This is a genomic window from Synechococcus sp. CC9311 (genome assembly GCF_000014585.1).
GTDB lineage: Bacteria > Cyanobacteriota > Cyanobacteriia > PCC-6307 > Cyanobiaceae > Synechococcus_C.
The window spans coordinates 114,649-1,020,049 of record NC_008319.1 but is presented as its reverse complement, the minus strand read 5'-3'; the positions used below and the strand labels follow the sequence as shown (position 1 = coordinate 1,020,049).

At 52.8% G+C, this 905,401-nt stretch carries 935 protein-coding genes, 22 tRNA genes, 3 rRNA genes, 2 other RNA genes, 5 pseudogenes and 1 riboswitch (2 of these 968 running past the window's edge); of the genes and pseudogenes, 539 read left to right on the top strand and 428 right to left on the bottom strand.

Annotation, left to right across the window (positions count from 1 at the left end):
• The 6 genes from SYNC_RS05200 to SYNC_RS05175 all read left to right on the top strand — a co-directional run.
• On the top strand, nt 1–112 hold the 3' portion of the coding sequence (locus tag SYNC_RS05200) for a YbfB/YjiJ family MFS transporter (protein ID WP_011619059.1). The gene continues 1,118 nt to the left of window position 1, outside the view; the window shows 112 of its 1,230 coding nt (coding positions 1,119–1,230); its start codon lies off the left edge, out of view; its stop codon occupies nt 110–112.
• Nucleotides 113–707: 595 nt separating this feature from the next.
• Nucleotides 708–1,796, top strand: coding sequence for a linear amide C-N hydrolase (locus SYNC_RS05195; protein WP_011619058.1), 1,089 nt, complete (start codon nt 708–710; stop codon nt 1,794–1,796).
• A gap of 234 nt (nt 1,797–2,030) precedes the next feature.
• Nucleotides 2,031–3,206 (top strand): S1C family serine protease, encoded by a 1,176-nt coding sequence (locus SYNC_RS13550; RefSeq protein ID WP_167897183.1) that lies wholly within the window; start codon nt 2,031–2,033, stop codon nt 3,204–3,206.
• A gap of 279 nt (nt 3,207–3,485) precedes the next feature.
• Complete coding sequence (locus tag SYNC_RS05185) at nt 3,486–3,752, top strand: DUF1651 domain-containing protein (protein ID WP_011619056.1); 267 nt, start codon at nt 3,486–3,488, stop codon at nt 3,750–3,752.
• A gap of 147 nt (nt 3,753–3,899) precedes the next feature.
• Complete coding sequence (locus SYNC_RS05180) at nt 3,900–4,340, top strand: hypothetical protein (RefSeq protein ID WP_011619055.1); 441 nt, start codon at nt 3,900–3,902, stop codon at nt 4,338–4,340.
• A gap of 315 nt (nt 4,341–4,655) precedes the next feature.
• Nucleotides 4,656–4,892 carry a hypothetical protein gene (locus tag SYNC_RS05175; protein WP_041426466.1) on the top strand — a complete coding sequence of 79 codons (237 nt, stop codon included), beginning with the start codon at nt 4,656–4,658 and terminating at the stop codon, nt 4,890–4,892.
• Nucleotides 4,893–5,512: 620 nt separating this feature from the next.
• Here the strand turns inward: SYNC_RS05175 and SYNC_RS05170 are convergent.
• Nucleotides 5,513–5,821 carry a hypothetical protein gene (locus tag SYNC_RS05170; RefSeq protein ID WP_011619051.1) on the bottom strand — a complete coding sequence of 103 codons (309 nt, stop codon included), beginning with the start codon at nt 5,819–5,821 and terminating at the stop codon, nt 5,513–5,515.
• A 440-nt stretch (nt 5,822–6,261) separates the two neighbouring features.
• Here SYNC_RS05170 and SYNC_RS05165 point away from each other — a divergent pair, with 440 nt between their 5' ends.
• Nucleotides 6,262–6,906, top strand: a complete 645-nt coding sequence (locus SYNC_RS05165) for a response regulator transcription factor (RefSeq protein WP_237699284.1) — start codon at nt 6,262–6,264, stop codon at nt 6,904–6,906.
• Between the two features lie 47 nt (nt 6,907–6,953).
• Here the strand turns inward: SYNC_RS05165 and SYNC_RS05160 are convergent, their stop codons facing one another.
• The 3 genes from SYNC_RS05160 to SYNC_RS13545 all read right to left on the bottom strand — a co-directional run bounded on the left by SYNC_RS05160 (nt 6,954) and on the right by SYNC_RS13545 (nt 8,607).
• Complete coding sequence (locus SYNC_RS05160) at nt 6,954–7,352, bottom strand: cupin domain-containing protein (RefSeq protein ID WP_148201851.1); 399 nt, start codon at nt 7,350–7,352, stop codon at nt 6,954–6,956.
• 351 nt (nt 7,353–7,703) lie between these two features.
• Complete coding sequence (locus tag SYNC_RS05155; protein ID WP_041426465.1) at nt 7,704–7,901, bottom strand: hypothetical protein; 198 nt, start codon at nt 7,899–7,901, stop codon at nt 7,704–7,706.
• A gap of 274 nt (nt 7,902–8,175) precedes the next feature.
• Nucleotides 8,176–8,607: a cupin domain-containing protein gene (locus tag SYNC_RS13545; protein ID WP_167897181.1), complete on the bottom strand. Its 432-nt coding sequence runs from the start codon at nt 8,605–8,607 to the stop codon at nt 8,176–8,178.
• A gap of 333 nt (nt 8,608–8,940) precedes the next feature.
• On the opposite strand from SYNC_RS13545, the gene SYNC_RS05145 reads away from it, so the two are divergent.
• Nucleotides 8,941–9,336, top strand: coding sequence for a hypothetical protein (locus tag SYNC_RS05145; RefSeq protein ID WP_071813684.1), 396 nt, complete (start codon nt 8,941–8,943; stop codon nt 9,334–9,336).
• 462 nt (nt 9,337–9,798) lie between these two features.
• On the opposite strand, the gene SYNC_RS05140 is transcribed toward SYNC_RS05145, so the two are convergent.
• Entirely contained in the window at nt 9,799–10,236 is a 438-nt protein-coding gene (locus tag SYNC_RS05140; protein ID WP_148201850.1) for a hypothetical protein, read from the bottom strand.
• Between the two features lie 244 nt (nt 10,237–10,480).
• Between SYNC_RS05140 and SYNC_RS05135 the strand changes: the two genes are divergently transcribed.
• Nucleotides 10,481–11,173, top strand: a complete 693-nt coding sequence (locus SYNC_RS05135) for a ParA family protein (RefSeq protein ID WP_011619043.1) — start codon at nt 10,481–10,483, stop codon at nt 11,171–11,173.
• Between the two features lie 818 nt (nt 11,174–11,991).
• Here the strand turns inward: SYNC_RS05135 and SYNC_RS14990 are convergent.
• Nucleotides 11,992–12,279: a hypothetical protein gene (locus SYNC_RS14990; RefSeq protein ID WP_011619041.1), complete on the bottom strand. Its 288-nt coding sequence runs from the start codon at nt 12,277–12,279 to the stop codon at nt 11,992–11,994.
• A 267-nt stretch (nt 12,280–12,546) separates the two neighbouring features.
• Here SYNC_RS14990 and SYNC_RS05130 point away from each other — a divergent pair, with 267 nt between their 5' ends.
• A complete protein-coding gene (locus tag SYNC_RS05130) occupies nt 12,547–13,494 on the top strand; it encodes a carbamoyl-phosphate synthase (protein ID WP_041426463.1) in 948 nt (315 codons plus the stop codon).
• A 202-nt stretch (nt 13,495–13,696) separates the two neighbouring features.
• The gene (locus SYNC_RS05125; RefSeq protein ID WP_011619038.1) at nt 13,697–14,617 is read left to right on the top strand and encodes a carbamoyl-phosphate synthase; all 921 of its coding nucleotides are present in this window, start codon (nt 13,697–13,699) and stop codon (nt 14,615–14,617) included.
• A gap of 336 nt (nt 14,618–14,953) precedes the next feature.
• Here SYNC_RS05125 and SYNC_RS05120 read toward each other — a convergent pair whose 3' ends face one another.
• The gene (locus SYNC_RS05120; protein WP_041426462.1) at nt 14,954–15,328 is read right to left on the bottom strand and encodes a hypothetical protein; all 375 of its coding nucleotides are present in this window, start codon (nt 15,326–15,328) and stop codon (nt 14,954–14,956) included.
• A 412-nt stretch (nt 15,329–15,740) separates the two neighbouring features.
• Here SYNC_RS05120 and SYNC_RS14250 point away from each other — a divergent pair, with 412 nt between their 5' ends.
• Entirely contained in the window at nt 15,741–15,950 is a 210-nt protein-coding gene (locus tag SYNC_RS14250; RefSeq protein WP_148201849.1) for a hypothetical protein, read from the top strand.
• 494 nt (nt 15,951–16,444) lie between these two features.
• Here the strand turns inward: SYNC_RS14250 and SYNC_RS05110 are convergent, their stop codons facing one another.
• Nucleotides 16,445–17,041: a DoxX family protein gene (locus SYNC_RS05110; RefSeq protein ID WP_083756065.1), complete on the bottom strand. Its 597-nt coding sequence runs from the start codon at nt 17,039–17,041 to the stop codon at nt 16,445–16,447.
• A gap of 83 nt (nt 17,042–17,124) precedes the next feature.
• On the opposite strand from SYNC_RS05110, the gene SYNC_RS05105 reads away from it, so the two are divergent.
• Nucleotides 17,125–17,520: a hypothetical protein gene (locus tag SYNC_RS05105; protein ID WP_041426461.1), complete on the top strand. Its 396-nt coding sequence runs from the start codon at nt 17,125–17,127 to the stop codon at nt 17,518–17,520.
• 41 nt (nt 17,521–17,561) lie between these two features.
• Here SYNC_RS05105 and SYNC_RS05100 read toward each other — a convergent pair whose 3' ends face one another.
• Nucleotides 17,562–17,759: a hypothetical protein gene (locus tag SYNC_RS05100; RefSeq protein WP_041426460.1), complete on the bottom strand. Its 198-nt coding sequence runs from the start codon at nt 17,757–17,759 to the stop codon at nt 17,562–17,564.
• A gap of 257 nt (nt 17,760–18,016) precedes the next feature.
• Here SYNC_RS05100 and SYNC_RS14625 point away from each other — a divergent pair, with 257 nt between their 5' ends.
• On the top strand, nt 18,017–18,187 hold the full coding sequence (locus SYNC_RS14625; protein WP_011619032.1) for a hypothetical protein: 171 nt from the start codon (nt 18,017–18,019) through the stop codon (nt 18,185–18,187).
• Between the two features lie 595 nt (nt 18,188–18,782).
• Entirely contained in the window at nt 18,783–19,322 is a 540-nt protein-coding gene (locus tag SYNC_RS05095; RefSeq protein ID WP_011619031.1) for a hypothetical protein, read from the top strand.
• A 434-nt stretch (nt 19,323–19,756) separates the two neighbouring features.
• On the opposite strand, the gene SYNC_RS14240 is transcribed toward SYNC_RS05095, so the two are convergent.
• Nucleotides 19,757–20,305 carry a hypothetical protein gene (locus SYNC_RS14240; protein WP_011619030.1) on the bottom strand — a complete coding sequence of 183 codons (549 nt, stop codon included), beginning with the start codon at nt 20,303–20,305 and terminating at the stop codon, nt 19,757–19,759.
• Nucleotides 20,306–21,098: 793 nt separating this feature from the next.
• Here SYNC_RS14240 and SYNC_RS14235 point away from each other — a divergent pair.
• Nucleotides 21,099–21,194, top strand: coding sequence for a DUF3104 domain-containing protein (locus SYNC_RS14235; protein WP_148201848.1), 96 nt, complete (start codon nt 21,099–21,101; stop codon nt 21,192–21,194).
• Between the two features lie 68 nt (nt 21,195–21,262).
• On the opposite strand, the gene SYNC_RS05085 is transcribed toward SYNC_RS14235, so the two are convergent.
• The 3 genes from SYNC_RS05085 to SYNC_RS05075 all read right to left on the bottom strand — a co-directional run bounded on the left by SYNC_RS05085 (nt 21,263) and on the right by SYNC_RS05075 (nt 22,425).
• Nucleotides 21,263–21,625, bottom strand: a complete 363-nt coding sequence (locus SYNC_RS05085) for a hypothetical protein (protein WP_041426457.1) — start codon at nt 21,623–21,625, stop codon at nt 21,263–21,265.
• A gap of 19 nt (nt 21,626–21,644) precedes the next feature.
• Nucleotides 21,645–22,070: a thermonuclease family protein gene (locus tag SYNC_RS05080; protein ID WP_011619029.1), complete on the bottom strand. Its 426-nt coding sequence runs from the start codon at nt 22,068–22,070 to the stop codon at nt 21,645–21,647.
• A 73-nt stretch (nt 22,071–22,143) separates the two neighbouring features.
• The gene (locus SYNC_RS05075) at nt 22,144–22,425 is read right to left on the bottom strand and encodes a hypothetical protein (protein ID WP_041426455.1); all 282 of its coding nucleotides are present in this window, start codon (nt 22,423–22,425) and stop codon (nt 22,144–22,146) included.
• Nucleotides 22,426–23,161: 736 nt separating this feature from the next.
• Here SYNC_RS05075 and SYNC_RS15255 point away from each other — a divergent pair.
• Nucleotides 23,162–23,368: a thermonuclease family protein gene (locus tag SYNC_RS15255; RefSeq protein ID WP_148201957.1), complete on the top strand. Its 207-nt coding sequence runs from the start codon at nt 23,162–23,164 to the stop codon at nt 23,366–23,368.
• A gap of 389 nt (nt 23,369–23,757) precedes the next feature.
• Here the strand turns inward: SYNC_RS15255 and SYNC_RS05065 are convergent, their stop codons facing one another.
• Both SYNC_RS05065 and SYNC_RS05060 read right to left on the bottom strand, forming a co-directional pair.
• Entirely contained in the window at nt 23,758–25,023 is a 1,266-nt protein-coding gene (locus SYNC_RS05065; RefSeq protein WP_011619025.1) for an FAD-dependent oxidoreductase, read from the bottom strand.
• A 26-nt stretch (nt 25,024–25,049) separates the two neighbouring features.
• A complete protein-coding gene (locus tag SYNC_RS05060) occupies nt 25,050–25,310 on the bottom strand; it encodes a hypothetical protein (protein ID WP_071813682.1) in 261 nt (86 codons plus the stop codon).
• An 834-nt stretch (nt 25,311–26,144) separates the two neighbouring features.
• Here SYNC_RS05060 and SYNC_RS05055 point away from each other — a divergent pair.
• Together SYNC_RS05055 and SYNC_RS14225 are read left to right on the top strand one after the other, a co-directional pair.
• Nucleotides 26,145–27,005, top strand: coding sequence for a methyltransferase domain-containing protein (locus SYNC_RS05055; protein WP_011619022.1), 861 nt, complete (start codon nt 26,145–26,147; stop codon nt 27,003–27,005).
• Between the two features lie 525 nt (nt 27,006–27,530).
• Nucleotides 27,531–27,863, top strand: a complete 333-nt coding sequence (locus SYNC_RS14225; RefSeq protein WP_011619021.1) for a hypothetical protein — start codon at nt 27,531–27,533, stop codon at nt 27,861–27,863.
• Between the two features lie 256 nt (nt 27,864–28,119).
• On the opposite strand, the gene SYNC_RS05050 is transcribed toward SYNC_RS14225, so the two are convergent.
• Both SYNC_RS05050 and SYNC_RS05045 read right to left on the bottom strand, forming a co-directional pair.
• Nucleotides 28,120–28,863, bottom strand: a complete 744-nt coding sequence (locus SYNC_RS05050) for an alpha/beta fold hydrolase (RefSeq protein ID WP_041426951.1) — start codon at nt 28,861–28,863, stop codon at nt 28,120–28,122.
• A 275-nt stretch (nt 28,864–29,138) separates the two neighbouring features.
• Nucleotides 29,139–29,396, bottom strand: a complete 258-nt coding sequence (locus SYNC_RS05045) for a high light inducible protein (RefSeq protein WP_049750327.1) — start codon at nt 29,394–29,396, stop codon at nt 29,139–29,141.
• A 724-nt stretch (nt 29,397–30,120) separates the two neighbouring features.
• Here SYNC_RS05045 and SYNC_RS05040 point away from each other — a divergent pair.
• Nucleotides 30,121–30,969 (top strand): hypothetical protein, encoded by an 849-nt coding sequence (locus SYNC_RS05040; RefSeq protein ID WP_148201846.1) that lies wholly within the window; start codon nt 30,121–30,123, stop codon nt 30,967–30,969.
• 851 nt (nt 30,970–31,820) lie between these two features.
• Here SYNC_RS05040 and SYNC_RS13755 read toward each other — a convergent pair.
• Nucleotides 31,821–31,997, bottom strand: a complete 177-nt coding sequence (locus SYNC_RS13755; protein ID WP_011619014.1) for a metallothionein — start codon at nt 31,995–31,997, stop codon at nt 31,821–31,823.
• Between the two features lie 483 nt (nt 31,998–32,480).
• On the opposite strand from SYNC_RS13755, the gene SYNC_RS05035 reads away from it, so the two are divergent.
• On the top strand, nt 32,481–32,735 hold the full coding sequence (locus SYNC_RS05035) for a DUF3764 family protein (protein WP_167897179.1): 255 nt from the start codon (nt 32,481–32,483) through the stop codon (nt 32,733–32,735).
• Between the two features lie 384 nt (nt 32,736–33,119).
• On the opposite strand, the gene SYNC_RS05030 is transcribed toward SYNC_RS05035, so the two are convergent.
• From SYNC_RS05030 to SYNC_RS05015, 4 genes are all read right to left on the bottom strand, one after another.
• Entirely contained in the window at nt 33,120–34,670 is a 1,551-nt protein-coding gene (locus tag SYNC_RS05030; RefSeq protein ID WP_011619012.1) for an ATP-binding protein, read from the bottom strand.
• Nucleotides 34,670–35,290 carry a cysteine hydrolase gene (locus tag SYNC_RS05025; protein ID WP_011619011.1) on the bottom strand — a complete coding sequence of 207 codons (621 nt, stop codon included), beginning with the start codon at nt 35,288–35,290 and terminating at the stop codon, nt 34,670–34,672. The genes SYNC_RS05030 and SYNC_RS05025 overlap by 1 nt, the downstream gene beginning before the upstream one ends.
• 761 nt (nt 35,291–36,051) lie before the next feature.
• On the bottom strand, nt 36,052–36,450 hold the full coding sequence (locus SYNC_RS05020; protein WP_148201845.1) for a hypothetical protein: 399 nt from the start codon (nt 36,448–36,450) through the stop codon (nt 36,052–36,054).
• A gap of 1,181 nt (nt 36,451–37,631) precedes the next feature.
• Entirely contained in the window at nt 37,632–38,219 is a 588-nt protein-coding gene (locus SYNC_RS05015; RefSeq protein WP_011618632.1) for a ferritin, read from the bottom strand.
• Nucleotides 38,220–38,519: 300 nt separating this feature from the next.
• Here SYNC_RS05015 and SYNC_RS14220 point away from each other — a divergent pair, with 300 nt between their 5' ends.
• Nucleotides 38,520–38,765: a hypothetical protein gene (locus tag SYNC_RS14220; protein ID WP_041426452.1), complete on the top strand. Its 246-nt coding sequence runs from the start codon at nt 38,520–38,522 to the stop codon at nt 38,763–38,765.
• A gap of 616 nt (nt 38,766–39,381) precedes the next feature.
• On the opposite strand, the gene SYNC_RS05005 is transcribed toward SYNC_RS14220, so the two are convergent.
• From SYNC_RS05005 to SYNC_RS14890, 3 genes are all read right to left on the bottom strand, one after another.
• A complete protein-coding gene (locus SYNC_RS05005; RefSeq protein ID WP_011619008.1) occupies nt 39,382–39,708 on the bottom strand; it encodes a hypothetical protein in 327 nt (108 codons plus the stop codon).
• Nucleotides 39,709–39,744: 36 nt separating this feature from the next.
• Nucleotides 39,745–40,155, bottom strand: coding sequence for a cupin domain-containing protein (locus SYNC_RS13540; RefSeq protein ID WP_167897177.1), 411 nt, complete (start codon nt 40,153–40,155; stop codon nt 39,745–39,747).
• Nucleotides 40,156–41,976: 1,821 nt separating this feature from the next.
• Entirely contained in the window at nt 41,977–42,156 is a 180-nt protein-coding gene (locus tag SYNC_RS14890; RefSeq protein WP_193328842.1) for a hypothetical protein, read from the bottom strand.
• A gap of 981 nt (nt 42,157–43,137) precedes the next feature.
• Between SYNC_RS14890 and SYNC_RS04990 the strand changes: the two genes are divergently transcribed.
• Together SYNC_RS04990 and SYNC_RS04985 are read left to right on the top strand one after the other, a co-directional pair.
• A complete protein-coding gene (locus tag SYNC_RS04990; protein WP_011619004.1) occupies nt 43,138–43,830 on the top strand; it encodes a type 1 glutamine amidotransferase domain-containing protein in 693 nt (230 codons plus the stop codon).
• A gap of 356 nt (nt 43,831–44,186) precedes the next feature.
• Nucleotides 44,187–44,546 carry a hypothetical protein gene (locus SYNC_RS04985; RefSeq protein WP_148201844.1) on the top strand — a complete coding sequence of 120 codons (360 nt, stop codon included), beginning with the start codon at nt 44,187–44,189 and terminating at the stop codon, nt 44,544–44,546.
• Between the two features lie 175 nt (nt 44,547–44,721).
• Here the strand turns inward: SYNC_RS04985 and SYNC_RS13745 are convergent, their stop codons facing one another.
• Both SYNC_RS13745 and SYNC_RS04980 read right to left on the bottom strand, forming a co-directional pair.
• Nucleotides 44,722–45,351: an outer membrane protein gene (locus SYNC_RS13745; RefSeq protein WP_237699282.1), complete on the bottom strand. Its 630-nt coding sequence runs from the start codon at nt 45,349–45,351 to the stop codon at nt 44,722–44,724.
• 287 nt (nt 45,352–45,638) lie between these two features.
• Complete coding sequence (locus tag SYNC_RS04980) at nt 45,639–45,935, bottom strand: hypothetical protein (protein ID WP_167897175.1); 297 nt, start codon at nt 45,933–45,935, stop codon at nt 45,639–45,641.
• A gap of 1,626 nt (nt 45,936–47,561) precedes the next feature.
• Between SYNC_RS04980 and SYNC_RS15140 the strand changes: the two genes are divergently transcribed.
• Nucleotides 47,562–47,693, top strand: coding sequence for a hypothetical protein (locus tag SYNC_RS15140; protein ID WP_011619000.1), 132 nt, complete (start codon nt 47,562–47,564; stop codon nt 47,691–47,693).
• A gap of 716 nt (nt 47,694–48,409) precedes the next feature.
• Here SYNC_RS15140 and SYNC_RS14620 read toward each other — a convergent pair.
• Both SYNC_RS14620 and SYNC_RS14210 read right to left on the bottom strand, forming a co-directional pair.
• Nucleotides 48,410–48,553 carry a hypothetical protein gene (locus SYNC_RS14620; protein ID WP_011618998.1) on the bottom strand — a complete coding sequence of 48 codons (144 nt, stop codon included), beginning with the start codon at nt 48,551–48,553 and terminating at the stop codon, nt 48,410–48,412.
• 951 nt (nt 48,554–49,504) lie between these two features.
• A complete protein-coding gene (locus SYNC_RS14210; RefSeq protein ID WP_148201843.1) occupies nt 49,505–49,717 on the bottom strand; it encodes a hypothetical protein in 213 nt (70 codons plus the stop codon).
• A 928-nt stretch (nt 49,718–50,645) separates the two neighbouring features.
• On the opposite strand from SYNC_RS14210, the gene SYNC_RS04965 reads away from it, so the two are divergent.
• Nucleotides 50,646–50,936 (top strand): hypothetical protein, encoded by a 291-nt coding sequence (locus tag SYNC_RS04965; RefSeq protein ID WP_148201842.1) that lies wholly within the window; start codon nt 50,646–50,648, stop codon nt 50,934–50,936.
• Between the two features lie 209 nt (nt 50,937–51,145).
• Here SYNC_RS04965 and SYNC_RS04960 read toward each other — a convergent pair whose 3' ends face one another.
• Nucleotides 51,146–52,000, bottom strand: coding sequence for a bile acid:sodium symporter family protein (locus SYNC_RS04960; protein ID WP_011618993.1), 855 nt, complete (start codon nt 51,998–52,000; stop codon nt 51,146–51,148).
• Between the two features lie 401 nt (nt 52,001–52,401).
• On the opposite strand from SYNC_RS04960, the gene SYNC_RS04955 reads away from it, so the two are divergent.
• Complete coding sequence (locus SYNC_RS04955) at nt 52,402–52,791, top strand: putative quinol monooxygenase (RefSeq protein ID WP_011618992.1); 390 nt, start codon at nt 52,402–52,404, stop codon at nt 52,789–52,791.
• A gap of 54 nt (nt 52,792–52,845) precedes the next feature.
• Here the strand turns inward: SYNC_RS04955 and SYNC_RS04950 are convergent, their stop codons facing one another.
• Nucleotides 52,846–53,091 (bottom strand): hypothetical protein, encoded by a 246-nt coding sequence (locus SYNC_RS04950; protein WP_011618991.1) that lies wholly within the window; start codon nt 53,089–53,091, stop codon nt 52,846–52,848.
• Between the two features lie 95 nt (nt 53,092–53,186).
• Here SYNC_RS04950 and SYNC_RS04945 point away from each other — a divergent pair, with 95 nt between their 5' ends.
• From SYNC_RS04945 to SYNC_RS04880, 15 genes are all read left to right on the top strand, one after another.
• Nucleotides 53,187–53,792, top strand: a complete 606-nt coding sequence (locus SYNC_RS04945) for a metallophosphoesterase (protein WP_011618990.1) — start codon at nt 53,187–53,189, stop codon at nt 53,790–53,792.
• A complete protein-coding gene (locus SYNC_RS04940; protein ID WP_011618989.1) occupies nt 53,786–57,082 on the top strand; it encodes an exodeoxyribonuclease V subunit gamma in 3,297 nt (1,098 codons plus the stop codon). Before SYNC_RS04945 ends, SYNC_RS04940 begins: the two co-directional genes overlap by 7 nt.
• Nucleotides 57,079–60,717: a UvrD-helicase domain-containing protein gene (locus tag SYNC_RS04935; RefSeq protein ID WP_011618988.1), complete on the top strand. Its 3,639-nt coding sequence runs from the start codon at nt 57,079–57,081 to the stop codon at nt 60,715–60,717. Before SYNC_RS04940 ends, SYNC_RS04935 begins: the two co-directional genes overlap by 4 nt.
• Nucleotides 60,717–62,396 (top strand): ATP-dependent RecD-like DNA helicase, encoded by a 1,680-nt coding sequence (locus tag SYNC_RS04930; protein ID WP_011618987.1) that lies wholly within the window; start codon nt 60,717–60,719, stop codon nt 62,394–62,396. Before SYNC_RS04935 ends, SYNC_RS04930 begins: the two co-directional genes overlap by 1 nt.
• Complete coding sequence (locus SYNC_RS04925; protein ID WP_011618986.1) at nt 62,397–62,750, top strand: phosphomannose isomerase type II C-terminal cupin domain; 354 nt, start codon at nt 62,397–62,399, stop codon at nt 62,748–62,750.
• A gap of 103 nt (nt 62,751–62,853) precedes the next feature.
• Nucleotides 62,854–64,659, top strand: a complete 1,806-nt coding sequence (locus tag SYNC_RS04920; RefSeq protein WP_011618985.1) for a DEAD/DEAH box helicase — start codon at nt 62,854–62,856, stop codon at nt 64,657–64,659.
• A 48-nt stretch (nt 64,660–64,707) separates the two neighbouring features.
• A complete protein-coding gene (locus tag SYNC_RS04915; RefSeq protein ID WP_049750326.1) occupies nt 64,708–64,956 on the top strand; it encodes a hypothetical protein in 249 nt (82 codons plus the stop codon).
• A 311-nt stretch (nt 64,957–65,267) separates the two neighbouring features.
• On the top strand, nt 65,268–65,648 hold the full coding sequence (locus SYNC_RS04910; protein ID WP_011618982.1) for an RNA-binding protein: 381 nt from the start codon (nt 65,268–65,270) through the stop codon (nt 65,646–65,648).
• The gene (locus tag SYNC_RS14205; RefSeq protein WP_011618981.1) at nt 65,617–65,844 is read left to right on the top strand and encodes a hypothetical protein; all 228 of its coding nucleotides are present in this window, start codon (nt 65,617–65,619) and stop codon (nt 65,842–65,844) included. The genes SYNC_RS04910 and SYNC_RS14205 overlap by 32 nt, the downstream gene beginning before the upstream one ends.
• 105 nt (nt 65,845–65,949) lie before the next feature.
• Nucleotides 65,950–67,758, top strand: coding sequence for an ABC transporter ATP-binding protein (locus tag SYNC_RS04905; protein ID WP_011618980.1), 1,809 nt, complete (start codon nt 65,950–65,952; stop codon nt 67,756–67,758).
• Nucleotides 67,759–67,788: 30 nt separating this feature from the next.
• Nucleotides 67,789–69,879: a cation:proton antiporter gene (locus tag SYNC_RS04900; protein ID WP_011618979.1), complete on the top strand. Its 2,091-nt coding sequence runs from the start codon at nt 67,789–67,791 to the stop codon at nt 69,877–69,879.
• A 67-nt stretch (nt 69,880–69,946) separates the two neighbouring features.
• Entirely contained in the window at nt 69,947–70,855 is a 909-nt protein-coding gene (locus tag SYNC_RS04895) for an LCP family protein (RefSeq protein ID WP_011618978.1), read from the top strand.
• Between the two features lie 12 nt (nt 70,856–70,867).
• A complete protein-coding gene (locus tag SYNC_RS04890) occupies nt 70,868–71,833 on the top strand; it encodes an aromatic acid exporter family protein (protein WP_011618977.1) in 966 nt (321 codons plus the stop codon).
• A complete protein-coding gene (locus tag SYNC_RS04885) occupies nt 71,830–72,966 on the top strand; it encodes an FUSC family protein (RefSeq protein WP_011618976.1) in 1,137 nt (378 codons plus the stop codon). The genes SYNC_RS04890 and SYNC_RS04885 overlap by 4 nt, the downstream gene beginning before the upstream one ends.
• Before the next feature lie 266 nt (nt 72,967–73,232).
• Nucleotides 73,233–75,059, top strand: coding sequence for a TolC family protein (locus SYNC_RS04880; protein ID WP_237699281.1), 1,827 nt, complete (start codon nt 73,233–73,235; stop codon nt 75,057–75,059).
• 177 nt (nt 75,060–75,236) lie between these two features.
• Here SYNC_RS04880 and SYNC_RS04875 read toward each other — a convergent pair whose 3' ends face one another.
• Nucleotides 75,237–76,544 carry an NHLP bacteriocin system secretion protein gene (locus tag SYNC_RS04875; protein ID WP_011618974.1) on the bottom strand — a complete coding sequence of 436 codons (1,308 nt, stop codon included), beginning with the start codon at nt 76,542–76,544 and terminating at the stop codon, nt 75,237–75,239.
• A 116-nt stretch (nt 76,545–76,660) separates the two neighbouring features.
• Nucleotides 76,661–77,215: a photosystem II reaction center PsbP gene (gene psbP / locus SYNC_RS04870; protein ID WP_011618973.1), complete on the bottom strand. Its 555-nt coding sequence runs from the start codon at nt 77,213–77,215 to the stop codon at nt 76,661–76,663.
• A gap of 74 nt (nt 77,216–77,289) precedes the next feature.
• Between psbP and recR the strand changes: the two genes are divergently transcribed.
• Both recR and lipA (SYNC_RS04860) read left to right on the top strand, forming a co-directional pair.
• Nucleotides 77,290–77,889, top strand: coding sequence for a recombination mediator RecR (recR, locus tag SYNC_RS04865; RefSeq protein ID WP_071813681.1), 600 nt, complete (start codon nt 77,290–77,292; stop codon nt 77,887–77,889).
• Nucleotides 77,890–77,920: 31 nt separating this feature from the next.
• Complete coding sequence (gene lipA, locus SYNC_RS04860) at nt 77,921–78,823, top strand: lipoyl synthase (protein ID WP_011618971.1); 903 nt, start codon at nt 77,921–77,923, stop codon at nt 78,821–78,823.
• Here lipA (SYNC_RS04860) and SYNC_RS04855 read toward each other — a convergent pair.
• The 8 genes from SYNC_RS04855 to lysA form a co-directional block, all read right to left on the bottom strand.
• Nucleotides 78,805–79,308 (bottom strand): hypothetical protein, encoded by a 504-nt coding sequence (locus SYNC_RS04855; RefSeq protein ID WP_011618970.1) that lies wholly within the window; start codon nt 79,306–79,308, stop codon nt 78,805–78,807. The two genes, lipA (SYNC_RS04860) and SYNC_RS04855, sit on opposite strands and share 19 nt — an antisense overlap.
• Nucleotides 79,308–80,285, bottom strand: coding sequence for a DUF952 domain-containing protein (locus SYNC_RS04850; protein ID WP_011618969.1), 978 nt, complete (start codon nt 80,283–80,285; stop codon nt 79,308–79,310). The genes SYNC_RS04855 and SYNC_RS04850 overlap by 1 nt, the downstream gene beginning before the upstream one ends.
• 35 nt (nt 80,286–80,320) lie before the next feature.
• Nucleotides 80,321–81,274 carry a rhodanese-related sulfurtransferase gene (locus SYNC_RS04845; protein WP_049750325.1) on the bottom strand — a complete coding sequence of 318 codons (954 nt, stop codon included), beginning with the start codon at nt 81,272–81,274 and terminating at the stop codon, nt 80,321–80,323.
• Nucleotides 81,274–81,489, bottom strand: a complete 216-nt coding sequence (locus tag SYNC_RS04840; protein ID WP_011618967.1) for a hypothetical protein — start codon at nt 81,487–81,489, stop codon at nt 81,274–81,276. The genes SYNC_RS04845 and SYNC_RS04840 overlap by 1 nt, the downstream gene beginning before the upstream one ends.
• Before the next feature lie 103 nt (nt 81,490–81,592).
• Complete coding sequence (gene bioB, locus SYNC_RS04835) at nt 81,593–82,579, bottom strand: biotin synthase BioB (RefSeq protein WP_041426446.1); 987 nt, start codon at nt 82,577–82,579, stop codon at nt 81,593–81,595.
• Nucleotides 82,580–82,628: 49 nt separating this feature from the next.
• The gene (locus tag SYNC_RS04830) at nt 82,629–83,402 is read right to left on the bottom strand and encodes an isoprenyl transferase (RefSeq protein ID WP_011618965.1); all 774 of its coding nucleotides are present in this window, start codon (nt 83,400–83,402) and stop codon (nt 82,629–82,631) included.
• Nucleotides 83,399–84,232: a diadenylate cyclase CdaA gene (gene cdaA, locus SYNC_RS04825; protein ID WP_011618964.1), complete on the bottom strand. Its 834-nt coding sequence runs from the start codon at nt 84,230–84,232 to the stop codon at nt 83,399–83,401. The genes SYNC_RS04830 and cdaA overlap by 4 nt, the downstream gene beginning before the upstream one ends.
• A gap of 30 nt (nt 84,233–84,262) precedes the next feature.
• Nucleotides 84,263–85,624 (bottom strand): diaminopimelate decarboxylase, encoded by a 1,362-nt coding sequence (gene lysA, locus SYNC_RS04820; RefSeq protein ID WP_011618963.1) that lies wholly within the window; start codon nt 85,622–85,624, stop codon nt 84,263–84,265.
• A gap of 93 nt (nt 85,625–85,717) precedes the next feature.
• Here lysA and SYNC_RS04815 point away from each other — a divergent pair, with 93 nt between their 5' ends.
• The 5 genes from SYNC_RS04815 (at nt 85,718) to SYNC_RS04795 (ending at nt 91,553) form a co-directional block, all read left to right on the top strand.
• Nucleotides 85,718–86,122 carry a GNAT family N-acetyltransferase gene (locus SYNC_RS04815; RefSeq protein WP_041426444.1) on the top strand — a complete coding sequence of 135 codons (405 nt, stop codon included), beginning with the start codon at nt 85,718–85,720 and terminating at the stop codon, nt 86,120–86,122.
• Nucleotides 86,123–86,330: 208 nt separating this feature from the next.
• The gene (locus SYNC_RS04810) at nt 86,331–88,913 is read left to right on the top strand and encodes an ATP-dependent Clp protease ATP-binding subunit (protein ID WP_011618961.1); all 2,583 of its coding nucleotides are present in this window, start codon (nt 86,331–86,333) and stop codon (nt 88,911–88,913) included.
• A gap of 8 nt (nt 88,914–88,921) precedes the next feature.
• A complete protein-coding gene (locus SYNC_RS04805) occupies nt 88,922–90,055 on the top strand; it encodes an iron-containing alcohol dehydrogenase family protein (RefSeq protein WP_041426443.1) in 1,134 nt (377 codons plus the stop codon).
• Nucleotides 90,052–90,927: an alpha/beta fold hydrolase gene (locus SYNC_RS04800; protein WP_041426442.1), complete on the top strand. Its 876-nt coding sequence runs from the start codon at nt 90,052–90,054 to the stop codon at nt 90,925–90,927. The genes SYNC_RS04805 and SYNC_RS04800 overlap by 4 nt, the downstream gene beginning before the upstream one ends.
• The gene (locus SYNC_RS04795; RefSeq protein ID WP_011618958.1) at nt 90,915–91,553 is read left to right on the top strand and encodes a DUF2993 domain-containing protein; all 639 of its coding nucleotides are present in this window, start codon (nt 90,915–90,917) and stop codon (nt 91,551–91,553) included. The genes SYNC_RS04800 and SYNC_RS04795 overlap by 13 nt, the downstream gene beginning before the upstream one ends.
• Nucleotides 91,554–91,570: 17 nt before the next feature.
• Here SYNC_RS04795 and SYNC_RS04790 read toward each other — a convergent pair whose 3' ends face one another.
• Both SYNC_RS04790 and SYNC_RS04785 read right to left on the bottom strand, forming a co-directional pair.
• A complete protein-coding gene (locus SYNC_RS04790) occupies nt 91,571–92,491 on the bottom strand; it encodes a phosphatidate cytidylyltransferase (RefSeq protein WP_011618957.1) in 921 nt (306 codons plus the stop codon).
• Complete coding sequence (locus SYNC_RS04785; protein WP_011618956.1) at nt 92,488–93,912, bottom strand: aminotransferase class I/II-fold pyridoxal phosphate-dependent enzyme; 1,425 nt, start codon at nt 93,910–93,912, stop codon at nt 92,488–92,490. Before SYNC_RS04785 ends, SYNC_RS04790 begins: the two co-directional genes overlap by 4 nt.
• 285 nt (nt 93,913–94,197) lie before the next feature.
• Between SYNC_RS04785 and SYNC_RS04780 the strand changes: the two genes are divergently transcribed.
• Both SYNC_RS04780 and SYNC_RS04775 read left to right on the top strand, forming a co-directional pair.
• Complete coding sequence (locus SYNC_RS04780) at nt 94,198–95,847, top strand: AarF/ABC1/UbiB kinase family protein (protein ID WP_041426944.1); 1,650 nt, start codon at nt 94,198–94,200, stop codon at nt 95,845–95,847.
• Nucleotides 95,848–95,889: 42 nt separating this feature from the next.
• Entirely contained in the window at nt 95,890–96,369 is a 480-nt protein-coding gene (locus tag SYNC_RS04775) for a hypothetical protein (RefSeq protein ID WP_011618953.1), read from the top strand.
• Nucleotides 96,370–96,377: 8 nt separating this feature from the next.
• Here the strand turns inward: SYNC_RS04775 and SYNC_RS04770 are convergent, their stop codons facing one another.
• On the bottom strand, nt 96,378–97,343 hold the full coding sequence (locus SYNC_RS04770) for an RpoD/SigA family RNA polymerase sigma factor (RefSeq protein ID WP_041426441.1): 966 nt from the start codon (nt 97,341–97,343) through the stop codon (nt 96,378–96,380).
• A 176-nt stretch (nt 97,344–97,519) separates the two neighbouring features.
• On the opposite strand from SYNC_RS04770, the gene SYNC_RS04765 reads away from it, so the two are divergent.
• Nucleotides 97,520–98,254, top strand: coding sequence for a pseudouridine synthase (locus SYNC_RS04765; protein ID WP_011618951.1), 735 nt, complete (start codon nt 97,520–97,522; stop codon nt 98,252–98,254).
• A gap of 13 nt (nt 98,255–98,267) precedes the next feature.
• The gene (locus SYNC_RS04760; protein WP_041426440.1) at nt 98,268–99,116 is read left to right on the top strand and encodes a RodZ family helix-turn-helix domain-containing protein; all 849 of its coding nucleotides are present in this window, start codon (nt 98,268–98,270) and stop codon (nt 99,114–99,116) included.
• Here the strand turns inward: SYNC_RS04760 and malQ are convergent.
• Nucleotides 99,083–100,609, bottom strand: a complete 1,527-nt coding sequence (gene malQ / locus SYNC_RS04755; protein WP_011618949.1) for a 4-alpha-glucanotransferase — start codon at nt 100,607–100,609, stop codon at nt 99,083–99,085. The genes SYNC_RS04760 and malQ overlap by 34 nt on opposite strands.
• 196 nt (nt 100,610–100,805) lie before the next feature.
• On the opposite strand from malQ, the gene SYNC_RS04750 reads away from it, so the two are divergent.
• Complete coding sequence (locus SYNC_RS04750; RefSeq protein WP_041426943.1) at nt 100,806–101,846, top strand: NAD(P)-dependent oxidoreductase; 1,041 nt, start codon at nt 100,806–100,808, stop codon at nt 101,844–101,846.
• 277 nt (nt 101,847–102,123) lie between these two features.
• On the top strand, nt 102,124–103,101 hold the full coding sequence (locus tag SYNC_RS04745) for an LCP family protein (RefSeq protein WP_041426439.1): 978 nt from the start codon (nt 102,124–102,126) through the stop codon (nt 103,099–103,101).
• 1,320 nt (nt 103,102–104,421) lie between these two features.
• Here the strand turns inward: SYNC_RS04745 and SYNC_RS04740 are convergent.
• Complete coding sequence (locus tag SYNC_RS04740; RefSeq protein ID WP_011618946.1) at nt 104,422–104,961, bottom strand: hypothetical protein; 540 nt, start codon at nt 104,959–104,961, stop codon at nt 104,422–104,424.
• A 96-nt stretch (nt 104,962–105,057) separates the two neighbouring features.
• Between SYNC_RS04740 and SYNC_RS04735 the strand changes: the two genes are divergently transcribed.
• Together SYNC_RS04735 and SYNC_RS04730 are read left to right on the top strand one after the other, a co-directional pair.
• On the top strand, nt 105,058–106,053 hold the full coding sequence (locus SYNC_RS04735; RefSeq protein ID WP_011618945.1) for a ribose-phosphate pyrophosphokinase: 996 nt from the start codon (nt 105,058–105,060) through the stop codon (nt 106,051–106,053).
• Nucleotides 106,054–106,123: 70 nt separating this feature from the next.
• Nucleotides 106,124–107,239: a glycoside hydrolase family 10 protein gene (locus tag SYNC_RS04730; RefSeq protein WP_041426942.1), complete on the top strand. Its 1,116-nt coding sequence runs from the start codon at nt 106,124–106,126 to the stop codon at nt 107,237–107,239.
• A 111-nt stretch (nt 107,240–107,350) separates the two neighbouring features.
• Here the strand turns inward: SYNC_RS04730 and pepN are convergent, their stop codons facing one another.
• The 3 genes from pepN to SYNC_RS04715 all read right to left on the bottom strand — a co-directional run bounded on the left by pepN (nt 107,351) and on the right by SYNC_RS04715 (nt 111,183).
• Nucleotides 107,351–109,981 carry an aminopeptidase N gene (gene pepN, locus SYNC_RS04725; protein WP_011618943.1) on the bottom strand — a complete coding sequence of 877 codons (2,631 nt, stop codon included), beginning with the start codon at nt 109,979–109,981 and terminating at the stop codon, nt 107,351–107,353.
• A gap of 100 nt (nt 109,982–110,081) precedes the next feature.
• Complete coding sequence (locus SYNC_RS04720) at nt 110,082–110,543, bottom strand: hypothetical protein (RefSeq protein WP_049750389.1); 462 nt, start codon at nt 110,541–110,543, stop codon at nt 110,082–110,084.
• A gap of 67 nt (nt 110,544–110,610) precedes the next feature.
• Entirely contained in the window at nt 110,611–111,183 is a 573-nt protein-coding gene (locus SYNC_RS04715; protein ID WP_011618941.1) for a hypothetical protein, read from the bottom strand.
• Nucleotides 111,184–111,285: 102 nt separating this feature from the next.
• Here SYNC_RS04715 and SYNC_RS04710 point away from each other — a divergent pair, with 102 nt between their 5' ends.
• Together SYNC_RS04710 and SYNC_RS04705 are read left to right on the top strand one after the other, a co-directional pair.
• Nucleotides 111,286–112,437 carry a histidine kinase gene (locus SYNC_RS04710; protein ID WP_011618940.1) on the top strand — a complete coding sequence of 384 codons (1,152 nt, stop codon included), beginning with the start codon at nt 111,286–111,288 and terminating at the stop codon, nt 112,435–112,437.
• 46 nt (nt 112,438–112,483) lie between these two features.
• Nucleotides 112,484–112,556 (top strand) — tRNA-Glu (locus SYNC_RS04705).
• Between the two features lie 296 nt (nt 112,557–112,852).
• Here the strand turns inward: SYNC_RS04705 and SYNC_RS04700 are convergent.
• Nucleotides 112,853–113,353, bottom strand: a complete 501-nt coding sequence (locus SYNC_RS04700; protein ID WP_011618939.1) for an SRPBCC family protein — start codon at nt 113,351–113,353, stop codon at nt 112,853–112,855.
• Between the two features lie 186 nt (nt 113,354–113,539).
• Here SYNC_RS04700 and SYNC_RS04695 point away from each other — a divergent pair, with 186 nt between their 5' ends.
• The 7 genes from SYNC_RS04695 to SYNC_RS04665 all read left to right on the top strand — a co-directional run bounded on the left by SYNC_RS04695 (nt 113,540) and on the right by SYNC_RS04665 (nt 120,900).
• On the top strand, nt 113,540–114,694 hold the full coding sequence (locus tag SYNC_RS04695) for an FAD-binding oxidoreductase (protein ID WP_011618938.1): 1,155 nt from the start codon (nt 113,540–113,542) through the stop codon (nt 114,692–114,694).
• Nucleotides 114,695–114,853: 159 nt separating this feature from the next.
• Nucleotides 114,854–116,377 (top strand): glucose-6-phosphate dehydrogenase, encoded by a 1,524-nt coding sequence (gene zwf, locus SYNC_RS04690; RefSeq protein ID WP_011618937.1) that lies wholly within the window; start codon nt 114,854–114,856, stop codon nt 116,375–116,377.
• A 59-nt stretch (nt 116,378–116,436) separates the two neighbouring features.
• Nucleotides 116,437–117,732: a glucose-6-phosphate dehydrogenase assembly protein OpcA gene (locus SYNC_RS04685; protein ID WP_041426437.1), complete on the top strand. Its 1,296-nt coding sequence runs from the start codon at nt 116,437–116,439 to the stop codon at nt 117,730–117,732.
• 16 nt (nt 117,733–117,748) lie between these two features.
• Nucleotides 117,749–119,137, top strand: a complete 1,389-nt coding sequence (locus tag SYNC_RS04680) for a cobyrinate a,c-diamide synthase (protein ID WP_011618935.1) — start codon at nt 117,749–117,751, stop codon at nt 119,135–119,137.
• A complete protein-coding gene (locus tag SYNC_RS04675) occupies nt 119,086–119,436 on the top strand; it encodes an acylphosphatase (RefSeq protein WP_041426436.1) in 351 nt (116 codons plus the stop codon). The genes SYNC_RS04680 and SYNC_RS04675 overlap by 52 nt, the downstream gene beginning before the upstream one ends.
• Before the next feature lie 123 nt (nt 119,437–119,559).
• On the top strand, nt 119,560–120,153 hold the full coding sequence (locus tag SYNC_RS04670) for a histidine phosphatase family protein (RefSeq protein WP_011618933.1): 594 nt from the start codon (nt 119,560–119,562) through the stop codon (nt 120,151–120,153).
• 60 nt (nt 120,154–120,213) lie between these two features.
• Nucleotides 120,214–120,900 carry a GAP family protein gene (locus SYNC_RS04665; protein ID WP_011618932.1) on the top strand — a complete coding sequence of 229 codons (687 nt, stop codon included), beginning with the start codon at nt 120,214–120,216 and terminating at the stop codon, nt 120,898–120,900.
• 189 nt (nt 120,901–121,089) lie between these two features.
• Here the strand turns inward: SYNC_RS04665 and SYNC_RS14615 are convergent, their stop codons facing one another.
• The gene (locus SYNC_RS14615) at nt 121,090–121,266 is read right to left on the bottom strand and encodes a hypothetical protein (RefSeq protein ID WP_167897173.1); all 177 of its coding nucleotides are present in this window, start codon (nt 121,264–121,266) and stop codon (nt 121,090–121,092) included.
• Between the two features lie 198 nt (nt 121,267–121,464).
• Between SYNC_RS14615 and SYNC_RS14610 the strand changes: the two genes are divergently transcribed.
• Nucleotides 121,465–121,641 carry a hypothetical protein gene (locus SYNC_RS14610; RefSeq protein ID WP_167897170.1) on the top strand — a complete coding sequence of 59 codons (177 nt, stop codon included), beginning with the start codon at nt 121,465–121,467 and terminating at the stop codon, nt 121,639–121,641.
• Between the two features lie 1,343 nt (nt 121,642–122,984).
• Nucleotides 122,985–123,149: a hypothetical protein gene (locus tag SYNC_RS14605; protein WP_011618929.1), complete on the top strand. Its 165-nt coding sequence runs from the start codon at nt 122,985–122,987 to the stop codon at nt 123,147–123,149.
• Between the two features lie 241 nt (nt 123,150–123,390).
• Here the strand turns inward: SYNC_RS14605 and SYNC_RS04655 are convergent, their stop codons facing one another.
• Genes SYNC_RS04655 through folD form a run of 4 tightly spaced genes read right to left on the bottom strand, consistent with a single transcriptional unit; the run spans nt 123,391 to nt 127,248 of the window.
• On the bottom strand, nt 123,391–124,872 hold the full coding sequence (locus SYNC_RS04655; protein WP_011618928.1) for an AAA family ATPase: 1,482 nt from the start codon (nt 124,870–124,872) through the stop codon (nt 123,391–123,393).
• Nucleotides 124,869–125,384, bottom strand: coding sequence for a divergent PAP2 family protein (locus tag SYNC_RS04650; protein ID WP_041426435.1), 516 nt, complete (start codon nt 125,382–125,384; stop codon nt 124,869–124,871). The genes SYNC_RS04655 and SYNC_RS04650 overlap by 4 nt, the downstream gene beginning before the upstream one ends.
• A 2-nt stretch (nt 125,385–125,386) precedes the next feature.
• On the bottom strand, nt 125,387–126,325 hold the full coding sequence (crtE, locus tag SYNC_RS04645; RefSeq protein WP_011618926.1) for a geranylgeranyl diphosphate synthase CrtE: 939 nt from the start codon (nt 126,323–126,325) through the stop codon (nt 125,387–125,389).
• Nucleotides 126,326–126,366: 41 nt separating this feature from the next.
• Nucleotides 126,367–127,248: a bifunctional methylenetetrahydrofolate dehydrogenase/methenyltetrahydrofolate cyclohydrolase FolD gene (gene folD / locus SYNC_RS04640; protein WP_011618925.1), complete on the bottom strand. Its 882-nt coding sequence runs from the start codon at nt 127,246–127,248 to the stop codon at nt 126,367–126,369.
• 71 nt (nt 127,249–127,319) lie between these two features.
• On the opposite strand from folD, the gene SYNC_RS04635 reads away from it, so the two are divergent.
• On the top strand, nt 127,320–129,425 hold the full coding sequence (locus SYNC_RS04635) for an HDIG domain-containing metalloprotein (RefSeq protein WP_011618924.1): 2,106 nt from the start codon (nt 127,320–127,322) through the stop codon (nt 129,423–129,425).
• Nucleotides 129,426–129,432: 7 nt separating this feature from the next.
• On the opposite strand, the gene SYNC_RS04630 is transcribed toward SYNC_RS04635, so the two are convergent.
• The 6 genes from SYNC_RS04630 to SYNC_RS04605 form a co-directional block, all read right to left on the bottom strand.
• A complete protein-coding gene (locus SYNC_RS04630) occupies nt 129,433–130,095 on the bottom strand; it encodes an RluA family pseudouridine synthase (protein WP_011618923.1) in 663 nt (220 codons plus the stop codon).
• 3 nt (nt 130,096–130,098) lie between these two features.
• The gene (locus tag SYNC_RS04625) at nt 130,099–130,506 is read right to left on the bottom strand and encodes a hypothetical protein (protein ID WP_011618922.1); all 408 of its coding nucleotides are present in this window, start codon (nt 130,504–130,506) and stop codon (nt 130,099–130,101) included.
• A gap of 41 nt (nt 130,507–130,547) precedes the next feature.
• On the bottom strand, nt 130,548–130,844 hold the full coding sequence (locus tag SYNC_RS04620; RefSeq protein ID WP_011618921.1) for a hypothetical protein: 297 nt from the start codon (nt 130,842–130,844) through the stop codon (nt 130,548–130,550).
• Nucleotides 130,837–131,391, bottom strand: a complete 555-nt coding sequence (locus SYNC_RS04615) for a hypothetical protein (protein WP_011618920.1) — start codon at nt 131,389–131,391, stop codon at nt 130,837–130,839. The genes SYNC_RS04620 and SYNC_RS04615 overlap by 8 nt, the downstream gene beginning before the upstream one ends.
• Before the next feature lie 124 nt (nt 131,392–131,515).
• Entirely contained in the window at nt 131,516–131,818 is a 303-nt protein-coding gene (locus SYNC_RS04610) for an MTH1187 family thiamine-binding protein (protein WP_011618919.1), read from the bottom strand.
• An 11-nt stretch (nt 131,819–131,829) separates the two neighbouring features.
• Nucleotides 131,830–132,171: a hypothetical protein gene (locus tag SYNC_RS04605; protein ID WP_011618918.1), complete on the bottom strand. Its 342-nt coding sequence runs from the start codon at nt 132,169–132,171 to the stop codon at nt 131,830–131,832.
• Nucleotides 132,172–132,222: 51 nt separating this feature from the next.
• On the opposite strand from SYNC_RS04605, the gene SYNC_RS04600 reads away from it, so the two are divergent.
• Nucleotides 132,223–132,660 (top strand): hypothetical protein, encoded by a 438-nt coding sequence (locus SYNC_RS04600; protein ID WP_237699279.1) that lies wholly within the window; start codon nt 132,223–132,225, stop codon nt 132,658–132,660.
• A gap of 94 nt (nt 132,661–132,754) precedes the next feature.
• Complete coding sequence (locus SYNC_RS04595; RefSeq protein ID WP_011618916.1) at nt 132,755–132,961, top strand: hypothetical protein; 207 nt, start codon at nt 132,755–132,757, stop codon at nt 132,959–132,961.
• Here the strand turns inward: SYNC_RS04595 and SYNC_RS04590 are convergent.
• A complete protein-coding gene (locus SYNC_RS04590; RefSeq protein ID WP_011618915.1) occupies nt 132,958–133,239 on the bottom strand; it encodes a 2Fe-2S iron-sulfur cluster-binding protein in 282 nt (93 codons plus the stop codon). The two genes, SYNC_RS04595 and SYNC_RS04590, sit on opposite strands and share 4 nt — an antisense overlap.
• 87 nt (nt 133,240–133,326) lie before the next feature.
• Nucleotides 133,327–133,572 carry a Nif11-like leader peptide family natural product precursor gene (locus SYNC_RS04585; protein ID WP_011618914.1) on the bottom strand — a complete coding sequence of 82 codons (246 nt, stop codon included), beginning with the start codon at nt 133,570–133,572 and terminating at the stop codon, nt 133,327–133,329.
• Nucleotides 133,573–133,712: 140 nt separating this feature from the next.
• On the opposite strand from SYNC_RS04585, the gene SYNC_RS04580 reads away from it, so the two are divergent.
• Nucleotides 133,713–134,045, top strand: a complete 333-nt coding sequence (locus SYNC_RS04580; RefSeq protein WP_041426433.1) for a hypothetical protein — start codon at nt 133,713–133,715, stop codon at nt 134,043–134,045.
• Here SYNC_RS04580 and SYNC_RS04575 read toward each other — a convergent pair.
• Nucleotides 134,035–134,871 (bottom strand): carbohydrate ABC transporter permease, encoded by an 837-nt coding sequence (locus tag SYNC_RS04575; RefSeq protein ID WP_011618912.1) that lies wholly within the window; start codon nt 134,869–134,871, stop codon nt 134,035–134,037. The genes SYNC_RS04580 and SYNC_RS04575 overlap by 11 nt on opposite strands.
• A 10-nt stretch (nt 134,872–134,881) precedes the next feature.
• A complete protein-coding gene (locus tag SYNC_RS04570) occupies nt 134,882–136,504 on the bottom strand; it encodes a 2-isopropylmalate synthase (protein ID WP_011618911.1) in 1,623 nt (540 codons plus the stop codon).
• Nucleotides 136,505–136,635: 131 nt separating this feature from the next.
• Between SYNC_RS04570 and SYNC_RS04565 the strand changes: the two genes are divergently transcribed.
• On the top strand, nt 136,636–138,210 hold the full coding sequence (locus SYNC_RS04565) for a glycoside hydrolase family 57 protein (protein WP_041426432.1): 1,575 nt from the start codon (nt 136,636–136,638) through the stop codon (nt 138,208–138,210).
• 8 nt (nt 138,211–138,218) lie between these two features.
• On the opposite strand, the gene crtL is transcribed toward SYNC_RS04565, so the two are convergent.
• Both crtL and gyrA read right to left on the bottom strand, forming a co-directional pair.
• Nucleotides 138,219–139,451, bottom strand: coding sequence for a lycopene beta cyclase (crtL, locus tag SYNC_RS04560; protein ID WP_041426940.1), 1,233 nt, complete (start codon nt 139,449–139,451; stop codon nt 138,219–138,221).
• Between the two features lie 2 nt (nt 139,452–139,453).
• The gene (gyrA, locus tag SYNC_RS04555) at nt 139,454–142,132 is read right to left on the bottom strand and encodes a DNA gyrase subunit A (RefSeq protein WP_011618908.1); all 2,679 of its coding nucleotides are present in this window, start codon (nt 142,130–142,132) and stop codon (nt 139,454–139,456) included.
• 132 nt (nt 142,133–142,264) lie between these two features.
• On the opposite strand from gyrA, the gene SYNC_RS04550 reads away from it, so the two are divergent.
• The 5 genes and pseudogenes from SYNC_RS04550 to rsmD all read left to right on the top strand — a co-directional run.
• Nucleotides 142,265–142,936, top strand: a complete 672-nt coding sequence (locus SYNC_RS04550; RefSeq protein ID WP_041426431.1) for a CAAD domain-containing protein — start codon at nt 142,265–142,267, stop codon at nt 142,934–142,936.
• A 60-nt stretch (nt 142,937–142,996) separates the two neighbouring features.
• Nucleotides 142,997–144,160 (top strand): GuaB3 family IMP dehydrogenase-related protein, encoded by a 1,164-nt coding sequence (locus SYNC_RS04545; protein WP_011618906.1) that lies wholly within the window; start codon nt 142,997–142,999, stop codon nt 144,158–144,160.
• Between the two features lie 196 nt (nt 144,161–144,356).
• Nucleotides 144,357–144,680: a thioredoxin gene (trxA, locus tag SYNC_RS04540; protein ID WP_011618905.1), complete on the top strand. Its 324-nt coding sequence runs from the start codon at nt 144,357–144,359 to the stop codon at nt 144,678–144,680.
• A 41-nt stretch (nt 144,681–144,721) separates the two neighbouring features.
• A complete protein-coding gene (hisH, locus tag SYNC_RS04535) occupies nt 144,722–145,372 on the top strand; it encodes an imidazole glycerol phosphate synthase subunit HisH (protein ID WP_011618904.1) in 651 nt (216 codons plus the stop codon).
• A pseudogene (gene rsmD / locus SYNC_RS04530) lies at nt 145,330–145,908 on the top strand (16S rRNA (guanine(966)-N(2))-methyltransferase RsmD); the annotation flags it as partial. The gene hisH (SYNC_RS04535) and the pseudogene rsmD, both read left to right, overlap by 43 nt.
• A 10-nt stretch (nt 145,909–145,918) precedes the next feature.
• On the opposite strand, the gene petG reads toward rsmD, so the two are convergent.
• Nucleotides 145,919–146,032: a cytochrome b6-f complex subunit V gene (gene petG, locus SYNC_RS14980; protein WP_011618902.1), complete on the bottom strand. Its 114-nt coding sequence runs from the start codon at nt 146,030–146,032 to the stop codon at nt 145,919–145,921.
• Nucleotides 146,033–146,088: 56 nt separating this feature from the next.
• On the opposite strand from petG, the gene SYNC_RS04525 reads away from it, so the two are divergent.
• Genes SYNC_RS04525 through ruvC form a run of 6 tightly spaced genes read left to right on the top strand, consistent with a single transcriptional unit; the run spans nt 146,089 to nt 151,330 of the window.
• Entirely contained in the window at nt 146,089–146,478 is a 390-nt protein-coding gene (locus SYNC_RS04525) for a cytochrome c (protein ID WP_011618901.1), read from the top strand.
• A gap of 8 nt (nt 146,479–146,486) precedes the next feature.
• Complete coding sequence (locus SYNC_RS04520) at nt 146,487–147,206, top strand: RNA methyltransferase (protein WP_148201840.1); 720 nt, start codon at nt 146,487–146,489, stop codon at nt 147,204–147,206.
• Nucleotides 147,207–147,231: 25 nt separating this feature from the next.
• Nucleotides 147,232–148,353 (top strand): serine hydrolase, encoded by a 1,122-nt coding sequence (locus SYNC_RS04515; RefSeq protein WP_011618899.1) that lies wholly within the window; start codon nt 147,232–147,234, stop codon nt 148,351–148,353.
• A 14-nt stretch (nt 148,354–148,367) separates the two neighbouring features.
• Nucleotides 148,368–149,756 carry a DUF3370 domain-containing protein gene (locus SYNC_RS04510; RefSeq protein ID WP_041426430.1) on the top strand — a complete coding sequence of 463 codons (1,389 nt, stop codon included), beginning with the start codon at nt 148,368–148,370 and terminating at the stop codon, nt 149,754–149,756.
• Nucleotides 149,753–150,841 carry a magnesium chelatase ATPase subunit I gene (gene bchI / locus SYNC_RS04505; protein WP_011618897.1) on the top strand — a complete coding sequence of 363 codons (1,089 nt, stop codon included), beginning with the start codon at nt 149,753–149,755 and terminating at the stop codon, nt 150,839–150,841. The genes SYNC_RS04510 and bchI overlap by 4 nt, the downstream gene beginning before the upstream one ends.
• Nucleotides 150,842–150,847: 6 nt before the next feature.
• Nucleotides 150,848–151,330 (top strand): crossover junction endodeoxyribonuclease RuvC, encoded by a 483-nt coding sequence (ruvC, locus tag SYNC_RS04500; RefSeq protein WP_011618896.1) that lies wholly within the window; start codon nt 150,848–150,850, stop codon nt 151,328–151,330.
• A gap of 411 nt (nt 151,331–151,741) precedes the next feature.
• Here ruvC and SYNC_RS14600 read toward each other — a convergent pair whose 3' ends face one another.
• Complete coding sequence (locus SYNC_RS14600) at nt 151,742–151,912, bottom strand: hypothetical protein (protein ID WP_167897168.1); 171 nt, start codon at nt 151,910–151,912, stop codon at nt 151,742–151,744.
• Nucleotides 151,913–152,340: 428 nt separating this feature from the next.
• Here SYNC_RS14600 and SYNC_RS04495 point away from each other — a divergent pair, with 428 nt between their 5' ends.
• On the top strand, nt 152,341–152,778 hold the full coding sequence (locus SYNC_RS04495; RefSeq protein WP_237699278.1) for a hypothetical protein: 438 nt from the start codon (nt 152,341–152,343) through the stop codon (nt 152,776–152,778).
• A 17-nt stretch (nt 152,779–152,795) separates the two neighbouring features.
• On the opposite strand, the gene SYNC_RS04490 is transcribed toward SYNC_RS04495, so the two are convergent.
• The gene (locus SYNC_RS04490; RefSeq protein WP_041426429.1) at nt 152,796–153,131 is read right to left on the bottom strand and encodes a hypothetical protein; all 336 of its coding nucleotides are present in this window, start codon (nt 153,129–153,131) and stop codon (nt 152,796–152,798) included.
• Nucleotides 153,132–153,453: 322 nt separating this feature from the next.
• On the opposite strand from SYNC_RS04490, the gene SYNC_RS04485 reads away from it, so the two are divergent.
• Nucleotides 153,454–155,157 (top strand): YdiU family protein, encoded by a 1,704-nt coding sequence (locus tag SYNC_RS04485; RefSeq protein WP_041426428.1) that lies wholly within the window; start codon nt 153,454–153,456, stop codon nt 155,155–155,157.
• An 847-nt stretch (nt 155,158–156,004) separates the two neighbouring features.
• Here SYNC_RS04485 and SYNC_RS04475 read toward each other — a convergent pair.
• Nucleotides 156,005–156,271, bottom strand: coding sequence for a hypothetical protein (locus SYNC_RS04475; protein ID WP_011618889.1), 267 nt, complete (start codon nt 156,269–156,271; stop codon nt 156,005–156,007).
• Nucleotides 156,272–157,607: 1,336 nt separating this feature from the next.
• Between SYNC_RS04475 and SYNC_RS04455 the strand changes: the two genes are divergently transcribed.
• The 10 genes from SYNC_RS04455 (at nt 157,608) to SYNC_RS04405 (ending at nt 166,354) form a co-directional block, all read left to right on the top strand.
• A complete protein-coding gene (locus tag SYNC_RS04455; RefSeq protein ID WP_006852244.1) occupies nt 157,608–157,976 on the top strand; it encodes an AbrB family transcriptional regulator in 369 nt (122 codons plus the stop codon).
• 106 nt (nt 157,977–158,082) lie between these two features.
• Nucleotides 158,083–158,307, top strand: a complete 225-nt coding sequence (locus SYNC_RS04450) for a hypothetical protein (protein ID WP_011618885.1) — start codon at nt 158,083–158,085, stop codon at nt 158,305–158,307.
• A gap of 432 nt (nt 158,308–158,739) precedes the next feature.
• A complete protein-coding gene (locus tag SYNC_RS04445; RefSeq protein WP_011618884.1) occupies nt 158,740–159,480 on the top strand; it encodes a carbonic anhydrase in 741 nt (246 codons plus the stop codon).
• Nucleotides 159,481–160,422: 942 nt separating this feature from the next.
• Nucleotides 160,423–161,019 carry a 5-formyltetrahydrofolate cyclo-ligase gene (locus SYNC_RS04435; RefSeq protein WP_011618880.1) on the top strand — a complete coding sequence of 199 codons (597 nt, stop codon included), beginning with the start codon at nt 160,423–160,425 and terminating at the stop codon, nt 161,017–161,019.
• Nucleotides 161,020–161,039: 20 nt separating this feature from the next.
• Nucleotides 161,040–161,516 (top strand): hypothetical protein, encoded by a 477-nt coding sequence (locus tag SYNC_RS04430; protein WP_011618879.1) that lies wholly within the window; start codon nt 161,040–161,042, stop codon nt 161,514–161,516.
• 8 nt (nt 161,517–161,524) lie between these two features.
• Entirely contained in the window at nt 161,525–161,986 is a 462-nt protein-coding gene (locus SYNC_RS04425) for a SufE family protein (protein WP_011618878.1), read from the top strand.
• Nucleotides 161,987–162,022: 36 nt separating this feature from the next.
• Nucleotides 162,023–163,339, top strand: coding sequence for a homoserine dehydrogenase (locus tag SYNC_RS04420; RefSeq protein ID WP_011618877.1), 1,317 nt, complete (start codon nt 162,023–162,025; stop codon nt 163,337–163,339).
• A 113-nt stretch (nt 163,340–163,452) separates the two neighbouring features.
• The gene (locus tag SYNC_RS04415; RefSeq protein WP_011618876.1) at nt 163,453–163,698 is read left to right on the top strand and encodes a hypothetical protein; all 246 of its coding nucleotides are present in this window, start codon (nt 163,453–163,455) and stop codon (nt 163,696–163,698) included.
• Between the two features lie 26 nt (nt 163,699–163,724).
• Nucleotides 163,725–165,335: an ABC transporter substrate-binding protein gene (locus SYNC_RS04410; RefSeq protein WP_011618875.1), complete on the top strand. Its 1,611-nt coding sequence runs from the start codon at nt 163,725–163,727 to the stop codon at nt 165,333–165,335.
• On the top strand, nt 165,335–166,354 hold the full coding sequence (locus tag SYNC_RS04405; RefSeq protein ID WP_011618874.1) for an ABC transporter permease: 1,020 nt from the start codon (nt 165,335–165,337) through the stop codon (nt 166,352–166,354). The genes SYNC_RS04410 and SYNC_RS04405 overlap by 1 nt, the downstream gene beginning before the upstream one ends.
• Here the strand turns inward: SYNC_RS04405 and SYNC_RS04400 are convergent.
• Nucleotides 166,348–167,994, bottom strand: a complete 1,647-nt coding sequence (locus SYNC_RS04400; RefSeq protein ID WP_148201839.1) for an alpha/beta hydrolase — start codon at nt 167,992–167,994, stop codon at nt 166,348–166,350. The genes SYNC_RS04405 and SYNC_RS04400 overlap by 7 nt on opposite strands.
• Nucleotides 167,995–168,005: 11 nt before the next feature.
• Here SYNC_RS04400 and SYNC_RS04395 point away from each other — a divergent pair, with 11 nt between their 5' ends.
• The 5 genes from SYNC_RS04395 (at nt 168,006) to SYNC_RS04380 (ending at nt 171,408) form a co-directional block, all read left to right on the top strand.
• Entirely contained in the window at nt 168,006–169,301 is a 1,296-nt protein-coding gene (locus SYNC_RS04395) for an MFS transporter (protein ID WP_083756088.1), read from the top strand.
• Nucleotides 169,267–169,947 (top strand): Coq4 family protein, encoded by a 681-nt coding sequence (locus SYNC_RS04390; protein ID WP_193328841.1) that lies wholly within the window; start codon nt 169,267–169,269, stop codon nt 169,945–169,947. The genes SYNC_RS04395 and SYNC_RS04390 overlap by 35 nt, the downstream gene beginning before the upstream one ends.
• Before the next feature lie 4 nt (nt 169,948–169,951).
• Nucleotides 169,952–170,311 (top strand): hypothetical protein, encoded by a 360-nt coding sequence (locus SYNC_RS04385; protein WP_011618870.1) that lies wholly within the window; start codon nt 169,952–169,954, stop codon nt 170,309–170,311.
• A gap of 398 nt (nt 170,312–170,709) precedes the next feature.
• Complete coding sequence (locus SYNC_RS14595; protein ID WP_167897166.1) at nt 170,710–170,853, top strand: hypothetical protein; 144 nt, start codon at nt 170,710–170,712, stop codon at nt 170,851–170,853.
• Between the two features lie 258 nt (nt 170,854–171,111).
• Nucleotides 171,112–171,408 (top strand): hypothetical protein, encoded by a 297-nt coding sequence (locus tag SYNC_RS04380; RefSeq protein ID WP_011618868.1) that lies wholly within the window; start codon nt 171,112–171,114, stop codon nt 171,406–171,408.
• Between the two features lie 463 nt (nt 171,409–171,871).
• Here SYNC_RS04380 and SYNC_RS14200 read toward each other — a convergent pair whose 3' ends face one another.
• Both SYNC_RS14200 and ychF read right to left on the bottom strand, forming a co-directional pair.
• Complete coding sequence (locus SYNC_RS14200; RefSeq protein WP_148201838.1) at nt 171,872–172,165, bottom strand: hypothetical protein; 294 nt, start codon at nt 172,163–172,165, stop codon at nt 171,872–171,874.
• 306 nt (nt 172,166–172,471) lie between these two features.
• A complete protein-coding gene (gene ychF / locus SYNC_RS04375; protein WP_011618866.1) occupies nt 172,472–173,563 on the bottom strand; it encodes a redox-regulated ATPase YchF in 1,092 nt (363 codons plus the stop codon).
• 168 nt (nt 173,564–173,731) lie between these two features.
• Here ychF and SYNC_RS04370 point away from each other — a divergent pair, with 168 nt between their 5' ends.
• Both SYNC_RS04370 and polA read left to right on the top strand, forming a co-directional pair.
• Nucleotides 173,732–174,907 carry an efflux RND transporter periplasmic adaptor subunit gene (locus SYNC_RS04370; RefSeq protein WP_011618865.1) on the top strand — a complete coding sequence of 392 codons (1,176 nt, stop codon included), beginning with the start codon at nt 173,732–173,734 and terminating at the stop codon, nt 174,905–174,907.
• Between the two features lie 24 nt (nt 174,908–174,931).
• A complete protein-coding gene (gene polA, locus SYNC_RS04365; protein ID WP_011618864.1) occupies nt 174,932–177,916 on the top strand; it encodes a DNA polymerase I in 2,985 nt (994 codons plus the stop codon).
• Nucleotides 177,917–177,978: 62 nt separating this feature from the next.
• On the opposite strand, the gene SYNC_RS04360 is transcribed toward polA, so the two are convergent.
• A complete protein-coding gene (locus SYNC_RS04360; protein ID WP_255321998.1) occupies nt 177,979–179,199 on the bottom strand; it encodes an MFS transporter in 1,221 nt (406 codons plus the stop codon).
• A gap of 523 nt (nt 179,200–179,722) precedes the next feature.
• On the opposite strand from SYNC_RS04360, the gene SYNC_RS04350 reads away from it, so the two are divergent.
• A complete protein-coding gene (locus tag SYNC_RS04350; RefSeq protein WP_011618861.1) occupies nt 179,723–179,911 on the top strand; it encodes a hypothetical protein in 189 nt (62 codons plus the stop codon).
• 138 nt (nt 179,912–180,049) lie between these two features.
• Nucleotides 180,050–181,546 carry a cysteine--tRNA ligase gene (cysS, locus tag SYNC_RS04345; protein ID WP_011618860.1) on the top strand — a complete coding sequence of 499 codons (1,497 nt, stop codon included), beginning with the start codon at nt 180,050–180,052 and terminating at the stop codon, nt 181,544–181,546.
• On the opposite strand, the gene SYNC_RS04340 is transcribed toward cysS, so the two are convergent.
• Complete coding sequence (locus SYNC_RS04340; protein WP_041426936.1) at nt 181,543–181,782, bottom strand: hypothetical protein; 240 nt, start codon at nt 181,780–181,782, stop codon at nt 181,543–181,545. The two genes, cysS and SYNC_RS04340, sit on opposite strands and share 4 nt — an antisense overlap.
• Nucleotides 181,783–181,848: 66 nt before the next feature.
• On the opposite strand from SYNC_RS04340, the gene SYNC_RS04335 reads away from it, so the two are divergent.
• Nucleotides 181,849–182,268, top strand: a complete 420-nt coding sequence (locus SYNC_RS04335; protein WP_011618858.1) for a DUF2721 domain-containing protein — start codon at nt 181,849–181,851, stop codon at nt 182,266–182,268.
• Nucleotides 182,269–182,293: 25 nt separating this feature from the next.
• On the opposite strand, the gene SYNC_RS04330 is transcribed toward SYNC_RS04335, so the two are convergent.
• A complete protein-coding gene (locus SYNC_RS04330; RefSeq protein WP_041426935.1) occupies nt 182,294–183,631 on the bottom strand; it encodes a sodium-dependent transporter in 1,338 nt (445 codons plus the stop codon).
• A gap of 84 nt (nt 183,632–183,715) precedes the next feature.
• On the opposite strand from SYNC_RS04330, the gene SYNC_RS04325 reads away from it, so the two are divergent.
• Nucleotides 183,716–184,966 carry a 1-deoxy-D-xylulose-5-phosphate reductoisomerase gene (locus SYNC_RS04325; RefSeq protein ID WP_011618856.1) on the top strand — a complete coding sequence of 417 codons (1,251 nt, stop codon included), beginning with the start codon at nt 183,716–183,718 and terminating at the stop codon, nt 184,964–184,966.
• Nucleotides 184,963–185,298, top strand: coding sequence for a ferredoxin (locus SYNC_RS04320; RefSeq protein WP_011618855.1), 336 nt, complete (start codon nt 184,963–184,965; stop codon nt 185,296–185,298). The genes SYNC_RS04325 and SYNC_RS04320 overlap by 4 nt, the downstream gene beginning before the upstream one ends.
• Here the strand turns inward: SYNC_RS04320 and SYNC_RS04315 are convergent.
• Genes SYNC_RS04315 through SYNC_RS04300 form a run of 4 tightly spaced genes read right to left on the bottom strand, consistent with a single transcriptional unit; the run spans nt 185,291 to nt 189,273 of the window.
• Nucleotides 185,291–186,391: a YheT family hydrolase gene (locus SYNC_RS04315; protein WP_011618854.1), complete on the bottom strand. Its 1,101-nt coding sequence runs from the start codon at nt 186,389–186,391 to the stop codon at nt 185,291–185,293. The genes SYNC_RS04320 and SYNC_RS04315 overlap by 8 nt on opposite strands.
• 7 nt (nt 186,392–186,398) lie before the next feature.
• Complete coding sequence (locus tag SYNC_RS04310) at nt 186,399–187,823, bottom strand: NAD(P)(+) transhydrogenase (Re/Si-specific) subunit beta (protein WP_011618853.1); 1,425 nt, start codon at nt 187,821–187,823, stop codon at nt 186,399–186,401.
• Complete coding sequence (locus tag SYNC_RS04305) at nt 187,823–188,131, bottom strand: NAD(P) transhydrogenase subunit alpha (protein ID WP_006852211.1); 309 nt, start codon at nt 188,129–188,131, stop codon at nt 187,823–187,825. The genes SYNC_RS04310 and SYNC_RS04305 overlap by 1 nt, the downstream gene beginning before the upstream one ends.
• On the bottom strand, nt 188,131–189,273 hold the full coding sequence (locus SYNC_RS04300) for a Re/Si-specific NAD(P)(+) transhydrogenase subunit alpha (protein ID WP_011618852.1): 1,143 nt from the start codon (nt 189,271–189,273) through the stop codon (nt 188,131–188,133). Before SYNC_RS04300 ends, SYNC_RS04305 begins: the two co-directional genes overlap by 1 nt.
• A 120-nt stretch (nt 189,274–189,393) precedes the next feature.
• On the opposite strand from SYNC_RS04300, the gene SYNC_RS04295 reads away from it, so the two are divergent.
• Entirely contained in the window at nt 189,394–189,984 is a 591-nt protein-coding gene (locus tag SYNC_RS04295) for a hypothetical protein (protein ID WP_011618851.1), read from the top strand.
• Nucleotides 189,985–190,003: 19 nt separating this feature from the next.
• Here SYNC_RS04295 and SYNC_RS14590 read toward each other — a convergent pair whose 3' ends face one another.
• Both SYNC_RS14590 and SYNC_RS15135 read right to left on the bottom strand, forming a co-directional pair.
• Nucleotides 190,004–190,180 carry a hypothetical protein gene (locus tag SYNC_RS14590; RefSeq protein ID WP_167897164.1) on the bottom strand — a complete coding sequence of 59 codons (177 nt, stop codon included), beginning with the start codon at nt 190,178–190,180 and terminating at the stop codon, nt 190,004–190,006.
• 80 nt (nt 190,181–190,260) lie between these two features.
• Entirely contained in the window at nt 190,261–190,395 is a 135-nt protein-coding gene (locus tag SYNC_RS15135; protein ID WP_255321997.1) for a hypothetical protein, read from the bottom strand.
• On the opposite strand from SYNC_RS15135, the gene SYNC_RS04290 reads away from it, so the two are divergent.
• The 3 genes from SYNC_RS04290 (at nt 190,365) to trxB (ending at nt 193,575) form a co-directional block, all read left to right on the top strand.
• The gene (locus SYNC_RS04290) at nt 190,365–191,738 is read left to right on the top strand and encodes a DEAD/DEAH box helicase (RefSeq protein ID WP_369791616.1); all 1,374 of its coding nucleotides are present in this window, start codon (nt 190,365–190,367) and stop codon (nt 191,736–191,738) included. The two genes, SYNC_RS15135 and SYNC_RS04290, sit on opposite strands and share 31 nt — an antisense overlap.
• 96 nt (nt 191,739–191,834) lie before the next feature.
• Complete coding sequence (locus SYNC_RS04285) at nt 191,835–192,083, top strand: hypothetical protein (RefSeq protein ID WP_011618848.1); 249 nt, start codon at nt 191,835–191,837, stop codon at nt 192,081–192,083.
• Between the two features lie 127 nt (nt 192,084–192,210).
• Nucleotides 192,211–193,575 carry a thioredoxin-disulfide reductase gene (gene trxB / locus SYNC_RS04280; protein ID WP_011618847.1) on the top strand — a complete coding sequence of 455 codons (1,365 nt, stop codon included), beginning with the start codon at nt 192,211–192,213 and terminating at the stop codon, nt 193,573–193,575.
• A gap of 1 nt (nt 193,576) precedes the next feature.
• Here trxB and infA read toward each other — a convergent pair whose 3' ends face one another.
• Nucleotides 193,577–193,846 (bottom strand): translation initiation factor IF-1, encoded by a 270-nt coding sequence (gene infA, locus SYNC_RS04275; RefSeq protein WP_006041809.1) that lies wholly within the window; start codon nt 193,844–193,846, stop codon nt 193,577–193,579.
• Between the two features lie 229 nt (nt 193,847–194,075).
• Between infA and SYNC_RS04270 the strand changes: the two genes are divergently transcribed.
• Nucleotides 194,076–194,324, top strand: coding sequence for a Nif11-like leader peptide family natural product precursor (locus SYNC_RS04270; protein ID WP_011618846.1), 249 nt, complete (start codon nt 194,076–194,078; stop codon nt 194,322–194,324).
• Nucleotides 194,303–194,944, top strand: coding sequence for a pseudouridine synthase (locus tag SYNC_RS04265; RefSeq protein WP_071813678.1), 642 nt, complete (start codon nt 194,303–194,305; stop codon nt 194,942–194,944). The genes SYNC_RS04270 and SYNC_RS04265 overlap by 22 nt, the downstream gene beginning before the upstream one ends.
• Here the strand turns inward: SYNC_RS04265 and SYNC_RS04260 are convergent.
• The 5 genes from SYNC_RS04260 to SYNC_RS04240 all read right to left on the bottom strand — a co-directional run bounded on the left by SYNC_RS04260 (nt 194,913) and on the right by SYNC_RS04240 (nt 198,372).
• Nucleotides 194,913–195,698, bottom strand: coding sequence for a methyltransferase domain-containing protein (locus SYNC_RS04260; RefSeq protein ID WP_011618844.1), 786 nt, complete (start codon nt 195,696–195,698; stop codon nt 194,913–194,915). The genes SYNC_RS04265 and SYNC_RS04260 overlap by 32 nt on opposite strands.
• A 61-nt stretch (nt 195,699–195,759) precedes the next feature.
• Nucleotides 195,760–195,975: a hypothetical protein gene (locus SYNC_RS04255; protein WP_011618843.1), complete on the bottom strand. Its 216-nt coding sequence runs from the start codon at nt 195,973–195,975 to the stop codon at nt 195,760–195,762.
• Between the two features lie 71 nt (nt 195,976–196,046).
• Complete coding sequence (locus SYNC_RS04250; RefSeq protein ID WP_041426932.1) at nt 196,047–197,009, bottom strand: NAD(P)H-binding protein; 963 nt, start codon at nt 197,007–197,009, stop codon at nt 196,047–196,049.
• Between the two features lie 55 nt (nt 197,010–197,064).
• Nucleotides 197,065–197,163, bottom strand: a complete 99-nt coding sequence (gene petM, locus SYNC_RS04245; protein ID WP_006852199.1) for a cytochrome b6-f complex subunit PetM — start codon at nt 197,161–197,163, stop codon at nt 197,065–197,067.
• 27 nt (nt 197,164–197,190) lie between these two features.
• Nucleotides 197,191–198,372: a N2,N2-dimethylguanosine tRNA methyltransferase gene (locus SYNC_RS04240; RefSeq protein WP_193328840.1), complete on the bottom strand. Its 1,182-nt coding sequence runs from the start codon at nt 198,370–198,372 to the stop codon at nt 197,191–197,193.
• 19 nt (nt 198,373–198,391) lie between these two features.
• Here SYNC_RS04240 and SYNC_RS04235 point away from each other — a divergent pair, with 19 nt between their 5' ends.
• Both SYNC_RS04235 and ilvN read left to right on the top strand, forming a co-directional pair.
• Nucleotides 198,392–199,390 (top strand): alpha/beta fold hydrolase, encoded by a 999-nt coding sequence (locus tag SYNC_RS04235; RefSeq protein WP_011618840.1) that lies wholly within the window; start codon nt 198,392–198,394, stop codon nt 199,388–199,390.
• Complete coding sequence (gene ilvN, locus SYNC_RS04230; RefSeq protein ID WP_011618839.1) at nt 199,387–199,917, top strand: acetolactate synthase small subunit; 531 nt, start codon at nt 199,387–199,389, stop codon at nt 199,915–199,917. Before SYNC_RS04235 ends, ilvN begins: the two co-directional genes overlap by 4 nt.
• Nucleotides 199,918–199,926: 9 nt before the next feature.
• Here ilvN and SYNC_RS04225 read toward each other — a convergent pair whose 3' ends face one another.
• Nucleotides 199,927–200,625, bottom strand: coding sequence for a peptidylprolyl isomerase (locus tag SYNC_RS04225; RefSeq protein ID WP_041426422.1), 699 nt, complete (start codon nt 200,623–200,625; stop codon nt 199,927–199,929).
• A gap of 11 nt (nt 200,626–200,636) precedes the next feature.
• Nucleotides 200,637–201,173, bottom strand: coding sequence for a photosystem I assembly protein Ycf4 (locus SYNC_RS04220; RefSeq protein WP_041426421.1), 537 nt, complete (start codon nt 201,171–201,173; stop codon nt 200,637–200,639).
• 219 nt (nt 201,174–201,392) lie between these two features.
• On the opposite strand from SYNC_RS04220, the gene psbD reads away from it, so the two are divergent.
• Both psbD and psbC read left to right on the top strand, forming a co-directional pair.
• Complete coding sequence (gene psbD, locus SYNC_RS04215) at nt 201,393–202,448, top strand: photosystem II D2 protein (photosystem q(a) protein) (protein ID WP_011618836.1); 1,056 nt, start codon at nt 201,393–201,395, stop codon at nt 202,446–202,448.
• Nucleotides 202,432–203,820 carry a photosystem II reaction center protein CP43 gene (psbC, locus tag SYNC_RS04210; protein WP_041426420.1) on the top strand — a complete coding sequence of 463 codons (1,389 nt, stop codon included), beginning with the start codon at nt 202,432–202,434 and terminating at the stop codon, nt 203,818–203,820. The genes psbD and psbC overlap by 17 nt, the downstream gene beginning before the upstream one ends.
• 100 nt (nt 203,821–203,920) lie before the next feature.
• On the opposite strand, the gene SYNC_RS04205 is transcribed toward psbC, so the two are convergent.
• Together SYNC_RS04205 and SYNC_RS04200 are read right to left on the bottom strand one after the other, a co-directional pair.
• Nucleotides 203,921–204,175, bottom strand: coding sequence for a hypothetical protein (locus SYNC_RS04205; protein WP_041426419.1), 255 nt, complete (start codon nt 204,173–204,175; stop codon nt 203,921–203,923).
• A 62-nt stretch (nt 204,176–204,237) separates the two neighbouring features.
• Nucleotides 204,238–204,840 (bottom strand): nucleoside triphosphate pyrophosphatase, encoded by a 603-nt coding sequence (locus SYNC_RS04200; RefSeq protein WP_011618834.1) that lies wholly within the window; start codon nt 204,838–204,840, stop codon nt 204,238–204,240.
• A 140-nt stretch (nt 204,841–204,980) separates the two neighbouring features.
• Here SYNC_RS04200 and SYNC_RS04195 point away from each other — a divergent pair, with 140 nt between their 5' ends.
• The 6 genes from SYNC_RS04195 to SYNC_RS04175 all read left to right on the top strand — a co-directional run bounded on the left by SYNC_RS04195 (nt 204,981) and on the right by SYNC_RS04175 (nt 209,045).
• Nucleotides 204,981–205,358: an Npun_F0494 family protein gene (locus tag SYNC_RS04195; protein WP_011618833.1), complete on the top strand. Its 378-nt coding sequence runs from the start codon at nt 204,981–204,983 to the stop codon at nt 205,356–205,358.
• A complete protein-coding gene (locus SYNC_RS04190; RefSeq protein WP_011618832.1) occupies nt 205,355–206,881 on the top strand; it encodes a cobyric acid synthase in 1,527 nt (508 codons plus the stop codon). Before SYNC_RS04195 ends, SYNC_RS04190 begins: the two co-directional genes overlap by 4 nt.
• 96 nt (nt 206,882–206,977) lie before the next feature.
• Nucleotides 206,978–207,229: a 2Fe-2S iron-sulfur cluster binding domain-containing protein gene (locus SYNC_RS04185; protein ID WP_041426928.1), complete on the top strand. Its 252-nt coding sequence runs from the start codon at nt 206,978–206,980 to the stop codon at nt 207,227–207,229.
• Nucleotides 207,230–207,236: 7 nt separating this feature from the next.
• Nucleotides 207,237–208,109, top strand: a complete 873-nt coding sequence (locus SYNC_RS04180) for a DMT family transporter (protein ID WP_041426418.1) — start codon at nt 207,237–207,239, stop codon at nt 208,107–208,109.
• A 52-nt stretch (nt 208,110–208,161) separates the two neighbouring features.
• Nucleotides 208,162–208,290, top strand: a complete 129-nt coding sequence (locus SYNC_RS15130) for a hypothetical protein (RefSeq protein WP_255321996.1) — start codon at nt 208,162–208,164, stop codon at nt 208,288–208,290.
• Nucleotides 208,287–209,045, top strand: a complete 759-nt coding sequence (locus SYNC_RS04175) for an MBL fold metallo-hydrolase (RefSeq protein WP_011618829.1) — start codon at nt 208,287–208,289, stop codon at nt 209,043–209,045. Before SYNC_RS15130 ends, SYNC_RS04175 begins: the two co-directional genes overlap by 4 nt.
• 1,263 nt (nt 209,046–210,308) lie before the next feature.
• On the opposite strand, the gene SYNC_RS04170 is transcribed toward SYNC_RS04175, so the two are convergent.
• The 5 genes from SYNC_RS04170 to SYNC_RS04155 all read right to left on the bottom strand — a co-directional run bounded on the left by SYNC_RS04170 (nt 210,309) and on the right by SYNC_RS04155 (nt 214,576).
• Nucleotides 210,309–211,235, bottom strand: coding sequence for a hypothetical protein (locus SYNC_RS04170; protein WP_011618827.1), 927 nt, complete (start codon nt 211,233–211,235; stop codon nt 210,309–210,311).
• Nucleotides 211,201–212,193, bottom strand: a complete 993-nt coding sequence (locus SYNC_RS04165) for a helix-turn-helix domain-containing protein (protein WP_011618826.1) — start codon at nt 212,191–212,193, stop codon at nt 211,201–211,203. Before SYNC_RS04165 ends, SYNC_RS04170 begins: the two co-directional genes overlap by 35 nt.
• A 188-nt stretch (nt 212,194–212,381) precedes the next feature.
• Nucleotides 212,382–212,912: a hypothetical protein gene (locus SYNC_RS04160; protein ID WP_011618825.1), complete on the bottom strand. Its 531-nt coding sequence runs from the start codon at nt 212,910–212,912 to the stop codon at nt 212,382–212,384.
• A gap of 399 nt (nt 212,913–213,311) precedes the next feature.
• On the bottom strand, nt 213,312–213,806 hold the full coding sequence (locus tag SYNC_RS14195; RefSeq protein ID WP_148201837.1) for a hypothetical protein: 495 nt from the start codon (nt 213,804–213,806) through the stop codon (nt 213,312–213,314).
• Nucleotides 213,807–214,105: 299 nt separating this feature from the next.
• Nucleotides 214,106–214,576, bottom strand: coding sequence for a hypothetical protein (locus tag SYNC_RS04155; RefSeq protein ID WP_041426416.1), 471 nt, complete (start codon nt 214,574–214,576; stop codon nt 214,106–214,108).
• A 972-nt stretch (nt 214,577–215,548) separates the two neighbouring features.
• Here SYNC_RS04155 and SYNC_RS04145 point away from each other — a divergent pair.
• Nucleotides 215,549–216,208 (top strand): secondary thiamine-phosphate synthase enzyme YjbQ, encoded by a 660-nt coding sequence (locus tag SYNC_RS04145; RefSeq protein WP_011618820.1) that lies wholly within the window; start codon nt 215,549–215,551, stop codon nt 216,206–216,208.
• 86 nt (nt 216,209–216,294) lie between these two features.
• Entirely contained in the window at nt 216,295–216,474 is a 180-nt protein-coding gene (locus SYNC_RS04140) for a hypothetical protein (protein ID WP_041426926.1), read from the top strand.
• Between the two features lie 19 nt (nt 216,475–216,493).
• Here SYNC_RS04140 and SYNC_RS04135 read toward each other — a convergent pair whose 3' ends face one another.
• A complete protein-coding gene (locus tag SYNC_RS04135; RefSeq protein WP_011618818.1) occupies nt 216,494–216,781 on the bottom strand; it encodes a hypothetical protein in 288 nt (95 codons plus the stop codon).
• Between the two features lie 90 nt (nt 216,782–216,871).
• On the opposite strand from SYNC_RS04135, the gene SYNC_RS04130 reads away from it, so the two are divergent.
• Nucleotides 216,872–218,173, top strand: coding sequence for an MFS transporter (locus SYNC_RS04130; RefSeq protein ID WP_011618817.1), 1,302 nt, complete (start codon nt 216,872–216,874; stop codon nt 218,171–218,173).
• Between the two features lie 32 nt (nt 218,174–218,205).
• On the opposite strand, the gene SYNC_RS04125 is transcribed toward SYNC_RS04130, so the two are convergent.
• Nucleotides 218,206–218,385 carry a hypothetical protein gene (locus SYNC_RS04125; protein WP_049750322.1) on the bottom strand — a complete coding sequence of 60 codons (180 nt, stop codon included), beginning with the start codon at nt 218,383–218,385 and terminating at the stop codon, nt 218,206–218,208.
• Nucleotides 218,386–218,767: 382 nt separating this feature from the next.
• On the opposite strand from SYNC_RS04125, the gene SYNC_RS04120 reads away from it, so the two are divergent.
• Nucleotides 218,768–219,418, top strand: coding sequence for a TVP38/TMEM64 family protein (locus SYNC_RS04120; RefSeq protein WP_011618815.1), 651 nt, complete (start codon nt 218,768–218,770; stop codon nt 219,416–219,418).
• 139 nt (nt 219,419–219,557) lie between these two features.
• On the opposite strand, the gene psaK is transcribed toward SYNC_RS04120, so the two are convergent.
• Nucleotides 219,558–219,815 (bottom strand): photosystem I reaction center subunit PsaK, encoded by a 258-nt coding sequence (psaK, locus tag SYNC_RS04115; RefSeq protein WP_011618813.1) that lies wholly within the window; start codon nt 219,813–219,815, stop codon nt 219,558–219,560.
• Between the two features lie 291 nt (nt 219,816–220,106).
• On the opposite strand from psaK, the gene SYNC_RS04110 reads away from it, so the two are divergent.
• From SYNC_RS04110 to SYNC_RS04100, 3 genes are all read left to right on the top strand, one after another.
• The gene (locus tag SYNC_RS04110; RefSeq protein ID WP_011618812.1) at nt 220,107–220,781 is read left to right on the top strand and encodes a L,D-transpeptidase; all 675 of its coding nucleotides are present in this window, start codon (nt 220,107–220,109) and stop codon (nt 220,779–220,781) included.
• An 87-nt stretch (nt 220,782–220,868) separates the two neighbouring features.
• Nucleotides 220,869–221,879, top strand: coding sequence for a type I glyceraldehyde-3-phosphate dehydrogenase (gene gap / locus SYNC_RS04105; protein WP_011618811.1), 1,011 nt, complete (start codon nt 220,869–220,871; stop codon nt 221,877–221,879).
• A gap of 334 nt (nt 221,880–222,213) precedes the next feature.
• Nucleotides 222,214–222,465, top strand: coding sequence for an RNA polymerase-binding protein RpbA (locus tag SYNC_RS04100; RefSeq protein ID WP_011618810.1), 252 nt, complete (start codon nt 222,214–222,216; stop codon nt 222,463–222,465).
• A gap of 100 nt (nt 222,466–222,565) precedes the next feature.
• Here SYNC_RS04100 and SYNC_RS04095 read toward each other — a convergent pair whose 3' ends face one another.
• Both SYNC_RS04095 and SYNC_RS04090 read right to left on the bottom strand, forming a co-directional pair.
• A complete protein-coding gene (locus SYNC_RS04095; RefSeq protein WP_011618809.1) occupies nt 222,566–222,781 on the bottom strand; it encodes a Nif11-like leader peptide family natural product precursor in 216 nt (71 codons plus the stop codon).
• Nucleotides 222,782–223,674: 893 nt separating this feature from the next.
• Entirely contained in the window at nt 223,675–223,974 is a 300-nt protein-coding gene (locus SYNC_RS04090) for a hypothetical protein (RefSeq protein ID WP_011618808.1), read from the bottom strand.
• A 275-nt stretch (nt 223,975–224,249) separates the two neighbouring features.
• Between SYNC_RS04090 and SYNC_RS04085 the strand changes: the two genes are divergently transcribed.
• Nucleotides 224,250–224,480: a hypothetical protein gene (locus SYNC_RS04085; protein WP_237699275.1), complete on the top strand. Its 231-nt coding sequence runs from the start codon at nt 224,250–224,252 to the stop codon at nt 224,478–224,480.
• 532 nt (nt 224,481–225,012) lie between these two features.
• Here SYNC_RS04085 and SYNC_RS04080 read toward each other — a convergent pair.
• Nucleotides 225,013–225,354: a hypothetical protein gene (locus tag SYNC_RS04080; protein WP_049750388.1), complete on the bottom strand. Its 342-nt coding sequence runs from the start codon at nt 225,352–225,354 to the stop codon at nt 225,013–225,015.
• Nucleotides 225,355–225,437: 83 nt separating this feature from the next.
• On the opposite strand from SYNC_RS04080, the gene SYNC_RS04075 reads away from it, so the two are divergent.
• Nucleotides 225,438–225,623 carry a hypothetical protein gene (locus tag SYNC_RS04075; protein ID WP_011618804.1) on the top strand — a complete coding sequence of 62 codons (186 nt, stop codon included), beginning with the start codon at nt 225,438–225,440 and terminating at the stop codon, nt 225,621–225,623.
• A gap of 316 nt (nt 225,624–225,939) precedes the next feature.
• Entirely contained in the window at nt 225,940–226,128 is a 189-nt protein-coding gene (locus SYNC_RS04065) for a hypothetical protein (RefSeq protein WP_011618802.1), read from the top strand.
• 127 nt (nt 226,129–226,255) lie between these two features.
• On the opposite strand, the gene SYNC_RS04060 is transcribed toward SYNC_RS04065, so the two are convergent.
• Entirely contained in the window at nt 226,256–226,735 is a 480-nt protein-coding gene (locus SYNC_RS04060; protein ID WP_011618801.1) for a hypothetical protein, read from the bottom strand.
• A gap of 696 nt (nt 226,736–227,431) precedes the next feature.
• Between SYNC_RS04060 and SYNC_RS04055 the strand changes: the two genes are divergently transcribed.
• The 3 genes from SYNC_RS04055 (at nt 227,432) to SYNC_RS04045 (ending at nt 230,376) form a co-directional block, all read left to right on the top strand.
• Nucleotides 227,432–227,872 carry a hypothetical protein gene (locus tag SYNC_RS04055; protein WP_041426415.1) on the top strand — a complete coding sequence of 147 codons (441 nt, stop codon included), beginning with the start codon at nt 227,432–227,434 and terminating at the stop codon, nt 227,870–227,872.
• Between the two features lie 688 nt (nt 227,873–228,560).
• Entirely contained in the window at nt 228,561–229,586 is a 1,026-nt protein-coding gene (locus tag SYNC_RS04050; protein ID WP_011618800.1) for a mandelate racemase/muconate lactonizing enzyme family protein, read from the top strand.
• A 13-nt stretch (nt 229,587–229,599) separates the two neighbouring features.
• The gene (locus SYNC_RS04045; RefSeq protein WP_011618799.1) at nt 229,600–230,376 is read left to right on the top strand and encodes an SDR family NAD(P)-dependent oxidoreductase; all 777 of its coding nucleotides are present in this window, start codon (nt 229,600–229,602) and stop codon (nt 230,374–230,376) included.
• A 344-nt stretch (nt 230,377–230,720) separates the two neighbouring features.
• Here SYNC_RS04045 and SYNC_RS04040 read toward each other — a convergent pair whose 3' ends face one another.
• Nucleotides 230,721–231,674: an alpha/beta hydrolase gene (locus tag SYNC_RS04040; RefSeq protein ID WP_011618798.1), complete on the bottom strand. Its 954-nt coding sequence runs from the start codon at nt 231,672–231,674 to the stop codon at nt 230,721–230,723.
• Nucleotides 231,675–231,935: 261 nt separating this feature from the next.
• Here SYNC_RS04040 and SYNC_RS14190 point away from each other — a divergent pair, with 261 nt between their 5' ends.
• Entirely contained in the window at nt 231,936–232,169 is a 234-nt protein-coding gene (locus SYNC_RS14190) for a hypothetical protein (RefSeq protein ID WP_011618797.1), read from the top strand.
• Between the two features lie 475 nt (nt 232,170–232,644).
• Nucleotides 232,645–233,553, top strand: a complete 909-nt coding sequence (locus tag SYNC_RS04035; protein WP_011618795.1) for an SMP-30/gluconolactonase/LRE family protein — start codon at nt 232,645–232,647, stop codon at nt 233,551–233,553.
• Nucleotides 233,554–235,404: 1,851 nt separating this feature from the next.
• Here the strand turns inward: SYNC_RS04035 and SYNC_RS04025 are convergent.
• Entirely contained in the window at nt 235,405–236,499 is a 1,095-nt protein-coding gene (locus SYNC_RS04025) for a dienelactone hydrolase family protein (RefSeq protein WP_011618794.1), read from the bottom strand.
• Between the two features lie 359 nt (nt 236,500–236,858).
• Nucleotides 236,859–237,446, bottom strand: a complete 588-nt coding sequence (locus SYNC_RS04020) for a ferritin (RefSeq protein WP_011618632.1) — start codon at nt 237,444–237,446, stop codon at nt 236,859–236,861.
• Between the two features lie 265 nt (nt 237,447–237,711).
• Here SYNC_RS04020 and SYNC_RS04010 point away from each other — a divergent pair, with 265 nt between their 5' ends.
• From SYNC_RS04010 to SYNC_RS03995, 6 genes are all read left to right on the top strand, one after another.
• Nucleotides 237,712–237,915 (top strand): hypothetical protein, encoded by a 204-nt coding sequence (locus tag SYNC_RS04010; protein ID WP_041426409.1) that lies wholly within the window; start codon nt 237,712–237,714, stop codon nt 237,913–237,915.
• A 186-nt stretch (nt 237,916–238,101) separates the two neighbouring features.
• Nucleotides 238,102–238,272 (top strand): hypothetical protein, encoded by a 171-nt coding sequence (locus tag SYNC_RS14580; RefSeq protein ID WP_167897159.1) that lies wholly within the window; start codon nt 238,102–238,104, stop codon nt 238,270–238,272.
• A 130-nt stretch (nt 238,273–238,402) separates the two neighbouring features.
• Nucleotides 238,403–238,543: a hypothetical protein gene (locus SYNC_RS14575; RefSeq protein WP_167897157.1), complete on the top strand. Its 141-nt coding sequence runs from the start codon at nt 238,403–238,405 to the stop codon at nt 238,541–238,543.
• Between the two features lie 48 nt (nt 238,544–238,591).
• Entirely contained in the window at nt 238,592–238,807 is a 216-nt protein-coding gene (locus SYNC_RS04005) for a hypothetical protein (protein ID WP_011618790.1), read from the top strand.
• Nucleotides 238,808–239,635: 828 nt separating this feature from the next.
• Nucleotides 239,636–240,301 carry a hypothetical protein gene (locus tag SYNC_RS04000; RefSeq protein ID WP_011618789.1) on the top strand — a complete coding sequence of 222 codons (666 nt, stop codon included), beginning with the start codon at nt 239,636–239,638 and terminating at the stop codon, nt 240,299–240,301.
• A gap of 234 nt (nt 240,302–240,535) precedes the next feature.
• On the top strand, nt 240,536–240,883 hold the full coding sequence (locus SYNC_RS03995) for a hypothetical protein (RefSeq protein WP_148201835.1): 348 nt from the start codon (nt 240,536–240,538) through the stop codon (nt 240,881–240,883).
• 55 nt (nt 240,884–240,938) lie between these two features.
• On the opposite strand, the gene SYNC_RS15250 is transcribed toward SYNC_RS03995, so the two are convergent.
• Together SYNC_RS15250 and SYNC_RS03990 are read right to left on the bottom strand one after the other, a co-directional pair.
• Entirely contained in the window at nt 240,939–241,046 is a 108-nt protein-coding gene (locus SYNC_RS15250; RefSeq protein WP_071813676.1) for a DUF4278 domain-containing protein, read from the bottom strand.
• 648 nt (nt 241,047–241,694) lie between these two features.
• Complete coding sequence (locus tag SYNC_RS03990) at nt 241,695–242,174, bottom strand: hypothetical protein (protein ID WP_041426407.1); 480 nt, start codon at nt 242,172–242,174, stop codon at nt 241,695–241,697.
• Between the two features lie 121 nt (nt 242,175–242,295).
• Between SYNC_RS03990 and SYNC_RS03985 the strand changes: the two genes are divergently transcribed.
• From SYNC_RS03985 to SYNC_RS14570, 3 genes are all read left to right on the top strand, one after another.
• Nucleotides 242,296–242,808 (top strand): hypothetical protein, encoded by a 513-nt coding sequence (locus tag SYNC_RS03985; protein WP_041426406.1) that lies wholly within the window; start codon nt 242,296–242,298, stop codon nt 242,806–242,808.
• Nucleotides 242,809–243,141: 333 nt separating this feature from the next.
• On the top strand, nt 243,142–243,492 hold the full coding sequence (locus SYNC_RS03980) for a hypothetical protein (RefSeq protein WP_011618785.1): 351 nt from the start codon (nt 243,142–243,144) through the stop codon (nt 243,490–243,492).
• 141 nt (nt 243,493–243,633) lie between these two features.
• The gene (locus SYNC_RS14570; RefSeq protein WP_167897153.1) at nt 243,634–243,849 is read left to right on the top strand and encodes a hypothetical protein; all 216 of its coding nucleotides are present in this window, start codon (nt 243,634–243,636) and stop codon (nt 243,847–243,849) included.
• Nucleotides 243,850–244,295: 446 nt separating this feature from the next.
• On the opposite strand, the gene SYNC_RS03975 is transcribed toward SYNC_RS14570, so the two are convergent.
• Together SYNC_RS03975 and SYNC_RS14975 are read right to left on the bottom strand one after the other, a co-directional pair.
• The gene (locus tag SYNC_RS03975; RefSeq protein WP_148201834.1) at nt 244,296–244,793 is read right to left on the bottom strand and encodes a nuclear transport factor 2 family protein; all 498 of its coding nucleotides are present in this window, start codon (nt 244,791–244,793) and stop codon (nt 244,296–244,298) included.
• Between the two features lie 264 nt (nt 244,794–245,057).
• Nucleotides 245,058–245,279, bottom strand: a pseudogene (locus SYNC_RS14975) (hypothetical protein); the annotation flags it as partial.
• Nucleotides 245,280–245,641: 362 nt separating this feature from the next.
• Between SYNC_RS14975 and SYNC_RS03970 the strand changes: the two are divergent.
• The gene (locus SYNC_RS03970) at nt 245,642–246,097 is read left to right on the top strand and encodes a lipocalin-like domain-containing protein (protein WP_011618781.1); all 456 of its coding nucleotides are present in this window, start codon (nt 245,642–245,644) and stop codon (nt 246,095–246,097) included.
• A 628-nt stretch (nt 246,098–246,725) separates the two neighbouring features.
• Here the strand turns inward: SYNC_RS03970 and SYNC_RS03960 are convergent.
• Nucleotides 246,726–246,992 carry a DUF1651 domain-containing protein gene (locus tag SYNC_RS03960; RefSeq protein ID WP_041426917.1) on the bottom strand — a complete coding sequence of 89 codons (267 nt, stop codon included), beginning with the start codon at nt 246,990–246,992 and terminating at the stop codon, nt 246,726–246,728.
• A gap of 196 nt (nt 246,993–247,188) precedes the next feature.
• On the opposite strand from SYNC_RS03960, the gene SYNC_RS14565 reads away from it, so the two are divergent.
• Both SYNC_RS14565 and SYNC_RS14175 read left to right on the top strand, forming a co-directional pair.
• Nucleotides 247,189–247,350 (top strand): hypothetical protein, encoded by a 162-nt coding sequence (locus SYNC_RS14565; protein ID WP_167897151.1) that lies wholly within the window; start codon nt 247,189–247,191, stop codon nt 247,348–247,350.
• 70 nt (nt 247,351–247,420) lie between these two features.
• Complete coding sequence (locus SYNC_RS14175) at nt 247,421–247,669, top strand: hypothetical protein (protein ID WP_148201833.1); 249 nt, start codon at nt 247,421–247,423, stop codon at nt 247,667–247,669.
• Here SYNC_RS14175 and SYNC_RS03950 read toward each other — a convergent pair.
• The 14 genes from SYNC_RS03950 to ftsH all read right to left on the bottom strand — a co-directional run bounded on the left by SYNC_RS03950 (nt 247,626) and on the right by ftsH (nt 257,032).
• Nucleotides 247,626–247,922, bottom strand: coding sequence for a hypothetical protein (locus SYNC_RS03950; protein ID WP_011618778.1), 297 nt, complete (start codon nt 247,920–247,922; stop codon nt 247,626–247,628). The two genes, SYNC_RS14175 and SYNC_RS03950, sit on opposite strands and share 44 nt — an antisense overlap.
• The gene (locus tag SYNC_RS03945) at nt 247,919–248,536 is read right to left on the bottom strand and encodes a hypothetical protein (RefSeq protein ID WP_011618777.1); all 618 of its coding nucleotides are present in this window, start codon (nt 248,534–248,536) and stop codon (nt 247,919–247,921) included. Before SYNC_RS03945 ends, SYNC_RS03950 begins: the two co-directional genes overlap by 4 nt.
• A gap of 185 nt (nt 248,537–248,721) precedes the next feature.
• Nucleotides 248,722–249,132 (bottom strand): hypothetical protein, encoded by a 411-nt coding sequence (locus SYNC_RS03940; RefSeq protein ID WP_011618776.1) that lies wholly within the window; start codon nt 249,130–249,132, stop codon nt 248,722–248,724.
• A gap of 40 nt (nt 249,133–249,172) precedes the next feature.
• Nucleotides 249,173–249,343 carry a hypothetical protein gene (locus tag SYNC_RS14560; RefSeq protein ID WP_011618775.1) on the bottom strand — a complete coding sequence of 57 codons (171 nt, stop codon included), beginning with the start codon at nt 249,341–249,343 and terminating at the stop codon, nt 249,173–249,175.
• Between the two features lie 643 nt (nt 249,344–249,986).
• Nucleotides 249,987–250,823, bottom strand: coding sequence for a 5'-methylthioadenosine/S-adenosylhomocysteine nucleosidase (locus SYNC_RS03930; RefSeq protein WP_148201832.1), 837 nt, complete (start codon nt 250,821–250,823; stop codon nt 249,987–249,989).
• A 231-nt stretch (nt 250,824–251,054) separates the two neighbouring features.
• Entirely contained in the window at nt 251,055–251,306 is a 252-nt protein-coding gene (locus tag SYNC_RS14170) for a hypothetical protein (RefSeq protein ID WP_148201831.1), read from the bottom strand.
• A gap of 217 nt (nt 251,307–251,523) precedes the next feature.
• Nucleotides 251,524–251,596: transfer RNA gene (locus SYNC_RS03925), tRNA-Ala, on the bottom strand.
• Between the two features lie 64 nt (nt 251,597–251,660).
• The gene (gene lexA / locus SYNC_RS03920) at nt 251,661–252,278 is read right to left on the bottom strand and encodes a transcriptional repressor LexA (protein ID WP_041426916.1); all 618 of its coding nucleotides are present in this window, start codon (nt 252,276–252,278) and stop codon (nt 251,661–251,663) included.
• A gap of 58 nt (nt 252,279–252,336) precedes the next feature.
• Nucleotides 252,337–252,807 carry a hypothetical protein gene (locus SYNC_RS03915; RefSeq protein ID WP_049750320.1) on the bottom strand — a complete coding sequence of 157 codons (471 nt, stop codon included), beginning with the start codon at nt 252,805–252,807 and terminating at the stop codon, nt 252,337–252,339.
• Nucleotides 252,804–253,052: a hypothetical protein gene (locus SYNC_RS03910; protein WP_041426401.1), complete on the bottom strand. Its 249-nt coding sequence runs from the start codon at nt 253,050–253,052 to the stop codon at nt 252,804–252,806. The genes SYNC_RS03915 and SYNC_RS03910 overlap by 4 nt, the downstream gene beginning before the upstream one ends.
• Nucleotides 253,049–253,219: a hypothetical protein gene (locus tag SYNC_RS14555; RefSeq protein WP_011618769.1), complete on the bottom strand. Its 171-nt coding sequence runs from the start codon at nt 253,217–253,219 to the stop codon at nt 253,049–253,051. Before SYNC_RS14555 ends, SYNC_RS03910 begins: the two co-directional genes overlap by 4 nt.
• 15 nt (nt 253,220–253,234) lie before the next feature.
• On the bottom strand, nt 253,235–253,975 hold the full coding sequence (locus tag SYNC_RS03905) for a carboxylesterase (protein ID WP_011618768.1): 741 nt from the start codon (nt 253,973–253,975) through the stop codon (nt 253,235–253,237).
• Nucleotides 253,972–254,919, bottom strand: coding sequence for an ornithine carbamoyltransferase (argF, locus tag SYNC_RS03900; RefSeq protein ID WP_011618767.1), 948 nt, complete (start codon nt 254,917–254,919; stop codon nt 253,972–253,974). Before argF ends, SYNC_RS03905 begins: the two co-directional genes overlap by 4 nt.
• A gap of 229 nt (nt 254,920–255,148) precedes the next feature.
• Nucleotides 255,149–257,032, bottom strand: coding sequence for an ATP-dependent zinc metalloprotease FtsH (gene ftsH, locus SYNC_RS03895; RefSeq protein ID WP_041426915.1), 1,884 nt, complete (start codon nt 257,030–257,032; stop codon nt 255,149–255,151).
• A gap of 237 nt (nt 257,033–257,269) precedes the next feature.
• Here ftsH and SYNC_RS14165 point away from each other — a divergent pair, with 237 nt between their 5' ends.
• Genes SYNC_RS14165 through SYNC_RS03885 form a run of 3 tightly spaced genes read left to right on the top strand, consistent with a single transcriptional unit; the run spans nt 257,270 to nt 259,202 of the window.
• Nucleotides 257,270–257,452, top strand: a complete 183-nt coding sequence (locus SYNC_RS14165) for a hypothetical protein (protein ID WP_167897149.1) — start codon at nt 257,270–257,272, stop codon at nt 257,450–257,452.
• Between the two features lie 2 nt (nt 257,453–257,454).
• Entirely contained in the window at nt 257,455–258,195 is a 741-nt protein-coding gene (locus tag SYNC_RS03890; RefSeq protein WP_011618764.1) for a potassium channel family protein, read from the top strand.
• A gap of 50 nt (nt 258,196–258,245) precedes the next feature.
• The gene (locus tag SYNC_RS03885) at nt 258,246–259,202 is read left to right on the top strand and encodes an aldo/keto reductase (protein WP_041426914.1); all 957 of its coding nucleotides are present in this window, start codon (nt 258,246–258,248) and stop codon (nt 259,200–259,202) included.
• Here the strand turns inward: SYNC_RS03885 and ribD are convergent.
• The 4 genes from ribD to SYNC_RS03865 all read right to left on the bottom strand — a co-directional run bounded on the left by ribD (nt 259,199) and on the right by SYNC_RS03865 (nt 263,903).
• Nucleotides 259,199–260,296, bottom strand: coding sequence for a bifunctional diaminohydroxyphosphoribosylaminopyrimidine deaminase/5-amino-6-(5-phosphoribosylamino)uracil reductase RibD (gene ribD / locus SYNC_RS03880; protein ID WP_011618762.1), 1,098 nt, complete (start codon nt 260,294–260,296; stop codon nt 259,199–259,201). The two genes, SYNC_RS03885 and ribD, sit on opposite strands and share 4 nt — an antisense overlap.
• Nucleotides 260,296–260,793 carry a DUF3122 domain-containing protein gene (locus SYNC_RS03875; protein ID WP_193328839.1) on the bottom strand — a complete coding sequence of 166 codons (498 nt, stop codon included), beginning with the start codon at nt 260,791–260,793 and terminating at the stop codon, nt 260,296–260,298. Before SYNC_RS03875 ends, ribD begins: the two co-directional genes overlap by 1 nt.
• 221 nt (nt 260,794–261,014) lie before the next feature.
• Entirely contained in the window at nt 261,015–261,185 is a 171-nt protein-coding gene (locus SYNC_RS14970) for a hypothetical protein (RefSeq protein ID WP_237699274.1), read from the bottom strand.
• 216 nt (nt 261,186–261,401) lie between these two features.
• Nucleotides 261,402–263,903 carry a GH116 family glycosyl hydrolase gene (locus SYNC_RS03865; RefSeq protein WP_011618759.1) on the bottom strand — a complete coding sequence of 834 codons (2,502 nt, stop codon included), beginning with the start codon at nt 263,901–263,903 and terminating at the stop codon, nt 261,402–261,404.
• A gap of 224 nt (nt 263,904–264,127) precedes the next feature.
• On the opposite strand from SYNC_RS03865, the gene SYNC_RS03860 reads away from it, so the two are divergent.
• Nucleotides 264,128–265,615, top strand: coding sequence for an MFS transporter (locus SYNC_RS03860; RefSeq protein WP_237699273.1), 1,488 nt, complete (start codon nt 264,128–264,130; stop codon nt 265,613–265,615).
• On the opposite strand, the gene SYNC_RS03855 is transcribed toward SYNC_RS03860, so the two are convergent.
• Nucleotides 265,600–265,932: a hypothetical protein gene (locus SYNC_RS03855; protein ID WP_011618756.1), complete on the bottom strand. Its 333-nt coding sequence runs from the start codon at nt 265,930–265,932 to the stop codon at nt 265,600–265,602. The genes SYNC_RS03860 and SYNC_RS03855 overlap by 16 nt on opposite strands.
• 11 nt (nt 265,933–265,943) lie before the next feature.
• On the opposite strand from SYNC_RS03855, the gene SYNC_RS03850 reads away from it, so the two are divergent.
• Nucleotides 265,944–266,444: a hypothetical protein gene (locus SYNC_RS03850; protein WP_011618755.1), complete on the top strand. Its 501-nt coding sequence runs from the start codon at nt 265,944–265,946 to the stop codon at nt 266,442–266,444.
• On the top strand, nt 266,441–267,436 hold the full coding sequence (locus SYNC_RS03845; RefSeq protein ID WP_041426398.1) for a hypothetical protein: 996 nt from the start codon (nt 266,441–266,443) through the stop codon (nt 267,434–267,436). Before SYNC_RS03850 ends, SYNC_RS03845 begins: the two co-directional genes overlap by 4 nt.
• Before the next feature lie 14 nt (nt 267,437–267,450).
• On the opposite strand, the gene SYNC_RS03840 is transcribed toward SYNC_RS03845, so the two are convergent.
• Nucleotides 267,451–268,539 (bottom strand): sulfotransferase, encoded by a 1,089-nt coding sequence (locus SYNC_RS03840; RefSeq protein ID WP_011618753.1) that lies wholly within the window; start codon nt 268,537–268,539, stop codon nt 267,451–267,453.
• Between the two features lie 125 nt (nt 268,540–268,664).
• On the opposite strand from SYNC_RS03840, the gene SYNC_RS03835 reads away from it, so the two are divergent.
• The 3 genes from SYNC_RS03835 to SYNC_RS15125 all read left to right on the top strand — a co-directional run bounded on the left by SYNC_RS03835 (nt 268,665) and on the right by SYNC_RS15125 (nt 271,282).
• Entirely contained in the window at nt 268,665–269,681 is a 1,017-nt protein-coding gene (locus SYNC_RS03835; RefSeq protein WP_011618752.1) for a helix-turn-helix transcriptional regulator, read from the top strand.
• A gap of 154 nt (nt 269,682–269,835) precedes the next feature.
• On the top strand, nt 269,836–271,101 hold the full coding sequence (locus SYNC_RS03830) for a bifunctional cobalt-precorrin-7 (C(5))-methyltransferase/cobalt-precorrin-6B (C(15))-methyltransferase (protein WP_011618751.1): 1,266 nt from the start codon (nt 269,836–269,838) through the stop codon (nt 271,099–271,101).
• 55 nt (nt 271,102–271,156) lie between these two features.
• Nucleotides 271,157–271,282: a hypothetical protein gene (locus SYNC_RS15125; protein ID WP_011618750.1), complete on the top strand. Its 126-nt coding sequence runs from the start codon at nt 271,157–271,159 to the stop codon at nt 271,280–271,282.
• 57 nt (nt 271,283–271,339) lie between these two features.
• Here SYNC_RS15125 and SYNC_RS03825 read toward each other — a convergent pair whose 3' ends face one another.
• Genes SYNC_RS03825 through SYNC_RS03815 form a run of 3 tightly spaced genes read right to left on the bottom strand, consistent with a single transcriptional unit; the run spans nt 271,340 to nt 273,365 of the window.
• A complete protein-coding gene (locus SYNC_RS03825; protein WP_011618749.1) occupies nt 271,340–271,777 on the bottom strand; it encodes a DUF192 domain-containing protein in 438 nt (145 codons plus the stop codon).
• Nucleotides 271,777–272,460 (bottom strand): response regulator transcription factor, encoded by a 684-nt coding sequence (locus tag SYNC_RS03820; protein ID WP_011618748.1) that lies wholly within the window; start codon nt 272,458–272,460, stop codon nt 271,777–271,779. The genes SYNC_RS03825 and SYNC_RS03820 overlap by 1 nt, the downstream gene beginning before the upstream one ends.
• Nucleotides 272,457–273,365, bottom strand: a complete 909-nt coding sequence (locus SYNC_RS03815; protein WP_011618747.1) for an NAD(+) kinase — start codon at nt 273,363–273,365, stop codon at nt 272,457–272,459. Before SYNC_RS03815 ends, SYNC_RS03820 begins: the two co-directional genes overlap by 4 nt.
• A 139-nt stretch (nt 273,366–273,504) precedes the next feature.
• Between SYNC_RS03815 and SYNC_RS03810 the strand changes: the two genes are divergently transcribed.
• Nucleotides 273,505–275,121: an FAD-dependent oxidoreductase gene (locus SYNC_RS03810; RefSeq protein WP_011618746.1), complete on the top strand. Its 1,617-nt coding sequence runs from the start codon at nt 273,505–273,507 to the stop codon at nt 275,119–275,121.
• A gap of 31 nt (nt 275,122–275,152) precedes the next feature.
• Here the strand turns inward: SYNC_RS03810 and SYNC_RS03805 are convergent, their stop codons facing one another.
• From SYNC_RS03805 to SYNC_RS14965, 3 genes are all read right to left on the bottom strand, one after another.
• The gene (locus SYNC_RS03805) at nt 275,153–276,796 is read right to left on the bottom strand and encodes an AarF/ABC1/UbiB kinase family protein (protein ID WP_011618745.1); all 1,644 of its coding nucleotides are present in this window, start codon (nt 276,794–276,796) and stop codon (nt 275,153–275,155) included.
• Between the two features lie 1,535 nt (nt 276,797–278,331).
• Complete coding sequence (locus tag SYNC_RS03800; protein WP_011618740.1) at nt 278,332–278,625, bottom strand: hypothetical protein; 294 nt, start codon at nt 278,623–278,625, stop codon at nt 278,332–278,334.
• Between the two features lie 31 nt (nt 278,626–278,656).
• Nucleotides 278,657–278,794 (bottom strand): hypothetical protein, encoded by a 138-nt coding sequence (locus SYNC_RS14965; protein WP_237699272.1) that lies wholly within the window; start codon nt 278,792–278,794, stop codon nt 278,657–278,659.
• A 481-nt stretch (nt 278,795–279,275) separates the two neighbouring features.
• On the opposite strand from SYNC_RS14965, the gene SYNC_RS03795 reads away from it, so the two are divergent.
• A complete protein-coding gene (locus SYNC_RS03795; protein ID WP_041426397.1) occupies nt 279,276–280,643 on the top strand; it encodes a hypothetical protein in 1,368 nt (455 codons plus the stop codon).
• Between the two features lie 111 nt (nt 280,644–280,754).
• On the opposite strand, the gene pheS is transcribed toward SYNC_RS03795, so the two are convergent.
• Nucleotides 280,755–281,762, bottom strand: a complete 1,008-nt coding sequence (gene pheS / locus SYNC_RS03790) for a phenylalanine--tRNA ligase subunit alpha (protein ID WP_011618737.1) — start codon at nt 281,760–281,762, stop codon at nt 280,755–280,757.
• Between the two features lie 74 nt (nt 281,763–281,836).
• Between pheS and surE the strand changes: the two genes are divergently transcribed.
• The gene (gene surE, locus SYNC_RS03785; RefSeq protein ID WP_011618736.1) at nt 281,837–282,634 is read left to right on the top strand and encodes a 5'/3'-nucleotidase SurE; all 798 of its coding nucleotides are present in this window, start codon (nt 281,837–281,839) and stop codon (nt 282,632–282,634) included.
• 31 nt (nt 282,635–282,665) lie between these two features.
• Here the strand turns inward: surE and SYNC_RS03780 are convergent, their stop codons facing one another.
• Entirely contained in the window at nt 282,666–283,226 is a 561-nt protein-coding gene (locus tag SYNC_RS03780) for a DUF3611 family protein (RefSeq protein WP_011618735.1), read from the bottom strand.
• Between the two features lie 60 nt (nt 283,227–283,286).
• On the opposite strand from SYNC_RS03780, the gene SYNC_RS03775 reads away from it, so the two are divergent.
• The 3 genes from SYNC_RS03775 to SYNC_RS03765 all read left to right on the top strand — a co-directional run bounded on the left by SYNC_RS03775 (nt 283,287) and on the right by SYNC_RS03765 (nt 286,798).
• Nucleotides 283,287–284,216, top strand: coding sequence for a bifunctional riboflavin kinase/FAD synthetase (locus tag SYNC_RS03775; protein WP_011618734.1), 930 nt, complete (start codon nt 283,287–283,289; stop codon nt 284,214–284,216).
• A 137-nt stretch (nt 284,217–284,353) separates the two neighbouring features.
• Complete coding sequence (locus SYNC_RS03770; protein ID WP_041426911.1) at nt 284,354–285,415, top strand: thiamine phosphate synthase; 1,062 nt, start codon at nt 284,354–284,356, stop codon at nt 285,413–285,415.
• Between the two features lie 696 nt (nt 285,416–286,111).
• Nucleotides 286,112–286,798: a hypothetical protein gene (locus SYNC_RS03765; protein WP_041426396.1), complete on the top strand. Its 687-nt coding sequence runs from the start codon at nt 286,112–286,114 to the stop codon at nt 286,796–286,798.
• Nucleotides 286,799–287,298: 500 nt separating this feature from the next.
• Here SYNC_RS03765 and SYNC_RS14550 read toward each other — a convergent pair whose 3' ends face one another.
• Complete coding sequence (locus SYNC_RS14550) at nt 287,299–287,466, bottom strand: hypothetical protein (RefSeq protein WP_011618729.1); 168 nt, start codon at nt 287,464–287,466, stop codon at nt 287,299–287,301.
• A 195-nt stretch (nt 287,467–287,661) separates the two neighbouring features.
• Complete coding sequence (locus SYNC_RS14545) at nt 287,662–287,817, bottom strand: hypothetical protein (RefSeq protein WP_011618728.1); 156 nt, start codon at nt 287,815–287,817, stop codon at nt 287,662–287,664.
• 155 nt (nt 287,818–287,972) lie between these two features.
• On the opposite strand from SYNC_RS14545, the gene thiS reads away from it, so the two are divergent.
• From thiS to SYNC_RS14160, 3 genes are all read left to right on the top strand, one after another.
• Nucleotides 287,973–288,182 (top strand): sulfur carrier protein ThiS, encoded by a 210-nt coding sequence (gene thiS / locus SYNC_RS03760; RefSeq protein ID WP_011618727.1) that lies wholly within the window; start codon nt 287,973–287,975, stop codon nt 288,180–288,182.
• 25 nt (nt 288,183–288,207) lie between these two features.
• On the top strand, nt 288,208–289,179 hold the full coding sequence (locus SYNC_RS03755) for a DUF1517 domain-containing protein (protein WP_011618726.1): 972 nt from the start codon (nt 288,208–288,210) through the stop codon (nt 289,177–289,179).
• 99 nt (nt 289,180–289,278) lie between these two features.
• Nucleotides 289,279–289,482, top strand: a complete 204-nt coding sequence (locus SYNC_RS14160; protein WP_011618725.1) for a hypothetical protein — start codon at nt 289,279–289,281, stop codon at nt 289,480–289,482.
• Between the two features lies 1 nt (nt 289,483).
• Here SYNC_RS14160 and larB read toward each other — a convergent pair whose 3' ends face one another.
• The 7 genes from larB to budA all read right to left on the bottom strand — a co-directional run bounded on the left by larB (nt 289,484) and on the right by budA (nt 295,925).
• On the bottom strand, nt 289,484–290,149 hold the full coding sequence (larB, locus tag SYNC_RS03750) for a nickel pincer cofactor biosynthesis protein LarB (RefSeq protein ID WP_011618724.1): 666 nt from the start codon (nt 290,147–290,149) through the stop codon (nt 289,484–289,486).
• Nucleotides 290,146–290,571, bottom strand: coding sequence for a TIGR03792 family protein (locus tag SYNC_RS03745; protein ID WP_041426910.1), 426 nt, complete (start codon nt 290,569–290,571; stop codon nt 290,146–290,148). The genes larB and SYNC_RS03745 overlap by 4 nt, the downstream gene beginning before the upstream one ends.
• A gap of 32 nt (nt 290,572–290,603) precedes the next feature.
• Nucleotides 290,604–291,104 carry a 2-C-methyl-D-erythritol 2,4-cyclodiphosphate synthase gene (gene ispF, locus SYNC_RS03740; protein ID WP_011618722.1) on the bottom strand — a complete coding sequence of 167 codons (501 nt, stop codon included), beginning with the start codon at nt 291,102–291,104 and terminating at the stop codon, nt 290,604–290,606.
• 1,793 nt (nt 291,105–292,897) lie between these two features.
• Nucleotides 292,898–293,617, bottom strand: coding sequence for a tRNA (guanosine(37)-N1)-methyltransferase TrmD (gene trmD / locus SYNC_RS03730; RefSeq protein ID WP_011618716.1), 720 nt, complete (start codon nt 293,615–293,617; stop codon nt 292,898–292,900).
• Between the two features lie 6 nt (nt 293,618–293,623).
• Nucleotides 293,624–294,100, bottom strand: a complete 477-nt coding sequence (locus SYNC_RS03725; RefSeq protein WP_011618715.1) for a phycobiliprotein lyase — start codon at nt 294,098–294,100, stop codon at nt 293,624–293,626.
• A gap of 24 nt (nt 294,101–294,124) precedes the next feature.
• Nucleotides 294,125–295,078: a GTPase Era gene (era, locus tag SYNC_RS03720; RefSeq protein WP_011618714.1), complete on the bottom strand. Its 954-nt coding sequence runs from the start codon at nt 295,076–295,078 to the stop codon at nt 294,125–294,127.
• A 25-nt stretch (nt 295,079–295,103) separates the two neighbouring features.
• Complete coding sequence (gene budA / locus SYNC_RS03715; RefSeq protein WP_011618713.1) at nt 295,104–295,925, bottom strand: acetolactate decarboxylase; 822 nt, start codon at nt 295,923–295,925, stop codon at nt 295,104–295,106.
• 167 nt (nt 295,926–296,092) lie between these two features.
• Here budA and SYNC_RS03710 point away from each other — a divergent pair, with 167 nt between their 5' ends.
• Nucleotides 296,093–296,662 (top strand): hypothetical protein, encoded by a 570-nt coding sequence (locus SYNC_RS03710; RefSeq protein WP_011618712.1) that lies wholly within the window; start codon nt 296,093–296,095, stop codon nt 296,660–296,662.
• Between the two features lie 157 nt (nt 296,663–296,819).
• Here SYNC_RS03710 and SYNC_RS03705 read toward each other — a convergent pair whose 3' ends face one another.
• From SYNC_RS03705 to SYNC_RS03680, 6 genes are all read right to left on the bottom strand, one after another.
• Entirely contained in the window at nt 296,820–298,241 is a 1,422-nt protein-coding gene (locus SYNC_RS03705; RefSeq protein ID WP_041426394.1) for a sugar porter family MFS transporter, read from the bottom strand.
• Nucleotides 298,242–298,398: 157 nt separating this feature from the next.
• Entirely contained in the window at nt 298,399–299,139 is a 741-nt protein-coding gene (locus SYNC_RS03700) for a Bax inhibitor-1 family protein (RefSeq protein ID WP_011618710.1), read from the bottom strand.
• A 159-nt stretch (nt 299,140–299,298) separates the two neighbouring features.
• Nucleotides 299,299–300,318, bottom strand: a complete 1,020-nt coding sequence (locus SYNC_RS03695; protein WP_011618709.1) for a PhoH family protein — start codon at nt 300,316–300,318, stop codon at nt 299,299–299,301.
• 8 nt (nt 300,319–300,326) lie between these two features.
• The gene (gene rpsP, locus SYNC_RS03690) at nt 300,327–300,713 is read right to left on the bottom strand and encodes a 30S ribosomal protein S16 (RefSeq protein WP_011618708.1); all 387 of its coding nucleotides are present in this window, start codon (nt 300,711–300,713) and stop codon (nt 300,327–300,329) included.
• Nucleotides 300,714–300,789: 76 nt separating this feature from the next.
• Nucleotides 300,790–302,271 (bottom strand): signal recognition particle protein, encoded by a 1,482-nt coding sequence (gene ffh / locus SYNC_RS03685; RefSeq protein ID WP_011618707.1) that lies wholly within the window; start codon nt 302,269–302,271, stop codon nt 300,790–300,792.
• A 95-nt stretch (nt 302,272–302,366) separates the two neighbouring features.
• Entirely contained in the window at nt 302,367–304,580 is a 2,214-nt protein-coding gene (locus SYNC_RS03680) for an ARC6/PARC6 family protein (protein ID WP_237699271.1), read from the bottom strand.
• Nucleotides 304,581–304,666: 86 nt separating this feature from the next.
• Between SYNC_RS03680 and pdhA the strand changes: the two genes are divergently transcribed.
• Nucleotides 304,667–305,773, top strand: a complete 1,107-nt coding sequence (gene pdhA / locus SYNC_RS03675) for a pyruvate dehydrogenase (acetyl-transferring) E1 component subunit alpha (protein WP_011618705.1) — start codon at nt 304,667–304,669, stop codon at nt 305,771–305,773.
• Nucleotides 305,774–305,785: 12 nt separating this feature from the next.
• On the opposite strand, the gene SYNC_RS03670 is transcribed toward pdhA, so the two are convergent.
• A complete protein-coding gene (locus tag SYNC_RS03670) occupies nt 305,786–306,700 on the bottom strand; it encodes a histone deacetylase (protein ID WP_011618704.1) in 915 nt (304 codons plus the stop codon).
• Nucleotides 306,701–307,470: 770 nt separating this feature from the next.
• On the opposite strand from SYNC_RS03670, the gene SYNC_RS03665 reads away from it, so the two are divergent.
• Nucleotides 307,471–307,698, top strand: coding sequence for a hypothetical protein (locus tag SYNC_RS03665; RefSeq protein ID WP_041426393.1), 228 nt, complete (start codon nt 307,471–307,473; stop codon nt 307,696–307,698).
• Nucleotides 307,699–308,186: 488 nt separating this feature from the next.
• Here the strand turns inward: SYNC_RS03665 and SYNC_RS13535 are convergent, their stop codons facing one another.
• From SYNC_RS13535 to SYNC_RS03650, 3 genes are all read right to left on the bottom strand, one after another.
• Nucleotides 308,187–308,420 carry a hypothetical protein gene (locus SYNC_RS13535; RefSeq protein WP_049750387.1) on the bottom strand — a complete coding sequence of 78 codons (234 nt, stop codon included), beginning with the start codon at nt 308,418–308,420 and terminating at the stop codon, nt 308,187–308,189.
• A gap of 293 nt (nt 308,421–308,713) precedes the next feature.
• A complete protein-coding gene (locus SYNC_RS03655) occupies nt 308,714–309,655 on the bottom strand; it encodes an RNA polymerase sigma factor, RpoD/SigA family (protein ID WP_011618702.1) in 942 nt (313 codons plus the stop codon).
• Between the two features lie 152 nt (nt 309,656–309,807).
• Nucleotides 309,808–311,361 (bottom strand): bifunctional ADP-dependent NAD(P)H-hydrate dehydratase/NAD(P)H-hydrate epimerase, encoded by a 1,554-nt coding sequence (locus SYNC_RS03650; protein WP_011618701.1) that lies wholly within the window; start codon nt 311,359–311,361, stop codon nt 309,808–309,810.
• Between the two features lie 68 nt (nt 311,362–311,429).
• Between SYNC_RS03650 and mnmA the strand changes: the two genes are divergently transcribed.
• The gene (gene mnmA / locus SYNC_RS03645; protein ID WP_041426906.1) at nt 311,430–312,587 is read left to right on the top strand and encodes a tRNA 2-thiouridine(34) synthase MnmA; all 1,158 of its coding nucleotides are present in this window, start codon (nt 311,430–311,432) and stop codon (nt 312,585–312,587) included.
• Here mnmA and SYNC_RS03640 read toward each other — a convergent pair.
• Nucleotides 312,511–314,028, bottom strand: coding sequence for an apolipoprotein N-acyltransferase (locus SYNC_RS03640; RefSeq protein WP_041426391.1), 1,518 nt, complete (start codon nt 314,026–314,028; stop codon nt 312,511–312,513). The genes mnmA and SYNC_RS03640 overlap by 77 nt on opposite strands.
• 52 nt (nt 314,029–314,080) lie before the next feature.
• Here SYNC_RS03640 and SYNC_RS03635 point away from each other — a divergent pair, with 52 nt between their 5' ends.
• From SYNC_RS03635 to sodX, 4 genes are all read left to right on the top strand, one after another.
• Nucleotides 314,081–314,410 carry a phasin family protein gene (locus tag SYNC_RS03635; RefSeq protein WP_011618698.1) on the top strand — a complete coding sequence of 110 codons (330 nt, stop codon included), beginning with the start codon at nt 314,081–314,083 and terminating at the stop codon, nt 314,408–314,410.
• A gap of 34 nt (nt 314,411–314,444) precedes the next feature.
• On the top strand, nt 314,445–315,059 hold the full coding sequence (locus SYNC_RS03630; RefSeq protein ID WP_041426905.1) for an FKBP-type peptidyl-prolyl cis-trans isomerase: 615 nt from the start codon (nt 314,445–314,447) through the stop codon (nt 315,057–315,059).
• 58 nt (nt 315,060–315,117) lie between these two features.
• The gene (gene sodN / locus SYNC_RS03625; RefSeq protein ID WP_011618696.1) at nt 315,118–315,585 is read left to right on the top strand and encodes a superoxide dismutase, Ni; all 468 of its coding nucleotides are present in this window, start codon (nt 315,118–315,120) and stop codon (nt 315,583–315,585) included.
• A 95-nt stretch (nt 315,586–315,680) separates the two neighbouring features.
• Nucleotides 315,681–315,980: a nickel-type superoxide dismutase maturation protease gene (gene sodX / locus SYNC_RS03620; protein WP_011618695.1), complete on the top strand. Its 300-nt coding sequence runs from the start codon at nt 315,681–315,683 to the stop codon at nt 315,978–315,980.
• Here the strand turns inward: sodX and SYNC_RS03615 are convergent.
• The 6 genes from SYNC_RS03615 to SYNC_RS03590 form a co-directional block, all read right to left on the bottom strand.
• On the bottom strand, nt 315,966–316,634 hold the full coding sequence (locus SYNC_RS03615) for a hydantoin utilization protein A (RefSeq protein ID WP_041426389.1): 669 nt from the start codon (nt 316,632–316,634) through the stop codon (nt 315,966–315,968). The two genes, sodX and SYNC_RS03615, sit on opposite strands and share 15 nt — an antisense overlap.
• Nucleotides 316,635–316,730: 96 nt before the next feature.
• Nucleotides 316,731–317,615, bottom strand: a complete 885-nt coding sequence (gene trpC / locus SYNC_RS03610) for an indole-3-glycerol phosphate synthase TrpC (RefSeq protein ID WP_011618692.1) — start codon at nt 317,613–317,615, stop codon at nt 316,731–316,733.
• Between the two features lie 3 nt (nt 317,616–317,618).
• Complete coding sequence (gene lpdA, locus SYNC_RS03605) at nt 317,619–319,061, bottom strand: dihydrolipoyl dehydrogenase (protein ID WP_011618691.1); 1,443 nt, start codon at nt 319,059–319,061, stop codon at nt 317,619–317,621.
• Nucleotides 319,058–319,930 carry an RNA methyltransferase gene (locus SYNC_RS03600; RefSeq protein ID WP_011618690.1) on the bottom strand — a complete coding sequence of 291 codons (873 nt, stop codon included), beginning with the start codon at nt 319,928–319,930 and terminating at the stop codon, nt 319,058–319,060. The genes lpdA and SYNC_RS03600 overlap by 4 nt, the downstream gene beginning before the upstream one ends.
• A 4-nt stretch (nt 319,931–319,934) precedes the next feature.
• Entirely contained in the window at nt 319,935–320,183 is a 249-nt protein-coding gene (locus tag SYNC_RS03595; RefSeq protein WP_011618689.1) for a hypothetical protein, read from the bottom strand.
• Nucleotides 320,184–320,217: 34 nt separating this feature from the next.
• Nucleotides 320,218–320,299, bottom strand: a tRNA-Leu gene (locus SYNC_RS03590).
• Nucleotides 320,300–320,449: 150 nt separating this feature from the next.
• Here SYNC_RS03590 and murA point away from each other — a divergent pair.
• From murA to SYNC_RS03565, 5 genes are all read left to right on the top strand, one after another.
• Nucleotides 320,450–321,748, top strand: coding sequence for a UDP-N-acetylglucosamine 1-carboxyvinyltransferase (murA, locus tag SYNC_RS03585; RefSeq protein WP_041426388.1), 1,299 nt, complete (start codon nt 320,450–320,452; stop codon nt 321,746–321,748).
• 83 nt (nt 321,749–321,831) lie between these two features.
• Nucleotides 321,832–321,913 (top strand) — tRNA-Leu (locus tag SYNC_RS03580).
• Between the two features lie 165 nt (nt 321,914–322,078).
• Nucleotides 322,079–323,320, top strand: coding sequence for an aspartate aminotransferase family protein (locus SYNC_RS03575; protein WP_011618687.1), 1,242 nt, complete (start codon nt 322,079–322,081; stop codon nt 323,318–323,320).
• Nucleotides 323,317–324,561 carry a folylpolyglutamate synthase/dihydrofolate synthase family protein gene (locus SYNC_RS03570; protein WP_011618686.1) on the top strand — a complete coding sequence of 415 codons (1,245 nt, stop codon included), beginning with the start codon at nt 323,317–323,319 and terminating at the stop codon, nt 324,559–324,561. Before SYNC_RS03575 ends, SYNC_RS03570 begins: the two co-directional genes overlap by 4 nt.
• Before the next feature lie 72 nt (nt 324,562–324,633).
• Nucleotides 324,634–325,167, top strand: a complete 534-nt coding sequence (locus SYNC_RS03565; protein ID WP_041426387.1) for a pentapeptide repeat-containing protein — start codon at nt 324,634–324,636, stop codon at nt 325,165–325,167.
• On the opposite strand, the gene SYNC_RS03560 is transcribed toward SYNC_RS03565, so the two are convergent.
• The 3 genes from SYNC_RS03560 to SYNC_RS03550 form a co-directional block, all read right to left on the bottom strand.
• Nucleotides 325,168–326,499 carry an FAD-binding oxidoreductase gene (locus SYNC_RS03560; RefSeq protein WP_041426386.1) on the bottom strand — a complete coding sequence of 444 codons (1,332 nt, stop codon included), beginning with the start codon at nt 326,497–326,499 and terminating at the stop codon, nt 325,168–325,170. It abuts the gene before it with no gap.
• Nucleotides 326,500–326,569: 70 nt separating this feature from the next.
• Nucleotides 326,570–327,832, bottom strand: a complete 1,263-nt coding sequence (locus SYNC_RS03555) for an amidohydrolase family protein (RefSeq protein WP_011618683.1) — start codon at nt 327,830–327,832, stop codon at nt 326,570–326,572.
• Nucleotides 327,829–328,215, bottom strand: a complete 387-nt coding sequence (locus SYNC_RS03550; protein WP_049750319.1) for a DUF4359 domain-containing protein — start codon at nt 328,213–328,215, stop codon at nt 327,829–327,831. The genes SYNC_RS03555 and SYNC_RS03550 overlap by 4 nt, the downstream gene beginning before the upstream one ends.
• An 83-nt stretch (nt 328,216–328,298) precedes the next feature.
• On the opposite strand from SYNC_RS03550, the gene SYNC_RS03545 reads away from it, so the two are divergent.
• A tRNA-His gene (locus SYNC_RS03545) sits at nt 328,299–328,371 on the top strand.
• 1 nt (nt 328,372) lies between these two features.
• Here SYNC_RS03545 and SYNC_RS03540 read toward each other — a convergent pair.
• Both SYNC_RS03540 and SYNC_RS03535 read right to left on the bottom strand, forming a co-directional pair.
• Nucleotides 328,373–329,419: a DUF1611 domain-containing protein gene (locus SYNC_RS03540; RefSeq protein ID WP_011618681.1), complete on the bottom strand. Its 1,047-nt coding sequence runs from the start codon at nt 329,417–329,419 to the stop codon at nt 328,373–328,375.
• A 149-nt stretch (nt 329,420–329,568) separates the two neighbouring features.
• Nucleotides 329,569–330,642, bottom strand: coding sequence for an enolase C-terminal domain-like protein (locus SYNC_RS03535; RefSeq protein ID WP_041426384.1), 1,074 nt, complete (start codon nt 330,640–330,642; stop codon nt 329,569–329,571).
• A 156-nt stretch (nt 330,643–330,798) separates the two neighbouring features.
• Here SYNC_RS03535 and miaB point away from each other — a divergent pair, with 156 nt between their 5' ends.
• The 5 genes from miaB to ftsZ all read left to right on the top strand — a co-directional run bounded on the left by miaB (nt 330,799) and on the right by ftsZ (nt 335,798).
• Nucleotides 330,799–332,160 carry a tRNA (N6-isopentenyl adenosine(37)-C2)-methylthiotransferase MiaB gene (miaB, locus tag SYNC_RS03530; protein ID WP_041426901.1) on the top strand — a complete coding sequence of 454 codons (1,362 nt, stop codon included), beginning with the start codon at nt 330,799–330,801 and terminating at the stop codon, nt 332,158–332,160.
• 38 nt (nt 332,161–332,198) lie between these two features.
• On the top strand, nt 332,199–333,260 hold the full coding sequence (locus SYNC_RS03525; RefSeq protein WP_011618678.1) for a D-alanine--D-alanine ligase family protein: 1,062 nt from the start codon (nt 332,199–332,201) through the stop codon (nt 333,258–333,260).
• A gap of 19 nt (nt 333,261–333,279) precedes the next feature.
• Nucleotides 333,280–333,690, top strand: a complete 411-nt coding sequence (locus SYNC_RS03520; protein ID WP_011618677.1) for a hypothetical protein — start codon at nt 333,280–333,282, stop codon at nt 333,688–333,690.
• The gene (locus SYNC_RS03515; RefSeq protein ID WP_011618676.1) at nt 333,687–334,556 is read left to right on the top strand and encodes a cell division protein FtsQ/DivIB; all 870 of its coding nucleotides are present in this window, start codon (nt 333,687–333,689) and stop codon (nt 334,554–334,556) included. Before SYNC_RS03520 ends, SYNC_RS03515 begins: the two co-directional genes overlap by 4 nt.
• Nucleotides 334,557–334,634: 78 nt before the next feature.
• Nucleotides 334,635–335,798 (top strand): cell division protein FtsZ, encoded by a 1,164-nt coding sequence (ftsZ, locus tag SYNC_RS03510; protein ID WP_041426383.1) that lies wholly within the window; start codon nt 334,635–334,637, stop codon nt 335,796–335,798.
• Between the two features lie 5 nt (nt 335,799–335,803).
• On the opposite strand, the gene ffs is transcribed toward ftsZ, so the two are convergent.
• Nucleotides 335,804–335,900, bottom strand: an RNA gene (gene ffs / locus SYNC_RS13710) — signal recognition particle sRNA small type.
• A 43-nt stretch (nt 335,901–335,943) separates the two neighbouring features.
• Here ffs and panB point away from each other — a divergent pair.
• On the top strand, nt 335,944–336,762 hold the full coding sequence (gene panB / locus SYNC_RS03505) for a 3-methyl-2-oxobutanoate hydroxymethyltransferase (protein ID WP_041426382.1): 819 nt from the start codon (nt 335,944–335,946) through the stop codon (nt 336,760–336,762).
• Here the strand turns inward: panB and hemW are convergent.
• Nucleotides 336,695–337,933 (bottom strand): radical SAM family heme chaperone HemW, encoded by a 1,239-nt coding sequence (gene hemW, locus SYNC_RS03500; RefSeq protein WP_011618673.1) that lies wholly within the window; start codon nt 337,931–337,933, stop codon nt 336,695–336,697. The two genes, panB and hemW, sit on opposite strands and share 68 nt — an antisense overlap.
• Before the next feature lie 71 nt (nt 337,934–338,004).
• On the opposite strand from hemW, the gene SYNC_RS03495 reads away from it, so the two are divergent.
• The 5 genes from SYNC_RS03495 to cbiB all read left to right on the top strand — a co-directional run bounded on the left by SYNC_RS03495 (nt 338,005) and on the right by cbiB (nt 342,617).
• Entirely contained in the window at nt 338,005–339,153 is a 1,149-nt protein-coding gene (locus tag SYNC_RS03495; RefSeq protein WP_011618672.1) for a PIN/TRAM domain-containing protein, read from the top strand.
• A 39-nt stretch (nt 339,154–339,192) separates the two neighbouring features.
• Nucleotides 339,193–339,858 carry an ATP-dependent Clp protease proteolytic subunit gene (locus tag SYNC_RS03490; RefSeq protein WP_041426381.1) on the top strand — a complete coding sequence of 222 codons (666 nt, stop codon included), beginning with the start codon at nt 339,193–339,195 and terminating at the stop codon, nt 339,856–339,858.
• Between the two features lie 112 nt (nt 339,859–339,970).
• Nucleotides 339,971–340,573, top strand: coding sequence for an ATP-dependent Clp protease proteolytic subunit (locus SYNC_RS03485; protein ID WP_011618670.1), 603 nt, complete (start codon nt 339,971–339,973; stop codon nt 340,571–340,573).
• Between the two features lie 56 nt (nt 340,574–340,629).
• Nucleotides 340,630–341,625 (top strand): ketol-acid reductoisomerase, encoded by a 996-nt coding sequence (gene ilvC, locus SYNC_RS03480; protein ID WP_011618669.1) that lies wholly within the window; start codon nt 340,630–340,632, stop codon nt 341,623–341,625.
• Between the two features lie 17 nt (nt 341,626–341,642).
• Nucleotides 341,643–342,617 (top strand): adenosylcobinamide-phosphate synthase CbiB, encoded by a 975-nt coding sequence (gene cbiB, locus SYNC_RS03475; RefSeq protein WP_011618668.1) that lies wholly within the window; start codon nt 341,643–341,645, stop codon nt 342,615–342,617.
• On the opposite strand, the gene SYNC_RS03470 is transcribed toward cbiB, so the two are convergent.
• Nucleotides 342,611–343,369: a sugar transferase gene (locus tag SYNC_RS03470; protein WP_041426380.1), complete on the bottom strand. Its 759-nt coding sequence runs from the start codon at nt 343,367–343,369 to the stop codon at nt 342,611–342,613. The two genes, cbiB and SYNC_RS03470, sit on opposite strands and share 7 nt — an antisense overlap.
• 214 nt (nt 343,370–343,583) lie before the next feature.
• Between SYNC_RS03470 and SYNC_RS03465 the strand changes: the two genes are divergently transcribed.
• Entirely contained in the window at nt 343,584–343,841 is a 258-nt protein-coding gene (locus tag SYNC_RS03465) for a hypothetical protein (protein WP_011618666.1), read from the top strand.
• A gap of 208 nt (nt 343,842–344,049) precedes the next feature.
• Here SYNC_RS03465 and SYNC_RS03460 read toward each other — a convergent pair whose 3' ends face one another.
• The 9 genes from SYNC_RS03460 to SYNC_RS03425 all read right to left on the bottom strand — a co-directional run bounded on the left by SYNC_RS03460 (nt 344,050) and on the right by SYNC_RS03425 (nt 352,333).
• Nucleotides 344,050–344,442 carry a hypothetical protein gene (locus tag SYNC_RS03460; protein ID WP_041426379.1) on the bottom strand — a complete coding sequence of 131 codons (393 nt, stop codon included), beginning with the start codon at nt 344,440–344,442 and terminating at the stop codon, nt 344,050–344,052.
• A gap of 207 nt (nt 344,443–344,649) precedes the next feature.
• The gene (locus SYNC_RS03455; RefSeq protein ID WP_011618664.1) at nt 344,650–345,354 is read right to left on the bottom strand and encodes a hypothetical protein; all 705 of its coding nucleotides are present in this window, start codon (nt 345,352–345,354) and stop codon (nt 344,650–344,652) included.
• A gap of 831 nt (nt 345,355–346,185) precedes the next feature.
• Nucleotides 346,186–346,272, bottom strand: a tRNA-Ser gene (locus SYNC_RS03450).
• 6 nt (nt 346,273–346,278) lie between these two features.
• Nucleotides 346,279–348,219 carry a ComEC/Rec2 family competence protein gene (locus tag SYNC_RS03445; RefSeq protein WP_011618663.1) on the bottom strand — a complete coding sequence of 647 codons (1,941 nt, stop codon included), beginning with the start codon at nt 348,217–348,219 and terminating at the stop codon, nt 346,279–346,281.
• A gap of 226 nt (nt 348,220–348,445) precedes the next feature.
• A complete protein-coding gene (gene glyQ / locus SYNC_RS03440) occupies nt 348,446–349,363 on the bottom strand; it encodes a glycine--tRNA ligase subunit alpha (protein ID WP_011618662.1) in 918 nt (305 codons plus the stop codon).
• 785 nt (nt 349,364–350,148) lie between these two features.
• Nucleotides 350,149–350,871, bottom strand: coding sequence for a Coq4 family protein (locus SYNC_RS13530; RefSeq protein ID WP_011618661.1), 723 nt, complete (start codon nt 350,869–350,871; stop codon nt 350,149–350,151).
• Nucleotides 350,872–351,554: 683 nt separating this feature from the next.
• On the bottom strand, nt 351,555–351,635 hold the full coding sequence (locus SYNC_RS14960) for a hypothetical protein (protein WP_237699302.1): 81 nt from the start codon (nt 351,633–351,635) through the stop codon (nt 351,555–351,557).
• Between the two features lie 146 nt (nt 351,636–351,781).
• Nucleotides 351,782–352,003, bottom strand: a complete 222-nt coding sequence (locus SYNC_RS03430) for a hypothetical protein (protein ID WP_011618659.1) — start codon at nt 352,001–352,003, stop codon at nt 351,782–351,784.
• Between the two features lie 60 nt (nt 352,004–352,063).
• Nucleotides 352,064–352,333, bottom strand: coding sequence for a hypothetical protein (locus SYNC_RS03425; protein WP_148201827.1), 270 nt, complete (start codon nt 352,331–352,333; stop codon nt 352,064–352,066).
• 608 nt (nt 352,334–352,941) lie between these two features.
• On the opposite strand from SYNC_RS03425, the gene SYNC_RS14540 reads away from it, so the two are divergent.
• From SYNC_RS14540 to SYNC_RS15225, 4 genes are all read left to right on the top strand, one after another.
• Nucleotides 352,942–353,079 carry a hypothetical protein gene (locus SYNC_RS14540; protein WP_011618657.1) on the top strand — a complete coding sequence of 46 codons (138 nt, stop codon included), beginning with the start codon at nt 352,942–352,944 and terminating at the stop codon, nt 353,077–353,079.
• A 302-nt stretch (nt 353,080–353,381) separates the two neighbouring features.
• Nucleotides 353,382–354,569, top strand: coding sequence for a DUF6554 family protein (locus tag SYNC_RS14885; protein WP_049750317.1), 1,188 nt, complete (start codon nt 353,382–353,384; stop codon nt 354,567–354,569).
• A 96-nt stretch (nt 354,570–354,665) separates the two neighbouring features.
• The gene (locus SYNC_RS03415) at nt 354,666–354,944 is read left to right on the top strand and encodes a hypothetical protein (protein ID WP_011618655.1); all 279 of its coding nucleotides are present in this window, start codon (nt 354,666–354,668) and stop codon (nt 354,942–354,944) included.
• A gap of 196 nt (nt 354,945–355,140) precedes the next feature.
• Nucleotides 355,141–355,941: a calcium-binding protein gene (locus SYNC_RS15225; protein WP_083756063.1), complete on the top strand. Its 801-nt coding sequence runs from the start codon at nt 355,141–355,143 to the stop codon at nt 355,939–355,941.
• Between the two features lie 53 nt (nt 355,942–355,994).
• On the opposite strand, the gene SYNC_RS14145 is transcribed toward SYNC_RS15225, so the two are convergent.
• Both SYNC_RS14145 and SYNC_RS03405 read right to left on the bottom strand, forming a co-directional pair.
• On the bottom strand, nt 355,995–356,144 hold the full coding sequence (locus tag SYNC_RS14145; RefSeq protein ID WP_148201826.1) for a DUF3104 domain-containing protein: 150 nt from the start codon (nt 356,142–356,144) through the stop codon (nt 355,995–355,997).
• A gap of 23 nt (nt 356,145–356,167) precedes the next feature.
• Nucleotides 356,168–356,869, bottom strand: coding sequence for a response regulator transcription factor (locus SYNC_RS03405; RefSeq protein WP_237699268.1), 702 nt, complete (start codon nt 356,867–356,869; stop codon nt 356,168–356,170).
• Between the two features lie 198 nt (nt 356,870–357,067).
• Here SYNC_RS03405 and SYNC_RS03400 point away from each other — a divergent pair, with 198 nt between their 5' ends.
• A complete protein-coding gene (locus tag SYNC_RS03400) occupies nt 357,068–358,519 on the top strand; it encodes a sensor histidine kinase KdpD (protein WP_011618651.1) in 1,452 nt (483 codons plus the stop codon).
• A 434-nt stretch (nt 358,520–358,953) separates the two neighbouring features.
• On the opposite strand, the gene SYNC_RS03390 is transcribed toward SYNC_RS03400, so the two are convergent.
• The 6 genes from SYNC_RS03390 to hisF form a co-directional block, all read right to left on the bottom strand.
• A complete protein-coding gene (locus SYNC_RS03390) occupies nt 358,954–359,244 on the bottom strand; it encodes a hypothetical protein (RefSeq protein WP_148201825.1) in 291 nt (96 codons plus the stop codon).
• Nucleotides 359,245–360,056: 812 nt separating this feature from the next.
• The gene (locus tag SYNC_RS03380; RefSeq protein WP_237699267.1) at nt 360,057–360,623 is read right to left on the bottom strand and encodes a hypothetical protein; all 567 of its coding nucleotides are present in this window, start codon (nt 360,621–360,623) and stop codon (nt 360,057–360,059) included.
• Between the two features lie 216 nt (nt 360,624–360,839).
• Nucleotides 360,840–361,193, bottom strand: a complete 354-nt coding sequence (locus SYNC_RS03375) for a hypothetical protein (protein WP_011618646.1) — start codon at nt 361,191–361,193, stop codon at nt 360,840–360,842.
• An 83-nt stretch (nt 361,194–361,276) separates the two neighbouring features.
• Nucleotides 361,277–361,978 (bottom strand): bifunctional demethylmenaquinone methyltransferase/2-methoxy-6-polyprenyl-1,4-benzoquinol methylase UbiE, encoded by a 702-nt coding sequence (gene ubiE, locus SYNC_RS03370; RefSeq protein WP_011618645.1) that lies wholly within the window; start codon nt 361,976–361,978, stop codon nt 361,277–361,279.
• A gap of 7 nt (nt 361,979–361,985) precedes the next feature.
• On the bottom strand, nt 361,986–362,186 hold the full coding sequence (locus SYNC_RS03365) for a hypothetical protein (RefSeq protein ID WP_041426375.1): 201 nt from the start codon (nt 362,184–362,186) through the stop codon (nt 361,986–361,988).
• 46 nt (nt 362,187–362,232) lie between these two features.
• Nucleotides 362,233–363,024, bottom strand: coding sequence for an imidazole glycerol phosphate synthase subunit HisF (hisF, locus tag SYNC_RS03360; protein WP_011618643.1), 792 nt, complete (start codon nt 363,022–363,024; stop codon nt 362,233–362,235).
• 54 nt (nt 363,025–363,078) lie between these two features.
• On the opposite strand from hisF, the gene SYNC_RS03355 reads away from it, so the two are divergent.
• The 3 genes from SYNC_RS03355 to SYNC_RS03345 are packed head-to-tail and all read left to right on the top strand — an operon-like array spanning nt 363,079 to nt 366,283.
• Nucleotides 363,079–363,300 (top strand): DUF2862 domain-containing protein, encoded by a 222-nt coding sequence (locus tag SYNC_RS03355; RefSeq protein ID WP_011618642.1) that lies wholly within the window; start codon nt 363,079–363,081, stop codon nt 363,298–363,300.
• Between the two features lie 11 nt (nt 363,301–363,311).
• Entirely contained in the window at nt 363,312–364,265 is a 954-nt protein-coding gene (chlG, locus tag SYNC_RS03350) for a chlorophyll synthase ChlG (RefSeq protein WP_041426374.1), read from the top strand.
• Nucleotides 364,262–366,283 carry a transglycosylase domain-containing protein gene (locus tag SYNC_RS03345; protein WP_011618640.1) on the top strand — a complete coding sequence of 674 codons (2,022 nt, stop codon included), beginning with the start codon at nt 364,262–364,264 and terminating at the stop codon, nt 366,281–366,283. Before chlG ends, SYNC_RS03345 begins: the two co-directional genes overlap by 4 nt.
• Here the strand turns inward: SYNC_RS03345 and SYNC_RS03340 are convergent.
• Nucleotides 366,261–367,604: a 16S rRNA (cytosine(967)-C(5))-methyltransferase gene (locus SYNC_RS03340; RefSeq protein WP_041426373.1), complete on the bottom strand. Its 1,344-nt coding sequence runs from the start codon at nt 367,602–367,604 to the stop codon at nt 366,261–366,263. The two genes, SYNC_RS03345 and SYNC_RS03340, sit on opposite strands and share 23 nt — an antisense overlap.
• On the bottom strand, nt 367,597–367,974 hold the full coding sequence (locus tag SYNC_RS03335; protein ID WP_011618638.1) for an MGMT family protein: 378 nt from the start codon (nt 367,972–367,974) through the stop codon (nt 367,597–367,599). Before SYNC_RS03335 ends, SYNC_RS03340 begins: the two co-directional genes overlap by 8 nt.
• A 104-nt stretch (nt 367,975–368,078) precedes the next feature.
• On the opposite strand from SYNC_RS03335, the gene SYNC_RS03330 reads away from it, so the two are divergent.
• On the top strand, nt 368,079–368,282 hold the full coding sequence (locus tag SYNC_RS03330; RefSeq protein ID WP_041426372.1) for a hypothetical protein: 204 nt from the start codon (nt 368,079–368,081) through the stop codon (nt 368,280–368,282).
• Nucleotides 368,283–368,287: 5 nt separating this feature from the next.
• Here the strand turns inward: SYNC_RS03330 and SYNC_RS03325 are convergent, their stop codons facing one another.
• Complete coding sequence (locus tag SYNC_RS03325; RefSeq protein WP_041426896.1) at nt 368,288–368,614, bottom strand: glycine zipper 2TM domain-containing protein; 327 nt, start codon at nt 368,612–368,614, stop codon at nt 368,288–368,290.
• Nucleotides 368,611–368,745, bottom strand: coding sequence for a hypothetical protein (locus SYNC_RS15120; protein WP_255321993.1), 135 nt, complete (start codon nt 368,743–368,745; stop codon nt 368,611–368,613). Before SYNC_RS15120 ends, SYNC_RS03325 begins: the two co-directional genes overlap by 4 nt.
• Here SYNC_RS15120 and trmH point away from each other — a divergent pair.
• A complete protein-coding gene (gene trmH, locus SYNC_RS03320; RefSeq protein WP_011618635.1) occupies nt 368,744–369,433 on the top strand; it encodes a tRNA (guanosine(18)-2'-O)-methyltransferase TrmH in 690 nt (229 codons plus the stop codon). The genes SYNC_RS15120 and trmH overlap by 2 nt on opposite strands.
• 248 nt (nt 369,434–369,681) lie before the next feature.
• Here trmH and SYNC_RS03315 read toward each other — a convergent pair whose 3' ends face one another.
• Nucleotides 369,682–370,251, bottom strand: a complete 570-nt coding sequence (locus SYNC_RS03315) for a peroxiredoxin (protein WP_041426371.1) — start codon at nt 370,249–370,251, stop codon at nt 369,682–369,684.
• A 503-nt stretch (nt 370,252–370,754) separates the two neighbouring features.
• On the opposite strand from SYNC_RS03315, the gene SYNC_RS03305 reads away from it, so the two are divergent.
• From SYNC_RS03305 to SYNC_RS03290, 4 genes are all read left to right on the top strand, one after another.
• Complete coding sequence (locus SYNC_RS03305; RefSeq protein WP_011618632.1) at nt 370,755–371,342, top strand: ferritin; 588 nt, start codon at nt 370,755–370,757, stop codon at nt 371,340–371,342.
• A 510-nt stretch (nt 371,343–371,852) separates the two neighbouring features.
• Nucleotides 371,853–372,722: a cation diffusion facilitator family transporter gene (locus tag SYNC_RS03300; protein WP_011618631.1), complete on the top strand. Its 870-nt coding sequence runs from the start codon at nt 371,853–371,855 to the stop codon at nt 372,720–372,722.
• A 102-nt stretch (nt 372,723–372,824) separates the two neighbouring features.
• Nucleotides 372,825–373,169 (top strand): hypothetical protein, encoded by a 345-nt coding sequence (locus tag SYNC_RS03295; protein WP_011618630.1) that lies wholly within the window; start codon nt 372,825–372,827, stop codon nt 373,167–373,169.
• 82 nt (nt 373,170–373,251) lie between these two features.
• Entirely contained in the window at nt 373,252–373,956 is a 705-nt protein-coding gene (locus SYNC_RS03290) for a membrane protein (RefSeq protein WP_041426895.1), read from the top strand.
• Nucleotides 373,957–373,993: 37 nt separating this feature from the next.
• Here the strand turns inward: SYNC_RS03290 and SYNC_RS03285 are convergent, their stop codons facing one another.
• On the bottom strand, nt 373,994–374,455 hold the full coding sequence (locus tag SYNC_RS03285; protein ID WP_148201824.1) for a hypothetical protein: 462 nt from the start codon (nt 374,453–374,455) through the stop codon (nt 373,994–373,996).
• A gap of 314 nt (nt 374,456–374,769) precedes the next feature.
• Between SYNC_RS03285 and SYNC_RS03280 the strand changes: the two genes are divergently transcribed.
• The 3 genes from SYNC_RS03280 (at nt 374,770) to SYNC_RS03270 (ending at nt 377,550) form a co-directional block, all read left to right on the top strand.
• A complete protein-coding gene (locus SYNC_RS03280; RefSeq protein WP_011618627.1) occupies nt 374,770–375,027 on the top strand; it encodes a FeoA family protein in 258 nt (85 codons plus the stop codon).
• Nucleotides 375,028–375,064: 37 nt separating this feature from the next.
• A complete protein-coding gene (feoB, locus tag SYNC_RS03275; RefSeq protein ID WP_011618626.1) occupies nt 375,065–376,906 on the top strand; it encodes a ferrous iron transport protein B in 1,842 nt (613 codons plus the stop codon).
• A 110-nt stretch (nt 376,907–377,016) separates the two neighbouring features.
• Nucleotides 377,017–377,550, top strand: coding sequence for a ferritin (locus SYNC_RS03270; RefSeq protein ID WP_011618625.1), 534 nt, complete (start codon nt 377,017–377,019; stop codon nt 377,548–377,550).
• 110 nt (nt 377,551–377,660) lie between these two features.
• Here SYNC_RS03270 and SYNC_RS03265 read toward each other — a convergent pair whose 3' ends face one another.
• On the bottom strand, nt 377,661–377,987 hold the full coding sequence (locus tag SYNC_RS03265; protein ID WP_148201823.1) for a TM2 domain-containing protein: 327 nt from the start codon (nt 377,985–377,987) through the stop codon (nt 377,661–377,663).
• A 314-nt stretch (nt 377,988–378,301) separates the two neighbouring features.
• Here SYNC_RS03265 and SYNC_RS03260 point away from each other — a divergent pair, with 314 nt between their 5' ends.
• Entirely contained in the window at nt 378,302–379,993 is a 1,692-nt protein-coding gene (locus SYNC_RS03260) for an iron uptake porin (protein WP_041426892.1), read from the top strand.
• 256 nt (nt 379,994–380,249) lie between these two features.
• Here the strand turns inward: SYNC_RS03260 and SYNC_RS03255 are convergent, their stop codons facing one another.
• Both SYNC_RS03255 and SYNC_RS03250 read right to left on the bottom strand, forming a co-directional pair.
• Nucleotides 380,250–380,510: a hypothetical protein gene (locus SYNC_RS03255; protein WP_011618622.1), complete on the bottom strand. Its 261-nt coding sequence runs from the start codon at nt 380,508–380,510 to the stop codon at nt 380,250–380,252.
• Nucleotides 380,511–380,530: 20 nt separating this feature from the next.
• Complete coding sequence (locus SYNC_RS03250) at nt 380,531–381,430, bottom strand: ABC transporter permease (RefSeq protein WP_011618621.1); 900 nt, start codon at nt 381,428–381,430, stop codon at nt 380,531–380,533.
• A 60-nt stretch (nt 381,431–381,490) separates the two neighbouring features.
• Between SYNC_RS03250 and SYNC_RS03245 the strand changes: the two genes are divergently transcribed.
• The 3 genes from SYNC_RS03245 (at nt 381,491) to SYNC_RS14535 (ending at nt 383,736) form a co-directional block, all read left to right on the top strand.
• A complete protein-coding gene (locus SYNC_RS03245) occupies nt 381,491–382,963 on the top strand; it encodes a sensor histidine kinase KdpD (protein WP_011618620.1) in 1,473 nt (490 codons plus the stop codon).
• Nucleotides 382,964–383,169: 206 nt separating this feature from the next.
• Entirely contained in the window at nt 383,170–383,313 is a 144-nt protein-coding gene (locus SYNC_RS14945) for a hypothetical protein (RefSeq protein ID WP_237699264.1), read from the top strand.
• A 177-nt stretch (nt 383,314–383,490) separates the two neighbouring features.
• Entirely contained in the window at nt 383,491–383,736 is a 246-nt protein-coding gene (locus tag SYNC_RS14535) for a hypothetical protein (protein WP_011618619.1), read from the top strand.
• A gap of 67 nt (nt 383,737–383,803) precedes the next feature.
• Here SYNC_RS14535 and SYNC_RS03230 read toward each other — a convergent pair whose 3' ends face one another.
• Genes SYNC_RS03230 through SYNC_RS03215 form a run of 4 tightly spaced genes read right to left on the bottom strand, consistent with a single transcriptional unit; the run spans nt 383,804 to nt 385,923 of the window.
• The gene (locus SYNC_RS03230; RefSeq protein WP_237699263.1) at nt 383,804–384,412 is read right to left on the bottom strand and encodes a prepilin-type N-terminal cleavage/methylation domain-containing protein; all 609 of its coding nucleotides are present in this window, start codon (nt 384,410–384,412) and stop codon (nt 383,804–383,806) included.
• Nucleotides 384,396–384,914 (bottom strand): Tfp pilus assembly protein FimT/FimU, encoded by a 519-nt coding sequence (locus SYNC_RS03225; RefSeq protein WP_041426368.1) that lies wholly within the window; start codon nt 384,912–384,914, stop codon nt 384,396–384,398. The genes SYNC_RS03230 and SYNC_RS03225 overlap by 17 nt, the downstream gene beginning before the upstream one ends.
• Complete coding sequence (locus SYNC_RS03220) at nt 384,911–385,339, bottom strand: hypothetical protein (protein ID WP_011618616.1); 429 nt, start codon at nt 385,337–385,339, stop codon at nt 384,911–384,913. Before SYNC_RS03220 ends, SYNC_RS03225 begins: the two co-directional genes overlap by 4 nt.
• The gene (locus SYNC_RS03215) at nt 385,336–385,923 is read right to left on the bottom strand and encodes a hypothetical protein (RefSeq protein ID WP_011618615.1); all 588 of its coding nucleotides are present in this window, start codon (nt 385,921–385,923) and stop codon (nt 385,336–385,338) included. The genes SYNC_RS03220 and SYNC_RS03215 overlap by 4 nt, the downstream gene beginning before the upstream one ends.
• A 113-nt stretch (nt 385,924–386,036) precedes the next feature.
• Here SYNC_RS03215 and SYNC_RS03210 point away from each other — a divergent pair, with 113 nt between their 5' ends.
• On the top strand, nt 386,037–386,768 hold the full coding sequence (locus SYNC_RS03210; protein WP_049750316.1) for a response regulator transcription factor: 732 nt from the start codon (nt 386,037–386,039) through the stop codon (nt 386,766–386,768).
• Here SYNC_RS03210 and SYNC_RS03205 read toward each other — a convergent pair.
• On the bottom strand, nt 386,737–387,993 hold the full coding sequence (locus SYNC_RS03205; RefSeq protein ID WP_237699262.1) for a HAMP domain-containing sensor histidine kinase: 1,257 nt from the start codon (nt 387,991–387,993) through the stop codon (nt 386,737–386,739). The two genes, SYNC_RS03210 and SYNC_RS03205, sit on opposite strands and share 32 nt — an antisense overlap.
• A 168-nt stretch (nt 387,994–388,161) precedes the next feature.
• On the opposite strand from SYNC_RS03205, the gene SYNC_RS15220 reads away from it, so the two are divergent.
• From SYNC_RS15220 to SYNC_RS03140, 12 genes are all read left to right on the top strand, one after another.
• Nucleotides 388,162–388,716 (top strand): type IV pilin protein, encoded by a 555-nt coding sequence (locus tag SYNC_RS15220; protein WP_011618612.1) that lies wholly within the window; start codon nt 388,162–388,164, stop codon nt 388,714–388,716.
• An 88-nt stretch (nt 388,717–388,804) separates the two neighbouring features.
• Nucleotides 388,805–389,380 carry a type II secretion system protein gene (locus SYNC_RS03195; protein ID WP_071813704.1) on the top strand — a complete coding sequence of 192 codons (576 nt, stop codon included), beginning with the start codon at nt 388,805–388,807 and terminating at the stop codon, nt 389,378–389,380.
• The gene (locus SYNC_RS03190; protein ID WP_041426367.1) at nt 389,381–391,147 is read left to right on the top strand and encodes a hypothetical protein; all 1,767 of its coding nucleotides are present in this window, start codon (nt 389,381–389,383) and stop codon (nt 391,145–391,147) included. It begins immediately after the preceding gene.
• Between the two features lie 186 nt (nt 391,148–391,333).
• A complete protein-coding gene (locus SYNC_RS03185; RefSeq protein ID WP_237699261.1) occupies nt 391,334–391,780 on the top strand; it encodes a hypothetical protein in 447 nt (148 codons plus the stop codon).
• Nucleotides 391,777–392,436, top strand: coding sequence for a type II secretion system protein (locus SYNC_RS03180; protein WP_011618608.1), 660 nt, complete (start codon nt 391,777–391,779; stop codon nt 392,434–392,436). Before SYNC_RS03185 ends, SYNC_RS03180 begins: the two co-directional genes overlap by 4 nt.
• Before the next feature lie 96 nt (nt 392,437–392,532).
• A complete protein-coding gene (locus tag SYNC_RS03175) occupies nt 392,533–394,122 on the top strand; it encodes a hypothetical protein (protein WP_011618607.1) in 1,590 nt (529 codons plus the stop codon).
• A gap of 781 nt (nt 394,123–394,903) precedes the next feature.
• A complete protein-coding gene (locus SYNC_RS15215; RefSeq protein ID WP_011618604.1) occupies nt 394,904–395,410 on the top strand; it encodes a type IV pilin protein in 507 nt (168 codons plus the stop codon).
• Between the two features lie 609 nt (nt 395,411–396,019).
• On the top strand, nt 396,020–396,553 hold the full coding sequence (locus SYNC_RS03160) for a type IV pilin protein (RefSeq protein WP_049750315.1): 534 nt from the start codon (nt 396,020–396,022) through the stop codon (nt 396,551–396,553).
• A gap of 482 nt (nt 396,554–397,035) precedes the next feature.
• Nucleotides 397,036–398,181, top strand: a complete 1,146-nt coding sequence (locus tag SYNC_RS03155; protein ID WP_148201821.1) for a hypothetical protein — start codon at nt 397,036–397,038, stop codon at nt 398,179–398,181.
• 50 nt (nt 398,182–398,231) lie between these two features.
• Nucleotides 398,232–398,654, top strand: coding sequence for a hypothetical protein (locus SYNC_RS03150; protein WP_167897141.1), 423 nt, complete (start codon nt 398,232–398,234; stop codon nt 398,652–398,654).
• A 26-nt stretch (nt 398,655–398,680) separates the two neighbouring features.
• A complete protein-coding gene (locus SYNC_RS03145) occupies nt 398,681–399,223 on the top strand; it encodes a hypothetical protein (RefSeq protein ID WP_148201819.1) in 543 nt (180 codons plus the stop codon).
• A gap of 422 nt (nt 399,224–399,645) precedes the next feature.
• Entirely contained in the window at nt 399,646–401,157 is a 1,512-nt protein-coding gene (locus tag SYNC_RS03140) for a hypothetical protein (RefSeq protein WP_011618598.1), read from the top strand.
• 5 nt (nt 401,158–401,162) lie between these two features.
• Here the strand turns inward: SYNC_RS03140 and lepA are convergent, their stop codons facing one another.
• On the bottom strand, nt 401,163–402,977 hold the full coding sequence (gene lepA / locus SYNC_RS03135; RefSeq protein ID WP_011618597.1) for a translation elongation factor 4: 1,815 nt from the start codon (nt 402,975–402,977) through the stop codon (nt 401,163–401,165).
• Nucleotides 402,978–403,066: 89 nt separating this feature from the next.
• Here lepA and SYNC_RS03130 point away from each other — a divergent pair, with 89 nt between their 5' ends.
• Genes SYNC_RS03130 through SYNC_RS03120 form a run of 3 tightly spaced genes read left to right on the top strand, consistent with a single transcriptional unit; the run spans nt 403,067 to nt 404,915 of the window.
• Nucleotides 403,067–403,396, top strand: coding sequence for a multidrug efflux SMR transporter (locus SYNC_RS03130; protein ID WP_011618596.1), 330 nt, complete (start codon nt 403,067–403,069; stop codon nt 403,394–403,396).
• 8 nt (nt 403,397–403,404) lie between these two features.
• Nucleotides 403,405–403,731 (top strand): hypothetical protein, encoded by a 327-nt coding sequence (locus SYNC_RS03125; RefSeq protein ID WP_011618595.1) that lies wholly within the window; start codon nt 403,405–403,407, stop codon nt 403,729–403,731.
• A gap of 47 nt (nt 403,732–403,778) precedes the next feature.
• Nucleotides 403,779–404,915, top strand: coding sequence for a glycerol dehydrogenase (locus tag SYNC_RS03120; RefSeq protein WP_011618594.1), 1,137 nt, complete (start codon nt 403,779–403,781; stop codon nt 404,913–404,915).
• Here the strand turns inward: SYNC_RS03120 and SYNC_RS03115 are convergent, their stop codons facing one another.
• Nucleotides 404,916–406,385 (bottom strand): malate:quinone oxidoreductase, encoded by a 1,470-nt coding sequence (locus SYNC_RS03115; RefSeq protein WP_011618593.1) that lies wholly within the window; start codon nt 406,383–406,385, stop codon nt 404,916–404,918. It lies immediately after the preceding gene.
• A gap of 84 nt (nt 406,386–406,469) precedes the next feature.
• Between SYNC_RS03115 and SYNC_RS03110 the strand changes: the two genes are divergently transcribed.
• From SYNC_RS03110 to SYNC_RS03100, 3 genes are all read left to right on the top strand, one after another.
• Nucleotides 406,470–406,715, top strand: coding sequence for a NifU family protein (locus tag SYNC_RS03110; RefSeq protein ID WP_011618592.1), 246 nt, complete (start codon nt 406,470–406,472; stop codon nt 406,713–406,715).
• A gap of 104 nt (nt 406,716–406,819) precedes the next feature.
• Entirely contained in the window at nt 406,820–407,674 is an 855-nt protein-coding gene (locus SYNC_RS03105) for a hypothetical protein (RefSeq protein ID WP_011618591.1), read from the top strand.
• Nucleotides 407,675–407,959: 285 nt separating this feature from the next.
• Nucleotides 407,960–408,667, top strand: coding sequence for a hypothetical protein (locus SYNC_RS03100; protein WP_237699260.1), 708 nt, complete (start codon nt 407,960–407,962; stop codon nt 408,665–408,667).
• Here SYNC_RS03100 and SYNC_RS03095 read toward each other — a convergent pair.
• The 5 genes from SYNC_RS03095 to SYNC_RS03075 form a co-directional block, all read right to left on the bottom strand.
• Nucleotides 408,620–409,561: an alpha/beta hydrolase gene (locus SYNC_RS03095; RefSeq protein WP_041426363.1), complete on the bottom strand. Its 942-nt coding sequence runs from the start codon at nt 409,559–409,561 to the stop codon at nt 408,620–408,622. The genes SYNC_RS03100 and SYNC_RS03095 overlap by 48 nt on opposite strands.
• Before the next feature lie 42 nt (nt 409,562–409,603).
• A complete protein-coding gene (locus SYNC_RS03090; protein WP_041426362.1) occupies nt 409,604–410,314 on the bottom strand; it encodes a DUF4079 domain-containing protein in 711 nt (236 codons plus the stop codon).
• Nucleotides 410,315–410,655: 341 nt separating this feature from the next.
• Nucleotides 410,656–410,922 carry a hypothetical protein gene (locus SYNC_RS03085; protein WP_011618586.1) on the bottom strand — a complete coding sequence of 89 codons (267 nt, stop codon included), beginning with the start codon at nt 410,920–410,922 and terminating at the stop codon, nt 410,656–410,658.
• 540 nt (nt 410,923–411,462) lie between these two features.
• Entirely contained in the window at nt 411,463–411,972 is a 510-nt protein-coding gene (locus tag SYNC_RS03080) for a hypothetical protein (RefSeq protein ID WP_041426884.1), read from the bottom strand.
• Nucleotides 411,973–412,223: 251 nt separating this feature from the next.
• Entirely contained in the window at nt 412,224–412,631 is a 408-nt protein-coding gene (locus tag SYNC_RS03075) for a hypothetical protein (protein WP_011618582.1), read from the bottom strand.
• Nucleotides 412,632–412,635: 4 nt separating this feature from the next.
• Between SYNC_RS03075 and SYNC_RS03070 the strand changes: the two genes are divergently transcribed.
• Complete coding sequence (locus tag SYNC_RS03070; protein WP_041426883.1) at nt 412,636–413,856, top strand: aminotransferase class V-fold PLP-dependent enzyme; 1,221 nt, start codon at nt 412,636–412,638, stop codon at nt 413,854–413,856.
• On the opposite strand, the gene SYNC_RS03065 is transcribed toward SYNC_RS03070, so the two are convergent.
• Nucleotides 413,853–415,055 (bottom strand): hypothetical protein, encoded by a 1,203-nt coding sequence (locus tag SYNC_RS03065; protein ID WP_148201818.1) that lies wholly within the window; start codon nt 415,053–415,055, stop codon nt 413,853–413,855. The two genes, SYNC_RS03070 and SYNC_RS03065, sit on opposite strands and share 4 nt — an antisense overlap.
• 34 nt (nt 415,056–415,089) lie before the next feature.
• On the opposite strand from SYNC_RS03065, the gene SYNC_RS03060 reads away from it, so the two are divergent.
• Nucleotides 415,090–416,298, top strand: a complete 1,209-nt coding sequence (locus tag SYNC_RS03060; RefSeq protein WP_148201817.1) for an ABC transporter substrate-binding protein — start codon at nt 415,090–415,092, stop codon at nt 416,296–416,298.
• Nucleotides 416,299–416,343: 45 nt separating this feature from the next.
• Nucleotides 416,344–417,489, top strand: coding sequence for a calcium/proton exchanger (gene cax, locus SYNC_RS03055; protein WP_011618578.1), 1,146 nt, complete (start codon nt 416,344–416,346; stop codon nt 417,487–417,489).
• 4 nt (nt 417,490–417,493) lie between these two features.
• Here the strand turns inward: cax and SYNC_RS03050 are convergent, their stop codons facing one another.
• The 3 genes from SYNC_RS03050 to yidD are packed head-to-tail and all read right to left on the bottom strand — an operon-like array spanning nt 417,494 to nt 419,586.
• Entirely contained in the window at nt 417,494–419,005 is a 1,512-nt protein-coding gene (locus SYNC_RS03050) for a UDP-N-acetylmuramoyl-L-alanyl-D-glutamate--2,6-diaminopimelate ligase (RefSeq protein ID WP_011618577.1), read from the bottom strand.
• Between the two features lie 25 nt (nt 419,006–419,030).
• On the bottom strand, nt 419,031–419,339 hold the full coding sequence (locus tag SYNC_RS03045) for a glutaredoxin family protein (protein WP_011618576.1): 309 nt from the start codon (nt 419,337–419,339) through the stop codon (nt 419,031–419,033).
• The gene (gene yidD / locus SYNC_RS03040; protein ID WP_011618575.1) at nt 419,320–419,586 is read right to left on the bottom strand and encodes a membrane protein insertion efficiency factor YidD; all 267 of its coding nucleotides are present in this window, start codon (nt 419,584–419,586) and stop codon (nt 419,320–419,322) included. Before yidD ends, SYNC_RS03045 begins: the two co-directional genes overlap by 20 nt.
• Before the next feature lie 79 nt (nt 419,587–419,665).
• Between yidD and rpsD the strand changes: the two genes are divergently transcribed.
• Entirely contained in the window at nt 419,666–420,274 is a 609-nt protein-coding gene (gene rpsD / locus SYNC_RS03035; RefSeq protein WP_011618574.1) for a 30S ribosomal protein S4, read from the top strand.
• 186 nt (nt 420,275–420,460) lie between these two features.
• On the opposite strand, the gene SYNC_RS03030 is transcribed toward rpsD, so the two are convergent.
• Nucleotides 420,461–420,724, bottom strand: coding sequence for a hypothetical protein (locus tag SYNC_RS03030; protein ID WP_011618573.1), 264 nt, complete (start codon nt 420,722–420,724; stop codon nt 420,461–420,463).
• A 508-nt stretch (nt 420,725–421,232) separates the two neighbouring features.
• Here SYNC_RS03030 and SYNC_RS03025 point away from each other — a divergent pair.
• Nucleotides 421,233–421,634 carry a hypothetical protein gene (locus tag SYNC_RS03025; RefSeq protein WP_011618572.1) on the top strand — a complete coding sequence of 134 codons (402 nt, stop codon included), beginning with the start codon at nt 421,233–421,235 and terminating at the stop codon, nt 421,632–421,634.
• Nucleotides 421,635–421,656: 22 nt separating this feature from the next.
• On the opposite strand, the gene SYNC_RS03020 is transcribed toward SYNC_RS03025, so the two are convergent.
• Nucleotides 421,657–421,926, bottom strand: coding sequence for a DUF1651 domain-containing protein (locus tag SYNC_RS03020; RefSeq protein WP_041426360.1), 270 nt, complete (start codon nt 421,924–421,926; stop codon nt 421,657–421,659).
• Between the two features lie 187 nt (nt 421,927–422,113).
• Between SYNC_RS03020 and SYNC_RS03015 the strand changes: the two genes are divergently transcribed.
• A complete protein-coding gene (locus SYNC_RS03015) occupies nt 422,114–422,578 on the top strand; it encodes a hypothetical protein (RefSeq protein WP_041426359.1) in 465 nt (154 codons plus the stop codon).
• 41 nt (nt 422,579–422,619) lie between these two features.
• Here SYNC_RS03015 and SYNC_RS03010 read toward each other — a convergent pair whose 3' ends face one another.
• Complete coding sequence (locus SYNC_RS03010; RefSeq protein ID WP_011618569.1) at nt 422,620–422,877, bottom strand: hypothetical protein; 258 nt, start codon at nt 422,875–422,877, stop codon at nt 422,620–422,622.
• Between the two features lie 316 nt (nt 422,878–423,193).
• On the opposite strand from SYNC_RS03010, the gene SYNC_RS03005 reads away from it, so the two are divergent.
• On the top strand, nt 423,194–424,351 hold the full coding sequence (locus SYNC_RS03005; RefSeq protein ID WP_011618568.1) for a PLP-dependent aspartate aminotransferase family protein: 1,158 nt from the start codon (nt 423,194–423,196) through the stop codon (nt 424,349–424,351).
• Nucleotides 424,348–425,841: a PLP-dependent transferase gene (locus tag SYNC_RS03000; RefSeq protein ID WP_011618567.1), complete on the top strand. Its 1,494-nt coding sequence runs from the start codon at nt 424,348–424,350 to the stop codon at nt 425,839–425,841. The genes SYNC_RS03005 and SYNC_RS03000 overlap by 4 nt, the downstream gene beginning before the upstream one ends.
• Here SYNC_RS03000 and SYNC_RS02995 read toward each other — a convergent pair.
• Nucleotides 425,838–426,635 (bottom strand): outer membrane protein, encoded by a 798-nt coding sequence (locus tag SYNC_RS02995; protein WP_011618566.1) that lies wholly within the window; start codon nt 426,633–426,635, stop codon nt 425,838–425,840. The two genes, SYNC_RS03000 and SYNC_RS02995, sit on opposite strands and share 4 nt — an antisense overlap.
• A 131-nt stretch (nt 426,636–426,766) precedes the next feature.
• On the opposite strand from SYNC_RS02995, the gene cysK reads away from it, so the two are divergent.
• Nucleotides 426,767–427,753 (top strand): cysteine synthase A, encoded by a 987-nt coding sequence (cysK, locus tag SYNC_RS02990; RefSeq protein WP_041426881.1) that lies wholly within the window; start codon nt 426,767–426,769, stop codon nt 427,751–427,753.
• A 90-nt stretch (nt 427,754–427,843) separates the two neighbouring features.
• On the opposite strand, the gene queA is transcribed toward cysK, so the two are convergent.
• Genes queA through SYNC_RS02970 form a run of 4 tightly spaced genes read right to left on the bottom strand, consistent with a single transcriptional unit; the run spans nt 427,844 to nt 432,682 of the window.
• Nucleotides 427,844–428,956, bottom strand: a complete 1,113-nt coding sequence (queA, locus tag SYNC_RS02985; RefSeq protein ID WP_041426358.1) for a tRNA preQ1(34) S-adenosylmethionine ribosyltransferase-isomerase QueA — start codon at nt 428,954–428,956, stop codon at nt 427,844–427,846.
• Nucleotides 428,946–430,868: an APC family permease gene (locus tag SYNC_RS02980; RefSeq protein ID WP_011618563.1), complete on the bottom strand. Its 1,923-nt coding sequence runs from the start codon at nt 430,866–430,868 to the stop codon at nt 428,946–428,948. The genes queA and SYNC_RS02980 overlap by 11 nt, the downstream gene beginning before the upstream one ends.
• A gap of 9 nt (nt 430,869–430,877) precedes the next feature.
• Complete coding sequence (locus SYNC_RS02975; protein WP_011618562.1) at nt 430,878–432,194, bottom strand: dihydrolipoamide acetyltransferase family protein; 1,317 nt, start codon at nt 432,192–432,194, stop codon at nt 430,878–430,880.
• A gap of 44 nt (nt 432,195–432,238) precedes the next feature.
• Nucleotides 432,239–432,682, bottom strand: coding sequence for a YlqD family protein (locus SYNC_RS02970; RefSeq protein ID WP_011618561.1), 444 nt, complete (start codon nt 432,680–432,682; stop codon nt 432,239–432,241).
• 154 nt (nt 432,683–432,836) lie between these two features.
• Between SYNC_RS02970 and SYNC_RS02965 the strand changes: the two genes are divergently transcribed.
• On the top strand, nt 432,837–433,271 hold the full coding sequence (locus SYNC_RS02965; protein ID WP_041426357.1) for a hypothetical protein: 435 nt from the start codon (nt 432,837–432,839) through the stop codon (nt 433,269–433,271).
• 73 nt (nt 433,272–433,344) lie between these two features.
• Here the strand turns inward: SYNC_RS02965 and SYNC_RS02960 are convergent, their stop codons facing one another.
• Entirely contained in the window at nt 433,345–433,983 is a 639-nt protein-coding gene (locus tag SYNC_RS02960; RefSeq protein WP_041426356.1) for a hypothetical protein, read from the bottom strand.
• 427 nt (nt 433,984–434,410) lie between these two features.
• On the opposite strand from SYNC_RS02960, the gene SYNC_RS02955 reads away from it, so the two are divergent.
• From SYNC_RS02955 to SYNC_RS02910, 8 genes are all read left to right on the top strand, one after another.
• Nucleotides 434,411–435,214 (top strand): hypothetical protein, encoded by an 804-nt coding sequence (locus tag SYNC_RS02955; protein WP_011618559.1) that lies wholly within the window; start codon nt 434,411–434,413, stop codon nt 435,212–435,214.
• 360 nt (nt 435,215–435,574) lie between these two features.
• Complete coding sequence (locus tag SYNC_RS02950) at nt 435,575–436,378, top strand: hypothetical protein (RefSeq protein WP_011618558.1); 804 nt, start codon at nt 435,575–435,577, stop codon at nt 436,376–436,378.
• Nucleotides 436,379–436,759: 381 nt separating this feature from the next.
• Nucleotides 436,760–437,017 (top strand): hypothetical protein, encoded by a 258-nt coding sequence (locus tag SYNC_RS02945; protein WP_041426355.1) that lies wholly within the window; start codon nt 436,760–436,762, stop codon nt 437,015–437,017.
• A gap of 160 nt (nt 437,018–437,177) precedes the next feature.
• Nucleotides 437,178–437,588: a hypothetical protein gene (locus SYNC_RS02940; protein ID WP_148201815.1), complete on the top strand. Its 411-nt coding sequence runs from the start codon at nt 437,178–437,180 to the stop codon at nt 437,586–437,588.
• A gap of 1,268 nt (nt 437,589–438,856) precedes the next feature.
• Entirely contained in the window at nt 438,857–439,459 is a 603-nt protein-coding gene (locus tag SYNC_RS02925; RefSeq protein ID WP_148201814.1) for a hypothetical protein, read from the top strand.
• Between the two features lie 364 nt (nt 439,460–439,823).
• Nucleotides 439,824–440,288: a hypothetical protein gene (locus tag SYNC_RS02920; RefSeq protein WP_148201813.1), complete on the top strand. Its 465-nt coding sequence runs from the start codon at nt 439,824–439,826 to the stop codon at nt 440,286–440,288.
• A gap of 245 nt (nt 440,289–440,533) precedes the next feature.
• A complete protein-coding gene (locus tag SYNC_RS02915; RefSeq protein WP_041426350.1) occupies nt 440,534–441,136 on the top strand; it encodes a hypothetical protein in 603 nt (200 codons plus the stop codon).
• A gap of 255 nt (nt 441,137–441,391) precedes the next feature.
• A complete protein-coding gene (locus tag SYNC_RS02910; RefSeq protein WP_011618554.1) occupies nt 441,392–441,922 on the top strand; it encodes a hypothetical protein in 531 nt (176 codons plus the stop codon).
• Nucleotides 441,923–441,984: 62 nt separating this feature from the next.
• Here the strand turns inward: SYNC_RS02910 and SYNC_RS02905 are convergent, their stop codons facing one another.
• Nucleotides 441,985–443,928 carry an AMP-binding protein gene (locus SYNC_RS02905; RefSeq protein ID WP_041426349.1) on the bottom strand — a complete coding sequence of 648 codons (1,944 nt, stop codon included), beginning with the start codon at nt 443,926–443,928 and terminating at the stop codon, nt 441,985–441,987.
• Between the two features lie 21 nt (nt 443,929–443,949).
• Nucleotides 443,950–444,672, bottom strand: coding sequence for a lipoyl(octanoyl) transferase LipB (gene lipB, locus SYNC_RS02900; protein ID WP_049750314.1), 723 nt, complete (start codon nt 444,670–444,672; stop codon nt 443,950–443,952).
• A gap of 11 nt (nt 444,673–444,683) precedes the next feature.
• On the opposite strand from lipB, the gene hpf reads away from it, so the two are divergent.
• Genes hpf through SYNC_RS02875 form a run of 5 tightly spaced genes read left to right on the top strand, consistent with a single transcriptional unit; the run spans nt 444,684 to nt 449,451 of the window.
• Complete coding sequence (hpf, locus tag SYNC_RS02895; RefSeq protein WP_011618551.1) at nt 444,684–445,259, top strand: ribosome hibernation-promoting factor, HPF/YfiA family; 576 nt, start codon at nt 444,684–444,686, stop codon at nt 445,257–445,259.
• Between the two features lie 22 nt (nt 445,260–445,281).
• Entirely contained in the window at nt 445,282–445,962 is a 681-nt protein-coding gene (locus SYNC_RS02890) for a deoxyribose-phosphate aldolase (protein WP_011618550.1), read from the top strand.
• Nucleotides 445,959–446,774, top strand: coding sequence for a DNA repair protein RecO (locus SYNC_RS02885; protein WP_011618549.1), 816 nt, complete (start codon nt 445,959–445,961; stop codon nt 446,772–446,774). Before SYNC_RS02890 ends, SYNC_RS02885 begins: the two co-directional genes overlap by 4 nt.
• A gap of 36 nt (nt 446,775–446,810) precedes the next feature.
• The gene (locus SYNC_RS02880) at nt 446,811–448,229 is read left to right on the top strand and encodes an MFS transporter (protein WP_011618548.1); all 1,419 of its coding nucleotides are present in this window, start codon (nt 446,811–446,813) and stop codon (nt 448,227–448,229) included.
• A 28-nt stretch (nt 448,230–448,257) separates the two neighbouring features.
• A complete protein-coding gene (locus tag SYNC_RS02875; RefSeq protein ID WP_041426878.1) occupies nt 448,258–449,451 on the top strand; it encodes a glycosyltransferase family 4 protein in 1,194 nt (397 codons plus the stop codon).
• On the opposite strand, the gene proC is transcribed toward SYNC_RS02875, so the two are convergent.
• The 6 genes from proC to der form a co-directional block, all read right to left on the bottom strand.
• Nucleotides 449,448–450,278: a pyrroline-5-carboxylate reductase gene (gene proC / locus SYNC_RS02870; protein ID WP_071813703.1), complete on the bottom strand. Its 831-nt coding sequence runs from the start codon at nt 450,276–450,278 to the stop codon at nt 449,448–449,450. The two genes, SYNC_RS02875 and proC, sit on opposite strands and share 4 nt — an antisense overlap.
• Before the next feature lie 7 nt (nt 450,279–450,285).
• On the bottom strand, nt 450,286–450,861 hold the full coding sequence (locus SYNC_RS02865) for a cell division protein SepF (protein ID WP_011618545.1): 576 nt from the start codon (nt 450,859–450,861) through the stop codon (nt 450,286–450,288).
• A 107-nt stretch (nt 450,862–450,968) separates the two neighbouring features.
• Nucleotides 450,969–451,643 (bottom strand): YggS family pyridoxal phosphate-dependent enzyme, encoded by a 675-nt coding sequence (locus SYNC_RS02860; protein WP_011618544.1) that lies wholly within the window; start codon nt 451,641–451,643, stop codon nt 450,969–450,971.
• Complete coding sequence (locus SYNC_RS02855; RefSeq protein ID WP_011618543.1) at nt 451,643–451,909, bottom strand: PipX family protein; 267 nt, start codon at nt 451,907–451,909, stop codon at nt 451,643–451,645. The genes SYNC_RS02860 and SYNC_RS02855 overlap by 1 nt, the downstream gene beginning before the upstream one ends.
• Before the next feature lie 18 nt (nt 451,910–451,927).
• A complete protein-coding gene (locus SYNC_RS02850; RefSeq protein WP_011618542.1) occupies nt 451,928–452,842 on the bottom strand; it encodes an energy-coupling factor transporter transmembrane component T in 915 nt (304 codons plus the stop codon).
• 6 nt (nt 452,843–452,848) lie between these two features.
• Nucleotides 452,849–454,216, bottom strand: coding sequence for a ribosome biogenesis GTPase Der (der, locus tag SYNC_RS02845; RefSeq protein WP_011618541.1), 1,368 nt, complete (start codon nt 454,214–454,216; stop codon nt 452,849–452,851).
• Nucleotides 454,217–454,349: 133 nt separating this feature from the next.
• Between der and SYNC_RS02840 the strand changes: the two genes are divergently transcribed.
• Complete coding sequence (locus SYNC_RS02840) at nt 454,350–454,733, top strand: L,D-transpeptidase (protein ID WP_011618540.1); 384 nt, start codon at nt 454,350–454,352, stop codon at nt 454,731–454,733.
• Between the two features lie 460 nt (nt 454,734–455,193).
• Here SYNC_RS02840 and SYNC_RS02830 read toward each other — a convergent pair whose 3' ends face one another.
• On the bottom strand, nt 455,194–455,655 hold the full coding sequence (locus SYNC_RS02830; RefSeq protein WP_041426877.1) for a DUF1823 family protein: 462 nt from the start codon (nt 455,653–455,655) through the stop codon (nt 455,194–455,196).
• Between the two features lie 122 nt (nt 455,656–455,777).
• Between SYNC_RS02830 and dusB the strand changes: the two genes are divergently transcribed.
• Nucleotides 455,778–456,773, top strand: a complete 996-nt coding sequence (gene dusB, locus SYNC_RS02825; protein ID WP_011618538.1) for a tRNA dihydrouridine synthase DusB — start codon at nt 455,778–455,780, stop codon at nt 456,771–456,773.
• Complete coding sequence (locus tag SYNC_RS02820) at nt 456,770–458,785, top strand: glycosyltransferase (protein WP_011618537.1); 2,016 nt, start codon at nt 456,770–456,772, stop codon at nt 458,783–458,785. The genes dusB and SYNC_RS02820 overlap by 4 nt, the downstream gene beginning before the upstream one ends.
• Here SYNC_RS02820 and SYNC_RS02815 read toward each other — a convergent pair.
• Nucleotides 458,771–459,415, bottom strand: a complete 645-nt coding sequence (locus SYNC_RS02815) for a DUF4079 domain-containing protein (RefSeq protein ID WP_011618536.1) — start codon at nt 459,413–459,415, stop codon at nt 458,771–458,773. The genes SYNC_RS02820 and SYNC_RS02815 overlap by 15 nt on opposite strands.
• Nucleotides 459,394–460,140 carry a precorrin-2 C(20)-methyltransferase gene (locus tag SYNC_RS02810; RefSeq protein ID WP_011618535.1) on the bottom strand — a complete coding sequence of 249 codons (747 nt, stop codon included), beginning with the start codon at nt 460,138–460,140 and terminating at the stop codon, nt 459,394–459,396. Before SYNC_RS02810 ends, SYNC_RS02815 begins: the two co-directional genes overlap by 22 nt.
• Before the next feature lie 105 nt (nt 460,141–460,245).
• Here SYNC_RS02810 and SYNC_RS02805 point away from each other — a divergent pair, with 105 nt between their 5' ends.
• The 3 genes from SYNC_RS02805 to SYNC_RS02795 all read left to right on the top strand — a co-directional run bounded on the left by SYNC_RS02805 (nt 460,246) and on the right by SYNC_RS02795 (nt 462,971).
• Nucleotides 460,246–460,854 (top strand): acireductone dioxygenase, encoded by a 609-nt coding sequence (locus tag SYNC_RS02805; protein WP_011618534.1) that lies wholly within the window; start codon nt 460,246–460,248, stop codon nt 460,852–460,854.
• Nucleotides 460,855–461,611: 757 nt separating this feature from the next.
• Nucleotides 461,612–462,400, top strand: a complete 789-nt coding sequence (locus SYNC_RS02800) for a response regulator transcription factor (protein WP_011618531.1) — start codon at nt 461,612–461,614, stop codon at nt 462,398–462,400.
• Between the two features lie 352 nt (nt 462,401–462,752).
• On the top strand, nt 462,753–462,971 hold the full coding sequence (locus tag SYNC_RS02795) for a hypothetical protein (RefSeq protein ID WP_011618529.1): 219 nt from the start codon (nt 462,753–462,755) through the stop codon (nt 462,969–462,971).
• A 209-nt stretch (nt 462,972–463,180) separates the two neighbouring features.
• Here SYNC_RS02795 and SYNC_RS02790 read toward each other — a convergent pair whose 3' ends face one another.
• Complete coding sequence (locus tag SYNC_RS02790) at nt 463,181–463,501, bottom strand: hypothetical protein (protein WP_148201812.1); 321 nt, start codon at nt 463,499–463,501, stop codon at nt 463,181–463,183.
• Between the two features lie 79 nt (nt 463,502–463,580).
• Here SYNC_RS02790 and SYNC_RS14135 point away from each other — a divergent pair, with 79 nt between their 5' ends.
• Complete coding sequence (locus tag SYNC_RS14135; RefSeq protein ID WP_011618527.1) at nt 463,581–463,769, top strand: hypothetical protein; 189 nt, start codon at nt 463,581–463,583, stop codon at nt 463,767–463,769.
• A 230-nt stretch (nt 463,770–463,999) separates the two neighbouring features.
• A complete protein-coding gene (locus SYNC_RS02785) occupies nt 464,000–464,254 on the top strand; it encodes a hypothetical protein (RefSeq protein WP_041426344.1) in 255 nt (84 codons plus the stop codon).
• 312 nt (nt 464,255–464,566) lie between these two features.
• On the opposite strand, the gene SYNC_RS02780 is transcribed toward SYNC_RS02785, so the two are convergent.
• Nucleotides 464,567–465,193 carry a tRNA-(ms[2]io[6]A)-hydroxylase gene (locus tag SYNC_RS02780; RefSeq protein WP_011618524.1) on the bottom strand — a complete coding sequence of 209 codons (627 nt, stop codon included), beginning with the start codon at nt 465,191–465,193 and terminating at the stop codon, nt 464,567–464,569.
• A complete protein-coding gene (gene aroQ, locus SYNC_RS02775; RefSeq protein ID WP_041426343.1) occupies nt 465,193–465,648 on the bottom strand; it encodes a type II 3-dehydroquinate dehydratase in 456 nt (151 codons plus the stop codon). The genes SYNC_RS02780 and aroQ overlap by 1 nt, the downstream gene beginning before the upstream one ends.
• A 67-nt stretch (nt 465,649–465,715) precedes the next feature.
• Here aroQ and SYNC_RS02770 point away from each other — a divergent pair.
• From SYNC_RS02770 to SYNC_RS02740, 6 genes are all read left to right on the top strand, one after another.
• Nucleotides 465,716–465,797, top strand: a tRNA-Tyr gene (locus SYNC_RS02770).
• 10 nt (nt 465,798–465,807) lie between these two features.
• Nucleotides 465,808–465,879, top strand: a tRNA-Thr gene (locus SYNC_RS02765).
• A gap of 386 nt (nt 465,880–466,265) precedes the next feature.
• The gene (locus SYNC_RS02755) at nt 466,266–466,835 is read left to right on the top strand and encodes a response regulator transcription factor (protein ID WP_011618521.1); all 570 of its coding nucleotides are present in this window, start codon (nt 466,266–466,268) and stop codon (nt 466,833–466,835) included.
• The gene (locus tag SYNC_RS02750) at nt 466,832–468,907 is read left to right on the top strand and encodes an ATP-binding protein (protein ID WP_011618520.1); all 2,076 of its coding nucleotides are present in this window, start codon (nt 466,832–466,834) and stop codon (nt 468,905–468,907) included. The genes SYNC_RS02755 and SYNC_RS02750 overlap by 4 nt, the downstream gene beginning before the upstream one ends.
• A gap of 77 nt (nt 468,908–468,984) precedes the next feature.
• Nucleotides 468,985–469,515: a hypothetical protein gene (locus SYNC_RS02745; RefSeq protein ID WP_041426342.1), complete on the top strand. Its 531-nt coding sequence runs from the start codon at nt 468,985–468,987 to the stop codon at nt 469,513–469,515.
• A gap of 214 nt (nt 469,516–469,729) precedes the next feature.
• Nucleotides 469,730–470,260 carry a hypothetical protein gene (locus SYNC_RS02740; RefSeq protein WP_011618518.1) on the top strand — a complete coding sequence of 177 codons (531 nt, stop codon included), beginning with the start codon at nt 469,730–469,732 and terminating at the stop codon, nt 470,258–470,260.
• A gap of 28 nt (nt 470,261–470,288) precedes the next feature.
• On the opposite strand, the gene SYNC_RS02735 is transcribed toward SYNC_RS02740, so the two are convergent.
• Entirely contained in the window at nt 470,289–471,746 is a 1,458-nt protein-coding gene (locus SYNC_RS02735; RefSeq protein WP_011618517.1) for a glycoside hydrolase family 13 protein, read from the bottom strand.
• A gap of 21 nt (nt 471,747–471,767) precedes the next feature.
• On the opposite strand from SYNC_RS02735, the gene glpK reads away from it, so the two are divergent.
• Nucleotides 471,768–473,279, top strand: a complete 1,512-nt coding sequence (gene glpK / locus SYNC_RS02730) for a glycerol kinase GlpK (protein ID WP_011618516.1) — start codon at nt 471,768–471,770, stop codon at nt 473,277–473,279.
• Nucleotides 473,272–474,846 carry a glycerol-3-phosphate dehydrogenase/oxidase gene (locus tag SYNC_RS02725; protein ID WP_011618515.1) on the top strand — a complete coding sequence of 525 codons (1,575 nt, stop codon included), beginning with the start codon at nt 473,272–473,274 and terminating at the stop codon, nt 474,844–474,846. Before glpK ends, SYNC_RS02725 begins: the two co-directional genes overlap by 8 nt.
• Here SYNC_RS02725 and SYNC_RS02720 read toward each other — a convergent pair.
• Nucleotides 474,816–476,519, bottom strand: a complete 1,704-nt coding sequence (locus SYNC_RS02720; protein ID WP_041426874.1) for an alpha-amylase family protein — start codon at nt 476,517–476,519, stop codon at nt 474,816–474,818. The genes SYNC_RS02725 and SYNC_RS02720 overlap by 31 nt on opposite strands.
• Nucleotides 476,520–476,631: 112 nt before the next feature.
• Here SYNC_RS02720 and SYNC_RS02715 point away from each other — a divergent pair, with 112 nt between their 5' ends.
• Both SYNC_RS02715 and SYNC_RS02710 read left to right on the top strand, forming a co-directional pair.
• A complete protein-coding gene (locus SYNC_RS02715; protein WP_011618513.1) occupies nt 476,632–478,032 on the top strand; it encodes an aldehyde dehydrogenase family protein in 1,401 nt (466 codons plus the stop codon).
• Between the two features lie 105 nt (nt 478,033–478,137).
• Nucleotides 478,138–479,160, top strand: a complete 1,023-nt coding sequence (locus SYNC_RS02710) for a LysM peptidoglycan-binding domain-containing protein (RefSeq protein ID WP_041426341.1) — start codon at nt 478,138–478,140, stop codon at nt 479,158–479,160.
• Nucleotide 479,161: 1 nt separating this feature from the next.
• Here SYNC_RS02710 and SYNC_RS02705 read toward each other — a convergent pair whose 3' ends face one another.
• Together SYNC_RS02705 and SYNC_RS02700 are read right to left on the bottom strand one after the other, a co-directional pair.
• Nucleotides 479,162–480,652, bottom strand: a complete 1,491-nt coding sequence (locus SYNC_RS02705; protein ID WP_011618511.1) for an ATP-dependent DNA helicase RecQ — start codon at nt 480,650–480,652, stop codon at nt 479,162–479,164.
• 50 nt (nt 480,653–480,702) lie between these two features.
• Nucleotides 480,703–481,665: a hypothetical protein gene (locus SYNC_RS02700; RefSeq protein WP_237699300.1), complete on the bottom strand. Its 963-nt coding sequence runs from the start codon at nt 481,663–481,665 to the stop codon at nt 480,703–480,705.
• Nucleotides 481,666–481,885: 220 nt separating this feature from the next.
• On the opposite strand from SYNC_RS02700, the gene SYNC_RS02695 reads away from it, so the two are divergent.
• The 3 genes from SYNC_RS02695 to SYNC_RS02685 all read left to right on the top strand — a co-directional run bounded on the left by SYNC_RS02695 (nt 481,886) and on the right by SYNC_RS02685 (nt 484,461).
• Nucleotides 481,886–482,095 (top strand): photosystem I reaction center subunit IV, encoded by a 210-nt coding sequence (locus SYNC_RS02695; protein WP_006854760.1) that lies wholly within the window; start codon nt 481,886–481,888, stop codon nt 482,093–482,095.
• 5 nt (nt 482,096–482,100) lie between these two features.
• A complete protein-coding gene (locus SYNC_RS02690) occupies nt 482,101–482,973 on the top strand; it encodes a DNA-formamidopyrimidine glycosylase (RefSeq protein ID WP_011618509.1) in 873 nt (290 codons plus the stop codon).
• Nucleotides 482,974–483,150: 177 nt separating this feature from the next.
• Entirely contained in the window at nt 483,151–484,461 is a 1,311-nt protein-coding gene (locus tag SYNC_RS02685) for a SulP family inorganic anion transporter (RefSeq protein ID WP_237699257.1), read from the top strand.
• 35 nt (nt 484,462–484,496) lie between these two features.
• Here SYNC_RS02685 and SYNC_RS14930 read toward each other — a convergent pair.
• The 7 genes and pseudogenes from SYNC_RS14930 to SYNC_RS14130 all read right to left on the bottom strand — a co-directional run.
• Nucleotides 484,497–484,655 (bottom strand): annotated as a pseudogene (locus SYNC_RS14930) (YihY/virulence factor BrkB family protein); the annotation flags it as partial.
• 98 nt (nt 484,656–484,753) lie between these two features.
• A 5S ribosomal RNA gene (gene rrf / locus SYNC_RS02675) occupies nt 484,754–484,870 on the bottom strand.
• A 114-nt stretch (nt 484,871–484,984) separates the two neighbouring features.
• Nucleotides 484,985–487,850 (bottom strand): 23S ribosomal RNA (locus SYNC_RS02670).
• Between the two features lie 420 nt (nt 487,851–488,270).
• Nucleotides 488,271–488,343, bottom strand: a tRNA-Ala gene (locus SYNC_RS02665).
• 9 nt (nt 488,344–488,352) lie between these two features.
• A tRNA-Ile gene (locus SYNC_RS02660) sits at nt 488,353–488,426 on the bottom strand.
• A gap of 184 nt (nt 488,427–488,610) precedes the next feature.
• A 16S ribosomal RNA gene (locus SYNC_RS02655) occupies nt 488,611–490,095 on the bottom strand.
• Together the 16S, 23S and 5S rRNA genes with 2 tRNA genes alongside form the textbook arrangement of a ribosomal RNA operon.
• 477 nt (nt 490,096–490,572) lie before the next feature.
• Nucleotides 490,573–490,788, bottom strand: coding sequence for a hypothetical protein (locus tag SYNC_RS14130; RefSeq protein ID WP_148201811.1), 216 nt, complete (start codon nt 490,786–490,788; stop codon nt 490,573–490,575).
• Here SYNC_RS14130 and SYNC_RS02650 point away from each other — a divergent pair.
• Nucleotides 490,768–492,222 carry a glycoside hydrolase 100 family protein gene (locus SYNC_RS02650; RefSeq protein WP_041426339.1) on the top strand — a complete coding sequence of 485 codons (1,455 nt, stop codon included), beginning with the start codon at nt 490,768–490,770 and terminating at the stop codon, nt 492,220–492,222. The genes SYNC_RS14130 and SYNC_RS02650 overlap by 21 nt on opposite strands.
• A gap of 76 nt (nt 492,223–492,298) precedes the next feature.
• On the opposite strand, the gene petD is transcribed toward SYNC_RS02650, so the two are convergent.
• A complete protein-coding gene (petD, locus tag SYNC_RS02645) occupies nt 492,299–492,781 on the bottom strand; it encodes a cytochrome b6-f complex subunit IV (RefSeq protein ID WP_006854933.1) in 483 nt (160 codons plus the stop codon).
• A gap of 77 nt (nt 492,782–492,858) precedes the next feature.
• Nucleotides 492,859–493,515, bottom strand: coding sequence for a cytochrome b6 (petB, locus tag SYNC_RS02640; protein WP_006854932.1), 657 nt, complete (start codon nt 493,513–493,515; stop codon nt 492,859–492,861).
• Nucleotides 493,516–493,582: 67 nt separating this feature from the next.
• Between petB and ctpZ the strand changes: the two genes are divergently transcribed.
• The 7 genes from ctpZ (at nt 493,583) to SYNC_RS02610 (ending at nt 498,346) form a co-directional block, all read left to right on the top strand.
• Entirely contained in the window at nt 493,583–494,881 is a 1,299-nt protein-coding gene (ctpZ, locus tag SYNC_RS02635; RefSeq protein WP_011618503.1) for a carboxyl-terminal processing protease CtpZ, read from the top strand.
• A complete protein-coding gene (locus SYNC_RS02630) occupies nt 494,878–496,134 on the top strand; it encodes an HD domain-containing protein (RefSeq protein WP_011618502.1) in 1,257 nt (418 codons plus the stop codon). Before ctpZ ends, SYNC_RS02630 begins: the two co-directional genes overlap by 4 nt.
• 27 nt (nt 496,135–496,161) lie before the next feature.
• Nucleotides 496,162–496,863: a septum site-determining protein MinC gene (gene minC / locus SYNC_RS02625; protein ID WP_041426337.1), complete on the top strand. Its 702-nt coding sequence runs from the start codon at nt 496,162–496,164 to the stop codon at nt 496,861–496,863.
• Between the two features lie 40 nt (nt 496,864–496,903).
• The gene (gene minD, locus SYNC_RS02620) at nt 496,904–497,719 is read left to right on the top strand and encodes a septum site-determining protein MinD (RefSeq protein WP_011618500.1); all 816 of its coding nucleotides are present in this window, start codon (nt 496,904–496,906) and stop codon (nt 497,717–497,719) included.
• Nucleotides 497,720–497,723: 4 nt separating this feature from the next.
• Nucleotides 497,724–498,008: a cell division topological specificity factor MinE gene (minE, locus tag SYNC_RS02615; RefSeq protein WP_011618499.1), complete on the top strand. Its 285-nt coding sequence runs from the start codon at nt 497,724–497,726 to the stop codon at nt 498,006–498,008.
• Between the two features lie 6 nt (nt 498,009–498,014).
• Nucleotides 498,015–498,284, top strand: coding sequence for a response regulator transcription factor (locus tag SYNC_RS13700; protein WP_011618498.1), 270 nt, complete (start codon nt 498,015–498,017; stop codon nt 498,282–498,284).
• Nucleotides 498,275–498,346, top strand: a tRNA-Thr gene (locus SYNC_RS02610). The genes SYNC_RS13700 and SYNC_RS02610 overlap by 10 nt, the downstream gene beginning before the upstream one ends.
• A 198-nt stretch (nt 498,347–498,544) precedes the next feature.
• Here SYNC_RS02610 and SYNC_RS02605 read toward each other — a convergent pair.
• Genes SYNC_RS02605 through SYNC_RS02590 form a run of 4 tightly spaced genes read right to left on the bottom strand, consistent with a single transcriptional unit; the run spans nt 498,545 to nt 501,674 of the window.
• Nucleotides 498,545–499,162 carry an L-threonylcarbamoyladenylate synthase gene (locus SYNC_RS02605; RefSeq protein ID WP_011618497.1) on the bottom strand — a complete coding sequence of 206 codons (618 nt, stop codon included), beginning with the start codon at nt 499,160–499,162 and terminating at the stop codon, nt 498,545–498,547.
• Nucleotides 499,159–500,079 carry a peptide chain release factor N(5)-glutamine methyltransferase gene (gene prmC / locus SYNC_RS02600; protein WP_011618496.1) on the bottom strand — a complete coding sequence of 307 codons (921 nt, stop codon included), beginning with the start codon at nt 500,077–500,079 and terminating at the stop codon, nt 499,159–499,161. The genes SYNC_RS02605 and prmC overlap by 4 nt, the downstream gene beginning before the upstream one ends.
• A gap of 9 nt (nt 500,080–500,088) precedes the next feature.
• A complete protein-coding gene (locus SYNC_RS02595; protein WP_011618495.1) occupies nt 500,089–501,195 on the bottom strand; it encodes a DNA-processing protein DprA in 1,107 nt (368 codons plus the stop codon).
• Between the two features lie 29 nt (nt 501,196–501,224).
• A complete protein-coding gene (locus SYNC_RS02590) occupies nt 501,225–501,674 on the bottom strand; it encodes an acyl-CoA thioesterase (RefSeq protein WP_011618494.1) in 450 nt (149 codons plus the stop codon).
• A 52-nt stretch (nt 501,675–501,726) separates the two neighbouring features.
• Between SYNC_RS02590 and SYNC_RS02585 the strand changes: the two genes are divergently transcribed.
• Nucleotides 501,727–502,575, top strand: coding sequence for a universal stress protein (locus SYNC_RS02585; protein WP_011618493.1), 849 nt, complete (start codon nt 501,727–501,729; stop codon nt 502,573–502,575).
• Nucleotides 502,576–502,603: 28 nt separating this feature from the next.
• On the opposite strand, the gene psbM is transcribed toward SYNC_RS02585, so the two are convergent.
• Together psbM and SYNC_RS02575 are read right to left on the bottom strand one after the other, a co-directional pair.
• Nucleotides 502,604–502,714, bottom strand: a complete 111-nt coding sequence (gene psbM, locus SYNC_RS02580; RefSeq protein ID WP_006854919.1) for a photosystem II reaction center protein PsbM — start codon at nt 502,712–502,714, stop codon at nt 502,604–502,606.
• Between the two features lie 60 nt (nt 502,715–502,774).
• Entirely contained in the window at nt 502,775–503,368 is a 594-nt protein-coding gene (locus tag SYNC_RS02575; protein WP_011618492.1) for a 2Fe-2S iron-sulfur cluster-binding protein, read from the bottom strand.
• A 117-nt stretch (nt 503,369–503,485) separates the two neighbouring features.
• Here SYNC_RS02575 and psbB point away from each other — a divergent pair, with 117 nt between their 5' ends.
• The 10 genes from psbB (at nt 503,486) to SYNC_RS02525 (ending at nt 511,574) form a co-directional block, all read left to right on the top strand.
• A complete protein-coding gene (psbB, locus tag SYNC_RS02570) occupies nt 503,486–505,048 on the top strand; it encodes a photosystem II chlorophyll-binding protein CP47 (protein ID WP_011618491.1) in 1,563 nt (520 codons plus the stop codon).
• Nucleotides 505,049–505,069: 21 nt separating this feature from the next.
• On the top strand, nt 505,070–505,165 hold the full coding sequence (locus SYNC_RS02565; RefSeq protein ID WP_006854916.1) for a photosystem II reaction center protein T: 96 nt from the start codon (nt 505,070–505,072) through the stop codon (nt 505,163–505,165).
• 135 nt (nt 505,166–505,300) lie between these two features.
• Nucleotides 505,301–505,777: a transcriptional regulator NrdR gene (gene nrdR, locus SYNC_RS02560; protein WP_011618490.1), complete on the top strand. Its 477-nt coding sequence runs from the start codon at nt 505,301–505,303 to the stop codon at nt 505,775–505,777.
• A gap of 101 nt (nt 505,778–505,878) precedes the next feature.
• Complete coding sequence (locus tag SYNC_RS02555; RefSeq protein ID WP_041426335.1) at nt 505,879–506,979, top strand: 30S ribosomal protein S1; 1,101 nt, start codon at nt 505,879–505,881, stop codon at nt 506,977–506,979.
• A gap of 13 nt (nt 506,980–506,992) precedes the next feature.
• Nucleotides 506,993–507,784 (top strand): HAD family hydrolase, encoded by a 792-nt coding sequence (locus SYNC_RS02550; protein ID WP_011618488.1) that lies wholly within the window; start codon nt 506,993–506,995, stop codon nt 507,782–507,784.
• Nucleotides 507,785–507,821: 37 nt separating this feature from the next.
• Complete coding sequence (gene metK / locus SYNC_RS02545) at nt 507,822–509,081, top strand: methionine adenosyltransferase (RefSeq protein ID WP_011618487.1); 1,260 nt, start codon at nt 507,822–507,824, stop codon at nt 509,079–509,081.
• A 10-nt stretch (nt 509,082–509,091) separates the two neighbouring features.
• Nucleotides 509,092–510,369, top strand: coding sequence for an FGGY-family carbohydrate kinase (locus SYNC_RS02540; RefSeq protein WP_011618486.1), 1,278 nt, complete (start codon nt 509,092–509,094; stop codon nt 510,367–510,369).
• Nucleotides 510,370–510,534: 165 nt separating this feature from the next.
• The gene (locus tag SYNC_RS02535; RefSeq protein WP_011618484.1) at nt 510,535–510,822 is read left to right on the top strand and encodes a DUF2470 domain-containing protein; all 288 of its coding nucleotides are present in this window, start codon (nt 510,535–510,537) and stop codon (nt 510,820–510,822) included.
• Nucleotides 510,823–510,973: 151 nt separating this feature from the next.
• Nucleotides 510,974–511,471, top strand: a complete 498-nt coding sequence (locus SYNC_RS02530) for a ComF family protein (RefSeq protein WP_148201810.1) — start codon at nt 510,974–510,976, stop codon at nt 511,469–511,471.
• Between the two features lie 30 nt (nt 511,472–511,501).
• Nucleotides 511,502–511,574, top strand: a tRNA-Phe gene (locus SYNC_RS02525).
• A 117-nt stretch (nt 511,575–511,691) separates the two neighbouring features.
• On the opposite strand, the gene SYNC_RS02520 is transcribed toward SYNC_RS02525, so the two are convergent.
• Nucleotides 511,692–511,886: a hypothetical protein gene (locus SYNC_RS02520; RefSeq protein WP_041426334.1), complete on the bottom strand. Its 195-nt coding sequence runs from the start codon at nt 511,884–511,886 to the stop codon at nt 511,692–511,694.
• A gap of 516 nt (nt 511,887–512,402) precedes the next feature.
• Between SYNC_RS02520 and SYNC_RS02515 the strand changes: the two genes are divergently transcribed.
• The 3 genes from SYNC_RS02515 (at nt 512,403) to SYNC_RS02505 (ending at nt 514,592) form a co-directional block, all read left to right on the top strand.
• On the top strand, nt 512,403–512,879 hold the full coding sequence (locus SYNC_RS02515; RefSeq protein ID WP_237699254.1) for a hypothetical protein: 477 nt from the start codon (nt 512,403–512,405) through the stop codon (nt 512,877–512,879).
• 292 nt (nt 512,880–513,171) lie between these two features.
• Entirely contained in the window at nt 513,172–513,834 is a 663-nt protein-coding gene (locus SYNC_RS02510; protein WP_148201809.1) for a hypothetical protein, read from the top strand.
• 503 nt (nt 513,835–514,337) lie between these two features.
• The gene (locus tag SYNC_RS02505) at nt 514,338–514,592 is read left to right on the top strand and encodes a hypothetical protein (protein WP_041426870.1); all 255 of its coding nucleotides are present in this window, start codon (nt 514,338–514,340) and stop codon (nt 514,590–514,592) included.
• On the opposite strand, the gene SYNC_RS02500 is transcribed toward SYNC_RS02505, so the two are convergent.
• Nucleotides 514,584–515,012, bottom strand: a complete 429-nt coding sequence (locus tag SYNC_RS02500; protein WP_011618478.1) for a hypothetical protein — start codon at nt 515,010–515,012, stop codon at nt 514,584–514,586. The two genes, SYNC_RS02505 and SYNC_RS02500, sit on opposite strands and share 9 nt — an antisense overlap.
• 602 nt (nt 515,013–515,614) lie before the next feature.
• On the opposite strand from SYNC_RS02500, the gene SYNC_RS02495 reads away from it, so the two are divergent.
• The 11 genes from SYNC_RS02495 to SYNC_RS13690 all read left to right on the top strand — a co-directional run bounded on the left by SYNC_RS02495 (nt 515,615) and on the right by SYNC_RS13690 (nt 524,680).
• Complete coding sequence (locus tag SYNC_RS02495; RefSeq protein WP_011618477.1) at nt 515,615–516,067, top strand: hypothetical protein; 453 nt, start codon at nt 515,615–515,617, stop codon at nt 516,065–516,067.
• On the top strand, nt 516,057–516,635 hold the full coding sequence (locus SYNC_RS02490) for a hypothetical protein (RefSeq protein ID WP_041426332.1): 579 nt from the start codon (nt 516,057–516,059) through the stop codon (nt 516,633–516,635). Before SYNC_RS02495 ends, SYNC_RS02490 begins: the two co-directional genes overlap by 11 nt.
• A gap of 201 nt (nt 516,636–516,836) precedes the next feature.
• Complete coding sequence (locus SYNC_RS13695) at nt 516,837–517,667, top strand: phycobilisome rod-core linker polypeptide (RefSeq protein WP_011618475.1); 831 nt, start codon at nt 516,837–516,839, stop codon at nt 517,665–517,667.
• Nucleotides 517,668–517,919: 252 nt separating this feature from the next.
• Nucleotides 517,920–518,678 (top strand): phycobilisome rod-core linker polypeptide, encoded by a 759-nt coding sequence (locus SYNC_RS02485; protein WP_011618474.1) that lies wholly within the window; start codon nt 517,920–517,922, stop codon nt 518,676–518,678.
• A gap of 4 nt (nt 518,679–518,682) precedes the next feature.
• A complete protein-coding gene (locus SYNC_RS02480) occupies nt 518,683–519,372 on the top strand; it encodes a pentapeptide repeat-containing protein (protein ID WP_011618473.1) in 690 nt (229 codons plus the stop codon).
• Nucleotides 519,373–519,532: 160 nt separating this feature from the next.
• A complete protein-coding gene (locus tag SYNC_RS02475; protein ID WP_011618472.1) occupies nt 519,533–520,417 on the top strand; it encodes a phycobilisome linker polypeptide in 885 nt (294 codons plus the stop codon).
• A gap of 57 nt (nt 520,418–520,474) precedes the next feature.
• Nucleotides 520,475–522,121 (top strand): phycobilisome rod-core linker polypeptide, encoded by a 1,647-nt coding sequence (locus SYNC_RS02470; RefSeq protein ID WP_041426331.1) that lies wholly within the window; start codon nt 520,475–520,477, stop codon nt 522,119–522,121.
• A gap of 77 nt (nt 522,122–522,198) precedes the next feature.
• Nucleotides 522,199–522,933 (top strand): phycobilisome rod-core linker polypeptide, encoded by a 735-nt coding sequence (locus SYNC_RS02465; protein WP_011618470.1) that lies wholly within the window; start codon nt 522,199–522,201, stop codon nt 522,931–522,933.
• Between the two features lie 271 nt (nt 522,934–523,204).
• A complete protein-coding gene (locus SYNC_RS02460) occupies nt 523,205–523,744 on the top strand; it encodes a phycobiliprotein lyase (RefSeq protein WP_011618469.1) in 540 nt (179 codons plus the stop codon).
• A gap of 14 nt (nt 523,745–523,758) precedes the next feature.
• Nucleotides 523,759–524,385 (top strand): chromophore lyase CpcT/CpeT, encoded by a 627-nt coding sequence (locus tag SYNC_RS02455; RefSeq protein WP_011618468.1) that lies wholly within the window; start codon nt 523,759–523,761, stop codon nt 524,383–524,385.
• The gene (locus SYNC_RS13690) at nt 524,375–524,680 is read left to right on the top strand and encodes a CpeR family transcriptional regulator (protein ID WP_071813674.1); all 306 of its coding nucleotides are present in this window, start codon (nt 524,375–524,377) and stop codon (nt 524,678–524,680) included. The genes SYNC_RS02455 and SYNC_RS13690 overlap by 11 nt, the downstream gene beginning before the upstream one ends.
• A 9-nt stretch (nt 524,681–524,689) precedes the next feature.
• Here the strand turns inward: SYNC_RS13690 and SYNC_RS02450 are convergent, their stop codons facing one another.
• From SYNC_RS02450 to SYNC_RS02445, 3 genes are read right to left on the bottom strand one after another with little or no spacing between them, the layout of a single operon-like run.
• Nucleotides 524,690–524,923 (bottom strand): Nif11-like leader peptide family natural product precursor, encoded by a 234-nt coding sequence (locus tag SYNC_RS02450; protein ID WP_041426330.1) that lies wholly within the window; start codon nt 524,921–524,923, stop codon nt 524,690–524,692.
• 25 nt (nt 524,924–524,948) lie between these two features.
• A complete protein-coding gene (locus SYNC_RS13685) occupies nt 524,949–525,257 on the bottom strand; it encodes a Nif11-like leader peptide family natural product precursor (RefSeq protein ID WP_011618467.1) in 309 nt (102 codons plus the stop codon).
• A complete protein-coding gene (locus SYNC_RS02445; RefSeq protein WP_011618466.1) occupies nt 525,251–525,571 on the bottom strand; it encodes a hypothetical protein in 321 nt (106 codons plus the stop codon). The genes SYNC_RS13685 and SYNC_RS02445 overlap by 7 nt, the downstream gene beginning before the upstream one ends.
• 175 nt (nt 525,572–525,746) lie before the next feature.
• Here SYNC_RS02445 and SYNC_RS02440 point away from each other — a divergent pair, with 175 nt between their 5' ends.
• The 5 genes from SYNC_RS02440 to SYNC_RS02420 all read left to right on the top strand — a co-directional run bounded on the left by SYNC_RS02440 (nt 525,747) and on the right by SYNC_RS02420 (nt 530,401).
• Nucleotides 525,747–526,943: a HEAT repeat domain-containing protein gene (locus SYNC_RS02440; protein ID WP_011618465.1), complete on the top strand. Its 1,197-nt coding sequence runs from the start codon at nt 525,747–525,749 to the stop codon at nt 526,941–526,943.
• Between the two features lie 194 nt (nt 526,944–527,137).
• Nucleotides 527,138–527,674 carry a bleomycin hydrolase gene (locus tag SYNC_RS02435; RefSeq protein WP_041426329.1) on the top strand — a complete coding sequence of 179 codons (537 nt, stop codon included), beginning with the start codon at nt 527,138–527,140 and terminating at the stop codon, nt 527,672–527,674.
• Between the two features lie 43 nt (nt 527,675–527,717).
• Nucleotides 527,718–528,215 (top strand): class 2 C-phycoerythrin subunit alpha, encoded by a 498-nt coding sequence (mpeA, locus tag SYNC_RS02430; RefSeq protein ID WP_011618463.1) that lies wholly within the window; start codon nt 527,718–527,720, stop codon nt 528,213–528,215.
• A 237-nt stretch (nt 528,216–528,452) separates the two neighbouring features.
• Nucleotides 528,453–529,334 carry a phycobilisome rod-core linker polypeptide gene (locus SYNC_RS02425; protein WP_041426328.1) on the top strand — a complete coding sequence of 294 codons (882 nt, stop codon included), beginning with the start codon at nt 528,453–528,455 and terminating at the stop codon, nt 529,332–529,334.
• A gap of 161 nt (nt 529,335–529,495) precedes the next feature.
• Nucleotides 529,496–530,401, top strand: a complete 906-nt coding sequence (locus SYNC_RS02420) for a HEAT repeat domain-containing protein (protein ID WP_049750312.1) — start codon at nt 529,496–529,498, stop codon at nt 530,399–530,401.
• Here SYNC_RS02420 and SYNC_RS02415 read toward each other — a convergent pair.
• Nucleotides 530,398–531,063 carry a HEAT repeat domain-containing protein gene (locus tag SYNC_RS02415; RefSeq protein WP_237699252.1) on the bottom strand — a complete coding sequence of 222 codons (666 nt, stop codon included), beginning with the start codon at nt 531,061–531,063 and terminating at the stop codon, nt 530,398–530,400. The two genes, SYNC_RS02420 and SYNC_RS02415, sit on opposite strands and share 4 nt — an antisense overlap.
• A gap of 39 nt (nt 531,064–531,102) precedes the next feature.
• A complete protein-coding gene (locus SYNC_RS02410) occupies nt 531,103–532,362 on the bottom strand; it encodes a HEAT repeat domain-containing protein (protein ID WP_148201807.1) in 1,260 nt (419 codons plus the stop codon).
• A gap of 209 nt (nt 532,363–532,571) precedes the next feature.
• On the opposite strand from SYNC_RS02410, the gene SYNC_RS14125 reads away from it, so the two are divergent.
• Nucleotides 532,572–532,901: a hypothetical protein gene (locus SYNC_RS14125; RefSeq protein ID WP_148201806.1), complete on the top strand. Its 330-nt coding sequence runs from the start codon at nt 532,572–532,574 to the stop codon at nt 532,899–532,901.
• A 16-nt stretch (nt 532,902–532,917) separates the two neighbouring features.
• Here the strand turns inward: SYNC_RS14125 and SYNC_RS02405 are convergent, their stop codons facing one another.
• Nucleotides 532,918–533,340: a DUF2656 family protein gene (locus SYNC_RS02405; protein WP_041426327.1), complete on the bottom strand. Its 423-nt coding sequence runs from the start codon at nt 533,338–533,340 to the stop codon at nt 532,918–532,920.
• A 69-nt stretch (nt 533,341–533,409) separates the two neighbouring features.
• Between SYNC_RS02405 and SYNC_RS02400 the strand changes: the two genes are divergently transcribed.
• Nucleotides 533,410–534,315, top strand: a complete 906-nt coding sequence (locus SYNC_RS02400; protein WP_011618456.1) for a HEAT repeat domain-containing protein — start codon at nt 533,410–533,412, stop codon at nt 534,313–534,315.
• Between the two features lie 75 nt (nt 534,316–534,390).
• Here the strand turns inward: SYNC_RS02400 and cpeA are convergent, their stop codons facing one another.
• Both cpeA and cpeB read right to left on the bottom strand, forming a co-directional pair.
• Nucleotides 534,391–534,885 carry a class 1 C-phycoerythrin subunit alpha gene (gene cpeA, locus SYNC_RS02395; RefSeq protein ID WP_011618455.1) on the bottom strand — a complete coding sequence of 165 codons (495 nt, stop codon included), beginning with the start codon at nt 534,883–534,885 and terminating at the stop codon, nt 534,391–534,393.
• A 59-nt stretch (nt 534,886–534,944) separates the two neighbouring features.
• Nucleotides 534,945–535,499, bottom strand: a complete 555-nt coding sequence (gene cpeB / locus SYNC_RS02390; RefSeq protein WP_011618454.1) for a class 1 C-phycoerythrin subunit beta — start codon at nt 535,497–535,499, stop codon at nt 534,945–534,947.
• Nucleotides 535,500–535,882: 383 nt separating this feature from the next.
• Between cpeB and SYNC_RS02385 the strand changes: the two genes are divergently transcribed.
• From SYNC_RS02385 to SYNC_RS02340, 10 genes are all read left to right on the top strand, one after another.
• Nucleotides 535,883–536,116: a hypothetical protein gene (locus tag SYNC_RS02385; protein WP_041426326.1), complete on the top strand. Its 234-nt coding sequence runs from the start codon at nt 535,883–535,885 to the stop codon at nt 536,114–536,116.
• Nucleotides 536,113–536,715 carry a phycobiliprotein lyase gene (locus SYNC_RS02380; RefSeq protein ID WP_011618451.1) on the top strand — a complete coding sequence of 201 codons (603 nt, stop codon included), beginning with the start codon at nt 536,113–536,115 and terminating at the stop codon, nt 536,713–536,715. Before SYNC_RS02385 ends, SYNC_RS02380 begins: the two co-directional genes overlap by 4 nt.
• A gap of 13 nt (nt 536,716–536,728) precedes the next feature.
• Nucleotides 536,729–537,439, top strand: a complete 711-nt coding sequence (locus SYNC_RS02375; RefSeq protein ID WP_011618450.1) for a 15,16-dihydrobiliverdin:ferredoxin oxidoreductase — start codon at nt 536,729–536,731, stop codon at nt 537,437–537,439.
• Complete coding sequence (locus SYNC_RS02370) at nt 537,436–538,209, top strand: phycoerythrobilin:ferredoxin oxidoreductase (protein WP_011618449.1); 774 nt, start codon at nt 537,436–537,438, stop codon at nt 538,207–538,209. Before SYNC_RS02375 ends, SYNC_RS02370 begins: the two co-directional genes overlap by 4 nt.
• Before the next feature lie 188 nt (nt 538,210–538,397).
• Nucleotides 538,398–538,916 (top strand): phycocyanin subunit beta, encoded by a 519-nt coding sequence (locus SYNC_RS02365; RefSeq protein ID WP_011618448.1) that lies wholly within the window; start codon nt 538,398–538,400, stop codon nt 538,914–538,916.
• A gap of 40 nt (nt 538,917–538,956) precedes the next feature.
• Nucleotides 538,957–539,445 (top strand): phycocyanin subunit alpha, encoded by a 489-nt coding sequence (cpcA, locus tag SYNC_RS02360; protein WP_011618447.1) that lies wholly within the window; start codon nt 538,957–538,959, stop codon nt 539,443–539,445.
• 90 nt (nt 539,446–539,535) lie between these two features.
• Nucleotides 539,536–540,126: a chromophore lyase CpcT/CpeT gene (locus tag SYNC_RS02355; protein WP_011618446.1), complete on the top strand. Its 591-nt coding sequence runs from the start codon at nt 539,536–539,538 to the stop codon at nt 540,124–540,126.
• The gene (locus SYNC_RS02350; protein WP_237699251.1) at nt 540,065–540,925 is read left to right on the top strand and encodes a HEAT repeat domain-containing protein; all 861 of its coding nucleotides are present in this window, start codon (nt 540,065–540,067) and stop codon (nt 540,923–540,925) included. The genes SYNC_RS02355 and SYNC_RS02350 overlap by 62 nt, the downstream gene beginning before the upstream one ends.
• Nucleotides 540,922–541,551 (top strand): HEAT repeat domain-containing protein, encoded by a 630-nt coding sequence (locus tag SYNC_RS02345; RefSeq protein WP_011618444.1) that lies wholly within the window; start codon nt 540,922–540,924, stop codon nt 541,549–541,551. The genes SYNC_RS02350 and SYNC_RS02345 overlap by 4 nt, the downstream gene beginning before the upstream one ends.
• Nucleotides 541,548–542,036 (top strand): low molecular weight protein-tyrosine-phosphatase, encoded by a 489-nt coding sequence (locus SYNC_RS02340; protein WP_011618443.1) that lies wholly within the window; start codon nt 541,548–541,550, stop codon nt 542,034–542,036. Before SYNC_RS02345 ends, SYNC_RS02340 begins: the two co-directional genes overlap by 4 nt.
• 13 nt (nt 542,037–542,049) lie before the next feature.
• Here the strand turns inward: SYNC_RS02340 and SYNC_RS02335 are convergent, their stop codons facing one another.
• Together SYNC_RS02335 and SYNC_RS02330 are read right to left on the bottom strand one after the other, a co-directional pair.
• Nucleotides 542,050–543,534, bottom strand: a complete 1,485-nt coding sequence (locus SYNC_RS02335; RefSeq protein ID WP_011618442.1) for a bifunctional pantoate--beta-alanine ligase/(d)CMP kinase — start codon at nt 543,532–543,534, stop codon at nt 542,050–542,052.
• Between the two features lie 62 nt (nt 543,535–543,596).
• A complete protein-coding gene (locus tag SYNC_RS02330) occupies nt 543,597–544,106 on the bottom strand; it encodes a septal ring lytic transglycosylase RlpA family protein (protein ID WP_011618441.1) in 510 nt (169 codons plus the stop codon).
• Nucleotides 544,107–544,447: 341 nt separating this feature from the next.
• Here SYNC_RS02330 and purM point away from each other — a divergent pair, with 341 nt between their 5' ends.
• Both purM and SYNC_RS02320 read left to right on the top strand, forming a co-directional pair.
• A complete protein-coding gene (gene purM / locus SYNC_RS02325) occupies nt 544,448–545,488 on the top strand; it encodes a phosphoribosylformylglycinamidine cyclo-ligase (RefSeq protein WP_011618440.1) in 1,041 nt (346 codons plus the stop codon).
• A 138-nt stretch (nt 545,489–545,626) separates the two neighbouring features.
• Entirely contained in the window at nt 545,627–546,253 is a 627-nt protein-coding gene (locus SYNC_RS02320; RefSeq protein ID WP_011618439.1) for a 2-hydroxyacyl-CoA dehydratase, read from the top strand.
• Here the strand turns inward: SYNC_RS02320 and SYNC_RS02315 are convergent.
• Entirely contained in the window at nt 546,241–547,200 is a 960-nt protein-coding gene (locus SYNC_RS02315) for an aldo/keto reductase (protein WP_011618438.1), read from the bottom strand. The two genes, SYNC_RS02320 and SYNC_RS02315, sit on opposite strands and share 13 nt — an antisense overlap.
• Nucleotides 547,201–547,249: 49 nt before the next feature.
• On the opposite strand from SYNC_RS02315, the gene SYNC_RS13680 reads away from it, so the two are divergent.
• Together SYNC_RS13680 and SYNC_RS02305 are read left to right on the top strand one after the other, a co-directional pair.
• On the top strand, nt 547,250–547,429 hold the full coding sequence (locus SYNC_RS13680) for a hypothetical protein (protein ID WP_041426324.1): 180 nt from the start codon (nt 547,250–547,252) through the stop codon (nt 547,427–547,429).
• Between the two features lie 7 nt (nt 547,430–547,436).
• Nucleotides 547,437–547,952 (top strand): hypothetical protein, encoded by a 516-nt coding sequence (locus SYNC_RS02305; protein ID WP_011618436.1) that lies wholly within the window; start codon nt 547,437–547,439, stop codon nt 547,950–547,952.
• Between the two features lie 83 nt (nt 547,953–548,035).
• Here SYNC_RS02305 and SYNC_RS02300 read toward each other — a convergent pair whose 3' ends face one another.
• On the bottom strand, nt 548,036–548,809 hold the full coding sequence (locus tag SYNC_RS02300; RefSeq protein ID WP_049750311.1) for an ion transporter: 774 nt from the start codon (nt 548,807–548,809) through the stop codon (nt 548,036–548,038).
• Nucleotides 548,810–549,337: 528 nt separating this feature from the next.
• Nucleotides 549,338–549,408: transfer RNA gene (locus SYNC_RS02290), tRNA-Cys, on the bottom strand.
• Nucleotides 549,409–549,462: 54 nt separating this feature from the next.
• On the opposite strand from SYNC_RS02290, the gene SYNC_RS02285 reads away from it, so the two are divergent.
• Nucleotides 549,463–550,692 carry a lipid-A-disaccharide synthase-related protein gene (locus SYNC_RS02285; protein WP_011618433.1) on the top strand — a complete coding sequence of 410 codons (1,230 nt, stop codon included), beginning with the start codon at nt 549,463–549,465 and terminating at the stop codon, nt 550,690–550,692.
• A gap of 20 nt (nt 550,693–550,712) precedes the next feature.
• Nucleotides 550,713–550,982, top strand: coding sequence for a hypothetical protein (locus SYNC_RS02280; RefSeq protein WP_011618432.1), 270 nt, complete (start codon nt 550,713–550,715; stop codon nt 550,980–550,982).
• Between the two features lie 36 nt (nt 550,983–551,018).
• On the opposite strand, the gene SYNC_RS02275 is transcribed toward SYNC_RS02280, so the two are convergent.
• Nucleotides 551,019–551,663 carry a ribonuclease D gene (locus tag SYNC_RS02275; protein WP_011618431.1) on the bottom strand — a complete coding sequence of 215 codons (645 nt, stop codon included), beginning with the start codon at nt 551,661–551,663 and terminating at the stop codon, nt 551,019–551,021.
• Nucleotides 551,664–551,788: 125 nt separating this feature from the next.
• Here SYNC_RS02275 and SYNC_RS02270 point away from each other — a divergent pair, with 125 nt between their 5' ends.
• Genes SYNC_RS02270 through SYNC_RS02260 form a run of 3 tightly spaced genes read left to right on the top strand, consistent with a single transcriptional unit; the run spans nt 551,789 to nt 553,669 of the window.
• Nucleotides 551,789–552,172 (top strand): hypothetical protein, encoded by a 384-nt coding sequence (locus SYNC_RS02270; RefSeq protein ID WP_011618430.1) that lies wholly within the window; start codon nt 551,789–551,791, stop codon nt 552,170–552,172.
• 31 nt (nt 552,173–552,203) lie between these two features.
• Nucleotides 552,204–552,758 carry a cofactor assembly of complex C subunit B gene (locus tag SYNC_RS02265; protein WP_011618429.1) on the top strand — a complete coding sequence of 185 codons (555 nt, stop codon included), beginning with the start codon at nt 552,204–552,206 and terminating at the stop codon, nt 552,756–552,758.
• A gap of 11 nt (nt 552,759–552,769) precedes the next feature.
• The gene (locus SYNC_RS02260; RefSeq protein WP_011618428.1) at nt 552,770–553,669 is read left to right on the top strand and encodes a hypothetical protein; all 900 of its coding nucleotides are present in this window, start codon (nt 552,770–552,772) and stop codon (nt 553,667–553,669) included.
• On the opposite strand, the gene hemF is transcribed toward SYNC_RS02260, so the two are convergent.
• A complete protein-coding gene (gene hemF / locus SYNC_RS02255; protein ID WP_041426322.1) occupies nt 553,596–554,681 on the bottom strand; it encodes an oxygen-dependent coproporphyrinogen oxidase in 1,086 nt (361 codons plus the stop codon). The genes SYNC_RS02260 and hemF overlap by 74 nt on opposite strands.
• 114 nt (nt 554,682–554,795) lie before the next feature.
• Between hemF and SYNC_RS02250 the strand changes: the two genes are divergently transcribed.
• The 8 genes from SYNC_RS02250 to SYNC_RS02215 all read left to right on the top strand — a co-directional run bounded on the left by SYNC_RS02250 (nt 554,796) and on the right by SYNC_RS02215 (nt 565,280).
• A complete protein-coding gene (locus SYNC_RS02250; protein WP_011618426.1) occupies nt 554,796–555,872 on the top strand; it encodes an Mrp/NBP35 family ATP-binding protein in 1,077 nt (358 codons plus the stop codon).
• Between the two features lie 2 nt (nt 555,873–555,874).
• Entirely contained in the window at nt 555,875–557,146 is a 1,272-nt protein-coding gene (rodA, locus tag SYNC_RS02245; RefSeq protein WP_011618425.1) for a rod shape-determining protein RodA, read from the top strand.
• Nucleotides 557,147–557,153: 7 nt separating this feature from the next.
• Complete coding sequence (locus SYNC_RS02240; protein WP_011618424.1) at nt 557,154–558,563, top strand: sensor histidine kinase KdpD; 1,410 nt, start codon at nt 557,154–557,156, stop codon at nt 558,561–558,563.
• Nucleotides 558,564–558,656: 93 nt separating this feature from the next.
• Nucleotides 558,657–559,088, top strand: coding sequence for a photosystem I reaction center subunit II PsaD (locus SYNC_RS02235; protein ID WP_011618423.1), 432 nt, complete (start codon nt 558,657–558,659; stop codon nt 559,086–559,088).
• A 47-nt stretch (nt 559,089–559,135) separates the two neighbouring features.
• Complete coding sequence (locus SYNC_RS02230) at nt 559,136–560,668, top strand: anthranilate synthase component I family protein (RefSeq protein ID WP_011618422.1); 1,533 nt, start codon at nt 559,136–559,138, stop codon at nt 560,666–560,668.
• The gene (gene gshA / locus SYNC_RS02225) at nt 560,665–561,810 is read left to right on the top strand and encodes a glutamate--cysteine ligase (RefSeq protein ID WP_011618421.1); all 1,146 of its coding nucleotides are present in this window, start codon (nt 560,665–560,667) and stop codon (nt 561,808–561,810) included. Before SYNC_RS02230 ends, gshA begins: the two co-directional genes overlap by 4 nt.
• Nucleotides 561,807–564,818, top strand: coding sequence for a phosphoenolpyruvate carboxylase (gene ppc / locus SYNC_RS02220; protein WP_193328838.1), 3,012 nt, complete (start codon nt 561,807–561,809; stop codon nt 564,816–564,818). The genes gshA and ppc overlap by 4 nt, the downstream gene beginning before the upstream one ends.
• On the top strand, nt 564,819–565,280 hold the full coding sequence (locus SYNC_RS02215) for a hypothetical protein (RefSeq protein ID WP_011618419.1): 462 nt from the start codon (nt 564,819–564,821) through the stop codon (nt 565,278–565,280).
• A gap of 21 nt (nt 565,281–565,301) precedes the next feature.
• On the opposite strand, the gene SYNC_RS02210 is transcribed toward SYNC_RS02215, so the two are convergent.
• A tRNA-Arg gene (locus SYNC_RS02210) sits at nt 565,302–565,375 on the bottom strand.
• Between the two features lie 104 nt (nt 565,376–565,479).
• Here SYNC_RS02210 and recF point away from each other — a divergent pair.
• Both recF and speD read left to right on the top strand, forming a co-directional pair.
• Nucleotides 565,480–566,577, top strand: coding sequence for a DNA replication/repair protein RecF (recF, locus tag SYNC_RS02205; protein ID WP_041426321.1), 1,098 nt, complete (start codon nt 565,480–565,482; stop codon nt 566,575–566,577).
• 30 nt (nt 566,578–566,607) lie between these two features.
• The gene (gene speD, locus SYNC_RS02200) at nt 566,608–567,093 is read left to right on the top strand and encodes an adenosylmethionine decarboxylase (RefSeq protein ID WP_011618417.1); all 486 of its coding nucleotides are present in this window, start codon (nt 566,608–566,610) and stop codon (nt 567,091–567,093) included.
• 14 nt (nt 567,094–567,107) lie between these two features.
• Here speD and SYNC_RS02195 read toward each other — a convergent pair whose 3' ends face one another.
• Both SYNC_RS02195 and larE read right to left on the bottom strand, forming a co-directional pair.
• A complete protein-coding gene (locus SYNC_RS02195; RefSeq protein WP_041426320.1) occupies nt 567,108–568,502 on the bottom strand; it encodes a glutamate decarboxylase in 1,395 nt (464 codons plus the stop codon).
• Nucleotides 568,503–568,586: 84 nt separating this feature from the next.
• Nucleotides 568,587–569,414 (bottom strand): ATP-dependent sacrificial sulfur transferase LarE, encoded by an 828-nt coding sequence (gene larE, locus SYNC_RS02190; protein ID WP_011618415.1) that lies wholly within the window; start codon nt 569,412–569,414, stop codon nt 568,587–568,589.
• 72 nt (nt 569,415–569,486) lie between these two features.
• Here larE and SYNC_RS02185 point away from each other — a divergent pair, with 72 nt between their 5' ends.
• Nucleotides 569,487–570,680 (top strand): cob(I)yrinic acid a,c-diamide adenosyltransferase, encoded by a 1,194-nt coding sequence (locus SYNC_RS02185; RefSeq protein ID WP_011618414.1) that lies wholly within the window; start codon nt 569,487–569,489, stop codon nt 570,678–570,680.
• A 9-nt stretch (nt 570,681–570,689) separates the two neighbouring features.
• Here SYNC_RS02185 and moeB read toward each other — a convergent pair whose 3' ends face one another.
• Together moeB and SYNC_RS13515 are read right to left on the bottom strand one after the other, a co-directional pair.
• The gene (gene moeB, locus SYNC_RS02180; protein WP_011618413.1) at nt 570,690–571,853 is read right to left on the bottom strand and encodes a molybdopterin-synthase adenylyltransferase MoeB; all 1,164 of its coding nucleotides are present in this window, start codon (nt 571,851–571,853) and stop codon (nt 570,690–570,692) included.
• A complete protein-coding gene (locus tag SYNC_RS13515; RefSeq protein WP_011618412.1) occupies nt 571,765–572,376 on the bottom strand; it encodes a M67 family metallopeptidase in 612 nt (203 codons plus the stop codon). Before SYNC_RS13515 ends, moeB begins: the two co-directional genes overlap by 89 nt.
• A gap of 23 nt (nt 572,377–572,399) precedes the next feature.
• Here SYNC_RS13515 and SYNC_RS02170 point away from each other — a divergent pair, with 23 nt between their 5' ends.
• Complete coding sequence (locus tag SYNC_RS02170) at nt 572,400–572,786, top strand: CAAD domain-containing protein (RefSeq protein WP_011618411.1); 387 nt, start codon at nt 572,400–572,402, stop codon at nt 572,784–572,786.
• A gap of 24 nt (nt 572,787–572,810) precedes the next feature.
• Here SYNC_RS02170 and SYNC_RS02165 read toward each other — a convergent pair whose 3' ends face one another.
• Entirely contained in the window at nt 572,811–573,683 is an 873-nt protein-coding gene (locus SYNC_RS02165; RefSeq protein ID WP_011618410.1) for a fructosamine kinase family protein, read from the bottom strand.
• A gap of 36 nt (nt 573,684–573,719) precedes the next feature.
• On the opposite strand from SYNC_RS02165, the gene crtD reads away from it, so the two are divergent.
• Nucleotides 573,720–575,249: a C-3',4' desaturase CrtD gene (gene crtD / locus SYNC_RS02160; RefSeq protein WP_011618409.1), complete on the top strand. Its 1,530-nt coding sequence runs from the start codon at nt 573,720–573,722 to the stop codon at nt 575,247–575,249.
• 9 nt (nt 575,250–575,258) lie between these two features.
• On the opposite strand, the gene SYNC_RS02155 is transcribed toward crtD, so the two are convergent.
• Nucleotides 575,259–576,137 carry a prephenate/arogenate dehydrogenase gene (locus SYNC_RS02155; RefSeq protein WP_011618408.1) on the bottom strand — a complete coding sequence of 293 codons (879 nt, stop codon included), beginning with the start codon at nt 576,135–576,137 and terminating at the stop codon, nt 575,259–575,261.
• A gap of 84 nt (nt 576,138–576,221) precedes the next feature.
• Here SYNC_RS02155 and SYNC_RS02150 point away from each other — a divergent pair, with 84 nt between their 5' ends.
• The 3 genes from SYNC_RS02150 to SYNC_RS02140 all read left to right on the top strand — a co-directional run bounded on the left by SYNC_RS02150 (nt 576,222) and on the right by SYNC_RS02140 (nt 578,399).
• Nucleotides 576,222–577,676 carry a helicase gene (locus SYNC_RS02150; RefSeq protein WP_011618407.1) on the top strand — a complete coding sequence of 485 codons (1,455 nt, stop codon included), beginning with the start codon at nt 576,222–576,224 and terminating at the stop codon, nt 577,674–577,676.
• 41 nt (nt 577,677–577,717) lie between these two features.
• On the top strand, nt 577,718–577,957 hold the full coding sequence (locus SYNC_RS02145; protein ID WP_011618406.1) for a DUF2839 domain-containing protein: 240 nt from the start codon (nt 577,718–577,720) through the stop codon (nt 577,955–577,957).
• Between the two features lie 91 nt (nt 577,958–578,048).
• Nucleotides 578,049–578,399, top strand: coding sequence for a DUF1815 family protein (locus SYNC_RS02140; RefSeq protein WP_011618405.1), 351 nt, complete (start codon nt 578,049–578,051; stop codon nt 578,397–578,399).
• Here the strand turns inward: SYNC_RS02140 and recA are convergent.
• From recA to SYNC_RS02110, 6 genes are all read right to left on the bottom strand, one after another.
• Complete coding sequence (gene recA, locus SYNC_RS02135; RefSeq protein WP_011618404.1) at nt 578,396–579,544, bottom strand: recombinase RecA; 1,149 nt, start codon at nt 579,542–579,544, stop codon at nt 578,396–578,398. The two genes, SYNC_RS02140 and recA, sit on opposite strands and share 4 nt — an antisense overlap.
• 152 nt (nt 579,545–579,696) lie before the next feature.
• Nucleotides 579,697–580,461 carry an HAD family hydrolase gene (locus SYNC_RS02130; protein ID WP_011618403.1) on the bottom strand — a complete coding sequence of 255 codons (765 nt, stop codon included), beginning with the start codon at nt 580,459–580,461 and terminating at the stop codon, nt 579,697–579,699.
• 16 nt (nt 580,462–580,477) lie between these two features.
• A tRNA-Gln gene (locus tag SYNC_RS02125) sits at nt 580,478–580,549 on the bottom strand.
• Between the two features lie 107 nt (nt 580,550–580,656).
• Nucleotides 580,657–582,303: an AAA family ATPase gene (locus SYNC_RS02120; protein WP_011618402.1), complete on the bottom strand. Its 1,647-nt coding sequence runs from the start codon at nt 582,301–582,303 to the stop codon at nt 580,657–580,659.
• A gap of 66 nt (nt 582,304–582,369) precedes the next feature.
• Entirely contained in the window at nt 582,370–583,443 is a 1,074-nt protein-coding gene (locus tag SYNC_RS02115) for an LdpA C-terminal domain-containing domain (protein WP_011618401.1), read from the bottom strand.
• A complete protein-coding gene (locus SYNC_RS02110; RefSeq protein WP_011618400.1) occupies nt 583,410–583,871 on the bottom strand; it encodes an NAD(P)H-quinone oxidoreductase subunit N in 462 nt (153 codons plus the stop codon). The genes SYNC_RS02115 and SYNC_RS02110 overlap by 34 nt, the downstream gene beginning before the upstream one ends.
• A gap of 389 nt (nt 583,872–584,260) precedes the next feature.
• Between SYNC_RS02110 and rplC the strand changes: the two genes are divergently transcribed.
• The 30 genes from rplC to prfA all read left to right on the top strand — a co-directional run bounded on the left by rplC (nt 584,261) and on the right by prfA (nt 600,841).
• Nucleotides 584,261–584,917, top strand: coding sequence for a 50S ribosomal protein L3 (rplC, locus tag SYNC_RS02105; RefSeq protein ID WP_011618399.1), 657 nt, complete (start codon nt 584,261–584,263; stop codon nt 584,915–584,917).
• Nucleotides 584,917–585,552 (top strand): 50S ribosomal protein L4, encoded by a 636-nt coding sequence (gene rplD, locus SYNC_RS02100; protein ID WP_011618398.1) that lies wholly within the window; start codon nt 584,917–584,919, stop codon nt 585,550–585,552. Before rplC ends, rplD begins: the two co-directional genes overlap by 1 nt.
• Entirely contained in the window at nt 585,545–585,847 is a 303-nt protein-coding gene (locus SYNC_RS02095; protein WP_011618397.1) for a 50S ribosomal protein L23, read from the top strand. The genes rplD and SYNC_RS02095 overlap by 8 nt, the downstream gene beginning before the upstream one ends.
• A gap of 15 nt (nt 585,848–585,862) precedes the next feature.
• Complete coding sequence (gene rplB / locus SYNC_RS02090; protein ID WP_011618396.1) at nt 585,863–586,726, top strand: 50S ribosomal protein L2; 864 nt, start codon at nt 585,863–585,865, stop codon at nt 586,724–586,726.
• A gap of 35 nt (nt 586,727–586,761) precedes the next feature.
• Entirely contained in the window at nt 586,762–587,037 is a 276-nt protein-coding gene (gene rpsS / locus SYNC_RS02085) for a 30S ribosomal protein S19 (protein ID WP_006854824.1), read from the top strand.
• A 4-nt stretch (nt 587,038–587,041) separates the two neighbouring features.
• The gene (gene rplV, locus SYNC_RS02080) at nt 587,042–587,407 is read left to right on the top strand and encodes a 50S ribosomal protein L22 (RefSeq protein WP_011618395.1); all 366 of its coding nucleotides are present in this window, start codon (nt 587,042–587,044) and stop codon (nt 587,405–587,407) included.
• A gap of 21 nt (nt 587,408–587,428) precedes the next feature.
• A complete protein-coding gene (rpsC, locus tag SYNC_RS02075; protein WP_011618394.1) occupies nt 587,429–588,160 on the top strand; it encodes a 30S ribosomal protein S3 in 732 nt (243 codons plus the stop codon).
• A 16-nt stretch (nt 588,161–588,176) separates the two neighbouring features.
• Nucleotides 588,177–588,644, top strand: coding sequence for a 50S ribosomal protein L16 (gene rplP, locus SYNC_RS02070; protein ID WP_011618393.1), 468 nt, complete (start codon nt 588,177–588,179; stop codon nt 588,642–588,644).
• A 2-nt stretch (nt 588,645–588,646) separates the two neighbouring features.
• On the top strand, nt 588,647–588,856 hold the full coding sequence (gene rpmC, locus SYNC_RS02065; protein WP_011618392.1) for a 50S ribosomal protein L29: 210 nt from the start codon (nt 588,647–588,649) through the stop codon (nt 588,854–588,856).
• 19 nt (nt 588,857–588,875) lie between these two features.
• Nucleotides 588,876–589,142 (top strand): 30S ribosomal protein S17, encoded by a 267-nt coding sequence (rpsQ, locus tag SYNC_RS02060; protein ID WP_011618391.1) that lies wholly within the window; start codon nt 588,876–588,878, stop codon nt 589,140–589,142.
• The gene (rplN, locus tag SYNC_RS02055) at nt 589,139–589,504 is read left to right on the top strand and encodes a 50S ribosomal protein L14 (RefSeq protein WP_006854818.1); all 366 of its coding nucleotides are present in this window, start codon (nt 589,139–589,141) and stop codon (nt 589,502–589,504) included. The genes rpsQ and rplN overlap by 4 nt, the downstream gene beginning before the upstream one ends.
• A gap of 1 nt (nt 589,505) precedes the next feature.
• Complete coding sequence (rplX, locus tag SYNC_RS02050; protein WP_041426319.1) at nt 589,506–589,862, top strand: 50S ribosomal protein L24; 357 nt, start codon at nt 589,506–589,508, stop codon at nt 589,860–589,862.
• Nucleotides 589,863–589,911: 49 nt separating this feature from the next.
• Entirely contained in the window at nt 589,912–590,451 is a 540-nt protein-coding gene (rplE, locus tag SYNC_RS02045; protein WP_006854816.1) for a 50S ribosomal protein L5, read from the top strand.
• A 19-nt stretch (nt 590,452–590,470) separates the two neighbouring features.
• Nucleotides 590,471–590,872: a 30S ribosomal protein S8 gene (gene rpsH / locus SYNC_RS02040; RefSeq protein ID WP_011618389.1), complete on the top strand. Its 402-nt coding sequence runs from the start codon at nt 590,471–590,473 to the stop codon at nt 590,870–590,872.
• Nucleotides 590,873–590,887: 15 nt separating this feature from the next.
• Nucleotides 590,888–591,427: a 50S ribosomal protein L6 gene (gene rplF, locus SYNC_RS02035; RefSeq protein ID WP_011618388.1), complete on the top strand. Its 540-nt coding sequence runs from the start codon at nt 590,888–590,890 to the stop codon at nt 591,425–591,427.
• A gap of 33 nt (nt 591,428–591,460) precedes the next feature.
• Nucleotides 591,461–591,829: a 50S ribosomal protein L18 gene (gene rplR, locus SYNC_RS02030; protein WP_011618387.1), complete on the top strand. Its 369-nt coding sequence runs from the start codon at nt 591,461–591,463 to the stop codon at nt 591,827–591,829.
• Between the two features lie 13 nt (nt 591,830–591,842).
• A complete protein-coding gene (gene rpsE / locus SYNC_RS02025; RefSeq protein ID WP_041426318.1) occupies nt 591,843–592,490 on the top strand; it encodes a 30S ribosomal protein S5 in 648 nt (215 codons plus the stop codon).
• Nucleotides 592,491–592,498: 8 nt separating this feature from the next.
• The gene (gene rplO, locus SYNC_RS02020) at nt 592,499–592,951 is read left to right on the top strand and encodes a 50S ribosomal protein L15 (protein ID WP_011618385.1); all 453 of its coding nucleotides are present in this window, start codon (nt 592,499–592,501) and stop codon (nt 592,949–592,951) included.
• Between the two features lie 109 nt (nt 592,952–593,060).
• Entirely contained in the window at nt 593,061–594,380 is a 1,320-nt protein-coding gene (gene secY, locus SYNC_RS02015; RefSeq protein ID WP_011618384.1) for a preprotein translocase subunit SecY, read from the top strand.
• 28 nt (nt 594,381–594,408) lie between these two features.
• The gene (locus SYNC_RS02010) at nt 594,409–594,960 is read left to right on the top strand and encodes an adenylate kinase (protein WP_011618383.1); all 552 of its coding nucleotides are present in this window, start codon (nt 594,409–594,411) and stop codon (nt 594,958–594,960) included.
• Nucleotides 594,961–595,007: 47 nt separating this feature from the next.
• Complete coding sequence (gene rpmJ / locus SYNC_RS13675; RefSeq protein ID WP_011618382.1) at nt 595,008–595,121, top strand: 50S ribosomal protein L36; 114 nt, start codon at nt 595,008–595,010, stop codon at nt 595,119–595,121.
• Between the two features lie 76 nt (nt 595,122–595,197).
• Nucleotides 595,198–595,563 carry a 30S ribosomal protein S13 gene (rpsM, locus tag SYNC_RS02000; protein WP_006854808.1) on the top strand — a complete coding sequence of 122 codons (366 nt, stop codon included), beginning with the start codon at nt 595,198–595,200 and terminating at the stop codon, nt 595,561–595,563.
• A gap of 66 nt (nt 595,564–595,629) precedes the next feature.
• A complete protein-coding gene (gene rpsK, locus SYNC_RS01995; protein WP_006854807.1) occupies nt 595,630–596,022 on the top strand; it encodes a 30S ribosomal protein S11 in 393 nt (130 codons plus the stop codon).
• Between the two features lie 50 nt (nt 596,023–596,072).
• Nucleotides 596,073–597,011, top strand: coding sequence for a DNA-directed RNA polymerase subunit alpha (locus tag SYNC_RS01990; RefSeq protein ID WP_011618381.1), 939 nt, complete (start codon nt 596,073–596,075; stop codon nt 597,009–597,011).
• A gap of 31 nt (nt 597,012–597,042) precedes the next feature.
• The gene (gene rplQ / locus SYNC_RS01985; RefSeq protein WP_006854805.1) at nt 597,043–597,393 is read left to right on the top strand and encodes a 50S ribosomal protein L17; all 351 of its coding nucleotides are present in this window, start codon (nt 597,043–597,045) and stop codon (nt 597,391–597,393) included.
• 29 nt (nt 597,394–597,422) lie between these two features.
• Nucleotides 597,423–598,319, top strand: a complete 897-nt coding sequence (gene truA, locus SYNC_RS01980) for a tRNA pseudouridine(38-40) synthase TruA (protein ID WP_193328845.1) — start codon at nt 597,423–597,425, stop codon at nt 598,317–598,319.
• A 169-nt stretch (nt 598,320–598,488) separates the two neighbouring features.
• Entirely contained in the window at nt 598,489–598,941 is a 453-nt protein-coding gene (gene rplM, locus SYNC_RS01975) for a 50S ribosomal protein L13 (protein WP_011618379.1), read from the top strand.
• Entirely contained in the window at nt 598,938–599,345 is a 408-nt protein-coding gene (rpsI, locus tag SYNC_RS01970; RefSeq protein WP_011618378.1) for a 30S ribosomal protein S9, read from the top strand. The genes rplM and rpsI overlap by 4 nt, the downstream gene beginning before the upstream one ends.
• Nucleotides 599,346–599,377: 32 nt before the next feature.
• Nucleotides 599,378–599,644 (top strand): 50S ribosomal protein L31, encoded by a 267-nt coding sequence (gene rpmE / locus SYNC_RS01965; protein ID WP_011618377.1) that lies wholly within the window; start codon nt 599,378–599,380, stop codon nt 599,642–599,644.
• 102 nt (nt 599,645–599,746) lie between these two features.
• Nucleotides 599,747–600,841: a peptide chain release factor 1 gene (gene prfA / locus SYNC_RS01960; protein ID WP_011618376.1), complete on the top strand. Its 1,095-nt coding sequence runs from the start codon at nt 599,747–599,749 to the stop codon at nt 600,839–600,841.
• A gap of 10 nt (nt 600,842–600,851) precedes the next feature.
• On the opposite strand, the gene SYNC_RS01955 is transcribed toward prfA, so the two are convergent.
• Nucleotides 600,852–601,352, bottom strand: coding sequence for an HNH endonuclease (locus SYNC_RS01955; RefSeq protein ID WP_006854798.1), 501 nt, complete (start codon nt 601,350–601,352; stop codon nt 600,852–600,854).
• Between the two features lie 74 nt (nt 601,353–601,426).
• On the opposite strand from SYNC_RS01955, the gene alr reads away from it, so the two are divergent.
• Together alr and SYNC_RS01945 are read left to right on the top strand one after the other, a co-directional pair.
• Nucleotides 601,427–602,608 (top strand): alanine racemase, encoded by a 1,182-nt coding sequence (gene alr, locus SYNC_RS01950; RefSeq protein ID WP_011618375.1) that lies wholly within the window; start codon nt 601,427–601,429, stop codon nt 602,606–602,608.
• A gap of 38 nt (nt 602,609–602,646) precedes the next feature.
• A tRNA-Ser gene (locus SYNC_RS01945) sits at nt 602,647–602,735 on the top strand.
• Nucleotides 602,736–603,374: 639 nt separating this feature from the next.
• Here the strand turns inward: SYNC_RS01945 and SYNC_RS01940 are convergent.
• The gene (locus SYNC_RS01940) at nt 603,375–604,274 is read right to left on the bottom strand and encodes a serine hydrolase (protein WP_011618373.1); all 900 of its coding nucleotides are present in this window, start codon (nt 604,272–604,274) and stop codon (nt 603,375–603,377) included.
• A 17-nt stretch (nt 604,275–604,291) separates the two neighbouring features.
• Between SYNC_RS01940 and SYNC_RS01935 the strand changes: the two genes are divergently transcribed.
• Entirely contained in the window at nt 604,292–605,029 is a 738-nt protein-coding gene (locus SYNC_RS01935) for a C40 family peptidase (protein ID WP_011618372.1), read from the top strand.
• Nucleotides 605,030–605,078: 49 nt separating this feature from the next.
• Nucleotides 605,079–606,083 (top strand): glycosyltransferase family 2 protein, encoded by a 1,005-nt coding sequence (locus SYNC_RS01930; protein ID WP_011618371.1) that lies wholly within the window; start codon nt 605,079–605,081, stop codon nt 606,081–606,083.
• Here the strand turns inward: SYNC_RS01930 and SYNC_RS01925 are convergent.
• Nucleotides 606,041–606,508 carry a HEAT repeat domain-containing protein gene (locus SYNC_RS01925; protein ID WP_011618370.1) on the bottom strand — a complete coding sequence of 156 codons (468 nt, stop codon included), beginning with the start codon at nt 606,506–606,508 and terminating at the stop codon, nt 606,041–606,043. The genes SYNC_RS01930 and SYNC_RS01925 overlap by 43 nt on opposite strands.
• Nucleotides 606,509–606,634: 126 nt before the next feature.
• Between SYNC_RS01925 and SYNC_RS01920 the strand changes: the two genes are divergently transcribed.
• The 5 genes from SYNC_RS01920 to SYNC_RS01900 all read left to right on the top strand — a co-directional run bounded on the left by SYNC_RS01920 (nt 606,635) and on the right by SYNC_RS01900 (nt 612,798).
• The gene (locus SYNC_RS01920; protein WP_011618369.1) at nt 606,635–606,751 is read left to right on the top strand and encodes a photosystem I reaction center subunit VIII; all 117 of its coding nucleotides are present in this window, start codon (nt 606,635–606,637) and stop codon (nt 606,749–606,751) included.
• A 44-nt stretch (nt 606,752–606,795) separates the two neighbouring features.
• On the top strand, nt 606,796–607,287 hold the full coding sequence (locus SYNC_RS01915) for a photosystem I reaction center protein subunit XI (protein WP_011618368.1): 492 nt from the start codon (nt 606,796–606,798) through the stop codon (nt 607,285–607,287).
• Between the two features lie 111 nt (nt 607,288–607,398).
• Nucleotides 607,399–610,536, top strand: coding sequence for an efflux RND transporter permease subunit (locus tag SYNC_RS01910; protein ID WP_011618367.1), 3,138 nt, complete (start codon nt 607,399–607,401; stop codon nt 610,534–610,536).
• A 71-nt stretch (nt 610,537–610,607) separates the two neighbouring features.
• Nucleotides 610,608–611,744 (top strand): fatty acid desaturase, encoded by a 1,137-nt coding sequence (locus tag SYNC_RS01905; protein ID WP_148201804.1) that lies wholly within the window; start codon nt 610,608–610,610, stop codon nt 611,742–611,744.
• Between the two features lie 100 nt (nt 611,745–611,844).
• On the top strand, nt 611,845–612,798 hold the full coding sequence (locus SYNC_RS01900; protein ID WP_011618365.1) for a cupin: 954 nt from the start codon (nt 611,845–611,847) through the stop codon (nt 612,796–612,798).
• Nucleotides 612,799–612,945: 147 nt separating this feature from the next.
• Here SYNC_RS01900 and psaB read toward each other — a convergent pair whose 3' ends face one another.
• A complete protein-coding gene (gene psaB / locus SYNC_RS01895) occupies nt 612,946–615,162 on the bottom strand; it encodes a photosystem I core protein PsaB (RefSeq protein ID WP_011618364.1) in 2,217 nt (738 codons plus the stop codon).
• 21 nt (nt 615,163–615,183) lie between these two features.
• Entirely contained in the window at nt 615,184–617,487 is a 2,304-nt protein-coding gene (gene psaA, locus SYNC_RS01890; RefSeq protein ID WP_011618363.1) for a photosystem I core protein PsaA, read from the bottom strand.
• 381 nt (nt 617,488–617,868) lie between these two features.
• Here psaA and SYNC_RS01885 point away from each other — a divergent pair, with 381 nt between their 5' ends.
• Both SYNC_RS01885 and cobJ read left to right on the top strand, forming a co-directional pair.
• Entirely contained in the window at nt 617,869–619,338 is a 1,470-nt protein-coding gene (locus SYNC_RS01885; RefSeq protein WP_237699248.1) for a hypothetical protein, read from the top strand.
• Nucleotides 619,335–621,215 carry a precorrin-3B C(17)-methyltransferase gene (gene cobJ, locus SYNC_RS01880; RefSeq protein WP_083756058.1) on the top strand — a complete coding sequence of 627 codons (1,881 nt, stop codon included), beginning with the start codon at nt 619,335–619,337 and terminating at the stop codon, nt 621,213–621,215. The genes SYNC_RS01885 and cobJ overlap by 4 nt, the downstream gene beginning before the upstream one ends.
• Before the next feature lie 15 nt (nt 621,216–621,230).
• On the opposite strand, the gene SYNC_RS01875 is transcribed toward cobJ, so the two are convergent.
• Nucleotides 621,231–621,304: transfer RNA gene (locus tag SYNC_RS01875), tRNA-Pro, on the bottom strand.
• Between the two features lie 27 nt (nt 621,305–621,331).
• Here SYNC_RS01875 and lipA (SYNC_RS01870) point away from each other — a divergent pair.
• Nucleotides 621,332–622,201, top strand: coding sequence for a lipoyl synthase (gene lipA / locus SYNC_RS01870; RefSeq protein WP_041426858.1), 870 nt, complete (start codon nt 621,332–621,334; stop codon nt 622,199–622,201).
• A 45-nt stretch (nt 622,202–622,246) separates the two neighbouring features.
• On the opposite strand, the gene SYNC_RS01865 is transcribed toward lipA (SYNC_RS01870), so the two are convergent.
• Both SYNC_RS01865 and gltB read right to left on the bottom strand, forming a co-directional pair.
• Entirely contained in the window at nt 622,247–622,555 is a 309-nt protein-coding gene (locus SYNC_RS01865; protein WP_011618359.1) for a YciI family protein, read from the bottom strand.
• A gap of 15 nt (nt 622,556–622,570) precedes the next feature.
• A complete protein-coding gene (gltB, locus tag SYNC_RS01860) occupies nt 622,571–627,169 on the bottom strand; it encodes a glutamate synthase large subunit (RefSeq protein WP_041426316.1) in 4,599 nt (1,532 codons plus the stop codon).
• A gap of 114 nt (nt 627,170–627,283) precedes the next feature.
• Here gltB and SYNC_RS01855 point away from each other — a divergent pair, with 114 nt between their 5' ends.
• The 9 genes from SYNC_RS01855 to SYNC_RS01815 all read left to right on the top strand — a co-directional run bounded on the left by SYNC_RS01855 (nt 627,284) and on the right by SYNC_RS01815 (nt 635,850).
• On the top strand, nt 627,284–628,996 hold the full coding sequence (locus SYNC_RS01855; protein WP_237699247.1) for a phosphodiester glycosidase family protein: 1,713 nt from the start codon (nt 627,284–627,286) through the stop codon (nt 628,994–628,996).
• A 22-nt stretch (nt 628,997–629,018) separates the two neighbouring features.
• Entirely contained in the window at nt 629,019–629,345 is a 327-nt protein-coding gene (locus SYNC_RS01850; protein ID WP_011618356.1) for an AIR synthase, read from the top strand.
• A 77-nt stretch (nt 629,346–629,422) separates the two neighbouring features.
• A complete protein-coding gene (gene rpsL, locus SYNC_RS01845; RefSeq protein WP_011618355.1) occupies nt 629,423–629,797 on the top strand; it encodes a 30S ribosomal protein S12 in 375 nt (124 codons plus the stop codon).
• Between the two features lie 49 nt (nt 629,798–629,846).
• Nucleotides 629,847–630,317, top strand: coding sequence for a 30S ribosomal protein S7 (rpsG, locus tag SYNC_RS01840; RefSeq protein ID WP_011618354.1), 471 nt, complete (start codon nt 629,847–629,849; stop codon nt 630,315–630,317).
• Between the two features lie 77 nt (nt 630,318–630,394).
• Nucleotides 630,395–632,470, top strand: coding sequence for an elongation factor G (gene fusA / locus SYNC_RS01835; RefSeq protein WP_011618353.1), 2,076 nt, complete (start codon nt 630,395–630,397; stop codon nt 632,468–632,470).
• A 41-nt stretch (nt 632,471–632,511) separates the two neighbouring features.
• Nucleotides 632,512–633,711, top strand: a complete 1,200-nt coding sequence (tuf, locus tag SYNC_RS01830; protein WP_011618352.1) for an elongation factor Tu — start codon at nt 632,512–632,514, stop codon at nt 633,709–633,711.
• Nucleotides 633,712–633,866: 155 nt separating this feature from the next.
• Nucleotides 633,867–634,187 carry a 30S ribosomal protein S10 gene (gene rpsJ / locus SYNC_RS01825; RefSeq protein ID WP_006042265.1) on the top strand — a complete coding sequence of 107 codons (321 nt, stop codon included), beginning with the start codon at nt 633,867–633,869 and terminating at the stop codon, nt 634,185–634,187.
• A 56-nt stretch (nt 634,188–634,243) separates the two neighbouring features.
• Nucleotides 634,244–634,906, top strand: coding sequence for an LON peptidase substrate-binding domain-containing protein (locus SYNC_RS01820; RefSeq protein WP_011618351.1), 663 nt, complete (start codon nt 634,244–634,246; stop codon nt 634,904–634,906).
• Complete coding sequence (locus SYNC_RS01815; protein ID WP_011618350.1) at nt 634,906–635,850, top strand: methyltransferase domain-containing protein; 945 nt, start codon at nt 634,906–634,908, stop codon at nt 635,848–635,850. Before SYNC_RS01820 ends, SYNC_RS01815 begins: the two co-directional genes overlap by 1 nt.
• Before the next feature lie 31 nt (nt 635,851–635,881).
• On the opposite strand, the gene pheA is transcribed toward SYNC_RS01815, so the two are convergent.
• Nucleotides 635,882–636,721: a prephenate dehydratase gene (gene pheA / locus SYNC_RS01810; protein ID WP_011618349.1), complete on the bottom strand. Its 840-nt coding sequence runs from the start codon at nt 636,719–636,721 to the stop codon at nt 635,882–635,884.
• 31 nt (nt 636,722–636,752) lie between these two features.
• Between pheA and SYNC_RS01805 the strand changes: the two genes are divergently transcribed.
• Nucleotides 636,753–637,328, top strand: coding sequence for a DUF1997 domain-containing protein (locus tag SYNC_RS01805; protein WP_011618348.1), 576 nt, complete (start codon nt 636,753–636,755; stop codon nt 637,326–637,328).
• Here SYNC_RS01805 and SYNC_RS01800 read toward each other — a convergent pair.
• From SYNC_RS01800 to SYNC_RS01790, 3 genes are all read right to left on the bottom strand, one after another.
• Complete coding sequence (locus tag SYNC_RS01800) at nt 637,311–637,904, bottom strand: ribonuclease HII (RefSeq protein WP_011618347.1); 594 nt, start codon at nt 637,902–637,904, stop codon at nt 637,311–637,313. The genes SYNC_RS01805 and SYNC_RS01800 overlap by 18 nt on opposite strands.
• Before the next feature lie 25 nt (nt 637,905–637,929).
• The gene (locus tag SYNC_RS01795) at nt 637,930–639,933 is read right to left on the bottom strand and encodes an Rne/Rng family ribonuclease (RefSeq protein WP_011618346.1); all 2,004 of its coding nucleotides are present in this window, start codon (nt 639,931–639,933) and stop codon (nt 637,930–637,932) included.
• Between the two features lie 261 nt (nt 639,934–640,194).
• Nucleotides 640,195–642,783, bottom strand: coding sequence for a TIGR03960 family B12-binding radical SAM protein (locus tag SYNC_RS01790; protein WP_237699299.1), 2,589 nt, complete (start codon nt 642,781–642,783; stop codon nt 640,195–640,197).
• Nucleotides 642,784–642,948: 165 nt separating this feature from the next.
• Here SYNC_RS01790 and SYNC_RS01785 point away from each other — a divergent pair, with 165 nt between their 5' ends.
• The 3 genes from SYNC_RS01785 to SYNC_RS01775 are packed head-to-tail and all read left to right on the top strand — an operon-like array spanning nt 642,949 to nt 645,379.
• Nucleotides 642,949–644,175 carry an LL-diaminopimelate aminotransferase gene (locus SYNC_RS01785; RefSeq protein WP_041426857.1) on the top strand — a complete coding sequence of 409 codons (1,227 nt, stop codon included), beginning with the start codon at nt 642,949–642,951 and terminating at the stop codon, nt 644,173–644,175.
• 41 nt (nt 644,176–644,216) lie between these two features.
• On the top strand, nt 644,217–644,528 hold the full coding sequence (gene clpS / locus SYNC_RS01780) for an ATP-dependent Clp protease adapter ClpS (protein WP_011618343.1): 312 nt from the start codon (nt 644,217–644,219) through the stop codon (nt 644,526–644,528).
• 20 nt (nt 644,529–644,548) lie between these two features.
• Nucleotides 644,549–645,379, top strand: a complete 831-nt coding sequence (locus tag SYNC_RS01775) for a CPBP family intramembrane glutamic endopeptidase (RefSeq protein ID WP_011618342.1) — start codon at nt 644,549–644,551, stop codon at nt 645,377–645,379.
• Here SYNC_RS01775 and SYNC_RS01770 read toward each other — a convergent pair.
• Nucleotides 645,343–646,947 carry a photosystem II high light acclimation radical SAM protein gene (locus SYNC_RS01770; RefSeq protein WP_011618341.1) on the bottom strand — a complete coding sequence of 535 codons (1,605 nt, stop codon included), beginning with the start codon at nt 646,945–646,947 and terminating at the stop codon, nt 645,343–645,345. The genes SYNC_RS01775 and SYNC_RS01770 overlap by 37 nt on opposite strands.
• A 163-nt stretch (nt 646,948–647,110) precedes the next feature.
• On the opposite strand from SYNC_RS01770, the gene psbA reads away from it, so the two are divergent.
• Together psbA and SYNC_RS01760 are read left to right on the top strand one after the other, a co-directional pair.
• Complete coding sequence (gene psbA / locus SYNC_RS01765; RefSeq protein WP_011618340.1) at nt 647,111–648,190, top strand: photosystem II q(b) protein; 1,080 nt, start codon at nt 647,111–647,113, stop codon at nt 648,188–648,190.
• 203 nt (nt 648,191–648,393) lie between these two features.
• Nucleotides 648,394–649,857, top strand: coding sequence for a transporter substrate-binding domain-containing protein (locus tag SYNC_RS01760; RefSeq protein WP_083756084.1), 1,464 nt, complete (start codon nt 648,394–648,396; stop codon nt 649,855–649,857).
• Here the strand turns inward: SYNC_RS01760 and SYNC_RS01755 are convergent.
• Nucleotides 649,831–650,076 (bottom strand): hypothetical protein, encoded by a 246-nt coding sequence (locus SYNC_RS01755; RefSeq protein ID WP_148201802.1) that lies wholly within the window; start codon nt 650,074–650,076, stop codon nt 649,831–649,833. The genes SYNC_RS01760 and SYNC_RS01755 overlap by 27 nt on opposite strands.
• On the opposite strand from SYNC_RS01755, the gene SYNC_RS01750 reads away from it, so the two are divergent.
• Nucleotides 650,063–651,598: a bifunctional orotidine-5'-phosphate decarboxylase/orotate phosphoribosyltransferase gene (locus SYNC_RS01750; RefSeq protein WP_041426312.1), complete on the top strand. Its 1,536-nt coding sequence runs from the start codon at nt 650,063–650,065 to the stop codon at nt 651,596–651,598. The genes SYNC_RS01755 and SYNC_RS01750 overlap by 14 nt on opposite strands.
• A gap of 260 nt (nt 651,599–651,858) precedes the next feature.
• Here the strand turns inward: SYNC_RS01750 and SYNC_RS01745 are convergent, their stop codons facing one another.
• The 3 genes from SYNC_RS01745 to SYNC_RS01735 form a co-directional block, all read right to left on the bottom strand.
• Entirely contained in the window at nt 651,859–652,281 is a 423-nt protein-coding gene (locus SYNC_RS01745; protein ID WP_011618335.1) for an OsmC family protein, read from the bottom strand.
• A gap of 89 nt (nt 652,282–652,370) precedes the next feature.
• Nucleotides 652,371–653,180 (bottom strand): HAD-IIB family hydrolase, encoded by an 810-nt coding sequence (locus SYNC_RS01740; protein WP_041426311.1) that lies wholly within the window; start codon nt 653,178–653,180, stop codon nt 652,371–652,373.
• A complete protein-coding gene (locus SYNC_RS01735) occupies nt 653,177–654,997 on the bottom strand; it encodes an alpha-amylase family glycosyl hydrolase (protein ID WP_011618333.1) in 1,821 nt (606 codons plus the stop codon). Before SYNC_RS01735 ends, SYNC_RS01740 begins: the two co-directional genes overlap by 4 nt.
• A 10-nt stretch (nt 654,998–655,007) precedes the next feature.
• Here SYNC_RS01735 and SYNC_RS01730 point away from each other — a divergent pair, with 10 nt between their 5' ends.
• The 3 genes from SYNC_RS01730 to aroC all read left to right on the top strand — a co-directional run bounded on the left by SYNC_RS01730 (nt 655,008) and on the right by aroC (nt 658,069).
• Entirely contained in the window at nt 655,008–656,288 is a 1,281-nt protein-coding gene (locus tag SYNC_RS01730; protein ID WP_041426310.1) for a glycosyl transferase, read from the top strand.
• Between the two features lie 161 nt (nt 656,289–656,449).
• Nucleotides 656,450–656,926 (top strand): cupin domain-containing protein, encoded by a 477-nt coding sequence (locus tag SYNC_RS01725; protein WP_011618331.1) that lies wholly within the window; start codon nt 656,450–656,452, stop codon nt 656,924–656,926.
• A gap of 54 nt (nt 656,927–656,980) precedes the next feature.
• Entirely contained in the window at nt 656,981–658,069 is a 1,089-nt protein-coding gene (aroC, locus tag SYNC_RS01720; RefSeq protein ID WP_011618330.1) for a chorismate synthase, read from the top strand.
• Nucleotides 658,070–658,081: 12 nt separating this feature from the next.
• Here aroC and SYNC_RS01715 read toward each other — a convergent pair whose 3' ends face one another.
• The 7 genes from SYNC_RS01715 to SYNC_RS01685 all read right to left on the bottom strand — a co-directional run bounded on the left by SYNC_RS01715 (nt 658,082) and on the right by SYNC_RS01685 (nt 665,077).
• Nucleotides 658,082–658,690: a hypothetical protein gene (locus SYNC_RS01715; RefSeq protein ID WP_011618329.1), complete on the bottom strand. Its 609-nt coding sequence runs from the start codon at nt 658,688–658,690 to the stop codon at nt 658,082–658,084.
• Nucleotides 658,691–658,729: 39 nt separating this feature from the next.
• Nucleotides 658,730–659,380 carry a bifunctional 4-hydroxy-2-oxoglutarate aldolase/2-dehydro-3-deoxy-phosphogluconate aldolase gene (locus tag SYNC_RS01710; RefSeq protein WP_011618328.1) on the bottom strand — a complete coding sequence of 217 codons (651 nt, stop codon included), beginning with the start codon at nt 659,378–659,380 and terminating at the stop codon, nt 658,730–658,732.
• Nucleotides 659,355–661,208: an ATP-dependent zinc metalloprotease FtsH3 gene (gene ftsH3 / locus SYNC_RS01705; protein WP_011618327.1), complete on the bottom strand. Its 1,854-nt coding sequence runs from the start codon at nt 661,206–661,208 to the stop codon at nt 659,355–659,357. The genes SYNC_RS01710 and ftsH3 overlap by 26 nt, the downstream gene beginning before the upstream one ends.
• A gap of 45 nt (nt 661,209–661,253) precedes the next feature.
• Complete coding sequence (gene sat, locus SYNC_RS01700) at nt 661,254–662,423, bottom strand: sulfate adenylyltransferase (RefSeq protein ID WP_011618326.1); 1,170 nt, start codon at nt 662,421–662,423, stop codon at nt 661,254–661,256.
• Nucleotides 662,424–662,527: 104 nt separating this feature from the next.
• Complete coding sequence (gene psbO / locus SYNC_RS01695; RefSeq protein ID WP_011618325.1) at nt 662,528–663,349, bottom strand: photosystem II manganese-stabilizing polypeptide; 822 nt, start codon at nt 663,347–663,349, stop codon at nt 662,528–662,530.
• Between the two features lie 197 nt (nt 663,350–663,546).
• The gene (coaBC, locus tag SYNC_RS01690) at nt 663,547–664,857 is read right to left on the bottom strand and encodes a bifunctional phosphopantothenoylcysteine decarboxylase/phosphopantothenate--cysteine ligase CoaBC (protein WP_011618324.1); all 1,311 of its coding nucleotides are present in this window, start codon (nt 664,855–664,857) and stop codon (nt 663,547–663,549) included.
• Nucleotides 664,847–665,077 (bottom strand): DUF2555 domain-containing protein, encoded by a 231-nt coding sequence (locus SYNC_RS01685; RefSeq protein WP_011618323.1) that lies wholly within the window; start codon nt 665,075–665,077, stop codon nt 664,847–664,849. Before SYNC_RS01685 ends, coaBC begins: the two co-directional genes overlap by 11 nt.
• Nucleotides 665,078–665,122: 45 nt before the next feature.
• On the opposite strand from SYNC_RS01685, the gene SYNC_RS01680 reads away from it, so the two are divergent.
• The 7 genes from SYNC_RS01680 to SYNC_RS01655 all read left to right on the top strand — a co-directional run bounded on the left by SYNC_RS01680 (nt 665,123) and on the right by SYNC_RS01655 (nt 670,706).
• Nucleotides 665,123–665,195 (top strand) — tRNA-Ala (locus SYNC_RS01680).
• A 284-nt stretch (nt 665,196–665,479) separates the two neighbouring features.
• Nucleotides 665,480–667,327 carry a serine hydrolase gene (locus tag SYNC_RS13510; protein WP_011618322.1) on the top strand — a complete coding sequence of 616 codons (1,848 nt, stop codon included), beginning with the start codon at nt 665,480–665,482 and terminating at the stop codon, nt 667,325–667,327.
• Between the two features lie 383 nt (nt 667,328–667,710).
• Nucleotides 667,711–667,962, top strand: a complete 252-nt coding sequence (locus tag SYNC_RS01670; RefSeq protein WP_193328837.1) for a hypothetical protein — start codon at nt 667,711–667,713, stop codon at nt 667,960–667,962.
• Between the two features lie 226 nt (nt 667,963–668,188).
• The gene (locus SYNC_RS14525) at nt 668,189–668,341 is read left to right on the top strand and encodes a hypothetical protein (protein ID WP_167897100.1); all 153 of its coding nucleotides are present in this window, start codon (nt 668,189–668,191) and stop codon (nt 668,339–668,341) included.
• Nucleotides 668,342–668,394: 53 nt separating this feature from the next.
• Complete coding sequence (locus tag SYNC_RS01665; protein WP_006853639.1) at nt 668,395–668,595, top strand: hypothetical protein; 201 nt, start codon at nt 668,395–668,397, stop codon at nt 668,593–668,595.
• Between the two features lie 184 nt (nt 668,596–668,779).
• Nucleotides 668,780–669,121: a DUF565 domain-containing protein gene (locus SYNC_RS01660; protein WP_011618319.1), complete on the top strand. Its 342-nt coding sequence runs from the start codon at nt 668,780–668,782 to the stop codon at nt 669,119–669,121.
• Between the two features lie 70 nt (nt 669,122–669,191).
• Entirely contained in the window at nt 669,192–670,706 is a 1,515-nt protein-coding gene (locus tag SYNC_RS01655; RefSeq protein ID WP_011618318.1) for an NAD(P)/FAD-dependent oxidoreductase, read from the top strand.
• On the opposite strand, the gene SYNC_RS01650 is transcribed toward SYNC_RS01655, so the two are convergent.
• Nucleotides 670,646–671,695, bottom strand: a complete 1,050-nt coding sequence (locus SYNC_RS01650) for an aspartate carbamoyltransferase catalytic subunit (RefSeq protein WP_011618317.1) — start codon at nt 671,693–671,695, stop codon at nt 670,646–670,648. The two genes, SYNC_RS01655 and SYNC_RS01650, sit on opposite strands and share 61 nt — an antisense overlap.
• On the bottom strand, nt 671,692–672,354 hold the full coding sequence (locus tag SYNC_RS01645) for a DNA-3-methyladenine glycosylase (RefSeq protein ID WP_049750378.1): 663 nt from the start codon (nt 672,352–672,354) through the stop codon (nt 671,692–671,694). The genes SYNC_RS01650 and SYNC_RS01645 overlap by 4 nt, the downstream gene beginning before the upstream one ends.
• 127 nt (nt 672,355–672,481) lie before the next feature.
• Here SYNC_RS01645 and SYNC_RS01640 point away from each other — a divergent pair, with 127 nt between their 5' ends.
• The 4 genes from SYNC_RS01640 to gatC all read left to right on the top strand — a co-directional run bounded on the left by SYNC_RS01640 (nt 672,482) and on the right by gatC (nt 674,564).
• The gene (locus SYNC_RS01640) at nt 672,482–673,213 is read left to right on the top strand and encodes a queuosine precursor transporter (RefSeq protein ID WP_041426308.1); all 732 of its coding nucleotides are present in this window, start codon (nt 672,482–672,484) and stop codon (nt 673,211–673,213) included.
• Nucleotides 673,214–673,300: 87 nt separating this feature from the next.
• On the top strand, nt 673,301–673,444 hold the full coding sequence (locus SYNC_RS14520; RefSeq protein WP_006853653.1) for a hypothetical protein: 144 nt from the start codon (nt 673,301–673,303) through the stop codon (nt 673,442–673,444).
• A 41-nt stretch (nt 673,445–673,485) separates the two neighbouring features.
• The gene (locus tag SYNC_RS01635; RefSeq protein WP_011618313.1) at nt 673,486–674,274 is read left to right on the top strand and encodes a creatininase family protein; all 789 of its coding nucleotides are present in this window, start codon (nt 673,486–673,488) and stop codon (nt 674,272–674,274) included.
• On the top strand, nt 674,271–674,564 hold the full coding sequence (gene gatC, locus SYNC_RS01630; RefSeq protein WP_011618312.1) for an Asp-tRNA(Asn)/Glu-tRNA(Gln) amidotransferase subunit GatC: 294 nt from the start codon (nt 674,271–674,273) through the stop codon (nt 674,562–674,564). Before SYNC_RS01635 ends, gatC begins: the two co-directional genes overlap by 4 nt.
• A gap of 36 nt (nt 674,565–674,600) precedes the next feature.
• On the opposite strand, the gene crtR is transcribed toward gatC, so the two are convergent.
• Together crtR and SYNC_RS01620 are read right to left on the bottom strand one after the other, a co-directional pair.
• Nucleotides 674,601–675,620 (bottom strand): beta-carotene hydroxylase, encoded by a 1,020-nt coding sequence (gene crtR, locus SYNC_RS01625; RefSeq protein ID WP_011618311.1) that lies wholly within the window; start codon nt 675,618–675,620, stop codon nt 674,601–674,603.
• Nucleotides 675,621–675,675: 55 nt separating this feature from the next.
• Nucleotides 675,676–675,757, bottom strand: a tRNA-Leu gene (locus SYNC_RS01620).
• Between the two features lie 28 nt (nt 675,758–675,785).
• Here SYNC_RS01620 and SYNC_RS15110 point away from each other — a divergent pair.
• Nucleotides 675,786–676,577 carry a hypothetical protein gene (locus tag SYNC_RS15110; protein ID WP_255321990.1) on the top strand — a complete coding sequence of 264 codons (792 nt, stop codon included), beginning with the start codon at nt 675,786–675,788 and terminating at the stop codon, nt 676,575–676,577.
• 26 nt (nt 676,578–676,603) lie between these two features.
• Nucleotides 676,604–679,510, top strand: coding sequence for an isoleucine--tRNA ligase (gene ileS / locus SYNC_RS01610; RefSeq protein WP_011618309.1), 2,907 nt, complete (start codon nt 676,604–676,606; stop codon nt 679,508–679,510).
• A 501-nt stretch (nt 679,511–680,011) separates the two neighbouring features.
• Here the strand turns inward: ileS and SYNC_RS01605 are convergent.
• The 3 genes from SYNC_RS01605 to SYNC_RS01595 form a co-directional block, all read right to left on the bottom strand.
• Nucleotides 680,012–680,707 carry a hypothetical protein gene (locus tag SYNC_RS01605; protein ID WP_148201801.1) on the bottom strand — a complete coding sequence of 232 codons (696 nt, stop codon included), beginning with the start codon at nt 680,705–680,707 and terminating at the stop codon, nt 680,012–680,014.
• Nucleotides 680,708–681,208: 501 nt separating this feature from the next.
• On the bottom strand, nt 681,209–681,520 hold the full coding sequence (locus SYNC_RS01600; RefSeq protein ID WP_011618307.1) for a hypothetical protein: 312 nt from the start codon (nt 681,518–681,520) through the stop codon (nt 681,209–681,211).
• Entirely contained in the window at nt 681,510–682,121 is a 612-nt protein-coding gene (locus tag SYNC_RS01595; RefSeq protein WP_011618306.1) for a DUF3177 family protein, read from the bottom strand. The genes SYNC_RS01600 and SYNC_RS01595 overlap by 11 nt, the downstream gene beginning before the upstream one ends.
• Nucleotides 682,122–682,191: 70 nt before the next feature.
• Here SYNC_RS01595 and SYNC_RS01590 point away from each other — a divergent pair, with 70 nt between their 5' ends.
• The 4 genes from SYNC_RS01590 to SYNC_RS01575 are packed head-to-tail and all read left to right on the top strand — an operon-like array spanning nt 682,192 to nt 686,402.
• Nucleotides 682,192–683,451: an FIST N-terminal domain-containing protein gene (locus SYNC_RS01590; protein WP_011618305.1), complete on the top strand. Its 1,260-nt coding sequence runs from the start codon at nt 682,192–682,194 to the stop codon at nt 683,449–683,451.
• On the top strand, nt 683,451–684,164 hold the full coding sequence (trmB, locus tag SYNC_RS01585; RefSeq protein WP_011618304.1) for a tRNA (guanosine(46)-N7)-methyltransferase TrmB: 714 nt from the start codon (nt 683,451–683,453) through the stop codon (nt 684,162–684,164). Before SYNC_RS01590 ends, trmB begins: the two co-directional genes overlap by 1 nt.
• Nucleotides 684,157–685,467: an IctB family putative bicarbonate transporter gene (locus SYNC_RS01580; protein ID WP_041426307.1), complete on the top strand. Its 1,311-nt coding sequence runs from the start codon at nt 684,157–684,159 to the stop codon at nt 685,465–685,467. The genes trmB and SYNC_RS01580 overlap by 8 nt, the downstream gene beginning before the upstream one ends.
• On the top strand, nt 685,464–686,402 hold the full coding sequence (locus SYNC_RS01575) for a BadF/BadG/BcrA/BcrD ATPase family protein (RefSeq protein WP_041426306.1): 939 nt from the start codon (nt 685,464–685,466) through the stop codon (nt 686,400–686,402). The genes SYNC_RS01580 and SYNC_RS01575 overlap by 4 nt, the downstream gene beginning before the upstream one ends.
• On the opposite strand, the gene glmM is transcribed toward SYNC_RS01575, so the two are convergent.
• Together glmM and SYNC_RS01565 are read right to left on the bottom strand one after the other, a co-directional pair.
• Nucleotides 686,397–687,788, bottom strand: coding sequence for a phosphoglucosamine mutase (glmM, locus tag SYNC_RS01570; protein ID WP_041426305.1), 1,392 nt, complete (start codon nt 687,786–687,788; stop codon nt 686,397–686,399). The genes SYNC_RS01575 and glmM overlap by 6 nt on opposite strands.
• A gap of 43 nt (nt 687,789–687,831) precedes the next feature.
• Nucleotides 687,832–688,035, bottom strand: coding sequence for a hypothetical protein (locus SYNC_RS01565; RefSeq protein WP_041426304.1), 204 nt, complete (start codon nt 688,033–688,035; stop codon nt 687,832–687,834).
• A 25-nt stretch (nt 688,036–688,060) separates the two neighbouring features.
• Between SYNC_RS01565 and SYNC_RS01560 the strand changes: the two genes are divergently transcribed.
• On the top strand, nt 688,061–690,136 hold the full coding sequence (locus tag SYNC_RS01560) for a lytic transglycosylase domain-containing protein (protein WP_011618299.1): 2,076 nt from the start codon (nt 688,061–688,063) through the stop codon (nt 690,134–690,136).
• Here the strand turns inward: SYNC_RS01560 and SYNC_RS01555 are convergent.
• The gene (locus SYNC_RS01555) at nt 690,110–690,607 is read right to left on the bottom strand and encodes a hypothetical protein (protein ID WP_041426303.1); all 498 of its coding nucleotides are present in this window, start codon (nt 690,605–690,607) and stop codon (nt 690,110–690,112) included. The genes SYNC_RS01560 and SYNC_RS01555 overlap by 27 nt on opposite strands.
• Nucleotides 690,608–690,737: 130 nt before the next feature.
• Here SYNC_RS01555 and SYNC_RS01550 point away from each other — a divergent pair, with 130 nt between their 5' ends.
• Both SYNC_RS01550 and thyX read left to right on the top strand, forming a co-directional pair.
• Nucleotides 690,738–691,283 carry a thioredoxin domain-containing protein gene (locus SYNC_RS01550; RefSeq protein WP_041426302.1) on the top strand — a complete coding sequence of 182 codons (546 nt, stop codon included), beginning with the start codon at nt 690,738–690,740 and terminating at the stop codon, nt 691,281–691,283.
• 34 nt (nt 691,284–691,317) lie between these two features.
• On the top strand, nt 691,318–692,043 hold the full coding sequence (gene thyX / locus SYNC_RS01545; RefSeq protein ID WP_011618296.1) for an FAD-dependent thymidylate synthase: 726 nt from the start codon (nt 691,318–691,320) through the stop codon (nt 692,041–692,043).
• A gap of 88 nt (nt 692,044–692,131) precedes the next feature.
• Here the strand turns inward: thyX and dcd are convergent, their stop codons facing one another.
• Both dcd and SYNC_RS01535 read right to left on the bottom strand, forming a co-directional pair.
• A complete protein-coding gene (gene dcd / locus SYNC_RS01540; protein WP_011618295.1) occupies nt 692,132–692,725 on the bottom strand; it encodes a dCTP deaminase in 594 nt (197 codons plus the stop codon).
• Complete coding sequence (locus tag SYNC_RS01535) at nt 692,725–693,333, bottom strand: cob(I)yrinic acid a,c-diamide adenosyltransferase (RefSeq protein ID WP_011618294.1); 609 nt, start codon at nt 693,331–693,333, stop codon at nt 692,725–692,727. Before SYNC_RS01535 ends, dcd begins: the two co-directional genes overlap by 1 nt.
• 134 nt (nt 693,334–693,467) lie before the next feature.
• Here SYNC_RS01535 and rph point away from each other — a divergent pair, with 134 nt between their 5' ends.
• The 4 genes from rph (at nt 693,468) to SYNC_RS01515 (ending at nt 696,650) form a co-directional block, all read left to right on the top strand.
• A complete protein-coding gene (rph, locus tag SYNC_RS01530; protein ID WP_011618293.1) occupies nt 693,468–694,193 on the top strand; it encodes a ribonuclease PH in 726 nt (241 codons plus the stop codon).
• A 91-nt stretch (nt 694,194–694,284) separates the two neighbouring features.
• Nucleotides 694,285–695,019: a global nitrogen regulator NtcA gene (gene ntcA, locus SYNC_RS01525; protein ID WP_011618292.1), complete on the top strand. Its 735-nt coding sequence runs from the start codon at nt 694,285–694,287 to the stop codon at nt 695,017–695,019.
• Between the two features lie 51 nt (nt 695,020–695,070).
• A complete protein-coding gene (locus SYNC_RS01520; protein ID WP_041426301.1) occupies nt 695,071–696,201 on the top strand; it encodes a DUF3084 domain-containing protein in 1,131 nt (376 codons plus the stop codon).
• Nucleotides 696,198–696,650 (top strand): resolvase, encoded by a 453-nt coding sequence (locus tag SYNC_RS01515; RefSeq protein ID WP_011618290.1) that lies wholly within the window; start codon nt 696,198–696,200, stop codon nt 696,648–696,650. Before SYNC_RS01520 ends, SYNC_RS01515 begins: the two co-directional genes overlap by 4 nt.
• Here SYNC_RS01515 and SYNC_RS01510 read toward each other — a convergent pair.
• Genes SYNC_RS01510 through psbH form a run of 4 tightly spaced genes read right to left on the bottom strand, consistent with a single transcriptional unit; the run spans nt 696,628 to nt 698,007 of the window.
• Nucleotides 696,628–696,885, bottom strand: coding sequence for a DUF3146 family protein (locus tag SYNC_RS01510; RefSeq protein ID WP_006853677.1), 258 nt, complete (start codon nt 696,883–696,885; stop codon nt 696,628–696,630). The genes SYNC_RS01515 and SYNC_RS01510 overlap by 23 nt on opposite strands.
• Nucleotides 696,885–697,508, bottom strand: a complete 624-nt coding sequence (gene pth / locus SYNC_RS01505) for an aminoacyl-tRNA hydrolase (RefSeq protein WP_011618289.1) — start codon at nt 697,506–697,508, stop codon at nt 696,885–696,887. Before pth ends, SYNC_RS01510 begins: the two co-directional genes overlap by 1 nt.
• Nucleotides 697,509–697,512: 4 nt before the next feature.
• Complete coding sequence (locus SYNC_RS01500; RefSeq protein ID WP_011618288.1) at nt 697,513–697,791, bottom strand: TatA/E family twin arginine-targeting protein translocase; 279 nt, start codon at nt 697,789–697,791, stop codon at nt 697,513–697,515.
• 9 nt (nt 697,792–697,800) lie between these two features.
• A complete protein-coding gene (gene psbH, locus SYNC_RS01495; protein WP_006853680.1) occupies nt 697,801–698,007 on the bottom strand; it encodes a photosystem II reaction center phosphoprotein PsbH in 207 nt (68 codons plus the stop codon).
• Nucleotides 698,008–698,093: 86 nt separating this feature from the next.
• On the opposite strand from psbH, the gene psbN reads away from it, so the two are divergent.
• A complete protein-coding gene (gene psbN / locus SYNC_RS01490) occupies nt 698,094–698,234 on the top strand; it encodes a photosystem II reaction center protein PsbN (RefSeq protein WP_011618287.1) in 141 nt (46 codons plus the stop codon).
• On the opposite strand, the gene SYNC_RS01485 is transcribed toward psbN, so the two are convergent.
• Nucleotides 698,222–701,227 carry an alpha-mannosidase gene (locus SYNC_RS01485; RefSeq protein WP_011618286.1) on the bottom strand — a complete coding sequence of 1,002 codons (3,006 nt, stop codon included), beginning with the start codon at nt 701,225–701,227 and terminating at the stop codon, nt 698,222–698,224. The genes psbN and SYNC_RS01485 overlap by 13 nt on opposite strands.
• Nucleotides 701,228–701,289: 62 nt before the next feature.
• Between SYNC_RS01485 and SYNC_RS01480 the strand changes: the two genes are divergently transcribed.
• Both SYNC_RS01480 and SYNC_RS01475 read left to right on the top strand, forming a co-directional pair.
• Nucleotides 701,290–701,409, top strand: coding sequence for a photosystem II reaction center protein I (locus SYNC_RS01480; RefSeq protein WP_006042333.1), 120 nt, complete (start codon nt 701,290–701,292; stop codon nt 701,407–701,409).
• A 93-nt stretch (nt 701,410–701,502) separates the two neighbouring features.
• Nucleotides 701,503–704,712: a DUF3769 domain-containing protein gene (locus tag SYNC_RS01475; RefSeq protein ID WP_011618285.1), complete on the top strand. Its 3,210-nt coding sequence runs from the start codon at nt 701,503–701,505 to the stop codon at nt 704,710–704,712.
• A 12-nt stretch (nt 704,713–704,724) separates the two neighbouring features.
• On the opposite strand, the gene SYNC_RS01470 is transcribed toward SYNC_RS01475, so the two are convergent.
• The 7 genes from SYNC_RS01470 to SYNC_RS01440 all read right to left on the bottom strand — a co-directional run bounded on the left by SYNC_RS01470 (nt 704,725) and on the right by SYNC_RS01440 (nt 711,382).
• Entirely contained in the window at nt 704,725–705,198 is a 474-nt protein-coding gene (locus SYNC_RS01470; protein WP_011618284.1) for a pentapeptide repeat-containing protein, read from the bottom strand.
• A 36-nt stretch (nt 705,199–705,234) separates the two neighbouring features.
• A complete protein-coding gene (leuD, locus tag SYNC_RS01465; protein WP_011618283.1) occupies nt 705,235–705,870 on the bottom strand; it encodes a 3-isopropylmalate dehydratase small subunit in 636 nt (211 codons plus the stop codon).
• Between the two features lie 72 nt (nt 705,871–705,942).
• Complete coding sequence (gene leuC, locus SYNC_RS01460; RefSeq protein WP_011618282.1) at nt 705,943–707,349, bottom strand: 3-isopropylmalate dehydratase large subunit; 1,407 nt, start codon at nt 707,347–707,349, stop codon at nt 705,943–705,945.
• 97 nt (nt 707,350–707,446) lie between these two features.
• Complete coding sequence (locus SYNC_RS01455) at nt 707,447–708,718, bottom strand: competence/damage-inducible protein A (protein ID WP_011618281.1); 1,272 nt, start codon at nt 708,716–708,718, stop codon at nt 707,447–707,449.
• Nucleotides 708,711–709,835, bottom strand: a complete 1,125-nt coding sequence (locus tag SYNC_RS01450; RefSeq protein ID WP_011618280.1) for a glycosyltransferase family 4 protein — start codon at nt 709,833–709,835, stop codon at nt 708,711–708,713. The genes SYNC_RS01455 and SYNC_RS01450 overlap by 8 nt, the downstream gene beginning before the upstream one ends.
• Nucleotides 709,836–709,924: 89 nt before the next feature.
• On the bottom strand, nt 709,925–711,214 hold the full coding sequence (glyA, locus tag SYNC_RS01445; protein WP_011618279.1) for a serine hydroxymethyltransferase: 1,290 nt from the start codon (nt 711,212–711,214) through the stop codon (nt 709,925–709,927).
• A gap of 94 nt (nt 711,215–711,308) precedes the next feature.
• Nucleotides 711,309–711,382: transfer RNA gene (locus SYNC_RS01440), tRNA-Arg, on the bottom strand.
• Between the two features lie 91 nt (nt 711,383–711,473).
• On the opposite strand from SYNC_RS01440, the gene SYNC_RS01435 reads away from it, so the two are divergent.
• Genes SYNC_RS01435 through SYNC_RS01425 form a run of 3 tightly spaced genes read left to right on the top strand, consistent with a single transcriptional unit; the run spans nt 711,474 to nt 712,343 of the window.
• A complete protein-coding gene (locus SYNC_RS01435) occupies nt 711,474–711,728 on the top strand; it encodes a hypothetical protein (RefSeq protein ID WP_011618278.1) in 255 nt (84 codons plus the stop codon).
• A 35-nt stretch (nt 711,729–711,763) separates the two neighbouring features.
• Nucleotides 711,764–712,054 carry a DUF3181 family protein gene (locus tag SYNC_RS01430; RefSeq protein ID WP_011618277.1) on the top strand — a complete coding sequence of 97 codons (291 nt, stop codon included), beginning with the start codon at nt 711,764–711,766 and terminating at the stop codon, nt 712,052–712,054.
• 25 nt (nt 712,055–712,079) lie between these two features.
• Nucleotides 712,080–712,343, top strand: a complete 264-nt coding sequence (locus SYNC_RS01425) for a hypothetical protein (protein WP_041426851.1) — start codon at nt 712,080–712,082, stop codon at nt 712,341–712,343.
• Here SYNC_RS01425 and murJ read toward each other — a convergent pair.
• Nucleotides 712,330–713,937, bottom strand: coding sequence for a murein biosynthesis integral membrane protein MurJ (murJ, locus tag SYNC_RS01420; protein WP_011618275.1), 1,608 nt, complete (start codon nt 713,935–713,937; stop codon nt 712,330–712,332). The two genes, SYNC_RS01425 and murJ, sit on opposite strands and share 14 nt — an antisense overlap.
• Before the next feature lie 80 nt (nt 713,938–714,017).
• Between murJ and sfsA the strand changes: the two genes are divergently transcribed.
• The 4 genes from sfsA to SYNC_RS01400 all read left to right on the top strand — a co-directional run bounded on the left by sfsA (nt 714,018) and on the right by SYNC_RS01400 (nt 718,385).
• Entirely contained in the window at nt 714,018–714,770 is a 753-nt protein-coding gene (gene sfsA / locus SYNC_RS01415; protein ID WP_011618274.1) for a DNA/RNA nuclease SfsA, read from the top strand.
• 129 nt (nt 714,771–714,899) lie between these two features.
• Nucleotides 714,900–716,372 carry an ammonium transporter gene (locus tag SYNC_RS01410; RefSeq protein WP_011618273.1) on the top strand — a complete coding sequence of 491 codons (1,473 nt, stop codon included), beginning with the start codon at nt 714,900–714,902 and terminating at the stop codon, nt 716,370–716,372.
• Between the two features lie 129 nt (nt 716,373–716,501).
• Nucleotides 716,502–717,698, top strand: coding sequence for a 4-hydroxy-3-methylbut-2-enyl diphosphate reductase (locus tag SYNC_RS01405; protein ID WP_011618272.1), 1,197 nt, complete (start codon nt 716,502–716,504; stop codon nt 717,696–717,698).
• A gap of 60 nt (nt 717,699–717,758) precedes the next feature.
• Entirely contained in the window at nt 717,759–718,385 is a 627-nt protein-coding gene (locus SYNC_RS01400) for a DUF1997 domain-containing protein (protein WP_011618271.1), read from the top strand.
• A 6-nt stretch (nt 718,386–718,391) separates the two neighbouring features.
• Here SYNC_RS01400 and SYNC_RS01395 read toward each other — a convergent pair whose 3' ends face one another.
• Both SYNC_RS01395 and purH read right to left on the bottom strand, forming a co-directional pair.
• Complete coding sequence (locus tag SYNC_RS01395; protein ID WP_011618270.1) at nt 718,392–718,865, bottom strand: DUF4079 domain-containing protein; 474 nt, start codon at nt 718,863–718,865, stop codon at nt 718,392–718,394.
• Nucleotides 718,866–718,915: 50 nt separating this feature from the next.
• A complete protein-coding gene (gene purH / locus SYNC_RS01390) occupies nt 718,916–720,505 on the bottom strand; it encodes a bifunctional phosphoribosylaminoimidazolecarboxamide formyltransferase/IMP cyclohydrolase (RefSeq protein WP_011618269.1) in 1,590 nt (529 codons plus the stop codon).
• A gap of 60 nt (nt 720,506–720,565) precedes the next feature.
• Here purH and SYNC_RS01385 point away from each other — a divergent pair, with 60 nt between their 5' ends.
• Nucleotides 720,566–721,189, top strand: a complete 624-nt coding sequence (locus tag SYNC_RS01385; protein WP_011618268.1) for an alpha/beta hydrolase — start codon at nt 720,566–720,568, stop codon at nt 721,187–721,189.
• Nucleotides 721,190–721,246: 57 nt separating this feature from the next.
• Here SYNC_RS01385 and SYNC_RS01380 read toward each other — a convergent pair whose 3' ends face one another.
• Nucleotides 721,247–721,615 (bottom strand): DUF3155 domain-containing protein, encoded by a 369-nt coding sequence (locus tag SYNC_RS01380; protein ID WP_006853701.1) that lies wholly within the window; start codon nt 721,613–721,615, stop codon nt 721,247–721,249.
• A 106-nt stretch (nt 721,616–721,721) separates the two neighbouring features.
• Nucleotides 721,722–722,018, bottom strand: a complete 297-nt coding sequence (locus SYNC_RS01375) for a hypothetical protein (protein ID WP_041426300.1) — start codon at nt 722,016–722,018, stop codon at nt 721,722–721,724.
• On the opposite strand from SYNC_RS01375, the gene SYNC_RS01370 reads away from it, so the two are divergent.
• The gene (locus SYNC_RS01370; protein ID WP_041426299.1) at nt 722,005–723,153 is read left to right on the top strand and encodes a sensor histidine kinase KdpD; all 1,149 of its coding nucleotides are present in this window, start codon (nt 722,005–722,007) and stop codon (nt 723,151–723,153) included. The two genes, SYNC_RS01375 and SYNC_RS01370, sit on opposite strands and share 14 nt — an antisense overlap.
• On the opposite strand, the gene SYNC_RS01365 is transcribed toward SYNC_RS01370, so the two are convergent.
• The gene (locus SYNC_RS01365) at nt 723,098–723,862 is read right to left on the bottom strand and encodes an adenosylcobinamide-GDP ribazoletransferase (RefSeq protein WP_011618265.1); all 765 of its coding nucleotides are present in this window, start codon (nt 723,860–723,862) and stop codon (nt 723,098–723,100) included. The genes SYNC_RS01370 and SYNC_RS01365 overlap by 56 nt on opposite strands.
• A gap of 59 nt (nt 723,863–723,921) precedes the next feature.
• On the opposite strand from SYNC_RS01365, the gene tgt reads away from it, so the two are divergent.
• Both tgt and SYNC_RS13670 read left to right on the top strand, forming a co-directional pair.
• Entirely contained in the window at nt 723,922–725,040 is a 1,119-nt protein-coding gene (gene tgt / locus SYNC_RS01360; protein ID WP_011618264.1) for a tRNA guanosine(34) transglycosylase Tgt, read from the top strand.
• A 30-nt stretch (nt 725,041–725,070) separates the two neighbouring features.
• A complete protein-coding gene (locus SYNC_RS13670; RefSeq protein ID WP_011618263.1) occupies nt 725,071–725,214 on the top strand; it encodes a photosystem II reaction center protein K in 144 nt (47 codons plus the stop codon).
• On the opposite strand, the gene SYNC_RS01355 is transcribed toward SYNC_RS13670, so the two are convergent.
• Complete coding sequence (locus SYNC_RS01355) at nt 725,153–725,938, bottom strand: WecB/TagA/CpsF family glycosyltransferase (RefSeq protein WP_041426850.1); 786 nt, start codon at nt 725,936–725,938, stop codon at nt 725,153–725,155. The two genes, SYNC_RS13670 and SYNC_RS01355, sit on opposite strands and share 62 nt — an antisense overlap.
• A 55-nt stretch (nt 725,939–725,993) precedes the next feature.
• Between SYNC_RS01355 and SYNC_RS01350 the strand changes: the two genes are divergently transcribed.
• Nucleotides 725,994–729,179, top strand: coding sequence for a glycoside hydrolase family 15 protein (locus SYNC_RS01350; RefSeq protein WP_041426298.1), 3,186 nt, complete (start codon nt 725,994–725,996; stop codon nt 729,177–729,179).
• A 1-nt stretch (nt 729,180) separates the two neighbouring features.
• Here SYNC_RS01350 and SYNC_RS01345 read toward each other — a convergent pair whose 3' ends face one another.
• The 4 genes from SYNC_RS01345 to SYNC_RS01335 form a co-directional block, all read right to left on the bottom strand.
• Complete coding sequence (locus SYNC_RS01345) at nt 729,181–730,185, bottom strand: Gfo/Idh/MocA family protein (RefSeq protein ID WP_011618260.1); 1,005 nt, start codon at nt 730,183–730,185, stop codon at nt 729,181–729,183.
• Nucleotides 730,186–730,238: 53 nt separating this feature from the next.
• Nucleotides 730,239–731,516, bottom strand: coding sequence for a hemolysin family protein (locus SYNC_RS01340; RefSeq protein ID WP_011618259.1), 1,278 nt, complete (start codon nt 731,514–731,516; stop codon nt 730,239–730,241).
• Nucleotides 731,517–731,530: 14 nt separating this feature from the next.
• Nucleotides 731,531–731,603: transfer RNA gene (locus SYNC_RS14120), tRNA-Ile, on the bottom strand.
• A gap of 14 nt (nt 731,604–731,617) precedes the next feature.
• A complete protein-coding gene (locus SYNC_RS01335; protein WP_049750377.1) occupies nt 731,618–732,106 on the bottom strand; it encodes a hypothetical protein in 489 nt (162 codons plus the stop codon).
• A 90-nt stretch (nt 732,107–732,196) separates the two neighbouring features.
• Between SYNC_RS01335 and pyrE the strand changes: the two genes are divergently transcribed.
• Both pyrE and SYNC_RS01325 read left to right on the top strand, forming a co-directional pair.
• A complete protein-coding gene (gene pyrE, locus SYNC_RS01330; RefSeq protein ID WP_011618257.1) occupies nt 732,197–732,766 on the top strand; it encodes an orotate phosphoribosyltransferase in 570 nt (189 codons plus the stop codon).
• A complete protein-coding gene (locus tag SYNC_RS01325; RefSeq protein ID WP_011618256.1) occupies nt 732,763–733,617 on the top strand; it encodes a folate-binding protein YgfZ in 855 nt (284 codons plus the stop codon). The genes pyrE and SYNC_RS01325 overlap by 4 nt, the downstream gene beginning before the upstream one ends.
• Here the strand turns inward: SYNC_RS01325 and SYNC_RS01320 are convergent.
• On the bottom strand, nt 733,614–735,116 hold the full coding sequence (locus SYNC_RS01320) for a TM0106 family RecB-like putative nuclease (protein WP_011618255.1): 1,503 nt from the start codon (nt 735,114–735,116) through the stop codon (nt 733,614–733,616). The two genes, SYNC_RS01325 and SYNC_RS01320, sit on opposite strands and share 4 nt — an antisense overlap.
• Nucleotides 735,117–735,168: 52 nt before the next feature.
• Between SYNC_RS01320 and SYNC_RS01315 the strand changes: the two genes are divergently transcribed.
• The 6 genes from SYNC_RS01315 to SYNC_RS01290 are packed head-to-tail and all read left to right on the top strand — an operon-like array spanning nt 735,169 to nt 742,153.
• Nucleotides 735,169–736,632 (top strand): phosphoglucomutase/phosphomannomutase family protein, encoded by a 1,464-nt coding sequence (locus SYNC_RS01315; protein WP_011618254.1) that lies wholly within the window; start codon nt 735,169–735,171, stop codon nt 736,630–736,632.
• Nucleotides 736,629–737,249, top strand: coding sequence for an RdgB/HAM1 family non-canonical purine NTP pyrophosphatase (gene rdgB, locus SYNC_RS01310; protein ID WP_011618253.1), 621 nt, complete (start codon nt 736,629–736,631; stop codon nt 737,247–737,249). Before SYNC_RS01315 ends, rdgB begins: the two co-directional genes overlap by 4 nt.
• Nucleotides 737,250–737,291: 42 nt before the next feature.
• Nucleotides 737,292–738,329, top strand: coding sequence for an SAM-dependent methyltransferase (locus SYNC_RS01305; protein WP_041426297.1), 1,038 nt, complete (start codon nt 737,292–737,294; stop codon nt 738,327–738,329).
• Nucleotides 738,329–739,393: a Glu/Leu/Phe/Val dehydrogenase dimerization domain-containing protein gene (locus SYNC_RS01300; protein ID WP_011618251.1), complete on the top strand. Its 1,065-nt coding sequence runs from the start codon at nt 738,329–738,331 to the stop codon at nt 739,391–739,393. Before SYNC_RS01305 ends, SYNC_RS01300 begins: the two co-directional genes overlap by 1 nt.
• A complete protein-coding gene (locus SYNC_RS01295; RefSeq protein ID WP_041426296.1) occupies nt 739,390–740,577 on the top strand; it encodes an FAD-dependent oxidoreductase in 1,188 nt (395 codons plus the stop codon). Before SYNC_RS01300 ends, SYNC_RS01295 begins: the two co-directional genes overlap by 4 nt.
• A gap of 19 nt (nt 740,578–740,596) precedes the next feature.
• Nucleotides 740,597–742,153 (top strand): BCCT family transporter, encoded by a 1,557-nt coding sequence (locus tag SYNC_RS01290; RefSeq protein ID WP_041426295.1) that lies wholly within the window; start codon nt 740,597–740,599, stop codon nt 742,151–742,153.
• Here SYNC_RS01290 and SYNC_RS01285 read toward each other — a convergent pair.
• From SYNC_RS01285 to fabI, 10 genes are all read right to left on the bottom strand, one after another.
• On the bottom strand, nt 742,138–743,325 hold the full coding sequence (locus tag SYNC_RS01285; RefSeq protein ID WP_041426294.1) for an MFS transporter: 1,188 nt from the start codon (nt 743,323–743,325) through the stop codon (nt 742,138–742,140). The two genes, SYNC_RS01290 and SYNC_RS01285, sit on opposite strands and share 16 nt — an antisense overlap.
• Before the next feature lie 39 nt (nt 743,326–743,364).
• Nucleotides 743,365–744,042: an SIMPL domain-containing protein gene (locus tag SYNC_RS01280; RefSeq protein WP_237699245.1), complete on the bottom strand. Its 678-nt coding sequence runs from the start codon at nt 744,040–744,042 to the stop codon at nt 743,365–743,367.
• A 748-nt stretch (nt 744,043–744,790) separates the two neighbouring features.
• Nucleotides 744,791–745,159: a two-component system response regulator gene (locus SYNC_RS01275; RefSeq protein ID WP_041426293.1), complete on the bottom strand. Its 369-nt coding sequence runs from the start codon at nt 745,157–745,159 to the stop codon at nt 744,791–744,793.
• Between the two features lie 292 nt (nt 745,160–745,451).
• Entirely contained in the window at nt 745,452–746,381 is a 930-nt protein-coding gene (locus tag SYNC_RS01270; RefSeq protein ID WP_167897135.1) for a helix-turn-helix domain-containing protein, read from the bottom strand.
• A gap of 364 nt (nt 746,382–746,745) precedes the next feature.
• The gene (locus SYNC_RS01265; RefSeq protein WP_011618244.1) at nt 746,746–748,185 is read right to left on the bottom strand and encodes a sensor histidine kinase KdpD; all 1,440 of its coding nucleotides are present in this window, start codon (nt 748,183–748,185) and stop codon (nt 746,746–746,748) included.
• 137 nt (nt 748,186–748,322) lie between these two features.
• A complete protein-coding gene (locus tag SYNC_RS01260; protein ID WP_011618243.1) occupies nt 748,323–751,031 on the bottom strand; it encodes a vanadium-dependent haloperoxidase in 2,709 nt (902 codons plus the stop codon).
• Nucleotides 751,032–751,261: 230 nt separating this feature from the next.
• Complete coding sequence (locus SYNC_RS01255; protein ID WP_041426848.1) at nt 751,262–752,758, bottom strand: carotenoid oxygenase family protein; 1,497 nt, start codon at nt 752,756–752,758, stop codon at nt 751,262–751,264.
• A gap of 73 nt (nt 752,759–752,831) precedes the next feature.
• Complete coding sequence (gene hisB / locus SYNC_RS01250) at nt 752,832–753,437, bottom strand: imidazoleglycerol-phosphate dehydratase HisB (protein ID WP_011618241.1); 606 nt, start codon at nt 753,435–753,437, stop codon at nt 752,832–752,834.
• Between the two features lie 54 nt (nt 753,438–753,491).
• Nucleotides 753,492–754,391 (bottom strand): bestrophin family ion channel, encoded by a 900-nt coding sequence (locus tag SYNC_RS01245; RefSeq protein WP_011618240.1) that lies wholly within the window; start codon nt 754,389–754,391, stop codon nt 753,492–753,494.
• Complete coding sequence (gene fabI / locus SYNC_RS01240) at nt 754,388–755,170, bottom strand: enoyl-ACP reductase FabI (protein WP_011618239.1); 783 nt, start codon at nt 755,168–755,170, stop codon at nt 754,388–754,390. The genes SYNC_RS01245 and fabI overlap by 4 nt, the downstream gene beginning before the upstream one ends.
• Nucleotides 755,171–755,280: 110 nt before the next feature.
• On the opposite strand from fabI, the gene SYNC_RS01235 reads away from it, so the two are divergent.
• A complete protein-coding gene (locus tag SYNC_RS01235; RefSeq protein WP_011618238.1) occupies nt 755,281–756,228 on the top strand; it encodes an FAD-binding domain-containing protein in 948 nt (315 codons plus the stop codon).
• Nucleotides 756,228–756,656 (top strand): DNA polymerase, encoded by a 429-nt coding sequence (locus SYNC_RS01230; RefSeq protein WP_041426291.1) that lies wholly within the window; start codon nt 756,228–756,230, stop codon nt 756,654–756,656. The genes SYNC_RS01235 and SYNC_RS01230 overlap by 1 nt, the downstream gene beginning before the upstream one ends.
• On the opposite strand, the gene SYNC_RS01225 is transcribed toward SYNC_RS01230, so the two are convergent.
• A complete protein-coding gene (locus SYNC_RS01225) occupies nt 756,653–757,156 on the bottom strand; it encodes a hypothetical protein (protein ID WP_011618236.1) in 504 nt (167 codons plus the stop codon). The two genes, SYNC_RS01230 and SYNC_RS01225, sit on opposite strands and share 4 nt — an antisense overlap.
• A 71-nt stretch (nt 757,157–757,227) precedes the next feature.
• Between SYNC_RS01225 and SYNC_RS01220 the strand changes: the two genes are divergently transcribed.
• Nucleotides 757,228–757,845 (top strand): thioredoxin family protein, encoded by a 618-nt coding sequence (locus tag SYNC_RS01220; protein ID WP_049750309.1) that lies wholly within the window; start codon nt 757,228–757,230, stop codon nt 757,843–757,845.
• Nucleotides 757,846–757,855: 10 nt separating this feature from the next.
• A complete protein-coding gene (locus SYNC_RS01215; protein ID WP_011618234.1) occupies nt 757,856–759,070 on the top strand; it encodes a DegT/DnrJ/EryC1/StrS aminotransferase family protein in 1,215 nt (404 codons plus the stop codon).
• Here SYNC_RS01215 and SYNC_RS01210 read toward each other — a convergent pair.
• The 3 genes and pseudogenes from SYNC_RS01210 to folK form a co-directional block, all read right to left on the bottom strand.
• Nucleotides 759,049–760,527, bottom strand: a complete 1,479-nt coding sequence (locus tag SYNC_RS01210) for an FAD-binding domain-containing protein (protein ID WP_011618233.1) — start codon at nt 760,525–760,527, stop codon at nt 759,049–759,051. The genes SYNC_RS01215 and SYNC_RS01210 overlap by 22 nt on opposite strands.
• Nucleotides 760,527–761,089: pseudogene (locus tag SYNC_RS01205) on the bottom strand (NUDIX hydrolase). The gene SYNC_RS01210 and the pseudogene SYNC_RS01205 overlap by 1 nt, the downstream one beginning before the upstream one ends.
• A 67-nt stretch (nt 761,090–761,156) precedes the next feature.
• On the bottom strand, nt 761,157–761,705 hold the full coding sequence (folK, locus tag SYNC_RS01200; RefSeq protein WP_041426847.1) for a 2-amino-4-hydroxy-6-hydroxymethyldihydropteridine diphosphokinase: 549 nt from the start codon (nt 761,703–761,705) through the stop codon (nt 761,157–761,159).
• A gap of 21 nt (nt 761,706–761,726) precedes the next feature.
• Here folK and bchD point away from each other — a divergent pair, with 21 nt between their 5' ends.
• Nucleotides 761,727–763,808 (top strand): magnesium chelatase ATPase subunit D, encoded by a 2,082-nt coding sequence (bchD, locus tag SYNC_RS01195; RefSeq protein WP_011618229.1) that lies wholly within the window; start codon nt 761,727–761,729, stop codon nt 763,806–763,808.
• Here the strand turns inward: bchD and SYNC_RS01190 are convergent.
• Both SYNC_RS01190 and SYNC_RS01185 read right to left on the bottom strand, forming a co-directional pair.
• Nucleotides 763,805–764,698 (bottom strand): MlaD family protein, encoded by an 894-nt coding sequence (locus tag SYNC_RS01190; RefSeq protein WP_011618228.1) that lies wholly within the window; start codon nt 764,696–764,698, stop codon nt 763,805–763,807. The two genes, bchD and SYNC_RS01190, sit on opposite strands and share 4 nt — an antisense overlap.
• A 3-nt stretch (nt 764,699–764,701) precedes the next feature.
• The gene (locus tag SYNC_RS01185; RefSeq protein ID WP_011618227.1) at nt 764,702–765,529 is read right to left on the bottom strand and encodes an ABC transporter ATP-binding protein; all 828 of its coding nucleotides are present in this window, start codon (nt 765,527–765,529) and stop codon (nt 764,702–764,704) included.
• Nucleotides 765,530–765,669: 140 nt separating this feature from the next.
• Here SYNC_RS01185 and yvcK point away from each other — a divergent pair, with 140 nt between their 5' ends.
• Nucleotides 765,670–767,025, top strand: a complete 1,356-nt coding sequence (gene yvcK / locus SYNC_RS01180) for a gluconeogenesis factor YvcK family protein (RefSeq protein WP_041426845.1) — start codon at nt 765,670–765,672, stop codon at nt 767,023–767,025.
• 1 nt (nt 767,026) lies between these two features.
• Here yvcK and SYNC_RS01175 read toward each other — a convergent pair whose 3' ends face one another.
• The 3 genes from SYNC_RS01175 to SYNC_RS01165 are packed head-to-tail and all read right to left on the bottom strand — an operon-like array spanning nt 767,027 to nt 768,720.
• Nucleotides 767,027–767,578, bottom strand: coding sequence for an NAD(P)H-quinone oxidoreductase subunit J (locus SYNC_RS01175; protein WP_011618225.1), 552 nt, complete (start codon nt 767,576–767,578; stop codon nt 767,027–767,029).
• Complete coding sequence (gene nuoB, locus SYNC_RS01170; protein WP_011618224.1) at nt 767,575–768,354, bottom strand: NADH-quinone oxidoreductase subunit NuoB; 780 nt, start codon at nt 768,352–768,354, stop codon at nt 767,575–767,577. Before nuoB ends, SYNC_RS01175 begins: the two co-directional genes overlap by 4 nt.
• Before the next feature lie 3 nt (nt 768,355–768,357).
• On the bottom strand, nt 768,358–768,720 hold the full coding sequence (locus tag SYNC_RS01165; RefSeq protein WP_041426843.1) for an NAD(P)H-quinone oxidoreductase subunit 3: 363 nt from the start codon (nt 768,718–768,720) through the stop codon (nt 768,358–768,360).
• 100 nt (nt 768,721–768,820) lie between these two features.
• On the opposite strand from SYNC_RS01165, the gene SYNC_RS01160 reads away from it, so the two are divergent.
• From SYNC_RS01160 to SYNC_RS14915, 7 genes are all read left to right on the top strand, one after another.
• Complete coding sequence (locus tag SYNC_RS01160) at nt 768,821–769,261, top strand: rubredoxin (RefSeq protein WP_011618222.1); 441 nt, start codon at nt 768,821–768,823, stop codon at nt 769,259–769,261.
• 17 nt (nt 769,262–769,278) lie between these two features.
• Complete coding sequence (locus SYNC_RS01155) at nt 769,279–770,289, top strand: photosynthesis system II assembly factor Ycf48 (RefSeq protein ID WP_011618221.1); 1,011 nt, start codon at nt 769,279–769,281, stop codon at nt 770,287–770,289.
• Between the two features lie 109 nt (nt 770,290–770,398).
• Nucleotides 770,399–770,647 (top strand): cytochrome b559 subunit alpha, encoded by a 249-nt coding sequence (gene psbE, locus SYNC_RS01150; RefSeq protein WP_006853744.1) that lies wholly within the window; start codon nt 770,399–770,401, stop codon nt 770,645–770,647.
• Nucleotides 770,648–770,650: 3 nt separating this feature from the next.
• Nucleotides 770,651–770,788, top strand: coding sequence for a cytochrome b559 subunit beta (psbF, locus tag SYNC_RS01145; protein WP_006853745.1), 138 nt, complete (start codon nt 770,651–770,653; stop codon nt 770,786–770,788).
• Nucleotides 770,789–770,806: 18 nt separating this feature from the next.
• On the top strand, nt 770,807–770,926 hold the full coding sequence (locus SYNC_RS01140; RefSeq protein WP_006853746.1) for a photosystem II reaction center protein L: 120 nt from the start codon (nt 770,807–770,809) through the stop codon (nt 770,924–770,926).
• A gap of 11 nt (nt 770,927–770,937) precedes the next feature.
• Complete coding sequence (locus tag SYNC_RS01135) at nt 770,938–771,138, top strand: photosystem II reaction center protein J (protein WP_011618220.1); 201 nt, start codon at nt 770,938–770,940, stop codon at nt 771,136–771,138.
• Nucleotides 771,139–771,525: 387 nt separating this feature from the next.
• The gene (locus tag SYNC_RS14915) at nt 771,526–771,813 is read left to right on the top strand and encodes a hypothetical protein (RefSeq protein ID WP_237699244.1); all 288 of its coding nucleotides are present in this window, start codon (nt 771,526–771,528) and stop codon (nt 771,811–771,813) included.
• Here SYNC_RS14915 and SYNC_RS01125 read toward each other — a convergent pair.
• The 3 genes from SYNC_RS01125 to hisS are packed head-to-tail and all read right to left on the bottom strand — an operon-like array spanning nt 771,804 to nt 775,603.
• Complete coding sequence (locus SYNC_RS01125; RefSeq protein ID WP_011618218.1) at nt 771,804–772,844, bottom strand: NAD-dependent epimerase; 1,041 nt, start codon at nt 772,842–772,844, stop codon at nt 771,804–771,806. The two genes, SYNC_RS14915 and SYNC_RS01125, sit on opposite strands and share 10 nt — an antisense overlap.
• Entirely contained in the window at nt 772,841–774,280 is a 1,440-nt protein-coding gene (locus tag SYNC_RS01120) for a nucleotide sugar dehydrogenase (RefSeq protein WP_011618217.1), read from the bottom strand. Before SYNC_RS01120 ends, SYNC_RS01125 begins: the two co-directional genes overlap by 4 nt.
• 36 nt (nt 774,281–774,316) lie before the next feature.
• Nucleotides 774,317–775,603 (bottom strand): histidine--tRNA ligase, encoded by a 1,287-nt coding sequence (gene hisS, locus SYNC_RS01115; protein ID WP_011618216.1) that lies wholly within the window; start codon nt 775,601–775,603, stop codon nt 774,317–774,319.
• 90 nt (nt 775,604–775,693) lie between these two features.
• On the opposite strand from hisS, the gene galE reads away from it, so the two are divergent.
• From galE to SYNC_RS01100, 3 genes are all read left to right on the top strand, one after another.
• The gene (gene galE, locus SYNC_RS01110) at nt 775,694–776,806 is read left to right on the top strand and encodes a UDP-glucose 4-epimerase GalE (protein WP_011618215.1); all 1,113 of its coding nucleotides are present in this window, start codon (nt 775,694–775,696) and stop codon (nt 776,804–776,806) included.
• Nucleotides 776,803–778,995 (top strand): selenide, water dikinase SelD, encoded by a 2,193-nt coding sequence (gene selD, locus SYNC_RS01105; protein WP_041426290.1) that lies wholly within the window; start codon nt 776,803–776,805, stop codon nt 778,993–778,995. Before galE ends, selD begins: the two co-directional genes overlap by 4 nt.
• Nucleotides 778,996–779,131: 136 nt before the next feature.
• A complete protein-coding gene (locus SYNC_RS01100) occupies nt 779,132–780,427 on the top strand; it encodes an O-antigen ligase (protein ID WP_011618213.1) in 1,296 nt (431 codons plus the stop codon).
• Between the two features lie 55 nt (nt 780,428–780,482).
• Here SYNC_RS01100 and SYNC_RS01095 read toward each other — a convergent pair whose 3' ends face one another.
• The 13 genes from SYNC_RS01095 to SYNC_RS01035 form a co-directional block, all read right to left on the bottom strand.
• A complete protein-coding gene (locus SYNC_RS01095; protein ID WP_041426289.1) occupies nt 780,483–781,718 on the bottom strand; it encodes a CCA tRNA nucleotidyltransferase in 1,236 nt (411 codons plus the stop codon).
• A 4-nt stretch (nt 781,719–781,722) separates the two neighbouring features.
• On the bottom strand, nt 781,723–784,134 hold the full coding sequence (locus SYNC_RS01090) for a UvrD-helicase domain-containing protein (RefSeq protein WP_011618211.1): 2,412 nt from the start codon (nt 784,132–784,134) through the stop codon (nt 781,723–781,725).
• Nucleotides 784,131–784,388: a hypothetical protein gene (locus tag SYNC_RS01085; protein ID WP_148201798.1), complete on the bottom strand. Its 258-nt coding sequence runs from the start codon at nt 784,386–784,388 to the stop codon at nt 784,131–784,133. The genes SYNC_RS01090 and SYNC_RS01085 overlap by 4 nt, the downstream gene beginning before the upstream one ends.
• Before the next feature lie 226 nt (nt 784,389–784,614).
• Nucleotides 784,615–785,457 (bottom strand): sulfotransferase, encoded by an 843-nt coding sequence (locus SYNC_RS01080; RefSeq protein WP_041426287.1) that lies wholly within the window; start codon nt 785,455–785,457, stop codon nt 784,615–784,617.
• 1,075 nt (nt 785,458–786,532) lie between these two features.
• Nucleotides 786,533–787,402: a sulfotransferase family protein gene (locus SYNC_RS01075; RefSeq protein ID WP_041426286.1), complete on the bottom strand. Its 870-nt coding sequence runs from the start codon at nt 787,400–787,402 to the stop codon at nt 786,533–786,535.
• Between the two features lie 218 nt (nt 787,403–787,620).
• Nucleotides 787,621–788,796, bottom strand: coding sequence for a glycosyltransferase (locus SYNC_RS01070; RefSeq protein ID WP_041426841.1), 1,176 nt, complete (start codon nt 788,794–788,796; stop codon nt 787,621–787,623).
• Nucleotides 788,796–790,067 (bottom strand): glycosyltransferase, encoded by a 1,272-nt coding sequence (locus SYNC_RS01065; RefSeq protein WP_011618206.1) that lies wholly within the window; start codon nt 790,065–790,067, stop codon nt 788,796–788,798. Before SYNC_RS01065 ends, SYNC_RS01070 begins: the two co-directional genes overlap by 1 nt.
• On the bottom strand, nt 790,060–791,202 hold the full coding sequence (locus SYNC_RS01060) for a glycosyltransferase (RefSeq protein WP_011618205.1): 1,143 nt from the start codon (nt 791,200–791,202) through the stop codon (nt 790,060–790,062). The genes SYNC_RS01065 and SYNC_RS01060 overlap by 8 nt, the downstream gene beginning before the upstream one ends.
• A gap of 12 nt (nt 791,203–791,214) precedes the next feature.
• Nucleotides 791,215–793,206: a glycosyltransferase gene (locus SYNC_RS01055; protein ID WP_369791615.1), complete on the bottom strand. Its 1,992-nt coding sequence runs from the start codon at nt 793,204–793,206 to the stop codon at nt 791,215–791,217.
• A 267-nt stretch (nt 793,207–793,473) separates the two neighbouring features.
• The gene (locus tag SYNC_RS01050; RefSeq protein ID WP_041426284.1) at nt 793,474–795,291 is read right to left on the bottom strand and encodes an ABC transporter ATP-binding protein; all 1,818 of its coding nucleotides are present in this window, start codon (nt 795,289–795,291) and stop codon (nt 793,474–793,476) included.
• Between the two features lie 82 nt (nt 795,292–795,373).
• Nucleotides 795,374–796,456 (bottom strand): glycosyltransferase, encoded by a 1,083-nt coding sequence (locus SYNC_RS01045; protein WP_011618201.1) that lies wholly within the window; start codon nt 796,454–796,456, stop codon nt 795,374–795,376.
• 3 nt (nt 796,457–796,459) lie between these two features.
• Nucleotides 796,460–797,173: a heme oxygenase (biliverdin-producing) gene (locus tag SYNC_RS01040; RefSeq protein WP_011618200.1), complete on the bottom strand. Its 714-nt coding sequence runs from the start codon at nt 797,171–797,173 to the stop codon at nt 796,460–796,462.
• 73 nt (nt 797,174–797,246) lie between these two features.
• Nucleotides 797,247–797,708, bottom strand: coding sequence for a hypothetical protein (locus tag SYNC_RS01035; RefSeq protein WP_011618199.1), 462 nt, complete (start codon nt 797,706–797,708; stop codon nt 797,247–797,249).
• A 124-nt stretch (nt 797,709–797,832) separates the two neighbouring features.
• Here SYNC_RS01035 and SYNC_RS01030 point away from each other — a divergent pair, with 124 nt between their 5' ends.
• From SYNC_RS01030 to SYNC_RS01020, 3 genes are read left to right on the top strand one after another with little or no spacing between them, the layout of a single operon-like run.
• Nucleotides 797,833–799,257, top strand: coding sequence for an NADP-dependent isocitrate dehydrogenase (locus SYNC_RS01030; protein ID WP_041426283.1), 1,425 nt, complete (start codon nt 797,833–797,835; stop codon nt 799,255–799,257).
• Nucleotides 799,258–799,291: 34 nt separating this feature from the next.
• The gene (locus SYNC_RS01025) at nt 799,292–800,602 is read left to right on the top strand and encodes a (Fe-S)-binding protein (RefSeq protein ID WP_049750308.1); all 1,311 of its coding nucleotides are present in this window, start codon (nt 799,292–799,294) and stop codon (nt 800,600–800,602) included.
• A complete protein-coding gene (locus SYNC_RS01020) occupies nt 800,599–801,138 on the top strand; it encodes a VOC family protein (protein WP_011618196.1) in 540 nt (179 codons plus the stop codon). Before SYNC_RS01025 ends, SYNC_RS01020 begins: the two co-directional genes overlap by 4 nt.
• Here SYNC_RS01020 and SYNC_RS01015 read toward each other — a convergent pair.
• Nucleotides 801,135–802,535, bottom strand: a complete 1,401-nt coding sequence (locus SYNC_RS01015; RefSeq protein ID WP_011618195.1) for a four-carbon acid sugar kinase family protein — start codon at nt 802,533–802,535, stop codon at nt 801,135–801,137. The genes SYNC_RS01020 and SYNC_RS01015 overlap by 4 nt on opposite strands.
• Nucleotides 802,536–802,591: 56 nt before the next feature.
• Here SYNC_RS01015 and SYNC_RS01010 point away from each other — a divergent pair, with 56 nt between their 5' ends.
• The gene (locus SYNC_RS01010; protein ID WP_011618194.1) at nt 802,592–803,809 is read left to right on the top strand and encodes an FAD-binding oxidoreductase; all 1,218 of its coding nucleotides are present in this window, start codon (nt 802,592–802,594) and stop codon (nt 803,807–803,809) included.
• Here SYNC_RS01010 and SYNC_RS01005 read toward each other — a convergent pair.
• Both SYNC_RS01005 and SYNC_RS01000 read right to left on the bottom strand, forming a co-directional pair.
• Nucleotides 803,784–804,644, bottom strand: coding sequence for a galactose mutarotase (locus tag SYNC_RS01005; RefSeq protein ID WP_011618193.1), 861 nt, complete (start codon nt 804,642–804,644; stop codon nt 803,784–803,786). The genes SYNC_RS01010 and SYNC_RS01005 overlap by 26 nt on opposite strands.
• Before the next feature lie 57 nt (nt 804,645–804,701).
• Entirely contained in the window at nt 804,702–805,568 is an 867-nt protein-coding gene (locus SYNC_RS01000) for an alpha/beta fold hydrolase (protein WP_237699294.1), read from the bottom strand.
• A 126-nt stretch (nt 805,569–805,694) separates the two neighbouring features.
• Here SYNC_RS01000 and SYNC_RS00995 point away from each other — a divergent pair, with 126 nt between their 5' ends.
• The gene (locus SYNC_RS00995; RefSeq protein ID WP_041426281.1) at nt 805,695–806,009 is read left to right on the top strand and encodes a hypothetical protein; all 315 of its coding nucleotides are present in this window, start codon (nt 805,695–805,697) and stop codon (nt 806,007–806,009) included.
• Here SYNC_RS00995 and SYNC_RS00990 read toward each other — a convergent pair.
• Nucleotides 806,006–807,400 (bottom strand): cation:proton antiporter, encoded by a 1,395-nt coding sequence (locus SYNC_RS00990; RefSeq protein WP_083756083.1) that lies wholly within the window; start codon nt 807,398–807,400, stop codon nt 806,006–806,008. The two genes, SYNC_RS00995 and SYNC_RS00990, sit on opposite strands and share 4 nt — an antisense overlap.
• A gap of 232 nt (nt 807,401–807,632) precedes the next feature.
• Here SYNC_RS00990 and SYNC_RS00985 point away from each other — a divergent pair, with 232 nt between their 5' ends.
• Nucleotides 807,633–810,155 carry a glycogen/starch/alpha-glucan phosphorylase gene (locus tag SYNC_RS00985; protein WP_041426838.1) on the top strand — a complete coding sequence of 841 codons (2,523 nt, stop codon included), beginning with the start codon at nt 807,633–807,635 and terminating at the stop codon, nt 810,153–810,155.
• A gap of 56 nt (nt 810,156–810,211) precedes the next feature.
• Here SYNC_RS00985 and SYNC_RS00980 read toward each other — a convergent pair whose 3' ends face one another.
• Together SYNC_RS00980 and SYNC_RS00975 are read right to left on the bottom strand one after the other, a co-directional pair.
• The gene (locus SYNC_RS00980; RefSeq protein ID WP_011618188.1) at nt 810,212–810,667 is read right to left on the bottom strand and encodes a hypothetical protein; all 456 of its coding nucleotides are present in this window, start codon (nt 810,665–810,667) and stop codon (nt 810,212–810,214) included.
• A gap of 39 nt (nt 810,668–810,706) precedes the next feature.
• Nucleotides 810,707–811,048 (bottom strand): hypothetical protein, encoded by a 342-nt coding sequence (locus tag SYNC_RS00975; RefSeq protein ID WP_011618187.1) that lies wholly within the window; start codon nt 811,046–811,048, stop codon nt 810,707–810,709.
• A gap of 142 nt (nt 811,049–811,190) precedes the next feature.
• On the opposite strand from SYNC_RS00975, the gene mscL reads away from it, so the two are divergent.
• A complete protein-coding gene (gene mscL / locus SYNC_RS00970; protein ID WP_011618186.1) occupies nt 811,191–811,574 on the top strand; it encodes a large conductance mechanosensitive channel protein MscL in 384 nt (127 codons plus the stop codon).
• A gap of 33 nt (nt 811,575–811,607) precedes the next feature.
• Here the strand turns inward: mscL and SYNC_RS00965 are convergent.
• Nucleotides 811,608–811,681: transfer RNA gene (locus SYNC_RS00965), tRNA-Arg, on the bottom strand.
• Between the two features lie 21 nt (nt 811,682–811,702).
• Between SYNC_RS00965 and rnpB the strand changes: the two genes are divergently transcribed.
• The 4 genes from rnpB (at nt 811,703) to SYNC_RS00950 (ending at nt 813,583) form a co-directional block, all read left to right on the top strand.
• Nucleotides 811,703–812,095, top strand: an RNA gene (rnpB, locus tag SYNC_RS13630) — RNase P RNA component class A.
• 33 nt (nt 812,096–812,128) lie between these two features.
• Nucleotides 812,129–812,893, top strand: a complete 765-nt coding sequence (locus SYNC_RS00960; protein WP_011618185.1) for a ribonuclease III family protein — start codon at nt 812,129–812,131, stop codon at nt 812,891–812,893.
• 73 nt (nt 812,894–812,966) lie between these two features.
• Nucleotides 812,967–813,209 (top strand): type II toxin-antitoxin system Phd/YefM family antitoxin, encoded by a 243-nt coding sequence (locus SYNC_RS00955; RefSeq protein WP_011618184.1) that lies wholly within the window; start codon nt 812,967–812,969, stop codon nt 813,207–813,209.
• Nucleotides 813,209–813,583 (top strand): type II toxin-antitoxin system VapC family toxin, encoded by a 375-nt coding sequence (locus SYNC_RS00950; protein WP_011618183.1) that lies wholly within the window; start codon nt 813,209–813,211, stop codon nt 813,581–813,583. Before SYNC_RS00955 ends, SYNC_RS00950 begins: the two co-directional genes overlap by 1 nt.
• Before the next feature lie 31 nt (nt 813,584–813,614).
• Here the strand turns inward: SYNC_RS00950 and SYNC_RS00945 are convergent, their stop codons facing one another.
• Both SYNC_RS00945 and SYNC_RS00940 read right to left on the bottom strand, forming a co-directional pair.
• Nucleotides 813,615–814,424, bottom strand: coding sequence for an ion transporter (locus SYNC_RS00945; RefSeq protein WP_041426278.1), 810 nt, complete (start codon nt 814,422–814,424; stop codon nt 813,615–813,617).
• Nucleotides 814,425–814,428: 4 nt separating this feature from the next.
• The gene (locus SYNC_RS00940; RefSeq protein ID WP_011618181.1) at nt 814,429–814,611 is read right to left on the bottom strand and encodes an NAD(P)H dehydrogenase subunit NdhS; all 183 of its coding nucleotides are present in this window, start codon (nt 814,609–814,611) and stop codon (nt 814,429–814,431) included.
• Between the two features lie 36 nt (nt 814,612–814,647).
• Between SYNC_RS00940 and rimM the strand changes: the two genes are divergently transcribed.
• On the top strand, nt 814,648–815,211 hold the full coding sequence (rimM, locus tag SYNC_RS00935) for a ribosome maturation factor RimM (RefSeq protein WP_011618180.1): 564 nt from the start codon (nt 814,648–814,650) through the stop codon (nt 815,209–815,211).
• Here rimM and SYNC_RS00930 read toward each other — a convergent pair.
• From SYNC_RS00930 to SYNC_RS14115, 4 genes are all read right to left on the bottom strand, one after another.
• Nucleotides 815,208–816,962: an SLC13 family permease gene (locus SYNC_RS00930; RefSeq protein ID WP_011618179.1), complete on the bottom strand. Its 1,755-nt coding sequence runs from the start codon at nt 816,960–816,962 to the stop codon at nt 815,208–815,210. The two genes, rimM and SYNC_RS00930, sit on opposite strands and share 4 nt — an antisense overlap.
• Before the next feature lie 109 nt (nt 816,963–817,071).
• Nucleotides 817,072–819,018 carry a nucleoside-diphosphate sugar epimerase/dehydratase gene (locus tag SYNC_RS00925; protein WP_011618177.1) on the bottom strand — a complete coding sequence of 649 codons (1,947 nt, stop codon included), beginning with the start codon at nt 819,016–819,018 and terminating at the stop codon, nt 817,072–817,074.
• 360 nt (nt 819,019–819,378) lie between these two features.
• The gene (locus SYNC_RS15105; protein WP_011618175.1) at nt 819,379–819,510 is read right to left on the bottom strand and encodes a hypothetical protein; all 132 of its coding nucleotides are present in this window, start codon (nt 819,508–819,510) and stop codon (nt 819,379–819,381) included.
• Nucleotides 819,491–819,685: a hypothetical protein gene (locus tag SYNC_RS14115; protein ID WP_011618174.1), complete on the bottom strand. Its 195-nt coding sequence runs from the start codon at nt 819,683–819,685 to the stop codon at nt 819,491–819,493. The genes SYNC_RS15105 and SYNC_RS14115 overlap by 20 nt, the downstream gene beginning before the upstream one ends.
• Before the next feature lie 501 nt (nt 819,686–820,186).
• On the opposite strand from SYNC_RS14115, the gene SYNC_RS15245 reads away from it, so the two are divergent.
• From SYNC_RS15245 to neuC, 20 genes are all read left to right on the top strand, one after another.
• On the top strand, nt 820,187–820,246 hold the full coding sequence (locus SYNC_RS15245; RefSeq protein ID WP_148201933.1) for a hypothetical protein: 60 nt from the start codon (nt 820,187–820,189) through the stop codon (nt 820,244–820,246).
• Between the two features lie 706 nt (nt 820,247–820,952).
• On the top strand, nt 820,953–821,777 hold the full coding sequence (locus tag SYNC_RS00915; RefSeq protein ID WP_041426273.1) for an SDR family oxidoreductase: 825 nt from the start codon (nt 820,953–820,955) through the stop codon (nt 821,775–821,777).
• Nucleotides 821,771–823,903, top strand: a complete 2,133-nt coding sequence (locus SYNC_RS00910; RefSeq protein WP_011618171.1) for a phosphotransferase — start codon at nt 821,771–821,773, stop codon at nt 823,901–823,903. Before SYNC_RS00915 ends, SYNC_RS00910 begins: the two co-directional genes overlap by 7 nt.
• On the top strand, nt 823,903–824,877 hold the full coding sequence (locus SYNC_RS00905) for a Gfo/Idh/MocA family protein (protein WP_041426272.1): 975 nt from the start codon (nt 823,903–823,905) through the stop codon (nt 824,875–824,877). The genes SYNC_RS00910 and SYNC_RS00905 overlap by 1 nt, the downstream gene beginning before the upstream one ends.
• Nucleotides 824,867–826,099, top strand: a complete 1,233-nt coding sequence (locus tag SYNC_RS00900) for a hypothetical protein (protein WP_011618169.1) — start codon at nt 824,867–824,869, stop codon at nt 826,097–826,099. The genes SYNC_RS00905 and SYNC_RS00900 overlap by 11 nt, the downstream gene beginning before the upstream one ends.
• Nucleotides 826,096–826,650, top strand: coding sequence for a sugar transferase (locus SYNC_RS00895; RefSeq protein ID WP_011618168.1), 555 nt, complete (start codon nt 826,096–826,098; stop codon nt 826,648–826,650). The genes SYNC_RS00900 and SYNC_RS00895 overlap by 4 nt, the downstream gene beginning before the upstream one ends.
• Nucleotides 826,651–826,658: 8 nt before the next feature.
• Nucleotides 826,659–827,411, top strand: coding sequence for an acylneuraminate cytidylyltransferase family protein (locus SYNC_RS00890; protein WP_011618167.1), 753 nt, complete (start codon nt 826,659–826,661; stop codon nt 827,409–827,411).
• Nucleotides 827,408–828,469: an N-acetylneuraminate synthase family protein gene (locus tag SYNC_RS13500; protein WP_011618166.1), complete on the top strand. Its 1,062-nt coding sequence runs from the start codon at nt 827,408–827,410 to the stop codon at nt 828,467–828,469. The genes SYNC_RS00890 and SYNC_RS13500 overlap by 4 nt, the downstream gene beginning before the upstream one ends.
• Nucleotides 828,470–828,471: 2 nt before the next feature.
• Entirely contained in the window at nt 828,472–829,500 is a 1,029-nt protein-coding gene (locus tag SYNC_RS00880) for a hypothetical protein (protein ID WP_041426270.1), read from the top strand.
• Nucleotides 829,500–831,017 (top strand): DegT/DnrJ/EryC1/StrS family aminotransferase, encoded by a 1,518-nt coding sequence (locus tag SYNC_RS00875; RefSeq protein ID WP_148201796.1) that lies wholly within the window; start codon nt 829,500–829,502, stop codon nt 831,015–831,017. The genes SYNC_RS00880 and SYNC_RS00875 overlap by 1 nt, the downstream gene beginning before the upstream one ends.
• A complete protein-coding gene (gene asnB / locus SYNC_RS00870; RefSeq protein WP_011618163.1) occupies nt 831,017–832,831 on the top strand; it encodes an asparagine synthase (glutamine-hydrolyzing) in 1,815 nt (604 codons plus the stop codon). The genes SYNC_RS00875 and asnB overlap by 1 nt, the downstream gene beginning before the upstream one ends.
• 147 nt (nt 832,832–832,978) lie before the next feature.
• Entirely contained in the window at nt 832,979–834,229 is a 1,251-nt protein-coding gene (locus SYNC_RS00865; protein ID WP_148201795.1) for an N-acetyl sugar amidotransferase, read from the top strand.
• Complete coding sequence (locus SYNC_RS00860) at nt 834,222–834,989, top strand: imidazole glycerol phosphate synthase cyclase subunit (RefSeq protein WP_011618161.1); 768 nt, start codon at nt 834,222–834,224, stop codon at nt 834,987–834,989. Before SYNC_RS00865 ends, SYNC_RS00860 begins: the two co-directional genes overlap by 8 nt.
• Complete coding sequence (locus tag SYNC_RS00855) at nt 834,986–835,816, top strand: aldolase/citrate lyase family protein (RefSeq protein WP_011618160.1); 831 nt, start codon at nt 834,986–834,988, stop codon at nt 835,814–835,816. The genes SYNC_RS00860 and SYNC_RS00855 overlap by 4 nt, the downstream gene beginning before the upstream one ends.
• Nucleotides 835,813–836,865, top strand: coding sequence for an N-acetylneuraminate synthase family protein (locus SYNC_RS00850; protein ID WP_049750307.1), 1,053 nt, complete (start codon nt 835,813–835,815; stop codon nt 836,863–836,865). The genes SYNC_RS00855 and SYNC_RS00850 overlap by 4 nt, the downstream gene beginning before the upstream one ends.
• Entirely contained in the window at nt 836,849–837,478 is a 630-nt protein-coding gene (locus tag SYNC_RS00845) for an acetyltransferase (RefSeq protein WP_011618158.1), read from the top strand. Before SYNC_RS00850 ends, SYNC_RS00845 begins: the two co-directional genes overlap by 17 nt.
• Entirely contained in the window at nt 837,475–838,110 is a 636-nt protein-coding gene (hisH, locus tag SYNC_RS13665; RefSeq protein WP_011618157.1) for an imidazole glycerol phosphate synthase subunit HisH, read from the top strand. Before SYNC_RS00845 ends, hisH (SYNC_RS13665) begins: the two co-directional genes overlap by 4 nt.
• A gap of 41 nt (nt 838,111–838,151) precedes the next feature.
• Nucleotides 838,152–839,645, top strand: a complete 1,494-nt coding sequence (locus tag SYNC_RS13660) for a lipid II flippase MurJ (RefSeq protein ID WP_011618156.1) — start codon at nt 838,152–838,154, stop codon at nt 839,643–839,645.
• Nucleotides 839,642–840,334, top strand: a complete 693-nt coding sequence (locus SYNC_RS13655) for an acylneuraminate cytidylyltransferase family protein (protein WP_011618155.1) — start codon at nt 839,642–839,644, stop codon at nt 840,332–840,334. Before SYNC_RS13660 ends, SYNC_RS13655 begins: the two co-directional genes overlap by 4 nt.
• Nucleotides 840,331–841,461, top strand: a complete 1,131-nt coding sequence (gene neuC, locus SYNC_RS00835) for a UDP-N-acetylglucosamine 2-epimerase (RefSeq protein ID WP_011618154.1) — start codon at nt 840,331–840,333, stop codon at nt 841,459–841,461. The genes SYNC_RS13655 and neuC overlap by 4 nt, the downstream gene beginning before the upstream one ends.
• Nucleotides 841,462–842,292: 831 nt before the next feature.
• On the opposite strand, the gene SYNC_RS00830 is transcribed toward neuC, so the two are convergent.
• The 7 genes from SYNC_RS00830 to SYNC_RS00810 all read right to left on the bottom strand — a co-directional run bounded on the left by SYNC_RS00830 (nt 842,293) and on the right by SYNC_RS00810 (nt 845,162).
• Nucleotides 842,293–842,499: a hypothetical protein gene (locus SYNC_RS00830; RefSeq protein ID WP_011618153.1), complete on the bottom strand. Its 207-nt coding sequence runs from the start codon at nt 842,497–842,499 to the stop codon at nt 842,293–842,295.
• A gap of 24 nt (nt 842,500–842,523) precedes the next feature.
• On the bottom strand, nt 842,524–842,796 hold the full coding sequence (locus SYNC_RS14515; protein ID WP_167897127.1) for a hypothetical protein: 273 nt from the start codon (nt 842,794–842,796) through the stop codon (nt 842,524–842,526).
• Nucleotides 842,797–842,866: 70 nt separating this feature from the next.
• Nucleotides 842,867–843,208: a nucleotidyltransferase domain-containing protein gene (locus SYNC_RS00825; RefSeq protein WP_011618151.1), complete on the bottom strand. Its 342-nt coding sequence runs from the start codon at nt 843,206–843,208 to the stop codon at nt 842,867–842,869.
• Nucleotides 843,208–843,480: an HI0074 family nucleotidyltransferase substrate-binding subunit gene (locus SYNC_RS00820; RefSeq protein WP_237699242.1), complete on the bottom strand. Its 273-nt coding sequence runs from the start codon at nt 843,478–843,480 to the stop codon at nt 843,208–843,210. The genes SYNC_RS00825 and SYNC_RS00820 overlap by 1 nt, the downstream gene beginning before the upstream one ends.
• Before the next feature lie 9 nt (nt 843,481–843,489).
• Entirely contained in the window at nt 843,490–843,636 is a 147-nt protein-coding gene (locus SYNC_RS14910) for a hypothetical protein (protein ID WP_011618149.1), read from the bottom strand.
• Between the two features lie 3 nt (nt 843,637–843,639).
• Nucleotides 843,640–843,921 (bottom strand): hypothetical protein, encoded by a 282-nt coding sequence (locus SYNC_RS14510; RefSeq protein ID WP_167897125.1) that lies wholly within the window; start codon nt 843,919–843,921, stop codon nt 843,640–843,642.
• 104 nt (nt 843,922–844,025) lie between these two features.
• Nucleotides 844,026–845,162 carry a hypothetical protein gene (locus tag SYNC_RS00810; RefSeq protein ID WP_011618147.1) on the bottom strand — a complete coding sequence of 379 codons (1,137 nt, stop codon included), beginning with the start codon at nt 845,160–845,162 and terminating at the stop codon, nt 844,026–844,028.
• Between the two features lie 238 nt (nt 845,163–845,400).
• Here SYNC_RS00810 and SYNC_RS00805 point away from each other — a divergent pair, with 238 nt between their 5' ends.
• A complete protein-coding gene (locus SYNC_RS00805; protein WP_011618145.1) occupies nt 845,401–846,840 on the top strand; it encodes a mannose-1-phosphate guanylyltransferase/mannose-6-phosphate isomerase in 1,440 nt (479 codons plus the stop codon).
• A gap of 159 nt (nt 846,841–846,999) precedes the next feature.
• Nucleotides 847,000–847,953: a UDP-glucuronic acid decarboxylase family protein gene (locus SYNC_RS00800; protein ID WP_011618144.1), complete on the top strand. Its 954-nt coding sequence runs from the start codon at nt 847,000–847,002 to the stop codon at nt 847,951–847,953.
• Here SYNC_RS00800 and SYNC_RS14505 read toward each other — a convergent pair.
• A complete protein-coding gene (locus SYNC_RS14505; RefSeq protein WP_011618143.1) occupies nt 847,922–848,203 on the bottom strand; it encodes a hypothetical protein in 282 nt (93 codons plus the stop codon). The two genes, SYNC_RS00800 and SYNC_RS14505, sit on opposite strands and share 32 nt — an antisense overlap.
• 237 nt (nt 848,204–848,440) lie before the next feature.
• Here SYNC_RS14505 and SYNC_RS00795 point away from each other — a divergent pair, with 237 nt between their 5' ends.
• Genes SYNC_RS00795 through SYNC_RS00780 form a run of 4 tightly spaced genes read left to right on the top strand, consistent with a single transcriptional unit; the run spans nt 848,441 to nt 858,613 of the window.
• On the top strand, nt 848,441–849,568 hold the full coding sequence (locus SYNC_RS00795) for a hypothetical protein (RefSeq protein WP_011618142.1): 1,128 nt from the start codon (nt 848,441–848,443) through the stop codon (nt 849,566–849,568).
• Complete coding sequence (locus SYNC_RS13495; RefSeq protein WP_011618141.1) at nt 849,565–856,101, top strand: thioester reductase domain-containing protein; 6,537 nt, start codon at nt 849,565–849,567, stop codon at nt 856,099–856,101. The genes SYNC_RS00795 and SYNC_RS13495 overlap by 4 nt, the downstream gene beginning before the upstream one ends.
• On the top strand, nt 856,041–857,279 hold the full coding sequence (locus SYNC_RS00785; protein ID WP_041426262.1) for a glycosyltransferase family 2 protein: 1,239 nt from the start codon (nt 856,041–856,043) through the stop codon (nt 857,277–857,279). Before SYNC_RS13495 ends, SYNC_RS00785 begins: the two co-directional genes overlap by 61 nt.
• A 26-nt stretch (nt 857,280–857,305) precedes the next feature.
• Nucleotides 857,306–858,613 carry a hypothetical protein gene (locus tag SYNC_RS00780; protein ID WP_011618139.1) on the top strand — a complete coding sequence of 436 codons (1,308 nt, stop codon included), beginning with the start codon at nt 857,306–857,308 and terminating at the stop codon, nt 858,611–858,613.
• Here the strand turns inward: SYNC_RS00780 and SYNC_RS13640 are convergent.
• The 4 genes from SYNC_RS13640 to SYNC_RS00765 are packed head-to-tail and all read right to left on the bottom strand — an operon-like array spanning nt 858,511 to nt 863,886.
• Entirely contained in the window at nt 858,511–859,134 is a 624-nt protein-coding gene (locus SYNC_RS13640) for an SRPBCC family protein (protein ID WP_011618138.1), read from the bottom strand. The genes SYNC_RS00780 and SYNC_RS13640 overlap by 103 nt on opposite strands.
• 2 nt (nt 859,135–859,136) lie before the next feature.
• Entirely contained in the window at nt 859,137–860,939 is a 1,803-nt protein-coding gene (locus SYNC_RS00775; RefSeq protein WP_011618137.1) for a hypothetical protein, read from the bottom strand.
• Nucleotides 860,939–861,424 carry a dual specificity protein phosphatase family protein gene (locus SYNC_RS00770; protein WP_011618136.1) on the bottom strand — a complete coding sequence of 162 codons (486 nt, stop codon included), beginning with the start codon at nt 861,422–861,424 and terminating at the stop codon, nt 860,939–860,941. The genes SYNC_RS00775 and SYNC_RS00770 overlap by 1 nt, the downstream gene beginning before the upstream one ends.
• Entirely contained in the window at nt 861,409–863,886 is a 2,478-nt protein-coding gene (locus SYNC_RS00765; RefSeq protein ID WP_011618135.1) for a polysaccharide biosynthesis tyrosine autokinase, read from the bottom strand. The genes SYNC_RS00770 and SYNC_RS00765 overlap by 16 nt, the downstream gene beginning before the upstream one ends.
• Nucleotides 863,887–864,218: 332 nt before the next feature.
• On the opposite strand from SYNC_RS00765, the gene SYNC_RS00760 reads away from it, so the two are divergent.
• From SYNC_RS00760 to SYNC_RS00705, 13 genes and pseudogenes are all read left to right on the top strand, one after another.
• A complete protein-coding gene (locus SYNC_RS00760) occupies nt 864,219–865,304 on the top strand; it encodes an SLBB domain-containing protein (RefSeq protein ID WP_148201792.1) in 1,086 nt (361 codons plus the stop codon).
• Nucleotides 865,305–865,877: 573 nt separating this feature from the next.
• Nucleotides 865,878–867,260: a sugar transferase gene (locus SYNC_RS00755; protein ID WP_011618132.1), complete on the top strand. Its 1,383-nt coding sequence runs from the start codon at nt 865,878–865,880 to the stop codon at nt 867,258–867,260.
• On the top strand, nt 867,261–868,415 hold the full coding sequence (gene gmd / locus SYNC_RS00750) for a GDP-mannose 4,6-dehydratase (protein WP_011618131.1): 1,155 nt from the start codon (nt 867,261–867,263) through the stop codon (nt 868,413–868,415).
• The gene (locus tag SYNC_RS00745) at nt 868,412–869,428 is read left to right on the top strand and encodes a GDP-L-fucose synthase (RefSeq protein WP_041426261.1); all 1,017 of its coding nucleotides are present in this window, start codon (nt 868,412–868,414) and stop codon (nt 869,426–869,428) included. The genes gmd and SYNC_RS00745 overlap by 4 nt, the downstream gene beginning before the upstream one ends.
• A gap of 422 nt (nt 869,429–869,850) precedes the next feature.
• Entirely contained in the window at nt 869,851–870,951 is a 1,101-nt protein-coding gene (locus SYNC_RS14100; RefSeq protein WP_148201791.1) for a hypothetical protein, read from the top strand.
• On the top strand, nt 870,948–871,778 hold the full coding sequence (locus tag SYNC_RS00735) for a DUF6492 family protein (RefSeq protein WP_011618128.1): 831 nt from the start codon (nt 870,948–870,950) through the stop codon (nt 871,776–871,778). The genes SYNC_RS14100 and SYNC_RS00735 overlap by 4 nt, the downstream gene beginning before the upstream one ends.
• Complete coding sequence (locus SYNC_RS14095; protein ID WP_011618127.1) at nt 871,778–872,500, top strand: hypothetical protein; 723 nt, start codon at nt 871,778–871,780, stop codon at nt 872,498–872,500. The genes SYNC_RS00735 and SYNC_RS14095 overlap by 1 nt, the downstream gene beginning before the upstream one ends.
• Nucleotides 872,501–872,685: 185 nt before the next feature.
• Nucleotides 872,686–873,495, top strand: a complete 810-nt coding sequence (locus SYNC_RS00730; protein WP_041426256.1) for an alpha-1,2-fucosyltransferase — start codon at nt 872,686–872,688, stop codon at nt 873,493–873,495.
• A 154-nt stretch (nt 873,496–873,649) separates the two neighbouring features.
• Complete coding sequence (locus SYNC_RS00725) at nt 873,650–874,447, top strand: hypothetical protein (protein ID WP_041426254.1); 798 nt, start codon at nt 873,650–873,652, stop codon at nt 874,445–874,447.
• A 213-nt stretch (nt 874,448–874,660) separates the two neighbouring features.
• Nucleotides 874,661–875,455, top strand: a complete 795-nt coding sequence (locus SYNC_RS00720) for a glycosyltransferase family A protein (protein ID WP_011618124.1) — start codon at nt 874,661–874,663, stop codon at nt 875,453–875,455.
• A gap of 478 nt (nt 875,456–875,933) precedes the next feature.
• Nucleotides 875,934–876,275: pseudogene (locus SYNC_RS00715) on the top strand (SLC13 family permease); the annotation flags it as partial.
• Nucleotides 876,276–876,485: 210 nt separating this feature from the next.
• Nucleotides 876,486–876,731 (top strand): CopG family transcriptional regulator, encoded by a 246-nt coding sequence (locus SYNC_RS00710; RefSeq protein WP_011618121.1) that lies wholly within the window; start codon nt 876,486–876,488, stop codon nt 876,729–876,731.
• Nucleotides 876,731–877,177 carry a TA system VapC family ribonuclease toxin gene (locus SYNC_RS00705; protein ID WP_011618120.1) on the top strand — a complete coding sequence of 149 codons (447 nt, stop codon included), beginning with the start codon at nt 876,731–876,733 and terminating at the stop codon, nt 877,175–877,177. The genes SYNC_RS00710 and SYNC_RS00705 overlap by 1 nt, the downstream gene beginning before the upstream one ends.
• 121 nt (nt 877,178–877,298) lie before the next feature.
• On the opposite strand, the gene glmS is transcribed toward SYNC_RS00705, so the two are convergent.
• Together glmS and psaC are read right to left on the bottom strand one after the other, a co-directional pair.
• The gene (gene glmS, locus SYNC_RS00700; protein ID WP_011618119.1) at nt 877,299–879,185 is read right to left on the bottom strand and encodes a glutamine--fructose-6-phosphate transaminase (isomerizing); all 1,887 of its coding nucleotides are present in this window, start codon (nt 879,183–879,185) and stop codon (nt 877,299–877,301) included.
• 50 nt (nt 879,186–879,235) lie between these two features.
• Nucleotides 879,236–879,481, bottom strand: a complete 246-nt coding sequence (gene psaC, locus SYNC_RS13635; RefSeq protein ID WP_006042515.1) for a photosystem I iron-sulfur center protein PsaC — start codon at nt 879,479–879,481, stop codon at nt 879,236–879,238.
• Between the two features lie 149 nt (nt 879,482–879,630).
• On the opposite strand from psaC, the gene acpP reads away from it, so the two are divergent.
• The 3 genes from acpP to tkt are packed head-to-tail and all read left to right on the top strand — an operon-like array spanning nt 879,631 to nt 883,187.
• Complete coding sequence (gene acpP, locus SYNC_RS00690; protein ID WP_038014040.1) at nt 879,631–879,873, top strand: acyl carrier protein; 243 nt, start codon at nt 879,631–879,633, stop codon at nt 879,871–879,873.
• Nucleotides 879,874–879,881: 8 nt separating this feature from the next.
• Nucleotides 879,882–881,129 (top strand): beta-ketoacyl-ACP synthase II, encoded by a 1,248-nt coding sequence (gene fabF / locus SYNC_RS00685; protein WP_011618117.1) that lies wholly within the window; start codon nt 879,882–879,884, stop codon nt 881,127–881,129.
• A gap of 48 nt (nt 881,130–881,177) precedes the next feature.
• Nucleotides 881,178–883,187 carry a transketolase gene (gene tkt, locus SYNC_RS00680; protein ID WP_011618116.1) on the top strand — a complete coding sequence of 670 codons (2,010 nt, stop codon included), beginning with the start codon at nt 881,178–881,180 and terminating at the stop codon, nt 883,185–883,187.
• Between the two features lie 176 nt (nt 883,188–883,363).
• On the opposite strand, the gene thiC is transcribed toward tkt, so the two are convergent.
• The 6 genes from thiC to ruvB form a co-directional block, all read right to left on the bottom strand.
• Nucleotides 883,364–884,761 (bottom strand): phosphomethylpyrimidine synthase ThiC, encoded by a 1,398-nt coding sequence (thiC, locus tag SYNC_RS00675; protein ID WP_011618115.1) that lies wholly within the window; start codon nt 884,759–884,761, stop codon nt 883,364–883,366.
• A gap of 45 nt (nt 884,762–884,806) precedes the next feature.
• A riboswitch (TPP riboswitch) is annotated at nt 884,807–884,915 on the bottom strand.
• Nucleotides 884,916–884,955: 40 nt separating this feature from the next.
• On the bottom strand, nt 884,956–885,582 hold the full coding sequence (locus tag SYNC_RS00670) for a HEAT repeat domain-containing protein (RefSeq protein WP_011618114.1): 627 nt from the start codon (nt 885,580–885,582) through the stop codon (nt 884,956–884,958).
• Between the two features lies 1 nt (nt 885,583).
• Nucleotides 885,584–885,814 carry a DUF3188 domain-containing protein gene (locus SYNC_RS00665; RefSeq protein ID WP_011618113.1) on the bottom strand — a complete coding sequence of 77 codons (231 nt, stop codon included), beginning with the start codon at nt 885,812–885,814 and terminating at the stop codon, nt 885,584–885,586.
• Nucleotides 885,811–886,986: an amidohydrolase gene (locus SYNC_RS00660; RefSeq protein ID WP_011618112.1), complete on the bottom strand. Its 1,176-nt coding sequence runs from the start codon at nt 886,984–886,986 to the stop codon at nt 885,811–885,813. The genes SYNC_RS00665 and SYNC_RS00660 overlap by 4 nt, the downstream gene beginning before the upstream one ends.
• A complete protein-coding gene (locus SYNC_RS00655; protein WP_011618111.1) occupies nt 886,983–887,792 on the bottom strand; it encodes a tetratricopeptide repeat protein in 810 nt (269 codons plus the stop codon). The genes SYNC_RS00660 and SYNC_RS00655 overlap by 4 nt, the downstream gene beginning before the upstream one ends.
• Entirely contained in the window at nt 887,789–888,868 is a 1,080-nt protein-coding gene (gene ruvB / locus SYNC_RS00650) for a Holliday junction branch migration DNA helicase RuvB (RefSeq protein ID WP_011618110.1), read from the bottom strand. Before ruvB ends, SYNC_RS00655 begins: the two co-directional genes overlap by 4 nt.
• Before the next feature lie 64 nt (nt 888,869–888,932).
• Here ruvB and smpB point away from each other — a divergent pair, with 64 nt between their 5' ends.
• Complete coding sequence (smpB, locus tag SYNC_RS00645; protein WP_011618109.1) at nt 888,933–889,427, top strand: SsrA-binding protein SmpB; 495 nt, start codon at nt 888,933–888,935, stop codon at nt 889,425–889,427.
• Here smpB and SYNC_RS00640 read toward each other — a convergent pair.
• Complete coding sequence (locus SYNC_RS00640) at nt 889,421–891,499, bottom strand: phosphotransferase (RefSeq protein ID WP_011618108.1); 2,079 nt, start codon at nt 891,497–891,499, stop codon at nt 889,421–889,423. The two genes, smpB and SYNC_RS00640, sit on opposite strands and share 7 nt — an antisense overlap.
• Nucleotides 891,500–891,595: 96 nt before the next feature.
• On the opposite strand from SYNC_RS00640, the gene egtB reads away from it, so the two are divergent.
• From egtB to SYNC_RS00620, 4 genes are read left to right on the top strand one after another with little or no spacing between them, the layout of a single operon-like run.
• Nucleotides 891,596–892,828, top strand: a complete 1,233-nt coding sequence (gene egtB, locus SYNC_RS00635) for an ergothioneine biosynthesis protein EgtB (protein WP_193328836.1) — start codon at nt 891,596–891,598, stop codon at nt 892,826–892,828.
• The gene (gene egtD, locus SYNC_RS00630) at nt 892,825–893,805 is read left to right on the top strand and encodes an L-histidine N(alpha)-methyltransferase (protein WP_041426248.1); all 981 of its coding nucleotides are present in this window, start codon (nt 892,825–892,827) and stop codon (nt 893,803–893,805) included. Before egtB ends, egtD begins: the two co-directional genes overlap by 4 nt.
• 27 nt (nt 893,806–893,832) lie before the next feature.
• Nucleotides 893,833–894,066, top strand: a complete 234-nt coding sequence (locus SYNC_RS00625; protein ID WP_011618105.1) for a hercynine metabolism small protein — start codon at nt 893,833–893,835, stop codon at nt 894,064–894,066.
• Nucleotides 894,063–894,548 carry a hercynine metabolism protein gene (locus SYNC_RS00620; protein ID WP_011618104.1) on the top strand — a complete coding sequence of 162 codons (486 nt, stop codon included), beginning with the start codon at nt 894,063–894,065 and terminating at the stop codon, nt 894,546–894,548. The genes SYNC_RS00625 and SYNC_RS00620 overlap by 4 nt, the downstream gene beginning before the upstream one ends.
• 22 nt (nt 894,549–894,570) lie before the next feature.
• Here the strand turns inward: SYNC_RS00620 and SYNC_RS00615 are convergent, their stop codons facing one another.
• From SYNC_RS00615 to SYNC_RS00585, 7 genes are all read right to left on the bottom strand, one after another.
• Nucleotides 894,571–894,834, bottom strand: a complete 264-nt coding sequence (locus SYNC_RS00615) for a hypothetical protein (protein ID WP_006042532.1) — start codon at nt 894,832–894,834, stop codon at nt 894,571–894,573.
• A 45-nt stretch (nt 894,835–894,879) separates the two neighbouring features.
• Nucleotides 894,880–896,349 carry a lysine--tRNA ligase gene (lysS, locus tag SYNC_RS00610; RefSeq protein ID WP_011618103.1) on the bottom strand — a complete coding sequence of 490 codons (1,470 nt, stop codon included), beginning with the start codon at nt 896,347–896,349 and terminating at the stop codon, nt 894,880–894,882.
• A gap of 71 nt (nt 896,350–896,420) precedes the next feature.
• Nucleotides 896,421–897,188 carry a response regulator transcription factor RpaB gene (rpaB, locus tag SYNC_RS00605; protein ID WP_011618102.1) on the bottom strand — a complete coding sequence of 256 codons (768 nt, stop codon included), beginning with the start codon at nt 897,186–897,188 and terminating at the stop codon, nt 896,421–896,423.
• Nucleotides 897,189–897,326: 138 nt separating this feature from the next.
• Nucleotides 897,327–898,634 carry a sugar ABC transporter substrate-binding protein gene (locus SYNC_RS00600; protein ID WP_041426245.1) on the bottom strand — a complete coding sequence of 436 codons (1,308 nt, stop codon included), beginning with the start codon at nt 898,632–898,634 and terminating at the stop codon, nt 897,327–897,329.
• Nucleotides 898,631–899,134 carry a hypothetical protein gene (locus tag SYNC_RS00595; protein WP_011618100.1) on the bottom strand — a complete coding sequence of 168 codons (504 nt, stop codon included), beginning with the start codon at nt 899,132–899,134 and terminating at the stop codon, nt 898,631–898,633. The genes SYNC_RS00600 and SYNC_RS00595 overlap by 4 nt, the downstream gene beginning before the upstream one ends.
• A gap of 3 nt (nt 899,135–899,137) precedes the next feature.
• Nucleotides 899,138–899,881, bottom strand: coding sequence for a rod shape-determining protein MreC (gene mreC / locus SYNC_RS00590; protein ID WP_011618099.1), 744 nt, complete (start codon nt 899,879–899,881; stop codon nt 899,138–899,140).
• Nucleotides 899,882–899,886: 5 nt separating this feature from the next.
• Nucleotides 899,887–900,939, bottom strand: a complete 1,053-nt coding sequence (locus SYNC_RS00585) for a rod shape-determining protein (protein ID WP_011618098.1) — start codon at nt 900,937–900,939, stop codon at nt 899,887–899,889.
• A 136-nt stretch (nt 900,940–901,075) separates the two neighbouring features.
• Between SYNC_RS00585 and SYNC_RS00580 the strand changes: the two genes are divergently transcribed.
• The gene (locus SYNC_RS00580) at nt 901,076–901,456 is read left to right on the top strand and encodes a single-stranded DNA-binding protein (protein WP_011618097.1); all 381 of its coding nucleotides are present in this window, start codon (nt 901,076–901,078) and stop codon (nt 901,454–901,456) included.
• A gap of 77 nt (nt 901,457–901,533) precedes the next feature.
• On the opposite strand, the gene SYNC_RS00575 is transcribed toward SYNC_RS00580, so the two are convergent.
• Nucleotides 901,534–902,193: a DedA family protein gene (locus tag SYNC_RS00575; RefSeq protein ID WP_011618096.1), complete on the bottom strand. Its 660-nt coding sequence runs from the start codon at nt 902,191–902,193 to the stop codon at nt 901,534–901,536.
• A 459-nt stretch (nt 902,194–902,652) separates the two neighbouring features.
• Complete coding sequence (ahcY, locus tag SYNC_RS00570; protein WP_011618095.1) at nt 902,653–904,083, bottom strand: adenosylhomocysteinase; 1,431 nt, start codon at nt 904,081–904,083, stop codon at nt 902,653–902,655.
• Between the two features lie 24 nt (nt 904,084–904,107).
• Here ahcY and tsaE point away from each other — a divergent pair, with 24 nt between their 5' ends.
• A complete protein-coding gene (gene tsaE / locus SYNC_RS00565) occupies nt 904,108–904,632 on the top strand; it encodes a tRNA (adenosine(37)-N6)-threonylcarbamoyltransferase complex ATPase subunit type 1 TsaE (RefSeq protein ID WP_011618094.1) in 525 nt (174 codons plus the stop codon).
• Here the strand turns inward: tsaE and SYNC_RS00560 are convergent.
• Nucleotides 904,595–905,401, bottom strand: the 3' portion of a protein-coding gene (locus tag SYNC_RS00560) for a sodium:solute symporter family protein (RefSeq protein ID WP_041426242.1). 651 nt of this gene lie beyond the right edge of the window; only the last 807 of its 1,458 coding nucleotides appear in the window; its start codon lies beyond the right edge, outside the window; the stop codon is at nt 904,595–904,597. The genes tsaE and SYNC_RS00560 overlap by 38 nt on opposite strands.

Genomic DNA, 905,401 nt, shown 5'->3' with positions numbered 1-905,401 from the left:
TCTTGTGCTAGGGATTGCCTCAGTTGTGATTCATGCTCTTCTGGAATTCATGCAATGCTTAATTGTTGTTAAGCCTAGGCCACTGATTGCCTCTTGTGGATCAGACGAATAAGAGCATAGATCGCAACAAATTCTCGTTCACTAATTTTACTTAGCAAAGCAAAATTTTGCAGCTAGACTACCCCCCTCTGCCCCAACAGGACTTCCGGTTTACACCGAGCCGCCAAATCATTAACATCATCCAGCTCCTCCTGTGAAGCCAACGTCATCTGCATATCGATAACCAATGCAGATAGTGCTAGGCAGATATATTTCGAAAGAGCTGGGGTCAGCACTGAACATCAAGCCACAGATAGTTCACTTGGTATATTTAAAGAACCATACAAGTTAAACAGCAACAGAATAAAAAGATAAGTCTATTTAGACGGAAATGTGTTTACAATTTTGGTTGGATCAGAGAGAAGCAAATGGACATTTGGGATGTCAAATAAAAAGGGCATCAACCCAGCGCTAAGTCAGGTCGCGGAATTCTATTAAGTCATATATACTCTCAATGATATTCCTCGCCACCTGCGGGGTTTTTTATGGCAACGGAGAATGCTTTACACAGGATCTTTTGAATGTGTCGAAGCCAACCTTTGAACATGCTCTCTGAGCGGGTCGGCTAGCGTTTCATTGCAAGCAATAAGTACATCAAATACAACCGCATGAAGCCACTGAACCTGATCGCAGCGGCGCTTTTCACCAGCGCGTTAGTGTTTCCTTCGATCGCACAGGCGTGCACCCGCACCCTCTATGTCGGCTCCGAAGAGGTTGTCATGACCGGTCGGTCGATGGACTGGATGCAGGATATGGCGACGGACCTCTGGGCCTTTCCGCGCGGCATGGCGCGTGAAGGAGCGGCCGGGCAGGATTCTCCGAAGTGGGTCTCCAAATACGGCAGCGTCATCGCCTCGGTTTACAACATTGCCAGTGCCGATGGCATGAATGAGAAGGGCCTGGTCGCCAACATGCTCTATCTAGCCGAAGCGCAATACGGCAAGGTCGGTGACAAGCCGCCGATGTCGATCGGGCTGTGGGCGCAGTATGTGCTCGACAATTACGCCACCGTCTCCGAGGCGGTTGACGGTCTGCAAAAGCAACCTTTTCGAATCATCGCTCCGAAGCTGCCGAATGGCAAAGCCACGACGGTTCACCTCTCAATCTCCGATGCCTCCGGTGATTCCGCGATCCTGGAATACATCGACGGCGAACTCGTGATCCATCACGGCAAGCAGTACAAGGTGATGACCAACTCGCCGACCTACGACCAGCAGCTCGCCCTAAATTCCTACTGGGAGAAGATCGGCGGCCTTAAGTTCCTGCCCGGCACCAACAGCGCGGCCGACCGCTTCGCCCGTGCCTCGTTCCTGCTCAGCGCGGTCCCGACCGAGATCGACAAGAACTACATCACGGCCGTTCCGGATGGCACTTATGCCAACCAGGCGGCCGCCGAGGTGGTCTCGGTAATGCGCTCGGTCAGCGTCCCTCTCGGCATTACAACGCCCGGCTCGCCAAACATCTCGTCCACCCTGTGGAGGACGGTCGCCGACCAGAAGAACAAGGTTTACCTCTTCGACTCGGCCACCACCCCGAACGCCTTCTGGGTCGAGATGGCCGATCTCGACCTGTCGGATGGCGCGCCGGCAAAGAAGCTGCCGATCGCCGGTGGCAAGTACTACGCCGGCAACACAGCGGAACGCTTTGTTGAAGCAACTCCGTTCGAGTGGTTGCAGGCCAACCCGTCCACGGATTGATCGGTATCCCATCGAACCGATTACCCATCCGGTCGAATTTCAATTAAGGAAATCATGTAGTAACTCACTTTTATGATCGCGATGATGGCTTTGCAGCTGGGTGTGAGCCCCTAGTCCTTTTGGGGGATAGCGGCAAAGTAACAATCACCCAAATAGGTATTGATCAAACCAAGGCAGGCACGAGACAATTCGAAGATGAAACACAGATTCACTAGATGCCTGCCTTTACTCTTTTTGACAGTCGCAACAGGATTAGCAAGCTGCAAAAACATCACATCAAATAAGCCACCAATTCAGGCAGGGCAAGTCAAAGAGTCAGCTTCTAAAAAAGTCATAAGAAATCTTCCAAGCGAATGCACTATTCAAGAATATTCGGCAGAAGAATTATTTGATAATTCCAAAAGTGGTATTGCTGTTGTATTGACCGACTCGGGGGTTGGTAGTGCTTTTGTTGTGAAGCATGAGAACAATTCAACACTGCTTTTGACCAACGCACATGTTGTACAGGGAAACAGTGTGGTGACACTTAAGTGGTCAGATGATTCCAAGGACCAGGCTGCTGTAGTAAAAATTGGAGACGTTCAAAGCCTGGACAACGATTTAGCATTGCTCGAAGTATCAGGAAATATAGGCAAAGTCTTAAAGGTCAAACAAGGCAAGGTAAATACCGGCGCGGATATTGTTGCCATAGGCGCTCCTCGTGGCTTGGAGTTCACCATTACCAGGGGAATCGTCAGTGCTCATCGCGATAATGGCCGAGTAATTCAGATTGATGCTCCTATTAATCCTGGTAACTCAGGCGGAGCAATCCTGGACAAGACAGGTTGCGTTGTAGGAGTCGCAACATTTATCCGCAGAGACAGTGAGGGCCTTGCATTCGCAATTTCTTCGAGCCAGCTTCAGAATTTTCTTGTAAGTGACGTAAGAACAATATCCGATAGCCCTACACTAGCTAATCGCATTACTCCCTCTGGTCCGAATGTAAGCATGGGGGATAATCCCAAATGCTGGTTTCAGCAAGACGTTGGGGGAGAGCTTGAAGCGGCTAACTGCTTAGTTGCCTCACGTAAGAATAATAATGGTCACTTGGTTTATGACCTAACCGAGACCGTAAGTGGATTAAAGAGAACAATAGTTCTCTGGGAGGATGAGAAAGCTGAGGTGATTTTGAAGGGTAAAGCTTATAATGCAAGTTGGTGGACTGATCCTGATGGAGATGTGCGAATCAGAGTTAATGGTGGAGTCTTTGCATTTGTTTTGCCTGATTCAGCAGAAAGAGAGAAAGATTTAGATCGCCGTACAGATGCAGTCTTTTATGAGCGCTACCCCGAGCTTAAGGGAAAAGTACTCGGTTCATCTAAGGGGAAATTAGCTCAAGAGTGGCTGAGCATTAGGGAGTCATTGAAGTGACTTTAGAAGGTCGAAGCACTTGATCAGATCGAGGCACGGATTGCTCGATTCCTTTCGCGCTAGTTGCAGGCTCAGAACCAGGCAATTCAGAAAATATTTTTGAGCAAGGCCCTGGCCAGTGGTGAATCATTCAACGGTGTATAGATCAGGCGTGATCTTGTTGGTCTATCGAAGCTCGAAGACCTGAACGCTGAACAAACACGGTTAATTCAACAAACAACCTGCTGTGAAGGTGGTGCCTCTCACTCAACCGATAGGCAATCTCGCCAAACTGCACTGATGTGGCAGCAGCAGCCCGATTACGCCCGATACAAAGAGAGGCTCAACGGTGAGGGCTGGCTGGTGAACAGACAAGAAGAGATGCTCATCCAGATCAAGCCCGATGCACCAACACAACATGCTCAGTTCGTACTGGTGAGCTACTACCGCTTATCAGCACGGCTTGGGCAACCCGTTAGGAAGCAGAGGATGCTCAGGCATCTAGGCATCGAGATGTGGATCAACTTACAGAAGATCGACTGGCAACGCTGCTCACCGCCCAGCTAAGGAATCATTTTTTGATGAAGTTTTGCCCCTGTGAGCAACATCACAGCAGCGCTTGATCCCGATCATCGCCTCAGCCATTGATTCGTGAGATGGTGTGTTCAGCAGAGGAAAGACCTTTGCTAATAATGCATCAATCTTCTATTTCCAATGACGAACTCTAAAGACAATGAACGGCTGCGCTGCATAAACAAAATTACTAGCGGAAATCCACAGAGGTATCTGAAACATTTCCTCCAGAAAGGATTGCTTGGCGCTCTTACAGCCACAGCAGTCCTACATGGTGATGGCTTGGCACATACCTATGCAGGCCAACACATTCATACAAGATCAGCCGCCTTCCTGCGCAACTGCATGGGCCAATCACCAGCGACGGTTGCCTCTATCAACAGTGGGTGCCCGAACCGTGAAAAAGGGTTGATCGGCATTGGTTCGTCGGTGATACGTCTGCAAACGGTGCAACGTGATCTTTCGGGTCAAAAAGGACTTTGGTACTTGGTGCGTGTGATCCAAAACCAATCCTCAAACCAGGCAGCCTCCAACAATGCGCCAGCAGGTTCGATTGGTTGGCTGAGAGCGAATAAGTTCTAGCCGAAACACGCAAAAGCATCTGCTAGTGCGGAGTGTGTACAACGGGTTCAGGCTGTTCTGCCTCAATAAGAGTGCACCAAGCAGAACCATCAGCTGGTGTGGACGGAAGAGGGAAGCACCTGCAGCCCCCTGCACCAGCGTTCACATCGGCACCAATGCCAGCCCCCAAAGGCTGCGGCAGTGAGTGTTGTGCGAATCATTTTTAATGGGACTTGCTTGCCAAGTTCCTGAAACCGAACCTTCCAGGGCGGCGGTTACCACTTTCGAGAACCATCTAGCGGCAATAGACCAAAGAGATTCCACTTAGTGGTACTCATGACACAAACAGTTCTTCAACCCGATCTCACTACAAAACAAAGCCGCCGTGCACACCTCGTAAAAATTGATTTGGATGAGGCCATCTACGAGGCCGCCGAACAACATCCTGATGTTTGGCCACGGGGACTGATCACCAGAATCGCCACTGAGCTTGGAGTCACACCGGCAATCGTTCGCCGTGAAAGGACCATTCTTTTACCAGGAGTGAAGAGCGCACCTGAACGGGGCTGGTGACCATTCAGATATCAGGCGGGTGGAAGCGATGCCCGCCCAAGTGGTGACTTTGGCCCGTCTACGCGAAGAGACCGAGCTGCTTGACCTAACAGACGGCAACCACCCCCAGAGCCCTGCCTAGTGAATTCAATCGATTTGACCCCATGCTTCCACCTGCTGGCAGCCAGCGGAGAGCTTTCTTAAGTGGATTAAGGCAGAGAACAGCGTTCACTCAATTGGCGAGAGTCGTCAGCTGGTAACCAACGTCCGCCATTTGCGTGGCACCACGGCCTCGCCTCATTGACACCACCAGGCCAATAACGCTCTGCGTGACAAGTTCCTGATGTTTTGTCTTGGAAGTTGAAGCAACCATTGGTTTCCTCGTAGCAGCGCAGGTCAGTCGTCCCTCTCCACCCGCATGAGCTCAAAGTGCCTGCAAAGACAGGAGCTTGGCTCGATACTGTCGATGCAATTAATACGAGTGAGCCCAGACAACGCATAAAAAGAGTGTTGCTGAAATCTGTTCTAGCCATGTGCTTTGTCTTTGTAAGGCCATCAAAAAACCCCCGCCTTAGCAGGGACCGTGGGTGATCCTGATTGGTTGTGGTGAACCAGCACGTCATCAGAGCAACAATGATTAATTACAACGGCACCAACGAGAATTCCATCAATTGATAATTGCCAACAATCAGCAGTTTGCCAGTTTGAAAATGTGGTTTCACAATGCCTTCCCAAACTATCTTTATCTGAAATCTCCACTTGCCACTACTCATCTCATCCATGGCATAGACAAAGGCCTTGGATTTATCACCTGGATCATTAACAGCATGCTCATCTAATTGTGCATTAGAACTCTTGGGGCGAAGTAGACTATCGACGGCAAAGAACACTGCGGCACCGAGAGAAACGCCAACAGCAGAGCCAATAACAACACGACCAAGTCCATTCATTCATTGGCATCGAACGCAGTCAGCATCATTACAAGGATGGGGTCAGTACATCCCCCATTCGAACGTTGTGCGCTTCAGACGCATCCACAAACCGAGAGAAAACAATCCAGAAGAAGTCATTCAGGATTGTCTCAAGCTAATCTCTAGAATGATGCACAAAAGAACTTCATACTCGAAAAAATGGTGGTATGAATACCAAGCAAGTTGCCGCTAGAAATACGACAAAGCAACGCCAAAGGCAACTTTGAAAAATTCATAATCAAAGAAGATCTTTTGCTTATGATCAAAACGAAGAGAACAGCAAGCAACTAGATAGAGCATAATTAGAAGCCAAAAGAATCATGGAGAGGTAGGATCAATTAATTAACACTAGTGAATACGTGCGGATTAACCCATCTGAGCTGCCTCTGCAGAAAGCAGCCGATGCATGCAAAAAGCTGTTGGCAAACAAAAAGGTGTTGGTTTGTTCTAAAAACAGGCTCACGCTTACTGCACTCTGCCTTTGCACTCCAATTCTGCAATCACTGGTAGGTGGTGCAACAACTGAGGATGAAGCGCTACAAGTTCAACAGAAAAATCATCCAGATATATTGATTACAAGTGAAGACCTTGAAAGCGGCTATGGAATAAGGCTTGTAGAGAAAGCCAAGAATTATTCTCCTGAACTAAAAGCACTGATTTTCCTTCAACGAGAAACACCTGAAGTAGTCCAGGAGGCAATGGAAGCAGGCGCTGATGGCGTGATGTTCATTTCATCCATAGGTACTGGTGATGGTGACTTCATTAACGCCTTAAGTACTACCAATAGCGGCGGCATCTACTACCCAAGATCTGTACGAGAGGCTGCCACAGCAAAGGTAAAGTCCGCACCAGTACTTGTAGACCCACTATCGGAGCGAGAGCTGGATGTGATTCGCTGCATTATCAGAGGAATGAGGAACATTGAAATTGCTGATGCATTATTCATTTCTTCTGAAACAGTCAAGAGCCATGTCAGTACAGTCATTCAAAAGCTTGGAGTAAGAGATAGAACACAAGCTGCTGTTTTTGCTATGACGCACGGCTTGATTGAAGCAGGAATTTGAAAAACCCAGCTCGAAGCAGAGGATGATGGTGGTTGATATTTAGCCTGTCATTGTTGCTTAATCAGACCAGATTCAATCACTCTCATTGGCTGCTCACCCGAGGGAAGGACAAAAATATCAACAAGAATAACCGGTTCTTTCCCAAGATTTGCAGCAGACATTGGCATATCTGCAGGCATGTAATAGCAGTCTCCGGCGCCAAATACTTGATCTTTCTTACCTTCAATAAAATCCGTTATTTGTCCTGAAATAACACAGGTTAGACCAGAGTGATCGTGAACATGAATTGGCACACGCGTACCTGGAAGTCTCGTGCCGCGAACAACCAAAACTCTTTGCCCATCGTGCCTTATATCATCAACAAGAGTTTTCTTGTTACTCAGTCCTGCAATGATTCCAGGCAGCTCCTTACTGTTAATCATTTTGACAGGCTCAACCTGAGCCATCACCGAACGAGACACACAGCTGAAGCTCAATGCAGATGAGATGCTGAGCAAATTGAATAGGACGTGGGATTGCTTCACGAACAAAGTGCTGCTTGCAAGAATATAATCAGTTGTTGGGAAATATCACAGCTTACATAGAATCATCAACAAAAGACATCGCTCGTGGCGAAGCTAGTGAATGTGCAGTCGGGAGATCGATAGCGAAACCTACGCGCACTGCTTTTCCCTTGCGGGTTTTGCTTAGCTCTCAGCCATAAGGCTTCAGGCTTACCACTAGCTGCCATGTCAAAAGCATTTTCCTCTCTTCTTCAAGTCCAAGAGGCAGCATCTAATTGGTTTTAACCCCAGCAATCAACCTCTAATTTTATCAATCAAATTAGCCTTAGCATTAACCAACCTTCCAACAATTCTGGTAATTTCTCCTTCTCCAATATTCAATTCAGATAATTCTTCGAACTTCTGAAGGAATAGTTGATCGACTTCTTCAACAAAGGAGTCATAGTAGGCGCATAGAGCATTCATTTTTTCGTCCCCGTATAGTCTTTCCATTTTCTTGATTCAACAATGAAGAATTATCCTATCAACATGAACTAATGGCTTGGTATAAAAAGTGCTACTAATGGCATTTAAAGCAGAGCCAGCGTCATGTGAGTATCGAGTGTCATTAGTATGTGGCAACTGCTTAAAGCATTCCAAGCTGCAATAAAAAACCCCACTCATGGCGGGGCAATAATTTTGAATCGGGGGGATCGATAAGCACGAATCCTCCAGGAAGTTTAAATTTGACAAAAAATGTCTTAGGAATTTATCAGAGCATTCATGATTATTGGCGCTTGCAGCCAATGTGGTTATCGACACCAGACTCGCCCAAATACACAACAATTGCTTTGGATTCCTTGACGCCATTAATTCCTTTGTGGCACCAGTTTATTGCCTCTATGTAGCTATCACCTGCTTTTACTACTCTTTTTCCTTTAGAGCCATAATCAACAGTGAAAGAACCCTTTGTGACGTAAATCCACATTGGAACCGGGTGTTGATGCCAATCAGTTGACTCGTTAGGACCAAGGGTTACGCTCAGAGGATTGATCACTGGAGTACCTTTAGGATAGTTATATTGCTGATTCAAAACTGTTGTTGATTTGTTTTCAATCTTTATTGGAGACGACGTAATACCTCCTTCGTAGTTATGGGCATACGCAACACCGCTTAGTGCTGTAGAAATCCCAAACAGAGAAATAGTTAAGAGTTTCATTTTAAGCTTAAAAACTGTCTTTATTTTAATAGCTTTATTTCGCTTGTCATCCTCTAAGTCCCGCGACCTACAACCGCACATTCGCCCGAATGGTTATTTAGTTGGTCGTTGAGCAGCGTAGCCAACCGATCTTCTGCAAGTTGATCCAAATCTCGATGCCTAGATGCCTAAGCATCCGCTGCTTAACAACTGATTGCCCTAGGCCTGCTGACAGGAGGTAGTCGCGCACCTGGACGTACTGGGCATGTTGTATTGGTGCATCGGTCTTACTTGGTAAGACCTGTGTCTATCTATCCACCACTACAAAACCGACTATGCGCTGATAATAGAGCGATGAAACTTGAAGCCTCATTTTTGGAAGATGCTTACCCAGGTGTTGACTTCTGGGAGGTTGAGAAGACCTTTGAGCTGAAGATCAGGGTGATCGCTGAGTCTGAGACGCCAGAAGAGGAGCCATCAGTCTCTTTTGCGAGAGGCGTGCTTGATAAGAAACTGATAGGAGATGTCGAGTTGCCGGACGAGGCCAACCTATGGCTTGCGGACTATTTCAAACGAAATCCACAAGCAGAAGATGTATTTGATGACATGTGCAAAGAGCTGGTGTTCAAGACCGGAGGCAAGATTGCCGTTGATGGAGCGACAAAGGGATCAAATAAAGCAATTGAGGAAAACGACCGCATAAGCCACACGCTCAAAGCAATAGGTCTTGACGTAGGTGACGACCGATAAGAGTTGAGAGGAGGCTGGAGACAAGAAAGACCAGTGGACCGGTTTCGGTCAGATAACTGAATCCGCAATAAAAACATCGCTCATGGCGAGCCGCAATGTTCCTATTGACCCCTTAATTTCAGCGATTACATTATATCGGAGTCGGCCAAATAAAGCCTCAGATTTTGCGTGCATTATCTTGTACTCTCTGGCTTTAAGTTCTGCATCAAAAGAAAAAGATTAATTGGATGATCAAAAAATAAAGCAATAATTGTTTTTTCATCATTAGTTACCGTAGTAACTACAGAAGTAACTCAATACCCAACCAGGACCGCTTCCTGAGTCCTTAAGCTCTAATCGCATCATTGCTTCTTCTTTGGATATTTGCCCTGAATCGACAAGAGCACATGTATCCCTCTTAGATGTGCAAGATACCAAAAGAAGCAGGATAGGAAGTAGTAGCAATGTCTTTTTCATTTATATTCAATACAGGAATGTTGTGACCATTTCGTAAGCACCTTCATTCTTCCTTTTAACCCATGTGCCGGATTCCATTGCATCGTTCCTCATTCCTACGATTGTGTTGTTAGCCTTATCGTTGACACAAATACGGGAAAGGACAAGTTCCTTCCCATTCATTTGCTTGGAGTACCTCCTTCCCAAGGATGGAGTGACAAAATCACAACTTCCTTGTCCCACAAAGCGACCATAGGTTTGCCAAGCATTGTCTTCAGATAGTGATTCGTGAACATCACCAGTCTGCTGCCAACCAATACATGCCGCCTCTGCTTTCTCAAGTGAGGAATAGACCGTAGGTTTTAACGAAGAATATCGATTAACAACTTTTCCAATCATTGGAAGAATCAAACTTAGAAACAGCAAGACGATAACCGTCTTCCCTTTCCTGGACTTCCAATCCATCTTGTTAGTAAATATGCCCATGACTCATATCAGACCGATACCAGCAGAATAGGCATGAATCCCTTATGCCGTTTGACTGACCCGAAGACACCTGTGCATGAAGGTGGTGCTGGATGCCAAGATTCAGCAGCTTGAACAGATCGCACGGGATAGCGTTGCATTAGGCACGGAAAACAACGCGATTGGAACTATCAGGTTGCCCGCTGTGCAATAAGCGGTATAAAGCGCCCATTGGCTCGATGTGATGTTCGTAACAGTTTTCGGTCAGAAAGGTGGTGTGGCCAAAACCTGCACCAGTGTTCATTTGGCGGCGATTTGGTCAAATCAATACCAATCAGTGGTTTTGGTTGATGCCGACCGTAATCGTTCGGCCAGTGCCTATGGGTCCCGTGGGTTATTGAACTTTGACGTGGCCCCGATCGAAGCGGCGGCCAAGGCCACGCGTTATTCCGAGGTGGTGGTCACTGATGGGCAAGCCAGCAGCAGCCAAGAGGAAATTAAAAATCTGGTGGATGGCGCTGATGTGATCATTCTTCCCACCGCTGCTCAGACGCGCTCGTTGGAATTGACTTTGGAGATGGCCGAACATCTCAAACAATTCAATGTTCCTTTTGCTGCCTTGCTTGTGAAGGTGGACTCGCGCAAGGCCAAAGCTACGCGTGAGATTCGTCAGGCGCTTGAGGCCGCAGGGATTTCAGTTCTGCGTGCGCAAATCCCCCTGCTCTCTGCTTTTGAAAAAGCAGAGAATGCTGGCGTCACCGTGGATCAAGCAGTTTCTGCGGCGGGCAAATCTGACCCTCGCCGCATGATCGGTTGGCATGCCTACACCCAGGCTTGTGAGGAGATTGCCGAGCTTGCCCCCAAACGTGGCCAGGTGATTCCGATGCACCCCATCGGCTGGGATACCACGCCACTAGAGAATCGCCAAGTCTCTTAAGTCTTGCTGTAGAACTGCTTTTGTGATTGCCATGCACCGATTGGACCTGGATTCCATATCCGCGAAGTGCTGAGGCTTAGAGGGCTCCTGCCGTTCTCTCAAAAGCAGCCAGAGCACTTTGATGCTGCATCTATCCCAGACAAAATTTTCAACCGACGAGCCACACACACATCTTGGTGAGTTAATTGCCCCGCACTGTGTGGCGTTATTTCCCTTAGCAGACTGCTGTGAGATGGCTCCTGAGTGAAACCTTCTTATGACACATGTCATAACCTCACTTGAGCGGATCGACCATTGCTTGCATCTAGCCGGTGCGGAAGCAGATCGGCCTGAAATTGGTCACCAGTCGACCTGGCGACCAAATGGGCGGAGAAGCGACACAACACCCGAAAGGGAAAAGGAGCGAGCGCGTACATCACTATCAATATCGCGACAGAACAACTCACACATCACAAAAAACAAGTGAAACTTTTAAATTCAATTTTCTTGGTAACTGCATCCTTTTTGCTTTTGAATCCAATTTACGCAAATGAAAAGAATACTGAATGCATTATAAGAGGTGGGCCTGATTTGAGCATTGTGAAATATTCAGGCACATGTTTGTTTAGCAAAGACAAGAAGGGAAGTTTCAGAATTAGAAAAAGTGAGGGCGAAATAATACCTTCAATCACGCAAGTAAGTGTTTATGTATTATCGCCAGGGGTTGCGGAAGTTCGCGGATTGACATCACACGGAAATAACAGCAGGTGGGGTCCAGCAAAAAGAAGTCAACAAGATCCAGCTTGCTGGACAGGTTCTGACTTTGAGGTTTGCGCATATTAAATTTTGGTAGTAGAAGAATTCTCATCCATCAATGGGTGCCGTCGAAGTAACGACCAGTAGACTGATAGAAACATCAGCACCTGCGGTAAAAAATCGGCAGAAGTAAGAATAGACACTCCTTTCTTAATCCAGTCTCCATCAACAAAAAGAGACCCTGAATGAAATTCAGAGTTGCTGTTATTGATCGTAAATTTTGCGCCACAAACATTTTCCTCCAAAGCCAAAACGAAATCTATTGGCTGAACTTCCAGATGTTTCGAACGACTGCGATCAAAAACAACCACTTTTGATTCAGCAGAAAAGGCTATAAGAGCAGATTTGTAGTCTTTTGCGGCAAAACTTGGTCAGTAGGCATGGAAGACCCGTCCGAATAGATTTCATGAATCAAGAGCTTCTTGGATGGGATTCATAGTCTTTTCATTCTTCAATACACACTCTTTGGGAGTTGGCCAACTCCCAAAGAGTTGATCACGATCTAACATGACGTCTTCGCCAAAACTGTGCATCACCAGCAAAAGCAAGGCATCCTTAGGACATCTAATAAACGCCCAATGCTGAGTCGACTCTCCCTGGGCCTGTTGGCTTCTGCCATCTCTGTTGCTGCTCTGCCTGCCATTGCTCAAGAAGACGGCAGTGCGGATGATCTTGGTGTGATGAGCATCAGCCTTAAAGATGTGGTCAAGCCGACCTTTGGGTTTCAAGGAGCACTGCAAGGCGCAGGAACACCGAATCAAGCAGGCATCGGCGGGTTCCTTCCACTGTCTGTTGGCGAGAACAGCGTTTTCTTCTTTGATGCATTGGCGAACGTCAACTTTGCTGATTCCGGCAACGACAGCAGCATCATCAACACCAAGGTCGCTGGGACCACGATCAGCACCTCATCACGGCTTGGTTATCGCTGGCTTAATAGTGATCGCAGCTGGATGTATGGGCTGACTGCTGGTTATGACAGCCGCCCCATGAATACAGGTGATGCTGATACAGGAGTCAAAGTCAGCAATAAGCGCAGTGTGTTCTTCCAGCAGTTTGCTTTCAACGCGGAAGCAGTCTCTGACAGTTTGAACTTTAATACGTATATCTTATTTCCTATTGGTGATACCGAACAGCAGCTGAACAGTGTCTATGATGGAGGAGCACTTGACACCTACGGGCTTGATGTTGGTTATTTCATAACCCCAGTGGTGAATGCTTCTGTTGGGTACTACTACCAAAAGGGTGATTTAGGAAGTGCTGATGGTTCTGGTGTACTTGGACGAGTTGAGTATCAAATCAGCAATGGATTAACAGCAGGAATGAACATCTCCTACGACGAAGCATTTGAAACCAAAGTTTCAGCAGACTTTAAAGTTCGCTTTGATGGACCAAAGACAACAGCGCAGCAAAAAGAAGTACAACAACAACCTGTGATCAACGTTTTAACATCAACGCCAATCAACCGGGAGGTAAGGGTACACGACTGCTGCTATGACGATACGCCAGAAGATGACTCCAATAATTAAATTGATGAGCTTACTAGCACGATTGAGCAGAAAATAGATAAAACGAGATCGCTAAAATAAAGGTTTCAGCCAGGAGTTTTGCAGCCCCGCCACGAGCGGGTTTTTATATTGCCGACTGAAGAGCAACAAAGCTGAAACTGCCCACTGCATCTGGCATCACCAGCAAAAGCAAGGCATCTTTGCGGCATCTAATAAACGCCCAATGCTGAGTCGACTCTCCCTGGGCCTGTTGGCTTCTGCCATCTCTGTTGCTGCTCTGCCTGCCATTGCTCAAGAAGACGGCAGTGCGGATGATCTTGGTGTGATGAGCATCAGCCTTAAGGATGTGGTCAAGCCCACCTTTGGGTTTCAAGGAGCACTGCAAGGCGCAGGAACACCGAATCAAGCAGGCATTGGCGGGTTCCTTCCACTGTCTGTTGGCGAGAACAGCGTTTTCTTCTTTGATGCATTGGCGAACGTCAACTTTGCTGATTCCGGCAACGACAGCAGCATCATCAACACCAAGGTCGCTGGGACCACAATCAGCACCTCATCACGGCTTGGTTATCGCTGGCTTAATAGTGATCGCAGCTGGATGTATGGGCTGAATGCTGGTTATGACAGCCGCCCCATGAATACAGGTGATGCTGATACAGGAGTCAAAGTCAGCAATAAGCGCAGTGTGTTCTTCCAGCAGTTTGCTTTCAACGCGGAAGCAGTCTCTGACAGTTTGAACTTTAATGCGTATATCTTATTTCCTATTGGTGATACCGAACAGCAGCTGAACAGTGTCTATGATGGAGGAGCACTTGACACCTACGGGCTTGATGTTGGTTATTTCATAACCCCAGTGGTGAATGCTTCTGTTGGGTACTACTACCAAAAGGGTGATTTAGGAAGTGCTGATGGTTCTGGTGTGCTTGGACGAGTTGCGTATCAAATCAGCAATGGATTAACAGCAGGAATGAACATCTCCTACGACGAAGCATTTGAAACAAGAATTTCAGCCGATATTAAGATTCGCTTTGGTGGTGCAAATACAACAGCACAGCGAAAAGAAGTACAGCAACAACCTGTGATCAACGTTTTAACATCAACGCCAATCAACCGGGAGGTACGGGTACACGACTGCTGCTTTGGCTAACGCCTGGAAGATTAAAATCAAGTACAGCGATGATATTCCTGGCAAGATTTAGCAACAATCAGATAAATAAGACCACTAAAACAAGAATTTAAACGGAATGAATGAAGCAGAAAAGGCATCATTATTCATTTGTTCTTATCAGCTCATCCCAACCAATTACATCAAACCCATTATCAATAAACCACCAGCAAAGCCGAAACTCACACTACAGCAACTCCAGCATGCCAAATAAGCATTGCAGCAAGGCTCATTAAGATTACAAGACAAACTGGACTGATTTAGCCATTCTTAAACTATTCAACCACTGAATCAATCAGCTTATTCGATTCGAAAACGTTAATCAACTCCTATAATACTGAATAGCCCTTTTGATGCAGCTATTAAAAAGAAAACAGATGTAAATGCAATCAAATTAATACTAGCTAGATTAAAAATTTTCGGACTATCCTGACCTTCAATTGGCAATTCACTTGATTCAGTCTCACTGTCCCAATAGCCATAGACAAAACCACGTTTGGCATAAAATCTCCTATTTGACGGCTTGATTGAAATATATCCATGTTTCTCTATGGCTAGATTTTGAGTAGTTATTTTCAATGATTCAATCTTAAGTAATTTTTGAATCCACTTTGCATGCGCTATCAATCCTATAACAATCCAGAAAATAAAACTTGAACCAACCAATCCAGAAAGTAAATCAAGTCCACTCATAATTGCAGCTTTGAATGAATAAAGTAGCTTAAACTGAGAACTAGCAACAGTATGTTTGTTTTTTACCAGGCATGTCCATAAAAAACACAAACCATCTGCTCAATCGTTTCACGATAGTGTGATTTTAGAACTAGATCATGAATTCATTTTATTTGAAAAATTTTCTGCATTTATCTAATTTGATGCGCAACATTTGCAGATCATAACAAGTCCTGCATAACATCTAATCCCAATGCACGTCACAACAGAGTCCATCCATGATGAGACATGATGCCTTCAACATTCACGGGGCTCTTCAGTTCTCCTTTTACAATGCATTCATTTTAGGCTACATATTTCCATTTGCTCTTGTCTGCTCGCTCCACAGTGTCTACACTCCACACATCAAACTTATGCAATGTCATAAAGCCTTATGGGAGAATTTCTTAAGGTCATCGTCCAAATCAGTCTCATTTCAATTGCTTTAATGTTCTACGGAACTATTCATCATACAGCAATTATCTACTCAGCAAAAGAGTCTAAAAAGAAAGGGCTTTTTGCAAGGCAAGTTTGGATTGTAGCAGGTGCTTCAGCATTTACTTTTTTTGGTCTTGTCGTTACTCAAAGTAGTTGCATAAACTAACTGCTTACTCCACTACACATTTACGGCCCAGCCACGAGCGGTTTTTTTATTGCTGCGACGAATACTTTAAGCAGGTAACTCCTACGAATGACCCTCCACACTCAGATTTCGCTGGCTCTATTTCAGAAGCTGCTGATTGCGCTTAGAGCCAACGATGCTGATGATGACAAGGCTTGGCTTGCCCTTGAGATTAAACAGCTCGGGAGGAAAGTAAGCCGCTGAGGTGGAATCGGAATGGGGGGTGCCGTTATTGGTTGAAGTGGAAAGGGACAGGCTTATGACTTGGAAGCTTGATATAAGCATCTAGTCTTGTAGGAGAGAGTGTGTGAGCAACATCACTGATCTGCACGATCAGTCTCAACAGCTCACTCAGAGGTGCCATAAATAGTATTCACACTAGAGACAGTAACCACTCAAATAACTGAACAGGGATTCTAGAATTTTCATACAAAATAACAATTAGAGTAGTTTTTGATGGCCGATAGTTAGCGCGATCACACGATCCAACGCAGTATTGAATCTGAAATCTTACTCCTAACAGCAGCAATCAACGAGTAACCACCAGACCCAAAAACTAACATCAGTGCATATAATAATAAATACAAAGATGATGCTTCAAATTCATAGTTATGGGCATCAACAATTCCAAGCGGAGCACCCTGCAACCCTGTATCACTAAAGTGAAAAACCAGAGCAAATAGCATCGTTGATGACAATCCAAGAAGCGAGGCACGTGTAAAGATGCCAATTATCAAGAAGAAAGAGCCGAAAATTTGTGTATAAGCGGCAAGACGAGTCCAATACGAATGATCAAAAGGAAGGTATGAAAAATAATTATCAACAATGAATGACGTAAACCCATCAACATCTGATAATTTTTCAATGCCATGGTGAAGCATTAAAAGGGAAACAAGAACTCTTGCTAATAGCAGTGTCACGTCTGCAAATGGCTTTGTATTCATTTGATTGATAGCAATACACAATTTTCGCCTTACCGCATTCACAAGAGGTACATATGTGGTTTTTGCTTGTAACATATAACAAGAGAGCAATGAAATAGCCCTATGAGCTCTATACATCTGCTTGCCCACTTAAATAAAGCTAGATCAAAATATCGATTGGACAATCCAATGAGCTCCTTGTAAAAACTCTCCTTCAATTTTTGATTAACGGCATGTTGAGTATCGCTGCAGCCTTTGCTTTCGTGGCGCTATTTCTACGCACCACGATACTGCTCTCACTAATTGTGTTCCTCTGGATAGCCAGGACGCCTAAGGAGCGCAACCTCAGCTTCTTTAGAAGGCGGGGAAATTACCCGGTTGGTGAAGTAAGCGGTTACTCGCTCCACTGGCCCACCCAAGCATCACAGCTGGTGAATCCAAGCAAGAGTGAGCCACTTGTCACCAAAAAGAAGACCGAGCTATCGAAGGCGGTGAATCCAGGAACGAAGCGGCGGAATCCTGATTTCGTTTCCAGCAGCTTCCACGTGCCTAAGAAGGTCAATCTCAGGTTCGATATGGACCGGTTGAACGAATGCGTCGAGGCCGCTGAAAAGCAGGACGAAGGCTAGAGGCTGAATATGGAAACGATGCCCGCCTAAGTGGTGAAAGCTCAGAAGCCAAAGACCCCTATGTCTTGGACATATCCAGAAGCTCCAGGGGCTGTGTCTTGCACGTAGCCCAATGATCCGGGATTGCCGTATTGAGCATCAGCCGCATTTGGCATCAGCCCGTCGACTGCGAAGAACGACGCCGCACCCAAAAGACCGCCAGCAATAGAACCGACAACAACTCCTTTAAGACCTTTCATTTATTTCCTTCGAATGCAGTCATTGTCACTTGAAGGGTGGAGTGAGCACCCCCCCAAAAAACGTGAGTAACCCTGCCTGCAGGGACACAGAGTTTCGGGATATCGGTTTTATTGGTTAGGAGTGCTTCCTGCAAACGGTGATGCTTGAAATGTGCTGGTCATCAGCCATATGCCCAAATAGGTGACGACAGTGAAACATACGGCTCAGCCTTTCTGAGTTTGGGGGTGAGGCTGGAGGAATCAGCCCCAACGACAACATGAGCAAAAACACAATCCCTTTGCGCGACGAGCTGCTCCAACTAGCAGCGCAGACAGAAGATGATCAACGGCTCGCTGGGGCCTGTTTGGTCCTTCGTGGAGAAGCCGACACCATTATCTGGGCCGACGAAACTGAACAGTTGTTGCGGCGCCCAAACGCTCCCGCCTGAACGCACTTGCTCTGTTGCCATTCGCATCGAATGGCACAAAACAACGTTCTCAATATGCTGCCGGGCTTTCTGATCAAAGCCAGCGGGTATGGGGCGGAACGAAGAATGTGAACAAGATGGGCAAGAGCCTGCAGCGATAACTGCATGAAAAAGCCAAGGCCAATTGTATTGAAAGGGAGACCATGGAGGTGGCTTCCTATTGATCCCCTAAGCGATCAATATCTACCTGGATTACGGGCTGGCTTCACCCAGAACACTGGCGCGAGCCTTTTATCTATCGGCTTCATTCTTTAGTAGTGCCATCAGCAGCTCTTGAAACAAAGAGGCTACGCTTCTCTTCGAGTACTCGAGCGAACCATTCAAGGATTTCATCAATTGCGTCGAATACGAGATCAAGATTCTCAAGACTAAGCAGTAAAAGTGATCACCAGGAATGCAAGTTGAAAAATGTGCAGACTCTACTTAATCGATTAATAGCATATTCCGACTAAAAGAAAAGAGACATTTTAAAAATTTAAAAACTAGACAATTCATAAATCAAACCTTTTCTTACTTTTGTTGCTATAGTCCGATAGATCTGAACATCAATTCGAGCATGCGCAGGCTTTTAATTCCAACTCTATTAGCAATGGCCTTTTGGCCAAATCAAGTGTTGTCTCGAGTTAATTCTGCAGAGCAGCTTGATGGTACGAAATGGTGCACTTTTAATAAAGCTAATTCCATAGCAAGGATCACCTACCGAGGAGATACAAGCTATTTTTCAAGTGGCAATACATGCATGAGAATAGACAGGATAGGAAAGATGGGTGCCTGGAAGGTCGACTTCGAATGGTGGAACCTAGAGTCAAAGATTAGGGTGAGAGAATATGCTTTGGCTTCTACGGTTACACCAAAAATTCTTGCCTATCAAGAGGCCAAGTCTGCCAAGGATCGTCGTTCTCCTTATGCAAGCACGACTCCAGGCACTCGAGGCGCGGGATATATTCACATTGTAGACAGCAAAACATTGAGACTCTCTCAGCTGGGCAGAAGTGCCAATGGAGATGTAACACTGCTTGTGTACTACTTGGAAAGAGTTGATGCCTTTCCGGAATTGACTATACCGCTGACATTTCCATCACCTCAGTCTAAATAGTAGCGATTCTGAAAAGATTGACGAGGGAGTAGGACAAATTGAAATTCATCCTCTTGAGTGAGAGTTATGAACCATATGCTTTTCTCGCCATACTGTTCTCACGTGGCAGAGATCTTTCGAAAAGCAGCGACTACTTCTAATAAGAAGTACATAACTGGAAGCCTGAAATCTTTTGGTACCATCATTAGCTCCTAAAACATAACCAGCGTCATCTGACTCTCAAGGGCCATTAGCCTTTGGCAAAAGCTTAAAGCATTCTCCGTTGCCATAAAAAACCCCGCCAGTGGCGGGGCTGTTCCATATTTTGCCGGGAGATCAATAGTGGCAATAATGTCGCCATGCTGGTTTCGCGTGTATAACCTGCATGACTCTATGACAAAAGCATTCAACCACTAAATCGATATTTAATACCATCAAACTCACCTTCGAAGAAATCAGAAAAGCTTGATATTAAGGGAAGGCTTGGATGGTGCAGTCTTGGCAGGAGTATTGGACTCTTTGCCTGGATTTACTGTTTTCTTGGAAGATCCTTCATAACAGCTAGTATTGACAGCTTGGTCTCCAGCAAGCACATCCCGAAAACTAGTATTCAGATTAATTGTTGATGAATCAAGCATTACAGCTTGAGTTGCAAGCACTGCATATTTTCCTTTTGATGTGCCATCTACGATTGTTCCTTTTGGAGGCGCCCATGTCGCCGAAAATGTTCCACGCGTTACATTGGTTCGAATAGGTTCTTCGCAATATCCTGCTCTTGTAAGATCAGCACGAATAGTAGACAAGAGGTTATCTAAGGTTGTTTTTTTGTATTGACTATTGAGTGAAAGTTGTCCAACAGTGTTGGCACTAAATATGGTTTGAGAGTTTTTCTGCAAGGACGAAGGCAGTGTATTCAGCAGATGCTTAGCTGATTCAGCGTGAGCTACTGATAGAAAACCAAATGAAGCAGTAATAAAAACAAGAAGAGTCGTTCTTTTCATCATCAGCCAAATGCAAACCTTTTCTTAGCCATGACTGGCAAAAGAGTCACCAGTCAAAGACGATTTTTAAGACGATCAACACGGTTAGTGATTGCTGCTCTATCCCCCCAAAACACTAGAGCCTGACTCCCAGTTGCCAGGCCGTCAACCTGTCTCGCTCAACTTCTACCAACAAAGGCACCATCCACACAGATTCGACGCCTGCAGCTACATCCCTTCCAAGCGTTCAATACCGAGTACTAGCCGAGCCTTGTAGCCATCAGCGTCATCTGAGTGTCGAGAGGGATCGAACCCAGGTCATCAATCAGCCTTCTTCGTATGAAGCGGCTACAGCTGTGTCCATTAGCGCACCATTACCGATGGACCGCGCTGAGTTTTCTTGCATGTGGCTTGAAATAACACCTGTTTCGGCTTGGACGACGAACACAACTTTGGATGGGCTTCCTTTGAGACCCCGCGCTAAAGCACCTCGATCCCATTTGCTTTAGGGGTCAGAGCACCTTTCAGCTCATTGACTTGCAAGTTTTTGTAGGTCTTTGAGCAGTTTTCTGCTTTGAGCGGTGGTGACCCCTTTCCAGTAGTTCTCAAGTGCTGTCATGGGTTTTCCTCTGGCCGTGAATAAGTTCTACGGGCACTTCACGAGGACTGAAAAGCGGAGACAGCCGTCCCACATGGTTCGGTTTCAGGAACATTCCAGACCAGATTCCACGGGAGCATATTGACGGGCTTGCCCGACTCCTGACAGCTACTTTTGCCAGTACAGACGACCCACCCACTTGAAGGAGACCAATGGTGAATGACTGATGTGATCCACGTTGATGGTGGGGCCCGAGCCGCCAGAATTCCAACGATGTTTCAGATTAAGGATATAGATACCGGAATAATCGATTAGGTCAATGCAGATTTAGTGACGCACATTGCCGCCAGGCTTTGATCTCATGAGCGTAGCATTTGCCGCCATTAAGGAGTGCCTATGCCGAGGCATTTGATTACATTGTTGTGGTCATAGTTTGTAAGAATGAAGCCACTATTATTCTTTAGATTGCTGCGGTCTCCGTCATAATTCCACCCCCACCTTCCGCCTAACTTGTCAGTGAGCATGAATGTAAAAGTTCCATGCCCAGGCTTATCCCAAACGTATGTCATTCGTGGGCCGTCATCCCATATCAGAGTGAATTTACGAAAATCACCTTGGTTGATGTAGTGGACCTCGGTCCACTTACCCCCGTTGTATTGGCAGGGGATGCGCTGATTGTTGCTCTGAGCCTCTACAGCAATGGCCCCAATGGTGAGGGCTGCTGCGATCAGTGTGGTGCGGATCATTGTTGTGAGTGGTTATTCGTCATCGAATCCATGGGCACTGGCTGGAATACCGCCAATAGATGCCTGCGTGACCGCTGGCCACCATTCTCTGCTGCACGTTGGAGCCGTTTAGGAACAGCTCGCCAACGGTTCTCCCATAGCGATCAGTTGTGATCCTGCGCAGACGTACCTGACGGCCCACCACCATTCCACGCAGATGATCCCTAGCCGCACGAGCTGGAATCGGGTCGGCTCGTTTACCCCTTAGTTCTGCGGTGTCGATACAAGCCAGCCTGATCTTTTCGCCTGTGCTCGTTCGACATGTATCGCCGTCGTAGCAGCTGCTGATCGTGACCAACGGCATGGCCGCCACAGGGACGGCTGCAAGCAACGCCACAAGTAAAGAAAACTCCAACCAAAGGCAGGGTTTCTCGGCTTCTCGTTGGGCGTGTTGCCTAGTTTCCACTCCGCGAAGAAGCCCTCCTCACAAGTGAATCGTGCCTCAGAAAACTCGCTGAGCAAGACCCTTAGCTCTGGGTTCATTTTCTAATGCGACCTATTCCGTAACCAACTGCCAGCCCTATGGCACCGCCAAGAGTGCCAGCACTCAGCGAATCAATATTTTCATTATTCAGCGACTTAATGATTGGGAGCAGGAATGAAGCGGCAAGCAGCAGAACAACGCCTATCAGTACTGCATCGAGATGGGGCTGCTTGCGGTTAACTCTTGCAATGCGGCTTTCTTCTGCTGGTGGAGCAACTCTTGTATTCAGCTCCTGCTCAATCCGCTCAAGTTCCTTTTGTGCATCAGTTTTAGCCATGGGGCAAAACGTAGACCCACAGCTCAGCAACCTGCATTACCCATGCGGGTGAACGCACTCATTCAGTTGCTCTTAATTGCAAGGAATGCACAAACCGAAGCACCTATGAACCAGTACCACTGCCCTGTTTAACCTGTTACAGCACCAAAGAGACCACATCCAACCCATAGCCAAGTCTTTCTTCGACTTGTTTTCTTCCTCATTGGCTTGACGTGGGCTTGCCTCAATCTTGCCAAAAGAACAACATACCGAAATCGAGTGATTTCACTACATCCCAGGGGCTCATCAGTTAACGCCTTGCCAAGTGGGTGCCCAGAGCTTGCAGATCTTGGTCAGGTGCCGCCCCTGCTGGAGTCACTGAGCCTGCCTGCACGGATCTTGATTCCAACCAATCGTCAGATGATTCAACGCTGCAGTGGTTTTTAGCTTGTCGTCGCGTTTTCACTTAAAGGAAGTCTGGATCAACTTTTAGGTGATCCCCCCAACGTGATCAACGTTTGGTCTAGCGATTGTGTTAGTAATGGATCACGCCAAAGAGCTTTAAAAAGAGCCCACTGCGCGAGAACAGATAACCGTTTTTTCAATGAATCGAAAAACATTGCCTACCGAGAGGGGCCACTCATCTTCGAGACCAAACGTGTCCAAAACAACCAAACAGCAACCAGAATTAATCACCTGGGAAGAGCTAATCGGCAAACGCTAAATATGGCGCATTAAAGCGACAAGCAAGCACTAAATATGGTGCTTACGAGTCAAATGTCATCGCCACCCTTGCCTCTGCCTTCGTCGTGAAGCAGGCATCAGACGCATCACGACAGACCGCTATGGCCGCACCGGGGCTGAGCTGTCTGTGGATAGCTCAAACGTGCAGCAGCAACTGGTTGCAGCTGGCCATGCAGAGATTGATGGGAAGTACACGCATCAATGCCCGTGGAGAAAGTGATTTGGTTCTTTTGGGGGATGCGCCTTCACCACCGTTTCAGCGACTGTGCCAACAGTCGTCATCAACCAATGGAAGGTCCCAGGAATGTCGTTGTCGGTTCTGCTGTTGGCGGTTTTCTGGGTGCAGCGGGGTTCTTCGCGATGGAAAGATGGATTCCCATGACTGGGGATGCTGAAGCCTGGGAGGAGAAGCTAGTCCCGCAGCAGATTGTCTCTAAAGGGAACTCACCGAATGCAGCACCAGACAAGCTGCGCGAAGCCTGTTTGTCTGGTGCTTTTTTTGAAAGAGGTGAATTCGAACAGAGTGTCTGCAAACAATTCCGGCAAGTCACCACCTAGGTGGGCACCGCTTCCAGGCTTCGATGGCGATGTATGTGAGCATCCTGCGAATCACTGGCGAGGCACCTCCCTGCGGTGATCGTGAATCAAGTTGTCGGCAATTTTTGATGGCCTGCTTCCGAAGGCGATCATCCGCGCTGGCACATTCCGCACAACTGGGAATTTGAGCAAGATTCGAAACAGCAAAGGCAACCTGAAGGGTTCAGCATCGTTGAGAGCGTTCTTAATGATGCGGTTCTGAACCATGGTCTGGAACCCCTGAATTGAATGAACTGCCCCCTCCCGCTGCAATTGCACAGTCGCCAACTGATCTGAGCTGATGGATTCTCGTTTTAGCGGTTCTGTAAGCAGATTTGCAGCCGAGATCGCATCCTGAATAGCCACATTGATTCCTACACCACCGATTGGGGACATCACATGGGCAGCATCGCCGATCAGAAGAAGCCCTGGCTGATGCCACGTCTTCACGAAACTGGATTCAACGGATAAAACCACAATCTGCTTCCAGGTCTGCAGCACATGTACCCGATCTGCAAGCCAGGAAACGTGGCGACTCAGATGCGTGCGGAAAGCGTCGAGACCAGCGGCCTTGGTGGCCGCAAACTGTCCTTTTAAGAGCACATAACCCACCTGCCACTCCTGGTCACGTTCCAAAAGCACAACCAGATGCCCTCCACCAACGTGGAAACGGAACTGATCATGGGGATCGTCTGACCTTCGAGGCACACGAAACCAAAGCACATCCATCGGTGGTGAGGTTCTCTGCAATTCAGCGCCGCAGAGACTGCGAACCTTGGAAAATCGCCCATCTGCTCCCACGGTGAGAGTGGCGCGAACCTCTTGCAGTTCATGCTGCCGATCTCTGTAGCGCACTCCATGAGTGGAGCCTCTCTCCTGAATAAGTTCCTCGACCCGAGCCCCCATCACCAGCTCGAAACCGGAATAGCGGCTGGCCTCCCCAGCGATGCATTGAAGAAACTCAACTTGCGGAAGCACGGCGACAAACGGGTAACGCGTGTTCAGGCGACGAAAGTCCGCCAAATTGGTAAGTATTCCCTCAGAACACAGCTGGGCCATCTCCATTCGGCCATGTGGAATTTCAAGAACACGCTCAGCCAGGCCGATCTGATCAAGGGCCTCAAGAATCGCGGGGTGAATAGTGTCTCCACGGAAATCTCGATCAAAGTCGAGCTGCGACTCCAACACCGTGACCTTGATCCCCTGACGAGCCAACAAAAGACCGAGCATGAGTCCGGCAGGCCCACCCCCCACAACGCAGCAATTAATAATGCGATGCTCGATGACGTTGTGACACATGCCTCATCAATCAACTCACAACTGCATCATGAGCCGAAAAACATGCGGTGGAATTTTGCAGGTTCCCGAGGGTAACTGAAGGACAACAACTCTCTTCGAAGAGGGAGACTCAAACCTTGCCCTCCTGGCTGCTCTTCAGTCAACAAAGACAGCATCCATTCCGATTCCACCTCAGCGACTAATTCCCTTACCAGCTGTTCAATGCCAAGGACCAACCAACTCTTGTAGCTGTGCACGTCATTAGCTCTGAGTGCCATCAGTAGCTCTTGCTGCAGAGCAACTGTCATCTGACGTTCAAGGGGCATTACCGGTGGGAAAGACCTAGAGCATTCCCCGTTAAAAATCGCGAAGGGCTTATTTCTTCTGTTCTGATCTCTTAGAGCTGGAAGATTCAGGACGTTCAACGACTCCTCCAGTGTCTTCACTCAGCTGAGTGTTCACAATCTGAACGCCTACAGCCAGCACTGCAAGGCAGCCAACTAGAACCAAAGCCCACATGTTGATTCACGGTAATGGGAGTCGGTTAAGGGTGAAGCAGCTTTAGACATTCGACACAGGATTTAAATACAATGACATTGTTGTTAATCGAGTAATCACTATGCCGTCGTACTGCGTGGCACGTGACAGCAGAAGACTAAAGATTACGGGTTGCCATACCCTTAAATGAGACCGTTTCTATAGCGATCTCGTTTTATCCAACTCCAGCAACATCCCCTGGTGACGCAGCTAGTGAATATTCAGTCGGAAGATCGATAGAGATAGCGATGCCCCCGGCTTGTCAATTGCTGATCTTTTATAGCTTTTAACAAAAGAAGAGGAATGCACCAGACGATGTACTGAGTTCAACTCCTGTCACACTATTGCAGTATTGCCCCGCTGATAAATACCAGGCTCAAGACTTCCAATTGAGAAATCCTGTTATAGATGCATATTCTCGTCGCATTCACAGGCCATTGCTGTTCTTTTTTCTCATTCTGGAGAAGATCAAATTCCATTAGAAGGACTATCGTAAGAAATCTGCTACTCATCTCTCTCTAGCCTGCACGAAAACTATTGCCGCTTTCTTTTCCACACAACCAAACTGATTAGTGGCGAGCAGAAAAAAGTGATGCGAAAACAAGATGTCCGCATCTGTTCTGCCCATTCTTCCTTCTCAACCAACCATGAGCGAACGCACTTACATTCATGGCAGCAGTCAACGCGAACAACAACGCCTAATCCAGCAGGCCGAACAGCATGCCTCTCTTCTTGAAAGCAACCTGGAACTGCATGCCAATGAAACGCTTCTGGAGATCGGCTGCGGAGTGGGTGCAGTGCTCGCTCAAATTGGCCTGAAACACCCTGAGGCAAGTCTTTGCGGAATCGACATCAACCCTGCACAAATCAATGGTGCCAGGCGGTATCTCCAAGAAATCGGACTGAACCAAGTGGACCTGCAGGTTGGTGATGGCTCTTCCCTTCCATGGGCAACAGGGCAAATCGATCGAATAAGGATGGTCTGGGTGGTTGAGCATCTCCAAGATCCAATAGCGGTGCTGCGCGAGGCACTGCGGGTTTTACGACCAGGCGGCACGATTCACATCACAGAAACTGACTACGCAACTCTTCGTGTCTCCCCGCCAGACCACGCGATCGAAACAATGCTCAGCGCCTTCATCGATCATTTCAATCGTTATGGCAATGCTCATGCCGGGGCTGCACTCGGACCATTGCTGGAGCAGGCAGGATTCCGAGAAGTAAGCAACAAAATGCAGGGAATCCATCATTGGTGCCCGAGCCAGACCACAACACTGCAGAAACTCTGTAGCTACTTGCTCGAATTCATTGAACCCGAGCGCGAAGCACTTCTTGCCGCCGCCCTCGATCCAACATTCGCTGAGCTAATCGACAGCGGCCTGAGTCGTTTTGGCCAGCTAAGTGAACGAGACAATGGAGCAATTAGCATCACTGCCTATCAAGCACGCGGCATCAAAATGGCATAAAGAGAACACTGTGCCATAGTCAGTTCACCCATCAAACGGCGATCACTTAACAGATCAAAGTTAAAAATCAAAGACAAACAAATATCACTTTTAAGCCTCTAGTGCAAAGCTTTTCCTTCTGAACCTCAATCAATAAAGGCAGCATCCACTCGGATAGAGCTAAGCAGCTGCAACGATTCAGAGCTCTTGAATGCCAAGTGGAATCGAGGCCTTACAGCCTATGCAAGGCAAAAATATTTAATTAGTCATATCTGTTCCTGAAGCTGCAATTTGCAATTGGAATTGTGAAATGCGATCCAAAAAAACCACGTTTTTTGCTTGCAAAGGAAACATATAGTTGACCATACCAAGCAGCTCCTCTCACGACTTAACCAAAATTCCCATGTTGCACCCACGAGAATCGCACTAACAACCTCGAGACGATCGCAAACAAACACTCCTAGGTATTATTTACACCGGAGCATGTACTTAATGTGGAGAGGATGCCGCCAAAACAAGTTAAGGTAAAAAATATTCAATTCACAAATGAACGTCTATATCACTCCGACTGCTGCTTCTGAATTAATGCGCCTTTCACTCGTATCGCAAGATGGCATTGCCGGTAAAATGTTTTTAGGTGTCACCAAAGGCGGATGCGCCTCTTGGTCGTTTTCCGTAAGCGCGTCTGGAAATCTGGAAACCCCTATCTCTAGAAGCAATGGCCTAACGTTATTTACAGAAAAAGCACAAGCAAATAACTTAAAAAACATTACAATGGACTATATCGAAAACCTGGCCGGAGGAAGCTTTGTATTTTCAGGAAAAGAAATTCACGTAAAACCATGTGGCAACTGCTTCGAATTTAAGCCAAATCAATGACCAAGGATGGGGGTGCTTACTCTTAACCCACTTAGCTACATTGCCTATTGGGTTGATGAAAAGCAACGGCGTCACAGATGGTGGTATGGATGCGTTAGCAAGTACATCTCAGGTAGTCAGAGAGGAACCGTGCGCTTTCAGTCGAGCTGGTTATTGACAACTGAAGGTTGGGTGTTTGAGCCTGTTTGGTGGGAGCAATGAAGAAGGAAGGCCCATGTGCAGCAGTCAACAAGAAGAGTACTGCTATGCAATTCATTTATGCATCAATTTGAGAATTGGCATTCTCTTGTGAGAATTCACTATTCACTGCAAAGTCCCACCACTCTTCAAGACGTTGCGTAGACGCATACCAGATCTCACCAAATAAGCCACCATGAGCAGTGTCGTCTTGTATCAGAGAGCGGGCACCTGTAAGCAGAGCTGACTCAACTGGCACCAGTCCATCACCGAGGCAGTCATCAGCATCAATTGCTCTTAGGTAACTAGCATTAGCGCCCTTGCGGCTGAATGCTGAGGCATTATTACTAGACAAATCAAGTATTCCCGCGATAGCGACATAGTCGACTCCAGATTCATGACATCCGGGAAAGCGGCGGTCCACCATCGCCCTCAAGGGTGTTGCGCGGACTGCCTGATGAGGACTTCCGAGCGTAACCAAGCGATCACATTTTTTAGAACCGGCATAAATACTTCCATCGAAAGGTTCATCGCTGAGATAGAGGCGCAACATCACTCCACCAGAACTGTGCCCAATCAAGGTGACTTTTCCACTAGGCGACTGTTGTTGAACTTGTTTGACCATGTCATCCACACGGTCGAGCACACGTCGCCATCCAAATTTCCAGATAGTCAAAAGCCAATCCAATCGAGTCATAGGAACCACCAGAGCATCACAAACTCCCTGGTTCTTTAGCCATTCAGCCATAGGTCCATAAGCCTCTGCTGTAATCAGGAATCCTCCAAGAATCACAACCGGCTGCTGTGGATCAATATTCTTCACCACTCGAATACATGGAGTAACACCATCATCAACGAAGAAGGATGGGTAGGGAGTGATGCCTTGATTCCTTACGTGTATGCCATGAGTAGCTCCTGAAGCAGAGCCAGCGTCATGCGAGTGTCGAGAGCATTGGGAAGTGGCTACTCCTCAAAGCATTCCCTGCAGCATTAAAAACCCCGCTCGTGGCGGGGCAGTTGATGGCGATTGCTTTTGGATCAATCAACTTCTTGTCCCATTGCATCATCAGTGGGCTGAATACATCGATGAGTACAGGGTTAAAGCCCAATGGTGCGCAGCCAGCCCTCACCGCTGATCAGTTCTGTCGCTGTCGCAGCGACGAATCCAATCATTGCTAGGCGACCAATGAGCTTTTCTGCTCGCTCGTGGAAGCCCCAACCAGCATTTGGTGTGGCCAATTCCAGACGCGGCTCTTTGGCGTACACATTGCCGTGTTCTTCACCATCTCTGGCGACAAGGCTGGTTGGTGCGTAGATAAAAGCTCTGCCGTTGTAACGGAGTGTGGTGGTGGTCATGGGTGTCTCCGAGAGGGACCAAAACGGTCTATGCCTGCTTCGTTCCGTCAGGAAGATGGGCAAGCCGTCAAGAGAGGTACGGTTTAAGGAACTTTTCAGTCGGTTTATACGGGAGCAAATTGGCGGTTAGTACTTCACTTATGACTGCCACCGACCGAAACAAGGCACTCCACTATGTGCCGCTGACGTTGAAGCCGGGATGGAGTGATGATGGTGATGATCAACAAAGTTGACGCAGGCGAGTGCATCAAGACACCAAACGCTGATATAGGCAACAGAGAAAAGCAACAACCCTCCAATGCCTGCTTGGTTTGGTGTTGTTAGAGCTGGCGCTATGCCTTTGTTGCTTAGACCAAGTCCTTCAGGCTGACGCTCTTCTCACCAAGATCATCAGCACCAACGTCTTCTGATCCAATGGCAGGCAAAACAGCAACAGAGATTCATAAGCCAGAAGCGCTCAGGGAAAGACGACGCAACTTGGGGCATTCATTAGATGGAGTGCAATGCCTAGGCTTTACCGCTGGTCGGTAGGCAAGCAAAAGACCCACTCATGGGGATGATGGGAGAGGTCAAAATCATGAGTTTTGATGACGATTGTTAAGTGACGAAAACAATCGTCATTTGTCTCAGTCGTCGTAGTTCTACATATTGGTAAGCATCGGATGAGGCATGGGAGCAAAACCGTAGAATAGTTGATGAAAGGATCACACCTGAATTATTTCGGGTGAAAGTAGAGCATCATTTCAATTCAGTCTTCTTTACGGCAGATGGAATGTTGAAATCAAATCTAAATTGCAATTTACCCATCAAGGAATGGCTATCTATTCCTTTGCTTAGACTACTCCTTGTGCCACTTTTGAGTGAACCATCAAAGGCAAACCCCAATGTCGATGGATTTTGCAATGAGCCCAATACTGGCACATACCTAATAGTGAGCCAAGGAAGCAAGAAAAGAATCCCAATTGGTCAACTTCAGCTGGAAACTTGGAAATCAGATGGAACCTTAAACGGAACACGTTTCCTCAGAGAAGGAGCAAAATACAGCACAAATTCTTACACAGGCAAATGGAAGAACATTGGCAATTGCAAAATCAAGGTCGACCGATCTGACGGCGGCATGGACAGCAATGTAATACTAAAACCCAATGGTGATGTGCATTTTGGCATCATGGTGACACCCGGCATTGTTGCAAGTGAGCGTTGGTTCCCGCAATCAAAAATGTCTTGTACAAAAGAAACGATTGCTGGTGAAGTATTGAGCTTGCAGGAGGGCCATCAGTTTAAGGATGGTCGATGGCAATCCAACAGAGTGATTCAGAGAGAGAACTGGAGTAACTGGAAGATGTCAGGCGTTGCAATTTCCTCCTACTCGGGAAAGTTTGAAGTTGCTACTTATCAAGGTAATTTCACGCAAATTAATAATTGCATTGGAAGAATTCGGCAACAGGATACCTATGGCGTGTCATACGACTACATAGCCATTCTTCGCTCAGACAGTAAAGGGTATGCCTATTTACAAACACAGGGAGATGCACTTACCGTGGCTATCCTTGAACACATCGAATCGAAATGATTTCATAAAAAGCTTAATCAGCAAAGTTTAAACCTTGAGGAAGCATATTTGGCAACAGAAACCCCGGACATAGCTGGGTTCCGGACCGGGAGATCGCTAACCACGAATTCAGTAAATTTTATATAACTAGATATTTGGAGATCATTCGACTTGCCCCATTCACTTACCTAGATGAATTAGAGCAAAACATTAGTACATCCTTTTTAAGCTAAGTTAGTATTTCCATTGAAGAAAAGTCTTCATTCTTTCCGATAGGTATAGGCATAAGAATAACCATAGACACAAACAACCTTAAGGACCAAAGTTGGATTGGGACGGGAGTCATCACCCGTAATGAGACGGTCCGTAGAGGAAGCAACCGTCTTTCCCTGAGGAAGGGAGGTTGCCTTACCCCTTAGGTGGCCCTCTTCCTTGATGGCTTATCTCCTTTAACCAATTGCGTGAACACTGATCAGGGCCTGAGGGGTCTCATACACCACCCTGAAATGCATCCTTATACCCTCTCCCTCAAAGTGCAGGCTTAGTTAGGCGGTGAGCAGCGTTGCCAACCAATAAAAGCTCACCAAACCGAGCTGAGCATCGCTCCTAGCCTGTTCACCAGCCAGGCCTCACCGCTGGACTTCTCTTTGTATTGGCCGTAGTTGGGCTGCTGCTGCCACATGCGAGCAGTTTGGTGAGATTACCCAGACGGGTGAAAGCTAATCATTCGAAAGATTATTTCCAGCCAGCTGGGGAGATGAAATCGGAATGCGAACGATCCCAGCAACTCCACGTAGGCAGCGTCGATGAGGTGGATTGGGTTGATCTAAACCGAAAAAAACAAGGGAGTGAATTCACTCCCTTCGGCATAGTCAAGAACCACAATTACAACCACAAGCGCCTGCGGCGTCATGGCAAGGCTCATTATTGCGGTGACCACTTGCACAGGCATCAGAGCAGTAGCTATGGCCATTTCTAGAAATAGCAGAAGAACTGCTTACTTCACAGGTGCAGCTTGAACAGGCACACTTTACAACTGTTACTGTCATTGGCTTATTCCATCTACAATACTTCTAACAGCAGACCGAAATACAGAAGCTGAAAATTGGATGAGTGTCACACAATTAACACAATAGTGAAAATGATTCCCATTTCTTGCCAGTAAAATCTAAGAATGATAATTGTTTTTATTGAGACTATTTCCACTCTGGATTTGCTCTACGGTGAATTCGGATAATCTGACGGGGCAGCGTTAAACGTTTACCGGGGCATAAAGGGAAGAACAATTATTCAGCCTCTTAAGTAATCGTGACGACAAGAGTCACCAAATCTGCATAGAGTTAACGAACGGTCCCGTCAATGCCAACTGGCCCTAGCACTGCACCTTCCAAAACGCTTGTAGTTTGCGGGATTTTCTTGTGTCCGATAGCCGGGTTTTACCAGTGAGTCGGTCGGCTTTCCCCCTTGTGAGACCTGAAACGGCCGCTTAACTTTATTTCAGACGAGAGAAACCAATGCTTCTGACTGAAGTCGTGACTCTGTCCATCTCAAATAATTGGGATGAATGGGTTCAAATCTTTGACAGCAAAGAAACCTCAGAACTCCATGACCGCTACGCCATGCAAGTTCTCTTCCGTGGAGTGTCACCTAAGGATCCCAAACAGGTAGTCGTAATCATTCAGGCTCCTGAAGGAGCTACTGAACAATTCCTTCGTGATAACAGAGAATATGTGGAGTCGAATGGAGCAGTGATGGATTCCGTAAACACAAGTATCTGGATTGGTTAAGCAATCTCACATCAGTTAAAGTTGCTTCTCAACACACCTGCACCCTCAAAGAAAGAAGGGGCATTTTTTTAATCACTCATAAATCAATCCATATATTTATCGCATTCCAAAACCACAAAGCAATTATCAATATGAGTAATCATCCATTTCATCAATAGATATTTAAAAACTTGGAACTCCGGACAAATTTCCACTATCAATACTCACACGTTTACATCATTAATTGAATTACCACTGCTATAGCGATGAATCACCATCAAGGATTACATTCATTCTAACAAATATCAAACAGAGCCTTATCATTTATTCCTAGAATAACAAAGCACATATCTAGAAGTAATATTCTGACCTTACCTCGGAGCAGACACATTGTGAACTCATTGTTCAATGTCTCAAAACGTTAGCCAATGATTTAGCAAGAGATTGCATATCGAATGGTTTTTGCAGGACAGCACTAAAACCACTTTTTCGATAATCCGCCAAAATTGAATCTTGGCTGTATCCACTTGCTACAATTGCCTTGATTGATGAGTTGACTGTTTTCAGCTGATCAATAGTCCATATTCCGCCCTTGCCTCCAGAAATAGTAAGATCCAGTATCACCAAATCAAAAGGCTCCCCCTCATCCAAGGCACGTACATAGACATCTAAACACTCCTGACCATGCTCAGTACTAGTAACAGAATGTCCATGTTCTTCAAGCATTAGGCGAAGAGATGTTCTCACCATATCTTCATCGTCCATAATTAATATTCGAGCACAATTCATAGGCTTTTGATCGACGACTACTGACTTAACAGGAGTATCAGCATTCCGAACAGCTGGCAAAGAAACACGAACAACCGTTCCTTTGCCAATGTCACTTTTAATTTGCAAGTCGCCATCATGCCGCTTGACAATCCAATATGCACTTGTCAAACCAAGACCTGTGCCATGGTCTTTAGTCGTAAAGAACGGATCAAAAATCTTCTCCATATCCGTTGGTTTGATGCCAATTCCACAATCAGTTATCTCAACAACAACCATCTCTCTTGAATTGCCATCTTTGCGATCCCATTCATTGCGAATATGGAGATTAATTTGACCACCTTCTGGCATTGATTGTTCTGCATTCAGAATAATATTGTTAAAGACTTGATGTATCTGTCCAGAGTCAATATCAACATTAGGCAATGATGACTCACATTCGATAAAAGCTTTTACGTTAGAGCCATGCAAGCTCATTTCCATCGCTTCTTTTACAACATCTTGCAACGCCCAGATCATTCTAACAGGATTTCCACCTTTGCTAAAAGACAACATTTGCTTAGTCAGCCCAGCTGCACGGAGACAAGCCTGACTCGCAATCTTTAAATACTTAGCATCAATCCCTTGGTTGTTATTTAATCTCTGACTAAGATCAATATACCCCATGATAACTTGCAGAAGATTATTGAAATCATGCGCTAAGCCACCTGCAAGCCTGCCAATACTCTCCAATCTCTGAGCACGCAACACTTCGGCATCTAAACGCCTTCTATCGGTAAAGTCTTCCATTAAGACAATGGCCTCACCAGTTTCGCGCTGATCAAACTTCAGTTTTAGCCAGTGTATTTCACCCTTTGAGTCTTTAAAGCGAACTTGACTATCAGAGACATCATGATCAGTATTTTTAGTATTCTTAACGAGTGTTCTCCACTTTTCTAGATCATCTGGTAACACGTATGAGTCAATTGCAGTTCCGATGCTTGAGTTAATATCAAAGCCTAATATTCTATTCCAAGCCATATTAACAAATTGAATTTCTCCTTTACCATGCCTATCAAAACGAGCGACAATAACCGGAAGGTTAACGAGAATATCCCTAATACTTCGTTCTGACTCTGCAAGACGTTCAATTAGCCTTGACTGAGCAACTGCTGTAGCGTCTGGGTCATGATGACGATCAATAGTCATCAGTCAGAATCACGAACAATTGCTTTAGCAAATTCGTTATGATCAACTACATCAGTGAATAATGGAAAAATTTCCTTACAGAACATATCTTGTTCAACTGGCGTTCGACTGGACGTGCAGTCGGATAAAATCGTTACTTCAAAGCCGTTTTCCTTAGCAGCAAGTGCAGTGGCGTTAACACAAAGAGAAGTCACGCAGCCTGCAATCACAAGTCGTTCTATTCCTTTTTTAACAAGCAAGTCCTTCAATTCGGTATTAGAAAATGCATTGAAACCTCGCTTCCCTGGAATGATTACAATTCGATCACCATACTTTTCAATCTGCGGCAGGGTTTCAGCACCAGTTGTACCAACTTTGAATGCCTCTGCATCTTTGATTGCTTTTAAAATACCCATCGGATTCTCTATCTCATGATAACTTTCACTGAATACGATTGGTGTATTAACAATAGTAATCGATGTGTCCAAGATGCTATCGATGACTTGGATTGTATGCTCGAGGGTTCCAGAAATGCGATGAGATTCTTCAACAACAGAGTAAAGAATTCCATCAGGGTCAAAATAATCCCTCTGAAAGCCTATAAGTAGTAAAGCGGTGTTACGCGGAGACACTGGAGACATCGTCTTAAGCTGAATTGAGAGAGGTTAACTTTAATCCATGAATGCTAAGACAATTAAGCATCATTGCAAAACCATCATGGAGTAGGAGTGTTGTTACTTTCTCTATTATAGCGATGGTGTGGGATCAATGACCTTGCGTCAGCAATGTTATTGATGATCGCCTGAAATCCTTTAAAACAATAAAAAAGTGGATACATCCTCAACAGCATCTCTAAAGAAAAATGCATTACTGGCCTAGACAAACAATTAAGCAGAAGATACAAGCGACTTTTAAGAATAAATCAAGCATAAAAATCACAGGATTCAACAGTTAAGCCCATGATGAATAGCAAAACAACTCTACACAAGGATAAGTCGTAGGTTAGTTATATCGAACGACAAAAGAGAATCAACCAAGTGCTCAAATAGCGTTGAAAACTAGACTAGGGCCTTATTCTTACAATCATCTGCTCCACCATGAGCAATGGTCTTTGCAGATGCTGAGAATGGTTTAAGCAGTCGTCTCTTTCTAATCACACTGGCTGTGATTCAGGAGTAACTGACTGCAAAGAGTTTTTCTGACAGGGAGAACGCTGCAAATTTATGCTGTAACGTCGTGAATTGGATAAAAGAAGATAATCCTAAATTCCTTTCTGTGGAGAAGGATGCTTAATTAAACTGCAGATGGTTTCATGCAAACAGTAATCCTGAACATACGACAGCAAGAATAGTAATGATTAGTGTTAAAGCTTTTTACACAAGAAACAGTGTATTGCAATCAGTTACTTAGAATGGGAAACAGATTCTAGACTTGATTCTAAACAGTTTAAACCAATATAATGAAGCCCAATGTCTGCTTTACCATCACAGTCTAAACCCTTACTATTGCCACTAGGTGGGTCAATATTGACCAACACATGACCAGGATCGGAGGGATCTTCTCTATATCTAATCATTGCTTCACCTGAATTACAGTTGACGCTACTCACATCCCTCACTACAGCCATCTTAGCGATCAGCAGCTTAGAGCTTGCACCAGAATTCATACAAACGGCCCTTCGCATCTCTGCCTTGTTGTTAACAGACATAAGATTCAAGTTTTTATTGATCGGTTTCGCATATACTTGCCCTGCGAGAATGAAACCACCAAGCATTGCGAGTGCTAAACGTTGATTAGACAAAACTGGACAAACTGACTACATCTACTCATAGCAAGAATCTAAAATCTCCGCCAGTGACGGGGAGAATCAATTTTAAGGAGAGATCAATAGCGACACATGTTCCCCCTGATATTCCCAAAAGGGGATATATAGCTACCTCATACTGTCCCATTTCTGGAAATGAATTTGAGCTAGATATTTAGCCAAAGATGGGCATCTTTATAATTGCGCAATACCCCATCTCCTCATACCCTAGAAGGGTTGGGTTCTCAGCTGAGCTTTCCCTCAAAAGAGCTAGAGGCTCTCTCTCAGCTGCCATGACATCACCCTATCGTTCTCTGCTACGACCAATAAACCCGCCATCCAATCCGATCAATCCTTGTGCTGCGTGAATCGGTCTAATTCAGAGCGGATCGAATGAGGCCCTTGTTACATGCATCTATTCACAGCCGTATGCACTTCATTAGCTACGCCATCTAACAACAAGTGATCAATCAAAATGTGCGGTTGGCTCTGACTATCAACCTTCACTGGATTTTGATGGTTAGGCACCCGGTTTGGATGACTTGGTGGCGCATGCAGTGAGTCGCCCCTGGACAGGGCGGCTTTTTTTTGCTTCATAGAAAATAAGTATTTGATACTACTGACACTTGCATGCTTCGTGGCCAAATTGATAGCAAGGCGAAGCACCCCCGTGCTCGCTGAAGAGGACAGTCAGCAGAGGACGACTGTTCTTTTTTTATGCTCATAGAAAAATGAGTATCTATCTCTACGCACATTCCGCGATCCAATAGTCGTCTTTGTATTGACGCTATAACTGGGGAGATTCGGCTTTTTAAGAAGAAGAGCGGGCATGAGAATGCGACCATTATTTTTTTGGGCTCAACAGGGAGGAGGTGATATGTGGTCAGATCAATGGATGGACTTCCACTCCTTCATGACCTCTAACATCCTCGATATCGAGTGCCAGCCAACCCCTGTACCCATCAGCGTCATTTGCTCATAGTGCCATCAGTAGCTCCTGAAGTAGATCAAGCGTCATCTGAGTGGAGGGTTCATTGGTTGGGGACAATTGCTTGAGGCATTCAGCGCTGCAATGAAAAACCCCGCACTTGGCGGGGTTAGGCAGTGTTGATCTGTTTATCAAGAAGCTACAACTTGAAGTGGCATGCTTTTAGTTTGTATAGCCCTTATTTCAGAACTTATGATTGAAGCTTTGCTGGTTTTGCTTCTTCTTCCCTGAGCTCTGCGTCAATGATCATCATTGCAGCACGCTCATTATTGGCGTACTTGACCCTTCCTAATAGATAGGCCGCCTCATGTTCAGAGATTCTCTGATCATCCACAACTGGATCAAGAAAGACGGTTGTTCTCTGATCGGAGGCACGTTCAGCTATTGAATACAGCAGAAGAACAGAGGTTGTGACGTCTGCTTCCATGCGGAAGACATTGGCAATCACCTCTTCTGGGTCAGGCCATGTCTGCCGAGGTGCTTCAATCGTGTCTAATTCAACTGTCTGACCACGGGAGATCAGGTAGTCAGCGAATTTTGCTGCATGTTCTTGCTCTTGCTTACCCTCATTGCGCAAGTATTCAGCAAAGCCAGTGAGTTCGCGCTCTGCAAACCAGATCGCCGCTGCGAAGTAGGCCGCTGAAGACTGCCTTTCCAGATTGAGATGGGCTTGAAGCTGCTCCACCATCTCTTGTGTCATCGTCTCTGCCATTGCACGACCAGAGGGGCCTGTTGCAATGGCGAGCCTGCCTTGAGCTGTTGCTGGTGTTTGAGTCATGATTATGTCCAAAAGGAGGACTTCTCTGTTCTATTGCACTTTTGCCAATTTGTAAGGGGTATTAACCGAACATTATCGAGCAATTATATGCTGTTGAGAATCACATTCAACTAGACCTTTCTTTCGATGCGTGTATCAAATAATCCGAACAATTGCTGTTGATAATCTTTTCCAATAAGCACTTGCTTTTGATCTGCTTCTGATCAGCACAAAGCCGCACAACGGATCGTCTGCTCGTTGATCCACACTCGATGCCTAGACGCCTAAGCATGCGCTGCTGACGTACAGATTCCAGCAGGCATGCTGAGAACCGATCGAAGCTCACCAAAACGACCCATGCCTGTTGTGTTGGTATGTCGGCTTGATCTGGATGAGCATCCCATCCTTGCCTGCCAACCAGCCAGCTGGACTTCTCGTTTTATTGGCCGTAAGCAGGCTGCTGCTGCCATAGCGTTGGCATTTGGTGAAATTGGCCATACGGCTGCAGTGACGACCAAGGGCTGCGGCTTCAATTTCAGTGGTGACCAGGGAGGCTTCAGTACATAGTCGTTGAATTGCTGCGGCATATATCAGCAATACATCCATTGCAGGCCGTCTGTTGCTTGCCCTGCTCTGTTGGTCGGATAGACGCCAGGAGTCATACCCCTAGAACGCAGACCTCCAAATGATGCTCTCATAAAGCTTCAATCGATAGTTGCGACCGAGTTGGAGGGAGAAATTCTTACTCCCACATTTGTTCTTGCACTACATACAAGTCATGGCCGCACCCAATGATCCTGATATTCCACACTGCAATAGGGGTGTGAGAGAGGCAGTAGGCGTGACCCCACCCACCAAAACAAGCAACCACGCTTGAAGAGGTCTCCCTCTCACACCAAAAGCATAGACATGAAGTGCCTTCTAATCCTTTGCCTGCCCCACTTAATTAATCCAGTCCTAACAGTGAACTGATGGGATAAGAAAAGCCCCGCTCATGGCGGGCAAACCTCTTAGTCAATAATAGAATTCAATTAGCATGTGAATGCAATACGAGCGATTGGGAACCCTTCAACGAATAGCGTGTCTTCTTAATCAGTAAACATTGACACCAAGGATAGATTTTGCCATTCGCAAAATTTTAAAAAGATATTCAGCCAACTGTTTATGAATAAAGAAGTTGCAATCAATAGCCACCAGGGTCACGGGCGGGCTTTTCCCAGAACACATTCAGGGTGTAATGCCCCTCTCGTCTGAAGCTGAGCATCTCAGCGGTACTGCTCCTTGTGTAGGTCTTGCCATCTTCTGCAGCTGGAAAGGCAAACTTGTAATACCGAAAATCATCTACATAAACGTTGCCTTGATACTGGCTAAAACCACAGGGTCCTGCGATTGTTCGCATCGAGTCATCATGCCAAGCCAGGGTGCAATAGGCCTTTGTGCTGTCTGCCAAGGCTGGTGCAGGCAAAGAGCCGATTGCGAGAGCTACTGCGGTGAGTGTTGTGCGGATCATTTGTTCTGACTACGTTTACTTGTGCCTTAAGGTTACTTATTTCTGAATGTAATAGGAGGTAGGAACACCAACTGCTCCTGCATAAAAAACCAATACCTTTGCGACTTCTGTTCCAGTGTTCTCACAAGTATGCAAATCATTTTTAAATGTGGTTGGGAGAACGACTCCTTTCACAAAGCGCTTGGCAAGTCCTGTAACAGGAACCTCGCAAAGGAGTTCTCCTTCTTGAATAAATGCAGCTCCTGGTATCTCATGGGAGTGTGGTTTTGATTTAGCTCCAGGCTGGAAGAGGATTGTTTTTACAGTGATCAGTGGGAGGCCTTGGGGATATTTGTACTGGTCTCCCTTCCAGGAAGATGATGCTTGCAGGAGCACTTCAGAAGAGATGGGCTCAGGCTTTTGCTCTGCTTGTTCAGCAAAAACGATCTGAGTCCCGCAGCTGAGCAAGAGCAGTGCTGCAGCAGTGAGTGTGATGCGGGTCATTGATGTTCACTAATTGTCGAAACTGGTTCGTTCGTGCAATGTGACTGATCGAGGAGACGCATTGCACGTCCCACTAATAGGTGATTCCTTCTCCCTTAAAGAATGATCGCCTGCCCTACCGTCGAGCTTCTTCCAGCCTTTGCCTGTGTCGCGACACACATGATCGATCCAAGGGATACATCATTCTTGAAATAGCAGTGATCTGCTGCTCAGGCAAAACACATGACAGAAGGCCAGAGTGAAAAACAAATCGTTTTATGCACAGACAAAAGAAAACCCCGCCTAAGGCAGGGTCTCTCGGCTTCTCGTTGGACGTGTTTCCTTGTTTCCACTCCGTGAAGAAGCCCTCCTCACGGATGAATTTTGCCTCAGAACACCATCTAAGCAAGTCCCTTCATATCAGGTGATTGACTGATCTGCTGAATGTCCTCACCATGTGGTTGACCAACCCCTAAGAGGGTTTGGCTCCTCATCCCCTCCCCGTAGAAGGCTTAGACACCTTCTTTTTTATGCCTTAACAAAAGATTCTTCCTTTGCTCTAACGCAGCTCAGTGCAAGAGATCAGAAGAATGATGGCCAGAAAGCTTGGCTTTATTCATGCGCGGCGCTCAATGGTTACAGCTATTGAGAACTTTTCGCACTAACCAAGGCTGAGGCACACGCAAACTGGATTTGTGACTCTTTGGACGGGGTCAACAGTCCCACAACCATCAATCTTTCGCGATTTAGAAGCCCGCGAAAGGTTGAGGGACTTTGCCTTTTTAGATACGAAGAACTGGAAACCTAAGCGTTAGGTTTTCTAGAACCCGTCCAGGACCAGTACTGCCCCTGCGGGACGACCTGTTGGGGCTTGCCTGATTCAACCTTTTCAGGAGCCCAGCAGGCGGTGCTTTCCCAGGTAGGTGATAGAGGTTTCAACTCTTGGTCAGATGCTGCCCGTGCTGCGACTGCCAACTTCTGGTGCTCAAGGCCAACAGAGTGCGAAAAGACCAGTTTCATCAAATATGGGATACAAAAGAGGCTTAACTCAGTTCGTCGCCAGGAGACGTGCCCCTGAAATGCAGATCTACAAATGATCCCCTCATACACCTTCAAGCGGTCGTGGCGACACAGGTAGGGGAATGAAATTCATACTGACAGTACTTTTTTTTGTACAACACACAAGTCATGGCCTCACCCACTGATCCAGCTATTCGATTCTGCAAAATAAACAACCACGCTTAAAGAGGTCTCTCACACTCCAAATGCTTAGACATGAACTACCTCCTAAATCTTGTTCACCTTATGTCACTAGCAGTGATAGAAGCACTCATAACCTCATCTCCAAGCGAATGACAATCACCACGCCTGTAGGCGAAGTAGGCAACTCAGAGTTGGATCAGGCAATATCATTTCCACGCCTCCATACATTGAAGATTATTCATTCAGCAAATCCCAACATGATATTTAATTTAGCGCTGAATACGAATCGCAGTTTCTGATTCCAAATATTTGACGCTGCATACAGCTTAATGAATCAAACAAAAGCTAACTTTGAGCAACAGAAAAAATCAAATCATTGGTCACAACGCTAATGAGCCGATAGCGGCAACACATTAACAATGCCAACCAAAAATAATTAATGGTCATCATACAAACCAAGCAACATCCATCAGGGTTAAGAGGCATTGCAATTAATGAGTAGCATTCTAAATTCGCAACAAAGTTGACAAATCGATTGCACGTGGCTAATCAGTAGAAAACAATACTAAAAGTATGCTGCGTACTTTCTTGTTGGCATCAGCATTAACGTTGACAGGAGTCATGCCAATGCAAGCTGGGCACCATCACGGTGGAGGCGGCCATCACGGTGGAGGCGGACATCACGGTGGAGGCGGACATCACGGTGGAGGCGGACATCACGGTGGAGGCGGACATCACGGTGGAGGCCATCACGGTGGAGGCCATCACGGTGGCGGATGGCATCACGGCAATGGATGGCATCATAATAATTGGGGCTGGTATCCAAATAGAAGAGCTGAATGGGGTATAGCTGGCTTAGCAACAGGAGCAATCATCACCTCTGCGATTGCCAACTCACGAGCACAAAATTCCCCTACAATTATAGTTCCAGAAACCAACCGCAATCTGGATTACGACTTTCAGCAATCATCACCGCAGCCTACAAGTGTTGATTTCACCTATTATGTTAATGGAATTAGGGTGAATGCTCAAGCAAATTGTCAGCAAGGTCTAATCAATGGCAATCAACCTGCCAGCGCAGCGGATGTACATACATTAAACGCTGTTTGCCATGCTGCGAGCAATTAGCAATTAGTCAGTATCAAAAAGCCTATATGTGCATGAAATTGATTACCACTGCTACGAGCGGCGATTTGAGTGAAGCGGAAAATGATTTAAGCTAGTTATTATAACAAAAAGCCAATAACAAACAGATGACACTGAGAACAAACATTTATGATAACCGCAAATCTTGACTCGCTCTTAGTTTGAAGAGTTTGGAAAAGATGTAACCGCAGAGATCGACTGTGGATCGCTGGTACCTATATTAATGATAGGCAAGAAAGATAGGCTAAAGACTTGGAAGCCAGGAAGAAGCATTTAGTCTTTACTTTAAGCGACAAAGCAACAAAAATAACTACTCGGATGGGCAATATGGAGATAGGGGTACTGCAAAGGGGGCTCAAGAGATCAAGATAAATTCTATCGTGCTTAAATAAATTCGAACAACATGTCAAAACTCACACTGCTGGCATTCTTTCCATGAATTCAAAGGACGTCATCAGCCGGAAGGCTAGGTGATGAAAATCGGATGCTTATCTGTATTAGGAACAAACCAGAAACCTTGCCCCTCAAAAAGATTAAATCTGTGGACTGTGGCTCTGTTCTTAGAAGGCTCAATAGACCAGCATCAACACACACATGTACTGAAATGCCATTAAAACCATGACAAGAATCCTCTTCGTACTCACATCACACAATCAACTAGGAGACACAGGACTAGCCACGGGGTTTTGGCTCGAGGAGTTTGCTACTCCTTACTACGTATTCAAAGATGCAGGAGCTGAGATTACACTCGCATCTCCAAAAGGTGGGCAGCCGCCAGTTGACCCCAAAAGCGAAGACCCGTCAGCACAAACTGAGGCCACTCGACGTTTCAGAGTAGATAGTGCTGCGATTGGAGAACTTGCGACGACAACGAAGCTTGACTCAATTTCTGCCGAAGAGTTTGATGCAGTCTTCTACCCAGGGGGACATGGTCCTTTGTGGGATCTAGTCGACAATGATGCATCGATTCGGCTGATCGAAGACTTCTGGCAGAGCAATAAGCCAGTATCCGCTGTCTGTCATGCTCCAATTGCATTAGTCAACGCCAAAGACAAGAGCGGTGTTCACATTGTGAAAGGGCGAGAAGTGACGGGATTCACAAACTCTGAAGAAGAGGCTGTCGGCCTCACAGATATTGTTCCAATATTGGTGGAGGAAATGATGATTTTGCGTAGTGCCAAATATTCGAAAGGAGGCGACTGGGAGTCCTACGCCTGTCAGGACGGCAATCTGATCACCGGCCAAAATCCAAGTTCCTCAGAAGCAGTAGCAAAACTTGTTCTTGCATCACTAAAACAAAATGAGAGCTAGCTACGCCTGGCAGGAGACAAGACAGCCCATTCAGGTAGTCCAACTACAATACAAAACGAATCATTGCTGAGAGATTTTTTAGAACAAACCCATTCGCTCATTATGGATTAATAGATATTGTCTTATACATCTAAGCAAGTCATTAGGGTGTTGGGCAATGAATATTCCTACGAATCAAAATCCAAGTGTATTGAACAGAACAAAGCCCAGAGCTGCTAATATGCTGCTTAGAGTTCAATCCAATAATAATGTCAACGCGAATATTATGTTGCCTTCTGCTTGCAGCGTCTGTTTCTGCCTGTGGGATACAGAATGATCAAAAACTAGGAGGCATTTCCTGCAACCCCCCAACAAACTTGTCAGAGCTATCAGGGTTGTATTCAGCTAAAAATATCGGGATTAATAGTATCGGAAAACATATTGGAACATCCACTCTTTCAATTAATGTCGACGTTGATGGTGTCATCAATGGCACACGATCATGGGAGTCACAAACGCATTCTGGGCATACAGATGATGGAAGACTGACCAAGTCTCAAGTTGAGAAGATAATAGGCGTGATAGACCCATTTGATTGTGAAATTGGCTTAGCAGAATATGATGAGCCTGGCACTTATCGGGGCAGACTGCTGCCAGACGGGTCAATAGATATTATTCTTGTCCAGTCTGGCAAGCAGCCAGTAGCGATTAGAAACCATTACAAGAAAAAGAAATAATGGAATAGAAAACTGATTAATACTTGCAAGGAGCACAATAATGAGCAAATGCGGCAGATTTCCTGACGATTTTATAACTGTCCAATCAAATACGTGCTATGCCTGGCGGCAATTATTAAACTTGACATCACATGATTAATTGGTAGTTGCATTTAATTCTGCTCGATAGCACAAATTAGAGTTCTACTCGTATCCCTAGCTGACCACCCCAGCTACTCCAAGAAGCGTTATTCCAGTCATTGAATCCATCATTAGTATTAAAACGGGAAGTTGCTCTATAAATACCTTCGGCAAACAATTTGGATCTAGATGAGACATCTATAGACATGCCAGCTTTAAATTGATATCCCCAAAGAGAGCGATTGAATGCATCATAAGACAGACCTGCATCAGAAAAGTTTCGTACATCTAAATTTGAATATCCTATTCCAGCACCAAAGTAAGGCGTCCAACTTTTTTGACGCAAAACATCCCAATATCCACTTAGGAAGGCTGATTGCTTTCGGGTTTCTCCGCCGGAAATATAGTCAAAATCAACACCACTAACATTAGTGTAGCCTCGCAATTGACTGGCATCAATCGCGTAAGTTACTTCAACTCTAAAACCGTCAAAATCAAGTCCTAATCCTAACTCTGCAGATGCACCTGGATTGGTATATTCCTCAAAAGTTCCAGCCTCTCCAGTATTGGTACGGGTTGTTGGATTATTCGCTCCGGCTGCCCCAGTTATATACAACTTGGGAAAATCGGCACTGACCTCTTGAGCACTGGCAGATAAAGCAGCAACAGAGATGGCAGAAGACAAGAGGCCTAGGGAGAGACCACGCAACATGACAAATTTATCTAATGGGGCAACGATGCCTCGCTTGGCCTGCTGATGCCCGCTGCAGTAGGCAGTTTCAGCTTTGATGGTTGAGCATGCGCTCCTCTCATCTCTAATACACCCAAACTTGCAAAAAGATGCATGGGAGGAATGGGATTATGCGGACGACTTATCGCTAAAAAACTGACGTTATTCCAGTGTTTGTGTTGCGTGAGACCAGTTTAGGCATGGAGTGGATCAGAACTGTCACACCTTGGTGGCTTGAAATATCAGGCAGCAACAATGTTTTGCAGGAGGGCGAACGCCAAACCCAGGCCTGCAAGCTCTAGGCAACCACTGGGCAAAGCACTAACGGTAAGGCATACGAGATGAGATAAGTCCAAGGAATGATGGAACTTATCCAGATTAAAATCCAATTCGTACCTGAATGCCAGAAGGGTTGTAATACCTGTATCCATTCCTGTAGCCATATCCATAGGCGTATCTAGGGCGTAGTGGTCGATAACCGCCATATCTTCCAATACTGTGGGAGTTACGGCGATACCGATGCCAATCCCGCCTGTCATGACGGATGGCTCGGCGTATTTCCCTGTTCTCAACACGGCGATTATGTCTGTTGTAGTGATTGCTGTGATGGTGATGGTTAGCTTCAACCGCCGGAGCTATGGCCAATGATGTCGCTCCGACAATTCCAACGAAAGTCGTGGAGTTAAGCACCATCTTTCGGATAGAGACAGAGAAAACGCTCGATTGCTTAGCCATCGCTTTCCATTCAATCCAGCCAGTTTGACGCAAAGTCAGGTGTTCATTACTGCATCAGTGGCAGTCCTTAACCAAAACCTGGAACTCTGTACACCTGTACTGGCATAGCTGCAGAGATGGAGTGTATGCAGGCAAATAAGAAGGTGAGAGCCCAGTCCTTTGAATAAACAAGACATTTATAGATCTATAACAGAACTGGCAATCGAAGATCTCGATGAGGTGGCTGGTTTAACAATTGCATCGTTTAGCTTATGGGTTTATTACAGCCAAGAGCGTTGTGCACCACTTACCCTACGAATTCAGCTTACCCAAGGAATCAATTCACGGTTGAGTAGGTATTGGAGGGTTCAAGAAAGAGTTGACCCTGGTCGTAATCAGGAATTAATGTGAGATTTAGTTAATTGTAATTCAATCATTATCGAGTTCAAGGCAGGCAGAGCTACGGTAACTATTGGCGCCTTGCTACTCGTTTAAAAAAACCTAACGCAGACATCCACAACAGAAAACATTGATAACAGGTGGTAGACCGAGTGGGTGAATATCTCCGATTATAAAAAAATCACAAGACAAACACCTTGCAAAGTAGTGATGTAGTGCTAGCCAATCACGTCGCTTTTAGCAGAGAAGTTATGATTAGCCGAAGAAAATCTCATTCCAAATACAGCTAGGCATTGCACAAAAAAAGACAAAGGTTCTCTAGGCCTCTGTCTTTGGTGCGCTGGAATAACCAACTCTCTATCAATTTATACCACAGTTTACATAGGTAAGGTCAATAGACAAACTCACTTAAAAGCATTTCTATTTAACCACTTAATCACCAAGAAGAAGAAGTCCACCAATCCTCTACTCCTTGGCGTGTGAGATTGAACCACTGCTCCCCAGCGTTGGCTACCTTTCAAGATGGCTCTGTTAATGGTTTGATGACCATGGAACATCAGTTGGGTACAAAACCTCGAACCCTCAATGCCCCTGATCCTCAGATCACTGGATGGATTGACTGAGTGATGAAAACGGGGTAGTGCGGATCTTGGGCGTGCACGTTGTGATGGTTTTGGTTTTGCTCGCCTATGGCCCAGACAAAGGCTCCAAATGAGCATGTACCATCGCAAGATATTTGCATTGATACATCATTTTTGCGGCAGCGCCCTCGAGCTGAATAGATAGAGAATTCGGGAGCAACGACACAAACCACTCATTTGTTACGTACATAAAAAACGCGCCATAGGCAGGGTTTCTCGGCTAGTCGCTGGGAGTGTTGCCTTGTTGCCACTCCGTACAGAAACTGTCCTCACAAGCTTTGACTCCTTACGCCCCTCGAGAAAGGCAAAAGTCCACCTCAGCTGCAAAACAAACGGAACAGACGAGCCGGGGGGTTTACGTTTCGTTACAAATCCACTAAGATTCGTAACATACGTCGAAAGCGCCTTCCGATGACTGACTACTCAACAGCCATTTTTGGCTTGATCACCTTCACTGCAGTCGTCTCCGCTGCTGTCGTGTACATCCTTGCCCAGCCTTCCGACCTTCCTGTCGTGAAGAAAGCAAAAGCTGCTCAAGAATGAGTTATAGGCGGAAAAACCTCTACTGGATGAAACCATGAACACACAAGACCTGCTTGTACTGCTTGTCAGCTTCGGTACAGCTTGCTTCGCTCTGAACATCTACAAACTGAACCAAGAACCTCAGCAGTGACCTTTATCAAATGTTCCTAATCGCTTAAAACAAGTGAGGTATTTTGTTGACAAAAACTATTTTAAATTATCGCTTGAGGCTGCAGTCGTTGTACAAACTCCAAAAGGTCAATATTGAGTAAGATATTTTAAGTTTATAGATGCATCATCTCAAAAGCTTAGCCAGAGGCAATGTTCCAAAACATTAAAAGTTTTATTCTTAATTGACAGATGATAAAAACGATGGGTTTTCCTGTTCAAATCTCTATTTCTTGCTATCAAGAACAACACCACTTTCTTCCGCGCACCTCCTAACTCGGTTGTAGCAGGACAAACAAAGGTGTAGTAATTGAGTCGTGGGCTGTAGGGCATCTGCCACAGGAGTCGCCATGGCCAAGTCCCAAAATAGAAAATAAGTACTGATCAGATCTTCCCAAAGCTAGGGGAATCAACACAAAGATTCGATGATGCAAGCCACTGGATAAGCAATGATCAATTCTTCTACGTTGATTGGATACAGGGGTACTGGACGAGTGAAGCCCTCAGGCCAAACGATTCATTTATCTACAGCCAACGGATGTCAAGCACAATGGGCACGAAACAAGTGGTCAGGCTGCCTCTGCATCCTGCTCCTCATACAAGTCCTTGAGTTGATCCAATTCGACCATCAAATATTGAATCTCAAGCCAGTCTGTAGAAAGCTCAATGGCACGTTCTAACCGCTCAATCTGACGCTTAAGAAGCAAGGACACAAGACAAGGACAGGTCTAGACATCAAACCGCTCTCTGCATGAGATGCAACCCCGCAAACCCAGATAGCAATCAGATGCAGAGAATTTGACCAGAAGCAGGACCTCCAAACCCTGGGGAACCATCAAAGACTTTTCTTCACTGTCTACGACTGATGAGATGCGCGCTGCTTTGCTGACTGCTCAAAACGTATGAGTTATTCGATAAATGAAGAAAAATCGGGGAGGATCCTGATGAACCAACATTGGAATCAATGGTCTCAGCTATTTACCAAAAGCGAAGCAAAACAGTTTAATAGCTCCATCAAAGTGGTAGAGAGGTTCCAGAAGAGCTGCAATCATGAAGTAAATCAAGAGTGCATAAGCTCCACCACAGGCGGAGGGACGTTTGTAGATGTATGTGCGAAGGAATTCAAAATTGCGTACAGATATCTAACGCACCAAACAACAAGAATGAATGCCTGATTACTAAAAAATAAAATGTCGACAGCAAAAAATAACGTATACATCCGTCACATGAGGAGTAGACACGCCTCATGTGACGGAACGGGATCCTGGATTTCTGAGATACCACAAACGATCCTCATCTATCGAGGCATTCCCTATGCAAAGTGATCTCAATTGATCACAACGAAGACCCATTTCTCATCGTGGGAGGTTTTTCTTAGGGCATAGCCATTAAGGCCCAGCCTTGATTGATCCGCTGAGCTGCCGAACTTGTGACCTACTACATCCACATCGATTGATCTCCAGAGTTGAATCATGGGTCAAGATACATACAACCACGATACTTTCTCTGAAATCTTGCAACCAAGTGAGAGTGTAGCGAGCGTAAATGCTATCAGACTGAGCAAGTGAAGGATCTATTAACTCGCCAACTCAGAAAAATACGCTAGCTCATGCAAGAGCAGTAAGTATTATACAAGTCAATGATTTGCATGATACTGAAAAAATTCAAAAACGTGTTTTACATTGAGCTGCATGGATTTGTAGCTCTCCTGCGAAAGCATTCGTTGATGGGTTATAGGCATATGGAGCCTTATTGCCTGAGTTCAGTCTGCCTGCCGAGCAATCAAAATTCTTTTGATCAATCTCAAATCGAAAATTCTCTAATTCGTAACCAGGTGATTGTTCTGGAACTGGTTTACCAACCTCAAGAGGAGGCATCGGGGGAATAGGTGGACCTGCAAAAAGTAATGCAGCTGGCAGGCCATTCGACACTACGCATCTAAGCCGAGTCCGGTGTTGGATGAAGGATTTGAACAAGGTACGGATCATATGTTTGTGACACCTCCAGATCGCACGAAAGCGTATCTTGTAGGCGTACGAGTAAAGAGTTTAAACACTCGAAACCTCTCTTAGACATAGGGACAGTCAATTGAAAGGGTATCTCTAAATAGTGCACAGAGCTATAAATCGTGAGTGATCTTAATCCATTACAGAGAAACCAACAACACTAATTCACATTTCCTGGGCAAGCTCTAGCCCACACAAACCACTAATTAAAAAGCATTAAAGGGAAAGAGTCAAAAACTAAATACCAACGCTAACAAGGAAAAATACATGCAATGCTGAGAGCACTGAAAAAGCGAACCGGATGACTCAGAAAGTGTAGAAAAAACTTGCAATCACTAACAAATCCAGCATGCATCTCTATAGTCACTGTAATCACAGCCTAGCTCTAAATGCTCACTAATCAATAGCTCAAGCATAAGCATTACATTCTCCAAATCACAAATGGATTACTCTCAAAAAATAACTCTCCTTGCCACCATCACGGTGAAATTGAATGTGCCCGAGCTTCAGAGCAGGGAACAACTCAATCTATGGATCAAGTCGGATGCAGCTCGCATTCACTTCATTGACCATTTGAAGCCTGCATCGTTTGACAACCTAGAAGTGGTAGAAGCAGCATCAGAAGCAGACTTCGTGAGTTAACAACTCTCGTTGAGACAGCCTTTAGAGAGGTGAAGGAAGACTGAGATCTCTGCTATAAGGGCAGATGCTTGATCACTCATATTTGTATATCAGCACGACAAAAGCAATCGGGCATCCTGCCAACAAGACTAGGGCTTCAGTGTTCCAAATGCAGGTCATGGCTGAGTTCACACACACCATTGGGTTCACCTTTACGGCCTTTCATGCATTCAGCGTGACCAATCAAAATCCATTGATGAGTGTCGAGGAAGCTAGACAGTTACTCTCAAAGGCTGAGATGAGAAAGGCGATAGCAGATGAAGCTATTGATGAGATCACCAATGATCACGATCCCTCCGAGAAGTTGGACAACCTCAAGTTCTATTCAGATCATTTTGTTACAGAGCTGGTTGAAGCATTAGCAGATGGATCTGTAGTTATTCACGAAGTCGAAACTGAAAAAAGTTAGTGTGGCTTCATGCATAATCGCACTATGCACTAGCAAACGAGCTTTAGCTTTTACACAATACCGATTAAGTGACTACAAGCAAGCTTAATTCGTGACCGAAAAGTTAAACAACAAAAACAAACAGCCTAAACACTTAGGCATCAGATTAGGATTTCGTTCAACCAAGCATAAAAAAAGTTAGAAAAGATGAGCTTATAAAAGGAAACTAATCACAAACTTCTCCTCCAAAGAACGAAGGGAATAATCGTCACCAACATTAAAACACTATACACAGCAGAAGGAAGGCTAAAACGACTCAATCCTCCTTGAACGAGTTGTTCACTGATCAGTGAGCCAACAACAATGCCAATCGTTCCATTTTGAAAACCAGCCTCTACAGATAGGGAGGTAATCTGAGATTTATTTAACTTCAGCAAATGACCAACCGCTAAACCTATGATTAGCATTAAGAGATTGAGCAGAAGCAACACTGGTCCGAGGACCGGAAGGTAAGCAATAAAAACATCCCACTGACCAATCAATACTCCGATCAAGACTGCAACAAACAAACCATTTGCCAATTGACTACTTGGCAACTGCCAACGAACGGCAAGTTTTGGGTTCCACTGGCGAATCCAGACACCTAACAGAACCGGCAATGTCGCCAAAGAAAAGACTTTTAAACTCAATGAGAAAATTGACAACCCGACGTCTTGCTGGGGGATAAGAATTGGAGCTGTAAGGCTCAAAATGAGTGGGAGAGTCGCAGCTGTAACAAGACTGGCCAGTGCGGTATAAGAGATTGAAAGCGCTACATCTCCTCGAGATAGCTTAGTGACAAGACTTGATGTAATACCTCCAGGACAGCAGCTCAAAATCATGACTCCAAGAGCAAAATCACCTTGCAGGCCAAAGATCCTTAGCAATACAAAAGCAATGAGTGGAAGCATTAAAAACTGAGCAATTGCCCCAGCGATCAAGGCTTTTGGCTGATGAAAGGCAACTTCAAAGTCTTGTGGTTTCAGGGAAAGCCCCAAAGAGAACATGATGAAAGCGAGACTCCCAGTTAAAAGAAGTTCGATCAAAATTCTAGAAGCGACATAATACCTAACGATAATACATAGACAGACTCGTTCATTTGGATAGTACCAAGAGGAATCATATACTGATAAAGCTCGAAGAATTAAATCAATAGAGCTCACGAAGCATGAGACGAATCTTTTTCAATCACTTATTGAACAAAATGAGCAAGGCCTAGAAATTCGCAGCAGATATGCCCATACCATTAAAGAAGAAACAACAACTCAAGGCAGCATTAAAACACTGCCAAAAGCAAGTGCTTTATCCATTATCTTGAACACATTTCTATTCAGGAATAAAACAATCACCACTCTGGTCAGCAGCATCAGCCTCACAACGAAAGACTTGAAATGATCAGAGAATCAAAGTACTGTTTGGGGAAATGATCCAATTTGATTACTAATACATGGCGACTTTCGATCAATCCACTCCGTTCATGCTTCTCGCGCGTATCCATGTCAAGCCGGGCTGTATAGATCGATATCTGGAACTCGCCCGCATGACTGACATGGCCGTTCAGTCGTCCGAGCCTGGCATGCTTCATCACACTTTTGATCAAGATCCTGACGACCCACAAGCGTTTGTGTGGTCAGAGGTCTACGCCAATGACGAATCATTTGCGGCACACGTCTCCAATCCTCCCGTTCAAGAGTATTTACAACAGCATGCAGAACTTGGTGATGGTTTCAGTATCGAGGTTTATGGAACAGTCGGTGATGTTTGCAGAAAGTTGATGGAGTCCTTTGGCCTTCCCCTCAAAATTTATCCATCCAAGCTTGGATACAGCAGAGTTTAATCAGCAATCATGCGCATTCATTAAGGCAAAAAACAAACATTAGTAAATAATTCTCTAATCTCCAATAGTAACAATCGCTTCTTTATTTTTCCACCAAACCCAATCTCGAATCGGTGGTGTATCGCGGAGCTGCTCACGCGTTAGACCAAGCCTTAATTTCATCGATGCTCCCAGGAGTACATCAAGCATTTCTTCGCCATTGGCACAGGCGGCAAGGGCCTCATTGGTGCGTTGGGCACCATCAAGGGCATTCACTAGCAGGCTCACGCGACGAGCCACTGGCAATGATCGTGGGTCCACAGAGTGATCACAACGGCCATCAGGGTAAGCATTTCAACGCAGCTCATTCGCACAAGTCAAGGGAATTAATGTGAACAAGCTATCTGCTGTTTGGCATGCCACCGCGCTGCAACCACTGGGTGATTGGTGACGTACATGGCTGTTATCAGCCGTTGCAGCGGTTACTCGGCGTTTTGCCAAAGAACGATCACGTCGTGTTTTGCGGAGATGTCATCAATCGTGGACCAGATACAGCCTCCACGATGGAGTTGGTTTGGTCATTGGTCACGGATGGCAGGGCGACCTGGCTGCGAGGAAATCATGAGCAAAATCTTCTGCAAAGAATCAGAGATCCTGACTGCAACAGTGCCAACCCATGGCTGCCGCGTCTACGGGAGCTCCCTACTGTTTTTTGGGGACACGGCTGGTTGGCAACTCACGCAGGATTTGATTCCAAAGGTCATCCCGACCTGACCATTCGTGAACCTTTCTGGGAGCATTACGACGGAAGCCATGGACTTGTGGTGATTGGTCATACCCCTCGACCGAATGTGGAACGTCACGGACGGATCGTGATGGTGGATACGGGTGCGGTGTATGGAGGACAACTTTCGGCGTATTGCCCAGAAACAGAGGCTGTTGTCCAAGTCGAGGGAATTCAAAAGACAACGGCTGCTACGCGAAACAGGATGGCCCCATTGCTACAGGCAGTGCCTTGCTAACGGTCTACCGCAGCAATCGCACAGAGTTTCTGGCATCGCTTCTGGCACAGACGCTGACGCTTGACCCCCCAGGTCCGTTTGAGGAGTTGGAGATTGTGGTCAACACTTGGCCCACAAGCCGATGGCTCGGCGAGCAGCTTGCCAAAGCCAACGGCATCAGCGCTCTTGTGCGTTTTCCCTTTCCTGGATCGCGCTTACGTCAATTGGTGCGCTGCATTTTGGATCTCGATCCAACGAGCGAAGATCCTTGGCGCGCAGAGCGACTGGTTTGGTCTGTACTCAAGGTGCTCCCCGGGCTTCTCGACCATCCCTCCGCTGAAAGCCTGAAACTCTGGTGGGAGCAACACGTCAGCGTTTCTGGACGGCTCAATCGTGATCATTGGCAGCTTGCCCGCTGCCTCGCCGATGCTGTGGATGACTATGCCCTTTACCGACCACAGGAACTGAGCCAATGGATGAAGGGCCATGGAGACGCTGACCTACCGGCTCATTTGCTCTGGCAACCTGAGCTCGTTCGGGCCCTTGCAGCACTCCTGCCCTGTGAGCCCTTTGGTCTTCAGGTACAGAAAGCCGTTCAACAGCTGAGGAACGGTGATGTTTCAGCAACCGCATTACCACCTCGGTTGCGCCTCTTTGGCATCAGTAATCTCGCTCCAGTACAGGTGGAACTCCTTCAGGGCCTCTCGGGCCTGATGGCAATCGAGCTTTATCTGCTCACACCTTGTCCAGAGCTGTGGCAACGCTCAGAACAAAGGCGACAAACGCTCGGACCAGCATGGAACACTCCGCCAGATGGCCCCTGGCTTTTGGAATCGCCAAGACTTGAGGCGATTTTGGGGCGCATGGGGGCTGAGTTTCAGTTGCTCTTGGAAGGCAACGGCGATTGCTTTCTCGGCCAATGGGATCAGGGAGATCTCTTCGCCGCGCCGATTCAGATCGCGGCATCCGAACAGCGACCAGCCACGCTCCTGGAGCAGGTGCAACAACAGCTAGTAGACGGAAGCGCACCGACGCTCACCCCTGTTGATCACGACAGCTCATTGCGCTTTTTGGCCTGCGCAGGACCGTGGCGAGAGGTGCAGCTGGTTCGCGATCAGATCCTGCAATGGCTGGCCTCTGATCCAAGCCTTGAGCCACGAGATGTCTTGGTGATGACTCCCGATGTGGAGCGCTATGCACCGCTCCTCACCTCCGTCTTCGGTGATCACGACGCCACTGGAGTCAATATTCCCTGGCGGCTCACCGATCGAAGTCAGCAGAGCACTCCAGGTCTGAGCCAAGGGTTTATGGCCCTTTTAAGGCTGGCCAGTGAACGCTTAACGGCATCCGGTCTCGAAGGACTTCTGGCCAACCCCGCCCTGCAAGTCCTTCAAGGCATCACGGCCACGGATGCCGTGCGAATCACCGAATGCCTCCAGCAGACCGGCTTCCGTTGGGGGGTGGATGGCAAGGAGCGAGGAGGCGATGACACCCATAGCCTCCGCTGGTGTCTTGATCGCTGGCTGCTTGGCCTAATCCTGCCAGCCGAGCCAGGTCTTGCTCCTGGAGGCTGTGCCCCCTTCCAGGGAGGTCTCACCATTCAGCAGCTTGAAGAATGGTGGCCACTACTGGATGGACTAGCGCAATGGATCATTCGTTTACGTCAACCCCACAGTCCCAGTGCTTGGACCACACAGTTAAATCAGCTTCTCAAACATCTCTATGGCGATGGAGGTGACTGGGCCTGGGAGCAACAAGCGATCGTCGAAGCACTCGACACGATGCAGCAACAGGCATCTGAGTGCACTCTTGACCTTGATCTCACCGTCGTGGTCTCCATTCTTGATGAGGCCCTCTCCGCAGATAGCGGTCGCTTTGGCCACCGCAGTGGCGCTCTTACGATCAGCGCCCTAGAGCCGATGCGAGCCATTCCCCATCGACTCATCGTGCTGATGGGACTTGATTCGCAAGGCTTTCCACGTCAGCAGGAACGCCCTGGCTTTCACCTCCTGGAACAGCAGCGACGTCTAGGCGATCCATCCAGCACAGATCAAGACCGTTACGTGCTGTTGGAGGCCTTGATGTCCGCCCGACAACATCTTCTTATTAGCTGGAATGCACGCGATGAACGCAAGGGCGAAGAGCTTCCCCCCGCGCCTCCAGTTCAACAATGGCTCACCTTGCTGAAGGAGCAACTCACACCCGAACAATTCGAGCGCGTGGTGTTGGAGCAACCAGCCAATCCCTTGGATCCTCGCAATTTTCTCGCCAATAGCTCCGGCTCAGTCTTCAGTTCTGACCGCCACCACCTGGACGCCAGACTCAATCTGGATCGCCGCGATCACGATCGCTGGAGCAAAAACTCCCTTGGCCTAGCCCATCCTCTGAGCTGGACTCCAGTTACAGCCTCTGGCTGTTTGGATTCAGACGCCGTAAGCCGTTGGCTTGAAGCTCCCCAGCGCTATTGGCTCAAAGCGCGGGGATTGGAAACACGGGAGTGGTCCACCCCCGTGGAAGATCTCTCAGCGCTGGAACTGGAGGAAAGGGAGCGTCAATCCTTTCTGAACCAGTCCTTCCTCAATCAACTCGACTGGCTCGCTAGCGATTCGAGCTTGATCTGGAAACACGCTCTTCCGGGGGAATGGAGCCAACAGCTTCGAGGCCAAGGAATGCTTCCGCCTGGCGCAGCAGGCCAACTGGCGGCCAATCGCCTCGAGCAGCGCTGGCAAAATCTGCAACAAACCCTCTTGCAACTCGGGCCTCTGCACTGTGATTTGATCCGCTCAGAGACCGAGTCACGCACCTTGCTCAGGGCTGGAGCAACCACGGTTTGGGTCAGCGCAGGCCGGCTTCAGTCGCGCACTGCACTTGGCGGATGGTTGACCCACCTCATCCAGCAAGCGTCGGGAGTGCCCACCCCAACGGCTGTGATCTGTCGATGTGACAGCAGCGCCAAAGCTGATCACTTTCAACTTGCCCTTCACTGGCAACCGTTGGATTCAGACAAAGCTCAGGAGCTTCTCTTTTCCCTCCACGCTCTAGCGGCCGCTGGAGCTGAATCGTGCTGGCCGGTGCCACCTGCCAGCGGGTTGGCCAGAGCACTCATGTTGCACAAAGGTCTTGACAAAGCGAACCGAGCGTTTGAAAGCCGTTGGGATGGTGGATTCGCAGGCATGGGGGAGCGGGAGCGTGCAGAGATGCAGCTTTGTTTTGGCAACCACTTCGAAGCGAACAATTTTTTAACAGAGGCCTGCTTTGAGGAGGCTTTTCAAGCGTTGTATGCGCCGATGCTGGAGGCGCAACGAGCATGAGCAGCCGGTTTCAACCCAATCACTACCCCCTTGATGCCGGAATTCGTCTCCTCGAAGCCAGTGCTGGAACGGGCAAAACCTTTGCTTTAGCCCACCTGGTCTTACGGCTAGTCACAGAGCGGAAGCTAAATCTCAAAGAGCTTTTAGTTGTCACCTTCACAGAATCCGCCGCGGCGGAATTGCGTGATCGAATTGGTCGTCGTCTCAACGACGCACTACAAGCGCTTCTCCAAAACCAAACCAACAACTCCAACTCCCAAACCGACTCCTCACCCACAGATGCAGTGATGGAGGAGTGGCTAATACTCCACGGGCAAGATCCCAATACCCGTCGCACGATCGCCAGCAACCTTTTAGAAGCACTTGAAGGGCTGGAACGTGCCGACATCACCACCATCCATGGCTTCTGCCGGCGCAGCCTTCGCCGACAAGCTCTCCAGAACGGCACGGCAATGGAGGTCTGTCTTGAAAATGACAGCCAGCATTTGTCCCAAGAGGTGGCTTACGACTACTGGGAACACCAAGTATTGGCCCTTCCTGCGAGCGACGTCTCAGGGCTGTTGCATGCCGGCCTCTCAGCTGATCAGTTAAGCCATGCCCTCAGTCGCTTAGACAGCGATTGCGCAGTTCGGATCGCCGGCACTGAAGGATCAGACCACCTAGAGGGTCCCTTGATCGAGTGCTTTGACCAGTGGCTGCAATCGAGCTGGACTGCGTTCGAAGCGGAATGGAACACAAACGGACGAACGCTGGAAACGGCCTTTCGCGACTGCGCAACGGATTGGCGAAGCCAAGGCCAAACCGACACCAAGCCCTACTCACCGAAACCGAAAAAAGATCGCGCGAACGAACTTAGCGCCTGGATATCCCAACAAAATAGCACGCAGCCGTTTCGCATTAGTTACGGAGACGTGCGAAATCAGAGCCTACTTGGTGACTACTTCCATCCCGGATGTTTCAGCAAAACAGCTCGCCGCTGCAACGAAATCCATCCAAACCTTCCACAACCAACCCTGCAAAAAGCCATTGCCGCTCTGTGGGATGGACCAGCTGAAAAGGTTTGGCGCCATGCGCTCACCCACGGACTCCAGACCCTGGCCGCCCGCCGTGCTCAACAGGGGGTCATCAGCTTTTCTGGCTTGCTCGATGCCCTAGATCCCCAAGCGACAGATGCTGAACCGAAACGCTGGCTGGTCCCAATTCAACGGCGCTATCGCGTCGCTCTGATCGACGAATTTCAAGACACGGATCCACTGCAGTGGCGCCTGCTCCAGGCCTGCTTTGCGACGCCAAACCATCTCTTGCTGATGGTGGGTGATCCCAAGCAAGCGATCTACCGCTTTCGAGGAGGAGATCTCAACACCTACAAGCAAGCCCGGCAACAAGCTGATCAAATCGACAATCTGCTCGACAACAGGCGTACAACTCCGTCTCTGATGGAGGCGATGAACCAATGGATGGCACCAGGCCTCAAGCGGTCAAAGCTCGAGGTGCCGCGTGTTACACCCTGTGCCACCGCCCTTCCCTTGGAGCTCCCGGATGGTGAGCAGCCTCTCCAACTCATCGATTTACAAGCCGATGACTCCGACTCACCCCCCACACGAACAGCACTCGAATCGACCATTCCGCCCCTGGTCGCGTGCCAAGCCCTCCACCTGCTCGACAGCGATCCATCTCTGACCCCATCGGATCTGTGCGTTCTTGTCAGCCGTCATCGACAAGCCGAAGCGGTACGAGAACAGCTCGCTCAAAGAGGCCTACCCAGCCGCCTCGTGAGTCCTGGAGATGTTCTCAGCACCACCGGCGCGGCTGAGTTGCAACATCTTCTTGATGCCCTCACCACACCCGCCGATGGCGGACGATTGCGACGACTCGCCTGTTCTGCCCTGATGCAATGGACAAGCCATCAATTGCAGGACGCAGAAACCAACGGTGATCTCGACCGACTCGCAGGGCAACTCCGCAACCTGCAGGACGACCTCCCTTTCCTGGGTTTGCTCGGCTGCTTGTCCCAACTCCTCGAGGGCCGAATGCTCGCTGATCTCTCGAGCCGCGGGCGCTTGTTAGGTGACATCCAGCAATGTGCACGACTGGTGCAAGACGCCATGCATCGACAAGGCCTCGACCTGGGCAGCGCCGCAGATTGGTTGAGACGACAGCGCTTACAACCAATCGAACCCACCCCTGACAACAGGCAGCCCCACAGCGATTTAGCGGAAAGCGCGGTGGCCGTTGTCACCGTGCACCGAAGCAAAGGCCTGCAGTACCCAGTGGTGATCTGCCCCTATTTGTGGCAAGCACCAGCTGATGGCAAAGGCCCTCTTTGGCGTAACCCGCCCAACGACCCAGAGGGAACCTGGCAAGTTGCGCTCAACCCCCATTGGGGCCATGGACATAAAGCCGCGGAACGAAACCAAGACGACAGTGCTGCAGAAGCAGAGCGACTGGCCTATGTGGCCTTAACCCGCGCGGAGCGCCATCTCGTGGTCTTTTGGGTCGCCGCTGCGGGACAGGATGCCAATCCTCTAGCGAACTGGGTCAAGGAGCTTTCCATGCGCGACAAACCCCTCGCAAGTCGCCACTTACCACCAGAGACCACAACCCTGCCCTTCTGGCGTCCAGCTCCGAGGATTGAGACCTTGCAGTTGTCGGACGTTCCTCAACGCACTCTCGACCGCAGCTGGGGTCGAAGCAGCTACTCCGCTTGGATCTCCACTCAGAACGGACATCACAAGCCAGCCCCAGCTGATCCACGCAACCTCGAAGAAGGGCGCGATATTGATGCTGTAGCCGATACGGAAGCTCCCGAAAGCCCAGCGAATACAGCCGATCAAAATGGCCCTCTTGCAGATTTTCCAAAAGGTCCGGGTGCGGGCGATTGCCTGCACAGAATCCTTGAACAGGTGAGCTTTCAAGGTCCTGCAGACCAAGCTCCTAATCAGGCTGTAGTGGCTGAAGAGATTGGCCGAGCCGGAATCGACCTCGAATACTGCGATGCCGTGATCACAGCGCTCAATACTGTGCTGAAGGCACCCCTAGGCGGCCCTCTCAAAGACCTGAAACTGTCCGATTTGAGCGCTGGGCGGCGTCTTCATGAGCTCAGCTTTGACCTACCCGTTGCCCAGCGAGGCAAACCAGTGAACTCAGCAGGTTTAGCCCATGCCTTTGAAGCAGACAGCGACCATCGCTTTGGTCAGCACTACGCACAAAGTTTGCGCCAGCTCGACATTCGCAGTCGGGGGTTTTTAACCGGATCGATCGATCTGGTGTTCACCGATGGAGAGAATCCCGCCACAGCGCGGTGGTGGGTGGCTGATTGGAAAAGCAATTGGATTGGTGAACGGGACGACTCTGGCCGGGGCGTCGCCTGCGGACCGCGGCACTACAGCCAAGCCGCGATGGAGGAGCAAATGCTCTCCCATCACTATCCGCTCCAGGCCCATCTCTATCTTTTGGCCCTGGATCGCTATCTGCGCTGGAGGCTCGATGGATACGACCCCGAACGGCATCTCGGCGGCTACGCCTATGTGTTTTTGAGGGGCATCAACCCCGAAGGAGGCTCAGGCGTAGTGATCGAGCCGGCACCTTTAAAGCGAATCCGCCGGCTGGACCAATGGCTTGAGGGGTTGTCGTAATGCAATCTTCAGCGTCGGATGCTGTCATTGCCCTTCACCGTGGGGTGCTAGCCACACTTCAACGGCGCATGCCGCCAGAGCAAAACAGTGAACCACTCGTCGAGCTCCTGCGAGCACTCACAACTGCCCTGAGCAGAGGCGAAATCTCACTGCAGCTTCACGACGGCGCCAAGGTTCCAGATGGGATCGAAACGGATGGCTGGCCAAGGGTTCACCGAGAAGCCTTAGTGGCTAGTGGATGGCTGGATGGTGACCAAGCGGTTTTAGTCCTGAACCACAACAGCCTGTCGTGGCGTCGCTGGCACGGAGCCATGCAAGAGCTCGAACTCGAACTTCAGCGCCGCTGTTTCCAGGCTCCAATCCATGCCACAAACCACGGCGCTACTACCAGCCGCCTGTCCAACAACAACGATCTCAGTCCTGAACAGCAAGCGGCTGTCCGTGCCATCGATCGCTACGGCGTGGTTCTGCTCAGCGGAGGTCCAGGAACCGGCAAAACCAGCACGGTTCTGCACATGCTGCTCCGCGCTTTTGAGAAGCAACCCAAGCTTCGAGCCCGGCTGGCCGCTCCCACAGGCAAGGCCGCACGTCGCCTCCAAGACGCGATTCGCAGCAACCCAATCACCGCAACATTGCCCTGCACCACTCTTCATCGTTTGCTTGAAGCACGCCCTGGAGGCTTTGGCCGTCACCGACGCAATCCGCTGGAGCTGGACCTACTCATCGTCGATGAAATGTCGATGGTGGATTTAGAGCTAGGCCGTGCACTGTTGAGTGCACTGCCAACCCATTGCCAACTGATCTTGGTGGGAGATAGCGCTCAGCTACCACCGATTGGTACAGGAGCCATTTGGCAACATCTCCAGGAACCAAATCAAAACAGGCGTTTCAAGGATGGGGCCATCACCCTCACAGAGGTGTATCGCAATCGAGGTGCCCTCGCTCAGATGAGTGCACTGCTCCGTGATCAAGGCTTGATACCGTTCTGGTCACAACTCAGCTCGTTGCCCAAAACCTCAAATATCACCGTTAGTTATTCCCAAACAAGGCAGATCCCTGAGGCTGTGCATGCTGCACTCACGCGGCATCTCGACCATCTCAAGGAAAAAGCAAGCGCTTTAGGGATCAATGCGCATGGGCAACCTGATCAACAACAAGCCCAAGATCTCCTCAACATCCTTGACACCTTGATGGTGCTCTGCCCGCGTCGACGGGGGCCATGGGGCGTTGATGCCGTCCACCAAAACTTGCTCGATGGCTCTGAACCTCAGCGCTGGCCATCGGGCCTGCCAGTGCTTTGCAGTGAAAATCAGCCGGAACTCGGACTCGCAAATGGAGATCTTGGGGTCATGGTCGGTGAGGGGGTTCAACAACGGGCCCTGTTTCTCTGCAGCGACCCCTCTGGCGAGAGTCGACATGCGCTTTACCACCCCGCCCGTCTTCGGCACCTCGAGCCCGCTCTCGCACTCACAATTCATAAGGCTCAGGGCTGCGAGATGGACAAAGTGCTCCTGCTCTGGCCTAATTTCGACGATCGCCAAATCAGCTCGCTTCTGTACACAGCGATCACCCGAGCTAAACAGCAACTGCTTTTATTTGCAGATCCAAAAGCGTTGGATCTAGGCCGCTCAGCCCGATCTTGGCATCCTGAGGATCAAAGCAACAACGGGGACGCGTAGGTGAGCGAAATTAAAAGAGTGATTCGCCCTTGGGGCTGGTACGAAGATTTAGGCAGTGGCCAGGGTTACAAGCTCAAAAGATTGCTGATTCGGCAAGGGCAACGCTTGAGCCTTCAACGCCATCAACATCGCAGCGAAAACTGGACGGTGGCAGAGGGAAGTGGGGAGCTGTTTTGCCATGGTCAATGGTCGAATGTTTTAGCCGGAGACACACTGCACATCCCCAAAGGAGCCATCCACCGTGCCTCCGGTGGAGCTGGAGACCTGCTGATCATTGAGGTCCAGCACGGGTCGATCCTTGAGGAAAGCGATATCGAACGCTTAGAGGATGACTTCGGCAGAGTGTTAAGATAAATTTTCAACCTTTAATCGAAAGGCAAGCAATACAGCGCGGCTCAGGCCGATTGGACGTTGCAAGCCTGATTTAAAGGATTAATCAGGCAGTTGCCTTTCAAGAATGACCAATACACCAGCTCAGGACTCAGGGTCCTGTTCAGTGGATCTCAGCATGTCTGAGATTTCCGAGACCACCGCATCGGAGACCACTGATGAGATGTTTACAACAGTGATTGAAACCGTTGAAGAGCCGAAAGTCCCCTCTGGATTTTCGGAGTTCGGATTCAGTGAGGCACTCCTCAAAACACTTGCTGATAAGGGATACAAAGAACCGTCACCCATCCAAAAGGCGGCCATCCCGGAGCTGATGCTCGGACGCGATCTGGTAGGCCAAGCTCAAACAGGAACCGGAAAAACAGCCGCCTTCGCCCTGCCTTTGCTGGAGAGATTGCAAGGCGACAGCCCACTCCCAAGCGTGCTGGTGTTGGCGCCGACCCGTGAACTCGCGATGCAAGTGGCGGAAGCGTTCAAGGCCTATTCCGCGGGTCATCCCCACCTCAATGTGCTGGCGATCTATGGAGGGTCTGATTTCCGCTCCCAAATCAATGCTTTGAGACGTGGTGTTGACGTTGTCGTGGGGACTCCTGGTCGCGTCATGGATCACATGCGCCAAGGAACCCTCAATACAAGCGGATTGCGCAGCCTCGTCCTTGACGAGGCCGATGAGATGCTTCGCATGGGCTTCATCGACGATGTCGAATGGATCCTCGAGCAACTACCTCAAGAACGTCAGGTCGTGCTGTTTTCAGCGACGATGCCGAACGAAATACGCAGGCTCTCCAAGCGCTACCTGCGTGAACCTGCAGAGATCACGATCAAAACGAAGGACAAGGAAGCGCGTCGGATCCGCCATCGCTGCATCACCATGCAGAACTCTCACAAGCTCGAGGCACTCAACCGAGTGCTTGAAGCTGTGACGGGCGAAGGGGTGATTATTTTTGCCCGAACCAAGGCAATCACACTCACGGTTGCGGAATCCCTAGAAGCCGCAGGTCACGACGTGGCTGTTCTCAACGGAGATGTGCCCCAAAACCAACGGGAGCGCACCGTAGAAAGGCTTCGGAAAGGAACCGTCAACATTCTGGTGGCCACCGATGTAGCAGCTCGTGGTCTCGATGTTGACCGCATCGGTCTCGTCATCAACTACGACATGCCGTTTGATAGTGAGGCTTACGTCCATCGCATCGGTCGTACAGGCAGGGCTGGACGCAGTGGCGACGCCATCCTGTTCATCACACCCAGGGAACGCAGGTTCGTCGGTAATCTCGAACGCGCCGTGGGACAGGCCATTGAGCCGATGGACATCCCTAGCAATGCCGAAATCAACCAAAGTCGACTTGATCGTCTTCGCACCCGCCTCAGCACTGAAGCCACCAGCGAAGACAAACCAGAGGAAGAGACTGCACTGCTTCAAGAGCTCATCCAAAGAGTGGCCCAAGAGCTTGAGGTAGAGCCAGGTCAACTCACTTTGGCCGCAATGAGGTTGGCCGTAGGTGAAGGCCCTCTCCTGGTACAAGGCGATGAAAGCTGGCTGAAAGCTCCTTTGCGCAACGACCGCAGAGATGATCGACGCGGAGATCGAGGTAATGATCGCGGCAGACGACCAGAGCGTGCATCACGCCCTCCAGAAGATGACATGGAACGGTTCAGGGTTGAAGTCGGTCATCGCGATCGCGTCAAACCCGGCAACCTCGTTGGAGCGATTGCCAACGAATCAGGATTGGAAGGACGCATGATTGGTCGCATTCAGATCTTTGAAACGCACAGCCTTGTAGACCTTCCCAAAGGAATGCCAGAGAACGTTTTTAATTCTCTTCGTCGTCTCAAAGTGATGAATCGAGAGCTTCAAATCCGCCAGGACTCCTAACTCTTGAATCTGCTTTTCCGCATTTCGATCAGCCTCTGCATATCACCCATGCTGATCACAACCACTGGATCACAAGCGCAAGCCGCAGATGATTCAGAAGAGATCAAAAAGCTTTGCATGGCTGGCTTCAATGCTGCCATGTCTCAAGCCAGACAAATCCCCCCAGAAGGCATGGGTGATTTCACCTGTTCATGCTTTGCGAAAGAGCTGAAGGGCATTACTTATATTCTGCAGGCTCAAACTATCTGTAAAGAATTAGCTGTTGAAAAGTACGGACCTTTCCTAAAAACTCAGTAAAACCTCCCCTCAAAACACTCCGTAAACGACCGTTGTCACTGCTTGGACTAACAAGCTCTTGAATAGGGAAAAAGATGGTGAGGATCTCCTGACCATGCAACAGAACATCGAAAAAAATGAAACTTTTAGATTTTCTCTTAAAAAGTTGAGATGCGTCTCCGGGCAAGCCTGTAGCGTAGTGAGGCATCAGCTTCATGTTCGGCTCTGATCGGCTCGCTCCCCCAAGCTTCAGCTCTCCAGCTTCAGCATCAAGGACTTTCCTTTTCGGACCAAAACTTCTCTGATCAAATGTCCAACGGTCCCCTCAGGAAATGACCATCTACATCGGCAATCTGTCTTTCCAGGCAGAACAAGAAGATCTTCTCGATCTATTCGGTCAATACGGAGAGGTGAAGAGCGCAAGTCTTCCTCTCGATCGCGAAACAGGTCGCAAGCGCGGCTTTGGCTTCGTAGAAATGGCCACAGACGAAGATGAGCAAAAGGCCATCGACGATCTCCAGAACGTGGAGTGGATGGGCCGCATGATCCGTGTCAACAAAGCAACCCCACGTGAGCGCACTGGCGGCGGTGGCGGTGGCGGTGGCCGCGGTGGTTACGGCGGCGGCGGCGGCAACGGCGGCGGCGGCGGTTACGGCGGCGGCGGCGGCGGCAACGGCGGCGGTGGCGGTTACGGCGGCGGCAACCGCTGGTGATCCCAGCAGAGGAGACAGCTCATCGAGCCGTCTCCTCAATTTCAAGCCTTTCATCCAAGGCGAAACGGCGATCAATCAATTGATGAATGCGGTCCCCGGATCTTCCGTCCTCAAAAGGAACAACGGGCGTTGTATTCCGTATTTCATCACGATGCTTCCGCGCCAAGAAGCGATGAAAACGATTGAAAGCTCTTGAGCGATTCATTCAGCCTCCTCGATCTCTGTTTCCGGTCTACACCGTTTCAGAAGTTTTGAAGCAGCTGGGCAACACAACGCTTGAATAAAAGTCTTGCCATTCATAATGGCCGAACAAATCCTCCCTAGACAGATTAAGCCTGCCCTCCCAAGGCTTTTGAGCCATCTCAAACCGTACAGAACACGGGTATGGATGGCAGTGAGTTGCTCGATTATCAATAAAGTCTTTGATCTACTGCCTCCGGTTCTGATTGGCTTAGCCGTTGATGTTGTTGTTCAGCAGGATTCGTCGTGGCTGGCTGCCTTGGGTGCCACAACGGTGCCTAGCCAACTCATCGTGCTTGCAGTGTTGTCCTTCGTGGTCTGGACAGCGGAATCCCTCTTTGAATATCTCTACGGCGTTTTATGGCGCAATCTTGCACAAACCACTCAACACAGTTTGAGATTAGAGGCCTACGACCATCTCCAAAAACTTGAGATGGATTTCTTCGAGCGAGACAGCACTGGGCGCTTACTCACCGTTCTTGGTGATGACATCCATCAGCTTGAACGCTTTCTTGAACGTGGTGCCAACGAAATCCTGCAATTAGTGACCACCGTTCTGCTGGTAGGTGGCGCCATGACACTCATGGCACCTGGAGTGGCACTCTTCGCCTTTCTACCGATCCCAATCATCCTTGTGGGATCGCTACATTTTCAACGTCGCCTCGCTCCGCGATATCGCGACGTCCGTCAAAGGGCTGGAGATTTAGCTTCCCGACTGTCTAACAATCTCGGTGGGATGCTCACTATCAAAAGCTTCGCAACTGAAGCATGGGAACTCGAGCAACTTCGTACTGCGAGTGATGCATACCGACAGTGCAATCGTCAGGCAATTCGCATCTCTGCCGCCTTCATCCCACTCATTCGCTTTGCGATCTTATTTGCCTTTTTAGCGATTCTTCTAGTCGGAGGCATCCAAGCCTGGCAAGGACTCATCGCCGTAGGGACCTACAGCTTCTTGGTTTTTATCACCCAGCGACTGCTTTGGCCACTCACAACATTGGGACGAACTTTGGACGATTACCAACGTTCGATGGCATCAACTCAGCGTGTTCTCGATCTCATCGACACACCGATTCAGATCGCAAGCGGAAACACTCGCCTCCACCCAAGTACTATTAAAGGAGAGATACGCTATGAACAAGTATGCTTCTCCTATAGAAATCGCGAACCACTTCTAAACAATTTCAACCTAAGAATTAGCGCAGGCCAAACGATTGGGATTGTGGGTGCTACGGGTTCAGGTAAAAGCTCACTGGTCAAATTACTCCTGAGGCTCTATCCGCTCAGTAGCGGAAAGATTGTTCTTGACAATCACCCAATTGCATCACTCCACTTACAAGATCTTCGTCGTTGCATTGCACTCGTAAGTCAAGATGTCTACCTCTTCCACGGAAGCATCGCCGAAAATATTGCCTATGGCTCACCAAAAGCAACCAGATCGTCTCTTGTTTGGGCAGCAGAACAAGCTGAAGCCCTGCCCTTTATTCAAGGTCTACCTCAAGGTTTTGACACGGTTGTAGGCGAACGTGGTCAGCGTTTGTCGGGTGGTCAACGCCAGAGAATCGCCTTAGCTAGAGCCATTTTGAAAAATGTACCCGTCTTGATCCTCGATGAAGCAACAGCCGCTGTTGACAATGAAACAGAGGCGGCGATTCAACGTTCCCTAATGCGCATCACGGCAAATCGGACCACACTGGTGATTGCGCATCGACTAAGCACCGTGCGACATGCCGATCAGATCATTGTGATGGATGCCGGTCGCATTGTGGAACAGGGCACTCATGAACAACTTTTGCACCAATCAGGCGCTTACGCAGACCTCTGGAGGGTTCAAGCTGGCTTGCGAAGTGACGAAACGTTGAGCCTTTAGCCCCAAAACTTTTCATCCAAGACTTCGCCGATGGCTGCTTCGCTATCCCACTTGATGCATCACCCACTGGGCATTTTTGCTCAGCTTGTTGCGATCAGCGTCTTAATTCCGCCTTTAACCAGACGGTTAAGGCTTCCTGATCTCGTCGGACTATTAGCCGCTGGTGTACTGGTCGGGCCCCATGTATTGCATTGGATCGACGCCAAAAGTGAAACAATCACCCTTCTCTCCGATATCGGAGCCATCTATTTACTGTTCACCGTTGGGCTGGAAATCGACCTCGAAGAGTTCAACAGGGTCAAACGTCGCTCCGTAACATTTGGAGCCCTGATCTTTGTACTCGGAGTTGGAACGGGATTCGGCATCGGCCAGATCTTTGGCTTCCCCTTAGTGCCCAGCCTCCTCTTGGGAGCCCTGATGGCAACCCACACTCCGCTCGGATATCCGATCGTGAGGAGTTACGGAGCCCAGCGTGACGAATCCGTGATCGTAAGCGTAGGAAGCACGATTTTCACCGACATTGCAGCCTTGTTGTTGCTCGCTGTTGCCCTAGGGCTGGGCAAAGGAAACCTCACACCGATCAGCTTCACTTCACTGCTGATCAGCATCGGCGTGTTTGCTTGTGTCGTCGTCTGGGGCATTCGGATGGTTGGACAGCATCTATGGATGCGAAATGTGATCGATGAAAACCGGGTTTTTCTGGCGGTCCTACTCACCTTATTTGTGGCTTCACTTGGTGCTGAATTAGCAGGAGTTGAAAAAATCGTCGGCGCCTTTCTGGCTGGGCTGGCAGTGAATTCCGTCCTTCCAGAAGGCAAGGTCAAAGAGCAAGTGATCTTTGTGGGCGGAGCCTTATTCATCCCCATTTTCTTCATTCATTTAGGACTGCTGCTCGATCTAGGCAGCCTCGCCGACAGCATCGGCAACATTGAATTCACAGCCCTCATGCTCACTGGAGCCTTGGGATGTAAAGCACTTGCAGCAGTGATTGCCGGACGCTGGTTCCGCTACAGCCCCAATCAAATGCTGCTGATGTGGTCACTCGCCATGCCCAAGGTGGCTGCCACGCTTGCCACCGCGTTCATTGGTTTCCAAGCCGGCCTTCTCAACAACACAGTTCTCAACAGCGTTCTAGCCGTGATGGTCGTCACAGCGACACTCGGTCCAACCCTCACCACACGCTCGGTCGTAGCGCTGATGGAACCGAATGAGCGCTCCACCTACGGCACCACAAATCTCGATGGAAATCAGGAGGTCCCTGGAGAAGTGGTCCGCCGCCCCCTAAAAGTATTAGTTCCAGTTGCCAACCCAGACACAGAGTTGAGCCTGCTGAAGCTGGCCGCTCGACTCTCCCAGGGAGAAGGCGAGCACAACGGACAGCTCTTACCACTTGCACTGGTGAGTCCAAGCCTCGAAGAGGCTCGCGGTGGCTTAAATCGAGCCTTATCTGCAGCGAGAGCCAGGCTGCGTCAGGCAGGAACAAACGGAGAGAGCCTCACTGCAACCACGCGTTGTCTACTGCGCGTGGATGATGACATCGCTGCGGGCATGAGCAGAAGCGCTTTGGAAGAAGGAGCTGATCTTCTGTTGATTGGAGCAGGACGCCCTGACCCGCTACGCAAATGGCTCCTGGGCGACCTCGTGGACGGGGTCTGCAGAACCGCCCATTGCCCAGTTGTGGTAGCCAATCTTGGACAACGAGAACTGAAGGATCTGAACCAAATTCTGGTTCCAATCAAAGATCTATCAGCCAGTGCACGCGAACAATTTGAACTCGCCCTACGGCTACTCTCAACCGCACCAGACCCAACATCCACCACCATCAGTCTTCTGCACATCCACGACCCACGCTTCAACCGACACGAACGATCCTGGATGGAACACCAACTGATGAGTTGGTGTCCACGCAACATCGACAGCCATCAAATTCAAATCAAACTGATTCAGGGACCTGGAATCGATTCCAAAATTCACTGGTTCAGCAAAAACCAAGATCTCGTGATTCTGCGTTCACAACGACGCCGAGTTGCTGGACTCCCCATTCCGGCCAGTGATCGCACAAGCAATTTGGTCCACCAGTTGAGTTGCCCAGCCCTAATGATCAGCGATCCACTCCATTAATCATGGTTGTACCTACACAAACATCAACACAATCCAACGGTTGCAGCAACAGACCTAAGATTTGCGAATGAACGGCCAAAGAAGTCCGAACAAAAGATCCCTGCTCACAGCAGCAGTCATAGGACTTTTGGGTGGATTGCTGCTATCGATACCTCTCAGTCGATCTCTCATTCCCTCAACAGACCTCCCCAAACTAGCCTCAATCAACAACCCACTTGAAAACTGGACCAGTTTTGAAAGCGAGAATATAGTGATTCTCGGCATGGATGCTGGAGGAGGCAATACAGACACAATGTTCGTCCTCAGCGTTGAGAATGGCGAGACTTCGATTATACAAATTCCAAGAGATAGTTATATTGATTCACGTAACTTTGGGCCAATGAAGGCCAACGCACTCCATGCCACAGGCGGCCCAGATGCTGTTAAATCAGAACTAACACGCCTCATGGGACGACCGATCGATCACCATATTTTGGTGAATCTTGAAGGAATTCGCACCATTAGTGATTTACTTGGTGGTCTCGAAGTGGATGTACCAAAACGGCTCTACTACCAAGACAGAAGCCAAGGATTACTGATCAACCTCCAGCCAGGACGCCAGGTTCTCAAAGGACGTGACCTTGAAGGTTTTCTGCGCTGGCGCCATGATGGACAGGGAGATTTTGGACGACTTGACAGACAACAACTTGTGTTAAAAAGCCTGTTCAACAAACTCATACAACCTCAGCATCTCATCCGCCTGCCAGCCTTGATCACGGCAGCTGGACGTAATCTTGAAACAGATCTTGGACCTTTAGAGATAGGCAAATTGATCGCTGCCATGGGAACAACAGAACTCAAAACCAATCAACTCAATGCTCGTCCTTTTTATAAAAATGGCGTGAGCTATCTTGATACACAATGGCCTGCCACTAATTCATCGCTGGACGCGGAGGCAGGAAGATCCAGCAGCAAGAGACTCAGATCGAACTTCTGATTACCTCTAAAAATGAACATTGCAACAATAGACAGTAATCTTATAAAACAAAGTCTTAGGCTTGGCATCAGCATCTTTATCACATGCGCGATTGCCCAACACTTTGATCGAATTAGCTTTGTTTTTTATCCGCTCTTAGCCGTCATTTTAGTCGTCGACGATCAAGACGAAAACACACTTGATGCTGCCAAAGGAAGGATTTTAGGAACAGTAACTGGCGGCTTTGTTGTTTTTTTAGTCCACACAATGCTTTCAGGCTGGATCGGCATTTTCGTCAGCCTCTTAATTACTGTCCCCTTACTGCGCCTCCTTGGCTGGGGCAGCGGCTTGTCGACAGCCGTTGTGATTACCGTGATCTTTTTAGGCGTTCACGGTTATACAAAGTTAAACTGGTATTATATTTTAAACAGAAGCATAGATACTTTAGTTGGAATCGTAGTAGCCATTGCAATCGGGCGCTTACTTTGGCCCAAAAATCGACTGACGCGAATGGAAGAGCTTCATCAAAGATTGCTTAATTCACTAAACACTCGCATACAACAACATAGCCAGTCGCTCCAAGGATTTACGTCTTCACCACCACCTTTACAGCCAGGCTTGATCACGAAAGATCTCTTGGAAATTCAACGCCTTATTAATATTGAAGAACAGCTTGGCTCGAAACACATTAAACAATTGGTGCAGCTACGCTGGCGACAACGGATGAGCCTTTGGCGCAGCCTACATGCGCAATGGATTTTGATAGAAAGGCTTCTTGACGCTCTGGCCGTAAAATATCAGCCCTTGCAATTACCTGAACTTGCTGATCAGTTAGATATTAGCAATGACTTTGGATGGAAACGATTACATATAGATTCACATAGTCCACTTAGCCTCTCCCAGCGTATTCTTTTAGAGGAAGAAGGTACTCGATTCCTTCGAATCGTTAGAAGTCAGAAAAAACTTGATTTTGCCGTGAAGCAAAACTCATTTGAATGATAAAAAAAAGTAGTCAACCCCACAGCAAGCCTTGGTTTACTAGACAAGAATTACGCCTTGTCCTTATTACGGGATTGAGTGCTGGATTCGGTCTCCTGAGTTCGATTCCATATGGCTTTTATTTGCCATTAACAACAGCAGCCGTTTTATCGAGTACCTACGGCAATTCCATGAAGCTGGGCATTCAGCGGCTGATGGGGTCGCTGATGGGCGTGATTATTTTGATCATATTTACAAAATGCCTAGATCTCCCTCTCCCTTTAGGACTCGGATTAGCTTTAGCTTCAACAAGACTTTTAGGAGGAATTCTCGGTCTACAAGTGGGGTACAAAGTTGCAGGCACGATCATCGTTATGGGATGGCTTGTTCATGAACAGGTCGAAACCATCTGGGGCCCCATTCGCCTATTCTGGACTGGACTTGGCATTGTCATTTCACTACTGGCGTGTCAATGGATTTGGCCCAGTCAAACTATTCCTCAATTACACCAACAATTTGCATCATTGCTAGATGCCCTCGGAGTGGAGCTAAAACATGAAGGCGATACCCTCAGACAAAACAATCCTTCCTCAAGTCCACCGAGTAAACAACAGGCAAAACGCATTTCACTCATCAGACAACTCAACGCAGCAAGGCAACAACAGGTTCTTGCACAATTAGAGCTGGGAGTTAATCCCGAACAACATCCACTACACGACATTTGGAGCAGAATTGATCTTTTGGCCTCACAGATTATGACCTCTCTTGAATCTATTAGAAGCTTACCAGCACCCTTCATTAGATCAGAGAAAGTCAAACGACTTCACAACGAGGAAGCAGACTTATTTGATATTCTGAGCGCTCAATTGCTAACCATCAGTACTGAGCTAAAAAGCCCAAAAACAATTAATAATCAACAATTCAATCCTGGGACTTTGATCGCAATGAAGGATCTTTCTCGAGACTTCAGCCAATGGCTTGAACTGACAACGGAAGGCACACTTTCCACTGACAACAAACAGATAAATAACCAGCAGCTGAGACAAATAATCTTAAGAATGACCCTAATTGACTACATCCGATCAGCAATCATCGAAGCAACATCCACCCGCTCCAAGTCAACCATCATAAACGATCTACCAATGAGGGATTGAGCATTTGAAATCACCCAGCATGCATTAAACTTCTTCAAGGATTGCAGAGACTCCAGCCAATCAAGTTCATTAAAATCAAAAACTATTGAAGCTGTTTGCGGTCAATTGTTACAGCATCGTTCAGCTTACGAACAGTCTCATGGTTGCCATCCAGTTTGATAGCTAGCGATCAAACTCATCATAGTTTTGCATTGGACACCTTTCATCATTGACCAGAGTGCGTGAACATACCCAAAAGTCGTTTTAGAAGTCGTCATCCGACAAACGTGTTGAAACCATCCCGCTGTGATCTGGTCCTCTCCCGTTACGTATGCGCGCTCGGATTGATTTGCAACACCTTCGCTCCCGTAGCAGCTCAGACCAACGTTGCTCCACTGGATGAAGGCGGCACGACAGAGCAACTTGAGAAAAGTTGGGAGCGCCTCAATACCCAGGTCCACGCTATCGATACGTTGACTGGTCCAGCTCCAGCGATTGAGAGCAGTGACGATCTCAGATCGATTGAAGTTCCCAAACTACTGATTGATGTCAATACACCCGCATCCGGAGAGCTAACAGAACAAGAGACCCAGCCAGACCCTCTTCTTCGCCTTCCATCTTCAGCTGACACTGCATCGCGAACTCTTTCTCTCTCTCTTGAAGATGCTGTCACGATCGCCTTCCGCAACAACCCATCCCTGGGCGCTCAACGAGATTTAATCAAGGCTCAAGCCGCCACCATTGCATCCGAATCAAGTCGCTACTGGCCAACGATCAGCGTTTTCGCCAACGTCGATGGATTTCAAAGCGGAACAACCACTTACAACCCCTATGGAAACAACACCTTTGGGTTTGGAGAACTCTTTAATTCAAAAGGGCAAACTCCCAATTTTGCTCTCACCAATGATGGAGACAAAGTCAGTGGCTCCAGCGCTGGCCCCTTCTACATCCCACCAGGAGGTGGGCTAGGGGCGGTAGCGAATGGAGTTTCGGCAGATGCTGGGCTTCAGCTCGATTACAACATTATTGATTTTGCTCGAACTCCCAGGGTTCAAGCAGCCCAAGCCCGGCTCACCCAACAAGAAAATCTCTATTCCGACCGGTTAAGAGCCATTCAGCTTGAAGTGAGCGAGGCCTACTACAACCTTCAACGTGCTGAGCAACTTGTGCGGATACGCGATGCGATCGTTCGCACTGATCTGGTCGTATTAGAAGACACTCTTGACCTAAAACAAGCTGGTCTTGTTCCGAGAGTGGATCTGCTCAGACGAAGCAGCCTTCTCGCTGCAGACGAAGAAAGCTTGATCCAAGCGATGACTGATCGTGCGGTAGCCCGCCGTGAACTTTGGACCATTCTCAATCTTTCCAGTGAGATCATCCCCAGTGCAAGCGACCCCATCAGCCTCCAACCACGATGGCCCCTGAATTTAGAAAGAACGGTATTGGCGGCTTACGACGACAATCCAGAGCTCACTGCGATTCTCGCAACACAGCAAGCACTCATGCGCCGCCAAGACGAAGCGGCTGCTCAGCTGCTACCAAGGCTCAGTCTCTTTGCAGCAGCCGGTGGCTTGGGATCCGTGGAACGCACGTCAAATCTTGCGCTGATCGGAGGTGGATGCTGCGGAGGCACTTTTCTTCCCCTCGAGCAGGTCAGCGGATACGAATGGTCGGTAGGACTGGCCTTCAATTGGATGATCTTTGATGCCGGTGGCACGTCAAACAGAGTGAAGGCCTTGAAACTTCAAGAGCAAGCAACCGCAGAGCAATATGCAAACACCCGCAACGCGATTCGCTTACGACTGGAGCGAGCTTTTTTAAACCATGAAGCCAGTTTGGCGAAATTAGTGTCGGCCAGACGTGCTGTTGGTGCCAGCAAAGAGGCCTTCCGAGACACACAACTGCGTTATCAAACCGGATTAAGCGATGAAATCAACCTTTCCATTACCCAGGAACAGCTCGTTAACGCCTTAGTAAGACGATTATTCGCCACTTTGAATGTAAATGTCACCTATGCACGCATGCTGCGTGAACTCTTGCCCATGCCTAAAAATCCAAACGATCCAGTCTTCACCCAATTAACTCTTAGTTTTCCTTCAAATAATCTCAACTAGTCAGCCCTTGAAGACCACCAGCGCTCGATTCGATATCCAAAAACCACCAAAAAAACAACAAACCAAAACCACAATTCAGGCGGATTAGCATTTAATAGAATAATTAACAACACCAATTCTGATATTAGCCAAGGAATCTCTTGCTTAAGTAATGGACGCATTGACATCGTGGAAAGATCAGGGAAGGGTGTCAGGTTGACGAAGAAAAGGCAGATCAAAGACACGATCAATCCTCAATGTGCGGTAACCGCCTGTGATCGAACGAAGCCCGGGCAAGACATAGGTGATCGGTGAGCGCCATTCCACATAAGCAAAGGTGTCTACGGTCAAACCATCGCGGATCGGGAAGACGCCACTGCCATTAGAAAGCGTCCAGAGAAAACCATCATCAGACCTTGATCGACGCTGCAAACTGATCTCAGCCCGCATCACTGGGCCATCTCCGGCCAAGTCTTCAGCAAGCTGTGCATTGCCCGTTGTGGTGGCGATATCTTCCTGGGTTGCAGGCAACGTCAGCACATTTTTCACCTTCCCTTCAATTCCACCAAACCGGCCCCTTTGGTTCCAGCGCGGGACCACCTCAACAGGCAACCCAAGCGGTAGTCGTCGCGCATCAGCAGGTGGAAAGTAGGCGACAGCGATCAGATCAGGACCGTTACCTCGAGCCACCTCCCCCCTTCCAATCGTGCCAAGACGATCACCCATTTTGATGGTCTGACCCGGAATCACTTGAAGATCCAGCACACTGCCATCACGCTGAGCTGTAATCGTGCCATCAAAGGCCAATTTCGCCTCGCTGACGCGAATCTTACGCTTCAGATCATCAATCACAAAGGTCCGATCGAGCTGCTCAGACTCAACATCAAGTTTGATTTGCTGAAATATTGTGAGAGCCTGTTTGCCCTGAATCTTCAGATCATCCAAGGCAACGCTGGTGCTGGTCAGTCCTTGTTCTGCGGACACCACTTCACTGGATAGAGGAGCCACCACAGCACGTCGCGATAACCATTCAAGATTTCGAAGCTTCCCCGAAAAAGTGCTTTGCAATTCACCCAGCCTTCGCTCGTCATCTTTGAGCTTGGCGAGAGTGGTATCAAGAGCCTGTCGTGCAGTCTCGATACGCAATACATCGCGCTGATTTAACTCGATATTTTGTTTTTGAAGCTGGTTTAAATTCCCTTTTTCTTGCTCTAGTTCACGTTCAAGCTCAGGCAAATATAGCGTCATGAGTACCTGCTGTTTCTCAACGCGATCACCCACACGCACATCAACGTTGAGAACTTGACCAGCAGACCTGGCATTCAAAACGCCAGCATTATCGGGGTAGATCAGAACACCTTTACCTTCAACTTGAGTAGGAACTGGCCAGAATAAAAGCCAAGCTGTGAACAATCCCCCCATTCCTGCCAAACAAGCCCCAACCTGCCGATGGTCATCAAGACCATCCCAGCGCGTTTTTAACTTACTGAAGGATATTAAAGACACAGGGAATGTCGCTGTTGCAGGTACATCGTGAAAACCATGGATGAGGACAAGTCTTTCAACATCAATCGTCTGTCATCAATGTTCGAAGCTCGGCCATCTCAATGGTTGAACCCTTATCAGATCAACAACGTAAACGATGTAATCACAGATTCGAACAAGTCTTTAACGCGAGGCCAGCGGCTTTCATTCGTGCTGGTCGCAAGGGTGTACAAGCGGCCCCGATCCACAACGACAGTGGCCAACTCATGGCGATCACGATCTTGAAGATGCACGGCGTACTCCAGGTCATAGAACGTATGACCTGAGGCCTCTCGTTCTCGTGCCTCGATCAGCTCGGCATTGCGTCCGCTGCCCTCTGGGGCGATCACATCACGGCGCAAGCGTTCTCCTACGGCAACAGCACTGCCCAGGTTCTGTAAATCGTTGTCGGCATCTACATCCGATACCACAAGGCTTACCGTTTCATCACTATTAATCAGGTCGTGAAAGACAACGGTGGGGCCTCCCGTCATCGCCACCCGCGTCCAACCGGTGGGGTAGAGGAAGGCGTATCTACCGTCAGGGCTCTGGAACGAATTAAGACCAGCTCCAGCACCGCTGCAGGCGGTGAGCAATAAAACACAGACAACGCTGAGGAGCGATCGGAGCGGAACTTGTAACGGGAAGCGCATCGAATCGTTCATAAATCCATCCCATTCTGCCCGGAGATCTCCCTGCCTAGATTTCAGAGACTTGCAAAAGAGTTCTGAGCGGCTTCACCCGACCGCTAGCACGGTTGATCGACCAGTTCGAACGTCTCCCTGGCATTGGTCCAAGGACTGCACAACGACTGGCCCTCCATTTGCTACGCCAACCAGAAGAGCAGATCCACAGTTTTGCTGACGCTCTCTTGGCGGCAAGGAGTCAGGTAGGGCAATGCCAAACCTGTTTCCATCTCAGTGCCGAACCCACATGTGAGATTTGCAGGAATCCAGAGCGCTCGATCGGGATGCTTTGCGTTGTAGCCGATTCAAGGGATCTACTGGCCCTCGAACGCACCAGGGAATATGCCGGTAGATACCACGTTTTGGGAGGCCTGATCTCTCCGATGGACGGCATCGGTCCGGAAATGCTGCAGATCAGCAACCTCGTGAAAAGGGTTGCAGCAGACGAGATCAACGAAGTCATCCTTGCGCTCACCCCCAGCGTGGAAGGTGATACCACCAGCCTCTACCTGGCTCGCCTGCTCAAACCATTTACGGAAGTCAGTCGAATCGCCTACGGCCTTCCAGTTGGAAGCGAACTCGAATACGCGGACGACGTCACCTTGAGTCGGGCTCTTGAAGGTCGTCGAGCAGTTGAATGAAACTCCCAGACATGCGGTCATGAAAGCGAACATGAGCCGTTACAGCGGAATACGCCCCAGTGAGCGCTTGCCGGAATGGTTGAGACGACCCATCGGTAATGCCTCAGCGATTGAACAGGTGCAAACTCTGGTCAAACAGAATGGGCTCAACACGATTTGCGAGGAGGGCCGCTGCCCCAATCGAGGGGAGTGTTACGCAGCTGGTACCGCAACTTTCTTACTCGGTGGCTCCATCTGCACCCGTAGTTGTGCGTTCTGCCAAGTGGATAAAGGACGTTCACCTGAAGCAGTGAACCCTGAAGAAGGTGAACGGGTTGCAGAAGCCGTGCTTCGCATGGGACTGCGCTACGTGGTCCTCACGGCCGTAGCCCGCGATGACCTTGAAGACCATGGGGCCAGTTTGTTCACGAACGCGATGGCGGCGATTCGTGCCCGCAATGCTTTGATCGCCATCGAAGTACTCACCCCAGACTTCTGGGGCGGTATCGCCGATCAAACCAAAGCGCTTCAAGCTCAACAGAAACGTTTAGCCACTGTTCTGAAAGCACAGCCAGTTTGTTTCAACCACAATCTTGAAACGGTGAAGCGACTACAAGGTGAAGTCCGCCGTGGGGCGACTTACACCCGCTCGCTTGGGCTACTTGCCGCGGCCAGAGAACTTGCCCCATCGATACCCACCAAAAGCGGCCTGATGCTTGGTTTGGGCGAGAGCAAAGATGAAGTCATCAACACCTTGAAAGACCTACGCAGTGTCGATTGTCAGCGCATCACCCTCGGCCAGTACCTAAGGCCATCCTTAGCCCATATCCCTGTAGCTCGTTACTGGCACCCCACGGAATTTGCAGAACTTGGCGCCATCGCCACCGACCTTGGATTTACTCAAGTGCGCAGTGGGCCATTAGTGCGCAGCAGTTATCACGCAGCAGGAGACTGAGCCGTCCAGCGCTGAACAGCTCGCTGCTGCACCTCGGCACAATCAGCCGTCATCAGCGCACCAGCACCACCCCAAACCATCCGCAGAGGCAAGTCCCAAACAGCTGCCTCCACCTCATGCACCGTGCTGAAACCTCGTTGCTTGAAGTAGCGCACCAAACGCCGATGCTGACCCTCTGCATCCCGTATCGCCAACAACCTGGCCCTCTGGCAAGGAGTGGACTCAAGCGCCCAAGCCATGGTTGCGGCCCAAATCAGATCTCCCGTCCCAGCAGGAGCTTTGGGACGAACTCGCATTGTGTCGAGCTGCAGTCCAGTGGTGGCGCCATAGGCCCAGGCTTTCATCTCGCCCTGGAGTTGCAAGCGATCAGCGGGCAGCTGTTCAGCCACAACCAAGCGCAAACTCCACAGTCCCAGGGGGCGTCCAACTTTGAGGCGCAGCAGCAAGCCACGTTCTCGTGCCTGAGCTTCTAGGTCATTGAGCATCAGGAAGCGGGCAGAGAAGAGAAAGGACTCACCTCGACCACCGAGGCAATTGGAAGCGGGCCATACAGGTGCGGGAAAAGAACACCTGTGTAGATGGCATCTGCTCTCAGAGGGGCAGACAGCAGCTTTGGATTAATTCTGAGCGTTAGGACGGCACCAGCGTCGGCATAAAACCGATCAAACGTGTCTTGGAGCTGCTCTTGCCAAGAGAGATGAATGAATCCCACCTGCTCGAGAGAACAGCCACGCGTTGAAACGCGATAGTCGCCTCGCTGGATGGCAGCCTGCCAATCGGATTCCAAGGCGAGATGAAACAACGGTTGATCCATGGGAATCGCAATGGAATCGGCCGGGAAAATTGGTTGCATTCCACCTGGCAACCAAGGATCAGCACGTTGCATCAACCGTTCCATCATCGGGTCATCGACAAACCGCGTGAGCCAGTCCCGCAACGGTGACAAATCTGGATCAGCATCAAATCCAACCGCATCCGCAAGACGCCACTGCCGTACAAACGGCCATAGGGCCCCATCCGCCAAAGCCATCCGATCAGCCAGCAACCAGCCGTTTTGACTGATGCGTTCGCTCCAGCTGCGCAGGATGACAAGACCAGCCTGGCGATGGTCCTCTTTTACGGCACCGGGATAGCGATCGGTGTACTTGAAACGATCGAGATGATGCTTAAAAGGCCCGTCATTTTCTTCGATCAAAAGGTCCGAGTCCGCTTTTCCCAACACGCCTCGGGTGTCAGCCTGCAGCAAAGCCCAGCGCATGATCGCCAAACTCTCATCAATAACGCTGCCATCCGGAAGGACCAGCACCGGAACCGTGCCCTTAGCAGAGACCTCCAGCATCGCGGCAGGCTTGGCTTTGAGTGCAATCTCACGCCACTGCACCATCAAACCTGCCTGAAGCAGAGCCCAACGAGCTCGCATCGCATAGGGACAACGGCGAAAGCTGTAAAGGATGGGCAGCAAGCGAAGCCTGAAAGCAAGTCATGGCCACTGAAGCACTAGCCGCGTGCAGCAAGCTGGTCAATCTGTTGTTGGCGCATCGCAAATCTGCGGCGATCTGCATCTGTGAATTGATCGATGCAATGCAAACACTGCACGCCCTTGATGTAGCTCGGCAGACTCTGCTGCTCAGACGAAACCGGTAAGCCGCAAGCGTGGCATAAGCAGTAGTCACCTCGTTCCAACTGATGGTTCAGCGCAACGCGCTGATCGAACACGAAACACTCCCCTCGCCAACGGCTGTTTTGCTCTGGAACCTCTTCGAGATAGCGAAGAATGCCTCCACGCAAATGATGGACTTCGCCGAATCCCTGCTGCTGCAGAAAACTGCTGGCCTTTTCGCAACGGATTCCTCCCGTGCAAAACATGGCAATCCGCTGAGGTCCATCACGCTCGATGCGAGGACGAAGCTCCTGATCCACCCAGTCGGGGAAGTCCCTAAAACTCTCGGTTTGCGGATTCAAGGCCCCCGCAAAACTGCCGATCGCCACCTCATAGGTGTTGCGCGCATCGATCACCAACGTATTGGGATCATCAATCAAGCCATTCCAATCTTGTGGATCTACATAAGTGCCCACACTGTCTCGAGGGTCCACTTGAGGCTGCCCAAGCGTGACAATTTCGCGCTTGCTCCTGGCCTTAAATCGTCGAAACACTTGTTCGGGATTCCAGCTGTGCTTGACCTCCAGGGATTCGTAATGGGCATCACCCAGTGCAAGTTGGCTGCGTAGAAGGGCAAGCAAGCGCTCCACTCCAAACGAAGGACCACAAACCGTGCCGTTCACGCCTTCAGCAGCGATCAATACCGAACCGAGAACGGTTTCAGCCTGAGCCAGGGGAGGAAGGGCGGTTAGCAGTTTCTGTTGATCCGCCTCAGCCAACGGAGTAAAGGCATAAAAAGCTGCGACCAGAAGATCATCCTTGTTCCAATCAGCTCCCATCTCAGGTTCCATCAGGCAACAACAGCACTGCTGAAGACAGGGTGATCATCGCTCAATTCAACAAGCCGACCAAGATCAACTGACCTCAAAATGTCGCTCTCAGCCTGAATGGTCAGAGCTGCATGAACGGATTCCCCCGACAGTTTCTGATAGGTGAGCACGTCAAAGCTTGAGGGGTCGGATGAGACGGTTCCTTGTGTCCCATCTCGTAAAAGATATTGAGCCACTGATCTGAAAAGAAAAAGTCGTTATGTCGTTTCGTTCGAGCCAAAGCAAGAGATCTCAGAAGATCCATTCACGCAGTCAAAGCCACCACAACTAGAGACTGAACTACGCGGCAAGCTTCTCTGAAGCAGAAAGCCAGTTGGCCTGCACGCCGGCGGTGCGAAGCAGCTCACGATCAGCCTCCACAGCAGGGTTTCCTGTCGTGAGAAGCGTTTCGCCATAAAAAATCGAATCCGCCCCAGCCTGCAGACACAAAATCTGAGCCTCTTTGCTGAGCTGTTCCCGACCTGCACTCAGGCGAACCCGACTGCCAGGCATCAGGATCCTCGTGACGGCAATCATGCGAACCAACTCGATCGGATCGATGGGAGGGAGTTCCTCGAGAGGAGTGCCCTCGACCGCCACCAAAGCGTTGATCGGGACGCTCTCTGGGTGGGGGTTGATCGATGCCAGCACCTGCAACATGGAGGCCCGGTCCCCAATGGTTTCCCCCATGCCAATGATGCCGCCGCAGCAAAGGGTCACTCCCGCTTGACGCACCCGCTCAAGCGTCTCAAGACGTTCTTGGAAAGTCCGAGTAGTGATGATTTTGTCGTAGTGCTCAGGACTGGTATCGAGGTTGTGGTTGTACGCCGTTAGCCCCGCCTTCGCAAGACGTTGGGCCTGGCCATCGGTGAGCATTCCGGCCGTGACGCAGGCTTCCATCCCCAAGGCACGCACGCCACTCACCATCTGCAACATCGCCTCGAATGGGGCACCATCGCGGATTTCACGCCAAGCCCAGCCCATGCAAAACCTATCCGCACCAGCCTGCTTAGCAGCTTTGGCACGCTCTAAGACAGGCGCAACCTGCAATTCGGGCTGGCCTGTGACATCACTGCTGTGATGCATCGATTGAGGACAGTAGGCACAGTCTTCTTCGCACCCACCGGTTTTGACACTCAATAGCGAGGCCAACTGAACGTGATATCCAGGGTTCGATGCACGATGAACCCCCTGAGCACGCCAAAGCAAATCCATCAGGGGAAGATCCAGAAGCGCTTCGATCTCGCTTCGTGTCCAGTCATGGCGCACTTCAACCGCTTCCGTCATCAACCCTGAGAGAGAACCTCGAACCCTCAGGATCCCAGAGCATCGGCGATTAGACCACTAACCCCCCAAAGCGACGGGTTCGGCTTTGATAATCCAAGAACGCACCCACTAAGGCCTCACGATCGAAATCGGGCCAAAGGACATCGGTAACGTGTATTTCGGCATAGGCGAGCTGCCACAGCAAAAAATTGCTGATTCGATGTTCACCACTGGTGCGAATCAAGAGATCGGGATCGCTTTCATCGGCTGTGAACAGTTCTCCAGCAAGGGTACGCTCATCAATTTCGGAGGGGTCAAGCTCCCCACTTGCAGCGCGTTCAGCCAGCCGTCTGGCCGCGACAACCAGCTCGTGCCGTCCCCCGTAGTTGGTGCAGACGTTGAAATGAATTCCATCATTGGACGCCGTACGCTTCGTCGATTCTTCGATCAAGGACTGAAGACGGGAAGGCAGAGGCTCAAGATCGCCAAGAAAACGGATCCGCACCCTCTCCGCCTCTAAGGCCTGTAGCTCCCGTTCCAGCACCCGCTCAAACAGAGTCATCAAAAAATTCACTTCATCGCCAGGGCGAGACCAGTTCTCCGTTGAGAAGGCGTAAGCGGTGAGAGCCTTCACACCCCAATCGCTGCATCGACGCAAGGTGGCTTTCAGGGCCTCTACGCCTGCCCGATGCCCCATGACACGCGGCAAGCCCCTTGATTGTGCCCAGCGTCCATTGCCATCCATGATCACTGCCACATGAGCCGGCAAACGCTGAGGAATGAGCTCGGCAGGAAAAACCTCAATCCGAGCGTCATCTGAACTGGTGGCCAAGCGTTGACTCAAAGCGATGAGTCCTGGGAAATATTTTTTACGCTACGTGAAGACCCCGTTTTCGCTGAAGTAGAGGACACCGGAGCCGCCATCAATTCGGTCAATAAATCTTGAAGACGCGAACTGGTGATCGGACGCTCGAGCTTTCCCTGATTCGCGAGGGACAACGTGCCTGTTTCTTCAGACACAACGACACAGATGCAGCGGTCGAAGCGTTCGGTAATGCCCAGAGCAGCAAGGTGTCTTGTGCCGTAGCGGCTAATGCCTTGACGCGACAGCGGCAAGATGGCTCCAGCGGAGACAATCCGATTTCCCTTCAGCACGACGGCACCATCGTGGAGAGGTGTGTCTGAGGCAAACAAATTGAGCACCAGTTCACTGCTCAGCTGCGCATCGACAGTCACACCTGGATTCAGGAAATCTTCAGGGCGTAAATCACTGCCTAAATCCACCACAATCAAGGCACCACGACGCGATTTAGAAAGGCGACCTGCAGCATCAGTTAGTTGAGCAACGGTACTGGCGGTCGCTCTGAGCTTGCTTTGAGGATTGCCCAACAGAACGGCGAGCCGTCCCGTGCCTAGCAATTCCATCAACCGGCGCAATTCTCCCTGCCAAAGAATGGCCAAAGACAGTGAGCAGGCAAGAACGAGTGCATCGACCAAAGTCGATGTGAGTGGGAGATTGAAAAACCGCTTAACGAACCAGGCGAGAGCAACAAGAAACAGGTACCCCCTTAACAGCCAAAGGGTTCGCTGCTCGTTGACTCTCGTGAAGAGAAGAAAACCGAGAGCAGAGGCGCACAAAACGTCGATCAGCAGGCGAAGTTGCAACACCGCCATTGCGTTTATGCACCCCTTATGCTTTCAAACTCACTTTACCGAGCGCAGGCGATCTGGCATCAGGTCATAACGAAGTAAATCCTCAGGCTGCTCACGCCTCTGAATCAATTCAGCCTCTCCTTGATTAACCAACACAGCAGCAGGTCTCGGAATCCTGTTGTAGTTCGAGCTCATCGAGAGGTTGTAGGCACCCGTCGCCAGAACCACCAGCACCTCACCGCTTCGGCAGGACGGAAACGACAGATCCTTGAGCAATACGTCGCCTGATTCACAGTGCTTCCCGGCCAAAGTGATTGTTTCGTCTGCCTGCGCCAAAGGACGGTCAGCAAGACATGCCGTGTAGAGAGACTGGTAGGTAATCGGACGCGGGTTGTCGCTCATCCCTCCGTCAACCGAGACGTAGGTGCGAATGCCTGGAACCACTTTGCGCGCGCCCACGGTGTAAACCGTCACGCCACTGGATGCCACAAGAGAACGACCGGGCTCGCACATCAAACGAGGCAGCTCAAGACCGCGCTCACGGCACGCCAGGGTCACGGCTTCTGCCACCACCTTGACCCAGGCATCAATCGACGGTGGATCGTCGGATTCGACATAGCGAATTCCAAGTCCCCCGCCGACATTGAGATCACGGACTGGATGACCAAGCTCCCGGGCCAACTTGAGAGCATCAGCCATTACAGCTGCCAAATCCCGATGCGGATCCAGTTCAAAAATCTGCGACCCGATGTGCGCGTGTAGACCTTCAACACGGGCCCAAGCACACCCAGCCAATGCTGTCAGCACGGGCTGCAACTGATCAGGATCAAACCCAAATTTGCTGTCGAGGTGTCCCGTTCGGATGTACTCGTGGGTGTGGCACTCAATGCCAGGCGTGAAACGCAGCATCAAGCGAACCGGTCCTCCACCTTGAGGAACAAGCTCAGCTAGACAATCCAAATCGTGCTGGTTATCGGCCACCACCATCACCCCATGGCTGTAAGCGAGGGCGAGCTCCTCCACAGACTTGTTATTTCCATGCAACACCATGCGTTCTGGTGGCATCCCTCCATCCAGAGCTGTGAGCAGCTCTCCAGCTGAAACGGCATCCAGACCAAGTCCTTCTGAAGCCACGAGGCCTGTAAGAGCCAAGGAGCTATGGGCTTTGGATGCGTAAACAGCAAGAGAATCGCCGGGGTAATGACGTTTCAAGGCTTCCCGATACTCCTGAGCCGAGGCGCGAATAGTCACCTCATCTAGAACGTAAAGAGGGGTTCCATATCGCTCTGCAAGTTCGCTCAAACGACAGCCCCCCACCATCAGACGGCCCAGATCATCGAGCTCAGCTGACACTGGAGCCAGATTCCGATTGGGGCTGACGTGATCACAGCCGGATTCATAAGGGGTGGCCATGGAGTCGTCAGAGGCGGGCAATGGGGGCAATCTAAGAAGCGACGCTTCTCACCCCTGACGCAAACAACGATCCGACTTAATCAATCGCATGTCTTGGCATGCCTGAGACTCGATGCGCGAACTCTCAATGGTCTTTGGAATTCAGACCACTGGGAGCGAGAACTCTCTGATCCTCAGAGACTCTGTATCGGAATCGCTGCAAATGCAGACGACTTATTGGCAATGGCCTGTGGCTGGGTTGTCATGGATGAGCTGCAAATCACTCTGATTGCAGTTGCTCCAGAGCAACGGCGCCGCGGATTGGGGCGCACTGTTTTGAACCAGCTACTGGCGGATGCCAACAACGCTGGAGCTAAACAAGCGTTCCTTGATGTGGCCGAAGACAACTTGGGAGCAAAGGCTCTATACAGCGCATTGGGCTTCAAAACCATTGGCCGCAGGGCCGGCTATTACCGCAATGGCAAAGACGCCTTGATTCAGTCGCTAGAGATGCAATGAGAAATTAAACTCAATTGAATCAATTCAGTATGCGGCGGGTAGGGATACCCGCACTGATCAAACAGAAACCCGCACTACATTTCTGCATTGATTAACACTTTTTGAGAGGCTTAGCCCAAATCACTACTGGGATCTGAGTTGGTATCGAGAGTGATCACAACAACTCTTTATCCCTGATAGCTTAGTTTCACCATTAAAGGCCCTCAAGATGTTCGAGCGGTTTACCGAGAAGGCCATCAAGGTGATCATGCTGGCCCAAGAAGAGGCACGTCGCCTTGGCCACAACTTTGTTGGTACAGAGCAGATTTTGCTGGGTCTGATCGGTGAAGGCACCGGCGTTGCTGCCAAGGTGCTCAAGTCGATGGGGGTCAATCTCAAAGATGCTCGGGTCGAAGTTGAAAAGATCATTGGCAGGGGATCAGGCTTCGTTGCCGTTGAAATTCCCTTCACTCCCCGCGCCAAGCGTGTCCTTGAACTTTCTTTAGAAGAAGCCAGGCAGCTTGGGCACAACTACATCGGTACTGAGCACCTCCTCCTGGGTCTCATTCGCGAAGGCGAAGGGGTTGCAGCACGAGTGCTCGAAAATCTTGGTGTGGACCTAGCCAAGGTGCGGACTCAGGTGATTCGCATGCTTGGCGAAACAGCTGAAGTGGGTGCTGGCGGTGGTGGTGGTTCTAAAGGATCTACCAAGACCCCAACACTGGACGAATTTGGCACCAACCTCACCCAACTAGCAACTGAAGCGAAACTGGACCCGGTGGTTGGACGTCACAAGGAGATTGATCGGGTTATTCAAATCCTCGGTCGACGCACGAAAAATAATCCTGTTCTCATTGGTGAGCCTGGTGTTGGCAAAACTGCTATTGCCGAGGGCTTGGCTCAACGGATTCAGCAGGGAGATATTCCAGACATCCTGGAAGAGAAGAGAGTTCTCACCCTTGACATCGGCTTGCTGGTTGCAGGCACGAAATACCGCGGTGAGTTTGAAGAACGGCTCAAAAAGATCATGGAAGAGATCAAGTCAGCCGGCAATGTGATCTTGGTGATCGACGAAGTTCACACGTTGATTGGGGCTGGTGCAGCTGAAGGTGCGATTGATGCAGCAAATATTCTTAAGCCAGCGTTAGCGCGTGGAGAACTTCAATGCATCGGAGCAACAACGCTCGATGAATACCGCAAACACATCGAACGCGATGCGGCTTTGGAGCGTCGTTTCCAACCCGTCACGGTGGGCGAACCCTCCATCGCAGACACCATTGAAATTCTGAGGGGACTACGTGAGCGTTATGAGCAGCACCATCGCCTCAAAATCACCGACGCGGCCCTCGACGCAGCCGCAACATTGGGCGATCGCTACATCTCCGATCGCTTCCTTCCCGACAAGGCAATTGATCTGATTGATGAGGCTGGAAGTCGAGTTCGTCTGCTGAATTCCAAGCTGCCTCCTGCAGCGAAGGAAGTGGATAAAGAGCTACGCGCTGTCCAGAAGGACAAAGAAGATGCTGTTCGTGATCAAGATTTCAGTCGCGCAGGGGAACTACGCGACAAAGAAGTTGAGTTGCGCGAAAAGATTCGTACTTTGCTGCAAAGCAGCCGAGAAGAAGCTCCAGCCAACAGTGGTGATGCTGACCAAACCACCGACGCTGCTGCAGGAGAAGCCGCGGCCTCTGCTGCACCAGAAGGATCCACAGCACAACCACAACTCCTCACCACTCCCGTCGTTGACGAGGAAGACATCGCACACATTGTGGCCTCGTGGACTGGGGTCCCTGTTCAAAAGCTCACAGAAAGTGAATCCGTCAAATTGTTAAACATGGAGGAAACTCTCCACAAGCGCTTGATCGGACAAGACGAAGCCGTCAAGGCAGTCTCCAAAGCGATTCGTCGTGCTCGGGTTGGCTTGAAAAACCCTAATCGGCCGATTGCAAGCTTCATTTTCTCAGGTCCTACAGGTGTCGGCAAAACAGAACTCACTAAGGCACTCGCCGCCTACTTCTTCGGTAGCGAAGAAGCGATGATCCGTCTTGACATGTCGGAATTCATGGAGAGGCATACGGTCAGCAAATTGATCGGTTCACCTCCGGGATACGTGGGATTTAATGAAGGAGGGCAGCTCACAGAAGCCGTTCGCCGTCGTCCATATACGGTTGTGCTCTTTGACGAGATTGAGAAGGCTCATCCAGATGTCTTCAATTTGCTATTGCAACTTTTAGAAGATGGTCGTCTGACAGATTCCAAAGGAAGAACCGTTGATTTCAAAAATACTTTGATCATCATGACGTCGAACATCGGTTCGAAAGTGATTGAAAAAGGCGGCGGTGGTTTGGGCTTCGAATTCTCTGGTGAAAATGCCGAAGAGAATCAGTACAACAGAATTAAATCACTGGTCAATGAGGAACTGAAGCAGTACTTCCGTCCTGAATTCCTTAATCGTCTAGATGAGATTATTGTCTTCCGTCAACTCAATCGTGAAGAGGTGAAAGACATCGCGGAAATCATGCTTAAGGAAGTGTTTGCTCGAATTGGTGACAAAGGGATTACTTTGACGGTCTCCAACGCTTTCAAAGAACGTCTTGTTGAGGAGGGATACAACCCTGCTTACGGAGCAAGGCCCCTGCGTCGTGCGGTGATGCGCCTGCTCGAGGACAGCCTGGCTGAGGAAGTCCTCACCGGCCGCATCAAAGAGGGAGATTCCGCTGAAGTGGACATCGACGACGATAAAAAAGTGGTTGTTCGCCACCTCAAAACCGCCACTCCAGTGACACCGCAATTGGCCAACGCTGGGGTCTGAGTCAAACCATGACCACGTCGTTGGTTTGCCACACACATGCCATTGCTCCTTCCCGGGTCATTCGGGGAGAGCAAGCATGGCAACGTGGCCTTCCTGCCATTGCAGACCTCTGTCAAAGACCAGCACTGCTAGGGCGTAGCCCAGCAACTCAAGCCATACGTGATGGTTTGAAGGCTGATCTCATTTCAAACGAACTGACAGTTGAAGAAGTTCAACTCAACTTCGACTGCTGTGAGGATGACCTCATTCGCCTTGAGGCCTCGCTCAAGGCAACTGCGTGTGACTCCTTGATTGCAGCAGGAGGAGGCAAGGTTTTAGACGCAGGAAAGCTCCTGGCCTATCGCCTCAAAGTTCCTTGCATCACAGTGCCGCTCAGTGCAGCAACCTGCGCAGGTTGGACAGCTCTCGCCAACATTTATTCCCCAGATGGAGCGTTTGTTGCCGACGTGGCACTCGATGCTTGCCCAGATCTCCTGATTTTTGATCATGGGCTGGTTCGCCAAGCACCGAATCAAACCCTTTCCAGTGGTATCGCCGACGCCCTAGCCAAGTGGTACGAAGCTTCCGTGAGTAGCGGATCTAGTACGGACGGAATGATCCAACAGGCCGTTCAAATGGCCCGAGTGCTTCGCGATCAACTTTTGATTGATGCCCTTGACGCCATCGCTCGTCCTGAGAGTGAGGCCTGGGTCCGGGTTGCTGAAGCCTGTGGTCTTACCGCCGGAGTGATTGGTGGCCTTGGAGGAGCGCAGTGCAGGACGGTTGCGGCCCATGCAGTCCATAACGGCCTAACGCAATTGCCTTCTTGTCACGGCAAGTTGCACGGGGAAAAAGTGGGATTTGGCATTCTGGTTCAGCTTCGGCTTGAAGAACGCCTTGGTGGCAATCAACTGGCCGCCCAATCCCGTCGCCAACTTCTGCCCTTACTCAAGGAACTTGGTCTACCCGTTTCTCTCCAAGATCTTGGGCTTGGAGAGACAGGATTGCATGATTTGCGCGCCATTTGCAGCTTCGCCTGCCGGCCAGGATCCGACCTACACCATCTCCCCTTCGAGGTCACCGAAACCGATCTGCTTGAAGCTCTCGTGAGCACCGAGGCTGACAGTCGCTCCATCAATACGTCTCTGGAGACTGAAGCTTGACCAACAAGCGCATTCTTGAGAACGCAGCCTCCACTCTTCTCGATCCTCTGGCCCGTGAACTGCTCAAAGGCTTGGACTGGTTGGAACTCTCCTGCACCGATGCGGGGGCTGACCACTATCCAGTGGTAACAGTGGGCAGTGGGCCACCGGTGGTGTTGCTGCATGGATTTGATAGTTCCAATCTGGAATTCCGACGTCTTGTACCCCTGCTTAAAACCAACAACACGCTGATCATTCCCGATCTCTTCGGATTCGGGTTCTGCCCAAGACCAGAACAAACCAGCTACGGACCTGAGCTGGTCCTGAAACATCTCGATGCACTTCTGGATACCTTTTCAACAAACGAAGCCATCGGTGTGATCGGGGCCTCAATGGGTGGGTCTGTTGCGATGGAACTCGCGCGGCGACATCCCGACCGCATCGATCGCTTGCTGCTTCTCGCTCCAGCAGGACTGGACGGCAAACCGATGCCACTACCTCCAGTGCTTGACCAACTGGGGGTGTGGTTCTTGGGCAGGCCTGGCGTCAGACGAGGTTTGTGCAGACAAGCCTTTGCCGATCCAGACAGCAACGTTGGCGAACCTGAAATTGAGATTGCATCCCTGCATCTCAAGGTGCCTGGATGGGCGCGTTCGCTAGCGGCGTTCGCCCGCAGCGGAGGGTTTGCAGGTTGCGGTTCACCACTTCCTTCTCAGCCACTGCATGTGCTCTGGGGGGAGCAGGATCGGATCTTGCGCGCTCCTCAAAAACGTTCCGCTCAGGAGTTATTGGGGGACAAGCTTGAATTGGTTGCCAACTGCGGGCATCTTCCCCATCTCGATCAACCGGAGTTGGTGGCAAAACGCTGGCGGGGATCAGAATGCCTGCCATGAATGCAAACAGCTCTGGTCCTCTGCTTCAACTGCTCTCCAATGGTTTGCAGATTTGGATCCGAGGTCAATGCGATGAAGTGGGTGAGTTGAAGCTGACTCTCCAAGGATCAGCCTTGCAACTCCTGCGGGGCAAGCTGGAAGGTGTGTCCTTAACAGCCCGGAAGGTGAGTTTTCAAAAACTCCCCCTTCTGCGTGCTGAGCTGAAAACGGGTGCCCTTCAAGCACACATCAATCCCTCCAATCCTGGCCAGCCGATTCAGCTCTCCCATCCCTTCAACATTGATGGGGAGGTGGTGTTAAGCGGAGCCGATCTCAATCGTGCAATGGCCAGTGATCGTTGGAGGTGGCTGGCAGATCTCCTCAGTGAGCAATTGATGGGGCTGACGCCTCTTCGTTCCTTGAGCATCGACGACGATTTACTGGAATTGCAGGCTGCCGTGATTTCAACACATGATCCTGTACGCGCTCGGTTCGGCCTACAAGCCTCAGAGGGCACCATTCAGATCACCCATCTCGAGACAGGAAAATCGTTTTTATTGCCGATGGATCCTGGTATTCACATTCAAAAAGCTCACCTCAAAGCTGGCCAATTAATTCTTGAAGGGAAAGCAACTGTCAGCCCCTAAACTTTAATTTACAAGAACTAACTTGCGATCAAAGGCATCACCAAAACCAAGGCGTAATACACCACCGCAGGAGTGAATAAATAACTATCAATCCGGTCAAGGATCCCCCCATGACCAGGGAGAGCATCGCCAGAATCTTTAACACCTGCATCTCGTTTCATCATCGACTCAGTGAGATCTCCGACGAGCGCAAAGAGAGCCACCAATGCTCCAAGCAAGCCTCCACTCAACCACCCCAGAGTCCACCCCATAACACTTGCCATCAAAGCTCCCACCACAACAGAGCACAACGCACCTCCGATTGCCCCCTCAATCGTTTTCGACGGAGAGATAGGAGACAAAGGATGACGCCCAAATCGACGACCAATCATGTAAGAGCCAATATCACTCGCAACGACCATCAAACAGGCAGCAAGTGTGATCAATAATCCCGATGAAAGCCAGGAATTATCAAGACTTAAACGTTGCAAAATGGGAGCAACATCAAAATCAGTGAGATTGCGAAGTCTTAACCAATGGCTTGGCAAGAAACCGAGATAAAACAAACCGAAAATTGAAGCGGCAATGTCGGCAATCGATCCTGTTACGGGCTGCAATAACAACCAACCACAGATTGCTGCACCCGATAAAGGCAGCACTGCATCAGGTAAAAGAGCCGGAAGACCTCCTGAATTGGCCCACTGCGTGCTGAAGAGCAAGAGCTGGCATGCCACGAGCGTTGTTTTTGTGGCAGGCCTCATGCCTTTGAACTGGGCCATTCGGAAAAATTCCAACAAACCCAGATGCACGATCACCCCCAACGCGAGCGTGAACCACCACCCGCCGAGGCCCACCACCAGCAAGCCAAAAGCGCCAGCCAGCAATCCACTGAGCAAGCGCTTGCGATCAAAACCCTTCTTGGTTTTGCCTTGGCTGCTGCTCGCTACGTCTGAAATCACCCCAGTTGCACCTGCGGCTCTTCAGCCAGAACTTTCACCATACCGGGCACCAGTTCCGGCCATCTGCGGTGCTGACTCAACAACCACTCCAAGCGATCCAATCCAATTCTTTCGCCAGGGATGAGCAATGGAACGCCTGGCGGATAAGGACAAATCATTTCTGCGGCAATACGTCCAGCGCTGTCGTGGATAGACAGCTCACACGCTGGAGCCCGAACAGCAAGCGCTGGAAGCAGTTCAGGCGTTGAACAGGTCTGTAACGGCGGCAAGAGCAACGGTTCCAAAGGCCCAGAACTGGGGTGAGACTCCTGAAGCCTCCGCCAAAGTCGTTGCATACGTTGGGCCAACCCATGCTGAGACGCCAAGCCCAGGCAAAAGGTTAAACAAAAGGGTTCTGGAAGTTCAGCGATTAATCCACGCTGCATTAACCATGCATCGGCATCCAAACCACTGATTCCCTTCTCAGCCGTCAGCAAAATCAAACGCAAGGGGTCATCACTGCTCCTCAACGGCAGTCCTGCAGCAACAAGTCGAATGGCAAGCTGACGCGCTTCTTTCAATCTTCTCTGCAGCAAGCGTTCCCAGGTTGGGGTCAGCATCCAATTCAAAGTGGCCTCACAGGAGGCCAACAACAAGGCACTGGGGCTGCTGGTCTGAAACCTAAGCAACGACGCTCGCACTGCTGCAGAACTCACACGCATGCCCTGAAGCCAAAGAACAGCTGTCTGCCCCAGACCAGGTGCTGATTTATGCAAGGAATGCACAACGAGATCAGCGCCCGCATGAAGGGAGGAGCGAGGCAAGGCTTCCCCACCAGCGAAAGCAAAGTGGGTGCCATGCGCTTCATCCACAAGCACGGGCAAGCCGCGACGATGCAGGGCTGCGATTAAAGGGGTGGGGTCGGATGCATAACCGTGATAGGTGGGATGCACCAACACGGCGCCCACGATCGACTCAGGGATGGAAGGCAGAGCTGTGAGCGCGCTCTCCAAACCCTGCGCAGACATCGCACCCGGATGTCCACGATCAGAAAGGAATGGAACAGGTAAAAAAACAGGCCGAATCCCTCCCAACACGCAGGCAGCAATCAAGCTGCGATGCGCATTGCGCGGTAACAACACAGCCTGGCCAGGTCCAGCCAAGGCCGAAAGCGCTGCTTGAAGCAAACCAGTTGAACCGTTAACACCGAACCAACAACCGGCAACACCCAACCGGGAAGCCAGTCGCGCTTGCGCATCTGCAACAGCACCATCCTTCTCAAGGGGCCCACCAATCTCAGGAAGTTCTGGAAGATCCCAACTACCGGGTGGCTTCCGCAGCAGGCGCTTCAGAGCTGGCGGCAAGGCTCTGCCCCGACCATGCACCGGCAAATGCAACGACTGCCGCCGATCAGGCCATAGCAACGGAATTAAGGAGTGCATAAGGGCCTGCGCTTCTTCAGTCCAGCCAAATCGATCGCCCTACAAACTTGATAGCGATGAACGTTGATCACTCCGAACAGTGATCGCGCAGGGCAGGGCTCGCACAACAGCCAACGGATCGAAATGACAACAACACAACAACGATGGCAACGCAACAGCCAATTAAACGAGTTGAAGGAACAATCTGCCTAAGATTCACTTCCAGAAGATTCGAACGTGTTGGATATGCCAGAGCGAAGCCGTTTGGCCGACAACACGCAATTGAAAGACTCTTCAGAAACACGCATGCGTTACGCGCCTGGAAAAGATGCGCGCTGGCTCTTATTGAGACCCTGGATTTATCTACCGCGGATATTCCAAATCGTCTGGGCACTAACTGGTTTAGTGGTCAGCTTGCTGCTTCGTGGCAGAAGTAAAGATTCCGAGGTGCAGCGCAAACTGGCGAGAACCCTTCTTCGAACTCTTACAAATCTAGGGCCTTGTTTCATCAAAGTGGGACAAGCCCTGTCCACACGGCCTGATCTGATCCGACGTGATTGGCTCGATGAACTCACCAAGCTTCAGGACGATCTCCCCTCTTTCGACCACGCAATCGCACTACAAACCGTTGAAGAGGAGCTAGGAGCTCCGGTGGAGCAACTCTTCGAAGACTTCCCCACCGTGCCTGTTGCGGCAGCCAGCCTGGGTCAGGTCTACAAGGCGCGTTTGCATGGTCAGCATTGGGTTGCGGTGAAGGTGCAGCGGCCCAATCTCGCCTTTATTTTGCGCCGTGACATGGTGCTGATTCGCACCTTGGGCGTTTTGGGAGCACCTTTTCTGCCTCTCAACTTGGGCTTCGGATTGGGAGAGATTATCGATGAGTTTGGTCGCAGTTTGTTTGAAGAAATTGATTACTACTGCGAAGCCGACAACGCCGAACGCTTTTCAACCCTGTTTGCTGATAATCCAGCCGTCACAATTCCAAAAGTAGAGCGATTGCTTTCAGCAAAGCGAGTGCTCACCACCTCCTGGATTCATGGGACCAAGATGAGAGATCGGCAGGAGTTGAAATCTCAACGTCTCAATCCCCCAGCCCTCATCCGCACAGGTGTAATCAGCGGCCTACAACAACTTCTCGAATACGGATACTTCCATGCAGATCCTCACCCAGGGAACTTATTTGCCCTGAGTGGTCAAACTGGAGATCTCGGTCACGTGGCCTACGTGGACTTCGGAATGATGGACTCCATCAGTGATTCCGACCGTTTAACACTCACTGGTGCGGTCGTTCACCTCATCAATAAAGACTTTTCTGCCCTGGCCAACGATTTCCAACAGTTGGGATTTTTGGCACCTAACGCAGATCTTGAGTCGATCATTCCTCCGCTGAGAGAAGTGTTGGGCGGAAGCCTGGGTGATTCCGTGGGCACCTTCAATTTCAAAGCCATTACCGATCGCTTTTCGGAATTGATGTACGACTATCCATTCCGAGTGCCAGCTCGGTTCGCCCTCATCATCCGTGCCGTTGTGAGCCAGGAAGGTCTTGCCCTGCGTCTTGACCCAGATTTCAAAATCATTGCAGTGGCCTACCCCTACGTGGCCAAACGTCTCTTAGCTGGAGATACCAAAGAGATGCGCGAAAAGCTTCTAGAGGTCTTGTTCGATTCCGAAGGTCATCTTCGCCTCGAACGACTGGAAAGCCTGCTAGAAGTCGTGGGCAGTGACGCTCCCACACCTGGTGCTGAGCTCATTCCAGTTGCAGGGGCAGGTTTGCGCTTATTGCTGAGTAAGGATGGCGCAGACCTACGCAGGCGAATGCTGCTCACCCTTGTGCGTGACGATCGCCTCAGTACGGAAGACATCAGGTCCCTGACCTCCCTGATCGGACGAACCTTTAGCCCTCGTCGCATTGCTGGGCGCATGCTGCAGCAACTGAACCCACTAGCTCCCGCTTAGGGTCCCCCAACGCTTTCACCTCAAACTCACAACCTCACTGTTATGGGATTAGCCCCTGAACTCATGCCCATCGAGTTAGATCAAGCCGACCTCGATGCACTCAGTGATTTCTTTGGTGATCTTGATCCCAGTGAAATCTTTCTGGAATACACGCCCATCAATCAACCGCCCTATCTAATAGCAGGCCTGGGGCTAGCGATCGGTGTGTTGTGCGGCCTCACTTTTGCGAAGCTGATCCAGATTCGATTAGACGGCTGGAAGCAAGATCGCCTCGCTCTTTTGCCACTTGGAACGGCAGAAGTCACGATGAGTTATGCCGGTACTCTCCTCGGAATCACCCTTTTCATCGGAGGGTCGCTTCAAATCTTCGGCTTCGCTTCAGGCGCTGGATACTTAGTTTCCATGCTGCTTTCGCTCCTCACAGGAGGAGCTTTATGGGTGCAACTGGAACGGTTAATGACTCAAGTGGAGTCAGGCAATTTCAAAGCAGTTGACTTCGACAACTTTGACGAATTCTTCTAATTCAAGTTTTAAACAAGGACATAGGCCTGGAGTTGTTCGTCACCCCTACGGAGCATCTCCAAGCCTTCACGCTCGAGTCTTCGCGTCCGATCGCGACTCATCTTCATCGATTTAGCAATACCCGTGAGGCTCATCGGCTCTTCTCCATCCATTCCATAGCGCATTCGCAACACTTTTCCCTGCAATTCAGGCAGCTGGCTCAATAGATCCCGCAGGTCTCCCTTCAAGCATTCACCTTCCACCTGATCTGACGGCAGTTCACCATCACCCGCCAGCAGTTCCAGCAATTCGGTGTCGTCGCCATCGCCCACCTTCATCTCCAAACTCACAGGCTGGCGGGCACGGCACATCAGATCCTTCACTTCCTCCTCTGGAAGTTCCACAAATGACGCCAGTTCCGTCACCGATGGGGTGCGGCCGAGCTCTTGGCTCAACTCCCGTTGGCCTTTCTTCAGCTTGTTCAACATTTCGGTGATGTGGATCGGCAAGCGAATGGTTCGGCTCTTCTCCGCAATCGCGCGGGTGATGCCCTGACGAATCCACCAGTACGCATAGGTACTGAACTTGTAGCCCCGGGTGGGATCAAACTTCTCCACTCCACGCACCAAACCAATCGTTCCCTCCTGGATTAAATCCAGCAGTTCCATATTCCGCTTGGTGTATTTCTTCGCGACGCTCACCACCAGCCTCAAGTTGGCGGCCACCATCCGCTCCTTAGCCCGGCGGCCTGCCTGCAGCTTTCGCTTTAACTGCGCTGCACTCATGCCAGCAGCTTTAGCCCATTCATCTCTCGCGACCTCTTCTCCGCCACGTTGATCCTTGAGTTCCGCTTCTAGCGCCTCTAAATCCATCAGTTCCTGCACCTGACGGCCCAGGGTGATCTCCTGCTGATGGCTCAACAACGGCACTCGGCCGATGTCTCGTAAATACGAACGCACAAGGTCCGCATCGGGAAGCAGAGCCAATGGCGCCATTAGCAATTACGAAACTCTTACGTTTCCTAAACTACCACTTTTTACAATTTTCTTCACGTTGTGACCGCTGTTTTCTGCTTAACAGAATGAGCCATTACGGAGCCAAAACGGTGGAAGAGACGATGGCATTTGTGCTGTCCAACGATGATCACTGATCGATGCCAAGGAGTGAACTGGTGACCCGCCAACGGTTGCAAAAACTGATCGCAGCTGCAGGGATCTGTTCGCGACGACACGCTGAAGAGCTGATGCGCGAAGGCAGGGTCACGGTGAATCAAGTCACAGCTGGACTTGGCGACCAAGCCGATCCAAGCATCGACCGCATCGAGGTGGATGGCCGTCCCCTCTCTCACGCATCAAGACCCAGGCTGATCCTGCTCAACAAACCCCGGGGGGTGATCAGCAGCTGCAGTGATCCGCAAGGACGTGAAACTGTTCTCGATCTCATTCCAAAGTCTCTCCGGCGAGGTCTCCACCCCGTTGGCCGGCTGGATGGAGACAGCCGAGGAGCGCTCCTATTAACCAATCAAGGTGCGATCACCTTGCAGCTCACTCACCCCCGCTACTCCCACAGCAAGACCTACAAGGTTCAGGTCAGAGGCACGCCCACCAACACAACACTGAATCGCTGGTGCAACGGTGTGGAATTGGATGGCGTACCCACACAACCGGCAGAGGTTTCTCTTCTGAAACAAGGAGCGAACCAATCCCTTTTAAAAGTGATCCTCAGAGAGGGAAGGAATCGCCAAATCCGCAGAGTGGCCGATGCTCTTGGCCACCCGGTATTGGATCTTCAACGAACAGCGATCTCCTCCATTGATCTCGGTTCTTTGCCGGAAGGCCACTGGCGTGAGTTAACACGTTCAGAATGGACTTCGATCCGTTTGGAACGGAACGAGTGCTCCTCATAACGGCATCGCCGAGATGAAGTTTCCCCTCCCTTGGCGACGGCTCAAAAACAAGCCACACGCTCCCACGTCACTTGAGAGCCGCAACAACTCCCTGGAGGAGGCGGGACAACTGCTGCGAGAACAAAGAGAACGAAAGGGTCTCAGCATGCGAGACCTTTCGAAAGAGGTGAGAATCACAACGCCGGTCCTAGAAGCCCTTGAGCGCGGCTGGCAAGACCGCCTCCCAGAACCCGCCTATCTCGTGGCGATGTTGCAGCGGTTGGAATCCTATTTCGACCTTCCAACAAACAGCCTTAGTACAGCCCTGCCCAACAGACCAGGATCGGATCGCCTAGCGACCAATGGTCGAGGCACGCGTTTCACTCTCGGCAGCATTGACATCTTCACCACCTGGCAAGGGAGCGTGGTCTACGGCGCTGTGATGATCGGATCGATTCTGGCCTTGAACCATCAACAACGTCATCTGATCAAAATCAATGCCTTCTCGCCAAGGCCAATCCCGATCAATACACCACTCGATTCTGATCAGATTTTGAAAGGCTTGCGCCCGCTGGAAGAGGTGGTCACTGCCGGGCCGGAACAAACGTCTCTACCTCTCGATCAACTCACAAGACCCGGCGTTTTAGCAATCAACCTCACCCAACCACGGCAGATCAGCCTGAGCAGTGAAGGAGGAGATCGAACCAACCTTCAAGGCGCTACCGGAACCGTGACCTTGCAGCTGCTACCACCAGTTGACCTCAGCATCCAACCTCCTCCTGGCGAGGCCGACTCGGTGAGCTGGAACGGACAGGCGCTCGCTCCTAAAACCAACCAACCCGGCTCTTATCACCTGCCCCAGGCCGCAGCTCTCTCGCCATAACCCTTAAGAGCACCCTGCAGGGCCTCATCAAAAGCGCTCATCCTCCAGCACCAATTGCCGCCAACAGTGCCTGGAGTATTGAAGCGAGCTTGATCATCCAAATGCAGCAAATCCTGTAACGGAGACACCACGAGTTCAGCGGACGTTTCCATCCCGAGTTCCATCAATTGCCATCCGGGTGCTTCAACATGACACCCCAGCAGCTCACCCACCTGGCGCCTAGACGATTCATCAAGTCGCTGCCACCACCCCATCGTTGTGGGGTTGTCATGAGTACCGGTGTACACCACCCACTGGCGTCCTTTGATATTGCGCGGCAGATAAGGGTTGCTTGGGTTGCCATCAAAGGCGAACTGCAGAACTTTCATTCCTGGTAAACGAAAGCGATCACGGAGCCGTTCCACATCCGGCGTGATCACGCCAAGATCTTCGGCAACGATGGGAAGCGTCCCTCCCGCGTCTCGACGCAGGAGCTGCAACAACTCATGGCCGGGTGAACGCTGCCAAACCCCATTTTGAGCCGTGTCGTCATCGCCGGGGACCGCCCAAAAACCAGCCAAAGCGCGGAAATGATCCAAGCGCAACCGATCAGCAAGCCTCCACTGGCGCCTTAAGCGATTACGCCACCAACGAAATCCAGTTCGCCGATGTCGAGCCCAGCTATAAACCGGCGTCCCCCAGAGCTGACCGGTCTCCGAAAAATAGTCGGGAGGCACTCCGCTTTGAAGCCGTAAACGTCCATCAGCAGCAATAGAAAATAAGGATCGATGGCTCCAAACATCAGCACTATCGCGAGCCACATAAAAGGGCAGATCACCAAGAATCTCGATGTTTAAATCTCGAGCTTGCACGCGCAGGCATTGCCACTGTCGATCGAGATGCCACTGAAGAAGTTCCTGCTCCAGCAGTGCTTCACCATGCTGAAGACGCCATTGAGCCAAGGCAGCAGGTTGCTGAACTGCGAGCGGATGGGGCCAAGACCACCAAGGCAAACCGTTGTGTTGATCACGCAGCACCACGAAATTGACGTGATCCGTGAGCCAATGGGTTTGGTCAACCCTCCACCGTTGAAATTCTTGTTGACGCGCAGAAGACTGCTGAGGCCAATGGGCTGCAAGCGCGCGAGCCAGTGCAGCAGCACGCGCATCGGCCAGATGAAAGTCCAGTACGGCAGGCGATTCCGCCTTGGCATCAGCACCAGGGAGACGCCCCAGATCACTGGACTCTAAAAAGCTCTCTTCTGCCAAATCTTCGGCATCCAGGAGCCAAGGATTTAAGGCAAAACTGGAGGGTGAGCTGTACGGAGACCCTGTGCCATCAGGCGGAGCAAGGGGCAAAATCTGCCAAACGCTGACGCCATGGCTCGCCAAAGCCTTCAACCATTCACGGGCTGATCGTCCAAAGCTTCCACACACCGGTGAGTCCGGCAAAGCTGTGGGGTGAAGGAGTACACCCACCCGCCGATCCCTTTCGCTTCTGGAGTGATTAACCATCGAAGCAAAACATTCGGGGTGCTGGATGGTCGAAGGGAATACAAATGATCCGACCTTTGTGATCTTACGGAGCGTCTCAACAAGGATCGAGGCTCTTTCCTCAAGCCCATCGCAATCACTGAGATCTGCTAACTCGCTTCGTTTGAAAACGGAAGATACACGCCCTAGCGTTGGTTCAGATCAATCTGCTAACGACGTGCTCGCCCCCCTCTTACCGCGCCATGATTTTCGAGAACGTTCTCCGGATCAAGTGAGGGTGGCCGTCTTCGGGGCCACTGGGTACATCGGACGATTTGTTGTGAAAGAGCTGGTAAGGCGTGGATATCAAGTGATGGCATTTGCCCGCGAATCCAGCGGAATCGGAGGGCGCAAAAGTGAAGCAGACGTCGTAGCCGATTTCCCTGACGCAGAAGTGAGATTTGGCGATGTCACCAATCCCACTTCACTTGCAACGCATGCCTTCAGTGAACCCACCGATGTCGTGATTTCTTGCCTTGCATCGAGAACAGGCGGCAAGAAGGATTCATGGGCGATTGATTATCAAGCCAATCTCAACACCTACAACGAAGGGAGGAAGGCTGGCGTAGCGCATTTCGTGATGCTTTCAGCCATCTGCGTACAAAAGCCAATTTTAGAATTTCAGAAAGCGAAGCTTGCCTTCGAAACTCTGCTTAGGGAAGACACAGAAATCACTCATACGATCGTTCGCCCAACAGCTTTTTTCAAAAGCATTGCCGGCCAATTTGAGAGCTGCAAAAAAGGTGCACCTTATGTCATGTTTGGGAATGGAGAGCTGACAAGTTGCAAGCCAATCAGCGAAAAAGATCTTGCATGCTTCTTAGCTAATTGTGTAAATGAAGCAGACAAAGTGAATCAAGTCTTGCCCATCGGCGGACCTGGTCCCGCGCTCAGCGCACGCACACAAGGGGAAATACTTTTTAAAACACTTGGCCGCTCGCCCAGAATGCTGTCATTACCGATAGCAGTCATGAATGCTCCAACTGCCATTTTAGAAAAAGTGGCAGTGCTTGTACCAGCGGTTGAAGACACAGCCGAATTCGCCCGTATCGGCTGTTATTACGCAAGTGAATCGATGCTGGTCTGGGACGAGACACGTGATTGCTATGACCCCGATGCAACCCCCTCTTTTGGCGATGACACCCTCGAACAGTTCTTTGCAAGGGTCAACAAAGAGGGAATGGCTGGACAAGAGCTAGGGGATGCTGCTCTTTTTTAAAAGACACTCGAAAAATCGCCCAGAGAAACAACAGCAAACAACTCAATGAGAAGCAACAAGCAATAGTCAAGACCTTCTTCTTAATTACTTGACCATTACTTCCCTAGACTCGCCTTCCAACAAATTATTTTACACCCGTCAAATTCACTCAGACAACTGATATCAATCAAGTCATTCATCTCCAATCAACATCTAATTTCAGCTTTCTCCTAGGCCTTTGATTCCCAATTCAGCGAGAGTGAGCAAGACTGTCTGATCAATCATCAAACCATCACGCATGGGGGATCCAGCGTTGAGTGAGGACTCGCAGCAAAAGCAGAGCAAGGGCTGGTTAGGCGACCGCCCTGGACGCAGTCTCCTGAGGATTGGTGCTGCCTTGCTGGGCACGGTTCTAGCGGGCACAGCGCTTGCAACGGTTTGGCCCAAACCAGACCCAGAAGGCGCCGATGTGCAGTCGTCCAACGGATCTCTAGCTCTCGCTCCGCTCCCAGAACAAGCCGTGATGGTGCTGGTCGTCGGCCTCGACGCTGACACCATTAATGCCACATCCAACCAAGCGGCGCCGCAAGGACCCAGCAACGCCGACAGCTTGATGTTGGTCAATATCGGCAAGAAACAACCCGTTCAAATTTTGCAATTGCCGACAGAGCTGGCAGTTCAACTGCCAGGAGTCGAGGAGATGCAAGCTCTTTCCACAACGTGGAAACATGGCGGAATCGCACTCACCTCCGACGTCGTAGGCGAGCTCATTGATCTGCCGACGAACAAGCCAGATCGTTACCTGGTCCTCTCCAGACAGAGCTTGCGCAGATTCGTGGAAGGGCTTGGAGATATCGAAGTCAATTTAAATCAGACCTACAAGTACGAGGACAAATCCCAGGGGTACAACGTGAATCTGCAAGCAGGACTGCAAACGCTCAATGGCGCCCAGGCGGAACAACTCGCACGTCATAAGCCCAAGCCCAATGACGACCATCAGCGAAGAGTAAGACAACGCCTACTTCTCCAAGGAGTGCATCAGCAGTTAGCTGAAATCGATGCCGTCACAGTGATACCTGAGCTACTGAATGTGTTCTCCAACCAGGTCACAACAGACATCAGCGCCTCGGAGATGCTGAGCCTAATGGCTGCAGCAATCAGCGCACCCTCGGCACCTGTCATTACGGAGCTTCCGCTTGCACCTCGAGCTGGTCAGCAGAGACTGCGCGAATTGAAGCCGGATCTGAGCCTGCCAATCTGGCCAGCGCAGAACTGATCGAGAGGTTGAGGCGCGAGCCCTCCCTCAATTGTTAAATAACCCTCAATTGTTAAATAACCCTCAAAGGTCAAATTCACCTCCTGCGGCAGTCCATACGATCAGAAAACGGTGCCTATCAAGACCACAAGAGCTACCAAGATTCAACGATGAAGCCCTTGATGCGCTGGACATCAGTGCTAATTGTCCACCTTGAATCGCAGCTTCAATACCAGGACTAATGGATATTTTCTAGACATCAACCAGGGTGAAAAGCTGCCATTTGTAGAGCCGCGGCGGCTTTTAGTGACACACGTGTAGTTGTCACAATGATGACCAGAGTTGATAGATCCTTAAACGAGAAGCGTTAATCCTGAACACTTGGTCGATCTTTTGTATCAGAACGAGCTTTCTTCATAATTTCTCCCGTTAACAAGCTGCTCAAGCGCTAACGAGGGCACTGCTACTCCTCCTAGGTTCTCGTCAATGATTTAACCAACATGTCAGCTCAACATCTTTCCAGCCTTAAGTGGAGCGATGAGGGAGAGCTTTCACCGCAGGACACTTGGAATTTGGTAACGAAACTCACTAAAACTGAGGATCAATCAAAGGCCTCAAACCTTCTTCATCTGTCATCCAAGCATTCCCACGCCAAAAGCAAGAAGACTCATAAAAAATGAATGCATTCAGTCAAATCATGCTGATCTAATTCGTCAACACTTTAAATTCAGTAGTAGAAAGTGCGCAGAATCAATCATACGTGACTCAACAATCTCCTCTATAAAAATTTAAAAACACTCACCCCTTAAATTATTTAATTTAAAGCAAGCCTTGGCAATCATCCCGTAGTGTATCGGTTTCCAACGAATTCAAGCAAACAAAAAATTATATCAACTTACAAATTCCCATTTAACAAAAAGATCGAAAGCCCAAATTCAATATTCACACAGCAGATCAGATTCGTTGACAGGATGTTTCTAAAAAAGGATCATTGTGCAAGGCCCACTCAAGTGGCACAAAGACACACTCGTGGATTATTCAAGTGACACAAATGCGTTGCACATCAATCACCAGTTTTCAATCAGTGCATTCGAGACGACAGCGGCAAGAGCCAAGCAACTAGCGACAGCAAGGAAGCCCATACAAGGAACTGCAAGACACAATGATCATTTCCCTTGAAATCACACGCTGTCTGTCTCACTTGAGACCAATCTGAGAATTGCCAGAGGTTCCCCGGCATTGAAAACAAGCAAAAGGCCGGACAGCAGGCAAACCAACCTCATTCACCTTTGGATAGGGATTGCCTACTTGTCGTTACAGAACATCTGCCAGCTTCGAGAATCAACGCGCCAAAGCGTTCATCTCTGGATTCATGCGTATCCAACGCTGCTGAATGAGACGGGCCAGCTCATCAGAAGCAGTCCCATCATCGTCAGTTGTGTCCAAGTGACCACACCAGGGCAAGCCATCCATTCGGCGGGCCGCCTGATCCCAGCTACCCCCAAGTTGCGCCAAACCAAGCAAAGGAATATTTAGGGAATGACACAGGGCGACAGAAGCTGGTGCCATGCCAGGGATTAAACCAGCTGCATTGGGCTCGGCCAACAGCAATACAGGACAACGCCAAGCGCCAAGCGCATCCATCCAGCTTCCGGAGGAGCCTTGCGCCATCGCCGCATCACCGCTCAAACAAAGCAGTGTGGGGTGGTTTCTGTCGCGCTGAAGTGATGCCAGCGCCTCCAAGCCGCTGTGAGGTTCCGAAGCACAGGCCAACGGCACCAACTCAGCCGAGAAGCGATCGACAAGCTGACGAGCACCCTCGCGCATCGAGAGCTCAGGAAGGGGTCCAGCTCCAACAAGAGCCAAGGTGAAATCGAGCATCTAGCGACCCTAGGGAGATCCGATCCACACCGTTTATGGATAGGAAGACGATGCACCACTACGATCGGTTCATCGCCGTTCTTAAGCGCGGGCATCGTGACAAGTTTTCTCACCGCTGCCCGAGCAGAGCAAGAAAAGTTGCAGCACGACACGCGACGTCTTCGCCTATTTAGCGGCACCTCAAATCCCGCACTAGCCCGTGAAATTGCGGCCTACTTGGGTGTGCCTGATGGCCCCAAGGTTTGCAAACGCTTCGCCGACGGTGAGCTGTACGTACAAATTCAGGAATCGATTCGCGGCTGCGATGTCTTCCTGATCCAACCCACCTGCGCTCCGGTGAACGACAACCTGATGGAGCTTCTGATCATGGTCGATGCCTGCAGACGGGCATCGGCACGACAGATCACCGCGGTGGTTCCTTACTACGGATACGCACGGGCAGACCGCAAAACAGCCGGTCGAGAGTCGATTGCAGCCAAGCTCACCGCCAATCTGCTCGTTAAATCAGGCGTCGATCGGGTGCTGGCGATGGATCTGCACTCCGCTCAGACCCAGGGGTATTTCGATATTCCCTGTGATCACATTTACGGCTCTCCCGTACTTGTGGATTATCTCGCCGCCCAAGACCTGGGAGAAGTGGTGGTGGTGTCTCCTGACGTGGGTGGCGTGGCCCGAGCGAGGGCCTTTGCAAAACAAATGAACGGTGCTCCTCTGGCCATCATCGATAAGCGCCGAACCGGTCACAACATGGCTGAAAGCCTCACCGTGATTGGCGATGTCAGCGGACGCACGGCAATCCTGATCGACGACATGATCGATACCGGGGGCACGATCTGCTCTGGTGCCAAGTTGCTAAGAGAGCAAGGTGCAACTGGCGTCATTGCTTGTGCCACCCATCCCGTTTTCTCTCCACCAGCGATCGAACGCCTGTCTGTTGAGGGACTGTTCGAGCAGGTCGTGGTCACCAACAGCATCCCAATCGCGTCCAACCATGCCTTTCCCCAGCTGCATGTGCTGTCTGTCGCCAACATGCTGGGCGAAGCAATTTGGCGCATCCATGAGGAAAGTTCTGTTAGCTCGATGTTCCGCTAACTCAACCCAAGATTGATCCGTGGTGTTGCGACGTTTCTTTTGGGCCCTCAGCCTGCCATTCACCCTGCTTATGGCCCCGCCAGCCACGTTTGGCCAAGCCACAAACGTATTGCTGAGCAAAAGTCGTTTACCAAGTGTTGAGAGAAAACAGGCACTAGGTGTCTGGCTCACCAATAGCCCTAGTCCGCTCTACTACGACCAACGCAAGATCAAACAAGCGGTGGATGAGCTTGAGCAAGCAGGATTTTCTGTGCTTTATCCCAATGTTTGGAGTCGTGGAACAACCTTTCACACCAGTGAATTTGCCCCGCTTGAGCCATCTTTAAAGGCTGCTGGTGTGACGGTTGACCCCATTTGCACCTTGAGCCAGGAAGCGCACAAGCGTGGGATGAAAGTGGTTCCCTGGTTTGAATACGGATTAATGGAGCCCGCCGGAGCAAAGGTGGTCCAAGACAATCCGGACTGGGTGTTGTCTCGGGCCAATGGTGACCCGGTGATGAAGATGCATGGCAAGGAGATGGTGTGGCTTAATCCAGCACACCCACAAGTGCGTCAGCGCTTCATCGGCCTCGTGGTGGAAGTGATGAAACGTTGCCGAATGGACGGCCTGCAACTCGATGACCACTTCGCTTGGCCTGTGGAATTGGGGTACGACCCTTACACATCAGCGCTTTATAAAAATGAATTTGGCATTGCACCGCCCCGCGATTACACCAATCGCTATTGGATGACCTGGCGTCGCCGCAAACTCACGGGTTTACTTCGCGACCTTCGTATCCGCTTGGAACAAGAGTCGCTGCCAGTTCGCATCAGCTTGTCACCAGGACCATTTCGATTTGCTTACAACAACTGGCTTCAAGATTGGGAGCTCTGGGCCGTGGGACAGCTGATTGATGATCTCGTTGTTCAAAACTATGCCTATTCCCTCAGGGGATATGCCAAAGATCTCGATCAACCCGCCCTACGCAAAGCGCAAGAATGGGGCATCCCCATCCAAATAGGTGTCCTTGCCGGATTTGGCAAGCGAACAACTTCGATGAAAGTATTAAAGGAAAAAGTACGGCTAGCCAATGATCGAGGATATGGGGTGATCTACTTTTACTGGGAAGGATTATGGGGACTACATTCAGGAGCAGAAGGGGCTCAATTCCGCAAAAAAGTATTTACGCAGATGGGGCGTCAATAATGATTACAACTCAAGACAAAGAGCTTGCATCGCATTCAACTGAAGCGTGAAGAGAGAAAATCAACAACGACCTCTCTCTTCAAACATCAACAATGATGATGAGAGCAACTTTTATCCCAACATCATCTCCACAACTTCGCGGGTGTTAGAGGAAAGCTGAGCAGCGGAAAGTTGATCCAGCGCTGCCTTCACAAGCGCTTGACGCTTGCTGCTGTAAGTCGCCCAGCGACTGAAAACCTTGGCCAAGCGCGACGCGGTAATCGCATTGCGCTGATCCAAGGCAATGATTTGTTCAGCCATAAAGCGATAGCCGCTGCCATCTTCCGCGTGGAATACCAAAAGGTTTCCAGCGAATCCACCCAAAACCGCACGCACCGCATTGGGCGCCATCGGATCAAAGCGTGGATGCTGCAAGAGAGCAGTCACCCGTTGCAGTCCATCCGCGCGAGGCGTCGACGCTTCCAAGGCAAACCAACTGTCAAAGATCACTGGCTTCTCTTGCCAACGGTCGTGGAATTGGCGCAACGCTTCCTCTCGTTCTGGACAATCCAAAGGCTGTAGCGCCCTTAGAGCTGCGCGTGCCAAGGTCATTGAAGGACCACTCACAGCAGTCAAAGCATTGGCGCGCACCGCTGGATCACCGGCTGCAGCAAGCCAAGCCCAGATCAAACCGGTGAGTTGTCGCTGTCCCTGCCCTTCGGGCCAAGCCAATGCAAGCTCGGCCGCCACCTGATTCAGCCGCTCGCGCAGCAGTGGGGCCAAAGAGTGACCCAATTGCTCGCGGAGCTCGCAAGCCGCTCGATACAGAGCTGGGGGATCAGCCTCCTGCTGAAGTGCTTCCAACTCAGGGCCACCAGGGAATGCCATCAAAGTGGAAAGCACTGCAGGATCCTGTTCTCCATCCGGGGCCAGGAGCACGGTCAAAGCCTCCACCATCTGGTGTTCCAGTTCGGCATTCGGGCTTTCAGATGCCCGAGCCAGCAACATCCTTCTCCACAGTTGTTGTCCCGCATCCCAACGGGCGAATGGATCGTTGTCGCCAGCCAAAAGGGTGAACAACTCAGCTGGTTCTTGACTCGCCTCCCAGTGCACTGGAGCAGAAAATTGCCTGAAGAGTGAAAGAGCAGGGGGCTGTTCTGAACAAGGCAAACCCATGAGTTCAAGCGTTTGCTCCTCCTGATCCAGGACAAGGAGCTGCTCTTCCCCAGGCACACCATTGGCTGGGACCAGGGCCCAAAGCAAGGGAATCACAAGGGGCTGCTTGTGTGGTTGCCCCGGCGTTGGTGGCGTGCTTTGACGCAGGCTTAGGCGCAAGACCCCGCGAGTGGCATCCCAGTCACGTTTCACCGTCACCGTGGGAGTACCAGCTTGGTCATACCAACGCTTGAACTGTTCTAAATCAAAGCCAAGGCGTTCACCCTCAATGCACGCACCTTCAGCAATCGCCGACACAAAGTCGTCCGTCGTGGCAGCTTCACCGTCATGGCGTTTGAAATAGAGAGCCATCCCACGCATGAATCGTTGCTCGCCCAAAAGCGTTCTGAGCATGCGGATTAACTCAGCACCTTTCTCGTAAATCGTGGTCGTATAGAAATTGTCAATCGCCTGGTAAGAATCTGGTTTCACCGGATGGGCAGTGGGGCCAGCATCTTCTCGAAACTGCGTGTTGCGGAGCATTGCCGCATCTTCAATACGTTTTAAGGCCTCTGAATGAAGATCAGCTGTAAAACATTGATCCCTAAAGACAGTGAGTCCTTCTTTTAACGACAGCTGAAACCAATCGCGACAGGTGATGCGATTACCAGACCAATTATGAAAGTACTCGTGGGCAACAACACTTTCAATCCGCTCCAGTTCGGCATCTGATGCTGTTTCCGCATCGGCAAGAACCAACTTGGAGTTAAAAATATTCAGACTCTTATTCTCCATCGCGCCCATGTTGAAGTGGCGCACCGCAACGGTGTTGAACTCATCAAGGTCATATTCCAAGCCATAAACCTGCTCATCCCAGGCCATCGAACGCTTTAACGACTCCATGGCATGAGCAGTGAAGGGCTCATCGCCTGGCTCAACATGAAGCCTCAGGCACACATTGCGGCCTGAAAGGGTCACGAACCGATCCCGAACCTCGTGAAGATCTCCGGCCACTAACGCGAACAGATAGGAGGGCTTTAGAGATGGGTCCTCCCAAGTCACCTCGTGGCGTGTGGGATCTCCAGCGAGTGGCCCCGCACTTAAGGCATTGCCATTAGAGAGCAATACCGGATAACGCTCGCGATCGGCCTCGATGCGAACGGTGAACCGACTTAGAACATCGGGGCGATCCGGATGATATGTAATCCGCCTAAACCCCTCGGCTTCGCACTGGGTGGTCAACATTCCCCCACTGGCATACAAGCCTTCCAGCGAAGTGTTGGCCTGAGGGTCAATCACGCACACCGTCGTGAGCTGAAACGGCACCTGCGGGGGCTGGTGAATCACCAGTCCTTCCGCGGTAAGGCTGTAGTCGGAAGGATTGAGTTCGTTGCAATCGATCGCGATCGATTGCAATCGCAAATCCACCCCTTGAAGCTCAAGCGCTTGGGGCTCCGATCCCAACACCGGCGTCAGCTCCATGCGGCAGGTGACCTCAACGGCATCGGAACCGATCACCACATCCAGAGCAATGGATGGAATACGACAAGAAAAGGGTTTGTAATCCTTCAGCCGGATCGTCGGAGCAGTGCTGGAGGCGGAAGCCATGGGGAGGTGTATCTACAACGATCTTGGCGTGCAGACGTCACCTCCGTGGAGTCACCAAGCTAGGAACTGGTGTCTCCACTCTCACTTCGTCTTGTTCCGATTATTTGGCGGCCTTCTGTTTCTTCAACGCCTCTTCCACCTTTTTCTTGACATCGGCGGGAACCTTGTCGGGGCAGAACTGCATCGCACCGGTGATGATTTGAAATTCAGCGCCAGCAAACAACTGCTCATTGGTCAGCTTTTTGCTGCCTGTGGATGCAACCATGCCGCCATGCCGTCCATTAAGGAGTTGGACATAGGTTGCCGCGGCTACGCCAACAGCTTTCGGGAACTCAATACCTGCAGTGCGTGCATTGCATACGTAGGACGACCCCATGCCGCGATAGAGAAATACATCTTCATTGCTGGCAGGCGATGAAGACGCTTTGCCAGCCGACTGGGCCATCGCAGCAGGACCTGCTAAGCAGAGAGGTAGCAGAAGCAATGGTGCCGACAGAGCAGAACGGAGTCGGTTAAAAGGGCGCAAAGGATCAAACCGGAATACGCAGCCATGGTGCCGCATGTTCACCGTTTCGGGCTAGGGGAGAGATGTCTAAATTTGACTCAATTTGATTCAAATCGGATCTTTTTCAGGCCTGAATCGGAGCTGAAGCATCCTCTAACCGTGTTTCATGGTGATGTTCAACGATCTCGAGCGCGTTGTTTTGCCAGCTGTAAATCGCTCGAGAGCGATAGCGATCCTCATCAATCAGCCGGGTGTACTCCTGCACATCCCAGTCTCCGTAATGGGATTCAAATACCATCTCATGTTCATCGACCTGCCGAATTTGGGTGCGATGAGGGCTTGGATCGAGATAAGCACGATTTCTTTGAAGTTGGTGGCCCATCAAAGTGGCTTCCATCACACCAGCCTTTTCGTAGCGAGGCTTCTGATCAAAAAAGTCGGTGTCGCGTTCAGGCCACCAACTGAATCGGTAGCGGGGCTCACCGAATTGAAATTCAGAAAAGATCTCAACCCGGATCATCATGTCGAGGAAAAAGACTTCCTCATTGTTAAAAAGGTACTGACGTCTTGATCGCCAAAGGCCAAGGTTGCGCGCAAACCACCGTCTCAGATTGCTATCGAGATGCAAGCGCTCAGAAGGAGGGGGTGCTCCGTTGGGTGGGTTTGAGCCTCGTTGTTCAAGCGGCAGAAGGGGCATGCCGTCTCCTCGGTAACAACAGAGTGTTCTCCTTCTTTTAGCGGATCTGCGAGGTAGAGCAAAAACCCATAAGGTAAGCCTCAACATTGCGAAGCCCTCTCGGTGGATGGGATTGATCGCAATCCGCGCCAAAAACTGAGTTTGTTACTCGTTGCCGGTCGCCACCATTTGTCCAGCCGCGATCTTCGCGAGTTGGTGGAATTTTTGCAGAACGAAGATTGCGGGTTCGACGTCAGTCTTCAAATTTCAGATCCAACCCAACAACCAGAGTTGCTGGAACTCCACCGCTTGGTTGTCACACCCTCGTTGGTGAAGCTGCAACCACAACCAAAACAAGTCTTTGCTGGCAGCAGCATCTTTCAACAACTCCGAGGCTGGTTGCCGCGCTGGCAGCAAGACGAGGTGGTGAGCGGACTCGGTTTAAGCCTGAAGCCAACAGAACTTGATGGCAGCAGAACCCAACGAGAACTCCAGCTCGAAGATCAATTATTAGTGCTGCGTCAGGAAAACGAAACTTTGATTGACCGTCTGCAGGCTCAAGAGCGCTTGCTGAGGATGGTGGCTCATGAACTGCGTACGCCACTCACGGCTGCAACGTTGGCCGTGCAAAGCCAGGAATTAGGCCAGATCGATATCCATCGATTCAGGGATGTCCTGAAACGACGCCTCGAGGAAATCGCCCTGCTGTCGAAGGATCTGTTGGAAGTGGGAAGCACACGCTGGGAAGCATTGTTCAACCCTCAACGGCTCGATTTAACCAGCGTTGCCGCTGAAGCGATTCTCGAACTGGAGAAACTGTGGCTCGGTAGAGATGTGACCATCCACACCGACATCCCTGCAGATCTCCCCAAGGTGTTTGCAGATCAGCGCAGGATGCGCCAGGTGCTTCTGAATTTGCTGGAGAACGCTCTGAAGTACACACCCAACGGAGGCTTGATCTCTTTGACCATGCTTCATCGAACCAGTCAATGGGTGCAGGTGAGCATCAGCGACAGCGGGCCAGGGATTCCGGAAGAAGAACAACAACGCATTTTTCTTGACCGCGTCCGGCTTCCTCAAACATCAGCTGGGGCCTCTGGCTTTGGTGTTGGACTCTCGGTTTGCCGGCGCATTGTTGAAGTGCATGGCGGCAGGATCTGGGTGATTTCGGAACCAGAAAAAGGAGCCTGTTTCACCTTCAACGTGCCCATCTGGCAGGGTCAAGGTCAAGAGAAGGAGAACGTTGTCTTGACGGAGGGTCAGGCTGAACCGTAATTTCACAGGGTGCCGGAAGTTCGGAAGAGCTCTCGATCACGTTCTTGGCCCCATCGTCTAGAGGCCTAGGACACCTCCCTTTCACGGAGGCGACAGGGGTTCGAATCCCCTTGGGGCTACTGAATCACTAGATGAGACTTCATCTGGTTGGATCATCACTCTCCTCTCGAGGGGAGTTTTTTAATGAATGGTTCAGAAGACCCTTAGGGCTCAGATCGAGACATCTCTGGAGGAGCAAGTCCATTCCAAGGCCGATGAACTCAAGATCGTGCTCTCAAGATGAGAAGCCAAGATCATCAATGAGATCAAGTCCATGGCCTGGAGACAACGACTCTCTTTCTCATGCAGAGAAGGACAAGAGACTGAATTCCAATTGAATCCAATGCCGACAAGCGCTGAAGAGATATCGAGATAACTAACGAGCAGCTCTGAGTCTCGCTTCGGCTTCAACAGCCTTGAGGTTGGTGGTGAGATCGTCACGCAGTCGTTGTTCGATTAGGCCTATTGGCATTCCCAAACAACCCTGAACAGTGAGTTCGTAGAAAAGGGCCGTGGCCTCGGGCATGGTTCTCAGCCGCCAGGTTCCCTCAAAGCGCCGAAAATCACCCTTTGTCATCTTGAATTTCAACGCTCCATCAGGAGCAAATTCTTCAAGCTCCAGCTCAACGGAAGCCGAAAACCTCATTCCCAGAAATTGCTGACACCCCTCTTGCTGCAAATAAACCTTGTTGCCTTCTCGTCGCAACAATCGACTACTTGCAAGGTTGGGGATGAAGGCGCTGAGCTGATCGTAATCCGTCAGAACATTCCAAATCTGATCTGCTGAAACTGGTGTCAAAAGCTGAGCAGCAAGGCGGCGTACGCCATCAGGCATCCTTTCAACAGTCTGTTCAATAGGCTGATGGTGCGACGACATCGCCCCTCCTGTGGGCATTTCGCCGCGCTTCAGTTGTGTCAGACCACTGAAAGATGCCAAACCGTTTTCGCTTCTAATCCTGAGAGATTGACGTCGTTGACTCTAAGGAAGAATCCTCAATTCAGCGAAAACTGATTGGCAAGTCAGTGGTGACGCTTATAGTCGCGCCATATCTGGGCATTTTCAATGCGAGTAAGCGCGACACCACAGACATCTGATGAACGGGCATTCACGATTGTCTTCACAGGCTTGGGTGGGCGTCGGGCAGAGCTATCTCGCTTAAACGTCTCGTACGGCCGTCTTCGGGACACCATTTGCGTTCTTCTCTCCCGGGGAGCACGCATCCAGTCCGTGAGTCCAGCGGGCTCAGAGCCAGAATCCGCACCCGTTCAATCTGCACCACCTGTTTCCGCCCCTGTGACCACTTCCAAACCAAAGCCAAAGCCCGCGGCCAAACCTGTGCCGGTGAATCTCTACAAGCCAAAAGCCCCCTTCCTCGGAACTGTCACCGAGAATTATTCCCTCCTCAAAGAGGGCGCGATTGGTCGCGTGCAGCACATCACTTTCGATCTGAGCGGTGGTGATCCACATCTGGAATATGTGGAAGGTCAAAGCATCGGAATCGTTCCAGCTGGTGAAGATGCCAAAGGGAAGCCACACAAACTTCGCTTGTACTCCATTGCAAGCACTCGCCACGGCGACAACCTCGAAGGAAACACCGTCTCCCTCTGCGTCCGCCAGCTTCAGTACGAAAAGGATGGAGAAACCATCAACGGTGTTTGTTCCACCTACCTTTGCGATGTTGAGCCGGGTAGCAAGGTCAAAATCACAGGACCTGTCGGCAAGGAAATGCTCCTCCCTGAGGACGAAGAAGCCAATGTGATCATGCTGGCTACTGGCACCGGTATCGCCCCGATGCGCACCTACCTGCGTCGCATGTTTGAGCCAAAAGAGCGAGAGGAGAACGGTTGGAACTTCCGAGGCAAAGCATGGTTGTTTATGGGAGCACCCAAAACAGCAAACCTGCTCTACGACGCTGACTTCCTGCATTACGAGAAGGAATACCCCGATAATTTCCGCTACACCAAAGCCATCAGCCGGGAGCAACAGAACCCCAAAGGCGGTCGGATGTATATCCAAGACCGCGTGTCTGAACACGCTGAAGAGATCTTCGCGATGATCGAGGACCCCAAGACGCACGTGTACATGTGTGGCCTGCGTGGGATGGAGCCAGGTATTGATGAAGCCATGTCCGCCGCAGCGGAAGCCAAAGGCCTTGATTGGTCTGAACTTCGACCCAAACTCAAGAAGGCGCACCGTTGGCACGTTGAGACTTACTAAACCTCAGATATGACTGAATCAAGCCCGCCATTGGCGGGCTTTTTTAATGCCTAACTCTGTTGTTTTTTCAGGAGACAGCCACAAAACACGGCCTGTGAGAACAATTGCGCTGTCCAATCGAGAAATCCTGGTTAAACCTGCCTAAGAGGTGCTGTAGCCATGACCGCAACGATCACGAACCCACTGAGGGTTGGGCTGCGACAGGAACGAGTCATCGCTCCGCAGTGCCTGGTGATTTTTGGAGCGAGCGGCGACCTCACCCATCGCAAGCTGGTTCCAGCCCTCTTCGAGTTATTTCAGCAACGACGACTTCCCAGCGAATTTGCCATCCTGGGTTGCGCCAGAAGGCCTTGGAGCGACGACGAATTCCGCAGCAAAATGGCGGAGGCCATGGGAGACAAGGTTCGCGACCATCCCGAGGCATGGGAGCAATTTGCAGCCGGGATGTTTTATGAGCCGGTGGATCTTCAGAAACCGGAAGACGTCGTGAAGCTCGGGGGTCGCCTGCAGGAGATCGACCGTCTGAGAGCCACACGAAGCAACCGCACCTTTTACCTCTCGGTGTCACCGAAGTTTTATGCGAGCGGCTGCCGAGCCCTCGCCGATGCAGACCTCTTAAAAGATCCCCAACGAAGTCGCGTTGTCATTGAAAAACCATTCGGACGGGACTACGGCAGCGCCCAATCCCTGAACAGAGTGGTTCAAGGCTGCGGCCAAGAGAACCAAATCTTTCGCATCGACCACTACCTCGGGAAGGAAACGGTCCAAAACATCATGGTGATGCGGTTCGCCAACGCGATTTTCGAACCAATCTGGAATCGCAACTACATCTCAAGTGTGCAAATTACTGCCTCTGAAACCGTTGGGGTTGAGGAACGGGCCGGGTACTACGAAACCTCGGGTGCACTGCGCGACATGGTGCAAAACCACCTGACCCAAATGTTGGCGATTACCGCCATGGAAACCCCTGGGCGCTTTGATCCCGAGGCCATCCGCAGTGAGAAAGCCAAGGTTCTTCAAGCTGCACGCCTGGCCGATGAACTTGAACCCTGGAACTGCTGCGTTCGCGGACAATACGGGCCTGGAGGCAGCGACGGTTCACCTCTCAGTGGCTACCGGCAAGAACCAGGCGTCGATCCGCAGAGCACCACGGAAACTTACGTGTCGATGAAGCTGTTCATCGACAACTGGCGCTGGCAGGGCGTTCCTTTCTATGTGCGCACCGGCAAGCGCCTTGCCAAGCGTCTAAGCGAAGTGGTTTTGACTTTCCGTGAAGCACCCGTCCACCTCTTCGATGCTGCAGGTGGCAGTCCAACAGCCAATCAGCTCATCCTGCGAATTCAGCCCGATGAAGGAGCTGAATTCAAATTTGAAGTGAAGTCTCCAGGCTCCGGTATGCGCAGCCGGCCTGTCGAGATGGAATTTTCCTATGACGAATCCTTCGGGGAGCCATCAGATGAGGGCTATGTGCGCCTTCTGGCCGACGCCATGTTGGGCGATCCAACGCTCTTCACTAGGAGTGATGAAGTGGAGGCAGCTTGGAGGCTTTACACCCCGCTGCTGGAACTGATCGAAGACAGTCCCTGGAAACTGCCCATCCATCCCTACGAGTCACGCACTTGGGGACCTGCCGCTGCCGATGCGCTGCTAGCCCGAGACGGCCTGCTCTGGCGTCGCCCCTAAATCAAGCCCCCAACAAAATTCCAAGCTCACCTCGATACCGCCCCTCCTCAGCTCGCAGCATGTCTCCTCAGCTAACTCTTCAAACTCCGCTCGAGCTACCTCCATCGGAAGTTCCTCACTACCTCGATCAGCTGTGGTCCCGCGATCAATCAAGCAACATTGGGGCCCACACCTTTTGTCTGTTGATCTGGCAGCCAGCCTGGGTGGAACAACAACTTGTCCGCACTGGAAGGATCGAGGGTCCCATCATGGGCATCCAACGCGACGAGGTGGAAGAGGCTGGGCGAAAAGCAGTTCTCGAGCTTGATCTCCCTCTCAGCACCCCACCACTTGGTAGCTCGGTATCAAACTGTCTGGCCAAAGTTGATGGCAACCAAACCAGTGATGACCTTCGTGGTCAACATGTGGATGGGGCCTTAAGCGCACTGAGGCCACGGCGTTTGATCACCTTCGCACCCAGCCTGGATTCCACTCGCCCGTTGGAAACCTTGGTGGCCGCCTACTGCCCCTTACCGGAAGAGGGGGGAGGCACCGTTGCTTGTGGAGATGTAGTGGTACTCCGCGGCGGAACAGAGGCCTTGCAGGAAGGACTCAACACGTTGCAGCCCTTACTCCCCGACGACCTGCCCTCTTGGGTGTGGTGGAACGGGCCCCTCGATGAGTCGCCTGAGTTATTGGAGCAGCTCTCTATCGCTCCTCGCAGGCTCATTCTGGATTCCGCTCTTGGTGATCCCGTTTACAGCCTGAGTCTTCTCGCCAACAAGCTCGCAGGCGGCCAGGCCGTGAATGATCTCAACTGGCTAAGGCTCGGCAGCTGGCATCAAACGCTGGCGATGGTGTTTGATCCACCGCATCGTCGCGATGCCCTAAGCCACGTCGTGCAACTCGACATCGATGTCGAGGGAGATCACCCAGTCCAAGGTCTCCTATTGGCCGCTTGGATTGCCGATCGACTGGGTTGGACCCTCAAGGACTCCCATCGGCATGATGCCAAAACCGGCGATTCCAGCATCAGCGCGGTGTTCCAACGCCCTGACGGCACCGAGGTGCCGCTGCGCGTGTCTCCGGTGCCCATGGGACAGCCAAGTATTCATCCTGGACAAATCGTGGGGCTACGGATGATTTCCAAACCCGAGCATGGTGGGGCAATGTGTGTGATTCTCTGCGCGGAATCCGGAGGTTGCATGCGCCTTGAAGCCGGTGGCATGGCCAGCATGGAACTTGTGGAAGAAGTGGTGCCATTGCTCCATACGCACGTGGAAGCCGACATGGCCCGTCTTCTGGAGGGTGGGCACGATTCCTCCAACCCGCTCTTGGCTGCAGCGGCCCCTCTGGCTGCCAAGCTTCTGAGTTGATTCCCAGCTGAGCAGCATGGCCTGTGTGATCGCTGCTCCATCCAGCAGTAGCGGCAAAACCCTGCTCAGCCTCAACCTGATCGCCTGGGCGAAACAGAAGGGATTGAGCATTCAACCCTTCAAGGTGGGGCCTGATTACCTCGACCCCCAAGTGCTTGGGGCCAGTGCAGGGCGCCCTTGTCGCAATCTCGATCTGCCCTTGTGCGGACCTGACTGGGTCAAGACCAGTTTCCATGGGTATGGGGGGCGCTGCGACTTAGCCCTCGTGGAAGGAGTCATGGGCCTGTTCGATGGGATCGGCTCAACAGGAGAAGGAAGCAGCGCAGCCGTGGCCAAACATCTCCAATTACCAGTGGTGTTGGTGGTGGATGCCGGCGGCCAGGCGCGGTCGCTCGCCGCCCTTGTGAGCGGATTTCGTGATCTTGACCCCGACTTGCAGTTGGCTGGTGTGGTGCTCAATCGGGTGAGCACTGAGCGCCATCGATTACTTCTCGAGGATGTCTTATCAGCCATTGATGTGCCCTGCCTGGGCTGTCTTCCACGGGATTCAAGCCTTGAATTGCCGAGTCGGCATTTGGGTTTAGCTCCAGCGCATGAACTTGATCAAATGAACGTTCTCCTGGGGAAATGGGCAGCGATCGCTGATCAACATCTCGAGATGGGGGTCTTTAAGCAGTTGATGGCAGCGCCAACAAAAGGGCCAGAGCCAATCCAAACCGTGCTGGGGACTGCACTGGAACAGGACACCCAGAGAAAACCAATGCCAGTGGCCGTCGCTCAAGACAAGGCCTTTCATTTCCGTTACCCCGAAATGCAGGATTGTCTCGAGGCATTAGGGATGCCGATGATCCCTTGGCACCCCTTAGAGGATGAGCCATTGCCGCAAGCGGCCTATGGACTCGTCATTCCTGGAGGCTTCCCAGAACTGCATGCGGAACAACTCAGCCATTGCAAACAAAGCCTTTCAGGCCTCCGCGACTGGCTGCAACACAAACCGCTTTACGCCGAATGCGGCGGCATGTTGATGCTGGGGACCAGCTTGATGGATGGGGAGGGACAAACGCATGCAATGGCTGGAGTCTTACCGTTTCACGCCCAACGCGGAAGATTACAAGTGGGGTATCGCCGCCTAACGGCAACCCGCGACAGCTTGCTGCTGAAGGCGGGTGATCAGTGGATGGGCCATGAATTTCACCGCTGGGAGCTCAGCGAGGAACCTGTGGGCAAATGGCAAACGCTGTGGCAGGTTGATGGCTGGCATGTTGATCGCAGAGAAGAAGGATGGGCACTTCCGACAGTTCACGCAAGCTGGGTGCATCTTCACTGGGCCAGCTCTTCGACGATCTCATGCCGATGGCGCGCCGCTCTCGAAACCGTGGCGACACAGATCGAGACGAATTCATAAAAACCACGCGTCAGCGACAGCAGCCCTTGAAGGAGCGCTGGCGCTTCCTGATCGAAGGCAGCGTGCAAGGAGTGGGATTCAGAAACAGTTGCCGGCGACGAGCTCTCGACCTAGGCCTTTGTGGTTGGGTTCGAAACCTCAAGGACGGTGTAGTAGAAATTCAGGCGGAAGGAGACGAGTTGGCCTTGAACGAGCTTCGTCTGTGGTGTGAGCGAGGACCAAGCGCTGCAACCGTTAAACGAGTCCTGCTGTCCAAAATCCCCGTGACTGGCAATGACTGGTTTGACGTTCGGACATAAGAGGAAGAAGACAGCGACAATCTGCAGCTGAGCCAATCAATAGCTAACGCAAACAACAGTCCACTAGATCAACAGATAGCTAAATCAACAGCCAAACCAATTAAAAGCGCACTGATCCACACCATGGGCAACGAACGTCGGCTCTGGTTGCTTCGCCACGGAGCCACTGAATGGGCCAAAAACGGACGGCACACAGGCAGCACCGATATTCCTTTGCTGCCTGAAGGAGAAGAAGAGGCACGGCAACTTGCGCCTGTACTCACATCTAGGCCGTTTGCAGCCGTGTTTAGTTCACCCCTTCAACGGGCAAAACGCACGTGCGAGCTAGGCGGCCTTGGCCAACAACGACGCATCATGGAAACGTTGCGCGAGTGGGATTACGGCGATTACGAGGGGATTACAACCCCAGAGATCCGCAAGGGGATACCCAACTGGACCGTTTGGAGCCATGGCTGCCCCAATGGCGAAAATGTAGAGGCAGTGCAACAACGCTGCGAACAAAGCATTGCCATGGCCTTAGCGGAACCGGGCGAAGGGGATATTGCACTGTTTGCCCATGGGCATGTGCTGCGCGCCTTAACAGGCACATGGTTAGGGCTGGGTGCCGCAGGTGGACGTTTGTTCCAGCTCGGAACAGGAACGATCTGCATCCTTGGCTTCGAGCGAGGGCAGCGAGCGATCGACCGCTGGAATGCCCCCACCAACGGCTTGTTTTAGCCGTTGCTTAAGCGCAAGCCCTAATACGATCGCTCTGGAATGTTGTGTATCCACTAAACGATGAGCGACACCACGCTCTGGGCTGAGCTGCTCGCCTTTGGCACTGGCATCGGCCTATCCCCGATCCATATCGCCGTTTTATTGCTGTTGCTCTTAGGACCGCAGCCCTTAAAGCGCGGCGGATGGTTCGTGGCGGGATGGGTGCTAACCACGATGGCGACATCAGCCTTACTCGTGACGGTGGGTCATTCGCTGGTGCTGGACATGACGCAAGGCTCCCATCACCGCACCGGCTTAGATCTCCTCGCTGGTGGTGCCTTAATTGCAGTTGGCGGCAGGGAATTAATGCGCTCGTTGACCGATGGAGACACACCGCCGGCATGGACCGCAAGCGTGGATCGCTTTGTGAACATGCCCCTCCCACTGTTGTTGTTTTTGGGTGCGGTCGCGGAAGTTGCCAGTCCTGATGATCTCGTGCTGTTTGCAAAATCAGCCGGCGTTGTCTTGGCGGCTCAACTGCCCACATGGCAAGAGCTGATTGGACTTTTGGCCTTCACACTTGGGGCAAGCCTGTTGCTGCTGACCCCACTAATTGCTGTTGCGGTTGGTCGCGACAAAGTCGTACCTTTACTGGAGCGCGGAAAAAAGATTCTGTTTGCACGAGGCGAACTCGTTGTTGCCGCCGTGAGTATTGGAATAGGAAGTTACCTCGGCTGGCAAGGAATCAGCGGTCTAACACTGACTTAAGAGCGAAAGAAGAAACAGAGAATATGAGCCAGCACAAGCTCAATAATTTGAATAGCAAAAGCCAGGCATTGTATTTCTATACACCAAATTTAGAAGGCATCAAGACCTTCAGTTTGATCAACACAAAGCAATGGGTGCTTTAAAAATTATTGCCTCAAGACATTGAAACGATCCGGACCAAGAAAGTCGTCAAAGACCTTGCTGCTGACGGATAACCCAAGCTGACGCCGCTTGCTGCTGCTTCCAAGCCACAAGAAGCTGTTTAGCGATCGATTGCAGCTCTTCTACATCCTTGGAACTATCAATCTCTCTAGAAAACTTCTCGACTTCGAACATTTGTCCGATGGTCAAAGCAATTGGATCCATGGGTCTTTTTGCTTGGCGAGCTGAAGGTAACCCGTAAGACAGGGCAACGCAAATCAATCAGGTAGTTATTGCAACCGATTTGGCGATTGCATGCTCAAGTCACTACATTTCTCTTATTACAGATCATTTCCGAACCGCTCTTATACCTTTGATTGCAACCACTTATTAGCCTAAAAAGCATTGTCACCTCTGGCATCCATGCACTTCACCTGGAAACAACACCAAGAACTTTCCAGAAAAGTGTCTAAAAGTGCAGACACCGATCAAGGCATTGCTCTCGCTCTGATGGGTGTTGGGCTATCGATGCTGGTCAAAGACCTCTTGGCTGGCGAGCTGCTCAATCATTCGAATTCACATACACCAACCAAGAACTAAACAGTCGTCTGCCACAGCTTGAACATCTACAAAAGATGCTCATTCGAGAGAAGACTCAGAGGTTCAAAGGAAGACATGCCGACAGAACAGGCAAGGACCGCAACCTAGTTTTGAACTCAGGAAAACGTTGCATTCCGATTATCAAGGGACCTGTATTACTGCAGAACTCTGATGACTCGAAGGTGAAGGTCCACCCCCTGCCAGTAGCCAGCAATGAAAACAAACACTGCGGGAGGCATTGATAGGTGACTTCAGCCACTTGAAAAAAGTTCAGAACCTACCAACCTTCAAAATCAGACTGACTTGATCTCCCAAGGATGCTTTTGGAACGGCTCACTACTAAAGAGAGTGTTGATGGATACAAACAGTGTCAAAGGGAAACCATAAGGTCGCAGTATCGCTCAGTTGCAGAAACTCATGACGACTTCGCACACCTCAACAAATGAAGCAATCCCCAATGGACAACTAATGCATTTGGCCATAGAGGTAATGAATCAAGCCATTGAATTACGCCAGAATGACATCCAAAACAGACTCTTATCATCCGAATCTAAAGACATTGCGCCACCTCCAGTATGTGCCCTATAGATCAAAGCACTGCGAGTTTTAGTTTCGCATTAAGGCATGAGCACAAGACAATAAGGTCACGAATAAACTACTGGACCAGGGACTTAGCCATAAACGTACATTATTTTTGATTCAAAGACTTATTCGCATCACCTAAACGAGGCTAGCCAGACCTGGAGCATGACAAGAACTAAACACTAACTACTCCAAACCATCGAGGACAGATTTGACAACTAAAGTAGTGTTCAAAGATGCCTACGTCATCTACTAAACTTAGGGCAGAAGGCAATCAAGAGAAATAATCACACTTGTTTGCCCCACATTCTCAAACAATATCAATTCCTACAAAACCGACTAGGCATTATTACTCCTTAGAAGAATTATGTAGTTACTGATGCAGAGCCTGCAAATCCCCGTTATTAAATTATTGACATCAACAGGAGTAGGAATGAGCTTTACAGTTCCAGCCATCTCGATTGGTATCGCCACATACACATTATTTCACCTCTGTTTTTCACATCTTGTGCAGTAATTGCCACAGGAATGAAACCGCTCTAACGACAATGCCGCCTGCGCTCCTAAGCGCAGGCGCTTTTTATTGACCAAACAGACATTTTCTTTCAAACATTAAGGGAATATAAAGCTATTGAGGCGGGCATTCTTGCCCTTTTGTGTATCTCAACTGAGCAAATAAACCTAGGAACTATGCATATCGCAATCATTTACTTGCCAATCAATAAAAATCATCGTAATTAATTCTCACTTGGGAGAACAAGATGAAAACAATCAGAGCTGAACACACCTACACCTCAATTACAGAGCGCTGGGATGCCGTTGATGCTTATCTGGAATGTGTCACAAGTTGCGGACTCAAGGATGGTGTTTGCGTCACCATGTGCATTACCAAGCATCTTGAACAAGAAACGAATACGGATGACTAGAAGAGATGGCCAGGTAATACCGTCAAGACTTCTCGAAGAACCTTTGAAGTCGATTAGGAAGCACATAACCAGTTAAATGCTTCCATTGGCATGAAAACTATCTTTTGATTTACAATCCTCAATTAGCCTGCAACACCAGGTCATAAAAAAAGCCAGAATCTAGTTCAAACCAATGGTCAATTGGCACTGATTCTCTTTGCGCTTCCTTACTTTTGTCATTCGGCAGATTAGAACCAGCATTTCATTGTTGTTCTTCATTCTTCAGCGCCCGCGTCCAGCGTTCCACCGCTTTGGCTGATGATGACCTTCCCGTCATCCAGACCGCCTCTTGCGCCCGACTGACAGCGACATAAGCCAACTGCCGTCGCAGGACAAGGTCCTGCGGCCAGAACACGTCATCGGCGACAAACACCTCTCCAAAACTGCTGCCTTGACTGCGATGAACAGTGAGCACGGCTGCTGGACCCAACGAAGCAAAAGCATCACGGATCAAAAAATACCGACGCCAAAGCGGCCTCCCTCCTCTCTTTCCCGCATCCCTGGCCTGGGTGCGCAGGCCCTGAAGGACCCCATCAAGGAGCTGCCGTGCACCACTTCCGGAAGGCGGCTGCAAGCGCAAACTTAGTTCCAGCTCTCCACTACGGACCTTCGCCGTCACGGTGTCGATGACAGGGGCCTCGAATCCAGCGAGTGCCATCTGCGTCTCCCCCGCAAACCCAAATTCAGCGAGGTCACAACGTTCAGGGGTGACGTCCTCCACCACCACTTCCCGATTCGAGCCCAGCACCAGATCAGGTTCTTCCCCTGTTTCTGCCCCATCTCGTGAGGCAGGAGCCATCACCGCCGTCCGGCTGATTAGGACTTCGCCTGGAAGAACGTCCATCTGATCCGCCATCTCACCATGAATGGCTCGTCGTGCATGTGGCACAAGTGCATCAAGGGTGCGATTGGTGTAGCAAAGAATGCGTGCTGCATCAGGGTTGTCACAAGCCGCAGCACGACGCAGGCCATCTTGAGCCTGAATGAGCCAAGCCGAGCGATTGAGCACACCCACCTGACCCAATTCGCTGCGCAGTGGAGGCATTAATGGCGGCAGCTCACAGGGCAAGCGTCCATCGCGCAAGCAGCTCGCCAGTTGCAGCACAGGACCTTGATGACGAACCACTTGCTTGAGCGACGCTGTGATCGCGCGGTCCATGGAGAACACAGGGCTATCCGCTTCTCCCACGGGCGGAAGCTGGGCAGGATCGCCAACGAACACAAGCCGAGTTTTGAAAGGGTGAGCGCACTGCAGCGCGACCGACAACAGCGAGCTATCAACCATGGAGGATTCATCGACCAGGACCAGGCCGAGATGTTCCAACGAGGCCGCCGTTTGTTCGGTGGATTCGCATACCTCCCGATCCCCTTGGCGACGCAACTTGAGTCGCAACAGTCGATGGATGGTGGAGGGGTACCAAGTGGGGTGAAGACCTTCTAAGTCAAGGGCGTGGCGCAACACACCAACGGCTTTATGGGTGGGAGCGACAACGGTCCAACACAGCCCTGTAGCTTCCACTTGACGCAACAAACGCATTGAGAGGAAGGTTTTGCCACTACCGGCATAACCGCTCAACACAAACGGAATGCCTGGTTCTTCATTTGAAAGCCACGTCTCGAACAAGGCAGCTGCCGTCTGCTGATCGTCGGTGAGGATGGCCTCAGAGGGCTTGAGCCTGCTCACCCGCTGAACAAACCAAACGTTTGGGCCAAATGCAGAGGCGAGCCCACAAAAAAGAGTCCTGGGAGTGCGATCAAAGGTCCCAACAGACTGCCCACCAAAACCTCCGTACGCGTGTGACCAAGCCGTTCTTTCAGTGGCTTTTCCGGTGGAGTAGGCCAGAGCGAATCAGGAAGTTCGTTAAGGCGAGCGGCCGTAAATCCTGCCGCCCGGCGCACCCCGCTGGCGTCGTACATCACAACGAAAGCCACAGTGGCAGCCAACGCAAATGCAGGCTGATCGAACCCCATCTGCCAGCCCACTCCAGCGGCAGTACCCGTCACCAATGCCGAGTGACTGGATGGCATCCCTCCGGTCTCAAACAGCACCGCCGGCCTCCAGCGCTGATTCAACACCAATTCCAGGAACAGCTTGGAGAACTGCGCCAAACCGCAGGCCGCTAATCCCCAGGCGAGCACGGCATTATCCAAAATTTGAGCGGGCATCGACAGCATCGACATCGTTGAAATCGCCATGCTCAACAATCCCGACTCGCTACATAGTCGGCGAGAGCCAACAAGGGCGCCGCTTTGTCACGCCAAGGTTCAAGCGCGGCCTTGGACTCCCGCACCAACTGCAACGCTTTCTCCCGCGAAGCATCAAGTCCCAAAAGCTTGGGATAGGTCGTTTTATCGGCAAGCAGATCCTTGCCGGCAGTTTTACCGAGCACTTCACTGCTGGCGGTTACATCGAGGATGTCGTCAATGATCTGGAAGGCCAAACCAATGCCATTGGCATAGGTGCGCATCGCCTGCAATTGGTCGTCATTCGCTCCTCCGATCAGAGCTCCTGTCACAACACAGGCACGCAGCAAGGCTGCGGTCTTGTGAAGATGGATGTACTCAAGGGTCTCGAGATCAACGGCTTGCCCCTCGGACTCAAGATCAACAACCTGACCTCCGACCAAGCCAGGCGCTCCCGATACAAGAGCCAATTCACCAACAACCCGCAACAAGCGATCCGCGGGAACGTTTGCACTGCGGACAGCCACCATTTCAAAAGCGCGGCTGAGCATGGCATCACCGGCAAGGATGGCCATGGCATCTCCATACACCTTGTGGTTGGTGGGACGCCCCCTGCGCAGGTCATCGTTGTCCATGGCCGGCAAGTCGTCGTGAATCAACGACATGGTGTGGATCATTTCCAGCGCCACCGCCGTTGGCATGGCTAACTCGGACGATCCCCCGACTAATTCACAAGCCGCTAGGCACAAAATCGGGCGCAACCGCTTTCCCCCTGCCAGAAGGGAGTAGCGCATCGCATCACGCAAAGATTCAGGACGCTCAGGTCCCATCGAGGCATCCAGAGCTATCTCCACACGATCGCGGGAGAGCTTTAGGTAATTCGCAAAGTCAAACGTGGAGAGGAGCTCACCGGAGGACGGCACGCTTTCGGGGCTAGTGGCCGCAGCGGACATGGTGAACGCAGTGCTGATGGAATTCTCTCAGGCCGAGGGGTTCAAACCACCAAATCAGACAATTCCAATGCCACCTGATGGCGTCGACACCAGGCCAGCACAGTGTTGACCAGCAACATCGTCACTGTCATGGGGCCAACCCCTCCAGGGACTGGAGAGAGCGCAGCGGCAACGGGCTCTAATTCCTCAGCACACACATCACCGCAAAGTCCACCTTCAGGGCGGCGATGAATGCCGACATCCACCACCACACAACCCGGTGTGATGTGATCTGCACCGATCATTTCGGGGCGACCAGCAGCCACCACAAGAATCTCGGCCTGACGAGTGATCGATTCCAGATGTTGCGTACGCGAGTGAGCCACCGTGACGGTGGCGTTCGCCGCCTGAAGCATGAGGGCCATCGGCTGACCCACCAAGATGCTGCGGCCCACCACGACGGCACGCTTGCCGGCGGGATCAATCCCCTGATCACGGAGCATCACCATCACGCCTGCCGGCGTGCAGCTTCGTGGACCCTGTTCACCCTTCAACAGGCGCCCGAGATTCAAGGTGTGCAGTCCATCAGCATCTTTATTTGGATCGATTTCAGCCAGCAGCGGGGTCTCATCCAATCCCTCCGGCAGCGGCAGCTGGAGCAGGATTCCATCCACCCGATCATCAGCATTCAGTTCGCGAATTGCTGTTAACACCTCTTGCTGTGAAGCATCAGCGGGTAGATGGGAGCCAAAGCTCTCCACACCGATGCGTGCACAGGCCTTCTCTTTGTTACGCACGTAGACCGCACTGGCCGGATCGTCGCCAATTCGCAGCACGGCCAGGCCTGGTGATCGCCCTGCTGCCGCAATTCCCTTTTGAATCTGCTGCTGCAACCGCACTTCAAGCTGCGCGGCGAGCTGCTTGCCATCCAGCCTGAGAGCCATCGAGGTCTGTTGACACTCACCACAGCATGCTTCCTCAGTGGGGCTAGCGTCTATATCAGTGATCAACAGCTGTGTTCCGATCTCATCTTCTGGCCCGGCTCTGGAGAAGCTGGTTGCGGAGAGAGTCACCGCGACGCCCTGTGCTGCGTTGGAATCGCCTTCAGAAGGCAGGATTGCTGCTGGTCTGCATTGCCGTAGCCCTGGTCTCCAGCTGGCCCTGGCTGGTGGAACCCGACTTACGCCCAGGAATCCCAGCACCATTTAATTCAATAGCTCCGAAGGCAGCGCGAGTGGTGGACAGCGAAGCGCTTGAGCAAAGGCGTTCCAGCTTGATGCCCAACACCTTTGTTCAAGTGGTGGATGCGCAGCAATCGAGCCTCCTCAGACTGAGGCTCGAACGTCATCTCGCCGAATTAGAACGCGTAGCCAGAAGCCAGAACATTGACCGGATTGGCCCCGTCAATCTGACTACAGACGAACAACTATGGCTGGAAAAACGGTCACAAACGGATCGTAAAAACTGGGACATGACGATCCGCAGGGCTGTTGATCGCATGCTCAGCCAAGGGCTTGTAAACACACTGGCGATCGAACAACTCAGGAAGGCTTCATCACTGCAACTCGAAGCACTGGGACCTGAGGACGCTCCAGCCAGAACCATCGGCAGCAAGATCGCAACAACAACACTGCAAGGAGCCAGCAACCTTCAGACCGACCCCCTGCGCAGTCAACGACTGATTGAAGAACTCATCACTCAGCAAGGGATTCCAACCATCGAAGTGAAAGCAGGCGATCTGATTACCCGCAAAGGCGAACCAATCAGCTCGCAGGCCTACGACGTGCTCGATTTCTTCGGACTGATTAATCGCAGCCCGAAAGTAGGAATCTGGTTGTTGCGGTTCACCGAAGCACTAGCGAGTTGCGGCGTGATGCTGCTCGTGATGAAAAGGGAAAGGCCCTGTCTTGAGGCATCCCACGGGTTTCTAGCGATCGGCTTACTGTTCATCAGCCAATTCGGCAAGATTTGGTTCGGTGCAGCCGTTAGCCCACTCGCTGTGATCGTGCCACCCACTTTGCTTCTAGCCCAAGGCCTCGGAACCACCAGTGGCCTGGCCTGGATGGCCATGAGCTGTTTGCTTTGGCCAACTCCAGTGAGTGGATTGGGCGAAGGCCGGCTGCTGATCACAGCTGCCGTTGCGGCGATCGCCGCAATTCAGGCCGGACGCTTGCGCAGCCGAGCACAGTTATTGCAACTGGCGGTGTTGCTGCCACTGGGTGCGTTAGTCGCGGAAATGGTGGTGCTTCGTCAACCATTTGAAGCCGTGAACCTGTCCTGGACACGGCTCACACCCGATACAGGAGAACTCGCGTCCGAGGCCCTGCTGATGGGTCTGTTAATGATGCTCACGATCCTGCTGATTCCTCTGCTGGAAAGCTCATTCGGCCTGCTCACGCGAGCCCGGTTGATGGAACTAGCCGATCAAGAACGTCCGCTGCTGCGCCGATTGTCGTCGGAAGCACCTGGAACGTTTGAGCACACGCTGATGATCTGTGGTTTGGCAGAAGAGGGAGCTCGTGCCATTGGAGCCGATGTGGATCTGATCAAAACAGGATCCCTCTATCACGATGTGGGCAAACTCCATGCCCCGAACTGGTTCATTGAAAATCAAACCACTGGCGAAGAGAATCCACACACCAAATTGAACGACCCGGTCGCGAGTGCCGGAGTTCTCCAGGCCCATGTAGACGAAGGCCTAAAACTGGCCCGGCGCTACCGCTTGCCGAGGCCAATCGCGGATTTCATTCCGGAGCATCAAGGCACCTTACGGATGGGTTTTTTCCTGCATCAAGCCAAGCAAAGGGATCCAACGGTTTCAGAACACTTATTCCGGTATCGAGGCCCCACACCTCGCTCGAAAGAAACTGGAATCTTGATGCTGGCTGATGGCTGCGAGGCCGCGTTGCGATCACTCCCCCCCGACACCAGCGACAGCGAAGCACAAACCACGGTGAAGCGCATCGTGGAAGCGCGCCTAGCCGACGGACAACTGAGTCAGAGCAGTCTTAGTCGCGCCGAAGTTGACCTGGTGATGCATGCTTTTGTACGCGTCTGGAGGCGCATGCGCCACCGACGCATTCCCTATCCCATCCCGGCAAAACGCAGCTTCAGCGCATAAGCAATCTCTAGGACCAAGGCAGAGAAGAGCGCACCCGAATGCGCTGACCGCTGAATGGATCAGAAAAACTCAAGCCGAGCGCATGCAGGTGAAGACGTTCCCCGGGGGAACCCAGCCCAGATGATGCATAGATCGGATCGCCGATGATGGGTAAACCAATCGCTGCCAAATGCGCCCGCAATTGATGGGAACGACCTGTTCGAGGAGCGAGCCATAGGCGTGAGCGGTCGGATCCCATCTGGGCGCAGCGCCACAAGGTCAAGCAGGAGCGTCCATCCCTGCGAGGCCCATAACGGGGTGGGTGGGCAGACAAACGCGCCAAGGGCAAGCGCACCGCCCCTGAACGTGATTTGGGATGACCATGCACGTCGGCTGCATAGAACTTGTGCACCTTCCGTTCGGCAAACAACCCTCCAAGCACTTTCAAGCTTTCTGGATCCCTGGCCAACAGCAGCAAACCGGAGGTATCGCGATCAAGACGATGCACGAGCCGAAGCTCTGGCCGAACAGCTTGTAGACGGGTGATCAAGGAATCGCTCTGGGAGTCGCCAAGACCGGGCTGACTCAGCAACCCGGAAGGCTTCTCCACAACCAAAAAACGTTGATGCCACAAATGAACCTGAAGCCCTACGAGTGAAGATCCTTCAATCGATTGCGACGCCTCGGACATCGCTTAGAGGCGACCACCACGGCGATGGCCCGGACGGCACCAATAAAGAAGGGCGAGAACATTGAGAACGCCCAACACAATCGAGGCCACCCCCAACACAATCGCTTTGTCCCCTCCCCCAAATGCAAGCAAGGAGAGGCGCACGATGCCGTAGGGCAAAGATCCAGCCAAGGCCATCGACAACGAGACAATGGCCAAAATCACGCCCCAGTGCCGCTCACCGAGCAAACCAGCAGAGGCCACGATCCCCACGATTGCCGCGGGCCAGGCAAGTGCGAACGCCACGCTGATGGTGGCGGCCTGAAGGCTGGGGGCTTGGAAAGCAACAAGACCAATCACCGGCAAAGCCAGTAAATTCCCGATTAGTCCAAGCCAGGTCATCAACCAATAGCCGGGCAACTTGGGACCCATCGAAGATCAAACCAGGAATTGCCACCGTAAACACCGGAGTGTCAGTTCTCGTCATCCAGCAAGGTCTCAAGGGTGGCGAGCAGTAACGCAACCGCTTCTGCCCTGGTTAAGGCGGCGTCACTAACCTCGTCCACCCAGCCCTGGCAGAGAGTTTCAATTTCCTCAAACAAGGGTCCAGCACTACGAAGTGCCTCCATGACAGCTGCTGAAGAGGTTTCATCCCGTTCATCGCCATCCATCACCACATAACGACGTCCGTCTTCCCCCATGTAGGTCAGACGGCCCTCTGCATCGATATTGGGACCAGTAATAGGCGTGATCGGTGCGTCCTCATCCATCGCCTAACCCCTCAACAGCAGAGTTCTTGGGAGCTAGTCGCCTCAGGCGATCGCCACAAAAGCCTCGAAACAACGCCTTCACTTCAGCCATCGGTAATCCCTGCACCAGCCTTGCCTCAATTTCATCGCGGCGCTGGGACTGGTGATACAACCGCAATTCCTGAAACGAACTCAACGATTGCTTCTCGATCTGGGCAAGGGCGCTGCCAATCAGATGATCTGGCAAGAGAGGCCCCTGTTGACAATGCTGCATCACGTGCGCTGATTCATGGGCCAGCACAGTCCAAACTTGAGCAGGGTCATCCTGAAGGTTGTTAGAGCACAAGAGCAAGACATTCCGTCCGGTATGAAAGGCACCAAAGAGTCCAGAGGGGCAGTCTTTTGCCACCAAGGTTTGGGTGCCTGCCCGTCGCAGAAGAGAGGAATAGTTGCCAATATCAGCCCATGACTGGGCTTGCACTGGAGCTCCAATCGAGCTTGCCCCCAGCAAAGGGGCCCCCATCACAACGAGAACCAGCCACGAGGAACGAAGAACGGATTGCCACATCAACGGCCTAGCCGACGCTTGATCTCATTCAAGACACGGGAGAGACAAATGAGAATGCGCGATTTTGGATCTACAGATTTGCGCCAGACCCAAAGCCCCGCAAGTTCTCAACTCTCGACAACGCTCAACGCTGGATCAAACGCTCAACGCTGGGAACTTTGTCGCGAAACGACTGCTCCCGATCCACACGCGTATTGACGCGAAGGGTGGCATGAACTCTCGGCACCCCCTCCCCATGCAGGCGCTGATGGCAGCGCTTCACACAAGCAAACACAGCATCCCAGTCCCCCTCAATCGCTGTTCCATTGGGCCCAAGCTCGTAATCAAGTCCCGAGTCTTTGATCAGTTCATGACAGATCGCCACCCAAGGCGCCAACGAACCTTCAAGGCCCACAGGCACAACACAGAGATCCACGCTCACATTCATGGCATTAGAGCTCAATGGACAGAGGAGTTCTCTCCTCCATCACGAAGACAAGCCTGGGGATAGCGAATCGTTCTCCAAGCACCACAACTTGTTTGCACCTCTAAACCGATCCCGCGCTGCTGAATGGAGAGATCACGCCCCTGACCAGAACACCAACTCTGGGCCGCCGCTTCAGCGGCATCCATCGATTCATAGGGAGCGTCCAGCACAGGATGAGGACTGCCGTCCAAAGCAATCAATCGGTATAAAGAACGAACAAGTTTTGGCAATGTTCCAATCACGCATCTGTCACCAGTCTTCCACTTCTGTGCGACCGCATCAAAGGAGAAGCTAGAAGACAGCCGAAACGTCACGTTCAGCTCACGATGAGCCATCCAAAACTCCAGGTCGCATTTGAGCAACTGATGGCACGCGCGCCCTCGGCCCTGTTCAAACGAGCGCGACGCCTCTATCTCGACAAATACCCCCTAGACGGTCGCGATTGCAACAGTGCATTGCGCTTGTTTGTAGCTCAAGAACGGGTCGAAGAGTGGATCGAGCCAGACCCGGAAACAGCACCCACAGGGAAGATTGCAGTCGTGACGATTCGGCCAAAACTTCTTTCGTTAGTGCACTGGCAACAGAACGATCCAGCATCAGAACAGACATGTGCCGATTACCTCCAAAACACCTGGGGACTCGATCCCAGCTGTTTTAAGGCGTTCAACGAGCCCTGGTTTAGGAACGGGGGATATCAGAGGCAAGCGCAGGCCCCAGTTGGGTTGGTCTGGACGCGTCGAACTGCTTTTACACCTGAAAACAGTGCCACAAATACCTATGAGCAAGCACAGGATTCGTTGTAACAATGTCAAGGGCTGAAAACCAAGAAAATCCTGTAGGCCGACAGATCGGGCTTGGGCCATCGCTAACCCGGAATTAAGCCTTGATGAGATCCCAATGAGAGCCCCAGCTGCCGAACGCTATGTGCTTCGTCAAAACTGCACTGGTAGCTACTTAAGCCTGAATCATCAAACCCAGTCCATTGAAGGGGTTTCTAGCGTTGAATCGGCCTGGAACTTTCATAGCCATGAAGGGGCTGTGAACCACGCCTTGTTAATCGGCCAGACCCATGGGGAGACCCCTGACGTGGTCAAACTCGCTTAGAGCTCATCCTCCACGCTGGTTTTGATCAAACAATCGCTCAGCGGATAGCTCACACAAAGCAAGGACAACCCCTTCGACATCTGATCGTCGTCCAAAAAGCTTTGGTCAGCCTGATCAACGCTTCCTTTGAGGATTTTTCCAGCGCATGTGCTGCACGCTCCAGCTCGACAGGAATAGGCCAGATCGATGCCTTGCTCCTCGGCTGCATCGAGGATGTATTGATCATCGGCGCAACTAAAGCTGGATCCACCCTCGATGCTGATTGTGAAAGAAGCCATGGCTCAATAAGGGATCGGTTTCTTGATAGTGAGATTTGAGTGCGCGGTCTTGGATCGTCAGAGATCCCAAACGCTGAACAGCGCCCATCACCCTGGAATAAAGTGCCTGAGCCGGCGGGACTCAGGAGCCATTTGCTGTTGCAAATCAGCAGCACTGGCATTGGTTTGCTCACGTTGCTGAGCCTGAAAGACGTCGTCTTCGGTGATCGTGAGACCACGAGATTGGGCCAGAGTGATCAACTCCTCCAACGGCAATGGCTGGGCAAGTTGCGCTGCCAAATCCGGATCGTCATGACGTGAGCCAAGCAATTGATCGAGATCTTGCAGAGACATGGCCCAGGGTCATCTCAACTTGATCTACTCCAGCGCCCCACCCTTTTAACGTTCAGCCCGCAACAACCTGACACCGTTTAAAGCACTACCAGCCTGAAGTGAGCATCATGCTCAGACAAATACAAGCCTTCTCGCTAACCATGGGTTCCCGATGGCGTGTCATCGAAGCGGTGGCCCTACCAATGCTCACCCTGTTGTTCCTGGGACTCTGGCAGGGATTCCGTCATCACACCGAAGCCATACGCGCCCTGCGACTTCAACTCCATGAGCTTGAACAGCAACGCACTGAGGTCAACAACACCAGCCTGATGGAGCAACAACTGGAGTTCCTGCAACGCCGCCAACAATCCCTTGAAACACAAGTCGAAGACATGAGGCAAGCGCAGCAGCGATGGCGCACCCAAGAACGGCAACGGATTCGGCGCTCAGAGCCAATGCCGCCACCATCGATGGATTTCATTCCTATCCCTTAACCGCATCTCCACTGGCATTGGGAAGGATGAAGCGCTGTAGCAGTACAAACATCACCAACACCGGAAGGATCGACACCACGGAACCGGCAGCAACAATCCGCCAATCGAGGGAAAAGCTGCTAGCCAACTGCTGAAGTCCAAGCGGCAAAGTGAACAAACCAGGATCATCAAGGATCACCAAGGGCCAGAGGAAGTCACTCCAGGTGCCGATAAACACGAACATCGCCAAGGTGATCAGATCTGCCTTGGCAGCTGGAATCATCACGTTCCACCATTCACCGAGCTTGCTGCAACCATCGATGCGTGCGGCTTCTTCCAACTCAACAGGTACACCGAGGAAGCTTTGACGCAAGAGATACAGCCCAAAGGCGGTTGCCGCCTGAGGAATCACGAGAGCCATCAAGGTGTTGCGCAAGCCAAGCTGAACCATCAGTAGATACAGCGGAATCATCACAACCTGGAAAGGGATGAGAATCGTGGCAACGACAAGCGCCAAAACAAGACCCCGACCAAAAAAGCGCATACGCGCCAGTGGATAAGCCGCCAAGGAGCAGAACAGAAGATTGGCCACCACCGCCAGAAAACTGACGACGGAACTATTGACGATGTATGTCCAAAGTGGGTTGTCCCGAATCAGCCGCCAGTAGGCATCGAGGCTGGGCTGTGTTGGAAGGAGCGAGGGAGGGCTCGTGAAGATGTCCTCAGCGGGGCCCTTTAAAGATGTGCTCACCAGCCACAGAAGCGGAACCAGCACGGCAAGTGCCAGCAGGATCAGCAGCAGCAACTGCAGCAAGGGAGCCGGACGCAAGGTGGTTTTGAGCGACATGGAGCCCTAATTAATGAACAGGGCTTGAATCCAGCTGAGCCATATCCAGTTGCGGATGAATGGTTGGTCCTGCTGTTCCTGCAACAAGACGATTCAGAGCATTCACAAAAGCCTCAGCGGCGGCCACCACCACATCCGTATGCGCGGAATGACCGGAATAGAGTTGGCCGTCTCTACGCAGACGAATGGTGACATCACCCATGGCATCAATGCCTTCCGTCACCGACTTCACAGAAAACTCCACCAATTCATTGGGCTCTCCTGCCAGTTGGTTGAGGGAACGACAAACAGCATCCACCGGTCCGGTGCCAACAGAGGCTGCTGTTTGCTCCTGGCCATTCTCATCGGCGAGTGTCACAGTCGCTGTGGGCTGAAGACTGCTGCCGCAGCTCACCTGCACCAGCTTGAGCTGGTACTTGGCATCGGGTTGTTGCACCTGAACACTGACGATCGATTCGAGATCGCGGTCCGTAATTTCCCGCTTGCGATCAGCAAGATCCTTGAAGCGAGCAAAGGCATCATCAAGGTCCTCACGGCTGAGGTCATAGCCGAGCTCTTCGAGCCGAGCCCGAACAGCGCTTCGGCCGCTGAGCTTGCCCAGCGAGATCCGATTGTCGGTGAGCCCAACGGTGCGCGCATCAACGATTTCGTAGGTGAGCCGGTTTTTCAGCACTCCGTCTTGATGGATGCCAGATTCATGCGCGAACGCATTGGCACCCACAATCGCCTTATTGGGTTGCACCACCATGCCGGTGAGATTGGAGACCAGGCGCGAGGTCTTCGTGATTTCCTCCGTACGGACTGCAGTGAGCGGGGTTGGTGAATCCTCATCACGTCCAAAGAAAGGATTGAAATAGCGCCGGCGTACATGCATCGCCATCACCAACTCTTCCAAAGCGGCGTTACCGGCGCGTTCGCCGATGCCATTCACCGTGCACTCCAACTGACGCGCACCTGACTTAACAGCCTCGAGGAAGTTTGCAACTGCCAGCCCAAGATCGTTATGGCCATGAACCGAAATCACCGCTTCATCGATGTTGGGCACGTTTCGATTAATGCCCTCAATCAAGCGGCCGAATTCAGTCGGTGTGGTGTAGCCCACCGTATCTGGAATGTTCACGGTGCTAGCACCAGCAGAGATGGCCGCTTCGATCACTTCATACAAAAACTCAGGGTCGCTGCGCCCCGCGTCTTCACATGAAAATTCAACGTCGTCTACAAAAGAGCGGGCGTAGGCAACCATCTCTGGAACGATGCCGAGCACATCTTTACGGCTCTTTCGCAACTTGTGTTCGAGATGGATGTCGCTGGTGGCAATAAATGTATGTATGCGTTGCTTTGGGGCCGGAGCGACGGCATCAGCGCAGGCCTTGATGTCGCCGCGGGAGGCACGGGCCAAACCACAGATGATCGGGCCATTCTCACCACCAACCTGCTGGGCAATGCGCTGCACAGCAGCGAAATCACCAGGGCTCGCAAACGGGAATCCAGCCTCGATGACATCAACACCAAGACGGGCCAGTTGCTGCGCAATCGCAAGCTTCTCCTCAAGGTTGAGGCTGGCCCCTGGGGATTGTTCACCATCTCTAAGAGTGGTGTCGAAGATCAAAACGCGACCTGGATCCTTGGCCATGGCTAAAGCCTCGAAGGGTTTTAGTCGGAATGACTATGAGTTAAGCCACTCTAAGCGAGACGGGCGTTACGAGCCGGCTGCTTTAGGGAGAAATACCGGTACATTCAAATGACCGAAAGAGAGAGTGAGCATTGGCCCAAGGAGCACTAGCCCTTGTTCTCCATGCGCACCTTCCTTATGTGCGGGCAAGCGAGGCGAACTCGCTCGAAGAAGACTGGTTTTTTCAAGCGCTCATCGAGTGTTATCTCCCACTTTTGGAGATGCTGGAGTCTGCTGCGAGCGACCCTGCCCAGCAAGCGCGCCTCACAATGGGGATCTCACCGACCCTGTTGTCGCTGCTCGCAGACAACACACTCCATAAACGCTTCCCAAGCTGGGTTCAATCACGCTTGCTGCTCCTGCAACAGGCCCCCAGCGATCGCAAAGTTGCTGCCGTACACCTGCAGAGCTGCTTTGAGCGCTATCTCCTGAGCTGGCAGAACAGCAATGGCGATCTGATCAGCCGTTTCCGCGCCCTGCAACGACAAGGTGTGCTCGACCTGCTCACCTGCGGGGCAACTCACGGCTACTTGCCACTGCTGCGAGAACATCCAGAAGCGGTGCGCGCCCAGTTGCGCACGGCAGTCCGCGAACATCAACGCCTGATCGGCGAACAGCCTCTCGGGATCTGGCTGCCGGAATGCGCCTATTACGAGGGGCTGGATCGATGGATGCGCGATGCCGGACTGCGCTACGCGGTGCTCGATGGCCACGGACTTCTTCACGCCAAACCAAGGCCGAGGTACGGGGTTTACGCCCCGATCTGTAGCCGCAACGGTGTGGCCTTTTTCGGGCGGGACAGTGACGCAACGCTGCCCGTCTGGTCTGCTCGCGATGGTTACCCCGGTGATCCCGCCTACCGGGAATTCCACCGCGATCTGGGCTGGGATCTTCCGAAAGAGCAGATCGAATCCTTTGGCTTGCCAACCCAACGCCCCCTCGGCCTCAAACTGCATCGCGTGAGTGATCAACGCGCTCCGCTGGAAGCCAAACAGCCCTATGAACCTGAGCTCGCTCAGGCACGCACAAGAGACCATGCCAAGCATTACCTCGAGGGGCGGCGCCTCCAACTCGAAGCCCTCGAAGAACGCATGGATAACGCCCCGTTGTTGGTGGCACCTTTCGATGCTGAATTATTTGGACATTGGTGGTTCGAGGGTCCATCGTTTCTGGCTGAGCTCTTCCGCCAAGGACCGGAGCAGCAAGTGAGGTTTACAACCCTGCGTGGCGTGCTCGACCAACAACCCAACCTGCAGATCTGCGATCCCTCCCCTTCCAGCTGGGGACAGGGGGGCTTTCACGATTATTGGCTCAACGAAAGCAACGCCTGGATCATTCCGGAATGGAGCCGTGCTGGCCGAGCGATGAAAGAACGCTGCATTCGTGGGGTGGGGAGTGAAATCGGCCTGCGCATGCTCGATCAAGCGGGCCGCGAGCTGCTGCTCGCTCAGTCGTCGGACTGGAGCTTCATCCTTCGGGCGGGAACCACAACCGACCTAGCCAAAGAACGCATCGAGCGGCACCTGGAACGGTTCTGGACCTTGATGGCCTGCATCGATGGCCGAGACAGGATGAGCGAAGCGTGGCTGAATGACGTTGAGGCAGAAGATTCATTGTTCCCCTTGATTCAGCCTGCTGATTGGGCACAAGTGGCAATCAACAGCTAAGCAAGAGATCAAGACGACTTTGCTGGCGCCCCAAGCACCAACCCTCTCCGAACATCCCAGGGCGAAATCGCAAAGAGACGCAGCATCACACCCATCAAGCGCGTTAGGGACAAGGTGTTGGTGAGAAAACCGCTCCACTCCTCATGGGGCAATTGAAAAAAACTGGTGAAGTGCCGGCGCAGTAATTGTTCATCGAAACCCATCAAGCGGCCCAACCCAAACTGAAATAAGCGGTGACGAAGCACCAACTCCCAAGGCCACAACGCCTGCCAACCAAGACGAGCCAAATCTGCTGAACCAAGCCTGGGTTGTTGCTTCAGTGCCGCGGCCAGGGCATCCGCCAATCCAGGTCCACGACGCAGCAAAGCCCCCACCATGTAGCCCGAAGCTGGATGCACCATGCTCGCCGCTCCACCGAAGGCGACCAACGGCTGATTGAAATCCGGCAGCGGCAAATTCATTGGAAACAAGCAATGCTCTACTTCCATCACCTCAGTGATTTCCACATCCGCGTTGGCTAAGCGTTGTTTTAAGCGCTGCTTCAACACAGCCTCAGACACAGGAGGTGCCAAGGCCAACGACGTTTCCTCCACAAAAAACACCCCGTCACCGAAATCCATCGCATACAAAAAGGTGGGGGGTTCATTGCGTTGTTCCTCAGTGAGGTGGTCACAGCGAAAATCCATCAACACAAAGCGACCTGGCTCGACCGGGGGGTTGCTGAATCGACCCACCACGCCATAGGCAGCCTGGCCTGCCACTGGGCCCTGATCTGGCCGACGGATATGGGAACTGCGATGCCCTGATGCATCAATCACCACTCGAGCCAGATGCTGTACCCCCGATGCGCAATGCACGCTGGTGACATCACCCTGCAACTCGATGCGCTCAACACTGTCTTGATGCCAGGTCATTCCCCGGCAATCACCCAGCCAATGCTGCTGAAGCTTTTGGCGATCAAACAGCCCGTAATCCATCCCATGGGGCGTGGGTAGATCTTCTGAATCCGAGCCACCAGCACCATAAAAACTCACCGTGTCGCTCCAGCGGTGCTCTAGCAAATGTTCGAGACCCAACAGCTCAAGTTCCTTCGCCCAGATCCCATACGTGTTCGGCCAAGGTGCCTCCACCGAATTCGGTGCAATTCCCTCTACTAAAACCTCGCGCCGATGCAGTTCGGAGCTGATGCAAAGGGCAGCAGGACCGCCCCCAATCACCAAAACATCCGCGCAATCAGCCAAGGTCAATCCTCAGCTGAAGGTTCAGACAAGTCTTCTGGAGTGGCTGCCTGTTCAGCAACAACATCAGGCGCACTATTGCTGTTGGGTTCACCAGCGGAATCGGATTCGGTGTCGTCATCCGTTTCGGCCTCAGGGGGAACCAGCACAACATCGGCTAAACGGTCGCCCTTATCCAGGCGCTGCAAACGAACGCCAGTGGCTGCGCGGGATTGCTGGGGAATGGCATCAGCGCCAGTGCGAACAATCACTCCCTTTTCACTCACCAGCAGCAGCTCCTCTCCGGCTCCCAGCACCCGTAAACCCACAAGCTCGTCGGCATCGGTGCGGAACTTCATCGCACGCAGCCCCATCCCAGCCCGTTTCTGCAAACGGAACTGTGTCACCGGCACCCGTTTCCCCAGACCGGAGGCCGAGGCCACCAGAACCCAAGGCCCCTCGGCTGCAGCCGATTCCCCGCCGTCACTTCCCTCGTCGTCCTCATCGACACTGGCAGCGATTTGATCAGCCAACTCCGCAGGCAGCACATCCATACTCACCAAGCTGTCGCCCTCACGCAAATTCATCGAGCGCACACCACGAGCTGTTCGGCCTAGCGGCCGCAACTCGTTATCACTGAGCCGGAAGTGAATCGTCATTCCTGCCCGTGAGCCAATCAATACGCTGTCTCCTGGCACAGCAAGACGCACCCAAGTAAGGGCATCACCCTCCTCCAAACCAATGGCAATCAAACCGTTGGAGCGGATGTTGCTGAAGGCCGAAAGCCGGGTGCGCTTGATGTATCCACCGGTGGTGAGCATCAACAAGTCGGTGTCATCGTTGAACTCCGAAACGGCCAGCAACGACGTAATCGCTTCTTCCCGAGGGATCGGCAGTAGCTGCACAATCGGAGTGCCCTTTGCCGTCCGGCTGCACTGGGGAACGCGATAAGCAGGAACGGCATACGACACACCCCGATCGCTAAACAGCAACAAGGTGTCGTGGTCGTTGCATCCAATGAACAACTTGACCGCTTCTTCTCCTTGACTGCGCGTACCGGCCTTGCCTCGGGTGCCACGACTGGTGGCTTCAAATTCACTCACCGGCATCCGTTTGAGATAACCGGTTTCGGTGAGCAGCACCACAGAACGCTCATTGGCGATCAGATCGATGTCTTCCAGACCACCAGCAAGATCAAGAATCTCGGTGCGGCGAGGAACGGCGTGGCGGTCTCGTAGCTGCCCCAGCTCATCTTCAATGATTCCGAAGACCCGCTCTCTACGGCCAAGGATGTCTTTGTAATCGGCGATTTTGGTGACCAAATCCTCATGCTCAAGGCGGATTTTGTCAGCCTCTAAAGCAGTAAGGCGCCGGAGTTGCATCTGCAAGATGGCATCTGCTTGCACAGCAGACAATCCATGGCGCTCCTGCAACTGCGTGCGCGCTGTTGCCGTATCGGGTGCCGCACGAATCAGGGCAATGATCGGATCGAGCTGATCGAGGGCCAACAACAAGCCCAAGAGGATGTGGTCGCGCTCTTCCGCCTTGCGCAGCAAATAGCGCGTGCGGCGTTCGATCGTCTCAACTCTGAACTCGAGGAACACCTCGAGCATCTTGCGCAACGTGAGCAAAATCGGCTCACTGTTGACCAACGCCAGCATGTGGGCGCTGAAATTGCTCTGAAGTGGGGTGAGCTTGTAGAGATTGTTAAGCACCACCTGCGGATAAGCATCGCGGCGCAGCTCCACAACAACGCGCATGCCATCGCGATCACTCTCATCGCGAATATCGGAAATACCTTCCAGCTTCTTGTCGTTGACCATCTCAGCGATGCGTTCAATCATCGCCGCCTTATTCGTTTGGTAAGGCAGAGCTGTAATCACCACCGCATCACGATCCGGGCGACCAGGCGCCTCGATCGTTTCGATACCAGCAACCCCTCGCATCGTCACCGAGCCGCGCCCGGTGAGGTAAGTCTCACGAATTCCGCTGCGACCAAGAATTTGTCCGCCCGTGGGGAAGTCAGGTCCAGGGATAAGAGCCATCAGCTCCTGATCCGTGATCTCAGGATTACGGATCAAGGCCAACAAACCCGTGATCAGCTCTCCAAGGTTGTGCGGAGGAATGTTGGTGGCCATGCCCACCGCAATCCCTGCTGATCCATTGAGAAGAAGCTGGGGAATCCGCGATGGCAGAACGGTGGGTTCTTGCTGCGAACCATCGAAATTGTCAGCGAAGTCAACCGTTTCAGCCTCGATATCTTCCAAAAGGCTGTCGGTGGTCAGCGCCTGCAACCGCGATTCCGTGTAACGCATGGCAGCCGGAGGATCGTTGTCGACCGAGCCGAAATTTCCATGCCCATCAATCAGAGGCATGGACATCGAGAAATCCTGGGCCATGCGCACCAGCGCGTCGTAAACGGCCGTATCACCGTGGGGGTGGTACTTACCCAGCACCTCACCCACCACACGAGCACACTTGCGATAAGGCCGATCACTGGTGAGCCCAAGCTCGTACATGGCGTACAAAATTCGCCGGTGCACAGGTTTGAGCCCATCTCGAGCGTCGGGTAGCGCACGCCCGACGATCACGCTCATCGCATACTCCAGATAGGAGCGCGACATTTCGTTGCGCAAATCTGTCTGGATGATCCGATCGTCGGATTCGCCGGGACCGCCGCTGCCGGGTCCCACTGGATCCGCCATACAAGACCTATTTGCCTTAGATCAGCTTATCGCGAGAAGGAAGGATCCAAAAGGTCAGCTTTTGCTGCGTCTTCAAAACGGCACGTGACAACGCCCTTAAGCTTGCGCAACTCGCCAAGTGCTGCTGAAGCCATGGAAACCGATCCGATCAATCCGGCATCCTCTGACTCCAGCCCCTCGATGGAGATCAAAAGTACCGAGCCGATCGAATCAGGCGAAGCAGCAGACGTTCCAGTAACAGCCGACCCCGAAGTCGCTAACGCAGCAACCCCGCTTCAATCCGAAACCGAAGCACCAGAACCCGTCACCCCGGCGCCAATATCACCAGATCCGGTGACAACTCAGGAGCCTGTCGACGCATCGATTTCAACGCCCGCAGCAGCCGATTCCACTGCAACCGAGCCCACGGCAGCCGAAGCGATCGCTGAGCGCATCCAAGTTGCAGCCACAACTTCATCCAGTTCCGACGACAACTCCAGCGAGGGGGGGGAATGGGACCTACTCAGCTCCAAAGTCCGGCAGTGGTGGGATGAGAACAATCTCGTTGACCTCTGGCAACGCTCCCGCAGGCCACTGCTTCTGGTCGTTGGTTTAATTGGGTTGACCCTGCTCATCAGGATTTACAGCGGAATCTTGGCGGCGATTGGCAGCATCCCTCTCGCTCCAAGATTGTTTGAACTGGTTGGCCTGGGTTGGCTGATCTGGTTCTCCGTAACAAGACTGATTCGCAGCGAAGAGAGAAAAGCACTGCTTGCAAAATTGAGCGGCATTTGGACCGCCTTCAGGGGCTCGGTTCGACCCTGATCACTGCCATGCAATGCATGACCGGTTGGTAGTTTGTACTGATCTTTAGTACGACTAACGGTGGACATTCAGCTCGGACGCTCCAAAGTTGTTCGCCGGGCCTATGGCATCGATGAGATCGCCTTGGTGCCCGGGGGTCGCACTGTTGATCCAGAGGTCACCAACACCAGCTGGTCACTGGGAGGAATCGAGCGAGAAATCCCGATCATTGCCAGCGCGATGGACGGGGTGGTGGACGTGGGAATAGCGGTACGGCTCTCCCAACTCGGAGCTCTTGGTGTCTTGAATCTGGAGGGAATTCAGACCCGCTACGAGGACCCCAGCGAGGCTTTGGATCGCATCACATCCGTCGGCAAGGACGAATTTGTTCCGTTGATGCAAGAGATCTATAGCCAACCCGTTCAGGAAGATCTAATTCGCAAGCGGATTGAAGCGATCAAATCTCAGGGCGGAATTGCAGCTGTGAGCGGCACGCCAGTGGCGGCATTGCGCTTTGGCAAGGCGATTGCAGAGGCGGGGGCCGATCTGTTTTTTGTACAAGCCACCGTGGTCTCCACCGACCACATCGGCCCCGAAGGACAAGAAACCCTCAATTTGGAAACGCTTTGCCGCGACATGGGTGTGCCCGTAGTAATCGGCAATTGCGTCACCTACGAAGTCGCCCTGCAACTCATGCGCGCTGGTGCTGCAGGCGTCATGGTGGGGATTGGCCCTGGTGCAGCCTGCACCTCTCGTGGTGTCCTCGGCGTCGGCATTCCCCAAGCCACCGCTGTTGCCGATTGCGCTGCTGCACGTACTGACTACGAAAAGGAAAGCGGTCGCTACGTCCCGATCGTGGCTGATGGAGGAATCGTCACCGGTGGTGACATATGTAAGTGCATCGCCTGTGGTGCCGATGCCGTGATGATTGGATCTCCCATCGCCCGCTCAGAAGAGGCACCAGGCCGTGGATTCCACTGGGGAATGGCCACGCCAAGCCCAGTGCTACCTCGGGGCACTCGAATCAACGTTGGCAGCACCGGCAGCCTCGAACGCATCCTGCGAGGTCCAGCCAAACTCGATGATGGAACCCACAACCTGCTCGGTTGCCTGAAGACCTCGATGGGAACTCTTGGGGCACGCACCATCAAGGAGATGCAGCAGGTTGAAGTGGTGGTGGCGCCATCGCTTCTCACAGAAGGAAAGGTCTATCAAAAAGCACAACAATTAGGAATGGGGAAATAAGCCTTAATCTCAGGGTGTGCGGGCTTCGGCCTACACACTCCTCACACCCCCCGGCCCGACGCGTTCGGGCTTTCTGTCTTCGTCTGACGGGCTCGCGTCTCGACTCGAAACCGTCACAGTTCTGTAGAGCCCCCAAAGATTCCGAGAAATCTTGGTAAGTGGTTGCTAAATTCGCTTAATAACGACGACAAATGGAATGTCCAGCGCTACCGCTGTAACCGACGCATCCTTTGAACAGGATGTCCTTCAAAGTGACGTTCCTGTCTTAGTTGACTTCTGGGCTCCCTGGTGTGGCCCATGCCGCATGGTGGCTCCGATTGTTGACGAGATCTCTAAGGAATTCGAAGGCAAGATCAAAGTCTTCAAGCTCAATACCGACGAGAACCCCAACGTCGCCAGCCAGTACGGGATTCGCAGCATCCCCACTTTGATGGTGTTCAAGGGGGGCCAGAAAGTTGACACCGTCGTTGGCGCAGTTCCCAAAGCCACGCTCTCCGGCACGATTTCCAAGCATCTCTAACGACTAGCTGGTCTTCTTTATTCGCATCGCTACCGATCACCATGTCTCGTTCAGTTCAGACCATTGGACTGATCGATTACGGCATGGGAAATCTTTTTTCCGTTCAAACTTGTTTTCAGCGCTTGGGGAGTTCCCTCAAGGCTGTGAAACATCCGGAGGATATAGAAGGCTGTCAGGCCTTGATCCTTCCTGGTGTGGGCGCATTTGATCCAGCTATGGATCGCTTAGAAGCCACAGGGCTGATTCCTCAATTGCTTGCTTGGAACAAAGCCGATCGCCCACTTCTGGGAATTTGCTTAGGTTTGCAGCTGTTGTTTGAGTCCAGCGAGGAAGGCCAACGCAAGGGTCTTGGCTTGCTCCCTGGACGGGTGAAGCAGCTTCCAAGGGAACAGGGAGAGCGCATCCCTCATATGGGCTGGGGAAGACTGCAGATCGATCGCCCCTCCCCCCTACTTCCCGATCCTTCCAGCGCTGAATGGATGTATTTCGTTCATTCATTTGCCGCTGAGCCCGAGGAAGCGCAGGATCGAGCTGCAAGCGTGGAATTCGGCTCAGGCCTTGCCACGGCTGCTGTTTGGCGCAAACGGCTTGGGGCCTGTCAATTTCACCCTGAGAAATCGGCCCTTACAGGGCAGCGCTTGCTGTCGAGATGGCTGGAATGGCTGCAGCAAGGCGCTCCGTTGATGCCGTGAGCGGCCTGCTACGTCTCAGTGGAGGCCGTCGCTTACGCAGTCCTGTTGGGACGAGCACCAGACCAACCGCAGCACGTGTTCGCGAAGCAGTGATGAACATGCTCGCCTCAGAGCTGCAGGGTGCCTCCTGGCTCGACCTTTGCAGCGGCAGCGGCGTCATGGGCTGCGAAGCGATCGAACGCGGCGTGAGCAGGGTGTGGGCCGTGGAAAAGGATCCCAAAACAGCGTCCGTCTGCCGAGACAATCTCGTGCTGATCGCTGGAGGACGATCACCATCTCCAGCCATTGAAGTGATCCGTCGAGATCTGGTGAGCTGGCTTAAAACGGGCCGTCCAAGTTCCCTGCCCGCCTTCGATGTCGTCTATTTCGATCCTCCCTATGGATCAGACCTTTATGAACCCACCTTGCTTGCATTGCTTGAGGGCAACTGGGTCAGCATCCGGGGATTAGTGATTTGTGAACACGCTCACCATAAAAAATTGACCGCACCGTCTTCCTGGAGGGTGGTGGATCAACGAAGGTATGGAACAAGCGCCCTCTTGCTGCTCAGCCCTCCAGAGCACTACCCCGGCGGTACTGATTCCAAGCGGCAACAAACAACCCCATCAGGGTGATCGGGATCAAACCCAAAACAATGCCGCAAAGAAGGGGTTCGATCATGTCGTCGCGAGCAATGAAAAGATCAAGCACAATTGTTCCATAATCTGGTCTCTTCTGTGACGGCACCGTCATCAAATGCTGCTGCAATCCCAGAGCGGAGTCGAGGGCTCATCGCGGCCCTTACCGTTCTCGCGGCGATGGCTTGCATTGTGTTGTTGGTCTGGATGCTGGGCAACACAAGACAAGATCCATACACCAAAGCAACTCTCGCCCTGGAGGGATCGGAGCAGCACGGCGGTCAGATGTTCCGCATCAATTGCGCCGGCTGTCATGGCATCGCAGGCCAGGGATTGGTTGGACCGAGCTTGAAAGGAGTAAGCGATCGGCGTAAGGACATGAAGATCATTCACCAGGTGGTGAGTGGTGACACACCACCCATGCCCCGCTTTGAAATCGAGCCTCAAAACATGGCTGATCTGCTCGCCTATCTCAAAACACTCTCTTGACATTGGCCGTGGTGCTGGTCGAGCCGGCGGGACCTCTCAATGTCGGCAGCGTGGCCCGATTGTGTGCCAATTACAACATTCAAGATCTCAGGCTGGTGGCACCCCGGTGTGATCCAGATGACCCAGAGGCTGTGCGCATGGCGGTCCACGGTGATGCCGTTCTCCAACACGCCGCGATTTTTCCTTCGTTGATCGAGGCAGTCGCAGATTGTCAGCAGGTGGTGGCCAGTTGCGGCCGGATCGATCACGGCGAGATCCCTCTGCAATCGCCCGAGGAGATCGCGCCCTGGATTCAATCGGGCAGGTCGCAAGGCCTGCGCTCGGCCCTGGTGTTTGGACGGGAGGATCGAGGACTCTCCAATGACGAGCTCCTGATCAGCCATCGGGTTTTCAAGTTGCACACCGGAGATGTCTACCCATCTCTCAACCTCTCCCATGCCGTGGCTGTGGTTCTGCATGAGCTGGAGCGAGAACGGCGCTTGCGGGCCAAACCTGTTGCACCAGTCATCAGCGAGATCCCTGCCAGCGCTCCTGAGCTGGATGGCTGCCTGCGCGATGCGGAAGACCTTCTGCTCGAGGTGGGCTTCCTCTTGGAGCACACAGCAAGCGCGCGGATGGCCAAGGTGAAAGGACTCGTGCAACGAGCCCTGATTCGCAGCGATGAAGTGGCCCTCTTGCGCGGGATGGTGCGTCAATTGCGTTGGGCAGCGAGGCGCAACCGCCCGTAACCTCAGGCTCTCCTGCAACCCCCCCTTGGCCTCCAGTCGTTCCAGTCAACAGCCCCCTGGTTGGGGACGTCCCCTGAGGTTGCTGCTGCGACTGGTACTGATGGGTGTGGGCCTGGGAGTTATCACAGGATCTGCCCTGAAACTTGCTGGTCCTGCTCTCCAGCGCAGAGATCTCACCCTTCCCAGCTGGCTCACGCCAAAGGTGAAACCGGACCAGCCAGTCCCAAGCGACTCAAAGCCCACCGTTATCAATCCCCCGAGCAGCACAGACACGCTCGGACGTTTCGAGACCAAACAAGAGCTCACCGCCTTGAGCAAGCGCTGGCAGGCGCTAGCAGCCAAGGACCCAGACCTTCAGGTGAGTGCCTTCATGTTGGCGCTCGACGATGGCCGCTACGCCCAGCTCAATCCAGATACAGCATTGCCCGCCGCTAGCGCTATCAAAACGCCAATCTTGCTTGTAGCCATTGAAGAAATTGATGCCGGCAGGCTGAGCTGGAATGAACCCCTCACCCTCAGCAAAACAGTAGTGGGAGGCGGCGCAGGCTGGATGGCCAGCAAGCCACTTGGGACTCGCTTCCCAACCTATGAAGTAGCCACCGAGATGATTCGCGTCAGCGACAACACAGCAACGAATCTGCTGATTGAACGGGTGGGGGGACAAGCGGATCTGAACGCGCGCTTCAACAGCCTGGGACTCAGTGCCACCAAGGTGAACAACTGGCTGCCAGACCTCAAAGGCACCAACACCACTAGCGCCCGTGATTTAGCAAGAGCGATTGCCCTCGTGGATACCGGAGAAGTGCTCTCGATTCGCGGCCGCGATCTGTTTCGCGAAGTGATGGGCACCTCAGTCACAAATCGGCTCCTCCCCGGTGGACTGCTCAAGGGCCTAGGGGGATCCCAGGGGAAACCCGATGACAGCCTGATGATTAAGGGCTATCGCGTGTTCAACAAAACCGGCGACATCGGTATCGCTTACGCCGATGCTGGACTGATCGAACTTCCCGATGGTCGCCGTGCCGTCGCTGCCTTCGTTGTGAAAGGTCCCTTCAATGATCCCCGCTCCACAGAGCTGATCCGCAATATGGCTGCCGCCATGGCACCGGTGCTCAAACCCAAGCCAGCGCCTCCACGTCAACGCTGATTCCTGTTTTCACCATGCGTCATTCTTTGCTGCTGGCCGTCGCGGCCTTCTGCCTTATCACCGTCCCAGGCATGCCATCCAAGGCGGACACCCAGGAGGCGGATTCATTGGTTCGTCAGCAGCAGCTGCGTCCACTTCCAGGCCAATTGGATGAAGTGCTGATGCTGAATGACAACAACCCCGAGCTGATCACCGGTGAAGGGGTGCTGCTGTCCACCTTTCCAACCAACCAAGGGCTCGATGTTGCCTTTAACGGCCGCTTTGATCTGTTCAGCCACCACGTTTACGCCGGCAAACCCGAGGAGCTGGCCTCCACCCTCTGGCTGGCAGTGCTTGCCCAACCACTAGGCCCCGAACCCGTCACGATTGACGTGATTAGCGGCAGCACCTCGCTGTCTCAGGGGACAAAACCAGGACAAACAGCAGCCCCGTTCCTACCCCTGCCTTCATTAATGGCAGAAACCACAACCCCTATCGCCTCCGGACCAGGAAGCCGGGTCGCTGGGGATTTACTCCGCGGCGATCAGGCTCCTGAGCTTCCCAAGCAAATCAAGCTTGCCCCCGGACATGCCAATACGTTGCTGGTCCTTCCTCTTCCCGTAGCAGGACTTGACCCGCTGCTCAACGGCCGCAATCTGCAGCTTCGGATGAAGAGTTCTGCACCGGTGTATCTCGCCACCGTAGCGGCCTTCGGCAACAACAACTCGCCACCCAGCGATCAACGCTGGAGAGCACTGCTCAGCGCCGGGACGCGAAGCCCGAAAGAGCATCAGCCCACGCCACGGGGCAGCAAGGGTCGGATGATCTACTCGAGGGTGAGCGGCGTCCAGATCGGCAGCACCTGGACAGGCACCTTGGCTGATCCCGGCTCCACAACCCTGAACATCAACGAAGCGCCGATCTCATGGCCGATCAGCAGCCTGGAGCGCGGTGACCTCGGCACCGCTCAAGTGCAAACAGCTGAACTCAAAAGATTTGACAAAGGAACGGCCTGGGCCGCCCACGGTAATTACGGAGTGGAATATGACCTCACCCTTCCGTTACGCAACCCTGACCAAAGCTCTCGAACGGTAGCGATCGCCCTGGAGTCCCCCGACAAACGGGGCAGCAGCACCAGCAAATTGCAGTTCAAACCTGGCAACAGCGGGCCGGTCATGTTTCGCGGCCCCATTGAAGTGACCGGCCTGGATGGAGCCAACGGAAGGGCGATGGGCCGGAGACGCTTTCACCTCGTTTTGCGACGTGGTCAAGAAGGACCACGGCTGGGCACGGTATCTCTAGCTCCAGGAGAGAGCCGACGGGTGCGCGTACGACTGGTTTATCCCGCAGATGCCACACCACCGCAGGTGCTCACCGTGCTGCCTGTGAAACAATCCAATTCATCAACCGACGTTCACCCGTGAGTTCACCGCGCAAGCGCAGAGTCTTTCCCTTCACCGCCGTCATCGGCCAGGAAGAGATGAAATTGGCGCTGCTGCTCAACGTGATCGACCCGCGCATTGGCGGCGTAATGATCATGGGAGACCGGGGAACGGGCAAATCCACCACGATCCGGGCACTGGCAGACCTTCTTCCCGGAATTGAGGTAGTTGCAGGCGATCCCTACAACAGCTCTCCGACCGATCCTGACCTGCAAAGCAGTGACGTGAGGCAGCGCTTGGAACACGGCGAAGCCCTTGGCACAGAACAACGCCAGGTGCCCATGGTTGACCTTCCCCTTGGTGCCACAGAAGATCGCCTCTGCGGCACGATCGACATCGAAAAGGCATTGAGTGAAGGCGTCCGCGCCTTTGAACCAGGTTTGCTCGCCAAAGCCAACCGCGGCCTGCTTTACGTCGACGAAGTCAACCTGCTCGATGATCACCTGGTTGACGTTCTGCTCGACTCCGCAGCCTCTGGCTGGAACACAGTGGAACGCGAGGGTGTCTCCGTGCGTCACCCTGCCCGCTTCGTGTTGATTGGATCAGGCAACCCGGAAGAAGGGGAGCTTCGGCCCCAACTGCTCGATCGATTTGGGATGAGTGTGGAAGTGCGCACCGTTCGCGATCCACAATTAAGAGTGAAAGTGGTGGATCAGCGCACGGCTTTCGACAGTGACCCCGACGCCTTCAGCATGAGCGTGACGGCTGGCCAAGACGCCCTGCAGGCCAGGGTGGTGGAAGCGCAGCAACGACTTGAGCAGGTCACAATTGACGATGACTTGCGCCTGAGCATTTCATCAGTCTGCGGAGAATTGGACGTGGATGGCTTGCGTGGCGACATTGTGACCAATCGAGCAGCACGCGCCCTAGCCGCCTTTGAGGGGCGCACAGAGGTCAGCGAAGACGATGTTGCCCGCGTGGTGTCTTGCTGCCTGCGCCATCGACTGCGCAAAGACCCTTTGGAGCAGATTGACTCCGGCGATCGGGTGGTCAAGGTGTTCTGCAAGGTGTTTGAACGCAATGAGTCGAGCGATCGCTCGGAGTTCGAACTGGCCCTGGCCAGCTAGTTCACATTGCGGATCCTCGGCATTGATCCAGGCTTGGCAAGGGTTGGCTACGGCGTGATCGACGTAGAGCCACGCAAGGGAAAGCAGGAAGGCTCGCAACGGATGATCGACTGCGGAATCATTCGCACCGATCCAGGACGAAGCGAAGGTGAGCGAATGGTGGAAATTGCCCGTGACCTCCGCCAAATCATTCGAATCCATCAACCGGAACTAGCCAGCGTGGAGAAGTTTTTCTTTTACCGCTCCAGCAACACCATCGCCGTTGTACAGGCTCGCGGTGTGTTGATCATGACGCTCGCACGCTTTGGGCTTCCGATTGTGGAGTTTCCACCAATGCAAATTAAGCAGGCGCTAACAGGGCATGGCCACGCAGACAAAGATGAAGTTCTTGAGGCCGTGATGCGCGAACTCAATCTCGACACACCACCCCGACCCGATGATGCTGCTGATGCATTAGCCGTTGCACTGACAGGATGGTTTCAACACTGACCAAACAATCAAGGGGCTCCTTGAAAAATAGAAAGACAGAGAGAATATGATCAAATATATGCACCAACAGGGGAAGAACCACACCAAGAAACCATCTAGACAAATCACTTGAGCCCATCAAATAGGGAATTAGCAGCCTCTCATCATCTCTCTTAATTATTAAACAAGACCAGCAAATAACTGATCCCAAAACAACGATCCAACGGCTTAAGTATTACGAATGCAGGCGAGTTACCCCGTAGGGACGACGCAAAACAATGCCGGACTAACATGAAAAACTCAGCACCATCCATTACCGAAAGCCACAAGTCATGAAAACGCTTTTAAAGCATTCAAAAGGCAAACATCATGGAAAAACAAAACAAAGTAAAAAAACCAATATCAACAAATTTAAATAATTTCTAAAAGCACTTAACCAATTAATTTATCAATTGAAAGGATGGACGAAATCAAGGCAACATTGAGCAGAAGTAAAAATCCTGCGACTGAAAGAGTAATCATTGTCACATCCTGACAGATGCGAAAGCCACACTGTGAGCCCAAATCTGTAGTAATGCCAAAAATTACAAGCAGCCCAGCCAAGGCAGAGCAGCACTCTGCTGAACCAGGAAAGACAGTGCATCATCCTCAAAGCCACCACTGAATCCGATCACCCAGCCTTACGGAATCAATATTGATTGGATCGTCATCATGAGTTTGGATGGTCAGAAGCACATCACGGATGGCATTAGGAGATGGGACCTGATACAGAGATTTGGCCAGTGGTTCTCGTGGCAGCAACGATTGTGATTCTGTTCATGGCGATGGCAGCTTCGAGCACTGGAACCTTCGAGTGCGTAGGCGCCTGCGGCTAGAAAGCAGGCAGCTTGTGGCAAGCAAATCCTCAACCTCTCAGTAACGAGAAGAATGTGCCTTTGAAACAGCCAATAGCCCCACAAGCACATCAGCCAACAACGCCATCCATTCGTTGAAGCCGACTGACGAAGAACACATGCGATAGAGCTCATGCCTTGTGGAGCAGAGAGCGTAATTTGGTTTCACTTAGTAAAGAAAGAGAAAAGCTGCTATCAATTGAAATATCCGTCGCTCTGTTTCAAATGAACGAAAAGATGGAACAAAGCCTTAATTGGTTAGGCCTCACTGCTGACGAGCAAGCAAAGATCTACAAAAAAGTTCCTGAAAAAGCAAAAAAGTATGGGGAATTTTACCGAATCAATGGAGAGATTTATTATGCAGGTGATGACAGCAGCTGGTTTATTACAATCCCTAATGAGTATCGAAACCTCTACCCAGACAGATTTGCATACCAAGAAGGCAAAGCGGAAGAGCCCGCCTTTATACACACTCAAGTAATTGAATGCCTAACAGACGAATTCGATGAAAAAGCCGTATTAGAAGAATACATTGGCGTCAAGAGAGAGCACATTGGAGAATTCTCAATTTGCTAATCAAGAGAAAGCAGTATTCAAATCACTGGGAATGAGAAGACAGAAGCATCAGAAAGGGTCTTAGTAATCGACTCCAAATATGTTACGTAATCCTTCATCAAAGATTCTCTCATCCAAATCGCATACACCGTAAAACCATTTCGATCAACAGCCTTCACCCTGACACCGTCAATTTGCTGACGAACCCAAGAACCAGAGTTATTACTTGGCTTAATAAAAGCATCAAGCTCTTCCTTCAAAATAAAATCTATAACGAGACTCTTGTCAACACACAAACGTACGAATTGAACCACATCTTCAACAGATGCAAGTCGATGGAGAGTGGTGATAGCATTGGATTGGATTAAGTCCATCGTCAATGGCAGGGGCTTGAAAGCCCAAAAAAGAAGTAGTAGAACCTAGATCCTTTAATTATAGTCACTGATCGCATCTAAATCAATACGCCATGAGTAAGAAGAAGGAAGAGGCAAGAATGGAGCGTTGCATCAAAGACACAGATTAAGGAATGGAGTCCTATCAGGCTCTCGATTAAAAAAGGCAAAAGATACTCTTGTTCCTAAATTTTGCATACAAGCACATCAATCAATAGGGAAGCACAATCTCAAGGCGGCAACATGACCATATGAGATGAAACTAGGTATGATGGTTAGAAGATCACAAGAGCAGTCAACGAGAATGTCAAATCCACATAAGCAAAATTCTGAGCAATCATTAGCTTCTTTTGACAATTTTATTAAAAACGCGAATTATTCACTACTAGACACACTGACTCCTGACCCCGAATCCACAAAAGATGGCGATGATCATCGCCCTCGGCAGGTCCGCTCAGGTCATTTTGTTCCTGTCAATCCAAAGCCCCTGGCACAGCCCATCTACATATGCCATAGCGAAACATTTTTCTCCGAACTCGGATTAGATCAAGAACTAGCCTTAAATGGAGAATTTAAGAAACTATTTTCGGGTGATCTGTCAGAAACTCGAGACCCGATGAGACCTTATGGTTGGGCAACAGGGTACGCCTTATCAATTTATGGAACTGAATATAATCAACAATGTCCATTTGGGAATGGCAATGGCTATGGGGATGGTCGCGCAATTTCTGTCTTTGAAGGAATCCTTAAAGGCCAACGTTGGGAGATGCAATTAAAAGGGGGAGGACCAACTCCTTACTGTCGGGGTGCTGATGGACGTGCGGTTCTGCGCTCAAGCGTAAGAGAATTTCTTGCACAGGAATTGATGCATGCCCTCCGGGTACCTACGTCGCGTTCTTTAACACTCTATGTATCACAGACAGAGACAGTTAGGCGACCTTGGTATTCAGAAAGCTCTAACTCATCTGACCCAGATATTTTAGTAGAGGATCCAATTGCAATTTCAACTCGTGTAGCACCCTCCTTTATACGCGTTGGTCAATTGGAACTATTTGCACGACGCGCTCGAAACAACAAGAACCCTAAAATATTAAATGAGTTACGTATGATCGTATTACATTTAATCGATCGAGAATACAAATCTGAAATCGATCAGAATTTAGATTTTTCATCTCAATTGATAAAGTTAGCAGAGCTCTACCGAGAACGCCTCACGAGCTTGGTTGTGCATTGGTTACGCACTGGTTATTGCCAAGGAAATTTCAATAGTGACAACTGTGCAGCTGGTGGATTCACCCTGGACTATGGACCGTTTGGATTTTGTGAGGTCTTTGATCCGCTTTATCAGCCTTGGATTGGGGGTGGCGAACACTTCTCATTCTTTAACCAGCCAGTAGCTGCAGAAGCCAATTTTCATATGTTTTGGAAGGCCATAAGGCTGCTTATCACAGACGATGCGGCAGCTCTAGAGCAATTAGACAAGATCTGTGATGGGTTTAAACCAAAAATCAAAACTACTATTCAACAGATGTGGGCAGACAAACTTGGCCTCACACACTACAACAAAGCCTTGGTCAATGAATTGTTCCAGCTCATGGTCCAAACCAAAGTTGATTTTACAATTTTCTTCCGCGAGCTATGCAAGATTCCAAATGATTTGTCTGATTTAAAAACAAGCTTTTATGCCTTGATTCCTACAGACCTAGAGCGTCAATGGCAAACCTGGCTTCAGAGCTGGAACGAGCTGATAGAAGGAAGAGGGGATCCCACCGAGATCACAGACAAGATGAAGCGCGTTAATCCGAAATACACCTGGCGCGAGTGGCTCGTTGCCCCTGCTTATCAACAAGCGAAGCAAGGTGATTATTCGCTTGTCAAAGAATTGCAAGAGGTCTTTAGCCATCCCTATGAAGAGCAATCACAAGAAATCGAAGAAAAATACTATCGTCTAAAACCTGATCAGTACTTCAATGCAGGAGGAATTTCTCATTACAGCTGCTCATCATAGTTTTTTAGCTGCTTTCATCCAAACGCAAGGTAAGCACTGAAAACCCAGCTCGCGACGGAAAGGGCAACTGGATTGTCCATCCACGAAGATCCACGCGGTCACCTGATCAGCAATAGATACATCAACCGAATAGTATTAAGGGCTTAAAGAACATATCAAATCTCAATCAAAACACTTCATTCACCACATAAACATACCATGACCAACCAATTTGATCATCAGTTAGTGTCACCAGAAGCAAGCGTCAAAACAATACAACAAGCGATCAGTCAACTTCTGAACGAGCTCACTCCATCCTTGATCAAGAAAAGCGAATCGATAGCCACAGACCCAATGTCCCGAGTCGATTGCTGTATCGAGTTGGTCAAAACAGAAGCATCCTTAGCGGCTTCCTTAATCGCAGATTGTGCTCCCCAAGGACGTCCGATGCTGGCACAAGCACAACAGACACTCAAAAGCTTAGAAAGCTTGCAATTACTAGGGAAAGCAGCCCTCAAAGCAGATTAGATTACGATATTATCACCTTCAATACATCAAACCAACGCGGCAAATTCATTCTACGCCAAACCAAAAGCCCTCCAAATTAAATCCTTAAAAAATCACTTGAATAACAACCAGACAGATCAAAGGATAATATAAAGAGCTTAACAAGGTAACAACATAACCATCAATTTCACCTCCCTGGGGCGTCAATCAAAATCCAGAATTGGGCAATACGCCAGGGTCTGACAAGTGGATTGCCCTATGGAGTAGTTATGCATGGATTCAGCAAGCACTCGCAGCAGAATGCAACTTCAACCGACCTGCACTGTTTGAACATGATCATTCCGGAAAAACTCGAAAGAAATTACTGAGGCTCAGTGGGGTACAGCTTCCACTCCGCATCATCTGGAATCGATGGAGGTATTAACAGATCAGCAGGCTCCGAGAACACCACCCTCCACTCCGGCACCCTGCACGGCACATAGTCGTGATGCTCAATCCTCACCCCACCAATTACGGAAGGAGCTCCGTACCAGCCCCCCTTCCAACTTCCCTCCGTTTTCAACGGATCGCCTTTGAACCAAACCCAGCAACGGGCATTGGGTTGTGTTGTTGATTTTGGTGCAGGCATTCACTTACCAGCGGAACTCAGGTTCTACTCAAACCTCGAGAAAGAAACCATCGATGACCTGAAACAACGGGCGAGAGCCTGTGATCCTGACCATCACTGCAACCAATGAGAGGCCCCAGCGATCCACTCAGCCCAATGGTTGCTCCAATCAATTGAGAGGGTGTCTCAGCAACAAGGTCTGATCCATGGTCGTCAAAGAATCACGCATCGTTCTCCCCCAGAAACTAGCTCAACCATGATTCCCAGCCTTGCATGGTTGCGGCAAAGACTTGGACATTGAAAGTCGCTGCAAATACAGGACTTGTTATCAAACTAAGGATGGAACCAAAGACTGGATCACTCATGACCCATCAAGAGAAGACTGTCGACGCAAAACTGGTTGACCACAACAGCCTCAACGGGCGGTCACCCATCAGCACTGGTTTCGTTCGCGAGCAATAACACACCGAGGGCAAGAAATAGCCAACCATTGTCCAAAAATGCATCAAAGCCATGGGCCGGCTTTATGACACGCCAAATAATGAAGCAGCAGCGGTGACTGAGTTAGCTGCTGACGACAAAAACAACGCGCACTTAAAAGCCCTGGAGGCTTGAAATCCACGCACTGAGTGAAAATCGAGAGCTTTTGATTGATCCATCTGCTGTAGACCAGCGATAGCGCTGAGAATCACGATCTCATCTAGCTTTTTAGGGAATGCAACAAGCGCCAGCACAAACCTCAGCTGAGCGGTGTTGACCGCCGAGAGAGCAGAGGTGACTTAGTGCTGCATTGTATTAAAGGTTTCGATCAGCAAGCGCTGAGCAACGGTTTCGCCAAGCCTGCCTACTTCCTTGGATTAAACGGACTTTGTGAATCGCATCCTGATGCTGGATTGCGCACACGAGAGAAAGCTGTTGCGGGACGATCGGTGATAACAGGCGCTCCACTCAGCACAACCAAGGCTGCCACCATGTTGACAACATTCTTGGTAGTCAACTCAATCCGAAACCATTCGAGGAGCTCGTTTATCTCATTGATCTTGGGCGCCAGGAACAAAGACATCAGCTCCAACCCATGAGGATGTAAGGCACGCCGCTGGTTCAAGCAGCAAATGAGTCCAGAATTAAAATGAAGTTCACCATCTGACTCTGCTCTAGCTCGAGAGGATTATCCATAAACCTCAAAAGCATTGCAGCAACTAGAAAAAAATGGTCAGCGCTTCCTGCATTCTGAAGAACTATCGAATCAGAATCGTTTCCTGTCAGAGAAAGAGGCAAGAGGGAAAGCAGCTGATATGGGCAAATAGTTGACTAGTAGGCATGGAGTTTGTTAGTAATAGACAAACGAAAGTTTCAAATGCTTACCGGATCCGAACTGCTCACCAAGGTCAAGGACCTAGGCGATGTTTCCAAGACTGATCTCGCCACAGCTTGTGGCTACGTCTCCAAAAAGAAAGACGGAAGCGACCGGGTCAATTTCACAGCCTTTTATGAGGCTCTCCTCAATGCCAAGGGCATTGACCTCGGCGGCGGAAACGCTGGCGTTGGTAAAGGTGGACGCAAGCTTTCTTACGTTGCAACAGTTCAAGGCAACGGCAATCTGCTGATCGGCAAGGCTTATACAGCCATGCTTGATCTCCAAGTTGGTGACGAATTCACAATCAAGCTTGGCAAAAAAGCAATTCGCCTGATTCCTGTTGGTGGTGAGGAAGAAGGCGACGAGTGAGTCCTTCTCTCAACGATTGAGTTAAGCCCCGCCTCCAGCGGGGTTTTTTATTGCCAAGCACTCACGTGATCAGCCGAGTAGAACGTCAAGATAACGTCATAGTGGGATGACCAGAGTCGAAGAAACTGCCATCAATCTCACCGTGCAGTGGCTTCAAAACAATGGATACGAGAGCGCCGATGACTTTTTGGAGACAGGCGGAAATCTTGTACAACTCGCAGAAGATCTCTACCACAAGGAAACAAAGGGAGATCTGCAATGTGTTTGGGGTGATCGAAAACGTCGCGATGGATTTGCTGGTTCGCTATATCTCGCGGCAGAATCGATTTAAAAGCCCCATACATGTGCGAGCAAGCCAAGGCGCAGAATCGATCAGACAACAGTCAGTGAACGGATTGAACAAAGACTCAAATCGGTTCTCATCTTGAAGAGATTAAGGAAGGGATCGCACAGACTGATAACTGGCATCGATCGTTCTAGTGAACGTCCTAGTCGCTCAGAAATCGACGATAAGCCTCACCGCGCCAACTAACCTGCATGAAGCCAATGCTGCCAATAGCTTGGGATTAGAGTGACCAGAGCACTTCAATACGTGTGATTGGTTCAAGCGCCTTGCCTAAACTTTGCAAATCACCTGCACCGGCGCTTGATCAGCCCCCACAGTATTGATTCATTCTTGCCCACTCGATTTTCAACGCCAGGCGTTGCCTGCCCAAGAGGAAGTGTCTGTAAACAGAATTGAACATCACGACAAGCAGGTTTCGTGACACTCAATCGACGCTCTTTTCTGTTTCGTAGTGGTCTAAACGCTTTTGGTCTTGCGGCTGCGATGCAGTTGATCAAGCCAGCCAAGGCCGAAGCAGCATTTCTAGCGCCCAAGGAATCCGCGAGATCCTGCCGCCCAGACGATTCACTCACTGCACTAATCGAGGGAAATGCGCGGTTTGCGGCAGCTTGGCAAGCGAAGAACAAGGCAACAAGTTTGAACGATCGTGCGCAAGTGATGTCCAACCTTTGGTTAGACAATTGCTTCCTTCCTGCAAGCGTTCTGGAAGAATCTCAATCCCCTTGGGCATCTATCCTTAGCTGTGCTGACTCCAGAGTTGCTCCGGAATGGATTTTTGATGCTGCTGCTGGTGATTTGTTTGTCGTCCGCAGTGCAGGGAACACGCCTTTTAACGAAGGGATTGCCTCTCTTGAGTTTGGCGTTGCGGTCTTAAAAACACCCTTGATTTTGGTATTGGGCCACAGCAATTGTGGCGCTGTCAAGGCAGCTCGATCGAGTCATTCACTCACACCACTGTTCGATCAGCTGATCATGCCGATACGAGCCAACTTGGTCCCAGGGAACAACTTAGAGAATGCTGTGAAGAATAATGCCAGTGCTACCGCTCAACAGCTCAGCACGCGCAGCGATGTTTTAGCAAATGCGGTTCAAATGGGGAATCTTCAGATCGTGGCAGGGTATTTCGACATTGCCTCCGGAAAAGTCTCCATCATCTGAATTTGCATTGGGCACAACACTTCAGGATTGTTGTGATGGCTCTTGGTGCAGGAGCTGGATCAAAACATTCTTTGATTTGCCTCTTTTCACGAGGCCAAGGAAGACGATTCAACGTTGATCCCAACTCTCCACTTCAATGTGCTGGGCTGTCTTTACAGGGAACAAGTAAGAGCACTAGGAGCGAGTGAAATCATCTATTAATGAGTGATGAACACTTGACTCAATCCTTTTAATCGCCTGTGCTGATTAGTCGCATTGGTAAGACATCATCTCCAACAGCCCCACTCACAAGGACTTCAGTAGCAGAGAGCAACGCAATCACTTGGCGATCTGGTTTGCGTCCGATCGAAATGCCAAAGGCCCCAGGCCGGGATCAAGAGTGGAGGTGCAAGCTGCGCTGATTATTGAACCCAATTCACTGAGCATTGAAACCGATAGGTAAATGCACCAACTCCAATTTCTTTACAGGTGGTATCTACAACTGTTGCCCCCTTAGGGACACTCCGCATCGCTTGAGCCGTAGCCATCTGTTCGTTAACACCCTGGGCTGTCGATGTGCCCTTTTCAGCTGCAGCCACTGGTAAGGCCAACAGCAGAAAAACACAAAAGAAAACAGTTCTCATCTTTCAACTCGGCGTGTTGTTAACGATTAAACAAGAAGTTGGGAACAAGACAGCCGTTCTTCAGCGCTTTCTTTCAATCTCCCAGGTCTGAAGATGCTTGTCGGCATAAGCATTGAGCTTCTTCAACCAAGTTTTGAGCTGCTTCAGCCAGGTTTTTTGTTTCTTCATCAGCCTCTCTTTTTTGTTACCGCGAAGTTACCTCAATCATCACCCCCCCCCCAACCCAGCCGTAGAACTCAACTCCCAAACAAACTGCGGGAATGGCTCAACACCTGATACAACCTGAGGATCACTGCATCGCATTCTGCGAAGCAAGCTCATGAATAAACAGGCACTTAGGTCTGAATACCGCCGTGTGCGCCATGCGCTGATGCCAAAGCTGAATGCGGCACTGGTTCAAAGCGTGCTCGCTCATCTGAACGCCCAGCCACGTCCTCACCGCCAAGGAGCCATTGGAATCACCTGGCCACTTCCGGGAGAACCAGATCTACGCCAGCTGGCCGAACTTCAGCCTGCCCCCCTTGCCCTGCCTGCAACGGCAGAGGACTACAGCGTCACCTATCACCCTTGGCTAGAGGCCCCATCGCCAACAGAGCTTCGCGGAGATGCCTTTTCCATTCCTGCCCCACTCTCATCACCAGCCTTGAAACCAGAGGCAATCGCCCTCTTGCTCATTCCCGCCCTTTCAATCGATCAACACGGCGTGCGCCTTGGCTACGGAGGCGGCTGTTATGACCGATTGCTCATCCAACCGGGGTGGTCAACGCTGCCGACCTTCGCAGTCCTACCAGAGGCTTGCATTCATCCCACCTTGCTACCGGCAGAACCCTGGGATCGGCCCTTGGATGGCTGGATCACTGAGCAAGGCTGCAGCTTGCGTAGGGCTAGCCAGCAGAGCGAATGTTCTGCAAGATGAATTCTCGTCAGCCCGTTGCCATGACCGTGTTTTCACGCCGCCTGCTGGTCACATGCACCGCCATCGGTCTTGGCTTCATGGCTGGCCAGCAGGCCAAAGCCCATGGGATCGAAAGCTCATTGCGCTATCTCGATGGCCAATTAGAGCTGAGTAGCAGCTTTTCCACAGGCGAACCCGTTGAGGGTGCCGCTGTCCGCCTGCTCAATGCCGATGGAACCCCTGGAGAGGAGCTCGGTGAGATCGGAGTGAATGGACAACTGGTCTTGACACTGCCAGACCTTGTTGAAGGCGTCTTGGACTTACAAGTAGATGGTGGTCCTGGACATCGCGACTATTTGGAATTACCGATCCGACAGGGCAGCGTCTTGCTGGACGAGGTGGTGCAAAAGCGAAACCAATCCCCAGTGCTACCGCTTTTGGCCTGGGTGGGGGCACCAACCCTGCTCGGACTTGTGAGCCTGATGGTTAGGGTGCGGCCTTCCAGTCTGAGTCGCTGAATCCAGCCATGGCAGACCCTAGCTGCTCTTCAAGCCAATACGGAAGCGAGGCACTAGACCGCCTGGCAGATCGACTCAGCGGCACGCCAGACCCACGCAAGCGTTACGAATACGTGCTGTGGCTGGCCAAAAAGCTCCCGGCCATGCCAGTCGAACTTCAAACCGAAGACCGCAAGGTTCAAGGTTGCGTGTCTCAAGTATTTATTCACGCCGATCTCAGGGACAACCATGTGTATTGGCAGGGAGAGTCCGATGCATTGATCACCAAAGGGTTACTCGCCCTACTCATTAAAGGGATGAGTGATCTCACCCCTGATCAGGTCTTGGCAGTCAACCCTGCGTTCATTGCCGCTACCGGTCTGCAAGCAAGCCTTACCCCCTCGAGAGCCAACGGGTTCCTCAATATTTTGCGAGCGATGCAATCCCAGGCTCATGCCCTAAAAAACACCGATAATGCGATCTATTCATAGAGTCTTCTGATCAGCGACGTAAACGGAACCTGTCCAATGTCCACCCGGATCGGAATCGGCCTTCTCGGTCTCGGCACTGTGGGTGCCGGAGTGGCAAGCATTCTCCAGACACCTGAAGGGAGACATCCTCTAATCGCTGACCTGGATTTAGTGAGGGTGGCGGTTAGAGATCGAAACCGCCCACGGCCCATCGCTCTGGACGCAAACATCCTCACAACATCTCCTGAAGCCGTCGTCGACGACCCTGCAGTGAACGTTGTGGTGGAAGTGATGGGAGGCATCGAGCCAGCTCGCACTCTGATCATGCGCGCGATTTCCGCCGGGAAGTCGGTAGTTACTGCGAACAAATCCGTGATCGCCAGGCATGGCGAAGAAATTGCTGCAGCAGCTGCGGCCGCAGGTGTGTATGTGCTGATTGAAGCCGCTGTTGGCGGCGGGATTCCGATCATTGAGCCTCTCAAGCAATCGCTCGGAAGCAACCGCATTCAGCGCGTGAGCGGAATCATTAATGGCACCACTAATTACATCTTGAGTCGGATGGCTGATGAGGGTGCGGATTACAACGCTGTCCTTCGCGACGCCCAGGATCTGGGTTACGCCGAAGCGGACCCAGCTGCAGATGTCGAAGGGCTTGATGCTGCAGACAAAATCGCCATCTTGTCTGGATTGGCCTTCGGGGGGCCCATTGATCGCAACGGCATCTACACGGCAGGGATCAGCACGCTGCAAAGCAGAGACGTGGATTACGCCACGCAGTTGGGCTATGGCGTGAAGCTCCTTGCCGTGGCCGAAAGCATGGAGCCCGATCCCAGCCATCCCACGTCCCTACCTCTGGCGGTCAGCGTTCAACCAACCCTGGTCCCCAATGATCATCCCCTCGCCGGGGTGAATGGGGTGAACAACGCCATTTTGGTCGAGGGGGATCCGATCGGAAGGGTGATGTTTTATGGACCCGGTGCTGGCTCTGGCCCCACCGCTTCGGCCGTGGTGGCCGACATCCTCAACATCGCTGGGGTTCGCCAACTCAAGCCAGCAGAAGGAAATCTGGACCCTCTGCTTGCAGCCTCGAGCTGGCGCGCATGCCACCTAGCGAACACGGAGCAAACCAGTCAACGAAATTACGTGCGTTTCAAAACAGAAAATGCACCTGGCGTCATCGGCCGGATTGGCAGCTGCTTCGGCGACCACAACGTCTCCATCCAATCGATCGTTCAGCTCGAAGCCAGTGATGCGGGAGCTGAAATCGTTGTGATCACCCACGTTGTTGGGAATGCGCAAATGAGTGCAGCTCTCAAAGCTATTCATGCACTTCCCGGGGTCCTGAGCCTGGATGCCCATCTTGGCTGCCTTTGATTAGGTCCACACCGTGAACCCTCCCTCTGGCGCTTAAGCCCCAAGATGAGGCAAAGTCGTAAGAACTATCACAAAGCAAATCTGCATTTGCAGATCTGTGCTCTTAACCGTTCATGTCGAACGAACTGACACTGGCCTACGGATCACACTGCGATCAGCAGAGTTCTCGGTCTGTCATGACGCTCCATCAAGGTGACTGCATCAAACTCCGCTCAGGCGAAGGTCCGTTTCAAGTTATTGGGATTGATGACGACCATGACCGTTGTTGGATCCGCCAGTGGCCTCTCGATCCCCATGGTTGCCCAGTATTCGAAGTCGCTCTTGAACAGATCTCAAGTCCTACAGACGAGATCGACTAACAACGGCAGAGCCTCTAGGACGTTGAATGGCGGTTGATCTCAAGAATCGCTGCGTGACTGATCGCCGTCGCTTCAGCCTTCAGGCCAGCGTGTTGATCGGCTTGGCTCTTGCCTTCAGCCAAAGTGCTTGCCAACCCAAACGCCAGAGCGAGCGCCTGACGGTGGCAAGCGCCGGGCGCATCTCCTCACTTGATCCTGCACTGGCCAGTACGACAGGGGCGTTGCAAGTCTTAAGTGCCCTCGGCGACACGCTCTACATCCGAGGCAACAACGGAGACTTTGAGCCCCAATTGGCCGCATCTAAGCCAGAGGTCAGTGTGGACGGCCTCAGCATCACCATCCCTCTGCGGCGGGATGTGCTGTTTCACGACGGCAGCCGCTTTGACGCAAAGGCGATGGCCTTCAGTCTGAATCGCTTCTTACGCATCGGCTCCCAGCGCTATTTGCTGAGCAATCGCATCGCAGCCATTGAAACGCCCAGCACCTTTGAGATCCGTCTGCGCCTTAAGCAGCCCTCAAGCTCGATCGAAAGCCTGCTGACATCGCCCTATCTCACCCCCGTATCTCCTAAGGCCTACGCAAACCATGCCGATCGGTTCCTCAATGATCGGTTCATTGGAACGGGCCCCTACACCCTCAGCAGCTTTCGCAACACCCAACAGCGTCTCATCCCATTCCGTCAGTACTGGGGAGACCCTCCGAACAATGTGGGACTCGACCTCATCAATCTCAGCAATTCCACAGCACTGTTTGGAGCCCTCATCAGCGGAGAGGTGGATGTATTGCTGTCGAACTCCATCGATGAAGACCAGAAACGAGCCTTGAGCCAACGGGCTGACAAGACGCTCCTTCAAGAGAGCAAAGGGCCTGCCATGAACATCACCTTCGTGACCCTGCGCAGCAACAGCCCACCGCTGCAAAGTCAAACCGTGCGAAGGGCACTCGCCCATAGCCTCGATCGCCGGCTGATCAGCACCCGCGTTAGCTACTCGCAAAGAGAGCCATTGCGCTCACTGATTCCACCAAGTTTGCGAGGAGGCAAAACCGAACCCTGGCCGACCTACAACCTCGCCACAGCCCGAAAGTTGTTTCAAAAGGCCGGGTACTGCAAAGGACGTCGACTGCAAGTGCCCTTCACGTTCCGCACCAACGTGCCCTCCGATCGATTAATGGCACTCACCTGGCAAGCTCAGCTGAAACGTGATCTGCCCAATTGCGTCCAAATGACCCTCAACGGAGTGGAGTCGACCACGGTGTACAAACAGCTCAGCGAGGGATCGTTCGAGGCGGTGATTCTTGACTGGAGTGGCTCCTATCCAGATCCCGAGGCCTATCTCTCCCCATTGCTCAGTTGCAAGCGCGCCAAAGGAAACATCTGCGAGAAAGGTGAAGCCGTAGATGGCGGAACGTTCTGGACCACACCAGGGCTCCAAGAGGCCTTGAGCCGTAGCGACATGCTGAAGGGAAATCCACGTCTTCAAGAGCTGGCAAACGTGGATGCAATAGCAGCACGAGGAGCTCCTTACATTCCGGTCTGGTTTGTGGCTCCGAAAGCCTGGGCTCAGCTCCGTTTGAACCCTCCCATCTTTAATGGCAACGGGCTCGTGGATCTGGCCCAACTGGGAGAGCGACGCTAATGGCACGGGGAAGGGAGCTTTTTCGCTACTGCGCAACGCGACTCGCACTAGCTCCACTGATGCTTTGGCTGATCGCCAGCCTGGTGTTTCTGCTACTCCGTGTCGCTCCAGGGGACCCTGTGGATGCAGTACTTGGGAGTAGGGCCCCAGAAGCGGCCAAAGCCGCCCTAAGGAGCAGCTTGGGCCTCGATCAATCACTTTGGAATCAATATTTAGATTTTCTAAGCCGACTCGTTCATGGAGATTTAGGCGTTGCCCTGATTAATAACGAGTCGGTGCGTTCGATCATCAGCAAAACGCTCCCTGCAAGCCTGGAATTGGGCATCACAGCCTTAATCATCTCGGCCGTTTTGGGCTTGGCCGTGGGATTTAGCGGGATTGCTCGACCCGAGGGGAAATTTGACCTCGCAGGCCGCTTCTATGGAATTGGCACCTATGCGTTACCCCCCTTTTGGGCGGCCATGCTCATCCAGCTCGTGTTTGCGGTCATGCTCGGCTGGTTGCCCGTTGGCGGCAGATTCCCTCCCAGCTTGATCCCCCCAGAGGGCAGCGGTTTTCTGATCTTTGACAGCGTGATCAGCGGCAATTGGTCGGCCCTCCAAGGAACCATTCGGCACCTCGTTCTTCCGGCCTGCACCTTGGGCCTACTGCTGAGTGGAGTGTTCACGAACGCGCTAAGGCTGAATCTGAACCGCACCTTGAGATCGGATTATGTGGAATCAGCGAGGAGCCGAGGACTGAGCGAAAATCAGGTAGTGCTGCGCCATGCCCTACCCAATGCTCTGCTGCCCGTACTCACCATTGCAGGCATCACGGTTGCATCGCTCATCGGTGGAGCTCTGCTGATCGAAGTGACCTTCTCCTGGCCAGGAATTGCCATGCGCCTTCAAGAGAGCATCAACCAACGCGACTATCCGGTTGTGCAAGGCATCGTTGTGGCCATCGCCGCCCTCGTCGTGATGGTGAGCGTGGCCGTTGATCTCTTGGTGGCAGTGCTCGATCCTCGCATCCGTTACTGATGCACTAAGGCTGACGCCGCTTCTCGATCGAGCCGATGAAGGTGAAGCTCTCCCCGCTTCAAATGCAGCGTCTTGGCCCTGGATCGAGGCTCAGCCTTGCTCTCTTCTTGTTCCAATAAAAACTGCACCACCTCCTGCTCCAAGAGCGCTTGCACCTTGAGCGGCTGAACACCTACGAGTTCTTCTCCCAGCTGAAAAAGATCCTCACCCCGTCCACCTTGCCTTTGCCCCTCCACCCGCACGGGGGAAAAATGACTCGCTCCCTCCACAAGCACCACTCGACTGGAAGGATCGGCAGGCATCGCCAACAACAAACCCAACTGTTCGCTGATCGGTGGCGTGATCAGATCGAGGGTGCCGCCCGTGAACAACACAGGCACTTTGACGATTTTCGAAAGAGAGTTGGCAGGCCAAAGCAAGCTGCCAAAACTGTTGAAGCCAATCACAGCCGACAACGCATTGGGTGCGACTTGCTTGGGCAAAGAAACATCTACTAACTGACACTGCAACAGACGCGACAGGTTGCTCAACGGCAAATCACCCAAAACAGAAGAGCAACGACGCGCAAGACCTGGAGCTGGCCTTGCACCTGTTGAAAGCAGTGCACTAAACGCACCCAGAGAGTGGCCAGCTAAGACCAAGCGTTGACCTGGCACCTGAAATACTCCCTGAGCGCGGGCCTTAAGCAAGGCATCAAGATCCTTGAGCCGAGCGGGAAGCACTTCGGCACCGGGAGGGGAAAGACGCCCTTCCAATAGCGCTTGGACCGCCGCGTCATCGCTGCCAGGTTGCTCTGGAACTAAGACGGCCCAACCTCGACGACTGAGGCCGCGGCCAAGCCAGCGGAAATGATCTGGGCTGCCCCCTAAACCGGGCATCAGCACCATCCATTGCTCTCGCTTTGGGGCCCCTTCCACAGGCAGCCAAAGCTGAAACCCCAAAGGCTCCTTGCGATGGCTGACCTCCAAGGACATCAGGCGCGGCTCTAACCATGGGTCAGAGTCTTGAGGGGAGACCGCAACACGATTCGAAGCTGAGGCCGTGAGGGGGATGCGATCCAGACGGCGCACCAAGTTTTGTTGGCGCTCAAGTTGCATCCGCCAACCGGATGCCAGCTCAAGCAAAAGATCGAGATCGAGACGAACACTTTCAGCAGGCAATGCCTCAAGCAAATCCAAGCTTGAAATTTGCTGCTGTTGAGTTAGGAGTTCGTTGATCGTTTGTCGAACAATGACCCCCTCCGTGTCATCATCCACCCGCACTAAATCAGCAATTTGATCTAACAATTGCCGGCCAGCCCAGCTATTCAACAGCTGACGCGCCATGCTGCGATCCAGGATCACAGGCGCCTGAAGCAGCTCCAACACTCCGGCTCGACTCTCTGGAGCTAACAAGGAGAACCAAGTACTGAGCTCGGAGCGATGACCTCCATCCGACCGCGCCCATTTCGCTAAATCACCAATGGAAAAGGGAATAACCGTGCCATCGATCTGCACTTCCAGCTGAGAAGCAGCCCACAACGGACGCGGTAAGACGCCTAAAAACAGCAGACTGCAAGCACAACCTGCAGCTATTCGCAGTCCTGTTGAGCGTCTTCGCAAGGCCAAGACCAGTCCACTGGTGGAACCAGTTTCCCGCAACTTTGCAAGAAGTGGCGTTTATTCGCCTGCTCGCTTCTTTTGGAGCGGGTGGTGTCATTTATCTGACACCGATCGTGTTTCACCAGGCCAGCTTCACGGCAGTGCAAGTGAGTCAAGGATTGGCGGCGTCTGCCTTGATCGGCACGGTGGCCAGGCTGTTGAGTGGGGTCTTGCTGGACCGCGGTCTTACCTGCTCATGGCCAGTCCGAGCAGCTGCTCTGCTCGCCTTGATGGCGGATTTGGTGTTGTTTCAGGCCACAGGCTTCAACGGATACCTCGTTGGACAGTTGCTGATCGGAGTGGCGGCCGGCCTCTATTTCCCTGCGATTGAATTGGCCGTTCCATTGAGCTGCAGCGGTTTTACTTCCAGCCGTGGATACGCTCTCGCTCGCAGCGCTGACGCCTTAGGAGTTGCCGCTGGCGCCTTAGTTGGTGCGGTGTTGACCGCCATGGAGATGATCCGGATGGTCTATGCGGTGGAGGCCGCGGCCGTATTAAGCATGCTGGTGGTGTTGTTGCTCACGCCCCTACCAGACGGACGGGCAGCGCTACTCCATGCCAGCGCCGCGATCACGAATAACCACAAACTCAACGCTGAGAATGCGTCGCACGGCGACACCAAGACAGAAAACAAAGCCAACCCAGAGGCCGATTGGCGCTGGCTTCTGCCCCTGATTCCAGTGCTCATCGTCAGTGTGATCGCCACTGGAATCGTGTCTTTAATGCAAAGCGCACTGCCGCTCGACATGGTGCGTGGAGGGCTTGCCCGCGCACCGCTCAGCGAAGCCTCGAGCGGCGGCTTGATTGCTTGGCAGCTACTTCTCTTGATGGTGCTTCAGTGGCCCATCGGCAACTGGGTTGCAAAGCGCAGTCTGCGTTTTGGCCTTGGCATGGGCCTACTTGGATTCATCACAGGCTGCCTCTTATTGGCTGGGTCAGCGCTCTGGGCGGGAGGCAGCAGCCTGATTGCGCTTGCGATGGTTCCGATCGCCTTTGGAGAGGCGGCTTTTTTACCAACCGCAGCAGAAGCAATGGTGGAGGAGACACCACTGCAACATCGCGGTTTAGCCATGGCCTTGTTCTCGCAGTGCTTTGCGATCAGTGCCATCGCAGCACCTCTCTTAGCAGGTGCCCTTTTAGACCAACAGGGTCACGGCTTGGTGCTTTGGTTATTGATGGCTGGCACTTGCTTAGCAGTGGTGCCCCTGCTGAAGGCCGTTAGGCCCCGCTACAAGCCAAATTTGAGTGGAAGCCCAATTGAGGAACCCTTAGATGCCACGAACCCGAGAACTGCTGCGCTCCGTTAAAAATTTGCGCATCCTGCACGAGATTGCAGTTACCGAGGGAGCACTCAAAGGGGTAGGTGACCTGATCGACAACTTCATCGACAGTGAGGCGATGGTGATTTCAATCGCGCGCTTTAAAGCCTTACCTGGCGGCGCAGAAATGATGGAACAGCGCTTCCCAGCCTTTCAGCCACAGATTGAGGTGCTGGAGAGGCTCCCGGAAGGAACATTGGGCCGGGCCTATGCAGGAATGATTCGCAGCTTGAATTACGACGCTGACTTTTTCCGTCCCCGAGACACAAGCACAGAAGGGCTCTGGCTCACTCAACGCATCGCCACCACCCATGACATTCATCACGTCATCGCTGGGCTCAACACCCAAGCGCAAGGGGAGTCAGCAGTGTTGGCAATCACAGCCACTCAGATTGGCTTCCCCGCCTACGTACTCCTCAACCTTCTGGCCAGTTTTAAGGCCTTCCGCTTTCAACCAGCTGACCACGAAGCCATCAGTCGAGCCATCGCTCATGGACAGCGCGTAGGCCTGCAGGCCAAGCCCCTCGTCTTACAGCGTTGGGAGGAAGGCTGGGAGAAACCTCTGAGCCAATGGAGAGAAGAACTCGCCATCCCTATGGCCACAGGCGAGACTTTCAGCGCGAACTACGAATAAGCCCATGATGCCCCGCACAACTTTGCTGTGGATCAGCCTTGGTTTGATGCTGAGTCAATCGATCCTTTGGAATAGGGCACAAGCCCAAACGTCCGTGCAAGACATGCGTCGAGGACTCGTGGGTCAATCTGCTTACGCAGCCTGCAAGATGATTCATGCTAACTACAGCCAAAAGCGTGCTGATTTAATCGTGGCAACAGCAATCAAAACAAATAACTGGGAGTCCCAAAAGGGCTGGTTAAAGTCTTCACAAGCCACTCAAACCATCAAACTGGTGAGCGAAGCCATGAACAAAGAGTGCACAGACTTCAATCAAAACAGCACACAATTCATTCCAGCGATGGAGGCAATTGAAGCCCTTTGAGAAGCAAACAGCATAAACGCCCTGGTCGTAAAAATTATCTGCTAATTTATTTCACAAAAGTCGATTTTTCAATCAAAAAAACAACAAGCCGGTGTCAAAAATAATGTGACAGAGGGATATCAAATCGATCTCGCGACGAAACGAAATACCCTCATCCCCCTGCCACAAGTTGGTTTTTATTGCCTGTTGAATAGAAGCAAAGATTGCGACCTGATCTGGTGATGTAGAGATAAGGGTGATACGGCAATAGTGAATGGATCAGGAGGATGGGCGCCCCGTATAACTTAAACCAATGAAATTCTTTTCTGCTATCGACACTAAACATGCAGTTGTAGCCTAAAAGCAGACGGGTCTCGCCTTCTTGTCTACAATAGGCAAAAGCAAACCTACACAATCAAATGAAAAAAACCAACAAGAGCAATAAGGGTGGCTTCGGCGAGTACACGCCTGAAGGCATTGCCAAAAAGAAGCTTCAAGACAAGCGAGACGAGAAAGCAAGTAATTCTGCTGACAATGAACCGAAAGATTGCGGATGCTGCTGATACCGAATTCGCCTAAATGGGCTGCAAAATATTTTCTTAAGTGAGAGGATTTACTCCGATAGGAATTTGCACGAACCCCGCTTAGAGCGGGTTGAAGCGGGGAACGTTCTAAGCAGTAGTCCTCTTGCAACAGGACTTGTTGGCATGGCCATGAACTAGCCATCACTCAGCTTTGATTCTTTTGAGCTTACAAAATGTATCAAAGGAATATGTTTTCTTCGCGACGCAAATCAGATTCAAAGAATTAGTCACAAAAAAATGATTGAGGATTATGTTAATTGGATTGAATCTCATGCTTCTAGCGCTGAGGACGCTTGGGATCGCAATCATATATTTTCACTATCAATAGATCTTTCGCTTGAGGATGAAGTCAAGATGGCTGGATACTCACAAGTTGATAACGAGCAAGACACTCTAGATGGCTACCAAATCAACGGGAATGAAATCATCTTTAGCCTGCCAAGCCCGAATGCCGAATTAATTCAGAACGAATTAAGTTCAAACTGGCAAGAGGAGGCAATTGTCATTTTGGGGTTATCAGATAGAGAGAAATAATCAATCCTGTGTCAATCCAACCCAATATCCACTTGCCCCAACACAAGAAGAGGCTTTGATTTGCTGTTGATTAGTAGCGAAAGCAACGAGATCACTAAAACAAGGATGCTAGCTAGGCACATTGGAGTAGACGAATACGCCACTATTCATTGCCTTCCAGATAGCTAATGCCCGCTAATTGAATCAATGCCGCCATCAACAAGTGCCACTCAAGCAAGAATCAGCTTTGAGGCACCAAGAAGATTACATGTTACCTCGAAACATAGCTCACTAGTATTAACCAGAAGCAAGTTACTCGCCCCTCATTATCGTCAAGCAGCCAGTTTCACCTACGGTGCAAGTTGTGGAGTTGTTATCAATAGATTGGTTCGCATTAGAGAGTCTCCGCTAGAGATGATTGAAAGAATTTATTCTGCAGAAAGCTCAGCAGCCTTACAGATAAGCCATAATCAAACGACTGATCTCATGCAGGTTGATCGTTGTAAAAAAAAACACTAACACCTACCATGTCCCAAAGTCGATAATAAAGATTGAACGGAATGAGAAATAACTGACAGCCAAGATTGATGCATACACCAATTTCGGTATGCCCTTGAGCTAGGAAAACATAAGAAACTATGACTAAAGAAGCTCCAACACTTCTTAGTAAACCAAGAACCTGAGAGGATTTAACGCCAAACCATCCATGATCCAAAGGATTCCAAGAAAGCGCACAAGCAATACTGCCTTTTGAAGAGTTTTCATATTCCTTAGGCATTGGTCAAGAAGGTGAAGATCCTTTTCTGACAACACCATCGCCTACTTGGCAATCAGATGTTCCGGCTTCAATCAACATGAACTGTGAGATTTATCACAAGGCCTCTCGCCAATCAAATTCATGCACCTGGCAGAAATTTGCGTTGAGAATATCTCATCCAATAAACACTTAACGGAATCAAACTGGCCATTGAGGAATTTCTCAAACAAAGCCCACAAAAAACCTTAATTTCCAGCTTCTATACCCAAAAAATCGCAAAAATGAATAATGCTTCTATTGTTCAGGAAATATCTTTTAAATCACAAATTACACATTAAACAAAAATTCCATCACATCTCCTTCAGCTACGAGATAGTCCTTCCCTTCACTACGCAACCATCCCTTATTTCGAGCCTCTGAGAGAGAGCCAGCCTCCAGCAACTTCTCCCAACCGATAGTCTGTGCACGAATGAATCCACGCTCAAAATCAGTGTGAATCACTCCTGCCGTTTGCGGCGCAGTCATGCCTGCACGGAATGTCCAAGCACGTGTTTCTTTTTCACCTGTTGTGAAGTAAGTGCGTAAGCCTAATAAGCGATAGGTGGCACGAATAAGACTGCGCAAGCCTCCTTCACTCACGCCGAGACCTTCCAAGTAATCAGCACATTCTTCATCACCCAACTCAACCAACTCCGCTTCTACCTGAGCAGAAATGCGGACGGACTCAGCACCTTCTTTCTCTGCAAGAGCCACAACCTCTTCGCAATAGGCATTACCCGCAGCCAAATCGTCTTCGCTCACATTGGTGGCGTAAATAATCGGCTTAGCGGTAAGCAATCCAAGCGGTTTGATCATCAATGCCTCTTCCTCCGTCAGCTCAATGCTGCGGGCAGCGCCTCCGGCTTCGAGCACCTGTTGAATGCGCTCTAGAGCCTCATCTTCCACTTGCGCTTCTTTGCTCGTGCGCATTTGCTTTTTCAGCCGCTCACGTCGCTTTTCAATCTGAGAGAGATCGGCCAAGCCAAGCTCAAGATTGATCACCTCTGCATCGCGAGCAGGTCCCACCGATCCAGAAACGTGAATGACGTCATCGTCTTCAAAGCAACGGACCACGTGAACAATCGCATCGACCTCACGGATATTGGAGAGGAACTTATTGCCCAAGCCTTCACCTTGACTGGCACCCTTCACCAAACCGGCGATATCTACGAACTCCATCCGTGTAGGGATCAGCTCTTTGCTCTTGCTGAGGTCGGAGAGCTTCTGGAGACGGTCATCGGGAACCGCCACCGTTCCCACATTCGGCTCAATGGTGCAGAACGGAAAGTTCGCAGCCTGAGCCTGCGCATTGGCCACTAGGGCATTGAACAAGGTGGATTTGCCGACGTTGGGCAATCCGACGATTCCAGCTTTAAGCATGTGGGCAAATCTATCCACCGACCCTCAGCAGCCTCTACAACGACAAACCGCACCAAAGGCACGTTTATTGCACGAATACGTTGCTAATACGTGCAAATTCCAAGCTGACATCTCGATTCGCCCACGCACAGGCGAGACTATGTGTGAAGTTCTGATACAGGCGCTGTCATGGTCAGCCAACAACGGCAAACCCCATCACTCGCCAAGAACCATGACTTGACTTCTCTCACTCGCCTCAGCGGAGATCGACGACGACGCAAACGCTTAGTTATTGCTGGTGTGGCGGCAGCTCTTGTGGGCGGCGGAAGTCTGTTTTGGATGCTGAACAGCAGTCGCAGCGGGGGGCGCGACTTATCCGACTACACCGTTGAAGCCACCCTTGGCTCCCTTCCTGGTGTCATCACCGCTAGCGGCGAATTAGAAGCGATTCGCCGCGTCAACGTGAGTCCCAAAAAGGGGGGGCTACTCGAAGCTTTGCTCGTTGACGAGGGAGTTCGAGTTGAGAAAGGACAGTTACTCGCCCGCATGGACCGAGGTGACATTCAGGACCGTCTGGACGAACTCAAGGCTCTGTCACGACAAGCCAAAGCCGACTACGAAGCCAAAGCCTCTGACTACAAACGACGTCAGTCGTTATTTGCAAGTGGTGTGATCAGCGCAGCAGATCGGGATGATTACCGAGCCCGTTACCTCAGCAGCAAAGCCACCTTTGAAGCGACCCAGGAAAGAATCCAACAACGTGATGTTGAGGGTGATGAACTTTTAATCAGGGCGCCGTTCAGTGGTTTGATCACAGAGCGCTACGCCGAACCAGGCTCTTTCGTAACGCCCACCACCTCAGCATCCTCCTCAGCAGGCGCCACCAGCTCTTCGATCGTGGAGCTCTCCCAGGGCCTCGAAGTCACAGCAAAAGTGCCAGAAAGTGATATTGGTCGTATCCAAATCGGTCAGGTCGCAAACGTCCGCGTTGATGCCTTCCCTGATCGAAGCTTTTCCGCTGAAGTTCGCGATATCGCACCGCGCGCTGAGAAAACCAACAACGTGATTTCCTTTGAGGTGGAACTCACCCTTCTGAATCCGCCTCCCATCCTGCGCATCGGCATGACCGCAGACGTGAACTTTCAAACCGGTCGCACCGCAGCGAGCACTTTGGTACCAACCGTGGCAATCGTGACGGAAGACGGCAAACCAGGGGTTTTGCTGGTGGGTAAAAACGACCAACCCACATTCCAGGCCATCGAACTGGGCTCCAGCGGCGGCAGCCAGAGTGCGATTCTCTCGGGAGTGAAACCGGGAACCCGGGTGTTCATCGACTTGCCACCCTGGGCCAAACAGCGCGACTAATCCAGCCCACCCCTGCCGAAACCCATGAGCTCCACCTCCGATCAACCCCTGCTCCTGCTGGTGGATGGACACTCACTGGCATTCCGTAGTTTTTATGCCTTCAGCAAAGGTGGGGAGGGAGGACTGGCCACAAAAGAGGGAATTCCTACGAGCGTCACCTATGGATTCCTCAAGGCCCTGCTCGATAACTGCAAAGGGCTGAAACCCAACAGTGTGACGATCGCCTTCGATACAGCTGAACCAACCTTCCGCCACAAGGCCGACCCCAACTACAAAGCCCATCGCGACGTCGCACCCGCTCACTTCTTCCAAGACCTTGAGCAGCTCCAAGCGATTCTGACGACGCAGCTAAAACTGCCCCTCTGCCTGGCGCCTGGCTTTGAAGCCGATGATGTTCTCGGCACCTTGGCTAACCGCGCAGCGGCTGATGGATGGAGCGTGCGCATTTTGAGCGGCGATCGCGACCTCTTCCAACTGGTCGATGACAGTCGCAACATCGCTGTCCTTTATATGGGCGGTGGGCCTTACGCCAAAAGCAGTGGCCCCACCTTGATCGATGAAGCCGGCGTGCAAGCCAAGCTCGGCGTCGCTCCCACCAAGGTGGTTGATCTCAAGGCTCTCACCGGAGACAGCTCCGACAACATTCCTGGAGTGAAGGGGGTGGGCCCGAAAACAGCGATCAGCCTTCTGAAGGACAACGACGATCTCGACGGGGTGTATCGGGCCCTAGCTGAAGTGGAAGAGGAGGGGCCCAAAGCGAGTCGTGGAGCGATCAAAGGGGCGCTGAAAGCCAAACTTGCCAACGACAAAGACAATGCCTACCTGTCGCGGCACCTGGCTGAAATCCTGGTGGACATTCCGCTGCCAAAGGAGCCCAAACTCGACCTGGGAAGCGTTGACGGCGATGGACTGAGTCAGCGTCTTAAGGAGCTCGAGCTGAACAGCCTGATCCGTCAGGTCCCCAACTTCGTGGCCACCTTTTCCAGCGGAGGATTAGCGGCTAACGCCCACCTCCTGGCCAAAGCAGAGGAGGAGCAACGCACCGTCAAGGATGAAGCCGCAACATCAGCTCAACCATCAGGGCCCGAGGCGATATCCGAGGCGTCTTCCAGCCAAACCCAACCGGTCTTGCGACCAGGAATCGTTCAAACCCTGGATCAACTCAAGGCACTGCTTACGCAGTTAATGAACTGCCGTGATCCCCTGGCCCCCGTTGCCCTTGACACGGAAACCACCGATCTCAATCCATTCCGCGCTCAGCTGGTCGGCATTGGCATGTGTTGGGGGCCTGGATCTGACGATCTGGCCTACATCCCGGTGAGTCATCAAGGCGATCCCATCCCGGATCAATTGCCACTGGAAACGGTGCTCCAAGCCCTTGCTCCTTGGCTGGCGAGTGGTGAGCACCCCAAAGCTCTTCAGAACGCCAAATACGACCGCTTGATTCTGTTGCGCCATGGCTTACCCCTTGCCGGTGTTGTCATGGACACCCTGCTGGCTGATTACCTCAGGGATGCGGCAGCAAAACATGGCCTGGATGCAATGGCCCAAAGGGATTACGGCATCAGTCCCACGCTTTTCAGTGATCTGGTGGGAAAAGCCAAAGAGGGAAAGGCCAGCAATTTCTCCGAGGTACCCCTGGAATCAGCCGCTCAGTACTGCGGCATGGATGTACATCTCACCCGCAAGCTCGCCATCGACCTCAACCAACAACTTGAGGCATTAGGGCCCCAGCTTCCAAACTTGCTTAGCAAGGTGGAATTGCCCCTGGAGCCCGTGCTGGCAGTGATGGAGGCCACCGGTATTCGCATTGATGTGCCCTATCTCGAAGCGCTTTCCTGCGAAATCGGAACCAACCTGGAACGGCTGGAAGCAAGCGCAAAAGAGGCTGCAGAGATTGATTTCAACCTCGCATCCCCCAAACAACTCGGCGACTTGCTGTTCAACACCCTCGGGCTGGACCGCAAAAAATCAAGGCGCACCAAAACCGGTTACAGCACCGATGCCACCGTGCTCGAGAAGCTGGAACACGATCACCCAGTTGTGCCCCTCGTGCTTGAACATCGGGTGCTGAGCAAATTGAAGAGCACCTATGTGGATGCGTTGCCCCAACTGGTGGAAGCGGAAACCGGACGGGTCCACACCGATTTCAACCAAGCGGTGACCGCAACAGGCAGGCTCAGCAGCAGCAACCCCAACCTGCAAAACATTCCTGTACGCACGGAATATTCCAGGCGCATCCGCAAGGCCTTTCTGCCTCAAGACGGCTGGACTTTACTCAGTGCCGACTATTCACAAATCGAGCTACGCATTCTCACGCACCTCTCTGGAGAAGAGGTCTTGCAACAGGCTTACCGCGATGGAGACGACGTGCATGCCCTCACCGCGCGCTTGCTTCTCGACAAAGACGAGGTGTCGCCCGATGAACGACGACTGGGCAAAACCATCAATTTCGGCGTGATTTACGGCATGGGCGCGCAACGCTTTGCTCGCGAAACAGGTGTCAGCCAAAGCGAGGCCAAAGACTTTTTGAGCAAATACAAACAGCGCTATCCCAAGGTGTTCGCTTTTCTAGAACTTCAGGAACGTCTCGCTCTTAGCCAGGGTTATGTGGAAACGATTTTGGGACGCAGGCGCCCTTTCCACTTCGACCGCAATGGGCTCGGCCGCCTCAACGGCATGGATCCACTGGAGATCAACTTGGAGGTAGCGCGTCGCGGCGGGATGGAAGCACAGCAACTTCGCGCCGCGGCCAATGCTCCGATCCAGGGCTCCAGTGCGGACATCATCAAGCTGGCAATGGTGCAGCTTCAAGCAAAACTTGAAAGCAAAAATTTGCCCGCCAGACTTCTTTTACAAGTGCATGATGAGCTCGTGCTCGAAACGGAACCCGAGGCGCTAGCCGTTGTTGAGGAACTGGTGGTGCAAACCATGAAAAACGCCATCGATCTGTCTGTTCCCTTAGAGGTTGAAACAGGAAATGGAGCCAATTGGATGGAATGCAAATAAGGAGCCAAAAACCTACAAAGACTTCTATCTATGTTTAAAAAGTGAACCATCATTGCCAAATATCATGAGATCACTTTATTCAAATTAGGAGCATTTCTCCAATTCACAGCCAAAGCAATGATTGCCACCCCGCCACATACAATCGCAAATTGGAATGGTGCCTGGGGGCCAACAGAGGCAATTAATTGACCACCAAAAAAGGAAACAATGGCGGCCGCAAGGGTGAAGAGTGAAGTGGCAAAACCCATGACCCAGCCCTGCTCTTCTTTGGAGACAGATTCAGAGAATCCTGTCAACATTGTTGGATAAGCAATACCATGCAATATTCCTGAAGGGAGCATGATTGCCAAGGCCAAAGGTCCAGAAGGAACCAGCAAGAATGCCGTTACACAACAACAAAACAACACGGTGCAGCTCGCCATAATGGCCCGTTTGGAAAATCGAGCATTCAAAGGCTCAACAAGCATGCTGCTCGAGGCAATCAAGCCAACACCCATCAAAAACATTCCAACGCTGGAGCCCGTAGCTCCGTAGCCAAACCGTGTGGACAGGTTGGCTGACACAAAAACATAGAGTCCTAAAACGCACAACATATAGGGAAAGAACGCCGATGAGACACGTCGAACCGACTCTCGATTAAGGGCATCCGTTAACAACTTGAACACCACCAATGGATTGGTATCCATTGGACTGGTCTCTGTCTTGACATCTTCAAATCCAAAGAAGATAAGCATCAACCCCACAAAACACAAAAAACCACCAATAAGGAATGGCAAGTGTGAGGATGCCAGGCCACCAAGCAGATCCTTATCTGAGAAGAGTCCGCCAATAATCGGTCCCACCACAAGACCAAAACTCATTCCAACCGTTGCAAGCCCCAAATTTCGAGCACTTTCTCGATCACTTTTAGCAAGATCAATCATCGCTGCTGCAGCAATTGGCTGAGCTCCAGCAGTGAAGCCAGTAATCCCCCTAGAGACCACCAAAAGGCTGTAATTATGTGAAACCAGCGCTACCGCTGCAATGGCGTAACCGGCAATGGCACCGATCAAACAAATCAGAATCCCCTTCTTACGTCCAATGCTGTCTGACAGCCTTGAAACATAAATCGATCCAAAAAACCAAGTCAAAAAGAATGTGCCAATGGCTATTCCATAGAGAAGAGCGCCTTGCGATTGTGAAACGCCAGCTTGAAGAAAGCCACCATTGGGCCGCATCAACAAGGCCGCGAAAATAGGGAAGGCAAGACCTTGACCCATCACATCAACAAAACAAGTAAACATCAATGCGAAAATCGCAAGCGACATCAAGCTTCCCCCCTTTCAATTAATTTTCTTTCAAAAAACTAGCAAGGACATGATCAACAGCAATGCCGAGACTGATCACTGACATAATCCACAGCCTCAATGATGGTCAAAAAAATTGCAAGATCGATCTACCCAACACCAATAACAATCAACTATCACCGTCCATTGATTAGATTATTAGCATTCAAAAGCAAGAGCAAAGTGCAAATTTTTGGCTGGAATTGCAGGATCGTCATCCATGAGAATGGGGATCAACTCCATCGATCTCATTTTGCTATTCTCGCAGAAATCATGTCAAATAACGGCTGGTTTTCCAACAGCATCATTAGAATCCTAAGTGGAATCAGCCTTGTCGGTTTTGTGGTTAGCTGCATTCAGCAAAAGCAAATCAAAAAGGGAGTCATCAATATCATTTGCATTCGCTACGGCCTAGCCATGCCGTTGTCACATTCTTGCTTCAGCCCTATCCGCTGATGTTGGTTGGCAAGCCTTTTGGAGATTGATTCCTGGATGGGCCGCTGCTCAACTCGTCATTGGCATCCCTGGCCTCGTCACACAACGACTACCGGTCCATGACCATCGTTTTCTAGTGGCTTGGAGCATCGCAGGATCAGGGATTGCCGCTTCTATCGCAACTTCAGCGACGCAACCACTGCAATCCACCGCTCTTGAGGATTCAGTGATCTGAGTTCAGCTCGCGCTCGGCAGCGATCTCACCTACCGGCGGGACTAGGGGGCAACACCAGCTCGGATCTACCATCCAGGAAAGGTTTTTGATCTGCGCAGGCAGGCATCAACCGTGATTTGACTCCTGTTTCTAAGCCTGATGTCTTCCCTGCGCTTCACCAACAGCCTCACCAGCCGTACGGAAGCATTTGAGCCCTTAGAGCCAGGAAAGGCAACGATTTACTGCTGCGGCGTCACGGTTTACGACCTCTGCCACTTGGGTCATGCCCGCAGCTACATCAATTGGGACGTTTTGCGTCGCTACCTGATTTGGCGCGGGTACGACGTTACTTACATCCAGAATTACACCGATATCGACGACAAGATCCTCAATCGAGCTTCCGAAGAGGGCAGCACGATGCAAGCGGTCAGCGAGCGCAACATCGAAGCCTTTGAAATTGATATGGGCCGTCTCAACATCCTTCCGGCCGATCGCATGCCTCGCGCCACCTGTTGCATCGAAGGGATTCAAACGCTCATTGCTGAACTGGAGACCAAAGGAGCTGCCTATAGCTCTGATGGTGATGTGTATTTCGATATTTCCAAAGCCAAGGACTACGGCAAGCTCAGCGGTCGTGACCCCAACGAGCAACAGCAGGGGGCAAGCGGCCGTACGGCTGATGGTGAGGAGAGTCGCAAGAAACACCCATTTGATTTCGCTCTATGGAAAGGAAGCAAAGTGGGTGAGCCAAGCTGGGACTCCCCCTGGGGCCCAGGACGCCCTGGCTGGCACATCGAGTGCTCAGCGATGGTGCGCCAGGAACTTGGCCTAACGATCGATATTCACCTAGGCGGAGGTGATTTGGTGTTTCCTCATCATGAAAACGAAATCGCTCAATCCGAAACCGCCAACGGCGCTCCCCTCGCTCGGCTGTGGATGCACAACGGGATGGTCAATGTGGGCGGAACAAAGATGTCGAAATCGCTGGGTAACTTCACCACGATCCGCGCACTGCTTGAAAGCGGACTCTCAGCCATGGCCCTTCGCCTCTTTGTTCTCCAGGCTCATTACCGCAAGCCCCTTGACTTCACTGCCGAAGCGCTGGAGGCATCCACCACTGGATGGAAGGGATTGAATGCCGCCCTCAAGTTGGGGGAAACCCATGCTGCCGCCTTGGAATGGAGTGATCACACGGCCCTCAGCAATGCAGCGGTCCAAGCCGGAAGGAACGCCCAAGGTCCTTTTGAAGACCTGGAACAACGGTTCACCGCCGCTATGGACGATGACCTCAATAGCTCCGGAGCCTTAGCCGTGCTGTTTGAACTCGCCCGTCCGCTCAGAGGGTTAGCCAACCGTCTGGATCGAGGCGACCAGCCTGAGCAGCCAGGCGAGGAGCTGACCCAACTGCACTCACGCTGGTTGCTGTTGCGCGAGCTCGCGGCCGTTCTTGGTCTACGCAGCGAAACAGATGAGTCGCAACCCTCTGAAAACAGCGGTGTCGATGCCCAAGCGATTGAGCAGGCAATTGCCAATCGCAAAGCAGCAAAACAGGAGAAGAACTATCAAGAAGCCGATCGCATTCGCAAGTCCCTCAGCGACCAAGGCATTGAACTCATCGACAAGCCTGGCGGACTGACCGATTGGAGACTGATTTAACGCTCTTTTCCAGCCATCATCGCTTCAATCTTCCTAATCCTTTCCATGGTGGTGATCCAGATCTCAAGACGAAACGTTTGATCGCCCAACTCAGGATCAGTCGGATCCATCGCTTCGATACGGGCTTTCAGCGAGTTCACCATCGCTTCAATATCCTCTTTGGCCTCGAATGCATCCCAAAGCTCCCGCTCTAACCGAGCCCGCTCAATAAAGTTCCAACGTTTAAGCCACAACATCGAAACGCGTCCACAGAGGCTCCTGTCTACCGGATTGCTGACACCTTTTGACGGACTCACCCACTCTTGGAATTGACAACCTTGCATCCAGAAAGCCTGTCTAAGGCGATTCAGCTCTCGGTCTCACCGGTGTTTTTGCTCGCCGGGATCGGGGCCCTTCTCAATGTTCTTTCCACCAGGCTCGGCCGAGTTGCTGATCACTATCGCCGGATCAACGAATCGGATGCCAGAAGAAATGACTTTGAGCGCATGCACTGCAAGCGACGAATGCAACACATTCTTCGTGCGATCTGGCTTCTCACTTGCGCCACCCTCCTTCTTTCCATCGTGGTTTCAGCAATGTTTATGAGTGTGATCACGCAAGTGAACCTCACCTCAATCGTTGCACCTCTGTTCATCACCACGATGGGAATGTTGATGTTGGCGTCGATCTCTTTCCTGCTTGAAGTTCGCTTGGCAAGTGAGTTTGTTCAGAGAAAGTTTTAACGCATCCACACCATATTTTGAGCAATCAAGCCGCTGGAAACCATTGACGCCATAAATCAACAACGCTAATTAACAAACCAGCAGTGATCACTGCTGGAGACACCCAGCGCAGGAAAAAGAGCATCAATCCGATTAAACCTGCTGAGGTTTTTGATCCCTGGAGATCATTCCGAAACCGTTTCGGAACGACCCACCCCACAAGGAGTGCGATTAAAAGTCCTCCCAAAATCAGCAGAACTCCCCCAAAGATCGAATCCATCACTTCCAAGACCGGAATCGACATCGCAGCCGGAAGGCCTGCAATAAAAATCAGCAATGCCATCAGCCATGCCGATCGCCTGCGGGACCAGCCCAAGCGATCCATCAAGGAAGCCACCGGTACTTCCAGCAACGACACCGATGACGTAATCGCCGCGAGATAGGCCAAGGAAAAGAAGAGCACTGCCACCAAGCGCCCTGCAGAACCAAGGGAAGCAAGTCCCGTGGGAATTGCTAAAAACAAAGCCCCAACGGTGGACTCGCTCACCGTTTCCTGCAGACCAAAACTGATCACCACGGGGAATGTGACCAGTCCAGCCAACAGGCCTACGGCCGTGTCCAAACCCACCACCGCGATCGCCTCCCTTGGCAAACGAGCACTGCTGTTCAGGTAGGCCGAATAGGCAAGGATGCAACCGATTCCAGTGCCGATGGAGAAAAAGGCCTGGGTAAACGCATTGCGAATGGTGGTGGGGTTGAGCAGCTGAGCCGCATCCCATCGCAACAGAAAGGTTTGATATCCCCCCACAGCCCCAGACAACGTGGCAGCCCAAAGAGCCAAACCAACCAACAAGACAAACAACAGAGGTAAGGCCCAGCGCGATAACCGCTCGATGCCTCCCTGCACGCCAGCAGCAACCACCGCAGCGGTTAAGGCAAGGCTGCCCCCTTGACCGAGCAGAGCACTATTTCCCTTACTCACCGATCCAAATAGCGACTTAGCTGTCTCCATGTCATCTGGCAAACCCACCCATAGGGCATGCACGAGGGTGTGACCCGTCCACCCCATCAGCACTGCATAGAACGCCAAAATCCCGCAAGAGGCGAGCACAAACAGCCATCCCATCGGCCACCACGCCTTGCCCGCCGCCGCGATCGGAGCCAGCAAGGGGCTCTGGGCCGTACTCCGACCCAGCACCATCTCTGCGACCAACACGGGCAAGCAGACCACCAAAACAATCAGCACGTAAAGCAGCAGGAAGGCGCCTCCACCTCCCTGCGAGGCGCGATAAGCAAAGCCCCAGAGGTTGCCTAAACCCACGGCGCTACCAGCCGCGGCCAACACAAACCCAAATCCAGACCGCCAGTGCTCCTTCAGCGCCATCAGCCCGCGTCCATCCGTAATGGTGCGAAGTTTGCCAGGCCTAGGCATTGAGGTGGGAAACTGTGACCAATTGCCTGGATCCCTGTGAAAGCCATCAGCGTTCTGGGCTCCACTGGATCAATTGGCACCCAGACGCTGGCGATCGTTGAGGATTTCCCCGATCAATTCCGCGTGGTGGCCCTCAGCGCTGGACGCAATCTCAGCCTGCTCGTGTCCCAAATCCAGAGGCATCGCCCTGATGTTGTGGCCCTAGCTGATCAAGCGCTGCTTGCTGAGCTCAAAGACAGGCTGATGGCCCTGCCTGCTGACACCCGCCCGGAACCTTTGCCGCACCTGGTGGGTGGACCGGAAGGCCTTGATGTCGTGGCGTCCTGGGATTCAGCGGATCTCGTTGTCACCGGAATCGTGGGGTGTGCGGGATTGTTACCCACCCTGGCAGCGATTCGAGCAGGGAAAGACCTGGCCGTTGCCAATAAGGAAACGCTGATTGCCGCAGGCCCTGTGGTCTTACCTGAACTGAAGAAAAGCGGCAGTCGGCTGCTTCCTGCCGACTCGGAACACTCCGCCATCTTCCAGTGCCTGCAAGGAACTCCTTGGAGCGACACCGCCCGTCTCTCCACCGGGGTTCCAACCCCTGGCCTGCGCCGCATTCAACTCACCGCCTCTGGTGGTGCCTTTCGCGATTGGTCAGCCGCTGATCTCGAAAAGGCAACGGTGGCCGATGCCACCTCCCATCCCAACTGGAGCATGGGTAAAAAAATCACCGTGGATTCAGCCTCATTGATGAATAAAGGATTGGAAGTGATTGAGGCTCACTATCTCTTTGGCCTGGATTACGACCACATCGAGATCGTGATTCATCCTCAAAGCATCATCCATTCGATGGTGGAACTTGCTGATTCCTCGGTCCTCGCCCAGCTCGGCTGGCCCGACATGAAACTGCCGATTCTCTATTGCATGAGTTGGCCTTCAAGACTGGAAACCCCATGGCGACGGCTCGATCTCACCGAAGTGGGGCAATTGAGTTTCCGCGCACCCGATCCAGCCAAATATCCCTGCATGGACCTGGCCTACGCCGCGGGTCGTGCCGGCGGCACCATGCCTGCTGTTCTCAACGCGGCCAATGAAGAGGCCGTGGCCCAATTCCTCGAGGAGAAGATTCACTTTCTCGACATTCCCAAGATGATCGAGGGAGCCTGTGAACAGCACAAACCTGATCTCGCGGCCAACCCTTGTCTTGATGATGTGTTGGCGGTGGATCAGTGGGCACGCCAGGCTGTGCGCGAGCAAGTGAACCGGGGGACGCGCTTGAGAGGAGCATCGATGGCCGCATGAGCCAGCGGATTAGCCATCACTTATTGCTCTGCGCGACACCCACGAAAGCTAAATGCTGTGATCCAGAAATCGGTGCCGCAAGCTGGGATGCTCTCAAGCGGCAGGTGCGTGAATTGGACCTTGAGAATCCGAGCAGGAGCGAAGGAATTGTTCTGCGCAGCAAAGTCGATTGCTTACGCATCTGCGATCAAGGCCCAATCTTGTTGGTCTGGCCCGATGGGACCTGGTACAGAGGTGTCACGCCAGAACGCATCAGCAGCATTCTTCAGCGACACATCATCCAAGGACAACCGATCGAAGAGTGGGTCCTGAAAACCAGCACATTCACTTGATCGTTTGCAACCAAGACGCAGCAAGCGCATCGGCCCAACAGCCGTCCCGTCCGTGAAAGCCGTTATGACCACCTGTGCGGGTGAAGATCAATTGAATGGGCTGATCCCTGGACTGATCAGTAGAGACAGCTTCCCTCAGGTCGAGGGCCGACCGAGCGGGCACCCATGGATCATCCAGAGCCTGTAGCAACAAAGTGGGCGGCAACTGCTGGGGTGATTGGATCAAATGCTGGAGTGGTGAAGCCTCCCGGTAGTAAGCATCCACGTCTGCAAATCCCCAACGCGGAGCGGTGACGGTGCTATCGAAGGCACGAATGGTGCGTGGCTGCTCAGCACCACTCATTTGCCCGAGATCCAAATCGCTCACACCAAAGGGATCGGCCAACGTCTGACGCACCAAGCGCTGCAGCAACCAGCGTTGATATACACGATTGCGCGGACGTTCAATCGATGCACTGCAGGCCGCCAGATCCAAGGGGCTGCTGGCACAGAACAATCCATCCAGGGGCTGGTGAGCCGGGTCGAGGCCGGCAGCAATGCGTTCAGCTTGCGTTGAGAGGCAAGCATTCAAAAGCATGGTCCCACCCAGAGAAAGCCCAGCTCCAAACAAGGGCAGTGATGTCCCTTCGCTGGTGAGGGTTCTGCAGAGCTGACGCGCCCGATGCAACACAGGGAGAAGGTCGCTGTTGCACTGGGCCGCATAGGTGCCACCTGCAAGATGTCGGCCAGGGTCGGCGCCACGCATGTTGAGGCGCAGCACCGCATATCCCGCTTCAAACAGAGCAATACCAAGCCTGCGCAGACCTTCGCGACGACTCGAGCCCCCCAGTCCGTGCAACACAACGACCAAGGCCTTCGGAGCTGGTGGACAATCCAAGAAAGCCAGCAAGGCTCCAGAGCCAGCGGCACCGCTGATCAAGGCAGGCACTGGAATCTCCAGGGGTTGACCCTGATCGATCGGCAAATCCACGGGACGGAGCGTATCCCTCAAGGTCTGAAGATCACCACCCCACCAGGGAAGGCGCTGTTGAAAGGGAGAAACCCCCAGTTGCTTCAGCAGCTGGGGGTCTGGATTTGGATCAGGCCAGCTCACAGGCGCATCATTTCTTACCGACGCCTAACTCCTTCAGTTCTCCCAGCAGATCTCCAAGCACCTTCTTGGCATCGCCAAACACCATGGAAGTGTTGCCGAGTTCAAACAGGTCATTTTTGATGCCGGAATAGCCAGCACTCATGCCGCGCTTCACCACAAACACGGTCCGCGCCTGCTGGACATCCAACACTGGCATCCCATAAAGCGGCGAATTGGGGTCGGTCTTGGCCTGGGGATTCACCACATCATTGGCTCCCAAAACAAGCACCACATCGGTGGCAGGGAACTCAGGGTTGATCACATCCATCTCCTTGAGCTGCTCGTAGGGCACATCGGCCTCAGCAAGGAGCACATTCATGTGACCGGGCATCCGACCCGCCACAGGGTGAATCGCATAGGCCACCTCAATCCCAGCGGCCTCCAAGGAGCGGGTCACCTCTCGCAACGTGTGCTGGGCTTGGGCCACAGCCAGGCCATAGCCGGGAACAATGATCACCCGTTCAGCCGCTTCTAGGGTGAGGGCACACTCTTCAGCGCTGCAACTGGTGATGTTGGTGTATTCGCCACCGCCACCGGAGGCGGTGGCTGAAGCGCCAAGAGCTCCTCCGAACAGCACCGATACCAGGGAGCGATTCATGCCGTTGCACATCACCTGAGTGAGGATCAAACCGGCAGCACCCACCATCGCGCCAGCCACGATCAGAAGCTGACTGCCCACAACGAAACCAGCAGCAGCAGCAGCCACTCCGGAATAGCTGTTCAAAAGAGAGATCACCACTGGCATATCGGCTCCGCCGATCGGCAGGGTGACGCCGATTCCCAGCAGCGCAGAGGCCACAACCAGCAGCCATAGTCCGCTTCCACCGTTGCGGATCATCTCCACCGCAGCGATTAAGGACACCACCGCCAATGCAATGTTCACGACATGGCGCGCTTTGCTCTGCATCCACGGCGGTGTGGACAACCAGCCCTGAAGCTTGGCCATCGCCACGATTGAACCGGTGAAGGTGATCGATCCCACAAACACCGAGATCACGATCGAAATCTCTTCAACGATTCGAGATTCCCCTTCCGCCCCCATGACAGGGAACAGTGCAACACCCAGTGCCACCAGCAGGGATGACATTCCCCCACAACCGTTGAACAGGGCAACGATCTCGGGCATCGATGTCATCGGCACCCTTTGAGCGGTAATCGCGCCCAAAAGACCACCAACGATGGTGCCTCCGATGATCCAAGTCCAGGCAGAAGCTGAGATTCCACCCGCAAAGGAATCAACCAGGACTCCCAACACTGCGAGAGCCATGGCAACGGCAGCCAGACGATTGGCCTCCCGCGCAGAACGTACTTTGGAGAGCCCCTTGATTCCAAGGGCTAGCAGCAGGACAGCGACCAGATCGATCGCGTACTTAACAACGACAGCAGTGCTCATCAGCGGTTCTCCTTGCGAGCGGGCTTACGGCTGAACATGGCCAGCATTCGATCGGTGACCAAAAAGCCGCCAATCACATTGAAAAGAGCGAAACCGAGGGACACAGCACCCAAGGCCAATAAAGGCGTATTGCCGTCATTTCCCGCCTTGATGATCAAGGTGAGAGCAGCTAAGACCGTGATCCCTGAAATGGCGTTAGCGCCACTCATCAATGGGGTGTGCAAAGTGGGAGGCACTTTGCCAATCAGTTCAAGACCGAGAAGGCTGCCGAGCAGCAGGACCCAGAGAGCCTCACTTAAAAACGACATCAGTTGGTATCTCCAGGAGTAAGAACATCGCCTCGGCGAATGCTGCCGTCATGAGCGATCAAACAACCAGCAATGAGCTCGTCTTCGGTGTCGAGCGTGAGCTTGCCATCTTGAAGCGTGGGCTGCAGCAAAGCCAACAAATTGCGGGCGTACAACGAGCTGGCGTGATTCGGGACGCTGCAAGGAAGTTCGTTCGCACCAATCAGCTTCACGCCTTTGCGGTTCACCGTTTGGGACGGAACGGTATCGGCACAGTTACCGCCTTGAGCAACGGCCAGATCAACCACCACCGATCCAGGGCGCATGCGGTCAAGCATGTCCTCGCTGATTAAACGCGGGGCTCGCCTGCCCGGAACTTGAGCTGTACAAATGGCCACATCAGCCTGAGCTAGTTGGTCAGACAGCTGTTGCCGCTGCGCGGCCAGAAACGCATCTGAGGCCTGCTTGGCATAGCCACCGGACTCCGCAGGCTTGTCCTCCATCTCAGGAGGATCGATGAAACGGGCCCCAAGCGACTCCACCTGCTCTTTCACGGCAGGGCGAATGTCACTTACATAAACAACCGCGCCCAAACGGCGAGCGGTTGCAACGGCCTGGAGACCCGCAACACCCGCACCCAGCACCACAACCCTGGCGGGCTGCACGGTGCCTGCTGCAGTCATCAGCATCGGGAAATAGCGATCTAAGGCTGCAGCGCCAAGCAACACAGCCTTGTAGCCAGCGATGTTGGCCTGAGACGAAAGCACATCAGCGGACTGGGCACGACTGATGCGTGGCAAAAGCTCAAGCGCCATGGCTGAAAGACCACAACCCTTTAAGGCTTCCGCTAGCTCCTGATTGCCATAGGGCGACAGCATCCCCACCACCAGGGCACCCCGTCGCAAGCGACCGAGCGATGCCGGACTAGGGCTTTGAACACAAAGCAAAACGTCCGCCTGCCCCCAGGCTTGCGCCTCTCCTGGAGCCACCAAATCGGCTCCAGCACTGGCGTACGTCTCGTCAAGGAAACCGGAGGACACTCCGGCACCACGCTCGACAGCCACAGAGCAGCCGAGGGCAATGAATTTTTTAAGGGTCTCGGGTGAAGCAGCTACACGGGTTTCAGCCGCTGCGCTTTCAATCGGGATAAGGAGTCTGGGCAAGTTCGTTGTGCCGCCACCCAGCTGAGATTACGAGGTCGTGGCTCCCGAAACGCATCTTTTCTGTAGAAGCTGACTTAGTGAAGCAGCTTTGGCTAATCAGAGGATTCTGTCTCTAGGCGAATGGGTCTCTCAGCAATTGAATGTCCCGATGGCGTTTGCCACAGCCATCACGGCGGGCATGCCGTTAATCGCAACACCATGGAAGAACTTCTTGCCGAACACGGCCGGGAATGGTGCGAGCGACTCGCAGAACGGATCTACGAAATGTCCGTGGACACATTCTCTCAATCGGTGATGCCCAGCCTGCACGCAGCGGGCTGGCAACGACGCCACCTGGATTGGGAATTCAAATTGCAAGATAAACAGTCCGACACTGAGGCCGAGCCAGATCGGACTCTGGTGGATGGAATGATCAACGCCACCGAAAGCTTCCTGCGCAGCAGCGAAGTGCACCGTCTGTTCATTCAAGAACTCGTCCAGGGAACCTTTGACGAAGCCTCAGACGATCATCTGCGAAGCAGCGCCGTGCGCCAGCTGATCGAAAACGAAATCCTGACGATGCTTCAAGACAAGAAAACGGCCATGTTGGAGCGCATTGTCACCCAACTCACCAGTGCGGCTGGCGGCGATGCACAACGGGCGCAAACAGCTGCAGAAGAGGGGTTCATGGAAGTAGAGCGCCTCCTCTACAACCACAGCGAATCCATTTAATCCTGGATCTCGACCCCGGTTAATACAGAGGAAGGAGCTCTTGCTCAACAGCCTGCACCAGGGACCATTGCCTCTGGTGCTGCAACCAACGCAACCGCAGAATCAAGGGATCGATATCGCATTCAAGAGGCCAACACTGCTCGAGCCGTTGGCGCTGATCAGGATTGGATGGGTAACGAGGACGGCTTTTGGCCATGGCGGCAGGAGGCCGGAAACCCCAAGAGCTGTTGGCTGGAAGCTAAGGGTGGCATCCACGGATGGAATGGTTAGAAAGACCTAACTTTTGCGGCTGACCGATCGCAAGTCCTTCGTTTCAGCTCCCAGGAGACGGCCCACGAGGCAGGATCCAACCGCGTCAGTGGCAACAGCAACTCCTGCAGCTGCTGCGCAGACGACTGGATCCAGAAGCAAGCCACGGGCGCGACGTGCTGATCCATGCAGGACCAGGTGCGGGCAAGACCCTGGGGGCCCTGCTCGGATTCCAAGCCATGCAGCAAGAGGGGAAGTTGAAATGCTTTTTGGTGATGTGTCATCGCACATCGATCCTCAACCAATGGCGCACAGCAGCCGAACGGGTGGGGTTACGCCTCGAGCACTGGAATGAATCGACGCCCAACATCCAGAGCCAAAACCTCCAAAACGCCGATGGTTGGCTCGTCACCTACCAAGGGGCAGCGAGTCAGCTCGACGGGCTCAAACAGGCGCTCGAGCCATGGGCTGGTGATCAACTTTTAGCGATTGCAGACGAAGCGCATCACCTGGGCGTGGACCCGGATGAGCCAGATGGTCCCGTCTGGGGACGCACCTTTTTAGAGCTGAGCAGCCAGGCACGACTCAGGCTGGGGCTCACAGGGACCCCCTTTCGAGCCGACAATCTCGCCTTTTGTGCCGCGAGACGAATTCGAATCCAGGAGGGGGGTCAGCTGGTGGAGCAGATCAGTCCTGACCTCTGCGTTGAGCCCAGAGAGCTGATTGCAGCTGGCGACGTACGACCGCTGGAATTTCGTTTTCAAGACGGCTGGGTGGAGCACAGTCGTGCTGGGAAGCCTGATCGCGACGTCTCGCCTCTGTCTGAGGAGGTGCGTGAAAGCTGGAGAGCACGCAATTTGCGCAGGGCGATTCGACTTTCCGATAGCAGCAGCATTGCTCAGCAACTTTTGATCAGGGCCAGACGCAAGTTGGAGCAGGTGCGTGAACAGCACCCGAGCGCTGGCGGTCTCGTGATCGCCAAAGACATTGCTCACGCCCGATCGATCAGCTCCCTGCTGAGAGAACAGGGTGATCGGGTGGACCTGGTGCATTCGCAAGATCCAGAGGCCGCCCAACGACTCAGCAGTTTTCAAGAGGGTGGCGCCGACTGGCTCGTCAGCATCGACATGTGCGCCGAAGGCTTCGACGCCCCAAGGTTGCGTGTTGTCGCCTATCTCACCACAGTCGTAACCCGCAGTCGCTTCGTGCAGGGCATCACTCGCGCTGTACGGATGTGCAGCGTCAGGGCAGCCACTGAAACGGTGCCAAGAGACCCTTCTTATGTATTTGCTCCAGCGGACCCATTGCTGATGAGCTACGCGCGCAGCTGGTCTCTCTCAGAGCCCTATCGGATCCAAGCCCAACAACAGGAAGCAGATTCCGATGACCCGCTTCAGTCGAGCGCATGGAGAGGTCCAAGCCTGCCCTTGGAGGCCGTCAATGACGGAGCTGGCGCCGTGATTCGACTCAGGAGCCCAGAATTACCCAATTTTTTGCATCAATGAAAACTTCTCTGCAGAAAAAAAAATGCGACGTTGTGCGAAATCACACACGATGTTGGTCCTCCAACAGGCAATGTGGTCTCAATCTGGGAGTCAGTCATGGACGCAGCACTTGAACGCCGAGTCAGTGTTGCCACCTGCTGGGCAACAACCAGAATCAATGCTCTGGACAGCGCTGAGCGCTATGAAGACAGCTACGCATTGACCCAAGAATTCAGGGAATGGATCACATGTATCGGGGAAAGTCCGGAACTCTTTGCTGAATCCGTAATGAGCGTGGGCCAAATTTCAGAAAAGCGACAAGGCTTTGACCTCGAAGAGGGGGCGGAAGACTCGGTCGAAATCTAAATAAATTATCAAATCTTGCTTTTGCGACACATTTTGCGCTCGAAACTGAAAATCGTTTCGAATTAAAAACAAAGCAATCGCCGAGAGAGTCCGTTTAAATTCAACTCATACTCAATACGCATAAGCCATGGGAGCGAGCGAGAACCTAGTGATCGTCGGATCTGGCCCGGCTGGGTATACGGCAGCCATTTACGCAGCAAGAGCCAACCTCAATCCGCTCCTGATCACAGGATTTCAGCGCGGTGGGATCCCTGGTGGTCAACTGATGACCACCACGCATGTTGAAAATTTCCCCGGCTTTCCCGATGGAGTCCTTGGCCCCGATCTGATGGATCTCATGAAAGCGCAGGCGGAGCGCTGGGGGACGCACCTGATCGAAGCCGATGCCGACGTTATCGACTTGAGCCAACGTCCCTACCGGATTGAAGCCGAAGGCAAGACGATCCAAACCCAATCAATCATCATCGCCACTGGCGCGAGCGCCAACCGCTTGGGCTTACCCAACGAAGAACGCTTCTGGAGCCAGGGCATCAGTGCCTGCGCCATTTGCGATGGCGCAACTCCCCAATTCCGCAAGGAGGAATTGGCGGTGGTTGGAGGCGGAGATTCCGCTTGCGAAGAAGCGGTGTATCTCACCAAGTACGGCAGTCAGGTGCACCTGTTGGTTCGCTCGGACTGCTTGCGAGCCAGTGCGGCCATGGCTGACCGGGTGGAAGCCAATCCCCAAATCACGGTGCACTGGAACACCGAGGTGGTGGACGTTGAAGGAACGGACTGGATGAACGGCCTACGACTTCGCAATCGAGACAGCGGCAAGGAGGAAACATTGGCCGTGCGCGGAATGTTTTATGCCATTGGTCACACGCCCAACACCGAACTCTTGAAGGGCCAACTGGATTGTGATCGCAGCGGTTATCTCGTCACCAAACCAGGCAGACCAGAAACATCCTTGGAAGGTGTGTTTGCAGCGGGTGACGTCGCCGATGCGGAATGGCGCCAAGGGATTACAGCTGCAGGCAGTGGCTGCCAAGCGGCTCTTGCCGCAGAACGATGGTTAAGCCATCACGACTTAGCCACGCTTGTGAGTCGTGAGGCGGTTGAACCACAAAAAGCCAATGCGCCACAAGCCATAGAAGCAACCACGGAATCCACCTATGACGCCAATGCGGAATGGCAAAAAGGCAGTTATGCGCTCCGCAAGCTTTATCACGACAGCAACAAACCCCTGCTCGTGATTTACAGCTCCCCAAGCTGCGGCCCTTGTCATGTGCTGAAGCCGCAGCTCAAACGAGTGTTGTCAGAACTCAATGGACAGGCTCAAGGCGTCGAAATTGACATCGAAGCCGATCAAGAGATTGCAGAACAGGCGGGCGTCAACGGCACCCCAACAGTCCAGCTGTTTTATGGCAAGTCGCTGCAGCAGCAGTGGCGCGGAGTGAAACAGCGCAGTGAATTCAAGGGCGCGATCGAGGCCCTTCTCAAGGGCCAGTGATTTAACGGCGGCGTGGGCCACCAGGTCGGTTACCGCCTGGACGTCCACCCGGCGCACCCGCATTGCGCTCGCGGTAGGTAATCCGACCACGCGTCAAGTCGTAGGGACTGATTTCGACCAAAACCTTGTCGCCTGCGAGCAATTTGATGCGGAATTTTGTGAGCTTTCCGGCGGCGCGGCACAGGCACTGGTGACCAGCGGGCTGCTCCAGGGTTACGAGGTAAAAACCGTTCCCCTGCTCTTTTTCAATTACACCCGAGGTCTCAATCATGCGCCAAGGTCAACGTCGTCATTGACATCAGTTTAGGAGGCCACCTTCAACGCTTTTCCACCGTTGCGCCGTCACTCTCTTTAGTGTCAGTTCCGCCGTTCAAAGCCATTTGATGCTCCCTCCGCTTTCCCTCGACCTTGGCCTTTTGCTGATTTCTATCGGCGCTGTGAATCTCTGGCGTAACCGTCAGAATGCGAATTAGCTTGTTGGCACGTTTTGCCGTGTTTCTGTGTCTGAATCAGCTCTGATTGCTTTCACATCCCTGGTTCAATCCGATTCTCAGCTGCGGGAACAGGTTCGCCAGGCACCCACACCGGCCCACGTTGTGAATCTTGCTTCTGAACAAGGACACGTTTTCAACCAAGCCACACTCATGAAGATGCAAGCCGAGAAGATGAAGCATCTTCATGACGACCACCTCAACAATGCTTCCAGCTGGGGCGAAGCACTTCTGCTCTGCTTTGGAGCTCACAACTGACCCTTCTGCTGCACAAGCCCTATGGGGTTCTGAGTCAGTTCACCCCTGAACCTCAGAGCCGTTGGGGTTGCCTAGCGGAGTGGGTTCCAATACCGAATGTTTACGCTGCTGGCCGCCTCGATGCCGACAGCGAAGGGTTGCTGTTGCTCACCGATAACGGTCGGCTGCAGCAACGCCTCACCGATCCTCGCTTTGGTCACTGGCGTCAGTATTGGGTGCAAGTGGAAGGTTGCGCTAATGAAGTCCAACTAAACCAACTCCAGCGTGGAGTGACCATTCAAGGACGGCTAACCCGGCCCGCAAAAGCAAGGATCCTGTCGGATGACGAAAGACAAACGATCAGCGATCGCAAGCCGCCGATTCGGGAGCGTCGTTCGATTCCAACCTGCTGGCTTTGCCTTGAACTTCGCGAAGGACGCAACCGCCAAGTGCGTCGCATGACCGCTGCCGTAGGCCTCCCCACACTCAGACTGATTCGTCATTCCATCGACTTGATGGATGGAGAGATCGTTTTGAGCATCAAAGACCTCAGTGCAGGGATGTGGCGAGAGGTCACCCGCACGGAAGATCAGCGCTTACAGAGGCTGCTTAGCCGCTCGGCAACGCACCGGTCAGCGTGACCGCGCGAAATTCAATGCCCTCAACAACGCGCCAGGGAGCCTCAGAGCGCTCCGCGTACTGAACCCGCTCAAGCCCTAGCGATCGGAAATCCTCCAAAAAAGCCTCTTCTAACCAAGCCCCACTGATACAGCCACTCCAAAGCTCGGCGTCCTGCTGAAGAGCCATCGGCACTGGGCGATCACACACAATGTCGCTGATCGCAACTCGGCCCTCAGGTCGAAGCACGCGGCGGATGTTCTTCAACAACAGTTCTCGTGCGGACGGATTCACCAGATTCAGTACGCAATTACTGAGCACCACATCAATGCTGGAATCGGCGACCAGGGGATTTCCTTCAGCATTAACGGCATCAAGCGCCTCAATCGCACCCTCAAGGAAGCAAACATTGGCGTAGCCAATCTGCTTTGCCACCACGGGTGCCGCAGAACGAGAGAGGGCCAACATGTCCGCATTGCGGTCAATGCCAATCACTTGCCCCGTCGAGCCGACCACCTGGGCACAAATAAAGGCATTCTTTCCGCTTCCACTACCGAGGTCCAACACAACATCTCCAGACCGCACCCAACGGGTGGGATCACCACAGCCATAATCCCTTTCCACCACATCCTTGGGGATGGGCTTGAGCAGGGCAGGATCGAACGCCACTGGGGTGCAGAGGCAGGCTTCTTGTTCCACTGCAGCAGCGCCATACCGGTTCTGTACCGCCTGTGTCTGATCCAGTGAGGACGGAGTGGGGCCGCAACAAGACGACATCAGCAACAGAGAGGGAATGCCCCCATTCTGAACAGAGCCCCACACTGAAGAGGAACACCCCCTAGCTCAGAACATCCTGAAGTTCACGCACAGTTTGCCATTGCCCGTAGTAGTAATTGGCGCTGGCGCGGCGATCAATATCCTCAATGCCATCAAACGCGTCGAAACCAACGCTTTGCCAGAGCTCATGACCACAGGCACGATTGAGCTCCGTTTCCGCCTCTCGAGCGAGATTGTCGAGCCGTCGCTGAAGGTTTTTAACTTGGGCGGCAGACATGAAAATGACTCAGAAACGTGTAAATCCTAGCGAACAGATAGTACAAACACACCACTCGATCGTCAAGATCTCTAGAAAGGCAGTTTTTTCTTGGCATCCTTATCTAGATCGGCCTCCATGTCTCTGAGGCGCTTCAAGATCGTGTCGTAGTACTCACGGATGTAGGCCTCCAACTGGGTGGTTTCGTTGGGATCAAGGCCAAAGGCGCGATAACTCGCTTCCATAGGGGCGTCAAGAGACCCGCCTCCACCGGTGACTTCAGCAAACGCCAGGCGCTCTGCCACGTTCACAGCGGGTTCGAAGAATGAGCAGATCCCCTGCATCAAATTCAGCAGGGCCCCAGGAACGCGAAACACCCTTGCCGACTTGGAGCTAGCCAGCTCACAGAGTTGAATCACTTCTCCGGTGTTCCAGGCTTTCGGTCCCACCACGGGATACGAACACCGAATGGTCTCTGGTCGATCAACGGCAGCTACCGCAAAACGAGCCATGTCTTGCGTGTTCATGTAGGCGATGGGGGTTGGACTACCGCTCACCCACACCGTCTGACTTTCTAAAATGGGGATCGAGAACTGACTGATCACGCCCTGCATGAATGCCGCTCCTTGCAGGATCGTGTAATCAAGATCCGACTCCTCCAGCAGCCGCTCAGTGCAGTGCTTGATGTCCATCAGAGGGACATTGCGGTGCTTTGAGGCACCTAAAAGGGAGAGAAACACAAAGCGCTTCACATCGGCACGCTCACAAGCCCTGAGCAAGTTGAGCTTGCCTTCCCAATCGGTGACGTAAATGCTGTTGGGATCTGTTGGGCGACTCGTGGCGGCATCGATGACCGCATCCATGCCATCGAGTGCGTAATCAAGACTGGCCGGTTCGAGAAGGTCACCTCGAGTGAGCTCACAACCCCACTCCTGTAGGAAAGCTGCCTTTCGAGGTGAGCGCACCATGCAACGCACTTTGTGGCCAGCATCAATCGCTTGTTTTGCGATTTGACGGCCAAGCGTTCCTGTCCCACCAACCACCAGAACCTGCATCGGGTCAGTCATCGCAAGCGAGGAGCCTAAAGGGCCCAAAGGCCGGACGCGCCCATCAGTCGCCTTGGAGTTTCAAAAGCAAGGCACCACCAGCGAGGCCAACGGGAATCAACACCCAGAACACGACAGCAATTCCGAAAATTTCCGAAGCCATGAAACGGGATTCACAATCAACATCTATTTAACGATCTTTCCCGCCAAATTCGGCGCATCGTCGTAACAAGATGCCGAGAGGCGCATTGGTTCGCACCTGCCCAGCCATCACCCCACTCACCGACGCGCTGTGCCCGGAGGCCCGAAGCGCTGCAACCAAGGGCTCGATTGCAGGGGGGCCTTTGAGCTGAAGTCGTCGGGATAATTCACCCGTCGACCAGCAACAGGCCGGTTGACCAGGATCCGCCATCAACCCCTCCAGCAGCCGCCTGCTGCGAGGGGCAAGGGTTCGGTCTTGCCCCTCACTTAACCCCGTGCTCGAAGCTGCATCCAACCTGTCACTGATCTCCAATAGGCCTTTGATCTGGGGAACATCCTGCAGCGGACCAACCCAGAGCGGACCACTCACCGCCCAGCGTCCGCAGCCATCGGTACAAGCGCAGGGTCTCCAGCCCTGCAGGTCCAACATCGCTTGCACCGCCTGATCACCGCAGCGGTCACAACGGGCCAAAAACCCCAGCTGCTGCTCTTCACCCGAACGGATCCGCTGACGCATGCGCACCGCAACACGGAAGGTGCGGCCATCGCTAAAGCAGAACAAGGGCTCTAGACCTCGTCCCAGCAGCCAAGCTTCACGGGCTAGAGCAGCCAATTGCAGGCGCAACGCCAGCTCCCAACTCGAAGGGTGGGCACGAGCCGCTGCACCAAACCGGCGCACAGCCGCAAACCGGTCATGCCCCGTCGGTGAGCGACCGTCGGTGCTCGCAAGCAACAGCACGCCTCCAAAACGCATCGCCTGGAGTGTGGATTGAAGCAACACATTCGGGCATCCAAAAGGGTCGAGATCGATCAGATCAAAAAAACGATGCTCCAAATAGGCCTCACGCAGGAGCCGCTCCGCCGCCTGATGGCTCTGGATGAGCACGACACCGGCACAGGATTGCAACGGTTCGAGATTTGCAGCTAGCAGAGGCCCTCGCTCTTGATCTGCGTCATTCACCCAGAGCTCCACTTGCTGATGGGACGCCCGCCTCGCCTCCAGTCCCCAGCGAAGAGAGCGGATCCCGCAACCCGCCATGAGGTCGAGCCAGCGCAGCGGACGATCGCCGGACGCGCCCTCCAAGGTCGAGGCAGCCACCAACACGGAGAAATCCCTCGCCGGTCTGGAGTCGGGGCGAAAGAAACCACCCCCGGGCCGCACAGACGCCATCCCTTCGCGATAGTGACTGTTGGACTCCGTCAGGCGTGTGCACGCAACCACTCTCCAGCCTGCCTCCAACGGTGCCGATTGGGGCGAAAGCGCGGAATGGATCTGGGAGGGCTACCGCTGTCACTGGCGGGTACTCGGAGATCCAGAAGCGCCCGCAATGGTTTTGCTGCATGGGTTTGGTGCCAGCAGCAGCCATTGGCGTCACAACGCAGCCCCACTCACGAAGGCTGGATATCGGGTCTACAGCATTGATTTGATCGGTTTCGGTCGCTCCGAACAACCAGGCCTTCATTCCCAAATCCGCTTGGACAACCGTTTTTGGGCGCGGCAGTTGGCAGCGTTTCTGGAGCAGGTGGTTCAACAACCCGCGGTGTTGGTTGGTAACTCCCTGGGCGGCCTCACCGCGCTCACCGCAGCAGCCTTTCATCCTGAATGGGTCACAGCAGTGGTTGCTGCACCGCTGCCCGATCCGGCCCTCATGCAGCCGTTGCCAAAGCAACAATCCCGCCGACGTCGCCGATTTAAAACAGCCGCTGTGCAGTTGCTCTGCAGGCTGCTCCCTCTCGAACTGATCGTCCCCTTGATTAGTCGCACCGCCCTGCTGCGCTTAGGCCTTCAAGGGGCCTATTCACGTTCCATCCGCTCCGACCGGGAATTGCACCAGCTGATCGCAAGCCCAGCCCGTCGCCGTACGGCTGCACGCAGCCTCCGAGCCATGAGCGTTGGCATGGCTTTACGTCCACGGGAGGTCACAGCCCCGGCATTGCTGGAACGTTTAGCCGAACAACATCAGCCGATCCCCCTTCTGCTGCTTTGGGGCAGGCAAGACCGATTTGTGCCCTTGATGATCGGCGAAAAACTTCAGCAGCAGCACTCCTGGCTGAAGCTATGCGTACTCGACGGCAGTGGGCATTGCCCCCACGATGAAAGCCCTGAACACTTCCATCAAGAGCTTTTGCGCTGGCTGGACCTTAATTTAGGAAGAACAAGCGCGCTGGGAACACAGCACCGGGCATGAAGCACACCCTGTCCGTCCTGGTGGAGGACGAATCCGGCGCTCTAAGCCGTATCGCCGGCCTCTTCGCTCGACGCGGCTTCAATATCGACAGCTTGGCGGTAGGTCCTGCTGAAACCAACGGTCAATCGCGGCTCACCATGGTGGTGGAGGGCGATGAACACACCCTTCAGCAAATGAGCAAACAGCTCGACAAGCTGGTGAACGTGCTCCAGGTACTCGATCTCTCGCAGCTGCCCGCTGTGGAACGGGAGCTGATGCTGATGAAGGTGTCAGCACCGGCGGAACAACGCAGCGCCATTCTTGAGTTGGTGCAGGTCTTCCGCGCCAAAGTGGTAGACGTTGCCGATGACGCTCTCACCCTGGAAGTAGTGGGGGATCCGGGCAAATTGGTGGCCCTAGAGCGCCTCATGGCTCCCTACGGAATCCTGGAGATTGCCCGTACCGGAAAGGTTGCCTTGGAGCGCGCGTCAGGGGTGAACACCGAATTGCTAAAAGCCGCCATCAGCGGCGGGCGTGTGCCCGCTTGATGACGACTGTCAAAGTCCTGGTGTGAGCAGCTTTGCCTTGAGCAACTTGTCGTCCTGTTCGATCGCATCCACCACATCCAAGCCATCGGTCACACGACCGAAGACCGCATAACGACCATCCAACTCGGGAAGCGGTTTCAAGGCCATATAGAACTGGGCGCTGGCCGAATCCGGTGATTGGGAGCGAGCCATGGCAACGGCTCCACGCTCATGGCTCAACTTGAGCTGCTGCAGATCGCTGGGATTGGTGCTCTGGCGGCTGTAACGCGGCTGATCTTCGCTTTGATACGACAGCTCAAGGGGAATGAATCGTGCCTGCCCACTGTCTGGATCGATAAAACTTCCCTGGCCGTATTGAGACTTCAACGTGCTTGGGTCGCTAGATGCAGGGTCGCCGCCTTGCACCACAAAGGGAACCGGCTCACGAATCACCCTGTGGAACACGGTGCCGTCATACACACCTCTTTTGACAAGGTCCACAAAATTTCCGGCCGTAACGGGGGCCGCGTCACCATCGAGTTCAAGCTTCACCGCCCCCCGGGTGGTCATGAGCTCCACCTCGGCCTTCCCTTGAAGACAGGGACTACTGGCCTGGCTACAACCCGAGGGAACGGAAGCCGTTGAAGCTGTATTGGACTGAGAGCAACCAACAAGAAGTGGCAAGCAAACGGCAAGGGATAAAAGCGTTCGCATGATTGAGCGCAACATAAAAGGGAAGATCAAAGTCCTTCGAGATTCACACCTAAAAAACGTGCCAACTCGGCACCGTCCTGTTCCAACTGGGCCAGAGGGAGAGGCTCGCCAACACGGGTGAGAGGCATGTCTCGTCTTCCGCGAACACGAAGCGAGACACGGCGTCGTGTGTTGAAGCCATCTCTCACCTCAACTTTCACCGCCTGGATGTCTTTGATGGGAATCTCAACGCTGATCGGCTGACGAAATCCACGTCTTGAGATTGTCACGACACCGGCGGAGCGATCAAAACGGTTGCTACCCGAGCCAACGTTGATCGTGATGACTGCCCACAGATAGGAGGCGAGAAGGGCTGCAGCAAGGCTGTACAGCCCCATGATCAGTCCTTGAGGAACAAACACCAAGCCAGCGGGATGGCCTAATGGCAGGAGATCACGACCCAGGTAGCTGGAAAGGGACGCAAACAAAAAACCAATACCGCCAATCGTGACCATCAGGGCAACGAGAATGTTCGAAAGCCGGCGTGAGCCCAGGACGGGTTGTTCGAGCAGTTCAGCGGCCATCAAAGCCTGATATCAAAGGTCATTTTGGACTGCAAAGCCAATCAGCTGAGTCCCGTACAAAGCATTGCCACGAAACGAGGACGCAAATCGAAAGAAACCCAGAAGATGCATTCCGATACAACGGGTTTCAGCTGAGCCATCTAAGCCCCGAACTACCCAACAAGATTGTTAAGGTCGCCAGGAACCCAATGCATGCGGGTTAACCGCACCGTTCAACTCATGACGATCGCTGCAGGTCGCATGCCGCAGCGGGGATGGTTCGACGTCCTCGATGACTGGCTCAAACGCGACCGATTTGTGTTTGTCGGCTGGTCCGGCATTCTCCTTCTTCCCACGGCCTACCTCTCCATCGGTGGCTGGTTAACGGGAACCACCTTTGTAACTTCCTGGTACACCCACGGCATCGCGTCGTCGTACCTCGAGGGTTGCAACTTTCTCACTGCTGCTGTGTCCACCCCCGCTGATGCGATGGGTCACAGCCTTCTCTTGCTCTGGGGCCCAGAAGCCCAGGGTGATTTTGTCCGCTGGTGCCAGCTTGGAGGCCTCTGGGCTTTCGTTGCTCTCCACGGCGCCTTTGCACTGATCGGCTTCATGCTGCGTCAGTTTGAAATTGCTCGTCTCGTCGGCATTCGTCCCTACAACGCCATCGCCTTCTCAGGTCCGATTGCGGTGTTCGTCAGTGTCTTCCTGATGTATCCCTTGGGACAGAGCAGCTGGTTCTTTGCGCCCTCCTTTGGTGTGGCTGCAATTTTCCGCTTCCTGTTGTTCCTACAGGGCTTCCATAACTGGACCTTGAATCCCTTCCACATGATGGGAGTGGCCGGCATTCTTGGCGGTGCACTGCTTTGCGCCATTCACGGCGCGACTGTGGAAAACACTCTTTTTGAGGATGGTGAACAGTCGAACACCTTCAAGGCGTTCGAACCCACCCAGGAAGAAGAGACCTATTCAATGGTTACCGCCAACCGTTTCTGGAGCCAAATCTTCGGAATTGCGTTCTCCAACAAGCGTTGGCTGCACTTCTTCATGCTGTTTGTGCCAGTGATGGGCTTGTGGACCAGTGCCATCGGCATCATCGGCCTTGCACTCAACTTGCGTGCCTATGACTTCGTGTCACAGGAAATCCGCGCAGCTGAGGATCCTGAATTTGAAACCTTCTACACGAAGAACATTCTTCTGAATGAAGGTCTGCGTGCCTGGATGGCACCGGCTGACCAGCCGCACGAAAACTTCGTCTTCCCTGAAGAGGTTCTGCCCCGTGGAAACGCCCTTTAATTCCGGTCTTATCGCCACTGGCGGTAAAGACCTCGACTCCACCGGCTTTGCCTGGTGGTCCGGCAATGCTCGACTCATTAACCTGTCCGGCCGACTGCTAGGTGCCCACGTGGCCCATGCCGGTCTGATGGTGTTCTGGGCCGGAGCCATGATTCTGTTTGAGGTGAGTCATTTCACCTTCGACAAGCCGATGTATGAGCAGGGTGTCATTTGCATGCCCCACGTAGCCACGCTCGGCTATGGCGTTGGTCCTGGCGGTGAGGTCACTGATCTCTTCCCCTTCTTCGTGGTGGGTGTTCTGCACCTAATCAGTTCTGCCGTGCTCGGCCTAGGCGGGCTGTACCACGCATTGCGCGGTCCGGAGATTCTGGAGAACTACTCCACATTCTTCTCCCAAGACTGGCGCGATAAAAACCAGATGACCAACATCATTGGTTATCACCTGATCCTTCTTGGCGTTGGCTGCCTCCTTTTGGTCTTTAAGGCCATGTTCTTTGGCGGCGTCTACGACACCTGGGCCCCAGGTGGTGGAGATGTTCGTTTGATCACGAATCCAACTCTTGATCCAGGTGTGATCTTTGGTTATTTGTTCCGAGCTCCGTTTGGTGGCGAGGGCTGGATCATCGGTGTGAACTCCATGGAGGACATCATCGGTGGACACATCTGGCTTGGTTTGACCTGCATCTTCGGTGGCATCTGGCACGTCGTCACCAAGCCTTTCGGCTGGGTGCGTCGCGCCTTCATCTGGAACGGTGAGGCTTATCTGAGCTACAGCCTTGGAGCGCTGAGCTTCATGAGCTTCATTTGTTCAGCCTTTATTTGGTTCAACAACACCGCCTATCCCTCCGAATTCTGGGGACCAACCAACGCCGAAGCCTCTCAAGCACAGAGCTTCACCTTCCTTGTGCGTGACCAACGCATGGGCGCAAACATCGGTTCGGCCATGGGCCCCACCGGTCTTGGTAAGTACCTAATGCGCTCCCCCACAGGTGAAATCATCTTTGGTGGTGAAACCATGCGTTTCTGGGATTTTCGCGGTCCTTGGCTTGAGCCCCTTCGTGGGCCCAACGGCCTGAGCCTCGACAAACTCCAAAACGATATTCAGCCTTGGCAGGTACGCCGCGCAGCTGAATACATGACACACGCTCCTAATGCCTCGCTCAACTCTGTTGGAGGCATCATCACCGAGCCAAACTCGGTGAACTTCGTGAACCTTCGCCAGTGGCTGGGTGCAGCGCAATTTGTGCTCGCCTTCTTCTTCCTGGTGGGTCACCTCTGGCACGCAGGCCGCGCGCGCGCAGCCGCTGCTGGTTTCGAAAAAGGAATCGATCGTCAAGCAGAGCCCACCTTGGCAATGCCTGACCTCGACTGATCAATCATTGATCATGCTTTCCAACCCTCGCCGCAAGGTGAGGGTTTTTTATTGGCAAAACAGAGGAAGTGAGCGGGAAACGCAACCGGACAAGACAGGATCAGAAACCAACGTCCAGCAGGGAATACCCTTTTGGTGCACGGCCCTTTTCACCAGGAGCAGCCGGAGTCACCGTTAAAGATTCCCCCTGCCTCAGATCGTCTGAGGAGAAATTCACGTCCTCAACACCGAGTTCACTGGATGATTCTTGAGGCGTTGCGTTAAAGGATTTTTGAAGGGGTTCAAAAGCAAACGAAGGCGCTACTCCGGCCGTAATGATCAATAACGAAAAATAGGGACAAAGCAGGCGAGCCATGGTTCGGGCGACGCAAGAACTGTCTTTGATGTAGCTACGACAAGAGGAAAATGGCAACGACACTAAGAGAGAGAAAGCCAACGTCGCAACAGGGGAAGGCTGAGGCCGATCACATTCGAATAGCAGCCAGCCAGTTGCTCCACACAGCAGCCACCGCGTCCTTCGAGGGCGAAGCCACCAGCACACTGCAAAGGCTCCCCTGAAGCCACGTAATCCTCAACTTCCACATCCGTGAGATTGGCAAACAGCACACGGGTCGTGACACAGGTGCATTGCATCTCAGGGGCTCGGCCTTCTGTTGTAGGTGCAAAGGATGGAGGGATTAAACAATGTCCGGTATGCAACTCAGCCCACTTCCCGCGCATCCGTTGCCAGCGCGCGACGGCCTCTGCCGCATCCACAGGCTTACCAAACACCTCGCCTTCAAACGCGAGCACCGAGTCACAACCGAGAACGGCCTTGATCGATACGTTGAGCTCCGCACTCTGCTCAACTTTCAGTTTCACGGCGGATGCCTTGGCCTCAGCCAATAACTGCACTAACTGAGCGGGATCAGGGTGGTGAATCTGATCTTCATCCACACCGCTCACCATCACCTGATGGGGAATCTGAGCTTGCTCCAACAGACGGCGCCTGGCAGGAGACGCAGATGCCAACAGCAACACAACAAACAAGCAATCTCCATCAGTGTGATGCTGATCACACCAAGCCAACGAGCCAAACCGATGAGCCCAATCAAGCTGTAGATCTTCCGGCCACGTTCGGAAGGAAGTCGGAGGAGAATGATGCACGAAGCGGCAAGGTCGTGACCTCATCCATCACCCTGGTATCGGTAAGGGCCTTGAAGCGGGCGCGTCAGGCCATGCGCTGTCTGCCGTTTCGCCGAGCGTTCTATGACGAACTAGAACACAAAGCCCGAAGCAGCACGCAGCTCAGCAGCCAACAGAATTGGATGGCCATTAGCCGAAAGCCTCTCTCACCCTCGAGCACAGAAGACGATCTGATCTGGCTCATTCAAGTGGGTGTACTGCGCAGGGAAGTGGATGGCCAAGGGCTCACCGAGCGGGTGCGCCTCACTCCGATGGGACGAAACCTCCTCGATGATTGGGATGGTGAAATCCCGTCTGCAGATGTTTTTCAAGTGATGCATCACTGGCTGCGCCGGCATCGGCCGCGTCTATGACCGCAAAACCTGCACTCATGGTGTTGGGCACCTCAAGCGGTGCCGGAAAATCGTTGATGACTGCTGCGCTCTGCAGAGTGCTGCGCCGCAGAGGTGAAACACCCCTGCCCTTTAAGGGACAGAACATGAGTAACAACGCCTGGGTGGATCAGGCCGGAGGCGAGATGGCCTATTCCCAAGCTCTTCAGGCCTGGGCTGCTGGGTTGGAGCCTGAGTGCGCGATGAACCCTGTGTTGCTCAAACCTCAGGGCGACTCCACCAGTGAACTGATCCACCTCGGTCACAGTGTGGGATCCGCTCGCGCAGAGCACTATTACCGCGACTGGTTCAAACCGGGCTGGAAGGCGATTCGTCAGGGCCTAGAGGCATTGCAAAGCAGTCATCCAGGCGGTCGCCTTGTGCTCGAGGGCGCTGGAAGCCCAGTGGAGGTGAATCTTCAAAAACGTGATCTCACCAACCTGCGCCTCGCCCAATATCTACGAGCGCATTGTGTTCTCGTCGCAGACATTGAAAGGGGAGGCGTGTTCGCGCAAATCGTGGGCACATTGAACTTGCTGCGCCCGGTGGAACGCCCTCTCATCAAAGGGCTTTTGATCAATCGTTTTCGCGGCCGGCGTGAACTTTTTGATGAGGGTCAACGCTGGCTTGAAGCCAATACAGGCGTGCCGGTGTTGGGAGTGATGCCATGGCTGGATGAGCTTTTCCCCCCGGAGGATTCACTCGACCTCCTCGAACGACGAGGGCGCAAACGCAGCGCAGAACTCAACATCGCCGTACTCAAGCTGCCGTCTCTAAGCAACTTCTCTGATCTCGATCCGCTGGAAGCCGAACCCACCGTTCAGTTGCGCTGGGTCGCCCCGGGCGAGGAGCTTGGCTTGCCAGATGCCGTTGTGATCCCAGGCAGCAAGCAAACTCTCCGAGACCTTGCCGCCATCCTCAACAGTGGGCTTGGAGCTGCACTTCAGGCCTACAACACAGGAGGTGGGCATGTATTTGGCATCTGCGGCGGCATGCAGATGTTGGGCGATGAGCTTTGCGATCCCGAGGGTCTGGAAGGCGGTGCCCCATCCGGCAACACCAGTCAGGCAGGCCTGGGCCTTTTACCGCTTCGCACAGTGTTCTCTGCAGACAAGGCGTTACGTCAACGCAGCAGTGCAGCCTTGTGGCCTGGCGGTAGCCATGCACTCGAAATTGAGGGCTTTGAACTGCACCATGGCCTTACCACGATCAACAACGCGTCTGAAACCTGCAAACCCCTGTGCCGTGATGAGGAGCTGGGTTGGGTGAAGCCTTTCTCGGATCATGGGGGACTGGTGGCAGGCACCTATCTCCATGGAGTCTTTGAAAGCGGCCCTTGGCGGAGACGCTGGCTGAATCAGTTGCGGGAGCGCAAAGGATTGGCGCCGCTCAGTGAACAGCAACCGCATCACAGCCGGCAGCGAGACGCACTGCTTGATCGCCTCGCTGATGCCTTCGAGCAACACATCAATCTCGAGCCACTTCTGAACAGCTCAAACGGTTGAAACCTTTGGCTCTCTAAGGCTCGTTAGGCTGAATTCAGCACTGAAGCAGTGGGTATTGCATCCGCCCGAGGGTGTCGCTTTGCCTTTAACAGCACCATGGAGAGCAAGCAGTCGACCATCACAATTCAATGGCCCAATGGGAGCCAAAGCGATTGTTCCAAAGGTGATGACTGGCTCAGGGCTGCTCAAGAGGCAGGAGTTCACATCCCCACAGGTTGTCTTGGGGGGAGTTGTGGCGCCTGCGAAATCGAAGTCAATGGTCAAACGGTGCGTGCCTGCATCAGCACGGTGCCGGCTTCAAAGTCCGGTTCCCTTTCCGTGGAATTCGCCACAGACCCCTACTGGTGATTGATCAATGGGCGTGATCGCGGGGTTGGTCGCAGCGCTGGCTTGGACGCTGGCCAGCAGCATTTGGCGTGGCCTCTCCACCTCACTGACGGCCCTCGAACTCAATGGACTGAAGAACGTCATCGCCTGTGCCTTGCTGCTTCCGGTGCTCTTGTTCCTGCCATGGACAAACGAGAGCCAAGCACTGGTCTGGCTGTTGATCAGTGGTGGACTCGGCATCTCCTTAGGAGACAGCTTTTATCTGGCAGCCCTTCGTCGTCTTGGCACAAGACGCACACTCACACTTGAGTCTCTTGCACCCTTGATCGCAGCCCTCGGCGGCCTCGTCGTGATGGGCGAACGAATTGAAGGACAAGCTTGGCTAGGAGCTGCCATGGTGTCCCTATCGGTTGTGGTTGTGGCGCGCCAGAGTCCACCGGATGGAACGCGCGAGCGAGATCGGACGCGCAACGTGCAATGGCAGGGGATTGTGTTTGCCTTACTTGCTGTGCTGTGTGGAGTCAGCGGAGCAGCCGTATCACGCAGCGTTTTAATCCGCACGGATTTAACGGCATGGCAAAGCGCAGCCACTCGCCTGCTGGGAGGGTTACTGCTCTTGCTGCCTTGGCTACGACTGCGCACGCTGTTTCCAAAGCCTCAACCGAAGAACAGACGCTGGCCAAAAGTGCTGTTGGCCACGTTGCTCGGCACCAATTTGGGGATTGTGTTGCAGCAAGTGGTGTTGAAGCAACTACCACTTGGTATCGGCATCACAGTGCTGAGCACAGCCCCAGTGATGGCGTTGTTCGTGGCAGCACCGGAAGGCGATCATCCACGTGCTGCTGGAGTGTGCGCATCACTCCTGGCGGTGAGCGGAATTGCTTTAGCCGTTCTCTCCTAACTCGCGGTGTAAGTCAACGCCCATCTACGGTTCAGCCACTGACAGAACGTTCATGAAAGCCCGCCGCTTGGTTCCACTGATCGGCTCCGTTCTTGCCCTCTTGGCCATGGTGGCTTGGATCGGAGAGATCGATCTTGGACTCGATGAATCCATGCAAGCACCAACCGAAGAACAATCATGAGGTCACAGGCAACCTATTTCGGAGCCAATGGCTGGCTTTTGGAAATCGCTGATTGTCGTGTGCTGGTCGACCCCTGGCTCAGTGGACCATTGGTGTTTCCACCTGGTGCCTGGATGTTGCGCGGCGAACTTCCACACCCCTGGCCTGTTCCGGAGAATCTTGACCTTCTCCTACTAACCCAAGGTCTCGCAGATCATTGCCACCAACCCAGCCTGCAACTGCTTCCGCGCAACCTCCCTGTGGTGGGTTCAACTGCTGCCGCAAAAGTAGTGAAACGTTTGGGTTTTGAACATATTGAACCCCTCAAGCCTGGTGAAAAATGCACCGTGAAGGGGCTCAACATCGAGGCCACAGCGGGAGCAGCCGTTCCCAATGTGGAAAACGGATACCTCATTGATTGGGAGGGCGGGTCGCTCTATCTCGAACCCCATGGAGTTCTCGATCCAAAGCTGGCCTCCCGCCCTGTCGACACCGTGATTACTCCGGTGATCGATCTCGGATTACCACTTGCCGGTGACTTTATTACTGGTGCCAGCGTGCTTCCAGACTTGATTCAACGCTTCAATCCGCGCAAGGTGCTCGCCAGTACAACAGGCGGAGGCGTGACTTTCAGCGGATTGATCAGTGCCCTCCTAAGTGGGGCCGAGATCAAAGAGCAACCTGATCCACGTGTTGTTACCCCAGTACCAGGAGAACCTGTACAACTAGAAACTCACGCTGAAAGTTCAGAACGATTCAACGCCGCTAAACCGTAGTCATCTCTGGACCGAGCCGTCATGGCCCTTGCACAGACCTGGACTGAACTCGAGATCCAAATAGAAGGCAAAGGATTCACGCGCCTCAACGAAAGGGTTGATACTTGGCTAAGAAGCACAGAAATTGATCAAGGATGTTTGCGCCTCACCTGCCTGCACAAAAGCTAAAGGCACTGACAATTTGCTATCAAACAAACCTAGTTGCAACGAAGGGTCTAAACGCAGATCACGCAAAAGCTACATCTAGAACTGAACTGATCCAATGCCGGTTCACAAAATGCATGCCGGGGCTTTCTAAACATCACACAGCTTCGAAATAGAGACTTCAAAAAGTTCAACAGACTAAAGATTCGAACAACAGAAGGGGCAGATATACCGAACTCATAGATAGATAAGCGCTCTTATGGCCGACTTATTAACACTATCTGGAGCGTCATGGAGCACTCGACCCTGAAAACGAATGCAGGAAAGTCAATACGCTGATCACTGGAGCAAAGATAATACCCAATCTAGTCAATCGCTTTCAAACACAAACAATTCAGGCCAGTACAACCGGTTGAGTTATCAAGTAGAGTGGTTCCATTAGTCACATTTTGAGAACCAAGAGACAAATAGCAACGATCGAAGATATACCAAACAGATGCTCACCGAACACACAATAAGCTGACAAATCCATCCCACTTCAGAAAAGATCGAATTAAAAGCCCAGCCCAGAAAAGCCTAATTCAGATGCAAAGAAAATTAGACATTAAAAGAAGCAAGTGCCATTTAGGCAGCGAAATCAATAAGAAATCAGACCAAAAGGCACTCTGACCAAAAAAACTAGAACGAAAGGGCCTGAGCATGTGACAACTTAAATTGCATGCCAATACGAATAGATTAACAAGTAACATTAAGGCTTTATAATTTCACGGTGCACTGTGATGTGGATAGGACGCATCCTAATTCTAGGAGTTGGATCCTCATACATTGCAGGTTGGTCTCTGAGTCGGAAGGCTCACCGCAACTATGTTGCAAGATGGATGAAGGCATTACGCAAAACAACAGGATAGATGCCACAAGGCAAATATAAAATCCGAAGATTTGGCATAAGTACTTTTCGAGCAAATCTTAGAAAAACCAAAAAGAAAGAAGGCAATAATCAACAAAAACCAAAAACCAAAAACCAAAAACCATTTAAAAGGAATGACTTGGAACCCAAAAGGCCTAAGCACTACAATAGAATCAAACGAAATCTTTGGGCCACAAAGAATCAAAAAGTATTTATTTTCCTGAAGAAGCAGGAGTTAAATCAGGAATTGCAATTTGAACTTGGGCACGAATTGTCCAATCACCTAGAAGACTTTCTCCACCATCGAACTCAGCTTTGATAGCGTTGTAGTACGCCTCCAACGAAATCAAGGCCTGAGTTCTACTTGAAAGCTTGATGGTCCGCCCAATGCCCCCTCCAACAGGTAAAGTCCAGGCTTGATCCAAGTTAAAATCTGCAGTGATAATTGGTGAGCTGAGCAAATACCAATCCTTATCGAACTGATAGCGAAGAATTGGCTGCGCCACAAGATTATTAAGGTCCTCATTATTACTGCGATTGCTAACACCCCATATTTGACGAGCGCGCACACCTGCGGTCCACCGTCCAAATCGTTTAAAAGCCATGAATGCAGGACCTACACCGAACTGATCACTTCCAACGTTGCTGTCAATAGAAACTGCAAACGAAGGACCAATGCCTATGGCTGAATTTAGACCTGTATTTGGCACAAAGAAAAAGCTTGGATTGATGGAATCAAGACCTCCTTCATTGCTTTCGTCGAAGCCGATAACACCTGGCTGCTGAGTAGTTGGATTGACTCCAAGAAGTGGATCCGCGCTTGGCTTATTGATAAAGCGCATCACAGTGCGTGTCACAAGAGTCAAGTCATCTGAAAGCTTGAAGGGGATAACTGGCTGAAACTTCAAGATTTGCAGAGTTTTATCTGGCTTGGCGTCACTGTCAATAACACGAGGCGCCCACTGCGTATTAGGAATCGTGTTCCACTCAAACCATAAACGAGTCACTTCAGTGAAAGGGTTGACTTGCAGCGATTGAGCTTCTACAGGGAGCACCAAACAGAAACTTGAGAAGAGAGTTCCAATGAAAGCTCTGGTCGGTTGTTTAAAATTTTTTCTCACTATCACGTCGAGCAACAAGGGTTTGACGGGGAGTCTCTAAAAACTGCTGTTTATAGTATCGAGTGAAATGGGAGCGACCTGCAAAACCAAAATAATTAGCAATATCAATAACACCATCAAGATTGTTTTGCATGCAAAACTCTGTGTTCAGAAGGGCGTGCCTAACCTGATGTAAACGCACAGATCTAACGACCACTACAGGAGACATCCCGAATTTTTCCTTGCATCCACTAAAGAGTGACGACCTGGATTGATGCAGCAACATCGATAAGTCTTTGATTTCCAAGGGAATCCGTGGGGAATTGCTTGTCATAGAAAGAACCTTCATAGCCGCCTCATGTCTCTCTTTTCTACCGATGACGACGCCAAGTTTTCTACTTTGATTATCAACAAAACACTGAATTAAAGTTGACATGATTTCATTTTCGAGATGTTGTGCCGTGAACGGAGCTTCTAGAGAGGAACTTGATAAAAAAAGTTTTTTAAGCATAGGAGCAAGTCTCGAAGAAACAAGCTCGCTCGTAAAAACATTATAGCGATCAAAAAATTCACTCAAATCAAGGCAGCGATACTGACGCAAAATAAACGAAAGATATTTGACCGGAACAACAATTGAACATAAACGAGAGTAAGAATTTATATGCAAATCAAGATCTTTCAACGAGGAGTTAAATCCAAATATTGCGGGCCTTGAAAGACTTACGCCCTGAGCAACAATCGATGAAGAAGACGGCTTAAAAGAAAGATCAATCGTAAAAGTAACTTTGCCGAGCGAGCGATTAGCACAAATAGCGATTTCCCTATTGCTCTCAATCAAACAAAGACGAATATTTGGCAACGGCAAGACTTTAACCGAACCTTTGATAGAGCCTCTCTCTAAAGGCAAAACACATGCATCTTTCAACTGCCTATCCAATACAGAGGCAAAATCAACCGTACTATTAATATGCAACAAAAGCGGTCTTAACTCTTGCACGGGAAAACGTATTCAGTGATATTTTAGCAGATTTTGCATAAAGCACAAGCTTGCTACAGAATAGGCCTAAGCGACCAGAATACTTGAACCAAAAAGTGTTCACTATGCTACAAAAGCCTATCAATGTAAGCAAGTCAAAAATGACATCCAATCAATGAGCAAAGATGTGTTCATGCAGAAGACAATATCTATTTTTTAAGCAACAATTTTCTGATATCTTTGAGCAGCAACGAGAGATCTTCGTCTGACAAAAGACCTTCCTGACGAAGGGTCGTCGCTAATTCTATTTTTTTGTTAGCTATCGACAATTCATAAGCTTCATCGCAGTTTCGCGAATTTCTTGTGTGAAGAGGGATGGTAATTGCAGCTCCAAACGCATAACCTCCTCCCGCTCCTGAATAGTTTTGCCCTATTAATGAATCTTGAATCACCTCGTCTTGACGCTCAGAAGACCCCCCGTAAATATTAAAAGTCGCTGGTGTTCCGTCCTGACTGGAACACCGGGTCCCATCAGGAAGGTCAACCTCAAATCGCGCACCTTGTAAATTTTGGAATGTAATTCCTGTTAAATCGCCTAAAGGCAATTCGTCTATCGGAGAAAACTCGACTTGCGCGCGCGCAGGATGCGTTGATAACAAGAACGCGTTAAAACAGTTAATTGTGAGCCAGAAGAGGGGCGCGAATTTTTTCGCGTATCGTTTTCTGTGATACAAATCCATAATGGACCGGGATTGAGAGAGGATGTGGGAATACTCAGAAGAACACGTCTAGCCCTGCTGTCGCGCAAGAATAATTTTGGAGGGGTAACTCGAACACCTTCAATTTTCTCCCCAGGGACATTACCTTCAGCATTTTTATATGCGTCAACCAAATACTCCCCTGGTTCTGAGTTCACTAAATACGCTTGAGTACGAACAACAGCCCTGGATCCCAAACCTGGGGTTATTATTTTGTTATTAGGATTCAGGCCTAATGCAGCAGCAAAGAAAAGAGTTAAAAGCATGATTCACAAACATTTTTAAAATTAATTTACAATCCTGGGTCTCCACGTATAGGCAAAACACCTATGACTTGCCTTTTCTTGCTTTCATCAAACCGAGCAAAAAATATTCGCATGATTACGAATCCAAGCAAGTTAAGACAACATCAAACTGATACTCTGCAAATGCAAAAGAATTACTCAGCGTTGCCGATACTGTAAGCGCGATCTCATTTTGCTGCCCAACAGTGTAACTGTTTTCAATAAGCTTAGACCTTGGAATAATTGTAGCAATAGGATCATTGCTCAACGAACTTGATGTGGCATTTTGAATAGTTCTATTGGTTGCTAATGAACGCACCCAAACACCTCGAAAGCTCACGGGACGAGGAATCAGCACAGAGTTAAGTGTTACGCCTAGTCGTGGGACCTTATTGGATTCAATCGATAACGGATCGGATGTACCAAGTATGAGCCCAGTTCCACCGCTTCCAGGTTGATCGTTATTACGTGTGTATGACATTTCCACGTTGTCACTGCCACCTGAGAATGAACATGTAAATGGAACCGTGCCTGAAAATGTTGTTGAATCTTCTAAGACTGCAGAACCAACCTTGGCATCCAAAGCAAACATCGAACATATGATCGACAAGACAATCCCTCCCCTCCTAGGGGATATCACTTGCGAGCAATATGTCAAAACTTCATGAGACATTCAAGCTACTAAAAATTTCAAAAAACTTTGATCAATAAGGATGCATTGTCAGCAGAAATCACGTGACACCATTCTTATTTTGATCAGAACGCTTTAAGCGCTTTGGTGTCTAGATATGTTGAAAAAAGAGCCTTTGCTTTCTACAAAGACTCTTCGGAGACAACTCAACCGTTGTTTTGAGAATTAAGTCTTCATCAAATGAAGACCCATAGCTCAAATCATGAACTCAAAGTTGTGAGTACAACGGTATATTGATAATTTCCAACTGTACTAGCGCCGGTCGCGTCCAATTTGATTTGGACGTTAGCTGTTGATCCGGGAGTGTTTCCAAGGTCTACGCTGCCAGAAGCCCCTTCACCGCTAGTAGCAATTACACTGCCTCCCAACAACAGGGTTGCGGTGTCCTCTGTAGAGGTTGCAACGTCGACTTGAGTAACTGCACTCAGAGCCACATCTGTCTCAAAGTTACAGCTAATGGCGATATTTTCAGATGTTCCGGTCAATGTACCGTTATTGTCAGTCGAATAAGTCATCGCAACATCTTGGCTTGTTCCAGATAGGTATGAACAAGTACCAGGAACAGTGCCGTTAAACGTCGTTGTGTCGGTGATGTCTGCGAGTGCTGCCGCGGGCATGAGGCCCAGTCCAATGACTGAGATTGAGGCAAGCGAGAGGCGTTTGAAATTCATGGAGAAAGTCCGTCTGCTCTGCCAGTTTGGCTTTCTGAGAATCACCTAAGCGCTTTCTGAGAAATTAAGGAGACCGTCGGGCTTTTGCCCTAAAAAAAATCGGCACATGAGCTTGAACATATGGGCTCATTTGACAAGTCTGCGGAACACGGTGAGATGGGATCGTTTGCGCCCCATACGCGCTCCACTGTGCTTTCTCTAGTCCTGGCCCCTTGAGTCTTCGTCATGTATTTGCAATCTCCATTGGAAGGAGTTGGTGGGCGTCGCTAGGCACACTCAGCCTGATGATTGCTTGCCCACAGCATTCGGTTCAGAGCAAGGTACTCGTGACCTTCCACGGGTCCGTGCCAGCCAGATGTGAGCGAAGAGTTCATCAGAAGCTCAGTTCTCACAGTTTTGCCTTGGCTCATAAAACTGCGCGTGGCATCGGAAATAAGCATGCGAGACATCGCTTTGATTTCAGCAAATCCAACGAAGTGAGGCACAAGGTTCGTACGAGGAGTCGGACCAAAAGGCTTCGGCTTTTTGAACCGATCGCATCAAAACTGCCAACTCGTCTTCACAGGTCTCCATTCAAAGGGTTCAATGTGGTCAAACACAAAGATCAAGAATGGAATAAGGATAAAAAAATTGATCGTTTGGATCACGATGCATCAAAACTGCCGACTCGTCTCCGGAGGTCTCCCTTAAAAGGGTTCAAAGTGGTCAAAAAACACATCTCACATCCTCGAGATGGCAGCACCAAAGGCCGGCACAAAAAGTTGACACATCTTTGCCTCTTTTATTAGATCACAGAGTTCGGTTGAAGCCAGGTTCGAATGAGATTTCGCACCTTAAATAACTTGCCAATGTTAGTCCAACAAGCATGTCAACCTTAGAAAGGTAGTAGCTCCTTCTCTTCGCGCTGATTCCCAAAATCAGCTTTCCCTCTCTGTTCATTACTGCTAAACCATTAGCAGGCGTAGGCGACTCTTGAAAGTACTGGCTGGAACTGTTCAGGCACTAGATGAAATCGCGGTTCAGACGCAAGGGCAAGGGTTTTCAAACATTACGCCTCTGGTCAATGACTTTGTGTCAAGAAGTGGGATCACAACAGGACTTCTCTCCCTATGCGTGCAGCACACCAGCTGCAGCATCACGATCAACGAAAACGCAGATCCACGCGTTCTCAACGATTTAGCTGCGTGGATGGAGGCTGTCGTCCCACAGGACGGGAAAGGACCAGCGGACGCCCAAGGCCAGCGGCGACGTTATCTCCATGACGATGAAGGAGATGACGACATGCCTGCTCACATCAGAACGGCACTCACCAGTCAGACCATGACGCTCAGCGTTCACAACGCTCGCTTGCTACTGGGCACCTGGCAAGCGGTGTATCTCTGGGAGCATCGCAAACACGGAAGCACGAGGCGCATCGCATGCCACTTGATCGGAGAGAAGCAGGCAACATCAACACAGGCAACCACAACACAAACAGCCAGCAACCAAACCCTGCTCAATCTGCGCAACGCAACGCGACTGAATCAACAAATTCAAGACCGGATTCATCCCGAAGCTTGGGCTGAGGATGGAGGAAATCCAACCGATGTTGACCTGTTGATCGACAGATTGCATGACATCAGCGACTCGTAAGTTCTGAACAAAGCGTTCACTGAGCCAACAGCAAGCTCACAGAAGGATGCCTCTCCACGCCAAACTATTCAAAACGCATGCAGGCAATGGAACCGATCACCTGGCTGATCATCACCTGGGCCACCTATGGAGCCCACCGCACCACTGCGGCATTAGAAAAAGTTCCCCAAGTTTCGAGAGAACAGTGCGAAGCCAATGCCACATTGATTAAGGCATGGCAACCCAAAGCAAGCACTTTTTGTATTGAAGGATTGGGCTCACCCTAATCAGCATAAAACTTTATGATTAACGACGGGCAATTCCTCGTCCACCACCAACCAAACCAAAATCAATTAGCAAACCAATACCTACAATTAAGATTCCACTAAATGTACTAATACCGCCATAAGAAGTACTTGCCCAGCAGTAACCCAAGGTAGTGGTGGGCAAAATCACTAAACCAATTAAGGGTGCAACGAAATCCGGAAGGGGTAAGTCACTGAAGGGAGAGAGCACAAAGGGCGCATTTACAAACCAAAGCAAAATCAGAATCAACCTGGGAACGAAGAGGCCCAGAGCAGCCAGAAGGCACATCAGCGTGAGGGATTTTGAACTCTCTATAGCGAAGTGAGATCAAACTAGCCCGATCGTCCAATGTGGAGAGATGCAGGGGCAGCTGAGCTGATGTCGAAAGAATTCGGGAATGAATCGAGACCCCCATCGAGAGCGAGGGTTTTAATCGCCGGTCTTATCGGCAACGTGATGGAGTGGTACGACTTTGCCCTCTATGGCTACTTCGCCACGTTGATTGGCCAACAATTCTTTCCCTCAACCAACCCAACGGCGTCACTGATCGGAGCCTTCGGCGCCTTTGCGGCCGGATTCATCGTCCGTCCACTTGGTGGGGTTGTGTATGGCCGCATCGGAGATTTGGTCGGACGTCGACGAGCTCTAAGCCTGTCGGTCATGGCAATGGCAATCCCAACCGTGGCGATGGCTTTTTTACCCACCCATGCCCAGATCGGAATTGCAGCGCCGATTGCCGTGGTGCTTTTACGCCTCCTACAGGGAATATCAGCAGGTGGCGAGTACACAACCTCGATTATTTTTCTTGCCGAGGCAGCGCCAGATCGGCAACGGGGCTTTTACAGCATTTGGGGGCTCTGGGGATCAGTGTTGGGGATGTTGATGGGTTCTGCGTTTGGTGATCTGCTCACGAGAACCCTCACACAAACGCAACTCGATGCTTGGGGTTGGCGGGTGGCCTTTGCCCTGGGATCCTTAGTGGCCCTAACAGGAGTGATTATTCGCCAGGGGGTTGGAGAAGATGATGCATCCGCAACCAAAAAGACCCCGCTCAAATCAACCTTGGGAGTTCACCGACCAGCCTTCCTCAGAGTCTTAGCGCTGAACATTGCCAGCAGCGTTGGGTTTTATGCGGTTTACGTCTACTTAGTGACCTACGTCGAGGTGGTGGACGGCATAGCAGACAGTGTGGCTCTGAGCCTGAATACTGACGTCATGGCTGTGCTACTGCTTCTGTACCCAATCACAGCCTGGCTCTCGGACCGAATCGGCAGAAGAGCGTTGTTAATGAGTGGAGCAGCCCTGCTCTGTGTTGGAGCGATTCCATTCCTCCAACTCATTCACAGCCAAGACCCGCAATTGATCGTTCGCGGAGAACTGGGTTTCACACTGGCAATTGCTCTCGTGGATGGTGGCAAAGGTCCAGCAAACGTGGAACTCATGCCAGCGGAAGTGCGCTGTACGGGAACAGCCTTGGCTTACAACCTTGCTGAGGGTTGGTTTGGTGGAACAACCCCATTGATCGCAGCTGTGCTGGTTGCTTGGGCCAGCGGAAATCCGATTTATTTAGGGATCTGGGTGGGCCTCAGTGGACTATGCACCTTTGTGACGGCGGCCTTCTTCACGAGAGAGACAGCGTTCAAGCCCTTAATAAAACAAGCTCAGACTCAACCGAGCTAAGACAGGTTGAACTGGACAGCTCAAGCGGATGATCAGGCTGCCATGGGTTGTGGGACATCAACCTCGTCTAAATCGAGAAAATCCTGACCTGCCTCGATGTCATAAAGCTTGTAAAGAGCCATGGCAGCCTCAGCCCAAGATTCGCTTTCGACAGATTCGAGAAGCTGCTGGAAGACAAGAACATTGACCACTTCGAGATCAGTCGAATCCATAGGGACAGCGCATTTGTCGGAAAGGTAACGCTGACAAAGCAATCAAAATCAAGGCAATCCCAAAGAAAAGCTGTGGATCAGAGAGAGAGAGACCTGTAAAAGCACATACGAACATCGGATTGGACTCGGCATTGCAGCTAAGTAGAAAAAGGAACTTGCCCCCGTGCCACGAAGTCCCAGTCCCAGTGCGCACAAGTCAGGTGTTACACAGGCGAATAGCAGTTAGCAGGCATAAACGAAACATGAATCACTTGAAAAATCACTAATAAAAAAGCAAACACCAACATGAATCAGTAACAACACAATCCGCATCGAGACAAAAATTGCCACTACCGATGGGATAATGTAAGGATCAAGAACCAAGCAAAGCAATCAGTATTACGTGCAGCGACTACGAAGAATCATTGGGATCAGCTCTGTTGTTGCCCTGGTCATTGTTGTTCTCCATCTCGCCCACACCCATGCTCTAGAGCCCCTGCGCGCGCAGGTTGAGGGTATGGGCGTATGGGCTCCACTTGGAATCGTGGCGCTTAGGGGAATCAGCATTCTCCTTCCAGCCTTGCCGAGTTCGGTGTATTCACTGCTTGCCGGGGCACTCCTAGGGTTTGAAACAGGCCTCATCACCATTTATATAACGGATTTAGTGTTTTGCCAGATCGCATTTCTTGTAGCAAAACGGTACGGGCAAGAACCAGTCAAAAAACTTGTAGGCGAAAAAGCAAGCCAACGAATTCAAAACTTTAATCAATCACAACTGGAAGGAAATCCCTTTTTCCTAACGGGACTATTGATGACTGGTCTGTTTGATTTTGTGAGCTATGCAGCTGGCCTTAGCGGAACAAAGTGGAAGGTATTTACTACAGCACTCATTATCAGCGTTGCCCTGAGTGATCTACCAATCGTGGCTCTAGGAGCTGGTGTCTTTAGCGGTGGTAAATTAATGCTTATTATCGCATCTCTAGGTGTCTTTGCACTGGCAATTATTGCTGGGATGGTAAAAAAGTATCAGAAAGAAAGCTCTAAGCAGCTTTAAGAACCAGTGTTAAATCGCGATTAAACAATAGATCAAGAAAAAAACCAAGGCAGAAGACCTCATCAACTGAGGACTCCAATGAATGGAGTCCTTCTTCTGGACTGGTTCTGATCCAAATGAGATCAAAAGGTTGAACGAACTAAAGCAAACCTGCAGCACCAACGCCGAGAATGACACCAAAACCAATGACATGACCAAGACTGGTGGTAGCAAGCAACGCCTCTAACCCCAAACCTCCAAAGTATTTAGGATTAGGGAGTTGAGTCCCCTGCCCAGCCTGAAAGATTTTTGTACCAAGAAAGATAGCAAAAATGTTGCATAACACCATCAAGATACCCACCTTTGGAGACCAACTGAAGGTTTCTGGAGACGCAACCGCGAAAAGGTGTAAAGACATGGATGAAAGTGGCGATGGCTCATCATCAGGCCAATTGCATCACCTGTAACAATTTCGTAAAAAGGCTTCAAATAGACAATGTGCAACCTGTGCAGCTAGTCATCACCACTCGACATTCCACGACGAACAAGAAACTGAGTGAGGGCCAACAGACCGAGTAGCAAAGCTGTGGCAATCAGAAGCTTCAAATCTAAACATTCAGAACATGCTCATCTTTGCAGGCAAGGGAAACAAACCTCGCCATGATGAGGAAAATCATCAAAAAAGATCATGCACTTAGCGCGGATACTGATGGTCACAACATCAGCTCTCATGCTTTCAGGATGCATGCAGCAAAAGCAAACAACGAAAATCTCAACACAAGGAGAGGGGTCAATTGAGATCGAACTCAATCAAGTTTTGCCCCAGGAAAGCAAAGGCAAAGCTGAGATCGATGGCAAAGAAATGGTATTTGAGGTGGGTTATGGAAAAAATGGAGTTGGCTGCATAGGCAGCACTTTTGAGGAAGGTGTTACACCACTAGGAACATTTAAAGTCAATGCAATCATGAGTAGAGATAGATTCGAGATGGATAAAAGCCTGATCGAAAAATCAGGAAAAACGAAAAATTATCTAGCAAAAAATTTATTCAACAACATGAATTCCATAGACTTTAAAGGTGACGGAGAAACAGGTGAATATGGATCTGGCTATATCAGCCTAACCCCAGTTCCATCAACAACACAGCCATTTAGATTTAACGAATACGATGGAACCTATCGATGGTATAGCTTTGCAATTCATGGAACGAATGACGAAACACGCATCGGCCAACGCGTAACAGGTGGATGCATCAATATGAACAACAGCGAGCTCGATCAACTCATCAAAACCGTCAATCTTGGAGATGAAGTGCTCATAACATCAAACAAGCCATGCAATCGCTATCAGCAAAATAGTTTTAGCCAAAACAACGATGCTGAGTGATAATACTCAATCACATGTGAGCATCTTCCAATACGGAGATGCAGAAGGTTGCACAGGCCCTATAACTAGTTTTTAGGATTCCCACCCATGACCATTCGTATTGGTATCAATGGGTTTGGCCGCATTGGCCGCTTGGCTTTCCGCCAGGCTGTGTCGATGGACGATGTTGAAGTGGTAGCAGTAAACGATTTAATCGACGTTGATTACCTCGCCTATCTACTTCGATACGATTCAACTCACAGGCAATTCCAAGGTGATGTGAGAGTCGAAAATAAAAATCTTATTGTTAATGGTAAATTAATCCGTATTACTGCTGAACGAGACCCCAAGGAACTGAGATGGGGAGAAATCGGTGCTGATTACGTGCTCGAGAGCACGGGCTTTTTCTTGACAGATGACAAGGCGAGAGCACATATCGATGCTGGTGCAAAACGAGTGGTGATGAGCGCACCCTCAAAGGACGAAACTCCCATGTTTGTAATGGGTGTAAACCATAAAGATTACCTAGGTCAGGAAATCGTATCGAATGCAAGCTGCACGACAAACTGCCTTGCACCACTAGCAAAAGTAGTTAACGACAATTTTGGAATCGTAAGTGGATTAATGACAACAGTCCACGCAACAACAGCAACTCAAAAGCCTGTCGATAGTCCATCACTTAAGGATTGGAGAGGGGGACGAGGAGCCGGGCAAAGTATTATTCCAAGCTCAACAGGAGCTGCAAAAGCTGTTGGGCGGGTGATTCCTGAATTAAATGGAAAACTCACAGGGATGGCGTTCAGGGTGCCAACTCCTGACGTATCAGTTGTTGATCTCACAGTCAATTTGGAAAAGTCGACCAGTTACGAAGAGGTGAAAGCTGCCATGAAAGCAGCTGCAGAAGGCGAATTAAAAGGAATTCTCGGCTACACCAACGACCAAGTTGTCTCCAATGACCTGCTCGGCGACAGTGCTACCTCTGTCTTTGATGCCGGTGCTGGAATGGCTCTGAATGATCGATTCATGAAACTCGTTGCCTGGTACGACAATGAGTGGGCCTACAGCTGCAAATGTATTGATCTAATTAAGCATATGGAATCATCAACATACGTGAAATAGCTTCGGATACGTCGGCAAACACTCATTCCATTTAACCCTAGTATCGTTTGCTATCAGATTGGGATGATCTGGCGATGCAGAATAGTGAAATCGCATAATTGATCATTGAGCACAAAGAGAGTTCTTAGCATTTATTACTCCAAAACAAAGAGAGCAACTCAGAACCAATTGATTAGGATTTGACAGTTCAAATCACCTTTATTTACAATCGCACCCATTCAGAGATGCAGATGAGAGGCTTGCTTGAAGGGCTGAGGGAAACTCAAGAAGCACACATTCAACAGAAACCATGCAAAACTAGCTCTAGAGAACCAATGGGTATGGAGAACACACCATGACAGATATCCCAGATTTCAATTCGTCTACAGAGAAAAGAGCTCGGTTTGGCAAAGTCTTTTCAACAAGAGTAGAAAAGCTGATTGAAGATCTACAAGCAATGGCAAAGACTGCAAATTTAGAGATTTACGAATTTGACGATGAATTAGTCAAAAAACTATTCATAGAACTAGCCAAACGATTCAGAGCTACAGCGCATCGTTTCGGAATTGAGTTCGAGATTAGCATCGACGGAGAAGCGGTAGAATAGGTGAAGAATCAACAAAAATCTAATCCTGTGGCGTCCATATATCTGCTGAAAATGCAGACAAGAAAGAGATATAGAATTTAGACCAACTATCAATTACGAATTAGTTGTATTCACCAGGCGTTTCTTGCTTAGAGACTGTCACTCGTCCAACTTTCTTACCCGATTGACGGAGCAACTCATCTCCAGAAAACTCATAACCTAAATTGGCAGCAATTTTGGCCACATCGTCCGCTGTTGATGCCGAAAGAACGGTGGATTTTAAGGCCTCGTCGTCCTGCATCTTGACGAGAAATGCCCTGAGTTGATCAAGAGCCATAGGGGAAAACCTTGTTTACACCAGGCGAGCATGCCATGGCAGAAATGATGAACAGGGAAGTCAGCGACAGACCGAAGGCCGAAATACCAACCACACTCAATGCTAAAGAAAAAATTAAGCCGAATGGACTTTCATGAAGCAGAGAGGTCAACACCGAAATAATATCTTACTTTCAACACAATCAAAGAGGCGATGGAAATGAATTCTCTCGACAATGCACCATCCTGTTTCATGCATTGGTGCGTACAGAAGGTGACATCAAGTCTCTATTCAGTCTCTGCAACAACCAATGGGGTGCATTACGACCACGTTGGCAACTTTCGGTCCGTAAGCGAAGCCCATAGCGCTGGACGGCGCTATGCAGCCACACAATCTCATCATCGGCAGAAGTTGGCTTAAAAAGTTAGAAAATAGTCAGGTCATTCAGATGAACAATACTAATTATTGAAGGCTGCATACTTAGGAACAAGAGGGCACAGACTTGAGCTATAGAAAGACTCACAATGACTGCGAAGTGATTTGGACTTCTTCTGTCATCAATCACCTGTAGGACCAAGCTTGTGTCGCCTACGCTTCAATGCTCTGCGTAACCACGGCAAAACAATGAAATCCATGAGCGCAAAGCTAACGAGACATGGCAGAAAACCCTTACCAATAAATTTACAAATAAGCCTGGATCCGTCAATTTGACAAATAACTAGCTCTGCAAACCAATAAATTGCAATCTTAATCAGAAAGCTTTTAAGCGATGACGAAAAAGAGGCTTGGTGTGAAGCCATCACGCATTAAGACTTAAAGCCACGCTAACGCGTCAAGCGAGACTTCAGAGGCAAGACAAGGAGATTATTTTCACAATAAACGACTTGATACTGGCGATTGTCACCATCATCAAGCTAGTCAACGAATAACGAAAGATGGCGATCATCAACTTCAATCATTTCCTCCTCATCTTGATGGAACCAGCATCCATACATCAGATTGATGATCCGACCCACTTCAAGATCACGGTCGGCAACCTCCTGCCAGAGGCGTCTGGATAACTCCCGGTCATCCAACTTGAACTGCGCTTGGACCAGGCTCCTGGTGATTGAAAAATAGGTCTGTCGATCATTTCGCGAACGACATTCAGAGGCAGCACCAACGGACATCAGTAAAGACTGAGTCTGGGAACCGGAAATCGCAGCTTTGGTCATGAAGATTCTCCAAATTTCGAAGATGCAAGCAGGCAGCCCTTCCTATGGAAACGACGGCCAGACTCACCCGTAGATGCCAGTTATATGCCTGCTGACAGGGACATAACGTCAGCCTGCTTCTACTGAAGACTCAGGTGGAGTGTCGTCTGTCAAAGCGCCTCCCATCTCACTCCCTATAGTTTGTGTCAAAAGCTACCTACTGGCATCGGTGTAAAGGCGCATTGCCAAATCAGCAAAAGCATCCAAGGTTTAAGCCTGTGATATCGGTGGTTCTGATGCCCACCGGTCAACACCTGTCAGCAATCGCCGAAAAATCCATGAATGACCATGAGCAACTACTTGAAGGATTAAAGAAAGTACTGAACATCGCCAAAGCCAATGGCAATAAGCTGTTCATCGAAAACATCGAACGAGATATTAAGGCTCTGGAAGCAGGAGAAGAATCTCCAATTATCAAGGAGTACCTAACACCTGAAGAGAGGATATCGAGCGATTCCAAAGACTAAAATCAAAAAAGGAAGAGACACGAAATCAAAATGACCCTAGACTCTCCCTTTAAAATTCTACATTATCAATATTGAGCGAACAATCAACGCAACTATCGCCTTGGCTTTTTACTAATATCACCAAAATCATCATCATTAGGCTGTAAAAACTGCCAGACAACAGGAACAGTAAAAACAATCACGAGACCAATAGTGGCAAGAATAGCAACTGTGTAATCTCCCAAAATTCAAATCCCCGTGGAGGCTGATCATAAGGCGTCTTACGCGTGATCACAACGCATACAACCGCTTACCAGTGCTTCAGCGTTGTCCTACAAAACAAGTGCTGATAACTACAAACACCCATGGGGGGAGGTCAAGGTCGGACTGGCTGCGACTGAGGGGAAGGGGCTTGGCGGTTTCGAGGATCCTGGTCATTTCTCCAGGGAGTAAACATCACAAAATTTCCGAGCACAAGACCAGCCGTAATGATCAAGGCAGCAACCTGCTCAACTTTCTCAATACGCATACAACGACCTTGATGCTCTAGCTGTCATAGACGACTTGCCGATGAGGCTTCACTGAAGTCGACCACAAGGTCACCATCTCCATCTCGTTCAATGACAAAGCGAAACCCATTCACGAAGCCAGACCATTCCCCCTCTTCAGGCTCTGCACTCTCTCCCGACTGCTCCGAAACCTTGGTTTCAAACAATGTGAAAAACACGTGTGATGCCACCTCAGCAGCTTGCACAGCATCCATGTCATCAAGATCATGGGCGGCCACCGAGCAGCCCTCAAGCAGCTCTTGATCAATCACGATCCCCTCTCCCAAATCAGCGATCAACGCTTTAAGAGCATCGTCCTGCATCGCAGCCATCACAAAGTGCTCCATCAAACTCGTCAGCAGGACGTTGGTCAAGGCCACAACGCGCCACACAGTGCACGTAGCATCAGGCTTGTAACGATGGAGAGAGAATGCGTTTCGTCTATTTCAGTGTGCTGTTTGCGACCGCGTATTGGTTTTTGGTTTCTCTCGTGCGCTTGATTCTTGCCAAACGCAACGTCAACGTGATCATTGAGACTCCCGAAAGAAGTGCAAATGTGAACGCACTCGAGCGAGCATGGACAGCAGAGACACCCGAAGCGAAAGAAGAAGATTAAGAATGAATCTACAATCGCAAACCTCAATTATCGTCTAAAAACACACATCAAGCCAACAAACACTTAGCGAGTATTTAGCCAATATATTTACCAATTTAATTGCAATCCAAAGCAATGGCGTTCCTTCATCCCAGCAAGCAGAGGAATCGAGCGAGCAATTGACTCAGCCACAGAAACCAGGACGGATTGAGACGCTGGAATAGCTGAGACAGTGAAACGATACTGTTGATCAGAGCCTCGCTCTCCGGGGTAATCAAAGAACACCTCTGGTCTGAAGGGGCTCTGGGAAACTATGCATTGCTTGAATAATTTCGCCATGCAGGAATGGACTGACGAGTTCATCACCAGTGCTCAGCATGAGCTGGTCAGCATGGTTAAAGACTGGAAATACGACTATGGCGCTGATGACAAGGCATGTTCAGCAATGCTCTTATGGATGGTTTTGAAACTCAATCCAGAGGCTGAAATTGACTCAACGTTGCTTCAGCCCTTTGATTACTCCTAGTGCTTTAAGCGCTGAACTCACGGGCCCCTCGCGCAGCACAGCCCCCCTGCTGCAATAGAAGCTCACATTTGTCTGCGCTGGGACAATCAACTGCTTATGAAATCAAGCCTCATCGCAACAGCACAACTTAACCATCAACCCCAATGCCTGAAAATCCACCAACGATCCATTCTTCTTCCAGCTCATAGAAAGACAGGAACCATTCCTTTTTCCACTCTTCTGGTAGACCGAGACTCCAGAACTTAGGTACGACGAGACAAGTCACAAGGTGACCAGTATGCCGAGTGACTTGTCCTGTCTCTTCCATGTGAGGTTGATCTGCTGATTCAGGAAGCAAATGACGACATTGAGGAAGCACAACGAATTGAAAGAGGCGTTCCCTATCTCCCCCGCTCTTGATGTCATCGGTAGCAGCAACTGAGAAGTCCTTCCAAAACTGAGTGTTGATGTACTCGAGAATGATTTCTTTACTCCATCGAGCTGCGCTATTGAAGTGATCAAGGTAATCACCACTGTCCTCTAAGTACCCACAAACAATGCTGAACAACTCAACCTTTTGGTGATCGGTAAGAGCCTCAACAAATTCGCGCTGCAGGTGGAAGGTCATTCAGGGGTTAAGACATCCAAGTCATTGTCGTCAATCATCCAATCGGCATTGAGTGCGGCCGATCAATACTTTTGCCAAATCTCCTCAGCTCTGAACCGATGACTGTAATCGCGGGGGTGGGGCGGTTGATTGCAGGAGTAACAATAGCGCCACGCATAGCTATTTCAGAGTAAAAAATTTGATGCCCTTGTCCTTGCATTTGTTAATGAGTAAGATTTGATCCCCTATAGCCAAGTCAAAGTCTCCAGCGCACCATTCTTTGTAGGTGCTACTCAGGTCAAAGTCTGATGCATCGTTTACCCACAATGCAAAACCAGCTGGATCGTCAAACATCTCAAGCTCCTGACTGACATTGGTTCAATTTAAAATTAATCGACATAAGCATGATTGGGTACTTATTGCATTAGCCCGCTAATACTTTTTTGTGCAAATGCGCAAATGCAAGCGGTTACTTGGGGGCCCATTTGTTTTCACTGATGACCAACTCTTTTGCGCTGACCACTAGCGAACAGTGAATTCATTTCGTTATTGTCTCTATAGACATGCTAGAAACCAACCCATCAATGCCATTCCACTTTCTCGCTAAATTGCAATCACCACAAGCATCTCAAGTGATGAGCTATACCCACACCCTTAGCTTTTCCCTAAAGGCATTTGCATGACTTTCAGCATTGAATTGACGACTCATCTCTACAGATGAAATACCTTCCCGCTTTCTTTACTCTGCTCCTTGGCGGGTCTCCTGCTTTAGCCGATGACTTCCTATATTTAGAGTGTGAAACGACAACAAAGGCCATTTTCACTGAAATAAAAACGCAGAGAATCATCAAAGAGAAAACCAAAGACGAGATATTAACGCTGAAGATCGACCCTGCCAACAATAAGTTCACGACCCACAAAGACAGCAAATGGGACGAGATGGAAATCAAAGAGCGCAAGCTAAAAGCTGCTATTCACAAGGAGCAAAATGGGCTATTAGTAAACGGAAACCTAGAAATAGAAATCGATCCAGCTGGAACATTAAAGTCAAAGATAAACTTTATTGCATGGATGATTGCAACCGAAATAGAAATGAGTGGCAACTGCTATTCAGTAGACGAGTCAGCATTTAATGTCGCCAAACAAAAAGCCAAATAACTTTTGACATCTCCATCATGCAGTACCAGTTAGGGCTGTTTTTAAGGATCCCTACTGGTCTTTCAAGTAGTTCAATACCGAGTGTGAGCAAAGCCTCTAGCCATCAGCTTCCTTAACTCTCCGTGCCATCAACAGCTCTTGCAACAGGGCAAGGCGATCCTATGCCTCGATGGTCATTAGCAAGTGGCAACGACTTAAAGTATTACCCACTACAAAAAACACCCCTCTCGTGGCGATTTCAGGTTTCTTTCAATAACCTGTCAACATCCCAGCCATCTATTCCGGGATGCTCTCCTAAGCGGACCGTTTATCTCGACGATAAGCATCGGGTAGTGATCAAGAAGCGAGCAAGAAGAAGCCAGATCTTTGTAAGACCAACACATCTGACGCAAAGTACTCCAACGTCGGACTACACATAAATGGTGCCCCAAGCAAAGAAAGCCACCGTTGACACCAACAGTTCTCTAACGCTCTGTTCCAATAAATGCTCAACTGTCCGCCTGTTTACCGTAATCATTCTGAACTTTATTCGGACGGTAAACTTGCTCAACGTGAGCAACTTTGCAAATCAACGTTTTATGGCTATAGGGAAATAAGATGCTTTTAGCAATTGACAATCAAAATCAAGGATGTCAGCGCCATTTTGCTCTCTATTCCTTTCGAATCTGCCGGTTCAGGCGAAGGTATCATGCCAACTCCTTGGACAGAACTTGAGTTCTGCCTTGTAAGGATAGAGACTGATCAAGGCCTTATTGGCTGGGGAGAGGCCTTCAGCTATTCCTGCAGCCGATCGGTGGCTGCCTTCATCAGACAATCAATCGCCCCGCTACTAATCGGCCGGGATTTGCCCGATCCAGTTGTCTTCGGAGAGGACGCCCAGCACAAGCTGATTCTTCAGGGTCGCAGCGGTGTAGCGATGTTCGCGCTTTCGGGCATTGATATAGCGCTCTGGGATCTGAAAGCCAAGGCAGAGTCAATCAATCTGGCCCAGCTGTTGGGTGGTCGTTGCAGAGAGAGTATTCCCGCTTACGCCAGCCTCATACGCTATGGAAATGTTGATCTTGTGGCCTCAACTTGTGAGCATATTTTAAATATTGGCTTCAAAGATTTCAAGTTGCATGAAATCACTTTACCCGAGATCCGCCGAGGAGCTGAACTATTAGGCGAAAACAATGGCCTAATGGTGGATGTGAATTGCAACTGGACCGAGGTTCAATGCCAGCAAGCAATTCCAGAGCTGTTGGATCTAGATGTGCGGTGGCTTGAGGAACCGATCTTTCCTCCCGAGGATGTGCGTGCCCTTGCCCTGCTACGAGATACCGGTATCAGGATTTCTACTGGCGAAAATGCATGTACAGCCTTTGCTTTTGAGCAAATCTGTCTCGCTGGAGCTTCAGATTTCTTGCAACCCAGTGTGACCAAAGTGGGTGGTTTGACCGAGGTTCTGAAGATCCTGAAAACCAATGGCGGGCCACGAGGACTTCCTTTTACTCCACATTCTCCATACTTCGGACCGGGATTTTTAGCGACTCTTCAACTAGCGGGAGCCGAAGAGAGCACAAGGTTTGTGGAGTATCTCTACGTTCAGCCTGAATGCTGGATTTATCTAGACATGCCGCTACCTGAGGACGGCATGGTTTGCATCCCAGATGGCAAGGGTCTAGGAATGGATCCAGATCCTCGGGTGCTTGAGCGTTATTACGTAAACGGTTGAGGATCTGAAGACTATGGACCTTCAACTAAAGGGAAAGGTAGCGCTCGTTACAGGTGGAAGCCGGGGTATAGGTCGTGCAACCGCACTACGTTTTGGTTCCGAGGGATGCAACGTGGCGATCTGTGCTCGCGGCGAAGAGGGTCTTAATAAGACACTCGGAGAGCTCAAAGATTTAGGGGTGATGACATTCGGCGTAGTGGCCGACATGTCAATCGCGGGCGAGGCTGCTCGGTTTGTTGATGAGGCGGCAGATGCGCTTGGAGGTGTAGATATGCTCGTCAACAATGTCGGTGGCTCGTCGAATAGCACATTCTCCGAAGCATGTGACGAGGACTGGCTGAAGGCCTTCAATCTGAACCTCTTCCACGCAGTGAGGGCGACTCGAGCGTCGTTGCCCTACTTTCGCAAGCGAAGGGGCGGCAGCGTCGTCACGATTGCGTCGATATCTGGTTGGAGACCAGCACCAGACAAAGCAATTTACGGAGCAACCAAGGCAGCTGAAATTTTCCTTTCTAGTTCTCTAGCCTGGGAGCTATCACCACAGAATGAACGCGTAAACACGGTATCCCCTGGATCGATCGACTTCCCGGGGGGGGTATGGGAGCGATTCAGGAAACAGAATCCCGAACAGTTCGCTGCTTTCGCAGGTAGAGAGTTTCCTGCGGGGCGGCTCGGCAATGCCGAGGAAGTCGCCAACGTCATCGTCTTTCTTTCCTCACCGAAAGCTAACTGGATCAATGGCGCCCACATTCCCGTCGATGGTGCTCAGGGGCGCCCATCAGTCTTCTGACCTAGCCCAATAAACCGAGATCGGCATCAATGACACGTGTGAGTACAAGCAAAAACCTAACAACAAGAGAGGGCTAATAACAAAATCATCTTCACGGAATCATGCAGCGATTTCGAGTTGGCACGGTGGAATCTCGATCTGAAGACGGTCGACGCGATGAGGTCGTCGTCTCAGTCAACATCGCAAATTAGAACTTGATTTTCGACTGATCGAACCCGAGTTGCCTCGTGGTGAACACGCTCGACGTAGGAAAGAAGGCTTGGTACAAACCATCGAGGGCGCAGTCTCAGAAGTAGCGAGTCCAGTACAGCGCCGCAACAGACGAATAGCTCCGGGCTGGTCCATCAACCATGCTTTCTCACGAAAGTGCCGATCTCTTCGATGGCTTTAGTTGCTTCTGGGAGGTAGGGAGCGAAGGCGTGCCAGACGTGGGGCATGTCGGAGTACACACAAAGTGTGACGTCAACGCCGGCCGCACGGGCGTTCTCAACGGCTTGTGTCGAGTCGTCGAGAAGAACTTCTGCATCGCCAACATGGAAGAGGAGCGGTGGAAGACCTGCGAAGTCTCCGTAGAGCGGCGAGACGAGCGGATCTTCAGGATTGGCGTTGCCTTGCAAATAGACGTCCGCGGCCTTGCGCATGCCGTCGGGGCCCATCGTGAGGATCGGGTCGCGATCGGCGCGAGTGCGGTAGGAGTCGCCCGACGCAAGAAAATCGGTAGCCGGTGAGATCAGGACCGCAGCATTCGGGAGCGGCAATCCGCGCTGCTTCAACGCGAGCAGCACCGAGAGGGTGAGATTCCCGCCAGCAGAGTCTCCGGCAACAAACATGCTCCGCGCCGGACCTACACCGCCTGGGCCATTTTCGCGAAGCCAGCCATAACAAACGAGACAGTCGTCGAGGCCGGCCGGGTAAGGGTGCTCTGGAGCGAGGCGGTAGGCAACGGCGAGAACGGCACAGCCTGTTGTGGCCGAGAGGCGCGCCGAGAGTGAGCGGTGTGAGTCAAGACTGCCAGAAGTCCAGCCGCCGCCGTGGATGAAGAGGAGACGACGATCCGGGTCAGCGCCGGGGGCAAGGAGCCATTCGCAGGGCACATTGTCAATGCTAGTCGGAAGCACCTCAGTTTCAAAGTCACGCACCGACGGATGCAGGTCGCCGAAGCGATTAATCAAGCGCCGACTTTCTTCGATGTCAACGACAGCGCTGATTTCAGCGGCAAGGCCCTGCAGATGCTCAATAACGCGGGTGAGTTCTGGGCTAGGCATCAGTAGGTTATGAATTCTGTATTTACGAGCCATTCAAACGGAATGTTGAGAAGACTCGGACTTCTTGGTCAGTGATGTGTGTTTAACGCAGCCATCTGACGATGAAGTCGAGAATCAACCATGATCGTTTCAGCTTGCAGAGAAGTGCAATTAGCAATTCCTTGAAGCGGTAGAAAATCAATGAGACAAAGAAAATCAGATCAATTTATTTCAGCCCCTAGCATTACAGACGTCAACAATACGATAACAACACCAGCAGTTCTTTTCATAGCGATCTAATTCAATGCTGCAATTATGGCTTCATCACCATCAATAGAAATCACCATAAAGATGGAAATCACTCATTTAAAAGGGGAAAACCAACTGGCAAATGAAGGTGTACAGGTCAAGCAAGTAGAAAGTCATCCCCAAAAAGCACATGAGCGCAATCTCGATTTCTTAACAGCTTCCTTGACTAACTATTCAGCACCTAATGCCATTTCAAGAAACACCTTGCTACTTTGGATCCATAAGAAAACATCACCTTGAAACTCGTTACGAATACAAATGTTCAGCGATGAGATCGTTCTGAGCAAAGGATTAGGAAGAAAACCAGAAAGCCCTAGCAATCGAACACCCGGAACAGGCAATTGAATTTACGATGGCAATGCATTATGCAGCTGCCCTTCTGTTGCCAACTTTAACCTGCCTGATTTCATCGTCCCTAGATCATTGACTAAACACATTTTAAGAAATCACAGGGGGATCCAATGAAACAGAGAGCTGTCCTGAGAGACAAGATCTTAACGAGCCAATATCGCAACATATCAAACAAACATCTAAATGCTAAAATCAGCTTGACGACGTCGTCGAATTGTAGAGTTACGAATGATTTTATTAACCAGCCTGGGCCAAGACGCTCATTAATACTGTGTATTGCAGATCCACTGGTCATAGTTTGCTCTCGCGCGGCAAGCTACCAAGAGAAAAACAACACTATCAGGATTAGGCAGGAGTTAATTTCATGATCGAGATTTTTTCAAATCAAATGAGGGACCTCATTGACAGAGAGGTTCAAATCCAGCGTGTTGCAACCGGCTTTGAGTTCACCGAGGGACCGATCTGGCATCCTCGCAATCATCACCTTCTTTTCTCGGATATACCTGCGAATCTACGCCTTCAATACTCATTGGATGGAACGACGCAAGAAGTGCGAAACCCATCCAGTAAATGCAATGGAATGACTTATGATTTTAATTTGAATCTTTTAGTTTGTGAACACCTAAGTTCATCAGTTGTTCTAGAAGGTGAGGATGGACATCGAGAAGTCCTGGCGTCCCATTTTGAGGGGAAGCAGCTCAATAGCCCAAATGATGTTTGCATCCGATCAGATGGATCAATTTATTTTTCTGATCCTGCATATGGACGAATGCCTTGGTCGGGTGAGGAGCGCAATCAGGATCTGGACTTCCAAGGTGTGTTCCGTATAAACACCAAAAGAGAACTTGAGCTTCTTGTCGATAAAGATTGCTATCAGCAACCAAATGGATTGTGCTTCTCACCAGACGAATCATTGTTCTATATAAATGATTCGCCAAAAGCTTTAATCGACGTCTATAAAGTCGCGTCTGATGGAAGCCTTTATGAGAAGAAACGTTTTGCTGAAAACATTGGGGACGGTACTTTCGAAGGAGGAGTCCCTGACGGAATGAAGTGTGATGAGTACGGAAATGTTTGGGTGACAGGTCCAAAAGGTCTCTGGATTTTTAACCCCAAAGGTGAGCAGCTAGGGGTAATTAGAATCCCTGAGCACACCGCAAACCTCCACTGGGGTGGAACTGACTGGCATACATTATTTGTGACAGCTAGCACTTCGGTATATTCACTCACAACAAAAGTAGGGCCCCGTATTGAAAGCTTCATGAAAGCTTGAATCAATAGCTTGTGAGTTTTTAGTTTATTTTCTATCCATATTTACAGTAACTATAAGATTGCACCCATTTGCCAGGCCATCAGCCTTTCCCTCTCTTACTCAACCAACAAAGACAACATCCATTCAGAATCGAACTTGGCAGCTTCTTTAAGACCAAGCACCTCAACCCCTAGTGCTATCAGTACTCCTAAAGCAGAGCATTCTTCATCTTAGTGACGATGGTCATACGTAAGTGACAACGACTTAAAGCATTTACACCTGCAGCAGGCTTCCTGGAACCCTGTGAGCGAAATCACAGCCACTATTGAGCTAGGGCATTGAGCGAACTGCTGAATTCGGAGATGGTGAGTTCACCGGAGGCGTGAGCTTCCACCGCACCCTAAATCAATGAAAACGTACAAGCTAAGTGGAATTGCTGTTACACTGACTTCTGCCTGTGTGATCACAAGTACAACATTTTCAAATGCTCACCTATCCAAAAATTGAGCACTCTATCGACGTGTGCCAACAAAATCCTCAATCGCGGGGCCGTCTCTAACAAGCCCCACAAAGCCGTTAAAGAAGCATATATTCTATGGAACAATCTTTCAAAAGAAAAAGGTTATAAAAAATTCAAAGTCGCAAAGAATCCAAAAGTAGTACTCACATATCTTCCTCTTTACAAGCCAACTGGGAAAAGTGCATGGAAAGCAAATGTACTCGCCTTTCCCTGTAAATAAATTTCTTAGCGGTGATATTCAGTGCAGGCAGTTACCGATGCTCTTTTTGGCTGTTGTGTAGCTTTCAGCCTATGTCCCATATCATCAGACTACCCAAAAAACAATCAAGCCCCGCCACGAGCGGGGTTTTTCATTGTTTACCGACAAACAGCAAAGCTAAAGCTGCCCATGCCCAATGGATTAGGCAAAAGAAAACCCCGCCAAAGGCAGGGTTTCTCGGCTTCTAGTTGGACGTGTTTCCTAGTTTCCACTCCGTGAAGAAGCCCTCCTCACAAATCAATCATGCCTCAGAAACCTCGCAGAACAATCCCCTACGTATCAGTTGGTTGACTGATCGGCAGTGCCGTCATCAACATGGTGGTGGCCAACTCCTCACAAGGTTTGGCTCCTCACACCCACAGAAGAAGGCTTAGTCGCCTTCTTTTTTTATGCCAGCCCCAGAGCTTTCCCTGCCTTAGAGAAGCTCAGTGCTAGCAATCAAGGGCATGAAAAAAGGCGAGCCGGCTCGCCTTTTTTCATGCGACACGCTCAATGGTCACAGCTATTGAGAGCTTTTCGCACTAATCGAGTCTCAGGCCGCCACACAATGTACTTGTGACTCTTTGGACGGGGTCAACAGTCCCACAACCATCAATCTTTCGCGATTTAGAAGCCCGCGAAAGGTTGAGGGACTTTGCATTTTTTGATAGAAAGAACTTGAGACCTAAACGTTAGGTTTCTTAGATCCCGTCCAGGACCAGGACTGCCCCCGCAGGATGACCTGTTGGGGCTTGCCTGACTCACCCCCCATTTCAAGAGCCCAACCGGCGGCACTTTCCAGATAGGTGCTCAGAGGTTGCACGTCTTGCTTAAGCGTTGGCCCTGCTGCAACAGTTGCTTTCTGATATTGCACGCCAACACAAACACTGGAACAACGGCAGTTCCATGGCGCCCTTTCGTCCAAATAGCTCCACCCCTCTATGGCCTATTTGCAAATACAGACGTACTGGCACGGACAGGGATTGGTGGTTAATCGTCAAAGCTCGAACTACACACAGCATCCTGGAGCAGCAAGTTACAGGTTTGCTGCTAGTGAGTATGTGCAATTAGGCCTGCCAATAATGACTTTTTCAATTCGTCAGACAACCATTAGTTAATTCGAGCTGACAACTTCGACAAGACGTGAATCCGACGAAGACTGATCAAGAAAAGACCGTCCAGTCTTTACATCAAGATTTAGGGATTGATTTAGGAATGCTACCGCATATTCCATTGTGGGGATGTCTGAATAAGGTCGACTTGGGCGGTTAAAGTTAAGACCAGTCTCACCTCGTGCCCAATCAGCAAAGCTTTGCATTTCGCCACCATTATCAATACCAGCAATTGTGAAATGACTCACTTGATTTACATTCATCAAAACTGCATCTTTTGAGTTTTTAAGTATTGCCATAGAGCCACCATCCCAGGTTGGATCGGATTGCGGTCCAAATAATAGTGGGATCATCGGCGAAACGTTATTCGTGAAAACAGCCTGAGTATCGCTTAGTTGAACTTCTCCTGAGCAAGGGCAAAGAGCATCTGTCATTGAACAGAAAATTAATATAGGAGTATTTGAATTATTGACAATTGAACTTGGCGTTGGCTGCACACCATTCCAAGGAGCAATCGCCACAACAGCTTTGACAATGTTGGATTGCTGCTCTCCAAGCTCAGAGGCGACATCAATAACCATGCCTCCTCCCATGCTATGTCCCATCAAAGCAAGCCGACCGGAATCAACGTCAGAGCGACCAGCTAGATAATTTAAATTCGAGCGAATATCATCAGCCATCGACGAAAAGTCAACGGCATTACTGAATTTCAATGGTAGCTGGAAAAGATTTCCCAATGTTGCTAATGGATGATTTACATTAATTACACCGCAATCCCCTTGCTCTTGATTTGCAATCACGATGAATCCCCAACTCGCCAAACGAGACAACGTGGTTGAATATTTTTCTGCAGGTCCGCATAGTCCGTGAGCAAATACCACTCCAGGCCAGTTCTTTCTGCTCTCGTCAGAGTCGGATGGCTTAAACAACAAGCCCTGCCCTTCCACTGTTGAAACTGAAACTGAAAAAGGACCAGGCCCAGAGTAGTCATTCTGAGCCGCTAAGACTTCGGGGACAACCCGAGGACTCAAAAAAGTTGCGAACAAAGCCAATATATTGAAAGCAACATACTTCAAAAGATTTGATTTAAACTTCATGCTAAGCCTTCAGAGTTTTAGACCATAGCCTGACAATACATTCAAAATGACAACTTGACAGTTAAAATTAATACTAGCTATCAACCCTTATGCAACCACAATGATGGAACAGCGCAAGAAGCAATGTCAAGACTTATAGTCATCAACTTCATTAAGTCTCAGTGGAATCAGCAGCTCCTGAAGCAGATCAAGCGTTATCTGAGTGGAGGGTTCATTGGTTGGGGACAATTGCTTAACGCATTTTCACGCTGCAATGAAAAACCCCGCACTGGGCGGGGTTAGGCAGTGTTGAGCTGTTCAACAAGAAGCTACAACTTGAAGTGGCATACTTTTAGTTTGTACAGCCCTTATTGCAGAACTTATGATTGAAGCTTTGCTGGTTTTGCCTCTTCTTCCCTGAGCTCTGCGTCAATGATCATCATTGCCGCACGCTCATTATTGGCGTACTTGACCCTTCCTAATAGATAGGCCGCCTCATGTTCAGAGATTCTCTGATCATCCACAACTGGATCAAGAAATACGGTTGTTCTCTGATCAGAGGCACGCTCAGCTATTGAATACAGCAGAAGAACAGAGGTTGTGACGTCTGCTTCCATGCGGAAGACATTGGCGATCACCTCTTCTGGGTCAGGCCATGTCTGACGAGGTGCTTCAATCGTGTCTAATTCAACTGTCTGACCACGGGAGATCAGGTAGTCAGCGAATTTTGCGGCATGTTCTTGCTCTTGCTTACCCTCATTGCGCAAGTATTCAGCAAAGCCAGTCAGTTCGCGCTCTGCAAACCAGATCGCTGCTGCGAAGTAGGCCGCTGAAGACTGCCTTTCCAGATTGAGATGGGCTTGTAGCTGTTCCACCATCTCTTGTGTCATCGTCTCTGCCATTGCACGACCAGAAGGGCCTGTTGCAATGGCGAGCCTGCCTTGAGCTGTTGCTGGTGTTTGAGTCATGATTATGTCCAAAAGGAGGACTTCTCTGTTCTATTGCACTTTTGCCAATTTGTAAGGGGTATTAACCGAACATTAATGAGCGATAATATGCTGTTGAGAATCACATTCAAGAACAGCAAATATGTTGCTGAGAATCACAATCAGGAGTGCAAATCTGCTGCTGAGAATCAGTTTCGATAAGTCGATATTGAGTGTTCGGTTAGCCGCCGAAGAAATGATGCCCTTAATGCACTAGACCGGACAAGTTGTTACCGAGGGTTGTGTGATGAATGAAGTTTTACTTCTATGCGACTGCTCGCTTTGCAAGCGCAGCGTTGAAGAATCGCGGTCAATCAGGATTGGCGGGCAGCATTTCTGCTCTGAGTCCTGTGCCAAGGGGCATCCCAATATGGAGCCATGTGATGGCGAGCGGGATGGCTGTAACTGCGGAATTGCAGAGCTGGAGCTGCTTTTGGCGGCTGCCGATTAGTTCACTAACCGCTTGATGAAATCGGAACCACCATCGCTCACCCCCTCAAGCGTGGTGGCTTCAAGATCAAGCCCGGCCGCTGAAACGCAACTAGGCTCCGTGCCCATGAGGCAAGGCCTGATGCCTGCTGATGCCCTGTGACACACGTTGGTGCCAAGCGATCGGAGCTAGTGGATTGAAAAGAAGATGAGGACTCTGCAGATAGGAGCGATTGCAGTGCTTGCTCTAATAACTGTTGTCGTGGTGGGAGTCGATCAAGGCAAACAGCCAAGTACCGATCGACCAGCCGAAAGCAAGGGACAACTGGAACGCTTGCGAGAGGAGCGACTCAAAGACGCGGTTCCACTGAGGAAATAACTGACAAAGCTGTCCCCTAACAACACGCACTGATCGTCACACTGAAAGAGTCCTGAATACGCTGTTTGGAAGCTCACGCCAACAGACCCGAGCTAAACCCAGGGGACTTCAGATCATTGAGGCACGGCTGATGAAGTTTCTGACAACCATCGGGCTATTCCTGCTGATCGTCGGTTTCTGGTGCGGCAGCGTCCTGGGTGTCCTGTACATGATGGAACGGCATCGCATGCAGGAATCAGGTCTTCTGGAACGAAATGGCCCGGATGGGTGATGTGAGCCCGATCAATCGGAGTAAGGATGTGATGAGAGGAATTGATTAATGGACAAACCAACCAAAAACACAGGCTCTCTGACTGTCATTGCTGTCGTCAGTCTGTTTGCACTGGTCTTCGCCGCTGCATTCGCCTTCGAGACCTACAGCCACTCGCAGCAATACAAAGACTGCATCGCAAAGGGTGATCTCAGTCGCGATCAATGCCGCTTGCTCTACCCCGCACAGCGAGGAATCGATGCTCAAAGCCGTCTGCGCCGGTGAGGAGCTGCAGATGGCAATAAGAGCTAATAATGCTGATGACTACAAGGCTTAGCTTTCACACTGTATCGAACAGCTTGGACGGGATGTAGCTAGTGAAGTCGAGTCCGACTGGATGGTGCCCTTATTAGTTGAAGAGGAGAGGGACAGGCTGATGGCTTGGCAGCTGGGAGTGAGTCTCTAGTCCTTTTGGGGGATAGGTCAGCAGCGAAGACCACTCGGGTGGGGGATTCGGATTCGTAAAGCTTCAACGATGGTGAAGAGGTCCAGGAGTGGCGACCTCTACTACCTAAATCATTCAAATGAAACTCTTATCTTCCATCGCTGCCGCTTCTATCATCGGCGCCTCAATGTTTGTTACTCCACCTGCTGCAGAGGCAAAGGAGCATCATCACCATGGTCACCACCATAGACTTCATGAGCTAAGAAGAAGTCGTCGAGAGTTCCGCCATGATGTTCGCGCATTTAATCATTATGAAAGAGCATATGACCATGATTGGGGTCATGCTCGCAGGGTTTATAACCGCGAGGTGTATGGCTATCCCCCAGTGATTCCTGTCTACGGATACAACCATTATCGTAATCCTGAATTCGGAATCCAACTTAGGTTCTGATTTGAATTTTCTGTCGGGAAGCCTGATAAACCTGCCTTTATGAGAGGTCTTAGGGCTTTGAGTGGTCGCTATCGATCTCCCGACTAAATATTCATTTACCCCGTCACGAGCGGGGTTTTTCATTTCTGCCTGACCTACCAGCAAAGCTGAAACCAGCTACTGCAGCTGGCATCACCAGCACAAGCAAGGCATCGTTACGGCATCTAATTGACGCCCCATGCTGCGTCGTCTCTCCTTGGGGCTGCTGGCTTCTGCCATCTCTGTTGCTTCCCTGCCTGCCATTGCTCAAGAGAAGGACAGTGCTGATGATCTTGGTGTGATGAACATCAGCCTTAAGGATGTCGTCAAGCCAACTCTTGGCTTTCAAACTGTTGCTGGCACCACCATCTCGACCTCCACGCGTTTGGGCTACCGCTGGCTCAATCGTGATCGCAGCACGATGTATGGCATCAATGCTGGATATGACAGCAGGCCGATAGCAACAGGTACAACAACCAATGGCATTGAAGTCTTTAATTCACAAACACCGTTCTTTCAGCAGGTTGCTGTAAATGTAGAATTACAAAGCAACCAATGGGGTGCCAATGTCTATGGATTAATACCGGTTGGGAAATACGGCTATGGCTCAGACAATATCGCCACAATGAACAGTAGCTTTGCAGCAGAACCGTTAACAACTGTCGGCCTTGATGTCAATTACAACATCAGCAATTTATTGGCCGTAATGGCAGGTTATTACTACCAAAGCTGCGAGAAGGAACCAGAAATATTTGAAAACGATGCTGAAGGATCTGGCGTGAAAGCACGGCTAGAATATGACATCAGCTATCAACCACAGGCTGGTGTTGCTTATTCCTATGACGAAATTTTGAATCCAGGGTGAATGCTGATTTGAGATTACGTTTTGGTGGACCCAAAACAATAGAAATGAGGAAAGAAGTTCAACAACAACCTGTGATTAAGGCTTTAACCGCAACACCAAGCAATCGAGACGTAAGGGTTGGGAATTCGCGGAAACGCTGCCCTAAGGGCTCTGCGATAATAGGATCTACCCGCATTCGACTACCTGTCACCCTTACTTGTAGATCGGCTGGTGGTACTGCGGATTGTTGATGGATTGACAGCGACCAGTCTTGTCAATGATGTTGAACGTGGTGTGAGTAGGAGAGAGCCACTGCTTGGAGTCATGTTGGCCAGTGCTTATCTCTATTTGCCTGGAACCGAAGCACAAGCAAGGCACGAGCTGCAGAACCAATCGGAAGAGACACAGTTCAGTGCAGCCCTCGCCAATGAAATCTCAGATCGAGAATCATCGATCAGGCGTCTGATTGAAGAATGCACAAAGCTTGAGTCCGCTTACAGCGCAGTGATTCTTGGGCGTAGGGAGCTAGACATTCCTTATCAATCTGATGATAGTGACTACGTTGATGCAGCAACTGAACAACAGCTAGAGATGTTCGATTAAGAAACAAAAAAACTCCCGCTGTTAAGCGAGAGCTAATTGATGTGAACTCTTTAGATCACTTGGCGTATGACACGCCGCGATATGTCAATGGTGCTTTCTTAGATGCATCATTGCCAGCAGCATTGTGCTGGACATACTGCTTACCACGATAGGTGAGAGTCATTTGAGGTTCCTCAGAAATCCAGGTCCCCGTTCCGTGGCCTGGCGAGTCTGCGCCTCACAGAAGTGAGGTGAACGTTGGGTGTAGTTATGGCTACAAGAAGGTTATAGCGCCAGCGTCAACGCCTCTGGTGTTTGTGGTGTTACAAAAGTGAAACCAATCTTGCTATTGGTAGCAGCCTTATACAGAAAAGTAAAAAGCCCACGCCGTTAGGCAGGGTATATGGCCTTAGCTGAAACTTAGCTGGAATTAGCTTGAAGCATTGTAGATTAACTTTTTTGATCCACTTTATGGCCAATATAGTTGATACAACTGAAACCTTATAGACAGCCTCAATGAGGGTACCAATGCAAAGAGAAGCAACTGAACTTTTGATTTTCACATCTGGAGTGACTTCAAGTCCAGCTAACATGCAATTGATACTTATCGACCCTACTAACACACCGGCCCTAAAAGCATAAGTTCGAAAAAATTAATGCTGCGATCTTTTGGCTTCGTATCTGCCTGAGCGTTGCATGTAAACAGTAAGAACGATGCAAGCAATAGGGCAGTGCATTTATAAATCAAGAATGATCTTACAAGAAAAAATAAGAAAAAACTCCGCCGTAAGACGAGGACAATGGCATTGACTCAAAAACAGCGGTCGATGTATTAATTATAGGGAGTCCAGAGGGTGCAGATTGATGCGACAAAACCTCCACGAGACTTCACGGAGCATCCAACGTTGCTTCTGTTGGGACGCTTAAAGAGGATCTGGTGGTGACGAGGGGATTGATTCCAGCGGCTCATCATCGACTGTATGCTCCAGGCGCGGGAATTAATAGGGCATCCAATCACCTCGCTGGCTGGAAAGGCGGTGGCAATCTTTGCTGGTGCTTTTGAGACCTGGTTTTGCAAAGTTTGGAAGGCGCTGTAGTCGTGATCGCAGTTGGCGCGATCCAATAGCTCGTTGAGAACAGCAGCGCTGTAGGACAGTTGCAATCTCTGAAGGTCTTTATTGAGTGGTTTCAGTACTGGCATCCCTACGCGAACACGCTGGGCATTGATGGCCCTTTCGAGGGCTATGCCTTGCTCCAGTTCACGACTGCTGAAATCAATGCTTTGTGAATTGGCAGGTGCTAATCCCAGCATTGTGAACAGCAGTGCGAAGAGTGGACCTCCGAAGAACCACCTTGGGGAAAGAATTATCGACACAGGAGCCTTTATTTTTCATCATCCTGTTCGAATTACCCTTGATCGACAACCGAGTCAGATGGCAGATCCGACCACTCTCGTCAGCACCCTCATCAACGAGCTGAAGGGTCAGCTAGCTCAGTCAGCGAGAGAGCTGATTATGAGAGATAGCTGGGACTTGGGTTGTCCAGTGATGGTTATCGACACTCGGAAAGACCCAAAGCGAGTCATTGCTACGACTATTCGTGGAGTGACGGGAGTCATCACCACTTCACGTGTCATCGACCATCCTTTGATGAGAGCTTTTATGGCGAGACACAAGGAGGTAGGAGCCGAAGAAGCCGTCAATGAGCTCCTTAACGGCCCTGACGGTGAGGAGTTCGCTGAGGTGTGGGACTCCTATGTGAAAGAAAGAGATGAAAGAGGGCTGGCTTGTTGGTCCCATGACGACGCTGCGAAGTTCGCCAGTAAGTCGAGGGAAGCTTTTGAAGATGGTTGTTTGGCTTGTGTCGCCATCACACAGGGAGACGAGGGAGATGACGTGGGAGTTTTGACGTTTCAGGTCAAGTCTGAGTGGCTCTCACCCCAATAGGTAATCTCGCCAAACTGCATTCATGTGGCAGCAGCAGCCTGATTAAGCCCTACACAAGGAGAAACTCAGCGGTGAAAGCTGGCTGGTCAACAGGCAAGAAGAAATGCTCATGCCGAAGATTGGTTGGAACTCCAGCTGTGAACATGCCAAGCCCTGATGGAAAGCAGCTGAAGCAGAAGCGAAGCGACCTAAATGCGATGCCAAGCTCGTTCCTTTTGAGTGCGACTGGAAAGCCTATTTAGAAGCAAACCCTGCGACAAAAGCATGGGCTGTGGCTAATCCTGCGATGGCAGAGCAGGAACGCACCAAGTTGACCGCCGACCCTCAGAAGAAATGATTCGCACCACACTCACCGCCCTCGCTTCAGTCGCTGCACTCTTTGCAGTCAGTGAGCCAATCGATCCGCCCGTTGCCATGGCCGACACTGTGAAGGGAGCCCTATGCGTGCTCTCGCGTCATGACGACGCAATGCCTCCGGAGCAGTTCCGCTGCGATTTCACCCAGCTCCGCGGCAACGTCTACGTCGACAGCCCCCGCTGGGCTTTCGCCTTCCCTGCTGCCGAAAACGGCTCTACCTACGAGCGGCAAAACTTCGAGGATTTCAAGCGCTTCACCCGCGAAGGCCAGTACACATTGACCGTCTTTGAGTCAGGCGAAAAGCCCAACGAGCCCGGTGGTTATTGATAGGCAGAACTGACCTCTAGGGCAGCTTCAGCATCCATACGGTCAACAGTCATTGCAGCCAACATCTGATGGCTACAAGTCTTGGCTAGTTCTCGCTATTGAACAGCTTGGAAGGGATGTGGCTGGTGAAGTCGAATCCACATGGATGGTCCCTTTATTGGTAGAAGAGGAGAGGGTCAGGCTGAAGACTTGGCAGCTGGGTGTGAGTCTCTAGCCCGTTTGTGGAGTAGAGGAAGAAACCTTGTGGAAGAACCTGCTGAGTCATGGAAGAAAGTGGGTCTCTGCGACATGGGGACTCGAATCACCAGAACCGTGACAGGTGTCCATCCCCACAAAAGAGTTCGTGCGGATACATAAAACTCACCTTAGTCCTCACACGGGAATCCACGGAAGGGGTGAGGGTTGTCAAAGACCCTCCTTTTTTATGGATTGCTGACCTAGCAATAATTCGGTGCCTGTTCCTACAAAAGAGTTCGTGCGGATACATAAAACTCATTTCAATCCAAGGATGTGGTGGTCCTTGGGGGGCGCGTCGTCGTGAGGGAGGTCTGGTGGGCCTTCCTTTTTTTTGGCTCTGTGGGTGTTGGCTGAACCCTCCCGACACGAAATCTTCCTCAGTGCCGTTGATTAGCTCCCCGCCACAAGCGAGGTTTTTATTGCCCTGGAGCCTTGGCGTCACATGTTTCCGCGTGAGCTGTTGTCAAAACGAGTCAAGAGCGAATGAATTACAGATATTTGCCTAGCTTTAAGATTTCGACAAGCAAGGATTTTCCCTCGATTTGCATTAATCCTGTATACAGCAACTATTGAACGCAAGGGACTACATTGTCTTGGGCGGCAATTATCTGCCAACGTCCATCATATTTAAGCCATGTATCGGTCCATGCTAAGCAGGTTTTTTTGGATGGAATTTCTTTGGACATATAACTTTCGCTTCCATAGGCGATAGCGACATTCTCGCCAAAGAACTTGACTTTGACATCACCAAGAACGCAATCTTTGTTGGCACCAGTCTCCAAAGCTGTTGATTTGTTATATCGCTCACCTGAAGTCCAAGTTCCATGGAATTCGTCTGACAAGTATCTTGTCATGCCAGCATTTGCCATACAGTTGCCAGTTTGCCAAAGTTTATCGGCGGCATTGATATACTGGACAATAGTATCTTCTTCATTGCCCCATCGGATCCGAGGAGCCGGAGAGGAGTAAGCAATATTGTTATATATTAGAGACAAAAGAGATGCATAGAATAAGGTTTTTATTACCTTGACCATTTGAGTATTAATGAAACAAGATTTGATCATGATAGTGGCATATATAAATTTGGGCAACCGCTTGGAAAGCCCCTACCGCACACATTTAAAAATCGTTGCCCCTTTAATTGAAAGAGCAATTTGCTAGTAATCTGACAAATGAAACGTATGAATGCCATCCAACGGCTGGCACGATTTGGCAGAAAATAGATAAAACGAGATCGCGAAAATAAGGATTTCAGCTAAGGACATTACCGACGCAGACATGGGATCGAGTCCTGCATCGAAGCAAACGACTGAGCGTGAATGATGCAATTACCCTGCTGGAACAGCCCTAACTGCCGCCTTTTTTTTACCGGGATCAAGACTATCGGGTGAATTCTTATAGCAGCAATCGTGCACCCGTACGTCCCGATTACTTGGTGATGCTGTTAAAGCATTGATCACAGGCAGCTGTTGAACTTCTTTGCGTTGTGCTGTTGTACTTGCACCACCAAAGCGAACTTTAAGATCTGCTGAAACTCTGGTCTCGAATGCAGTAGCTCTTGCCATAATCCATCAACCTTGATATTGAGCAAATAACCAAAGAGATCTTTGTACATTATATATTAATCCCTGAGGGATTAGTTCTGACTCCTATTAGTGATCCTGTTAGTCGTGCAGTCATTCGAGTAAGCCAAGAAAATAAAAAACCACGCTCGTGGCGGGGCTAGTGAATATTCAGTCGTGAGGTTGATAGCTATGTATCAGCGCCCTTCCGGGCTCCGGCCCATGATTGATTTCGTTGCTGTTGTTACCGGATCGCCATTCCATGGCATTAATTGCTCAGGAATACCTCGATTGAGGCTCGCGAAGCTCGATAACAATCGGTAGGTTGCCGCACAGAAACAGGCTTAGTTGTGACCCTCAGTTCGGTTCAGTCCACTCAAGCCATTACTTCCCCCTCCGTTCATGGCGCCTGGCAGCTGTTGAGCTACGACGTCGAACAACAGTCCAGCAGCGACACATTCGCACCGATGGGCGATCAGCCCACTGGCTATGTGATCTTCACTCCGGAAGGCCGTCTCTCCTTCATGCTCTCGGCAGAGGGGCGCAAACCGGGTTCTAATGCCGAAGAGCGATCGGCCCTGTTGAGCAGCATGATCGCCTACACCGGCATCTACCGCCTCGAGAGTGACCGCTGGATCACCGAGGTAGATGTGGCCTGGAACCCCGAGTGGGTTGGTACCGAACAAACCCGATTTTTCACGATCGACGGCGACATGCTTACGGTGCACACCCCTTGGAGGGTGATGCCCAACTGGTCTGAAAAAGGGCTGACTCGCAGCATTGTTCGCTTTCAGCTCTGCCGGTGAAAACGTTCAGGTAAGGCAGTTTCAGCTTTGCTGCTATTCAGTAAGCAATACACAACCCCCGCTCTTGGCGGTGCTGGTGAATATTCAGCCGTGAGATCGATAGCGATAATCGCAGCCACCTATTTGGCTTCAATTTCGAGGTTGCAGTAAGTCTGAACGACCGGGTATTAGATCCTCCATTTCGAGTTCGGTAGTATCTAAGCCCATCGCGAATCCAAACTTTTCCATTGCCACTGCAGTACCGACAGTAAGTCCCAGAATTAAAATGAAGGAAACCATCAGTGCTGGATGGACGTCGTGGTTTTTGTTCATTAGGAGTCAGTAGTTTTGCTGAATAGTTTTATTAGTATGATGCAGCCTGAGACGCAGATAGTTGTGGAAATGACAAATCGGTTGAACTCGACTCTGTCAATTCCGAGTAGTGTTTCAATCATAATTAAATTCTTCCTGAGCATTTACTAAGTAATTTTGGGCGAGAGATCAATAGCGACAAAAGTAGAAAGTTTCATTTGATTCAGGTGTTGTCTAGGGGGCATCCCCTCGATGTATTCACCATCGCTGAAACACAACGAATCCGAATCCCCCATTCGAGTGGTCTTCGCTGCTGACCTATCCCCCGAACGGGTAATCAGTTAGGCAGCGTGCAGCGTTGCCAACCGATCTTCTGCAGGTTGATCCACATCTCGATGCCTAGGTGTCTGAGCATCCGCTGCTGCCTGATGGGTTTCCCAAGCCGTGCTGACAAGCGGTAATAGCTCACCAGAACGAACTGAGCATGTTGCGTTGGTGTGTCGGGCTTGATCTGGATGAGCATCCCCTCCTGTCTGTTGACCAGCCAGCCTTCACCGTTGAGCTTCTCCTTGTATCGGGCGTAATCAGGCTGCTGCTGCCACATCAGCGCATTTTGGCGAGATTGCTCATTGGATTGAGACCCATTCACTCGAAAGGATGAGTTAAGGCATAAAAAAAGAAGGCGACAAAACCTTCTTCGGGGGGTGTGAGGAGTCAAACCTTTTAGGGAATTGACCAAGCACATGCTGAGGAAATACCGCAGAACAGTCAACCAACTGATACGTAGGGGCTTGCTCAGCATGATTTCTGAGCCATTATTCATTTGTGAGGAAGGCTTCTTCACGGAGTGGAAACTAGGCAACACGCCCAACGAGAAGCCGAGAGACCCTGCCTTTGGCGGGGTTTTCTTTTGTCTATTGCAGTGGGTAGTTTCAGCTTTGCTGGTGATCCTGATGCATTGAAGTGAAGTGAAATCCTTGGTCGGAAGTGATCGCCAGCTCTGAATAACCTTGAGAAGACTCACCAACAAACATGCTCCACGCTGAACGCGTCGCCTTGCAAGGCATCTTTGAGCTGGATTGTGCAGAAGAGGTTTATCTAGCTGTGATGGACAGCAAAAACCCCGAAGCCGTAGCTGCGGGGATGCGATTGCTGCTTACTCACATGCACTCTTGGAGCCATCAGATGCTGGCTGGAATGACTGTTGACCGTATGGATGCTGAAGCTGCACTGGAGGTCAGTTCTGCTCCACACGCAGGCTGTACCTCCCAGTCCTGGTAAAGACCAGCGGCTGAGCGTTAATCCTGATGTAGGTCACGCCCTGATTCTTAGCGAGGAAATTAAATTCCCAGCGATCAGACCAGACCTGAACATTGCCGCCGCTCTGACGGAAATCACAGTCAAAGGTTTCTGGAGGAGTGTTTATGCCGCCGTAACGGATCAGCGTGCATTTGGCAGGAACGATCTCAGCCATGGCTGGAACAGCCAGTGCGCCGAGGGTGAGTGCTGCGGCGGTGAGCGTGGTGCGGATCATTTCTTTAGAGGGTCGGCTGAGAGCTTGATGCGCTCTTGTTCTGCCATTGCAGGGTTAGCGGCAGCCCATGCCTTTACTGCTGGATTGGCATCTAGGTAGGTATCCCAATCACAGTTGTGGGCTGCAAGCTTGGCGTGACACTTAGGCCGCTTGTCTTCTTTCTCTGCCGCCTTCCAGCCAGGCTTGGCATGTTCACAGCTGGAGTTCCAGCCAATCTTGGGCTCAACGGAGGGGCAGTCTTTTGACTGCGTAATTGGAGAAACAGCACCCAATTTGAGGTGACCTCGGTCAATACCGGAATAGCTCCACCAGTTGATTTTGGTGCCGCACTTCCAGGTGGATTTACCCGCAACGATTGGGTCATGACGATCACCGCCACCAATGCCCGTAAAGGAGCAGTTGACTTTCTGGCAATTACCGGCGCCGACGTAGGCATAACCGGCTCGGCACTTATTACCGAGATATTCAGGTGTGCCTTTCTGCGCTTCAACGCAGCCGCGATAGTCAGCTGCTTTTAGACAGAGGTTATGGATCTCTGGGGCGACATCACCAGCCGCAATGGCAGGCAGTGTTCCAGCGATAATCACTGCTGCAGTGAGTGTGGTTCGGATCATTGGAGTTCTTTGATTGATGTCGCGACGGCGGCGCAGATAAATGCTGGGCGATCTTTTAAGCCCCGCAGGTAAGCGTCGATGCTTTGTGGGAAGCGGACGCAGATGGGCTTTTCTGCAGTGGGCTCATCACCTTTTTGCCGGCCTCTGAGGGTTTGCTGCCTGATGTGCGTGTGACCGACTGAGGGTTATTCACGCTGGCTTGACCGCCACGTGTTATCTGCAATAGAGGAGATCTGTACAAGAGTTACAGCAGCAACCAGATAACCACTTGCAATCGCTTTCTTTATTCCACCGATGTCTGGATTGTCATTGAACATTGTCCCAAGGCATCCGAACAGAAAGATCAATAGACCTGTGGTGTATCCAAGAAGCGCTGGTTTCGACATTCCTGTCACCTCTTGTGTGACTCGAGCTTCGATGCTCGATACCGCAGGTTGCTGTTGTTCTCCGCCATGAGCAGCAGTCCGCTGTGTGCCCTGGGAAAGACTCGATGGAATAGGAGGAAGAGGAATTTTCGACTCAGAAGGAGTAGGCATGTAGTGATGAATCTTGACCACTCCACCATCTCGGGAATCAATCGGATTCGAATCACCCATTCGGGTATTGATGCAGGATCTGCATAGTTCCCTAAACGGACTAGAAGCTCACCCCCAGCTGCCAAGCCATAAGCCTGTCCCTCTCCTCTTCAATTAACAGGGGCACCATCCAATCGGACTCAATCTCATCAGCTACATCCCTTCCAAGCTGTTCAATGCCGAGTGCTAGCCAAGACTTATAGCCATCAACGTCATTCGCCCTGAGTGCCATCCGTAAGCTCCTGCAGTAGAGCAAATGTCATCTATGTGTATAAAATAATAATAATAACTGCTTTAAGCTTTACTTGCAGGAATGAAACCAGTAATTAGATTGAAAATTTGCAGTCATAAAAACAATAGCAGTGCTCTCGAAAGCGCCAAGATCATTCAAACAGCAAAACGCGATTTGTGTTTGTCGCTCTGTTATCTCTATTAGTACTCTCATTTTCCCTAATGACTAATGAAAAGGACACTTACACAAACCACATTGTTCAAGGTTACCTCCTGCAGGGGCTGGTTGACGTCAGATCGTCCAGACAGCAATGAGGAAAGAAAAGTTATGAGAATCTATTCCTGCCAAGCTTAGTTTTAGCTTCTCCAGATCCCCGCATACTCAAATCTTTTATTGACTCAGCCATACAAAAGAGTTCAACAAAGAGAACGGGCCAGCCTGATTTCTCAAAGCTCCTAACGAGTTCACAAAAGACAGTCGACTTGGGTACAGTCCTGGGTATTATTTAGGTGCAAGGTGCCAAACGCATTACTGAGAAGAAGCAAGTACTAGAAAGGCTTCATAGGCATATCTCAGCTCAGATCTCTGATTTCATAATTCACCATTTTCCGCTAAACGAACCTTCTATTTATTAGACAGATGTTTAATTCCTGGGCATTTGCGCTTTTCTTTGATTCTCTAGCCATAAGTAAGAATTATCTCTCTTCAATATTTCATTGATCATCATCATCAAAAATTTTGCACTGACAAAGGCACAATAGGAATGCCAGTCATCTTTTTTCTTGTTATCCGCATGATCTGCGACTCCTTTTGTAACCAACCACATAACATTATCGAATGCTGAGCTACAAATTTTTGCAGCTGAGGCAACTCCGTACGATTCCATGTCAACTCCATACAGCTTTGATGTTTTATCAAGAAGACTATCTATATATGACGAGTCTTTGACGACAAAGCTGCCAGAAGCCATTGGCCCAATGTGAATATCTGTTTTTCCAATATCGCCCTTCGGCCTGGGGTAGCTCGAAGAAATCCCGATGATATCTTTCTCATTATCCATAATTGATTGAATAAATTGGAGCACCCATTGATCCTGACCTATTGATTGCTGAAAGGGAGTAATAGAGCCATTTTTATAAGTTCCTGCTGTATGATCAAAAACCTGACTCGCTACAATAATATCTCCCATCTTGGTCAATGATTTTATGCCAGCACATATTCCAGTCATCGCAATAATTGAAGGCTGCCACTCTATTATTGATCTCGTAGCGATGACGGCTGCGGGGATTGGCCCCATATCAATTGGTTGAACAGTAGCTACGTTGATTGCTCGGTTTTTATATGTAATCTTCCCTACGTTATAGTGAATACCATGCATAACTACTGTTTCGAAGTCAATTCCAAAACAGTCTTTGAGAGCCTGCTTCTCTTCTGAGAGAGCTGTGATAATAACCATATCTATATTAAGCGGTCTATTCAATGTCACAACTAAGCCAATAGCGTTTAATATTACAATTATGCATCACTTTATTCAATTGCGCAGCACAACACAACACCCCTCCATCAGCGCTGCGCAATGTCCGATCCTTCATTCATTACACTGGCGGGACAACAAGTGATTTTATTTGCTGAGCAAGGAAAATGGCTAGCAAGCGAGGTAATTTATTTTTAACTTAGCTAAGTTATTATAAACAACCTTAGGTGATAGCAGTCAAGTTTTTGCTGTCCTTCCAAGTTCTTCAATGCCAAGGGCTAGCCAAAACTTGTACTCATCAGAGTCATTCGCCCTAAGTGCCATCAGTAGCTCCTGAAGCAGAGCCAGCGTCATTTGAGTTTCGAGGGCCATTGTTTTGGGGTCAACTGCTTGAAGCATTCCCCCGTTTGGGTTGCTCAGCTCATCGCAGTAAAAAAGCCCGGAGTGTCCAAACCTCAGGCCAAAACCGCTCCACAAGCATGCAGTCACGCAGACATGGGATCGAGTCCTGCATCGAAGCAAACGACTGAGCGTGGCGGAAAGAAATATCGACTGTCTAGAGCTGCTCAGGGCTTGCGTCGGAAAGCCACTTACCCCCATTTGGCGCACATATTGGCGCACAAAAAATAATATTTAGTTGTTTTGCTTTAAAAAGCGGCCGATGCAAGCCTCTGAAATCCCTTTCAGTGACAAGGTATTCATTCAATGGAGCCAAGCGGATTCGAACCGCTGACCCCCTGCATGCCATGCAGGTGCTCTACCAGCTGAGCTATGGCCCCATCAACAACGGCGAAGCCCGCAAGCCTGTTCGCTGTCGAGGCGAAGCATACACCGCCACGGAGCTCAAACCTGGCGCCACACCGCCATTAATTTGCCTTGAACTTGCACCTGCTCCGCTGGCAACTCAATCGGGTCGTAAGCAGGATTCGCCGCTTCCAAGCGCACCACACTTCCATCAAGGTGGAAATGCTTGAGAGTCGTGCCACTCCCTGCAACCAAAGCACTCACAATCGTGCCCTGACGCAAGCGACCCGGCTCTTGCACAGGTTCCATCAACACAACATCACCATCGGCGATGTGAGCATCGACCATCGAGTCACCATTCACCGTGAGCGCAAACAAGCCACGGGTTTCGAGAACTGGAGCCAAATCAAGATGTTCTTGCACATCATCAAAGGTTTCCACCAAGCCACCGGCCGCTACAGCGCCAAGCACCGGTATTCCAGATGCCACATCTCCCAACAATTGCAGGGTGCGCGCTTGCCCCTCCTGCCAAGTGAGCCATCCTTTTTGTTGCAAATGGCGCAATCGGCTTTGCACAGGAGCAGGTGAACGGAGACCCATTGCCTGCATCATCTGACGAATGGAGGGACTATGGCGATGGCTACCGATGTAGTCCGACAGCCAGTCGTAGAGCTCCTGCTGAGCAGTGGTAAGCGGCTCGGGGGATCCAGTGGTCACCAGGACGTCCAATTCAGTCAATACATATGTACCTATTCAATGAGGATTTGGCAAGGCCTCAGGGATTAGGAGCTTGAGCGCAGATCCAATTCACTTTGGAAGCCGTTCCCTTTCGCCCTGGATAAGGGCTCCAGCGCCCCTCCTGATCCTGCCGCTCCAGCACCCCATCAACACACTGGGCGCGCATAGACAACTGCCGCATTCCCCAAGGGTTGCTCTCTCCCTTGCGCATCAACAGCAAGGCCTGAAACGTCACCGCTTGATCATCACGGCGAGGATCACGCAAATATTCAGCGGCGTCGATCTTGGGGGATTGCATCGCCTCAACAAACGTCCAATCAGCCTGGGTTACCGTCTCCTCATCACTCATTTGCTGGCGCACCTCACTCCAAAACTTGGGCTCAGGTTTCGGCTCCCAGCTGGCATAGCTCGGCAACGCAGAAGCAACCGACACAACAGCCGCAGTGGATCCAGTGATCACGATGGTTCGCAATCCAACGGACGTCCGCAGAATGGAAAGAACGCTCATGATTTCTCCTGGTCGAGGTTTTTTTGCTTGATCAATTCCGCCAACATTTCCAGCTTGGCATTTTCGGATTCGGAGGCACGAGACGCCATCCAGGAACTTGAAGCTTTGAGCTGAGCCAGTTGCTGAACCAGAGACAGCGCCGTTTCTCTCAGGGTTTCGATGTCATCGCACTCACGGATGAACCGGCCCCACTTTTCGAGCTCAAAGGATTGTTCCAGGCCTCGCTCAATCGGGTTCATGCTCATCCGTTCTGCTCCCTCTGCTCCTGATCCTTCCGCTCCTGCTCGAGCAAGGGGTCTGGCTCACCGTTACAGATGGCTTTAGCCCTGCGATAAAAGCCGCTGTCGCGATCATCCGCCGCTTCTAAGGTTTCGAGAATCCGTTGCCAGTTGCCTCGTTCGACTTGATCCATGCTTCAAGTAGATATTCAAAAAATCTTACGTAAAAAGTCGAGACTGAGATCACGCACCATTGTCCATTCAGCATCCACCGTGATCGCATGACCGCTGCGCTCTAACCAGTGAAGTTCTCGAGGTGAGGACTGCACATTGCGCATCAACAGCTCAATGCCACTGGCTGAAATCACCTTGTCGCGACGACTTGCAATCGCCAAAAGCGGTTGCTGAATCTTGGTGAGCTGCTTGCGCGTGCGAGAGATGAGATCAAGAACTCGAGCACTGGTTACCACTGGATAGCGGTCGTAAGACCAAAGCCGCTGTGCCGCGATCGGGTCAAAAAAATCAGAGGCAGGCTTCGGCAGCGATTGCGTAAAACGAACGAGCAATGGGGCCAAAAAGCGGCGTGGATCTCCGCTGCGAATCGGCGGTGAATACAGCAGGAGGGCCTTGATTTGGGGATGGCGCAACGCCAATTGCAAACTCAAAATTGAGCCCAACGACAAACCACCCACCACCACACTCTGACCTTCTGACAACAGGCGGGTGATCAAGGCATCGAGCGGGTCAATCCACTGCTGTGGATGAACTCCCATCAGATCATTGAGAGTGGTTCCATGACCCACGAGCAGAGGTACTTCAACGCCATAACCCTGGGCGTTCAAGGACTCAGCGAGGAGTTGCATCTCAGAGGGCGAACCGGTGAATCCATGAATGAGAACGACAGTCACTGCCCCACCAGGCAGTGAAAACGCCTGGTGCGATGCGCTCACAAACCACCAAGCAATACGGCGAGGAGAGCCTGCTGGGCATGCAAACGATTCTCCGCTTGGTCAAAGATCCGGCTTGAGGCACTCTCCATCACCCCAGCACTGATCTCTTCGTCTCGATGAGCAGGCAAACAATGCAGCACAATCGCCTTCGGATCAGCTTCTGCTAGCAGTGCCTCATCCAAGCAAAAACCTTTAAACGCCTGTTCGCGCTCCGCTTGCTCCTGTTCCTGCCCCATCGACGCCCAAACATCCGTGTAAAGGGCTTGGGCTCCCTGCACCGCCGCAACTGGATTACTGGTGACCTCAATCTGAGCACCTGACACGGCAAGAGCACGGGCTTGATCCAGCACCCCGGGGAGGGGCTCAAAACCATCGGGACAACCGATGCGCACATTCACGCCCAGAAGAGCGCCGCAAAGCATTAAAGAGTGGGCCACATTGTTGCCATCACCCACGTAAGCCAGGGTTTGACCTTGAAGGTCACCAAAGGCCTCCTGCATCGTGAGGAAATCAGCCAAGGCCTGACATGGATGTTCGAGATCCGTGAGGGCATTGATCACCGGAATCGAAGCCCAGTAGGCGTAATCCACTAGCTCTTGTTGAGCAAAGGTGCGCACAGCGAGAGCATCACAAAACCGACTCAACACCCTGGCCGTATCTTCCAGTGGTTCTCCTCGACCGAGCTGGGTCACCTGGGGATTGAGATCCACGGTTTGACCACCAAGCCGGGCCATCGCCACTTGAAAACTCACCCTGGTGCGCGTGGACGCTTTGGTGAAGATCAAACCGAGCACCCGGTTGCCGAGATCGATGCGACGGTCGCCAGACTTGAGTTGGCGCGCGAGGTCGAGCAGGGCCTGGGTTTCCTCCGCAGAAACATCTGCAGACGACAGGTAATCACGCCCGCTTAAGGAGGTGAGAACAGCAGCAACTCCCTTATCCATGCCAGCGGCTTCAAAGGAGTGTTATCGGGGATGAGAGGGCTGCTCGTCAAGTTTTCTTAGCCCCGCGTGCTGGAACCGTTGCGATTGAGACGCCAAATGCTTCAAACAATGGAATCGTTTGCGGCGTTGATGGCTGACGGATCCAACAAAAAACTGCCCCCCATGAGAGGACAGTTCATACAGTTGCTAAAAGCTAAAACGTCATTTTCGCGACCGAAAGCGCAGCAGATTAAGCAGCAACGGATGGCTCATCAGGCATCACGCTGGCTGAAAGCATCTCCTTGAGATCATCCCCTTCGATGACTTCCTTTTCAAGGATTTTTTGAGAGATCGTTTCGAGCAACGCCATGTTTTGGCGGAGAATCGAAACGGCTTGGTCATGGGCACGATCCACAAGACCTCGCACCTCACGATCGATCGCTTGCGCGGTGGCATCACTGACTGCACGGCGTGGATTGTTATTGCCACCAAGGAAACGACCACCACCTTGCTTGTCATAGGCAAGAGGTCCCAGGGTGTCGCTCATGCCATAGGTGCCAACCATCTGCTCGGCGATATCTGTGGCGCGCTGCAGATCATTGGCAGCTCCCGTGGTGATTTTGCCGAACACAATTTCCTCTGCAGAACGACCTCCGAGAAGGGTGGCAATTTGACCTTCCAAATCTTCGCGAGAATTGAGGAAGCGTTCTTCCGTGGGAAGTTGCAGTGTGTAGCCAAGGGCACTCATGCCACGGGGCACGATCGAAATTTTGGCCACCTTGCTGCCACCTGGCATGAGGTGACCCACAATCGCGTGACCAACCTCGTGATAAGCAACAACCTTCTTCTCGTCGTCTTGCATCACCCTGCTTTTTTTCTCAAGCCCAGCCACAACCCGCTCAATAGCTTCGTTGAGATCACCCTGTAAAACCTCTTTCTGATAATTGCGAGCTGCAAGTAGAGCTGCTTCGTTAACCAGGTTGGCAAGATCGGCACCTGCAAAACCACTGGTAGCTTGCGCAATCCGATCGAGATCGACGTCTTCGGCCAGTTTTACTTTTTTGGCATAAATATCGAGAATTGTTTTACGACCGGAGAGATCTGGGCGGTCCACCAACACCTGACGGTCGAAACGACCAGGGCGGAGCAAGGCAGCATCGAGAACTTCAGGTTGGTTAGTCGCTGCCAACACAATCACAGGCTTGTCTTTGGATGCAAAGCCATCCATTTCGGTCAGCAATTGGTTGAGCGTTTGTTCGCGCTCGTCGTTACCACCAACCACACCCATGGAGCCAGAACGGCTTTTACCGATTGCATCAAGCTCATCAATAAAAATGATGCAAGGAGCGTTCTTCTTGGCCTGTTCGAACAAATCACGAACGCGAGCAGCACCTGCTCCCACGAAAAGTTCTACGAATTCAGAACCACTGATGATAAAGAAGGGAACGCCTGCTTCCCCAGCGACGGCTTTGGACAGAAGGGTTTTACCTGTACCTGGAGGACCAACCAGTAAAACCCCTTTTGGAATTCGTGCACCGATATCGGTATAGCGCTCGGGTGTTTTTAAGAAGTCAACAATCTCGTTGAGCTCGTCCTTGGCTTCATCCACACCTGCCACATCAGCAAACGTGACCCGAGATTGCTCATCAGGCACATAAACCTTGGCTTTGCTCTTTGTGAAATTGAGCGCACCTTGAGCGCCGCCGCCGCCCATGGAGCGGCGCGCAAAGAACTGCAGCACCAGGATGAAGATCAGCGGTGGGACCACCCAACTCAGGATGGTGGTGAAAATATTGGGCTTTTTCGGAGGGGCGGCAGCAAACTCAACTCCTTTGCTCTCAAGACGCTGAGGCAGATCCATGTCGAAGATCGGCGTGGTTGCGAGCACGGAAGGGGCACCTTCCTCAACCTCACTGAGCTCGTAGCGAATTTGATCTTGGGTGATGAAAGCGCGCTTAACGGCTCCATCATTCACTTGGTCGATGAAGAGTGAATAGGGCACCCGAGGCACCTGCTGCATGCCTTGGCTGGGAATGAAGCTGCTGAGCAGCAACAACACTCCGAAACCAATCAACACCAGATTGATGATCCCGAAGCGCCGATTAGGGCGATTGTCGTCCTCTCGAATCGCCATGAAGCTGATTCCCAATTGCGCACCAAACTAAGTCGGTTGTTTCCCTGATGGGAGTGCCTGCTGGGAGGAGAACCGAACGCCTCGCTCACAAACGAAAGGCTGCTTTCTCTTGGCATTTAGACCAGGCGGCGCCTTCACAAGGGCCATGGACCTCTTCAACAGGAGTGATTCGCGCTTTGCTACGGCCAAGGCAAATGAAGCGCCTGGTTGCAACTAGATCCCAGCCAATCACCTTCGTTGGCCCTGACAACTCCAGCAAGCAAGGGTTGGAGATCAAATGCTGCCAAAAGTCGGACCGCGGTGGCAGCGGTTTGGCACGGTGTTATTCAACATCGACAGCTCAATGCCCATGCGGACCACCTTGCTGGGCTCGCTGGCGTTCGCGATTGTTGGAATCCTGAGCTTGGCGGAATGCGCTGAAGATGAAATCAAACCGATCAAAGCGCCACCATCGAGAAAAAATCTATGAGCTACTTCTAAGCCTGTGCTTAGTGGTGCTGGTGAGCTTTGCTTTTCCGCGCCTGAGCTGGATCGGCCCCCTCGGCTACGGCTTGATCGCCTTGCTGCTCACCCAGTTAGTGATGATCCGCAAAGAGACGCTCACGCTGGAAGATCGTTTGTACCAGCTCCTAGGTCTCGCAGCTCTGATTGCTCTGCTTCTCTGGCAAATCACGCCTGTGCGCTGGGTGGTGAGTGGCTTTCCTCTTGTGCTCACCTGGAGTGTGTTGGTGGGTTGGAGCGTGATCCGCTTGGTGGAGCGGTTGTCCCAGGAACGCAAAGTCACGTCTGGGTTACTGATGGGTGCTGCCGCTGGCTATTTGTTATTGGGGCTCACAGCGGGGCTTGTCATGAGCGCCCTGGAAACCATTCAGCCGGGCAGTTTCGAGCCGCTCAACATCCTCCAAGAATCAGCCAATGGGCCCGACGCCAGTGTGCTGATGTCAATGAGGGGCTTCTCGCAAATTAACTATTTCGCTTTTATCTGCTTAACCACAGTGGGCTTTGGGGACATCGAACCGGTGCTGCCGGTCTCGAGAATGCTCGCGGTTGTAACAGGAATCATTGGACCGCTCTATCTAGCCGTGGTGATGGGAGTTCTCATCGGTCGCTACACCAACCAAGTTGAAGAGAAAGACATTTTTAATCACGAAGACCGACGGTGAGTCGAGACCTCAGCACTAGCGTAAACAACATCAAAGACGTCATACCAACCATGCAATATGCATCCCTATCCAACGGTGACCGGATGCCATTGTTAGGTCTGGGCACCGGCAAATCCGAATCAAGACAGGTTTATAAATCAGTAAGGGAAGCCATCAAGATTGGATACCGCCACATTGATTGCGCGAGCATTTATGGCAATGAAGAGGAAGTAGGTGATGCCATTCGCGACGCCATTCAAAATCATGAGATCACAAGATCGGAGCTCTGGATCACATCGAAGCTTTGGTCTAACTGCCATGGCAAGAATCATGTAGAAGCGGCACTCAGCCAATCACTTCAGAATCTAGGAGTGGACTATCTGAACCTTTATCTCATTCATTGGCCGGTGGGAATCAGACCAGAGAAGACTTTTGCAGAGTCGGTTGATGATCTACTCACACCGGAAGAAAGTCCGATCAGCGAAACATGGGAGGCGATGGAATCAACACGCGACAAAGGGCTTACGAAACACATTGGTGTTAGCAACTTTACGGTTAAAAAGTTGCAACAACTGGTCTCCCATTGCAAGCAGAAACCAGAGGTGAATCAAGTGGAGCACCATCCGCTTTTGCAACAGCCAACCTTGATTGAGTATTGCGCGTCAGAAGAGATTCTGATCACCGCTTACTCCCCACTCGGCTCCATGGACAGACCCCAATCCCTAAAGGTGAAAGATGCACCGGCTGTGCTCGACCATCCTGTGATTCGTGCGATTGCGGAAACACGCGGCTGTTCTCCCGCCCAGGTGGTGCTGGCATGGGATGTCCAAAGGGGCATTTCAGCGATTCCTAAGTCCGTTAAACCGTCACGCTTGCTTGAAAATTTACAAGCTGCTGATATCCAACTCAGCAACACCGAGTTGCAAAAAATTGAAGCGCTCGATCAGAATTTCCGCCTTGTGAACGGAGCATTTTGGGTGATGGAGGGTGGTCCTTGGACACTTCAATCGCTCTGGGACACCCCTTAAACAGCTGGGTCAAGTGGAGGCGTTAACGCTCCCAGCAACAGATCACACCCCAACCACTCTGCAGTCAGCGCGGAGAGAGGGATCACCTGATCCATCGCCGAGAAACCCAGCTCACCAAGAGGCGTTCGGGCCAATGTGCCTCCAAGAAGCTTGGGGGCAATCACCACCGCCAACTCCTGAACACAGCCCTGCTTTACTGCCTGCGCCGCTAGGGACGGTCCGCATTCCCAGAGCACGCGGTTGCAGCCTCTTGGAGCCAAAGCATGCAGAAGATCCAATGGCTCGCTTGCCAGAAGCTCAAGGCGTTCCGGGCCCTCAGGCAGGGGGCGATCAGCGCAACCTGGCCCATGGGCAAGAAGTGTTGACGCCAGGGTTGTATCCCAAAGCTGAGCTTGGGGAGGCAAGTCAAGACTGCGACTCAGCACCACCCGCAAAGGTTCAGGCGCACGCACTCCTCGGCTAGTGAGCAGGGGGTTATCAGCGCGCACGGTGCCGCCTCCCACAATCACCGCATCACAGCCAGCCCGCAACTGATGCACCCAGCCCCGCGCTGGAGGAGCGCTAATCCACTGGCTTTCGCCATTGGGCAGGGCGGTGCGGCCATCCAAACTCATCGCCCATTTGAGAAGTCCCCAGGGACGACCCGTTTGAACGCGATGGATGAAGGCACGATTTTGATGCGCTGCTTCGGCCTCCAGCACGCCGGTGATCACCTCCAAACCCGCGTCCCGCAAACGCTGAATGCCACCACCAGCTACACGCGGATCAGGGTCTTTGAGTGCCACAACCACGCGCTGAATGCCGGCCTGAATCACAGCCTCCGAGCAGGGGGGTGTGCGGCCCTGATGACAGCAAGGCTCAAGCGTGACGATGATCGTGCCGCCCTTGGCGCGCCCACCGGCTTGGGCAAGCGCACCGACCTCGGCATGAGCTTGACCTGCTTTGGCGTGAAAGCCTTCCCCCACCAAGGCTCCTTGAGCATCGAGCACCACCGCTCCCACCAGGGGGTTAGGACTGGTTTGTCCTTCAGCCAAGGCTGCTAACTGCAGCGCCCGGCGCATCCAAAGGATCCAGCGGTTGGAGCCGGCCTGCATCAGCTCAGCGGCTGTGTTTGCACGTCGCGCCATTCGCCCACCACATAAGGAGGAACAGGCAACTCATTGAACACTCCCGGCAGGAAAAGGCGCAAAGGGCGGTTGTTGCTCAGATCGGCGAGAAGAGGATCGAGAGCGAATTCTGCGGCAGCCTCTCGGCCATCGCTGGCGAGAGCGGGATTATCGAGGGTGATGTCGTCTAATTCCCATGCCTTAACTCCTGCCTGAACACCCATCGAAACTGGATGGTCAAGCCGAACCTTGCCGGGATAGCCCACAATTCTCAAAACCACGGGATTCCCAGGCTCGCCGGTTCGATAGACCACGGCCTGCCAGCTGTCGTAATCGAGGTCGCGCAAGCTTTCAAGGCTGCGCAGCATCGGAGCACCAGCTTCATCGTTGTGCTGGTGCACTTGCGCCAGAGCTGCGCTTGGAGTGACCAAAATCAGGAGCATCGCAGCTAAGAAGGAGACCAAAAGTCGACGCAGCAGACCCATCCGAACAAAACATTCCTTCCGTCCATCATCGACGCTCCATGCCAGGACTGCGGGAGTCGCTGGCCGGAGTGAAGACAAATTCTTATCTCAACCACAATCCAAATCAACAATACAACGAAGTCAATAACAAATTCCTCCGCATTAACAGGAGGAATTTGCCACTCAACCATGGGCTTTAGCACTCAAAATAGCAACAGCAATAAGCTGAGATTAGCTCAAACTTAGGCCGTAAAATGACTCGCATTAAATTCACCATTACCTCCAAGCATGCAATCAAACTCCGGAGCATTTTCAACTGCTTCTGTATAGGAAGCACCCTCACAAAGAATGCCGCCTACTGTCTCAACCAAGCCAACAAGCTCAACATTGGGGTTGCGACAAGAAGCATTCAAGAAGCCGTAATGCACACTCTAGCTGCTCAATTTTTTCTCAATCCTGCGACTTGAATACTTCTCCGCGGCTGCACGTCCCGCGGGCTACATAAAGGTGATCCAGCAATCCCGATGAACGGCTGACATGAAAGGCCAGGCTCTACCCCACGGTATTGCTGAACTAGGTCAACCCCAATCGTGGCAGCGATGATTGAAAAGCGATCTGAGTTGGCATGACTACACCCGCTGCGCACCCGGAATCGTTTCCCAATCGGTATGCGTAGCCCACAGGCCCCAAATCGCCATCGCCCGTAGGTAGTGGCAAGCCCGAAAGGTATTCACCGCCGTAATTGCCTCTGGGGTGCGAAATTGCAAGCCACCGGCATACACCTGGGTGACCACCGCAGAGCAAATCGCTTCTGCTGTTTTGCCCTCACCCATCAAGCGGTAGTAACTCGCGATTCCAAAGTTGATCCCCGTCCATACCTCCAAGGGATGGGTGCCATTGGGATCTAAGGGTGTGCCATCACGGCGCAAACCATTAGCTACCCCGAGCGATCCTCCAGCAAAGTTGTCAAAGCAGGCTTCCTTTACCGCCTTCAAGGTGCTGCGGCTGTTGGCCTCACTCACGACCGGAGGCAATCCCAGCAAGCGCGCATAGAAATCACCGCAGAGCTGATCGGCCATCACCACCGGCGTGCCGCTTTCGGCATCGATGTCGTAGTACTCACCGTTCCAAAGCAGCTTGTCGAAATTGGCGCGTGATTGCTCTAGCCAGCCACTGAAGGTGTGCTGCTCATCGCCGGTGTCTAGCCCCAGCTCCAACTGCAGCCGTTGCGCCATCGCCAATGCCGCTTCCAATGCCGCAATCCAGAGCGCACCGCAGTAGGCACTCACCCCCTTGAGCGGCCAATCATCAAAAGTTTGATCTGGCGCTCCGCCGTTATCAGGCAAGCCATCGTCATTCACATCAAATTGCTTGAGGTAATGCAGGGCCTGCACCGCCGCAGGCCAGCACTCCGCCAGAAAGCTGAGGTCTTCTCCAGTGGGTGCCAATTTGAACGTGCGCCACACCTGCAGCACGTAATCACTGGCGAGATCTTTCCAGAGATTGCAATCTTGATAGGCGGTGTAGTTGGTGGCATCAAACGGCACCTCATTCGGTGCTCCCAAATCATGGGGTGTAGCCCCTTTCACCTTGCGGTCCGCTTCCACCCTGCCGCGGCCCTGGGTGAAATACCAACCAATCGGCCGTTGAGTGGCATCTGCCGCTGGAATCGCACGGGCAAAGCTGCGAATCACCGCCTTATCGAGCTCCGGCCAGAGCTGCAGCAGGGCAAAGGAACCGTACAAGCGCACATCAAGGCTTTCGTACCAGGCGTAATCGAGGCACTCGAGCACCCCAAATCGGCCATAGGGATCCTTTGAGGTGGCGGCCGTCCACAGGCTGCCGCCACTGGCGAGGTCGTAGAGCTCATTGAACAGCGCCATGCGCAGCTCCTCAGGAAGCTCCTTACGCGCCAACACCGGCTCTTGCCAAGCTTCGATTTGTTGATGCCAAGACCGCCAATCGCGCAGTGCTTCTGACGCAATCGCCGCTGCATGGCAGCCATCAACGCCATAAAAATCGCAGTAACGGCGTAGGTCACGCACCCCTGTAGCAAAGCTCGTAACCGGTAAATCCCAGCTGATCGCCACCGGAATCTCTCGGGTTTCACCAGGCGCCAGGGTGAATTTCACGGCGATCGCCGCACTGGCATGCTCGCCCTTACGGCTGGCACGATCGTTGTTGCTATCGGGGATCACCCCATCCGCGGCAAAGGGCTGCCAGAGCTCGGCACCATCACTGCTGGGATCCCAGCGACTGCAGCGCATCAGCTCCACTCCTTCCAGCGTGTCTGGCAAAGCCAAACACCACTGCCCTTCCCCTTCCGCAACCGGCGTTGAGCGCTTGCCATCGAGCAGCACCCCGCTCAGGCCATCGCCATCGATCCAGCGGTTGCTCTGGCCCTCGCCATCTCCAATCGCTGGGGCGTAGTTGTGCTCGGGGCTGCCGTCATCCCGAAAGTGCACCTCCGCCGATGCATCGGTGTTGGTGAACCAGCCCACCGTGTTGCGCCAACTCAGCAACAGCGACACTTCTAGGGGCTTGTTGGTGGGGTTGGTGAGGGTCCAGCGGAACACCGCGACCGGATAACTGCTGCGTTGGTAATCGCCAGGAAGGATCGGGCTGAAAGCCTCACAGCTCACTTCAGCGCGAAACACCCCCTTGTAGTGATTCCAACTCAAGGGGTAGCGGGCGGCATAGGTGCCGGTGCTGTTCTCCTCCGTACTGGCTGGATACCACTGCCAGCTGCTGAGAGGCTTGCCTGACTCTGGCCTGGAATCATCGCGAGCTGGCTCTGTCGCTAGCGCATGGACACGAACCTGATCGCCTTGCTTTTCCCAGAGCGCGAATTGGCAATCGGGAATGCTTCCGTACCAATGCTCACCCCCATCGAGGTGCCAGAGGTTGAAATCACCACGGGAGCTGCGTCCAATACAACCTGCACCAAAGCCACCAAGGGGCATCCCATGCCAGGGGCCATCGTCGAGGTTGCTGGCGTAGCGCACCGTAAACGGGGTCTGCCAGCCCAAGCCAAACGAGCGGCTCCAACTGGCTTCTGGTGGTTGCCAACCCTTCCCTGATGAGCCGCGGCTCAGCCGTGAACGCAATGCGGACAGTCCGAGCGGTGCCATGCAGAGGCCGAAAGTGGCTCCAGATTGCCAGAGCTGGCCGGAAGAGCCAGGGCCTTGCTAGGAGCAAGGCACCTGAACCTTTCGCCCCTACATCCTTTTAAACGGTCACCGGCAACAAAGCCCACACCCTTTCGCCATTGGCGGTGCCCTGATTGAGAACGCATGAGAACCCAGTGAGAATAGGCAGTCTGAGGGAATTGCAATCGCTAGCTTGCATCCCCTTTTTGGGCATCCTCGCCAGCCTGCAGCTGATCGACCCCAGCGTTGCCAATATCGCCTTGGTGAAAGCCAGCGATGCTTTGCAGATGCATGGCGCTGTGTTGGCCTTAGGCGCCAGCGTTTCCACCTTGGCCCAAGCCGCATCGGTGTTGGTGATGGGCTTTTTCGGCGACCGTTTTGGACGACGGCGGGTGCTGGCAGCCTCCCTGCTGCTGGCTCTATTAGGAAACCTGCTCTCGATGTTCTCCATCGAGACGGGCCTGTTTCTGCTCGGCCGTGCCCTCACCGGCATCGCCCTGGGCTCGGTTCTCACCAGCACCTTTGCAAGCGTGCGCTTCGTGACACCCGCCACTGGAGTGAGCGCCGCCCTTGGCCTTTGGAACCTGCTGATCGTGGTGGGCTTCATCAGCGGTTCCCTGATTGGTGGCTGGATGGCCACCATCAATTGGCGCCTGTCCTTTTTGCTGGTGCCCATCATTTGCAGCGCCAGCCTTCTGCTCTTACCCGCACTGCTGCCAGCCATTCCAGGCAATCGCGCCCTCAAGCCCGACATTCCCGGCCTAGCGAGCATCGCGAGCGCGATGGTGCTGTTTCTGTTTGGCATCAACCACGCAGCCTTAGGGCTGCGCAGCCCCAGCTTCTGGCTGCCGGCCTGCAGCGGGCTGTTGTTGTTTGTGCTGCACATCAGCATTGAGCGCCGCAGCCGCAAACCGATCTTTCCGCCCCGGCTGTACCTGCGCGGTTTCTTTGCCGCAGCCGTGATCAATGGAATCGGATGGAATGTGGCGCAAGCAGTGGTGCAACTACAAACCAGCAACTTCTGGCAGCTGGTGCAGGGATACAGCACCAGTGCGGTGGCGTTCGCTCAGCTGCCCTTCCTGATTTGTTTTGGCGTGGCAGGGATCTATGCCGGACGCTGGATGGGTCCGGGCCGGCGCACCTTGGTCTTAATGGCGGGCGGCAGCCTGGCACTGGTGCTCGGGCTGGCTCTATTCGCGATCGTGCAAGTGCAAACGCCCTACTGGCAGTTGCTGCCACCGTTGATGCTGGCCGGCCTCGGCCTGGCCTTTGTGGCGGTGCCGCAATCCGCTCTGTTTGTGCAGGAAGCACCGCAGGATTGCTTTGGGTCGGTGCTGGCATTTCGCACCACCAGCGGGCAGCTGGGCTTTGCCTTTGGGCTCGCCGCCAGCGGAACGATGATCAGCGGCTTTGGCTTCAACGATCTCCACAGCCGCATGCAGGCCGCCGGCCTGGGTTTGGAACACCTGCCCCAACTCGATGAGCAAATTCGTTTATTTCTGCGCAACAGCCCGATTTCGATTGAGGGGTCTGCTTCTCAGCAACTAATCGAACTGCTGCGAGAGGCCTACACCCAGGGGTTGGCGGGAACGATGTTGGTCATGGCAGTGATCACGGGGTTGCTGTTTGCGATCAGCTTGCTGCTGTTGATCATTGGCCGCGAACAACAACTGCTCCATCAAGAAGGTTCCTGAGCGATGCCGTCTTCCGCATCAAGCAAGGCATCGAGCGTCACCGCTGTGCGCACCAGGGCTTGATAGCGCTGCAACACCCGTCGATTGCGCTCCAACCAACGCGCGGCGTCCGCTGGCGCATCGCGGCTGCCACCGCTTACCAACCCCGAGGGATTATCCACATCCATCAGCTCTAAATCACCCTGTTGGGCCAGAAGTGCCAAAAGGATGTCGTGCAGGCGTTGACGACGCTCCTTGATCCCATTGGTGCACATTCCAATCACACCGCGAGCGTTGTGGCCATCTTGAAGGGATGGAGGTCTTACCCCTCCGCGCATCCACCATTTTCATGCTTGTTTCCAAACGAAGCAAGGTGCTGACAGCTCTGCTGGCGCTCTTTAGCGGCCTTGGCGCTCCAGCGGTTATCGCCGAGGAGCTATACGTTCTCGACACCACCTGCAGCACCCCAACCTCCCCCAACTTTTCCTGCCAGGTAACGGCCATTGATGTGGATGACTCCACGGAATATCGCCATCGCTTTGGATCACGCACGGTGAGCTATCGCGTGATTGAAGACCCCTATGTCCGCATCGAGGGACAGGCCTATGCAGGCGCACCTTGGAGATCCGTGAAAAACGCATCGATCAATTTCAAAACGGAAGAGCTTTGCTTTAACAGCAAGGCGTTTTGCGTCAAAAATCCCACCTTCCTGGCCGATGTCCTGACCCAAGGCGGTCATGCCATTCAAGGCCGCACCCTCATCGGCATGGCCTTCGCGGACAACGGCCGAGTGGATGTGACCTGCTTTGACAACGGTTGCGCTCGCCTCATGGAGGCCATTCAAAAATGAGCAGCAAAGCTAAAAAAACAGGTCTGTCAGGAGCGATCGGGCTCTTGCTGATGCTGCAACCGGCAGCAGCCCTCTCAGCCCAAACCCCCCTTGAAGCAGCAACACCTACCGCCACAGAAGAACTCCTGATCAGCCAACGCGGCGGACGAGGCGGCGGTGGCTCCAGAGGCGGTGGCTCAAGAGGAGGTGGATCGCGAAGCAGTGGTTCCCGCAGCAGTTCTCGGAGCAGTTCGCGCAGCAGTTCGCGCAGCAGTGGTTCCCGCTCCAGCAATCGGTCCAGCAGTGGACGAACAGGTTTCAGTTCCTACAGCGGCAGCCGCCAGGGCACTCGGCAATCCACCCGCAGCAACCGCCAAACCACGCGCAGCAGCACTAGCAGCAATCGGCAAAGCTCACGCGCCGGCACCCGTGATCAGCGTCAAACCAGCCGCGGAGACAATCGGGGAACGCGCCAAAACACTCGCAACAGCAACATTGATTCCCGTCAGCAGGGACGCACAAACCGAACGGATCAACGCCAGAGCGGCCGGAGTGATCGGGTGAACAATCGCTCCAAGACCCGCCGCGATGCAGTCAACAACTGGGATCGCTACGGCAATGGTTGGTACAGCGGGTCGAACTGGTCGAACAACCGCCCCTGGAACAACGGCTGGTACGGCGGGTCTTACTACAACAATTGGCGTTGGTATCCCGGTCAAGCAGCAGCCTGGGGTCTTGCTGGCATGGCCACCTTTGGCACCATCAACAGCTTGGTGAATTCAGCTCAGTCCAGCCAAGTGAGCTACATCGAAGTCCCAAACTCCGATTACACGCTCTACTACCCAAGCGTGACGGCAACTGGGGATGTGGTGAGTTTTGAAGCCGACAACGGCTACGACACCGTGCGCTTCAACGCCAACTGCCGCAATGGAACCCTCAACGGCGGAACACCGATGAATGCCAATGAGGCCCAATTGCTGAATGCGGCCTGTCAGGTGGCCTTCGGTCAGTAGGAGACAACGCCGGCTCAGCTGAGCAAGGCCTGCAGGCGTTGCTCAGCCTCCGGCTCCAACACAACCGCCTCGGCTTGATAGGCCGCACCCATGGCGATGCGCGCCGCAATGGCATCGCGCGCTGAGCCCCAGCCGCTGATCTGAAGAGCGCTGTAGATCTGCTGCAGCGTGATCAGAGGGGACTGCACCAAGTCGTCATAAGCGATCTCCACGAGCTGCCCCTTTGGGATCAAATGCCGCGAACGCGCGAAGGCCTTTTGCAATTGGTCATGGGCCGCCACTGTTTCCTCCACTTGCTGGAGGCTGGATGGAGGCTCTTGCAAACCCACCAAGTGAGCCAGGCGCTGCTTCACTTGAACCAGTGAACGAACCGAATCGATCGGCCGCCGATGCAAATAGACAAAGCGAGCCCGCGGAAAGAGACGGAGAAGTAGAGCAATCCGAGCGGTGTGCGCAGAATTTTTGATTACCAGATGGGTTTTACCAGCTCCCTCATGCAGCCAGGTAAGCCTTGTGAACTGAAGCAACGTCTGCTCAAACTCCACCGTGCTGTTGAGCACGGCTCGGCGGAAATGCCTTGGGTAATTCTGAGGAAAAGCAACGCCAGCCATGTTGGTATCCATCGTGAGCCGGGCCAACCCCACCTCGTCTTCCTGGGGATCCTCTGCCCCCCAGGGCACAGCATCGATTGGACGATGCTGTGTCATCATCCACTTCATCAAGGGCTTGAGCAGAGGTTTCAGCACCAAGGCAGCCTGCGGAGCAATGGTGAAGTGGTTGCAAGCGGTTGCGGCACCTGGATCAGCCGCCAAAAGTTGATGCAGATAGGTGGTGCCACTGCGCCAGTGACCAATCACCACCACCGGGTCATCAGGGCAAGTGCAAGCCTGAATCCCGCGCTGAAACCAAAGTGTTTGCAACCAAGCAAACGGTTCCACAATCAAGCCACTGGCCGTGAGCAGCAGGGCCACTGGGAAACGCCTAGGCGAAACCGCGCCATGCCTTAAACCCGCAAGCAACGTGGTGGGACGAATGCATCCCCCGGCAACTAACGCGTCGGAAAGGCTGGAAAAGGACAACACCACCTCTGGAAACAGCAGCACACAGCTGCAGCAACACAGCTATTTGGGAAACGACAATTTTCGCAAATTCTCACTTGCATGAGCAATTCGCCAGTTATTGGAAAATTTATGCATAATCTGCAGCGTCGTTGCAAGAGGCGTGAAGCATGTTGCAAATGCCAAGCGCAACACTTAGCCAGTTCTCCATCCCCTCCGCAACGTCTGCACGCGTCAGTTGGAGCACGAACTTCAACAGCGCCAGCGAGTTAGCAGCTGCACTATTGAGGCTGGGGAAAGTTTTTGACGTTCTGCAGCTGTCCTCCGGTCCTCTTGAGGGCCACTTTTCTGTGGTCCACCTCAAAGACCTCAGCATCCTCAGCATTCAAACCAATCAGCTGCTCTTACTCAACGGCGAGCGCGGGAATGATTGCATCTGCTTTAGCTTAGAAATCAGTGGCAATTTCGATGACCATCGAATTTTTTGCCAAGCGATTGAGCCCTTTTCTCTACATGGATTTAAACCTGACCTCACAGAAAGCCACTTTCAATTAACAGCGGGATCAACAAGTTTGATTGCGATCGCCTCAGCCAAGAAATTCAGCGGTTTCCTTGCGCACTGCGGACAACTTGAACTATTAGAAACTCTCTATACAAGCAATTCGCTGAAGTTACCGCCTAATCTTTACACGAAAATCGTTCAGCAATTTGCTTGGCATTTTAAAAATCCATTGATCAATTTGGAGCTTCGATCACTACACACTTGTCACATTTTCACATTGATGCTCGAAGTGTTTAAGGGCACAAAAAGCCAGTGCTTTAAATTATTTGAAATAGCACCTCGCCAACAACTTATTCACGAATTTATCAACTGGGGATTCGAAAACAGCACCAAACCTCTAAAACTTGATGATGTCAGCGATATTCTATTTAGCTCACGGCGAACCCTCATACAAGGTTGCAAAGAAAATTTCAAGATGGGGCCAATGGAAATACTGAGATTAATTCGCCTAGAACAAGTGAACTGTGTACTCAGATCGATTGAATTACGTAATTCGTTGGAATTAAACAAAGTAGGTGATGTTGCCAATCACTTTGGCTTCACAAGTCGTGGACATTTTTCCGCTGCCTATCAAAACCAATATGGCGAAACTCCGAGACAAACCCTATTGAATGCCAATCAGTAACCGCCAACGACAACCAATAACCTCAAGGATTTCCGTCTAAACCTGTCTATTTTCAGCCGCCGCAAGGGTTTGTCCTGCCACTCACTCGGTCGAGTGCGCCGCTGAGCAACATCGAGAGCAAAAGGCGTTGAGCTGAACGCAGCACAATGGCGTGATGATCGATGTGATCGGCACCGACGCCGGTGCTCCCGGCTCGCTCCCACCCGGAGCTCAGCTCTTGGTGGAGCAGGCCCACCTGTTGGCAGCCCCAAAACGGTTGCTACCTGCACTGCAGCAATGGTCTGCGTGCCCAGCAGACCTGCGTTGCATCGCCAGTGATAATCCAATCGCTCTGAGCGAGGAGTTGCTTGCCCTTGGGAGCGATCAGCGCGCGGTGGTGCTGGCCAGCGGTGATCCGTTGTGGTTCGGCATCGGCCGGATCTTGATCGAGCGCCTGGGACGCGAACGCCTGCGCTTTCATCCAGGCCCCTCCTCGTTGCAACTGGCATTTGCCCGACTGGGCAGGCCATGGCAGGACGCCCAATGGATCAGCTTGCATGGCCGCGATCCTGCTCCCCTGGCTCAGCGATTGCAGCAACGCCCAAGCGCCTTGGCCGTGCTCACCGATCCCAGTCGCGGTGGCGTAGACGAGGTCCGCCAAAGCTTGCACAGCAGCGGGCTGGAATCGGCCTATGCCCTCTGGCTATGCGAATCGCTAGGCCACAGCAGTGAGCGGGTGCAAAAGCTCGACCCATCCCAAGCAACGCCTAGCGATTTGCACCCACTCCATCTGGTGGTGTTGCTCGCGGAAGCTCAAGCGACTCCACCAGCCGATCAACTTCCACTCTTTGGCCTGGAGGATGGTGTGTTTCTTCAACACGCCGACCGACCTGGCTTGATGACCAAACGGGAGGTGAGGATCCAATTGCTCGCTGAGCTCAACCTTCCTGCACATGGCGTGCTCTGGGATCTGGGTGCTGGCACTGGCAGCGTTGGCCTCGAAGCGCTGCGGCTGCGGCCTCAATTGCGCTTGCTTTGCATTGAACAGCGCAGCGGCGGGTCCTCACTGATCACCGCGAATGCAGCACGCCTCGGCGTTCAACCCGCCGCGGTGATGGAAGGCGATGCGATGGAAGAACTCAACAATGTGCCTGCAGTCTTAGCGGCTCCCGATCGCGTGCTCATTGGTGGCGGTGGCCGCAAACGTCGATCCCTGCTGGAGCACGTGATCCAGTGCATGGCCCCCAAGGGTGAAGTGGTGATCCCCCTGGCCACCCTGGAAGCCATGGCGGAGCTGCGTCCCGTGCTCGAAGCTGCCAAGTACTCCGTGAAAGTCAGTCAGCAGCAAGCCTGGCGAGGCCAACCCCTTGCCGATGGCACGCGGCTTGCTCCCATGAATCCGGTGTTGATCCTCAAGGGAAGCGCTCCCCCACAGGACTGAGGACTGACGCCATCGAGCGAAAAAGGGCAGAATCAAGCAGTTTGAAACTCGCAGGATGGCAATCCGAGAAAGCAAACCCCAGGTGTCACCCCTGCGCCTCAAGATCACTCTTTTCATTGCAGGCGTTGGCCCCTTGCTCGCCGTTGGGCTGTGGCTTCAATCCAAAGGATTCTTCAGCTAGGCACGCCTGCGCAACTTAAACGTAACGCCAGAGCCACCAGCTCGTGCCATTCCCAATTCATTCGCTGGCGTCATTGCTTGGCGTCACGGATTGGATCGTTTCGATCACCACCGCGTTCCCAACGCCAACCCCCAGGCGCTTAGCCTCTCCAGCCCGTAGCTCGATCACACCGTCCGCGTCAGCCATCGGCCCAAACGACTTGCAGGGCATTGCTGGACAAATGGGCACATCAGCCTCAATCGCAATCACCTCCCCCTGGTGCACAAACACCATGTCGAGTGGCGCAATCGTATTCAGCATCCAAAAGCGCAACGGGCGTGCCGGCTTAAACGGAAACCACATTCCCCTCAGAGGCGGCAAAGCCGGACGTTGCATTAATCCAAGCCGTTGTTCTTCGGGCTGGTCCGCCACTTCTAAAAGCACGCAGGTGTCGTCGCGAACGCACCATTGAGCTTCAAGCGGCAACTGCTGTGGCTGGGGGGGAGATACGTCCATCAAGAGCTCTTCAGGAAAGGAACGCCGTTATTGAGGCAATAACCACGGCCACGAATGGTGTGAATTAAGCGTGTGTCGCCTGCCGCCTCAAGCTTCTGACGCAAATAACGGATATACACCTCCACCACATTGCTCGACACCCCTTGATCATCGTGCCAAACCTCACGCAGGATTTGATCACGACTCACGGCCTTGCCCCGCTCCTTAAACAGCAACAGCAGCAACGACGATTCTCGCTCCGTTAAGCCAATCGACCGGGTCCCACGACGCACCATTCCGCTACTGGTTTCAAGCTGTAAATCACCAACCACGATCACGGGACGGAGCTCTTCCATGCGTTTCTGAAGAGAAAGATGGAGGCGCAAGCGTTGCAGGAGATCGCTCGGTGCATTGGTGGCCAACCAGAAATCATCCGCCCCAGAACTGAAGCAGAGCTCTCGAGCCTGAATGCTGTCTTCGTTCACGCCCAGCAAAATCGGCAGCGTTCCAAACCTCTGGCGGAGCTCACTCACCTCAGGCATCTGGCCCGGCGACACGATCGCAGCTATCGGCTGCTGGCCAGAAGCTGCAATGGTGCTATTTCCAGCCCCCCACTCCAACGCTGGATAGCCCGAAGCCTCTAGGCGATCTTTGAGATGCAAGGCCTCAGAACCAACCAGCAACAACACTCCCTGCTCATTCATGGACGATCCGGCTTCGCCACATGGGGGAGTCCCCAGCCCAGCTTGTTGCGCAATACCTGGAAAAACTCGTGGTCCGACAAGCGCACAAAGCGCACGGGATGGTCACTGCGCCGGATCAACACCCGGTCTTCAGGCCAGACGTAACAACCAGCACTGCCGTCCACCACCATCATCAGACGTTCAGGAGTAGCAGGAAACACCGTGACCGGTTCCTGATCACTAAAAACAAGCGCACGCGAGGCCAAGGAATGAGCCGCGATCGGAGTGAGCTGCAGCACCGGGCAATCGGGGGTGATCACAGGTCCACCGGCGCTAAGGGCGTAGGCCGTGGATCCGGTGGGCGTCGACAGGATCACCCCATCAGCAGAGATATCTACGGGCGCATGCCTGCCAATCGCAATCTCGAAATGGCACATGCTGGTGAGTGGCTCACGGTGCAACGCCATTTCGTTAAGAGACAGGGCTTCCCAGCGCCTTTGATCTCCGCGCATCACGCTCACAACCATGTTGGCGCGCTCCTCGATCGTCCAGCGATCGGTGAGGATCTGCTCGAGAGCCTTATCAAGATCACCCAGATAGGCCTCTGCAAGAAAGCCGAGATGGCCAGTGTTGATCGTCAGAATCGGCACACCAATAGGTGCCGTTTGTCGGGCAGCCGACAGCACTGTGCCATCGCCTCCCAACACAATTGCCAGCACCATCGAGTCATCAAACCCCTCGGGCACGCAGGCGTTGTACCCCAACATGCGCAGGTGCTGATCTGGGTTAGCGAAACCCACCATCCCTCCAGAACTGCTGGCCCGCACCACGTCATGTCCGGCAAGCTCCAGACGCTCCTGAATCGTTTGAGCGGTCTCTACGGCGAGCGACTTTCCGTCATTCACGATCAGTCCGACCCTGGGCACCGATCGCGTTTCAAAAGAACGAAGTCACTTTATGAGAAAAATCGGCTGCAAGCAGCGTGAGGTTGTTTTTTGAAGCCAACGCCGGCCCACCACCAGGCCTGATTAGCGTTCAGACCGCAACCTGTGGCAAGTCCGAGCGATGCCAAGCGACACCCCCTCCCATGTGGTTGTAATCGGAGCGGGATGGGCTGGCTGGGGTGCCGCCAAATCCCTCTGCGAAGCCGGGGTTCGGGTGACCTTGATCGACGGGATGAACGATCCAACGGGCAGCACCCCGCTCGCCACCCCAAGCGGCAAACCATTCGAGGCCGGTACGCGGGGGTTTTGGAAGGACTACCCCAATATCAATGCCCTTACGGAAGAACTCAAACTCGGCAACCGTTTCACCGAGTTCACCACCAGCGCCTTCTGGTCCCCCAACGGTCTGGAAGCCACAGCTCCAGTGTTCGGTGATGGCCCGCAGCTACCCAGCCCTCTGGGCCAGGCCTTCGCCACAATCAACAACTTCAAGCGGTTACCAGTAGCCGATCGGCTCAGCATCGCCGGACTTCTGGTAGCCATGCTCGATTTGAACCGCAACGATGCGGTGTACCAGCAGTACGACGGCATCGATGCACTGACGCTGTTCAAACAGTTGCGGATCAGCGATCGGATGATCAATGAGTTCCTTCGGCCGATCCTGCTGGTGGGACTGTTCAAGCCACCTGAGGAGCTCTCAGCGGCGGTGACGATGGAGTTGCTGTACTACTACGCACTGGCCCATCAGGATTCTTTTGATGTGCGCTGGATCAAGCGCAAGAGCATCGCAGAGCAACTGTTGGCTCCGCTCAGTCAGCGGTTGCGCAAGCAACATCATCTGGAAGTGCTTGGGGGAACGTTGGCATCGCGGCTGAACGTCTCCCCAAATGGAACAACGGTGACTTCCGTTGAAACCCTCTCGCTAGCCACGGGCCGCAGCTCTGTTATCAACGATGTGGATGCCGTGGTGCTCGCGGTGGGCGCTAAGGGGATGGGGGCACTGATGACCAACTCCCCAGAGTGCGCGGCTCTGTCCCCGGAGCTGGTGCGGGCAGGCAATCTCGGCGCCATTGATGTGGTGTCCGTGCGCTTGTGGCTTGATCGCACAGTGCCGGTTGCCGAGCCCGCCAATGTGTTGTCGCGTTTCCAGGCACTTCGGGGATCCGGCGCCACTTTCTTCATGCTCGATCAGCTGCAAAGGGACAGTCAGCAGGAGCTCTGGGGTGCAGATCCAGTACAGGGCTCGGTGATTGCAAGCGACTTCTATAACGCCACAGCAATTGCTGAACTCAGCGATCAGGGGATTGTCGATTGCCTCATGCAGGAGTTGTTGCCGAAGGTGCAGCCGGCCTTCCGCACAGCGCAGGTGGTGGATCAGGAGGTGCGGCGTTATCCCGGGTCGGTGTCATTGTTTTCACCGGGAAGTTTCAAGCAGCGGCCACCGCTGGAAACGTCGATGGCCTCGATCGTCTGCGCTGGAGATTGGGTGCGGATGGGAGATCGGGAATTCGGCGCCAAAGGGCTCTGCCAGGAGCGTGCCTATGTGTGTGGTTTAGAAGCCGGAAATTCACTGCTCAAACGCAAGATCATCTCGGGAACAACGCAGTCTCAGCCCCTTCAACACCCTGTGATCCAGATTCGCGACGACGAACCACAGGTTGTACTGGGTCGCACCATCAACAAACTCGTGATGGATCAACTGGATCTCTTTGGACTCAAACACCCTTGGCTTCGTTAATAACAACAAACGCGCCTCGTCCTGATCGCACTCATCGACGACTAGAGCGCAGCAACGACACAATCAGCCAGAGGCCAAACAAGGTGGCTCCAATAAATAACCCCTCGCTAACGTTCCTGAGCAAAGGTTGTTGGGCCAAGGTGGCCATCACCGTGGCACTAAGCAATAGCGATGCCACCAGAATTGCCAAGGACACCCGCTGCGACATGCGGTCCAAGCTGGCGCGCATGGCATCAAGCCCCTCCAGCTGAATGGCAAACACCAAGTCGTCACTGCTGAAGCGCCGCAACAGCTGACTCAGCTGGCGCGGGGAGTCAATCGTGAGGTTGCGCAAATCAAGGCCAAACTGCATCAGCCGCTCTTGAGGCAGCATCACGGCACGAGCGAGCAGTTGAGCCACCAAGGGCTGCATCTCCCCGGTGAAACTGAACGCCGGGTTCAAAGAATTGCCGACCCCCTCCAAGTTGGTGACCGATTTCACAAACAGGCCAAGGGTTCCAGGCACCCTCAATCCTGAGCGATTAGCCAGCTGCAGCAATGCGGCGAGAAATAGGGCGAAATTCAGCTCCTCCAATGGCTTGGAAAAACTCTTGGCAATCAGCTGATCAAGCTGCCGTTGCAAGTGCTGACGATCCACTTTCACCCCCCGTGCCGGTGGCGCAATTTGCTCCAACACATCCGTTGCCCGGGCTCCGTCCTGGTTAATCAGGGCCAAGACAAGATCCAGCAAGTTGCTGCGCGTACGTGGATCGAACTGACCCACCATTCCCGCATCCAGCAGGATCACCTTGCCATCGGCCAGCACTTTGAGATTGCCGGGATGGGGATCCGCATGAAAAAATCCCTCCACGAAGTACTGCTCTACAAAGGCACCAAGCAGCGCCGTTGTTGTTGCCACCAATCCAGGCCCAGCCTCGAGGGCTTCGTGAGCTTCAGGGCTCAGGATTGATGCGCCTTCGATCCACTCGAGCACGAGCACGCTGCGGCTCGACAACCGCTGCACCACTTGGGGCAGACGAATCTGAGCGTCAGGCACGAAACTCGACTGTTCCAAACTGCGCTGCAGACGCAAGGTATTGGAGGCCTCAATCCTGAAATCGAGCTCCCGCACCAAAGCCTCAAGCACCTGATCGGCAAGACCCACGAAGTCGTACAAACCACCGAGAGACGTTGCTGCAGCGAGGGCAGCAATCTTGCGCAATAAGCGACCGTCTTCTTCCACCTGGGCAGCGATCCCTGGCCTCAACACCTTCACCGCTACAGCACCGAACTCAGGCAAGGTTGCTTTGTACACCTGCCCCACACTTCCAGCCGCAATCGGCGTGTCGGTGAACGTTGAGAACGCCTTGTCGACAGAGCAGCCCAGTTCCTTCTCCAGTTGCGATCTCAATTGCTCCCAAGGCACGGCTGGAACATCCGCCTGCAATTGACTCAATGCCTCGATGTAGTCCTCCCCCAGCAGGTCGGGGCGTGTACTCAACAGCTGACCCAACTTCACATACACAGGTCCGAGCTCCGTCAGGATGTTGCACAGGACCGAAGGCAAGGGCAGCCGCGTCTCAGAGGCATCGCCACGGTTAAGGAGCTGCGAGAGAAACGACCACTCATGGCGTGAGACGATCCGAACGATCTCCAAGGCTCTTGATGAACCGTCGAACACACTGAGGACAGACATTCAAGCAGCAGTAAACGACAAAAACCCTTGGTGTATCAGTGGTCTGAAGCAGTCATCAGAAGGAATGGAGTCTTCAGCTGACCTGCACTCAGCCAACCATCACGGCACACAAACAAGCACCATTGCTGTAAGCAAAAGCAGAAGAAAACATTGCCTGCGATGGGAGAGTGTTAGCAGGGGAAGCAAGTCTGAACCACCACAGCCTTGAGATCAACGGACTTTCCAACAATCTCAGTGAGGAAGGCCGATCCAAGCCAGTTCTAAACACAACTGGCCTCAATATTCCAAAACAGATCACACCTACTCAAATCAATACCAGAGCTATAACAGAAACGGAGAATTAAGCTGTTAAAACACAAACTAGTTTCGCTCATCATTGACACGAAACATCAGAATCAAGAAACAATCGCCAACTACCAATCAGGAATGCGCTACACAATCAGCGCTCAAGCTGACATTTTACGCCTACCCAATACAAAACAAAAGAGCAGCCATCCACTGTGAAGGAGGTTCGACCGGATCGATCAGTTCGTTCACACCTTCAGAAGGAACCACCAAGGGGTGATGACATACCAGCACTCGACAGACCCAAGCTTTCTACCGAGATCGTCGTTAGCAATGACGATGGGTCAAACATAGGCAACCAAGGAAGGAGAGCCATAAGCGATTGGGTCGCAACCCTTTTCATCCACATTGATAGTGGAAAATTGCGAGTTAGCCATGCATTAATCCAAACAAAGAAGAAAGCTGAAGAGAGCCCCTAACAAGAGAACATCATGATCAAACAGCAGTACATCCTGTTCACCCGCAAATCTACTGGTCGTGAAGCAAACACACTTAAGCACGTAGGTATACCGACTGATGCCAAGCATGAGATGCGTATTCAGAGTAGTGTTACCGGGAGAATGCATGACATCCTTAAGAATTGAGAACTTGTGCCTACAGGCAAGTCTCGAACTTAATGAGACTGTAGACGCTTATAAAGATCGAATCGATGTCAGTCGAGAGGCTCATTTGACTGGGTACCTCATGTGCCATTTCCTAATAACGATGTGCTGCCTTGGAGACTCAGTCCGATTCGACCTCTTGATGGAGTCGCTGAAAGCTGATCCAATAGAGGTGTAATTCCAATCACCTAAAAGCTGACCCAATACACGACTTGATCAAAAAAGTTCTAACTCTGCGTCATTGCATTGCATGCAAACTAGAAGCCTTTACAAATAACACCTAGGAGCCTAAGTACTGGCCGCTTTTAATCTTACTAATGACCGCCAGGTACTTTTACCGGCATTGCATAGCCACTTCTTAGGCAATGTTGATCAAGGAATACCTAAGACACATACATCAAAGTTACAACTTAACGAATGGAAGCAAGAGACCTCAAACCTAGGCATGAAAAATATTCCAGGGACAGCAATTACAGAAGTATGGATGCCTTTAAAAAACCCTAGACTTACAAGAACAGCCAAGACTACTACCATAAAAGAAATCTAATTACCCTAGTTTTCAACAAAGAGTGAACAGGAGAATGACAACTACTCCATCCAAAGCTTCTTGAACACATAGGGAAATGTTTCACGCTGATCCATAGAGGCTTCCCGAATGAACGTAATACAGGCATTTGAGCCATCAAATTGCTTGCTTTGAATGACCATTGTCATCGAATCATTCAAGCTTTTTCCTTTCCTTAATCCTGTATCAAGCGTCTTAACTGCGCCAGCAGGGTCGCACTTCCCAAGTTTGAGTGCTGCCGGATCTTTAGCCTGGCTTGCTGGAATTAAGCCAATAGACAGGATGAAGCTCAAGAGCATCAGACTGGGAGTCACCATTGCTCTGTCGACATGAACAATTAGTTAAGCATCAATCCCATGCAGTGCCTGCCTTGAGATATGACAAAAGGCCCTTAAGGAGACGAACGCTGTCACCCCTTTCGTCAACGCCTTCAGGAACGATCAGCAAACTGATTTCTTGGGGCCACTGAATGACGCCAAGAAACATGACTACCGTAAAAGCATTACAAGAGAGAGCACGAGCAAAACAGTAGCGACTCACTCTCGCTAATCCAAACTGAATCAGCCGATACTACCAATGTTAAGTATATAATAGCCAAACAGCTTGACTAGCGTAGGTTCGCACTTGTGATGATTATGACAAGTCTCTGAGATTCATATTTTTGAAATTGCAGTGGCGGGCAGCACGCACTGAGTCCTGAGCACTAATTCTATACAACATCAGATATAAATTTGCGCCTGAGAGCATTGAGAATTGCCTCGCCTCTATTGCAGGTTAGATTGATTCGCCAACCATCTTGCTCAATTCAAACAGTTCGGCCTCGCTGATTAAACACAAATCAAGCCAATGCCTTTACCGAAAATGTAACAAAGGCTGCAGACACAAAGTCATTGACCACAAGTTTTAAAAAGCAGAGTGAAAGAACTAATAGTGTAAAATTTTAGATATTTATCCCACGCATTTGAAGATGGATAAAGCCATGTCCTGGCGAGTCCTTCCTGGGTTCTACCGACCTGGGAAGTCAAGCTTCAAATCCATTCAGGCCCTGTTCTCTGAATTCTTACGAGATCGGCACTCTCCGAGTTTGTTACAAGCTCATTATGACAATGATACATCTGATTCAATCAATTATGGATGGGGTGACTCTGCTCCATTAGAAAAAGAGATTACATGCCAAGAAGATCTAGACACTCTTATCAATACTCCATTTGCATTCAATCAATCCATTTGCATTGTCGAACCAGCTGATCATGTTGGATTCAACACTATCGGCGAACCAGTAAGAGCCTCAATCAATGTTGCATGGCTTGCACAGAGAATTGCTGATTGCGACTCAATTGTGTTCCCTTTGTGGAAATCTGGCTTAATGGACCGAAAAAAACTCGCTCATGTTCTTACGTCTTCTCTAGCTGTTGTATTTGAAGGCGGGCATCCAACAGTAAGAGATAGCAAATCGTTTGATAATACCAATTGCTCTCATGCTGATCTCCTCGATCTAAGTGAGGAGCTTATTTTATCAAGGAGACTTAGAAGTGCTCCTTCTATATTTATCTGCCTTGGACATCAGCTTGCCGCGCAAGCACATATACGATTAATAAAAAAAGCAACTCACGAGATTCTGGAGACTATTGATGACATCCTAATCAATCAGCCCAATTCTAGAAATGCTTTAAAACAAGTCTGCAATAGAATTCAGGCTCTAGGAACAAAACTAAGAATCGTCAAAGACGACAAAATTGTTGCGAAGGGCTGGGATCATCCAGAATTCGCCGTAGGGATCAACGAAGTTCCAGAGGCGGGTCACTGTGAAATCATTCATTATGAAAAATCAAGCTCCCATCCCGACCCAGAGCTAGCCGAATTAATCACCACTCAAGCAATCACTGCAGAAGAATATGATGGTGTAATTGAAGAATCAATTTCTCACGAAAAGGACTTAAATATTGTTATGTTCCATACCGACGAAGTCAACGAAGAAGCCATCCTGTTTGCGAATTGGGCCTATCGCAATCTCTATCAATCACTTCTGCCCGCAAGGAACCAGCTTGTGATATCTGAACTTTCTTGGTTGTTCAATCTTCCGAGCAGTATTGAAATTCTGTGTTCAACAACCGCTGAAGGCAGGTTGTGCACAGAAGTTGCCGCAACATGTATCAACTATAGGGACTACGACACTCGACAAACTCGCAGATCATTCACATGTCAATTCCACCCAGAATTAAGAGATGACCTTAGAGAATTCAAAAAAAGCGGAATACCAGCGTTCGACAATCTAAAAAAAGATGATGGAATTAGACTACTCATTCGAATATTACACGACAGTTTAATGGAGTAATTAAAAAGTCCCTATGCAATAGCAAAGATCCCATAAAGCAATGCAACTGGTATTGAACACGAGTCCTATTCCGTCACGGGTGATTTTCAGATCGAAGAAAGATGAATTGAATCAAAACTGATCCAGAAAGCGCAAATCACTGGTGTACAGGCGGCGAATGTCATCGATGCCATGACGCACCATGCAGAAACGCTCTACCCCCAAACCGGCAGCGAAACCACTCCAACGATCGGGATCAAGGCCTAACCCCTCCAACACTGCGGGATCCACCATTCCGCAACCCATCACCTCAAGCCAGCGCCCTCGCCATTGGACATCCACCTCAGCAGAGGGTTCCGTAAACGGGAAGTAACTGGCGCGAAAGCGCACCGGTAGGTCACCAAAGAACGCCTTGAGGAACTGCATCACCGTGCCGCGGAGGTGACTGAAATCCAAGCCTTCATCAATGGCCAGCACCTCCACCTGATGAAACACAGGCGAATGGGTTGCATCCACCGCATCCCGTCGATACACCCGGCCTGGAGCCACGATCCGCACCGGGGGTGGATTGGTTTCAAGGTGTCGGATCTGCACCGGCGATGTATGGGTGCGCAGCAACAGGTTGTCTTGCAAATAAAAGGTGTCCTGCATATCGCGCGCCGGGTGTTCAGGCGGAATGTTCAGTGCCGTGAAGTTGTGGTGATCCGTCTCCACTTCAGGGCCTTCCTCCACCTGATAACCAAGGCCGCAAAACAGATCAACAATCTCCTCGGTGGTGGTGATCAACGGGTGCCGGTGCCCCATCGGAACCCCTAGCGGAGCCGCCGTGACATCCAGGGTTTCAGCTGCGATTCTTGTCGCCATCGCAGCACTGTTCACCGCCTCCAGGCGCTCAGATAGCAGCTGCTGCACCAAGGTTTTCAACACATTGGCGCGCTGGCCCACCAAGGGGCGTTCATTCCCCGGCAGCTTGCCCATCGCCCCCAGCACAGCTGACAGCCGCCCCTTCTTGCCCAACAGACCCACCCGAAGCTGCTCCAGGGCAGTGGCATCGGCAGCCGCCTGAATCTCAACCGCCGCCGCCGCTTCTAGGGCGTCCAGCTGATCAGTGAGCTGCTGCAGGGAGATCGTGGCGCTCAAGGCATTGGTTTCGCGGCAATGACTCTAGGGAGCCATCACGACTAGGTTCCAACCAACGCTTACCAACCCTTCTGATGACTCCCCTGCGGATCCTGATCAGCAACGACGACGGCGTGTTTGCCGACGGCATCCGCACCCTGGCGGCAGCGGCCGCAGCAGCCGGGCATCAGGTCACGGTGGTGTGTCCCGACCAAGAGCGATCCGCCACTGGCCACGGGCTAACCCTCCAAACACCTATCCGTGCCGAGCGGGCCGATGAACTGTTTGAACCTGGAATCAAGGCCTGGGCCTGCAGCGGCACCCCGGCGGATTGCATGAAATTGGCCCTGTTTGAGTTGCTTCCTGAAAAGCCAGACCTAGTGCTTTCAGGGATTAACCATGGCCCCAACCTCGGCACCGATGTGTTTTGCTCCGGCACCGTGGCAGCCGCGATGGAGGGCACGCTGGAGGGCCTACCGGCGATGGCCGTGAGCAGTGCCTGTTTTCAGTGGAGAGAATTCCAAGCCGCCGCACACTTGGCCATCCAGGTAGCCGAAGCAGCCCTTGCCGATCAATGGCCAGAAAACCTATTGCTCAATCTCAACGTTCCCCCCTGCAAGCAAGAGGCCATGGGGAAACTGAGCTGGACCCGCCTTTCGATCCGCCGCTATGACGAGCAATTCAGCCCTCGGGTCGACCCCCGTGGCCGCACCTATTACTGGCTCGCCGGTGAAGCTGTCGAGGATTTTGAATCGGGCGGTGATGGTCCCCGCGACTGGCCCACTGACGTGGCCCAAATCCAAGCAGATGCACCCTCACTCACACCCATCCAACCGGAGCTTTTCTGGCGAGGAGGTCTCTCCTCCCTACCCCAACTAAACATCGATCAATAGTTGAGTGGTGGGTCGGCTCAGCCCCATCCGCTCAGCTCGTGCGATAGATCCTTTGCAGCATCCACAGTGAAAAAATCAACCCAATCACATGGGCAAACAACACCTGGGTGTTGCTGAGCACCGAAAGCATCTCCAAGGAGGTGATTGCCATATTTTCACTCGCCCCTCTGGCACCAATGGCAATGCCTGGCGTCTGCTGTGATGCCTGCACAAACAAGGCGCCAGCAAGAGATTGGTAGCCAACTGAAGCAAAAACCAGACCCAACAGATCAGCGAACAAACTGCGCTTGATCGTGCGGCTCGCCTCACCCCGACTCGGTCGCGCACCACTGTCTAAGGCGCGCCCCAGCCGGACCACCAACCAGCCCTGCCAAAGGCTGAACAGCAACACCAAAAACGACAGCGTGGTGAGTGACAGCCCCGGACCCAATCCCAAGGCTTTATCAGCGTTTCTGCTCAAACTTCCGCCGATATTGTTGAACGTCAACACCCCCAAGATCACAATTCCAAGCCCGGTTTGCGTCCAAAAGCGAATCCACGCTGAGCGGCGCAAGCCAAGGGCGAGCAGTTGAAGATCGAGCCGATCGGCCATGCGAGGTAGGAGGTCTGTCGTCCAAACTTGCCATTAACCACAGATCCGTGCACAACGCCGTTGATTCATCTCTGCTCCCCACAGCAGGCCAAAACCCCCACCACCCTGGCGTTGGGCAGCTTTGACGGCCTCCATGCGGGCCATCGGCGGGTGATCTCGTCTGTGACCGAAACGGATCACCTCCATGCCATTCCCACGGTGGTGAGCTTCTGGCCGCATCCACGGGAAGTGCTGCACGGTGAGCCACGCCTGCGCCTCGATCTTCCTGAAGAGAAGCTCGAGCTCCTGGAGCCGCTCAGCATCCAGCAACTGGTCCTGGTGCCTTTCAACCGCCAACTGGCGCAGCTCAGCGCTGCCGACTTTGTCGAGCAGGTGCTGCTCGGTTGCCTCAAAGCACGCCAAATCGCTGTGGGGGCCAACTTCCGATTCGGTCGTGGCAGGAAAGGCGACACCAACACTCTGCGGGCCTTAGCGGAGGCTGCTGGAGTGCAGGTGTCGGTGTTGCCGATCTTGGAAGATGCCGAGGGACGGATGAGCAGCAGCCGCATTCGCGAAGCGCTCTCGAATGGCGACCTACAAACCGCCAGCGCACTGCTTGGCCGCCCCTACCGCTTCCGGGGAACGGTGGTGCGCGGACGCGGCTTAGGTCGTGATTTGGGCTGGCCCACCGCCAATCTGCAAGTGGACGGGCGCAAATTTTTGCCAGGTCTTGGCGTCTATGCCGCTCGCGCCTGGACTCAGCGCGATGGCGAAGCGCTTCCGGCGGTCATGAATCTCGGCCCCCAGCCCACCGTGGACCCCAACTCGCCTTCAGCCGTTGAAGTGCATCTGCTCGATAGGCGCATCGAACTCGTCGGCCAGGAGCTTGTCGTGGAGCCGGTGGAACGGCTTCGCGGACAACAACGCTTTTCAGGCCTTGACGAGCTCAGTGCACAAATCGGTCAGGACGCCGATGCAGCCCGTCAACGGCTTCAGGCCGCAGCTGGGTAAGCATTCGACAGTCCCCAGACGATGAACACACCAATACCGCCCAGGAGGATGATCCCCCAAACGAGCACGTGCATGGTGCTCTCGGATCCGCTGTTGTCCATGGCAGCCGGGGAGCATGCGATCCTTCTCAGACTGCCATGGAGCTGATGGTTGTCGAAGCAGACGCCAAGCTGCGAGTGGCGCGGCTAATCGACGCCAACCTGGATCGAGCACGAGAAGGGCTGCGTGTCATTGAGGACTGGTGTCGCTTTGGACTGGATCGGGACGATCTCGTCTTACCACTCAAAGACTGGCGGCAGCGATTGGGGCAACAGCATCACGATCGCTACCGCCGGGCCCGTTCCACCGCAACAGACGTTGCCGCCGGTCTGGGCCATCCCGCTCAAACGAGTCGTTGCTCCGCGCCAGCGATCATCAAAGCCAATGCCAGCCGGGTGCAGGAAGCCCTGCGCGTGTTGGAGGAATTCGGGCGGAATCTCGATCCAGACCTGGCCAGCACCGCAGCTGAGATCCGCTACGGGCTCTATGACCTTGAGGTGCGGATTCTCGAAGCCTGCGGACGACAGCACAGACAGGAACGCCTCGAGGGCGCCAAGCTTTGCCTAATCACGGATCCCGATCGAGACAACAACCTGGAGCGCTTACTGCACGGGGTTGAAGCCGCTCTGATGGCCGGCGTCAGCCTGGTTCAATACCGCCGCAAACAGGGCAATGACAAACAACGCTTACTGGAAGCACAAGCCCTAAAAACACTTTGCAGTCGCTTTGAGGCACTATTCATCGTCAACGACCGCATTGATCTGGCGCTTTTGGTGGATGCCGATGGCGTGCATCTCGGCCAGGACGACCTTCCCCTCTCAGAAGCGAGACAGCTGCTCGGCCCAGAACGCTTGCTCGGACGCAGCACCCACCGCCTCGAGCACCTGCTCGAGGCCCAGCAAGCGGGCGCCGATTATTTGGGCGTTGGCCCCGTCTTCGCCACCAAGACCAAGCGCGATCTCAGCCCGGCCGGCCTGAGCTGGGTGACGGAAGCCAGTCGTCACGCGGCCGTGCCCTGGTTTGCGATCGGTGGCATCGATATTGAAACGATTCCCTCGGTTCGCGCAGCCGGCGCACAACGCGTCGCCGTCGTGAGCGCGATCATGAGTTCCAATGATCCGGAAGAAGCCAGCCGGACCCTGCTCCAAACCCTCGCTTAACCCCCCTTGCTTTGGGGCCATGCCGTTCACTCTTAACTCCTCAACAGGTCGAGGAGCTTCATAACGGAGTACAGAGCTGCTCATGATCTGAAGGACTTGGAGAATCCTGAGAAAGTGAACAAAGAGCAGGAGGCATTAGCTCCTGAAAATCTCCTTGCTGCTTTGAATCATATGGATCGCAGACCAAGAGAACTCCAGAAACAACTTAAGGAGCAGATCAAAGATTTATAGGATCATTTTTTCTTAAATCTCTACCATCATCATCAATCTAAGCAGCAAACACATAGAGAAGGGAAGCAAGCACGAGCCCTACTGTCCATTCTTCTTGCGTTACCAGGAGAATTATCCAAGCCAAGGCTTACCTGTCACTCTTTCATTTGCCTCAACGCTCACGAACATACTCACCCATAACCGCTGAGATATTGCGATTGCTCATAGCCCAAAGCGAATCGACAAACAAATCAATTCACAAAAAGACGCCTGAAACATTTACACAAAATCCACTCATGAGCTCTTCACTAGAAGCTCAGGGAAAGCGTAGAAAGAAAAGAGAGAATACGGGCTATTACTTTGATGTTCTCGTTAAGCGTGTAGACGTCAAAGCAGCTCCACACGAAGCTCCTAAACCTCCCACTAAACCACTTGCGCTTAAGCCTGCTTCTACGCAGACAAATATTGCCCAGCCGGGTCCAATCAATGAACAACGCCAATAGACCTCCTTCGCCTACTCGCTTCCACCGCCCAACCTCGGAGATACAAAAAGGGAAGATTAATCACTACGATCTTCTCTATTCATTTCAAGACAATCCCTTCTGCAAGACACAACTAGATGCCCTTCTACGGGCTCCTGACAAAAAGACAGCCTACGACAAACAACAGCAGAAAAAAGCCCATGCAGAGGCCCTAAGACGACTTACGCAGACCCTTAGGCGTACCTGCTACAGGAGAAGAGATCACCTCTATCTCCAATGCCAATTACATCACAATGGCCACTACTTGCGTCTTCTGAGACTTAAGCGGAATGAGCTGGAGAAGCAGAACAAGTGGGACAAGTTTGTGATGGATGTGATCACATTTCGCATCACACAAGCACATAGATGGATAAATCGCAAACACTCTAAGTGGATGAGCAATGTTATTCACAACAGCAATCCATTCGAGCTGACCCAACACTGGCCTGAGGGCAGCCGCTGCACAATAGACCCCCTTATGTCGCCTTATTGGGTGACACTTAAACCACCACTACCTCCTACAAATATTGAGGTAGAGGCAAGCATTAGGAAGCACCTCAGGAATTACGAGAGCGCTTTAGAAGCTGCTTATTACAAAACCCTAGGCATGACTAAAAACAAATCTACAGCAACCAAAACTGATACCAATTGAATCAGAACAACCACATCCTCAGACCACACGGCTTCCTTCTGCTCATGCTTAGCCAGTGGGTGGAGCAACAACTTCAACCTGAGGTTCCCGGAGAGGAAGAACACAGTGAAGAGGATTCAAGACAACCCTAGCGATTCAACTCTTTTACTTAGGCCTAATCCTTTGAAGGTGGCTTTTACATAACCTTTTTCACAACACATAACAGCCCAAGTGCTTACCAATCAGAGATCGACAATCCCATTCAGACATCTGCGTGAGGACGATCTTTCAGCTACTTTTGCAACTGATAAGTCAATTCCAGACCCACTATCAGTCAAAGCTGCTGAGGCTTAAGCTGAAGCTACCCTGACTGCAATAGATAAAATTGTTACTGAAATGCTTACTAGATGCCCTTCGCAGGGCAAACGCTTCTCATCTAGCCATACAAAGCTTGTGCCTGGAATGCTCTACAAAGGCTCGTTAGTCCTTTTTGCCGTATAGCACCACAGTACTTGCATGATTCATTGAAAGTCGTTCTTTGCTGACTGCAATAACTCCAGCAATTCATGAAGTTCACCGTTGGTGACCATCCAGTCTCCATCCTGATCCTTGGTGACATGGGAAGATTTCAGCATCCATGCATCCTCCAGTTTCAAAAGCGTGAAATGCTTGGAGGTGTGTTCTGCCATTTAATCGTTTTAGCTGAGTCACTTTATCAAGCTTTAGGATTTTGGCCAAATCACCTGAGGGCATCTCGCCATAGCGCAGGCCCTAACCACCTCACCTAGCCCACCTCCAGCTGAAACATAGGCCCTTCGCTCCTTAATGCTGATCGACCCAGAGTGGCTACAATTGATGATGCCAGCGGGTTGGCATTCTCTCCACTATTTAACAGACAGTGCAGAGTTAAATGCTTGGGAATGGATGACATGCACGTCTTCACTGACAGCCATGGAGACAACCAAAGGAACACGGCGCCCGAGAACCCATTCCACAACTGAAGCAACGGTGGCGCAATGCCACCCTCCATGAGATGCCATGTCTAATTGCCACTTCACTACCAGCTGAACTCCTTGCTATGCCATCGGAGCAGGACCTACCGACTATTAACAAATCGGAAGGGGGCATAGATCAAGGGCATAGGGTTCAGTCAAAGCATCACCAGAAACCCAGTAGAAGCAAGGAGTTGAAGTAGATGGCTCATTACACGGTGAACGGCGAACGGCGCAGCCTTGACCCATCAGCAGCAAGGCTGGATCAAGTGATCCAGCAACTTGGCCATCACCCACGGCTGGTTGTTGTGGAATACAACGGCTTAATCCTGACGCCAGAACTCTGGGAAGCCCAGCAGGTTCAAGACGGTGACAACCTCGAGATCGTCACCATCGTGGGCGGTGGTTCCTAGAGTTATTGGAGTGTGATATGCCGTCTTGGCCTCCTCCAAACTCCGCCCCCAGGCTGCTCAAATCAGACGCTGGCTCTCGGGATTGCTGGTGCCAGCCCTTGTTGTTGCCCTCCTGGTAATTAGCCCCCAACCCAGTGAAGCCGCTCGCGGCGGTCGGATCGGGGGAGGTAGCTTCCGCGCCCCGTCCATGCCAAGAAGCGGGGGATATGGACGTAGTTACGGAGGTGGTGGATACGGACGGGGATATGGACGCGGAGGCGGAATGGGCTTTCCGTTCATCATCCCGATCTTTGGATTTGGCGGAGGCGGCCTGTTTGGCTTTTTAGTGCTCGCGGCAATCGTGGGTGTGTTAGTCAATGCCGTGCGTAATGGCAGTGGTGGCGGATCCCCTGCAATCGGCGGTGGTTATCCAGCCCCCAGGGAGCTGTCCACCGGACCCGTGTCGATGCTGCAGATGCAGATCGGACTGCTCGCAAGTGCCAAGTCATTGCAAACCGATTTGCGTCAGCTCGCCGCATCCGCTGACACCAGCTCATCGTCTGGTTTGCAACGGGTATTGCAGGAAACAACCCTCGCCCTACTAAGGCAGCCGGAACTTTGGGTGTACGCCAATGTTGAATCAGGAAGCGTTCCCTTCAACGCGTCTGAATCGACATTCAACCGCCTATCGATGACAGAACGCAGCAAGCTGCGCGCTGAAATCACCACCAATGTGGGCGGTGTGCGCAACAACAACGAAGCGGAATCGAGCAGCAGCGGAGAGGCGGATGCCACCAACGAATTCATCGTGGTCACAGTGCTCGTAGCTAGCCGTCAAAGCGTGAAGCTCAAGCAAGTCAACAGTGGCGAAGACCTGCGCGAAACGCTGCGGATTCTTGGCTCCACATCCTCTTCAGACCTGATGGCTCTCGAGGTTATTTGGCAACCTGATGGAAGTGGCGACGTACTCAGCGCCGATGAGCTGGTGATGGCTTATCCAAACCTCCAGCATCTCTGAATGCTGATTTAAGAAAATCTTCCGCCAAATTCACGACATCAAACAAGCCGTCAGGGTTTCAACTCAATAGGTTTAAATCCCTACTTCCCGAGTTGAGTCTTGACCTCCACTGCTCCACGCTTAGACCCCAGAGCCATGCAGTGGCAGACGAATGGCGAGCTTGATCAAGGCGACCTCATCGAGCTGGTTTGCCATCTCCGCAATGTGGAATGCGACCAGCACAGTGATGAGCTTTCACGCTTAGGCAAAAAGCACACTGGGGAGTCCCAAACTGAGATCAGGGCGCAAAAGCAGGCCAGCTGAGTCAGGTGCGTCGTTGCAGAATTCGCAAGGCAGCCATGGCTGCTCCGTAACCGTTATCAATATTGACCACAGCCAGGCCTGGAGCACAGCTCGCAAGCATTCCATCAAGTGCCGCCCGTCCACCAGCACTAACGCCATAACCCACCGACACCGGCACTCCGATCACCGGTTGGGGCAACAGACCAGCGAGCACAGTTGGCAGGGCTCCTTCCATGCCCGCGCAAGCAATCAGAACCGACGACTGCTGAAGTTTCGGTAATTGATCCAAGAGTCGATGCAACCCGGCAACCCCCACATCCAGCAGCAGGCCTGCATCAATGCCGTGCCAATGCAGGGCCAGTTGCGCTTCTGCAGCTACGGGGAGATCGCTAGTGCCGCCACTGAGCACCGTCACCGTCCCAAGCTCCGGTCGCAATGTCGGCGGGGCTCCCGACGTTAAACATCGGGCCCGGGCCTCAAAACGCACAAGCTCGGTATTGCAGCGCTGGAGAACGGCCTGAGCCTTCGTCTCATCCACACGCGTAACAAGAGCTGGCTGATCCCTGACCGCAAAGGCTTCAAGAATGGCCACGATCTGATCCACCGATTTATGCAGACCCCAGATCGCTTCGCTGATGCCGAGACGATCGTTCCGCTGCCAGTCGAGACGGATGTCGTCGCTACTCATGGGGGCAAAAGCTCTCCTTCAAAGACGAGCGGGAACGGATTGTCCATCACCTGAGGAAGCGCCATGGCGTTACGAGCGAGCTGCTCAAAGCGGGCCTGAACCTCTTCCACCTGTTCACTGGGGATCGCTTTCCAAGCCTGTCGACTCGACCACCGAATCAAAAGTGTGCCCTCTTCTGTTTCGGGGTCCCAAAGCAGATCGCGACCCAGAAATCCAGATTGTTGAGCCAACCAAGGCTCCCAGCTACCTCGTTCCGCTTCCAGCCACGCCTCCCGTCCTTGCGCGGGCACCGAGATGCGTAGATGCTCAATCACAGCAACGTCGTATCCACCGTCTGGATCTGCAAACGCAGCGAAACGAACATCGGCTGATTGAACCATCAGCACCAAAGCAACACTGATCAGGGTGGCGACCCTAATCATCAACGGCTGGAATCGCGGCAGGAGGCTTTGCATCAAAGTGCCTGCAAAAGGGCGACGGCCTGACATGAGATCCCCTCTTCCCGACCTTCAGGGCCCAACTGTTCATTGGTGGTGGCTTTGACACCCACTTGATCTGGAGCAACACCAATCCTGAGGGCGATGGCCGATCGCATCGCCTCAATGTGGGGCTTGAGCTTGGGCCGCTCAGCGATCAACACCGCATCCACATTGACCACGCCCCAGCCGCGTGCCTTTACCAAAGCCACGACCTGCTCTAACAGCACAAGACTGTCGGCTCCTTTCCATTGCGGATCACTGGGGGGGAAATATTTGCCGATGTCACCAAGAGACAACGCCCCCAAGAGAGCGTCCATGATCGCGTGCACCAACACATCAGCATCGCTGTGACCATCGAGACCTAGTCCTGCTGGATGCTCCAACAGCTGACCACCAAGAATCAGTGGCCTGTCCGGTACTAACCGGTGGACGTCATAGCCGTTGCCGATTCGAAGGGACGGAACCGAAGAGGTCATCAAGGGGTGGGGAGCAGGCCGAACGATCTCACTCACCTGTCTCAACAACTGGTGATTGATTCATCGAGAAGTGATTTTAAGGGCAACAGCAACACCAGAAGCGATGACATGCTCCTGCCGAGCGCCACTCAGAACGCATGACCCTACAGATCGCAAGAGCAACACAATCGCAACCCATTTCACCCTAAAGACTCAAGAAAAACGCAAAATCAAGCCCCTTACCGCAAACAAAGCAGAGCAAACTAGAGGAGCAGCTTAAGCGATAAGACGCCATTAAAAACGAACAATCACCCCAGAACTAAAACATTGACAAGAACAAGCCAATAGCCCTTCAATATTTTCATAAAAGAAAGCGATAATCCATCACAAGGCATCACTCAAATAGCCAAAAAATCATCAAAAACAAACAAGGACGATCATTAAAACAATGATTCCTCAAAAGAAACGTCAACATGCCTCTTTGCAAACATCGTCATCTCTCATCGAAAACACATCAGTGGCCGCAAAGGCCTGAAAATAAAAATGTTCAAAGGACTAGGGATTTAGTCCTTTGCAATCCGGTTAGGCCGAGGAATGACGATTCACTCCTCTATCTCCTCCGGAGCCTGTGATGAACTAACGGGAGATCACCATGCCACCTGGCAACCCGCCTCCGCTCAGCGTTTGGATCGCCTGCCTCTCGATTGGAGTAGGTCTGGGCGGAACCCTAATGCAGATCCTCATGACATTTTGAACTGTATCCATTGAAAGCTGAACAACAAACATCAAGCCAAATAAATGTCTGCTGAAAATCGAGCCGGCACGATCAGGACGATGTAATTCATAGTTCAAAATGGAATACCCTTGAATCACCATTCCGTCTTGATGGCAAGACCCATATAAAGCGCATGGAACAGATGGTCTAGACGTTGCCGGCAATCACCATATTTAAGTATTTAAACAAGAAGATTGCGCAATATCTCATCATCAAAGCTCAAACCCATAACGAGCCTGATCAGAGAGCAAGCTTGATTCAGCTGTTGCGTTTCTGAAGATTCGATCCCCGAAGATCATCCAAACCGCTCTTGACAGCGATCTGAGCAGGAAGACCACGAATCAACGACTCCTCTATCTTTGAAACATTCCCATCACTTAAGGCAATTAATGTTGCAATCTCAAATAACACACCAATCTTTTAATTCGCCACTCTGCTTTCAGTCATCATTGAAACCCAAGAGCTCTTCTTTCAAAGCCAATAGTAAGAGGCCTGTTCATGCCATCCACGTCAGAACTGCTGAGCACTAACGACAACAAAGCCCCATAAGGAGAGGCCGCCTCTCCCAGATGGAAAAGACGGCCTAGCTCGCTCGTTTATTCATATCGCAAACCATTAATCAGTGAATCTGTATCGCGGAAGACTGAACCTCGTATCGAAAACAGTGAACTGAAAGATTGGCGCGAAGCGACTGTCTGCAGGATCACCTGGGGCCGGGGCTCTAGGTGTGGGGTCGTGTTCTCCGTAGGGCACCTAGGACGGTGCAGATGGAGTATCGATTGGCGTGGCGCGCAAGGCATTGCCTACCAAAGGAACAACCCACGTCTTGTTGAGACTGTTGGAGCAGGGACCTGAAGTCAGCTTGCTTCTGCTGATAACTCAGGTGGAGTGTCGTCTGTCAAAGCGCCTCCGATCTCGATGTCCATAGTTTGCGTCAGCGGAGCACACTTGCCATCGGTGTAAAGGCGCATTGCCTTCACAGCAAAAACCACTGAAACTAGGAATGGCGTGCCTCATCAGCCATACCCCTGAATCAAAGCTAGGGAGCGGGGGGGGTTGGATTTTGGATCTGCTGCCAACGGTTCCATAAATCTGGCCGACGCTCCTGGGTGCGCTGCTCACGCTGCTGCTGACGCCAAAGAGCTACGGCGCCATGATCCCCGCTTCGCAGTACATCGGGAACTGTCATGCCACGGAAATCCGCCGGGCGGGTGTAATGCGAATGCTCAAGCAACAGATCGCTATGACTTTCTTCCACTAAGGATTCCGGCGTGCCCACCGTGCCCGGCAACAACCGCACGACTCCATTGATGATCGTCATGGCCGGAAGTTCACCGCCAGTGAGCACGAAGTCCCCCATGGACACCTCCTCATCAGCCAAGGAGCGGATGCGTTCATCAAAGCCTTCGTAATGCCCGCACAAAAACACCAACTGGTCGTAATCCTGCGACCAGCGTTGTAAGTCAACCTGCCGCAGGGGTTGTCCTTGCGGCGACATCAACAGCACACGCCGCCGTGAGCAAACCGGTACCGACTCAAAAGCGGCAAATACCGGTTCCGGCTTGAGCACCATGCCAGCCCCGCCCCCGTAGGGCACATCGTCCACCTTGCGATGACGGTCGATGGCGTGATCGCGAGGGTTGTGGAGGTGCAACTCAGCAATCTTGGCCCCAAAGGCACGACCGATCACCCCAACCTCAGGCAATGGCGCAAAGGCCTGCGGCGCCAAGCTGATCACATCGAGGCGATAGGGAGCCATCAAATATCAGCTCTGCGGACGACTAACGCGTCGGATCTCCGAGCAGAAACTGCCCTGCTTGGGCTTTCCATCGCCACCAACCGCCGTAGTGCTGCGTAGACGCAGGTTGGGTTTGGTGAACCAAATACGTTCCAGCACCTGGTCGCCGTTATTGGCTGTCAATTGAATCTCAAGGATGGCATCAGGAAGCAGCTGCCAACGCCCGCTGTGCTCCTTGCCGGATGCATGGATCGCGACACAGCCATCAGCTTGAAACGCCAGGGTGCTCTTACCACCCTCCGCGGGAGTCACGTCCAAACAGGGCACACCAGCAACAACGGAAGCCGACACCTCAACCTCGCCCCGCTCACTGCTATGCCATTCCTGCTCTGATGCATGGATCAGGAAGCGGCTTCGCAAGCTCATCCAACGGCCCACGCAGAGGGCAAGAAAACCGTCGAGATCTGACGGTGGGAACGGAGTTTGATCGCTCATGTCTTGCATCTTCGCAGGCCCAGCAACCTGTGCTTAATCACCCACGTACCCCAACTCCGCGAGCCTGGCCGGCTTACTTCGCCAATCGGGAACCACCTTCACGAACAGTTCGAGATACACCGGACCATCGATCAAGGTCTGCATCTGCAGACGCGCGCCCTGACCAATCGTTTTGAGCATGGCCCCGCCTTTGCCAATCAAAATCCCCTTCTGGCTTTTGCGCTCCACCAACACCGTGGCCAACACGGCCGTACGCCCATTGCCCTTGCCCTTCGCGGGTATCTCCTCAATGCGATCAATGCTCACCGCAACGCTGTGGGGCACCTCTTCGCGCGTATTGAGCAACACCTGTTCACGGATGAGTTCTCCCATCAGCAAGCGTTCGGGCTGATCGCTCACCATGTCCGATGGATACAGCTGAGGGCCCTCGGGCATCAAAGAACTAATCGCCTTCACTAACTCAGGGCAACCATCACCGCTCAGGGCACTACAGCGATGAACCGGCCAATCGGTCTCACTGAGCAGCTCTCGGTAGGCCGCATCGGCCGCATCCTTCTGCTCCAAAGGAACCAGATCCCACTTGTTGAGCAGCACCTGCACCGGCAAGGATTGCTGTCGCAGCAATTGCACGATGAAGGCATCACCCCGTCCTGGGGCCTCGCATCCCTCCAGCAAAAGCAGCACTTGATCCACCTCCCCAATCGCTGATCGAGCAGTACGCACCAGCCGCTCACCCAACAAGTGATGGGGTTTATGAATGCCGGGCGTATCCACCAGGATCAGCTGGGCTTCATCGGTGGTGAGGATCGCGCGCAGCCGATTGCGGGTGGTTTGGGCCACAGGCGAAGTGATCGCAATCTTGTCACCGATAAGCTGATTCACTAGCGTGGATTTCCCCACATTGGGGCGGCCGATCAGCGCAACAAACCCAGAGCGAAATTCCTTGGATTTATCGCTGGTGAACGAACCAGAAAGAGACTCAACCATCCTTTAAGTCTGCGCTGTCACCGACTCAGTCCTGGGGTTTGGTTTCCGCCCTATGGAGTTGCTCGCTGATGTCATGGGATAGATCAGCCTCAATAAACTGCTTGGTTTCTGGAAGAGCCAGCCTGAGATTCGATTGAAAGTCCAGTTCAATCTCCAAAGAATCCGCTTTGAGATCCAGGACATGACCTCCGCTGCTGTGATCGTCCGAAAGAAAGTGAAAGTGATAACCAGGGATGTTCAAGCTGGTGGTGTGCGCAGGGCTCCAAAACCCCACCAAGGTTCCAGACACCTTCTCGATGCAAACCATGGCTTGCTTGCTGGAAGCCTCTAGCAAGCCCACACCCTCGGGCACCCTCGACACCGTTCGCATCTCCACCTGTTCAAACACCCCTTTGATTTGGATCGCCACGAACAAGTTGGCTCCGGGCCGAAACGGGTCGATTCGCGCGCCAAGATCCTCAACGCTGCCTATGTCAATCACGCTCATCTGACGTTCAGCCTGGAAATGGGTGGCAACCCAAAAAGGAATGGCCTCATCAGGCGGCGCCTTGATCAGGCTGCCATCTGCCCTCGCCTGCCAACAGACCCCATCAAGAAGAATCCCTTCACCATCAAGTTGTTCAAAGGTGCCAAGACCAAAGTCGCCATGGTCGATCAGGTCTTTCACCTGAAGAGCACCACCAAAAACCCCTTCCACTACGGCGGTGGAGGTGGAGAGCTGCCAAAGGGTGTGATGGTCGAGGTCGAGGTAATCCGCCAATGCTTTGCGCACCACGGCGCCACGTGTCTCACCGCTTTGCTGGCAATGACGCAGTAAGGCCTGCCAATGTCCCGTTGGCAGCTTCACATGGAGATCATGAGCTTGTTGAGCTTCCACACATCGCCAGCTGGTTGTCCCTACTTTGGCGATGCTTGCATCAAGAAAAGGGTGTCTCAAACAAGTGTTGAGAAAGACGCAGCCAAACCCTGTCTACCTAATCTGCTGAGAGACCTAACCCCCGTACTCCAAGCCTCATGACAGATCAGGACTCAACTGTTCCGTCAGAAAACGAGCCGCCAATTTCGGAATCCGTGCAAACGCCTACGTTTCAACAGGCGATGGAAATCGCCGCTGTCTGGCTCCAGCAATGGGATCAAGAAGAAATCAGTGATGAAGTGATCGCCGATCGAGTCGGGGAGCTTCTGGAGAGTCGCGATGGAGCGAGGGGCTTTTTTGTGATCAGCCTGGCTGGCAACAGTGCCCTGATGGATCGATTGCCTGAAGCTCTGGTGGGCAAACTTCGTTCCTGTGGAGAAGGAGTTGTGGACCTCACCGTTCGCAATCTTGCAATGAGCGCAGCGATGGTGGTGCACCATCGTCAGCAATCCGATGACAAGCAAGCGGCAGGTTCAGAGCGAGTGAATCTGCGCTGCACCGAGTTGCTGCGCCAACTCGAACCCCACAGCGTTAAAGCACGTTTAGAAACCTTATTGGCAGCAGTAAGCAACAATCAAGGCAGCGATGTGGCCTTTCTAGATCGCTGGGGATACGACGTAAACCAGAAGACAGCGATTGCACGGTCGATTGAATCGATCCCAGATTAGTTCGCATCTTTAAAGTTTTAGCCTCTTCCTCCCACAACAGAAAAGCCGAAATGTTAGTGAAAACAGAGCAGTGCCTACACAGCAACTAAAAATGATGTGCCACAACGCTTAAAACCACACAAAACCAACTGAAGCCTTATCTAAACGACTGAACCCGTCAGACCATATCCTCAAGTTCTAGCCCCTTGGTTTCCCGGACCATGAATAGAACAAAGAAAAATGAAATCGCAGCAGCCGTGGCATAAAGGGCATAGGCAAAGGACGGTCCTGAGGTCTCAAGGAAGACAGGGAACGTGGTTGAGATCACAAAATTAGCAAGCCAATTCACGGTGGCAGACAACCCCAAGGCGAGGGCACGAATGCGGTTATTGAACATCTCTCCCAACAGAACCCACATCACCGGTCCCCAAGAGAAGCCAAAAGCAAATACAAAAACGTTGGCTGACATCAAGGCCACCCATGAGGAAGCACCTGCAAGCACAGGTGCTCCATTCACGATGGGAGCTCCGGCAAAGGCCCAACTCATTAGCCCCAAACTGATCGTGATCACAACAGAACCGATCAGCAGCAAAGGACGCCGCCCCAATCGATCAATCGTAAGGATCGCCAGGATTGTCGTTACAACATTCGTGACCGAAGTAACAACAGTAATAACCAAGCTGTCCGTAGTACTGAAACCAACGGACTCCCATAATGAGCTTGAATAATAAAAGATGACATTAATACCCACAAACTGCTGAAATATCGCTAGCAATATCCCTGTCCAAACAATAGGCAAAAGCAATGATCGCCTTGAAAAAAGGTCAGCAATTGAGCTCCCTTTATGGTTGCCAAGACTGAATTGAATCCGATCAATCACCGGTTGCGTCGGCTCGCCAAGGGTTTGGCAGATCACAAGACGAGCCTGCTCAATCCGACCTTTTTGAACCAGATAACGAGGACTTTCTGGTATTCGCAACACCATCGCTCCATAAATCACAGCAGGAACCAGCTCAGACATCAACATCCATCTCCATGCCGCCATCGGCCCCAAAGCCGACAAGGAGGTTTGATCTGGGGTGGAAAGAACCAATAAATAGTCACTTAAAAGCGCAATAAAAATCCCCAGAACAATGGCCAATTGCAGCAAAGACCCCGTGCGGCCACGCATCTCCGATGGTGAGATTTCTGCGATATAGGCAGGCGCAAGCACACTGGCAAAACCCACCGCCACACCCCCAATCACGCGCCAGATCACCAGATCAATCAAGTGGGGCGCCAATGCAGAGCCCAGTGCACTCACAACAAACAAAATCGCCGCAAGCCACATGCTTCGGCGACGTCCAATCCCATCAGCAAGCCAACCAGCGCCCAAGGCACCAGCTGCAGACCCCAACAGTGCTGATGACACCGCAAGTCCGAGATTCACTGCAGACGCATTGAATGTGGATTGAATAGCAGACACAGCCCCATTGATGACGGCCGTGTCATAACCAAATAGAAAACCGCCTAAGGCGGCGGAAATTGCTATTCGCAGAATGAATTGAACCCGTCGATTCCCCTGTTCATTCCCCATTAGCTCTGCACTCTTCTTGGGCATGAATGATCTTGCCAACCTCGAAGTCTCAATAGAGCAAAGCGACGTTCAATCCGCCTTAATTCCTTACAGGTCGACACACACTGTCCATAAAAAATCCCGGACTATGCCGGGATTGAAACAACGACTTGAGATTGAGCTTGCCTCATCATCAATCAAATCAGTCGCGACGACCACCACCCTGAAGCGCAATGATCAGGCGCAAAATGAAGATGAACAGATTGATATAGGTGAGATACATTCCCAACGCACCTGCGAGATATTGATCATCGCGGTAGGTACGGGGCATCGTGTAAAAGTCCACGAAGGCCATGCCTACAAACAACACCGTGCCGAAACCGGCAATCATCAATTCAAACGTGCCTACAGCAAAGACACCTGGAGCGAAGAAGCTGCCGATTAATTGCACCACCATGGCAATAATCAGACCGATGAGGCCAAGCCCCACCACACCCGATAAAGCCTGTCCAACGCTATCGCTCATCCTTCTGCCAACCACGGAGGCGATCGCAAAGGTGAGGCCGGTCGCGAGCGTGGCAATGCCAATCGAAGCGGCACCAGCCACAGCGACGGCTTGAAGAACTAAGCCTGTGAGGGTAAACCCCGTGAGCAAACTGAAGGTGGCAAGAAGGGGGAGAGCCGTGCCGTTATTACCTTTTTTGGCCGCGTTTTGAGCGACAAAAAACAGAATGAACCAAGGGATTATCGCAACGAACGACAGAGTTTGGAACGTCTGTCCCCCCAGGGAGGCCAGGGTAGAGATACCTCCTAGAACACCTGCGGCAGTGAGCACCATGCCACCGCCCACATAGGGCAGTGCTTTATTGACAACATTGGGGCCCACAAGAGCACTTGATTGTGCCTCCCGGATGGCCTCTTGAAAATTACTGCTGGCTGGCATGCCTTTCACTGAAGACTGCTCATATTTTGCCAGCGATGACAGGGAATGGACTACAGCAGAAGTGTGGATCCCCCTATCGATTCAAATCAGCAGGCGAACCGTTCAAGACCACGACCCCATCCACGAGCAGGTGGCAAAAATACAGTTGCTGATCCCTATTCAGGCACCCCTGAGCCGGCTCGTACCAGCTGCTGTTTGTGGATCAGATTGTTGTTCATCAAAGCTGGCATAGGCCTCCACCACGCGTTGCACCAATGGATGGCGTACCACGTCAGCCGCGGTGAGATGACAGACAGCAACCCCGGCGACCCCATCCATCACCTGTGCCGCTTCCACCAAACCACTCAACTGGCCAGGTGGTAAATCCTGCTGAGTGATGTCACCGGTGACAACCATGCGTGAACGCTCTCCTAAACGCGTGAGCACCATGCGCATCTGAGCTGGCGTGGTGTTTTGAGCCTCATCAAGAATCACAAACGCGCCAGCCAGGGTGCGACCCCGCATATAGGCCAGTGGGGCCACTTCAATCACACCCCTCTCGAGTAGAGATGTGGTTTTTTCAGGGCCAAGCAAAGCATGCAGGGAGTCGTACAGGGGCCTGAGATAGGGATCAATTTTTTGCTGCAAATCACCCGGAAGAAAGCCAAGACGCTCGCCAGCCTCAACCGCTGGCCGCGTGAGAATTAAGCGATCAACCTTTCGCTCCGTGAGCATGCGTACGGCTAACACGGCTGCGAGAAATGTTTTTCCGGTACCGGCGGGACCGAGTGCAAAGGTGAGGTCATGGCGCTCCATCGCATCCACGTACTTCTTCTGACGCAAAGTGCGGGGACGCAGAAGGTTGCCCTTTTGGTTGCGGGCGAGCACATGATCGCCCAGGGCGACGTGATCCTCACCTTGGCCAGTATTTAAGGCACCCAACGCTGATTGCAGATCAACCTGAGACACCGCTTGGCCGTCCTGCCAGATCGGCCGAACCAACTCAACCACGGCTGCGGCGCGTTCGATCTGGACAAGACTGCCGGACATCTCAAGCTGAAGACCCCGCATCACAAGGGAAGCACCGGTGAGGGCCTCCAGTTGATGCAGGGTCTGTTCTGCCGATCCTGCTAATGCAAGAGCGGCTTCAGCATGGGGGAGATCAAGGGCGAAGCGACCTGTTGCGGCAGCTTCGGGCATGGCTTTGATCAGCTTTCGGTGGAGTCAGTGCCTGAATCGTCAGATTCATTAGCTGCTGCTGCCTTGGCTTCTGCTGCATCTTTTGCCGCTTGCTTCACTGCCGCTTCACGGGCAGCAGCCTGCTTCAACTTGCCAATGGTCTCAGCAGGTCGCACAGTCTTTTCGAGCAGCCCGCCCTTCTCGAGCAGGAAGCGAACAGCATCAGTGGGCTGTGCACCCTGACTAAGGCGCACACGCAGTGCTTCTGCGTCGAGACGGGTTTCCTTGGTGCGTGGATTATAAAAACCCAGCTCCTGCAGGGGACGGCCATCTCGGCGCGACGTGCTGTTGCAGGCCACGAGGCGGAAACTCGCTTCCCGCTTCTTACCGAACCGCTTCAGGCGGAGCTTGATCATCGTGGCGCTTGCTTAAAGGTGGAATTCAGCGCAACAAAAACGTTGCACTAAGCGACCAACCTACCGTGCCGCGGACTCAAAGCTGACCAAAACCCTTCTTCTTTTTGTAAGGACGCTGACGGCGGGGAGCCGCTCCAGGCTGCCCAGCAGGCATTCCACCCCCCATTCCAGGCATCCCGGGCATCCCGGGCATTCCGGGCATCCCACCACCCATGCCGGGGAAACCACCTCCACCCATGCCAGGCATTCCGGGCATTCCGCCACCTTTGGTCATCTGCTGCATAAACCCACGCATCTTTTGAAAATCAGCGAGCACTTTGTCAACATCAGCCGCTTGATAGCCGCACCCGGAGGCAATCCTCCGGCGCCTCGAGGGCTGAGCCGCCAGCAATTCGGGCTGTGTGCGTTCCGCCGCCGTCATCGAACCGATCATCGCTTCGATTTTCTTTAACTGCTGCTCTCCCTGCTTGAGCATGCCGTCGTCGATTTTGTTCATCCCAGGGATCATTTTCATGAGCCCCCCTAGAGATCCCATGCGTTTGATCAAGCGCATTTGCTGAAGGAAGTCAGAAAAATCAAACGACGCCTCCTGCAGCTTTTTCTGCATTTTTTCAACGTCAGCGAGTTCAACCTCTTTCTGCGCCTTCTCCACCAACGTGAGCACATCGCCCATCCCGAGGATGCGACTCGCCATCCGCTCAGGATGGAAAGGCTGGAGAGCCTCAACTTTTTCGCCCGTACCGATGAATTTGATCGGCTGACCGCTCACCTTGCGAATCGACAGCGCCGCACCACCGCGGGAATCGCCATCGAGTTTGGTGAGCACAGCTCCGGTGATCCCCACCTGATCGTGAAAAGCGCGGGTGAGCTCGGCCGCCTCCTGGCCAATCATCGAATCCACCACCAACAGCACCTCATCGGGCTGCACGGCGCTGCGAATACGGACCATCTCCTCCATCATCTCGGAGTCGATTTGCAGACGGCCAGCGGTATCAACCAACAGAGTGTCGTACCCCTCCTCTTTCGCCTTCGCCAAACCGGCCGCTGCGATGTCTTCAGGCTTGGCCTCGATCCCGAGACTGAACACATCCACACCGATCTGACCGCCGAGAGTCTTTAACTGCTCAATCGCCGCAGGGCGGTACACATCCGCCCCCACCATCAAGGCCTTGCGTCCCTGATCCTTTAAGTGAAGCCCCAACTTGGCCGTCGCCGTGGTTTTGCCTGCCCCCTGCAAACCAGCCATCAACACCACCGTGGGTGCTTGATCGGCCTGCGCGAGAGGGGCATTGCCGCCGCCCATTACGTCGACCAGCTGCTCATGCACAACCTGAATGAACTTCTGATCAGGCGTTACACCACGAACAACCTCAGCACCAACAGCTTTCTCCCGGACTTCGGAGACAAAATCCTTGACCACCGGCAGACTCACGTCCGCTTCGAGAAGCGCCCGCCGGACCTCCTTGAGTGCCCCCTCCACATTCGTATCGGAGATCGTGTCCTGGCCTCTCAGCCCTTTGACGGCATCTTCAAAACGGGCTGAAAGCTCGTCAAACATGGAGGAAGTCCGCGCAGCACTTCATCCAACTGTAAAAGTCCTGCCCCTTTTTTGAACTAATGGGTCGATCCAGCAACAGCACCTAGGACAAATTCCTAACCAGGGATATAAGCCTGTAAGCGCCAACCGTCAGGATCTCGGCCAAGGATATAGGTCACAGGCAAGTTGCCAGCGGGAGTTTCATCCACCACCTCTCCCTGATCATTCAGGGTTTGATCGCGGTAGGTGAGTTGTGCCCTGACTTCAATGCGAGAGGGCGTTGAGCTCACCGTCTGAATCGAGGTAATTGAAGCTTGGACCTTTTGGACGAGGCCATCCCGCAACAGGGCGGCCTGCTGATCGCTCACGCGATCCACAAGAACAGGACGGGCCACCTCATCCAGGGATTCGGTACCACCGTTTTGAAGCAACGCCGTTGCCTTGAGATCAAGCCATGTCTGTAGAAGGGCTTGCAGCTGAACCTCACTCGGCTTCGCCACTGCTAAGGGTGCCATGAACGCGTTGGGCTTAGGCCGCTCCTGTTTGAGGGTGGCCTTCGGCAGAGAAGAGAGGGCGTCCGCACTGGGCTGGGCCTCCGCGCTGGGATTCGTTGTTGACGTAGTTGCTGTTTCCTGCTGCGCCTCACGCCTTAATCCCACGAGGCTGAATGCCACCACCACAAGCACGACAACCACCCCTGAACCAATTAATAAGGAAGGCCTCGGTTGCGGCCATGAGGACCTATTCCCCGAAAGCCGGGAGAGCGAAAGCTGGGGCAGTGAAAGCTGAGACACGGACATCCGCGACATCGACAGACGCGACAGTGAAAGTCGAGAGAGGGTGCGGCGGGAGAGCTTTCGGCGTGACTGGGAAAGCCGAGTGAGCGAAGGGCGGAGGCTCTTGAGATTCGTCCAGGCCAGTGGAATGAACCGCCGCAGCCCACTCCCCCTTGCCTCCTTCTCCCCAGGATCTGAGCTGTTCTCAGGGAAAGACTCCACGTCTCCAAAAGAAAGGGGCATCGTGCCTTCTGGATCAAGGCCCAGTGGTGGGAGATTCCCGAAGCTCCAATCCGTATCGGGAACAGATGTTTCAGACGGATCGGGCGATACGAGACTTCGCCCCTCCTTACGTTCAAGGCGCTCCACATAGGCCTGAACATCGCGATCAGCAAACCAAGCCTCTAGGTCAACAACCTGGGCATCCACATCGCGGTAACCGGGGAGGACATCCCGTCCCAGCCAGCTGCGGCAGTAATCAAAGAGGGCCGCCAGATCATCACTGGGATGGTTCGCCAGCCATTCCTTCAGATCCAGATCAGGACTGGCATGGACGTGTTCCAATGCCCGATCGACGTCACCGAGCAATAAATCCATGCATCCAAGCAATGGATTGAGATCTAAACCAACAAGAACCAGGGCTTGAAGTTTGCCGCGTGCGTCCTGAACACGCTCGGGCTTGCGTTGGGAAAATCCAGCGGCTGCCAAGGCCATTACAGAGAGGAAGCTGGCATCAGACGAACCAAACCGCTCCCAACGTCCATACAAATCCACCTGCTCTTGAACAGTGAGAAAGCGACGAATCTGCTGGAAAAACAACTCAAAACTTCCCTGGTCCATACCAGCCGTCGTCAATTCAGCAGCACCCCCCTCCAAGCCACCGCGATTTTGGACAAAGGTTTCCAACATCACTAGCCCTTCCTGACGGGCTGATTGCTCCGCAAGGTCACGACTCAGCAGATCGAGAATTCTGTAAGGAGTGAGCTGTTCTAGGTCCGATTGAAGCCGCTGCCGATGATCCGGAAGCTTGCCCATGCGCTGGAGCAAGTGCAGGCCCTCAGTCAGCAGACCGGCAGCCGATTCATACCGCCGCTGATCCTGGTCTTGGCGGGCCGCATCGCGGCAAGACAGTGCCGCTAATAGGGCAAGGTCGGACTCTCGACCACTACCAAGGGCGGGCGCTTGAGGAGGTTGCAGCACCTGGCGGGTGAGCTGAAAGGTCTCATGCGGGGCATTGGCCTCCCAAAGCAACATCAGGCCGGCGACCTCCCGGCTTGACGTCATTTCCAGACCTGCGGTCTCTTCCGGATGATCGCGACCCAATTTGAGCAAGGTGCTCTCGTAATCCTGTCGTCGCTCTGCATCGCTTAGGAGTTCGGCAGAAAGCCGCAACAATTCAGCCCTCTGCATGAGGACCTCATGCGTGAAACCCTGATTGGGGCAGCGATCGAGACGCAACTGCAGCGTCCGCAACACCGACTCGGTTTCAGCAGAAGGGCTGACGCCCAACAGGCGGAAATGATCGATGGGCAATTCCACCAGCTTTGCGCTCATTAGCAGAGAAACTTTAGGCAGCGAAAGGGGTTTTGCCCATCTCCTCAACACGGCCCCTTAAAGTTCGTTGTCAAATAGGTGGTGCCATGAGTCAGGACATCGCAGTAGGCGCAGCGGCAGGCATCGATCACAAGCTTGCGAATGGGGAATCCCCGATGGGAGCTCACGCCGAGCGATTGTCGTCACTCGTGACGACCCAAAGAGCCAGCGTTGACCGTGAGACAGGGCTGGCGTTGTACCGCGATATGACCCTGGGCCGCCGTTTTGAAGACAAGTGCGCGGAGATGTACTACCGCGGCAAAATGTTTGGTTTCGTTCACCTGTACAACGGCCAAGAGGCCGTGAGTACTGGCGTGATCGGCGCCATGAAGCGTCAACACGACTGGTTTTGCAGCACTTACCGCGATCACGTACATGCCTTGAGCGCAGGCGTCCCAGCCCGCGAAGTCATGAGTGAACTGTTTGGCAAGGAAACCGGCTGCAGCAAGGGGCGTGGCGGCTCGATGCACCTGTTCTCAAAGCCACATCACATGCTTGGTGGGTTCGCCTTTATCGGCGAGGGAATCCCTGTTGCTCTAGGCGCTGCCTTCACGAGCCGCTACAAACGTGATGCCATGGGTGATTCCAGTAGCGACTCCGTCACCGCGGCCTTTTTCGGAGATGGAACCTGCAACAACGGCCAATTCTTTGAATGCCTCAACATGGCCCAGCTTTGGAAGCTGCCCATCCTGTTTGTGGTCGAGAACAACAAATGGGCGATCGGTATGGCCCATGACCGCGCCACCAGCGATCCGGAAATCTGGCGCAAAGCTGCTGCCTTCGGCATGGCTGGGGAAGAGGTTGATGGAATGGATGTGCTCGCAGTTCGAGCCGCTGCCGAACGAGCCATCGAACGGGCGCGAGCTGGCGAAGGTCCAACGGTTCTTGAATGCCTCACCTATCGCTTCAGGGGCCACTCATTGGCCGACCCTGATGAGCTCCGTGCCGAGGAAGAAAAGCAATTCTGGGCCAAGCGCGATCCCCTCAAAGCCTTTGAGCGCGATCTGGTCTCCGATGGTTTAGTGAGTGCTGATGAGCTTCGTGCGATCGAAAAAGAGATCGATGCAGAGGTGCAGGATTGCGTGGACTTTGCTCTCAATGCACCCGAGCCAGATGGCTCAGAACTGACGCGCTACATCTGGGCTGAAGACTGAGTCTTTTCCTCTCTAGAGACCATGCAATCTCGCCTGGTCGGTCGCTGCCCTGAACACCAGGGCATGACGCTTAACCAAGGGATTGAGGGCGTCATAGCCACCGCCAATCACACTGGCCAGGGGAATCTGACGACGAAGGCAGGCATCAAACACGAGATGATCGCGTTGCAAAAGTCCCGGATCGGACAGGCAAAGTCGGCCCAACCGATCGTCTCGATGCGGATCCACGCCAGCGTTGTAAAGCACCAGCTCAGGCTTAAAGCTGTCTAAAAGTGAGGGGAGCGCTTCACCAATTGCAGCCACATAAGCCTGATCCTCAACACCATCTTCAAATGGCAGATCGCAATCACTGCATTGCTTGCGAGAGGGAAAATTCGAGGCTGCATGCGCAGAGAATGTAAAGACCCTTGGGTCATCAGCAAAGATCAGTGCAGTGGCATCGCCTTGATGCACGTCCAAATCCACAATCATCAAGCGCTCTAGGCGCCCCTCCTCAAGCAAAACCCTGGCTGACACAGCAATATCATTAAAAATACAAAAGCCGCTGCCGTAATCGGGGAAGGCATGGTGCGTGCCACCAGCGAGATGACAGGCCACCCCATGCTCAAGAGCCAACCTGGCCGTGAGCAATGTTCCCCCAACCGCTAACCAGGTGCGTTGCACCAAGGGTGTGGTGGCCGGAAGACCAATCCTGCGCTGAGCTTGCCGATCGAGCCTGCCTCTTGCAAAGGCCTCGTGGTACGACCGCTTATGAACTGTTTCGAGCCAGCGGCGCGGCGCAGGTAGAGGGCGATGCCACTGTTGCGGAGTCATCAGCCCAAGGTCCGTTAAAGCCTCAGATAGCAACCTGAACTTCGCCATCGGGAAGCGATGGCTGGAGGGCAAAGGTGCGCTGTAGGCCGGGTGATAAACGAGGGGCACAGCCACTGGCTTACGAACTTGTCCTGTACTGAAGAAGTCTCAATCCAAACAAGGCAAACCGTGGAAGCTGGCCTCAACTGGCGAAGATGGATTCAGCAGCCAACCAGTCCAGGTCCAGCGCAATTGCGTTGCCTCTTCAAAAAGCCTTAGCAACCGAAGTAGAGCAATATTCAATACCGATGATTGAATCCAGCACTATGCGAATAATTTTCTGCAAATGAACAACGGAATTGACGCAGAGCATTTCTTGAACGATAAGACAAGTTGGCCGAATGGAAAACACTTAAAAAGCCATCAGGATTCGCAATAAAATTTAGGCAATCTTTGATTTCCAGCAACTACTCACGGACTCCATCAATAATTTCGATAATAAATCCATAACTGATTTTCATGAGACTCTAAGTCTTTGCACGGAGACCACAAATTTTTAACGCAATACTTTTGATCACCATGATACTCAACAGAATTATTCTAATGAGTGACATCGAGTTTAGGGCCCTAAAGTCCAACGTAATGAGTTCATATCACCAAGCGGTTCGCAATTCGGAATGGAGCAAGGCTCGCGAATGCAGAGATAGCTTCAATGAGTTGCTAGCTCAATATTGGGCAATGGCACTCACTCATTAATAGCAAGACTCTTCTAGGTCCAATTCCAGGAAGCATCGCTCTACACCACAGCGTTCTAGTGACTAAGAAAACACTTAATTAGTTCTCATCACCCACTCTAGCAATCTTTGAATTGACTAATTAGGTTGAGAGAGTTATGGAGATTAGAAATGGAACGCTACTTATTCAAGGGCAAGAAAAAAGCCAACAAAAAGGAGAATCACCTGACGAAGTTTATTTCAATTACCTTTGCACTGATTGGCAGCGTTACGGTTCTTGAGTTCTTGGAATCTGATCGCCCAATTCTTAGTACCACGGCAGAGCAGGTCCCAGCGCAAGTCATGGAGACATTGAATTCAATGCGTGATGATTTAGTGTCTTTTAGACCTGGAACTTAACGATACTCCTCTCCCGTTCAGCAATCTTCAGGGTGTTACATACCCTTATGCAAAGAAGATCACATGCTTAAACTGGTAAAAAGAAACCCCGTAACGCATACAGGAAGTTTCACCCCACATATATACAAGACATAGATCTCTCATTGCAGACAACCTGTCCAAGAACAGACCACAAAACATGTGGATTAGAAACCACTTAAAAGAAGTGGATAATACTGAAGGACGAAGTCTTCTGCCTTACGCCTGGACGGCTCTATCTCCAGCGACCTGTTCGTCAACATCAAAAAATAAGGAAACCAAGTGGCTTACGAGAGAAGCTCAGCGCCAGTCTCATATTCCTGTTTGACATGAACCTCAGGTCCTCATCAAAAAAAGCGCTCAAACTTCAAGCCAAGCGTTGCTGCTTTTGCTGGTGGCGCCTCTCTATCGGAACTAAGCGATCAGATATACAAGAAATGTAGAGATGACAAGGCAAGAATGCGCACTCATCAGATCCCAGAGCCGCCTCCAATTTGATCATCTTTAGTCTTAAAGGACTGCTCCAGATGCTCGACGGAGCGTTCAGATACATCCTTTCGCTGCTGTATCTCTATCTCTTGGTAATGGGTAACATCGTCCATTTTTTGCTGCCCACCATTCATCATTTCCGTGTAGGTCAACGCTCTGGTTTTTTGGGGCTGATTAGGTTCGGTCAAGTTCTTCTTAGGAATGAAGCCGGACATGTCTGAAAAGTTATTCGTATAGGTATTGGACCAAGAAACACTCTCAAAGGAGCTGTCCCCCAATACATATAGGGGGGGATGCCTATCTAATAATCCTCTTCTACCCCTCCAGAGGTTGTAGATCGACATGATCCCTCGCTGCTGTTTGAGCTCTTCAACAGCATTTTGCTCATCGCATCTTCGCCCTATCGCTCAGATAGGGCTAGAGAGCGGGGGGACCCCAAAGAACTCGTGAAGGACGAAAAAGATTGCCTCGACTGATGCTTGAACCCAGCCGCGGACTCATCGATCAATCAGAACGTTGGAGACATCCGACGAGTGAGATTGCGCAGCTTGCGCAGCGACTTCAATTCCACCTGGCGTACGCGTTCACGCGAGACATCGAGCAAACGACCAATTTGAGCAAGGGTGTGGCGCTCGTTGCCATTGAGACCAAACCTCAGAGTGAGCACGTGTTGCTCCTGCTCACTGAGATGACTTAACCAGCGACCAAGTTGTTCGTGGTGAATGCGCTGCTCGACCTTGTCGAGAGGCTCCTCTGCTGAGGAATCGGCAATCAAATCGCCGAGGAAACTACGTCCATCCTCTCCATTCACAGGAGCATCAAGGCTGCTAGTCGTGAGAGCTTGGCGCAGCAAGGAATCGAGCTCCTCAACAGGCATGTCCAGTGCTTCAGAAATCTCGAGACGGCTGGGCATCGCACCGAGCTTGTGTGCAAGATCCAGACTCACCTTGCGGATGGTGGTGAGACGCTCGCTCAAGTGCACCGGCAGACGAATGGTGCGTGACTGACAAGCAATTGCCCGGGTCATGCTCTGACGAATCCACCAGAAGGCGTAAGTCGAAAACTTGTATCCGCGAGTTGGATCAAACTTCTCAACGGCGCGTTCCAAGCCAAGGGAACCCTCTTGAATGAGATCGAGAAGCTCAAGGCCTTTGCCTTGATATTTTTTCGCGACACTCACCACAAGGCGAAGGTTGGCTTTCATCATCCGTTGCTTGGCTCGCTGGCCAACGCGAATCATGCGGCGATCTTTGGAGCTGAACTCCTCACTGTCAGGAGAGACCGATCCATCCTGCGTCAGCTCCATGAACTTCTGGACCTGATTGCCAAGCTCGATTTCTTCAGCAGCAGTCAGCAGTGGTATTCGGCCAATCGTCGCCAAATACCAACTAATCGGATCACTGCTTCTGCGTCTCTGAGTCTCGGAGGTCCGAGCTGTTGAGGAAACCATGGCAACTCGTCTCTAGGTCGTTGAGAGACTTTCCTATGAAAAAACGATAAACCCAAATGTTTTCAGCAACCCTTCAGATTCGTGAAAGGAAAACGACACATTTGTGCGTTTTGAATTGTGTGCATTTTAAAACTTCTTCAACTTTTTAATAGTTAATTCCCGCAAATCCGACGGGTGAGCTCAGCAAGGGTTTTGGCAATCTCCCTAGCACTACTGGCATCTTCACTAGTTCTTGCCGCCTCGGCATGCAACAAAGCCGCGGCCGCAAGAGCTGTTCCCTGCGGCTCCTCTCCACAAGCCAGGCAACGCGCCCCCCAGCCAACGGCAAATCCAGCCAACAGATCTCCCAGGCCCGTGCGAGCCGCCTGCACAGACGTATCAACAAGTTGATGGACCACACCATTCGGATCGGCAATCAAGGAGTGAGCACCCTTCAGGAGCACAACCGCTCCGCTCTCTGCTGCTGCCCATTGCGCACTCTCCAGCGGTTCCTTACCACTGGAATCAGGGAAAAGCCTTGCGAATTCACTGCGATGCGGGGTGATCCAGGTTGGGAACTCACGCCGGCAAAGCCAGCGCCAGCCTTGCTTTGAGGCGGCCAAGGCGTTGAGCCCATCCGCATCCAGCACGAGTAGCCCTTGAAACGACACCAAGGGTTCTGCCCAGGCATCCCACTGCGCTTCCAGCGCTCCAATACCAGGGCCTAGCAACAACGCATCAAAACGGGATAGATCTGCGAGCGCCAGCCATGGCCCCCAAGCCAACCCTCTCGAAGCCGTTGCTGGTAACGCGGCCGACACCACCAACTCAGGAATCCACTGCCAGATGAGCTCAGCCACGGCTTCTGGCAACGCAGCGTTGAAACTTCCCACCCCGCTCGCCATCACCCCATTCGCCGCCAGGACTGCTGCGCCGCGATAGCGATCGCTACCTGCAAGCACCAAGACGCGGCCTCGCTGATATTTCATCGCAGTTGGCGCATCTTGGGGAACCGGCAGGGTCGCCAGATCTTTTGCCATCACCCGCAGCACAGCCGATGACTTCCGTCGATCAATCAACAGTTGCGGAACGCCAGGGTCTAAGCGATGCACACATCCCACATTGGCTAGAGCTGCGTCCTGAACCAACCCGCGTTTCACCAGGCCCACACACAACGTGTCGGAGGCCACCGCCCCACCGCCGGCCTGCATCCGGCCGTGATTGGAATGCATCCCCGCAGGGACATCCAAACTGATCAACCGACCGGGCTGAACACGCTCGCGTTCTTCAAACAACAGCACCAAACCCTCAGGGAGAGGACGATGTTGTCCCAATCCAAACAGTGCCTCCACCCACAGAGCTGAATCCCTCGGATCCGGCTGCGTCTCCAGAACAGTTGCACCAAGCCACTCCAGATGACGCCAATGCTCTTGGGTAAGCGTTTGCCGGAGCGGCAGAGGGGCCCACAGCCTCACCTCCACTCCGGCATGCATCAGCCGTCTTGCCAGCACCAACCCATCACCACCGTTATGGCCCGGTCCCACTAACACCAACACGCCCTGCTCCAGCCGCTTCCGGCGCTGAAGACACCAATCAGCCATCGCCTGGCCGACGGCCTCCATCAAAGCGGCAACAGGCAAACCACTCCCCAGCCATTCCTGCTCCAGAGCCAGCATTTGCTCTGCACTGACGAGCCAGTGCTCCGTATCAAGAGGAGGCCAGACCAAGCCAAAAACACCCGGGCCCTCACTATGGAGTTAGACAGCGATGCCCGCCCATGTCGGCAGAGGCCAAGATGACCACCTCTACAGCAACTCAAGCAGGTGCCGAGGCCCTGGAGCGATTGCGCCAATGGCCTGGCGAGCATCGTGTGGCAGTAGGGCTTTCAGGCGGGGTCGACAGCTCGCTGACCGCAGCATTGATGGTGGAAGCCGGCTGGGAGGTGGAGGGCCTCACTCTCTGGCTGATGAGCGGAAAGGGAGCGTGCTGCGCCGAGGGCCTGGTGGATGCTGCCGGAATCTGTCAACAGCTCGGGGTTCCCCACCACGTGGTGGATTCAAGAGACACCTTCGTTCGCGAGATCGTTCAAGGCTTAGTTGATGGCTACAGAGCTGGCATCACACCCCTGCCATGTTCCAAGTGCAACCGTTCGGTGAAATTCGGGCCGATGCTCGCCTGGGCCGAACAAGAACGCAATCTCCCCAGGATTGCTACAGGCCATTACGCCCGCATCCGTCTTGACCGGGAAGACGGTCGCTGGAAGCTGTTGCGAGGTTTGGATCGCCGCAAAGACCAGAGTTACTTCCTCTATGACCTCCCCCAGGAAGTTTTGGCGCGCGTGGTGTTCCCACTCGGCGAACTCACCAAGGCCGACACCCGTCTTGAGGCCGGGCGCCACGGATTACGGACTGCCGACAAGCCAGAAAGCCAGGACCTCTGCCTCGCCGATCACCACGGCTCGATGCGCGCTTTCCTCGATGCCTACATTCCCCCACGGGACGGTGAAATCGTGCTGCAAGACGGAACGGTGGTCGGGCAGCACGACGGAATCGAACACTTCACCATCGGTCAACGTAAAGGCTTGGGAATTGCCTGGAGTGAACCACTCCATGTGGTGAAACTCGATGCCGCCATGAATCAGGTGGTGGTCGCCACGAGGGCAGAAGCTGGTCGGACTGGCTGCGAGGTTGGCGCTATGAACTGGGTCTCAATCGCGCCGCCCCCACTCGATTCACCCATGGAGGTGGAGGTGCAAGTGCGCTACCGCAGCGAACCCGTTCGAGCCCATCTCATCTGCATCGAAGCCACTGCTAACGATCGGGCCAAAGAGCGCCCTCATCGCTGCAAACTCACCTTCCAAGAGCCTCAGTTCTCGATCACGCCTGGTCAGGGGGCTGTGTTGTACGACGGCGAGGTCGTGCTGGGCGGGGGCCTAATCGACTCGCCGGTCTGATCAACACCAGCGACGAGGCTCCGATCAGCAACAGCAGGGGCAACTCTCCCCAGCGCACATACCCAGTCAAACCAGTGCGGGGTTGAAACGGCACCACCAAAAGGCCTGGATCGAACGACGCCAAGCGATCTGCGATCTGGCCATCGGCTCGGATCATGGCCGTTGGACCCGTATTCGCCGTTGATAAAAGCGGTCTGGCCGTTTCCAAACTGCGCAGCTGGGCCAAAGCCAAATACTGCATCTGAAGGAGGCGGGGATAGGGGTCAAGGTTGGCCGCAGCAAGGATCCACTCCGCCCCCTCAGCCACGGCGCGAGCCAACGCCGCTCCATTACTGATCTCGTAACAGATGGCCACAGAAGCAGGTGGACCACCCCAGCGCCAAAGCCGGGATGGCTCTCCCGCCTCCAGGCCTCCAATGGCAGAGAGGCCACTGAGACCTGGCAAGGCCGGAACCCATTCCCCTAACGGAACCAATCGATGCTTATCAATCGAGGCCACCGGAGTGGTGCCACCAGCCTCCACCAAAACCATGGCGCTGTGCTGACGTCCCCTCGACCAGCGAAACCCTCCACTCATCAATGGAATCGGAGCCGGAGCGATGAGGGAATCATGGAACGACAACGTGCCTTCAGGTGCCATCAGCCAGTCCGCATCAGCAGCTTCAGCCTCTTGAAGCGCAGCTTGAAGCCGTAAGGGCAGGTCCCGTTGGCGCTGCGCAGAAAATTTTTCGCGGGTGGGTATCGCTGGTTGCCAGAGGCCAACGCTGTATCCCGCTCGATCGGATTGGGCAGCCATCGTGACTGGCTTCTCGAGCAGCTTGGCCCCTACCCCATGAAGAACAACAAGGCTCAACAGGCCGCCGGCCAGCAGTCCGGACCAACCCGACTCACGCCGGGACAGCGTCAGCAAGCGCCAAAGCCACCAGCCGAGCAGCAGTTGCAGAGCGGCAAGTCCGCCCTCACCGATCCAGCGACTCAGCGCAGCCAAAGGGGGGTCGGCCGGAAGCAAGCTGCCACCAACACCGATCCAAAACACAGGGCTTTGGGATAGCGCCACTTCCACCAATCCCCATACAGCCGCGGCCAGCACGGCATGGGGCAAGCTCCCCCGCAAGGGAAGGCGGTTCACAAGACCACTCCAACAGGCCAGCAGTAGGGCAGCCAACAGTGCACAGGCCAACCAGATCCCAGCAGCCACGGGAAGGCTGAGCCCAGCGGGAACACCGATCCACATCAGGGGATGCAAGGCCAGCAACCAGCGATGGCTCAACAGAACGGCCACGCCACCCCAGAGCGCAGAGGCGAGAGAACTGGAGGACGCAGCCCAGAGCAGCGCCAGGGCCGGCACCATCCACCAAGGCCCCGACACTGTCAGGGCAACGCCTGCAAGCAGTCCTCCCACCAGCCCCTGCAGCAGAACCAGGGATCGGTCATTGCCCATGGTCAGTGCCGGGAGATCAAGCCATCCTGTATCGAGACTCACCCGTATGGCTATGGATACCGCTAATCCCCTGCAGCAGCTACTTCTTCGTGGACTCGGCACCACCACCCTTGTTGCCGATCGGCTTCGTTATGTCACCCAGGAATGGGTGAGCAGCGGCCGCCTTGATTCAACCCATGCTTCCGCCCTAGTTGAAGATGTGCTGAAAGCATTGCGCGGCGAAACTCCAGAACTCGAGCAGCAGATGGGCCGCAACCTCGAACGCAACCGCGACAACATCCTTCAAGACCTCGGTCTGGCAAGTCAGCGAGAAGTGGATGAGCTTCGGGGGAGAATCGATCGCCTTGAGCAGCAGTTACGCCAAAAGGAGCGAGAGGAATGAACTGCAAGACTTGGATTCAATCGAGCAAAATTCTGTGCGCGAGATTTTGATCAGCACCGCTGTCTTTGCGTCCTGTCTGATGGTGGCGTTCATCAGCCAACTGGTATCGCCTTCCACGGTGATCGCAGCAACACCATCCACCATGGCCAGCAACACTGAGATGAAGGCCCAATCGGCTGTCGTTCAGGCCGTGGCCAATCCCATGGAACTCGACCCCGACAACCCCAACCCCTCCTTGTTTGCGATGGCTCCCGATACCAAGCTGGCTGATGCATCAGCGCTCGGCGGACCGATTGAAGCAGAGAAGCCTCAAGTCACCGCGAGTGGACTGAAAATCACCGACCTGGTTGTCGGCACTGGTGATGAAGCGAGCTCGGGACAGAACGTGGTCGTGAACTACCGCGGCACCCTCGAAGACGGCAAGCAATTTGATTCCAGCTACGACCGCGGCACTCCGTTTGAATTTCCGCTTGGAGCCGGTCGGGTGATCAAAGGTTGGGATGAAGGCGTACAAGGGATGAAAGTGGGCGGAAAGCGCAAGTTGGTGATTCCCCCTGACCTGGGCTACGGCCAGCGTGGTGCAGGCCGAGTGATCCCTCCGAACGCAACCCTGATTTTTGAAGTCGAACTACTAGACATCAAAAAGTGATCCAAAGGCAGGTGATCCATAGGTAGGCTTGTCGAACGGAAATTCTGTTTAAAACCCGATGCTTCGCACGGCTCTATCAGCGATCGTTCGCTCCTTGCCCGCTTCCACCGTTGAAGCCCACTGCGACGGACCCTGCGGTGTTTATGACCCTGCTTCAGCTCGTGTTCACGCTGAAGCAGTGCTCGCGATGACCAAAAAGCTCAAGGCTTTGGAAGCGCCTGCTTCTGCCGGAGACCACCACGCTGCTCTCAACACCTTTGCTCGCTTCGTTGCGGTCAAGGAAGATGAAGCCCAAAAGACCAAGAAAGAACTCTTGATCCTTTGGACCGACTACTTCAAGCCCGAGCACCTGGCGACGTTCCCCGATCTTCACGACACATTCTGGAAAGCGGCGAAACTTTGCAGCGCCTGCAAGGTTCACATCGACCAAGGCAAAGCTGAAGAGCTTCTCGCCGCTGTGGAGAAAATCCACGGCATGTTCTGGCAGTCCAAAGGCCGCACTGACGCCTGGGTCACAGCTTCCTGAGTCAGGTTCTGAGCTCTATATCAGGATCTCAACCATCTCTTGCAGCAGTAGGTCTCCTCGACCTACTGCTGTTTTTTTGTGGTCGGCGACGGGTGATGCAAGTGGAGGGGTATTCGATGTGGCCAACCTTGAAACCTAAAGACCCCGTCATCGTGCGACCTCTGAATCAACATTCAGAGGTCCCCCCCATCGGAGCCATCATCGTTTGCATCCACCCCCATCAGCCGTCATGCCGTGTGATCAAACGGCTGAGCGCTGTAACGGACAATCAGCTCACCATCCTTGGTGACTACCCCGATGCCAGCACAGACAGCCGGCAATGGGGGATCATCTCTCGAAAGTGCTTAATCGGAGAAGTTGTGGCACTCGCCGCAACGCCGTCAGAACAAAAATGATGATGTTTTCTGGAGCCAAATCGCTCCCGTCACGATTGAAAGCCCCCCAGTGCAACCCACCAAAACAGGAAGAAAACGAGCGCTACTTCGCATCGTGAGCAAAGAGAGAGTGCTCACCACAGCGAGCATGGCGCCCATCGATCCGCACAAATAAGCAACGAGATAAAGAACGGCACCATGGACCGGCAACGCGAGAGCTGGGATCACGGCCAACAAATGCCCGGCACCCGCCAATCCATGGAGCAATCCAAGACCAGATGCCGCATGCGCATGGCGGCGATGGTTGTTCTGACCACGAAGATGCAGATGGAGATGGCGATGCAAGGCCGAACCATCGTGGTGATGGTCATGGGTATGCAACTCCAAACCAAATGCGGTTCGAATGGCGAGAGCGCCAATCACAAGCAAAGACACCCCCACCAAAAATTCAGCCCATGCCGACATGCTTTCAGCATGGATCAAGTCTTTAAAAAAAATCGCAACAACGCCAAGCAACACCACCCCTAGGGAATGGCCGCCGCCCCAAGCCATTCCTGACTTCATGGCTTGCAATGGACGCCTGAGAGAAAAGGGGGCCATCGCGACAAGATGATCAGCACCACCAACAACGTGCACAGCACCCGCCGCGAAGCCCGTCAGAACACTGATCAGCAAGTCGCGATCCTCAGATTCAGCAATTCTACCGGACAGAGATCGGAACCCACCGATTCACGGCTTGTTGGTGCTGATCCAAGCGTTTCAACCTGCCTCTCAACCATGGATCAATGATTGGAGTGCTGCCTCCACATCCGCTTGCCGCATCAGAGCTTCACCCACCAAAACAGCCTGTGCTCCAGCGGCTTGAACACGATCAAGATCAGCGCGATGGAACAGTCCCGATTCGCTCACCAAAAGAATCTGCTGCTCCAACAGCTGCTCTGCGAATTGGGCCGTGAGCGTTTCAGTCGTTGCCAAATCCGTTTCAAAACTGGTGAGATCCCGATTGTTGATTCCGATCAAAGGGAAACCACCCAGGGCCAACACCCGCTGCAGCTCTTCAGCGTCATGCACCTCCACCAAAACCGTAAGGCCAAGTGCTGCGGCCACCTTGGCGAAATAGGCAAGGTCTTGATCGGTGAGGATCGCCGCAATCAAAAGCGCAGCATCGGCTCCAGCTGCTCGCGCCTGATAGAGCTGATAGGGACTGAGGATGAAGTCCTTACAAAGCAATGGGAGATCCACGGCTTCGCGCACCTCAATCAACACATTGAAACCACCCTGGAAAAAGGCTTTATCTGTGAGCACCGAAAGGCAGCTTGCCCCACCGGACGCATAAGCCTTGGCAATCGCGACTGGATCGAAATCCTCTCGAATCACACCTTTGCTGGGACTCGCTTTTTTCACCTCAGCAATCACGGCAGGCCTCACCGCTGCAGCGCTTAACGCGCCCAGAAAATCACGGGCTGGGGGCAAATCGGCCACCTTGCGGCGCAACTGCTCCAATGGCATGCGCTCACGAGCAACCGCGATCTCTCGATCTTTTTCCCAGACGATTTTTTCCAAAATATTGCGAGGTTCGCTGTCCTGATCAGGGACCGCGTACTCCAAATGCGCAACTTGCACCTTGGGATTGGGTGGACGACGGCGGATCTCCATCACTCAGGCCCCCACTGCTGAAGCCGCCTGCTTGTACGCCACTTCCACCACTTCACTCAGGGTTGGATGCGTGTGCACCTCATTGGCAAGTTGGGTCACGCTTTGACGACGGGACACCGCATTTGCAATCTCCTGAATCAGATCAGCGGCATGCAACCCGTAGATATGCGCCCCCAGAACCTCCCCACTGGTTTTGTTAAACAACAACTTCATCAGGCCATCACTTTCCAGTTCAGCAAGCGCTTTGGAATTGGCTTTGAAATAGCTCCGTACCGTTCCCAACTCAAAACCCTCCTCTCCTGCGAGCTGCTTGGCATCGGCTTCTGATAAGCCCACAGAACTGATCTCAGGATGCGTAAAGGTGGCGGCAGGAATACTGCGGTAATCGATTTGCCTGGGGTGACCAAGAATGTTGTCAACAGCCACCGAACCCTGAGCCGCGGCCGTGTGAGCGAGCATCAACTTGCCGGTGACGTCGCCAACAGCCCAGAGATTGGCCTGTGGAGCACCATTCACCAACACGCGCATGCTGTCGTCCACTGGAATGAATCCGCGATTGGTCTCCACTCCCACAGACTCGAGATTGAGATGCTTGCTGCTTGGCACACGGCCTGTCGCCACGAGCACCGCATCCACTTCCAAAGTCTCCACTGGCTCTCTGGTTTGCATATCAACCAGCTCAATCTGCACCGGTGATCCTGGTTGAATCGATTTGGCCAAAACCCCAGAGCGCGCATCAATATCGCGACCATCGATCAATTTGCGGGCTGCGATCTTGGCGATATCAGGATCAAAGGTTGGCATCACCCGATCCAAGGCCTCAATCATCGTGACTTCACAGCCCAAAGCCGTGTAGACATCCGCAAATTCCAGTCCGATATAGCCACTGCCAATAATCGCAATCCAACGAGGCAGCCATTCCAGATTGACCGCCTCATCACTGGTGAACACACTGCGCCCATCCGTTTCGATGCCCGGGGGGACAAAGGGATCAGAGCCGGTGGCCAAGATCACATCCCGTGCCGTTAAGACCCTTTCCACTCCGCTGACCTCACGCACCCCAACCCGTTGAGGCCCCTCAAGCCGACCTTGACCGCGAAGGATGGTGACCCCTGCCCGCTCCAACGTTTTGGTGAGATTGGCTCGAATCGTGGCCACCAGTTGATTGGCATGATCAGCAATCTTCTTGCGCTCAAAACGCACTGGAGCCGCATGAATACCAAACCCTGCAAGATGCTCAGCATCAGCCAGCTCACGCACGCGACCACTGGCAGCCAACAGAGCTTTTGAGGGGACACAGCCACGGTTAACGCAGGTGCCTCCCATGTCACGGGATTCAAGGACCGCCACCTTGAGGCCATGATCGGCTGCATGTTTGGCTGCGTCAAAGCCGCCATATCCGGCGCCAATGACGATCACATCGAAGTCGAAATTGGCGTCGCTCACCCGGTCGTCTGCATTGAAGACGTCATTCTCGCCCGTCGCCTCTCCAAAAGCAGAGGGACCGCAGCAGCAGCCACATTGAGCGATTCCACAGCGGAGCTATGGGGCAGGGTCACGCCAGCGGAGCAGCAGGCCTGCAACAAGGGGTCCAGTCCTGCTCCTTCGTTTCCGAGCAGAAGAACCGTGGGCAAGGTCCAGTCCAATTCCCAATAGGGCTGAACGCTTAAATTTGCTGCCGCATCTGGCACCAAAGTGGCCACAATTTGAAGCCCGGCCTCACGCGCTTGGTTCAATCGTTCCGCGAGTTGAACGACCCCTTCCATTGGATCCGGGCCAAAGCGCTCAACTGGCAAGCTCAGGATCGCACCAGCCGACGAGCGCACCACCTTCGGCGCCAACGGATCAGCACCGGACGCGCACCAAACCTGCTGGATGTCTGCGGCACGCGCGGTGCGCAGCAGCGTTCCGAGGTTGCCTGGATCCTGAATGCGATCAAGCGCCAGAACAAAGTCGGGGGCCTCAACCACTGAAGGCAAGCAAGCCAAGGGCAGTAAACAAGCAACACCATCGGGCTGAACCGTGGTTAAGCCGGCTTGCAATGCTTCGGCACTGATCCTCTGCACCCGCACAGACCCCGGCAACGCACGAATCAAGTCAGCGTGCGTCTGCAACCAAGCGGGAGTTGCAACAACATCAAGTGAAACAGAATCTGTCCAAGAACAGCACTGAAGTTCTTGAAGTTGGTGAGTTCCTTCCAACAGAACCACGCCATGCTCGTCTCTCCCTGAACGGGCTGACAACGAACGAAGTCTTCGCACGAGTGGGTTGCGACGACTTGTGATCAGCTCATCTGACTGATCTTTCAATGACACGAAATCAGAAGCTCGTGTGCTTACGAACTTTCAAGCCATCGTGAAGATTGAGATCCTGACCGTTGAGGTCGATGCCTTGAACCGCAGCAATTTCACCTTTGATTCCTTCAGCGGCCAAATTCTCAACCAACTTTTTAATGACTTGATCTTCCACAGTGGATTGATCAATCGAGTCAGGTGTCAAAAATTCGAGAAACTTGCCAACTTTGGAAGCCACTACCTCCGATGAGTTGGAGATCTTGAGCACAATCATGAAGGAGCTGGGAGTCCTGACCCAATCACGTTAATGCGGTTAGGGAGACTTGAACTCCCACGTCCGAAGACACATGTACCTGAAACATGCGCGTCTACCAATTCCGCCACAACCGCTGGCGTCACAAACGTGACCTGATGACCATACGACATCAGCTTTGGAGTGACAGACACGATCTGAACCCAACAGAACCAGTTTGAGCGCCGGCCGTCTAGACGGTCTCATCCTTGATGGTCAAGATGGTCGTGAATTTAGTAACCACGGGCATGACGGCAGCGGCTCTTGCGTCTCAAGACATTCTCAAGCCGCACCTCGTGATTGATGGTGGAGAAAAATTGAGCGGAGAGCTTCGCGTCAGCGGCGCGAAAAATTCAGCCCTCGTGCTGATGACTGCTTCTCTACTAACCGAAGCCCCCCTGACGCTTCGCAATGTCCCCCCATTAACGGACATCGGCGGGATGACAGAAATCCTGTCTTCCCTGGGCGTCAAGGTTCAACGCAGCGGCGAGGTGGTTCACCTACATGCCGATCAGATGACGGGAGCTGAGCCTCCCTACGAATTGGTGAATGGCCTGCGAGCCAGCTTTTTTGCCATTGGCCCGCTTCTCGCCCGAATGGGACACGCGCGGGTGCCCCTTCCAGGGGGATGCCGCATTGGTGCCCGTCCGGTGGTGGAACACATCCGTGGATTGAAGGCCCTAGGAGCCGTTGTGAACGTGGATCACGGGATCATTGCCGCCTCAATTCCAGGCAGGGAGCAACGTCTCAAAGGTGCAGAGATCGTCTTGGATTGCCCGAGTGTGGGCGCCACGGAAACCATTTTGATGGCTGCAGCCTTGGCTCAAGGCACCAGCGTGATTTCGAATGCTGCACAGGAGCCAGAGGTACAGGATCTCGCCAACTTGTTGATTGCGATGGGCGCCAAAATCACCGGGGCTGGTGGACCCACCATCACCGTGGAAGGTGTGGATCAACTCCATGGTTGCGATTACACGGTGATTCCCGACCGCATTGAGGCTGGCACCTTTCTGCTTGCTGCGGCCATCACCCGCTCCAAGCTCAGAGTGGCACCTGTGATTCCTGATCATCTCAGTGCAGTTCTGCAGAAGTTGCGAGACTGCGGCTGCAAACTTGAGATCGACAACGAAGGGATCACGATTACTCCAGGTGAGATCAAGGGCATCGACATCACTACCCAACCGTTCCCTGGTTTTCCCACCGATCTTCAAGCACCGTTCATGGCCTTACTGGCCACGGCACAGGGAACCAGTGTGATCACCGAAAAGATCTATGAAAACCGAATGCAGCACGTCGCAGAGCTGCAGCGCATGGGTGCCTCCATCAGGGTTCAAAGCAACACTGCGGTCGTAGAAGGAGTGTCCGCACTCAGCGGAGCTCCAGTGAATGGAACCGATCTCAGGGCCTCAGCAGCCATGGTGTTGGCGGCACTGGTCGCGAATGGAAAGTCGCAAGTGAGCGGCCTCGAACACCTCGACCGTGGCTACGCCGATATCGAAGCGAAGCTGGGTCGTACTGGAGCCAAATTAACCAGGCGTACATCCTGAGGGAGCCTCAGTCCCACAACGTGTAGGGTAATTAGTGAGCTCTCAATCATTGAGGGACCTAGAGCGTCTGGAGACGCGAACCAGCAGGTGTGGCGGAATTGGTAGACGCACCGCACTCAAAATGCGGCGGGGAAACCCTTGTCGGTTCAAGTCCGACCACCTGTATGACCCAATCGGGATAATCCCATTCATTGAATGGGCACATTGGTGATTCAGTACTGAGATGCAAGGCAAAGGGCCTGTCACTTCCAACTGATCTGTGAGCGAGGCCCTCAAGGGGCGGTCAGCTTCAATAGAAGAACGAAGGCCACTGGTCAACAGTCGGGCGAAATGGCAGGTACATCCACAAAAACCACTGACTTATCGGAGTCTCCCCCCACTGCTGTGATGGGGACCTACAACCGCTACCCGCTCACCCTGGTGCGTGGGAAAGGCTGCTGGGTCCGTGACCACAAAGGCCATCGCTACCTCGATGCTGTAGCTGGAATTGCCACCTGCACCCTCGGCCATAGCAACCGCGCGATGCGGCGCGCTCTGAAGGATCAGCTCAGCCGCCTGCAGCACGTCTCCAATCTTTATGAGATTCCCGAGCAAGAAGAGCTAGCCCGTTGGCTCGTGAACAACAGCTGCGCAGACAGTGTGTTCTTCTGCAATTCCGGTGCGGAAGCCAATGAAGCGGCCATCAAATTGGCCCGCAAACATGGCCACCAACGGCGGGGAATCGAACGACCCGTCATCTTGACGGCTGCAGCGAGCTTCCATGGCCGCACGCTGGCAGCGGTGAGCGCCACCGGTCAACCTCGCTATCACATTGGGTTTGAGCCGATGGTGGAGGGATTTGAGACCTTCACTTACAACGACATCCACAGCTTTGAACTGCTTTTAAACCGCCTAGAGGCCCATGGCCCTCAGGTTTGCGCTGTGCTGATCGAGCCGCTCCAAGGTGAAGGCGGTGTGAATCCAGGCGATCCCGAAGTGTTCCGTGCGATGCGTCGCCACTGCGATGAACGCAACATCCTGTTGATCTTTGACGAAGTTCAAGTGGGAATGGGTCGCAGCGGCAGGCTCTGGGGCTACGAGCAACTCGATGTCCAACCAGATGTGATCACCTTGGCGAAAGGACTCGGTGGTGGCCATGCGATCGGTGCCCTGCTCACAACCAAACACGCCGACCTGTTCACACCTGGAGATCACGCCAGCACGTTTGGCGGCAATCCATTTGCTTGTCGCGCTGGTCTAACCGTCGCCCGCGAATTGGAACGGAGACAGCTGCTCCGCAACGTGTCAGAACGCGGTGCGCAATTAAGAGCTGGACTCAACCAACTCATCAAACGCTTTCCTCAACAACTCGAGGATGCCCGAGGTTGGGGATTGCTGCAGGGATTGGTTCTCCGAGAGGACTGCGATCTCAATGCTGCTGATGTTGTAAAAGCAGCCTTAGCGCAAAAACTCTTGCTCGTGCCTGCCGGAACCAAGGTAGTGCGGATGGTTCCTCCCCTAGTGATTGATCGCCGAGAGGTGAACGAGCTGCTCTCCCGACTTGAACGCACGCTGGACTTGCTCAACGCGTGATTCTCTCCAAGCTTGATCCCATCGATGAGTTGGCGGACCTGCTCTCCCCCTTTGAGCAGCGGGGAATGGATCTATCCCTTGAGCGAATGCAAAGGGCACTTGCTGATCTAGCCAACCCCTGCGCTGATGTTCCCGCCGTGCAGGTGGTGGGCACCAATGGCAAGGGGTCAATCGCTTGCATGATTCACAGCGGCCTGACAGCAGCAGGTCTGCACTCTGGCCTCACCACCTCTCCCCATCTCACCAGTTGGTGTGAACGGATTTGCGTGAACCAGCAGCAGATTGAGCTACCTCAACTACGCCAACGCTTAAAACAACTCCAACCGCTGGCTCAGCACCACAACCTGACCCCGTTCGAGCAGCTGATCAGCGCAGCCTTGGTCCATTTCGAAGCCAATACCCTGGATTGGCTCGTCCTAGAAGCAGGCCTTGGAGGAAGGCTGGATGCCACAACGGCCCATCCCTATCGACCTCTCATCGCCATTGGCTCGATCGGAATGGATCACTGCGAGCATCTTGGGCACTCCTTAACCGCCATCAGCAGCGAAAAAGCAGCGGTCATCAGCCCTGGAGCCCATGTAATCAGTGCCCCTCAACACGAGGAGGTGACCAAGGTCTTGGAGGCGCGTAGCCAAGACATGGGCGCAACGCTGGAGTGGGTGGAGCCCCTCCCAGACGCGTGGGAGTTAGGGCTACCTGGACATCTGCAACGGCGTAATGGAGCCGTTGCCCGTGCAGCGCTGCGACGCATGAATGCACTGGGCAGCGCGATCACAGAGGGGCAAATCCGGCAAGGCCTGGCCCAAGCCCGTTGGCCTGGACGGCTGCAAACGCTTCACTGGAACCACCAATCTGTGCGTGTGGATGGAGCCCACAACCCCGATGCAGCTCAGCAGCTCGCGCTCGAGCGTCGATGCTGGAACCAGCCAGGGCATCAGCAGATCTGGATTCTTGGCATTCAGGGCCACAAGCAAGCCCCAGAGATGCTCAGGATTCTGTTGGAACCAAACGATGAAGCCTGGATCGTGCCGGTGCCAGGGCATGTCAGCTGGACAGCTGACGCATTGAGCGAGATCTTCCCAACGCATGCGCATCAACTGAGGAGCGCATCAAGCGTGGAGGACGTTCTCATCAAACTGTTTAAGAACGACTCAGACAGACCGAGGCCAATGCCTGTGATTGCAGGCTCCTTGTACTTGATTGGATCGTTGTTGAACGAGGGAGTACTGCAAGAGCCCTAAGGGTCAAGACCTCCACGAAACCCACATCGGCAAATGAACGGCAGAGTGTGGTCAGCTTTCGATGCATCCGTCATGCGCAACCAGACTCTGCGCTCACTGTTCGCGATTGCTCTGCTGGCGGTCATGACAGTGCTGCCATTCCCTGTAATCGCTCTCGACACCTCCACCGGTGTGGGGCTTCAGGATCGAGCCTTATTCCAAGAGCGGGTGGATTACACCCTGACCAACCAGAGCGGCGGTGACTTCCACGGCCAGAACCTCGTCAACACTTCTTTCGCCGGTGCAACTGGCAGGGGTGCTGATTTCAGCGACGCCAACCTGCAAGGAACAATCTTCACCCAAGCGGAATTCCCAGAAGCCAATTTCCATGGAGCCAACCTCAGTGATGCGCTGATGGATCGTGCCGATTTCTCCAAAACAGATCTTCGCGATGCCTTGCTTGTTGGCGTGATCGCTGCCGGAAGCAGCTTTGCCGGTGCAGATATTGAAGGCGCTGATTTCACGGATGCTTTGTTGGATCGGGAAGACCAACGTCGGCTCTGTCAGGACGCTGATGGCGTCAATTCCAGCAGCGGTGTCTCCACCCGCGACAGCCTTGACTGCTGATCACGCTGGGAAGCCGCCAAGCTTTCCTGGGTTGAGCAAGCCATCAGGATCGTGACGATGCTTTGCTGCCACCTGATCGCCATCAATCACACCAAGGCCTCCTCCCTCAACAGTGAGGACATGGGGGTTAAACACAAATGCCCCCTGGGCAAGACAGTCGTCGATTAAGTCCTGCAGAGCCTTAGCCCCTCTCCAATAGACCACTGGCAGAGCAGCCAATCGGAAGGCCCCCTGCTGACGCACTGCCTCGAGATGCCACACGAGATCATCGCCCCAGCGCTGCTGGAGCCCATCCATACAGGCCTGTTCCGGCTGGGGCAGAAGCATCTGCAGATAGGTCCAGTTGGGATCGTGATTGCGCAGATGCAGGGTTGTGTGATTCCAGCTCAACTCCCTCAGACCATTGCCCTGATGGTTGTCCTCTGGCCCAAGCACCTCCACCTGCGCCTGCAAAGAACTCGCCAGACGTTCAATCGTGCTTACCCCATCGGGAGCCACCAACAACAGCAACCTGTGCTGTCCCCGTGAGGCCCCACTCCAAGACGGGAGGCGCTCCACGATGGCCGACTGCAGAACGGTGCAGAGATTCAACTCAACCGCAGCTTGACCACATCGTTGAGCCAACTCCACCGCCGACGTCCAGTTGGGACAATCCACAACCACCTCCTGCCACGCCACCCGCGCCGCCGAGGAGAGCTTGAGTGCCGTGATGATGCCATTGGTGCCATAGGCATGATTCAAGGCTTCCGCCTCAGCAGCCTCCAATTGCAACAGCCGAGGTGAAGACTCCATCGTCACCACCTCCAGGCCGAGCAGGTGACCGGGATCTCGCAAAAATCCCCAGCGCACTGAGCCGATCCCCCCGGATCCGCCGCTGATAAAGCCACCGATCGTGGCACTGCGCCAAGTACTTGGAAACAGCCTTAATTGCCGGCCATGAACAGCCAAGGCGCGGTCCAAGTCACGCATCAAGCAACCGCATTCCACGGTCACAACACCAGAAGCCGGATCGATGGAACGCACCTCGCGCAAGGCATCCATCAAGAGCACCACACCTCCTTTCAAGGGAACGCACTGGCCGTAATTACCCGTTCCCGACCCACGCAAGGTCAGCGGCACGCCATGGCGATGGCATGCCGCGGCCACCGCTTGCACCGCCTGCACCGAAGCCGCACTGACGACGAGATCGGCGCGGCATTGACTGAGCTGTTTTCGCAGCACTGGTGAGTAGTCATAGGCGTCACGGGAATAACGGTCCAAATCGGCTGGACTCGTCAGCAAGCTGAGATCGGCAATGGCTGCCAGCTCGTTGTGCAAAGCATCGAAAACCATGGCGCTTCAGGACTGGCTGGAAGTGAGGGGGTGCTGTAACTGAAAAAGAATGCTGTAGCGGTGGTGATCCTCAGGTTGAATCCTGCAGCCACACCCCACGCACCAACAATCGACGCTCCGGAGGTGCCGCCAAGGCTTCCGCCCAGCTGTGAACGGAAAGCTGCATCGCATCAGCCGGTGCACCAGCCCGGATCACCCCGTCCCACTCCATCTCCATCAATCGCGCGGCCGCCGTTGTGAAGGGCGAAAGACCCAAGCGCTCCCAGGGAGCCAGCTGGGCTTGAGCCAAGCTCGCTGCAATCAAAGCCAAAGGGTCAAAGTTGCCAGCTGGGAACCATGGATCCTGCACGTTGTCACCGCCGACGGCCACGCACACCCCAGCACGCTGCAACTGACGAATCGGAGCCAAGGGTCGCCGCAGAGGAGTACCGAAATCTTGCCGACCTAAAAGCCAACCATTGGTCAGAGGGAGAGCCACCACTCGAATGTTGTAAAGCGCCATCCGTTCAGCAAGCCGCTGCAACGCAGATGCTCTAAGGAGCGACAGGCTGCTGGCATGGCTGCAGGTGATCGGCACTGAAACGGGCATCCGCTTGAGAACGCGCAACAGCTGAAACAAGCCGGCAGCAGGCTCAGAGCTGGCTTCGTCGATGTGCAAATCCACCCCACATCCATGCCGGTCGGCCAACGCCAAAAGGTGTTTCAACGCCTGGCGGGGCGCACGCCCAGAGCAGGGCGGGGAGATCACTCCGCCGAGCAAGCCACCGGACGCTGCCACCCGAGCCGCCAGCTGTTCCCCTTCTGAGGTGCCCCAATGCTCAACAGGAACCAGGGCAACTGGCTGAACCGTGACAAGGCCTTGCCAACGGAAGGCTCCATCAAGAATGGCGTCCCAGCTGCACTGGGCCCCAGGCCCAAGGCTGTCGATATGGGTGCGCACAGCGCGCAGACCATGGCGCCATACCAATTGCATGGCGCGCTCAAAGCGCTCTTGAACCACCTCAAGGGTTCGGGTCTGATGTTCCCTGAAGTTGGCCGCCATCGCTCCGGCATAAGTACCACTGAGGTTGGGATAGCGGCTCCAGCTAAACGCCTTATCTAGATGTGCATGCGGTTCCAGCAAACGGGGAAGCAACATCCCTTCCGGTTCCGCTGCCCCCTCATCGAGAGGCTGGACTTGCACAATCCGTCCTTCACGCCAGGAGACCTGCAAGGCACAAAGGCCATCAGCGCGTGTAATCGGCGCTGGAGTGCCAACGCGTTCATCGCCCAGCTCGACCAGTCCCCTTGGAATCCAGGCACTGAGAGTGCCATCTCCAACACGAGGAATCATTCGATCTTGCCAGCGTCACTCTTGGATTGAAGGATGACAAATTGGCCGGCGATTCCGAGGGTCGTGACCGAATACTCAGGAAGTCGCAAGGTGGGGAGTAAGTCCTGTCCACCCAGCTCTGTGGTGTAAATGCTGGCCAAGCCAAGGTTGAGACGACGGCTGAATTGACCAGCGAGCTCCGCCAACGCTGGCTCCTGATCGCGGATCAAGCGCGGGCAATCTTTGACCCAAAGCTGCAACACCATCGGCAATCCACCCTCACATAACTCGTCACTGATTACGGAGACGAGTTGGCCGCCCGCATAGCTCTTGAAGTCCTCAGAGGAGGGATTGGCGAAGGCGAGTGCTACACCAGAGACGGCGAATGCCAGAACAGCGGCCAATGCGTTGGCAGATGGCTTGCGGAAAGGAACGATGAGCGTCTCCTGATGAAGTTGGATGAATTGGTAGATTCTTACCTGACACGGCGGGTGTCGCCAAGTGGTTAAGGCAGCGGCTTGTGGTGCCGCCATCCGGGGGTTCGAATCCCCTCATCCGCCCTCAACGATTAAGGAAGACCTTGAGTAGGCCGTCTGCCTGATTACGGATGGGGTCGTCGCACGGCAGGCCTAAGGCATCTTCACAAGAACGGATGGATCTCTGCGCTTCCTCGGCCGACAACTCCCCTGTGTTAAGAGCAAGGGCTTGGACTTTCGGAGGAGGCCCTGCGCCTCGCGGACGCGCAATCGCTGCAAGCGACTCACAGAGACTGATGCACTCCTTCAACGGGGGCAGCGGTATCTGCGGCAGTCGCCCGATCGTGGACTGACCTGCCCGATGCACCATCAGCAACGCCGTTGGTTGACTGCCACGCATCAAGGGAAGCGTGGCACTCGAGCCTGGGTGACAAAGCGACCCTTGCCCTTCCACCACCAACAAATCCTGCTCTGACAACCCTGTACCCGCTTTTAATACAGCCACTTCCACCGCACCAGCGGCGTAGTCCACCCGCACCGCATCCAAAGGAACGCCCCGACCGCTGATCAAAATTCCAGCCTGACCGGTTCCCACAAACCGACATACCAGCTTGTGCCGTTCTGCTGCCGCTTGCAGCGCCAAACAGGCACTCATCTTTCCTACAGCCATATCGGTCCCCACCGCTAAAACGCGCTTGCAGGAAAGTGCAGCAGCACGAGCCTGACCCACCTGCACGGTGGGGGGCTCCCGACGTAAATCCCAGATCCATTGCCCGGCATGACAGGCAGCCTTGAATTCGGGATCTTCTCCCAACTGCGTATGCAAGCCACTGGCCAGGTGTAACCCGGCCTGCAGCGCGGCCAAAGCATCCCTTCTCAGCGGGTCGGGCAGAACTCCACCGGAAGGAGCCAAGCCCACCACGGCGACTGCAGGACGATGAGTCATAGCCGCAGCCAGATCGCGCACGATTGGCACAGAACGATCAATCCCTGTGATCTCAGCCAGGGAGCCCTGGGCATGATCAGGATCAATGACAGCGGCAATCGGCCCCCGTCGATGACGCAACAGTGCAAGTCCTGTCTTACCTGAGAGGGACGTGAGACCACCGTGCTGCAGCAGCAGCAAAGGCATCTGTTCAAACCCCTCAGGACAGTGGTTGTTCACTCCAATTTCATTGCGATGACCACCTGAGCGAACCAGAACAACTCAGCCAACTCTTCTCCACGCGTTTAGCAAGACTTTGCAGCGACAACACAAAAGAGCGCTGTTTGTGATCGCGATTACGCGCGGGTAATGCCCAGCCCAGCCGCAGCTGGTGCTCGCATTTGATCTCCTTCCAAGTCAAGCCCCTGATAGGGGTCATCCACAAGATTGAGATGGCTGTCGAGATCAGGCCAACGGATCAAGGGAAGCAGCTGGGCGGCCGCCCCATTGAGCAAGAGGCTGTCGGAATAGCAGCCAATCATCAGATCCAGCTCCAACCGCTGAGCTACCTGAGCCATCAGCCAAGCCTCACTGAGCCCTCCACTTTTCAGCAACTTGAGATTCACCCCATCGACGTGAGGGGCAAGACGCAACAAATCCTGCAGATCCCAACAGCTCTCGTCGGCCACAAGGGGCATGGCGCAATAGGGCTTGAGCGCCGCAAAGGCAGCCGTATCTCGCTCAGGATCGAGCACTGCCGCCATGGGCTGCTCCAGCAACACCACTCCTGCCTGATGCAGTGCCTCCTGCATCGCCTTTGCCTCATCGAGACTCCAGCCACCGTTGGCATCCACTTGAAGCTCCATCGTTTGCTGCTGCTGTTGCGCGCGCTCCTGCAGAGCCTGAGCAACCGCCCCCAACAGGGTCCGATCGTGATCGCAGCCATCAGCACCGCCAAGTTTGAGTTTGATGCGCGTTGCCGGTAGCTGATGCCACCAACGATGAAGACGGCTGACAACCGCATCGACTGAACCGAGCCCCAAGGTCACGCTGGTGGCAACAGACCGACTGCCATCGAGGCCAAACAGGCGCCAGACCGGCTGTCCCAACCGTTGCCCCCACCAATCCCAAAGGGCTAGGTCCACGGCACAACGGGCCGGAGGCGTTAGCGGCTGCAGCAAAGGGGCGAGTCGCTGGCGATCAGCAGGGTCAACATCGACCAGTTTTGGCATCAACGCCTCGAGCTCCGAGGCCAAGTGGTCGGTACTGAAGGCACGATGCCCCGTATCAAACCCTCCCGTTTCGCCGCGGCCGATGCAACCATCCCGGCTGAAGGTGAGCTCGAGATGTTCCACCTTGGCGGTGGTACCGCGGCTGATGGCAAGCGGCACCGCTTTGGTGAGAGAAAAGCGCCGAAGAGACCAGCCCATCGCCCTAATACGCCAATCCCCAAGCTTGCACAAGCTGGCGGTGGCTCACACTAAAAGAAGATTTCACCATCGTCGGTCTCCAGGATCGCCACCGCTTTGGCTCTCTCCAGTCCCGTCAGCCCCAGTCTTGCCAAGACCAACCCTGCATCCTCCACTCTGGACGAGGGGCAGCGCGGTAGCTACTGGATCACCACGTTTGGCTGCCAGATGAACAAGGCCGATTCCGAGCGGATGGCGGGAATCCTTGAAACCATGGGCTACCAGGAAGCCAACGCCGAACTGGATGCCGATCTCGTTCTCTACAACACCTGCACCATTCGCGACAACGCCGAACAAAAGGTGTACAGCTATTTGGGTCGCCAGGCCATCCGCAAGCGAACCAATCCAAATCTCACCTTGGTGGTGGCAGGCTGCGTCGCGCAACAAGAGGGAGAATCCCTACTCCGCCGGGTGCCAGAGCTGGATTTGGTCATGGGACCCCAGCACGCCAATCGCCTCGAGACCCTGCTCACACAAGTCCAAGCTGGACAACAGGTGGTCGCGACTGAAGACCATCACATCCTCGAAGACCTCACCACCGCCAGGCGTGACAGCAGCACCTGCGCTTGGGTGAATGTGATCTACGGCTGTAACGAGCGTTGCACGTATTGCGTGGTGCCCTCGGTTCGTGGCAAAGAACAATCCCGGCTGCCGGAGTCCATCCTTTTGGAAATGGAAGGCTTAGCAGCGCGTGGTTTTAAAGAGATCACCCTGCTCGGCCAAAACATCGATGCCTATGGCCGTGATCTACCAGGCATCACCGCCGAGGGCCGACGCCAGCACACCCTCACGGATCTCCTTCACCAAGTGCATGACGTGGAGGGCATCGAACGCCTGCGTTTTGCCACGAGTCACCCGAGATATTTCACCGAGCGCCTGATTGATGCCTGCGCCGACCTTCCAAAAGTATGCGAACACTTCCATATCCCTTTCCAAAGCGGTGATAACGAGCTTTTAAAAGCGATGGCCCGCGGATACACCGTTGAGCGTTACCGCCGCATCATTGATCGCATTCGCAAGCGAATGCCCGATGCAGCCATCAGTGCTGATGTGATCGTGGCCTTCCCCGGAGAAACCGATGCGCAATACAGACGCACCCTGGCGTTGATTGAAGAAATTGGCTTTGACCAAGTGAACACAGCTGCCTATTCGCCAAGGCCCAACACCCCTGCTGCGGACTGGAACAATCAGCTCTCTGAAGAGGTCAAAGTGGCACGCCTTCAAGAGATCAATGCTCTAGTTGAATCCACGGCAAAAGAACGGAACGCTCGCTATGCCGGTCGGATTGAGCAAGTGCTTGCAGAGGGAATGAATCCCAAAGATCCAAGCCAGCTCATGGGGCGGACGCGCACCAACAGGCTGACCTTCTTCTCTGCTGAATCCCCTCAAGGCATCACGCATCGTGCGGGAGATCTAGTCGATGTTCGAATCGATCAAGTTCGCTCCTTCTCCCTTACTGGCACACCGGTGATCAACTGATACCTTTCGGGTTCGCTTATTGAATGAACGGCTGCACCATGCCCTCTTCTCCCGTTCGCATTGGCGTGGTGTTCGGAGGAGCATCCGGAGAGCATGCCGTATCGATTCGCTCGGCCATCACGGTGATCAATGCCCTTCAAGAAGGGCAAAATCGAGACCACTTCGAGGTTGTTCCGCTCTACATCGATCAGGAGGGGCGTTGGTGGCCTGAGCACATTGCCAACAGCGTGCTCGAGCAAAAGCAGCCGCTTGCAGAGGACAGCCTTCCCCATCCCCTACCGCCCGCAGGCTTTCGTTCCCTGCCGATCGACAACGACCGGGTGGATGTTTGGTTCCCCGTGCTTCATGGCCCTAACGGAGAGGACGGAACAGTGCAAGGGTTGTTCACGCTGATGGGGCAGCCTTATGTGGGCTCCGGCGTGCTCGGTTCAGCAGTAGGGATGGACAAGCTGGCCATGAAAGCTGCTTTTGCCGCCGCAGGTTTACCTCAGGTTCCCTACGTGGGGCTGAACGTTGCAGACCTCAATCACCCTGAACGCCAAAACAAGCTGGTCGCCAGGATCGAAGCGGAATTGGGCTATCCATGTTTTGTCAAACCCGCCAATATGGGCTCATCGGTTGGGATCAGCAAAGCGCGTCACCGAGACCAACTGCTTGCTGGCCTGAAAGAAGCAGCGCGCCATGACACCCGCCTCGTTGTGGAGCATGGTGTTAGCGCACGCGAGTTGGAATGCGCCGTACTTGGACGGCAACAGCTGAAGGCTTCCGTTGTGGGCGAAATCAGTTTTGAGGCCGATTGGTACGACTACGAGACCAAATACACCGACGGCTGCAGCCAAACGCTGATTCCAGCACCACTTCCCGACCAGGTGAGCGCTCAGATTCAGGCGATTGCCCTGCAAGCCTGCACAGCTGTTCACGCCTATGGCTTGGCACGGGTTGATGTTTTTTACGATGAGAAAAGCGGTGACATCTGGCTGAACGAGATCAATACCCTGCCTGGATTCACCTCCCAAAGTATGTATCCCATGCTTTGGGAGGCCAGTGGTGTCGCTTTACCCGACCTAGTGGCCCAGCTGGTCCACACAGCGCGAGAATGAATCAACATCGAGACAAGCGATGATTGAAGGTCTGCTCTGGCTTCCACTCCTCGTCGCCTTTGTGCTGCTCGTAGCACTGGGGTGGCTCGAACGCCGTCGTCAAAATCTGTTCCGAGCCTGGAGCGAAGAGTCTGAGTTAGCAAAACTCGATGGCTGCGGCGCAGCACTTCTTAAGGAAGGGAAACTGCGCTGGAGCAGCTTCAGTGCTGGGTCATTTCAAGAGGAGGGGCACTTTGTGATCAAGGACCTTGAATTGGTCGAACTTATGGCCTTGGCATCAGGGGAGGCTCCACTGGCCAGTGAATCTCAAGGTCGATGCCGTCTCAGGTTGATTGGGAATGGCCGTCAGCTCGATGTGCCCTTTGCCGATGCTGATCGCGCCCGCCGTTGGATGGACCAGCTCATGTCTCGTGCACGCTGCGACTTGTGAGCCCGGAAGCTTCCAGCAAGAAAGGCCGTAAGCTCGGCAAACGCAAAAGCCAAGGCCCGCTGCCTCCCGGTGTTGAGCGGCGTCGAAGGCTACGGCAAGAGCGCAGGCAAGAGCGCTTGATCCAATTGTGGAGGCTTGTTTTTTTTCTCCTCACGGCCACTGGATTGAGCTGGTTGTTGCTGACCCTGGGTTGGAGCCTGCGATCACCATCACAAATTCAGATCAGCGGAAGCGAGCGGATGGACGAAACCGTGGTGGTGAAGGCTGCAGGCCTTTCCTTTCCCCAATCCCTGTTGAGCCTTGAGCCTGGTGCAATCGAGACCAAATTGATGCAGGAGCTTCCTGTGCAGGAGGTTTCCGTTCAGCGGCACCTTCTCCCTCCAGGCCTCGACATCCAACTCGTTGAACGACGCCCTGTCGCGGCTGCCACGCGGATGGGCCCCAAGGGAATCGAGCGGGGCATGGTGGACAGCGAGGCTCATTGGATGCCGATGGACATGGCCAAGCAGGGCGAGAAGCCAGCGAGCTCGGTCAAAGTAGAAGGCTGGATTTCCAATCGCCGCTTCGTTATTGCCCGCATTCTTCAACAACGAGACCTGCTGGGTCGGCCATTAAAAACAATTCAGGTGGAACCCGCTGGTGGCGTCAGTTTGCGCATTGAAACGCTTGGCCTTGTCTATCTCGGTGCCAATGACGCCCTTTTAGATCAGCAATTCATAACCATTGCGCAACTCAATCAAAGCCTCCCTCCCAACCTTCGCGGCACATCTAGCGAAGGCCTAGATCTCAGTGATCCAAGCCAACCTGAACTGAAATTACGGCCTAAGCCCAATCCAGCACCCCCTGGAAAACCCAGCGATTCTTGATGCTCCCGCGGCAAAAATGATCGTGACAATCAAGTTCCTGTATCACTTTTGTCGGCAAAAGCCGCTCACAGCTCCATAATGCAACCGATTACAGCTGTTAAAGCCCACATAATGGAGATTGTGAGCAGTGAAATGTCCTCATCCATGAATCCAGAGGGCATCTCGCCTAGCCAATCGGCCCGCATCGAAGTGATTGGTGTTGGTGGGGGTGGCAGCAACGCAGTTAATCGTATGATTTTGAGTGACCTCGAAGGGGTTGCTTACCGCGTTTTAAACACCGATGCACAGGCGCTGATTCAATCAGCTGCTGACAATCGGGTTCAGTTAGGCCAAACACTTACACGCGGGCTTGGAGCTGGCGGCAACCCCAGCATTGGCCAAAAAGCTGCAGAAGAGTCGCGAGCTGATCTCCAACAGGCCCTGCAAGGCGCAGATCTGGTCTTCATCGCAGCGGGTATGGGTGGTGGCACCGGTACCGGTGCAGCTCCTGTCGTTGCAGAGGTTGCCAAAGAAAGTGGGGCCCTCACAGTTGGCATCGTCACCAAACCATTCAGTTTTGAAGGTCGCCGCAGGATGCGGCAGGCCGATGAAGGCATTGAACGTCTGGCAGAGCACGTTGACACCTTGATCGTCATTCCCAACGATCGACTACGGGATGCCATCGCTGGAGCACCTTTGCAGGAAGCCTTCCGCAGTGCCGACGACGTTCTGCGCATGGGAGTGAAGGGAATCAGCGACATCATTACGCTCCCAGGCCTCGTCAACGTTGACTTCGCTGACGTGCGCTCCGTCATGACCGAAGCCGGTACTGCACTGCTGGGTATCGGTGTGGGTTCAGGCCGATCACGAGCGGTTGAAGCCGCCCAAACCGCCATCAACAGCCCCTTGCTCGAAGCAGCTCGTATCGATGGTGCCAGCGGATGCGTGATCAACATCAGTGGCGGCCGGGACATGACCCTGGAGGACATGACCACCGCATCAGAGGTGATTTACGACGTAGTGGATCCTGAAGCCAACATCATTGTTGGCGCTGTGGTGGATGAGCGACTTGAGGGAGAAATTCACGTAACCGTGATTGCCACTGGATTTACAGACGGAAATCCCTATCGCTCAGAGCGAATCACCACTAGGCCCGCCGTTTCAGCGTTCGAACCCAGTTCCAACACCAACATCGCTCCAGAAAGTGGTGCTCGAATTCCTGATTTCCTCAGGCAGCGTCAACAACGCCAAAACGACAATTAAAAGTTGGTGACCCGGAGTCCACGCCTGCCCAGAGCATCCCGTGTGGCTGCTCCCTTCCGGTTCTGACCAGGTTTGGGCGTCTGGACCGCATGGATCCGAATCGAATTAATGCTAGCAATGAACCACTTTGATGGCGGAAGGGCGGATGCGCCCAGCTGAATTGATTCGCTTCAAGCAATCCGGCAGAGCCATCACGATGCTCACAGCCTGGGATGCCCTCAGTGCTGCCCTGGTGGAAGAAGCCGGTGCCGACGTCGTCTTAGTGGGTGATTCACTCGCGATGGTGGTTCTTGGCCATGCGACCACCCTTCCGGTCACGCTTGAACACATGCTCCATCACACCCAGGCTGTATGCCGTGGAATGAGCAAACCTCTCGCGCAGCAACCACTAGTGGTCTGCGATCTACCGTTCCTGAGTTATCAGTGCGGCCTCGATCGCGCCGTCGCCGCTGCAGGCACCATTCTCAAAGAGTCGGATGCTGCTGCCATCAAGCTTGAAGGTGGAGAGCCAGAGATCGTTGCTGTTGTGGATCGCCTCGTCCGCATGGGTATTCCAGTGATGGGCCATCTCGGACTCACCCCTCAGGCCGTGCACCGACTCGGCTACCGGCGTCAAGGCATCGATCCGCGTAGCCAGGACAAACTGCATCGCCAAGCACAAGCTCTACAGGACGCCGGTTGTTTCTCCCTTGTTGTGGAGCATGTCCCCAGCGAACTCGCCGGTCGGTTGAGACGCACGTTGTCCATCCCGGTGATCGGCATCGGCGCCGGACCCGATTGCGATGGACAGGTCAGCGTCACCGCCGACCTGCTGGGCTTAACGCCAAGCCAACCGCCCTTCACTCCGGCCCGGATGCAAGGCCGTGAACTCAGCATTAACGCTCTCAAAAGCTGGCTTAAGGAGCAACGGGATCAGAGAGCAACTCCCACCACTCCACCACCTCCACCAGCACCTGATTGCTAACGGCCATCCCCTCGGGATCACTGAGGCGCCAGCGACAGCCAAAGCGTTCTAGGAGACCCCTTTCCAAAAAGGGTTGCCAGCGCGCCTCCAGGGCGGATAGATCACGGCTGCAGCGCTGTTCGCTCCATCCGCAGCGTCTCGCAAGATCCCATAGATCTACGCCTTCATGGCAGCGCAGCCCCACGATCAACCGATCATCCAAAGCCAAGCTTCCCGCTGACCCTTGAAGCAAGCTGGAATCTAGTTTCTGACTCTGTTCCTTCAACCAGGAGGCATAGGCCTCACGGGTACGAGGCCGAGCCATCCGCTCCCCCCAGGGAGCACTGGTCGCACCCAGGCCAAAGGCCCACCAGCCCACACCACTCCAGTACACGCGGTTATGCCTGGAGGCATGGCCTGGCCTGGCGAAATTTGAGATTTCATAGCGGCTGTAACCGGCCCGTCGGAGCCTGTGGGTGGTGAAGGCGATGCGGTCGGCGGCCGCATCTTCCTCAGGGAGAGCCAGCTCGCCTCGCTTCTCACGCCAAGCAAACACAGTGCCTGGCTCCACGCTTAGGTCGTAAATCGACACATGGGGAGCTTGAACAGCGACGGCCTGCTCCAGCTGAGCCTCCCATTCCAGATTTCCTTGGTCTGGAAGGTTTCGAATCAGATCCAAACTCCAGCTCTGGAGTTCACCAACCTGCAAAGACTCTTGGAGCCAATGGCAGGCCTCCAGCAAATCCTGCCTGCGATGTCGACGCCCCAGGGCCGCGAGCCTGACATCGTCAAAACTTTGACCTCCCAAACTCACGCGGGTGACGCCTGCAGCGATCAGGGCGAGAAGATCACGTCTCTCAAACGTGGCAGGGTCCATTTCGAGAGTGATTTCGGCACCGTCCTGGAAGCCGTATCGACCTTTGAGCTGCTGCAGCAGTGCTGCAATTTGATCGGGCCTCAACAACGATGGCGTCCCACCCCCGACATACACGGTGGCCAGTGCAGGGCCTTGGGGAGACAGGTTGATCTCTGCGCTGAGCAGATCCAGGTAGGCCTCGATTGAGCCACTACCAGACCCTCCAAATGGATTAGCCCGATCACCGAGAGGAACCACAGCGAAGTCGCAGTAAAAACAACGCCGATGGCAAAAAGGAATATGTAAATAGGCGCTGCGAGGTGCAGATGCGGTCATCTGCGCAGGCAGAGCGACGGAAGATGGTGCATGCTGCCTGCATACGGAGTGAACGGCCACGACTGATTGCCATGGTTGAAGTTCTCATCCTGGTCCTATTTCTGATCTCCGGTGGAGCAACCGGCTGGATGGGAGTTCATCTCCTTCCGCAAGAGATGCTGGACGATGTCACTGATGTCCAACAGGTTCGCCTCGCGCTCACAGGCCTTGGCACCGCCATAGGCCTCGTAGCAGGCCTCGTTTTTAAGCGGCTGCGGCTGCAACTGATGCAGCAGGTGCGCACGATGCCCACCGATTTATTGATCAGTCGATCGGTGGGATTGATCCTTGGTTTGTTAGTCGCCAACTTATTGCTGGCGCCCATTCTGCTGCTCCCACTTGCCGGTGGCGTGACGCTGGTCAAACCCTTGGCTGCGGTTCTCAGCAATGTGTTTTTTGGGGTTCTGGGGTACAACCTCGCTGAGGTTCATGGACGCACTCTCCTGCGCCTGTTTAACCCAACAAGCACGGAAGCCTTGCTGGTCGCAGATGGTGTTCTCACCCCTGCGACCCCAAAGATCCTCGACACCAGCGTGATCATCGATGGGCGAATCCGCGGCATGTTGGCCTGCGGTTTGCTGGAAGGTCAGGCGATCGTTGCTCAAACCGTGATCGACGAGATGCAGCAATTGGCCGACTCCACCAACTTGGAGAAGCGAGCCAAGGGGCGACGTGGTCTCAAACTTCTGCGCGATCTACGCGACACATACGGACGTCGACTGGTAATCAACAGCACCCGTTACGAAGGCACGGGGACAGACGATCGTCTGCTTCTCCTCGCAGGCGACACGGGCGGCACGCTCGTGACAGCCGACTTCAACCTGGCCCAGGTCGCCGAAGTGAAAGAAATCAAAGTGATGAATCTGAGCGAATTGGTGATCGCCCTGCGCCCTGAGGTTCAGCCTGGTGATGAGCTGTTGCTCAAAATCGTGCGCGAAGGCAAAGAAGACAGTCAGGGAGTGGGCTATCTCGAAGACGGGACGATGGTGGTCGTTGAGGAGGGCCGGAGCTTGATCGGATCCCGTCAGCCCGTTGTGGTGACCGGTGCTCTGCAGACCCCAACAGGGCGCATGGTGTTTGCACGACGTGACAAAAACGGCGCAAAGAGCAACCGCAGCAGCAAGGGCAGCAAGAGCAAGGCTGCACGGACTGACAGCACTGAGGAGCAACCATCCACTTAACCCCGCTAGGCTCGCTCTACGACAGGGATGCTTAGCGGAATGACCACATCAGCGCCTTATTACGGCGACTCAGGCGTGATGCGCACACCCCCACCTGACCTTCCCTCTTTGATGCTCAAAGAGCGGATCGTGTATCTGGGCCTGCCGCTGTTTTCAGACGGAGATGCCAAGCGTCAGATGGGCCTTGACGTAACTGAACTGATCATTGCCCAGCTCCTCTTTTTGGAGTTCGACAACCCAGACAAACCGATTTACTTCTATATCAACTCAACGGGTACGAGTTGGTATTCGGGAGAGTCGATTGGCTTCGAGACAGAAGCCTTTGCCATCTGCGACACGCTTCGCTACGTGAAGCCACCTGTCCACACGATTTGCATTGGGCAGGCGATGGGAACAGCTGCCGTGATTCTTTCCGCTGGCACCAAGGGTCAAAGAGCGGCCCTACCCCATGCCTCCATCGTGTTGCATCAACCCCGCAGCGGAGCGCGCGGCCAAGCCACAGACATTCAGATCCGCGCCAAAGAGGTGCTGCACAACAAGCGGGCCATGCTCGAAATCCTCTCGACCAACACCGGTCGCAGCGTGGAAGAACTCTCTGCTGATTCAGACAGGATGAGTTATCTCACCCCTCAAGAAGCGGTGACCTACGGCCTGATTGATCGGGTCTTGGATAGTCGCAAGGACCTGCCGGCTGCAGTGGGCTAATCACGCATCCACATACCAACTGCGCTTGTAGTTGAAAACACCAAAGCTCTTGAACCAGCCGTGGGTGTTTAACCAGACCATTTTTTATCTCCTTCAACCCATCTGAAGACCCATGCCGATCGGTACCCCCAGCGTTCCCTATCGCCTCCCCGGCAGCCAAATGGAGCGCTGGGTCGATATCTACACCCGCCTTGGAGTCGAGAGGATTTTGTTCCTTGGCCAAGACGTGAATGACGGAGTTGCTAACAGCCTCGTCGCCCAGATGCTGTATCTCGATTCCGAAGACAGCAGCAAGCCCATCTACCTGTATATCAATTCCCCAGGTGGATCCGTAACCGCTGGTTTAGCGATCTACGACACCATGCAGTACGTGAAGAGTGACGTTGTCACGATCTGCGTAGGACTAGCTGCATCGATGGGTGCCTTCTTGTTGACGGCAGGCACGAAAGGCAAGCGCTTGGCTCTTCCCCACAGCCGAATCATGATTCACCAGCCTCTCGGAGGTACGGCGCAACGGCAGGCGAGCGATATCGAAATCGAAGCCAGGGAAATCCTGCGGATGAAGGAAATGCTTAACCGCTCGATGGCCGACATGACGGGGCAGAGTTTTGAAAAAATCGAGAAGGACACCGACCGGGATTATTTCTTGAGTGCGGCAGAAGCCAAGGATTACGGCTTGATCGATCGGGTGATTTCCCACCCCAACGAAGCTTGAGGGTCAATCCGGCCCATCCGTAAACTTCAGTATTGTCTCCAGCAGGTTCCGACCGGATGGCTCAGCTTTTTTACGACTCAGACGCCGATCTCTCGCTTCTGAGCGGCAAGACGGTAGCCATCATCGGATATGGATCTCAGGGACATGCCCATGCCCTGAACCTCAAAGACAGCGGCGTGAATGTGGTTGTTGGTCTTTATGCCGGCAGCCGTTCAGCCGAGAAAGCCAAAGCCGACGGCCTGGAAGTGCTGAGCGTGGCGGATGCATCCGCTAAGGCCGACTGGATCATGGTGCTGCTGCCCGATGAATTTCAGAAAGAGGTCTACGAGAAAGAGATCGCCCCACACCTCAGCGCCGGCAAGGTTTTAAGTTTCGCTCACGGCTTCAACATTCGCTTTGAGCTCATCAAGCCACCTGCCGATGTAGACGTATTGATGATCGCTCCGAAAGGCCCCGGACACACCGTGCGCTGGGAGTACCAGAACGGTCAGGGGGTTCCAGCGCTATTCGCGATCGAACAGGACGCTTCCGGAAACGCACGCGGGCTTGCCATGGCCTACGCGAAAGGCATCGGCGGCACGCGCGCAGGCATCCTTGAAACCAACTTCAAGGAAGAAACCGAAACCGATCTATTTGGGGAACAAGCTGTTCTATGCGGCGGTCTCTCGGAGTTGGTCAAAGCTGGCTTCGAAACCCTGGTGGAAGCCGGTTATCAGCCTGAGCTCGCTTATTTCGAGTGCCTGCACGAAGTCAAGTTGATCGTTGACTTGATGGTGAAGGGCGGTCTGTCCTCCATGCGCGACTCCATCTCCAATACGGCGGAATACGGGGACTACGTGAGTGGCCCTCGTCTGATCACCGCAGACACCAAAGCGGAGATGAAGAGGATCCTCTCCGACATCCAAGACGGAACCTTTGCCAAGAACTTCGTGGCGGAATGCGCAGCCGGTAAACCTGAAATGAATAAAGTTCGCGCTCGTGATGCCGAGCATCCGATCGAGAAAGTCGGCAAGGGGCTGCGTTCGATGTTCAGCTGGCTCAAGGCGGCCTGAGCGATCCCGTTCTGCTGGTGATCGCCGCCGCAGGCCTTGACCTGCTGGTCGGCGATCCCCGCTGGTGCCCCCATCCAGTGGTGGCCATGGGTCGCGTTATCACTGGACTCCGACACTGGATCGAAGCCTGGGCAGGAGACCTGCCCTTTCGATTGCGGGCAGGTGGTGGCCTGATCACACTCGTTTTGGTGTTGGGCAGCGGCGGAACGGGCTGGCTGCTCGAGCGGCTGATTTTGCCGCAGTCTCCGTTGCCCCATCCGTTGGCGGTACTTTTAGTCGTAATTGGCTTAGCGAGCGCCCTCGCAGCACGCAGCCTTCGCGACAGCGTGCTGGCCGTCATTCAGGCCCTGCCCGATCTCCCATCTGCAAGGGATTGCCTGAGTTGGATTGTGGGCAGGGATGTGAGCCAATTGGATCAAGACGACATCCTCAGAGCCAGCGCAGAAACAGCCAGTGAAAACGCAGTGGATGGGCTGTTTGCCCCCTTGTTTTGGATGCTAATCGGAGCCGGCCTTTGGAAAGCGGGATTCAGCCAAGGTCCAGGCCCCCTGGCCTTGGCATGGGCGTTCAAAGCAAGCAGCACCCTCGATTCGATGCTTGGTTACAAGCATGGACGACTGCGCTGGCTCGGTACTGCTGGAGCGCGGCTCGACGATCTTCTGACCTGGCTGCCCTGCAGATTGGTCCTGATCACGCTTCCACTCGTGAGCTTGAGCTGGACCCAATGGCGAACAACCGTGCTTGCCGCCGCAGCGGATGGGACACCAGATCCCTCTCCAAATGCAGGACTTTCAGAATCAATTTTTGCCCACTGCGCCGATGTGCAAATGGGTGGGTTCAATCGCTACGGCAACACTTGGATCAACAAACCGCTGCTTTCCCGCCAATCCGGGAAGGCGACGGCCTCAGGTGTGCGCAAAATGTTGAACCTTGGCCTCAGGCTGGAAGGTGCTTGGTTGCTAGTTGCCGCTGGGTGCTCGTTCGTTCAGTAGGCACCACGATCCATGGGCAGGAGTAGCACTCCAAAAGTACGCAGGATGATCGCCAAATCGAGAAGGAAAGAGCGACCTCGCGAATAAGCCAAATCCAGCCTCACCCGTTTGGGATAGCTGAGATTGTTGCGACCACTCACCTGCCACAACCCGGTTAAACCAGGCCGAACGGCCAAAACCTCATCCATGAAGGGGCCATAGCGCTCGATTTCCTTATCCACGATGGGACGTGGTCCTACAACGCTCATCTCACCAAGGAGGACGTTCAGGAACTGAGGGAGTTCATCGAGGCTCGAACGCCTTAAAAAACGGCCAATCGGGGTAATGCGAGGGTCCTGACGGAGCTTGAAATCACGCTCAAACTCAGCACGCATTTCAGGTGACTCAGCCAACACGCGCTGCAGAACAGCGTCGGCATCTGCGCGCATCGTGCGGAATTTGATGCAACCAAAATGACGATATCGACGACCAACCCGTTTCTGGACATAGAACACGGGGCCGGGCGAACTCAGGCTCACCAAGGCGGCAATTAAGAGAAAAGCAGGCGATCCAAGGCCTAAGGCCAGCAAGGAGAAGGCAATATCACCGCTTCGCTTCAGCGAGCGTCCCAACCGGCTTTGCTTTCGTACCAATGCCACTGACGTGAGCACCGAGGGAGGAGCTGACAACAACTCGAGATGCCGCTTCGTCGCGCGCCGTCTCAGAGTGGATCCACCAGCCTGAAATGACGTCCGACGCAGACTGACATGCATCCAGTGTCCCTTGAGTCTCAATCTACTGAACCGCAACAGGGCACAACCAAAAGAGTAAAAGGGCCAGTCACCGCAACGGCACAGCACGAACTGCTGAGCTCGGCCCGCGTGCGCGCAGCCGCCGGATCAGCAGATAACAGCATTTGCTGACAGAAACAGGTCAAGAAGTCTCTCAGCCAATTGCGGCCAAGAGCAAGAATTCCGAAGCTGGGGCATGACTTCCACCGACACGTCCATCAGCGCCCTTCTCGAGGAAGCTCTCCAAGAGCCAACGATCGGAGAAACAGGTCGCTTTCGGTGGCATGCCACTGCGATTGGAATCGCAGCGTTATCGATCGACGCGTCTCCGCCTTCCACGCCACCATTTGAAATCGCTTTAAAGGAAGGTTTAGAGATTGGGCTGGATTTAAGCCGGGAAGAGCGTGAATTCCATCAAGTCAGCCAGGGGCTAGTTCTCTTGTTTCATTCTTAGTCGGTCGAAAAACTTACCAAACAAACATTTTAAACAGCCCACACAAGCAATCAATTTGAAAAAGCACCTGCTCATCGTCGCAAAATACTGGCTTGGAGGATTCACCGCATTGATGCTTTTATTTTATGCAATTATTTCTATCAGATAAAAACTAAATCCCATAAGAACTACTGGCATAAAACACCCTGCTATCCGCAATTCATAGCCATCAATCACGCCTTAACATTGCGCCATCCCAAAGCGGATTCGACAAAACCAGAGCCAAGTCACTGAGAAGTAGCAGCTGACCTTCATGGGTCCAACTGCGATCGATAATCTGAATCAGGTATTCATGCTGAACACCATCTCCACGCTGACGAGAGCAAACAATAATGACATCATCGTAAGAAATTGGGAAATCAGGCGTTAAAGATCGGCCAAGAATGCCTTCTGAGACAAACAATAGGAAATCACAAACAACCTGACTCAAGAACTCTTCTCCTTGAAGAAGGTCACCACAAGCAATCATTTGCTCCTTTGACTGAGGGGTATAGGTGACAAACGAGAAGAAAAGAGGGGCTCCTGTCAATCTCAAATACAAACCCTTAAATGGTCGAGCCATATCAACAAAAGCCCTTAAGCCCTTTGCCCATACTTTCTCATCCCTCTGAAACTGAAGGGTTCAGCGGCTTTCAGAGCTCATCAACCATCCATCTCCCATAAGGTGCAGGGCCAATACCTGCTTACTAAACCTGGCAGCAGAAGGGTGTCCCGAAACCCCTGTTTCCTCGTAAGGGGGTGAGTTGCTTCAGAGGGCTCTCCAGCCCCCCTAAGACCAATCATCAACCAGGCACTCGAGAGTGCGTGGGAGTGGTTCAAGCTCAAGGAATTGTGCTTCTAACAGCTGCTTCTTCAGTCTCTCAGCACCATCCATTTCCTCACGGAAGGTTCCATTTCCCTGGAGGAATGGACTGGGTGCTGGATTGCTTGCTCGATAATCCTTTACAAGTTTCTTTTGGAGATTCTGGTAAGGAGTGTTGCTCTCTTCGGAAGGGAGCAACCATTTGCTTTCCTCCTCCTCTGTGTGCTCACGAATGCGTGACTCATATTCGTCCAGAGGTTCTTTGATCTTGCGAGCAAGTGACTGCTGACCAGTGATCTTCTCAGCAAGATTTTCGTATCTCTCGTCAAGTATGTACTGACGATTCGTGGTGGAATCATTCACATACTTTTCTTCTGTCTCGTCATACTTCTGACCGAGCTCAGAAAGGTAGGATTCGGGAGTGATTCGAAAATTGTCAAAGAGAGGAACCTGCTCTCCTTCGTGGTCACAACCATACGGGAGTGACTCCATGATTGCGATGACATCTTCCCAAGTTTGGAAAGAGTTACGGACCCAGCGCATTTCAGTAAGGTCTTGATAATCCACGCAATAGAAAGCACCGATGCCAAGTTCTTTTATTTGGCTTTTTCGGTACTCAACGGACATAAAAAAAAAAGAAGTCCTTGAGACTTTGCTGGATCTTTCGAGCAAAGACGAACATTTGTGTATCCAGATCTTATCAAGCTAGTAGCGCCAATTTCAGCTCATGAACTTTCATGTAAATCCGCTCAAACAACTATCCCTCAATCGCCCTATTAAGCCCTAACGGCTGGCAAGACAGATACTGTGCTCGGCTGCATGCACAAACGCATACCCCTTTATTTGTGAGGGTTCAAGGATCTGACAGGATTCCCCACTTTTATGTCCCTCTTCACATTACAGTGAGGAATGTTTTTACGGCCGCCTTGATTCGGCATTTCCATGGCGAGCAAGCGTATCTCCGTCGATTTACCAGACGAGTCATATCAACGATTAAAATTACTTTGTTACACTGAAAACCTAAAACTAGGCGACACTATTCGCAAATGTGTGGAAGATTATTGCAATGACAAGGAAGCACATATGATTAAAATTGTGGATAACCGCTCTATTAGCAAGTAATATTTAAGGTCATCAATCAAGGTCTGCATCATTACCCTGACCATCCCAGACGCCAGGGGAGATTCAAACCTCAACCCAATCGCCCCAGTTTTTGGGACTTTTAGAAGGGAGTCGAGTGATGCCGATAAACGACGTTCCACACCTCTGCTTATCGGGTCCGACGACGACATACAACAATTCACCACATCTCTTTTTCTGTCTTTTGTTGCCTGAAGTCTGAGCACGAACTTCTCAGTCAGTGAGAGACATTTCAGGAGTCACCAAACACTTTTACTGGACACCCTGGTGTTTGCAAGCACACCAAGGACCACCAAGCACTCAAAAAGTGCCTAACCACAACGGGTTGGGGACATCAGAAGACTTTTCAAGACCTACTTAAAACGGAGAGGGTGGGATTCGAACCCACGAGGGTGTTACCCCTACACGATTTCGAGTCGTGCGCATTCAACCGGGCTCTGCCACCTCTCCAAACGCTTATCCAGCGTTATCCCATCTTAAGGCTCCACCGCTTGATTGCCTGAGGCGATGGGATTGACCACTCACGCGCAAATACCAACGCCGATCTTGGCCTCCAAGTGGGCGAAGCATCAAACCAGGGCTTTGAAGACGTTGACCTGGCAGCAAAGGAGGCTGCCCCTGATGCTCAGCCCTAACGGTATGCGCTAATTCAGTCCAACAACGGCTGTGATCACTCGCCACTGGATCCATCACCACCACCCAGTCCAAGCGAGGGTGTCCATAACCATGCCCAAGTTGCTGAGCCAACTGGCAACTGAGCAAATCCCCGTGACTGCTTATCAGAGCAGCCCGCCCCTGGTGACGGGCCAGTAGCCACTGTCTCCCCCACTGCCGCACCATGACAAGCTCATCGCTGAGCTGAACACTGGCTTGCACCAGCGTGGCGCAGAGCAAAAGAGGGAAAGCTCTCCATCGCCAACGATGCAGAGACGGCAAGGCCCAAGGAAGAAGCGCCAGCACAACGACCAGCACCACCCAAGGCTGCGGATGTCCCGTGAGCATCTGGGCATGGGGCCAAGAACTGATCCAATGCACCAAAGCGATCAACAACAACGCCAACTGCTGCACCGGCGCAACCAACACCGGCATCACCAGCGCAGTAATCGCAGTTGGCAGCAGCAAGGTCAACAGCGCCAGGGTCATGGCCGAAAGGGTGAGCGGTGCCAGCAATGGTGCAGCGATCAGGTTGCTAACCAGCGCATACAAAGGCACAGATCCGAAATGCAGGATTTGCAGAGGAAGGGTCCAGAGCAGCGCCGCCACTGGCACCGATAAGGCAGGGGCCATAACTCGCATCCAACGCTGAGGACACAACTGGAGGAGCCACTGCTCTAGTGGCTGCGAACTGAGCACTAAACCAGCTGTCGCAGAGGCACTGAGCTGAAAACCAATAGAACTTGCCCAGGAAGGGTGCACCAACAGCATCAAAACCAATGTGGTGAGCAACACGCCCAAGGGTTGAGCTCGAGAGCCCCGTTCTCGGATCAGGAGAGAGGTAGCTCCCATCAACACAGCGCGAACAACCGATGGCTGCACACCCGCCAGTGCAAGGAAAACAGCCATGGCGCCCACTCCAGCCGCCAATCGCAAGAGCATGTCAACCCTGCGCGTCAGTGCAAGCGTGGTTCCCAACAACACCGAAAGGTGAAATCCAGATGCTGCTAATACATGGGATAAACCCGCCACACGAAAGGCCTCTCGGAGCTCCGAATTGAGCTCAACTTGGGCACCCCCAAGCACCAACGCCGCCAGTAGTCCACCTGAATGCTCTCCTGCTGAATCTTGAAATCGAGCAGCGATCTGACGACGCGCATCAGCCAGAGGAGTGTGTGCTTGATGAATCAGCTCCACTTGCTTGGTACGGAATTGGGTCCAACATCCGCGAGCCGCCAAACGTTTAGCCGGATTGGGAAGCAGGGGATGGGTTGCGACTGCAGGAGTCACGAGCTGACCCTGAGCCCTTAGCAACGAGCCTTTGCGCAACATCTGAAAGCAGGGGTCCGCTACCAGTTCGGTGCGTCCATCGCGAACCTTGCCACCAAGATGATTCACCTGCAGCAGGGCTTGGCAGCGCCCTCTACGCACATGTGCATCAGCGAGGGCACGTCCCTCAATCACCAGCGGCTTCTGATCGGAGCCGCTTGGCACAAGCTGAAGCGGATCCAGTGATGTAGGGGGTATGGCCTCTTGCCCCGTAGACGAGCGCAGAAACAAGCCACACAGCACGACAACAAAAAGAATCAGCTTCCAGCCTGGAAGCGCATACCGGTGGCAGATCACTAGAACAGCCGCAGCAAGACCAAGCAACACCACAATCCAGTGATGAATCCCCTGGGAAAAGGCCGCCCCGAGCTGAGTGGCAAGCATCAATAGAACCAGCCAAAGAGCAACGTTCATCAACGCTGAGCCATCAAGCTGGTTAAAGCATTCCCCTAAAAGACAAAGGAGAGTAGCGATGCCCTCAAGTGCATTCTTTCAGCAAGTTCACTGTCATCAGGTCAGAGCGAGTTGAAAAACAATCACTGACAGATGTGTATCAACTCAATCAATTCAACAGATAGGATTTTAAAAATAATCTCAAATCATGAATCAATACTGCTTGATTGATGCATGCACAGCAAGGTCAATGATCCCCCGCCGCGGCCGCTATTGGCTGCAGCAAAGGGAATCCCAGAGCCTCCCGTTCTGCCAGCCAAGCCTCAGCCACTTTTCGCGCAAGATTACGAATCCGTCCAATCGTAGCGGTACGTTCTGTCACCGAAATTACGCCACGAGCTTCCAACAGATTGAACGTATGACTACACTTCAGGACAAAGTCGAGAGCAGGCGCTGGCAAGTTTTGTTCAATCAGATCAGCGGCTTCTGCCTCATAAATAGCAAAGAGCTGTTTAAGTCGATCAGGATTGGATGCTTCAAAATTAAATTGACATTGGCCCTTCTCGAAGGGGAGCCAAATATCCCCATAGCTACGTTCTTCGTTCCAGCTCAAATCCCAGATGCTTTCCACATCCTGTAGGTACATCGCTAAGCGCTCTAAGCCATAAGTGATCTCAATTGAGACGGGCTTGCAGTCGATACCGCCACATTGCTGGAAGTAGGTGAACTGGGTGACCTCCATGCCGTCCAACCACACCTCCCAACCCACACCCCAGGCACCAAGCGTTGGGGACTCCCAGTTGTCCTCCACAAAACGAATGTCATGATCCGCAGCGCAAATTCCTAAGGCCGCAAGGGATGCAAGATAAGTTTCCTGAATGCCATCGGGAGAGGGCTTAATCAGCACTTGGTACTGAAAGTAGTGCTGCGCCCGATTGGGGTTATCGCCATAACGACCATCGGTGGGGCGACGGCAAGGTTCTGGATAAGCAACAGCCCACGGCTCAGGTCCTATCGCCCGAAGCACCGTATGAGGGCTCATGGTTCCAGCACCCTTTTCAGTGTCATAGGGCTGCAACAACACACAGCCCTGTTCACCCCAAAAGCGATTCAGCGTGCTGATGATGTCCTGAAAGTGGGTTGAGGGTGCTTTATCAGCGGACATCGAAGACTATGACTGGGTTTGGCGACTGCCTAACTTGTTTGACGATTGTTTGAGTGTCGGTCAAACGGCAACAAGCAGGGCAGAGATTTGAATACACGAGGCTAGACCAGCACAGCGTTTCTGCTTGAACGCTTGACGATTACTTGCCTTTTGGCTGTTGAGTGATTGCGTCAAACAGTTGTCCTAAAGGAGCGCGCCCAAGGTCAAACACATCTGGAGTAGCCAAACTGAAGACGAGCGATGCTTGATGCTTGCTGAAAACAACGGAGGGGAGGTCTGTTCTTTTTAAATGATGAGTATGTATCTCTAAGGACACCAACGCACTCACACGCTTGTATTGGTGTGGGTCGGGTGATGGGAAGCATCCTGCTTAGAACGGTCGGTTGTGAATACCCCCGTTCTTTTTTATGGGATGGCCACAGCCAGCCACAGCCAGACCTAGAAACATCTGGAAAGAGATTGTCTGGGACTAGTCATCACTTACCTGCAAAAAGCACAGAGATTGATAAGTGCCCCATCACCTACTCACTCCGCAGGGCATCTGCCTTACGGGGTTTTTTATGGCTTCAGCTATCTCCAGTGAAGCACTAGGCAATGGTTAGCAATGGTCTCGGTCTTATCTTCAATCGGTCATACCGATATCACTTCATTCTGAAAAGGCCAATGACGACCACCCGGGAATAGGTCAAACAGAGCCCCCCTGTAGATGACTCAACTGCAATGAGCTCGCTGCACAATTCAGATTAATCAGGGCTTTATCTGTTAATGCATGAAATAATAAGATGTCAGGAAGGAAGAGTCTCCCACCGATGTATTTCATCCTGAAAAGGAGATTTCTCCAGCAAACGAGAAAGACCAAGCTCAGACCTCCATTCTGCCAACGGTCGCTCCCATCCTTCTTCCCAACGGCACCCTTCCAAGAAGACTCCAGCAAGACCTACTTGAGCACCAAAGCTGATGGCTTCCCAGATCATGCGATGTTCATCGGGTTCGATGAAACTATGAGTCATCAAAGCTGAGAGACCTGCAACTACGCCAGGCTGACGCTGTGAAACAGCGTAATAGGCTTGAACAGCAGCTTCCCCAGCCACTGAAGTATCAACACCAAGAACTAAATGGTGGATGTCATGAGTACTTCGGATTCTGCGGGTTAAATAATCCCCATTTTCATTGGTTTTCGCAACCTTCCTCAGGTTTTTATTGACCGGTGGAAGTGGATCAATGCCGAGCTGCCCAAACATCTGCTGCGCGCAGAATCCCAGACTTCCAACTGGCATTACACGCATACCATCAAATGATGGCCATGAAACACCAAATCGCTCATCAACAAGAGGCTTAATTTGAGGATGAGTTAAAAATCTATTGAGCCATTCCCTTTGTAGATCCCACTTGAAAATTGGTGAAAAATGCTTACTGTGTTTAATCCCATGCTCAGGATCCCTGGCCACTTGAAGAATGCCTAATGCCAACTCAAAAGCATCCTCTTTTAATTCATTACGAGAAACCATGCTATAAATTGCCGAGGCTTTTATGATCTAAACCTGCTAAGCATCCAAGTCACTACTTAAAACCGAACAAAGAAGTTCGGTTTATCAGGCAAAGCATCAGAGGTGGGGTGCATTCCCTGAATCAGATTGAGCGTCACCAACGAGGACACACCACCCTTTCTAAGCGTCTGGGAGGGGGCAGGGCTGGGCATCATGTGCCCAGGGATGCGATACAGCTCGGCACCCTCAAACCCACTGCACGATTATGTTTTGCCTACTTCCATCCCTGCCTGAGCAGTTGCTCCGCTGAGTATTTGGTGAGAAATAAGCGCTTCCAGAGCCGCTCTGCTGAGTATTTGATGAGAAACAAGCGCTTCCAGAACCAATCCCCTGAGGATTTGATGAGTAAGAGGTAATAAAACTCACAAAGTTAAATAAACTACAGTTTCCCCATCACCCACTCCGCAAGGCATCTGCCTTACGGGGTTTTTTATGTCCTTCCTAGGAGATAGGCATCGATCTCTAAGGACACCGACGAACTCACATGCTCGTGTTGGTGTGGGTCAGGATGCTGAGAATATGCAAATTTTTATGGCTCAACAGCATCGCCACACACAGGAGTCATCTGTTTCCAACCTTGTTTGCGATGGTGGAATCTCATTTTAAGCAACGCAGACTCACCATCAGGCATACCTCTGCCGTCATCAGAAGACCTTTAGATGCTGGCCCCACGTCTTCTCGTCTCTGTGGAACCGCTTAACCCAGCAACGGTCTCGGTCTATCAACCAGCCCTATGTTCCCAAGTTGCGACGCGAGCAATACAAACCTATGAACGGCATAGCCTCTTCGCAAGACATTACCTTTGCCGATGCCTCCAGATGCAACCTTTATTTTCCCAGAAGACAGGAATAATCCTTTTCATAGTCTTGAATCAGAACTGTCTGTATTGCTTACAGAATGCGGACACCTCGGCGTAGTTCGTTCCTTTGAGACCCGTAATACGCTCTAACTCCTTGGCATATTCCTCCGCCTTTTCAGGGTTAAAACTTTCCTGACTTAACCCCAACGCACAATTCATCTTGATTTGCGTATCTGTATTCACGCAACCACCAACAAGCAGGGGAAGAGCGAGGAACGGGATTAGGTTTTTCATACCTCACTCTACAGCTAGAAAGCAACACCGCTATCCAGGTAGGCACACCAAAGAAACGCATTAGCCTTCAGTATCTTCAAATGCTTTAACCATCCAAGCAGGAGAGTTTATCCCAAGGTCGGCAACATTATCTTCCTCATAAATCTCGGCAATCTCATTGATGTTCGCAAGGATTAGCTCCTTGTATTTCTCAACCGCTAAACCGATGCAGTTCTCAGCTGACATATCACGGTAAGTATTCTGAGCAAATGAAGCGTTGCATTCCAGCTGAATGCTACTAAGAACTTCAGGCGGTATTGAATTGTCCGCAAGTGCAGTGCTGGAACCCATTAGGTTGATTACTGTGAACAATGCGATGGATCTTGCAATCATCTGGTGACCTAAAAGCCTAATACAAACTATGGACACCATTGCAGTCTAATCGTTTCATTGGATCTGCAGATGGTAATAGTGTGCTCGGTCGAGTTGCCTACAGAATCAACAATGGCTCAACAGCAGGAGTAAACATCTCCTCCGACGAGGCATTTGAAACCAGAGTTTCTGCAGATATCAAAGTTCGTTTGGTTGTGCGAGTACAACTGTGCAGCACAAAGAATTTCTCCTCCTTGTGATTAATGCTATGAAATCAACACCTGCTATCAGGGATGTGAGTATTTATGACCAAATCTGCCGATCCGGTTTGAATTATTTGGCATGACGGGAAGGGTGAGTATTTACCACGCCATGAGAAGCCCCCAAAGTCCTTGAAACTTCAGGGGATTTTTATTTCTTTATTAGCTCTAATAACTGCCCATATCGTCCTTCAGTGCCTGGCGCTAATGAGCAGAAATTAGATATAAAGTGATCACTAAAATAAGGGTGTCAACTAGGGAGATTGCAACCACGCCAAGAGTGGGGTTTTCTGAAGGTGGAGTGCTTTAACTAGTAGCTTTCAACCAATGACCCTTGACACTCAGACGACGCTGGCTCTGCTTCAGGAGCTATTGATGACACTGAGGGCTAATGACGCTGATGGCTACAAGCTTGGTTGGTCCTGGAGATTGATGAGCTTGGAAGAGATAAGCCGCAGTGATTGAGTTGGAGTGAATGGTGCCCTTGTTGGTTGAAGAAGAGAGGGAAAGGCTGATGACGCGGCAGCTGGGGTGAACCTCTAGTCCATTGAGGTGATTGGTCAGCTGAGAACACAACGAGAAGGGGGCCCTGAGTGCGGCTGATGTGGTGTAGACCTCAGTGTTTGCAATGGTTTTCAGATTTCACCAGAAAATCACCAGATCTCCACCCTGTCTCCACCAGGAGATCACCAGGGAATCACCAAGAGCGCAGTCATCTTCAAGTTGTCGGGGGAGCCACCCTTCCTCATTCTTCGCTCTTTAGAACCATGACGACTACAACACAGGCTTTGGTCACTATCAAGGAACCAGTCCTCGAGTTTGTTGGCGACCCGCTGACCAATTTTGAGCCGAAAATAGATGAATTAACAGGAGGAGAGGGCACTGTAATTAATCAAGACCCAAATGAATTGACTGGAGGAGGAGGCACTCCTATTGATGTCGCCCCAAATGATTTAATAGGAGGAGAATTTGAGGCAGAAACGTCAGATCAGCCAGAACCAGAGACTTATAAACCTCAAGCAAAACAAGATCCCAGTGATTCAAATTTAGGAATAAATGGCGCAGAAATTTATTGCTTAATGAGGAACATGGGTAACGATCACCAAGCCAGCTGGAAAGCAACTTATGCCTTGATACAAGATCGTTATGGCGGAATCTCACCAGAGCATGCTGCGCTCATGATCACCGATGCCGTTGTGAGAGACCCAGGCAGCTATCCCAACGGCGGTCAGTACCTTGGTGATCTTGACGCAGGCAACCTAGGACCTTCAAAATCCTTTGATAGCGTTCTTAAATCCACCGATTCAAGCGATAGCAATTCATTCAATTCGACTTACTCGAGCGAAAACAATGGATGGGTTAATCCTAGTCAGATTGATTTAATTCCTGATTCAGCCCAAATACAGAGTAATTTCAGACTCGAGATAGTGTCACTTGCTCGAAGCGTTGATTCATTTAAAATGAAAGATGAAATTTATGATCAGTATCGGATATACCAGGCAGCTTTAAGCACAGTTCCTGCTGATGATTACAGGGAAATAGCAGGTCTCATGCTGGATGCTGCTTACAATGTCCGACAAATATTTGCAAGTACAGGTGTAGATGATGAGCGTAATCCTGCCTCTAGTCTGACGGGGCTTGCTGCAGACTACGACTTCCTTGCTCAAAATCACTTTCAAGATCTATATTTTCTCTCATCGCCTGAGGTGGCCAAAGATGGATACGACGTACTGACTGATGTAAATACGTCTTTTCATCCATTGGAATCTGATCAAGTTAGCTTGATAATCAATCCTTTGGATATGAATGGTGTTAGTGTAACAGTAATAGAGCCTATGCAAGAGTCATTAGGGGTTTCTATTGGAGGTTCTGAAAGTTTTAATCAGGAGGACGCTGGAAATCTATTCCTTGATTGGGTGGAGGCATCCGAGGCATCCTCCGATGTCCTTTTCTGAGTTGTTTGCTCACATCTCCGCAGAACAAAAACCAGCCCCGCCACGAGCGGGGTTTTTATTGCAGCGGTGAATGCTTTATGCAGTTACCCATAACCAATGCCCCTCGACCCTCAGATGACGCTTGCTCTACTGCAAGAGCTACTGATGGCGCTGAGGGCTAATGACGCGGATGGCTACAAGGCTTGGCTAGCCCTTGGCATTGAAAAGCTTGGAAGGGATGTGGCTGGTGAAGTCGAGTCCGACTGCATGGTGCCCTTATTGGTTGAAGAGGAGAGGGACAGGCTGATTGGTTGGCAGCTGGGTATGAGCCTCGAGATCGTTGAGAGCGCTGACGAGCTGGGACGATCCCTCAGATGCTGCATAAAGAGGTCCTGAGGCGGAATAAAGCTCAGTGGTTGCAATGGTTTTCAGGTTTCACCAGAAAATCACCAGATCTCCACCCTGTCTCCACCAGGAGATCACCAGGGAATCACCAAGAGCGCAGTCATCTTTGAAATATCGAAATCAAGGAAACGGCTGATGACCCACTACTAAATATTTCCAAGAAGCACAAAGTAAGTCGAAAAGACTGATGTGCGAACAACCAGTCCAAACTTTTAATTCACACATTCAAAGTCAAAGGAGAAAAACAATGTCTGAATTTCGACCCCCTAACAGTTGGGAACAGTTTGTCCAGTCTTTTCTAGCCGGATGGGTTTGGACAGGCACTGACGGTGATGACAAGAAATATGGTTCAGTACAAGATGATCGTCTTTCGGGAGGCTCAGGAAACGACCGGCTTAATGGCTATACGGGCAATGACAAGCTATTTGGCGATGATGGCAATGACTATCTTGAGGGGTCGGATGGAGATGACACGCTTTGGGGTGGATCCGGAGCAGATTATTTGTACGGCGGCGTAGACAATGACAGGCTTTATGGCGGATCTGGACAAGATTATTTGATTGGCCAGGTTGGAAATGACATCCTTGATGGCGGCGACGGTAATGATAAGTTGCTCGGCGGCTGGGGCAATGACACATTGGCTGGCGGTGCAGGTATGGATGTGTTGAACGGCGGCGATGGCAATGACACATTGACTGGCGGTGTTGGCGCGGACGTCTTTGTCATGTCAAATGGGCGAGATACAATTACAGACTTCAGAATCGAAGATGGGGACAAAATCTTCGTGAAGGATATAAGTCAACTGCTTATTTTCGAAATCGGTTCTGATGTATTCCTTACGACTGCGACAGGCATTGACCTCATGGCAGGCGACACAATGTTGATTCAAGATGCCACGCAATTAGATGTTAGTAGGTCAATTATGGATTCTAATTCTTACATAGGCCTTCCATGGGGAGGAACATGGAACTTCAATCTTGTCACCTAAGTTTCTTGCTCCCTTATCTACACACCAAACATTCCCCGCCATGAGCGGGGTTTTTATTGCTCCGGAGCTTTCGGCAGGATGGGCGTCACCAGATCAGCGTTGACCCAGCGGATCACGCCTGAATCCACATCAGCGATCTGGAAGAAGTTGTGGGCTTTCTGGGCGCGGGTTGCACCGCCTTTTAAAGAGTAGTTTGGAAGCATGAGTTCCAATCAAGAATGAAGCGTTATTGGTCGTTCATGCGAAGTGCGAAGCCCACTCCTCTCACAGTTTGTATCACCCGTTCCGAGCCGCCTGCCTCAAGCTTCTTGCGCAGATATCGCACAAATACATCCACTACATTTTCGTCTCCGAAGTAGTCGTCACCCCAGACATGCTGAATCAACTGCCCTCTAGAGAGCGCCTGCCGAGGGTGGCGCATGAAGCAATCGAGAAGATCGAACTCTCGTACTGTGAGTATCAGTGCAGTGCCATTAATGGTGCATGTGCGTTCGGCCCTATTCAAAGCTAATTTGCCTATTTCAAGCAAATCGGAACTGAATTCATTAGAGAATGTGCTCTTGCAAAAAGTGGCTCGGCGAATCAGAGCTTTTACCCTGGCCAAAACCTCGCGTACGTTAAAAGGCTTGGAGATGAAGTCATCGGCGCCAGTCTCCAGCGCGGCAATACGATCATCTATTTCATCTCTGGAGGTCATGATGATCACAGGTAATGAAACGTCGGTTTCCCGCAGACGACGGCAGATGTCCAGCCCGGTTATTCCAGCCATGTTCCAGTCGAGGAGGGCCAAATCAACAGGAGTGTCGGGTTCGCGTAGTTTCTTCAGGGCAGAGATTCCATCAGTGGCAGTCACCACAGTGAAACCTTCAGCCTGGAGCTCCATCTCAAGCAATGTCACGATATTGACCTCATCGTCGGCCAGAAGCACCGTTGAAGTAGTTCCAGGCATCAATATTGTGAAATTGTAAAAACCCTAATGTGAATTATTTGATTCATCAACCACTCTTCAAAGATGAGAAGCCTTTCATTACAAGTGATCACTTATGCAATGGGGTTGTCAAAGCATCTCAAATATTCATGGAGATCAAGGAAGAGGTAACCGCCAGCCCCTTTAAAGGATTCTAAGATGTTCAGAGATTTGATCGGTTCACCAAGTTCTCACTGGTCATTAGGCCGCCGCCTTCTTTGGATCACACTGGCAGTGGTGCTAGGTCAGTCCTTGATCAGCCTTGCGATTAATCACAGCCTGCGCCAGCACCTAATCGATGATGTTCTGCGAGGCACGATGCAACGGCAGGGCCTCTTGATTCTGGATGAGATCACTGAGGAACTTAATCAACTCACACCTGCGCAGAAAAAAGTGTGCTGCTCCATCAGCGACTATGAAAGCTTTCTTAGAAACCTAAATCTCAGCAACGGCAAGGTGGCATTGATCGTTGGTGACACTGGCATGGCAACCAGCCGCTCAAGTCGCACATTATTTGATGAAAAAAAGCTCAGACAATTTGCTGAGCGGGCTATGCAAGCTGATGATGGATTCACTGTGATCGACACCAGCTCGAATGAATCTGTAGCCGTACAGGAGGTGAAACTACCTGGAGGGCCAGAAACCGGCAATTTCGTTTACATCCGACCTGTGTACGGAATGCCACTATTGAAATCCCAGCGCATGATGAAGCTGGGATCTGAACTGATCTTGATCCTATTAACAGGTGCGGTGCTGATCCTGAGTGCCCAGCGCCCGCTACGCGCAATCAAACAAGACCTCTCAACGATAGAACTGAGTAACCTCAAAGGCGCAACGATTCCGACAGATAAAGCTCCACTAGAGCTGCTCCCGATCATTAAGGAGTTCAACGAGATGGTGGAACGTCTACGCCTCTCCTCCTCAAATCAGAAACAGTTCGCTTCAACGATTAGCCATGAATTCCGCACCCCGCTGACGGTGATCTCCGGCTTCATCCAATCGGTGCTGAATCGTGGAGAAGACCAGCTTGAAGATCAACAAAAAAAAGCTTTGGGGATTGCTGATAAGGAGGTTCTACGGTTGAACCGCATGCTGAGCGACCTTCTCGACCTAAGCCGAGCGGATAACCAGCAGCTCTCGATCCGTCGCGAAATCTTTGAGCTGATCCCCAGTTTGGAGCAAGTTCTTAAATTGGCTAACGCCGCCTACGACAATCCAATCACCGACAACCTCAGAGAACTTCCGTATCTGGAGGTGGTCGGTGATCCAGACAGACTTGTGCAGTGCATCGGCAACCTGATTGGTAACGCCGTGAAATATTCGGGGAAGGGATCACCGATTGATCTACAGGTTAGTTCGGATGATTCCAAGGTCACGGTCAGTGTGAGCGATCGTGGCCAGGGGATACCCACAGATCAACTCGACAACATTTTTGAACGCTTCACCCGCGCCAAGGGTGTTGTCTTGCCTAGCGGCGAAAGCAGCACGGGACTTGGGCTTTCAATCGTGAAGATGCTGATGGAAGCGATGGGAGGCACGGTTAGTGTTTGCTCAACAGTCGGCGAAGGCAGCATCTTTAGCCTGCAATTGCCGTTATTGGGTCAGTCCTGATGGAGCCACATTCCGAACGAAGACAAATAGATACTACATCTCCTCGATAATATTCAAAAAAACATAATGATACTCAACTTATGAAGTTGGCAAATCACTTTGAAGGGTTAGCTCTCTTGTATTTCTCAACCGCTAAGCCGATGCAGTTCTCAGCTGACATATCACGGTAAGTATTCTGAGCAAATGAAGCGTTGCATTCCTGCTGAATGCTACTAAGAACTTCAGGCGGAACTCCATTATCCGCAAGTACAGCACTGGAACCCATCAGGCTACTTACTACTAACAACGCGATCATTTTAATCATTTTGCACCCTTAAAATCGCATGCTAATTACGTGCATCATCGCAGTCAAACCATTGCAACGCGTACGTAACAAATGCTACTTGCTTTTCAGATTATTAACAACGCGCAGCGACATCTGTATTCGATTATTTTTATTCTTTGAAAGGGCATCCTTTAAATCGTTTTTGAACAATTTTGATTGCTTGCTCTACCGCTAATCTTGGTGCATCATCTTTAGCTCCCCTCATAAAGCCCTCGGCAAACTTCTCAGCTGTTGACTTAGATACGATGCCTTCTTGCAGCAATGAGCATATTGACGCCCCTGATCCAGAGACAAAGCCATACCAAAAACTAAAATCATCAAGGTTAGCTTCAGCACGAGCAGGGATACTGATGCTCAGCAGAGCCAATGATCCAATTGATGTTGCAAGCAGTCTTCTCATGATTTCTTGCAATAGCCTTGGATTGTTAATATGAGATTCAGCTTAGCAGGAGATATTTGTCGCTACTCTCAATTGATTGGTATAAAACCAATGTCTAGTCCTGCTTTAACAGAGGTTAAGGAATCAAGCACAGCGATGTTGAATTCTTTCTCCAAATTCTCGTCAAAGTCAAGTTGGTAGTTGCTTAACGCCTCCTTGTGCATCCCACTCACTAACGACACGCCAGTTTTCATTAGATAAGCACTCGTATGCGTATGAACCTACTTACTTATCGTTGATACCATCGGTCTTCTACTGATGTCCTGGAAGTGCATATCGATCAGGGGGTTAGAGGGCATGGTTGGTATTGCTCACTGCATTCCGTACGATCGCAAGCCTTGGAGCGCAGACCGGGGGAGCTAAAGATCTTTGTAGGGCACAGGCTTCTAACCTAAACAAAGAAGCAATTGATCAGCACACCACCCGGACAACAAGCCGATGCATGGAAGCACGCTCTCGCCACAGACTGATTTAGTAGCGACTTGCTCACTATTTCGTCATACCTCCGCTGACTGAAAAGCCAAAATGACAGAGCGAAAGCAAGACGCGCTGAGAGGGGTTGAGATCCCTCTCATTTTTATTGGCTCCTGATTGAGGCCCCACTGAGGTTGATGGCTCTGCCTTCCCACGGCGCAACAGTTGCCGTCTCTTCAACATCACCAGCTCACCATTTCGCATGCCCCTGCCCTCATCCATAAAGGTCCTTCAGGGCCAGAGACCTCTACAACAAACAATCAGCTCTTCAAGAGCCTGAATAACTAACTGGCCATCAGTTAGTAGCGAAACTGCTGAAAGACCTTAACAGGCGTCTCTTTGCCTTCTTCTGAACGACTGACGATTTCATCACGCGCAACATCCAATTCAATGCATTCAAAAGACCGCAGCTCTTGATCATCAATGCATTCTCGACGCTGATATTCAACTTTGTTCACTTTCCGATCCTGAATAGTCTTTTTCTGAGGAATCTTGACAGCGTCGCCAACAGTTGCTTCATGCGGGCCAAACGAACACAACTCCTTAGCCAGGTTAGTTTCAGCCTTTTGAAGGCAACGATTGTAATCAGCCTCTATTTTTCGCCTCATAGATTGATCAATCTGAGATTTTAGTTTCTTTTTTTCGATCGCCGTCACTGGCACCGTACGCCGCACCGTTGTAAGCGTTTCCACGACATAAACTCCGCCGCGGGAAATCCATTCATTCGCCGCAGTTTCAGCCTCCTCCCTGGACTGAAAAATGGAACCATCAATCTCACTTGAAGCAGGAACTGTGCGCCTTGCGTTGGAGTAAAAGAGACCCGCATAAATCAACATGCCAACCAAGCCGCTACCGACAACGGCCACGAATAAAGCCAGCGTGGAGGGCCCTTTCAATCAATAACGAGCAAGCAATAAAAATCTAGCAGGCATCAGCCAAGGAATAAGAATCAACGATTTAAGCAAACAACAAAGATCTCAATTCAATCGATTTAGACCAGATCAAAACCAAAGATTGCGACACCGATCCAATTTTGCTCGAGCAAGTCGTCCCATCAAGAGGAACAACCCACACGTCTGGACTTAACCCTTTGCGAAGCAGCGATCAAGATGTGCGATGGCGTACTGATGACGCGAGCGAGAACGGGACATGCTTGGTCTAATGATCCCCAACCAAAAGCATCCGTCTCCCTGAACGACCAGTACAGGCTTGCTCGCCCGTTTTCCCTGGGATTTCAGCAACGACAGGCTGAGCTTCTCCGCGACCTCCGCACCTCTCGGCTTCGATCGCAGCCTGGCCAGCACAGGATTCACCTGTGCCACGGGAAGAAAGGTGGCCTCTTGGGACTCGGTTACCAGGATCATCCCGTCTAGCCAGGCCACCTCCACTAAAAGATCTTCAATCGAAGCCAGTAACGAGGGGATCGGGAAGGCCAAACGGACAGCTCCGTTTCTTAATGTTTTCTTCCTAATCCCAAATCAAGCTCTGTCGCGAAAATCTCAACAGGCCTCAAACTTCCTTAACGAATTAAAAGCAGCACACCCATCTGTCCGCCGACCAAACGTCGATGCTGTGCCGATGTAAACCCAGCAGCAACTGCCTGACTCTCCTGCTCCGCTCCGGTTAGGAACTGATTCACGCTCGTTTCCAGATAGGCGTACTGGTCGGCAAGCCCCATGCCAGCGGCGATAGGAACCACGACCCGACGCAGGTAGATCCGCTGAAAAGCTGCCGCTGCACTGCCTTCTGGCAACCGGTTGAAATCCAAAACCGCCGCGCGCCCGCCGGGCTTCAGCACCCTTGCCATCTCCTGAAAACCCAAGAACGGGTCTGCCAGGTTGCGTAAGCCATAGGCCATCACAACCCCATCGAAGTCTTGATCCGGCAACCCGGTTTCAAGGGCATCCGCTTGCATCCATTGCACCCGGAGCCAAGGCTCGCGGCCTGCTCGTTCAGCAGCCAAGGTCAGGGGTGCCTCTGCGGCATCAAGCCCCAAAACCGAACCGTCCGGTCTCAACTTTCTTGCCAGGGCAAGAGCGAGATCACCTGTTCCACAACACAGATCCAACCAACGCTCATCAGGTTGCGGACTCAGCCAAGACAGAAGTTGACGTTTCCACTGTCTGTGCAGCCCCAAACTCAGCAGGTCATTCAGCCGGTCATAACGAGGAGCTACTGCGTTGAACAACGCCTCCACCGCAGCAGGATCACGAGGTTTCACGAGCAGCTCAAAGAAGCAATCCGTTCAAAGTCATCACCATCACCGTGGCCAAACCAACGGCAGCTGAACACACCAAGCAGCCCGCAAGCATCAACGAAAATTCTTGTTGGTCGATAGCCGACTGCATCAATTGCAGTGCCCACACCAGCAAAGCAATCACCACCACGACCAAGAGAATCCCCACAGGCAAGGCCTGCTGACGCGTCATAAATGGCAGACCACCTGTCAAAAATCACCTTCTCAATGCCTCTAATTTAAGACTCGCTCTCAGGCTCTAAGGGCCTGATCAGCAAACCGCGTCCTTGCAAATCCAGCTTGATTTGCTCAACGCTGAGCACTCCGTCATGGAGGAGTGAAGCCAGCAAAGCGGCCGAGGCCTGGCCACCCTCCGGCCCGGAATCGAGGGCTGCAGCGATGTGATCCATGCACCCGGCCCCACCCGAGGCAATCACTGGAACCGCTACAGCCTGCGCCACCGCTCTCGTGAGCGCCAGGTCGTACCCCGCTTGGGTTCCATCGCCATCCATCGACGTGAGCAAAATCTCTCCCGCGCCAAGGGCCGCAACCCGACGCGCCCAGTCCACCGCATCCAATCCTGTGTTTTCACGGCCTCCTTTCACATAGACATCCCAGCCACCACCAGGCCGACGCCGCGCATCAATCGCCACAACAATGCACTGACATCCAAACCGCTCAGCCCCTTCAGAGACCAGCTCAGGGCGACGCACCGCCGAGGAATTGAGACTCACCTTGTCGGCACCAGCACGTAGAAGTTCAGTGATGCCCTCCACTGACGCGATTCCGCCTCCCACCGTGAACGGGATCGTCACACTCGCAGCCGTACGACGCACGAGGTCAACCAACGTGGCGCGTCCCTCATGACTGGCCGCAATATCAAGAAACACCAATTCATCGGCTCCGGCCTCGCTGTAACGACAGGCCAATTCCACGGGATCGCCTGCATCACGCAGGCCCACAAAATTGACACCTTTCACCACCCGGCCCTTGGCCACGTCGAGGCAGGGAATCAAACGAAGAGCGACCATGTCAGTTGAAAAGAGGCTGTTAGGGTTGCGGCCACTTCTCAAGCCTCGCAGGCCATGTCAAAGCAGACGTCAGTCACGATCGACATCGGCTCAAAGGTCCGGGTCACCCGAGTCCGCGATCGCATTCCAGCTGCACTTGTGGAATTACTCAAAAAAGACTCCACTGGCACCGTGGTTGATTTCCGCACTGTCGACGGAAAAGGAATTGGCGTGATCGTTCAGCTCAGTGATGGCTCAACCAGCTGGTTCTTCGAAGACGAAATCGCTCCAGGCTGAGGATTGACCAAGTGAGTGACGCCCGTCAGCTGCTCGGAATGAAAGGTGCCAGTGGCACCTCCAACATTTGGAAGCTGCGCTTGCAGCTGATGAAGCCAGTCACCTGGATTCCCTTGATCTGGGGGGTTGTTTGTGGTGCCGCTGCCAGCGGCAATTACGAATGGCGTCTTGAGCACGTGGCCGCAGCGCTGGTTTGCATGGTGATGAGTGGCCCTCTTCTCGCCGGCTACACCCAAACCATTAACGACTATTACGACCGTGAGATCGATGCGATCAATGAGCCGTACCGGCCGATCCCTTCGGGGCAGATCAGTCTCGGCCAAGTCAAAGTTCAGATCTGGGGCCTGCTGATCGCTGGTTTAGCGGTGTCTTGGGGTTTGGACGTGTGGGCTGGGCACAGCACTCCCGTGTTGTTTCTGCTCGCCCTTGGCGGCTCTTTTGTGAGCTTCATCTATTCAGCTCCTCCCCTCAAGCTGAAACAGAACGGCTGGTTGGGCAATTACGCTCTCGGGGCTAGTTACATCGCCCTGCCCTGGTGGGCGGGTCAGGCCCTCTTCGGCCAACTCACCTGGGCGACGGCGCTGCTCACGCTTGCCTACAGCCTCGCTGGCTTGGGGATTGCGGTAGTAAACGACTTCAAAAGTGTGGAAGGTGATCGCGCTCTAGGCCTTCAGTCACTCCCTGTTGCATTTGGGATTGGGCCCGCAAGCTGGATCAGCGCTGGGATGATCGACCTCTTCCAACTCCTGATGGTTGCGGTTCTGATCGCAATCGGGCAGCATTTTGCAGCGGTTCTGCTGGTGTTGTTGATCGTGCCTCAGATCACTTTTCAAGACATCTGGCTGCTTCGCGATCCAGTTGAATTTGACGTGAAATATCAAGCCAGTGCCCAGCCCTTTCTTGTGCTGGGAATGCTGGTAACAGCTTTGGCGATTGGCCACAGTCCCCTGACGCAGGCAATGTGAATCGCACCCGTCGTCACTGGATCCTGATCGCAGGCGTCGCCGTTGCGATTGGTAGTGCTGCTGCGCTAGGGCAGGCCACAATCACGCGAGCAATTGATTCCACATTGCCGGATGCAAGAGGGATCAATTTTTTCAATCGGCCTGGAACGATCACGCTCCTTTCGACCAACGGCAAGGTGATCCAAAAACTCGGGCCAGCGACCCGGGAGAAAATCAAACCAGGGCAAATGCCCCAGCTCGTGATGCAATCCTTCATCGCAGCTGAAGACCGCCGCTTCTTTGATCACGACGGTGTTGATATCTGGGGAATCGGACGGGCTGTCGTCACAAATTTGAAGCAGGGCTCTGTTCGCGAAGGTGCGAGCACGATCACCCAACAACTCGCCCGTACGGTGTTCTTGAGCCAGGACCGGACAGTCACGCGCAAACTCAAAGAAGCGGCGCTGGCCTACAAGCTCGAGCGGCAATTGAGCAAGGAGCAGATCCTCGAGCAATATCTAAATTTTGTGTATCTCGGATCCAGCGCCTATGGCGTCTCCGATGCGGCTTGGGTGTATTTCTCCAAGCAACCTGAGGAGCTAACCCTCCCAGAAGCAGCTCTCATCGCTGGGATGCCACCAGCTCCCTCGCTCTATTCCCCACTGGTCAACCCCGAGATTGCCCTGCAAAGGCGCAGCATCGTGCTCAGCAGGATGGAGCAGGAAGGGTTCATCACCTCGGGGGAAGCCGAAGAAGCTCGCAACAGCCCCCTGGCACTGAAACCTGCCATACCGAAGTACTACAACAGCACGGCTCCCTATTTCACAACGTGGGTGGCCCAACAGCTGCCTACCTTGCTCACCCCGGAACAACTGGAGGTGGGAGGCCTCAAGATTCGCACCAGCCTGAATCTCGACTGGCAACGCAAAGCCCAGAAGGTGGTGCGTGAAATCGCACCGAATGGCACAGAGGGCGTCATCGTTTCGATTGCGCCCGGCACCGGATTAGTGCGCGTGATGGTGGGAGGGAAAAACTTTTACTCCAGCCAGTTCAACCGCGCCACACAGGCACTGAGATCGCCAGGTTCCACCTTCAAACTGTTTCCCTATAGCGCAGCGATTAATGCGGGCGTTAAACCAGAAGATATTTTCTTAGACAAACCGCGCTGCTGGAACGGTTACTGCCCCAAAAACTTTGGTAAAAAATATTTTGGCAACATTTCTCTCGCCGATGCCTTAAAGAATTCGCTCAACACGGTTGCAGTGCAATTGCAAGACAAGGTGGGCTTTGACCCCATCATTGCGATGGCCAACAATCTCGGGATTGGCAACCAACGTCCTCTCGGCCGGTATTACCCGATGGCCATCGGTGCCTATGAACAAACCGTTCTGGATATGACAGCCGCCTATTCCGCTGTGACCAACCGCGGTGTGTACGTGAAACCAACCGCCTTTGAAGAGATCCTTGGTCCTGGTGGAGAGGTGCTTTGGAACCGCAGAGTGGATGGCGACCGCGGCAAGCGTGCCATGGATAGTGATGTTGCCGACACCATGAATTGGATGCTGCAGCGGGTGGTGAGCGGTGGCACTGGAATTGCAGCCAAGCTGGATGATCGCCCGGTGGCCGGAAAAACTGGAACATCAGAGGGAGGAAGAGATATCTGGTTCATCGGCTCTATTCCCCAACTCACCACTGCCGTTTGGTTTGGTCACGACAACAATGCCGAGACCAAAAGCAACAGTGGCGAATCCGCGTGGGCCTGGAAGCAATTCATGAATCAAATCAAGTCTGAATTCCCGGCACAGAAGTTTCCTGCCAAGCCCAAAACTGTACGACCGGTTCTTCCACGACCTGGGAAAAAGAAAGCGAGCAACCCCAACAAACCAAACCCTGGTGATGGCCCCCTTCCGGATCGTGATCTGTTTGGTGACACCGATGATCCAGCGAATAACAACTCAGCCGCACCCACACCGCGCTACGTGAGCCCATCTGGCGGTCCCCCGGTGGATGAATTCTTCAGGCCCTTACCGGTGCAGTGATCACTGCGGTGTAAAACCCATCACCTCCCTCGGGATCTGGCCAGCGCTGCTGCTCGGACTCCAGCTGAAAGTCAGCATGATCCTGAAGCAGCTTGTTGACCTGTGCCAGATTCTCGGCAGGGTGAATCGTGCACGTTGCGTACACCAATCGCCCACCAGGAGCGAGCAGCGGCAGCATCGCCGCCAGCAATTGCGCTTGCAACGGCAACAGCTCCTCCACCGTGGCAGGCGTGACGCGCCAACGGGCATCTGGATGTCTGGACAAGGTCCCAAGTCCCGAGCAGGGAACATCCAGCAGGATGCGTTGAAAGAAACCACGCCATTCGGGCTGTTGCTCAAGGAGGTTGGTCGCATCCGCTGCCAGCGCATGGATCGAACCACATCCCAAGCGTGCCGCGTTGGCAGCCACTCGCTTTAAGCGACCCGCTGAGCGATCCACCGCCCAGATCTCACCCCCATCCCCCATCAGCTCCGCCAGATGGGTTGCCTTCCCGCCAGGAGCGGCGCAAGCATCAAGAATCCGATCTCCAGGCCGAGGCGCTAACAGCGGAGCAACCCCCTGGGCAGATCGATCCTGCACGCTCCAATGCCCCTGTTCAAAACCAGGCCAACGTCGCAAATCTCCTGCAGGCGCAAGCACCTGCAACCCATCAGGGCAAGCATCGATCGGTTTCGTAGGTACCCCCGCCGCAGCCAATTCAGCCGCCACTAAATCAGGCGAGCTGCACAAGCGATTCACCCGCAGATCCAAGGGGGGCACTTGATTGCAGGCGACAGCCACACGCTCGGCCTTGTCAGGACCAGACCAGCTCAACAAGCTTTCAGCAAACCAAACAGGCAGGGAATGACACAACGCCAGACGTTCGGCGGATTGGTCAGGCACGGGCAGGGTCTCGCCGGCCTCCTTGGCGCGAAGGGCCGAGCGAAGCACCCCATTCACCACGGGCGACAGCTTGGAGAGCCGCTGACGCTTAGCAAGCTCCACCGTGGTGTCCACCGCAGCTGAAGCAGGGATGCGCTGCATGCGCAGGACTTGGTAGAGGCCGAGATGCAAGAGCCAACGCAACCGGGGCGGTTGTTTATGAGCTGGAACTTTGCCAAGACGATCCAGCCAACCATCGAGCCATTGACGCCAGCGAATACATCCATAGGCAAGCTCGGTGGCCAAGCCACGATCCGCTGGAGACAGCGGATTTTGACGAAGGGCCCGCTCTAGAGCCACATCGGCATAGGCACCCGCAGCAACGGCCTCAAGCACCTCCAAGGCCAAACGACGGGCCGGTAAACCAATTTTTGCGCCGTTGACTTTGGGCTCACTCACGTGCAATGGCGAATTGGTTGATCTCTAGAGTTAGCGCCTCGAGGTCCGGCTTCCAGAGAAATCGCTTCAAAGGGAGCCGACCTTCTCCATCCACAGGGATTCCCTCTGCGATCAAAAGCTGCCGCTGCATCCAATCGGACCCCTCGCGACTGAGATTCATCGAAATCCGTCCTTTGGCATTCACAACGCGCTGCCATGGCACTTCAGAAGGCAAGCTCAGCCGGCGCAGAGCCCACCCCACCTGACGCGCACAGCCCCAAGCCCCGATCCAGTCAGCCACCTGGCCATAGGTGGCCAAATGACCATGAGGAATCAAGCTGACGGCATGCCAAACCCGCTCATCGAAACTCCTTTCAGTGGTGGTGTGCATCAAATGTTTTAATCCTCAGCAACCCACCACTAGGTCGCTCGTTGCGAGCCAGTTCGATAGCTCGGCCGACTCACCTCAACGATCAGGTTTACTTTCCAGGTCTTATGACAACCCAAGACAATGGTGATTTACGAATCGATCTGTCCCTAAGTCCAGCAGACCTCAGGCTTCTGTTGGATGCAGTGAGCTACCAACTCGAGCGTTGGCCAGGCGGCGAGCCCTATCAGCAAGAGGATTTACACACCATGCAAACCCTCTTACAAGCCGCAATTTTGGAAGCCAATTTTGGCTCAACAGGAGGTCGATGAAGACATCAGCCCCCATCCACCTGGCAACCCAGTAGAGCGCCAGCGGCACCACCAACAGGAACACCCACCCAGCGGCCGTTGCCCCGTGACAATGCAGCGCCAATGCCAGCACCCAACAAACCTCCGATCACGCTGCCTTCAATGCAACTATTGGTGTCTTGATTGTTCACATAGACATCGCGACGATTTGCACCGATCCAAGGATCGCGAGCTGAACCGCCATAACGCTGATTCACATAGACAGATTGATCGTCATAGACATTGATTGGCCTAGCCAAAGAAGGTGCAGCCGACAGCAGCATCAAAGCAACAGCAAACCCGGCGCGTTTCATGGTGTGAGAAGCAACGATTCCATGGTTCTGCAAACCAACGGGAAATCAATGACTGAGCCCAGCGCACGATGCGTCTGGATGTGACCGAGAGCGGCATCCCATACCCTCAGGGATAGAGAACGATGCGCCATGCCCATCCTTCCCCGTCGTTTCGAGCGGTTGCGTGCGGTATTGAACCAACGCATGGCCAACCTCACCGTTCTGGTCGAGCACGTGGACAAACCCCACAACCTCTCAGCCATCCTGCGCAGCTGCGATGCGGTTGGCGTCCTTGAAGCTCATGCCGTGAGCCTCAGTGGCCGCTCACGTACCTACAACAGCACAGCCCAAGGCAGTCAACGCTGGGTGCCCTTGCACAGCCACCCCAACATCGAGGAAGCCGTTAAAACACTGAAAGACAGAGGTTTTCACCTGTATGGCACCAATCTGAGCGTGGATGCACTCGATTACCGCGACTGTGACTTCACAGGTCCCACCGCCTTTGTTTTAGGAGCAGAAAAATGGGGACTCAGCGAAAACGCCACCAAGCTGATGGACACAGACGTATTCATACCGATGCGCGGCATGGTGCAGTCACTCAACGTGTCAGTGGCCACCGCCACCCTTTTGTTTGAGGCACTGCGTCAACGAGAAGCAGCTGGACTTGCCCCCTCCGATGGAGAGGGAATCCCAACAGAGAACTACGACAATGTGTTGTTCGAGTGGGCCTATCCGGACGTGGCGATGTGGTGCCGAGAACAAGAACGCCCTTATCCAACACTCAATGAAGTGGGTGAGATTCGAGAAGAACTACCACGAACCGCAAGATTGAAGTATTAACAACGATCCAGGCATTGCGAAAACAGCGAAGAGACAAACAAATCAACAAAAACAATCAAAAAATTATGGTCTCAAAACCTTCAAACAATCAACGAGATTAAACGCATCAACCGAGAAAACTCGAACGGTTCAAGGCCATGAAAGATCTTCACAGCCTTGACACATATCTAGACGCAAGCAAACAACTCAAGGGAGAGAAATTATCGCTTCATAAAGAAGATTATCGAACGATAACTAAGGAATAAAACTTATCCCACAAAATCATTTGGCTTGGCAATTCCCGACGAAGTAGATCCCTTGAGATATGCAATCATCGTATCGGCATCAGAGACCTCAAACGGATCATCAGGGCAGCAGTCAGCGAAACCAGGTTCAATAAAAATCTTTTCGATAGTCCCATTATCTACCAGCATTGAATATCGCCAAGAACGCATGCCAAACCCAAGGTTGTCTTTGCTAACCAGCATTCCCATTTTACGAGTAAATTCACCATTGCCATCAGGCAGTAAAAATATATTTTTTACACCAATATGCTTCCCCCATTGAAACATGACGAAAGCATCATTAACAGAAAGGCAAATCACCTGATCCACGCCCTGGGAACGGAACTCATCATAAAGCTCTTCGTATCGTGGCAAATGATTAGAAGAACAGGTTGGAGTAAAAGCTCCGGGGAGAGAAAAAAGAACAACTTTTTTGTTGTGGAAGATTTCTGCCGAGCTACGATCTTTCCAAACAAAAGGATTGGTTCCACCTACGCTTTCATCACGAACACGAGTATGGAATACAACATCTGGCACTTGATCGAAGCTTTTCATTTGAATCAACGCTTAGGAAATTAGGAGACAGTCCCAACTTCATCAGGATAGAGGAGGGCAAGACAGAACGCCCAAGAAGCATTATTTGTTTCATAATTTCGTATTGATAGATACGCAAAGGCTTTAACAGGACGCGTTTAACCTCAACGATGGAGACAACAGGCACTGCAATAAGAGCTGTCAACGATCAGGCCGATGACTCTAATCGATATAAGTTTATGACGATGCTTAAAGCCAAGGCTCATCACAGCATCGAGGCAATGGGCCTACCAGGGCTAAACACTGAAGAGAGAATTAATCGACCAACCACAGCACGGGCAAACACTAATTGAAAAAGATTATCAACAGCAATTGTTCGGATTACTTGATACAAGCATCGAAAGAAAGGTCTAGTTGAATGTGATTCTCAACAGCATATTATCACTCGATAATGTTCGGTTAATACCCCTTACAAATTGGCAAAAGTGCAATAGAACAGAGAAGTCCTCCTTTTGGACATAATCATGACTCAAACACCAGCAACAGCTCAAGGCAGGCTCGCCATTGCAACAGGCCCTTCTGGTCGTGCAATGGCAGAGACGATGACACAAGAGATGGTGGAACAGCTACAAGCCCATCTCAATCTGGAAAGGCAGTCTTCAGCGGCCTACTTCGCAGCAGCGATCTGGTTTGCAGAGCGCGAACTGACTGGCTTTGCTGAATACTTGCGCAATGAGGGTAAGCAAGAGCAAGAACATGCCGCAAAATTCGCTGACTACCTGATCTCCCGTGGTCAGACAGTTGAATTAGACACGATTGAAGCACCTCGTCAGACATGGCCTGACCCAGAAGAGGTGATCGCCAATGTCTTCCGCATGGAAGCAGACGTCACAACCTCTGTTCTTCTGCTGTATTCAATAGCTGAGCGTGCCTCTGATCAGAGAACAACCGTATTTCTTGATCCAGTTGTGGATGATCAGAGAATCTCTGAACATGAGGCGGCCTATCTATTAGGAAGGGTCAAGTACGCCAATAATGAGCGTGCGGCAATGATGATCATTGACGCAGAGCTCAGGGAAGAAGAAGCAAAACCAGCAAAGCTTCAATCATAAGTTCTGAAATAAGGGCTATACAAACTAAAAGCATGCCACTTCAAGTTGTAGCTTCTTGATAAACAGATCAACACTGCCTAACCCCGCCAAGTGCGGGGTTTTTCATTGTGGATCAGCTACATAGAGAAAGTTTTGAAATGCTGAACACCAAAAAGAAGAGGGAAAGCTGCGGCGACACGATAAGGGAACCCAACAAAACAACGAAGAACACATCAAAACATCTACCACCTCAAAACCTAAACAAAGAAAAGAATAGAAATTCAATCCATAGCAAAAGTGAAATTTAAATCGAGAGAAATTCAGTTGTGGAACAACAAAATTGGATACGTAGACAGTCCAAGCGAACAGAACGAGGTGGCACTACACAATAACAATTACGAGGAAGTCAAATATGTACCAAGGGGGCATGAGAATAGCCTCAGTCTTCATGTACAAATAGGTAGAGCATATGTCACAGGCTTCCAACCAAAACTATATTCTGAACTAAAATGAGTGGTTTAACAATTCTTTGTGAGCCGTCATTCATCTCAGGCACACCGTAACGCCTTCCGTTGGTCAATAACCCTGAATGCAGGCCTAAGTGGTCTTCAGATTGTAGTGGGCATCACATTTGGTTCAATTGCTCTCATCGGTGATGCAATCCATAATTTCGGAGATGTGATTGGACTAATCATGGGCTGGGGAGCAGAGACCCTTGGCCATCGAGCACCAACCAGTCGTTTTAGCTATGGACTTGGACGCTCGACTCAATTAGCGGCGGTAGCAAATGCCGTTTTAATTTTGATGGCTTCTGCTGTGCTTTGCGTTGAGTCCTTTCAACGATTTAGCAATCCGGTTCCTCTAGTAACCGGACCAATTGCTTGGGCTGCAGTTGCTGGTCTAATTGTGAATCTCGGATCAGCAAAACTATTTGGAGATCATGATCATGATCTGAATAGGAAGGGTGCTGTAGTTCATTTACTCAGTGATGCAGCAGTTTCTGCGGCTGTACTTTTAAGCACGCTTTTGGTGGGAGCCACAGGTTGGTACTGGTTAGATCCACTCACAGGACTTCTCGTAGGTTGCAGTATTGGCTGGATGGGTATTGGACTTTTAGGAAAAGCATTAGCAGAAACAATGGATGCTATTCCTGATTATATTGACATCAACAAAGTAAAATCTACGCTCCAAAACATAAAGGGGGTTGAATCGATTCACCACTTACATATTTGGCCCTTGAGTACATCAAGAGTTGCCCTAACAGCTCATATAGTGCGATCTTTATCGCAAAGCGAAGCTGATCATAATTTAATTTCAACGGCAAGCAGCAAAATGAATAGTTTAGGCATTGATCATTGTACGTTTCAAGTGGAAAGTGTTGACGATAACTGTGATAATTAATAAATCTTTTGATTAACTTACAGAAGAGGAGCTGCGAATCATATGTACTTGCGTCCCCTTGCTAACCCGATTAAAGTTAAAAGAATCAGAAAATCATGAGACGTGATTGCTTGTTACCTTCAAAAGCTAACAAAAAGATTTCAGAAACGTAAAAATATTGAATGGGAAGAACTTAGATTAATTGTTGAATCCCAGGATGTTTCAGCGCTTAATGACTGGCTCGCAGAAACTGCGAGGCTTGCTTTGAATCTTGAAAACAATTTCAAGGCTGCCTCCAATGGACAACCAACTAAGTACTGCATGAAGAAAACAGTTGATTTAGAAGACAACTACAGACGAAGGGCTGCGGCGTACAAAAAAGCAATAGATAAAGACTTAATTCACGACAGCCATCTTCCAAGGCTTTATTCTTCTTTGATATTTGAATTTATAAACAAATACACTTAGATGGAGCAAGGTTGATCTCATCTAAACACGCCAAACAAAACAATCAAAACAAAATGAACTTAATTGTTTGCATGATAATGACGTGATTCTGATTCTTCCTGCCATCAGCATGGCGATCGGTGGGATTCTCGCTAGCCGATTCAATCCAGGCAAACTCCTGCGCGGAATTGTCGCCCATTTAGTTGGTGGTTTAGTTCTCGGTATCGCCGCAGCGGATCTAATGCCAGCTGCTAGCCGCAATGATCATCCATACGCTCTCGCAATTGGCTTCTGCCTCGGATTCGTTCTTCTGTTGGTGATCAACACTCTTCTGCATGGTCCCAAAGCGAGCTCTAATGGCAATCAGTCTCAACCGATGCTCCTACTGATATTCCCTTTTGTAGTAGACAGCCTGATAGATGGTTTAGTAGTTGGAATCAGTAACGAGGCAGCCCAACAGAAATGGGTAATTCCTGTAGCTGTCGGACTCGAAATGGGGCTAGCAACCTTAGGTCTCGGGACATTATTGGGACGGGGAGCTGGACGATGGCGCAGCAGATTGGCTGGTGGAGTGATGGCTCTGACATACCTAGTAGGTTTGACATTAAGCAAATACCTGACCAATGATCTCCATGGCCCGGCCTTAACCGGAATGCTGGCCTTCGGCACCGCAGCTCTGATTTATTTGGTCGTGGAAGAAGTCATGAAGGAAGCTCATTCTCGCGGAGAAAATGATTCAAGTATCGTGAATGTGGCCTTCTTTATCGGTTTACTCTGTGTCTGGCTTCTAGACAGTTCCTCCACTTAATTCAGCCATTCACTTCTAATGATGTGATTGAAAGCAACTAAGCAATTTCTTCAGTCCAAACACTATTAAGCTCCGAAAAGACTAAATTCTCATGAAAATTATTATTCCAATGAATATAAAGCTGATCAAATTCATCGCTCCATAGATCTGGAACTAAAAGTTCAGAAGTAAAATAGTTATCTTGAATCGATGCATTGTAAATATTGAATAGAGCCATCCAGAATGGCTCGCTACTGTCCGACATTCGCAGCATAATATCTTGCTTTTCTCCATTAACGATAAAATTGGGAATCATATAAAATTTGCCGACACGCCTTTTAGATTTGATGATATGTCCCTGCTTAACCAAATGATTAAATATTGCCAACTGACCTCCAGCTTGATCCAATTGCTTAAAGGCAACAATCGCTTTTTTTGCGGCTTTTTCATATCTTTGCCTGGAAAGATACCGTGCAATGATTGAGCGCCTTGAATACGCAACAATAAGAACAACGATCAAAACAATAATCTCGAATTCCAATAAAAACATTAAATTCCTTTATTTTTCAATAGCGTACACCTTTGAGCAGAAGCTAAAGTTGTCAAATGATTGATTACATTGCAATAATTGATAACAAAGAAATATATGCCAATTCTAAAGACTTTCAACTTGTAGCCTTTGATTCAACATCAGTAGTAATTTGTTGCTTGCCTGAATTGCTCGTTTGTTTACTATTAGCAAGTGTTTGACTTGCTGGTATCGAATATATTACCGATCTTCATTCAATTTTCACTGCCATTAATGCCCAACCTTGATTTCTTTGCTAACACAAAATGACTACTGAATTTACATTGAGCGATTTAGATGTATCAGATGGCACAGCAACAGTCGTTGATATTGTTAGCGATGGTTCTCAAATAGGAGATGGCTTCAGGGATCGACTAATCGCAATGGGTTTACGCAAAGGTAAAACAGTCAAAGTTCTGCGTAAAGCCCCCGCTGGAGATCCTTATCAGGTACGAGTAGGTAGTACAACAGAAATTGCGATTCGGAAGACAGAAGCAAAATTAGTTTTGATTTCTAAATCTTAAATCTTCCAACTGTTCATCTCTCTCAACTTCAAATTTCATGATTGTTGCAAGCTCAGCCTCGTCAATCCAAACCAAAAACAAGATCCCTCGGATCGTGTTTATAGGGCAGCCGAACACAGGCAAATCTACTTTTTTCAACACAGTTACCAAGTCAAATGCTGGGGTTGCTAACTGGCCGGGATTAACTGTTGATTTTATGCAGGCTAATCTGGACTATAATGGAAAAACGTATGAGTTTGTTGACCTCCCCGGGATTTATGATTTAGAAGGATTTACAGAAGATGAATTAGTCGTACAGAAATTCCTGGAAAATTATAATTTCGATCTCATTGTTTGTGTGATTAATGCTTCGCAAATTGATAGGCAGATTTTAATGCCTCTTCAAGTACAGAGATTAGGTCTCCCATGCGTCTTAATGCTAAACATGGCAGACGAAGTCAAACGCTTTGGAGTAAAGATCAATACTAAGGAGTTATCTGAAACGCTCAATATGCCTGTTTTTACGATCAGTGCGAAATACGGTAGTGGGTGCGTATTAGCGATACAGGGTATTTGGGATAAATTGCAAACAATCGATGATTCTTATAAGTGTAGTGATATAGCTACCTTTTTCCGAGACAATAAAGTTACTGACAACGATATGGATGAAGTAACTCGGATCGGCGTTGAAATGCCCTCCGAAGATGTTACTACCTTCAGTAATCGATTGGATTCAATCTTATTGAACAGAGTTGTTGGCTTGCCAATTTTCTTTGTATCCATGCTTGCAGTTTTTCTGGCGATTTGGTTCGTGGGAATGCCCTTGCAAGATCCAGTGGGAAACTTCACTGATTGGCTTCAAGGAGCAGTTATCGAGCCTTCTCTTTCCTTTCTCCCTGAGGGTTTTAGTGCTTTTATTATTAATGGTCCTTACGCTGGATTCGCGGCATTGCTCGGATTTGTTCCGCTAGTCGCCTTCTTCTTTGTCGTTATGACTGCATTAGAAGATAGTGGTTATTTATCAAGAGCTGCATACTTAATGGATGCACTTATGCGTTCTGCGGGTTTAGATGGTCGAGGATTTGTTCTTCAATTGTTTGGATTTGGCTGTAATGTTCCAGCCATCATGGGGACCAGAACGATTAGATCTAAAACTCAAAGATTACTTTCAATTTTAATCATACCTTTTGCTCTGTGCTCAGCAAGATTACAAGTTTTTGTATTCTTCTTAGGAATCATACTACCGGGGATTGCAGGTGGATTCGCTCTATGGTTGCTTTACATTATTAGCTTCGTAGTTGCGTTTGTTTTGGCCATGATATTTAACCTGAGTGGTCAGTTCAAGTCTAAAGATCCATTCGTTATTGAATTGCCCCCTTACAGAACTCCCACTTTCAAACAGGTTGCTTTAAATGTTTGGAGTGAAATGACAACCTTTGTAAGGAATCTTGCAATATTCATGATTATTGGCACATGTATTACTTGGTATCTCACAAATTATCCAGGTGGGGCTGAAGGAATGAATACATATGCAGGGCGAATTGGTACATTTTTCCAACCGTTGATGGCGCCATTAGGAATCAACCCATTGCTTACAGTCTCTTTGATTATCGGGTTCGTTGCTAAGGAAGTACAACTCGCAGCTGTTGCAACGATGTATGGACTTGGTGAGGGAAGTGATGCTTTAAAAACAACATTGGGTGGTGTAATTACTTTCCGACAAGGATTTAGTTACTGCCTCTTTAGTTTGCTTTATGTACCATGCTTGACAACTGTCGCAACCATTTGGGGGGAAACCAAATCAGCTCGTTTCACTATTTTCTCGGTAACGGTATCGATGGTGGTGGCATGGGTAGTTGCGTTTAGTTTCTATCAATCCTGGGGCTTAATATTTGGTTGATTGACTAGCCAAGAAGTCACACACAGCATTTTATGAAAAGCACTGTGTGATTTCTTAATTCCAAATTTGCATTAACTCTAAACTCTTCATTCCACAATTTTCAATCTATTATGAACGAACTAACCTCTGCTATCAACAATCACCTTGCTTGCGAATTTCAGGCAAGTCATACTTATCTTGCGATGTCCATTTGGCTCCGTGAAAAGGATCTGATTGGATTCTCAACATATATGGAGACTAAAAGCAATGAGGAAAGAACGCATGCATCTCGCATGATTGCTTTTCTCGTTGATAACGATGAAAAAGTCGAACTTCCATCGATTAATGCTCCAGATCACGAATGGGAGTCCCTAGAGGCACTGTTTTCAAATGTTTATTCTATGGAAAAAGAGGTGACAGCCTCAATTAATCATATTTATGGAATTGCAGAGCGCCTAAACAATAGACCTGCAACTGTGATGCTTGACTGGTTTATTGATGAGCAGGTTAAAGAAGAATCTGAAGCTCGTTTTATCTGCAAACGACTTAAATTGGCCAACACAAATACTGCAGCAATGCTCTTGCTTGACCAGCAATTCTTTGATGGTACATTCTTGGCTAATATGCAGAGCGCATCAGGCTTTAATCCTGCAACTGCCGCATAATTATTTGCTAGGAGTAGGTTGATTTAATAACATTAAAAAGTGAGTTGAAGTTCAAAAGAAAGCGCCAAGGAATAATTTTGGCTAGTGTTTTCTTTTGAATTTCCAGTGATCTAAATAGGCAAACCAGCTTCTGAATATTTTTTAAAAGCATCGACAGCATGATCGTTATTAATTTTTTTGCAAGTACGTTTCATGCATATTGCGTCCACAATGGAAAAGATGAATGGAAGCAAAGTCCAGAAAAATATTAAATAGATAAATCCTCCCTTGCTATCACCAAGCCAGAACCTGTGGACTCCACACCATCCAAGGGTAAGAGCCAAAGCGATCCCAATCGTATATTCTTTATTACTCAGACTAATATCATTGTAAAATTCGAATTTACTAACTTCGCTCATTTTTTTTGTAAGATGCTTGTAGTCTTCGGTTTTTGTCAAAACAATTTACTAGTCTTAAGCTATCCTAACTAAGCTGACAGCAACTTCAACAGTGGCGAAACAAATGATACGGCCTCGATCAATTTCTTATTGATTTGATAATGAATTTGAATGGAGCAAGAATTTGTTTTCTAGGTTTCTCCTTCATTCGGATGACTGAGAATTTGCTGAGAAAGAATTGAAAACTTGAGATAGCCCTCAAGGATGACCTGAAAAACCATGATTGCTTTCTATGTAATATTTGTTTCTAGGAATTCAAGCTGATTGGTTATTGTTTTGTCGATGCATTTTGCGTCATCTTGTGTGAGGACTTTGTGAAACTTTTCCATCAACTGCTGGTGGCTCCAGCTGCCCTGGGCCTTTTGGCACCTGTGGCTGCAAACGCCACTGAGCTCAATATCAATGGTGTGTCTGACTACGCCGCTTCTGGCGAGCAAGTCACCAGCATCACTCAGTTTTCTGACGTTTACCCAACCGACTGGGCTTATCAGGCACTTAGCAACCTGATCGAGCGCTACGGCTGTGTTGCTGGTTACCCCAACGGCACCTACCGCGGTAACAGGGCCATGACCCGCTTTGAAGCGGCTGCTCTGTTGAACGCCTGTCTCGACCGCGTCACCGAAGTGACCGATGAGCTGAAGCGCCTGATGAAAGAGTTCGAAAAGGAACTCGCCATCCTCAAGGGCCGTGTTGACGGACTTGAAGCCCGCGTTGGTGAACTGGAAGCCACTCAGTTCTCCACCACCACCAAGCTTGATGTGCAAGCAAGTTTTGTTGTTGGCGCCAATAATTTTGGCGGTGACCTGAACTATTCTGCTAAGCAAATCAATGAGATTGACCAACGATTCCCAGACGATGGTGAGGGGAATAGTGGTTCAAACTTGCTTTTGGCAGCGGGAGACGCCGGACAAGTTGATTTGACGAAATCAGATTATGTGAACTACGCCAAGAAAAATTTTGGCGCAACCGTATTTAACTATGATACTCAGATGATCCTGAATACTAGTTTTACGGGGAAAGATTTATTAACGACAACTATCAGGTCTGGTAATTTTGGAAGCTCATCTTTTGGTGGTGGGCCTACGACACTTTCAACATTAGAAGTTGCCTCTGAGTCCGAAGGAGGTCCAAACGATGTATTCATCGATAAGATCTTTTACAACACTCCTATTGGTGAGGATTTCACATTTTTTATAGGGGCTAATGTTGGTCAAGATGACATGTTGCCGATATGGCCTTCTGTTTATCCTCAAGGTGATGCATCAACAGTTCTTGATGTTCTAACTCTTAACGGTGCACCTGCTGCATACAACAAAAATCAAGGGCCTGGTGTAGCGCTTAATTGGGAGAAAAATGGATGGACGATTGGCTTGCAATATGTAGCCAACTTAGACAAAGGACCTGACAGTAATCCACAAAAAGGTGGCATTGCAACCGATAATTCAGCTGCAACAGGTACTGTTCAAATTGGTTATCAGTCTGAGCAGTGGGCAATCGCCGCTATCTACAGTTACGTTCAAGACGCCTCTGTTGTTCCGTATTCCACATCCTTTACCCAATTAAGCTATCTTCAAGACATTGATCAATCAGTCAATGCTTTTGGACTTTCAGGGTACTGGCAGCCAATAAGTTCAGGTTTTATTCCTGCTATCAGTGTTGGCTGGGGTATCAATACAACCAACTTTGATGGCAATAGTGCTCCCGACGGATACGTCTCTACCTCCCAATCATGGCAAGTCTCACTGCAATGGCAGGATGCATTTGTTAAGGGAAATACAGCGGGACTTGCCGTTGGTCAAGCTACTTTCGCAACAGATCTCACTGGTAGTGAATCTCCTGATGACGGCAATTATGCCTGGGAGGGTTGGTATAGCTTCCAAGTAACTGATAACATTACTGTTACTCCTGCAGTGTTTTATCTCAGTCGCCCATTAGGTCAGCTAACTCCTAGCAATGAGAGTTTTACTCAACTAGGCGGGCTTTTAAGAACTACTTTCACATTCTGACCATTGTCAAACTCTAAAAGCTTGACATCACCTTCATCGTAAACGTTAAGGCACTTACAATCGATAGGATCTAACTGATCCTATCGATTCAACTTAGGCGATAATTTTTTCAAAAGCTAATCTGAATACCATTAGCTTCAAACAGCAATCTCAGGTATTAATTCATTGTTATAATTAATACCAACAAGTTAGAAGACAAATGTCCTTAGAGCCAAGCAATGGTTCTAAGGAAAACAACCCTCTTCCTACCGGTTGATCAGAAGGGCATCAACATATCCTTTCCAGCCTTGGAGCGAGCTGCCACAGGGTGGTTGCGACGCGCAGCCGGCAAACGAAGAGCAAAGACCAGCACAATGAGCTCAAGAAACAGGCTGCGACCGATAAACAGCACCACCAAAGCGAGTGTGATGGCCAAGATCTGCTCCAGCAAACCAATCACATCGTCGGGATTGCTGCGCCCTGCCAACCACAAGTAGGTCATCAGGCCTAGCAAGATCAATGTGGCCCAGAGCGTCATGCGTGAGACATCGAATGCTTTCAGTTTGCCGCGTCGCGACCCGTACTGCTCACCCAAGCCTCGAGTCCCTCACCAAGGAACGACAAACCCAGCACCAACACAAACATTGCCAGGCCTGGATAGAGAGCCGTCCACCAGATGCCAGTGGGCACAGCCGCAAGCGCCAGATTCAGATCACTTCCCCATTCCGGCACCGTTTCTGGCAAGCCCAGGCCTAGAAAGCCCAAGCCTCCGAGCACCAACACCGCATCAGCAGCATTCAAGGTGAGCAGCACGGGCACCGAGGTGATCACATTGCGGAACAGATAGCGCCGCAGAATCCAGATTGGGCCGGCACCGAGGGTTTGTGCAGCCTCCACGAACAGCTCCGATTTCACCTGAGCTGTTTGATTGCGCACCACTCGAAAATACTGCGGGATGTACACCACACACAGTGCTGCTGCGGCATTCGGAATCCCTCGACCCAGCAGAAACGCCAACACCACAGACAGCAACAACACCGGCAAGGTGTAAAGCGTGTCCATGAGCAGAACCAGAACCCGGTCGACCCCTCCCCCCAAATAACCACTCAACATTCCAACCGGTACTCCCACCACCAAGGCAAGAACAACCGCCAGCAGCACCACTTGAAGGGCAACGCCACTCCCCTGGAGTGTGCGCACGCACACATCGCGACCAAGCCGGTCGGTGCCACACCAATGCTGCGGAGACGGCGGTGCATAAATCGCACTGTCCAAACCGGCATTGGGATCTGGAAGGAAGCCAATGCTGATCAAAACAGGCGTGAGCAGGGCAACGGCGATGTAGATCCCCACAATCACAAGACCCCATCGGGCCATGCGCGCCGAGAGGGTGGGGCGTGAGATGCCTAAGGGCGAGACCGCAAAGCTCAAGGCAACAGAACGAGCGAAGGGTTCCATTCTCCCTGGTCCTGCTGCCAGAATTGAGGCAGCGATACGTCTACGGAAGGAACCGATTTCGTGGCATCTAAGTCCAACTGGAGATCGCAACTTCTAGGAAGCCTTGAAGGCCAACTCCAGCTGGCCACCTACATCGCCGTTCTGATCGGATTCACCGGAGCTACCACCACAGGGCTTTGGCTCAGTAATCGCACTCAGATACGAAATGGAGAAGCGGATTTACAGGCCAATGCGGAGCATCTGACAAACGCTCTCATGGCATATGACTATCTAGGGCAAGGCCACTCAGCCAAAGATTGGAGCCCAGCTATTCAGTTACAAGTGCGTCAGGAGCTACGCGATCACTCCAGCGTGCGAACCACCATCTGGATCGAATTGGCGGATGGACGCCTGGTGCTGCCGACATTTGGCCACATCCCTATACCAATTCACATGATGAGAGCCACCATGAAGGCTCACAGAAAAGATCACACAACCCAACTGATCAATGTAGGAGGCCAGAATTACCTCACGCTTCTGGGTCGTTCCTATCCAACGGGAGAAAAGGTTTGGAGTGGAGCTTTAGCAAGAGACACCGGCCGCATCCAAAATGAATTTCTGGGTTGGATGATCTTGGTTGGGTTGGGATCGATGTTGATCTCACTGATCACAATTAACGCGATGGTGCGAAGAATCGTGAGGCCTCTTCTAGAACTCAGTGAGCGCAGTGCAGCCCTCACCGCCGAAACCCTCAATCAAGATCCGATTCCGAAGATCACAACGGCACCAAAGGAAGTGCGCCAGTTAGCCATGACCTATTCCGAATTGATCGAACGCCTGGCCCTGTCATGGGATGATCAACGTCGCTTTGTGAGTGCTGTGAGCCATGAGTTGCGAACACCCCTCACCATTGTTCAGGGATATCTGCATCGCACGATTAAGCGCAGCAAGGGATTAAGCGACGACGAACGTCGTGGACTGAAAACCGCAGAAGAAGAAAGCATTCGCATGCGAATGCTCCTCGATGATCTCCTCGACCTCGCGCGCGGTGACTCCGGACAACTCCAACTCAACCAAGAAGTGGTAGACCTTGATGTATTGGTAGGCAAAGCTGCTGATCTAAGCCGAAGCTATCTCACGGATCACAGGCTTAAAGTGGTGAACAAAATCGCTTATGATGAAAGCAGTGTGGCACTAGCTGATGCTGGACGCCTGCAACAAGTACTCTTGGATTTAATCGATAATGCTGCCAAATACTCTTCACAAGGCTCTCTAATTACGTTGCTGCTGTACCCACATAAGGATGGCATTGCAATTGACGTAAAAGACGAGGGAATTGGAATTCCAGATGGCGATCTCCCGCATATTTTTAAGCGGTTTTATCGTGGTAAAAACAGCTCTGAAATCAGTGGGACAGGGCTCGGGCTGTCTGTTGTTGCCCTAATGATCTCCGCTATGGGAGGGCAGGTATACGTTCAAAGCAAAGAAGGAGAAGGAAGCTGCTTCTCAATAATCCTTCCCAAACCAACTACAACTTCAGACAAACTCTCATGATGATCTACTACCTAGTATTTAGTTCTTTACTCATTCCAGTGAATTTATGGGCTGCTACTACACCCCATATACATAGTGATCTAAGCATGCAACTCCTACATGCAACTTCAACTGTAATCCTGCTACCTTTACTGGCAAGCCTGTGGATCCAACGAAAACATCTCAATCATATCACTAGCTTTATTCTAAGTATTTTTCTGTGCGTGATGGTAGTGATCAACACCTGGATTGCTTTCATGGGAATGGGGGTGCGCAATGGCTGGATTGATCACATTTTCCTTGCCCTAGCAGCGGCGAGCGTAGGTGCCTACTTCCTGTTCATGCCTGCACCAGAATCCGAAAAAGCTTAAAACCAATATGAGCTTGATGTAGCCTGCAGTTGCTGAGACCACATACTTGGATATCGCTGAATCAGCATTAATTAAAACTATTTGATGCCGTCATAGAGATAGCCGGTGTAGTGGTGTAACGATAGAGAACCTTCAAAGAACACTTGCTTAGAATTGAATCAATAGGTCTCAAGCTACTTGCAAAATCAAACCAATCATCATCCTCAAATCCCCACCTATTTGGTTGCAGTGTCATCTGCCTTTTTAGTTGAACTGTTTCATTTGGAATACAGCGGACCATTTTTAGTTGGACATTCATTCCTAGTTGGACTGGTCGTGGGGCTATTTGGCTGGCTACTTGCCTGGGGATTATGGCGATTCTGGAGAGTGTTTCCTTACAAGCGCTGGGTGAAAATCAGAATCAAAGTTTATTTCAACGAATAAGGCTCCAGAACCCATCAGAATGAAAATGAAAGAAACGCTAACTGCTTGACCCGTAAGTCTCCAAGCATCAAAACACCGCAACAGAGCGAAGGCGTCCAGAGCCACCATCAGCCAGCTGCTCTAACTCGAGATGCAGCACTTTGGATTGAGAGTCAAGGCGAGCTTGAAACCCCAAACCCTGTTTAGGTAATCCATCAATGAGAACACGATTTTGGGCCCTACCCCCTGCCCTGATCACACCATCGAGTCCGTAGGCGGGCCCGCAACGCATCAAAACCTGGCCGCGCCAAATCGGTGAGGGCGCAGCTCCCACGCTGTAAACAATGGTTTGAATTGAAGCCTGGGTGTGAGCTGAATCCAAGCCGATCGCCAACACGGGCTGCCGGCCAGCCATGGCACAGGGCCATTGATGGGAGACAGCAGGATCAACCATCCAGGTAGAGCCAATCGCTAATTCATCACGAATCAGCTCCAAGGTGCGGCGGCGCTGCGCCGATTCACGCAAACGACTCGCCATACTTTTACCTAGGCGTAGATCAGCGCCGATCAGCTGCAGCAACACAACAAACAGCATGCTGCCAAGGCTCAGGGAGAGCAGCAGCTCGATCAACGTGAAGCCACGATTGGCATTTGTTGAAGGAAATTGCCTGATCATCCACTTAGCGCGCTGAGACATGAGGCAAGCAACGACTACTTCCTAGGCGCCCGCCCTTGGAAGGAAGTGGATCCTGATAAGAGCCAATGCGACTCACTCCCAAGGGCAAGCTCACCACCAAACAACGAGCTTTGACTAAACGTGGATGACTGAGCACCGCGATTCCTCCATCCAAAATCAAACCATTGGCGGTGACGCGCAACACCGACGGCAGGTTGGTACTCAAGACAATCGGGCCATGCTCAAAATCCTCCTGCAACGAGAAGCCGATCCCAGTACAGGAGGGAATGGCACCACTCAGGAACTCTTCATCAGGAGCACGAAACCCCTCCTCGGTGAGAGCAATTCCGCAAGCTCGCTGTTCACGCTTGGCGATACTGCGAGCTCGATCCAAACCGATCTGCAAGCGTCGCGCACTGGCATCCAGTTGAAGCTGATCACGATCGCTGCGACCCGTCACAAATGGAACCGACAGCACAATCCCCAGGACACTCACCACCATCAGCTGCTCGATCAAGCTCATGAGCTCAGATCCTCGGGCTGGCAGAGGCCATAGGCCGCAGGCGTAAACAGCAAACGCCTGATCAATGGAGACGCTTGTTTCTGGGGAACAGCACTGAGTTCCAACCAATAACCAAGACCCTGCGGATCGGGGGTCCATCGGCTGCGAACATCAGATCCAATCGGCAAGCGATCAGCAAGGGCTGCTTCTAAAGCCGTTGCATTAAAGCTGCAGTCTTGTGAGCTTGGATCGAGCAAATCAGCGGATACCGGTGCTGACTGAAGCCAACGATCCGTAGCGATACGCGCGGTCTCCAATTGAAGTGACAAAGCATCCAACTGGGTAGAGCGTTGAATTTCATGAGCAGCCTGATTCCATACGCCCAGGGCGGCACTGCTGCCACCGGCCAACACAACAGACGAAACCACCACTTCAACCAACGTCATGACTCGCCCTCCAGCTGAGGAACTCGGGCCTGAAGCTGAACATCACCAATACCGAGTACGGCAGGAGCAGTGGGATCTAACCCAAGCCGAAAGCTTCCGGTTCGGCCGTCCGCCAATTGCAGTGTCAATTGCCCACTGCGAGTGCTGGGCTGCCAATCGAGTAGAGACCATGGAATCTCAGCCACCACACCACGACTCACCGCGAATGGATCGGCACCTTCGCAGGACTGGGCGATATCAGACCAATCCGTGAATGGCCACGGCAGCAAACAAGATTCAGGCCCACGGGCAGCTGCAGCAAACGCTTGTGCCGCGGAACGCAACTGATCAGCAGTGACATCCCGCCTTAGAAGTGCATGCAGGCGCAAACGTCCTTGAAGACTGAGGGTGTAGATGGAAGCGCTACCCAAAAGCAACACCGCTGACGCAGACAAAGCCAGGGGCAAGACAAAACCAGCCTGAGCTTGAGGCCGAGATGCCGTCGCAAGAGGCACAGGATCAACACGCAACTGCAGGAAGTGTTCCCCCTGCGAATCACAAAGTGGCAGAAAGGGCAAGAGCATCCAACAAAAACTCCAGACCATCGCCCGTCAGAGAGACACAAAGAGTCAAGACAATCCCCCAAAGGGGGGATGTCTCAGAGGAAAATCAATGTGAGATTGGACAAAGAGCTGGAAAAAAAAGAAGAGGTTTGAATGTGAGCAAGCACGATCACGAAGGTCAACAACCCAAATCCCAAGTGCTGCTCGTTGATGACGATCCAGAGCTGCTGAGCTTTCTCTATGAAGAGTTCACAAGCGACAAAGTGACGTGTACGTGCAGCAAAACTGGTAGTAAAGCCCTAACACTTCTGCGGCAGCAACGCTTTGACCTTGTGGTTTTGGATTGGAACCTGCCCGATTTCGACGGCCTGGAGATCTGCCAGCGCCTGCGGAGCAGTGGCAACACCACACCGGTGCTGATGCTCACGGCCCACGATGATCTCGACGCACGGGTGCAAGCCCTCGACTATGGAGCTGATGACTACATCAGCAAACCCTTTGAACTGAGGGAACTCCATGCACGGGTTCGAGCACGGCTTAGACGTGGCACATTCGCCGCTGCCGAAAAACAAAAGGAACAGTTGGAGCTCGGAGACTTGCGCATCAACCTCCTAAAACGAGCGGTGCATCGAGGCGAACACAAGCTCTCGCTAACGCAACGGGAATTCGATCTCCTTTGCTATCTGATTGGCCACCATGGGGAGGTGCTACACCGCAAAAACATTTTGGAAGGAGTGTGGGGTGCGCCGTTCGTGGGTGATCCCAACACGCTGGATGTCTATATGGGCTACCTGCGCCGCAAAGTAGAGAAGCCAGATCACCCCCAACTTCTCCACACCATTCGAGGGATTGGATTCATGGCGAGGCTGGAGAAAACGAGCGCCTGAAGCGCATCTGACAATCTGCGCCACCGCCGGGCACATCAGCAATCTGCAAGCTGCCATCCATCGCTTTCAGCAGGGCATCCACCAGTGATAAGCCAATCCCCGAGCCACGACTGCCAGCCGAGCTGGTTCCTCTCCTGAACCGCTGCAACTCAAAAGAGCGCTCTGATGAGGAAGTTCCGCATCCAGAATCAAGCACATGCAGCACGCAGCAATCCTCCTCTAAGGAGGCCTCCAAACAGACAGGTCCTTCGCTGTAGAGCAACGCATTTTTAACTAAGGCATCAAGGCACTCTTGAACCCGGCAATGATCACCGATCAAAGTTGTAGACGTTGTAGACAGAGGTGTTGGCAACAGCAAACGTCCATCAGCAACCAAGGAAAGACGTTCATAAGCAATCAGCAACTGCTCATCGACATCAAGGTTTTCCAGTTTCAAGTCCAAACGCCCCGCTGTTGCGCGGGACAAGTCACGCAACATCGTGATAGTCACCCCCATCCGCTTGGCTTCTGAGGCAACCACCGAGATGGAGCGTTGTAACTCAAGTGGGAGCGGATGCCGCTGAAGACGTTGGGCGTGGCCAGACATCAATGTGATGGGCGTGCGCAGCTCATGGGCAACTCCATCAACAAAGCTGCGCTCACGCTTCCACTCGACAGCCAGGCGTTCCTGCAGGTTGTTGAAAGCCAAGGCGATTGGGCGCAACTCATGCGGCTGATGATCCGGATCGAGCAAATGATCACCAAGATTGTCAGCATCAAGAGTCTGGAACTGATGATCAAGCTCTTGAAGCGGCAACACCAGTTCACGGCGATGTACAAGACGCAACAAAACAAAGGTCAACAAGATTGACCCACCAGCCAGCGCGAGCAACGAAAGCTGGCTGAAGCGCTCCTGGGCTAGGGAATGAGTGATGTTTTGACGCAGTTCCAACCACTGCCAATCGCCCTGCGCTGTTGAAACGCGACGACGACTCACCAGCCACTGCTGTCCTTCCGCAAGTGATTGCTGCTGAGGGAGCAAATCAGGCCCCTCGGAATGCAGGCGAATCTGCAACGTCTCGTTTTCCAAAGGCAAAGCAGGAGGTGTTGCACCCCTGAGCTGCAGGATCAAGGAGGCAGCTAAGCGCTGGTGATTGTCACGACGCTGGACATCCGCCAAACCAGCGTTAATCGCCAAGAACAAGGCATAGCCAGCGATCACGGAGAGCAGAGCAGCGGACTGCAAGCCAATCCGCAGGGACGGTAAAAACAGATGTTTCCGCGATGAAGCCAGAACCATAAGAACGTTCTTAGAGAGCTCTAGCTGTTTTCTCGGCTACTGGCCATTCATAAAAGAGACGATGAATAGGAGAGCACAAAACGTGCCGAAGAAACAACAAACAAACTAAACATCATGAATCCACTGAATAGCCGCATGCAATTGGCCCTGATCAACCGCAAGAAAAGCCGCAATCTTCTCGAAAAGGGCTTCACCTTGGTGGAGCTGATGATCGTGATTGTGATTGTTGGGATTTTGTCTGCTGTTGCACTTCCGAACTTCTTAAGCCAAACAGATAAAGCCAAAGCCACCGAAGCCAAAAGTGTATCTAGCTCCTATTTAAAACAGATTTATGCCGCATACCAAGAGGGCGGCTTGTCAGCTGCAAATTCTGCTATTGGAACTGGAAGCATCCCATGTCCAGCAGACACAAGGTATTTCACTTTTAGCTGCCCAGATCCAGAAAATGCTGATACAAATCAAATTATCGCAACAGGAAATACGACCAGCGGAAGTCTTTCAGAATCGACAATCACATCTTCCGTTTACTTAACCGCTCAAAATGCTGTAACGGGATCCTCAGGAAGTGGTGTAGAAGGAGAAGCCGGTTACCAAGCACCAACACCAGATATCCCTGCCCTATCAAGCGGAACCATTGTAATTGGTAATCCAGAAGCAGGCAAAAGCTAAAAGCGATTAACAATACTACGCACTCTCTAAAGCGAATAATTCACTCGAGAGAGTGCGACAACAAGAAAGGAATCAAAGGCGACGAATCATGGCCATAACCAACAGATGGAAAACCTATTCGACAGCAGCGAACACGATCAAGGAAATAACTTGCGATCACGGATTCACACTAAGTGAATGCATTATAACGGTTGCAATCGTCGGAACACTCTCAAGCATTGCACTGCCAAACTACATCAATCAAGTGAACCGCACAACACAAAATGAGGTTGTGGCAACAGTCTCACAGCTGCAAACAACTATAGCCGCTTATGCAGATGAATATGGAATTCTACCAACAAGTTGGCTCGATCTCCATAACATTAGCGCCATAATGACTGTAGAAGGCCCCATAACCGAGCTCAAAGACGATGAGACTAAAAGTCTTGGTGATGAGCCTGAAAGCGTTGATGATAATACGCAAAGCTTTGAAGACGATGAGATCATTCTTGCCAATGGGAACTACAAAGTGGGAATATCAAATAATATTAATTTATTCACGATTACAGCAAATCGCGAAGAATCAAAGCTGAATGTGGTCGCTTGCATAAATCTCAGCAACGGTGCCAGTGACATCAATCGAGGGTCAATTAAGGCAGAAGCAACAACTCCCAACTGTGGATAAATGAAATTTCCAAGAGCCTTCGGCATTAAAAGATCGGGTCTAAAGATTCCCGCACAAGAACAAGGGCTTTCTTTATTGCTCGCCTTGATGATGGGAATGGTGCTAATCGCAGGGGTGAGCGGATTGCTTCTACGGCAACTAATGGGACGCAAACTTGGAGCCGCCGAGAGCTATCAGCAGATGGCCGAAACGGCAGCCTTGAATGGATTTAACCGAATCCTCAGCGAGCTGAATGAGAACAATCACAGGGAGGTCGATAGCGATCTAAATAAGGACAAACAAGGCGGTGGAGATGAGGAGGTCAAAAGCAAATACAAGGGATACCTCTTCACCCTCAATCACAACGGCGGCAATCCAGAAAATCCAGGATCTGAGCAGTGGGGTTGGAACCCTGCAAACCAGACAAACTTCCTGCTCAGAGAGCTCTGCACCGATCGAAGTCAACTACCAGCAGCGGTGCCCGCTGATGCAGGAAACGCAAATCCTCCCCATACGGATTTAACAGCAGGCACTACCAGCCAACGCAAGGATGGACAGAACAACATCAAACTCCAGTATCGACTGAGGGGCTATGCAACAACAGCAACAGCCGAAAACAACGGATTAGGAGAAGGGCGCTTCCAAATCGAAGGCATTGTTTTGCGGGATGGTGATGACCCCAAAACAAATTACCTAGCGAGAACGCTGTTGTTACGTTCCCTCTATGTGAACTCGATCGTCGTAGGCGAGGGAGATTGGGCTGTATTGTCAGGCCCCACACTCTCCCTCGGTGACACCAAAATCCTGAAAAGCAACCTAGATATCGGCAATGGAAAAGTATTGCTCAATGTAAGTAGCGCTGAGCCCTATCAAAAGGAAACAGGATGCGATCCCGACGATCTGCTTGAAGACGTTCGCGCCAGTGATAACAACGATAATCTCAAGGACAGAATCGTTCCAATCCTGGGGGGTCTTCCGACAAGCAATATCTGGGACTTAGGTCTAACCCAGGACAAGCATCCAGGCTCAGAACACGTACGGATCTGGACCTTTGATGACACACAAGGCCTGCAGGAATGCCAATCCATTGCTTGCAGTCGAGATACCAATACAGCCACTGCGCAGAGCCGACCAGACATCGAAGAAGATAACGCTGCAGTGATCCGACTCAGTACCAATGAACTGTGCAATGGCAAAGGATCCGACTGCCACGTATTCGTTGAACACATCAACCTCACCAACACAAGGTTGCTGATCGAAACCAGCGCCAGCAGGCCCGTGGTCTTGCATTTGGAATATCCAGGAACATCCACCGTGGCACCCTCAGAAACTGGCATCACCGGCAGCATCAGTCTCGGCAACGGCAGCGAACTTTGTGGTGTGAACAATGAGGAAACAACCTGCAACGCTGAACCAGAGCAACTGGTGATTCTCTCGGCAGCACCGAAACCCTCAGGCGTACGCAGTTGTGATTCGGTCTCTCCACAAACTGATCAATACGTGCTGGCCTTTGATGGCGACAGTCTGCCCAATGCAACTGTTCATCTCATTCCAGGGTTTGTAAAAACAGGCAGCAGCGGAACCAAACTGAACGGCCTGATCTGGGCTGATGGAATCTGCACCAACTCAGGACCGTTCTCCTTGATGACCGACACCAACGGAAGCAGCAGCGTCGTTCGCGATCTCAATGATCTTTGGGGCTGGGAAAATAAAAACTTTCCTGGCTATGGCCAGATGGTGACCCGCGGCATTCGGGGCAGTGGCCTGGATACATTCCGCCGTTGGTAATTCAACTCTCATTATCGCCTCAGAACGAGGACAGTAATGACATTTAAAATGAAAGAGAAGTCACGAATCACGCATTGATTTAAAAAACACAGAGTGAATATCAAGGGTCGCTATCGACACCAAAGTCAACACAAGGTGACAGCCAATGGATTCACCATTGTGGAGGTCTTGATTGCTGGAATCTTAATGGCCTCTGCCCTCACAGCAGTGGGGAGACTTTCCGTAGCAGCCCTCAGCGTGAGTGCACATTCATCCGCCAGGGCAAGCATGGAAGCAGCGATCAATGACAACATTCAGACCATGCAAAAAGAAGATTCTTATTTCACACAAGAGTGGATCAAAAACAATGACAAATATAATTTCGAAACGGCCTGCTCAAGTCCAGCTGAAACGTTAGGTGAGCACCTCAAAACCATTGACCAAGATCCAAGACTTATAGTTCACGTTGACTCAGAGCCAAGCTCAACAGTTGTCTCAAAGAACAAACCAATCACCCGCACCTTTGATTTCAGTACAATTCCAGGAATCCTCAAGATCAGTTATAGTTTTGAAGGGCCAGAAAAGCAAATCGAGGATGAAATACGAGTTATAGAAATGAATCCAAATTTTGCGTCTCAGTGTTACCAAACATGACACAAGAACACGCAACTGAAGGATTCTCATTATTAGAACTTCTGGTGGGCATCGTGATCATCTCGATTGGCCTATCAACATCAATTCCCACCTATATCCGCAACATGCGACAAGGCGAAGTCGATCGCTACACCCAGCAAATTGAAGCTGGCTTCTTTGCACTTCGTGCCAAGTTAGGCAAGCAAAAAACAAGCTGCACACTCAGGTTTGATCACTCAGGTCTAAACAACTTTGTACCTCCATCAGATCTGGTGGAGATGGGCGAGCATCCTGAACGTCTTGAATGTTGCAATAGCGATATAAGGGCAGCAGGAGAACCCAGTGGTTGCGCAAATGGACCCCAGATCGGAGATTTGCTTGCATCATCCATCACTAATTCACTACAAAAAAGCAAAGTACAACGTGACCGATCCTTGCGTTTAATAGACCGAGAAGGCACTGCTGAATCACAAGTTGTGGAGGTTGCTGTTAATTCTGCAACCTATGAATTAACACCGCCAGGTACCAGCACAATGTCTGATAATCTAATTTTTCTCATTCGTTCAACTAACACCAGTGAGAAGAGGCTGCGCACGCGTTGCTTACAAATATCCGGGACCGGTACCGTATTGAGCGCCAGCTGGAATCAAGCCACGTCAAGCTGTAAAAATAGATGAAAAGCCCTCAGGCAGAACTCAGTTCATCATCATCACGCGCAAAGATTCAAGCCTCAAGTATCAATCATAATAAGAAGATCAAGAGGCTAATAGGTCATGGCACGAAAACAATTTCTATCCACGATTCCACGTAAACCACAGAAGCAGAATGGTTTCGCTGGCATGAGTGAGCTAATAATCGCATCTGGCGTCGGAACGCTTTTAATCATGGCTTCCGGCGCCGCATTGCGATCCACTGGAACATTGATTAAGCAGTCAGAAGTAAAAACAACCCTTCGCCAGAATTCAATCAATGGCTTGAGATTAATGCGATCAGAGGTGGAACGCAGTATGCATCTAGTGCTCAACAAAACGGAAAGTACTTCAGAGGATCAAGCGCACATCAATCTCAGCGACAGTCGCTATAGCTCTCTTCTCAGCGAATGTGCAGCTCTTGCAGGGAATAGCCTCTTTAAGCCAATGTTTGGTGTAAAGATGGTTGAATTAACTAAGCCAGTACTTTACGGAGTCAGCATTGGATCAGGCGGCTACAGCATCGAACGCTGTGGAGCACCACTTGATCCTGGTGGCAAATACAAAGAAACGGAAAATCTCTTCTTATCACGTGTCATCGATCACGTTGGAGCCATTCCCTGCCGCCAGAAAAGCGAGCTCAATCAAGGGGAAAGTTTGTCCACAGCCTGCGAAGACAATGCTCCCACATTGGCACAGATTCTTGCAAGCACAAACTTTACATTTACAGCCGGAAAGACTCCAAACCGCAGTGAACGACAACCGGGACTTCGAATCGAAACAGATACAAACTACAAACTTATAAAATTCATAGATCCTACCCAATCAACGGAAGACAGCATCACTCAGAGCTTCATCAATAAGCTGGGAGTTGGTGACAAGCAACTAACCGAACAGCCCCTTTATTTCACTGCCTTCGCAAGAGCGGACAAGCGCATTGGCAACTTCGGAGACGACGGTCAAGGAGGACCCTTGAGTGGTGCATTCTTCCAGAACATCACCAGCAACAAGGTGCGCTTTGCAGTCGATGGGTCGGGCTCCATGAGTGCCTGTGTGATGTGGGGTGAGGGCTATGGGACTTGGCGCACCTTCTACGATCCCAAAGAAGGTCGCTACCGCGACACGCGTCGAATTTGTGCTCTCACTCGGATGGAGGCACTCATCAGTGAGATGACGATGATCCTGGATCAATTGCCGGTAAACACCAAAGTGGGCATCACCTCTTTTAGTTCAGATGGTTACATGAACAACAGGGAATGGAGCGAATCAAGCAATGGCTTGGTAAGGATTGGAAATGAGGGCAAGAGAGATTCAGCGATTGCCTTTGTAAACACTCTTGATGATTCAAAAGTAACCAAATGGGGAGGTACTTACCCATGGAAAGCAATACAAAAAGCCTTTGATGATACAGAGACAGACACTCTCTACCTCATGTCTGATGGGCAACCCAATCGAGACAGGAATGGTGGGGGATGGTCCAATTGGGATCATCAATCAACAGCAGATTACTACGCAAATGAAAACCATGACAGAAACCATAATGGCAAAGATCGCGCTCTTATTGTCAACTCCACATCGCTTGGTCTTGAGTCAAGGTGGTTGGAAATGCTGTCAGAAAAGACACAAGGCTATTACAATCAAATCGACAAGGAAAATCTGCAAGAAAACAGCTAAGGAGAAATCTCTAAAGACTAAGACGGCAATTCCAAACAGAATGATTCAACAGATTAAATCAAACTATCAGATTTTAGCAACATCACAAGATGCACTGAAGCAGAGCCAAGTTGCGCGAACACAATGGCCTCTTATTTAATCATAAAGAATCAAAGCAAGCTCAATAGACAAGGAATGAGGCCAACAAAAATAGATTCAGTTGAGCAAACAACCTAAAGAAAATATCTCGAATAAAACTGGAGACAAACAAATACGCAAAAAACATTTCAAAAGCTTTTCCAAGCAATACAAACTCACAATCGCGAACTCGAAATCTTTGATGACTTGACGACACCATAGTCATCAACAAATTACAACTAATCTATTAACAGACCTGAAGAGGAAGAGGAAGAGGAAGAGGAAGAGGAAGAGGAAGAGGAAGAAGAAAGCAAAGGCTGGCACCGTTGCAAATAATAGATGCTGTGGAAAGGAAAAGCCGATCAAAAAGCATATGACCAATAGCAGCCACTAAAAGGAGAATCCATACGCACATCAGGCAACCAAGAAGCGAACGTTGCGATGTAGATAACGGTAACGAGACAATCCAGCAGCAATCCTGAGCCAGTAATCAGCCCCTGGATCAACCAAAACTCGTTGGCAGCATTGGGATGCAGGCAAGTACCCGTCGTTTTCAGGCAACTTTCAGGCAACTTTCACCAAACCCTTGCGCACTCGCTGATCAAAAGTAAAATCCGCCTGAGCAAGCACGGACCGTGCAAATCCACTAATACCCCCAAAAGCAATGAGCATCCTCAACAGCCGCATTCAACTTTCAATTCTCAGCAGAAAAAAGGAGCCTGGTCTAGTTCAAAAGGGCTTCACGTTAGTGGAGTTGATGATAGTCATTGTGATTGTAGGGATTTTGAGCGCAATCGCTTTGCCAAATTTCCTTAATAACACCACCAAAGCAAAGACAACTGAAGCCAAGACTAAAATTTCCGCAATCTTAAAAGACGCTCATGCTGAATATCAACTTGATGGAGAGATAGCAACTGCTATAGCTGCTGCTGAAGAACAAGCAGAAGAAAATGATTCTGACAATTTTACATATACAGCGGACGAAGGGGCTGATGATGATCAAGTAACGGTTACTGCAGAAGCCAATCCAAGCGCTGATGGCGGTGATGCAACCTTAGTAACGGCTGAGACGGATGGAACACCCCTTGATGGATGCGTAAATCTCACAACAGGAAAAATAGAGATAAGAAAATCATTTAAAGACGACTCGGATCTTGATTGCAGCGCGTAAATCAGTTTCGAACTAAGTCTAAAGTAAATAGTCATCAAGGCTATCGTTGAGATAGTGTTGATGACTTTTTTATACAAATAATATTTCAATCAAACACTTCCTCATAAACCGCTGACAGCAACCAAGCGGTATCTGAACCAATAGGCAAGCAGGATATTCCATCAAATTTATTTAACACATCATCAAAACCAGAAATTGCGAAAAGCCTCGAAGCGAATCATCAATCAGCTGCTAAGCGAGGTACAAATAAAATCAAACAAATCACTGATCCAAGAACCAATTAAATCGATATCTCTGTCTATCTATTTTTTAGCGTCCTTATCAAAAAACGATAAGCATTAACGAATGATCGCACTTGATATTGGTAGCCATCAAAGCTCACATTCCAACTCTATCTACAATCTCCACTTCATTGATAAATTAGGTTCCAAACCTTAAAAACCAATGATGAATGAGACACGACAAGAAAGATAACAGTCGGAGCTGGAGCGACTGAAAACCCATCCATGCGTAGCCTAATGGCATTGATACATGAAAAAATCTTTAGTGCCTACCCTGGCCTTTCCTTGAATTCCTCCTTAGTATTGACTGAGGAAAAGATGAGAGTTCGTGCTCACCTCGCTCAAAAGACTTGATTCCGATAGGCCTCTTGGGCTGAAAGGCTTCACCTTGACAGAGGTGATCATCACCGTGGGAATTGTCGGCATTTTGAGCTCAATTGCCCTGCCCAATTATTTTCGTCAAATCCAAAAGACGCACCAGGCTGAAGCGAACGCGACGATGGCACAGATGATGGCAACGGTCGCTGCATTTGCCGATGAGTTTGGAACGCAACCTAAGCGATGGGTTGACCTGAACACCATGACAACCTTGATGACAAATCAAGGCCCAGCCGTGATAGAAGACGGCGATTTAACGAAGGCGATTACCCTACCTGGTGAACGCTATCAATTGAATCGAATCAATAGTATGAATGCAGAAAAATACTACGTATTTGAAGCTATAGCAACTAACACAGCAGCGTCGGATTTAAACATCATTGCTTGCATTGATCTTCAAACTGGCGCCAGTGATCAAATCATTGGCCGCAAAGATGAGGCGGCAAATATTAACTCGTTAAAATGCCAAGGGAGTAGCGGGTGAAGATCAATACCACTAGAAACAAACATTTTCGGGAGGACGAAAACGGGATTGCAATATTACTGGCGCTAATGCTGGGATTGGTGCTGAGCGCCGGAGCGAGCGCTTTATTGATTAATCAATTATACGCAAAAAGGCTAAGCAGTTCAGAAAGCTATCAGCAAATATCAGAAGCTGCTGCACTGAATGGATTTAACAGGATATTGGCGCTACTGAACAACCCAGACAAAGATCAGTATCGGGGATTCCTCTTCACGATCGACAATCAAGAAAATACGTCTGCCGCGAATAATGGATTAACCTGGTTGAATTTACAAGACAATCCTGAGCTTAATTTGGAGGAAATCTGCACAGATACCAGTATAGGAATGCCCGATCATCCCATTGCATCAAGGTCTTGGCCAACCAACGAAATACCTTTTCATACGAGTGATCGTAAACTATTTCGGGAGGATTCACAGGGGAAAATTCAGGCTTTTTATCGCATGCGAGGCTACTCAAGCCCAAGCAAAACTGGAGTAGGAGAAGGAGTCTTTGAGGTTGAAGGCGTCGTCAAACGCATCAACAATTCTGGCGAAGAGCAGATGCTTGCTCGTACGCTCCTGACCCGCTCCCTCTATGTGAATGGAAGCGTTTCAAATGAGAATGATTGGGGTGTATTAACAGCCCAATATTTGGATTTAGGCCCAGCCCAGATCGTCGGGCCAGGAAGCATTCTTCATTTGGTCCAAACCAATCAGCCCTATCTCCGTACTGACGGATGCTCAAGCGACACACTGCTCACAGAAGCACGTGGACAAACCGATAATGACAACCAATTGGGATTACGGATCTGGCCTGTCTTGAATAGAACTCTTCCACCGAGCAACCTTTATGCAATCAGACCCAAGATTGATGAGCATATTTGGAGTTTTGATGACACAAAAAATCAATGCGGACCACGCAGGAATCGCTCCTCTATTTGCATTAGAGACAAAACAGATAGCCGTCGGAGAGCACCTATGGATGTTATACGGGAAGGCAATTCAGTGCGCATTCCCGCAACAGCGATTTGCCCTGGCCACAGTGGCGACTGCCATATCTATGTGGAGCACATCAACTTACAAAAAAACTCTCGATTGCTGATCGAAAACGACAGCCGTCCAGTGGTGCTGCACATGGAATTACCCCAGGGTGCTTCACCCTCTCCATCCGGAATGAGTGGAGGAATCCAGCTAGGAAACAACGCTCAAATTTGCGGGGTCAATACTGGATCCGACGATAGCTGTAACAACAGACCTGAACGCCTTGTGATCACAGCCAGTTCTGGAGATTCACCTCAAAACTGCCAACCATCACAGCAGCAACTGAAGATACAAGGAGTGAGCCTTCCTTCCGCCATGGTGTCTCTACCCCGTGGAAGCGTCCATCTAACCGGTGATACTCAACTACGAGGAATGATCTGGTCCCATGCATTCTGTGCGAATGGACATCAACTCAAACTCACCACAACCGACATAGGCAGCAATCAACACCTCAGCATGCAAGCAGGTGAACTATGGGAGTGGAAGAACAGTGGTTTCACTGGCATTGGACGCACCATCAACCGGGGGATTCTTGGCACTGGGATCGACACATTCCGTCAGTGGTAGTTATGCGAAATCAATGCAGCAACTCCTGCGAAGGATTTACCCTCCTAGAGGTGCTAATCGGAGCCCTAATCCTGGCAGGGGTGATGATCGGCATCAGCAGAGTCTCAATCTCTGCACTCACCAGAACCAGCATCGAACAACAGCGAAGTCGTATCGAAGCAGAGATCAACAGCAATATGCAACTCATTCAGCAAGCGAATAGTCGTCTCACCCTGGAATCCATCCCACCCCTCGATCGAGAGCGAGCGTGCTCGGCACCAGAAGCCTATTTAATTTCCCGAATTAATCAGGCTGGCGCCACTCAGCATGTTCCACGACCAGCCATGGCCGAACGCACATTCACGATCACCTCTCTAGGAGAGGGGTGGGATGTCATTGAAGTCGCTTATCAATTCCAAGCACCAGAGCAAACCATCTCCACAGAACAGAGAATGGTTGAACTTCATCCAACCTTTGCTCCCCGTTGTCGATGAGAGGCATAAGGTCGGGTGGCTTCACAATGCTGGAGGTTCTCGTGATCGCGACGATTGCAGCGCTCACAGCAAGCTGGATGCTACCGACATTTCGTCGTCAACGTCTTCAGGGAGAAGTTGACCAGTACTCGCGTCTCGTCGAAGTAGGCCTTTTTAATCTGCGCACGCGCTTGCGTGAAGAGCGCCTCTCACACTGCATTTGCTTTGAGGCAAACAATTGGGCGCCTCCATCATCAATGGGATTAGAGCGGCAACAACCTGATGGAAGCCAAGCCGAACCTCTGAATCATTGCAGCGAAGAAGATCCTTCTAGCCGTCTGAGGGTCATGAATTTAGAGGGAAGTCGCATGAGTAAAACAGTGCAAGCACGATCTCTGGAATCGAAATTTTGCATCAGTCCACCGGGGACAAGTGCCACTCCTCAGACGCTCACGCTTCTACTGAAATCGATCCAAAGCGATTCTGACCCAAACCTGTTGGTGCGATGCCTACACATGAATGGCAATGGCTACTTGATACGAGGCAACTGGAACCAATCGACGCAAACATGCCAACCCAAATGGGGGTAACCACAAAAGAGCAGGCACCACAACCCTGGATCACTTGAAATAATTCGGCCTCTTCCCTCATCAACGATGGGATTAGAGCGCCAACAACCCAATAGCAGCTAGCCGAATACCCTTCTAAACGTGCAAGGAAAGCTTCAAAGCGAGTCTGGCCCAGGACGCCTGACGCAATGCCTACAGATAAATGGCAACGGCTACTCGGTAGAGGCAATTGGGAGCTAACGCCTCAGGCATATAGACCTGAGCACAGATGACAGCCATGAAAGTGGCACAAAAAAGCTGGTTGTTCATCGCCGCATTTGCGCAACGCGTCTATCAATGGATTGTCGTCTTTGCGCATAACTCGTCTCATGCTTTCGCGCAAGCCCCTTGCTCAAAGATTGACCGCAGCACGAAAAGCTCGTAGGAGTCCAAACGGATTCGGCATGGCCGAAGCCGTGATCTCGCTTGGTGCGAGTGCTGTTCTCGTGAGCGCCTCAGCTGCTGCATTGTCGACAACCGGGTCCATCATCAGCCATACGGGAGAAAAAACATCTCTTCGCCAGAACGCCTCAGGTGGCTTGCGCTTGATGGGATCAGAAGTTCAACGGGGCTTGCACTTGTTGATCAAGACAAAAGACACGCCGAAAGCTGAGCTAGCCCATACAGATTTAAATCATCAACAATATTCGTCCTCGATCCAGGAATGTGAAGCGATTGCCATTGATAGGAAACGCGCTTTCCAACCTGCCTTCGGCATTCGCATGGCTGAGCTTGACAGGCCAGTGATTTATGGACTGAGCACCAGTGCCCGTGGCAACGGCTACGCCCTTGAACGCTGTGGAGCACCGCTCACCATGGATGGACGCTACGGCGAAGTGGCTGAGACGTATATCGCACCTATTCTCCAAGATATCGGTGTGATGCCATGTCAGGGCAACCCAGACACTTGTAATTCCCAAGTGAATCCCGATGGAACCGAAAAGTCTCTGAATGACATCGTCAAACAACTTGATTTAGATTTTGCAGTCATTGCGAACCACGGCGAACGTACACCAGCTCGAGTTGCAAAGGAACCCGCCTTCGCCATTGAAACCGATTCTGCTCGCAAACTCATAAAAATTGTGAGTCCAAAAACCGAAGAAGAACAAAATCCAAGTTATCTAGAAATCAAAAATGGCTTGCGCAGTGTTAGCCGACACGACCTTCATTTCGCGATGTATTCTCGCGCATCTAAAATCGAAGATGCAAGCTCCAACGAGCAAGGAGCACTCCTAAATGGAGCGTTCTTCCGCAACATTAGTTCAAATCGTGTGCGCTTTTTACTCGATGGATCAGGATCCATGAGTGCCTGCATTCTTTGGGGCAGTGGCCGCGGCCAACGACGCACATATTGGAACGGCAACCGCTATATCTCAACTCGAAAAATCTGTGCACTAACACGGATGGAATCTCTTCAAAATGAATTAGTCATGATCATCAATGGTTTACCTGATAACACCAAGATCAACATTGAATCTTTTAGCTCGAGAGGATATCTCAACCACAGGAGATGGAAGCCTTCTGTCGACGGCCTTATCTCCTTAGACGATTCTGAAACACGTCAATCAGCGATTTCTTTTGTACATTCACTAAACGATGGAAGCGTTACACGCTGGGGCGGCACCATTCCATGGGATGGATTAGATACAGCACTCAATGATGAAGAGACCGATACGCTTTATTTCCTCTCCGATGGAGAGCCGAATACCAACCATCAAGGTCGGCAATGGACAAACGATGAATTCAGTTCAACTGTTGACCATTACATTTCAAAAAACGATCAACGCGGCAAAAAAATAACTATCAATACAACCGCACTTGGCTTAAACTCAAACTGGATGAAAGATTTAGCCAATCGCAGCACTGGAGACTACTTAATGATTGACAAGAACTACATCACAGTGGCCCAACAATAAACATTTCAAGGGGTTTGATTTAATTTCAGAACAGCCATGAAGGCCTCCTGCGGCACATCCACCTTGCCCATTGCTTTCATCCTTTTCTTACCCTTCGCCTGCTTCTTCAAAAGTTTCTTCTTGCGCGAAATGTCACCGCCATAGCACTTGGCCAACACATCCTTACGAATCGCACTAATACTCGTACTCGCAATGATTCGGCTACCGATGGAAGCCTGCAAGGGGATTTTAAATTGCTGGCGAGGAATCAATTCCTTGAGCTTTTCAACTAAGCCCTTGCCCACGTTGTAGGCCTTATCGCGGTGCACGATCGTCGTGAGGGGATCGGCTCTTTCAGCATTAATCAACACATCTAAGCGCACAAGTTCATTCTTGCGATATCCAATCAGGTGGTACTCCATCGAGGCGTATCCCTGGGTACGAGTCTTCATTTGATCGAAGAAATCAGTTACCACTTCCGCTAAGGGCAATTCATAAATCAAGGTCACACGTTCCTTCGTGATGTATTTCATATCGAGATACTCACCCCTACGCTCTTGGCATAAGCCCATTAACGCTCCATTAAAATCATTAGGGGCATAGATCTCCATACGCACATACGGCTCCTCAATGGATTCACGCTGCTGAGGATCCGGAAGTGTGGCCGGATTATCCACCAAAATTTGCTCACCATTGGTCAAATTAACGTTATAAATCACTGATGGAGCGGTAACTATCAGATCCAAGTTGTATTCACGTTCCAAGCGTTCTTGCACAATCTCCATGTGCAACAGGCCGAGGAATCCACAACGGAAGCCAAAACCCATCGCACTGCTGGTTTCAGGTTCAAACTTCAGCGCTGCATCAGAGAGCTGCAATTTGTGCAGGGCTTCCCGTAAATCCGGGTATTGATCAGCTTCCGTGGGGAACAAGCCGCAAAACACCATCGGCTTGGCTTCCGCATATCCAGGCAGCGGTGCATCAGCTGGCTCATTCAGCAAGGTAATTGTGTCTCCCACCCGAGCATCAGCCACGGCCTTGATCGATGCCGCGAGATAACCCACCTCTCCGGCATGGAGCTCGTCCACCTTTTTCTCATCCGGAGCCATGATCCCGACCTCATCGAGTTCATAGGTTTTGTTGCTCGCCATCAACAACACTTTGTCTTTGCGACTAATGCTTCCGCTCATCACACGGAAGTAAACAATCACTCCGCGGTAAGGGTCGTAATAGGAATCAAAGATCAGAGCTTTAGTGGGCTCTTTCACCGTGTCGGCAGGCGGTGGAACGCGGTCCACGACTGATTGAAGAATTTCTGGAACGCCTAGGCCTGTTTTGGCAGAGCAAGGAATCGCATTGGAGCAATCCAAACCGATGATCGCCTCTATCTCCTCCTTGATGCGATCGGGATCTGCACCCGGCAAATCAATCTTGTTGAGCACAGGAATGATCTCGAGATCGTTCTCCAGTGCCATGTACACATTGGCCAGGGTCTGAGCCTCCACCCCTTGGCTTGCATCCACAACGAGCAAGGCCCCTTCACAGGCCTGAAGGCTCCGGCTCACCTCGTAGGAGAAGTCCACATGGCCTGGTGTGTCGATGAGATTGAGCACGTACTCCTCACCATCCGCCGCCTTGTACTTCATGCGTGCGGCTTGGAGCTTGATCGTGATCCCCCGTTCCCTCTCCAGCTCCATGTTGTCTAGGAACTGCTCTTGCATGTCCCGATTAGCCACAGTTCCGGTGTCTTGCAGCAAACGGTCAGCCAACGTCGACTTGCCGTGGTCGATATGGGCAATGATGCAAAAGTTGCGAATCCTTTTGACGGGAGCGTCGGTCATGCGGTTAGCGAAATCCCGGCTCGGGCTTCTGATGTAGGCAGTACGCCAATCCTAAGGAGCCGCCACCAATTCGATGAGAGAAACGCTTCATGCCCGCACCCTGGATTCTGTTAATGCTGGCGATCGGTTCCGAAGTGATTGGAACCTCCTGCCTCAAACTCTCTGAGGGTTTCAGCAGGCCAATTCCCACACTCGTTGTGCTGGCCGCTTACTCCACCTCGATGCTGTTGCTCTCTCGAGTGGTGCAGACCATTCCTCTCGGCATCACCTACGCCCTATGGAGTGGAATCGGGATCATCGCCATCGTGCTGGTTGGCTTGCTTGCCTACAAGCAAGTTCCCTCCCCAGGTCAGCTAGTGGGAATCGCCACAATCACAGCTGGGGTGATCATCGTGAATCTCACTGGCAAGCATCCCTGAACACAGCAATGGATCTCCCGCACATCCCCCTTGGATGGATCAAACCTGCCCTGAGCGTGGCCGCATCCCTGACCATGGCGGCACCTTTCGCAACATCAGCTTTTTCATGTGAGCTGCACCAACCCCAGCAGCTAAAGGATGGGACACCCCTCAAAGAGCAGACCACCCAGTTTGTTCCTGAGGATCACAAAGGAATGGTTTGCATGGCGATAGCACCTCAATGCATGACAAAGAAGCAGTGGGCGGCTCATTGCCTCAGCCAAAACAATGCGATCGAATCGAAAAGCTGCCGTGACGCACTCGATCGACCCGATCCAAACCCAGAAGCAATCTGACGACTGCACGAACATTGGCTATCGGGAGGGAGGTACTCCCAGCTCCCATGGCCTACCCACTGGAACAAGGCTGCATTCATCAGCGTCCGCTAGCCGTGCTGGCGTCCCCTGGTCGCTACGTGCAAGGTCCAGGGGCAACGCATGAACTCGGTCGAGAGTTAAAACGATTGGGGCTGGCCGATTCTGTGTTGTTCATTGCTGGCGGTACAGCACAGCGCTGCCTAGCCCGCATCTGGCAAGCAGAGCTCCCGCCCCTTGGCCTCACCCCTGTGATTGAAACCTTTGGAGGGGAATCCAGCGAAGCGGAAATTGATCGTCTTGTTGAACTTGCCAAAACCCATACGTTCACAGCAGTTGTGGGCGCCGGTGGTGGCAAAGCATCCGACACCGCGCGCGCCGTCGCGAACGAGCTGGAACTTCCCGTGGTGATCACCCCCACCCTGGCAAGCACAGATTCCCCTTGCAGTGCACTTTCAGTGCTGTACACGGAGCAAGGGGAGATGCTGAGTTATCGCTTCTATACCCGCCATCCTGCGTTGGTGCTCGTCGACACCACAGTGATCGCGCAGGCTCCTAAACGACAGCTCGTGGCCGGCCTTGGCGATGCACTTGCCACCTGGTTTGAAGCCAGAACGGTGCGCCAGAGCCACGTGAACAATCAGTTAGGGGGCAAGCCCACGACATCGGGAACAGCCCTGGCAAAGCTTTGCCACGAGATCCTGCTAACCGACGGTCCTGCCGCTTGTGCCGCAGTGGATGCAGGTGTTGCGACCCCAGCACTGGAACGCATCGTTGAAGCCAACAACCTGCTTTCAGGTCTTGGCTTTGAAAACGGCGGACTTGCTGCTGCGCATGCGGTTGCCAACGGCTTCAGCATGATTGCCGGCAGTCACCGCATGCTCCATGGAGAGAAGGTGGCCATGGGCCTCCACACCCAGTTGGTTCTCGAAGGACAACCTCAATCCGAAATTTGCGAAATTTTTGAGTACTGCAGAAGCGTGGGGCTTCCCACCACCTTGGCCCAATTGGGAGTCAACGCCGATAGCGACAAAGACATTCAAACCATTGCTGAACGTGCAGTGATGCCTGGAGAAACCATCCACAACGAACCCTTTGAAGTCAGCGCCGCTGCCGTGGACTGCGCTCTCAAAGCCGCCGATCAACAAGGGCGCGCCTATGCCTAATTAGCGCGCAATCTGCAACCCAAGTAGTGCATCACTGCGATCTCGGCTGCGCTGAAGGAGCTCTCCATTCGCATTGAGATCTTGCCCATAGCTCGGCAATAACGCTTGCAAGCGCTGCTGCCACGTCTCCGAGGCCAAGCGATCAGGAAAACAGCGCTGAAGAATTTCCAACATGATCTCAACGGAAGTGCTGGCGCCAGGAGACGCTCCCAGCAGTGCAGCCAACGACCCATCAGCGGCTGACACCACTTCGGTACCCAATTGCAAACGCCCCCCAGCCGAGGTGCGTTTGATGATCTGTACGCGCTGACCAGCCACCGACAAGGTCCAATCTTCCGTGCGAGCGGTGGGAAGAAAAGCTTTTAACGCCTCCATTCGCTCCTCACTGCTCTGGCGCAGTTGATTCACGAGATAACGAACCAGCGGAATGTTGTTCACCCCAACTTGAAGCATGGGCAACAGGTTGGAGGAGCGCACAGAACGAGGAAGATCCAGCAAGGACCCCTGCTTCAAAAACTTGCTGCTAAACCCGGCATAAGGCCCAAACAACAGGGACCGCCGGCCATCAATCCAGCGGGAGTCGAGGTGGGGCACTGACATCGGCGGAGCCCCCACCTTGGCTTTGCCGTACACCTTGGCGAAGTGATGCTCCGATAAATCCGGGTCATTGCACACCAGCCATTGACCGCTCACAGGGAAGCCGGCATAAGCAGTCGCTTCAGGAATCCCCGAACGCTGAAGGAGGGGTAGGGCACCACCACCAGCTCCAAGGAACACAAACGGCGTCATCACGACGCGGCGTCCAGAGGGGCCGCGCAATTGCAGCTCCCACCCCTCTGCTTGGCGATTGAGATCAGAGACCGAGGTCCCGAACACCAGATCAAGGGCCCCCGACGCTTGCAAGGGAACAAACAGGGAGCGAGACAAAGCCCCGAAATCCACGTCTGTGCCGCGTTCAATCCTGGTTGCAGCAACCGCGATTTGAGGATCACGCCCAGCCATCACGAGCGGAATCCACGACGCCAGCTCAGCCTCGTCGCGGCTCCAATCCATGGCCGCAAACGCAGGCAGTGACTTCAACTGCTCATAGCGCTGGCGCAGGTAGGCCACATCTCCCTCACCCCACACAAAACTGATGTGAGGCACACGGTGGATGAAACAAGACGGATCTAATCGACCCCGCTCAGACAGAGTCGCCCAAAACTCGAGGCTGCTTTCAAAACTCGCATTAATCGCCAGCGGCTTTTCGGTTGAAATCGTGCCGTCAGCCTGAAGAGGCGTGTAATTGAGCTCACAGTTGGCGGCATGGCCCGTGCCAGCGTTATTTCCCGCAGCGCTGCTTTCTAAAGCTGGTGCTTCTAAACGTTCAACAACCAACAACTGCAACTCTGGATCGAGTTCATGAAGGAGAGTTGCAAGGGTGGCGCTCATGATCCCAGCACCCACGAGCACAACGTCGTAGCGGTCCAAGGGGCGAACAGATCTGCTGTCGACAGGCTATGAGGCCGAGTGTCGGCAAAATGCCTACAATCGCTTCAATTCGAAGTTCGAGCGATGAGCACCGAGACCATGGCCCTCACAAACGAGAACGTGGAAAAAGTGCTTGATGAACTACGACCCTTCTTAATGGCCGACGGTGGCAATGTAGAAGTTGTAGAAATCGATGGACCGGTCGTAAAAGTTCGCCTGCAGGGCGCTTGCGGAAGCTGCCCCAGCAGCACCATGACTTTAAAGATGGGGATTGAACGCAAGATGCGCGAATCGATTCCCGAGGTGAGCGAAGTCGTTCAGGTTCTATGAACAGATATTTATTAATGAACAGATATTTATTAATAAATATATATTTGCTGATGAGCAGATGTGTATTAAATAACAGATAAACTTGATTTAGCAATCAGGGCTGCATGGTTACCGAGGAACAACTCACAGCCCTCGATCTGACTCTGTGGCTTGGATCCACCGATCTAGCGGGTGATTTTGATTTCACTAGCCAAAGCACCATTTCCCGACGGAACCAAAAAGTCCTCAAACGATTCGGGATCGATCTGAAACGCAGCAATTCTGAACTTTTGGTTTCGGGGGAGCTCCTACTTCTGGATCTGGAGCGGCAGGTTCACCAAATGGCGAGACTCAAACTCGAGCGAGGCCTACGACTTCAGGCTCCCTTCTGGCTTCAGCAAGGCCCTGGCATCGTTCTTCCCAAGGGCTGGAAAATGAACTCACCGCGAGCAGATTTCAGCTGCACAGATCCGATCACTCTAGTCAGAGAGCACGTTCTGGATGCTTGCCTGGCCACACCAACGCAGATACCTGACGATCGCGACGATCTCTTCATCCTTGAACTTCAAAAACGCCCGATTAACCTCACGCTGCTGCATCGCACAAAAGAGAGCCAAGGCGACCTCGAAGATGGCTTCCAATGGAGCCTGGAGAACGGCAATCTGGAGCTGAAACTGATGCCCTTCCTGCCTGCCAGTTGTTGCGACCGCTCCAAACAGTGGTTTGATCAGTTGCTCATGACCAGCAATCTCAGCCGAGAGGACAGCACTGATCTTCGGCCATCAAGGCATTCAGGTGAAAGCTTTTTAATCGCTTATCTCACACCGGAAATGCGAATCGCTCAGCCTATCGCAAACAAGGTGCATGAACACTTCGAGCCCTACACCTACACCGAACACCTGATAGTCCTGGCGCAACACACCAACGAGCCAGCTATCCAGGCTTTAATTGAGAACCTGCAGCAACAAATTGGCCACTGAAACTGCACTATTCCGATCAAATACTTGACTCTTTGCTCATGGACGGGGCAACAAGATCTACGACCTGTGCCCGAGTTCACATTGACCTCATAATTCAAAACATTACTGATCGCAAAAGCCAAATTACCACCGATTAAAACGTCAACAACCAATTACTCGATGCCGCAATTTAACGCGATGAGTCAACAACAACATGAAGAATGTTTGGCTTCAGAAAAGAGGCCACACTGAAACAGTCTTTAGGCGTTGGCAGCAGTGCTCTGGATCTCTTCAATTATTTGCGTGATGGCGATCGCCAGTGCTCATTGGCTCGCAAGCAAGATGGCAACTCAACCTGATCGCGAACAGGTGCGTTGGGCTTCTTTTGGAGGCGGGGCAGGAATGGCCTACGTCTTTGTGCACTTATTGCCAGAGCTTGCCAGTCATGGCCAAGCCATCTCGGAAGCCCCTGGGATGAAAACCTTTGCCCCTACCCCGATCACAGAAGCGTTGCTATTTCTCATCGCCCTCGTGGGAATCATGCTGACGTACAGCCTTGACGTGCTTGCCACCCATGAGCGACAGGCTGGAAGGGTTGCAAGCTCACTGCACACTCTCAATTTCGCAGCGATCAGCTACCTCTACGCCTATTCCCTTCCATCCCTGATCAGCACCGGGTTGGCCTACGGAGTGTTGTTCACCATTGCCATCTGCGCCCATGTTCTCCTAGCCGATCGGACCATGGCCGCCCGTCATCCCGCCACCTTCCGGACACGTACTCGCTGGTTCGGAACCGCAGCCCTGGTCCTGGGCCTGTTGCATGCAGCACTCTTCCACCCAGTGGCCGACCTCCATCTCGCCATCGCAACGGCATTTATTGGAGGGGGACTGCTGATCGCCGTGTTCCGAGAAGAGCTCCCGGCAGTGAATCGCACGCGCCTTGGCTGGTTTGTGGCTGGAACCGTATCAATGACCAGTCTTCTGCTTCTTGCTCTCACCCATGCCACTCACTGAGGAAGCATGAATGGCAGCGAATCCTTCGCGTAGGAAGAGGGCTGCCTCAGCCGTAGCGCGTTGGCCAGGCAAAAAGTCACGTGAAAATAGCTGCCCACAATGAATCATTCCAGGCACCACGTGCAAAGCCACATCGTGTCCTGCTGTTTTCAAAGTTGAAAAACAAGCGATGGCATCACTGAGCAGTACTTCACGATCACCAACCTGAAACAATGTACGGGGAAAGGAGTTGTAATCCTGCTGCATGCAAAAAACATCTCGGGCATCAAACGAACCATCATCTGGCAGATAATGGGAAGAGATGGCCTGGAGTCGCTGCAACGACACAAGATCATCGCTGGCATTAAAAACAACAGACTCCCTTCCATAACTAAAGTCCATCACCCCTGCCATCACCAATGCCAGCGAAGGCATCGGCAAGCTCTTGCTCTGACAACGATGCAGTAATTGCGTCACTAATGTTGCGCCAGCGGAAATTCCCGCAACAGCGATGGCCTCAGATCGATAGCCCTGCGCTAACAACCAGCGATAAGCCTCTTCTGCATCATCAAGTGGTGCAGGAAAACAATTATTCGGGCACAAACGATAATCAACTCCGAGAACACTGACACCAGAATCCTCCACAAGTGAGGCAATGAGTTGCAAGTGATCGTCAGTAGACCCCATGGTGTAGCCCCCACCATGGAAAAACAAACTTACAAAGTTGCTACGGCCAGAGGGAGGATCAATCCAGGTGTAGAGCGTGTCCTCAACAGGAGAACAACGAACACGCGTTACAACATCCGTCTGAAAGCTTCGATAGAGAGCAGAAAAAGCTTGCGACATCGCCTCAAGCTCATTTCCCCCCAAGCTGACACGTTGTAAAAACAGTGCCTTCAACTCTGCAGAGTCCATGGGTTGAAGCCGCAACCCTCTCTCTTTAGCCAGAGGGATCAGTCAAGACTGTGCATTCGGATCCAGTGAAGGACAGGTCTTGGCATTGAAGTCACAGGCATAGATCGTGGATTTCTGCCAACTGAGGGGAATCTCAAGAAGGTCTCGGGCTCCTGTGAGGCCTTGCGTCAAAAACAACAAGGCCGCAAGCACGTTGGCTGTGACATGCAAACGACGGATGCGAATGTCACGCAGGATCTCGATGCGAGCTCCCAGAGAAAACAACATCAAGCCCGTCACCCCAACGCCAGCCCAGTAATGAGACTGCCAAAACCCAGGCGTCAAGGGGTTATCCGAAAGCCTCCAAACCTCCGGTTGGGCACCAAGCCCCAACACTCCGGCCCAGGTGATTAGAGAAAAAGCCAACCTCAATCCAGGCCTCTTGCAACGCCAAAGGGCGAGGAGGCTCACGATCGTTCCACACAACACAAGCAACAGCTGAATTGCACGCGTAAGGCCTCCTTCAAACTGAGCAAGCGGAGCCTTCGTGCCAATCACAACAGAGAGCGCAATCAAAACCACCACCACCACCGCGGCTGCGAGCCAACGCCCCAGATCGCTGTGATCACGCCCCACCGTGGCGGGGAGTTTCTGGTTCTGGAGCCGACGTGCACGCGTCTGGACTGCCAAGCGCACCACGACGCCAATCAACGGATAGACCAACACGACTGCAAGGAAAGGATGCAAGATCCACAACCAATCAACGGCGGCCATGCCCAAGTAAGCATCAACTCAAAACGTAGCCATGATGCGAAAAATGCGGAGGCCACCCAAGATACGCTTCATCATTGTTGCGATTGAGCACTCAATCGTGCCAACAAAAGGTTTAGAAAGCTCAGCACCTACGTGAAACAATGAAAACAACAGCAGCATTGTCAACAATAATTTCAAAAGGCCTGAATAGAAATACCTTATAGAGGCTTAAAGATTGACTCAATCATGTATAAACCACAAATAAAAACTACTTTAAAATGAAAGTGGTTCAAGTTCAAATTAGCAAGCCGGTTTAACCAAGAACCAGCTGGAAAGCTTTGCAACTCAGACGCTGGATCTGATCAATCCTCTGATTCCTGATCACCGCTGACCAAGAACGGCTCGCTTGCCCCTGGCTCATCGTTATCCAACACAAAGGCGCGGGTTAGGTCATCGCTTTCAAATGCCATAAGCCCCTGATCTGGATCGACTGCATTCATCTCGGGATGGTTGTTGACTAAAAGCTTGTGGTTTTTCCATTTCTTCCAAAAGCCAAAAACTTTTTCCGTCAGGTGGACGATCAAGGCAAGATTTACCAACACGAGGGCCAGAATCATCAATGCCTGCATACGGACCTAGCTCTGTTTTGATCATCCTAGTAACGCTTCACGTTCTTGCCTGTATCAATTACGGCCCTTATGCCTTCAGCCCAGATGATCTTGAGCCGTCCTCCTGGCCCCCAAACCAACCTCGCCATACATACTGATGGTGGAGGTCTTTCAGGAGCTCTGACCAAAAGGAAGCTTTTGTGAGCTGACAGTCAGAGGCTTCTAGACAATTCGAAGAATCGACAGAATGGTCATCAATGATGACAAACGAGATTAATGACGTTGAAGTCGCATAAAAAATCTGCTTCCACAAAGCCCTTGTTTCATTGACTTGAAGCCCTTTCCCTCAAGCGACATTCTTTCGCAGACCCTCTGCAAGACATGCACATTGACCTTGAAGGCTTGGAAAACATTGATGGATTCTTAGGCCTGAACCAGTGAACGATTCAAAAAACATCTCTTTTTTGGCAGCACTGCGATCATCCCGATCAATGGGAGAGCTTGGTTAGCAGCCACTAAAAACCCCCATTGACAAGATCAGGGCATTGGGAAGAAACGAGTTCATGCATCATGAGCAACCTCAGCCGAGGCCGTCGGAGCATGATTCAGAGCAGAAGGCTTTTGCCCAGAACAGGTCAGACACCCCCCATTAATTCGATAAGGCGCAAGGTGCCCTCTCAGACATACCGTGCCACGAAAAAACAACACCTGCCCCAGCTCCCTGGCATGAGCATCAGTAAGGGGCAAAGTGAGCCATCCATCAGGAACAACGCCTTTCAGTAGAGATCGACGCTCCTGGGCATCGATGCGTCGTTGACGCTCTTCCCGGTCATTTTTGGCGCAGACACCTTCAACCTGAAATTCTCGAGAACAATCAAAACAGGCCGTCACTATGGGCTTTTTACGAGCTGCGTTGTGCGAAAGCTTGTCGCCTGGAACCTCACGATCCTGACCACAAGAGCATCGACACCACCAATAGGCATTTCCGCTTTTGGTGCGACGCTCTGAGGCACGGATGACCGTGAGCTTTCCGTACACCTCGCCAACTCGGTTCCGGGGCTTGGATGGCATCAGGAATGGCAATGAAATGACCTGCCAGGTCATTCTGGCTCAGCATTGATACAAGAGTCGTAGCAGCTGTACTAGGCGACAAACGGCAAGCAGAATATGATCATGATACGCAGACTATGACTCAACAATCTGAACTCATCATGGATCACTTGGCCACGCAAAAGACAGGAATCAAGAATAAGATTTTGACAACTTGATCGATCATTGAGGCGACAACTTTTCGATCACTAAAAGAACAAATAAAATTCAATTTATTGTGCAAGAAAAGCAATCTTCTTCACAAAACGAGTCCAATCAACTCCTCCATCACGGCTAGTGGCACTGGATGCACTGTGATCCTCAATCAATAGAGAGTCGTCATGGATGTGATCAGATTTCCGGCCGGCAATGTCAGCCATACGACAGCGAATCAAAGGCTGGAGGGTGATCCACAACCAAGCCAGGACTGCCACTGAGTTTGAACAGAGCCCCTTCTCATCCCTCACCCTCTTGCGCAGGCCCCGGGCATGCGCCTCTTTCAGCGTTGTGCCACCTGGCTCTTTCCACTGTTTCTTGCCAACGTGAGACTGACAATCGCAGGGCACACCACGCTGCAGCTGGTAGCTGGCCCGTGCTTTGACGATGTAGTCAGGAACCTTTCGGAAGACCACCTTGACCAACGGCTTGCCCCCCGCAAACAGCAGTACCCTCCGCGATCTCTGTCCAGCACTGGGCAACAAGGTCTACTTCAACTACGGCGGTCAGGGCCCGTTGCCAACGCCTTCGCTAGAGGCCATGACCACAAGTTGGCAGCGCATCCAAGAACTGGGCCCCTTCACCACGGATGTATGGCCGTATATCAGTGCGGAAACAAACAAAACACGTGCGTTACTTGGTCGCATGTGTGGTGTGGCACCCCATCGCCTCGCACTCACCGAAAACGTCACCAGCGGTTGCGTTCTTCCCCTTTGGGGACTGCCCCTCAAAGCAGGTGATCGTCTTTTAATCAGTGATTGCGAGCACCCGGGAGTCGTCGCCGCATGCCATGAACTTGCCAGACGAGAGCATCTGGAAGTCGACAACCTCCCTGTTCAACAATTCAGACAAGGACGTGAGGCACAACACGAAACCGACGCTGGCGTCCTTCAAGCCTTGGAAGACTCCTTAATGCCACGTACCAAAGTAGTGGTGCTGTCCCATCTGCTCTGGAACACCGGACAGCTAATGCCAATCCCTGCGGTCGCAGACCATCTTCGTCAGCATGCTCAGCAACCATTTCTGCTCGTGGATGCAGCCCAAAGCATGGGGCAAATTCCTGTTGAAGCAGCAGCGCAGGCCGCTGATATTTATGCATTTACTGGGCACAAATGGGCCTGCGGACCCGAGGGACTAGGAGGCGTGGCCTTATCAGAAAGAATCCTCAATCAAGCCAATCCAACGCTCATTGGCTGGCGCAGCCTGCGCGATGAAACGCGCGCCGTCATCGATGATCCAGAACCGTTTCACCACGACAGCCGACGCTTTGAGATTGCAACGAGCTGCGTGCCACTGATGGCAGGGCTTCGTCAATCGTTGCGCTTATTGGCCAACGAGGGCAATGAGCAAGAGCGCCTCCAAACCATCCAATCCGTTAGCAGTGAACTGTGGAGGCAACTCAAGGAGCTTCCAGGAACCACTCCTTTGCTCAAGGGGGAACCGCCAGCAGGTTTGGTGAGCTTCCAAATCAACGATCCATCAGGGCAAAGTCCTGCTGAAGTCGTACAAATCCTCGGGAGAAGCGGAATCTGGATCCGCAACCTAGAAGAACCCATCTGCCTAAGAGCTTGTACGCACATCACCACCAAACCAAACGAGATCAGCCGATTCGTGGATGCTCTTGAACAACTACTATCCCCGAATCATTAAGAGCCTGGAGGGATCAAGACCCAGGCCGTCACAACAGCAACAGAACAAAACAACACCATTGAAAGAGGCCAGACCTCATCGAGAAGTTCAAGTCGTTTGGAGAGATTATCGCGTGCCTCTCCAAGGGGCATTCTCTCCATATCGGCATAACGGCGTCCAATCCAAACCAACAACACAAATGCAAATAATGTGATGACGTAAGCAATCACGTAAACCAGATCGAGGAAAGTAAGAAAAGGAAGATCAGGGAGTTCACCTCGATACACCTGCTGCAAGAACACCAACGTCAACAACACAGTGACAGGAATTCCTGCTCGAGCATCTTGCTCATCAGGGCGGATTTTGAAGACAAGAAGTACCATCACCATCACAACCAACAAAGGCAACATCAAGCGCCAAAAAGAGGACCACGACGAAGTTCCGAAAGTGATGTCATAGACAATGAGACTGTAATCCCGGTCCAACCCACCAAGACCAAAATTGGTTGCATAATTATGGCGATACTCAGCAATCGACCAACCACGATTCAACCAACCAATAATTCCTGTTCCCGCATAAAGGCCCATCCCACTATTTCGAATATCAGGCTCAAAACGCAGCTTCGTATAGCCAAGCCCTCCCGCGACATCATCAGCTTCAATCGCGATCGGCAAACTAATAGTGAGGAACGGGAACCTCTTAAAAGTTGCACTATCAATATAAAATCGACCAACATAAGTATAAAGCTGGTAATACGTACCATCAGACAAGACTGCTGGCTTATCCTGCACAGGATGCAACACAGGATCCGCATCAGACAACAACGCATTAAGCAATGAAATGTGCTCTTGCAAATCTGTATTATTAGCCTCTAAGTAATCCTGGAGAGGCTGCTTCCAGCGCATCCACACGTAGCCATTGGAGGAGAAACTAGGAATACTTAAGTCAAGATCGTAGGTACTATTTGAATACACTCCAATCTTCACATGGTATTTCGCATCATCGAGTGCTTCAATATCAGCTTGAATTTCACTACCGCTTAACGACTCTCCTCTCTGTGAACTCCAGCCATCGCGAGGGAGACGATCCGCTGATGTGGTTAATGCCCGAGAAGCTGAAGAAAGACGCAGGGAATCACGGCCTGGCACTTGATCAACATTTAGACTAGTTACTCCAATAATGGAAAGCAAGGCTGCCAGAACAACTGACGCGATCGCCAAGATGTTCCACTTTCTCCGTCTTCGAACCTTCGTCATGAAAAAAAGAGCAGCAAATCACAAAAGCGTTTTACCAGTTAAGCTCATAGCAACAATTCTTCGTCGAAGTACCCTCATAACATTTGGGCTTAGTCTATCGATAGCTGCCACATCAGCCCAACAAAAAGACACCCAAATTACCTCTGATAGCAAGAATACGATCCTCCTAGGCCAATCCTTACCACTGAGCGGACCTTCGGCTCAAATAGGAAAAAAATATCAGGCCGGCGCCCAAGCATGGTTTAACGAAGTGAATCGACAGGGAGGAATCAACGGAAAAAAAATACGTTTGATCAGCCTTGACGACCAGTATGAGCCTGAACTGACCATCAGCAATACCAAAACACTGCTCGAGAAACCCAACCTTCTTGCTCTCTTTGGCTATGTAGGCACACCCACAACGAAAGAAATACTTCCATTCATTGAAGAAAGAAAAGTTCCCCTCATCGCCCCTCTAACAGGTGCCTCAATCCTGCGTGATGAAAAATTAAAAATGGTAGTGAACTTAAGAGCCAGCTATCAGATGGAAATAGATAAAATTGTTGACAGTCTTGTTCGTAATGCACGACAAAAAATAGCAATCATTTATCAGGATGATGCCTTTGGGAAAGATGGCCTGAAGTCTGCAGAATCAGCCCTGAAAAAGCATGGCCTGAAGCCAATTGCGACCGCAACCGTTCAAAGGAACTCTGCCAAAATCCAATCAGCACTTCAAGTGCTGATATCCAGCCAACCAAACGCCATTATCATCATCTCAACGTACGTGAGCTCGGCAGCGTTAAGCAGAGAGTTACTGAAAAGGGATGTTAATGCTCAGATCATGAATGTGTCTTTTGTTGGCACCAGAGCCCTGGAACAATCATTGCCTGTAGGGCTTGCCAATGGCATTGGGGTGAGCCAAGTGGTTCCCTTTCCTTGGGATCGCTGGATTCCAGTGGTCGCAGACTATCAACGGCTCATGCGCGTGAATAATTCTTCAGCTCGATTTGGTTTCACAAGCTTGGAAGGATTTATGGCTGCTAGATTAATCACCGAAGGCATCAAGAAGGTTCAAGGGCCACTTACAAAAGAGAGCCTAATCAAAAGCCTGAAGTCGATCAAAAAAGTAGATTTAGGAGGATTTCAGTTAGACTTATCAAGCAACAATAAGCAGGCAAGCGACTACGTTGAGCTCACATTTTTTGGGGCACAACAATGGGAGCCATAAATTTAACCTTAACAAAAATCCCAACCCAATTATTCCAAACGATACATGCACTCAAACGTTAACCAAACCGACGACCCCATACCGAAAAGCCTCACTTCCTCCTTCGTAGACTCCGGGCGTTGGAAATTCATTCCAGCCCTCACAATGTTGGGGCTTACACAGTTGGCCTCAATGCAGGAATGGCCGACTCTCATTTGTTTCATTGTTTCAGCCACAGGCATCATTCCTATTGCGCTGCTACTAAGTGATGCAACTGAAGAAATTGCAGAGCATAGTGGGCCAACCATTGGAGCAATCTGCACTGCCGTCTTTGGGAATTTTGCGGAATTTATCATTGCCCTATCGGCCCTAAGACTTGGCCTCATTGATGTCGTCAAAGCAAGTATCACCGGAGCAATTCTTTCGGATCTGCTACTTGTTACAGGCGTAGCAATGCTTGTTGGAGGATTGAAATATAGCGAACAAAGTTTTCAAGAAACCATGGTTCGCACCAACGGAGCGGCCATGACATTAGCTGTCATGGCGATGGCCCTACCTGCGTCCCTCATTAGTACATCAGGGATTGATGATCCCGTTGCAATTCACGGTTTATCAATGACCGTTGCGGTGATTCTCATCGCTATTTACGTCTTAACTTTAATCTTTTCTCTTGCAACTCACAGCCATCTCTTTGACCCCCAACATATTAAAAACGATGCGACTGAGCTACCGCAAGAAGCGGCAAAAAGCATAAATCTATTGCCCTGGATCGTACAATTAATCCTTTGCACTTCACTTTTAGCCTATCAGTCTGAAAGCTTTGTTCACTTTTTAGAGCCTGCAACAGAGCAGCTTGGGTTTAGCGCCTTATTTACCGGAATCATCATTATTCCGATCATTGGAGGCTTTTCCGAGTATGTGCCTGCTGTAAAAGGTGCCTGGAAAGATCAGATGGATCTACCAATCTCGTTGGCAATGGGTTCCAGCTTGCTCGTTGCCCTACTCATCGCCCCAGCACTGATCATTATCGGATCTCTCATCGGCCAGCCCATGAATCTTGACTTCACAGCATTTGAAGTCATAGCCCTCATCTTTAGTGTCTTAATTGTGAATCTGGTCAATATGGATGCCAAATCCAATTGGCTTGAAGGTGTTCTCCTTTTAGGAATGTTCGCAATTTTTGGAGCAGCTTTTTACTACTATCCAAGTTAAGTCTTTAAAAAATCAGCTTGTCTTGCAGTGCTTTTAGAGCTTGTTCGCGGTCATCAAAATGAACTTTCTGGGTCCCCAGAATTTGATAATCCTCATGACCTTTACCGGCAATGAGGACAAGATCGTGAGAGCCAGCATCCTTAATCGCACCAGCAATGGCTTCAGCACGGTCGAGCATCACCGTTAACGCAGTGCCGCTAGGAATTCCCTCAACAACATCATTCAGGATTTGTTGAGGATCTTCTGTGCGTGGATTATCAGAGGTCACCACCACAGCATCAGCAAGCTCTGCCGCAATCGCAGCCATCTGCGAACGCTTGCCACGATCTCTATCACCACCACAGCCAAACACACAAATCAGCTTGCCATCTGCAAAGGGCCGACAGGCGTTGAGTGCGCTGCTTAAGCCATCTGGAGTGTGGGCGTAATCCACCAAGACAGTGGGCAGCTCTCCCCCCTTTCCGTCCACAACCACCCGTTCCATCCGACCAGGAACGCCCCTGAATGTACTGATGGCTTCGAGAAGCGCCTCCAAAGGGAGACCCTGCTGAAGCAAGACTCCAACCGCCTGCAACAGGTTCATCACATTGAAGCGACCTAGCAGAGGCGATTGGAAGGATCCCTCACCCAAAGGACTCAACAGGCGGCCTTCGACCCCAGAAGAGCCCATCACCAAATCAGACATGGTCAGTTCTGCATGCGCTGAACCCTCAGATAACGAACTCCGCCAACAGCGATCGCCCAACCGCTCCGCTAAGTGTTTCCCCCAAGGATCATCAATATTGACCACAAACTGAGCCCCCTGATCAGCCACAAGAGGTGGTGCAAAAAGCCGAGCTTTGGCTTCGAAATAAGACGCCATCGTCTCGTGGTAATCGAGATGGTCCTGCGTGAGATTGGTAAACACAGCGCCGGAAAAACGACATCCAGCCACCCGATGCTGATCAAGTGCATGGGAGCTCACCTCCATGGCCGTTAACTGAGCTCCAGCGGCATAGGCCTCAGCGAGCTGAGCTTGCAGCCGATCCGCGACGGCTGTGGTGTGTGTCGCCGTAACGCTGTGGCCAGGCCAGCGATTGAGAAGGGTTCCAAACAGAGCAGAAGGACGTCCACAGGCCGAACTCAAATGTTCAATCAGATGGGTGGTAGTGGTTTTGCCATTGGTGCCAGTGACCCCAATCAACCCGATGCGCTCACTTGGGTGATTCCAAAAAGCTGCCGCCAACTCACCGGCCCAGCGAGCAACCGGATCAGGCACCACCAGCACCGCATCGCTTTGCTCAGGGGGCAGAGTTGCTGCTGCCGCAGAGCCAATCAAGACCGCGGAAGCCCCATCAACAAGGGCCTTGGGCCAAAAGCTTCCTCCATCCACACGCCCGCCAGGAAGACCGATAAACACACTCCCAGGGCCAACGCAACGGGAATCACAGGTGATCGATTCGATCACTGCATCAGACAACCCCTGGGGCACAGGCAAACCCACCGAATGAAGCAGGGCGTGGAGTCTCTGGGTCATCGCTGGGTCACCACAGATGGGTTTTCTAATCCGAACCTGCCGCAGTGGCGCAAACCCGCTGCAACCAATTGCGTAATCCATCCCCACTCAGCCTGGGAGACACGCGCGGAAGCTCCGTATCTCCTAGGACTAAAACTGGAACCTCAAGGTCAAAACGCGCTCGCAGAGACGCTGCACAGTCGGGAGCGTCAATGTCCACCACAACGAGTGTCAGAGGATCGATGTCGTGTTCAAGGTTGAGATCTCGCAAACGCTGTTCGAGCCCCTCACAGAGGCAACAACCAGCCCTGCTGTAGAGAATTAATCGCCGTGAATCAATCGGGGACGGGGTCACAGCCGCAGGGGGTAAAGGGATGACAGCGCAGCAAACGACGCAGGGTTAACCAACCACCACGCCAAGGGCCATGGCGCTGAATCGCCTCGATACCGTAAGCACTGCAGGTTGGAATGAACCGACAGCGAGGGCCGATCAAGGGGGAAATCCAACGGCGATACAACTCGATCAGCGCAAGCATCACCGCACTGACAATTCGATTGAAAGGATTGGTGCTGCCGGCAGATAGGATGGTTGATTCGTGCATGTGATTCCACGGTGCGGGCCACAAACCCAGCATGGCGGATTCTCGCTTGAGCGCGAACCCAATTCATCCCTTCTTTCCTATGTCCAGATACCGCGGCCCTCGCCTGAGGATCACGCGGCGCTTGGGAGACCTTCCAGGTCTCACCCGGAAGGCCGCAAAACGGTCCTATCCACCCGGTCAGCACGGCCAAGCCCGTCGCAAGCGCTCCGAATACGCAATCCGCTTAGAAGAAAAGCAAAAGCTTCGCTTCAACTACGGCGTTTCTGAACGTCAACTCGTGCGCTACGTGAAGAAAGCGCGTGCTCAGGAAGGTTCAACAGGAACCAACCTGCTCAAACTGCTCGAGAATCGTCTCGACAATGTTTGCTTCCGCATTGGATTTGGTCCAACCGTGCCAGGCGCCCGCCAGCTGGTGAACCATGGCCACGTCACCGTGAATGGACGGGTCACCGACATCGCCAGTTATCAGTGCAAGGCTGGTGATGTGATCGCTATACGCGAACGCAAGTGCAGCAAACTGCTTGCCGAAGCGAATCTTCAATTCCCAGGACTGGCCAACGTGCCTCCTCACCTTGAGCTCGACAAACCCAAGCTCAGCGCCAAAGTGATTGGCCGTGCTGAACGCGAATGGGTAGCCCTTGAGATCAACGAACTCCTGGTTGTGGAGTACTACTCCAGAAAGGTCTGATGTTCAATCCCGGATTTCGATCTGGGACTGTTTTCTTTCCATTTCAATTCCTGTTGGCCTTGGACATCAAGCCAGCAGGATTTTTTATGCCAAGATTGACAGTAAAAGTCCATTAAATCGTTCAAGCATGAATGCTATAAAAGCGACAAGTCCTCTTCAGCAGGCAAAGAGCAAAGCGAAAAGTTCCTAAGAATCTCCGAATCCATTCGCTTTTTTCGAAGACTTCTTGGTCTTTGCCTTTTTTAGATCAGCAGGATGCTTTTCGAGAGGTTCATCATCCTTAAAAAAGACTCCGTCAAGCCATACAGTGATGATGTAAACAACAATCAAAACCGGAATCAATACAGCCCATTGATTTGGAAATTCATAAGGAATCTGCTGAATGCCAAAAATCGCCAAATAACCGGTGATTAAAGTAAATATAAAACGGCGGATACTAGCTTGATTCAAAAGAAATTCTCAACACAATAGAACTATAACGCTCCCCAACAAGCCCCTTCAACAATCTCAATTATTCTTGCCACAACCATTTCAATTCATCCATTATGGATGCTTTCATTGGGAAACACTTTTGCTCGTACAGGCCTGATTCTCAGCAGAGATCGAGCATTCTGGATCCTTTTCTCCATATTGACTAGGCTCTCGCATAGCCCAGTACTCATCGACAACACCAAGCAAATAAACCACGGCTTTTTTGAGTGATTTCCTCAGACCCATGGAGTTGACCCTTTCCAAGCACTGTGGCAAACAATGACTGATCGTGCAATCAACGACACACAACCCTTTGCACAGAACAACTAGATAGAACCAACGAGCGGAACAATAGATTAGGTTCACCTATCAGTTCTTCAAGCTAATTACCCCAAGGAGGTCGTTTAAATACGAAACAATTGACATTTAAGCCCTATAGGGTGATGGCTATAATCAATGCATAACAGCAAATCATTTAAACAACGGAATGATTCAATCTAGGCCAGTCCTAACAGCCGCTCTCTTTGATCAAGCGTTATCCAACGCCTCACTGACAACAGAGGAAGAAGATTTCATCGAATTCGTGAGATATACAGGAGTAATAGACGAATTGATACTAAGGAAAGGCTTATCCCTACCCGCTAAACCCCCTGCCCTCTGCAGGCTTTCAGACATCTGCGAAAAGATTGGAGCCGTCATTCCTGATCATTTCAACGCTGCAATGAGATGGTCAGCAGAACAAAGTCAAGACAAGATTGCCTGGAAAGGAAACTTGATTTGCAATATCGCCTTTAACAGTGATGGTATCGAACTTTCACCCAATGCTGGCACAACCTTGTACTACACCTATGTTGTGCATCAAGAACTATTTATCGGCTTGGGATCTTAGGCAGTAATAACACAAGCCTGATTTATGGCTCAATACCTTGACCCCAAACAGGTGGAACCTGCGTCCAACCGATTTCAATCAATCGATTCCATTGCGTCTCTGCATCCTTTCGTGGCAGATGTTTTCTGCTCTTCAAAAAGGCGGACTGTCCGTTCGGCATCCCCCTTCCATAATCCACAAAAATACGAGGATCATTCTCATCAGACTGCTCATCCCTATGAAAGCGCATTGCCCAGTAACCACAGCGATCGGTCAACCAACCCTCCACACCAACATCGGCGAAGCAACCCATACTCATTGACAACAAAATAGAGGGCTTTAGATAATCACCCTCTTCCCGCCAAAACCTCGTAACCAGTTATACAGACAGATGATATTTGCATTCATCTAGTATTAAATGAACGCGCTCATGCCTCATCTGTAAGAATGAGCAACTGTATCAGAGCTGATGATAATAACCGTGCATTGACGGTCAACTCGTGCAAGCGAATGAGCTTACAAGCAGAAAGATTTACAAGATCTTCAAAGACAACGCCTTCAATTGTCAACTCAATATCTTCAAAGCAAGCCCACCAGAGTTAGCGACAGTTTGGGTGCACAACGGCGGAATGTGGTGGATGATTGAAGGAGTGTGGAGAAACCTAAATCACGAAAGCAACCACGAGGACCACGAAATCGACATTCAATTTAAAGCGCAGATCTTATTTGAAGATCGGAACAGTTGCAAGCTTGTCATCAAAAGAATCAGCAAACTTTTGCTGGGAGCAAAGACGTATTTATGTGGAAGCAAAGATTTTTCCAGGCCAGTCCCTTTGCTCATTATTCATACTATTCCGTTAATTGCGGATGATGAGATCGAAGAACAACTTATCATGAATCAATTTTACCAGTTTAAATCTGCTGTATGCCACTCAATCGGATGCGAGGCCAAGCAAGAAACTTGATGCTCCCATAGGTCGAACTCATCAGAAGAATCCTCTCCAATTTAGCGAATAAGAGTTGCCTTGAAAAAGCCAAGACCCAACCCCATACCCTTAGGCTTATCTTCCAAAAATGTGATCGCCAATTCGAAATCCATCAAGCCCTTCTCTTCAATGAAATCTCGCGGAAGCTGGCCGCATCTTTGTTCAAGGTAACGCCCATGGATCTCTTCTTTATTCTTACTTAAAAACTCAACAATTTCTTGGAGAACATGATCTCTCCATTCATCCTTATCGCTTTGCTGAAGCTGGCTTTCCTTCATGACACATCACAAAATCTTCTAAACGCTAAGACGACATAAGCCGAATTGCACAACCGAGGCCCCGCATTTTTGAAAGCCAATCTCGATTCAACGCCGTTCCATCAACGCTGGGGCTGATCACTCCTCGGGGAAGCGATCAATCAAGCAGTAAACGATCGTTCAAGCCGACACGGCAAGAAACACAACCACCTATGAAATCTTAAAAACCAAAACAGCCATTGCGCGCTCTGAACCCTGCTATGCCTCACATTGAAGGCCAACAAGCACCCTTAACAACAGACCGTTTAATAACCTTCGGTTAGATCGCATCAACGCCTTGCAGCGTCCTGTCCCAGAACCGGCGACAGCCACCCGGGCCATTCACCATGGCGAAAGCTTCGCCAGCGAAACCGGCACGGTGATGCCACCCATCTACGCCACATCCACCTTTGAGCATGGCAACCCGGGCGGATTCGATTACACCCGCTCTGGCAACCCCAATTTCCGCATCCTTGAGGGCGTTTTGGCCTCTGTTGAGGCGTGCAGCCACGCCACGGTGTTTGGTTCGGGAGTAAGCGCGATTACCGCGATTGTCTCCACCCTGAGCCAGGGAGATCTGGTGCTCTGCGAAGAGAACCTCTACGGCTGCACCGTGCGCTTGTTCGAGCAAGTGTTTGCCAAGTTCGGGGTGCGCACCGAATGGGTTGATTTCACCACTCCCAATGCTGTAGCCCGCATCGAGAAGCAGCGGCCGGCGATGGTCTGGCTGGAGAGTCCCACCAACCCACTGCTCAAGGTGATTGACCTCGATGCGGTCTGCAGCGCAGCAAGCGCCGCCGGCGTGCCCGTCGTCGTGGACAACACGTTCGCCACCGCCTTGGTTCAACGCCCTTTGGCACTCGGCGCCACCCTCTCACTCACCAGCACCACGAAATACATCAACGGGCATTCGGATGCCCTCGGTGGTGTGGTTTGCACCGATAATCCCAGCTGGCATCAAAAAATGGTGTTTGCCCAAAAAGCATTGGGGCTGATGCCCTCACCCTTCGACTGTTGGCTGATCACCCGGGGCATCAAAACGCTGCCCCTGCGCCTGAACCAACAGATGGCGAATGCGGCTGCGGTGGCGGATCACTTGGCATCCCATCCCGCTGTGTCTTGGGTGCGCTACCCCGGGCGAGACGATCATCCGCAGAGGGCTGTGGCCTTGCGCCAAATGAACGGAGGTGGAGCGATCGTGACGATTGGATTAAATGCGAACCGTGAACAGGTCTATGCCATATGCAAAGCCCTGCGTTGGTTCACGATGGCCGAAAGCCTTGGCGGAGTTGAGAGCTTGATCTGCCATCCAGCCACCATGACCCACGCCGCCGTTTCTTCCGAGATCAAAGCAGCCCTAGGAATCAGCGACGGACTGATTCGTCTATCCCTTGGCTGCGAAGACATCAGTGACCTGTTGATCGATCTTGATCACGCGCTCACCCTGCTTCCGTGAGTTCCCGCGATCTCCTGCGCAACCCATGCTGGCAAGGCAAGGACCTTGGCCATCCCTTACCTGACGGGATCCATGCCGTGTCCGTCGCCCTACCGCGCTGGAGCGATGTCATCGCCTACGAAGACAACGATCCGCAGTGCCGGTCGCAATTGCGAGCGTTGTATCCACGCTTTGGTCTCCATCCACTAGCCGCAGAGGTTGCTCAAAAAGCATTAGCGATGCGGCCTACCGGGATGGACTCCCCTGGATCCAGTGCTTGGCCCTACCCCAACGGGGCAGCCGCTCAGCTCGCCCAACACCATTGCCTTCGGCAAGCTCCGAGAGCTTCCACCCAAATCGTTGATCAGCTCGGACTCGCCGTATTGATTGCTGACGCCGAAGCAAGCCCCCATGCCAAGGCGTTCTGGCAACACGCTGGTTTAGGCGCCTCATCGCGAAGGGCCGCGATCAGCTTGAGCAAGGAAGCAGCACCAGCGGCAGGGGCCGCTATTCAGGCCAAGGCCCTCGTGATCGAGCGACTGGCCGCCATCTATGGATGTGACACCCAGCGGTTGAGCCTGCACCCCTCAGGGATGGCTGCTCTACACACGGCTCTGCAATGGATCACCACGATGCGGCCAGGACGCCCCACCCTGCAAATCGGCTTCCCTTACGTGGATGTGCTGAAGCTGCCTCAGGTGGTATTTGCCGGAAGCGAACTACTGCTCGACAGCAGCAACGCAGCCATGGAAGCCGCTCTTGATCGCATTGATCCAGCTGCGGTGATTGTGGAACTACCAAGCAATCCACTGCTTCAGTGCGTGGATCTCCCCACCCTCGCCCGCTTGGCTCACGTCCGAGGGATTCCGGTGATCGCAGACGACACGATCGGCTCTTGCTTAAACATCGATCCCCTGCCTTATGCAGACCTGATCTTCAGTTCTCTCACCAAAAGTTTTGCCGGTCGTGGTGATGTGTTGGCGGGAGCACTGGTTGTGAGCCCGAACTCTCGCTGGGAGCAAACCTTTCAGAATCAACACTCAGCAGCAGGGTTCACCGGCCTTGGCGATGCCGATGCGATGGCCTTGGAACAAGGAAGCCGCGATGTCCAGGCACGCGTTCCCCAACTGAATCGCCATGCCCAGGCCCTGGCCGCGAAGCTCAGCAACCACTCGGAAGTGGCTCGGGTGTATTACCCCGATCAATGCGCCAATTTCCGCAGCCTCTTGCGCCCCGGCGCCGGACATGGCTGCCTACTTTCGTTTGAGGTCAAGGGCGGTATCGATCAAGCCCAAGCCGTCTACGACGGGTTGTCGGTCTGCAAGGGGCCAAGTCTTGGCACACCATTCACCTTGGTATGCCCCTACGTGCTTTTGGCTCACTACAACGAACTGCCTTGGGCCAAGGCCTGCGGCGTGTCCGCCCACCTCCTTCGCGTCTCGGTCGGACTCGAACAACCTGAGGAGCTATGGCAAAGGTTTGAGCGAGCCCTCTCTAATTCAATGCTTTAAAAGCGAAAACGCAAACTGGCCAGAACAGCTTGAGATTGAAGATCAATCTCTGTGCCTGCAATCTCGAGATTGGATCGGCCTGCAGGCCGCACAATTTTGGCCGATCCTGCGTTGGTTTTAACCGTTCCAAGATCGGTCCAGCGATAGGCCAGATCAAGGTCAAGCTTCTCGCTGACAGGGATGCTCACACCAGCCGTGAGCAAATAGGCGAATGACGTTGATCTCCCTCCAGAGGTCACCGTGACTGCATCACTGGAAATCGCTGGAAATCGATAGGTGACATCAGCAAGAGACGTCCGAGCAGCACCAAGACCAGCACCGATAAATGGACGGACCGTTGCAATGGAAGGTCCATCCACATACAGCACTCCAAATCCAGCTAACCCATTCCCAGACGAACGAACAGGCTGATTTGGGCCTGCTCCCAGGAAATTGCTTTGAGCGGATACGTTGAGCTGGGGCGACCAGTTGAGCAAAGCTTCCGTCCGCAGCCATGACGTCCAGCGATACCCGATAGCCGCATCCACAACTGGGGCCTGATCAAAACCGCCATAGGCACCAAGGCTTCGTCCGTCATCGCCTGGCCCACATCCAAACAAGGCAGGCGGTGAGGTACTTGAACACCTTTGATCCTTTAGCGCACTCGTCTCCGGCCATTGCACGCCTGCACCCAAGCGGAGGTAGGGGCCACGCGCCTGCTCTTCAGACTCTGCCAAAACAGCAGCAGGTGAGACAGCGACCGATGAGAAAGCGACCGAAGCGAAAGCCAAAAAGGACGCGTAAAAAGTGTTCATTGGAAACCAAAAAATGATCGGGTCGGCACAGTCAAAACCACATCAACAGACATCGAAGTCTTAATAAGGCCTGAAGCTGGAATGAAGTGCCAATGCTGGCAATTAAATTTCTAGAAAATAATTCCAGCCTCATGTCTCGCGTCTACGCCGATAACAGCCAAGCCATCGGCAACACCCCGCTCGTTCGCCTCAACCACGTCACCAAGGGTTGCAAGGCCACCGTTTTGGCCAAAATCGAAGGTCGCAACCCTGCTTACAGCGTGAAGTGCAGGATCGGCGCCAACATGATTTGGGACGCTGAAAAGCGTGGTGTTCTCTCCGAAGGGAAAACCATCGTGGAGCCCACCTCAGGCAATACAGGCATTGCCCTGGCCTTCACTGCCGCGGCTCGTGGTTACAAGCTGATCCTCACGATGCCGGAATCGATGTCGATCGAACGTCGACGGGTGATGGCCGTGCTTGGCGCTGAACTGATCCTGACGGAAGCCGCCAAGGGCATGCCTGGCGCCATCGCTAAGGCCAAGGAAATTGCAGATAGTGATCCTTCCAAGTACTTCATGCCTGGACAGTTCGACAATCCCGCCAATCCAGAGATCCACGAAAAGACAACAGGTCCTGAGATCTGGGATGACTGCGATGGGGCGATCGATGTGCTCGTCGCCGGCGTTGGCACCGGTGGAACCATTACCGGTGTATCGCGTTACATCAAGCAGGAAAAAGGTAAGGCCATCACCTCGGTAGCCGTTGAGCCAAGCCACAGCCCTGTGATCACCCAAACCATGAATGGTGAAGCGCTCAAGCCAGGCCCACACAAGATTCAAGGCATCGGTGCTGGCTTCATTCCGAACAACCTCGACCTCTCTGTGGTCGATCGCGTTGAGCAAGTCACCAATGAGGAGTCGATTGAAATGGCCCTACGTCTGGCCCAGGAGGAAGGCCTCTTAGTAGGGATTTCTTGTGGAGCAGCAACCGCAGCGGCCATTCGCCTTGCCCAACAGGATGAATTTGCTGGCAAAACAATCGTGGTGGTTCTGCCTGACCTCGCCGAGCGTTATCTGTCCTCAGTGATGTTTGCGGACGTGCCAACAGGCATCATCGAACAGCCCGTTCCTGTCTGATCAACACCTTTCTGATCAACACCTTCGCGAATAAGCGTTGTAGCGCCCCGTCTGAGCACGGGGCTTTTTCATGCGACCCCGTCAGTGTGTTCATTCAGGTCGCGCGTCGAACAGCACCGCCTCGGGAGCAATCCACATCGCATCGCCATAGGAATAGAAGCGATACATCTCCTCGATCGCTGCGTTGTAGATCTGGAGCAGCTGGTCGCGACCGATCAAGGCGCTCACCAAAAGCAACAGGGAGCTCTTGGGGAGATGAAAATTGGTGAGCAAACCCTGCACCACCTGGAAGCGATAGCCGGGCTGAATCACGAGATCCACAGGCCCCTTCAACGGCTGCAAACCCCCACCTCCCGCCGCTGCGGCTTCCAGTGCGCGCACGCTCGTTGTCCCCACTGCAATCACCCGGCCGCCTCGAGCCCTACAGGCCAACACCGCCTCTACTACCTCAGCGCGCACCTCCACCCATTCACTGTGCAGGGTGAGATCGCTCAGATCCTCTGTTTCCACGGGGCGAAAGGTACCCAAGCCAACGTGCAGCGTGACATGGGCCAAGGCAACACCCCGCTCAGCAATCGCTGCGAGCAAGGCATCGCTGAGATGCAGTCCCGCCGTTGGAGCAGCAACCGCTCCTGGACGTGTGGCGTAACGGGTTTGATAGCGCTCTTGATCCGAGCTGTCATGCCTTGTGATGTAAGGCGGAAGCGGCACTTCTCCGTAACGCTCCAACAGTCCTTCCAGCGAAAGCGCATCCACGCAATCCGGAGGAAACTGCACGATCCGGCCGCCGCTGGCAGCGTCATTTGCCAGCACAGCTAGGGAGAGCGGTTCTTGCTCCAATGCCTCGAGCCAAAGCTGATCACCAGGCCGCATGCGCTTAGCAGGCCTCGCCAAACACAACCACCGCCCCTCGCCACGGGGCTCGAGCACGAGCAATTCACCCAAACCTCCGCCACTGCGCCGCACCCGCAGACGCGCCTTAAGGACGCGGGTGTCATTCACCACCAAAAGATCGCCGGGTTGCAACTCCTGCTGCCAGTCCCAGACGCGTTGGTGCCTCAGCTCAGACAAAGAGCGCTCTGCAGGGGGCACCACCAGCAGACGTGCATCGTGCCGCGGCTCAACCGGCGCCTGCGCAATTCTGTCTTCCGGCAGAACGTAGTCATACGAACTGAGCTGGAGATCGCGTGAGTCAGGCATCATCTGGCTTCACCACAACATCAGGGCATGCTGCCAAGGCAGCGTTGTCTTTCTTCCCGGCAGGCGAAATGTAGAAGCGCACAATCGAAAAGACGCGACTCTTACCGGCAGAGAGAGCGGTAAACAAATTCAAGGCCCGCTGATTCAGAAGGGTTTGATCCAATCGATCCCTTGGCACGACCACTGGCATCACCACCGTCGTACAGAGCTCAGGATGATTCCGCTCCTGCTCAACAACAAAATCACAAAAGGGCTGCAGAAGCGAGCTGAACGGACTCTCAAGACATTGGAAATCCAAGGCGCCGGTTTGCGTTCCAGCGCAGCGATCCCATTCGGCACCGATCTGATCAGCATCCTGTTGATCAGACAACACCATCACAGCCGTCACCTTGTCGGCGATGGAACAGGCGTAACGGACGGCTTCAAAGGACGGCTGGTTGAAACCACCAAGCCAAACGATGGCGTGATGGCGTGGCAACGATGCCTTCGGCTCTAAAAAAAGAGGCTCCATGCGCGGGTCAGGCGCCAGTAAAGCCAGTACCTCCCGTGAGCGCCGGCGAATCAAGGCGAGCCCCCACACCACGAGAGGCAGAGCAATCACCACCGACCAGGCGCCTTCCGTGAACTTGCTCACGATGATCACCAACAACACCACGAACGTGGAGAGGGCACCCAAAGCATTCAGCGCCATCCGTCCCTGCCAACCCGGTCCACGCATCCGAAACCAGTGCAGCACCAATCCCAGCTGAGACAACGTGAACGCCGTAAACACACCCAATGCATACAAATTGACCGCCACGGTGGTGTCTCCGTGGCAGATCCAAATGATCAACGCCGACACCGCCAGCAACACGCCAATGCCGTTCTGATACACCAAGCGATCTCCCAACCAACGCATCTGCGGTGGCAGGCAACGGTCTTCGGCAAGCATCGCCGCTAATAAAGGAAACCCAGCAAAAGCCGTGTTGGCGGCCAACACCAGAATCAGCAGGGTGGAGAGTTGCAGCAGCCAAAACAAGATGCTGCCGCTGCCAAACACCCGAATGCCGATCTGAGCCAAAACGGTGACTTGCGAATCCGGCGCAATGCCGTACATGAACCCCAAGCCAGTCACGGCTAGGAGCATCGACGCAAGCAAACCACCCATCACGAGCAGCGTCACGCGAGCATTGCGCGCCGCGGGTTCACGAAACACCTGCACGCCAGTGGAAATGGCCTCAATGCCTGTCATCGCTGAACAACCAGAACTAAAAGCCCGCAAGATCAAAAACAGCCCTAAGGGCTGCAAAGCGGCCTCTAAAGGAGGTGGCTCAGGGGTCCAGCCATGTTGAAAGCTGAGATCAGTTAGCCCAACAAGGGTGAGCAGCAGGATCATCACCACAAAGACATAGGTGGGAATGGCAAAAATCCGGCCCGCCTCACGAATGCCGCGCAGGTTGGCCCAACCCACCAGGGCCAACAGCAGAAGTGACAACGACAGCTCATGGGGAAGCAATGAGGGCAGCAAAGACGACAGGGCCTGAGTTCCAGCCATCAAGCTCACGGCAGCAGTGAGGGTGTAGTCGATCAAAAGGGCTGCCGCGGCTACAAGGCTGATGTTGCGTCCCAAGTTTTCACGAGCCACTACATAAGAGCCGCCGCCATTGGGATAAGCGGAGATCGCCTGCCGATAGGACAGCACCACAATCACGATCAAAGCAATGATCGCCAGGGTGATGGGGAGCGATTGCTTGAGGGCCGAACTACCCGCCAGGATCAGCACACCCAGGGACGCCTCTGTCGCGTACGCCACGGAGGAGAGTGCATCCGACGACAGGATCGGCAGAGCCTGCAGGTTGGGCAGTCGCTCCCGGGCTGCTTGAGCACGAGGCAACGCTCGTCCGATCAGGCGTGAAAACAATGAAGCAGCAAACACAGCTGTGATTTACAGAGCCAAACTCTCCGGACGCGTGTCGATCAGTTCCGCAAGATCCTTGAGGAAGGCAGCACCATCGGCGCCATAAATCACGCGGTGATCAGCGGTGAGATTCACCTGCATCTGACGCTTCACGGCGATGGATCCGTCTTTGCCTGCCACCACGGTGGGACGAGACGCCGCAACCGCCAGGATTGCGCCGGTGCCTGGGGGCAGAATGGCATCAAATCGATCCACTCCGAACATTCCAAGGTTGGAGAGGGTGAAGGTGCCGGTGCTGTATTCCTCAGGCTGCAGTTGCTTACTGCGAGAACGCTTCACCAAATCCCCCCACTGACGCGACAACTCATATAGATCGGTGCGATCGGCATTGCGCAATACCGGCGTAATCAAGCCTCCGTCTTCCATCGCCACAGCAACAGCCACATTCACCTCAGCGGGGTAGCTCATGCCAGAAGCCGTGGTTGCGGCATTCACCTGGGGATGGCGAGCCAAAGTAACGGCCACAGCTTTGGCCAGAAGGGCCGTCATCGTGACGCCTTTGAGTTTTACCTGCTTGTAAAAGGCATCGAGCTTGTCGGTAGTGATCGTGTATCCAACACGGAAACAAGGCACCGCAAGACTGGCTTCCATGTTGCGGTTCACCGCCGCCTGCAGGGTGTTGAAGGCCACGGTGTCGCCTGGGGCGCCAAAACTGTTGCCCGAAGGAGCCGACGGTGAAGCCGAGACTGTGTCACCAACAACGGCAGCGGCTGAAGTCCCTTCACCTACCCGTGGTGGGGTCACAGGACGTCCGGCTGCCTTTTCAACGTCTTCCGCCTGAATCCGGCCATTGGGGCCAGTACCGCGCAGACCAGCAAGGTCTACACCCATTTGGGAGGCAAGCTTGCGGGCGCGGGGACTGACGATCAAGCGTCCGTTGCTGACAGATGCAGCCACCGGAGCTGTGACGGGAGCTGGAGCTGAAACGGCAGCAGGAGCTGAAACGGGAGTGGGGGGCGCTGGAGCCGCAGGGGGGGCGGCTGCAGCTGGAGCGGCCGGAGCTGAAGAAGGAGCTTTGGCCTTCACATCAGCGATCTCAGCTTCCGTCTCAACGATCAGGCCAATCGTTTCACCCACAGGTGCAGTGCTACCCGCAGGCATCAACACTGCAGCCAGGTAGCCCTCCTGAAAGGACTCCACATCCATGTCGGCTTTGTCGGACTCAACAACGAGAACGGATTCGCCTCGAGCCACCTTGTCTCCAGGCTGCTTGAGCCACTCCACGATTTTGCCCTCCGTCATGGTGGAGCTGAGGGCAGGCATAAAAATGTCGTGGGTTGCCAAAACCGTCTCCAGACGAGCTAATCAAATAAATTTTACGGCTCGGATCAGCCCTGTTCGATCGACTCGATCACGCCATCCCGCACAACGACAGAAACTTGCATCTTGCTGACTAAATTGTCGCCGACTTGAATGTCACAGAAGCTATCGAGTTGTCCCTGTTCCACAATCTGATCCATCTCAAGCTCACGCACTTGAGCCTGTTGCTGCAATAGATTTCGCTTTTGTTCTTCTAATTCAGAGCGTTTCGCCGCAACTTGCTGCTGAACCTGAGCCACCTGATCCTGAACCCTGGGATCGAGCGGATTTGCACTCTGACGACGAACTTGATCAACCACCTCCTGGCCCTCTTGCTCTAACTGCGAAAGCTGCTGATCAGTCGTCGCGATTCCATTGCTCAATTCGCGTTCAGCCTCCTCCTTCCAGGCCGGAGTCACCACTGCACGAATGGTGATAGAACGCTTGATGGTCAGTGAAGAATGTTCAGACATTTAAAAATCGCAACTTTACTGCCAGTAATAATACCTAAGCGAAACCGAAGCCCTGGACATCTCAAGAACAAAGCAATCAAGACGCAATTGCGTGAACATGCAAGATCGAAGCGATGGGATCGCCAATTGCTAAAACTTCAGAGCAGGGCATCCAATGCAAATGAAGCAGGTTGTGAAACTAAGCCATTTACTTTTAGCCTGTACATTGCTATTTACAGCAAGTGCGTTCAATCAAGCAGCCTCCCAAAGTCAGGAAGAAGATAACTTCGGGAACAAGAAAGGTGATGACAAGCAATACCTTGATTGCCAATACGGACAAGGGAAATGGATCTCTCTCATGTTTTCCCCAGGGTCCAGCTTGGCAGTGGGTCAAATCAACGACGGAGCACCAGTATTTTTCACTTCACTACAGAGTGGAAGCAGACTAACGCTCACGCCCAGGCAGCCAGGGAAAAAACTTACGATTAATCTAAATTCTTTGATTATTCATAGAGAGTGGTATTTACGCGATGGCGCTGGTAGCGCTGGCACTGGAGAATGCGTCAAAGGAGAAGATGCTGACTCAACCTTTGCAGACGATGATTTCTAATCCCTGAATCAAGGAGAATGAATTCGCCATCAAAAGGCACCTGACACACAGCAGAAACCAAACAGATCAGCCATCAGTAATAGACATCAAAATCTCCATCCCAAGGCAATTCAAAATTCTCAAACTCTCCTTCATCAATTGGAAGCATGGTGGCGGTAGTGAAGTTGAATTCATCACTACTTACAAACGAAAAAGTCTCAGCCTGGATGAAGGATGGGGAGCCAACAAGCTGATATCTCTGACTACAACCAACCAACAAATTATGCCTACGGTCATCCTGAGACCCCAACTCCAGAAACTCACCCTTCAATCCTGGCAGATTCCGCTTAGCAACTGATCGGCAGAGCCTTCTTGCATCACTTACATTTAACTGCTGAGTATACGACTCATAGAGAGATGGCTTGGGTCTATTTCCGTATCCGTTGTAGCGGCCACTAAAGCGATAGCGCAAACGACTTGGCGCGTTGATGAATGTATACGTGCCAGCATTCCCAGTATCAACTTCCTGAAACGAGTCGTCGACAGGGATCGAAGCTGGCAGGCGTAATAATTCATCTGGACTGGAAACATCCAGCCGAGTATTAACCGGGATAGAAACCGCAGCATTGTTATTAATAAATTGAGCACGAACCGTTAGGCCCAGACTCGAAGCAACACCGAAGGTCGATGTGGCGATAAAAAGACTAATGCCCGCGAAAAGCTGGTTTTTCATTTTTACGTATTAAAAAATTCTGTACTTATCACTCGATTTTAGCGCATTTGCGGCAATTAAGCGAATGAGGCCAAAAGAGATTGCGGATTAGAGCAAATATACATTTACATTTAAATGCTAAAAGTACATGAATGCTTTTACCCATAAGCATTCATGTGTTTCCAAATCACTAAAGCCAGATTTCAACACCAACAAGGGAGACGGCGAATTCTCGAGACAACCCAAACACCCACAAGAGGAAAGGTCGTAAAGGGGAGCCTTATGCAAAGCACCTTTATGCAAAATGCGAAAAACACTTTGTAAGCTTAACAGTTTTAGCCAAAAACGTATAACCCCGCAGACCTGTGAAAGTCAGGCCTAATCAGCACAACTGCAATTAGAACCTAAATGTCTGGACCGCAGACAACTCTCACTCTCTGATCCCATTATGAAAAAACTAATTGGTCTTCTCGGTGCAGCTGGTCTCCTAATTCCATCTGCCGCAATGGCCGGAAACATTGGTAACCAAACAGGCTCTAGCGCCATGCGCGCCACCGGCACCTCATCGTCTTATACAGAGGTCTCCGTCGATAGCAATATCCACCGGAACAACCATATCTATGTGGCTGGCTACAACCACGGAGTTAGCGTCGATTTTTCTGCTGAAAATGCCACCTTTGGACATCGCGGTGGTGGTTACGGATACGATCAAACCACCGGAAATGCTGCAGCCAATATCGATGCAGAGGTAGAAGGTGGTTATGGACGTGTTAGCCGCCATGCAGCAGAAGGATACATCGATGGTGAAGCAGAAGGCGATGTAACCGTCACCACGGAATACACTCCAGGCCAAGAAGCAAAAGATGGCTTTTTGTGCGGACGTCGTGGCTGCATAGTTCCTCCACAAGAGGCAACTCCTGAAATCACCGCTGTCAATACAGAAGGCGATGTCGCTTTTGCCGGTGAAGCTGGAGGTGAGCGTTCCTCACTTCATGGCCACGGTGGTTATGCGGAAGCAGAAGGGTATCTCAACGGCGGCTACGATGATTCCAACATCGTATTTGAAGGGGGTGGCTCAGAGCACTTCCTCAATGGCGCTGCTTCAGGTTCTATCGACAACTACGGCAACGGCTACCTCGGTTCACTCACAGAAACTGGTGATACGCACACCTCTGTCGATGCCTGGACCTCAGCCACGTCAACCAGCAGAGGCTTCGAAAGCAGCTCCTTCACCAACACTGACTGGAACTAATCAACGATTAGTCTTCCGGCATAGTTAACAAGAGGAACAATCAAAGTCAAAGGGGGAAGGCATGCCTTCCCCCTTTTTTTATGGCATTCGATCAAAGAAAATCAAACAACATACGGGAAGAGAACAATCCGCCTGCACGACCCAGATATAGCGTCAGAACAAAGCTGAAAATCTAATAGAGCACAAGAAAGCCCACAAAATCAACAACGATCCACAGATCACCGCTCACAGATCAATACAAATCCCGCATTTGCTCCAAGCCTCAATAGCGGAAAACTAGAAACAAGAGGCCTAAACAAACAAAACCCTTTAGAACTTAAATGTCTGGATCGCAGACAACTCTCACTCTCTGATCCCATTATGAAAAAACTAATTGGTCTTCTCGGTGCAGCTGGTCTCCTAATTCCATCTGCCGCAATGGCCGGAAACATTGGTAACCAAACAGGCTCTAGCGCCATGCGCGCCACCGGCACCTCATCTTCTTTGACACAGGTCTCCGTCGATAGCAGCATTCACAGAACGGCTGATATGCACGTAGGTGGCTACAACCACGGAGTTAGCGTCGATTTTTCTGCTGAAAATGCCACCTTTGGACATCGCGGTGGTGGTTACGGATACGATCAAACCACCGGAAATGCTGCAGCCAATATCGATGCAGAGGTAGAAGGTGGTTATGGACGTGTTAGCCGCCATGCAGCAGAAGGATACATCGATGGTGAAGCAGAAGGCGATGTAACCGTCACCACGGAATACACTCCAGGCCAAGAAGCAAAAGATGGCTTTTTGTGCGGACGTCGTGGCTGCATAGTTCCTCCACAAGAGGCAACTCCTGAAATCACCGCTGTCAATACAGAAGGCGATGTCGCTTTTGCCGGTGAAGCTGGAGGTGAGCGTTCCTCACTTCATGGCCACGGTGGTTATGCGGAAGCAGAAGGGTATCTCAACGGCGGCTACGATGATTCCAACATCGTATTTGAAGGGGGTGGCTCAGAGCACTTCCTCAATGGCGCTGCTTCAGGTTCTATCGACAACTACGGCAACGGCTACCTCGGTTCACTCACAGAAACTGGTGATACGCACACCTCTGTCGATGCCTGGACCTCAGCCACGTCAACCAGCAGAGGCTTCGAAAGCAGCTCCTTCACCAACACTGACTGGAACTAATCAACGATTAGTCTTCCGGCATAGTTAACAAGGGGAACAATCAAAGTCAAAGGGGGAAGGCATGCCTTCCCCCTTTTTTTATGCCAATCAATCAAAGTTAATCTCGAAAGGCTAGAACAAAAAGAATCAAACGAAGACACATCAAGAATATACAGAACTTGCCTAGAAGGAAATCAATACCAAGAAAAAACAGCGAAAAGAGCGCTATAAAAGACTGTTCAAACAACTAAAGTCTATCTTGAACAACTAAAAACGAAAAACCCGGGCAAAACAAAGCTGTCGCAAAAATCTCTCGATGAATGAATTAAACGAACCGATACTCAAATAGCGGAGGGCGAGGAGCGAAAGTGTTGACAATGCTCTTAATGCACAAGGAAAAGGATGAATACGAGAAAATCAGCCAACAGAAAAGACAAACAAGCCAAAATAGCAGAAAACAAAGGGGCAACAAATACAAAAAAAAAGAAACTAATCCAATTTTTCCATAAAACCAGCAGTGAAAACGTAGTTCTCATAGACATTCGAACCCCAGAGACGGGCAAAGCTGAGCGCAATAAGAACACTGCAGAGCTTTGCAAGCAAAAACAAAAAACTAAGCGACCAATAAAGCGCGAAAAACACACAAATAATGCAAAATAATAACAAAAAAAGTAAATAGCAAGCAATTTGCAAGCTCTGAGTATAATAAATCATTCAAGAGGCACTAGCATCAGGGCTAGCAAATCAGACAGTATCTAGAAGAGGCAACGAATCATCATATTTCAAAAACGCCTGCAAAAAAAATTCATGAGCAGTCAAGATGGTTGCAAGACTGGGAACTTCATGGCATCGTGAACGAGACGTGAGAGTATTCAGCGTGGAAAAACCAAGAACAAAGCCTGAGAATCCCTTTAATCAAACGAAACAAGCAGAAGTGTATCCTGAATATATGCAAAAAGAAGCGATAAAAATGAACCAATTAGTTGTTGATGAAAATGCATCAGAAGCTCCTATCGTAGAAGAAGAAATAATGAGAAAAAGGCAAAAAAGCCAATACACAAAAAGCCTGTCTTTAGAAATAAGTAGTGACATGCATAAAACTCTTAAAATCTTAGCTCTTGAACAAGATGATACATTAAACTCAATTGTAGTTGAAGCACTTAAACAATTCATAAGAAATGACGAGCAAATGACTCTCAAAGCAGAAGCTTTGAGAAAACGCTTGTCTTGACCTTTAAACTCAGAAGAAAAGATTGCTGTAGTCATGAAATTAAAATCTCTTTAATTGCTCTAAATTCTCAACAGCATCGATTTCGATAAAAGCTATCAAAAAACTTGAACCAAGCAAAAAACTGGACACAAAAAATCCAGGCTTTAATTGTCAAGAAAAATGAATCACAGAATACTACGCCCTTGACCATCGCCAGATCTAAGAGAAAATAAAAAGTTGAGATTTAGAAATGCGCTTTTGAGTCATCTCAGAACTCCTTGGAAACAAAAAACCTAACAAAAAAAATAAATTAAATATTAAGAGGCAGGTAGATTGATCCAAGATTGGTTATAAGGTCCAACAAAAAGAACTCCCTCTTGCAGCAAGGCCGTTGTCTAATAAGCGCAGGCCTTTGTGTTGGAGACGCAAAGAGGGTTCGAGAAAGCATCTTGTCCGCAAAGCGCAAAGCGCTCTTAAAACCCAAATGTGTCTATATGGTTAATGAGTAGTCCATGAGAACCGTATGAATGCAACTAAACCACCTTGAAGGCATTCTAAGGACACCTAAGCCATCGTCCAATGAGAGTCTTGGGAAATAGGCCAAACTCAAATCAATACTCGGAATCACGATCATTTCTTTTGCACGAAACATGAACAACTGCAAAGCAAAAAAAAGGGTATCTCTTGAAGTTTCTCGTGGACTTCACGAGAAGATCAAAAAGCTTGCCAATGAGAGAGAGGAAACGATGGTCTCACTGGTGATTAGTGCTTTGCATGAGTTCCTTGAAAGTGAGCACAAAATTATATTCGAAAATGATTCTTCACCCCAGATAAACTCCCAATTAAATACATATCGATTCAATTCACAATCAGTAAGCATCGTTTAACTGCAAAAACAAATTCAAACAAAACACTTGAAACAAATGAACAGCCAACTCAATGCCACAGAGCAAAAAAAGCTTTCTGTATTACTGTCAAATACAACCCATAAGAGCCTAAAGCTAAAGGCACTAAGCGAAGACAAGAGCATCACAGAAATCGTGACGGTCTTAATCGAAAAATATATACTACATCCTGATCTTTTAAACCATCAGGGACAAAGCTAGAGGATTTGAAATACATTAATTATTTAGCAATAAAAAGCACCGCTTGGCGGTGCTTTTTATTGCTAAATAATTATCTCCCAAAGAAGTATATGCACCAATGTGCATTGACGCATCACTGCGAAAGGGTACGTCAAGTATCTCCTGATTAGACACACTAAAGACATGGAATTCACGCCATCACCCATGAATCGTTTAGCAACATTCGCAGGATTTTTCATCCTTTCCTCAGCTACAACGTTATCCGGTTATGCACAAACTACACAGGAGAATGGTAATAGCGCGGTCGCGATGCCGACTAATTCCCAACAAAACCAATCACGGTCTGAGTCAATTGGTGGAGGAATCTACAACTACCAAATCAACCCAGCACAAGGAGAGCTCGGAGAGATGACCGTGGGCTCAAGAGCCATTAGCTGCCAATCACCTAGCTTCTTTGCAAACGTAGGAGTACTGCCATACGACAATCAATATTTTGGAACTTTCGGTGATAACACTCGAGATAAAGACTGGATGCCACAGGGAACAATTGGATTCCAGATGCCTTTCGGACCACAGGTCTCCAGTTGTATTTCAGCAATGAAAAATCAGGCGAAGCAAACAATGATGACCACGGAGTCTGGCATTCTCAAGAAATGCGTTGAGGCCAAAGTAATTGCTACAAAAGGAGAAATTGCACTCACAAGCCTAAAATCATCACTGCCTGGTCTTTACAATCACTGCAAAACAATGTGGAATGTTGGAACCACCTCACAGTCAAATATTGGGAGTGCAACAAATAGCAATTAAATATTTTGTTTTCCAGGACAAATCCAGTCAATTTTCAAAACCTTAGCACACATCTAACCCGGCAGACAAATCATGAATGCATACTACGAAAATCCACGAGATCAGAAGAGGATTTCAATTCTTGTCACCAAAGAAATACATAGGAGCATTAAAATGAACGCCCTAAATGCCGACCAAAGCATGAAAGACTACATCATCAATCTAATCATGAGCCATGTCAATAAGCAAGCGTTAAAGGAATAACTGTATTCTAAAAACGTCTAGCAAATCTCATTTAATTTCACCAATCATTATGTATTCCTCTAAGCTTCTTCCCTTCGGCATCCTTCTTGTTCTAGCGACTCCACTCTCATCTTTCGCCCAAATGAAAACAACTTCGATCTCAAGTGGTAGTGATAGCGAAATCATGCGAACTTCAAAAGGAACAGAAATAGTAAAACAAAGCAGCAGTAGATCTTCACAGATGGAGGGAGTAATGGGTAATCAGACAATGTCTATGACAATGTCTGGACAAGGAATGGAAGGAACCACAAGTGAATTAATGCTGCAAAGCATGGAGCAAATGAGATCGGAAGACATGGCGGTAATGGAGCAACTATCTATGGGGGTATCGGAAGAGAACATACTCGATGGACTTTTAAATAGTGAACTAGTTGCTGACGAAAACTTCTCCATAACAGCAACAATGACGATGAGTGAGAGCATGGCAGACATGTGGACGGATGAAAACGAAGTAACAAACATCGAAAGAGTTGAAGACTATGAAACTACAACAAAAACAGAGGCATGGGTTACAGAAACAGGGTTCGTCAGCTCCTTCGATATGTAAAGTCTGAACCTATTCAGACAACAAAGTTACCAAAAAGAGGATGCGCTGGAGTTTTTCAATGCATCCTTTGTTTTCGAATACAATAAATAAGGGGCACTGCTTTAATAGTTTCCCCTTATTTGTTGTATTCGAAAACGACTGTAACAGGGTAAAGAAGGAATGTGCAATGGTGCATCCCTGTAAAAGAGTACATTCAGTACAACTGACATAGACATACTAAAGACATGAAAACAACTTCATCATCCATGAATCGGTTCGCAACTATAGCCGGATTTCTAATCCTTTCCTCAGCGACGGCTGTAGCCGGTTATGCACAAACAACACAGGAGAATGGTAATAGCGCGGTCGCGATGCCGACTAATTCCCAACAAAACCAATCACGGTCTGAGTCAATTGGTGGAGGAATCTACAACTACCAAATCAACCCAGCACAAGGAGAGCTCGGAGAGATGACCGTGGGCTCAAGAGCCATTAGCTGCCAATCACCTAGCTTCTTTGCAAACGTAGGAGTACTGCCATACGACAATCAATATTTTGGAACTTTCGGTGATAACACTCGAGATAAAGACTGGATGCCACAGGGAACAATTGGATTCCAGATGCCTTTCGGACCACAGGTCTCCAGTTGTATTTCAGCAATGAAAAATCAGGCGAAGCAAACAATGATGACCACGGAGTCTGGCATTCTCAAGAAATGCGTTGAGGCCAAAGTAATTGCTACAAAAGGAGAAATTGCACTCACAAGCCTAAAATCATCACTGCCTGGTCTTTACAATCACTGCAAAACAATGTGGAATGTTGGGAGCACATCAAATTCCAATCTCAGCAGCATACTAACTAATGACTAAGCCTAAAACCTTAAACCTTTTCTTTTATCAAATCAATGAATCAAATGCATAACACCCCTGACGATCTAAAGCGACTCTCGATCCTAGTTTCAAAAGATGTTCACAAAAGCATTAAGGTTCATGCTCTTAATGCTGATCAGAGCATGAAAGACTACATTGTCAGCATTATCTCGAAAGAGGTGGACAAATAAAAACTGAAAAATTAATCCTAGCGATCAACATTTTGCACAAAGAAATCCACTCGCCACCAAAAAAATGAATCCTTTCAGTCTAGCTTTTCTTAGTCTTGTGATTATTCTTGCATCGCCTCTTTCGGCCCCTGCTCAGATGAGAATGCTTAGCAGAAGCAATATGTCAGGACAAAATAGAGTATCTAACGGCAGAGAACATATAACCAACAAGAATGATAGAATCATGGAGATGGATGGCCAAATGGACAGCCAAGTCGTGACTTTTACGATGTCAGATGAAGGCATTGAAGCTCCAGTCACCGAATTGATGATTCAAAATCTTGAACAAGTGCGTCCAGGAGACACTACTTCAGAGGAAAAGCTGAAGCTAGGAATCACCAAAGAAGGCGAACTTGCTGGAATGACAAATAGCGAAATAATCACTGAAGATGGTTTTGCGATGACAGCAACAATGACCATTAACGAACAAAATGTCAATATGCATCAAAAGACAGTAGAGGAAACTTTTATTGAGACCATTGAAGACTTTAGTACTACATCCAACTCGGCAGCATTTTCATCAGGATCAGGGTTCAGCGGTAATTTCGACTTCTAAGTCAAAAAACGATTCAATCATTCTGACCGAATCATCAATTGACCAAAGAGAAGCCTTAGCTGCTAACTGTAAATACTCTCAACAGTATTCGCGTCTCTGACACAAATCTCATTTCTTTTTTGCTTCAGTGTTTGAGTCAACAAACCATTTTCAATCGTAAAAGGTTCAACAAATGCAACACCACATAGCCTTTCTTCTGGCCTTGATCCCGAACGCAATTGAAGATCAGAATTAAAATCTCTCTTTAGAAGATCTAACAACTTTAATTGGTCTTTTAGTGGCAAGAACAAGTCGATATTTTCGATTTCTTTGTTTTCAGCAAACTGCCTCAAACCGTCTTGATTCGGAACTATCAAGGCAGCAAGTTGCTTTTTGTCTTGCCCAACAAGTAAGACTTGTTCAACGACTGGATTCATCAGCAGATGGGCTTCGAGAGGCCCTGGCTCAATATTTTCACCGCTGCTTAAAACAATGGTGTCTTTCGCTCTACCCGTTAAAACCACAGAACCATCTGGAAGCAGCATTCCCAAATCACCGGTGTCGAACCATCCATCAACATCCAGAACTTTTGCAGTGGCTTCAGGTTTCCCCAAGTATCCCTGCATGACCTGAGGTCCACGCACAAGCACCAATCCACGTTCTCGAAAACTGAGAGGAGCTCGGGATTCAGGATCCACAATCATGAATTCGGTCTGAGGCATTGGCTGCCCTGAACTTCCACGAATGTTGCGCCATGGACGCCGGCAACTCACAACCGGACTGGTTTCAGTGAGGCCATAGCCCACCAACAACTCGATACCCACCGCCTCAAAGAAGGAATCCACATGAGGCGCGATCGCAGCTCCTCCATTGATGGGGAAGCGCAGCTGACCCCCACTGAGCTGCAACCTCAGCTTTGGCCAGATCAGCTTGGATGCCAGGGCATGGGCTGGCCAGCGCCCGGCGGATTTCAGACACGCCATCAAGCGCTGACGGCGACCCAAGGGCATCAGCATCAGGTTGCAACGCTGACGCCGGGCCAAGCAATAGGCACTGCTATTGGAGAGTGCCGCGCGCAAAAGGCGCTGCCTGGATGCAGGGAATGTTTTCAAGACATCTTCAAACCCGGCTTGCACCGCCTCCCACAGGCGCGGCACCGTGACCATCACCACAGGCTTCACCCTGGGCAGATCTCGTTTGAGCTGTTTGATCGTGGTGTAGCTCTGCGAACAGGCGCATGAGAAGAAGTAATACTCCGCACTGCGTTCATAGGCATGCCAGATCGGCAACACGCTGAGCACAGGTGCGCCAGGTTCTGGCCGAGCAACGCAACTCAAGCTGCGCATCTGATGCAGCAGGTTGGCGTGGCTGAGCGGAACGCCCTTCGGCTGACCGGTGGTGCCTGAGGTGTAAAGGATGGTGGCTGTGGTGCTGGCAGCGCTGGCTGCATCTCGACCAAGATCTGGATCCGGAGCCTGTTGCTCGGCGCCAGCCGCCAAAAGATCATCCCAAGAGATCACGTCTGAATCCACAGCATCACCCTCCAGCTGAAGGACAAAGCGCAGCTGCCTGCGCAGCTGCGCAGGCAATTGGAGCCGTTGCCAAAGATCCGCGTTTTGCACCACCAGGGCCACGGCCTTGGCGTCTTCAAGGATGTAACGCAGCTCTTCTACGGGGGCTGAGGAGCCACGCACCGCATCAGCCGCACCTGTGCGCATCAAACCTTGATCTGCCATCAGCCAGCGGGGACTGTTTTCTGCAAACAGTCCCACCACATCGCCTTCACGAATCCCCAAGGCACGAAACCCTGCAGCCGCTGTCGTGATCCGTTGCGACAACTCCTGATAAGTGAAATGCTCCGGATGAGCCGCATGGGGAGCATCCACAGCCATGAGCGCACCATGACGTTGCTCAAGCCAGGGCCAGAGCTGATCCACTCTCCCCAGGCCTTGCACATGCTGCTGACGGGCGAGTGATTTCAACTCCCAAGGCGTTGGTCGCCAGCTGGCCTGTGCAAACGAACCCACAACGTTGTTTTCAGCTTGCGCCTAGGAGTACCACCCAGAATCAAGACCAGCAAGGTCGCACCAGCTGATTGAAAGGCGCTGGGCCAGTGCATCCCGCAGGAGTGGCTGCACAGCCGCAGGCGTGATGCCAGGAATCCAGCGCTGCAAACGATCCACAGGACGATCAGAAATTCCACATGGCACAACATGCGCAAACCCTTCCATGGCGCACGACACATTGAGAGCAAGGCCGTGCTGAGTGATCCAACGACGACATCCCACCCCGATAGCCGCCACTTTTCGCCCCTCCAGCCAAACACCAGTAAGGCCTGGGATGCGTTGGCCCTTCAAATCCAATGCCGCCAACACATCGATCACCACCTGTTCGAGCTGGCGCATGTACCAATGAAGGTCTGGTTCACGCCGGCGAAGGTCCAACACCGGATAAGCCACCAACTGCCCGGGGGCGTGGTGGGTGACCTCCCCTCCCCGGTCGATGCGATACAGGGGAGCTGGCGCATTCTTAGGATCAAAGCGCAAGTGATCTTCCGTCGCTCCGCGACCAAGGGTGAAGCAAGACGGATGTTGAAGAAGCCAAACCGCTTCCCTGTCTGAGCCGTCCTCAGCCAATAAGCACTTCTGCCATCCCCGTTGCCACTCCCAGGCCTGGGAAAACGGCACAGGCGCAACCGGCTCAAAAAGAAATGCCGCAGACCGCTTTCCTGGGTCAGAGGCAGTTAGTAAGTTGCCGGTAGAACCAGGCAAAGGGGAACGCCATGAAGCTTCTGATCCATGGTCGCAATTTGGATGTGACGCCCGCACTACGGGAATACACCGAAACAAAATTGGAACGCGCCATCCACCACTTCGACGACCTCGTCAAGGAAGCGGATGTGCATCTGTCAGTTGCTCGAAATCCACGGGTTCCGCAACAAACTGCCGAAGTCACGGTGTTCGCCAATGGCACGGTGATCCGCGCCCAGGAGAGAAGCGAAAACCTCTACGCCAGCATCGATCTGGTCGCAAGCAAGTTGGCGCGCCAGCTGCGACGGTTCAAGGAACGCCACAGCGACCATGGCCATCGGACCACCCCAACAGCAGCGAATGACGTCCTCCTGACGGAACGGCCCACAGAAGACTCACTGCTCGAAGGCAAAGAAGCGCAGCTCCCCAGCCCAGGCGTTCGGCGCAAATATTTCGCCATGCCAGCGATGAGCCTTGAAGAGGCACGCCATCAACTGGAACTGATCGACCACGACTTCTACCTGTTTCGAGACAAAGAAAGCGGTGAGCTCCAGGTGATTTATCACCGCAATCACGGTGGATTTGGCGTGATCCAAGCGCGGAACTAAGGACAGTGCTTGCACCACAACAATGACCGCGTCGCCGCGTCAGCGGGAGCTTCCGGAGCTCCCGCCTTTCATTCATCAAGCCGTCTTAGATCCTTTGTTGGAAGAGGAGGCCCTGCACAACCTCTGTGATGCCGGGCGTCTGCTCGGCTTCGGGGGGCTATGCACCAGCCTGTGCCACCTGGAAGCGGTGAGAAACCGCATCGGACCAAGCGGACGTCTTCGCTTGTTTGCTGTTGTGGACTTCCCCTTCGGAACGATTCCAGCGGAGCTCAAACGGGCGCAAGCGGAATGGGCCGCAGCCAGAGGAGCTGACGCCCTCGATGTGGTGCCCAATCTTGCTGCCATCACGGCTGGGCGAGCGGAAACCTATGCGGAAGAACTGGCGCAAATCTGCGATCTCGGCCTACCCGTCACAGTGATTTTGGATGTGAATCGATTGCAGCCAGAGCAACTGAGCTTGGCCGTAGAAGCTGCGATTGATGCGGGTGCTTCGTGTCTGCAAGCGGGGAACGGATTTGGAGCCGCCACCACTCCGTTGCAGGTGCGCAAGCTCAAAGAGCTTGCGAGGGGAAATTGCGCAATCAAGGCGGCCGGAGGCATACAACGGTTGGACAGTGCGCTGGACCTTATGGAAGAGGGCGCCACCGCCCTAGGAACCAGCCATGGCCCAGCTTTGATTCAGGCTCTCCGGCATCCGCAATGAGCCCGGAACGGCGAATCGAAGGGTTGGCGTTAAAGGTGGGCCCCCTCGGGGAGCACGACAGACTGCTCACCTTGCTCAGTGATGACGTTGGCCTGATTCGCCTGGCCGTGCCAGGGGCACGCAAACCCCGCAGCAGCCTGGCGGCGGCGGTGCCTCTCACCACCATGGAGCTGCAGGTGGGAGGACGCAGCGGGCTGCTGCGGGTGCGCCAACTTCGGGTTCAACACAATTTCGGCAACGTGGGGCAGAGATTGGAAACATTGGCAGCCGCCCAGGCCCTATCTGAGCTCTCGATCTCGTTGGTCGCTGGCGATGATCCAGTACCCGGAATGCTTAGTGCGGTTTTGATGCATCTTGAGCGGCTCGAGCTGCTGGCGCAGAAACAGCGTTCGTCTGAAATGAAAAGTGCGGAAGGGGAGCGTGTCGATCGAACCCTGGCAACGCTTGTTCAGGCCTGTGTTCATCTGCTCGCTCTCGGCGGCTACGGCCTGCCTCTCCAAACGTGTTGCCGCAGTGGAGCCGCCCTGTCTCCACCGATCGGGAATTGGGAATGGCGTTGCAGCCTGCTGGCCGACGAAGGGCTGGCCATCGGTTCTCAAGCTGGAGCGGCTATCCAGATCAACCCCTCCGAACTCGCCCTGCTCCAGCGATTAACACGGCTTGAACTGCCGGAACGTCAAGACGGTGGATTGATGGGGCCCCGACCCGTTTGGCTCAGGCTTTTTACACTTTTGGAGAGCTGGTGTCGCGTGCATCTCCCAAGGCCCGTCCGCTCATTTGCCATGGTGAGAGAGGCTGTCGCTAACGCTTAACCAGCCAGCAAGACGAGGGTTTTCACGTTAAAGCCTGTGGTGGGCGATCATGATTCCGCGAATGAACACATTTTGAGCGGTCCTTCTCTAAACAGCCCGGACCCGGCCCTGCCCACGAGCGCCAATCCTGAAGGTCGCCGCGGCCTTCAGGCCGTGATCCATCTCGATGGCTTCCGACGCCTGTGGGTCGGACAGATCTTCTCCCAACTCGCGGACAAGTTCTACATCGTGTTGATGGTGTATCTCATCGCCCAATACTGGGTGACCAATACACCGGACAGCAATGGCGCTCTTGCTGAAATCGCCTCTGCGATTCGCATGGATTTCGAGACGCGCGCCCAGCGCATCACATTGCTGGCCACCGGAATTTATGTCGCCAATACCATCCCGGCGATGGTGCTCGGTTCTGTTGCCGGTGTGTGGGTCGACCGCTGGCCCAAACGCAGAGTGATGGTGGCCTCCAATGGCCTGAGGGCAGTGCTCGTGCTTTGCACCCCTCTGTTCCTGATCCCTGGGCCCCACTGGTTTGGGCTGAGCTGGGGCTATTGGGCTCTGCTGCTGATGACCTTTCTTGAGTCGGTTCTGACCCAGTTTTTCGCCCCCGCTGAACAGGCGACAATCCCACTGCTGGTACCGAGAGAACACCTGCTGGCCGCCAACTCTCTCTATCAAGCCACAAGCATGGGGGCCACGATCGTTGGCTTTGCCCTAGGCGATCCAATCCTGCGAGGACTCAACCACCTGCTTCAAACGGTGGGCATCAACGGTGGCGAATTTCTGCTTCTGCCGTTCTGTTACGGCATGGCGGCCATCAGTCTGAGCACCATCCAGATGCGCGAACCGCCGAGAAAGGACAGCAGTGATTCCGTCTGGAAAGAAATCGTGGCGGGAATACAGGTGCTTCGAGAGCAGTCATCGGTCCGCGGAGCCATGGTGCATCTCGTGGTGCTTTACAGCCTGCTAGCTGCGCTTTATGTGCTGGCAATCAGCCTGGCGTCTGCCATCCAAGGACTGGGGCCAACAGGTTTCGGCAGCCTGCTGGCGATGAGCGGATTAGGGATGGCGATTGGCGCTGTGTTGGTGGCCCAAATGGGCCATCGTTTTAGCCGTCGACGCCTCGCCGCAGCCGGACTAGGCACGATTACCTGGTGTTTGGTCATGCTCGGGCAACTGCGCGGAAATCTCAGCATCACCTTGACCTTGTGCGGCGTCCTCGGAATTGGAGCCGCTCTCGTGGCAATTCCTGCTCAGACCACGATTCAGGAGGACACCCCAGAATCTCAGCGAGGTCGGGTCTTCGGACTTCAGAACAACCTGATCAACATTGCTCTCAGCCTGCCCCTGGTTCTCGCCGGTGCCCTGGTGAGCAGCATTGGCTTGATCCCTGTGCTCTGGGTGCTTGCGGCACTTTCTTTAGCTGCCGCTCTTTGGGAGCGGCCTTGGGAGCGCTGCTAGCTTCAGACTCGGCTTCGAGACGGTGCCAGTGGCCCACATTGCCTGGCTCGGCAAAAAAACTCCGTTCTGCGGCAATGTCACCTACGGGCTGAGCACCACTGAGGCCCTAAAGAAACGCGGCCATCAAACCAGCTTCATCCATTTCGATAACCCTGGCGCTCCCAGCAGCAGCAACACATCGTTGCTGGCAAACGATCCAGACGTGAGCCTGCCCTATCTGTTGAAGTCTCAGGTGTACACCATTCCCTCCCCTAGGGCGCAGAGGGAATTGCGCGAGTGCTTGGAGAGACTGCAGCCCGATGTTGTGCATGCCAGCCTCACCCTTTCCCCCCTTGACTTCAGGCTTCCTGAGCTTTGCCAACCGTTAGGCATTCCCCTAGTCGCAACCTTTCATCCACCGTTTGATGCAGGTTTGCGCAACCTCACAGCAGGCACGCAACAGCTCAGCTACCAGCTCTATGCGCCTGCTCTCTCTCGCTATGACTGCGTAATCGTCTTTTCCGATCTTCAGGCGGAAGTGCTCAACCGTTTAGGGGTTCACGAAAGTCGCCTTGCCGTCATCCCCAATGGCGTGGATCCCGACCGCTGGTCTCCTGCCCCAAGCCATCCCGACTCGATCAGCAAGGAGCTCCATGACGTGCGCTCACGGCTTGGTGATCAGCGCATTTTTCTGTACATGGGACGGATTGCAACTGAGAAGAATGTGGAAGCGTTATTGCGCGCCTGGCGACTGGTCAAACCAGCCGGCTGCCGACTCGTGATCGTGGGTGACGGCCCCCTGCGCAGCTCGCTTCAAAACGTGTATGGGAATGGAATCGGAGATTTGTTGTGGTGGGGCTATGAAGCCAATCTCAAGTCGCGCATCGCCCTGCTCCAGTGCGCTGAGGTGTTTGTGCTGCCATCACTGGTGGAGGGCCTCTCCATCGCCCTACTCGAGGCCATGGCCTGCCAATGCGCCTGCGTCGCCACGGATGCTGGCGCTGATGGAGAAGTCCTCGCCGGTGGGGCCGGCATCGTGCTCAGCACTCAAGGGGTCACCACCCAGTTGCGCACGTTGCTGCCCGTTCTGCGTGACCAACCTCTGCTTACACAAGAGCTAGGTCGGCGAGCGCGTGAGCGGGTCATCGAGCGCTACCGCATGGTGTCCAATATCGATGCTCTGGAAGCGCTTTACGACACCCTGATCCAGCAGAAACCACTAGCCGCTGAAGCCAGGGCTTAATTCGCCATGCCCCGTCCATGTTGCGTGGCGGCAACGATGGCTTCAATCAACGCCGAACGCAAGCCCGATTTCTCGAGATGACGCAACGCCGCCATGGTGGTTCCACCTGGAGACGCCACCATATCTTTAAGTTCGCCAGGATGCAGCTCCTGCTCCTGCAATAAGGCGGCGGTCCCAGCGAGAGTTCGATGCGCCAAATGATGGGCCTGCGACCGAGGCATTCCCATAGCAACAGCACCATCGGCCATCGCTTCCGCGATTAAGGCCACATAGGCAGGACCGGACGAAGTGAGTGCAAGAAAAGCATCGAGCCGTTCCTCGGGAAGTTCGAGAACCTCACTCACCGGTTCAAAGAAGGAGCGCACTTGCTGCTTCTGTGGATCAGAGATGCCATCCCCCCAAGCCAGACCGGTGAGTCCCTGACCTACCAGGCAGGGAGTATTAGGAACAGCGCGCACACAAATACGGCCTGGAAATAGAGCTTGGAGCCGCGCCAGGGGAACCCCAGCCAGCACGGAAAGCAAAAGACTTGAACCCGACGCAGGCGTTTCGATTGGGGGTGGAGCCGAGGCAGCGACCCCATCAAGCATCTGAGGCTTGACGGCCAAGAGTTGAACCGACGCAGCCCAAGCGTGTTCTGCCGCGGAATCACTGGCAGCTATAACTTTCACTCCAGAAGGCACTCGCGCAGACACCGTTGCAACAGAGTGCTCTCGGCCCACAACCGCGATCACCTCATCAGCAGAAATCAATTCCTGCTCAATCAAGGGAATCACCAGGGCCTGAGCCATCCGGCCCAGACCAATCACACCTAATGCAATCGGCACTGATGGATCAAAGCGCGGTGGCGCTTGTTGCACTCCAGGCGGGAGTTGGAGCAATGCTGGCCTCGGAGGACGCTTGCTCAACGTCCTTTGAAACGTGCGTTGGAACGGAGGCTTCGTCCTGGGTGGCGTTGGTAACAGTCACGCAGCTGGGCGCGAACAGAAAAATGCTTTCGCCCACACGCTCTTGATGACCATCAATGGCAAAGGTTCCACCTGCCACAAAGTCCACAGCGCGTTGGGCTTGATCTGGCTCCATCATCGTGAGATTGAGGATCACCGTTTTACGCTCACGCAGGGCTTGGATCGCTCCAGGCATTTCATCAAAACTGCGGGGTTCCATCAAGGAAACCTCAGCCGTTCCGGTGCTGATACCAGGCATCCCAATCACATTGGAGCCAGTGAAAGATGGCTCACTGTCAAAGGGATTGCCCGACTCAAGAGTTGCCAAAGCACTCGACATGGAGTGGGACGGACCTTCTTCGACTTCGTCCTGCTCGCCAGTGTCGTAATCGAGATCGTCATAATCACCGTCAAGGTAATCATCACCCGCAACGACAGCACGAAGACGAGAAATCAGCGACACCGGAAACTAAATCAAACCTGACCCTGAATAGCGCTCTACAGAGTTGTGAGCAAGAGTGACTGGGCGATTTGATCATCTTCACAACAGGCGATCCTGCTGAGTTGGGGTCAAACCAAGCGTTCAGGCCTCGGCCCAAACAATCCAGAACCCACGCGAACCCAGGTGGCACCTGCCTTGGCAGCCTGCTTCCAGTCTCCGCTCATCCCCATAGAGCACTCAGACAAAGCAAGCTCATCTGCGAGGGTTCTGCAGTCATGAAAGAGGCTCTGACGATCTTCAAGTCCCAAGCCAAGTGGGGCCATCGTCATCAGCCCAATGGGCTTCAAGCCTGGAAGCGACTGCAACTGTGGCCAAACCTCACGCAAGGCATCTGGCTCCCAACCACCCTTCGCCGGGTCTTCGCGAAGCTTGACCTGAAAAAACACCTCTGGAATCCGGTTCTCCTCCACCGCAATTCTTGAAGTGCGCTCTGCGAGTCCCTGAGAGTCGATCGAATGAATCACGGGAAAAGCCCGCACGACTGCACGAACTTTGTTGGCTTGCAGGCGTCCAATGAAATGCCAACGCAAGCTGCTGAGGTCTTCCAAGTCCTGTTGTTTCGGGAGTGCTTCCTGCACCCTGCTCTCACCAAAATCAACCTGCCCCAAGGCGGCTAGCTCACGCACCGCCATGGCCGGATGGCCTTTGCTGACAGCCAGCAGATTGACAGAGTCTGGACACTCTGCGTGGATCGCCTGCCAACGGGACTGAATCGTCTCAGATTCTGAGCTGCTGGACGCCATCAAATGAAGGTTTGATCGAACAGCTGCTTCCAATCGGCAAAGTCAGCAGCGCGATCACGGCGACAGCGCGCCAGGTGGAGCTCTGCATGATGCCGAGCGTCCTGATATGGAATCACCTCAAACTGAGCCCCTCTGGGTTGCAGCGTCACCAAGAAAAACATGCGCTGGGCATAAAGAGTGGCGTACAGATCCCTTCCTTCGCCCGCGGTCGAAACCTGATAAAGCATTCCGAAGGTGGGGTGATTGAGATAACGCTCCGCTCCCAAAACTCAGTCCATCAAGATTTAAAAGGCACCGTACTTGCCTCGCAATCCAACTACCGCGAGAAGGACCACAAATGACAGCAGGTTCAAACCACGAGCCAAGGCAGACGTGCTCTGAACAGGGCGGAAGCAGTCCGCAGGAAGCCAACGCCCTCCCTTTGCAATCAAGGCATCAGCTCCTTGCTCAGCCCGCAACAAAATATTGGCGAGAAGTCGCTCCCCCACCGAAAGGATCAATCCGAAGGAAGCCTTCAAGCCCAACTGACGGAGATTGACCGCTCGACTCGCCACGGAGCGCACCAGATTCTGCAGTTCCTCTTGCACCAAGGGCAGAAAACGAAGCGCCAACAGCAGCTGAAAGCAAAGACGATCCACTGGTAAACCAAGTTTGGTTAGGGGGAACAAAAACCAATTCAGGGCCCACATCAGATCCTCGCTTGGTGTGGACAACAGCATGAGATTCACGCTGTGCACCACGGTGACAATCAACGTGGCGCTATTCAGACCAAGCTCAGCTGATCGCCGATCCACGGACAGCGGGCCCAGGTTGAGTGGCCCAAGTTGGACAGGACCAAGGCGAAACAACTCCCAGCTGGACGTTTGCAGAGATAAACCCTGTAACTCCTGGACAGGCCGAACCGCCAACGTGGCGGCTGGATCTCCCGTTGGCAAAAACATCGCCAGGAGGCCAAAGCCAACACCGAGACACAACACCAGAAGTAGAGAGCGCCACCACAACCTGGCCGGCAACCCACTCAGAGCGGTGATCACCAACAAGGCCAGAACGAGCCCGAGACGCCACAAAGGGCCCGCCAGCACTGGGGTCAGCAAAAACATCACAACCCAGCCCAGCTTCAAACGAGGATCGAGCAGACGCAGCCAACCAGCACTGCCATCGACATACTGCCCGATCGGAATCTGTCGCAACCAGTCCATAGGGAATCAGCCTTGGCGATTCTGCTGGCGGACCAGCTCCTTCTCTGCATCCCGCTGTTGCTTGCCTCGCCAGAACAGCTTCACTGGAGTCCCGTCAAAGCCGAGGCCTTCACGGATTTGACGTTCCACGTAGCGGCGATAGGTATCGCCAAACAGCTTGGGCTCATTCACGAACAAGGTGAAACTGGGCGGACGACTCGCCACCTGGGTGCCGTAATACAAGCGGCCCTGCCGGCCTCCACGGGTGGTGGGGGGACTCCGCCAGCTGAGGGCTTCCTTAAGCACTTCGTTCACAACTGATGTGCTCACCCTGCGGCGGTGCTGTTCCACAGCAAGAGCCGCCAAGGCGAAAATGCTGTCGACCCGTTGCCCTGTCAGCGCAGAGGTGAACAACATTGGAGCCCAATCCAGGAAATAGAGCTTGGCGCGCAGCTCCTTTTCCATCGCTGTCATCGTATGGCTGTCTTTTTCCACCGCATCCCACTTATTCACCACAACCACGCAAGCTCGGCCGTCCTCTTCGATCCGTCCCGCCAAGCGTTGATCCTGCTCGGTCACACCATCGAGAGCATCGATCACTAGAACGCAGACATCACTGCGTTCGATCGCTTTAAAACTGCGGTTAATCCCAAAAAATTCTGGGCCGTAATTCACGCTGCGACGCCGGCGTATTCCTGCAGTGTCAATCAATCGCCAGCGACGATTTTCCCGTTCAATGCGCGTATCAATGGTATCGCGGGTGGTGCCACGAATCGGACTCACAATGGCCCGCGTCTCACCACAGATGGAATTCAGCAAGCTGGACTTCCCCACATTGGGACGGCCAATAATCGAAAGCTGAATTGGCTCCTCTTCATCACTCTCCTCATCCTTGGGCGGAAGAAAGGTGAGCACCTGATCGAGCAGCTCAGCGGTGCCAGCACCATGGATCGCCGAAATCGGATGGGGTTCACCAAGACCGAGCCGCCAAAACTCCGCGGCCATGCCTAATCCCTGCTCGGGAGACTCACACTTATTAACCGCTAACAAGGTCTTGCAGTTCTGCGTACGCAGCCATTCCGCGATCGATTCATCCGCAGCCGTGAGTCCCTGCTGACCATCCACAATCACCAACGCCACGCTGGCTTCAGCGAGAGCGAGGCTGGCCTGCTCCCGGATCTCAGGAAGGAACTCACTGTCGTCATCGAACACCAAGCCTCCGGTGTCCACCACCTTGAATTCTCGATCGCCCCAATACCCGTCTTGATAAGTGCGATCTCGCGTCACACCTGGCTGGTCGTGAACGATGGCCTCACGACTTCTACAGAGACGGTTCACCAAGGTGGACTTGCCGACGTTGGGACGCCCGATGATTGCGACGACCGGACGTGCCAAGACGGGAGCCAGGAAAAACTTTCTTGACAGTACAGAGGTGACCCATCACAGAAATGCGAAATCATTCAGAACGAGACGGATGAGACGCATGCGACACAGCTAGGCCTATGACAGCGACGCCAGCGGCACAATCATGCTTGAGCTCATTGCAACGCTCGTGGTCGATCTCTCCGATCAGACCCTCACAGTGCTTAACGAGCAAGCACAAACCGTCCGGGTGATTCCCGTGAGCACGGGCAAAGCCTCATCCCCCACGCCCACGGGGCATGCCTCCGTGCTCACGAAGTACCGCTCGGTGACGATGCGGGGGCGCACCTATGTCTCTCCTGGCGTGCCCTACGCCATGTGCATCACTGCCAATGAGGCCATTTGCATGCACGCTGCTCCTTGGCAAGAAGATGCCGGCCAGGCCTTTGGCGTACCCAGAAGTCACGGTTGCGTTCGCATGCCCACCCAACAAGCTCGCTGGCTGTTCGAAAACACACCCAAAGGCACCAAGGTCATCATCCAGGCCTGAGGGGCAAGCCCATCAATCCAACCGAACAAACTCAGTCATAGCAAGGGCTCCGACAAACAACCCTTTCAGCCCTCCCCCACCTTTGATGGGAACTGAAAGGGACAACCGAATCAGCCTTAATCGGCACGCATTGAAGCGCTTGACCGACGCATGCACTTGACCCAAAACTGCGTGATCACCCAGGCAGAGCAACGGGTCGCACTGGAACCCGAAGCCAAGAACGCTTAACCCACCAACAGGGAGGAGAACCGCCCTTCGCCACCAGAGCCGCATGTATTACAGTTTGTAAAGAGGAGCTTTCGGTGGAACGGAGGTCCCGTGTGGGAGGGATTCAGACGCCCTCCTTTTTTGTGCTCGCTGAACAATGAGTATTTATCACCACGGACAATTGCTATTCGTCTAGGCATCCGCGTAATGCAGCCAATTTGGCCAGGCTCTTGTAAGCCTCGAGACCTAAGTCTCAACGCACGGGAAGATCACCTGGATGGCCGCTCACTGGGTTGAGTGGCGGATCGAGCAGCAATGGCAAGGGGCCCTCCTCCTCCAGCACTTGCTCATGGGATGCCAGCCAAGCCAGCAGCCAATTCACGGCAGTAGCCCGACGCGTTCGCCGTGGGTAAAGCTCCCCGATTCGATAGCCGGCAAACTTCAACTGCTCTTTCAGTAGCTGTTTGTGCTCGCGTGGAATCGAGCGGGTGAGTTGCACGGAGGCGGGGCGAATACTGATCACTTCGGGGGCCTGGGGGAACGCCTCTCGCCAAGCCGAGGGTGTCTCAGCCCCAGCGAGCCAGATCAGTCCCTCTCCATCCGGCTGGTACCCCAAGCGCTCCCAAACCCGCTCTGCCACAAAGCGATCACTAATTCGGTCGTCCAGGATTCGATTCAATAACAAGCGGCTAAGCGGCCAATGCGTCGGGGGCATGCGAGCAAACCGAAGGCCTCCATCTTTCGCCCCATCGGCTTGCATTGACAAGTCCAAAGGTCAGACCAACTCTCAAACCAACTGCCTGACCAGCAGAATGAACAGGTCTTCGGCCTCTGGCCATGCTGCTGAAGATTCAGGGTCGACTCTTAGAGCGACAACTCAGATGCCGCGCACTGCAATCCCCCCTGGCTGGCGTCAGCGATCGGATTTTTAGGCAACTGGTGCGCCGCTGGGCTCCCGATGCATTGCTGTTTACCGAAATGGTGAATGCCACCAGCCTTGAGCTGGGACATGGACGGCTAAAAATGGACGGCCTGCAGGAAGAAACAGGGCCCATCGGGGTGCAGTTGTTTGATCACCATCCCGACGCGATGGCAGATGCAGCCCGTCGTGCGGCCGATGCCGGAGCCTTTCTGATCGACATCAATATGGGCTGTCCTGTACGCAAAATCGCCCGAAAAGGAGGCGGCAGCGGGCTGATTCGCGACCCGGATCTGGCCTGCAGAATTGTCGACACCGTGGTAGCCGCAGTAGGGCTTCCGGTCACGGTGAAAACCCGTCTCGGCTGGTGTGGTGAACACAATGCGGTAAAGGCTCAGGCCGCCGTGAACTGGTGCCGACGCTTGGAGGAGGCAGGAGCGCGAATGCTGACGCTCCACGGGCGCACGCGCGAGCAACGCTTCAGCGGCACTGCGGATTGGAATGCCATTGCTGCTGTCAAAGCAGCCCTCAGCATTCCCGTGATCGCCAATGGGGATGTCAACAGCCCTGAGGAAGCGCTGCGGTGCTTGCGTATCACCGGCGCCGATGGCGTGATGGTGGGTCGCGGAAGCATGGGTGCCCCTTGGCTTGTGGGCCAAATCGATGCCGCACTCAGTGATCGGCCGATTCCAGCCACGCCCAAACCGCTTGCGCGCTTAGCCCTCGCCAAGGAACAACTCCTGGCGCTGATCGAGGCACGCGGAGATCACGGACTCTTGATTGCCCGGAAACACATGAGCTGGACCTGCACTGGCTTCCACGGCGCATCCCAGTTTCGGCAACAGCTGATGCGGGCCCCCACGCCTGCCGCGGCCCTTGATTTGCTCGATCAACAGATGCTGCGAATGGAATGAATGCGTTGTTGCTTCTGTTACTGATCTGGCCGCTCTGGCTGATCCGTCGCCCCGAACAAGACACCCCAATCTGGGGACGCCGCAGCCTGATCCTGCTGATCAGCCTGTTCACCCTCCGCTATTTGATCTGGAGAGTGACCTCCAGCCTCAACTTCGATAGCCGCTTATCGATCACCCTCAGCGTGCTGCTCTTGGTCGCCGAAGCCTGGTTGCTTCTCGTTGGCTTGGTACCGCTCTGGCTCGCTTGGAGGAGGTTCCCCGATCGCCGCTTCGAGATCAATGACCAACAAAAGCGCTGGTCTGAGAGCGGCTGGAAACCACACGTGGACATCTTGGTTCCCACCTACGGCGAGCCCATCAAGGTTCTCGAACGAGCCCTGATTGGCTGCACAAACTTGTCCTATCCCCACACCAAGGTGTGGGTTCTCGACGACAGCGGTCGTCATGAGGTGAAAGCGCTCGCTTCCGAGCTGGGGTGCCGCTACTTGCACCGACCGGAGCGCGTCAATGCCAAGGCCGGCAATCTCAACCATGGTTTGCGCCATTGCCGAGGAGAGCTGGTTGCCGTCTTCGACGCCGACTTCATTCCCCAACGCACATTTCTTGATCGCAGCATTGGATTCCTTCTCGAACCTGAGGTTGCTCTCATTCAGACCCCTCAAACCTTCATCAACGCCGACCCGGTGATGCGCAATCTGGGGATGGAGAACTGGCTTCTATCTGATGAAGAAAGTTTCTACCGCTGGATTCAACCGGTCCGCGATGGCTGGGGGGCTGTGGTGTGTGCAGGCACGTCGTTTGTGGTGAAACGGAAAGCACTCAACCAAATCGGTGGCTTCGTGGAACAAGCCATCTCTGAGGATTTCGTGACAGGCATCAGCCTGACCCGTCAGCACTGGCGACTGCTTTATCTCCAGGAAAAGCTCAGCGCTGGTTTAGCAGCTGAAACCATGGCTGATTTCGTGCACCAGCGCCAACGCTGGGCCTCTGGCACCTTGCAAAGCCTCAGGCTCAGCAGCGGCCCCTTGCGTCGCAAAGGGTTATCGCTTGGGCAACGCATCGCTTACCTCGAGGGCGTGATGCATTGGTTCAACAACGTGCCAAGGCTGGTGCTGATGCTGATGCCACTCAGCTACGGCATTCTTGGCGTCATCCCGATCTTGCTCAACAGCCAAGCCGCATTGACCTTGCTTCTACCGCTTTGGAGTTTGCAAGTGTTGAGCCTCAGCTGGTTAAACCGTGGGTCACGAACGGCTTTTTTGAGCGAACTCACTGGCTGGGTGCTCACCGTTCCGCTCACCATGACCGTGCTGGCCAACCTGATTGGACGCATCGGTGGATTTCGGGTGACCCCCAAACATCAGCGCCGTGATCGCGGTAGCTACAGCGTGGAGCTGCTGCTGCCACTTTTGGCCCTCGTGTTGTTCAATCTGGTGAACCTCTACGGGCTGCTGTCCAACGCCAGCGCTCTGCCAGCAGAGGTGCTTGCCGGTCGGCCGGTCGGCTTGGTGTGGGGAATGATCAATCTGCTCAGTTTGATCGTGGCGATTCGTGCCTGCTGGGATCCTGCCGCGAAGGATCTCTCCCCGTGGCAAAAGCTCAAGATAGAAGCCTGGATCGAAGACGACGGGGGGCACCGTTACCCCTGCTGCATTACGGCCTTAAGCGAAAGCGGAGCCAGGATCACCTACTCCCGTTCGCCCCTGCCATGGGTTGCCAGTTCCAGGCTGCGCTGGTGCCAAGAGCTGCCGGCTTTGCCAGTGATTTTGACGAACACAACCAAGACAGAAGCCCTTCTCCACTGGGGAAACATGCCGCGGCAGGAGCGCTACGCCCTGATTCGCTGGCTGTTTTGCCGGCCGGGATGCTGGGTTGACCGGCAGGCACCTCAGGAAGGCCGTGCCTTGCTTGCCCTAATCCGGCGACTGATAGCACCACCAAAGCGCAGCCCCTTCAACCCGAGCCTGATCCCGCAGCACTCGCCCACACTCCAAACTTCAGCGCATGAATAAGTCACGCGTCCCCGTGATTGCCTGCGTCGCTAGCAACAAAGCAACAACAACATTCATCGACACATGCAGCCTTCGCATCCAGAGCCGACCAGCAATCTGCTTCTGTATCACCACGGCGGCCAACATGAGGGCGATGAGAGCCGAACCACCCCAAAGATGCGACTGCCAAACCGCGGTGGGGAAGGACTGACGCCACTGGAGCAAGGCAGGCTGTGAGGCAATCAGGATCAGAGTGAACCAACAGGCTGCTGCCCACAACATCTTTGCGATGACGCCTTTGGCTCCTAACAACGCTACGTAAGCCGCTGCAGCACCAACTACAGCAAGCAAAAAACCCAACATCTGATCTCCCTGCATCCCTCCAGCCATTGCGTTGTGAAACAACGCCACCAACACCGCCAAGACCATCCCCCCGGTCACCCAACGCCCATGATCGGCGTGTTCCACCGGAACCGTTGGCGCAATTGGATTGAGATCCAGCCGCCGCTCTCGCGCCAAGATCCCCAACCGAATCGTGGCACCCACCACCGGATAGACAAACAAAATCATCAAGACGGGGTGAATTAATCCGAGCCAATTCAAGGAGGTGAGAAACGAAGCGCTTTCTGTCACGGCAATACCCCAGGCCAAGTCTGCCGAATGAGAAGCAATGAAAAATAGGGTCTCGACTCAGCGGGAATCTCGTTGGCACGTGCCAAGACCTGATCAGGCCACCCCACCCGTTGCGCGAAGAGGGAGCCCTCAAGCAGCTGACGCCTCTCCAGACAGGCCCGAACCCATGGCCATCTCTGACCCAACTTGATCAATGCCAACACCATGGAGTTCGACTCAGCTGATTCAAGCAATCGCTCCAGATCTGATTCACGGTCTGGGCAAGGACGAATCAGCACCCCGTCTTGCTGTAAGGCAAGGGGCCAATCCATCGCCATCTCTGCGCTAGCAGCGGCTGCGGCACAAACCGCAGGAATACCTGGAATCAGCTTGAGCGTGAGATCAGGGTGCTGCTTGCGCAGCGCCAGCTGCACATAGCTACTCGAAGCAAACAGAGAAGTATCGCCTTCGCAAAGCAAAACCACCGACAAACCTCGTCGCAGCTCGGAAGCCAGCGAATCAGCGGCATGCCGCCAAGCCTTCAAACGTGGCTCAGCTTCCGCCACCATTGGAAAAACCAGAGGCAATCGCCGCTGACCAGATCGCGTCCAGCGAGAAGCAATGGTCCAAGCCATCCCCTCGGCATCGGCACGTGCGACGGGATATGCCACTACATCAGCGGTTTCAATCGCGCGAACAGCAGCAATGGTGAGAAGCTCTGGATCACCAGGGCCCACTCCGATCAATTGCAGAGCGTGAGGCACAGGATCCACGACCAACAGGTCAACAATGACAGCGTCTGGTGGAGCAAGCCCCACGGCAGAGACCCATCAGGGCTAGAGAAGTGAAGTTCAAACAACGCAGCGCTGATGACGGAGCTGAGGATTTACGCAACGCGGGGCGCGGGTGTTGAGGCAGACCGTGATTCAGCCGTTGCTGCAGCACCAGAGGCACTTCTCAGCACCAGCAACGCTGAACAAATCAGCGCACAACTCAAAACGCGAGGCATCAAGTTTCAGCGTTGGCCAAGCAAGCCCAAGCTTGAGCAAGGGGCCATGCAAGAGCAGATTTTGGAGGCCTATGCATCGCTGATTGCTTCCGTCCAAAAAAACGAGGGTTACCAAACTGTGGATGTGATGCGCGTTGAGCGCGATCAGATCAGCGGCTCAACGTTGCGCCAAACATTTCGGCAAGAGCACCAGCATGCAGAGGATGAAGTGCGCTTTTTTGTGGAAGGGTGCGGGCTCTTTGCACTTCACATCAAGGATGAGGTGCTTCAAGTGATCTGCGAAGCCAATGATTGGATCGCAATTCCAGCTGGAACCCGGCACTGGTTCGACATGGGCGTCGACCCGAACTATTGCGTGATTCGTTTTTTTAAAAACTCAGGAGGATGGGCGGCGTCTTTCACCCATGATCCGATCGCCGATCACTATCCAGGCCTTGATCAAGCAAGAAAACAGACAACCCAGGGCTGATCGATTGAGGATTCGGTCTCATCGGAGACAGTCAGCAGGCACCTCCAAATCAAATGATGTGTAGGCCTTCAAACAAATCTCATGGGCTATCTGATCGTTGCTGGTTGCGTTGCTCTTGCAGCTGCCATGTCCAAGTCATTGACTGACAAAAACTAATCAATCATCAAAATTTTTTCACTTATTGATATTCAGCTTTGAAATCAAGCGTTCAGTTCACAGCCTGCCCCTCCAAATGGAATGGGACAAGGTGACTAGCCGCCACATAAGGCCCATCATTGGTGACGCCATCAACCAACAAGTGAACTTCGAAAGAGTGCTTATTTGACGGCCTCTTGCACTGCGCTTCGAGATGCTGTTTGTAGCTCATGCTCTTGGTTTGGATAGCTTAGGCGCATGCTCAGAGCTGCTCTCTGACCGGAGCAGCTTTTTTATGCAGTGATCTCAGACAGAAGCGTGAAGGACAGACCACTCCACTGAAAGACGCAAACCTCACGGCCCCGACGTATCACACTCGAATTCCTAGAACCACTCGCCTGCCAATGAGAACTGCCGTCTTCCAATACTGAACGAAGGGTTCGCTAAACAAGACATCAATCTCAAAAGAATGAAGCGAGCACCCCTCGGCGATTTGATTCACAACTTCAATAACACTGAGTGCACAGCTTCAAGCCTCCGAAGCACAATTGAAGCCTTGCCGATACAAGATTATTTCAAATCATAGCCATAGAAGTGTTAGCCATAGATAAAAACGAAGCAGATGGTGCATAAATATCAAATCGTCACGATTGGCAAAAGGACAATTCGCAGGTACCATCATTCATCTATTCACAGACAAAAACAGTTGAGGCTTAACCCATCTGAGGGCGCATTAAAGAAGGCAGTTGATGCATGCAAGCAAATGCTGGCAAACAAAAGAGTCTTGGTTTGCTCTAAAAACAGGCTTACGCTCACCGCAGTAAGCCTTGCTGAGCCAATCCTGCAATCGTTGATCGGTGGCACTACAACGGAAGACGAGGCACTGGAGATACAACTTGAGAGCAATCCAGACCTCTTGATTACAAGTGAAGACCTTGAAAGGGGATACGGGATCAGACTGGTAGAAAAAGCGAAAAGACAATCCCCAGACATCAAAGCTCTCATTTTCTTATCACGTGAAACCCCAGAGGTTGTTCAAGAAGCGATGGAGGCTGGAGCAGACGGAGTGATGTTCGTCTCTTCCATGGGCACCGGAGACGGCGACTTCATTAACGCCTTAAGAACGACCAACAATGGAGGCATTTACTATCCAAGGGCTGTACTTGAAGCGGCAACAGCAAATGTCAAACCAGCACCAATTCTTGTAGACCCATTATCAGAAAGGGAGCTAGAGGTTATTCAATGTATTATTTGCGGAATGAAGAATACTGAAATCGCCGATTCACTGCTTGTTTCTGCCGAAACAGTTAAAAGCCATGTCAGCACAGTAATTCATAAGCTTGGAGTAAGAGACAGAACACAAGCAGCAGTCTTTGCCTTAACGCATGGCTTGGTTGAAGCACATATTTAAAGCTGCACTCAAGGTTACCAAGACAATTCCACTCATAAGACCTTGTACGAACCTGAAGCCAAAGCGTTGCTCCTCTTGATTTAATCCGTGGAGGCTGCCGCCAACCTCGACCCCGATCTCGCCGATGAGGCTCTTAGTACCGAGCTCATCACCTACCCACAATTCGCTACTGCCTCTCAGGATTGCAACCCGAACTACGCTTATTAAAGCCAAACCCAATAGCCAACAAATGATGGACGGTTTTTAAATTTGGATTGAATTGATTTGGAATCAGTTAATAGTGCCTGAAACGAATCACCGAAAATACTCATGGATTCCTCATTTGAGCGAGGACCAAGTGAATGATTATTGATTGGAGTCGAAAGGGCTTATTCAAATGAAGTCTCATGGTCTTTACGGACAGCCCATCAGCAAAGATGAAGCCAAAAATCAATTCAAAGAAATTTGCCTGTTAAGACAAGATTTTTTAGCTCAGAACCCCTACGCAAGAAAAGGCGAAGCGATGGATTGGGCCATTGAGTCTTACTTTTCAGGAATCAAGTCTAGATCTGAAAAATCAATAGCCGTCTAATATGTTTCACTTGGCTTGACTCAACAGTATCTCCCAGAGAAACAGCTTGCTCCCTAAATTCATCAATGAGTAAACATGAAATCAGGCAATCTCCTTCACTCCCTTCAACATCTGTGCTGCTAAACCCGCACCGTCTTCAAGACAAAGCAATGGAACCTGGTTGAGTCACGCTGATCAAGAGTCGAAACTGGCTGATCTAAGTTGATTAATCATTCGTAAAGCTTGGCTAAAAGCGGTCTTGTTAGACGCTCTCGAAGCTCAAGAAACGGCCAGAGCACAGAGGTGAGCAACGCAAGAAGCCGATCGAGGGGCAACTCCTGGGAGAGGAGTGGTTGCGCAATCGGGCAAAGCTTGGTGAAAAAACTGACGCTCAGAAGCTGGAGCAAACCAAGAATGTGATCGGCGACTTCGCCATCTTCATGGGCTTGATTGGCCTTGGGATGATGAGAGAGGGCATCTTGTGGAGTTGGGGCGTCCTTGCCTTGAGCGTGATCATCTATCGCTCCCAATAGGCAATAGTCTTCTGGCAACGCCTTGTAGCAGATGAATGCTGAGAGAACTCTGGAGCAACTCAGCGCAAGGCATCGCTAAAGCAATCGAGAAGAACTCATGATCCGTACTATCTGTGCTTTTACAGCTGGCTTCACCGTCGCAGCATGGATTGGATTAGAGGCAAGCCCGAGATTTATCGATCAGAAAGGTGTGATGAGTGAATCCCTCGTACTCGAAGCCCTCGCATACACCAGCTCAGCAGTTGCCGCAGCATCAGCAACCTATCTACTTATCTCAAGAAGATGATTCACAACCGATACGACACCCAACTCCAAGAGTCACCACAGCGAAACAGAGTTTCTATAAAACAGATTTTGCTAATCACAACTTCAACTCAACCTTCGTTGATCAATTCGAATGAGTACATTCGACGAACTGAGACAAAAAGACCTAACAGCGCACATCTAGGATCAGAAGCATCTCAGCAGGCAGAACGCCGCTACGAGTAATGTTTGACACATCAAGCAGTGCTGCAGATGCCTGATTGGTTTTGGAAAGGAGTCGTAACAGGGGTGTGTGGAGGAATCACCCTTAAATTGCTTCAGTGGCTTGCTATGCCTCCGAAAGAAGAGATTAAAAAGTTTTTTGCCAAAAGAGATCCTGGAAAGAATTTTCAAAATTTAAAACTCAAGCATCTTGGCCGGTATGGACACGTGATTCCAACAAGATGGGAGCTGATTAAGGGTAGCTTGATCAAAAAAACACAAAGGAATAAGATGCCAAAAAGATAAGGCAAAAGGTAAATCAATAGCTGATAACTCAGTCACTGCTCCTTTGTGATAGCTCCAAGGGTGACCTCTTCTCCCTTATCTCTGAGCTGTTTCACCCACTATTGCGGTGTGTTGATTCGCTTTCAGCGACAGGACTACCTCTGCTTCTCTTATGGCGAATGCTTTGTCCGATGTTTTCAACGACTGGCGTATTCGACTCCCTCCGTTCTCAACGAAGTAGTCGAACTGCCACGGTCAACCTTCTTTCCGTTGGTAGATGCGAGGGCCACCCAAGACCTTCATGACGTTAAAAAGTGTCCCGTCTGACTTATTTCAGCGAACATCAACTCCTACTGAATGCATTCTCACGTCCTCCGGATTCTCCAACTTTCCAGTCAGGGCAGCCACTTCAACCTGTGCAAGCTCCTCCAAGCGGGGCACGATCACTGAACGATCCCAACGCTGTTCGCACAACACCCAGTAGAGACCAAAATGACGAGCCTCACTTAACAACAAGCTTCCATAAAGGTCCTTTAAATCGTCCTCCGGACTGTGCTCCGCCAACAACGCCATTCGTTCATGGCTGCGGGCTTCGATCAAACCTGCCACCAAAAACGAATCCAGCATCCGCAGCGGCTCCTCTTTGCGAATGTGCTTGGCAAGAAAGCCGCCATATCCAGGGGATGGCAAGGGCTCGAGATAGCGGCCTCGCGCCTGCAACAACGCAAGCACCTGCTCAAAATGCTCAAGCTCCTCGCGCGCCAACGGACTCAACACTTCCCCCAGGCCTGGTTCGCAGAGATAACGAAACATCAGCTGCACCGCAGACCCCGCTGCTTTGCGCTCGCAATGCGCATGATCAATCAAGACCTCCATCGGTCTCAAAATCGCTTGCTGCACCCAAGAAGCACTCGTAGATGCAGCCAACCAACGAATGCTGGCCACAGAGGTTGGAGCCATCAGCCCACCCCTCCGCTCGCAGAGTTCCGCAGGTAGCGGACCAAACCATCCAAGGCCAAGTCGTAACTAACGGGGCCAAAACCACAAATCACGCCAACGGCACGGTCGGCGAGAAATGAACGATGCCGAAATGGTTCACGGGCATGGGTGTTGCTCAAGTGCAGCTCCACGAAGGGGATGGCTGTCCCCAACAGGGCATCACGGATTGCAATCGAGGTATGGGTGTAAGCCCCTGCATTGATGAGGATGCCATCCACCTTCCCCATCGCCTGATGGATCCTTTCCACCAAGGCACCTTCAAAATTGCTCTGGAAACACTCCAGCGTTAGGCCATCAGCGCTGGCCCGCTCGCTGAGTGCCGTCTCGATCTGATCCAGGGTTTGGCGACCATAAAGGCCTGGTTCTCTCTGGCCCAGCAGATTGAGGTTGGGGCCGTTGAGCAGCAACAGGTGCATGGCCCGACTCTTAAACATTGGTTGATCGTATCGACAGCCTTGCTGGTAATGTCTGGGGGTGTGGTTCGGGTCGGTGCCCGAGTGGTTAATGGGGGTGGACTGTAAATCCACTGGCTCTGCCTACGTTGGTTCAAATCCAACCCGGCCCATCCACCACACGCCCTTGTAGCTCAGCGGTAGAGCACTCCCTTGGTAAGGGAGAGGTCTCGAGTTCAAGTCTCGACAAGGGCTTCAATTTGATTCAACGATTGGTTGGCAGACCTATCCAACATCGTTTTGGTTCAGAAGAATGATCGAGTGGCTGGCCAAACAGAACACGATGTCAGTTCCGGTGAAGGCATCTTTCTCAAACGTTGGCTGCAGAAGCAAGTTCAGCTTGGAGTTGCTGTTACATCGCAAAAAGCAAGATGGAGATGGCCTAGTGATAAGACGAAGCAATCACGGCCATTTCAAAATTCAGAGTTGGAACTAGTTGACTAAAACGCATCGACACACGTGCAAGGCAGCCGCCCCGCAAGAAGACGCATCCCAGGATGCCTATGCAAATAACGCATAAGACCTGTCGAAGGCCCTAGAGCAACCAACCAGATTTAAGATCGTCAAGTTGCACGATTTGCATGAACTGCCTCGTGCTGGAAGACCAGCAGATATTCCTTGACCTCCTTGGCTCCATGGTCAAAAGCTTCACCGAGATATCGGCTGTCTTCAAAGCAAATAGCATCGAATCTGCGCGCGAAATCTCGAGTCAACAAACAATTGATCTTGCAATTCTTGATATCTATCTGCCAGATGGGCTCTGTAACGACCTAGCGCAACATTTAGCCCTTCAAAATCCGGACATCAAAATAATCATCCTTTCAGGCGCAGCACAAGAGTTTGTTTGCCCTGAAGGCCTTAAAGAAGCCATTTACGGCATCGTCGACAAAACCGATGCTTTTGATGCTTTGCGACATTGCATCAATGTGATCGTGAAGCCAGCTCATCAAGACTTAACCGAGCGCCAGCAAACGATCTACAATCTTATTGGAGAGGGAAAAACCACAAAGGAGATTGCCAAAAAACTTGGCAGCGCTCATTCAACGATAGAAACACATCGCAAAGCGATTGCCCTGAAACTGAATGTCAGCGGTGCTGAACTCATCAGAAGAGCAGCTTTGACACGCACCATTCAAAGCATCGATCAATGAAAACACAATTTAAGTCATTAGCAGAAAAGCTAACTCGCACGACAGGGCTTCAGCTGATTCTCGTTGCAGGATCTCTCAGCATTTTAGGGTTTAGTGTTGGACGCAACAATGTAATTGAGCAGAAAGAATCCCATCGCGCGCATCTACCAGTCATACGAGTATCAGAACGATTAAGCAGCAAGATCAGTTTTCCAACGATTATTAATCAGCTCAACGAAGAGGCGATCTCTGCCGACCCAGAGTTACTGAAGGATTTCGATAAGCTCAGCCTACGTTTCTGGAGGCAGCTTCGCTCATTCCCAGTTGATTACATCAACTATGGATCAGAAGACGGGTCATTTCTTGGCATCGAAAAAAGCGAGGATGGCAGTCTTTTCCACAACGAAGACAGCGCACGGTTAGGTCGGGGGAAAATGTTTGTTTACAGCATGACGACAACGGGGGAACGTCTTAAGCAGGAAGATGTAATCCCAGAGATGAGCCCAACACACCAAGAAGCTTGGTACGTCGATACCGTGAAAGCTGGAAAACCAACATGGAGCAAGATTTATTCCTGGGAAGACCAGCCAGAAACCTTTTCAATTTCGTACAACGCACCAATCTTTAATCAGGAAGAAAAGCTTATTGGAGTTGTTGGCGTTGACATGATCATCGACAAACTAAGCAACTGGCTTCAAGACGCATGGAAAGATCAGTCAGGCCTGGCATTAATTGTAGAGAAAAATGGAAATGTAGTTGCCAGTTCAAAGCCTAAAATAGTGCTTGTTCGCTCAGGCAAAACAATCCAGAGAGCCAATATTCAAGAACTAGACTCTCCATTAGCAAAATCCCTTTCAAGGAGATACTTTTCGCAACAAGGAGAGAATCTTCTTGTTAATGAAAAAAACTTTAAACAAGAACTTGTTCAAATCTCAAGTTTAGGCTCACAGCACTTTGTTTTGAGAGCTACACCTTGGGGACAAGAGTTCGGCCTCGATTGGTTTTTAGTAACGGGTACATCAGCTGATCAAGAAGTGAGCATGGCAGAGCGGAATTTGATGCTGATGATTTTCATCAGCATTGCAGCCCTCCTTCTAGCCTTAGCTATTAACCGCCGCTTGATTAATGCCCTACTCACACCCCTAGGAGCATTAACATCAGCAAGCCAAAGCACAGAACAACAAATTACAGATACAACAAAACAACCTGAAGTGCTCAGCTTCAAATGTGAGATTCAAAAATCTGGAGCCAAGGAATTTAGCGATCTCCATCAAGCCATTACAGCCATGGTGAAAGCATTCAATAATCTCACCCAAAGCCTAAAGAGTAAAGAAAAACAAATCATCGAACTGTTCAAAGAAAAACAAGATAAAGATGAACAAGAGCTTTCCGTGATGAGCAAAAAATTAAAAACAAGCCTTGAAGCTGGATCCATCGCTCACGAAATCAACCAACCCCTAAGCATCCTAAAGCTGACATCTCAGACCTTGATCAATGCTCTTGACAACAACAGCAAAAGCCCAAATATATCTGAGCTTAAACAACAGCTTTCAACTATCAATTCTCAATCAGAGAGGATTATTTTGATTACAGATAAAGTACGAGCACTTCTCCGCAATGCCCAAACAGAACTCTCTGATCTCGATTTAAAGCAAGTAGTTCAAAGCAGCTTGCGCTATATCCACTCAAATAATCCAGGCAGTCATGGCTGGATCAACAGTAAACAAATCGACTCGATTGCAGATTCAAGCGCAGTCATTACAGGGGATGCAGTGCAATTACAAATTGCTCTCATCAATATTTTTAAAAACTCTATCGAATCTTTACGCGAGCCTCAACATCATGCTCCATTAATACTTGTAAGCTTGAAAGAAAATGAAAACTTCTGGATCATAGAGATTGAAGATAATGGAGGAGGTCTTTTGCCAGAGATGAGTGAAGAGTCTCTGATGAAAAGCAATAAACCCGATGGCACAGGACTTGGCCTGTTCATTGTGCGCATGACGATGGAGAGCCATAACGGTCATTTATCTCTTCTCAACGGTTCACAGGGAGGACTGCTTGCCCAACTCAGTCTTCCCAAAAATAGCTAAGCAGATCCTTCTACCCAGTATTGGGGATTGCAAGAAAGCAACAATTTTGACAAGGTAAGTTATTAAATATTCATCACGTGGTCAGCCTAGATTTGCTTTCCAGTCTTGATGGTCTGTTATGGCTTCAATCGGGTAAAAAAGTAGGAGCCCTTTTTCAGCAACACCAAACAACAGTGAGTCGCAATCAAAAAAAATGTGCTCAAGTTTTTGGAATTAAGCTCTTTAAACATAAGAGAAGGTGGAGCACAATTGGAGATCAAACACTTCTTCAGCATGAGCGAAAAGTGCACCAAGTCGCTCGCCTCCAAGGCAAATCTCGCCTAAGAATTGAAGTGAATGGATGCTTGGATAGTCCTTATTTCAATCCACCACCCTCTGGTTGGGTTGTTGGTACAGGAAACAATCTCAGCGATCCACATGGCATTCAATACTTAAGACAGCATATTGTCGATGTTTGTTTATGCCCTCTCACTGATCTCCCAGCTGAATCTGAAGATCTCACAATCATTCCACTCAACATAAATAGTGAGGTCGGCTTTGTTATGCTCCAGCAACATGCCAATCAAGAACGCATCATAGGCCTCGTCAACACACTCAAACAGATGTAAAGAATAAAGGCCAAAAAACTTGATCCTTTCCTTCTATCACCTCAGATACTGTGATTGAAGCAAGGGTCGCCATCTGTGTGAATTATGGTCCCAAAAGTGCATAACTTTGACACATTACTTCCCATTGCCTAGGCGGACTTCATAATGAAATGACTACAAATTAATTTGGGATCCGGCTTCCTTTGGTGGCTTCTTCATTCCAGACATCAGCATCATGGTCAGCTTGGATTTACTTTCTAGTTTTGATGGAATGATATGGCTTCAGTCCGGAAAGAAAGTAGGTGCACTCTTTGGTCAACACCAAACAACAATAAGTCGAAATCAAAAAAAATGTGCTCAGGCCTTCGACATTAAACTTCAAAAAATAAGCAGCAATTGGCAACCCCAAGGGGATTCTTCTCCCTTGCTTCACTTGGAGCGCATGGTTCATCAAGTGGCGCGTTTTCAAGGGAAATCAAGCTTGAGACTTGACGCCAATCGCTGGCTTGACAGTGACCTTTTCAATCCACCACCCGCTGGCTGGCTTGTATCTTCAGCCAAAAACGTCACCAATCCCCACAGTCTGGAATGCTTGCAAAAACGCATTGTGGACGCTTGCCTATGTCCTCTTACTGATCTTCCAACAGAAAATCAATCCCTAAAAAATATTGAACTCAAGTCCAAGAAGATTGGCGTTATCGTACTTCAAGAACATGCTGATCAAGAACGAATCTTAGGTCTCATCAACATGCTTCAGCAGGCTTAATCAGCAGATCAAGCCAAGAAGGGAAAACTCATCTTAGAGCCTTAAATAACACCGCTGATTGAGGACCAAGTGCATGGCGAGCCACCTGGTAAGTGCCAATCAACGCGTCATTCGTCTTCCAGCCAACTTGCGGAACGTCGTGAGACTCCAGTAGCAAAGCTTTCCTTCGAGAGCGGTTTACAACCACTACCACCCCAGGCGCGCGGCCTATGAGGCCATCACTGGCGCAAGCCTGCCAGAACAACCCACATTCTCTCAAGGCCTCAACCTGTTGGCGAATCTTGGTCAACGCTTTGATCATCGTGCACAAATCATGGGGCCAAGGCTCCTCCCACGGCATCGCCTCGCGACAGTCCGGTTCGGCACCACCCTCCAGACCCGCTTCCGTTCCGTAGTAGAGGCAAGGGGCCCCGGGCTGAAGCATCAACATCAGCAACGCCAAAGACAGCGCAGCCACATCTCCTTTCAGGCTGTGCAAGGCCCGGGGCACATCGTGACTATCCAAAAGATTGAGCTGGCAGCGATTCACCTCCGGCGCATACCATCCCTGCGTCTCAGACCAGATCTCAAGCAATGCCTCCGTCTGGAGGGGGCGCAACGGGTACATCGGATTGTGATAGCGACGACGCAGGCGAGAGCCAGCCACCCAGCAGAGGCTGCTCCAGCCCAAGCGGTAATTCATCACCCCATCGAAATGCTCCCCTTGGAGCCACGGCCGGGCATCGCCCCAAATCTCACCCACGATCCAGGCCTCTGGGTTCACCGCCTTCACCATGCGCCGAAAGTCCATCCAAAACTCCGATGGCACCTCATCGGGCACGTCCAAACGCCAACCGTCGATGCCCCGTTCCAGCCAGTACTTCCCAACAGCTAATAGGTGGTCCTTGACGGGGGCATGGTCGTGGTTGAACTTCGGTAGCGCTGGATCATTCCACCAGCAGCTGTAGCCACAGGCCTGGCCCCTGCCCGGATAGGGCCGCAGCGGCCACTGATGCACATGGAACCACTGGCGATAGGGAGAGCTATCACCGTTTTCCAGCAAATGATGAAACGCCCAAAAGCCTCGCCCGCAATGGTTGAACACCCCATCGAGGATCAGGCGCATGCCTCGTTGATGCACTGCGGCAATCAGGGCATCAAGGGCTTGATTGCCTCCCAGGAGTGGGTCCACCTCGAGATAGTTGTAGGTGTGATAGCGATGGTTGGCCGCCGAACTAAATACCGGCGTGAGATACAAGCAGGTCACTCCCAACCCTTGAAGGTGGTCGAGAGCATCGATCACGCCATACAGATCTCCCCCCTGAAACCCATGCTCTACCGGCTCTGTACCCCAGGGCTGCATCGACAAACCCTGCTGGGCTTCCACCCTGCCGCTCCGGCGAAAACGATCAGGGAATACTTGATACACCACCGCCTCAGCAACCCAAGCGGGGAACCGGCCAATGCGTGGTGTCTCCGCCATTCCTTTGCAGGCCTCTGATCCCATCGCTAGCAAGTAGGAAACGAGATGGCTATGGCAGCACCGCCCCTCCTGCTCGCACTAGATCAAGGCACCAGCAGCTCACGCGCTGCTTTATTCGATACGGATGGCCGCCCAGTCGCTAGCGCTTCCGCCCCCCTTGAAATTCACTACCCCGCCGATGGCTGGGTGGAACAAAGCCCCTCGGCGATCTGGGAAAGCCAGCGCCTGGCGATGAGCCGCCTTGAGCAGGCGATTACTCCAGAGCAGCGCCAAGCCGTAATCAGCTGCGGCATTACCAATCAGCGCGAAACCACCACGCTCTGGAAACGAAGCGATGGGAGCCCCTGCGGCCCAGCCCTGGTTTGGCAGGACGGTCGCACCGCCGATCTCTGTAAGCAATGGAAGGCAAGCGGCCTTGAAACGAGCTGGAGAGCTCGAACCGGCCTAATGCTCGACCCCTATTTCAGCGCGAGCAAAATTCGCTGGCTTCTCGACCATGAGTCCGCCGCAAGCAGCGCCGCTGCCCAGGGTGATCTCTGCTTTGGAACTGTGGACAGCTGGCTCCTATGGCAGCTCAGTGGCGGAACAGTCCATGCCACAGACATGAGCAATGCCAGCCGCACCCTGCTAATGGATCTGAAACAGCGGCAATGGATCGATGATGCTTGCGCTGAAATTGGCTTACCGAAGCAGGCCCTCCCAGAGCTCAGGCCCTGCCGTGGAGATTTCGGCGTCATCCAAGCAGGTTTGCCCTTCGCTGGCGTGCCCATTCAAGCCCTGCTTGGCGACCAACAGGCCGCAACCCTGGGGCAACTCTGCCTGCAACCAGGCGAAGGCAAATGCACCTACGGCACCGGCGCCTTTCTCGTAGTAAACACCGGTGCAACCATCCGCCATTCCGACGCTGGCCTACTCAGCACCCTGGGCTGGACCGATCAGCACGGGACACCCACCTATTGCTTAGAGGGAAGCCTGTTCAATGCGGGCACGGTGGTGCAATGGCTGCGCGACGGCCTTGGCATTATTCGAAGTGCCGAGGAGGTCAATCCCCTGGCGCAAGAGGTGGAGAACTCTGCCGGGGTGATGCTTGTTCCAGCCTTCACCGGATGGGGCACACCTCACTGGGACCCCAGTGCCCGTGGTCTCTTGATCGGGATCACCCGCGACACCCGCCGAGGCCATATCGCCCGAGCCGCCCTGGAAGGAATCGCCTTCTCCGTAGCCAGTCTTGTGGAGTTGGCAGAGCAATCCATGGAGCAAAGCCTCGGGGAGCTTGCTGTGGATGGAGGAGCAGCTGCTTCCGATCTGCTCTTGCAAGCCCAAGCCGACAGCACTGGTTTAAACGTGCGCCGCCCAGTTCACCTGGAAAGCACCGCTCGTGGTGTGGCCCTGTTAGCTGGCTTACAAGCCGGCGCAATTGCCGACCTCAAGGACTTGGTACCGAATCGCACCCAAGACTCCAGGGTGTTTGAGCCCTTACAAACCCTGGAGCAACGCCAACACTGGCGCCAGCGTTGGAACGATGCTGTGAGTAGGAGCCTTCACTGGAATGGCTGATCAACGTTTTGACCTCGTCGTCATCGGCGGCGGGGCCAGTGGATGCAGCGTGGCCTATGAAGCGGTCCGCCGCGGCCTGCGGGTTGCGCTGCTCGAGGGCCATGACCTCGGCAGTGGCACCAGCTGCCGCAGCACCAAGCTCCTGCATGGGGGGGTTCGTTATCTCGAACTTGCCTTCAAAACAGCCGACCTCGCGCAATTGCACTTGGTGCGAGAAGCCTTGCTGGAGCGAGGCCACTGGCTGAACCAGGCCCCGTTCTTAGCCCAACGCCTTGAACTAGCCCTGCCCAGCGACTGTCGCCTCGGCCAGGCTTACTACCGCATCGGGCTTGGGCTTTATGACGCCTTATCCGGTCGGGCTGGGATCGGAAGCAGTCGTTTGCTCTCATCCAAACAACTTCAACAAGCCTTGCCTCTGCTGCGTCCCGATGTTCGTCGCGGAGTGGCCTACAGCGATGGGCAATTCGATGATGCTCGCCTGAATCTGCTTCTGGCTCTCACCGCTGAACGGGCCGGTGCTGTGCTGCGGACCCGCACCAAGGTTCGGGAGCTGGAACGCAACAGCCAAGGTCAGATCTGTGCTGCCATCAGCGAAAACCACAAGGGAGAACAAGAGCGCTGGGAAGCTAGGGCGGTTGTGAATGCCACAGGCATCCATGCAGATGCCATCCGGCGGATGGCCGCCCCCAACTGCTCCATGCGCATGCTCACCAGCAGGGGAGTGCATCTGGTATTGCGAGCAAACCTTTGCCCTGATGGACTCGGCTTGCTGTTGCCATCCACCGATGACGGACGCGTTTTATTCATGTTGCCGTTCTTTGGACGCACCCTGGTTGGCACCACAGACACCCCCTGCACCCAAGCGAGCGCAGCGGCTCCATCCGAAGACGAGCAAAACTATTTGCTCGATTACGTGAGGCGCTGGTTCCCCGATCTGAGCCAACCCGATGTAGGGAGCTGTTGGGCTGGCGGACGACCGCTGCTCAAGCCAGCCGGAGCCGAAGTGAACAGCAGCAGGGTTGTCCGGGAGCACGAGGTTGAAAGGCTCAACTGCGGACTCATCAGCGTGATGGGGGGCAAATGGACCACCTGCAGACCGATGGCGATCGACACCCTCAAGGCGGTGGAAGCACAATTCGGGAGCCCCCTTCCAGATCCCGCTTCGCTGCCGCTGATCGGCGCAGATCAAGACCCCAAACGCACTCCCACACTGCTGCAGGAGCAAGTCTGCGCCCTGGAACGTCTGCTGCCCGAGACCCCTCTACGTGATCAACAAAGAGCCCACCTGCAAGCCACTTTCGGATTGGAAGCAGCTGCACTCGTGGCCAGCTGGAATGAAAGCGATCGTGAGCCATTGAGCGATGTCATCCCCGTGTGCCGCGGTGAATTTCGCCATGCCATCAGAGCTGAACACGCTTGCACGGCAACGGATGTCCTCGCCCGTCGCTGCCGTTTGGCCATGGTGGATCAAGACGAAGCCGAGCGCCTGCTCCCGCAGGTTCAAGCCCTTCTTGAAGAGGCGGGCGTGGACGCTCCCTACACGCCGGAGCTCAACTTGTCCTGCTGAGCGTCAATGTCCTCGCTGGTGTTGTCTGTTTCCTCCACCTCACCAATCAACCACCAACTGAACCCGTGCGCAGCGAGGTAAACAAACCAGTCGGCATCGGCAGGCGGGAAGTCACACCCCCACAGCACCTCACGGGTGCGTTCACCAGCCCATCGGCTCAGATCGAGGCGAAATGATGCCCCAGCGGCGGAGAGGTTGGCCGCAACCAGCACCGTCATCGTGGCGTTCGTGCGCACGTACACAATGACGCCGGGATGGGCGCAATCCAACAGCTCAAAATCGCCATTACGCAGTGCTGGAAGCAGCTTGCGGCAAGTGAGCATGCGCCGATGCCAATTCAAAAGCGATCCAGGGAGCTGCTTCTGAACCTCCACATTCACCACCCGATAGTCGTATCCGGGAGCAGTGATAGGTGGCAACACCAACAGTGGATCTGGAGCCGTTGAAAATCCACCATTCCGTCCAGGCGTCCAGGCCATCGGCGTGCGGTTCGGATCGCGGTCGCGCAAGCCCGGCCAATCCCCCATCCCCAGCTCATCGCCGTAGTACAGGCATGGGAGACCTGGAAGGCTGTAAAGCAGGGCATGCATCACCCGATTGGAACCGGGATCACCATTGAGCAAAGGCGCCAGACGCCGGTTGATGCCCCAGTTCAGCCAATGCCCCTGCCCCTGGTGCAATCCGGCTCGGATCGTTTGAATCACCTCCTCTGGAACCAGATGGCCATCCCCCAGCCAAAGTTCATCGTGATTGCGTAACGGCAGGGCCCAGCGACAACCACCAACCGCGTTCTGAGCCGCCTGCAAACACTCGCGCAAAGCCTCCACCGTTCCACTAGCAATCGAGGCGAACAGGTGAGCGGTTAAGGCGAAGTTAAACGCTCCATGCAGTTCGTCATCGGCGAGGTAAGGCGCAGCCTCCTCAACCGGTTGAATCGCTTCCGCAAGAAGCAAGACATCCTTGCCATGGCGATCCACCCGCGCCCGTAAGCGCTTAAGGAATTCGTGGGTTTCAGGCAACCCTTCACAACGAGATCCCTCCGCTTCACAGAGGAATGGAACCGCATCGAGACGGAAGCCATCCACGCCTCGTTCAATCCAAAAATCCACCACATCGAGCATCTCCTCCTGGACGACGGGGCTGTCGTAATTGAGGTCAGGTTGATGGCGCAAAAAGCGATGAAGGTAGTACTGCTGCGCCACCTCGTCCCATTCCCAGTTCGAAGACTCGAAGTGGCGAAAAAGCACTGGTGCATCGGCATAGCGCTTGGGGTCATCGCTCCACACATATACGTCCCGTTCAGGGCTCCCTTCTGGAGCCCAACGGGCACGCTGGAACCAAGGATGGAGGGTGCTGGTGTGATTCAGCACCAAGTCCATCACCACCTTGATGCCATGTGAGTGGGCAGCGATCAAGACCCGATGAAAGGCCGCTAGATCACCCAGTTCTGGATGGATGGACTTGAAATCTGTGATGTCGTAGCCCCCGTCCTGCAGGGGCGATGGATAAATCGGAGTGAGCCAGATCGCTTCCACACCCAACCAACGGAGATAGGGCAGGCGATTGGCAAGACCCTGCAAGTCGCCGATTCCATCACCATTGCCATCGGCATAGCTGCGCACAATCAGCTGATAGATGACGGCACCGTTCCACCACGGCTGCTGCTTAGTCATCACGCCGGCACCATTCCAACTTGTACTAACCCCGATCGGCCGCGACGTCATCCCCTCTTTCACGATCAGGGAATTAAGACTGCGAGCATGGCCTTAGATCCCCCAACTTCTGATGGTTAGCGCCTCCACCAACGAAGCCTTTCAAGCCGCTGATTTAAAGACCCTACGCACTCCAGTCGTATCGGGTCAGACCCGTCCAGAAGCTTGGCGGCGACTGCAATTAAAACGCTTAAGCGACCTGCTTGATCGTCATGAAGCCGACATTCTTCAAGCCCTGCGTGTCGACCTGGCAAAGCCAGGGCTCGAGGGGATGTTTGAAATCGTGGCTTTGCTTCAAGAATTAAAAGTTACGCGGCGGCGCCTCAAGGCTTGGATGCGCCCTCGGCGCATCCCCGTGCCGATTCCACAACGGCCAGGGCGGGCCCAACTCATCCGAGAACCCCTGGGCTGTGTGCTCGTAATCGGGCCATGGAACTACCCCTTCATGCTCACGCTTCAGCCCCTGATCAGTGCCCTTGCTGCGGGAAACACTGTTGTCTTGAAACCTTCAGAGCATGCTCCTGCCACGGCAGCCCTGATCACGCGCCTCATCACTGAGGAATTCCCCAGCGATGTGGTGAGGGTGGTGAATGGGGATGGATCCATCGCGGCCGCGCTCGTGGACCTTGGCTTTGACCACATCTTCTTTACCGGTAGTGGAGCGATTGGAGCCAAGGTGCTGGCCGGTGCCGCCCGTCATCTCACTCCCGTCACGCTGGAGCTTGGAGGCAAAAATCCTGCTGTCGTGCTCGACAGTGCAGACCTAGCCGTCACAGCACGCCGCTTGATTTGGGGCAAAAGTGTGAATGCTGGACAAACCTGCATCGCCCCTGATCACCTCCTGGTTCAGACCAGCATCAGGGAGCAGCTTGTGAATGCCTTGAAAGAGGAGCGCCGCAATCTCTATGGAGAGGATCCACTCGCTTCCGCTGATCTCAGCTGCTTAATCCACGATCGGCATTTTCAACATCTCGAAGGGCTGCTTACAGCAGCACGAGAGGAGGGGCGCATCCTGTTTGGAGGCGAATGCGACCGACAACGCCGCAAGATCGCACCCACCTTGATTGAGGTTCACAGCGATCAGGATCCCTTAATGGCAGCGGAAATCTTTGGCCCGTTATTACCGATGTTGACGGTGGAGTCCTTAGATGGCGCCATCACACGCATCCAACAGCAAGACAAGCCCTTGGCGATCTATCTCTTTGGCGGTGATCACAACGACCAAAGCGAGGTTCTGCAGCGCACCAGTTCAGGTGGGGTTTGCTTCAACGACGTCTTGATGCAAAAGGGGGTCCCGGAATTGCCATTCGGTGGAGTGGGGCCCAGTGGAATGGGCAGCTATCACGCAGAAACCGGCTTTCGAACCTTCTCGCACGAACGTTCGGTGCTGAGCCGGCCATTTTTTCTTGACCTTCGTCTCCGCTACCCGCCTTACACCTTGAATCCTGCGTTATTTCGCCGTTTTGTGAGCTAAAAACCGCTGAACAAACGGTCCAAATCAATCAATACCAAGGAATCCGCGCGAGGGACTGGCGAGTTGGGCAAGACACCTTATCTTTCGCCCAGCACAGAAAGAAGCATGCGAAGCATTGTTGCCGCCGCCCTAACCCTGTCGGCATTGATGCCCCTTCAAGCGGGCGCGGCATCAATCACCGTCAAACCAGGAGACACCATCTCTGGTCTCGCTGATCGCTATGGCGTATCGGTTAAAAGTTTGATGAAAGCGAATGGAATTCGCAATTCAAACCATGTGGAAGTTGGGCAAACATTGCGTTTACCAAGCGGTGCCAGGGGCGTCGTAAGCGCTGGCCAAGGGCGTCACATCGTTCAAGGTGGAGACACCCTTGGTGGCATAGCGGCTCGATATCGCGTTAGCGAAAGAGATCTGATCGCGATCAACAACCTTCCAAGCGCTGATCATGTTGAGGTAGGCCAAACCCTGAAACTGCCTACATCGGCCTTACTTCCCAAGCCAAAGTCTGTGGCGAAAGCCAAGCCGACGCCGATCAAAGCCAATCCAAACGCCACATCCCACACCGTGGCCCGAGGTCAGACCCTCACCCAGATCGCTCGCGCCTATGAGGTTCCGGTTGCCTCTCTGATTGATCTCAACACCATCAATGACCCCAACCGGGTGACGATTGGAACCAAGTTGATGCTTCGGGATATCCGTCGCTCTGAAACCACAGAATCGGTCAGCACAGCAGTACCAACCAGCACCACGCCAGTAGTGAAGCCCGTTCTCACGGCGACAGCCAGCCAATCAACCAAGACGGTTCAAGTCAAACCAGTCCAGTCCACAACGACTCCAACAAAAGCGGCTCCGGCCAAGACCACTACAACCCCATCAGTGGAGGCCAAACCAGCGGCATGGCGAACCTACGGCCCGCTCCAAGTGGACTGGAGCAACTGGCAATCCATGGGCGGCAGCATGGTGGCCCCAACTTTGAATAGCGAAGGCAAGCCCCTTTACGTGGCAGTGAACTGTTCAGCTCGCAAAATCAATGTCACCAGTTCTGATGGTGCATGGAAAAGCTGGATTGCCCCGCAGACCAATTTTGAGAAGGACCTGGTCAAGGATCGCTGTAACAAAACCGCCTAAGTCAAGCTGCGTAATGCAAGGGCCAAGGGGCATGCAGGAATTGTCTGCCGCTATCCCTTAACGACAAGCGTTGGGCACCATCGTTGCTCTCACGAATGAGCTCCTCTTGCACGAGCCTGCGCGCAAGCCAACCCCAACGCTCTTCGCTGCCATCAAGCTCCCGTAATCGCTCGGTCAGGCTGCGGATGTCTGCTCCCTGACCGGCATCGATCACCTCCAACAATTCTTGGGCGCGATCCGACCAATCCTTGGGCCGCACTTGAGCCAGGCAGCGATCACAGCGGCCGCAAGGAGACGTCAGCTCGCCCACTGAAAGCAGCAGAGCCTGTTCTCGGCAAATCTCACCCTCAGCAACAGCCTCCATTCGCCTCAATTGCTGCTGAGAAAACTCCACGCGCCAAACATCATCGTCAGACACCTTGGATTCAGACGCACGGCGCAACGTGGACTGCATCGCCCAGCCCAAGCTGGTTCGGTCTCCAGGTGAAAACAACACAAGACAATGGGCCGGTCTGCCATCGCGTCCAGCGCGACCTGACTCCTGGAGATATCCCTCTGGTGTCGCAGGCAAATCCAAGTGCAAGACCAACCCCACATCCGGACGGTCAACGCCCATCCCAAACGCCACGGTGGCCACCAAAACAGGCGCATCAGCTTCTAAAAAATGCATTAAAGCCTCTTCACGGCGTTCCGGCTCCAGCCCAGCGTGATACGTGATAGCTGGAATGCCTTGGGCTTGTAGCCGTTCAGCCCAGAGCTCCACCGAACGACGGGTCCTGGCATAGATCAAGGTGGCACCCCGTGAATCCTGCAGGGCCTCTAAGACATCAGGGAGCGGATCGCTCGGACGGCGCCGCATTGTGTATTTGAGGTTGGTGCGTTGCGCCGACGACACCTGGATGAGCGGTTTACATAACCCAAGTAGACGGAGGATGTCAGCCCGCACCCTTGGAGCTGCGGTTGCACTCAACGCAACGAGCGGGACACCGGGGCAAAGGGCGCGAAGCTGACCAAGGCGCCTGTAGTCGGGCCGAAAATCATGCCCCCAAGCGCTGATGCAATGAGCCTCATCCACGGCCAATGCCACCAGCCGCCCATCCCTTGCATAGGCAGAGAGCATGTCCCTCGCCGCCTCACCTTGAAGACGCTCAGGGGCGAGATAAAGGAGACGCAAGCTGCCAGCCGATAACTGTGTCTGAATCAAACGTCGTTGTTCAGGTTGAATCCCGCGGTGCAGGCAGGCAGCAGCAATCCCCCTCCGCTGCAGTTGCAAAACCTGATCATCCATCAGAGCAACGAGTGGAGATATCACCACGACCAGCCCCTGCCGCACCAAGGCAGGAAGCTGAAAACAAAGCGATTTTCCGCCTCCGGTTGGCAGCACTGCTAAGCAGTCGCGACCGCTCAGCAGTGCTTCGATGACAGGACGTTGTCCTGAACGAAAGGAGTCCCAGCCGTAATGCCTGTGGAGAGCCTCAAGGAGTGAATCCAACTCTCCCTCTCACTCCACAGGTAGTGGCTTCAGCTTAACGAGCACTAGATCTAGAGGGTTATCGGAGGCTCCAGTTGGTCAGGAGCCTCCTCAACAAGTTGGAGTCTCACCCTCTTGCCCCCAGCAAGTTCCCCAAGCGACACCCGCATCGTGGCCCCACTCAAAGTTTGTAGCGCTGTCAAAACATCGCGTAGATAAGGGGTGCTGCTTCCGCTTTCCACCCACAGTCGTTCATGCAGACCGCCTAACCGTCTCCAGGAGGTGTGCAGCTTAAGAACCGCGGACTCCAGAGCCTGAGCCTGCCCTACAGCATCGGCAAGCAAACCCAGAGCATCGAGACGCTGTGCCTCCTGCATCGCCTTCTCCAGATCCAGCTCACCCTGTTGAAAGGCACGAACAGCAACACCTGATTCCGTGGCCTTCGTGATCCATCGCGCCGTATGGGTCACGTCCTTGATCCGATCAAGTTCCGGCTCATCACGAAGCACCTTGCGGAAGTCTTCCTGCTGAACCTCTGGAAGCTTTGACAATTCACGCACCAGAGGTGCCACAACCTTGGATGGCAGCAAATTCTCTTGCGCCCGTTGACGAATTTCATCCGGAAGCAAGGGACTGGTTGCAGAAGTGAAATCATCCGTGAGCCTGCGCACCTGCTTGCGGGTGATTTCTTGTCCCTCGTTGGCGGCTTCAGCAATCATCACTTGCACTTCGGGAGCCGCCAAAGCTGTCTCAAGGAAGGCGCGTTTTGAAAACTGATTCACACTCGATTGCTCGAGCAAACCCTCACCAACCAAACCCTGCTCTGATTCAGCTAGTTGAATCAATCCATATGCCCGGGTCTTACTGATTTCCCGTTCACGAAGCCACTGCAAAAAGCCCGCACCACGACCTTCACCTCCGCGTTTTTCACGGTCACGCACTGATTTCAGGATGCGACCACGCCAAATTTCGGTTTGTAGGTCAAATTTGTCGCACACATCCCAGGCCTGCTCGAGACGAGCCAGGAATTCCATCGTGCTGATGTCATCCCGCTCAGGATCTGGGAGATCGAGATTGAACGTGGGTGCTTCGGAACTCAGGCTTGTCAAAGGCGGTGACAGAGGAGGTGGTGATGGATGCTGCCATGCCGATGCGGCGAAGATGGCAACAGGTCGAAAGACATTCTGTGACGCTCACTCCATCTTGAGGCCACGCAGCGATACGCTCTGATTGCATCAACGTTCTTGCGCAGCGATGGCAATTTCCCGCGGTGACAAGGTGCGCATTAAGCGCCCTGAGTCTTATTGGTACAACGATGTCGGCACGGTGGCTTCCATCGACACCTCAGGCATTCGTTACCCGGTGGTCGTTCGCTTTGAAAAGGTGAATTACAACGGGATTTCCGGATCAGAAGGCGGAATCAACACGAATAATTTCGCTCAAGCGGAACTCGAGCCGGCCTGAGGCCGTTGCCCGAACTCCCGGAAGTTGAGACGGTTCGTCGTGGATTAGCGAATCGTCTCGATCAATTCGTGATCAGCGATCTTGAAGTTTGCCGGGACAGGGCGATTGCCAGTCCTGGTGGACCAGAATGCTTTGAATCAGGCCTCCTCAATTGCCGCGTTGGCAATTGGATGAGACGAGGGAAATACCTCTACTCGGAGCTCTATAGGCCTGGATCAGCCGAAGCCAATTCCGCTGAAGAAAGCGCCGGATACTGGGGTGTTCACTTACGAATGACAGGCCAATTTCAGTGGATCGAGGACGACACTCCACCTTGCAAACACACCCGCGTGCGTTTTTGGAATGCAAAGGGACAAGAATTGCGCTTCGTAGACCTAAGAAGTTTTGCAGAAATGTGGTGGGTCCCGCCCGATACTGCAGTGGAGTCGATCATCACGGGCTTAAAAAAGTTAGGTCCTGAACCCTTTAGCCAAGATTTCAAAACGCAGTACTTACAAGAGCGATTTAAAGGGTCCACACGCTCAATCAAGGCGGCATTACTGGATCAATCGATCGTGGCAGGCACGGGCAACATCTATGCCGATGAAAGTTTGTTTGCTGCTGGCATTTGCCCTCAAACGCCAGCAGGCCAACTCAATCGCAAGCAATTAGAAAAACTCAGGGAATGTTTGATCGAGATCTTAGAACTAAGTATTGGGGCAGGCGGAACAACCTTTAGTGACTTCAGAGATCTCGAAGGAGTAAATGGCAATTACGGTGGTCAAGCAGCGGTTTATAGACGTACCGGACAACCATGTCCGAAATGTGGGAAAGCAATCGAACGAATCAAGCTGGCAGGACGAAGCACCCACTGGTGCTCCAGCTGCCAAACGTCATAACGAAATCCCAAAACGGAGTTGTAGCAGGGGGAAGCAATCAATCCGAATCGCAAGAATCACCAGGCGTGACTAGCGACTCGAGAGAGTAGCAAAACAAATACCAGGCCAATGATGCCAACAAAATAACAATAAAAAAAGTTTCGCTCAAGGCAATACTGCTCATCATCAAAGAGACTCTTGTTGCGACAAAATACCTTTTCGATGCCTTCTCTTAGACAAAAAATAAACTCTTTAGCAATAGCACCGTTACCAAATCTGCTGGCTGGCCTGGTGATGGCATTGGTACTTATTCCGGAAGCAATCGGCTTCGCTGGAGTCGCTGGAGTCCCTCCAGAACTTGGCCTCTATGGCGCAATCTTTCTAACGATCACAATCGCCTTCACAGGAAGTCGAATCGCGATGATCACCTCGGCATCAGGATCAACCGCAGTACTCATGACCGGGCTTGCAGCTCAAGGAAATAACTTTGCAGACAACAAAGGAATTATTTTTTTATTAACAGCAAGCATGCTTGCGGGGCTTCTCCAGATCATCTGGAGCCTCTTGAATATTTCGGCTTTAATGAAATACATCCCAAAACCTGTCGTGAGTGGATTCGTCAATGCACTGGCATTACTCATTTTACAAGCAGAATTGCCACAACTTGGCTTTGAACAACTTCTAGGACTTGAAAGACATCAGGTAACTTACCTGCCAACAGTGAAAGAGCTACCAACCGTATGGGCTTTGACAGCGATAGGACTACTAATCATCTATTCATTTCCATACATCACGAAGAAAATACCCTCACAGCTCATCTCAATTTCTGTCGTAACAATACTGGCATGGACGATGAGATTCGACGTACCAAGAGTTAGTGATCTGGGAAGCCTACCGCAGGGAATCCACTTACCGGAAATCCCATTCCTCATCAATGGAGCGAACAACATTGCAGGCCTTGATCTTATATGGACAACAGCACCGATCGCAATTGCAATTTCGCTCGTAGGCCTATTAGAAACATTTCTAACAGTCGATTACATCGATACACTAACAGAAACAACAGCGGATAAGCGGTCGGAAGGCATTGGACAAGGCATCGCCAATATCATTACATCACTATTTGGCGGAATGGCCGGATGTGCACTCGTAGGCGAATCGGTCATGAACGTGAAAAATGGGGCAAAATCACGACTATCAACCTTATCGACGGGACTATTTATAGTTACTATTCTAATTTTTGCAAGATCAATTCTTGGCTTAATTCCCTTGGCCGCAGTCGCCGCAGTTATGATTTCAATCGCAGTTGCAACCGCAGATTCTGACAGCTTGAGGAGAATAGGGAGACTACCTAAGATCGACACTCTTCTCATGATCGCTACATTTTTAGCGACGATGCTGACTCATCCCCACAACCTTGCTGTAGGCGTGATCGTAGGCGTGAGCACATCTCAGTTATACGGATACATCCGAAGAAAAGCCAATCTACGATCAGATAAAAGCGATTAGAAGCAACGGCTTAACTTAAAGGAAGGAGAAGGTGTGGAAGCAATTGACAATGAAATGAGAAGGATCGGGAAGATCGATTGCAGCGTGTAATACGCAAATGCAGCACTCAGATCCACGCAATCGCACTTCGCCCAACGCAAACAGGCGCGCCAAAGACTACGAACCAACCTTCGCAGCCGGATTTGTTTAGCCATGGCAGCTGCTGGCACCAATCAAAACCAACGTAACGCGAGAAATGGCACAAAAAAAGCCACCCCTTCAAGGGATGGCTTTCTTCGTTTGGAATGTTTTTACCTGGCATCGAGCTATTTTCTCAGGGGGCTACCCCCCAAATATCGTCGCCGCTGCTGCGTTTCACAACCGAGTTCGAGATGGATCGGAGTGGTTCCACAGCGCTATGGACACCAGGATAGAAAATTCCCAAGGGTTGATCCCTGAGAACTGCATAGCTTCATCACCTCAACTTTCGTCTTGATGATGCAATCTGGATCAAATAAAGTTGTTTCAAGGCAAGAACCAAGTGTTGGTCAAGCCCTCGGTCTATTAGTACTCCTCCGCTGCATCCATTACTGAACTTCGACGTAGAGCCTATCAACGGGTGTTCTTCCCGTGACCTTACTGGGTTACCCCATGGGAATACTCATCTTGAGGTGGGCTTCCCACTTAGATGCTTTCAGCGGTTATCCACTCCACACATGGCTACCCAGCGTTTACCGTTGGCACGATAACTGGTACACCAGAGGTGTGTTCCTCCCGGTCCTCTCGTACTAGGGAGAAATCCTCTCAATATTCCTACGCATACACCGGATATGGACCGAACTGTCTCACGACGTTCTGAACCCAGCTCGCGTACCGCTTTAATGGGCGAACAGCCCAACCCTTGGGACCGACTTCAGCCCCAGGTTGCGATGAGCCGACATCGAGGTGCCAAACCTCCCCGTCGATGTGAACTCTTGGGGGAGATCAGCCTGTTATCCCTAGAGTAACTTTTATCCGTTGAGCGACGGCCCTTCCACTCAGAACCGTCGGATCACTAAAGCCGACTTTCGTCCCTGTTCGACTTGTAGGTCTCACAGTCAAGCTTCCTTCTGCTTTTGCACTCGTCGGCTGATTTCCAACCAGCCTGAGGAAACCTTTGCGCGCCTCCGTTACCTTTTAGGAGGCGACCGCCCCAGTCAAACTGCCCACCTGATACTGTCCGCTCCCCGGATAACGGGTGAACGTTAGAACCCTAGCTCTGAAAGAGTGGTATCTCACCATTGACTCCCTAGCACCCACGAGCACTAGATCAACGTCTCCCACCTATCCTGCGCATTCAGAGCCCGGGCACAATACCAAGCTACAGTAAAGCTTCATAGGGTCTTTCTGTCCGGGTGTATGTAGTCCGCATCTTCACAGACAATTCTATTTCGCCGAGCCTCTCTCCGAGACAGCGCCCTGATCGTTACGCCTTTCGTGCGGGTCGGAACTTACCCGACAAGGAATTTCGCTACCTTAGGACCGTTATAGTTACGGCCGCCGTTCACCGGGGCTTCAGTCGCCAGCTTCGCTTACGCTGACCGGCTTCCTTAACCTTCCGGCACTGGGCAGGCGTCAGCCCCCATACATCGTCTTGCGACTTAGCGGAGACCTGTGTTTTTGGTAAACAGTCGCCAGGGCCTCTTCACTGCGACCACATTGCTGTGGCACCCCTTCTCCCGAAGTTACGGGGCCATTTTGCCGAGTTCCTTAGAGAGAGTTACCTCGCGCACCTCGGTATTCTCTACCACCCCACCTGTGTCGGTTTCGGGTACTGGCAGTTATGCCTTAACGGGTATAGAGCTTTTCTTGGAAGCATGACATCACCAACTTCGCTGCCGTAGCAGCTCGTACTCACGCCTCAGCTCGGATCGTTTTCGCCGATCCTCAACGCCTCGAACGCTTGAACCAGTAACCAACATCTGGCTTGGCTAGCCTTCTCCGTCCCTCTTCCCAAAACATAACCGGTACAGGAATGTTGACCTGTTATCCATCGACTACGCCTTTCGGCCTCGCCTTAGGTCCAGACTAACCCTCCGCGGACGAGCCTGCCGGAGGAACCCTTAGGGTTTCGGTGCATGGGATTCTCACCCATGTTTTCGCTACTCAAGCCGACATTCTCACTTCTATGCAGTCCACGCCCGCTCACGCTAACGCTTCGCCCCACATAGAACGCTCCCCTACCATAAATCCGCAGCTTCGGTACAACACTTAGCCCCATTCATTTTCGGCGCAGGATCGCTCGACCAGTGAGCTATTACGCACTCCTTTGAGGATGGCTGCTTCTAGGCAAACCTCCTGGTTGTCTGGGCAATCCCACCTCCTTTATCACTTAGTGTTGATTTGGGGACCTTAGCTGGCGGTCTGGGCTGTTTCCCTCTCGACCATGGAGCTTATCCCCCACAGTCTGACTGCCTCGCTACACACAGGGTATTCAGAGTTCATCTCGATTTGGTACCGCTCTCGCAGCCCGCACCGAAATGGTGGCTTTACCCCCCTGCTGGAGCACGAGACGCTACGCCTCAACGTATTTCGGGGAGAACCAGCTAGCTCCGGGTTCGATTGGCATTTCACCCCTAACCACAGCTCATCCGCTGATTTTTCAACATCAGTCGGTTCGGACCTCCACTTGGTATCACCCAAGCTTCATCCTGGCCATGGTTAGATCACCCGGGTTCGGGTCTATAAACACTGACAAACGCCCTATTCAGACTCGCTTTCGCTATGGCTCCACCATTTCCGGTTTAACCCGCCAGTGCCTATAAGTCGCCGGCTCATTCTTCAACAGGCACACGGTCACCCTATTAGTAGGGCTCCCATTGCTTGTAGGCTCACGGTTTCATGTTCTATTTCACTCCCCTCCCGGGGTTCTTTTCACCTTTCCCTCGCGGTACTGTTTCGCTATCGGTCACACAGGAGTACTTAGCCTTACGAGGTGGTCCTCGCTGATTCACACGGAATTCCACGTGCTCCGTGCTACTCGGGATACAGCTAGGTCAGTTCAGTTTTCGTGTACGGGGCTTTCACCCTCTGTGGCGTGTCTTTCAAACACTTCCACTAACATTCCTGATCCACATTGCTGTCCCACAACCCCAATGGTCGAAACCATTGGTTTAGGCTCTTCCCCGTTCGCTCGCCGCTACTTAGGGAGTCGTTTTTACTTTCCTTTCCTCCAGCTACTAAGATGTTTCAGTTCGCTGGGTTGGCTCGCGCCAGCCTATAGATTCAGCTGGCCGTTCTAGGGGTTGCCCCATTCGGAAATTCCCGGATCAAAGCGTGTTTCCAGCTCCCCGAGACTTATCGCAGGTAACCACGTCCTTCATCGCCTCTGTGTGCCAAGGTATCCGCCGTGAGCCCTTTGTAGCTTGACCAATGTATCTCCAACACGCTTGCTGTCGTTGAAACAGATTCTTCTAACTTCTACAAGTAGAAATTAAAATCAAACTCTCAAATGCTCGACACATTTGAAAGAACATGCTGGAGTCTCGGCTCTTGCTCTTAGAATTAACACCATCCAAAAGTGAATGAACACTCAAGAATGATGCATCTATGAGATGCTTTATTCTTTCCAGACTTTTACTATGCAGTTGTCAAGGTTCGGCTAGACATCAAAACAATGCATTGATCTCTCAATACATTGAATCGAGCCCAGCATCCTATCAATCAAATCATGGAACCATTTCCATGTCTTAAAATGACAAGAAGCTAGGATCATCTAGCGGACACATCTAAATCACAATCCATACGAGTTCATACTCCAGGTTTTGGAGATGGGGATTCTTTGCAGTCAGTGGAGGTTAGGAGACTCGAACTCCTGACATCCTGCTTGCAAAGCAGGCGCTCTACCAACTGAGCTAAACCCCCTACACCGAATGGGCCATCCTGGACTTGAACCAGGGACCTCACCCTTATCAGGGGTGCGCTCTAACCACCTGAGCTAATGGCCCAGGAGTCTCATCCCTAATGGGTTGTGAACTAGACAAAGTTTAGGAACTAAAAATCTCCACTAAGCAGACAACCATTGCTGGAACTCTCTTAGCTTCAAAGTTGAGGTACCGATCGACCTAAGGTGACAGGATTTTGGCCTAAGAATAAAAAACTCAGACATCAAAATCGTTGTTTGTCTCCCTGTTAGGAGGTGATCCAGCCGCACCTTCCGGTACGGCTACCTTGTTACGACTTCACCCCAGTCATCAGCCCCACCTTCGACGTCCTCCTCCACAAGGGTTGGAGTAACGGCTTCGGGCGTGGCCAACTTCCATGGTGTGACGGGCGGTGTGTACAAGGCCCGGGAACGTATTCACCGCAGTATGCTGACCTGCGATTACTAGCGATTCCTCCTTCACGTAGGCGAGTTGCAGCCTACGATCTGAACTGAGCCACGGTTTATGGGATTTGCTTGTCCTCGCGAACTTGCTGCCCTTTGTCCGTAGCATTGTAGTACGTGTGTAGCCCAGGATGTAAGGGGCATGATGACTTGACGTCATCCACACCTTCCTCCGGTTTATCACCGGCGGTCTCTCTAGAGTGCCCAACTAAATGCTGGCAACTAAAGACGTGGGTTGCGCTCGTTGCGGGACTTAACCCAACATCTCACGACACGAGCTGACGACAGCCATGCACCACCTGTCACTGCGCTCCCGAAGGCACTCTCAAGTTTCCAAGAGATTCGCAGGATGTCAAACCCTGGTAAGGTTCTTCGCGTTGCATCGAATTAAACCACATACTCCACCGCTTGTGCGGGCCCCCGTCAATTCCTTTGAGTTTCACACTTGCGTGCGTACTCCCCAGGCGGAACACTTAACGCGTTGGCTACGACACCGGAGGGGTTGATTCCCCCGACACCTAGTGTTCATCGTTTACGGCCAGGACTACAGGGGTATCTAATCCCTTTCGCTCCCCTGGCTTTCGTCCATGAGCGTCAGTGATGGCCCAGCAGAGCGCCTTCGCCACTGGTGTTCTTCCCGATATCTACGCATTTCACCGCTACACCGGGAATTCCCTCTGCCCCTACCACACTCAAGCCCAACAGTTTCCACTGCCATGATGGAGTTAAGCTCCACTTTTTAACAGCAGACTTGTAGGGCCGCCTGCGGACGCTTTACGCCCAATAATTCCGGATAACGCTTGCCACTCCCGTATTACCGCGGCTGCTGGCACGGAATTAGCCGTGGCTTATTCATCAAGTACCGTCAGATCTTCTTCCTTGATAAAAGAGGTTTACAGCCCAGAGGCCTTCATCCCTCACGCGGCGTTGCTCCGTCAGGCTTTCGCCCATTGCGGAAAATTCCCCACTGCTGCCTCCCGTAGGAGTCTGGGCCGTGTCTCAGTCCCAGTGTGGCTGATCATCCTCTCAGACCAGCTACTGATCGATGCCTTGGTGAGCTCTTACCTCACCAACTAGCTAATCAGACGCGGGCTCATCCTCAGGCGAAATTCATTTCACCTCTCGGCATATGGGGTATTAGCGGCCGTTTCCAACCGTTATCCCCCTCCTGAGGGCAGATTCCCACGCGTTACTCACCCGTCCGCCACTAACCCGAAGGTTCGTTCGACTTGCATGTGTTAAGCACGCCGCCAGCGTTCATCCTGAGCCAGGATCAAACTCTCCGTTGTAGATCAATCCCTTTTGGTTCTCACCTCAGATTGACTTGCTTCACCCACGGGCCCAGCACTGGCGTACTGGTCGCAGTTGTCGCCCCCTTCCTCTGACAGAAGGATTCACAAGAGTGCAAATTTAGAATCTCTTCCTCGTTTGACTTTCCAGGATCTCAGATCCGGTCGTTGCTCCACATTGCGCACACCGACAACTCAATGGTTCGTGAAAACCCTCAAGTTGTAAGCACAATGCTTCTCTGCAACTAAAATGTTGTTGACGGGACCTCACACCTTTATCGCAATATCATTTAGTTCGCATTAAAACCTTTCGGCCTTAACTCGAACTAAACGCGATAAAAGCGTCAGTTCCTAAACTTTTTAATTGTCCAGGTTCTGGCTTTGCGTCCCCTTTCAGAGACGTGCGGCCTGCGGTCTCGCGACCGCCTTTGAAACTTACAACATCGTGGGATCGCTCCCCCAATCTCGTAAGCACCCTCAGAACACTTCAAGCTTTCGCTCTTTGCATCCCTCGGCTGCGCCTCGGAGTGTTACTCCCCCGCGCAGTCCAAAACCATAACCCAACACACACCCTCTTTGCAACCTTGGAGGGATGAGAGCATCTCCAGACTTGCTTCCACTGGCCAGAGCAAAGTCCATCACTAAGTTTTGAACAATGGTCGCAAAAGCACCATGGCCGAACGCTTCAGCCAACAGAACCAGCGGGTCCGTCCCAGCTCCAAAGAAGATCAGGTCGTTCAAAAGGCCAAAGAGCATTTCGAACGCACGCTGATTCCGATTGCTGGCAGCCTGGCAGGAAGCGTTGCTGCTCTCCAGCACCCTCGTGACGACGAGGCCCTCAATTACGGCGAGATCTTCCTGCGCGACAACGTGCCAGTGATGGTCTACCTGTTGACGCAAAAAAGGTTCAAGGTCGTCAAGCAGTTCCTCAAGATCTGCCTCGACCTGCAGAGCACTACCTATCAGACCCGTGGTGTATTCCCAACAAGTTTTGTTGAGGAGAACGGTGAGCTCATTGCCGATTACGGACAACGTTCAATCGGACGGATCACATCTGTCGACGCCAGTCTCTGGTGGCCAGTCCTCTGCTGGATGTACGTCAAAGCCAGTGGGGACGAACAATTTGGATCCACCCCAGGCGTCCAACGAGGGGTCCAACTGTTGTTGGACCTCGTTCTTCACCCCACGTTTGAGGGCACGCCGGTGCTGTTTGTTCCGGATTGTGCGTTCATGATCGATCGTCCAATGGACGTATGGGGTGCACCCCTTGAAGTCGAAGTGCTCCTGTACGCCTCCCTTCGTTGCTGCTCCCAGCTCATGGAGCTCGGTCTACGGAATCAAAGCAGTCGCCTGCTCGATCAACGTTTGGTGCTCACACGCCAGTGGATTCATGACCTCCGCAAGTTCTTGCTGAAGCACTACTGGGTAACCAGTAAAACGATGCAAGTTTTAAGACGAAGGCCCACGGAGCAATACGGCGACAATCAGCACCAAAACGAATTCAATGTGCAGCCACAAGTGATCCCTGATTGGCTGCAGGATTGGCTTGAGAACCGCGGTGGCTATTTAATCGGCAACATCCGTACCGGTCGACCCGATTTCCGTTTTTACAGTCTTGGCAATTCCCTGGGCTGTCTCTTCGGACTCCTGACAGCACCGCAACAGCGTGCACTGTTTCGCCTCACGCTTCACAACCGCAATCATCTGATGGCGCAGATGCCAATGCGGATTTGCCACCCACCCATGGAAACGTTGGAGTGGCAAAACAAGACCGGATCAGACCCTAAGAACTGGCCATGGAGTTACCACAATGGTGGCCATTGGCCGAGCCTTCTTTGGTATTTCGGAGCTTCGATTCTTCTCCATGAGCGCCGTCACCCCAATGCAGACATCCTGCTGATGGGGCAGATGAAGGCGATGCTTGAGGATTGTTACTGGAGCCAGCTCAACCAACTGCCAAGACAACAATGGGCTGAATATTTCGATGGACCCACAGGCACTTGGATGGGCCAGCAATCACGCACTTATCAGACCTGGACCATCGTTGGATTTCTTCTGCTCCATCACTTCCTTCGGGTCAATCCTGATGATGTGGACATGCTCGACCTTGACGGACCGAGCGGATAAAACAACAGCTCAAAACAACACCGCACAAAAAAACCCCTAGCCATGGGCTAGGGGTTTTTTACTGAAGCTGGTTTGCTCAGAACAAACCGAGAGTCAGTGACTTGTCGATAGGCATCGCAGCACCGATTCCCAAATAGATAGTGGTAGCTGTACCGAACAAGAAGACTGCCATCGCGATAGGACGGCGGAATGGGTTCTGAAACTTGTTAAAGCTCTCAATGAATGGAATAAGCATCAAACCAAGGGGAACCAAGGTTTGCAGTGCGATACCAAGAAGCTTGTTAGGAACAACCCTGAGGATCTGGAACACCGGATAGAGGTACCACTCAGGGAGGATTTCAAGCGGTGTTGCGAACGGATCGGCTTTGTCGCCCAGCATGGCTGGATCTAAGACGGACAGACCGACAATGCAGGCAATGGTGCCAAGAATGACTACAGGGAAGATGTAGAGAAGATCATTGGGCCATGCCGGCTCACCGTAATAGTTATGACCCATGCCTTTGGCGAGCTTGGCCCGCAACTTGGGGTCGGTGAGATCAGGCTTCTTGAGAATATGCATGGTGCGAAGCGGTAATGAACGAACGGTAAGTGGGAAAGTTCGAAACTTGAATCAGTGCGTAAAGCAACTGAGATGGATCACAAAGGACCAGAAATGCCCTGCTTACGGATCATCAAGAAGTGCATGAGCATGAAGACAGCAAGCAACCAAGGCATCACGAATGTGTGAAGGCTGTAAAAGCGAGTGAGTGTGGATTGGCCAACACTTTCTCCACCACGCAAAAGCTCAACCATGAAATCACCAACCACTGGAATGGCAGCGGGGACTCCGGAAACGATCTTGACGGCCCAATAGCCAACTTGATCCCAAGGAAGTGAGTATCCGGTAACTCCGAAGGAAACCGTGATCACAGCCATCGTCACACCAGTCACCCAAGTGAGCTCACGGGGACGCTTGAAGCCACCCGTGAGGTACACACGGAAGACATGCAGGATCAGCATGAGCACCATCATTGAGGCGCTCCATCTGTGAACTGAGCGAATGAGCCACCCGAAGCTCACGTCTGTCATCAGGTACTGAACTGAGCTGTAAGCCTCAGCCACAGTGGGCTTGTAATAGAAAGTCATCGCGAACCCGGTCGCGAACTGAATCAGGAAGCAAACAAGCGTGATGCCGCCCAGGCAATAGAAAATATTGACGTGGGGCGGAACGTACTTGGTGCTGAAGTCATCAGCGATGTCCTGAATTTCAAGACGTTCCTGGAACCAGTCGTAGACAGGTGAGGAGTTCGCCATGCAAAGGTCGGTTTGGATTGCGAGAGTCTACCGATGACGATCCAACCGACGCGACAGAATGAAGCTGATGTTGCCGATTGTTAATTACATGAGAAAAGGCCTGCGGCAGCTGGCCTCCGGCTTGGCCTCCCTTTTGCTTTGCAGCCTCTTAATTCCAGCGCCTGCTCTGGCTCTCAACGATGCCCAGCAGTTGGTGGTGGAAACCTGGCGCCTCGTGAATCAGAGCTATGTCGACCCCTCGACTTTCGACCGTATTCACTGGAAGCGTTTGCGACAGAAGGCTCTCGAGAAGACGATCGAAACCAGCGAGCAGGCCTACAGCGCCATCGAAGCCATGCTTGAGCCCCTCGATGATCCATACACACGTCTTTTGAGACCTGACGATTACTCCGTCATGAAATCCAGCAACTCGGGAAGCCTGAGTGGAGTAGGGCTTCAACTCGGCCATCACAACGATGAAGATTCAGTCGTTGTGATCGCGGCACTCGAGGGGTCACCCGCCGCTGACGCTGGCGTGGTCAGCGGCGCGGCGCTGCTGGCAGTGAACGGAGAATCGACCGCTCTGCTGGGACTCGAAACCACAGCGGCACGCTTACGAGGGGATGTAGGAACACAGGTTTTGCTGACTGTGCAACCCCCAAATGGAGAGCCGGAAGAACTCACATTGGAACGACGCAATGTTGACCTGCGCCCCGTTCGCACACGCCGTCTTCGCAGTGACACCCACACCCTTGGCCATCTTCGAATCACACAATTCAGCGAAGGCGTACCGAATCAAGTTCAAGAAGCCTTGCAGGAACTCACCGACAAAGGAGTGGAAGGGGTAGTTCTTGACCTTCGGAACAACTCTGGAGGGCTCGTCAGCGGTGGACTCGCTGTTGCTGACGCCTTCCTAAACCAAGAGCCCATTGTAGAAACACGCAATCGAGATGGGATTGCTGATCCCATCCAATCGAACCCAATCACGTTGTACGACGGTCCGATGGTGACCTTGGTCAACGCCGGCACCGCGAGTGCCAGCGAGATCCTCGCGGGGGCCCTTCAAGACAATGATCGGTCACTGCTGCTCGGCAGTGAAACCTTCGGCAAAGGACTCATTCAGACCCTCACCAATCTGAGCGATGGCAGTGGTTTGGCCGTCACTGTTGCCGGCTATGTCACCCCAAGCGGACGTGACATTCAGGGGCAAGGAATTACTCCAGACCGTTTGCTAGATCAGCCCGAGCCGCTGAATCCGGGTGGCGAGGGAGACCGCTGGCTAACGGATGCCGCACGGGTGCTGGAGGCCATCATCGATCGACAAACTGCGGAATCTCCCCCAACAACTGATCTCAGCAATGAAGAGGAGATGGCAGCAACGGCATGAGTAGCCGCACTTATCACGACCCTCTTCATGGCGGCATCGCGCTCAATACAGACGACCCAGCAGAAGCGCTGGTGCTCGAGCTCGTTGACGCAGCTCCCTTCCAAAGGCTTCGGCGCATTCGCCAGCTCGGGCCCGCATTTTTAACCTTCCACGGCGCGGAATCGAGCCGGTTCACCCACTCTCTTGGCGTGTTCCACATCGCACGACAGGCCTTTCAGAGCTTGTTGGCCATGGATCCGTCACTGGAACTTCATCGGGGCGTGCTCTATGCAGCAGCCCTGCTCCATGACTTGGGTCATGCGCCCCTGAGCCACACCGGCGAGGAAATGTTTGGCACCCACCACGAACATTGGTCAGCACGCATCGTTCGAGAGCACCCGGCGATCCAGGAGCCACTCGAACGATTCCAACCGGGAAGTTCAGAAGCCGTGGCCGCACTTCTAGAGCACGGCAGCACACAACGCAGGGTGATTAAGGACCTTGTTAGCAGCCAACTCGACTGCGACAGACTCGATTACTTGCTGCGCGATAGCTACAGCACTGGGACGAGCTATGGCCAGCTTGATTTAGAGAGAATCCTGGCAGCACTCACCCTGGCGCCAGATGGAGAACTCGCTATTCATCCCAAGGGTCTAATGGCCGTCGAGCACTACCTCGTGGTGCGAAACCTGATGTACCGCAGTGTTTACAACCACCGCCTCAATGTGGTCTGCAATTGGCTGCTGGAACAAATGATCCGTCTAGCCCGTGAGCTAGGCCCCAATGATGTCTGGACAGATTCCACGATGCACAGCTGGCTTTGGTCTGCCCATGAGCTCGACCTGGAGTCCTACCTCGCCAACGATGACCTGCGAACTGGCTATCACTTGTTGCGCTGGCGAGAGGAAGCCCCTCGCCCGCTCGCTGATCTCTGTGATCGGTTTCTCAACCGACGACTATTTAAAGCACTGGATGTAGACAGTCTTTCAAAAGAGAAACAGCTCGAATGCTTGGCCCAAGCCAGGGGATTAGCCGAAGCGAAAGGTTTAGATCCGAGTTTGTGCTGCGGACTACGGCATCAACAATTACGTGGGTATCACCCCTATCGAGGGGGGCTAAGGCTCTGGAATGGCCAGCAACTTCAAGCGCTTGAGCAAAGCTCAGCACTGGTTAGAAGCCTGAGCACACCGGCCAGCACCAGCTGGCTGATTTATCCAAAACAGATCGGTCAGGAACTGAAACGAAAGGTGGGCCAATACCTGGCGCACATCTAACGTCAGCCTCCACTCTTGATCACGTCGGTGGCTTTGACCCAAGGGACCTTTCAAACTGCATGCCATCGCCTAGTTTTGCCCACCAATCGGCACATCCCTTGGCAGGACACCCTGGCGGACCAACTCAATGGTCTTGAGGGAAAAGATCTTGAATTGGATAGCGGGGAGTGGTTGCTGAATTGCCGAGTGCTCGCTGCCTTTCAAGCCCAGCTTGAGGAACGTCAATGTCGATTGCTGTCGATCAAAAGCTGCAATCCACATACCGTTGTCAGCGCGAACGCGCTTGGCATTCCAGCTCAGCTCATGACGCCGCAGCCCACTGATCCTCGTCCTGAAAGTCGCGAAGAACAGCAGGCCCCAGCCCTGTTGATCCATCGAGCAACCCTGCGATCGGGAGACCATCTGAAAGCTCGTCATCACGTTTTGCTCATTGGAGATGTCAATCCAGGCGCTCAAATCAGCGCAGGAGGGAACGTCCTGATCTGGGGACGCCTCCGTGGCTGTGCTCATGCGGGTGTTCAAGGCGATTTGAATGCACGCATCACGGCCTTACAGCTCCGTCCGCTTCAGCTACGAATCGCGGATCTAGTCGCCAGAGGACCAGAGGAAAAACCCCAACCTGGTCTGGCGGAGGAAGCGCGGATTGTGGATGGAGAGATTGCAATCGAGCCTGCTGATCCCCGCAGTGACTTAACAATTCAGGAGCTTTCTTTCGATTTGAACAATTAAGGGCACTAGCCCTTAACCTTGCCAAATCAACCGCGACAACGTGACGTCAAATTCGCGAACGATCTTGATCTGCTCCGGCAAGGGGGGCGTTGGGAAGACAACCCTGACGGCAAACTTGGGGATTGCCCTAGCCCAGCGAGGGTCAAGCACCGTTGTTCTGGATGCCGACTTCGGTTTGCGCAACCTTGATCTGTTGCTTGGACTCGAGAATCGCATTGTCTACACAGCGCAAGAGGTCTTAGCCGAGACCTGTCGCTTGGACCAGGCCCTTGTAAAGCACAAGCAAGTCCCCAATCTGGCGTTGCTGCCGGCTGGCAACCCTCGGATGCTCGAGTGGCTCAAACCGGAAGACATGCAGGCCATTGCCTCCATGCTTGAGAAACGATTTGAATATGTGTTGATCGACTGCCCTGCGGGCATTGAAGACGGCTTCAAAAACGCCGTTGCAGCTGCCCGGGAAGCCATTGTGATCACCACTCCTGAGGTTTCAGCAGTGCGAGATGCAGATCGTGTGATCGGCTTGCTCAACACCCACGGGGTGAACCCGGTCCAGCTCGTCCTCAACCGAGTAAGGCCGAAAATGATGGCCAATCAAGAGATGCTGGCTGTGGATGATGTCACCGACATCTTGGCCCTCCCCTTGCTCGGATTAGTGCTGGAAGATGAACAGGTGATCGTGAGCACCAATCGGGGCGAACCTCTCACCTTGAATGGAACAAAATCACCAGCAGCCAAGGCCTACGGCAATATCGCTGGCCGCCTTCAAGGCGAGGACATTCCATTGCTGGATCCTTCCAAGGAGCGTTCGGGCCTACGGGCCACAGTGCGCCGCTTGATGCAAACGAAGATCTTCTGAGCTGATGACTCTCCGTGACCTTGTCGACAAATTGCTTGGGCGTCAACCAGCGAGCGCCAGTACTGCCAGAGACAGGCTTCAACTTGTTCTGGCTCACGACCGCAGTGACCTAAGCCCTGAGCTTCTCGACCAAATGCGTCGTGAAATTTTTGAAGTGGTGGCTAAATACGTCGATATCGACCTAGAGGAAGGGGATGTAAGCCTGGAAACCGAAGATCGTGTAACGGCCTTAGTTGCCAACTTGCCGTTTCGTCGACCAATTACTTCAGCACCTCCCAAATCTGACTAACGGGGAATGGTTCTAGAAGCATCTCCAGACCTTATGGCTGAGCAAGGCTTCACCCCAGCAGAAACCGCCGTGGTCCAACTCCTTCTTGAGGGGCTTAGCAATCGGGCCATCGCTTCCAGACTGGTGGTGAGCATCCGCACTGTGGAAAGTCACATCAGCAACGCTCTCGATAAAAGTGGGTGCCGTTCGAGACTTGAGCTTTCAATGTGGTGGCTCAGAAACCATTCAGAGTCCACAAGAACGCGCAGCGTTAAACTCCCAACAATGCCGGCTTAGCTCAGTGGTAGAGCAGCGCTTTTGTAAAGCGAAGGTCATCGGTTCAAATCCGTTAGCCGGCTTCAGACACGATCTCTAAGGGCACGATCAGCTCTTCTTCTGCGCGGTGGGTCATCGGATTGAGCGACCTGTAAAAATCCAGATCCCAATGAAGACAATCATCCATGGAAGCAGGTTGAAACCAACCAATGGCGTAAGCAGTTGGACCACCGGTTCATACAGCCAGTGCATGGCCGTTTGGAGCAAAATCAACGCAGCGATTAACCAGAGCATTCGGGAAGGCTCACTACACCTACTGGCATCACAGCGCCTCTGCGCAGGCAATGCCAGTCTTGAGGTCCTCGCCAAGCAATCACCGAGCTCGCTTGACAAGAAGGGGCTGGCCAAGGGATCGGTGCAAGCAACGGCAAGTCTGGAAATGCGCCAGCAGCCTCCGTTTCGGTTCGACTGGCGGGCTCTCCCGAAAGGTTGGCACTGGTCGTGGCAAGCGGACCGCTGCAACGCAGAAGATCCAACATGGGCTTACAAGCCGGGATGCGCAAACCAAGGGTTGCGCATCCCGGGTTGAGCGTCTCTGCGCAGGGACCAAAGGCTGGCAAGACCAGGGTGAGAGCTCCTGGCCAGTGCCGTTGCGCAAGTGCACTGGCATCGGCTCGAGCAACGGGGGAGACATGACACAACAACGCATCAACGTCAGCACCCATCAGGATCAACGGCTTGTCCTGTGGCCGTTTTTTCAATCTCCAAATTTGAGCCGCCTGCTCTGGCATCGAAGCCAATGCCGGGAGGGTGTCTGTTGGGAGTAAGGCTGCGCCGCCAGCACGCAAATGCGCTTCGGTTCGATCGCGATCGAACAGATTGAGGGGATTGATCGTCATCGTTCATCCCTCTGCTGGTCGTAAGCGATAGGTTCGCAAGACCGCTGCGCAAGAGCAAAGCGAGGGATGCCCTGAAGGTCATAACGGGCTTCTGGCCGTTCAAGACCTGCATCACTGAGCAACTTCAGCACCATCGCACTCTGGTCATGGTGATGCTCCAGAAGGATCCATCCGCCTGGAGCTAGTGCTCTGCTGGCATCACGGATGATCTGCCTGCAACAGTCGAGTCCATCCTCACCACCACAAAGAGCCAAATGAGGCTCATGGTCTTTAACAACGGGAGCAAGTTCATCCATCACAGCCGTCGGGATATAGGGCGGGTTACTGAGCACAAGGTCTATCTGCCCCCACCATGGTTTGAGCGGTTCCCACCAGCTGCCGAGATGGAGTTGCCAATCACTTTTGCCAGCTAGGGCGATCAGATTGCGTTCGGCAAGAGCAAGCGCACTGCCACTGGAGTCCACGGCATGGCCCTGCCAGCTAGGGAAAACACGGGCAAGAGCCGCCGCCAAAGCTCCCGATCCTGTTCCCAAGTCGGCCCAGATCCCTTCTACATCGCGAGCATCCTCTGGCAAACACTGCAAAGCCAACTCGATGAGCAGCTCAGTTTCTTGACGGGGGATCAAGGCGTCGGACGAAACCTCCAGCTCAAGATCTCGCCATGGACAAATGCCAACCAAGTGCTGAAGAGGAATGTGATGATCGCGATGCTGGGCCCAAAGATCCGTGAGGTGATGCAACGAGGAACTCAGCTCGATCTCAACGTCTGGGCAAATTCGTAGCTTTTGAAGATCACTCCACGAGCAATCTGCGGCGATCGAAAGCAGCCAATCCAAATCCACAGGGCGTCCACCCTGACGGATCAGCTCCCGCCTCCACACCAGTAGATCTGTTCCCTTGCAGCGGATAACGCCCATTGGAACAACTTAAACGGACCGCCAACGCAGTCCAGGCTTGGGCTCAATAACACCCGCGAGCTCGAGTTGCAACAACTCATGCGCCAATTGAGTGGGACTGCAGCTGAGTGCTGCAGATAGCTGCTCAAGGGTGAGCCCTTGATCAACGCCACGCAGAAGCGAATGATTCCGATCGACTGAAAACCGGGATCGGTCCAATGTCATCGACGCAGTCCTCGCGGCCGCAAGCGGCCCTGGACCTAGGGCCGCAATCAATGATTCAGGCGATAGCAAGGGTGTTGCCCCCTCCTGCAACAAACCGTTGCTGCCCTTACAAGACCAACGCAGCGCATCCCCTGGAACCACCCAAACAGGACAATCTTGAGTATGAGCAATCTGGGCTGATAGCAGTGAGCCGCTTGTCTCTGGGCACTCAACCACCACTAGGGCACAAGACACACTCACCAGAAGACGATTCCGCAAAGCAAAATTGGATCTCTGCACCCGCGCACCGCGAGGCCATTCGCTCAACAACAGGCCAGCAGACTCCACTTGGGCCTGCAGGGCCTCATGCTCAGGCGGATACACACGATCCAACGGCGTACCCAACACACCTACTGGAAGTCCACTCGCTGCAAGACAACCATGGTGAGAGGCGGCATCAATTCCCTCGGCAAGACCACTCACCACGGGCCAACCAGCACGGGCGAGGCACTGACCAAGAGCATGCGCCATCCGACAGCCATGATCCGATGGTCGGCGCGTTCCCACCACCGCTACAGCCTTTTGAGCGGATAAGAAAGGCCAGCACGCCTTCTGCCCCGACCAGTGCACAGCAAGAGGAGGGCGCTGCAAGGAATCAAATGCGATCGGCCAGTCCAAATCCAGGGGGAAAAGAGCATTGTCTGGAACCAAAAGGCTGGGGAGAGCTCCTTTGCTCAGCCGATAAGACTCGACACGCGCCATCAAGGAGTCAGGCCAGCGAAGCGCTCCTTGCAAACGAACAAGAGGCCATGACCACAAATCGGCCAAGGTCACCTGATGGGCATTAGCAACAGCCCTCAGCGCCCTAATCCTGGCAACACCGAGTCCGGGGCATGAGATCCATAACCACCACCAGCCACGCTCTCCCAACAATTCATTGCAAGTACATCAGTACTACTACATCATCGATCTGGCCCCTGGGTCAATCGCTGTAGCGCTGTGGCAACGGATGGCGGCGGTCGGCGCAAAACCTGACGTCGTCCACCGTCGAGACGGACCAACACCAACTCCACATCCGCCTCGAAAGCACAATCACCATCGGCCACCAACAGACGCGTCCGCCAGCGCCAGCGGGGGCCCTCAGGAGGAAGCGCATGGCTTTCAAGCACAACCTGGTCACCATGCAACAGGGCTCGCTTGTAAGACATCTCCAAGCGCACCACTGGCATTTCCAACCCTTCAAGCGCCATCACTCGGTAGGGAAGCCCCACAGCCGCGAGTGCTTCCACACGGGCTTCTTCCAACCAACCGACATAGGCGCCGTGCCACATCACACCGCCGTGATCTGTGTGCTGTGGCAGCACACGCTTGTGTAATTGCCAAGGAAGGCGCGTAACGCTCTCAGTCACCATCAGCACGGTCTGGTGCATCAGCCATAGGCTGACGCAGACCTAACTCTTCATCGTGTTCAAGAATCTTCTGATTGCTGATTCCGGCAAAGGGCATGTCGGAGAAATGGTGCGAATGCTGCGGGACCTTCCAGGGTTCAGGACTGCTCGTATCAACCTGCTCCACGTGGTCTCTGAGCAAGGCAAGGTCAACGCAGAAGATCATTGGACAACAGCTGGGAGCCTGCTCGCAAAAGCTGTGAGTCAATTAGGGCTTGACCCCAATGAAGTGAATTCGATCATCCGCCAAGGGGATGCCAAGCAAACCGTCCTCAAGGTGGCTGAAGAAATCAATGCAGACTTGATCGTGATGGGATCCAGAGGCCTTGGTCGCCTGCAGTCGATCCTGTCCAACAGCACAAGCCAATACGTGTTCCAACTGTCAACACGTCCAATGCTGCTGGTCCGTGACGACCTATACGTCCGCCACGTGAATCGCCTCATGGTGACCATTGACGGAACTGGTGTTGGCGACGATGCGCTTCGGATTGCCTGTGAAATGGTTCGCGACATCCCAGGCGGACAGCTCACCGGAGTTCACATTGCGAGGCAAGATCTATCAGCATCCCGTGGCGGCGACAACAAAGCCGATGGATTGCTTGCTGCTGCGGTGCAACGCGCTCGGAGCCTGGGCGTTGAACTCAAGCCAATGCACATGGCGAATCCGGACATCGGCCGAGGAGTCTGCCAAGCAGCCGAAGAAATTGGAGCCGACCTCGTCGTGATCGCATCACAAGACAGGCGACCCCTTGTAGCCAGAGGCCTCGTGGATCTGGACAAGCTCCTTGGCGGCTCGATCAGCGATTACATCCGAGTCCACGCGCCTGCTCCGGTTCTTCTGGTCCGCGAGCCAGAAAAGAACTGAAGCGGACCATCCATGAACCAACAGTTGATCAGGAGGAACCTTCTCGGCTGTTGGTCTGGATGAACAAGACGATTAGAAACACCGTCGGAACCAGGACGAACATGAGGCTGGCAACGAAGCCGAGATCGTTGGTTTCCATGGGCGATTAATGGTGCAAGGCCGAACGTATCATCGTTCGGGAGCAACGATGAGCTTCAGCTCACCCCTCGTCACTGGGCGTAGCAGCCGAAGCGGAATCAGTCTCCTGTTTCGAGCCTTCTTCAGCGTCTTCAGCGCCCTCGACAAACGGCCACGCAGTTGGCCCTGCTGGCAGGGCTTCTGAGCGAGCTGCTGCTTTTTTCTTATCGAGTTCAGCCAAACGAACTTGCGGGCGTGTCAACACGATCACGGATTGCTCCACCAACGCTTGACAAGCCAATCTCCAGGACTCGGGACGCCGCCTGAGCTTGTTGTCTTCAACAACGGTTCTTGCCGTTAAAGGCGCGTCGGCATCGGATCCCACAACATCGACGAAACAGGTAATGCACTGACCGCATCCACCACAATTCCCGAGCTGTCCCTTCAAGCCGTAAAGCTCGATGTTTTCTCGCAGAGCGACGTCGCGCAAATTTTCACCGGGATAACACTCCACATCACGTCCTTCACGCAGAAAACGAATGACTGGCATGGAGTGCCCCAGCAATAAACGCCCACTTTGCGCCCAAAGGTTGCGTTTTGTAACCCCCTCGGCCAGACCCGAATGCGGCAGGCAAGGGACGGAAGCACTGACAGGACTGCGGGGAAAACAAATCAAGGGGGCTCAACACAAGACATTGCAGCTCGCGACAACACACCCCACTCAATTGGGCGAACCCCCTACGATCGCTTGGTCTGTCTGCATCAGCAGCTCCGTTCCACCTGAACCTGACCCATGGGATTGCCCTGGTATCGGGTGCACACCGTCGTCATTAACGACCCCGGCCGACTCCTGGCCGTGCACCTCATGCACACTGCCCTCGTTGCCGGCTGGGCCGGCTCGATGGCCCTCTACGAACTAGCAATTTTTGATCCATCGGATCCAGTCCTGAACCCCATGTGGCGCCAGGGCATGTTTGTCATGCCCTTCATGTCGCGACTTGGCGTTACCGGAAGCTGGGGAGGTTGGAGTATCACCGGAGAAACGGGAGTCGATCCTGGCTTCTGGAGTTTCGAAGGCGTTGCAGCCGCTCATATCGTCTTCAGCGGTCTCTTGATGCTTGCTGCGATTTGGCACTGGACGTATTGGGATCTTGAAATTTGGCAAGATCCCCGTACGGGCGAACCAGCTCTTGACCTTCCGAAAATTTTCGGCATCCACCTTCTCCTCGCAGGACTTGGCTGTTTTGGATTTGGTGCCTTTCACCTCACAGGTGTCTTCGGACCTGGAATGTGGATCTCTGATCCGTATTCATTAACGGGTCACTTAGAAGCGGTTCAACCATCGTGGGGGCCAGAAGGCTTCAACCCGTTTAACCCAGGCGGGATTGTGGCCCACCACATTGCCGCAGGCATCGTGGGAATCATTGCCGGTATTTTCCACATCACAACGCGACCGCCGGAGCGCCTCTACAAGGCCTTACGGATGGGAAATATTGAGACTGTGCTTGCCAGCGCTATCGCAGCTGTGTTCTTCGCTGCCTTCATCGTGGCTGGAACCATGTGGTACGGCGCCGCTGCCACTCCTGTCGAACTGTTTGGCCCCACTCGTTATCAGTGGGATCAGAGTTACTTCAAGACAGAAATCAATCGCCGCGTTCAAACGGCCCTTGACGAAGGCGCCTCCATTGATGAGGCCTACGCAGCCATACCCGAAAAACTGGCTTTCTACGACTATGTCGGCAACAGTCCTGCCAAAGGCGGCCTGTTCCGTGTTGGTCCGATGGTGAATGGAGACGGTCTCGCCACCGGATGGATTGGTCATCCTGTCTTCACCGACAAAGAAGGACGTGAACTTCAAGTGCGTCGTCTTCCCAACTTCTTCGAGAACTTCCCAGTTGTTCTTGAAGACAACGACGGCATCGTTCGCGCAGACATTCCGTTCCGTCGTGCCGAAGCCAAGTATTCCTTCGAACAGAAGGGAGTTACAGCAACCGTTTATGGCGGTTCTCTCGATGGCAAGGTCTTCACTGATCCTGCTGACGTGAAACGCCTGGCCCGTAAGGCCCAACTCGGTGAAGGTTTTGAATTCGATCGCGAAACCTATAACTCGGACGGAACGTTCCGCAGTTCACCACGCGGCTGGTTCACGTTCGGGCACGCAACTTTCGCCCTGCTCTTCTTCTTCGGCCACATCTGGCACGGTGCTCGCACCCTCTACCGTGACGTGTTCGCAGGAATCGACCCAGATCTTGGCGAACAGGTTGAATTCGGCCTCTTCCAAAAACTTGGCGACAAATCCACCCGTCGCCTACCCGAGGGATATGTTCCTCCCACGGGATCCACACCCCTCAGCTGATCGCTCTCTAGGAGACTCTCGATGGAAAGCTTCGCTTACATCCTCATCCTCGGCCTGGCGATTGCCACCTTGTTCTTCGCAATCGCATTTCGCGATCCACCGAAGATCGGTAAGTAGTCCATCCAGCAGATCTAACCCCGCTCAAAAGCGGGGTTTTTTTATTGCTCAAATCAGATTTTTATTTCTCAAACACTTTTCAAGGCTCCACATGTTCTATACAATGTGAAGTATTCAAATTGGATTGATTAGGGCATGCAGTGCCCCTCCTGCCAAAACACGGATAGCCGGGTTCTCGAGTCGAGAGCAGCCGAGGGCGGAAGAAGTGTGCGTCGGCGTCGTGAATGCCTAAATTGTGAATTCCGATTCACGACTTACGAGCGGGTAGAGATGGTTCCAATCACCGTGATCAAACGCAATGGTCATCGTGAGATTTTTAACCGCAGCAAACTGCTTCACGGCCTAAGCCGAGCCTGCGAAAAAACTGGGTTAACGCCAAGCAAACTCGAAGAGATCGTTGACAATCTCGAACTCAGTCTTCAGCAAAGCAGTAGCCGTGAGATCACCAGTTCAGAGATTGGTGAGTTGGTGCTGAGTCATCTCAAGGGGCTCAGCGAAGTCGCTTACGTGCGTTTTGCCTCGGTGTATCGACACTTTCGAAGCGTTAGCGATTTCGTCTCCACGCTCGAGGGGATGAACGCAGACAAAGCTGAACTCGCCGCACTCGTCTAAAAAGCAAGGCTGTTCTGTAAAATTAAAAATTACTGACCCTTTGTCGGCGGGCGCTGGGTCAATTTTTATCGCACTGTCCTCGGGCAGACCGCCATCCATCCATGACTGTTACCCCAACCGATCCGGCTCAGGATCTCGCTGTGGACTCAACCACTCCCATCGACGAGAGCACTGCCGTCGAAGCCACAGCGGACCAAGCCGATTTCGGAACGGACGAGGATCTCAGCATCCCGGAAGACATTCCTACTGCGGATGATCCCAGCAGTCGTGCCAACCCTAAGGATTTGGATGGAGCCGGCTTCACGATTGATGATTTCGCCTCACTTCTTAGCAAGTACGACTACAACTTCAAGCCAGGCGACATTGTTAACGGCACAGTATTCGCGCTGGAGACAAAGGGGGCAATGATCGATATCGGCGCCAAAACAGCCGCATTCATGCCACTCCAAGAGGTCTCTATCAACAGAGTGGAAGGTCTCAGCGACGTGTTGCAACCCGGTGAGATTCGGGAATTCTTCATCATGAGTGAAGAGAACGAAGACGGCCAACTCTCTCTCTCGGTTCGCCGTATCGAGTATCAGCGTGCCTGGGAACGGGTGCGTCAGCTGCAAAAAGAAGACGCCACCATTTATTCAGAAGTGTTCGCCACCAACCGTGGTGGTGCGCTCGTTCGGGTGGAAGGCCTGCGCGGCTTCATCCCTGGATCCCACATCAGCACGCGCAAACCTAAAGAAGAGCTGGTTGCAGACTTCTTGCCTCTCAAGTTCCTCGAAGTCGACGAAGAGCGCAATCGTTTGGTTCTCAGTCATCGCCGCGCCCTGGTCGAGCGCAAGATGAATCGCCTTGAGGTCGGCGAAGTGGTGATCGGAACCGTTCGTGGCATCAAGCCTTACGGCGCGTTTATCGACATCGGTGGGGTGAGCGGTTTGCTTCACATTTCCGAAATCAGTCACGAGCACATCGAAACGCCCCATTCCGTGCTGAATGTGAATGATCAAATGAAAGTGATGATCATCGATCTAGATGCTGAACGCGGTCGGATCTCACTCTCTACCAAGGCACTGGAGCCAGAACCCGGTGACATGCTCACCGATCCTCAAAAGGTCTTTGATAAGGCAGAGGAAATGGCTGCTCGCTACAAGCAGATGCTTCTTGAGCAAGCGGAAGAAGGAGAAGAGCCCTTGAGCTCGATGATGGTCTGAGCTGCATGAGCCCATGGCTCATTTATCTCTTAGAGGCCATTCACTTGGCTTAATCCATGGGGTGCTGTTCGACAAGGACGGCACCCTTTCCCATAGCGAACCCCATCTCATTGAGCTGGCCGACGCCAGGATTGAGGAAATCATTCGCGTCTTTGCCTCCCGTGGCGCATCAACCGACGTGCAAAGTCAACTCGAGGGATTGCTTAAGCGCGCGATGGGCCGCTGCGACTCCGGCTTGATTCCCGATGGACCATTGGCCGTCGCTTCGCGTCAACACAATCTGTTGAGCACCGCAACGCTTTTCTGTCTCTTTGATCTCAGCTGGCCTCAGGCACTCGTACTCGCAGAAGAGATTTTTGACTCCGTAGACCGCCTCCACAAGCACAACGCCACGAAAGAAAGCCTCAGCGCCAGAAACCCTCTGCCCCATTCAAGAGAATTGCTCAACGAGCTGCACAGCGCAGGTGTGATCTGTGCCGTGATCAGCAATGACACCCAGCATGGAATCGAACAATTTCTTCAAGACCATGGCTTGAGCGACTTCATCACAGGAATCTGGAGCGCTGATGACACCCCATGTAAACCAGACCCAGGGGCCGTGCATGGTCTTTGCAGACAATTGCATTTGGATCCATCTCAGTGCGCACTGATCGGTGATGCCGACTCAGATCTGCTGATGGCACGCCGCGCAGGCATTGGTTATGCACTTGGGTATGTGGCGGGATGGCATCGCCCCCCCGACCTGACATCCCATCAATATTTGATCCATCACTGGCAAGAGCTAAGGGTTGAACAAGCTCTGTAGGGGCAACCCGTAAAATCCCACCACGCCCTAACCACTTATGAGTCGATACGTTTTCACTTCCGAATCCGTAACGGAAGGACATCCTGACAAGATCTGCGATCAAGTCAGTGATGCCGTACTGGATGCTCTCCTAGCCCAAGACAGCACAAGCCGGGTGGCCTGCGAAACGGTTGTGAATACCGGTCTTTGCATGATCACAGGTGAAGTCACCTCCAAAGCCCAAGTGGATTTTATCCATCTTGTACGCGATGTGATTCGAGATATCGGCTACAGCGGAGCGCGAGCCGGTGGCTTTGACGCCACGAGCTGTGCCGTACTCGTTGCCCTTGACCAACAATCCCCTGATATTGCCCAGGGCGTTGATGAAGCCGATGATCACGCCGGCGATCCCCTCGACAAAGTCGGAGCTGGTGATCAAGGAATCATGTTTGGCTACGCCTGCAATGAAACGCCAGAGCTGATGCCTTTGCCCATCAGCCTTGCCCACAGACTGGCAAGGCGCCTGGCCGAAGTCCGCCATAACGGAACACTCGATTACCTGCTCCCTGACGGCAAGACCCAGGTGAGCGTTGTCTACGAAAACGACAAGCCAGTTGAGATCGACACCATCCTGATCTCAACCCAACACACCGCCGAGGTGACTGGTTTAACCGATGAGCAAGAGGTGCGAAATCGCATCAGTGAAGACCTTTGGACTCACGTTGTCCTGCCAGCGACTGCCGACCTACCTCTGAAGCCCGATCGCGCCAATTGCCGCTATCTGGTCAACCCCACCGGCAAATTCGTGGTCGGTGGTCCTCAGGGTGATGCCGGTCTCACGGGTCGAAAAATCATCGTCGACACCTACGGCGGCTATGCCCGTCACGGTGGTGGTGCCTTCTCAGGCAAAGACCCCACCAAGGTGGATCGCTCCGCTGCTTATGCCGCACGATACGTAGCAAAAGCACTTGTGGCAGCGGGTCTTGCGAATCGTGCAGAAGTTCAACTGAGCTACGCCATTGGAGTGGCCAAACCGGTATCGATCCTTGTGGAGTCTTTCGGCTCAGGCAAGGTGTCCAATGCTGAGCTCACAGACCTTGTACAAGAGCACTTTGACCTTCGTCCTGGAGCCATCATCGAGCAGTTCAAGCTGCGAGAAATGCCTTCCCTCAACGGTGGACGCTTCTACCGCGACACGGCTGCCTATGGCCATTTTGGCCGCCCAGATCTCAACTTGCCCTGGGAAGACGTCGGTGACAAAGCGGCTTCCCTGAAGCAAGCGGAAGCGAACCGCATCCAATCCGGAAGCAGCCTCTAGGCCCAAGACCATGAGCCAAGATCCGCTGGTGCTCGGCATTGACCTAGGCACCAGCGGTGTCCGAATTGCTGTCATCGACAGCAACTTTGCTCTGCTCCAGACCGAAAGTTCGCCGTACCAGATCGGTCTGATCAACCCCTTCGACTGGCGAGAGCGATGTTGCACATTGATCGGGCGCCTCAAGCCCGATTATCGACATCGCCTTAAAGCCATCGCCGTGGATGGCACCTCAGGAACATTGCTGGCATGCGATCAACAGGGCCTGCCCCTTGCGGATGCTTTGCCCTATTCATTCTCATGCTCAACATTCGCTGATCAGCTCGAAAAATTGAGTCCACAGGGTGGACCAGCTTCAAGCACCAGTGGGAGCCTTGCACGGGCGCTGCACCTATTCGACCAACACAAAACCAAAGCCCCTCTCCTGCTTCGCCATCAAGCCGACTGGATAAGCGGGTGGCTTCTTGACAATTGGAGCTATGGGGAGGAAGGCAACAACCTTCGACTGGGATGGAACCTGAGCAAAAGAGCTTGGCCAGACAGCTTCATCAGCCAACCCTGGTGGGATGCACTTCCAGAGATTCGCGCCAGTGGCTCAGTACTTGGCCCCCTTTCGTCCCAACGCGCCAAGGATCTAGACCTGCCAGAGGATCTACTGGTTGTCGCTGGAACAACAGATTCGAATGCGGCCGTTCTCACAGCTGATGCTGAAGACGACGAGGGCATCACAGTGCTGGGAAGCACCTTGGTGCTTAAACGGTTCACCGATCAGCCCCTCGCTCCTTGGGCAGGGACCTCCAACCATCGCGTGGGGGGCCGTTGGTTATGCGGAGGAGCCTCCAATGCGGGTGCTGCGGTGCTGAAACAACTCTTTCCTGATATCGACCTCGCTGAACTTAGCCGTCAGATCGATCCTGATCAAAACAGCGGCTTACAGCTGCGCCCACTTCCCAGATGCGGAGAGCGATTTCCCGTTGATGACCCCCAGCTCAAACCCATACTCACACCCCGTCCTGTCAGCGATTCCCTCTATCTGCATGGCCTTTTAGAGGGATTAACGCAAATTGAACACGCGGGATGGCAACGCCTTACAAGCCTTGGAGCCGATCCGCCAAGAAAGATCGTGACCCTTGGAGGTGGAGCGCGCAATCCTCAATGGCGTCGCCTGCGCGAGCGCCAACTCGGTGTTCCGATCCGCAGTTGCAACACACCTCCAGCCGCCGGAGTCGCGCGTCTGGCTCTGCAGGCTGTGAAAGCACCAGACAAGACTCATCATCTAAGGGAGAATTAGACGAGCATCACCGAACCCTTGCCCAACCGACTTCGTGACGGCCTAGCCCTTGGCCTGTTCATCGTGCTTGCCGGATATGTGGGATTCAGCGGGTTTCGGCTCGCCATTCTGCTCTGGCAACGCTTTAGCTGAGCCACGACCCCCCTCACCTTCGCCCCTTCAACCATGACCGCTGATCCGCTTACCCCCGCTGTTAGCGAACGCATTTGTCGTCACATGAATGATGACCATGGCGATGCAGTGCTTCAGTTCGCCCTCCATTACGGAGGGGTTAGTGCTGCCAATATCGCCACCATGACGGCCGTCAATGCTGACGCGATGAGCCTTGAGGTAGACGGGAAACCCCTCAGGATTCCATTTGATCACACACTCACTGACAGTGAGGATGCCCACCGCACCATGGTGGCCATGCTGAGAGCCATGCCCTCTGACGGGAGCAAAGGGGAATCCTGAAGGCAGTCGTTCTGACGCTTTGCTTACTGCACTCCAAGATTGCCTACAAGACCTGTTCGTTGTGCCTTCTTGCCCGATTTGCAAGAAGGTGATCCAAAGCCATCAACAAGCTGATCACCCCTGCAACGAGTGCACCCAAAAGCTGGGCCTCATGAAATTGGGACTGAGGGGGATCACCCCTGTTCGTTTCAACGCGGCCGGTTGGTATCGGGGAGAGCTTCGCAGCGAAATACTGCGCCTACGGCGCAATCAAGACTTATCAGGACTGAAGGCGATTACTTTCGCTCTGCAGCGAATCCTTCCGGCGAATGCTCTCTTGGTTCCAATCCCCAGTTGGAAAGCGGATAAGCGATCCAATCCGCTGCCACGATTGATCTGCCGGAGCCTTGAACGAACCACCAAGACGCTGCTGGAACGTTGTCGGCCAACCGTGGGCCAACACCACCTCAGTCGCAGTCAACGGCTTGTCAACATGCAATCTGCCTTCGCAATCCATCCAGATCAACGATCTAGGTGCATTTCTGCAACACCCACTTGGATTGTCGATGACATCCTCACCAGTGGAGCCACAGCTCAAGAAGCAATCAAAACGTTAAAGAACGCGGGGTGGGAGGTCAGGGGATTGATCTGCCTAGGGCGCACCCCGTGATTTAAGATTCCGGTGTCGCGAAAGCGACGTGCCGGGATAGCTCAGTTGGTAGAGCAGGCGACTGAAAATCGCCGTGTCCCCAGTTCAAATCTGGGTCCTGGCATTGACTGCAACCTGATGAATACAGCAACGCTGTGACGCATGGGTTGAAGATGAATCACCACACCGTCTAAACAGTTGACTTGATGAATTGATCTGCAGTAGGGCAGAGCCATCATCACTAGTCAATTTCTGGACGACGGCGCCCTGCATGGATGGTGGCCACCTCTGTGATCTCCTCAATCACTAAGTGCTTCCTCCAATCCTGAGACCCATTGAGCAACTCATCAAGTTCCTCGGACGTCATTTTTTTGTCAAGACCGCCAAGGGTTCCCTTGATGGCGCACTTAATGATGACCTCTTGCTCGTATGTCATGAAGCAAACGCTGAAGCTGCCATCCTGCCGAAGCGGTTACACCGCTTGATTCCTGACTAGCCACTCTGAGCCTGTCATACAAATGCAAGGAACATCCATTCCGTTCAGCGCCTTGAGCCAATGACTTCGTAGCAGCAGCGAACAGCCTGACATTCTTGCGTTAATGAGCAAAAACCTAAACGCGGGATGAACAAAAAGAATGTAGAAACAACTTTGGCTTTGAATTCGACAATCCCGCAAGCAAGCACAATCTTCGACCGACCAACCCAATGGGTCACATCAAACCTTCAACGCTGAAAGGAAACAGCTCTGTGAAAAATCTCATGCAGGATTGGATTGGCACAGAAACAAAGCAATCAGACAACAGTCCTCCAGCTCAGACGTTGCATACTCAGAGCAAAAGCGCTTACCCTCATGAGAAATATCAACAACTATTCTTGTGAATAGATATCAATGCATAGCAAGCTAAACAAAGAACTTGAATCGCGGTCCATCCAATTAGCAGCTTTAGCCGAGATGCAGCCTGACGATCGGATCGCAAGGATCACTTGGGACAGAATCCAAGACGATTTAGAGCAAAGCGACAGTATGGTGTATGGAATGAGATTTTGCATCGCAAATATCACGACATTCATCAAGACATCATTCAAAGAAAATGAACACACCATTGCCGCTCAAAAATCATGCCATCAACTAATCATTCGTCTCGGATGGGGCAAAGAAGAAGTTTTATCAAAGGAGCAGTCAAGCAAGGTATTTATCGATTACATCAAAGATGTTGTCTCTATGTACAACGATATAAAACAGAAGCACTGTGAAAATGCCCAGTGCATTCTTGCCATGAATATGAATTCGATGCTCCTACAAGACCTCGAGTATCTGATGAAGCAAAGCCCTCAACGACAACGAAGCCTCACTCCGGCTCTTGAAACGACGGCACAACTGAGGGCACAAATGGTTCAGGTGTTTGGCTGGGACAGCTTAGAAGCATAAGAAGGAAGGGGTTACACCCCAGAAACCACAAAGAAGTCAAACACTGGATGCAGCCCATCACCTTTCGCTTGGATCCTGAGCCTGAATAGAGAAGAGTGTTAGGTGCTCGCATCTCAGCCGACCCCAGCCTTGAGTCGATACAAGCCTTGAGTCGATACAAGCCTTCACGGACTAATGAGTGGAATAAAATCAACGAAGGAGAGGAGTGGAAGTGCTTAAAAACTGATCAGGTCCCACATGGCGCGGTAAAGTGAAAAGATTGCATCTTCCAGGAAAACTCTCCATAACCCACATGAGTTTTCTTCTTACTAGTCGATCCGGCCATTTATGTGTGAATGGCGAAAGGGTCTTAAAACAACACACGGATGGCATCTTTCCATCGAGTCAATTTTGTAATGGAGACCTCTCAATCCCTTCAACAGATCAAAACATCCTGACGATTTCTCAGTGCTTCCTTGATCTCTACATTAATCCAATAGGCATGCTTCAAGAGAAGAGAGCGAAAGGGAAAAAGTGGTTGCATTCCACTCTTGAGATCGAAAGCAAGTTTGAAAAAACAAACCGAACCGATAACAAAGAGAGCCTATCGAAAGACTCTCTCCATACATCGACTAATCAGACAAGAGGATGGCACTTGTTCACAATGCATACACTGCATCGCTTCTTCTGGAAAGATTTTGATTGCATCCGAGGCTCTCACAAACATGAAGAGACTGATGACTACCACTGGTGGCTTGAAAATAGCAGTGGTGACATCATCGATCTAACTGAAGAGCAATATCGAGCAGGAAAACTCACCACACTGAGAGATCAAGGGAAGAAGCTCAAACCACTGGGCCAACGATATTCCTCAACATCAAGAACCATGGCATATCGAATAACAGAAGTTTTATCTTCGCATCGCTACGATTCCAGCCTTATTGATCAGTACGCAAATGCTTACATGAGACGCTAAAGGCGAGATTGCAAAATTCAAACACTTACAGACCTCTTCTCAATACACATTAACTTTATTTGTCACATTGGAAAATTATAATTTAAAATGCGAATCCCATCGACAACCGCTAAAGACAAGTCAAATAGGGTCAAAAATCCTTTCAATTATTGACTATTCAGGTGAGGCCAAACAGTGCCTTGACGTCTTCGTCCATAAACTCAGCTCAACAGTCCATGGAACGACCTGGCGTCAGCTCCTTCAAAAGCAGCAAGGTACGGGCGCTTGCAGCCTTTGGAATTGCAAGAGATTAGAGTTCTTCAGTCCATGGACCCCAAAAGAGTGCGTTGGGTCAACCAAATAACAAGTCCTTAGAATTGAGGTATTGAATCAAAAACGAGCAAGAAAGCATTCAAAGCACATTAAGACAACACACTGTTCCACCGCTTTGAATGCTTAGAGTGGCCAATTGTCGCAAGGCCTCCAGATCAAATCTAGATTCTGAAATCTACATCCAAAACCCAATGATTCGCGTACCAATCGATGATGATCGCACTTTTAATAATCCAGACGGATTTGCGATGGTGTTCGACCGAACATGGAAGCAATCAGCAAACGCAGAGGAATTTGCTGAGCTTTCCATTGATCAACGCATCGATACGGTGATTAAAAAAATGGATGACCATCCATTTTTGAAGACAGAACCTGAGCAAGCTCGTCAGATCGCCATCTTCAGAGTTCGATTGCTCAACCTGGATGGATCAAACCAATCAGGCTGAAAGAAGTTCGTCGCTCTGATCCAGGTCTAGATCCAAAGTTTCTAAGGGTGGTTCCTGTGAATCGTTGACGTACTCCGTTTGCTCCAAATCAAAATTCTCAGGTTCATCCTCATAGTTCTCTGAGTCGTCATGGGAATCGATCACCACCCCGAGGCGAGGATTCTCGACATGCGCGTCCTCTTCAACTTGCTCACTCAACAAGCCACGGAGTTGCACGAGCCTATCGCTGCTATCAGCAAGCAATAAAAAGCTATCAGAATTCTCATCCTGATCCGGCTCAACAGACTCCAAACGCGAAGCGAGTTCGTTATGTCGTTCTTCAAGCGCAAGCAATCTGAGCGTCAAAGATTCAGCAATTTCACTAATCATGTGAAGTTGACCGCTCAACTGCGGAATCGTGTCATGACTAGAATTGGCCATGGGAGAGATCTCCGTACTGATCGAAAGCTGATGATATCGATTACGATGAAATTGTCCACTGCAATCTCAAACCTTGGCATGAGAAGGGGTTTGAGAGTAAGTAGAAATACTAAAAGCCAAAAGGCAAATACGAACCAATACAAGAAAAAGAGGGTTAACAACGAAACCTAAACTGGACGAAAGCTGCCCGGAAAGAAACTAACCACTTCTGTGCTCACGCTAATCAAGAGTCAGTACTCTCCGTGCTGGAAAGCCTTGAAGAACACGTCAAGGGTCTCCAAAGTCAGATTTTTATCAGGGATACCCTTCAAGATCGAGCGACCAATTAGTGATCGACCGATGGTAATGAGCCAAGAAAACTAACAAAAGGGCTACAGAAACAGAGATAAGCAGCATTTAGAACACAAAAAAGACAGGGCTTTAGCATAAGAAAAACCAAGGAAATTCAGGCAAGCCAGAAAAGAAGCGACCAATCAACAAAAAGAAGATGAGGATTTATAAAGATTGATGATGAAATTCGGGATTAGCGACGGAGACCAGGCAATAACGAAGAAAATATAAGAATAAGAACTGAAAGCCTAGAGAAAGAGGAGATCCTACAAATGGAGAGCACAGTCGAGCAGACACTCTCAAACCTGCTCAAGAATAGCTCCGAGGAGAAAGAGGTTCACTACAACATCGGGAACGAAATTTTAAGGCTAAACTTAAAGCCTGAAGACATCATGCTGTGGAGAGAAACACTGAAAAACATTTCCAACCCTGGGAATGTATTACTTGCATGCGAAAGTAATCAAGTAGATTTATCGACCACGAAATTAACATGGATCGTTGGCGCAGCAATACGCTCTACAAAGATCGGGAAAACAAGCGAAATAGCAAACTTGCTAAAATCGCTCGATATCCCAAATGATATTGCCGAAGCAGTCTGCAAATATTGCCCAGGACTTGGATCAGAGGTAACCTGGGCATTCTACTTAGAGCGCCATGGCTGGCTAACAGCATCTCCAATTATTGACATCAAACAACTAGGAAATTGGCAAAAAGATGGAAAATAATCCATCTCAAACATTAAGAGAGCTAGCAAAGAAAGCAGAACTATTTGGGTTGCACAAAAGCAGCCTGATACTAGAAAAAAATCAAAAAATACTTGACTTGGCCAACAGAGAAAAAAGACTACTGAGCACCATAGAGCTGAATAGCCTCTGCGAGCAATCGCGTTGCGATTCAATAAAACTCGAAGAATTACAGCATAGACTACCCGAATTAATTAATAACGCAAAAGAAACTCTGATCAGAAAGATCCCAAACATCACAGAACCAGGTGGATCACTCTACCCAAAAGAAAGAGCAGAGGCATGCTGGAGAGATTGCTTTCACTTTGCAAGAATAAGCATCTACGGAACAGCTGCAGGATACACAAACATTACTGACAAAGAGGGAGTAAAGGCAATCCAAGAATTATATAAAATACTAGAAGTACCCATAGATGCATTAATAATTTGCCTGAAAGAGCTACAAGAAAACTGCAAAAAAGTATATTCAGAAAGAAAAGAAAAGAAGGACCTGAAACTACTGGATGGATGCTTCAACCATCTAGTAGAAAAGATAGAATGCATCAAATAAAAACAAGCGTCAAAACAATGTAAAACAATAAAAAGATGGCGAAATTTGACAAATCAAAGGGACTCAATGATTCGCACGAATCAACACAGTTCAAGGCAGAGGTGGTTAAGAGTAAAATTTTTGTTGCAGAAATAGGAAAGACAGCGAAAATATGGCAAAAAGAAGTAGAGTCAGTCAAATCAAAATTCAAAGAATCAAGTTATGGTTGCCATCAAGCCAACACGTGATTTCACGAATAATACGCGCACTTCATTTACAGCAACAAATAAAAAGGCGAAAGAAGCAGCCGCTCTAACAGTAGAGAGATTTAAAGAAAACCAATGCAAATCTATGGGAATTGGTATTGGGCCAAGACATCATGGGGAATGCCCATTTGGCGTTACAGCGGAGGAATATTCAGCCACTGGAAATAGTGCTTTAGAAACAGCTATTAGCAGTGCCTATAAACAGGTGATGGGCAATGCAAATCCAACTGATAGTCAACGGTGTAAAGAGCTCGAATCCCAGCTTAGAGACGGAAGAATTACAACTAGAGATTTCGTCGCTGGGCTAGCCAAGTCAGAATTCTACAGACAGAACTATTACCACAAAGTTTCACCAATTAGAGGAGTAGAGCACAATTTCAAGCATTTGCTGGGCCGACCACCAATTAATCAAAGTGAAATTAGCGCTTGTATAAGTTTAATCGCAGACCAGGGATATGATGTATTCATTAATAGAATGACCTCATCTGGTGAATATCTTGAGGTGTTTGGTACTGACACAGTCCCTTACGATCGAGCATGGAAATCTGAAGCAGGGTTTTACTGCTCCACGTTTGTCAATATGTGCTCAGTGAGCACAGGCAACGCAAGTTCAGACAAGATTGTAGGCGGAAGAAGCCAACTCGTTATGACATTAGCCAATGCGAGAGAACTAAGTACTTCAACAGGTAACTTTGATGTCTCAGGATTTAGTTATTCAAAAGCAGTAAGGGACCCATCCTCAGGAGCATTTCAAAGAATGTTCACACCACAAACAACAAAAAGATAAGAATTACTCAAAAGTAATTCCAAACAGACACAAAAGCACCTGCATTCAGGCTTACAATTTTAATATTACCTATGGCTTTCAGGGACAATTACATTCTCCTTGAAAGCCATTTTTCTTTGACTATTGTACAAAATGATAACAATTGACCTAGCAAAGACGACCTAGATACTTTAAGATTTGGCAACAAAAAAGAAAGCCAACAGACTCTACGTTTAAAGTCAGGCAATTCTACCTAGCAGAAACAAAAAACCCATGGCTATACCTGTTCGCAACTATTCTCTGAAGAGCCAGAACAGTCGGGTCAACAATCTTGCTGGTAATAATGATTCAATCAAGTATCAAGTAACAGGAGAAACATCAGCGTCTTCAATAGCAGCACGAAGAGATGTAGATAGCCTAATTGAACAAACATATAAGCAAATTTTCTTTCATGCAATGAGTTGTGACCGAGACATATATCTCGAATCACAATTAAGGAGTGGTTACATAACAATGAGAGACTTCATAAGAGGTCTCCTGTTGTCAGAAAGGTTTCAACAAGGATATTATCAATGCAGCTCGAATTACAGAATGGTGGAGCAAGTGGTGGGGAGAGTATTAGGGCGATCAGTGAGTGGCGAGGGTGAAAGATTGGCTTGGTCAATTGTAATTGCAGAGAAAGGATTCGCAAATTTTGTAGATCAAATACTAGAAAGTGATGAATATATGAGTAACTTTGGATATGATGGTACGCCAGCACAGCGTGGCAGGTTAATACCAGGTCGGCCATCTGGAGACATGCCAATTTATCAAAGATTTCCACGTTATGGTGAAGAATGGAGAAATTCACTTATTTCAAGAGAAGTCGTCAATAAAACGTTCACTACTGGTGGTGTGAAGAGCGAGATGAACTCGATCGTTGGAAAACCACCCGCATGGCTGATTAAGTCTTGGCTGGTCCTATTTGCAATTGGAGGCTTTGAAATATCACGAGTAATAATTACAATCGGAATATCGATGGTACGAAATTAAGAACATGAATTTCGACATAAATAACTGGAGGCCGCCTGAATTGGCTTCGCCAGAAAATATTACCCATTACCCAGTAGATGCTCGAGGTGCGGATTGGCAAAACAAAGATATTGGAAATCTTGATTTAAGAGAGGCAAATCTGTGCCGTGCTGATTTAAGAGGCGCAAATTTGTCAGGATGTCAAATAGAAAATGTTGACATGAGGTTAGCAAAATACGACAACAAAACACAGTTACCAGAGGGGTTCAATATCCGTACTAGCGGAGCAATTGGACCAGGAGCTCAACTCAACGGAGCGTTCCTAAATAATGCGGATTTAAGAGGAATAGATCTACGAAAAGGGTCATTAATGGGGGCTTATCTAAGTGGAGCAGACCTTAGTGGTGCACTACTAGATAACATCTCAATGGCAGGAGCTGATCTACGCAATGCGATCTTAAGGGGAGCCATGTGTAGAAGAACTCGATTTGGCACTAGCGAACTTAATATGGCCGACCTAAGAGGGGCTGATTTAACAGAGGCCAGTCTGGAAACAGTCGAATCAATCAAAGGCAGCGATTTCTCTATGTGCAAAGGAATGAAGCCCAATATTCAACTTTTGCTAGAAAGGCCTGCGATCGAGTTGGACCACTGGAATCCACTAACACGAAGTAGTGCACGCTCAAGCCTCGAATCCCTGCTTTTAGAAGCATAAGTTAACAATAAAACAGGCCTGCCGAACGCGCACGACGGCGTGATGGATCATTTTGTCGTTTCACGCAACAAAACGGAACACTTGATTGAGCTTTATAAAGAAGATGTCCAATCGCAGAGGATTTGCAAGAGATTGATGAGAGATAAAAGAGAGAGCATTTATGCCCTTTGGTCCTGCCTCGCTCCTAGGGGTCGAGCGTTTCTCCGCAGAGAGTGAAGCACCGCTCGAACTGCTTCCAGGCGACGACGACACCCAAAAGGAAGCCCTCATACGCGCTATCTACAAGCAAGTGCTTGGCAATGCCTACGTGATGGAGAGCGAACGGCAATTGATCGCCGAATCCCAGTTCAAGCTTGGGGAAATCAGCGTTCGTGAGCTCATCCGACGAATCGCGAAAAGCGACTTATATCGAAGCCGATTTTTCGAGTCCTGCCCGCGCTATCGATACATCGAACTTGCCTTCAGACATTTCTTAGGAAGAGCCCCGGTCGATTTTGATGAAATGCGCGCGCATGCTGAACGTCTTGACAGTTTGGGATTTGAGGCCGATATAGATAGCTATTTGGATTCTGATGACTATCAGAATTCATACGGGGAGTGGATTGTGCCCTATCAGCGTGGCTGGAAGACGGAGAGCTGCAAAACCCTTCAAGAGTTCACATGGAGTTTCCAACTTCTTCGTGGCAACAGTAGTAGCAGTCTGAAAGGTGACCTATCAGGAATCACAGCAAAACTTGGAGGGGCTGCCTACCAAAACCTTCCACTCGCTGTTGTCCCACCATCATCCAAAGAAGCAACTGGATGGAGCTTTAGGAGAGCCAAAAATCTTCAAGATGCACCTACACGCCTCGGCGTTGGAGCAGGCCAAGAAGGGACCACATATCGCGTTGAGGTAACTGGATATAGAGCTAACAATGTACGTCGAATATCACGATACACAAAATCAAATAGAGTCTTTTACATTCCCTTCGACAAACTCTCAGAGCAATTCATAAGAATACATCGTGAAGGGGGTAAAATTTCCAGCATTACACCAGTCACTTAAAATTAAAGTCAAAACATTTTATTCAGCCAACAACCACAACAAACACACAAACTGATCATGGCAACCAACAAAACATCCTCAGGATTTGGCGCAGAAAGCAAGTGGAATAATCCAGTTTCCTTTCAAAGAAAGGGGAAAACAAAACAGAAGGCAGCCTTAACAACAGGAGAATTCCTCAAGAATTCATGTGATCAGATGGCTATTGGCGTAGGGCCAAGGAGCCACGCAGATTGCCCCCACAGAGTGACATCAGAATGCTACAGCCCAGATGACAATTCATCCCTTGATGATGTTATTGCAGCCGCATATCGTCAGGTATTTGGCAATGCTCATGTCATGGATTTCGAGCGTTCCAAAGAACTTGAAGCACAACTTCGTAATGGCGAGCTTACGGTTCGTGACTTTGTTCGGGGACTTGCAAAGTCAAGTTTCTACAAGCAAAGATTTTTCACAGCTGTTGGACCACAAAGGGGCATTGATTTAAATATCAAACACCTTCTTGGAAGAGCACCACACTCACAGGCAGAGATTTCAGCGAAAATTTCACTACAAGCTGAACATGGACAGGAAGCTGTCATCGACAGTATTGTTGATTCTGCAGAATATCTCGAGGTATTCGGAAGTGATGTCGTTCCCTATGCAAGAGCTTGGTCTTCACCAGCTGATCTAGCAACATCTGCTTTCCCATTACTAGCAGCAATTCAAAAAAGCTTTGCGGGTAGTGATAGTGCAAGAGGCGGCAGCAGCAACCTCATCAGTAGTTATGCCAGTGGACATGCACCAAGAATCAATGTCCCATCTGAATCGATTGGAGTAAAACCAACTCCAAGCTATGCAGCAGGTCGTTTTGCAAGCAGAGCACCTGGTGTCACAAGTGGCAAAGATGGAGCGCCAATGCGTGGTGACAGCTACGTATTTTTTGGACTTGGGCAACGGGAGCAAGAAACATTCCAACGCTGCCCCGGTGACTCTAATGATCAGCTCAATGCCTTGATTAGGGCTTCCTACAAGCAGGTCATGGGCAACCCACACTTGATGGAATTTGAAAGGGCAATCTCAGCTGAAAGTAAGTATGTTGACGGCTATCTGAGTACTCGTGAATTTGTCCGCGCACTTGGACTGTCAGCAGAATACAAGCGTCGTTTCTTCGAAACAAATGCTCCTTATCGCTTCATTGAGTTAAACTTTAAGCACTTCTTAGGAAGAGCACCAAAATCACAAGCCGAAATCAGCGAGCACACAAAGATCCTTGCTGAAAGTGGTTATGAAGCAGAGATTTGTAGCTATGTTGATAGCGTTGAATATCAAACAATCTTCGGCGAAGACACCGTGCCATTTGCACGTATTCTTTCAGAAAATGGACGGTCTCAGATTGCCTTTAATCGTCACCTGAAATTAGCCGAAGGATATGCAGCTAGTGACACCGTTCAAACAGGATCTTCACTCGTAACCTCTGTTGCTACTGATACAGTTCCAGGGGGTTGGAGTTCGACCACAACTCGAATCAACCGCACTGGTACACAATCAGGTGCAGCGGATCCAACCAAGAAGAGATTCAGAATCGTTGTGTCAGCTCAAGCTGCACGCAGCAGACAACGCACAGCAGGCAACACATATTTAGTATCTGGGAAAGACATGTCAAGCCAAATGAAGTACATCCATTCACGTGGAGGGAAGATTCTATCCATTACCGAAGTAATGTAAGCATAGATTAATCTTCAATAAGCAGAGCCTTCAAAACTGAAGGCTCTAAATTATTATTAGCCAACTCCAAAAAAACAATGTCTCAACCACTCACCCTTGCCACCAAAGCAAATATTGATCTTGATCACTCAAATGATGTGATCAAAAGAATCTATAGGCAAGTGTTCGGCAATCGACATCTGATGGAGTTGGATATCAATCAATCATTAGAAGCTTTATTCATTAATGGAGATTTAACAGTACAGGGGTTTGTAACAGCGCTGGCACAGTCAGACACCTACAAAAAGCTCTTCCTTGAGACCAATAGTCCTTATAAATTTGTTGAGCTAAATTTCAAACATCTTCTAGGTCGTGCTCCCCATGACCAAAGCGAAATCATGGAGCATGTAAAACTCCTAAGCGAAGAAGGCTACGAAAACGAAATTGCAAGCTACACATACAGTGAAGAGTATTTAACTGCGTTTGGAATTGATCAAGTTCCTTACAGTCGTGGATCTAATACAATGCAGGGTGGAAGTACAATCAATTACACAAGAACCAACGCCTCTGAAGTTGGATACGCAGGATACGATGGGGCCCAGAAATCTTCTAGACTTTTACAAAGCCTAACAACAGGTTCGATTCCTGATATCAGTCAGAGGAAAGGAGTTGGAAATGGTGGAGCATTAACCATAAGCTGGACATCACGAAAGCAGATTGGTGCCAATCGTCGAGTCGGGCAAAAATCAGTTGTCAGCCAGGCATCAATGTCATCAACGATCAAAAGCATCCTCGCTCAAGGCGGGAAGATCCTGAGTATTACAAAGGCTTAAAGCTCATCGCTGTTATGGCCTAGCCCACTTCTAGCTAGGCCATAATCATAGACATGGAATAATTCAAAACATAATCAACCCTATTAGACAAAACTCATGCCAATCACCCGCCCAAATTCCCAAAAATTAAACCCGGAACAAACCGATTTTGAGAGGTCGATAGAGAAAAATCCAATGGCAATGTCCATGATGATTGACTCAGTTGTCAATATGATGCAGAACACCAGACCATCTTTACATCAAGAGCAAGCAAATACATTCACTAACTAAAATGAATATTGAGCAGTTTGTTGCTCAGACTGAAGGTGAATGGAGGTCAATGCGCTCAGCTCACTCTCTTGCCTTTCAGCAATTTGAAGATGTCCTAAGTGAAATTTCTGTAGAAAGAATCGACAAAAGTGATTCTGATTTGCAAGCTATACTAAAACAAGAAGGTGACTTAAGTGTATCCGATATTGAGTCACCTTTTTTGATGAAATGGGCTGCTGAAAGTGATTGGGAGCCTGATGACCCTAATGATGTTGCTAGTGGTCAGTGTATTATCGTGCCAATACCAAACAATCAACAATCAGGAGTACTACTCAGAAGTGTTGGTTACGCAGAGTCTATAGCTGCAAAATCAGAATATAATTTTCTAGATGATGGCACTTTTGTCTTAAAGACAAGATATGATCAATCAATTGCTGAAGAGAGAATTTGGTTTGTAAGCGAGAATGTCCGTTGTCGATCCTCTGTCCTTAAGACATCAGAAGGTTCGGGGATACTGCAAACGTCATTCTCTTCTGAAGTTCGTAGACTGGTCAAATCATAAATACAAACTTCTCTATGGAATCTATATTAAAATTTGCACAAACTATTTCGGGAATATATGACAACTTCGCACAATCTCAAGAAAATCCCAAAGACTTTGCTCGCATTAATATCATCTTCAGACCCTTACCCTGGAAGATCTTCAATGGACCGGGATTTTATTCAGAACAACACTATGACTACGCACCATGGTCACCATACAGACAAGGAATTCACAGATTGATCAACCATAGAGAACTATCAAATACCTTCATCATGGAAAATTTTGGGTGTGCAAATCCAATGCGCATAGCCGGTGCTGGCAGAACTCCTGAACTTCTTGATTCCTTAAAAAAAGAAAACCTAAAAAAGAGATGTGGGTGTGCAATGCATTTCGAAACAAAGGCAGACAGGAAGTATATAGGCTCGGTAGAGCCAGGAAAAAAATGTATGATACCAAGAGATGGACAACTCACATATTTAGTAAGCGAAGTTGAAGTCACTCAAGATAGCTGGACAAGCAGAGATCGCGGATATGATCCAGATACAAATAAACAGATTTGGGGATCTGAGCACGGACAATTAATCTTCAAGAAGGTAGAAGATATTGGCGAAATAATTACCAACGACTGGATAAACAAACAATTCAACCATGAAAGATAGTAAATCCCAAATAAGAGCTTGGATTCGGTCGCAACATCTGATTTGCGAGGGTAGTGATTTTATCTTTGAAACTGTTGATCAAACACAACTAGAAAAATTCGAAGCTATTATGGATTCGTTAGGAGGACGAGTGAGATTAGTAAAAGCTGTTGGTAATTGGCCTATGGGACCAAATCGATCGTTTAAAATTTTAAGAGCAATCGCCTCTGTACCAAGACCAGGAGGAGAAGAATTAGTAACCTATTGGGCAAAAAAAGGATCTAAACAAACAAGATATTCTGAAATCAATTCGTAATAAGCATCATCAATCCGCGAACCAGCCCATCCATGTAGGCTGAGAGAAATCAGTATGCTCACTCCATTTACGAAGCAAAGTCAATGAATCAAAGTGATAACCCCTTTGCTCTGCGAGTGCAATAAGTTCATCTTGATTACGAGAAGACTTAATCTCCTCTTTTAGTTCACTATCATTCTGAGCTAGCTGAATAAAGTCTTCAAGAATTTGATCCTTCTGGGAATCAGAAAGGGGGGAACTCATGGATGAGAAATGGAGTTATAGATTTTTAAGAAGAACCCTGATCGGCTCCTTCCATAAGCATAGCTCTCCAAGACGAAACCTGACGAAAAGCCCAACTCCAATGGTTTGTCTCATGAAAATGAGATGCTTGCTTTGCCTGAGAACTTAAAGACTCAGAGTCCAAACGAACAAATTCGTCCCATTCAGCTTTTGTGAAAGAGAATCCCTTAGAGGACGCATAATCAACAATTTGTTCATGCGATGTTAGCTTCTTTAGTCCAGTTGCAATCTCATGACTTTGAACAACAGAGTGAATAAACTGTTGAATGATTTCGCTGGAAGATGAGTTTAACAAGATTCGATCCAAATTGCAAAATTTGAGTTCATACAGATAAGCTGCAGAACTAAAGGACCTCCAGTACAACGAAGAAGGCGCCAAGGGATTTTTTGACTTGTATGGCCAGAATCAACCAAAATCTTAGGAGGCCTAGTGGCTTGTTCCAATGGAATCAAAGCGGCACCAGTCAGCAATGGCTCCACTGACTGAATCAAGCTCCTAAGAGAATTAATATCAGTTACAGAATTAAGTCGATCCTGTAGATCAATGTTTTGACTAATCAACTGAACAAAGCGGGGCAACGCTTTTTCAGCTTCAATAGACACCGTCATTCTAAATCAAATCAATCATATCAATACTACACCAATGCAGTGATTGCAGAATGTGATTACTGCATTGGAATGGTTAAAAACAGAACGGTCCACAAACCTACTCAATTGATGTCATCCCAATACAAAGTGGTAGATTTGAGAAGCTTAAATAAAGTCACGACGAATTAAAAGAATTATGGCAGAGCGATTCGATGTCTTATTCGAGGGACTGTCAGAAGAGTCATCTCTAAAAATCCTGTTATCGGATCCCAGAGATCTGCCTAACCCTGTAGATAAATATATGGCAGCGACACGACTCGCAGCATGCTCAAGTGAAGAGTCATTGCAGGGACTTATCAGCGCTGTTGATCTGGATCCAGAGGACCTCTTTAACAGAATCACAAGGCGGAAGGCGATAGAGGCATTGGGACGGAGAAAAAATGCACGAGCTTTAGATTGCCTATTTAAGGCTCTACATTTTGATGATGAACCCTCGGTCATCAACGCCGCCGATTCAATTACACAAATATCTGCTCCTCTCACCGAAAGTCAATGTGATTCGCTTCTAAAAGCCCTGAAAGGGAATGATCCACAGAAACGAGCAGTGATTCAGGCACATACAAGACTAGGCCTTAAGAGTGGTACATCATTCATTCAAACGCTCATCCATGATGAGAACCCATTGATTTCAGGAGCAGCAAGGGCTTTTTGCGCTCGAGTCGAGGGCGATCTTGATCAACTACAGCCACTGATTCCTCAACTCCATGATCTTCAAGCAGGCCGACGTCGCTCTGCTGTCATCGACCTTGGCGATTCTGGTGATATCAACATGTTGCAATATCTGATCAAGAGTGCTGTGTCGATGCCATTACGTGCAAAGAGTGCATTTCAACTCGTTGATCCAAGAAAAAAAGCAGGGGTACCTGAAGAACACAACAAAACAATCACAACACTTCTACAAGATGATCCAAGAAGTCTTTCCATGCGCGAAGAGTGGTTGAGCCAAGCAGACCCAATAGAGATTGAGAAAAACCTGCAACACCGAGACGAGGGTAAACAATACGGAGCAGCACTAAGCCTCCTAAAAATGCCCAAGAATCAACAAATCGAAATAATTGACGGTATTCACTCACGTTTATGGAGTGATTACGGAGCAAACTATCTGCTGACTTCATTGATTGGCCTTGCATCCATCAATGAGAGAAAGGAGCTGATCAAAACATCCCTGGCAGAGACCCTTCCTCAATATGCAAAGTCAAGAGTTGCCGCAGCATGGGGCTGCCTGAAACTGGATCTAATCGACCAGCTAGATCTCCTCAAGGAAATCAGCACAAGCTCACAGTGGGTGCCACTGAAATGGAGCTGCTCGCAAGTACTTAAGAAGTTTTCATAATGTTTCGTGAAGCACCCAAAAGGCTGTCTGCGAAAGAGTTTGACGACGACTCCGCGGTCCTTTAGATTTTATTCGGATTAGTGATTGCAAACTTTTTTGTCCTGACGGAGCCCGGAAGAGGGGCAGGCAAAAAAAGAGAAGTAATGTCCTTTTGGCGGATACGCATCCCCCCAAAAAACTCTTCCCAACTCCTCATGCTCGACGCATTCTCCAGGAAGGCCGTCTCGGCCGATTCAAGCGGCGCCTTCATTGGCGGAGGCGAGCTTGCCTCTCTCAAGTCATTCATTGCTGACGGCAACAAGCGCCTTGACGCTGTTAACGCCCTCTCATCAAATGCTGCTTGCATCGTCTCTGACGCCGTTGCTGGCATTTGCTGTGAAAACACCGGCTTAACTGCACCTAACGGTGGTGTGTACACCAACCGTAAAATGGCGGCTTGCCTCCGTGATGGCGAGATCGTTCTCCGTTATGTGAGCTACGCGCTTCTGGCAGGCGACGCTTCCGTCCTGCAGGATCGCTGCCTTAACGGACTCCGCGAAACCTACGCCGCACTGGGCGTTCCCACCGGATCTGCTGCACGCGCAGTGGCCATCATGAAGGCCGCCTCCGCAGCATTGATCACAAACACCAACAGCCAGCCTAAGAAGGCAGCTGTAACTCAGGGTGACTGCGCCAGCCTTGCTGGTGAAGCAGGTAGCTACTTCGATGCAGTGATCAGCGCAATCAGCTGAACCTGATCTCATTTAATCGTCAAACACCACTAACTTCCAACTCATGAAGTCTGTTATCACCACAGTTGTCGGCGCAGCCGACAGCGCTTCACGCTTCCCCTCTGCCTCAGACATGGAATCCGTTCAGGGTTCTATCCAGCGTGCAGCTGCTCGTCTTGAAGCCGCTGAAAAGCTTTCCGCTAACTACGACGCAATTGCACAGCGCGCCGTTGACGCTGTCTACGCTCAGTATCCAAACGGTGCTACTGGCCGCCAGCCACGCCAGTGTGCAACTGAAGGCAAAGAGAAGTGCAAGCGTGACTTCGTTCACTACCTTCGTCTGATCAACTACTGCTTGGTAACAGGTGGCACTGGTCCTCTTGACGAACTTGCCATCAACGGCCAGAAGGAAGTTTACAAGGCTCTCAGCATTGATGCTGGTACCTATGTTGCAGGCTTCTCAAACATGCGCAACGACGGTTGCTCACCTCGCGACATGAGCGCTCAGGCTCTCACTGCTTACAACACCCTTCTTGACTATGTGATCAACTCCCTGGGTTGATATCACTTCTCAGGAACTGATTTATTCCGTATGGAACAATGGGGTGGGCAATGCCCACCCTTTTTTTTCAGGAATTTACTTTTGCCATAGCAAAGTCTTCCTCAGGAATAAATGTCAGGAAAGATTTCTCGCGAATTATAATTGGGCAATATTACGCCATACAATTTCACGGCATAATTGACTTCTTGCCCTGAGATGTAGAGGCGCATTCAAACCACCACTCCCCCCATCTTCATCATGCTCGGAGCAGAAACAAGCCTGAAAGCCCTCACCTCGGCGACCAGAACAGGTCCCGCTGCTTTCTCAACAAAAAGCAAAGCTGGTAAAAACACTGTTCCCCGCACAGTTGCAGGTGCCATTGCTGAATACAAGCGCCAGCACTGTGCCGCAATGGGTATAGGCATTGGTCCAAGGCTGCTCTCAGAGTGCCCTTTCGCAGTCACTTTTGATCAGTATTCTCCAGCCAGTAGTGCAGCCCTTGAGAGGGTCATTGTTGCCGCCTACCGTCAAGTATTAGGAAATCTTCCCCCAACCGATAACCAGCGTGAAACGTCACTGGAAGTACGTCTGATGAATGGTGAAATCACTGTTCGTGATTTCGTAAATGGCCTTGCAAAGTCTGACTTCTACAAAGACAACTTCTTCCATGCTGTAGGCGCCCAACGCGGTATTGAACTTAACTTCAAACATTTGCTAGGACGGGCACCACTAAACCAGCAAGAAGTTCAAAACCATATCAAATTACAAGCCGAAGAGGGCTTCGATGCACTCATCGATACTCTGACTGACTCTGCAGAATACACAGAAGTCTTTGGTGCAGACATCGTGCCTTACGACCGTACAAAAGATTCATATGCAGGCATGTACACCCGATCCTTCAATATGATGAGGGATCTTGGAGGGATGAAAGTAGCGATCAGTGATAACGCACAGGGCAGACAAAGCAAAACCGTAAATGGTTTGGCTAGTGCCCTAAGGGAGAGCACAAAGCCTCAGCCTTTCTCCTATGTATCTGTTAGCAAAATCGCTGTTAAGCTTCCTCAGCAACAGTACACAGGTCATAATCCACCAGCGATGAGTGATTATGTACCATTCCGTCCATTTGGAATCTTCTTCTAGATTCTAAGTTTTGGAATAAATAGCATGAGCCCTCATCCATGATGGGGGCTTTTCTTATGGAGATTTTTGCTCATGAGTTGCGGCGGACGATCCAGTATTGATCCGGGAAAGGAAATACAGAAGAGTTCGGCTAGATTCAGGGAGGACGTACAAGCTTAAAAATGACAGGAGTCCAATTTCAGCAAGAAGACATGAAAAGCGAGACTCTGACGCAGGAAGAAGCACTGGAACTTGCTACGGCTTTAAAACAACAATTGAGCCATGGAGAACTGCCAAATTCAGATCTCGAATCCATAAACAAAATGGTGGCTGGATTAGGTGACAATAGAGGAGAGTTGAGATTAACATTTGCGAAAAGCCTCGGCTCAGTTGGAGAAGAAGCTATTCCGATATTATGCGAAGCCTTAAAAAACAGCCAGAATGTCATCATCAGAAGAGCCTCAGCTAAAACACTAAATATTATTGGCAGTAAAAAAGCACTCCCAAACCTCATCGAAGCATTTGAGACAGACGAAGATCCTGTTGTACAAGGGTCATCGGCTGGGGCAATGGCCACCATAGGGGAACCATCGATTGAGCCATTACTGAAAATTTTAACTGAGTCAAAGTGCACAGCATTTCAAATAGGATTAATCAATCTTGCCTTAGGTTTCATAGGATCTAGAACCCCCACGGCCTTGCATTCAGCAACAAATTCTACAAATCCTGAAATAAGGATAGCTGCCTTAAGTGCATTAGCGGAACAAGCTCAAAAATGCGAAAATGCCGAAGTACGATTACTAGTACTGAATGCCTTAAAGGATCCAGATAGCGAGGTACGTGCAGAAGCAGCAACAATCGTAGGGAAATCTATGGATCAAGAAGAAGCTGCACATCAACTCCACGAATTATTAAGAGACAACAACGCTCAGGTACGCAAAAACACTGCATTATCACTCATGAAAATGGAATCAGTGATTTCAATTGATTCTATCGAGAACGCAATTCACAAAGAAACCGATGAACAAGTTAAGGGCGTACTCATCGTTGCCAGGAATCAACTGATTAACCGTCGAGATACTATCTAATCTCCAAAAAGGCTTTGACGGCGAGATATGCTTGACTCAAGAATTTCCTTAATCAAGACATCTGTTGAATCATTATTGATCATACTCGCGAAACACTGATCTACTTGAGTAGATTCCACTTCAGCAAGAGACATCACTGCTGATTGAACATGGGCAATATTTGCACTATTGCAAACTTGAATCAAAATAGGTATGACACGACCTTTCTCGTGCTCCTGCTTCGAAAAATATCCCAAAGTCATCAAGGCAGATTGAGATACAACAGGGTTTGAATCTTCTAGTGCTAATTTCAATGCATTGATTGCTTGCTCCGGGAAAGCATTATCTGGAAAATTTACAGCAACTTGAACGAAAGCCTTAATACAGCAGGCTTTTACAGTACAATTGCTGGTGCCATTAAAAAGATCAAGCAGAGGAGGCAAAACACGATGTCCAAATACACCTAAACCTTTAACTGCAGTACGGTAGACAACAGGATCAGGGTCATTCAAAAGATCAAGAAGACGAGGCAAAGCCTCATCATAGTAATTTTCCGACATTAATACACATGCATCCATTCTAATATTGGGATTCGGATGTGATAAGTCTAGAAACAGATCATCAAGAGATATTATTGAAGACACAACACAAGAAGAAGATTTTACGATCTTAGCAGGAGACAATAGCAATGACCTAACCTATTAATGACAAACTCCAACGGTTTACAATCCTAGTGCCATGCGAGCTCTGGCTTGCACAAAGAGATCCTTATCATCATCGGAAATTTCTAAAATCATCTTGCTTTTGGATGCCATATCTAGATCTGTATAGTGATCCATAGCTTGAATTAACGAATAACGCATATCCCAAGGCAATGAACCACGAGTAGCCAAAATCTCCTCCATACACTCATCAAGAATGCCAGGATGCAGCTTAGCCAGTGACAATACAGATGCAGCTCTACTCTTCTGAAATTGTGGCCTAATATTGAAAATCGATGAAACAAGAATATCAATAATCCAAGGCTCAAATTCACCAGGCCAAACAGGTATAGAGCCAAAAAGACAAATAAAGCAATAATGGGCTCCATAATCGTTATTTGCCTCCTCGATCCATGAATTCTTCAACAGCGGGAAAATCTCAGAAGCTGAATGAGATGATAAATGCTCAAGCGCTAAATAACACCGACTAAAGTCAGTATTATACAAATCTCTAATCAGATACTCACAAGAGGGGACTTCGTCATAGCGATGAACACAATTGATCGAAGACAAGTCACAGGAGAGGAGAGAATCTAGAGAGGAAAGCAAACAAGAATCAACACTTTCAGCTAAATTTTCATCGTATAATTTACGAACAGCCCGTAACTTAAAAACAGGCGAAACAGGAGCAGAAAAGATTTCAGCGATCTGATCAACAGCATTAGCATCAATTAGATCCTGTATAGCTGAATGTCTATCCATTTGATTAGGCAATAATAAATTCGATGAGATCTCAGGAACTCTTTCACAATCATGCGTTAGCTTCGCAATGGCAGAAATTGCAGCGCCTTTGATTCCCGGAATAGAATTAGACTGAAAAGAACGAATAATGTCAACACTGCTGGAAATACCCATCGAAGCCAAGAACTGTATGATAATTCTCTGATTAGCCACATCGGCTTCAAGAATATCGATTATTTTGTCAACAAATACACGATCTTGACATTTCAATGTTTGCAATGACCAAACAGTATTTTCTACTAAATAGATATCGTCAGACCATAAGCACTTGCCGATCGCAGGAATTGCGTCAATACATCCCAGACGCGCCAGGACTTCAACGATTTTGCGTTTAGTTATTTTGACTGATTGACACGAAGAATCACGATATTGCAAAAATTCAATTAAAGCTTTTTGAGTTTCTTCACAAGGACAATTGATTAAGTGTGCTGCTGCTGTATAAAAATCACTTTCTGATTCTTGTTCATTGACAGACTTCATCAGCAATTGACGTGCATGCTCACAGGTCAGACCTGGATGAATGTTGTCAAATCTTGCGGACGTGTGCAAAACAAGAACATAGACGATGGAATGATACTAGCACTTCTTCATAAAACTTTTGCCAATTCTCTGTTATCAAAAAGGTATATTCAAAAGCCTTGCAGAAATGATGGTAAGGCCATAATGTTAGACCAGTCAAGATTGAATCGATGGGACCCTTTTCAAACAACTCACTTTTTGTCAAGACAATTGCTTATAACCAATCAAGACCAACAACATCAACAAGCATTCAAATTCCTTTTAACTTGCTGAGTCAAAGTATTCAAGCAATGCGTAAGGCTGGCATCACCGTTACCGCTGTTACCAATGTTACTAACGGAGGTGAAAGCAATCAAACTCGTACTAAGAAGGCTACTCCCTCAGAATCAAGACAATCCAAGCGTGAAATCGAAAGAGTCAGTACCAAAGAAACTGCGTTGAAATCAGAATCCAAAAAAGAGAAAAAAGCAACAACACGCAGAACCAGGAAGAAGAGCTAAGGAGTCCTATCTAATACTAAGCTCTATATTCGAAAACTGAATCCTCCGGTCGAGCTGACTTGAGAGCATCCCAATTGATACTCTCAAGGAATACATCTGGGTCTGAACATTCCACGACATCAACACCCCAATAACCTTCCTGCAACGGTGAGCTTGACGTAGTTGCAGAATCCTTTCTACCTCCAAGAGCAATCAAAGAATGATTCATCGAGTGACCAAGAGCATTCCGATATTTTTTCCATGAATTAACGACTTCTACTGCCAACTCTTGGACTGAGAGATCAGACTCAACAAGAACCATCCAATGAGGGTGTTTCAAAGCATTTGCCTTGATGTGCTCAGAATGAAGGCTAAGACCTTCTGCGAGTTCCTCGGAAGTAAACGAAGGTACAGACTCCGAACGAATCTGTAAGTTGTGAGAGAGAACAAAAAACTGCATGGTGAACAACTATAGTCAGTTAAGGTCAAGTAAAAGAATTTTAAATGCTGATGAGTGAGGTATCATGCAATGACTGAAAGCAATCCCATTAAGAACTCATCAGACTCCCAACGATTAAACAAATTAAGCGAAGAAGAGGCTTTAGTCCTTTCAGAACACTTAAAAGAACAACGCAATAGTGGGATACCTCTTGATTCAGATCAAAAATCTATATCCAGAATGGTAGCGGGACTAGGTGATCCTCGGGGACTTCTTCGGCTACGTTTTGCAGATAGTCTTGGCTCCGTTGGACAAGCAGCTGTTCCTGCTCTGTGTGATGCCATGCTATCCAGCGATAACGTAACCGTACGTAGGGCAGCAGCAAAGACTCTTACTTTAATTGAGGATCCCAATAGTCTCCCTGATCTTGTCTGTGCATTTCTCAATGATCAAGACTCTGTTGTTCAAGGTTCAGCCATGGGGGCGATGGCAGCCATAGGCGAAGAGGCTGTAACTCCTATCCTCAATCTCTTGTCGAATCCAGAAACATCAGAAATGCAGATAGGGTTGGCAAACTGGGCATTGGCTTTCATAGGCGATCGTGGGTCAAGGACTTTAAAAGACGCTTCAAGCTCTAGCAACAGCACAATTAGGAAGGCTGCGATTGCTGCCCTTACAAGCAGAATTGACACACTGAATGAAGACGAGAACAAACACTTATTATCTAATGCTTCGAAAGATGATGATTCAGAGATCCGTGCAGAAGTTGCAACATTGCTTGGCGCAATGGAGGATGTTGATTGGGCAAAACCCCTGCTCATCTCCAATTTAGATGATCCCGATAGTTGGGTTCGAAAAAACTCGGCTCTTTCCTTAATTAAATTGAATGCGAAGGAGGCTATAGCACCCCTCGAGGAGCGTGAAACTCAAGAAGAAGATAAAATTGTAGCCAATGTCATCAAGCTTGCTATTCAGAAACTCAAGCAAATAGATTAAATTTTTGCATAAAAAAAGAGGGGGAGTAAGAAACTCCACCCTCTCTTTACTTAAAAATGAATGGTTACCGCGCTATCAAGAGAGAGCGTTGATAACGTAATCAAGATAGCTCTTGAATTCATTAAGTGCCTGAGGACTCATATCGCGAGGGGCGCAAGCACGGTCGCGTGTGTAAGTCAGAGCTTCTACGTAAGGGCCAGTAGGAAGGGAAAGGCTGCGATATACCTCACGAGCCCCAGCAATACCCCACTCGTCCAAAGGACCAGTGCCGCCCACAACCAAGCAATAGTTGATCAAGCGGAGATAGTGACCGAGATCTCGGTAGCACTTATCAACCTTCACCTGGCTATCGCCAGCCTCACCAGCCTGCTTGAGGTAGGAATACTTGCTGAAGCAAGCATCACCGGCTTCACGTGTGACGGCATCAAGGCCAGCAGCCAACTTGTCAGCAGCTTCAAGACGTGCGGCAGCACGCTGAATATTGCCTTGTACGGCTTCAAGATCGTTTTGAGAGGGGAAGCGACCAGCTGCATCAGCAGCAGTCACGACTGTTGTCACGACGGACTTCATTGGAGATTCCTAAAGATGAATAGTGTCTGAGAGCGGAGAAAGTAGGCCTTTATTCCAGATCAGGAAATGGCGCCGATGACGCGATCGAAATAAGCACCTGCTTCTGCGACCAGAGAGGCACAGTCACCCTGTGTGGTTTCCATTTTACGGAAACGCTTACCACCTAAACCAGGAGTGTTGGTTTCTCCGATGTGAGCAGTCGCAGAAGCCTTCATGATGGCCACGGCACGACCTGCAGACTGGGTAGGAACGCCCAGTGCAATGTAGGTTTCCTTCAGACCATTCAGGCAACGATCATCAAGAACGGATGCATCGCCTGCCAAAAGGGCATAGCTGATGTAGCGGAGAACGATCTCTCCGTCGCGCAGGCAAGCTGCCATACGACGGTTGGGATAGCAATTGCCACCTGCCTGGATCAGACCTGTGTTTTCACAAATCATGCCCGTAACAGCATCAGAAACGATGCAGGAGGCGTTTGAGGTGATGGCGTTGACGGCATCGAGACGCTTATTGCCGTCACGAACGTAGGAGCGGAGACCTGCGAGGTCACTACCACCAACGGGAGCAGTTTTGGCGTCGGCACTGACGACCGAACGTGAGAATGCGTCGAGCATGTGGGCCAGACAAATTTGGAGGGAAGAGGCTTCTCGATTCCCGTTAAGGCTAAGCCTGAAGATTCCACTCTAGAGAGGAATCCGTTGCCAGGACTAGCCTTTTCAGGTGAAGCACTCAATAAACCTAAGCGTAAATTGCTGATGGGTGAGCAAGTTTCTGCTGATCACGCAAGAGTTCGTCACTTTGATGACTGGTGAACGATCAGAGAGGAGCACCAAAGCCCTTTGGCACCGATCTTGACCATCTGTTTAGGAGCACTCACGCTGTTTAGAGGCACTCACGCCGACAACAGAACTGCGCAACACACACTGGATACAACAATTACCGATTGATTCCAGGAGGTATGGTTACAAGGAGTGTTTGCTGCAAATCACAGGTCGACATGACGGAACAAACAAGTCAGGCACCTTCACTTGAAGAGCTGATCGAAACAATTACAGAATTAACTGCTTATAGGGAACGACTTTACGATGATGTTGTGGGCCTTGGCAAAAAGCTTCGTTTATCCCAAAAGAAAATCGATGCCACAATCAAAGAGCACCCTGAACTCACTCGGATTGATGCAATTCTCACCCAACTAAAAGTTCAACGAGATACGCAAGAGAGTCAAACATGACTTTGATGGACAATCCTCCGGTCACAATGGAGGACTTTTTCGAGGCCAGCCGCGGACTATGGCTTAACAGACGAGTTGTTCACCATCTTGATAGCCAAGACGATGAAGCCGCTGACTCGAATCTAGTGATTGAACCCTTCAATGCATCTGACGATGCAGTAGAAAAAGTTTGCAAAGTATTTGGGATAGAAGCCAAAGAAGCCAATGGTGGAGCAAGATTTTGGTGGGAAAGCAACCTTCTGGCCGAAAAACGCAATGACGACTACGCAGCGATTGTCATTGATGTACCAAAGCCGGAACATCCTGACCAAGGATATCTTTTAAGAGATGTTGGTTACGTCGAAAAAAAACCTGCGCTTAGCACGTACGAATTCACTCCTGATGGAGTACTCACCATCAAAACCAGGTATGACACAAATTTTGGAATCGAACGCTGCTGGTTTGTCAACGATCAAATCAGAATGCGCGTTAGTTCAGTACAGTTTCTAAATGGTGCTGCAATGACCACCTACTGCACTGAATTTCGATGCCCAAGCAAAGCCGATATAGAGCAGATTGCCAGCCAAGCCAAAACTTTTGCTCAGACTAATCCTTTGTAAGGACATTTACACAATGTTTGATTCATTCCTCAATGAGCTTCATTCAGATATCACCAAGAGAGGAGGATCGGCCCTTCCTCTTCCGGAAGGTCTAGAAGAATGCAGATCTTTAAAAACATCAAGTGTCATCAAGAGCTGGCTTTGGGATGTTCCAGGATTTCGGCGCTGGAGGGTAACGCGTCTCGATGCAGGCGATAGTCTCCAAGTTTTCAATTCTGTTGCATATCCCGATTACAACTACGATCACCCCTTAATGGGAGTTGACCTCCTCTGGTTCGGAGCCCGTCAGAAGCTAGTTGCCGTACTCGATTTCCAGCCCTTGATCCAAGATAAAGACTATCTTGATCGATATTTTTATGGCCTCAAGGATCTGAATCAACGCTTCCCGGATCTAAACAGTGAGGAAACGATGCGTTCGTTTGATCCAAATCAGTATTTTTCTTCATGGCTACTTTTCTGTCGTGGTGGTGCAGAACAAGCTGATGTATCCCTTCCCAATGCTTTTAGTGCATTCTTAAAAGCATACTGGGAATTACATGATAACGCCAAAAGTATTGCCTCAACTATTCCTCCAGAAGAAGTCAAAAATCTCCAGGAAAAATATGATATTTACAGCGCCGAGAGGGATCCAGCTCACGGACTCTTTACAAGCCATTTTGGGAAAGACTGGTCAAATCGGTTCCTACACGAATTTTTATTCCCCGCCTCCTCCCCTAACAAATGACAATTCAAAGATTAAAAAGCACAGATCCTGTAAGCATCGAGGGATGGTCATGGCAACCCTTTCTTGAAGATGCCATAAAGAGCCTAGGAGGCTTAAATTTCGAACCCTACCCAGTCCCAGATCGGTTTTTACAACGCGAAGATCAAACTGGATCAAAATCAAAACCAATTTCTGTTACGACAGCAACCTGGGCTTGCAAAACAGAGAAATTCAGGCAAGTCAGAGCTGCCTGCGTGAGTGCTGGATCAGCAGCGTCTGTTTTGAATTTTGTAATCAATCCAAATTCCACGTATGACCTACCTTTTTTTGGCGGTGATTTAGTAACGCTCCCTTCAGGGCACCTGCTTGCCCTGGACCTTCAACCCGCCATCAAAACAGACGAGGTTCACACCACTCACGTCTGGGATCAACTCATTCCAATTTTTGAACGTTGGCGAGATCAACTTCCTTATGGAGGTCCAATTCCAGAAGAAGCGCAGCCCTTCTTCTCCCCTGGATTCCTTTGGACTCGACTGCCACTCGGAGAAGAAGGCGACGATTTAATTCAATCCGTTGTACGACCTGCTTTCAATGAGTATTTAGAGCTCTACCTCCAACTAGCCGCTTCAGCCGAGCGCGTTAATGCTGAGCGCAGCGATTTTCTACTGCAAGGACAAAGAAAATACACTGACTATCGAGCTGAAAAAGACCCTGCGCGCGGGATGTTGACTCGCTTTCATGGCAGCGAATGGACTGAGGCCTATATCCACACTGTGCTTTTTGATCTATAAGTGACCCATTTTTGGGCACTTGTGAGCCATACCAACCGCCAAAACCGATAAGGAGTTACACATTATGAACCGCTTCCAAGGGAGCCCTTGGCCTTTGGCGAGAATTGGTCTGAACCCGAAAGGACTTCCTTAGGATGTCCTCTCAGGTGCATAGACACCTCACCAGACATTGCACGCAGGAGTAAAAAATGTTCGACGCCTTCACCAAGGTTGTCGCCCAGGCCGACGCCAGGGGACAGTTCATCAGTGCCAGTGAGATTGATGCTCTGGCTGCCATGGTTTCCGGCAGCAATAAGCGCTTGGATGCCGTGAGCCGGATTTCCAACAACGCCTCCACAATCGTTGCCAATGCTGCACGCGAGCTTTTCGCACAACAACCTGCTCTGATCTCTCCCGGAGGAAACGCATACACCTCCCGTCGTATGGCAGCTTGCCTGCGCGACATGGAGATCATCTTGCGTTATGTCACCTATTCAGCATTCACGGGTGACGCATCTGTCCTTGAAGATCGTTGTTTGAATGGTCTTCGTGAGACCTATCTCGCATTGGGAACACCTGGCACCTCTGTTGCAACTGGTGTGAACCTGATGAAGGACGCAGCACTTTCTATCGTTAATGACAGTGCTGGTATTTCAAGTGGCGATTGCGCTTCCCTGAGTAGTGAAATCGGTACTTATTTTGATCGTGCTGCTGCATCCGTTGCCTGATCAGGCGAATTAATTCCACTTCACCTCCCTCTTCATCTCAATGAAAACCCCACTTACCGAAGCGGTTGCAGCCGCCGACTCACAAGGACGTTTCCTGAGCAACACAGAAGTCCAAGCAGCTTCTGGGCGTTTCAATCGTGCCAAAGCCAGCCTTGATGCCGCCAAAGGTCTCACCGCAAAGGCTGATGCTTTGGTCAGCAGTGCCACCCAGGCTGTTTACACCAAGTTCCCTTACACCACTCAGATGGAGGGTCCGAACTACTCAGCCACTTCTGAAGGGAAAGCTAAGTGCTCTCGTGATATCGGCTATTACTTGAGAATGATCACCTATTGCTTAGTCGCCGGTGGTACAGGACCGATGGACGACTACCTAATCGCTGGTCTTGACGAGATCAACCGCACTTTTGAGCTTTCCCCTTCTTGGTATGTAGAGGCTCTTAAGCATATTCAAAGCAACCATGGCCTATCAGGCGATGCTGCAACCGAAGCCAATAGCTACATCAATTATGCAATTAATGCACTGACCTGATCCTATCTAAACAAGGATCAGATTAGTCAATGCATTCAAGCCCCCTTATAACGGGGGCTTTTTCAATGTCACAAGGAGAAAACTGCCTAAATGACAGCAACGATTGGAAATTTTCTTAAGAATCTTTGTGGTGAATACAGTAACCAGAAACAGGCATTTGACAACCCTCCATTATTCGCACATATTTTTTTACGCTATAAGCCAATTGAGCATCTGCAGCCAGGTTCAATCCTTCTCGAGCAAACCTATGCAGTCGATCCTAAGCATCCCTACAGACTTAGGGTAATTCGTGCAGAAGAAGTTACTTCGGGAATCATCAAACTTTGGAATCATACGTTTAAAGCGCCAGAAAACTTCTCAAGTGCCACATTTGATGATGAGCAACGAAAAACCATTAAAGAGGAAGACCTAATTCTTCTAGATCATTGCCATTATCAAGTACGTCAATTAGACAATGGATTTTTTGGCGAACTTGAGCCTGGATGCCGCTGCATTGTGCATCGCAATGGGAAAGAGACCTATTTAGTAAGCAGCTTTCACCTTGAGGGCGATGAACTTACCACATTGGATCGTGGACATGACCCTCAAACACACGAACGATGCTGGGGATCTATTGCTGGTGAATTCCACTTTCAGCGCATCAGCAACTGGGCTGAAAACATTCCTGAAAAGTGGTTATGAAATGAAGGATCCTTCACCTGAGAACCTCAAACCGCCTCTCACAGAAGAGCAAGTTATTGTCAATTTACGCCAGACAGAAGACTTGTCTGACCAATATTATGCGGCTTGGTGGGTCGGGCGGATGCGCAGCCGTCATCCGGAAACATTACCTCTGCTACTGGCAGCGTTAGATCCTCTCCATAGCAATCCTATAAATAAGGAACGTCGCGCTGTTGCACTGAATGCAATCAGAGCCCTAGGAATCCTTCAAGAAAGAAGTGCTGAAGAAGACCTCAGAAGACTCCTGAAGAAAAACGACTACTCAATCCGTGAAGAGTCAGCAAGAAGTTTAGGAATGATTCAAGCAAAAGATGCTGTTCCAGATCTCTGCAAGTTGTTATCTGGAAGCACAGACGAAGTAGAACAAATACAATCAGGATCTACCAAGCTAAAAGAACCTTACGAATCTGTATTAGAGGCATTAGGGGCGATTGGGGTAGCCTCACGCAGCGTGATAAGCATGATTAAGCCTTTCACGAAACATTCTCGTCCGCTCATACGAGCTTCAGCTTGTCGAGCCTTACTTCTACTCACCGATGATCAGGCATGGGCACCTCCTTTAATTGAGCTTTTACAACATGATGATCCACTGATTCGCAGGGGTGTTCTTTTGGATCTAGGCGCAACAGGCTGGATGCCTGCGCTGCCTGCAATTCAAGCAGCAGCCATTGAAAACAGTCTCAAACTCGTAGCTTTACGTGGCCTTGCAGAAAAAAGCGAAGATATATCCGTCCTCGATGCAATGGACGCACTCTTGTGACAAATGTCTCTCCACTAGAAGGAGCGATCGCTGATCTTCAAGCGGCTAAAACAACACCTGAATTAATTCGAGCCACCAAAAACCTATGCAATCTCCGTACGATTGAAGCAATTTCAACACTGATTGAGGTGCTGGGATTTAACAATCCAGCAGTTGCATCAGTTGCAACTGCTGGATTAATCGAACTTGGCAGCCAGGCTGTGCCCTCACTATTAGTTAGCCTTGACGAAAAAAATTATGGTTCACGTGCCTGGGTTGTACGAGCCCTGGCATCGATTCGTGACCCTAGAAGCCTCGACTTACTTGAACATGCTTTAGCCACAGATATTGCACCGAGTGTGCGGCGCTCGGCCGCTCGTGGCCTGGCAGAGCTAAATCTCATTTACCCCGAAGACAGTTCAAAGCTCAATCGCTGTCTATTAGCACTACTCGCAGCCATTAAAGACGATGAATGGGTTGTGCGCTATTCAGCAATCTTCGGAATTGAACTGCACTTACTCAAGTACAATTCTACATATAAAAATCTATGCATCTTGGGTTTAAAACAACTTAGCTCCAATTCTGAGTCCATTAAGGTGATTCGCCTGCGCGCCACCCTTGCTTTACAGCGCTTGAATCCCTCATGACAACAAAGGTGCTGTTTGTCTGTCTCGGAAATATCTGCCGTTCACCAGCCGCTGAAGGTGTGTTTCTTCACCTCATCGAGCAGCGACAGCTCATGGACCAGTTCCTGGTTGATTCCGCTGGTACAGGGGGCTGGCATGTAGGGAATCCAGCCGATCGGCGCATGCAAGCAGCCGCCACACAACGCGGGATTCATCTGCCTAGTCGCGCGCGCCAACTCGAACGCGGCGACTTCGACAGTTTTGATCACATCCTCGCCATGGACCAAGACAATCTGCACAACGTAAGCAGCATGGCCAAAGAATTCGGCCAGCGAAGCACAGTCAACATTCGCTTGATGCTGAGCCATGCACGTCGGGCAGACACTCTTGAGGTTCCAGATCCCTATTACGGAGGTGAGCAAGGCTTCGAGCATGTGCTCGATCTTCTCGAGGATGCTTGCGCAGGACTTCTTGAAGACCTCTTGGCTCCAGCCACTAAGCGCTAACAGTTAGACGGAGTTAGACGGGTGTTGGCCAAACCTCTTCGCCTACGCGACGACGGAATAGATCTTCCAGCGCATCAATCACCTGGTCGATGCTCATCCCATCACTGATCAGCTCAATAGCATCATCCGCCTGAAGCAGAGGCGCCACCTCACGGGTGCTGTCAAGGCGATCGCGTTCCACAATCTGTGCTTCCAGCTCAGGGAGAGCTGGCACCTCGTGTCCTCTTGCTTCTAAATCGAGAGCACGGCGTCGGGCTCTCTCTTTTGGAGTCGCAGTCAGGAAAACTTTGAGCTCTGCATCTGGAAAAACAGCAGTGCCAATGTCACGGCCCTCAGCGACGAGACCGCCTGCCTTGCCCATGCGCTGCTGCTGGGCCGTCATGGCAGCACGGACGCAAGCATGAGACGCGACAGCTGATACAGACGCCGTCACGCGCGGATCACGAATCGCGTCGGTGACCTCGTGGCCATTCACACGCACCACCTGCACGCCTTGCTGCAAGGGCTCAAGCTCCACCTTGAGATCGTTCAACACAAGGTCCACAGCCTCAGAATCACCAGGATCACCCCCCTGTTCCAGAACCAACCAAGTCACGGCCCGGTACATCGCTCCCGTATCCAGGTACACAAGCCCGAGCCGCTCCGCAAAGGCTCTGGTCACCGTGCTTTTGCCAGCACCAGCAGGACCGTCAATCGCAACAAGGGGAGAACGCGTCATTAAAAAAGCATGGTCGATCAGGCGGGTGCTGCCACAACGAACAGCAGCTGCGAGCAAGGTAAGTGATGACTGATTGGACTTGGAAGGCTGCAGAAACCAGGGATCAACAACGTCCACGTACTCGACACTGAGGCCAACCTCTTCCAGACGACGCTTCACCTCACCAGGCTTCAATGCTGTACCGCCATGCAAGCAAGCAGACCTCGCATCGCTTAAAACCTGGGCAAACAGCACCCCTTGCTGCCGCTGCTGAGCATTCAGATATCTGTTTCGTGAACTGCTGGCCAGACCATCACCATCTCGCACAGTGGGCACACCGCGCACCCGGACGGCCAAGCCAAGGTCCAACACCATTCGGCGAAGAATGGTGAGTTGCTGCCAATCCTTTTCACCCAGAAACAACTGATGCGGCTTTGCTAATGCCAAAAGACGGCAGACCACCGTGACCACACCATCGAAATGGCCAGGCCTCGTGGATCCGCACAATCGTGACTGCAACGATTTCGGCGCCTGGATCCGCCATGATTCAGCCGAGCCACCGGGGTAAATCTGCGACTCGTCTGGACACCAGATTGCGGAAGCACCAGACAGCTCTGCTAGTTCACAGTCAGCTTCAAAGGTGCGTGGATAGCGAGCAAAATCCTCATTCGGACCGAACTGCAAGGGATTCACAAACACGCTGACCAAAGTCTCAACATCACCTGACTTATGGCAGGAGGCGGCTGAGATCAAACTTGCGTGACCATGGTGAAGCCCCCCCATGGTTGGGACAAAATGCACGCTGGCCTCAGATGCGTGTCGCCAGCGTTGAAGGTCGTGCAGAGAGCGAAGAACCTGAATGCTCAGCGCAGTACCTCGAGGCGCACTTGAGCAATTCCACTTGACACCAAACCAAGGTGATGAGCAGCACCATGAGCAATATCGATTACCCGGTGACCGCTGAACGGCCCTCTGTCATTAATGCGGACAATCGTTTCTTTTCCATTTCTGAGATTCGTGACCTTCACCTTGGTTCCGAAGGGCAAGGTTCGATGCGCCGCAGTCATGGTTCCAGGCCTAAAAACCTCTCCATTTGCGGTGCGGTTTCCAAAAAAGCCAGGCCCATACCAGCTGGCTTCGCCCGTTGAGGTTGAGACCACCATCGTTTTGGGAGGATTTGGTGGAACCTCAATAGGGGGGGGAGCAACCGCCGGAGCAGTCGGTGTGGAGGCCTGAACGGACTCTGGAACTAGGGGCTCGAAAGGGTCATAAAACTCAGTGGTGGCAACATCACGTGCCAAAACCGGAAATAATGCACAACCCGTAGCAAAAAGCCCGGTGGCGAGACTCGCGAAAGGGAAAGATCGGTGCATACAAATCGATCATTCAGCCTTGAGACAGCGACCAATCTCCGAACATGCGGAATTGGTAATGGATTGTCTCGTCCGAATGATCTCTCAATTCAAGGTTTCCGCAAGCTAAAAACCTTTTTCAATCTTGTTTAGGCACTTTTGAACAGCTCCATTGGTCGAGATGATTGACACAACCCTGAGATCTCACACCCGCACAGGGCTAAGCGACGCAATTAACGGGACAACGCATTAGGGAACCTGATCCCAGCAACAAGCCAAACTCATCACACCCTCAGACGATCCCTTATCAGGCACACCACGAGCCGCGAAAGAGGAGGATCATTGAAGTGAGGCATTCTTAAATGGACTACAAAACCGCTGGGGTCGATGTTGAGGCGGGGCGCGCCTTCGTCAACAGAATCCGCAAGAGCGTAGAAGCAACACACCGACCAGAGGTCGTGGGCGGACTCGGTGGTTTTGGCGGCTTGATGCGCCTTCCGGCAGGCCTGAAGAAACCTCTGCTCGTATCAGGGACCGATGGCGTTGGCACCAAGCTTGAACTCGCTCAAGACCATGGCGGCCATCACAACGTGGGGATCGACCTCGTGGCCATGTGTGTCAACGATGTGATCACCAGTGGGGCTGAACCCCTCTTTTTCCTCGACTACATGGCCACTGGAGCCCTGAGCCCTGAGGCCATGGCCACTGTGGTGGAGGGCATTGCCGAGGGATGTCGCGGAAGTGGATGCGCTTTATTGGGTGGCGAAACCGCTGAAATGCCTGGGTTCTATCCATCAGGGCGTTACGACCTAGCCGGCTTCTGCGTGGCCGTTGTCGAGGAGGAGCAACTCATCGACGGTCGGCAGATCCGCGCGGGCGATCGCATTTTGGGTATCGCCAGCAGCGGAATTCACAGCAATGGCTTCAGCCTGGTGCGCAGGGTTCTGACACACGCTGGCGCCAATGCTGAAACCACATTCGGCCCCAGCAATCAACCTCTGATCGAGTCCTTGCTCACCCCCACACAGCTCTATGGGCGCCTTGTGAAAACCCTGCTCGAAACAGGAACTCCGATTCATGGAATGGCTCACATCACCGGAGGAGGGCTACCTGAAAACCTGCCTCGCTGCCTTCCAGAGGGCCTACAAGCAATCGTGACCCCCTCAAGCTGGACACGCCCGGCTATCTATGACTGGCTTCAGTCCCACGGCGACATCCCCGAACGGGACCTGTGGCACACGTTTAATCTCGGGATTGGCTACTGCCTGATCGTCCCGGAAGAAGGGGTTTCCATCGCCGAGAAAGCATGCGAATCGGAAGGGATGCAGGCCTGGACTATCGGACGTATCGAAGCTTCATCAGGCGGAGATGGGAAGGGGTCTGTGTTGGGACTCCCAGCATGAGATCTGCTCCCTACTCAATGGATTGAGTCAGCTCCTGAAACTGGCTGGACTCTCAAACCTCTTTGGGGTTTTAATCGTTAATGTTGTTATGGAACTTCGGCACTCGCCGCAAGTAGAGCGTTAAATCTTTAACTAGAAATGGCTTTCGATAGAATTCAAAGAACGACTCGTAGACGATCTTCTGCTGGTCCTACGCCTCCGCGCAGACCTCTTGGTGGAAGTTATGACCGCGCTTCAGGCCATCGGCAAGGACCCAGGCCTACGTTTTTAGCCCTCAAAGATCACGGGAAAGTTTTTGTTGCAGACATGCCGTTCCTCTCGGACGGTCAGCTCGCAAACATTACAAAAGAAGCTTCCGAAGTTCTTGAAAGCCTCGAGCGCAGGATTGTCGAACTTGAAGAGATTGCTGATCAGCCGATTGCCGACCGCGACACCCTGATCAAAGCTTGTACCAAGCGGGATGTGACCCATCGCTTTCTTCGTGCGATTGAAGACGAGCAACAACAGCGCCGTGAAAACCCAGCAGTCCTAAGTGCAGCGGGAGAGTCGCTACCGAGAACATTTCTCGAGATCGCCAGGCATCGTTTACCAGGGGCCACATTCGATTCCCTGCTTCAAGAAGCTTTGAATGCCTGCGAACAATCCAAAGCCCAAGAAGAAAGTTCCAATCCATCCCCGGTAAAGGTCATTCCATTTCAAGGCAAACCATCATCCTTGCCTGTGGTAGTGAGTCCAGATCCAGATCCTGCTGATCAAGCACTCTGAAACGGATTAGCTGGCATGCGTGCCAATGTTCGTTGACTGAGTTGATCCAACGCTTGCCTTTCTGTAGCACTTAGCGACCAACGCAAAGCCTTGGCCGCATCATGGGCTTGAGTTGGGCGCCTTAGTCCAGGAATCGGGCAAGCTCCATGGGCCCGGCACCAATTCAAAGCAACTTGTGCCATCGAGGCGCGTCGTTGTGATGCGATCTCAACCATCACTGAGCGCAAGTCCTCACTTGCTGGCAGCAAACGCTGAAACAACCTTGAACGCAGCACTGTTGAGCTGGTGCCCTGCACTCCCGGGGGAATCGCCAAAACGCCAAGAGCCAAGGGGCTATAGGCCAACAACTCAACACCAAGCTCCTGGCACACTTGCGCCAACTGGCCATTGAGGACCGGTTCAGGTGCAAGCAGAGAGAGCTGAACTTGAACGCTTTGAAGGCGGATCCCTCTGGTCAAAAGATGCCCATGAAGGAAGCGAAGACGCTTCGGTCCCACGTTGGACAAGCCAAGTTCTGGCACCAAACCTTGCTCAACAAGGTCACCAAGCCCATCAAGCAAAGGCAATTCTTGCCAAGGGGCATACCGAGCAGTGCTCCAGTGCAATTGGATTCGATCCAAATGCCCTCCCAAACGCTTTTTACTGGCAACAAATGCACGCTTAAAGCCACCGCGCCCCAACCGCCAAGGGAATGGAGCGAGCTTGGTTGCCACCTTGAGCTGTTGGGACTGAGCCGGCTTCATGGCGCGGAGAAACTGACCCAGCAACAGTTCGCTACGCCCATTGAGACGCCCTGTGCCGTAGGAATCGGCGGTGTCCACAAGAGACAGTCCGCCTTGAACAGCTGCACTCAGCGTGGCGGCAAGATCGGGATCGTCGCGCTCCGGCTGGTAACCCCACAGCAGTTGGTTGCCCCATGCCCAAGTCCCAAATCCGATTCCCGTCACGCCGACCTTTCACTCTGCACGCCATGATCGCCGTAAAGCAGCGCTCGCCATGGCATCGAACGCAGAATCCATCATCAGCACGAGCAAACCATCCGGGGATGAGGCCAATGGAGCAGGTGATGGCATGACACCTGGCCAAAGTGAAAAGGTCCTCTGTCCCCACTGCCGTCGTACTGCCTCCAATGGCATCCGCTGCATGGGTATCTGCGTAGCCGATAACGATTACTAAACGGACAATGGATTGCTCTCCCTCTCTGCGATTAAGCCCCTTGATCTTGATCCTGCTGAGCAGCATGCTGATCTTTCAGATGAAAGGGTCTGCCGATCCAAATCTCAAGGTTGGCCGCTACGAAACCGATACAAAAAAGTGTTCCTTCATCGACAGCACACAAAAGATCGCTGCTTGCATCACCTTGCAGCTGAAGGGACGGAGTCCATCCGTAGTAGCCGTGCGTTTAATTGGTCATGGCACCACCAAAAATTCCCGTAGGCAGCTCACGTTCGTGACCTTCACAACACAAGGAGAATCGCCTTTGAAATGCAGCACAGGAACCTGTCGCTTAGATGCCGGGTCCTGGCAAAGCAAGGTCTCAAGCGTGGCAGAGGCATCCTTCAACCCCAATGGAATTGCAACGGGCTTACCCAAAGCTTGGGCCGCCAAAAACGGAGAATGCAGCTTGAAAAACCGAGTTCTACGCTGCAGCGCTTTGCACTTCAATGGTGAGATTTACAAAGCGGAGGCGTATCTTTAGGCTTCAAAACTCTTTTTCAACACGTGTAATTCAAACAATAAAAGCCCGCACCCTAGAAGTACCGATGAAGCCTGATAGAGGCCTTAATCATTCCCAGAACCTATATTTATTTTTTCTAGCTTCAAAGAATCGGTAAAGCCAGAAGAAATAATTCCGATAGGGATCGCGATCACAGCAATCCCAAACAATGCCGTCATAGCAGCCACAATCTTTCCTGCAGCAGTTTCTGGAGAGACATCGCCATAGCCAACGGTGGTTACGGTAATGATTGACCACCAAAGGCATCTAGGGATTGAGCCAAACTGCTCAGCCTGAATACTCCCCTCAACTAAATACATCAAAGCGCTGCTAATGCTAATAACCACAGCCGAATAGATTGCCGAAATTTGCAATTCTTCCCGCTTCGAAGTGATGGCATAATTGAAATGCCTCACGCTTTTCTGGAAGCGCTTAGATCGGCCTATCCTCCCAATTCGTACAAGACGAATAATTCGAAGAAGGTAAAGTTCAGGAGAAATAAATCCTAGAATCGTTGGAGCAATAGCAACAAGATCAAGAATTGCCATGGGAGTGATCGCGAAGTCCAAGACTCCTCGCACTCCACTCCGTGCCCCATCCCTTAGCGGTGCAATCCACAAACGGGAAAGATATTCTGCAAGAAACAAGATTGCGACAATCAGATCTAATTTCGCCAGAAGATCAAGATGAGGACCACGAATTACTGGCTCTGTCGCAAGGATAGCTAAAACAATTGAAAAGACAATCAAAACCCCAATTACTTTGACAATCAATGTACTTTGGCGGCCATCTTGCTTCTCCTCAAGCAAAATTAGAACCCTATTTCTCAGATTTTTCACCCAATCAGCCCATCAAAGTGCAATTCACTTTGATCCTGCAAGCCCTCAATGACCACCCGCAGAGGCAGGCCTGACAGCGTGCGAGACGGTGCGGCCACGGGCAACCGAACCTCAATTGACGGCATTCCGTAAGCACAAATACTCAGAAACCTGCTTAGAAAGGCGTGGTCGCATGAGAACGACTCAGGCCTCAGGAGATCGAACGCTCCTGGGGCTTTTTTTTGCTTCACCCTTGACCTTGAGCGCAACATTCATAAGAACTGCCGTTCCAGACGCAACCGTCATCCCTGACCTCATCGCAGCCCTCTGTCAGGCACAAAACAATCGCATGATCAAGACTTTCAGCTCACGAAGATCTGGGAAGATGTCTGAAAGGAGAACAAGCGCAAACTCCTTAAGAGCCCTTCAACAACAAGACCACAATCCATCGCCAATGCGACGCACTCTGAGCAAAAAATTTGAGGGTTTTGCGTAGCGTGGGGATACACAAAACAATCAAAGGAACCCTTTCGGGCCTGTTGAGATCAAAGGCGGCACCCAGATTCGAACTGGGGATAAAGGATTTGCAATCCTCTGCCTTACCACTTGGCCATGCCGCCGTTCAGGGAGCGTTAACTCCACTAGCGGATCGTATCAGCGAGGGTTCTGGTTCCTTGCTGCTGATCAGCAATGGTCATGGGGAAGACATCATCGCCTTGAAAATCATCGAGGCGCTTCACAACCAACGTCCGCAACTAAGGCTGAAGGTGTTGCCGCTCGTTGGGGAAGGGGGAAGCTTCAGGACCGCCACGGAACAAGGCTGGGTACAACAAATCGGCCCCTCCGCTCCGCTCCCAAGCGGCGGTTTTAGCAATCAAAGTCTTCGGGGCCTCCTAGCGGATGTAATCGCAGGGCTACCCCTGCTCACTTGGCAGCAATGGCGATGCCTGCGCAAGCATCGGGCTCAGGTCGACGCCGTTCTTGCCGTGGGAGACCTTCTCCCCCTCTTGATGGCTTGGGGTTCGGGACGGCCCTTCGGCTTCGTCGGCACCCCGAAAAGCGATTACACCTGGTGTAGCGGCCCTGGACAAGACCTCAGCGACAACTATCACGCCCTTAAGGGAAGCGAATGGGATCCCTGGGAGTGGCTGCTTATGCGCAACAAACGCTGCCATTTGGTTTTCACCCGTGACCGTTTAACGGCTCGAGGGCTACGACGACATGGGGTCCGCGCCGAAGCCCCTGGCAATCCGATGATGGATGGACTGAGCAACGCAAGCGTTCCTGCAAGCCTGAGTCGGTGCAGGCGCATCCTGTTGCTATGCGGAAGCCGAATACCCGAAGCAGAGCGCAACTTCAGCCGTTTACTTCTTGGTTTGGCACCGTTGCCCAGCGACCGACCGATTGCCGTGCTGGTTGCGCTTGGCAGCACTCCTGGCCTGCCAGCCCTTGGAGCAGAACTCAAGCGCCAGGGGTTTCGATCCAGTCCGCCACCCAGTGATGCTTTGCAAGCAGGAGCCTGCTGGCTCAAGGGACATGTCCTTGTCCTATTGGGAACTGGTCAGCTTGAACTCTGGGCTCCATGGGCTGAAGTGGGCGTGGCAACGGCAGGAACAGCCACCGAGCAACTTGTAGGTCTTGGCATTCCCGCTCTGTCACTTCCTGGGAAAGGGCCTCAGTTCACCCAAGGATTCGCAAAACGCCAAAGTCGATTGCTCGGCGGAGCAGTGCGTCCATGTCAATCGAGCCATGAGCTCAACACACGCCTGAATCAGCTTCTCGAGGATCCGTCTCTGAGATTGCAAATGGGTCGAAAAGGTCGCCAACGCATGGGGCCTGCCGGTGGTAGTGAAGCCATCGCTAAGCGCGTTCTGATCCAACTGCCGCTCGGCCACGGATACTGAGAGGTAATCGTCCTTCAGCCATGCCCGCGATTCAGGACCATGACTACCTCAGGCTCTGCGCGGAACTGGCCACAGAACTAGGCATCAGCCAGTCATCAGCACGCCGCAGAGTTGAGCTCGCCGCCAACAAAACTGGCGCCAAAGATTTGACATCACGCAAAGAAGTGGCCACAACCCTGCTAGCAGACGCACAAAACGAACGATCCAAGGGCGAGCACGATCAGGGACAAGTCCTCGACCGATTGCTGGAAGCAGAGCCCCTGGATGAGAAATTCATGGTGGAGGATTAACTTCCAGATCAATAGGACAACAGAGCGTTGAGGCCATCAATGTTCAAACGTCTGGTTAAAGCGGAAGCGATCGAGATCGGACATCACCGGAATGCACTCAAAGCAACGCTCGGCAAGCTCCCAACGCCCCTCACGCTGCAACATCTCCTTCAGGCGGTCTCTGGCGGGCAGTAGGTAGCGCGCATCGTTAGCCGCATAGGCGAGTTGTGTCTCGCTGAGTTCATCCACACGCCCCCAATCACTGCTTTGAGCCTGCTTATCCAGCTCCACACCCACCAACTCCATCACCACCTCTTTGAGTCCATGCCGAGGGCTGTAGGTGCGGGCTAATCGGCTCCCCACCTTCGTGCAGAAAATGGGGTTCACCCTGATCCCCAGCCCGGTGGCAAGTGCCGCAACATCAAAGCGGGCGAAATGGAACACCTTCTCAATAGAGGCCCGCTCCATCAATTCTTTAAGACGTGGAGCCTCGGTTTGCCCCAGAGCGATGCGAACGCAGGACACCTGATCTTCAGCATCACAGATTTGAACCAGGCAGAGACGATCCCTTCCATGAATCAAGCCCATGGCTTCCGTATCCACAGCGAGAGCGGTGGCATGGCTGTAGCGCTCCGCCCAGTCCGCATCAAGATCGCCATCAAAAACAGCAAACGCTCGAGGCTGTGCGGAGATGTCAGTCATGGCAACAGAAAGGTTGGACGCAGCTCTCCACTTTGACCTCTTGCCCGCACGCGGAATCTTTTCCCATTCGCAGCTTGAAAATCAAACCGAGACCGAGCTAGACCAAACTGAGATCGATCGGCTTTATGCTCCACCGTCGCAACGCCACTCAAAACTGCCTGGCCGATATCGAACATTATTTTCAGCAACCACCGCCACTGTTCTTAGATCTCGAACTTGCGGTGTGCTGGATCGTGGACTGTCTTCTCCAACACGACAGCTACCCCTCTGGACTGCTCCAGAGACTTCAACGGGAACATCCACAGTTGCGCGTCTCTGAAACCGTTCTGCACCAAGCCGTTGATTTCCTGAATCAGCAAGAACTGCTCGATTGCTATAGCAAGCGTTGCCCAAGCCGCGGCCGTCCTCGCCGCATGCTCCATCTTCATGAAGAAGCCAGAGCCGAGGCTGAGCGGTTGATGGAACCATGGCATCGTTGGCTCCACGAACATGAACCCATGACCACCTAGAACAGGTGGACTAAAAAACCAAGCGCGGCGGATGCCAACCACACAGACATCCACATTGTTGCTGACTCTGCTGTTGGCCATCGGACTCGTTTTTTTCCTACGGGCTGCCAGCAAAGATCGAACCACTGTGGTGGAAGTGCACTCCCCTAAGCCCGCGCTCGAAGTCATGGAAGGGCTCTGCACGTGGCTCGAGAGTCGCGGTTGGATTCGCGATGGAGGCGATGCAGAGCGTTGTTTGCTCGAATATCGCGGGCGCGTGGCCTCTAGCAACCCTTTAGCAGCGCTGCTCTCCCTTCTCGGCGGGGTTGGAGCAGGTTGCCTTGGACTTGTGCTGCGTGAGCTCAACCCATCGCTTGGATGGTGGCCGGTCTCGCTCGTCCTCCTAGGACCTCTCGCCGGATGGGTTTACAGCCGACGGGCTGCCCGTCAGGAGGGGATCCAAATCCGTTTGATCGAACCAGCTCCCCAAGAAGGGAGCACCCTCAGGCTTCGTGCGCACCGCGATGAACTGATCGCCCTTGAGCTTGCTCTAGGGGAACCGCTTGATCTCGCCAGCGATGGCTCCTTGCTCTCCTCCCCCATCTGAGACTGAAACCCATGCCCCTCATTCCGGCCTGGATGCAACGCAAACGGGTCACCATCCCGATCAGCGTCACCCTGCTGTCCGTGGTCGCCCTAGTTCTTACTCAGGCAAAAGAGCACAGCCTCTCGATTCAAGCCAGCGATGCTGCAAAGTCAGACGGCACGCTTCCGAAACGATCGGTCTGCCCTACTCCATCCAACCCAGACCCGTTGTTGGGAGCGAGAACTCGTAGGCCTGGCCGCTGGGTGGGAACGACTCCAATAGCGAAAGATACGCCCATTGTCGTGATGGCGGGTCATGCCGACTCCCAAGGGATGGACAGTGCAGGCACCCCTGGGTTTGCCGTTGGCGTGCAAAAGCAAGCGCCGATGGATGCACGAATGCGCGACGAGCTGTACTGGAATTTGAAGGTTCAAAAGGCGGTAGTTCGCCTTGGCAAAGCTCGATCTCTCAATATCAGCGCTTACAACCCACCAGCCCTCACGATTCGCAATGACAACCACCCCAAGACCAACTGGTCGCAAGCGAGGGTGCGATCAGCTAAGGGCGAGTACATCCTCGAAATCCATTTCGATGCCTACAGCCCCTATGGATTTGGCTCAGGCTTAATCCCTGCAATTAATAGACCTCTCAATACGATTGACGAAAGTCTGGGAAAGGCCTTTGGACGATTCCCGAGACTGTTTCGAGGTGGTTTAGGCGGACCCCGAAGGGGAATCGGCATTCTCGAAATTGGAATGCTGGAACCGCCCTTAGAGCAAAAGCTCCGCAATCCCAAGACCCAACGCCAAACCATCGATTGCTTGGCACTGCGCGTTGTCGATGCTTTGGAGCAGGGCGTCAATCGATCGCCTGATGGGGGCGGCAACGGTCCTCCAGGGTCGGATCCCCAAACCAATCCTGCGGACGGGTAAATAGATCTGTGAGCAATTCTTCTCGGGATCCTTCTGGGGCTCGATAGCCGTACTGCCAGCGTGCCATCGGAGGAAGAGACATCAAGATCGATTCGGTACGACCATTGGTCTGCAGTCCAAAAATCGTGCCCCGATCCCAGACCAAATTGAATTCCACGTAGCGGCCACGTCGGTAGAGCTGAAATTGACGCTCTCTCTCTCCATAGGGAAGCGGATTGCGCTTCTCAACAATCGGTGTGTAGGCAGGCAGGAAGGCTTGTCCACAAGCGCGTGCGAGATCGTGTAGCTGATCCCAACCGAGGCGAAACGACCCAATATCAGCGGCTTGACGTGCGGCAGGACCCTCTGGATCCTGCCCCCGATACAAGCGACCACTGCCGTCTTGATAATCGTAGAAAATCCCACCGATGCCCCTTGTCTCCTTGCGGTGCTTCAGGAAAAAATATTCATCGCACCAAGGTTTAAACACGGTGTAAAGCTTGGGATCAATGGAATCACAGGCCCGCTTGTGCTCACGATGGAAGTGTCGAGCATCCTCGAGAAACGGATAGAAGGGCGTGAGATCAGCACCACCTCCAAACCACCAAACAGGGCCTGCCTCGAAGTAGCGATAGTTCAAATGAACAGTCGGGATGAAGGGATTGCGCGGATGCAAGACCATCGACGTTCCCGTTGCGAACCAAGGATGTCCTTTGGCGTCAGGACGCTGCTTAAGGATCGAAGGGGGCAGTTCTTTGCCGTGAACCTCAGAAAAATTCACCCCTCCCTGCTCAAACACTCGCCCTTCGGTCATCACCCTCGAGCGCCCACCACCGCCTTCCGGACGATCCCAGCTTTCTTCCTGGAAATGGGCGCTGCCATCCAGTTGCTCCAGACCAGCGCAAATTTCATTTTGGAGGCCCTGCACGAGCGCCCGGGCTCGCGTGCGGGAATCGGACGGCGGTCGCTCCCCCGTGGCATCCGAGGAGAGCAAGATCTTGCCCTTGAGGCGCTTGAGTAGGGAGCGAACCATGAACTGGCGATGAACGATCAAACGACCCTTTCAGCCTGACACCGGTCCCGACAAGCATGTGTGAAGGACTGTCATGGGCGGCGCCCCTAGGATCCACCCCAAAGCAACAGATGCATGGCCACAGCAGAACAGGCAGCTGAGTTGCTTAAAGGGATTGTGGATGCAGGCAGCAATCGGTCTGTTATGGATCTCGGCTGGCTCGATCGCGTACGCGTTGATCCACCCCGAGCGGTGCTCCGTCTCAATCTCCCTGGCTTTGCTCAAGGTCAACGGGAACGCATCGTCTCTGAAGCTCGAGAACGCCTCCTAGGCCTTGAAGCCATTCAGGACGTTCAAATTGAAGTTGGCACCCCCCCTTCTCAAGGTGGAATTGGTCAGGCCGGCCATGGCCAAGCAGCCGAACGCCAGCCCATTCCTGGTGTCAAACAGGTGATTGCCGTTAGCAGTGGGAAAGGAGGGGTCGGCAAAAGCACAGTGGCGGTCAATCTGGCTTGCTCACTGGCAAAACAGGGACTCCGTGTTGGCTTGCTCGATGCCGATATCTACGGGCCCAACGCCCCGATCATGCTTGGCGTTGCCGATCAAAGCCCTGAGGTCAGTGGCTCTGGTGATGATCAGCGAATGATCCCACTGGAAAGCTGTGGGGTCGCCATGGTCTCGATGGGGTTATTGATCGAAGAGAACCAACCCGTGATCTGGCGCGGACCAATGCTGAACGGGATTATTCGACAGTTTCTTTACCAAGTGGACTGGACCGAGCGCGATGTCCTGATCGTGGATCTTCCTCCCGGAACTGGCGATGCCCAACTGTCCCTGGCACAAGCCGTGCCGATGGCTGGAGTGGTGATCGTGACCACACCACAAAAGGTGGCTTTACAAGATGCCAGGCGAGGCTTAGCCATGTTTCTTCAGATGGGGGTCCCGGTTCTTGGCGTCGTCGAGAACATGAGTGCTTTCATCCCACCAGATCAGCCCGACAAGAGCTATGCCCTGTTTGGATCCGGAGGAGGGCAAACATTGGCAGAAGCCTTCGACGTTCCTCTTTTGGCACAGATCCCGATGGAAATGTCAGTGCAAGAGGGAGGCGATCAAGGCCAGCCCATCAGCATCAGCCATCCCAACTCCGCAAGTGCTCAAGCCTTCAAAGAGTTGGCTGAGACACTTGGCAATAGCCTTCAAGCGATCGGCTGACCATGAAAATTGGCCCGATGAGTCGTGAACACAGCCCGTTCACCCTCAACCGGCGACGCAAAGGCTGGCGGCTCAAGGAACCGGTGTTGTGGGGGATCCCCCTCGCCATGGTCATGGTGGCGGGCCTCTTAATCGCAAGCACCCAGCGCCAAGCTGATTACGCCGACTGGTATCACCACTGGATCACGGCCGCTGTCGGAGTTGTGATCGCTCTTGTGACAGCCAGGCTGCCATTGCTGCGGCTGAAACCACTGCTGATTCCGATCTACGCCATCACTGTGATCAGCCTGGTCGCCGTTCGCCTGATCGGCACCACTGCGCTGGGCGCTCAACGCTGGATCAGCATCGGCGGGGTGCACGTTCAACCGTCGGAGTTCGCAAAATTGTCAGCCATTCTGTTGCTGGCTGCGGTGCTCGATCGGCACCCTGTCGAAAGACCCGTCGATCTGCTGCGTCCACTGGGGATTATCTCGATCCCTTGGTTGCTGGTGTTTATCCAGCCCGACCTCGGCACATCGCTCGTCTTTGGAGCGCTGCTTCTCACGATGCTCTATTGGTCTGGCATGCCGATTGAGTGGCTCGTGCTGCTGCTCTCACCTTTGGCTACGGCCTTGCTCGCTGGATTGTTCCCCTGGGGACTCGCTGCTTGGATCCCGTTAACAATGATCATTTCCTACTCATCGTTGCCATGGAAACGGGTTGCGCTTGCACTCGTGCTGATCGTGCAATCTGCTGCGGCCCTCGTCACCCCATGGATGTGGATGCACGGATTGCAGGACTATCAACGTGATCGCCTGGTGCTGTTTCTCGACCCAGCGAAAGATCCCCTCGGAGGCGGCTACCACCTGCTGCAAAGCACAGTTGGAATTGGCTCTGGAGGATTGTTCGGGATGGGGCTCCTACAAGGGCAACTTACGAAATTGCGTTTTATTCCTGAGCAGCACACCGACTTCATCTTCAGTGCTCTTGGAGAAGAGACTGGATTCTTAGGAACGATTTTGGTTGTTGTCGGATTTGCTCTCTTGATGGGTCGCCTGCTTCAGCTGGCTGGGCAAAGCCGTTCTGATTTCGAATCGCTGGTGGTGATTGGCGTCGCAACCATGCTGATGTTTCAAGTTGTCGTGAACATCTTCATGACCATTGGCCTTGGTCCTGTAACGGGTATCCCCCTTCCGTTTATGAGTTACGGCCGAAGCGCAATGGTCGTGAATTTCTTAGCCCTAGGGCTATGTCTTTCGGTATCGAGGCGCTCCCAACGGGCCCTGAACCGATGAGCCAGTGATGTTGCTCCAAACCATTCACCAACAGATGGCGCAGGGAGTGAGCTCGGGATGCTCCGATGACTCGACAGCGCGGCGCATGTGGTGGGCTGCGTTGGAAACGCTTCAGGAAACGCTCCTACAGAACGAAGAGACCCCAGCTGGAGTGTGGCTTGCGGCCCCCCTACCGGCGCTCTATTCACCCCAACTTCTGAGCAGCCTGCAGGGGTGGGTCTGGGCACCTAAGGCACTCGGAGCTCTGACATCGCCCAGCACAAGCCTCCTGCCTCCAGACCTCCTAAGAGCTCGCCAGAGCCACGGAGGAGCAACTTACTCGCTGCAATCATCGACCTTCAGACGTCTACCGCTTCACGAGGACGACTGTCATGACCCGCTCTTGGTTGTCATCACTGCCAAGGTGCAAATCGCCCTAGCCCTTCATGGAGGCGCTAGCCAACGTCAGCTGCTCATGCGCAGTGAGCCTGAAACCCTTGGCAGCGTGCTTGGCCTAATTGAACAGAGGCTGAAACTGGATGCCCCCGATCAAGCACTGGCTCTGCATCAAGCCCTCGAGGCGCTTGGCCCGCTTGAAAGCAGCAGTGCCCTAGGGCAAACATTCTGGCCAAGCCTGGCGGTGAGACTTGCGAGCATGGCACCCACTGTGACGTTGCAGGCGTCGACATCAGCTCCCGCCCAGAGCCATCAGCAGCCCCAAACAACGAGCGAACAGGGATCGGCGGCGAGCAAGGCCGATGAAGAGTTGTCCTTGCTTGAGGCAATCGCCCATGAAGTGCGGACACCTCTATCGACGATTCGCACCCTGATCCGATCTTTACTCAGACGCAACGACTTGCCCGAGACCGCCATCAAGCGCCTTGAAATGATCGACACCGAATGCAGCGAACAAATTGACCGGTTCGGCCTGATCTTTCAGGCGGCAGAACTACAGCGCCAGCCAGAAAGTCCCTCTGTTCTGGCTCACACTGATCTAGGCAGCATGATCGGTCTGTTGACGCCCTCCTGGGAACAGCAGCTCCAGCGGCGGGGCATTGAGCTAAGCCTTGCAATCGCCAGCAACCTTCCTTCCGTTCTGAGCGATCCAAGTCGTCTGGAACCGATGCTGGGAGGCCTGGTGGATCGTTGCAGTCGAGGGCTGCCCAGTGGAAGCCAGCTCGTGCTCACCCTTCAACCCGCTGGAGCTCGTCTCAAGTTGCAACTGCATGGTCAGAGTCCTGCAGAACGTGGAGAAGGGGTCGCCAGTCCAGAACCAATCGCCCAGCTTGGACCAGTGCTGAGCTGGAATCCAGACACAGGAAGTTTGCAGCTCAGTCAGACCGCCACGCGGCGTTTACTCGCCCGGCTAGGCGGGCGTCTCACCCAGCGACGAGATCGTGGTTTAACCGTGTTTTTCCCTTTAGCCCCGCATTGTTGACGGGTGTGAAGATTCCAGGCCAGAAGAGCGATCAGGCCCAATGCGCAATGCTAATTTTTTGGCATCACGGCATGCCGAATTTCGAGGACAGCTATGACAGCATCCGCCTTAACCGGTCAGCTCCCCCAGTACATCGGCAGCACCGGCGGCCTGCTCAATTCCGCTGAAACGGAAGAGAAGTACGCCATCACCTGGACCAGCAAGAGCGAGCAAGCCTTTGAACTCCCCACAGGTGGAGCCGCAATGATGTCTTCTGGCGAAAACATCATGTATTTCGCTCGCAAAGAACAGTGCTTGGCCTTGGGCACTCAACTCCGCACCAAATTCAAGCCTCGGATCGAGGACTTCAAGATCTATCGGATCTTCCCTGGTGGCGATACCGAGTTTCTCCATCCACTGGATGGCGTCTTCCCCGAGAAAGTGAACGAGGGACGGCCGATGGTTGGACACAACCCCAGGAGAATCGGTGCGAACACCAATCCTGCAAATATCAAGTTCAGCGGTCGCAATACATACGACTCCTGATCAGCGTTCGGCCATGATGCCCAGCGGTCGGCTGCAACAATCTCCTCATGCTCAGCCCCGACCGCTCCGCCTTTCTTGAAGCAGCTCGCTGCGGGGCAACGTTTATCCCCGTAGCCCATAGCTGGCCCGCTGACCTAGAAACCCCTCTCACTACTTGGCTCAAGGTCGGTGAAGGCCACCCACCTGGGGTCTTACTCGAATCCGTCGAAGGTGGCGAGAACCTTGGACGTTGGAGTGTGATTGCCTGTGATCCCTTGTGGACACTCTCAGCCAGAGGAGACGTTCTGACCCGCCGCTGGCGAGATGGCTACGAAGAGAGCTTTCAAGGCAATCCCCTAGAGGTTCTTCGTGAATGCACGAATGCCTACAGACCCGTCTCTCTTCCAGGCCTTCCACCCCTAGGGCAGTTGTATGGGATGTGGGGGTATGAGCTCATCCGTTGGATAGAACCCAGCGTTCCCGTGCACAAAGCAGACGAGAACGCTCCGCCTGATGGCGTTTGGATGTTGATGGACAGCATCTTGATCATCGATCAAGTGAAGCGTTTGATCACGGCAGTGGCTTACGGAGATTTGAGCAATACCAGGGCCGCGGCCAAAAGCGCAGATCAAGCCTGGGACGGTGCCATGGGGCGAATCCTTGGGCTTGAAAATCGCATGGCATCACCTCTGCCCCAGGTGCGTCCTCTGCGCTGGAAGCCTGCTGCGAGGCCTACACCAGAAACAGAAAGCAATCGATCTCCTGAGAACTACCAAGAAGCCGTTGCCACGGCCCAAGAACACATCGCCGCAGGAGACGCTTTCCAGCTCGTGATCAGCCAAAGGCTGGAAACTCGCGTCTCGCAGCCCCCCTTAGAGGTCTACCGGAGCTTGAGGATGGTCAATCCATCCCCTTACATGGCTTTTTTTGATTTCGGAGACTGGTACCTGATCGGTTCAAGCCCTGAAGTCATGGTCAAGGCAGAACCAGACCAGGGAGGCATACGTGCCAGCCTGAGACCCATCGCCGGCACGCGCCCACGCGGGCGCAATGAGCTGGAAGATCGAAATTTTGAAGTCGATCTGCTTGCTGATCCAAAAGAACGGGCTGAACACGTGATGTTGGTTGACCTTGGCCGCAATGACTTAGGCAGGGTTTGCACCGCTGGCACGGTGGATGTCAAAGAGCTGATGGTGATCGAGCGCTACTCCCATGTCATGCACATCGTGAGCCAAGTTGAAGGACGACTGGCTCAAGGACGAGACATCTGGGACTTGCTGATGGCCTCGTTCCCGGCGGGAACGGTGAGCGGCGCTCCAAAAATCAGGGCCATGCAGCTGATTCATCAGCTGGAGCCCGATGCTCGAGGGCCTTACTCCGGCGTCTACGGTTCTGTGGATCTAGCAGGCGCTCTCAACACGGCAATCACCATTCGCACGATGGTGGTTCGTCCTCACCCTGAGGGGGGGTGGAACATTCAAGTACAAGCCGGTGCTGGCGTTGTCGCCGATTCCGACCCAGCGTCCGAGTATCAAGAAACGCTGAACAAGGCCCGCGCCATGTTGACCGCTCTCGCTTGCCTCGAGGATCCGAAGTCATGATCCAAAAGCTCAGACTCAAAGGGTTTGAAGTGGAACTATTCACCGGTCGAAGCAGCGGTGAGAACGTTGGTGTAGCCGAGCTGGTCAAGCAGGATCTCACTGAATTTTGCGTTGAGCCCGACCACCGCAATCTGGAATACATCACAAATCCTGAATCCGATTACGGAAAACTCAAAGAAGCCCTTCTGGCCCCGCGCAGGCGCCTACGGACATGGCTTGCAGAACGTAATCTCACCTTGCTCCCAGGCAGCACCCTCACGTTGGGAGATGCCACGCAATTTGAACGATCCAATCCAAACGATCCATATCACGACCTCATCGAAGCCACTTACGGCACCACTGTTGTAACGGCCAGCATTCATATCAACCTGGGGATCAGTGAACCGGCCGATTTATTTGCCGCTCTGCGTCTTGTGCGTTGTGAAGCAGCCCTACTGCTTGCCTTAAGCGCCAGTTCACCCTTTCTCAATCGCCAGATCACCGGCGCCCATTCACAACGTTGGCTGCAATTCCCTCTCACTCCTAAACAAGTTCCCCTCTTTCGCGATCTAGAGCATTTCGTGGAATGGACTGACACCCAGTTAATGGAGGGGCGCATGCACAACGTGCGCCATCTCTGGACGTCGGTCCGTCCCAATGGCCCACAACGACCCTTTGACCTCAACCGACTCGAGCTAAGGATCTGCGATCTAGTCACCAATCCAGATCTGCTGCTGGCGATTACAGCCCTGATGGAACTGCGCGTGCTGATGTTGCTTCGGGAGCCCAATCAACTCGACCCCTTTAAGGCGAGTGACCTCAGCGCCGATCAGCTCATGGTGCTCAGCGATACCAATGACGCCACTGCCGCTAGGCATAGCCTCGATGCGCAATTGCGTGATTGGCGTGATGGTCGCCAACGTTTATGTCGTAACTGGCTGAGGGACATGATCAATGACGTGATGCCCTTAGCGCACGAACTTGAATTGACGTCCTACCTGCTCCCTCTCGAATCCGTTCTTGCGGAAGGGAATCAAGCCATGCGTTGGCTCAAAGGAATTGAGAATGGACGCAGCCTTGAAGAGGAATTCCGCACTGGCATCCTCGAGATGGAACAGGAAGAACAGCCGATCGATCGATCCCTGGCTGACGCTTTGGGATGATCATGATTCCATCTGATAGCGGTTTCCCATCGATGCATTCGTCATCAGCCCTGATTCCTGAGAGCACACAGCCCAGGGCTGATGGCAATGAAGCCGGCGGTGGACAGCTCCTGCAGCAACGCCTTGCTCTTGTCGAAGACCTGTGGCGAACCGTTCTGCGCAGCGAATGTCCACCAGAACAGGCCGAGCAACTCCTGCGCATGAAGCAGCTCAGTGATCCGGTTCTTCCTGGTGAACATCCAGCTGGGACCGATGCACTGATTGATCTCATCAAGGGGATGGATCTTGCCGAAGCCATCGCTGCCGCGAGAGCGTTCTCACTGTATTTCCAGCTCGTCAACATCCTGGAACAACGCATTGAAGAGGACACCTATCTCGAAAGCATTAATCGATCACAGGACCAGGCAGAGCAATTCGATCCGTTTGCTCCGCCTCTGGCGACCCAGACCGAACCTGCAACATTCAGAGAATTATTTGAGCGACTGAGACGTCTAAACGTTCCCCCAGCCCAGCTTGAGGCCCTGCTCCAGGAACTCGATATCCGTTTGGTCTTCACAGCCCACCCCACGGAGATCGTGCGTCATACCGTTCGCCATAAGCAGCGGCGCGTTGCCAGTCTCCTTCAGCAACTTGAAACTCAGCCACCGACACCCTCAGGGGCCACGGATAGCGTGCGACTGCAGCTTGAAGAAGAGATCCGGCTTTGGTGGAGAACCGATGAACTCCATCAATTCAAACCATCGGTTCTGGATGAAGTGGACTACGCCCTCCATTACTTCCAGCAGGTTCTGTTCAATGCCATGCCGCAGCTACGGCGCCGGATCGTCGCGTCCCTTGCTGCGAGCTATCCAGACGTCAGAGTTCCGTCCTCATCGTTTTGCACGTTTGGATCATGGGTGGGATCCGACAGGGATGGGAACCCTTCAGTTACCACTGAAATCACTTGGCGTACAGCCTGTTATCAGCGCCAGTTAATGCTTGATCGGTACATCAGCGCCGTTCAACACCTTCGCAATCAACTCAGCATTTCCATGCAGTGGAGCCAGGTGAGTCCTCCATTGCTCGAATCATTGGAAATGGATCGACTGCGCTTCCCAGACGTCTACGAGGAGCGCGCCACCAGATACCGGCTTGAGCCCTATCGGCTCAAGCTCAGCTTCGTGCTTGAGCGCTTACGTCTCACGCAATTGCGTAATCAGCAACTGGCTGATGCGGGCTGGCGAACCCCGCCTGAAGGCTTGCCATCTTTTACTCCGGGCAACGCCCCTGGTGATGCTCTCCACTACGGCTCGATCGCTGAATTCCGCAGCGAACTTGAACTGATCCGAACCAGTTTGGTTAACACCGATTTGAGCTGTGAACCCCTCGACACCCTGCTCACCCAAGTGCACATCTTCGGGTTTTCACTGGCAGGTTTAGACATCCGACAAGAAAGCACTCGACACAGTGATGCCCTTGACGAACTGAGCCGGTACATCAATCCAGATCGCGCCTACGGAGCGATGGACGAAGCGGAGCGTGTGGCCTGGTTGATGGAGGAGTTGCAAACACGTCGGCCCTTGATTCCTCCTGCTGTTAGCTGGTCTGCGGCCACAGCAGAAACGGTCGATGTGTTCCGGATGCTGCACCGCCTACAGGATGAATTCGGCAGTCGGATTTGCGGCACCTACGTGATCTCTATGAGTCACAGCGTCTCCGATTTGCTCGAGGTGCTGCTGCTCGCCAAAGAAGCGGGCTTGGTTGATCCTTCAGCCCGCCATGCCGACCTCCTTGTCGTTCCTCTGTTCGAGACCGTGGAAGACCTCCAGAGGGCTCCTGAGGTGATGGAGCACCTGTTCCAGACCCCGCTCTATCGAGATTTGCTACCCAAGGTCGGCACCCAGGGGCTGCTCCTACAAGAGCTCATGCTCGGGTACTCCGATAGCAATAAGGATTCAGGATTTCTCTCCAGCAACTGGGAGATCCATCAAGCCCAGATCGCCTTGCAAGACTTGGCTTCTCGTCAGGGCATTGCCCTGCGTCTATTCCACGGGCGTGGTGGATCTGTCGGACGTGGTGGCGGTCCGGCCTATCAAGCGATCTTGGCTCAGCCCAGTGGCACCCTGCAGGGACGCATCAAGATCACGGAGCAGGGCGAAGTTCTGGCCTCGAAATACAGCTTGCCTGAGCTGGCTTTGTACAACCTTGAGACAGTGACCACCGCAGTCATCCAAAACAGCCTGGTGACCAACCAACTCGATGCAACACCGAGCTGGAATAAATTGATGTCCAGGGTCGCCAAGAGCTCACGCCGCAATTACAGAGCCTTGGTGCACGACAACCCTGATCTTGTGGCCTTTTTCCAGCAGGTCACTCCCATCGAGGAAATCAGCAAACTGCAGATTTCCAGTCGCCCCGCACGAAGGAAAACAGGCACTCGGGACCTCTCCAGCCTGAGGGCCATTCCCTGGGTGTTCGGCTGGACCCAGAGCCGCTTTTTACTCCCCAGCTGGTTTGGGGTTGGTTCGGCTCTTAGTGAAGAGCTGGAGGCAGATCCAGACCAACTCACGTTGTTGCGCACCTTGCATCAGCGCTGGCCTTTCTTCCGCATGCTGATCTCCAAAGTGGAGATGACCCTCTCCAAAGTGGATCTCGACCTCGCGCGTCATTACGTGACCAGTTTGGGCAGTGCTGAACACCACGAAGCATTTGAAAAGATTTACGCGACGGTGGCCGAGGAATATGCCCGAACCAAGGAGCTTGTCTTGGCCATCACAGGCCAGGAGAGACTTCTTGATGCTGATCCCGCCCTGCAGCTCTCGGTTGATCTACGCAATCGCACGATCGTTCCGCTTGGTTTTCTTCAAGTCGCTTTGTTGCGTCGACTGAGAGATCAAAACCGTCAACCACCCATGAGTGAATCGCCCAGCAGCGATGGAGACGGACGCACTTACAGCCGTAGCGAGCTTCTTCGCGGTGCACTTCTAACCATTAACGGAATCGCTGCAGGTATGCGCAATACAGGCTGAGTGTCACCGCTTCCATTCCGACAGCAGGCCGCTGCTCCACGACTGCCTGCCCACTACCGGCTACAAACCGCCCCCGATCCGAGCGGGGATGCGATTAATGCTCTGCTGATGTCCTGCGGTGAGCCCGCTCATCCACTGGAGCGTTGGTCCTTGGCTCTCAGTCGCAGCCTCTGGCAGCTCAGCATCATCGACGAGCGCGATCAAGCTCTTGTTGGTTTTATTCGAGCGACAAGCGACCTGGCCTTGAATGCCAATCTCTGGAACCTCGCCGCCTGTCCTGGTGACGATCAGAAATTGCTATTGAACGCCTTGCTCCATCACTCGCTTGCACTCTTGAAAAAAGAATTACCAGGGTGCAGCATTTCAATCTCAGCACCCGCAATTGCGCTTGAGGGATTAAAAAAACAAGGATTTATTCTCGACCCTGGCGGGATTCGCGCAATGGGCTTGAGGCTCCGATGAAGGCTGGAGCCTGACCTTTGACGAGCATGGAGGGACTCGAACCCCCGACCCTCAGAACCGGAATCTGATGCTCTATCCAACTGAGCTACATGCCCCTGCGGCTGCCGCAACAGCTGCCGGTATTGATCGGCAAAACCAACCGATCCAAGTACCTTAGCGACACGACGCATTCGGACCAATTCGGCTTCTCCAGCTTCAACTGCAGGGCTTTCGCAACCACAGCAACCTGCAGCTGGAGATCGAAGCACCACGCCTTCTGGTGATCGGTAGCAACGGTGTGGGCAAGTCAAACCTGTTGGAATCGGTGGAGCTCCTCGGAAGCCTGCGCTCACATCGATCCAGCCAGGATGGAGACCTCATCCACTGGGACGCCAGTCGTGCACTGTTGAAGGCAACCTGCGCAGACCAGCAGATCCTTGAGCTTGAACTACGTCGCCGAGGCGGACGCCAAGCCAAGCGCAACGGGAAATCACTGCAACGACAACTGGACTTAATTGGTCCTCTTCGATGCGTGGGGTTTAGCGCTCTCGACCTGCATCTCGTGAGAGGCGAGCCAGCCCTGCGCCGCCAGTGGCTCGATCGTGTTGTCCTTCAACTGGAGCCTGTTTACGCCGATCTCATCAGTCGCTACGGGCGCTTGCTGAGACAACGCGCACAATTCTGGCGTCGGGGAGGCCTGTCCTCCGGCATGGAACCTCAGGCGCTCCTCGAAAGCTTTGACACCCAAATGGCATTGGTGAGCACACGCATTCATCGCAGGCGTCTCAGAGCCCTTGCACGATTAGAGCCCTTAGCAGCAGTGTGGCAAGACAGGTTGAGCGAGGGACGTGAGCATCTCCAGCTTGGTTACTCCCCCGGCAGTGCACTGATCGGAGAAGAGCAAGAGGAATCCTGGCGACTTTCGATTGAGCAACAGCTCAGAGAACAACGCAGCGAAGAAGAGCGTTTAGGGAGCTGCCGGGTTGGTCCTCATCGCGACGAAATTGAAATGCGGATCAATGGAACAGCCGCAAGACGCTTCGGCTCAGCTGGCCAACAGCGCACCCTGGTGCTGGCCTTAAAAATGGCGGAATTACAACTGGTCGGGGAACTCTGCGGCGAACCTCCCCTTCTTCTGCTCGATGATGTCTTGGCAGAACTAGATCCCACTCGGCAACTGGCCCTCTTAGAGGCTGTCGGAGAAAACCATCAATGCCTAGTCAGTGCAACGCATCTCGATGCATTTGAGGGTGGCTGGCGTGAGCAGTCGCAGATTCTCGATGCCGACAGCTTGAGATCACAGTCCGGGGCGCGGTAGGGTCGCGGGCCATTTGCATCAAGAATCTTGATGGAGCAGTCCTTGTCCAGCCTGCACCCAAACCCGGGATGGGCGACTACAGAGCGCACGACCCAAAGCTGTGCAACCGACACCAGTGCAACCGACATGGTTGGCAAACACTGCATTCTCGAGCTCTATGACTGCGATCCCTCGAAGCTCGACGACGAAACTTTTCTGAGACACACCATCACGACAGCAGCCCAACGTGCTGGTGCAACTCTGCTCAACCTGATTACACACCGCTTCGAACCCCAAGGGGTGACGGGTCTGGCGCTTCTGGCTGAATCCCACATCTCAATCCACACCTGGCCTGAAAACGGATATGCAGCCGTAGATGTTTTCACCTGTGGTGATCACACGATGCCGGAAAAAGCCTGCGAAGTGCTGTCCGAAGAACTATCGGCTGGTCGTCATGCCCTGCGCAGCTTCTTAAGGGAAACACCGGCAGCGCTAGGCACAACCGAGCGCATGCCGGCCATCCCCATCGCTGCCTAAGTGCAGACCTGAGTTCAGAGGTGGTTGTAAGACGCCCCCTCTGTGGCGGCCAGATTGCTTGTAATCGGATGTTTTTGGAAATGTTGAATGGCTTGCCTGATGTCTTCCAGGAGAAGGTCTGCCATGTCGCGAGTGAAATCTCGCTTCACCAAGATCCTCTGGAATGCGGTTGATTCAAGTTCACCCGTAAATGGATAGGCAGGCACCTGCCAACCCCGCATTCGCAACCGATCAGCGAAGTCATACAAGTTGAATCCATACTTCGGATTGTCATCCAGAGTCCAAACCACAGTGGGAATGCCTTTGTCAGGGGTGCCGTCATGGATAATTCTGAAAAGGTCCATCTCCCGTAATTTTTCCGCGAAATACTGCGCATTGGCATGACTGGCCATGTGGAGCATTCGATAACCCTCTCGACCCAAACGCACAAATTCGTGGTATTGGGCAATCACCTGACCAGCAGGTCTTGAAAAATTGATCTGGAATGTCGGCATGTCACCACCCAGATAGGTCACATGGAAGACAAGCTCGTCAGGCAGATCTTCCTGGCTGCGCCAGAGAACCCAGCCCACACCAAGGGGCGCCAACCCAAACTTATGACCTGAAGCATTAATCGATTTCACGCGTTCCAAGCGAAAGTCCCAAAGGGGGAGATCCGGTGCGCAGAACGGAGCCAAAAAGCCACCACTTGCCGCATCCACATGAATCGGCACATCAAGGCCAGTACGAGCCTGAAGATCATCCAACGCCTTGCTAATAGACTCAATATCCTCATAAAGACCGTGATAGGTCACTCCAAGAGTGGGTACAACGAAAATCGTGTTCTCATCCACAGCCTCAAGAACTCGCTCAGGGCTGACGCACAATTCACCAGTAAGCATCTCTAATTCACGCATTTCAATATCCCAATAACGCGCAAACTTCTTCCAGCAGATCTGAACACTTCCACACACCATATTGGGCTTATCTGTTGGCAACCCGGCAGCCTCGCGACGTTTGCGCCAACGCCATTTAGCGGCCATCCCGCCAAGCATGGCTGCTTCACTGCTCCCAATCGTGGAGCATCCAACTGCGGCGCCAGGAGCATTCCACAAGTCGGCCATCATCGAGACGCAACGGCCCTCAAGCTCAGCTGTCTGGGGATATTCATCTTTATCGATCAGATTCTTATCCACCCCAAGAGTCATCAACTCCATCGCACTTTGCGCTTGATAGGTCTGACAAAATGTGGCTAAGTTCTGCTTACTATTGCCATCAAGAAGTAGCTCTTCTCTCAAAAGTTGCACTGTGGAATTCCCTTCGCGCCCTTCTCCAGGAAAGTGATGCTTTGGCAGAGGGGTGAGCATGGCATCAACCAACGCCTGCTCCTCACTGTCACGGAGATGATGACGGGATTGATGCAGTGACACAAAACAGTATTCGTCTTGACAAAAACTATTCAGAGTGAGCAACCAGCGCCACAGTCGTAACGAAGTGAACGTCTGATTGATCGACTAAACGCGATTGAGCTTGCCGCTCACCAAACCCTCCACATCCACACTCACCGAGGTGAAACCAAAACCGAGAAGGCTTTTCACCAGCTCACGCCGCAGCCAGGGCTGCAAAAGATCGGTAATTCGCTCCTCTGGAACCTCCACCCGCGCGGCCAGTCCGTGGCTACGCACCCGAACCTGATCGAATCCCTGCTGAATCAACCAGGCCTCTGCCTGTCCAACCCGCTGGAGACGTTCTCTACTGATTGAATCTCCGTAGGGGAAGCGGGAGGCAAGACAAGGCTGGGCAGGCTTATCCCACCAAGGGAAACCAAGCGCCCAAGACAAACGGCGTACGGTCGCCTTGGTGATGCCAAGTTCAGCCAAAGGAGAGCGAACACCAGCTTCCTTCGCTGCCGCAATCCCAGGACGATGATCCCCTAGATCATCCTGATTAACCCCATCAAGGACGAGGGCGCCATTGGCTTCAGCAGCAATCGGAGCGAGATGGCGATGCAGCTCTCGCTTGCAGGCATAGCAACGATCCTGAGGATTACTGGTGTAATCAGGGTCCTCAAGCTCAAGGGTCAAAACCTCCTGATGCCGCATCCCAAGCCAGGCCGCCTGCTGGCGCGCTTCCAGCAGGAGATGGGGCGCTAGGGAGGGAGAAACGCCCGTAATCGCTAAGGCCTGTTCACCTAGCTGTTCATGGGCAATCGCTGCGACGAGGCTGCTGTCAACACCACCCGAGTAGGCCACACATACCTGCTGCTGAGACGCCAAGGAATCACGCAACCGCTTCAAGACGTCATGTTCCAGCTCTGACAATGATTCGAGCTGTCGGAACATCACGTTGGTCACTGCCTTCGCTTCAAATCTCTGTATGCTCCCAGCGTAAGAAGACTCATCCTTTTGCCGCCAATGGATGCAGTCTCATCCGGTACGTCACAAGCCAACCGTGCTCGCAGCAATCGTGGCGTCGGAATCGTCACAGCTGCAGACAGCCGCGAGCGAAGCCTTGGTCAGCTTCATGTTTATGACGGAGAGGGCAAGGGCAAAAGCCAAGCAGCCCTAGGCGTCGTACTGCGCACCATCGGTCTTGGGATCTGCGAGCAAAGACGCACCCGAGTTCTGTTGCTTCGATTCCTCAAAGGACCAGGGCGGGCTTACGACGAAGATGCCGCAATCGAAGCTCTGCAACAGGGTTTCCCCCACTTGATTGATCAGGTTCGAACAGGGAGGGGAGACTATTTCAGTGTGGATGAGGTGAAACGCTTCGACCGACAGGAAGCTCAAAGGGGCTGGGATATCGCCAAAGGCGCCATTGCGAGTGCTTTGTATTCCGTTGTCGTTCTCGATGAACTCAATCCAGTGCTGGATCTCGGCTTACTAGAAACCGAAGACGTGATCCGTTCTCTAAAGAGCCGGCCAGAAGGCATGGAAATTATCGTTACCGGGCGTGGAGCTCCACGCCGATTGGTGGAGATCGCAGATCTTCATTCTGAGATGCGCGCTCATCGACGCCCCGAGGTGGACAACAACGCTGCGCTGTCGTTTGTAACGGCAGGCGGCATCGAGATTTACACCGGCGAAGGGAAAGGGAAATCCACCAGTGCCCTCGGGAAAGCTCTGCAGGCGATCGGCAGAGGAATTAGCCAAGACAAGAGCCATCGCGTTCTGATCCTCCAATGGCTCAAAGGAGGCAGTGGGTACACCGAAGACGCAGCGATCGCAGCCTTGCGTGAAAGTTATCCCCACTTGGTTGATCACCTTCGCTCAGGGCGTGATGCCATCGTTTGGCGTGGGCAGCAACAACCCATCGACTACGTGGAAGCGGAGCGAGCCTGGGAAATTGCGCGGGCTGCGATCGCGAGTGGTCTCTACAAAACCGTGATCCTCGATGAGTTGAATCCCACAGTGGATCTCGAACTTCTTCCGGTGGAGCCCATCGTTCAGGCCTTGCTCCGTAAGCCAACGGAGACGGAGGTGATCATTACCGGCAGGTGCAAGCACCAGCCGGCCTATTTCGACCTTGCGAGCGTCCACTCAGAGATGGTGTGCCACAAGCACTACGCCGAGCAGGGCGTTGATCTCAAGCGCGGTGTTGACTACTAGTCGTTGGCCTCAATAGCGCGGAACGGAGGGGTCAATCTGCTCTGACCAAGCATCAATCCCACCTTGCACGTTGACCGCATCAATGCCGTGGTTTGCAAGAAATTCCACTGCCTTGGCCGAACGACCTCCAAGTTTGCAGTGCACATAAACCGTTTTGCTCGCTGCGATGGCCTTGATTCGATCGATCACCTCCTCACTGTCAAGAGTGGCCAAAGGGATCAATTCGGAGCCAGCGATCACAGCAACCTCAGCTTCTGCTGGATTTCGGACATCGATCAAAGCCAAGTCATGGCCCTGATCCAGCATTGCCTTGAGTTCCAACACAGAAATACTTTTCATCACCTTTAACTTCCCCCCGGAGATCGAGCGTCCGACCGTGCAGAACGCTTGGTAGTCAATCAGCTTTTCGATTGGGGCGCGACTGGGCCTTCGTTTCAACGTGAGCTCTCGAAAACGCATCGACAAGCCATCCACTAACAGCAACCGACCATCAAGAGGAGTCCCAATCCCAGTAATCAGCTTGATGACCTCAGCGGCCTGAATCAGGCCAATCAAGCCAGGCATCACGCCCATCACTCCACCGTCAGCGCAGGAGGGCACAAGTTCTTGCGGCGGCGGCTCCGGCACCAGGTCTCGATAATCCGGTGACTGACTTCCGAGATTAAACACACTCACCTGTCCTTCAAAGCGCTGGACTGAGCCATAAACAAACGGTCGCTTGGTCAAGACACAGGCGTCGTTAATCAAATACCGACTGGCGAAATTATCCGTCCCATCAACCACCACGTCATACGCAGCAAAGAGCTCAAGCGCATTGTTCGCTGACAAGCGAAAGCAATGGTCCTCGACGCGACAAAAAGGATTGAGGTCTTCAATTCGAGAGCGCGCTGATGACGTTTTGGCCTGCCCCACCGTTTCAGTGCCATGGATCACCTGACGTTGCAGGTTGGAGGGCTCAACAAGGTCGTCATCCACAACCCCGATGCGACCAACCCCAGCGGCCGCTAAATAAAGAAGAAGTGGAGACCCAAGCCCACCTGCACCAATGCACAACACAGAGGCAGCTTTTAAACGTTGCTGTCCTTCAACTCCCACCTCGGGGAGCGTGATGTGGCGGGCATATCTGGTCTTCTCCTCTCCACTGAGCTGAGGAGTACCCCCCGCTTCCTTCATGGCGAATTCCCAGTTCTCCTGGGAAGGACTTCAGAGAAGTCTCCCTCATGACCTGAATCGACAGTGGATGCACCTCGGCGAGAGCGCAACGGGGAGCCTCCACCTCCAGCCACCAAGCCGCTACTGCATGGTTATTTCCCATGATTAGCATCAGTCCAGAACTCACAGCCCAGAGACGATCTCTCCGACTCGGCACAACCGAAGCTGTCGGATGGGAATGGGCACTGCCAAGTACTTTTAATGAGCGCGAGCGCGCCCACCGTTGCGCAGCAATTTGCTCTCGAGGATCCAACTCAAAACGATCATGGACTTGCTGCTCCACCATGTTTCGGCAAGGCCAGATCAACTGCACGCTCCAATCGTCTGAAGCGGAATCGGGAGCACCATGCCCCTGCCCGAGCAACAAAGCACAGCCTTCTGCAGGTGCTGGCGCAAGAAGATCTTGACGGAGAACCATCAGACATTCCGCACCAATGATCAATTGGGATGGCGCTTGTGAAGAAAGACCGATAATCTCAGCCAAAATCTGCCCTAGGCATTAGTTACATGAGCGAGGAGTCCACCACCCCTGCGAGTGAGTCAACTTGGACCGCTAACACCAGCGAACCATCCACCAGCGCAGAGACCACTAACTTTTCTGAGCGCTACAGCGAGATCCTTGGGAAAGTCAACGAGACCTTAGACAAGGTGGATTGGAGCCAGGCCGGTCGTATCGGAAAAGTTGTTGGAATTTTTGCAGCTGTCATCGTTGCCCAAATTCTGATTAAAGGCATTCTCGATACCATCAATCTTCTTCCTGTCGTACCAGGACTGCTCGAGCTTCTCGGCGTTGTGGTGGTTGGCCAATGGAGCTGGAAAAATCTCACTACCAGTGAAAAGCGCAGCGCTTTGGTGAATCGCGTTCAGACCATTCGTAGCGAATACCTGGGCTGAGATCGGCTCAACTTTCTCTCTCAGTCACAACAACATTGACCTCATGGCATTGATTGCTGTGAGGCATTTTTTTTTGTACCCACCACCAAACAGGTTGGCGTGATTAAGCAAGTGATAGAGGTTGTAAACATCAATTCGATCGCAATAGTTGGGATCTAAGGGCCACTCTTTTTGATAGCCCTCATAAAAACGTGCACTGAATCCTCCAAACAAGCGGGTCATTGCCAGATCCACCTCCCGATCAGCCCACCAACAGGCTGGATCGATCAGTGCGCCACGTCCATCGGCGAGCACTGAGGCGTTTCCGCCCCATAGGTCGCCATGCACGAGACAGGGCAGGGGCTGATGTTGATCTAACCAAATCCGTGTTGCTGCCAATAAAGGTTCGAGTTGATCCAGGGCCAAGCCCCAGTTTCTTGCCAGTTGAAGCTGGGGGGTAAGCCTCAACGTCACAAAAGCATCACCCCAAGCCGTCAACCAGCCAGCTGGTTGCGGACCCAATCCAATAAATCCTTCTTCATCCCAACCAAATCGCTCCTTCCCAGCATCAGCAGAGGTTCGATGAAGGAGGGCCAAGCCTCGACCAAGGTCGTATTGATTGCCTCGGCCAGTATCGAGCCAGGGCAAGATCAAAGCTGCAAGCTCTCCCACCGGGACAATCCCAAGCGGATCAGGAATCAACAGAAGCGTGGGGTCAGCCCATTGCTGTAGGGAGCGGAGCCCCCGGGCTTCCACATTGAGCATGACTGGCGATGCCAGCTTAAGAAATAACGATCTTCCATCTGACAAGTCAGCACGCCAAGTGGAGGCACTGCCAACAGGCTCGAGGGTCTTGCACTGGCAGCCCTGCCGCTCACAAAAATCGGTCTGCAACGCCTCAAGCAATTGCGTTCGCATTCACGATCCCCCTAACTCAGCTGTCAGCATGACTCGATGCAAAAACGCGACGACGTAATCGTGGTCGGCGGTGGCATCGCTGGACTCACTGCAGCGGCCCTGCTGGCACGCGACGGTGTTTCAGTCACTCTTTTAGAGGCGCACTATCAGCCGGGTGGTTGTGCAGGGACCTTCCGTCGCGGTGAGTACATTTTTGATGTCGGTGCCACCCAAGTGGCCGGCCTCGAGCCTGGTGGCAGCCACGCCCGCATCTTTCAACATCTGGATCTGCCCTTACCAGAGGCCGAACTACTTGATCCAGGCTGCGTGGTCGACCTGGCCGATGGATCCAGCCCAGTGCGCCTTTGGCACGACCCCCTGCGCTGGCAGCAGGAACGACAACAGCAATTTCCAGGCAGCGAAAGGTTCTGGCAGATCTGCAGCTTTCTTCACCAAAGCAATTGGCAATTTGCTGCTGCCGACCCTGTTTTACCCATTCGCAATGGCTGGGATTTCCAGCAAACGCTTGCTGCGATCAATCCAGGAAATCTGCTCAGCGCTCCCCTGAGTTTCTGCACAGTCAAGGACCTCTTAAACCTGTCTGGCTGCGGCAGTGATCAACGCCTGCGTCGCTTTCTCGATCTACAGCTCAGGCTCTACTCCCAACAACCCGCCGATCAAACCGCAGCGCTATATGGAGCGACGGTGTTGCAAATGACCCAAGCCCCTCTTGGCCTCTGGCACCTTCATGGATCGATGCAGGTGCTGAGTGAACTTCTGGCGTCTGGACTGAAGCGCGATGGAGGGACCATGCTTCTGCGTCACCGCGTGCAGCAGCTTCAACACAACTCCGATGGTTCAGGCTGGCAACTGCGCGTTGAAGGACCAGACCGAAAGGAGCAGATCTTTCAAGCTGACGATGTCATCAGTACGCTCCCTCCTCAGTGCCTCCCTGAGCTCATCGCTCCTGAAGGCAGCGCTGACCAGACCCCCATGCCGGCGCCCTATCGCCAACATCTCAAGGAGCTCAAGGCTCCCAGTGGGGCCCTTGTGTTCTATGGCGCCATCGACAGGGATTGCCTACCGGACGATTGTCCAGGCCATTGCCAACGGGATGCAAGCGATCCCGGCTCTGTGTTTATCTCTATCAGCCGTGAGGGAGATGGCAGGGCGCCGAAAGGGCAAGCCACAGTGATTGCCAGTGTGTTTACAACCCCTAATGGTTGGTTCTCCTGCTCAGAGCCTGAGTACCAAAGCAAAAAGAAAGCCTGTCAAGCCAAAATCCGCAACGAAGTGGAAGTCGCCTTGAGTTTGTCTGACCACACCTGGCGACATCAGGAGTTAGCAACACCACGGGGCTTTCTCCGCTGGACCAATCGGCCCAATGGCATTGTCGGCGGTTTAGGGCAATCTCCCAGTCGTTTCGGCCCCTTTGGCCTGGCGAGCCGCACACCGATGCCTGGGCTCTGGCTCTGTGGAGATTCCATTCATCCAGGTGAGGGAACGGCAGGAGTCACTCTGTCTGCCCTCATGGCCTGCAGACAGTTGTTAGCTCAACGCGGCCAAACCCTTCAGCTGCACAGTTGAAGCACCCAGCTAATCCGACAGAAACTGTGGTCTTAGCAACTGCGTTCTTTCCAGCTCTTTCTCAAGCTGAGCCCAATGCCCCTCAAGAATCGCTTCCTCGAGCTGCTCCAAACTCCAGCGATACGCCGCTAAGGAGCGAAGCACAGCTTGAGTGTTGCGTGACGCCATTGCAGTCCCGAGAGCCGGGTTGCCGCCCCCCACTCGGCTGGTATCGGCAAAGCCACTCGATGCCAAGGTTCTCGCAAGATCGAGCACGGCAGGATCACGCTCTTCCCCTACCGCTCGCAACAGGGCGGCACTGACGATGACTGGGAGATGAGAGATCAGCGCCACGGCCTGGTCATGACGCGCCGCATCAGCTGTAAGCCAATGGCTACCAAGGCGCACGGCTAGCTGATGGATCACTTCAAGCGCTGAAGGATCCGTCGACGACTCAGGTGTCGCCACCCAGGGACGGTCACGAAAAAGTCCCGTCAGGCCAGCATCAACCCCTGCCTGAGCCGTTCCCGCCATGGGATGACTCCCCACAAAGCGCGGATGAAGATCACGCCAAACTGCCAGAACCTCTGCCTTGACAGACCCCACGTCAGTGACCACCGCCTGCTCAGGAAGAGCCTTCAGCAGGCTCTCTGCTGGCGAGAGCAATGACTCCAAAGGGAGGGCAAGGATCACCAGATCACAATCATGAAGACAGCTGGGATCCGTACTGATCAATGAAGCAAGCCCTCTGCTGCGGGCTCTTTGCGCTGTGACTTCACGGTGAACCAGGCCATGCACCTCAACCCCTTGTTGGGTGAGGTCAAGAGCGATCGAACCACCAATCAACCCCATGCCCACCACGCCAACACGATCGATCGACCACGGCTGCGCCACTTGCCCCTGATCCATCGGATCGATTTCGCTCATTCACCCATGTTGATCGATCGATCCCCCTGAACCAAACCAGTTCAGAGCACTGCTTAGGCTCCACTGATGCTGGAAGTCCAAGCCCATCAGCAACTCAAGCAGCTACTCCATCTGGAGGAGATGCCATGGGAGCACCATCTAACGCTCAGCCGTCTGATCGGTCGCAGCTTGCGCAGACAAGACCGCACCCGAATCCGATTGTCTGCAGGAGAGCGGGATCGCTGGTGGCTGGGGTTGCTTGTTCCTCTTTGCCTTCAATCCCAAGACTGCGTGCTGGTGCTTGATGAACGCCAACGGCAACGCTTCCTTCAAGTCGAACTACCGCGCCTTCGCCAAGGGGGGTTAAGGCTGGCCTGCTGGAGCGGCAGCACTGCACCTCCCGACTCGCAACTGTGGTTGCTCTCTCCCTCCGAACTGGTCAACGTTCACCGCCGCCGCGGCTTCAAACATTCGCATCAGTTGATTATTCCCGAAGCGGAATCGTTGGCGCACCATCTGCGCCAAGCGATGGAGCTCAGCATCGAAACCCAGGATTGGGATCGGTTGCGTCAGGCCTACCCAACAGCAGGTCCTGCTCTCCTCGACCTCCATGAACGCCTCAGCCGCCAATTGTTCGCCGCCTCAAGCCGATCCACTTGCGACCTCCCAATGCCAAGCAGCGCGTTGGTGAGCCTGCGCGACTTAATCGGCCTGCTTGGGCCGGCACCAGAGCCCTGGGCTGAATTGCTAACACTCCAGAGTTCGCAATGGGCCAGCTGGGCTCACCTCGACCAAAACCTGCTGCAGTGGACCTGGACTCTCCAACCCTTGGAACCACTCCAAACCCTTCATTGTCTGCTGAATCAACACCCCTCGATTCTTCTCCAAACGGATGGCGTATTTCTGGAACGGAAAAGGCGCACCGATGAACGATCTACGGAGTCAGGGCCCCTTGTGGACATCCAACTCCACGATCGGATCCGCACAGAACCGCTGCGCTTGTTTGCGCCCAGACGACAACCATTGCCGAATACAGCGAGCTATGCGGAGCATCTTCTTGATCAATGCCGGCGCCTGATTCTTGGTCGTCGTGGACTGACCCTTGTTTTGCTGGACGATCCAGGACTAAGGCAAAAACTCACCACCGAACTCGCCGGAGAATTTGGCAGCAGGGTGATTCATCAAGACACAGCACCAGAAGTCAACGGAGTGATCTGCTGCAGTTGGTCGTGGTGGATGGACCATCAGAACCAGCTACCGGCACTGGATCAGCTCATCGTTGCCTTACTTCCTGTGTCCAGTTTGGAAGATCCGCTCACGGCTGCACGAGTGGAGTCATTGAAAAAACTGGGGAAAGATTGGTTCCGCGATCTGCTTCTGCCGGAAGCTCTGGCGAAGCTGGTTCCTGCGGTCGCTCCCCTACGACAGAGCGGCGGACGGCTCGCCATTTTGGATGGAAGGGTGCGCGGACGGAGCTGGGGGAAGCAGGTCCTACGCGCCCTCGAGCCTTGGTCTCCACTCCAGCGACTGTTGCCGGACTGACACCCTCCCTAGTCTTGATGGAAGCCAATCAGCCTGCCTCGATGGGAGAAGCTCGACGTCGCAACAGCCAGGGACTACCTCCCAAGCAACGCAAACCAGACCCGAAGGACAGCGAGCGAATCGTTGCTTGGCTGCCGTTAACCAGGAGCCAATCCCAGCGATTTGTTGCCTTAACTACCCGTGGAGCCTGGATCGGCATCGGAGCCTTGGTGCTGTTTTGGATCGTGGTGCGCTTCATTGGACCGGCTGCCGGTTGGTGGACGCTGGCCGACACGCCCTAACCCTCCAACCAAAAGAGGGATATCAAAAAACCGCTTAGCCCGGGACAAGTCAAAACCTTTAGGATTCCTAAAGGTTTTACGGACATCCGTGATGTTTTCACGCCTTGCCGATCAGTACCGCTCCGTCGTCCAAGACTTGGTCATGAGCCTTCATGCCCTTGCCTCAAGCCTGCAAAAGCAAGGGATCGTTGCCACCTGCTACAGCTGCGATGAGGGAGATGGCCGCGACGGCAAAACCGCGTCGTTCGTAGCTGAACTCGGCGATCAACATCTCGTGCGTTTTCTAGTGTCCGACTTCGGGATCAGCTGGGTCGAATCCCGCAATGGACGAGAACTCGTGAAATTTGAGGGTGCAGAAGCCATTCAGGAGCTTCAACGAATCGCTACCTCCATTCAGGAGCGCTCCGCAACGGGCAGCACCCCTGAAATCGCAAGCCGCTAAGCGGCTCCATCAGCAACTAACTTTTTATCTGTATCAGCAGTTTTAGCCGAAGGCTTGGCAGCAGCTGAGCGGGCTGCAGCAGCCAAAGGACGCATCGAATTCGCTGTCACCTCCGATCCTTCGGTCAACTTTTGACGCACAAGCACTTCGATGGCGTCCTTGGCCTCAGGGTTTTGCTCGAGCCAACCGATTGTGTTGTCACGACCTTGGCCAATGTTGTCGCCCTCGTAGCTGTACCAGGCCCCTTTGCGCGTTACCACGCCCGTTTCCTCGGCTAAGTCGAGAACACAGCCGAGTGTGCTGATCCCACGCCCAAACAAAATGTCGAATTCAGCAATACGAAACGGAGGTGCCACCTTATTTTTCGCCACTTTCACCTTCGCCCGAATGCCGTACTCCTCAGTGCCACGTTTGAGGGTTTGGATCCGCCGAATATCAAGCCGTACCGAGGCGTAGAACTTGAGCGCATTGCCGCCAGTTGTGGTTTCGGGATTGCCATAGGTCACTCCGATCTTCAGCCGAAGCTGGTTCAGGAAAATCACGGTGCAACCGGACTTACCAATGTTGCCAGTGATCTTGCGCATCGCCTGGCTCATCAAGCGAGCTTGGGCTCCAACAGCCAAATCCCCCATCTCTCCCTCAATTTCCGCTCTTGGCGTCAGCGCGGCAACAGAGTCGACCACAACAATGTCGACCGCAGCAGAACGAACCAGCTGATCGACGATCTCAAGTGCCATCTCACCCGTATCCGGCTGGGAGACCAGCAGATTCTCGATGTCAACGCCGAGGGAGGCCGCATAAACAGGATCAAGGGCGTGCTCAGCATCAACGAATGCCGCCACTCCTCCACGCTTTTGCACCTCAGCGATGGCATGAAGCGTGAGCGTGGTCTTACCTGAACTCTCAGGCCCGTAGACCTCAACCACTCGCCCCTTGGGGTACCCGCCGCCAAGGGCGAGGTCAAGAGTAAGGGCCCCCGTGGAGATGGTTTCCACCCGCATTCGGGAGGCATCCCCCAAACGCATGATTGAACCCTTTCCAAAATTTCGCTCGATCTGACCGAGCACAAGGTCTAAGGCTTTGTCCCTCTCGCCTGGACGGGAATCTCCTGCAGAGGATTGAGCGGCTTTCACGTCGGCTGGCATAGCAATGAACAGTTAAGAAGAAACAGGTGCCGCAGGTCGCCGATTCAGCCGGAGGGAGCCCCGCAAACTGAAGTCGACTCAACACTGGACAGATCATCCAGTGCCCCGGCCAGCGCCACTTGTCTCATCTAGTACACATGTACGTTATCGAATCAGAGCCAGATCGCCAAGGGGGATGCAAATTTGCTGGTCGACAGCAAATCAATCCCTTGAGGCAAACCCTCTCGGTCCGCCGGACGCAGATAGCCCCAATCGGCCAAAAAGCAGTTCATATCTTCAAGTCCAGGTGTCTCCAACACAGCTTCAAGAGTGGCCCGCCGATCTTCCACAAAACCCTTCAGCACCCATTCGCGGCACAAGCGAAGTAACACCTCAGGCTTTGGGCCGGACTCTCTGCCATCGAGGCGTATGGGTCGAAGCTGAAAAGCCTCAAGCAACTCAGCCGTGAAATCACGCCCTTTTGTTGTGAGCACAGACCAAGCCACACCCTCATCCTCCAAGCGCAACAAACGCTCAGTCACCCCGTCAAATGGCCGATGCAATGCCACCCAACCGGCACGATCGTCAGACACGGCCTGACGGCGGACCCGCTCCAGAGAATCTTGTAGCTGCGACGATTGCCATCCAAACCGATCGAGACCAGCGCGAAGCTGCTGGTCATAGTCAGCGGCGAAAGCATCAACACCAAGACACTGCAACGGTCCGTCTGACTCTTGAAGCAATGCAGCGATCAGGACCATCTCCCAGCCGTGATGAACCCAGGGACGCAAGTGACGAAAGCTGGTCGGTGTTTGCTCAGGCAATAACACCCCCTGAAGCAGGGATCGACAAGCTGCTCGAGAACTCGACCAGTATTCATCCATTCCGTCGAGGATCACCCCGTCGAAATCGAAAACGAGGAGAGGTTGCAACGACACCGGGAATCCGGAAAAACTGGGCCGCTAGGATTCGAACCTAGGAATGGCGAGACCAAAACCCGCTGCCTTACCGCTTGGCGACGGCCCATTAACTCCAGCTCAGCATCACCAAACTGGTGATCCCTGCTAGCGCATACATAGTTACCCACAACATAGTGACCTTCGTCAATCCACCTCTCACAACGAATCCCTGATTCAAGGTGGAAACACTCTCAATCGCCGCTGACCACTCGTGCCATACACATCGCTGCGAAGGCGGTAGCGAGTCACGAGGTCTGATTGCATTTGGCGCACCTCTTCGGTGCGGGGAAGAAGTTCCACGGGACGGCCTTGCGGAACCACCACTTGCTCGATGGCCAGACGGCATTCCTCCAGAGCGGCTGAGGCGTCGGACTGATCACCATCACCATCACCAGAGTCCGCTGAGTCTCGATGGGGCAAACCAGAGTCTCGGCGCATCAACAAACGCTCCAATGCCCTCTCCACTTGCGGAAGAGTGTCGGATTTGATCACCAAAATCGGGACGCCAGCTTCTCTCGCTTGACGACGCAGTTCAGGTTGACGACCAAGTCCTTGGCGAACGCTCAACACCACATCGGCCTGCACCAGATCATCCACCGCCTGAATAGACCAGTCATGACGTCGAACCGCTTCATCCAGACGTTGCTCGCTCAGACCACAACAAAGAACCTGAAACATCTTGGACGGCGCCTGAGACGGCTTGAGCTCTGATTGCGTAGAACCACCCATTCCTACCGGTTGCAATGGGATGGGATCGAGGGGGCTTGGCAGCGGAACCGGCGCCAAGGATGGGCGCCTTAGCGGCGAGGTAGACAACTGGGGTTCAACCCGAAGAACTCGTCCATCTGAAGCCATCTTTCGCTCTTCAGGACTGGGCAACTGCCCGCGTAGCAATGCATCAACCGCCCGTCCCACCTCTCGATACACAGCCCAGCGACTGCGGCTGTGCATCTCCACGGCCATTGAAAAAGTGGGTTCAGCCGCCCGTTCGAGCACCGTTTTCTGGCTGCGACGACGGCGAGCCTCATCGTCGCCAAGGGTGACGGATTCAATGCCACCAATGAGGTCGCACAAGGTTGGATTTTTAATGAGGTTGGACAGGGCATTTCCGTGCGCTGTCGCCACCAAGGTCACCCCCCGTTCAGCAATCGTGCGGGCTGCACGCGCTTCCAACTCGGTGCCGATTTCGTCAATAACGATCACCTCAGGCATGTGGTTCTCCACTGCCTCAATCATCACTTGATGCTGAAGCTCTGGCCTAGCAACCTGCATGCGCCGCGCTCGACCAATGGCGGGATGGGGGATATCACCATCCCCCGCAATTTCATTGCTGGTATCAATCACAACGACACGCTTTCCCAGGTCATCGGCAAGAACGCGAGCGATCTCGCGCAAGGCCGTGGTTTTACCGACACCGGGACGGCCCATAAGCAGTAACGACTCACCACTATCGAGAAGATCGCGCACCATGGCCACCGTCCCAAAAACAGCACGCCCAACTCGGCAGGTAAGGCCCACGACCTCACCTCGGCGATTACGAATGGCACTGATGCGATGCAGGGTTCGCTCAATGCCAGCCCTGTTGTCAGAACCAAACTGGCCCAGACGTTCCACCATCGCCTGCAGATCAGCATGGGTAACGCTGGTGCTTCCTAGAGCAGTGGACCAACCGGAATAACGGGCTTCAGGAACACGTCCAAGGTCGAGCACAACCTCGAGAAGTTGATCTCTTGACTCCGTTGAGGCCAACGAGGATTGGAGCTCTGCAGGAAGCAAAGAGACGAGTCGGTTTAAATCGTCGGTAATGCGCTCGGTCGTCATGGCTCACTCGGCCGGCAGTCGGACCGAAAACATTCATAGCAAGAGGAACACTGGGTCGGTGTCCGATCAGCTACGCCGCAACCAAGGCGCAATCAACGCGCGAGCAGCTCGAAGAGACTGAGCCCAGCCATCCGGCCAGTCGCGCAAACGGCATCCCCGGTCTTGCGCCGCTTGAAAAAAGGGCTGAACGAGCGTCCTGGCCACACCACCAAAAGCAACACCAGCAGGTCCAATCGCCCTGCCCTCACGTGGGAGCAAACCAAGCGTTGCTGTGTTGGTTCCACCCGCCAACTGCAATGGACCGGGCGGTGCCAAAGGATGGAGCCGCTGCCACAACCCAACGGCTGCATGGGCGGTGCCAACCCCAAGATCTCCGCTCATAGGACGACCATCAAGCTGCCAAAGCGGGCGTTGTTGAAACGCACGCAAGGCCTGATGGCGCTGCCACAGTTCCTTGGAAAGCGACTCCACCGTGACGTGATGGCCTTCAAGGCCACAACTCACTGACAGCCTTCGCAGGGGAACATTCGCAAGACGAACTTGTTCAAGAGTGGCCTGAAAAGCATTCAAGCGCCCGGGGGCCGTGTGTATTTCCAAAGCATCGGGACGTAAGTTGTGAAGCAGGGAAGCCAAATCATTCAGGCCCACCCGACGATCCATGGATTGGATGAGTTGGGACGGGCAGGCAGGCCAACAGCGACCGCACCCGTAGCAAAGCTGTTCATCAACGCCCACAGCGGCACGGATGGCATCGGCTGGACAGACCCGCTCGCAAGGCCGTGAACAATCGGGGGGGCAAAGGCCTGGATCGAAAACCGCCTTACGGAAATGGGCATCATTTCCATCACTCACACTCACCATCAACCAGGGGCGCCGCCTCGTGTGCTCCCAGGCCCAATCGAGTCCTTCGCGAGCAGCACGCACAACTGCAATATCAGCTGCCACATCCACGCAATGAACTCCTGCGACAGCAAAGAGCGCACAGAGATCGCCGATGGTGGCCGAGTCTTGGTTACTGGCGCCACAAATCAACTTGACCCAGGATCCATTCCCCAGAGCCAGCTCACCGGCATCCGCTCTCTGAAGAGCAGCCTTCACAGTGAGATTCAGTTGCTCAAAAGCTCCTTCAAGGGTTGCCATCGAAGACTTCGAGCACCACCCATTTCCACAACCACTTTTAAACGGGGCTCTCGGCGGCAAAGATCACATAGTGCGGACAACTCGGAGCGGGATAACACCTGACCTTCAAGAAGCCAAAGAACAACAGGCTTTGTCCCCAACATCGACTCACCGAGAAGTGGCATAACCTCTTGGACCTCGCCCACCGCGGCACCACGACCAACGCTTTGATGTCCAAGATGGGGCGGACGGATCCCATGTTTTTGAAACAAAAACACCTCTGGATCGCCCAAACCGCGTGCAGAAGAGAGCTGTGTGCGGTAGCCAGCGCCGCGCAATCGGCGTAGCAAACGCGTTTCAGCACCACCCTCGAGGGGCGCAAAAACTGCCATACAACCTGCCGACTCCAGCTCACGGCGGAAACCACGACCAGACAGCAGCAGCGGCATGAAATTGGATCGAATAACAGGATTCTGGCAGTTAAACGTCGTTGATTAGACCCTTGATCGCAATGCTGTAGTGTCTTTGTTTGCACTGTTGAGCTGTGCCCGTCCGCTAGCCGGGCCTCCAGATCACAGAGCAGGTTCGGCGTATGCGCCGGATTCCTAGGCCAGCGCGGTCTCATCAATTCGTTGGTGTTACTGCCGAGAAACTCACCGAGCAATCCTTTGCACGGAAAGTCTCAGCCAGCTGATTCGCTCGCTAGCTCCAACCCGTCTTCTTCTTCGCCACTAGCGAGACGATGACGGTCATGACTGCGTTAATACGATCAGCGCCCTCTCAGGCCTCTTCATTCCTTAGTGAATAAGCGGTTGTTCACGCTGGCGTTCTTACCTCCATGTCTATCGGCATTCTTGGGAAGAAATTGGGCATGTCCCAATTCTTCGACGAGCAAGGCAAAGCCGTCCCGGTCACATTGATCGAGGCAGGCCCTTGCCGCATCACCCAGCTCAAAAGCTCAGAAACTGACGGCTATCAAGCCGTACAGATCGGTTTTGGCGAGATTCGCGAAAAGCTGATTAACAAACCCGCGAAAGGTCATCTCGCCAAATCTGGCGAGGACCTAGTGCGTCACCTCTGTGAATATCGCGTCGATGACCTCGATGGGATTCAGTTAGGTGGTGCCGTCACCGTCGGTGACTTCGCGGCTGGTCAGAAAGTCGACGTCAGTGGCGACACCATGGGTCGTGGCTTTGCTGGTCTGCAAAAGCGCCATGGTTTCAGTCGTGGTCCAATGACGCACGGCTCCAAAAATCATCGCCAACCCGGTTCGATCGGTGCCGGCACAACGCCAGGGAGGATTTATCCCGGCAAACGGATGTCCGGTCGCTACGGCGGCAAAAAAATCACAACCCGTGGTTTGACGATCCTTAAAATTGACAGCGAACGCAACCTTCTCGTGGTGAAAGGTTCTGTTCCTGGCAAACCAGGTTCACTGCTGAACATCCGTCCCGCAAACCGGGTGGGCGCCAAGCCCGCCAAAGGAGGTAAGTGATGGCTAATTGCATCGTTCGTGATTGGCAAGGGAAAGAAGCTGGCAAAGCAAGCCTTGACTTAAAGGTTGCGAAAGAAGCCAGTGCCCTTGATCTGATGCATCGCGCAGTGCTGCGTCAGCAGGCTCACAGCCGTCAAGGCACCGCAAGCACCCTCACTCGGTCTGAGGTGAGAGGTGGTGGACGCAAGCCTTATAAACAGAAAGGTACGGGCCGCGCACGTCAGGGTTCCGTCCGCACTCCACTGCGTCCAGGTGGCGGCATCATTTTTGGACCTAAGCCCCGGTCCTACAACCTTGCGATGAACCGCAAGGAACGTCGTTCAGCCCTTCGTACTGCGCTGATGGCGCGTATTGAGGATTTGGTGGTGGTGAAGGATTTCGCAACCACGCTGACGACTCCGAAGACCAAAGAGATCATCGATGCTCTGGGGAGACTTGACGTTTCCGCCACGAGCAAGGTTTTGATCATCCTCACCAATCCCTCCGAAGCGGTGCGACGCTCCATTCGGAACTTGGAAACCGTGAAGTTGATCGCAGCCGACCAACTCAATGTCTTCGATCTGCTCCACGCCAACAAGCTGGTTGTGGGCGAGGACGCACTCGCAAAGATTCAGGAGGTCTACGGCGATGACTGAGCGCTTCACCGGACGTCTGGCCGATGTGATCCGCCGCCCGCTGATCACTGAGAAGGCCACCCGTGCTCTGGAACAAAACCAGTACACGTTTGAGGTGGACCATCGAGCCGCCAAGCCCGACATCAAGGCTGCAGTCGAACAGCTCTTCGATGTCAAGGTTACGGGAATTAGCACCATGAATCCTCCTCGCAGGAGTCGTCGTATCGGCCGATTTGCCGGTAAGCGCGCTCAAGTGAAGAAAGCAGTGGTGCGCCTGGCCGAGGGCAACTCCATCCAACTCTTCCCTGAGTCCTGAGGGGGCTGAATCGTCATGGCAATTCGTACTTTCCGCCCCTACACCCCCGGTACCAGAACCCGGGTAGTCACAGACTTCAGTGAAGTCACCGGCCGCAAGCCGGAGCGCTCCTTGGTGGTGTCGAAACACCGCCGCAAAGGACGCAACAATCGAGGTGTGATCACCTGCCGTCATCGCGGAGGTGGTCATAAGCGCCAATACCGCTTGGTCGACTTCCGTCGCAACAAGCATGGAGTCACCGCCAAAGTGGCTGCCATCCACTACGACCCTCACCGCAATGCGCGGTTGGCCCTGCTTTTTTACGCCGATGGCGAAAAGCGATACATCCTGGCTCCGGCTGGGATCAGCATCGGCCAAACAGTCGTTTCAGGCACTGAGGTGCCGATCGAGATCGGCAATGCCATGCCGCTCTCAGCCATCCCACTCGGTTCAAGCGTTCATTGCGTTGAGCTTTATGCCGGACGCGGTGGTCAGATGGTTCGAACCGCAGGAGCAAGTGCTCAGGTCATGGCCAAAGAGGGCGATTACGTCGCCCTCAAGCTCCCCTCCACTGAGGTGCGCCTCGTGAGGCGTGAGTGCTTCGCCACTCTTGGCGAAGTAGGCAACGCTGAAATTCGCAACACCAGCTTGGGCAAAGCTGGTCGCCGCCGTTGGCTGGGGCGTCGTCCTCAGGTCCGAGGCAGCGTGATGAACCCTTGCGATCACCCTCATGGTGGTGGTGAAGGCCGTGCTCCTATTGGGCGCTCGGGACCTGTCACCCCTTGGGGCAAACCCGCTCTGGGCCTCAAAACCCGCAAGCGGAATAAGCCCAGCAACAAGTTCGTCCTCCGGAAACGTCGCAAGACGTCCAAGCGGAGCCGTGGCGGACGCGATTCCTGATGTCACTCACCGCTTTGCAGTTCGCTTAATCCGCCATGGGACGTTCTCTCAAAAAAGGCCCATTTATTGCTGACAGCCTTCTTCGCAAGGTTGAAAAGCAAAACGCGGCTGACGACAAGTCAGTCATCAAGACGTGGTCCAGGGCCTCCACAATTTTGCCGATGATGATCGGCCATACCATTGCCGTTCACAACGGCAGAACCCACGTACCAGTCTTCGTGACTGAGCAAATGGTGGGGCACAAATTGGGTGAATTCGCACCCACACGCACCTTTAAGGGCCACATCAAAGACAAGAAAGGAGGCCGCTGAGACCATGACAACGTCATCCCCAACGGCAACCACTGCCCAAGCGCACGGCCGCTTCATTCGCGGCTCCGTTTCCAAGGTGCGTCGCGTACTCGATCAAATCCGTGGCCGCACCTACCGCGACGCGCTGATCATGCTCGAGTTCATGCCCTACCGCTCGACCGGTCCGATCACGAAAGTGCTTCGTTCCGCCGTCGCCAATGCCGAGCACAATCTTGGACTTGACCCAGCGAGCCTGATCATTTCCCAGGCCACCGCTGACATGGGTCCATCCATGAAGCGGTATCGGCCCCGCGCTCAAGGTCGCGCCTACGCGATCAAAAAACAGACCTGCCACATCAGCATTGCTGTGGCAGCTCAGACCGACTCCTGACCCCCCGAGCACACCGTCTGAATGGGACACAAAATCCATCCAACCGGCTTACGCCTGGGGATCACCCAGGAGCACCGGTCACGCTGGTACGCATCCAGCAAAAGTTATCCCGCCCTCCTGCAAGAGGACGATCGAATTCGCAAGTTCATCCACAAGAAGTACGGCTCGGCCGGCATCAGCGATGTGCTGATCGCCCGCAAAGCTGATCAACTTGAGGTTGAGCTCAAAACAGCTCGCCCCGGCGTGCTGGTTGGTCGTCAAGGCAGCGGGATTGAAGATCTTCGCAGCGGCATCCAAAAAACCGTTGGTGATTCCAGCCGTCAGGTCCGGATCAACGTGGTTGAAGTGGAGCGTGTGGATGCTGACGCATTCCTTCTCGCTGAGTACATCGCTCAGCAACTCGAGAAACGCGTGGCATTCCGCCGCACCATCCGCATGGCCGTACAGCGCGCTCAACGCGCTGGCGTACTTGGCCTGAAAATCCAAGTCAGCGGACGCCTTAATGGTGCTGAAATCGCCCGTACTGAATGGACTCGTGAAGGACGTGTGCCCTTGCACACCCTTCGCGCCGAAATTGATTACGCCACAAAAGTGGCCAGCACGACCTATGGCGTTCTGGGCATCAAGGTTTGGGTCTTCAAGGGAGAAGTTTTGAGCGACGACTCCCAGCAGCAGATCCCGGTGGGAGCGAATCCCCGCCGTCGGGCCGGTCGTAGGCCCCAACAGTTCGAAGACCGCTCAAACGAGGGTTGAACCGGAGGCCTAAATCATGCTGAGTCCCAAAAGAGTCAAATTCCGCAAACAACAGCGAGGTCGCATGCGCGGCGTCGCTACCAGAGGCAACACCATTGCCTTTGGTCAGTTTGCGTTGCAAGCCCAAGAATGCGGCTGGATTACTTCGCGTCAAATCGAAGCCAGCCGACGTGCCATGACCCGCTACGTCAAACGTGGCGGAAAAATCTGGATTCGAATCTTTCCTGACAAGCCCGTCACCATGCGTCCTGCTGAAACCCGAATGGGTTCTGGTAAGGGCAACCCAGAATTCTGGGTTGCGGTGATCAAGCCCGGCAGGATTCTGTTCGAGATGGGCGGTGAAGAAATCACCCCTGAGATTGCGAAGGAAGCAATGCGCCTTGCGCAATACAAGCTCCCGCTAAAAACAAAGTTCATCTGCCTCGATGAACAGGAACAGCCAGCCGGCACTAAGGCTGCTGCCTCTTCAACCGTGGAGTCCTGACCATGGCACGTCCTACCGCTTCAGATCTGCGCCAATTGTCTGACGCAGATGTCACCGAACAAATCGACGGCCTCCGCCGCGAATTGTTCGAACTCCGATTCCAGCAGGCCACCCGCCAGCTGGGCAACACGCACCGCTTCAAGGAGAGCCGTCTCAAACTGGCTCAGTTGCTGACGGTGCAATCGGAGCGCAAGCGCTCCGCTGCTTCCTGATCCTTAAGGAGAACCTTCCATGGCACTCAAAGAAAGGGTCGGCACCGTCGTCAGCGACAAGATGGACAAAACGGTGGTTGTGGCGGTGGAGAACCGCTTCCCCCACCCCATCTATCAAAAGACGGTCAGCCGTACCACCCGCTACAAAGCCCACGACGAAGACAACGCTTGCCGCGTTGGTGACCGTGTCCGGATTACCGAGACGCGTCCACTGAGTCGCCACAAGCGCTGGGCGATTGCTGAAGTCCTCAGTCAAAGCCCCAAAGCTGAGGAGGTGACTAAATGATTCAGCAGGAAACATTCCTCACTGTTGCTGACAACAGTGGCGCCAAACGCATCCAGTGCATTCGTGTTCTCGGCACCAATCGCCGCTATGCGCACGTTGGTGACGTGATCGTTGCCACCGTCAAAGATGCGATGCCAAACATGGGTGTCAAAAAGTCGGACATCGTCAAGGCCGTTGTGGTTCGAACCAAAGCCACAATGCGTCGAGATACGGGTAACTCCATTCGTTTTGATGACAACGCAGCCGTGATCATCAACGACGATAAAAATCCCAAAGGCACTCGCGTCTTTGGACCGGTTGCCCGTGAATTGCGTGAACGCAGTTTCACCAAAATCGTGTCCCTCGCTCCGGAGGTGATCTGAAATGGCTACCGCAACATCCAAAGCAGCCCCAGCTGAGCGCATCAAGATGCGTCTTCGTAAAGGTGACACCGTTCAGGTGATTGCAGGCAAAGACAAAGGCAAAACAGGAGAAGTCCTGCGCACCTTGCCTAACGAAAACCGGGTAATCGTGGAGGGACTCAACATGAGAACCCGTCACGTCAAGCCCACACAGGAAGGTGAAACTGGACGAATAGTCACTGAAGAAGCATCACTGCATGCTTCCAACGTGATGTTTTATTCCACAGCCAAAAAGGTTGCCAGTCGCATTGAACTGATTACCGAAAAAGACGGCAGCAAAAAGCGCCGCCTTAAGAAAACAGGCGAAGTGATCGACTGATCACCTCAATTGCTCTTCTGACAAAGCCCAGAAGTCCTTTCCCCCAGCCATGTCACTAAAACAGCGCTATCGGGAGACCATTCAGCCAAAATTGCTGAAAGATTTGAGTCTCTCCAACATTCATGAAGTTCCCAAGGTGCTGAAAGTCACCGTTAATCGCGGACTCGGCGAAGCAGCCACCAATGCAAAGTCTCTCGAGGCTTCGGTGAACGAATTGGCCCAAATCACTGGCCAAAAAGTTGTTATCACCAGAGCCAAGAAAGCTATTGCAGCTTTCAAAATCCGCCAGGGAATGCCGATTGGATGTGCCGTCACCCTCCGGGGTGATCGCATGTATGCGTTTTTAGAACGCTTCATCAACTTGGCGCTGCCCCGCATTCGCGATTTTCGAGGCGTTAGCCCGAAAAGTTTCGATGGCCGTGGGAATTACACCGTGGGAGTTAGAGAGCAAATCATCTTCCCAGAGATCTCCTTCGACAAGATCGACGCCATCAGAGGCATGGACATCACAATTGTGACGTCTGCCCGCACGGATGAAGAGGGCCGGGCCCTCCTCCGCGAGATGGGAATGCCATTCCGCAGCAACTGAGCCCCCCTCGGAAACCACTATGGCTAATCACGACCCAATTTCCGACATGCTCACTCGCATCCGCAATGCGAGTGAAAAACGTCACGAGTCCACAAAAGTTCCAGCCTCTCGCATGTCCCGCAGCATTGCCAAAGTGCTGCAACAAGAGGGATTTATCGCTGAAATCAGCGAGCAAGGCGAGGGTGTCCGCACCGAATTGGTGCTGGGACTCAAGTACAGCGGCAAACACCGCCAACCCACCATTCGCTCCATGCAAAGGGTCAGCAAGCCTGGCCTCCGCATATACAAAAACACGCGCGGCCTGCCCAAGGTCCTCGGTGGACTAGGGGTAGCCATCATCTCCACCTCTAAGGGTGTGATGAGCGACCGCGACGCCCGCAAACAAGGCGTGGGCGGCGAAGTGCTCTGCTACGTCTATTGACCCGGAACCTGAACCATGTCACGTATTGGTAAAAACCCAATCCCCATTCCCGACAAGGTGAATGTCACACTCAGCGGTCTTGCCGTCACTGTGAAGGGACCCAAGGGTGAGCTCAAACGCACCCTTCCTAGTGGTGTGAGTGTCAACCAGGTGGATAACTCCATCGTGGTCGCACCCACCAGCACAAAACGCAGTTCCCGTGAACGTCACGGCCTGTGCAGAACTCTCGTCGCCAACATGGTGATCGGAGTGAGTCAGGGCTATTCCAAAAAGCTGGAGATCGTTGGCGTGGGCTCCCGAGCCCAGGTCAAAGGCAAAACCCTCGTGGTAAGTGCTGGCTACAGCCATCCAGTGGAAGTGGTGCCTCCTGAAGGCATCACTTTCACGGTTGAGAACAACACCAACGTCACCGTCTCAGGCACCGACAAGGAATTGGTTGGCAATGAAGCCGCCAAGATCCGCGCAATCCGTCCTCCCGAGCCCTACAAAGGCAAGGGAATTAAATATGCGGGCGAGCGCATCCTGCGTAAGGCAGGCAAGTCGGGCAAGAAGTAATTCCCTGCCAGACACCCTTCAGCTTTACCCACCATGTCGACCCTCTCCCGCAAACAGCAGACTCAGAAACGCCACAGGCGTCTGCGTCGCCATCTCAGTGGCACGGCCAATCGTCCAAGACTGGCCGTGTTCCGCTCCAACAGTCACATCTACGCTCAGTTGATCGACGACGAAGCTCAGAGCACTCTGTGTTCTGCTTCCACCCTCGACAAAGACCTGCGCTCCAGCCTCAAAACTAATTGCAGCAGCTGTGATGCGTCTGTTGCCGTTGGCGATTTAGTGGCCAAACGTGCCATTGCCAAAGGCATTCAACAAGTTGTCTTCGATCGAGGCGGCAACCTGTACCACGGCCGGGTGAAAGCTCTTGCCGATGCCGCCCGGGAAGCGGGCCTTCAGTTCTGATCCTGCTCTCACTATGACGACCGAACCCAACAACCAGACCACCTCCAACGACGTGCCATCGGCTTCTGACGTTCCGGCAGCAGCTGAAGGTCAAGGCCAACAACAGGAGCAGCGCCGCGGCGGCGGCCGCGGTGACCGTCGCGGCGGTCGCGGCGACCGTCGCCGCGGCCAAGAACGGGATTCCGAATGGCAAGAGCGCGTTGTGCAGATCCGTAGGGTCTCCAAAACCGTCAAAGGCGGCAAAAAGATGAGCTTCCGCGCCATCGTTGTTGTCGGCAATGAGCGCGGTCAGGTTGGCGTTGGTGTCGGCAAGGCCGGCGATGTCATCGGTGCCGTACGCAAGGGCGTCGCTGATGGCAAAAAGCACCTGGTGAAAGTTCCTTTAACCCGCCACAACTCAATCCCGACTCTGTCGAATGGTCGTGATGGCGCAGCCAGTGTTCTCATCCGCCCAGCCGCTCCTGGTACCGGTGTTATCGCCGGTGGATCCATTCGTACGGTGCTAGAGCTCGCAGGCATTAAAAATGTCTTGGCGAAGCGCCTGGGAAGCAAAACTCCTCTGAATAACGCTCGGGCTGCCATGGTGGCCCTACAACTGCTCCGCACTCACAAGGAGACAGCCAAGGAACGGGGGATCTCCCTCGAGCAGATCTACTCCTGATTTCCCCCATGACTCTCAGACTCGAATCTCTTAAACCCAACAAAGGTGCTCGTCGGCGCAAATTGCGTAAGGGACGTGGCATCGCAGCCGGTCAGGGTGCTAGCTGCGGCTTCGGCATGCGCGGACAAAAGTCTCGATCAGGCCGTCCCACCCGTCCTGGATTTGAAGGCGGTCAGATGCCGCTTTATCGCCGGGTGCCAAAGCTCAAGCACTTCACCCTGGTGAATCCGAAGTCATTCACCGTTCTCAACGTGAGTGCACTGAACGAGATCAAGGCCGGCAGCACCGTCAATCTCGACTCTCTTGTCAAAGATGGCATTGTCACCAGCCCTAAGAGTCCCCTCAAGATTCTTGGCAACGGTGAACTGAAAGCAAAGCTCACCGTTCAGGCTGCTGCCTTTACTGCCTCTGCTCGCGCCAAAATCGAAGCCGCCGGTGGGACCTGTGAGGTTCTCGACTGATCTCACCCATATGATCTGCTCCGCGCAGATCTAAGGTCTGAGCCGTCCCACTGGATTCCCGTCCAGGGACGGCTTTGCTGCATCAGCCCCATTCTTTTCTTCCTTCTCCATGCTTGTCAGTCGGGGACGTAACCCCAGCGCCACTGAAGTGATTACCCAGTTGGTGCAGAACCCTGAGCTGCGCGGCAGGGTTCTCACAACGTTGGGGCTGCTGATGCTCGTCCGGCTTGGGATTTATATCCCAATGCCTGGGATCGATCGCGTCGCTTTTGAGCAATTTATTGAGCAAGGCGGAACACTCATCGGTTTCCTTGACATTTTTACCGGGGGCGGAATCTCCACTCTTGGCGTTTTTGCCCTAGGCATCCTGCCTTTCATTAACGCCTCGATCATCATTCAACTGCTCACAGCATCGCTCCCCCAGCTCGAGGACTTACAGAAAAACGAAGGGGAGGCAGGTCGTCGAAAAATCGCCCAAATCACGCGCTATGTAGCGCTCGGATGGGGAACGATTCAGAGCGTCATTTTTGCGATGATTCTTCGCCAATATGCCGTTGAAGGATTAAGCGACGTTGTCTTTGTCTTCCAAACCGCGCTGGCCTTGGTGACAGGCTCGATGATTGTGATGTGGCTCAGCGAAGTCATCACAGAGCGAGGCATCGGACAGGGGGCATCCCTTGTGATCTTTTTGAATATCGTGGCCACGCTTCCAAAGGCTCTGGGTTCAACGATTGAGAAGGCTCAGACAGGAGACCGTGGAGATGTCGTTGGCATCATTATTTTGGTCTTGGTTTTCCTGATCACCATTGTTGGAATCATCTTTGTCCAAGAGGGTGCGAGACGCCTACCGATCGTCAGCGCCAAGCGCCAGGTCGGAGGGACAGCGCTCCTACCAAGTCGTCAGAGCTATCTCCCCCTAAAGCTCAATGCTGGTGGAGTGATGCCGATTATTTTTGCGTCAGCCCTGATCTTTTTGCCGATCACAATCGCGAATGTCACCAATAACCCAATCCTGATTCGAGCAGCGAGTGCCTTGAATCCGAGTGCAGCCAATCCATGGCCTTACGCAATCTTATTTTTCTCCCTCATTTTGGGGTTCTCCTATTTCTATTCGTCGCTTTCCCTCAACCCGAGTGACATGGCCACCAACCTCAAACGAGGCGGAGTGGCCATACCAGGAGTGAGACCTGGTAGTGCAACAGCCGCCTATCTAGAGGGAGTCAAAAATAGATTGACCCTTCTTGGCGGACTTTTCCTTGGAGCTGTGGCCATTATCCCCTCAGCCGTTGAGAGAGCCACAGGAGTGACAACCTTCCAAGGGCTAGGAGCCACATCACTTCTGATCCTGGTTGGTGTCGCGATCGACACCGCCAAGCAAGTTCAGACCTACGTGATCTCCCAGCGCTACGAAGGACTTGTTCGCCAATAAGGCACTACATCCAGTCAACCCAATTTCCATGAAACAACGACTGCTTTTTTTAGGCCCACCCGGTGCTGGCAAAGGGACCCAAGCAGCACTTTTATGTGATCGTCATGGCTTACGTCACCTCTCCACAGGCGACCTCTTACGCGCCGAAGTCTCTGCTGGAAGCGCCCTTGGCCAAGAAGCAGAAAGCGTGATGAATCGTGGAGAGCTGGTAAGCGACTCACTCGTGCTGGCCATCGTGAAAGCGCAGCTAGGAGCACTGAATGGCCAGGGATGGCTATTGGATGGATTCCCCCGCAATGTTGCCCAGGCTGAGGCTCTCGATCCGCTGCTGCAGGAGCTCAACCAACCCATCGAAGCCGTGGTGCTTCTTGAGCTGGATGACGCCGTCCTCATCGAACGTTTGCTCTCCAGAGGGCGTGACGACGACAACGAAGCAGTAATCCGCAATCGGCTCGTGGTCTATGCAGATAAAACAGAGCCCTTGATTGAGCATTACCGTCAGCGCGGTCTGCTGCAATCGGTGGAAGCCCATGGCAGCATCGAAGCCATCACCGAGCGGATTGAAGGTGTTCTTGCTTAGCTCGCTGTGGTAAATTCGTTGTTTGGAATTTTGGAGAGCCACACCCCATGAAGGTGCGCGCCTCGGTCAAGAAAATGTGTGAAAAGTGCCGGGTGATTCGTCGCCACGGCCGGGTAATGGTGATTTGCCCAAACCCCAAGCACAAGCAGCGCCAGGGATGATTCCTGGCTCCACACTCTGACCGCATCATTCGCCGCCTAGCAAGGCGGCAACTGTCCCCCCTCGATTATTTGCTCAGTGGCAAGGATTGCTGGTGTTGACATTCCCCGCGACAAGCGGATCGAAGTCGCACTTACTTACATCTACGGAATCGGCTCAACTCGGGCCAAGACCATCCTCACCAAAGCCGGAGTCAACCCTGACATCCGTGTGAAGGATCTCGAGGACAACGATGTGCAGAAATTGCGCAACGCCACTGAGTCCTTCACGATCGAGGGAGATCTGCGGCGCCAAGAGGGCATGGCCCTTAAGCGCCTGCAAGACATTGGCTGCCTGCGTGGCCGTCGTCATCGGATGAGCCTTCCTGTTCGCGGTCAACGAACCCGCACCAACGCCCGCACCCGCCGTGGCGCCAGGAAGACTGTGGCCGGCAAGAAGAAATAAGCCTGCCCGATTCCATCGGTCTCACTCTTCATTCATTACAGCCCTACCCCCCTCAGGCCCTAGCCCATGGCCAAGCCAGCAAAGAAATCAGGCCCCAAGAAGGCCAAACGCAACGTCCCCAACGGAGTTGCTCACATCCAAAGCACGTTCAATAACACGATCGTGTCCATTACCGACACCACCGGAGAAGTCATCTCCTGGTCATCAGCTGGAGCCAGTGGGTTTAAAGGTGCTCGCAAGGGCACTCCTTTTGCTGCTCAAACCGCTGCAGAAGCTGCCGCTCGCCGAGCTCTCGAGCAAGGCATGCGTCAAATTGAAGTTCTTGTTCGTGGTCCAGGCTCAGGACGGGAAACAGCCATTCGCGCTCTTCAAGTTGCTGGCTTAGAGATCACCTTGATCCGCGACGTCACTCCCTTACCCCACAACGGGTGCCGCCGCTCTAAGCGGCGTCGTGTCTGAAGATCTCAGCGAATCAGTCCAGGCCCACTTCACTCTCTCCGCTTCAGCCCGTGTTGCAATACCAGATCGATCGTATCGAGCATCAGATCACAGATGATCGCTCCCAGACCGGTGTCTTTCTCATCGGCCCCCTGGAGCGTGGTCAAGCAACCACTCTCGGGAATTCCCTCCGAAGGATGCTCATGGGCAACCTCGCGGGAACAGCTGTCACTGCTGTCCGCATTGCTGGAGTGAATCACGAGTACGCCACCATTCCAGGTGTGCGCGAAGACGTGCTTGACATTCTTCTCAACTGCAAGCAGCTCACTGTTACCAGTCGTACAGACGAGCTGGAAATCGGTCGTCTGATCGTCTCTGGGCCTGCAGTAGTCAAAGCCAAGGATCTCCAATTCTCATCACAGGTCCAAGTGGTGGATGGTGAGCGTCCGATTGCCACTGTGAGCGAGGGACACAGCCTCGAGCTTGAAGTCCATGTTGAACGGGGCGTTGGTTACCGCCCTGTTGATCGCCACAACGAAGACACGAGTGCAATTGATCTGCTGCAGATCGATGCTGTGTTTATGCCTGTTCACCGAGTGAATTTCACGACGGATGAAACAGCAGTTGCGGAGGGAGGATCGGCCCGCGAACGACTCCGCATGGAAGTTGTGACCGATGGGTCAATGACCCCGGATGATGCGATTGCACAGGCTGCTAATCAGCTCATTGAGCTATTCCAGCCCTTAGCTACCGTCACCATGGTAGAAGAACCAGGCATAGAACCTGAGCCTTCCGCTGAAGCTCAAATCCCACTCGAAGAGCTTAATCTTTCTGTCCGGGCTTACAACTGTCTTAAGCGCGCACAGGTGAATTCAGTCTCTGACCTGATGGGTTTCAGTTACGAAGATCTTCTCGAGATCAAAAACTTTGGCTCGAAGTCAGCTGATGAAGTGATCGAAGCTCTCGAGCGCATCGGCATTTCGATCCCCCAAAGTCGCACCAGCGTCTGATCCTTACGTCCTTCAGTCTTCTCTTAGAACCATGCGCCACCAATGTCGAGTTCCCTTGCTGGGCCGCCCGGCTGACCAACGCAAGGCGTTGCTTCGCGGACTCACAACACAACTCATCCGCGAAGGCAGGGTGACAACAACAAAAGCGCGAGCCAAAGCTCTGCGTGATGAAGCCGAACGGATGATCACGTTGGCCAAGAACGGGAGTCTCGCCTCCAGACGTCGAGTGCTTGGCTACGTCTACGACAAGCAGTTGGTCCACGCCCTCTTTGACAAGGCCCCAACGCGCTATGGAGATCGCAACGGCGGATACACCCGTATCACTCGTACGGTTCCCCGTCGTGGTGACAATGCTGAGATGGCCATCATCGAACTGGTCTGATTCATCCAATCGGCACAGTTCCATCCTTGCTGCCTGTGGTTCAAGATCCCTCGTCTGAGGCTGAACGCCAAATTCTTCAGAGAATTGCGATCTGCTTGCAGTACGAGGGATCTTTTTTTTGTGGTTGGCAGCGCCAGACCCAGGGGCGTGGTCAGAGCGTGCAAGCAGTGCTGGAAAAGGCCATTGCGGCCCTCGATCCACACCGACCTATTAAGGCAATCGCTGCTGGGAGAACAGATTCTGGAGTGCATGCGTCAGGGCAAGTCGTGCACTTTGACTGCAGCGGTCCGATACCAGCGAGTCGATGGGCACCAGCGCTCAACGGGCGCCTTCCTGCGTGCATTCGCGTGAGAGAAGCGATCGAACGTCCCCTGAGCTGGCATGCCTGCTATTCAGCAAGCTATCGGCGATACCGATACACGATTTACAACGGACGCCGTCCCAATTTATTTCTGGCTCCCTGGAGTTGGCATCGGTACCACAAGCGACTCGATGAACAAGCGATGGCGCAAGCTCTCGCAGGGTTGATGGGAGAGCATGATTTCGCTGCCTTTCAACGCGCAGGCAGTCGCCGATCTCACTCAAGAACAACCATCCAAGACGTAAATATCGAACGTGACGGCGATCTCTTGAGCGTGGAGATTCAAGCGAGCGGCTTTTTGTATGGAATGGTTCGGCTCTTAATGGGGCAGCTCATTGCCGTCGGCGAACACCGCCTCACCCCGCAACAATTTGAACAGCGTTGGCAAGAACGTCGGCGCGATGAAGTGCGAGAAGCCGCCCCACCCCATGGCCTCTGCCTGCTGAGAGCGGGATACCCGGAGGATCTCTTCAGCAAAGGTGGCTGGTACGATTGCCAACCGCGGTTTGCTTTGGCGACGCGTGATCCTCCTCCGGATCCTCCGCCTTGGCCGCAAAACCAATAAGCCCATTGCCTGAGGGATCCCGCTGGCCCGGTCTTGGATTCAAAAACCATGACCAGTGACAAGGTAAACTCGATCTTTGAGCTTTGATCAGATCGCCATGGTGATCTGATGCTCCCTGCCCAGCTCCGCCGCTCGCGACGGGGTATACGAGAACCGGCATGCCGGCGCGATGAACAAGACCTCCGTTCCCTCCATTGATTCGATCGATCGCCAGTGGTACCTGGTAGACGCTGAGAATCAAACCCTCGGTCGCCTAGCGACCGAAGTAGCTTCTGTGCTGCGTGGAAAAAACAAAGCCAGCTTCACTCCTCATCTCGATACTGGCGATTTTGTGATTGTGGTGAACGCGGATAAAATCCGTGTTTCAGGCAAAAAGCCACAGCAGAAGCTGTATCGCCGCCACTCAGGCCGTCCAGGCGGCATGAAGGTTGAAACCTTCGAGCACCTGCAGGAGCGTCTTCCAGAACGCATCGTCGAGAAAGCCATCAAAGGGATGCTTCCTCACAACGCCCTGGGCCGTCAGTTATTCCGCAAACTCAAGGTTTATAAGGGTACCGAGCATCCACATGCCGCCCAGCAACCCAAGACCCTCCAGCTCGACCCTGCCGCTTCCGCACAATGAGTAGCTCAAACAACACCGTCGTTTACTGGGGCACAGGTCGCCGTAAGACTTCTGTCGCTCGCGTGCGCTTGGTTCCTGGTAATGGAACGATCACCATTAATGGACGCCCAGGCGACAACTATCTGAATTACAACCCCGCCTACTTGGCTGCGGTCAAAGCACCTCTTCAGACCTTGGGGCTCAGCACTGAATACGACGTCCTCGTCAATGTGCGCGGAGGAGGCTTAACCGGTCAGGCTGACGCGATCAAGCAAGGGGCAGCTCGCGCGCTCTGCGAACTCTCTGTCGATAACCGCAAGCCACTCAAAACCGAAGGTCATCTCAGCCGAGATCCCCGTGCGAAAGAACGTCGCAAGTACGGACTCAAGAAGGCACGTAAAGCGCCTCAGTTCTCCAAGCGCTGATTTTCAGACCCTCTTCCACTCCTTTCTTTGCCATGCCTAAACCCGACATTCACCCAACCTGGTATCCGGACGCGAAGGTCATTTGCAACGGAGAAGTTGTGATGACGACCGGTTCCACGCAGCCTGAAATCAATGTCGATGTATGGAGTGGGAACCATCCCTTCTTCACAGGCACACAAAAGATCCTCGACACCGAAGGGCGAGTGGATCGCTTCATGCGTAAGTACGGCATGGGAAGTGTTGACAACGCAACCTCTGAGAAGAAGTCGGCAACAGACGAGACTTCCAAAGAGTCCTGATTGCTTGTAGCTCCCATAAGCGCCCGGGACCCGGGAGCTCAACCTCCTCTCGCAGAATTTTATCTGCGCTTGGAGGTTTTTTGATTACTGCTCCCTGATGGGATGGACACAACAACTCTGATCAGTCGCCTGGAAGCGGCAAGCAGCAGCTTCCACAATTTAGAGAGACAGCTAGCAGATCCCGATGTAGCCGCTGATCCACAGCGGCTTGAAACGATTGCGCGTGAGCGTTCACGCCTGGAACCTCTAGTTCTCGATTACACCAGCCTTCAAAAGGTGGAAGCGGAGCAAGTTCAAGCCAAAAGTCTGCTCAAAGAGAGCCGTGGCGATGCTGCCATGGAAGAGTTAGCCCAACAGGAGCTTCAGGAACTCGATCGCCACCATGCCGATCTCATACAAAGGATCACCTTGGCTTTATTGCCCAAGGATCCCAGAGACGAACGCAGCGTGATGCTGGAAATCCGGGCTGGTGCTGGTGGCGATGAAGCCTGTCTTTGGGCTGGAGACTTAGCGCGAATGTATGAACGCTTCAGCAGTCGACGGGGATGGAGCGTCACACCAGTCAGCGCGAATGAAGCTGACTTAGGTGGCTACAAAGAATTGATTCTTTCGGTCAAAGGGGATGCCGTTTTCAGCGAGCTGAAGTTTGAAGCTGGGGTCCATCGGGTGCAACGAGTGCCCTCAACAGAATCCCAAGGGCGCGTTCACACTTCAACCGCCACGGTGGCCGTGATGCCAGAGGCTGATCCGGTTGAAGTGCAGATCGACCCCCGCGACCTGGACATCAGCACCGCCAGGTCGGGCGGTGCTGGTGGCCAAAACGTCAACAAAGTCGAGACGGCGGTTGACCTCATGCACAAACCAACCGGGATCAGGGTGTTTTGCACCCAAGAGCGCTCGCAAATGCAAAACCGCGAACGCGCCCTTGAGATTCTGCGCGCCAAGCTCTATGAACGCCAACTTGCTGAGGCGAATGCAAGCGAAAGATCGGCTCGACGCTCCCAAGTGGGTACAGGAGATCGAAGCGAAAAAATCCGCACCTACAACGCCAAAGACAACCGGATGACCGATCACCGTCTCGGCCGCAACTTCAGCCTTGATCCGGTTCTGGAGGGGCAAATGGATGATGTCATCGATGCCTGCATCGCTGAAGAACAACGAGGCAAACTCGCCGATCTCAGCGAACAGGCTGATTGACAGAGATCGACTAAGCGCCGATCACATACTTGGCCCATTCCAGATAGCGACCAGAATCGATCTGGCGTACAGCCTCAAAACTGAGACTGCTGTGCGGACGCCGTGGCACACGATTTAATGGCATCCCAGCCTCCTCAGGCGTACGGCTTCCCTTACGTACATTGCAGCTCAAGCAAGCAGTCGTGATGTTGTCCCAACTATCACCTCCACCCCGACTGCGGGGCATAACGTGATCGATGGAAAGCTGTTCAGTGCGCGAGCCGCAGTACTGACAGCAATGGTTATCCCTCTGAAACACGTTGCGACGCGTTAGGGGAAGCTGCCGAAAAGGCACCCTTACGAACTGAACAAGACGGATCACGGTCGGAAGATGCGTTCCTTGACGGATCAACTTGCTTTGGTCATGCTCCAGTCCCTCCGCCTTCCCTTTCATCAACATCACCATGGCTCTCCGCCAAGTGGTGATGTTCAGTGGCTCGTAGGAGGCGTTGAGAACGAGAACTTGGCCCATGCAAGCCCCCTCAATAACGGCCATGCTATCGAGAATCACAGGAACATCACTGTGATCTTCACTACCCTGCTCGCATGCGAGATCAGATCGCCGACGACCGAAACGCCCCCTGGATTCTCAATCCAGTGGAGGCCAACCCTCGCCAGCGCGCGTGGCTGGAGGTGTCGGATTCAGCGATCGAAGCGAATGCCCGCTCCCTCAAACGCCACCTTGGTCCTCACTGTGATCTGATGGCTGTCGTCAAGGCCGACGGTTATGGCCATGGAGCAGAAACTGTGGCCAAAGCCTCTGTTCGTGGTGGAGCCACGAGCTTTGGTGTCGCAACACTCCAGGAGGGGATTGACCTTAGGAATGCAGGGCTCGATCAGCCGGTGCTTGTGTTGGGCCATCTCTCCCAACCCGATGACCTCAGAGCCTGCCTGCAATGGCGGCTGATGCCCACCCTCAGCAGCATGCGTGAGGCCTTGCTCTGTCAAAACCTTGCCGACAGTAGTGGGCGACGTTTCCCCGTTCAACTCAAGGTAGACACAGGGATGACCCGCCTTGGCTGTGACTGGAAGGATGGCAAACGTCTGGCCCATGCCATCCAGCAGCTGGATCAACTCAGCCTCTCTGGCATCTATAGCCATTTGGCCTTAGCGGACGGAGAACGAGACGGACCCGCAGCCCAAGTGACCAAGCTCCAAGAAGACCGCTTCGAGAGCATCACACGCGAGCTACGCAGCCCAACACTTAAACGGCATCTCGCAAACTCAGCAGGAACCCTGAGGGATACGGGCCTTCATCACGACCTAGTGCGAGTGGGGCTAGCTCTTTATGGACACTGCCCCAGCGAACATCTCGATGGCATTCTCAACCTTGAGCCTGCGATGAGCGTTAAGGCCAAAGTGAGCCTGATCCGCGAAGTCCCTGCAGGGGTTGGAGTCAGCTACGGCCACCGCTTTGTGACCCAGCGACCCAGTCGCCTGGCCGTTGTCAGCATCGGCTATGCCGATGGAGTGAGCCGCTGTCTTTCGGGACGCATTCATGCCCTACACGCTGGGCAAACGCTTCCGCAAGTAGGAGCCATCACCATGGATCAGCTGATCCTCGATGCTACGGAACACAGGGGGCTGGAAAGCGGTGATGTTGTCACCCTGCTGGGCCGTGATGGCGAAGAAACCATCAGCCCTAGAACCTGGGCGCAGCTTGCGGATTCAATCCCCTGGGAAGTGCTCTGCAGCTTCAAACATCGCTTACCTCGCCTAGTGATCTGAGCATTTGGCAGACCTCTTGGTACGATGGCTTTGCTGCTGGAGAGGTGGCTGAGTGGTTGAAAGCGGCTCCCTGCTAAGGAGTTACAGGAGGCAACTTCTGTCGAGGGTTCGAATCCCTCCCTCTCCGTTTTAAACAAGTCACTACTTCTACTTGACTTCGCTTTCAATCCAAGCATTGAAGCAAGAGAAATTAGGCACTGAAGACTTCACACAGCGATGGTCGGCTTCATACTCCAAAGCCAAAAACGAATGATCAATTCAGACTCTTAAATTGATCAGAACGAAAAGATGTCATCAAATGGAGCCTTTATATCCATCTGACGAGACAGCATTGAACGCCAAGACGAAAGGCCAAATTCTTTCAATAGCCTCTTAAAATTTTCAAGCTTTGAGAAGCCTCTACCCCAAAATCTTTCACAACAAAACTCCAGCACCCAGAGAGCAAAAAGAGAAATTCTTTAAGCTTGCCTTCCCATTAACCATGGCAACAGACGCAAGCAATACATTACCGTGTCGCGAACCTACACTCAATTTCCAAAGGCTTGATTTCCCAATCAACAGAGGCATCAATCGCTTAAAACCTATCTACTCAAGCGAGCACCTGAGCAAAGGGATGGATTCACAATAAAGCGCTTGCAAGAAATCAATCAAAAACAAGAATTCGCGCGAAACACTTCCACCTCGAAAGATACACATATCAATTCAACGTCGCAAAAAGCTCCAGACTTTGCCCCAGAAAGAATCAAAAATCCAGGCAATTAATCATTTAGCGATCCTGGCTAAAAGCAGCTAATTCCCTCGCAATCCCTGGCAAAAGCTGGTTGTCATTGGCACGTTCAGCACCCACGCTGAACACAACCAACAGTTGTGTTGCGCCCTCAGGTTCACTCCACCAAGCGGCATCATGCCTGGCCTGACTCATCCATCCCGCTTTACTCCAAAGCCTGCTGTTCTCTGGCAGGCCTTCCCCAAGAAAACCATCCACCTGATTTTCAGGATCAGCGCTCCTCTCACACTGACTCAAAGAACGCGCCAGCGCTGAACGCAGGCGGTGGCAAGCCGGAGGTGAAAGCAGACCATCGGTCATCACCGCCTCTAACAGCCGAGATACCGCAGCTGTTGTCAAGGCATTGCGGTTGCTGTTGTTCTCTCCATAAAACCTTTGTTCTCTCCCATAAGGTCCATCTCCCCAGGTTTTCTGGCAGCAGTTCACCCGTTCAAACTCAGCCCAGCCAAAGTCCGACAACCACTCATTTACCAATTGACGCTGACGCTGCCAGTTCACCCAGGCTTCGCCTTGCAGGTCTGGTCCACTGGACGTGCCTGTAAGACAGTCCACCACTAATCCAGTGGCATCGTTGCTGGACAAAGCGATCATGTCGTTGACGGCACGTCGTAATTCCGCCGTTTCGAGAAGAAGGCCCTTTTGCAGCCAATCCTCAACCGCAACGGCGTAGACCAATTTCACAACACTCGCTGGATAGAGCGGTTTCTGGTCAGCCCAGGCAGCACCCAATCCGCTTCCCGGCGACAAATTGAATTGGTCGTAGCGCACCCAGTTCACGGCAATCTGCTCGTGCAATCCAGGGCGGTCTTGGTCAGCGAATCGATCAATCAAGCCGACGAGGTACTCCTGCATCGCCGGCTCGGCACGGTAGAACGCCATAGCACTGGCATCAGTCAATGCCGACCCTAGGCACAGCGCTCACTCCCGAACAGCTGAACAAGGGAAGCTGTTGGACACTGAATACGGATGTTCAAGGGTATGCGCGCAGCCATGGCAGCGGGTTAGCAACTCAAGCCTGCGCTGGCAGGGGATTTCGAGTTCTCGCCGATCCCCATCCGAGCGCACGCCGCGTCAGAACGGCATTGATTGAGGATGGATATCCCTGTTGGATGGCCATCGATGAGCTCAACAATCAGGCTGTGGCGCGCAGCAATTGGAGCCCTCGCTTGCTCGATACCGCAAGCATCCAAGGGCGACTTCCGTTGGTGCTTCATTGGCTGAAGAACGCTGCCAAGATCCCCAACACCTATTTATGGGGGGGCACGATCGGGCCTGATCTCGACTGTTCAGGCCTCGTGCAAACCGCCTTTGCCAGCCAAAGCATCTGGTTGCCTCGAGATGCATACCAACAAGAACGATTTTGCAGCCCCGTGGCGGTTCGCGCGGGGAATGATCAACTGTTGCGTCCTGGAGATTTGTTGTTTTTCGGCACGGCACAGCGCTGCACCCACGTGGCCATCCATCTCGAACAAGGGCGCTACATGCATAGTTCGGGACAAGAGCACGGCCGCAATGGGATTGGCATCGACAGCATCCATCCCTCTGACCAACACCCCGTGGCCTGCCACTACCGATCCGAACTACGCGGAGCCGGCAGGGTGACGCGATGCCACGACGGCACGACGCTTCCTTAAAGAGAGACATCGATGCCGGCTTAAGTTGCTCGCATCGCCCCACATCTGGATGTCTCTGAGCCCAGCAGCACCCTCAAACGCATCCGCAAACGAGGAGAGCAGTCTCGATGTCTCCGTAGTGGTGCCGCTCTACAACGAAGAAGAGAGCCTGCCCGAATTGGTGGAGCAACTTCTCTCATCACTGCGGCCCTCAGGTGAGCGCTTCGAGCTGGTGCTTGTGAATGATGGATCGTCTGATCAAACGGCCGCAGTGCTCCAACAGGTCAGCCAAGAGGTTCCAGAGCTCGTTGGCGTGCTTCTTCGCAAAAACTACGGTCAAACCGCAGCAATGGCGGCGGGTTTTGATGTAGCCCGTGGCCGGATCATCGTCAGCCTTGATGGTGATTTACAGAATGATCCAGCTGACATCCCCTTGCTCCTGGCGAAGCTGCGTGAGGGGTATGACCTCGTAAGCGGTTGGCGTCATCAACGACAGGACGCTGAACTGCAGCGAAAACTGCCCTCGCGAATCGCCAACCGACTGATCGGCAAGGTCACAGGCGTGAAGCTCCATGACTACGGCTGTTCCCTAAAGGCCTATGACCGGGCAGTTCTCTCCGACATGCGCCTGTACGGAGAGCTTCACCGCTTCCTGCCCGCACTGGCTTTCATCGAAGGCGCACGAATCACTGAAGTCAAAGTGAATCACCGGGCAAGGCAGTACGGCAGCAGCAAATATGGAATTGATCGCACATTTCGCGTGCTCATGGACCTTCTCACCGTTTGGTTCATGAAACGGTTCCTCACGCGTCCGATGTACGTGTTCGGATTCGCGGGATTGATTGCGATCGCTTTGAGCTTGATCTCCAGTAGCTACCTTCTGATGATCAAGCTCCAAGGAGCCGATATTGGCAACCGACCCTTACTAACGCTGGCCGTAGTTTTGGGGTTGGCAGGAATTCAATTGTTCTGCTTTGGACTGTTGGCAGAGCTGCTCATTCGCACTTATCACGAAAGTCAAGGAAGGCCGATTTATCGCATCCGCGCCACGTTGCGCGGGGGCCGTACAGGGTGAGCTGAGGCACGGTAAGGGCCACTGCGGTGACGTTCAATCGCGGCGGCAGCAGCCTCGACAACTCGACTGTCTGAATCATGCAGGCCCCGTCGCAAAATTGGAAGAACCGACTGGTGACCCCACTGCCCCGCAAGCTTGATCGCCTGCAGTCGTAGATCTGGCCCGTCATCCATCGACCGCCGCAGGTACTGCTGCAACTCAAGCCTTTCAGCAGAGGTGGAGGGGGCCTGCCATGCAAGAACGGGAGCACTCTCAGCGACCTCCTCTACCTCCGACACCTGCACCAGCTCCACCTGGGCACGATTCAGAGCTACGACCTCCGACACATCCGTACTGCGCAGAATTGGCTTATGGGGTTTTCGGCCCAGACCATAGAGAATGATGGCCAGAACAATGGTTGCAACACCAGCGAATAGCTGAGTCATCAGATCAGATGCTTAGGGACAACCCGATAAAGGGTTGGATTGAACTTTTATTTCGCCAGGAAACCCTTAGAGGGGAATGCCCAACATGAAGACTCTAAAATCGTGGGAACAACCCTGGGCTTGATCATGACTGGAGATTTTGCAGCAGCCTGGCTGCCGGTGTTGTTTGTGCCAATGATTGGGATTGTTTTCCCTGCAGTTTTCATCATTCTTGTTGGACGGGCGATTACCGCCGCCGACTGATCTAAAACCAGACACCAGCACTCCGACTAAGCCATCAAACTCCAATGACTGTTACTCCTGCGGCCGATCCTTGCGTCGGCAATTTAGCCACACCCGTGAATAGCGGTTATTTCATGAAGTGGCTTATAAATAATCTTCCCTTTTATCGCCAAGGGATATCACCAAATTTCAGGGGAATTGAAACAGGCGCAGCCTTTGGATATCTCCTTTATGGGCCCTACACAATCTGTGGCCCACTGCGTAATACCGATTACTCAGCAACCGCTGGCCTCTTAGCAGCTATCGGTGCTGTTCACCTCCTCACTCTCCTGTTCCTTCTCTATAACCAGCCCGGAAAGCAACCTCATATCCCTCCCGCAGACGTCACAGTTGACAATCCCCCCGCAGATCTTTTCACTCGCAACGGGTGGTCTGAGTTCACCAGTGGCTTCTGGCTGGGTGGCTGTGGTGGTGCTGTCTTTGCCTGGTTGCTCTGCGACACTCTCCACGTTCAGGAGCTCGTGAAGATAGCGGCAGGTGTTTGGAGCGTGAGCTGAGCCTCAACGTCCCTCACTGAAACAGACCAGCAAAGTCCCTGTTGAGCGAAAAGTCGCTCAACAGGGACTTTTAACTGCCAAGATCAACCCGCTTTTGCAGCAGGTGCCGCCTTGCGGTCCATCTCCCAGCCCTTTCTGCGACGGCCTGTACTCACCGTTGTCTGCAGCCTGCTCGTTCTGCTGGCAGGACTTGTTTCGCTCTTCGGCTTGGGCCTTGAAGACCTCCCCCAGTTGGCACCAACCCAGGTCAGCGTGACAGCACGCTTCCCTGCTGCATCCCCAGATGTGGTGGAGCAAAGCGTCACCACTGTGCTGGAGCAACAACTCAACGGTCTCAGCGATCTCGACAGCATTCAGTCCACAAGTAGTGAAGGGCAATCAAGAATCAGCCTTCGCTTCAAAAAAGGCAGCCCTGAACTGAATGCGATCAAGGTCCAAAACGAAGTGAATTTGGCGTTGCGCCGCTTGCCGCAAGCCGTTACTCGCCAAGGACTCAGCGTAAATCGCTCCTCTAGCGATTTACTGATGATCCTTGGCTTTAGCCATCCGCAAGATCTCTACGTTCCAACCTTTCTCCCAGGATGGCTTGAACAATCGCTCAGAGAATCGCTCAGATCCGTTTCAGGCGTAGGAGATATTCGTGTATTCGGTAGCAGCGAGTTGGCCTACCGCCTGTGGATGGACCCTCAAAAACTTGAGCAAGCCAATCTCACGATCACGGATGTCAGCACAGCGCTTATCGAGCAAAACGTTCTGGCCGCCATCGGCGCGCTCGGCAGCGCACCGGCTCCATCAGGACAACTTCTCAGCCTTCCTGTCGAAGCCGAAGGTCGCTTGCGCAGCCAGGACGAACTTGAAAACCTGGTGATCAAACGATTAGCCAATGGGGGCCTCATTCGACTCAGTGATGTCGGCCGCGTCAGCCTTGGACAACGCAGTTATGGAAGGGCCGCGATCAATCTTCAGGGAGAACGCTCCGTTGCCGTAGGGATCTATCAAAGAGATGGAGCGAATGCCCTTGCTCTCAGTCGAAGCATTCGCCGAAATCTCGCGAAACTCGAATCAGGATTTCCGCCCGGAATCACGATGCAAACCATCGTGGATACGGCCGACACCATCCAAGCCAATCTCGATCGCACCATTACGACACTCCGCGATGCAATCCTGCTGGTTTTAGTTGTTTTGGTGCTCTTCCTAGGGCGCTGGCGATTAGCCATGGTGCCTGGGATCGCCGTACCTATTTCTTTGGTAGGCAGCTTGTTGGTGATCCGCCTCAGCGGTTCAGATATCAACAGTTTGATTCTGTTCGGACTGATTCTTGCGACAGGCATTGTTGTAGACGATGCAATCGTGGTGAGCGAGGAAATTGCCGATCGAATTGAAAAAGGAGACCCACCTCTAAAGGCCGCCGAAACAGCGATGCAGGAATTGGCCGGAGCAATCGTGGCCACCTCTTTGGTTCTCGTAGCGGTGTTCGTTCCTGTTCTGCTGATTCCAGGGTCAATTGGTCGCCTTTATGAACCGATTGCCTTGACGATTACGGCTGCCATTGTGTTCTCCACGTTGAACGCACTCACGTTCACGCCAATGGCATCAGCAAGGGTTCTCACTCCAGGGAATGGACGCCTGCCTGGACCGATCAGACGACTCAGCGATCGTCTCCGAAAGACCATGCAAAGCACTGAAGGGCACTACTCACGAACATTGCGCAAGTTATTAATGCGACCCAATTGGGTGGGCATCGTTTTAATCATCTGCTTGATGCTCACGGGAGTCGTCCTTCGCACCACGCCGACAGCCTTTATCCCTAACGAAGACCAGGGCCAAATCCGTGGTTATTTCACCTTGTCGGAAGGCGCCAGCCTTGAACGAAGCATGGCAAGCATGGATTCCATTCGCGCTGTCGTTGAGCAAGAGCCACTCATCCGGTCAGGGAACTTCTATGCAGGAAGTTCGTTCGGACAAAGCGGGGAAGACAAGGGTTCCTTTTACCTGAGATTAAAACCTCTCCAGGAGAGAAGGCGTGCAGATCAGAGCGATCAAGCCATCAAACGACGACTGCAAAAAGCCCTGAATCGTTCGATTACAGATGCCAGAGTTGTGCTGATTACCCCCCCCACCGTTCGAGGGTTTAGCGGGGATTCAGCCTTAAACATTGAGCTTCTAGACCGCAGTGGTGGCCAACTGAACCTGGTCCAATTCGAACAGGTCGCCAAAGCCTTTATTGCGAGTGCCAAGGAAACGGGCAAATTTGAACGGGTCAGCACCCGTTTCGACGCCAGTGCCCCGAGATGGCGCCTCGTTTTAGACCGCGACCAAATGGCTGCACTGAACCTCCCCTACAGAGAAACTCTGAATTCGATTGGCATGGCCGTCGGCGGGCGCTATCTCGATGACACCTACGCCGACGGAGAAATACGGAGCATCTGGATTCAAATGGAGGGCAGCGACCGCAATCGTCCAGAGGACATCGAATCCCTCATGCTCCGGAACCGGGATGGGGAACTCGTCAGCGCTGAAAGCGTGGCGCGACTTGAACAAGTTGAGGGCACAGGATCGATTGACCACTACGCCCTTAACCGATCCATCCGTATCAGCGCCTTACCCGGGAAAGAAACGAGTAGTGGGCAAGCCATCAACATCCTTGAGGCAGCAGGCGAACAAATTGGAGGCGGCAACATCGGGCTTGCTTTTACAGGCCTTGCGGAGGAAGAAAGGGTCGCCGAAGGCGTCACCTGGGCCTTCTTTGGTTTGAGCGTGGTGGTGGTCTACCTCTTACTAGCTGGTCTCTATGAGAGCTTTCTCGACCCCCTAGTCATTTTGCTGACAGTGCCTCTGGCACTGCTAGGTGCGCTGATCGGAATCAAATTGCGTGGGCTACCGCTAGACGTTTACGGCCAGATGGGTCTTCTCGTCCTCGTGAGTTTGGCGGCAAAAAACGGAATTCTGATTGTGGAGTTTGCCAATCAAAGGCTCCGGGCCGGCCTGCCCCTTCGCGAGGCGATCACTGACGCGGCGGAAGAGCGGATGCGTCCAATTGTTCTGACAGCGATTACCTCCTTAGCTGGTTTTCTGCCGCTGCTGCTGGCAAGCGGCACAGGTTCAGCCAGTCGAATCAGCATTGGAACGGTGGTATTTAGCGGCTTGCTGATCTCCACGCTGCTTTCTCTGTTTGTTGTTCCAGCCGTTTATTTGAGCCTCAAAGGATGGAGGGAGAAGACTCACATTCAGAGCTCACCAGGCAATTGACAAACCGGTTGCAGCAAAAAAGAGATAGGTTCACCCATCAAGCCGATCGCGGCACCCCACGTGGAAGCTGCATGACAACGACCACTCAGACGATTAGCCAAGACATGGCGCCTAGCGCTTACCCCAAACGGATCGACTTCAAACTCGCTCCTTTTATGGCCAGCGATGACCGCATAGCGAGCTGGCAGATCCTGAACACCGTGGTTCCGATCATCGCGGTAGCGATCGCGATGTCTGCGGTCACAACATCGTTCAACACCACAGCCATCGTGTTGACACCCTTGCTCCTCGTGTTGATGGTTCTGCTGCTCAGTCGCAGCTTCTCCCTGATGCATGACTGCGGTCATCAAAGCCTGTTCAGCTCCAAACGGTCGAATCGAATTGCAGCCTTCGGCTTGAGCTTGATTCACGGCATGCCGCAACATCCCTGGTCACGGGGACACGCTTTCCATCACAAACACAATGGAAATTGGGATCGCTATCGCGGACCATCAGCTCTCATCACACGCGAGCAATACGAAGCGCGATCTCCACGTTCCCAGTGGCTTTATCGCGTCTTACGCCATCCATTGCTGCTATTCCCAGGTGGATTCTTCTATCTCATCATTAAGCCAAGACTTGCCTTACTTTTGAGCTTTTTTGAATTCATTGGCCATTCCATCAAAAGCACCATAAAGATGGTGCGTACCGGCTCCTGGATATCCCCAAAACATGTTTGTTTGAATTACAAATCTAGTTTCTTTTACACCAGCGGAGAATGTGTAGACATGGTTGCCAACACTGCAGTCGTTGGGTTGTTGTGGTGGTGGATCGGAAGTTCTATAGGATATGCACATTTCTGGATCCTCTATTCAGTGGTAATGAGCTGCAGTGCAGCGGTGATGATTGCCGTCTTTTTCATCCAACACAATTTCCCCGATTCTTATACAAGTGATGAAGACAATTGGAGTTATTTTCGTGGAGCCATTTCTGGATCCTCTTTCCTTCAAATGCCTGCCGTTTTGAATTGGTTTACTGCCGATATCGCTTATCACCATATTCACCATCTCTCAGAGCGCATTCCAAATTATCGATTGAAGGAATGTCATGAAGCCAATATCCATCTTGTTGACAATGTCCACAAACTTTATCTTTATCAGATTGGCGATTGCTTCTCTCTCATCCTTTGGGACAGGGAACGCTTCAAGCTGGTTTCACCATTTGCCTGAACAAACTTCGAACCATCCTGTGCCGGTGCGCATCCGGCTCAACGCCGGCTTCCAGGGATGACAAAACCCATACAATCCAAATCCCATTGATCGATAAGGTATGCGTCTCGTTGAGGTCAACACCCTGTTAGCTCCCGCTTTGCATCAGGCCTCATCTGAGCAAGCCCATTTTTTTGATTACCGCTCCGCTGCGAACCCTCAACAGAGTGGGCTGATCAATGCAATTCCCTATCGGTCGTTTTCGCCAGATTTTTTCGATCAATCCGGTTGCGATGTACTTCCTCTAGATCTGAGTGAAATGCTTGGCTGCTCTGGTCCAGCCACCGGTCCTTCTCTTTGTGCGAATTTTGTTCGCCTCGACCGTGGTCAACAACGCACCAGTGCTGTTGCGACCAGTCAGCTGTTTTTCATCACGAATGGAGAAGGGGAAACGCAAGCCTGCGGGCGAACATTTCAATGGTCAAAGGGAGACATCTTGGTGCTGCCTGCGGGTGGCGACGCAATTCACAGCAGCATCGAAAAAGCAGGACTTTATTGGGTGCATGATGCACCGCTCCTGCGTTATCTCGGCGTCGAGCCAGCACAAGCTCGCTTTGAGCCGAGCTTTTACAGCCATCAGGACAGCAAACGACATCTTGATGCGATTGCAAAAAGCCCCAACGGTGCTCGTGCCAACCGTGTCAGCGTTTTGCTGGGCAACAGCAATTTTCCACAAACGCGAACGATCACCCATACGCTCTGGGCCATGCTCGGAATCTTGCCTGCTGGCCAGATACAACGACCCCATCGCCACCAATCGATCGCACTCGATTTCGCGGTTGATTGCCAACCCGGCTGCTACACGATGATCGGCACAGAGCTGGATGCGAAGGGGATGATTATCAATGGGCATCGTGAAGATTGGGCCCCGGGAGCGGCCTTCGTGACACCCCCCGGTTACTGGCATTCTCACCACAATGAATCCGGAGCTGATGCCTACGTGCTGCCGATTCAAGATGCAGGCCTTCATACCTATCTACGCACTCTGGACATCGCCTTCAGTGGCGGGAATTAAACGAAGACGTCCCCTAACAGCAGCGGACATCGCCAACACAGAAGAGATAGCGCTGAACAATCCATCCACATAAAAAACCCGCCCGGAATACCGGACGGGTGAATCTCTGAGAAACGCTTCGTTAATCAGGCAGAGGTTGGGACTAAGTCATCCGAACTTGCCAGAAGTGGAGGCGATCAAGAAGGCTCCGTACGTGAGCACATAACCAACCGTGAAGTGAGCAAGACCAACAACACGTGCCTGAACGATGGAGAGAGCCACAGGCTTGTCACGCCAGCCCATCATGTTGGCGATAGGACTGCGTTCGTGAGCCCAAACGATGGTCTCAATGAGCTCCTGCCAGTAACCGCGCCAGGAAATCAGGAACATGAAGCCGGTAGCCCAAACCAGATGACCAAACAGGAACATCCAAGACCAGACGGCCAGGTTGTTGCTGCCAAATGGGTTGTATCCATTGATCAGCTGTGAGCTGTTCAGCCAGAGGTAGTCACGGAACCAACCCATCAGATAGGTGCTGGATTCGTTGAACTGAGCCACGTTGCCTTGCCAAATCGCAAGGTGCTTCCAATGCCAGTAGAAGGTGACCCAACCCACTGTGTTCAAAGCCCAGAAGACAGCGAGATAGAACGCGTCCCAGGCAGAGATGTCACAGGTGCCGCCACGGCCAGGACCGTCGCAGGGGAAGGAGTAGCCAAAGTCCTTCTTGTCAGGCATCAACTTGGAGCCACGTGCGTCCAGAGCACCCTTCACAAGGATCAGGGTGGTGGTGTGGAGACCTAGAGCAATGGCGTGGTGAACAAGGAAGTCACCAGGACCAATTGGTAGGAACAAGTCATTGCTGCCACGAACACCATTAATGGCATCCATCCAACCGCCCATGTAGGCAGCGTTGGCATTGGCAGCAGCGCCACCAGCGTTCGCTAGGAGAACATCGAAGCCGTAAATCGCCTTACCGGAAGCAGCCTGGACGAACTGTGCAAAGACAGGCTCAACCAAGATCTGCTTTTCAGGGGTTCCAAAGGCCACAACCACGTCGTTATGGACGTAGAGGCCAAGGGTATGGAAGCCAAGGAAAAGGGAGACCCAGCTCAAGTGGCTGATGATGGCTTCTTTGTGCTCGAGCATCCGACCCAGGACGTTGTCCTTATTGGCTTCGGGGTCGTAGTCACGAATAAAGAAGATCGCACCGTGAGCAAAGGCACCGCACATCAAGGCGATGGCGATGTACTGGTGATGGGTGTAGAGGGCAGCCTGGGTCGTGTAGTCCTTCGCGATGAAGGCATACGACGGCATGGCGTACATGTGCTGTGCCACCAGGCTGGTGATCACGCCCAAAGAGGCGAGAGCAAGACCAAGCTGGAAGTGCAGGCTGTTGTTGATGGTGTCGTAGAGACCTTTATGGCCAGCACCCAGGTCGCCGGGGGTACCGGTTGGTGGGTTGTGAGCTTCAAGGATCTCGCGGATCGAGTGACCGATACCGAAGTTCGTCCGATACATATGACCAGCGATCACGAAGATCACGCCAATGGCCAAATGATGGTGAGCGATATCTGTTAGCCAGAGGGCTTCGGTCTGAGGGTGGAAGCCACCGAGGAAGGTCAGGATTGCAGTGCCCGATCCTTCAGCGGTACCAAAAATCTGACCTGTGGTGTCAGGATTTTGGGCATAAACGCCCCAATTGCCGGTGAAGAATGGACCCAGACCTGCTGGGTGAGGCATCACGCTGAGGAAGTTGTCCCAACCAACGTGCTGACCGCGGGACTCAGGGATAGCCACGTGAACCAGGTGACCGGTCCAAGCGATTGAGCTGAATCCAAACAGGACTGCAAGGTGATGGTTCAGGCGGGATTCCGCGTTTTTGAACCAAGCAAGGGAGGGACGGAACTTGGGCTGCAAATGCAGCCAACCAGCGAACAGAGCCCAAGCTGACAGGATCATCATGAAGATGGATCCCTGATACAGCTCGGCATTCGTGGTCATGCCGATGGTGTAAAACCAGTGATAAAGGCCTGAATAGGCAATATTCACTGGGGAGGATGCACCCGCTTGAGTGAAGGCATCAATTGCGCCTTGACCAAAGTGGGGATCCCAAATTGCATGAGCGATTGGGCGGACGTGCAGTGGGTCGGAGACCCACTGTTCGAAGTTGCCCTGCCAGGCGATATGGAACAGGTTTCCCGAAACCCAAAGGCCGATGATCGCGAGATGCCCGAAATGGGTGGAGAAGAGCTTTTGGTAAAGCTTCTCCTCCGTCATTCCGTCATGGCTCTCGAAGTCGTGAGCCGTGGCGATCCCGTACCAAATGCGGCGGGTTGTCGGGTCCTGTGCCAGACCCTGGCTAAACGAAGGAAATTTCGTTGCCATTAGAGGGAAAGGTCAGTGAGGTCAGCCGACCACAAGGATGTGGGCGTGGAAGAAGGCCCATGTGGTCGCGATGCCGCCCAAGAGGTAATGAGCGACACCCACGGCACGGCCCTGGGTGATTGAAAGTGCACGAGGCTGGATGGCAGGTGCAACCTTCAGCTTGTTATGAGCCCAAACAATGGACTCAATAAGCTCTTGCCAGTAGCCGCGGCCACTAAACAAGAACATCAAACTGAAGGCCCAGACAAAGTGAGCACCAAGGAACATCAGGCCATAGGCACTGGTGTTTGAGCCATAGCTGTTGATCACCTGAGCGGCCTGGGCCCACAGGAAGTCACGCAGCCAGCCGTTGATGGTGATTGCACTGTTGGCAAAATTGCCATTTGTGATGTGCTGAACACTTCCATCAGCATTGACGGTTCCCCAAACATCGCTCTGCATCTTCCAGCTGAAGTGGAAGATCACGACGGACAGGGAGTTGTACATCCAGAACAGACCAAGGAATACGTGGTCCCAAGCAGACACCTGACAGGTGCCACCACGGCCTGGGCCGTCGCATGGGAAACGGAAGCCCAAGTTTGCTTTGTCTGGAACGAGGCGGGAGCTGCGGGCATAAAGCACGCCCTTCAGAAGAATCAGCACAGTCACATGAATTGTGAATGCGTGAATGTGGTGCACCATGAAATCAGCGGTTCCGAGAGGAATCGCTGCTGCTGCAACCTTGCCTCCAACAGCAATCGTGGAGCCGTTAAACACCTCACTCACACCAGCAAGTGCGTTGGGAGCGGTGCTTCCTGCGGCTCCTGCATGGATGCCCTGAATCCACTGCGCAAAGACCGGCTGAATCGAAATCGCCGAATCGCTGAACATGTCTTGGGGACGACCCAGAGCACGCATCGTGTCGTTGTGGACATAAAGGCCGAAGCTATGAGCTCCAAGCCAAATGCAAACCCAGTTCAGGTGGCTGATGATCGCATCGCGCGCTTTGAGCACACGATCGAGCACGTTGTCCACATGTTTTGCAGGGTCGTAATCGCGAATCATGGCGATGGCTGCGTGAGCAGCAGCGCCAACGATTAGGAAGCCACCGATCCACATGTGATGGGTGAACAGTCCAATCTGAGTGGGGTAGTCAATCGCCATGTATGGATACGGAGGCATCGCATACATGTGCTGGGCCACGATGATGCTCAGAGAGCCGAGCATGGCCAGATTGACGCCCAACTGAGCATGCCAAGAGGTAGTCATGAACTCAAAGAGTCCGTCGTGCCCCTTGGTTGCAGGGAAGAGAAGAGGATCACCCTTCTGACCTTCGAGGATCTCCTTGATGGAGTGCCCAATGCCCCAGTTCGTGCGGTACATGTGACCAGCCACGATGAACAACACCGCGATGGCTAAGTGGTGATGAGCGATATCGCTCATCCACATGCTGCCGGTGACTGGATTAATTCCACCTTTAAAGGTCAGGAAGTCGCTGTAGGCAGCCCAATCACCAGAGAAAAAGGCACCAATACCGGCACCAAATCCTGGATAGAGCTGAGCGATCAAATCCTGATTAAAGAATTCGTGTGGCAGTGGAATGTCTGCGACAGAAGCGATGGTTTTGCCATTGAGCACCAGCGGTTGGCCGGCGTCGATGGCATCCATCAACTTGGTAGTCGGCAGAGACACATGCAGAAGGTGGCCGGTCCAAGAGAGTGAGCCGAGACCAAGCAAACCTGCCAAGTGGTGGTTGAGCATGGACTCAACGTTCTGGAACCACTCGAGCTTGGGAGCTGCCTTGTGATAGTGGAAAACACCGGCATTGAGCATCAGGCCTGCCATCACCAGAGCGCCGATGGCAAGCGACATCAGCTGGGTCTCATTGGTGATTCCCCATGCACGCCAGACGTGAAAGAGGCCAGAGGTGATCTGGATGCCTTGGAATCCGGCACCCATGTCGCCATTGAGAATCTCCTGGCCAAACACGGGCCACACCACCTGAGCACTTGGCTTCACGTGGGTGGGATCGGCGAGCCAGCCGGAGAAGTTGGAGAAGCGGGCTCCGTGGAAGAAGGCGCCGCTTAGCCAGATGAAGATCACGGCCAAATGGCCGAAGTGAGCACTAAAGATCTTCCGAGAAACCTCTTCAAGGTCACTCGTGTGACTATCGAAATCGTGAGCGTTGGCGTGGAGGTTCCAGACCCAGGTTGTGGTCTTGGGGCCTTTCGCGAGAGCTCGGTCGAAATGTCCGGGCTTGCCGAACAATTCAAAGGTTGCTGGATTGTCAACCTTTTCGACTTGGCTCTTCGCGGTGCTCCCACGCTCTGGTGGGCTAATGGTCATCGAGTCGTTCCTCGAGGGACGGGATCGAGGTGGAGGGCCACCCCTCCGGAGAACCGGACAGTTCGCCGGGGCCCCGGCCATAGCCCGAAGGCTTTAGCCGGGCGCCAGCTCAGACCAGGAAAACCCTGACCGTCACTGGTGCTTTGGGCCCCAAAGAGGGGACCGCTGATTTGAGCATAGAGTCATGAGAGGGCCTAAACCATCATCGAGTTACAAAGGTTCAATCCGTCGGCGAACCAGTCTGCAACTGGAGTCTGGTTTGCAGGTGGTGTCAGCGAGAACCTCCCAATCAAGACAAAAAACTATCAACAACCCGCTTATTTTCTTTCTCTAATTAATACTCAGTCAGCGCCCTAGACCTGAGAAGTGGAGCCATTCAGAATGGCGGTACATCCTCTCCGCTCCATGGATAAATCGGGCCGGCGACACGCAAGCATCCGATGGTTCGCAGCACTCTTCGCACTGATACTCCTATGTGGCCTGGGACAACCCGTGCTGGCCATTCCGTCGTTGCCTTGGGCCAATCAGCCCAACTCCGGGTCCGCTCCTAATCAAGGCAAGAATCTTCCTACCCAAAACCCATCAGGCCGTATTCGAGAAGTGGAGCCACCTGGTGCAGTTCAGCAGCTTCATCAAGCCTTAGCCAAGCATCATCCCCGGCTCTCGCTCATCAGTCCCTTGGATGGGAGCCAGCTCAAGGGCGGCCCACTCAATCTGGAATTGAAAATCGAGGATTGGCCCCTCGCTAACGACCGCGAACTCGGGCTCGGAGCCCACGTCGCGATTCAAATTGATGACCAAGCACCCATCCGTTTAAGTGAACAAAACGGAAACCGAGTAACGATTGAACTCCCTGCCTTGAGTCCGGGGAGCCACAGGTTCACGGCCTATGCGGCCTATCCCTGGGGAGAAGCCGTCAAAACTCCTGGTGCCAGCTTGCATTGGTCTGTAGATCAGCTGCGGCCCCTGATGGGTACGCAGCCAAAACGCGATGCCCCTTGGCTGGCGGTGGTGAGTCCGGCTGAGCTTGGAGGTGATAGTCCTTTGTTGCTCGATTGGTTGGTATGGAACGCTCCCCTTCAAAACCTCAGAGCTGGAGATGCTCGCTGGCGCCTACGCATCACCGTTAACGAAGACAGCTTTGTGGTGGACCAGCAGGATGCCCTCTGGCTCCAGGGAATCGACAACCGCAAAGGAATCAACACCGTTCAAATGGAGTTGCTGAATGGGATTGGTGAATCGCTCGAACCAATGTTCAACAACCAATTGAGAGAGGTCCCTGAGCTAAAGAACCCAAAACCGATCTGGTTGCAATCCACCCTTAACGACACGGAACTCGCCCGTTTGCTGGGTGAAACCAAGCCTGAAGACCCGAGCGCAACTCAAGAGTTCGGGCTTAAAAAAGACATCCTTGAAGCGGAAGACGCCGAAAAGGCAGCGTCAAAGAAGCAGGACTTCAAGGAAGAGCCCTTAAAAGAAAAGGCCATGCAAGAAGGGGCTTTGGATGAAAAAACCATGAGTGAACAAGACAAGGATGAAAAGGCTCTGGACAAAGCAGTTTTGGGAGAAGAACTCGCTGAGCCAGAGGATTTGAAGACAAACGCCACGAGAAAGACATCATTCCAAGAAGAAGCATTGCCAGAAAAGGGAGTGAACACAGCTGAGGGAACCATTTCAAAAGCAGGGCCTTCTGCGGAACCCTCGCCTGAATCCAGCAAGCCCGTCCCCCCTGAAACCCCACCCCCATCAAGGACGCCGATCATCAGCAAGGAACCGGAAAGAATTTCTCCAACCAGCACCCTGGGAGGATCAGCCCGTGAGCTATTGAACCCCGATGGCACCCAGCGTTGACCTCCGAAACTCCTGCCCTGAAAGACTCCTCTCCTTCGACCTCTGCCGGGCGATTGGCCCTAGGGCTGTCCTCAAGGGCCTGGCCGTTGTTGCAAAGACTTCAGCAATCTGGCCTCACTGATCAACTGGCGCTCACACCTGGAGCAGCCGCCGGTATTGCTGACCGAGACGGAACGTGTTTGGTGAACTCGGCTGCGCTGTTGATCCAGCAGTACTGGCAAGAGGGGGGAGTCCTGATGGTGATCGGAGCTACGGGTGCCGTCACCCGTTTAATTGCTCCACTCTTGACCGACAAAAAAAGAGACCCTGCAGTCCTGGTGCTCGATGCAGAGGGGCAAAGAGTGATCCCATTGCTCGGCGGTCACCAAGCTGGTGCCGAACAATTGAGCCGGGAGGTCGCCGCCGCGCTTGGAGGGGAAGCGGTTCTGAGCGGAGATAGTGCTGTTTCGGGCCGGCTTGCAACCGATGCGTTCGGACATGCTTGGGGATGGAAACGCGGTGGAACAAGCGCCAACTGGACCGAACTGATGAAGGCCCAGGCGCGAGGAGAAGCGACCCGTCTCATCCAAACGATGGGGAGCAAGCTGTGGCAAAGCAGTTCAGCGGCTCAAGCCAGCCATCTTCTAGGCCTTGATGCCGAGGCAGACAGTGCAATCCAAACGCTGGAGATCAGCACAACCATGCCCCATGCGGGGGCCTGCACATGGCACCCAGCACTGCTTTGGCTTGGGATTGGCTGCGAGCGCGACACAAGCTTGAACCTTGTCCAGCGCGCCGTAAGGAGCGCCCTCGAAGAAGCGGGACTGGCAGAGGACGCCGTTGCAGGCATCAGCAGCATCGATCGCAAGGGCGATGAACGGGCACTCCAAGAACTCGCACAGCTTCATCATTGGCCCTTCCGTTTGCACACAGCAACAGCATTAGATGGTGTACCGGTGCCAACCCCATCCAAGGTGGTTGCGGCAGAAATGGGAACCGGATCGGTTGCAGAAGCCGCTGCATTACTGAGTGCCGGAGACAAAGGACAGCTCAAGCTGCACAAGCGGATCACCCACGCAAACGACGATGAACGCGGCGCCGTCACCGTGGCGATTGCCGAGAGCATGGAGGCACATTCACCTCAACAGGGCGAACTCCATCTCATCGGCAGTGGTCCAGGTGATTTAGGCCTTCTCACTCCTGAAGCCCGCAGTGCCCTAGAGCGCTGTCCTGCCTGGGTTGGATATGGGCTCTACCTCGACTTACTGGAACCGCTGCGCCGTCCGGATCAAATCCGGCTGGATGGGCAACTCACCATGGAAAGGGACCGCTGCCAGCAGGCTCTGAGTCTTGCTCGCCAAGGTGTTCGCGTGGCGTTGGTGTCGTCTGGCGACAGCGGGATTTACGGAATGGCAGGACTCGCGCTTGAGCTCTGGTTGGACCTGCCAGAAGACGAGCGACCTCGCTTTGCCGTGCACCCAGGAATCTCTGCACTGCAGCTTGCAGCGGCAAAAGCCGGTGCACCACTCATGCATGACTTCTGCACCGTGAGCTTGAGCGATCGCCTCACCCCATGGGAGGTGATTGAACGACGACTAGAAGGAGCTGCCAAGGGTGATTTCGTCGTTGCGCTCTACAACCCCCGATCTAAAGGACGTGATTGGCAGCTGCAACGTGCCAAGGAAATCCTTCTAACTGAACGCCCTGCCTCCACACCTGTTGTCATGGCAAGGCAATTAGGTCGACAAGAGGAACACGTGTCGTTCTGTCGGCTCGACAGCTTGCCCGTAGACAGCATTGACATGCTGACCGTACTGGTCATCGGCAACAGCAGCAGCAGGCTGGAAGGGGGCCGAATGGTGACTCCGCGCGGCTATCCAGGCGCAGAACTCAGTTGAGCGCAACTCATAGAGTCGGGATGACAGGATTCGAACCTGCGGCCCCTTCGTCCCGAACGAAGTGCGCTACCAAGCTGCGCTACATCCCGATGAGGCGACTTTAAAAGATGACGTCCATTCAGAAACCTGACTGGTTGCGCGTCAAAGCCCCCCAGCGCGAGCGCATTGGCGAGGTGGCCGACCTGCTGCTGGACCTCAAGTTGAACACCGTTTGCCAGGAGGCAAGCTGCCCGAATATCGGCGAATGCTTTGCCGGAGGGACCGCGACGTTCCTGATCATGGGGCCCGGATGCACCCGCGCCTGTCCCTACTGCGATATCGACTTCGACAAGAGCGTCCGCGCCCTTGATCCAACAGAACCCCAACGGCTCGGGGAGGCGGTATCCCGGCTTGGGCTTAAACACGTCGTGATCACATCAGTGAACCGTGACGACCTAGAGGACGGAGGGGCGTCTCAGTTCGTGGCCTGCATCGAGCAGGTGAAGCAACACTCGCCGCTCACCACGATTGAGCTGCTCATTCCCGATTTCTGTGGCAATTGGGATGCGCTAGCCACGGTGATGGAGGCATCACCCCATGTGCTCAATCACAACATTGAAACGGTGCCGCGGCTGTATCGCCAAGCGCGTCCACAGGGGGTTTACGAACGCTCCCTTGAACTTCTCAAACGGGTTCGCGATGGCTGGTCTCGGGCTTACAGCAAGTCGGGACTGATGGTGGGTCTCGGCGAAAGCGACTCAGAAGTGATCGAGGTGCTTCGCGATCTAAGAGAGCACCGAGTTGACATCGTCACCATTGGCCAATACCTATCTCCAGGCCCCAAACACCTGCGGGTGGACCGGTTCGTCACTCCGGAGCAGTTCGAGAGCTACCGCCTCAAGGGCGAACAAGAACTTGGATTTCTCCAAGTGGTCAGCACTCCGCTTACGCGCAGCAGTTACCACGCAGGGGAAGTGCAGAAACTAATGACCATTCATCCTCGCTGAACACACTCCAGCTCAATACCAAGAGCAGGAGTCACCAGGCCTGAACTAAGCCTGAAGACTTCCCTCCACCGGCTTCCATTCGTGCAGCGTCCAATCCACCAGATTTCTAGAAATCATTGGATCGGCAGCAATGAACGCTTTGGCTGCCTCGAAGCTTTCGGCCTCGAAGACCAATAAGCCACCCCCACCTGGCTTGTGTTGATCATCCACAAGGAAACCGCTGGCCATGGCAAGCCCTGCGCGCCGCTGAGCTTCAACCCAACGGCGGTGGTCATTGCAATGAATGCGACGCTCCTCAGCTGATAACGATGTCATCGCATCGGTGAATGTTTCCTGCTTGATGAACCAGGGCATAGCGAAGAGGAGGTCTCAGGCGGCCACGACCTCACGTGCTTCAAGCCCCATCGCAGCACGCTCACTTGGGGGCACCAACAACTTGAACGACGACTTGGCGTTCGTCCAATCCGCAAGCAAAGCCTTGGCCTTCTCACTGGAGGTGGTGCTCACATGAGCCTCAAGCAGTGATTTCAGCAAGGACTCCTGTTGTGGGGTGGTGATGCCGACCACCTCGACGATTTCAGGATTCACGCGGGCCTTTACACCTCCCGCCTCATCCAATAAGAACGCCACACCCCCGGTCATACCGGCACCCACATTGCGACCGGTGCCTCCCAGTACCACAATCACGCCTCCGGTCATGTACTCGCAGCAGTGGTCTCCTGCTCCCTCCACCACGGCACGGGCTCCGCTGTTGCGAACGCCAAAGCGTTCTCCAGCCCGACCATTTGCAAAAAGCTCACCTCCAGTGGCTCCGTAAAGACAGGTGTTGCCAAGAATCACCTGATCGCCGGGATTCGCCACACCATCATCCGGGACAAGACTGATCCGGCCACTGTTCATTCCTTTGCCGACGTAATCGTTGGCTTCTCCCTCCAAGCGCATCGTCATGCCCTGCACAAGGAATGCCGCAAAGCTTTGGCCGGCGGCTCCGCGAAAGTTCAGATTCAGCTGACCTTTAAAGCCACGATTCCCATGGCGCTGAGCAATTTCTCCCGCGAACCGTGCACCAACACTGCGATCGGTGTTGACGATCTCGATCGTGCGGCTAAGTGAGCCATGGTTCTCGACAGCATCCATGAAATCGGCATCAGCAAGGAGATGATCTTCAAGGATCGGACCGTTTCCATGGGCTTCACTGCTGTGCTTGAGCCAGGAGCGGTCGTTGGCGTCTCCGACTGGAGCTAACAAGCTGGAGAGATCGACACATTTGGTCTTCTCAAGCTCAACTGAACGCGGCTGGAGAAGATCGCTGCGTCCAATCAAATCTTCCAGACGAGCGACTCCCAAAACACTCATCAATTGACGAACCTCTTCCGCTACGTACCAGAAGAAATTCACCACATGTTCGGGCACACCGGTGAAGCGTTTGCGAAGGGCTGCTTTCTGGGTAGCCACACCGACTGGGCAGTTATTGGTGTGACAAACGCGGGCCATGATGCAGCCCTCAGCAATCATCGCAACGGACCCAAAGCCATATTCTTCGGCCCCGAGAAGGGCCGCGACCACAACATCCCAGCCGGTCTTGAGACCGCCATCGGCTCGGAGCAAGACGCGATCACGCAATCCGTTCTCCAGCAAAGACCGATGCACTTCGGTCAGGCCCAGCTCCCAGGGACTGCCAGCGTGCTTGATCGAGCTCAGCGGTGAGGCACCCGTGCCGCCATCGTGACCAGAAATCTGGATCACATCGGCATTGGCCTTCGCCACACCAGCCGCGATCGTCCCGATCCCAATTTCAGCAACCAACTTCACACTGACAGGGGCTTTGGGATGCACCTGGTGCAAATCGTGGATGAGTTGAGCCAGATCTTCAATGGAATAGATGTCGTGGTGGGGCGGCGGCGAAATCAACGCCACTCCAGCCTTGCTGTTACGCAGCCCAGCGATGTACTCATCCACCTTTGGCCCAGGCAGTTGACCGCCTTCACCAGGCTTAGCCCCCTGAGCCACCTTGATCTCAAGTTGCTTACCGCTGCGCAAATACTCCGCTGTCACCCCAAACCGACCCGAGGCAATCTGCTTAATCGCTGAGCAGGCAGTGTCGCCATTTCTCAGCCCACCGATGCTGGGGAACGACGATGATCGCCCGTCTCCATCCACATCCTTAAGAATCTGAAAACGAATCGGATCCTCACCACCCTCTCCGCTATTGCTCTTTCCACCAATACGGTTCATGGCGACGGCCAATACCTCATGGGCTTCTCTTGAGAGCGCTCCCAAACTCATGCCACCAGTACAGAAGCGAGTGCACAGGCTTTCGGCACTCTCCACCTGATCCAGCGGCAATGGCGTCGCCGCCAGCTTGAACTCCAGCAAATCGCGAAGAGCGGTGACTGGCCTGTTTTCCAGCAGGGTTTTGTAAGTGGAGAAATGGTCGTAACCAGGACCAGCTTTGACTGCACTGTGGAGAGCCTTCGACATCTCAGGGCTGTTGAGGTGATACTCACCGCCCGTGCGGTATTGCACAAAACCCATGAACTCAAGCTTGCTCCGATTCAGCTCAGGGAAAGCTTTGGCATGCAATGAGAGCGTTTCATTCGCGAGCTCTAGAAGGGTCATCCCAGCGACTCGGCTGGTCGTCCCCGCGAAAGCCTTTTGAATCACATCGGCACCTAGCCCGATGGCCTCAAAAATTTGTGCACCGTGATAGCTCGCCAGGAGCGAAATACCGATTTTGGAGAGGATCTTGCGGAGCCCGTTCTCAAGGGATAAGCGCACATTCGCCTGGGCCTTATTGGCATCCAAAGGTTGCAACTTGCCTTGTTCGATCCGCTTCTGGGTCTTGGGATGAGCGAGCCAATGGCGCGTCGTCTCCCAGGTGAGCCATGGACAAACAGCACTGGCGCCGTAACCAATCAGACAAGCCATGTGGTGGGTGCTCCAGCACTGGGCTGTCTCCGAAACCAGCGAACAGTGGAGTCTCAACTTCTGGCGCAACAGGTGGTGATGCACCGCTCCCACCGCCAATAGAGCCGGCATCGCCACAGTGGTGGCCATCAGTTCCGCAGGCTGTTCCTCAGCATTCACCCGGTCCGACAGCACCAAAACCTGAGCGCCTTTGCGAACCGCATCTTCCGCTTTCAAGCAGAGGGCATCGACGGCCGACTGCAGCCCACCGGCACAGGCTTCAACAGCAACCTGGGTAGAGAGGGATCGCACCGCTAGCCCTTGGTCTGACAGAGCACTGAGCTCCGCCTCATTGAGCACTGGAGTGTCGAGGTGAATCAATGCTGCGGCCGCGGCCTGAGGCTTCACAGCAGGCCGCCTCTGCCCCAAGTGCATCTCCAAACTCATCACCAATTTTTCTCTCAGCGGATCAATCGGTGGATTGGTGACTTGCGCAAATCGCTGTTTGAAATAGTCGTAGAGAAGATGGGGCTTGTCGGAGAGCACCGCTAAGGGGATGTCATCACCCATGCAATAGGTGGGCTCTTTGCCAAGACCTGCCATGTCCTCGATCACAAGGTCAAGATCTTCTGCTGTGAAGCCCATCGCTGTCTGCAAGCGCAGCAAATCAAGCTCACTGATTTGGCAATCCTGCGTCCAAGGCTGTGCAGAAACCGAGCGGCGATGCTGCTTCAACCAATCGCCATAGGGAAAACGTTGGGCCGCATCTTCCTTCACCGCCCAATTGGTCAACAGCTCTCCGCGCTCAAGATCTACGGCCACCATCTGACCTGGGCCTAAGCGCCCTTTTTCAACGACAGTCTTTCCGCTGAGATCCACCACTCCGGTCTCGGAGCCCATGATCACGAACCCATCAGCCGTTGTGCACCAACGCGCAGGTCTGAGCCCATTGCGATCCAAGGTCGCGCCCACGCGCTTCCCATCGGCAAACACCAACAACGCTGGGCCATCCCATGGCTCTTGAATCCCGGCATTGAATTCATACATCGCCGTGACATCAGGACGGCTTTCAAGATCAGGCTGATTGCGGAATGCTTCCGGAACCAAAGTGATCAAGCTGTCGGTGATTGAGCGGCCACTGCGCACCATCAGCTCGAGCGTGGCATCGAGATTGGCCGAGTCGCTGAAATCGGGATTCACAACCGGTATCAAGTCGGCTGCAGCGTCACCCCACACGTCTTCCAGGCCAGCTTCTGATGCCTTAGCCCAGTTGAGATTGCCCAACAAAGTATTGATTTCACCGTTGTGACCCAAGAGGCGCATCGGCTGAGCCAACGGCCAGCGAGGAAGCGTATTCGTGCTGAAACGGCGGTGATAGACCGCAAAACTCACAGCAAAGCGAGGGTCACGCAAATCGGCGTAGTACTGGGCGAGAACCTCGGAGCGGACCATTCCCTTGTAGACAACGGTTCGACCACTCAGGGACGCGACATAAAATTCCCGCGCGCCCTCGGCTCCAAATTCCTTGCGAACCCTGGCTCCAACGCGACGTCGCAGGCGCAACAGCAGGGATTCGAGAGCATCGGCATCAACATCTCTCTGGACTAACCACTGTTGAATGACGGGTGCCGTCTCACGCGCAAGCGGGCCAAGCACCGCTGAGTCGATTGGAACCTCACGCCATCCAATAGACATCAGACCAAGGGATTGTGCCTCTTGATCACAAAATCGCTGAACTTCGGCACGGAGACTGGGATCTTTGGGCAGAAACATCATGCCGAGACCGTTGCCATTCGCGGCTTCTGGCCAAATCGCTCTTAAGTAGTCCCAGGGGATTTCGCACAAAACTCCTGCTCCATCTCCGGAGTCCCCATCACCACCACAGCCACCCCTGTGCTCCATGCACCCCAAACCACGAAGGGCCTGCTGCAGCACCCAGTAACTGCGCTCACCCTGAAGCTGTGCCAGAAAACCAACACCACATGCGTCCTTCTCCCCGGCAACCGCAGCAGGTGCACTGCTGTCGCAATAGGGCCAATCGGAACCGGTGAGTTGGGTCATAACCTGCAGTCGAGACGTACAACAGCAACGGCGTTCGCATTCCGTAGCTGGTTGAGCTATTTCGGATCCTAAGGATTCGCCCACCCCAGCTAGCGTCGAGTCATGGATGCAGCAATGCCACCTCCGCCGCCAGCGACCATTGCGGAGGTACGCCTCACTGACCAGTTCAGTGGAGATCGCCTAACGATTGGCGGCATCGAGACCTCGAGCTCTTGGTTATGGCAAGGCCAGGGAGCCTCGAACCCTAAGCAGCTCTGGTTGCCTCTCGATTTGCTTGTTGGGCAGATGGGATTTCAACGTCAAGCCAATCGTGACGGAGAACAGCTCGAGTGGTATGGCTTTCAACTGCCTTTGAGTGGTGTGCAACAACGCACGATCGGGGATGAGGTCGCCCTCGATGCGCTGCCTTGGTTAAACGCACTCGGGGTTCAAGTGAACCGATCCAAGAACTCTCTGAGGGTGGACCTTCCCAAGCCCCATCTAAAAACGCTCAGACAAGGCAAAGGAGGCAGCGCCAACCGTCTTGTGATGGACCTCAGTGGACCTGCCCTCGTTCAGCGCCAGGGCGATGATCTGCTTCTACAAATGAAGGTCACTCCTGCTCAAGAAAGCCAATTGCGCAGCATTGGTTTGCAAACTCGACAGGAGGCTGGTGGGCTGAAGCTGCTGGGCCAATCCAGCAAGCTCTCGACCTTGACCCTGAAGGGACCATGGCGGGTCGTTCTCGATGGCATCACCTCTACAAAGCCGGCGATAAGGCGACGTCAAGTCCAAGCCTTTCAGAGCGCACTACTCGCCCCGGAGATGCAAGCGCTCATCAAGAAAGGGTTGGTTGTTGATCAGCGCGTGGTTCAAGTGGGAGTCAAGCGAATACAGCTGTATCGAGCGAGTGTTCAGCACAACACCTCAGCTCTGCTTTTACGCCCGCTTGCCCCCAGCCATGCCCAGCCCGGGCTGCGCTATCTCAATCAGTTGGCGCGACCTGCCAAAGCGCTTGTGGCGGTGAATGGAGGTTTTTTCAACAGGGTTCGACAACTCCCCCTTGGCGCTGTTCGTCTTAACAACACGTGGCTTTCAGGCCCAATCCTCAACCGAGGTGCGATCGGCTGGGACCGCAACGGCCCGCTGATCTTTGGACGCCTTCAGTTAATCCAGGACATGACCGTTGCTGGACGACGGCGGTGGCCTCTCGGGATGCTCAACAGCGGCTATGTCCAACGCGGATTGAGTCGCTACACCAGAGCCTGGGGCCCAACATATCGCGCGCTCAGTGGAGAAGAGCAAGCGTTGACGCTCAAGGAAGGACGCGTTGATGCGGTGTACGACCAATCCGCCCTCGTTCGCGGCGTTCCTTTGCCCTTAAAGGGAGACCTGATCGTTGCGCGAGGCGGGATCGCACTTCCTGCCCAGGTGGGAGATGCGGTGACCATCAAGATCCGCAGCTCAAACCCCTTGGGCGAACGCCCTCAAGTGATGGGTGGAGGGCCCCTTCTCCTACAAAACGGAAGGGTTGTATTGAATGGCCGACAGGAGGGCTTTAGCCCTGGTTTTCTTGCTGTTTCAGCACCTCGCACCGTTGTGGCGCAAGACAAGGAGCGGGTTTGGCTCCTCACCGCCAAGGGCGCCAATGGCAGTGATCCCACCCTCCTTGAAACGAGCCTTGCACTGAGACAGCTCGATCTCACTGACGCACTCAATCTTGACGGGGGAGGTTCCACCACCATGCTCATCGCCAACACAACAGTGATGACAGGCCGGGGCATCACTCCGCGCGTCCAAAACGGTCTCGGCTTTGTGAGTGGGGGATCGATGGTGCTGGCAAACTGAAGCCATCAGCATGCGAATGGCTATGGGCGCCACGTTCTCCATCAGCGCCTCCGCTGCGGCGGAACTCGGTCGTCAGGCTGCGATAGCAGGGACACCAGGGTTGATGCACCTGGACTTGGTGTCTGGAAGTTGTGAACAACACGTCATCCGCTTGCGCCCCGGTCACCTTGCAGGAATTGCCATGGCACGTGCGGACGGAGTCACCCTTCACGCTCCGGAAGAGCAGCTTCATCTCTTAGAGGGGCTTTGCCTTGATTACCGCGGCGATTTGAGTGGCGGCGGCTTCCTAATCAGCCCCCAAGACAACGTGCGTTGCTGTCTATGCGGAAGCGCATTTTCCCGCTGTTAAGAGGAAAAGGTCGGACGAACCAGTATGGTGACGGATTGTCGAACTAGGTCGGGTCTCCGGCCGCATCCCGACCGTCGATGCCAACCATCCAGCAACTAATCCGTCACGAGCGTCAGACCCTCAAGGCGAAAACCAAATCTCCTGCGCTTAGGGCTTGCCCGGAGCGACGGGGCGTATGCACCCGCGTGTATACCTCTACACCGAAGAAGCCGAATTCGGCTCTACGCAAAGTGGCCCGTGTACGCCTCACCTCAGGGTTTGAGGTCACGGCTTACATCGGTGGCATCGGTCATAACCTCCAAGAACACTCTGTGGTCCTCATTCGTGGAGGGCGAGTTAAGGATCTTCCCGGTGTTCGCTACCACATCATTCGTGGAACCTTGGACACCGCTGGTGTCAAGGATCGCCGTCAATCCCGTTCGAAGTACGGCGCCAAGGCGCCTAAAGAGTGATCCACACTCCCTTCTAATTCTCACCCTGTTTCTCCACTCCTAACGGTTCATGTCTCGCCGTAACGCAGCAGTCAAACGTCCGATTCTGCCGGATCCACAATTCAACAATCGGCTCGCCACGATGATGGTGGCCCGCTTAATGAAGCACGGAAAAAAGTCCACCGCCCAACGCATCTTGTCGGATGCCTTTGGAATGATCGGTGAACGCACCGGTGGTGATCCTGTAGAACTGTTCGAAACGGCAGTCAAGAACGCGACTCCACTTGTAGAAGTTCGTGCACGCCGTGTTGGTGGTGCTACTTATCAAGTTCCGATGGAAGTGCGCCAAGAGAGGGGCACTGCAATGGCCCTGCGTTGGCTCGTCAATTTCTCAAGAGCTCGTAATGGTCGCAGCATGGCCCAAAAGCTTGCTGGAGAATTAATGGATGCTGCCAACGAAGCTGGTAGTGCCGTCCGCAAACGGGAAGAAACTCACAAGATGGCCGAAGCCAACAAAGCATTCGCCCACTATCGCTACTGATCTTCAGTCAACCTGATTATCCCAGGTTGACATGTAGAGTCACATTCGCCTTTTAACGCCCCACCCCGGAGTATCCTGTGGCACGCGACTTTCCCCTGGAACGCGTCAGAAATATTGGTATTGCAGCCCATATTGACGCTGGTAAAACAACCACCACTGAGAGGATTCTGTTCTACTCCGGTGTCGTGCACAAGATTGGAGAGGTGCATGACGGTGCAGCCGTAACCGATTGGATGGCCCAAGAGCGCGAGCGTGGGATCACGATTACTGCCGCTGCTATTTCCACAAGCTGGAATAATCACCGGATTAATATTATTGATACTCCTGGTCACGTTGACTTCACCATCGAAGTTGAACGCTCCATGCGCGTGCTCGACGGAGTGATCGCAGTCTTTTGCGCTGTGGGTGGCGTGCAACCTCAATCTGAGACGGTGTGGCGCCAAGCCGACCGTTATTCCGTGCCACGGATGGTGTTCGTCAACAAGATGGACCGCACTGGTGCCGATTTCCTAAAAGTTTTTGGTCAAATCAAGGATCGCCTCAAAGCCAATGCTGTACCCATCCAGCTTCCGATTGGAGCCGAAGGCGAACTCAGTGGAATCATCGATCTTGTTGAAAACAAAGCTCATATTTATAAAGATGATTTAGGTCAAGACATCGAAGTCACCGATGTTCCGGCCGACATGAAAGACGAGGCAGATAAGTGGCGCAACGTTTTGATGGAAACGATCGCTGAAAACGATGAAGATCTCATCGAGAAGTTCCTGGAATCAGGTGAACTTTCTAATTCCGATCTGAAGCGAGGTATTCGTACAGGGGTTCTTAAGCACAATCTAGTTCCGGTACTCTGCGGCTCAGCCTTTAAAAACAAAGGCGTGCAACTTGTTCTCGATGCTGTTGTTGATTATCTTCCAGCGCCGATTGATGTTCCACCAATTCAAGGCCTTCTTCCAAACGGAAAAGAAGCTGTTCGTCCGTCCGATGACAACGCACCCTTCAGTGCTCTGGCCTTCAAGGTGATGGCCGATCCTTATGGGAAGCTCACCTTTGTTCGTATGTATTCAGGTGTCCTTGAAAAGGGAAGCTATGTCTTGAATTCGACGAAAGATACCAAGGAGCGTATTTCTCGCCTGGTCGTGCTGAAAGCCGATGATCGCGAAGAAGTTGATGCACTACGGGCCGGCGATCTAGGTGCAGTTCTTGGTCTTAAGAACACAACGACTGGAGACACCCTCTGCGCAACAGACGATCCGATTGTTCTGGAAACTCTGTTTGTTCCTGAGCCCGTTATCTCAGTTGCGGTAGAGCCCAAAACCAAAGGAGATATGGAGAAACTCTCCAAGGCTCTGGTGTCTTTGGCCGAAGAAGACCCCACCTTCCGCGTTCGCACGGACCAGGAAACCGGACAGACCGTGATTGCGGGTATGGGCGAACTCCACCTCGAAATCCTGGTGGATCGCATGCTGCGTGAATTCAAAGTGGAAGCCAATATTGGTGCTCCTCAGGTGTCCTACCGAGAAACCATTCGTGGTTCCTCCAAAGGAGAAGGGAAGTTCTCAAGGCAAACCGGTGGTAAAGGCCAATACGGTCATGTTGTTATCGAGATGGAGCCTGGCGAGCCTGAATCTGGCTTTGAATTCATCAACAAAATTGTTGGCGGCATCGTTCCCAAGGAATACATCAAGCCAGCCGAGCAAGGCATGAAGGAGACCTGCGAGTCAGGTGTGATTGCCGGTTATCCACTCATTGATGTCAAATGCACGATGGTCGATGGGTCCTATCACGATGTGGACTCGTCGGAGATGGCTTTTAAGATTGCTGGCTCCATGGCCTTCAAGGACGCGGTCAAGAAGTGCAATCCTGTGCTTCTTGAGCCGATGATGAAGGTCGAAGTCGAAATCCCCGAGGATTTCCTCGGTTCGGTGATCGGCGACCTGTCTTCCCGCCGGGGACAGGTAGAGGGCCAATCCGTCGACGACGGAACGTCTAAAGTCTCCTCCAAGGTGCCCTTGGCCGAGATGTTCGGCTACGCCACCGAACTCCGATCCATGACCCAGGGTCGGGGTATTTTCTCGATGGAATTCAGTCACTACGAGGATGTTCCTCGCAATGTGGCCGAGGCCATCATCTCCAAGAATCAGGGCAATTCCTGATCTCTACACTTCCTTAATTCACCCCTAGATTCTTTACCAAAATGGCTCGCGAGAAGTTCGAAAGGAACAAGCCCCACGTCAACATCGGCACCATCGGCCACGTTGACCACGGCAAAACCACCCTCACCGCTGCGATCACAAATGTGCTCGCCAAAAAAGGTCAGGCAGAGGTTCAAAACTATGCCGACATTGACGGTGCTCCTGAGGAGCGCGAGCGCGGTATCACCATTAATACCGCTCACGTTGAGTACGAAACTGATAGTCGTCACTACGCCCACGTTGACTGCCCCGGTCACGCGGACTACGTGAAAAACATGATTACTGGTGCTGCTCAGATGGATGGCGCCATCCTCGTGTGTGCAGCCACCGATGGCCCCATGGCCCAAACCAAAGAACACATCCTGCTCGCCAAGCAAGTTGGCGTTCCCGCCTTGGTTGTTGCACTAAACAAGTGCGACATGGTCGACGATGAGGAAATCATCGAGCTGGTTGAACTCGAGATCCGCGAGCTGCTATCCAGCTACGACTTCCCCGGCGACGATATTCCTGTCGTTCAAGTTTCTGGCCTCAAAGCCATCGAAGGCGAAGCTGAATGGGAAGCCAAAATTGAAGAATTGATGGCTGCTGTGGATGCAAGCATCCCCGAACCCGAGCGTGAGGTTGATAAGCCATTCCTGATGGCAATTGAAGACGTGTTCTCCATCACTGGACGTGGCACCGTCGCAACGGGTCGTATCGAACGCGGCATCGTCAAAGTTGGCGAAGAAGTCGAAGTCGTGGGCATCAGAGAGCCCCGTAAAACCACCGTTACCGGTGTGGAGATGTTCCGCAAACTGCTCGACGAGGGCATGGCCGGAGACAACGTGGGTCTCCTACTTCGCGGCATTCAGAAGGAAGATATCGAGCGCGGCATGGTGCTCGTGAAGCCCGGCTCCATCACACCTCATACGAAGTTTGAGGGCCAGGTTTATGTGCTCAAGAAAGAAGAAGGGGGTCGCCACACACCTTTCTTTGCTGGCTACCGCCCTCAGTTCTATATCCGCACCACCGACGTGACGGGCCAGATCACTGCATTCACTGCGGAAGATGGCTCCAACGTTGAAATGGTCATGCCTGGAGACAACATCCAGATGACTGGTGAGTTGATCTGCCCTGTTGCCATGGAATTGGGCATGCGCTTCGCTATTCGTGAAGGCGGCCGCACCATCGGAGCTGGCGTGGTCTCCAAGATCATCGAATGATCTAATGTTCAATCCCTGTAAGGGGGCAGCCTGACTGTGGTGAGGCCGTCCCTTACAGTTCTTGAGTGGGAAGAGCATCAAACACTGAAGCTCTTCCTGTCCGAACCTAGACAATCCAACTTCTCAGTCTCTTTCAGAGACCATCTTGCGCCTCCATGTCCACCGCAATCGCTCAGCAAAAGATCCGCATTCGTCTCAAGGCGTTTGATCGCCGCATGCTGGATCTCTCTTGCGACAAAATCATTGAAACTGCCGACAACACGGCGGCAACGGCCATCGGTCCTATTCCATTGCCAACGAAGCGCAAAATCTATTGCGTTCTGCGCTCGCCCCACGTGGATAAGGATTCACGCGAGCACTTTGAAACCAGGACCCATCGACGCATCATCGATATCTATAGCCCTTCTGCTAAGACCATCGACGCTCTGATGAAGCTCGACCTCCCCAGTGGGGTCGATATCGAGGTCAAGCTCTGATCGGCGCCCCATCCAACGATCAGCTGCCTAGAATTTTTTTGTTCGCTTAAGCATGCGTGGTTGATCTGTCCGTCAGAGAACTTCCTCTGTTTCCTCTGCCGGATGTAGTCCTGTTCCCAAGTGACGTTCTGCCACTGCATATCTTCGAGTCGCGCTACCGAATGATGTTGCAGAGCGTCCTGGAAACAGATCGACGCTTTGGCGTCGTGCGATGGGATCCAAATCAACAAACGATGGCAGCTGTTGGTTGTTGTGCTGAAGTCATTCAGCATCAAACCGGAGACGATGGCCGCAGCAACATCGTGACCCTCGGCCAACAACGCTTTCGGGTGCTCAACGTCACCAGAGAGATGCCCTTTCGTTCGGCAATGGTCAGCTGGATCGAAGATGAACCAGTTGACAACACCAGCGAATTGGAGTCCTTAGCTGCAACCGTGACCCAAGCTTTGAAAGATGTTGTGGAACTCACGGGCAAACTGACCGACTCCAAATCTTCACTGCCTGACGACCTGCCAGACCTTCCTCGCGAGCTCTCCTTCTGGATCGGAGCGCATCTAGGAGGCCCAGTAGCTGACCAACAACAAGACCTTCTGGAGCTCACCAGCACACGCACACGCCTGGAGCAAGAGTTCGAAATGCTGGATGAGACCCGTCGCCAGCTCGCCGCTCGCACCGTTTTACGCGACACACTGACAGAGACAGATCCAAGCAACGGTTAATGCCTTCACCGACTGTTCTCATACCAACAGCAGCTGGATTACTGCTCTTGGGTTGCGCCTACCAGCTCTGGAATCGTCGCAATCGCGCCTACCACTCCAGTGAGAGCGTTGCTGCCGCATACGACGCCTGGACAGATGACCAGTTACTGGAATCCCTTTGGGGTGAGCATGTTCATCTTGGCCACTACGGATCCCCACCCCAGCCTCGGGATTTCAGACAGGCCAAATCCGACTTCGTTCATGAGTTAGTCCACTGGAGTGGCTTCGATCAATTGCCACCAGGATCCCGTGTTTTAGATGTGGGTTGCGGTATCGGGGGAAGCGCCAGGATCCTTTCTCGCGACTACGGTTTAGACGTACTGGGTATCAGCATCAGTCCGGCTCAGGTGAACAGAGCCACCCACCTAACACCAGACTCTCTGCCCTGTCGCTTCGCAGTGATGGATGCCCTCAACCTGCAACTTGAGGATCAAAGCTTTGACGCCGTTTGGACGGTCGAGGCCGGTCCGCATATGCCTGACAAGCAGCGGTTTGCCAACGAACTCTTAAGAGTCCTAAAACCTGGCGGTCGCCTGGCTGTTGCCGACTGGAATCGCCGTGATCCTGTGGATGGTGCCCTTAATCGGCGCGAACGCTGGGTGATGCATCAATTACTCACACAATGGGCGCATCCTGAATTCGCCAGCATCCGAGGCTTTCGCCAGAACCTTGAGAACAGCCCTCATCATCGCGGCACCATCAGCACCGATGATTGGACAGACGCCACCTTGCCCTCTTGGAATGAATCCATCCTCGAAGGCATCCGCAGGCCCAATGCAATCCTCCGCCTTGGCCCCAAGGCAGTGCTGCAGGGCCTACGTGAAACACCAACGCTGTTGTTAATGCGCTGGGCTTTTGCCAGAGGGATGATGCAGTTCGGCGTGTTTAAAACTAATCACTGCTGAAACCAAACTGCTGATATCGCAACTGTTGCGATCACTCCAATACTGAACTGGGGTAAGCACCGAAGTGGAGAAGGTGTTCACACAGCGGCTGAAGGCTTGTCGTTAGCTGTTCGAGTAACTCAGACGTCTCTTTCCCAGGTAACTCCACGTCCACAAAGAACACATACTCCCCAAGCTCACGCTTTGAAGGACGCGATTCAATCCGGCTCATGTTGAGACCGAGCTGGGCGATCACTTCCAAGGCCTCGATCAACGCCCCAGGAGTGTTTTGATGCAGTGATAAGGCAAGGCTTGCAACATCTCCTTCGCGACTCACCTCACCGTTCTGAAGCAACAAGAAACGGGTGCGGTTTCCAGCAACATCATTCACTGGATAGGCCAATTCCTGGAGTCCTTGCTGCCCCGCTAAAGACCGATCGGCAATGGCTGCTCTGAAGTGACTGCCTCGCACCATCCTGGCCGCTTCAGCGGTGGAGCTGGCAGGAAGTTGCACGGCCTGCGGTAGATGACGCGCCAACCAGCCACTGCATTGGGCAAGAGCCTGAGGATGGGACAGGACTTCCGAAATACCATCAAGAGTCCCGCTGCTCAGCAACGCATGACGAATCGGTAAAACGACAGCGCGACGAATTCTCAAGTTCGAATAAGACCAGAGAGCGTCAAGGATTGCCGTGACCCCACCTTCAACGGAGTTCTCCACAGGCACCACGGCCGATTCGCAACGACCATCGGCCACATGTTCCACCACAGAACGAAGCCCCAAACAAGCCACCAGCTCTGGATTCTCGATCGCCTCAAGTCTCATGAGGCTGCGAGCAGCCCGCTCCCCATAGGTCCCCTCCGGCCCGAGAAAAGCCACACGCATCGGCATCGGATCAAGACACACATCGATCGATAGGATCATGCCGCGTCAGGACACGGTCATGCCCCTGGCCTTTCGAGCCAGTCAGCATCTTGATCTACCCATCGCAGATGAGTCAGAACGTCTGCGGGCTTATTTGCATGAGCACGACCGCGTGGTCAAAGCATTGCTCGACCCCAACCAGCTCACAGCCTTTGCACCGGGTCGCTACCGCTACACCGTGACAACGCTGCATGTCTTCCAGCTGCAGGTAAAGCCAGTGGTGTCTCTTGAAGTTGATGAAGTGAGCGGACAACTGCGTATCCGTGCACTCGATGCGGACCTCGAGGGCTTGGGGTTAGTGGATGATTTTCAACTGAGCCTTGAAGCCTTGCTTGAGGCGACTCCAAGGGGACTGCAAGGGGAAGCGATGCTGAGCGTGGAAGTGAGCCAGCCTCCACTCCTACGCCTGATTCCCAAGCGTGTGTTGGAGAGCACCGGGGAATCCATCCTGAATGGAATTCTGCTCACGATCAAAGGCAGAGTCGGACGTCAGTTAGTGGCTGATTTCCAATCTTGGGCCAAGGATTTAGACACCCCTCCCCCCAGCAAGTCCGCCCTACACAGTGGCAAATAGCTTTCTCAAAAAGGAGTGTCGGTGCAAAGGGGTTGGGCCACAGGCCAATAGCGCTGCTCGATGTTGAGCCGTTCCATAGCCGGCATGTCTCTCAAGCCCATACCCCGGGAATCGATTGGAAAGCCGGCGAATCAAAGCATCGCGGGCTTCTTTCGCCAATACACTCGCAGCTGCTATGGCGGCATGGCTGCTATCCCCACGCACGATCGTGCGTTGAGAGCCCTCCCACAAACGCAACGGGAGCACTCCATCCACCAAGACCAGCTGGGGCCGGCAGGGCAAGCGCTGAAGAGCACACAACATGGCCTGCTCAGTCGCGCTGCGAATCCCGTCGCGATCAACGGCTCGCGCGGAACTTTGACCCAACCCCCAAGCATGAGCATGGGCCTCAATCAGCGGGACCAGTGCAGCTCGACGACTCGGTGTTAAGGCCTTGCTATCGGTGAGACCAGCCGCTTGCAAATGCTCTGCGGCGTGATCGCTCAAGACAACAGCAGCTGCAAAGACGGGGCCAAACAAGCAGCCACGACCCACTTCATCCACCCCAGCGATGCCAAGGCCATCGCTGGCGATCATCGGACCTGACACCGCTCGTTAGTCATTATTCAGACGTGGATGCAGACGAGCGACGACGACGGCGACCAGGCCTTGATTCGGAGGTGTCAGCAGGCTCAGCAGTGACTTCTGGCTCAGAACTAACGACCGGTTCAGAGATTGAGACAGAGACGGGTTCAGCGACAGAAACAGCGAGAGGCTCAGGTGACATGACCGGCACTGGGGTCTCAATCAAAGGGACGATCTCGACAAGCAACGGCTGTGAAGGGTCGTCTCGATCTAGGGGGGCGACGGGAGTCGTCGGAGCTGATTCATCTCCGCTACCGGATGCAGCGGAACGGCCAGTACCAGTGCCTGCACTACGACCATTTCCTCGTGGCCCACGGCGGCGACGGCGACCTGAGTTCGCCGACATCTGCTGTCGAGCCTGCTCAAGGACCTGCTCTGGGTCTTCACCAGGACGCACGATGCGCACCATCAGGTTATCCAGCTCCGGCTGAGAATCCAGCAGGAGGGCTGGATTCAGCCCAAGCCATCCATAGACCTGTTCTTCGTCTTCATCCATAGGAACCGCAACCAGCTCAGGGTCCTGACGTCGGCTCACGCTTGCAGGCTCAATGGCAGCAGACGTAGCCGCACCAGTGGCACTCTCCACCTCTTCCAAAGGCGCATCGCCCCTGTCGGCAGGACCAGACGCCGATATAACTTTCCCTCGGCCACCGCGACGACGTCGGGCATTCGAGGCCTCTCCAGCCTGAGGGACTTCAGCCCGAGCTGATGCTGCAGAGCGCACCAACCCCGTAGCCGTGGCGAGGGGCTGCATTAGATCCTTGCCAGGAAGCACTGCAACATGACCAAGCCCCCCGCAACTGGGGCAGGCCCGGCCGAACAGTTCATAAATATTTTGCCCCTGACGCTTACGCGTCAGCTCAACAAGACCAAGCTCCGTGAGCTGGGCAATTTGGGGCCGGGCAGCATCGTCACGAATCGCGCCGGTGAAGTGCTCCAGCAACTGCAACTGATCACGACGGGAATCCATGTCGATGAAGTCGACAATGATCACCCCACCAATGTTGCGCAAACGCAACTGCCTCGCTATCTCAATGGCCGCCTCACAGTTGGTCCAGAGCACCGTTTCCCTCGCATTCGCCGAGCGGGTGAACGAACCAGAGTTGACATCAATCACCGTGAGGGCCTCGGTGGGCTCGATGATCACGTAGCCACCGGAGGGGAGGTCAACCCTCGGCTTGAGGGCATCACGAATGGCCCCATTGACTTTGTAATCCTCGAGCAGCTCAGAAGGCTCGGGATGGGCTTCCACAACGACATGACTTCCCTCGTCTCCGAGGAAAGAACGAACCCGTTCCACAGCGGCAGGAGACTCCACCACCACGCGATCCAAATCCAAGCCGGTGTGATCGCGAAGAATGCGATGAATAAAGTCCTCATCGCGGTTGAGAAGCACCGGAGGGGAAGCCGCCTCAGAAGCTTTTTGAATCGCCTCCCATTGACGTAAAAGCGATTCCAGATCGTCGATCAGCAATTCTTCGCTGATTCCATCGGCTTCCGTACGAATCAGCAGCCCCGCACCTGGTGGCTTCACCAGCACACCAAGGGCACGCAGCCGGTTCCGCTCTCCTTCTGAACCAATGCGCCTGGAGATATTGACCCCCTGACCACTGGGTTGAAGCACGAGGTAACGACCTGGCAGCGCCAGATTGCCCGTCAACCGAGGACCTTTCGTACCCGTGGGCTCCTTCATCACCTGAACCAGCACTTTTTGGCGTGGTTCCAGCAGTTCTGTAATACCGGCGGCACCTTTTTTGAGGCGCAAAGGGCCTAAGTCGGTGACATGAATGAAGCCATTTTTTTCGCTTTCACCAATGTTGACGAAAGCAGCATCAATCCCCGGGAGAACATTTTCAACGGTGCCCAAATAGACATCACCGATCTGGTAACGCCCTTGAGCAACGATTAATTCATCGACGCACTCATCTGTGAGAACTGCGGCAATACGCAGTTGCTCAGCAATAACAATTTGTTGGGGCATAAACAATGACTGACGACGCCCGTCAGGATTGGAGCCCGATCAACAGCCAGCCGGCATGTCGCACGGGGTTGGAATGAATTCAAGTGACCGATTCGGTCTAAGTATTCGGAGCGAATTACTCCTCTGATTTGGAGCTCGACTGCAACGCCTAGGCGTTGTATGAAACAGGAGGCTCTGGCCTCTTATTCCGCAGGATGTGGGAGCAAGAAGGTCGGGACGAAACCGTGGCGCAGGCCCGTGGCTTGACGTCTTGTATTCAATTTAGCACCGCACAAGCCGTAGTTCGAGGCGACGAACATTCTTTAGATGCAAAGACTGGGCCAAGGCTTCAGACAACCAATGCTGTAGCTGAGCAGGCTTGAGGCTTCTCCCCTGGTGGTCGATGTGAGCGAGGAGCTCAAGCCTCACCCCATCCACCGGTTCTCGATTCAACGACGCTCCATCATCAACCGGAGACACGATCTCAAGCATCTCTAAAACAGGCTTGCAATCGCGCTGACGGGGACGTCCTTTCTTATCGGTGTCATCCCAAACCAGCGAGTCGCGCGACAACAACGCATCCACCACCTGCTGCCACTGCTCCAACGAAATCGAAGGGTCACCCGCTTGAGATGTCAGCTCAAAGCTCCATCGAGCTGATTCCAGTTGCTGCGAGAGGCTCTGGCCAGATACGGGCACTTCATAGGCCTCCAACAACACAAGGCCTGGGGGGAGTGTTTTTTGCCAGCGCTTCAAAACCTGCAGCGCCTCAACCTGTTCAATGAATTCCAAATCCATCCATTCCCCCTCCCCTTGCACTCCAAGCGGCAAAGCCAAAGCGAGCTGAAGTCGGGGAAGGGGGTGAAAGCCACCGGTGAAACTCATCGGCAATTCAGCACGTCGAAGCGCACGCTCAAACAAGCGCACCAAATCGAGATGGCTTAGCAGGGCCATCGCTCCCGTTTTGCTGAAACGAAACCTGATCCGGCAGACCCGATCGCTCGGTGGAGCCTGCCTGGGCTTCTGAACAGGGATCTCCGGTGGAGGAATCACCACGTTGTGTCCTAGATCAGGGCCGCAGACCCCACAACTGCTGCATCCTTCGAAGGAACAATCCGGAACAACAGCCGCTTCAAGAGCTCGCTTGAGGTCTTCTGCCAACCAGCGCTTATCAATCCCGGTATCGATGTGATCCCAAGGCAATGGCTGAGCACAAAACGCATCCAACCCCTCCTCGCTGAGCGCATTCGCACGTCCCCAGCCGCCTAGTTCAAGGGCTCGGTAGCGGCCCTCAAGGCCTGCTGCTGCAATGGCGCCCGTCCAAGCCTCATACGTCCGATCTAGGGCCTCAAACCATGCATCCATACCGGCACCCGCACGCCATGCTGCTTCGATGACAGGCGCCAAGCTTCTATCTCCGCGACCAACGAAGTCCTCCATGGCGGACAGCCTCACATCCGTGAAGTTGAAACGCACACCGCGAAGGCGCTTCCCGGCTTCCCTCAGCAATTGCTGACGCCTTAAAAACTCCGCCGTCGAAACGCTGTGCCACTGAAACGGCGTATGCGGCTTCGGGGTGAAATTACTGATGGTGATGTTGAGATTGAGGCGACCCAAATCGCGGCAGCGATCGAGCAACATCCGACAGGTCTCGACAATTCCGAGCACATCGGCATCGGTCTCACCCGGCAGCCCGATCATGAAATAGAGCTTCACCTTGCGGAAGCCGTTCTGCATTGCCGTGCGGATTCCATCCACGAGGTCCGCATCCGTAAGGCCCTTATTCACGATGTCTCTCAGCCGTTGGGTGCCGGCTTCCGGGGCAAACGTCAAGCCCGCCTGGCGGGAGCCTCCAAGGATGTGAGCGATGTCGTCATCGAACCGGTCCACTCGCTGACTGGGTAACTGAAGCGTGACATTGCGATCGGCGAGACGATTACGAAGCTCTACCCCCACAGCGGGTAACGCCAGGTAATCGCTGCAGCTCAACGACAACAAAGAGAAGTCGCTGTAACCCGTTCGCTGCATTCCCGTTTCAATCGCCTCAATCACGGCCTCAGGCTCCACGTCCCTCGCTGGCCTTGTGAGCATTCCCGGTTGGCAAAAGCGACAGCCTCGAGTGCAGCCACGACGAATTTCCACCGTCAATCGGTCATGCACTGTCTCCACATGGGGAACGAGTCCCGTCGCGTAATGGGGCATCGGAGTGGCAACACGCCTTAATAGACGGACCGGAAGGCCAGGCTCAAGCGGCTCCACCGTGATCCCTTGCTGATCGGGTTCATAGAGAGACGGCACATAAACCCCTGGAACAGCAGCCAAATCACGGAGCAAGTCCGTTCGGGACAAGCCCGCAGCTTTGGCTTCTGACACCACCAGTCCAATCTCAGGGAGGAGCTCCTCCCCATCGCCTAAGGCAATGAAATCGAAAAAAGCTGCGTATGGCTCAGGGTTGCTGGTGGCTGTGGGACCGCCAGCAAAAATCAGAGGCGGAGACTCAGGATGAGAGAGGGGCAAGTCGCCTCTCTGTGCCGCATAAAGCGGCACCTTCGCCAAATCCAACATGGCGAGAATATTGGTCGCACCCAGCTCGTAGCTGAGGCTGAAGCCAAGGATGTCGAAGGCTGGGAGCGGCCTCCTGCTCTCCACGGCAAACAAGGCTTGATTCCGCTCTTTCAGCCTCTCGGAGAGATCAGCCGCCGGGAGATAGGCACGATCACACAGCTGACCAGGAACGGCGTTGAGTATGGAATAGAGAATGATGTGACCGAGGTTGCTGGAGCCCACCTCATAAATCTCGGGATAGGTCAGAGCCCAGCGCACCCGCGCCGTTTCCCAATCCCGAGGCTCCACCCCCAACTCATACCCCATGTAGCGGGCGGGGCGGTTAATTGAGGCATCCACAAGCTGATCAAACGCCACGACAGCGTGGGGATCTGGATCCTGCTTCGTGTGGGACGGGGCGACAATCACGACCACCAGGGCCTGCTTCTTTCATCGTATGTAGCAGGATGCCCGCAGCAACCCCAGTCATTCGTGGTCAAGGTCAACGGCAATTACCTGAAACTCAAAGCGGGTTATCTGTTCCCGGAGATTGGCCGCAGGGTGAAAGCCTTTAGTAGCGCCAACCCCGAGGCCCAGCTGATTCGTCTCGGCATCGGAGATGTCACAGAGCCGCTACCGCAGGCCTGCCGTGATGCCATGAAATCAGCCATCGACGAGATGGGTACGGCGGAAGGATTCCACGGCTACGGACCGGAGCAGGGCTATGCCTGGCTTCGCGAAGCGATTGCCCGCGATGACTTTCAGGCCAGGGGCTGTGAGATCAGCGCAGAGGAGATCTTTGTATCTGATGGCTCCAAATGCGATAGCAGCAATATTCTCGACATCCTTGGGAGTGGCAATCGCATTGCAGTCACCGATCCGGTGTATCCGGTCTATGTCGACAGCAATGTGATGGCAGGCCGAACAGGCGAGTCTGGTGACGACGGTCGCTATGGCGGCCTCACCTACCTGCCGATCAGCGCCGACAACGGTTTTGCAGCGCAGATTCCGAGTGAACCTGTTGACCTGATCTATCTCTGTTATCCCAACAACCCCACCGGCGCTGTCGCAACGAAGGCGCAACTCAAGAAGTGGGTGGACTATGCCCGGGCCAACAAGGCCTTGATCCTGTTTGATGCCGCATACGAAGCGTTCATTCAAGATCCAGAGCTGCCCCATTCCATTTATGAGATCGAGGGCGCTCGAGACTGCGCGATCGAATTCCGCTCCTTCTCCAAAAATGCCGGATTCACAGGCACCCGTTGCGCCTTAACCGTTGTTCCCAAAGGGCTCAAGGGGAAAGCCGACGATGGTTCTGAGGTTGAGCTGTGGGGGCTGTGGAACCGTCGGCAAAGCACCAAGTTCAACGGCGTGAGCTACATCATTCAGCGGGGCGCAGAAGCGGTGTACTCCGACGCAGGAAAACAGGAGGTGAAAGCGCTCGTGAGCTTCTATATGGAAAATGCTGCCATCATCCGTCGCGAGCTCAGTGCTGCAGGCATTGAAGTTCATGGAGGTCAGCACGCCCCCTATGTGTGGCTGAAAACACCTTCAGGAATGGACTCCTGGAGCTTCTTCGATCACCTCCTTCAGAAGGCCAATGTGGTGGGAACTCCAGGTAGTGGCTTCGGCGCTGCAGGAGAAGGCTATTTCCGCCTATCCGCTTTCAACAGCCGTAGCAATGTGGACGAAGCCATGGCCCGCATTCGCAACCTTTGACCTCATCACTCCTAGATTGGAGGTAATGGGAATCAGTGGCAATGGTGGACACACCCAGCCGTAGCCCCGGTGGGGCTGCGGTTCTTGACAAGCAAACCGAGCGGGTGCGTAAGACATCGCCCCGCTACAAGGTTTTGCTTCACAACGACCCTGTCAACAGCATGGAGTACGTCGTTGTCACCCTTCAGCAGGTGGTTCCCCAGCTCAGTGAGCAGGATGCAATGGCCGTGATGCTGGAAACCCACAACACCGGAATCGGTCTCGTGATCGTTTGCGACATTGAACCCGCTGAGTTCTATTGCGAAACCCTGAAGAACAAGGGCCTGACCAGCACCATCGAACCAGAAAGCTGAGAACAATCTCTTTAACAGCGTTGAGGACATCCTGGTTCACGCTGAAACCACGGTGGATCCCCACCATTACTCTCATTCCTGCCCTTTACGCACTGGGTTGGTTGCTGTTGCAACCCATCAGCCTTCTGGTCCCAGGACGGTCGATCCCTTCTCAAGACCTGATCGGCACAGGCATCAGTGTGTTGTTGTTTCTGCTGATCCTGCCGAGCTGGACGCGGACCCGCTGGGAAACGCGTCACCCATGGAGACAACTTGGACTGAAGGCGGCAGCGCGTGGGCCGAGCAGTCGCCGCTCTCTTCTGAACGGCCTGGGATGGGCCGCCTCACTGTTACTGATCATCTGTTTGATCAGCTTGGGAGGTCAATGGGGGCAATGGCTGGGAGATTTCAGTGCTGCCAAGCTGATCAACGCCCTACTGCTTTGCTTTGGCGTTGGCCTGATCGAAGAGCTGCTATTCAGAGGCTGGCTTTTGGGAGAGCTCAATCTGCTCATTGGTGCGAAGCGAGCTGTTCCCGCACAAGCGGTGATTTTCAGCCTGGTGCACACCCGATTCAATTTGGGATTTTGGCCGATGCTGAGCCTATTAATCGGTTTATTCCTACTAGGGATGGCCCTTGCGACGCGTCGGCAACTCGACGGTGGCTCACTTTGGGGATGTATCGGGCTGCATGGCGGATTGGTTGGCGGCTGGTTTGCGCTTCAGTCCGGCTTAATTCAGTGGTCTCCTGAATCTCCGTTTTGGCTAACAGGCCCTGGAGACAATCCCCTAGGAGGCATGGTGGGGATAGCCTGCTTCGCGGCTTTACTCAGCTTTCAGCTGACTGCCTTGGCTAAAGCGGCGCGTCCCTGAACAGGGGCACGAAGAGCTTGGTCGAGGGGCGCAACTCCGTAGTCCCTCTCAAGAAGTTCCATCACCGTTTTGCCAAAACGTCCAGGATCGCGATCAAACGCTTCAAGGCAAACCCGACCGAAGGTGCTGCCCATCGGCTCAGGATTCCAGAGGAGTTTGCGTGCCGTCCAAGGCATCATGCTCATCGGGTTGTACCCAGGCTTAATCAGGCCTTGATCGAAGCCGTATTGCTCGAGATGCGTGTGGGGTTGCAAGCCAATAAAAAAAATAGCGGGCTCGACCCGGTCTTCACCGAAAATCGCTTCAAGTTCACGGTGATACGCCACGGTTTGCCGAATCGTTTCCGGCCTTTCATCAATCACGTTGAAGGAGTAGTTCACCGAGACGTGATCATGGAAGCCAGCCTCGGCCAGCATCCTGCAACTGTCCAACACAGTGCGCAGGTTGTACCCCATACGCATTTTGCGCACGAGCTCCTGGGAACCTGACGTAATCCCAATTTCGAAATAACTCATGCCCGTCTCAACCATCAACTGAGCCAACTCAGGGTCCAAGTTGTCGGCTCGGATGTAGGCCGCCCATCGAATCCCAGTTAGGCCTTCAGCCTTGATCGCACGCAACAGCTCTTTTGCATCCTCGATGTATTTGCGAGCGGGGATGAACTGAGCATCTGTGAACCAAAAACCACGCACTCCCCGGTCATAAAGCTGCCGCATCTCAGCGACAACTTCCTGCACAGGATTGACCCGAACTTGCTTGCCTTCCACAACGGTGTAGACGCAATAACAACAGTTATGAGGGCAACCTCGTTTGGTCTGAACGCCTACGTAAAAGTCACCACCTTCCAAGTACCAATCCAGCTGTGGCCAGATTGAAGAGATGTAGTTGTAATCACACGCTGTCTTTGGCCTGCTCTCGGGTTGCTCGTGGATCAAACCAGGGCGAGGAGCCTCTCCCACAACGAAGCATCGCTCTCCATCTAGCGGTTGCTGGGCCAGAAGCTTTTCGAGAAGGGGCTCACCCTCGCCAATTGAGATGATCGTGCCCTTGGGCAAGGATCGGCCCAGCTGTTCATAGAAAACGCTGACTGCGCCTCCTCCGAGGACAGCACGGGCCTCGGGACTATGGCGACGCGCCCTTTTCAAACCATGGCGCACCAATTTCTGATTGCGATGCAGCTCTCCGTAATGACTGGTCATTAGGCGCAATCCACCCAAGGCCCCTTTGACACGCTTCAGAGGGTTGCGTGCGTAGAACACTTCAAATGAGTTTTGAAGTGGGTTTCCACCCCGGCCATCCACAGGGGCATAAATCTGAATGTCTCTCCAGGAGAACACCAGCAGCGTGGGCCGAAACTGATCCACCACATTGAGCAAAACGCCCTCAACATCCAAGACAGGAAGTGCGGCCAAATCAAGAATGCGCTGGGGCAAGTCCGGGAAACACTTGTGCAAGTGATCAGCCAGATAAATCGGGCCGATCGGAAAGATCGGATTGCATGGCAAACGCACAAACAGGACCCTTTCGCCTGCTGCCCTTGAACCCTTTATCGACACTGCATTGCTCATCTGCGGACGCTAACAACTGCATCCGCTGCAACGCCCGGCCGCGGACTTCAGGATTGCTTCATGAACGAGCGGTTACAAACCGCAAAGTTGCTTTACAATTCAATCGGCAGGGCATCCTGCCCTTCCGTAACCGTCTCCTTGTGAGACCTTCTTTTCCGTTCTCATGACTACCACCATCCAGCAGCGCTCCGGCGCTAACGGTTGGCAGCAGTTCTGTGATTGGGTCACCTCCACGAACAACCGTCTGTATGTCGGTTGGTTCGGTGTGTTGATGATCCCCACACTGCTTGCCGCTACCACCTGCTTCATCGTCGCTTTCATCGCCGCACCTCCGGTTGATATCGACGGCATCCGCGAGCCTGTTGCAGGTTCACTGATGTATGGCAACAACATCATTTCTGGTGCTGTTGTTCCTTCCAGCAACGCCATCGGCTTGCACTTCTACCCAATCTGGGAAGCTGCCTCACTCGACGAGTGGCTCTACAACGGCGGTCCTTTCCAACTGGTTGTGTTCCACTTCCTGATCGGCATCTACGCCTATATGGGACGTGAGTGGGAACTTTCCTACCGCTTGGGCATGCGCCCTTGGATCTGTGTTGCATACAGCGCACCTGTTGCTGCTGCATCTGCAGTGTTCCTGGTTTACCCCTTCGGTCAGGGTTCGTTCTCTGACGCCATGCCTTTGGGCATCTCTGGAACCTTCAACTACATGTTGGTGTTCCAGGCTGAGCACAACATCTTGATGCACCCCTTCCACATGCTGGGAGTTGCTGGTGTGTTCGGTGGTTCACTGTTCTCCGCCATGCACGGTTCATTGGTGACCTCCTCCTTGGTTCGTGAAACAACCGAGACCGAGTCCCAGAACTATGGCTACAAGTTCGGCCAAGAAGAAGAGACGTACAACATCGTGGCTGCTCACGGCTACTTCGGTCGCCTGATCTTCCAATACGCCTCCTTCAACAACAGCCGTAGCCTTCACTTCTTCCTTGCAGCCTGGCCTGTTGTCGGCATCTGGTTCACCGCCCTTGGCGTGTCAACCATGGCCTTCAACCTGAACGGCTTCAACTTCAACCAGTCCATCCTTGATGGTCAGGGCCGTGTCCTGAACACCTGGGCCGACGTGTTGAACCGTGCCGGTCTCGGCATGGAAGTGATGCACGAGCGCAACGCTCATAACTTCCCTCTCGACCTGGCAGCTGCTGAGTCCACACCTGTGGCTCTTCAGGCACCTGCAATCGGTTGATCTGGAAACCAACCAAAGTTCAGATCAACTGAACTAGAAAGCCCCCGCCGATTGGTGGGGGCTTTTTGTTGCCTGAGTCAATCGTGTTTTCTTGTTGGCGGATGGATGGCATTGATCCGAATTAGAGCAGCATTAAAATCAAGACAAAAGGATCCGTGAAGCTCAAGACATTAGCCATCGCATTGGTGTCAATGGTTCTGGTCATGAGCGTAACGACCTCTGTCTCTGCCTCGGAACTAAATGTCATCCAGGGAGGTTGGTACCCCTGGAAGCCCTATCAATATCTTCAAAAGAATAGTAATGACCGACTCCAACTTACTGGCTTAGATGTTCAGTTATTGAAAGAGGTGTTTGAGGAGGAATTGGGACTAACACTAAAACTACCTCAAGTGGACTGGGAGGTTCATCAACAAGAAATCAGTGAGGGCATGCGAGATGTAGCTGGAGGAGCTTTTATCACGCCAGAGCGTGAGCGCTATGCCTACTTTTCAGCCCCTTATCGAAACGAAGACATCATTTTGATCAGTCGACGATCGGAATCGAGCGCGATCGCAATGCTTCGGCCTGATGTCTTTAAGCAATCATTCCCTTCAAGCAAGCTTCGGCTAGGTGTTGTATCTGGGTATTACTACGGAGATGCCATCGATAGATTCCTCAAGGATCAATCCAATCAAAATCGATGGACATCAGTCAAAACAGACATCGAAAATCTACAGAATCTGGTGAACGGGAAGGTTGATTTAGTCGCTATCGATCGCCTCGTGGGGAGCACTTTGATTTGGGAAGAATCTCTCAGTCGAGATCTAATTGCCGGCAAAGATCACATCTTCTCAGGTCCAATTGTCGCCCTTTTCAGTCGTCGCACCACATCACCAGCGCTCGTTTCCGCATTTGATCAAGCGATGCAAAAGCTTAAAGGCGATGGACGTTACAACCAAATCGTTCGCGATTATCTCTTCCCTTCCTTATTGGCCATGACTGCAGGCCAGCCATGGTTTTTCATCCTAGAAACGATTGGTACGGCAGCATTTGCTTTTTCCGGGATTTTGCTGGCGCGACGTGATCGATTCAGCCTATTTGGCGCACTCGTGCTTGCAAGTCTTCCCGCTTTTGGTGGCGGCATCATCAGGGATTTGATTGCAAATCGAGATCAACCAGCAGTCCTTCAATCCACTCACAACATGATGATTGTGATTGCACTCGTGCTGATCAGTCACTTGATAGCAAGGCTTACGAACCTACGCGGTTTGCCAAGCCAGCTAAGCAAATTTCATTTTGGAGAAAAAGCCGTTCAAGTTTTGGATGCCCTCGGCTTATCAGCTTTCACCGTGGTTGGAGTCATCGTGGCCGTTGAGGAAAAATGCAATCCCTTGCTCCTCTGGGGGCCAATCTTCAGCGCCATGACTGGAGCAGGCGGAGCCATTCTTCGTGATGTAATTCGAGCCGATGCAAGCCATCCGACCCTTCGGCACGACTTCTACGCCGAACTCTCGTTCTTCTGGGGATTAATGCTATCGATATTCATCTCAATGTACGCAAATTCCAACAATTTGCATACATTGCCAATGAATCTTGCCGTACTATTCACGACTCTCGGATGCTTATTGTCCAGGCTAGTGGTGATGCAACGCGGCATCAAATCATCCACCTTCATGAGCAAGACTTAACTGGTCACCTGCCATAACGGGCTGTGAATCAATGAGATTAAGGAAGGTATTGATTTGTACTGAGTTTATTGAGTATGCGGATCTGAGCCATTCAGGCCAAACCACGCCATCGACATCGCTGCCATCATCAAATGCTTCATTTGATGGATCAGAGTCACGAACAATCTGATCAGAGCCCATTCTGGAAGAATCAATCCCAAGAGCCATGGGCTTTTTCACGGCACTCACCGATGCGATGAGCAGTCGGAAGTCGCTGCTGGTGACGGGCCTTGATCCTAATCCTGAAATGCTGCGCAGCTGGGCAGACCTGCGCGGACTCAACGGCAGATCACTGCTCAGCCAAGCCCGGTCATGGTGCAAGTCCGTAATTGAAGAAACGGCTGATCATGTTTGTGCCTACAAACCAAGCCTCGGCTTTTATCAAGCTATGGGTTCGGCTGGAGTGGAGCTGCTCTTGGAGGTGCGTGAACTGCTGCCTCCAGACCTGCCGCTCATTATCGATATCAAGCATGGAGATCTCAATAGCTCGAGCGCTATCGCTGCCTACCTGTTCCAATCCCTGCATGCCGACGCCGTAACACTCAATCCTTTCGCTGGTCAAGACATTGCAGCTCCTTTCCTTTTATACCCAGGGAAAGGAGTCTTCATTAATTGCCATAGCTCCAACCCTGCTGCCCACGATCTTCAACATCATCCCAACGACCACAATCCTTTCTATTTAAAAGTGGTGCGAGAAAGCCAGAGCTGGGGGACACCCGAACAACTTTTGCTTGAAGTCGGCACCAGTGACCCAGCAATATTGGCTGATGTGCGACAAGCAGCACCCGAACGATTTGTCATGCTCCGCTCGCTCTGGGGTGAGGAAGGGAATTTGCAATGTCTGCTCAAAAACGGCCTAAACAAGATGGGAGATGGATTGTTGATTCCACTTCCTCAAAATTTGCTGAATGGAAACAATATCAATGAACAGACCTCAACGCTCAAAGGAAGAATCAATCGAATTCGCGACCAACATCTCCAAGAGAGAGCACATACCGATGCAATCCATCCGGAACAATGCAGAATCTGGCCCCACTCGGATCAATCAAATCAGGATGACTCCATCACGACGGTTAGGGAAGATGGTGTAAAGCCAATCGATCAAGACCTTTGGGATCTTGTGATCGATTTGTACGACATTCGCTGCCTTCTATTCGGGGAATTTAAGCAAGCAAGCGGTGAAATTTTCAACTATTACATTGATCTTCGTCAGATCATTTCTGATCCCGCTCTTTTTCATCGCGTTCTCGATTGCTATGCCCAGGTACTAAGGCCATTGCGATTCGATCGCATTGCAGGGATTCCTTATGGATCTTTACCCACCGCTACTGGCTTGTCATTGCAATTGCATAAGCCACTGATTTACCCAAGGAAAGAAGTGAAGGCCCATGGAACCCGGCGCATGGTGGAAGGAGAGTTCAAGAAGGGGGAGACCGTGGCAGTGGTCGATGACATCTTGATTACCGGCGGCAGCGTGATGGAGGGAATCAGCAAGCTCGAATCATCTGGCTTGAACGTGCGTGATGTGGTGGTGTTTTTAGACCATGGTGGAATCCATGATCTCCGCGCCAAACAGCGTTTACAGAGCCACGGAGTGAAGCTACAAGCCGTACTCACACTTGACACCATCAGCCATGTGCTCGAGACCTCGGATCGAATCAGTCCTGATCAGGCACAAGAGCTACGGCACACTGAAAAATAATTAACAGAGCCAAAAGGAATGTGAGCTGTCCCGCGAGCACCAAATTGGGATCTACTTGATGCAGGTGAAAGCACTACCGCTCAAATCCATTCGCATCGGGTGGTGACGTAGCTGCATCACAGTAGACAACAACATCTATTCCCTTGGTCTAAACACACCTACCTCGAAAAGGTGAACTGCGTTGATTCGCGACAAACTTAAATTGGAATGAATTGGAGTCTCATCAAAGTCTCTTGGCCTGGATGACTTTGCCAAATCAACTAGAGAGCCGTAGAACTTGCATCGTTCCAGATCAAATCAATCGTGATTGAAGTGTCGAGGTTTCGTTTAACGGGGCAATCATTCGCGACACGCTTCAGCAAGGTCTTCTGTTCCTGACTAAGGGCAACAGGGAGGCTGATCTGAGCTTGAAGGCTTTCAATGCGGCGCGGTCCTTCTGTTGTCATTGTTTTTTCAACGATGACGCTGGCGTCAACGAGGTCCCAGCCGCGGCGCCGTGCGGCGAGACCCATGATGGTCAAGATGCAGGTTCCAAGGGCTGTCGCCAGTAGGTCAGTCGGCGAAAAGCTTTCGCCAAGGCCGTCATGATCAGTTGGCGCATCGGTGTTCAAGACGGACCCCGAGGGTCCGTGCTGAGCCGTGCAGTGCAAGTCACCTGTATATCGGCATTGAATCGCTGTCATCCGTGCTTGATCATTCTTCTGTTCAAGTCTGCTCCCGTTTAGGCGAGCGTTTCACTCAGTCTTTGAGGAAAAGATTGAAGTGTTCAGCATCAGCTCTGTTCATTGAGAATGTACTGAAAGACCGCCTCTGCCCAGCCCTGCGCATGGCAAGCAGAAGCCAACTGATAGCGGCCTTGAGCAATGGCTTCAGCAAAGACCGGATGGGGACCATTCGCACCCGGCACCACAACGGAGAGATCACCAGCATCAAGAAGGGGCTGGTCATTGGGAGAGTCACCCAATGCGAGCACCCGCACGGGAGAGCCAGCACGGCGCTGCTTCAAAACCTCAAGCGCTCGACCCTTGCTGACATCGACTCCGAGTAGGTGACCCATACGGTTGCCCTGAACCACAGCGAATCCAAGCCGGTTGGCGAGATCTGGCAACCGTTGCCGCGCTGATGCGGAAGGGGGAACAAAGGGCAAACTCCAACATCTCGTACACGCCAACTGCAGCGCTTTGCCCTGCAACCCAAGAAGGTCGAAAGCTTCTTGATCCGAAAGTGCGTCAATAGGTTGCAATGGTTCACTGAGCAACTGCTCAAGCTCAAGCAAAACCGGGCGAAGCTCAGCGACAGGGCATCCCAATACAAGCTCCCATGGCTCACCATCACTGGTTTCCCCATGAATAGCCCCTCCGTTTTCAACGATGTACGGGTCCTTCAACCCAACGGCAGCCCTGAAATGTTTCACCTCCACCGCCGTTTTGCTCGTACAGGGAATCACCGGAATTCCCTTTAGCTGCAAGCCACGAATCGCCTCCCGTGCCGGCTCCCAGTTGTAGTCATGGTCCATCAGGGTCCCATCGAGATCGGTGACGACCCACCAGGGGATTGAGCACAGAGCATCTGTTTTAGTCATCGAGTTAACCAATGCACAGCAAACGGCTCAAGATCGAGAGCCGTTTGGCCGGCAACAAGAGAATGTCCTTTCAAAACGTCATGCCAAACACACCCTGTGGCGTTAGCAAGGGTGCTTAAAGGGAAACTGAGGCGAACATCACTGAAATTGTGAATCGCAAACAGAGTGCTTGCCCCTTCACCCCTCTGCAGAATCACCAGATCAGAGCGCCCTTCGCTCAGGACCTTCATTGGGGCGAAGGGATCTAGCGCCGCCTGGCCACGACGGACAGCCATCGCTTGTTGCAGTGACGCCACCACCTGAGGGGTATCGCTTTCAACATCAACCAACAAACGCTCTAGGCGGTCGAGTTGAAATTGAGGACGGTTGAGATCGCGCCGATGACCGCTGAGGAGAAATCTGGCATTGTCATTAGGAGTTGCCAATAACGCCGGCAAATAAAACGCAGGCACACCGGGCAACGTCAACAGCAACAATTGCGTCAACAAAAAACGCGCTCGTTGATGGTGTGATGGATCCCTCCCTGGAGCCGCCATGGCACTCCACCAGCTGATGTTGATTTCATAAGGAACCTCCAGTCCATCCGCCAAGCGCCGGTGACTCACCAAGCCACCCCTCTGCTCGCATTGCTTCAGCAACTGGAGCAAGCGATCGGATTCCATCAGCCCTTCGAGTGGCCGCAAACCAATCCCGTCATGACATGCCGTGAAATTGAGCAGGCCTGTTCCCTGAGGGAGCTGAGGCCAACGCGCCAGCCAGTTGTTCAGCAGATCAGCACGACGACTGAGACATGCCTCGAGGACCAGCGGAGGTAATGGGAAGTTGTAGGCGAGGTGCGCTTCAGAACCCGTGGTCAAATAAGACAGATTTTCCTGCTCCGGGACATTCGTCTCTGTCACCACCACTCCCTGAGGACATCGCGACTCCAAGAGAAGACGCAACACTTCCACCAACCGATGAGCCTGAGGCTGATGGATGCAATCACTCAAAGGCTCTTTCCAAACAAACCCCACGGCATCAAGGCGCAACCATTGGACGCCATAACTGCAAAAAAGATCGAGCAGTCGTGTGAACCCCAACAACACTTCAGGCTCTCGCCAGTTCACATCAACTTGATCGGGTCCGAACGTGGTCCAGACCGTTTCTGGGCCCCGATCTGTTGCCAATGTGGTGAAGAGGGCTGAGCTACGCGGGCGCACCACATTGTCCCAACAAGGGTTGGGAGCAGCAGCCAACACACATCGCGCTCCAGGTTGCTCTCCCTTCAGGAAAGCTCGCACCCAAGGGTGAGACGCTGAAATGTGATTGAGAACCAAATCAGCCATCAACTGGCGGCCTTCAGCTAACGCGGCCAAGTCATTCCAATCACCGAAGCGTTGTTCAATCTCCTCATGACTGGCAACGGCAAAACCGCCATCACTGGTTGAGCGCAAGAAGGGCAACACATGCACGACGGATGAGAGCCCGTTGAAATGCTCGTGAAGAAGGGCCTGCAAACAACGGAGCCCAGGCTGATCATCGGCACTCACCGTATCGGCATAGGCAATCAACACACAACTCGAGGAATCCCAACGCGCACCCGTTGCCGTTGCGTCCGCACTCCCAACATCAAGCGACTCTGAAACGGCCTTCTCCGAAGCGGACCGCTCGGAATGCAGCAATTGCGACGACAGCAGATTGAGATCCTCCGAAGAATGGTGTTCATAGAGCTCCGTCAGAAGCGATGGCAACCACTTATGCGCCATTAACAGCTTCGACACCGTGCCTTTGCCAAGTGCATCAGGTATGGAACAGAGCTCCGCAAATTGTTGTCGCATTGATCACCGCATGGATTTTCAGCAGGGATTAATCGCCACAATTCATGATTATGGGCTCGGGAAGCTGGACCTCCCAGACTTTCGTCGTCAGCTGAGGCAACGCCCAACGTCCTTGCTGATCCCGTGCCTCATGGAAGAATTCAGCCGACCTGCGCTCGGACTGATCCGTGAGGTGCTGGCAGAACTAAGCGGCCTCGAAGAACTTGTGATCGCGTTGTCTGCAGAGACCAGCGACGACGTCGCCGCTGCGGAAGCTTTCTTCTCTGACATGCCATTTCCGGTGCGCGTGCACTGGACGAATGGCCCTGCCGTTGCCGAATCACTGCAGTCTCTTCAGACCCTTGGCCTCAATGTGACCGGACCACCCGGGAAAGGCTGGGCTGTGTGGCAAGGACTTGGTGTGGCTTGCAGGAACGCTGAGATCGTTGGACTCTTTGATGCCGACATCCGCACCTTTTCACCGGCGTATCCACAAAGAATGCTGCGACCGCTGCTGGATCCCTCTCTCGGTGTGGCTTACGTGAAAGCGTTTTACAGCCGTCTTTCGCTCGAGACCCAATCTCTCCATGGAAGGGCAACACGCCTGTTTGTGGGTCCACTCCTCACCAGCCTGGAGCAGATTTTTGGCCCGATGCCTTACTTGCGCTATCTCCAATCCTTTCGCTACCCCTTAGCCGGCGAGTTCGCGTTCACCAGAGATCTGGCCATGAATTTGCGCATTCCTTCCGACTGGGGACTCGAAATTGGTTTGCTTTCGGAGGTGTATCGCCATGTGGCTCCTCGGCGCATCGCCCAAGTGGATCTCGGCTTGTTTGATCACAAGCACAAAACACTGGGCAATGCTCCCTCTGAGGGGTTGCAACGCATGGCCGGTGAAATTTTTGCCACGGTGCTTCGTGGACTCATGGAGCATGAGGGTCGGATGTTGTCTCCAGACCAAATCCCAACGCTTGAAGTGCTGTTCCGGCGCGTGGGCGAAGACCGTGTCCAACAGTTTGGATTGGATTCAGCCATCAATCGTCTGCCTTACAACCGACACAGCGAGGAACTTGCTGTCCAGAGCTTCGCAACCTTGTTGCGTCCCAAAGTTGAGGACTTGATGGCAGCGCCAGTCGCCCATCAGCTCCCGAGCTGGTCGAGGTTGCTGTGCTGCACCGAACGCTTACAAGCAGACCTTGCCGAAGCAGGCCAAAAACGAAACATCACTGCAGCTCCCAACAGAACACCACGTCGTCATCACCATCGCCCCCTGATGGCCTGTCCACCGAGACGTCCTGCGACAGCAGCATGAACATCAAGTTGGGCCACCAGTATCCAACTTCAATCTGTCGTTGTCGTTGGGCAGCAGCAGACACCATGACAAGTTGCAGCAGAGCATTGGCTTAATAGAGGTCAGGCCAGAGGGCTCTGCCTGGGCAGGCTTGGCGATCTCAAAGGAGGAGAATGGATGGTATGAACAAACGCAACCCTTCAGAAGTCGTTGAGAAGCTGGTAGAGGAATGGAAGCTGCAACCCCATCCAGAGGGCGGGTGGTATCGCGAGCTGCATCGAAGCTCTGTGCTTGTGATTCGACCTGATCAGCAACAGCGCTGTGCCATCAGCACAATCTTGTATCTCTTGGATTCAGGATCGCTGAGTCGGTGGCACAGGGTGAGCCATGCCGATGAGGTGTGGACCCATCTACAAGGAGCACCCCTAAGTCTGTGGTGCCTCAAGCCCAAGGCTGATCAGGCCACTCGAGAGGTGTTGTCGATGCATAACCCTGTTCAGGTCATTCCAGCGGATCACTGGCAGGCCGCCAAAGCCGAAGGTCCTTACAGCCTGGTGAGTTGTTGTGTTGGACCTGGATTCAGCTTTGAAGATTTCACCATGCTCAGAGATCTTCCAGAAAGCGAACGTCCAACGGCAGCGCTTCCTGATCTGATCTGATCAGAACTCCACAATGAACCCGACTGATTACGCTCATCCCAGCAGGGAGGCCCCATGGGCAGCAGCTTCGGAAAACTGTTTCGGATCAGCACCTTTGGGGAATCCCATGGTGGAGGCGTGGGCGTCATTGTGGATGGCTGCCCGCCCAGGCTGAAATTAGATCTAGAAGCCATTCAGGCAGACCTCGACCGCAGACGTCCGGGGCAAAGTCGCATCACCACCCCAAGGAAAGAAGCCGATCAAGTTGAAATTCTCAGCGGCTTACTCGATGGGGTGACCCTGGGTACACCGATTGCGATGGTGGTGCGCAACAAGGACCAACGACCTCAGGACTACAAAGACATGGAAGTGGCCTTTCGCCCCTCCCATGCCGATGCCACGTACCAGGTGAAGTACGGCATTCAGGCCCGCAGTGGCGGTGGCAGGGCCTCAGCGCGGGAAACGATTGGACGTGTTGCAGCGGGAGCTATCGCCAGGCAGCTTCTGAAACAAGCCAATGGCACTGAAGTCATCGCTTGGGTGAAGCAAATCCACGATCTCGAGGCGAGCGTTGATCCCAGTTCAGTCACACCCGAACAAGTGGAAGGCAACATCGTGCGCTGCCCTGATGCAGGAATGGCCGAACAGATGATTCAACGCATTGAAGCGATCGGCCAAGAGGGAGATTCCTGCGGCGGGGTGATTGAGTGCGTGGTGAGGAAAGCGAGCACGGGATTGGGAATGCCCGTCTTCGACAAGTTAGAAGCTGACCTGGCTAAAGCCGTGATGTCACTGCCCGCCACCAAGGGCTTTGAAATCGGATCGGGATTTGCCGGCACTCTGCTGAAGGGCAGTGCCCACAACGATGCGTTTCTGCCCACCCAGGATGGAACCTTGCATACGGCCACCAACTATTCCGGAGGCATTCAAGGAGGGATCAGCAATGGCGAACCAATTTTGATCCGCGTGGCCTTCAAGCCAACGGCCACCATCCGCAAGGAGCAACAGACCATCAACGCGGCAGGGGAGGCCACCACGCTCTCAGCAAAAGGACGCCACGACCCTTGCGTCTTGCCAAGAGCCGTTCCGATGGTGGAAGCCATGGTGTCCTTGGTGCTTGCCGATCACCTTCTCAGGCAGCAGGGGCAGTGCAGCCTTTGGTGATCTGAGCAACCCCTAGCTTCTGGCCGGAGACTTAATCCCATTGTTGCTAGCCAACTGTGCTGCCGCTTTCGCCATGCGGCCAGCAGTGGAGCGAGCCGACGTGGAATCAGTGCTCGACTTACGGGCACGGCGCGCCTTGCGTGGTTTCCCGACTGAGGCCAACGACGTGGTGGACGTTTTTGTTGTCTTGGTTACCCGAGCTTTAGCGACCCGCGAGGAGGAGGAGGCTTGTTTGGTTTTCGTTGATGCCGTTGGACCGGCAGCAGCAGGCTTATCAGCCTGCACAGCTTTACTGGCTTTGCTTGTTTTGCTGGCTTGACGCGGTTTGGAGACTTGACGATTGCGATGACTCAACACCATGACCCATTCCTCATCCGTCAGGGATGAGGGCTTGCTGCCATGCGCAGTGGCCAGCTTTGCAGCCTTCTCAATGTCTTCTATCAGATTGACCCAAGAGGTGGCAAAGCGCTTGTCGGACTGAGAGCGTGCACCACTTTCAACCAAGGTCTCAACAACGCCAGCTGCCGTGACCTTTTTACGGCGACGATTAAAGATCTCTTTCTGCAATTGCGCGATCAGAGCATCCGCCTTGTCGCTCAGCTTGATGGACAACTGAGACATTCGAAATCAAATCACTATCCCATCTGTAGCAGATAAGACTCACGTCAACCAATCACGTAGATCAGCGATGGCATCCGTGGTACTGAGAACGCCACGACCGAGAGCAATCGCGTCGTAACCAGCTGATAGCCATGGATCCAAGTCGGCCACAGTCAAGCCTCCGGCAGCAATCATGAAGGGCAGATCCCCCATCGGCGCTGAAATCTGCCGGTGGTAATCGAGGCCGAGCACAACAGCTGGAAACAATTTCACAACATGGCAACCAAGAACAAAAGCTTGCCGAATTTCGGTTGGCGTCATCACACCAGGAACAAAACAACAGTTGTGTTGATGAGCCATCAAGACCAGGCCCTGATCCAAGAGCGGAGACATTGCATAGGGCAGATCGAGATCGATCACTGCTTGGAGACCGCGTTCAGACGTGACAGACGCGACTCCCAGCTGAAGGGCTGGATGCCGCAGGCGGATTGCCGTTATCAGATCACTCCAGTGCGAGTGGTCCATCCAGGCAATTTCAATGTGATGGACACCAAGATCAACCAATTGATCGAGGCGTTGACACAACAGTGACTGCAAAAACGGCCCAAGGAGATCACTCTCCTTAGGCCGCAAAACAACGATGAGTGGCTGACGGCGCAACGAGGCCATCAACCACTGCTGACGATCAGACGTACTCAGCAATTCGTACATCACGTCGGATCAACAGATCCTGTAACTCCTGAGAATCAACAGTTTCGCTTTCAACCAGCATTTCAGCGAGCTCATCAAGAACAGAACGGTTGTCGTTCAGCACCTTGGTGGCACGGTGATAGGCCACATCAACAAGATCAGAGACTTCAGAATCAATCGTTGCGGCAGTGTCTTCTGAGAAGTCACGTTCAGCCGCGATGTCACGACCCAAGAACATGCCTCCTTGAGCACGGCCAAGGGCAACAGGGCCCAGCTTGTCGCTCATCCCAAAGCGAGTGACCATCTGACGGGCCACTGAAGCTACCTGCTGGAGATCGTTGGAGGCACCCGTTGTGACCTCGTCTTCCCCATAGACGATCTCCTCTGCAACCCGGCCACCCAACGCCACAGCCATTTGGTTTTGAAGATAGGTGCGTGAATAAAGGCCAGATTCCATCCTTTCTTCGCTCGGTGTGAAGAAGGTCAAACCACCAGCATTGCCACGGGGAATGATCGAAATCTTCTGAACAGCGTCGTAATCAGGCATCAAAGCACCCACCAGTGCATGGCCAGCCTCGTGATAAGCAACCAGACGCTTGCGACGCTCGCTCATCACCCGATCTTTCTTCTCGGGGCCCACCATGATGCGCTCGATCGCATCGCTGATCTCGTCGTTGCTCACCTCAGTGAGTTGGCGGCGGGCCGCAAGGATGGCGGCTTCATTGAGAAGGTTGGCCAAGTCAGCACCTGTATACCCAGGAGTCCGGCGAGCCACCTTGTCGAGGTCAACATCCTTCGAGAGGGTTTTACTGCGGGCGTGGACGCCAAGAATTTGGAGACGTCCGGCGTAGTCAGGACGATCAACCGTGACCTGGCGATCGAAACGCCCTGGGCGCATTAGGGCTGAATCCAATACGTCAGGTCGGTTGGTTGCAGCAATGATGATGATTCCGGTATTGCCTTCAAAACCATCCATCTCCGTAAGGAGCTGGTTCAAGGTTTGTTCACGCTCGTCGTTACCTCCGCCAAGACCAGCGCCACGCTGTCGACCGACTGCATCGATCTCATCAATGAACACGATGCAAGGGGCGTTTTTCTTGGCCTGTTCAAACAGGTCGCGTACACGGCTGGCACCAACACCCACGAACATCTCCACAAACTCAGAACCTGAGATTGAGAAGAAGGGCACTCCTGCCTCACCGGCCACTGCTTTTGCGAGCAGCGTTTTACCTGTACCTGGAGGGCCAACAAGCAAACAACCCTTAGGGATTTTCGCTCCTACAGCCGTGAAACGATCTGGATTTTTGAGGAAGTCGACCACCTCAGTGAGCTCGAGCTTGGCGCCTTCAATTCCAGCCACATCACCGAAGGTAACTTGTGTGGTGGGCTCCATTTGGACCCGTGCCTTGCTCTTGCCGAAATTCATGGCTTGGTTTCCACCGCCGCCGCCGCCACCCTGGGCGCGGCGGAACAGGAAAAACAGGCCGCCAAGAAGCAGCAGCGGGAAGATCAAGCTGGTTGCTGCTTGCTGCCAAGCGCCTGGCTGGCGTGAAGGCTGCACCGCAATGTCAACGTTGTGATCCGTCAGCATCTTCAGCAAATCCTTGTCCGGAGCGAGGTTGACCTCCGCCCGACGACCATCGGTCTCAACAATTTGAGCGGTTCCCCGGTCGGGAGACAGCAAAACTCTGCTGACTTGATCTTCCTGAACGGATTCCACAAAGTCGCTGTACCGCAGCGTGCGGGCTGCAGTTGCAGGATCTGGGCGGTCAAGGAACGCAGTACCCACAACGATCACTACCACTACGAGCAGGACATAAAGCCCCACATTGCGCCAACGCTTGTTCAAGGTTCTTCGCCTCTGATGAAGGAATGTTAATAGAAATTGAAAACGTCAGGAGGCCCGAAGGACCTCAACCACGCTGCGGAACGCAAACCACTCCGGGATCTCCTCGCCACTGCGAAGCATCTTGCGGAATTGGGTGCCGCTGAGCTTTTTGACATGCAGACCGCGGGCCTCCGCATGTTCCGCAGTGACATACCCCTCTTCGTCGGTAAAGACGAGATTCAAGGAAGGAACGGTCTCCATCGTCAGTTCAGGAGCACATTCTTTGGCGAAATTCTGCGCGTCATATGGTCCGTAAAAATCGTCCCCGGAGAGGGAGGATTTACAGCCAGCCATATCCCGGCCAATGATGAAGTGCGTGCAGCCGTAGTTCCGGCGGATGATCATGTGCTGCAGGGCTTCACGAGGACCCGCCATGTGCATGGCATAAGGCAGATAGGCCCAACGAATGCGCGAATTATCCACTTCTGCTGCCAGGCGTTCATAGGTCTGAAAGCGGACGGCGCCAGGGATGTCGTCCTGCTGGGTGGGCCCACAGGTGGGGTGGACCAGCACAACGGCGTTCTCACTGACATTTTGGGCGTGCAGTGCACGGGTGAAGAGCTCGTAGTGGGCGCGATGAATGGGATTACGACACTGGAATGCCACCACGTCTTCGCCGTCGGGGAGGCCTGCTCGGACCTCAGCTGGCGTTTTGCAAGGGAAGACACGCTCCGGAAGCTGCAAGCCCTGAATCAAACCACCGAGGTAGTAGCGACGGCGCTCCGTGGCGATCATGCGCACCGCAGGGTGCTCTAGCGAGGTGGTGCCGTAGCAACCTTTGGCTTCGACAACCTTGTCGGGTTCCCACTTATCACCAACGGTGAGAACAGCGAGATCCTGACCTTTGTAGGTCAACAACACCTTGTCTCCAACCGCGACGTCCTCACGGTCGGTATCCATCACGATCGGCAACCCAAACAGGTATCCAGACGTGGTGCGATGCCCGGCAACAACGGAGTCGTAGTCGGCCTGATGCATGAATCCGCGCTCTGGAGAGAATCCACCCACTACAAGCAGCTCAACATCACAGGCATTGCGATCGGAACATTCGATGCTTGTGGTGGCAGAAGCCTTCAGCGCGGCATGCTCCGTGGCTGACGCCATCAAATCCACCAAGGTGCCTCCGTAAGGAGCAATCACCCCGGAGCGCTGTGAGGAAGAGGAACTGGCAGTCATCGGCGATTCGTGTCTGGATCAGGGATGGCGAGATTCTCCCAGAAGACAGAAAAAAAGGAGGGCCTCAGCCCTCCTTTTGGATCAATGTGTCTGAACTGGAGGGATCAAGCCTCCTCAAGACGACCGAAGACCTCTCCACTGATCTTCACGTCAACGATTTCGCGACCACCCATGTCGGAATCGGAGGGTTGAATCGCCGTGAAGACGCCAGCAAATTCACCGGTTTCCGGATCCACCTTGGTGATCGAAAAGCTCATCTCGCCCGTGCCATCGATGTAGCGCTTGACGTTTTCGCTCTCAAGCTCCTCGTAATCACCACCAAGACCGACGAGTCCCTGGGGATAGTCCACACCAGTGGTTAAGGCGCGACCCTTGGGATCGATGAAGTTACTGGTGCGGTAGCTAGGTGTGCGGTAAGTGCCGTTGAAGTCAGTACTTGTTGTGAGTGATGAACCATCAGCCGTGGCTTGAAGGTTTTTGCTTGAGAAGGTGAAGGGGAATTCCTCACCACCAGGAACCAAGACGGTGATCGGCTGGAAATCAATGCCGCCTTTTTCACTGAAGCTCAGGCCGTTCGCACCAACGCTGAGATCGCCAAAGACTTCATCCAAGCTCGAGGTGTAACGGGTGAGGATTTTGCCCTCAACGAATTGCGCTTCTTGACGCTTATTTGCGGGTTCACCTTTCACGAAAACCTGGGACGGATGCATACAGATCCCACGCAGTTCGTAAGCGGAGCCTGCCGTGAGGCTGATGGAGCCACGAGCCGAATCAGGAAGGGTGGGGCAATCATTGGCCTTGCCCGTATTGCGGATGTCGTCATAGGTGACGTTGGATCGATCTATGGCCTCAGCACCACCACTGCAGGCGGTTACAACGAAGAGACAGAGGGCCAGCACCATGGCCAGCAGGGGACGGATGCGCATAGAAGAAAGCTGATTAGCCGGACGAAGACGGTATCCACCGATTTTTCGATCTTACAAGGGGAAAACGAGCGTTCCGGCAAGCCTTTTGCAGCTCTCAACAAGCCTTCGCGTTGCGGGCTGTAAAGGGAGCGTCTCGAAACCGATGAACGGCACAATTGAACAGTGCCTGAAAATGCTCTCAGGCAATCATCAGAGGATTAAACGTCTGAGATAACGTCCTGCGAATGGAGGCCATGCAGCGCGGTCCGTTGCATGGCGATCTCATCCAGCAAGCGATTGGCGAGCTCGAGCTTGCATTGGGGCAAGAAGGGCTGTTGTGAGCCATCGCGCCTGAGCAACCAGCCTCCGTTCCGATGCGAACCAAACCCCTGATTGGGCTGATCAATGGGATTCGCAAACAACAGGTCGCATTGTTTGGCAGAGAGTTTGTGACGGGCCCGTTCCAGCAGCGAATCGACGTGACCGCTGAGAGCAGCAAATCCCAAGAGCACTTGACCAGGGGGTCGGCGCTCAGCCAAACCGGCCAATAGATCTGGGACAGGCTCCATTTGGTCTGACAAAACGCTCTCCAATGCAGCCTTCGCGGGCTTCTCAGGAAGAGCGCCACCACGCCGGCGCAGGTCGGCCACCGCCGCCGCCATCGCCACCGCATCAACATCGGGTTGCAGCTCAATAAGTGCTGACTCCATCGCTTGCGCCGACTCCACAGGGTGGCAAGACAACCCCTCAAGCCAGGCGTTTGGCAACTGCAAAGGCCCGTGGATCAAGTCAACCCGGGCCCCCCGCCACCGAGCCGCTTGCGCGAGCATCACGCCCATGCGTCCGCTGCTGCGGTTGCTCACGATGCGGGCAGGATCCAGGGCTTCCACCGTTGGGCCAGCGGTGACAAGTAAGGAACGACCACTCCAATCACGCGTCAATTGCCTTTTCTGGCTGCCTTGCTGAAGAGCATGAAGAACCGCCAATTGAATCAAAGCGGGATCGGCCATTCGCCCCTCTCCGATTCGATCACAAGCCAACAAACCAGGCTCTGGTCCCAGGCACAGCACCCGTTGATCCCGTTGCAAGAGATCCCAGTTACGACGGACTGCAGGGTTACTCCACATCCCGGTGTTCATGGCTGAGGCCGCCACCACAGGCCGCTCGCAAGCCAACAACAAGGAGGCCAGCAACCCATCTCCGAGTCCCTGAGTCCAACGGGCCAAGCTTGTGGCGCTTAAGGGAGCCACAACCACAAGATCCGCCCATTCCGCTAGCTCCACATGCAACGGCCGAGATTGCGATGGATCCCACTGATCCTGATCTTGCAAACAAGGGTGACGACTCAGGCTGGCAAGCGCCACAGGGCTGACAAGGCGCGAGGCGCTGGAGGTGATGACACAACGCACCTCGGCGCCTGCCTTCACTAACGCACTCACAAGGAGAGGGGTCTTGACCGCAGCGATGCTTCCTGATGCCGCCACGACGAGGCGACGCCCCTCCAGAGGCCTTGAGGCCTCAATCTTCATCGAAGGGTTCCTGATCAACTAGATGGACATATGGCCCTGTGAGCTCCGGCCGATGGATCGCTAATGCACGCAACAGATGCCAATCACTTAGGCCATCAAAAGGGGTGGGGTAGTCGTCGTCTTCAAGGCGCTGAGCAAGCAAAGCCACCTTGTCGTCGTCAAACGCGTCCAGAGATTCCGGCGTGATCGGCATGCTGGCTCCCTGAAGCGAAGAACCCATTCTGCATCGGGCAAGACATAGAGCTGTCGCTAGGTTTCAAGCGACGGGGTCTTAGCTCAGCTGGTAGAGCGCTGCGATCGCACCGCAGAGGTCAGGGGTTCGAATCCCCTATTCTCCATTGCCAAAAACGAAAGCTTATTCAATATCTAAGCGCCTGAATACTATAGAGCAAATTAATTCAAAACAGGTGCAATCCTGAGACAAAATTTCCAAACACATAGAAAAACAATTGCCACAAAAGCTCTCGGACCTGCCTTCAGAGCAGATCATCGAATCTTCTCTTGTACGTAGTGAGCAAAATCACAGGCAGCCTTGTCTCTGATCAACGAGCGCAGCCTTCAGAGGGGCGATGGTGTGAATGCCAGGGAGATGACCCTGAATTAACACTCACATCTAACAACAATGATTCATTCAGCTCTTGATCTCAACAACATCTTTCTAAAAATCAACCAGAAAGCAAAAGACGGCATCAAAAAAGCCACAACAATTAGCGCAATTGCGGCCACAGGAATGGTGCTGACCACAGCGTTGCCATCCTCCGCCAGCGAATGGACTGCGCGGCATGGCCTGTCAAGTTCTAGTTATCAGCAGACTTTCAACAACTACACCAAGAAAGGCTATTGCCTAAAGTCAATTTCAGGCTATCAACAAGCAGGGAAGGCAAATTACGCTGCAATTTGGAGCAAAAACGAGTGCAAGCCATTTATTGCTCGTCACGGATTGAGTCCACAAAAATATCAAGCCGCATTTAACGCTTTCAACAAAAAAGGGTATCGCTTGACATACATCAATGGATATGAAATTGGAGGCAAGCCATTCTATGCAGCGATTTGGGAAAAAACCTCTGGCCCTGCTTACGAAGCACGGCACGGCCTCACTGAAAAGCAATACCAAAGCCAAGTCACTTCTATGTCTGGCAAAGGATACGGAATAAAGCATGTTAGCGCATTTAGTCTAAAAGGATCTCCTAGATTTGCTGTCATATTCGAAAAGAATATGCCCACATGGAAAGCTCGGCACGGACTTACACACTCTCAATACCAGAAAGAATTTAACAAGTCAGCCAAAGAAGGCTATCGCCTGAAAGTAGTCACCGGCTATCGCAAAGGGAATAGCGATCGCTATGCTGCTGTGTGGACCAAAGAAGGCGGGCAATATTATCAAGCACGCCATAGCATTCCAACCAAAAACTACCAGCATATCTTCGACAACTATCGATATCAGAGTTACGAACCAAAATACATCGAAGCATTCAACTCAGCGAGTGGAGTCAAGTTCAATGGAGTCTGGGAAAACAAGAAATTTGCAAGCAAAAGCCTACGATCAATAGAAAGGAAAGTTGGTCAATACATGCGTGATAACAACATCAAAGGCCTGTCGATAGCCATTAGCAAAAACAATAAACTTGTGTACGCCCGTGGTTTCGGCAAAGCAGACATCACAAAGGGAATTGCAGTGGGGCCAAAGCATCGCTTTCGCATTGCCAGCGTTTCAAAGCTTGTAACTCAAGCGGCAATCAAGAAACTCTTGAAAGAAACATCTCTAAACTCAAACTCTAAAGTATTTGGCAAAAACAGTATTCTTGGAGACGACTACCCAACGCCTTCAACCAACCCAAACATCGATAAAATCACAATTCAGCATCTACTGAACCATCACGCAGGATTGACAAATATCAACAAGAATGGAGACAAAAAAGATCCAATGTTTTCTTACTCTGGGTCTACGTTTACCGGCCTAATCAATTGGACATTAAGCAATTACCCTTTAGCCTCAAACCCTGGACAAAAAAAGCAGTATTCTAACTTTGGGTACTCTTTACTGGGGCGAGTGATTGAGAAAGCAACCAATGCAGACTACGATTCTTACGTGAAAAACAAGATCCTGAATCCTGCAGGTGCCAAAGGCATGGTTATCGGGCGAGACAAAAAGAACCAACAACTGCGCAATGAAGCTACATACTATGGAGGAGGAGCTTATTCAAGCGTCAAGCCTCAACGGTTTGATTCTCATGGTGGATGGATAGCCACACCTATTGATCTACTTCGTTTCATGAGACACAACAATGACCACGGGAGTAGCCATTACGGCCTTATGGACGGCACAGCAGCAGTGTACAAGAAGAATTACAACTCAAATTTTGGCTATGCTGCAGCAACTAACAGCCGCAAAGACCCTGCAGTTCTTAACAGTTTAATGCAAGACATCGTCAACTCAACCTCCAGCTGGCCTAGCGTTAATATGTTTTAAATACTGCACTAACGAATAGCGAAATCTAAAAGCTTAGGCAATGCCTAGGCTTTTATTTTGAAGGGACGACAATTGATTTCACCAACGAGTTATTATGCTGCCAGCAAAAGCGAAAAACCTCTCCTTGCACCAAAACCCTAGGGATACCTTCAATAAAAGAGGATCGTGGATGCAGATCTAGAGGATCTTTTTATGCAGAATGACCCACTCGTCACAAACCTATAATTAAGCAACACAAAAAAGCTTCCATCGCACCACCGGTCAGATCTGGGAATCCCCGTTAGTTAGACCCTTCAATTCCACGTCTTTGATCAAAGGCATTGTGGCTCTGTTGATATTGATACTTGTTGTCGAAATTCTTTCAACGCATCAGCCATCTCTTCATGGACGTTATTGATTTGTTTCCACGATCGATCGTGCAAGGAGGACTTGATTTAAAACTTCTCAATCAATGTCTCCTCCATGGCGAAGACGTACTCCGTAATCCAGGAGCCAATCCTGATGCTTCGATGCTCCTCGCTGGCCAGCTCAACCAACAACGAGAACTCAATCCAACACACCCCGCCGTTCGGGAACTTTGTGAATCTGTCCTTCTGGGAAGCGGGAGGCGGCGAACTCTGGACTCTCGCCTTTGACGTTGTGGCACACCCACTTCCGGGCATCCACAGCCTCCGGAGCAGAACCAAAATATTTTCTTTCGAGGCAGCGGCCAAGGCCAATTGTCTGAGACGTCGTCTCAGACAATTGGCCTTAAGATTGTTTTTCAATTTCAAGGACAGCCATGGCCTGGGGCCTTGAGGAGCAGCCTTCCATCGTTACAGCTATAGGCCTTCACAGGCGCCAACCGTTTGCCTTGGAGTCTTGCTGATGTTTTCGACAAGCACTCACTTCACAAGACGTCTGCCCTTATTTGTAGGCCTCTCGGCTCTTGTTTTGGTCTCAACGCTTGCCAGACCCAGCGCCCTCATCACCTATGGCCTTATCGCTTTAGCTGGTGGGCTGGGCCGTCGCTGACGACACTCGGGACGACCATGCGGTAAAAGGGATGTCAGCAACGGCCATAAACGATGTCGCAATCCAAAAGAGAACAGGTCGTGAGCCACCTTCGCTACATCCGCCAGGAGCTGCGAGAAATGCATCAAGGCGTGATGGAAGACGGACTCTTGCCTGAAGCGGGTGAAGTGAGAGGAGTCATGGCCCAGATGGAGGCGTTGCTTGAGCTACTAGAGGGGAAATCATCCCGCAAAGCGAAAGCCGATTCCGACTGAATTGTGGTCCCGCTTAGTGGTCAACTCAAAGCAAATCTTGCTTCAACAGGAAATGCTCAAAAACCAGCTATTCATATAAGAAACAAATAAAAATCGAGTATTTTTAGGTCGGCAGCTTGCCGGCCGGGTGATGGGGATCAACTGGTGGCACACTTTTGATTACGAGGTTTGAGGGGCTCGATGCATGACCGCTCGACTGCAAAAGACTCGACTTCAAATCAGTTTCGGAGAAGCCACTTCACGCCTTGACCAGTGGGCAGTGAATCCCTGGAGAAGGGCTTCTTTAATGTTGATTGCCCTCGGAGCAAGCTTCGCTCTTGGGAACAGCATTGGTGCCATTGCAGGTGCTTTGGCGTTAATGGATCCAGTGGCCGCACTGGTGACTGTGGCGATCTGGGAGCTGATGGTTCGAACTAGACGGCATTGGGCGCGAGATCGGCAAAAGCATCTGGGACGTGATCTATTGGACATGTCACGCATTGGTTTGCTCTATGGCCTCTTATTGGAAGGATTCAAGTTGCTTTAAAGAACGCACAAATCCAGACAATCTTGTACGGAATCCATAGCCTGGATTTAGATCTGCTGATGGTTAGACCATGGCTGCTGAGCATTTCTTTCTCGAGCTCGAACCGCCAGAAGAACGTCTTCGCGACGCCCCTCATGTGGTGATCGTGGGCGGGGGCTTCGCTGGAGTTCGAGCCTGCAAAGCGCTTGCGCAGGCAGATGTGCGGATCACCTTGATTGATAAGCGCAACTTCAATTTGTTTCAACCGCTTCTTTATCAAGTAGCAACAGGCCTAGTAGCTCCCGGTGATGTTGCGACACCCCTGCGACAGCTGGTTGGAAAGCAGCGCAACGTTCAGGTCCTGCTGGGAGAAGTCACGGGCTTAGATGCCAAGAAGCAACAAATCAACTTCAGCGAAAAAATTCTCACCTACGACCACTTAGTACTCGCAACGGGCTCGGGCAGCACCTATTTCGGCCATGAAGAATGGCGCACTTTTGCGCCACCGATGAAAATCCTTGAGCACGCTCAAGAAATTCGTCGCCGCTTGCTGATGGCGATGGAGCAGGCCGAACAAACACCTGATCCCGCGGCACGCAAATTCCTTCAAACCGTGGTGATTGTGGGAGGGGGGCCTACGGGATGCGAGATGGCAGGTGCCACCTCCGAGTTAATGCGCAATGCCATGCGCCGTGAGTTCAAGCAACTTGATCCTGATGATTCAAGGATCATCGTGATCGACCCTGGCGATCGATTGCTGAGGGCGATGCCTGAGTCGTTGTCGGCCTCTGCTCAAAAGACCCTGGAATCTCTAGGGGTCGAGACCCTCTTTAAGGGACGTGTTCAGAGCATGAAGCCTGGAGAAGTCTCCGTTGGCACTCCAGATGGCGAACAAACAATTCAAGCTGCAACCGTGATTTGGACAGCCGGTGTACGACCATCTCACCTGGGCAAGACCCTGGCAGGCTCGATCGATTGTGAATTGGATCGTGGCGGGAGGGTGATTGTTGAACCCGACTTCAGCGTGAAAGACCATCCAGAGATTCGGGTGGTTGGCGATCTCTGCAGCTATAAGCACACTTCCACGGGAAATCCACTGCCCGGGATGGCAGGCCCAGCAACCCAAGCGGGCGGTTTCGTCGGCAAAGACATTGCCGCGATCATGAGTGGAGGGAATCGTCCGAACTTCAAATGGTTTGATTTCGGCAGCATGGCCGTGCTGGATCGTGTTGCTGCTGTTGCTGATCTGCGCGGCTTCAAATTCAGTGGAAGCCCAGGCTGGGCTGTGTGGGCCGCCGCACACCTTGCCTTCATGCCCGATCGAGAAAATCGCTGGTCCTTGCTGATCAAGTGGATGTTTGCTGTTCTGTCGCAGCAACGCTCATCAATGCTGCTCACTGGCATGCCAAGTCAGCACATCGGTCTCGACTCCGCAGACGCTCCGTTCCCGATGAACAGCGGAAGCGGGCCCTCAATTGCCGCACCAGATGCGGCTCTCAAAGCAGCCATGAATTACTACGCCAATTCCGTCTCCGGTGTTTCTGCTCAGGATGGCGCTGAGGCCCGCGACGACTCCGCCACAGGATCAGACGCTGCCATCAAATAAAGCAGTGCCATGCGGATAGGAATCCCGTTTCGCACCTGATCCTCAACCAAGCAAATCGAGCGGTCGTCCAGGAGTCCACCGCTCATTTCAACTCCACGATTGACAGGGCCTGGATGGAGCACAGGGCCTGAAAAAGCACAGCGTCGCAACCGCTCATGGGTGAGCCCAAAATCACGGTGATAGCGATCAAGATTCGTGAGCAGGTGATCGGTCATGCGTTCCTTTTGTAAGCGCAACGTCATCACAGCGTCCGCGCCAGACAGACAGTCATCCAAGGAGCGGCTGATCTGCACCGTTCCACGCTCCCGGACAGGATCTGAAGCTTGCCCGGGAGGCGGAGCATCCAAAAAAGCCGCAAACGCATCGGGCACAAGACTGGGCGGCCCACAAAGCACCACATCCGCGCCACATGCACTTAACGCCCAGAGGTTGGAGCGTGCCACGCGGGAATGCACCACGTCGCCAACAATCACGATGCGCTTGCCCTGCAACGCATCAAGTTGAGAGTTGCGGGGATCGAAATGGTGAGCAAGCGTGTAGAGGTCGAGCAAACCCTGGCTGGGGTGGCTGTGCTGACCATCACCGCCATTCAGCACAACGGTGCGTTCTCCGGCTTGATCCAACTCAGAGGCCAACTGGGCGGGTACATCCGTGCAGCGATGGCGAATCACCAACACATCAGCCCCCATCGCGACATAAGTGCGCGCTGTGTCGAGCAGGGATTCGCCTTTGCTCAGGGAACTGCTGGAAGGAGAAAAACTCTGCACATCCGCAGACAACCGCTTGGCGGCCAACTCAAAGCTGCTGCGCGTGCGCGTGCTGGGCTCAAAAAATAAAGTTGCAACCAATCGCCCTTGCAAGGCCGGGAGTTTGCGAGCGCCCGTCACCGGCATCGAACGAAAACGATGGGCAAGTTCCAGCACCGTGGCGTAGTCGTCACGCGAAAATGAAGCCAAGTCGAGCACATGTCGATGGGACCAGCCACTCATCGCTTCCACTCCAGAGTTGGAATGAAGGCCTGGCTCAAAGCAGGCATCCGATCACCTCGGGCACGCCGGCTCACGCTGCGTGAGTCCTGCAGGTACCAACGCCAGGGCAAATCCTGTGCCTGAGAGATTCCGATCCGCGTGGTGGTCACAAGCTCAGGGACGTTGAGAACGGAGGGCCTGGAGGCCAACCAGAATTCATTCTCGCCACAGACGGCTTGGCTGTCATGCGTTCTGTTGAGACCAAACCGCCTTGCTAACAAACCTGGACCAGCGGCCACTCGCTCAGGCTCGCCAGGCATAGCAACAGCGCGAAGCAACACCCCATTGGCCCAATCACTGCGATCGGTCACCACATTCACGCAGTGGTGGATGCCATAGCTCACATACACATAAAACCGCCCAGGCTCGCCAAACAGCGTTTCGTTCTGCGGTGAGCGTCTGCGATAACCATGGCAAGCGGGATCGTCTTGGGAATAGGCCTCAGTTTCCACAATCACGCCCCAGAGCAGACTTCCATCGTTCTGGCGTTTCACTAAGAAGCAGCCAATCAATTCAGGTCCAACGACCTCCGCAGGGCGGCAAAAAAAGGCTTGAGGGAGGGCTGAAAATCTACGGGGATGGGCTGGATGGCTCAATGAGTTGCTGGAGAGATGATCCATGGTTCCACCACTCCGCTCCATGCATTGTCATCAAGACAAGGCAATCCAGCCGCGCCATTCCAGATGGCATGTCAACACAACCCGAATGACCAGACTGTCGAGACGCAAACGATGAACGACGAACCCCATGTCGGCATCACCCACAATCACCACAAGCCAAATCAAAGCCAGGCGGGACCTGGCGTTTCTTGTGCTAGCCGGGCTCTTTCTTGGCACCCTTGGGATGCTCAACATCCTTGGCCTGACACGCTTCCTCACCCTTGGCCAGATTGGGGCATGGCCCATCGTGGTGGCCGTTGGCGCCCTCCCCTATCCCGTTACTTTTCTGTGCACCGATCTCATTAGTGAGCTTTGGGGGGAGGAGAAAGCCACACAGGTGGTGTGGGTAGGCCTCTTACTCAATGGATGGGTGGTGTTGATTCTGTGGCTCGGAGGTCTCCTGCCCGGCCTCAACGGCGCTCCAGAATCCACCTTTTTTGAGATTCAACGCCTGGCCTTTGGGTCCGTGGGAGCATCGATGGTGGCTTACCTCACGGCCCAATTCGTAGACGTGCGGTTGTTCCACTTTTGGAAGGAGCGCACGAATGGCAAGGCCCTCTGGCTCCGTAACAACGGCTCCACCCTGGTGAGCCAATTGGTAGACACCAGCGCCGTGGTGTTGATCAGCCACTACGCCGCGCATGTGTTGCCCATTCGCGCCGGAGAAGCGGTTCTTCCTCAGCTAGGAGCTTTCATTGCCAGCGGTTATTTGTTCAAAGCCCTCGCGGCTTTTGCTGACACCCTGCCCTTCATCTGGCTCACCACCTGGTTACGCGATTGGCTGGATATTCAAGGAGACGGCAAGGAGATTATTCCCTGAGATCCGCGCCACTCCGGTGATGATCAGCGCACCAAGGAAGCTCAGTTTGCAACTCCTTGGCATGATTGGTGCACTGATCTTGCAACCATGGACGCCGCCCTCTCCGGCTTCAATCTCGGGACCGTGTTGGTCTTTGGCAGCGGACTGTTCGTGATTGCCACCTTTTACTTCGGAACCAGAGGCGGCTACTACAACACCGACAAGTACGACGGCAACGGCACAGCGCACTAAGGGGCGAGCTGAGCGATCATCAAGCCACTGATCGAGATGGCATGAACGCCACCCTGCCTGGCCCAGCAGCCAACACCGAAGCCATTCGTTTGGCTCTCCAGAGTTGGCCCGATGTTGAGGCCTATCTGAAAGGCTGCAAAGGAATCATCATCCCCTTAGGTTCCACAGAACAACATGGACCCACGGGTGCGATTGGGACTGACGCCCTCACAGCAGAAGCTGTGGCGTTGGAGCTAGGTCGTCGCAGCGGAGTGCTGGTTACGCCAGCTCAGGCCTATGGCATGGCCGAACACCATCTCGGCTTCGCGGGCACGATGAGTCTTCAACCGGCCACCCTGATGGCGGTGATGCATGACCTTGTGTTGTCCTTAGCCACCCATGGATTCGAGCGAATCTTTGTGGTGAATGGCCACGGAGGCAACATGGCCACCACCAAAGCAGCCTTTGCCCAGGCCTATGGAACCGCCGCCAGCAGAGGACTACCGGTAGCACCCAAACTGCGCTGCAGACTCTCCAACTGGTTCATGGCAGGGGCTGTGATGCGCCAAGCCCGAGAGCTCTATGGCAATCGCGAAGGCCAACATGCCACCCCAAGCGAAATCGCCGTTACCCTCCACCTTCACGACAGCCTGGTGACCAAACAAAGGCCCTTACCTGAAGCCGCCCCATGCGGAGCGATTCACGGCCCAGCCGATTTTCGGCGACGCTATCCCGATGGCCGCATGGGCTCTGACCCCTATCTGGCCAAGCCAGAACACGGAGCAGAGTTACTGGATACAGCAGCCACGGCACTGCGCGAAGATCTTGAAACCTTTCTCTCCGCTGCATGAGCAAGATCACCGCCGACGACGTTCGCAAGGTGGCCAAACTTGCCCGCCTAGATCTACCTGAAGACACCATCGCTACCTATACAGGGCAGCTTGAGCGAATCCTCGATTATGTGGACCAACTTCAAGCGGTGGACACCGAAGGGGTTCCACCCACAACACGTGCTGTAGAAGTGGTCAATGCCACGCGTGAAGACTCTGTTGTGGCCACAGATGTGCGCCAAGAGCTTTTAGATCAGGCCCCCCAACGTGAAGGAGATTTCTTCCGCGTTCCTAAAATCCTCGCGGATTAAGCGAAAAAACAACAAAGAGCACGTCAACGCTACGGATTAGTAACGTTGACGTGCCGGCGTGACAGCGGTTCTTTTCAGCAAAGACAGCCAACCTCGTCGCAGGCGCCTACTGGGCAGAAACTTTGCAATCGGGCGCATCTTGCTACCCCTTGGCTTGTGACTTCGAACTCCGATCAGAATGTCATAAAAGAAATTGACGACATCCGAGCGAGTTTCAAAGATTCCTAGCCTCTGCGGCGATTCTTTTGCATCAAGGAGAGACTTCGTCGCCTCATAGGCGGGCTTGTACTCAAACCAGGGGATAGAGGGCCAAAGATGATGAACTAAGTGATAATTTTGACCCATAATCAACCAATTCATTGTGCGACCTGGATACACACGAGCATTCTGCCAACGGTTCCGCGACAAAAACGGCCTGTGGGGCAAGTAATCAAAGAAAAGGCCCAGCGTGACTCCAACCATGAGCGCTGGGGCAAACCAACAATTAAAAATAAAAGGCAGAAAATCGAATCGAATTGCAGCAACAATAATAGTAAAAAAGATTGCACGCTCGAATCCCCACTGCATCAACTCCCAACGCTTCCAAAGCTTTCGCTGAAAGAAGAAAAACTCGTGATAAAAGAACCTAGGCGCAATTAACCAGAGAGGGCCAAAGGTACTGACGATGTGGTCAGGATCATGCTTTGGATCATTCACATGAGAATGATGTTGCAAGTGCACCCGCGTAAAGACAGGGAAACTAAATCCCAAAAGCAATGCTGATCCGTGCCCCATTGTTTGATTAACCCAAGGGACCGGATGAGCCGCCTTATGGCAGGCATCGTGCACAACTGTGCCCTCTAAATGAAGTGCTAAGAACCCACATATCAACAACAGGGGCAACGGCCAACCACCTACAAACCAGCCCCAAATGGTCAAAGCTGCCAAGCCATAACCACCCAAAAACAAAGCAACCGTTGGATTCCAGGCAGACGGTGGATCGACAAACTCTTTAGGCACTGACCGAAGCAGGGGCGTCGATCCCTGGCTCTCCGGTTGTGCGAGTGCTTGAGTCATCGAAAAGATTCCTGTGTCGCCTGCTACTACAAGCGACACCAATCTAGGAAAGGAATGCCCACCGCGAGACTTGAACTCGCACAACCGAAGTCACTGGTACCTAAAACCAGCGCGTCTACCAATTCCGCCAGATGGGCAGAAGCGAATCCTAAACATCGACCCAGAATGGCGACAACGTCGACACTCGATTCACCGATGCTGGCCACTCTCATTGGAGACCTCTGTTTGCTGGCGGGTCTTGCAGTTCTGCTGCTGCCACTGCTCGCCACTGAACTCAGTCGTCCCCGCGATGGCGCCTGGGGAGCCGTCATCCTCCTACTTGGGCTGGTCCTCGTGACCAGCAGTGACCGACTCCGAGGAGCTCCCATGCTGGGAGTGGCCTGCGCTGGGTTGCTGATCAGCCGCCTAGGGGCAGAAGTTGGGCAGGCCCGCTGGCAACAACTCAGCGATGAGGAGCAACAAAGACTCGGCTCCCGGGAACGTTGGACCACGAGCCTTCAACAACTCACCTCCGTATTAGCCAGCCTTGTGAATGCCACAGCTGACACACTCAAAAGCCTGAAACCTGCCGCAAAAACCGGAACCAACAAACTCTGGATACGACCTGAGCAGCCGTCCGCCGATGCAGATATAAACACTCCTCCCAGTGATGAGATCAGTGAAAAATCTGAAAAAAGTGAACAACCTGGAACGAACGAGGCAAGTCACGACAACGACACCACAACTGAAGCTCAAGGCACTAAGCAACAACACAAGAAAAGCTGGGTCCGTCCAGACAGCCCAGAACCATCTCTGGGAACGCATGAGGTGAGTTCAACGTCCAGCAGCGATGAAACTCAAACCGACGCCACCCGAGCTGAAACGAGCATGGACAGCCATGCAGACGGCACTCCAGGCAGCGCCATCGACACAGCCTCAAACACAGCCCCCAATACCACCCGCACCGACGAAGACTGATAATCCCCTTTGCTGCAGCCGCCAACGTGACCCAGCAGACAGGCCAGGACGCTGATCAGCGCCCGTCCTACAAAGACACCCTCAACCTGCTGGAGACGGGGTTTGGCATGCGTGCCAATGCCATCCACCGCGAACCGGAACTTCAAGCGTTCTGGAAAGAGAAAGGCATTGATCTGGATCTTGGACGCAACAATCCCGGCCCGGTGTTCACCCTGCATGACGGCCCCCCTTATGCCAACGGCGCCCTGCACATGGGCCACGCCTTGAACAAGGTGCTCAAGGACATCATCAATAAGCATCGACTGATGCAAGGCAGGAAGGTGCGTTTCGTGCCTGGCTGGGACTGCCATGGCCTACCGATTGAGCTCAAAGTGCTCCAGGCCATGAACCAGGAGCAGCGTCAAGCGCTCACCCCGATCAAGTTGCGCAAAAAGGCTGCGGCCTACGCCCACAAGCAGGTTGCAGGACAAAGGGCGGGCTTTCAGCGCTGGGGCATCTGGGCCGACTGGGATCATCCCTATCTGACGCTTCAAAAGGACTACGAAGCCGCTCAGATCGACGTTTTTGGAACGATGGCGCTGAAGGGCCATATTTACCGAGGCCTGAAGCCAGTGCACTGGAGCCCTAGCTCACGCACCGCACTAGCAGAAGCCGAACTGGAATATCCCGATGGACACACCAGCCCCAGTGTCTACGTGGGCTTTCCTGTTGTTGATCTTCCCGAAAGCCTACGTAGCAAGCTCAACGCGCAGGGCTTGGACGTACCCGCAGCGAGCGACACCCTGAGTCAGTGCCTACAGGTAGCGATCTGGACGACTACCCCCTGGACTCTGCCCGCCAACCTGGCGGTGTCGGTGAACGATCGCCTCGATTACTGCCTCGCAGATGACGGCAACGGGCAGCTTCTGATCGTGGCAGCCGAGCTTTGCGACTCCATCGCCTCCAAGCTGGAACGCCCACTGCAAGCCAAAGCCACCGTGAAGGGGGCCGATCTTGCTGGCATCACCTACAGCCACCCCCTGCTCGAGCGCCGTAGCGCCATTGTTGTAGGTGGGGAGTACATCACCACGGAATCGGGTACGGGTCTGGTGCACACGGCACCAGGCCATGGCGTGGATGACTTCAACACCGGGCGAAAGCACGGCCTGCCCGTGCTCTGCCCTGTGGATGAAGCCGGAACACTCACCGCAGAAGCCGGCCCATTCGAGGGCTTAAACGTGCTCAAGGATGCCAATGCAAAGATCATCGCGGCGCTCGAAGACTCCGGCTCCCTACTCCTCCAAGAGAGCTACAGCCATCGCTATCCCTATGACTGGCGCACGAAAAAGCCCACGATCTTCAGAGCGACAGAACAGTGGTTTGCCTCAGTAGAAGGATTCCGCACCGAGGCGCTAACGGCCATTGATGGCGTGCAATGGCTGCCCGCATCCGGCAGGAACAGGATTGAATCCATGGTGTCCGAGAGGGGCGACTGGTGCATTTCCCGTCAACGGACCTGGGGTGTCCCGATTCCCGTGTTCTACCAACGTGAAACCGGCGAAGTGCTGCTCAATTCCGACTCCATCGCCCATGTCAAAGCTCTGATCGCAGAACACGGAGCCGACATTTGGTGGGAAAAAGACGAGGTTGACCTCCTCCCCTCCAGCCACAAAGCAGAAGCGCACCTCTGGCGCAAGGGCACCGACACCATGGATGTGTGGTTCGATTCCGGCTCAAGCTGGGCCTCTGTGTCGAGCCAACGCGACGGTCTCAGCTACCCAGCAGATCTGTACTTAGAAGGATCTGATCAGCATCGCGGCTGGTTCCAGTCCTCATTGTTGACCTCGGTGGCCGTCAACGGCACAGCGCCCTATCGAACCGTGCTTACCCATGGTTTTGCCTTGGATGAAAAAGGCAGAAAGATGAGCAAATCACTCGGCAATGTTGTTGACCCGATGGTGATCATCGAAGGCGGCAAAAACCAAAAGCAAGAACCGGCCTACGGCGCCGATGTGCTTCGCCTATGGGTGAGTTCTGTGGACTATTCCGCAGACGTGCCGATCGGTGCTGGCATCCTGCGGCAGCTATCAGACGTTTATCGCAAGGTGCGCAACACCTCGCGCTACCTGCTTGGAAATCTCCACGACTTCATCCCAAGCCGTGATGCGATCTCCATCAGCGATTTGCCGTTGCTCGATCGCTGGATGTTGCAGCGCACCGCAACCGTGCTCGACCAGATCAGTGAAGCGTTTGAACGCTATGAATTCTTCCGCTTCTTCCAGCTCCTGCAGAACTTCTGCGTTGCCGATCTTTCAAACTTCTATCTCGACATCGCCAAGGACCGGCTGTACGTCAGCGCCCCCAACGACAAGCGTCGCCGCAGCTGCCAAACCGTGATGGCGCTGATCATCGAACGTCTGGCCGCGGCCATCGCCCCAGTGCTTTGCCATATGGCAGAAGACATCTGGCAAAACATTCCCTATCCCACAGGGACCGAGTCGGTGTTTCTCAGCGGCTGGCCCAGCGTGCCGGAGGAGTGGCGCGATGACAGCCTTCGAGACCCCATGCAAGAGCTTCGCGAGCTGCGCGCAGCGGTTAACAAAGTGCTGGAAGAATGCCGAAGCAAGCGCAAGCTGGGATCATCGCTTGAAGCGGCCGTTCGCCTCGAAGCGCGCACCCCCGCTCTCCAAGACGCCCTTCAATGGCTCCAAAGCAAAGGAGATCAAGAGGTGGATGGCCTGCGCGACTGGCTCCTCGTGTCCCAATTGCAGATTGGAGGCGAGCCTTGGGCCGAATTGCTGGCCAGTGATGACAACGAGCTCGCCGTGATCGAAGTGGCCCTATCTCGGGGTCAGAAGTGTGAGCGCTGTTGGCACTATGAAGCCGACATCGGTCAATACAGTGATCACCCCGGCTTGTGTGGTCGCTGCGTGTCCGTGCTGGAACGGCGCTGATCATGCAAAAGCTGTGCTCAAATCCGAGGCAACGTTCGCTATGAATGAAATATTTATGGAAACCTCACGACAATTCACTGTCCACCTCATTAGCGGAATCAATGTACTTTCAGCCACTCTTAGACGGACATATGCACCAGCAAATCCAACCTCTGTTTTTAACTTGCCGCCCTCATTTTGAACAACGAGCCAGACTATATATAAACCTGCACAAACATCACAAGAAAAATTATTTGCTGCCAATTTGGAAACGAAACTGAAGGCAAGGCAAACGGATAGTCTCTCATAAGCCGAATATCTCGCCATCGAGCAGATGCCAAGACGTCACAGATAGACGACGAAGAGACACGAAAGAATATGAACAATCGAGGTTCAAGACTATCCTACGAAACTTTTGCCCACTCGCCATAAACATATCAACGAAGACTATTCACCGCTCACAAGCCAGCTTTTATTGATTGACCGAAATACGCTCAACATGCCTTTTGCAAATAAACAAATTCACCCTCTTGCATCACCCCTAGCAAGAGATATCACACATGCCATGAAGCCACCAGCGGCAATCAATTCAAGAAACTCCTCTATGGCTTGATAAGAGAAAATCTTTATACGAAAAATATCAATAGACTGAGACACAAGTATGCACAAAAAAATTACAAGCCAGTATCCCAATATTTGCTTACTAGAGCAATATGCAAATATTTTTCTAGTGCAATTCTTAACTAATGGCGCTCGCTTTGCAAAGGCACAAATCAATATCACAAAGACTACAGCAAGTACTCCGAGGGTTTCCAGTGCGTGGTAAACGATATTTGTTTTTATTAAATTTGCAAAGACCTCTGCTACGTCATGAATCCCATCAATCTTTACACCGTGCACTCTAAAGAAATACATTCCCTTAAAGGCCCGATCCCCAAAACTCACCTCATCCAAAAATCCAATTAGCCCCAAAACGGACAAGGTAAGGAATACTTTTTTATCACTTGATTTAATGAAAAACTGACTAATTGAAAGACATGCTGAGCCAAGGAGGATGCCCGCAGTTGCATTCTCAATCAATCCGTCCTCCCCAGAAATATTTAGCAAAATCAATGAATTAGACATCAAAAGACCAAAGAAAATCGCCGCCAGCACAAATACATACAAGCCATAAGAGCGTTGGGTCAGATTAAGTCCCTTCACGCGAGCGACTTTCAACCCAGCCAAGAAGCTATGCACCTACATCACCAATAATGAGACAATTCACTTTAGAGAACACCCCATCCGTGGAGAATCTTCCATTGCGGAGACAATTGTTGAACATTTGCAAAAACGATTGCGAGGACGACCCTCAACTTTTAATTTTACAGCACGACTCAAGCAAAAAACAAATGTTTAACAAGCTTAAATCACGCTCATGTCTGTGCGCTTACAATCTTTTTTCACACGCACCCTGTCCAACACAGGGATTAGATCAGGAAACCAAATCACATGCTAAACAGTTCCCGAATAATGAAACATATCCGGATGAGACATTCATCGTTTACCACAATAAAGCCACATAGTTCTGCCAGGAACACCCCAACCCTTAAAGCGCCACTTCAGCAGAGAAAATCTGACTTGCCAAAGCAAAGTTGATTTACACGTCTCAAGGGAATCTGTCTATACAACGCCAATACGAATGATTTCATAAGGCTCTGTATCTTTGACCAATCTCATTTAGGCCCAAAGATCTCGATCCATCAGAACATCGGCAGGCAGAGGCCCCACAAGCAGTTGCTCTTGCTGAGGATCCAAAGGACCCAGCAGGAGTTCGCCCGTTTCAAGCACCGCCCCATCAGGAAGCACGGTTCGATCCGGATCAAAATCTGTTGAGTGGGTGGTGCAGCTGCTGAAGCCCCGAAAGATCAACACTTCCAGAACTTCTTCTTCCCGTTCAGAGGTCTGCACAGTTCCTCTCAGCCGCAACACGCGATCGGGGTGATCGCGACTGATCGCCTCAAGAACCGGCAAAAACGGATCAGAACTCACCAGCCACCCGCCCCTGACGCGGCAGGCGCACGAGGAGCCATTGGAGAAGCCCCACCACATACGCCACTAAAGCCACGTAGCCGATGAATGCGGCAACTGCCTCACTCCACTGCCCCCCGAAGACGAAGTCGAACAAACGTTCCGCCACACGATGCAATCCCTGGGGACCTTCCAGCCAGGCCATGCACTCAGGACCGCTCAGTTGGTTTGCACAGCGCAACGCTGTTGCCGACATCCCCGCCGCAAGCAAGGCAAATCCGCTGAGCGCCCAGCGCCAAATGCGAACGGTCAGCGGTAGGGCACTACCCGGTGCGCTGTCGGCCAGTTCTTCATTGAGATCCACCCAGAACCAAACCGAAACCACCATCAGCACTGGGGCAATGAAGGCCATGACATATCCGATCGGCCGCCGATCGGTGAGCAGCAACACACTGATGGGCAGCAGGCTTGCCACCTTCCAATACAAACTCAGCAATCGCACCATGGCTGGCTCACGCCGCACCCCTGCCCAAATCAGCAAAACAAGCGGAACACCCAGGGCAAATGTTGCACCCAGGCGATAGGTAAGCCAGACCAAACTGCGATAGGGGAGATCAGGCACCAGGCAGGTTCGAGTTGGAGCCATTATCGATGCCATCGACCTAGCCCTCAAGATTGGTAGGGTCAAATGCATGGTTCCGTTCAACCCCCTCGATTGGTTCCGAGGCTCCGGAGCCCAGGCCAAATGCCGAACTGCACTCAGTGGCTGTGCCTCTTTGGAAGAGGCAACGAAAGACGTCAGCAATCAACTTGGCTCGGAAAAAGGCGATTTAGCCCTGGTGTTTGTTTCCAGCCATTTCGCTAGCGATCTCCCGCGGTTGCTCCCGCTTCTCAGCCAACGACTCCAGGCCGAACACTGGATCGGTTTTGTTGGAGGCGGCGTTGTTGGAACGGACAGTGCCGGACGATCGCAAGAGCTGGAACAGACCACGGCCCTCAGCATCACCCTCTTAAATCTCCCTGGAGCTCAGCTGAAGCCGTTTCAACTAGACACTGGCTCTCTCCCGGACCTTGATGGACCGGTTCAAAACTGGCAGGACTGGGTCAGCGTGGACCCAACAAACAGCCGATCCCTGCTGCTGTTCATCGATCCCAGTTGCGGAGCGATCAACGACCTCATCAGCGGCCTGGATTACGCCTATCCCAACGCTGCGATCATCGGTGGCATTGCCGCACCCCATAACGCCAGCCATGGATCCCTACTCCTCAATGGTCAGATCATCAATGGTGCCGCAGGGGTGAGCATAGGTGGCGACTGGGTTCTTGATCCGGTCGTTGCCCAGGGCTGCCGACCGATTGGTCCCGTGTTTGCGATCGAACAAGCCCAGCGCAACGTCCTGCTGGAACTCAGCGATGGTGATCGTCGCGACAATCCTGTGGCCTGCTTGCAACGCGTCCTGGCCGATCTCAATGCGGAGGACAGAGAGCTGGTGCAGCACTCCCTGTTCCTTGGGGTGGAACGTCGCAATTTGATGCAGGAGTGCCCCAGCGATTTTCTGGTGCGCAATCTGATTGGCGTCGACCCTCGCAATGGTGCAGTCGCGGTAGCTGAGCGGGTCCGCCCAGGCCAACACGTGCAGTTTCAGCTCCGAGAAGCGCAGTCATCAAGGCAGGAGGCACGCCAGCTGCTGGAGGTCAGCCAAGAGCGTTGTCCCTTCCCTCCTCCCCTTTGCGGTCTGTTGTTTGCCTGCCTCGGTCGAGGGAGCGGGCTGTTTGGAGAAGCCAACGGGGATGTTTCGATCGCTCGTGACGTGATGCCCAATCTTCCAATCGCCGGAGCGTTCTGCAACGGAGAGATCGGCCCCTTGAGCAACACCACCTACCTGCATGGTTACACCGCTTGCTGGGGCTTACTCCGCCACGCACCGCTGGCTGAGTCAACTGAGGGCTGATGCGCCAGCACGTCAATCCCCTCAGCCGCTTCTTTCAGTTGCCGCTGGAACTCCCGGCGCCGCATGAGCTGTTTGAGCATCCCAACCTGCCGATCCATCTCGATATTGGTTGCGCTCGAGGCTTTTTTCTGTTGGAGCTGGCGGCGATGCAGCCCGAGCGCAACCATCTCGGAGTTGAGATCCGCCGGCCTTTGGTGCAAGCCGCCCAACACGATCGCGACCGGCAGGAACAGCACAACCTTCATTTTTTATTTTGCAACGCCAATATCAGCCTTGAGGCTTGGATGGCAGCGTTGCCGCCAGACCAGTTGCAGCTAGTAAGCATTCAATTCCCAGATCCCTGGTTCAAACAACGCCATCGCAAACGTCGAGTGCTGCAACCCGCCCTCTTGCTTGCCATCGCTGCAGCACTCCATCCCGGCCGACACCTGTTTCTGCAAAGTGATGTGTTGGCAGTGATCGAACCGATGGTGGCCCTCGTGGAACTCTCCAACTGCTTTGCGCGCCCGAAAGACGATCCACAGCCTTGGCGATCCAGTAATCCCTTGCCCGTAGCAACGGAACGGGAGCGCTACGTCCAGGAACAGGGACAACCCACCTATCGCGTGCTGTTTGAGCGCACCCAGGCTGAGCTTCCAGCATTAAGGGATCTGGAGATGGCTTGGCAACAGGTTGATAATTCCAAAGACGCTGCACCCACACCTCATGGCTGAGGCTCCGGCCCCACCACCTTTGTTGCTGAGCTGGCAAGGAGTCCTGCCCGCTAGTGAGCAGCAGCGACGGCGCCTGAGTTGGTTAGCCAGCATCCTGCTCATGGTTCTGCTCGCAGGACTGCCCTTCCTCACCCGAACGGGGTTAGGCCTTGTGGTTCTGGCCTGCGGAGCGCTGTGGATCCTCTGGTCCAGCGTGAGCCAACCTCAGCGCATCGGTGCCATCAGCGCCTGGGTGCTCTTGTTTCTTGGCATCGCCTTGCTCGCCACGGGGTTCTCCCCTGTTCCGGCTGCAGCAACAAAAGGCCTGATCAAGCTGCTCAGCTACCTCGGCGTCTATGCCCTGATGCGCCAGCTGCTGGCCGAGCGACCCGACTGGTGGGACCGGCTCGTGGCCGCATTGCTGGGCGGCGAATTGCTCACCAGCGTGATGGCCTTGCGCCAGCTCTACGGACCCACCGAGGAGCTGGCACGCTGGGCCGATCCCAATTCTGTAGCCGCAGGCACGATCAGGATCTACGGACCCCTCGGCAACCCCAATCTGCTGGCGGGATATCTGGTGCCAATCCTTCCATTAGCGCTCGTTGCCTTGATCCGCTGGAATGGCTGGGGGGCACGCTGCTATGCAGCGGTTGCACTGGGGTTAGGAGCTACCGCCACCCTGTTTAGCTATAGCCGCGGGGGCTGGCTGGGCATGCTCGCGGCCCTTGGTGTGCTGCTGCTGCTGCTCGTGTTGCGTGCCATTCGCAACTGGCCAAAACTTTGGCGACGTCTCGTCCCCATCGCCCTGCTGGTGCTTGCTGGAGTGGCCTTAGCAATCGCGGTCACGCAGGTGGATCCGATTCGCACGCGAGTCGCCAGCTTGCTAGCTGGACGAGGCGATAGCTCTAACAACTTCCGCATCAACGTGTGGTTGGCCGCAGTGGAGATGATTCAAGACCGCCCCTGGCTGGGCATCGGACCAGGCAACGCCGCATTTAATGCCGTTTACCCCCTCTATCAACAGCCAAAATTCAATGCCCTGAGTGCCTATTCCGTTCCTCTAGAGCTCCTGGTTGAAACGGGCATTCCAGGCTTGATCGCTGCGCTTGGGTTGGCTGGAGCCAGTCTTCGCAACGGCCTTAGAGCGCTGCGCTCAACGGCTGCCCTGGCGTTGCCCTGGCTGGGCTGCCTCGCCGCGATCGCTGGACTGGTCATTCAAGGCGCTACGGACACCATTTTCTTCCGACCAGAAGTGCAAATCATCGGTTGGTTTTGCCTGGCAACCCTGAGTCAGGCCCAACAAGCCACCCAGACAGACCCATGAGCGACGCCCTGATTTTGGCTGGTTTCGATGCTGGCCAAACCCATTGCCGCTGCAAGTTGAGCCGATGGCATAACGGGAACTGGCAACCGCTAGGCGAAGGCAAGGGCAGTGGCGTCAGCCATCTACAAGCCAACGAGGGCGAAACACGGTTCGTGGAGGCCATTCGCAGCAGCCTGGATGCCGCCAATCCCAGCGGACTTGAGATCAACGCTGCCGCTGTTGGTGCCAGCGGAGTGGAGCAGGGCACAGCACTTCAGGACCGCGCAAGCGAGCTGCTGGCAGCCAGTCTCGCGTTACCAATCGAGCACTGCATCGCCACTGGCGACGAACGCATCGCTCTGCGTGGAGCATTCCCCAACGATGCCGGCATCGTGCTGATCAGCGGCACGGGAATGATCGTGGTTGGACGCAACGCCAGCGGCCTTGAACAACGTTGTGGGGGATGGGGATGGCAACTGGATGGGGCTGGCGCTGCCTTTGATCTCGGCCATCAGGGGCTGCAGCTCAGCCTGCGCATGGCCGATGGCCGACTCCCAGACGGACCGCTCCGCAACCAGTTGTGGCAAGTTCTCGGTTGCCGCACAGCCGCAGCGATCAAGGCCTTCGTTGTGCAGCCGAACTACCAACCAGCCCAGCTCGCCCAATTGGCCCCCCTCGTCTCGGCCGCCGCTGAAGCAGGCAATATTGAGGCCAAGGCCATACTCGACCGCTCCGGCGATGCCCTTGCCGAAGCCGTACAAGCCGTGGCTTCTTCCCTGGGGCTCACTCAGCCAGTGCTCTGTGCAAGAGGTGGCGCACTGCTGAATCTGGCGCCCCTTCAACAAGCCGTAAACACGTCTTTACGCCGTCGCCAGGTCGATGCTCGCTGGGACGACCGGAGTGGTGACGCCTGCGATGGAGCGCTCACGCTGGCTCTCGAACGCTGCAGATCATGAGGCGTTGAGATGCAGCTCTGCTGCTGCCGCCAAGCTGGAGGTCCAGTGATCGACCACCGCTTGATCGGCAGCCTCAACCATCACACGCAGCAGTGGTTCTGTCCCACTCGCCCGCACCAGCACACGTCCGTCTTCAGCCATCGAAGCCTCCGCTTCTTGAACCAGAGAAGAGAGAGGCGCACAGTCCGCCCAACCCTTTCTGCGTTCGCGATTCTCGACGCGCACATTCACCAGTTTTTGGGGATAGGCCTGAAAGCTCTGATCCACCCACTCGGCCAAGGAGAGCTGCTGTGCATGGCAGAGGCTCGCAATCTGAAGAGCGGTCAAGACACCATCACCAGCCAAACCATGGGCGGAAGAGAGGATGTGACCTGATTGCTCGCCGCCAAGAGCTGCCCCCGTGCGGACCATCTCGGCATGCACATGCTGGTCTCCCACCGGTGTCCGGTCCAGGAGCCCACCGCGCGCCTGCCAAGCCCGCTCAAACCCCAAATTTGACATCACCGTGGCCACCAAGCGCTGATCAGGGAGCTGTCCCTGCTCTTGCAAAACCGACCCCCAGAGAAAGAGGACATGGTCGCCATCCACCACCCGTCCTTGGCCATCAACCGCCAACATCCGATCGGCATCCCCATCGAAGCCAAAACCCATGGCGGCGCCCTTCTCGATCACGGCGCGGCGTAAAGCCTCAAGGTGGGTGGATCCGCAATTCACATTGATCCTTGTTCCGTCCGGATCACCGTGCAACACCGTGAGATCGGCGCCAAGGGCAGAAAACACCTCTGCGCCACAGGCTGTTGCCGACCCCCAGCAGAGATCCAGCACGATGGGCACACCATCGAGTCGATGCTGCCCAACACTGGACAGCAAGCTCGCGCGGTAGTCGTCAAGAAGTTCAGGACGATGGCGTGCAGCTCCTGATGCCGCCAACGCCATCCCAGAGCCATCTCCACCACACAGACCAGCTTCAATCGCCTGCTGACGTTCAGGAGACAACTTGCTGCCAGTGGCTCCAAACACCTTGATGCCGTTGTCTTCCGGAGGGTTGTGGCTCGCCGAGACCATCAAGCCACCGGCAGCTGAATAGCGGCGAATCAAACCTGGCACAGCGGGCGTGGGACACAGTCCCAAAGTCCAAACCTCTCTGCCTGAAGCCGTCAGGCCTGCGGTGAGTGCCGCGACCAACATGCTTCCGCTACTTCGCGAATCCATGCCAATCAGCACAGGCCCCTCGGCTTGAAGCACGCGTCCACACCAGTACCCAACCTGAAGAGCCAAGGCCGGAGTGAGCATGGTGTCCACCCGACCACGCAAGCCATCGGTCCCAAAGCTGATCTTCGATGGCTTTGGGAGTTGCCCCAAAGGATGGATGGCAGCTTCAGCCATGAAAATTCAATTCTGAACTCAATCTTAAGCCGGATCGCTGGTTCTAACGCCATCGACGCGGAGCCAGCAATAGCGCTGCCACTTCCAAGAACGCCCAAGCCAACAGCCCTGCCACCAGCCAGCCAGGCACGACTTGCAGAGGCCAAAGCCAACGCAATCCCCAAACCAGCAAAGCCAGGCCAGTGGCAATCGCACAGCGGCGCCGTTGCTCGCTCCCTGGGAGCCGCGGCCCTTGCCCCTTTGCCATCCGAATGCCGTGCGCTGGGAACAGAATGCCACCAGTTTCCGGCCGAGGCTTGACCGTTCAACACTCCCGTGGCCTTCTGCTTCTCGCTGGAACTCCACTCCTCACCGTTGCGCTAGTCCTCGGCGGACAGACGCTCATGCGACGTCTGCACACTCCACTCACGCCATCGATTTCAAACGCTGATCTCTGGACCCATTACCGCTGGTCGATCAATCCCAGTGAGCGAAGGGAAGCAGCTCTCTTACTAGCGGCGCGCAGCGCCGATTCAGCGGACAGATCCCAGCGTTTACTGGCCAATCAGGGCTGGGGCAACGATCCCATCGCTGCCGTCACGCTGAAACAGCAGGCGTTAACCGCAGCAAAACTCGGCCAGCCGTCAGAAGAACAGAAACGTTGGCAGGACTTGCTTCAACGCTTCCCTGACAGTGCCGCCAGTGCCGATGCCCGTTATCAACTAGGGCAAGCCCACCCAGCGCTCCACACAGAGCTGTTCCGGCAACAACCAGGTCATCCAGCCGCCTTAGCGGCAGCAGCAGAAACCAAAACAGAATCCCCCAAGCAAGCCATCGCCGCCTTGCATCTAGCCCGCTGGGGCGCCCGATGGCCAGGAGCTGCCACTCAGCTCAGGGAAGCCTGCAACAGGATCAGCGGCGATGGCTTGAACCAAGACGATCGACTGACGCTCGCCCGAGGACTGGCTTCCCTCGGTGATGGCGGTGCAGCGGAAGCCTGCCTTCAGGGCACACCCACCACTCCAGCCAGCGCCTTGGCCATTGGTCGGGTCCTGCTCCGAGGCACCGCTGAACAGCAAGGGCGTGGAAAGCAGCACTTGCTTGAGCTCGCCATCAACAACCCCGATGATCCGGCGGCTCTCGAAGCAGCGGCGCTGCTGAGCGAGCCGCTGAAACCCGATCCCGCTCTATTGGATGCACTGCCGCAAGCTTTGCAACAACGCTCCGCTGATGTTGCAGCCGCCCGGGTGCGCCTCGGTGACTCGGCGAATGGTGACGCATCGAACGCCATGTCCGTTCTGAAACGATGGCCTACCAATCCAGCCGCATGGCAACTGCAGTGGGACTTGGCCCGCGAGGCACTTTTAAAAGATCAATGGCAAACAGCAGAATCACTGCTAAGGGCCATTCCGAGCTCAAATCTTCCTGAACCGTTGGCCGCAAGGCAGCAGTTCTGGCTGGGACTCACACTGTCGAAGCAAGACCAAACAACCCAAGCTCAGCAGGTCTGGCAGCACTTGGTCAAAACCCATCCAAGGAGTTATTACACCTGGCGCGCCGAGGTGAGACTGGGACGGGGAGATCTTCCTGATCTCCATCAAGCATCAGCCTCTCGCTCTGCAGGGCTCGGCGATTCGTTTCAATCACCTTGGGAGCCACTCCAAAGTGGTGATTCATTTGTGGATCGTCTCTGGCGACTCGGCCAAACCCAGGAAGCATGGGAAACCTGGAGGAACCAACAACCGCCATCCGATCAGCCCACCAATCCAGAGCAAAAGCTCGTGGAAGGTCGTCTTCGTATTGCCGTTGGAGACTCATGGACAGGTCTGAGTCGTCTTTGGCGCGCCAGTTTGAGGCTCGTGAATCAATCCTGCGAGGAACGTCAGCTCCTCCATCGGAGCCAGCATCCGCGTCTGCTCTCGCAGGTGTTTGAGCGCGCATCACAACAGGAGGCGGTACGGAATGAACTGCTGATGGCGATCGCCAAGCAAGAATCCCGTTTCTCCCCAGGCGTCAGCTCACCCGTGGGGGCGGTCGGGTTGCTTCAGCTGATGCCAGCCACAGCGGAAGAACTCGCCGGCGATGCACTGAGCCAGGATCAACTACGCGAGCCAACACGCAACGCAAGGCTCGGAGCGCGCTATCTCGGTCACTTGCTGGAGCAGTGGCAGGGAGACATTGTGCTGGCCGTTGCGAGCTACAACGCAGGGCCTGGGGCCGCCAGCCAATGGGTCACACCAGCTTTGAAGAATGATCCTGAGTTATGGATCGAGCGAATTCCCTATCCAGAAACGCGCCTTTACACAAAAAAAGTGCTGGGCAATCTCTGGGCCTATCTCGGATCAGGTACTGACCGCTGCGACAGCTGAGGCAAGAGGGTTTGGCAGATCCTGACCCAACCAGATGCCCACCAGCACCAACGCCGTCAACCAAAAGGCCATGACCTGAGGCGGAGGCACCACCTTGATCCGGGTAAGGTCCAGCCGAGCCAGCAAGGTGGCAGACGCCAAGATCAGCACATCGGACAACAAGCTCAGACTGAGCAGGTAGAGGCCCACCATGATGACGAGCAGAAGGGTGGAGATCAGGCTGAGCACCCGGCTGGAGGCCATCAACAACGACAGCTGACGAAGGAGGAGATCAGGCATCGTGCAGATGAGCACAATCACGAACGACTGCAAGACCTCCACCGTCCAGAACAAGGTGGGCGACACATTCTGCATAGCAATCAAATGCTCGCTCTCAATTGACCAGTGATGGCCAAGGAAAACTGCAACACCAAACAGCACAAGCAGCAGGGGGGCCCGCAGCGGCAATACGAGGAATCGAAGAAGAGACATCAGCAAGCAGCCAATGGTCGACTGATGAAATCAGCGAGAAAGCAGATCACAACAACGGAATTGGCTTTCAAACGCTAGCAACAACACACCCATCAGCCTGCCAAAGTGAAAGCACTCAAACCTTCCCGGCATGACCGGCAGTTCCTCCCCCGCCACCCTGACCCCTTTGCAAAAGGGGTTGCTGCTGATTGCTGCTCTGGTCCTCGCTGCTGGATTATTTCTGCTGCGCAACGGGCTCAACCAGGAAGCGCCTCTCGACCAGCTGGCCAGGCAATCTCTGGATCCTGAGGTCGCCCTCAACAATTCCCGGCCCACCATCCTGGAGTTTTACGCCGATTGGTGTGAGGCCTGCCAGGCCATGGCACCCGCGATGCTTCAAACGGAACAGAAGCACGCCGATCAATTGGATGTCGTACTGGTGAATATTGATAATCCACGCTGGTTGGATTTGATCGATCGTTATGACGTCACGGGAATTCCACAGCTCAATTTATTTTCAGCTGATGGTGTGATGCGCGGCCGCTCACTGGGAGCGAGAACGGCAGACCAGTTGGAATCATTGGCGGTTGCACTGATTGACAATGAGCCACTGCCTCAGCTTGCTGGAGTTGGTTCCATCAGCAGCGTGACCCCTGCGGAGACGGTTTCAAGCCCAGGTCCGCGCAGCCACAGCTAGACAAAGCATGAACAGTTCATCGCAGACGACACCCATGGACTCTCGTTTTCGAGTTGATCTGATCGCCGCAACCCCGAATCCGCAACAGTGCGTGTACGTGGGTATGCACCAGGACTACAGCGAAGGCTTCGTGGCCGCCGATCGCGAGCAATGGCCCGATGAGACCAGAGCCGGCGAAATATGTGTCAAACGCCTTCTCGCAGGAGAGCGGGGTCATTACGGACCCATGGAGCATGCCCAGATTGTGTTGAACGTGGGCTGGTTTCCTCATTCCGTGATGCAACAGGCTCGGACGCACCGGGTGGGCGTCAGTTTTGATGTTCAATCCATGCGCTATACAGGCGATCGCATCTGCAGGGCAGCAGTTGGAGAACTCGATCTCGAAGAGGTGTTTTATTTGCGCCCCGTTGGTGAATACAGCGACCGCAAGGGCAAGAAATACCTCTACAGCGAGGCTGAGCGGCAAAAAGATTTAAACCACTGCAAAATCAGCGCCGATCGCTATCAGGAATTGCTTCAGGCCGGCTATGCCGAGGAACATGCCCGCGGCATCCTCCCCTTTGATTACAGGCAACATTTCGTGGTGAGCTTCACGCTCAGGGCCTTCCTGCATTTCATGGATCTACGCGCAAAGCTCGATGCCCAGCAGGAAATCCGCGAGCTCTGCGATCTCATGTGGCCCCACCTCAAAACGTGGACGCCAGAATTTGCGGGTTGGTACGAAAAAACAAGATTGCACAGAGCTCGGCTTGCTCCCTGAACCTTCAAAAATTAATTTTTGATAGTTAAAGATTCGTGGGTTGTTTGATAGTTCAACAATCCACTCTGACCCTTGATTTCAGATTGATTCAGACCTTAGCCAGCGTCACCCTCTCAGGTTGATGCTGATATTTACCTTGCCGATCGCTGTAGGTGGTCTCACAAGGGTCACCTTCAAAGAACAACAACTGGCAGATCCCTTCACTGGCATAAATGCGACAGTCAGCACCAGAACTATTACTAAATTCCAACGTGAGATGCCCCTCCCAGCCAGCCTCTGCTGGAGTTGTATTCACAATGATGCCTAAACGGGCGTAGGTGCTTTTGCCAAGACAAATCACCGTGATATTGGGCGGCACTCGCATCTTCTCGAGGGCAACACCGAGGCCATACGAATGTGCAGGAAGGATGAAATAGTCTCCATCCTCATCATGATGAATGGGCGTTGATTCCAGGTTGTCAGGGTTGAATCGCTTGGGATTCATGATCGTGCCGGGGACGTGGCGAAAGATCAAAAACTCCTTAGGCGAGAGCCTCAGGTCGTAGCCATACGATGAACAGCCAAAACTCAGAACCGGACTCTGCCGTTGATCCGGATCCAAGTGGCGCACTAATCCGTTTTGAAAAGGCTCGAGCATTCCTGCATCAGCCTGATCCGTAATCCAGCGATCGTTTTTCAGCATTAGAAACCTCGACGCAATTCCGTCACTTGATCAGCCATCTCCATCATCTCTGCAGGGATCGCGGGCCCCGTAACGATCACATCCATCGCCGAAGGCCTTTGCTCCAAGACAGATAAGACATCTTCGTGGATCAAGTAGCCAAGCTCAATCGCCAAGCCAATCTCATCCAGGACGAGTTGGTCCAACGTGCCTTCTAAGAGATGGGTCTTGCAGATCTGCCAGACCTCCTGGACAGCCTCTTTTACCTCGTCATCGCGGCTCACAGCAGCATCTGACAGGCATTCCGCCACGGAAGGCCGCAACCATCTCAGCCTGTCGCAGAGGGTGAGGCTGCTCTGGGGGCCTTGACCCACTCCACCCTTGAGAAACTGGGCGATCAACACATTGCTACCAAGACCTGCAGTCCGCAGCGCTTGGCTCAGCACACCAGAAAAGCTCCCTCGAAAAGAGGCGGTATGCACCTGAAGCTGCCCTTCTGGAGCAACCAAATGGAGGGGTGGACGAACCTCGACAGAGGGCAATCGCCTTAGTCCTGCTTGCTCGAGAGTCCTGTGGTCAACAGTCCGCGACTCACGAGAATGATGGGTAGGGCTGAGGCTGACGGTCATCACATTCGCCGATGTCCGGCAAATCCGGATGTGGATGAATCTAGCGGTGAAAGTCGAATACACAAGTGTTTTGACACCATCCATGGTGTGCCTAACCAACTGGCAGGCTCAAAGCAACTCCGCACCGTGGCCTCATGACCGACACCTCTCGCAACGACGGACGTCGACCGGGCGACCTTCGACCCTTCTCGATCAGCTGGGATCCCATGGGATTTGCGCTGAGTTCAGTGATCATCCACAGCGGACGCACCACTGTTCTTTGCAGCGTTTGCCATCAAGAAGGAGTGCCTCGCTGGCGCAAAGATCAAGGGAAGGGGTGGCTCAGCGCCGAATACCGACTCCTGCCTGGATCCACTCCGGAGCGCCAAAACAGAGAGCTACTCAAATTGAGCGGACGCACCCAGGAGATTCAGCGTCTGATTGGCCGCAGCCTGCGCGCAGCCATCGATATGGAAGCTCTCGGCGAGAACACATTGAGAATCGATTGTGATGTGATTCAGGCAGATGCAGGCACCCGCACCGCTGCGATCAGCGGATCTTGGGTTGCGCTTCAAAGGGCCTGTGAGCGGCTTGTTCAACAAGGAGTTCTCAATACCAATCCTGTCCAATCGCAGGTGGCCGCCGTCTCCGTTGGCGTGATTCACAAACGCCCTTTACTCGACCTCGACTACAGCGAAGACAGCCAAGCCGATGTGGATCTCAACGTCGTGATGAACGGAGAAGGGCATTTGCTGGAACTGCAGGGCACTGCCGAAGGAGCTCCTTTTAGCCGTCACCAGCTCAATGACCTACTGGACCTCGCCGAGCCTGGCCTCAAAAAAATCATGGATGATCAACGCGCGGCTCTGTCCGCTGGATGAACTCCGCCTCATTACAAGGCAGCATTTCGTGTTCCTTGCTACACGGGCTGGGTGGGCTGATCCATAACATCTCGACAAATGCGCTGGGAACATGGCTGAGGTCAGCCGCGGCTTCAGCCGCTACGCACCACCAACAATTCGCCCGGCGGGCTCGAGCTTTGGAACCCCCGCGGTTCCATCAAGCCGCACTCTTCAAGACGTCATTCGGGGACTCGATGGAGCCAACTCCGAAATGGTGGAACGCGGCAAAACCATCTTTTTCCCCGGTGACCCCGCAGAAAAGGTGTACCTCATCCGTCGAGGTGCCGTTCGTCTCTCCAGGGTTTACGAATCCGGCGAAGAAATCACTGTTGCCTTGTTACGAGAAAACAGTCTTTTTGGAGTGCTGTCGTTACTAACAGGTCATCGATCCGATCGTTTCTATCACTCGATCGCTTTCACCAGAGTGGAGATGGTCACGGCTCCCGCTACATCAGTGCGGCAGGCCATCGAAGCTGACACCAGTGTGGGCTTGCTGTTATTGCAAGGTCTTTCCAGCAGGATTCTTCAAACCGAAACGATGATCGAAACCCTCACCCATCGGGACATGTCGTCTCGGCTGGTGAGTTTTCTGCTGGTGCTCTGTCGAGATTTCGGAGTGCCTGGTCAACGAGGCATCACCATCGACCTTCGCCTCTCGCATCAAGCCATCGCCGAGGCCATCGGGTCCACACGCGTCACGATCACTCGTCTCTTGGGTGATCTCAAGTCGTCCAGCCTTGTGGATATCGATCGCAAAAAGATCACTGTTCTCGATCCAATCGCTCTTGCCAAGCGGTTCAGCTGACCTTGCAGGTGAAGATGGAGCTCCCACCCGAACTCTGATTCTTCGTACTCCGTGACCGGCTGGTTCCTACTTCTCGCTCTGCTTGTACTTGGAGGCGTGCTCTCAACCCTGGGAGACCGCCTTGGTTCTCGCGTGGGGAAAGCTCGGCTGAGCTTGCTTGGGCTGCGTCCGAAGCGCACAGCCGTGGTGATCACGGTGTTGACGGGCAGCCTGATTAGCGCACTGTCCCTGGGACTCTTACTTTTGGTGAGTCGGCAGCTCAGGGTCGGCCTTTTTGAACTCAATGCTCTCGAAGCGAAATTGCGAAGCAGTCGCTCCGACCTCAAAACAAGCAAACGCGCTCAGAAGCAAGCCGGCAAAGAGCTCACAACAGCCCAACAGCGAGCGGCAGAACTGCGTCGCACCCTGAAGCCCCTCCAGGAACAAACCCGATCCCTGGAAGCAGAGCGCCAGCGCTTGAGCCAAGACGTGGATGCGAAAGATGTTGAGATCCAACGCACCGAACAGGAACTCTCGGCCGTGCGCTCGCAAATTCGCAGTGGCGAGAAAGAACTCAATGAACTGGAAGACACTCTTCTCGCTCTGCGGCGCGGAAATGTCGCCATCAGCAGTGGTCAGCCACTTACCACCGTGACCCTGAAGCTGGAACGCCCCGATCAGGCAAAAACGGTCATCGATCAGTTGCTACGAGATGCCAATCTTCAGGCCTATCAACAAGTGCTGCCTGGCCAACCGGTAGAGCGTCAGCTCCTGCTGGTTCCGCGACCCGATATCAAACGCTTGGAACAAACGATTCGCAAACCTGGCACCTGGGTTGTGAACATCCGTTCAGCAGCCAATGTGCTTCTGGGCGAAACCGTTGTGTACGCCTTCCCTGAAGTGCTTCCCAATGTCACGGTGACCAGAGAGGGAGAGATCCTGGCCCGCACCACCGTCGCGAGCAATGAGCGCAACCCTGAAGCCGTTCGCAACCGACTGAATCTTCTCCTTGCCTCCACATTGGCCGAGGTGCAACGACGCGGTTCTCTCAGCAAGGGTCTGCAGTTCGATGGCAATGCCATCAATGCGCTTGGCCAAGAGCTGATCGACCGCAACGGCGGTCTCGCAACGCTCGAAGCAGTCGCTTTACGGCGTAGCGAAACAGCAGATCCGATCGCCATCCAGTTGCGTCTCAGTCCATGACACGCGTCGTCGCCTTGGATCCTGGCCGAAGCAAATGCGGATTGCTTCTAGCAAACATCTCAACGAACACGGTGCTGAAAGCCATGGTGATCCCAAGCGCTGAGGTGCTGGATCAGCTGCGCGCCTGGATGGAAGACGATCAGGGGGAGAACGCTCAGATTGCTGATCTGGTGATCGGTGACGGCACCAGCAGCACGATCTGGCAACAACAACTTCCCACCAGCCTGAAGGTCCATGTCGTGGACGAAACAGGAACCACCCTGCGAGCCCGCGAGCGTTACTGGCAGTTGTGGCCTGCACGGGGCTGGAAGCGCTTGCTTCCTTTAGGCCTGCGCATCCCGTCTGGTGATCTCGACGCCATCGCCGCGCTCGTGATCCTCGAAGATTATTTAGATCGGCCGTTGCAATGGCCAGGTCCCGATCCCCTCAAAAACGGGCCCTCACGGTGAAGGTGTAATCACCACCGGGCTCAAGGTCATAGTCAGATTTCACAAGGAAGCGAAGGAGCGCGTCTTGAATCAACGCTCGCCCCAGGGAGGGCTCCACACTCAGCTCGCCTCGATCAAAAAACCAGCTGAACTGCCAATTGAAGCCTCCGGCCTGGACGTCTCCTTCCAAACATTGATCTGCAAAACTCTGGCGTTGAACCCGCAGATGGGCGGTGGTAACAGGTAACGCTGCCATCACTCCTCAGTGCTGGTAGGAGCCAGCTGAAGCCCATTGAGGTGATTTCCTGCAAGGTCGAGGCCTTGAAGCTGAATCCTCTCCAAACCATCCACGACCTCCAACAAAACCTTGTCGAGCAGGGGCTCCTCGTCACGACTGAAACTTCCAAGCACATGCGACACCGTTCTTGCCTTGCGCTCACTGGGGTTTTGCCCGGGTGCACCAATTCCAATCCGCAGACGCGCGAAATCCTGCGTTCCGAGATGCTGAATGGTGCTTTTGAGGCCGTTATGGCCACCGGCAGACCCACGGGCCCGCAAACGCAAACGACCGAGCGGCAGGTCCATATCGTCAACGAGGACCAAGAGCTGATGCAGCTCGAAGCCAAACCAATCCAATGCAGCCCGTATCGAGCGACCGCTGTCGTTCATGAAGGTTTGGGGCATCAACAATCGCAATCGCTTGTCCCCCGAACCCAAATCAGCGAGCTGACCTTGGAGCTTCGGCATGGATCGAAAGCCACCGCCTTCGCGAGAGGCCAGGCGTTCCAAAGCCATAAAGCCAACGTTGTGTCGTGTGTTGGCGTAGCGATTGCCTGGATTCCCCAACCCCACCACTAGGCGGAGATCACCGCGATTCATCGACTCAATCGGAAGGAGAAGTTGGCTCTGTCTTTGGAGCAACCGTTGGGGGCACAACCGTCTCAGCTGGTGCTTCAAGAGCTTTGGCCTGATCCGCTATGGGTTCGGGCTCAGCCATCGCCTTATTAATTTCGCGCTCAAATTCCTTGGAGGCCGACTGAAAACCCTTAAGAGTTTTACCAAGGGTGCGGCCGAACTCCGGTAGCCGTTTTGGGCCGAACACAAGAAGAGCTACCGCAGCGATAACGGCCATTTCTGGCAGGCCAATGCCGAAAACATTCATTCTCGGATGTCAGCCCAGGCCTAAGCCATTCCAGTTGACATTGATTCCTTCAAGGATCAGTGACTTGTTGTACAGCTGAAGAATGATCAGCAAAAACACCAGGAAAAGGGCCATAAAAATTCCCATCACTGGTGTGGTGCCCCAGCCGGGGACAACCTTGCCGTATTCCGAATTTAGGGGGCGGAGCAGATCTCCCAGACGGGTGCGTTGAGCCATGGCAGCGCTGAAGTCTCGGGTTGAATTAAGTCTCGATACTGTAGGGGCTCCGACCCATATAGGGGTCGATCCTGTGGAGAGTTGTGATGGAAAGTTCGTCCCCAGCCATGTCAGTGGCGATTGCCGTGCTGGCGGCCCTGCTTGGGTTAACAGGATTTGGGGTGTACACAGCCTTTGGGCCTCCATCAAAAAATCTCGACGACCCGTTCGATGATCACGAAGATTGAACGTTCTCCAAAATCAAAGTGATGAGCTCGCCAGGTTTCACCTCCCAGAATGTCCTTGGGTCGTTGGATTTGGCGCAGCTCAGCCTCCAATCAGTCCCAGGCAACCAACGCTGACGCGCTGGTCCAGGATTGAGTAATTCAATTTGAACGGCCTTACCGCTCAGCCCGGCACCCTGCGCTGGTCGGACTGAAATCGGCACCAAGCCGATGGGCAAGGAGGGAAGCCCTTGCCAACGCTGCTCCAATGCAACAGGGCCTACCCAACCTGGCTCCCTGAATCGGATCGCCGCCTGGGCCACACCACTGCGGTTCCAACCAAGCAGCGCTGGCATGAAGGCCAACCGGTGCCTATGCCATCCGTGATCTGCTGAGGGGTCTGGCCAGGTTGGACCTCGGAGCAGGGAGACTCCCAGATGGTTCGGGCTGGCATCGACACCTTGAGGACCATCCAGCAAGACCGCCATCCCACCCCCAGGAGCTTCCGCTTCGGCCGCCAGCCATGAGATCACAGGCAGTTCCCAACGCTCTTGTTCATAAGGAGTGAACGCTTCTGCTGGTCGCTCGATCACTCCACCACTCGTGTCGGCGGCCCAACGCACGGCAGGACTATTCAGCGGCAATTCCAACCTCAGCAATTCATGGGTCTGCTGCCATTGGACGCTGAGCTGGGCCTCGAGCCAGGGCGAATCGGCCTGAAGGATGAGGTCCAGGCGCACCTTGCTCAATCCAGCAACTGTGCGCAACACGATCCGTGCTGTCAGAGGACCCGATTCCACTAATTCTGCCGACCAACGTTCGGCCATCGGCAGCGGATGTTGGCGGTAATCAGCGGCAAGATCCCAAGCATCCCAGAACTCCCCTCGATCGGAAAAACGCAGCAATCGCATGGGTTCGCTGAGCTGTGGCACACCATTCCCGTCGCGCAGCTGAACCAGCCCATGGATGCTCACATCCGCAGACACAGCCCCATTGCTCAGTCTCCAAACTCCCGAAGACACCACCTCCACGCTCACGGGATAACGAATGGGCACGGCAGAACCCAGAGGCTCACGGCTGCGCCGAAGTGGGAGCGCGCACACGCCTTCGCTACAAGGCAACTGAACCCAAACCCCGCCTGAAGGAGCAGCCTGCACAGGCAAGATCTGCCCACCACTAGACCAATGCCCCTGTGGCAAGCGCAGCAACGGTGACCAGTGAGCAAGCGGCTGCAAGCCGCACCAGGTCCAACGGGAGCGATGCGGATCGGACGCCATCCCGTCTTGATTGGACGCGAGGAGATGACCTAACAGCTGATCTCGACAGCGGGCCGCACGCCGGCGTGCCTCACACCAGATCGGTTCAGCTTGCTCAAACACCTCAGGAATCGATGTGCCCGGAAGGATGTCATGAAATTGTTGGAACAACAGAGGTCGCCAATCGCTGGCCTGCTCGTGGCTGGGCACCAGAGCATCAGCCCGAGTTCCAAGCAACGCGGCAGAGAGCTCAGCCTCACGAAGAAGCCGTTCCAGACTGCGATTATGACGTTTCTGATCAGGCCGACTGGTCGCACAACCCCGATGCAGCTCGAGATAAAGCTCATCGCGCCAAACCGGCAAGCTGGAGCGCCAAGGCTCCAAGTGATCGAGATAGGCGCGCAGGGTTCCGGGCTGCTGTGCCACAGCCTGCGGCTGTTGTTCCCAAAGGCAGAGCTGTTCCAGCATCTCGGCAGTGGGACCGCCACCATGATCTCCAACCCCTGGGAGCCAGATCGCCTGCTCCACCCCAGTGGCAGATTGAAAATCGCGCTGCTCTTTTGCCATCGCGACAGGATCGGCATCGGTGCCGATTCCGGGCAGCATGAGCGCTAAAACCTCCGCGCCTCCGCGGCTACGCCAGCGAAACAAACGGTGGGGGAAACGGTTGGTGGCATTCCAAGCCAGTTTGTGCGTGCAGAACCAACGCACTCCGCTGGCAACCGCCACAGCGGGAAGTCCGGCGGCGAAGCCAAAGCTGTCAGGCAGCCAAGCCAAGTCATGCCGCCATTCCGGGAAACGCCTCTGGCTGTCCTCCTGTCCAAGCGTGAACTGACGCGACAGGGATGCCGTACTCACCAGAACACAATCGGTTTCGACCCAAGGGCCATTGATCGGCTCCCAGCGACCTTCACGACTGGCCTGCTGAATCCGCGCATGCAAGGCCGGACGATGGCGTTCCACCCAGGCGTAAAGAGCCGGGGTGGAGTGCGCAAAGTGCAGCTTTGGATAACACTCCATCAGATCGAGCGCAGAGCAAAAGGTGCGCACCGCCGCTTGCCAGGTGTCAGCCACGGGCCAAAGCCAGGCGAGATCGAGATGGGCATGGCCCAGCCAATGCACCACACCCAAGGGCTTAGGGCATGCCGCCAAGTGGCGATCGACCAAGGCAACGGCCTCTGATGCCATCGGGTCGCAAGACAACACGGCATCCGGAAGCGACTCTCCTCTTGCCCAGGACAGTTCCAAAGCTTCAGGAAGCAAGGCCCGATCCGTGTCGCACTGGGCGATCAAAGGTTCCTGAACGAGAGCGCTGTGAATGAGAGCCCCATCGTCATGACAGGGGCTTCGCAAATCCAGCTGAATCCGCAGCCCCGAAAGGTCCCTCCAATCCTCAGGGAGAAGCCAACGGCAGCGGGTATCAAAGAGATCCCCCTCATGCACCAGGACCCCATCAATGCGGAGGCGCACTGCATCAGCCCACCAGCTGAGCACCAGTCGCTCGCAGGACGAACTGGCCTGCATCCAGGGTTGGGGACAAATCAGGGTCTGCTCGAGGTGCAACCAGTTGCCACCTCGCGGCCAGATCAAAAGTCCACGCTCAGCCCAATCGGGACGGTGGATACGCCCCCAGGGATCAGCCAGTACCGGCTGCCGTTTCTGATCGCCATGTCGCCACCACCCAGGGAGCAGATCTACGCGACTCCGACATCGAAACGTTTCAATCCACTCCGATCCCGGGGCTTGCAGAGGCTTCTCCATCCAGATATTCCATCATTCAGCCATAGAATGGTGATCAAATTTTCAGACGCCGGTCGGTTGCCATGCTTGCCCTCAAGATTTCGGTTTATTCCGTCGTCTTTTTCTTTCTCGGCATCTTTGTCTTTGGCTTCCTTGCCAGCGACCCAAGCCGCACACCCAGCCGGAAAGATCTCGAAGATTGAGTCCTAGATAACAGGGTCACGCCAAGCACTGGTTAGGCCTCGAGTTAAAGAGCCTTTACACATGGCAGGATCGCTTGCCATTGCTGGATTCCATTGTCGGCGTTGAGCCCCATCACCAGGATCGCAGGATCACTGGCTGTTGCCGCTGCGCTGACGGGCGTCCCTGTCCGCTCTCAGATTGTGGACACCTCTCTTGAAAAGATTGAGACGATTGAGGGACAGTCTGAAAACACTGAGAATTCTCTCTCTGACGATGGTCCGGTCCCGATCGACGTAGAGCCAGCTCTTCCCAGTCCCCCATCAAATCCTGAGGTCTCAACAGAAACAAGCCAACCCTCAACGGCCAAGCCTCCGGAAGAAATTGATCTCAAAGCTGACCGGCAATCGTTTGATGCGCGCCGAGGAGTTTTTATTGCTGAAGGCAATGTGCAAGCTCAACTGCGTGGAGGGATTCTTCAGGCCGATCGAGTTGAATTTGACAGCAACTTCAATACTCTGTTCGCCCGCGGAAGCGTGCGACTACGTCGCGGGTCGCAGTACTTCCAGGCAAGCAGCTTCCGCTACAGCCTGATCCAAAACAGCGGAGAATTAGAAGACGTTTACGGCGTTCTTGAACTAGATGAGCTGTCTGAAGGTTTTGGTCCTTCATCAACCGTTCCCTCCTCGTCCTCCTCAAGCAACCCTGAACAGTTGCTACCTGTCATGGAAAGCACAGGGCTGGGCTTCCCGACAGCCATCGATTTAGAGCTAGGCAGCACAACGCCAGAGCGCGTCAATACTCAAGGTGCTGTTGGGAACTTTTGGGACGAAGCAATCCTGCCTCTCAACACATGGACGGTTCCCTCTACAGGGGAGAAGAGTCAGAACGACAAGAAACTTGCTGAGGGCATGGCCTGCCCAGCACCACTCCCTCCCATCCCAGATTGGCATCCCCATCCCTGGGCTGTCACCGTCTGGGGCGGTCAGATGATTGATTCCAATTTCGGCGACACCTTTCTCTTCAACGGGCGCCTAAGAGAGGAATATTTATTGGGTGTCAGTATGCAAAAACGAATTTGGCGCGCTGGGCCCGTTTCGCTGGAGCTAGAGGCCGACCTTTTCGGCCATCAGGCATTCGAGCAACAAGGTGGAGAATTCAACCAAAATGAGCCTAATGCGGATACTCCCGAGCAATTTTTTGGCGAGGCAATTGTTGGATTGGGTGTCAGGCTATGGGTGCAACCTTGGTTAAGTTTCGGCTTCGTAGAAGGCATTAGTTACAACACATCTGTAAGTAATTACGAGCGTACCTTTCGAGAAAACTTTTCCCAACTACTTAATTACTTAGCTTTTGAGCTGGAAGCTTCGGTATCAGACCAACTCTCTATGGTCGGAAGAATTCACCATCGATCTGGTGCGTTTGGCACCTATAACGGTGTCAAAGAAGGAAGCAATGCTTATCTACTTGGGTTGCGCTATCGCTGGGGCAAAGACAAAATTGCAACTCAAGTTACTGACGTTCCGCCGCCCCTTGGCTGCCCTGACCCTGATCGAGCTTCCCGCCAGGCCCAACTCAGCCTGAACGAAGAGCTAGAAGAGATCACACTTGGCACAGGAGGGAAGAAACCAATTGTTCCTGCTGAACCGATAGCCCTGTCTCGCTACTCAGGGATGACACCAGCCGAGCAGGAAGAATTGCGCGAACAAGCGATCGCGATGATCGACCAAAGAATTAGCAGCATTCAGTTTCAGCAACGACTAACGATCGAAAGACGATTTGGAGTTCCAAAAACTACTAACAATCAATCTGTTGATGATGACAACAACTTTGGTGGCGTTCGATCGTCTCAGCTTCAGGAGCTGGGCAAAACACAACTCGTTACTGGCCAAATCAGCCGATGGCGCATCCAAGCCTCCAAAGTCTCAATCACACCGGACGGTTGGACAGCTGATCGAATGGGTTTTACCAATGATCCCTTTACACCCGCACAAACAAGAATTGATTCTGAGGATGTCACTGCTAAAGAACAGCCCAACGGCGATGTATTGATCGAGAGCAAGCGCAATCGCCTGATCGTGGAGGAACGACTCCCCATTCCGGTGAGCCGAACTCAACGTATTACCAAGGAAGAAGAGGTCGAAAATCGCTGGGTATTTGGCATCGACAATGATGACCGCGATGGCTTTTTTGTTGGTCGTGATCTCAAGCCGATCGAGCTGAGCGAGAACACATTATTAAGCCTACAACCGCAGATTCTTTTGCAACGGGCAATTGATGGGGAAACAAACAGTTATGTAGAACCTGGTAGCTCGATTGATAGTGGCAAAGTCAGCCAACCATTAGAGATTGGTGACATTTTCGGGTTAGAGGCAGAGTTAATCAGTAAAATCTGGGGATGGGAAGTTGAAGCCAAAGCAGACGTTAGTACTTTCAATCCTGATAACTTCATGAATGGAAGTCGCTTTTCTGGCGAAGCAAAGAAAAGCATCTCTCTTCCCTGGCTTGGCGCAGTGCAGCTCAGAGGCTTTTCGGCTTATCGCTTCCGTGCTTTCAACGGATCGCTCGGGGAAACAGATGTTTATTCTGCCTTTGGTGGATTTTTGGAAAAAAGAGGAGGTTTCAATGTCGGGAAACTCTCCAATAATTATATTTGGCGCATTGGAGCCGGAAACTATCAAGCCGAAAGGTTTGAAAGCGAAAACCTAACTGATTTATGGAGAGCTAATTTCTACGGATCTCTTAACAGCAGCTATCCAATATGGCGCGGAAAACCTGCAGAACTAACCCCTTTAGCGGCATATCGTTACTCCCCGGTCGCGATTGTTCCAGGACTTAACTTCAGGACCAACATCAGAACACAGCTGGCAGCCTTTGGAGACGGCAGAAGGCAAAACACAATTAGCCTCACTGGTGGTCCAACTCTGACCTTGGGAACTTTTAGCAAACCATTTTTTGATTACACCAGAATCTCCGTTACTGGTGGTGGCACCCTCAAGCAGGGAGCAAGTCCTTTCGATTTTGATCAAGCCATTGACCTTGGCACTTTGGGTTTAGGCCTTACACAACAGATCGCAGGTCCATTGATTTTGAATGCAGGTGTGGGCTTAAATGTAGATCCAGCTTCAGAATTTTATGGTGACATAATCAATTCAAATATCGAACTTCGCTGGCAGCGTCGCTCCTATGACTTCGGCTTTTACTTCAATCCCTATCGAGGCATAGGAGGTTTCCGCTTCCGTCTCAATGACTTTAATTTCACAGGAACCGGAATTCCGTTTGTCCCTTATAACCCATCAAACGATTTAGATAATCGCCTATTCTGATTAAGCACTTTATCAATCAGGTCCACCGCCATAAATCAAATGGCTTCCGGTTAGGTCCGAACCTGCAAACTGCATTCCCTCAGTTTGCACTCCAGGCGCATAGGCATTAATCACAACCGAATCTCGTAAGTCGGCATGGCGAAGATCACTATCTGAGAGATCGGCGTTACTCAGCATCGCCCCCTGCAAGCGGGCACCATCAAGCCTGGCACCACTCAAATCGGCACCTTCAAGATTCACCCCGCTGAGCTGTGCCCCGCGCAAATCAGCATCACGCAAATCAGCTCCGATCAGATGACGGCCGCGTAGATCCGCATCACGTAAATCACATCCCTGACACGCGCCACTCTCAAGCAAGCGTTCAAGCGGTGTACCGAAAGGCTCAACCGCAATCGCTGTGACTGAGCCTGCCTCAACAGCTGAGGGGCCAAGCACAAGGGCCATCGAGCCAAAAGCACACCAGATCCGCTTCAGAAGGAATGTCATGACGTCGATGCCGCTTCTTCCTTCATAGACACTAAATCAAGTGTCTGCCGTATCCGTGCAAAACCCGTTCAAGTACGGAAGTCGATCGATCGTGCTCTGCAACTCCGCATCCCGAGCCAAAAGCTGCCCTGTCGCATCCCAACGACCCGAAAGGAGCATGTCGCGCGGACCTGGATCCACCTCAAACGACCAACGCCCCAGATCACTACTGCAACATGAGGTCTCCAAGTCGAAAGTCCAGGTTGCTGAGGGGTCTAGGGCCATTGCATCTTGCAAAGCGCGCACCTCGTCCTGACTGGCCTTGGCACAAGGGATTCCTAAAGCCAAGCAATTGCCGTAAAAAATTTCCGCAAAACTCACTCCAACCAGAGCCCTGATCCCCCAACGCATTAAGGCTTGAGGTGCATGCTCACGACTGGAGCCACAACCGAAGTTGTCATTCACCACCAAAATCGAGGCTCCCTGATGTGCAGGAAGGTCAAAGGGATGGCCTCCTTCAAGCTCCTTTCGGTCATCAGCGAAGGCCTGCGCTCCGAGTGATTCAAAACTCACGCATTTCAAGAATCGAGCCGGAATAATCCGATCGGTATCGATGTCATCACCCCGCAAGACAAGGGCGCGACCTTCAATCTTGGTAATCAGGCCTTGAGGGAAATCGTGGGTCTGCGTCATGAAGGATCAAAAGGAATAAAACAGCAACCAAAACAGTCAAATGGCGTCGAACTCTTCCGCCACAGATGAAAATCAGTCCCCGAGCGAGCGAACATCGCTGACATAACCAGTCACGGCAGCGGCAGCCACCATGGCAGGGCTCATCAGTAATGTTCGGCCGCTGGCAGATCCCTGGCGCCCCTTGAAGTTGCGGTTACTGGAGCTCGCACTGATCTGACGCCCCTCAAGGCGATCGGGATTCATTGCTAAGCACATCGAGCAGCCAGGCTCACGCCACTCAAACCCAGCATCGCGAAACACTTGGTCAAGGCCTTCAGCCTCAGCAGCACGAGCCACCTGCTCAGAACCAGGAACAACAAAGGCCTTGATCCCAGCAGCCACTTGCCTCCCCCGAGCCACAGCGGCGGCGGCCTTCAGATCACTGAGGCGACCATTGGTGCAACTGCCGATGAAGCAGACATCGACTGGCACACCGGCAATGGCCTGACCAGGCGTTAAATCCATGTAGCGATAAGCCTCTTCCGCGATCGGTCGATCGGCGGGATCTAGTTGCTCTGGCGTTGGGACCTGTTCATCCACACCGATCCCCTGACCAGGAGTGATCCCCCAGGTCACCGTTGGGGAAATCGTTGCTGCATCAAAACGCAGTTCATCGTCAAAGACAGCATCGGCATTCGATGCCAGTGAGCGCCACCAACGTGTCGCCCGATTCCAGGCCCCACCACTCGGTACGGAAGGTCGCCCCTTCAAATAATCAAAGGTCGTCTGGTCGGGATTGACGTAACCGCAGCGGGCTCCCCCCTCAATCGCCATGTTGCAGAGGGTCATCCGCTCTTCCATCGAGAGAGCATCGATCGCCGGTCCAGCGAACTCGTAGGCATGGCCAACCCCAGCCTTGACCCCAAGCGAACGAATCACATGCAGGATCAAATCTTTGGCAAACACCCCGGGGCTCAGCTGATTGTCAAACCAAAGCCGACGAACCTTGAGTTTGTTCATCGCCAAGCTTTGGCTAGCCAGCACATCACGAACCTGAGACGTGCCAATACCAAAGGCGATTGCCCCAAAGGCTCCGTGCGTTGAGGTGTGCGAGTCCCCGCAGGCCACCGTCATGCCGGGCTGCGTCAATCCCAACTCCGGCGCAATCACATGCACAATTCCTTGACGACCACTACCAATCCCATTGAGCACGATTCCATGCTTGCTGCAGTTGCGCTCCAGGGTGCTGAGCATCTCCTCCGCCAAGGGGTCAGCAAAAGGCCTGGCCTGATTGGTAGTGGGAACGATGTGGTCCACGGTCGCCACCGTTCGCTCCGGACAACGCACCTTCAACCCCTTGTCTTCGAGGGCAACAAATGCCTGAGGGCTCGTGACTTCATGGATCAGATGCAACCCAATCAACAGCTGGGTAGAGCCGCCAGAGAGTTCCGCAACGCGATGAAGATCCCAAACTTTGTCGTAAAGGGTTCCGCTGCTCATTCCCATTCGACAATTCACTCAAAACCCTAGAGGGAAACGGCGTTGAATCCAATCCACTTGAGCTCGCCTTTCAGCCCTCCTTCTCCTGTTGCGGCTCCTAATCGTTGACCATCAAGCGCAAGCGAAGCCGATTCAAAACCTCACCAGCGCTAACGATACGGATCCACTCCCGACCTCGCGTCGGGCCTAAGCGCAACATCTCAGTGCTGCATCCATCCGGCCCAGCAACACCAACAAATACCAATCCCACGGGTTTTTCCGGCGTTCCGCCATCAGGGCCGGCGATTCCCGTAATCGAAAGCGCCCAGTCTGATCCGGTGAGACGACGAACACCTAGCGCCATTGCCTCGGCAACTTGCGCACTCACCGCACCGTGTTGCGTGAGCAGATCTTCAGGCACTGACAACAGATCTCGCTTCACCGCATTGGAATAAGAGATCACTCCGCCAAGCATCACGGAAGAGGCGCCTGGCACGGCTGTGAGCTCAGCGCCTAACCCTCCACCCGTGCAGGATTCCGCCACAGATAGCGTTTGGCCTGTTTGCCCCAGCCGCTTCAAAACAACAGAAGCCAGCGAATCTTCATCCACGCCGAAGCAAAGATTGCCCGTGCGCTGGCGCAACTCCTGCTCGATTTGATCCACCAAGACCCAAGCCTTCGAAGACACATCGGCGCAGGCCGTAATTCGCAGCTTCACCTCTCCGCGACCGGCATACGGCGCAACGGTGGGGTTCACCCCCTCCAACAAATCAGCCACCTGTTCGGCCAACGTGGATTCGCCAATTCCCCAGAAATGCAGCAAACGGCTCACAAACACACCCTTGGAGAGACCAGACGAGCGGAACCAAGGCACCGCTGTGGCCTTCCACATCGCTTTCATCTCACTGGGCACACCGGGAAACGTGAGAACTGAAAATCCAGGCACCGGGGTCCAGATCATGCCAGGAGCGGTTCCGGTTGGATTCCATAAAACCTCAGCGCCAACAGGCAATAACGCCTGACGACGGGTTTCAGGGCTAGGGGTGCGACCGCGGCTACGGGCTTTCTCTTGAATGTCAGACCAAACGTCGACGCGCTCTTCCAAAGGAACAGAAAACGCAGCTGCAATCGCCTCCGTGGTGAGGTCATCCGGGGTTGGTCCAAGCCCACCGGTCACGATCAACACCCTGGAGCGTTGCGCAATCTCCTGAACCAGGGCAATCAGGCGATCGCGGTTGTCGCCCACAACGGTTTGGCGAAAGTGAGGGAGGCCAAGAGTGGCAAGCTCCTCCGACAGCCAACGGGCGTTTCCGTTGAGGATGTTGCCAAGCAGGAGCTCCGTCCCAACACAGAGGATCTCCACACCAGAACGCTCAGAGCGATCAGCCATGGCGGTCAGTGGCTGAAGGGTCCAGTTCTGAAGGTTCAATCGCCGCCTCGAGATGACGCTGACGATTGATGGTCACAACCGTGGCCACAAGGATGGCCGTAGCCAGCCCAAGCCAGAGAAAACGCATTTCCACGTTGGCCACCACCATGGCCAACGATGCCAACCACTGGGTGAACACATAGATCAAAAGGACCGTGCGTCGATGGCTAAAGCCAGCACGAAGAAGGCGGTGATGGAGATGGCGGCGATCTGGATAAAAGGGGGAGTGACCATCGCTGAGACGTCCCATGATCACGGCCGACATATCTGCCAAGGGCAACGAAAGAATCAACAACGGCAGCAACAAGCTCACCGTTGTCAGCCCTTTTGCCGGACCCACAATGCTCACGGCGGCCAAGGTGAATCCCAAAAAATACGATCCGCCATCACCCATAAAGATGCGGGCCGGATTGAAGTTGTGGCGGAGGAAGCCAAGGCAACTGCCAGCTAACGCGGCAGCAAGAAAAGCAGCCGCTGACTGATGGAGCGAAAAACTCACTGACACCAAGCCAACCGCTGCGATTCCAGCAACACCTGCGGCCAAACCGTCAAGACCATCAAGCCAGTTGATCGCATTGGTGATCCCCACCAGCCAAATCACGGTGGCGGCCAAGCTGAGCAGATCAGGAAGCAGCAAGGCTTCAGAGCTGCTTGCTACCCAGGGCAGATCAATCGCTCCAATACGGACACCCTGAGACCAAACCACCATCGAAACAGCGATCTGACCCGCTAGGCGCGGCCAAGGGGACAGGGCGAATAGATCGTCAGCAAGACCGATGACGAAGAAGCAGAGCGACCCTGCAAGCGTGGTCCAGATCAGCTGGTCACGGGCCGGGGCCAACATGCCAAACCCGCCCATCCACCACGTCACCCCAAGGGACAAACAAAAACCCAGAACTAAGGCAATGCCCCCCAATCGCACCATGGGGGTGGTGTGCTGTTTGCGCGAATCGGGCTGATCCGTGAGACCTAATCTCAAACCCAGCCCACGAACTAGGGGAACAAGCAGCGTCGTAATGACAGCAGCGACCACCAGACTCGCCGAAGCGACTGCGAGAGGAGTACTCGCGAACGTCACAAAAAACTCCGGCGAAAGGTCACCTAACAGGATCTTTTAGAAATCAATATTAGGCAGAAAAAAGCTGAAGGACACGGCGGTTAAGACCCTCAAGCGAGAGCCGGTTCCAAAGCAGGGGCATAGAGCGGAAACCGCTTGCAAAGATCACTGACTCGCTCCAAGCAACGCGCCTGAATGGCGTCATCTTCAGGGTTCTGAAGGCGATCAGCGATCACATCAGCAACCTCGTGGAAGGCCTTCTCGTCGAAGCCACGGGTGGTAAGGGCAGCAGTCCCCAAACGCAAACCACTCGTCACGAAGGGGGACTCAGGATCAAATGGAACCGTGTTCTTATTGGCCGTGATGTGCACATCACTCACCAAAAGATCAGCCACCTTTCCGGTCATCCCGATGCTGCGCAGATCCAAAAGCACCACATGGTTATCCGTACCACCACTCACCACATCAATCTTTCGCTCCTGAAGACGGGCTGCGAGGGCCTGAGCGTTGGCAACAACCTGACGGCTATAGGCTTTGAAGTCGGGCTGCAACGCTTCGCCGAAAGCCACAGCCTTGGCTGCAATCACGTGTTCAAGCGGACCACCTTGCGATCCAGGGAACACCGCCTTATCAAATCGACGCGCGAACTCTGCATCGCGACACAGGATCAAGCCACCACGGGGCCCGCGAAGAGTTTTATGCGTCGTGGTGGTCACAACATCACAGTGAGGGACTGGACTTGCATGAACCCCAGCCGCCACGAGGCCGGCGATATGGGCCATGTCTGCCAACAGGTACGCACCCACCTCATCCGCAATGGAACGGAACGCGGCAAAGTCAATCGAGCGCGGGTAAGCCGAGTATCCGCAAATGATCAGCTTGGGCTTGTGCTCGAGAGCCAGCTTGCGGATGGCCTCCATGTCGAGGCGCTGAGTCTCTTTATCCACGCCGTACTGGACCACGTTGAACCACTTGCCGCTGACATTCACCGGTGAGCCATGGGTGAGATGCCCCCCATGACTGAGGTCCATCCCAAGAATCGTGTCACCGGGCTGAAGCAAGGCAAGAAACACAGCAAAGTTCGCCTGAGCGCCGCTGTGGGGCTGAACATTCGCCCAAGCCGCACCGAAGAGTTGCTTGGCTCGTGTGATTGCCAATTCTTCAATGGCATCCACATGCTCGCAGCCGCCGTAGTAACGCTTGTGAGGCAACCCCTCGGCGTATTTATTCGTCAGAACCGAACCCTGAGCTTCCATCACCGCCTTGGAGGTGAAGTTCTCCGATGCGATCAACTCCAAATGCGTCTCCTGACGCATCTGCTCTTGATCGATCAAACCAGCAATGGCAGGGTCTGCAGCCTTCAGAGATGCATTAATTGGGGCTGCGGAACGGTCTGTCATGCGTTTCAAGTACCAATAGACGAATCGTAGGGAACAGGCCCCTTGCGAATACGAAGATTCAAAAAAAAACTGCCTTGTGGGCAGTTTTCAAAAACGCGCCTGGAGAGATTCGAACTCCCGACCCTCTGATCCGTAGTCAGATGCTCTAATCCGCTGAGCTACAAGCGCTTGGAAGCCACCATCTGACCGTATCAAGGCACCCTTCGTCAACCAACGGACAGCAACACGTCAAAATCAGTGCAGTTAAGAGGGTCATCCCATGCCGCTCCGCTGGTACGGGCCCGCCGATCCGAACAATGCCACGTACAGGCATTTCAACAGGGTGGTGAATTTTTGCCTCCACGCCGGGGGATTTGCCGCTGTCAATAGCGGACTTTGGTTTGTACAAGAGATGCGTCACCCCTGGAACCATCTCGACCTGTGGAGTGAAGCTTGGCTGGGAGTGTTGATTATTCACCTCCTGATCGTCATTCGACTCCGCCCTGGCAAAGACGCAGACGCTGACGAAAGTTGAGTCAGCATGTAATCAGCCGCTCCGATTCCACAACGATGACTCTGGACTCAGCTGATTTACGCGTACTCACCTCAACGCTGGCAGACCGTCTTTACATCCAGGTGGCTGGTTGGCATTTGTATTTAGGAGATGCCGGCTTAGCCGAAGCCCTTGCGATTGAGTGCAGCGCTCTCATCGACCAAGGCGCCGTTGTCGCCGCACGACAAGCACTGGAGGCCGTTCAAGTGCCAATAGGAGGTGGAAGTGCGCGCTTGCCGATGGCGCGTCTGTTGCCGTCCTCTCAACTTTCGGACCTTGAGGAGATTCTCGAAGGACACTGCCGATAAGGTTGAAACGTTGTTGGACTCTGCCGTGCTGATCATCGAGGTCACGAACGCCCGCGATGTGGTGCGGCAACGGATCGGACGCCTCGGCGAACGGTTGATTGGAAAGGTTGTCGATCCTGAAGCCCAGGTTGAGAAAGCACTCATCCAGGAAATGGAAACCGCCTTCCGCGACTTTGGGATTGAGGCGCGGATTCTGTCTGTCCAAGGGCCCCAGCTCGTTGGCCGACAACACCTCGAGTTACCGATCCAAGTGCGTGAAGACCGAGAGGTCCGACTCAGCGACGAATGAAGCGACGCGTCAGGCCTTGGCTGATCTCGCGTACCTCTTGAACGGAGAAAGCTTGCCCCAACGCCATAAACACCAAAACCCCCAATGATCCCGAGAGGCCGACCTGCAAGAGGCGGCCCACAAGATCAATAGGCCAACGCACCCCGTGGCTCATTCCCCAGGCCACGATCCCAGCGCCTACGGCTGCAACCGTTAAGCGCAATCCATCCAAACCCCACTTTTTTAAAGGCAATATTTTCAGGCGATGTTGCAAGGCCAACAACAGGGCTACGCAGGTCAGCACATTGATCAAGACGGTGGCAAGCACCAGACCCGCTGCTCCGAAATTGAAGGGAAGTTGAGCCCCCCAAGGCGTTGGACCACCCACCAAAGCCCAGTCGAACACCACATTGAGACCGATGCCGATGACCGACAGCCGAAAGGGGGTGGTGCCGTCACCCAAGGCGTAAAACACGCGCACCAAAACATCACGGCCGAGATAGGCCGGCATGCCAAGTCCATAGGCCATCAGCAAGCCAGTCACGAGCTCCACCGCACCTTGATTGAAAGCACCGCGTTCGTAGACCAAAGCCACAATTGGGGAGGCGAGGGCCAGAAACAAGGCACCAAGGGGAAGCATGGATGCCGTTGACAACATCAAACCCTGACGGATTCGAGCAATCAGCTCTGGACGATCTTGCGCAGCCGTGAGACGGGAAAAGGTTGGCAGCAGTGGCACCAATAACGCGTTGGAAATCAACCCCAGCGGCGTCTGAACCAACAGATTGGCGTAACCAAGCCCAGCCGCTGCTCCCAGCAAGCCCGAAGCGAAAAACAGATCGGTAAACACATTGATCTGCAACATTCCCGACGACAGGGTGGCCGGGCCCATCACCTGCCAAACCTCTTGAACCCCGGGATGGCGCCAATCCCAGGCGAGACGCAACTGAACCAGTCCCTGCTTCATCAGGGCAGGCAGCTGAAGAAGCCATTGCAGAAACGCACCGACCAGGGTGGATAACGCCAACACCACCCCTCCCCAGAGCGCGAGAGCGGGAGTTGAGATCTCGGATCCCGCCTGCCACCAGAGCAAACCGATCCCCACGATGAGAGCGAGGCTGGACATCAACGGCGAAATCGCCGGGATCCAGAACTCATCAGCAGCATTGAGCGATCCAAAGCCAAGGCCGATCAGACCAGCCAGTAGCGCCATTGGAGCCATCACTTGTAGTTGCACCGCGGCGATGCGATGCAATTCCGGACTAAGACCAGGGCCAACGAGCGTGATCAATGGATCAGCTGCCAACACGAGAACGATCGTTAACACCAGCAGCAGAGCGCTAACCATCGTGTTCAACGTGGCCAAAATGTGTGCTCCCTCCTCTCTGGGACGGCGGCTGAGCACGCTCACCATGGCGCTATGAAACGGCCCGTTGATCCCTCCCAACAGGATCAATAGGAATCCAGGAAGGACATAGGCGTAGTTGTACGCGTCATAGGCAGCACCCACCCCGAAGGCGGCCGCAATCACCAACTGACGCACTAGACCGCCAACCTTGCTCAACAACGTGCCGTAGGTCACGACTAAAGCAATGCGCTTGAGAGATCTCGCCATTCGTCGTCTCTTCACAGCCCTTCTGAGCGAGCATTCTCAACCCTCCGCCAGGCCACCATGGGCCGATTGAGCCAGCAGCCATGACCGGCACGTCGATCCTTCAATTTCCTGTCCTCAGCGAAGGTGTGCTCCTGAAGCGCTACAAACGCTTTCTGGCTGATGTGGAGCTCAAAGATGGACAAGTCGTCACCGTCCACTGTGCCAACACTGGGCCCATGAAAGGCGTGCTCCATCCCGGTGGGAGAGTCAGGGTCCGCCATGCCCCTTCCCCGAAGCGCAAGTTGGCTTGGACTTGGGAACAAGCTGAGATCCCAAGCAGCGACGGAACTCTCTGCTGGGCTGGCATTAATACGGCTTTGCCGAACAAACTGATTCGGGCCCTGATTGAAGCCGGTGGACTCAAAGACCAGCTCGGCCCGATCAAGACCATCCGCGCCGAAGTGCCCTATGGCCTCAATCGCAGAAGTCGCATTGACTTATTGCTTACCCCAGACGACAGCGCAGACGATCAACGCCCCATCTACGTCGAGGTGAAAAACACCACCTGGAGTCACGGCGATGTTGCGCTCTTCCCAGACACCGTCACGGAACGGGGCCAAAAACACCTGGAGGAACTTACGGCGCTCCTTCCTGATGCACGAGGTGTTTTGGTTCCCTGCCTGAGCCGTCCGGATGTCATCGCCTTCGCACCCGGGGACAGCGCAGATCCCCGCTACGGGGATCTGTTCAGACAGGCCATGGCAGCAGGGGTTGAAGTGCTGCCTTGCTGCTTCAGTTTTTATGAGGACCAGATCCAATGGGAGGGAGTCAGGACCGTTTGTCCTCGCCTGTAAAAAGCTCAAATCGTTGGGAAACGCACATTCGGTAGCAACAACGACTTAAAAAGTGTGCGCAGGCGAGCAGTTTTGGGAAGCGCAAAAGGACTTCAGCGTCCTGCCTCTCTTGCAGTCCTGCTTTCTTCTATGACAACTGCTTACGAGTCGCCCAACACGCGACGCAAATCTCGCCTCCAGGAGGCAAGTCTTTTGGAGGGCCCGATGCTCCTCCTTCAAAGCATTCGCGGTTTTAAAACCAATCGCTCACTCTTGTGGCTTGGCTGCGTGCCACTGGCCCTTTTCGGTCTTGGACTTTTCAACCTCTCGGCTCATGCCGCAGAGATGCCGGAACTCAATGCAGCGTTTTTAGCCAACAATCTTTGGCTGCTCGTAGCGACAATTCTGGTGATTTTCATGAACGCCGGTTTCGCCATGGTCGAAGCCGGAATGTGCCGCCAAAAGAATGCGGTCAATATTCTCGCTAAAAATCTGTTTGTTTTCGCGCTTGCAGTAACCGCCTACTGGTTCGTTGGCTATTCGTTGATGTATGGCAATGCCATTGCCGCTGGATGGCTCTATTTCAACGGGTTGTTTTTTGATCCAGCTGTTACGCCCGAACTGATTTCAGAAGCCGGCCTTGTTCCAAGTGTTGACTTCTTGTTTCAGGCTGCTTTCGCTGGAACAGCAGCAACCATCGTTTCAGGCCTCGTCGCTGAGCGCGTGAAATTTGGCGAATTCGTGGTGTTTTCGCTCATTCTCACTGCATTCATCTATCCCATTGCGGGTAGTTGGGAATGGAATGGAGGCTGGCTGAACTCCGTTGGTGACAAAGAATTTATCGATTTTGCTGGTTCATCCATTGTTCACTCCGTTGGAGCCTGGGCTGGACTGATTGGAGCCATGCTTCTTGGCCCTCGTATCGGCAAATTCATTGATGGCAAGCCTCAGGCGATCCCAGGCCACAACATGGCCATTGCCACTCTTGGTGCACTGATTCTTTGGATTGGCTGGTATGGATTCAACCCTGGTTCCCAGCTCGCCATGGATCAGTGGGTCCCTTACGTTGCTGTAACGACAACCTTGGCGGCGGCTGGTGGAGCGATCGGTGCCACCGTGATCTCAACCCTGACCTCCGGCAAGCCTGACCTGACCATGATCATCAACGGCATCCTTGCCGGCCTGGTGAGCATCACGGCAGGTTGCGGCAACCTCACCTTTGTTGGCTCCTGGGTTGCTGGTCTGATCGGCGGAATCATCGTTGTCTTTGCCGTATCAGCGCTTGACGCATCAGGCATTGACGATCCGGTTGGAGCCTTCTCAGTCCATGGCGTGTGTGGCGTCTGGGGAACTTTGGTGGTTGGTCTTTGGGGCTTTGACATCCAGGGGGATGGCTCTCCCCTCGGCTTGCTCGTCGGAGGTGGCATCAGCCAGCTCGGCATCCAAGCACTCGGTTGTGCGGCTTATGCCATTTGGACGATTGTGACCTGCTGGATTGCTTGGTCCGTGATCGGTGGTTTGTTCGGAGGCATCCGAGTCACCGAGAAGGAAGAAGTGGAAGGCCTGGATATTGGTGAGCACGGCATGGAGGCCTATCCAGATTTCGTCTCATCAGGCCGATAACCCTTTTCATTGGCAGCGTTTAATCTGCACTTCACCCTGTCCCATCCTGGGCCAGGGTTTTTTATTGGCATCTGCATTCAGTCGCTAGTGCCAGACAGCCCATAGAGTCGAACCACTGCCGTTACGAATATGGATACTCACGCCTTCAAACGCTCCCTTCATCACTCCGATCGCTACAACCGGCGAGGCTTCGGTCGAGCTGACGAGGTGGCTGGCAGTCTGGAACAGGCGTACCAAAGCAGCCTGATTGGTTCCATCCGAGACAACGGGTACAGCCTGACCCATGGCCGACTCAAGGTGCGCCTCGCCGAAGCGTTTGGATTTTGCTGGGGAGTGGAAAGGGCTGTCGCCATGGCTTACGAGACGCGACGTCACTACCCGCAAGAACGCATCTGGATCACCAACGAAATCATCCATAACCCCTCAGTGAATGACCACCTAAGAGAAATGGACGTGTTGTTCATCTCCGTGGAGGGTGGAGTGAAGGACTTTTCGGGCGTGGCAACGGGCGATGTGGTGATCCTTCCCGCTTTTGGCGCCACCGTTCAAGAGATGCAACTGCTCAATGAGCGTGGCTGTCACATTGTTGACACCACCTGTCCATGGGTTTCAAAGGTGTGGACGACGGTTGAGAAGCACAAGAAGCAATCCTTCACGTCGATCATTCACGGCAAGGTGAAACATGAAGAGACGCTTGCAACCAGCTCCTTTGCCGGAACGTATCTCGTCGTTCTCGATCTTGAGGAAGCCCGGCTTGTCGCTGATTACATTCTCGGCAAAGGCAATCGTGAATCATTTATGGAACGGTTCTCCAAGGCCTGTTCTCCAGGATTTGACCCCGATCGCGATCTCGAACATTTGGGTGTGGCCAACCAAACCACCATGCTCAAAAGTGAAACTGAAGAAATTGGACGCTTGTTTGAGCGCACCATGCTCAGCAAATACGGGCCAACGGATCTCAATGAGCATTTTTTAGCGTTCAACACCATCTGCGACGCCACCCAGGAGCGGCAGGACGCCATGTTCTCGCTCGTTGACGAAACTGTGGATCTAATGGTGGTGATTGGGGGCTACAACTCCTCCAACACCACCCATCTGCAAGAAATTGCAGTCAGCCGCGGGATCCGTTCCTTCCACATCGACACTCCAGAACGAATCCACACCGACAACTCGATCGAGCACAAGCCCCTTGGCGAAGAGCTCACAGTCGAAGAGTTATTCCTGCCCAGTGGGCCCGTAACCGTAGGGATCACCTCAGGGGCCTCCACCCCAGATCGAGTTGTGGAGCATGTCATCCAGAGACTGATCGCCCTGAGCGAAAACTGATCGCCAGCCCCCTTTACATTGGTTCATGATGGAGACTTTTCCAACCGGGGACCTGCACACGTGCTGCTCTTGACGAGACCCTCAACCGACACATTGCGCGGTAGCGATAGCCGTCAAGTTCGCTGCTATCGCAGTCAATTTCGCGATCGCATGGAGATGCGTGCCGACTTTCAAACCGTTGGTGCTTACCTCGATCGTCACGAAGGCTGGTTTCGACGATGCGCAACACCCATGGAGGTCACGTCCATTGACGAGCAGGCCTATGCCCTCACTCTCGGGCGATTTGGCAACTTCGGTTTTGAGGTGGAACCAACGATCGGATTGCGCCTCTTACCGCAGAACGCGGGCAATTATGCAATCTGTACGGTGCCTCTCAACAATCAAGATCCAGCCTTAGCTGATCTCTATGACGTTGACTTCCAAGCCAACCTCAGTCTTGAGGACAACAGCTCAAGCGACTCACCTGAAGAACTCACCGCTGTGAGCTGGGAACTTGACCTTTCGGTTTGGATTCACCTTCCCAAGATGATCACCCTGCTTCCTGATGGGCTGGTTCAGTCCAGCGGCGATCACCTCTTGCGCCAAATTGTGCGTCAAATTTCAAGGCGCCTCACCTGGAAAGTACAAGAAGATTTCCATGCCAGCCACGGGCTAACCTGCCCGCCGCGAAGGCGGGCAGCCTTTTGATCAAGATCAGCGGTTCACCCAGATTTTGTTCACAATCTGCATTCCGCTCACCGCCTGCCACAGGAACAAGGTGAGCATGCCCATGTTGAGGCCGACGTGAACTTTGCGGGCAATGACATTGCCCTTGCCATTGCCCTGCTGCATGAACGGAGCCAAAGCGGCCGCTAGGGCAATCATTCCGGTCATCGCTAAGCCAACGAGCAGATGGGGGCCCACGAACAACTTGCCGTTGTTGAGGTAAGTCACGGCCATACCTCCGATCATTCCGATCACCATCACCGCGAGGATCAGGCTTCCCCAGCGGTAATGACGCTGAGCAAATTTGCCCGGAAGTAGGGCCTTGCGCTGCTCTGGGGTACCTGTCCTCACCTTCTTGGCTTTGATGCCAAGAAACATCGAATAACCACCTGCGGCCAAGAGCACCCACATCATCAGAGGGTGCATGAAGCTGGCGGCAAAAGGCAAAGCTGGCAGGGTCATGGTTCAGTTCGTTGAGTGGACCAATAAAGCGAGATTAGGCGCCCGTCCTCTTAGTGAAGGAAATGACGGCGTCCGGTCAGCACCATGGCCAAACCGAGTTCATCGCAGGCTTTGATCGAGTCAGCATCCCGAAGGCTGCCGCCTGGATGGATAACGGCCTTAATACCATGGCTTGCGGCAAGGCGAACGGTGTCATCAAACGGGAAGAAACCATCACTCGCGAGCACAGCCCCCACTGCTTGCTCACCAGCAGCCTCTAAAGCAATTCTGGCAGAGCCAACTCGATTCATCTGACCAGCCCCAACTCCCAGGCTCTGCCCATCACGTGCGACCAAAATCGCATTCGAACGCACGTGACGTACAAGCTGCCAAGCAAATCTGAGATCAGCGGTTTCAGCCGTGGTGGGTTGACGCTGGCTCGCCACCGTCCAAGCGGAGGGATCGATCGGTTGATCGTCGAGATCCTGCACCAACACACCACCAAGAATGCTGCGCACATGATCTTTGGGGGCAGCATCAATCGCCTCAGGAGGCAACTCAAGCAGGCGGAGATTGCCTTTGGCCGCCAAAATCTCAAGCGCCTCTGAGCTGTACCCAGGCGCCACGACACACTCCAAAAACAAGCTGGTGAGCTCCTTAGCCGCAGGGCCATCAACCACCGCATTCAGGGCAACAATGCCGCCAAAGGCGCTGATTCGATCGCCATCGAGAGCTCTAGTGAGGGCTATGCCCACGCCATCACCCACAGCCACGCCACAGGGATTGGTGTGCTTCACCACCACCGCAGCCGCCTGCTGAGCGGGATGGAGGCCAGATGATCCATAACCAAACTCACGAACGGTGGCCAGGGCCGCTTCCAAATCGAGCAGATTATTGGTGCTGAGCGCCTTGCCTTGAAGCTGCTTGGCCCCCCCCCATCCCATGGGACTGCTAAACCAAGCCGCTTTCTGGTGCGGGTTCTCCCCGTAGCGCAACGTCTGCCGGAGCGGAAGCGCTTCAAGCCAAGGCAAAGCTTCTGCTGGAGCCGCGGCCTCAACATCAGGTTGCAGCTCAGGGCGGGATTGCATCCAGCGACTAATGGCGACGTCATACGCAGCCGTATGGGCAAAAGCCTCTAAGGCCAACTGCCGGCGCACATTGGCGTTCACGCCTCCAGCCGATCCAGACAGCGCTTTCAAAAACCTGTCGTACTGCTCAGGACTGGTGAGCACAGCGACATGGGCATGATTTTTCGCCGCAGATCGAACCATGGTGGGTCCGCCGATGTCGATGTTCTCAATGGCAGCGTCCCAACTCACATCTGGGGTTGCAACGGTTTCCCTAAACGGATAAAGGTTCACTACCACCACATCGATGGGATCAATCTGCTGTTCGAGGAGATCCGCCTCATGGGCTGGATCTCCTCGTCGCGCCAAGATTCCGCCATGGATTCGAGGGTGGAGGGTTTTAACGCGACCGCCAAGAATCTCAGGAGCACCGGTGTGGTCTGCCACTCGTGTGACAGGCAATCCAGCCTCTTGAAGCACTTTGGCGGTTCCACCGCTGGACAGCAGCTGATAGCCATGGAGCCGATGGAGAGCCTCAGCAAGGGGCACCACCCCCCGCTTATCAGACACGCTCAGCAAGGCAGTTGGAGCCATTACAGCAGGACGAAAGACAGGGCTTGAGCCAACCTACGCAGCAACCGCGCACTTGACGCCATGGCCGCCGATCTGCTCCGCCAACCTTCAACGAAGGCTCGGGCACGGCTGATTCTTCTTCACGGCTGGGGAGCCGATGCCGGCGACCTGATGCCACTGGGACAAGCGCTCGCCGAGACGATCGCGACACCACTGGAGCTTGTTGCACTGCAAGCTCCTCAACTCCAAACCCAAGGTTCAGGAAGACAGTGGTATGGCCTCTTCCCAGCCGACTGGGCCGCCGTTCCAGCAGCTGTTGAACGATTAAAAAAACGCATCAATAACCTTGGTTCAACGGAGATCCCACTGGAAGCAACGGTGCTTTTGGGCTTTTCTCAAGGAGGTGCCATGGCCATGGCTGCCGGCTGTGACTTGCCTCTCGCAGGATTAATCGCATGTAGTGCCTATCCCCATCCCAAATGGCAAGCCCCTCTGATTCGCCCCCCTGTGCTTCTTCTGCATGGACGGCAAGACGACGTCGTGCCGCATTCAGCGGCCTTAACGCTCAAAGAAGAGTTAGTGCAAAGCAATCAAACGTGTGACCTCTTCAGTTTCGACAATGGGCATGCCATCCCTGTTGAGGCGCAGGCTGAAATGAAAAAAGCCCTCAAGCGCTGGCTGGATCAACCAGCTCAGAGCGCTTGAGGGCTTCAGGGCTTTCCAATTCAGAACTGGAATCCAGAGCGGGAGGGGAAGGGAAAATCAGACGAAAGCGTATTCGTACTCTTCCATTTCCTCCCAGTCATCAGAAGCCAGGTCTAGGCCTTCGAAGATGACCTCTTCACCAACGTGATCAACGATCGAACGCAGGGACGGGAACAGAAAATGATTTTCCTCGGCGTACTGGGCACTAAAGAGTCCCTTTTCCCCCCAGAAAAAGCGATCTGTGGTGTGTTCGTTGCGGCGCACATTGACGAGGGCTGGAGGCATGAGAACGCCCTCGGCGATGTAGCGACGAGCCGCTGTTACAGGCTTGTGTTCACCAGTTTCGAGATGGTGAGTCGGCACATGCGCCAGCACACGCTGGCCAGCGAGGCGACGACGACTAATCCTCTTACGTTTTTTGGACATTGAGCAAAATCCCTGTTGAGGGAGTGAGAGGGGGCTGTCAAGAAAGATCGGCACCGTTTCGCAACGGCAAACGACCAAGTGAGATGCTCAAAGGAGCATCGTGACGTCAGCGAATCGGTAGATCGATCGCGCAGCCAGAGCTGCACAATCGATGGACAAACACCATCGCTTTCAACGGCATAGAGCCGATGACAACAGGAGACACATCAACCTCTGCTGTAACCTTGGTAGCAACGAAAGTGCAACCCGAGCAGAATCGACAGGAAACCGGCACCGCAACGAAGAGCGCCGTCGGTCGATCATCAGATCTTAAGACTTTTTCCTGAATTGGCAAGAAGGTCGGGTTTTTGGTTGTCTCCCCGGCTGTATCCAGGCTCACAATTTCACGAATGCAGCTGTCCAACCGGTTCCTAACCCTGGTCAAGCAACAACTGCAGAGTTTTTCTGGCGATCAAGCTCTGGACAAACTTGTTGTCTACATCGCACAAAGCAGTGAAGGAGATGCACCCAGCTTCACCATGCTGGATCAGTGGCCTCCAGATGGCGGTCGACTGCCAGAAATTGCCGACGACCCAATCCTGCGCCTTCCTTCGCCAGAGCGGCACTGGTTTCCCCTCCGTCATGACGATCTCTTACTAGGGGTTCTGAGGGCAGAACAGCACCGGGAGGCGAAATGGTCCGACCAACTGGATCGCCGCCTGCAAGCCAGCGCCTCAGCCTTGGCTTACAGCCTTGGCCTTGAACTCGAACGCAGTCGCTTGCTGGAAGAACTCCAACAGCAACGCCAACAGATGAATCTTGTGGTGCATCAGTTGCGCAATCCACTGGCAGCCTTGCGCACCTATGCCCAGCTTCTACTCCGTCGTTTGGGGCCCGAGCACCTCCAACGCCCACTTGTGACGGGACTCCTTCAAGAGCAGGCCCAGCTAGACCGCTACATCACATCCCTGGACCTCATCGGTCAAGAGAACCTGCCGCATCGCCCCGAGGCGCCCGCCCCACTGCTGCTTCCACAGGTGCAATCAAAGGGCCCAGGGCTCACGATCGAACAAGTTCTCCAACCTTTGATTGAGCGGGCTGCCGCAACCGCAGCACTCCAGAACCGCGCCTGGCACACACCACCAAACTGGCCCGCCTGGACTCAAGAGATTCGGCCAGATGACGATGCCGTCATCTCAGAAATCGTGGCCAATCTTCTAGAGAACGCCTTTCGATACAGCCCTACGGGCTGTTCACTAGGGCTCAGCCTGTTCGACCACAGCATCTTGATCTGGGACGAGGGGCCTCCCATCCCAGATCAAGAACAAGAACTGATCTTCCGCAAAGGCGAACGGGGAAGCAGCAGCAAGGATCAATCCGGATCCGGACTAGGGCTCGCACTTGCTCGACATCTCGCCGAGGAAAGAGGTGGCGCACTGGTTTTACACACCAGACCCAACCAGCTTGATCCGAATCTCCCAAGCCGCGGTAATGCCTTCCTCCTCAGCCTCCCCCCGAGCCCAGCGAAGGAGCCAAAAGGCCTACCAACAACAAACTAGAGGTCTCGCTAAGCATTACAACAGCTCCATAGCCGTCTCCCGTCATCCCCCCCAGCCGCCGACCAAGCCACTCAGCCGTAACGAGTGCGCTCAGCAAACAAATCGGAACAGTCAAGAGCGGCAGCTGCTGTAGCAGTGGGCTCACCAACACCAGTAAAAACAAGGTGGGGACAGCATCTCCAAGACCCTTTTGGTGACGGCGGTGAAAACCAGCTGTTCCATTCACCTTCAAATAAGTGAAACGCGCCATCGCCCACAGGGGCGACACCCTTGCCAAAGCGCTCGTGACCACCAAAGCGATTGGCGCCAGGGAGCCCAAACGCACCAAAGCGGCGAACTGCAACAACAGCACCACCACCGACAGCTGCACACCACTCGCACCCACACGGCTGTCCTCCATTGCCTCCAGGCAACGCTCAGGTCCTGCAGCGAGACCATCAGCGGTGTCGATCAGTCCATCGAAATGGAGCCCACCAGTGAGGAACAACCCCAAGGCCAAAACAGATGGAACAAGCGCGACGTGAGGCCATCCCAAACCGGATAAAAACCACCACAATCCCGCCTGCAGGCCACCAATGACCAAGCCGATCCAAGGAGCAAAGCGGGCGATGCGTTCGAAGCGAGGCTGAGGCCAGGGCCAGGCAGGCAACACCGAATAAAAAATCCAAGCACCCACTAAATCGCGTAGCCAGGAGGGGGCTGAAGCCATGACCTCGACCCATAAACCGACATGGCTCACCGTAAATTGATGCGTTGCACAGAGGGCCTGTGTTCCAATTCGAGATTCAGGCCACTTGCAGCAACACGGGTGCTCGCTGTGGATGCTTCCACACACCTCATGGTCCAGTCACAACACCGCGGTTTATGCCCGTAGGCACACTGGGCACCGTGAAAGGGGTGACCACCTCCCAGTTGGCGGAGACCGGCGCCCAAATGGTGCTGTCCAACACGTATCACCTGCATCTCCAGCCTGGGGAGGAGATCGTTGCCGACGCCGGAGGGCTACATCGGTTCATGGGCTGGGACGGTCCGATGCTCACCGATTCCGGTGGCTTTCAGGTGTTCAGCCTCGGCGACCTCAATCGCATTGACGATGAAGGAGTGGACTTCCGCAACCCTCGAAACGGCAGCCGAATTTTGCTGACCCCCGAAAGGTCGATGCAGATCCAAATGCGCCTTGGCGCCGATGTGGCCATGGCCTTCGATCAATGTCCGCCCTATCCAGCCACCGAGAACGATGTCGCGGAGGCCTGTCGGCGTACGCACGCCTGGTTAGGCCGCTGCGCAGACGCCCATCAACGCGACGATCAAGCCCTCTTTGGGATTGTGCAAGGAGGCTGTTTCCCCCACCTCCGCGATCTCAGCGCGCGAACGGTGGCGAGCTTCAACCTGCCCGGCATCGCTATCGGCGGCGTCAGCGTTGGAGAACCGGTGGAGGAGATGCATCAGATCGTGCGCCAGGTCACACCCCTGTTACCCGCTGATCGCCCCCGATATCTGATGGGCATTGGCACGCTGCGTGAGATGGCAGTTGCCGTGGCCAACGGGATTGACATGTTTGATTGCGTCCTGCCTACACGCCTAGGCAGGCATGGCACGGCACTGGTTGGGGGCGAGCGCTGGAACCTGCGCAACGCTCGTTTTCGGCACGACCACACCCCTTTAGATCCAAACTGCCCATGCATCGCTTGCCGCCAGCACACCCGTGCCTACCTGCATCATCTGATCCGTAGCGAGGAGCTGCTCGGCCTCACGCTCTTAAGCATCCATAACCTCACCCACTTGATCCGATTCACCACCGCCATGGGGCAAGCAATTCGTGATGGTTGCTTTTCAGAGGATTTCGCTCCGTGGGAGCCAAGCTCAAGAGCCCATCACACGTGGTAGCGTCCGAGCTCCGACCATGAACTCGCCGGGATGGCTGTTTACACCCTCGATTTGCTGGCCCAGTTACCTGAGGCCTATCAAGCCTTCGGTCCGCTGATCGACATCCTGCCGATCATTCCGTTGTTTTTCCTGTTGCTTGCTTTTGTTTGGCAGGCTTCCGTCGGCTTCCGCTGAGCAAAACAGCCCAAACAAATTGGGGTAGCGCCAGATAACGCCTCCAGCGGCTTGGTTCCTGCAAAAGCCTGTAGAGCCATTCCACTTGGAGACGGCTTGCCCATTGTGGTGCCCGTTCCTTGAGGCCAGCCCATACATCAAAGCTGCCACCCACACCCATCCACACTCCGGTTTGTGAAGCTTTCAAGCGCTGAACCCAAAGTTCTTGTCGGGGAACGCCAAGAGCAACAAGCACCAAATCCGGGTTGAGCTCGCACAAGTTGGCTTCAAGCTGAGGCCAATCCTCTTCGGTGAGATATCCATGTTGCGCCAGTACCAGACGCAATTCAGGGCGCTCAACCACCAAGCGATCACACAATCGTTCCATCACCTGCGGTGCAGACCCAACGAGCGCCACAGACCACCCATGGGCCTCGGCATAACTCAAGAGTTCCCATGCCAACTCAATGCCGGGACTTCGGCGAACGCGCACACCTTGTAAACGAAGAGCCCAGACAACGCCTGCGCCATCGGGAACCACCAGATCGGCGTCAGCAATCACGGCACCTAAGCGAAGGTTCGCTCGTGCTGCCATCGTCATCTCGGCATTCAGGGTCACGATCTGACCTCCCCCATCGGCATGCACACCGATGGCTGCGGCAGTGACATCGCGACAAGCATCCACTGGCACCCCAAGGACTTGGAAGCGACGTTGATCACGCGGACCGGTGCTGGTGATATCCATCCCTAACTCGTCTGCGAGGGAGAATCTAAATCCGGTCGCTTGGAAGGCCACGGTTTTGTCGCATCCGAACCCCAAGGAGCAACACGAGCTACGCCTTGAAAAACTAAAGAGCCTGGATATGGCCATCGACGCGGTGGTTCTACAACGTCAGCATCCAGTGAGCGGATTGCTTCCAGCCAGCACGGCCAACACGGTGCACGGAAACTACGGAGACGCCTGGGTTCGCGACTGCGTGTACTCGATTCAGTGCGTTTGGGGCCTGGCCATCGCCCATCGTCGCCTTCAAAGGGGCACCACGCAACGCAGCTGGGAACTTGAACAACGGGTTCTTGGGCTGATGCGCGGCTTGCTCAACAGCATGATGCGCCAAGCCTCAAAAGTGGAACGCTTTAAGCACAGCCTCGATCCGCTCGACGCCCTGCATGCCAAATACAACAGCGCCAATGGCGATCAGGTTGTGGCCGATGACGGCTGGGGGCATCTGCAACTTGATGCGACATCTCTCTTTCTGCTGCAGCTAGCTCAACTCAGCCGCGGCGGCCTTGCCGTGATTCGCAACCGCCACGAAGTGGCGTTCATCCAAAACCTCGTGTACTACGTGGCCCGGGCCTATCGCGTGCCCGACTACGGAATCTGGGAGCGGGGGGACAAGGGAAATCAAGGCCTACCCGAACGCAACGCCAGCTCCATTGGCATGGCCAAAGCGGCACTTGAAGCCCTAGATGGCGTGGATCTGTTTAGTTCCCATGGCGATGGATCAATGCAGGTGCTGGTGCCGCAAGGCGCTGTCGTCCGCTTGCGTCGGGCACTCCAAGGACTTCTGCCACGGGAATCCGCCAGCAAGGAAGTCGACAGCGCTTGTCTCTCCGTGATCGGCTACCCAGCCTGGGCGGTGGAGGAGCGAGACCTGGTGGAACGAACCATCCAGCGGATCCGTCGCGAACTAGGGGGGCCCTATGGATACAAACGCTTCCGCCGGGACGGTCATCAAACCGTTATCGAAGACGTCAGTCGACTGCATTACGAACGGGCCGAACTCGTGAACTTCGAAGGCGTGGAATCGGAATGGCCTCTCTTCCTGGCCTATGAGCAGCTGACAGCCTGCTGTGAAAAGCGTTGGACAGACGCGCATTACTGGCAAGAAAGGCTCAAGATCCTGCAGGTGGAATGCCATGGGCAGCAGCTTTACCCCGAGCTTTATCTGGTCCCAGACAGTGCAGTGGAACTCGAACGGCGGGCACCAGGAAGCCAACAACGTTTGGCCAATGACAACGTGCCTCTGCTTTGGACCCAGAGCCTTGCCTGGCTGGGGGAGATGCTGATCGAAGGACTGATCGAGCCAGCGGACCTCGATCCATGCGGTCGCAGATTCCAAGCCGAGATTGGTGCCGAGCAGGTGCTCGTTGCCCTTGCACCAACGAGCAGCGCACTTGCAGACGAACTGAAGGCACGAGGGTTGCCCGTTAGCGATCCCCAGACCTCCTTGATCCAGGTGGTGCCATCCAGCAACCTCAACGATCGCCTCAGCGCAGTTGGAGGCGATGAAGCTCTCCGCTTGAGCGGTCAGCCGATGCTCCGAGCCGACACCTCGGACACAGCCCGCCTCTACCAACAAGACGACGAAAAGTTTGCCGTGTTACCGGCTGTGTTGGAAGAAGACACCTTTTTCGTCAGTCATGACCCACGCCAGCTCATGGAAACGGTCATCAATGAACTGCACCTACTGCAGCGGCACTGGCGCGGTGAGGGTTCACCGCTCTTACTGATCCCTGTTGAAGCCTCCCTGCTGGAGAACAATCCAGAGCTGCTGATGGATCTCACCAGGCGTCTGCACTCAGGACGGATCGAGGATGTTCCTGTTTGCTTTAGCGACCTTGAAACACTCGCCCAAAGCGCTCAGTGGGTGACCCTGCCAGCCGCAACAGCCAGGAACAACACCCATCAGCGGAGCGATGCAACGCGCTACCTACAAGCCTCCACCGACTTCAGCGACCTGACCGCAGCCCAGGAGCAGGAGCTGGATGACATTCCCCTCGGTGAACTACGCGATCGTCTCTGGAGCAGCCATTCGCTCCGCGAACAAGCCGAAGTGCTTGAACTGCTGAAGCGCCAACTCGGCCATCGCGCGATTCTCAGCGGCCCACAAGGGACACCGGTTGAGCTGGTCACCCTGCTCGAGGAGATCTACCACCGCGGGCTCAGCCAGGAGGATTGGAATGTGGCCCGCCGCTGCGCAGGCGCCATGGGGCTCGTCCATCCCCAACTGGAGGATGCCGTCATCGACTTGCTCAGCCGCCAGAAGCAAGTGGTGGTCGGCCGAAATTACACAAGTGACTCTCGTCTCAGCGCCCCGGCCTCAAGCCCAGCGATCGCCGCTCTGATTGAACGCACCTGCGGCAATGACGGCCGAGAACGCATGCTGCAGCAGGAATTGCTGGTGGCGCTTGATGGCCTTGCCCGGCGAGAACCAGAAAAACTCAAGGGCACGCTCACCCTGCAGCTTGGTCAACTGCTGCTTTTGCTCACCTCAGAGCTTGCAGCGGAAAGACAACTGAGCCAGGACGAAGCCTTTGAAGCCCTGTGCAGCGAAGCCCCCCATGCGATCAGCTTGCGCCTTCAAGCACTGCTTAATGACGTCGACCACGCCCGAGCCGCTTTACAGAGACGAGAACTGCTTCACCTTCGCGGCCATGTGCAGTGGTCCGTACCTGAGCCCCTTGAGGAACGACCGAGCGGATCCGACTGGCTGCAACACCGCATGCGACTGGGCTCCCTGCAACAAGTCCCGAAGGAGTTCTATGCAGGCATTTGGTCGTTACTGCATCACTGCCGTGGGTTGGTGATCGGAGACAAGCTGGAGCGACGCAACCGGCTAACCAGCGCTTTGGTGCTGGAAAAAACACCAGGAGAGCGCAACTTTGCCATTCAGGTTGAGCATCTACTCAGTCGGATTGAAGCCGCCGAATACCGCCAACTCTGCACAGAAAGCCTGCTCTCGCTGATGGCCTTCACGATGACCAACCCAGACATGCGCTTTGAAGACGACATCGCACTCGATGTCGTCATTGGTCATGCCGTCCGGGTGGGCTGGCAAAGCACCTATCCCGAACAAGACACAGGGGCCTACAGCCAGCACAAAGCAGCGGCTTGGGAACAGTTTTACCAAGCCTCTCCGGCGCAATGCCGCCGCTGGCAAATCAAAGCGCTCAAGGAGCTAGCCGAACAGGAAGGCCTGCTTTAAATCAAATCGGAGCGTCCAGAGCAATGCCAACTCCTGGCCGCTCCACAGCCTGCTCAATCATGTCGGCAAGGCGCAGAGCCCGAGACGCCTGCTGGCCATCCACGGCCGGGGTTTCACGACCTCGAACACATTGCAGGAAATGCTCCAGCTCAGCGTAAAGCGGCTCGATGGAAGTGGTGCTCACCTCTTCGATGAAACCATCGTTGCGATACAACAGCTCGCCGTGGTCAGCCGAATACCACTCATGAGCGCGCCGATGAATGTGCAAGGTGTGATTCAAGAAATCTGTTTCCACCAGGCTCCCTCGGCAGTGAGCACTCAGGCTCCTGATCTTGCGATGGCTCATTTTGCTGGCAGTCAGACTTGCCACCACACCGTTATCGAAGCCCAATGTGGCGTTGACGTAATCGATGGGGCCTTGGGAGCTCCTTCCGCCGGCCGCCGATAAATGCACAACAGACGCCCCAGCGAGCTCTAACACAAGATCCAAATCGTGGATCATCAAATCAAGAACCACCGAAACATCATTGGCTCGATCGGAATGGGGGCTATGACGTCGGGCTTCCAGCACGACAACTTCCTCATTCGCAACCACCTTGGTCAACTCACGAAACGCGGGATTGAAGCGTTCGATATGTCCCACCTGCAACAGCCGATCAACCCGGCTTGCCGACTCGCTGAGGGAAGCCGCTTCCTCCTGACTGGCCGCAATCGGCTTTTCGATCAAAACGTGGAGTCCAGCCTCTAAGCAGGCCAAACCAACGGCATGGTGAAGCAGGGTCGGCACAGCAATACAAACCGCTTCGACCTCAGACAGCATCTCGCGGTAATCCGCAAACCAGCGGCAATCAAACTGGTCTTTTGCCAGCGCTCCGCGTTTGGCATCCGGATCGGAAACACCAACCAGATCCGCATCCTTCAAAAGACTGAGCACACGGGCATGATGCCAACCCATGTTGCCGATTCCGATCACTCCGACCTTTACCGGAACCATAGGGTCGGTCATCGGATGGAGTGCAGGTCAGAGCTGATTATCGGTGATCAACAGCTAAGACCGCTTCAGAGGTTTGTCACACCAGGGATAACCAGTCTCACTTGAACGATGCGCGGGCCTCTCATCGTGATGATTTCGAATTGAACTCCGTTGTGCCGCAGTGCTTCTCCAGCGGCAGGAATGTGCTGTAACCGTTCCAACAAGAAGCCAGCAAGCGTGTGATGTTCCGAGGCCTCAGGCAGGTCAAGGTCGAGTTGGCGATTGAGCTCCAAGATCTCCAAATCACCTGCAACCAGCCAGGCACCCTCCTCCCCCTCGATCGCCTGCAGGTCTGGCTCGGCACTTTCATGCTCTGGCTCATCCCCAACAATTTCACCTGTGAGATCGGCAGCAGTCACCAATCCCTCGGTGCCCCCATGTTCATCCACCACCAGGAGCAAAGGATGACCTGATCGAATAATCGCAAGCAATTCAGCGAGGTTGCTGGTCTCCAGCACCCGCTCTGCAGGACTCAAATAAGGCTCTAGTGCGGAATGTTTTTGCAATTCGCCGCGGGCGATGGGCTCAGCCAACCGGCGTAAATCCAGCACTCCACGGACATCATCCAGAGACTGCCCAATCACAGGAAAACGCGCATGTCGGGTGCGGTGAACAGCCTCCATCAACTCGGCGAATCGCACCTCCACGGGCAGGGTGACCATCCCAGAGCGAGGGACCATCACCTCTCTCACTTGCATGTCCCGTAAGGCAAACACCCCTTCAAGGATGTTGCGCTCATCGGGCCGAAGGCCCGTGACTCCACCACTCTCCACCAGGGTCTCCAACTCACCAGCTGTCAGTGCCGGCACGAGAGCATCCCAGCGAGGCTTCAAGCCCACAAGACGAAGCAGGAGTGACGCAATGACCTCCAGGACAGACAACAGGGGACGCAACACCTGCATGGTGGTTTCCAAGACAGGAGATAGTTCCAACGCAGCAGGTTCCGGACGGCTGAGCACCAGAGCCCTTGGGAGCAACCCTGATAGCAGCGTGGCCAAGATCACCAACACAAGGAACCAGGCCAGATCCCACCATCGACCGGCTGGTGTTTCCATCGGCCACCAACGCTGCCCAAAGCCTCTTGCAATCCAACCGAGTGCCACCAACGACAAGGTGGTCCCGAACTGAGTCATCAGCAGAGCTGTTCTCAACCGGCGCTGGAGACGCTCGACCGCTGGCGCACCTGGCAGGCCCTCCTCTCGAAGTTCATGAACTCGACTTGGACGCAGCCGCAGCAATGCCAATTCAGACGCTGCAAAAAACGCCGGTAACACCAAAAGCGCGATCAGCAGCAGGTTGCGCATGAGTCAGGAATGGATGGGGGTCCCGAGGATCGAACTCGGCTAAGGCGAATTATGAGTTCGCTGCATTCACCAGATTGCTAGACCCCCGCGTTATGACGGATTTACCACAGGGCACGTATGGGTGCTGAGGGTGGATCATTCCATTCGATTGGCATTCTGACCTGACCTTCCTCCGCCAAGCTGCTCGTGAATCCGTTGGAAATGTCCACAGTGCGCCACGGAATCGCCGGACTTTGCTCCTCTAGCAAGGCCTGATAGGTGGATTGCACAGCAGATCCATCCCAAACGATCGTCTGATCTGGGAAGCCAAATCCCATCACCTTGTTGCCCTCAGGCCCCGCGACAGCAATGCCAAGAATGTCGGTGAACTGGTGCATCACATCCACACCACGAGCAAAGGGTGCCGTCCAGGTATAAAACCGCTCAGTGACCAGTGATTCTGTGGTTTTGACAGGGCCACAGCGGCTCACCTCAACGGGAGCAAGGACCTCACCACCACTACTTGAATGAGAAGGAGCTTCAAGGCTCGTTACGCAAACCACCGGATTGGCCTGACCAGGATCGGCCTGCCACAGAGCGAGTGGACCCATGATCACTAGAACACCAAACGGGAGCCTGCGCACAAAAACCGTCACGACTGCGCGCAAACTAGGCAGAGGATTCGCTGCGCACCAGCCCCGATGTCTCAACGTTTTGAACACGACCCCCTGCTGGAACGCCTAGCGAAAGAGGCTTACCGCCATGGCAACTTCACCCTCGCGTCCGGTCGCAGCAGCCATCACTACGTGAATTGCAAGCCTGTCAGCTTGAGCGGCTCAGGCCTAGCCCTGCTCTGCCCAGCGATGCTGGCTCTGGTTGAAACGGATGCGGCAGCCGTTGGCGGCCTCACCCTGGGAGCCGATCCGCTCGTGAGTGGTGTCGCCCTTGCTGCCGCTCAGCGAGGACGCTCTCTGAATGCTCTGATCGTGCGTAAGCAGGCCAAAGGCCACGGCACAGGGGCCTGGCTGGAAGGTCCACTGCCAGAGCAGGGCGCGCTCGTCACCGTTCTTGAGGATGTGGTCACCACCGGTGGATCATCCATCAAAGCTGTTGAACAACTCCGAGCCGCTGGCTACATCGTGAATCGGGTGGTGACGATTGTTGACCGTGAAGAGGGAGGGGCTGCTGCGATGCAAGCCGCTGGCCTCGAGTTACACAGCCTGTATCGCCTGGAAGAGGTGGCCGCCCAGTCCAGAGAGCTCCAAGCATGAGCCAGCTCCTTTGGGATCACAACTTCCCAGTGCTGCGACTCGAAGGGAGTGGCAGCCGCACGTTCCTTCAAGGTCAAACCAGCGCCGACGTCCAGCAGGCTGAAGAGGGCGATCTTCTGCCGGCCTGCTGGCTTGATGCCACCGGACGGGTGCAGGCCCTGCTTGAAATCCGAATGGACGCCACAGGCGCTGATGTGCTCGTTCTGGCGGGTGCCGTGGATGCCGTTAGCCAAGGGTTCGATCGGGTGATTTTTCCCGCCGACCGCGTTCGCCTCAAAGGAATCCGACAACAACGACGACAAGAGCTGCTGGTCCAAGCCCAGCCAATGGAGCCAGTCAATGTGTTTTGGACAGAGGATGAGCCGAGCGCAAGCGATCGCTTCCCCGCCAGTGAGGCCGCCAACGCCACCCAACTCGATCGTTGGCGCATCGGACAGGGGTGGCCTCTCAGTGCTGGCGAATTAGATGGAACCACCAATCCCTTTGAACTGGGCCTCTCTCCCTGGGTGCACCTCAACAAAGGGTGTTATCTGGGGCAGGAAACGGTGGCAAAGCTCGCTTCTAAAGGGGAAGTCAAGCAACAACTGCGGAGTTGGCGGGCCTTCTCCAGCGAGCTTCAAGGAACTGTTCCTCAGCGGGGCACCGTGCTGCGACGCCAGGGTGAACGTGCTGGTGTGATCACCTCTGCTCTTGAGATTGCGTCTGCTGAGGGGTTGCCCCAGGAATGGATTGGCCTCGCCCTGGTGCGTCGACAAGCATTGGCAGATCCCCAACTCAGCCTCGACAACGATCAAGGATCAATTCAGCTGTTCAAACCGCAGGCCTTTTCTGAGCCCCCTAAACGCGTTTAGGCCGGGCGTTGATCACCACTCAACAACCATTGGGCCACCGCCCATGTAGCCAATCCATCGTCGCGGTTGTAAGTAAGAATCCAACGCAAGGCATGGCAGGAGCCCCGCGCCTTGACCCCCTCACCCCGCCACTGACGCCACCACAACAGAGCCCTCGCTCCATCGACCCCTGACTGGCTCCACTTAAATCCTCTCCACCCCGCTACGGCCTTGAGGCCATAGCTGCTGAGGGGGAGCTGCCAATGGGCACGCAAACGGGCATGCACATCAATCAACCGCTCTCGCAGGGCTTGCTGCTCTTGATCTGAAGCCCCCTGGCGTTTGGCCATGCGCAAGAGAGCCAGCGATTCGGTTTCGCCGTAGTGAAGGATCAGCCAATCGGGATAGGTGGCAAGAAATTTCCGGATCCTTTGCCAACAACGCTTCTCACCATGCTCTTGAAGCACCAGCAGCGGGTGATACGTGGCACGCTTTAGATCCCAGCTGTGGACGTCGTCATTAGGCAACCCGTCATTGGGCAAGCGCACAAATCCGTGCAAAAAGTCATCGCGGGCATCCGGATCTGATTCGATGTCGTAGAGCAACACCCCTGGAGCATTCCTCAATTCAGGCAATGCGGGGAGAGCATCAAGACGCTTCACAACCCCATCTCGCTGGACACGGGCTTGAGCCACCAAAGGGGCCGCCATCGCTGCATGCTGGTCGCCGAAGCGCTTGAGCTGCCCGCCAAGTTCCTTGGGGTTGGCTGCGGCTAGGGCCTGGAGGCTATTGATCCCAATGTCTTGAAGCATTTCCCGCCTTTTGGCGCCAATCCCACTCACTTCACTGAGATGCCCTTCTTGAGACGCAACGTCGTTGCAGAGCCCCCGCCAACTACAGAGTGTGCATTTGCGGCGATCTGCCGCCAAAGCTGGCGGATCTGGTCTGTTGATGTCGGCCGACAATCTCAGCAGAGATTCTTCAAGCTGGCGATTCAAGCTGCTGCCAAGAGGAAGACGCTCACGCTCCAAGCGTCGCCCCGCGCCAGCCACCGCAAGGCCATTAGGCACTGGCCCACCCTGGAATTCAACTAACAGGCGTCCAGCCAGGGCCAGCTGCAAACGATGTTCTCTGTTTAATCGGCGGCCCTGCCGAGCAATCACGGGCCGATAGGCAAAGTCACCCCAGCGACTCGCCCCTTTCACCCTTTCAAGCAGTGGCGGATGGGCCTCTAGATCCAAACCCTTTGGCGCTGAGTCATCCAGCAGGACCCCGCGCAATCTCACCCCCACCACACCGGTATCACCGCGCTTGCAAGCTGCCAGGCCATACCCTGGCTTACCCGGCAGCAGGGCCACAAAACTGCGCTGTTGATCATCGAGCTGCAGCGTGCGATGCGCGGTATAGAGCCGATCATCTGGATTGGCATGGCGGTCGAGCCATGCCCTCCTTCGGCAGCGCACCCAACTGCGCAGCAACCTGTCCGTGAGTGGCTTGTCAGCGAGAGGGGTGGCACCCATCAACCGACGGTAAGGCGGCCAGCTGCTAGATCCTGTGCATCGCTTGCAACCAATGGTGTCTTCCCCGCTCCCGCTGGATGCCTCCCCGATCCGATTTGGGACGGATGGTTGGCGAGGCATTTTGGGGGTGGATATCACCGTGGAGCGATTGCTTCCTGTTGCCGTCGCAGCAGCCCAGGAGCTCCTCCACCAGGCACCTGAAGGTTTAAACAGCCGCACCGTGGTGATCGGCTATGACCGCCGCTTCCTCGCCCCTGAGCTCGCCGAAGTCGTGGCGGCAGCCGTCCGCGGCTGCGACCTAGAACCGCTTCTCACCGATACGGCCGTTCCCACCCCAGCCTGCAGCTGGGCGGTGGTGGAGCGCCAAGTGCTTGGAGCACTGGTGATTACCGCCAGCCATAACCCTCCGGAATGGCTTGGTCTCAAAATCAAAGGTCCCTTTGGTGGATCGGTCGAGGGCACCTTCACTGCAGCGGTAGAGCGACGGCTGGCCGCTGGAGGCATCACGGTGCCTATGGCTGGCAGTTGCGAACGCTTTGATGGTCGCGGAGAGCATCTCGCAGGATTGCGAACCAAATTGGACCTCCAGGCTCTGACCGTGGGACTGAGGGCCATGGGCCTCCACGTGTTCGTCGATCCCATGCATGGGTCTGCAGCCGGTTGCGTGGAAGAGCTGCTGGGAGACGATGCCAAGGATCTCATCACCGAGATCCGCACCAATCGAGATCCCCTCTTTGGCGGATGCGCGCCGGAACCCCTCGCCCCTCACCTGGGGGAACTGATTGCTGCGGTGAAAGCCTCAAAAGCTGCGGGCCGCAATGCCGTTGGACTGGTCTTTGATGGCGATGGCGACCGCATTGCCGCCGTGGATGAAAACGGAGGGTTCTGCAGCACCCAGCAGTTGATGCCACTGCTGATCGATCACTTAGCTCGTGCCAAATCTCTGCCTGGATCAGTCGTGAAAACGGTTAGCGGCTCCGACCTCATGCGTCTTGTTGCGGAAGATCTGGGACGGGAAGTCCTTGAACTGCCTGTGGGCTTTAAGTACATCGCAGCTGAAATGTTGACCGGAGAGGTGCTGATCGGCGGCGAGGAGTCCGGCGGCGTGGGATTTGGCATGCACCTACCAGAACGCGACGCCCTATTTGCAGCCATGCTCGTGCTCGAAGCGTTGGTGGAAGGGAAGCAACCGCTTGGCGAGCGCATGACAGCCATCCAAGAGCGTTGTGGTGGCGAGGCCCATTACGACCGCCTCGATCTCCGCCTCGCCGACATGGATTCGCGCCGCAGGCTGGAAGCTCTACTGGCTGACACTCCTCCCCAGGAGGTCGCTGGAAGTCCTGTGGTCGAGGTGGTCACCACAGACGGCGTCAAACTCAGGCTCGGCCCAAGCCATTGGCTAATGCTGCGCTTCTCTGGGACAGAACCCTTGCTACGCCTTTACTGCGAAGCCCCCAGCCCGTCGCGAGTCGAGGAGGTTCTGAGCTGGGCCCGCACCTTTGCAGCCGCCATATGACCAACCGCGTCCTGGTCATTGCCAGTGGCAACGCCGGCAAAATCCGAGAGTTTTCGAACCTGCTTCAAGAATTGCCTCTGCAAGTGAATCCTCAACCCGATGGAATCCAGGTGGAAGAAACCGGAATCACCTTCCGCGACAATGCATTGCTCAAGGCCAGGGCCGTGGCGGAAGCCACTGGCCATTGGGCACTCGCCGATGATTCGGGCCTAAGCGTGGATGCACTGGGTGGTGCTCCGGGGGTCTACTCCGCTCGCTATGCAAACTCCGACCCCGAACGCATCGAACGTCTTCTCAAAGAGCTAGGAGACCGCACCGACCGCCAGGCTCGCTTTAGTGCGGCCCTTTGCATCGCAGCACCTGACGGCAGCGTGCTTGCAGCAGTTGAGGGGTACTGCGAAGGCTCGATCACCTTCAGCGCCCGGGGGACGCAAGGGTTCGGGTACGACCCCGTGTTTGAGGTCAAAAACAGTGGACTCACCTTTGCTGAAATGACGCAGGATCACAAAAAACAACACGGGCATCGAGGTCGCGCCTTTGCCCTGCTAAAGCCAGAGCTGGAGAAGCTTCTCGAGAACGACCCAGGCCAAGACGCGGGCGCGACGCCAATTCCATAACAGAACAACCCTGTACGGTGCCCCTTGCTACTGACGAGGTCTATGGCCATCGCCATGACCACGGGTTACAGCGCGCAAACCGAAGGCGCACGCCTCTGCATCGATGCCGCCTCGGACTGGGCCCTGACTTGTGTTGAACAATTAACGAACGATTGCAGCCATGTGCTGATGGATTACGGCGCTGCCGACGGCGGCACCGCTGTAGGGCTGTGGTCTCAGGTCTTGGATCGGCTCCACAAACGCCAGCCCAAAGCCCATCTCACCTTGATTGGCAACGACCTCCCAAGTAACGACAACGTTGCTTTAGCCGAAAATATTGCCAAGCAGCTGGGGCGCCCCCCCAATCCCACCGTGCTGGTGAGTGCTCGCAGCTTTTATGAGCCACTGGTGGCCCCTGAAACCGTGAGTTTCGGATTCTCAGCCACAGCCATGCATTGGTTGAGTGAATCCCCTGGCCCACTCAACACGCACACCCACGTGCTCGCCTCAGACGACAAAGAGGCCCTTGAGCGATTCACCGCTCAAGCCATGAAGGACTGGGCCAGCATCCTCGAGCTGCGCAGCGTGGAGCTTGCCGTAGGCGGCCGCCTCCTCACCGTGAATTTGTCCCGTGACGAAGAGGGCCGTTACCTCGGTCACAACGGCGGGGTAACGCGCAATGTCCACGACCAGCTGCATCAGATCTGGCGCAGCCTCGCTGATGAAGGGGTAATCAGCGAAGAGATCTACCGCAAGGGCACGATCCTGAACTTCTACAAGTCTCCGGAGGAGTTCATGGCCCCACTGAAGGACAAGACTTCAGCGGCCTACCTCAATGGTCTAAGGCTCGTTGACGAGCGCACCGTTCACGTTCCCTGCCCCTATCGCAAGCGTTGGAACGAAGACGCTGACACCGCAGCTTTCGCCGAGGGACTGATGGCGACTATTCGTAGCTGGAGCCGACACAGTTTCGCCTCAGTAGCTGGTGATGAGACCGCAGATCTCGTGTACGAGCGCCTCAAGCAGCGCATCGCCGATTCTCCAGAGGAGTGGAGTCTCGATTACGTAGAGCATCACCAAATCATGGAGCGTGTGGCCTGATGACCATGGCCTCTCTGCAATCCGCCGGCCCCCCTGCGGTGTCGGTGTTGGCTCAACATGTCTCCGATCATCTATCGGTGTTTGTCGTAGCCGAAAGCAGCGATACCGGCAAACCCGCTAACGGTGGACTGCGGCTGCTCAATTACTCCAGTGATGAAGCCTGCATCGCCGACGGGCATCGGTTGGCCAGTCTGATGACTCACAAGCACGACCTCTATGGAACGGGCTTTGCTGGCGGCAAAATTGTTGCCAGGGCTGCGGAACCCGGCGCTGTCAAAGATGAGTTGATCAACGTCACCGCTGAGCTACTCCAATCCTTGAACGGCGCGATGATCACCGGCTGTGATCTCAACACAAGCCTGCAAGACATGGAGCGATTGATGTCGCTCACGCCCCATGTTTTAGCCGCCGTCGGGAGCCCTGTGGATGCAAGCGCTGCCACTGCCTTTGGAACAGTGGGTGCCGTTGAGGCGGTGCTCGCTCAATCTCTGACGGAAGCGAAGCCAGGCAAGGCCCTGGTGCACGGATGTGGAGCCGTGGGTGGAACGGTGGCGAAAACGTTGATCCAACACGGCTGGGACGTCTTCACTGTTGATATGGATCCAAAGCGGGCAGGGCTTTCTGGAGCGACACCCCTCCCCCCCAGCAGTGCGTGGTGGGAACAGGAACTCGACCTCCTCTTGCCCTGCTCCATCTCAGGCTTGATCGACCCAGAGATGGCAAGATCTTTTCAGGTTAGAGCGATTGTTCCAGCCGCTAATGCTCCTTTCCAAGAGCCCGAAATTGCCGATGATCTGCGACGCCGCAGCATCCGCGTCCTGCCCGATCCACTCGTGAATGCTGGCGCCGTGATTGCCGACTCGATCGAGCGCTTCTCGCCTGAGGCTTGGGGTAAAGCCACACCTCAGCAGGTGTATGACTTTGTGCGCCATGAAGTGCGTCAGCGCGCTACTGATTTCTTAAAACAACGAGGAGATGGCCTCACTGTCAGTGACGCTCTGGTTGAAGTTGCCGCCCACACCGGTAAAGATCCCATAGGACTCAGCTTCGGAATAGCCGCATGACATCCACCTCTCTCCCCGCCAGCGCAGCAGTGGTGATCATCGGAGGCGGCATGGCAGGCCTCAGCTGTGCCGCATCGCTCGCACGCCGAGGAATCAGCGACGTGATTCTTCTTGAAGGGAAAACCCTGGCTCATGCGCGAGCCAGCAGCTTCGGCGAGACCCGGATGTTCCGTGAGATGTATTCCGACCCAGTGCTCTGCCGTCTCGCGCAGGAAGCCAATCGCCTTTGGCGGGAAGAGGAGACCCATGCAGGGGAAATTCTGCGTGACACCCATGGACTTCTTTTTTACGGAGAAAGCTGGGATGAGGAGACAATCGAAGGATCGATCCCCGGCGCTCGCTTAGTGATGGATGATCAGGGCATCCCCTACGAAGCCCTGAGTGCCGCTCAGATCGCAGAGCGCTTCCCGCTGAAACCCAAGGCCGATTTCACCGGACTGTTCGAACCCACAGCTGGTGCCGTCCGCAGCGACAAAGTCATTGCCCATTGGGTTCGCACAGCTCGTACAGCAGGCCACCAGCTCGAGGAACACAGTCCTGTTAGCAGCATCGATGCTGATGGCGGCGGCGTCACCCTCGAAGGCGGTCATCACATCAGTGCAGGGCATGTTGTTGTGGCATGCGGCATCTGGAGTCAACTTCTGCTGGCCCCATTAGGACTTGCGCCAAAGCTGGAAATATGGCCGATGCTATGGGCCCATTACACCGTGGATCCAGCTCTCGCCAGCCGCTACCCCCAGTGGTTTTGCTTCCAAAAAGAGCGCGGCGATGACGGAGGCCTTTATTACGGCTTCCCCTCCCTCAGCACCACCGCTGACGGGCGTCCTCGCATCAAAGCCGGGATCGACTGGTCTCCCAAGGAGCTCCGCGTCGCTGAACCCAACGCCATGTGCACCGAAGCGCCGGCCCGCCTCCTGGAGCTCCTGGACACCTTCTTGTTTAACGAACTGGACGGCGTACAAGAGCGGGTGGAAACGGTGATGAGTCCATACTCCATGACCAGCGATGTGAATTTCGTGTTGGATCGGCTCACCCCCAAACTGAGCCTGTTTGCAGGTGGATCCGGCCAATCGTTCAAATTTGCGCCGCTGATTGGTGATTCTCTGGCCCGTCTTGCCAGCGGCGATCAACCCGCTGCAGACATCTCCTGCTGGAGCCATCAACGCGACGCCGTGCGCGCCTGAATCTTTACTGATACGACCTTTGTCTGAATCCCCCACCCCAGTCCGCTCGTCTTTGAGCCAACCACCCCTTTGGGTTGGTGCCATTCCGCTTCTGATTTTTCTGCTGGTCTCCGCCATCGATCTGGCGTTAGCGAAGCACTTCACGGAAACCGGCAAAACCATTGTCAGCCACGCGCTCGGGGGGCTCTGGCAATGGATGGTGATGCTGCTGTTCCTGATCGCCCTTGCCATTGCCATCAGTCCGGTCGGGAAACTTCGGCTTGGGGGAGCAACAGCGAAGCCCAGTCTGAAATTTTTCGATTGGTGTGCTGTCTTGATTTGCACCCTGCTAGCTGGCGGCGGTGTGTTCTGGTCTGCAGCTGAGCCGCTCTACCACTTTCAAACCCCCTCCCCTGTCTTCGAGGGAGTGGTGGGAAGCACAGCGGCAGCTGTTGATCCTGCTCTAGCCGTGAGCTTTCTGCACTGGGGCTTTCTCGCCTGGGCGCTCGTGGCCACCACCACCACGATTACCTTTTCCATTTTGGAACAACGAGGCGAACCGCTGTGGCCTCGCACGCTCCTGGTCAACATCCTTCCCAAGGGTTGGGTGAATGGTCCGATTGGAGATCTTGCAGATGGCCTTTCGGTTGTTGCGGCCATCGCAGGCACCGTTGGCCCGCTGGGTTTCCTGTCGCTGCAACTCAGCAATGCAGCAGGACAACTCCCATGGCTGAGCGATAGTGCCGGACTTCAGTCCCTGGTGGTGGTTCTGCTCACTGCAGTCTTTGCCACATCCACCGTGAGCGGAATCCAAAAAGGCATTAAGTGGCTGTCGGAACTCAATGTTTGGCTAACGCTCGTATTAGGAGCTGGGTTGCTGATCCTCGGTCCTGGAATCTGGCTGATCCAGCATTTTTTCAGCGGTTTTTGGACCTACTTGCTGCATCTACCTCAGATGGCCTTGATGCCGCGATCTGACGTCACTGAACCCTGGTTGAACAGCTGGACTGTTTTCTACTGGGGCTGGTTTTTGGGCTATGCACCACTCATGGGTCTGTTCACGGCGGGAGTGAGCCGGGGCCGCAGCATCCGTGAACTTGTTCTCGCGGTAGCCATCCTCTGCCCGATCGTGACCAATCTCTGGTTCACCTTGCTTGGTGGAACAGGAATGAACCTGGAACTCGCAGGGTCAGGCATCAGTGATGCACTGGCGCAAAACGGAGCTGCTGCCGCCTTGCTTGCGATCCTGAGTGCCCTTCCCCTATCAGGCTTGCTCATCCCGATCGGGCTTCTGTTAGTGGTGCTATTCATGTGCACAAGTGCCGATTCGATGAGTTATGCCGCCGCCATGGTGGTGAGCGGACGCAATGAGCCATCTCAGAGGTTGAGGTTGTTCTGGGCCTTGATGATCGGCAGCCTCACCTTGGTGTTATTGAGAATCGGAACGGGCTTAGGGGACAGCACCTCAATTGATGCCCTCCAAGCCTTCATCGTGATCACAGCGGTGCCCGTCACACCACTGGTGTTGTTCACGCTGTGGAGCGCTCCAAGACTCGCTTTCAAGGAATGGCAACGCAGCGGTCAATCTGCTGAATGAGCAGGCGCGCTGCCGAACTGAATCCAAGCCGCAACCGCTACGCCAAACAGGCCAAAGAGGCCATAAACGACAAGGACCGGGCTGAGCTCACCCGGCCCTGAGGCCTCAAGGATCAACCCCGACACGATCGACATCACCCCGCCCGTCACGGTGCCAGTGGTATTCACGATGGCAATAGTGAGGGCGGTTTGGCCTGGAGGTGCTGCATCTTCAGCAATGGGGAACGCCAGGACCGAGGAGCCAAGCCCAAGACCGAGGCCAAATGCTGCCAGCAACAACAGGCCTCCCGCTTGATTGGGAAGCTGGAGCAAGGCGATCAACGCCAACACACTCATGCCGGTACCGATGAGCAACACGAGCCCGCGGCGGCTTGAGCGGCTACCAATCCAACCAGCCAACACCATCCCAATTCCGATCCCAAACGACATCGTCAGGGACATCCACTGCGTGCGCTCAGAGCCCCAAACACGCAATCCTGAAATCAACCCATACTGGGCCAAACCAAACACAAAACCACCACCCCATGCGTACATCAAGCAAGCCTTGATGACCTTGCCAACGCCAGCACGATCCCAATAAACAGAGGTGGGCAAGCGTCCATGGCTATGTGGCTCAGGGGATGGCAAACCTCGACCAAGGGCCATCACGGGCACCACCACCATCACGGCCAGAAAAAGAGCTTGAAAGAGCACCAACTGGCGCCAAACCGTCCACGGAAAAACCAGCGGAATTAGAGCAGCAAAGACGGCACCCCAACCCAGCAAGCTATCGGTGAGGCCCATTGCCAAGGCAAATCTGTTCTCCGGCAAGGCGCGACGTGCCAACAAGGCAGAGGCAGGAAAGGCCACAGCACAGGCCACTCCAGTTCCCATACGGCTGAGCATCAGCCCAACAAGATCCGTACTGAACGCAAAAGTCAGACTGAAACCGGAGGCCATCAAAGCGGCAATCCAGATCCAGCGATCAACTCGGCCCTGGTCCAGCAGACGCCCGACGGGAATCTGCAGCAAACCATAAGGAACCAGGAAACTTCCGGCGATCAAGGAGATCCGACTCGCCGAGAGCTGCAAATCACGACCAAGAGCATGGTCATAAAATTGAAAACTGGTCTCTGCCCAGATCAGCCAGGCCACAAACAGCAAGCTGACCAACCAGAGGCGGCGATTGGGCATACGGGCACAGACAACACCACTCGAGTGTGTCGACCACCATCAGCGCAGGCAATAATCCAAACCAAGCGTGAGGGTTCGCTGGGGTTTGGGAGCCTCGTCAGGGCGAAACGCTGGCTTAGACATCCTCGCCTCTGCATAGGCAACTGGCCGCACACGACCACCGCGTTCGTTGATGCGGAGGAGGTCCACGCGGGCCAACCCCAAGGCGCGCGCAGTGACGTTCGCGCGACGTCGTCCTTCCTTTAAGGCCCGTTTCAGCAACAGATCATCCAAGGCCACACCTCCGCTACTGGAGGTCAGTGATGTCATATCTTGCAGGCGAACTCCAGGCAGGCGACCCGCCAATTGAATCAACGCGTCGTAGTTGTCGCGGCTCACAACACCACCAATACGTGTCGAAGCTCGCTCCAACTTGGGGCTAGAGGAACTGCCACTTCCATAGGAGTAGCTGCGCGGAGAGGGAATGCTCAACGCATCGAGAACGAAGGGTCTCAGCTCTTGGCGCGCCCGATCAAGTCGCTGATTGAGAAGCGCCATCGCGGCAGCTTTGGAAGGAGCTTCCGCTAGCAATCCAAGCGAGAAGCGAAAGCGATCGCTGGATGTGGTGACACTTTCCTGAACCTGAATTTCCAACAATGTGCCACTGCAGATTTGCACTGACGCAAGAGCTGGTGCAGCTGACCAAAAGGAGACCTGAAATCCAAGCGGTGTAATCATTGCCGAAATGATGAAAGCAACTTTTCGGAAAGGACGCCACATCAAAAGTTGAAACATATGAAATCAAGTAATCAAACACTCCTGACGATAATCGGAGGCGATGCATGGACAAGATTTCACTATTACGCTGACGCTTAGGGCTAACTGTTCATAAAACCCCGACAGACAAAGCCACCACAAGGAATGCCAAAAGATTACACAATAATTAGCTCCCTCAAAGCTTCAAGCATCAAAGAAAACAAAATCGCAAAGCCTGGGGCCATATCCAAACAAAAAGCCAGACCCTAAACAACCCCTTGATCGGCGGGGAAAACAAAGGGATATACCCTGAGCCATAGATAACAATTAAAAGCCTCAAGAAACGCTTACCAAGAGTTCAATGAAACACCCAAGCCAAAGCGAATCAAGCTAGTTCTCAACGACACACATAATACAAAATCAAGAGATTGCAGATGCAGGCTCTCAGCCAGGAGATGAGCAATAGAACCTCACTAGCAAGCACTTATCACCAACTTAATGCTCCCGCATACAGGATCGGCAGGAAGGAAAACCCTAACAATCCATACACAAACTCGACTATTCAAAAGGAGAAAAGACTGATCCAAAGCAATACAGCAATCACAAATATTTAATTAAAACGAAATACAGCTCAAGGCCAGACAAATTCACAAGACGTCGGCAAAAATAAAAACGAAAGAATCATGCACAACAAAAAATCATGCAGCCAACACAAATCCCATAAAACGACCTATGCGCTTACGAAACAGCTTGAAACAATCTTTTCAAGATCATTAAACAGATCAGATTTTACAAAGTAATCAGTTGCACCAGCGTCGAGAGCCTGCTTCTTGATATCACCGTCACAAAGACTTGTGCAGACAAATACACAACCTTTATACCCAAGCAACCTTAAGCGCTTAACACAATCGATACCATTCATCTGAGGCAAAAGCAAATCCACGAAAATACCAGCCGATGGATTAGCAGATGCATAGTCAATAAGATCAAAGGCATTGTCAAAAAAACAAGAGCTGATGCCTAACTCATCCAATTCAACCTGAAGGGCAGATCGAATACGAGGATCATCATCAACAATAAGAATGGGATTAGCAGACATTAGCGCGGCTTTAGTTGATTGAATTGAATCACAGGAAAGCAACCCTGGGAGTAGGGCTCAATACTAAGCTGGCAAAAAACAGCTCTTGAGTCAACAAAATTATCTTAACTACGTATTGAGACGAATCACTTATGATCAAAAAACAATAATGCATTTAATGAATTTTAACACTAAAATGCAACAATGGCGGCATGAAGCGGTATAAAATCAACACCTCAATTGCCAGAAAACACATAAAGCCCGGACAAGTAAGAGGATTGGGTTGTCAATGCTTCAAAAGGCCGAACTGGCCTTAAGAGCGAGTGCGTCGAGACCGGGTGTTTCTGGGCAACTCGCCAAATAATTGTTTATATTTAGCCGAAATACGTCCGCTATGCTGGATTCCAACCTGTTCGCAGGCAGAAGATATATCCATTCCATCAATAATTTTATCTCTCAACCTATTGAGTCGTAATTCCTGCAGAACTTGCAGAGGTGTGCGACTCATAACGGCCTGAAAAGCAACCTGCAAAGTACGACCGGAGACACTACAGGCGATACAAAGGTCAGAAAGAGTGATATTCTTATTAATATTATTCTCCATATAAGAAAGTGCGATCTGCACATAACTAGGCTGAGATTGAGCCTGCTTTCCACTAACAAGCAAATCAGGCTCAACACTAATCAATGTAGCCAATAGTGAAACAATTGATTCTTCAAGCGGCTGAAGGACTCGAAGGCTGCCAATCTCATCTCCAAGAGCAAAGAACTTCAACAATTGATTAGCACAAGCCAATATAAGTTGCTCATGCCCAGGAATAGCGTCATGAAGCGTAAGGAGACTCGGCAGCTGAGTGCCATGCTTGATAGATTCAGACAACAGATATTCCGACTTTATATGAAATATGTAACCAGAAAAAAATTCCGCAGCTGGGACGAGCTTTATTGACTCTCCAGGAAGAAGAATAAAAGCAAGACGCTGAGGGTTTGAAAAAATTTCACGATTACCCGCCACACCTCTAAAAAGGCCAACATCAGAAATACCAAAAGAGAAAAGATCTTGGGGGTTTCGAGCAAGAATACTTTTTACATGTCCCCTAGAGCTAACTTTGACAATCGATAGATTACTTCCTAAATACTCAGATCCGGCAACTTCCAGTGATGCATCATCTTCTTCTGAGTGAAACCGTGGATCAATTCTAGAGACCCACGCAGAAAGGCATTGATCAAGCTCAAGCTTCACGATGCCTCCAGATCCAGATACATGCTGTTGGGGCATGGTAACCCTTTTTCGTCAAGTAGTGGGAGAGATGGCGCTTAAACTACTGCGCCAAAACAATGATATGCAAAAAAAGGGTAGACCAAAAGCAAGAATGGCGCCCAAATGGCCGCATATTATCTAAAGCCAGCAAACTCATCAAAACCATGAGTGAGAAAAGATTGTCAACAAAGCATTAAAATGACAAGAATAAACTCACAAATATTTCGTCAATATGCATGGAGCCCCAAGTAAGCAAAGCTGATATCAGTCACAACTTAATAGATAAAACATCAAAAAGGAGGGAACTCATTGGGGCATGCCAATACACAAACAACAAAACTATTGATCACTCAATAGGAAATTCGAAGCGCATGATCGTCCCACTTTCGCCAGAAGACAAGATATAGATACTGCCATTCATAAGCCGTACGATTTGATGAACCAAAGCAAGTCCAATTCCACCTCCTGGAACGTCGTTTAAATCACTTTTACCTCGCTGAAAGGGCTTAAATATTGTCCGTTGATCCTCCTGAGAGATACCAGGACCATAATCCTGTACATCAAAATAAATATTACAGTCATCAGAGGTGACCGACAAATCTATAGGTGCATCTTCAGGAGAATACTTTGAAGCATTTTCTAAAACATTAATAATGCATTGCCGCAAACGGTCTGAATTAACTGAAATCATTACAGTCTCGACAATACTCAAATTCTCTGGAGAAGGGGTTTGAACTCGATTCCCCCAAGCCAATGGTTCAAGTTCAGCAGATAGATCAGCAATGACATCCATTGCCTTTACTGAACTCAGTTTAAGCTTGAGACTGCCTGATTCACTTCGCGCTAAATCTACTAAATCTCTAACCAAATGGTCAGCATCCCAAACTTCCTTTCTAATAGAAGCAAGAAGTTTGCGATCCGAATCTGAAAGATCTGTCAAACGTCGATCAAGGCGTCGTGCAGAACTATTAATTAAAGTGAGCGGAGTGATTAACTCATGACTAACTGCACGTATAAATAATAATTGATTGCTCCAAGATTCTTGCAATCGGTCAGCCAGCCTATTGTAGGATTTCACAATACCTTGAAGTTCATTTGGTTGAGACTCAATAGGTACCCGTTTCTCTGAAACAAGCCCAGTAGGCCGGAGACTCATATCGTCCATAACGGATTCAAGCTTGATTAAAGGCAGCAAAGAACTGGTTAAAAATCTACGAATTAGAACTGTGGCAATAGCAACAGAAAAGATCCAAACCACAAATAAGAAGATCAAATTCTCTTGACGTCCCGCTGGGCTAACGCCTACATCTTCAAGAAATCGCAGTACTCCCTGGTTGCCTGGTAAAGGCATAGAGCACGTGAAATAGGTTTGGCCATCAAAAACAAAGCTTCTAGGTTTTTGCATTCCAGAAGCATTGACACCTGCTGCTTCTAACAACTTTGGGTTACCAAAAAACTGTTGAACAGTAGCCGTGTTAGGAAATAGGGGATCAGCCTCGGGGCGACTCAACCATACCAATACACGAGTTGCTGAAAAATTATTCAGAATCTGTCTATATCTTTGATTATCGAGACTCTCTTCTTGACCAACCGGTTTCTGGCTAACGTCTTCAAACTCAGTTTTAATTGCCATGGCGGTTGCCATCACTAATCGCTCATGTCGCTGCAAGCGATCGCGTTTTATGATTTGGTTAGTAGCAATTAACAAGATCCCAAAACTAATCGTAAAGAGGCCTACCAAAGAATATCCCAGACGTCTACGGATTGAAATATTGTGTTGAGTCATCAGAAACTACTAATTACAGTCTTTTTAGCGCTGACCTGCAGGCGAAACAACCCCATTGCTTCCGATGACTAACAACTCGCTGGCAAATAAGCCAAAAGAGCCTATTCGGTGTATTCAAAGATTTCGAACAACAAGAATCATGCCAAAATTGATACACTTACATCATCTGATATCCAATACCCGTCCATAACAAACAACAAACGATCATTAATAGAAACGTCAGTAAATGGCCCTGTAGCAGATATCGTGAATTGGATATCATCGATAGACTCACCTTGCTGAAAAATGGTCGAAGCCAATTCAATCTCCTCCATTCTTTCGTAATCACGCAAACTCACCGAGCCTGTTTCAAATAATTGAAAGGTATCCATTCCCGAACCGCCATAAAGTTGCCACAGTGATTCTCCTTTTGCTATAAGCGTATCATCACCGTCAAAAGCATACAGTTGATGGACAGAAATTTCATCAAAATCTTCCATAGAGAGCCCAGTCAAAATATCACTTTTCATCGTTCCAAATGATTGAACTGGAAGCGAGCTTAATTCCTCAAGAGAAATACCTTGCTCCAGACTGTCGATCTTTCGGCTCACTTTAAGCCCAGTAATATAGCCAATTATTTGACCTTTAAGATCTCCATCTTTCAGATGAATACCGCCATAAATTCTTGAATCTCCAGCTTGAGCTGCAGCCCCTGTAAAGTAAACAGCCTGAATAGTAACGTCATCACCAACCCCTGGAATTCCATCAAAACCATCGACAGAATAAACTGAATCATCATCTGCTAGGGTTACTGAAAAATCAAAGTAATTGCTTTCAAAGGATTGATTAAAAATATAATTAGCAGAGCTACTGAAAGCTGAATGCCCTGATGCAATATCTGGAAAAGGTGGAGTATCTAAGTAAGGTTCCCAATCTCCAGCAAGCGATCCGTCACTTAACACTGTATCAGGCTTATATTGGCGTATTGCTGTTATGGGTCGAACTGTGTTTGCGGAATATTTTAGGTTCCAGGTCGCTATTCCAGCATCGGACAGAGCAAGAGAGACCCCCAAATTTAACTTTAGAGCCTGGTCAAGATCAAGATTACGGCTTATAGATAGATCAACGGATTGTTGTTGCCATAGACCTGGAGGGAAAGAAGTAAATGGTCCACCCTCATAATACTCAGCAATTGCTGCTTCTTCTGCAGTGAGATTTAGACGTTTATCTCTGACATTCATCAATTCATCTATAAAATCACTATTGAGTTCACCAAGTTCTGTATAGGGTGTGACAATACTACTAGATGGAATTAAATTATCAGGTTCAATTGCAAATGGTGTTACCGCTCCCCATTGAGGAGTCAGTGCACTTTGCCCCTCTAGAGGCTGCCAGGATGAATCTATTTTTGTATTAGGGTCATTAGGATCATACACACTTGGGGAGGGGATATAGTCAGTAGTATCTGCATAAAATCCAAGCTGATTGGAGCCATCTCCTAATGCATACTGATTAATGCTTGACGAAACTGTCTCACCAATATTGGTTCCGATAGAGACAACCAAATCACCAATTTTTTTTCCTAGCTCAGACAAATCTAAATTTTTTGCCAGTAGCTTTTGAGCAGCACCAACCAGGCTCTCAGGTATTCCCTCTTTAAACAACGAGGTCTCTATGCCAGAGACTACATTAAATGCAGAAACATCCATTGCCACTTGGCGCACAGCATGTTCCAGGATCTCCTGAACAATTTTCGTAGAAGCTTGATATAGACATTTAAATTCAGCTAAGTCATTGGACGAAATCTCAAAGCTATCAAGTAGAGAAATAAAACTTGCTTGCTTCTCCTTATTATAAATTGAGCCTATAGCCGTATCCTCAAAGACTGCCCAAGAATCCCATTGGCTTATATTGAGATAACCAAAAAAGCGGGAGCATGGAGTTGGACCGCTGACTGAAGCAGTCGCAAAATCTAAAGCAAGGGTATTCCATGCTAAAAGATGATCAGCCGTGTCAAATACACCAGCTAGATTCTCTAAAGGCTGTATTTTCAATGATGAGGGATTAAGCTGTAATATATTTTTAATTAGCGAATTAAAGTTGCCCACAGAAGAGAAGGCATCCTGAAAAGAGCCACTGTTGACGACCGGCTCTTTGATTAAATCTAACCAAGGAGCAAGTAGACTCTTTGCGCTAAAATTCTGTGAGGAAGAATCAGCAAAAGAAATGAGAGATGAGTTAGCACGCGGTGTGCCAGTCTCAGATTGAATTTTAAAAGTTGTCGGCAGAGCATTGATGCCTGAGATTTGAGTGGAAGACTCTAAAGTGACATTGATCTCATTCCCGTCAGAGACGAATTGGGATTCAGGGAAAAAGTCAACTGATTTCAATTTAATATCACTATTTAGCTCCAAGCCATTAGACTGTAACTCAATATCATTACTTAACTCCAAGCCATTAGACTGTAACTCAATATCATTACTTAACTCCAAGCCATTAGACTGCAACTCAATATCATTACTTAACTCCAAGCCATTAGACTGTAACTCAATATCATTACTTAACTCCAAGCTAGTAGGCTTGAACTCAGTATCACTATTTAGCTCCAAGCCAGTAGACTGTAGTTCAATATCATTATTTAATTCCAAGCCATTAGGCGCTATCTTAATGTCGCCACTAAAGACCGTTAATGCAAGCTTTGCTTTTTCGTCAATACTTGAGACTAAATCAAATTCGGGTTCATCTCGATTGTCGCCCAAAGAGGTCTTATCATAAGGGCTAGCGCTTGACTTTTTACCCCAAAAAGAATAGAGAAATGAATTGTATACGTTTCCTAGCTTGCCCTTAAATAGAATCGAGAACAGCACTGATTAATGGTGCAAGCGGAATAGAACTCCTATGAATTCATAATAGAGGCATGCATAAGCCCTGGCTATAAGGCAAGAGAAACTATGCGGAAATGGAACATTAATGCGCAATTGGAACAACTAATTCTTTTCATCTTCTTAAATTAACGCAAAAGCCACTGATGGCAACCCCTTACATATTTCCTGAATTGAGGCAAATTCGCTTCGGCAAGTCCTCATTGATTAGATCATTAAGGTTGTAATGAGGATTCACTCCAGCTTCCATGTAAGCCATGGGGAATAGCTAGCGGTAATTCCAACAAAGCAACTTCGCTGAGGTCTCGCGCATCGAGGATGTAGAGATCAGATGCATCCCTTGCTCCATTCCAAACTAAATCCAATACCCAGCCATCATCTTCATCACTGGCATTTGGCCTAGGAATCATTATTGGCTCACTCACAAATCCACTTGGCGCCGCACTCCAAATAAGCTTTTCACCAGTTTGAAGATCCAGCTTTTTCACAACTTGCAGTGGATCATTCCCTCGTTCACGAGCGGCAGCGGCCATCCAAGCGAAGCGACAAGGAAGACCTTCTTGATTGGGGTTAACCATCGCGAATTCACAGCAACGTTCGCTCAAACGAGTGGTATCAACCTTTTCAGAAATTAGATTAATGCGGCACTGCTCGAGCAATCCCTCGGGGATGAGGTCGAAATTCACATCAGCAAAATCTTGATCAGGACCGATCGAGGGAAAGTCGCTGTAATAAATGCTCTCCACCACAACATCTCCATCCTCTTCCCAGGCATTGAGGTGATGAAATACGAAGCCATCGGGAGCATCGATGACACGTGGTTCCTGCCCAGCAAAAGTACCGCTATCTCTGGGAATCAACCAAAACTTGGCTTTTCCATTGGGGTTGGACGTGAGGCATTGAGCCGCTCCCTTTTGTCCAAGCACAAAGGGGAGCGGATTGAAATTAATCGCATTCTGCAGAAAGACCGCCCAATTCGGAGTGATCGCGAAGTCATGCAGGAAGGCGAATCCGGCGAATGTATCCCGGCGATCACTGAGCAAATCACCGGCTCGAATTCCAGCCGCAGCATTGTCTTCAGTCGCAAATTCCATCAAGCGAATGGTGCTGCGAGGCCCGGTTTTTACTCCAAAAGTCACCATCCGCGGGTCACCGTGATGGCCAGGATCGAAACGGGGGTGAGCACTAAAGGCCTCACCTCTCTTGAGAACACCGCCGAGGAGGGAGAGGCCCCTCGTTTCTAAGGTTTGGGGGTCTAAGGCGTAAGGCTCAGCGGCTTCCCATAAAGCAAGAAGATCATCTCCAAGCCGAACCACGCTGGTATTGGCAATATTTTTCAGGCGTAAATCAAATGCATTTGCAAGCGGACCTCCTGGTTTTTGGCTCCCAAAAACACCCCTGAACAGCACCTTCCCTGCGGCCTCCTCAGCCTTCCAGCCACTGGTTCGAACGAATCGGTTGCTGCAGCGCACTCCGTCTGCATCAAAGTGAAGGGCTGTGATCATTCCGTCACCATCAAACGGATGATGCACGCGCTGACCATCCCGTTCCAAACGGCCAGGTCCATTGCGATACAGCGTGCCGCGTAATGCATCCGGCACCGCACCTCGTACTGGCTTCAGGGGCACATCAGTGAGTTCTTCCTCCACGTTGCGGAAGGCACTAGACCACTCCGAGCGGTTGAAACGAGCAGAGGTGGGTGCAACGGTCACTGGGCTACCCAGACGCAACCCCTATCCTCTCGTAACTGACCATGAAGCGTGGCCCTCAGAGAAGATTGGCTGTCTAAGAGCCACCCGCTTGCTCCAATACCCCCTTGCTACTGGGCACCAATCCAGACCGGCGAGGGTCAATCTCAGTCGCCATGCGCAGCGCCCTTGAAAAAGCCTTAAAGCAGGCCTCAACGATGTGGTGGGAGTTCACCCCATCCAATTGACGGATGTGCAAGGTGAGGCCTGAGTTATTGACGACAGCCACAAAAAACTCTTTCACCAATTCGGTGTCATAGGTTCCGATTTTCTGCGTTGGGATGGTGAGCCCCCAACTGATGTGAGGGCGTCCGGAGCAATCAAGAACCACCTGCACCAACGCTTCATCCAGCGGTGCCACAAAGTGGCCAAAGCGGTAGATCCCGCGACGATCACCCAGGGCCTTAGAGAGTGCCTGACCAAACGCAATCCCAACGTCTTCATTGGTGTGATGGTCGTCGATATGCGTATCGCCGCTTGCCGTGATCTCCAAATCAATCAGGCCATGGCTGCTGATCTGATGCAGCATGTGATCGAGAAAAGGCACACCTGTGCTGGCCTGACAGCGGCCGCTGCCGTCAAGCCCGAGCCGAACACTGACATCGGTCTCGCCTGTAACGCGGTGAATCTCCCCAGTGCGCATGCGTTCCAGCGCCGCTCGACGCCCCGTGACTGACTTGATCATCGCGAATGAAGCTCAGCGCAGCCAGGGGCCCTTTGTGGAAGAAGGTTTAGCCAATGGGGAGGAAGCCCCAAGAAGATCGAGGCTGATCAACGCACAAAAGTGATCCATCGGCAACGCAAAACGGGCATCAACAAAAGGGCGCTCAATAAAAGTTCCAATCCTCTCAGCCATGAGAAAAATCAAAAACACCAGCCAACCCAGCAGCGCTGCAGAAATGTGTCCCAGCGCATCGAGTTTTAGAAAAACCAAATAGCCATAGACCCAGGTCATGCCTCGAATAAAGAAGGTTGATGACGCTGGAAGAGGTTGGTGACGGATGCGTTCCAGACCGCCAATCACATTGGTGAACGCCTGCTGCAGAAGACCAAACTCACTGCTTTGGAAACTATCCACCCAGCCTCCCTGGCGAAGTAAATGCTGCTCTCGTGCCATTCGCTTCAGCAGCGATTGCACACTGAGGTTGCGCAGTCCAATCTTCACCCCCAGCTCACGCACAGGCTCGGGGAGCAAGACCGCGCTGCCTTTGGAGCTGCGCAGTTGAGCATTCAGGCACCACACCAAAAGCACCACCTCCTGAAGCAGGCGACGTTTCCAGGACAGCGGCAGCTGGCGGGGTAAAACACGCACTAACAAGTCACGCCAACTGCGACTGTGATTCACCAACGCGCCCCACAACACCCGTGCTTCTAGCCAGCGGTTGTATGCCTGGCTGTAGCGAAAACCAAGAAAAAGGCTGAGAAGCAGACCAAGAACCTGAACAAGAGCTTCTGGGAGCAGCGCCGTAGAAATTATCTCGTTTAAAGGGAGACTGATCGCACAAAGCAGCGTTGCGAGCAGCAAACTCTTCCCCTGGTGAACAATCAACCACCAGGAGAGTTTCAGGTAATCAAGACATCCGCGCGGCCTGATCACATGCCGTTGATGCAGTAGCCAGCGTCCACGTAGATGGTTTGGCCAGAAATGCCACTCGACAAATCACTGAGCAGGAACGCAGCCGTGTTCCCAACTTCATTTTGAGTAACCGTACGGCGTAGCGGCGCCTTTTCCTCCACGTTGTGGATCATGTCGAGGATGCCTCCGATTGCAGAGCTCGCCAGCGTGCGGATCGGGCCAGCACTGATCGCATTCACGCGCACCTGTTTCTCGGGTCCAAGCTCAGCAGAGAGATAGCGAACGGAGGCTTCCAGAGCCGCCTTAGCCACACCCATCACGTTGTAGTTAGGAATCGCCCGCTCAGCGCCGAGGTAGGTCAAGGTCACCACACCCGCTTTCTCACTGAACAACGGCTTGGCATGACGGCACAGAGGTGCAAGGGAATAGGCACTGATCTCTAAGGCACGTGCAAAACCTTCCGCCGTGGTGGCGCTGAAGTCGCCCACTAATTCTTCTTTTCCCGCAAACGCCAAACAATGCACGAGGCCATCCAGCTGCCCCCACTTGTCTTTAATTTCAGCGAACACCGTCTCCATCTGAGCGGCATCCTGAACATTCAGAGGCAAAAACAACGAAGGCTCTAACGGAGCCGTGAGCTCACGAACCTTTGATTCAAACCGGCCCTTCTCATCAGGCAGGTAGGTGATTCCTAGCTCGGCTCCAGCCGCCTTGAGCTGTTGCGCGATGCCCCAGGCAATGGAGCGATTGTTGGCGATGCCAGTAACAAGGATCTTCTTACCAGTGAGATCAAGAAGCATCAGGCCGCACCCCGGAGTGGTTCATTCGAGCGATTCTCTCCCATGCCGGGGCACTCACGCTCACAACGACACATCGACAGCATGGTGTGGCGTTTTTTTGACATGCACCAGTGTCCAGGCTGCCGCACGCTGCGCCGCTCAGTTGGCCGAGCGAATCCACAGATCTGCCCCGAGATCTTCTCGAGCGCACAGCGCTGAATTCCCTGTTATCGCAAGAGTTTCCGAACGCATTGGGGGAGCTCAGCCCGATCGAAGGCGGTCGAGCCGCTGCTGAACGGCAGCTCAGTGCGATGGATGCCAAGCGCTATGGCCGCAGTCGCAACCACCTCAACGGTTCCGTCACACGCCTATCGCCCTACATCCGCCACGGAATTCTCACGCTTGCGGAAGTGCGAGATGCCGTGTTCTCACAGCTGAAACAAACCAGCCAAAGAAGGGATAACGGCGAAAAACTGATCAATGAGCTGGGATGGCGTGATTTCTGGCAGCGGATGTGGCTTGATCTCGGTGATCGCATTCATGACGATCAAGAAGATCACAAAACTGGCCATGCCGCCAGTGAGTATGAGCAGGGTCTCCCCGATGACATCAGGGAGGGACGAACAAACCTGGCCTGTATGGATGGCTTCAGAAACGAATTAGTCACTCAAGGATGGCTGCATAACCACGCGCGGATGTGGATGGCGGCCTACCTCGTGCACTGGAGACGGGTGCACTGGCGGGTAGGGGCTGACTGGTTCCTCGAGCACCTCCTGGATGGCGACCCCGCCAGCAACCACCTCAGCTGGCAGTGGGTCGCCAGCTGCTTCAGTCACAAGCCCTATTTCTTTAATCGTCAAAACCTGGAGCGCTACAGCAGCGGGAGGTATTGCCAGGAGTGTCCAAGCAACGAATCCTGCCCCTTTGATCGCAGTTACGAACAGTTGGAGCAACAGCTGTTCAAGGTTCAGCCAGCCATCCGTGAGGTAACTGCACGTCGATCACACCGATCCGGCTCCCGCTCGAGCAAAAAGTCGAGTCAATGCCCCAGCACACGCCCCAGTACCCAGCGATTTTGATGGATCCCAGTAAACCAATCCTCTGGGTGCATGAAGAAGCCCTGGGACCAGCCAACCCGGCTCTTCAGGACTACCCCAACGCACCAGGACTATTCGTATTCGACGACACCTGGATTGAAGACCAGTCCATCAGTCGCAAACGCATCGGTTTTTTGTACGAATCCGCTTTGAGCCTTCCGCTCACCCTGCGCCGAGGTGATGTGGCGCGTGAGGTGCTGGGTTTCGCCCAACGCCACGGAGCCGATGCTGTGGTCACCAGCACCGTGGTGGATCCCCGCCTGCAACGCATTGCTGCGGCCATTGATCGGGAGCTTCCCCTCTGGATGCTCGACCCGGATCCCTTTGTGGAGTTACACAAACCACCACGGCTGGGTCGATTTAGTCGCTACTGGCGAGAAGCGGAACCTGTGGTCTGGGAGACCTTTTAGTCCTCCTTCAAAAGCTTGTCCTCGCGCTCTTTTTCCTCTGCAGGATCGGTAAGAAGGTCTGGGTATTCCAAGGCCGGCAGGCTCACGGGCATCAGCTCTGATGCCTTTAACGGTGGTTCCAGCCATTGCCAGCGCGCCTGAGGAGCTCTGAGCTTGCACAGCGCCTCGAGCTCCTGCTTCAGAGTATTTCGAACGTCTCTCCGATTCACCGCTGCAAGAAACTCTGCACGGGGCGCCAATCCCGAACTAAACGGAACACTGCCGTTGCCGTTAAACAATCGTGCCGGGTCTGGAAGCCAGCGCGGTGAACAAACAGCTGGATCGCTGGTATCGGTTTCCAAATAGAGATGAACCCCATAGCCATCGGGTTGACTGACGACAGCAAGTCCATCGTGGGGCGTATTGCGCTGCAGGGGAAAGACTTTCCAGGTGATTCCTTGCTTCTGCGCACAGGCGCTCAAGAGTCCTGCCATGACCACCATTGTCAGCACCCGCACCATCAAATCGATCCTTCTTTGACAGGTAATTCTCTACCGGCTCAGGATGGCGGGATCCACCATTGCTCGACGCCATGGTCCTGACGCCATCCACGATGCTTCCTCTTCAGCATCCTCTGCCTCAATTTTCACTGCCCTTGGTGTCGGGTCATCCGCCCTGGTCCTCGCTGGATGAGCTGGTGACTAGCAGGGATCTGCCGGGGCGCCCTCTGTTGGTGATGCTGATTTGTGCTCACTGTCCATTCGTGAAACACGTGGAGCCAGAGATCACCCGTGTGGAGTCGGATTTCGCAGGCCAGATCACCCTGCTCGCCATCTCCAGCAATAGCCTCACCACTCACCCTCAAGACGGACGTGATGGGCTGCGTCAACAGGCCGATCAGCAGGGCTGGCGCTTCCCCTATTTGCTGGATGAACAGCAAACGCTGGCCAAAGATCTGCGTGGCGCCTGCACCCCTGAGTTCTATGCCTTTGCACCCGATGCTGATGGCACGCAAACGCTTCGCTATCGAGGCCAACTCGATTCAAGTCGGCCAGGGAATAACCAGCCTCTCGACGGAGCTGATCTACGCGCTGCACTCACAAATATCTTGGCTGGGACCGCTGTGAGCGAGACGCAACTGCCCTCCGTGGGCTGCAACATCAAGTGGAACCCTGGCCAGGAACCCCCATGGTTTGGCCAGTCGACTTAAGGTGCCCGCCATGCAGGTGCCTCCGTTCAGCCTCACAGATCAACTCGCCGATCTCGGATCGGAGCTCGATAATGCTGTCTTGCGGGTGTTGCGCAGTGGGCAATACATCGGTGGCGCCGAGATCAAACAATTTGAGAAGGCGTTTGCCGCAAGCGTGAACAGTCGCCATGCCGTGGGTTGCAACAGCGGTACTGATGCTTTGGTCCTGGCGTTGCGAGGCCTTGGCATCGGCTCTGGCGATGAGGTGATCACCGCATCCTTCAGCTTCTTTGCAACGGCCGAAGCGATCAGTGCTGTGGGAGCGACGCCCGTGTTCGTGGACGTTGACCCTGTCACCTATCTGATCGACCTCAATCTGATTGAAGCCGCGATCACACCCGCCACCAAGGCGCTGCTACCGGTTCACCTGTTTGGCCGTCCGGTGGATATGGCACGCATCATGGAGATCGCCCATTCCCATGGGCTCAAGGTGGTGGAGGATTGCGCGCAGGCTACTGGCGCCAGCTGGGACTCCAAACCCGTTGGCAGTTGGGGCGATGTGGGCTGTTTCAGCTTTTTTCCCACAAAGAATCTCGGAGCTGCTGGTGATGGCGGCGCCATGACTTGCCAAGACGATGATCTTGCCCAACGAATGCGTGAACTCGCGGTGCATGGTATGCCCCGCCGCTACCTCCATACCGCCTTGGGCTACAACAGCCGCCTGGATTCCATTCAGGCCGCTGTTCTCAACGTGAAACTGCCATACCTCAGCGGATGGGTCGAGAAGCGAGCAGCAATCGCCAAACGCTATTTCGAAGCTCTCAAAGACCTCCCGGGCGTTCAGCTCCCCGATTCCGCCACTGACGCGAGCGTGGGCCATGGCTGGAATCAGTTTGTTGTGCGCGTAGGCCTCTGCCCAAACAACCAGCCAACATGTGACAGAACCTGCTCCGAGTCAGCCAGCACCTTGGGCTTGCCCTCCAGTCGTTGCCGTGACTGGCTCAAGCAAAGCCTCCAAGAGCAAGGCGTTAACACGATTATCTATTACCCCATCCCAATCCATCGGCAGCCTGCTTACGAAGGCCAAGCGCACGCTGAGGGCAACCTGCCGATCACAGATCAACTGTGCAGCGAAGTCCTGAGTCTGCCGATCTTCCCGGAATTAACGGCTGAACAACAGGAACGGGTCATCACGGTGTTGCGCGAACAACTCGTCGCTCAGATTCAAGAGCGGATGGTGGCGTAAAGCGCCTTGAACTTGGCCTGCTGCACTTTGTGATTAATCAGCTGCTCCGGATAGCTCCTGCGCTCTAAAGCAGGGATCTCACCACTGATCAAATCCTTCGTGTTGACGTGCCGCAATTCAGGAACCCATTCACGGATGTACTCACCCTCGGCATCAAATTTCGTCGCCTGAGTGGCCGGATTAAATATCCGCAAAGGCTTTGGATCCATGCCACTGCTGGCGCTCCATTGCCAGCCACCATTGTTAGCGGCCAAATCTCCATCCACCTCCAACTCCATGAAGGCGCGTTCGCCCCAACGCCAATCACAGATCAAATCCTTCACAAGGAATGAGGCCACGATCATGCGGCAACGGTTATGCATCCAGCCGCTTTGGTTGAGCTGTCGCATCGCCGCATCGATGATCGGCATCCCCGTTTGTCCTTCCCTCCAAGCCTCAAACCAGTCGCTGTTGTTTTCCCAAGGAAAACGCCGCCACTGCTCGCGGTAAGGACCATCCGCCAGTTCTGGGAAATGGAACAAGGCCTGCTGGTAAAACTCACGCCAGCAGAGTTCCTGTTCCCATACCGTGATCGCCTGCTGTTGCTCATCACTACGGGCGATCTCCTTGACTCCTTGCGCAGCACACCAGGCCTGACGGGGACTGACCGTACCCACACTCAATCCCGCACTGAGATAAGACGTTCCTGGCATCCCCGGAAAATTACGATCGGGTTCATAGGCCAGCAATGCCCCGTCCGCAAAGGCGGCTAACTGCGCAGCAGCCGCGGCCTCTCCTGGACGACTGGGGCACAGGTCCGTGCCACGAAAACCGTGCTCAACCTGCAACTGCTCCAGCTGACGCTGCCCCTCAGTGCACAAACGGCCCAGCGCACCTTCACCTCCGAGAACAGCTTCCAGCATCTCGGCCTCCAGATCGATCAAGGCCCTGGGAGGGTCCACCGTGCTTGGCCCACTGCGCTCCACCTGCCCGCGCCAATTGCGCAGGAAAGGGCCAAACACGCGATACGGATCACCACCGCCGGTTTTGATCAAATCCGGTGCCAGCAGCAGCTGATCCCAATCCACTAACACCTTGCACCCATCCGCTTGCAGTGCTTTGGCCACCTGACGGTCGCGTTCCCGTGCATAAGGCTCCACATCCCGGCTCCAGACCACCGCCGGCGCCTCTAGTAACGACGCCAAACGCGGCAGCAGCTGCACCGGATCGCCGGCCACCACAAGCAAACGACTTCCCACATCACGCCAGCGCTGCTGAAGTTCGCGCAGGCTTTCCACCAGGAACCAAAGCCGAGCTGGAGCCATCGGCGGCAACGACTCAGGTGGTTGGATCAGAGCTGGATCCAGAACATATACGCCAGTTACCGCAGGACTGATCGCCTCAGCCGCCTGCAAACCGAGATTGTCGGCCAATCGCAGGTCGCGGCGATGCCAAAACAAAACGCGAGACGCTGTCATCAGAGACCCAACAGTTGCTTGGCACGGAACCAGGCGGTGACGCTCTTGCCATCCAGCCATTCATCACCGGATGCCAGACGGGCATCCAATTCCGACGGACTCATCAAGATCACCTCAAGATCCTCATCGTCATCGCCAGCAGGTGGATGCTCCAAACGGCTGAGGTCCCGCGCCAAAAAGCAATGAATGACTTCGTCGGAGTATCCAGGACAAGGCAACATCGGGCCAAGCGAATCCCAACGGGCAGCGCTATAGCCAGCTTCTTCCCCAAGCTCTCGCTGCATGGATTCCAGCGGATCTTCACCCTCTTCAAGGGTTCCCGCAGGGAACTCAAGGAGACGTGCCTGCACCGCGAAACGGTATTGACGCAAAATCACAACCTGGCCGTCAGACGTGATGGGAACCGCCCAGTGAGGCCCCCTGGGTGGCGAATGATCCCAAACGTGCCCTCCACCCCCATTGGCAACAGGATGCGATTGCGCTCGAAACGAATCTTGCGCGCATCCATGGTCTCGAGGGTCTCCAACAACTTGGAGGGCTCAGGCGCGGGCAGCGGGACCATGCAGATGGAGCAAGCTTTCAAACCAGCATGGCGGGTTCAGTCCCACAGCCGTGCGTCAGCCACCCTTTCAGCTCAGCCAGGGCGTTGAAGCCTGCATGGCCGCCAGCAATGGCTCCATCACAAAACTGCGCAAATGCAAGCGGGGGTGCGGCAGCGTCAAGCGCGGATGATCCAAACGCCAATCTCCCCAAAACAACAAATCGAGATCCAAAGGTCGCGGTCCCCATCGTTCCTCTTGAGAGCGGTTGCGCCCGAACGATTGCTCCAACTGTTGGAGGGCATCCAGCAAACGCAACGCAGTGGCCGATTCAGGGCACAGCTCAAGGCCTTTCACCAGCAGAACGGCATTGAGATAGGAGGGCTGATCGATTGGTCCACCCACAGGTGCGGTTTGCTGCAACGGGGACCAAGAGAAGGTCAGTGGCGAAGAGACACCGTTCGGAGCAGTGTCCCCTGGACTGATCTCTTCCACGGACTGAGCCCAAAGGCCCAACAAACCCTCCAGCAAAGGCCTCACTGCCATGAGAGTCCGCAGCGGCGAGCCACAAGGGCCGTCCTGATTGGAACCCAGGGCCACAGCAAGGCTGTTGGTCTGATCAGCGAGACTGTTTCTCACAGGTGGAGTCAAGGCGCATCCATGGTTGCAAGCGGGGTGACATCAAACGGAGTCATCAGCACGGCGGCGCTGAATCAAGCCAGCCGGGCTTTTCCGCTGGCGGCCATTACCGGCCACGGCACCCTCAAGCTGGCCCTGCTGTTGGCAGCGGTAGATCCAGGCTTAGGCGGAGTGATCATTGCTGGCGGGCGTGGGACAGGTAAGTCGGTGCTGGCTCGAGGCTTGCATGCCCTGATCCCTCCCATCGAGGTTGTTGACCTTGAAGCAGCTGGAGAGACCAAGCTGCCAGGACGCAACCTCGATCCGCAGGATGTCCAGGATTGGGGCGAACGGCAGCAAGATCCACCCAAAACAGTGATTCCAGCACCGTTTATCCAGATTCCCCTTGGCGTTACGGAAGATCGCCTGGTGGGCTCCGTGGATGTCACCGCCTCCTTGGCCAGTGGGTCACCCGTTTTCCAGCCTGGATTACTGGCAGAAGCACACCGCGGTGTGCTCTACGTCGATGAGCTGAACCTGCTCGACGATGGGATCATCAATCTGTTGCTTGCCGCTGTTGGCAGCGGCGAAAACCAGGTGGAACGAGAAGGGCTCAGCCTGAGCCACCCCTGCCGGCCACTGCTGATTGCCACCTACAACCCCGAAGAAGGGGCCATCCGAGATCACCTATTGGATCGCTTTGCGATCGTCTTATCCGCCAATCAAATCGTTAGCACTGAGCAACGAGTGGAGATCACCAACGCGGTCCTGGCCCACGGTCAATGCAGCCGGAGCTTCTCCGACAAGTGGAGCGAAGAAACCGACGCTCTCGCCACCCAACTGCTCCTGGCGCGGCAATGGCTACCGGATGTACAAATCAGCAGCAATCAGATCGAATATCTGGTGACTGAGGCCATTCGCGGTGGGGTGGAAGGGCATCGCTCCGAGCTCTACGCCGTGCGTGCCGCCAAAGCCCATGCCGCCCTCAGCGGGCGCGATCAGGTGGAAGCAGAGGACTTACAAGTCGCTGTTGCGCTGGTGATCGCCCCACGCGCTTCTCAACTGCCCCCACCTGAACAACAGATGGAGCCACCACCACCCCAGGATCAACAACCACCGCCACCACCTGAGGGCTCAGGGGAAGAGGAAGAGCAGGAAAGCGAAGAACAGGAGAGTGAAGACAACAGCGACGATGATGACGACACCCCCGAAGAGCAGCCACCACCGTCGGTGCCGGAGGAGTTCATGCTCGATCCAGAGGCCGTAGCGATTGATCCTGATCTGCTGCTGTTCAACGCTGCCAAGAGCAAAAGCGGCAACAGCGGCAGCCGCTCCGTCGTCCTCAGTGACAGCCGTGGCCGCTATGTGAAACCGATGTTGCCCCGCGGTCCCGTGCGCCGCATCGCTGTTGACGCCACCTTGCGCGCTGCTGCCCCGTATCAAAAGGCGCGGCGAGCGCGGCAGCCTGACCGCATCGTCATCGTTGAAGAATCCGACCTCCGAGCCAAGCTGCTGCAACGCCAGGCCGGTGCCCTGGTGATCTTTCTGGTGGATGCCAGTGGTTCGATGGCTCTGAACCGCATGCAGAGCGCCAAAGGAGCCGTCATCCGACTCCTCACAGAGGCCTACGAAAACCGCGACGAGGTGGCACTCATCCCCTTCCGCGGTGATCAAGCTGAAGTGCTGCTGCCCCCTACCCGCTCGATTACGGCCGCGCGGCGACGCCTGGAATCCATGCCCTGTGGCGGTGGCTCACCGCTGGCCCACGGCCTCACCCAAGCCGCCCGGGTTGGTGCCAATGCCCTTGCAACAGGCGATCTCGGCCAAGTGGTAGTGGTTGCAATCACGGATGGTCGAGGCAATGTTCCCCTCAGCACCTCCCTTGGACAACCGGTGCTGGAGGGAGAGGAAAAGCCCGATCTCAAGCAAGAAGTGCTGGATGTGGCCACCCGTTATCGGATGTTGGGTCTCAAGCTGCTGGTGATCGACACCGAACGCAAATTCATCGGTAGCGGCATGGGAAAAGATCTCGCCGAAGCCGCGGGAGGCAAGTATGTTCAACTCCCCAAAGCAAGCGATCAGGCGATTGCCGCCGTCGCCATGGATGCCCTGAACACGGTTTAAGGCTTGGCGACATCCGGGGTGCGTGCGGGATACAACTCATGGAAAAACTGCCCTAAACCAATCGTGACGCTGCGCACAGCAGCCATGAATTGAGGGTCTGCCGTGAGTTTGTCAACGTCACCGCCCACCGCATCGAAGGTTGCCGTCAACGATCGTGCATTGCTCACTGTTTGCTTGAGGTCCGTAATCGTTGTTGGATTGTCAAAAGCACTGACCAAATTATTGATATGACGGCTGGCACTCGCCGCCTGAGCCGTGGCTTCGTTGAGGTTCGAAATCGTGGGAGCAGCCCTCGCTAAATCCTCTCTGAGTTGCGTGGCAAGCAGCTCAATATCCCGCAACGTTTCGTCGAACTGTTCTGTAGATCCAACCAATTTGGGGACCAACTGTTCTGTCTTTGCCTGATGCAAAAGTTCCTGAAAAGAGTTCGTTATCGATGCGAGGCTCGCGGATTCGCTTCCTTGAATGGTTGCTCCATCACACAGCACACCCTGCCCCTTACAGCTCTGAGATTTAGGCATTGGAGCGTTCTTTTTCAAGGGCGGACCAACACTGCTCAAGGCCACCTGAGAGTCTCCTCCCAACAGCGATGCGGAAGACACAGTGGCTTGCACAGGCAGCGTTAACTGAAGATCATCCTGATTGATCTCGATCGACACCCTTACAGCCTTGGGCGTGACTTTGATATCCGTCACATTTCCCACCATGATTCCCCGGTAGGTGACAGGTGAACGAACCGCCAATCCCCCTGCATCCTGGAAATCGGCCGTTACGCTCCAGGTCTTCGACAAAACGCGCTCGCCTCTGAGCCAGAGCATGGTGCCTGCAAAGCAGACAACAGCGGCAATCACAGAAAATCCGACAAGCCCCTCACGTACGCTCCTACGCATAATTCAGTGTTCAGCAGGCTGCATAGGTCCGCGCAGGTTACCCGTCCTGAACTGAACAACGTAGGGATTATCTGTTGTTCGGTAATCGTCCACTGTTCCTTCCCATTGGAACCGGCCGCCGTACAGCATCACAATCCGCTCTGCCGTGCGTTCGATAGTGCTGTGCACATGGCTGACCACCACCGAACACCCCTGAGCCACTGTGGTGGTTTTCACGATTAAATCTTCAATCCTCGTGGCTGCAACTGGGTCTAGACCCGCTGTGGGCTCGTCATATAACAAGAGAGGCATCGCAGCTTCATCTCGATCTGGATCGTCAATCAAGGCGCGAGCAAAGCTCACTCGCTTCTGCATCCCTCCGCTTATTTCGCCGGGATATTGATGAGCGACTTCATAAAGACCCACAGCTTCCAAGCAGGCCATGACACGGTCGCGAACTTGGGCCGGACGCATCCTTCCGAGCCGGTTCAATAGGAAGCCAACGTTTTCCTCCACCGTTAAGGACGCCAGCAGTGCTGGGTTTTGGAAGACAAGACGCACATCGGGCGGGCGCCGTTGATCCAGGCGGAGGTATGGCTGAGGTTCACCAAACAACCTCAATTCGCCAGCGGTGGGTAGTTGTAAACCAGCCAACAAACGCAAAACCGTTGATTTTCCCGCTCCTGAAGGACCCACCACTGCGATGCGCTCCCCGGGTTTCATCAACAGATTCACCCCGTCCAGAACCGAATGGGAACCCCACTGCATCGTGAGATCTCTCATCTCAACAACGGGCTTGTACGAGGAATCCCGCGCGTTAACCAAAGGGCTGATGGCTGAAAGTTGACTCATCCTGCCTGGATTGCCGCAAAAGGTTGGTCATCAGGGTCAACTTCCGTACAGTTCACTCACATCGATGGATTTGACTCCATCGCACCCGATCCCTTTTGAGCAGCCCTCCACGCCGCGGAAATCGTCAGCACCTCCGAGCCATGCAGGTGGAACGGCAGCGCGATTTGATGCTGCGCTCCCGCAGGGCGATGAGCTGGTTGCAACCAGGACTTGTGGTAAAGAGGTGGCTTTTCACCTCAGGCTTCGGCTTGGTCTTAGCCCTGTTAGGGGCTGCCGTCTGGGCAGACCTGCAACCCATTTATTGGATGCTGTGGGCGATTCAAGAATCCCTTGGATGGATCACAAGAGTGTTGCCGGGGGCGATCACCGGCCCTCTTGTTCTTCTGCTGGGAGTCGGACTGCTGCTCTGGGGGCAAAGCCAGAGTTTTGGTTCGATCCAACAAGCCCTGGCCCCGGAAAAAGACACGGTCTTAGTGGATGCGTTGCGTGCAAAAAGTCGCCTCAATCGAGGGCCGAGCATCGTGGCGATTGGTGGTGGAACAGGCCTATCCACCTTGCTGAGTGGGCTTAAGCGCTACAGCAGCCACATCACCGCAATCGTGACCGTTGCCGATGACGGCGGCAGTAGCGGCGTGCTGCGCCGCGAACTTGGTGTGTTGCCTCCAGGTGACATCCGCAACTGTCTTGCCGCGCTCTCTACAGAAGAACCCTTACTCACCCGGCTGTTCCAATACCGCTTCTCGGCTGGCAGCGGTCTAGAAGGCCACAGCTTTGGCAATCTCTTTCTTTCCGCCCTCAGCGCGATTACGGGGAGTCTGGAAACAGCGATCACAGCCTCAAGTCGCGTTCTCGCGGTTCAAGGCCAAGTGGTCCCTGCCACCAACGCTGACGTCCGTCTCTGGGCTGAACTCGAAGACGGCACCAGGATTGAAGGGGAATCGGCGATCGGCAATGCACGCAGCCCGATTGTGCGGATGGGATGCCTGCCGGAAAAGCCACCGGCATTACCCAGAGCACTGGAAGCCATTGCCCACGCCGATTTGATTTTGCTGGGGCCAGGCAGTTTGTACACCTCACTCCTCCCCAACTTGCTAGTGCCTGAATTAGTCACGGCCATTCAACGCAGCCGCGCGCCCAGGCTTTACATCTGCAACCTGATGACCCAACCAGGCGAAACGGATGGATTGGATGTGAGTGGTCACCTGCGAGCCATCGAAGCCCAATTGGCTTCTCTCGGGGTGAGCAAGCGCTTGTTCGACTGCGTGCTCGCCCAGGAGCCAATCAGGGAATCTGCTCTTCTGGCGCACTACCGGAAATTGGGTGCAGAACCAGTGATCTGCAACAGCAGCCACCTGCAACAAGAAGGCTTTGAAGTCATGCAAGCCCCACTTCAAGGGAGTCGGCCCACGGCGACTCTCCGTCACGATCCGCGCAGTCTTGCCTTAGCTGTGATGCGCTTTTACCGGCGGCATAAGCGTGACAATCAAAACGCTTGATTTAGTAAGCGTCTTGCATTTCATAGAAGTCGGGTTGCACGTAGTCCTTGCGAAGCGGCCAGCCCGTCCAGTCTTCAGGCATCAGTAAACGCTTGGGATGGGGATGACCTTCGAAGTGGATGCCAAACATGTCGAAGGTTTCACGCTCCTGCCAATCCGCACCACGGAAGAGGCCATAAATGCTGGGAAGACTGGGCTCCCCCTCCCGAGACAAGAACACCTTGAGACGCACTTCACGCAGGTTGTCTCTTTTTCCGTCGATGAGCTCAGCCATCGCTACAAAATGGTAAAAGCATACGAGCCGCTCGCCCGGACCCTCGTCATATCCGCCTTGACATTGCAAGTAGTCGAAACCATTGCTTTTCAAGGCTGCAGTAATCACTTGCAGGAAGAGCGCTTCAACACCGATTTGCTCGACACCTAGATGGTCGGGCTCTAAGGCATCGTGATCGAAGCCTTGCTGATTCAGCCATTGACTAACAGGACCTGGTTGAGGCGACGCCGCAACAGGCACATCAGCAGACGACTGCTTCTCGGAAGAATTAGGACTCATGACGACGCACCTGAGGAGACGGGCTCAGCAGACTCAGTTTGCTCTGGTGCAGCCATCGGAACACCTACACCAGGTGAGAGAGCTGCGACCTGAGTCTCAGCGCGCAGGTAGGCCCCCGTCACGATCGGTTCAACGGGAACCATGGCGTGATCGATGGTGCAGTAACGGTGCGTTTGCTTGAGCTGACGGCGATCACTCACCGACTCGTTTCCCACCTTTTTACGAAGCTTGATCACCGCATCGAAAATCGCTTCGGGACGCGGCGGACATCCGGGAAGATAAAGATCAACAGGGATGAGTTTGTCAACACCACGAACAGCTGTTGTGGAGTCAGCGCTGAACATGCCACCCGTGATGGTGCAGGCCCCCATTGCGATGACATATTTCGGTTCGGGCATCTGCTCATAAAGACGCACCAACGCCGGACCCATTTTCATCGTGACGGTGCCAGCAACGATTAAAAGGTCGGCTTGCCTGGGTGAGCTGCGAGGCACAAGTCCAAAGCGATCAAAGTCGAAACGCGAGCCGAGGAGGGCCGCAAACTCGATGAAGCAACAGGCCGTCCCGTACAACAGCGGCCAAAGGCTGCTCAGACGCGCCCAATTGTGTAAGTCATCCAAGCTCGTCAAGATGACGTTCTCACTCAGATCGTTCGTGACAGTGGGCGAACCCTCTGCGGCGCCACCAACAGGCCCACAACTCGCTTCACGAAGATCGCGAAGGGATTGGATCGAAGGGCTGTCGCCTGTTGAGGTCATGGTGATGGGGTCGGTCATCAATCAGCTCCACTCGAGGGCGCCTTTACGCCATGCATAGGCCAATGCCACAAGCAGGATGGTAATAAACACAAGGGCTTCGATGAAAGCCAGTAAGCCCAAGCGATGGAAGGCAACAGCCCAGGGATAAAGGAAGACCGTCTCCACATCAAAAATGACGAAGACAAGCGCGAACATGTAATAGCGAATATTGAATTGAATCCAAGCTCCACCGATCGGCTCCATCCCGGATTCATAGGTGAGCTCACGCTCTCCGGTCTGACTGCGAGGAGCCAGAAGCTTGTTGGTTACCAACGCCAAAACCGGTACTGCTGCTGCAATCAGCAGAAATCCCAGAAATGCGTCATAACCCGGCAGCACAAACATCAAGGCAGCCTCGATCTGGACCCCAGTCTGGCATTCGTAGACCACCTCTGTCGTTGCAAGGCCCAACGCCGATAGAGTCTTGACACCTTGTGGAGGAGCGGTGAGCGACGAGATCAGCCCAGCAGCGGAAGTTCCCGCCGACGTTGACCCCCTCGCAGAGGAGTTAATCGAAGCAGAACCCAATCAAGACGAAGCAAGCACCAGTACAGACAAGGAGACAACCGATCCACGCACGCATCGGTTCGAATGTCGAAGCTGTGGATACGTTTACGACCCCGATGAGGGTGTCAAAAAGCTGGGCATCGTTGTGGGCACCGCTTTTGAAGATCTCGACCCCATCAGATTCCGTTGTCCGGTCTGCCGCAGCAGGGTTGGAGCCTTTACCGACATTGGCCCTCGATCCAAAGCGAGTGGATTTGAGGAGAACCTTAATTTCGGTCTCGGCGTTAACCGCCTCACTCCAGGGCAAAAAAATGTGCTGATTTTTGGCGGCCTCGCCCTTGGCTTTGCTTTCTTCCTCTCCCTTTATTCACTGCGCTGAGACCACCTCTGATCCCAATGAAGCAACTGCTTACCCCTTTTTTCAATCTTTTTTTAGTGGCCTGCATTGGCCTCGGTCTTGGTGGGTGCGTCACCACGCGTTTGCCGATGGCACAATCCAGCCCCTGGCAAGCCATTGATCTCAACACCCAAGCCAATCCTCTGGATGTGGCCTTCACGAGCGCAGACCATGGCTTCCTTGTGGGAAGCAACAGACTCATCCTCGAAACGAATGATGGCGGCGCCAATTGGAATGAACGCAGCCTTGATCTCCCAGAAGAAGAGAATTTTCGATTAATCAGTATTGCCTTCGACGGTGACGATGGCTGGATTGCAGGTCAGCCTGGTTTGCTCATGCACACCACAGATGGTGGCAATAACTGGACGCGACTCTTCCTTGACACCAAACTTCCAGGCGAGCCCTACTTGATTACCGCTCTGGGACCCAACACAGCCGAACTAGCAACCAATGTTGGCGCTGTTTATCGCACCAGTGACGGAGGCGGAAGCTGGGAAGCGGAAGTGAGTGATGCCGCAGGTGCGATTCGCGATTTGCGCCGCGGACCTGAAGGGGGATATGTGAGCGTGAGCAGCCTCGGCAACTTCTATGCCGGATGGGCTCCTGGGCAAGACGTCTGGCAAGTGCACCAGCGCGTAAGCAGTCAGCGCCTGCAAAGCATCGGCTATCAACCTGATGGAAAGTTGTGGATGGTGGCTCGAGGTGCTCAAATTCGTTTTAACGAAGATGACGTTGACAACGAGAACTGGGGTAAAGCGATCATCCCGATCACCAATGGCTACGGCTACATGGACATGGCCTGGTCCGATGACGGTGCCATTTGGGCCGGTGGTGGCAATGGGACTTTGCTGGTGAGTCGTGACAACGGTGACAGCTGGGAACGAGATCCCGAAGCGAATCAAACCCCCACGAATTTCAACCGTTTCGTGTTCGATCACAGCGGCAATCGATTGCACGCCTTCCTTCTCGGCGAGCGCGGCAACCTCTTGCGCTGGTCCGCGACGAGCTGATCAGATGAGAACTCCCGCGGCTCTGACAACGCTCTGTAACCAGTGCGGTGAGAGCAGCGCGAGTTCGGGGCAGCTGCCCTAAGATCAATTAGCTGATACGCCCGATGCTATGGCTGCCGGCTCCACCGGGGAACGCCCGTTTTTTGAAATCATCACCAGTATTCGCTACTGGGTGATTCATGCCATTACCTTGCCATCCATTTTCTTGGCAGGGTTCCTGTTCGTGTCCACAGGCCTCGCTTACGACGCCTTCGGCACACCTCGTCCAGATGCTTATTTTCAGGCCTCTGAAAGCAAGGCTCCTGTTGTGAGCCAGCGTTATGAGGGCAAATCTGAACTCGACCTGCGCTTGAAATAAGCCATGACACAGACTCCAGCCACTTCAACGCCTCGCAACTACCCGATCTTTACGGTGCGTTGGCTTGCTTTGCACACCTTGGGTGTTCCCACAGTTTTCTTCTTGGGTGCCCTAGCTGCGATGCAGTTTATTCGCCGCTAATCACCCAACGAAATTTCCATGGAGCGCAATCCCAACCCCAACAATCTGCCGGTTGAACTAAACCGCACCAGCCTTTATCTCGGGCTGTTGATTGTTTTTACGACTGGAATCCTTTTTTCCAGCTACTTCTTCAACTGAAGGTCTGAATCATGAGCGGTAAGAAATCCAATCTGCCAGACGGTCGCATACCAGATCGTCTACCTGATGGCCGACCAGCCGTTGCCTGGAAGTCGCGCTGGACTGAAGGCACTCTTCCTCTTTGGCTTGTTGCCACAGCGGGCGGGATGGCAGTCATTTTTGTTGTTGGCCTCTTCTTTTATGGCTCCTATGTGGGCGTTGGCTCTGCTTAAATAATTTCTTCAACCCTATTAAATATTTCCCATTGATATCTTTATTATCAATGGGTTTTTTATTAAAGTTTATTTGAGAAGGCATCACTCAGGCGGCAGGCGCGTAACACGATGCGTAATTCCAATCGTGCATAAATCAGTTCTCAATCCAATTCAAGCACTTATAGATTCCTCAATCGAGGTGTGAAGGCATAGTCTGAGTGAAACGAAGAATGGTTCTCATTGACCTCTTCAGTCAAACAGCATCAGAAAATACGGCGATCTCGCGACAGACGCCTAAAAGGCCGGAAGCTGGTTTGCCCGGTCCACCAAGACCAGATTATTCGCGGCAATGGTAAAAAATATTTTTTGCATTTACTGAGCGCAGAAGCGCTTCAGAGACGTGGGATGGCTTCCAAAACTGCACGACTGGTCATCAATGCTTATCCAGTGTTTGTGTTAAGCAACGAGTGGCTTGAGGAGCTGTATTGCGAACAATGCGGCAGCAACCATTGGTGCCACATCATCAAACATTCCCCTGATGAATACACAGTGCGCTGGGCGCCCCAACATCTCTGGGAGCAGGTGGCTCATGTCGACCCGAGCGTGGCCAATCCAACCGTTAGCGAATACACCCGCAAGCAAGCCCGCAGGCACCAACAAAAACGTGTGGACGGGAAACGCTTCTATGGTTGATAAAACTTCCGGTACCAATCAGCAAACCGTTGGATGCCCTCTTCGATCGGGGTCGAAGGCTTAAATCCCACCCAAGTTTCTAAAGCCTCTGTGTTTGCAGCCGTGGCCACCACATCACCAGGCTGCATCGGCTGAAAATCCTTGATTGCTTCCCTGCCTAACGCCTGTTCCATCACCTCAATAAAACGAAGAAGTTCGGTGGGCTGACTGTTGCCGATATTGAACACACGATGGGGTGCAGCAGCCGTAGCCGGGTCAGGTTGCATCGGATCAAAGTCGAGATTCGAGGTGGCGGGCTGATCGCAACAGCGCAGCACACCCTCCACGATGTCGTCGATGTAAGTGAAATCACGCTGCATTTTCCCGTGATTGAACACCTTGATGGGTTCACCCGCCAAGATCGCCCTGGCAAACAACATTGGAGCCATATCCGGTCTGCCCCATGGGCCGTAAACCGTAAAAAAGCGCAAGCCAGTTGCTGGCAACCCATAGAGGTGGCTGTAGGTGTGTGCCATCAACTCATTCGCTTTCTTGCTGGCCGCATAGAGGCTCACGGGGTGATTCACAGCTTGCTGTTCGTGAAACGGCAAATTGCGGTTGCCGCCATACACCGAGCTGCTGGAGGCGTACACCAAATTGTCAACGCCGTGGTGACGACAACCTTCAAGGATGTGGCCAAAGCCCACCAAATTGCTCTGGATGTAGGCAGCTGGATTCTCCAGTGAGTAACGAACACCCGCTTGGGCAGCAAGATTGACCACCACGCGAGGCTGCTCTGCCGCAAACAGCTTGAGCAAGGCATCACCATCCTCCAAGGCCAAGCGGTGGAAACTCCAAGCTCCCGCCGTTGACACGGCCAGTGTCTCAATGCGAGCAAGACGTGCCTGCTTCAGGGCTGGGTCGTAGTAATCATTGAGATTGTCAATGCCGATCACACGATCACCGCGTTGAAGCAGTCGCTCGCACAACGCGGCTCCGATGAAGCCAGCCGCACCTGTGACCAAAATCGGACGTAAAGACACCTGGCTCACGCGTCACCCTCGCCAACGCGCCAAACGTTAAGACCAGCGGAGGCAACTTGTTTCGGGTCAGCGACGCCACGGGCATCAAACAACCAAGCCGGTTTGCGCATCAACGGCGCAAGTGCGGCCCAATCCAGCTCCCGATACTGCTTCCACTCCGTGAGGATCAGGACGGCATCGGCACCCCGCAGCGCTGAGGCCACATCGGGGCTGGGCCACCAGGTGGCTTCTCCACTCAAGGCACCCCGAGTTGGCCCGGCATCCGCCTCCGGTGCGTGGCTCGCAATCAGTTTTAAATCGCGGCTGATCTGTTCCGGATCCACCTTTGGATCATGAATGGCCAGCTGAGCGCCTTCTTCAAGAAGATCTCTGCAAATTCGAATCGCTGGAGCCTCGCGCGTGTCGTTGGTGTCCGCCTTAAACGCAAAGCCCAAAATGGCCAGTCGCTTGCCCGTGACCGTGCCAAACAATTTCTGAACCACCAAGCGGGCGATGCGGTGCTGTTGCCAGGTGTTCAGCAACACCACACTCTCCCAATAGTCGGCCACATCTGGCAAACCGAAGTGACGACAGAGATACACCAAATTGAGGATATCTTTCTGGAAACAACTACCCCCAAAACCAGGGCCTGCACTCAGAAATTTGGGTCCAATCCGGCTATCGGTGCCGATCGCCTTCGCCACCTCGCGCACATCCGCACCGGTGGCTTCACACAGAGCCGCAACGGAGTTGATCGAGCTAATTCTCTGCGCAAGAAACGCGTTAGCGGTGAGCTTGGACAACTCGCTGCTCCACAAATTGGTGCGAAGAATCTTCTCTTCAGGCACCCACTGTTGATAAATCTCTGCCAAAGCATCGATCGCTTCGGCATTATCCCCACCGATCAAGACGCGATCTGGGCTTGCAAGATCGCGAATCGCCGTCCCCTCAGCCAAAAACTCAGGATTGGAAAGCACCGAAAAAGTTTTCAGCTCCGACGATGGATCAACGGACCCCAAAATCGCCTTGACGGCTTCCGCCGTTCGAACCGGAAGGGTACTTTTCTCCACCACGATCGTGTAGCCCTGAGCGGCCTTCGCCACCGTTCGCGCGCAGGCTTCCACCCAGCGAAGATCACTGGCCTGCCCAGCACCCAGGCCCTTGGTCTTGGTGGGTGTGTTTACGGAGATGAACACCATGTCCGCAGACGCAATCGTTTCCTCCACAGCCGTGGAGAAAAATAAATTGCGCCCGCGGGCCCGCTCCACCACCGCATCCAGGCCTGGTTCATACACAGGCAACTTGGAGAGATCGCCGTTGTTCCAGGCAGCAATCCGATCCTGATTGATGTCCACAACCGTGACCTTCACATCCGGACAGCGATCGGCGATCACAGCCATGGTGGGACCGCCTACATAGCCAGCACCGATACAGCAAATCGATTGAATCGTGGGATTGCTGCTCATCGGAGAAACGTTGGCGTCGTCTTTGATCCCGGCAGGTTATCGCTGTTTCATGAGGTAAGACAGCGCGTCCTCCCAGGTGAGTTGCTTTTCCTCCCCCTCACCACGCAAGGGCTTCAGCCGCACCTGGCCGGCCGAAGCCTCTTCGTCGCCAAGCACCACAGCCCATGGCGCACCGGAACGATCGGCACGCTTGAACTGCTTGCCGAACGACGCGCTCGAGCCATCCAGCTCAACGGCAAGGCCTGCCCCCCGCCATTGCCGGGCCAAGCTCAACGCTTGCGGTTCAGCCTGCTCGCCGCGATTGATCACGTAGACCAGCGGTGATGGCGTCGCAGTGAGCCGTGCCGCAGCTCCATCGGGATCGGCTTGCGCAGCAGCGGAGATCACCAGCAACAGACGTTCCATCCCTAATGCCCAGCCGATCGCGGGCGTAACTGGACCACCCAATTGCTGGATCAGACCGTCGTAACGACCACCGCCACAGACCGTGGCCTGGGCACCAAGTTGATCGCTGGTGATTTCAAAGGCAGTGTGGCCGTAGTAATCGAGACCGCGCACCAAGCGAGGATTGAGTTGATAGGGAATCTGCAGCGCGGTCAGCAGGGCACACACCTGCTCAAACCGATCCACACTCTCCTTACTGAGTGCCTTCAACAACGTTGGCGCATCATTCAGCAGCTGCTGGGTGCCCTTGTCTTTGCTGTCAAGAATGCGCAGGGGGTTCGTGGTGAGACGCGCTTGGGACTCTGCATCCAACTGCTCAACGCGCTCCTCAAGCCACTGCACAAGCTCAGAGCGAAACCGCTGGCGATCATCTGGAGTGCCCAGGCTGTTGATTTCAAGATTGAGGCCCTGAATTCCCAAGTCAGTCAACAAATCCCAGGCCAGGGCAATCACCTCAGCATCGCTTCGCGGACTGCTGGCCCCGAGAAATTCAACACCGATCTGGTGAAACTGTCGCTGACGGCCAGCCTGAGGACGTTCATAGCGGAACATCGGGCCGCCGTACCACAGCCGCTGAGCTCCCTGGCTGAGCAAGCCATGTTGCAGGGCTGCTCTCACCACAGAGGCGGTGCCTTCTGGACGCAGGGTGCAAGAGCGGTCGCCACGATCCAAGAAGGTATACATCTCCTTACCCACCACATCCGTTCCCTCACCAATGCCCCGGGCGAACAGATCCGTGAATTCGAGCAACGGCGTTCGAATCTCGTCTAAACCCGCGCAGCGAAAATGTTCGCGCGCCACCGACTCAACAGCCTGCCAACGTCGTGTCTGCTCCGGCAGCAGATCCACCATTCCGCGCAAAGTCTGCAGCTGACTCACAGCGCCACCACCATCACAAGCGCAGTCTGCCGCCCAATCTTGTAAGTGGGCCCACTCCCCCCCAGAATGCTTGGGTATAAAGATTGTTCAATGGCTCAGCTGCTGATTACGGGCGGAGCCGGCTTTATCGGCAGCCATACCTGCCTTGTGCTGCTGGAGGCTGGCCATCAACTGTTGGTGCTGGACGATTTCAGCAACAGCTCAGCGATCGCCCTGGAACGGGTCGCTGAACTCGCAGGCGCCCGCTTGCAGCGAGATCAACCAACCCTGCGAGCAGCACCGGAAACGTTGACCCTTGTGGAGGGAGATATCAGGGACGCCCAATGCCTGGATGCCCTGTTCACAAGCACAAAAACGTTCGACCAGCCGATTGAGGCGGTGATTCATTTCGCTGGACTAAAGGCTGTGGGTGAATCGGTTCAACAGCCTTTGCGCTACTGGGATGTGAACGTTGTTGGCTCTCAGAGACTGCTGAGTGCGATGGACCGCCACAGCTGCCGCACCCTGGTGTTCAGCAGTAGCGCAACCCTTTACGGCTACCCGGATCAAGTGCCGATTCCGGAAACGGCTCCGATCCAACCGATCAATCCCTACGGAGCCAGCAAACAAGCCGCGGAAGCCCTATTTGCCGACATAGCAGGCTGCAGCGGCAAACCCGAACCGATCCAAGCCAGCCAGGGTGGCTGGCGCATTGCAAGGTTGCGCTATTTCAATCCCGTAGGCGCCCACCCCAGTGGCCGGATTGGGGAAGACCCCAACGGCATCCCCAACAATCTGTTCCCCTTTATTACGCAGGTGGCCATAGGCCGCCGGCCTGAACTCACCGTGTTTGGTGACGACTGGCCCACGCCGGATGGAACCGGAGTCCGCGACTACATCCACGTGATGGATCTAGCCGAAGGTCACCGAGAAGCACTCCATTCGCTGCTCAACACTGATCCCCAATTGCTCACCCTCAATCTGGGGAGCGGGCAGGGAGCGAGCGTGCTGGATGTGGTGAAGGCTATGGAAGCGGCGAGCCAGCGTGCGATTCCTTATCGAATCGCTCCCAGGCGTCCTGGCGATGCCGCCCTCACCGTGGCCAATCCAACTCTGGCGGCCCAACACCTCCATTGGCGCACGCAGCGCTCGCTCGCCGAGATCTGCCGTGATGGCTGGGCTTGGCAACAGGCCAATCCGCAGGGCTACATCCGCCAAACATGAAAGGGCATCTGGTGCTGGCCGGAGGAGGGCACAGCCATGCATTGCTGCTTAGGAAATGGGTCATGAACCCTGGCAGCAGACCAAACACTTTCATCACCCTGGTCAGTCGGCATAGCACCGCTCTTTATTCAGGAATGGTTCCAGGACTTGTAGCAGGCCTTTACCAGCGCGAAGAACTGGAGATCGATCTGAGACAGCTGACGGATCAGGCCGAAGTTGCTCTCATCGTCGCGGAGATCAAAGGGCTTGATCCCGCAAAACACAAACTCTGGTTAGCTGATCGACCGCCAATTGGATACGACCAGCTCAGCCTCAACGTGGGCTGCATCACCAACAACCTTGGCCCTATCCAACAAGACACCCTCGCGATTAAACCGCTGGAACAGGCCCTCACCGCGATCGATGAGGCCGACGCGAATTCACTGACCGCTCCAGTACGAATTCTGGGTTCAGGCCTAGCGGCAATCGAAGTGAGCCTTGCTCTACGCCATCGCTGGCCCAGCCGAACGTTGAGCCTCCAAGCACGAACGGACTCCATTCACCCACCATTTCAAAGAGGCTTAGCCCTTGCAGGGGTATCGGTGCAACCAGCCTCTACCCCTGGAGGGAGGACCAAACCCTCCCTCCAGGGAAAGAAAAGCCTCGATCTGAACTGCACTGGTAGCTGTGCACCCACCTGGTTGAAAGACAGCGGGTTACCAGTCGACGAGCGAGGGAGAGTGCGAACAGAAGCCACTCTGGAAGTGCTGGGCCATTCAGGCCATTTCGCGGCAGGAGACTGCGCTGTGATCGACGCCGACCCACGACCCGCTTCCGGCGTCTGGGCTGTACGAGCCGCTGGGCCCTTGTCACGCAACCTCAAGGCCAGCTGCAACAACAGGCCATTACGTCCCTGGCGCTCCCAGCGTCATGCCATGCAGTTAGTAGGCGGTTTCAGCATCAACGGGGAACCAACAGCATGGGCCCTCTGGGGTCCGATCTGCCTAGGCCCCCACGCCTTGCTGTGGAAATGGAAAGAGCACATTGACCGCCGGTTTATGTCCCGATTGCAAGGGACGCATATGGCTGAAGAAAACCACGATTCGCAAGGCGCCATGCTTTGCCGGGGCTGTGCCGCAAAATTTCCCGCAGATGATCTAGAAGCAGCCCTCGAGGAAGCCGGATTCGCCAAGCTTGGCAATACACCAGAGGATGCCGCATCCATACCAGAGACCCAAAGCACAGATGGCGATCCCGTTTTGCAAAGCGTGGATGGTTTCCCAGCACTGATCAGTGATCCATGGCTTAATGCCAGGCTTACGGCTCTGCACGCCTGTTCCGACCTCTGGGCGTGTGGCGCAAGAGTGCGCTCAGCCCAAGCCGTGGTCACTCTGCCGCAAGCGGCTCAATCGTTGCAACGACTGTTGCTCAGCCAAACTCTTGCCGGCCTGAGATCGGCGCTTGAGGCCCAAGGCGCAGAGCTGATCGGCGGCCACACCCTGGAATCACGCAGCCATACCGAGGGGACATTGAGCCTAGGGGTTCAGGTGGCTTTGAACGTGCAGGGTTCAGCGCAAGGTCCGATTTGGAACAAGCGCGGAATACAAGCCGGCGACCAGTTGTTACTCAGCGGTTCACTTGGTATGGGCGTGCTCTTCGCTGCAGCCATGAAAGGGGCCGTGCGGCCAGGTGAACTTGACAAGGCACTGGCACAAATGAATAGGAGCCAACATCGGCTAGTTGATCTACTTAGGAATCTTGAGAAAGAGCACCCTGGTCAACTCCATGCCGCAACTGATATCACTGGATTTGGGCTTTTAGGCCACCTAGGCGAGATGCTCGGGGACGCTCCCGAAGTCACAGCACAGCCTCAAGTCATTTTGGACGCGGAAAAAATCCCAGCCTTACCAGGAGCCCTAGAACTATTGAGTGCAGGCCACTCGAGCAGCCTTGCTCCAGCAAATAGGCGAGCCTTCGCATTGCTGCATCCCAAGGCGCAGCTCTCAGGGCATGCCTTGGTAACGCTGACGATGGGCCAAAAAACCAAGAACAGCAGATCTAGCAGAGCATTGCTGGATCTATTAGTTGATCCCCAAACATGCGGACCACTTCTGATCAGCATCGCTCCAGAAATGGCCAAAGCACTCCTGGCCCAGGCCCCAGACGAGTGGCGGTCGATTGGCAGAGCATTTTCTCATTCAAGAAACTAAATTGAAACATTTAAGTTAAGCGAAGCAACCATAGTATTGACAGAAACAGTATTGAGGTCGACAAAACCAACAACGCCTATTACAGCAGACCGAAGTAAAATTTTGTATGCAATAATATTTTCAAAAAAGTGAGACAATGGGGTCCTCCAAGAGCCATCCGCAATTGAGTTCACAACCACTCGTCAGGCTGACAAGAATTTTTCAGGACATATCAAGAAACCTGCTAAGCAACGACGATCTAATTAATGCGCTGATACCCTTCAGCGTGGCACTCCACCTAACCAAACAAAGTCGTGAGCTTGGCTTAATCAGCTTATTTGCATGGTTAGTTTTACAAATGTCAGCGGCCATCCGCAAACTGATCCTTAAAAGCTCAACTCAAGCAACCCTAGTAGCCTGGGGAGGCCTGCTTGGATTCCTTCTCTTAAATGCCCGAAATGTGATCGAACGCGACGATTACAGAGGACCAGTACAATTTTTATTAATCCTCACGGGCCTATTAATTAGCAGTCAATTCAGCAAAAAACAGTGGCTAAGTCTTCTTCGCTGGCTCGGCATCGCAATTATCCCAATTGCTACATGGTTCGCCTGGAGAATGCACCTAAACGACGACTGGTCAATAAGATCTATTTATCGTATTTACTACGAATACACCAAGCAGAGCATGGGTAGCATCAACAGACTGGCAACGACTGCTGGCTTATTGACCTTATCTGCATGGTATAGCACTACTCAAATGCACCAAATTCCTGCAAGAGCAGCAAGTCTAATAATTGCATTCGCAGGATATTTAATCGTTCTAGGTACCGGTTCGCGCATGGCCATCATCGCCGTACCAATAGCAATCTCTATCCCTTGGCTTTGGATGCGGATTAACAATCGTCTATCAGCGAAACAATTAATCATTACATCCATTGCCACCCTCGGATTAACAGGGAGCTTGGCTTGGCATTTCGTGATTGCAAAAGGGTTTGCATCAAGTGATGTGATGCGGCTGCGCATGGCATCTTGCTGGATCGACAAGGGAATGCTCAAACCAACAGAGCGCTTCTGGATCGGAACAGGCTTCGACTCAGCCAAGCTACGGGAAGCGTGTGAATACATACGCCCAGGAAGTCCTTTTGGGCACGCTCACAACACACTCGCCAACATTGCAGGCCACCATGGACTACTTGGAATAATTGTACTTATAAGTTTTTCAATGCTAGTTGCGTATGGACTATTGCGTCAGCAACGGGTCTCAACCAAAATATTTTCTTGGCCTCCATTTAACTCAACTAGCTGGGCAGAAATTAGCCTAGGACTAAATCTCACTTTATTAATATTTGCAGCCTCAACAACGATATATGTATCTAGCCCAATCAATCAGGTTTTAATAGGCTTAGGGGCCGGCTCTGCCCTCGCATGGCAAAGCCCAGATCAATCGCAATGAGTTATTCGCCCAGAGTTGTTCAACCAATAATTTCTCAAAAATTTCAACACTAAATTCATCTCATAGAGTCAAGCGCCTTCACTCTGGCCTGATGAAGGGCTAATCCAAGACCTGGTCCAGCGGGTATGCCGCTTGCGATCAAATCTTTTGCACTCAGTGGCGATCGGATCTTTCGCCAGCGCCCCCACCAACGCAACATCGGGCGCCAACATGGCACGCCCATTGCCACAGTTAAGACAACTGACTCAGGTGACCAAGCTCGAGTCTCCAAAGCTTCCGTCCACTGAACTGCGCTCCAGCCAACCCATGCTTGTGGCAACACTTCTGAGTGCAACCAGTTTGTCAAGGACATCGATTCCTCCAACAAGCGCTGCTGACGAAGCGGAAGCTGCAGACGCTGTCCTAGCGAGCAAGGGTCAGTAGCAGCAGCCACCAGAGCCAATATCAATGGCACTTTCAACCTCATCGCCCAACGCAAGCGACGGATGAGCGTCGCGTTCGAGGACAGAAGCGGATCGAGTAGGGCTAATGCTCCCCATTGCTGCAGTAGCTCCAAAGCTTTTAGCCACGGTTCATTCTCAAACAGCAACTCCAATTCCATCCGCAAGCGTGTGCCTAATGCAGGGGGAACATGTTCGGTTGATTGGCCATGCCGCCAAGACCAAGGCCAACGTTTCAAGGTTGTGCGCAGTTGGTCCTGAGAGCTTGGTGTTAACACAAACCCCAGTCGAGCCCCATAGCGAGCAGCACGAATAACCCGCGTGGGGTCATCAGCAACGCTGGACGCATGCAAGAAGGCAAGTTCACGGCGCTCAAGATGGGCTTGACCGCCGTGCGGGTCCAAAAGCAATGGTTCACGATCGCCAGAAAGCGACAACTCCAAGGCCATCGCATTCACCGTGAAATCCCGACGCTCCAAATCGCGCTCCAAGGAGCCACTCTCCACCACAGGGTTTTCGCCCGGTGCCGGGTAGTGGTCTTGCCTCGCGCCCGCTAGATCGAGCAACACGCCATCGAAGGACAGCTCAGCTGTGCCATAGGCACCATGAACACGCACCTCCTGGACCCGCTCATCTCCGTAGTGCCGCTGAAGAGCAGCCGCCAACTCAGAGGCCGACCCCTCCATCACCAAATCCAGATCCGGCAATTCTCGCCATGGATCGCAGTGCTCATCGTGCAACAAGGCATCTCGCACAGCACCGCCCACGAGAGCCAACCGGGACACTCCAACTTCTGACGCGAGGGCCTGAAGTGCCGGTAAAAGCTGAGGTGGAAGACCTGGACGCTCCACCCCCTCAGCCTCCAGCAGGCTCGATCGGTGCCAAGCGCGGGTCGAGAATTTTGGGCCCCATACCCGCAAACTTCACGGCAATCGACACCTTTTCACCGCTACCAAAGGTGTGGGTGATCTCCCCGACACCAAAACTGGCATGGACCACCTGATCGCCCACACTCCAGCTTTTTCCAGGGGCCGGTCCAGCCTGGCGGCGACGGACGGCATTGGCTGGCGCTCCGGACGCTCCGCCGGAGGCCACCCGTCGGGAATCATCGCGGTCTACGCGGGTGAGTCGCTCCAGACGCTGCTCACGCCGCAGCGCTGCGCCTCCGCTTTGAGGGACATCACCCTGCACAAGACCTTCCGGCAATTCGGAAAGAAACACGCTGGGCATGGCTGGCTCACGCATTCCGCCCCACAAGCGCCGCTCACTCGCATGGGAGATGAATAAACGTTCTTTAGCTCGGGTGATGCCGACATAGCAAAGTCGGCGCTCCTCCTCCAGCGAGGCCGGGTCATCCAGGGAGCGATAACTGGGGAACAACCCCTGCTCCAATCCCACCAGGCACACCACTGGAAATTCAAGTCCCTTACTGCTGTGCAAGGTCATCAAGGTGACCCTGTCTGCAGCCGTGTCCTTGCTATCCGCATCACTCGCGAGCGCAGCAGAAGCTAGAAATCCCTCTAAATCACCTTCTTCATTTTCCTCCTGGTATTGGAGACCCGCATTCACCAGCTCCTGCAGGTTGCGGCGACGTTCTTCGGCCTCATCGGAACCATCAGCAATCAACTCGCTGACATAGCCACTCTTCTCCATCACCTCTTGTATGAGTTCTGATGGGGTTGCAGCATGAATGCGCTCCTTCATGCTGTTGATCAACTCACAAAACTGCAGCAGCCCCCTGGCGGAACGGCCGCCCAAGGAACGCACTGCCTCGGGATCGCTCACCACATCCCACAACGGAATTCCTAGCTGATTAGCAGCATCGGTTAGACGCTGAATGGTGGTTTTACCAATGCCACGTTTGGGCACATTGATCACTCGCAGCAAGCTGACGGTGTCAGCTGGATTAATCAAAAGACGCAGATAGCCCAACAAGTCTTTGATTTCACGACGGTCGTAGAAACGCAACCCCCCGACCACCACGTAGGGAATCCGCCAGCGCACCAGGGATTCTTCGATCGCTCGAGACTGGGCGTTGGTGCGATACAGCACGGCCATATCTTTCCAGCTGAGATCTGGATTTGCCGCTTCCATCATCCGCATCCGATGCACCACAGCTTCCGCTTCAGCGATTTCGTCATCGCAGCGTGTAAGTGAAATCAACTCACCTTCACCACGCGTAGGGCGCAGTACCTTATCGATTCGCTCACTGTTGTTGGAGATCAAGGCATTCGCAGCCTCTAAAATCGTGGCGGTAGAGCGATAATTTTCCTCCAATTTCACCATTGTGCGCGTCACATCATCAGGGGCCTTGTCACCAAAGTCGTCCTGAAACCCCATCAAAATCGTAAAATCTGCGGCACGAAAGCTGTAAATACTTTGATCAGCATCACCCACAACAAACACCGATCGGCCTGACCAATCGTCCACTTGTTGCGGCTCTTTCCCATCCGTTACCAACAGTTTGATCAACTCATACTGGGTACGATTGGTGTCTTGATATTCATCAACAAGCACGTGCCTAAACCGTCGGAACCAATACCCACGCACTTGTTCATTCTGCTGCAGTAACCGCACAGGTAGGAGCAGTAGATCGTCGAAGTCCAGGGCATTGTTAGCCGCCAATGCCTTGCGATAACGCCTGTATACATCAGCACTAAGCTTGCCCCGCTGCCCCTCGGCATTGGCCTCCAAATCGTCAGGAGACCAACCTTGGTTTTTAGCGTTGCTAATCGCCCAGCGTACTTTTTTGGGCTCAAAGCGTTTTGGATCAAGTTGCAACTCTTGGGTCACAATCTCCTTTACCAAACTCTGAGCATCCGCCTCGTCATAAATAGAGAACTGCTTCGTCCAAGTGAGACCTTCCGGATCCTTGAATTTATCGATATCGAAGCGCAACATCCGTGCAAACAAGGCATGAAATGTGCCGATCCATAGTTCTTTCGTGATCTCGCGATAAATCCGCGTGCGTAACTGACGCTGCTCCACCGGAGGGAGCGTGCTCCAGGGTTGACCAAATTGACTTTGGGCTAAGCGTTGCGCCAGAAGCAGTTCCAGCCGCTCTTTCATCTCACGGGCGGCCTTGTTGGTAAAGGTCACCGCCAAGATCTGGGCCGGATCGGCTCCATGCTCACCAATTAAGTGGGCAATCCGATGGGTTAGGGCCCGAGTCTTACCGCTCCCCGCTCCAGCAACGACCAGAAGAGGGCCTTCATGGTGATCGACCGCCCGCTTTTGGGCGTCATTGAGACCGGCAAGAAAGCTCATGGAGTGATGGTATCGGCTCGAACTGCTGGAGTTGTAAGAGCCTGAAACCAAGACGAGATAGCCGAGAGATCACCACTTACAACCCGCTGCAATGACGCTGTAAGCAGCATGGACTCCAGCAAAGATGTTGAAAGCTGAACAGCTGGCAATTCAGACATACAAATAAAAGAGTTAGATCCTTTCAACCCACCAGAGACAGGTCGCTGAATCACCTTCTCAAACATGTCGAACATCACCGTCCCATTGTCGGTCATCACCTGAAGGAAAGCATTTTGCGGATATGAATTCCTGCATTTGCAATCAGTTGAAATCGGATAGTGGACACAATCGGTTGAGACGCGGTCGGAGCCATGACCAGCGTAATGAAGCAAATCGTTCATGAGATGTATCAATTAATTCTCAAGATCATCGCAGAAATAAAAAGCTTTCAGTCCACCTGAAAAGAATTTGCTCAAGGATGCCAGAACTTGCGATAGAAATTTATACTCCCAGCAAATTACGGTATCTATTGGCCCAACTCAGGGGAACCTCCCCAAAACGTTCAGCTAATTCATCGACCATTGGCAAGTATTGCTCTGCCAAAGCTTGTTGAAGCGCAAATGGTGGAGCATCGCCTCCAGCAGCACTATTGACAGCAGGGGGAATGTTGAGAGCCTCTCCCATAGGCTTTGCTCCCAAGAACTGAAAGAGGGAGTCAGCCAATTCCGTAGGATCGCTTAAAAGCTGCTCAAAGAAACAACAATGCACTCGATCTGCACCGAATCGAGACTCCACAGTTTTAATCGTCCGCAAATAGTCAGAACGAGATGCCATCGAGAAGCCTGAAGCCTGCGCAACTAATTCATCCACAGATGAAGCAGAATTCAAACGACCCTTTTTCATATTGTTGCGCAAAGCAGACCAAGTTCGTATGATCGGATCACGCATAATAAAAACCAAACGAACATCAGGGAAAAGAGAGTACAAATGATCCCATTCTTTCTCTGGCAAGACTGCATAGGCAGGAGTAATTTCTCCTGTTATTTTTCCTTTTTGACGGGCACGACGAAATAATTTTCCATACCATTCATCACTACGAGGAAGAAACCAGTATCGGCAATACCATCGTGGATCTAGCATTAAACGACGTGGGCTCCAAAAACGCGCCCTATTCCTCTCATAGGCACTCATTACGCCTAACCGTAGTTCTTGCTTGTCGAAATAATGCAGTTCTTTTACCGGGGTCAACCAAAGCTGATCATGTTGTGTCATTACACGATGCAGCCAAGTGGTACCAGAGCGCTGGGCACCGATCACGATGAAGTGAGGTCCATTTTCACGCATGTCTTTCAACAAGAGACATGCCAATTATCGCAAAAAGCAGATTGCATGTCACCCTTTGTCACTCATAGGGGCTTGGGCCATATCCTTAAGAATAAAAGCAATTTTAATCTAAATTTGACCGTAGCGAGCTTAACAACGAAGCGCTGCCACAGGCTAAGCTCTCGCCGCCAACGTTCGTCTAAACAAATCGATGATTGACGACTGGTTCTCGTCCTCTTGTTGCCGTTTACATTGTGATGCTCGTGCTTAGACCACTGGAGCTGGGCGGATTCAAAAAACAACCCTAACCTTCCCATAATCTTTCCTAAAACAAGGTCAGGTTGAGAACAAAGGCTTTCATAAGATATTAAAACGTGACGACGGCAATGCAAGTATTTATACCGGCTCCAAAGATCATAATAATAAGAATGCAACTCACTATAAAAGCTCCTACCCTTTCTAAGGTTCGAACACACAACCCCCTCAGGTCGGCGGATAATGTGAATGGGAATAACATTAAACGAAGGATCAGAGACGAGACTCTTTAATCGCGATAACTTCTTAGAAGAATCCACAAACCATTGAGCATTTGTCTTTTCTTGAAGCACACGAAATAAATAGTAATTCATCTCCTGAAACTCATCTTTTTGAGTGGAATCCAAATGCAATTGAGCTAGCTTAGGTCCTCCACATGCCTGCAGCCGCGCATCTACGTCACGCCAAAAAGCACACTCCTGATAGTTGGGAGCACCGCAAGCGCAAACACCCTTCGACTTACGAGTCAGCTTATGAATCTCACCCAAAGTGATGCAACTGGAATGGGAGCCGATTAACATATCTAAAAGCGTAGAGCCGCTATGGCTATTGCTAGTGATATAAACCAAGTTCCATCGCGACATGTATGTTTTCGATCCATATACTTTAACTGAGTCATTTTAGCATCAAGCTCATACAGAAACCCATCGCTAGTCCAAAGGGAACACTAAAAGCTTTCCAAAATCGAGATTACCAATTACAAGGCAATACACAAACCAAAAAAACAGCACTCCACGCATAGGCAATCAAGCATACAGATTGACAAAAATGATCCCAATATCTACAAGCCAAACCCAATTTTGCGACCATGGAACTTGCGATAGAGCCATCGCCAACGCAAACGGACTGGCAAAGTTAAAAGTGTCAACTTGAGAACCTCTACAGGCTTCAAATCACGCTTCCAACTCTGATCCAGACAAATCTTCGTTGACTCTCCTATGCGCATGCGATTTCCACCGACATCACGGCGAATCCCCTCCCGCCATTGAAGTTGAGATTCCTGAAGAGGCAATTGAATCCAACGCATCACACGCTGAAGACAGCGCCTAGGATGACACGCAAGTTGTTCATAACTGATAAATAATGAGGGCGTTTTGCTCAAACATTCACGAGTCTTGAAGAATGCTGTTGAGTAATTTTGCGCAACAGACAACAACGGATGCCCCTTCTTGCGGGCACTGTTTACAGTACCTAACGGCCCACGATGAAGATGAATAGGCTGCACTTCAATCGCACAACCCTTCTCTTTTGCCTTAAGAAGGCGCGAAAGCCGCAGCAATGACTTCGAGGAGTCAACAATGATCGAGCAGCCACTTACAGATGCGATCGCCTCAAACAATGCCTGATTGTGCTTAGAAAACATGTCGTCACTACCACCCTCCATCAATGATAATTGACACAAAGATACACCCACTAAATCTATAACCTTAGCCTGCACCTGACTCCAAAAAGGACACTGCTCCGGACTGAGTGAATGGCAACTACAAAACCTCCGCCTAGGATCTGAATTGATTAACATTTTCAGCTCACCCCCACTTACGACTTTAGAATTTCCACCAATCAAAAGCGACAATAAGGTTGAGCCACTATGACCTCTACTTGTTATATACACAACTGTTGGCATCTGGGAATACAGAGGAGGTAAAGCCATCAATCTAGGTCATGCAAGGACTTCCATAAACCAAAACAAAAAGACAGAGCGGCTTCATATAAAAACAGAGAATGGTTTCTGACTTTTACGCCCATCCATGGCAAGCAATTAAGCAGCTTTTCTTCCTTTTATTGTTCAAATTATAAAGCGTTGGTGACAAAAAACAGCCCCATGGATTTGGCGAAGCCATCCAAAACTGCCAACAATCATCAAGTGATCTAAACATGCTTAATCAACTCTTGTCCTACGAAAGACATTGGCATTCTGGCACGCAAAAAAGCAGTGACATCACGCAGATGATGATCAATGGTGTAGTGACGCAATACCCGATTCCTGCCCGCATTCCCAAGGGCCTCAGCTCTGGATGGATCAAGAAGCAATTCGATCATGCAGTCAGCCATGGCCCGCTCATCACCTTCTTGCACAAGGAGGCCAGTGGTCTGATCGATCACCACCTCTGGGATTCCTGCGTGAAACGTGGAAATCACAGGAAGGCCGCTGAGCTGAGCTTCCATTACTGATACGGGGCTCCCTTCACTGTCTCCATCAGGGGCCACGCAGGAATGCTGGACGAAAGCACGTACCTCTCGCATTAAAGCAGCTACAGCTACCGGTGGCTTAGGCCCTAAGAAGCGCACTCGATTCTGTAAGCCGAGCTGAATCACCAGAGCCTGGGCCGCAACTAGCAACGGTCCATCCCCAACCATCCACAATTCGGCTGTCTTCATCGCGGTTCCGCCTTGCTCACTGCACCGCCCAAACGCACGCACTGTCTGTAAAGGGCCCTTTTTGGCTACGAACCTCCCCACCGCAAGTAGCACAGGTGGAGCTATTGCTGGATTGCCACCTCTGAACAACTGTGCGTTAGCACCAGATGGACTGATCAAAATATGAGCGGGATCAGCACCTAATCGCTCCATAGTTTGTGCCATCGGTCTGGACTTCACGATCACTCCAGAAACCACACCAAGCAAACGGCGATATCGACCTTCTAAAAGACCAAGGCGATCATGAGCTGAAGCATCCGATCCTCGGAAATGCGCCACAAGAGGGACCTTGGCCCAAACCGCGGCTTCCATCACACGTACTGCTTCAAAGCCAAATTCAGCCAAGACCAGATCAGGTCTGTGTTTTTGAATCAAACACCACGCGACCAAAGATGCTGGAAGGCCAGCCAAGCGCAAAAGGTGAAGGCGGGTCAGCACCTTGCTCAGGGTGATGCCGAAGGAATAGGCCAAGGCAAGAGGTCTCTTGCCTTGGAATTCATCTCCGAAATAGGCAGAGAGTTCAAAGGGCAGACCCTCCAAATTGGCCCGAATAAAGGTCTCACTTAGGGCACGCCTAGTCGGCGCAAATACAAGCAACCTCTGATTGTTGAGTTCGGTCCCTGACATCAAAGCTTCGGCAATGCGAGCACAGAGCGCCAATGAGGCTCAACAACTGACCAATCCAGTGAGCGCAGCTTCTGACGAGCAGCCTCACCGAGACGAAAGCGGAGAATCTGATCTTCCATCAACATTTCAAGCTTTTTTGCCAACGCCGGCCAATCCTCATGGGGAACCACAAGGCCATTCACACCATCGGTGATCATTTCCAACGGGCCAGGTGATGCGTCGCTGACGACGCAAGGTAGGCCGGCGGCCATCGCTTCCAACAAAGCATTGGGCATGCCCTCGAAACGAGATGGCAAAGCAAAAATTGCGGCCCTTTGCATGAAAGTTTGTGGATCGGAGCGAAACCCCTCAAAAAAAACACCATCGATTCCTAATTTGGTGACGAGGTTTTCCAGAGAACTTCGTTCTGGCCCATCCCCCACCACGGTGAGACACCAACCCAACCGGCGGACTTCTGGAATGGACGCAAAGGCACGAATCAACAGGTCCAAACCCTTCTGTATCTTCAGGCGTGCGACAGCCAACACTTCCAAGTCGCGCTCGCTGCCATTCTCAGCACTTGATATCACCCCAAAGGGCAATGGGTTAGGGAGCAACTCAAGTCTTTGCCAGGTTCCAATCCGACTCAATGCCTTTAAAACTCCATCTGTATTTGCCGTGACCACATCCGCACGGCGGTAACAGAGGCGTCGTAACAGCGCCCAAAATGTTCCAAGTCGCTGTCGAGCCGGATCATTCCGCTCAGAGACCACAACATGCACCGGCAAATCCCAACAAGCCAGACAACACACGATGTTGGTGCGTGTGAGCAACGCCAAAATTCTGCGCGGTTGCTCCTGCTCAACCAGATTTCGAAACTGCAGGAGCCGATCACCGAGCAGGGTGGTGGTGCCTAGTTGAAACAATTCAGCGGCCAAACCACTGGAACCCGGACGAATGTGCGACTCCAACCAAGGGCCAATCAAAACCATCTGAGCCCTGATCATGAACCTGTACACCTTGATCAGATTGGCGATCAAATAGCGACTTCCTCTGGCCAGCAAAGAACGGTTGGAACCATCGCCGAGCCAAGGTTTCAGGACCTCCAGCTGTGGGCTCAATTCCTGATGCCTCACTCCATCCGGCAAGGCATGCAGAACGGGATGACCATGAATCATCGTGATCACCCGAACTCGCAACCCCTGAGCAGCGAAATGCTCCGCTGCCAGCAGAGCCACCTTCTGGGCACCTCCTGCCCCAAGATGAGGTAGCACCACCCATAGATCATCCATAGACCAACCCCTTCAAGGACTCCAAGAAATCACAACGCAATACGGACTCGGCATAGCGCTCACGCACTCCCTTGGCAGCATCTGCCAAACGTCGTCTACGTACAGGCTGCGTGAGTAGCTCATCCAGCGTTTCAGCCCACATATTGGAAGTAGCCTCGGATGGCAGCAACACCCCGTTGTGATTCTGATCAATCAGATCTCGAGGGCCGGTATCACAATCTCTGGCAACACAGGCACAGCCAGCAGCCATTGCTTCCAACAACACATTGGGGAAGCCCTCATAAAGAGATGGCAAAACAAAAATCGTTGCTCTTTCATACCAGGACGACATATTTCCAACCATCCCAGGGAAAAGCAGCTGACGCTGTAGGGCCCCATCCTCTGGCAAGAGGCCCCGCAACATGGCCTGCTGATCACAGCCGTGATATTTAGAATTGCCCAATCCCAAAATGACCAACCTCAGAGTTGGATGCCTCAGGGCCAGCAAGGCAAACACTTGCATCAGTTGATCAAATCCTTTCTGATGCGCCTTGGTTCCGGCGGCCAGCAACATTGGGACGTCGGCATCAAGCCAGTCATCAGGATCCAATCGAGGGTCTCGATCCGGTAGTGGCCAGGTCACGGGATTAGGCATAAGCCGCTGCCGGTGAGCTCCGCAGTGTCGCTTCAACCAATCACCGGTTTCTGAGGTTTGCACCAAATGCAAGTCGGCCCATGGATAGGTGAAGCGGCGCAGCAAACGCCATGGCAGCGCAGGACGCTTTGCAGGGGGGAAATTTCTCTCCGAGACCAAGCAGCGAATCCGACCCCCATGTGCCGCAAGCAGCAATTTGATAGCTGGCAAGGTGGTCACACCCACCGCGCAGTCAAGTGGGCCCAGCTCCTTGAGCAGAAGACGCAGGCTCCATACACGAAGAGGAAAGGCCCACCAACCAAAGCGTTCTAATCCCCAGGGCAAAGGGGCCTCGACCCTTCGCTGCACTCCTGTGGGGAGGGGGTACACATCCTGTTCGAGTCCCTGACGGGTAATTACGGTGACGTGCCAGTTGTTCTGCACACACCAACCAGCCCAAAGCAAAAGGACACGCTCGGCACCACCAAGCTTAAGTGAATCGATGTAAAAAGCGATTTGCATGAATCCTGCTCATCAAGCTGGTTTGGTTTGCTCCAATGTTTTCAATAACCGTTGTACTTTGTCACTTCGCTTCCAGTTGAGATGATTATTCAAAATCAACAACACAAACCCAACTAATTGACCTCGCCCTGGGCGCTGCTGACCAAGATCCGCACGCCACAAACACCCCCTCAGTTGTTTCAGCATGAGCGCAGCAAAAGCTTGGGCTTCTGTTTGACCTCCTAGAGAATCAGAGTCAAAAGAAAGCGAATCCGCCGCGACAACAAGTCTGTGCACTTCAGAAAAAGAAGCAAGAAAGCGCTGAGCATCATTTGTCCACCAGGCCATCAACCCTTCCATGGCCAGACAACGAACTGCATTAGTCGTCAGCCGGCTAGCCGACTGAGGATCGATCAAAGCAGGGTTGTAGTCAGCGATGCTGCGCATCAGGCTAGGACCGCACGCTTCCAGCTCCAGCCAGAATTGAGCTGCCATCAGCAGGCGCATCCTAGACAGCTGAGCCGAGACCAATAACTGCATCCGATTCTCATGAACTGGACGAAGACAGTGATAAGTGCCGGGATCATCCAACAAAGTTGTAATCACCGTCGTGAGAGTGTTCAAACAGCCATCACGCAAATCTGGATCCTTAATTTCAATCGACCAGTCACCAAGAACGACAGCGCAATAACCCGTGAAATGCAGGGGAAATACATTGCTATTCATCATGGTTTCAAAAAGGGCTAACTGATCCACTACCTGCCCCCGCCTGGGCTTCAACAAGAGGCGATGGAGAGCCAATACTTGTCCATTCTCTCTCCAAAGACCTTCCATGTAGTGACGTGCATCTCGCATATCTCCAGAGCGAATAGCATCATCTGCAGCCAAATAAAGCAGACGTGTGTTACACGACCATCGCTTCAGGCCTGCATTTCTTAAAGCCCCAGATAAAAAGTTCTGATTGAGAATCCTCAAAGCCCCGATCAGCAAAACCAATAAGCTCACCCCTAAAGATTCCAGTGCTTGGCAAGATAGGGGCCGAGCATTTGGCATATGGGTAGTCGCCCCCGTCATAGGCAGCAGCAGACCATGAAAATCAAGACATTCCAGCATCGCCTCAGTCCTGCGTTGATAGGTATGCATGGATGCGCGTTCCAGTCGTTGCTGCCTAGGGGCGCCCTTACCTTCAAGGGCCTCTTGGATCGATTGCTTAAAGCTCTGACAAGACGGATCACATAACCAAGCCACATCACCTTGATCATGCAACGAGGGAATAGCAGTCGCCACAACAGGACATCCTGCAGCCAGATACTCAAAAAACTTCATCGGGTACATGTGCCTGGTGTAGTCATTAATTTGCAACGGCAACAAGGCAACATCGGCACAGGCCAAATAAGCGGGGAGATCTCTATAAGGACGACTTCCAATAAAGTACACATTAGGTAGACGATGTAAGCCACTTATCTCCGTGCTGGAGTCGGTCTCTGCTATCGGGCCAATTAACAGATATGTCCATTGCGGCGTGGCCTGAATCAACTGCTCCAGCATCAACATATCGAGCTTGTAAGCATCAATTGCACCGATGAACATCACCAATGGACGCTCAGATGAAGGGCAGTCGACTGGTCGTGGCAAAGCAGGCTCAAGCGCCTGAGCAAAATGCTCCGCGTCGGCCACGTTGCCAAATAGATAAGTTGCTGGATTGAGAGCCTGTAAGCCTTCCTGCAGGCAAGGTGCCGTAGTAAAAACAACCTGGGACTCTTGGCAGAGTGCTTTCTCCTCCAAATCAAGCAATTCAACAGGCATCCCTGGTTGGGCCTGAATCCTATCGACGCAGTGATAGACGGTCGAACGAAACATTTTCAGGTTTAGATAACGACGAGTTAACGGATTAAATGTCCAAAGCAATGGTTGACGCAGCCCAATATGAGCCTGAGCAAGAGCCAAGGCCAACCTCAGGCTTAACTTATTGAGTCGACGACTCCACCCATCACTGCCACCTGGGATAACCAGTGGCGACAACACCCAAATCCTTGGACTCACTTGACGCAATGGCCAAAGAGCTCGAAAAATCCGCCGCTTAATCTTCGTCCAATCAGAAGAACGAGTAATTTGAACCGAGCGTATCCCAAGCGACTCGACATAAAGAACTCGATTTCCTAAATCAGCTAGAGAACGCGCAACATGCTGCTTATTTGTCCAGATGGGATGGTCCCAGTCAGCAGTAGCAATTATCACAACATCATTCATTTGATATCCCTTATCAAAGCCGAATATAGCGATAAAGCCTGGTCAGGAGCCATCGAACAAATTCATCTCACGAAAACTATTTGAACTATTACATAGATCAGCAAATGCACCCGAAGCAATAATTTTGCCTTGCTCAAGCTGATAAATACGATCACATTTTTTAACTGTTGAAAGACGATGAGCAATTACTATCGTAGTACAGCGACGCCCGACAATATCAAGAGCCTGCATAACATCATGCTCAGTTTTATTATCAAGAGCACTCGTTGCTTCATCTAAAACAAGAACCTTTGCTTCCCTATAAAATGCTCTTGCCAATGCCAACCTTTGCCTCTGCCCACCAGACAGCTTGGCACCATCATCACCAACCATGGTGTAAAGACCATAAGGCATCGTGGCGACTACATCATCAAATTGCGCAGACTCAAGTGCAGCCCAAACACGATCATCATCTATCTCGTCAGACTCTCTACCAAAAGCAACATTATCCCTAACGCTTCCATTAGACAAACGAACATTTTGAGGAACAAACGAGCAATTGCCCTGCCAGGCTGGAAGCTCCTGACGTGTTACGGGAATTCCGTCTAGACAGAGCGCACCTTGAGTTGGGTGATACAAACCTAAAAGCAAATGAGCTAAAGTTGTTTTACCACTGCCGGTGCTTCCGACTAAGGCTATTCGAGAGCCGACAGGAATCATTAAATCAACACCATCGATTACTTTTCGATCGCTCAGCTCATAATGAAAATCAACAGATTCAAGTTGAATGAATCTTCTAGGCATCAACCCAGACGGAGACGGAACTCCTTGGGATGACAGCATAGAGCGCACAGGCACAAGCTCCAGCAACTCAAGCGCTTCCTTCACTTGGGGCAATCCACCACGCAATTGGTTAATCCCTTTAAACAAGGATTGCAATGGGCCAGAAATGCGCAGAAGCGCAATCAGGATGACTGAAAGTTCTGGAGCAACTTGACGAATAGCTTGAGAATCTCCCTGAATTATCGCAGGCCCAAGACCTATGACGAATAGAATAGTAATTCCAGCAGGCTCAATAATCAATCGAGGCACATCAGGCAATAACCTACTTATGCGGTCATAGCGCTTAGCAATCCTGCCATCACTAGAAAAGCGCTTAGAAAAAAAATCCTCAGCCCCATATAACTGAACCTCCCTCATTGAATGGATAGATTCAGCCATCAACATTGATATTTTTTTCTTGTACCGAATTCTCTGTTTTGTCGCTAAACGCAAATACGGTATTATAATTCTGGATGCAAGTATGTACGCAACTAGCATTAACATAAATATCATCAATGCCCTTATCCCCAATATAAATACAATGCCAACCATCAAAGATCCAATGGAAACAAGGCTTCCAGCGCTTGTGATGAGAGGAGCAACAATATTCTTAGAAATATTGCTAAAAATTCTGTTAAACTGAATTGCAATACCTGTTGACTTACCGCTTACAAAAAATTCATAATCCTGACGCATGAGAGTACTATAAACACTGTTTACAAGATCATTCCATATCTCAGCACTTAAAAGACTTTGCATCAATGACACCGCAAAGCGAACAGCAGAAGCAATCCAGAAAGCTAGGATCAAAAGAGAAATAATCCAGCCTGCTTGATCTAACAAACCACCTCCAAATACATTAATTCCAGGAATTTTGTCCTGCAATCTCTGCCCAGCAAGTAGGCCAACAAGCCTTGCCATTAGGGCCAATAAAAAAATATCCATAAGCCCCTGAATAAATGAGGCCAATATCACAACAACCAACTGCTTATTGCGTTTTGGAGGCAAGTAGGCAAGCAGCTCGCGCAAATGCGTCCAAGTCTGACTCTTCATCGGCATTGATGCCCTCAGCTGGCCAGCCCGGTGCGACCAAATCGAAAGTGTTGACCAAATAAACTTAGGGTGAGGGGAGAAATCCCTCTCACTTAAAAGGCCAGTCAGAGAACCGATTGACCACTTTGCGTCGGAAGCTATTCACTCGCTGATGCCAACGCAACTGTCGGCTAGACGAAGCACGTAGGGCTTCAGACTCCACCATTGCGCCATGCCGTTGAAGTTCGTCCAAACAACTGAGAGTCTTATGCCAACGTTCACTGCAACGTGACTCCGATAGATCGAGAAGCAAAGCCTTTAGCTCTTCGGACTGAGGTCGCCAGGTCTCTGGATCAGACACTGCTGCCTTGATTCGGACCAGATCATTCACAAGGGATCCCTGCCCGATCTGATGAGCATTACCTCCTGGCGTCAGCAGGTCAGCCAAGGCGTGATTGAAGCTGCTGAAAACAACGCACCCGCAGGACAGTGCCTCGAGCGGGGGCAAGCCGAAGCCCTCGCTCACGCCTCGACCACGCCAGTAATCTGCCGAGTCATAGAGATAAACCGTCGCGCGATTAAACAGATTGACTAGGTCATCAACCCAACCGCTCTGTACCTCAACCCGCAATCCATGCTGACGCAATGCAGGAACCAATGACTCCAAAACATAAGGACTGCTTTTTCGTTTTTGTACCAGTACATCCACCGGGCGGCGTCCGTTATGGCTCCACTCACCCCTTATCAGCCATTGCGGCTCCAGAGCATTAGGAACCAAGTAGAGAGGGTTTCGAGGTGCACGATCAGCCCAGTAACTGAGGGAATTACGGCTAACAGCAATAACGGGGACTCCGGGAGACAGGTCAAAGCCATAGCCAGTGCTATGGGCCTGATAAGCCACCGAACGCCCACGCAATCGTTTTAACAGCATCGGGACATCAAAACCCCAGCTCACTAGCCAAAGCTCCCCTGAGGACTCCAATGCTGAAGCCAATAAATCATCCAAGAAAGGATGATCAGGCTCTTTTTCTCGATAGGTCACGACCTCCGTGGGACGCAACTCCGATAGGAGTCGAGCCGTTTGCAAGGCAACGCTCAATCCACCACATCTAAAACGGGGTCCGGTGCCAGGCACCAGAACCCGAATAGAGGTAAACAGCGGTAGAGATTCTTGAATCCTTTCTTGTATCAACGCTTATGCCACAACGGCCTCTGTGCTTCCAGTCCGCTGACGGCGAGTGAGGAAACCAAACAAGACCTTGCCAATAGCAGCAACAAGATTGCCCTCAAGCTCCTGGAACATCTTCATGTTCAGGTGGAAAGCCTGGTTGGCCTCCTCCACAATGCGATCTGCCATGGCCTGGTCGATAGGCAAGGTGTCCAGCGCAGAGCGATAGGTGGTCTTGAAAGCTTTTTCGTCCGCGATTTCAGGGAACACATAAAAGTGCAAGCCATTATCGGTGGGGTTGTTCATCGCCTTCTGAGCAATGTTCTTCAGGATCTGCCCACCTGAGAGATCGCCCAGATAGCGAGTGTAGTGATGACCCACCAACAATTCAGGAGCCGTCTGAGCTACTTCGCGAATCCGAGCGACGTACTCCTTAGCCGCAGGGGATGCTTCGATCTGTTGACGCCACTCAGTGCCGAAATAGAAGGCAAGATCTTCTTCGAGAGCCGTAACGCGATCGAGCTGCTCAAAAGCAATCGGAGCCAACACAGGGTGCTCCTTGAGCCGATGCATCTCCTCTTCCATGGCTTCATAGACGAAGAACAGATCTGCAACCAATTTGCGATAGCTCAGCTTGTCCACTACACCCTTCAGGAAGCAGCTCACAAAGCCAGTGTTCTCGGCCATCGTGTGTGACTTTTTCGTTCCTTCCCGGAGCTGGGTAGCCAGAGCGACGGACATAAGAATGCAATACAAAGCGATTGAAAGACCTTAAATTCAGTTTCCGCAGATAGCTCGGATCGGTTGCGAAGGGTTAAGAACTGGTGTGATTGGGCACACCGTGTTCGAACACTTCAAACATCTCTCGACAGATCAACTGCAGCTGCTCCACCTGATCTCGTTGGGGTAGGTGGGGGCCAGCCGGCAACCAGTCTCCCAATGTTGCCAATCGCCAGCGTTCGCCGTCAAAAGTCATGCCACGCATCACAACTCCAAGGAGGGATGGGCAAGACATGTCCATTTCCCACGGCTCAGAATTGAACCTTAATTGCAGCAACAAACTGCGACATTGCAGCCGCGGGCTCCAGCCTGGAAAATGAAAGGCCAAATCCAACGTTGCGGCCTCGTCCCAATGCCGAGTGAGAGGGTCATCGCGCCATGGGCTCAGATTCGGCTGCGCAGCAGGAAATTGCCTGCGCACGAGTGTGATGCTTGAGGCCAAGGCCTGGGCCAAAGCCACGCTGTGGACAGCTGCCGCCGCATTCACAGGGTTCATCACTGCTGCACTAAGGGTGAAGCTTCGCTAGGGAATGCGCCATGGGTCATTGAAACGAACTCAAAGAATCACCCCCAAGTCATAAGCTCGCCTAATCAAAATGCCGCCTGACGGCGACCCATCCATGGCTCAGTTTGAGAAGCTCACCGCCCCCACAGAGGGCACACCAATCCGCTTCGAAAACGGCCAACCCGTGGTGGCCAACGATCCGATCATCCCTTTCATTCGCGGCGACGGCACCGGAGTTGACATTTGGCCCGCAACCCAGAAGGTGCTTGATGCTGCTGTTGCTCAAGCCTACAAAGGCGAGAAAAATATCAAGTGGTTCAAGATTTATGCCGGTGATGAAGCTTGTGACCTCTACGGCACTTACCAATACCTTCCTGAAGACACCCTCGAAGCAATCCGCAGCTTCGGTGTAGCGATTAAAGGTCCCCTCACCACACCGATCGGTGGCGGCATCCGTTCCCTAAACGTCGCCCTGCGACAAATTTTTGATCTCTACTGCTGTGTTCGGCCCTGCCGCTATTACGAAGGCACCCCCAGCCCTCACAAGCGCCCCGAAGACCTTGACGTGATCGTCTACCGAGAAAACACGGAAGACATTTACATGGGCATTGAGTGGGAGGCTGACGATCCAATCGGCCAAGAGCTGCGCAAGCATCTCAATGAGGTGGTTATTCCGGCAAACGGCAAACTCGGCAAGCGGCAGATCCCAGAAGGATCCGGCATCGGCATCAAGCCGGTGAGCAAACACGGCAGCCAACGCCACATCCGCAAAGCCATCCAACACGCCCTGCGCTTGGAAGGAAATAAGCGTCACGTCACGCTGGTGCATAAAGGCAACATCATGAAATTCACGGAAGGCGCTTTCCGCGACTGGGGCTATGAACTAGCCACGACTGAATTCCGTGATGTTTGCATCACGGAACGAGAAAGTTGGATTCTCGACAATCTCGATCGGGATCACTCCCTCAGCGCCCAGGACAACGCGCGCATGATTGAGCCCGGCTACGACAGCCTGACGCCAGAGAAAAAAGAGGCGATCGATTCAGAAGTGAAGGAGGTTCTCGCAGCGATTGGCGAAAGCCACGGATACGGCAAATGGAAAAGCATGGTGCTGGTGGATGACCGCATCGCCGACAGCATCTTCCAGCAGATCCAGACCCGCCCTCAGGAGTATTCGATTCTGGCCACCCTCAACCTCAATGGCGACTACATCTCCGATGCCGCGGCCGCGATGGTGGGAGGTCTTGGCATGGCCCCCGGGGCAAATATCGGCGAAACGGCCGCCATCTTTGAGGCCACCCATGGCACGGCCCCCAAGCACGCGGGATTGGATCGAATCAACCCCGGATCCGTGATCTTGAGTGGCGTCATGATGCTGGAATTCCTCGGTTGGCAGGAAGCAGCCGACCTAATCACCAAGGGGCTCAGCGCCGCCATCAAGGACAAGCAGGTCACCTATGACCTCGCCCGACTGATGGAGCCAAAGGTGGATCCCGTGAGCTGTAGTGGCTTCGCTGACGCCATCATCGAGCGCTTCTGAGCACCAACAGGCCGATTCAGGCCAGAATCGGCCTATGGCTTTTGTCGACCCAAGCGACCCCTGCGTGCACTGCGGATTTTGTTTGCCCACCTGCGCCAGTTATCGGGTGCTGGGCACGGAGATGGATTCCCCCCGCGGGCGCATCCACACCCTCAAAGCGATCGAGGCTGGAGAGCTGGAACTGGATGCCACGGTGGCAAGCCATTTTGATAGCTGCTTGGGCTGCTTCGCTTGCGTGAGCGCCTGTCCATCCGGCGTGCGCTACGACCAGCTGATTGAAGCGACCCGCCCAAAACTCAACCAACCTGAGCTCCGCAGCAGCTGGCAAACCAGTTTCCGGCAGCTGTTGCTTCTGGTGCTGCCCTACCCCAATCGCCTGCGCGCACTTCTCCAGCCCTTACGCGCCTATGCAGGCACCGGACTGCAGCGTTTCACTCGGCGATCAGGGCTATTAAAGCTGCTTGGCCCGCAACTGGAAGCGATGGAATCGCTCTTGCCTGCCTTGCCGGCCGAGGGGTTTTCTGATCGCTTACCGCGGGTGAATCCGGCACAAGGCGAACAACGCGGCCGGGTGGGCTTGGTGCTTGGTTGCGTGCAACGTTGCTTTGATCCAGGAGTGAACGAGGCGACCGTGGCCGTACTGCAAGCCAATGGCTTCGAAGTGGTGATTCCAGCCGATCAAGGCTGCTGCGGGGCGGTGAGCCATCACCAAGGCCAACTCCAACAAACCCAGGAGCTGGCAAGCGCATTGGTGCGGAGTTTCCGCGATGAAGACCTGGATGCCGTGCTAGTGGCCGCCTCCGGTTGCGGGCACACCATGAAGGCCTATGGGGAGCTTCTCGATGGCGAGGACAACTTCAGTGCGCCCGTGTTGGACGTGCACGAATTCCTGGCGAACCGGGGGCTGTCCGAGTCGTTTCGGCAAGCTCTCACACCGCTGCCCTGCACGGTGGCTTATCACGACGCCTGCCACATGATCCATGGCCAGGGGATTGCAGCCCAGCCCAGAGACTTGCTGCGTTCCATTCCTCAACTGCAGCTCAAAGAAGCCACAGAAGCCGGTGTGTGTTGCGGGAGTGCCGGCATCTACAACCTGGTGCAACCGGACGAGGCCGCCGAACTCGGCCAACTCAAAGCGAACGACCTTACAAGCACTGGGGCAGAGATCGTTGCTAGCGCCAACATCGGTTGCAGCCTTCAACTGAGGCGCCATCTCCGCTCAGAAGGTCCGGATGTATGCCATCCCATGGAGCTACTCGCCCGCTCTGCCAGGCTCAGCCCGGCGCCCGCTCCAACCACTGGCGGGCAAGACAGCTCCGCCACCCCCCCGCAGCAACATCCATGAATTCCTTTCTTGCCTCGTCGCGACCTTCCCATTTCGGGCTCTACGTGCATGATCTGGAGCTAATGGAAGATTTCTACGTCAAAAAGTTGGGATTTTGCATCACAGATTCCTGGGAGTTCCAAGGATCAAGAATGCTTTTTTTAAGCAAAGATCCCAAGGAACATCATCAAATTGTTTTGGCCACAGGACGGCAAATGGAAACGCCGAGTCAGTTCAATCAAATCTCTTTCGAAGTCTCCAGCTTGCAAGATCTGCATGAGAACTACTCAGCCATTCAGGCAATTGCACCAGGCGACGTTGTAGCCATGAACCATGGTGGAAGCTGGTCGGTTTATTTCTCCGATCCAGAAAGCAATCCCATTGAATTTTTTGCCTACACCCAAACGTATGCACCACCGATCGCCACGATTCCGATGGATATGGAACAACCATTCGAGACATTAATGGCGGAAACAGATGCTCTAGTGCACCAGTTCCCCGAATCTGAAAGCTGGCAGCAATGGCGAGATCGGTTTAGCAAAACCATGGCTGGTTAAGCCTCTCCAGCAAACATCTGCCAAACGTCTTTCAAGCTGTGTTCCGTTCCAAGATTTCCAGGAAATGTAATCACAGGCAAAGCACGAATTTGCTCCGTCATTTCAGTCGCTGTTTCCATCGCACGAACCAGCGACAACCCTGGCAAGAGTTGCCCCTCCAGCTGAACAGCCTCAAGGCCAAGCCCCTCCACCAATAGGGTTCCCGTGGTGATGCCTCCTTTGCTGATCAAATAGCCAAGCCGCGGAGCCACGGCGGCAAGCATACGGGCCATCAGGGATGCCAACTCCATCCCAAAGCGCAGCCGCCGCGCCGCAGCCGCCGCACCAGCTCCGAACAGCAGCTCACCACGACTGGAAAACAGCACCGGCGTGAGCCCTTCCTCCAGCGCCTGCTCCAGCTGCGATCGCCATTCAGCCTCCAGGTCCGGCAGAAGCAAATCCGGAGAGCCCCCCTCCAGCACCCGGGCGATGCGAGCCACCGGCAGCTCAATCCCGCGGCAACCTTCGTTGGCCAGAAGAGATTTCAACTGTTGATCCGCCAAAGAAACATGGGATCCCACCACCACCAAACCAGGGAGCGGCTGACCGTGGAGATCACGACGATGCAAACTCACCAGGCCCTGGGCATCAAGGAGCTGAGGTCCCAAGGGAGATGGACCTGAATCCACCAGTCCATTGAGAAGGCTTGCAGCTGAACGAAACAAAAAGCGCTTGCGCCCCTGAAGTCTCCGGATCGCGACCCCCAACGACAGCAGCTGCTCAGGACGGGTCGCATCAACGACCACCGGGCTATTGGCTTCTAACGTCTCAAGACGAGTCAAGAGGTCTGCAGATCGCTCTGGCTCCAGCAACTCCAGCGGGATTCGCAGCACTGAATTGGCAGCGATCTGGCCAGCGCTCTTCTCCTCAAGCCACTCCGCCAAATCACTGGTGCCATAACCAAAGAGGCGATCAAGGGCAAATGCTGTGGTGTGCACCGGCTGTCCGTGGAGACGATGCACACCATTCACGGTGGTGCGCCCTCCCTCGAAGAATGCGGGCACATGCAAGGTGGCATCCACCGCCACCCCGAAGTGCCCCTCCCAAGCCTGCGCAAGCACCTGGGGTTCGAGCACGCCATGACCACGCAGGGTGGAATCACCGCGGCTCACAAGCAGCAGTTCATGCTCCTGAAGATCTTCAGCCGCCATCGCCAACACCAGCGCATCCACAATCTCGCGGTTGCGGGATGCCGCGGCCTCAGGCGTGAGCGCCCGCGTGTTCGCCAACACAAACATCAAGGGGGAAGGGTGCCTCAACCCCCGACGCAATGCCGCTTGATCCCAACGCAGCAGCAGTGGGCAGCTGTGCACCGTCTGAGAACCGGTGGGGTCATCGTCGATCACGACAATCTTCATGGCACGATCGGTTGGTGTACTGATCTGGCCTGTTCGCTCACGTGCCTGAACAAGGGTTGTCCTCCACAGCGGTACTAGCACCCAATTCTGTTGAGGAGCTTGGCCAACTCATTGCCGACCTGCATGCGGAAGGGAGGCCCTGGGTGCCTTCTGGCATGGGCAGCCGTTTGCACTGGGGCCCTCCCCTCGCAGCTGATTCAGGGCCGGTGGTGAGCATGCGCCACCTGTCTCGGATCGTGGACCATGCGGTGGATGACCTCACGATCACCGTGGATGCCGGCATGCCCCTGGCCGACCTGCAGACGGCGCTTGCAGAGCATCAGCAATGGCTTCCGCTCAACTGGCCCTGGGGGAGCAACATGGCCTCGCCTCAATCAGCAGGTTCAATCGGCGGGCTCGTGGCACGGGGTCTATCTGGTGGGCTACGCCAACGTCACTTAGGAGTGCGCGACCAGATCATTGGCATCAGCTTGATTCGCAGCGATGGGGTAAGCGCCCGTGCCGGCGGACGGGTGGTGAAAAACGTGGCGGGCTATGACCTGATGCGCCTGCTCTGCGGCAGCTGGGGCAGCCTCGCCCTGATCACCGGGCTCACGTTGCGCGTGCAACCGATTCGTGAACCACGCGGTCAGCTTGTCCTGGAGGGTGAGCTCAACCAGCTCGAAGCCTTCCGAGCCGAAGTGGTGGGCAGCAGCTTCACCCCCGAAAGGATCGATTGGGAGCTCCGTCCGGACCAGGGGCCAAGGATCCTGCTGGGCGTGGCCAGCATCAGTGATGGTGCGGTCGTCGACCAGCTCAACCGGCTCGAGACAATCGCTGCCAAGCAGGGGGTTAGCAGCGAACGAATGCTGTGGGAGAACCTGATCCCTGAAGGCTCTGCCACAAGCGAAGATCCACCCTGGCTGCTGCGCCTTTGTCTCCCCCCCGCGGAGCTCCAGCACTTGTTCAGCTCGCGCGAATGCACGGCGCTCACAGGGTGGCATTGGCAGCTCGCCGCTGGAGCCGGCAGCGGTGAGGCCTGGCAGCACAGCGGTGCTCCCACACCGGAATACCTGATCGAAGCGCTGAGGCGACGGGTGATCGCGTTAGGGGGTCAGCTCAGCGTGCTGATCCAACCAGGTGCCCAGCCAGGTGCTCTACCGGCCTGGCTGGATGCCCCATCCCGCCCCCTGATTGAAGCCGTGAAGCGTCAGTTTGATCCGAAGCAACAGCTCTCAAGAGGACGGCTGCCTGGAGTGGCAGCACCTCTCAACTCAGCGCATAGCGGCAACTGAGCTGAAGGCTGTCGCCAGGAGCGAGCTCTAGCTTGCCGTCTCCAGTAATCAGGGACTGGCGCGGTCCCGTCCAGGGCTCGAGGCACACCATCGAGCGAGGAGGCTCGGTCCAAACCACAGTGAGATCCATGGGCGCTTGATGCTGAAGCTGTAAGCGCGTGCCAGCAGCCTCATCCACCAGGGTGACGGGTCCAGCAGGGCGAGTGAGAAAGTCCACGCCCTCTGGCAATCGACTCAATTGATCACGGGTTTCAGCCTCTGCCATCACGAGGTGGTTGAGGCATTGGGGTGCCAAGCCTTCGATGCTCGTGCGACTGAGGTCCGTCACATTGAAATAGGGATGGAGACCAAAACTGAACGGCATCAACTCGCCGCCTTCATTGGCATTCGCAATCGTTGTGGTGATCTCCAACGCATCACTCACAGGACGCACCGCCATCTCCAGGCGAAAGCGGAACGGATAGTGCGCAAGGGTCTCGTCCGTGTCCGTCAAACACAAGCGCACGCCGCTTTGGTCGTCGAGTAGCTCCAGCTGCCAGGGCAAGCCGCGCGCAAAGCCATGCTGTTTAAGGGTGGCCTCACCGCTTTTCAAGGGCAGCCGGTCACCGGGAAGGTTGCCGCAGATGGGAAACAGCACAGGAATCCCACCGCGGATGCTTTGCGTTGGGTCGGCGTAACGCGACTGATCGAAATAGAGAATCTCCCGGCCATTGCAAAGCCATTCCGTGACAATGCCGCCGCGTTCAGGCACCACGCGTAGGCGATCACCACTTTGGGGATGCACGTATTCCCAGTGGGCATACGGCGTCGACAGTTGACGAAGGGTCATGGCCATGAAACCCGGAGCTTCTTCAGTGTGAACACAGGCGAGTGATCCGCACAGCCATCGATCTCAATCCAGTTGGAGTGTGTTGGTTGGTTGGCTTTGCAGGGAACCAAGCCAATCGAGCAGGGCCTTGTTCACCTGATCGGGAACCTCGTCATGGGGGCAATGACCGGCTTCTAACACCACTTCATGGGTGTTCTCCGGGGCGTGGCGTTGAAAGCTGGCACGACGTCCAGCGGCGTTAATCCAAGGATCACGGATCCCCCAGAGCAGGAACAGGGGGGATTGCAACTGATCAAACAACTCATCCAGGGGTTGACCGCTGGGAATATCGAACACGGTGCGAAACACGCCAAAAGCACCCGGATCCAGCGACGGAAGGCGAATCGATTCCACGAGGGCATCATCCACGTTGGTGCGATCGACATACACCTGATTCAAGGTGCGTCGAATCGTGGCCGGCCGGCGCAAATTTTCAAACAAAACTCTTTGCAGCACCGGACTTTTGAGCAGGGCTGAAGCAATCGTGCGTCGGGCGATGGCACCCCAGCCACTCGGTTTTGAGCGCTGTTCATCACTAAAGGGCCCTGCCGCATTCAGGAGCACCACACCCGCTGACTGCTCCTTTAAAGCGGCACCAGCCGCAAGGGCAGCAAACCCCCCGAGGGAATTTCCAGCGATCACGGTGGGGCGACCGATCCGTTGCTGGACATAGGCCACCAATTGGTCGCGCCACAGAGCACCGCCATAGGTGAGACCTGCTGGTTTGGCACTCCGGCCGAAGCCAAGAAGATCCAGAGCGTGCACTTCGTACTGGCTTGCCAACACTGGAATGTTGTGGCGCCAGTGGTCGGTAGAAGCCCCGAAGCCATGCACCAGCAACACAGCGGGCCTCGCTTGGGCCTGGGCCGCGGCCTCAGGCTGTTCAGGCATCTGGCAAAGACCATGCACCGCATGATTCTCAAACCGCCACCAGGGCTCACTCACCACGCTTGTCGCATCGGGCGGCGATGCTAGGCATCCTGTTCATTGCTCCGCAGCGCCGGGCACTTCCCAACGATGGACACATACGAGATGGGGCCCCTGCTGCAAAGCAGCACCCTCAGCGGAGGCCTGTTCTGGGCTCTTGCGCTCTACCTACCGCTCAGTGGCCCCCTTCAACGGCTAGAGACCAGCTTGGAAGATGGCCCCCTGAGTGGGGCCTGGCGTCAGGCCGCTTTGGTGGTCAGCAGTTTGTTGCTAGCCCTTGCCGTGGGTGTGATCACCCAACTCGTTCTGGCCTGGGCGCTCGGACCAGGCTGGGCCTCCAGCCTGGCCTTAATCGCCATTGGCTGGAGTTTGTTTCTAGTGGTTGCCCGCGGGCAAGAGGACTAGATCAAACCAACCGGATCAGCCGCAACCTCGCCATCAACCTTGTCATCGTCGTCGGGCTTGTCGCCTCCAATCACCAACCTGAGCAGCACCGGTGCCAGGAAGGTGGTGCCGATCACCATTAAGAGAATGGCCGCCTCGAGCGATGGCGACAGAAGCTTCGCGCTGGTGCCAAGGCCCAAGAAAATCAAACCCACTTCTCCGCGGGGCATCATTCCAAGCCCAACCACAAGGCGGCGGGTGGGTTGCTTGCTCACAAAGGCCCAACCAGCGGCAATCTTGCCGATCACGGCAACCACAAACAGGAAGGCCGCGATGATCAAAGCGGTGCGGCTCCCAGGATCCGAAGGATTGATCACCGACAGATCCATGCCGGCGCCCACGAGCACGAAGAAGATCGTGGCGAACAAGGTCACGATCGGCAGAACCGCCTGCTGCATGGCGTGATTGTGCTTTGAGCCGCTGAGAATCAAACCAGCCGCGAAGGCGCCAAGGGCAGCCTCCAAGCCAATCGCGGTGGCAGTAAAGCAGCTCAGCGCAAGGATGACGAAGGACGCCACCAGCACCTCACCCGGTGCCTTGAGCTTGTCGATCAACCAATCAAAGGCAGGCGCTGCCGAGCGGCTCAAACCAATCGCAGCCACAACAAACACAGCGGCGGCCGCCACCAGCTTGACGATCGGACCAATTTCCAGGCTGCCGCCTGAGGCCAAGGCCACCACGACAGCCAAGATCACAATGCCGAGGATGTCATCAAGAACGGCCGCACCGATCACGATCTGCCCCTCGCGCGTTTTCAAATATCCGAGTTCTCCGAACACACTGGCGGTAATACCAATGCTGGTGGCGGTCATCGACGCGCCAGCAAAGATCGCTGGAATGGCATCCACGTGAAAAATGGCCATCAGGCCCCAGGTCCCCAGGGCAAATGGCAACACAACACCAGCCACAGCCACGGTGAAGGCCTGGGTGCCCACGGCGATCAACTCATCGAGCTCACTTTCCAGACCGGTGAGGAACAAGAGAGCAAACAATCCCAGTTGGGCTACTGCCTCCAAGGCTGGGAAACTCTCGTTGTAGAGATCCGTCACCGATTCAGGAGGCACATTGCCTATGGAACTGAGCAGGGTGATTAAGCCATTGCTCAACTCCACCTGTGTTTCTGGCGGCACCAAGAGGTGGAGACCAGACGCTCCAATCAACACACCGGCCAGCAGCTCTCCCAAAATCGTGGGGAGCTGAAGGCGAACCAGAACTTCGGCCAGCGCCCGCGCCGCCACAAAGATCAGCATGAATCGACCAACCCCAATGAGGGTTTCCGCCATCTCGAAATCGTGGGCAGACAGTTCAGCCAAAAGCGGCGTGAGAAGGGGCGGCATCGCAGCGGCGAGCATCGGAATCGGCATGTTTTCTCAGCGGGACCATAAAGGCAAACGGGATCTCTGACCGTGCATTGCGAAGGCCTGCTAGCTGATGGCAACAAAAGGAGAGGCCCCGCACGCAAGCTTTTGCCTAACGGTTGAAGCAGAAGCCTCGGTCACAGTTCGGCCACCGTTTCAAGCTTTCTTTGTCCAATACCACCACACTGAACGCAAAACAAAAAGCAATCGGCATATTCCCCCCTCCATGAGCAGCTCCGAACCCCTCGATCTTCGCCTTCCAACTCCTGGTTGCTACGCCGACCCAGAACGGGCCGGATTTGATGCTGATGCCGTGTTCGACGGCATGACAGAGCACCTGTTCTTCACGCTGGGCAAGCTCGCTCCATCCGCCAGCCGCCACGACCTTTACATGGCCCTGAGCTATGCCGTGCGCGATCGGCTGATGACCCGCTACTTAGCCAGCTTGGAGGCGATACGGGCTCGACCGCAAAAAACGGTGGCTTATTTATCTGCAGAGTTCCTGATTGGCCCGCAGCTGGCCAACAACCTGCTGAATTTGGGAATCCAGAACGAAGCGGAAGAAGCCGTGAAGCGCTTCGGGATTGAATCCCTGCAGCAGATCATCGAAGTGGAAGAAGAGCCAGGCCTCGGCAATGGCGGCCTGGGGCGTTTAGCCGCTTGCTACATGGAATCCCTCGCCAGTTTGCAAATTCCTGCCACCGGCTACGGCATTCGCTACGAATTCGGAATTTTTGACCAGCTGATCCGCGACGGTTGGCAGGTGGAGGTCACCGACAAGTGGCTGAAGGGCGGCTGGCCATGGGAACTGCCGCAACCCGATCAGGCCTGCTTTGTGGGCTTTGGTGGCCGGACGGAAAGCTATCTCGATGACAAGGGCAACTACCGCTCTCGCTGGATCCCATCGGATCACGCCATTGGCGTCCCCCACGATGTACCCGTGCTCGGCTATCGCGTGAACACCTGCGATCGCCTGCGCCTCTGGCGCGCCGATGCCACGGAAAGCTTCGATTTCTACGCCTTCAACATCGGCGACTACTACGGCGCTGTGGAAGAGAAAGTGGGCAGCGAAACCCTTTCCAAAGTGCTGTATCCGAACGACGGCACCGATGAGGGACGCCGCCTTCGCCTGAAACAGCAGCATTTCTTTGTGAGCTGCTCACTCCAGGACATGTTGCGCAGCCTCGATAACCGTGGGCTTTCCATTGACGACTTCCCTGAGTTCTGGACTGTTCAGCTCAACGACACTCATCCCGCCATCGCAGTAGCAGAACTGATGCGTCTGCTGATCGACGATCGCCACATGGAATGGGACAAGGCTTGGGACATCACCCGCCGCTCCGTGGCTTACACCAACCACACCTTGCTTCCCGAGGCACTCGAGAAATGGGATCTCAACCTATTTGGAAGCCTGTTGCCGAGACACCTTGAGCTGATTTACGAGATCAACCGCCGCTTCTTGCAGCAGGTGCGCTTGCGCTACCCGGGCAACGAAGCGATTCAACGCAAACTCTCGATCATTGATGAGGAAGGTGGTAAGTCCATCCGCATGGCCCACCTCGCCACCATTGGCGCCCATCACGTGAATGGCGTGGCAGCGCTCCACTCCGACTTGGTGCGTGAGCAACTGATGCCTGAATTCGCCGAGCTCTGGCCCGAAAAATTCACCAATGTGACTAATGGCGTCACCCCAAGACGTTGGGTTGCTCTTTCCAATCCCGGACTCTCCAGCCTCCTCGATGAGCATGTGGGCCCCGACTGGGTCACCAACATGGAGATCCTGCGCAAGCTTGAGGATCGTCAGAACGACACGGGCTTCTTGAATCACTGGGAAGACACCAAGCTCTGCGTGAAGCGCAAGCTGTCGACCTACATCCACCGCAATACGGGCGTGTTGGTGGATCCATCCAGCCTGTTTGATGTGCAGGTGAAGCGAATCCACGAGTACAAACGCCAGCACCTCAATGCTTTGCAGGTGATTACCCAGTACCTCAGGATCAAGAATGGGCAAGCCGATGGCCTGGCGCCTCGCACGGTGATCTTTGGTGGCAAAGCAGCGCCTGGCTATTACATGGCCAAGTTGATCATCCGCTTCATCAACGGCATCGCCGAAACGATCAACGCGGATCCCGACATGGACGGACGGCTACGGGTGGTGTTCCTCGCTGACTACAACGTGAAGCTGGGCGAACAGGTGTATCCAGCCTCGGATCTTTCCGAACAGATCTCAACTGCCGGCAAGGAAGCCTCTGGCACCGGCAACATGAAGTTCGCCATGAATGGTGCTCTCACGATTGGCACCCTCGATGGCGCCAACGTTGAAATTCGTGAGCACGTGGGTGCAGAAAACTTCTTCCTATTTGGCAAGACCGTGGAAGAAATTTCGGCTCTCAAGCAAAGCGGTTATAGGCCTTGGGAGGTTGTTGAATCGGTTCCTGAGCTCGCTGAAGCCATCCGCCTGGTGGAAATGGGTCACTTCAGCAATGGTGATGGGGAGCTCTTCCGTCCTCTGATCGACAACCTCACGGGGAATGATCCCTTCTTCGTGATGGCTGATTTCGCCGATTACTTGCGTGCTCAAGATGCCGTGAGCCTGGCTTGGACCGATCGCCAGCACTGGAACCGAATGTCGGTGTTGAACAGCGCCAGAAGCGGCTTCTTCTCATCAGATCGTTCGATCCGTGACTACTGCCGCGACATCTGGAAGGTGGAGGCCATGCCCGTTGAGATCACCTGCGATGTGCGCTGACATTGTGCGCTAACAGTTAAAAGCCCTCGAGATCAACTCGAGGGCTTTTTTGTCGTTCAGCCGCGATCAGGTAGATCAGGGGTTTGGTGCAGCAAGCGATTTAAACGCAAGCGATCAGCGTTGAGGGGGTCTGGGGCGAGCTCGCCGGCCAACTCCCTAAATTTCTGTTCAATATCGTCGGGCACACGCACATCAAAGATGCGCTCCATCAACGCTTCAATTGAAAAGAGATGGGCGTTGATATTTTCCAGATCAGCCATGGCTTGATGAATGGCATCAGCAGGCTCTTCACCACCACCGATTGGAGTGGCATGGGTTTGGGAATCAGCAGACGGGGTGCCGTGTTCTTTCTGCAGATCCTCCAAAACACGACCAGACAGGGTTCTAAACGCTTGAAGGGCCGCCCAACTCAGCTCTTGCTGCTGACGCAATGTTGGTGACTCTCTGATCAGACGGTCATGTTCACGGTAAAAGCGTTGACAGTCCGGACATTGACAGGGCTCATCAGGCAAAGCAGCAGACCCTCAGTTGCTTTCCATCATGGCACCTGATCAGGCGGCCAAGGGCGGCTCCTGATCGATCCCAGACCAATCACCAAGCTGATCTCCATCCCTGTCCACAACACCTGGCAGAGGGATCTCAATCGAACTCACCACATTGAGGGCATCGCGCAAACGCATGGAATCGGCAAACCAACCCATGGCTTGTTCGGTATCTCCGCGACTCTCAGCGTCACTGGCTTGATCTTCATGGGCTTCCGCCAAAAGGGCGAGCCAGCAAAGGCAGCGCGCTTGCACCACAGACAAGTCAAGGTCGGTTGGCTGGCTAGCAGCGATGAGCTCGCTTTCCTGCTGAACCAAGAGCCGTAGCCGAAGCTCGTGAAGCTGGGTCATGGAACAGGCTCACACTTTCAAAAATAGCGGGGGTCTGGCATCTGGCTACCCCATCAATCCAAGACAATCCATCAGTTTGTATCCATGAACTGGAAATGCTCAACCTGAATGACTATCCAATAGGAGTCAGTTCACTCATTCAATGACTCGTAAGCCTGGTTTATTTGCAGACTTCAAAGCTTTCATCAACAAAGGCAACGTTGTTGATCTCGCCATTGCTGTTGTGATTGCAGGTGCATTCGGCAAGGTCGTTGCCACTGTTGTGACCTTAGTGATGACTAATGCCCTTGAGCCGGCACTCAAGGCAGCCAATGTGGACTCAATCAATTCCTGGCCAGCAGGAACCGTGATTGTGGCGATCATCAACTTCCTCGTGATCGCCTTTGTGTGCTTCTTGATTGTGAAGTCAATCGAGGCCTCCAAACGCAAGCAAGAGGTCATTGCCGAAACCAAACCCGATCCCCAAGCTCAACTGGCTTCTGCCATGACTCGCCTCACAGACGCACTAGAACGCAAGGGTTTCTGAGGAACCCAAGCTGAAGGCGATGGCAGTCATTCACGGGGCTGGCGGGACTCGAACCCACGACCTACGGTTTAGGAAACCGTCGCTCTATCCGGCTGAGCTACAGCCCCTCAAAGGCCATTATGGGGGTTGAAAGTAGGCGAGGTGATCGCAATCGATGGTTGTTGCCTTCGGGCTGCAGTCATCGGTTGAGGAAAGTCCGGGCTCCCCGATGGCCAGGCTTGCTGGGTAACGCCCAGTGCGGGTGACCGTGAGGAGAGTGCCACAGAAACACACCGCCGATGGCCGGTTCCGCCGGCACAGGCAAGGGTGCAAAGGTGCGGTAAGAGCGCACCAGCAGCATCGAGAGGTGCTGGCTCGGTAAACCCCGGCTGGGAGCAAGGCCTAGGAACGACGGGTGGCCATCTTCCCCGTTCCGTCTTTGTGCGCCGCTCGAGGTCGTCGGTAACGGCGATCCCAGATAGATGATCACCCCCCTTCCTTGGAAGGGTGAACAGAACCCGGCTTATGTCCTGCTTTCAACCCTCTTTGTTGATGTTCCGTCAGGCGGAGTTGCTGTGATCACTCGCCAGCGTGAACAGCAACTGCAAGAGCTATGGCGCCAGCTAGTTCCCGATTCGAGCACCGCCAACAACAACGACTTGAACCGGGAGCAGTTGGAGCACCTGAACGAAGCCCTCACCCACACCTCCACAGGGCTCGCCCGCCATCACGAACAACTGGAGTTTCTCGGTGATGCTGTATTGCGGCTAGCGGCATCGGATTTCATCGAATCCGAACACCCTCAAATGCCTGTTGGGGAACGCTCTGCCTTGCGCGCTCAGCTCGTGAGCGATCGCTGGCTAGCGGAGCTCGGCACGACAATCGGCATTGAAGTGCTGCTCCAGGTTGGCTCCAAAGCCAGCGGTGATCAGGCGGCACGCAGCACTCTGCGTGCCGAGCATTGCGAAGCCCTGATCGGTGCGATCTACCGGATCAGCGGCAAGGTGTCTCCGGTGCAATGCTGGCTCACGCCCTATTGGCGCGAAACAAGCCGCGACGTGCTCGCCGATCCCCACCGCGGCAACAGCAAGTCGGCACTGCAGGAATGGACTCAAGCCCAGGGGCTGGGGTTACCGATCTACGAATGCCATGAAGTCAACAAGCGTCATGGCGACCCCCGGCGTTTTCATTGCCAGGTGTTCATCCAAGACCAAAACAGCCCAACGGCAGAAGCCTGGGGTGGATCGCGCCGCCAAGCAGAGCAGCAGGCGGCCAAAGCGGCGATGCAACAAACAACATTTGCAAGCGTTCCATCAAGCTCTCAAACTCAAAACAGCTGAGGCAAGGCGAAGCATGAGCGGTTGATCGCCACTTAATATCTGGCTAACTTGGCTAAGCCTTGAGCTCACTGTTGTGCTGGTCAACATGTTGGATGCAAAAAGCCAGCTCTCCCGGCTTGTGAAAGCAGCCCTCGCCGGAGAAGAGGTGATCATTGCCAGTCATGGCAAGGCTCAAGTGAAGTTAGTTCCCTGCGCTGCGGCGACCGGCTTGAAGGAGCCTGGAAGTCTTTCTGCTCTTTCTCTTCAGGCATCCCACGTGGATGAAGCGTTTGGCGAGGCCGTGGACCAGCAGGTTGCCCAACTATTCAACGGTTGATGCGCTGTCTGCTTGATACCCAGGTCATGCTCTGGTGGCTTCTCGACGATCCCAGATTGAGAGCCAAGTCGCGAGAACTATTGGCCTCAAAACCCTGTTTGGTGTCTGTTGCGAGCATCTGGGAGGTAGCCATCAAACACCGCATTGGCAAATTGGAGGTTTCACCGGTCGTGTTTCGCGATCAGAGCATCGCGGCGGGTGCGGATCTTCTGCCGGTGCTGGATCCACATGTGATCGAAACAGCTCAACTTCCACTGCTGCATCAGGATCCCTTCGATCGTCTGTTGATTGCCCAGGCCAGGGTGGAAGGCTTGATGGCTGTGTCATCGGACGGGCAATGGTCCGGTTACGACGTCTCCTTGCATCGACTCTGATCGTTTCCTCAGCAGGAGAGTCCATCTCGCCTCATGCCGATAGGGGCGGCAAGATCGATCCACACTGATCACAACGCAGCGCTTTTTTGTGATGAGCTGAGGCACCACAACTCGTGCAGCTACGGCCACCGCGACGCACTTGCTCCATGGTCTCCACGGTGATAATCCCCGTGGGGATGGCAATGATTCCAAAGCCCAGCAGCATCACGCCGGCAGCGAGCAATTGTCCGAGCACTGTCTGGGGAACGATGTCTCCATAGCCAACGGTGGTCATGGTGACGATGGCCCAATACACCCCTTGCCCAACGGTCTGGAACTGAGTTTGTGGATGGCTGCTTTCCACCAAAACCATGAGATAACCCAGCACCACTTGGGCCATCACCACAAAAAACAAAAACACGCCGATGCGGCGTGCACTGGCCTTTAAGGCATTGCCGAGCAACTGAGCTTCGTCGAGAAAGCGCAGCAGTTTGAACACACGCAGGACTCGCCCGAATTTAAAAATCCAAAGGATGAGACCGCTGCTGATCTGGGGAATAAAAAAAAACAGAACGGCTGAAAAATCAATTAAGCCGTAAAAACTAAACAGATAATTAGACGGCTTAGGCGTGACCCACAAATGCAAAAGGAAGTCTGCGATAAAGACTCCTAAGCAGATTCTCTCCAGGACATTCGTCCAATCGGGTGCTTGATCAGAGGCAGCGATCCAGGTAGGCGTGGGTTCTACTAAGAGCCCAGCAACACTGGCAAGAATCGTGCCAAAAATGACCAGGTTGTAGATGCGGCCAGCCCGAGTATCGGCATCAAGAACAACGCGCCGAAAGCGCAGACGCAGATTCATCGCATCAGGCGGCACTGAGATCGCTGAGGCGCATCGTTACGAGCTTGTCCCAATTGCCGCCCTCAAACAACACGGCTGCGCGATCACCACTGATGCGCTGAACAAATCCCGTGTAGCCGGCATAGATCGAACGGGTATCAACCACGGTGACCGTGGCACCAGGCAGGATCGGAGCGGCGGAGGCCATGACAGAAACGGACAGTCGTAAGGCCATTATCGAATGATGACTTCCACTCCGTCACCCAGTACAGCTGATCCGAACAGCACCAACGATTGGCTACCGGTGGGAACGCTCGTTGGCGCTCAAGGATTAAAGGGGGAACTGCGCCTCAACCCGGCCAGTGATTTTCCCGAACGCTTCACCGAACCAGGGACTCGTTGGCTGCAAGCCAAGGGATCAGCTCCAAAAGAGGTGGAGCTACTCGAGGGGCGACAGCTGCCAGGCAAAAGCCTCTATGTGGTGCGTTTAAAAGGCGTGAACAACCGCGCCAGTGCAGAAGCACTCGTGGGCTGCACAGTGCTGGTGCCTGCCAAAGACAGGCCCGAGCTCGCCGAAGGGGAATTTCATCTACTCGACCTGGTGGGATTAGAGGCACGCTTGGCCGGCAGTGATGAACCGATCGGCACGGTGAGCAACCTGATCAGCGGCGGTAATGACCTGCTGGAGATCAAGCTCAACAGCGGCAAAACGGTATTGGTTCCCTTCGTGGAGGCAATCGTTCCAGACGTGCAGTTGGAGGAAGGCTGGTTGCTGCTCACCCCACCACCGGGGTTGCTGGAGCTTTAAAAGAACCAAAGCAACAGCAGCGGCACCATCAGGGTGTAGGCAAGCGAGAGCGGCCAGCCAAAGCGGAAAAAATCCAAGAAGCGATAGCGGCCAGGGGCATACACCATCAGGTTGGTTTGATAGCCAATCGGCGAGAGAAAGCTCTGGCTGGCCGCGAATACCACGGCGGTGGCAAACATCATCGGCGGCTGCCCCAAGCCCGTGGCCACGGCAGCGGCAATGGGTAAAACCAGTGCAACGGCAGCCGCATTGCTGAGCAGTTCGGTTGCCACCAGGGTGATTGCATAAATCACCAGTAAGGCCCCATAGGCGGAGCTGTGTTGCAGCAACGTGAGCAAGCTTGAGGCCGCCTGATCGGCCAGCCCCGTTTTCTGCAGCGCCACACTGAAGCTGTACAGGCCACCCAGCAGCAAATAGAGATCCCAACGAATCGAACGCAGAGCCGTTCCGGCATCGAGGCAATTGCCGATCACCAACACCCCCACACCCACGAGCACCGCTGCTACCAGGGGCATCACTTTGAAGCCAGCCAGCAGCAGCACGACCAGCATCACGCTGATCGCCAATCCCTTGCGGTGAGTGGAGGGCAGATCGTCGTCGAGCTGGTCGAGCACCACCAGATCGCTGGCTTGCTGCAGACCGCGCAGAGCATCGAGTGGAGCCTGCAGCAGCAGCATGTCTCCCTCTCTCAGCACCACCCGTCCCAAGCGATCGCGCAGGGTGCTGTTGGCCCTGTTCACAGCAAGCACCGTGGCATTAAATCGCTGACGAAAGCGCAGCTCGCGCAACGTGGCACCGGCCAGCAAAGAACCCGCAGGCACGAGCACTTCAGCATGGCGGATGTGGGGCAATTCTTCGGCGAGAAGAGTGCCGGCTAAATCCACCATCCGGTCTTGCTGTAAGCGCAACAGCTCCTGACGGCTGCAGCGCAACAACAAGCGATCAGACGCCTGCAAACGCAATTGAGCAAGGGGCGGCTGCAAGCGTTGGCCGTCGCGGTGCACATCGAGCACATCAACATCAAAACGGCGCTGCAAGCGGCTCTCATGCAGGGTGACCTCACAGAGCGGAGAGCGCTGCGGAATCACCACCTCCGTGAGATAGCCATCACGGCTTAAGGCCTGAAGGTTGTCGTCGTTTTGGTCACCGCGATCGGGCAAACAACGGCCAGCAAGAACCAGATAGCAGGCACCGATCAGCCACACGGGAATACCGATGGCCGTAAATGAAAACAGCTCAAAGGAGCCATAGCCCAGCCGGGTGACTAGGTCACTGGCGAGCAAGCTGGTGGAGGTGCCAATCAGGGTGATCGTGCCGCCGATCAGGGTGGCAAACGACAGCGGCATCAACACCCGCGACGGGCTGATGCCACGGCGCTGACACCAGCCCTGCACCACCGGCAGCAAGATCGCCACGATCGGGGTGTTGGGGATGAAGCCGGAAATCGGCGCCACCACAAAGCCAAACACCAGCATCAACTGGCTGGGATTCCGAATCCGCGGCGATGCCAGCAGTTCACGCAAGCGATCCAAGGCACCGCTGTGCAGCAAGCCATTGGAGAGCACAAACAAACCCACCAGGGTGATCAAGGCAGGGCTACCAAAGCCAGCCAAGGCCTCATTGGGCGTGAGCACCCCTGTGGCCATGAGCAGGCCTGCGGCCAATAGGGCCACCAGCTCAGGCGCTAGCCAACCGCCAATGAAACAGGCAATCGCCGCCCCCAACAGCAGCAATGTGACCAGGGCGCTCAAGACGGCCTCACTTGGATCGGCAACACAAACACGTCCTCAGCGTCGGACATTGCGCTTTAAGAAAGGGCAACTAGAGCAAAGCATGCATCAAGGCAACGACAGCCCTCAACTAAGCCAATAAATCGTTCTCCACTGCAGCAGCTACCGCAGCACCAGCCCCATTCACACCATCGCCCCGCTGCCACTCGGGCACCAGCTGCGCCAGCAAGGCCAGCGCGCCCTCTACATCCTGCGCCGCAATAGCTGCCTCCAAGGCATCCAATTGAGGCCAAAGCACATGGGGAGGTATCGAACGTTCCTCTGCCCGATAAATCAAGGGATGGGCTGTGGGCTGAGATTCAGCATCAATCAACAGCTCTTCGTAGAGCTTCTCGCCGGGTCGCAAGCCGGTGCAAATGATCTCGATGTCCCCATCTGGATGGCCGGCATCGCGCAGTGACAACCCACTCAGGCGCACCATCTGCTCAGCCAGGGCTTTGATCCGCACCGGTTCGCCCATGTCGAGCAGGAACACATCTCCACCTTGGGCGAGAACCGAAGACTGCAGCACCAACGTGGCAGCCTCGGGGATGGTCATGAAATAGCGAATGATCTCCGGGTGGGTGAGTGTGATCGGCCCACCGGCAGCGATCTGGCGGCGAAACAAAGGCACCACCGATCCCGATGAGCCGAGCACGTTGCCGAAGCGCACCATTGAAAAACGAGTGCTGCTTCCCTCGGTGGCATGGGCCTGAACGACCAATTCGGCCAGCCGTTTGGACGAACCCATCACGTTGGTAGGGCGAACGGCTTTGTCGGTGGAGATCAAAACCACCTGGTGGACGCCAACGGCCATGGCAGCGCGACACACCTGAACAGTGGAACCCACGTTGTTGGACAGGCCCGCCAATGGATTGGCCTCCACCAGTGGAACGTGTTTGTAGGCCGCAGCGTGAAAGACCAGCTCGACGGACTGATCTTCAAACAAACGGTGCAGCTGCGTGTCGGTGGCACTGCCCAGCACTGCCTTGAGCTCGGTTCTTCCCGGCACCAGCGAACAGAGCTCCTGCTCAATCGCATACAGCGCCGGCTCGCTGCTCTCCAGAAGCACCAACCGCGCCGGAGATAAGGCCAGGATCTGACGGCAGAGCTCCGAGCCAATCGAGCCGCCTGCTCCTGTAACGCAAACCACAGCATCACGAATGCCTGGCCCAAGCAGATGGGGATCGGCCGGCACCTCATCGCGACCGAGCAGATCTTCAATCGCGATTGGCCGCAAAGCATCGATGCGGGCGTGACCGGAGGTGAGGTCATCCACCGAAGGCACCTGCAACACACCGATGCCACGTCGCTGGAGGTCGTCGACGATGCGACGACGTTCGCTGCGGGGCAAGGAGGGGATCGCCAGCAGCACCTGATCAACGGAGTCCTCCAGATCCTTCAACACCTGGGGAGGTTGGATACCAACACCGTTGATGGATCGACTCCAGTAATTCGGGTTGTCGTCGAGGAAAGTGATGATCCTGTGGTTGCCCGCCAAACGCAGGGCAGCCGCCAACTGGGCTCCGGCTGCACCAGCGCCATAGATGGCGACGCGCAACTGCTGTTTGTGATGAATAGAGCGCAAATTCAGCAACAGATCCCGCAGCGCAAAGCGCACGGCCCCTGTGAAACCGGTAAGCAGCAACCACAACAGAATCCAGCTGCTGCGGGGCGGCATCGGCAGCCCTAGCATCAAACCAAGACCAGCTAGCAAAAGCACCAGGAGACCATTGCGCCCGGCCAGGCGATAGAGGTCAGCACTACCGACATAGCGGGTTAGGCCCTTGTATTGCCCCGTGAATGCATACAACGGAAGGCCAACAAGGAGCACAGCCATCAACAACCAACTGCCAGCGGCCATGAAGACTGGGTGGAACGGATGTGCCAGGCGCAACCAGAAGCTGAGCCAGACGGCCAGGGGCAACAACAGAGCATCGATGCCCATCAACAAGAAGCGGCGGGCCCTGGGCGGAAAGCGAACCACCTGATTGACGACAGGAACGGGATAGATACGCGACAACTCAGCAAATTTCAATTAAGGGAGGCAACAGCTAACGGGACTGCAACTTTCAGATCAAACCATCCACCATGGGCTATGGGCTGAGATCACGTCTCAGACTCGCTGAACGTTGGCTTCGTTGCGATCGAATTGGTGGAAGAACTCAACACGATTACTACGATCATCTCCAAAACGCTTAGGGGAAACCTACTAGGGCTTGCTGTTGAACTCGCAGAGCCGTGCGTTTTATCGCTTGAGCTGGTCGGTATTGCTCCTCAGCTGCTTCACTCGCCACTTTGAGGGGTTGGTATGTTTCTGAATGCTGGGATCGTGTTGCCAGTTAAGCGTCTGTAAGAATAAGCGCGATCGAGGCAACTAGGAACCACACGCCCATTGCTACTGAAGCTGCAGGTTGATGCCTGCTGGGATGGAGATGTGGTCATAAGAGCTGAGCTGAGCGATCAAGGCAACCACGAAACCCACGTAAGCCTGGATGATTCCCTGGCGATCAAAGCAAGGGCGGCGCAAGCAAGGGAAGCATCAGCGGTCTAACCAAAAACACAAAAAGCGCCGTAGCCAGTTGATCGCCGTAACGGAGGCCAGCAGAGAGCTTGTTGCGATCATCAAGAAACCCCACAACGGTCAGAAGCGGAAGCAACGTCAACCCGCTGAAGGAAACGCCAGCAGGAACGCCCCAGAGCAACGCGAAAGGCCAGCGCGGTCACGTGCGAAAAGTCCACCTCACCTCCGCGGGGGGGGGGGGGGGGGGGCAGCAGCAGCAGCGGGCGTTTGGTTGATCCAACAACTGACAGTGCAGCTGCGGGATCGGAATCCAAAGGTCCAGGCCACTACCGAGAGCCGAAAACAGAAGGACCGCGAAAGGCAGAGAGACGAAGGAGTGAAGGGAACTAAAGGGTTTGAGATTTCGACAGACAGGTGTTAATTGGGAAGCTGAACAATGTTGAAAACCAGCCCTTAACTTGGATTTGAGGTCAAGCACGCGGGAAAATAAAACCGGGCAAGCCGACACAAAGCATTATTCCGAAATTGTTCTCGCAGTTGTAATAAGCCAAGCTGAAAGCTTCTAGACCATGGCTGCGGACTCTACGAGTGAACGACCGTGATTCGAAATCATTAAAAGCATCCCGCAAAGAAAGGTCCAAGCAATCACCCTGCCGTTGAACTTCCTGTGTAATTTCTATTAGTGTCAAACAGCCTTGCATGCGACGTTTTCAGTACACCTCGCCCGAATAAGTACTTCTAAAGTCAAAACACCAAGTCCCAAATGGTCGGTAAGCAATTCAAAGGAAAAGCCTCTCTCGAATAGCCCCTGAAATAATTCATGACCCAAGTCCAAACAAGAACCACTCCACGCAACTAGCCAATCTTTACGGTACGGGGGCTCGGAGTTTGCGGGCTTGGATTCCTACAGAGCCCTTCTTGAGCGTCCTGGCTCATATGCTAAATGTTAGTTGCTGAGGAACTAAAAGATGGAAAGAATCCCGTACCCGAAAAGCCTTCAAGATGAACTAAACCACACCAACCCTGACCTGGACCTCCTGTACATTGTTACCAAAGGATTACCCTGCTCCTACTACATCTTCAGCAAATACGGATAAATTAAAATAAACTTAATATCCGATCTATCTGATGAGAGGAATCTAAGTTAACTTTCAGAAGACCATCCTATCGTTGCATGGAAATCAAGATGTACAAAAGGTAGGTTTAACCTCTGAGCTGCTGCCACAACTGGCGGGATAGCAGTCATCTAATTGACTGAAATACACTTGTTTGGAGCGAGTAAGGAAGCAAGGTAAACACTGAATAAGACAACGAAGTGAAGGAAATTAGAAGAACTTTGATAAACGGAAACGCATCAAGCGAGTCCGAAGATTGTATTCGGGGTTTTAATTAAGAAGTGGTTGGCTTACCAAGCGGAAATTTCGTCTCATGCAATAGAGTAATGAGATATGAGCAGAGGCGGCATGAGGTTGGCTGACAAGAGGGTACTTGTTACAGGTGCTGGCGGCATTCTTGGGTCGCGTTTTGCCGACGCAGTACTATCTGAAGGCGGCAAAATAGTGCTAGCAGAAGTCAACTCTGAAAGACTTAAGGAGATCCATGAGCAGATGACAGCTCGTCACAAAAAGGAGAATATCTTAGCTATAAGCTGTGACTGTGGAAATGAAGAAGAGGTTGTCAGGGCATTCGCAAAGGTCGAGAAAGACTTTGGAGGAGTAGATGTTGTTATAAACAATGCTACAGCACCCATAAAGAACCCAAAAGAGTTTTTTGCCAATCTGACTGATTTTTCATTGGAAGAATGGCGGAGGCAAAATTCGGTGAACCTAGATGCATGCTTTTTAGTTGCGCGTGAAGCCGTGAAAAGTTTTCTGAAGAAAAAAGACGGATCAGGAGGATCATTGATACAGATGAGCTCTGTCATGGGAGTCATGGGTCATGACAAGAGAATTTACAAAAATGCATTGTATGAAGGAAATGCAATCAATACACCAGTCGCTTACAGCACAGCGAAAGCAGGTGTCCTGGGATTAATGAGATGGATAGCAGTTGAATATGCAGACAAAAAGATACGGTCGAATGCAATTGCACCAGGAGGCATCTTTAGCGGACAGAATGATGAATTTGTAGATAGGTACAGCGCAAGAGTACCTATGGGGAGAATGGGAAGAGACACAGAGATAACAGGCGCACTGCTTTACCTTGCCAGTGATGAAGCCTCATACATGACAGGTCAATGCCTGCTTGTTGATGGTGGACTAGGTGCATGGTGAAACAAGAGAATAGTAAGCGAAAAATTGCCAAGCTAGCACTAGCATGCTCCTCCCCTGGTGGAGCAGCATTGATAAAGGAAACTATTGGCTACTTAGCAAAGAAACGAGACATAGAAATAGAGGTGGTAATGGTCGAAGAACCGGCGTGGAGAATATTGGAGAATGTTTGCAAGTTAAATAATATAAGAGCAGCAATTTCAACCAATGCGAGATACACTAAGCACGAATCTGACAAGAAACAGGAGTACATGAAATGGGTCCTCGAGACGATTGGGGACGCACAAATAGATGCTGTAATAACAGGGCTAAGCGGTTTGGATATGGGAGTAGATGAGACATTGCAGTTAATTGGTTCTAGACAAAGAAAAATCCGCTACACGCTTCAGGATACGCCTGGTTGGGTTGTGGATGGCATAGCAGGTCCATCACCGACTTACTTCGTACAGATTGCGGGAAAGGAAAAAGAAATGACTGAAAAGGGCGTACACAGATCGATTTGTGTAGGAGAATTAAAAATGAAAGAGATGAAGTACAAAGCCGAGAGACTGTTAAAGAAAGTTGGACAGAATGAAATTACGACAAACAGAGTATTGTTTATAGGTCAACCACTATGGCAACTACAAGGTTATAGAAAAACCCTAGAAAAACTCCATAGTGTGGTGGCAGACTTAGGGAAGGATGGAATAGACTACGTAAGCCATCCTCTTGAAGGAAAGGAACAGGCAATTGCAAGTGGATTAGTAAAAGTAACAAGCAGAGGCCTACTAGAACTAGTGCTTGAATACAAATATATAGTAACCTGCTTTTCGACCGGACTAAAGGAAGCGGCTATGATAAATATGGCAGCAAAGAGAAAGTTACCCAGACTAATCTATGCAATTGGAGAGAAGGATGTCAGGGCGTCGTATGTCGAAAATGGCCAGTCAATAAGCGAACTAGTCAAAGATAGCTGGTTTGCGGAGGTTATAGACAGAGAGCTAACCTTAGGAGATTTCAAGACGGAGATATGGGGTAATAAGACGATTGAATTTAGCGAGCCAAAGACAGAAGAGATCTACAAGACGATAGTTAGGGATTACAAAAAAAGATTATTCTTGCCAAAGAATTATGCGGCAGACAGCCAGCTTGATACAAGCCGAAGGCAATTAGGGTCAAGTCACAGTTGGGCGGAAGAAATAAGGGAGGCACTAAGAAAATGCGGGCTGGGAGAAGCCAATAGTGAAATCAGAAGACTAAGCACATTGCATGATGAATCCGAGACTGTGTACATAAGAGGCAACACAAAAGAGTCGGGCAATATATTCATAAAACTAATAGATACCAGAGAGGTTGAGCAAACTAAAAATGCACTATTAATGGTTCAAGAGATAGGGGAAGGATGTGCACAGGTTGAAACGGTATTGACAAAGGATCCCGTATACATAGAGACAAAAAACAAATATATGGCAGTGACGCAGTGGATTGACAGCACAGAAATAGATTGCGAAGACGAGGATAATCTCAAAAAAATCGGCAGCGCACTTGGTTTGCTTCATAAGAGAATGAAAACCTTAGTTTTCAAGCGGGAGTTAGCAATCGAGAGACAAAGATGGATTGTTGATGCCTGGCACGAAGTTGCTAAAACTGACTTGCTAGAAAAAAAGTGCAGTACGTTGTCAAAGAAAATCAAAGAAGAAATCAGCAAACGCGCCAACAGAGTAAGCAGAGAAACGAATAAGCAATTTATTCATGGGGATTTGAATAAGGGCAACATCTTATGTACAAGGCAAGGAGGTATAATATTTATAGATTTTGAGGAGGCCACGTCGAGTTGGCTTCCATTTTATGTAGATCTGGCTATTGTTATTGAGAGATTGTGCATGTTATCCGGTAGAAACAGCATAAAAAGATGCAGGGTATTACTTAGTGAATACTTCAAAGTAGTTGAATGGAGATTACCAAGAGTTGAAGCGCTCAACGATGGCAGAGCATACGCAATTGCCAGGTCCTTTGGTATATTATCTCAATCTAGACTATATGGTTTAGATTGGCCAGAGTATGAATGGACAAAGTTCTGCAAGCTTACTAAGCATATGATAGATGAGAAAAAAATCTTGAGAGACTTGTCAGTAGATTTTACTAATTAATGGCACAAACTCATGAATTAATGGAAATAGGTGCCCTTGTAGTCGGGTTTGGATCGATCGGAAGGAAACACGCACGATTGCTCAAGGAGGTAGGCGCAAGGGTTAGCGTGGTAACAAGATCATGCAGGGAGGTAGAACGGGACAGTGCATACACTTATTTTGAGTCAATAGGGGATGTAAATATGAAAGAAATAAGATATATAGTAATAGCAGTTGAAACATCGAGACATATTGAGTGTATGCTCAATGCGCTCAGATTAAACAAGCGAGCAAGGATAATGGTTGAAAAGCCACTTGCCGCTGAGTCTAAGCAGCTGGTTGACTTGGGGTTGACGATAGAGGATAAAGAGAGAGTGTTTATTGGCTTTAATCTAAGATATTTACCCGTGGTGAAGAAGTCGAAGGAATTATGCAAACAACAGGACAAAAAATTTACGAGAGCAGAATTTTTTAGCCACAGTTACCTGCCGCATTGGCGCGACATTGACTATAGAAAAAGTAGCTCAGCACGATGGTCTACCGGAGGTGGAGTTCTAAGAGATTTGTCACATGAGCTTGATCTGATGCAGTGGCTTTGTGGAACTCCACATAAACTGAATATATATGGTGGTCACTTGTCTAATCTCGAGTGTGAGGTTGAGGATACTATTTATATCGTTGGAAGCTGTAAGCAGGCAGGACTTGTATCAATTGGCCTGTCATACACGCAGCATTTTGAAACGAGAGGTTTTTCACTAATTAGTAACAATGAAACTCTGGTTACGGATCTTATGTCTGGTAAAATTATAAAGAGTAGTAGCAATGGAACAGAATTAATCGAATGTCCCTGCGAGGATTTTGACGATACATACAGGAAAATGCATAGAGATATAATACAAGAAGGTGGAGGGGAGTGCGCGAGATATATCGATGGCCAATTGAATATAAAATGCATAGAAGATTTGGACCGGGAGCTGGGGATGCATGAAAAGTAAAAAGGTTTTATTTGTCGCTTATGGAGCCGCTCACATTAGATCAGTTTTGCCCATTGCGAAATATCTAGATGAGAATAAGAACTGGAATATTAATCCGGTGGTTTTGGCACTAACGACAGGTTATAGGGAGTCATTGGCGTCAGGTGTCGAGACTATTGGATACAAAGATTTGGGAGTTATGACAATTGAAGAGTTAGACGCCGGTAAAAGATTAGTTGAGAAAGGAAACTTTGGTTATAGTGTGAGCGAGGAGGAGAGTATCGCTTATCTAGGGAAGAACTATTACGATTTAGTAAAGCAATATGGAAAAGTAGATGCAGCTTCGATGTACAGACAGAGGGGGCGAAGCTGCTTCTTCCCAATAAATACCGCACTTATAGCGTTAGAAGAGCTGATGGTTGACATGGTCATATCGACTAACGCTCCAAGATCTGAAAAAGCATTTTTGGATGCTGCCAGGAGGCTAGGGATACCTTCAATTGTTATATGGTCATCACTAGCTAAACATGAGATAGAGTGGGTAGGGAAAGAGTCCTTCACTGATTATGTATGCGTGGACAGTAAATACAGTTACAACAAAATGTTAGAAGCAGGAAGACCAAAAGAAGAGATCAGAATCACAGGAAACCCTCAGTTTGAACAACTATTGAAACCACGAAGAAAGAATGAAATAGAGAAGCTAAGAAAGCGCAAGGGTTGGGGTCCAAACGACAGAGTCTTACTCTTTGCTCAACAAAACGAACCAGATGAACATCCTTTTACAGGTAAGGCTGGTGATCCTCAGTTGCCACGGAGGCTAAACAAAATGTTGATAGATTCAATGAAAAGGTGTGCGGAGTCCGTAAAGCTATGTATTCGCTATCATCCCAATCAAGAAATAATCGTGGAGGATGAGATTGAAGGGCTATCATTTAGTGACCAGCATGAGGATCTATCAGACTTACTCTATAGTGTTGATGGAGTTTTTACCTGTTCGTCTTCAGTTGGATATCAAGCTATTCTGCTTGGTAAACCAGTTGTTCAGGGAATGTTCTCTATGTTTTCTAGTGATGTAGATTTTAAAATGATAGGCAATAGCATGACTATCAACGCGGAAAATGAATTGGATCATATGTGGTATTGCATTGCTAATGATTGCTTACCAAAACCATTAAGAAATGAATCGATAACCGAGAGCCCTGTTAGGTCAATTGTGGAACTAATAGCGGTGAATTTTCAATGATAAGGATTGCAGATCTGGTTCTCAGCCTAATTTTACTCATGGTGGCGATTCCACTTTTAGCTGTGGCTACATTCTTAATATCAGTAGAATCAAGAGGGTGGCCAGTATTCAGTCAAGTCAGAATTGGGAAATACGGAAAAGAATTTATAATTTATAAGTTAAGGACAATGTATGTTAATGCATCGAAAGATGGCAACTTTGCCACAAAAAAAGGTGATAAGAGAATAACAAGAGTTGGTGGGTTTCTGAGAGCGACGAGTATTGACGAGCTGCCCCAACTGATCAACGTAATTAGAGGCGATATGAGTTTTGTTGGGCCAAGGCCTGACGTACCTACCCAGAAAGAAATGTATACTGAAAGGGAATTTATTTTCAGGCATAGTGTTCAGCCAGGCATTACAGGATTAGCTCAGATTCGAGGTCGATCTGGTGCTACTCATGAAATTAGACTAAAGAATGATTGTGAGTGGGTAGAGAAGCGCTCGTTTACTCTCTACCTAAAAATACTGATGATAACGGTGTATAGTGTCTTAACGAAATTGGCACATTGATCTGTCATATGAAAAGGATTTGTACAATTTGTGCACGAGCCGGCTCAAAACGATTAGCAAATAAAAATATTGCGCCGCTGAATGGTCATCCTCTCATCGCTTATGCAATAGCAGCTGCTCACGAGTCTAAGTTATTCAGAAAAATCGTAGTAACAAGCGATAGTCGTGAGTATTTGGAAATAGCAAGCAGATATGGAAACATAGCGTGCGTATATAGAAATGCTGAGTTATCCAATTCTGCAATATCAAAGACTAGAGCAATTTATGATGCTGTACTTAAGTGCGAACAATGTGAGGGTATACAGTACGATACTATAGTTGATCTCGATGTCACTGCTCCATTGAGAGCAGCAGCAGATGTCATTGCTGCAGTCAAAGCTTTAGAGAAAGATAAGTTTGCTGAAAGCCTGGTATCTGTAACAGAATCAAAGGTGACGCCGTTCTCAAATTTGTTTTATGTCGACCAACAAGGATTTTTAATGCCAATGTTAAGCCCTGAGGAAGTAAATGAGCACACTGGTTCAACAAAGATGTGCTTTGCTTTAAATGCTGCGATATATGCATGGAAGCGAGATAGTTTTATGGAGCACCCACGAACATTTACCAAAAAGACACTAGCATTTATAATGGCAGAATATACACGATTTGATATTGACGGACCAATTGATCTTGAATTTGTAGAATTTTTGATATTAAAGATGCCAAATCGATTTGTAAGGCCAATGCAGATTAAACTACAAGGAGAGAAGGACCGCGAATGAGCCTAAGAGACATCTGCATTGGAACTCAGGTCCTTGGTGAAGGACATCTTCCAATTATTCTACCGGATATAGATATGTTTTTTAACGGAGACCTAGAAATAGCGCGTGGCTTAATAGAGAGTGTATCAAAGTCAGGCTTACGGACAATTAAGACGGCAATATTAGAAGACCCAATGGTTGTATTTGACACACCAGCTGAGGAGCGTTACTTGTGTAGAGACGGAAGCTATAAGTCTGTCAATTATAGATCCCTAATACAGAAGAAGGTAATGACATTAGATCAGCATCGTGAACTGTTTAATTTAATCAAGTCTTATGGTTTAAATTTTATAGTATCAGTCTATACGCTTGAGTCTGTTGACTTTGCGGTAAGCGAGGGTGCTATTGCGATAAAAATAGCCTCGTCAAATATTAACTTTCTTCCGCTAATAGAGAAGAGCGCTAGAACTGGGTTGCCGCTTTTAATTGATACAGGAAAATCAACACTATGCGAGATATTTGAGGCAAGACATGCTGCTTATTCAGCCAATCAAGATGTGAAACTGATTTTTGAGCATAGTCCTGCCGCTCCACCAGCACCAATAGAGAGACAGGATCTAAGCTTTATGAACTATCTATCGAACCTACTAGGTGAACATGCAGGATTGTCTCACCACTCTGATGACTTACTAATGATCATAGCTAGCGTTGCGATCGGGGCTAAAGTAATTGAGTTTGGCTTATGTCGGGATAATGAGGCTGATGACCAAGATGTTTTTCACGCGGTAAAAGAGGGGCAACTGATGCAGCTTGTAGAAAACATAAACAGAGTAAATATTGCACTTGGCGACCCGTACTCAAGGATCGATAACGAGGTAATGCCTAATAATGGTAGGATGAGCTTACGTGCCAAACAGGGATTAATAGCAGGCACGAGAATGAATTTAGAGAATGTATCGTTCTCATTCCCACCAATAGGGATACCAGCTAACGAATGGGCTAGAGTACAAGGAAAAATTTTGAAACGAAATGTTCAGGCTGGAATGCCCATTTGCAATAACGATGTTGAGTATGAATAGGGATGAGAGTCAAAAAATTTAAAGCGTGGGCAATCATATTGTTGATTGCATTAGCATTCATTAATGCGACCAGAATTAGATCAGGATATTTTGACCTTAACGAAATAAACCTGCAAGATGGAGCTTTTATACAAATAAAGCAAACATTTGAGTTTATTCAAAGCGGTGGTGCAGTTACAAGGGCACTAGAGAATCCTATCTTTGTTACTCATTTGGTAAGAGTTGCCATATTTATTCCATTTTCATATCTTGGCAGTCTGGGACATGGTCAGGGGCTTGAATATGTACTACTAATTCTTATAAGCTTACCCGTGGTAATGAGATACTACAAGAGGTCAAATGACATAATTTATTTGGCACCTCTAGTACTTCCATTCCTAATAAGTTATCGATCGTTTCTTGCTGCTCTTGCTATTGGTTATGTAGTAATAGCGATAACAAGCAAAGGCAATATATTGTTTTTATTATTTGGGGTAACCTTGTCTCTTTTAAGCACGGCAGTTATGGTGCAGAGCTCGTTATTGATCCTCATTTACCGTAAGAAAATTAGCTGCCTTCTAAGGAATAATCCAGTTGCAATAGTGCCATTAATTGCTTTTCTGGGAATAACATTACTAGTAACTCTTGTAAAGATTCAAGGTTTCGTGGGTGGCTTGGACGGTTACACGTCTGAGTACGGCTCGGATGGTATTCAGAGTGCAATTACAAGAAGCACTCTTGTTATTGGTTTAGCAAAGGGCAGTCTGAGAGGATATTTATCACTAGCAATAGCCTTATTATTAATAATCAGTTTAGTGCGCCTTGGCAACTCTCGTAATAAAGAGCTTAAGACTTATTTTAGAATCTTGTCCTGCCTAGCACCTGGGCTTTTGTTTGAAGGGCTTGGCATAGTCTCGATATTGTTCCCAATCCTATGGATGGTTAGAGGAGTGCACCTTATTGAGCTGGGTGAATTTAACAGAGGGTACATCAGAAAGTCCGTTAAATCGTGCAAGGCAACTTACACCAGAGATGATTGCACAAGTGTATAATGAGATGGTCTGTAAGAGGTAGTGTGATAAAGCAAAAAATAAACACTACCAATACTTGCCAAGAATTTGATAGCTTAAGAGCTGCACTAGTAAAACTAGAAGCGAGCAAGGTCAAGCTGATAGTTGTGATTGGTGAGCACGGTCAGATAGTGAGGACAGTCTCAGACGGGGATATCAGGCGTGCATTGATCTCAGGAATGAGTTTGGATGATAGTGTATCAAAATTACCAACTCGCAATCCGGTAGTTTGTCAAGAGGATTCAGACGAATCTGAAGTTGTCGCCGCAATGAATAATAATAGCGTCAATACAATTATTCAAGTAGACTCTAAAGATTTACCTGTTTTCCTAATTAATAAAAAGGACTTAGAGGGCAGCATTCTTCTTTCGTCGCCTCATCTTGGCGAAAGTGAAACAAACTATGTTCAGGATGCAATTGACTCTAACTGGATTGCACCGATAGGACCATATTTAAATAGATTTGAACAAGATCTATCAGCTATTTGCGATAGGAGCCATGCAATTGCGGTGGCTTCTGGCACAGCCGGATTGCATCTAGCCATTAGAGCACTTATGATTAAGCAAGATAAGAGAATTTATGTTTCTGACCTTACTTTTATAGGAAGCGTACAGCCAATATTGATTGAGAAGCACGAACCGGTATTCATAGACTGTGAGCCTGGGACATGGAATATGTCAACAAAAGCGCTAGAGCGCCAATTGAAGCTAGATAAAGATAGAAACAGGCTCCCTGGAGCAATTATTGTTGTACATCTGTATGGACAGCCAGCGAATATATTGGAAATATGCAAGATTGCAAATGCTTACGATGTTCCGATAATCGAAGATGCTGCAGAGAGTCTAGGAGCAACAGTAAATGGAGAGGCTAGTGGTTGTCATGGACTAATAAGTGTATATTCGTTTAATGGGAATAAGATAATAACAACATCCTCTGGAGGTGCTGTTGTTACTAATTGCCCCAAGATAGCGAGTAAAATTAGATATCTTGCAACGCAGGGGCGTGATAATTGTTTACATTACCAGCATAGTTCAATTGCCTATAATTATAGAATGTCAAACGTACTGGCAGCACTGGGAGTGGGTCAACTAGAGGTGCTTAAGGATAGGGTCAAGGCAAGGAGAAATATATTTTCACGTTACGTGCAGAGTTTAACGAGAGTTCCAGGAATTAGTTTTCAACAAGAAGTTCCAGACACATTAGGCAATAGATGGATAACTGCAATAGAGATTGAGCCAAGGTCAGAGAATCTCCACCCCTTTGCAATAATGAAAATTCTAAAGTCAGAGGGAATAGACGCAAGGCCAGGCTGGAAACCTATGCATATGCAGCCTATATGCTATGGGTATGACTACATTCCACATGACGAGCAAACAAGTTACTCAGAGCGACATTTTATGCGATCTATATGTCTGCCAAGTGGTTCTAATATGCCGTCACGTTCTCAAGACAGAGTCATAAGTGCAATCCTTCAAATTCTGACAAAGGAGACAAATTAATGTGTGGCATCTTCGGTGGTTTCTCTTTTGAAGCAAGTGCTTTCTCAGGTGAGCTACCTGTGATGATGGCTAAGTCGATATTGCACCGAGGGCCGGATAATACGGGCTATTGGAGTAATGAAGAAGCACTACTTGGGAATTGTAGACTTTCGATTATTGACTTATCTAAGAATGGCAATCAGCCATTTTATTCAAAGAACAAGGATATAGTCGTAGTGCAAAATGGAGAAATATACAATTATATTGAATTGAGAGATTTGTTGATTGGAGAGGGCGCTTGCTTCCAGTCAGATAGTGACACTGAGGTTGTATTGCATGCATACGCGATATGGGGGCCTGATTTTGTTAGTAGGTTGAATGGAATGTTTTCGATTGCTATTTATGATTCACGAGTTTCTACAGCCGTGTTGCGCTTATACCGTGACCGACTTGGAGTAAAGCCCCTTTACTATTGTATTGACGGTGGTTGCTTATGGTTTGGATCAGAAATTAAGGCTATTTTAGCGGCAGGAGTCAAAGCCAATCCCAATTATAATGCATTAAGAAGTTACTTCGCGCTAAACTATATTCCTCCTCCGCAAACAGCTTTTGCGAATATCTATCACCTTCAGCCAGGCCATTCGGCGGCGATCACTAAAAGTGGTGTTAAATTAAACAGATATTGGGATTGTAATGATATAGGATTAAATGAAGATATAACGACGGCTGAAGCAAAGTCGGGAATAATTACTTTATTGGATGATGCTGTTCGCATACGACTTAGAAGTGATGCTCCGTTTGGTGCGTTCCTTTCTGGAGGACTTGACAGCTCCAGTGTGGTTGGACTTATGAGCCTGTATAAGGAGTCGCCTACAAAGACGTTCTCTATAGGCTTTGAAGACGCTCGATATGACGAGACAAGTTATGCAGAAATGGCATCGAAGCGATTTGGAACTTACCATTCGACCAAGATCATGAGTGAGAATGCATTAGACATATGGTCAAAATTCATATGGCATTGTGACCAGCCTCATGGAGATATTTCTTTCATACCGACATATCAAGTCTCGGAAAATGCGTCTCAGGAAGTAAAGATGGTTTTAACTGGTGATGGCGGAGATGAATTATTCGCTGGCTATGACAAATATGCAAGTTTCTTCAGTGGTGAGTGTGATAGAAGTCATCCGAGATGGTTTAGCGATTATGCACAATTTACAGGTCTAATAGAAGCAGATATGGCAAAGAGACTGTTCAAGGGTGAAATAAAAGCAAGTTTCGAGGAGAACGATCCTTACGCTCCAATCACTGAATCAATGTTACGTTTTGGTCAAGATGACCATATCAACAAAGTTCTGTATGCTGATACAGTAAATCTCTTGCCAGGAAACAATCTTGTAAAACCAGATAGAATGGCAATGGCGCACTCGTTAGAAGTCCGCTCGCCATTCTTGGACTATCGGTTAGTCGAGTACGCGTTTTCTCTGCCTGGTAAAATGAAACTTAAGGGCACGGAAACAAAGTATATTTACAAGATGGCCGTAGAAGAATTACTAGGTGAAACACTAACGTGGCGAAAAAAACAAATGTTTACAGTTCCTGTTGGCGATTGGTTCAGGGGGCATTTAGCCGATTTTTGCTCTAGAATTTTATTAGATAATAGGTCACTTTCTAGGGGACTATACGCAGAAAGCGTGTTACGCGAAGTAATTGAAGACCACACAAGTGCACGCAAGAATTACACGCGGCTGTTGAGAGCATTAATTTCTCTTGAGATTTGGTTCAGATTGTTTATTGATCAGGATATGTCTAATTTAGAGCTAATCACGTCAAAATAGGCATTATCCTGAAAGTAATGCGAGAAGGCGATGCGCATGTTATATTAATAGAATAGTTTTACTTATAAAATGGAAATCAAGAGGAGCGCGCTGTCCGACACGATCAACTTAGAGTTGTACTCGCCAACGGCAAATCATAACTCTGTTATGCCGAAATACGGACTACCCTCTGAGGTCAGATTTTGTAGTCGGTGTTGTATATCAAACCAACGTCCAAGCTCTGCAGTTGAGTTTAAGCATACAAAAGAGTCACGGAAAAAGACTATTGCCTTTGATATTAATAATGTTTGCGACGCGTGTCTTACTGCCGAGAGAAAATCAAAAGAGATTGACTGGGAAAGACGTGAGTCAGAACTGAAGGCGTTGTGTGACAAATACAGGTCTCAAAATGGTAGCTATGACTGCCTTGTACCGGGATCAGGCGGGAAAGATAGCTTCTATCAATCTTGGGTGTTAAAGTACAAATATGGGATGAATCCTTTGACCGTCACTTGGGCTCCAAATATCTATACAGATTGGGGATACCATAATTTCCAGTGCTGGATACATTCGGGTATGGATAATTACACAATGACAACATCAGGTCGTTCAAAGCGATTACTAACGCGACTTGCTGTGGAGAATATCTTTCACCCTTTTCAGCCATTCATTCTTGGTCAAAAGTGCTTCGCGCCTAAGATGGCTGCTCTATTTAAGATACCACTAATCTTCTACGGAGAGAATGAGGCAGAATATGGTAATCCTATTGAAGATAATGCAGATGCACAGAGAAGTTTTGAGTACTTCTCTTCGAACTCAGAAGATGAATTGTTCATAGGTGGTGAGAGCATTAAAAGCTTGAAAGAAAATTTTGGCTTGACTTCCGCAGACCTCCAACCTTTCCTGCCCAGCTCAATGCAGCCATTGAAAGACATAGGGGCTGAAGTCCACTACCTAGGATATTACTTAAAGTGGCATCCTCAGTCTGCTTATTACTTTGCAGTCGAAAATGGAGGCTTTAAGGCTAGTCCAGAGAGGACGGCTGGGACATATTCAAAGTACAACTCTATTGATGACAAGATTGATGACTTTCATTACTATACTACATATGTTAAGTTTGGAATAGGGCGCGCAACTTACGATGCATCACAAGAAGTTCGCTCAGGAGATTTGGAAAGAGATGAGGCTCTTGCGCTCATTAAACGCTATGACGGTGAATTCCCTGAGCGCTGGTCAAGTGAGATATTTGATTATCTGAGTATTGATGAAGATTCTTTCCCGAAAGCTTCAAAGATGTTTGAACATCCACTAATGAATAGAGAATACTTTGAGGCGCTGTCAAACAGGTTTAGGTCGCCACACTTATGGCAATACAGTGGTGGTACTTGGTCACTTAGAAAGCAGTCTTTTAATGCGTAACCTTCGAATCATTCCTCGGCTGGACATCAAGAGTGGCACCCTAATCAAGGGTGTTCAAATGGAGGGTTGGCGTAAAGTTGGAGATCCGATTCTGGCGGCCAAGCGCTATTCGGAATATGGGGCTGATGAGTTACTCTTTATGGATGTGGTTGCAAGTCTTTACGAGAGAAACACTTTACATGAGATCGTTGAACAAGTTTGTTCGAATGTCTTTATCCCTGTAACCGTAGGTGGTGGTATTCGTAAGATTAAGGATGTTGAAACCCTACTCTCGAGAGGGGCGGACAAAGTCTCAGTTAACACTGGTGCTTTACTTAAGCCGGAACTCATCAATGAGATTTCCGATCGATATGGTTCTCAGGCCACTGTTCTGACTGTTGAATGCTTAAAATGTGGCGAAAAAAGCTGGGAAGCATTAACGGATAACGGTAGAAATCGGTCTGGTCGAGAAGTTATTGAATGGGTTAAAGAGGCTGAGAACCGCGGCGCAGGAGAAATAGTCCTTACGTCAATTGACCAAGATGGAAGAGGCTACGGATTCGATATAGACCTTGTCGACATCGTTTCACAAGCCGTAAATATACCAATCATAGCTTCAGGCGGATTCGGTAAGCCTTCGCACATCGTCGAACTAATTAAGTCTACAGATGTTTCAGGAGCTGCAATCGCACAAGCACTTCATTGGGAGAAAGTAAGTTTCAGTGAAATCAGAGATTCATTGCGCGATAACAATGTTTTTCTGAGAGATATTGAGGAATGAATATGCTATTTTATTTTATGCCTCCAAGTGTAGAGATCGCTAAGGTCGTAGCACAAGATCCTGATGTCATCTTATTCGTAGACCTGGAATCCCTAGGGAAGCAAAAAAGGCAAGGGCATCTTAAAACTTGGAAAAGCAAGCATAGTATTACACATGTTAATGATATTAGGGAAGCCTGTCCCGATACTGAACTGCTTGTTCGCATTGACCCTCTTAATATCAACTCACAAGAACAGGTAGATAATGTTATTAGGGGGGGAGCTAATGCAATTATGTTACCCATGTTTCATGATATCGACGAAGTCAAAGCAATCGTAGAGCTTGTTAATGGACGGACTAGATTAGTTCCACTCTTTGAGACTATTTCATCTCTTAAGATTCTCGAGGACGCAATCAGATTATACGATATCAAAGATCTTCATTTTGGCCTTAATGATTTATCATTGGATCTTGGTTACAATTTTCTATTCGAGGTGATTTCGAATGGGATTCTTGAGGAGAGCTGCTCATTTCTTAGATCGAATGGTATAGATTTTGGAATAGGAGGGGTAGCACGCTCTCAAGAAGGTGTCATTTCTCCTGAATATCTCTTAGGCGAACATGTGAGACTGGGCTCTACTCGGGTAATATTAAGTCAGACATTCCATAGAAACCCTAAGGATCTCAATGCGATGGCTGATGACATGAACTTCTCAGAAGAACTCAGCAAGCTCAAAAAGATATACAGTAATTTCAGCAAATGCTCTGATGCTGAGCTGAAGACGAATCAGCTCATGACAAATTCTAGAATAAAAGATGTCTCAAATCTAATTCATAAGTCAAAATGACCACGATGCCTCCATCCATTCTCTTTAATAGCAGACGAATATCGTCAATCGATCCTACTTATATTGTGGCAGAGATTGGCGTAAATCACAATGGCAATATTTCACTTGCTCATAAACTGATTGACTCTGCCAAAGATGCTGGAGCTGATGCAGTTAAGTTTCAGACTTATGTAACTGATGAGCTAGTTATTCGCAATACCAGAACAGCTAAGTATCAGAAGGAGAATGCTTTATTTGATGACCAATATACTATGCTTGAGAAATATGAACTCTCATTCGAGTCTTTTCATGAACTATATCGGCATTGCGCCGCAGCGGGTATCGATTTCCTTTCGACACCCTTTGATCCAGTCAGCCTAAGATTTATCGCAAACTTAAAACCTGTAGCAATCAAATGGGCATCTGGTGAACTTACAAATAAGATGCTTTTAGATCAAGCTGCAAAAACGAGATTGCCCATAATTTTATCTACTGGTATGTCAAGAATTAATGATGTTGACGATGCAATTACTTGGATTGGGAGGAACACTCCCCTTGTAGTTCTTCAATGTGTTTCGAACTATCCTGCTGCAATGTCAGATCAAAACCTTCGCGTTTTGCCATTCCTTGAGAATAGATATCAGTGTCCTGTTGGCTTTTCTGATCATACTCAAGGTTTTCAATGTGCAATTGCAGCAAAAGGTCTCGGCATGTCAGTACTAGAAAAGCATTTTACACTTGACAGAAATCTCGATGGACCAGATCACAAGGCATCTGTCGACTTTACTGGGCTTAAAGAGCTGGTCAGTGAAGTCAGAAGTATTGAAGTAGCTCTAGGGAATGGGGTCAAGCTGCCCGCACCAAGTGAGCTTGACGCTAAAACAGTAGCCAGAAAAAGTCTATTTTATGCACGCTCTTTGAAAGCTGGGCATATCATTACCAAAAATGACTTAGCCGCAAAGAGGCCCTCCTTTGGAATCCCGCCAAGTGAATATGAAGCATTTCTTGGAAAGCAGTTAAAGATTGATTCTGTAAAAGATGTAGCTCTCAGTTATGAAGACTTCGAGTAAGCATAATCTGTGTCTCTTTGGCGCAGGTGGTCATGGGAGAGTTTTGGCTGCTCAAATTGAACGCTTCCTCCATGCCTCTGTAGTTTTCTGTGATCGGTCGCTTTATGGACAAAGTGTTGCAGGAATACATGTCTTATACAAGGAAGCTGCAGATATTGATAGTGAAAGGATTTGCATATCAATAGGGGATAATAGTCTCAGGGAAGAGCTTCACAATCTGCTCTTACCAAAGATCAGTCCGCCGATAATCATCAACAGCGATTATAACTTTGCCGCAAGCATAGGAGCCGGTTCGCAAATTTTGGCTGGGTCTGTGATTAATACAATGTCAGTAATAGGAAGTAGTGTGATCGTCAACACAAATGCTGTTGTAGAGCATGACTGCACTGTTGGAGATTTTTGTCATATTGCGCCAGGGGCTTTGCTAGGTGGCGGAGTCAGCTTGGGTAGTTCCGTTTTTGTCGGAACAGGCGCGGTTATTCTTCCAGGTTTACATGTGCAATCTGGTACAATTATTGGAGCAGGGTCTGTAGTTACAAAGGACATTTTAGATCCCGGTATCTGGGTTGGCTCACCAGCTCGCCCACATCTGAAGAATTCGCAGAGACTATGAAGCCATCAACATGTGTTGTTATTGATTATGGTCTTGGAAATATTTTTTCAGTACTAAATGCTCTCAAAGCTCAGGGGGTAGATGCTTGCCTTACATCAGATAGACATTTAATTCAATCAGCGGACAGAGTAATTCTTCCGGGCGTTGGAGCATTTGGTCGGGCTGCGCAGAGACTTCGCGAACTGCATTTGGATGAAGCTCTCAAATGCTTCACTGGTACGGGGCGTCCTTTTTTAGGTATATGCGTAGGAATGCAACTATTAATGACTACAAGCCGAGAATTTGGAGAGCACGACGGACTTAACCTTATTCCGGGAGTAGTGGCCAGAATCTCTGAACATATGAATGCAGATAATTCGATGAGAATACCAATTATAGGATGGCACAAAGTAACCGGTCATAAAGCCAACTTAAATTCCTTAGCTCAGAACTTAGATGGATCTGCATACTATTTTGTTCATTCTTATGCTTGCCAACCTCTTGACACATCTGTGGTGACAAGCACAGTTTCACATAGTGAGACTGTAGTTGTATCTTCAATTCAGCATGAAAACATTATGGGTGTTCAATTTCATCCGGAACGCTCATCATTTGCCGGGCAATCTCTGTTAAGCAAATTCTTATCTTTATAAGCCTATATCGCCTTCTGATAGCCCTTTAATTATTCAGATTAGTGAGTGTTCTCTCATCGTTCTACTTAGTCTCGATTCTTTTATTATTAGGTCGTGTAAGTGGTTTTTTTCGTGATTGGCTTATTGCTTATGTAGCGGGTGCAGGCATAAATAGCGACCTTGCTGTTGTTCTAATTACATTACCGGATCTAGTTGTAAACCTAGTTGTAGGAGGCGGGATAAGCGCAAGCCTTGTACCTAAATATCAATCAATTGGGGAGTCGCAGTCATCAGCTTTATATCTCTCACTTCTAAAGTCGTTTTTTATTGGATTCTCCATAATTGCATGTATTATTTCTGTATTGTCGCCATCTTTAATTTCTTTTCTAGCCCCATCGGCCTTTCGGATGGGCGTAGACAATGTGTATTTATATCTTTTTGCTCTCTCTACATTAGCAATTCCTCTAACGGCTTTGAGTGGTCTTAATCAATCACTTCTAGTTTCGAAGAGGCAGTTCCTGTTTAGCCAGCCCGGAAATCTTATATTCAATCTCTCAATCATAGCCTGTGTATTCATCGGATTACGCGCTCAGTTTTTACCAAGTGTAGTAACCGGTATTTTGCTCGGGTCATTGATTCGCCTCGGATGGCAATACATTGGGATTATCCGTCAATGGACGCTACCCTCCAAAAATAAAGTTCGCAAAGGGGTAAGCATTGGAAAAAGTCTATTTGCTACAACAGTTTTTGCTGGCATTTTCTCCTTCTTGCCAGTTATTGGGCGTTCATACTCCTCATCTTTGTATCCCGGTGCGTTGTCACTTTTTAATTACGCTTTTAGGCTTACTGAGATTCCTATTGCTCTAGTATTTGCTTCGTTATCTACTGTCTACTTGCCTAGACTATCGCGCGAATACAATGAAGATATCACTTCGTGTCGTAAGTCTATTGAAGACCTCGTCCGATTCTCTCTTCTGATTTCTCTATTCCTATGTTTGCCGATTCTCCTTCTGAGTGACCAAATACTCAGCACGGTTTTCGCTGGTGGAGCCCTAGAAACCTATCAAGTTCAGATAGTTTCCTCCTTAATAATAGTATTTATTTTCACCATTCCCTTTCGAGGTTTAACCGTTCTATCGCTACCTCTTTTGTCCACAACCAAGAAACATGGTTTGTTATTGGCTGTTTCTATTTTGACTGCAGCTTTTAGTATACCATTGATGAACATTTCAACTAGAATGTATGGCTTAGTTGGCACCTGTGCGTCGCTAGGATTCGCATACATTATGCCATCAGTAATATTATTCTTTTCCATTGCAAGATCTCTGAAGTTTAGTCTGTTTCAGCGAGTCTTTAGGAAACCTATTCAGACTTTCTTAGTGCCATCGATAGCTTCTATGCTCAGTTGCAAGTTGTGTATAAGCATGTTTAGTCATCAGCTATTATGGATACCTTCGTATATCTTGTCAATCGCAGTATTTATCGCATGTCTTGCACTTGAGCCTTCTTTAAGGCAAGATTATTCAAAATTAGTTTTGGGATTATTCCGAAAATGATTGATTTAGCAATTATACCTGCTCGTGCCGGTTCAAAAGGACTCCCAGGTAAGAATAGTGCAGATCTTGGTGGATATCCCCTTATTGCCTGGACCATAAGATCTGCTATCAGCGCAAATCTCTTCAAAAGAGTAGTTGTGACAACTGATTCCCAGCATCTAGCAGACCTATCATGTAAATATGGTGCTGAAGTCCCTTTTCTTCGACCGAATGACTTGGCAACATCCGAGGCTTCATCTGCTTCTGTAATTTATCACTGTCTGGACCAAACCGGCTGCTCTGGAACTTTTGCTTTTCTTCAGCCTACTTCTCCATTTCGCAATAAAGATCACATCATAAGTGCATACAAGCAATTTAAATCTATTTCGCCTGCAAGTTCTCTAATCTCAACTGTAGCTGGCAAGCCATATCAGTGGTGTCTTGAGTCTTCACCTGATCAGATAGTCCGCCCTGTGACGAATTCCTACGCTCTTGTATCTCAGCGGCAATCTACTAAGCCATCGATCTGGCCTAACGGAGCGATTTACCTTAGCGATGCAAATCTTTTTCGAGCATCAGGCTCCTTTCTTTCATCTCACACACAAGGTTTTGAGATGAGCGAAATAGACAGTATAGACATTGACTACATGGACCAACTAAATGTTGCTCGAGCTATAGTTAGTTATGGCTTGCGTTCAATTGATAAATGAATATCCACTATGTCACTGGTTCTAGGGCAGATTTTGGATTGATGTCTGCTTGTTTAACCTCTATTCAATGCAGTTCAAGCCATAATATAGGCCTTGTTGTCACCGGTCAGCATACTATCGCAGAATATGGATCTACTGAGCAGGACGTATACAATTCAGGCTTATCAATTGTCGCCAGAATTCCTGTTTTTCTGCAGGGAAAGAGCGGCCTTGAGATGGCCAAAGCCTTCTCCACTCAACTCTCTGGTTTTTTGGATTTTTGGACTGTTTCGCGTCCTGACCTCATCCTCGTTCTAGGCGATAGAGGAGAGATGTTAGCCGCATCAATTGCCGGAGTTCATCTAGGAATTCATATTGCACACATACATGGTGGTGAACTATCGGGCACATTAGATGAAAGCTTTCGCCATGCAATATCGAAACTAGTACATTTTCATTTTGCGGCTTCAGAAGATTCTGCAAACAGGCTTAAGAAGCTAGGGGAAAATCCCAAGAATATATATATTTTAGGCGCTCCAGGTCTTGTAGGACTTATGCCCAGCGGTCCACGTGAATTAGTCTCGCCAAAAATTCGAGCTAATTATAAGCTGTATGGTAATAAGGTTGCTCTCTTAATATTTCATCCTGTTGTTCAGGAATCACATCTGGGGCAAACCCATATCAAGACAATTGTCGAGTCATTGCTCGAAAGAAAAATCTCAACCCTGATCCTTAGACCAAATTCTGATGCAGGTGGATGTGAGATTAGCCATTACCTAGATCAGTTGAATTATCCTGGATTAGTTACGGTGATCTCGCACTTGGCCAGGAGTGAATTTATCGAGTGCCTATCAGGAGTTGATTTTATTATAGGCAATTCCTCATCTGGAATAATTGAGTCAGCATCACTTGGCCTTCCCTGCATTAATCTTGGGAGCAGGCAATCCAATCGCTTAAGGAATAGCAATACAATTGATTGCGAAGAAATTACTAAGTCAAATGTCCTGAAAGCAATAGATGACATGGGTGATGCAAAGTGTGACTTTTCTAATTCTTACGGAGACGGCAAAGCGGACATTCGAATTGTTGAAATACTCGACAAACTTGATATGAATCCTTCATTGCTGTCGAAACTAAACACCTTTTGAGGGTTGTAGATACAATTCAAAGATACAAACTTATCAGTGACTCGAGTTCCGAATTGCGAAATCTTCAGCTGGAAAAACCCAGACCCTGCCCAGCAGCAGTGTATATTTGTGACAACACATCTTGGGTAATTGGATGTTATTAGCAACTTGCTTCTAATGCTATCAAGCTGCTGAATCCAAGATCGTTAGATTGGAGCACGTTCACGGAAAGCTGCTATTTTTCTGCTCCTTTCCTGGTGCAATCGGGCCAGCAGTGGGGCGAAGTATTTATGGCAAATACGCATTAAAGATTGTCATTTGTAAGCGAATCTTTCATAAGAGAGGTCAGCCCAATTAAAATGGTGCCATTAACTGCTGCTTAGCCAAGTTGGACTTCTAGTAAAATGGCATTTGACATAAGGTAGGTAAACTCTAAAGAATAGCCTTGTCGCATTTCTCAATCAGGCCTATATCCAAGATTTAGCTACCGCAGCTGCGGGCGTTTTCCTCGGAAATGCTCGATTGAAGAAGTTGCACTCCTTCCTCAGTGAGTAGTCCCAGACCTTCGTCACAGACCCCGGGCTCTATCTCCGCCCCTATCGGCTATCACCCCATCCACATTTATGTGGGCGATGCGGCCTCACCCTGCCCATGGGTCAGCCATCAACATAGCCGGCGGCACACGCCTGCCTACTCAAAGGCAAGATCGAATTCATCCACTTCTCACGCGAGGGCGAAGATGACCGGCGCGTTTTGAGCTACAAACCCAACGCTGCCAGTATCAGCTACAACAAGCCCATCCTGGAAGAACGCAACCGGCTTGCTCCAGTTCCTTAATTAGATCAGTTCGTTTCAAGCCACAACAAGCTCGCCAACCTTGCGAATTCCTGGGAGGTCTTGCTTGAAGAACTCGTGGTAGAGATCCAGAAGCTTCACCTTCAGATCCTCGAGGTCCTCACCTTGCGTCCAATGATCGGGGTATGCGTTCAGATAACCCAGAAACTGGCCATCGGATTCACGCCAGTAGTTGAAAGACTTGGCGATATAAACAGATGTCATCTTGTCTGGAACCCCTGCATGCTTTCAACGTAGCTCCGGTAAGGCTTTAGCGGAAATGGGCGATCGTGGCCGAAGCCCTTTGGCAATTGCTACCGATGACGCCCATCCCGACTCCCGTTGCGCCAGGTCAATCAACGGTTGGCGTTGGTATCGAGCATGAAGCGCTGCTTCAAGGCCAATCCCTTTCCTGAGCCGAAGCAGCCGGGTCGCTGTCCAGCAGTTCTGAACGCTGGCGCAACCACTCAAGAGGACTCGACCGCAAAGGGTGCAGGCTGACAATACCGGTTTCAGGGTCACGCTTGACTCACGGTCTGAGACGTTGAGCCTTCACCGACCAAACGTGCCACTGGCTTTCCCCGACGGATGATCACTTCGTCCTCGTCCAGAGACAGCGCCCCACCCGCTCCACGTGGGAGACAAGATCAGGCGGCAGCTCATGGCGTAACGCCAAATCCACCGTCCAGGGCAACAGCAACTCGTCTATGTCGGCCATCAGTCGCAACCGCTCTAGATGAGTTAAACGAGCAGCATCGACGCACAAATCGATATCCGATCCAGGGCGTTCTTGGCCCATCGCCCGCGATCCAAACAACCACATGGCATCCACATCGGCTTGTTTGATCAATACATCCAACAACCTCTGTTGCTGAGGCCCGGAAATTCCTGGGATTACGACTGTTTGGGCCTTCTCACTGCTCGTAGCATCCATCAGCGTGCCTCTTGCTCCAAGCGGATCTGCAGGCGAGTGCGCAAGCTCTGAAAACAACTGAGGTAGTGCTGCTGAATATTGGCGGCAATCGCATCTGCGGTTGCGCGGTTGTAGGTGTGACTGGTGAGATTGCGGTCTTGAATCATCAGCATCCAAGACTCACCATTTTGAATCAATTCAAGGCGAAAGGCTTCTCTCAATGTGTCGCGGGATCCGAGCAAGCTTTCGTTGCCTTGACTACGCAACAGATCACGGAGCGTGATCCAGGCCAATTCAAAGGTTTATTCAAAGGCCTTGATCAAACCTTGCTGCTCCCGCTCATTCAGCGCAGGCGGCTCAAAAAAACGCTCGAGTTGTTCCAGGGCTCGCTTGTAATTCACAAAGCGCTGCTGCCAGCGGATATCAGCTGCCAAATCATTGGAGCGCATGCATCACCAGTTCAACAAGCGATGCGGACCACCCTTGAGTTGCCGGATCCTCTCTTTGCGCTGCTCAAATCCAGGGCCGAAGGCGAACAGATCACCCTTAAGCAGCACTTGCAGAGCTACGTAGAGCAAGGGCTCATGGCACCAACGCACAGCGCGAGACCAACAGCACGGTCTGCCAGACAGCTCCCAATGGTTGAGGGACGCCTTGCTTTTGATTTCAGCACTCCCAGCAACGTAGACCTCTTTGACCTGCACGAGCCATAACATGCATGAGGCTTCTGCCATCCTTCAAGCGTTGTGCCAACAATCAGGGCTCAAACAGAACAAAGCAAGATTTACTGGGCAAAATTACATTTTATTCGTGAATATTAAAGAGTGAAAAGCCACTTTCATGATGAAGCCTTTTCCCCCACTATCAGCTCACTCGGAAGCGGCACGCCGGCCAATACAATCCCAATCGATTGCACACAGGACAATTGACTTAGAAGCAAACGCGCATCCTCAAGAGCCTGAGAGGAGTTAAAACCTGACTCCACTACAACCAGCAAGCCGATGGGACGAGCATCAGAGCCAGGCCGGATGATCGCATTCATTAGAGGATCTACAGACTTGCAATTTAATCCAACTTCGTTTTGACGAATAAGAGCTTGCGCTAGAGGTTGTACCGCCTCATGCTCCCGAGCAATGCTTAATACATGCCAATCAAGAGAGCGATCAAGCCTGGCTGCCAGTTGACCGATCAAAGATCCTTCTACTGGATCAGACCAAGGGAGCGTGGGCAAAGTAAGCCATAAGGGGTAACCCAATTGGCTTAGAATCCTTGAATGACCAAATACGCGATTAGATCTGCGATCCGCAATTAATGCAGCACCGCTTCCTGCAACCAAACCTCCTAGCAAACCGAGAGCAAAGGATCCACTAGATTTAGTTTTAGAGTGGTTATTATAGGGGACATCCTCAATAGAAATCCAGCCATTACCCGCCTGTGCACTAGTTGATAACTTTCCAATGTTATCCAGCTGTTGAGCTGAAAACACATCTTTAATAGTTTCTAGCTTAGCCTTTGCGTCATCTAATTTGCCTGGACTTACCTCAACAAGCAGCTCAATCTGGGTATTACTATTAACAAGATTTTTGTCTTTTTCGCCTCCAAACTTCAAAGGTTGGACCTTCGCTGAAAGAGAATCATCAGATCCAAACTCATTAGTAGCGAGAGCAGATAAAACCTGAAGAGTGGTCAAAAATTCGCCGGAGCATTGAATGTTAACAACTTCTCCCACCTCAAATATTTGAAACTTTCGTGCGGTCCAAGTGCAAGGGCTTTGTGCAGTATCAACCACCATCCTAATTGCCTTAGTAGCCTTCTCAGGAGGCCTAGACATTGAAACCCCCGCCGCAATGAGTAGCCCTAACAATCCTCCACCTGCAACCCAAATCCAGCGACGCCGAAAAGCGGCAAGCACCTCCCTTAGATCAAATTCATCTTCAAACAAGAGAGCATTTGATTCGAAGTTATTGTTTGTCATCCGGTACCTGGCAACGTAGCAATCCTCGCCTATGGGCTCTCGTTTTGCAAATTCATAATCTCACTCCAACAACCCGGGAGGCTTAAAAAAAACTGCCAGCGTAATAGCCGTCAAAATAGACGCAAGCCTCGATTCAAAAACAAAAGGGCAATACGAATTTCATCCGGGTTTGGCCCATAACCCTTGTATGCCACTCCCAGGCTGCGCAAGACTGGAATCGATCGAGAGCAGTTTTCCAGTGATCACCCCGCTTATCCCTGTGATCCTTTGCGGTGGCACTGGCACACGCCTCTGGCCTCTTTCGCGGGCTAGCTATCCGAAGCAGTATTGGCCCCTCGGAGGCAGCGGCGATGAAACCTTGCTTCAACAAACCCAGAAGCGATTAACCGGAATCAAAGCACTTGGGAACCCTCTGCTGATCTGCAACGAGGATCACCGCTTCATCGTGGCTGAGCAGATGCGCCAGATCGATGTGGAACCTGGAGCAATCCTTTTGGAGCCGATGGGGCGCAATACCGCACCTGCAGTGGCCGTGGCAGCACTTCAAGCAACAGCCAAAGGCGACGACCCCCTCCTGCTCGTTTTGGCAGCAGACCATGTGATTCGTGATAGGTCGCACTTTCAGGCCGCCATTGCTGCCGGTCGTAAAGAAGCGGAGGTAGGCCGCCTGGTGGCTTTTGGGATCGTGCCGACCGCGCCTGAAACCGGCTATGGCTACATCGAAGCCGCCGAACCGCTCGTGCCTGGGGCGCTAACGCCCGTTCCGATTGCACGCTTCGTGGAGAAACCCGATCAAGCCACAGCCGAACAATTTCTCGCCAGTGGGCGCTTCACCTGGAACAGCGGCATGTTCCTGTTTAAGGCCAGCGCCATGCTTGCTGAACTAGAGAGGCTCACCCCTGAAGTAGTGAGCTGCTGCCGCTCCGCCTTGGAACAAGACACGGCAGACCTCGACTTTTTACGCCTGGATCGAGACGCCTTTGCCAAATGCCCCAACGTGGCCATTGATGTGGCCGTGATGGAGCAAACCGAGCTCGGCACCGTGCTTCCGCTCGATGCTGGTTGGAGTGATGTGGGCAGCTGGAGCGCCCTTTGGGACACAGCTGATCGCGATGAGAACGGCAATGTGTTGCGCGGAAGGGTGATCAGCGAAGGCAGCAAAAACTGTTATCTACGCAGTGAACACAGACTGGTTGTAGGCCTTGGCGTGGAAAACCTCGTGGTCGTCGAAACCGATGACGCCGTGCTGATCGCTGATCGCAGCCAAGCCCAAAACGTGAAAACAGTGGTGAAGCAGCTGGAGGCCGAGGGTAGTCCCGAGGGCAAGGCCCATCGCAAGATTTACCGCCCGTGGGGTGCTTACACCGGCGTAGTGGAAGGAACGCGCTGGCAGGTCAAACGCATCTCCGTCAAGCCTGGCGCCAGCCTGTCGCTGCAGATGCACCATCACAGAGCCGAGCATTGGGTGGTGGTGCACGGAACTGCCCTCGTCGAACGCAATGGAGAAACAGAGCTGATTGGCGAAAACCAAAGCACTTACATCCCCATTGGTTGCAAACATCGACTCAGTAACCCAGGCCGTATCCCGGTGGAAATGATCGAAGTCCAAAGTGGTGAATACCTCGGAGAAGACGACATCGTGCGCTTTGAAGACCGCTACGGACGCAGCGATCTGTAAGGCAGAGCCTTCCGATCACTTCTTTGCCCAAGAAGATCTTCAAGTTGTGATCCGCAGCCCTAGTTTGTTTTTTAAAGAGCAATACATTCCAGTGAGTGGCTTGAGCCAGCCCGGACAGGTTCAGCCTCATCTCATCTTTGACCAAATCCCAACGACCTGATGCCTGCTTCTCTCATTCGCAATTTGGTGACCGGTGGTGCTGGTTTTTTGGGGTCCCATCTCTGCGATCGCTTGATGGAATCTGGAGAAGAGGTGATCTGCTTGGATAATTACTTCACGGGCCGTAAGGCGAATATTGCGCAGTGGATGGGTCATCCCCGCTTTGAATTGATTCGCCATGACGTCACTGAGCCGATCAAGCTCGAGGTGGACCGGATCTGGCATTTGGCCTGCCCAGCTTCCCCGGTGCACTACCAATTCAACCCGGTGAAAACGGCGAAAACTAGCTTTATTGGTACTTACAACATGCTGGGCCTAGCCAGGCGGGTTGGGGCAAGGCTGCTGTTGGCCAGTACCAGTGAGGTGTATGGCGATCCAGAGGTGCATCCCCAGCCCGAGAGCTACCGAGGATGCGTGAACCCCATCGGCATTCGCAGCTGCTACGACGAAGGCAAGCGCATTGCTGAAACGCTCTGTTTCGATTACCAGCGGATGCATGATCTGGAAATCCGGGTGATGCGGATTTTCAACACCTACGGTCCGCGCATGCTTCCGGATGATGGCCGGGTGGTCAGCAACTTCATTGTGCAGGCGCTGAAAGGAGAGCCGCTAACTCTTTATGGCGATGGCAGTCAAAGCCGTAGTTTTTGCTTTGTGGATGATCTGATCGAGGGGATGATTCGCTTGATGAATGGCGATCACAGTGGGCCGATCAACATCGGCAATCCAATCGAATTCACGATCCGGCAGCTGGCTGAGCTGGTGCGAGACAAGATCAATCCAGAGCTGGAGTTGATCTGCAAACCGTTGCCTCAAGATGATCCACTGCAACGGCAGCCGATTATCGATCTTGCAGAAAAGGAGTTGGGCTGGACACCTGAGGTGGCGCTAGAGAAAGGCCTTGAGCCCACGATTGCTTACTTCAAGGAGTTGCTCTTGCTGCATAACGTTTGACGTGATTAGCGGCTCGAATTTGTTGACTTCTACTTACTTCTCCTTCACATTTGCCCAAGGCCTTGGAGGGATTGATTTTTTGCTTCAATCCTTCGCCAGGAGCTTCGTTTAATCGCAATATTTTCCACGATGAGAAAACAGCATTGACACGATGATCGCTGCCTAAATCCAGGCCGAGCAGGATGGCTTTGAGGCAAATTTCAAACCGTAGTTTCCAATCGTCTTGACAGATTCTTCCTTTGCTCTGCACGTGGCTTGCGATTTGCCTGCCTCGCTTTTTTCCTGTTTCAGTCGTGAAAATGCAGTCGTGATCAGAATAATCCGAGCCAAATGATTGTGATTGGCTTTTGGATCAGGCGCTCATTATGCCGTTTATGCATAAAACCTGATTTCATGCTTTGAAGGCCTTGCGCAATCTTAGTGGTCTGTAATTTCAGAACTTTTTAGTCTCAAATTGAGCCGTCTTTCGGCATGGCATTCTGAGTTGATGAGGGTTTTGATCTTCACCTCCAGCGGTGGTACGGCTCATGATGCAGCGGCTTATGCGATCGAGGCCTGGCTGAAACGCTGGGATCCAGATGGGGAGGTTCTGGTTGAGCATGTGCTCGAGAACGCGAGCGTCTTCACCCGCGCAGGAGTCGCTCTTTACAACTGGATCCAACGCCATGGACCCTGGATGCATCAGATCTATTGGCGTGTTGTTGAGTTTGAGGATGTAACCAAGCCCGGCACCCTGCTTGCTGGTCGTTTCTATGTGATCAGGCTGTTGCGCAGGCTTCAGCCTGATCTGCTGATCTCTACCCATCCCCATATCAACCGTGGGCATTTCGATTTGGCTCGGCGGGTTTGTCCCAATTTGCGCTGCATCACCTGCTGCACCGAGCTCGATGGGGGCTTTGGGTTCAGTCGTAATTGGCTCACAAGGAGCGCGGATGTTTTCTGGACGCTGACCCCCGAGGTGAGTGCTGATGTACGCCGTAGGGGCTACAAACGTGTCCCAGTCCCGGCCTTGGGACCTTTGTTTGATCCGGCCTTTGAGGAGGAGCTCGCCCGGCCGGAACGTGGCATTAGCGCTGATCAGTTGCCGTTATTGGTTTTAGGGGCCGGTGCCAACGGTGCCAATAACCACATTCGCTTGCTCGATGTGTTGTTGCCCCTGGCAGGAAGGCTGCGTGTCGTTGCGTTATGTGGTCGTCGTCAGGCTGCTCTGGATCAACTTCGGCAATGGGCTGAGCAGCATCCCCAACTCTCCCTGAAGCCGTTGGGATTCCAGGGGCCTGCTGAGATGGCCAAGTTGTACAAACAAGCTTGGGCGATGGTGGCGAGGCCAGGTGCGCGGACAGCCACGGAAGCATTGGCAGCAGGCACTGTGCTGATTTTCAATGGTTTCGGGATGACGATGCCCCAGGAGCTGTTGGCCCGTCGCTACTTCCAGGCAAGGCAGATTGATTGCTGCATCCGCAAGCCTCAAGACTTATTAGATCTCTGCAGTCGCTGGCTGGATCATCCGGAGCGGTATCAGACGCTCAAGGCGCAGGTAGGGAGACATCCGCTTGTGGCTGATCGAGAGGCGATTCGTTCGCTTCTGTTGGACGGAGACTTCGCAAAGGGATGACGGGATTGGATCATCCGGACAAGCCCAATCAGCAAGAAGCGATTGCGGTCATAGGGATGGGCTGCCGGCTGCCTGGTGGTGTTGAGAGCTCCGACGATTTTTGGGATCTTCTGGCTGAGGGACGAGACGTTGTCGGGGAGATCCCTCCTGAACGTTGGGATCCGCAACGCCATCACGATCCGGATCCGCGTCGCCCGCTTCACCAGCACGTGCGCCGCGCCGGACTGGTGGAAGGGGTCGATCGGTTTGATCCTGGCTTTTTTGGAATTAGTGGCCGGGAAGCGCAGTGCATGGATCCTCAGCAGCGCTTGCTCCTGGAGGTGTGCTGGCGTGCGATTGAGGGGGCAGGTCATCCCCTCGAACAGCTTCGCGGACGCGCTGTGGGTGTGTTTATGGGCATCTCCAGTGCCGACTACAGCGCATTGTTGTGGGCCTCGGAAGCGCAGTACCTCATGCCCGACAACGAGCCCTTCATCCTCACCGGCAACACCGGTTGCATCGCCGCGAACCGTATTTCTTATGCCTTTGATCTCAAAGGTCCTAGCTTCACGGTGGATACCGCTTGCTCTTCGTCGTTGGTTGCGGTGCATCTGGCCTGCGAGAGTTTGCGCCGCGGTGAGTCAGAGCTTGCTCTGGCTGGAGGTGTGCAGGCCTTAATCCATCCCGGCATACAGATGAGCTTCTGCAAGGCGGGGTTGCTGTCGCCATCAGGCCGCTGCCGCAGTTTTGATGCTGAGGCGGATGGCTATGTGCGTTCCGAAGGGGCCGGTGCTGTATTCCTCAAGCCGTTGAGGGCAGCTCTGCGCGACGGTGATCGGATTGAGGCGGTCATCCGTGGCACCGCGGTGAATTCCGATGGCCGCAGTCAGGGGATCGCAGCGCCTAGTCAGAAGGCGCAGATGGCTTGTGTGCAAGCCGCCTATGCCGCTGCTGGGCTGTCGCCTGCGGCAGCGCAATACGTGGAAGCCCATGGCACGGGGACCCGTCAGGGCGATCCCATCGAACTGCGCGCCTTGGGTGCCGTGCTCGGAGCTGGGCGATCAAAGGCGAAGCCTTGCCTCGTGGGTTCAGTGAAAAGCAACCTCGGCCATGGCGAAACCGCCGCAGGGATTACGGGCCTGATCAAGACGGTGCTCTGCCTGAAGCGTCGCCAAATCCCGGCAAGCTTGCACTACAGCCGCCCGAGCCCCAGCGTCGACATGCTTGGGCTTGGACTCAAGGTGTCTGATGCGCTGATGCCTTTCCCTGCGGAGGATCAAGAGCTTGTAGCCAGCGTTAGCTCCTTCGGCTTTGGCGGAACCAATGCTCATGCGGTTCTTAGCGCTGCAACTGAGCTTGATGGCGACTGCGCTAAAGCCTCCGGCTCTGCAGCTCCCGCCTTGCAGCTGCTCTGGTTGAGTGCTCGCTCCCCCGAAGCGCTTGCCGTACTTCGTAGGGATTACGCGGAATGGCTGGATTCCCATCCCGAGGTGGAGATCGCTGATCTTTGCGCCAGCACGCATTTGAGAAGGTCGCAGTTCCCTCATGCCATAGCCCTCATCGTCAGTAGCCGAAAGGAGTTGCTGAATCAATTGCTTGGTCAGGGTGCTGTGGCCTGGTCTGGAGAGGTGCCATCCAGGGGTCAAGCCGCTCTACCAGCTTCTCTGCAGAAGATTCAATTAAAGATGTTGTCTCCTGGCGCCTCCGCTCGCCGAATGCTCGAGGAGCTGGTGGAGGCATTGGCATCAGGAGCTCAGATGTCTTGGTCCACTTGGCATGAGGGTGCTGACTGGTGTTTGGTGCAACCGCCTGGACACCCCTTTCTCCGCTCTCGCTACTGGTGGAGCTCAATTGAGACGGCAGCTAAGGATGTCAAAGCGAGTCTCTGGTTGGATCACCTTGGCTTGACAAGCCCTGCGCCACAACGTCAGGGAGCGTTGCAGCTGCAACGCCTGGATTTGCCAGGAGAGACGCAGCATTGGAACGCGGAGCTTGACGCTGACAGTGTTCCGGATCTGAAGCACCACCGGCTTGGCGGTCAGCCCGTGTTTGCGGCGGCTGGTTATCTGGCGTTGGTTCTCGACTGGCTGAAGGAGCGGAAGCAGGCGCTGCAGTTGGGCGCCGTTCAATTGGAACGGCCGCTCTGGCTCCATGACGGGCCGGTGCGACTGCAAGCGCTCCTTCATGGACAGGAGCTCTCGTTGCATAGTCGCCCTGTTTCTGGTGATGATTCCAGTGACTGGCAGCTGCATGGACAAGTGCAGCTGGCTGTTGAAGCTGGTGAGGCTTCCTTGTTGCCAGAGCAGGGATTCATTCCGAGCTCAGAGGCTGAAAGGCAGGCGCCGGAGGAGCTGTACGGCGCTTTGAAGCGGCTAGGGCTCAGCTATGGACAGACGTATCGGCCTATTCGTGAGTTCTGGGTTGACGGGCTTTGCGCTGAAGCCCTTCTCATTCGGCCGGAGGGAGCTCCGGATCGTTGCCTGATCGATGGGTGTTTTCAGCTTGTTGCAGCCGTGATCGCTCAGGAGCCGGCTGCCGCTCAGTTGCTGCTTCCCACCGGGGTGGAAGCCGTTCACTTTGGATGCTGGCCCCTGCCGGATGCATTGCGTTGCCGGCTGCAGCTACGGGAGTCGAGCGTTGAGCAGCAAGGCGCCGAAGCGAGAGGCCATCGGGTGGCTGATCTGGAATTGCACGATGTGGCGGGCGCTCCGATCGGTTCGATCAGAGGTCTGCAGTTGCGGCAGTTATCGCGCACCATGCTCGATCTCATGGTTCCTGTGGCCCCTGCCTTACCGGCGGCCAGGCTTTTGGAGGATGGTTGGTCTGAGCTGCCGGCCGGAGCGCTGTCCGAGTGGAGCTCGGTGGCATCGGAGCCGATCAGTTTGATTGCTTTGGGAGAGATCCCCGAGACAGTCCAGACCTGGTGCGACCAGCAAGCGATTGATCCCATCGTGATGGAAGAGTCTGCTGATCCCGCCACGTTGGTGCCCGCACTCGTGCAGACGCTGCAGGCCTTGCCGCTGCAACGTCCGCGTCAGCTGTTTGTACTGTTGCCGCATCTCTTCTCTCCGGCAGTTGGAGCTGTGCAGGCGGCGGTCCGCAGCCTGGCTCAGGATTGTCCGGCCTGGCGTTGCAGCACGATCACCCTGAAGGGTGAGGTCTTGTCATCGCCCCAATGGCAACGGTTGCTAGCGGCTACGGGTGGTGATGCTGAGCTGCGCTGGTGCGGCGAAGACCGGATTGATACCCGTTGTTTGCATCCGATGGATGGCGATCGGTTTCGGATCCTGGCGGATGGCAGCGGCAGATTGGAAGGCTTGGTGCATGCGCCCCTGCCCCTGCCCCAGTTGCTGCCTGGAGAGTTGGAGCTGGCGGTGGAGGCCACAGGGCTCAATTTCCGCGATGTCTTAAATGCTCTCGGTCTGCTGCAGACCCACAACCAGTCGTTGGGGCTGAGGGCTGATGCCCAGCTGCCGTTCGGGGGAGAAGCGGTCGGCCGCGTGGTGGCTGTGGGCCCGGGGACCGATCCTTCCTTGCTGGGATCCAGGATGTTGGCGGCGCTCACCCTGGGCAGTTTGGCGAGCCATGTGAGCTGTCGCGCCGACCTGTGCGTGCCCTGGCCTGAGTCCTTGGACCCAGTGTTGGGTGCAAGCCTGTCGACGGCCTATCTCACAGCCGAACACGGACTTGAGCAGCTCGCTCAGCTTCAGCAGGGGGAGACCGTGCTCATTCACGCTGCCGCCGGTGGGGTTGGGCAAGCTGCATTGCAAGTGGCCTTGCGTTGCGGTGCTCACATCTTGGCCACAGCAAGTGCGGCTAAGCAGGCTGCCCTATTGGAGCAGGGGGTGGATGCCGTCTTTGATTCTCGCTCCACCGCATTCGCTGATCAGGTGCTGGAGCACACCGGAGGGCGTGGCGTTGATGTGGTGCTCAATAGCCTTAAGGGGGAGTGGGTGGATGCCAGTTTCCGTGCTCTCTCTGAGGGGGGGCGGTTTGTAGAGCTCGGCAAGCTGGAGATCTGGAGTGATCACCAGGTGCGGGAGCGGCGCCCAGATGTGACCTACCACCGCTTTGATCTGCTCGAGTTGGCGGCAAGCGATCCCCAGCCGTTGCGTCAGCGACTGCTGGCTCTGGTTGAGGCGGTCCAGCAGGAGCGAGTGAAGGCTTTGCCGACCTCCGTTTTCTCTTTGGCCGAGTGCAAAGACGCCTTTCGGCTGATGGCCCAGGGCCGGCATGTGGGCAAGTTGGTGATCACCTTGCCCACACAGGCGCCCCCGTGCCGCATCCGTTCCGACGGGACCTATTTAATTGTTGGTGCCTTTGGGGGTCTGGGTCTTCGGCTGCAGCGCTGGTTGGTGGAGCAGGGGGCTCGGGCCCTGTTGCTCGTGGGTCGTCGGTTGCCTCAGCCCGACAGCGATGCAGAGCAACAGCTGCAGAGGCTCCGTACTCAGGGGATTGAAGTGGAGTCCCTCACTTGGGTGGAACTACCCCGGGCCCTGGATGTGCTGCCGAACAACCAGCCACTGCGGGGCGTCATCCATGCGGCGGGAACGCTTTGGGACCAACGCATCGATGCGATTGATGCGCTGGGCCTGGAGACGGTGCTCTCGGCGAAGTGGGGTGTTGGTGAGCAGCTCCAGCAAGTGCAACAACTGCAGCCGGAGGCTTGGTTGCAGGTGGATTTCCAGCTTGTGTTTTCTTCGCTTGCCGCTGGGGTTGGTTCCCCGGGGCAGCTGGTGTACGGAGCTGCCAACGCAGCTCTCGAAGCGATGTGCCTGTCGGCTGAGCATTCTGAACAGCCAGGCGGGCCATTGCGGCTGGCCATTCAGTGGGGTCCCTGGGGCGGAACGGGCATGGCGGCTGGACTGGAGAAGCGTTTTGAAGCCGTAGGCCTCAAGCCTTTGCAAGACAGTGAGGCGTTTGAGGCGCTGGCGCGTCTCCTGCAGCGCGGACGCAGCGGGGTGGTGACCGTGATGGCGGCCGACTGGCCGCGGCTGGTGAGCCAGGCGCTTCCTCGTCAGGCGGCCTGGTTTCAAGCACTGTTGCCAGAGGCTTCTGGTCGTTCGGAAGCGCAAGTGCGAGCTCAACTAGAAGCACTGCCGATGCGGCAGCGTCGGCCCTGGCTCTTGGCCACGCTTCAAGAGCTTTTGGCGGGAGTGATGGAGGAGCCATCTGCCCAGCTCGACCCCCACACCAGCTTGTTTGATCTTGGGCTCGATTCCTTAATGGCGGCAGAGTTCGCAGCGGTGGTGCAGGAGGCCTTGGGGTGGCGCCTGGATCTAGCGGCCCTCAGTGATGCGCCCTGCCTTGATGATCTGGCAGCCCTGGCACTCGAGCGCTTGAGCACGGATGGGGAGGTTTCAGATCGGATGGCGCTGAATTTGGATCAAGAAGCTGAGCTGCCGGAGGCGTGGAGCCGGCCAAACCTGCCCACGTTGGAGGCGCCCGGTGAGCAGTTGCTGCTCACCGGGGCGAGTGGCTTTTTGGGCGCCTACCTGCTGGCAGGGCAGCTTGAGCGTTGGCCGGAACTGCGGCTGCGTTGTCTCGTGCGTGCTGCCTCCAGGCAACAGGGATCGGAGAAGTTGGAGCTGAATCTTCGTCGTTATGGGCTGTGGAATCCTGCCTGGGCGGAGCGGTTGGAGGTGGTGCTTGGGGATCTTGCCCAGCCGCGCCTGGGACTGGACCCTGATCAATTCGCTGCTTTAGGCCAGGGGTTGGGTGGAATCCTCCACAACGGTGCCCAGCTCAGTCAGATGGCCAGTTACGCCCAACTGGCAGCGGCCAATGTGGGAGGAACTCGAGAGCTGCTCCATTTGGCCACCGCAGGCTCACCAGTGCGTTTTGAATTGATTTCCAGCGTTGCTGTGTTTGAGGCTGATGTTTGTTGCGACCAGGTGATCGCTGAGCACGATCCGCTGGAGGCTTGGACCGGTATCCAACTCGGCTATTCCCAGACGAAATGGGTCACGGACCGGATGGTGCGGCGGGCAGGGGAGGCCGGACTTCCCGTCACGATCTATCGACCTCCGCTGATTGCCGGGCCCTCCAATGGCAGCTCTTGGCACCAAGGTGATCTCCTGCAGCGCTTGCTGCAGGGTTGTTTGGCCCTTGGGGCATCACCTGATCTGGCATGGGAGCTCGATATGGTTCCTGTGGATTATGTGGCTGATGCGATCACTGCACTGGCTTGGAGTGGGCCTGCCAAGGGACGCTGTTTCCATTTGCAGCACCCTGAGCCGTTGATGCTCAACGCCTTGCTGAGCCAAATCACCGAGACTCTGAGCGGCTGGCGGATTGTGCCAATGCAGGTCTGGATCTCTGAGATCGAACAGAGCTCGGCCAATCCGCTTCAGCCCTTGCTTCCTTTTCTGCAGCAACGCTGGGGAGACGATGGCCTGACCTATCCGGAGCGCAATTGCAGGGGAAAGCGGGCTCGACCTAGTTGTGCTTCCACCACTGAGTTGCTGGCTGAACAGGGGGTGCGCTGCCCTGATTGGCCTCAATTGATTGGTCCCTGGTCATCGGTGCTGCTTCAGCAGAGCTCTGGGGTTTGAACTTGCCCTCAACAGCGCTGTTGTTTGGACTACTACTTCTGCAGATTGTGCTGGTAGGGCTCTTTGCCGATCGACTGCGCAAGTTGCGCAGTTGCATCACACCGTGTGCAGCGGAGCCTGAGGAGGGATGGTTGCCTTTGGAGGTGGTGCTGTGTTTGCGAGGGGCGGATTCCTGCCTGCCACGGCTGTTGGAAGCTCTTGCTCGCCAGACCTACCCAGGCCCTTGGCGGCTGCAGGTGGTGGTGGACAGCGCTGCTGATCCAGCCTGGACCCTGCTCCAGCCCTGGCTGGCTCGCACTGATACCGCGTGGAACGAGCTGCAATGCCGAACGCTTCAGCAGCGTCCGAGCCAGGGCTCGCTGAAATGTGCAGCACTACGCCAGGCCTTTGCTGGTCTTCATTCCGATAGCGCCCTTGTGGTGCTGCTCGATGCTGATATCCGCTTCGCTGAGGATGGCCTGGAGCGCTGTGCCCGTGCTTGCTTGCATCCCGGCGTTGGGGCGATCTCCGGCAACCGCTGGTTTGCGCCGCCATCACCAGGGTTATCGGGATTGAATCTGAGCAGCTGGACGCGAGCGGTGTGGAACGCCGGTGCTGTGGTGTTGATGACCCTGTGGAAGATCCCTTGGGGTGGATGCCTTTGCGTGCGCCGCTCAGTTGTGGAAGCGGGCGATTGGCTGGAGCTACTCAGCCGGGGCCTGTGCGAAGACACCGGCCTGTTGGGTCCGCTGCGACGTTTGGGTTTGGACTACCGGTTCGCACCGGATCTGGTCATGGTGGATCCGGATCCTGCTCAACCGTTGCTCCCGCTGAGCCGCTGGATCACCCGTCAGCTGCTCACCGCTCGCCTGCATCATCCGGCCTGGGGCTTGGTGGCACTCCACGGGATTAGCAGTGCAGCGCTGCTCTTGCTTGCGCTGCTTGAGGGAGATTGGACCACGGCGCTGGTCTACGAGCTGGGTTGCGTGGGACTGCTGTGCTGGATTGAACAACTGCTGCAGCCGGAAGGTCGTCCCCATTGGTTGGGCTGGAGTGTGGGCCTGTTGCCAGGGCAGCTGGTGGATGGGGTGTCCACAGTGGCAGCCTTGCTGGCTCGCCGGATCTCTTGGCGTGGGGTTGACTATGCCGTGCGGACGAGGCCTGCGCGGGTGTGGATCCAGCGCGATCGACTCCAATAAAGGTGTCATTGCTGACCGGGTCGTCGATGTCTGCCAACGGGGCCAAGGGGGCACCGCCTAACAGCGTGCTGTTTCGCTTCCTCTGGTGTGGTCAGTTGATCTCCAATCTGGGGACGCAGACCAGCCTCTACGGCATTGGGCTTTGGCTGTTTGCTCAGTCGGGCAGGTTGCTCGACTTCGGTCTGGTGGCGTTGGTGGTGCAGCTCGCCCGAATTCTGGCTCTGCCTCTGCTGGCTTCTCGATTGAACCACTGGCCACCGGCGCGGCTGATGCTGCTAGCCCATGCGGTCGGGGCGTTATGCACATTGGCCTTGGCTTGGGTGTTGCTGGGGGCCGCGCCCCAGGCGGGCCAGCTGCCGTCCCTGCTTCCGATTTTGTTGATTCAGGGTGTAGCGGCGATGGCGGAAGCCACGTTGGTGCTGCGATTTTCCAGTTTGATTCCGCTTTTGATTGCCGATGGACCTGCACTGATTCGGGCGAATGGTTTGTTTGCAACCACCGATGGCCTCGTGGTGACGATGGCCCCATTCCTGGGCACTTGGCTGGTGTCTGCCCTGGGGCTGATGGGTGTGCTCGGCTTAGACGCCCTCAGTTTTGTGTTGGCGATGGTTTGCGTGTTGTTGGCGCCCTGGAGCGAGGACATTTTGCAACGGCTGCCATCCCCTGCCCCTGCGGACTCGATCGGTTGGTCTTCGCTCCCCAGGCGTCTCCGTCGCTTCTGGCGCCGGCGTGCGCAGGCGCGGCAGGCACTTCTGCTCAGTGCTGTGGTGATGGGTGTGTATGCGGGCTGCGAAATCCTTTTTCCCGCCTGGGTGGCGGAACGTTGGGGTGCCGCCCGAATGGCTGTTGTGCTCGTTTTGGGTTGTGCCGGCTATGGAGGGGGGTTCCTGCTTTGGCGCTTCTGGTTAGGCCAGCATTGGCGAATGAGCGGCCGCGCGCTGCTACTGGGGCAGGCCCTCATTTTGGTTGGAGCTGGAGTGCCGGCGCTGGTGGCCGTGGATGGTCTGTGGTTCGTTGGTGTGTTTGGGTTCAGCTTGGGGTTGCCGGTGGTCACTGCCGCCCTGCATCAGGCCTGGGTCACCCTGGCGCAGCAGGAGGATCCGGCGCGTGTGTTTGCGCTGCGTTATGGCTGCGAGTGGAGCAGCCGGCTGCTGGCTTTCTTGGGCGTGTCGTTGCTCGCTGACAGGCTGGTCAAGCCCAACATCAGTTCGATGTTTGAGGCGATCCCTGGTCAGCCTTTGGCTTTCACGCTCAGTGGGCTGGGGGTTGTGGTGGTGGTCGCGCTGTTGCTCGGGACGCGGTTGTCACTCAAGGCCGGCCCCAGCATCAACTGACGCAGCGTTTCGAAGCTTTGGCGCAGGCTGGCGTCATGGAGGCTGCGGAAACTGGATTGAAGCAAGCCTGGAATCTCGGGCTGTAGCCGAATGGTGTGACGGACCAGGGTGCCTCCGGCATCTTGCGTGAGCGTCCACTCGCCGGATAGCGCGCGGATGTTTTCGCCGCGCACGAGCCTGTAGCGGAGGCTGCGGCTCTGAGGGTTTTCCTCGCCCTCGAGAAGAACATTGATGCGTAACCCGAAGGTATAGGGAGCCTGCAAAACCTGCTTGAGCCGTAGCTTCTGGCCTTGCCGTGACACCAGCTGCACGGCAGCCACATCCTGCATGGCCGCAAAGGTGCGGGCGTAGTTGGTGAGCACAGCCCAGGCTCGATCTATGGGAACCGGTACCTGCATGGAGAGGGTGGCTTGTTCACCACGACGCAGCAGCTGGACCCTGCTGCTTGTTTGGACGCGTTGCAGGGCGGGCCGAAGGGGAGGTGGTTCAACCGGCTGCGGGGTGAGGAGCAAGAACAGCACGGTTAGAAACTGAAGAGGATCCGACCGCCAAAGCGCACCTGCTCGGCACTCAGCAGCTGGCCCACATCGAGGATCGAGGCGGCGGTGCTGCCGTAGGCCTCGAGTGCCAGAGAGTCGGTGGTTTGCCAGCGCAGCCCGAGGGTGCCATTGCTTTGGGCAACGTTGTTGACCACCACATTGCCCTCAGGCACCAGTTGCCAGCGGGGGGCCACCTGCACGTTGGTGCTAACCCCCACGGCCCAGAGATTTCCTGCACCGCTCAGAACCAGCTTGGGGTTGAGATTCAGGGCCACAGTGTCCGAGGCTTCCCAGGTGAACATCGTTTCGGCGAACACGTAGCCCTGACCTGTGTTGTTCACAGTGTCGCTGTTGCGGCCGAGGGTGATGCGACCACCTCCCCAGAAGGGGGCCCCGCGCAGGGGGCTGAAGGCCACGGCCTTGCCGCCAATGCGCCAGTTCCAAGCGCCATCGTTGGCGTAGAGCCGGGCCTGGGGTGTGGTTTGAGGAACGTTGTTATAGAGGCCTCCACTGAACAGATAAAGCTGGAACACATTCGAGAGTGAATAGCCGATAAAGGGGTTCACATTGCCGCCGGAATCGGCATTGACCCAGGCGTCGATTTCATCTTCAGGCGGAACAAGGGCGGTATTTACCGTGAGACCCCCGCGAGCAAGGGAGCGCTGCCGCCTGGTTAGCGGCGGTTGAGGGATGTCGGGTACATCAGGGGTGAACACGAAGCTGGCGCTGTAGCCCAGACGGTTGTCGGAGGGCAGAGCGAGCAGGGCCGTGGCCGGTGTGGCCCCAAAACCATTGGTGAGAAGGCCGCGCAAACCAATGCGGGGACTGAGGTTCCAGTTGATGCCGGCCGAATAGATCGGCACACGCGAAAACTGCAGATCGGCGTTGAAGCTATTGGTTCCAGCACCCACGGGTTGGGCGATGCTGGCGGTGAGCCCAAGTTCGGGGAAAGGCTGGAACAGAACCCCGCCACTGATGTAGGGATTTGTGCCATAGAAGGTGCCTGAGCCGCCTTGGCCGCCGCCTTGACTGGAAGGCAGGAAGCTCACACCAGGCGACAGGTTGAATTGCCAGGCATTACTTGCCTGAAAGGTGATTGGCAGGCTGAGGGAGCCAACAATGTTGCGCGTGAACACCCGACGCCCGGAGTTGTTGAAGATGTTTGGGCTCGAATCACTGCCCTTGTTGGCGAAAGAATCGTCACCACCGCTGCCTACCTCCCAGGCCTCCAAGGAGCCGCTGATGGCCAGTTTCCATTGGTCTTGATCGAGCCATTTCCAGCGTGCGGCGGCGCCATAGCTTTGCCAGAAGTTGCCTGGCTGCTTGGTGAAGCCGGTGATTTGGGCTGAGAGGGGGTCGTCGGCCTGACTCACGAAGGCTGAAAGCAGGAGGTTGTCGCTTAGGCCCACATCGAGGTTCACGGCGTAGTTCTGGTTGCCGGTGCCGGAGGCTTCGCCGGAATCGAAGGGTGAAATATTGAAGAAACCGATCCGCCACTGCTCCGATAGGAAGGTGGTGGCTGTGGGAACGGCCGGAGAGAGTCGCAGCAGGGGAAGGAAATCGTTCCGTTCGAGAGGGATGGTGTTGACCACCGCTTCCACTTGATCAGCTGTGAGTGGTTGGAGTGCCGCTGCCGGTGCATCAGCTTTGACCGGCAGCACAGGATGGGGCAGGAGCTCCCAGCGCGGGGCTTGATTGGCGAGCGGTTTGACCGCTCGCTGTTGGAGCGGCGGCTGAGGGCTCGGCAGCGGTGGTGGCGGTAGGGGAGGGCTCCAGAGGATTGGCATTAGCTGGCCCCAGTTTTCTGGCTGCGCAGCAGGGCCAGCTGGCCGGGAAGGGGATTGGTGCCCGGATGGACCTGCATCAAATAATCGAGAGCTGCCTCTGGGCTGAGCTCGTGGCGTTCGACAAGCCAGGCCAGGCACACCAGGGGTGAGCGCTCCATCGCGGCAACACAGTGCACAAACACCGGAGCCTGCTGTTGATGCAGCTGGAGAAGCAGGGCAAGAGCATCGCGAAGTTCGCTTCGATCGGGCAGGCGCCCGCTGCGGTGATCGGGCAGCACAATGCGGCGGCAGGCAAAGTGCTGTTCAAGAGAGGGCGGAGGTGGTGCTTCCTCCTCGGAACAAACGCTGAGAACGGAGCCAACCCCAGCCTCTTTGAGACGCAACACGTGGCGCTCCGCTCGAGGAGCAGGGCCAATCGCCAGCTCATCGATGAGGATCCAGTGGATATGAAACCGTTGTTGCATGGCGATCAGTTGTCGAGCCATTGCATGAAGCGACGGCTACGTTCCCGTAGCTGTTCTCGCCATGTTGGTGATGCCTTGAGGCTTTTGCCTGCGCCTTCACTGCTCGAGTCGATGCTGTCTTCTGGGTCGGCGTAGTTGGCGTAGAGGGCCGCTGAATAGCTGTTGTACCCGCCATATCCATATCCATATCTGCCGTATCCGTATTTGCCATAGCCGTATTTGCCGTAGCCAAACTGATTGGATTGCTCCTCGGTGCTCACGGCATTGGTGATGAGGCCCAGCAAGGGAACGCCGCTGGAGACGATTCTGTTGACCGCTTCTTGGGGCAAGCCTCGGTCAACGCGATTCAGACTCACGAGCAGCATCAGGCCATCACAGTGTTCGGCCACAAGGGAGGCGTCGGCCAGGCCCAGCACCGGTGGGGTATCGAACAACACCAGATCAAAATCGTTGCTTTGAGTGATCTCCTGAACGAGGTCATGCATTCTCTGTGAACTGAGCAAACGCGTGGGATCCGGTGGCCGCAGGCCAGCGGTCATCACGCTCCAGTTTTCGTATCCAGGGACCTGTTTGCAGAGATCCCTCCAATGCAAAGCGTCTTCTGTGATCAGGTTGGAGAGCCCCTGGAGATTGTTGATTCCGAGGCGGATGTGCAGTTGTGGTTTGCGGAGGTCTGCATCCACGAGCAGTACCCGCTGCCCCATTTCGGCAAGGGTTTTGGCGAGCAGCACATTCACAAGAGATTTCCCTTCTGCTGGAAGTGAGCTTGTGAGAGCTACGGCTTTTAACGGTCGTTCGGTGTTGAGGAAACGCAGTGATGTGAACAGATTGCGGAATGCTTCCTGGTAAAAAAAACGTTGGTAGCGATCTTGTTTGCGGCTCTCTGGAGCGTTCGTAGCGTTGTTATTGCTCGATTGATCAAGTTCGTTGAGAAGGAAGCGTTTGTCTTCCCGCACCCCTTTGAAAAAAGCCACGTGAGGAATATGGCCAAGAAGAGGCAGGTTCAGATCATCTTTGACCTCTGCTGGGAGATGAAAGACATGATCGAAGCGATCACGAATCAGGCCGGCAGCTACGCCAGCAACGAGCCCGAGCATGGCGCCTAGGGCCAGGTTCCTCGGAATCGATGGCTTGATCGGGTTGGGATCAATCTCTGGTGGATCGATCACGCGCCAGGGCACAGAACTCTGGGCGCTTTCGAGACGGAAGGTTTCCCTGGCACTCACCAGTCCAGACAGGTTTTCTTGAGCGAGTGTGAGCTTGGTTTGCAGCGTTTCGTACTGCTTGATGAGAGCAGGTTGTTTCAGGAAGTTGTCCTGCAGGGTGCGCTCCTGGGCCCGGGCGGTGGCGAGGCGGTTGGCGTTGAGGCCGAGGGCTGCATCCACGGCTTCCAGTTGGTTTTCACGCAACAGTGGTTGGAGCTGCTCGAGACGGGCCTCAAGGCTGAGCACCATGGAAGAGTTGTTGACAAATTTCGAGCGGGCTTCCGCCAGTTCGGTTTCCACTTTGAGCAGTTGTTGCAACAAGCTTTGGTCGGCGTCGCTGACAGCAAGACCCTGAGACTGCTGGTTGCCGGTTACGACTCCACCGCTGCCGGTGCTGATGGCTTCTTGAAATCCCCGGGCGCTGAGGCTGCCGCTGGCAATGTCTTGACGCACGCGTTTCAAGCGACTGCGCTCTGCTTCAAAGCCAAAAATCTGAGTCGCCAGTGTGGCTTCCCGCTGTTTCAGGGCAGTGCCTTCAATGGCGGGCTCGAGCAGGGAGTGGCGCCTTCGAAACTCAGCCAACTCCCCCTGGATGGCGTCTGCTTTGGCCTGCAAGGCCGGGGCCTGTAAATCGAGGAAAGCGATGCCATCGGTGAGTCGTTTCTGGCGCTGTTGCAAAGCTGTTTGCAGGTAGGCCGCGCTGATGGCCTCGAGCAGTTGGCCATCTTCTTTGGGGTTTCGGCCGGTGAGGCTCACTTTGAGCACCCCTTCAGCTTCTTTGCGCTTCGCACCACCGGTTGTGATGTTGATTCGCTCTGCAAGCTCGTTTTCGGAGACATCAAAGCGCTTGGCGATTGGAGCCAGTAGCAGTGGGCTCTCCAATACCTCAATCAAGGTGGGGATGTCGTTTTGAGTGGTGTTGCGAGCGAGTTGCTCAAATACGGTTCCGCTTGCGGCGCTGGAAGCAGCAGAGTTGTTCCCCCCTTCATTGCTGATGGGATCGGTAATTAAGAGCGCAAAGGAGCCTTCATAGACCGGCATGAACAGGCGCTGATAGGTGGTGACGACTCCAGACAGCACTAAAACTGCGGCAGCGGTAAAGCCAACGATCTTTTTTCTGCGCTTCAGCGCGCGCCATAGTTCCCTGAGATCGATCTCATCGCTCGCTTCTGCTTTCAGGTTTGAAAGGTTGAGTCCAAGGTCTCTTACCTGCACGTCCTGGATCGTTTGCGGAACAAGATCAGGGCTTTGACCTGGTCGGGCGATCAGGTTTGACAAGAACTTGAGCTAGAGGATTGTCATTAAAGTCTTAAACATCGTTTAGATCAATAATGAAACGAGTGTTTTTAGGGGTCTATTCCATTTCTGCATAGACAAAGACTATGCCGTTTACGCATAAAGATTGATCCCATGCTTTGGTTGTCTTTCCTGAAACGAAGGAAAGAGTATGTTCGGCGTCGATTTAAAGCAGTCTGCGTTTTTTGACGGAGCTTAAGGGCACTCTTCACAGCAATGCCAAAGCGGAGGTTGGCGTTGATCAACCACGCCCGTGCGCTTCAGCCCACTCAAGGAGAGGCATTCGGCTGCAGGGGTTTGTCCTCTCTATTGCGATGGCAGCTTCGTGCCCGCTCGTTGTGGGTTCAGTGAGTGCTGCTTCTCTGCTTGATGGGCCTGGCACCGATCAGGGCCAAGGAGCATCTGAGTTGATGTCTGCGGACCAAGAAGCTCTGCAGGGAGACGTGTACATCATTGGTCCTGGCGATGTGCTCGACCTCAAGCTGTTTGATGCACCAGAGCTTTCGGGCCCATTAGAGGTGCTGAATGATGGATCGGTGGCACTGCCGTTGGTGGGCAGTGTGGTGTTGAGCGGCCTCACCTTGCAGCAGGCCAGCAGTTGGGCGCGGCAACTTTTGGCTGATCAGTTGCTGCGGCCCGAGCTTCAGCTGCAGGTTGTGCGCCCACGCCCGATCCGCGTGTCGGTGGTGGGCGCTGTGGAGCGGCCAGGCCTGTACTCACTCACCACAACAGAGTCTGTTCAAACGGAGGGCGGGCCCACCACCAGCATTTCTGGATTACCCACGGTGGTGGATGTGATCCAAAAGGCGGGTGGTATCACTCAGCAGGCCAACTTGAGGGAGGTGCAGTTACAGCGAAGGCTGCCGGGTACACCCGTTCGCTTCAAGCGGGCGCGCCTCAATTTGCTTGATCTGGTATTGGAGGGTGATCAGCAACAAAACCCGTTTTTATTTGATGGAGACACGATCAAAATCGAACGGGCAGAAGAGGTGCCTGCAGAAGCGATTGCCTTGGCTTCTGTGAATCTGTCTCCAAAAGTGATTGAAGTGAATGTGATCGGTGAGGTGAATAGCCCTGGCCGCTTGGAGCTGATGGCCAATACCCCATTGGTTCAAGCGATTTTGGCTTCAGGGGGCTTGAAGGATTGGCGTGCCAACGGCGGCAATGTGGAGCTGGTGCGGATTAACCGCAACGGCACGGCCACGCTCAAACGCTTCCGCTTTGATATGAGCCAAGGTGCATCCAATCAAGCCAATCCACCCCTGCGCCAGGGAGATACCGTGCGCGTGGGCCGTAGTTTGCTAGCGAAAGGCAGTGATGCGATTGGGGCGGTGAGTGAACCGGTGAGTGGGTTGGTCACGGTGTACAGCCTGTTTCGCTTAATCAACACCAATAATTAAGCAAGATCAGGACCATTCCTATTGCTGATTCAAAGCGCTTTGGCTGTGGTGGATTGAGCGAACTTGCGCGGAATTCTTGCTTGAGGCTTTCTCGGCATGGAATGAACCTGATTGAATCCGTCAAATGCTTAATAGGGCCGTATTAATTGATGCAAGTGCGTCGTTTAATGCGTTATCTGCATGGAAATAGTTTGTAATTGTTTCTTCTGATGCTTAATGGGCCGAGAAGTTCTTGGATCTTCATAAATTTGTATGCAAAATGTGCATTTTTAGCGTTTTATGCACTGTCTGCATAAAGTGAGTATCAGTCAAAGGGCACGTATCCGGTATTAAATAGTTACTATTGAGATACGAATGCGTGCTTTTAGGGTTTTGGCGCGGTATCGACGGGCTGATGGGCTTTCCCCGCAGTGAATCACTCGGAATTGCCGCACTTTGATGCAGGAGAATGTCAAAGCTTTGGTGAGGTGGTTGAGCTTTTGCTCCCACCCGCCTCAGGATTCAACAAAATTGCTGTGTCTGCGCAACGAACTCCATACAGCTGCTGATTAAACCTTCAAGTCCCATTTCAATATGCAAATAAGGCTTCCTTGGCTTCTGTCTCGTCGCCGTCTTTTGGCTGCCATTCTCCTTGATAGTGGCGTGTGTTTAGTTGTCTATTGCAGTCTCTTTCTGTCTTGTTTTGGGCGTTGGCCTGAATTATCAGTTCCATTGTTGATCCTTTGGATCAGTTGGTTGGTTGGTAGCTACATATTGGGTCGTTATCCAGGAATTGATCGCTTCAATCTTTCTCCCAATTCGTTGGTTCTTATTCAGCTTGTAGTAAAAACATTCCTCGTGGTTGTGTTCAGTCTTGGTGGAACACTTTCTTACCACTGGTTGCTCAAAGGCGCATCAGGAGATGTTCTGTTTCGCAGCTTCCTGCTTCCTTACCTCGGCTTGTTGGGGATATTCAGCTTGATGGCACAGATCTTTTTGCGTGCATGCATCAAAAGGAGACTGTCAGATGGAAAATTCTGGCAGTTTTTGGGAACTCAAAAGGCATATCAGCGGCTTCAGCATCACCTCCTGTGGTCACGCTTGTCGGCTCGTCTCGATCATTTCTCTTATGCTCAGTTGAACGAAGTTGGTCCATATCCCATCGTTGTTGATGATGTTGATTCTGAACCAGCTCCAATTCTTCATCGTCTTTTAGAGCTTCAGCAACAAGGTCTAATAGTGATTTGCCGGCATGAATGGTGTGAAGCTGTTTTGCAGCGTTTCCCTCCAGAGTTTCTGAGTGATGTTGAATTGCTTCGCGGTGAATTTTCACGGCCTGCAAGTAAGTTTGAAACTCGGTTGAAACGTCTCGGTGATGTGATTGTGTCGGCTTTGCTGATAGTGCTCACGAGTCCTCTTTTGCTGATCTCAGCCTTGTTGATCAAGATTGAAGATGGTGGCCCGATTCTTTATTCACAAACCCGATCCGGCTTTGAAGGCATTCCTTACACAATCTGGAAGTTGAGGAGTATGCGCATCGATGCTGAGCGTGATGGTGCCCAGTGGGTGAAGTGTGCAGATTCCCGTATCACCAGGGTTGGCTCCCTTTTAAGGCGAACACGGTTGGATGAGCTCCCACAGCTTTGGTGTGTTTTGTCTGGAAGCATGAGTCTTATAGGCCCAAGGCCTGAACGACCTGAATTTGATCAGGATCTTGAAAAAAAGATTCCGCATTACTGTTTAAGGCAGCGCATTCGGCCTGGCCTCAGTGGTTGGGCTCAAGTTAACTATCCTTATGGATCTTCAGTTGAAGACGCGGCTAATAAGCTTAGCTATGACCTTTATTACCTTAGAAATTTTTCTTTTTGGCTGGATCTACTGATCCTTTTTAAAACAATGCGTTTGGTTTTTAATGCTCAGGGTGCAATTCCTGTTCCGAGTGCCCCATTAAATCACGACAAAATCTCTAGTTTTTAAATGTCAGAATTAAGTCATTGCAAAAAGGCGCTGATCACCGGAATTACAGGCCAAGACGGAAGTTATTTAGCGGAATTGCTGCTGGAGAAGGGATATGAGGTGCATGGGATTAAGAGGCGTGCAAGCAGCTTCAACACCAATAGGATCGACCATCTCTACCAAGATCCGCATGTGGATGATCCGCGGTTGGTGCTGCACTACGGAGATTTAACGGATAGCAGCAATTTGATCCGGATCATTGAGCAGGTGCAGCCGGATGAAATTTATAACCTCGGAGCCCAAAGCCATGTGGCAGTGAGCTTTGAAGCACCGGAATACACAGCGAATAGTGATGCATTAGGTACGCTGCGAATATTAGAAGCGGTGCGGATGCTGGGGCTCACGGAGACAACGAGGATCTATCAGGCGAGCACGAGTGAGCTGTATGGCTTGGTGCAGGAGATGCCGCAAAAGGAGAGCACGCCGTTTTACCCACGCAGTCCCTATGGGGTGGCCAAGTTGTATGCGTACTGGATCACGGTGAATTACCGGGAGGCTTACGGGATGTATGCCTGCAATGGGGTGCTGTTCAACCACGAGAGCCCCAGGCGTGGTGAAACGTTTGTGACGCGCAAGATCACGCGGGGTTTGGCACGGATTGATGCGGGTTTAGAGGATTGCCTGTATATGGGCAATCTCGATTCGCTGCGGGATTGGGGACACGCCCGGGATTATGTGGAGATGCAGTGGCGAATGCTGCAGCAGGAGGGTCCACCGGAGGATTTTGTAATCGCCACGGGGCGGCAGGAAAGCGTGCGGCGGTTCATTGAATTAACGGCACTGGAACTGGGCTGGGGCGCGATCGAGTGGGAAGGCAAGGGGTTAGAGGAAACGGGCAAACGCAGCACTGGGGAAGTGGTAGTGCGGATTGATCCGCGCTATTTCCGTCCAGCTGAAGTGGAGACGCTGCTCGGTGATCCCGCGAAGGCCAAGCAGAAGCTGGGCTGGACGCCAACGACAACGCTGGAAGAGTTAGTGGCGGAGATGGTGGCGACTGACAAGGAGGAGGCCAAGAAAGAGGCTTATTTGAAATTGAAAGGATTCAATGTGGTGGGCTCGATGGAAAATCCACCAACGAATCCTGATGCCGTCAAGGCCGCTGGAGGCAAGGCGTGAGCAGCTTGATCAAAGCGGACGATCGTTTTTTTGTTGCAGGAGCAAGGGGCATGGCGGGCAGCGCGATCTGCCGGGCGTTGCAAGAGAATGGCTATGGCGATGAAACGAAAGGCGGAGCCTTACTGACGCCAACGCGCCAGGAGCTGGACCTGCTCAATCACGAAGTAGTGAAGGCTTGGTACGAAGAAAACAAGCCAGATGTGGTGGTGCTGGCAGCCGCCAAGGTGGGCGGAATTTATGCCAATGACACCTATCCAGCCGATTTCTTGTTGGAGAACCTCAAGATCCAAACGAATGTGATTGAAGGTGCTTGGAAAGCGGGGGTGCGGCGATTGCTCTTTCTGGGTAGTAGTTGTATTTACCCGAAGTTTGCCGAGCAACCGATCAAAGAAGAAGCGTTATTGACAGGATCATTGGAGCCCACGAATGAGTGGTATGCGATCGCCAAGATTACGGGGATCAAGCTGTGCGAATCGTTGAGACAACAGTATGGATTTGATGCGATCAGCTTGATGCCAACGAATTTGTATGGCCCTGGAGATAACTATCACCCGGAAAATAGCCATGTGCTGCCAGCGCTCATCCGCCGCTTTCATGAAGCCAAGCAAGCTGGGGCAAAAAGTGTGACGTGTTGGGGAACGGGATCACCGCTGCGTGAGTTTTTGCATGTGGATGATCTGGGTAATGCCTGCGTGTTTGCGCTGGAAAACTGGAGCGCTCTTGATCAAGATGCACCAAAAGATGATCAAGGGAAACCGCTGGCGTTTTTGAATCTGGGAACGGGAGTGGATCTAACGATTCAGGAGTTAGCGGAACAGATCGCAGCAGTCGTTGGGTTTGAAGGAACGATTGAGTGGGACACAAGTAAGCCGGATGGAACACCAAAGAAACAACTTGATGTCAGCTTGATGAAGCAGCTAAACTGGAGTGCGAGCATCCCTATAAGGGAAGGATTGTGTTTGGTCTACGAGGATTTCATTAAGGAAGGATTGTCGCAGAATTTGCGTAATTAAATCTGCTCTAAACACCCATTGCATTCACGATCAATCTTTCGAGATCATAACAAATTTTCATATTAAATTCGTTCAATTTTCTAAATTGTAATCTTGCAATGAATAGTATTTGCTTTGCTGGTAATTTTTTGCAATTCTATAAGATTTGATTCTTTAATGCTTTTTAGTGTACTATTTTAGTGTTTTCTATTAAAAGTGGTTAAACCTTGGATGTTGAGCAAATTTGCCATCCATCAATAGACTGGTGTTTTCACAAGCTTTAGCTAAAAGCCATCATTAGTCTGTCTAAATTTTCATAATAATAAATACTGACTATTAAAGAGATTTTGCAATGTCCAGTATTTTATTTATGTCTTGGTGTCAACCATATGATAAAATTATTGCATCTAGATATTTAAATAATAACGAATTTGCATAAAAAAGTGTCTTATATCTATCCTGCAAATGTTTTTATAGGTAGCTTTGCTCTACTATTTTTTTGTTTAGCGGTTCCCCCTTCTTCAGAATTATCATATAATACTTGGCTCTTCACAATATTGTATTTTGTTGGATGTTCTGTTCCATCAATATACATTGTTTTACACACAAAACAATGTTATCCGCTGTTAGGCAAAAATAAATTTTCTCCTATAGCTTATGACTATATATGTTTAATTATCTTTTTTTCATCTTTACTTTCATTTGTCTTCGGTGCTGTTGGATCTTTGGACTTTCAATCAGCTGGCATATTTGCTGAATTGTATAGAAATGGTTTTTATAAAGGTTCTGGTATATATACTATGCCTTGTTTGTCTTTTAGCTCAATCGTTCTACTTGCAGAAATTTACACTTCAAGTTCATTAATGAGCTCTAAAAGATTTTGGCTTGCTTTGATAATTTTAAGCTCCGCGTCAATTTTGTTGGGACTGAGAGTATTTCTTTTTGCCACGCTTATACATTTATTAGTGAGATTAAATTTCTTAAATTCTAAAGGTATTATCGTCTTATTATCGGCACCTATTCTTCTTGGCCTTGTTACAATTTTCTACAAAACTTACTTAGGTATTCCGTATTCCTTTGAGTTGTGGATAAATTTATTTACAAGGTTGAATTTACATGATACCGCATTTATAATTACATCTAGTTCTAACAGCATGCCTTTTACGGAAATTTTATTTCCGATAGGCGACACCGAAATTCTTAAACAATCTATCCTATCAGGAGGTAATAAAAACGTTCTTTATGCAGCTTTTCCGTTTTTGTCGAAATACTCAGGAGTTGCATTGCCTGCGGGAATACATTTTTTGGTGTTAGGCCCCATTCTTTCAATATTTGTTTACACTGCCTATTGTCTTTCTTCAGTAAAATTAGCATTACTCAAATTTAAAACAGATTCTATTATCAAATTATTGCAAATCGCCTTGGTATGCGTGTTGATTGTAGGTATGATCGAAGACTATAGCAACACAATTACCCTTCTTCTTTCTTCAATATTCGCTTTAGTAGTTTTTATTTTCCCAAGGATTTTTAAGATTAAAGCATGATGCCTTGCAAAATAATCATCTTTCAAAAAGATGTAGATTATCGTGTTCTAAACTATTACGATCATTTGGCGCTTATGCTGGGCGAAGTTGAGATAATCTTAATTTGCCCTGATAACAATATACATGGCATTAATTCGCCTGAATTTATCACTGTTATTCACGATAAAAATATATTGCAGCGACATAAAGTAGATCAAATGCCTGAGTATCTTTCAATGAGCGGATGGTATAAACAACAGATCATAAAAATTTTGACAGCCGATTATTTTTTTCATCTTGATATGAAAAACTTACTTATTCTTGATGGTGATACTTTTGTTTCCCCAATGGTATTCAAAAATCAGATTTATCTTACGAGAAAGAATGAGCCAAATACTTACTTAAATATGTTTAAATTCATGCCTTCGATATCCCGCTTCGAAGGAGTAGCTCGCTTACTATTAAATCAAAAAATATCTCCAATTGTAAATTTTGGTATATGGAATCGTCAGGTTTTTGAGAATGTATTCTGTTGTAGTAATAATTGGCAGCAAATTCTTGTTCGAGATATTTCTAACTATGATGCCTCTAATTCTTTGGCAACCCCAGGTTTTAGTGAATACTTGTTGATGACCGCTGCAACTATATACGATTTATCTCCTTCGATAGGTAAATTACGATATTTCCGTCGTGCAGACCTCGTTTATTCATTTCTCATTAATAAAACAAATCCATTTGCAAATAACTGTCATTTTGATATGATTTCATTCGAAAATACACATGATGCAAATACTTTTAAAAAGTTCTTGGCATCGTTAGCATGGATATTTGGAATTGAAATAGTCTGATGTTTGTACTTTTTTTTCTGATTTCAATATTAGTCTTTATTGAGTCTTCCACAAGTATTGCTAGATCTGTAGGGTTTTCAGTAAATAGCCCATATGCTGGAATCACCCTACAAGGTTCATTGTCAATAGTTTCTAGATTTGTTATTTTTTTATACAGCCCACTGCTTGGGTGGTTAGCTGATACAAAGAAAATTGATTTAAATGTAGTTAATTCAATACCTTATTTATACTCTTTGGTTCCTATAAGTCTTTTGGCAGTGTTTGTTCTCCAAAATCAAATAGCATCGTTGTATGGGAAATTAATAACTACATCATTGACCCATGGTCGTTGGATTAAACAACCCTCAAAAGGATTTCGTTCTACAATTAAAGATATTACCTTGAGGCCAATTACTGCATCTTTTAAATTTAATACAAGGCTTAAGCGCTTCTCAAGAGTTAAATGTATGATCCTTTTGCTTTATTTTCCATATTATGCGGCTTGGCCGATTACTTTTGTACTCATAGCTTCTTACCCAGACTACAGAGCAACTTTTTTAAGTGCATCAACTGTTTTGACCGCATTAAATACTATCGGTTTGACTATTTGGTTTGATCCTATCCTTTTAAAAATGCAAAATCATCAGAGGAGTTCAGTGCTATTTCTAAATTCGTTAGTGATTACTAGGCTTTGGTCAAGTCTATTGGTTTATTTAATTTTAATACCCATTTGCTTCTTTTAGGCTTTCAAAGTTATATTTACTTCTTTGTATGGGTAGTTGCCATTCAAAAAAATGCATATGGGTACTGAGTTTTTTTATTTTGCCATTGCCTTGTTCTCAAGCTTTTTACATTCCGAGCTCTCTTAGAATTATTTATCCTACCTTTACAAGTATTTCACTGAATATTTACAATGATTCATCTTCGAATGTGTGGTGGTCTTGGCAACCAGTTATTTCAGCTATCCACCGCTTTAAAGTTAAGACAATCAATTGCCAGTAATCAATCAATTCTAATAAACTTTGCAGGAGAAAAATATGCGGCAAATAGAGTATTAGCCTTTGAGCCTTTGTTTGAAATTCCTTCATGGCTTCTTTTTGAACCTGTTTCGCTACGCGATCAATTGCTTAAATATAGCTCTGTCCATCTCCGCGTTGGCCGTTATACATGGAATGCATATAATGATGTCTTCAGGTTCATACCATTTCCTTCGTCAGATATTTTTTTAGATGGTTACTTCTGGAGAAAATTTGATAAACCTAGTGCAAATAGTTTCTTCCCTCAGCTTAACTTGCAGTCCCTTAAGTTCGACAGATCATGGCTTAGATTTTTGAGGAATACAGTTGCTGTTCATATTCGAGGTGGGGATTTTATCTCGCATCAAAAGTTTAATGTTTGTGGCTATCAATATTACAAAGAAGCCATATCTATTGCTATTGCCAAAGGCTTTGATGATTTTATTATTGTGTCTGATGATCAAAAACATGCTGCTATGCTTATGAATCAAATTTTAGATGAAATGCCTCGCATTACATATCAATTTCTGCCCTCTTCATCTCCTCTAAGCGACTTTAATTTTTTGAGACAAATGCCTTGCAAAATTCTTAGCAATAGTACTTATTCTTGGTGGTCTTCTGCGTTATCAATTGCCCCAAAAATAACAATTGTGCCTTCACACTTGGCCCTGGGTCTGCAAAGGCCTAGACAATTGCATGAAGATATAATTTACTTATACTAATTATCTATTTATTCTCATGCCAACTTTTACCGCTTTAGCACCAAGGCTTTCGTTACTTAAATACTATATCCTGAGAATATTCATTGGATCATTCTATAGATCTGTCTCAAAATTAGCTCCAAACCTCCTTGAATTGAATAGCTTCTTTTTAAGGATGCAGATTCAACGGGAACCACTTGACACTTGCTTTTTTCGACTTTTCTTGCAAGTATTCGACCTAACTTTGATTGATTTTGGTGCCAATCATGGTGAGTTCACAACTGCAGCATTGCCATCAAGAGATTCAACGGCTAAGTTGATAGATGCAAACTATGAACTGCAGAAACGTACAAAAAAAAGAGTTGAAAAGCTAGGGTTTTTTAATCTTGATTTTATAAGCGGTTGTGTTGGCGCTGATCATACAAAATCGCTTTACTTGTGTTTTGAAAAGTCACATACTGGCGCCGCAGAAGTTACTTCGGATTTCCACCTTTACAAGTCAAGAGGTTGTATTTGTGAACCCGTTAATTCATTATCTCCTCATGATTACATAGATAAGCGTATTAAGTATGCGGCAAAGATAGATATTGAAGGGCTTGAGCTGGATCTTTTGAAGGAGCTTTGGACTGCTCAATACCTAAGTTCTATTTTAATTGTCGGAGTCGAAGCAACCTATTCAAGCCAATTGCGTAGTATTTATAATCACCTTGCGGAGTTTGAATTTGTTCTTTATGCCTCAAATCATTTATGGTATACAGGATCCTCTTTGATTGATCAGTTTTCTTGTTGCTACGCAAATATAGTCAATAATAGGTTTGATCTTAAGCCAAGGAATTTGAGCGATGTTGCCCTCTCCTGCCCTTTTTCAATGGTTTATTTTATAAATAAGAGGTTGCTCGAATGTTCGTTGGCTTCTAAGAGTAGGACTACAACGCGCATTTTGCACCAAGATTTTTGGGGCGTCACAAATTAATTCTCCTTCCAATTAGCACTTATTTTGCTTGATGTACACTTTTACGCATGACCAGGGTTTTGTGAGTAGCCATTTATTAATGTTTTTGGCTTGGTTGATCTTTTGTATTGTTGATGATCTGATGAGTCGGGCTCGATTCCATTTGCTGTTTAACTTATCCTGTGCTGCATATTATTTCTGAGATTATTTTTACTCATTCCTTTTTGTATTGTTATGGCGTCCCCAAGATTTTCAATCATTACCCCTGTGTTAAATGGAGCACGTGACGTTTATGGATATATAGAGACTTTGAAAAAACAAAAATTTTCTAATTGGGAGTCAATTATTGTAGATGATGGTTCGTCTGATGGAACCACAGATATTCTTGATGATTGCATCGCTGGAGACAAGCGATTTTATGTTTTTTGTAACACTCTTGTGCGTGAAATTTCTGGCCCATATCAAGCGAGAAATTTTGGACTTAAACTTGCACAAGGTGATTTTATATGTTTTCTCGATATAGATGACCGCTGGTTTCCTAATAAGCTTGAGATGCAAGCAAAACAACTGAAATCAAATCCCGAATATTGCTTGCTTTATTCTCCTTATGTTAGGGGGAATCGTGGAGCTTCTTTCGGTAAAGTTCGGAAAACACCTCTTGGCATAGCTCCTAAGTTGTTGGTGAAAGTGTCGAATCCTATTCCTATGTTAACGTCTTGCGTATCTCGTGCGACAATTTCTGATTTATTCTTCGCTCCTGTGAACCATGAGGACTACCTTTTTTGGCACTTTGTGATATCAAGATTAAATTCAGAGCAGATAGCAGAATATCCCAATCCTCTAGCTATATATTGTGTTGATCCTTCTTCGATTTCTGGTAATAAATTTTTGGCTTTTCAATGGCTTTGGAGGTGCTATAAGCGATTAGGGTATGGATTTTTTGCGACGTTGCTGGTGTTGTTCTTGCGAGGGATGCTGCAGGTTTTTTTTAGCATTAAAGAATATATTTCTCCGCGCGTTGAATTCTAATTTATGGTTCTTCTGGTGTTTCATGTAGTATCCAGAAATCCAGTGATATTGTGAAGCTCGGCAAGTTCCAGCCGATCTATTCTCGCCTGACCGCAAGCGATTCGCTGCAAGCATGATGCTGTCAGTTTTGTTTACAGTCGGCTTCAGGTTAATTCACTTGGTGTTAGTCGAGTTCTTAGGACTGGTGGCGATAGTGATCGAATCTCCCTTCCTTCGGTCGTGATGCCGAGTTCGTTTCGCTGGCATTTCTAACTGATCAGCTGATCAGTGATTTTTACAGCTTCATTGTGGCTTTGCAAAAAATGGTTATGGCTGATCAGGCGCCTCCCACCCAGTGGTTTCCTTCTGCTTTTGCACTTGATGGAGGTTCCCGCGCTCTACGCGATTTTGTCCGTCTGATTTATCGGGCTTGGTAGCTTTTTAGCTCAATGTCCGATGCTGAAGACGTCTTTGTATTTCCGATCCAAGTGAGGCCGTCTTGAGCGCCCTGGGCACCTTGCTGCTGTTGGGGTTGGCGATTGCCTGTTTCATCGGCGGTTGGCTGGCGCCTGAGCTGGTGGCTCTGCTAGCAGCAGGCTTGCTCATGGGTACAGGCGTGCTCACACCAAATGAGGCTTTGGCTGGCTTTGGTAGCCCTGCTCTGATCACGCTGGTGGGATTGTTTGTGCTCTCCAATTGCTTGTTGCACAGTGGTGCCCTGGATCGCTTGCGAGAATTGCTGGCATCGCCGCGAATCCTCAACCCCAGCCAGTTGATGCTGGTCTTTGGCTTTGTGGTGGCGCCAATTTCCGGCTTCATCCCCAACACCCCGATCGTGGCGATCAAATCGACGACAACCTTCAGGTCTTAAGCCGTGATGGCTATCTCGCGGAGGTGGTGATTCCCAATCGCTCTCCGCTCTGTGAGGTCACCCTGCTCGCGGAGGAATCGCCTCGTATTTGAGGCGTGCGAGCTCTTGGGACGCTTGATCTGCCGCCCTTGGTAGTTGCTGTGGCTTGTCGCTAAATTGATGAAAGATGTGTGATGCTTGATGCGTACGACCCTGCGGCTCGATGACGATGTGCTCGCCGCAGCGCGCGTATTGGCTCGTCAGCGTCGCCGTTCTGTGGGCGATGTCATTAGCGACCTAGCCCGGCAGACCCTATCCAGGCCAGCAGACGGAGGGTCGCAGAACGTTTTGGAGCAACGCTCCGGATTGCCGCAATTGCCTGTCAAAGCTTCTGGTGGGGCTGTTGATCTTGAGCTTGTCAATCAGCTTCGCGATGAAGAGGCTTGATGGCCGAACCGATTGCGTTGCTGGATGTGAATGTGCTGATCGCTTTGATCGATCCCCAGCATGTGCACCACGAGCCATCCCACCGCTGGTTTCAGGCCCATGGCGGTGATGGCTGGGCGACATGCCCCCTCACTCAGAACGCGCTGTTACGAATTCTCGGGAACCCGCGCTATCCCAACAGCCCTGGCGGGCCTGCTGTTGTGATGTCATTCCTCCAAGAACTGCTTGCCCATCCGGCTCATGTTTTTTGGCCTGATGCGTTGTCCTGGCAGGCCACTGGAGTCTTTGAGGCAGAAGCACTTCTTCACCACGGGCAAATCACGGATACCTACCTTCTTGGGTTGGCAGTGCATCACCAAGGAAGGCTTGTCAGCTTTGACAGGCGCCTGAGCCTTCGTGCTGTACGCGGGGGAGAAGAGGCGTTGCATTTGATTGATCCAGGCTGATGACCTTTGGAAGGGCATTGATTCCGCTCAATGTCCGATGCTGAAGATGTTTTTGCATTGCCGATCCAAGTGAGGCCGTCTTGAGCGCCCTGGTCACGTTGCTAACGAAACACTGCAGCATTCACTCCACCGTCACGCTCTTGGCCAAATTACGTGGCTGATCCACATCCAAACCGCGATAGGCCGCGATGTGATAGCTGAGCAATTGCATCGGTACCACCGTGAGTAGGGGGCTCACCCACTCACTCACTTCGGGCACGGGCAAGAGTGCATCAAACAACTCGGTGTCTGGGCCTACAGGCGCCACCCCGATCATTTGCGCATCACGGGCTTTGGCCTCCTGGGCATTGCTCAACACCTTCTCAAACACTGGGCCAGGCATAGCAATCGATACCACCGGCACATGTGAATCGAGCAGGGCGATCGGCCCATGCTTCATCTCTCCAGCTGGATAGCCTTCTGCGTGGATGTAGCTGATTTCCTTGAGCTTGAGGGCACCCTCCAGCGCAATCGGGTAATTGATCCCTCGGCCCAAGAAAATCACATCTTGGGTTTCAGCAAAGCGAGGTGCCAAGGCTTCCGAGCCTTTGTCATGATGATCCACCAGTCGCTCTAACTGCTCCGGCAAGGCCCGCAGTTCTTCGAGCAATTCGCTGATTTCAGTTTCAGAGCGATGCCCGCGCCTTGCCGCAAAGGCAACCGCCAATCCATAAAAGGCAAGTAGCTGACCAAGGAAGGTTTTGGTGGCGGCGACGCCGACCTCGATCCCCGCACCGATATCAAGGATGTGAGGGACCTGCCGGGCCAATGAGCTCTCGGTGCGATTGGTCACGCCGAGCTGCTTTGGTGCATAGCCAGGCTGGCCGTAGGCCTGCCGACGCTTGGCGTCCATGCTGAGTGCCGCCAGGGTGTCGGCCGTTTCTCCAGATTGCGTTACCCCAATGGTGAGGGTGTTCGGAGCCAGCGGTGGTGGCGCATAGCGAAACTCACTGGCATAAAACACCGTGGTGGGAAGTCCGGCGAATTGCTCAAGCAGGTACGCCCCCACCAAAGCAGCGTGGCGGCTGGTGCCACAGGCCAAGATTTGAATACGGTCCACGCCTTCGTAGAACGATTCCTCAAACGGAAGCGCCACCGGATTGGCGGCGGTCAGCCCCACCGGAAGATGGCGATCCACCCAGAGCCGTGCCGTTTCGGGCTGCTCATGGATTTCCTTCAACATGAAGTGGCGGAAATGGCGCTTATCGGCAATGTGATCCGAACCACTGAGAATCGTTGGGGTGCGCTGTTGCCGGGCTCCTTCCGCGTCGTAAAGCTCGATTCCCAGCGGACTGAGCAGCGCCACTTCGCCGTCTTCCATGGGAAGGATCGTGCGCGTGAATCCCGCCAATGCTGGGGTATCGCTGGCACAAAGGAACTCCCCTTCCCCAAGCCCAATCAGAAGTGGTGCTGCTTTGCGTGCCACCACCAGAGCTCCGGGGGCATCAGCCCACAAAACCGCTAAGGCGTAAGCCCCTTGAAGCCGGGGAAGCACAGCCTGCACGGCTTCTAACAGAATTTGGCCGTTTCCAGCTCCCTCGCTGACACCCATCAACTGCAATTGCGCTGCGATTAAGTGGGGAATGACCTCCGTGTCGGTTTCCGACTGAAAACTCACACCAGCAGCAGTGAGCTCTTCTCGCAAGGCCCGGTGGTTTTCGATGATCCCGTTCTGAACGACCGCAACCCTGCCGCTTCCATCACGGTGGGGGTGGGCGTTGTGCTCCTCAGGCTTGCCATGGGTCGCCCAGCGGGTATGGCCGATCCCGCAAAGACCTGGTGCACCTTCACTGTCCACACGAACGGTGAGGTTGTTCAGCTTTCCTTTGGCGCGAAGGCAGTGCAAATCCTTGCCCTGCAACGTGGAGATGCCCGCGGAGTCGTAGCCGCGGTACTCAAGCTGTCGAAGACCTTCAAGCAGCAGCGGTGCCGCGTCTCGCGAACCAATCACCGCGACGATGCCGCACATAGAAAAAAACCCGGCTTAGCCGGGCTGATCGTATGGGTATTGAACCAAATTCAGTAGGACAAGCCCATGCTTCGACTGGTCTCGTCCCCGAGATAGACACGAATACTGAGGAAGTCTGTGGGGCAGGCGGTTTCGCAGCGCTTGCAGCCCACACAATCCTCTGTACGAGGAGAGGAGGCGATTTGGCCCGCCTTGCAGCCGTCCCAAGGGACCATTTCGAGGACGTCTAGGGGGCAAGCACGCACACATTGTGTGCAACCGATGCAGGTGTCGTAGATCTTGACGGCGTGGGACATGTGCCCGTTCCGATGCGGATGACTTGAAATCAAGGTACCCGTTGCGAGTGCCACTGGGTCATTCACGCTGGCCTGCCGTCACCGTTGTTAACGCCAGGAGGGTGAGCATGGGGCAAGCCCGTAAGATGCGACGTCACGTCTGCTCGGCCATGTCCCAGGAATCGATCCTCGAAAAAGTCCGTTCGATCGTTACGGAGCAACTCAGCGTCGATGCCGGCGAAGTCAAACCGGAGTCCAACTTTCAGAACGATCTGGGAGCTGACTCACTCGACACCGTCGAGTTGGTGATGGCTCTTGAAGAAGCCTTCGACATCGAAATTCCCGATGAAGCCGCCGAAGGGATTGCCACCGTTGGCGATGCCGTCAAATACATCGAAGACAAGCAAGCCTGAGGATCTGCATGGTGGAGGGTCTCCAGCGCGTCGTGGTCACAGGCCTCGGTGCCGTTACGCCGATCGGCAATACCGTCGCTGATTATTGGGAGGGATTGACCTCTGCAAAGAACGGCGTCGAAGCGATCACCTTGTTTGATGCAGCGCAGCACGCCTGTCGTTTCGCTGCTGAAGTCAAGAATTTTGATCCCAGTGGCTTCATTGAGCCCAAAGACGCCAAACGCTGGGATCGTTTCTGCAAATTCGGCGTGGTAGCTGCGAAGCAAGCCCTCACCGACTCGGGCCTCACGATCACCCCAGACAATGCTGATCGCATTGGCGTCAGCATCGGTTCTGGGGTTGGTGGGCTTCTCACCATGGAAACCCAGGCTCATGTCCTGAAAGACAAAGCCCCGGGTCGCGTCAGCCCCTTCACGGTGCCGATGATGATTCCGAATATGGCCACAGGGCTGGCGGCGATCGCTCTTGGTGCCAAAGGTCCTAGCTCGGCTGTGGCCACCGCCTGTGCCGCAGGATCCAATGCCATCGGCGATGCCTTCCAGCTGCTGCAGTTAGGAAAAGCCGACGCCATGATTTGCGGCGGTGCCGAATCAGCGATCACGCCCCTTGGGGTAGCCGGCTTCGCCAGTGCCAAAGCGCTCTCGTTCCGCAACGATGATCCTGCTGGTGCGAGTAGGCCCTTCGATAAAACCAGGGATGGATTCGTGATCGGAGAAGGTTCAGGGATTTTGGTCCTTGAAACTCTTGCCCACGCCGAAGCCCGCGGAGCCACAATTTTGGCGGAAATCGTTGGCTACGGCACCACTTGTGATGCTCACCACATCACCTCTCCAACTCCAGGCGGCGTTGGTGGTGCTGCCGCCATCCGCCTTGCTCTTGAAGATGGTGGAATCGCTGCTGACAGCGTGGACTATGTCAACGCCCACGGCACCAGTACACCAGCCAACGACAGCAACGAAACCGCAGCGATTAAGAGTGCTCTTGGCAGTCGCGCCAAGGACATTCCGGTGAGTTCAACGAAGTCGATGACGGGCCACTTGCTCGGGGGCTCGGGCGGAATCGAAGCTGTGGCCTGTGTGCTGGCACTGCGCAACGGTGTCGTTCCACCCACCATCAACTACAACAATCCGGATCCCGAATGTGATCTGGATGTTGTGCCGAACACAGCACGTGAACTAACACTGGGAACAGTGCTGTCCAACTCCTTCGGCTTCGGCGGTCACAATGTCTGCCTCGCCTTCCGACGCATGAGCTAACACCAAGCTCAGTCCAACTTTTAACTTCTCCCCCCTCCTCTCCACTCCATGGCCGCCGCAACCGCTTCTCTCGATACGCTCTGCGTCAACAGCATCCGCATGCTGGCCGTTGATGCCGTCAATAAATCCAATAGCGGTCACCCCGGTTTGCCCATGGGCTGCGCACCGATGGGGTACACGTTGTGGGACAAGTTTCTCAAGCACAACCCCAAAAACCCAAAGTGGTTCAATCGGGATCGGTTTGTGCTGTCAGCCGGCCATGGCTGCATGCTGCAGTACGCCCTCCTGCACCTCACCGGCTACGACTCCGTAACCATCGACGACATCAAACAATTCCGGCAGTGGGGCTCGAAAACGCCAGGACATCCGGAAACATTTGAAACCCCTGGGATCGAAGTCACCACCGGGCCCCTTGGCGCAGGAATCTCCAATGCCGTGGGTCTGGCCATTGCCGAATCACACCTGGGCGCCAAATTCAACAAGGCTGACGCCAAAGTTGTGGACCACTTCACCTACGTGATCATGGGTGATGGCTGCAATCAGGAAGGCGTGGCTTCAGAAGCTGCCTCCCTGGCCGGCCACCTCAAATTGGGCAAATTGATTGCCCTCTATGACGACAATCACATCACCATTGATGGGCGAACTGATGTGTCGTTCACCGAGGACGTTCTCAAGCGTTACGAAGCCTATGGCTGGCACGTACAACACGTGGCCGACGGAGACACCGACGTGAACGCGATCGCCAAGGCGATTGAGGCCGCGAAAGCCGTCACCAACAAGCCTTCGATCATCAAGGTGACCACCACCATTGGTTACGGCTCACCCAACAAGAGTGATACGGCTGGTGTCCATGGCGCCCCGCTTGGAGCAGAGGAAGCTGAGCTCACACGCAAGCAATTGGGCTGGACCCACGGCCCATTCGAAATTCCTCAAGAGGCCTACGACCAGTACCGCCAGGCGGTGGAGCGCGGCGCTTCCCAGGAAGCTGAGTGGAATCAGTCTTTGGCGAACTACCGCAGCAAATACCCCACAGAATCTGCAGAATTTGAGCGCATGCTGCGGGGCGAACTCCCCCAGGGCTGGGACAAAGATCTGCCTACTTACACCCCAGACGACAAAGGTCTGGCCACACGCAAACATTCCCAGATCTGTCTTGGAGCGCTAGGCGCCAACCTGCCCGAATTGATCGGCGGCTCTGCTGACCTCACCCACTCCAACTACACCGACATCGCCGGAGAAACTGGCTCTTACCAGCCCGAAACCCCTGAAAAGCGCTACCTCCACTTCGGTGTACGCGAGCACGCGATGGCGGCAGTACTCAATGGCATCGCTTATCACAACAGCGGCCTGATCCCCTACGGCGGCACCTTCCTTGTGTTTGCCGATTACATGCGCGGTTCCATGCGCTTATCTGCACTGAGCATGCTTGGTGTGATTTACGTGCTAACCCACGATTCCATCGGTGTTGGCGAAGACGGCCCCACCCACCAGCCGATCGAAACCATCCCATCGCTCCGCGCCATGCCTGGAATGCTGGTGTTCCGTCCTGGCGACGGCAATGAAACCAGTGGTGCCTACAAGCTTGCAATCGAAAATCGCAACCGCCCCAGCGCGATGTGCCTCAGCCGTCAGGGGATGGCGAATCAAGCCAACTCTTCGATCGACAAAGTGGCATTCGGCGGTTACATCCTTGAAGACTGTGCAGGCACACCCGATCTGATTTTGATCGGTACAGGCACCGAACTTGACCTCTGCGTGCAAGCTGCCAAACAGCTGACCTCAGAAGGCAAAAATGTGCGCGTCGTCTCCATGCCTTGCGTTGAGCTCTACGACGAGCAAAGCGATGCTTACAAAGAAGAAGTGCTCCCCAACGCTGTTCGTAAGCGGATCGTGGTGGAAGCCGCTGAAACCTTTGGCTGGCATCGTTTCATTGGTCTCGATGGCGACAGCATCACCATGAATCGCTTCGGCGCCTCCGCTCCAGGCGGCACCTGCATGGAGAAGTTCGGCTTCACCGTCGACAACGTGGTTGCGAAGTCAAAGGCTCTACTGGGCTGATCATTAGCGATCCAATTCTGATCTAGGAAGAGCATTGCTTTTCCAGCCTTCCGCAAGGAGGGCTTTTTATTTGGCTTGGTCCACCACCCAAATGACCATGACAACAAAAAACCCTGGTGATCACACCAGGGTTTAAGAAAGTGATGATCAAGGCCACAGACCCTTGAAGCTAAAACTCAGAGTTTGTCCTGTTTCACGCCAACCAATTCCGCAGCACCCTGGGACTTAAGCACTTGCTCGAGTCCGTCCAAATCCGCATCCGTGATCTTGGTTTGCATCGGGCAATGCTTGGGTCCACACATCGAACAAAACTCTGCTTGCTTGTAGATGTCTGCTGGCAGAGTTTCGTCGTGATACTCCTTCGCCCGCTCTGGATCTAAAGACAACTCAAACTGCTTGTTCCAATCGAAGGCATAACGAGCGCGGCTGAGCTCATCATCGCGATCCCTCGCACCTGGGCGATGACGGGCAATATCAGCCGCATGGGCTGCAATCTTGTAGGCAATGAGTCCCTCGCGTACATCCTCCGCATTAGGAAGACCAAGGTGCTCCTTAGGCGTCACATAGCAAAGCATCGCGGTGCCATGCCAGCCCGCCATTGCAGCGCCGATCGCTGAAGTGATGTGGTCATAGCCAGGGGCGATATCGGTCACCAATGGGCCGAGCACATAGAAAGGCGCCTCATTGCACTCTTCCATCTGCTTCTTCACGTTGAACTCGATCTGGTCCAAGGGCACATGGCCTGGACCCTCAACCATCACCTGAACATCGTGCTTCCAAGCCCGCCTGGTGAGATCTCCCAAGGTCTTCAGTTCAGCAAGCTGCGCAGCATCGGAGGCATCGTGCTGGCAGCCAGGACGCAATGAATCTCCCAAGGAGAAGGTGCAGTCGTAGCGCTTAAAAATTTCACAAATATCGTCGAAGCGCGTGAACAAAGGATTTTGGCGGTGGTGATACAACATCCACTGCGCCAAGATCCCGCCTCCACGGCTCACAATTCCCGTTAGGCGTCCCTTCACCTTGGGGAGATGCTCGATCAACAGGCCAGCGTGAATCGTCTGGTAATCAACGCCCTGTTGGCAATGCTTTTCGATGATGTGCAGGAAATCATCTTCATCGAGTTTCTCGATCGAGCCGTGCACACTTTCCAAGGCCTGATACACAGGCACCGTGCCGATTGGCACGGATGACGCCCCAATAATCGATGTACGCACTTCATCGAGGTTGACGCCACCGGTGGACAGATCCATCACGGTGTCGGCGCCATATTTCACGGCCAACTTCAGCTTGTTCACCTCCTCTGCTGCATCCGAGGCATTGGGAGACGCACCAATGTTGGCGTTCACCTTGCATTTGCTGGCAATGCCAATCGCCATCGGCTCCAGATTGGTGTGATTGACATTGGCGGGAATGATCATCCGACCCCTTGCTACCTCTTCCATCACAAGGGATTCCGGAAGGTTCTCGATCTTGGCTACATAGGCCATCTCTTCCGTCACCACACCCTTACGGGCGTAATGCATCTGAGACACATTGGCCTGGCCCTTGCGAGCGGAAACCCATTCAGTACGCATGTTCTTGGCAGCAGCGGAATTGCCAGGAGCCGACCAAACAGCCGAAGATCACATCGTTCACTTCCCTGCGCCGGCATGACCCGGATCAAGTTCAGAGGGTGTGATCTCAGCCCCAGCGATCGCAATGAAAGCCGGGGCACCCCTAGTGGTCTTTGAAAGCTAGCAACGCTTTTCCGGTCTGACCCACTTCTTAGTTAGGGCTGCAACCCATTCAAAGCAGCAGCCACCACACGGTGATCAGCATCCTGCTGCAATGGCTGAAGCAGCGCCCTGGCTTCGGAGCCGTTGGCATCTCCGACCTGCTCGCGAACCAACCGGGCCAAGATTTCCGCCCCACTCACCCGCACGGTGCCGTCAGCATCTGCGATCGCTTGCTTGCCTAGCTCCAGCAACCAAGCCGGGTTAATTCCCGGCTGCTCAGCGAAAGCGGAAAGAATGCTGCAACGCACCAACCAAGCGCCATCCTTCGCGAAGGTATCGCGCAACAGTGGCCAGGATCGCTCCACCCCAAAGCTCGCCAGGGCGTTAGCAGCTTCAGCGCGCACATTGGGATCTTCATCAACCAGCAGCAAGCGACTCAGCACCTGCCAGCCCTGCTCATTGCGCCGGTAGCCCAGGCCACTGCAGCTCAATGAACGCACTAAAAACGCCTGTTGTTCACTCCCCAAGATCAGAAGTGGAATCACAACACTGTCGTTGTCTGAATCGGGCAGCGCTCGCAATTTGGCAAGGGCTGGCATCGCTTGCACTGGGTCACCCGACGCAATTGCTGCGCGCAACTCCTCAGGATTGGGTGCGGTCTGTTCAGGGGTGTTGGCCATCTCAATCCTCCTGAGAACGGGTGGTGCGCAAGGCGATCAACAGCTGATGGCGGCGATGACGACGTCCCACCACTGCATGGATCACCAAACCAGATCCCACAAGGATGGCAGGAAGAGCTTGCCAGCGGTCGGGGCCCTCTCGCTGCAGCATCGCCGACACCCCAAGCAAAATCATCAAGGGTGCTGCCAGCGACAACACGATGTGGATCCTTGTCCTGGATTGACGGCTCATGGTGTCGGTCTCCAAGCCAACATCGCAGCGGTCAAGACCTGCACACCTACGCCTAGGGCCCCTTCCTCAGGGTTGAAATGTCCGTTATGGAGGGCTGCGCATCCATCGGGTCCTGCCACCCCCAATCGAAACATGCTGCCGGGAACGTCCTGCAACAGTTCGGCAAAATCCTCGGCGCCGAGGGAGGGCTGGTCGAGTCGTTGCACTTGATCTGCCCCCAGTTGTTCAACGGCACTGCGCTCAAGCAACGCAGTAAGGGCTGGATCGTTGCGGACGGGGGGAGCGATGCAGCGGTAGCGAACCCGAGCGGTGGCGCCAAAGCTCCCACAAATGCCTTGCACCGTCTCCTCAATCCAGGCCGGTAACCGTTCATGGAGATCAGCACAAAGGCAGCGAACCGTGCCAAGGAGGGTGACCCGGTCTGCGATCACGTTGAAAGCTTTACCCCCTTCGATCTTCCCAAAACTGACCACCACAGGATTCAAGGCATCCAAGCGACGACTGATCGCCTCCTGCAATCCCGTGACGACCCGTGCTGCTATCCAAATCGCATCGAGAGCTTGATGGGGCCTCGCTCCATGACCGCCTTCACCGATCACCTCGATTTCCAGTTCTCCCGCAGCAGCCGTCAAGCTGCCGCTGCGTAAACCGATCGTGCCCACGGGCAATGTTGGGAACACATGCACTCCAAACAACGCATTGAGCCCATCTGTGGCGCCATCAGCGCGCATCCAGCGGGCACCTTGCGCAAGCTCCTCAGCAGGCTGAAACAAAAGGCGCATCCCCACTGGCAAGGACGCCTCCTGCGCCAACAAGCGTGCAACCCCCAAGCCAATACAACTATGCAAGTCATGGCCGCAGGCATGCATCACCCCTTGCCGCAAGGAGGCATAGGGCAAACCCGTGCGTTCCTCTACGGGTAAAGCGTCCATATCCACGCGCAAACCCAACTGCGGACCGCTCTGAGGCCCAAGCTCCGCCATCACACCGGTGCGCCCTACGCCTTCACGAACACGCCAGCCACATTGACGCAGCTCTCCTGAAATCAGGGCCGCGGTCTGGTGCTCTTCCCCACTCAGTTCCGGATGGGCATGGAGATGGCGTCTCAGCTCGATCAAATCGGGCAAGATCGCCTCAAGCCGCTGTTTGAGAGGGGGAGTGGTGGTGGTCATGGACTCTCCAGAGCCAGAAAACGCTGTAAATCAGCAACAGGACGTGGCGGCCAGCGACGCACCTGGAGCAACCAATCGGCTTCGCGATAGCTGGGATCCAAGCCTGAAGCCGCCGCCCAGTTGCTTTCAGCCTCACCTCGTGAGCCACGGATCCAAAGCAGAGCACTCAAGCCAGCCCGTGCATCAGCAAACATCGGATAACGACGGATCAAGTTGCGCATCTCCCGCTCAGCCTCGTCAAAGGCCTCGAGTTGGTAGAGGGCCAACGCTCTGCTGGAGCGCGCCATTGCAAAACCGGGACGGGCCTCAGCGGCTCGTCCATAAAGGCTTTCAGCTGATTGCCAATCACCTTCGGAACCGCGCACATTGCCGAGGTTGTAGAGCGCTGAAGCATCTTCAGGATCCCGCTTCAAAATCCAGTTGTAATCCTGCTCGGCTTCCTTCCAGTGCTGCAACGCCTCCTCAGCCGTACCTCGATTGAGATGGGGGTCCGATTCTTCTGGAGCAAGCGCAATGGCCTTGGTTTGATCGGCGATCGCACCCTCGGTATCACCTAAAACGAGACGGACATTGCCGCGGTTGCTCCAGGCAGCAGCGTCGTCTGGTGCGAGCTCCAGCACCTGATCCCATCCCTCGAGGGCCTTTTGTGGATCACCCTGGCGGCTGAAGCGCAGAGCCTGTTCAAACAATTGACGGTGCTGATCCGTAGGAAGTGATTCAGCCAGAGCTGGATCAGCCCCTAACAACACCACGACCCCGAAGGCTGCAAGGAGCAAAGACAACCAACGCTTGGGATCAAAGCTCATGCCGCATCCCCCTCATCCGCAGGCCAACCGAGATGGCCTCGACCAGCTGCGGTCACCACCCGTCCACGGGGGGTGCGCTGCAGAAAGCCGAGCTGAAGCAAATAGGGCTCCACCACGGCTTCCAGGGTGGTGGGGTCCTCACCGAGCGCCGCAGCCAACGTATCGAGACCAACGGGGCCGCCTCCGTGGGACTGAAGCAACAGCTCCAGAAGGCGCCGGTCACTGGCATCAAGGCCCTTGCCATCCACACGATGCAGCGTGAGCGCTTCATCCACCAACTTCACGTCGATGCAGCCCGACACCTCACGCACACAGGCCACATCACGCACCCGGCGCAAGAGTCGGTTAGCGATGCGGGGAGTGCCACGACAGCGTCGGGCAATCTCTGCGCAAGCCTCAGGCGAAAGCTGCAGGGTCAACAGACCAGCAGCCCGCATCACGATCGCTTGCAGATCTTCTTGTCCATAAAATTCCAGGCGCTGAATCAGTCCAAAGCGATCGCGCAGGGGAGAGCTCAGCGCACCAGCCCTTGTGGTTGCTCCCACCAGCGTGAAGGGCGGCAACTCCAGGGCTCTTGTTCGCGCCGTACTTCCTTTGCCAACAGTGAGATCAAGGCGTCGGTCTTCCATCGCCGGATAGAGGAGCTCCTCCGCAACGCGGGTAAGCCGATGAATCTCATCAATAAAGAGCACCTCTTTTGGCTGCAGGTTCACGAGCAAGCCAACAATGTCGCGAGGGCGTTCAAGGGCAGGAGCGCTGGTGATCCGACAGGTCACCCCAAGCTCTTCAGCCAACACCATCGCCATGGTGGTTTTACCCAACCCTGGAGGGCCATACAGCAAAACGTGGTCGAGGGCCTCACCCCGACCCATCGCCGCTTGGATGGCAATCCCCAGCACTTGCTTGAGTTCGCGCTGACCGATGTAATCGTCGAGACGGCGAGGCCTGAGACCATCTTCCTTCGTCGCGCTCAGCTCTGCCGAATCATCCAGTTGACGCGCTGCATCCACCACCCGCGACGGCTTCGGTCGAGGAGCTCCCTTGGAGGGTTCAGCGTTGGAAGAAACGATCGCCATGGTCGCAGGGTACCGATAGCTGGATAAGGTCGGAAGACCGATCGGCCGTGGGGCCTGACGCGAGATGGGCAAGGGAGGCGGCAAGAAGAGTGCAGCAGCAAGAGCAGCGGCGAATCGCCTGCTGGCCGACAACCGGCTGGCTCGGCATCAGTACGAGATCCTTGAAACCCTAGAAACGGGAATCGAGCTTCTGGGGACCGAGGTGAAGTCGGTGCGGGCGGGGCAGGCCAATCTGCGGGATGGCTTCTGCCTGATCAGACGGGGCGAGCTGCACCTCCACAACGTTCACATCTCCCCGCACACCCACGCCAGCCGCTATTTCAATCACGACCCCCTCAGGGTGAGGCGCCTACTTGCCCATCGCCGCGAAATCGACAAATTGCGCGGTCACCTCGAACAAAAAGGGCTCACCTTGATTCCACTCAACCTGCACCTGCAGGGGTCATGGATCAAGGTGACCATCGGCCTGGGCAAGGGACGCAAGCTTCATGACAAGCGGGCCGCCGCCAAAGACAAACAGGTCAAGAAAGAAACACGGGATGCCATCGCCCGCTACTGACGACTCAGCCCTGTGCTGGAAGCTGCTTCTGGGACTCGATCGCCCTCTGGTTGAGCGGATGGCTCTTGGAGGGATTGCTCTTGGGAGACGTCCTCCTTCACACCTGCTGGCTTCGGGCCAGGGGGCTCCGGCAACGCCTCTACAGGCCCCTGCACCCCCGTCGCCGGATCGGCAATCGGATTGAGATCCACCCTTGGCAGTGGTTTTGATACAGCTTTCGGCACAGGGTTCGGATTCGGGAGGTCAGCTCGAGAGGACAAGGTCAGAAGCCCGGAGGCGACGCCCTCATTCGTCACGAGCACCTGGACAGGCGTGCCCACATCAGCCGCCAGGGTGACCACTCGCAAAGGCCCCCGTTCTGCAGCCACAGAGCCGTCAGCGGCGTAGACCGTCATCTGCATTAACGGTGTTCCATTAATACCGAGCACCAACCGACGATTGGCCGGAACCTGAATGGAAATCAGGCGCGCGCTATCGGCTGGTACCCGACTGGAAAGCACGGTAGCCATCTCAGCCCCTGCCCTAATCCTTTCAATCTTGACCTCTTCCAGACTGCGCAAGGCAGCCGCGAACCAAAGCTGCCGGAAGGGTTCTGGCGGCTTGGTTCCATAGGTCACACCCGGCAACAGGGTGTTGGCCGCCACGGAGACCAGCTGTTCCACCACCCTGTCATTCACCCCTTGGGCGACGAGGGCCTGACGCTGGGTTTGCCAATCTTTTTGATCGAGTTTCCCGAGGCGACTGCGCAACCCTGGAGGCAACTGCTCCACCCTGGCCAACCACTCGTTGGCCAACTCGTTCCAAACCTTGCGAAGGGGCGCATCCTCAAGGGAATCACTGGGCAAGCGACCGTTTCGCTCCGGGAATCGGGCCAACAAGCTGGCATCCACAAGCTGCAAGAACCAGCTGCGGTCCACCTGCAGAGCCCTGAGCCGACTAAGAAGTTGTTGACGCTGATCCACCTCTGCCGGCGGGAGGCTGGCCGTCGGCGAGCGGCCCACCACATCACGCTCGGTGGATGGGACACCCGAGGGAGCATTACCCCGACTTAGAAGGAACCAGCCGATTGCAGTGCCCACTAGCGCTGACAACAGGAGAGCAATCACCACGGGCCATAGCCGCCCTTCCGCAGCCACTTGGCGCTCATCAGCGCGCTGACGCCGGCGAGGCTCAGGGGAAGAGGGGCCAACAGCCTGCGGTTCCACGACAGGGAGTTCCGCAGAGGCCAGCACCACAGGAGCAAGCACGACCGTTCGATCCGAACTCGGCATGGGCCCGGTCGATTCAGGCATAGGAACCACTTTCAAGGCCTGCAAAACCTCCGAGGCCTTCTCAAAACGGCGACCTGGCACCTCGCTCAGCATGCGTTCCAACACATCGCGGAACCCTTCATGGAGCTCTAGGTCAGGGGGGCATTGCCATTCGCTGGCATCGGCCGGCAGCAAGGCCTCCGGGGCACGTCCGCTCAGCAAGGTCAGTGCGGTGACGCCGAGAGCATGCAAATCCATCCATGGCGCGGCCGTCTCGCCGCGGCCTTGCCCCCTCGGGGCATAGCTAGCCGTAGCTCCTAAAAGCGGGGCGGTTCCCAGGTTTTGAAGCAGACCAAAATCGAGCAAAACCGGCAGTCCATCCTGATCACGGCGAAGAAGGTTGCTGGGATTGATATCGCCATGGACCAGTCCCTTTCCATGCAGAACGCCCAACACTGGAAGCAGCTGGCGCAACAACAACAACACTTCGCCGCCACCGAACACGAGCTGACGCTCACGCCTCTGCTGCTGGATTTGCCCAAAGCTGGATCCTTCTTGCCACTCCCTGACCAGCCAGAGCGAATCCAATTCCTCCAGCAGACCTCCGAATCGTGGAATCAGTGGGTGGAGAACCGATTGCATCGCGGGCCATAGCTGCCGGAACCGGTCTTGAGCCTCGGAATCCTGAAGCTGCCGCAATGCCACTGGCGCATCTGATGCCAACACATCGGTTCCACGCCAAAGCGTTCCCTGGGGTGCGGACTGATCTGACGTCAGACATTGATCCAAGCGGTAGCGCTCAGAGAGCAGCGTGCCGATCACAACGACATTGCCTCAATGGGCTGATGGTAGGGGGAGTTGTGCGAAAGCACCTGCAGCGTGGCCTCACTAGGGTCTTTGTCACGAGCAACACCTGCCATGGAATCCGGCACGCTGCTCAGCCGGCTGATGGACGTACGCCGCACTAGCGAAGTGTTGATTGAGCCGCTTGAAGCCGAAGACCTCTGCCTCCAGGGCATGGCCGATGCAAGTCCACCAAAGTGGCATCTCGCTCACACCACCTGGTTTTTCGAAACCTTTGTTCTGATCCCCCATTGCCCTGGTTACGAGGGGGCTGATCCGAGCTGGAACTATCTTTTCAACTCCTATTACGACGCGGTTGGTCCTCGCCAACCCAGACCGCAACGGGGCTTACTCAGCAGGCCGCCCATAGCAGAGGTAATCGCATGGCGGCACAAGGTGGACCAGGCCCTGGAAAACCTGCTCGAACACAACGGCGATTTCCCCTGGTTAGGACTTGTGGAGCTTGGCCTTCAGCACGAGCAACAGCATCAGGAGTTGATGTTGATGGATCTTCTCGATGCCTTCAGCCGTCAGCCTTTAGAGCCTGCCTACCGAACAGATTGGCAAGAACCCGCAGGCTCTCCCAACGACGGCACAGCTGCCGTTTGGCTGCAATTTGAAGGTGGCCTGGTGGAGATCGGCCAGAACAGCCAACAGAACAACAACAGCAACAATGCCCATCCCTTCCATTTCGACAATGAGGAACCACGTCATCGGGTTTGGCTCGAGCCTTATGCCCTGGCGGATCGCTTGGTGAGCAACGGTGAATACAAGGCTTTTATCGAGGACGGCGGCTACGAGCGCCCCGAACTCTGGATGAGTGAAGGCTGGGCCATCTGCTCAGAGCGACAGTGGAAAGCACCGCGCTATTGGCGCCAGGCGCAAAGTAATCAACAGCAGCGAGACCAAACAGCCTGGGAGTTCACCCTGGCCGGCCGCTGCCCGTTAGAAGCCCATCGCCCAGTACGCCATCTCAGCTGGTTTGAAGCTGATGCCTATGCACGCTGGGCTGGATCTCGCCTCCCTACGGAGGCCGAGTGGGAAACAGCCGCACAGAAGCAGGGGCTGCAGCTCAAGCAAAAGCATGCTGAGCTTTGGCAATGGACCGCGAGTCCTTACAGGCCCTATCCAGGGTTTCAAGCGGCCCAAGGAGCCGTTGGTGAGTACAACGGCAAGTTCATGACCTCCCAATTTGTGTTGCGGGGCAGCAGTCAGCTCACCCCGAATGGCCATGCCCGTGACACCTACCGCAACTTTTTTGCTCCCTCTAGTCGCTGGATGGCGGCTGGCCTGCGCTTGGCCCGATGACCACAACCTCACAACGAACTGATCAAACAACCGAACTGATCAACCTCCATCCGCCAGCAGCGGATATGGGACAGCTCGTCCGGATCGGTCTCAACCGTTGCCCCCGCCAACTCCCGGCCTGGTTTCTCTATGACGAGGAGGGCTCTCGCCTTTTCGATCGCATCTGCCAACAACCCGAATACAGCCTCACACGCACCGAAATTGCTCTGCTCGAGTTGCGTGCCCCCGAGATTGCAGCCGCTATCGGTGACGGCGTCATTATTGAATTCGGTGCTGGCAGCGCCCAAAAAGTTGGCCCCCTTCTCGATGCGGTCCGTCCCGCCGCCTACGTGGCTCTAGACATCAGTGCGGAGCACTTACGCAAAGCCACCACAGCTCTGCAGCAACGCTACCCAGCTGTGCCAATGCTAGGAATTTGCTGCGATCACAGCACGCTTTCAGCCGTTCCAGAACACCCCTTTCTGAGAGACCAACGACGCATCGGTTTCTTTCCTGGCAGCTCGCTCGGCAATTTTGAACAGCACGATGCTGTCCACCTGCTCCGCCATTTCAAGCAGTTGCTGAATGGGGGCCCTCTCCTTCTTGGTCTGGACCAACCCAAAAGCAAGATCCGCCTGGAAGCGGCCTACAACGACGCCGCTGGCATCTCAGCCGACTTCGCACGCAACTTGCTGCATCGCCTCAATGCCGAGTTAGGAGCGAATTTTGACCCGCAATGCTTTTCGTACCAAGCCCGTTGGCAAGCCGACCAACAGCGAGTGCAGATGGCCTTGATCAGCAGCTGCAAACAAGTCGTCAGGATCGCCGGTGACAGTTGGACCTTCCAATGCGATGAACCACTGATCACCGAATACAGCCTCAAATACAGCCCTCAGAAGGCTGTTGCGTTAGCGCAACAGGCTGGATGGCGCTGGGTTCGCCGCTGGCATGATCCAGATGACGATCTCTCCTTGCATCTCTTAAAGGCCCCAGACTGAGATCCAAACCTTTATCCCTACTGAGCCATGAGTCGCGACGAGCAACGGGCCACAGTTCGCCTACAACGTGAAACCCTGATCGAAGAGCTAGAAGCTGTGTATCGCAATGCCTTCGATCGCTTGGGTGCGCTGGAGCTCGGGGAGGGATCAGTCGCTCGTCTCACCCAACTCTTACTCCGTTCACGGGAAGGTGCGATCAATCCACTGGAGCAGGAAATCGAAGCTCCCTTGATCACACGCGCACCGGAACAAATCCCATGAGTCCCACCTGGCTGGACCACCTCGAACGCGGCTTGGAGGAAAGGCTTGAACAGTTTTTGCGCAGCAATCCAAGTCAGGATCAACTTCTGCGCGAACAGCATCTCCAGGACCGCCAAAGGGATCTTCACAACCGTCGCGGGCAACAGCAACTCCAAGCGAGGGAATTACGCCGTCAGCTGCTCACCCTTGCCGAACAGGTCCAAGCCTGGACAACGCGTGGCGAGAAAGCACGAAGGGCTGGTGCCCTTGAACTCGCACAACGGGCGGATCAGCACGTTGCTGCTCTGATGCAGCAAGGTCGCGAGCTCTGGGAGGAGTTCGAGGCGCTTGGGCTTCAGTTCGCCGAACTCGAAGAGCAGCTCAACAGCCTTAAATCCCAGGAAAAACAGTCCACATCGCGGCGCAGCCTTGATGAGGACTGGGCTCTATTTGAAGCGCAACAAGAGCTTGAAGAACTGAGGCGCAATCAAGGCCTCAGCTAATCAAACTTGAGATTGCTCTCGATCAAGCCTTCGGTGCGGGAGGCTCAAGACTCACGTTTTCAGGCGGAGGGGTGGGGTCTGGATCTGCGATCAACATGTGCTGGAGCACAATCTCAGGACGCTCACTGTCGCGCCAGCGGATGCGATAAGCGGGCATCTTGGTGCCTCGGCTCGTGGTCTGCTCCACTGGCTCCATCACCCATCCGCGACGGGAACGTCCCTGCGGATTGCGCTTGACCACCGCATCGGCGTGCTTGAAGCGGAAACCTACGCGCTCACCACTCATGGGAATTGGACCCTGCCACTGGGTTTAATTATCCATGCTGACAGGTCACCCCTCAGGTCGCATCAATGGGAAGGCAATGACATCCCGAATCGAGGGGCTGTCAGTAAGCAGCATCACCAGGCGATCAATGCCGATTCCAAGTCCACCCGTGGGGGGCATTCCCACTTCGAGCGCCTGGATGAAATCTTCATCCACTCCGCTGGCTTCCACATCTCCGGCAGCACGACGTTCCTGCTGGAGCTCCATGCGGCCTCTTTGATCCAAAGGATCCGTGAGCTCACTGAAGGCATTGGCCGTTTCTCGGCCCACGATGAACAATTCAAAGCGCTCCACAAGCCCTGGCTTGCTGCGATGTTTACGCGCCAGGGGTGAAATTTCCTGCGGGTAATCGAGCACAAAGGTGGGCTGGATCAAATTGGGTTCCACAGCATGCTCAAACGCTTCGTTCAAAAGCCGTCCAACGGTGTCGGCCTTATCTGGCGCCGGGAGATTGGCCGCTCGCATCGCCTCCACAGCCGCTTCACGGGTCTCGAAGGAGGTGAAATCCAGGCCGGTGGCCTCCTGCACGAGTTCATGCATCGTGGCGCGTCTCCAGGACGGCGTCAGGTCCACCTCCACGCCCTGGTAGCTGATGCGGGTTGTACCGCATACCTGCTCACAAACCGAAGCGATTAGCTGTTCGGTGAGCGTCATCATGTCGTTGTAATCGGCATAGGCCTGATACACCTCCACCGAAGTGAATTCAGGGTTATGGCGCGTGCTCACCCCTTCGTTGCGAAAGATCCGCCCGAGCTCATAGACCCGTTCAAATCCACCCACCACGAGCCGTTTGAGATGGAGCTCAGTGGCAATCCGCAAGTAGAGAGGCAGATCGAGGGTGTTGTGATGCGTGATGAACGGCCGCGCCTCAGCGCCACCGGCTTCGGACTGCAGGACCGGTGTTTCGATCTCTAGAAAGTCGCGTTCATCCAACCAACGGCGGATCGCACTAACAGCCATCGCCCGACGCCGGAACGTCTCACGGGACTGCGGCGTCACGATCAAATCCAGATAGCGCTGTCGATAGCGCTTCTCCACATCCGCCAGGCCATGCCACTTATCTGGCAACGGCTGCAGCGATTTGGTGAGCATCTCCCATTTGCTCACCTTGACGGACAACTCACCCCGATCGGTGCGGCGCAAGATGCCATGAACCCCGATGAGGTCACCTGCATCCACCAAGGAACTGAGCTGAGCAAAGCTGTCGCCCAGCGTTGCTTTCTCAAGGAACAACTGGATCGTTCCCGTTTCATCCGCCAGCGTGAAAAATGCAAGCTTGCCCATCACCCGGCGCGTCATCACCCGACCAGCAACCGAAACTTTGAGGTCTCGCTCGGCGCCTTTTGCAAGATCAGCGTGATCGGCTTGCAGGCGAGCCATGCGATCGGTGAGATCAAAACGCAATGCATACGGCTCTTGCCCCTGTTCTTTGAGAGCATTCGCCTTCTCCAAGCGGGTCTCACGAAGTTCAGACAAGAGAGAAGAAGCAGTCGGGCGCCATCCTGCCCCGCGGCGGGGACAAGAGCGAAGCGATCAGGCCAAATTCATCAAACTGCTGCAGGTGCTCCTGCAGGTTCGCCCATGCGTTGGGACGAGTAGCCGATCCCTCTCACCGTGAGAATCATTTCAGGATTACGCGGGTCGGGCTCAAGCTTTCCTCGCAGGCGTGCCACGTACACATCAACAACCCTTAGGTCAGCCGCACGTCGGGGCGGATACCCCCAAAGCTGCTCAAGGATTTCGGCCCTCGGGACCACATGACCCGGGTCGCGGAAGAGCAATTCAAGAAGGCTGAATTCTGTGTATGTCAGAGCGATGCGTTCCGTTCCCCGATTCACCTGACGGCGATTGGTGTCAACCACTAAATCTCCAACACGCATCACCCCTTGGCCACTGGGAATCTCGCGGGGCTCAACGGTGGCAGAACCGGACCCCACCCGTCTCAGGATCGTGAAAATGCGGGCTTCAAGTTCCTTTGGGCTAAAGGGCTTTGGAAGATAGTCGTCAGCTCCAAGGTCAAGGCCAGCCACGCGCTCAGAGATGGACTCCAAAGCCGAAAGAAAAATAATCGGAACGCATGACTCAGCGCGTAAGCGCCTGCAGACAGCAAAGCCATCCATTTTTGGAAGCATCACGTCGAGAACGACGAGATCCGGCGATTCACTGTGAAACTTTTCCAGCGCCTCCTCACCATCCTCAGCGGAGACGACGTTGTAACCAGCCAATTGCAGACGCATCAACAAAACCCGCCTCACTGCGGGCTCGTCGTCAACCACAAGAATGGTTCCTTTTACAGAAGGCCCATCTGTGGGCATCGCAACACAATGTGAAGAGAAACAACTCTACCGGTCAGCGTGAACAGTTCGTGAGCGACCAAAAGTCTGGGACTCAGGCTTTCGATTGTTTTTATGTTTTCAATTCAACGCAGCCAACGAGTGCAACTCGTGGCTGCATTAGGGCCATCGCGCCTCTGAGTAACGGTTCCACTGCTCAGCAGCCGTACGCACTGCCTCCTCACTGCTGATCTGACCCAACATCGCCCGCTGTAGTTGGGTGTACACGATGCTCTGAAGACGCTTGACGCCGGGCGTCGCAGGGACCAGGACCCTGGCCCGCTCCAGCGTCTTGGCCGAGAGAAGCCTTGCTTCTCGAACTTGAGCCAACTCAGGGGTTGCAGGACGCTCAGCTTCAAGCTCAGCACGCACCTGCCTGAGCGCCTCTAGGGAGGAGGGCAACACCCTGGCCTCGCGCGCAAAGCGCGCTTGGTTCGGCCCGTTGGTGAGATCGAGTGCAAACGACAACGCCTCTTGCGCGCGCTGACTCTGGCGAGGAACGGCAAGCGTCATCAAAGCCACGTTGGCGGTGCCATCGCCTCCTGTGAGGGGCGGTTGCGGGGAGGTCACCGCCGCCACGCCAGGGGCGTTGGTCTGGATGCTGCGTAAAAATTCAGCCCCACTGGCCAGCAGCGCGAGCTGTCCACTTTGGTAAAGCTCAATCGCCCGGCGTTGCCCCTGACTGACCACTTCCCTAGGGAGAAGGCCCTCTCGATACAGATCGGTCCAAAACGCAAACGCCTTACGCCCCTCTGGAGAGTTGAATCCCGCTCGCTGTTTGTCATCCAGCAAAACAACCCCCATCTGCACCATCGACTCCAGCAATTCGGCTGAATCGTCGGGCACAGCCGTGACAAAAAGGCCGTAACGTCCCGTTCGCTCTCGAATTTGACGAGCAAAGGCAGGAACATCCTCCCAGCGACGAGGCGGCGCGTTCACGCCCGCCTGTTGCAGCAGCTTCTGATTGACCAAGCTGAGGCGGACCGTGAGATACCAGGGCACGGCGATCTGGCCAGCCTTTGGATCGCGTGCCGCACGCCACACCGAAGGCAAATAGCGCTGAGCGGCATCCGGTGGCAACAGCGGCGTGAGATCGGTCAACCCACCCTTGCTTGCCAAATTGGCTGCAAAGGGGGGATTGAGATTCACAACATCCGGGGCAGTGCGAGCAAACACTGCAGCCAGGAGCTTCCGTTCCACAGAACCCCAAGGCAAGTCGGTCCAACGCACCGGTGCATCTGGATGGCCATCGTCCCAGCGATCAATCACCTGTTCCATGTAAGTGTTGAACTTGGGCGCTAGTTGCAGCGTCCAAAGCTGGAGAGCTCCTTCTGGCGCTGCGGCACGCCGGCAGCCCCCGATCAGCAACGAGGTGCTGAGAAGAGCCAGGGCCAGCCACCTACGGCGATGGGAAGTGTGCTGAATCATGCGGGAGTGCGCCGTCGCCAGATCAGAAGTTGCCAAGACCCAATCATCGGAGCCATCAGGCCAGTCATCAGCCCTTGCGCCAAACAGGTATGAAAGGCAAAGGCTTGGGCTAGAGGTGCATCCACGCCCTGAACCAACAGCTGCGCCCAAAGAGTCAGCCCTAGCAACATCGTGCCGATCCAAGCCAGCAACCCCAAATTGAGACTGCGTTGAATCGGTGGTCCGCGCCGCCCAAGCCATCCCCACCACCAGCCCAAAAGCATCAAAGCGGGCACCTGGCTTGCATCTCCCACACTGAGGCCATCCAGCACTAGCCCCATCGCCGCACCCGCGATCAAACCCGACACCGGTCCATCAACCAGCGCCCAAGGCAGCAGCCACAACACGGCCCAGCTCGGCAAAACACCGCCCAAGCTCAGCCATGACGGTGCCGCCAAGCTGATCAACGGCACCAACAATCCAGAGGCAACACAGATCGGTTGGCTATGAAGACGAGCCATCGATCAGCGCCTACTCACCTGCACCCAATCGATCGCATCCGGAGGCGCAATCAACTGAACCAAAGCCGTTGGAGCCGGCACCTCCCTGGAATTCAAGGACTGCACCACGGCCACCGGAAGATTCGCAGGCAGCAGGGTGCTGGCTGGGGAGGTGCTCACGAGATCACCGGGTCGCACCTTCACATCTCGATCAATGAATTTCAATTCAGGACGGGACGTTCCCATTCCCACCAGCAGGGCATGTTGGCGGGTCCGTGGCACCCAAACGCCAATTCGACTTCCAGGGGCGGTGAGCAAACGCACAAGGCTTGTGGCAGGCGTGGCACTTTGAACCCGGCCAATCAAGCCACCTGTACCGATCACCGCATCACCTTTTTGAATGCCATCCAGAGTCCCCTTTCCCAGCAAGATCTGCTGCCACCAGCCTTCAGGCGTTCTGGAGATCACAGCAGCGGAAATCGCGTTGTTGGCACCTTGACGATCCAGCGCAAGCAACCCCCTCAAACGGGCGTTATCCACCTCGAGCAGCTGCAAACGCGTGGCATCGTTCTGCTGCTGCGCTGACTGGATCCACTGTTTCTGAGCTGATCCAGGCCAAAATGGACGCGACAGCAAGGCATAGGCATCGGCAAAGCCTGCACCCTTGCTCCATCGCACGATCCCCAGCACTCCGAGAAGAGCGAGCCAAGGCAAGATTCGTTTCAGGCTCCGGGAACGCGTTCCCTGCGGCCACGGCGAGGAGCCCATTGAAATTAGAGGCTCGTAGCAGAACGAACGAATTCGGGTGTATCCAGCACACGCTGCAGGCGCTTGTAATCCTCAAGCACCTGACCGCAGCCATTCACCACGCAGAGAAGAGGATCTTCCGCAACGTGGGTGAAGATCCCCGTTTCATGGCTGATCAGGTCACTAATCCCCCTCACCAGGGCCCCACCGCCGGCAAGCATGATTCCGCGATCAACGATGTCTGCCGCCAGCTCAGGGGGGGTGCGTTCGAGCGTGCGTTTCACCGCCTCAACAATCACATTGAGGGGCTCAGCGATGGCCTCACGAAGGTCACCAGCTTGGAGCTGAATCGTGCGCGGCAAACCAGACAGGAGGTGCAAGCCACGCACATCCATCACCGTCTGATCGAAGTCGTTGTCTGGGAATGCGGAACCGATTCGAATCTTGATGTCTTCGGCAGTGCGCTCGCCCACCACCAGGTTGTGAACCTTTTTGAGATGGACACCGATCGAATCGCTGATTTCATCACCGGCAACTCGAACGGATTCACTCAGTACGGTGCCTCCAAGGCTGAGCACCGCCACTTCGGTGGTTCCTCCCCCAATATCCACAATCATCGTGCCGACTGGCTCCGTCACCGGCAAACCAGCACCAATCGCCGCGGCCACGGGCTCGTCGATGAGATGCACTTCTCTGGCACCGGCCAGGCCTGCCTCACGTACGGCACGGCGCTCCACACCCGTCACACCGCTGGGGATCCCCACCACCAGGCGTGGGGCAATGATTCCGCGCCCCTCGTTGCCTTTTTGAATGAAACTTTTGAGCATCTGCTCAGCTGCATCAAAATCAGCGATCACACCATCACGCAGGGGCCGCACCGCACGAATATTCCCAGGCGTACGGCCCAGCATCAGCTTCGCTTCATCACCGACCGCCAGGGGCACCCCCCGCTCGAGATCAATCGCCACCACTGAAGGCTCTTGCAACACAATCCCCTTGCCGGAGACATAAATCAGGGTATTGGCAGTGCCGAGGTCGATACCGATGTCACGGGAAAGCTGAAATCGACGAAAAAGCACTGGCTATGGCACAAGTCGCAGAATCTTAGGTGGGGTGTCATGCACCGGCTGATACATCCGGCGCTGAGGGTGGAACTCCTTAAAAGCAGCTACGACAACCGTGGCGCATCATTAATCCACGCAAAACCAAACCTTTATGAGTGTCAACTCCGTAACGTTGGTCGGCCGCGCTGGCCGAGACCCCGAAGTTCGCTACTTCGAATCCGGAAGCATGGTGGCCAACCTGACCATTGCAGTGAATCGCCGCAGCCGCGACGACGAGCCGGATTGGTTCAACCTTGAGATCTGGGGCAAACAGGCCCAGGTTGCCGCTGATTACGTCAAAAAAGGATCACTCCTCGGCATCATCGGTAGCTTCAAATTGGATCGCTGGACAGATCGCAATAGCGGCGAAGAACGCAGCAAACCCGTGGTTCGCGTTGATCGCCTCGAACTTCTTGGCTCCAAGCGCGACAGCGAAGCGGGTTCCGGTGGATTTGGGGGAGGAAGCCCCAGCGACGAGGAGGTTCCCTTCTAAATCATCCGCCATGGCGAACCGCTTTCCCGCGGGTTGGCGGGGCTCACCACAGCCGTTCGCTGGTGAGCCTCAACGCGTTAATCGGCGGATTGGCGGCGACGCCAAATCCTGAGGGCAACCCAAATACCACCGGCCAAAACAGCGATGACCAGGCCTACCTTGATCACTTTGGAGACGGGGTCGATCCAGACCTCAACATTGCTGTAGCCCTCACCAAGCACCATCCCGGCGATGGTGAGCAAGAGCGTCCAGATCAAGCTGCCAGCCGTGGTCCAAATTAAAAACGGAGCCATCGGCATCAGTTCAATCCCAGCAGGAACCGAAATCAGGGTGCGAATGCCTGGCACCAACCGTCCCCAAAACACCAAAGCAGTGCCATAACGACTGAACCAGCGGCGGCTCCGCGCGAGCTCCTCAGGGCTGATGCCGATCCAGCGGCCATGGCGCTCCAGCCATTGCTCAATGCGTTGTTCATTGATGAGGCGGCCGATGCCATACCAAGGCAACGCACCCAGCACCGTTCCGATCAAACCCGCAAGGACAACAGGGATGAATTGCAATTGTCCTTGCTGCACATAAAACCCTCCCAGAGGCATGATCAGCTCTGAGGGGATGGGCGGAAACAAGTTTTCCAGAAACATGGCAGCAAAAATGGCTCCATACCCCAACCATTGATTCGCCTCGACGGCCTGCCCAATCAGCTCTGGAAGCTGAGTAATCAGTTCAGACAGACCCATTCACAACAATGACAAAGCAAAGCTATTATTTCATACTTTATGAGCGAACGTCATCTTCGACAATGACGTGATTCGCAAAACGGAATCAGCCATAGAAAAAAGAAAAATGTCTCGACTTACGAGTCAGAAAAGCATCATTTGAGACCTAACAGCCTAAGTCGACTCCTCAATTTTTGAGGCCAAAGCAAGCTGACTGCATAAAGAAAAATCTTCACAATTTTATTGCCAGTTAGAACAAAGCCTCTTAAACACCCTGAACATCTCACTCATCAATGAAGCATGGAATGCTGCATTTACAGTGATGTTCACTAGGTCATTCTCGTTCCACAGCAGACATATCACCTTAACCTCAAATCAAAGACAAACCGAACTCAAAAATCCATCGTTTACTCAACAATCTCCAAGAGCAAAAGGACATAAAAAGGGCTGCTTTTGCAGCCCTCAATCAGTTCAAAATGATCAATAACGATAGTGATCAGGCTTATAGGGGCCTTCCACAGGAACGTTGATGTAATCAGCTTGATCTTTACTCAGCTCAGTGAGCTTGCATCCGATCTTCTCAAGATGGAGGCGAGCCACCATCTCATCGAGATGCTTAGGCAACACATACACCTCTTTGCCGTACTCACTGCCCTTCGTGAACAGCTCAATCTGAGCCAACACTTGATTGGTAAATGAGTTGCTCATCACGAAACTAGGGTGACCGGTGGCGCAGCCCAGATTCACGAGACGGCCTTCGGCAAGAAGAATAATCTTGTTGCCGCTAGGCAGGGTGATGTGATCCACCTGAGGCTTGATGTTGTCCCACTCATAGGATTTGAGAGAGGCCACATCGATCTCATTATCGAAATGTCCGATGTTGCAGACGATCGCTTCGTCCTTCATCTTCACCAGATGCTCATTGCGGATCACCTGGTAGTTACCCGTGGCGGTCACAAAGATGTCCATCTGATCCACCACATCCTCGAGGCGGACAACCCGGTAACCCTCCATCGCAGCCTGCAGTGCGCAAATGGGATCCACTTCAGCAATGCAAACGGTGGCGCCAAGCCCACGCAATGACTGCGCAGAACCCTTGCCTACATCGCCGTAACCAACCACGAGGGCTTGCTTGCCAGCCACCATCACGTCGGTCGCGCGCTTAATGCTGTCAACCAGCGATTCACGACAGCCATAGAGGTTGTCGAACTTGCTCTTCGTGACCGAATCGTTGACGTTGATCGCAGGGAAGGGAAGCTCTCCGCTCTTCTGCATCTTGTAAAGACGAGCCACTCCTGTGGTGGTCTCCTCGGTCACACCCTGAATCTCAGCCTTAATACGGCTGTAGAAACTGGAATCCTTGGCCAACTTCTTCTTGATCGAAGCGAACAGGAAGGTCTCCTCTTCGTTGGAAGGGTTATCGAGCACGGTGATGTCCTGCTCAGCCTTGCTACCCAACATCACCAGACCGGTGGCATCCCCACCGTCGTCCAGGATCATGTTGGGCGTTCCGCCATCGCCCCATTCGAGAATGCTATGGGTGTAATCCCAGTACTCCTCAAGGGTTTCACCCTTAACAGCAAAGACTGGAATCCCACCAGCAGCCATCGCAGCTGCAGCGTGGTCTTGGGTGGAGAAAATGTTGCAGGAGGCCCAGCGCACATCGGCACCAAGCTCGACCAGGGTTTCGATCAGAACAGCTGTCTGAATCGTCATGTGCAGGGAGCCGGCAATCCGGGCCCCCTTCAAGGGCTTGTCCTTGCCGTACTTGGCACGCAATGCCATCAGACCGGGCATCTCGGTCTCAGCAATATTGAGTTCCTTGCGTCCAAAATCGGCTAAACCGATATCCGCAATGACGTAGTCCTTTGCGACCTGAAGTTCGGCCGTTGCCGCGGCTGTTGCCACCATATTGAAAAGCTCCCTGGGGAGGATGTGAACGATAAATACTTCGGAGACGCCGAGGCTTCGGGCTCCCTTATCCGCCAATCTACAGATGAGACAAGGATCCTTGACGATCTTGAGGCCACAAAAGACCTTGGCCGGATGTTGGCAGCGCGCCTCAAACCGCACGACATCTTGCTCCTACAGGGACCACTCGGAGCAGGCAAAACCTCTCTCGTGCAGGGGCTAGCCGACGCTCTAGGAATCCAAGAACCGATCACCAGCCCAACCTTTGCACTTGCTCAGCACTACCCCGAAGGCACCCCACCACTGATCCATCTCGACCTGTACCGCCTCGAGCAAGCCTTCGCAGCCAACGACCTCTTCCTTCAAGAAGAAGAAGAAGCCTCTGCGATGGGAGCCCTGCTCGTGGTGGAGTGGCCTGAAAGGCTCAGCCTTTCTCTACCTGACGCCTGGTTTTTAGATCTCAATTACGCCCCTGGCGGAGGACGCACCATCTCGCTGCAGTGTCCGAACGTCATGCCTGCAAGAAAGACGACGACCAGCGAGAGATGACCTGATCCACAACCAAAATCGAGCATGCGACCACCAGTGCTGGAATCAAAGGCAAACAGCCCCCCTGGAACACCTCTGGAATCACGCCGGTTGCAAACCCCAGCAGAACGGCTTCTCCCCCGATGACCGACAAAATGGCGCCAATAACGGACCATCGCAGGCCATAAACCGCCCCCACCAGCATCGGGAACAACAAAGCGAGACCCGAAAACGCATGGGTTGCCAGCGACAAAATCGCCTCCGGCGGACGAAGCGCAATGACCAGACCAGAGACAGCAAGTGCAATCACCACCAGCTGCCCGACACGCACTTGCTCCGGCAAAGATGCTTGTGGGCGCCAATACCTCTTATATAAGTCGCGGGTCAACATGGAAGACAGGGCCAACAATTGCGAATCCAAAGTGGACATAAACGCAGCCAAAGCCCCCACCATCACGATTCCTGTCAGCCACTCCGGGCTGTAACGCCCCAGCATCAACGGCATGATCTGATCGGATGCGCGACCCACCAGATCGGGGAAGGCCAGATGCCCCCACATCCCGATCATCACTGGACAAATAAACAGCACTCCCGCCACGACGGGATAAAGCACCATCGACTGTTTCAGCGAGCGGTCATCCCCAGCAGCGAAAAAACGCATCAGCATCTGCGGGAACATCGGAAGACATAACGGCCAAAGGAGCAAATAGCTCGCCATCATTCGAGGCGTAAAAAAATCATTGCGTCCAGCCCCGCTAAAGAGATCAGGAAGCTGTTGCAAAAGCGTGCG

What these genes read in the sequence shown, in the direction of transcription:
- SYNC_RS05195 (WP_011619058.1), top strand. Translation starts at nt 708, where the DNA reads ATGAAGCCACTGAACCTGATCGCAGCGGCGCTTTTCACCAGCGCGTTA.
- SYNC_RS05185 (WP_011619056.1), top strand. Translation starts at nt 3,486, where the DNA reads ATGTGGCAGCAGCAGCCCGATTACGCCCGATACAAAGAGAGGCTCAAC.
- SYNC_RS05180 (WP_011619055.1), top strand. Translation starts at nt 3,900, where the DNA reads ATGACGAACTCTAAAGACAATGAACGGCTGCGCTGCATAAACAAAATT.
- SYNC_RS05175 (WP_041426466.1), top strand. Translation starts at nt 4,656, where the DNA reads ATGACACAAACAGTTCTTCAACCCGATCTCACTACAAAACAAAGCCGC.
- SYNC_RS05170 (WP_011619051.1), bottom strand. Translation starts at nt 5,821, where the DNA reads ATGAATGGACTTGGTCGTGTTGTTATTGGCTCTGCTGTTGGCGTTTCT.
- SYNC_RS05160 (WP_148201851.1), bottom strand. Translation starts at nt 7,352, where the DNA reads ATGGCTCAGGTTGAGCCTGTCAAAATGATTAACAGTAAGGAGCTGCCT.
- SYNC_RS05155 (WP_041426465.1), bottom strand. Translation starts at nt 7,901, where the DNA reads ATGGAAAGACTATACGGGGACGAAAAAATGAATGCTCTATGCGCCTAC.
- SYNC_RS13545 (WP_167897181.1), bottom strand. Translation starts at nt 8,607, where the DNA reads ATGAAACTCTTAACTATTTCTCTGTTTGGGATTTCTACAGCACTAAGC.
- SYNC_RS05145 (WP_071813684.1), top strand. Translation starts at nt 8,941, where the DNA reads ATGAAACTTGAAGCCTCATTTTTGGAAGATGCTTACCCAGGTGTTGAC.
- SYNC_RS05140 (WP_148201850.1), bottom strand. Translation starts at nt 10,236, where the DNA reads ATGGATTGGAAGTCCAGGAAAGGGAAGACGGTTATCGTCTTGCTGTTT.
- SYNC_RS05135 (WP_011619043.1), top strand. Translation starts at nt 10,481, where the DNA reads ATGTTCGTAACAGTTTTCGGTCAGAAAGGTGGTGTGGCCAAAACCTGC.
- SYNC_RS05130 (WP_041426463.1), top strand. Translation starts at nt 12,547, where the DNA reads ATGCTGAGTCGACTCTCCCTGGGCCTGTTGGCTTCTGCCATCTCTGTT.
- SYNC_RS05125 (WP_011619038.1), top strand. Translation starts at nt 13,697, where the DNA reads ATGCTGAGTCGACTCTCCCTGGGCCTGTTGGCTTCTGCCATCTCTGTT.
- SYNC_RS05120 (WP_041426462.1), bottom strand. Translation starts at nt 15,328, where the DNA reads ATGAGTGGACTTGATTTACTTTCTGGATTGGTTGGTTCAAGTTTTATT.
- SYNC_RS14250 (WP_148201849.1), top strand. Translation starts at nt 15,741, where the DNA reads ATGGGAGAATTTCTTAAGGTCATCGTCCAAATCAGTCTCATTTCAATT.
- SYNC_RS05105 (WP_041426461.1), top strand. Translation starts at nt 17,125, where the DNA reads ATGTTGAGTATCGCTGCAGCCTTTGCTTTCGTGGCGCTATTTCTACGC.
- SYNC_RS05100 (WP_041426460.1), bottom strand. Translation starts at nt 17,759, where the DNA reads ATGAAAGGTCTTAAAGGAGTTGTTGTCGGTTCTATTGCTGGCGGTCTT.
- SYNC_RS14625 (WP_011619032.1), top strand. Translation starts at nt 18,017, where the DNA reads ATGAGCAAAAACACAATCCCTTTGCGCGACGAGCTGCTCCAACTAGCA.
- SYNC_RS05095 (WP_011619031.1), top strand. Translation starts at nt 18,783, where the DNA reads ATGCGCAGGCTTTTAATTCCAACTCTATTAGCAATGGCCTTTTGGCCA.
- SYNC_RS14240 (WP_011619030.1), bottom strand. Translation starts at nt 20,305, where the DNA reads ATGATGAAAAGAACGACTCTTCTTGTTTTTATTACTGCTTCATTTGGT.
- SYNC_RS14235 (WP_148201848.1), top strand. Translation starts at nt 21,099, where the DNA reads ATGACTGATGTGATCCACGTTGATGGTGGGGCCCGAGCCGCCAGAATT.
- SYNC_RS05085 (WP_041426457.1), bottom strand. Translation starts at nt 21,625, where the DNA reads ATGATCCGCACCACACTGATCGCAGCAGCCCTCACCATTGGGGCCATT.
- SYNC_RS05075 (WP_041426455.1), bottom strand. Translation starts at nt 22,425, where the DNA reads ATGGCTAAAACTGATGCACAAAAGGAACTTGAGCGGATTGAGCAGGAG.
- SYNC_RS05065 (WP_011619025.1), bottom strand. Translation starts at nt 25,023, where the DNA reads ATGTGTCACAACGTCATCGAGCATCGCATTATTAATTGCTGCGTTGTG.
- SYNC_RS05060 (WP_071813682.1), bottom strand. Translation starts at nt 25,310, where the DNA reads ATGACAGTTGCTCTGCAGCAAGAGCTACTGATGGCACTCAGAGCTAAT.
- SYNC_RS05055 (WP_011619022.1), top strand. Translation starts at nt 26,145, where the DNA reads ATGTCCGCATCTGTTCTGCCCATTCTTCCTTCTCAACCAACCATGAGC.
- SYNC_RS14225 (WP_011619021.1), top strand. Translation starts at nt 27,531, where the DNA reads ATGAACGTCTATATCACTCCGACTGCTGCTTCTGAATTAATGCGCCTT.
- SYNC_RS05045 (WP_049750327.1), bottom strand. Translation starts at nt 29,396, where the DNA reads ATGACCACCACCACACTCCGTTACAACGGCAGAGCTTTTATCTACGCA.
- SYNC_RS13755 (WP_011619014.1), bottom strand. Translation starts at nt 31,997, where the DNA reads ATGACAGTAACAGTTGTAAAGTGTGCCTGTTCAAGCTGCACCTGTGAA.
- SYNC_RS05030 (WP_011619012.1), bottom strand. Translation starts at nt 34,670, where the DNA reads ATGACTATTGATCGTCATCATGACCCAGACGCTACAGCAGTTGCTCAG.
- SYNC_RS05025 (WP_011619011.1), bottom strand. Translation starts at nt 35,290, where the DNA reads ATGTCTCCAGTGTCTCCGCGTAACACCGCTTTACTACTTATAGGCTTT.
- SYNC_RS05015 (WP_011618632.1), bottom strand. Translation starts at nt 38,219, where the DNA reads ATGACTCAAACACCAGCAACAGCTCAAGGCAGGCTCGCCATTGCAACA.
- SYNC_RS14220 (WP_041426452.1), top strand. Translation starts at nt 38,520, where the DNA reads ATGCTGAGAACCGATCGAAGCTCACCAAAACGACCCATGCCTGTTGTG.
- SYNC_RS05005 (WP_011619008.1), bottom strand. Translation starts at nt 39,708, where the DNA reads ATGATCCGCACAACACTCACCGCAGTAGCTCTCGCAATCGGCTCTTTG.
- SYNC_RS14890 (WP_193328842.1), bottom strand. Translation starts at nt 42,156, where the DNA reads ATGCCATCCGCCACCGTGATGGCCTCCACCGTGATGGCCTCCACCGTG.
- SYNC_RS04990 (WP_011619004.1), top strand. Translation starts at nt 43,138, where the DNA reads ATGACAAGAATCCTCTTCGTACTCACATCACACAATCAACTAGGAGAC.
- SYNC_RS04980 (WP_167897175.1), bottom strand. Translation starts at nt 45,935, where the DNA reads ATGACAGGCGGGATTGGCATCGGTATCGCCGTAACTCCCACAGTATTG.
- SYNC_RS15140 (WP_011619000.1), top strand. Translation starts at nt 47,562, where the DNA reads ATGACTGACTACTCAACAGCCATTTTTGGCTTGATCACCTTCACTGCA.
- SYNC_RS14210 (WP_148201843.1), bottom strand. Translation starts at nt 49,717, where the DNA reads ATGCCTCCTCTTGAGGTTGGTAAACCAGTTCCAGAACAATCACCTGGT.
- SYNC_RS04965 (WP_148201842.1), top strand. Translation starts at nt 50,646, where the DNA reads ATGGCTGAGTTCACACACACCATTGGGTTCACCTTTACGGCCTTTCAT.
- SYNC_RS04955 (WP_011618992.1), top strand. Translation starts at nt 52,402, where the DNA reads ATGGCGACTTTCGATCAATCCACTCCGTTCATGCTTCTCGCGCGTATC.
- SYNC_RS04945 (WP_011618990.1), top strand. Translation starts at nt 53,187, where the DNA reads ATGCCACCGCGCTGCAACCACTGGGTGATTGGTGACGTACATGGCTGT.
- SYNC_RS04935 (WP_011618988.1), top strand. Translation starts at nt 57,079, where the DNA reads ATGAGCAGCCGGTTTCAACCCAATCACTACCCCCTTGATGCCGGAATT.
- SYNC_RS04930 (WP_011618987.1), top strand. Translation starts at nt 60,717, where the DNA reads ATGCAATCTTCAGCGTCGGATGCTGTCATTGCCCTTCACCGTGGGGTG.
- SYNC_RS04920 (WP_011618985.1), top strand. Translation starts at nt 62,854, where the DNA reads ATGACCAATACACCAGCTCAGGACTCAGGGTCCTGTTCAGTGGATCTC.
- SYNC_RS04915 (WP_049750326.1), top strand. Translation starts at nt 64,708, where the DNA reads ATGCTGATCACAACCACTGGATCACAAGCGCAAGCCGCAGATGATTCA.
- SYNC_RS04910 (WP_011618982.1), top strand. Translation starts at nt 65,268, where the DNA reads ATGACCATCTACATCGGCAATCTGTCTTTCCAGGCAGAACAAGAAGAT.
- SYNC_RS04905 (WP_011618980.1), top strand. Translation starts at nt 65,950, where the DNA reads ATGGCCGAACAAATCCTCCCTAGACAGATTAAGCCTGCCCTCCCAAGG.
- SYNC_RS04900 (WP_011618979.1), top strand. Translation starts at nt 67,789, where the DNA reads ATGGCTGCTTCGCTATCCCACTTGATGCATCACCCACTGGGCATTTTT.
- SYNC_RS04895 (WP_011618978.1), top strand. Translation starts at nt 69,947, where the DNA reads ATGAACGGCCAAAGAAGTCCGAACAAAAGATCCCTGCTCACAGCAGCA.
- SYNC_RS04890 (WP_011618977.1), top strand. Translation starts at nt 70,868, where the DNA reads ATGAACATTGCAACAATAGACAGTAATCTTATAAAACAAAGTCTTAGG.
- SYNC_RS04885 (WP_011618976.1), top strand. Translation starts at nt 71,830, where the DNA reads ATGATAAAAAAAAGTAGTCAACCCCACAGCAAGCCTTGGTTTACTAGA.
- psbP (WP_011618973.1), bottom strand. Translation starts at nt 77,215, where the DNA reads ATGCGCTTCCCGTTACAAGTTCCGCTCCGATCGCTCCTCAGCGTTGTC.
- lipA (WP_011618971.1), top strand. Translation starts at nt 77,921, where the DNA reads ATGAGCCGTTACAGCGGAATACGCCCCAGTGAGCGCTTGCCGGAATGG.
- SYNC_RS04855 (WP_011618970.1), bottom strand. Translation starts at nt 79,308, where the DNA reads ATGCTCAATGACCTAGAAGCTCAGGCACGAGAACGTGGCTTGCTGCTG.
- SYNC_RS04845 (WP_049750325.1), bottom strand. Translation starts at nt 81,274, where the DNA reads ATGGAACCTGAGATGGGAGCTGATTGGAACAAGGATGATCTTCTGGTC.
- bioB (WP_041426446.1), bottom strand. Translation starts at nt 82,579, where the DNA reads ATGACGGAAGCGGTTGAAGTGCGCCATGACTGGACACGAAGCGAGATC.
- cdaA (WP_011618964.1), bottom strand. Translation starts at nt 84,232, where the DNA reads ATGGCGGTGTTGCAACTTCGCCTGCTGATCGACGTTTTGTGCGCCTCT.
- lysA (WP_011618963.1), bottom strand. Translation starts at nt 85,624, where the DNA reads ATGGCCACCCCTTATGAATCCGGCTGTGATCACGTCAGCCCCAATCGG.
- SYNC_RS04810 (WP_011618961.1), top strand. Translation starts at nt 86,331, where the DNA reads ATGTTCGAGCGGTTTACCGAGAAGGCCATCAAGGTGATCATGCTGGCC.
- SYNC_RS04805 (WP_041426443.1), top strand. Translation starts at nt 88,922, where the DNA reads ATGACCACGTCGTTGGTTTGCCACACACATGCCATTGCTCCTTCCCGG.
- SYNC_RS04795 (WP_011618958.1), top strand. Translation starts at nt 90,915, where the DNA reads ATGCCTGCCATGAATGCAAACAGCTCTGGTCCTCTGCTTCAACTGCTC.
- SYNC_RS04785 (WP_011618956.1), bottom strand. Translation starts at nt 93,912, where the DNA reads ATGCACTCCTTAATTCCGTTGCTATGGCCTGATCGGCGGCAGTCGTTG.
- SYNC_RS04780 (WP_041426944.1), top strand. Translation starts at nt 94,198, where the DNA reads ATGCGTTACGCGCCTGGAAAAGATGCGCGCTGGCTCTTATTGAGACCC.
- SYNC_RS04775 (WP_011618953.1), top strand. Translation starts at nt 95,890, where the DNA reads ATGGGATTAGCCCCTGAACTCATGCCCATCGAGTTAGATCAAGCCGAC.
- SYNC_RS04770 (WP_041426441.1), bottom strand. Translation starts at nt 97,343, where the DNA reads ATGGCGCCATTGGCTCTGCTTCCCGATGCGGACCTTGTGCGTTCGTAT.
- SYNC_RS04760 (WP_041426440.1), top strand. Translation starts at nt 98,268, where the DNA reads ATGAAGTTTCCCCTCCCTTGGCGACGGCTCAAAAACAAGCCACACGCT.
- malQ (WP_011618949.1), bottom strand. Translation starts at nt 100,609, where the DNA reads ATGGTTAATCACTCCAGAAGCGAAAGGGATCGGCGGGTGGGTGTACTC.
- SYNC_RS04745 (WP_041426439.1), top strand. Translation starts at nt 102,124, where the DNA reads ATGGGGGATCCAGCGTTGAGTGAGGACTCGCAGCAAAAGCAGAGCAAG.
- SYNC_RS04740 (WP_011618946.1), bottom strand. Translation starts at nt 104,961, where the DNA reads ATGCTCGATTTCACCTTGGCTCTTGTTGGAGCTGGACCCCTTCCTGAG.
- SYNC_RS04730 (WP_041426942.1), top strand. Translation starts at nt 106,124, where the DNA reads ATGGCCCCGCCAGCCACGTTTGGCCAAGCCACAAACGTATTGCTGAGC.
- pepN (WP_011618943.1), bottom strand. Translation starts at nt 109,981, where the DNA reads ATGGCTTCCGCCTCCAGCACTGCTCCGACGATCCGGCTGAAGGATTAC.
- SYNC_RS04720 (WP_049750389.1), bottom strand. Translation starts at nt 110,543, where the DNA reads ATGCGGCACCATGGCTGCGTATTCCGGTTTGATCCTTTGCGCCCTTTT.
- SYNC_RS04715 (WP_011618941.1), bottom strand. Translation starts at nt 111,183, where the DNA reads ATGCCCCTTCTGCCGCTTGAACAACGAGGCTCAAACCCACCCAACGGA.
- SYNC_RS04700 (WP_011618939.1), bottom strand. Translation starts at nt 113,353, where the DNA reads ATGTCGTCGCACCATCAGCCTATTGAACAGACTGTTGAAAGGATGCCT.
- SYNC_RS04695 (WP_011618938.1), top strand. Translation starts at nt 113,540, where the DNA reads ATGCGAGTAAGCGCGACACCACAGACATCTGATGAACGGGCATTCACG.
- zwf (WP_011618937.1), top strand. Translation starts at nt 114,854, where the DNA reads ATGACCGCAACGATCACGAACCCACTGAGGGTTGGGCTGCGACAGGAA.
- SYNC_RS04685 (WP_041426437.1), top strand. Translation starts at nt 116,437, where the DNA reads ATGTCTCCTCAGCTAACTCTTCAAACTCCGCTCGAGCTACCTCCATCG.
- SYNC_RS04680 (WP_011618935.1), top strand. Translation starts at nt 117,749, where the DNA reads ATGGCCTGTGTGATCGCTGCTCCATCCAGCAGTAGCGGCAAAACCCTG.
- SYNC_RS04675 (WP_041426436.1), top strand. Translation starts at nt 119,086, where the DNA reads ATGGCGCGCCGCTCTCGAAACCGTGGCGACACAGATCGAGACGAATTC.
- SYNC_RS04670 (WP_011618933.1), top strand. Translation starts at nt 119,560, where the DNA reads ATGGGCAACGAACGTCGGCTCTGGTTGCTTCGCCACGGAGCCACTGAA.
- SYNC_RS04665 (WP_011618932.1), top strand. Translation starts at nt 120,214, where the DNA reads ATGAGCGACACCACGCTCTGGGCTGAGCTGCTCGCCTTTGGCACTGGC.
- SYNC_RS14615 (WP_167897173.1), bottom strand. Translation starts at nt 121,266, where the DNA reads ATGGATCCAATTGCTTTGACCATCGGACAAATGTTCGAAGTCGAGAAG.
- SYNC_RS14610 (WP_167897170.1), top strand. Translation starts at nt 121,465, where the DNA reads ATGCACTTCACCTGGAAACAACACCAAGAACTTTCCAGAAAAGTGTCT.
- SYNC_RS14605 (WP_011618929.1), top strand. Translation starts at nt 122,985, where the DNA reads ATGAAAACAATCAGAGCTGAACACACCTACACCTCAATTACAGAGCGC.
- SYNC_RS04650 (WP_041426435.1), bottom strand. Translation starts at nt 125,384, where the DNA reads ATGGCGATTTCAACGATGTCGATGCTGTCGATGCCCGCTCAAATTTTG.
- crtE (WP_011618926.1), bottom strand. Translation starts at nt 126,325, where the DNA reads ATGTCCGCTGCGGCCACTAGCCCCGAAAGCGTGCCGTCCTCCGGTGAG.
- folD (WP_011618925.1), bottom strand. Translation starts at nt 127,248, where the DNA reads ATGGCTCTCAGGCTGGATGGCAAGCAGCTCGCCGCGCAGCTTGAAGTG.
- SYNC_RS04630 (WP_011618923.1), bottom strand. Translation starts at nt 130,095, where the DNA reads ATGTCCGAGGCGTCGCAATCGATTGAAGGATCTTCACTCGTAGGGCTT.
- SYNC_RS04625 (WP_011618922.1), bottom strand. Translation starts at nt 130,506, where the DNA reads ATGGGTCCCAAGTTGCCCGGCTATTGGTTGATGACCTGGCTTGGACTA.
- SYNC_RS04620 (WP_011618921.1), bottom strand. Translation starts at nt 130,844, where the DNA reads ATGGATGAGGACGCACCGATCACGCCTATTACTGGTCCCAATATCGAT.
- SYNC_RS04615 (WP_011618920.1), bottom strand. Translation starts at nt 131,391, where the DNA reads ATGTGGCAATCCGTTCTTCGTTCCTCGTGGCTGGTTCTCGTTGTGATG.
- SYNC_RS04610 (WP_011618919.1), bottom strand. Translation starts at nt 131,818, where the DNA reads ATGAATGTGAGCGTGGATCTCTGTGTTGTGCCTGTGGGCCTTGAAGGT.
- SYNC_RS04600 (WP_237699279.1), top strand. Translation starts at nt 132,223, where the DNA reads ATGGCACGCGCGCCCTCGGCCCTGTTCAAACGAGCGCGACGCCTCTAT.
- SYNC_RS04595 (WP_011618916.1), top strand. Translation starts at nt 132,755, where the DNA reads ATGAGAGCCCCAGCTGCCGAACGCTATGTGCTTCGTCAAAACTGCACT.
- SYNC_RS04590 (WP_011618915.1), bottom strand. Translation starts at nt 133,239, where the DNA reads ATGGCTTCTTTCACAATCAGCATCGAGGGTGGATCCAGCTTTAGTTGC.
- SYNC_RS04585 (WP_011618914.1), bottom strand. Translation starts at nt 133,572, where the DNA reads ATGTCTCTGCAAGATCTCGATCAATTGCTTGGCTCACGTCATGACGAT.
- SYNC_RS04580 (WP_041426433.1), top strand. Translation starts at nt 133,713, where the DNA reads ATGGGTTCCCGATGGCGTGTCATCGAAGCGGTGGCCCTACCAATGCTC.
- SYNC_RS04575 (WP_011618912.1), bottom strand. Translation starts at nt 134,871, where the DNA reads ATGTCGCTCAAAACCACCTTGCGTCCGGCTCCCTTGCTGCAGTTGCTG.
- SYNC_RS04570 (WP_011618911.1), bottom strand. Translation starts at nt 136,504, where the DNA reads ATGGCCAAGGATCCAGGTCGCGTTTTGATCTTCGACACCACTCTTAGA.
- gyrA (WP_011618908.1), bottom strand. Translation starts at nt 142,132, where the DNA reads ATGGCGGATCCAGTGGGACCCGGCAGCGGCGGTCCCGGCGAATCCGAC.
- SYNC_RS04550 (WP_041426431.1), top strand. Translation starts at nt 142,265, where the DNA reads ATGGAAACCGATCCGATCAATCCGGCATCCTCTGACTCCAGCCCCTCG.
- trxA (WP_011618905.1), top strand. Translation starts at nt 144,357, where the DNA reads ATGTCCAGCGCTACCGCTGTAACCGACGCATCCTTTGAACAGGATGTC.
- hisH (WP_011618904.1), top strand. Translation starts at nt 144,722, where the DNA reads ATGTCTCGTTCAGTTCAGACCATTGGACTGATCGATTACGGCATGGGA.
- petG (WP_011618902.1), bottom strand. Translation starts at nt 146,032, where the DNA reads ATGATCGAACCCCTTCTTTGCGGCATTGTTTTGGGTTTGATCCCGATC.
- SYNC_RS04510 (WP_041426430.1), top strand. Translation starts at nt 148,368, where the DNA reads ATGCGTCATTCTTTGCTGCTGGCCGTCGCGGCCTTCTGCCTTATCACC.
- SYNC_RS04490 (WP_041426429.1), bottom strand. Translation starts at nt 153,131, where the DNA reads ATGGACTTAATCCAATCCAATGCTATCACCACTCTCCATCGACTTGCA.
- SYNC_RS04485 (WP_041426428.1), top strand. Translation starts at nt 153,454, where the DNA reads ATGTCAAATCCACATAAGCAAAATTCTGAGCAATCATTAGCTTCTTTT.
- SYNC_RS04475 (WP_011618889.1), bottom strand. Translation starts at nt 156,271, where the DNA reads ATGCCTGCACCAAAATCAACAACACAACCCAATGCCCGTTGCTGGGTT.
- SYNC_RS04455 (WP_006852244.1), top strand. Translation starts at nt 157,608, where the DNA reads ATGCTTACCGGATCCGAACTGCTCACCAAGGTCAAGGACCTAGGCGAT.
- SYNC_RS04450 (WP_011618885.1), top strand. Translation starts at nt 158,083, where the DNA reads ATGACCAGAGTCGAAGAAACTGCCATCAATCTCACCGTGCAGTGGCTT.
- SYNC_RS04435 (WP_011618880.1), top strand. Translation starts at nt 160,423, where the DNA reads ATGAATAAACAGGCACTTAGGTCTGAATACCGCCGTGTGCGCCATGCG.
- SYNC_RS04430 (WP_011618879.1), top strand. Translation starts at nt 161,040, where the DNA reads ATGACCGTGTTTTCACGCCGCCTGCTGGTCACATGCACCGCCATCGGT.
- SYNC_RS04425 (WP_011618878.1), top strand. Translation starts at nt 161,525, where the DNA reads ATGGCAGACCCTAGCTGCTCTTCAAGCCAATACGGAAGCGAGGCACTA.
- SYNC_RS04420 (WP_011618877.1), top strand. Translation starts at nt 162,023, where the DNA reads ATGTCCACCCGGATCGGAATCGGCCTTCTCGGTCTCGGCACTGTGGGT.
- SYNC_RS04415 (WP_011618876.1), top strand. Translation starts at nt 163,453, where the DNA reads ATGTCGAACGAACTGACACTGGCCTACGGATCACACTGCGATCAGCAG.
- SYNC_RS04410 (WP_011618875.1), top strand. Translation starts at nt 163,725, where the DNA reads ATGGCGGTTGATCTCAAGAATCGCTGCGTGACTGATCGCCGTCGCTTC.
- SYNC_RS04405 (WP_011618874.1), top strand. Translation starts at nt 165,335, where the DNA reads ATGGCACGGGGAAGGGAGCTTTTTCGCTACTGCGCAACGCGACTCGCA.
- SYNC_RS04390 (WP_193328841.1), top strand. Translation starts at nt 169,267, where the DNA reads ATGCCACGAACCCGAGAACTGCTGCGCTCCGTTAAAAATTTGCGCATC.
- SYNC_RS04385 (WP_011618870.1), top strand. Translation starts at nt 169,952, where the DNA reads ATGATGCCCCGCACAACTTTGCTGTGGATCAGCCTTGGTTTGATGCTG.
- SYNC_RS14595 (WP_167897166.1), top strand. Translation starts at nt 170,710, where the DNA reads ATGAAAAAAACCAACAAGAGCAATAAGGGTGGCTTCGGCGAGTACACG.
- SYNC_RS04380 (WP_011618868.1), top strand. Translation starts at nt 171,112, where the DNA reads ATGATTGAGGATTATGTTAATTGGATTGAATCTCATGCTTCTAGCGCT.
- SYNC_RS14200 (WP_148201838.1), bottom strand. Translation starts at nt 172,165, where the DNA reads ATGCCTAAGGAATATGAAAACTCTTCAAAAGGCAGTATTGCTTGTGCG.
- ychF (WP_011618866.1), bottom strand. Translation starts at nt 173,563, where the DNA reads ATGCTTAAAGCTGGAATCGTCGGATTGCCCAACGTCGGCAAATCCACC.
- SYNC_RS04370 (WP_011618865.1), top strand. Translation starts at nt 173,732, where the DNA reads ATGGTCAGCCAACAACGGCAAACCCCATCACTCGCCAAGAACCATGAC.
- polA (WP_011618864.1), top strand. Translation starts at nt 174,932, where the DNA reads ATGAGCTCCACCTCCGATCAACCCCTGCTCCTGCTGGTGGATGGACAC.
- SYNC_RS04360 (WP_255321998.1), bottom strand. Translation starts at nt 179,199, where the DNA reads ATGTTTACTTGTTTTGTTGATGTGATGGGTCAAGGTCTTGCCTTCCCT.
- cysS (WP_011618860.1), top strand. Translation starts at nt 180,050, where the DNA reads ATGTCTTCCCTGCGCTTCACCAACAGCCTCACCAGCCGTACGGAAGCA.
- SYNC_RS04340 (WP_041426936.1), bottom strand. Translation starts at nt 181,782, where the DNA reads ATGTTGTGGCTTAAACGTTGGAACTTTATTGAGCGGGCTCGGTTAGAG.
- SYNC_RS04330 (WP_041426935.1), bottom strand. Translation starts at nt 183,631, where the DNA reads ATGGCGCTGAAGGAGCACTGGCGGTCTGGATTTGGGTTTGTGTTGGCC.
- SYNC_RS04320 (WP_011618855.1), top strand. Translation starts at nt 184,963, where the DNA reads ATGAGCCAGCGGATTAGCCATCACTTATTGCTCTGCGCGACACCCACG.
- SYNC_RS04310 (WP_011618853.1), bottom strand. Translation starts at nt 187,823, where the DNA reads ATGAGCACTGCTGTCGTTGTTAAGTACGCGATCGATCTGGTCGCTGTC.
- SYNC_RS04305 (WP_006852211.1), bottom strand. Translation starts at nt 188,131, where the DNA reads ATGTCGTTTTTAAGTGAGGCTCTCTGGGTCCTGCTGCTCGGCAGCCTT.
- SYNC_RS04295 (WP_011618851.1), top strand. Translation starts at nt 189,394, where the DNA reads ATGGGTCTCTCAGCAATTGAATGTCCCGATGGCGTTTGCCACAGCCAT.
- SYNC_RS14590 (WP_167897164.1), bottom strand. Translation starts at nt 190,180, where the DNA reads ATGGCCAAAAGCCGTCCTCGTTACCCATCCAATCCTGATCAGCGCCAA.
- SYNC_RS04285 (WP_011618848.1), top strand. Translation starts at nt 191,835, where the DNA reads ATGGACGCAGCACTTGAACGCCGAGTCAGTGTTGCCACCTGCTGGGCA.
- trxB (WP_011618847.1), top strand. Translation starts at nt 192,211, where the DNA reads ATGGGAGCGAGCGAGAACCTAGTGATCGTCGGATCTGGCCCGGCTGGG.
- infA (WP_006041809.1), bottom strand. Translation starts at nt 193,846, where the DNA reads ATGATTGAGACCTCGGGTGTAATTGAAAAAGAGCAGGGGAACGGTTTT.
- SYNC_RS04260 (WP_011618844.1), bottom strand. Translation starts at nt 195,698, where the DNA reads ATGTCGTCTTGTTGCGGCCCCACTCCGTCCTCACTGGATCAGACACAG.
- SYNC_RS04255 (WP_011618843.1), bottom strand. Translation starts at nt 195,975, where the DNA reads ATGTCTGCCGCCCAAGTTAAAAACCTTCAGCGACGGCTCGACAATCTC.
- SYNC_RS04250 (WP_041426932.1), bottom strand. Translation starts at nt 197,009, where the DNA reads ATGCAGGTTCTGGTGGTTGGTGGGACAGGAACGCTTGGCCGTCAAATC.
- petM (WP_006852199.1), bottom strand. Translation starts at nt 197,163, where the DNA reads ATGGCTTCGGAAATTTTCGGAATTGCTGTCGTGTTCTGGGTGTTGATT.
- SYNC_RS04240 (WP_193328840.1), bottom strand. Translation starts at nt 198,372, where the DNA reads ATGGCGTCTGTGCGGCCCGGGGGTGGTTTCTTTCGCCCCGACTCCAGA.
- ilvN (WP_011618839.1), top strand. Translation starts at nt 199,387, where the DNA reads ATGAAGCACACCCTGTCCGTCCTGGTGGAGGACGAATCCGGCGCTCTA.
- SYNC_RS04225 (WP_041426422.1), bottom strand. Translation starts at nt 200,625, where the DNA reads ATGTTGCGCTCAATCATGCGAACGCTTTTATCCCTTGCCGTTTGCTTG.
- SYNC_RS04220 (WP_041426421.1), bottom strand. Translation starts at nt 201,173, where the DNA reads ATGGCCGCTGAACTGCTCGAACAACCCGTCCTGGGCTCACGCCGGCTT.
- psbD (WP_011618836.1), top strand. Translation starts at nt 201,393, where the DNA reads ATGACGATCGCTGCAGGTCGCATGCCGCAGCGGGGATGGTTCGACGTC.
- SYNC_RS04205 (WP_041426419.1), bottom strand. Translation starts at nt 204,175, where the DNA reads ATGGCTCGCCTGCTTTGTCCCTATTTTTCGTTATTGATCATTACGGCC.
- SYNC_RS04190 (WP_011618832.1), top strand. Translation starts at nt 205,355, where the DNA reads ATGACCGCAAAACCTGCACTCATGGTGTTGGGCACCTCAAGCGGTGCC.
- SYNC_RS04185 (WP_041426928.1), top strand. Translation starts at nt 206,978, where the DNA reads ATGGAGAGCAAGCAGTCGACCATCACAATTCAATGGCCCAATGGGAGC.
- SYNC_RS04180 (WP_041426418.1), top strand. Translation starts at nt 207,237, where the DNA reads ATGGGCGTGATCGCGGGGTTGGTCGCAGCGCTGGCTTGGACGCTGGCC.
- SYNC_RS15130 (WP_255321996.1), top strand. Translation starts at nt 208,162, where the DNA reads ATGAAAGCCCGCCGCTTGGTTCCACTGATCGGCTCCGTTCTTGCCCTC.
- SYNC_RS04175 (WP_011618829.1), top strand. Translation starts at nt 208,287, where the DNA reads ATGAGGTCACAGGCAACCTATTTCGGAGCCAATGGCTGGCTTTTGGAA.
- SYNC_RS04160 (WP_011618825.1), bottom strand. Translation starts at nt 212,912, where the DNA reads ATGGATTTGTATCACAGAAAACGATACGCGAAAAAATTCGCGCCCCTC.
- SYNC_RS14195 (WP_148201837.1), bottom strand. Translation starts at nt 213,806, where the DNA reads ATGTTTGCTTTGGATGCCAAGGTTGGTTCTGCAGTCTTAGAAGATTCA.
- SYNC_RS04155 (WP_041426416.1), bottom strand. Translation starts at nt 214,576, where the DNA reads ATGAATTTCAAACGCCTCTCGCTTGCCTCAATCTCAGTCATTGGACTG.
- SYNC_RS04140 (WP_041426926.1), top strand. Translation starts at nt 216,295, where the DNA reads ATGGAACCGATCACCTGGCTGATCATCACCTGGGCCACCTATGGAGCC.
- SYNC_RS04135 (WP_011618818.1), bottom strand. Translation starts at nt 216,781, where the DNA reads ATGTGCCTTCTGGCTGCTCTGGGCCTCTTCGTTCCCAGGTTGATTCTG.
- SYNC_RS04130 (WP_011618817.1), top strand. Translation starts at nt 216,872, where the DNA reads ATGTCGAAAGAATTCGGGAATGAATCGAGACCCCCATCGAGAGCGAGG.
- SYNC_RS04125 (WP_049750322.1), bottom strand. Translation starts at nt 218,385, where the DNA reads ATGGATTCGACTGATCTCGAAGTGGTCAATGTTCTTGTCTTCCAGCAG.
- psaK (WP_011618813.1), bottom strand. Translation starts at nt 219,815, where the DNA reads ATGTCTTTACACCTTTTCGCGGTTGCGTCTCCAGAAACCTTCAGTTGG.
- SYNC_RS04110 (WP_011618812.1), top strand. Translation starts at nt 220,107, where the DNA reads ATGGTCACAACATCAGCTCTCATGCTTTCAGGATGCATGCAGCAAAAG.
- gap (WP_011618811.1), top strand. Translation starts at nt 220,869, where the DNA reads ATGACCATTCGTATTGGTATCAATGGGTTTGGCCGCATTGGCCGCTTG.
- SYNC_RS04100 (WP_011618810.1), top strand. Translation starts at nt 222,214, where the DNA reads ATGACAGATATCCCAGATTTCAATTCGTCTACAGAGAAAAGAGCTCGG.
- SYNC_RS04095 (WP_011618809.1), bottom strand. Translation starts at nt 222,781, where the DNA reads ATGGCTCTTGATCAACTCAGGGCATTTCTCGTCAAGATGCAGGACGAC.
- SYNC_RS04090 (WP_011618808.1), bottom strand. Translation starts at nt 223,974, where the DNA reads ATGACCAAAGCTGCGATTTCCGGTTCCCAGACTCAGTCTTTACTGATG.
- SYNC_RS04085 (WP_237699275.1), top strand. Translation starts at nt 224,250, where the DNA reads ATGCCCACCGGTCAACACCTGTCAGCAATCGCCGAAAAATCCATGAAT.
- SYNC_RS04080 (WP_049750388.1), bottom strand. Translation starts at nt 225,354, where the DNA reads ATGGAGCACTTTGTGATGGCTGCGATGCAGGACGATGCTCTTAAAGCG.
- SYNC_RS04075 (WP_011618804.1), top strand. Translation starts at nt 225,438, where the DNA reads ATGCGTTTCGTCTATTTCAGTGTGCTGTTTGCGACCGCGTATTGGTTT.
- SYNC_RS04065 (WP_011618802.1), top strand. Translation starts at nt 225,940, where the DNA reads ATGCAGGAATGGACTGACGAGTTCATCACCAGTGCTCAGCATGAGCTG.
- SYNC_RS04060 (WP_011618801.1), bottom strand. Translation starts at nt 226,735, where the DNA reads ATGACCTTCCACCTGCAGCGCGAATTTGTTGAGGCTCTTACCGATCAC.
- SYNC_RS04055 (WP_041426415.1), top strand. Translation starts at nt 227,432, where the DNA reads ATGAAATACCTTCCCGCTTTCTTTACTCTGCTCCTTGGCGGGTCTCCT.
- SYNC_RS04050 (WP_011618800.1), top strand. Translation starts at nt 228,561, where the DNA reads ATGCCAACTCCTTGGACAGAACTTGAGTTCTGCCTTGTAAGGATAGAG.
- SYNC_RS04045 (WP_011618799.1), top strand. Translation starts at nt 229,600, where the DNA reads ATGGACCTTCAACTAAAGGGAAAGGTAGCGCTCGTTACAGGTGGAAGC.
- SYNC_RS04040 (WP_011618798.1), bottom strand. Translation starts at nt 231,674, where the DNA reads ATGGCTCGTAAATACAGAATTCATAACCTACTGATGCCTAGCCCAGAA.
- SYNC_RS14190 (WP_011618797.1), top strand. Translation starts at nt 231,936, where the DNA reads ATGGCTTCATCACCATCAATAGAAATCACCATAAAGATGGAAATCACT.
- SYNC_RS04035 (WP_011618795.1), top strand. Translation starts at nt 232,645, where the DNA reads ATGATCGAGATTTTTTCAAATCAAATGAGGGACCTCATTGACAGAGAG.
- SYNC_RS04025 (WP_011618794.1), bottom strand. Translation starts at nt 236,499, where the DNA reads ATGAAGTTTAAATCAAATCTTTTGAAGTATGTTGCTTTCAATATATTG.
- SYNC_RS04020 (WP_011618632.1), bottom strand. Translation starts at nt 237,446, where the DNA reads ATGACTCAAACACCAGCAACAGCTCAAGGCAGGCTCGCCATTGCAACA.
- SYNC_RS04010 (WP_041426409.1), top strand. Translation starts at nt 237,712, where the DNA reads ATGAATGAAGTTTTACTTCTATGCGACTGCTCGCTTTGCAAGCGCAGC.
- SYNC_RS14580 (WP_167897159.1), top strand. Translation starts at nt 238,102, where the DNA reads ATGAGGACTCTGCAGATAGGAGCGATTGCAGTGCTTGCTCTAATAACT.
- SYNC_RS14575 (WP_167897157.1), top strand. Translation starts at nt 238,403, where the DNA reads ATGAAGTTTCTGACAACCATCGGGCTATTCCTGCTGATCGTCGGTTTC.
- SYNC_RS04005 (WP_011618790.1), top strand. Translation starts at nt 238,592, where the DNA reads ATGGACAAACCAACCAAAAACACAGGCTCTCTGACTGTCATTGCTGTC.
- SYNC_RS04000 (WP_011618789.1), top strand. Translation starts at nt 239,636, where the DNA reads ATGCTGCGTCGTCTCTCCTTGGGGCTGCTGGCTTCTGCCATCTCTGTT.
- SYNC_RS15250 (WP_071813676.1), bottom strand. Translation starts at nt 241,046, where the DNA reads ATGACTCTCACCTATCGTGGTAAGCAGTATGTCCAGCACAATGCTGCT.
- SYNC_RS03990 (WP_041426407.1), bottom strand. Translation starts at nt 242,174, where the DNA reads ATGCTGGGATTAGCACCTGCCAATTCACAAAGCATTGATTTCAGCAGT.
- SYNC_RS03985 (WP_041426406.1), top strand. Translation starts at nt 242,296, where the DNA reads ATGGCAGATCCGACCACTCTCGTCAGCACCCTCATCAACGAGCTGAAG.
- SYNC_RS03980 (WP_011618785.1), top strand. Translation starts at nt 243,142, where the DNA reads ATGATTCGCACCACACTCACCGCCCTCGCTTCAGTCGCTGCACTCTTT.
- SYNC_RS14570 (WP_167897153.1), top strand. Translation starts at nt 243,634, where the DNA reads ATGGATGGTCCCTTTATTGGTAGAAGAGGAGAGGGTCAGGCTGAAGAC.
- SYNC_RS03975 (WP_148201834.1), bottom strand. Translation starts at nt 244,793, where the DNA reads ATGATCAAATCTTGTTTCATTAATACTCAAATGGTCAAGGTAATAAAA.
- SYNC_RS03960 (WP_041426917.1), bottom strand. Translation starts at nt 246,992, where the DNA reads ATGTGGCAGCAGCAGCCTGATTACGCCCGATACAAGGAGAAGCTCAAC.
- SYNC_RS14565 (WP_167897151.1), top strand. Translation starts at nt 247,189, where the DNA reads ATGATTTCTGAGCCATTATTCATTTGTGAGGAAGGCTTCTTCACGGAG.
- SYNC_RS14175 (WP_148201833.1), top strand. Translation starts at nt 247,421, where the DNA reads ATGCTCCACGCTGAACGCGTCGCCTTGCAAGGCATCTTTGAGCTGGAT.
- SYNC_RS03950 (WP_011618778.1), bottom strand. Translation starts at nt 247,922, where the DNA reads ATGATCCGCACCACGCTCACCGCCGCAGCACTCACCCTCGGCGCACTG.
- SYNC_RS03945 (WP_011618777.1), bottom strand. Translation starts at nt 248,536, where the DNA reads ATGATCCGAACCACACTCACTGCAGCAGTGATTATCGCTGGAACACTG.
- SYNC_RS03940 (WP_011618776.1), bottom strand. Translation starts at nt 249,132, where the DNA reads ATGGGTGATTCGAATCCGATTGATTCCCGAGATGGTGGAGTGGTCAAG.
- SYNC_RS14560 (WP_011618775.1), bottom strand. Translation starts at nt 249,343, where the DNA reads ATGGCACTCAGGGCGAATGACGTTGATGGCTATAAGTCTTGGCTAGCA.
- SYNC_RS03915 (WP_049750320.1), bottom strand. Translation starts at nt 252,807, where the DNA reads ATGAGCGTTCTTTCCATTCTGCGGACGTCCGTTGGATTGCGAACCATC.
- SYNC_RS03910 (WP_041426401.1), bottom strand. Translation starts at nt 253,052, where the DNA reads ATGAGCATGAACCCGATTGAGCGAGGCCTGGAACAATCCTTTGAGCTC.
- SYNC_RS14555 (WP_011618769.1), bottom strand. Translation starts at nt 253,219, where the DNA reads ATGGATCAAGTCGAACGAGGCAACTGGCAACGGATTCTCGAAACCTTA.
- argF (WP_011618767.1), bottom strand. Translation starts at nt 254,919, where the DNA reads ATGGATAAGGGAGTTGCTGCTGTTCTCACCTCCTTAAGCGGGCGTGAT.
- ftsH (WP_041426915.1), bottom strand. Translation starts at nt 257,032, where the DNA reads ATGGCGATTCGAGAGGACGACAATCGCCCTAATCGGCGCTTCGGGATC.
- SYNC_RS03890 (WP_011618764.1), top strand. Translation starts at nt 257,455, where the DNA reads ATGAAATCAAACCGATCAAAGCGCCACCATCGAGAAAAAATCTATGAG.
- SYNC_RS03885 (WP_041426914.1), top strand. Translation starts at nt 258,246, where the DNA reads ATGCAATATGCATCCCTATCCAACGGTGACCGGATGCCATTGTTAGGT.
- ribD (WP_011618762.1), bottom strand. Translation starts at nt 260,296, where the DNA reads ATGCAGGCCGGCTCCAACCGCTGGATCCTTTGGATGCGCCGGGCGCTG.
- SYNC_RS03875 (WP_193328839.1), bottom strand. Translation starts at nt 260,793, where the DNA reads ATGGGTCTGCTGCGTCGACTTTTGGTCTCCTTCTTAGCTGCGATGCTC.
- SYNC_RS03865 (WP_011618759.1), bottom strand. Translation starts at nt 263,903, where the DNA reads ATGGCACCGCTCGGACTGTCCGCATTGCGTTCACGGCTGAGCCGCGGC.
- SYNC_RS03855 (WP_011618756.1), bottom strand. Translation starts at nt 265,932, where the DNA reads ATGCGCGGAGGGGTAAGACCTCCATCCCTTCAAGATGGCCACAACGCT.
- SYNC_RS03850 (WP_011618755.1), top strand. Translation starts at nt 265,944, where the DNA reads ATGCTTGTTTCCAAACGAAGCAAGGTGCTGACAGCTCTGCTGGCGCTC.
- SYNC_RS03845 (WP_041426398.1), top strand. Translation starts at nt 266,441, where the DNA reads ATGAGCAGCAAAGCTAAAAAAACAGGTCTGTCAGGAGCGATCGGGCTC.
- SYNC_RS03835 (WP_011618752.1), top strand. Translation starts at nt 268,665, where the DNA reads ATGTTGCAAATGCCAAGCGCAACACTTAGCCAGTTCTCCATCCCCTCC.
- SYNC_RS03830 (WP_011618751.1), top strand. Translation starts at nt 269,836, where the DNA reads ATGATCGATGTGATCGGCACCGACGCCGGTGCTCCCGGCTCGCTCCCA.
- SYNC_RS15125 (WP_011618750.1), top strand. Translation starts at nt 271,157, where the DNA reads ATGGCAATCCGAGAAAGCAAACCCCAGGTGTCACCCCTGCGCCTCAAG.
- SYNC_RS03825 (WP_011618749.1), bottom strand. Translation starts at nt 271,777, where the DNA reads ATGGACGTATCTCCCCCCCAGCCACAGCAGTTGCCGCTTGAAGCTCAA.
- SYNC_RS03820 (WP_011618748.1), bottom strand. Translation starts at nt 272,460, where the DNA reads ATGAATGAGCAGGGAGTGTTGTTGCTGGTTGGTTCTGAGGCCTTGCAT.
- SYNC_RS03810 (WP_011618746.1), top strand. Translation starts at nt 273,505, where the DNA reads ATGCCAAGCGACACCCCCTCCCATGTGGTTGTAATCGGAGCGGGATGG.
- SYNC_RS03805 (WP_011618745.1), bottom strand. Translation starts at nt 276,796, where the DNA reads ATGTCTGTCCTCAGTGTGTTCGACGGTTCATCAAGAGCCTTGGAGATC.
- SYNC_RS03800 (WP_011618740.1), bottom strand. Translation starts at nt 278,625, where the DNA reads ATGGTGACTCCCAGTCTGATGCTCTTGAGCTTCATCCTGTCTATTGGC.
- SYNC_RS14965 (WP_237699272.1), bottom strand. Translation starts at nt 278,794, where the DNA reads ATGTTTCTTGGCGTCATTCAGTGGCCCCAAGAAATCAGTTTGCTGATC.
- SYNC_RS03795 (WP_041426397.1), top strand. Translation starts at nt 279,276, where the DNA reads ATGGATAAAGCCATGTCCTGGCGAGTCCTTCCTGGGTTCTACCGACCT.
- surE (WP_011618736.1), top strand. Translation starts at nt 281,837, where the DNA reads ATGACTCCCCTGCGGATCCTGATCAGCAACGACGACGGCGTGTTTGCC.
- SYNC_RS03780 (WP_011618735.1), bottom strand. Translation starts at nt 283,226, where the DNA reads ATGGCCGATCGGCTCGATCTTCAACTGCTCGCCCTTGGCTTGCGCCGC.
- SYNC_RS03770 (WP_041426911.1), top strand. Translation starts at nt 284,354, where the DNA reads ATGGAGCTGATGGTTGTCGAAGCAGACGCCAAGCTGCGAGTGGCGCGG.
- SYNC_RS03765 (WP_041426396.1), top strand. Translation starts at nt 286,112, where the DNA reads ATGAACAACGCCAATAGACCTCCTTCGCCTACTCGCTTCCACCGCCCA.
- SYNC_RS14550 (WP_011618729.1), bottom strand. Translation starts at nt 287,466, where the DNA reads ATGGCAGAACACACCTCCAAGCATTTCACGCTTTTGAAACTGGAGGAT.
- SYNC_RS14545 (WP_011618728.1), bottom strand. Translation starts at nt 287,817, where the DNA reads ATGGCATCTCATGGAGGGTGGCATTGCGCCACCGTTGCTTCAGTTGTG.
- thiS (WP_011618727.1), top strand. Translation starts at nt 287,973, where the DNA reads ATGGCTCATTACACGGTGAACGGCGAACGGCGCAGCCTTGACCCATCA.
- larB (WP_011618724.1), bottom strand. Translation starts at nt 290,149, where the DNA reads ATGAGTAGCGACGACATCCGTCTCGACTGGCAGCGGAACGATCGTCTC.
- SYNC_RS03745 (WP_041426910.1), bottom strand. Translation starts at nt 290,571, where the DNA reads ATGATTAGGGTCGCCACCCTGATCAGTGTTGCTTTGGTGCTGATGGTT.
- ispF (WP_011618722.1), bottom strand. Translation starts at nt 291,104, where the DNA reads ATGACCTCTTCGGTTCCGTCCCTTCGAATCGGCAACGGCTATGACGTC.
- trmD (WP_011618716.1), bottom strand. Translation starts at nt 293,617, where the DNA reads ATGGCTCCCTATCGCCTCGATGTGATCAGCTTGGCGCCGCAGGCCTTT.
- SYNC_RS03725 (WP_011618715.1), bottom strand. Translation starts at nt 294,100, where the DNA reads ATGCAAGACATGAGCGATCAAACTCCGTTCCCACCGTCAGATCTCGAC.
- era (WP_011618714.1), bottom strand. Translation starts at nt 295,078, where the DNA reads ATGGTTGAGTCTCTTTCTGGTTCGTTCACCAGCGATAAATCCAAGGAA.
- SYNC_RS03710 (WP_011618712.1), top strand. Translation starts at nt 296,093, where the DNA reads ATGACAGATCAGGACTCAACTGTTCCGTCAGAAAACGAGCCGCCAATT.
- SYNC_RS03705 (WP_041426394.1), bottom strand. Translation starts at nt 298,241, where the DNA reads ATGCCCAAGAAGAGTGCAGAGCTAATGGGGAATGAACAGGGGAATCGA.
- SYNC_RS03700 (WP_011618710.1), bottom strand. Translation starts at nt 299,139, where the DNA reads ATGCCAGCCAGCAGTAATTTTCAAGAGGCCATCCGGGAGGCACAATCA.
- SYNC_RS03695 (WP_011618709.1), bottom strand. Translation starts at nt 300,318, where the DNA reads ATGCCCGAAGCTGCCGCAACAGGTCGCTTCGCCCTTGATCTCCCCCAT.
- rpsP (WP_011618708.1), bottom strand. Translation starts at nt 300,713, where the DNA reads ATGATCAAGCTCCGCCTGAAGCGGTTCGGTAAGAAGCGGGAAGCGAGT.
- ffh (WP_011618707.1), bottom strand. Translation starts at nt 302,271, where the DNA reads ATGTTTGACGAGCTTTCAGCCCGTTTTGAAGATGCCGTCAAAGGGCTG.
- SYNC_RS03680 (WP_237699271.1), bottom strand. Translation starts at nt 304,580, where the DNA reads ATGAGCGCAAAGCTGGTGGAATTGCCCATCGATCATTTCCGCCTGTTG.
- pdhA (WP_011618705.1), top strand. Translation starts at nt 304,667, where the DNA reads ATGAGTCAGGACATCGCAGTAGGCGCAGCGGCAGGCATCGATCACAAG.
- SYNC_RS03665 (WP_041426393.1), top strand. Translation starts at nt 307,471, where the DNA reads ATGGAACGCTACTTATTCAAGGGCAAGAAAAAAGCCAACAAAAAGGAG.
- SYNC_RS13535 (WP_049750387.1), bottom strand. Translation starts at nt 308,420, where the DNA reads ATGTCCGGCTTCATTCCTAAGAAGAACTTGACCGAACCTAATCAGCCC.
- SYNC_RS03655 (WP_011618702.1), bottom strand. Translation starts at nt 309,655, where the DNA reads ATGGTTTCCTCAACAGCTCGGACCTCCGAGACTCAGAGACGCAGAAGC.
- mnmA (WP_041426906.1), top strand. Translation starts at nt 311,430, where the DNA reads ATGACCACCTCTACAGCAACTCAAGCAGGTGCCGAGGCCCTGGAGCGA.
- SYNC_RS03640 (WP_041426391.1), bottom strand. Translation starts at nt 314,028, where the DNA reads ATGGGCAATGACCGATCCCTGGTTCTGCTGCAGGGGCTGGTGGGAGGA.
- SYNC_RS03635 (WP_011618698.1), top strand. Translation starts at nt 314,081, where the DNA reads ATGGATACCGCTAATCCCCTGCAGCAGCTACTTCTTCGTGGACTCGGC.
- sodN (WP_011618696.1), top strand. Translation starts at nt 315,118, where the DNA reads ATGCTTCGCACGGCTCTATCAGCGATCGTTCGCTCCTTGCCCGCTTCC.
- sodX (WP_011618695.1), top strand. Translation starts at nt 315,681, where the DNA reads ATGCAAGTGGAGGGGTATTCGATGTGGCCAACCTTGAAACCTAAAGAC.
- trpC (WP_011618692.1), bottom strand. Translation starts at nt 317,615, where the DNA reads ATGGAGATCCGCCGTCGTCCACCCAATCCCAAGGTGCAAGTTGCGCAT.
- SYNC_RS03595 (WP_011618689.1), bottom strand. Translation starts at nt 320,183, where the DNA reads ATGATTGTGCTCAAGATCTCCAACTCATCGGAGGTAGTGGCTTCCAAA.
- murA (WP_041426388.1), top strand. Translation starts at nt 320,450, where the DNA reads ATGACGGCAGCGGCTCTTGCGTCTCAAGACATTCTCAAGCCGCACCTC.
- SYNC_RS03575 (WP_011618687.1), top strand. Translation starts at nt 322,079, where the DNA reads ATGGCAGGTACATCCACAAAAACCACTGACTTATCGGAGTCTCCCCCC.
- SYNC_RS03565 (WP_041426387.1), top strand. Translation starts at nt 324,634, where the DNA reads ATGCGCAACCAGACTCTGCGCTCACTGTTCGCGATTGCTCTGCTGGCG.
- SYNC_RS03560 (WP_041426386.1), bottom strand. Translation starts at nt 326,499, where the DNA reads ATGGTTTTCGATGCTTTGCACAACGAGCTGGCAGCCATTGCCGATCTC.
- SYNC_RS03555 (WP_011618683.1), bottom strand. Translation starts at nt 327,832, where the DNA reads ATGATTCCTCGTGTTGGAGATGGCACTCTCAGTGCCTGGATTCCAAGG.
- SYNC_RS03540 (WP_011618681.1), bottom strand. Translation starts at nt 329,419, where the DNA reads ATGCCTTTGCTGCTGCTGCAGCACGGTGGTCTCACGTCCCTCTCAGGT.
- SYNC_RS03535 (WP_041426384.1), bottom strand. Translation starts at nt 330,642, where the DNA reads ATGGGCTGGTCTCTTCGGCGCTTTTCTCTCACCAAAGCGGTGCCGCTT.
- SYNC_RS03525 (WP_011618678.1), top strand. Translation starts at nt 332,199, where the DNA reads ATGCCCTCTTCTCCCGTTCGCATTGGCGTGGTGTTCGGAGGAGCATCC.
- SYNC_RS03520 (WP_011618677.1), top strand. Translation starts at nt 333,280, where the DNA reads ATGATTGAAGGTCTGCTCTGGCTTCCACTCCTCGTCGCCTTTGTGCTG.
- ftsZ (WP_041426383.1), top strand. Translation starts at nt 334,635, where the DNA reads ATGCAACCGATTACAGCTGTTAAAGCCCACATAATGGAGATTGTGAGC.
- panB (WP_041426382.1), top strand. Translation starts at nt 335,944, where the DNA reads ATGCGCCCAGCTGAATTGATTCGCTTCAAGCAATCCGGCAGAGCCATC.
- hemW (WP_011618673.1), bottom strand. Translation starts at nt 337,933, where the DNA reads ATGACCGCATCTGCACCTCGCAGCGCCTATTTACATATTCCTTTTTGC.
- SYNC_RS03495 (WP_011618672.1), top strand. Translation starts at nt 338,005, where the DNA reads ATGGTTGAAGTTCTCATCCTGGTCCTATTTCTGATCTCCGGTGGAGCA.
- SYNC_RS03490 (WP_041426381.1), top strand. Translation starts at nt 339,193, where the DNA reads ATGACCACATCAGCGCCTTATTACGGCGACTCAGGCGTGATGCGCACA.
- SYNC_RS03485 (WP_011618670.1), top strand. Translation starts at nt 339,971, where the DNA reads ATGCCGATCGGTACCCCCAGCGTTCCCTATCGCCTCCCCGGCAGCCAA.
- ilvC (WP_011618669.1), top strand. Translation starts at nt 340,630, where the DNA reads ATGGCTCAGCTTTTTTACGACTCAGACGCCGATCTCTCGCTTCTGAGC.
- SYNC_RS03470 (WP_041426380.1), bottom strand. Translation starts at nt 343,369, where the DNA reads ATGCATGTCAGTCTGCGTCGGACGTCATTTCAGGCTGGTGGATCCACT.
- SYNC_RS03465 (WP_011618666.1), top strand. Translation starts at nt 343,584, where the DNA reads ATGACTTCCACCGACACGTCCATCAGCGCCCTTCTCGAGGAAGCTCTC.
- SYNC_RS03460 (WP_041426379.1), bottom strand. Translation starts at nt 344,442, where the DNA reads ATGGCTCGACCATTTAAGGGTTTGTATTTGAGATTGACAGGAGCCCCT.
- SYNC_RS03445 (WP_011618663.1), bottom strand. Translation starts at nt 348,219, where the DNA reads ATGAACGTTGCTCTTTGGCTGGTTCTATTGATGCTTGCCACTCAGCTC.
- glyQ (WP_011618662.1), bottom strand. Translation starts at nt 349,363, where the DNA reads ATGTCCGCTGATAAAGCACCCTCAACCCACTTTCAGGACATCATCAGC.
- SYNC_RS13530 (WP_011618661.1), bottom strand. Translation starts at nt 350,871, where the DNA reads ATGGTTTCTCGTAATGAATTAAAAGAGGATGCTTTTGAGTTGGCATTA.
- SYNC_RS03430 (WP_011618659.1), bottom strand. Translation starts at nt 352,003, where the DNA reads ATGAAAAACCTAATCCCGTTCCTCGCTCTTCCCCTGCTTGTTGGTGGT.
- SYNC_RS03425 (WP_148201827.1), bottom strand. Translation starts at nt 352,333, where the DNA reads ATGGGTTCCAGCACTGCACTTGCGGACAATTCAATACCGCCTGAAGTT.
- SYNC_RS14540 (WP_011618657.1), top strand. Translation starts at nt 352,942, where the DNA reads ATGACCCTTGACACTCAGACGACGCTGGCTCTGCTTCAGGAGCTATTG.
- SYNC_RS14885 (WP_049750317.1), top strand. Translation starts at nt 353,382, where the DNA reads ATGACGACTACAACACAGGCTTTGGTCACTATCAAGGAACCAGTCCTC.
- SYNC_RS03415 (WP_011618655.1), top strand. Translation starts at nt 354,666, where the DNA reads ATGCCCCTCGACCCTCAGATGACGCTTGCTCTACTGCAAGAGCTACTG.
- SYNC_RS15225 (WP_083756063.1), top strand. Translation starts at nt 355,141, where the DNA reads ATGTGCGAACAACCAGTCCAAACTTTTAATTCACACATTCAAAGTCAA.
- SYNC_RS14145 (WP_148201826.1), bottom strand. Translation starts at nt 356,144, where the DNA reads ATGCTTCCAAACTACTCTTTAAAAGGCGGTGCAACCCGCGCCCAGAAA.
- SYNC_RS03400 (WP_011618651.1), top strand. Translation starts at nt 357,068, where the DNA reads ATGTTCAGAGATTTGATCGGTTCACCAAGTTCTCACTGGTCATTAGGC.
- SYNC_RS03390 (WP_148201825.1), bottom strand. Translation starts at nt 359,244, where the DNA reads ATGAGAAGACTGCTTGCAACATCAATTGGATCATTGGCTCTGCTGAGC.
- SYNC_RS03365 (WP_041426375.1), bottom strand. Translation starts at nt 362,186, where the DNA reads ATGACGCGTCAGCAGGCCTTGCCTGTGGGGATTCTCTTGGTCGTGGTG.
- hisF (WP_011618643.1), bottom strand. Translation starts at nt 363,024, where the DNA reads ATGGTCGCTCTTCGTTTGATTCCCTGCCTCGACGTGGCCAAGGGCCGG.
- SYNC_RS03355 (WP_011618642.1), top strand. Translation starts at nt 363,079, where the DNA reads ATGTCAAAGCAGACGTCAGTCACGATCGACATCGGCTCAAAGGTCCGG.
- SYNC_RS03335 (WP_011618638.1), bottom strand. Translation starts at nt 367,974, where the DNA reads ATGCACACCACCACTGAAAGGAGTTTCGATGAGCGGGTTTGGCATGCC.
- SYNC_RS03330 (WP_041426372.1), top strand. Translation starts at nt 368,079, where the DNA reads ATGACAACCCAAGACAATGGTGATTTACGAATCGATCTGTCCCTAAGT.
- SYNC_RS03325 (WP_041426896.1), bottom strand. Translation starts at nt 368,614, where the DNA reads ATGAAACGCGCCGGGTTTGCTGTTGCTTTGATGCTGCTGTCGGCTGCA.
- trmH (WP_011618635.1), top strand. Translation starts at nt 368,744, where the DNA reads ATGCCCATCCTTCCCCGTCGTTTCGAGCGGTTGCGTGCGGTATTGAAC.
- SYNC_RS15120 (WP_255321993.1), bottom strand. Translation starts at nt 368,745, where the DNA reads ATGGCGCATCGTTCTCTATCCCTGAGGGTATGGGATGCCGCTCTCGGT.
- SYNC_RS03315 (WP_041426371.1), bottom strand. Translation starts at nt 370,251, where the DNA reads ATGAAAAGCTTCGATCAAGTGCCAGATGTTGTATTCCATACTCGTGTT.
- SYNC_RS03305 (WP_011618632.1), top strand. Translation starts at nt 370,755, where the DNA reads ATGACTCAAACACCAGCAACAGCTCAAGGCAGGCTCGCCATTGCAACA.
- SYNC_RS03280 (WP_011618627.1), top strand. Translation starts at nt 374,770, where the DNA reads ATGACTACTGAATTTACATTGAGCGATTTAGATGTATCAGATGGCACA.
- feoB (WP_011618626.1), top strand. Translation starts at nt 375,065, where the DNA reads ATGATTGTTGCAAGCTCAGCCTCGTCAATCCAAACCAAAAACAAGATC.
- SYNC_RS03270 (WP_011618625.1), top strand. Translation starts at nt 377,017, where the DNA reads ATGAACGAACTAACCTCTGCTATCAACAATCACCTTGCTTGCGAATTT.
- SYNC_RS03255 (WP_011618622.1), bottom strand. Translation starts at nt 380,510, where the DNA reads ATGACGCTCTGGGCCACATTGATCTTGCTAGGCCTGATGACCTACTTG.
- SYNC_RS03250 (WP_011618621.1), bottom strand. Translation starts at nt 381,430, where the DNA reads ATGGAACCCTTCGCTCGTTCTGTTGCCTTGAGCTTTGCGGTCTCGCCC.
- SYNC_RS14945 (WP_237699264.1), top strand. Translation starts at nt 383,170, where the DNA reads ATGGTAGTGATCAACACCTGGATTGCTTTCATGGGAATGGGGGTGCGC.
- SYNC_RS03230 (WP_237699263.1), bottom strand. Translation starts at nt 384,412, where the DNA reads ATGTCTCAGCGCGCTAAGTGGATGATCAGGCAATTTCCTTCAACAAAT.
- SYNC_RS03225 (WP_041426368.1), bottom strand. Translation starts at nt 384,914, where the DNA reads ATGAGCTTGATCGAGCAGCTGATGGTGGTGAGTGTCCTGGGGATTGTG.
- SYNC_RS03220 (WP_011618616.1), bottom strand. Translation starts at nt 385,339, where the DNA reads ATGACGTTGGTTGAAGTGGTGGTTTCGTCTGTTGTGTTGGCCGGTGGC.
- SYNC_RS03215 (WP_011618615.1), bottom strand. Translation starts at nt 385,923, where the DNA reads ATGGTCTGGAGTTTTTGTTGGATGCTCTTGCCCTTTCTGCCACTTTGT.
- SYNC_RS15220 (WP_011618612.1), top strand. Translation starts at nt 388,162, where the DNA reads ATGAATCCACTGAATAGCCGCATGCAATTGGCCCTGATCAACCGCAAG.
- SYNC_RS03195 (WP_071813704.1), top strand. Translation starts at nt 388,805, where the DNA reads ATGGCCATAACCAACAGATGGAAAACCTATTCGACAGCAGCGAACACG.
- SYNC_RS03190 (WP_041426367.1), top strand. Translation starts at nt 389,381, where the DNA reads ATGAAATTTCCAAGAGCCTTCGGCATTAAAAGATCGGGTCTAAAGATT.
- SYNC_RS03185 (WP_237699261.1), top strand. Translation starts at nt 391,334, where the DNA reads ATGGCCTCTGCCCTCACAGCAGTGGGGAGACTTTCCGTAGCAGCCCTC.
- SYNC_RS03180 (WP_011618608.1), top strand. Translation starts at nt 391,777, where the DNA reads ATGACACAAGAACACGCAACTGAAGGATTCTCATTATTAGAACTTCTG.
- SYNC_RS03175 (WP_011618607.1), top strand. Translation starts at nt 392,533, where the DNA reads ATGGCACGAAAACAATTTCTATCCACGATTCCACGTAAACCACAGAAG.
- SYNC_RS15215 (WP_011618604.1), top strand. Translation starts at nt 394,904, where the DNA reads ATGAGCATCCTCAACAGCCGCATTCAACTTTCAATTCTCAGCAGAAAA.
- SYNC_RS03155 (WP_148201821.1), top strand. Translation starts at nt 397,036, where the DNA reads ATGCGAGGCTACTCAAGCCCAAGCAAAACTGGAGTAGGAGAAGGAGTC.
- SYNC_RS03145 (WP_148201819.1), top strand. Translation starts at nt 398,681, where the DNA reads ATGCTGGAGGTTCTCGTGATCGCGACGATTGCAGCGCTCACAGCAAGC.
- SYNC_RS03140 (WP_011618598.1), top strand. Translation starts at nt 399,646, where the DNA reads ATGGCCGAAGCCGTGATCTCGCTTGGTGCGAGTGCTGTTCTCGTGAGC.
- lepA (WP_011618597.1), bottom strand. Translation starts at nt 402,977, where the DNA reads ATGACCGACGCTCCCGTCAAAAGGATTCGCAACTTTTGCATCATTGCC.
- SYNC_RS03130 (WP_011618596.1), top strand. Translation starts at nt 403,067, where the DNA reads ATGCCCGCACCCTGGATTCTGTTAATGCTGGCGATCGGTTCCGAAGTG.
- SYNC_RS03125 (WP_011618595.1), top strand. Translation starts at nt 403,405, where the DNA reads ATGGATCTCCCGCACATCCCCCTTGGATGGATCAAACCTGCCCTGAGC.
- SYNC_RS03120 (WP_011618594.1), top strand. Translation starts at nt 403,779, where the DNA reads ATGGCCTACCCACTGGAACAAGGCTGCATTCATCAGCGTCCGCTAGCC.
- SYNC_RS03110 (WP_011618592.1), top strand. Translation starts at nt 406,470, where the DNA reads ATGAGCACCGAGACCATGGCCCTCACAAACGAGAACGTGGAAAAAGTG.
- SYNC_RS03105 (WP_011618591.1), top strand. Translation starts at nt 406,820, where the DNA reads ATGGTTACCGAGGAACAACTCACAGCCCTCGATCTGACTCTGTGGCTT.
- SYNC_RS03100 (WP_237699260.1), top strand. Translation starts at nt 407,960, where the DNA reads ATGGCGATCGCCAGTGCTCATTGGCTCGCAAGCAAGATGGCAACTCAA.
- SYNC_RS03095 (WP_041426363.1), bottom strand. Translation starts at nt 409,561, where the DNA reads ATGGACTCTGCAGAGTTGAAGGCACTGTTTTTACAACGTGTCAGCTTG.
- SYNC_RS03090 (WP_041426362.1), bottom strand. Translation starts at nt 410,314, where the DNA reads ATGGCCGCCGTTGATTGGTTGTGGATCTTGCATCCTTTCCTTGCAGTC.
- SYNC_RS03085 (WP_011618586.1), bottom strand. Translation starts at nt 410,922, where the DNA reads ATGCAGGCATTGATGATTCTGGCCCTCGTGTTGGTAAATCTTGCCTTG.
- SYNC_RS03080 (WP_041426884.1), bottom strand. Translation starts at nt 411,972, where the DNA reads ATGCCATCCAAGCCCCGGAACCGAGTTGGCGAGGTGTACGGAAAGCTC.
- SYNC_RS03060 (WP_148201817.1), top strand. Translation starts at nt 415,090, where the DNA reads ATGAAAAAAAGAGCAGCAAATCACAAAAGCGTTTTACCAGTTAAGCTC.
- cax (WP_011618578.1), top strand. Translation starts at nt 416,344, where the DNA reads ATGCACTCAAACGTTAACCAAACCGACGACCCCATACCGAAAAGCCTC.
- SYNC_RS03050 (WP_011618577.1), bottom strand. Translation starts at nt 419,005, where the DNA reads ATGACCCAGAGACTCCACGCCCTGCTTCATTCGGTGGGTTTGCCTGTG.
- yidD (WP_011618575.1), bottom strand. Translation starts at nt 419,586, where the DNA reads ATGCACGAATCAACCATCCTATCTGCCGGCAGCACCAATCCTTTCAAT.
- rpsD (WP_011618574.1), top strand. Translation starts at nt 419,666, where the DNA reads ATGTCCAGATACCGCGGCCCTCGCCTGAGGATCACGCGGCGCTTGGGA.
- SYNC_RS03025 (WP_011618572.1), top strand. Translation starts at nt 421,233, where the DNA reads ATGATTCAATCTAGGCCAGTCCTAACAGCCGCTCTCTTTGATCAAGCG.
- SYNC_RS03020 (WP_041426360.1), bottom strand. Translation starts at nt 421,926, where the DNA reads ATGGGTTGCTTCGCCGATGTTGGTGTGGAGGGTTGGTTGACCGATCGC.
- SYNC_RS03010 (WP_011618569.1), bottom strand. Translation starts at nt 422,877, where the DNA reads ATGAAGGAAAGCCAGCTTCAGCAAAGCGATAAGGATGAATGGAGAGAT.
- SYNC_RS02995 (WP_011618566.1), bottom strand. Translation starts at nt 426,635, where the DNA reads ATGAACACTTTTTACGCGTCCTTTTTGGCTTTCGCTTCGGTCGCTTTC.
- cysK (WP_041426881.1), top strand. Translation starts at nt 426,767, where the DNA reads ATGTCTCGCGTCTACGCCGATAACAGCCAAGCCATCGGCAACACCCCG.
- queA (WP_041426358.1), bottom strand. Translation starts at nt 428,956, where the DNA reads ATGATGCCTGACTCACGCGATCTCCAGCTCAGTTCGTATGACTACGTT.
- SYNC_RS02970 (WP_011618561.1), bottom strand. Translation starts at nt 432,682, where the DNA reads ATGTCTGAACATTCTTCACTGACCATCAAGCGTTCTATCACCATTCGT.
- SYNC_RS02965 (WP_041426357.1), top strand. Translation starts at nt 432,837, where the DNA reads ATGCAAATGAAGCAGGTTGTGAAACTAAGCCATTTACTTTTAGCCTGT.
- SYNC_RS02960 (WP_041426356.1), bottom strand. Translation starts at nt 433,983, where the DNA reads ATGAAAAACCAGCTTTTCGCGGGCATTAGTCTTTTTATCGCCACATCG.
- SYNC_RS02955 (WP_011618559.1), top strand. Translation starts at nt 434,411, where the DNA reads ATGAAAAAACTAATTGGTCTTCTCGGTGCAGCTGGTCTCCTAATTCCA.
- SYNC_RS02950 (WP_011618558.1), top strand. Translation starts at nt 435,575, where the DNA reads ATGAAAAAACTAATTGGTCTTCTCGGTGCAGCTGGTCTCCTAATTCCA.
- SYNC_RS02945 (WP_041426355.1), top strand. Translation starts at nt 436,760, where the DNA reads ATGAATACGAGAAAATCAGCCAACAGAAAAGACAAACAAGCCAAAATA.
- SYNC_RS02940 (WP_148201815.1), top strand. Translation starts at nt 437,178, where the DNA reads ATGGTTGCAAGACTGGGAACTTCATGGCATCGTGAACGAGACGTGAGA.
- SYNC_RS02925 (WP_148201814.1), top strand. Translation starts at nt 438,857, where the DNA reads ATGAATCGTTTAGCAACATTCGCAGGATTTTTCATCCTTTCCTCAGCT.
- SYNC_RS02920 (WP_148201813.1), top strand. Translation starts at nt 439,824, where the DNA reads ATGAAAACAACTTCGATCTCAAGTGGTAGTGATAGCGAAATCATGCGA.
- SYNC_RS02915 (WP_041426350.1), top strand. Translation starts at nt 440,534, where the DNA reads ATGAATCGGTTCGCAACTATAGCCGGATTTCTAATCCTTTCCTCAGCG.
- SYNC_RS02910 (WP_011618554.1), top strand. Translation starts at nt 441,392, where the DNA reads ATGAATCCTTTCAGTCTAGCTTTTCTTAGTCTTGTGATTATTCTTGCA.
- hpf (WP_011618551.1), top strand. Translation starts at nt 444,684, where the DNA reads ATGAAGCTTCTGATCCATGGTCGCAATTTGGATGTGACGCCCGCACTA.
- SYNC_RS02890 (WP_011618550.1), top strand. Translation starts at nt 445,282, where the DNA reads ATGACCGCGTCGCCGCGTCAGCGGGAGCTTCCGGAGCTCCCGCCTTTC.
- SYNC_RS02885 (WP_011618549.1), top strand. Translation starts at nt 445,959, where the DNA reads ATGAGCCCGGAACGGCGAATCGAAGGGTTGGCGTTAAAGGTGGGCCCC.
- SYNC_RS02860 (WP_011618544.1), bottom strand. Translation starts at nt 451,643, where the DNA reads ATGGCGTCCAGCAGCTCAGAATCTGAGACGATTCAGTCCCGTTGGCAG.
- SYNC_RS02850 (WP_011618542.1), bottom strand. Translation starts at nt 452,842, where the DNA reads ATGGACTGGTTGCGACAGATTCCGATCGGGCAGTATGTCGATGGCAGT.
- SYNC_RS02840 (WP_011618540.1), top strand. Translation starts at nt 454,350, where the DNA reads ATGCTTGAGCTCATTGCAACGCTCGTGGTCGATCTCTCCGATCAGACC.
- SYNC_RS02830 (WP_041426877.1), bottom strand. Translation starts at nt 455,655, where the DNA reads ATGCCCCCGACGCATTGGCCGCTTAGCCGCTTGTTATTGAATCGAATC.
- dusB (WP_011618538.1), top strand. Translation starts at nt 455,778, where the DNA reads ATGCTGCTGAAGATTCAGGGTCGACTCTTAGAGCGACAACTCAGATGC.
- SYNC_RS02820 (WP_011618537.1), top strand. Translation starts at nt 456,770, where the DNA reads ATGAATGCGTTGTTGCTTCTGTTACTGATCTGGCCGCTCTGGCTGATC.
- SYNC_RS02805 (WP_011618534.1), top strand. Translation starts at nt 460,246, where the DNA reads ATGACGGAGCTGAGGATTTACGCAACGCGGGGCGCGGGTGTTGAGGCA.
- SYNC_RS02800 (WP_011618531.1), top strand. Translation starts at nt 461,612, where the DNA reads ATGGTGCATAAATATCAAATCGTCACGATTGGCAAAAGGACAATTCGC.
- SYNC_RS14135 (WP_011618527.1), top strand. Translation starts at nt 463,581, where the DNA reads ATGATCCGTACTATCTGTGCTTTTACAGCTGGCTTCACCGTCGCAGCA.
- SYNC_RS02785 (WP_041426344.1), top strand. Translation starts at nt 464,000, where the DNA reads ATGCCTGATTGGTTTTGGAAAGGAGTCGTAACAGGGGTGTGTGGAGGA.
- SYNC_RS02780 (WP_011618524.1), bottom strand. Translation starts at nt 465,193, where the DNA reads ATGGCTCCAACCTCTGTGGCCAGCATTCGTTGGTTGGCTGCATCTACG.
- aroQ (WP_041426343.1), bottom strand. Translation starts at nt 465,648, where the DNA reads ATGCACCTGTTGCTGCTCAACGGCCCCAACCTCAATCTGCTGGGCCAG.
- SYNC_RS02755 (WP_011618521.1), top strand. Translation starts at nt 466,266, where the DNA reads ATGAACTGCCTCGTGCTGGAAGACCAGCAGATATTCCTTGACCTCCTT.
- SYNC_RS02750 (WP_011618520.1), top strand. Translation starts at nt 466,832, where the DNA reads ATGAAAACACAATTTAAGTCATTAGCAGAAAAGCTAACTCGCACGACA.
- SYNC_RS02740 (WP_011618518.1), top strand. Translation starts at nt 469,730, where the DNA reads ATGGTCAGCTTGGATTTACTTTCTAGTTTTGATGGAATGATATGGCTT.
- SYNC_RS02735 (WP_011618517.1), bottom strand. Translation starts at nt 471,746, where the DNA reads ATGGGATCAGAGGCCTGCAAAGGAATGGCGGAGACACCACGCATTGGC.
- glpK (WP_011618516.1), top strand. Translation starts at nt 471,768, where the DNA reads ATGGCTATGGCAGCACCGCCCCTCCTGCTCGCACTAGATCAAGGCACC.
- SYNC_RS02725 (WP_011618515.1), top strand. Translation starts at nt 473,272, where the DNA reads ATGGCTGATCAACGTTTTGACCTCGTCGTCATCGGCGGCGGGGCCAGT.
- SYNC_RS02720 (WP_041426874.1), bottom strand. Translation starts at nt 476,519, where the DNA reads ATGACTAAGCAGCAGCCGTGGTGGAACGGTGCCGTCATCTATCAGCTG.
- SYNC_RS02715 (WP_011618513.1), top strand. Translation starts at nt 476,632, where the DNA reads ATGGTTAGCGCCTCCACCAACGAAGCCTTTCAAGCCGCTGATTTAAAG.
- SYNC_RS02710 (WP_041426341.1), top strand. Translation starts at nt 478,138, where the DNA reads ATGCGAAGCATTGTTGCCGCCGCCCTAACCCTGTCGGCATTGATGCCC.
- SYNC_RS02700 (WP_237699300.1), bottom strand. Translation starts at nt 481,665, where the DNA reads ATGGAATTCCTGGCTCGTCTCGAGCAGGCCTGGGATGTGTGCGACAAA.
- SYNC_RS02695 (WP_006854760.1), top strand. Translation starts at nt 481,886, where the DNA reads ATGGCAATTTCCCGCGGTGACAAGGTGCGCATTAAGCGCCCTGAGTCT.
- SYNC_RS02650 (WP_041426339.1), top strand. Translation starts at nt 490,768, where the DNA reads ATGGCCGAACGCTTCAGCCAACAGAACCAGCGGGTCCGTCCCAGCTCC.
- petD (WP_006854933.1), bottom strand. Translation starts at nt 492,781, where the DNA reads ATGCATATTCTCAAGAAGCCTGATCTCACCGACCCCAAGTTGCGGGCC.
- petB (WP_006854932.1), bottom strand. Translation starts at nt 493,515, where the DNA reads ATGGCGAACTCCTCACCTGTCTACGACTGGTTCCAGGAACGTCTTGAA.
- ctpZ (WP_011618503.1), top strand. Translation starts at nt 493,583, where the DNA reads ATGTTGCCGATTGTTAATTACATGAGAAAAGGCCTGCGGCAGCTGGCC.
- SYNC_RS02630 (WP_011618502.1), top strand. Translation starts at nt 494,878, where the DNA reads ATGAGTAGCCGCACTTATCACGACCCTCTTCATGGCGGCATCGCGCTC.
- minE (WP_011618499.1), top strand. Translation starts at nt 497,724, where the DNA reads ATGACTCTCCGTGACCTTGTCGACAAATTGCTTGGGCGTCAACCAGCG.
- SYNC_RS13700 (WP_011618498.1), top strand. Translation starts at nt 498,015, where the DNA reads ATGGTTCTAGAAGCATCTCCAGACCTTATGGCTGAGCAAGGCTTCACC.
- SYNC_RS02605 (WP_011618497.1), bottom strand. Translation starts at nt 499,162, where the DNA reads ATGACGATCAATCCCCTCAATCTGTTCGATCGCGATCGAACCGAAGCG.
- prmC (WP_011618496.1), bottom strand. Translation starts at nt 500,079, where the DNA reads ATGGGCGTTATCCGCTGCAAGGGAACAGATCTACTGGTGTGGAGGCGG.
- SYNC_RS02590 (WP_011618494.1), bottom strand. Translation starts at nt 501,674, where the DNA reads ATGGTGACTGAGAGCGTTACGCGCCTTCCTTGGCAATTACACAAGCGT.
- psbM (WP_006854919.1), bottom strand. Translation starts at nt 502,714, where the DNA reads ATGGAAACCAACGATCTCGGCTTCGTTGCCAGCCTCATGTTCGTCCTG.
- psbB (WP_011618491.1), top strand. Translation starts at nt 503,486, where the DNA reads ATGGGATTGCCCTGGTATCGGGTGCACACCGTCGTCATTAACGACCCC.
- SYNC_RS02565 (WP_006854916.1), top strand. Translation starts at nt 505,070, where the DNA reads ATGGAAAGCTTCGCTTACATCCTCATCCTCGGCCTGGCGATTGCCACC.
- nrdR (WP_011618490.1), top strand. Translation starts at nt 505,301, where the DNA reads ATGCAGTGCCCCTCCTGCCAAAACACGGATAGCCGGGTTCTCGAGTCG.
- SYNC_RS02555 (WP_041426335.1), top strand. Translation starts at nt 505,879, where the DNA reads ATGACTGTTACCCCAACCGATCCGGCTCAGGATCTCGCTGTGGACTCA.
- SYNC_RS02550 (WP_011618488.1), top strand. Translation starts at nt 506,993, where the DNA reads ATGGCTCATTTATCTCTTAGAGGCCATTCACTTGGCTTAATCCATGGG.
- metK (WP_011618487.1), top strand. Translation starts at nt 507,822, where the DNA reads ATGAGTCGATACGTTTTCACTTCCGAATCCGTAACGGAAGGACATCCT.
- SYNC_RS02540 (WP_011618486.1), top strand. Translation starts at nt 509,092, where the DNA reads ATGAGCCAAGATCCGCTGGTGCTCGGCATTGACCTAGGCACCAGCGGT.
- SYNC_RS02535 (WP_011618484.1), top strand. Translation starts at nt 510,535, where the DNA reads ATGACCGCTGATCCGCTTACCCCCGCTGTTAGCGAACGCATTTGTCGT.
- SYNC_RS02530 (WP_148201810.1), top strand. Translation starts at nt 510,974, where the DNA reads ATGAAATTGGGACTGAGGGGGATCACCCCTGTTCGTTTCAACGCGGCC.
- SYNC_RS02520 (WP_041426334.1), bottom strand. Translation starts at nt 511,886, where the DNA reads ATGACATACGAGCAAGAGGTCATCATTAAGTGCGCCATCAAGGGAACC.
- SYNC_RS02515 (WP_237699254.1), top strand. Translation starts at nt 512,403, where the DNA reads ATGCAGCCTGACGATCGGATCGCAAGGATCACTTGGGACAGAATCCAA.
- SYNC_RS02510 (WP_148201809.1), top strand. Translation starts at nt 513,172, where the DNA reads ATGAGTTTTCTTCTTACTAGTCGATCCGGCCATTTATGTGTGAATGGC.
- SYNC_RS02505 (WP_041426870.1), top strand. Translation starts at nt 514,338, where the DNA reads ATGATTCGCGTACCAATCGATGATGATCGCACTTTTAATAATCCAGAC.
- SYNC_RS02500 (WP_011618478.1), bottom strand. Translation starts at nt 515,012, where the DNA reads ATGGCCAATTCTAGTCATGACACGATTCCGCAGTTGAGCGGTCAACTT.
- SYNC_RS02495 (WP_011618477.1), top strand. Translation starts at nt 515,615, where the DNA reads ATGGAGAGCACAGTCGAGCAGACACTCTCAAACCTGCTCAAGAATAGC.
- SYNC_RS02490 (WP_041426332.1), top strand. Translation starts at nt 516,057, where the DNA reads ATGGAAAATAATCCATCTCAAACATTAAGAGAGCTAGCAAAGAAAGCA.
- SYNC_RS13695 (WP_011618475.1), top strand. Translation starts at nt 516,837, where the DNA reads ATGGTTGCCATCAAGCCAACACGTGATTTCACGAATAATACGCGCACT.
- SYNC_RS02485 (WP_011618474.1), top strand. Translation starts at nt 517,920, where the DNA reads ATGGCTATACCTGTTCGCAACTATTCTCTGAAGAGCCAGAACAGTCGG.
- SYNC_RS02480 (WP_011618473.1), top strand. Translation starts at nt 518,683, where the DNA reads ATGAATTTCGACATAAATAACTGGAGGCCGCCTGAATTGGCTTCGCCA.
- SYNC_RS02475 (WP_011618472.1), top strand. Translation starts at nt 519,533, where the DNA reads ATGCCCTTTGGTCCTGCCTCGCTCCTAGGGGTCGAGCGTTTCTCCGCA.
- SYNC_RS02470 (WP_041426331.1), top strand. Translation starts at nt 520,475, where the DNA reads ATGGCAACCAACAAAACATCCTCAGGATTTGGCGCAGAAAGCAAGTGG.
- SYNC_RS02465 (WP_011618470.1), top strand. Translation starts at nt 522,199, where the DNA reads ATGTCTCAACCACTCACCCTTGCCACCAAAGCAAATATTGATCTTGAT.
- SYNC_RS02460 (WP_011618469.1), top strand. Translation starts at nt 523,205, where the DNA reads ATGAATATTGAGCAGTTTGTTGCTCAGACTGAAGGTGAATGGAGGTCA.
- SYNC_RS02455 (WP_011618468.1), top strand. Translation starts at nt 523,759, where the DNA reads ATGGAATCTATATTAAAATTTGCACAAACTATTTCGGGAATATATGAC.
- SYNC_RS13690 (WP_071813674.1), top strand. Translation starts at nt 524,375, where the DNA reads ATGAAAGATAGTAAATCCCAAATAAGAGCTTGGATTCGGTCGCAACAT.
- SYNC_RS02450 (WP_041426330.1), bottom strand. Translation starts at nt 524,923, where the DNA reads ATGAGTTCCCCCCTTTCTGATTCCCAGAAGGATCAAATTCTTGAAGAC.
- SYNC_RS02445 (WP_011618466.1), bottom strand. Translation starts at nt 525,571, where the DNA reads ATGACGGTGTCTATTGAAGCTGAAAAAGCGTTGCCCCGCTTTGTTCAG.
- SYNC_RS02440 (WP_011618465.1), top strand. Translation starts at nt 525,747, where the DNA reads ATGGCAGAGCGATTCGATGTCTTATTCGAGGGACTGTCAGAAGAGTCA.
- SYNC_RS02435 (WP_041426329.1), top strand. Translation starts at nt 527,138, where the DNA reads ATGCTCGACGCATTCTCCAGGAAGGCCGTCTCGGCCGATTCAAGCGGC.
- mpeA (WP_011618463.1), top strand. Translation starts at nt 527,718, where the DNA reads ATGAAGTCTGTTATCACCACAGTTGTCGGCGCAGCCGACAGCGCTTCA.
- SYNC_RS02425 (WP_041426328.1), top strand. Translation starts at nt 528,453, where the DNA reads ATGCTCGGAGCAGAAACAAGCCTGAAAGCCCTCACCTCGGCGACCAGA.
- SYNC_RS02420 (WP_049750312.1), top strand. Translation starts at nt 529,496, where the DNA reads ATGACAGGAGTCCAATTTCAGCAAGAAGACATGAAAAGCGAGACTCTG.
- SYNC_RS02410 (WP_148201807.1), bottom strand. Translation starts at nt 532,362, where the DNA reads ATGAAGTCTGTCAATGAACAAGAATCAGAAAGTGATTTTTATACAGCA.
- SYNC_RS14125 (WP_148201806.1), top strand. Translation starts at nt 532,572, where the DNA reads ATGGGACCCTTTTCAAACAACTCACTTTTTGTCAAGACAATTGCTTAT.
- SYNC_RS02405 (WP_041426327.1), bottom strand. Translation starts at nt 533,340, where the DNA reads ATGCAGTTTTTTGTTCTCTCTCACAACTTACAGATTCGTTCGGAGTCT.
- SYNC_RS02400 (WP_011618456.1), top strand. Translation starts at nt 533,410, where the DNA reads ATGACTGAAAGCAATCCCATTAAGAACTCATCAGACTCCCAACGATTA.
- cpeA (WP_011618455.1), bottom strand. Translation starts at nt 534,885, where the DNA reads ATGAAGTCCGTCGTGACAACAGTCGTGACTGCTGCTGATGCAGCTGGT.
- cpeB (WP_011618454.1), bottom strand. Translation starts at nt 535,499, where the DNA reads ATGCTCGACGCATTCTCACGTTCGGTCGTCAGTGCCGACGCCAAAACT.
- SYNC_RS02385 (WP_041426326.1), top strand. Translation starts at nt 535,883, where the DNA reads ATGACGGAACAAACAAGTCAGGCACCTTCACTTGAAGAGCTGATCGAA.
- SYNC_RS02380 (WP_011618451.1), top strand. Translation starts at nt 536,113, where the DNA reads ATGACTTTGATGGACAATCCTCCGGTCACAATGGAGGACTTTTTCGAG.
- SYNC_RS02375 (WP_011618450.1), top strand. Translation starts at nt 536,729, where the DNA reads ATGTTTGATTCATTCCTCAATGAGCTTCATTCAGATATCACCAAGAGA.
- SYNC_RS02370 (WP_011618449.1), top strand. Translation starts at nt 537,436, where the DNA reads ATGACAATTCAAAGATTAAAAAGCACAGATCCTGTAAGCATCGAGGGA.
- SYNC_RS02365 (WP_011618448.1), top strand. Translation starts at nt 538,398, where the DNA reads ATGTTCGACGCCTTCACCAAGGTTGTCGCCCAGGCCGACGCCAGGGGA.
- cpcA (WP_011618447.1), top strand. Translation starts at nt 538,957, where the DNA reads ATGAAAACCCCACTTACCGAAGCGGTTGCAGCCGCCGACTCACAAGGA.
- SYNC_RS02355 (WP_011618446.1), top strand. Translation starts at nt 539,536, where the DNA reads ATGACAGCAACGATTGGAAATTTTCTTAAGAATCTTTGTGGTGAATAC.
- SYNC_RS02340 (WP_011618443.1), top strand. Translation starts at nt 541,548, where the DNA reads ATGACAACAAAGGTGCTGTTTGTCTGTCTCGGAAATATCTGCCGTTCA.
- SYNC_RS02330 (WP_011618441.1), bottom strand. Translation starts at nt 544,106, where the DNA reads ATGCACCGATCTTTCCCTTTCGCGAGTCTCGCCACCGGGCTTTTTGCT.
- purM (WP_011618440.1), top strand. Translation starts at nt 544,448, where the DNA reads ATGGACTACAAAACCGCTGGGGTCGATGTTGAGGCGGGGCGCGCCTTC.
- SYNC_RS02320 (WP_011618439.1), top strand. Translation starts at nt 545,627, where the DNA reads ATGGCTTTCGATAGAATTCAAAGAACGACTCGTAGACGATCTTCTGCT.
- SYNC_RS13680 (WP_041426324.1), top strand. Translation starts at nt 547,250, where the DNA reads ATGGCATCGAACGCAGAATCCATCATCAGCACGAGCAAACCATCCGGG.
- SYNC_RS02305 (WP_011618436.1), top strand. Translation starts at nt 547,437, where the DNA reads ATGGATTGCTCTCCCTCTCTGCGATTAAGCCCCTTGATCTTGATCCTG.
- SYNC_RS02280 (WP_011618432.1), top strand. Translation starts at nt 550,713, where the DNA reads ATGCCCGCGATTCAGGACCATGACTACCTCAGGCTCTGCGCGGAACTG.
- SYNC_RS02275 (WP_011618431.1), bottom strand. Translation starts at nt 551,663, where the DNA reads ATGACTGACATCTCCGCACAGCCTCGAGCGTTTGCTGTTTTTGATGGC.
- SYNC_RS02270 (WP_011618430.1), top strand. Translation starts at nt 551,789, where the DNA reads ATGCTCCACCGTCGCAACGCCACTCAAAACTGCCTGGCCGATATCGAA.
- SYNC_RS02265 (WP_011618429.1), top strand. Translation starts at nt 552,204, where the DNA reads ATGCCAACCACACAGACATCCACATTGTTGCTGACTCTGCTGTTGGCC.
- SYNC_RS02260 (WP_011618428.1), top strand. Translation starts at nt 552,770, where the DNA reads ATGCCCCTCATTCCGGCCTGGATGCAACGCAAACGGGTCACCATCCCG.
- hemF (WP_041426322.1), bottom strand. Translation starts at nt 554,681, where the DNA reads ATGGTTCGCTCCCTACTCAAGCGCCTCAAGGGCAAGATCTTGCTCTCC.
- SYNC_RS02250 (WP_011618426.1), top strand. Translation starts at nt 554,796, where the DNA reads ATGGCCACAGCAGAACAGGCAGCTGAGTTGCTTAAAGGGATTGTGGAT.
- rodA (WP_011618425.1), top strand. Translation starts at nt 555,875, where the DNA reads ATGAAAATTGGCCCGATGAGTCGTGAACACAGCCCGTTCACCCTCAAC.
- SYNC_RS02240 (WP_011618424.1), top strand. Translation starts at nt 557,154, where the DNA reads ATGTTGCTCCAAACCATTCACCAACAGATGGCGCAGGGAGTGAGCTCG.
- SYNC_RS02235 (WP_011618423.1), top strand. Translation starts at nt 558,657, where the DNA reads ATGACAGCATCCGCCTTAACCGGTCAGCTCCCCCAGTACATCGGCAGC.
- SYNC_RS02230 (WP_011618422.1), top strand. Translation starts at nt 559,136, where the DNA reads ATGCTCAGCCCCGACCGCTCCGCCTTTCTTGAAGCAGCTCGCTGCGGG.
- gshA (WP_011618421.1), top strand. Translation starts at nt 560,665, where the DNA reads ATGATCCAAAAGCTCAGACTCAAAGGGTTTGAAGTGGAACTATTCACC.
- ppc (WP_193328838.1), top strand. Translation starts at nt 561,807, where the DNA reads ATGATCATGATTCCATCTGATAGCGGTTTCCCATCGATGCATTCGTCA.
- speD (WP_011618417.1), top strand. Translation starts at nt 566,608, where the DNA reads ATGGAGCAGTCCTTGTCCAGCCTGCACCCAAACCCGGGATGGGCGACT.
- larE (WP_011618415.1), bottom strand. Translation starts at nt 569,414, where the DNA reads ATGTTCCGACAGCTCGAATCATTGTCAGAGCTGGAACATGACGTCTTG.
- SYNC_RS02185 (WP_011618414.1), top strand. Translation starts at nt 569,487, where the DNA reads ATGGATGCAGTCTCATCCGGTACGTCACAAGCCAACCGTGCTCGCAGC.
- moeB (WP_011618413.1), bottom strand. Translation starts at nt 571,853, where the DNA reads ATGAAGGAAGCGGGGGGTACTCCTCAGCTCAGTGGAGAGGAGAAGACC.
- SYNC_RS02170 (WP_011618411.1), top strand. Translation starts at nt 572,400, where the DNA reads ATGAGCGAGGAGTCCACCACCCCTGCGAGTGAGTCAACTTGGACCGCT.
- SYNC_RS02165 (WP_011618410.1), bottom strand. Translation starts at nt 573,683, where the DNA reads ATGCGAACGCAATTGCTTGAGGCGTTGCAGACCGATTTTTGTGAGCGG.
- crtD (WP_011618409.1), top strand. Translation starts at nt 573,720, where the DNA reads ATGCAAAAACGCGACGACGTAATCGTGGTCGGCGGTGGCATCGCTGGA.
- SYNC_RS02155 (WP_011618408.1), bottom strand. Translation starts at nt 576,137, where the DNA reads ATGGATCAGGGGCAAGTGGCGCAGCCGTGGTCGATCGATCGTGTTGGC.
- SYNC_RS02150 (WP_011618407.1), top strand. Translation starts at nt 576,222, where the DNA reads ATGCTGGAAGTCCAAGCCCATCAGCAACTCAAGCAGCTACTCCATCTG.
- SYNC_RS02145 (WP_011618406.1), top strand. Translation starts at nt 577,718, where the DNA reads ATGGGAGAAGCTCGACGTCGCAACAGCCAGGGACTACCTCCCAAGCAA.
- SYNC_RS02140 (WP_011618405.1), top strand. Translation starts at nt 578,049, where the DNA reads ATGTTTTCACGCCTTGCCGATCAGTACCGCTCCGTCGTCCAAGACTTG.
- recA (WP_011618404.1), bottom strand. Translation starts at nt 579,544, where the DNA reads ATGCCAGCCGACGTGAAAGCCGCTCAATCCTCTGCAGGAGATTCCCGT.
- SYNC_RS02120 (WP_011618402.1), bottom strand. Translation starts at nt 582,303, where the DNA reads ATGACGACCGAGCGCATTACCGACGATTTAAACCGACTCGTCTCTTTG.
- SYNC_RS02115 (WP_011618401.1), bottom strand. Translation starts at nt 583,443, where the DNA reads ATGGCAACCCTTGAAGGAGCTTTTGAGCAACTGAATCTCACTGTGAAG.
- SYNC_RS02110 (WP_011618400.1), bottom strand. Translation starts at nt 583,871, where the DNA reads ATGCCGCTGCTGCTGTCTGGTCGTGGTTTCCGCCGTGAGCTGGAGTCG.
- rplC (WP_011618399.1), top strand. Translation starts at nt 584,261, where the DNA reads ATGTCTATCGGCATTCTTGGGAAGAAATTGGGCATGTCCCAATTCTTC.
- rplD (WP_011618398.1), top strand. Translation starts at nt 584,917, where the DNA reads ATGGCTAATTGCATCGTTCGTGATTGGCAAGGGAAAGAAGCTGGCAAA.
- SYNC_RS02095 (WP_011618397.1), top strand. Translation starts at nt 585,545, where the DNA reads ATGACTGAGCGCTTCACCGGACGTCTGGCCGATGTGATCCGCCGCCCG.
- rplB (WP_011618396.1), top strand. Translation starts at nt 585,863, where the DNA reads ATGGCAATTCGTACTTTCCGCCCCTACACCCCCGGTACCAGAACCCGG.
- rpsS (WP_006854824.1), top strand. Translation starts at nt 586,762, where the DNA reads ATGGGACGTTCTCTCAAAAAAGGCCCATTTATTGCTGACAGCCTTCTT.
- rplV (WP_011618395.1), top strand. Translation starts at nt 587,042, where the DNA reads ATGACAACGTCATCCCCAACGGCAACCACTGCCCAAGCGCACGGCCGC.
- rpsC (WP_011618394.1), top strand. Translation starts at nt 587,429, where the DNA reads ATGGGACACAAAATCCATCCAACCGGCTTACGCCTGGGGATCACCCAG.
- rplP (WP_011618393.1), top strand. Translation starts at nt 588,177, where the DNA reads ATGCTGAGTCCCAAAAGAGTCAAATTCCGCAAACAACAGCGAGGTCGC.
- rpmC (WP_011618392.1), top strand. Translation starts at nt 588,647, where the DNA reads ATGGCACGTCCTACCGCTTCAGATCTGCGCCAATTGTCTGACGCAGAT.
- rpsQ (WP_011618391.1), top strand. Translation starts at nt 588,876, where the DNA reads ATGGCACTCAAAGAAAGGGTCGGCACCGTCGTCAGCGACAAGATGGAC.
- rplN (WP_006854818.1), top strand. Translation starts at nt 589,139, where the DNA reads ATGATTCAGCAGGAAACATTCCTCACTGTTGCTGACAACAGTGGCGCC.
- rplX (WP_041426319.1), top strand. Translation starts at nt 589,506, where the DNA reads ATGGCTACCGCAACATCCAAAGCAGCCCCAGCTGAGCGCATCAAGATG.
- rplE (WP_006854816.1), top strand. Translation starts at nt 589,912, where the DNA reads ATGTCACTAAAACAGCGCTATCGGGAGACCATTCAGCCAAAATTGCTG.
- rpsH (WP_011618389.1), top strand. Translation starts at nt 590,471, where the DNA reads ATGGCTAATCACGACCCAATTTCCGACATGCTCACTCGCATCCGCAAT.
- rplF (WP_011618388.1), top strand. Translation starts at nt 590,888, where the DNA reads ATGTCACGTATTGGTAAAAACCCAATCCCCATTCCCGACAAGGTGAAT.
- rplR (WP_011618387.1), top strand. Translation starts at nt 591,461, where the DNA reads ATGTCGACCCTCTCCCGCAAACAGCAGACTCAGAAACGCCACAGGCGT.
- rpsE (WP_041426318.1), top strand. Translation starts at nt 591,843, where the DNA reads ATGACGACCGAACCCAACAACCAGACCACCTCCAACGACGTGCCATCG.
- rplO (WP_011618385.1), top strand. Translation starts at nt 592,499, where the DNA reads ATGACTCTCAGACTCGAATCTCTTAAACCCAACAAAGGTGCTCGTCGG.
- secY (WP_011618384.1), top strand. Translation starts at nt 593,061, where the DNA reads ATGCTTGTCAGTCGGGGACGTAACCCCAGCGCCACTGAAGTGATTACC.
- SYNC_RS02010 (WP_011618383.1), top strand. Translation starts at nt 594,409, where the DNA reads ATGAAACAACGACTGCTTTTTTTAGGCCCACCCGGTGCTGGCAAAGGG.
- rpmJ (WP_011618382.1), top strand. Translation starts at nt 595,008, where the DNA reads ATGAAGGTGCGCGCCTCGGTCAAGAAAATGTGTGAAAAGTGCCGGGTG.
- rpsK (WP_006854807.1), top strand. Translation starts at nt 595,630, where the DNA reads ATGGCCAAGCCAGCAAAGAAATCAGGCCCCAAGAAGGCCAAACGCAAC.
- rplQ (WP_006854805.1), top strand. Translation starts at nt 597,043, where the DNA reads ATGCGCCACCAATGTCGAGTTCCCTTGCTGGGCCGCCCGGCTGACCAA.
- rplM (WP_011618379.1), top strand. Translation starts at nt 598,489, where the DNA reads ATGAACAAGACCTCCGTTCCCTCCATTGATTCGATCGATCGCCAGTGG.
- rpsI (WP_011618378.1), top strand. Translation starts at nt 598,938, where the DNA reads ATGAGTAGCTCAAACAACACCGTCGTTTACTGGGGCACAGGTCGCCGT.
- rpmE (WP_011618377.1), top strand. Translation starts at nt 599,378, where the DNA reads ATGCCTAAACCCGACATTCACCCAACCTGGTATCCGGACGCGAAGGTC.
- prfA (WP_011618376.1), top strand. Translation starts at nt 599,747, where the DNA reads ATGGACACAACAACTCTGATCAGTCGCCTGGAAGCGGCAAGCAGCAGC.
- SYNC_RS01955 (WP_006854798.1), bottom strand. Translation starts at nt 601,352, where the DNA reads ATGGGCCAAGTTCTCGTTCTCAACGCCTCCTACGAGCCACTGAACATC.
- alr (WP_011618375.1), top strand. Translation starts at nt 601,427, where the DNA reads ATGCGAGATCAGATCGCCGACGACCGAAACGCCCCCTGGATTCTCAAT.
- SYNC_RS01940 (WP_011618373.1), bottom strand. Translation starts at nt 604,274, where the DNA reads ATGGCGTTCTACCGTGCCGAGCCGGCGATGCAGGAGTACCTCGTCGGC.
- SYNC_RS01935 (WP_011618372.1), top strand. Translation starts at nt 604,292, where the DNA reads ATGCCGACCCTAGGCACAGCGCTCACTCCCGAACAGCTGAACAAGGGA.
- SYNC_RS01930 (WP_011618371.1), top strand. Translation starts at nt 605,079, where the DNA reads ATGTCTCTGAGCCCAGCAGCACCCTCAAACGCATCCGCAAACGAGGAG.
- SYNC_RS01925 (WP_011618370.1), bottom strand. Translation starts at nt 606,508, where the DNA reads ATGACTCAGCTATTCGCTGGTGTTGCAACCATTGTTCTGGCCATCATT.
- SYNC_RS01920 (WP_011618369.1), top strand. Translation starts at nt 606,635, where the DNA reads ATGACTGGAGATTTTGCAGCAGCCTGGCTGCCGGTGTTGTTTGTGCCA.
- SYNC_RS01915 (WP_011618368.1), top strand. Translation starts at nt 606,796, where the DNA reads ATGACTGTTACTCCTGCGGCCGATCCTTGCGTCGGCAATTTAGCCACA.
- SYNC_RS01905 (WP_148201804.1), top strand. Translation starts at nt 610,608, where the DNA reads ATGACAACGACCACTCAGACGATTAGCCAAGACATGGCGCCTAGCGCT.
- SYNC_RS01900 (WP_011618365.1), top strand. Translation starts at nt 611,845, where the DNA reads ATGCGTCTCGTTGAGGTCAACACCCTGTTAGCTCCCGCTTTGCATCAG.
- psaB (WP_011618364.1), bottom strand. Translation starts at nt 615,162, where the DNA reads ATGGCAACGAAATTTCCTTCGTTTAGCCAGGGTCTGGCACAGGACCCG.
- psaA (WP_011618363.1), bottom strand. Translation starts at nt 617,487, where the DNA reads ATGACCATTAGCCCACCAGAGCGTGGGAGCACCGCGAAGAGCCAAGTC.
- SYNC_RS01885 (WP_237699248.1), top strand. Translation starts at nt 617,869, where the DNA reads ATGGCGGTACATCCTCTCCGCTCCATGGATAAATCGGGCCGGCGACAC.
- SYNC_RS01865 (WP_011618359.1), bottom strand. Translation starts at nt 622,555, where the DNA reads ATGCCCTGGTTCATCAAGCAGGAAACATTCACCGATGCGATGACATCG.
- gltB (WP_041426316.1), bottom strand. Translation starts at nt 627,169, where the DNA reads ATGACCCAACTCACCGGTTCCGATTGGCCCTATTGCGACAGCAGTGCA.
- SYNC_RS01855 (WP_237699247.1), top strand. Translation starts at nt 627,284, where the DNA reads ATGCCACCTCCGCCGCCAGCGACCATTGCGGAGGTACGCCTCACTGAC.
- SYNC_RS01850 (WP_011618356.1), top strand. Translation starts at nt 629,019, where the DNA reads ATGGGCGCCACGTTCTCCATCAGCGCCTCCGCTGCGGCGGAACTCGGT.
- rpsL (WP_011618355.1), top strand. Translation starts at nt 629,423, where the DNA reads ATGCCAACCATCCAGCAACTAATCCGTCACGAGCGTCAGACCCTCAAG.
- rpsG (WP_011618354.1), top strand. Translation starts at nt 629,847, where the DNA reads ATGTCTCGCCGTAACGCAGCAGTCAAACGTCCGATTCTGCCGGATCCA.
- tuf (WP_011618352.1), top strand. Translation starts at nt 632,512, where the DNA reads ATGGCTCGCGAGAAGTTCGAAAGGAACAAGCCCCACGTCAACATCGGC.
- rpsJ (WP_006042265.1), top strand. Translation starts at nt 633,867, where the DNA reads ATGTCCACCGCAATCGCTCAGCAAAAGATCCGCATTCGTCTCAAGGCG.
- SYNC_RS01815 (WP_011618350.1), top strand. Translation starts at nt 634,906, where the DNA reads ATGCCTTCACCGACTGTTCTCATACCAACAGCAGCTGGATTACTGCTC.
- pheA (WP_011618349.1), bottom strand. Translation starts at nt 636,721, where the DNA reads ATGCCGATGCGTGTGGCTTTTCTCGGGCCGGAGGGGACCTATGGGGAG.
- SYNC_RS01805 (WP_011618348.1), top strand. Translation starts at nt 636,753, where the DNA reads ATGCCGCGTCAGGACACGGTCATGCCCCTGGCCTTTCGAGCCAGTCAG.
- SYNC_RS01800 (WP_011618347.1), bottom strand. Translation starts at nt 637,904, where the DNA reads ATGATCGCCAGCGATGGCCTTGGCATCGCTGGGGTGGATGAAGTGGGT.
- SYNC_RS01795 (WP_011618346.1), bottom strand. Translation starts at nt 639,933, where the DNA reads ATGCCCCAACAAATTGTTATTGCTGAGCAACTGCGTATTGCCGCAGTT.
- SYNC_RS01790 (WP_237699299.1), bottom strand. Translation starts at nt 642,783, where the DNA reads ATGGGGTATGAGTTGGGGGTGGAGCCTCGGGATTGGGAAACGGCGCGG.
- clpS (WP_011618343.1), top strand. Translation starts at nt 644,217, where the DNA reads ATGGTGGACACACCCAGCCGTAGCCCCGGTGGGGCTGCGGTTCTTGAC.
- SYNC_RS01770 (WP_011618341.1), bottom strand. Translation starts at nt 646,947, where the DNA reads ATGAGCAATGCAGTGTCGATAAAGGGTTCAAGGGCAGCAGGCGAAAGG.
- psbA (WP_011618340.1), top strand. Translation starts at nt 647,111, where the DNA reads ATGACTACCACCATCCAGCAGCGCTCCGGCGCTAACGGTTGGCAGCAG.
- SYNC_RS01760 (WP_083756084.1), top strand. Translation starts at nt 648,394, where the DNA reads ATGAGCGTAACGACCTCTGTCTCTGCCTCGGAACTAAATGTCATCCAG.
- SYNC_RS01750 (WP_041426312.1), top strand. Translation starts at nt 650,063, where the DNA reads ATGGGCTTTTTCACGGCACTCACCGATGCGATGAGCAGTCGGAAGTCG.
- SYNC_RS01745 (WP_011618335.1), bottom strand. Translation starts at nt 652,281, where the DNA reads ATGACAGCGATTCAATGCCGATATACAGGTGACTTGCACTGCACGGCT.
- SYNC_RS01740 (WP_041426311.1), bottom strand. Translation starts at nt 653,180, where the DNA reads ATGACTAAAACAGATGCTCTGTGCTCAATCCCCTGGTGGGTCGTCACC.
- SYNC_RS01735 (WP_011618333.1), bottom strand. Translation starts at nt 654,997, where the DNA reads ATGCGACAACAATTTGCGGAGCTCTGTTCCATACCTGATGCACTTGGC.
- SYNC_RS01730 (WP_041426310.1), top strand. Translation starts at nt 655,008, where the DNA reads ATGGATTTTCAGCAGGGATTAATCGCCACAATTCATGATTATGGGCTC.
- SYNC_RS01725 (WP_011618331.1), top strand. Translation starts at nt 656,450, where the DNA reads ATGAACAAACGCAACCCTTCAGAAGTCGTTGAGAAGCTGGTAGAGGAA.
- aroC (WP_011618330.1), top strand. Translation starts at nt 656,981, where the DNA reads ATGGGCAGCAGCTTCGGAAAACTGTTTCGGATCAGCACCTTTGGGGAA.
- SYNC_RS01715 (WP_011618329.1), bottom strand. Translation starts at nt 658,690, where the DNA reads ATGTCTCAGTTGTCCATCAAGCTGAGCGACAAGGCGGATGCTCTGATC.
- SYNC_RS01710 (WP_011618328.1), bottom strand. Translation starts at nt 659,380, where the DNA reads ATGTACGAATTGCTGAGTACGTCTGATCGTCAGCAGTGGTTGATGGCC.
- sat (WP_011618326.1), bottom strand. Translation starts at nt 662,423, where the DNA reads ATGACTGCCAGTTCCTCTTCCTCACAGCGCTCCGGGGTGATTGCTCCT.
- psbO (WP_011618325.1), bottom strand. Translation starts at nt 663,349, where the DNA reads ATGCGCATCCGTCCCCTGCTGGCCATGGTGCTGGCCCTCTGTCTCTTC.
- coaBC (WP_011618324.1), bottom strand. Translation starts at nt 664,857, where the DNA reads ATGAAGATTGAGGCCTCAAGGCCTCTGGAGGGGCGTCGCCTCGTCGTG.
- SYNC_RS01685 (WP_011618323.1), bottom strand. Translation starts at nt 665,077, where the DNA reads ATGGGTTCTTCGCTTCAGGGAGCCAGCATGCCGATCACGCCGGAATCT.
- SYNC_RS13510 (WP_011618322.1), top strand. Translation starts at nt 665,480, where the DNA reads ATGATTCATTCAGCTCTTGATCTCAACAACATCTTTCTAAAAATCAAC.
- SYNC_RS01670 (WP_193328837.1), top strand. Translation starts at nt 667,711, where the DNA reads ATGGACGTTATTGATTTGTTTCCACGATCGATCGTGCAAGGAGGACTT.
- SYNC_RS01665 (WP_006853639.1), top strand. Translation starts at nt 668,395, where the DNA reads ATGTCGCAATCCAAAAGAGAACAGGTCGTGAGCCACCTTCGCTACATC.
- SYNC_RS01660 (WP_011618319.1), top strand. Translation starts at nt 668,780, where the DNA reads ATGACCGCTCGACTGCAAAAGACTCGACTTCAAATCAGTTTCGGAGAA.
- SYNC_RS01655 (WP_011618318.1), top strand. Translation starts at nt 669,192, where the DNA reads ATGGCTGCTGAGCATTTCTTTCTCGAGCTCGAACCGCCAGAAGAACGT.
- SYNC_RS01650 (WP_011618317.1), bottom strand. Translation starts at nt 671,695, where the DNA reads ATGAGTGGCTGGTCCCATCGACATGTGCTCGACTTGGCTTCATTTTCG.
- SYNC_RS01645 (WP_049750378.1), bottom strand. Translation starts at nt 672,354, where the DNA reads ATGGATCATCTCTCCAGCAACTCATTGAGCCATCCAGCCCATCCCCGT.
- SYNC_RS01640 (WP_041426308.1), top strand. Translation starts at nt 672,482, where the DNA reads ATGTCGGCATCACCCACAATCACCACAAGCCAAATCAAAGCCAGGCGG.
- SYNC_RS14520 (WP_006853653.1), top strand. Translation starts at nt 673,301, where the DNA reads ATGGACGCCGCCCTCTCCGGCTTCAATCTCGGGACCGTGTTGGTCTTT.
- SYNC_RS01635 (WP_011618313.1), top strand. Translation starts at nt 673,486, where the DNA reads ATGAACGCCACCCTGCCTGGCCCAGCAGCCAACACCGAAGCCATTCGT.
- gatC (WP_011618312.1), top strand. Translation starts at nt 674,271, where the DNA reads ATGAGCAAGATCACCGCCGACGACGTTCGCAAGGTGGCCAAACTTGCC.
- crtR (WP_011618311.1), bottom strand. Translation starts at nt 675,620, where the DNA reads ATGACTCAAGCACTCGCACAACCGGAGAGCCAGGGATCGACGCCCCTG.
- SYNC_RS15110 (WP_255321990.1), top strand. Translation starts at nt 675,786, where the DNA reads ATGGCGACAACGTCGACACTCGATTCACCGATGCTGGCCACTCTCATT.
- SYNC_RS01590 (WP_011618305.1), top strand. Translation starts at nt 682,192, where the DNA reads ATGGTTCCGTTCAACCCCCTCGATTGGTTCCGAGGCTCCGGAGCCCAG.
- trmB (WP_011618304.1), top strand. Translation starts at nt 683,451, where the DNA reads ATGCGCCAGCACGTCAATCCCCTCAGCCGCTTCTTTCAGTTGCCGCTG.
- SYNC_RS01580 (WP_041426307.1), top strand. Translation starts at nt 684,157, where the DNA reads ATGGCTGAGGCTCCGGCCCCACCACCTTTGTTGCTGAGCTGGCAAGGA.
- SYNC_RS01575 (WP_041426306.1), top strand. Translation starts at nt 685,464, where the DNA reads ATGAGCGACGCCCTGATTTTGGCTGGTTTCGATGCTGGCCAAACCCAT.
- glmM (WP_041426305.1), bottom strand. Translation starts at nt 687,788, where the DNA reads ATGGCTGAAGCTGCCATCCATCCTTTGGGGCAACTCCCAAAGCCATCG.
- SYNC_RS01565 (WP_041426304.1), bottom strand. Translation starts at nt 688,035, where the DNA reads ATGGCAAAGGGGCAAGGGCCGCGGCTCCCAGGGAGCGAGCAACGGCGC.
- SYNC_RS01560 (WP_011618299.1), top strand. Translation starts at nt 688,061, where the DNA reads ATGCCACCAGTTTCCGGCCGAGGCTTGACCGTTCAACACTCCCGTGGC.
- SYNC_RS01555 (WP_041426303.1), bottom strand. Translation starts at nt 690,607, where the DNA reads ATGTCTCTTCTTCGATTCCTCGTATTGCCGCTGCGGGCCCCCCTGCTG.
- SYNC_RS01550 (WP_041426302.1), top strand. Translation starts at nt 690,738, where the DNA reads ATGACCGGCAGTTCCTCCCCCGCCACCCTGACCCCTTTGCAAAAGGGG.
- thyX (WP_011618296.1), top strand. Translation starts at nt 691,318, where the DNA reads ATGGACTCTCGTTTTCGAGTTGATCTGATCGCCGCAACCCCGAATCCG.
- dcd (WP_011618295.1), bottom strand. Translation starts at nt 692,725, where the DNA reads ATGCTGAAAAACGATCGCTGGATTACGGATCAGGCTGATGCAGGAATG.
- SYNC_RS01535 (WP_011618294.1), bottom strand. Translation starts at nt 693,333, where the DNA reads ATGACCGTCAGCCTCAGCCCTACCCATCATTCTCGTGAGTCGCGGACT.
- rph (WP_011618293.1), top strand. Translation starts at nt 693,468, where the DNA reads ATGACCGACACCTCTCGCAACGACGGACGTCGACCGGGCGACCTTCGA.
- ntcA (WP_011618292.1), top strand. Translation starts at nt 694,285, where the DNA reads ATGGCTGAGGTCAGCCGCGGCTTCAGCCGCTACGCACCACCAACAATT.
- SYNC_RS01515 (WP_011618290.1), top strand. Translation starts at nt 696,198, where the DNA reads ATGACACGCGTCGTCGCCTTGGATCCTGGCCGAAGCAAATGCGGATTG.
- SYNC_RS01510 (WP_006853677.1), bottom strand. Translation starts at nt 696,885, where the DNA reads ATGGCAGCGTTACCTGTTACCACCGCCCATCTGCGGGTTCAACGCCAG.
- pth (WP_011618289.1), bottom strand. Translation starts at nt 697,508, where the DNA reads ATGAATCGCGGTGATCTCCGCCTAGTGGTGGGGTTGGGGAATCCAGGC.
- SYNC_RS01500 (WP_011618288.1), bottom strand. Translation starts at nt 697,791, where the DNA reads ATGAATGTTTTCGGCATTGGCCTGCCAGAAATGGCCGTTATCGCTGCG.
- psbH (WP_006853680.1), bottom strand. Translation starts at nt 698,007, where the DNA reads ATGGCTCAACGCACCCGTCTGGGAGATCTGCTCCGCCCCCTAAATTCG.
- psbN (WP_011618287.1), top strand. Translation starts at nt 698,094, where the DNA reads ATGGAAAGTTCGTCCCCAGCCATGTCAGTGGCGATTGCCGTGCTGGCG.
- SYNC_RS01485 (WP_011618286.1), bottom strand. Translation starts at nt 701,227, where the DNA reads ATGGAGAAGCCTCTGCAAGCCCCGGGATCGGAGTGGATTGAAACGTTT.
- SYNC_RS01480 (WP_006042333.1), top strand. Translation starts at nt 701,290, where the DNA reads ATGCTTGCCCTCAAGATTTCGGTTTATTCCGTCGTCTTTTTCTTTCTC.
- SYNC_RS01470 (WP_011618284.1), bottom strand. Translation starts at nt 705,198, where the DNA reads ATGACATTCCTTCTGAAGCGGATCTGGTGTGCTTTTGGCTCGATGGCC.
- leuD (WP_011618283.1), bottom strand. Translation starts at nt 705,870, where the DNA reads ATGACGCAGACCCACGATTTCCCTCAAGGCCTGATTACCAAGATTGAA.
- leuC (WP_011618282.1), bottom strand. Translation starts at nt 707,349, where the DNA reads ATGAGCAGCGGAACCCTTTACGACAAAGTTTGGGATCTTCATCGCGTT.
- SYNC_RS01455 (WP_011618281.1), bottom strand. Translation starts at nt 708,718, where the DNA reads ATGGCTGATCGCTCTGAGCGTTCTGGTGTGGAGATCCTCTGTGTTGGG.
- glyA (WP_011618279.1), bottom strand. Translation starts at nt 711,214, where the DNA reads ATGACAGACCGTTCCGCAGCCCCAATTAATGCATCTCTGAAGGCTGCA.
- SYNC_RS01435 (WP_011618278.1), top strand. Translation starts at nt 711,474, where the DNA reads ATGCCGCTCCGCTGGTACGGGCCCGCCGATCCGAACAATGCCACGTAC.
- SYNC_RS01430 (WP_011618277.1), top strand. Translation starts at nt 711,764, where the DNA reads ATGACTCTGGACTCAGCTGATTTACGCGTACTCACCTCAACGCTGGCA.
- murJ (WP_011618275.1), bottom strand. Translation starts at nt 713,937, where the DNA reads ATGGCGAGATCTCTCAAGCGCATTGCTTTAGTCGTGACCTACGGCACG.
- sfsA (WP_011618274.1), top strand. Translation starts at nt 714,018, where the DNA reads ATGACCGGCACGTCGATCCTTCAATTTCCTGTCCTCAGCGAAGGTGTG.
- SYNC_RS01410 (WP_011618273.1), top strand. Translation starts at nt 714,900, where the DNA reads ATGACAACTGCTTACGAGTCGCCCAACACGCGACGCAAATCTCGCCTC.
- SYNC_RS01405 (WP_011618272.1), top strand. Translation starts at nt 716,502, where the DNA reads ATGGATACTCACGCCTTCAAACGCTCCCTTCATCACTCCGATCGCTAC.
- SYNC_RS01395 (WP_011618270.1), bottom strand. Translation starts at nt 718,865, where the DNA reads ATGACCCTGCCAGCTTTGCCTTTTGCCGCCAGCTTCATGCACCCTCTG.
- purH (WP_011618269.1), bottom strand. Translation starts at nt 720,505, where the DNA reads ATGGCTCCAACTGCCTTGCTGAGCGTGTCTGATAAGCGGGGGGTGGTG.
- SYNC_RS01385 (WP_011618268.1), top strand. Translation starts at nt 720,566, where the DNA reads ATGGCCGCCGATCTGCTCCGCCAACCTTCAACGAAGGCTCGGGCACGG.
- SYNC_RS01380 (WP_006853701.1), bottom strand. Translation starts at nt 721,615, where the DNA reads ATGTCCAAAAAACGTAAGAGGATTAGTCGTCGTCGCCTCGCTGGCCAG.
- SYNC_RS01370 (WP_041426299.1), top strand. Translation starts at nt 722,005, where the DNA reads ATGCAGCTGTCCAACCGGTTCCTAACCCTGGTCAAGCAACAACTGCAG.
- SYNC_RS01365 (WP_011618265.1), bottom strand. Translation starts at nt 723,862, where the DNA reads ATGGCTTCAGCCCCCTCCTGGCTACGCGATTTAGTGGGTGCTTGGATT.
- SYNC_RS13670 (WP_011618263.1), top strand. Translation starts at nt 725,071, where the DNA reads ATGGCTGTTTACACCCTCGATTTGCTGGCCCAGTTACCTGAGGCCTAT.
- SYNC_RS01355 (WP_041426850.1), bottom strand. Translation starts at nt 725,938, where the DNA reads ATGGATATCACCAGCACCGGTCCGCGTGATCAACGTCGCTTCCAAGTC.
- SYNC_RS01345 (WP_011618260.1), bottom strand. Translation starts at nt 730,185, where the DNA reads ATGACCGACCCTATGGTTCCGGTAAAGGTCGGAGTGATCGGAATCGGC.
- SYNC_RS01340 (WP_011618259.1), bottom strand. Translation starts at nt 731,516, where the DNA reads ATGCGCAACCTGCTGCTGATCGCGCTTTTGGTGTTACCGGCGTTTTTT.
- SYNC_RS01335 (WP_049750377.1), bottom strand. Translation starts at nt 732,106, where the DNA reads ATGGGTCCACTCGCTCTGTGGCAGGCCGATCCTGGTCAGGCCAATCCG.
- pyrE (WP_011618257.1), top strand. Translation starts at nt 732,197, where the DNA reads ATGTCTCAACGTTTTGAACACGACCCCCTGCTGGAACGCCTAGCGAAA.
- SYNC_RS01325 (WP_011618256.1), top strand. Translation starts at nt 732,763, where the DNA reads ATGAGCCAGCTCCTTTGGGATCACAACTTCCCAGTGCTGCGACTCGAA.
- SYNC_RS01320 (WP_011618255.1), bottom strand. Translation starts at nt 735,116, where the DNA reads ATGGGTGCCACCCCTCTCGCTGACAAGCCACTCACGGACAGGTTGCTG.
- SYNC_RS01315 (WP_011618254.1), top strand. Translation starts at nt 735,169, where the DNA reads ATGGTGTCTTCCCCGCTCCCGCTGGATGCCTCCCCGATCCGATTTGGG.
- rdgB (WP_011618253.1), top strand. Translation starts at nt 736,629, where the DNA reads ATGACCAACCGCGTCCTGGTCATTGCCAGTGGCAACGCCGGCAAAATC.
- SYNC_RS01305 (WP_041426297.1), top strand. Translation starts at nt 737,292, where the DNA reads ATGGCCATCGCCATGACCACGGGTTACAGCGCGCAAACCGAAGGCGCA.
- SYNC_RS01300 (WP_011618251.1), top strand. Translation starts at nt 738,329, where the DNA reads ATGACCATGGCCTCTCTGCAATCCGCCGGCCCCCCTGCGGTGTCGGTG.
- SYNC_RS01295 (WP_041426296.1), top strand. Translation starts at nt 739,390, where the DNA reads ATGACATCCACCTCTCTCCCCGCCAGCGCAGCAGTGGTGATCATCGGA.
- SYNC_RS01285 (WP_041426294.1), bottom strand. Translation starts at nt 743,325, where the DNA reads ATGCCCAATCGCCGCCTCTGGTTGGTCAGCTTGCTGTTTGTGGCCTGG.
- SYNC_RS01280 (WP_237699245.1), bottom strand. Translation starts at nt 744,042, where the DNA reads ATGATTACACCGCTTGGATTTCAGGTCTCCTTTTGGTCAGCTGCACCA.
- SYNC_RS01275 (WP_041426293.1), bottom strand. Translation starts at nt 745,159, where the DNA reads ATGTCTGCTAATCCCATTCTTATTGTTGATGATGATCCTCGTATTCGA.
- SYNC_RS01265 (WP_011618244.1), bottom strand. Translation starts at nt 748,185, where the DNA reads ATGACTCAACACAATATTTCAATCCGTAGACGTCTGGGATATTCTTTG.
- hisB (WP_011618241.1), bottom strand. Translation starts at nt 753,437, where the DNA reads ATGCGCACTGGGGAGATTCACCGCGTTACAGGCGAGACCGATGTCAGT.
- fabI (WP_011618239.1), bottom strand. Translation starts at nt 755,170, where the DNA reads ATGCTTCTTGATCTCACTGGTAAGAAGATCCTTGTTACTGGCATCGCC.
- SYNC_RS01230 (WP_041426291.1), top strand. Translation starts at nt 756,228, where the DNA reads ATGGATCCCAGTAAACCAATCCTCTGGGTGCATGAAGAAGCCCTGGGA.
- SYNC_RS01225 (WP_011618236.1), bottom strand. Translation starts at nt 757,156, where the DNA reads ATGGTGCGGGTGCTGACAATGGTGGTCATGGCAGGACTCTTGAGCGCC.
- SYNC_RS01220 (WP_049750309.1), top strand. Translation starts at nt 757,228, where the DNA reads ATGGTCCTGACGCCATCCACGATGCTTCCTCTTCAGCATCCTCTGCCT.
- SYNC_RS01215 (WP_011618234.1), top strand. Translation starts at nt 757,856, where the DNA reads ATGCAGGTGCCTCCGTTCAGCCTCACAGATCAACTCGCCGATCTCGGA.
- SYNC_RS01210 (WP_011618233.1), bottom strand. Translation starts at nt 760,527, where the DNA reads ATGACAGCGTCTCGCGTTTTGTTTTGGCATCGCCGCGACCTGCGATTG.
- bchD (WP_011618229.1), top strand. Translation starts at nt 761,727, where the DNA reads ATGGTTGCAAGCGGGGTGACATCAAACGGAGTCATCAGCACGGCGGCG.
- SYNC_RS01190 (WP_011618228.1), bottom strand. Translation starts at nt 764,698, where the DNA reads ATGCGTAGGAGCGTACGTGAGGGGCTTGTCGGATTTTCTGTGATTGCC.
- SYNC_RS01185 (WP_011618227.1), bottom strand. Translation starts at nt 765,529, where the DNA reads ATGAGTCAACTTTCAGCCATCAGCCCTTTGGTTAACGCGCGGGATTCC.
- yvcK (WP_041426845.1), top strand. Translation starts at nt 765,670, where the DNA reads ATGCAGGTGGAACGGCAGCGCGATTTGATGCTGCGCTCCCGCAGGGCG.
- SYNC_RS01175 (WP_011618225.1), bottom strand. Translation starts at nt 767,578, where the DNA reads ATGAGTCCTAATTCTTCCGAGAAGCAGTCGTCTGCTGATGTGCCTGTT.
- nuoB (WP_011618224.1), bottom strand. Translation starts at nt 768,354, where the DNA reads ATGACCGACCCCATCACCATGACCTCAACAGGCGACAGCCCTTCGATC.
- SYNC_RS01165 (WP_041426843.1), bottom strand. Translation starts at nt 768,720, where the DNA reads ATGTTTGTGCTGCCGGGTTATGACGCATTTCTGGGATTTCTGCTGATT.
- SYNC_RS01155 (WP_011618221.1), top strand. Translation starts at nt 769,279, where the DNA reads ATGAAGCAACTGCTTACCCCTTTTTTCAATCTTTTTTTAGTGGCCTGC.
- psbE (WP_006853744.1), top strand. Translation starts at nt 770,399, where the DNA reads ATGGCTGCCGGCTCCACCGGGGAACGCCCGTTTTTTGAAATCATCACC.
- psbF (WP_006853745.1), top strand. Translation starts at nt 770,651, where the DNA reads ATGACACAGACTCCAGCCACTTCAACGCCTCGCAACTACCCGATCTTT.
- SYNC_RS01140 (WP_006853746.1), top strand. Translation starts at nt 770,807, where the DNA reads ATGGAGCGCAATCCCAACCCCAACAATCTGCCGGTTGAACTAAACCGC.
- SYNC_RS01135 (WP_011618220.1), top strand. Translation starts at nt 770,938, where the DNA reads ATGAGCGGTAAGAAATCCAATCTGCCAGACGGTCGCATACCAGATCGT.
- SYNC_RS14915 (WP_237699244.1), top strand. Translation starts at nt 771,526, where the DNA reads ATGGCTTCCAAAACTGCACGACTGGTCATCAATGCTTATCCAGTGTTT.
- SYNC_RS01120 (WP_011618217.1), bottom strand. Translation starts at nt 774,280, where the DNA reads ATGAGCAGCAATCCCACGATTCAATCGATTTGCTGTATCGGTGCTGGC.
- galE (WP_011618215.1), top strand. Translation starts at nt 775,694, where the DNA reads ATGGCTCAGCTGCTGATTACGGGCGGAGCCGGCTTTATCGGCAGCCAT.
- selD (WP_041426290.1), top strand. Translation starts at nt 776,803, where the DNA reads ATGAAAGGGCATCTGGTGCTGGCCGGAGGAGGGCACAGCCATGCATTG.
- SYNC_RS01100 (WP_011618213.1), top strand. Translation starts at nt 779,132, where the DNA reads ATGGGGTCCTCCAAGAGCCATCCGCAATTGAGTTCACAACCACTCGTC.
- SYNC_RS01090 (WP_011618211.1), bottom strand. Translation starts at nt 784,134, where the DNA reads ATGAGCTTTCTTGCCGGTCTCAATGACGCCCAAAAGCGGGCGGTCGAT.
- SYNC_RS01085 (WP_148201798.1), bottom strand. Translation starts at nt 784,388, where the DNA reads ATGACCGACAATGGGACGGTGATGTTCGACATGTTTGAGAAGGTGATT.
- SYNC_RS01080 (WP_041426287.1), bottom strand. Translation starts at nt 785,457, where the DNA reads ATGCGTGAAAATGGACCTCACTTCATCGTGATCGGTGCCCAGCGCTCT.
- SYNC_RS01075 (WP_041426286.1), bottom strand. Translation starts at nt 787,402, where the DNA reads ATGGCTTTACCTCCTCTGTATTCCCAGATGCCAACAGTTGTGTATATA.
- SYNC_RS01070 (WP_041426841.1), bottom strand. Translation starts at nt 788,796, where the DNA reads ATGTCAGGGACCGAACTCAACAATCAGAGGTTGCTTGTATTTGCGCCG.
- SYNC_RS01065 (WP_011618206.1), bottom strand. Translation starts at nt 790,067, where the DNA reads ATGGATGATCTATGGGTGGTGCTACCTCATCTTGGGGCAGGAGGTGCC.
- SYNC_RS01060 (WP_011618205.1), bottom strand. Translation starts at nt 791,202, where the DNA reads ATGCAAATCGCTTTTTACATCGATTCACTTAAGCTTGGTGGTGCCGAG.
- SYNC_RS01050 (WP_041426284.1), bottom strand. Translation starts at nt 795,291, where the DNA reads ATGCCGATGAAGAGTCAGACTTGGACGCATTTGCGCGAGCTGCTTGCC.
- SYNC_RS01040 (WP_011618200.1), bottom strand. Translation starts at nt 797,173, where the DNA reads ATGTCCGTCGCTCTGGCTACCCAGCTCCGGGAAGGAACGAAAAAGTCA.
- SYNC_RS01035 (WP_011618199.1), bottom strand. Translation starts at nt 797,708, where the DNA reads ATGAACCCTGTGAATGCGGCGGCAGCTGTCCACAGCGTGGCTTTGGCC.
- SYNC_RS01030 (WP_041426283.1), top strand. Translation starts at nt 797,833, where the DNA reads ATGGCTCAGTTTGAGAAGCTCACCGCCCCCACAGAGGGCACACCAATC.
- SYNC_RS01025 (WP_049750308.1), top strand. Translation starts at nt 799,292, where the DNA reads ATGGCTTTTGTCGACCCAAGCGACCCCTGCGTGCACTGCGGATTTTGT.
- SYNC_RS01020 (WP_011618196.1), top strand. Translation starts at nt 800,599, where the DNA reads ATGAATTCCTTTCTTGCCTCGTCGCGACCTTCCCATTTCGGGCTCTAC.
- SYNC_RS01015 (WP_011618195.1), bottom strand. Translation starts at nt 802,535, where the DNA reads ATGAAGATTGTCGTGATCGACGATGACCCCACCGGTTCTCAGACGGTG.
- SYNC_RS01005 (WP_011618193.1), bottom strand. Translation starts at nt 804,644, where the DNA reads ATGGCCATGACCCTTCGTCAACTGTCGACGCCGTATGCCCACTGGGAA.
- SYNC_RS01000 (WP_237699294.1), bottom strand. Translation starts at nt 805,568, where the DNA reads ATGCCTGAACAGCCTGAGGCCGCGGCCCAGGCCCAAGCGAGGCCCGCT.
- SYNC_RS00995 (WP_041426281.1), top strand. Translation starts at nt 805,695, where the DNA reads ATGGACACATACGAGATGGGGCCCCTGCTGCAAAGCAGCACCCTCAGC.
- SYNC_RS00990 (WP_083756083.1), bottom strand. Translation starts at nt 807,400, where the DNA reads ATGCTCGCCGCTGCGATGCCGCCCCTTCTCACGCCGCTTTTGGCTGAA.
- SYNC_RS00985 (WP_041426838.1), top strand. Translation starts at nt 807,633, where the DNA reads ATGAGCAGCTCCGAACCCCTCGATCTTCGCCTTCCAACTCCTGGTTGC.
- SYNC_RS00975 (WP_011618187.1), bottom strand. Translation starts at nt 811,048, where the DNA reads ATGACCCAGCTTCACGAGCTTCGGCTACGGCTCTTGGTTCAGCAGGAA.
- mscL (WP_011618186.1), top strand. Translation starts at nt 811,191, where the DNA reads ATGACTCGTAAGCCTGGTTTATTTGCAGACTTCAAAGCTTTCATCAAC.
- SYNC_RS00950 (WP_011618183.1), top strand. Translation starts at nt 813,209, where the DNA reads ATGCGCTGTCTGCTTGATACCCAGGTCATGCTCTGGTGGCTTCTCGAC.
- SYNC_RS00945 (WP_041426278.1), bottom strand. Translation starts at nt 814,424, where the DNA reads ATGAATCTGCGTCTGCGCTTTCGGCGCGTTGTTCTTGATGCCGATACT.
- SYNC_RS00940 (WP_011618181.1), bottom strand. Translation starts at nt 814,611, where the DNA reads ATGGCCTCCGCCGCTCCGATCCTGCCTGGTGCCACGGTCACCGTGGTT.
- rimM (WP_011618180.1), top strand. Translation starts at nt 814,648, where the DNA reads ATGACTTCCACTCCGTCACCCAGTACAGCTGATCCGAACAGCACCAAC.
- SYNC_RS00915 (WP_041426273.1), top strand. Translation starts at nt 820,953, where the DNA reads ATGAGCAGAGGCGGCATGAGGTTGGCTGACAAGAGGGTACTTGTTACA.
- SYNC_RS00910 (WP_011618171.1), top strand. Translation starts at nt 821,771, where the DNA reads ATGGTGAAACAAGAGAATAGTAAGCGAAAAATTGCCAAGCTAGCACTA.
- SYNC_RS00905 (WP_041426272.1), top strand. Translation starts at nt 823,903, where the DNA reads ATGGCACAAACTCATGAATTAATGGAAATAGGTGCCCTTGTAGTCGGG.
- SYNC_RS00900 (WP_011618169.1), top strand. Translation starts at nt 824,867, where the DNA reads ATGAAAAGTAAAAAGGTTTTATTTGTCGCTTATGGAGCCGCTCACATT.
- SYNC_RS00895 (WP_011618168.1), top strand. Translation starts at nt 826,096, where the DNA reads ATGATAAGGATTGCAGATCTGGTTCTCAGCCTAATTTTACTCATGGTG.
- SYNC_RS00890 (WP_011618167.1), top strand. Translation starts at nt 826,659, where the DNA reads ATGAAAAGGATTTGTACAATTTGTGCACGAGCCGGCTCAAAACGATTA.
- SYNC_RS13500 (WP_011618166.1), top strand. Translation starts at nt 827,408, where the DNA reads ATGAGCCTAAGAGACATCTGCATTGGAACTCAGGTCCTTGGTGAAGGA.
- SYNC_RS00880 (WP_041426270.1), top strand. Translation starts at nt 828,472, where the DNA reads ATGAGAGTCAAAAAATTTAAAGCGTGGGCAATCATATTGTTGATTGCA.
- SYNC_RS00875 (WP_148201796.1), top strand. Translation starts at nt 829,500, where the DNA reads ATGAGATGGTCTGTAAGAGGTAGTGTGATAAAGCAAAAAATAAACACT.
- asnB (WP_011618163.1), top strand. Translation starts at nt 831,017, where the DNA reads ATGTGTGGCATCTTCGGTGGTTTCTCTTTTGAAGCAAGTGCTTTCTCA.
- SYNC_RS00865 (WP_148201795.1), top strand. Translation starts at nt 832,979, where the DNA reads ATGCCGAAATACGGACTACCCTCTGAGGTCAGATTTTGTAGTCGGTGT.
- SYNC_RS00860 (WP_011618161.1), top strand. Translation starts at nt 834,222, where the DNA reads ATGCGTAACCTTCGAATCATTCCTCGGCTGGACATCAAGAGTGGCACC.
- SYNC_RS00855 (WP_011618160.1), top strand. Translation starts at nt 834,986, where the DNA reads ATGAATATGCTATTTTATTTTATGCCTCCAAGTGTAGAGATCGCTAAG.
- SYNC_RS00850 (WP_049750307.1), top strand. Translation starts at nt 835,813, where the DNA reads ATGACCACGATGCCTCCATCCATTCTCTTTAATAGCAGACGAATATCG.
- SYNC_RS00845 (WP_011618158.1), top strand. Translation starts at nt 836,849, where the DNA reads ATGAAGACTTCGAGTAAGCATAATCTGTGTCTCTTTGGCGCAGGTGGT.
- hisH (WP_011618157.1), top strand. Translation starts at nt 837,475, where the DNA reads ATGAAGCCATCAACATGTGTTGTTATTGATTATGGTCTTGGAAATATT.
- SYNC_RS13655 (WP_011618155.1), top strand. Translation starts at nt 839,642, where the DNA reads ATGATTGATTTAGCAATTATACCTGCTCGTGCCGGTTCAAAAGGACTC.
- neuC (WP_011618154.1), top strand. Translation starts at nt 840,331, where the DNA reads ATGAATATCCACTATGTCACTGGTTCTAGGGCAGATTTTGGATTGATG.
- SYNC_RS00830 (WP_011618153.1), bottom strand. Translation starts at nt 842,499, where the DNA reads ATGACATCTGTTTATATCGCCAAGTCTTTCAACTACTGGCGTGAATCC.
- SYNC_RS00825 (WP_011618151.1), bottom strand. Translation starts at nt 843,208, where the DNA reads ATGGATGCTACGAGCAGTGAGAAGGCCCAAACAGTCGTAATCCCAGGA.
- SYNC_RS14910 (WP_011618149.1), bottom strand. Translation starts at nt 843,636, where the DNA reads ATGCGCTCCAATGATTTGGCAGCTGATATCCGCTGGCAGCAGCGCTTT.
- SYNC_RS14510 (WP_167897125.1), bottom strand. Translation starts at nt 843,921, where the DNA reads ATGGCAGAAGCCTCATGCATGTTATGGCTCGTGCAGGTCAAAGAGGTC.
- SYNC_RS00810 (WP_011618147.1), bottom strand. Translation starts at nt 845,162, where the DNA reads ATGACAAACAATAACTTCGAATCAAATGCTCTCTTGTTTGAAGATGAA.
- SYNC_RS00800 (WP_011618144.1), top strand. Translation starts at nt 847,000, where the DNA reads ATGCCTGCTTCTCTCATTCGCAATTTGGTGACCGGTGGTGCTGGTTTT.
- SYNC_RS00795 (WP_011618142.1), top strand. Translation starts at nt 848,441, where the DNA reads ATGAGGGTTTTGATCTTCACCTCCAGCGGTGGTACGGCTCATGATGCA.
- SYNC_RS13495 (WP_011618141.1), top strand. Translation starts at nt 849,565, where the DNA reads ATGACGGGATTGGATCATCCGGACAAGCCCAATCAGCAAGAAGCGATT.
- SYNC_RS00780 (WP_011618139.1), top strand. Translation starts at nt 857,306, where the DNA reads ATGTCTGCCAACGGGGCCAAGGGGGCACCGCCTAACAGCGTGCTGTTT.
- SYNC_RS00775 (WP_011618137.1), bottom strand. Translation starts at nt 860,939, where the DNA reads ATGCCAATCCTCTGGAGCCCTCCCCTACCGCCACCACCGCTGCCGAGC.
- SYNC_RS00770 (WP_011618136.1), bottom strand. Translation starts at nt 861,424, where the DNA reads ATGGCTCGACAACTGATCGCCATGCAACAACGGTTTCATATCCACTGG.
- SYNC_RS00760 (WP_148201792.1), top strand. Translation starts at nt 864,219, where the DNA reads ATGGCAGCTTCGTGCCCGCTCGTTGTGGGTTCAGTGAGTGCTGCTTCT.
- SYNC_RS00755 (WP_011618132.1), top strand. Translation starts at nt 865,878, where the DNA reads ATGCAAATAAGGCTTCCTTGGCTTCTGTCTCGTCGCCGTCTTTTGGCT.
- gmd (WP_011618131.1), top strand. Translation starts at nt 867,261, where the DNA reads ATGTCAGAATTAAGTCATTGCAAAAAGGCGCTGATCACCGGAATTACA.
- SYNC_RS00735 (WP_011618128.1), top strand. Translation starts at nt 870,948, where the DNA reads ATGATGCCTTGCAAAATAATCATCTTTCAAAAAGATGTAGATTATCGT.
- SYNC_RS14095 (WP_011618127.1), top strand. Translation starts at nt 871,778, where the DNA reads ATGTTTGTACTTTTTTTTCTGATTTCAATATTAGTCTTTATTGAGTCT.
- SYNC_RS00730 (WP_041426256.1), top strand. Translation starts at nt 872,686, where the DNA reads ATGTGTGGTGGTCTTGGCAACCAGTTATTTCAGCTATCCACCGCTTTA.
- SYNC_RS00725 (WP_041426254.1), top strand. Translation starts at nt 873,650, where the DNA reads ATGCAGATTCAACGGGAACCACTTGACACTTGCTTTTTTCGACTTTTC.
- SYNC_RS00720 (WP_011618124.1), top strand. Translation starts at nt 874,661, where the DNA reads ATGGCGTCCCCAAGATTTTCAATCATTACCCCTGTGTTAAATGGAGCA.
- SYNC_RS00710 (WP_011618121.1), top strand. Translation starts at nt 876,486, where the DNA reads ATGCGTACGACCCTGCGGCTCGATGACGATGTGCTCGCCGCAGCGCGC.
- SYNC_RS00705 (WP_011618120.1), top strand. Translation starts at nt 876,731, where the DNA reads ATGGCCGAACCGATTGCGTTGCTGGATGTGAATGTGCTGATCGCTTTG.
- glmS (WP_011618119.1), bottom strand. Translation starts at nt 879,185, where the DNA reads ATGTGCGGCATCGTCGCGGTGATTGGTTCGCGAGACGCGGCACCGCTG.
- psaC (WP_006042515.1), bottom strand. Translation starts at nt 879,481, where the DNA reads ATGTCCCACGCCGTCAAGATCTACGACACCTGCATCGGTTGCACACAA.
- acpP (WP_038014040.1), top strand. Translation starts at nt 879,631, where the DNA reads ATGTCCCAGGAATCGATCCTCGAAAAAGTCCGTTCGATCGTTACGGAG.
- fabF (WP_011618117.1), top strand. Translation starts at nt 879,882, where the DNA reads ATGGTGGAGGGTCTCCAGCGCGTCGTGGTCACAGGCCTCGGTGCCGTT.
- tkt (WP_011618116.1), top strand. Translation starts at nt 881,178, where the DNA reads ATGGCCGCCGCAACCGCTTCTCTCGATACGCTCTGCGTCAACAGCATC.
- thiC (WP_011618115.1), bottom strand. Translation starts at nt 884,761, where the DNA reads ATGCGTACTGAATGGGTTTCCGCTCGCAAGGGCCAGGCCAATGTGTCT.
- SYNC_RS00670 (WP_011618114.1), bottom strand. Translation starts at nt 885,582, where the DNA reads ATGGCCAACACCCCTGAACAGACCGCACCCAATCCTGAGGAGTTGCGC.
- SYNC_RS00665 (WP_011618113.1), bottom strand. Translation starts at nt 885,814, where the DNA reads ATGAGCCGTCAATCCAGGACAAGGATCCACATCGTGTTGTCGCTGGCA.
- SYNC_RS00660 (WP_011618112.1), bottom strand. Translation starts at nt 886,986, where the DNA reads ATGACCACCACCACTCCCCCTCTCAAACAGCGGCTTGAGGCGATCTTG.
- SYNC_RS00655 (WP_011618111.1), bottom strand. Translation starts at nt 887,792, where the DNA reads ATGAGCTTTGATCCCAAGCGTTGGTTGTCTTTGCTCCTTGCAGCCTTC.
- ruvB (WP_011618110.1), bottom strand. Translation starts at nt 888,868, where the DNA reads ATGGCGATCGTTTCTTCCAACGCTGAACCCTCCAAGGGAGCTCCTCGA.
- smpB (WP_011618109.1), top strand. Translation starts at nt 888,933, where the DNA reads ATGGGCAAGGGAGGCGGCAAGAAGAGTGCAGCAGCAAGAGCAGCGGCG.
- egtB (WP_193328836.1), top strand. Translation starts at nt 891,596, where the DNA reads ATGGAATCCGGCACGCTGCTCAGCCGGCTGATGGACGTACGCCGCACT.
- egtD (WP_041426248.1), top strand. Translation starts at nt 892,825, where the DNA reads ATGACCACAACCTCACAACGAACTGATCAAACAACCGAACTGATCAAC.
- SYNC_RS00625 (WP_011618105.1), top strand. Translation starts at nt 893,833, where the DNA reads ATGAGTCGCGACGAGCAACGGGCCACAGTTCGCCTACAACGTGAAACC.
- SYNC_RS00620 (WP_011618104.1), top strand. Translation starts at nt 894,063, where the DNA reads ATGAGTCCCACCTGGCTGGACCACCTCGAACGCGGCTTGGAGGAAAGG.
- SYNC_RS00615 (WP_006042532.1), bottom strand. Translation starts at nt 894,834, where the DNA reads ATGAGTGGTGAGCGCGTAGGTTTCCGCTTCAAGCACGCCGATGCGGTG.
- rpaB (WP_011618102.1), bottom strand. Translation starts at nt 897,188, where the DNA reads ATGCCCACAGATGGGCCTTCTGTAAAAGGAACCATTCTTGTGGTTGAC.
- SYNC_RS00600 (WP_041426245.1), bottom strand. Translation starts at nt 898,634, where the DNA reads ATGATTCAGCACACTTCCCATCGCCGTAGGTGGCTGGCCCTGGCTCTT.
- SYNC_RS00595 (WP_011618100.1), bottom strand. Translation starts at nt 899,134, where the DNA reads ATGGCTCGTCTTCATAGCCAACCGATCTGTGTTGCCTCTGGATTGTTG.
- mreC (WP_011618099.1), bottom strand. Translation starts at nt 899,881, where the DNA reads ATGGGCTCCTCGCCGTGGCCGCAGGGAACGCGTTCCCGGAGCCTGAAA.
- SYNC_RS00580 (WP_011618097.1), top strand. Translation starts at nt 901,076, where the DNA reads ATGAGTGTCAACTCCGTAACGTTGGTCGGCCGCGCTGGCCGAGACCCC.
- SYNC_RS00575 (WP_011618096.1), bottom strand. Translation starts at nt 902,193, where the DNA reads ATGGGTCTGTCTGAACTGATTACTCAGCTTCCAGAGCTGATTGGGCAG.
- ahcY (WP_011618095.1), bottom strand. Translation starts at nt 904,083, where the DNA reads ATGGTGGCAACAGCCGCGGCAACGGCCGAACTTCAGGTCGCAAAGGAC.